This window comes from Bradyrhizobium sp. BLXBL-01 (assembly GCF_051853025.1).
Lineage (GTDB): Bacteria > Pseudomonadota > Alphaproteobacteria > Rhizobiales > Xanthobacteraceae > Bradyrhizobium.
In genome coordinates this window covers 3457121-4358000 of sequence record NZ_CP182471.1, presented here as the reverse complement: position 1 = coordinate 4358000, position 900880 = coordinate 3457121, and the positions used below count along the sequence as shown (strand labels likewise).

Sequence of the window (900880 nt, the reverse complement as noted above, 5' to 3'; positions counted from 1 at the left end):
GACCACGTCCTTGGAGACCTGGACCTGGTCGTAGGTCTCGGGGTTCATGAAGTGGAAGCCGTCGCCGTCTTCGTACAGGAAGGTGTAGTTGCGCTCTTCGATCGTGGCCTTTTCGACCTGGTCGGTGGTCTTGTAGCGCTCGGAGATCTTTACCCCGTCCGAGATTCGGCGCATTTCGATCTGGCTGACCGGGGTACCCTTGCCGGGATGGATGTTCTCGGCGCTCACGACGACGTAGAGCTTGCCGTCTTGCTCGATCACGTTGCCCTTGCGAATAGAACTGGCGATGACTCTCAAAGCTGTATTTCCTGCTTGCTTGGCCCGGCACCAGCCAGGACGTGGTCGAATTGATGTGGGACTTGGGGCCTCAAATCGGACCTCGGCGCCCGTTTCGGGCCGCAACATACTGATTTTGCCGTTGGATGCCAGCACTTTGCTGCCGGTCGGGGCGGTCGGTTGATGGCTGGGGACAAGCCGATGTCGCCGTTTTGGTCGCCCTCGCGGCACCTCGACCGGCGGCCGTTCCTCCAGGCCAGGGCCGCCGTGACCGGAGCCTTGCGGGGGTTTTTCGCCGAACAAGGGTTTGTGGAGGTCGAAACCTCCGTTCTCCAGGTCTCTCCGGGCAACGAGACCCATCTGCACGCCCCCCGGACCGAGATCATGCGGCCGGACGGCAGCCGGGCCAGCCGATACCTGCGGACCTCGCCTGAATTCGCCTGCAAGAAGCTGCTGGCGGCGGGCGAGACGCGGATTTTCGAGTTCGCACGGGTGTTCCGGGACCGCGAGCGCGGCGACCTGCATCTGCCGGAGTTCACCATGCTGGAATGGTACCGGGCAGGCGCCCCCTATGATGCCATCATGGCTGATTGCGTCGTGGTGATCGCCCGTGCGGCGCAGGCGACCGGGATCGGGACCTTCTCCTTCCGCGGCCGGACCGCCGATCCCTTCGCCGAGCCGGAGCTCCTGACGGTCGCGGGCGCCTTCGAGCACTTTGCCGGCATCGACCTGCTGTCGACAATTTCGGGCGGCGAGGGTAACCGTGCGGCGCTGGCCGCGGCGGCAGCCGGAAAGGTCTGTGTCGCCGAGGACGACACCTGGTCGGACATCTTCAGCAAGGTCCTGGTCGAGCATGTCGAGCCGCAGCTGGGGCAGGGGCGTTTGACCATCCTGTTCGAATACCCATCTCCAGAGGCGGCGCTGGCGCGGGTGAAGACGGTCGATCCGAGGGTCGCCGAACGTTTCGAGGTCTATGCCTGCGGCGTCGAGCTCGCCAACGGCTTTGGAGAGCTGACCGATGCCGAGGAGCAGCGCAAACGCTTCACGGAATCGATGACGGAGAAGCAGCGCCGCTACGGCGAAACCTATCCGCTCGACGAGGATTTTCTGACGGCGGTTGCCGCAATGCCGGAGGCAAGTGGTGTCGCGCTCGGCTTCGATCGGCTGGTGATGCTGGCGAGCGGCGCAATACGAATTGATCAGGTGGTATGGACACCCCCTGCGGATGAGAGATGACAAAGACCAACCTTGCACGCACTCTGCGCGAACCTGCCGAGCTGGTGGCCGAGGGGCTGGCGCCCGCAGCGGCGCTGCCGGCGCTCGAACGCGTTGCCGCGCGCTATGCCGTGGCGATCACGCCTGATCTGGCCGGATTGATCGACCCGACGGATCCCGACGATCCCATCGCGCGGCAGTTCGTTCCGACCTCGGCCGAGCTCGAGGCGCGGCCGGGCGAGAATGCCGATCCGATCGGCGATCACCCGTATTCGCCGGTCGCCGGAATTGTGCACCGCTATCCCGACCGCGTGCTGTTCAAGCTCGTTCATGTCTGCGCGGTCTACTGCCGCTTCTGCTTCCGCCGCGAGATGGTCGGCCCCGGCAAGGACAATGCGTTGTCGGAGAGTGCCTATCGCGCCGCGATCGACTACATCCGGGCGGATGGCGAGATTTGGGAAGTGATCCTGACCGGCGGCGATCCCCTGATGCTGTCGCCCCGGCGGATGAGCGAGATCATGGCCGATCTTGCGGCCATCGATCACGTCAAGATCATCCGTCTTCATACCCGCGTTCCCGTGGCCGAACCTGCACGCGTCAGCGCGGAGATGGTTGCGGCGCTGAAGGTCGCGGGCGCGGCCACCTGGGTCGCGGTACACGCCAACCACGCGCGGGAACTGACGGGGCCCGCGCGCGCCGCCTGTGCGCGGCTCGTCGATGCTGGTATACCGCTTGTGAGCCAGTCCGTGCTGTTGCGCGGCGTCAACGATGACATCGCCGCGCTGTCGGATTTGATGCGAGCTTTCGTCGAATGCCGGATCAAGCCCTATTACCTGCATCACGGCGATCTCGCGCCGGGCACGGCGCATCTGCGAACGACGCTGGCGCAAGGCCAGGACTTGATGCGGCAGTTGCGCGGACGGGTGTCGGGCCTGTGTCAACCGGACTATGTCATCGACATTCCCGGCGGCGCCGGCAAGTCGCCGGTAGGGCCGAATTACGTGTTGGCGGTGCAAAATACCGCGGACGAGGCGCGTGAAGCGGAATCGGAAACGCGCTATCGTATCGTCGACTATTGCGGCGACGTTCATCTCTATCCGCCCGAGACATGAGGGGCGATGGCATGGACGCTGATTTGAGAATGGAGAAACGGACATGAAGAAGATCATGCTGGCAACATCGCTCGTGGTCTTGCTTGGCGGCGCGGCTGTTGCGCAGACCGGCGGCTCCAAGGGATCGACATCAAGCGGCGCATCGTCCGGATCGGTGTTGCCGGCGCCGGTCGGTCATCGCCAGCCGCGTGCCGGGGATGTGCCGAGCGAGAAGAATCTGAGCGATGCGAACGATCCGCTCAGCAAGGAAAACCAGGCGCTCGACAAGAAGATCAAAAGCATCTGCCGCGGCTGCTGAGACTTTCACCTCTCCCCGTCGGGGAGAGGTGAGGAACGAGCCATCTAACCCAGTGATCCGTCAGGCTGACCTCTCGTGCAGTCCCGCGCGCTGGGTGTTGCGGCGGATCTCGACGGCGTCGGCGAGCTGCTCGAGCGTCTTCGACGTCGTTGCCCAGTCGATGCAACCGTCAGTGATGCTCTGCCCATAGGTGAGCGGCTTGCCCGGCACGACATCCTGGCGGCCGGCGACGAGATTGCTCTCGATCATCACGCCCATGACGCGGCTCTCGCCGCCCGAGATCTGGCGGGCGATATCGGCCATCACCAGCGGCTGGTTCTCCGGCTTCTTGCTCGAATTGGCATGGCTGGCATCGACCATCACCAGCGGGGCAACGCCGGATTTGGTCAATTCATTGCAGGCGGCTGCAACACTTGCCGCGTCGTAGTTCGGCTCAGCTCCGCCGCGCAGGATGATGTGGCAGTCCTCGTTGCCGGCGGTCGAGGCGATCGCCGAGCGGCCGAGCTTCGTGACGGCCATGAAATGATGGGGATGCGAGGCTGATTTCACCGCGTCGGCCGCGATCCGCACATTGCCGTCGGTGCCGTTCTTGAAGCCGACCGGGCAGGACAGCCCCGATGCCAGCTCGCGATGGATCTGGCTCTCGGTCGTGCGCGCGCCGATCGCAGCCCAGGAGACGAGGTCGGCGATGTATTGCGGCGTGGTCATGTCCAGGAACTCGGTGCCGGCGGGCAGGCCGAGATTGTTCACGGCCGCGAGCACGTTGCGCGCGAGCCGCAAGCCCTTGTTGATGTCGAAGCTGCCGTCGAGGTCGGGATCGTTGATCAGGCCCTTCCAGCCGACCGTCGTGCGCGGCTTCTCGAAATAGACCCGCATCACGATCTCGAGCTGATCGGCGAGATCCTCGCGCAGTTTCGCCAGGCGCTCGGCGTAGTCGAGCGCGGCCTTGGGATCATGCACCGAGCATGGGCCGACGACGACCAGAAGGCGGTCGTCCTGATTGCTCAGGATGGCGTGGATGGCGTTGCGCGCGGCCATCACCACACGCGTTGCGGTGAGCGTACGGGGGACTTCCCGCATCACCTCTTCAGGCGTGCTCAGCTCTTTCAGTTCGCGGATACGAAGATCGTCGGTCGTGCTCAGCACGGCGGGCTCCTGTCTGTTCTAGAACCTGCCGGCCAATAAAAAAGCCGCCAGGTCTGGCGGCTGTTCGGACGTTTGCTGCAATGTTTTAGATTGAGCGCGATCCTCCCGCCGCCAGCGAGCTGTCGTAGCTAAAGTACCAAAAATAGCTGGTGGCGACGGTGATCATGGGAAGGCCATATAGCGTGCCGCTGGCGCCTTGTCACCCCCCAAGACGGCACAAGACGCAACGCGCGTTTCAGGTGTTGTTTTTGCGTGCCGCCAGCGCCATGCCGATCAGGGTGGCACCGCCGAACAGCAGGTTGATACCGACGAGGACGCCGATCGCCCACTCCGCCGAGCTTGGCAGTCCCGTGATCACCATGAACGAGATCGCGATGTCGACGAGGCCCGAGATCAGGAGCCACGACCAGCGGCCGCTGAGCTCGCGGCGGTGCTCCAGCGCGTACATGATGGTGGCGACGCCCTCGGCGAGGAAATAGGCGCCGAGCACGATGGTCAGCGTCAGCACGGCCTGCATCGGCCGGGCCAACAGCAGCATGCCGGTGAGCACGGCCAGCGCAGCCGAGATCAGCGACCACCAGAAACCCGGCGTGCTGCGCGCCCAATAGGTCGCGATCAGTCCGCCGATGCCGCCGATCAGGAACATCCAGCCGAGGAAGATCGCGGTCGCAAGACTGGCGAGCGGCGGCAGGACAAGCGCGGCAATGCCGAGGACGGCAAGCAGGATGCCTTCGAACAGAAAAGCCTTCCAATGCGTCTTGACCGCCTGGTTCATCTCGGATTGGAGGCGACCAAATTCCTCGGGCGATGTCATCGTCGGGCTCCGGAACGAGAGGATTACCCCAATCTAGTAGGCCGATGGCGCGTTCGCCATGCGGTGGATCAAGTACCGCCGGGCGCCGAGGAGAAGCCCTCCGCGCTGGTGCGGATGCGGTTGCGGCCGAGAATGTAGATCGCCGATGTGACAATCAGAAGCGCAAGGCCGAGCAGGATCGAGACGAAACCGATCGGGATCAGCGCCAGCGTCAGGTTACGCTCGGGGTTGATCAGCCAGTGATGGATCGAGGTCAGGACGAAGGCGAGCCCGACAAATCCGATGCCGCCGCCGGCGAGCAGCAGCGCCCACATCCGGCGCAGCTGGCTGAGCCGCTCGCGTGCGACATCGGTCCGCGGCGCATGGTGGCGAGCGACGCGCCGGACCAGGCGGATGGCAAAGGCGATCGAGCCGAAGCCGATCAACAGGCTCGCCGCGCCCAGCCACATGCGCAAGCTGGGATCGAGATCGGGCATGCGCTGGAGCGTCAGCAACGGGAAGTCGAAGGCCGAATGCAGCGCGAGCGGGCCGGCGAAGATCAGCAGGCGGCTGGAGAGACGGGCCCAATCGCGATGATGGCGGTTCGCGCCCAGCGCCGTGCCGGCGCGCGCAATGGTCAGGTAGGCGCCCGCGATGATGCCGAGCGCACCGTGGAAGGGCACGGTCAGGACGCTGCGCAGCGCGGCTAGCGAGCGCCACATGTCGGCGTGCTGGACCAGGTAGGCGAGGTTCTCGTAGGCGGCGAAGCCGAGGCCGACCGCGGCGCCGTAGACCACGGTGTCCATCGGATTGGCAAAGGTCCGCCGCTTGGTGGAAGAGACCAGCACGATGGCGATCACCTTGACGGCCTCCTCGGGCAGCGCGACGCCGAAGATCGAATGCATGGCCAGCGCCGCCCAGGGGTCGTCCGGGGCGGCGACCATCTTGGCGAAGGGGGCGCGCGCGAGACCCAGGAGTGAAATGCTGGCCGCCCCCAGCAGGAATGCGGTCCAGACCTGGGCCGGCGGGCCGGGACGCTCTTCGGCGGCGATGACGAGCCAGAGCATCAGCAGCGCCGGGGCGATGGCGGCAGTTCCAATGACGGTGGGGAGCGCTTCGATCAGGTACATTGGCGCCGAAAATAGGTTCCCTTGATCCGCTTATCTACGTTCACCGATGCGACCATGTGTCATGCGCCGGCTGTCGGGTCGCTTAACACGCGCGACAGCTGCCGTTCATGCGCTCCTCTCCCGTTACGAGGTGGAATACAAGCGCAATCAATTGCATGACAAAAGATGCTCGTCATCCATGGCAACGAGTGCGCGGCGGGCGCGGGATTGAGATTTGCAAGCCAGATCAAGGCAATGCGTTGGTTTCTTCGATTCTCGGCGCACATGGCCCGGCGGCGGCCGGTCCTAGTCTCGCTTCGCTATGCGCCCGTGGCGCGGGGCGTCGATCCGGCGTGCGCGCAACCGCTCCAGCTCCCAGAACGCGCGGACGAGGCACGTGCCGAGGCAGAGGACGATGAGCAGCAACAGAAAGGCCTGATCGACGGCAGGGATGTGTATCATGGCGATGATAAAGCAACGCCCATGCCAGGCGTTCCCGCGACGGTCCGCGCTTTTTCCAGCTCAGTGCGTGGTGATCGCAGGCGGCGCGTCGGGTGCGACGTCGAAGGCGCCGAGATGGAATTCCTCGCCGGTGGAGTCGGGCGATTCGGAACTCTGCGCCAGCAGCGTGAACGCGGCCTGCGGGTATCGCTTCCAGATCTCGAGATCGCCGGCGGTGATGGTGAGCCAGCCGAACGTGTACATGTAGCGTCCGGGCTCGGTTACCCGGCCGACCCTGTCCCAGGTGATCTTACCAACCTTGATCTTTTCAGCCGTGATCTTGTCGACTGCCATTCGGTCCCCCGATCGCAAGTCTGCAAAATGACGTCCGGCCCGAGGCACAGACCTGCAAAAGCTGATCCGGCATTGGGGCCGCTATAGGGCGGCGTGGCGGAGGGTCAGGCCGACTTCAGCAAGGGCGCGCGCACGATCAGGCGGCCGAGGTCGTCCCGGTCCTGCTTTTCGGCGAATTTGACCGCAAAGCCGTGGTCGAACTTGCGGATCACCCGCCCGACGCAGCCGCCGACAGCAAGCGGGGTTCCGATCGCCGGATCGTATTCGGAGGACACCGCGACGCCGGCCGTCGAGACGTCGATGATGAAGCAGGAATGGCTGCTGCCGTCCGCGAGGGTCAGGACGGTGTGCGAGATCTGCGGAACGAAACGCGCGTCACGCCGCAGCTCCCGAACGCTGGCATCCTTCTGCTTCTTCTCCAGCCAGGTCAGCTTTTCCGACATCCAGGCGCGCCGCGCCCGCGTCATCTCGAGCTCCATCAGGAAGCCTGCCTTCAATGTCGCACTGATGGTGCCCTGGAATTCGCCGAAATCCTGGAAGTAAGAGGTCAAGCGCTCGCCGACCTTGCCGACCACAGGCACGTCCACGATCATCCGGAAGGGTGAGACGCGCTTGGTCCGGCAGGCGAAGCTGCGGAGCTTGCCCTCGCAATCGTACCAGCGGGGCAGCGAGTAGCTGCCGCTGACCGCAACATCCACTGCTCGCTGCCTCAGGAATTCTGCGACGGACATGAGCGCCAATCTGCTTTGGATGACTTCCGTACTTTCACGGTAACTGCGAAACTCTAAGCAAATGATACTGAAGCCCAAGAGCAGGGGTAAATTTTCAGTAAATGCGCGGCTCGGCGGCACAGTAGGGCGCGCGGCATAAAGCCCCGTTGTGCTACAGGCAATCGCACAGCGTTGTCCACTCAGGGTGCAGCGAAGACACGGCGCTCCGCGGCGGCCCCTAGAGGAGTCCGAACAGCACCAGAATAGTCAGCGCGGCAGCGGCCACGGCGAACTGGATCGTCCTCCACGTCGGGCCGTCCGGGCGGATCTCCCATCCTAAACGCGGCAATGCGCGCCGCAATGCGAGCGGCGTCAATGCCTCGACGACGGCGAGCAGAAGGGCAATGCCTGCCAGGGAAGGCCATGACTCGGTCGGAGGCATCCATGGTGCGAGCCACACGGGGACGGAGCCTTTCAAAGCGCCGAGCAACGCGAACCATCCGAACCAGAATACAGAGCGCTTGACGAGGTCTGGGCCGATCGTTTCGGGCTCGAGGCGGATACCGATGCTTGCCAGTGCGCGTTCAATGCGCTCGCCGTCGGTCAGGAACAGAAACGCGCCGAAATAGAGAGGAACGTGCGACTGGAAGAGTAGCCCGCCGACACCGAACAGGACGACGTAGGCGATGACATCGCTAACAACGTCCTTGGCGCTGCTGCCAGACGGCACGGGTGCGGCCGGCGCAAAATCGGCCTGGGGCCGCGGCGCCGACCGGGCGCGCGCCATGTGCTCGAGCATTTTGGCGCGTCGCTCCGGCGAATATGGCGCGGTGCGGCGCATCCATGCCAGTGGCGTGGTCGTCGTGGAGGGGAGGCCGGACTGGCCTTCCAAGGTCGGCTTGCCCTGCTCCATGAGTCGAACCAGATCCTTCAATGCGCGGCGCCGCCGCGGCGGTGGTTTCCTTCAGACATTGGTTGCGGGTGAGGGCTGGGGAGTTCATGCCGGGTAACGGATTTTGCCGCTCATCGTCGCCGGCCGAGGACGAATGGATGGCGGCATATCCGGCGATCCACGTCGATGATTCTTCCTGTTGATCTCGCTCTCCAGTTGCGCTTGAGTACGATTAGGTCTGGGGGACCATATTGATGTCTAATTTGGTGGCTGCGGCGTCCTGCGCCGCGGCGTTGAATTTTGCGGTCCGTTTCAGTTCGAGCAGGCTCAATGAAACCTGCGTCTTGCCATGGACATGACAGTCGTCTCCGACTGCCTGTCCCCGCGGAAGGCAGGAATTCTAGATCACGCCGACCGGATCGCCGCGGATCGCGTGGCGTGGCGTGAGAGGAACCGCTTTTTTCACGACGAGGATGAGCGCTATCTCCGGTTTCTGATCCCGCCGGGAAGCCGCGTCCTCGACATTGGTTGCGGCATCGGCGATACACTCGCGAGTCTTGCGCCATCACATGGCGTCGGGGTCGATCTCTGTCGCAAGCAAATCACGATCGCGCGGCAGCGCCACCCCGATCTCACCTTCATCGAAGGCGATGCCGAAGACCCCGCGACGCTCGATGGGCTGCAAGGTCCGTTCGACTATATCCTCGTCCTCGATACGATCGGTTCGGTGGAGGATTGTCAGAGGTTCATCGCCCAGCTGCATCCGTTCTGTACGCGGAATACGCGCCTGGTGATCGGCTACTTCTCGCATCTCTGGTATCCCCTGCTGAAATTCGCCGAATTCGTCGGCCTGCGGATGCCGCAACCGGACCAGAACGTGCTGTCGCCGACCGACCTGCGCAGCCTTGCCAGGCTTGCGGATTTCGATCCGGTGAAGTCGGAGCAACGCGTGCTCTCTCCGGTCGGGATGTTCGGGGTCGGCCGTTTTCTCAATCGTTTCGTCAGCGTGCTCCCGGGGATCCGCCAACTGGCGCTTCGGCATTATCTGGTCGCTCGCTCCGGCCGCAGCGCGAGGGAAGAATTCGCTTCGGCCACCGTCGTCGTCCCGGCGCGCAACGAACGCGGCAATATCGAGCCTGCGGTCCTGCGAATTCCCGACTTCTGCAGCGACATCGAGATCATCTTCATCGAAGGTCACAGCCAGGACGGTACGTTCGAGGAGATGGAGCGGGTCAAGCAGGCGCATCCATCCAAGGACATCAAGGTGATGCGGCAGCCGGGCAAGGGCAAAGCCGACGCCGTCTTCACCGCCTTCGACGCGGCGCGCGGCGACGTGCTGATCATTCTCGACGCCGACCTGACGATGCCGCCGGAGCAGATTCCGAAATTCGTCGAGGCGCTGCAGGCGGGCAAGGGCGAATTCGTCAACGGATCGCGCCTGGTCTATCCCATGGACGATGGCGCGATGCGCTTCCTCAACCTGATCGCCAACAAGATCTTCTCCCATCTGTTCTCCTGGCTGCTCAATCAGCGCTATACCGACACGCTGTGCGGCACCAAGGTTCTGCGCCGCAGCGACTATCAGCGCCTGAAGGCCGGCAAGGCCTATTTCGGTGATTTCGATCCGTTCGGCGACTTCGACCTGATCTTCGGCGCATCGAAGCTCAACCTGAAGACCGTGGATCTCCCGATCCGCTACGCCGCGCGCACGTACGGCGAGACTCAGATCTCCAGGTTTCGCCATGGCTGGATGTTGCTGAAGATGGTGGCTTTCGCCTTCTTCAAGATCAAGGCGATCTAGGCCGCGGAAGCCACGGTTCGAGTATGTCAGACGATTGCTTTCCCGACGCACGGTTGAGCGGAAGGATCAGAACGCTGCTGATCCTCATCGTGCCGTCGCTGTATCTGGCGGCCACGTTGCTCTATTCGGCCTACCAGGCCGTTTGGGGCGTCCAGGTCGATCCGGAATCGGCCTACACGATGAACGGGCTGGCGATGGCGGCGGGATACGGCTCGCTGAAATTCGATCACCCGGGTACGACGACGACGCTGCTCGTCGCGTTGATCGTCAGGGGCTGGGCTCTGGTCGCCGGGGCCGGGGATGTCGTCGCGTTCGGGCTCGAACACTACGATGCCATCACATGGGCAGGCCGAACCGGAGAGGCGCTGGCGCTCACTGGCGCGTTGCTGGCCGGCGGACTCATCGTCGGTCGGACGACCCAGAGCGCGATCGCTGCGATGCTGTTTCAGGCCGGTGCGTTCGTGCACTCCGACTCGTTTCACTTCCAGACCGTGCTTGCGCCGGAAAGCCTGATGGCCGCCTTCGCGCTGTTCGGCATGGCGATCGTGATCAAGGCCGCGCTCGATGCGCGCCCGCCGGGGACGGGGCTCGGCGTCGTTTCCGGGGTCATCTTCGCCGTCGGATTTTCGACCAAATATCTCTACCTGCCGCAGGCGCTGTTCGCCGTGTGCCTGCTCAGAAACAGGCGCGCGTTCGTCGCCGCTGCGATCGCGGGGGCGATCGGCTTCGTTGGCTTCAGCCTGATCTTCAATCCGGGAACGATCACGCGCGGATTCGGATGGCTTGCGCAAATCGCCACTCACAAGGGAAATTACGGCGAGGGCGAGCCAGGGTTCATTGATTTCGGAATATTCTGGTCGAACATGGCCGCGATCGTCAAAGCCGCGCCGCTCGTGCTCGCCGTGTACGTCGTCGCCGCGGCCGTGGCGCTGGCCTCGTGTGTCAAGAGCCGGAGCTGGCGGGATCCGGTCAGCCTGACGCTCGGTGCCGCCGTCCTCATCTATGCCGCGCACCTCGTGGCAACGTCGAAGCATTACGCGGTCCATTACATGCTGCTGCCGTGGGTGCTGACGGGCGGCGTGCTGGTCCTGGTCGTGGTGCAGGTCAGACGGCTCGTCCCGGCGGTCCCGTCGGCCGCGCTGAGCCTGCTTGCTGGCAGCCTGTGCGTGGCGATCAGCGCGGGGACGCTGATCGAAGCCCGCGCCGCAGCGCTGCATTCGTCTCGCCTGAACGCGATCGGAGCCAGGCTCTCGAAGGCCGTGGTCGCGGCAGGCCCCGCCTGCGCCAACGTCTCCAGCATGTTCGTGCGCGCGCCGGAGAACGACATGAACCACGGCTGGGACATGACGGTGCAGCTCTGGGGCGACAAGGCGATGCGGGACAGGTTCTCTGCGGCCTATGCGAGCGTCTTCAGGATCCCGCTGCTGGACCACAACGGCTACACGCGCGTGCTCAAGAACAACTTTCGTCCGGACAGCTACGCGAAGCTCGCGGCGGATTATCCCTGCATCGTCGTCCGCGCACCGGAGGCGCTCGATGCCGAAAGCTCGATCGGGCTGCTGGGCCTCAATCCCGACCATTGCCTGATCGAGGGGATCCACGTCTATACCGTCGGGCTTGCCTGCGCGAAGGTCGGCAGCAGCTTCCTGGAGCAGCGGTGAGGGGGATTGCGGACTGGCTGGCGCTCCCTAGCGGAATCGAACCGCTCTCTCCACCGTGAAAGGGTGGCGTCCTAACCGATAGACGAAGGGAGCAAACGCAGGGCCCTGCCGATTGTCCCGGCACGGCCGCTGGCCGGCCGAACAGGGTCCGGCGGCTTGCAGCGGGCGAACGTATAGTGGCCTTTGCGCTCCCGGGCAAGCCGTTCGGGAACGGTCTTTTGGCTCCGGTGGATAGTCCCGAGCCCGGGATCATTCGGAGGCGATTTCAACGGTTTGTTAGGGTTCCCTGCGTAGCGCTGGACGGGGAGATTTTGCCGATGCCACCGCCGAAGAAGCGCGCAGCCCGCAAGCTGCTGTCGCAGCACGCCTGGATTACGCTGGATGGCGGATTCGCCGCGCGGCACTGCCTGGTCCAGGACATTTCGGATTCGGGTGCCAAGATCACCCTCGACGAGGACGCAAGCCAGCTTCCCGGCGTGATCCGGATGGCCTTCGCACGCGATGCGCGCACCGGGCGGAGCTGCCAGGTGATCTGGCGCCGCGGCAAGTCGGCCGGCGTCAGGTTCCTCTGATCGCGGACCGCCCGATGGCGCGCGCGGCCGGTCCGGGCTACAAGGCGGCGATGCGCACGCCGCTCCTCATCCTGCTCTGTCTGCTGGCCACGTCCGCGACCGCGGCCGAGAGCCTGCGCCTGCCGCCTGCCGAGCCGCCACAGGCGGGCAAGGCGCTGCCGCTGGCCGGCAGCACGGCCGGGAAGGCGAAGGCAGGCTCCTGCGCCGCGTACGGCCCGCGCTTCGTGATGGTCGAGGGCACCGGGACCTGCGTCCAGCTCGGCGGCGCGATCAGCGTCGACACCATCCGGCGCTGACGGCCATGCCTGCGGATCTGGTGCGGCTCGACATCATCGTCCCAGTGCTGATGTATTGCGCGCTGCTGTGGTGGGTCGGCCGCGGCCTCAGCTGGACCGCGCGCCTTGCGACCGCCGCGGTGACGCTGCTGCTGATCATCGCCGTGCTGCTGGTCGAGCGCGGCTGGCGCTAGCGCACGTCAAAAGTTGAGAAAACAACCCCATGCACAGTAGCCGTCAAGCGCGGCCGTGACGCCGCGGGGCGCGCGCCGGAACGAGGATTCCACGCGCGATCGCCGCAGCTTGACCCGCGCGAGGTGCTCACGACATCGGCGGTGCGACGAATTGCGCAAATCCCGGCCGCTTGCCGAGCTCGGCGAGCCAACGCGTGAGGTGGGGCTGTGCCGGCCGGCTGATGCCCTCGACCCCGAGCCAGCGCCGCGCATAGGATCCGACCGCGATATCGGCCAGCGTGAACGTATCGCCCTCGATGAAGCGGCGCGTGGCGAGCAGGCGGTCGGCGATCGCCCAGACCTCGGCAGCGGCATCGGCATCGCGCTGCACCTGGATCATGTCGCGCTCGGCGGGCGCGGTGCGTACGATGCCCCAGAACACCGGGCGGTCGACCGGCTGCACCGTCGCCAGCGTCCAGTCGAGCCAGCGGTCGACCGAGGCGCGCTGCTTCGGCGCCTCGGGGTAGATCGGCGTGCCGCGCCCATGCGCCATGCAGAGATAACGCATGATCGAATTGGATTCCCACAGCACGAAGTCGCCCTCGACCAGCGTCGGAATCCGCGCATTGGGATTCATCGACAGATATTCGGCCTCGCGCGTCTTGCCGTATTGCATGCCGGCATCGATGCGCTCGTAAGCGAGGCCGAGCTCGGTGCAGCACCACAGCACCTTCTGCACGTTGACCGAATTGGCGCGGCCCCAGATCGTCAGCTTGGTGTCAGGCATGAAGCGTCTCCCCGCATTGTCGCTTGCTGCGGGTGATAGCGGAATTCGGCGCGCCGAGCGATGCGCGATTGCATCGTGCCCCTCATGCAAAAAGCTCCGCACGCGGCGGAGCTTTCATTGCAAAGTTCAAGCCTTTCACTCAGCGGCCGAAGAACAGCCACAACAGAATGATCACCGGGATCGGCACGCCAAGCATCCACAGCAACAGCCCTCTCGCCATCGCATCCTCCTCCAATCGCATCGCTTGGAGGGTGAACGCGGGCAGTGGGCGCTTGTTCCTGCGCGAAAGGGCCTACCAATGGCCGGTATTGGGCATCGACGCCCAGGGCTCCTGCGGCGGCTTCGGATCGCCCTTCTGCAGCAGCTCGATCGAGTGCAGGTCCGGCGAGCGGACGAAGGCCATGTTGCCGTCGCGCGGGGGACGGTTGATGGTGACGCCCGCCTTCATCAGCTTCTCGCAGGTGGCGTAGATGTCGTCGACCTCATAGGCGAGATGGCCGAAGAAGCGATCCTCGCCATACTTCTCCTCGTCCCAATTGTAAGTGAGCTCGACCAGCGGCGCCCCGCGGGTCGGCGGCTGCTTCTTCAAGGCTTCGAGATCGTCCGCCGAGCACAGGAACACCAGCGTGAACCGCCCCTTCTCGTTCTCGATCCGCCGCACCTCCTTCAAGCCGAAAGCATCAACATAGAATTTCAGCGCGACATCGAGATTGCGCACGCGCAGCATGGTGTGGAGGTATCGCATGGTTGTTGCTCCCTGGAACGGACGGAGGGTTTTGTCTTGGGCCGGGACGGCGGGGTAGGAAATAGCAGGAAACGGGGAGGAGGGGCAGGGGGAAGGCTCGCGCGAAGCCGAAGCGTCAGCGAAGATTGCCAGCCGGACACACGATGCTGACGGCACCCGATGAGTCCCTTTCCGACGGCAGCTGCAGTGATCTTCCACGAGGTGTCTCGACTTTGGATTGTTCACGTGAAAAGATGCACGTGTTCTCGTTGAGGGAACGCGACCCCCTGCATATTGCGCAGGGACAAAATTGGGGGATCTCCGTGCGCGAATTTGAAGAAGGCGCCGTATTGCACGTGCGCGCAATTGCTGGACTGCACGTCGTTACGCTGGCTTGGGACTTCGCACCGGGCCAGGAAGCCAAGAAGACCGGACTATTGGGCTTTGCCATCGAGCGCACCGAGTTCGACAGGAACGACAATATCCACGAGCGCTACTTCATTAGAGGGATCAAGCGCTTCAAGCACAAGGACGAGGGACTGGCTCCTGGAACTCCGGTGCCGACGTCGGAGCATCCGATTCAGACATTTCAGTGGGGCGACTACACCGCCAAGCCCGAGACAACCTACGAATTCCGCGTCATCCCGGTCTACGGCAAGCCAAAACTCCTCGAGCTCGATGTTGCATCGGCAACCAAAATTCGTGTGAGCACGGAGGCAGAAGAGGGTGGAAACAAGCCGGGAGAAATCACTCACGACATCTATTTCAACCGCGGCGCCGCCGGTTCTCAGGCGTTCGCACGCAAGTTCGGCAAGACCGAGCTCGATGAAAACGATCCCAGCTCGGATGCGATGAAATGGCTTTCCCGTGGCCTGTTCGAGGCACTCGTCAAGTTCATCGAATATCCCTCGACGCTGCAAAACCCCGGTGACTACGCCTTGCGGGCGATGCTTTACGAGTTTCGCTACAAGCCCGTCGGCCTGGCGTTCAAGAAAGCGAAGAATGCCGGCGTCGACGTCGATATCCGCTACGAGGCACAAAGCTATGTGGACGAAAACGAGGAGATGATAGCAGCGGCCAGGATCAAGAGCATCTGCACGCCGCAGAAGTCGCGCGCCGGAATTAGGCACAATAAGTTCATCGTTCTGCTCCACAACGACGTGCCGATCGCCGTCTGGACGGGGTCGACGAACATTTCCTCGGGCGGCATCTTCGGCCATTCCAATGTCGGCCATGTCATATGGGATGGGGAGATTGCACAGAGCTTCCTCGATTATTGGGAGCGCCTGGCTGCACCGGACGTCACGCTTGCTCCCCTGAAGAAAGCAAATCTCGCTGTCGATGCGACGCCTGCGCGCCATACTTTGCCGCCGAAGAATCGCATCTTGCAGCTGTACTCGCCGCGCGACGACAAGACGAAGCCGACGACACTGGAATGGTATGCGGATCTCATCGCCGACGCCAAGCGGATGGCCTGCATCACGTTCGCCTTCAACCTGGACGACTTCCTCTACAAGGCGCTGGCAAAAGACGATGATACTCTCCGCTACTCGCTGTTCGACAAGGATCCGGGAGACGAGTTTGCCGACGAAATCAAAGTCACGGGCAACAGCGTCATGGCGCCCGGAGCCAAGCTTTCAAGGGGCGATCTCGAATTCTTCCTCGGCGAGAAGCTGACCGGTTTCAACCGCAACTTCTATGTTCACGACAAGTTTCTGCTAGTCGATCCGCTGGGAGGCGACCCGGTCGTCGTCACCGGCACTGCAAATTTCAGCCAGCCGTCACAGAACGCCAACGACGAGAATATGCTGGTCATCCGCGGTAACACGAGAGTCGCCGACATCTATTTCGGCGAGTTCATGCGCGTGTTCGACCACTTCTACTCGCGCTATGTCGTCAAGAAGATCAAGGAGGCGGGCAAGGGCGACCCGGACGCCGGTTTCCTGAAGGAGAATTGGAAGGAATGGGTGCCCGGTCATTTCAAAGCGGGGCAAAAGCAGTTGCGGCGCGAGATCTTCATGAAGCAGGATTGATTGGAAGCTGTTGGGATTAACGTCGCCCGAAGAGGCGGCTTCGACTTAGGGTGACGTGCACCAGACTCCCGGAGTGTGGGGCGGGACGCCGGACACTGACTTAGTTCGTAGGATGGGTAGAGCACTTGCGAAACCCATCATGCTTCGTCACGGAACAAGGCTCTCGATGGGTTTCGCTTCGCTCAACCCATCCTACGAGCTGCATCACGTTCGAAGCAGTGCCGTCATCTCTTTCCAATGATAGGTTCGCACCTTCTCCGTTTGATGCCGCGCGGCTTTGGCGATGGCGTGCGCGATGTCGTTGCCGGCGAGCCCGCGATATCGGTCGGCCGGGCCAAGGAGCAGCGGATTGAGCACGCCCCATATCGCGATGATGAGGCGCTCACGCGGGCGGTCCTCGTCGCGCGCGCCGAGGATCATCGACGGGCGGAAAATATGCGTGTGCTCGAAATCGAGCGAGAGAATGTCGCGCTCCACCTCGCCCTTGGTCCTGAGATAGAACACGCCGGAGCCGGCGTTGGCGCCAACGGCCGTGACCAGAAACACAGACCGCGCGCCGTTCGCTTTTGCGATCTCGGCCGCCAACAGCGGATAATCATGATCGATCTTGTAGTACTCGGCCTCGTCAGGGGTGTGCTTGCGCGTCGTCCCCAGCGCAATGAAGATCTCGTCCGCAACCAATTGCGGCTTGAGTGCGGGCAGGGAAGCGAGATCGCCGATCAGCACCGTGAGCTTCGGATGGCTCACCGCCAGCGGCTTACGGGCCACGGCCACAATCCGCGAATAATCAGGACTGTCCAGGAGGTCGCGCAGCAAATGCGAGCCGATGAAGCCGGTTGCGCCGAAGACAAGTGCAGTTTTCATTCAAGCCGCCGTTTTGCGTTGGGTGCCGGATCACTTGTTGAAAGTCAGGGGGAGTGGCGCCCGAAGGCGTGCAGGATGCGCAATATCCGGATCGAGCTATCTGTTACGTATAGGGCGCGACATGGCGTGCCGCCAATGACGAACTCGCCTGTGCCGGCCATTTGGCCAGGGGCTACTCTCAGGAAACTCGACAAGTCGATGCGCAGCGGAAGTGATCCACTCGTCGCTGCCGAGGATTTTTCAGCCACGATGTGCGTGAGGCCGTCGCGGTCCGATAGCTCGTAGGATTGGGTTTCGCTCGACCTATCCTACGCCTAAAAACGACTAGAAAGTACCACGAGACTATAGCAAATTAGATGCAACCGACACGGGTGATGAGGGGCGTCATGCAATATGAGCTAGACGAGAGGCAGGGTTTCGAGGATCGGTTACGGGACGCTGGCCGGATACTTCACTTCCGTCCTGAAGAACTGTTTTCGATAAAGATTCGTCCGCTCTTCGAAGACGAAGGCGGGCGTTGGTGCAACGTGTACCTGTCACCCGAATACGAAGACATCAACAAGACGTTTGGTCTGTCCTCCGTTCCAGCGACAAGACATGGCTACGGTTGCCAAGGCGTTGTGTGGATATGTGAGTTGGGAGATGGCCACAGGTGCCTATACGTAGAGCATGAGACTGGGCCCGAGATAATTCTCCACGATATCACTATGGTGGCGAGTGCGGCTGGCGCAACTCTTTTTGCGGCAAATCAGGCGTTGAGACTTATAAACAATACTTGCAAGTTGATGCGCGAAAAAACGCCTCCACGCGATAAGAAGGGGCGCTTCGTCTCAGCCTCCATTGAGAAGCGATTGGCAAATACACAAAAGATAATAAGGCTAATTGAAAGGACCGCGAAGGCGACGGAGAAGGCCGTCAGGAGTATCGAGGAGCTCTTTAAGTGACATCTTTGGGGCTTGCGGTGACAATACAGTGAACTCTGGATCGCAGCGCAAAATTACACTCAATTCATTGCGCGGCCCGATCCCCAGACGGAGAGATCCGGAGATTTAGGTTGTCGCCCCAAGCTCTCGCTCTCGCGCTGTTGCCTCATCCCCTCGGCACTTGAACCCCGCCAGCGGTGGCGCCGACCAAACGCCATGGCCGCATTGCTTGCAGAACTCCTGTTCGATCTCGTCAGAGCCCTCGTGGGCCGCTGGCTGAAAGAGGCTGGGTTCGCCATCGGTGCGTGGCTCGATACGAAGATTCACAGCCGCTCTGCACGCATTTTCGTCGGCCTCCTGCTCGGGGCCGCCGCCTTTTTCCTCATTCCTGTTATCTCCGGCCTGCTGGGTCTTTGATGCTCTCCGTGAGGACACACCTCGTCATCGCATTGGCCGTCGGGGCGCTCGTCTCGACGGTGCTCCTCGTCCTGGAGCCGCTGACCGACTTCGCGTTTCTTTGGCTGGAGTGGCCGGGCATCACCGCAGCGTATTTCTTCTGGGGAGCGGTTGGAGGGTCGACCTTCGCCGGCATCGCCATGTCCTGGGTCGTGAATGCACTGACCTACGGTCTCGGTGCTTTCGTCATTCTCAGCGCCTTCAAGGTGCTGAGGGAAGCATGATCCTCACGCCGTCTCGTCGTCACCCTTGGCGACGATCTCGACTTCGAAATAGCCCATGTCGCGGAGCTCGGCGGCCTTCTTCTCGGCCGCTTCCCTTGTGTCTCTCTTCAGGATGATCTGGCCCGCTCCGTCGCGGGCGCAAACGAAATAAGGCATTCTCGATTCCCAATTTCGTTTGCATACGCACGGAGCCGGGTTCCCGCAATCGGACGGCTCACTCCTCCAGCCCGGCCTTTTGCCGCATCTTGTCGATCAGCTCCGAGGCCTCGGCCTTGGTCAGCTCCTGCTCGGGCAGGTCCTGGTGAGCCTGCTCGGCCAAGGTCTTGAGGTAGGATTCCTGGGCTCCGGTCATCGGATCGTCGCCGGAAACCCAATCCTTCGGGTCCTTCTGGGTGTTGTCGGCCATCACACATCTCCCATTCCGCTTTCCGTAGAACGTCGGACTCGACTCTTCGTTCCGTTTTTGTTCTCATGGGTCACATCTAGAATTCGCGAGGCGGAACAATGCCGGACCTGGACTTTCTCAGGCGGGAGATCGAACGGATGCGCAGCCAGATCGGCAGGCAGAGGAAGGAGATCCTCCAGTTGCAGCGGGCGGGCATCGGCACCGCCTCGGCCGAGGCGCTGCTGTCGCGGATGGAGGCGAAGGTCGAGAGCCTGTGCGCGGAACGCGACGCGCTGAAGGCGGCGGAGCCGCGCCAGATCAAGGGCCGGGTGCTCGGCGGGAGGACATGGTGAGCAGGCGATGGTTCGACGACGAGAGAGACCTGTCGCCCTTCCTGACCGCGCTCGAAGACGTTCGCCGACGAGCGACGCGGGAAGGGTGGTGCTATGCCCACGTCCAGGCCATCATCGTCGCCATCGATCAATACGCGGAAGCTGCGACAGGCAACCGCGAGTATTTCCTGAACAAGCCGGTTTCGATCGGAGACAAGCGGAAGGCGGCGGACATTCCGTGAGCGTTCCAGCGGCTCTCTGCCGCTGAGGTCCGGCAAAGCCGTCGGATGCGAATGAGCCCGCGCACAAGTCTCCAAGGTGAGAAGGGCCGGGTCCGCGGATTCGCGAACGATGCGTCATGTAAGCTTGCGCCGCTTCGGTTATGTCGCGACCGCGCAAGCAACCCCAAGCATGCGCGCTTGTCGCTGCCGCCGATTAGCGCGGTGAGACGGAGGAGAGAGTCGACCTGGTGCGCCCGGGCGAGGCAGTCTTGCTTCGCGGCGAAGCAGTGCTCTTGCCGGACTTCGCATGAGCTTTTGCTGTGATCCCGTTCTGCTCATCGAACTGCTTCAGCCAGGCCGCGATATATCGCGGGTCCTCGGGACAAAGCCGCTCGAGCAAACGAAGGTTCTGCGCTCTGAATTCCACAAGGGTTTTCGGCATCACGGCTCCTCAAAACCCTGCCCGTAGCAAAAATGGGTCTGGAGGGCTGCCGGGTCAACGGCAAAGAGCGCTTGAAATCCCGGGCGAACTGATGCAGCGCCAAAAGCGAAAACCCCGTCCTTTTGGAGCGGGGTTCTCTGTCGAGGTGAAGCTTAGGGACGCTTCAACTGTAAGACGCGCAAGCGGCAAGAAAGTTCAAATGAGGACGCGGATGCACTCGCGCCGGGCAATTACAAATCCGTAAGTCGGTTGAAAATCGACGCCGAAAAACTATCTCTGCGTCAGGCGGCAGCGTAACAAGCCGCCCTTCAACTGACACCCAGCCGCCGCGCTCAGAACAGGCGAAGCTGGGTCCTTTGACATTCTCGCCCTTGGTCCCGCCTCATTGGCCTCAGAGGCAAACGTCCATGGCTGCCCGCACCTACAATCACGAACGCTGGTCGGAAGACGACGACCGGCTGCTTCGATCCATGTGTGAAAGCGGCAAGAGCCTCACGCTGATGATCGTGAAGCTGAAGCGGCCCATTGCATCGATCAGGTCGCGCGCGATCGAGCTTGGCATCAATCTCCCGGGCACGCGCATCGGCCTGCGACGGAAGCGGCGAACCGCTTGAGCCTGCGCGTCCGGACAAAGCTGCTGAGCGACCTGCCTCCATCGCTGAGAGCCGGTGCGCACTTGCACGCCCTTGCGGCCGGGCTAGGCCGCGATCCGGTGTTCGACCGGGGTCGTCAGGAACTTGAGCGCTTCGGCATGTGCGAGATCCGGAACCGCGATCGCCGTGTGGCTGTACATCGCGTGTGTCCGCGACGTCGCGATCTGGTCCAGGATCTCCTTGCCCTTGATGACGTGGAGGCCCATGCCGTCATCGACGGGGAAGATCGCCAGCACCACGTCGTAGGCCGCGATGACCGCTCTGAGCGCTTCAGCCTTGTCTTCGGCGACGTCGACAAAAATACGAACATCAGCTGCGAGTTCACGCAGCTCGTTAAAATCCAGCACTGTCAGGATACTCCAACGCAACCAACCTGATCGAAGCTTGGTCGCGTTAGGTTACTGAAGCGTCAACAATGGGCGCCGAGCCACAAGTTTCACGCCGAGGTGACTTCGCTTTAGCGCTTGGCTTCGTTGTTGCGAAGCCTGGCCTCCGCGGCCTCGTCGACGAGGTTCAAGGTGGCGCCATCATAGCTCAGCTTGAGCCCGCGGCCGACGATCCAAGTCCAGCCTTCGCGGTCCTTGATGGCCGGTGCGTTGAACTGCTCGGAGATCGATTTGACGGCGGTGTCCTGCGATCCGGGATTGTTCAGCGTCGCATCGACGCGCCAGATCGGATGCCTGGCGTCAGCTTCAACGCCGTGGGCTGTGACCTTGGCGCCGTTGATCTCGCATTCGAGGGTGTACGGACCTCGGCTCTGCCGGCAGAGATAGTGGCGTTGACTGACGAGCTTGCTCGCCTCGTCGAATGTCATCCCCGGCGAGAAGCCGAAGATGTCGGACTTTTTCACGAGCGCAAGCGACGCAGGCTTCAAGAAGCCTGGCTGGATCGCGACGAGGGCTGCGACAGCGAACACGATCAAACCTGCAATGACGATAGCGACCTTCATCAGCACCCCATCGGAAAACTTGCGACCTTATAGCAGGCGCGGTGCTCTGGCAGGTTCAAGAAAATTGCAGGTCTTACAACATCTTGCACAGGAAGTCCGGAACCCCGCAGAGCCCATGCTTGCGTTTTCGGCCTCGATAGGGTCTAAGCCCGATCACTTCATGACTTCTGGCATGAATCAGCAGCGCGCATTCGCGGGTCCGGCCGCGTCCCCAGCAGCAGATTGCTCCGCGCACCCATTCAAAGGAATTCAGACCATGGCAAAGATGACGAAGACCCAATTGATCGATGCAATTGCCGAGGGCACGCAGCTTTCGAAGAACGACGTGAAGTCCGTGATCGAGTACATGGCGACCGTCGGCTACAAGGAGCTCAACGAGTCCGGCGAGTTCGTCATTCCCGGCTTCGTGAAGATGTCGGTCGTGAACAAGCCGGCGACCGAAGCCCGCATGGGCGTCAATCCCTTCACCAAGGAGCCGATGCAGTTCGCGGCGAAGCCCGCCAGCAAGTCGGTCAAAGCCTCGCCGCTGAAGGTGGCCAAGGACGCCGTCTGACGTGCCGGCGATGTCGTTGCGGCGCGCTCATTGGCGCGACGCCGCAGCGATCAACCGCTGAAGACCAGGTGATGCTCGGCCATGGCGATGCCGGACATCACCAGACCATCACGACAAGCCGTAGCGCGCGGTGCTCGCGCCATCGGGAACGGCGAGCCCCGTTCCGTCACCATCCTCACTCGCTTCACAAGAAAAAGCCCCGCGCTTTCGCGCGAGGCTCTTCTGGCTGACGGCGTTGGGATTTCAGCGCCTGGCCGACAGCCATGGCTCCTAACCTAAAGTTGAAATTGCAAAAAGCAACAGCGCCGCCGTGACGGAATATGTTCGTCAGGCGGCGCTGCCGTGTAACTGGGCGCTGAAATCCCCAGCTTCAATGAGTGCTTGCTGCGCCGCAAAGGTTCAACGTCGCCCCGAGGAAATTTCGCCGGTGGGCTGGACTTTTTGTTCTCATTTTGTTCTAGTGTGAGCCGCCCAGGTGGACCGTTGGAGGTTGCTCATGACCGTCGAAAAACAGCGCGAAGTGATCAGGCTCTGGAACGAGCTCAGGAAGCTCGAGGGCCCTGCCGCGGAAGAGCTCCGCATCCAGATCCTCGAATGCTTCTCGAAGGAGAAGACGAAGCGGGCGGCCTGACCTGCATCGACGCCGCGCGGCGACGCGCAAGCGCGATCCCGCTCTGAGGGGAGCGTGCTTGATCTGTCGCCGGTTGCTTGCCGGCGAACTCTTGTCGCGGAGTTTTGTCGGAGATGGGTCTTGTTGCAGAAGGGTCTTGTTGCAGGGTCTTGCCGCCGAAGAGTCCTGCCGCGTCGAACGTGTGAGCGTGCGCGCTTTCATCGATCGTTAGGAATCGCTCTGCGCTGATTCTTGCGACTCCGATTCGTTCTTCGCGAACGAAATGGAGTCGAAGCTGGAACAAAGCGGGTCGTGTTGTTGCAGTTCATCGCCGCGGAGCTGCCGGCTGCGGTCTGGCTAACGATAGCTTACGCGGATGCCGATAACCCTATTCGGTTAGGTTAAAAGCCCAATCGCGTTGCGCTTGCTGCGCCTTGGGCTAGGTGTTCGGCAAAGACAAGCAAGAACGACGTTCCCAAAGAAACGACTTTGCCAAGAAGCAATTTGCCATGATGCCTTTTTCAGAGCCGTCCTTTTTTCAAGGCGACCGGCACACCTACCGGCGCGTCGCCGTCGTCAGCGCGCTGTTCTGTCTTGCCTTCGTCGTGATCAGCTTCTCGCTGCGGCCGCAGGCCGAGGACACGCGCGTTGCGGTCAAGGCCGACCGGCTGGTCCGCACGGCAGGTCAGGCACCGCGCGTCAATTAACGCTCGTCGCCGCAGCGGCGGTCGTCGGCCCGTGCCTGCGGGCATGCGGCACCGCGCGAGGCGAGCGCCACGAAGCCGGCATAGCCGGACAGGTTGAGCAAGACTTCGAGCCAGACGGGCATATCGGCCTTCTTTCCCTCCGCTCAGCGGGAGGAAAGATTCAACGTCCGCGCGTAATCCCAGTTCCGTGCTCCCGTAGAGAAATTCAAAGCGGAGAGGAGGGGTCGAGCCTTCGGCCGAGGGTGGCGACGGATTCGCTCGACGGCTGCTCCTTCAGGAACTCGGAGATCGCTTGCGCCAGCTCGCGGTCGCTCATCGGCGTCGGCGGCGGGCGCAGCGTGCCGACACCGAAGCTGCGGACGATCTCGTCGTAGTGCTCATCGTCGGATCTGGGAACCAATTTGCGGATACGGGCCAGCAAAGCGGATAACGGCAAGCTTTCCTCCTCGATCGTCGTCCCTGCTGGCAACCGTCATGGTCTGGTGCCATCTGCTCCCGTGAAACTGAAAACCCCGCCAGCATCGCGGAGATGCTGACGGGGTCTTCGTGCTGTCGCCTCAACCCGGATGGCGGAGGCTCCCGCACTTGGAACGTCAATCCGCCACAGGCGATTTCGTTCCCGCTGCATCGACATTTTTTGACCGCGATCGGTTCCCTGCGCCCCGCGCAACCATCGCGGGCGCTCGCGGTTATCCCCGCAAGACGCGAAGGAGGAGAGCATGAAGAAGACACTGGCAGTTCTGGCCACCGTCGCAGCCGTTGGCGTGACCGCGGTCGCGGCCCCTGCGCCCGCCGAGGCAGGTCACCGCGGCATCGGGCCGGGCCTGGCGTTCGGCCTTGCCGCCGGCGCCATAACCGCGGGCGCGGTCGCAGCCTCCCATCCCTATGGCTATTACGGCCCCCGCTACGGCTATTATGACGGCCCGAGCTATTATTACGGACCGGGTCCGTATGCCTATTACGGCGGGCCGTACTACCGACGCCACCACCACTGGCGCCATTGGTAAGTCCGGCAATTGAGTGATCGCCGATAGCGAAAAGCCCGGAGCGCTGCTCCGGGCTTTTTTCATTCGCATGTCGTCGCGCCCTGCCGGCGCGACCGATTACGGCCAGAGCGAGGGCCGCTCGACCTTGCGGGCATTCTCCAGCGTCGACACGAAGTATTCCTCGCGCTCGCGCTTGAACTTTTCCTGAGTGGCACGGAAGGCGGCGACACGGGCGGCGATCTCTTCGCGTTCGCGCTCTTTGCGCTGTTCGTCCTCGGTCATGTCAAATCTCCCCTCTACACCTTGAGTATGTGCACATCTGAACTCAAGCACTGCCGCCGCAATCACGTTGAGTCGCGTCAACACATCCATTGGCACTTCCGAATGGGGCGTCAATGGGGAGGAGGCATTGCAGGATTGTGATATGCGAAGGTCGGAAGAAATTGCCGAGCGCGTTGCGTTGGCGCTTGATAAGAGCGTCAACGATCTTGCCGCTTGCGCATGTTGCTGTCAGGCCAAACGGAGTCGGGAGGCGCGATTGATCGCATCGGATCTTCAGAGCGGTATCGAGCGGCTCGGCGACATGATCGCCGATGCCAGGACCATCGTGCCGTTCACCGGTGCCGGCATCTCGACCGAATGCGGCATTCCCGACTTCCGCTCGCCGGGCGGAATTTGGACGCGCAACCGTCCGATCCCGTTCGACGAGTTCGTCGCGAGCCAGGAGGCGCGGGACGAATCCTGGCGCCGGCGCTTTGCGATGGAGGCGGTCTTTGCCGCAGCGAAGCCCGGCCGCGGCCATCGGGCGCTGGCATCGCTCTACCGCGCCGGCAAGGTTCCCGCCGTCATCACCCAGAACATCGACAACCTGCACCAGGCCTCGGGCTTCGCGCCGGAGCACGTGGTTGAACTTCACGGAAATACCACTTATGCGCGCTGCATCGGTTGTGGGCAGGCCTATCCGCTCGACTGGGTGAGGCGCCGTTTCGACAACGATGGCGCGGCGCCCAACTGCACCGCTTGCGACGAGCCGGTGAAAACCGCCACGATTTCCTTCGGCCAGATGATGCCGGAGGACGAGATGCAGCGCGCGACAGCGCTGTCGCAGGCTTGCGATCTCTTCATCGCGGTCGGTTCCTCACTGGTGGTCTGGCCGGCCGCCGGTTTTCCGATGATGGCCAAGCGCGCCGGTGCACGTCTCGTGATCATCAATCGCGAGCCGACCGAGCAGGACGACATCGCCGACCTCGTCATCCACCACGACATCGGCGAGACTCTCGGGCCCTTTGTCGCAAATTGAGGCGTCAATTTGATTCGCGGCTGTGCAAGCTGTTCATAGGTTCCGGCGAATCTCTTTTTTGTCTATGCGTCGCAACCGGGAGTGTTATCTTTTGAGTCGAAAGATTCGCGTCGCGTCGAATTGAGAACATTCTCTTAAGACGCGTGATTCGAGCGCCGCCAATGTGGCGGGTTGCATGGCAGTGTGGGGTCCGGGGTTATGGGGTCGTCGGACGGATTTGAGTCCAAGAAGCTTGGAGTTCCCGGACAGGGCACCTCGCCGGGGCGCTTGACGCCGAGCGAGCATGGCAGCGCCGGCCGCGACACCGCACTCAGTCCCTTCACCGGATTGGGCGAAGCCAGCGCCAACCTCGTCGAGGTCACCGGCGTCATCAAATGGTTCGACGCCTCCAAAGGCTACGGCTTCATCGTTCCCGACAATGGTTGGCCCGACGTCCTGCTGCACGTTACCGTGCTTAGGCGCGACGGCTTCCAGACGGCTTATGAAGGCGCCCGCATCGTCGTCGAGTGCATCCAGCGCGCCAAGGGCTACCAGGCTTTCCGCGTCGTCTCGATGGACGAATCGACCGCGATCCATCCGGCGCAGATGCTGCCGCCGCGCACCCATGTCACGGTCACCCCGACCAGCGGGCTGGAACGGGCCCAGGTCAAATGGTTCAACCGGCTGCGCGGCTTCGGCTTCCTGACCTGCGGCGAGGGCACCCCCGATATCTTCGTGCATATGGAGACGCTGCGCCGCTTCGGCATGACCGAGCTCAGGCCGGGCCAGTATGTGCTGGTCCGCTTCGGGCCCGGCTCCAAGGGCATGATGGCGGCCGAGATCCATCCCGAGACCGGATCGCCGGGATTGCAGTCGCACTAAGAATTCCCGCAATCGTGAGCAGAGGCGCGCTGCGAGTCCGGCGCGCCTCTTCCTTTTCGGGCGGTCGCCGCGTAAGGACTGACTTTAAGTCCCACGCCGCGAGAGCCCCCATGAATTCTGATCGAAAGGCCGTCTGGTCCGCTCTGAAGGGCTGGCTGGCCGCCATCCTCGTCATCGCCTTCTGGGCCGTCGCCGGCGCGCCGGTCGGCGCCGCCAGCTTCCAGCCGCTCGAGATCGTCACCAAGAACGGCGTGCAGGTGTTCTCGGTCGAGATGGCAACGACCGCGGAGGAGAAGGAGACCGGCCTGATGTACCGCAAGGAATTGGCCGACGGCAAAGGCATGCTGTTCGACTTCAATCCCGAGCAGGAAATCTCGATGTGGATGAAGAACACTTATGTTTCGCTCGACATGATCTTCATCCGCGCCGATGGCCGCATTTTGCGCATCGCCGAGAATACCGAGCCGTTGTCGACGAAGATCATCTCCTCCCGGGGGCCCGCCCGGGCCGTGCTGGAGGTGGTGGCGGGAACGGCGCAGAAGTACGGCATCCGTCCCGGTGACCGCGTTGGTCACCCCCTGTTCGGCGGCAAATAGGGCGGGCAGGGCTATTGCCGCCCCGGCCGGCGGCTTTTGGAAGCTTGCTGGCGCACCGGGAAGCGTGTATCGACGGGGCTCGCCGGACATTCGGGGTATAGCGCAGCCTGGTAGCGCGGCAGTTTTGGGTACTGCAGGTCGTTGGTTCGAATCCAGCTGCCCCGACCAGTCCCGGGCGGCGCTGGCCTAGAGGTCAGCATCCAACCGGCAATGGCCACATCCACGCGTCCGGCCTCCGCTTCGCGCGGAAATCAGCAAAGCCTCATCGAACCTTCGCCCGTCGCCATCGACAAATCCGTGTTGGGGATTTCAGCGCCCAATGTCTAAACGGACGCCGCCAAGCGATGAATATTCCGCTTGTGCGGCGTTGCGCTTTCGGGCCGCGCTCGTCAGTTCGACGCGCACCAGCCGGGCGGAAATGGGACGTACGACCAGGCCATCTGGTTGTCGTTGGCGGCTTGCGGTGGCTCTTGCGAGGCCGTGCTCACGATTGACGCGGGCCGCGCCACGCGGAGCGCGAGACGCAGACGTGCCCATTGCAATTTCATCATTGTCGTCCCCCCGCAATCTACTTGCTTCCAAACGTCCGATCGTCTGCAAAGTTCAGTGTAGAAATCACTGTGCGCCGAAACGGCGCGCTCGCCCTCAAATCACGGACATTCTAGAAAAACCGGCGCCGACTTTCAACCGATCGCGCCGCCCCATCCCAAGAAGTAAGGTTGATCGGCAAGGTTAAAGGCGAGCGGCTGTTGCGGTCGTCTGCGTGGCTGTTATCACGTCGGTCCCGGCTCGCGATGGGCTGCTTTCACTCTGTGCGACCACAGATGACGGTTCGTCGCGGCGCGCGCATCTCTTGAGTTCTGCGCCAGCGAGTTCTGCCCATGTCTCTTGATCCCAACATCAGGACCGTCGGTCCGCCATCGAACTGGACCGAGATCTGGCACCTCTGGACGGTGATCGTACCGCGCCGCTCCATCAACGGGCAGTTCGTGCTCGGCAAGGTCTGGCGTCGCCACGACGGCCGCGACTGGATCTACAAGAAGTTCACCGAGTTCGACGGCGAAGAGGCGGCTTAGCCGCCTCTCTCAGGCCGCCTTCGCTTCGGCAGCCGGCTTGGCCGGCGGCGGCTTCAGCGGCTTGTCCTGCTTCTTCGACCACGAGATGTAATAGGCCACGGTCGTCATGATCGCGATGCCGGCGACACTGACGAAGATCTGCGCGAGCAGCGAGCCCGAGCTCATCGACAGCTCGAAATGACCGACGAAGGACAGGAACACGCCGACGCAGAACACGGCGAGCGACTGCTGGCCGCAGACGATCAAGGGGTCGAACACCTTCCACTCCAGCCCCGGCCACTCCTTCGGCACGAAGCGGATCACCAGGATCACGATCACCACGAAATGGAGGAAGCGGTACGGCGCGAGGTTGGTCTTGTCATTGGGGTTGAAGGCCGAGAACAGCCATTCCGGGAACATGCCGCCGAAGGCGGGGAAACGGCCGGCCATGGTCATGACCAGCGCGAACAGGAGATAACCGAGGCAGACCCACAGCGTAACAGGCGAATTGATCAGCGCGATCGAGCGGCGCGCGCCGCCCATGGAGCACCAGGCGCCGAACACGAACAGCACCTGCCAGCAATACGGATTGAAGTACCACTGGCCGGCCGGATAGGCGGTGAGATTCCAGCCGAAATGGCGCGCGGCGAGCCACAGCACGATCGACAGGATCATCGTCAAATCGGGCTTGCGCAGCATGAACCACAGCACCGGCGGGAACAGGCCCATCAGCACGATGTAGAGCGGCAGCACGTCGAGGTTGAGCGGCTTGAAGCGCAGGAACAGGCCCTGGCGCAGCGTCTCGGTGGCGTTGTCGACGAGGCCGGCGACATTGAACTCGTTGATCATCTCGGAATCGCCGAAGCGCAGCGCGAGATAGCTGATCGAAGCAATGTAGATCACGAACAGGATGATGTGGGCGACATAGAGCTGCCAGACCCGCTTGGTCAGCCGCGTCGCGCCGACGATGAAGCCGCGGTCCAGCATCATCCGTGCATAGACGAAGGAGGCGGTGTAGCCGGAGATGAACACGAACAGGTCGGCCGCGTCGGAAAAGCCGTAGTTGCGGGTCGTGATCCAGTTCACGACGTTGTCGGGGATGTGGTCGAGAAAGATCGCCCAGTTCGCGACACCGCGAAACAGGTCGAGCCTGAGGTCACGGCCCTTTTCGGGCAGCGTGGCGTTGATGTTCAGGAAGGCCATGCGACAGAAGCTCTCGAAGAGGACGGATCTGCTGGTATCGACGAGACGGCGTCGGGCGGGATCCCGGCGCGGAAGGCGGGTACGCAATTGTCACGGTGCAGCATAGTGACTATACCGTTGGCGAGGGTGCCGGGGCCGGAATCACGATCAGTTCCCAACCGGTTTCTCTATACTATCCCCGAGATTTCCACCAACTGCCACCGTGACGCATCGAAATCGAACGAAAAGACGAAGAGGCCCCGGACCAGTCATGACCGCACGCATTTTCAAGCCTGCCAAGAACGCGATGCAATCCGGCCGGTCCAAGACCAAGGAATGGCAGCTCGACTACGAGCCGGAGCAGCCGCGGTCGGTTGAGCCGCTGATGGGCTGGACTTCGTCGGCCGACATGAAGCAGCAAATTACGCTGCGCTTCCACAGCAAGGAAGAGGCGATCGCCTATTGCGAGCGCAAGGGCATCGCCTATCAGGTGATCGAGCCCAAGGAGTCGATCCGCCGGCCGGTTGCCTATGCCGACAATTTCTCGTTCCGTCGCGGCGAGCCCTGGACGCATTGAGGGGCCATTCTCATCCGAAGCATCCAAAGTGCCGTCATGCCCGGGCTTGTCCCGCCTGCGCGGCCGAAGCCGCTTCGGCGAGGCGAAGGCCCGGGCATCCACGTTTTTGTAGATGAAGAACGTGGATGGCAGGGACGAGCCCGGCCATGACGAAGGGAGCGGCTGGTCGCCCGAGCCCAAGAACCCTTGCCCAAGAACCCTTGCCCAAGAACCCTTGCCCAAGAACCCTTGCCCAAGAACCCTTGCCCAAGAACCCTTGGCAGCCATTTCCCGCCGTGCTTCGCTGCCTCGCATGACACGACCATGGCGGGGCGGGGTATGGCGGGGCGTGACCAGCTCGACGGCGTCGATCTGAAAATCCTATCCGAGCTGCAGCAGGACGGGCGGGTTCGCAACAACGAGCTGGCACTGCGGGTCGGTGTGTCCGCGCCGAACTGCCTGCGGCGGCTGAAGTCGCTGTTCAGCCGCGGCGTGATCCGGGCAGTGCGCGCCGTGATCGACGAGCGGCTGCTCGGCTACGAGGTGGTGTCGTTCGTCTCGATCCAGCTCGGCAGCCAGGCCCAGCCGGTGCTGGAGGCGTTCGAGAGCTCGATCGCCGCGATCCCGCGCATCCAGCAATGCTGGCGGATTTCCGGCGATACTGACTATCTCCTCAAATGCGTGGCGCCGAGTGTCGAGAGCATGCGCCAACAGCTCCTGCATTTCGCCGCGATGCCAAACGTCAAGAACGTCCGCAGCTTCCCCGTGCTCGGGGTTGCCAAGGACGTGCCGCTGCCTTTGCAGGAGGTCGCGGTGGCGGAGGCGGCTGGGTAGCGCTTCGAATATCCCCCCATCAAATCTGAAGTTCAGAGGCGCGTCTCAGCGATACCGCCCCCGAAACTCGCGCGGGCTGGCACCGGTCCAGGTGCGGAAAGCGCGCGAGAAGCTCTTCTCGTTGCGGAATCCGGCAATCTCCGCGATGCGCTTGATCGGCGTGCGGCCGCGCATCAGCTCCTGTTTGGCGAGCTCGAATTTCGCCTCCTCCTTGAGATCGCGCAGCGAGGTGGACTCCTCGCGCAGGCGGCGATGCATCGTGCGGGTGGAGAGCGCAAGCTCGCTGGCGACGTCCTCGGCCCCGAGGACGCGTCCGCGCGCATTGCGCAGCACGCGGCGGACGCGCTCGACCAGCAGGCGGTCGCGCCGGTAGGGCAGCACGGTGAGCCGGAGCGCGCCCTTGAGCATGTTGTCGAGATCGGCCGCGCTGCGCGTCAGCGGCAGCGACAGATAGTGCTTGTCGAAGATGATGGCCGCGCGGTCCGCATCGAAGCGGACGGTCCGGCAAAAGATGGTCGGATAGACCGAGACGTGGCCGGGCTTGGGATAAGGGAACTCAGCCGCCCGGAGTGCGATCTGGGAGTCGACAGCCCAGCAGGAGAAGCCGAGCACATAGCGGAGCAGGGTGACCAGGCAGAATTCGCGCAAAGCCCCGAGGTCACGCTGCTCCCGGATTGCCACGACCGCAGTCTCCTCGCCGATTTCGAGTTCGAGCAGCACGTCCTCGGTGAGCAGGCGGTGATGCCGGCACCAGCGCTTGAGCGCGACCTCCAGCGTCGGCGCGGTGATCGAGGCGCGGCACAGCATGCCGTAGGAGCCCCACGGCAGCCGGCGCGAGAACCAGCCGAGCGCCTCGTCATCGAGCTCGCGCATGGCGTGGCCGGCGAGGGCCTCGAACTGGGCGGCGGTGACCCGCCCATCCGGAGAATTGACCAGGTCCGGCGCAACCTGACCCCGGCTCAACGCCTCCGCGGGATCGCGGCCGTAACGCTCGTAGGCTGCGACCACGCCGCGGACGAAGGCGGCAGGGGTGACGGCGCGACGCGGGATCGCGGTTGCGGCTTGAAAAGGCATCGGAATTCCCTCCGGAAAATCCTCGCCAAGTTTGGCGGAAAATGCAACCTTTTCGACCGGAGAAGGTCCCGGACCTCGCTAGGTTCGGACCCAAATTACGGAGGAATCGCCTTGAACATCCCGAGCATCGATTTCGATCTGGGCGAAGACATCAGCCTGCTGCGCGACACGCTCCGCGCCTTCGTGGAGGCGGAGATCACGCCGCGCGCGGCCGAGATCGAGAAGGCCAACCTGTTCCCGGCAGACCTGTGGAAGCGCCTTGGCGACCTCGGCCTGCTCGGCATGACCGCGCCGGAGCAATATGGCGGCTCCAACATGGGCTATCTCGCCCATATCGTCGCCATGGAGGAAATCTCGCGCGGCTCGGCGGCCGTGGGGCTGTCCTACGGCGCCCATTCCAACCTCTGCGTCAACCAGATCCGCCGCAACGGCAATGACGCGCAGCGGCAGCGCTATCTGCCGAAGCTGATCTCAGGCGAATATGTCGGTGCGCTCGCGATGTCCGAGCCCGGCGCCGGCTCCGACGTCGTCTCGATGAAGCTGCGCGCCGACAAGCGCGGCGACCGCTACGTGCTCAACGGCTCCAAGATGTGGATCACCAATGGCGGCGATGCCGACGTGCTGGTGGTCTATGCCAAGACCGATCCGGAGGCCGGTCCGCGCGGCATGACCGCCTTCCTCATCGAGAAAGGCTTCAAGGGCTTCACCCACGGCCAGCATCTCGACAAGCTCGGCATGCGCGGCTCCAACACCTATCCGCTGTTCTTCGACGATTGCGAGGTGCCGGAGGAGAACGTGATGGGCAAGGTGGGCGAGGGCGTCAAGGTGCTGATGTCCGGCCTCGACTATGAGCGCGCGGTGCTCTCGGGCGGCCCGCTCGGCATCATGGCGGCCTGCATGGACGCGGTGGTGCCCTACATGCACGAGCGCAAGCAGTTCGGTCAGCCGATTGGCGATTTCCAGCTGATGCAGGGCAAGCTCGCCGACATGTACGCGACCTGGCAGGCCACGCGCGCCTATGTCTACGCGGTGGGGCGCGCCTGCGACCGCGCCGACCATGCGCGCAGCCTGCGCAAGGACGCTGCTGCTGCGATCCTCTATTCCGCGGAGAAGGCGACCTGGATGGCGGGCGAGGCGATCCAGGCGCTCGGCGGGGTCGGCTATACCTCCGAATTCCCGGTCGGCCGCCTGTGGCGCGACGCAAAACTCTACGAGATCGGCGCCGGCACCTCCGAAGTTCGGCGCATGCTGATCGGCCGCGAGCTGATGGCCGAGACGGCTTAAGTCCCTTACTCCATTGGAATCACCATGCCGCTCCATTCCAGCATCGATCCGTCTTCATCAGATTTTGCGCGCAATTCCGAGGCCATGCGCGGCCTCGTCGCCGACTTGCGCGAAAAGCTTGCCCAAGTCGCCGGCGGCGGCGGCGAGGCCTCGCGCCAGCGCCACACCGCGCGCGGCAAGATGCTGGCGCGTGAGCGCGTCGACCTGTTGGTCGATCCCGGCACCTCGTTCCTGGAGCTGTCGCCGCTCGCGGCCTACGGCCTCTATGGCGGCGACGTGCATTCGGCCAGTGTCGTCACCGGGGTCGGCCGCATCTCGGGGCGTGAATGCGTGATCGTCGCCAACGACGCCACCATCAAGGGCGGCACCTACTACCCGATGACGGTGAAGAAGCATCTGCGGGCGCAGGACATCGCGCGGCAGAACAATCTGCCCTGCGTCTACTTGGTGGATTCCGGCGGCGCCTTCCTGCCGCTGCAGGACGAGATCTTTCCGGACGAGCGGCACTTCGGCCGCATCTTCTACAATCAGGCGCAGATGTCGTCGCAGGGCATTCCGCAGATCGCGATCGTGATGGGCTCCTGCACCGCCGGTGGCGCCTATGTGCCGGCGATGTCGGACGAGAGCATCATCGTGCGCAACCAAGGCACCATCTTCCTCGGCGGCCCGCCGCTGGTGAAGGCCGCGACCGGCGAGGTCGTCAGCGCGGAGGAGCTCGGCGGCGCCGATGTTCATTCGCGGCAGTCCGGCGTGACCGATCACTACGCCCAGAACGATGCGCATGCGATCGGCATCGCCCGGCGCATCGTCGGCACGCTGAAGCCGTCCGCGCGGCCCAACCTCAACATGCATAAGCCGCGCGATCCGCTGTTCGCGGCGGAGGAGATTTACGGCGTGGTGCCGGTCGACGGCCGCAAGCCGTTCGACGTGCGCGACATCATCGCGCGCATCGTCGACGGCTCGGAGTTCGACGAGTTCAAGAAGCTCTATGGCACGACCCTGGTGTGCGGATTCGCCCATATCTGGGGCTATCCGGTCGGCATCATTGCCAACAACGGCATTTTGTTCAGCGAGAGCTCGCTGAAGGGCGCGCATTTCATCGAGCTGTGCTGCCAGCGCGGCATTCCGCTGGTGTTCCTGCAGAACATCACCGGCTTCATGGTCGGCAAGAAATACGAGGCCGGCGGCATCGCCCGCGACGGCGCCAAGCTGGTGACGGCGGTCGCGACGGCGTCGGTGCCGAAATTTACGGTCGTGATCGGCGGCTCCTATGGCGCCGGCAATTACGGCATGTGCGGCCGCGCCTACGCGCCGCGCTTCCTTTGGATGTGGCCGAACGCGCGCATCTCGGTGATGGGCGGCGAGCAGGCTTCGATGGTGCTGAGCCAGGTCCGCCGCGACAATATCGAGGCCAAGGGCGACAGCTGGTCCAGGGAAGAGGAAGATAAATTCCGCGAGCCCATTCGCGCGCAATATGAGAGCCAGGGCCACCCATATTACGCAACCGCACGGCTGTGGGACGACGGCGTGATCGACCCCGCCGACACGCGCCTCGTGCTCGGCCTCGGCCTCTCGGCGGCGTCGAATGCGCCGATCGAGCCGACGAAATTCGGCCTGTTCAGGATGTGATGCGATGGACCGCTCAAAGCTCTACCGGCGTTTTCGCACGCTCCTGATCGCCAACCGCGGCGAGATCGCCTGCCGCGTCATCCGCACCGCGCGGGCCATGGGCCTGCGCACGGTCGCGGTCTATTCCGAAGCCGATCGCGATGCGATGCACGTCGCGCTCGCGGACGCGGCCGTGTTGCTCGGGCCCGCCCGGGCCCGCGACAGCTATCTCAATATCGAGCGGCTGATCGAGGCCGCGCGGAAGACCGGCGCCGAGGCCGTGCATCCCGGCTACGGCTTCCTGTCGGAAAATGCCGAGTTTGCGCGAGCCTGCTTCGACGCCGGGCTGGTGTTCGTCGGCCCGACCGCCGGGATGATGACGGCGATGGGCTCGAAATCCGGCTCGAAAGAGCTGATGGAGCAGGCCGGCGTGCCGCTGGTGCCCGGCTATCACGGCGATGCGCAGGACGACGCGACGCTGGCGAAGGCGGCCGAGAAGGTCGGCTTTCCCGTGCTGGTGAAGGCCTCGGCCGGCGGCGGCGGTCGCGGCATGCGCATCGTGCGCTCGGCTGATGAGCTTGCGCCTGCGATCGTCAGCGCCAAGCGCGAGGCCAAGGCCGCCTTCGGCGACGACCGCATGCTGATTGAAAAGTACGTCGACAATCCCAGGCATATCGAAGTGCAGATCATCGGCGACAGCCATGGCAATCTGCTCTCGCTGTTCGAGCGCGAATGCACGTTGCAGCGCCGGCACCAGAAGGTGATCGAGGAGGCGCCATCGCCAACGCTCAATGCCGCGCAGCGCGAGACAGTTTGTGCTGCCGCGCGAAAGGCAGCGGGCGCCGTGAACTATGTCGGTGCCGGCACCATCGAGTTCGTCTCCGACGGCAAGGATGTGTTCTTCATCGAGATGAACACGCGCCTGCAAGTTGAGCATCCCGTAACCGAGCTGATCACCGGGATTGATCTCGTCGAGTGGCAGCTGCGCGTCGCCTTCGGCGAGGCGCTGCCCTTGAAGCAGGACGAGATCAAGCTCAACGGCCATGCCATCGAGGCGCGCGTCTACGCCGAGAACCCGACCAAGAACTTCATGCCGTCGGTCGGCAGAATCTCGACCTGGCGCATGCCGGCGGAAACCGGCGGCCTGCGCATCGACGCCGGCTATCGCGAGGGCGATAGCGTCTCGCCCTACTACGATGCGATGCTCGCAAAGACGATTGCATGGGCGCCCACGCGGGACGTTGCGATCGACCGCCTGAACCGCGGCCTGGAGGAGTCCGATGTCCGCGGCATCGTCACCAACATCCCGTTCCTGTCCGCGCTGATCACGCACCCGAAGGTGCGCGCGAACGCGATCGACACCGGCTTCATCGAGCGCGAGCTGGCGGTACTGACGTCGGCGGCGCCGGCGCCTGGAGAGCTCGAGCTCTGCGCCGCAGTCGGTGCAATCGTCAACGAGGAGCGGCAGACGGCGCAGGCGGAAGCGAATTCGCCCTGGCAGACCTTTGGCTGGCAGCCGGTCGGCCGCCGCCAGCGCAGCTTTGCCTTCCGCGTCGGCCATGGTCCGGAGCAGAAGATCACGCTGAACTACGGCAGCGGGCCGGCGACGCTGGTGATCGGCGAGCGCGAGCTGGCGTTCACGATCGCGGCCAAGGACGGCGGATTCGATCTCACGCTTGACGGCGTCAAATCGTCGGTTGCGGCTGTGATCGACGGCCATGAACTGTACCTGCGCACGCGCAACGGCCGCTTCGACCTGCACTGGGTCGATCCATTCGGCGGCGAGAGCGAGGAGCATGTCGGCGAGGACAAGATCGCAGCGCCGCTGCCGGGAACCGTCGTCGCCGTGCTGGCCGAGGAGGGTGCCAAGCTGGAGAAGGGTGCGCCGATCCTCACGCTCGAAGTGATGAAGATGGAGCAGACGCTGCGCGCGCCCTATGCCGGTGTGCTGAAATCCATCAAGTGCAAGGTCGGGGACATCGTGCAGGAGGGCGTCGAGCTCGCCGTGGTCGAGCCTGCAGGAGAGTGACATGAGCGACCAGGTCCGCATCATCGAAATGGGGCCGCGCGACGGCCTTCAGAACGAGAAGACGCCTGTCAGCGTCGAGGCGCGCATCGCGTTCGTCGAGGCGCTGGTCGCGGCCGGGCTACATACGGTCGAGGTCGGCGCCTTCGTCTCGCCCAAGGCCATCCCGCAGATGGCAAGCTCGGACGCCGTGCTGCGCGGCGTCGCGCATGTGAAGGACGCCGAATTCCACGTGCTGGTACCGAACGAGAAGGGCTATGACGCCGCGCGCGCTGCGGGCGCGAAAGTGGTCTCCGTGTTCGCGGCGGCCTCCGAAGGATTTTCGCGGGCGAACATCAACTGCACGGTTGCGGAGTCCATCGAGCGCTTCAAGCCGGTGCTGGCGCGCGCTAGGGACGATGGCGTCAAGGTGCGCGGCTATATCTCCTGCGTGCTCGGCTGTCCGTTCGATGGCGAGATCAAGCCGAAGGCGGTGGCCGATCTTGCGAGCACGCTGTGGGATCTCGGATGCTATGAGATCTCGCTCGGCGACACCATCGGCGTCGGCACGCCTGATAGGGCGAAGGACATGTTACGCGCGGTCAGCGCCAACATCCCGCCAGCAAAACTCGCGATGCATTTCCACGACACCTATGGTCAGGCGCTCGCCAATCTCTATGCCGGCCTGGAGGAGGGCGTTCGCGTCATCGACGCCGCCGCCGGTGGGCTCGGCGGCTGTCCCTATGCGCCGGGCGCGACCGGCAATGTCGCGACCGAGGATGTCGTCTACATGCTCGAGGGCATGGGTATCAGGACCGGCGTCGATATGGACAAGCTGCTCGTGGCGACGAACGCGATGAGCGTCGTGCTGGGCAAGCCGCCCGTGAGCCGCGTGGCCTCCGCGCTGAACGCGAAGAAGAAGCGGGTGGGTTCGTAAGTCTCCGTCATTGCGAGCGCAGCGAAGCAATCCAGAGTCTTTCCGTTGAGGCGGTCTGGATTGCTTCGTCGCTTCGCTCCTCGCAATGACAAGTGAGAGAGCCTTCGTAGGGTGGGCAAAGGCGCGAAGCGCCGTGCCCACCATCTTTCACAATCGTTGGCGGAAGGTGGGCACGCTTTCGCTTTGCCCACCCTACGAGACCTGCCATCAAGCCGCCTTCAGGCCGACATCGGGCAGCTGCGGCCGGTTCTTCAACGCACGGGCCATCATGGCCTCGACCTCGGCCTTCTCGTGCGGCAGCAGTGCGAGGCGGGGCGGGCGGGTCAGGGCGGTGCCGCGGCCCATGATGTGCTCGCACAGCTTGATGCACTGGACGAGGTCCGGGCGGGCATCGAGATGCAATAGCGGCATGAACCATTCGTAGAGCGGCATCGCTTCGGCCAAGCGTCCGGCCTTGGCCAGGCGGAACAGCGTTTCGCCTTCACGCGGGAAGGCGTTGGACATGCCGGAGACCCAGCCGACGGCACCCATGGCGACGCTCTCGACGATGACGTCGTCGAGACCTGCGAACAGCACGAAGCGGTCACCGACCATGTTCCTGGTGTCGATGAATCGTCGCGTGTCGCCGGAGGAATCCTTGAAGCAGACCACGGTCTCGACGTCGGCGAGCGAGGCCAGGATGTCGGGTGTGACGTCGTTCTTGTAGATCGGCGGATTGTTGTAGAGCATCACCGGCAGGTCGGTCGCAGAGGCGACGGCGCGGAAATGCGCAGCGGTCTCGTGCGGCTTGGAGGAATAGACCAGCGCCGGCATCACCATGACGCCGTCGATGCCGATGCGTGCGGCTTCCTTCGCGGTCTCCACCGCAAAGGCGGTGGTGAACTCGGCGATGCCGCACAGCACGGGCACGCGGCCCTTCGCGACCGCCTTCGCGGTCTCCATGATCGCGACCTTCTCCTTGCGCTCCAGCGAGGTGTTCTCGCCGACCGAGCCGCAGACGATCAGGCCGGAGACGCCGTCGCGGATCAATCCGTCCATCACCTTGGCGGTCGCGTCGATGTCGAGCGAGAGATCGTCGTGGAATTGAGTGGTGACGGCCGGGAAGACGCCTTCCCAGGCAACGCGGCGGCTCATTGTTTTGACTCCAGGTAAATATGCCGGCGGGGGGTTGGAGCCGCCGGCTTTTGTGAAAGGGATGGGGAACCGGATCAGAGCGTCGCGCCGACCTTGCGCAGCTCGGCGAGGACGGGGGCCTTGGGCAGCCAGATCTTGTCGAACTCGGCGATCACGGCCTCGGTGTCCTTGGCATCGACCTGGCGGATCGGGATCGGCGCTTTCTTGAAGTTCTCGATCAGCGTGGGCTCGTTGCCGGCAAGCTCGTCGATCTGCGCGTCCAGCGTCGACTTGATCGTCTTGGTGATCAGCTCGCGGTCGGCGGCGGGCAGCGACTGCCAGACCCGGCCGGAGACCACCGCTGCCATCGGCATGAAGACGGCGTTCATTTGCAGGATCACCTTCGACACCTTGTCGAAGCGCTGGTTCCAGGAGAATTCGAGATCGGCTTCGAGACCGTCGACCTGGCCGTTGGCCATGGCGTCGAACACCTGCGGCGTCGGGATCGGCGTCGGCGCCGCCCCCAGCGAGGAATAGAAATCGCGATAGACCGGCGTCGGGTTGATGCGCAGCTTCATGCCCTTGATGTCGGCGAGGGAGTTCAAGTCCTTGGAGGAGAAAACCGCGCGCATGCCGGTGATGCCCCAGCCGAGCCCGATCGTGCCGGTCTCCTGCGGCAGCACCTCGAACAGCTTCACCGCCGCCGGATGGCGCACGAACTTCGCCACCGCCGGCGTCGAGCGGACGATATAGGGTGCGTTGATCGCGGCGATGTGCGGCACGCGCGAGCCGAGCTCGGCGGCCTGGATGAAGCCCATGTCGAGCGCGCCGGACTGCAATTGCTGCATCATCGCGGTCTCGTTGCCGAGCTGGCCGGAGTGAAACACGGTCAAGGTCAGGCGGCCGTTGGTGGCGGCCTTGAGCTCGTCGCCGAATTTGAGCGCGGCCTTGTTCCAGGAATGGCCGTTCGGCGTGATCAGGCCGAGACGGAATTCCTTGGCCTGGGCGAGCGCCAGCGACGGGGCGAACACCGAGGCGGCGGCACTGGCGGCGAGAAAGTGGCGGCGTGAAAGCGGCATGGTCGGGCTCCTTTCGGATAGGCCTATTTGACGAGGATCAGCGAGAGCGAGGGATAGAGCGAGAGCAGCACCAGGAGGACGCAGGAGATGACGAAGAAGGGCAGCGTCACCATGAACATCCTGCCGGGCTTGGCGCCGGTGACGGCGGCCGCGACGAAGAAGCAGAGCCCGACCGGCGGCGACAAAAGGCCGAGCACGAGGTTGATCACCACGACGACGCCGAACTGCCGGGGGTCGATGTGATAGATCTCGGTTGCGACCGGCAGCAGGATCGGCACCGTCATGATCAGGCCGGGAATGCCGTCGATTACAGTGCCGATCACCAGCAGGATGGCGTTGCAGATCAGCATGAAGCTGACGGGATCCTTGGCGGCGGTCTGGATCCAGGCCGCGGTCTCCTGCGGCACCTTGCCGAAGATCAGGACCCAGGAGAACACGGCGGCGGCCGCGACCAGAAACAGCACGATCGCCGAATAGATGGCGCTGCGCAGCATCATCTGCGGCAGCTGCGAGAACTCGAACTCCCTGGTCCAGAACTTTCCGACCAGCGCGGCGGCCACGGCGCCGACGGCGGCGGATTCCGTGGCGTTGGCGAGGCCGCCGAGAATGGTGCCGACGATGACGATCGGGATCAGCAGCGTCGGCGAGGTCCGCAGGATCGTCATGACGCGCTGGCGCGGCGTCTGATAGTCGGCGCGGGGATAGTTGTAGATGTAGCCCATCAGCGCGATGACGAGGCAGAACATCACGGTGAGGATGACGCCGGGCACGATGCCGGCGATCAGCATGTCGCTGACCGAGACCTGCGCCAGCACGCTGTAGACCACGAACATCACCGAGGGCGGGATGATCGGGCCGAGCATGCCGCCATAGGCGGTGAGACCCGCCGCAAACGTCTTGTCGTAGCCCTTCTTCTCCATCTCCGGCACCATGATCTGGGCCATGATCGCGACCTGCGCGGTTGCCGATCCCAGGATGGAGGAGATGAACATGTTGGCGAGGATGTTGACGTAGGCGAGCCCGCCCTTGAGCGAGCCGACGAAGGCCATCGCCATGTCGACGATGCGCCGCGTGATGCCGCCGCCGTTCATGATCTCGCCGATCAGGATGAACAGCGGGATCGCGATCAGGCCGTAGCTGTCGACGCCGCCGAACAGCTGAAGCGGATAGGACTGGAACAGCACCGGGTTGCCAGACGCCGCGATATAGACGAGCCCGGCGAGGCAGAGGCAGAGGCCGATCGGCACGCCGACCAGCATGAACGCGACGAAGGCGGCGGACGTGATCATCAATTGACCCCGTCGAGCTCGGAGAGCTGGAAGCCTGTCAGCGGCGTGCGCGGGACCAGCCCGAGATCTTCCAGCAGATTGGCGAGGCCGTGGATGGTCATCGACACCGCGAAGATCGGCAACGTGAGATAGAGCACCCAGGTCGGCCAGTTCAGCGTCTGGGTGCGCTCGGTATAGAGGAAGTTGAAGGTCTCGGCCGCGAGCTTGCGCCCGTCGAAGCCGACGATCGCCAATCCGATCGGGTCCATCCAGAGCACGCAGGTGACGGTCAGGGCAACGCCGAACACGACGACCATGCCCGTCGAGATCACTTTTGCGATCTTCTGGCGCCGCGGCGACAGCCGCTCCGTCAGCATGGACACCGCAAAATCGAGCCGCAGCCGCGTCATCGCGGACGCCCCGATGAAGGTCAGCCAGACCACGCAATAAACGGCGGATTCGTCGATCCAGTAGATCGGGAAGTGCGAGTAGCGGGTGACGACGTTCACCAGGATCAGGCCGGTGAGCAGATACATCAGGCCCATCAACGCCAGCCGCTCAAACGCGAGCAGGGCGCTCGACATCCGGACGATCGTACGTCGGAGGCTGAGCGCGCGCGTGGCCGGCATCGTCTGCTCGATCATGAAAGAGGCCCCAACCCCCGAAGATTTGTCGTGCGATTGCCAAATGTATAATTTATACATTTTGGGAGTCAAACGGAGATTGCGGTCAATTCGGCGGCAGGACGCGCTTTTGCTGGGCACCGGCTTTTGCGGGACACGTCAACATGCAAGAGAGGGACCGCTTCGGCCGGACGAGTCGGAAAGCAGGACGGAAAGTCAGATGAAACAGCCTCTGAAGCATCGCACCCTGTCGGCTGCGATCGTCGACCAGCTCCGCCAGGCAATCCTCGACGGCACCTATCCGGCCGGATCGCAACTGCGCCAGGACGCGCTCGGCGAGGCCTATGGCGTCAGCCGCATTCCCGTGCGCGAGGCGTTATTCCAGCTCGAGGCGGAAGGCCTGGTGCGGATCGTTCCGCAGAAGGGCGCCATCGTATCCGAGCTGTCGCTGGACGAGATCAACGACGTTTTCGACCTGCGCCGCATCCTGGAGCCGCGATTGCTGGCGCAGTCGGCGCCGCGTTTCACGACTGAGGATTTCGACGGGCTCGATAACATCCACAGGAGTTTCGAGAAGGCGATCAAGGCGCGCAACGTCAGTGAGTGGGGCCAGCTCAACGCCGACTTCCACATGGCGCTCTACGTTCACGCGCCGCAGCCGCGCACCCGCGCGATCGTACTGTCGCTGCTGCAGACCAGCGATCGCTACACGCGCCTACAGCTCTCCAACACCAAGGCGATGGGCATTGCCGAGAAGGAGCACGCCCAGCTGATCGCGCTCTGCCGTGCGGAGAAAGTGGACGAGGCCTGCCGGTTTCTGGAGCTGCACATCGAAGCCGTGCGCAAGGACCTGCTGCAGGTGGTGGCGAATGCGCCGAAGTCGCGGCGGAAAGAGAATTCGTAGGGTGGGCAAAGGCGCGCAGCGCCGTGCCCACCATCTCTTCGTGATCGCCGACAGGTGGTGGGCACGCTTCGCTTTGCCCACCCTACGATAGCGACCGCAGCGTCACCTGCTGCCGTCCGGCCCCATCACGAGGTCCGGGAGCCAGGTCGAAATCCCCGGCACGAAGCAGAGCAGCAGCACCGCGAGCATCATCAAGAGCACGAAGGGCAGCGTGCCCCAGATCACCTCGCGCAGGGGAATATCAGGCGCGACGTTGCGGATGACGAAGATGTTGAGGCCGACGGGTGGATGGATCAACCCCATCTCCATCACGATGGTCATGACCACGCCGAACCAGATGATGTCGAAGTTGGCGGCGCGGAGCGGCGGCAGGATGATCGGCGCCGTCATCAGGATGATCGAGACCGGCGGCAGGAAGAAGCCGAGCACGACGACCATGACGAGGATCGCGAACAGCAGCTCCCAGCGCGGCAAATGCATCGCGACGATGGCTTCGGCCACCGATTGCGAGATGTGCAGATAGCTCATCACGTAGGAATAGAGCAGCGACATGCCGATGATCATCATCAGCATGGTCGATTCCCGGATCGTCGACTTCATGATCGGGGCGAGGTCGCTCGGCCGCCACACGCTGTAGATTGCCGCGATCAGCGCCAGCGCCAGGAGGCCGCCGAGGCCCGCGGTTTCCGACGGCGTGGCGTAGCCGCCATAGAGCGCGACCATGACACCGGTGAGCAGCAGCACGAAGGGGATCACGCGCGGCAGCACGCTGAAGCGCTCGGCGAGCGTATATTCGTCGCGGGTGAGGATCGCAGCCTCCGGCCCGCCGTTCTTGTAGACCGCTTCGGCCGCCCTGTATTCCTGGCGGAAGCGGATCACGGCATAGGCGCCGAACAGCGTGACCAGCAGCAGGCCCGGTCCGATGCCGGCGAGGAACAACCGCCCGAGCGACTTTTCGGCGGCGACCGCGAACAGGATCATGGTGATCGAGGGCGGAAGCAGGATGCCGAGCGTGCCGCCGGCGGCGATGATCCCAGCTGCAAAGCCGCCGGAATAGCCGCGCTTGCGCATCTCGGGGATGCCGGCCGAGCCGATCGCCGAGCAGGTCGCGGGCGAGGAGCCGGCCATCGCCGCGAACAATGCGCAGGCGAACACGTTGGCGACGCCGAGGCCGCCGGGCACGCGATGCAGCCAGGCGTGCAACGCCGAATAGAGATCCTGGCCCGCGCGCGACTTGCCGATCGCCGCGCCCTTCAGGATGAAGAGCGGGATCGACAGCAGCGTGATCGAGGCCATCTCCTCGTAGACGTTCTGCGTCACCGTATCGAGCGAGGCCGAGGGCATGTAGATGCCCATGAACACGACCGCGACCGCGCCGAGCGCGAACGCAATCGGCATGCCCGAGAACATCACCAGCAGCGTCGCAATGCCGTAGGCAAGGCCAATGCCGAAAACGCTCATGGCCGCTTGGCTCCGGTGAAGGGCAGCGCAAGCTGCACGAGGATCTGGAGGCAGAGCAGGCTCATCCCGAGTGCCATCAGCGAGTAGGGGATCGCGAGCGGCGGCGACCACATCGAGTTGGAGACCTGGCCGTCGACATAGGCCTCATGGGCCAGTGTCCAGGACTTCCAGGTGAAGAAGGCGCAGAACAGGAATGTGGCGGCATCGACCAGCCAGAGGCGAACCTGGTTCGCGAATGGCGACAGCAGGCCGACGAAGGCCTCGATGCCGATATGACCGCGATTCTGCTGCACATAGGCCGCCGTCATGAAGGTGGCGCCGACCAGGAGGAACACGGCGGCCTCGTCCTGCCAGTAATTGGCGGCCTTGAACAGCGCGCGGCTGAGCACGCTGTAGCTCAGGATGGTGCAGGCGGCGACCAGCGCAATCGCGGCGAACACGACGATGATGCTGTTGAGGACGGCGAGACCGCGATCGATCGCCGCCGCAGGGCCGGTCCCTGCGGCAACGCTCGCCTGGTCGTCACGATCCGGAAGCGGACCGTGGCTCATGCCGCGACGTCGATGGCGAGCTTGAGCAGGTTTGCGGCGGTCGCGGTCTTGGCGCTGTAATCCTTCCACGCGGTGTCGCGCGCGATGTCGCGCCATTTGCCGACGGTCGCGGCATCCAGAACCGAGACCTTGGCGCCGGCCTTCTCATAGACCTTGGCGACCTCGACGTCGTCGTCCTGCGCGCCCTTGCGGCCGAAGGCTTCGAGCTCGGTGCCGACCGCGAGCAGGATGTCCTGATGGTTCTTCGGCAGCTTGTCGAAGATCGCTTTCGACATCATCAGCGGCTCGAGCATGAACCAGTAGGAGGCGCCTGCCCCTGATGTCAGCGACTTCGCGACCTCTTCCAGGCGGAACGAGATCAGGCTGGTCGAGGAGGTGATGCCGGCATCGCAGGCGCCGGTCTGCATCGCCGCGTAGATTTCGTTGGAAGGCACCGACAGCACCGAGGCGCCGGCGGTCTGCAGCACCATGTCCATCTCGCGCGAGCCGCCGCGCACCTTCAGGCCCTTGGCGTCTTCCGGCGCGACGATCGGCTTGGAGCGGCTGGCGACGCCGCCGGCCTGCCAGACCCAGGTGAGCAGGATGATGCCCTTGTCGGCGAGGAAGTCGGTCAGCGCCTTGCCGACGGGCTCCTTCTTCCAGCGCAGGCCCTGGTCGTAGGTGGTCACCAGGCCCGGCATCAGGCCGATATTGGTTTCCGGCACCTCGCCGCCGGCATAGGGCATCGGATAGAGGCTGATATCGAGCGCGCCCTTGCGCATGGCGGAGAACTGCGCGTTGGTCTTGATCAGCGAGGAGTTCGGATAGATCTCGGCGGCAATGTCGCCGTTGCTGCGCTTGGCAACTTCAGCGGCGAACATGCGGCAGAGCCGGTCGCGGAAATCGCCCTTGTCGATGGTGCCGCCCGGAAATTGATGTGAGATCTTCAGCGTGGTCGCGGCCTGCGCGGTGCCAGTGCCGAAGCGCAGAATGGCGGGTGCCGCGACGGCGGTCGCGATCAGATGTCGGCGCGTAATCATGGTGTGATCCCTTTGATCGTTTCTTTGGACTGTTCTTGTTGGTGTGATTTGGGTCGGGTCTTGTCAGACCGGCGTTCGGGCCCATCCTAGCCGGTCTTCCACCCGATATTCTCTCATCTGATAGTTCGAGACCGAATGCCCCGGCAAGTGCCGGCCGTGCTGCGCTGCACACTTGCGATCCCGGTTGTGAGCGCGAAGCACGTCGTACAGCGGCCAGCGGATGGCTCGCCAAAATTTATAGGCAGCGGCGTAACAACGCCGACTGGCGATCCGTCGATATTGAATAGCGGCGTCCGTCGCTGACAAACACCATCTCGAAGGAAAGATGAACCATGACCATTCGCACCCGCATCGTGCTCGGCGTCTCGGCTGCCGCTCTCTCGCTAGGCCTCGCGTTTGCGCCGGCCGCTTTTGCTCAGGACAAAATGGGCAAGGACGACGGCATGATGAAAAAGGACACGATGTCCAAGGACGGCATGATGAAGAAGGATACCATGTCCAAGGACGACGGCATGAAGAAGGACCACATGTCGAAGGACGGCATGAAGAAAGACGACGGGATGATGAAGAAGAACTGATCCAGGGCCGTCATCGCGCAACGCCCTTTGGCGGGTCGCGCCCTCTCGAATTCCGGCGGCGGCCTTTGAGGCCGCCTCCGGAATGATTGTTCAGTTCAAGTTCAATTGAACGTGACCGGCGAGTCTTACTTGCGCTTCGCTTTGCGGGCGGCGTAGCGCGCATCGCGCTTGGCCTTCTGCTCGGCCTCGAGCGCAGCCAGCCTCTCGGCGGCTTCCTCGGCCTCCCGCGCGATCCGCGCAGCTTCCGCCGCCTTGGCCTCTTCCTCGAGGCGCTTCTGTTCGGCCTTTTCGGCCTCGCGCGCGGCCTTTGCCTCGGCGCGCTTGGCCGCGAGGGCCTCGCGTTCAGCGCGGCGCGCAATCACCGCCGGATCATCGGGGCCCGGCTGCGACTTGAACTTGTTCAAAAGATTTTTGCGAGCGTCCTGCGCCGCCTTTTGCCGGTCTGCAAAGCCGGGTTCCCTGAATCCACTCATCGACGAGCCTTGTCTTCCTCGCTTTCGATCCTACATCGGTGCCTGTTGGTACGTCGGCTGGGCATAGCAGGCGCCACGCGACGCAGAAGCGTGTACATCGGCGCGCGTCGCGAAGCCACCCATAATCGCAGCCGATCAGGTCAACGAAAAATCGCCCCCCCGACGATCTCTCGTAGCCCGGAAAAACTGCTGAATTGTGATGTCCCTCATAAACGGGGCACACGGGCGACGCCTAGCGTCCGCCCCGTACGAGACGGAGCACGGGCATGACGATCTCAAGACCAAGCCTGAAAGCGCTGGCGATTGCCTTCGCCGTGGCCGGCGCCGCGCTGCTGCTCGCACGTCCGCAGCCCATCGAAAGTGCGGTGCTGGGAGCGGATTGGGAATGCACCCGGACTGCATTCGTGCTCACGAGCTGCGCACCGCGCGTTCAGGAGGCAATTCCGGCGGTCGAAACCTTGCGCAAGGATGCGATCCGGCAGACCCGGGGCTGAATTGGGCCGGGTGATCGGGATGTGACGCGACGCCGCAGAGGTGGTAAAGCCAGCGCGCCAGCGTGACCAGGCGGCCATGTCGAAACCAGAGTCCAGATCCGAACGGGGCGAGGAGCCCAATCTTCGACCGAAACGTCAGCCCAAGCGTCCGTCCGGCGGCGACCGCCGCGGCGCGCTCGCAGGATTGATCATCGCGGTCGTGATCCTCGGCGTCGGCTGGTGGCTGGCCCGGGATCTGACGGCAGCCAGCAAGATGCAGGATTGCCTGATGTCCGGGCGAAGCAATTGCAACGTGATCGAGCCGGCGCGGTAGGCGCGATCCCGCACGACCCGCAGGGCTGAAAAAAGGCCCTGATCTTAATCATTTGTAACGGGACTTAGCCGATCAAGCAGGGCAGTGATTTCGGCCGGCATCAGCCCGGCGCGTGGCGATTCGTCGATCGCGCCCGGAAATCATGGCCATGGAAAGAGCAGGGGGCTAGCACGCATGAGTGCGTCCAAACGCATCAAGATCATCCTTCCCGTGGTCTCCGCCATTTCGTTGCTCGCGCTGTCGGCGCAGGCCCAGGAGGCCAGGCCACCGAAAGACGCCAGCCCACCGCCGGCCGGGCCGGCCGCAGGCGCGCCGCCACAGGCCAATCCGACCATGCGCAAGGGCCCTCCACCCCAGCAGGCGACCCGCCCTGCGCAGCCCGGCGGTCAGCCCCATGCAGGTCACAATGCCGGCGGCCCGCCGCCCGGACGTCATGTTGCGCGCGGTCCTGCTCCGGCACGGGACTGGGGCGGACACAGCTATCGCGGCAATCTCGCCTGGGAGGGCGGACGCTGGCGCCACGAAGTCCGCCATGGCCGGTCCGGCTGGTGGTGGGACGTTGGCGGCGTCTGGTACTATTATCCGCAGCGCATGGCTGGCCCGCCGGCCTACATCTCAGAGGACTATATCGACGACGTGCCGGTAGCCTACGCCCCGCCTCCGGTGGCCTATGCGCCGCCACCTCCGCCGCCGCCACCGGCTGATCCCGGCGCAAGCGCGCTTGGCGGCGCGATCGTCGGCGGCCTGCTGGGCGGGCTGATCTCAGGCAATGCAACAGGGGCTGCCGCTGGCGCGGTCCTCGGCGGTGCAACGGGCGCAATCGCCGGTGCGACCGCTGCAGCCCAGCCCGGCTATTACTGGGCGCAGGGTGCCTGCTACTACCGTTATCCGAACGGCCAATATGTGCAGGCCGACCCCCGCGCCTGCTATTGAGTTTTCTATTGAGTTTTCCTGGCCGGATCGGACCATTGAGGCGGGCTCGGGCCCGCCTCATCTTCTTGCACACCGGCGGTTGCTTCGAATTGGCTCTGGCGCTCGCCGCCGCTCCACGCAAATCTCAAAGAAAAATGACGGGATGATTCGCGGGGATGTGGGACATGCTGGATGCCATCCAGATCAGCCTGGCGCTCTGGGCCATGATCGTTTGCGGCGGAATTAAACTCGCGCAGGTGCTGCCCAGCCTAATCTAAGGCAGGATCAGCGGGTAGACCGACCACGTCGCGCGTCAGGACACGAGCCAGTTGAAGAACGCGATCGAGGCCCAGACCAGGCCGGCGATCCAGGCCACCATGACGACGCCGATGGTACCGAGATAGGCGATGCCGAGCAGGTCCGCGCGATGTCGCTGCGTCGGCACGATGACTTCGGTTGCTGCTTTGCGTGTCATGATCGGACATCACCCATGAAGCCTTGGCAGCTTGTTTAGCGGAGATGTCGCGGACAGGCTGTGACGTGGTTCACAGATCGGTCCACGCGGCTGGCGGGGGACCCCGCAATCATACGGAACGAAATTGCCACGCGCTTGTCCAGATGGCCGGCTAGAGTCTGTCTCATGTACACCGAGTACGATCCGCAACATGAGGCCGAGGCCGCAATGAAGCGCGCCGCGGAGGCCGAGGGTGTCGACCGGCAACGGCTGATCCAACTGGCCCTGGCATGGCACGAACTCGCCCGCGATCTGCGCGATGAGCAAGCCGGCGCCTCGCATGCGGCCGGACACAGACCGCCGGCCCGATAGCACTGACATGAGAAAAACCCCGTGCTCGGGGGACAAGCACGGGGTCCTTCAAAGCCGACCGGGGCTGGCGGGTCGGCACCACTCTGTTCGGTTGTCAAACGCGCTGATCGCGCATTCGTTCCCGATCGATCCGCAGTGATAAAGGCCATCGAATTGCAGCGATCTTCCACCGCAGCAAGCTATCGTTAACGAATGCGCCGCGCCATCGAATTGCGGTTGCGATTCGTGCTTGCGAACGAAGCGGAGTCGGACCGTGAACAAACAAAAGCCCCGCGGGGGCTCAGTGTTTTACGCCGCTTCCGTCTTCGGAACGTCATCGGCATTCACCGACAGCTTGACGACGTCGCCTTCGACGGCACCGACATATTTCGTGTCGATATAGTGGTGATGGTCCTTGTGACCTTCCGGGCTGTCCTTGCGCGTCAGCTTGATGCGGTTGCCCTCGAGCCGATCGACGGTGCCGACATGTGCGCCGTCCTTGCCGATGATTTTCATGTGCTCTCTGATGTCAGCCATGCTGTCCTCCTTGCATGGATTCAACTGCGAAGGTGCCTGTTCGTTGCAGCGGGCGCGTTGGACCCGCTGGGTTTTCCAGACGTTGACGCCTGACTGGATCTGTCAAGAAGCGCAATGGAGACCATTCGAGCCTATCTGGAGCGCAAGCACGCGGAACTCAGGCTGTTGAACGGCAGCCTGAGAAACCCGCTCGACTTGGCGCCGCCGTGTTCCGTCGACGACGTCGTCCGATCCAAATTCCAGATCACTGCGGCGCTCAGGGCGGAGCACGAATTGCACGAGTGGAAGGCGACCGAGACAGCCTGGTCGCACACGGCCGATCCCGCCAGCGGGCCGTTCGAGTTCAGTTACGATTACCAGCGGGCCGATCTCACGGTACGCGGGCCGTCGTTCTACGCGCTCGACGGCGGCTGCACGAGCACGGCGATCTACACCGCCTCGGGAATGGCGGCGATCTCCGCGGTGCTGCTTGCCTCCGCGCGGATCGTTGCGAAGGCCGACATCCTGGTGCTGCCAGGCTCCTACGGCGAGTCGCTGGAGCTGATCCGAAGCTTCATCCCGCATTTGCGGATCGAGGCCTTGACGCTGCCGCTCGGCGATGCGTTGGCACGGGTGGGCTCGCCGCGGATCCTCCTGCTGGATTCCTGCTCCGTCGCCGGCGCCATCGAAGCGGTGCTGCGCCGTGACGGCTCGGGACTCGATCTCCTGATTTTCGATACGACGTGCTTCGCCGGCAGGTCCGGTCGCATCAGGCGGGTCTCGAGGTGGGCCAGGTGGCACGGAATTCCGCTGGTGCTGGTGCGAAGCCACAACAAGCTCGACTCGCTCGGAGCGGAATATGGCAGGCTCGGCTCAGCCGTCTTCGTGCACGGGCATGAGCGTTCGCCGCGGGCAGGGGACATTGAATGGACACGTCTCGCGTCCGAAACGCGCAATGCGGTGCGGCTGCTCGGCGGTGCGGCATTGCCGGCCCACTTCCCGCCCTTCGCAGGCAGCGCGGCGTACTGGGCGCTGACGAAGCGGCGCGTGGCGGCGATCTTGCGTAACGGCCGAAGCTCGGCGCGATACTTTGCCGCCGAGATCCCGGCGCTCTCGGCTCAGCTTCGCTTCACCCACGGTCTCTACGTGACCCTTCGCGGACAGCGCGCGCTCGACGAGGCGGCAGCGCGGCAGGCTGCCGAGGACATGAGCTGCGAATTGCGCCGCGAGGGCTTTCCCATCCGCCACGCCGGCAGCTTCGGGTTCGACTTCGCCGCGACCGAATGGTTTCACGATGCGACGACGGATCAGTACAGTGTCCGGGTGGCGGTTCCGGATCTGCCGACCGAGGTGTGGGGCGATCTCACCGCTGCCATTGCGCGGTGGTGGCGCGGTCATCAGCCGGCAGGCGGTGACGTGTCTGTCGACGGCCCGGCGGAGGGCGCGTCGATCAGTCGACCGCCAGGCAATATTCCAGTTGCGGCTTCTCGCGGTCGCGGCGCGCCCATTCCTGAAGGGTAAATGCAGGCTGACGTTGTCCCGTTGCGGCGCCAAGGATCGAGGCCTGCGCCAGCTTGATGGGCCGCGTGACCACATTGGTGTTCACCACGCCTGCGTCGACTGCCAGATACGATATCGCAACGACCGCGACCGCAGATGCGATCGCCATTCTCGTCAGCTCGGATTGCTGCATTCAAAACCTATCGGACGCATCTCGTCCGGCGGTTACATAGGGCTGATCTGCGCAGTTCAAAGGCCGGCATATGGTTACCCACGCCTTCGTGATGGGCGCCGGCTTTGCAAATGGTGAATGGCGATCCCGGCAGGACTCGAACCTGCAACCCGCGGAGTAGAAATCCGCTACTCTATCCAGTTGAGCTACGGGACCGTCTTGAGCCGGCCGGTTGGGGCCGCCCGGATTGGGCGGCTGGCCGTTCATGTAGCATGCCAATATGAAAAATTGGGTGTTTCGCCAAGCCTGAACCGAACCGTTTTCCTCCGTGCTGCGACAAAGCGGAACGGTGGGGTGTCAGGGTGCCGGGTTGAGCGGCAGCGGATTGGACGATGGATCACATCGCCGGGAACGCTGAACAGCTTCCGGGACACGGCCGCCGGTCGACTGGCTAGGTGTTGCTGCGCCATCAGGACGGCGTGCGCGGCGGTATCTCGGCTGGTCTCCCTGGGCTTGCCTTGTCATGGCGAATGCGACGATTTGCACCTTACGGTTCCATCGCCTTGAGTCGGTCACCTTTCCGCGCATTTCATTTGCCGCCGCGGCGTTCGTCCGCGCTTTCCGGGAGTCCTCCATGATCGGTCTTGTTCGCGCCGTCACAATCTGCGCCGCGCTGGCGCTCGGCCTTGTCGCTGCACAGGCCGCCGACAAGGCGTTCAAGCGCGACGACCTCGCCGATTCCGCAATCAAGCTCGAGGCCCAGATCAAGAGCGAGGCGGGGCCGGTCGCCAAGACCAACGCGACGCTGAAGACGGACGCCGACGCCGCCTTCCGGCGCAATGATAATCGCACCGGACTTTCGGTGCTCGGCCAGATCGCCGCAACCACGCCCGAGGATGCCGGCAACTGGCTGCGGCTCGCCAAGGTCATCTTCCAGATCTCGCCGAAGAGCTCGAGCGAGCAGACCTTCCTGCTGGAGCGCGCCTCGACCGCGGCCTATATCGCCTATCAGCGCGCCGGCAATCCGGGCGAGGAGGCCGACGCGCTCGCCGTGCTCGGCAAGGCGCTGGCTGAACGCAAGCTGTGGCGGCCGGCGCTGGATGCGCTGCGGCTGTCGCTCGACATGCGCGAGGTCGCCGACGTTCGCGGCCAATATGAGAGGATGCGCGACGAGCACGGCTTCCGCCTGCTCGACTACACCGTCGACTCGGATTCGGCGAGCCCGCGCGCCTGCTTCCAATTCTCCGAGGAATTGGCCAAGCGCACCGATTTCGCGCCCTTCCTTGCGCTGGCGGGCCAGGACAAGCCAGCGCTGTCGGCCGAAGCCAAGCAGCTCTGCGTCGACGGGCTCAAGCACGGCGAGCGCTACAACATCAATCTACGCGCCGGCCTGCCGTCCACGGTGAAGGAGGGGCTGCCGAAATCGGCCGAGTTCAACATCTATGTGCGCGACCGCAAGCCCTTCGTGCGCTTCACCAGCCGGGCCTATGTGCTGCCGCGGACCGGCCAGCGCGGCATTCCCGTCGTCAGCGTCAACACGCCCGCGGTCAACATCAACGTTTACAGGATCGGCGACCGCAACCTGATCAACACGGTGGTCGACAGCGATTTCCAGAAGACGCTGTCCAAGTATCAGCTCTCAGATCTCGGCGACGAGCGCGGCGTCAAGGTCTGGTCGGGTGAGCTTGCGACCGCGATGACGCTAAATCAGGACGTCACCACGGCATTCCCGGTCGATCAGGCGCTCGGCGAACTGCAGCCCGGTGTCTACGTCATGACGGCAGCGGCCAAGGGCCCAGGCTCGGACGACGACTACCAACTCGCCACGCAATGGTTCATCGTCTCCGACCTCGGCATCTCCGCTTACTCCGGCAATGACGGCATCCATGTCTTCGTCAATTCGCTGGCGTCGACCGATCCGGTCGGCAAGGCCGAGGTGCGCCTGGTCGCCCGCAACAACGAGATCCTGGCGACGCGCAAGACCGACGAGACCGGTCACGTGCTGTTCGAGGCGGGCCTTGCGCGCGGCGAGGGCGGATTGTCGCCGGCGATGCTCACGGTCACCGGCGAGAAGGCCGACTATGCCTTCCTGAGCCTGAAGACGTCGGCCTTCGACCTGTCCGACCGCGGCGTCTCGGGCCGCGCGGCGCCCGCCGGCGCCGATGCCTTCGTCTATGCCGAGCGTGGCGTGTACCGCTCCAGCGAGACCGTCTTCCTCACCGCGCTGCTCCGCGACGGGCAGGGCAATGCTGTGACCGGCGGTCCGATGATGCTGGTGGTCGAGCGCCCCGACGGCGTCGAATATCGTCGCGCCGTGCTGGCGGATCAGGGCGCCGGCGGCCGCACGCTGTCCGTGCCGCTCAACTCGGCTGTTCCCACCGGAACGTGGCGGGTGCGCGCCTTCACCGATCCGAAGGGGGCTTCGGTCGGCGAAACCACCTTCATGGTCGAGGATTACGTGCCCGATCGGATCGAATTCGACTTGTCCGCCAAGGACAAGCTGATCAAAGCCAACGCTCCAGTGGAGCTTAAGGCCGATGGTCATTTCCTCTATGGCGCACCGGCCTCAGGCCTTCAGCTCGAAGGCGACATGCTGATCGCGCCTGCGGCCGAGCGGCCCGGCTTTGCCGGCTACAAGTTCGGCGTCGACGACGAGGAAACCACCTCGAACGAGCGCACGCCGCTGGAGAGCCTGCCCGAGGCCGACGCCAATGGTGTTGCCACCTTCCCGGTGACGCTGGACAAGCAGCCGGCCTCGACGCGTCCGCAGGAGGCGCAGATATTCGTCCGCATGGTCGAGACCGGCGGCCGCGCCGTCGAGCGCAAGATCGTGCTGCCCGTCGCGCCCGCGACGGCGCAGATCGGCATCAAGCCGCTGTTCGGCGACAAGAACGTCGCCGAGGGCGACAAGGCCGAGTTCGACGTCGTGTTCGTCTCGCCGGAAGGCGAGAAGCTGCGCCGCGACGGCCTGCGCTACGAGCTCCTGAAGATGGAATCGCGCTACCAGTGGTACCGCCAGAACAACTATTGGGAGTACGAGCCGGTCAAGTCGACCTCGCGCGTCGCCGACGGCGACGTCACCATCGCGGCCGACAAGCCGGCGCGGATCTCGCTCACGCCGCAGCCCGGCCGCTACCGGCTCGACGTCAAGTCGAACGACGCTGACGGCCCGGTGACGTCGGTGCAGTTCGACGTCGGCTGGTACTCCGACGGCAGCGCCGACACGCCGGACCTGCTGGAGACCTCGGTCGACAAGCCGCAATATGCCTCCGGCGACACCATGACGGTCTCGGTCAACGTCCGCAGCGCCGGCAAGCTCACCGTCAACGTGCTCGGCGACCGCCTGCTGACGACGCAGACCATCGACGTCAAGGAAGGCACCGCGCAGGTGAAGCTCCCGATCGGCAAGGACTGGGGCACCGGTGCTTATGTGGTGGCGACGCTGCGCCGTCCGCTCGATGCGGCTGCCCAGCGCATGCCGGGCCGGGCGATCGGGCTGAAATGGTTCGGCATCGACAAGCAGACCCGCACCTTGCAGGTGAAGCTGTCGCCGCCCTCGCTGATCCGGCCGAACTCCACGCTGAAGATCCCGGTCAAGCTCGACGGCCTCAATCCGGGCGAGGACGCCAAGGTCGTCATCGCCGCCGTCGATGTCGGCATCCTCAACCTCACCAATTACAAGCCGCCGGCGCCGGACGATTACTATCTCGGCCAGCGCCGCCTCAGCGCCGAGATCCGCGATCTCTACGGGCAGCTGATCGATGGGATGTCCGGCACGCGCGGCCAGATCAAGTCCGGCGGCGATGCCGGTGCGGGTGAGCTCCAGGGCTCGCCGCCCACGCAGAAGCCGCTCGCGCTCTATTCCGGCATCGTCACGGTCGCTGCCGACGGCACCGCGGACGTGAGCTTCGACATTCCGGAGTTCGCCGGCACCGCGCGCGTGATGGCGGTGGCGTGGACCGCGACCAAGCTCGGCCGCGCCAACACCGACGTCGTGATCCGCGATCCCGTCGTGCTGACCACGACGCTGCCGCGCTTCCTGCTCAACGGCGACCACGGCACGGTCAACCTGGAGATCGACAATGTCGAGGGCCAGGCCGGCGACTACGTCATCAATGTGAAGGCGGGCGGTCCGGTGAAGATATCAGGCAATCCCGCAACCACGGTGAAGCTCGCCGCCAAGCAGCGCAATTCGTTCTCGCTCGCGCTCGATGCGACCGCGGCGGGGCAGGCGACGCTCGATGTCGACATCAAGGGGCCGAGCGGCCTTTCGCTCGCGCGGCACTATGCGTTCGACGTCAAGGCGGCGACGCAGGTGCTGGCGCGGCGCTCGATCCGGACGCTGGCGAAGGGCGAAAGCCTGACGCTGACCTCGGACATGTTCTCCGACCTCGTGCCGGGCACCGGCAGTGTCTCGGTCTCGGCCAGCCTGTCGACCGCGCTCGATGCGGCAACGATCCTGAAAGCGCTCGACCGCTATCCCTATGGTTGCTCGGAGCAGATCACGAGCCGGGCCATGCCGCTGCTCTATGTCAACGAGCTCGCGGCGGGTGCGCACCTCGCCATGGATACCGAGGTCGACCAGCGCATCCGCGACGCCATCGAGCGGCTGTTGGCCCGCCAGGGCTCGAACGGCTCGTTCGGCCTGTGGTCGGCGGGCGGCGACGATGCCTGGCTCGATGCCTATGTGACGGACTTCCTTACCCGCGCCCGCGAGAAGGGCTTTGCGGTGCCTGATGTCCTGTTCAAGAACGCGCTCGACCGCATCCGCAACTCCGTCGTCAATGGCAACGAGCCGGAGAAGGACGGTGGGCGCGATCTCGCCTACGGCCTCTACGTGCTCGCCCGTAACGGCGCAGCTCCGATCGGCGATCTCCGCTATCTCGCCGACACCAAGCTGAACAACCTCGCGACCCCGATCGCGAAGTCGCAGCTCGCGGCGGCGCTCGCTCTCGTCGGCGACCGCAACCGTGCCGAGCGGGTCTATGGCGCGGCGCTGGACAGCCTCGCGCCCAAACCCGCGCTGGAATTCGGCCGCACCGATTATGGCTCGCAGCTTCGCGATGCCGCAGCATTGGTGTCGCTCGCCAGCGAAGGCAACGCGCCGAGGGCGACGCTGACGCAGGCCGTGTCCCGGGTCGAGACTGCCCGCGGTCTGACGCCCTACACCTCGACGCAGGAGAATGCGTGGCTGGTGCTGGCGGCGCGAGCGCTCGCCAAGGAGAACCTCTCGATCGAGGTCGACGGCCAACCGGTCAAGACCGCCCTGTATCGCAGCTACAAGGCCGACACGCTGGGCGGCAAGCCGCTGAAGATCACCAACACCGGCGATGCGCCGGTGCAGGCGGTCGTCTCGGTATCGGGCTCGCCGGTGACACCGGAGCCGGCGGCGTCCAACGGCTTCAAGATCGAGCGCAGCTACCACACGCTCGACGGCAAGCCCGCGGACATCAGCAAGGTCAAGCAGAACCAGCGCTTTGCGGTGGTGCTGAAGATCACCGAGGCCAAACCCGAGTACGGCCACATCATGGTGTCCGACTATCTGCCGGCGGGCCTGGAGATCGACAATCCGAAGCTGGTCTCGTCGGGCGACAGCGGGACGCTGGACTGGATCGAGGACGGCGAGGAGCCTGAAGACACCGAGTTCCGCGACGACCGCTTCACCGCGGCCGTCGACCGGGTCTCGGACTCCAAGTCGGTCTTCACCGTCGCCTATGTGGTCCGCGCGGTCTCGCCCGGCAAATACGTATTGCCGCAGGCCTATGTCGAGGACATGTACAATCCCTCGCGCTATGGCCGGACCAGCACGGGGACCGTCGAGGTGCGGGCGGCGAAGTGAGTGCTTGGAATGACTGACGCTCCGAAGGGGCCACAAACACCGTCGTCATGCCCGGGCTTGGCCCGGGCATCCACGGACTTTGGCGCCGCGGCTCAGAACGTGGATGGCCGGGACAAGCCCGGCCATGACGGGTGGAGAGGGCGGTTTGCCTTCCGCTTTCTCTCGACAGCCGCGCTCTCCTTCATCCTCACCATCATCGGCTTCGTCGCCTGGGTCTACTCCCTCGGCCCGCTCCCGCTCGACGAAGCCCGCCAGGTCTCCACCACCATCGTCGATCGCAACGGCAAGCTGCTGCGCGCCTATGCCATGGCGGATGGGCGCTGGCGGTTGCCGGTCGATGCCAGGACCAACGTCGATCCGACTTACCTGAAACTGCTGTTCGCCTATGAGGACCAGCGCTTCTACGCCCATGACGGCATCGATCCGCTGGCGCTGGGGCGCGCCGCCTTGCAGCTGGGAACGCGCGGCCACATCGTTTCGGGCGGCTCGACCATCACGATGCAGCTCGCTCGCCTGATCGAGCCGCGGCGGCAGCGTTCGCTCTATGCAAAGCTGCGGCAGATCGTGCGTGCGATCGAGATCGAGCGCAGCATGAGCAAGGAAGAGATCCTCGATCTCTATCTGGCGCTCGCGCCTTACGGCGGCAACCTCGAAGGCATCCGCGCGGCGTCGATCGCCTATCTCGGCAAGGAGCCGAAGCGGCTGTCGCTGGCGGAGGCCGCGCTGCTGGTCGCGCTGCCGCAGTCGCCGGAGACGCGCCGGCTGGACCGCTATCCGGAGGCGGCGCGCAAGGCGCGCGACCGCGTGCTCGACCGCATGGTCGAGGAGCACGTGGTTAGTGCCGACGACGCGGCGCAGGCCAAGGCTGTGGCGGTGCCGAACCTGCGCAAGCCGATGCCGATCCTGGCGCCGCATGCCTCCGACTCTGCGATGTCGACGGTCAAGGACACGCCGATCATCAAGCTGACGCTCGATGCGAACCTGCAGAAGATGCTGGAGCCGCTGGCGCGCGACCGCGCCATCGCGCTGGGTCCGAACATCTCGGTTGGCATCATCGTGATCGACAATGAGAGCGGCGACGTGCTCGCGCGCGTCGGCTCGGCCGATTATTTCGACGAGAGCCGGGCAGGGCAGGTCGACATGACCCGCGCAGTCCGCTCGCCCGGCTCGACACTGAAGCCTTTCATCTACGGACTCGCCTTCGAGGACGGCTTCGTCCATCCCGACAGCCTGATCGACGACCGGCCGGTCCGCTTCGGCTCCTATGCGCCGGAAAATTTCGACATGACCTTCCAGGGCACGGTGCCGGTGAGGAAGGCGCTGCAATTGTCGTTGAACGTGCCGGCCATCGTGCTGCTCGACCGCGTCGGCTCGAGCCGGCTCGCCTCGCGGCTGCGGCAGGCCGGCGGCAACCTCATCCTGCCCAAGGACGAAGCGCCCGGCCTTGCCATGGGCCTCGGCGGCGTCGGCGTGACGCTCCAGGACCTCGCCCAGCTCTATGCCGGCTTCGCCCGGCTCGGAACCACCAAGCCGCTCCGCGAGATCGTGACGGCCAAGGACGATCGCGAGCCGCTCCGGCTGCTGGATCAGGTCGCAGCCTGGCAGGTCGGCAACGTCCTGCTCGGCACGCCCCCGCCGGAGAACGCCGCCCACAACCGCATCGCCTTCAAGACCGGCACCTCCTATGGCTATCGCGATGCCTGGTCGGTCGGCTTCGACGGCCGCATGACCATCGGCGTCTGGGTCGGCCGTCCGGATGGGGCGCCGGTTCCCGGCCTGATCGGACGCGTCGCGGCTGCGCCCATCCTGTTCGACGCCTTCGCTCGCAGCGGCAAGACGCTGACCCCCTTGCCGAAGCCCCCCAAGGGAACCCTGGTCGCAAGCAACGCGAAGCTGCCGCTGCCCTTGAAGCGGTTCCGGCCGGTCGGGGAACTGGTGCGAAGCGGGGGCGAGCAGGCGCTGCACATCCAGTTTCCCCTGAACGGCTCGCGGATCGACGTCGATCGATCAGGTGGCCGGGAGAGCGCAGCCATGCCGGTCAAGGTCGCCGGCGGCGTGCTGCCCATGACGGTCATGGTTAACGGCACCGCGCTCGGCGAGATCGACGGCCGCCGGCAACGGCTGATCGATCCGCCCGGCCCGGGCTTTGCACGGCTCACCGTGATCGACGCCACGGGCGCCGCGGACACAGTCGTCATTCGAATTCAATGACCCTGCCTTAAGCGGTTGTGGCCATGGCGGTTTCAGCGTAAGCGGAACCAAATGGCCGAGACCTACCCAAGCCCCCGTTTTGGAGCCCCCCGCGAGTCGAAATCGCCCGCAAATCCGGGCAGCGGGCTCGTGCGCATGCTCGACATCGTCACCGCCAGCCACGCGCGCGCGGTCGGCTTCCTGGTGCTGTGCGCGCTGCTGCTGTTCCTGCCGGGCTTCTTCACCATTCCGCCGATCGATCGCGATGAGGCACGGTTTGCCCAGGCCACCAAGCAGATGGTCGAGAGCGGCGACTATGTCGATATCCGCTTTCAGGAGGACGTCCGCTACAAGAAGCCGGTCGGCATCTACTGGTTGCAATCGGCGACCGTCGAAGCCGCCGCGATGCTCAAGCTGCCGAAGGCCGAATTGCGCATCTGGGTCTATCGGCTGCCGTCGCTGATGGGCGCGATCGGCGCCGTGCTCATGACCTATTGGGCCGCGCTCGGCTTCGTCACGCGGCGCGCCGCGGTGCTGGCGGCGCTGATGATGTGCGCCTCCGTGCTGCTCGGTGTCGAAGCGCGCCTGGCGAAGACCGATGCGATGCTGCTGCTTTGCGTCGTCTCCGCGATGGGCGCGATGGCGCGGGCCTATTTGTCCTGGCAGCGCGCCGAGGACGAGACGCATCCGCCGTGGAGCTGGCCCGCGATTTTCTGGACCGCGCTCGCAGTGGGCATCCTGATCAAGGGCCCGCTGATCCTGATGTTTGCAGGCCTGACCATCGTCGCGCTCGCGATCCAGGACCGCGACGCCTCCTGGCTGTGGAAGCTGCGGCCGGTCTGGGGCCTGATGTGGATGCTGGTGCTGGTGCTGCCGTGGTTCGTCGCGATCTTCTGGCGGGCGGGCGAAACCTTCTTCGCCGATTCCGTCGGCGGTGACATGCTGAGCAAGATCGGGGCCCAGGAATCCCACGGCGCGCCGCCCGGACTGTACCTGGCGCTGTTCTGGATCACGTTCTGGCCGGGCGCGCCGCTGGCGGCGATGGCGGCGCCTGCGGTCTGGCGGGCCCGGCGCGAGCCCGGCGCGCAGTTCCTGCTGGCCTGGCTGATCCCGTCCTGGATCGTGTTCGAGGCCGTGCTGACCAAGCTGCCGCATTACGTGCTGCCGCTGTATCCCGCGATCGCGATCCTCACCGCCGGCGCGGTGGAGCGGCGCGTGCTGTCGCGCTCCTGGCTCATGCGCGGCTCGGCCTGGTGGTTCGCGATCCCCGCCGCCGCCTCGATCATTGCGGTGGTCGGGGCGGTGATGCTGACGCGGCAGCCCGCCTTCGTGGCCTGGCCGTTCATTGCGGCCGCGCTGATCTTCGGCCTGTTCGCCTGGTGGCTGTTCGATACCAACCGCGCCGAGCGCTCACTGCTAAACGCGCTGGTCGCAGCCCTGATGCTCGCCGTGACAATTTACGGCATCGTCCTGCCGTCGCTGACGCCGCTATTTCCCAGCATCGAGATCGCGCGCGCGCTTCGCAACGTCACCTGCGTCGGACCAAAGGCGGCTGCGGCCGGTTATCACGAGCCGAGCCTCGTCTTCCTGGCGGGCACCCGGACCTTGCTCACCGACGGCTCCGGCGCGGCGGACTTCCTGCGGCAGGGCAGCTGCCGCTTCGCGCTGATCGAGCAGCGCTCGGAGCGCAGCTTCGTGCAGCGCGCCGAGGCGATCGGGCTGCGCTACAAGGTCGGCGCGCGCATCGACGGTTATAATTTCTCGCAAGGACGAGCCATCTCGATCTCGATCTTCCGCTCGGAAGGTACCGAATAGGATGCAGGCGCCGACCGATATTGCGCCGCATGCCGGTTACCCCGCGCAATTGCTCGCCGTGTCCTGGCGCGCGCTGGCGCAGCTCGTGCGGTCGCCCTCGCATTCGTGCCGCGCCGAGGCCGCCCGGAAGCTGGCGCGGCATTCACTATGGCTTGCCATGGCGGGTGCAGCCCTGGTCATCGTGCTGATGGTCGCGTTCGATCAGACCGAGATCCTGCTGATGCCGCCGCGCGGCACGCCGAGCCTGTGGCCGATCCGGATCCTGACCGATTTCGGCAAGGACGAGTATATCCTCTCGGTGCTTGGGGCTGCGCTGGTGGTGCTGGCGCTCGTCGCGGCCGGGCTGCGCGGGAGCCGCCGCGCGCTGCTGCTGGGCTTCGGCACACGGCTGCAATTCATGTTTCTGTCGGTTGCCGTGTCTGCCTTCGTCGCCGAGATCCTGAAATATCTCATCGGCCGCGGACGCCCCTTCGTCGGGGGCACGGCCAATCCGTTCAACTTCGTTCCGTTCGAGGGGACGGGAGCTTATGCCAGCCTGCCGTCGGGCCATGCCGTGGCTGCGTTCGCCCTGGCGTTTGCCGTGTCCGCATTGTGGCCGCGCCTGCGCGTCTTCATGTTCACTTACGCAATCGTGATCCTGCTGACGCGCCTCGTGCTGCTGGCGCATCACCCGAGCGACGTCGTGGCCGGCGCTCTGGTCGGAACGGTCGGCGCCCTGGCCGTCCGCTACTGGTTCGCGGCTCGAAAACTCGGCTTTGCCATCCGCGCCGACGGCACCATCGTGCCGCTTTCAGGGACGGTTTCCGACCGCCTCAAAAGGGTTGCCCACCGGGCATCCGCCCCATAAAAGCGGCTGCCTGCCGGGATCACCGGTTCCCTTGGGCAGGTCAATTCCAACCACGAGCCTCGATTTGTCGACGTCCCAGCCATCGGTTTCCATCGTCGTTCCCGTGCGCAACGAAGCCGACAACATCGCGCCACTGATCGCGGAGATCGGCGCGGCGCTCGATGGCCGCTGGCCCTATGAGATCATCTACGTCAACGATGGCTCCACCGACGCCACCGGCGAGCGGCTTGCCGCCATCATGAAACAACGGAGCAATCTGCGTCAGCTTCGCCATGCAAGATCGGGCGGCCAGTCCGCGGCCGTGCGCAGCGGCGTGCGCGCGGCGCGCGGAGAGATCGTGGCGACGCTCGACGGCGACGGCCAGAACAATCCGGCCTTCCTGCCCGACCTGATCGCGGCGGTCGAGAAGGGAGCAGGGCGCGTCGGGCTCGCTGCCGGCCAGCGCGTCGGGCGCAAGGACACCGGTTTCAAGAAATTCCAGTCGCGCGTGGCCAATGGGGTTCGCAATGCCATCCTGAAGGACGGCACGCGCGACACCGGCTGCGGGCTGAAGGCGTTTCGCCGCGACGTCTTCCTGATGCTGCCCTATTTCGACGGGCTGCATCGCTTCCTCCCCGCGTTGGTCCGCCGCGAAGGCTACGACATCGCCTATGTCGACGTGATCGACCGGCCGCGCCATTCCGGCGTGTCCAACTATGGCTTCTTCGATCGGCTGTGGATCGGCATCATGGATCTCGCAGGCGTGTGGTGGCTGATCCGCCGCAAGAAGCCGACGCCAGAAGTGACCGAGGTGAACGCATGATCATTCAATACGGTCAGGCGCTGAGCAATTATCTCTATGACGTCTTCGTCGCCAAGTTCGATTTCTGGCTGGCGTTCGGCCTCGTCGCGCAATTGTTCTTCACCGCGCGCTTCCTGGTGCAGTGGATCGCGAGCGAGCGCGCCGGCAACAGCGTGGTGCCGATGGCGTTCTGGTTCTGCTCGATGGGCGGCGGGCTGATGACGCTGGTCTATGGCGTCGTGAAGCGCGAGCCCGTGATCATCCTCGGACAGTCGCTGGCGACGATCATCTATATCCGCAACATCATGCTGATCTGGAAGAACCGCGGCACCGCCTCGAAGACGCTGGACCGCTGATACGACGTGTTTATCGCGGCAGCGCCGACGCCGCGCCTGAGGCGGGCAGGGTGGCCGTCTCCGTCTCGGTTCTGCGGTAGGGCTCGCCGGCGGCATCGAGCACGGGATACGCGACCGAGCAGATATGCGAATGGATGCGCCTGAGGTCGCGCAGCACGTCGAGATGCAGCGAGGTCGTTTCGATGGTCTCGGAGCGGCCCTCGCGCAGGCGGTCGAGATGACGCTCGACGGCGGCAAGCTCGGCGTTCTTCAGCATGGTCTTTTCAACCAGCAGCTTGCGCGCCTCGTTGGCGTCGCCCGACATGAAGACGCCGAAGGCGATGCGCAGCGAATCCATCGTGCGCTTGTGGAAGGCGGCGAGCTCCTCGGCCCCCTCGGCCGAGAACTGGAAGCGGCGCTTGATCTTCTTGGTGGCGAGCTCGCTCAGGCTCTTGTCGATGATGTCGCCGATATGCTCGAGGTTGATGGCGAAGGAGATGATCTCCATCGCGCGCCGCCCTTCGCTCTCGTCGAGGCTGCCGCGCATCAATTTCGTCACGTAGAGCTTGATGGCCTCGTCCAGACCGTCGACGAGATTGTCCATCTTGGAGACCTGGTCGACCAGCGCACGGTCGCCGGTCATCATCGCGGCCATCACCTTGCGCAGCATCACCTCGACGAAGTCGCCCATGCGCAAGGTCTCGCGGGCGGCGTCGGCGAGCGCAAGCGAGGGCGTCTCCAGCGCGGTCTCGTCGAGATAGCGCGGCCGGGCCGGGTCGGCCTCCTGCACCCGATCGGGCAGCAGCCACGTGAGCAGGCGCGACAAGGTGTCGAGCAGGCCGATGAAGAGGACGGCCGTGCCGACGTTGAAGGCGATGTGGAAGGCCGCCGTCATCTTCGCGAGATCCGGCTGCCAGGCATGCATGTGCCCGGCGATGACGCCGAGGAAGGGCAGCACGAGCGCGATCCCGATCACGCGGTTGACGAGATTGCCGACCGGCAGGCGATAGCTCGCGGGATCGTCGCGCCTGGCGCCTTCGAACACCGGATTGATGGCGCTGCCGAGATTGGCACCCAGCACCAGCGCCAGCGCCGCTTCCGGCGTGATGAACTGCGAATAGGCCAGCGACATGATCAGAAGCACGCTGGCGACGCTCGAATGTACCGCCCAGGTGACGAGCGCGGCGATGACGATGCAGAGCACGGGATCGCCGGTGACGGCCGACATCACGAGGCGCATGCCGGGTGCGTTCTCCGCCGGCGCCATCGTGTCGAGCAGGATGTGCAGCGACAGCAGCATCAGGCCGAGGCCGATGCAGACGCGGCCAATGTCCTTGATCCGGGAGCGCGGTCCCGAGCGGAAGGCGACGAGGCCGAGCACGAACAGCACCGGCGCGACGGCTGCGATGTTGAATGACAGCACCTGCACGATCAGCGTCGTGCCGACATTGGCTCCCAGCATGATGGCAAGCGCTGCGGCGAGACCGACGAGGCCCTCGGCCGCGAACGACGAGGTGATCAGCGCCGTCGCCGTGCTGCTCTGGAGCAGCGCCGTGAGCGAGAGCCCGGCCGCGAAGGCGCTGGCGCGGTTGCTCAGCGCCTTGCCGAGCAGGCGCCTGAGGTCGGGGCCGAAGGCGCGCAAGATCCCGCTGTGGACCATGTGCAGGCCCCACAGCAACAGCGCAACGCCGCCCATGAGATCGAGCAGAACCAACGTTCCCATGCTCCGTGTCCGGATTGGAAGTCGATTGATGAGGCTAGCGCCAAATGCTTGAGGATCAAACCATTTGTTGGCGCATCGGCGTTAACGTTTGCCGTGGCTGCACGTTCCCGCGGCGCGCATTGGCGCGTCCGCAGGCGCGATGCCTTGCGCGCAGGCTCACATTGCCGCTTTGAGGGCAGCGAAGCCGCGATCGAGATCGGCCTTGAGATCGTCGGTGCTCTCGAGCCCGATGTGGAGACGCAGCGTCGGGCCGCCGGGCGCCCATTTGGTCGCGGTCCGATAGGCGTCGCAATCAAAGGGAATCGCGAGGCTTTCGAATCCGCCCCAGGAGAAGCCCATGCCGAACAGCTTGAGCGTGTTGAGCATGGTGTCGACCGCCTTCTGCGGCGCCGGCTTCAGCACGATGCTGAACAGGCCCGAGGCGCCGCTGAAGTCGCGCTTCCAGATCGCATGACCGGGATCGGTCTCAAGCCCGGGATGCAGCACGCGCGCGACCTCAGGCCTCGCCGCCAGCCAGCGCGCCATATCGAGCCCGGAGCGATGATGTTGCGCGAGCCGCACCGACAGGGTGCGCAGGCCGCGCAGCGCCAGGAAGACGTCGTCGGGGCCGGCGCAGACGCCGAGCAGGCGGATGCCTTCGGCGATCATCGGCCAGGCCTTGGCGTTGGCCGAGATGGTGCCGAACATGATGTCGGAATGGCCGCCGATATATTTGGTGGCGGCCTGCATGCTGATGTCGACGCCCTGTTCCAGCGAGCGGTGATAGAGCGGCGTCGCCCAGGTGTTGTCGTCGATGACGAGCGCGCCGCGCCCATGCGCGACGTCGGCGATGACGCGGATGTCGGGCATCTCGAACGACTGCGAGCCCGGCGCCTCCACCAGAACGGCCCGGGTGTTGGGCTTGAACAGCTTGTCGATGCCGGCGCCGATCAGCGGATCGAAATAGGTGGTCTCGACGCCGTAGCGGGTCAGCATGCCGTTGCAGAAATTGCGCGTGGGCCGATAGACGTTGTCGACCACCAGGATGTGGTCGCCGGCCTTCAGCACCGAGAGCAGGGTGGTGGAGATCGCCGACAGCCCCGACGGCACGATGCCGACGCCGGCGCATTGCGGACCCTCCAGCGCCATCAGCGTCTCCTGGAACGCCTTGGTGGTCGGGGAACCGTGACGGCCATAGGTGAACTCGCCGCGATGGGCGTGCAGGTCCTCGGCGGTCGGATAGAGCACGGTCGAGCCGTGGAAGACCGGCGGATTGACGAACCCCTTCTGCGCCTTGGTGTCGCGGCCGGAGGTGACCAGCCGGGTTTCGGCGTGCTGCTCTTGGGGGTGCGAAGAATCCATGCGTCTGCTTTCAAAACCGCGTTTTCCACCGGACGCATCGCGCCCCTGGGCCGGCCGGAAGGCCGCGGTCGTTAATAACAGAACACAGAAGAGTCCCGTCAACCCCTTGACCCGGCTCGCCAGTCGTTCTGTGATGCGCAGGTGCTATTCAGTCGCCGCATGTTGAGGGGCCTGCCGCGACCTTCGATCCATTGCCTGACCGGACTTCGCGTCACAGCCAACGAGATGGCGGGCGCCAGCGGCGGGGATGAAGGTATGGCCTCCCGAGATCGGCGAGTGTTCGGCAGGGTTTTCCAGCATGACTCTTGCAAGGCCAGTTAGAAGACCTGGCCTGGCAGAGACGAACCTAACGACAACATTCCTGACCTTGAGACGACCTTGAAAGGCCCAAAGCCCATGAAACGCGTAACCCTGGCTCTCACCCTTGCTCTCGCCGCCGGCCTCACCGCCCAAGCCGCCGATGCGCAAACGCTCAAGACCGTCAAGGACCGGGGCATGGTATCCTGCGGCGTCAGCCAGGGCCTGCCGGGCTTCTCGTCGCCCGACGACAAGGGCAACTGGACCGGCATCGACGTCGACGTCTGCCGCGCCATTGCCGGCGCGATCTTCAACGATCCGACCAAGGTCAAGTTCGTGCCGCTGTCCGCCAAGGACCGCTTCACCGCGCTGCAATCCGGCGAGATCGACGTGCTCTCGCGCAACACCACCTGGACCATCTCGCGCGACACCTCGCTCGGCGCCAATTTCACCGGAGTGACCTATTACGACGGGCAGGGCTTCATGGTGAAGAAGTCGCTGAAGGTGAATTCGGCGCTCGAGCTCAACAGTGCGTCGGTCTGCGTGCAGACCGGCACCACCACCGAGCAGAATCTCGCCGACTACTTCAAGGCCAACAACATGAAGTACGAGGTGATCGCGTTCGCCACCAACGACGAAACCGTCAAGGCCTATGAAGCCGGCCGCTGCGACGTCTTCACCACCGACCAGTCGGGCCTGTACGCCAATCGCCTCAAGCTCGCCAATCCCAACGAGCATATGGTGCTGCCCGAGATCATCTCGAAGGAGCCGCTCGGCCCGATGGTGCGCCACGGCGACGACCAGTGGTTCGACATCGTGAAATGGACGCTGTTTGCGATGCTCACCGCCGAAGAGCTCGGCGTCAGCTCGAAGAACGTCGACGAGAAGGCGAAGCTGGAAAATCCCGAGCTGAAGCGCGTGCTGGGCAGCGACGGCAATTTCGGCGAACAGCTCGGCCTGACCAAGGATTGGGTGGTGCGGATCGTGAAGACCGTCGGCAATTACGGCGAGGTGTTCGATCGCAACGTCGGTGCCGGCTCGCCGCTCGGCATCAATCGCGGCGTCAACAATCTCTGGAACAAGGGCGGTCTTCAGTACGCGCCGCCGATCCGCTGATCAGCCCCGATCGGCCGGCAGCGGCATGAGCACCGAGGCTCGAAAACCGCCGCCCCAGATCGCGCTGAAGATCCGGCGCATTCTGGGCGGCAAGGCAGGCTGGAACGGCGTTGCCGTCCAGTTTGCCTTCGCGGCGATCCTGGGCTGGATCGGCTACGAGATCGTCTCCAATGCGCGGGCCAATCTCGAGAACCAGCACATCGCCGCCGGCTTCGGCTTCCTCAGGAACAATGCCGGCTTCGACGTCAACCAGACCCTGATCTCCTATACCGGCTCGGACACGTTCCTGCGCGTGTTCGTGGTCGGGCTGTTGAACACGCTCGTGGTCTCCGTGGTGGGCATCTTCTTCGCCACGGTGATCGGCTTCATCGTCGCGCTGTGCCGGCTGTCGCCCAATTGGCTGCTGTCGCGCGTCGGCGAGATCTATGTCGAGGTCATCCGCAACCTGCCGCTGCTGTTCCAGATCCTGTTCTGGTATCTGGCGGTGCTCGCGGCCTTGCCCAATCCGCGGCAGAGCATTTCCCTGCTCGGCGTCGCCTTCATCAGCAATCGCGGCCTCGTCATTCCGAGCCCGATCGGCCAGGGCGGTCTCGAGCCGTTCCTGGCGGTGCTCGCGCTCGGCATCGTCGCCTCGCTGGCGCTGCGCTTCTACGCCAGGCGAGCGCTGTTTCAGCGCGGGCAGGTGATCCACATCTGGCCCTACGTGCTGTCCCTGCTGTTCGGGCTTCCGCTGGCCACGATGCTGGTATTCGGTCTGCCCTTCACCTTCGAGCTGCCGCAGCTGAAGGGGTTCAACTTCGCCGGCGGCTCACGCATCATCCCGGAATTCGTGGCGCTGACGGTGGCGCTGTCGACCTATACCGCCGCCTTCATCGCCGAGATCGTGCGCGCCGGCATCCTGTCCGTTCACAAGGGGCAGATGGAGGCGGGATCTTCGCTCGGCCTCAGCCGCGGCGCCACGCTCCGCCTCATCGTGGTGCCGCAGGCCATGCGCGTCATCGTGCCGCCGCTGACCAACCAGTACCTCAATCTCACCAAGAACTCGTCGCTGGCGGTCGCGATCGGCTATCCTGACCTGGTGTCGGTGTTCGCCGGCACGTCGCTGAGCCAGACCGGGCAGGCGATCGAGATCATCGCCATGACGATGGGTGTTTATCTCCTGATCTCGCTCCTCACCAGCGCGATCATGAGCGTCTACGGTTGGCGCGTCAGCCGGAGCCTCGGCGCATGAGCGATGTCATGTCATCCAACTTCGTCCGCCAGGACCTGCTCGCCGAGCGTCCGGCGCCGGTGAAGACGACGGGCTTCATCGGCCTGATGCGCACGCGCCTGTTCAACTCGCCGACCAACATCCTGCTGACGATCCTGGGCGCCTTGCTGCTCTGGTTCACCATCATTCCCTCCGTCAAGTTCCTGATGGTCGATGCGGTCTGGAGCGGCAAGGACCGCGCCGCGTGCCTCGCCGAGAACGCCGGCTTCGCGGTCGGCGCCTGCTGGCCCTACATCCAGGCGAAGCTCCCGCAACTGATCTACGGCTTCTATCCCGAGGCCGAGCGCTGGCGGGTGAACCTGACGCTGTTGCTCGCAGCCGTCCTGCTGTTGCCGCTGCTCGTTCCGCGGCTGCCGGCGAAGAGCCTGAATGCCGGCCTGTTCTTCGTCGCCTTTCCGGTGGTGGCCTTCTTCCTGCTGCACGGCGGCGGCATCAAGGGCTTTGGGCTGAGCTGGACGGCTGGCCTGCTGCAATTGTTCGACGAGAGCATCGTCGGTGCCGGACAGGCGCTGCTCACCTCGAGCAGGACCTCTGCGGTCGGCCCGCTGCTCTGGGCCGTCGGCAGCCTCATCGTCCTGCTCGGCACGGTGATCCATTGGCTGATCTTTCCGCTCACCTGGCTGCGCGATTATATCCAGGGCACGGGCCAGTCGGTCTGGACGGATTTCGCCATCACAGCCGCGATCGTCTGCCTGATCGCCTTCGTTCTCGGCGGCGGTGTTCGCACCGGCGGGCGGGCTCTGGCATCGAGCATCGCCACCTTCATTGCCATCGCCATCGTGATCAAGCTGATGGATCTCGACCACGGCGGATTGCCGGTCGTGACGACGAACCTGTGGGGCGGCCTCCTGGTGACGCTGGTGGTCTCCGTCACCGGCATCGTCACCTCGCTGCCGATCGGCATTGCGCTCGCGCTCGGCCGCCGCTCGACGATTCCCCTGATCCGGATCTTCTCGATCGCCTTCATCGAGTTCTGGCGCGGCGTGCCGCTGATCACCGTGCTGTTCTTCGCAACCTACATGCTGCCCCTGTTCCTGCCCGGAAATTTCACCGTCGATGGCCTGGTGCGTGCGCTGATCGGCATCGCGCTGTTCACCGGTGCCTATCAGGCCGAGAACGTCCGCGGCGGGCTCGCGGCGATCCCGCGCGGTCAAAGCGAGGCGGCCGCCGCCCTCGGGCTGTCCTGGTGGAAGACGACCTCGCTGATCGTGCTGCCGCAGGCGCTGCGGCACGTCATTCCGAACCTCGTCAACAGCTTCATCTCGCTGTTCAAGGACACCTCGCTGGTCTCGATCGTGGCGCTGTTCGATCTGCTCGGCTCGCTGCGCGCCTCGTTCGCGGATCCGAAATGGTCGACGCCGTCGACGGCGTTCACCGGCTTCGCCTTCGCCGGGATCATCTACTTCATGTTCTGCTTTGGAATGTCGCGCTATTCGTTGTTTGTCGAGCGGCGCCTCAACGCCCACCGCCGCAACTGATCGAGGCCACCATGTCCGTCCCCATCGTCAAGATTTCGGGCCTGAACAAATGGTACGGCGATTTCCACGTCCTGCGCGACGTCGACCTTGCGGTGCAGAAGGGCGAGCGCATCGTGATCTGCGGCCCCTCGGGCTCGGGCAAGTCCACGCTGATCCGCTGCATCAATGCGCTGGAGGAATTCCAGGAGGGCGAGATCGTCGTCGACGGCATCGAGCTCGGGCCGAACCTCAAGCATATCGATGCGGTTCGCCGTGAAGTCGGCATGGTGTTCCAAAGCTTCAATCTGTTCCCGCATCTGACCGTGCTCGACAATTGCACGTTGGCGCCGATCTGGGTCCGCAACATCCCCAAGAAGGACGCCGAGGCGACTGCGATGAAGTTCCTGGAGCGGGTCAAGATCCCGCACCAGGCCAACAAGTTTCCGGGCCAGATGTCCGGCGGCCAGCAGCAGCGTGTCGCGATTGCCCGGGCCCTGACCATGAACCCGAAGGTGATGCTGTTCGACGAGCCGACTTCGGCGCTCGACCCCGAGATGGTCAAGGAGGTGCTCGACACCATGGTCGACCTCGCTGAAGAAGGCATGACCATGCTGGTCGTGACCCACGAGATGGGCTTTGCCCGCGAGGTTGCCAATCGCGTCGTGTTCATGGACGCCGGGCAGATCATCGAGGCCAACACCCCGAACGAGTTCTTCGCCGCCCCGCAGCACGCCCGCACGAAGCTGTTCCTGAGCCAGATACTGCGCTGAGCCACGGCGCCGGCGGCCTCGCCGGCCTGACCGCAAGCCTGGCACCATCCGAATCGGCTTGCCTCTCTTCGGACCCATCCTCCGGAGAGAGACCTTGCAGAGCAGTGCCGGCGCGCGCGCATACCAGAATGCGCGACTGGAAAAGAAGCTGAAGAAGCAGACGGACGCCGTCATGGCCTTCGCGATCGAGGCGCTCGGGCAGGGCAGGCTTGCCGAGGCCGAGATGCTCTGCCGCGAGATCTTGAAGGAAGTGCCCGATCATTTCCATGCCACGCACCTGCTCGGCCTGCGCGCGTTCGACGGCGGGCGGCTCGAGGAAGCGGAATTCCTGCTCGAGCGTGCGATTGCGCTCGATCCGCGCTCGCCCGACGCGCACGGCAATCTCGGGGCCGTCTATTTCGCGCTGGAGAAATTCAACGGGGCCCGCGCATGCCAAGAGAAGGCCATCGCGCTGAAGCCGAATTGTCCGATCACCCTGACCAATCTCGGCAATACGTTGCTGCACATCGGCCTTGGTGATGAGGCGATCGGGCTGCACGAGCGGGCGATCAGGCTGAAGCCGGATTATGCCGATGCGTTCTGCAACCGCGGCATGGCGGAATTGATGACCGGCCAGTTCGCGCGCGCCAAGGCGAGCTTCGAACGCGCCCTGTCGTTTCAGCCATCTCACGCCGAGGCGATCGCGGGCGGGGGCATGGTCAGCCTCGAGCTCCGGCACTTCGCGGTGGCGGCTGCCGCCTTCGACGCAGCGCTCGCGATCAAGCCGGGGTCGCCGCGGATTCTGCTGCAGCGTGGACGGCTCAACCTCAGTCTGTCCCGGCTGGAGCAGGCGGCCGCGGATCTCGACGCGGCGCTGGCGCAATCGCCACGGCTTGAGCTAGCGCTGTGCTGGCGGGCGCAGATCGACATTCTCGCGGGAAACACCGCGCGGGCGATGGCGGGCGTCAAGACACTGCTCGAGGTCAATCCGCGATCCGAGATGGGGTTGGCGCTTCTGGCGGCCTGCCACGTGAACCAGGGAGACATCGGGACGGCGCTCGCACACCTCGACGCTGCGCTCGAGATCGCACCGGACTTCCCGGAGGCGATCGGATACAAGATCTTCGTGTTGGACTACCTGCCGGAGGCCGATTTCGTCGCGCAGCAGGCCGCGCGAAGATACTGGTGGGATGCGATCGGTGCCAAGCTTCCGCAAAGGACGCTGGCGCCCCGGTCGCTCGATCCGGACCGGCGGATCGTGATCGGATACGTCGCGTCCGAATTCAGGAACCACTCGGCGGCGTACTCGCTGTTGCCGGTGCTGCGCCATCATGATCACGCCAGGTTCAAGATCGTCTGCTATTCCTGCTGGCCCATGCAGGACGACATGACGGAGAGGTTCAAGCCTCTCGCGGATGTCTTTGTCGACGCCGCACAATTGTCCGATGACGAGCTGGCCGACCGCATCCAGGCCGATGGGATCGACATTCTGATCGACGTGTCCGGGCACACGACCGGCAGCAGGCTTCATGTCTTTGCCCGCAAGCCGGCGCCGATCCAGGTCACGGGCTTCGGGCACGCTACGGGGACAGGCCTTCGAACCATGGACTACGTGCTCGCGGACCCGATCTTCATTCCGCAATCGGTGCGCCACCTCCTGGCCGAGAAGGTCCATGACCTGCCGTGCCTGATCACGATCGATCCGATCCTGCACGTGCCGCCTTCGGAGCCTCCCATGCTCCGCAACGGCTACGTCACTTTTGGCGTGTTCAACCGCATCTTCAAGATTTCGGACGAGGCCATCCGGGTGTGGGCGAAAGTCATGCATGCGGTGAGGGGATCGAAGATCATCGTCAAGAACGGGCTGCTTGACGATCCATTGCTGCGCGATCGGCTGATCGCGCGGTTCACGGCGCAGGGCATCGCCGAAGAGAACGTCATCTGCATGGGCTCGACCTCGCGCCCCGAGCATCTGCGGGCCTTTGCGATGGTCGACATTTCCCTCGATACGTTCCCGCAGAATGGCGGCATCAGCACCTGGGAATCCCTCTATGCGGGCGTTCCGGTGGTCGCCAAGCTCGGCAGCGGCGCCTCCTCGCGCGCCGGCGGCTCCATCGTCGCGGCCGTCGGCCTCGATGACTGGGTGGCCGAGGATGACGAGGGCTATGCCGCGATCGCGTGCAAATATGCGGCGCAGCCGGCCCATCTGGCAAAGTTGCGGGCGGACCTGCCGGCTCGGATCGCTGCCTCGCCCGCCGGCGACGTCGGACTTTACACGCGTGAGGTCGAGGCGGCCTATCGCCGGTTCTGGCGCGATCATTGTGCCGCCGCCTCGGAGCTGGTGTAGCAAGATCTTGCGCCGGGCCCCGTGAAATCCCGGAGGCGATGGAGCTCGGGTGACCGGCCGGCCAGGCTCGCGAATCAGTTAGACTCTGCCCAGGGCATCCTCCGGAGAGACACCTTGCAGAAGAGCGGCGGCGGCGCGCGCGCGTTCCAGAATGCGCGATTGCAGAAGAAATTGATGAAGCAGGCCGACGCCGTGATTGCCGCCGCGGCGAACGCCCATGGCCAGGGCCGATATGCCGAGACCGAGGCGCTGTGCCGCGAGATCCTGAAAGCCCTTCCGGATCATGTCGATGCCCTTCACCTGCTCGGCATGTGCGCCCATGACGGCCGGCGCCTCGAGGAGGCGAGAGAACTGCTGGAGCGCGTGATTGCGCTCGATCCGCGCCTGCACGATGCCCATAACAACCTCGCGACCGTGCATTTCGACCTCGGCAATTACGAGGAGGCGCGGCGGTGCCAGGAGAGGGCGATCGCGCTGAAGCCGAATTTCGCGGTGGCGCTGACCAATCTCGGCAACACGCTGATGCATCTGGGGCAGTACGTACAGGCGCTCGAGCTGCACGAGCGCGCGATCAAGATCAAACCGGATTATGCCGATGCGTTCTGCAATCGCGGCATGGTCGAGATCGTGCTTGGGCAGATCATGCGTGCCAAGGAGAGCTTCGATCGCGCTTTGCTGTTTCAGCCGCGTCACGCCGAGGCCATCGTCGGCAGCGGCATGGTCAGCATGGAGCTGCGGCATCACGAGGAGGCGGCAGCCAAGTTTGCCACGGCGCTCGCGATCAAGCCCGGCGCGCCGAGGATCCTAGCCCAGCGCGGGCGGCTCAGCTACGAGCTGCAGCGCCTGGAGCCCGCGCTTGCGGATTTCGAAGCGGCGCTTGCGATCTCGCCCAAGCTCGAACTGGCGCTGCGCGGCAAGGCACAAGCCTGCCTCGTGATGGGAAAGACCGCGCAGGCGATGGCGGCCGCAGCGGCGTTGATCGAGCAAAATCCGCGCTCCGAGATGGGGCAGGCCCTGATGGGCTTCGCTTATTCGAACCAGGGAGACATGGACGCTGCGATCCACTATCTCGATCGCGCGCTTGCTCTCCGGCCGGAATACGGAGATGCGATCAGGGGCAAGATCTTCTTGCTGGACTACCTCGCGGAGGCCGATTTCTCGGTCCAGCAGGCTGTACGGAAGTCCTGGTGGGACGCGATCGGCTCGAAGATGCCGCAAAGGACGCTGCCAAAGCGGCCGCTCGATCCGGACAAGCGGATCGTGGTCGGCTATGTCGCGGCCGAATTCCGGCAGCACTCGGCGGGCCTCACCTTGCTGCCGGTGCTGCGCAACCACGATCACACCAAGTTCGAGATCGTCTGCTACTATTCCTGGCCGGGCGCGGACGAGTACACCGCCATGTTCAAATCATTGGCGGACGTCTGGGTGGATGCCTGGGGGCTTTCTGACGACGAGCTCGCCGATCGCATTCAGGCCGATAATGTCGACATCCTGATCGACGTGTCCGGCCACACGACCGGCAACAGGCTGCAGGTTTTCGCGCGGAAGCCGGCCCCGATCCAGGCCACCGGCTTCGGACACGCGACGGGCACAGGCATGCAGACCATGGATTATGTGCTCGCCGATCCCATCTTCATTCCGCCCTCGGCCCGGCACCTGTTTCCCGAGAAGATCCACGATCTGCCGTGCCTGATCACGATGGAGCCGGTCACCAATCTGCAGCCTTCCGAGCTGCCGATGCTCCGCAACGGCTACGTCACCTTCGGCGTGTTCAACCGCATCTACAAGATCTCGGATGATGCGATCCGTGTGTGGTCGCGCATCATGCGCGAGGTGCCGGGATCGAAGATCATCCTCAAGCACGGGCTGCTCGACGATACTCTGCTGCGCGATAGCCTGGTCGCACGCTTCATTGCGCAGGGCATTGCGGAGGAGGACATCACCTGCCTCGGCACCACCTCGCGCGACGATCACCTGATGGCCTTCGACAAGATCGATATCTCCCTCGACACGTTCCCGCAGAATGGCGGCATCAGCACCTGGGAGTCCCTCTACAAGGGCGTCCCGGTCGTGGCCAAGCTCGGCATTGGGGCCTCCTCGCGTGCCGGCGCCTCCATCGTGGCGGCCGTCGGCCTCGGCGAATGGGTCGCGGAGGACGACGACGGCTATGTCGAGATCGCCCGCAAGTTTGCCTCGCAGCCCGAATATCTGGCGAAGTTGCGCGCGGGCTTGCCGGCCCAGATCGCAGCCTCGCCCGCCGGCAATGTCGAGATCTACACGCGTGAGCTCGAAGCGGGGTACCGCAAGTTCTGGCGCGACTATTGTGCCGCTGCCGGCGAGCGCGGCGACGCCGCGGTCAGCGAGGCGGACGCACCTGGCGGCTCCTGAGCCGCATCCTGCAGGCGAACCCCGGGATCTCCCGGACGGATTTCTGGTCCGGCAGTTCGGCCGGGCCGGGACGCGAATCAGTTAGACTCGGCCCTGGGCCATCTTCCGGAGAGACACCTTGCAGAGCAGCGCCGGCGCGCGCGCATTCCAGAATGCGCGATTGCAGAAGAAATTGAAGAAGCAGGCCGACGCCATCATTCCCGCCGCGGCGAACGCCTATGGCCAGGGCAGGTATGCGGAGTGCGAGGTGCTCTGCCGCCAGATCGTGCAAGCCGTTCCGGATCATTTCGACGCCACGCACCTGCTCGGGCTGAGTGTGCAGCAGGGCGGACGCCTGGAGGAGGCGCAACAGCTGCTCGAGCGTGCGATCGCGATCGATCCGCGTTCGCACGAGGCGCAGAGCAATCTCGCGACCGTCTACGTCGTCCTTCAGAAATTGGAGGCGGCCCGCGCCTGTCAGGAGAGGGCGATCGCGCTGAAGCCGAATTTTACGCCGGCCCTTGTCGGCCTCGGCAACACCTTGCTCCAGATGAACCTGCCGGGACAGGCTATCGATATCTACGATCGCGCCATCAAGCTGAAGCCCGACTACGCCGACGCGCTTTGCAATCGTGGCGTGGCGGAGCTGGCACTGTACCGTTTTGACCGCGCCAGGGAGAGCTTTGATCGCGCGCTGTTGTTTCAGCCGCGCCACGTCGAAGCGCTCATCGGCAAGGGCATGGTCAGCATCGAGCTCAAGCGCTACGATGAGGCGGAAGCTGCGCTCGCGGCGGCGTTCGCGATCAAGCCCGATTCTGCGAAGATTCTGGCGCAGCGCGGACGCCTCAACTCGGCACTGTCGCGGCTGGAACAGGCTGCCGCGGACTTCGATGCGGCACTTGCACTTTCGCCGCGGTTCGAACTTGCCTTGCGGGGAAAGGCGGAGGTCTCGCTCAGCCTGGGGAATACCGCACAGGCGATCCTGGCCTGCACGACTTTGCTCGAGCAAAATCCACGTTCCACGATCGCATTGGCCTTGCTGAGCTCCTGCCTTGCAAATCAGGGAGAAATCGCCTCCGCGATCGAACATCTCGACGCGGCGCTGGCGATCTCGCCGGATCCAGACTTGATGGCGCGGAAGATCTACTTTCTGGACTTTCTTCCCGACGCAGATTTCACGATCCAGCAGGCGACACGAAGGTCCTGGGGCGAAGCGATCGGCGCCCGCGTGCCGCAAAGGACGCTCGCCTCTCGGCAGCTCGATCCCGACAGGCGGATCGTGATCGGCTATGTTTCTGCCGAATTCTGGTATCACTCGGCGGCGTTCGGCCTGCTGCCGGTGCTGCGCCACCATGATCATGCGAGCTTCGAGGTCGTCTGTTATTCGTGTTCGCCGACGAAAGATGCGATCACGGCCGAATTCAGGTCGGCGGCGGACGTCTGGGTCGATGCCTGGCAGATGTTCGACGACGAATTGGCCGATCGTATCGAGGCCGACAAGGTCGATATCCTGATCGACGTCTCCGGGCATTCGTCGGGCAACAGGCTCCAGGTCTTCGCCCGCAAGCCGGCGCCCATCCAGGTCACGGGCTTCGGACACGCGACCGGTACGGGCCTTCGGACGATGGACTACGTGCTCGCGGACCCCGTCTTCATTCCGCAATCGGCACGGCATCTGCTGACCGAAAAGGTCTATGACCTGCCGTGCCTGATCACGATCGATCCCATCCTGGATGTGCCGCCGTCGGAGCTTCCCATGCTCCGCAACGGCTACGTCACCTTCGGCGTGTTCAACCGCGTCAACAAGATTTCGGACGAGGCCATCCGCGTCTGGTCGAACGTGATGCGGGAGGTGGCCGGATCGAAGATCATCATCAAGCATACGCTGCTCGACGATGCCCTGGTGCGCGACGGTCTCCTCGCGCGGTTTGTCGCTCACGGGATTGCCGAAGAGAGGATCACTTGCCTCGGCTCGTCCGAGCGCGCCGATCATCTGCGAGCCTTCGCCTTGGTCGATATTTCGCTCGATCCATTTCCGCAGAACGGTGGCGTCAGCACCTGGGAATCCCTCTATGCGGGCGTTCCGGTCGTCGCCAAGCTCGGCCACGGCGCATCGTCGCGCGCCGGCGGATCCATCGTGGCGGCCGTCGGTCTCGATGACTGGGTGGCCGAGGATGACGCGGGCTACGCCGCGATTGCATGCCAATTTGCTGCCCAGCCCGCGCTTCTGGCAAAGTTGCGCGCGGAATTGCCGGCCCGGATCGCAGCTTCAGCCGCGGGCAATGTCGAAACCTACACCCGCAGGGTCGAGGAGGGCTACCGCAAGTTCTGGCGCGACTATTGCGCCGCAGCCTTGGAAAGCGGGGAGATCGCTTAGAGCCGAACTGCGCAGTGCTTGTGGACGTGCGCCCTCGGCCCGAGGACGCGCGTAACGATCACACGAACGGCGGCTTGATGTTGCTGCGCTTCTCCAGCCATTCCGGCACCGGCAGGTTCTTGGCGCGCATGAAGTCCGCGTTGAACAGCTTCGACAGATAGCGGCTGCCGGAATCGCACAGCACGGTGACGATCGTCTTGCCGGGCCCGAGCTGCTTCGCAAGTCGCATCGCGCCGACGACATTGATGCCCGTCGAGCCGCCGAGGCACAGACCTTCGTGCTGGAGCAGCTCGTAGATCGCGCTGACGGCGTCAGTGTCGGGAATGAGATAGGCCTCGTCGACCTTGGCGGTCTCGACGATCGCCGTGGCGCGGTTGAGGCCGATGCCCTCGGTGATCGAGCCGCCGGGCGTCGCCTTGGAATCCCCGGTCCTGAAATATTCGTACATGCCGGCGCCGTGCGGATCGGCGCAAGCGATGCGGATGTCCTTGTTCTTCTCCTTCAGATAGCGGCTGACGCCGGCCAGCGTGCCGCCGCTGCCGACCGAGCAGACGAAGCCGTCGACCTTGCCGCCGGTCTGCTCCCAGATCTCGGGCCCCGTGGATTCGTAATGTGCCTTGGCGTTGTCGAGGTTGTTCCACTGGTCGGCGAACAGCACGCCATTGGGCTCGGTCTTGCGCAGCTCGTCGGCGAGCCGCCGGCCGACATGTTGGTAGTTGTTGGGGTTGGCGTAGGGAAGGGCCGGCACCTCGATCAGCTCGGCACCGCATAGCTTCAGGAAGTCCTTCTTCTCCTGGCTCTGCGTCTCCGGAATCACGATCAGGGTGCGGTAGCCACGCGCGCTCGCAACGACGGCAAGGCCGATGCCCGTGTTGCCGGCGGTCGCTTCCACCACGAGCCCGCCGGGCTTCAGCTCGCCGCGCTTCTCGGCCTCCAGGATCATCCATTTGCCGGCGCGGTCCTTCACCGACTGACCGGGATTCATGAACTCGGCCTTGCCCAGGATGGTGCAGCCGGTCAATTCCGAAGCCCGCTTGAGCTTGATGAGGGGGGTGTTGCCGATGGCTTCGACAACGTCGTTGCGAATGGTCATGTCAGGGGAAATCACTACCAAGGGGTTGATCGGCTTTGGCCCGAACCTAGTGCTTGGCAGGCCAAAGGGGAAGGCTTTTGCGCTGCGGCGAACCCGAGCGAAACGCCCACGGAAACAGTGATATGCCCGAGAAGAGACCGGCGCTGATGCGCGGGGCCATGAGGCGGGATATGAGTAGGAGGAAACAGCCGAACCCCGGCCAGGGCAAGAAACGATTGCGCTCCCGATGAGCGCTGTCGCGACCAATTCTTGCCACTGGCGAGACGGGCTGCGACAGGACGCGTGGACTGCGGTGACAGCCCAGGAGAATATCGGCGCGTTGGACGGCTTCGTTTTCGGCAAGATTGACGGTGTTGCGCGCCGCGCAGAGGATGGGACTGAGCTGAAGGCGCGTTGGGCGGTCCAAATGAAGAGCGAAGCTAAGGGTGTGGCCGCGATATCACATGAAATCTTGGTAAGCTTGCTTACGTTTCCCAATGTTTCTCAGTAAAAGAAGTTACTGCGAGACAGGTACTTTTCGTATTTTCTTCAGCGCGCGCCCAGCGCATTGGCCCGGGCATCTCGCAACTGCGGCACTGTCCCGCCGTTCCGCGCCCGGCTAGTATGCATCGCAGGTTCCGTAGAAAGCATCACCGCTGTGAACGCGTTGTCCAAGGCCACCCGACTGTCCCGCCGCGAATCGGTTAATCCGGCGGCGTTGCGGCGGCTTGATCTGCCCGGCGGGGGGTGGACGTGACACACCAAGTTCCAGCGATCGCCTCGCGGCGATCTCTCGGTTCTGCATTCAGGATGCGGCCCGCGGCCCGATGGATGGCGGTGCTGTGTCTCGCCGCCGCCTCGGGGGCCTGCGTGCTGACCCAGGATCTCCCCGATCCCGCGCTCGACGTTCCCGCGCATTACAAATATGCCGGCAAGGGCGATGCGCCGCCGTCGCTGGATTGGTGGCGCGGTTTCCGCTCTGCGGAGCTGACGCAGCTGATGGAGGAAGCGCAGACCGTCAATCTCGACATCGCTGCCGCCGTGGCGCGTATCGTCCAGGCTGACGCCCAGGCGCGGCAGGCCGGCGCGGCGTTGCTGCCGAGTCTGTCTGGCACCGGCCAGGAGACCTATTCGCGCACCTCCGGCTCTTCGGCCTCGGGGCTCACCAATGGCGGCCGTGAGGTCGTCAACTATCAGGCTTCGCTCAGCGCGAGCTACCAGCTCGACTTCTGGGGCCAGAACCGCGATGCACTGCAGACGGCCGAGGAGACGGCGAACGCCAACCGCTTCGATCGCGACACGGTCGCGCTGACCACGCTCGCCGCCGTCGCCAACGCCTATTTCCAGGTGCTGGCCTCGCAGGATCGCATCAGGACCTCTCAGCGCAACATCGCGAGCGCGCAGCGCATCCTCGATGCGGTGAGGGACCGCCGCAAGGCCGGCACCGGCACCGATCTCGACGTCGCCCAGCAGGAGAGCGTGCTGGCGAACCAGAAGGCCCTGGTGCCGCCGCTGCGCCAGACACTCGATCAGAACGTCAACGCGCTCGCCGTGCTGGTGTCGCGCCCGCCGGAGAGCGTGCGCGTGCACGGCGGCTCCCTGGATCGCATCGCGATCCCGCGCGTGACGCCCGGCCTGCCGTCGGAGCTGCTGACGCAGCGGCCGGACATCCGCCGGCAGGAGGCGCAGCTCGCCTCGGCCACCGCCAACATCGGCAATGCCCGTGCGCAGTTCTTTCCGACCATCCAGCTCACCGGCAATGGCGGCTATCAGAGCGCGGCGCTGGTCTCGCTGTTCCAGCCGCATGCGGCCTTCTTCCAGCTCGTCGGCAGCGCGACGCAGCCGATCTTCGACGGCGGCAAGATCCTCGGCAATTTCGAATTGGCCAAGGCGCGGCAGGACGAGCTGCTGCAGACCTACCGCAAGACCATCGTCCAGGCCTTTGCCGACGTCGACAACGCGCTGTTCTCGATCAAGCAGACGACGATCAAGCTGCAATTGCAGCGCGACGTCGTCGCCGCCTCGCGTCGCGCTTTCGATCTCTCCGAGCAGCAATTGCGCGCCGGCACCGCCGACATCGTCACCGTGCTCAACACCCAACTGACCCTGTTCCAGGCGGAAGACGCGCTGTCGCAGGCCCAACTCGCACGGCTTCTGGCCATCGTCAGCCTGTACCAGGCGCTCGGCGGCGGCTGGGAGCCGCGAATGGAGAAACCGGTCAATGCTCTTTAAGCCCGACACCAAGCAGGGCGCGGGAGCGGGGACGGCGACGAGATCGCGCGGCCGCGGCTTCGTCATGACCCTGATCACGCTCGCGATCCTCGGCGGTCTGGGCTATGTCGGCTGGATCGTCATGCACCAGCAGCAGACGAACAACCGCAACCAGCGTCCCGATCTGCCTGTGCCGGTGCTGGCAGCGAGCCCGCGCATCCAGGACGTGCCGGTCTATCTCGACGGCGTCGGCGCGATCCGCGCGCTGAACACCGTGACCGTGCGCTCGCAGGTCGACGGCAAGCTGATCGCGGTCAACTTCACGGAGGGCCAGGACGTCAAGAAGGGCGACGTGCTCGGCGAGATCGATCCGGCCATCTATCAGGCGCAGTACGACCAGGCGGTCGCCAAGAAGGCGCAGGATCAGGCCCAGCTCGCAAACCAGCGCATCGACCTGACACGCTACGAGCAGCTCGCCGCCTCCAACGCCGGCTCCAAGCAGCAGGCCGACACCCAGCGCGCGCTGGTCGCGCAGACCGAGGCGCTGGTCAAGGCCGATCAGGCCGCGATCGACAACGCTGCGGCGACGCTGAGCTACACCAAGATCGTGGCGCCGATCTCGGGTCGTGCCGGCCTGCGCCAGGTCGACCAGGGCAACATCATTCATGCCTCCGACACCACCGGCCTCGTGGTGATCACGCAATTGCAGCCGATCGCGGTGTGGTTCAGCCTGCCGCAGCAACAGATCATGCGGGTCAATGCGGCCGCGGCGAAGGGTACGCTCGCGGTCGACGTGTTCGGCAATGACGGCATTACGGTGATCGATACCGGCAAGCTTACCGGCATCGACAACCAGGTCGACCAGACCACCGGCACGCTCAGGCTCAAGGCCGAATTTCCCAATGCCAATTACCAGCTCTGGCCGGGCCAGTTCGTCAACGTCCGCCTCAAGGTCGAGACCTTGACGCAGGCGCTGGTGGTGCCGACCTCGGCGGTGCAGCGCGGCCCGATCGGCACTTTCAGCTACGTCATCGGCGAGGGCAACATCGTCTCGGCCAAGCCCGTGACGGTGACCCAGCAGAACGAGCATGATGCCGTGATCGCCAGCGGCCTGTCGGCGGGCGACAGGGTCGTCACCACGGGCTTTGCCAATCTGTCCGACGGCTCCAAGGTGATCGTCGGCCGCGACGACCAGACGCCGTCGGCCGATCTCGCCCCGCGCAAGCGCTCGCGCGCACCGGACGCGCAGAGGCAGGACGGTGCCAAAGAAGGCCAGAAGGACGGGCAGGGCAAGGACGGCGAGTTACGCGCCAAGCGCAAGAGCAGCGAAGGCGACCAGAAGGGGCAGACAGGACCGGCACCGGGGCCGGGGGCATCGGAAAGTGGAGCCAAGCAGCCATGATCCGACAACGGCCGCTTGCAGCGGCAGGCACAGCCCATGGGTGTCTCTGAACCCTTCATCCGCCGGCCGATCGCGACCTCGCTGCTCGGCATTGCGCTACTGATCGGCGGGCTGCTGGGCTATTTCGCGCTGCCGGTCTCGGCGTTGCCGCAAGTCGATTTCCCGACCGTGCAGGTGACGACGCAGCTGCCTGGCGCGAGCCCCGACGTGATCGCCTCGCTGATCACCGCGCCGCTGGAGCGGCAGCTCGGGCAGATCCCGTCGCTCTCGGCGATGAACTCGACGAGCTCGTTCGGCGTCAGCCAGATCTCGCTGCAGTTCGATCTCAACCGCGACATCGACGGGGCAACGCAGGACGTGCAGGCCGCGATCAATGCCGCGGCCGGCGTGCTGCCCAAGACGCTGCCTTACCCGCCGACCTACGCGAAGGTGAATCCGGCGGATGCGCCGGTGATGACGCTCGCGCTGCGCTCGGACACGATCTCGCTGCGCGCAATGAGCGACATCGCCGACACCATTCTGGCGCAACGTTTGAGCCAGATCTCCGGCGTCGGGCGCGTTTCCGTGCTGGGCGGGTTGAAACCGGCCGTGCGTATCCAGGCCGATCTTGCGCGCCTTGCAGCCTATGGCATCGCGATGGAAGACCTGCGCACGGCGATCGCCAATGCCAATGTCTCGGGCCCGAAGGGCTCGCTCGACGGCGCACAGCAATCCTACGTCATCGCCGCCAACGACCAGATCGCCGTCGCCGAGGCCTACAAGCCCGTCATCATCGCCTACCGCAACGGCTCTCCGGTGACCATTGCCGACGTCGCCCAGATCGTCGACGGTCTCGAGAACGACCGCACCGGTGGCTGGTACCAGGGCACGCCGGCGGTGATCATCGACATCCAGCGCCAGCCCGGTGCCAACGTCATCGACGTCGTCAGCCAGATCCGCGCCGAAATTCCCAAGGTCCAGCGCGCGATCCCGGCCGGCGTGAACCTCACCATCGTCTCCGACCGCACCGTCACCATCCGCGCCTCGGTGCGCGACGTGCAGTTCACGCTGGTCCTTGCCGTCGTGCTGGTGACGCTGGTCGTGCTGTTGTTCCTGCGTTCGTTGCGCGCGACCGTGATCGCCGGCGTCGCGCTGCCGTTGTCGCTGATCACGAGCTTCGGCATCATGTATTTTGCCGGCTTCAGCCTCGACAATCTGTCGCTGATGGCGCTGACGATCGGCACCGGATTCGTCGTCGACGACGCCATCGTCATGATCGAGAACATCGTGCGCCACATGGAGAATGGCGATGGCGCGATGGAAGCCTCGCTCAAGGGCGCCAGCGAGATCGGCTTCACCGTGATATCGCTGACGGTCTCGCTGATCGCGGTGTTCATCCCGCTCCTGTTCATGTCGGGCCTGGTCGGGCGCATGTTCCGCGAGTTCGCGCTGACCCTGACCATCGCGGTCGTGACCTCGGCAGTGGTCTCGCTGACCCTGACGCCGATGATGTGCTCGCGGCTGCTCAAGCACGCCCACGAGGAGCTGGCCGTGCCGGGACTGGCCGCGATCAGCCGCTTCATCGACCGCACGGTCCATGCCTATCACCGATCGCTGTTGTGGGTGCTGGAGCGCCAGCGCGCCACACTGGTCGTGACCTTCGCCACGCTGATCGCGACCCTGGTGCTCTATGTCGTCGCGCCCAAGGGCTTCCTGCCGCTGCAGGACACCGCCTCGATCACGGCGGTGACGGAGGCGGGGCCCGACGTGTCGTTTGCGGAGATGAAGAGGCGGCAGGCCGAGGCGGCGGACGCCATCAGGGCTGATCCTGATGTGGTCGGCGTGGTCTCGGTGATCGGTGCGGGCTCCGTCAACCCGACCACCAATGTCGGCCGCCTCGTCATGAGCTTGCGGCCGCGCGGCGAGCGCCGTGACGATGTCAGCGTGGTCGTGACCCGGCTGAAGGAGAGGGTCTCCGGCATCCCCGGCATGACCGTCTATTTCCAGCCGGTGCAGGACGTGCAGATCTCGACCCAGTCGAGCCGCTCGCAATACCAGTACACGTTGACCGGCACCGATGCGACGCTGGTCTCGGAATGGGCGCGCAAGCTGGTTGCGGAGATGCGGCGCGATCCCCTGTTCCGCGACGTCTCCTCGGAGGCGCAGGAGGGCGGCCTGCGGGCGCAGCTCGACGTCGACCGCACCCGGGCCGGCCAGCTCGGCGTGAGCCTGCAAGGAATCACCGACACGCTGAACGATGCCTTCGCACAGCGGCAGATCTCGACGATCTACGGCCAGGCCAACCAGTACCGCGTGGTGCTCGAGGCGCTGCCGATGTACCAGCGCGATCCCTCGATCCTCTCAAAGCTCTATCTGCCGGGCGCGGCGAGCGCCACCGCCGGCGCGCCCAATGCCCAGGTGCCGCTGTCCGCCGTGGCGACGCTGAAGCGGACCACGGCGCCGCTGGCGATCTCGCACCAGGCACAATTCCCGTCGGTGTCGCTCAGCTTCAACCTCGCGCCGGGCGCGGCGCTCGGCGATGCCGTCGAAGCCGTGAAGGTGATCGAGACCCGCATCGAAATGCCGGGCAGCATCGTCGGCATCTATGCCGGCGATGCCGCCGAGTTCGCCAAGGCGCTGGCCGGCCAGCCCTGGCTGCTGCTCGCCGCCGTGATCACGATCTACATCGTGTTAGGGGTGCTCTACGAGAGCTACATCCACCCGATCACGATTCTTTCGACGCTACCCTCGGCCGGCGTCGGCGCCATCCTGGCGCTGATGTTGTGCGGGCAGGACCTCTCGGTGATCGGCCTGATCGGCATCATCCTCCTGATGGGCATCGTCAAGAAGAACGCGATCATGATGATCGACTTTGCGCTCGAGGCCGAGCGCGGGCAGGGCATGTCGCCCCATGAAGCGATCGTGCAGGCGTGTCTCTTGCGCTTCCGCCCGATCATGATGACCACGCTGGCGGCGCTGTTCGGGGCGTTGCCGCTGGCGATCGAGAGCGGCACCGGCGCCGAGCTGCGCTTCCCGCTCGGCATCTCCATCATCGGCGGCCTTCTGCTCAGCCAGCTACTGACACTTTACACGACGCCCGTGATCTATCTCGCGCTCGATCGCATCAACCGCCGTCTCGAGCGGGCGTTGCCGCCGACCGAATCCGGCGGCCCGCCGGTCGCCGGCGCGACCGAGGGGATGCAGTGATGGCGTCGATCTCGGAGCCCTTCATCCGCCGTCCGGTCGCGACCACGCTGCTGTCGATCGGGCTGTTCCTGCTGGGTGTCGTCGCCTACGAGTTCCTGCCCGTCGCCTCAGTCCCGAACGTCGACTTCCCCGCCATCTTCGTCTCCGCCAGCCGGCCCGGCGCCGATCCATCCGTGATGGCGGCGACGGTGGCTTCACCCTTGGAGCGGCGTCTCGGCGAGATCGCCGGAATTAATCAGATCACCTCGACCTCGAGCCTCGGCACGACCAGCATCCAACTCCAGTTCGATATCGGCCGCAACATCGACAAGGCCGCGCGCGACGTGCAGGCGGCCATCAACGCCGCGATGGTCGACCTGCCGAGCGACCTGCCGACGTTGCCGCGTTTCCGCAAGGCGAACACGGCCGGCGCACCCATCTTCGTGCTGGCGCTGACCTCCAAGACGATCTCTCCGTCGGCGATCTACGACGTCGCCGACAGCGTGCTGGCGCAACGCATCTCACAGGTACCGGGCGTCGGCAACGTGTCGATCTCCGGCGCCGACCAGCCGGCCGTGCGCGTGCAGCTCAACCCAGTCGCACTGTCCAATGCTGGAATAGCGACCGACGACGTGCGCACCGCGATCATCGGCGCCAACGCGCTCGGCCCCGTCGGCATCTTCGAGGGCGAACGTCAAAGCGAGACGCTGTCGCTGAACAAGCAGATGCGCACGGCGAAGGAGTTCCGCGACATCGTCATCAAGAGCTCGGGCAGCAATTTCGTGCGTCTGTCCGATGTCGCCGACATCGAGGATTCCGTCCGCAACGTCCGCTCGATCGCCTGGTTCAACAGGCAACCGGCGGTTCTGATCCAGATCACCAAGCAGGGCGATGCCAACGTCATCGACACTGTCGACCGGGTCAAGGCGCTGATCCCCGAGCTGAAGCAGTGGATTCCCGCCGGAGTCGAAATCTCCACCCTGGTCGATCGGACCGGCACGATCCGCGCCAGCGTGCTGGATATGCAATGGACGCTACTGGCGACGGCTGTCCTGGTGATGGTCGTCGTATTCCTGTTCCTGCGGCGGATCACACCGACCATCGCGGCCGGCATCTCGGTGCCGCTGGCACTCGCCGGGACCTGCGCCGGCATGTGGGTCGCGGGCTTCTCCATCGACAATCTGTCGCTGATGGCGCTCGCCATCTCCGTCGGCTTCGTCGTCGACGATGCCATCGTCATGATCGAGAACATGTTCCGCAATCTCGAGCACGGCATGCCCCCGTTCCGGGCGGCGCAGGAGGGCGCCAAGCAGATCGGCTTCACCGTGGTTTCGATCAGCCTGTCGCTGATCGCGGCCTTCACGCCGCTGATCTTCATGGACGGCGTCGTCGGCCGGCTCTTACGCGAATTCTCCCTGACGCTGACCTTCGCCATCCTGGTCTCGACGCTGGTGTCGCTGACGGTCACGCCGATGATCTGCGCCCATTACATCCGGCAGACCACCTCCGGCACGGCAACGCTGTTCGACCGCATCATCGAAGGCACGCTGTCGCGCACCATCGGGTTCTACGCTCGCAGCCTTCGCACAGTGCTGGAATTCCCGCTGCTGACGCTGCTGGTGTTCTTCGCCACCATCGCGCTCACGGTGACGCTCTACGTCAAGGTCCCCAAAGGCTACTTCCCGACGGACGATTCCGGCTTGATCATCGGCGCGACGCGCGCCTCGGCCGATATCTCGTTCCAGTCGATGCTCGGCCTGCAGCAGCGGCTCGCCGAGATCGTGATGAAGGATCCGGCCGTGGCCGGCATCGGATCGACCGTCGGCAGCGGAGGCGGGGGCCCGGGGCCGGCGACCTCGAACCGCGGCACCATGTTCATCAGCCTGAAACCGCCGGAGGAGCGCGCGCACGTGTCGACGGAGGTCGTGATCGACCGGCTCAGGCGGGCGCTGTATCCCGTGCCCGGCATCCGCCTCTTCATGTTCGCCGCCCAGGACGTGCGCGCCGGCGGGCGGCAGAGCGATTCCGATTACCAATATACGCTCACCAGCACCGATCTCGGCCTGCTGCAGACATGGGCGCCGATCGTGGCCAAGCGCATGGAGAGCGTGGAGGGCATCACCGACATCTCCAGCGATCGCGACCCCGGCGGACTGCAGCTGACGCTCTCGATCGACCGCCAGAAGGCGTCCGCGCTCGGCGTCAGGGTTCAGGACATCGACAACGCGCTGAACAACGCGTTCGCACAGCGGCAGATCTCCATCATCTACACCCAGCGCAACCAGTACATGACCGTGCTGGAGATCGACCCGAAGTTCCAGGTCGACCCCTCCAATCTCGATCGCATCTACGTCGCCGGCGCCGGAGATGCGCAGGTGCCACTGTCGGCCGTGGTGCGCGCGACGCGCGGACTCGCTGCGCTCGCCGTCTATCATTCGCAGTCGTTCCCATCGACTACGGTGTCCTTCAACCTGATGCCGGACGTGCCGCTTCAGGCGGCGACGCAGAACATCCAGCGCGCGGTCGATGAGTTGCACATGCCGGAAGGCATTCGCGGCAGCTTCGACGGCAATGCCGGCGACTTCGCCAGGACGAGCGGCCGCCAGCCGCTCTTGATCCTCGGCGCGTTGGTTGCGATGTATATCGTGCTCGGGGTGCTCTATGAGAGCCTCGCCCATCCGCTCACGATCATCTCGACGCTGCCCTCGGCCGGCTTAGGTGCGCTGCTCGCCTTGCAGCTCACCAACACGCCGCTGACGGTAATTGCCTTCGTCGGCATCATCCTCTTGATCGGCATCGTCAAGAAGAACGGGATCATGATGGTGGACTTCGCGCTCGAAGCCGAGCGCCAGCGCGGCCTGTCCTCGGCCGAGGCGATCTTCGAGGCCTGCCAGGCGCGTTTCCGCCCGATCCTGATGACGACCATGGCGGCGCTGTTTGCCGGCATTCCGCTGGTGATCGCGACCGGCCCCGGCACGGAGCTGCGCCGCCCGCTCGGAATCACCATCATCGGCGGCCTGTTCGTCTCGCAGATCCTGACGCTGTACACGACGCCCGTGATCTACCTGCTGATCGACCGCATGCGGCGCCGCTCCGTGCCGCGGCCGCTGGCGGCACCGGCGGAATAGGTTGTTGACGCGCCGCTTCAAGCGTATAGCGGCGCCATGTCCAACCCGCCCGACACCGTCGCCGCGCCGGCCGAACCGATCCCTGAATGCCCGCATTGCCAGAAGCCGATGCCGCTCTGCATTTGCGACAGCGTCACGCCGATCGAGAACCGGCTCTCGCTCCTGATCCTCCAGCATCCGCAGGAGCAGGACAGAGCGCTCGGCACGGCGCGGCTGCTGGCCAGGCACTTCGCCGATGCCACCGTGCGGGTCGGCCTGTCCTGGCCAAGCCTGTCCAAGGCGCTGGGACGGCCGGTCGAGATTGCCTCGCACTGGGCCGTGCTCTATCTCGGCTCGGCACGCGCGGCCGATCTCGATGCTGAAGGCGAGATCGTCGCGCTCAACCGCAAGGGCGAGGTCGCGGAGAACCAGCGCGCGCTCCTCGGCAAGCTCGAAGGCGTGGTGCTGCTCGACGGCACCTGGAGCCAGGCCAAGGCGCTGTGGTGGCGCAATCCCTGGATGCTGAAATGCCAGCGCGTGATCCTCAATCCGTCACGCCCCTCGCGCTACGGACGCCTGCGCAAGGAGCCGCGCCGCGACGGTCTCTCGACCATCGAAGCGGCGGCGACGATTCTGGCCGGCCTCGAGCGGCGTTCCGACATCGCCGAGACATTGCTTACCAGTTTCGAACGGATGCTGGCGCGCTACCGCGAGGTCCAGGCAGAGATGCCGGAACTCGCGCCCAAACCCGCGCCGAAGAGCCGTCGGCGCGACTTCCGGCGCGGCAAGCGCGCCTGACTTTGGTCCACATTGGAAAAGGCTAGTGCCGTCAAAGTCGGACGAAGGCGGTTGCCTCGGCCATTGATCCCCTATATTGCTCCGCCCCTACGGGGCCACGTGGCGGAGTGGTTACGCAACGGTCTGCAAAACCGTGTACACCAGTTCAATTCTGGTCGTGGCCTCCATTACAAGCTCCTGATTTTTCAGCAAAAGTGCGAACTCGCCGCGGCTTTCACGGCAGTGCCGGCAAGGCCTGCATTGCCGCGCCCACCGGGTTTGTCCGGGGCTTGGCGGAAACCCGCGATTCAGTCCCATGGCACAGACTTCGCATGTGCGAAGCGATGCATGTTCCCATCAACTGAGCGCTGGAGAGCACGTGGGCGAAATCGTCCGATTTGTCTCGAAATCCGAGCTGGAGCGGGCTCGTCTCATTCGTGAGGCGCGCGCGATCTATGACAGCATCTTCCCACCGGCCGCACCCGAGCGGGCGCCGCAGGACGGCGACGAGCGCGCCAAGAATTGATCGTCGTGACGCTGGGCGTGGGGGCTCGGTGGTGGGCCGCCCGCAAGGCGAGCCGCATCCGCTGACGTGAAGTCGGCCTCAGCAGGCCGCGTACCAGCCGTCGGGAAAGGGCAAGAGGGGCCAGGCGCCCTCGTTGTCATTGGCAGCCTTGGGCGTCGCGTCGAAGCTCCACGAGCGGGGCACGAATTCCTCCACCGGCACGGGCGCGAAATCTTCAAAGACCATGGCGTCCCGGACAGCATCCAGCAGCAAATTGAATTCGGCTTCGCTCATCACACCCTCGCAGAACGCGGATGGCGCAATGTCGCAAAGTCGGTTTGTTTCCGGATTGACCCGATCGTTCGCATTTTAACGATGCGGCGATCGGGATCCGAATGGTTAGCGATTCCTGAAAATCCCCATGGAACCCTAAGCGCCGCCGCCTCGCGGCGGGTGTGAAAGAGATCACATTCTCAGCGGTTTATTTCTCCTACCCCTTTGCACCATGCCGGCCAATGCAGGCCGGAGCGGGCAGGGTAGAGCGGGAGACTGGTCATGAAGGCGAGATTCTTGCGGTTTGCGGGCGTGAAGAGCCGGGCGCGGGGCGCCTCGACGGTCGGGCTGTTCCTGACGCTGTTTGCCTCCGCCGCCCATGCGCAGGGAACAGCGGAGCAGCGGCGGGCCTGTACCCCCGACGTCTACCGGCTGTGCGCCGGCGAGATCCCCAACGTCCGCGCCATCACCACCTGCCTGCGCCGCAACCGCGCCAGCCTCAGCGAGGCCTGCCGATCCGTGTTCGACCAGGCGGGTGGCTGAACGGCCCCGCTTGTGGGTTTGTGCGCAGCAAGGGCATCGCACGGGCTCGCGAATCCGCCACAGTCACCCTGTGGATATGCTGTGGATTTGCTGCGGATACCGGACGTGGATGCTTCGCTCTCTCGTCGCATCCTGGTCGGCAATCGTCATAGCTCTGTCAAAATTAGCTCACCGAATGATTCGTAAACGCGAAGAAGTTGCGGCGCCGGCCGATATCAGTTGGTTTCCAGCATTCGAAGCCCCATTGATGAACCACGGCCTGCCGAACCGTCCCCGCATTTCGCCTCAAATTGCAACCGACGCGTGCAAGAAGTCTTGATCGGCCGTGAGCTAGGGGTGATCAGGCCGCCTTGAACGCGGGCCCGGAGCGCCGCGACTAACCGACAGAGTGCATAGGGATCAGCGGAACGTGATCGAGCTTCCTCTTTCGAAAGCACCAAAATGGTGCTTTAGTGCTTTCCATGAGCCAATCGCCCCGACACGCGCCGTCTGCGCTGCGTTACAGGCTTGCCCCTGACCCGGCCGCCAAGGCCGCCATCGAGGCGACGTTTCAGGCCTATGACCGCATGATGGAGATCCTCGACGAGGTGGCGCGGGCTCACAATGTGGGTTCCAACGTGGTCCTGATCCACGCCCATGCCTACGAGCCGATCCGCAAACAGACCGCGCTGCCCTCGCGGCTGGTGACGCTCGGCCTGCGCGACCGCACGGAGTATCGCGCCGCCCAAGGACGCCGCCTGCCGCTCGACGACAAGCTCGCCAAGATCAAAGGGCCCGCCACCATTTCGATCGCGACCGTGCAGGGGCGCTTCAGCGTGCCCTTCGACTACGCCGGCTATGCCGAGGGCTGGGGGCAGAGCGTGCCGGCGCGCCTCATCCGCACCGACGACGGTTTCGAAGTTCACTACGGCGTCACGCCGAACAGCCTGCCAGAGGAGGAGAACGCCATGGATACCATCGCTGCCGCTCCCGACAACTTCCTGTCCCGTGTCGGGCGCCTGATCGCCGGGATCGCGTACGATGCGATCGAGCAGGCGGAAGGCAAGAACAAGCTCAAGGTGGTCGGACAGGCCATCCGCGAGATCGAGCGCGCCGAGAGCGAAGCGCGAGATGCGCTCGCCGCCGCGCGGGCCGAGGAATACCGCCTCAACGCGCGCCGTAGCGAAATCGAGCGCGCGATGACCGATCTGACCGCCAAGATCGAGGGCGCGATCGCCGATGGCCGCGACGATCTCGCTCGCGCCGGCATCGCGCGGCAGATGGATCTGGAGGCGCAGTTCGAGGTGCTCTCGCGGGCCATCGACGAGAACAACGAGAAGATAGAGCAATGCGTCACCTCGCTGCGCGCGGTGCTGTCGGCGCTCCAGGATGCCGAGCAGCGCCGCGCCGATCTCGAAAAGAGCGAGGCACATGCCAGCCCACAGGCATCAACGTCGTCGCGGAAATCCGGCGGCACCTCCGCTGCCGCGAAGGCGTTGCGCGCGGGCAGGGCGGTGGCGCGGGCCACCGGCGTGCCTCCGGGCATCCCTTATTCGAGCGACATCGACGAGCTCAGCACGTTGCATCGCGACAAGGAAATTGCAGCGCGGCTGGCCCGGTTGAAGTCGGGCTCCTGAGTGCCGTGTCATGAGCGCTCTGCTCGAACACGTCATGTCGCCGGAAGTCAGGCCGTTCGCTATCGCGGCGGCCATGATCGTCATCGTCGGCTCGATCGAGGTGGTCTCCATGCTGGTGGGGGCCTCGCTCAGCGAGATGCTCGGCACCAACATCGATTTCGCCCATCCCAGCGACAACGGCGTGCTCAATGCCATCTCCTGGGTCAATGTCGGTGGCGTGCCGCTCTTGATCTTCCTGTTGTTGCTGCTCGGCGCCTTTTCCATTACCGGCTTCCTGATCCAGGACATCGCCCGGTTTGTTGCAGGTCCCTTGCCGGCGACGGTCGCCTCTGCCGCCGCCGTCGTGGTGTCGGTTCCGCTGGTCCGCTCCGCCAGCCGGGCTATCGCGCGGATCATTCCCAAGGACGAAAGCTACGTCGTCGGCTTGGGCGATCTCGTCGGCCGCATCGGGGAGGTCGTCGTCGGCCCGCTCGACCAGGGGCCGCCGGGCCGCGTCAGCGTCGCCGACGTCCACGGCAACCGTCATTTCGTCTCGGCGGTCGCGGCGCCGTCATCGGGGCCTTTGCCGCAGGGAACCATGGTCCTGCTGGTCGACCGCGATGGCACCCGTTTCGTCGCGGTGAAGGCCGACGATGAACTCAAGCCGTCCAAGCCCACTCTAAGCAGTTAGCAAGTCCTACAGCGGAGAAAGCCATGTTCGACATCGCAGTCCCGGCCGTGATTGGCGTCGCGCTGATCGTCGTCCTGGGGATCGTCTTTACCATTCTCTACAAGCGCGCCACCCGCGACGAGGCCTTCGTGCGCACCGGGCTCGGCGGCAAGAAGGTGGTGCTCGACGGCGGCGCCATGATCCTGCCGATCTTCCACTCCTACGCCAGCGTCAATCTGAAGACGCTGCGGCTCACCGTCGAGCGCAAGGAGCGGGAATCCCTCATCACCAAGGACCGCCTGCGCGTCGACATCGTGGCCGAGTTCTATGTGCGCGTCCGCCCGGACGAGGAAAGCATCGCGCTCGCGAGCCAGACGCTGGGCGCGTTGACCAACGACGCCGAAGCGTTACGCAACCAGGTCGAAGCGAAATTCGTCGACGGTCTGCGCTCGGTCGCGGCGACCATGAGCATCCTGGAGCTTCAGGAGAAGCGCTCGGACTTCGTCAAGCACGTGCAATCGACGGTCGAGTCCGACGTGAAATCGAACGGGCTCGAACTGGAATCGGTGTCGCTGACCAAGCTCGACCAGACCGACGTCAAGTTCTTCAACCCGGAGAATTTCTTCGACGCCGAAGGTCTCACCCAGTTGAAGACGGTCACCGAGACCCGCCGCCGCGATCGCAACGCCATCGTGCGCGACAACGAGGTGGCGATCGCGCAAAAGGACCTCGAGGCGCGGCAGCAGACCCTCGGGATCGAGCGGACCAAGAAGGAAGCCGAGCTCTCCCAGGAGCGAGACATCGCCAACAAGACCGCGAGCACCCGCGCCGAGGTCGCAACCGCGACGCAGACCGCGCGCCTGACCGAGGAGAATGCCCGCATCGACACCGACAGGGCGGTTGCCGAGAAGGAGGCCGGCGCCAAGCAGGTCAAGGAAACCGCGGTCATCGAGTCGGACCTCGCAATCAACAAGCGCAAGACCGACGCCCAGCGCGAGATCCAGATCGCGACGCAGGAAAACGAGATCCAGATCGCAGCGAAGAGCAAGCAGACCTCGGAAGCCGTTGCCGAGGCCAAGGCCGCCGAAGCGCTCGCCGTCTCGGCCGAAGAAAAGGTCGTGACTGCACGCGCGGTCGAGGTCGCCGATCGCGCCCGTCTCACCCAGGTGCTCGCCGCCCGGACCGAGGCCGAGCGCAAGTCGACCGAGTTGATCGTTGCGGCCGAAGCCGAGAAGAAGGCCTCGCTCGACCGTGCCGAGGCCGTTAAGACGCTGGCCACGGCGGAAGCCGAATCCAACAAGATCAAGGCGGTCGGCGTGCGCAACATCGGCGAGGCGGAAGCTGCCGTCATCACCATGAAGAACGAGGCGCAGAACAAGCTCGGCAGCAACGTCATCGATTTCGAGATCGCCAAGAAGCGGATCGAGACCATGCCCTCGGCCCTGGCCGAGATGGTGAAGCCGATCGCGAACCTCAAGGACGTCCGCATCCTGCACACCGGCGGCGCTTTCGGCGGCAACGGCGCCGGCGGAGGCAATGTGGGCTTCGGCGAAGGCCTTGCCGGCGAGCTGCTCAAGGTGCACGCGCTGCGCCCGATGATCGACGAGATCCTGCGCCAGAGCGGCTTTGCGCCGGGCGACGATCCGGTGAAGGCGCTGGTCGGCGCCGTGACGGGAAAGAGCAACGGCGCGGCCGTGCCGGCGCCTGTGCCGGAGAAAACAAGCCCTGCCGAACTATGAATGCCCGTTCATTGCTGCGGAGAATTCCAACCGATAAACAGGCTGGGCGCGTCTCGCGTCGCGCAAACGTTCGGAAGTGCAGACCGATCGTCTCTTGAATCGTTCGATCTCGCTCCGGACTTGTCTTGAGGCAACGTTTTGTTTGCCGCAGCGCCTGCGTCGATCGACGTCGGGCGCTGAGACCTGTTTCGATCGGAGAATTTCACATGAAGCAATTTCTGTCTGGACTGATGGCCGTCAGTCTTTCGATCGCCGCTGCGCCGTCGCTTGCGGCCGATGCCCGCAACGTCACGGTCGTCAACGAGACCGGCTATGCCATCAAGTTCCTCGGCTTCAACGCGCCGGATGACGGGCTGGACGAATGGGAGAACGAACTCGACAAGGTGTTGCAGAACCAGGCCAGCACCTATGTCGAGTTCGACGACGACGACGAGGGCTGCGTCTGGAACATTCGCGTCGATTGGCAGAACTATGACGAGTCGGTGCTGTGGAAGAACGTCAATCTCTGCAAGTTCACCGCGCTCCGCTTGCGTTACGACCCCGGCACCAAGACCACCTCGTTCCTCGCCGAATAGTCTTTGCCCGGCAGGGCCGGAGGAGAGGCCATTCCAGGCCCCTCCCGAGCGCGTTGCGGATGATGACGAATTCGTCCTTTGCAAGCGCAAGCGGCTTTGTTATACGCAGCCGCGCGCGAACGAATGGTTCGCCTTTTCCTCGGTAGCTCAGCGGTAGAGCATCCGACTGTTAATCGGATGGTCGCTGGTTCGAATCCAGCCCGGGGAGCCAAATCTTTCAGATATTTCAATGATTTGTGTTCGCCTCCTAACGCGGCGCGCGATCTGCTTTCCCTGATCTTTGAACATTGCACCCGTGGTCCGGCGCGGAATCGGGGTCAAACAGATGTGTTTGCGTCGGTCGTCGTCTCGCCATTGGGACGACTCAATTCACGTCGAGCGTGGATTTGCCGGACATTTGCGGAGCTGATTCCCATGCCAGAGATCCAGGTCGACCGTTCGGATATCGCCCCCTCGATTCTGCCGGCCGGCATTCCCGAGCTCAGCGACGATCAATGCCTCGCTTGTCTCGCGCGCGCAGTCGAGGCGCCGGATTCGGCGAGGCTGGACAAGGTCGCTGCCCTGATCGGCCGCCTGGCCGTCGCCATCGAATAGGGCTCGTCGCGCCCCCATCAGGAGGGTTGCGGAGCGCGGTGCGCCACCGCCAACGGCCATGTTGCGTTTTGACCGAGCATGCTCCAAAGATGCCGCGATTTTTCTCCGCGGCATCGTCCGCATTGCAGGGTCCGCAAATGTCCGGTTTTTCGACCGCGCGCCAAAAAATGGTCGATGGCCAGGTGCGCACCAATGACGTCACCGACCGTCGTGTTCTCGATGCCATGCTCACGGTGCCGCGCGAAGCCTTTGTGCCGGCCGGCAGGCAGGCGCTGGCTTACCTCGATCTCGATCTCGACGTGAGCGAAGGCACCGCCAAGCGGTTTTTGATCAAGCCGGCGCTGACCGGCAAGCTGCTTCAGGCCGCCGAAATCGGCGAGGGTGACAACGTGCTGGTCGTCGGCTGCGCCACCGGCTATCTCGCCGCACTGGCCGCCAAGCTGGCGCGGCAGGTCACGGCGACCGAGTGCGATTCGGCTTTGGCCGCCAAGGCCGGGGACGCCTTCACCGCCCAGGGGCTGGCCAATGTCGCCTGCAAGGCGGCGGCCTGTACCGACGGGGATCCCGCTGCCGCCCCCTATGACGTGATTGTCCTCAACGGGGCGGCCGAAGTGCTGCCCGAAGCTCTGCTCGGGCAGCTGAAGGAGGGTGGGCGCCTGGTGGGGGTGTCGGCCGAATCGAGGCCGCCGCGCGCCATGATTGTGACCCGTACCCACGGCGAATTCGGCCACCGGGCGCTGTTCGACGCCGCCGCCCCGGTCCTTCCCGGGCTGGAGCGCGCGGCTGCGTTTGTCTTCTGACGGCCCCAAAGCCGCCCCAAATCCCGTTCTGAATCAGAAGTGTGGCCGGGATGCTGCACGTGAAGAGTTTCCACTGAGAACTACCCTCGGGTAGTTCCGTCGCGGTTGGCCGCGTCCTATGTTGCGGCGGGGCAACGACTCCACTGATACGGTAACCCAGCTCGCGGGCACGAGTCGGGCGTTAGAATGAACGGAATTTCACGGATGCATGGGGTGAAGCTCTTCACCGGAGCTGCGGTTTCGGTCCTGCTGCTGGCGCTTGCCGGGCCGACGCCTGCCTTGGCGGATACGATCGATGGCGCGCTGGTGCGCGCCTATCAGAACAATCCGCAGCTCAACGCGCAGCGTGCCCAGGTGCGCTCGACCGACGAAAACGTGCCGCAGGCCTTGTCTGGCTATCGTCCTCGGGTGTCGATGACCGCGAGCGGTGGCTATCAATACCAGGATCTGCAGAGCGGCGTCGGCACTAACTCAATCCACGGAACCACCTTACCTCGCAGCGCTGGAATTACCGCTTCGCAGACACTCTACAATGGCAATCAGACCGCTAACAGAACGCGGGCGGCGGAGAGCCAGGTGTCCGGTGCTCGCGAAGCGCTGCGCAGCCTCGATCAAAGTGTGCTGCTTCAGGCTGCGACGACCTACATGGACTATCTGCGCGATGCGGCCACGCTTGAAGTCCAGCGCAGTAACGTGCGCGTGCTCGAGCAGACGTTGAAGCAAACCCGCGATCGCTTCAACGTCGGCGAAGTGACTCGCACAGACGTTGCGCAATCGGAAGCACAGCTGGCCGCCGGCAGGACGCAGGCCCTTACCGCGGAAGCAAATCTCACCACCACGCGCGCAAACTTCCGCCGCATCATCGGCAACGAGCCGGCAAATCTTGCACCCGGATCACCTGTCGATCGTTTCCTCCCCTCAACGCTTGCCGCAGCGATCGAGCTTGGCCTGATCGAGCATCCCAACGTCACGGCTGCGATGTTCGGCATCGACGTCAATTACCTGCAGGTCAAGGTCGCCGAAGGTGCGTTGCTGCCCACGATGACGATCCAGGCATCGGCCACACAGGCCAACGAACAGTCCTTGATTTCGTTGCGCTCGTTCAACGCATCCGCGATCGCGCAGCTCTCGGTGCCGATCTATCAGGGCGGCAGTGAATACGCGCTGATCCGCCAGTCCAAGGAAAACCTGGCGCAGCAGCGACTCAACCTCGAAACGACCCGCGACCAGACCCGTGCGACGGTTGTGCAATGGTGGGGCTCGCTGCAGGCCACCAAGGCCCAGGTCCAGTCGGCCCAGGCGCAGGTGGCGGCATCCGAGATCGCCCTGAACGGCGTACGTGAGGAGGCCAAGGCCGGCCAGCGCACCACGCTGGACGTGCTCAACGCGCAGCAGGCGCTGGTGAATGCGCGCGTTGCGTTGGTGACCGCGCAGCACGATCGCGTCGTTGCATCCTATAACGTCCTCGCTGCGGTCGGGCGTCTCTCGCCGCAAGTCCTCGGCCTTGCGACCACGGTCTACGACCCCAGCGTTCACTACCATCAGGTCCGCGACAGCTGGGCCGGCGTGCGCACGCCTGACGGGCGCTGATCCCGCAATCATCCGGTCGATCTCGCCAACAGCCGAGGTCGACCGGTGCTTTGCTTGCAATCATCAAACTCCCTGACATAGCCTTGCCAAGATGATGCGGGTCGATTCGCCCCGCGTTGATGTCGTGTGCGTAACGCTTCGGTGCCGGGGGCAGGGGCACGCCGCTGCACGTTGAGCCGTGATCTGGGGACAAGTCGGGCTGCGGCGACGAAAATGACGGGCCTGTCGTTGCGGAACCGGCCAATCCTGCCGTGCTTGGTGTAAAACAACGCATGCGAGGGCGTTGATGATGTGGAGTCGGAGATGACGCAGCCTGCAAAGGTCACAGAACCCTCCATGGAGGAGATTCTGGCCTCGATCCGGCGCATCATTGCCGACGATGAGGCAAAGCCCCCGCCGGCCGAGGCCGCCAAGCCCGAGAAGGCGGCGGCGCCCGCCGCGCCGGCGAAGCCGCAGGCGATGAACGACATTCCGCCATCCAAGGTCGCTCCACCCAAACCCGCTGCCGAGAAGCCCGCTGCACCGCCGCCGGCCGCAAAGCCGGCGCCGCCACCTGCGCCGGCGCCCGCGGCGGACGCATCCAACAGCCAGGACGATATCGACGCGTTGCTGGCTGGCCTCGATGCGGCCACACCTGCGCCCGAGGTCCGCGCGCCCGAACCAGAGCCAGAGCCCGAGCCGGACGTGCTCGAACTGACCGACGACATGGCGATGGACCCGACGCCGCCTCCGCCGCCGCCGAGCTTCCGCAAGGTCGAGCCGCGCGACGATCTCGAATTCGCCGAACCGCCGCGGCCCGCTCCGCCGCCGTCCTACGCGCCGGTGGACTTCGACGCGCCGCCGCTGCCCCCGCAGCAGCCGATCCTCGCGCAATCGACGGTCTCCGCGGTCGAATCCGCCTTCAACTCCCTGGCCCATACGGTGCTCAGCAGCAACGCGCGCACGCTGGAGGACCTGGTCAAGGAGATGCTGCGGCCGATGCTGAAGTCCTGGCTCGACGACAACCTGCCGGGCCTCGTTGAACGCATCGTGAAGGCCGAAATCGAGCGGGTCTCGCGCGGCGGCCGCTGAGGGCGGCCGACAGGCCCTCATAAAGCCCGGCTTGGGTGTCATATCCGCGCCCCGACCGGGCCGGAAAGCGCCGTTGCCGCCTCGTTTTTCCCTGACCTTTTCGTTGACTTGGCCCCCTCCCGCGGCTTTCTAGCAGCCCCATGATCGAGAAAAATTACCAGCCCGCCGATATCGAAACCCGCATGTCCGTGGTGTGGGAGGACAGCCTTGCGTTCAAGGCTGGCCGGCCCGACCGCCGTGATGCCGTGCCCTTCACCATCGTGATCCCGCCGCCGAACGTGACGGGCTCGCTGCACATGGGCCACGCCCTCAACAACACGCTGCAGGACATCCTGTGCCGGTTCGAGCGCATGCGCGGCCGCGACGTGCTCTGGCAGCCCGGCACCGACCATGCCGGCATCGCCACCCAAATGGTGGTCGAGCGGCAGCTGATGGAGCGTCAGCAGCCCGGTCGCCGCGAGATGGGCCGCGAGAAGTTTCTGGAGCGGGTCTGGCAGTGGAAGGCCGAGAGCGGCGACACCATCATCAACCAGCTCAAGCGGCTCGGTGCGTCCTGCGACTGGTCGCGCGAGCGCTTCACGATGGACGAGGGCCTGTCGAAGGCCGTCATCAAGGTGTTCGTCGAACTGCACCGTGAGGGCCTGATCTACAAGGACAAGCGGCTGGTGAATTGGGACACCAAGCTGCTCACTGCGATCTCGGATCTCGAGGTGCAGCAGACCGAGGTCAAGGGCAGCCTCTGGTATCTGCGCTATCCGATCGAGGGCAAGACCTTCAGCCCCGAGGATCCCTCGAGTTTCATCGTCGTCGCCACCACGCGCCCCGAGACCATGCTCGGCGACACCGGCGTGGCCGTGCATCCGGAGGATGAGCGCTATCAGAAGCTGATCGGCAAGAACGTCGTCCTGCCGCTGGTCGGCCGCAAGATCCAGATCGTCGCCGACGAGTACTCCGATCCCGAGAAGGGATCGGGCGCGGTGAAGGTGACGCCGGCGCACGACTTCAACGATTTCGAGGTCGGCAATCGCCACGGCCTGCGTCGCATCAGCGTGCTCGACAGGGAAGGCTGCCTCGATCTCCTCGACAATGAGGACTATCTGCGCGACCTGCCCGAAGGCGCCGCGCAATTCGCCGAGGAGTTCCACAAGGTCGACCGCTTCGCCGCGCGCAAGCGCATCGTCGAGCGGCTGGAATCGTTCGGCTTCGTCGAGCGAATCGAGCCGCACACCCACATGGTGCCGCACGGCGATCGCTCTGGCAGCGTGATCGAGCCCTACCTGACCGACCAGTGGTACGTCGACGCCAAGACGCTGGCGAGACCTGCGATCGCCGCGGTGCGTTCGGGCGAAACGACGTTCGTGCCGAAGAACTGGGAAAAGACCTATTTCGACTGGATGGAGAACATCCAGCCCTGGTGCATCTCGCGCCAGCTCTGGTGGGGCCACCAGATCCCGGCCTGGTACGGGCCGGACGGCAAGGTGTTCGTCGCCGAGACCGAGGAGGAGGCCGTCAGCCACGCGCTCGGCTATTACGTCGAGCAGGAGGTCATCACGGCCGAGCAGGGCCGCGAGATGGCGCTCGACCGCAACAAGCGCGAAGGCTTCATCACCCGCGACGAGGACGTGCTCGACACCTGGTTCTCCTCGGCGCTGTGGCCGTTCTCGACGCTCGGCTGGCCCGACGACACGCCCGAGGTGCAGCGCTACTACCCGACCAATGCGCTGGTGACCGGCTTCGACATCATCTTCTTCTGGGTCGCCCGCATGATGATGATGGGCCTGCACTTCATGAAGGAGGTGCCGTTCTCGACCGTCTACATCCACGCCCTCGTCCGGGACGAGAAGGGCGCCAAGATGTCGAAGTCGAAGGGCAACGTCATCGATCCCCTCCACCTGATCGACGAATACGGCGCGGACGCGCTGCGCTTCACGCTGGCGGCGATGGCAGCGCAGGGCCGCGACATCAAGCTCGCCACCAGCCGCGTCGAAGGCTACCGCAATTTCGCGACCAAGCTCTGGAACGCGTGCCGCTTCGCGGAGATGAACCACTGCGCCGTGCCGGAAGGCTTCGAGCCGGCGAAGGCAAAGGAGACGCTGAACCGCTGGATCGCGCATGAGACCGCCCACACCACGCGCGAGGTGACCGAGGCGATCGAGGCCTATCGCTTCAACGATGCCGCCGGCAGCATCTACCGCTTCGTCTGGAACGTCTATTGCGACTGGTATGTCGAACTCGCCAAGCCCGTGCTGCTCGGTCCGGACAGCCCTGCCAAGGACGAGACCCGCGCCATGGTCGCCTGGGCGCGCGACGAGATCCTGAAGCTGCTGCATCCCTTCATGCCCTTCATCACCGAAGAGCTGTGGGAGGTGACGGCCAAGCGCGACGGCCTGCTCGCGCTGGCACCGTGGCCGCTGAGGCCGGTCGAGCCGACGCCGGAGCAGCTCGCGATGCTCGCGGTGACCACGGGACCGACCGATGCGCTCGTCTCGCCGGCCTGGGTGCTGCCGATCTTCGATCATGCCGACTTTGCCGATCCCAAGGCCGAGGCCGAGATCGGCTGGGTCATCGACCTCGTCACGCAGATCCGCTCGGTGCGCGCCGAGATGAACATCGCGCCGGCAACGCTGACGGCGCTGGTGCTTGCCGGCGCCTCCGCCGAGACGAAGGAGCGCGCGCCGCGCTGGACCGATGTCATCAAGCGCCTGGCGCGGCTGTCGGATATCTCGTTCGCCGACCGCGCGCCTGACGGCGCTGTCCAGCTGCTGGTGCGCGGTGAGGTCGCCGCGCTGCCGCTCAAGGGCGTGATCGACGTGGCCGCCGAGCGCACGCGTCTCGACAAGGAGATCGCCAAGGCCGAGGCCGACATCAAGCGTGCCGAGTCCAAGCTGGCCAACGAAAAGTTCGTCGCCAACGCGGCCGAGGAGGTCGTCGAGGAGGAGCGCGAAAAGCGCGAGGCGGCGCTGGCCCGCAAGGCCAAGCTGCTGGAGGCGCTGGAGCGGCTGAAGCAGGCGTCTTAGGGCTACTTCGGAAACGGCTTGCTCAGAAACTTCGAGCCCCTGACGCCGTAGCGCCAGGGCAGCTCGACCGCCTTGGTGATGCCGATGCGGATGCCGGTTGCGACCTCCATCTCCTCCGTCCGCGCATGCAGCGAGATCGGCGGCCGATCCAGCGGCAGGGCGTTGTGCGCGATGGTGATGCCGAGTGCCTCGGTCAGCTTGCCCGGGCCAGAGCACAGCGCATGCACGTCCTGCATGTGCCGGCGTCGGCGCATCGCAGCCAGGCCATGCGTCGGCTCCAGCGCACGGATCAGCACGGCGCTGGCCGAGCCTTCCTCCTCGCAAACGAAGTTCACGCACCAATGGATGCCGTAGGAGCGGTAGACATAGGCAAAGCCGGGCGGGCCAAACATGACCTGGTTCCGCGGCGTCGCCCCGCGGTAGGAGTGCGCAGCCGGGTCGGTATGATGATAGGCCTCGACCTCGACGATGATGCCGCCGACACCGTCGACCAGCATGGTGGCACCGATCAGGTCGGGTGCGACCTCGTGCACGCTGCGCCCGAAGAAGGCGCGCTTCAGGGGCTTGCCGAGCCGCGGTGGAGAAGTCTTCGAGATTGGAGCCATTCGAGGTGAGAATCGCCTGAGAACAGAGCAGGATATTGCCCATATCTGCCATGTTCCCTGAAGCGGGGCGAGCCGGGTTGCGATGCCGGGCCAGACCGACTAGGTAGGACCTGAACAGACCGGACACCCCATGGTCGTTATTGTCGATACCATCGCGAACCCGCTGCGCCCACGCCACCCCGAAAAGGTGAACCGCCCCGATTCCGCTTCGCCGCCGAAGCCGGACTGGATCCGCGTGCGCGCACCCAACACCCGCGGCTACGCCGACACCCGCAATATCGTGCGCGCGAACGGCCTGCATACGGTGTGCGAGGAGGCGGGCTGCCCGAATATCGGCGAGTGCTGGGACAAAAAGCACGCGACCTTCATGATCATGGGTGACACCTGCACCCGGGCCTGCGCTTTCTGCAACGTCAAGACCGGGCTGCCGAATGCACTGGATGCGGCCGAGCCGCAGAACGTTGCCGAGGCCGTGGCCAAGCTCGGCCTCGCCCACGTCGTCATCACCTCGGTCGACCGTGACGACCTCTCCGATGGCGGCGCCGAGCACTTTGCCCAGACCATCCGCGCCATCCGCGCCGCGTGCCCCTCGACCACGATCGAGATCCTGACGCCCGACTTCCTGCGCAAGGAGGGGGCACTCGAAATCGTCGTTGCGGCGAAGCCTGACGTGTTCAACCACAATCTCGAGACGGTGCCGTCGCGCTATCTCACGGTGCGGCCCGGCGCGCGCTATTTCCACTCGATCCGGCTGCTGCAGCGGGTCAAGGAGCTCGATCCCACCATCTTCACCAAGTCCGGCATCATGGTCGGCCTCGGCGAGGAGCGCCACGAGGTGCAGCAGGTGATGGACGATCTGCGTTCGGCCGACGTCGATTTCCTGACCATCGGGCAATATTTGCAACCGACCCGCAAGCATCACGCGGTGATGCGCTACGTGCCGCCGGACGAGTTCTCGTCCTACGAAAAGATCGCCTACACCAAGGGCTTCTTGATGGTGTCGGCGAGCCCGCTCACCCGCTCGTCGCATCATGCCGGCGAGGATTTCGCGAGACTGAAGGCTGCGCGGGCAGCTCACGCCAGCTGACGTACCATGCATCGAGTTTCGAGCAAGCACCGTGTCAACCACAGCGCGTCCGAGATGTTCGATCTGGTCGCCGATGTCGAGCGCTACCCGGAATTCGTGCCGCTGTGCAGCGCGCTGAAGGTGCGCCAGCGCATGGCGAAGCCCGACGGCACCGAGGTGCTGGTCGCCGACATGACGGTGTCGTTCAAGCTGGTCAAGGAATCCTTCACCAGCCGCGTGACGCTCGACCGCGCCAATCTGAAAATCCTCGTCGAATACCTGCAAGGTCCGTTCAGGAATCTGGAAAATCGTTGGACGTTCGAGCCCAAGGGAGAGGGCGTCTGCGACGTCGGGTTCTTCCTCGCCTACGAATTCAAGAGCCGCATGCTGGCGATGCTGATGGGCTCGATGTTCGACGCCGCCTTCGCGCGGTTCTCGACGGCGTTCGAGAAACGGGCAGACGCGATCTACGGTCGGCCGAAGGTGGCATCGACGTAGGCACACTCTTTCCGCCGTCATTGCGAGGAGCCCTTGCGACGAAGCAATCCAGAATCCCTCCGCGGAAAGAGTCTGGATTGCTTCGCTTCGCTCGCAATGACAGTGAGGCTCAATCCACCGCCTTCACCACATCCGGCGGCTGCGAGGCGTAATACGCCGCCGCCTGCTCGATATCCTGCGGCGTCATCGCGCGCGCGATGTTGCGCATCTGCTGGCTGATGTCGTTGCGGCGCTCGCCTGACGCGAAGGCCTGAAGCTGCGCCTTCATGTACGTCTCCGATTGTCCTTCGAGCCATGGGCTGCCGGTCTTGTTGTCGAGGCTGCCATGGCAGGAGCCGCAGGGCGCGATCCCGCGCATCGGCGCGCCATAGATGACGATGTTGGGCTTCGGCAGTTGCGGCGTCGGATGATAGGCCGGCAGCCGCGGCAGATAGGCATAATAGTGAGAGAGATCGGCGATCTCCTGGTCGGTCAGATTGACCGCAAACGGCGACATCACGGCATTGGTGCGCGCGCCCGAGCGGAAGTCGTGCAGCTGCTTGTAGATGACCGCGGCATACTGGCCCGCAAGGTTGGGGGAGTCCGCGCGACTGATGCCGGTCGGGCCGTGACAGATGGCGCAACGCTGTGCCAGCGTCGCGCCGCGGCCGATCGCCTCCTGGCTCGGCCGTGAGAGCGTATTCGAGGTAAGCACGACGTCGGACAGACGCTTGGTCTGCTCGGGCGCCGTGACGGTTGCCGCGCGCTGTGGCAGGCCGGCGGCACTACAGATCGCATCCCAGACATTGGCGAACTGGACCCAGGGCTGCGCGAACGGCAGCACGATGAAGCCGCCGATCGCGGTCACGATGAGGATCGCGGCGGTGACGCCGACAGCCGTCGTAAAATGCGGGTTACGGAAGCTGAAGAGGTCGCGCGCGCTCATCACTGCGCTCCCACATAGACGGCCGGCACCGAGGTGCCTTCGTTCAGCGCCAGCGTCAGGATCGGGTAGCCGTAATTGGTGAGGGTGAGCGCGATCATCAGCCCGACCCACAGGGCGTAGGTGTTGAGCGCGACCGGCACGGTCGCCGGCTGGTGCACGGCCAGCGCAAACCGATAGGGCCCGGCGTCAGCCTGCGGCGCGCGCATGCCGCGCGCAAGAATGACCAGGAACAGAACCCCCGAGGCCAACAGGATGAATCCGCCGATCGCCGAAAGGGTCACGGACAGCGCCTGCGGCGAGATCGCTGGATCGGCGAAGTCGAAATAGGCCATGCGGCGCGGCATGCCCAGAATGCCGACCCAGTGCCACGGGAAGGTGGTGACCATCATGCCGACGAACCAGAGCCAGAGCTGGGTCCGGATCAGGCGGAGATCGATCAGCGAGCGGCCGGTCAGATGCGGCCACAGATCATAGGCGATCGCGAAATACATGATCACGATGGCGCCGCCGAAGATCAGGTGGAAATGGCCGGTGATCCACTGCGTGTTGTGGATGGACGCATCGAGCTGATAGCTCATGTTGATCAGGCCGCCGGCGCCGCCGAAGCCGAGCATGACGAACGAGAAGGCCAGCGCCAGCATCATCGGATTGTCCCAGGGCAGGGCCCTGATCCAGCCGAACAGGCCGCGCCCGCCGCGCAGCCGCGCAGCGATCTCGACCGAGGCGCAGATCGTGAACACGGTCAGCAGCGTCGGCAGCGCGACCAACGCGGTGAAAGCCGAATGGATGAACTTGAAGCCGGCGCCGACCTGCGGATCGGCAAAGGTATGGTGCATGCCGATCGGCATCGCGACCACCAGGAACAGGATGAAGGAGATGCGCGCCATGGTGTCGGAATAGACCCGCCCGCCGATCGCGCGCGGCACGATGGTGTAATAGGCAATGTAGGTTGGCATCAGCCAGAAATAGACGATGGCGTGCAGCGTCCAGGAGAAGAACACGCGGGCAAGGCCGGCATCGATTGTGCTCTTCAGGCCCGCCGCGACGGGAATGATCTGGAGCAACAGCTCGAGCGCGGCGCCGACTGCGGTCCAGGCCCATAAATAGGAGCCTGCGACATTGGCGAACATGGCGAGCGGCACCGGCGCGCCGGGATGGGCCTTGCGCCAGACGCGCAAATTGATCGACATCAGCGCGACCCAGACCCACGAGCCGACCACGACCAGCACGACGCCGAGATAGTAGAAGACGTTGCCGATCAGCGGCGGATAGAAGGTGTAGAGCACCGAGGCGCGGCCGAGCGCGATCGGGATCACCGCCATGATGCTGCCGGCGACGATTAGCCAGAACCCGGTCCAGGCCCAGCGCACGCCGACCAGGCGCTGCTCCAGCGCGGACTGGGCTATGGCATAGCCAAAACCCATCGCGACCAGCGTCGGGAAAACGTAGCCCATCACCGTGCCATGCGCGGTCAGCGAGCGGTAGTACAGTTCGGGATTGGACAGCCAGGTGCCGATCTGGCTGCGGATGAACATCTGCCAGGCGCCGAGCGCGAGCGCGATGCCGAACACGGCAAAAGCGAACCAGAAATGGGCGAGGATGAGCTTCCTATTGGCCAACACAGCTCAGCCTCCCGCCACCCTTCGCACGACCGGCGAATTCGGCCTTGTCGATCACCTTGACCTTGCCCCACATGCCTTCGTGGCCGAAGCTGCAAAACTCCTGGCAGGGCATCAGATAATCGCCGGTCTTCGTGAAACGCATGAGCTGTTCGGAGATGTAACCCGGGACCAGCATGGCGTTGACGTTGGTGCCCTGGATCAGGATGCCGTGCACGACGTCGGCGCTGGTGGCGCGCAGCGTGATCGCCGTGTCCGCAGGCACCAGGATGCAGGCCGGTGTGAAGGAATATTGCTGGCCGATCGCGCGCACGGTCACATTGCCGTTCGCCTCGAGCACGCTGCCGAGATTGCTCTCGACGAATTCGCCTGAGAGATGCAGCCGGGATGGATCGGTCGTCTCGACGCGCGGCTGCGGCATGGTCGCGCGATGGATACCGGCGAATGCCGCGAGCAGCGCCATCATCACGATGATGATCACGGCAATGGTCGCCCAGCGCCGCTCGACGCGGGCCGCGACCTCGGCGCTGGCGCTGGCGTGAGTGTCCTGGGCGCTCATTGCAGCGGTCCGCGCGGCAGGAAGACGAACAGGTAGAAGGCAAACCACATTGCGACGACGCAGGCCGTGGCGATGCCGGCAAGCACGATCGCCCCGGACGGGCCTTGGGCGACGACCTCGTCGACCGCCTGGTCGGCGGCGGCTGGGCTGGTCGGCGGGTCGGAATTGATCATGACGGATCTCTGGGTCTCAGTTCAGCGGTGCGGAGCGCAGCTCGTTGGCCTCGCGCGCCGAGACCGGCGTGCCGCGATTGCCCCAGGCGGTGCGGATGTAGGAGACGACGGCAGCGATCTCGTTATCGGACAGAAGCCCCGCAAACGGCGGCATGCCGTAGGGCATCGGGTTGCCCTTGGTGCCCGGCGGATAGCCGCCATTGAGCACCATGCGGATCGGATTGACCGCCGACTGCATCTCGATCGACTGGTTGTTGGCGAGCGGCGGCCAGTGCGGCGGCTTGCCTTCGCCCTGAACGCCGTGACAGCTCGCGCAGTGCTTGTCGTAAACGGTCTTGCCTAGGCTGATCAAGAGGCTGCTCTCGCTGGTCGGCAGTGTCGAGCTTGCCGGCGGCGACGGCGAGGGCTCCGCAATGCTCTTGAGGTACACCGCCATGGCGCGCGTGTCCTCGTCACTGAGATATTGCAGGCTGTTGTGCACGACCTCGGCCATCGGGCCGTAAACGACGCCGCGCATGGAGACGCCGGTCTGGAGCAGGTCGGTGATGTCCTTGATGCTCCAGTCGCCGAGCCCCGCTTCGCGATTTGAGGTGAGGGACGGCGCGTACCAGTTTTGCATCGGGATCAGGCCGCCCTTGAAGGCGTCCGATTGCGAGGTGCCGCCGAGCGCGTTGATCGGCGAATGGCACATGCCGCAATGGCCGAGGCCCTCGACGAGATAGGCGCCGCGATTCCATTCCGCCGATTTCTTCGGATCCGGCTTGAACTCGCCCTCGGTGAAGAACAACGTGCGCCAGCCGAGGATGAGCTGGCGATTATCGTAGGGGAAGCGCAGCTCGTGCGGCTTGTTCTTCTGGTTCACAGGCTGAATCGAGCGCAGATAGGCGTAGATCGCGTCGCTGTCGGCGCGCGTGACCTTGGTGTAGGAGGCGAACGGCATCGCTGGATAGATCAGCCCGCCGTCCGGGAAGCGGCCGCTGTGCATGGTCTTGTAGAAATCGTCGGCGCTCCATTTGCCGATCCCCGTGTCGGGATCCGGCGTGATGTTGGAGGTGTACAGCGTGCCGAACGGGGTCGGCATAGGCCGGCCGCCGGCGAACAGGCGTCCCTCGGGTGCAGTGTGGCACGCCGTGCAATCGCCGGCGCGGGCGAGATATTCGCCGCGCGCGACGACATCGCTGCTCTTGTCTTGCGCGTGCGCAATTGTCGTGAGTGCAACGATGGCAAAGAGCGTGATCAACAGTTTCGAGACCATCATCCGCCTCGTCAGTTGGGCTGGCTGCCGCAGCCGAAGGGCAGGGCGTAGGTGCCTCTCGGGAGGGGGGCCGGGTTGGCGGGCGCAGGCCGCGTCGCGAGCCAGGCGGCCACGGCCGTCACGTCGGCCTCGGTGAGATGACCGGCGACGATCTGCATACAGTCCGGCGACTTGGCCGTACGGGTGCCGTAACGCCAGGCGCCGAGCTGGGCGCTGATATAGGCGGCGCGCAAGCCCAACAGGCCGGGGATGCCTGGCTGCATGCCGGTCAGGTCGGCGCCGTGGCAGCTCACGCATGCCGGAATGTTGCGATTGGCATCGCCGCTGGTGGCGAGCTGTTCGCCCTGTGCGAGGACGTCCCTGCTGACCTCGCTCGGCGTCGGCTGCGGCAGTGGCGGATGCTCGTTGGCAAAATACTCGGCCATCGCTTCGAGATATGGATCGGGCAGAAATTCCAGCAGATAGTTCATCGGCGGGTATTTGCGCCGGCCGCTGCGAAAGGCGAGGAGCTGGTTGTAGAGATAGCCTGCGGGCTTGCCGGCAAGCCGCGGGAAATAGACGTCGTTGGTGCCTTCGCCCTTGTTGCCGTGGCAGGGCGTACAGGCCTCGACTCGCGCCGCCATCGTGTCCGGCGGCTGGTCGGCAGTTTGTGCAGCCGCGCCATCAAAGGCGGCCAAAGTGACGATGACGACGGCCGAGGCCGCGGCGCGAGCGAACATCGTCGCCCTCCACAAGGCTGGTCCGGTTGATTCCGGATCACAACGTAGAGCGGCATTATTGCGCCAATATGGTCCCGCGCAAGATCGGGCACGCATGACGACGTTTGGTCGCGGCCTGTGCATCTGCGTCCCGATCGAACTCGACAAAACTTGCGTGCTTTTTGAAAACTGAGCATAACGCTGCAGTCTCGCGACAGTTCCTGCCCGAGTTTTGCTTCGTCGTGCCACCCTCCAACGTCAGAGAGCGCAGGGAAGACCGGGTGCCGGCCGGGCACCCGCGGAATTTCGGTTTTGTCGCATTCTCGCCGTACCTCATCCCTTGTCAGAGGGGCGTATCGCGATCGTCACGAACGCGGGGTGAGCGGGGATCATTTCGCATTGCGGCGCGTTCTCAACCGACGAGTCCGGGTTGGAGCCGCCATGACCATCAATTTCGACACGCTGAAAGCGTCGCTCGTCCTGTACGGCCTGAACGCGATCTACGCGATCCTGCTGCTCGCGGTCGGCTGGTATCTGTCCGGCGCCATGCAGCGTTTCGTCACGCGAGTCCTCAGCGTCACGCACCGCGTCGACCCGCTGGTGACGCTGTTCGTGGGCAGCCTTGCGCGCTATGGCGTCCTCGCGGTCGTCGGCATCGCCGTGCTGCAGCTCTTCGGCATCCAGACGGCGAGCCTGGTCGCCGTGCTGGGCGCGACCTCGCTCGCCATTGGTCTCGCCTTGCAGGGCACGTTGTCCAATCTCGCCGCCGGCGTGATGCTGCTCTTGTTCCGGCCCTTTCACATCGGCGACGACGTCGAGGTCGCCGGCAAGGCCGGCAAGGTGAGGTCGCTGTCGCTGTTCATGACCGAGCTGGTCGCGCCCGACAACACGCAGATCCTGTTGCCGAATGGACAGGTCTGGGGCGCGGCCATCATCAACCATAGCGCCTATCCTGGCACGGGCGAGGTCAAGGTGACGTTTCCGGTCCCCGCCGGCGCGGCCAATACGCTGGCCGATCGCATCCTGAAGGAATTGCGCAACGACTCCCGCATGGACGAGCAGGCTGCGCCTGCCGTCTCCGTCACCAAGGTTCTCGATGTCGCCAATCCCGCAGCACCGATCCTGGAATTGACGGTTAGCGCAAAGGCGAAGCCGTCTGAAGCCGACGCGGTCAAGCAGTGCGTGCTCGATCACGCGAGCGCGTTGCTTGCGGCGGCGGCCTGAGGCGTTTCATCCCCGCGGCGAACGTGGCGGCCGGCGCTTCACCACATGCCGGCGCGGCGAGCGGGTCACGCGCGGGCGCAGCCGGCTTGCCGCAGCACGTTGCGGCTTGGCCGCGACTTGCGGGCCGCGGGCCAGATCCATCAGCATGCGCAGCGCCTCGACGACCGAGCGGGCGCGCACCGCGCTGCGGCCGATGGCGCCGAAGCGGTGCTCGCGGTGGATGATGCGGCCGTCGCGCGCGGCAGCGGCGAAGTGCACCAGACCGACCGGCTTGCCGGGCGTGGCGCCGCCCGGGCCGGCGATACCGGTGATGGCGACGGCGAGATCGACATCGGCGCGCTCCAGCGCACCGATCGCCATCGCGGTCGCGGTCTCCTTGCTCACCGCACCGAAATTCGCAAGCGTGCTCGCCTCGACGCCAAGCATCGCGCGCTTGGCCTCGTTGGAATAGGTGACGAAGCCGCGGTCGATGACATCGGACGAGCCGGGGATGTCGGTCAGCGCGCCCGCAACGAGACCGCCGGTGCAGGATTCGGCGGTCGCGATCGTCAGCTTGCGCATCCGACACAGATCGAGCAGCGAGCGGGAGAGGGCGCGTGCGTCGCTGCCGCCCATGGCCTTACACGCCCCAGGGCAGGCGGATGGTGGCGCTCGCGGTGGCCGCGATGCCTTCCTCACGGCCGGTGAAGCCGAGCCGCTCGCTGGTGGTCGCCTTTACCGCGACGCGCGAGATGTCGACGCCGGAGATCTCGGCGATGCGCGCGCGCATGGCGTCGCGCAAGGGGCCGATCTTCGGCCGCTCGCAGATCAGCGTCACCTCGAGATTGGCGACGCGGCCGCCGCGCGCTGCGACGCGCTCGATGGCATATTTCAGGAACTGGTCGGAGGAGGCGCCCTTCCACTTGACGTCGCTCGGCGGGAAGTGCGAGCCGATGTCGCCGTCGGCGAGCGCGCCGAGGATGGCGTCGACCAGCGCATGCAGGCCGACGTCGCCGTCGGAATGCGCCAGGAAACCCTTGCTGTGCGGCACGCGCACGCCGCAGATCATGACATGGTCGCCTTCGCCGAAGGCGTGCACGTCGTAGCCGGTGCCGATCCTGATGTCGCCAAGCTGGGCGGCCAGGTGCGCTTCCTCGCGCACGAAATCCTCGGGAGTGGTGAGCTTCATGTTGGCAACATCGCCTTCAAAGGTTGCAACCGTCAATCCCGCCCATTCGGCAATCGCGGCATCGTCGGTGAAATCCGAGCGTGCATCCCTTGCCGCGCGACGATGCGCCTCGAGGATGACGTCGAAACGAAAGGATTGCGGCGTCTGTGCGATTCGCAAGGAAGCGCGGTCCGGCGTGGCCTCGACGTTGCCGCTTTCGCCGGTGACCTTGATGGTGTCGGTGACGGGAACAACGGGGATCGCAGCACCGGTGCGGCTCGCCGCCTCGATCGCGCGCGAGATCACGCCTTCCGAAACGAAGGGCCGCGCGGCGTCGTGGATCAGCACGATGTCCGGCTTGTGCTTGGCCAGCGCTTCGAGGCCGGCGAGCACCGAAGCCTGCCGCGTCGCGCCGCCATTGGCCGGCGGCTCGTGCCTCAGCCCGGCGACCGCTGCCGTGAACATGGCATTGTCGTCGGGGTTCACTACCGGCTGCACCGCGAACACATCAGCGTGGCGGCTGAAGGCCTCCATGGCGCGGTGGATCACGGGCACGCCGCCGATCTCGCGATATTGCTTCGGGCCGCCGGCGCCGGCGCGCAGGCCGCGTCCGGCCGCCACGAGGACGACAGCGGTGCGTTGTGATTTCGCCATAGGACTCAAATACTCAGTTGCCAATGAAAGAGCAGGGGGTGATTTGCCGGCATGCCTCTAGCACGGCAGGCCCGCAAAAAAAGGGGGTTTCCCCGGATTGTGGGAAACAGCATTTTGCTGCACTGCACTTGAAAGATCTACAGAACTGTCTAAACTGTAGGCATGACGCTTGACTGCACAAGAATTGTGCGCAAGATAGATCATGGCAGGCGCGATGAGGCCCTGCCCAGTCAACGAGACCCCCGTGACCGGCTCGGCAGTATCAGGCTCTAAGCCGTTGAAAATAGGCGATATTGAAGTCGCCGCCCCGGTCTTCCTGGCACCGATGTCGGGTGTGACTGACTCGCCCGTCCGCCGGCTGGCTGCCGAGCTTGGAGCCGGTCTCGTCGTGTCCGAAATGACTGCGAGCGATGAGCTCGCCAACGGCCACCGGATGTCCCGGTTGCGCTGCGAAGCCACCGGCATCGGCCCGCACGTGGTCCAGCTCGCCGGCTGCGAGACGCACTGGATGGCCGAAGGCGCCCGGATCGCCGAAGCGGAAGGCGCCGATATCATCGACGTCAACATGGGCTGTCCCGCCCGCCACGTCACCGGCGGCCAGTCCGGCTCCGCCTTGATGCGCGACCTCGACCATGCCGTCAGCCTAATCGAGGCGACGATCGCGGCGGTGAAGGTGCCGGTGACGCTGAAAATGCGTCTCGGCTGGGACGACCGCAGCCGCAACGCGCCGGAGCTGGCGCGGCGCGCGGAGGCCGCCGGGGTCAAGCTCGTCACCGTCCATGGCCGCACTCGCTGCCAGTTCTACAAGGGCGAGGCCGATTGGGATGCGATCCGCGCCGTGCGCGAGGCCATCTCCATTCCGCTCGTCGTCAACGGCGACATCACCTCCTACGAGAAGGCGCTCGCGGCATTGGACGCCTCGGGCGCCGACGCCGTGATGATCGGCCGCGGCGCACAGGGCCAGCCCTGGCTGCCCGGCCAGATCGGCCGCCGCCTGAAAGGCGGGGCCGAGGAAGCCGCGCCCTCGCTCGAAACGCAGCTGCATTATGTCCGCACGCTCTATGACGGCGTTTGTGCGCTCTATGGTCTGCGCATCGGGCTGAGGCACGCCCGCAAGCATCTGGGCTGGGCGCTCGACGTCGCCGCGCAGGCGAGCCGTGCGCCGGCCGAGAAGCTGAAATCCTGGCGGCAGAAAATCCTGGTCTCGGAGGATCCGCGCCTCGTTCACGATTCACTGCAAGACGCCTTCGACGACTTCGCCTGGAGCGCTGCTGCATGAGCTCAGCCGCTGAACATCGTCGGCCGCTTCAGTCCGACAGCGACGCCATCCTGGATGCCTTGCCCAACCCCGTGCTCATGATCGGGCCGGACGGCAAGATCGTCGCCGCCAATATCGCCACCGAAGCCTTTTTCGAGATCTCGACGCAATTCCTGAAGCGGCAGTCGTTGAAGGAGCTGGTGCCGTTCGGAAGCCCGTTGCTGGCGCTGATCGACCAGGTGCGCTCCTCGAACTCGCCGGTCAACGAATACAAGGTCGATCTCGGTACGCCCCGCATGGGCGGCGACCGCCAGGTCGACCTGCATGTCGCGCCGCTCACCGAGCGGCCCGGCCATATCGTCGTAATGCTGCAGGAGCGCACCATCGCCGACAAGATGGATCGGCAGCTCACCCACCGCAGCGCAGCGCGCTCGGTGATAGCGCTAGCAGCCATGCTCGCGCATGAAATCAAGAATCCGCTTTCGGGGATTCGCGGCGCGGCACAGCTGCTGGAGCAGCAGGCCTCGTCCGAGGACCGCATGCTGACGCGGCTGATCTGCGACGAGGCCGACCGCATCGTGACGCTGGTCGATCGCATGGAGGTGTTCGGCGACGAGCGCCCCGTGGTGCGCGGCCCCGTCAACATCCATTCGGTGCTCGATCACGTGAAGCGGCTGGCGCAGTCGGGCTTTGCCCGCAACATCCGCTTCATCGAGGACTACGATCCGTCGCTGCCGCCCGTGCTGGCCAACCAGGACCAGCTGATCCAGGTGTTCCTCAATCTCGTGAAGAACGCCGCCGAAGCGCTGATCGACGTGCCCGACGCCGAGATTCAGCTCACCACCGCGTTCCGTCCCGGTGTGCGCCTGTCAGTCCCCGGTCAAAAATCCCGGGTATCCCTTCCGCTCGAATTCTGCGTGAAGGACAACGGACCCGGCGTGCCCGACGATCTCTTGCCCAACCTGTTCGACCCGTTCGTGACCACCAAGCAGACCGGCTCGGGTCTCGGCCTTGCGCTGGTCGCCAAGATCGTCGGCGATCACGGGGGCATCATCGAATGCGAATCTCAGCCGCGCAAGACCACCTTCCGCGTGCTGATGCCGATGTATTCCACATCGGTCAAACACGCCGATCAAAGCAGTCGCGACGGCTCTGCCGGGAAGTCGTCGCCTGCGTCACAGGGGGCAAAATGAGGATTAACAATGCCCGCAGGTAGCATTCTCGTAGCCGATGACGATACCGCCATCCGCACCGTTCTCAATCAGGCACTGTCCCGCGCCGGTTACGAAGTGCGGCTGACCGGCAATGCCGCAACGCTGTGGCGCTGGGTCAGCCAGGGCGAGGGCGATCTCGTCATCACCGACGTGGTGATGCCGGACGAAAACGCCTTCGACCTGTTGCCGCGGATCAAGAAGATGCGGCCGAACCTGCCCGTCATCGTCATGAGCGCGCAGAACACATTCATGACGGCGATCCGCGCCTCCGAGCGCGGCGCGTACGAATATCTGCCGAAGCCGTTCGATCTGAAAGAGCTGATCGCCATCGTCGGCCGCGCGCTGGCCGAGCCGAAGGAGCGGACCTCGACGCCGGACGAGGACGCCGAGATGGAGGCGATCCCGCTGGTCGGCCGTTCGCCGGCGATGCAGGAAATCTACCGCGTGCTGGCGCGCCTGATGCAGACCGACCTCACCGTGATGATCACGGGCGAGTCCGGTACCGGCAAGGAGCTGGTGGCGCGCGCGCTGCACGATTACGGCAAGCGCCGCAACGGCCCGTTCGTCGCGGTCAACATGGCGGCGATTCCGCGCGATCTCATCGAGTCCGAGCTATTCGGCCACGAGCGCGGTGCCTTCACCGGCGCCAACACCCGCGCCTCCGGCCGGTTCGAGCAGGCCGAAGGCGGCACGCTGTTCCTGGACGAGATCGGCGACATGCCGATGGAGGCGCAGACCCGGCTGCTGCGCGTGCTGCAGCAGGGCGAATACACCACCGTCGGCGGCCGCACCCCGATCAAGACCGACGTGCGCATCGTCGCGGCCTCCAACAAGGATTTGCGCGTCCTGATCCAGCAGGGCCTGTTCCGCGAAGACCTGTTCTTCCGCCTCAACGTCGTGCCGCTGCGGCTGCCGCCGTTGCGCGAGCGCATCGAGGACCTGCCGGACCTCGTGCGGCACTTCTTCACGCTGGCCGAGAAGGACGGATTGCCGCCGAAGAAGCTGGATACGCTGGCGCTGGAGCGGCTGAAGCAGCACCGCTGGCCCGGCAACGTGCGCGAGCTCGAGAACCTCGCCCGGCGCCTCGCCGCGCTCTATCCGCAGGACGTGATCACGTCCTCCGTCATCGACGGCGAGCTCGCACCGCCGTCGGTCAGCCCGGGCGCAGCGGTCCAGCAGGGCGTCGACAATCTCGGCGGCGCCGTGGAGGCGTATCTGTCCTCGCACTTCCAAGGCTTCCCGAACGGCGTGCCGCCGCCCGGCCTCTACCACCGCATCCTCAAGGAGATCGAGGTGCCGCTGCTCACGGCGGCGCTCGCCGCCACGCGCGGCAACCAGATCCGCGCCGCGGACCTGCTCGGCCTCAACCGCAACACGCTGCGGAAGAAGATCCGGGATCTCGACATCCAGGTGTATCGGAGCGGGGGCTAATCTTTCGAAGCGGCCGGTGGCTCAGCTCCCCCTACCAAGGCAGAGCTGAGCCTGTCCGGATCGCGCTGGCCGTTGTGGCTGACGCGGTGAGCAGAAGTCCGCGCTGGGCCCAAATGTTCCGGTCGTCCATTTAAATTTGTTTGGCCGCAGCGCGCGGCATCACATCTATCTGACCAGCCGGCCGGATGCCGGCATCACGCTGGCGAGATTCACCGGGGCCGGCTGAAGGGCGAGGCCGTTGACCAGGAGGTCCGCGGCCACGATCAGCAGCAGAACGGCCGAAACCATCGTCGCGAGACAGATCTTATCCATCCTGATCAAGCCGGAATGGCGGGAATCCGTTCCCGTCCCTCCGCATGTGCCTGTGGATTGCGCGGGTCCGCCGCGGCCGACACGCCGCGGAATTGTCGCAATTTGGCAACAATGTGGTACGAATACATCAGTATCCGCGCGTCCGCGGATCCGTTTTCAGCACCGCCATTGCCGGAATGACCAGCGCAGAGACCTCGGCCGCACACTTTGACACGGCCCCAGCGGAAGAGCCCCGGCGTTGGTCGGTGCGACGCTGGCTGGCGCCCTTTGCTGTCGCGCTGGCGCTGCTGTCGGCCTTCCTGACCTTCCTGGTCCTGACCGGTCTGAGCACGATCGAGCCGACACCCGGGGTTGTCCGCACATTCTATCTGATCAATGCGGCCACGATCCTGCTGCTGGTCGGGATCATCATCCGGGAACTCTGGCAGCTGATCCTGGCGCGGCGGCGGGGCAGGGCGGCGGCGCGTCTTCACGTCCAGATCGTCAGCCTGTTCTCGATCGTGGCGGTGCTGCCGGCGGTGCTGGTCGCCGTCGTCGCCAATGTCACCATCGAGCGCGGCCTCGACCGGCTGTTCTCCGGGCCGACCAAGCAGGTCATCCAGAACTCGCTGACGATCGCGCGGGCCTATATGCAGGACCATGCGCAGCTGATCCGCGGCGACATTCTCGGCATGGCCAACGACATCGCCCATGCCCGGCCGCTCTATGACCAGGACCGCCGCACGTTTCGCGAGATGCTGACGGCGAGCGCCGCGTCCCGCAACCTGCCGGGCGCGATGATCATCGACAAGAACACCAACATTCTGGAATCCGCCGACACCGGCATGCGGCTCGCTTATTCGCCGCCCGCGCCCGACTTTCTCAGCAACGTCAACGAGGCCGAGCCCGAGATCGCGGTGCTCCCCGATGCGAGCTTCGTCGCCGCGGTGATCCGCCTGCGTGCCTTCAACGACACCTTCCTCTATGTCGCCCGGCCGCTTGATCCGAACGTCGTCAATCAGCTCAAGCAGACCGAGGTCAGCGTCGCCGAATACGCCCAGATCGAATCGCGCCGGCTCGGTATCCAGGTCGCCTTCGCGCTGATGTTCGCGGTGATCGCGCTGACCATCTTGATGGCTTCGGTGCTGATCGGTCTCAATTTCGCCAACTCGCTGGTCTCGCCGATCCGGCGGCTGATGAATGCGGCCCACACGGTCTCGACCGGCGACCTGCACGTCCAGGTGCCCGTGCACCAGTCGGAAGGCGACCTCGCCCAGCTCGGCGAGACCTTCAACAAGATGACGCAGGAATTGCGCAGCCAGCGCGACGAGCTCGTGAGCGCCAGCGACCTCATCGACAGCCGCCGCCGCTTCATCGAAGCGGTGCTGTCTTCGGCGAGCGCCGGCATCATCGGCGTCGACACGTCCGGCAGCGTCGGCATCCTCAATCGCTCCGCCGAGAAGCTGATCGGGCACTCCGAAGCCGAGACGCTCGGCCACCCGCTCTCCGACGTGCTGCCCGAGCTGGACGAGATGATGAAGACCGCGCGGGAAGGGACCCAGCGCCTGGTGCAGGGCCAGATCACGATCACCCGCGACGGCACCGAGCGCAACCTGTCTGTCCGCGTCAGCGCCGAGAAGAACCAGCCGCACGACAGTTACATCATCACGCTCGACGACATCACCGAGCTGGTCTCGGCGCAACGCACCTCGGCGTGGGGCGACGTCGCGCGCCGCATCGCCCACGAGATCAAGAATCCGCTGACCCCGATCCAGCTCTCGGCCGAGCGCATCCGCCGCAAGTTCGGCAAGACCATCACCGAGGACAAGGACAAGCAGATCTTCGATCAGTGCACCGACACCATTGTGCGCCAGGTCGACGACATCAGGCGCATGGTCGACGAGTTCTCGCGCTTTGCGCGGATGCCCAAGCCCGTGATGGAGGGTGAGGACGTCGCCGACACCGTGCGCCAGGCGGTGTTCCTGATGAAGGTCGCCCATCCCGAGATCGACATCGAGGCTGAGTTCAAGCAGGATCCGCTGCGCGCCCAGTTCGACCGGCGCCTGATCTCGCAGGCGGTCACCAACATCGTCAAGAACGCCACCGAGGCGATCGAGCAGGTCCCGCCCGAGGAGCTCGGCAAGGACGGTGGCAAGGGCCGTATCGACGTCGTGGTGTCGCGCGAGGGCGACGACGTGCTGATCGACGTCATCGACAACGGCATCGGCCTGCCCAAGGTCGCGCGCTCGCGCCTGCTCGAGCCGTACGTCACCACGCGCGCCAAGGGCACCGGGCTCGGGCTCGCCATCGTCGGCCGCGTGCTGGAAGACCATGGCGGGCGGATCGAGCTGAAGGATGCCTCCGACTTCCGTGCAGGCCAGCGCGGCGCCTGGATGCGGATGCGCTTTGCCGTCTCAGGGCAACCCGCGAAAACGGAGCACGTGCCGGCGGCCAACGCCGCGACCGAGACGACCTCCAAAGCCGACATCACGCAAACGGTGACGGAATCCGTCGAGAACCGGGAAACAAAAGAGCCGGCCGCCGGAACCAAAGAGCCGGCTGAAAAGACCAATGATTCAACCAAAATCGAAGCCTCAACAGGCAGCTGACAAGACAGGCGCGATCCATGGCAAGTGAAATTCTGATTGTCGATGATGAGGCCGATATTCGGGATCTCGTTGCGGGCATTCTCGAAGACGAGGGATTCGTCACAAGGACCGCACGCGACAGCGACTCGGCGCTCGCCGAGATCGCCAATCGTCGGCCGCACCTGGTATTCCTCGATATCTGGCTGCAGGGCTCCAAGCTCGACGGCCTGCAGCTCCTGGAGCAGGTCAAGAAGGACAATGCCGATCTGCCCGTCGTGATGATCTCCGGCCACGGCAACATCGAGACCGCGGTCGCCGCGATCAAGCGCGGCGCCTACGATTTCATCGAGAAGCCGTTCAAGGCCGACCGCCTCATCCTGGTCGCGACCAGGGCGCTGGAGAACTCGCGGCTCAAGCGCGAGGTCAAGGAGCTGAAGCAGCTCGCGCCGAGCGCCAGCCAGCTGGTCGGCCGCTCGCCCAGCATGAACCAGCTGCGCCAGACCATCGAGCGGGCGGCCAAGGCCAACAGCCGCATCCTGATCGTCGGCCCCGCCGGCGCCGGCAAGGAGCTGACCGCGCGCACGCTGCATGCCGCCTCGGGCCGCGCCGACGGCCCCTTCGTCGTCATCAACGCCGCCGCGATCACGCCGGAGCGGATGGAGCATGAGCTGTTCGGCGTCGAGCAGTCCAACGGCGAGCAGCCGCGCAAGCCTGGCGCGCTCGAAGAAGCGCATGGCGGCACGCTGTTCATCGACGAGATCGCGGACATGCCGCGCGAGACCCAGAACAAGATCCTGCGCGTGCTGGTGGAGCAGTCGTTCCAGCGCGTCGGCGGCACCGCCAAGGTGCAGGTCGACGTGCGCATCATCTCATCGACCGCCCGCAATCTCGAAGAGGAGATCACGGCCGGCCGCTTCCGCGAGGATCTCTACCACCGGCTCTCGGTGGTGCCGATCCGCGTGCCTGCACTGTCGGAGCGGCGCGAGGACATTCCGGAATTGATCGACTATTTCATGGAGCAGATCTCGGCGGGCAGCGGCCTGCCCAGGCGCCAGATCGGTCAGGACGCGATGGCGGTGCTGCAATCGCATGTCTGGCCCGGCAATGTGCGTCAGCTCCGCAATAATGTTGAAAGAGTCATGATTCTGGCCGCCGGTGGGCCGGAGGTCATCATCACCGCCGACATGCTGCCGCAGGATGTCGGCTCGATGGTGCCGGCGATGCCGACCAGCAACAATGGCGAGCACATCATGGGCCTGCCGCTGCGCGAGGCACGCGAAGTGTTCGAGCGCGACTATTTGATTGCACAGATCAGCCGTTTCTCAGGAAATATTTCCCGAACGGCCGAGTTCGTTGGCATGGAACGTTCGGCCTTGCACCGGAAGTTGAAAGCGCTCGGCGTCGGCTAAGGCCGCGACGCCGCGGCGGCATCTCGACAATAGGCGAAGAAATCATCGATTTCCGTAATTTTTCGGGGCAATAGGGCCGGGCCTGCCGCTTGAAGCGGCTTGCCTAATATCCCGACCTGTCCTCTAATCGAACCGCTGTTCCTTCCGAGGGGGATCTCATGAGGGACGGCAACCGGAGGAGGCCCCGAACTCCACAAAGAGGGCCGCATCCGGCGCAATAAAAAGAAACTCAAAGCGAGAAAAAAACAATGGCGGCAGACCGCGCACAAAACCTACAGGACACCTTCCTTAATCACGTTCGCAAAACCAAGACGCCACTGACGATCTTTCTGGTCAACGGAGTGAAGCTCCAGGGCATCGTGACCTGGTTCGACAATTTCTGTTTGCTGCTTCGGCGCGACGGTCATTCGCAGCTCGTCTACAAGCATGCGATCTCGACCATCATGCCGGGCGCTCCGATTCAGCTGTTCGAAGGCGGCGAGGACCAGCCGGCTTGAGAGTGATCTGATTGGAACCCCGGAATTTCGACGGGGATGCCGACCGTCCACGGTCGGCAGGGGCTACGCAGACGGGGCGGGTGCTTGTCATCGGCCCCTACTTGCGCGTGCGCGCGGGCAGTGCCGACGCGCAATCGGAGACTCACGCCTTGCGAGACACCGAGGCCCGGCTCGATGAAGCCGTCGGCCTCGCGCGCGCGATCGATCTCGTCATTGCCGACGCCATCGTCGCCCCGGTCAGCCAGATCCGGCCCGCGACCTATATCGGCAAGGGCAAGGTCGAGGAGATCGCCGGGCTGATCAAGTCCCTCGATGTCGAGCTCGTGGTGATGGATTGCGCGCTGTCGCCGATCCAGCAGCGCAACCTCGAGAAGGAATGGCACGCCAAGGTGCTCGACCGCACCGGGCTCATTCTCGAAATCTTCGGCCGCCGCGCCAAGACCAGGGAAGGCTCGCTGCAGGTCGAGCTGGCGCATCTCAACTACCAGCGCTCGCGCCTGGTGCGCTCCTGGACCCATCTCGAACGCCAGCGCGGCGGTTTCGGCTTCATGGGCGGTCCCGGCGAGACCCAGATCGAGGCCGACCGTCGCCTGATCCAGGAGCGCATCTCCAAGCTGGAGAGCGAGCTGAAAAAGGTGCAGGCGACGCGGCGGCTGCATCGCGCCGGTCGCCAACGCGTGCCGTATCGCGTCGTCGCGCTGGTCGGTTACACCAATGCCGGCAAGTCGACGCTGTTCAATCGCCTGACCCGCGCCGAGGTGCAGGCGGCCGACATGCTGTTTGCGACGCTCGATCCCACCTTGCGGGCGCTCACCCTGCCGCATGGCGGAAAGGCGATGCTGTCGGACACCGTCGGCTTCATCTCCAACCTGCCGACGCAGCTCGTCGCCGCCTTCCGCGCCACGCTGGAGGAGGTGCTGGAGGCCGACGTCATCCTGCATGTCCGCGACATCTCGCATGAAGACGCCGAGGCGCAGCAGAGCGACGTCGACGCGGTGCTGCGCCAGCTCGGCATCAACCCGGACGATTCCGGCCGCATCATCGAGGTCTGGAACAAGATCGACCGTTTCGATCCCGAGGAACGTGAAGAGCTGCTCAACATTGCCGCGCGCAGGCCGGAGGATCATCCGGCGATGCTGGTCTCAGCCGTGTCGGGCGAGGGCATCGATGCTCTGCTCGCCGCGATCGAGCAACGCCTGGCCGCCAAGCGCACCACGCTCGATCTCTCCATCGACGCCGCCGACGGCGCCGGCATCAGCTGGCTGCACCGCAATGCCGAGGTGCTGTCGAAGGAGCTGCACGACGGCCGCTTCGACATGACCGTGCGGGTGGACGAGACCAAGCGGGACATCGTGGTGAACAGGTTCGACGCCGTGCCGCATCACGCCACATAACGGCGCGATGCCATTGGTGCGCGGCATCGATCGCATCTGGCGACGAGAGATCACACGCGGCATGGATCTATACACCCTCGTGCGCTCTCCGCACGGGGCACGAACGGCAGCCGACCTGGCGGCGTGCTGACGCTGGTCGGTTGCGGGCTTGATCAGCACATCAGAACGGAATTGTCAGGCCCGGATGTTTGGCTTGCGCCCTGGTATAGGCGACGCCGTGGACCTTGATCCCACGCGTGTCCAGCAGCGAGATAATGCCGCCCTGGTTCGACAATTCCATCGGCTTCTCCACGACGACGGCGAGCGTTCCTCCGGCTGCGATCGTCCCCGACAGCGTCATCTTCTTCTTCTGCTTGTCGGCCAGCTTCCAGCCGGTGAGATCGATGTCGCGATCGGCCGTGTTGAGCAGTGTGACGACTTCGCGCTCCGGCGTCTTCACGGCGTTGACGAGTGCCGCAATGATCCGCACGAGCCCATCCGGCATTTCCTCCGTCGGAGGGGCCGTCGGATCCAGCGGCGCTGTCGGCGTGCCGCCGCCGAGATCAATCGGATGACCGGTCTCGTCGTCAGTGTGCCAGGCCTGCGTCTGGAATTTGAGAAGGACTGCCGTCCATAAGTTTTGCTCCGGGAATTCGAATACGAGCCCGCCGTCCTGCCACGGCCCGTTGTCGCCCGAGAACCTTCCGATGGGATTTCCCTGGTTCATATGGATGTCGTGAATGCCGCGTCCCGGCCTGAAGCCGAAATAATTGTCCGCCTTGGTCTCGGGGCCCCATGTCTCGCCGAACGCGTAGACCATCGCGCTTTCGTCCGAGAGTGCGCGCTGGACGAACTGGTCGAGCTTCTCGTTGAGGTCGTTGTCCGGCCCAGGCACGGACAGCGGCAGCGGCACCATCTCCTGGGGCTGCATCAGATTACCGCGGATGAAGTCCAGCGCGATGCTGTTGGGCTGGGGGGCCTGCGGGTGCAGCCCCTCCGGGAGTGCCGCGAGTCGTTCGGTGATCGGATGGACGAAACGAGATCGCACCAGGAATTCGACCTCGCTTCCGTCGGCCGACTGCACGTTGACGGCAATGCGGAAATCTTCACCGCCGGCGACGATATGGACTTGATAGTGCGGCGACCTGCCGGTGCCGAAACGCATCGCAATCGGGCGTCCCTTGAGGACTGAATAATGTTTCAATGGCATCGCGCTTCACCTGCCGTAGGGGGGGTGGCTGCGTCAGAACTATACAACTTTAGACTGTCTGCGGTGACAATTTCATGGCGGCGGCTTGACGCATCTTTCCGTGCGAGTCGCTGGGGGCGGTCAATCGGGGTACATTGCTGACCGATCGGCGGTGGATGGTGTTGCCGGATCTCTCTGCCACCGCACCCGGCTAAGTGGCGGTCTTGGCCGCATTCCACAACGCGTCCATCTCCGCCAGCGAGGCCTGCTCGAGCGTCCGGCCCTGCGCCGCCAGCGCCCGCTCGATATAGGCAAAGCGCCGCTCGAATTTGGCGTTGGTCGCGCGCAGCGCGGCTTCCGGATCGGCGTCGACGTGACGGGCGAGATTGACGAGGGCGAACATCAGGTCGCCGGTCTCTTCCGCCAGGCCCGCGCGGTCGTTGCGGTCCAGCGCGGCTTCGATCTCGTCGGCTTCCTCGCGGATTTTCTGCAGGACCGCGCGCGGGTCGTTCCAGTCGAAGCCGACCGTGGAGGCCTTGCGCTGCAGCTCCATCGCGCGCGTCAACGCCGGCTGGCCGGCCTTCACGCCCGACAGCAACGACTTGTGCGTCGGCGTCGCTTCCGGCGGCCGGCGCGCGGCGCGTTCGGCCTTTTCCTCGGCCTTGATGCGGTCCCAGACCTCCTTGACGTGGTGCGGGGCGAGATTGCCGTCCTTGTCGGCGAAGACGTGGGGATGGCGGCGGATCATTTTTCGCGTGATGGCTTCGACCACGTCGCCGAAAGCAAAGGCGTTCTGCTCTGAGGCCATCTGCGCGTGGAACACCACCTGAAGCAGGAGATCGCCGAGCTCCTCTCTGAGATCGTCGAGATCGCCGCGGGTGATGGCGTCGACCACCTCATAGGCTTCCTCGATCGTGTAGGGCGCAATCGTCGCAAAGTTCTGCTCGAGGTCCCAGGGGCAGCCGGTCACCGGGGTGCGCAGTGCCGCCATGATCTCGATCAGGCGGGAGATATCGCGGGAAGGGGTCATTGCCGGGCAGTCTCCTGGGGTCCAGAGCCTTATGCCAAAAGCGGACCCCCGATCCCAGCGCAAGGCGGCGGAACAGGCCGATTTCCACCGATTGGCGAGCAAGTCGCGCAATGCTAAAGCGCGGGCCATGAGCGACGCATTTTCTTCCGAAACCGCGCTGGTGCTGTTCTCCGGCGGCCAGGATTCCACCACCTGCCTCGCCTGGGCTTTGAGCCGCTTCGCCCGCGTGGAGACGCTGGGGTTCGAGTACGGCCAGCGCCACGCCATCGAGCTTGACTGCCGCGACCGCCTGCTCGACGGCATCAAGGGCCTGCGCGCCGATTGGGCCGCAAAGCTGGGCGAGAGCCACACGCTGTCGATCCCGACGCTGGCGGCCGTCTCCGAGACGGCGCTAACCCGCGACGTCGCGATCGCGATGGGCGCCGACGGCCTGCCCAACACCTTCGTGCCGGGCCGCAACCTCGTGTTCCTGACCTTCGCCGCAGCGCTGGCCTACCGGCGCGGCATCCGCCACATCGTCGGCGGCATGTGCGAGACCGACTATTCCGGCTATCCCGATTGCCGCGACGAGACCATCCGCGCCATGCAGGCCGCGCTCTCGCTCGGCATGGCGAGGCCCTTCGAGCTGCACACGCCACTGATGTGGATCGACAAGGCCGCGACCTGGAAGCTGGCGCACGATCTCGGCGGTGAAGGGCTGGTCGATCTCATCCGTGAGCAATCGCACACCTGCTATCTCGGCGAACGCGGCGCGCTGCATGAATGGGGCTATGGCTGCGGCGAGTGCCCGGCCTGCAGTTTGCGGGCGAAGGGGTGGAACGAGTACGTGGCAGGGCGGTAGGGTCGCTCCGCCGTCATTGCGAGGAGCTCGCGACAAAATTGCGCAGCAATTTTGCGCTGATGCGACGAAGCAATCCGGACTGCCGCCGCGGAGGGGTTCTGGATTGCTTCGCTTCGCTCGCAGTGACGAACTCAGCGATCAGCTACTGAAAATCCTCGTCCCGCAGCTCAATCGGCTTGCCGTGCGGCGTGCGATCGGCGGCGTGGTCCCAGGCATCGCGGTAGCGGTGCAGCGTCTCCAGCGAGGCGACGCCCTTGCGCGCGACGAGGCCTTCCAGCGTGGCGAGCCAGTGCAGATAGTAGGTCTCGCCGGTGTCAGGGTCGCCCGCGGCCTGGGCACGCTTGATCTCGGAGGCCAAGGCTGCGGCCCATTCCGGCCAGGTGAACACGCCGCGCTCGTGCAGGCTCAAGGCCATCGCGAACGCATGCGCCTCCCAAGGCGCGCGGAACACCGGGCCGTCGTCGTCGCGCGGAATGCTCGGGATCGCTGCCGTCGCCGCGGCCGCAAGTGCGCCGCTCATCACGCCGGATCCAGATAGGGCTCGAACGCGTCGATCGAGACCTTCAGCGTGGGATCGCCGTCCTCGCCCCAGAGATCGCGGCCCTCGAACACCACGGTATAGAGCCATTGCGGGTTCTCGCCGCGCTCCATCGCCGCCGTATCCGGAAACACGTGACAGCCGTGATTCAGCTCGACGACACCGACATGGCCGCGGACGTAGCGAGGCAGCCGCGTGTGGGTCGCAGGATGGATGTTCTTCGCCCGCACGCGATCGCCGATCTTGAATTTCGCCGGAGCCGGGGCAGGGCGGTCGAACTTGCCGCGCACCATCACGCGCTCGACATTGGCGCGGTCGAACGTGCCGTGCTTGAGCGCCTTTGCGGGCTGCATCGCATGGCCGGCAGCGACCTCCTCGCGGGTGAGATAGCCCTTCTCGATCAGCATCTCCTCGAGCCCGAGAAACCATTTCTTGTAATAGGAGCTCGACAGATAGACCTGCGGCGGCAAGGTCTCGCGATAGAATCGGGAGGTGTCGATGTTGAAGGCGCCGGCCGCGCCCATCGCGCGCACCATGGCCAGCACGCGCGATTCCCATTCCCAGTGAAACATCGGCTCGTTCGGCTCGGGCTCGACCTTGCCGAACCCGTCCATGCCGCCCATGTCGTGCACGCCGTTCACGACGGTGCTCCCGGCGTCTTGGGAAAACCAGTGCCGATCATGGAGTCGCGCGTCACGAGCTCGGCGAGTTGCTCCTCGCTCCAGCCTTCCGTGCCGGCGGGGCGCATCGGCAGCACCAGGAAGCGCGTCTCGGCGGTGGAATCCCACACCCGGATCTCCGTGTCCTTCGACAGCGCGACCCCGAAATCGGCGAGCACGCCGCGCGGATCCTTCACCGCACGCGAGCGGTAGGGCGCGGCCTTGTACCAGACCGGCGGCAGCCCCAGCATTTCCCAGGGGTAGCAGGAGCACAGCGTGCACACGACCATGTTATGTCGCTGCGGCGTGTTCTCGACCACGACGAGATGATCGCCGACCCGGCTGACATGGCCGAGCGTGCCGATGGCCTTGGAGCCATCCTCCAGCAGCGCCTTCTTGAACGCCGGATCGATCCAGGCCTTGGCGACGACGCGCGCGCCATTGTGCGGGCCGATCTTGGTCTCATAGGCCTGGATGATGGCGTCGAGCGCAGCCGGCTCGACATAGCCTTTTTCGGTCAGGATCGTCTCGAGCGCACGCACGCGCAGCTCGGTCTCGGACAGCTCGGAATGGTCGTGATCGTGGTGATGGTCGTGATCGTGGCTCATGGCGCGAAGATAGGCGCAAGGGTCCGTTTCTGTCGAGCGTTCGTTGCAGCCCAATCCGGCCACGTGTTCGTGACGCTGTTGTGCGCTGACATTGCTGTCGGCAACCAAAAGATGGTCCAGACGGCCATTGATTGCACCGAGGACAATCCGTATACGCGGCGCAAAGACAAAAGGGCTCCGTCAGGCCGGAACGACGCGACGACAATCGAGGGATCTACTTCGCATGCCACCGCAGTGCTGCCGGTGGGTGCTGGCGGTCGGCTCGGGCATCGCCGACCTACCAGTCACGACGCTGGCCATGCTTTACATGTATTCGCTCGGCCTGATGGCGTGATCTCGCTTCTTACGCACCGGACCTGCGCCAATGTATTTCGGCAGCGGCTATATCCGGAAGGGCAGTTCTGGACCTTCGGACTGCTCTATTTCGCGGGCACCCGCTGATCGTGCTGCCCTGGCTGAGGGTCTACCGAGCCAGTGTGGAGGCTGATGCGGCGGAGGAATTTTCTGCTTCAGGGAGTGATCGGGAAATCTTCGTCCAACTCCTGCCAAATATCTGAAATTGCAAGAAAGACTGGAAAAGGCGATGGTGCGTGCTGCGGTGCAGCGCGTTCGTTCCGGATCCTCGCCGCTGTCTTTCTCCCGTCGCGCGATGCGACTTGGTTCCCGAGCGCGCAACCGGGAACGCGAACTATTGTGCATGAAGGCTGCCTCCATGAATGCCCACCAATCGCTCGCGATCGGACAACCGATCGAAACGCTTGAAGCGATTTCACCCGCGCCGGCCGAGCCCGACGCGATGGTCCGTTTCGCCAATATCTCGAAGACCTATCCGGCCTATCGCGGCAAGCCCGGCGTCGACGCGCTGCAAGACATCGACTTCGCGATACCGCGCGGTTCCATCACAGGCGTGATCGGCCGCTCCGGCGCCGGCAAATCGAGCCTGGTCCGGCTCATCAACGGGCTGGAGAAGCCGACCACGGGCCGCGTGATCGTGGACAACAGGGATATCTCGGCGCTCGCCGGCCGCGAGCTGCGGCTGGCGCAGCGCTCGATCGGCATGATCTTCCAGCATTTCAATCTGCTGTCCTCGCGCACTGCCGCCGACAACATCGCGCTGCCGCTGGAGATCGCCGGCTGGGCCAAGGCCGACATCAAGGCCCGCGTCGCCGAGCTGCTCGCACTGGTCGGTATCGCCGACAAGCACGATCGCTATCCTTCCGAACTATCGGGCGGCCAGAAGCAGCGCGTCGGCATCGCCCGCGCGCTGGCGACGCGGCCGAGCGTGCTGTTGTCGGATGAAGCGACCTCGGCGCTCGATCCGCAGACCACGCGGGCGATCCTCGATCTGCTTGCGAGCATCAACCGCGAGCTCGGGGTGACCATCGTGCTGATCACGCATGAGATGTCCGTGGTGCGCCAGCTCGCCAAGGAGGTGGTGGTGTTAGACGCCGGCCGCGTCGTCGAGAGCGGCCACGTCGCCGACATCTTCACGCATCCCAAACATCCGATTACGCAGTCCTTCCTGGCCGAGGTGATCGGCGACAGCCTGCCGGTGTCGCTGGCGAGCCGGATCGTTCCGGAGCAGCCTGCCGGCGGGCAGGCCGTGGTCCGGGTCCAGGTGCGCGGGGCAGGGGCCGGCGACACATTGGTAGCCCGGCTCGCGCGCGAGCTCGGGCTCGACGTCGCGCTGCTGTCGGCGCGCATCGACGAGATCGGCGGCCAGCATGTGGGCTCGCTCACGCTCGGACTTCCCGGCGGCGAGGACGCGGTGACGCGGACGCTCGCCTGGCTCTCTCAATATCAATTCTCGGCGGAGCGTCTCGGCTATGTCGCCTGAACTCATCAACCTGATCATCCAGGCGACCTTCGAAAGCCTGTACATGGTCGGCATCGCGGCGCTGCTCGGCACCGCCTTCGGCCTGCCGCTCGGCGTGTTCCTGGCCACCAGCCGCAAGGGCGAGCTGTTCGCGGCGCCCATCGTCAATCGCGTGCTCGGCATCGTCGTCAATGCGACGCGCTCGACGCCCTTCATCATCCTGGTCGTCGCCATCATCCCGTTCACGCGCCTCGTTGCCGGCACCTCGATCGGCTCGACGGCGGCGATCGTGCCGCTGACCATCGCCTCGACGCCGTTCATCGCGCGCCTCGTCGAGGCTGCGATCCGCGAGGTCGACGGCGGCCTGATCGAGACCGCGTCCTCGTTCGGCGCTTCGCCGCTTCAGATCGTGTTCAAGGTGCTGATCCCGGAGGCGCTGCCGGGACTGCTGCTGGCTCTGACGCTCGCCGTCGTCAGCCTGCTCGGCTACTCCGCGATGGTCGGCGCGGTGGGCGGCGGGGGCCTTGGCGATCTCGGCATCCGCTACGGTTATCAGCGCTTCATGCCGGAGATGATGCTGGCCGTCGTGGTCGTGCTGATCGCCCTGGTGCAGATCGTCCAGAGCGCGGGCGATTACCTGGCACGCCGGGTTAATCGCCGGCTGCGGCATCGCTGAAACATTTCCCGATGTTTCAGACAGGGCGATTCTGCTTCTGCCTGGAAACATTCCAAACTGCGAAGCGCGCCTGAGCGCATTCGTCGCAGGTGCGGCGCACACGTCTGGAGAAATTCTAACGCGGTTCCTATCGCACTCGAAAACCGGCTGAGCTAGGGCGGGGCATCAAAAACGGTACCGGCGAAGCCGGCAGTGCGTGGGGCCTCGAAAGACGTGAGCGACTTTCAATTTTCTTCGCGTGGCGACACGCGTCGTCGACAGATTCAGGTGCTTTTCCTCGGGGCGGTCAGCACATTCTCTCTCGTCATTCCCTTCGCTACCGTGGAGGCGCAGACGCAAATTCCTGCGGTCACCGTCGAAGCGCCGGCGCAGCGCGCCCGTCCTGCGGCCATTGCGTCCTCGCGACGGGCGGCGGCGGCGCGAACCGCACGCGCCAATCGTCGCGGCCCCGCGCAGCAGGCTGCGCCAACGCAGTCGGCGTCATCGAATGGCGCCACAGGCGAACGCGCCAATGGTCCGGTACGCGGTTTTGTCGCCACGCGCAGCGGTACCGCGACCAAGACCGACACACCCCTGATCGAAACGCCGCAGTCGGTGTCCGTCATCACCACCGACCAGGTCAGGAACCAGGGCGCGGTCTCGATCGGCGAGGCCCTGCGCTACACCGCCGGCGTCAGCGGCGACGTCAATGGCGGCTCCGACACCCGCTTCGGCGGCCTCCAGATCCGCGGCTTCGACATGACCATGCCGGGCCTCTACGTCGACGGCTTGCGGATTCCCTCCAGCAATTACGTGCATTTCAACGGCCTCGATCCCTATGGGGCCGAGCGGCTCGAGGTGCTCAAGGGCCCGTCCTCCGCGATGTATGGCGGCAGCGGCACCGGCGGCATCCTCAATTACGTGACCAAGCTGCCGACCGCGCAGCAGTTCGGCGAGGTCTCGATCTCCGGCGGCAGCTTCAACCGCTATCAGGGCCAGTTCGACATGGGCGGCCCCGCCAACAAGGAAGGCACCGTGCTGTGGCGCCTGACCGGCGTCGTGCGCGACGGCGAAACCCAGGTCGACTTCAGCAAGGACAATCGCGTCTTCATCGCGCCCGCCGTCACCTTCAAGCCGAACGAGGACACCACCATCACCTTGCTCGCCAACTACCAGAGGGATCGGGCAGGGTGGGGCCTCCAGTTCCTGCCGGCCTCGGGCACGGTGTGGCCGAACAACGGCCGCACCATCCCGGTCTCGTTCTTCGCGGGCGTGCCGAGCTTCGACGCGTTCAACACCGAGATCGCAACAATCGGCTACCAGCTCTCGCACGATTTCACCGACTATCTCACGTTCCGGCAGAACCTGCGCTACGCCTATCAGCACAACGAGGAAAAGGTGTTCTACGGCGGCGGCTATGCCGATGAAGCCGCAGGGCAGCTCGCGCGCTATGGCAGCTACAGCAACTCCTACATCAATTCCTTCGCCGTCGATAATCAGCTCCAGGGCAAGTTCACCACCGGCATTCTCAGCCACACCACGCTGGTCGGCGTCGACTACCGCAACACGTCGTTCCGCGACACCGCCTATGGCGTGACGACTTCGTCTCCGACGATCGACGTCTTCAATCCGGTGTACAGCTACGACTATGCCGTGGACGGCCTGCCGAGCGACAAGACCGGCGTCAAGCAGTCGCAGGTGGGAGTTTACGCGCAGGATCAGATCAAGCTCGGCCGGCTCTCGTTCCAGTTCGGCGGCCGCCAGGATTTCGTGACGACGCAGGTCGACAACGGCATCTTCAACACCACGGTCGCGAAGGACGCCTCGGCCTTCACCGGCCGCGCCGCCGTGATGTACAATTTCGACAACGGCATCGCGCCCTATTTCAGCTACTCGGAATCGTTCCTCCCGCTGCTCGCGACCGGGCTTGGCGGACAGATGCTCAATCCCGAGTCGGGCGTCCAGTACGAGGTCGGCGTCAAGTACCAGCCGATCGGCTGGAACGCGCTGTTCACCTTCGCCGCCTTCGACCTGACGCGTGACAACGTCGCTGTGTACGTGCCTGCAGCCACCTTTTACGAACAGATCGGCCAGGTGAAGTCGCGCGGCATCGAGCTCGAAGGCACGATGTCGCTCGCCGACGGCTGGAACCTGCGCGCGGCCTATGCCTATGTCGACGCCATGGTCACGCAGGATCCGGTCAACGTCGGCAAGGCGCCGGTCACCGTGCCACTCAACCGCGCTTCGCTGTGGAGCGACTATACGCTGCAGAACGGACCGCTCGCGGGCCTGCAGTTCGGCGGCGGCATCCGCTATGTCGGCGCGACCTGGGGCGATGACGCCAACACCTTCAAGGTGGGCGCCTCGACCGTGCTGGATGCGCTGCTGGCCTACACCCATGACAATTGGCGCCTGTCGCTGAACGTGACCAACCTTGCCGACACGCGCTACGTCGCTGCGTGCTACAGCCTCGCGGGCTGCTTCTATGCCGAGGGACGCAAGGCGATCGGCAAGCTGACTTATCGCTGGTGAAATCAAAGACGGTCCGGCACCCGGGGGCCGGACCCGCTGGATGAGAGTGGAAGACGATGAGAGCGATATTCGGCAGGCTGCATCGCTGGGCTGGACTGCTCACGGCCGGATTCCTGTTCTTCTCCGGCATCACCGGCGCGATCATCTCCTGGGATCACGAGATCGACGACGTCCTGAACAGCCATCTGTTCGATGTCTCGACGAAGGGGCCGGCCATTCCCTCGCTCGAGCTCGCCAAGATGATCGAGCAGCGTGATCCCCGCGCGCGCGTCGTCTACCTCTTCATGACGCCGGAGCAGGGCCACTCGCTGTGGTTCTTCGTCATGCCGCGGATCGATCCCGCGACGGGCAAGCGTTACCCGCTCGACTACAATCAGGTCTTCCTCGATCCCAACACCGGCGCGGAGCTTGGCCGGCGCTATTGGGGGGCGGTGTGGCCCGTCACGCGGGAAAACTTCGTCTCGTTTCTCTACAAGCTGCACTACACGATGCACATTCCGGAATTCTGGGGCAGCGACCGCTGGGGCATGCGCGTGCTCGGCATCATCGCCATCATCTGGACCATCGATTGCTTCGTCGGCTTCTACCTGACGCTGCCCTCGCGCCGGCGCGCCAAGGCGGCGCGGGCGCCCGAGGTCGCGCGCCAGCTCGAGCGCGGCTTCTGGGCGCGCTGGGCGCCGGCCTGGACCATCAAGACGTCGGGCAGCGCCTACCGGATCAATTTCGACATCCATCGCGCTTTCAGCCTGTGGACGTGGGGTGTGCTGTTCATCATCGCCTTCACGGCGTTCTCGCTGAATCTCTATTTCGAGGTGTTCTCGCCGCTGATGAAGATGGTGTCGAACTACACGCCGACGCCCTATGAGCAGCGGCCGTACCGCGATCTCGACGATCCCATCGAGCCCAGGGTCACCTTCGCCGACATCGCCGCGCGCGCCGCGGCCGACGGCAAGGCGCGCGGGTGGACGGTCCCGGTCGGGTCGATCAATTACGGCCCGGCCCATGGCGTCTATGCCGCCGCCTTCTTCCACCCCGGCGACGATCACGGCGCCGGCGGCGTCGGCCCGGCGCAGCTCTATTACGACAGCGAGGACGGCCGTCCCATCGGCGAGCGACTGCCCTGGGTCGGCACCGCCGCCGACATCTTCGTGCAGGCGCAGTTTCCGCTGCATTCGGGCCGCATCGTCGGATTGTTCGGGCGCATCCTGATCTCGGTGATGGGCCTCGTGGTCGCCGCGCTCTCGGTCACCGGCGTCGTGATCTGGTGGCGCAAGCGCCGCGCCCGGGTTCGCGTGCGCGAGACCGCGGCCCTGCGGCTGAACCGGCAGCAACTCACGCCGGCAGAGTAGGGCACCCGCGTTCCGCCAAAGGATGAACCTTCGCACCCGGCGTCGGCACAAAGATGGGAGATCACTCTCCAGTCTTCCGGAATTGCAATGAGATTGCTTGCCTTGCTCTGCCTGCTCGTCCTGGCCGCGCCTGCCCGTGCTGCCGCGCCCGAGCAGCACTATCTCGACCTGCGCGACCGCTACATCGCAAAATTCTCCAGCGCCAAGGAAAGCGACGAGATCTACAAGCAGCATGATGCGGCCCTGAAGGAGCTGGCCGGCGTGCTGCGCGGCCTGGTCGGTCCGGTCGCGATCAAGGGGCTCCCGGCCGAGGGCAAGTCGAACGTCGATACGCTGTTCAAGAGCGACATCGGCTTCGGCCATCTCGACGGGCTGAGCTTCGCTTCCGAAGGCGACAAGATGCAGGCCGTGGTGACCACGACCGGGCTGCTCAGGCACTGGCTGGGCGAGCATCGCGAGGACGGCATGCCGCAGGAGAGCGGCGCAGCGTTGAAATCCGACCGCTTCTATTATTATGCGATCCAGGACGCCGCCTTCGCGATCTATGCGGAGCTGCCGATCACCAGGCCGGCAAAGGCAAGCGCCGCAGCCGCTGTGCTCGGCGTGCGCGGCAATGGCGACCTCAAGGGTCCCCCGGACGAAATCGACGTCGTCGCGATCCAGGGCGACAAGGTCTATTTCCTCGCGGCAAGGGAGGTCGTGAAGACCGCCCCGATTCCGGCCTGCGAGAAGGTCTGGAAGCAGATGATGGCAAAGCCCGTCGACAAGAAGGATCCGCGCGGCGAGATGACCCGCGAAGACAAGGCGATGACCGCCTTCACTTCGTGCTTCGCCAAGGAAGCCCCGAGCCAGAGCTGGTATGCGGCCGCCGTCAAGAAGGCGCAGAGCCAGTTGGAGCGGCTGCCGCTTCCCTAGAACGCCAGCTCAAGATCCTCCACCTTGATACTCCGCCTTTGGCCTGTACCGGCGAGGCGGCCGACGCGCCGTCCGGCAAAGGGCAAGACATGAGATTTTTGAGCAAGTTAGACCGATAAGCGCCGTGTTCGGCGGATGCAATCCGCGAGCTTCCACTTGCGGGTTAGGCGAGATACTATGGCCTTTTGTCATACTTGCTGCATCCGGTCTGGCACCAGCTGGGGACCGTTCTTGCGGTTCGTCAACGATTTGGCTGCGATTGACGATGAGTACGCAAACCCGCGATCCAAAAGGCGAACGTCATCGATTGACGGTGCTGTTCTCTGACCTTGTGGGGTCCACGGCCCTGGGCAGAGATGTCGAGTCCGAGCACCTTTCCGAGCTCCTCAGCCAATTGCGGCAGATCTGGCATCGCGCAGTGGCGAAGCACGGCGGTCACATCATCAGAACACAGGGAGACGGCGCCCTCGCTATTTTCGGCCATCCCCAGTCGGGCGAGGACGACGGTCGTCGTGCTGCGGAAGCAGCGCTCGATATTCACCAATGGGTCGGGCAGCTGCGCCACGATGGCGTGTCGCCGGCGCTGATGCCGCTGCGAATGCATTCGGGTATCCATGCCGGCACCGTGCTCCTGACCCAAGGCGACATCGAGTCCGGCCGGTATGACCTGATCGGCGATGTCGTAAACACGGCGGCGCACCTGTCGCGTCACGCCGGTCCGGATCAGATCCTCGCCAGCCTCGATGCCCTTGGGCCGCACGCCAACTTCTTCGAGCTCGGTGCCCACCTCCCATCGGGAGGGATTTCCGGAATGCCGCAGGCGAGGCTGGTGCTGAGACGAAGCACGGCGACCCGACGCTTCGAGGCAACCGCGCGCCGCGGCTTGACACCCTTCATCGGTCGTAACGAGGTATTCGGCTTCCTGACACGCTTTCTGAGCGAGGCACCTCCGCCCGCGCAACGTTGCACGGTCATCGTGGGCGGCCCCGGCCTCGGCAAGACACGCCTTCTGGAAGAAGTGCTGGAACACGTCGGCACCGAGCGCTTCAGGCTGCTGCGGGGCGGCTGCGAGAGTTATGTCGGTGCCGAGGTTCTGCAACCATTCCTGCAAATGCTGCGCTCCGCTCTCGGAATAGGCCCGGATGCTTCCATCGTTGAGGCCAAGGAGACCGCGCGCACGGCTCTGGAGCCATGGGCCGCCCAGCTCGGCCCGCATGCAGAATCGATCCTCGCTCTGGCGTCGGCCGGCGCCGATGCGCGCGGCGGCCGCATCACCGTCGACGGCGTCGTCGGCGATCTCCTCGCGTTCTTCACCGGCGTGTCAGCGCAAGGCCCGCTGGTGCTGGTGATCGACGATTGGCAATGGTCCGACGATGCAAGCCGCCAATTGCTCCAGGCCTTGCTGGAATTGCCCAACGGACCTCGTGTCATCCTCGCCAGCCGGCCACGCGAGGACGGCACCGAATGGATTTCAGGCGCGCCGCACCTGCTCCTCGAACCGTTTCAGGGGCCCGAAACAGACCTTGCCGTACGCCGCTGGGTGCCGCAGGCCGATCCGTTCCTCGTCGCGCGCATCCACGCCTACGCGGGCGGAGTGCCGTTGTTCATCGAAGAGCTCTGCCATTCCATCGCCGCCAACGATCCTGCTTCATTCGAAGCGCGCAGCAAACAGGGCTGGATTGCAACACTGGTCGCCTCGCGCCTGGCACGCCTGCCGTCCGATGAGGCGAAGGTGGTCCGCGCCGCGGCCGTCATCGGCAACACCGTGCCGCACGGCTTGCTGGTTTCGGCCTGCGGCAGCGAACCCGACCCGGCCATCGTGCGGGCATTGGCCGATGCGGACTTTCTCTATGCCGATCCTGGGGGCGACGTCCTGCGCTTCAAGCACGGCATCACGCGCGACGCGGTCTACGACAGCATTGGCTTGCACGAGCGTCAGGCATTGCACAAGCGGATCGAAGCCACCTTGCTGGCGCGGTCCGAGCAGGCTGATCGCGAGGACGCGATGGAAGCTCTGGCCTATCATTCGCGCGGCGCAGGTCATTGGGAAAGCGCCGCCCGCTATGCCGAACGCGCCGGCGACAAGGCCATGGCTGCATTCGCGCTCGATCGTGCCAGTGCGCAGTACCAGGTCGCCATGCAAGCGCTGGATCGCGTGCCGGATCGCTCCCGCGAGCAATCGCTGCGCTGGTGCTTGCTGGCCAATAAGCTTGGTATGGCCAACATCTTCGACCCGCTGTCGCTGACCGACGATACGTCCGTGTTCGAACGCGCGGTTGCGATCGCGTCCTCCCTCGGCGAGACCGCCGCGATGGCCAGCGCCTATGAATGGCTCGGCTACATGTGCTACGGGTTCGGCCGCTTCCGGGACGCTGTGACACACACGCGGACGGCACTGGAATTGGCGCGCAAGCTCGGTGATCATCGCCTGATCGCCCAGATCGAAGCAACGCTCGGGCAAATTCTGGCCGCAAGCTGTCAGTACGACGAAGCCATCGCCCTGATCGACGCTGCCATTTCGACCAAGCAGCAGCGCACCCGGCGGCATGGCGCGATATCCTTCGGAGCGGCCTACGCGCTGTCGTGCAAGGGCGGCATCCTCGCGGATCGCGGCGATTTCGACGGTGCCCACGCATGTTTCCGCGAAGCCATGGCCCTGGTCGAAGGCTCGACCCATCCGGTCGTCAATTCCGTACGCAACTGGATTGCGGTCGCGCTGAACTGGCAGGGCCGCTGGCGCGAGGCGGAGCAGCTTGCCGTCGAAGGGGCGCGCATCGCCGAGAACACCCGCAGTCTGCTGCTGCTGGCGGATTGCCGGGCCGCCTCGGGATTTGCCCGCTGGTCGGCGGCCGCCGACGCCGATGGCTTGCTGCAGCTGCGCAACGCCGCGGAATGGATGGAGCGGCGCAATTTTCAATTCTACACATCGGTTCAATATAGCTGGCTCGTCGAGGCGGCGACGGCCGAAGGCGATGTCGAGACGGCACGGCGATATGCCGCCCATATCCTGCGCCGCGCGCGCGAAGGCGAGCGGCTGGGCGAAGCGGCGGCGTGCCGCTCGCTGGCGAGGCTCGCAGCCCGGCGCCAGGATCTTAGCCTCAGCGAACGGTGGTTGCAGCGGGCCGAGGCCTCCGCAGGCTGGCGCGGTTCGCTGCGCGATGCGGCCCTGAACCTGGCCCTGCGCGGCGAGCTTCTCGCGGGGCAGGGCCAGGGCGAGGCGGCCCGCCAGACCATTATTGAAGCCGCCGAGAAACTCAAGGCGCTCGGCATGCACTGGCATGCGGAGCAGGCGATCCGGCTCTTCATCGGCACACCCGTCGTCTACGCCAACGATCAACTCGGTCGTGCTCAGCCTTGTGCCGTCTAGTCGCTGCGCCGCCTGTCCTGAACGGCTCTAAATTTAGCGCAGAGCTGGACTCGGCGGCGCGGGAACCCTTCCGCCCATCGTCAGGCTCATTGGAATGGGGCCGGCCCGCAAGGGTAGCGGCGTCTCCACCAATGCGCTGAAGAAACCCAGCATCACTGCCAATGCCGGATCTGCTCCGGGACATGAATGCGTGGGATGCCCCGCGACCCTGCGGTTGCCGCCGAAGGCGTGATAGAGGTCCTGACGACCTTCGGCGAGATTTTGCTGGGTGGCGGAGACCGCGCCCGCGACGATGACGTCTCCCGGCCTGACCTCGACACCTCCGATGGTTTGCGAAACGACGGCTGTCCGCCAGATCAGTTCGGGCACCGCGCGAAGCTGCATCGCGGGGATGAAGTCGTCTCTCAGGCGGTTGAGGGCGTCCATGTAGTTCTTTGCCTCCGTGCCGGCATAGCGAGCGCGCAACGCCCACAGCGTTCCTTCGCGCAGCCATTCGTTCAATATCCTGCGCAGGTTGCCGTCGACGGTCGGAATGAAGCCCATCATGGCGCCGGCGATGGTACGAGCCACGAACGGAATGTCGCCGGTGCCTCGCGGCGAATTGTAAACCGCCTTCGTCACGGGTCCGCTCGTCGGCCCGAACTGCGTCAGGAAACTCTCCATGGCGCGGCGCGCAGCGTCGCCATGTGCCGCGCCGATCGCCTCCACCGTCGTGTTCGGGTGGGGCTGGAAGATGTAGCGCGAAGGGGAGAGGAAATGGCCGGGATAACCGGGCGGCTCGCCTAGCTTCCAATCCCAGCGATAGCCGATGCGGCGGAAATGCCCCCCGTCTTCGCTCAACCCGAACCACGCTTCGCAGAAGGCGGCGAGCAGCGGATCCACCAATTCGTGCACGTCGACGGTCAGTTCCCAGCTCGCTTCGCCGTCGCTAGCGGCATAGTCAATCATCTGCTTGACCATGAAGCCCAGCACCTTCTGTGTGACTGTGCGCGCCAGCTCGAATGCGGCGGGTTGGTCGAGGGCCATGATCGCAGCGTTGCAGGCTGCGGATTCCTGCTCATAGACTTGGTCAGGCTGTCCGGCGTCGCGGCCAAGATAGAGGATGCCGAACGACCGCAGCATGCGGGGAAGGTAGCCGGTGATGGTCAGCTTGGTGTCGGAATCGGCAAAGACCCGGTAGACCATGTCGCGGTCGGCGACCAAGACACCGAAGGGCGTGCGGAGCGCGCCGCCGTGGCGCTCGCGGATCGCAGCCCAGATCGACGCGTTGACGAAATGCGAGGCCGAATCCGGATCTTCGAGCGCCGTCTTCCATGCGGCCATCGCCGCGGCTTCGCCCTGCCGGCCCTCGATCAGGCGTAGACGCGCGATCTCCTTTTCCCCCTGATCGACGCTCCACGTCACCGCCGGTTTGTGGCCCTGGCTCGCCGCCCATTGCTGAAGATCGGCAAGCGCCTTCTTGGATGGCGCGAAGAAATACGCTCCCCATTCCAGACGCACGAAGGGACGGGGTTCGTCGTGGAGGCGGTCCGAGCCGTCCAGCGCCACGCGAATGGTTTGGCCTCCATGCTCGAAACGGAAATGTCGGAGCCGGCCAGGCTCGGCGAGGCCGAGGAAAGGATCGCTTACCCCCGAGGACGACCCCGAGCTGTTGCCGCCGGCCAGCCAGCTCTGCACCACCTCGAACTGCTCGCCGAGGCTGGCATTGTAGGCCATGAAAACCAGGCCGCGTTCTGGTTGCGGAGCGGATTTGGCGGCTTGCGCGTCGACGGGCGGACCGTAGGACATGCCGCGCCTGACGATCCGTGGGGGCCGGGCGCCGGCATCCGCCTGGGTGATCGAGAGGCGCGGATTGGCGCGCCGTATGTGCGCGTGAAACGGGCATAGTTGGGCCTGCGGATCGGCATCGTAGTTGAAGTCGTTGTAGCCTTTGTCGGGGGGCGGAGTAGGGGTCAGGGGTTGGCCGGCCTGGGGATGGCCCGTCGGCCAGCGTCCCATCATCTTGGCCATCAACATCTCGCGCGTCAGGGCAGGTGCATCCGGTCCGGCCGTCTCGGTCGCCTGTCGCGTCGCGCGGCACAGGACGTCCTCGAGCTGCTCGACATCCTGTCGCAGCTTGCGCAGCGCCATGAAGCTGCCGTCGCGGAGCATTGCGTGAGCACGATTGGTCGCGTCGCCGAGCGGCGCTGTCTCGTCGGCGAGGTTGGGGTAGCCGCACAGAATCTCGCCAAGATGCACCCGATTGGAATAGACCTCGCCGGCCTCGCTCGCGTCCAGCACCGGGTTCGAACTGCCATCGGCGAAACCAAAATGGTCCTTCATGTTCTCAGAGGACCCAACACGTTGCCGCTGCATCCACTGAATCGACAGCGGCCTGACGCCTGGATCCACCTCGACCAGGCGGTTCATTTCGGCCATCAACGGTTTTCTCGCGTCCGCCGCCGTCTGCGGGTCCTTGTTCGGGTCCTTGGTCAGCAGGCGAAGCTGAAGGACGGCATGGACGGAGCTCATGCTGATGCGCGGCGCCGGGGCGCCTTCGGGCAGGTCCGGCGCGTTGATCCCGAGCGCCCAGTTGCTGGCCGGAAGGCGCCATCGCTGGGGGTGATTCCAGCGCACGTCGCCGAGCAGGCCGGCGCGTCTTTCCATGCCCTGCACAAACTCTTCCGGTAGTGTGCGAACCTCTTCGTCCGACAGGCCGGCCTGACGCAGCCCCTCGACGGAGAATGCGATGTTGGTGACGATCTGCCCCGGTGTCAGAACGTCGGCCGCGGACGTCACCTGCAGGACGTCGAGAAATGCCGCCAGCGCGGCCGGATTGGCGAACTGCAACAGCAGCAGGCAGCCGTGATCCGAAGCGGGGTAGGCGGAGAGAATCCCGCCTTGCACGTTGCGGCGATCCTGCAACGGCGATTGGGGCGGCAGGGCGAGCGGCAGCTTCTGTCGCACCGGCGCCACGTCGGGCGGGGTCATCAACCAGTGCAGGGCTTCTTCATAGCGCCGGCTGGCGCGTTTGACGCCTTCCGCATAGGCGGGGGTGTTGATCATGGTGACGAATTCCGGCAGCAGCTCGTGGGCGGCCCGATGCAGAATCACTCCGTCGTGCGTCCCCGGCGGATAGAAGTCGGCCAGACGGTAGAGCCCCGCCAGCGCAAGGATGCCGTGGCGAAAGGCAGGCCGGCCGGCCGCTTCGGGGGTGAGCGTTTCGCTGAAGCCGGCATTGGTCGGATCGACGCCCTGGAATACCGAGCGTCGCGCGATCTCTTCCGGCGACGGAATCCTCATCCGCGTGACGATCTGATCGGCGCCGGCGCCCGAGGCGCGCCGATAGACCCGCTCCTCCATCCGCAGGAAGCGCGTGTCATCCACGGTCAGGTCGGGGGTGGCGTAGAGGAAATAGGCTTCGGTCTGCCTGCTCTTGAGCCAGATACCCCAGCTCTCGTAGGTGTTCTCGTGCCCAAGCACGTAGCCCTCGGTATTGCAGAAGATGAGGTCGAGCAGCCGGGCAGCCTTCTGCCAGATGACGCGGACATAGGCTTCCCAGGAGCCGTCGAACGTCGCGGTCAGCAGCACGTAGTCCACGGCATCGACGGAATCGTCCTCGGGTTCGAGCACGGCGATGCCGACCGAGTGGATCCGTCCGACGCGATCCACGGAATCGGACAGCACGCGGGCGAGCTCGTATTCATACGCATTGGCGCGTCCGCTATTCAGCGCACGCAATACATATTTGACGCGGGTCTTGTACGTGGTCGCATCCAGGGAGGGCACGAACCCCTTCTTGATCGGAGCCATCACCCTGAAATCGGACGTGCCGGCCATGCTGCCGGTCTTGATGGTCAAATCACGACGCATGTCTCTGGCTCCCCCGGGTCGCACGCGGGCTGGAGGCGCCTTCGCGCCTGGGCCCGGCAACCGAAACGTGTTTCGTTATGCAACGCTATTTAGGAATAGTGCGGCTCTCGGCCGTTCAAATGTATGAACTGGCCCACACTCTCCGAACTTTCGGGCGCGGCGCGCAGGCGGAAGTTTCGCCGGAGCAATGCAATCCGGTAGCCTGCGAGAGCGGCATAGGTTTGAGCCCGGGAAGGGGCCGCAATCGGGCTCGCGCGCGAGCTGGCGGTGCAGCTCACAGGCCGTGCAGACAGCGGTCGGCATCCATATCCCTGATTCGCATAAGGTATATTATGGAATATCTTTATCTACAATCCGATCAATAGTTTAGCCAAAACTCCTCCAACGGTATCTCCACTTGAGCGCTGGTTGCGGCCTGCGCCTCGACCGTCGCCTGAGCTCGTGTCGGCTACTGTGCATGGGGTTGTTTTTGCAGATTTGAAATCGGGTCTCCTGTGCCGAAAGCCGATATTGCCGTGACCTTGTCCGGCTGCAATAAGCGAGGCTTCCGCGAGATCGCAGATGACCTTAAGGCGACCGTCCGTATAGGTTTGCATCTCAGAACAACAACAAACCTTCCGAGGAAGCAGACCCATGGTCTTTTCGACGCGCTTTTCCCGACGCACGCTTCTCAAGGCCTCCGCCGCGACCGCGGTCCTGGGCGGCATCGGTGCGCCCCATGTGGCCCGTGCCCAGAGCGCCGAGTTCACCTACAAGTACGCCAATAACCTGCCCGACACCCATCCGCTCAACGTCCGCGCCAAGGAGATGGCGGCGGCGATCAAGACCGAGACAGGCGGCAAGTTCGACCTGCAGATCTTCCCGAACAACCAGCTCGGCTCGGACACCGACATGCTGAGCCAGATCCGCTCCGGCGGCGTCGAGTTCTTCACGCTGTCGGGCCTGATCCTGTCGACCCTGGTGCCGGCAGCGTCGATCAACGGCATCGGCTTCGCGTTCCCGGACTACGATACGGTCTGGAAGGCCATGGACGGCGATCTCGGCGCCCATGTCCGCGGCGAGATCAAGAAGGCCGGTCTCGAGGTCATGGACAAGATCTGGGACAACGGCTTCCGCCAGACCACGTCCTCGACCAAGCCGATCACCGGGCCTGACGACCTCAAGGGCTTCAAGATCCGGGTGCCGGTGTCGCCGCTGTGGACCTCGATGTTCAAGGCGTTCGATGCCGCACCGGCCTCGATCAATTTCAGCGAAGTCTATTCGGCGCTGCAGACCAAGATCGTCGAGGGCCAGGAGAACCCGCTGGCCATCATCTCGACCGCTAAGCTCTACGAGGTGCAGAAATACTGCTCGCTGACCAACCACATGTGGGACGGCTTCTGGTTCCTGGCCAACCGCAGAGCCTGGGAAAAGCTGCCGCAGGACGTGCGCACCGTGGTCGCCAAGAACATCAATGCCGCCGCGGTCAAGGAGCGCGAGGATACCGCCAAGCTCAACGCCAACCTGCAGCAGGAGCTCGCCGGCAAGGGCCTGGCGTTCAACCAGCCGGCCGTGGCGCCGTTCCGCGACAAGCTGCGCTCTGCCGGCTTCTATGCCGAATGGAAAGGCAAGTATGGCGATCAGGCCTGGGAGCTCCTGGAGAAGGCCGTCGGCAAGCTGTCGTAACGCGTTGGGTCCGTTATGGCTCACGTCGAGATCGAGGTGACCGAAGTGGTGGGCGAGGTGACGTTGCAGTCCCCTCGCCGACCTTCGCTGCTGACTTCGCTCGAGCGCGTGCTCGGTCTCGTCGTCGAAATCCCGGCGGCGACCCTGGTAGTCGCCGAGATCGTGATCCTGTTTGCCGGTGTGGTCGCGCGCTACGGCCTGCACCGGCCGCTGATCTGGTCGGACGAGCTCGCCTCGATCCTGTTCCTATGGCTTGCCATGCTCGGCGCGGCGGTCGCATTCCGCCGCTCCGAGCATATGCGCATGACCGCGATCGTCGCCAGCGCCAGGCCGGCAATGCGAGCCTATCTCGATCTGGTCGCGACCTCGGCCGCGCTGGCATTCCTGGCGCTGATCGTCTGGCCGTCCTGCGACTATGCCTACGAAGAGAGCTACATCACCACGCCGGCGCTGCAGATCTCCAACATGTGGCGCGCCGCGGCGCTGCCGGCCGGCATCGGGCTGATGGCGGCCTTTGCCTTGCTGCGGCTGCTGCGCGCCGCCGACCACCGAGTGGTGGCAGCCGCCGTGCTGTCGGTTGCGATCGTGATCGGCCTGTTCTGGCTAGCGGAGCCGCTCCTGCGGCCGCTCGGCAATCTCAACCTCGTCATCTTCTTCGTCGGCGTTGCCGGCTTCTGCGTCTTTGCCGGCGTTCCCATTGCGTTCGGCTTTGGTCTCGCCATCTTCGGCTATCTCGCGCTGACGACGCGCACGCCCGTGATGGTGCTGGTCGGGCGCATGGACGAGGGCATGAGCCACCTCATCCTGCTTTCCGTGCCACTGTTCGTGTTCTTAGGCCTGCTGATCGAGATGACCGGCATGGCGCGGGCCATGGTGGCGTTCCTGGCGAGCCTGCTCGGCCATATCAGGGGCGGCCTGCATTACGTGCTGGTCGGCGCGATGTACCTCGTCTCCGGCATTTCCGGCGCCAAGGCCGCCGACATGGCCGCTGTCGCGCCCGTGCTGTTCCCTGAGATGAAACAGCGCGGCGCCAAGCCCGGCGACCTCGTCGCGCTGCTGGCGGCAACAGGCGCCCAGACCGAGACCATTCCGCCGAGCCTGGTGCTGATCACGATCGGCTCGGTGACGGGCGTCTCGATCGCCGCCCTCTTCACCGGCGGCCTGCTGCCCGGCGTCGTGCTCGCGGTCACGCTCTGCATGCTGGTGTGGTGGCGCTACCGCCACGAGGACATGAGCCATGTCCGCCGCGCCACCGCTTCCGAGATCGGCAAGACCTTTGTCATTGCCCTGCCCGCGCTCGCGCTGCCCTTCGTGATCCGCTATGCCGTGGTCGAGGGCATCGCGACCGCCACCGAGGTTTCCACCATCGGCATCGTCTATGGCGCGCTCGTCGGCCTCCTGGTCTATCGCCGCTTCGACTGGCGGCGGCTGTTTCCGATGCTGGTCGAGACCGCCGCGCTGTCGGGCGCGATCCTGCTGATCATCGGCACCGCCACCGGCATGGCCTGGGGCCTGACACAGTCCGGCTTCTCGCGCTCGCTGGCCGCGGCCATGACCGGATTGCCAGGGGGAGCTGCGACCTTCATTGCCGTGTCCATCCTGGCCTTCACCGTCCTCGGCAGCGTGCTGGAGGGCATTCCGGCCATCGTGCTGTTCGGGCCGCTGTTGTTCCCGATCGCCCGCGCCGTCGGCGTGCACGAGGTGCACTATGCCATGGTGATCATTCTGGCCATGGGTATCGGGCTATTCGCCCCGCCGTTCGGTGTCGGCTATTATGCCGCCTGCGCCATCGGACGCGTCGATCCGGCCGAAGGCATCAAGCCGATCTGGGGCTATCTGCTGGCGCTGCTGGTGGGATTGATCATCGTCGCGATCTTCCCCTGGATCTCGATCGGATTTCTTTGACGCGGTTTAAGGAGGGTGTCGATGAGTGAGCGACCGAACCCGTACAATATCGGCCTCGACAAGACGCAAGCCAATTATGTGCCGCTGAGCCCGCTCAGCTTCCTCGCGCGCAGCGCCGCCGTCTATCCCGATCACGTCAGCACGGTCTATGAAGGCCGCAGCTTCACCTGGGCGCAGACCTATGAGCGCTGCCGGCGCTTTGCGTCCTGGCTCGCAGGCAAGGGCGTCGGCGTCGGCGACACGGTCGCGGCGATGCTGCCGAACATTCCCGCGATGAACGAGGCGCACTTCGCCGTGCCCATGACGGGCGCGGCGCTCAACGCGCTCAACATCCGCCTCGATGCGCCTTCGATCGCGTTCCAGCTCGACCATGGCGGCGCGAAAATCATCCTGGTCGATCCCGAGTTTTCAGGCGTCATCAGCGACGCGCTGGCGAAGATGACCGGCCCCAAGCCGTTGGTGATCGACGTCGACGATGCATCGTTCAAGGGCGGCAAGCGGATCGGCGAGATCGAATATGAGACGGCGGTCGCCGAAGGCGATCCCGGCTTCGCGCCGATCACGCCACGCGATGAATGGGACGCGATCGCACTGAGCTACACCTCGGGCACGACGGGCAATCCCAAGGGCGTCGTCACCCACCATCGCGGCGCCTATCTGAACGCCGTCAGCAACATCCTCGCAGGCAATCTCGGCCAGCATCCGGTCTATCTCTGGACCCTGCCGATGTTCCACTGCAACGGCTGGTGCTTTCCGTGGACCATCGCGGCCGCCGCCGGCATCAATGTCTGCCTGCGCAAGGTCGAGCCGACAAAGATATTCGAGCTGATCAAGAGCCAGGGCGTGACCCATATGTGCGGCGCGCCGATCGTCTACAACACGCTGATCAACGCCCCCGATGCGCCCAAAGGCAATGCCGCCCGCCGCGTCGTCGGCCTGATCGCGGGCGCTGCGCCGCCGGTCGCCGTGCTGGAAGGCGCCGAAAGCATCGGCATCAAGCTGACGCATGTCTACGGCCTGACCGAGGTCTACGGCCCCGCCTCCGTCTGCGCCGAGCAGCCGGGCTGGGACGAGCTCCCTCCCGCCGAGCGCGCCCGCATGAAGCGCCGGCAGGGCGTGCCCTACCCGCTCGAGGAAGCCGTCACTGTGATCAATCCGCAGACCATGCTGGAGGTGCCGCGCGACGGCGAGACCATCGGCGAGGTCATGTTCCGCGGCAACATCGTGATGAAGGGTTACCTCAAGAACGAGAAGGCGACCAAGGAAGCGTTCGAAGGCGGCTGGTTTCACACCGGCGATCTCGGCGTGCTCGACGAGCACGGCTACGTCATCATCAAGGACCGCTCCAAGGACATCATCATCTCCGGCGGCGAGAACATCTCCTCCGTCGAGGTCGAGGACGTCCTCTACAAGCACCCGGCCGTGCTGTTCGCCGCCGTGGTCGCAAAGCCCGATCCGAAATGGGGTGAAGTACCTTGCGCCTTCGTCGAGCTGAAGGACGGCGCGAGCGCCACCGAGGCCGAGATCATTGCGTTCTGCCGAACGCACATGAGCGGCTTCAAGACGCCGAAGGCGGTCGTGTTTGGGCCGATCCCGAAGACGTCCACCGGCAAGATCCAGAAATTCCTGCTGCGTAACCAGGTGGACTCCGCGAAGGCGATCTCAGCGTGAGCTTCTCGCGGCCTCACAAAAGGATCTGAAAGTCTCCGCCCGCGCGATGATTGTGCGCAGGACACGTCGGAGACGCATCCCGCCGCAGCCCGGGGCAGGCTTCGACGGCCTCTGGTAAGCATCCTTATCGACAGCCACACCAGGGCTCCCTCTTGCACGTGAGCCTGACGACTGAAACGCGTGTCGCGGAGGAACCTCCCGCATGCGGGACCATTGGTGTTCGACTTTTCCCGAACCACGCTCGGAATGCACGTTGCCAAAGGCTGAGAACGACGGCGAACAAGCTGAGGCTCCCTCCCCAAACCCGAAGCGGCGTGGTCTCGCGCGCTCGCTCGGGCTAGGTGTGGTCACCGGAGCCGCTGACGACGATTGCTCGGCCATAGGAACCTATGCGAGCGCCGGAGCGCAATTTGGAACATCGCTGTTGTGGACTGCCCCCATCACGTTTCCAATGATGTTCGCGGTCGTCTACCTCTCCTCCAAGCTCGGGCAGGTCAGCGGCAAGGGGCTGTTTCACGTCATCAAAGATCACTATTCAAGCTGGGTCCTCTGGCCGACGCTGATAGGCGTGCTGGTTGGGAACACCATCGAAGCGGCCGCGGATCTCGGCGGCATGGCAGCAGCGCTCGGACTGTTCGTTCCGTTGCCTGCTCCGGTCATCGTGTCCGGCGTCGCCCTCGCGATTCTCGCGCTTCAGGTTTGGGGTTCGTACGAGACCATCCGCAACATTTTCAGATGGCTCGCCCTGGTGCTGTTTGCCTATGTCGGTTCGGCCCTTCTCGCCAAGCCGGACCCGTGGGAGGTGCTGCGCGGCACCTTGGTTCCAACCGTGCAATTCTCAGGCGAATTTCTCTCGATCCTCGTTGCGATTATCGGCACGAGCCTGTCGGCGTACCTCTACACCTGGCAATCCAATGTCGAGGTCGAGGAGAAGATTCAGCAGGGACGCACCACGCTGGAGGAGCGGCGCGGAACGACGCAGGGCGATTTGCGCCGATCGCGCAATGATATCCTGATTGGAATGCTGTTCTCCAACATCATCATGTATTTCATCATCCTTTCGACCGGCGCCACCCTTCACAAGGCGGGCCAAACCAATATCGACACGGCGGCACAGGCCGCCGAAGCCTTGCGCCCGATCGCCGGGGACACAGCAGGCATCCTGTTCGCGGTCGGAATTATCGCAGTCGGCTTCCTCGCTGTGCCGATCATGACCACCGGCGCGGCCTACGATCTCTGTCAGGTGATAGGCTGGAAGAGCAGCCTGCACGCGCGTCCCAAGGAGGCCAAGAAATTCTATGCAGTGATCGCCGGCTTTACGCTGGTTGCGGTTGTCCTGAATTTTCTTGGCTTCAATCCCATGCGCGCGCTGGTCTATTCCGGGATCGTACAGGGCTTTTCGACCCCGCCGCTGCTGTTGTTCATCCTGTTGATGACAAACAACCGCAAGATCATGGGTGATAAAGTCAACACCCTGCCGCTTAACATCCTCTCGTGGATCACGGTGGGCGCAATCTTCGCGGCGACGGCGGGCCTCGTCGCTTCCTGGTTCATCTAGTCTTGGCTAAGCGCGATCGGATCGGGATGGATCCTTACCGCGCCTTACCTCATGGCTCGCGCATGGTCGTTTCGTAAATCGCTGCACCCTTGCCCGGATCATGCTTTAACGTTTCACTGACCAGAATTCTTGCTCGCCTCAGTGCGTCTCCAGCCGCAGCCCGTCATAGGCCGGCACCACGCCAGGGGGCAGCGACTGCCGGATGACCTCGTAGTCGACATCGGCGGTCATGTTGGTGATGACCGCGCGCTTCGGCTTGAAGCGCTCGATCCAGGACAGCGCATCGTTGATGCTGAAATGGCTGACATGGCTGGTATAGCGCAGGCCGTCGACGATCCAGAGATCGAGATTCTCCAGCGCGCCCCAGCTCTCGCGCGGGATATCATTGAGATCCGGCGTATAGGCCGCATTCCCGATGCGGTAGCCGAGCGCGGGAATGTTGCCGTGCTGCACCAGAAACGCAGTCATCGTCACGGCGCCGCCCTTCCCCAGAATGGTCTGGCTTTCGCCCGCCTCGATCGAATGCCGGGTCAGGATCGGCGGATAATCGCTGCCCTCGGGCGAGATGAAGCAATACGAGAACCGCGACAGGATGTCCTTGGCGGTCGACTGGTTGAAATAGGTCGGAATGCGCCGGCGCATGTGCATGACGACCGACCGCAGATCATCCATGCCGTGAGTCTGGTCGGCATGCTCGTGGGTCAGGAACACCGCATCGATGTGGTCGACATTGGTCGAGAGCAATTGCTCGCGCAGGTCCGGCGAGGTGTCGATCACGATGCGTGTCGTGCCGTGCTCGGACGTCCGTTCGACCAGCAGCGAGCAGCGGCGACGGCGGTTCTTGGGATTGTTGGGATCACAGGCGCCCCAGCCGAGCGCCGGGCGCGGCACGCCGGCGGAGGAGCCGCAGCCCAGGATCGTCAGCGTCAGCGTCATGCGGCTCCCAGTCTCAAGCTTTCACCTTCGAGAACAGGCGGAAGAAATTTTCGCTGGTCTGGCGCGCAACCTCGTCAAGCGACACGCCGCGCGTCTCGGCGAGTACTTTTGCGACCTCGACCACGTAGGCCGGCTCATTGCGCTTGCCCCGAAACTTGCCGGGCGCAAGATAGGGCGAGTCTGTTTCAACCAGAATACGGTCGGGCGACAGTTCGGCTGCGAGCGCGCGCAATGCCTCCGATTTCTTGAAGGTCAGGATTCCCGTGAAACCGATATAGAGCCCGAGCGACACGGCCTTCAGCGCCAGCTCGCGCCCGCCCGTGTAACAATGCAGCACGGCACGAAACGATCCCTTTGCGGCCTCCTCTTCCAGGATGCGCGCGCAGTCCTCGTCGGCCTCGCGGGTATGGATCACCAGCGGCAGGCCGGTGGCGCGGGCGGCGGCGATATGGGCGCGAAAGCCCCTCGCCTGCGCTTCCGGCGACCCGTTGTCGTAGAAATAATCGAGCCCGGCTTCGCCGAGCGCGACGATCTTGGGATGCTGCGTCAGCGCAATCAGCTCGTCCGGCGCGATGCCGTCCTCCTCGTCCGCATGATGCGGATGAGTACCGACCGAGCAATAGACGTCGTCATAACGCTCGGCGATGGCGAGCAGGTCCTTCAGCCGCCGCACCCGCGTCGAGATCGTGACCATGCGGGCTATGCCGGCCGCTCGCGCCCGCGACACGATCCCGTCGAGATCTTCCGCAAAGTCCGGAAAATCCAGATGGCAATGACTGTCGACCAGCATCGTGCGAACGCCTTCAGGCCGCCGGCTCGATGTAGCGCGGGAATGCCGGCGTCGGCGCCGGCAGCGTCGAATCGGGCGCGATGCGCTTTGCGCCGCCGAGCATGGCAAAATTGCGCTCGGCCTCGGGGATGCCGAGGCTGTCGAGCAGCTTGCCGGAGGCGGTCGGCATCGCGGGCTGAGCCAGGATCGCGATCTGGCGCACGACTTCGGCGGTGACGTAGAGCACCGTCTTCTGCCTGGCCGGATCCGTCTTGGCGAGCGCCCACGGCGCCTCGCCCGCAAAATAGCGGTTGGCCTCCGCGACCACGGCCCAGACGGCGTTGAGCCATTGATGGATCTGCTGCGTCGCCATCGCCTCGCGCGACGCTGCAATCATGCCGTCGGCCATCGAAAGGATCGCCTTGTCGTTGTCGCTGAACTCGCCGGGCTCAGGCAGCACGCCGCCCAGTTGCTTGGCGATCATCGAGAGCGAACGCTGCGCGAGATTGCCGAGATCGTTGGCGAGATCGGCATTGATGCGCGCCACGATGGCCTCGTGATTGTAGTTGCCGTCCTGGCCGAACGGCACCTCGCGCAGGAAGAAGTAGCGCATCTGGTCGACGCCGTACTGCTCGGCCAGGTTGAAGGGATCGACGACGTTGCCGACCGACTTCGACATCTTCTCGCCCCTGTTGAACAGGAAGCCGTGGGCATAGACCCGCTTCGGCAGCGGAATGCCGGCCGAGAGCAGGAAGGCGGGCCAGTACACCGCATGGAAGCGGATGATGTCCTTGCCGATGATGTGCACATCGGCCGGCCAGTAGCGCCAGTTCTTGTCGCTCTCGTCGGGGAAGCCGACGCCGGTGATGTAGTTGGTCAGCGCGTCGACCCAGACATACATCACATGCTCTTCGTCGCCGGGCACCTTCACGCCCCAATCGAACGTGGTGCGCGAGATCGAGAGATCGCGCAGGCCGCCCTTGACGAAGCTCACCACCTCGTTCTTGCGGGAATCCGGCCCGATGAAATCGGGGTGGTCCGCATAGAGCTTGAGCAGCTTGTCCTGGTAGGCCGACAGGCGGAAGAAATAGCTCTTCTCCTCCACCCATTCCACCGGCGTGCCCTGTGGTCCGAGCCGCACGCCGTCGTCGTTCACGCGCGTCTCGTCCTCGGCGTAATAGGCCTCGTCGCGGACCGAGTACCAGCCCGAATAGGTGTCGGCGTAGATGTCGCCGCTCGCTTCCATGCGCCGCCAGATCTCCTGGCTGGAGCGATGGTGCTGCTCCTCGGTGGTGCGGATGAAGCGGTCGAACGACACGTCCAGGCGCTCGTCCATCTCCTTGAAGCGGCCGGCATTACGCGTCGCGAGCGCGGCAGCGGACATGCCTTCGTTCGCCGCCGTCTGGATCATCTTCTGACCGTGCTCGTCGGTGCCGGTCAGGAAGAACACATCCTTGCCGTCGAGGCGCGCAAAGCGCGCCAGCGTGTCGGTCGCAATCGCCTCATAGGCATGGCCGATATGCGGGCTGCCGTTGGGATAGGCGATCGCGGTTGTGATGTAGAAGACGTTGTCGCGCGCGACCGCGGGCGCGGCAACTTGCGGCGAAGTGACGGGCTTTGGCGCACGCGGGGCCTTTGGCTTCGTCGGCTTTGGCTTCACAGGCGTGATGACGGGAGCCGGCGCGGCGGCCACGGCAGGCGCAGTCGCCTCTTTCGCGACCTTCTTCGCCGGAGCCTTGGCCGGCCGCTTGGCAGCCTTCTTTACCGCCTTCTTGGCGACGACCTGCTTCTTCGCGGCCTTCTTGCCCGCCTTCTTTGCTGCGCCCTTCTTCACGCTCTTCTTGACGGCACCCTTCTTGGTCTTTTTGACCTTCTTGGCGGCTTTGCTCGCGCGCGCCTTCACGGCCTTTTTCGCGGCTTTCTTGACGGCCTTCTTCGCAGACTTCTTGCCGCTCTTGCGTTTGACGGATTTCTTAGCTCGCGTTGCCACCACGAATTCCTTTACCGGCTTCTCGAATTTTGGAAACGGCTCGGCGCTTAGCGCGTTGCGTCCGCCAGCCAGCCAAACACCGAGAAAACCAAGGGCTTGCGCTCCAGATTGTAGGTTTCGGTGTCGCGCGCGGCGCGGACGATCTTTTCCCATACCTCAGCTAGCCGCGCAAGGCGCGGCAGGTTCTGGTTGGCATTGGCCTCATCCGCATGCAGGCGCTCCGCAATCCAGCGGTCGATGCCGTCGATGAAGGCCGCAAGCGCCACGCGGTCGCTGGTGCCAAGCGAATCGCCGAGCGTGTGCAATTCGCGCGGGTCGACCTGCGGCAGGCGCGCGAGCAGCGCCGCCGTGCGCTGCTGAAGTTTCAGGGCGTCGCCACCGAGCAACGTCAGCGCCCGTGCGACGCTGCCCTCGGAGGCCTCGGCCGCCTCGCGCAGCGCGGCATCGTTCGGATCGAGCCCGGCCGCTGAAGCCGCAGCGTCGATCACCTCGTTCGTGGCGAGCGGCCGCAGGCGCAGCTTGCGGCAGCGCGACTGAATCGTGGCGAGCACCCGCGCGGGCGCGTGGCTGACCAGCAGGAACAGTGATTGCTGCGGCGGCTCCTCGAGAATTTTCAGAAGCGCGTTGGCCGCGTTTGGATTGAGTTCGTCGACGGTGTCGACGATGCAAACGCGCCAGCCTTCGGCCGCCGCGGTCGAGCCGAAGAACGCGATCGTCTCGCGCGTCTCGTCCACGGTGATCACGGTGCGCATCACGCCGCGCTCGTTGGCGGTGCGCTCGAGCGTCAGCAGGCCACCATGTGAGCCGGCCGCCACCTGCCGCGCCACGGCGTCGTCGGGACCGATCGCAAGGCTCTTGGCGCGCTGCACGGCCGGCGCCAACGGCTGCGCATGGGCGAGCACGAACCCCGCCATCCGATAGGCCAGCGTGGCCTTGCCGATCCCCTGCGATCCGCCGATCAGCCAGGCATGGGGAATGCGCCCGCTGCGATAGGCATCGAGCAGCGCAGCCTCCGCCTCGCGATGGCCGAACAGCTGCGACGTCTCGCGCGGATGCGGTACGGCGGTTTCCCGCTCGGCCTGACGCGGACTCATATCGACACCACTGACGCAGGCGTGGGCAGCAGACGCTCGCGCAGCGCGGTCCAAACGCGCGCGGCAACCGTGTCCGGATCGGAATTGGCGTCGATCAGCACGCAGCGCGCCGGATCCTCCGCCGCGATCCTGCGATAGGCCTCGCGCAAGCCCTCGTGGAAGCTGAGCTTCTCGGCCTCGAACCGGTCAGGCGTACTGCTGCCGCGGCGCGCGGCGGCGCGTTGCAAGCCAATCTCGACCGGCAAGTCGAGGATGATGGTGAGGTCCGGCTTGAGATCGCCGATGGTAACCCGCTGCATGGCGTTGATCAGGCCCTCAGGTACGCGGCCCAGGCTGCCCTGATAGGCCCGCGTCGAGTCGGCGAAGCGGTCGCACAGCACCCAGACGCCCTGGCTCAATGCCGGCTGAATCACGGTGTGGACATGATCATCGCGCGCGGCGGCAAACAGCAGCGTCTCGGCTTCGGGACCGAGCAGCTTGCCCATGCCCGACAGCACCAGATGGCGCATGATCTCGGCGCCCGGCGAGCCGCCCGGCTCACGCGTGACCCGGATGCGAAGCTTGGCCGCCGTGAGGCGATCGGCGAGCTTCTTGATCTGGGTCGACTTGCCCGTGCCCTCGCCGCCTTCAAAGGTGACGAAGCGTCCCCGTCCGGACGGCCGCTGTGCAGCGCTCTCACTCATGATCAGAGCTTCTCGGCACCTGCGCGGAACATGCCGATCACGAGCTCGCTGGCGCCGTCGATCGCGCGGCGCATGGTCGAGCCGGTGCTGATCGCCTCGGCGGCATAGACCGGCGTCTCGACCGCGATGTTGCCGCTGCGCCAGACCCTGACCACGCCGACCCGCTGGCCGGCCTCGACCGGCGCGCGCACCGGGCCGCTGTAGACGATGCGCGCAATCAGCTTGTCGCTGCCGTTCTTGTGCACCATCACCTTCACCGGCGTCTTGGCGACGAGCTTGACCGACCGGCTCTCGCCGCCGAACACCTTGGCGTAGCCGACGGGCTGCTCGGCCGCGATCAGGGTGCGGGTCTCGAAATTGCGAAAACCCCATTCCAGCATCTTCTTGGCTTCCGTGGCGCGGTCCTCGGGATCTTCGAGTCCGTTGACGACGACGATCAGCCGCGTGCCGTTCTGCACGGCAGAGCCGACCATGCCGTAGCCGCCTTCCTTGGTGTAGCCGGTCTTCAGACCGTCAGCGCCTTCCATCGAATTGAGCAGCGGATTGCGGTTGGGCTGGCGGATCTTGTTCCAGGTGAACTCCTTCTCGCCGAACAGTTTGTAGAATTCCGGGAAGTCCAGGATGATGTGCCGGGCGAGCATGCCGAGCTCGCGCACCGTCATCTTGTTGCCGGGATCGGGCAGACCGTTGGAATTGGCGAAGGTCGACTTGGTCATGCCAAGCTCGCGGGCGCGCTTGGTCATGAAGTCGGCGGCAAAGATCCGCTCGTTGCCCGCCATGGCTTCGGCAAGCGCGATGCAGGCGTCGTTGCCGCTTTGGATGATCGCGCCGCGCAGGAGATCGTCGACCGAGACCTTGCTGTTGATGGCGGCGAACATGGTCGAGCCGCCCGAGGGGGCGCCGCCTCTGCGCCAGGCGTTCTCGCTGATCCGGTACTCGTCGGTCAGCTTGATGTCACCCTTCTTGACCGCGTTGAAAACGACCTCCGCCGTCATCAGCTTCATCATGCTCGAAGGCGCGCGCAGCTCGTCGGCGTTCTTCTCGAACAGCACGCTGCCTGAGGAGGCTTCGATCAGGATCGCGGTCGGGGCATCGCCATCGAAGCCGGCATCTTCCGCTTTCTTGGCACCCTGGACGCTCTGGTTGGCCGCATAGAGCGCCCCACCCCAGCCGATGCCAGCCACCAAAACCGTCGCGATCAGCCCGCGCGCCAGCGTTCCGGCGGTGAGCCAGTTGCGACGAAGCAAAGGAAGACGAAGTGCCATGGCGAAGCCCTGAGGAAGGCGTTCTAACAGCTGGAACAGATGCGAACAACACGCGGTTGGACGCTGTCCCTGAGATTGCACGATTCTCGCCGCGCCCCTATCGTGGCGCCTCATGTTTTTCGACCAAACCCCTGAAACAAGGCGGAAAAGCGAATGTCCTCAACCCGCATGATCAAGACCAACGGGGTCGAGCTGTTCGTCCGCGAAGCCGGCCAGGGACCGCTGGTGGTGCTGTGCCATGGCTGGCCGGAACTGTCGTACTCCTGGCGCCACCAGATCCCCGCACTTGCCGCAGCCGGGTTTCACGTCGTCGCCCCTGATATGCGCGGATACGGCCAGAGCGCGGCGCCGCTCGATGTGAACGCCTACTCGATCTTCGATACGGTCGGGGACGTGGTCGGCCTCGTCCAGGCGCTCGGCGAGAGCAAGGCGATGGTGGTCGGCCACGATTGGGGCGCACCGGTCGCCTGGCACGCAGCGCTGTTCCGGCCCGATATCTTCACGGCCGTCGCGGGGCTGAGCGTGCCGCCGCCGTTCCGCGGCCGCGGCAAGCCGCTCGACCTGTTGCGCCAGGGCGGCGTCACCAATTTCTACTGGCAGTATTTCCAGACGCCCGGCGTCGCCGAGGCCGAACTCGAGCGAGACGTCGCACGCACCATGCGCATCGTCCTCGGCGGACGTGGCCTCGCCGATCCCACCGCGGCCATGTTCGTGCAGGAGGGCAAGGGCTTTCTCGGCCATGCGACCGCCGAGGAGCCGCTGCCTGGCTGGCTCAGCGAGGCCGACCTCGCCTATTTCACCGAAAGCTTCCGCAAGTCCGGCTTCCGCGGCGGGCTGAACTGGTACCGGAATATCGACCGCAATTGGGAGCTGACCGCGCCCTGGCAGGACGCGCAGATCCGCCAGCCTTCCCTCTTCATCGCAGGCTCGAAAGACGCGGTGATCACCGGCCTGATCGGGGCCAAGCGCGTCAACGAGCTCGAGCGCGTGCTGCCCAATCTGACGCGCAAGCTGATCCTCGATGGCGCTGGCCATTGGGTGCAGCAGGAGCGGCACGACGAGGTGAACGCGGCCCTCGTCACGTTCTTGAAGGAGAGCACGGCTCAGTAGAGGCCGCGGCCGCTCAGGATGCTGCGGGCCTCGGCGGCGCCGTCCGTCGCGCTCTCGCTCGCGTAGCGGCCGTCCTGGTCATAGGACACCGCGCGGGCGTTCTGGAGCGTCCGGCCCCGGCTGCGGCTCGAGGCCGACATTTCCGAGGTGGCATTGAGCGAGGCCATGTCGGCCGAGCTGCTGCCGAGATTGTACGGTCGTCCCTCCGGCATCGGGACCTCGCCGCGAAGGGCGCCGCGGGTCGAGGACGGCAGCTCCGGCACGAACGGCTTGGCCGAGGCGACGCGGACCATCGAGGGCGATGGCGCCGGAACGCCGGTGCGCAGCGTCGCGAGAAGCTGACGGTCGTCGGAGCCTTCGAGCGGCGCCCGGCCGACATATTCGACCCGGACCTTGGCGACGCCATTGCCTTTGAATTCAAGGAGTTCGGCCGCCCTGTTCGAGACATCGATGAGGCGGTTGCCGTGATAGGGCCCACGGTCATTGACGCGCACGATCAGCGACTTGCCGTTGGAGACGTTGGTGACCCGGGCGTAGGACGGCATCGGCAGGGTCGGATGCGCCGCCGTCAGCGAGGTCATGTCGAACACCTCGCCATTGGCCGTCAGGCGGCCGTGGAAATCATCGCCGTACCAGGACGCCATGCCCTCGGCGCGGTAGTTGACGTCCTCCTCCGGCACGTAGGTCTTGCCCGCCACGACATAGGGCTTGCCGACGCGGTAGGTGCCGCCGCCCTTCGGGACCGGATCGCCCCAGGCCACGACGCGCGGGCTCGAGGATACGCCGTATTTCGGATCGACGCGGCTGGCGAACTTGTTCGAGGAGGCGCAATTGGCGAGCGCAAGGCAGGTCGCGACCGCCGCAACACCGCGCGCGGCCCGCAAAACCGAATCTGACCGACGGATCCCCATGCGCCCCAAATACCACTTCGCCGGAGGCGTACCCAACCCGCTTTGGTGACGGGGAGCGCTGTCCGGTCCTTCAACTTCCGAGGCGGCCCACCACCGCATCGGACGTGGTAAGGATAACGCAACCCGAACGCGGCGGAAATGGGGAGCCCACGGCGATCACGCCGGGATGGTAAACGGGACGTTCGCATTTTTCCGTTGTTCTACGGGACGATGGCGCCCGGGCTGTGCCAGTGCTGGACATTCTGTTGCGCCAAATCCTCACTCCACCCCCATTGTCGCGCCGCTCACCGAAATTCTTTTGACTGTGCAAGGCCGCACGCGTTCTCTCGGACGCAAGGGCGGGATTTGGAATTTAACGATGATCGAGACGGTTTCGGCACTGATGGGTCTGGTAAGCGCGGGGATCTTCCTGGCCCATGCGTTCGAAGGTTACCGCACGAGGGCCTGAAGGCACGCGCGCGGACGGCAAGCATCACCTCTTTCAATGCAGCGCGTTCGGACGGTCTTAGTCGATCCGGTCGCGCATCGAACACGAGAGCGGCAGGTGTCCCATGCGTAACCATGACCTCGTATCCGATGGCTTCCTGGCCTTGACCGCCGGCGGCTTGGTGCTGCTCTGCTCGAGTCTCGTCGCGCTGGCGTTTGCCTGAGGCGCACGTCCTCCCTTCCAATCCGCTCGTTTCCGACGCGGCTCTATTGCGGCGCAGCAAGCAGGCCCGTGCTCCGCTCCCATTCAGTTGATTGAATTATTGCGTGCGGCGCCTCGACCTATTGCAAGAGGCCATCACCAACGAGGGTGACGCAAATGCTTGCCGAGAAATTCTTCCTGGTCCTGGAATCCCTGATCCGCGGCGACCGCACCTATCCGGATGGAAGTCCCCGGGTCATCAGCACCTCCCCGCACGTGCCGGTCAGGCCGACACCGCCGAAATAGCCGACGCGTCCGCCAGCCGGCCACACGCGCCGCTCAGCGCAGACCCAACAGCGAGCGGCGGTAGAAGCTGCCGCGGGCCTCGTTCTGGCAGACGAAGCTGCCATCGAAGCCCTGGCCGTAACGCTTCTGCCCCTTGCGGTAGTAGACGCCCTTCCTGAAGTCGAGCCAGACCACCTTGTCGCGCGGGCAATGACGCTGGGCCTGCGCCTCATAGCGAAACGGCGTCAGCGGCGTCGCCGAGACCTCGGCGCCGCCTGCACCGACCAGCATGGCGCCAGCGCATGCGATTGCGCCGGACCATTTGCCAAAGCCGCTCCGAGACACCCCCACCTCCCGCTCGCCGCCGTCCCCCGACGGCCGGTCGGCACGGTAGCACGAAACGGTCCAGCCTGCGGAAGCGGAAGCGCGCGTCACGTCTTCCGCCAGCCATCTTGTCGGGGTACATGACGGCAAGATCGTCTCGATGCGAGGGTGCTGCCCGAATGTCGGTTGAGCCTGAGACAACAACTGGTCCCCGCCGGCCCTCGCCGCAGCTCGGCCTGTTGCCGATGATCATCTTCGGCTCGCGCTGGCTGCAGCTGCCGCTCTATCTCGGACTGATCGTGGCGCAGTGCGTCTACATCGCGCTGTTCGTCAAGGAGCTCTGGCACCTCTCCTGGCACGCCCTCGACCTCACCGAGCAGCAGATCATGATGAGCGTGCTGGCGCTGATCGACGTCGTGATGATCTCCAATCTGCTCGTGATGGTGATCGTCGGCGGTTACGAGACGTTCGTCTCGCGGCTCGATCTCCAGGGCCATCCCGACGAGCCGGAATGGCTCGGCCACGTCAATGCGAGCGTCCTGAAGATCAAGCTCGCCATGGCCATCATCGGCATCTCCTCCATCGCGCTGCTGCGCACCTTCATCGAGGCCGGCAATCTCGGCTCCAACCGCGCCGGCTTCACCGAGACCGGCGTGATGTGGCAGGTGCTGATCCACATCACGTTCATCGTCTCGGCGCTCGGCATCGCCTATGTTGACAAGCTCAGCGAGTCCGGAATGCGCAAGCGCGCCGAATGAAGCGCTGCTGCAGGTTCAGGGCCGGTCCGCTTCCAGCTGCGCCAATGCCTGATGCAGACATTCCTGAAGCCTCGCGGCGACCTGCTCGCGCGCGATCCCCTTGCCGGCGAGATCGCCCGAAACCTTGCCGACCACATCGTCCATCGTCCGGCTCTCCAGATGGTCCGTCACCAGCGCCGCTGCGTAGCTTGCCGCGGCATCGCCACTGAGCCCGAGCTGGCCTGCGGCCCACAGCCCGAGCAGCTTGTTGGACCGCGCCGTGGCCTTGAACATGAATTCCTCGTCGTGGGCGAATTTGGCTTCAAAGCCCTGCTCGCGCTTGTCGAACGTGGTCATGGTCAGCTCCATTCTGATTCGCTGATGAGGATCGGACTTGCTGGGAGCGAACGTCTCCGTGGTTCAGGTCAGTTTAGGATCATTTGAAGCTTCCTCCCGGAAGCCGAACGGCGTCAAGCCTGCCGAAGCGCCCGCCAGGCCGGTGCACAGGCGGCGCGAGCCCCGCGCCAGCCAGCTCGGCCAAGCTGAGAATGTTTACCATTCGTTAAGCAGACTCAGCGTCGGATGACGACAGAGACATCGAGAGCTGACGCATGAACAGAGAGCTGCGGGAGTTTCGGCGGCTTGAACGGGTCTGCCTGGAGCAGGCCGCCCTCTCCCCCATGGACCTGACGCGAAGCGGACTGCTGAAGGTCGCCGACGATTGTCGGATCGCGGCCGAAGCGATCGAGGCCCAATTGCCTCGCGGGGTCTTTGCGGACGCCGTCCAGGCGTTCAAGCTGGCCTTGAGCGCAAAGGCCAAGCGGCACTAAGTCGGCCGCCGCGGGAGAAGCGATTTGCGAGCTTGGGCGGCGAAGCGCGTTCGCTCAGCCTTTCGCCGCCGCCGCTTCACGCGCCAGCCGCTCGGCCTTCAGCCGTTCCTTGTTGGCGTAGAACGCCTTCTGCGCCGCTTCGTGGTCGCGCATGGCCTTTTCGGCCTCGATCCGGCGCGCCGCATCGCGGGCGTGGCGTTGTTCGGGGGTCAGGGGTTTGCGTCGGAAGGAAAGGTCTTCAGTCATGCCAAGTGAACGTGGCTGCCAGGAAAAAGTTCCGGCCGAGACGGTCGGCCGGTCATGACGTTCCGCGAAAACAACCCCATGCACAGTAGTTAAGCCCCTCTTCTGCAACGCTTTTTTCTAAACGACTCAAGCGTCCACTTGCCGACTGGCAAACAGCGGCATCTGTGAGCCGCAAGCGACGTGATCCGCTCGCAGGAACCATCAGATCGCGATGTCCGCAATCACGGGCAAATGGTCCGAATAGGCGCGCGCTTCCTCGTCGGTCCAGACTTTCCCGAACCGGCTGTCCCGCGTTGCATAGATGCGGTCGAGCCGAAGCAACGGCAGATGCGCCGGAAAGGTGCGCAGCCGCGTCCGGTTCGGGCAGACCTGCGCGAGCACGCGCCGCACCGATTTTACCCAGAACCAGTCGTTGAAATCGCCGAGCACGACGGTTCTTTCTGGCTTCACCAGGCTCACCAGGGCCTGAGCCTGCTCGTAACGCTCGTGGATGCTCAGGCCGAGATGCGTGGCAACCACACGGAATTCGCCGAAAGGCGTCTGCAATCCCGTGGCAATCGCCCTGCGCGGCTCTCGCTCCCGATAGGACACGTCGACGATCTCGGGCACGCCGGAGAACGGAAAGCGGCTCATGAGCATCTGCCCGTAGTCACCGTCCTCCGTGACAATCGACTTGGCATGAACGCCATGATCGCCGACGACCCGTGCCAGCTTCGCAAACGGATCGTCCGACCGCGATCGGGAATCCACCTCCTGAAGCGCGACGACGTCCGGCGACCATTTGCGAATGATCGAGCAAACCCCCTCCAGATCGAACGTCGGATTGAGATTGAAGGTGCCGTGCACATTCCACGTCATGAAACGCACCGGCATCAACGTCTCCCGGCAAGCCAGGTCGCGACGAACTGTGCGCCCGCGCAGATCCCGAGCCATCCCAGGAACGCCAGTGCCAGCAGCGCGATGTTGCTCAAGGACGCATTCCTGGCCAGATCTGCGATCTGCGCTCCCAGAACGGCCATGGCGAGAATTCCGGGCATCATGCCCAGCAGCGTTCCAACCATGAAATCACGAAGCGGCAGCGTGCTCGCGCCAGCCGCGACGTTCACCAGCGAGAATGGTGCGATCGGAATCATCCGGATGACCACGACGGCCAAAATTCCCTTGCCGACAACCCGTTCCTGGATGCGCGCGGCACGGCGTCCCAGCAAGCGCTGAAGACGTTCTCGGCCCAGGAACCGTCCGATCGCAAAAAGCATGAGCGCGCTGAGCAAGACGCCCGCCATGGCGGTGACGAAACCCAGCCATGGCCCAAGTGCGGCAGCAGTCGCAGCGATGAGGACGAGAACCGGAAAGATCACCAGCCCGCCGAGGACGAAGGCCGCGATCGCGAATGGCGGTCCCCAGCCGGACTGCGCATAGGCAGACAGGAACGACGAGAGATGGCCCGCATCGGCGTAATCGCTCAAGGACGTGTACGACCAGGCCAGCGCCAGTCCAAGAAGCGCCAGCGCGATCGAGGCGATCCCGATGATCGTCTTCGTGCTCCACATGCGAGATGCCGCGCGTTCCAGATGAAGCGGCAGCTCAGGGTCCGCCACCGGCTGAACCAGGGTGGCCAGCGTGCTGGTCAGGACCGAGGACTCCACTTTTCGCAGCGTCTTCGCCCCACCCGTTTTCGACACCTGGTCCAGCAGAGCGAACAGCCGATGCTCGTTCTGCGTGACGGCCTGCTCGTCGAGACCACAGAAATGAGCGATGAGACGACGGCGGACGGACGCGATGAAATCCCGATGCTCCTCGGATTCAGCTTCAAAAATCAGGTCGCATTCGCTGTCGGCGCCCATGGAACGATTGTTCAAATTGGCCGAGCCGATCCGCAGGATCCTGTCATCGACGACCATGAGCTTGCTGTGCACCATCACGGCGGCTTCCTTGTTCCCGCTGCGGGAAACCGGATAGACGAAGCGGATGCGATCGGCGATGCCAGCCGCGCTGAAACAGTCGATGAAGGCGCCACGGCCGTTCTGCATGGCCTGGGATTCCAGCCACGAGGAATGCAGTTTCGGCGCGACGACCAGAACCCGAAGCGACGGCACGCGACGCATCTGCTCCGCCAACTCGCTCGCCATCCTGGTCGCGCTGGTGAACTGATTTTCGATGTACACGAAGCTCGTTGCCGACCGGATCGCCGCAATGAAGGAGCGTTCGACCTCCCTGATGGTCGAGCCTGCCGGACAGACCACCTCGGTCCTGGCAATCCCGACCGGCAAATGCTCGGCCTCGACAGGCACGCTCGCCGGCCAGCGACCATTCCTCAGCGCGCGCCGTTCATCGACCTGTTGGCCTGCCGCACGCCAGCGTTGCTCCGCAAGGGCGAACAGCTGCTCAGCGGCCTCGCCGTCGACGAGGCACTGAACATCGTGAAACGGCGGATACGGCTTGCGCTGAGGGTCGCAGCGCATGGCGTTGTCGGCGCGGTGGTCACTCGTGTCCCAGCGCCTGATCGTCAGATCGAGCCCGCCGACGAACGCCAGTGATCCGTCGACACAGACGATCTTCTGGTGTTGCGCCGAACCGAACGGAAGCGTGGCGTCCAGATGAAACCGGACTCGGCCGTCGGTGTCGGCGATGAATTTCGCCGCGGAATTCCACTCCCTCTCGGAGGCGTAAAACGAGACGAAGTCCCAGACGAGAATATTGATGCGCAAGGCGGGCCGGCGCTGCACCAGGGCGCGCAGGAAGGGACCAAGCTCCTCAGGCAGGCCATCATCCGCACGTCCCGCGGCTCCGACCAGGCGCGTCCTGCTATGGATATCCCATCCGATGATGTAGACGAGATCCTGCGCCTCCAGCAGGGCCTCCCGCAGGGCTGCGAAATAGGCAGCGGCATCGTTCAGAACCGCCACGCGCCGCGCCCTGCACCGTCGCCAGACGGTGTCGCCGGGAGTCAGTGTCGATGCGCTCTGAAGCAGGTGGACCTCGCAATTCGCGTTTGCGTCTAAACGCGCTGGAGGCTCAAGGGGTTCCACGCCGTCAACGGCTGCGGTTCGATGCAAATGCCGGACGTCCGGCGCTCACTGGGCCCATCGCACAATTCGTCATCTGGTGCGGACAAACTTCGCACCGGCGCTCCTCAACACTTCCACAATTTTCTCAGGGGCGTCGCCGTGAAAATCGACCGAAACCTCGATCAGGCCTTCCAGCTTCTGCCGCCCCTCCGGCGCGGGCGCAGTCTTGACGTCGGGACCTGCCGGGCGTGTTCCCACCGTATTCGCATCGCCGACGGGCTGGACGAAGACGTCGCCTCGCGGCACGCCGCATTCCTGCACGACATGCTCAACCGCAAGCTCGGCGCCGCGGCGCGTGTCGAATTCTCCAATGATGGTGCTCTCCAAGGCTGCTCTCCGTGTGGTCTCGCGTGCGGACAACAGGCGAGCTGGGGTCAGGTTCCTGAAGCTGAGCGAGCGGCATCTCAAGGGCAGTGGCGTTCCTGACGCGTCGCGCGTCATTGAGACAGGTCAACACGAGCAGGCCGAGGCTCTGGAAAACTGACCTCGGCAAATCAACGGAGGCCGCCATGTCACAGCAGAGCAGCATGCATTTCTATCTCAACTGGGCCAAGGAGCGGATCGACGAAATGGATGCGGCATTGGCCTCGTTCGAGATCAAGGCAGGCCAGGCCAAGGCCGAGTCCAAGGTGAAGACCGATCAGCTCCTGTCCGATCTGACCAAGCGCCGCGACGAGTTTCAGGCGCTGCTCAAGGCCAAGGCGCAGGCGGGTGAAGCGGCGTGGGCGGATGCCAAGGCCGAGTTGGAACGGCAATGGGCTGGTTTCGAAGCCCAGATGAAGACCTACTTCGAAGGCGCCGGCAAACAGCTCGAGCAGCAGCAGGCCACGTTCAGAGATCTTGCGGCTGCGCAGGCCAAGGCCTGGGGCGAAGCCGCAGAGAAATTCCGCGAGGCCGCAGGCAAGGTCACTGCTGCCCGCACCGTCGACATCGACGCCGCGCTCAAGCAGATGAAGTCCGACGCCTCCGAAGCCGAAGCGCGCCTGCAGAAGCTGAAGCAGGCGGGCAGCGAGTCCTGGTCGGTGATGAGCGCCGCCCTCGCCGAATCCCGCAAGGCATTCGATCAAGCGAACAAGGCCGCGTGGGACGCGCTGAAGGGCGGTGATGCGAAGAGGTGAAGGTGGGCTTCAGTTGATGCCCCGGGCTTTCCAGCGCAGGCTAGTGCAACACCCGTCCGGCTTCGGCGCGCCGGACCCTTTCTCGCAGCTCCTCGAGCTCTTCGATCGAGTCCAACAGTCTCACCAGCTCGCGGGCAATATGTGTCAAACCGGACTTGGATTGCTTTAAGATACGAACTCGCTGTGCCATCGGTGCACGCCTCCATGCTTGGGCAAGTCCAATTGGCAAGGAGCGTGCCACCCCATGAAGGGAACTTAGGGCGATTTATGGCGGAAGGGGTGGGATTCGAACCCACGGTACCCTTGCGGGCACGCCGGTTTTCAAGACCGGTGCCTTAAACCACTCGGCCACCCTTCCTGAGCCTGGAATGGCTGTCGCTTAACCCAGTCGCCCGCCCAAGGCAACGCGAAGTTGGCCTGCCCTCGCCTCCGGCCTGTTGTCAGGCAAGCGTCAGCCTGTTCGCTTAGGCTGTACCTTCGGCAAATCCGCGGACACCGGCGACATCTCCCAGGGCGTCGCCGGTTGCGAGGCCCGGCCGGATTGGTCTCCATACCCGGGCCTCGTTTTGCGCTTCGCCAAAAGCAAACGGCGCCCCGTGGGGAGCGCCGCTCGAAGCCGGTTATCGTGCGCGCGCGTCAGTAGCCGCAGGAGGCGCAGTTCATCTGCACCGGGGCGTAATAGGAATAGCCCGGCGAGACCATCTCAACGCGCTGGCGGGTGGCGTATTGCGGCGGGATGCGCTCGTACTGGACGCTCGGCGGCGCCACCATCACGGTCTGCGGCACCATCACGGTGCGATACTGCGCCGGCGTGCGATGCGCGACGACGGAGCCAGGCGAGACCATCACGGTCTCGTCGACGGTGCGGTATTGCGGCGGCACGTATTGCTGCTGGTAGCAGGTCGTGCACGGCGGCGGCGTGTAGCAATTGTAGCAGCCGGCGGAGGCTGCGCCCGTCATGGAAATCGCGGCGACGGCCGTGGAGAAGACAACGGCGAGAGTACGAGACATTGCGGAGGTGCCCCAGTTGCCCGAAATGGATTTGCGAAGGTGGCCGCGAGTATACGCCGCAAAATCCAGGGCTGCTGAAGTTCATCAAGGCATCCTTAATGCGAATGGCACGCTTTCGCCGGACGTTCAGAACTCATTGACCATCGCGCGAAGGACAGACGACGCGGCGCCTTCAGAACGCGCAAAGGCGATCTCGGATCGGCATCGCGGCGCGCGCGCCGACCGCATCGGGCCGAATGACGGGCCGCCCGTCCGCGTGGCTCTGGGATCACACCCGCCGAAAATCCGTCAATCCTCGCGGTTGATGACCGCAACTTGTGCATCTATCTCGCCCAGGTTGCGGCTCACCCTGCTGACCCGCGTGGCCGGATCTGACATGATCCGTCGCAAAGAATCGTCGGCCGGCACCTTAGGATTGCCGAGCTGTCGGCAGGGGTTGGCGGATGCATCTTTGGTCAGTGTCGCGGCGCGACCGGTGCGCCTTGGGCGGCAAGCTCTCATCTGGTAACAAGTCTGCCCTGCTTGCGGTCTTCGCGGCCGCATCCATCGCAATCGTCGCCGCGCATCCCGGCAGCGCCCTCGCCGCCTGCGCCGTGACGGCTGGTCCCAACACGGTCACCTGCAACAGCACGGTCACGACGAACACGGTCAATACGAACGCGGCAAGCGCCTCATCGACCGACCGGACCCAGGCGTTCAGCACGGGTTCGGTGAGCGCCACAATCAATGCCGGCCAGACGGTCAGTGGCTATGGGCTCGCCATCGCCGCGAGCGGGGGCGACGTCAACGTCGTCAACAACGGCGCCCTGACCACCAATCAGCCGGCGAGTGCGCTGGCCGTCAGCACCAGCGCCGGCAGCATCACCTATTCCGGCAACGGCAGCGCCAGCAACCTGGCTGGCAATTCGCCCGGTCTCACCTTCCTCGCCTCCGGCAGCATCACCATCGGGACTAGCGGGACGCCCGTGACACCGAATTTCCAGGGGTCGACCGCCATTGTCGCGTCCGCGTCGAACGCGATCAACCTGGCCCTGAACGGCGGGTCGCTGACGACGCTCTGGCCGGGCGGCGGCGGCGCGCTGCTCAGCGGCGGTGACGTGTCCGTGGCATGGACCGGCAACGGCGCCATCATCAACGCGAGCGGCGCCACCGCCAACAGAGGCTTCGACATCTTCGGGACCGGAGCCCTGACCGTCAGTTCGAATGCCACGATCGGCGGCGCCAGCGCCGCCACGTCGTTCCAGACCGGCATCCTGGCGTCCGCCTTCGGTGCCACGGGCAATGGGGACGTCAACGTCAACCAGACCGGCGGCACAATCTTCGCGACCAACCGGGGCATCATCGCAAGCATCGGCCCGACGGGATCAGGGACTGTCGCGGTCAACACGGCATCCACCAGCGCGATCACGCTCACCGACCCGGCAGCCTACGGCATCCAGGCCGACACGAGCGGCACCGGAGCCGTGACCGTGCAGCAGGGGGGTGCGATCACTGGAGGCGATATCGGCATCAACGCGGTGATCTCCAATGCCGCAAATTCCCGCGATATCACCATCACCAGCAGCGGCACTATCGATGTCGCATCGACGGGCATCAACGCAGCCACGGCCGGAAGCGGCAACATCAACATTACCACGTCCGGCAACATCCAAGGACCCTTCGGCGGCGGTATCATCGCCAATGCCGTCGATGGCCGCATCACCGTCAACGTGAATGCCGGCACCGTCCTCGGCAGCGCCGGGGGCTTCACCACCCCGGGCATCGGCGCGACTGCATCCGGCAGCGGCGGCGCGACCATCAACATCGCCGCGGGCGCGACCGTCGCCGCATCCCAGTTCATCGGCATCACGGTCAACGGCACGAACAACATCATCAACAATTTCGGCACCATCAGCGGGGACGGAGGTGTCCGTGCCTTCGGTGCCACGACCATCGTCAATGCCGGCACGATCGCGGCGTTTTTCGAGGCGGTGCGGTTCGACAACGCCGGAAGCACGCTGGAGATGCAGGGCCCCGGCGCCACGCTCACCGGCCTGGTCGTCGGCAGCGGCGCCGATACGATCCGCTTCTCCGGCACGGGGGCGAACACGTTCAATGCAAGCCAGATCGACACCGGCTGGGGGCTGATCGATAAGACAGGCTCCTCGAACTGGGCGCTCACGGGAACGTCGACGACGACCGCATTCGTGACGATCAATGGCGGTACCTTGTCGGTGAACGGCGACATGACCTCGACCGGCGGCTTCACGGTGAATGCCGGCGGCACGCTCGGCGGCACCGGCATGGTGTCGTCGACCATCATCAACGCCGGCGGCTCGCTCGCGCCAGGCAACTCGATCGGCACGATGACGGTGAGTGGCAATCTCACCTTCACCGGTGGCAGTAATTACGTCGTCGAGGTCTCGCCGGCCACGGCGGACCGCACCAATGTGACCGGTAACGCGACCCTCGCCGGCACGCTGCGCGCCATCGGCACCGGCGGGGCCTATACGGCGGGCACGCATTACACCGTGCTCAACGCCACAGGCACACTCGGCGGGACCTTCGGAGCGCTGACCGTTTCGGGCAATTTCGGCGCCACGCGGCCGCATATCGAGTACGACGCGAATAACGTCTATCTCGTGCTCGACCAGGCGCTCGTCTCGCCGTTTTTGGTCAACGGCACCCGCAACCAGATCGCGACCGCAGGCGCGGTCGATTCCGCCTTTCTCGGCGGCAGCAGCGCATTCTCGGCGCTGATCGGATTGACTTCGCCGCAGCTCAACGCCGCGCTGGATCAATTGTCGGGCGAGGTGCACGCCTCCACGGTCGGGACTCTGGCGAACGACAGCCTGGCAATGCGCGGCGCGATCCTCGGCCGCTTGCGGCAGGCCTCGTATGGCGGTGACATGGACTTCATGGGCGCGTTCTCGCTTGGCGGCCCCCAGACCGCGTTCGCCGCCTACGCCATGGAGACCGCCCTCGCCTACGGCAAATCGCCTGTGGCGACCAAAGCGCCGATGGCGCCGCCGCGGCCGATCTCCGACACCGTGTTCTGGGCTCAGGGCCTGGGCGCCTGGGGCACGTTCAGCGGCGACGGCAATGCAACCGGCGTGCGGCGTGATCTCGCCGGCTTCATCACTGGCTTCGATACGCGCGTCGGCGGCGCCGGCCGTCTCGGCCTGGCCGCAGGCTATACCGGCACCAAGAACTTGCTCGACGGTCGCGGCTCTTCGAACGTCGATACCGCCCACATCGCCGGCTATGGCGGCTGGCGCTTCGGCAACATCAATCTGCGGGCGGGCGGCGCCTATGCATTGCACAAGATCGATACCGATCGGATGGTGAACATCGTCGGCTTGGCCGATCGCCTGACCTCGCGGACTGACGGCAGCACCGGGCAGATCTTCGGCGAGCTCGGCTACGGCGTCGCATTCGGCAAGGTGGCGTTTGAGCCCTTCGCTGGGGCCGCGTGGGTGCGCGTGCATATCGATGCGACCGCCGAGCTCGGCGGTCCGGCGGCACTGAACGTTGCGGCGCAGACCTTCGAAACCGGCTATGCGACGCTCGGCGCGCGCGCCGCCACTTTCGTGCCGCTGGCGCCCGACATGACGCTGATCCCGAGGGCGACCGTCGCCTGGCAGCATGCCTTCAACAACGTGACCCCGGCCGCCGTGATGGCGTTCCAGGTCGCGCCGGCATCGTTCACGATCGCCGGTGCGCCGATCGCGCGCGATTCGCTGCTCACCGAAGCGGGCTTCGATCTTTCGTTCGGCCGACACATCACGGTCGGCCTCTCCTATGTGGGCCAGATCGGCAACACCGTCACCGATCACGCTGCCAAGGGCAAATTCTCCTGGGCGTTCTAGCCTACTTCGCGCGCCGCTGGTGCTGAGCGCGGCCTGGCCTGCAGCGCCGTCGCGACGGCCCTCGACAGTCGAGCTTCAACGCCTCGCTGCTCTTTCCAGGAACTCCAGCAGCGAGGGATCGGTCTCCTCGAGCTCGACGAAGCGGCGGCGCAGCTCATCGGCGATTTCGGCGGTGGCATCCCGCGACCATCCCTCCGCGGTATTGAAGGCCACGATCCGTGTGGGATGGAGATACTGCCCCTCGGCGAGATGCCTGAGCAGGGTCGCGCGATTGGCGTCCTCCTCGGCCGTCTCACACCAGGCCCGGCCCAGCCGGCGGCCGAAGTCATCGAGCACGAGATAGACGTCCCGGTCTGTCGTGATTTGCGGCACGAGTGAGGGAGAATGACTCATGGCTAACTCCGCTACTGGAAATCCGGACTTGTGCGGACGGATCTCGATACGGCGACCGCCTCGGCCGAATTCGGAAAAAGGGATTTCGACGATTTTTCACAATGGCACAATTAAATAACAAATAAAAATAAAATTAATAGAAATTAAATAGCGAAATGTGGACAAATGCACTAAGTTGACGGTGCCTGGCGGGCGAGCCCGCACGTCGGGTGCCCACTGCGCAAACGGCTCCCGCTCCCCACCCAACCAGCCCACGCCCCCCGGGGAGGCGGGAGCCGTTCTTTCCGAATCTCCGCTTCGGCTTCGCGTTTCCTGCAACGGCGCATGCGCGTGCTCGCGCGGAGCCGCGCGTCGTTCCGAAGATCTTCGATCCAGCCTTTTGGTGCCGATCAGGCGCTTACTTGCCGCGCCGCTTCACCTCGCGCACCGCGCCGCGCGCGGCGCTGGTAGTGAGCGCGGCGTAAGCCTGCAGCGCGGTGGAGACGTTGCGCTTGCGGTTGGCCGGCTGCCAAGCGGCATCGCCCTTCGCCTCCTCCGCAGCGCGGCGCTTGGCGAGCTCCTCGTCGGAGACCTCGAGGCTGATGCTGCGGTTCGGGATGTCGATGGCGATGCGGTCGCCGTCGCGCACGAGGCCGATGTTGCCGCCTTCGGCGGCTTCCGGCGACAGATGGCCGATGGACAGGCCGGACGAGCCGCCGGAGAAGCGACCGTCGGTGACGAGCGCGCAAGCCTTGCCGAGGCCCATCGATTTCAGATAGCTGGTCGGATACAGCATCTCCTGCATGCCGGGGCCGCCGCGCGGGCCTTCATAGCGCACCACGACGACCTCGCCGGCGACGACCTTGCCGCCCAGAATGCCTTCGACCGCCGCGTCCTGGCTTTCGAACACGCGCGCGGGGCCGGAGAATTTCAGGATCGAGGCATCGACACCGGCGGTCTTCACGATGCAGCCGTCCTGCGCGAGGTTGCCGTAGAGCACGGCGAGACCGCCGTCCTTGCTGAAGGCGTGTTCGAGGTCGCGCACGACGCCCTTCTCGCGATCGGCATCGAGCTCGTCGTAGCGTCGCTCCTGGCTGAAGGCGACTTGCGTCGGGATGCCGCCGGGCGAGGCGCGATAGAAGGTGCGCACCGTCTCGCTCTTGGTGCGCTTGATGTCCCAACGCTCCAGCGCCTCGTTCATGGTCGGCGCGTGCACGGTCGTAACAGAGGTGTCGATCAGCCCGGCGCGATCGAGCTCGCCGAGAATGCCCATGATGCCGCCGGCGCGGTGCACGTCCTCGACATGCACGTCGGCGACCGACGGGGCGACCTTGCAGAGCACGGGCACGCGGCGCGACAGCCGGTCGATGTCGCGCATGGTGAACTCGACCTGCCCTTCATGGGCGGCGGCAAGCAGATGCAGCACGGTGTTGGTCGAGCCGCCCATGGCGATGTCGAGCGTCATCGCATTCTCGAACGCCCTAGAGTTGGCGATGTTGCGGGGGAGCACGGATGCATCGTCCTGCTCGTAATAGCGGCGGACCAGGTCGACGATGGTGTGGCCGGCCTCGACGAACAGGCGCTTGCGGTCGGCATGGGTTGCGACCACCGAGCCATTGCCGGGCAGCGCGAGGCCGAGCGCCTCGGTCAGGCAGTTCATGGAATTGGCGGTGAACATGCCCGAGCAGGAGCCGCAGGTCGGGCATGCCGAGCGCTCGATCACCTTGACGTCGTCGTCGCTGACCTTGCTATCGGCCGCCGCCACCATGGCGTCGATGAGGTCGACGGCCTTGGTCTTGCCGGCCAGCTTGACCTTGCCGGCCTCCATCGGCCCGCCCGAGACGAACACGGCGGGGATGTTGAGCCTGAGCGCTGCCATCAGCATGCCCGGCGTGATCTTGTCGCAATTGGAAATGCAGACGAGGCCGTCGGCGCAATGCGCGTTGGCCATGTACTCGACGCTGTCGGCGATCAGTTCGCGCGACGGCAGGCTGTAGAGCATGCCGTCATGGCCCATCGCGATGCCGTCATCGACGGCGATGGTGTTGAACTCCTTGGCTACGCCGCCGGCCTGCTCGATCTCGCGGGCGACCAGCTGGCCGAGATCCTTGAGGTGGACGTGGCCGGGCACGAATTGGGTGAAGGAATTGACCACCGCGATGATCGGCTTGCCGAAATCGGCGTCCTTCATGCCGGTCGCGCGCCAGAGGCCGCGGGCACCCGCCATGTTGCGGCCGTGGGTGGTGGTGCGGGAGCGATAGGCTGGCATGGCGGTTTCCGTCCTCGGGTTTGCGGGCCGGGCGGGAAAATGTGGAGCCGCCTCAGGCCTTTCCGGCCGGATAGCGCACGGACCCGGCGGGCGCAACGGGAACTTGGGCTGGACAGGGCTCCTCTGCTCCCGGCGCGGGCTTTTTGTCGCCCGTCTTGCTCTCCGTCATTCCGGGGCGATGCGCAGCATCGAACCCGGAATCCATCGGGCGGCAGCACCCGCGGGACGATGGATTCCGGGTTCGCGCCTTTCGGCGCGCCCCGGAATGACGGTGGGGGCGTCGGCGCCTTACTGCAGCGTCGGATCCAGCCGGTCGCGCAGCCAGTCGCCGATGACGGAGACGGCCAGCGTGGTCACGACGATGGTGGTCGCCGGCGCCAGCATGATCCAGGGCGCGCGGGTCAGATATTCGCGGCCGTAGCCGACCATGTTGCCGAGGCTGGTCATCGGCGGCTGCACGCCGAGGCCGAGGAAGGACAGGCCGGATTCCATCAGGATCACCTCGGGGAAGACCAGGGTCGTCGAGACGATCAGGGTCGAGGCGATGTTGGGCAGGATGTGTCGGAGGTAGATCCGCGACGGCGTCGCGCCTAACTGGCGGACGGCGGCGGCGTAGCCTTGCGCATTGGCCGAGATGGCAAGGCCGCGTGCGATGCGGGCATAGCGTTCCCAGCCGAACAGGCCCATCAGGCCGATCAAGAGCGGCAGCGAATTGCCAAAGAAGGCGAGCACGGCCAGCGCCATGATCAGGAACGGCATGCTGGCCTGGAAGTCGGACAGCATCAGCACGAGCTGCTCGACGGCCCCACGAAAATGCGCGGCGAGGAAGCCCAGCGTGGTGCCTGCTACGGCCGAGATCGCGGTGGCGCCGAAGGCGATCAGCAGCGAGATGCGGATGGAAACGAGCAGCCGCGACAGCACGTCCCGGCCGAGCTCGTCGGTACCGAGCCAGTGCGCGGCGTTGCCGGGCGCAGCGAGTCGGTTGCGCAGGTCGAGCTGGGTGAAGCCGTAAGGCGCGATCTTCTCCGCGAAGGCCGCGATCAGGAGCATCGCGACGATCCAGCTGACCGCCAGCGCAACCGAGACCGGAATGGCCGGCAGGCTGATGCAGCGGCGGACAGACGTATCCTTCAGCGTCGCGTCGGTCATGCTTGGGCTCCCTTGCTGCGCAGGCGCGGATCGAGGAAGCCGTAGAGGAAGTCGACGATCAGGTTGGACGTCACCATGGTCATCGCAACCAGCAGCAGGATGCATTGCACGACCGCGAGATCGCGGTTGGCGACGGCGACGACGAGCAGGCGCCCTACTCCCGGCCAGGCGAACACGCTCTCGACCACGACGGCACCGGCGATCAGCGTGCCCACCATGAAGCCGAGAATGGTCACGGTCGGGATCGCCGCGTTCGGCAACGCATGCGAGGTCACCACCTTGCGCCACGGCACGCCTTTTGCGGAGGCGGTGCGGATATAGGGCTGGCCCAGCACCTCCAGCATGGCGCTCCGGGTGAAGCGCGCCAGCACCGCCGCGCCGCCGAGGCTGAGCGTTGCGATCGGCAGGATGGCGTGGCGCCAGCTGTCCTGTCCGCCCGAAGGCAGCCAGCCGAGCTGCACGGCGAAGACGAGCACCAGCAGCAGCGCCAGTACAAAGCTTGGGACGGTGAAGCCGGCGACCGCCGTCATCATCACGGCGCGGTCGATCCCCGAGCCCCGATGCAGCGCCGCGTAGATCCCGGCGGGAATGCCGAGTGCGACCTTGAAAAAGAACGCCGGCAGCGTCAGCGCCAGCGTCGCCGGGATGCGTTCGAGCACCAGCTCGATCGCGGGCCGGCCATCGCGCATGGAGCGGCCGAGCTCACCTTTGGCGATGGCGCCGAAATAGTCGAAATATTGGGCCCAGATCGGATCATCGAGGCCCCAGGCCTTGCGAAACGCCGCGAGCACCTCAGGCGGCGCCTCCGGCCCCAGGATCATCAGCGCGGGATCGCCCGACAGCCGCAACACGATGAAGGCGAAGGTGACGACGAGCACGATCGTGAGCGCGGCGCGTCCGATCCGAATGGCGAAATAACGTCCCATCACGCGGCGTCCCGTGTCGCAGCGCCGGTGACGAGATGGCAGGCGACCTGCCTGTCGCCGCCGACGGCGGACAGCGCCGGCACCTCGCTCGCACAGCGTGCGATCGCCCGCGGGCAGCGCGGATGGAAGGCGCAGCCGGTGGGGCGCGCGGCCGGGTTCGGCGGATCGCCTGCCAGAACGATGCGGCCCGCGCTGCGGCGGCCCGGCGCGGGCGAGGCCGAGACCAGCGCCTGGGTGTAGGGATGCTCGGGCCGCGCGAACAGATCGTCGGCGCTGCCGATCTCGACGATGCGGCCGAGATACATCACGGCGACGACATTGCTGATCTGCCGGACGACGCGCAGATCGTGGCTGATGAACAGCAGCGTCAGCGACAGCTGCGCCTGGAGATCGCAGAGCAGGTTCACCACCTGCGCCTGGATCGAGACGTCGAGCGCGCTGACCGGCTCGTCGCAAACCAGGAAATCCGGCTTCGTGGCGAGCGCCCGGGCCAGCACGATGCGCTGCCGCTGGCCGCCGGAGAGCGCGCCGGGATAACGCGCGCCATGCGCCGGCGTGAGCTCGACGGCGCGCAGCAGCTCGCGGACGCGCTCCTCGCGCATCGGGGGCGTGCCGAGGCCGTGAATGTCGAGCGGCTCGCGGATCTGCGTTGCGACCGGCAGCCGCCGGTCGAGCGCGCCGAGCGGATCCTGGAAGATCATCTGCACCCGCGCGCGCTGCGCGCGCCACGCCGTCGTCCCAGGCGCGGCCATCGGCTTGCCGTCGAACCGCACCTCGCCGCTGTCGGGCGGCTCGAGGCCGAGCACGATGCGCCCCGTGGTGGATTTTCCTGAACCGGATTCGCCGACGAGACCTAGCGTTTGGCCTCTGGCAATCCTCAGCGACACGCCGTCGACGGCATGCACGGCCGCAGCTCGCCCGAACATTCCGGACCGCATCGCATAGGTGCGCGAGATCGCGGAGACCTCGACGAGCGGCGGGCTCATTCGGCGGCAATCCCGAGCAGCGCGCGGCGCGAGGCCTCGGCGCGGATGCAGGCGACGCTGCGATCATCGGCGATCGGCGCCAGGCTCGGCGCCGCAAGTCCGCATGATTCCGCGACCAGCGCGCAACGCGGCGCGAAGGCGCAGCCGCCGGGCATGTGCGCGGGATCAGGCACCGTGCCGGGGATGGCGGTGAGGCGCCGCCGCGGACCATCGAGCGGGGGCAGCGCGCCGATCAACCCTTGCGCATAGGGATGCACGGGATCGGCGAACAGCTGGTTGCTCGGGGCCTGCTCGACGATGCGGCCGGCATACATCACGGCGACACGGTCGCAATTCTCCGCGACGACGCCGAGGTCGTGGCTGATCAGCACCATCGCCATGCCGAGCTCGCGGCGGACCGTGGAGAGCAGCTCCAGGATCTGGGCCTGAATGGTGGCATCGAGCGCGGTGGTCGGCTCGTCCGCGATCAGGAGATCGGGATTGCCGGCCAACGCCATCGCAATCATGATGCGCTGGACCTGTCCGCCCGAGAATTCATGCGGATAGGCCTCCAGCCGGCGGCTCGCATCGGGAATGCCGACGAGGTCGAGCAGCCGCCGCGCTTCCGCCTTCACGGCGTTGCCGGAGAGATTGCGATGAAGCGCCAGCGCTTCGCAGAGCTGCTTGCGGATGGTCAGCACCGGGTTGAGCGCGCTCGCCGGATCCTGGAAGATCATGGCGATGCGCCCGCCCCTGACCTGGTCGAGCTCGGCGGCCGGAGCGCCGAGAATCTGGCGCCCGTCGAGCCGCACCGAGCCCGAGACTTGCGCACGCCTCGGCAACAGGCCGAGTGCGGCCAGCCACGTCACCGACTTGCCGGAGCCGGACTCGCCGACGAGGCCGATGGCCTCGCCCTTTTGCAAGGTAATATCGACGCCGCGCAGGACCGGCACGCCATTGAAGGCGACGCGCAAGTCCTCGATGCTGACCAGCGGGGGCACCTTCAGACCTCGAAATTGCCGGCGCGGAAATCCATCGCGAAGGCGGGCGCCGCCTTCCACTTGATCGATTTCGGCTTGGCCGTGAAGGTCGCGTTCTGGTGCAGCACCGTGTAGGCGGGATCTTCGCGCTCGGCGATCTCCAGCATGCGGCGGAACGCCTTCTTGCGTGCCGCGCGGTCGGTCGACGTCTCCAGGAATTCGGAGAGCGTATTCAGCTCGGCGTTGGTCCATTCGCCGATCTGCTGCTGCTGGCCGTTCGGGCCGTGCTGGGCGACCAGCGACGACACCGGATCGTTGAACGCGGCCGAGTTCGACCAGTCGCGCACGGCGCGGGTCGGCGCGCGCTCCATGATCTGCGACCAGTTCTCCTTGGTCTCGATCTGCACATTGAGGCCGACCGACTTCCACATCTCGACCAGGATCTGCGCGGTCGCGACCTGGTTGGTGTAGTAATTGTTGAGCAGGCGGTACGGGATCGGGTCGCCCTTGTAATTGGCCTGCTTGAGCAGATCCTGCGCCAGCTTGGGATCATAGGCCGGTACGCTCCAGTCGGCGTTGAACATGTCGCCGTAGAATTCCCATTGCAGGCCCTTCGGCACGCGGGTGCGGCCGGCCCACAGGCTGTCGACAATCGCCTGGCGGTCGATCGCATGGGTGAAGGCGCGCCGCACAAGCGGATTGGCGAGCACGGCATGGTTCTTGTCGAACACGGTGAGGCGGTGATTTTGAATCGTGCCGCCCTGCACCTCGAACGCGGAATTCTTCTCGATGCCGGCGATCTGGTCCGGCGGGATGTCGCAAGCGAATTGGTATTCGCCCGAGAGCAGCCCGTTGATGCGGCTGGCGACTTCGGGCACTTCGAGGAAGCGGATGCGCTTGAGCGGCGGCCGGCCGCCCCAATATTCGTCGTGGGCTTCCAGCGTCAGCGAGACGTCGGGCTTGAGCTCCACGACCTTGTAGGGGCCGGTCGTCACCGGCTTTCGGGCCCAGTCGAGATAGCTTGCCGCCTCTTCCCAGGCACGGCGGTTCATGATGTCCGAGCCGTAGCGCGACAGCCGGCCCTCGATGGTGACGTCGGGCGTCGCGTTGTAGAAGCGCACCGTGTACTTGTCGACGGCATCGACGCGCACCAGGTCCGGCCAGATGCGGCGGGCGACCGCGGGGACGTCCGGCGGCAACTCCTTGCCCGGGCGCGGCGTCGGGATCTTCTCGAACGCCTTGATGGTGGAGCGGTTCTTGGCCTCGGTCTCGCCGAACATGCGCTCGCGGCTGAAGGTGAACACGACGTCTTCCGCCGTCAGCTCGTCGCCGTTGTGGAACTTGACGCCCTGGCGCAGCTTCGCCTCGACCGTCTGGTCGTCGATGCGGCGCCATTCGGTGGCAAGGCCCGGCACGGCTTCGAGATTGCCGCGCCAGTTCTTCGAGATCAGGCCTTCCCAGATCGAGGAGAAGAACACGCGCTCGCCGACATTGGACTGCTCGCGCAGCACGTCGAGCACGTTCGCATTGGTGACCTTCTGCACCGCGATCGTCACTGATGGACGGTTGTCGGCTTGCGCGATGGCAAAGCGCGGCAGCAGCAACGTGCCTGCGGCGGCGCCGCCGGATTTCAGGATGGTGCGACGGGTGAGCTTGCTCATGAGGATGACCCCTGCCCTTGGTGATGTCGGTTATTCGGCGAGACCGAGCGCGGCGAGATGCGCCGCGCCCTTGCGGACGTCGTCGTGATTGCGGAGTTCGAGGATCAGCCGCGGATTTGAAGTCAGCCGGCCAAGTGCGCGGAACACGGCCACCCAGGGAATGTTGCCTTCGCCCGGCGCCCAGTGCCGGTCGGCAAAGCCGTCGGTGTCCTGCAGGTGCACATGCGTCAGCATGTCGCCGGCGGTCTCGACGTAATAATCGACCGGCGGCGCGCCGGTGGAGATGTGGGCATAGTTGGCGTGTCCGGTGTCGAGCGAGACCCGGACCTTGCTGCTTTCCAGCGCCTTGGCGAGCCGCACGCGGTCGCGCGGGTCCTTGTCCTCGATGTTCTCGATGACGATCTCGCAGCCGATCGTCTCGGCACGCGCGATCACCTCGGCCAGCGTCGCCTTGACGCGCTCGACGATATTGGCGCGGTTGTCCGGATAGAGATCGAGATTGTTGTGGTCCCAGGTCGTGAACGGCGAGTGGATCACCATCTGCGTGGCGCCGAGGAACTCGGCGGCCTCCAGCCCCTGGAGCAGACGCTTGGTCACGGCCTGGCGGATCATCGGATCGTGGCTGTCGATCTTGAAGCCCCAGAACGGGCCGTGGATGCCGAGCCGGCCGGTGTGACCGGAAAGCATCTGCTTGATCTCGCCGGCGGTTGCGCGCCAGTCGCTATCGAGCAGATCGGCGCGGAAGAAGTCCTGGACTTCAAGATCGCGCTGCTTTTCGAGAAGCCAGTCGCGATGCGCAGGGATCGATTTGATGGACAATGCGGCGCCCAGCACCGGCTTCGACATGGCATGCTCCTTCGTCGTCAGCGATGACGGAGAGCAGCGCTAGACCAGTTCAATGACAGGCCGGTGAAATCCGTCTTCGGCAGCGCGGACGAGATGTGGACATCTCCTGCCCGCGCGCGTTGGCGAGTGAGGCAGCGGCGATCGGTGCGAGAGATGCTCAACGGGCACATGGCAAGCGCTATCGTGTCCGTAGTGATCCGGAATGGAATCCTAGCCGACCTTCGCGTACATCGCGGGACATCGATCGGCGGCCACTTCCATGGGCATCACCCTCTGATCGCGCTACATGGGGTTGGGGGACCACATGGGGCGGGGGATTGAAGGCTGGGGCAAGGTGACGAGGTCCGGACTCCTAGGCACTCCGGACCTCGAAACTTTTTAGATTGAACGCAGCAACGCGCCGTCCGGTGGGCATCCGGGCGGCGCGTTGTCGTTTCAGCGCCTCTTTTGTTTCGGCGCTTAGCGCGTCTGCGGCTCGATCGTCACCGTGCAGTCGCCCTGCCCTTGCGTCGCGACCACGATATTCCCCGCGGCAGTGCCGAGCGCAATCGGCGCGGACGAGCCGCCGCCGGGCATCTGAACCGTCACGCTCAGGGAATCCGTGCGCGCGGTCGAGCCAACGGTCGAAGGTTCCGCCTGGGCCACATTGCCCGAGGCATCACGCCGCATGATCTGGCAGTTCACATTGCTTCCGCCGGCTGCCGCCATGCTCGACGACGCGCTGCCGCCCATCTGCGCGCGGGCGCGCGACGGATCGCGCGGCACCTGGCTGACGATGCGATGGGTGCGCGGCTCCACGATGACGACGTCGTCCTCCGTGGCAAAGTACTCGTAGTCCCGATATTGCGGCTCGATCGAGATGATCTCGGGCGGAAGCCGATGGAGACGCACGCGCGAGGGAATGGTCTCGCCGACCCGGATCGAGATGTTCAGATTGCGCTCCGGCTGCGCGAGGCGCGCGCGGCTCACGGTTTCGGAGATCCGCACCTGCCTCTCGGTCGTCACCTGGGCCTGCTGATTGACCTGCGTGTTGGTCTGCGTGGTCTGGTTGGCCTGATTGGTTTGTGTGCCCATGGAGCCGGGCGCGGTCTGTGCATTGTTGGTCGGAGCCGTGCGGCTGGTATCCGTCGCGGTGGCCGGCCGGTTGTTCTGTTGCGCCGGCGGCTGCTGCTCGGCGGCATTGCGCGGCGGCTGGCTCTGGTTGCGCTCGTTCTGGTTGGCTGTCGCTCCCGCCCGCTCGTTCTGCTGGCCAGCCGCGCCCGCCGGCCCCGTCTTGGATTTCTCGGACTCTGCGGTTGATTTCTGCGGCGCAGACTTGTCCTGCCTGGTATCGGCGCTGCTCTTGCTGTCGCGTCCCGGCTTGGTGCTCTCCGCCTCCCGGTTGCGATCACGCGAAGGTTCGCGAGATTCTTGTGCCTGATCCTTCCCCTTCGGCTGATTGCGCTCGGCAGAACTGGCCGGCTGGCGCTTGTCGTCGTTCGCCTCCTGCTTGGCAGCGCCGCCCTTCTCTTCGCGGCCCGCGCCCTGCAGTCGTTCTTGAGCGCCCTGCGCGCGCTCCTGAACACGTTCCTGGGCTCCGCCGCGCTGCGGACCGGCGCCCTTCGCCGGTTCCTCGGTCCGTCTTGGTTCGTCCCTGCGCTCGCCGGGCGCCTGGGCGTAGGCAACTCCGGAAGCAAGCATCAGTCCGATAGCAGCAGTCGATAACATCAAGTGCCGGCGCATGATCCCTCTCCTCGAAAATCACAACAACAGACGCGAACGTTCTGTGGGTGCGAAGGTTCCTGAGCAGGAACGAGGACGGATCAGGCCTACATCGCGTCCCTCAGTGTGAGGCGAGCCGTGAATGTCACCGTGGTTTTGCCGACCAGCGCCATGCCTTTGACTTCCGCACCCCCGGGAAAATAGACGCCGGAAAAGCCGCAGGTGACCTCCCGGCCGCCGAATGCGAGCGTCCTGCCGACCGCCTCGGTGTGCTGGTTGACGATCATGTCGCCCCGCCACTTGCCGTTACGGAAGGTGTAGCTGCCGGTGTAGTAGAAGTAGCTGTCGCCGCCCATGATGCGGCCGTCGCAGAGCACGACCACGCCCCTGGCCTGCCCACGCTTGCCGTCCCGCATCTCGATGTCGAAGATGTAGAGGCCGTTGACGACCCGGGCCTCCTCACCCGCTTCCGCCTCATCGCCAGCCGTCATCCGATCATCCCACCCGATCCGCTGCTCCGATCAGTTCGGTACGTTCCGCTCGAGATCCTCGAGCCATGCCGCCGCGCTTGAATCCGAGGGCGCGCGCCAGTCGCCGCGTGGCGACAGCGCGCCGCCGGCCGAGACCTTCGGCCCGTTCGGCATGGCCGAGCGCTTGAACTGGCTGAAGGCGAAGAAACGGCGCAGGAACACGTCCAGCCAGCGGCGGATCTCCGGCAGATCATAGGCCTTGCGCCGGTCGCTCGGGAATGCCGGCGGCCATTCCCCCTTGGCAACGTCCTTCCACGCCTGGAGCGCCATGAAGGCGATCTTGGACGGCCGCATGCCGAAGCGCAGCGTATAGAACAGGTTGAAATCCTGCAGCTCGTAAGGTCCGACGGACGCTTCCGTGCTCTGCGGCTTCGCGCCGGCCTCGACCGGCACGAGCTCGGGCGAGATTTCGGCGGCCAGGATCGATCCGAGCGTCCGATTGACGTCGTCGCTGAACTGTTTGGAGGAGATCACCCAGCGGATCAGATGCTGGATCAGCGTCTTCGGCACGCCGGCGTTGACGTTGTAATGCGCCATCTGGTCGCCGACACCATAGGTGCACCAGCCGAGCGCAAGCTCGGAGAGATCGCCGGTCCCGATCACGATGCCGCCGTGATGGTTGGCGAGCCGGAACAGATAGTCCGTGCGCAGGCCCGCCTGCACGTTCTCGAAGGTGACGTCGTAGACCTTCTCGCCCTTGCCGAAGGGATGGCCGATATCCTTTAGCATCTGCGTCGCCGTGGTGCGGATGTCGAGCTCCTGCCAGCTCGTCTGCAGCGCCTTCATCAGGGCGAGCGCGTTGGTCTTGCTCTCGCTGCCGGTCGCAAAGCCCGGCATGGTGTAGGCCAGGATGTTGTCGCGCGGCAGGCCGAGCAGGTCGACCGCCTTGGCGGCGACGATCAGGGCATGGGTGGAATCGAGCCCGCCCGAGACGCCGATCACGACGCGCTTGGTGCCGGTGGCGCGCATGCGCTGCACCAGCCCGGCGACCTGGATGTTGTAGGCCTCGTAGCAGTCCTGCTCGAGCAGGGTCTCATCGCTCGGCACGAACGGAAAGCGCTCGACCTTGCGCAGGAAGCCGATATCGGCCGCCGGCGGCTTCAGGGCAAATGTCACCTTGCGGAAAAATGCCTCGCGCTGCCGCCTGTTGTCGTCGAACGTTCCCATCAGCGCGCGTTCCTGCCTGAGCAGGTCGAGATCGACGTCGGCCAGCGTGATCTGGCCGCCCTGGCGGAACCGCTCGCCCTCAGCCAGCAGCACGCCGTTCTCGTAGATCGAGGTCTGGCCGTCCCAGGCGAGATCGGTGGTGGATTCCCCGGCCCCGGCTGCGGAATAGACGTAAGCTGCGAGGCAGCGCGCCGAGGTCGATTGGCACAGCAGCGCGCGCGAGCGCGCCCGGCCGATCGTGATCGGACTGCCCGAGAGGTTGATCAGCACGCTCGCGCCCGCAAGCGCGAGCTCCGAGGCCGGCGTCACCGGGATCCACATGTCCTCGCAGATCTCGACGCCGATGGTGAGGCCTGGAACGTCCTCGGCCGCGAACAGGAGATCCACGCCGAACGGCGCGTGCATGCCGCCAAAGGCGATGGTCTCGCCGGCGATGCCGGCGCCGGAGGCGAAATGCCGTCCCTCGTAGAACTCGCGATAGGTCGGCAAGTAAGATTTCGGCACGACGCCGAGGACGTTGCCGCGATGAATGACGACGGCGCAGTTGTAGATGCGATTGCCAAAGCGCAGCGGCGCCCCGACGATCAGGACCGTCATCAGCCCAGCGGAGGCCTCAACGATCCCTGCGAGCCCGCGCTCGACCGCATCGAGCAGCGGATCCTGCTTCACCAGGTCCTCGATGGCATAACCGGACAGGCACAGCTCGGGAAACACGGCAACCGCGACCGACTGCTCATGGCAGGCATTGGCCGCCGCCAGGACGGCTTTCGCGTTGGCCGTGGGATCGGCGACGTGGGAGGTGGTCACGCAGGCCGCCACGCGCGCAAATCCATGGGCGTAAATCGAGTGGAAAGTCATCGAGCGCAGTACCCTTAAGTCTCTTGCCGGCGGCCGCCGCCGTCAGCTCCGGTCATATGTAGCCCATCGATCTGGCCCCGTGCAGGCCATCCGGCATCATGCATAACGGATTTGCGCCTCGGCCGGTCCTATGCCCGCGAGCTCAGGCGCTGCGGGCCAGCACGCCGGGCAGATCGCTGCGCAGCCACCCGGCGATCCGGGGCCAGGCGTGCGCATGGGTGCGCGCGCCCATGAACAGGCCGAGATGGTTGCTGGGCTCGGACGCTGCCGCGATGAAGGCAGGTGCCGTGCCGACGAGGCCGGCCGTGGCGAGCGCTTGCGTCGCCGGCACCACATCGTCGTCGAGCCCGGCGAGCAGGAAGATCGGCGCCCTGACGTCCTTCAGATCGATCGGGCGGCCGAGCGCGACGAAACTGCCCTCGGCGATCCGGTTCTTCCGGAAAATCGCGTTGACGATCTCGAGATAATAAGTGCCCGGCAGGTTGAGCGTCTCGGCGTTCCAATGGTCGAACCGCGCCAGCAGCTCAGTGCCCTGCTCGTCCGAGACATCCCGCTGCAATGCCGCCACGATAGCGTCGTGGTCAGGCGCTTTGGACCAGAAGCGCAGCATCTCCTCGCCGCTGACATTGCCGCCGCCGCGCGCGACGAGCTGGTCATAGACCAGCTCGGGTGCGTTACGGGCGAGCCGGGACAGCGAGGACTCGATCGACAGGTCCACGGGAGCACCGACGAGAACCAGCCGCCGCACCTTGGCTGGAAAGCGCGCGGCATAGAGCAGCGACAGCCATCCGCCCTGGCACAGCCCGACGAGATCGACCGGAGCGCCGATCTCGTCGATGGCGACGTTGAGATCGCCGAGATAGCTGTCGATCGAGAGATAGCGCATGTCCGGTGTCGCCGACCGCCAGTCGGTGAGATAAACCCGGTCGATGCCGCCATTCTGCAGCGACTGCACCACGCTGTGGCCTGGGGCGAAATCGGCGATCAGGGCCCGGTGCAGCGCATAGGGCGCGCAGACCAGCGCCGGCTGGCCGGACCGGGTCTGCGAGCAATCGCGCAAGCGCACCGTTGCGAGCTCCAGCGCAACGCGGCTCGGCGTCGTCCATGGCAGGCTGCTGTCACCCTGTTTCTCGGGTGCCCGCTCCAGCCACCAGAAGCAGGCATCCATGGCGAGCTGCGCCGCCGCAAACGGCCAGAGCCGCGGATCATCGGGAGCCTGCCCTGGCCCGCGTGGCGGTTTGGCGGTCTTGTCCACCATGGCTACCTCGACATCCTCACAAAAAAGCCTCGAGGCTCACGACAGCAATGCCGAGGTCCCGAAAACTCCGATGGGTCGCCGCGACCGAGCCGTCTAGATCGATGCCGCGACAGGCATCCTCGATGACGGCGACTTCCAGCCCCGCCTTGCGCGCATCTTCCGCCGAGAAGCGGACGCAGAAGTCCAGCGCCAGGCCGGCGACAAAGACGGTCTTCAGCTCGCGTTCGCGCAAATAACCCAGCAGCCCGGTCGGTGTCCGATGGTCGTTCTCGAACAACGCCGAATAGGAATCGATGCCGCGGCGAAAGCCCTTGCGCACGACGAGGCTCGCCCGCGTCACGTCGAGATCGCGGTGAAATTCCGCGCCGGCCGTGCCCTGCACGCAATGCGTCGGCCAGAGCACCTGCGGTCCGTAGTCGAGCTCGATGGTCTGGAACGGCTGCTTGCCGGCATGGTTCGGCGCGAACGAGGCGTGGTCGCTCGGATGCCAGTCCTGCGTCAGCACCACATTGGCGAATTTTTGGGCGATCCTGTTGATGGCGGGGACGACCTTCTCGCCACCGGGAACGGCGAGCGCCCCACCGGTGCAGAAGTCGTTCTGTACGTCGATCACCAGCAGCACGTCGCGGTCGGAAATCTTCATCGCCGTCCCATTCGATCTGCCGGGCGCGAGGGCACCGGGCGAGCCAGCTCAGTGTCGGCCTTCCCGCGCTGCTTCGCAACCACTGGCGCGCGCGGCAGCTGCGCGAATTGGTCAGTGCAAGCCGCCACGATGCAACGGTTTGACCTCGTCCGTGTTGACTAGGCGCACCCAAGGGCAGATTCTCGCACCGCCCGCGCCAGGCGGATCGGGTCGAAGGAGCGGAGGACAGGGCTGCCAGGGCCTGAAGGTCGTGGCGGCGATGAGGCCATGAATATCGGCAAGACCGGAAAAATTCTTCTCGCCGATATCGGCGGCACCAATGCGCGCTTCGCGCTGAGCCCGAGCGGTCAGACCGGACCGATCGACTATGTCAAGGTCGCGGACTTCCCGACCGTCCGAGAAGCCATCGCGGACGTGCTGGCGCGCCGGTCGAACGGCGAGCAGCCCCATCGCGCGGTGCTGGCCGTGGCAGGTCCCGTCACCAACAATCGCTGCGTCATGACCAACAGCCCCTGGGTCATCGACGGCAACGAGCTGCAGGGCGCGCTCGGCTTCGACAGCGTCCATGTGCTGAACGATTTCGAGGTGGTGGCCTGGTCCCTGCCCGCCTTGGAGTCTTCCGACCTGGTCCCGCTCGGCGGCGGCGACGGCTTGCCCGGAGAGCCGTTGCTGGTCGTGGGGCCCGGAACCGGATTTGGTGTCTCCTGCCTGGTCGACCGCCATGGTTCGCGATTGGCCGTCGTCACTGAGGCCGGACATGCGACCCTGCCGGCCGAGAACGAGCGCGAGGAGCGCGTGATTGCCTGCTTGCGCCGGCGCCTCGGCCATGTCTCCATCGAGCGCGGCGCCCTCTCGGGTTCCGGGCTGCAGAACCTCTACGAGGCGCTGGCCGAGATTGACGGCGTTCAGGTGCCGCATCGCGATGCCGCCGCGATCACCAAGGCTGCGCTGGAGAACAGCTGTCCGGTCAGCCGCGCGACGCTGGAGATGTTTTGCGCCATCCTCGGCTCGGTCGCCGGCAATCTCGCGGTGACTTTCGGCGCCCGCGGCGGCGTCTATATTGCCGGCGGAATCGTGCCGCGCTTCCGCGAGTTCCTCGCCGCCTCCGCGTTCCGGGCGCGCTTTGAAGCCAAGGGACGGTTTCAGGACTATTTGCGCAATATCCCGACCAGGCTCGTGATCAAGCCCGATGCGAGCTTCCTCGGCCTGACGATGTTTGCCGAGCACAATCCCGGCTGAGGGCGACCTCCGCGCGGCGAGTTCCCCTCATGCACAGCTGATTCAGCCTACCGGCGGTTCCACGCAGGTTCGTGCTTGCCTGCGTGTTCCCGATGAGAAACAATCTCCCCGTGTGTGGCGTAGTTGCGGGGGCGTGACATGCGTAAGCAGGATCCGGGTTTCGACTATCATCGCTATCACCGCCTGTTGCGCGAAGCGGACAGCGAAGACAAGCGGCTGGCGCTCATCGAGCTCCTGATCGAGGAAAAGGCCCGCGATCAGCTGGCTGCCCAGCGCGCTTCGGACCGCGCGGCCATGACGGCTCACACCATTGCCAGGGTGCTGAGGAACGGCCGCACCCCTGCCGGTTGAGCCCCTCTCCGGCCATGCGCCAAAGGCGCGATCGGTCAGCTCGGGATTTTGGCTGACGGCTCGGGAAACATCGAATCGATCATTGCCTTGAGCTGATCCATCGCGATCGGCTTGCGCAGGATCGGCCTGCGCCGGAGCAAGGACGGCAGCAGTTCCGGACCGTAGCCTGTGGCGAACAGAAACGGCTTTCCGCGACGTTCGATCAGGTCGGCGACGGGATCGACATAGACGCCCATCAGATTGATGTCGAGGATGGCCAGATCGTACTGCGCGGTCATGGCAAAGGCGCTGGCGTCGCGCACATTGTCTGCCTCCGCAACGACGTGGTGGCCGAGCTCCTCCACCATGTCGGCGATCATCATCCGGATCAACGCCTCGTCTTCGACCAGGAAAACGGAGAGTCCGTCCGCCATATCAACCCCGCAATCAGCCTTGCGAAGCTAAGCATAACCGAATTGCGCTGTGGATACACGAATTCGTGGCGGCGTTAATTCAGACGCGCCCGAACCGATTCAACTTGATCAATCCAGCCCACGCTCGTGGCTGAGGTGCACCATCTCCTGGATGAACACCTGCTTCTGCTTGTCGTCGAGGCTCGAAAAGAGCGGCTCGGCGGCGTCGGCGACGTTGCGCTGATCGGCGGCGCGATCGATCAGAAACTGGGCCTCGTTGCGCATCTGCTCGATGATGTCGTCGGGCGGATCGCGCTTGGCGCGCGCAATCCGCAGGTTGAGCCGCTCTGCGCCATTATGCCCGAGGTAGTGCATCGCGCTCGAGAATCCGTACCAGTGCTTCTCCTGATCCGGCGTGAGGTTCAGCTGGCTCTTGATCCGCTCGATGTAGGAATCGCTGTTGGCGACGATCTGCTCGGCGGTCAGCTGCGGCGCGCCGGGCTGAGTCAGAACCGTGACTTCCTTGTTGTCCTTGCCCTTGTTGTCCTGCGGCGCGTTCTTCGCCTCCTTGGTCGCCTTGGCGCCCTTGCCCTTGGCGCTCTTGGCGTCCTTGTCCTTGGCCCCGCCCGGCTGCTTGGAATCCTTGGCCGTGTCCTTGCCGGCCTCCTTGGGCGGCGGCGCCTGATTGCTATTGTTGCCGACGCCGAGCACGCCGGTGAAGACGCCGACCACGCCGCCGATGGCGCCGCCGAGCACGCCACCGACCGGACCTGCCGCCTTGTTTCCGGCCGCTGCGCCTTCCTGAACGCCCTTGACGAGACCTTGCGCATTCGCCACCGCGGCTGCCCCGAGCAACAGCGCGAGCACGGATCCCAGCGCAAGGCATCGCCGCAGGTGAAGCCGCGCGGGTAGCGCCGGTTTGATCATTCTCGTCTCCATCATCGATCTGGCCTGTCAGCGGGAGTCAGCCACTAGGCGCAACTCTATCGTTTCCGCCGCTTCGAGGTCCAGACGCGGCCGATTGCTGTCCACGCCCGAAAAGTCTTTCACGCGAAGCGTTTATCCAAACTGCGGCGTAAATGCGCACGACAGCGTTTGAGACCGTTTGGCGCGAAGTGTGCGTCGCAAAAAACACCGTGCGCCGCGCCTGCAGCCGCATCGCTCGCCACGCATTGCGACGTTTCCGGGCACACCATTAGTTTTAGACGCCAAGCCATTCGGCTTTCTCGACAGATGCGATCAATCATGATCTGATCGCGCTACCAATTTGCCGCGACCTGCGTGAATTGCCTCACGCCTGCCGACGGCACCAACAAGAAAATCGAGCAACAAGAACTCAAGAAAGAAGTCTCAGAGGAAACTCCAACAACAACACCCAAGCGAGGAAACGAGATGTCACGCAAGACACTGACGCGACGTCAATTTGTGGCTGCCACTGCAATGTCCTCCGCGGCGCTGATCTCGGCGCCCTATGTCCGGGGCGCTTACGCCGCCGGCAAGCTATCGATCGGCTTCTGGGACCATTGGGTGCCGAATGCCAACGACGCCTCCACCGCCATGGTCAAAGCATGGGGCGAAAAGGAGAAGGTCGACGTCTCGATCGACTACATCACCAGCAACAACAACAAGATCCAGCTCACGGTCGCTGCCGAGGCACAGGCGAAATCCGGCCACGACATCCTGCAGATGCCGACCTGGTGGCCGCACGCCTACTCTGAAAATCTAGAGCCGGTGAACGACGTCATGGAGCCGCTCATCAAGCAGAACGGCGAGGTCAACGGCACCGTCAAATATCTCGGCCAGGCCGGCGGCAAGTGGCTCGCCGTTCCCGCAATCCCGGGAAGCCAGATCAAGGGGCCCTGCTCACGCATCGATCTGATGAAGAAGCATGCCGGCATCGACGTGCAGGAATTGTACCCTGCCGGCGCGCCCGCAAAGGCGGACAATTGGACGTTGGAGACCTTCCTCAAGGCGGCCGAGGCCTGCCACAAGGGCGGCGTGCCATTCGGGATCGGCCTCGGCGAAACCACTGACAGCGTCGACACCGCAGGCGCGATCTTCCAGTCGTTCGGTGCCGAGCTCGTCAACGCCAAGGGCGACGTCACGGTGAAGACCGATGCCGTTCGTCAGGCGCTCGAATATTACAAGAAGCTGATCGCCTTCCTGCCGCCGGACGCTCCGTCCTGGGACGATGCCTCCAACAACAAATGGCTGATCTCGGGCCGCGGCGCGATGATCCTGAATCCGCCGAGCGCCTGGGCGGTCGCCAGGCGCGACGCGCCGCAGATCGCCGAGCAGTGCTGGACCCACGGCATGCCGTCCGGGCCCAAGGGCCGCTTCGCACCCTACCTGCCGTACTTCTGGGGTCTCTGGAGCTTCAGCAAGAACAAGGAAGCGGCCAAGAGCCTCCTCACCTACCTGTCGCAGCCGTCGTCGATCGAAAAGTTCGTCGCGGCGAGCGGCGGCTACGATCTGCCCGCCTACGCCAACATGACGACGCTGAAGACCTGGGCCGAGGAAGCGCCGCCGAAGGGGACGCTGTATCACTATCCGAATCCCAACAATCATCAGACGCTGTCGATCGCGGCGTCTCCGGCGCCGCCCAAGATCGCGCAGCAGATCTACTTCCAGGCGACGTTGACCAAGATGGCGCTGCGCTATGCGCAGGGCGAAAAGATGGAGGCCACGCTCGCCTGGGCCGAAGGCGAGTGCGAGGGCTTCATGCGGAGTTGATGCCGGGCGTGTGCCAGGCGGTTCACGCTCGAGGCGTGAGCCGCCACGCATCGCGTGCCGCCAATCGAGGAAGCCGGCCGACCGGGCCGGCTTCGCCAGTCGACAATTTCCGAGAAAGCTACGCCATGGCCGATGTCGTCGTTGAGCAAGGTCAAGCGGTCCGTGCGGCGCGCGCGCGCAAGCCGGCCAGCCTTCGCAATGTCCTGGGACGAAAATCGACGGTCGCGTTCTTCCTGACGCTGCCGCTGATCCTGCTGATAGCACTTCTGGTGCTCTATCCCGCCGTCTACTCCGTCCATCTTGCGACGCTGAACAAGTCGATGCAGAAGTTCGTCGGTTTCGGCAACTTCCTGTTCCTGTTCAAGCGCGACACCTTCTGGATGGTGGTGAAGCAATCCTGCATCTTTGCCGTCACGGCCGTGTTCTTCAAGGCGCTGATCGGATTCATCGTCGCCCATTTCGTGCACAACATTCCGGCCAAGGGGCAGCGCAAATGGCGCGGCATGCTGCTGGTGCCCTGGGTGATCCCGCCGGCGATGAGCACGCTGGCCTGGCTGTGGCTGTTCGACCCCTCCTACAGCGCCTTCAACTACACGCTCTCGTTCTTCGGCATCGGCCCGATCAACTGGCTCGGCGACAATGTCTGGGCGCGCTTTTCCGTCATCCTCGTCAACATCTGGTACGGCGCGCCGTTCTTCATGATCATGTATCTGGCCGCGCTGAAATCGGTGCCGGACCAGCTCTACGAGGCCGCGGCGATCGACGGCGCCAATTGGTGGCAGAAGATCTGGTACATTACGCTGCCGATGATGCGGAACATCATCGCGATCACGGCGCTGTTCTCGCTGATCGTGACCTTCGCCAATTTCGACATCGTCCGCATCCTGACCTCGGGCGGCCCGCTCGACCAGACGCATATCTTCGCCACCTGGGCTTTCAAGGTCGGCATCGAAGGCAGCGACATTCCGCTCGGCGCCAGCGTCTCGCTGTTCATGGTGCCGATCCTCGCCATCGCAGCGATTTTCATCCTGCGCGATGTCTCCAAACGCGGGAATGAAGCCTGATGAGCACGCTTGCAATCGACAAGGCCGGACCGTCGCGCAAGGTCAAGTATGGCAGCATGAGCCGGGACCGCGCCTGGGCGCTGGGCTGGTCCTATTTCTTCCTGGTGCTGTTCGCGATCTTCTTCCTGACGCCGCCGATCTACATGCTGATCACCTCGCTCAAGAGCAGCGCGGAGATATCGGCGGCGACCAATCCCTGGTGGGTGTTTCACCCCACCTTGTCGAACTATGTCGAGCTCCTGACCTCCAACCAGTTCCTGCGCTTCTTCTGGAATTCGTCGATCGTATCGCTCGCCGTCGTCCTCGTGACCATGCTGATCAGCGTTCCCGCGGCATTCGCGCTGGCACGCATGAAGTTCTGGGGCTCGACGACGCTGGCAACCGGCGTCTTCCTCACCTACCTCATCCCGGACAGCCTGTTGTTCATCCCGCTGTTCAAGATGCTGGCGTTGGTCCAGGACTACACCGGCATCACGCTGCTCAACAGATGGTACGTGCTGCTGTTCATCTATCCGACCCTGACGGTGCCGTTCTGCACCTGGATCATGATCGGCTATTTCGCCTCGATCCCGAAGGAGCTCGATGAAGCCGCGCTGATCGACGGCGCCTCCTGGCTGCAGACGCTGACACGGATCTTCATCCCGGTGGCGCTGCCCGGGCTGATCGCCGCGACCATCTTCGCCTTCACGGTGTCCTGGGCGCAGTTCCTCTATCCCCTGGTGTTCACGACGTCGGTCGACCAGCTCGTGCTGCCGGTGGGCATCACCACCACCCTGATCAAGGGCGACGTCTTCAACTGGGGACAGATCATGACCGGCGCGCTGCTCGGCGCCGCGCCGCCGCTGATCATCTACGCATTCCTGATGGACTACTACATTGCCGGCCTGACCGCCGGCGCGACAAAGGGTTGATGACGAGGAGCTGAAGTTCGATGGCTGACGTTGCTTTGCGGAAGGTTGTCAAGCGTTACGACGATGTCGAAGCCGTGCGCGGCATCGACCTCGACATCGCCGACCATGAGTTCATCGTGCTGGTCGGCCCCTCCGGCTGCGGCAAGTCGACCACGCTGCGCATGATCGCGGGCCTCGAGGACATCAGCGACGGCGACATCATGATCGGCGGCGACGTCGTCAACGACGTGCCGCCGAAGGACCGCGACATCGCCATGGTGTTCCAGAACTACGCGCTGTATCCGCACATGACGGTCGCCGAGAACATGTCGTTCGGGCTGCGCCTCAAGCACTACCCCAAGGCCGAGATCAAGGCCCGGGTGACCGAAGCCGCCCGGCTTCTCGACATCACCGACCTGATCGACCGCAAGCCGAAGCAGCTCTCCGGCGGCCAGCGCCAGCGCGTCGCCATGGGCCGCGCCATCGTGCGCAATCCCAAGGTCTTCCTGTTCGACGAGCCGCTGTCCAACCTCGACGCCAAGCTGCGCGTTCAGATGCGGATCGAGATCAAGAAGGTGCACCAGAAGGTGCGCACCACCACGGTCTACGTCACCCACGACCAGGTCGAGGCGATGACGCTGGCCGATCGCGTCGTCGTCATGAACAAGGGCAAGATCGAGCAGATCGGCACGCCGAACGAGCTCTATCACAAGCCGGCGACGCGCTTCGTGGCGGGCTTCATCGGCTCGCCCGCGATGAACTTCATCCCGTGCCGGCTCGAGGATGTCGGCGGCACGCTTCAGCTCCGCCTCACCGACCGCATCGCCTTCGCGCTGCCGCCGGCCCGCGCCGCGCGCTACAACGCGCTGTCGCGCACCGACAAGCTGCTGCTCGGCATCCGGCCCGAGCATCTTACCGAGTCGCATGCGCATCTTGCGCCGGGGGTCGAGACGTTCGACACCGTGCTCGACGTCACCGAGCCGATGGGGATGGAGACGCTGGTCTATTTCGGGCTCGACGGCACGCCGGTCTGCGGCCGCGTCGATCCCAATGCCGGCGCCAAGGACGGGGCACCCATGCGCCTGGCGATGGACCTCAACAACATGCACCTGCTAAATGAGGAGACCGGCGTCGTGCTGTGACGCCGCCTTAAAAAAGCGCAGGCAGGGGGCGATGGCGACCAACAAGAAGAAGATTTTCGTTACACAAACCTTATCGCAAGGGGCACGTGCCCTCCTCACCCAGCGGGATGATATCGAGCTCATCGAGTTTCCGAACCTGATCTCGGCGAGGGATTTCGAGGCCTTGCTAAAGAGCCATGCGCCGGTTCATGGCGTGGCACTCGGCGCCACCGCCTTCGGCGAGACCGAGCTCGAGGCCGCCCGCGACATGAAGGTGGTGACCCGCATCGGCGTCGGCTACGACGCCGTCGACGTGCCCGCCCTCTCCCGCCGCAAGGTGCCGCTGATGGTCGCCGGCAGCGCCAACTCGCCCTCGGTTGCGGAGGCGGCGCTGTTCATGATGCTGACGCTGGCCAAGCGCGCACAGGAGCTGCATTCCTGCGTCAAGGAAGGCACCTGGGCTGATCGCCTCGGCATGCTGCCGTTCGACCTCTACGGCAAGACCGTGCTGATCATCGGCTTCGGCCGCATCGGCAGCCGCACTGCCAAGCGCTGTCTGGCATTCGAGATGAAGGTGCAGGTCTATGATCCCTACAAGGCAGCCGCCGACATCAAGGCCGCCGGATGCGAGCCGGTCACCGACCTCGACGCCGCACTGCCACACGCCGATTTCGTCACCATCCACTGCCCGAAGACGGCGGAGACCGTCGGCCTGTTCGATGCCGACAGGATCGGCCGCATGAAGCATAGATCCTACCTCATCAATACCGCGCGCGGCGGCATCGTGAAGGAAACGGCGCTCTATGACGCACTGAAATCCGGAAAGCTCGCCGGCGCCGGCATCGACGTGTTCGAGGTGGAGCCGCCGCCGGTCAGCAACGCGCTGTTTGCGCTGCCCAACGTCATCATGGCCCCGCACGTCGCCGGCGTCACGGTCGAGGCGGTGAACCGCATGAGCGAGCAGACCGCGCGCAATATCCTGAGCGTGCTGGACGGCGATCCGATCAGGCAGAACGTCATCAACCAGGATGTGCTGGGCTGACGTCGCGATGGCGGGCGGCTCATCCGCCCGCCTTCGGAACGCCAGAAAGCGTCCCATTTTGGTGCAGATCGAGCCCCAACTCAGCCTTAATCAAACGCGCGTAATGGGCTTGAAACGCGGCGGCGGTGGGACAGACTGGCCGGCGCGGCGAGCTGGAGGATGGACCCTTGTCAGAGATCGACCCGACCGACCACGCGTTGGCGACCATCGCCAGCATTCTGGAGAACCCCGAGCCCGTTCTCGTCATTCGCCAGACCGAGACCGAAATCGTGGTCGCCGGAGAGCGTGAGCACGTCGCCTCTGACGAGCCGCCGATCGTGGACGAGCATCCGGTGATCGACGAGCATCCCGTGGTCGAGGAGCAGCCGCTGGTGCCCGAGCACACCGATGCCGACGGCTACAGCAAGGTCGGTCCGGGACCCATGGTCGCGATCCGTCTGAAGTGGACGGTCCATCGCGGCGATGACGGGCAGTACTACGTCCACGAGACCATCGGCGAGCAGTCCGCGCCCGTGGTCAGCGGTCCCATGACAAGCGAGGCCGCGGTGCGTTTCGTCGACACCCAGGAAGACGAGGCGAACAGGCGCTTCGAAGAGCTGCGCAGCGAGATCGCCGGCCGCAGCTCGCTTGCTGACTACGAGCGCAAGGGCGAAGCGTAGGCCAGCTGGCTTTCACACCAGGTCTCTCTTCACCTCTCGCGTGGGGAGAGGTCGGAGCGCATCGAAGATGCGATCCGGGTGAGGGGTTAAGGTCTTACTGTGCATTGCGGCCCCTCACCCGGATTGCTTACGCAATCCGACCTCTCCCCGCTGGGGAGAGGTGGACATCGAGCCTGTCGCTACTTCCTCCCCAGATAATCCTTCTTCACGAGCTCGACGCCGGCGTGCCGCAAAAGGTCGTAGGCGGTGGTGACGTGGAAGAAGAATTGCGGGACGCTGAACGTCAGCAGCAGCGCCCGCCCGGTGAACGGCAGCTCGGTGCCGTTCTTCAATCTGAAGAAGACATTCCGTTCCGCCGCCGCATCGATCTCCGCGCGCGGCAGGCTCTCGATGAACTCGATCGACGTTGCGATGCGCGCCTGCAGCCCGGCCATGTCGTGCTCCAGCGCGGGCAGCGCGACCGGCTCGCACTGCGCCAGCAGAGCCGGCGCGACCGTGGCATGGCGGCAGGCCTCGCCGACCTGCTGCGCCAGATCGTACATGTTGGGCGCAAGGCGCATGCCGAGCAGAATCGCCGGATCGAACTTGCGGGCCTGGGCATAAGCGACGCCCTTGTCGAGCAGTGCCGACAGGTTGCGCAAATTGGGCACGAACAGGCCGACGGAGACCTCGTACATCGAAATCGTCACCTCAAGGATTCCCTTCGATTTCTGCCTCGCCAGCGACGGGCATCTGGTCTAAATCCACGTCCGAACGGCTGTACAATGACAGCTCGCGCAGGGGTGGAAAAGAGATGATGGTCCGAATATCCGTTCGAGTCTTGGCGGCCTTGGCCGTGATGTTGCTGGCGAGCCTTTCGGCCCAAGCGCAGCAGGCGCCCTCGCGTCTCGACGAGATCGTCAAGCGCGGCAGCTTGCGCGTCGGCATGACCGGCGACTACAAGCCGTTCACCTATCTGGACAAGACCACGCAGCGTTTCTCCGGCTTCGACGTCGACATGGCGGAAGCGCTCGGCAAGGCGCTCGGAGTCAAGGTCGAATTCGTGCCGACGGCCTGGCCGAAGCTGATGAAGGATTTCGAATCCGACCAGTTCGACATCGCCATGGGCGGCGTGTCGGTGACGCTCGATCGCCAGAAGAAAGGCCTCTTCTCCACACCGATCATGCGCGAGGGCAAGACGCCGATCGCGCGCTGCGCCGATGTCGGCAAGTACCAGACGCTGCCCGACATCGACAAGAAGGGCACCCGCATCATCGTCAATCCCGGCGGCACCAACGAACGCTTCGCCCGCGCCAACATCAAGGAGGCCGAGATCACCGTCTTCCCAGACAATACCGTGATCTTCGACGAGATCGCCAAGGGCAATGCCGATCTGATGATGACGGACGCCTCCGAGACACGCTACCAGCAGAAGCAGCACGCCGGCGTGCTCTGCGCGGTGCATCCGGAAAAGCCGTTCGATTTTTCGGAGAAGGCCTATTGGATCCAGCGCGACATGGCGCTCAAGGCCTTCGTCGACCAGTGGCTGCACATTGCGATGGAAGACGGCACCTACAAGAAGATCTACGCGGCCTGGTTCGATTAGGCGCGTCCTCCTGTCGCTTGCCCGGCCAAACTTTGGACCCGCTCCGGGCCTATTGAACCCGGAACCGCCGGAAGACGACTCACAGCAACGACAGTGATCTAGATCACTTTTTGCAAGCGAGCCGGCGCGTAAGCGTCGGTGCGGGACCACCTGTTCAGGAGACGGAAATGAGGAAGCTGTTGGCCACGGCCGCATTCCTTTTGGCGAGCACCGCCGCGCAGGCACAGTACACGTTCGAATATGGCGGGCACACCATCCGCATCGATCCCGATCGCGGCACGGTGCAGATCCCCGGCGTCTACGACAACACCGGCCAGAGCAAGCCCAAGAAGGCCAAGAAGAACGAGACGGCGCCGCAGCAGGCCACGGTCGACCCGCAAGCGCCGGCTGCTCCGGCACCAGCTCCCGCTCCTGCTGCGCCGCCCGCAGCCGTACAGGCGCCCGCTTCTGCCGCCGTCGCACCGCCTCCTGCTCCGCCGGCTCCCCCGCCGGCCACGACCGCCGCCACCACGCCGGCCCAAACCGCCGTTGCGCCGCCGCCTGCTCCGCCTCCGGCCCCTGCTCCGGCCGAGCAGCAGGCCGCCGCGCCCGCCGTGGCCCCGCCGCCCGCCCCGACCGTGGCTGCCGCTCCGCCGGCGCCGCCTCCGCCGCCCGCCGCGGCGCCTGCCCCCGCTCCCGTTCAGGCTGCCGTCGCGCCCCCTGCTCCGGCGGCTGCGCCGACGCGCGACCTCAATTCGCCGGTCGGCATGTGGCTTACCGAGGAGAAGGAAGGCAAGGTCCGCATCGAGCAATGCGGCACCAACCTCTGCGGCTATTCGGTCGACAGCAAGTCGAACCAGAACGGCGAGCAGGTGCTGATCAACATGAAGCCCGGCAAGGACCAGAAATGGTCCGGCCGCATCCTCGATCCCAACTCGGGCTCGACCTACGATTCGACGATTGCCATGAAGGGCACCGACCGTCTGCGCGTTCAGGGCTGCGCCTTCGGCGGCATGTTCTGCGGCGGCCAGACCTGGACGCGGGTGAACTGAGTTCGGCTCCGGCGCGCCGACCAAAAAAGGGGCCCGCGATCCGGGCCCCTTTGCTTTGTCCGCGGCGACGTGCGCTATCTCACAGAGCCTGCTGCTCGCGTGACAGCCCTCACATCGCCGGTTCCTCGTCGATGTCACGATCCCCGCATCATCAATCGCAGGGGCGTGTCATGACGGGATTTCGCAAGGGCCTCTTCGCTACCATTGTCGCCATCGTCTTCCCGCTCACACAGGCAGGCGCTGCGACGAGCAGCTTCGACGGCGCATGGAATGTCCGCATTGTCTCATCGAGCCAGGCTTGCGGCAACGGCGCGACGGTCGCGATCGGGATCAACAACGGTCAGATCGCATCGAGCAGCGCCGCAGTGTCGGCGTCGGGCCGCGTCGCCGAGGCCGGCAACGTCAACGTCACCTTGAGCACCGGCATCAAGCGCGCCGTCGGCTTCGGCCGGCTCAGCGGCGCGTCCGGCTCGGGCACCTGGCGCGGAGCGATGTGCACGGGCACCTGGACGGCGGAGCGCATGTAGGTGCCGTGTCCCGGACGCGGTGCAGCGTGTAACGCTGCGCCGCTGAGCCGGGACCCAGCATCTCAGTCGCTGGAAGACTCTGGGCCCCGGCTCGGCGCCGCATCGCCTTGGGCGATGCGTCTTGTCCGGGACACGAGAGCGTCAGCCGACCGCCGCGCCGTACTCCGCGTCCGTGACCGGCTCCAGCCAGGTCGAATAGACGCCGTCGAGCGCTTCCTGCATGGCGATGTGGCACATGCCGTTGGTCGGCGAGGCGCCGTGCCAGTGCACTTCACCCGGCGGAATCCAGACGGTGTCGCCGGGACGGATTTCCTGGACCGGGCCGCCCTTGGTCTGAACGCGGCCTACGCCCGAGATGACGTAGAGCGTCTGCCCGAGCGGATGGTGGTGCCAGTTGGTGCGTGCGCCCGGCTCGAATGCGACGCGCGAGACGTTCAGCCGCGCAGGCGCCGGGGCCATGTTGATGGGGTCCTGCCACACGGTGCCGGTGAAATGTTCCTTCGGCGCGCGGCGGGTCGGCCGCGTGCCGGCGAGCGTGATGTCCATGAGAGTCCTCGTTTCCTTATCCGTTACTTCTTGCTGGCGGCGTAGCGCGCCTTGGTTTCGGCGTTCATGGGATAGAGGCCGGGCAGCACCGCGCCGTTGTTCACCTCATTCACGATCCAGGCTTCCATCCGCTCCTGCTCGACGCCCTCATTGAGGACATGTTCGAGCATCGCCTGCGGGATCAGCACGCAGCCGTCCTGGTCGGCGACCACGATGTCGTTCGGGAAAACGGCAACGCCGCCGCAGCCGATCGGCTCGCCCCAGCCGACGAAGGTGAGGCCCGCAACCGATGGCGGCGCGGCATAGCCGTCGCACCACAACGGCAAATTGGTGCCGAGCACGCCCTCGACGTCGCGCACCACGCCGTCGGTGACGAGCGCGGTGACGCCGCGCTTGACCATGCGGGCGCACAAGATGTCGCCGAAGATGCCGGCATCGGTGATGCCCATGGCATCGACCACGGCGATGCAGCCCTCCGGCATCGCCTCGATCGCGGTGCGGGTCGAGATCGGCGACGACCAGGATTCCGGCGTCGCCAGATCCTCGCGCGCCGGCACGAAGCGCAGCGTGAAGGCCGGTCCCACCAGCCGCGGCAAACCGGGGCGCAGCGGACGCGCGCCGCGCATCCACACATTGCGCAGGCCCTTCTTCAGCAGGACCGTGGTGATGGTGGCGGTGGTGATGCCGGCGAGGGTCTTGCGGGCTTCGGGGGACAGCGACATGGACGAGAACGAGCTCCGAGGTGCGGGAAAGAACGCGCGCATCTTGCGAGCCGCGAGCTTTGCGTCAAGGGCCAAGAGGCTGGCAATTACGCAAGGCGCGCCGAGCTGTTATGCGACGCGATAACAAGGGTTTATCGCGCGCCCTTGGATTAATTTATTGGACTTGCGGGCACATTTACGCGAAGCAGGGACAAGCGGAACTCAAGGTCGAGCCCGCGTTCCTGAGAAGCCCGATTTCGACAGCGCACTGACAGCTCAATGGCCGCGACGCTTCCCCCGCCCCGCCTTCTGCCCAGTGGCGACAGTGCCGTCACGGTCGAGTTCAGCCGCACCATCGACGATGATGCCAACCAGCGCGTCCTGGCGCTCGACAAGGCCCTGCTAGCTGCGCCCATCGACGGCATCACCGAGACCGTACCGACCTATCGCTCGCTGCTGATCCATTACGATCCCGGCAAGATCGGCTTCGATGCGCTTGGCGAAAAGATCCTCCCCATCGCCACCCGGCCGCTGCCGCCGGTCACCAAAGCGCGCCGCTGGCGCGTGCCCGTCGCCTATGGCGGCGAGCACGGCATCGACCTCGAGGACGTCGCCAAGACGCTGGGCACCACGCCGGATGACATCGTCATCAGGCATTCGGGCGGCGATTACAAGGTTGCCATGATCGGCTTCACGCCGGGCTGGTCCTATCTCAGCGGCCTCGACAAATTCCTGCACATGTCGCGGCGGCAGTCGCCGCGGCTGCTGACGCCGGCCGGCACGATCTCGATCGGCGGCATCCAGGCCGGCATCCAGTGCCTCGCCGCCCCGAGCGGCTGGCACCTGCTCGGCCGCACCCCGGTCCGAACCTATCAGCTCCACCGCGATCCGACCTTCCTCACCGAGCCCGGTGACCGCGTCACGTTCTACGCCATCGACCACAAGACGTTCGAGGACATGGACCGCGCCGCGGAAGCCGGCGAGATCGTCGCCGAGCAGGTGGACGCATGAGCCGGCTCGTCGTTGCCAGCATCGGCCCTGCCAGCTCGGTCCAGGACGGCGGTCGCCACGGCGCGCAGCGCTATGGCTTGACGGTGAGCGGGGCGATGGACCGGTTGTCGCTTGCGGCGGCGAACACGCTGGTCGGCAACGAGCCGTTCGCGGCCGCCATCGAGATCGGCCCGTTCGGCGCCTCCTTCACCGCCCGCGACGGCGCCGTGCGCGTGGCGATATCGGGCGCGCCGCGCAATGCGGACGTCGCCGGCAGCCCGGTCGCGATGGACACCTCGGTGACACTGAAGGACGGCCAGACGCTGACGCTCGGCTTCGCCCGCGGCGGCGCCTTCACCTATCTGGCGATCGAAGGCGCCATCAGAGGCGAGAAGGTGTTCGGCAGTCTCGCGGTGAACGCCCGCGCCGGCCTCGGCAGCCCCTACCCGCGCCCACTCCAGGCCGGTGACGAGTTCACTGTCGATGCCGCGAGCGGTGCACCGGAGCTGCGCATCGAGCTGCCGCAGCCGGCGGCAGGTCCGATCCGCGTGCTGCTGGGTCCTCAGGACGACGAGTTCGACGACGCCAACAAGGCGCTGTTCTTAAGTAGCGAGTGGAAGATCTCGGCGACCTCAGACCGCATGGGCTACCGGCTCGAGGGCCCCGCGATCAAGCATCTGCACGGCCACAACATCGTCTCCGACGGCACGGTGAACGGCAGCATCCAGGTGCCCGGCAACGGCGCGCCGATCGCGCTGATGATGGATCGCGGCACCTCCGGCGGCTATCCGAAGATCGCCACCGTGATCACGGCCGACATCGGCCGCCTCGCCCAGACCTCGGCTGGAACCGCGTTCCGCTTCAAGGCGGTCAGCATGGCCGAAGCGCAGGACGAAGCGCGCAAGTTCGCGCAAGCGATCCGCAGCCTGCCCGATCGCCTGCGCTCTTCCGACACCGTTGCACTCAACATTGAGGCGCTCAGCGATGCTAACGTGGCCGGCTATGCGGTCAGCGCGGTCGATGCCGGGACGTGGCAGGTCACGGCGGAGCCGTAAGCGACAACAAGACCAGAGGCGGAGAGCAACCCATGAAAACAGTCGATCTGAATTGCGACCTCGGCGAAGGTTTTGGCGCCTGGGAGATGGGCAACGACGCCGCCATGATCGAGCTCGCAAGCTCGGTCAACGTCGCCTGCGGCTTCCATGCCGGCGACCCCGACATCATGCGCCGGACGGTGGAGCTTGCGAAGGCGCGCGGCGTCTCGGTCGGCGCGCATCCCGGTTATCGCGACCTGCACGGCTTCGGCCGGCATCCGATCGCAGGGCTCAAGGCCTCCGAGATCGAGAACCTCGTCGCCTACCAGATCGGCGCGTTGCAGGCGATCGCCACCGCGGCCGGCCACAAGGTCACCCACGTGAAGGCGCACGGCGCGCTCTCCAACGTCGCCTGCGAGGACGACATGACGGCGAAGGCGATCGCCGCCGGCATCAAGGCGGTGGATCCCAGCCTGATCTTCGTCGTGCTCGCCAATTCGAAGCTGGTGAAGGCCGGCGAGGAGGCCAACCTGCCGATGGTGCACGAGGTGTTCGCCGATCGCGCCTATGAGGACGACGGCAACCTGGTCTCGCGCAAGAAGCCCGGCGCGGTGCTGCACGACGCCAAGGCGATCGCCGAGCGCGTGGTGCGCATGGTGCAGGACGGCGCGGTGGTGTCGGTAACAGGCAAGGTCATCAAGATGCGCACGGACACGGTCTGCATCCACGGCGATACGCCCGGCGCGGTCGAGATCGCGCGCGGTGTGCGTCAGGCGTTGAAGGCTGCGCGGATCGAGGTGGCGCCGTTCAAGCGCAGGGCGTGAGCGGGCTCGGTGTTGTAGGGTGGATTAGCGAAGCGTAATCCACCTCTTCTGCTGCAGCCATACAAGTGGTGGGTTACGCCTTCGGCTAACCCACCCTACGCAGACACGTTAAAACGGATGCACCGAGAGCGTCCCGAACACGATCGCCGCGATCACCGCAAACGCGCTGTACATCGCAACGTGGTGCATGCTCGCCCCGGTCCGGCGCGAGAGCGAGCGCGCGTAGAAGTGCAGCCTGGCTTCCGCCGATAGTTCGCGCATGGTCGATCTCCAACGCCCCATTTGCGGGAGTATGAAGGATCAACCAGGGCGGGAGGCAAGATGGTGGCGGAAATAGCGATGCGCCTTCTCTGATAGCGCCACATCGCAGATGCAAATTCTCTTCACCGCCGGGTTCGGAGAACCTTATTCGTTCAAATCCGAGCCAATTGGAACCCGCTGGATGACGCTGGGATGACAGCTCTCGTAGGGTGGGCAAAGCAAAGCGTGCCCACCACTTCGGGACGGTGGGCCCGGCGCGCGAAGGGCGCGCCTTTGCCCACCCTACAGAACCGAGCAAATCGAAACGAATTTCCTCGTCCCGGTCTAGCTGAAGCTCAGTACACGTCGGCCTGGAAGCGGCCGCTCTTCTTGAGCTCGGCGACGAAACTGACGGCCTCATCGGTCGAACGTGCCCCGAACTGCGCGACGATGTCGACCAGCGCGCGCTCGACGTCCTTGGCCATGCGCTTGGCATCGCCGCAGATATAGAGATGTGCGCCTTCGGCGAGCCAGGTCCACAATTCGCGGCCGACCTCGCGCATGCGGTCCTGCACGTAGAACTTCTTCTCGCCGTCGCGCGACCAGGCCAGCGACAGCCGCGTCAGAAGCCCGGAGGTCTTCATCGCGTTGAGCTCGTCCTGATAGAAGAAGTCGCAATCGCTGCGCTGATGGCCGAAGAACAGCCAGTTCTTGCCGGGCGCGCCGGTCGCCTTGCGGTCGAACAGGAAGGCGCGGAACGGCGCGATGCCGGTGCCGGGACCGACCATGATGATCGGCGTCTTCGGATCCTGCGGCAGGCCGAAATTGTGCGCCTTCTGCACATAGACCTTGAGCTTCTCGCCCTCGTTGATCCGCTCGCCGAGGAAGGTCGAGGCAACGCCGAGCCGCTTGCGCTTGCCGATGACGTAGCGCACCGAGTCCACCGTGAGTGACAGCTTTCCCGGCGTCGCATTGTGCGAGGACGAGATCGAGTAGAGCCGCGGCTGCAGCGGCTCCAGTGCCTCGACGAAGGCCTCGGGATGCGGCCGCGTGCCGGAAAACTTCTGCAGCGCCGCCATCACGTCGAGGGTCGCGGAATCGCCATCGGGATCCTCGCCCTGCGCCAGCGCCCGCGCCTTCTCGCGGGCCGCGCCGCCGGTGATGAAGGAGATCAGCTCGAACAGCGTGTCGGGCGCCGGCGACAGCGAGACGTCGTCGATCAGCACCTCGCGCAGCGTCTTGCCATTGACTTTGGTCGTGTGGGAGGCACCGAGCAGCGCGATGACCTGGTCGACGAGGCCGACGTCGTTGCGCGGGAACACGCCGAAGGAATCACCGACGACATAGTCGAGCTTGCTCTCGGAGAGATCGAACTCGATGTGATAGGTTTCCTTCTCCGACTTGCCCTTGTTGAGAAGACGGCGCGACAGGAACGTCGCCTGGATCGGATTGTCGCGCGAGCGGCCGGGCTCTGCGATCGTCACGGTCACGGCCGGCGCCGGAGCATCGGGCTTGTCGGCGGTTTTGGCGGCAGGCGCCTTGTCGAGCTCCTCGTACAGCGACTTCAGCATCCGCGCGGTTTCCTTGCCGCCGGGGACGCAGAGATTGAGCCGCGCCTCGTTGCGGCTCGCGATCGCCTCCGAATAATCGTGGCAATTGTAGCCGCACTGGCCGCAATCCTGCTGTGCCATCGCCGCCATCATCTTGCGGCGCAGGGGACGGCCTTCCGCAAGCTTCATCCGCTCGGCGATCGGCATGGACTGGTCGTGCCACGGCGCTTCGCCGTCGTCGCCGTCGCCGGCCGGCATGACCGCGGCGCCCTGCTCTGCTGACAGGGGCGTCGCGACATCAGGCGAGAGCAGTCCGGCAAAGAAGCCGTTGAGCCAGGAGCGCTGCGCGTCGGAGAACGGCGCGCTGGCGGGAATGATGTCGAGTTTCGGCGGCGGCGTGATCTGGTTCATGCGGACACCTGTGCATCGGCAAGCTTGCGCAGCGCTTCGCCGTCGTGGCGGCGCGCGAAGGCGAGGAAGGTTTCATCGGGCGAGGCGCGATGGGCGAGATAGGCCTTGAGCAGCGCCTCGACCGTCTTCGGCGCGTCCTCGGCCTTGAGGTCGTGATAGACCTCCTGCCCGACGTCGGCGTCGGGGCCGAACCCGCCGCCGGTGAAGAGATGATAGCCCTCGACCGTGTCCTCCTCGTTCACGGGCACGCGTGCGCCGATCAGGCCGATGTCGCTGATGTAATGCTGCGCGCAGGAATGATGGCAGCCGGTCAAATGGATGTTGACCGGCTTGTCCATGGCGACGCGCGGCTCGCACCAATCACCGATCTCGGCGGCATTCCGCTTGGTGTTGGACGCCGCGAAACGGCAGCCGGCATTGCCGGTGCACGCAATCAGGCCGGCGCGGATGTGCGAGGCCTCGACCGCGAGCCCGATCTGCTTGATGGCGGCAATGGCGAGCTCGACATTCTCGTCGCGCACGCCTGATATCAAGAGGTTCTGCCAGACCGTGAGCCGGATCTCGCCGTCACCGAGATCCTGCGCGACCTTGGCAAGGCCCCGCATCTGATCGGAGGTGAGCTTGCCGAGCGTCAGCGATACGCCGATCCAGTTGAGGCCGTCCTGCTTCTGCTTGTGCACGCCGATATGGGCCATGCGGTCCGCGGCGGGGCGCGGCGCGAAAGCCTCTTCCGGCACGCGCGTGAACGGCGTCTTCAATCGCTCCTCGACCAGCTTGAGAAAGCCGTCATGGCCCATCGCGTCGAGCACGTATTTCAGTCGCGCCTTGTTGCGGTTGGTGCGGTCGCCATGCTCGATGAACACGCGCACGATGGCGTCGGCAATTGCGGTCGCCTGCTCCGGCCTGACGATGATGCCGGAATATTTCGCAAAATCCTTGTGGCCGGTGATGCCGCCGAGGCCGAGCCGAAACCAGACGCCCGGCTCGACGCCGAAGCCGTCCTTCACCTCATAGGCCGTGAAGGCGATATCGTTGGTCTCTTCCAGCACCGCAATCCTGCCGGCGCCGTCGAAGGCGACGTTGAACTTGCGCGGCAGGCCGTAGAGCGAGCGATCGTTGAGGATGTGGTAGTGCCACTCGCGCGCATAGGACCGCGTGTCGATGATCTCCTGCGGATCGATGCCGGCGGTCGGCGTTCCCGTCACGTTGCGGATGTTGTCGGCGCCGGAGCCGCGCGAGCACAGGCCGAGCTCCTGGATGCCCTCGATCATTCTGATCGCGTGCTTCGGCGGAATCTCGCGCAGCTGGAGATTGGCGCGCGTCGTGACGTGGCTGTAGGGGCCGCAGAGCTCGTCGGCGAGATCGGCAAGGCCCGACAGCTGCCAATGCTTCATGATGCCGTTCGGGATGCGCAGGCGGCACATGTAGGAGTCCTGCGTCGGGGCAACGTAGAAGATGCCGTAATAGCGCCAGCGGAAATTGTCTGCCGGGCTCGGCGGGTTGTTGTCGAGGGCCTGCTGGCGCAGCCGCGGATAGGCATCGAAGGGATGCTCGTCGCGCTTGAACTTCTCCTGGTCGGCGAGCTTCTTGCCCGATGCGATGACCTTGTCCTGCGCCTTGAGGTGCGCGGCATCGGGACCAACAGGCTCGGCATTCGCCTTGCTGCTGCTGCCACCAAGGCCGCGGCCGACGCGGCTGATCTGCAGGCCGGTCGTGAAGCCTTCGAGATAGCGTTTCTGCTCGTCGGTAAAGTCGACTGAGAGCGTATCGATTTTCATGGTCGGTAACGAAGCTCCTGCGGCCACCTTCGGTGGCTTCGACGGATTGCGCGACCCGCGAGGAACATCAGGCTGGCTCAGGAGCCGGCTTCGTCACCCACGGTCCGATCAGCTTCGTTGCTGCGGGACTTGGCTCAGCAGGCACCTATGACAAGCTGGCCGCAGTGCAACATTCAAGTTGCGTGCCAGCTTGGCGGAAATCGAAAATCATGAATTTTCAGATGGTTATAACGAGGGACGGCAAATGCCGGCGCGGGAACTCACCCGAAATTCGAGCACTCAGCTCAAACATTAGCCAACCAACTCACATGCTCAAAACCGAAGCAATTTCGAATCAGGCTTTCCAGCGTCCGACCCCGAAGGCCTCGAGATGTCCGCGGATATCGGCCGGGTCGAAAGTCGGCCCGGCGAAGGCGCCGAACGCTGCGGGAGCCTCGGCCGGCGCCTTGTTGCCGAGCGCCGCGTCGTAGAGATCGGGCCTGAACACCGCCATCGCCGTCTTGACGCCGTCGGGGGTGAGCGCCGTCTGGCCCCAGCGCACCATCTGCGCATAGAGCCAGGCGGCCTGGACCGGATCGGGGCGCCCTGCCCCTTCGCGTCCGACCAGCAGGTAGCGGCTGCTTTCGCGGAAGGTGCCGTCGGGCGAGATCTTCAGGCGCCCGGTGAGAGTGCGCTGGATGACCTCGGCGTCGACGCCGATCCGTTCCGGCTGCGCCAGGATTTGCGCCGCCTCGGTCCGGTTCTCGGGATGCTCGATGAACTCGGCGGCCTTCACGGCGGCCCGCACCAGGGCTGCGACCACATCCGGGTTCTTGTCGGCCCAGGTCTGGCGGACCGCCAGCACCTTCTCCGCTGCCCGGACCAGGATGTCGGAGACGAAGTGCAGGATGTGGCCGATGCCGAGATCGACCGCGACCGAGTTCCAGGGCGCGCCGACGCAGAACGCATCGACATGGCCGTTCTTGAGACTGTCGACCATATAGGGCGGCGGCAGCACCACGAGGCGCACATCCTCGTCGGGATCGACGCCCGCCGCAGCCATCCAGAACCGCAATTGATAATTGTGGGTGGAGAACGGGAAGGTCATGCCGAAGGTCAGCGGCTCCGCACCGGCCTTGCGGCGCTTGGCAACGACCTTCGCCAGCGCTTTCGCCGTCGCCATCGGATCGAAGCGATCGCCGTCGATCTCCTCCATCAGCGCGGCATGAAGCGCAGGCGACACCGTGATGGCGTTGCCGTTGATGCCGAGATTGAAGGGTGCGGCGATCGGCACCTTGACGTGACCGAGTCCGAGCGAGGACGCGATCGCGACCGGCGCCAGCAGATGCGCCGCATCGAACAGGCCGATATTGAGCTTGTCGCGGACGTTCGACCAGGAGACCTCGCGCACCAGCTCGACATCGAGCCCTTCAGTGGCGGCAAAGCCCTTGTCGACGGCGACGATCAGCGCGGCAGCATCGACCAGCGGAATGAACCCGATGCGGAGGGTAGCAGTCATTTCAGCATCTCCGACGCGGTGATGATCGACTGCGCGATCTCGCCGATTTTCTTCTTCTCGCGCATCGCGGTGGAACGCAGCAGCACATAGGCCTCGTCCTCAGTCAGGCCCTTCACCTTCATCAGGATGCCCTTGGCGCGTTCAATGATCTTGCGGTCCTCGAGTTGCGATTTGGTGCGCTCCAGCTCCTCCTGGAGCTTGGCGAAGGCGTTGAAGCGGGACACGCAGAGGTCGAGGATCGGCTTGATGCGCTCCTTCTTCAGCCCGTCGACGATATAGGCCGACACCCCCGCCTCGACCGAGGCCTGGATCGAGGCTGAATCGCTCTGGTCGACGAACATCGCGACCGGCCGCTTCACCGCGCGGCTGACCTGGAACATCGCCTCCAGCACGTCGCGGCTGGGGTTTTCGAGATCGATCACGATGATGTCGGGGTCCGCCGCATAAATACGGGCCAAGAGGCTCTGCATCTCGCTGATATGGACGACCTGGGTGAATCCGGCCTCCCGCAACCCCTCCTCCAGGATCGCAGCCCGGATCGGGCTTTCGTCGACGATCACGATTTTGGGCGACTGTTCGGCGCTCATGGCTCACTCACGGCAGGTGATTCATCCATAGCACGCCGGAACGCCCTGCAAAGGGTTGTAATTATGGGCAATTGGAACTAGCACAGGCCGGTCAATCAGGCAGATCAGATATGGATCAGACGGCTGCGCCCAAGGTCAGCTTCGTGTCACTCGGGTGCGCGTGAGGCAACGAATGTAAACTTTCGAGGCCGCCGACTCCCGACGGCAGCTGCCATCTCCGCTTACGCTCTCACGGAATCTTCGCGCCAGCGATCATCTTTTCGATAAGTGGCACGGCGGCCAGCACCGCCGTCTCGTTGCGGCCGGAGACCGCTAGCCGCACGACGTAGGAATTGCCGTCCTGGTCGAGATCGGCGTAATGCGCGATCACTTCAACCGGCTGGTCCTTCAGGGACGGATTGTCGTAGCGGTTGATGATGACCTTGGGGTTGACCGAGGGAAGCGTGGCGATCTTGGCATTCTTGCCGGATGTCGTCGCCCAATCCTTATCGCTCGTTGCGACCCATTGAACCAATTCGGTCTGCTCCTTGTTGTAGCGGCCTTCGGCATAGATGATCACTTCGGCCTTGCCGAAAGTCTTCCCGTTGGGCACGAACATCGAGGCGCCGTACTTGAGGCTCGCGGCCTCGTCCCTCATCCACCCATCAGGTGCCTTCACGCGTGGCCTGAATTCCGGACACATTCGTTTCTGCCGATCGCAGACATGGATGATCTTGTCGACTTCGGCTCGCGCCGGAAACATCGCACAATAGGAAACGGTAACCAAAGCAAAGCCAAAGATGAAACGGCGCATCGCGGTTAAGCTCCGTGAAATCAAGCAAGAAACAGGACAACAACCAAAACGGGCACGTTCGAGCAATTCACCTCGGATCCCTCCACGCGGCTCGATCTCAATGAGCTTCCAGCCTAGGAACCCTTGGTCAGTCCATACCTTCCCTGGTGACTGGCCGATCACGCCAAATACGCGCGAGGACTGCTTTAGCAGCGCGCCGCATACGTTAGTTATTGAATTTCGCCATCGGTTCAATTACTTGGATCGCAAATCCAGACAATTCAGATAGGCTCCAGGCGATTACATGGACAGAGCGCCGCGCATTTCATTCACGTCACTCGGCTGCCCCAAGGCCTTGGTGGATTCCGAGCGCATCATTACGCGCCTGCGCGCGGAGGGCTACGAACTCGCCCGCAAGCATGACGGGGCGGACATCGTCATCGTCAACACCTGCGGCTTCCTCGACAGCGCCAAGCAGGAATCGCTCTCGGCGATCGGCGAGGCCATGGCCGAGAACGGCAGGGTGATCGTAACGGGTTGCATGGGCGCGGAACCGGAAGCTATCGAGCAGGCCTATCCGGGCGTGCTCTCCATCACCGGCCCGCAGCAGTACGAGAGTGTGCTAGACGCCGTGCACCGCGCACTGCCGCCGGCGCACAATCCCCATCTCGACCTGGTGCCGCCGCAGGGCATCAAGCTGACGCCGCGCCACTACGCCTATCTGAAGATCTCCGAGGGCTGCAACAACCGCTGCACCTTCTGCATCATTCCGAAGCTACGCGGCGACCTGGTCTCGCGCCCCGCCAACGACGTGCTGCGCGAGGCCGAGCGGCTGGTCGGCGCCGGCGTCAAGGAGCTGCTGGTGATCTCGCAGGACACCTCGGCCTACGGCGTCGATCTGAAATACGCCGAGAGCCCATGGAAGGACCGCCAGGTCCGCGCCAAATTTCTCGACCTCGCGCGCGAGCTCGGCGAGTTGGGAGCCTGGGTCCGGCTGCAATATGTTTATCCCTACCCGCATGTCGACGAGGTCATCGCGCTGATGAACGAGGGCAAGGTGCTGCCCTATCTCGACATCCCGTTCCAGCATGCGAGCCCCGAGGTGCTGAAGGCGATGAAGCGTCCGGCCGCGCAGGACAAGACGCTGGCGCGGATCAAGCGCTGGCGCGAGCAATGTCCCGATCTCGCCTTGCGCTCGACCTTCATCGTCGGCTTCCCCGGCGAGACCGATGCCGACTTCACCTATCTGCTGGACTGGCTCGATGAGGCCGAGATCGACCGCGTTGGCTGCTTCAAATACGAGCCGGTCGCCGGCGCCACCTCGAACGCGATCGAGAATCCCGTCCCCGAAGAGGTCAAGCAGGAGCGCTACAACGCGCTGATGGTCCGGCAGCAGAAGATCTCGGCGCGCCGGCTGAAGCGCAAGGTCGGCACGCGCCAGCAGATCATCATCGACGAGGTTGGTCCGACCGTAGCGAAGGGCCGCTCCAAGGCCGATGCGCCCGAGATCGACGGTGCCGTCTATCTCTCCAGCCGCCGCCCGCTCCGTGTCGGCGAGATCGTCACCGCGAAAATCGAGCGGGCGGATCAGTACGACTTGCACGGCAGCGTCGCGGGGTTCTGACGCTTCCGTCATTGCGAGCGCAGCGAAGCAATCCAGAATCCCTCCGCGGAGACAGTCTGGATTGCTTCGCTACGCTCGCAATGACGATAGGGATGCAGTCAGGCCTCACGCGCGGAAAACACCTCCTTGGCTGCGAACAGCCCGTTCACAGCCGCCGGGAAGCCCGCATAGACGGCCATCTGCATGATGATCTCCACGATCTCGTCGCGAGACAGCCCGACGTTCAGGCCCGCCTCGATGTGCACTTTGAGCTGAGGCGCGGCATTTCCGAGCGCCGTCAGCGCGGCGATCGTTGCGATCTCCCGATCGCGCAGCCCGAGGTCCGGGCGGCTGTAAATGTCGCCGAAGGGAAACTCGATCACGTATCGTGCGAAATCCGGAGCGATGTCGGCGAGTGAGGCGACCACCTTCTCGCCGGCTCTGCCGTCAATGCGCGACAGGGCCCGCTGGCCTCGATCGAAGCGGCTTTCGGCCTGTGTTTGGGCGTGCGTCATTTTTCTTCGTCCTCTGTTCATCGCTGGCATAGCCGGCGATCTTGGTATCAAGGACGAGCAGGCATTCCCTGAGTTCGGCAAGCTGCGTGCGAACCCGTTCCCGGTGGATTTCCAGCATCTGCCGTCGGGCTGCCCCGGTGGCTTCGCCTTCATCACGAAGCGCCGCATAGCGCAACATGTCCCGGATCGGCATTCCCGTGGTCTTGAGCCGACCGATGAATGTGATCCATGTGAGGATCGACGCGTCAAAGTCACGCTGGCCGGAACGATCCCGGTCTGCGTATGGCAGCAGCCCGATGCGCTCGTAATAGCGCAACGTGTGAGCCGACAGGCCGGTTCGCTTTGCGAGATCGCCGATCTTCATGTGTGCCCGTTCTCGTACTGACGCACGTACAGATACCCCTTCGAGCGCACTCTAAGTCAAGGGGGATCGCAATCGAGATCGAAAGGTGCCATTCCTGCGAGGTCGGCATGGCACGACAGGAGAAGATTTCGGGGCGCCGGCTGGGCACAATAACACTCGGATCCCGAGCTTCAGGATTCCGTCAGCCATTTCGGCACCCAGCGCTCCGGGCGCGGAGCGCGGGCGAGATCGGCCTGAGCCTCGGACAATTTCGCAGGTTCGCCGGCGACTGTCGGGCGCGCATCGTATTCGAAGCTCGGCATGACGCGACCATCGGCGTAGAGTCCGAACCTCATCGCATACCATAACCCGAGCTCAGGCTGAGCCTTCCACATCTGTTCGCGCAGCTCGCGCAGCAGAGATTCGATCGATGTGGCTTCCTCGAACGGCTGCGCCCCCTGCTTGAGGATTCGCGCCTGGTATTGCTTGCCGACGATCGCGACCTCGAAACGCGTATTATCCCAGGCATTCTTGCCCTTGGGCAGATGGGCAGCCAGCCGCCAGCCGAGTTCGGCCATCATGCGATGGTTAGCCCAATAGTCCTCGCGGTCCCGGCTCCATTTTTCCATGAAGCCGCGGAAGTCGGGCAGCTCCGATGCATCCTCGTCCGGCGCAGCCGCCTCGCCCGTCGGCCGTTCGGCGAGCCATTGCGCCAGCTCGACGGTCTGGCACTCGACCTCGTCGTGCGGCTTGAGATCGCGCCAGGCCTTGTCGAAAGCTTGCGACGTCAGCTTGGCAAGCAGCCCGTCGAGGCTTGGCGCCAGCAATTCGTAATCGCCCTCGGATCCCAGTCCGACGATCGGCGGGTTGTCACGGTCAAGGCCGGCGCCATACCAGCCGCCGACGGCCGAGCCGTCCGGCAGCCGCATGAACAGCGAAAACCTTTCGCGCAAGGGACTGCCGTCGACGATCGGCGCGGAATCCGAGAATTGGCCCTGCAGCGAGAAGCAGCCGACGCTGCCCCAGGGACGCCCCTTGAGCCAGGCCGCAAAGTCGACCAGCAGCGGCGGCGCCTCGATGCCAGGCGGAAACGCGCCGCGGATGCTGTCGAGGTCGATCGGATAGGGCGTATCGGACAAGGCTTTGAGCTATCTGGTTGGTCCCGCCTTCTTGGTCTGGGCGGTGGTGCATTCGGTTCGAACCAAGTCGCGTCCTTCGATCACAAACACGCTAGAGGCGCAATGGTTTCGACGCAGGAAACAATGAAACACGATGAAACGTCAGGGATTTTCCTCAAGCTGTCCGCAATCGTCCTGACGATGGCCCTGCTCGCGCTGCCGGCCCCCGCCAACGCGCGATCGCCATCGCCCGCGCAGGCCCGCCAGTGGTGCTTCGCCGACGATGGCGGAGGCAGCGACGAGCGGCGCTTCGCCGGCTGCTCGGCCCTGCTCAAGGCCAATCCAGACGATGTGCATGCGCTCGCCAATCGCGGCGAAATGTTTCGGCGACGTGGCGAGGCCGAGCGCGCCGTGGCCGACTTCAGCCGCGCCATCGACCTCGATGCCAGGGATCCCGACCTCCTGTACAATCGCGGCACCGCCTTCAGCAACCACGGCGACGATGCGAGAGCACTTGCGGACTTCGATCTGTCGATCAAGTTCGACCCGAACTACGGGCCAGCCTACGGCAACCGCGCCCGCATCTATCGCGACCGCGGCGACCGCCCCCGAGCGCTGGCCGATTTCGCCAGATCGATCGATCTCAGTCCGAACAACGACCGCGACTTCTATGCGCGCGCGAACATGTATTTCGATACGCACGATTATGCGCTGGCGCTCGACGATTACGACCGCTCAATCAGAGCGAATGCGAACCGTGCGGACGTGTTCAATTCGCGCTGCTTCACCCGCGCGATCGTCGGCCGCCTGCAAGAGGCGCTGGCCGATTGCGAACAGTCGCTGAAGATGGCTCCCAACGATGCCGAGACGCTGGACAGCCGCGCCCTCGCCCATCTCAAGCTCGGCAACATCGACGCGGCGATTGCCGACTACGATGCCGCGCTGAGCATCAAGCCGGGACTCGATGGCTCGCTCTACGGCCGCGGACTGGCGAAGCGCAAGAAGGGTGACAGTGACGGCGCCGAGCGCGACATCGCGGCCGCCAAGGCAATCAACGCCGGCATCGCCGATGTGTTCTCGCATTACGGCGTCGAGTAAGCGTCACGCAGGAATGTGACACTATAATGCATTCACGCAGGGGTCACCGCGATTGCGGATGCGGATTGGGGCGACGACGAGGCCGAGGAAGCCGCGCACCCGACCTGAGCGATGCACGCTCGGCGAGCATCTTGCAAAAGCCTGCTTGACAAGTCCTGCCGTTCGGCTGTACGGACGCGCCCCATGATCAACGCTCGGACCAACCAGCGCACCGAAATGCTCCGCCGTCGCTCCCGCGACGACGAGAGGGTGCGCCATGTCCGAGGACGCCGCTGAACCACTGAATTCAGCCAGTTTTCGAGAAAGGCCGCACCCGCAAGGTGCGGCCTTTCTGCTTTTTGCGCCCCTTTTTCCACCCGCCTCCAGAGGAGTACGACATGACCACGCATCCGTATGACGCGCTGATGGACATCACCGCACGGCCCAAGGCCGTGTTCGTCCGCGGCGCCGGCTCCTACCTCTGGGACGACGGCCGCAAGCGCTATCTCGATTTCGTGCAGGGCTGGGCCGTGAACTGCCTCGGCCACTCCCCGCCCGCGATCGCCGATGCGCTCGCCGCTCAAGCCAGGCGGCTGCTGACGCCGAGCCCGGCCTTCTACAACGAGCCGAGCCTCAAGCTTGCGCAGGCGCTGGTCGAGAACAGTGCCTTCGATCAAGTGCTCTTCGCCAATTCCGGCGCGGAAGCCAATGAGGGTGCGATCAAGCTCGCGCGCAAATATGGCAGCCTGCACAAAGGCGGCGCGTTCGAGATCATCAGCTTCGAAGGTGGCTTCCACGGAAGAACGTTGGCGACGATGTCGGCCTCGGGCAAGAAGGCGTTCGAGCCGCTGTTCGAGCCGAAAGTATCAGGCTTCAAGAAGGCGAAGCTGAACGACATCGCCTCGGTGGAAAAGCTGATCAACGCCAACACCGTCGCCGTGATGCTCGAGCCGATCCAGGGGGAATCCGGCGTATGGCCTGCGTCCGATCGGTTCCTGCAGCAGCTGCGCGCGCTGACCGAGGCGCATGGCCTCTTGCTCATCTTCGACGAGATCCAGACCGGCATGGGCCGGACCGGAAAGCTCTTCCACTACGAGCATACAGGCATCGCGCCCGACATCATGACGCTCGGCAAGGGCATCGGCGGCGGCGTGCCGCTCGCCGCCCTGCTCGCGACCGAACGCGCGTCATGCTTCGAGCATGGCGATCAGGGCGGCACGTTCAACGGCAATCCGATCATGTGCGCGGCAGGGCTTGCGGTGCTCGAGGAGGTCAATAAGCCCGACTTCCTGAAGGCGGTCACCGAGACCGGCCTCCTGCTCGAAAGCGAGCTGCAGAAGGTCTCGGCCCGGCATGGGCTCGGCGGCGTCCGGGGACGCGGCCTGTTGCTCGCGCTCGATCTCAAGCTGCCGATCGCACCGGGCATCGTCGCGCAGGCGTTCGAGGCCGGCGTGCTGCTCAACGCCCCGCAAGTCGACAGCTTGCGCTTCATGCCGGCGCTGAACGTCACGAAGAGCGAGATCGCCGAGATGATCGAATGTCTCGACGCGATCTTGACCAAGGCTGGCGCGGCAAGACGGGTGGCGTAGGTGCCGTAAGGTGGGCAAAGCGAAGCGTGCCCACCATTTCTCACCGCAAAGAAAAATGGTGGGCACGGCGCTCCGCGCCTTTGCCCACCCTACGAAACCGTCGATTCCGAAAGAGCTACGGCTTCAAGATCGACGCGCCCGTGGTCTTGCGGCTTTCGAGATCGATATGCGCCTTGGCGGCGTCCTTGAGCGCGTAGGCGTGGTTGATCGGCACGTGCAGCTTGCCGTTGATGACCGCGGCGAACAGCGTGTCGGCGCCTTCGAGCAGTTCCTTGCGCGTGCCGACATAATCGTTGAGCTTCGGCCGCGTCGCGAACAGCGAGCCGTGATTGTTGAGCTCGGCGATCGCGAACGGCGGCACGGGGCCCGAGGCATTGCCGAACGAGACGAACATGCCGCGCGGCTTCAGGCAGGAGAGCGAGCCCGGGAACGTCGCCTTGCCGACGCCGTCATAGACGACGTCGCAGCCCTCGTTGCGGCTGATCTGCTTCACGCGCGCGACGAAATCCTCCTCGTTGTAGAGGATGACGTGATCGCAGCCATTGGCCTCCGCAAGCTCGGCCTTCTCGCGCGAGCCGACCGTGCCGATGACATGCGCGCCGAGCGCCCTCGCCCATTGGCAGGCGAGCAGGCCGATGCCGCCGGCGGCGGCATGGACCAGCACGCGATGATGCGGCTCGACCTTGAAGGTCTTGTGCAGCAGGTACCAGACCGTCAGCCCCTTCAACATCAGCACGGCGCCCTGCTCGTAGGTGATGTGATCGGGCAGCTTGACCAGCTTCTCCCAGGGCAGGTTGCGCTCGCCGGTATAGGCGCCGAGATTGTGGTAGTAGGCAACGCGGTCGCCGGGATGAAAATGCGTAACGCCAGGCCCGACCGCGACAACCTCGCCCGAAGCCTCGTTGCCGGCGATGAAGGGCAATCCCGGCGCCTTGTAGAGGCCGGTGCGGTAATAGACGTCGATGAAGTTGAGGCCCACCGCATGCTGGCGGATGCGCACCTCGCCCGGCCCGGGCGCCGGCACATCGACGCTCTCATAGACCAGGGCTTCGGGGCCTCCGACCTTGTGCACACGGATGGCTTTGGTCATCACCTGACCTCCTCTTCTTGCGGCTGAGCGAAAGCCATCGCGCCCGCCTTGTCAACTCGACGCCCGCAAGACCGGCTAGACCGACGGCTTGCTCGCCTTCTTGCGGTTGCGCTTGGCCAGCACGTTGAAGAACTCCACCGCCGCCGAGAACGCAATTGCGAAATAGATGTAGCCGCGCGGAATGTGGAAGTGGAATCCGTCCGCGACCAGCGCGACGCCGATCAGCACCAGGAAGGCCAGTGCCAGCATCTTGGTGGTCGGATGCTCCGCGACGAATCGCGACACCGGCCCCGACGAAATGTACATGATCAGGCAGGCGATCACGACTGCCGCGACCATGATCTCGATGTCCTGGGCCATGCCGATCGCGGTGATGATCGAGTCCAGCGAGAACACGATGTCGATGATCACGATCTGGACGATCACCCAGAAGAAGGCGTTGCCCGCGGACCTCTCCTCGCCCTCGCCCTCATCGGCTTCGACCTCGCCGTGAATCTCGTGCGTCGCCTTGGCGATCAGGAACAGTCCACCGCCGATCAGGATCAGGTCGCGCCAGGAGAAGTCGAACCCCGCAAACGAAAACACCGGTGCGGTCAGGCCGATCAGCCAGACCAGCACGCTGAGCAGGATGATGCGGAAGACCAGCGCCAGCGCCAGCCCGATCTGGCGGGCGCGATGCGCCTGCTGCTTGGGGATGCGTGCGACGATCACCGAGATGAAGATGACGTTGTCGATCCCGAGCACGATCTCGAGCGCCGTCAAGGTGAGCAGCGCGGCCCAGGCTTCCGGGCTGGTCAACAGGTGCATCACACCAAGGATCTCGCCAGGGATCTTGCCAGGCGGATCAAGGCGTCGCTGAAGCTGATCCAGAGCGCGATGGCGCAGAGCACGAGGGTCACCCCGGCGCCGACGCGAAAATCCATCTGCAGCGTGTAGAAGGCGAGCACCGCCCAGATCGCGATCAGCGACATCGTCAGCCAGCGCAGCCGGACGACGCGGACCGGATGCAGCACATGGAACGGCACGAACGTCAGCACGACCAGCGCGGCGACCAGCAGCGTCGCCCACAGCGGCGGCCAATGCAGCAGGAACAGATAGAACGCGGCCGCATTCCACAGCGCCGGGAAGCCGCGGAAATGATTGTCGTCGGCCTTCATGCGCTGGTCGGCGAAATACAACGCGCTGGTGACGATGATGGCAATGCCCAGCAAGGGAGCCGCGACCGGCAGCAACATGCCGCTGGCGACGATCGCATAGGCCGGCACGAACACATAGGTGACGAAGTCGACCACGAGATCGAGCACGTCACCCGACCAGTTGGGCTGCACGTTCTTGACGTCGAGCCGGCGCGCGATCGGCCCGTCGACCGCATCGATGATCAGCGCGACGCCCAGCCATTGAAACATCGCCGCCCAGTGCTCGCGCACGGCCTCCAGCATCGCCAGGAGCGCGATCGCCGCGCCGAACGCGGTGAAGATGTGCACGGAGAAGGCCGCGGCGCGGATCGCCGGTCTCGGCTTCAGGGAATCCTGCTGAATATCCATGGCTTCTGCTATCAGAATGCGACCGGTTTGCACATCCGCCATTGCGGCGCACGATCGCACAATTCGCCATAAAATCAGGGAAATATAGGTGGGCTTGAATTTGCCGCCCGGCGTGTCAAATGTCGCTCCATGACAGATGCATCGACACTCCATGACGCGGCCGTGGTCGGCGGTGGACCGGCCGGACTTGCCGCGGCGATCGCCCTGGCGCAGGCGGGTGCCCGGACCGCACTGGTGGCGCGCCGCGTTCCCTATGCCGACAATCGCACCACCGCATTGCTCGGTGCCTCCATCGATCTATTGGAAAGCCTCGACGTCTGGTCGCGCTGCCGGGACAAGGCTGCTGCGCTGGAAGTCATGCGCCTCGTCGACGACACCGGCCGGCTGTTCCGCGCGCCGGAGGTGCGCTTCTCCTGTCACGAAATCGGCCTCGACGCGTTCGGCTACAACATCGACAACCGCTCGCTGATGCTGGCGCTGGAAGCGCGCGCGGCCGAGCTGCCCAATCTGGTCCGCTTCGACGACGAGGCCGAAAGCGTGGTCATCGAAGCCGACGACGTCGCATTGCGCACGGCGTCCGGACAGTTTCTCTCGGCTCGCCTCGTGGTCGGCGCCGACGGCCGGCACTCGCTGTGCCGCGAGGCCGCCGGCATCGAGGTGACGCGGCGCGAGCTGAGCCAGACCGCGCTGACCTTCAACGTCGGTCATAGCAGGCCCCACCGCAATGTCTCGACCGAGTTCCACACGCCGCACGGGCCTTGCGTGTTCGTGCCTCTGCCCGGCGACCGTTCGAGCATCGTCTGGGTTTCGGCGCCAGCAGAGGCCGAACGGCTGCGCGGCCTGAGCGACGAGGAGCTGTCGGCGGAGATCGAGAAGCAGTCGCATTCGATCCTGGGACGCACGAATGTCGAGCCCGGGCGCAACCTGTTCCCGCTCGCGATCGAGCGTCCGAAATCCTTCGGTCGCGACCGTATCGCGCTGGTCGGCGAAGCCGCCCATGTGGTGCCGCCGATCGGCGCGCAGGGCCTCAATCTCGGCCTGCGCGATGCCGCGGATATCGCCCGGCTCGCGGGCGATGCCATCGCCGCGGGACGGGATCCCGGCGCGGACGACGTGCTCAAGCGCTATGATCGCGCCCGCCGGCCGGACATCTTGAGCCGCACCTTTGCGATCGACATCGCCAACCGCTCCTTGCTCAACGACTTCCTGCCGCTCCAGCCCGTCCGCGCAGTCGGCATGCACCTCCTCGGCGCCATCGGCCCGCTCCGGCGCTTTGCGATGCGCGAAGGCCTGACGCCGACCTGGCGGCGGTAGGATTGGCGGCGGCCAAGCCCGCTTACGGAAACGCCAGCCGTCCCGTCTGGATCGCCCACATCACGCTGGTCAGCGTGACCACCGACGCGAAGGTGCCAAGCAGCACTGCGACGGAGGCGGATTCGATCCAGGCATCGTTCTGCCGGGCGATGACGAACACGTTGAGCGCCGGCGGCAGCGAGGCCATCAGCACGGCGGTGGCGGCCCAGGGCTGCGCGAACGGGCCGAACGCCAGCATCAGGGCGAACGCCGCGAGCGGATGGATCAGCAACTTGACCGCGATCACGCCCGGCACCTCCCACGGCACCCGATCGAACGGACGGAGCGCCACGGTCACGCCGAGCACGAACAGCGCGGTCGGCGCGGCCGCGTTCTGCAGGAATGTGATGGTGCGGTCGAGCGCGACCGGCAGCTCGATATGCAATGCGGCCACCGCCGCGCCGAAGCACGCTGACATGATCAGCGGATTGAGCACGATCTGCTTGAGCACGACGCCGAAGGCGTGGACGAACGAGGGATGGTCGCGGTCGGACAGCTCGATCAAGAGCGGCACGATCGTGAACAGGAAGATGCTGTCGCAGCAGAAGATCAGCGCGGTCGGCGCGGCCGCCTTCGGCCCGAGCACCGCGAGCGCGAGGCCCGGGCCCATGTAGCCGATATTGCCGTAGCCGCCGGAGAGGCCCGCAAGCGTCGCTTCGCGCAGCGTCAGCCGTCCGAAGAGCTTGCCGACAACCAGCGCCAGCGTGAATGCCGCAACCGTCGACAGCGTCGTCGCCACCAGGAACGGCGGATTGTTCAATTCCGAAAACGGCGTCTTCGACATGATCGCAAACAGCAGCGCCGGCAGCGACACGTAGAGCAGGAAGAAGTTCATCCAGGCGAGCCCCGATTCCGGGATGGACTTGACCTTGCCGCAGGCGAAACCGACGAAGATCAAGCCGAAATAAGGTAGCGCCAGATTGAGGATATCGACCATTGCTGAAGTTTTTTCTGAAGGCTTGGGGGCTATCCGTCCCGGAAACGAAGGTTAATTCCGGCTAAGGGCACTAGCATCGGCCACAATCCTGGTCTATCGACGGGGAATGATTAAAGCGCGGACCGCCAAATTCCAGATCGGACAGGTCGTTCGCCACCGGATCTTCTCGTTCCGGGGGGTGATCTTCGACATCGATCCGGAATTCAACAACACCGAGGAGTGGTGGCTGTCGATTCCCGAGGAGGTGCGGCCCCACAAGGACCAGCCGTTCTACCACCTGCTCGCGGAGAACGCTGAATCCGAATACGTCGCCTATGTCTCTGAGCAGAACCTGTTGCCGGATGATTCCGGCGAGCCGGTCCGGCATTCCCAGGTTGCGGAGATCTTCATCAAGGACAAGGCCGGCGGCTATCGTCCGCGCAATCCGTCGCTGAACTGATCGTCGCCGATCGGCGGCCAGCAAAAAAGGCGCTCGAACCGAGCGCCTTTTTCACGTCCGGGATTTGCTCCCGATTACTTCTGACCAGTCGGAGCCGCGCCGGGCGCGCCACCACCCTGCTGCTCGAGCTTCTTGCGCTGCTCGTCGGCCTTCTTCTGAAGCTCTTCCTGGAGCTTCTTCTGGGTTTCCTCGAACACCTTCGGATCGGTCGGCGGACCGTCATAGGCCTTCTGGAATTCGCCGGTGAGCGGCAGCGGCAAGGTCAGCGGCGCGCCGTTGGCGTTGATCGCCTGGACAACGAGATTCTGACCCTTCTTCATGTTGTTGATGAGCTCGGGCGTGGCCTCATAGTCGGACATGCAGCCGTTCTGGAAGCAGATCACATAGGGCTGCTGCAGCGGCGCGTTGCTGTCGACGATGATGCGGGTGCCGTGGACGAGCTGCATGCCGAGCGGCAGCGTCACGCGCAGGATCTTCTTCGGCTCGCCTTCCGGCTCGATGATCACGGCCGCGATGACCGGCTGGCCCGATTCGATGCGGCCGTCCTTGCCGGTGAAGCAGACCTGCTTGGCATTGGCGTCCTGGCCCTTGAGGCAGAACTTGGTCCAGGGCGCATAGATCAGCTGGATCTGCTGATCGGCGGGCTGGGCTGCGCCCTGCTGCGGGGCGCCTTGCTGCGCGGGAGCCTGCGGGGATGCTGCGGGCGCCGGAGCCTTGGGAGCTGCCTTGGGAGCCGCCTTCGGAGCCGGGGCCGGGGAGGCCTTGGGCGCAACGGGTGCGCCGGGGGCCGGCGCAGGGGTCTGGGCCTCGGCGGCAAACGGAACGGCCAACGCCGTCGCCGTCAACAGGGCGAGAAGCCGCCCGCGCGGCCGGACGGACGCGGCCAAGTAACGGAAATTCATTGCGGAAAACCCTTTCTGAACGGGAAGTGCCCGAACCGCTCCGAAGCGCCGAACCTGGCCGCCTTGGGCGCGGCTCTCTTCCCGTCAATTGAGGCGGATAAGTGACGGGCTCGACGCTCTTGCGCGATTGGGTGCCTTCTTAACGTGGCCGACGAAAAGATCAATGCCGACAAGCGTCTTTGGCCGGTCTGGTGCAAAAGCCCCATCAAATTCCCTGTGATAAGATTCGGGCCCGCCGGTCCTCGAATCACCGTGTGCCGATGTTCATGTTCCAGCGCCTCTTCGAGGGCCCCGGCCTCCGCCTCTGTGCGCTTGCCCTTGCGCTTGGCGGGGTGCTGTCGGCCGGCGCCGCCGCGGCCGAGGAGGCCCATGCGATCGCCATGCACGGCAAGCCGGCGAAGCCTGCCGATTTCAGCCACATGCCCTATGCCAACCCCGATGCCCCCAGGGGCGGCCGCCTGACCTGGGGTATTCTCGGCACCTTCGACAGCCTCAATCCCTTCATCGTCAGGGGATTGGCGGTGCAGCCGGTCCGCAACTACGTGGTCGAGAGCCTGCTGGCGCGCGGGCAGGACGAGCCGTTCACGCTTTACGGCCTGCTCGCCAGGACGGTCGAAACCAATGACGAGCGAAGCTTCGTCACCTTCCGTCTCGATCCCCGCGCCCGCTTCTCCGACGGCAAGCCGGTCACCGCCGAGGACGTGCTGTTCTCCTGGCTGCTGCTGCGCGACCGCGGCCGTCCCAATCACCGGCAGTATTACAGCAAGGTTGCGAAGGCGGAAGCGCCCGATCCTCTCACCGTCCGATTCGACTTAACCGGCGCCAACGACCGCGAGCTGCCGCTGATTCTCGGCCTGATGCCGATCCTGCCCAAGCACGCGATCGACGTCGCGACCTTCGAGGAAACGACGCTGACGGCGCCGCTCGGCTCGGGCCCCTATCGGGTCACGGCGGTGAAGCCGGGCGCCAGCGTGACGCTCACGCGCAATCCCGATTATTGGGGCCGCGACCTCGCCATCAATCGCGGGCTCTACAATTTCGACGAGATCAGGCTCGACTATTTTCGCGAGGCGAACGGCCAGTTCGAGGCATTCAAACGCGGCCTCTACGATTTCCGCGTCGAGCACGAGCCCTTGCGCTGGCACGACGGCTATGACTTTCCGGCCGCCAGAAGCGGCGAGGTGATCCGCGACACCGTCAAGCCCGGCATGCCGCAGCCGTCCGAATTCCTGGTGTTCAACACCCGCCGTCCGATCTTCGCCGACATCCGCGTGCGGCAGGCCCTGACGCTGCTGTTCGATTTCGAGCTGGTCAACCGCAGCTATTTCTTCGGGCTCTATTCGCGCGAGGCCGGCTATTTCGCCGGCTCGGAGTTGTCGGCCTATGGCAGGCCTGCCGATGCGCGCGAGCGCGAGCTGCTCAAACCGTTCGCGGCGCAGATCCCGCCCGACATCCTCGAGGGCAGCTACCGCCTGCCGGTCACCGACGGATCAGGCCGCGACCGCACCACGCTGCGCGCCGCGCTGAAGCTGCTGTCTGAGGCCGGCTACGATCTCGACGGCACCGCGCTGCGCAACCGCGCGACCAAGGCCCCCTTCACCTTCGAGATCATGGTCACGACGCGCGACCAGGAGCGCATCGCGCTCGCCTTCCAGCGCGACCTCAGGCGCGCCGGCATCGAGGCCAGCGTGCGCTCGGTCGATCCCGTGCAATTTGACCAGCGCCGGCTCGCCTTTGAGTTCGACATGATCCAGAACCGCTGGGACCAGTCGCTGTCGCCCGGCAACGAGCAGTATTTCTATTGGGGCAGCGCGGCCGCGGACAATCCGGGCACCCGCAACTACATGGGCGCCAGGGATCCTGCCGTCGATGCCATGATCGCCGCCCTGCTCGAGGCCCGTGAACATACGGATTTCGTTTCGGCGGTGCGCGCGCTCGACCGCGTCCTGATCGCGGGCGTCTACACAATCCCGCTGTTTAACGTATCGGAGCAATGGATCGCGCGCTGGAATCGGATAGAACGGCCCAAGACCACCTCGCTCTCGGGCTATTTGCCGGAGACCTGGTGGTCGAAGGGGCAGCCGCAAGCTCATCAAGCGAAGTGACGCCGTGAACCAGCCAGCCGTATCGCCGACGCTCGACACATTGTTTCAGCGCACGCTGACGCGGCAGCCGCGGGCGACCGCCCTGCTCGATCCGCTCAACAAGGCGCGCATCACCGGGCACCAGCCGCGGCGGATGACCTATGCCGAGGCCGATACCGCCATCGAGGCGCTGTCGGCGCATTTCGTCGAATCGGGCCTGCCCGCCAATTCCGTCATCGCGATCCAGTTGCCCAACACGGTCGAGTTCGTGCTGACCGTGCTCGCCGCCCATCGCGCCGGCCTCGTCGTCGCGGTGCTGCCGCTGCTGTGGCGCCATGCGGAACTGACCGCCGCGCTCAACCGCACCGCCGCGCGGGCCATCGTCACCATGAGCACGGTCGATGGCGTCAGCTATGCCGATCTCGCCATGCACGCCGCGGCCGAGGCGTTCTCGATCCGGCACGTCTACGGCTTCGGAAGCGACCTGCCCGAAGGCATGGCTTCGCTCGACGACGTCCTGGCCCGCCCGCCCGGCACCACGCGCGCCGTGATCCAGGACGGCCGCAAGGCGGCCATGATCTCCTTCGATGTCACGGCTGAGGGCTTCCGGCCGGTGCCGCGCCCGCATTTCAGCCTGATCGCGGGCGGCCTTGCGATGTCGCTCGAAGCCGACATCAAGCAGGGCGCGACGGTGATGGCGGCGTTCACGCCGATGTCGTTCGCAGGGCTCGCCTCCTCGCTCGCGGTGTGGCTGCTCTCGGGCGGCACCCTGGCGCTGCATCATCCGTTCGAGAACGATGTGCTGGAGCAGCAGATCAACGAGCACGAATGCGAGGTGCTGATCGCGCCGGCGCAGCTCGCGCTGCGGCTCGGCGATGCCGACCTCGCGGCGCGGATGCCCACTTTGCGCAACGTCATCGGCCTGTGGCGCGCGCCCGAGCAGGTGGCGGCGAGCGATGCCTGGATCGCGCCGCACGCGCCGCTGACCGACGTCTATCTGTTCGGCGAGGCCGGTTTGTTCGGCGCCCGCCGCGGCGAGGACGGCATGCCGGTGCCGGTGATGCCGGGGCCGCACGGCGCCCCGCGCGAGCAGTCCGGCTCCTCCATCGCCGGCGAGATCCTGCTGACGCCGAAGGGCACGCTCGGCCTGCGCGGCGCGATGGTGCCGATCGCAGCCTACGCCCCGCCGCAGCCGGTCGGCGAGACGCTGACGGCGCAGCCGCCGCGCGACTATGTCGACACCGGCTATGCCGCGCGGCTCGACCGCCCGAGCGGCGCGATCTGCATCACCGCGCCGCCCTCCGGCATCATGGCCGTCGGCGGCTATCGCTTCCTGTCCAACGACCTGCAGGAATGGGCGCGCCGGCTCGGCCAGGGTGCCCTGCTCACGGCGCTGCCCGACCGGCTCTCGGGCCACCGGCTCGCCGGGCGCGCCCAGGACAATGCCCGCGCCCGCGAGGCGCTCAGCGAGCTCGGGCTTAACCCCCTGATGGTCGAGGCTTTTCGGGACCGCTCCGGGGCGGCCTAGGCGCGGTTTCAGCGCTTGCGTTGACGCAGCATTAAGGCGGCCAAACTAGATTGCGCGGCATCTGTTGCGTGATCTTGAGTGACTCGATGTCCCAGGCGGGCCCGATCCTGTTTGTGTCCGATGCCGAACGTCCCGCCTTCGTGGCGGCGCTGGACGAGGCCCGGCTCTTTCCCGTCGTCGACACCGACTGGACCAGCGCATCGCGCGCGGTCGACGAGGTGCAGCCGGCCGCGGTTCTCGCTGCGGTCCATGCCGGACACGAGCCGCATGTAACGCGGCTTGCTAAGAAGATCGCCGATCAATCGCCTTACCTGCCCTTCGTGGCCCTGGATGCGGCGGGCACGCTGCCGCTCAACGCCCTGCCCTTCTCCTCGCGCGGCGGCAATCCTGACCGGCTGATCGCGCGGCTCCGGGCTGCGCTGCGCGTGCGTACATTGCACGCAACGGTTCTGCGCCGGCTGCCCGAAGTGAAGTTCGCGCTGCCGCAAGGCGATCCCGCACGCGACGCCACCGTGCTCCTGATCGGCCGCGGCGCGGCCTATCCCGCGCTCTCCGTCGCGCTCGGCGAACGCATCGGCGTGGTCGGGGCGCTCTCGATCGAGGCCGCCGCAAAACACCTCAACACCCGCGACCTCGACGGCGTCGTGCTCGCCGAAGGTTTTACCGCGCGCGTGACCGATGCCTTCCTCACGGTGCTTACGGAGGACGCTCGATTTCGCAACCTGCCTGTGGTCGTCACCGCCCACCAGCTCACCCAAAGCTACGACCTGCCCAATCTCGAGCTGATCGCGGGCGAGCCGGCGAGGATCGCGGCTAACGCGCTGCCCCTGATCCACCAGCACGCCATGGAAGCGCAGCTGAGCCGCACCTTGCGCTCGATCGATGCCGGCGGCTGGCTCGATCCGCGCAGCGGCCTGCTCACGGTGGAAGCCTTCGCCCGTGATTTCGCCAAGGCAGTGGAGCAGACGCTCGCCCGCGGCGGCGGCCTCTCCGTCGCCCGCTTCGCCTTCGACCCCAACAATTCCCGCGCCCAGCTCGACGCCGCGCGCATTTTGAGCCGCCTGATGCGGCAGATGGATTTTGGCGCGGCGCAGAAGGACGGCTCGGTGATCGTGGTGTTCGCCGAGACCGACTTCCGCACCGCGCATCTGATCGCCCGCCGCTTGTCGGCGGTGATGCGGCACACCTCGAACGGCAAGCACGAGATGCGCAGCGATCCCGTGGTCAGCGTGGACTCGCTGTCGCCGTCGGATACGGCAAGGTCCTTGCTGGCGCGGCTGTCGGCGGACGCGTCACGGGCGGCGTCGTAGTTTTTCGCGAGCTGCCAGCAACAACCACCGTCATTGCGAGCGCAGCGAAGCAATCCAGACTCTCTCCGCGGAGAGACTCTGGATTGCTTCGTCGCAAGGGCTCCTCGCAATGACGTGGTGAGAGCCGGGCCTACGCCGCCTTCTTGCTCTCGGCGAGCTGCGCCAGCTGCCGCATGATCTCGGTCGTGCCGGCGAGGCGCTCTTCCGGCGTTTCCCAGTCCTGCAGGAACACCACCTTCATGTCGGGCCGCACTTTGGCGGCCTGGCCGTGGCTGCGGATGAAGGTGACGAGGCGATCGGGATGGGCGAAGGAATTGTCGCGGAAGACGATGACGGCGCCCTTCGGGCCGGCGTCGATCTTCTCGACATTGGCCCGGCGGCAGAACGCCTTGATCGCGGCGACCTTGAACAGGTAGCGGACTTCGTCCGGCAGCACACCGAAGCGGTCGCGCATCTCGGCGCCGAAATTCTCGATCTCCTCCTCGGTGTCGAGATCGGCGAGGCGCCGGTACAGCGACAACCGCACCGAGAGGTCGCTGACATAGTCCTCCGGGATGAGCACGGGCATGCCGATGGTGATCGACGGCGACCAGCGGTCCGCGGCGGGCTCGGAGACGCCGGCCTTGAGATTGACGATCGCCTCCTCCAGCATCGATTGATAGAGCTCGAAGCCGACCTCCTTGATGTGGCCGGACTGCTCCTCGCCCAAGAGATTGCCGGCGCCGCGAATGTCGAGGTCGTGCGAGGCGAGCTGGAAGCCGGCGCCCAGCGTCTCCAGCGATTGCAGCACGGTGAGCCGGCGCTCGGCCTGCGCCGTGATCTTCTGCTGCGCCGGCAGCGTGAACAGCGCGTAGGCCCGCAGCTTGGAGCGGCCGACGCGGCCACGCAGCTGGTAGAGCTGGGCAAGGCCGAACATGTCGGCGCGATGCACGATCAGCGTGTTGGCGTTGGGGATGTCGAGGCCGGACTCGACGATCGTGGTCGACAAGAGAATGTCGAACTTGCCGTCGTAGAACGCGGTCATGATGTCCTCGATCACCGCAGGGGGCATCTGCCCGTGCGCGACCGCAACCTTCATCTCGGGCACGTTCTTGTCGAGGAAGTCCTTGACCTCGGCGAGATCGTCGATGCGCGGCACCACGTAGAACGCTTGGCCGCCGCGATAACGCTCGCGCAAGAGCGCCTCGCGGATCATCAAGGGATCGTGCGGGGCGACGAAGGTGCGCACCGCCAGGCGATCCACCGGGGGCGAGGCAATGATCGAGAGCTCGCGGACGCCGGTCAGTGCCAATTGCAGCGTGCGCGGGATCGGGGTTGCCGACAGCGTCAGCACATGCACCTCGGCACGGAGCGCCTTCAACCGCTCCTTGTGGCTGACGCCGAAATGCTGCTCTTCGTCGACGATGAGCAGGCCAAGGTCGCGGAACTTGATCGTCTTGCCGAGCAGCGCATGGGTGCCGACGACGATGTCGACCGAGCCGTCGGCGATACCCTTCTTGACCTCGTTGAGCTGCTTGGTCGGGATCAGGCGCGAGGCTTGCGCGACGTTGACAGGGAAGCCTTTGAAGCGCTCGGTGAAGGTCCGGTAATGCTGGCGCGCCAAGAGCGTGGTCGGCACCACGACCGCGACCTGCTTGCCGTCGAGCGCGACGGCAAAGGCGGCGCGTAGCGCTACCTCGGTCTTGCCGAAGCCAACGTCGCCGCAGATCAGGCGATCCATCGGGCGGCCCTTTTCGAGATCCTTCAGCGTGGACTCGATGGCGCCGAGCTGGTCCTCGGTCTCGTCATAGGGGAAGCGTGCGCAGAACTCGTCGTAGACGCCCTGCTGCACCGGCAGCTTCGGCGCCTCGTGCAGCATGCGTTCGGCCGCGATCTTGATCAGCTCGCCCGCGATCTCGCGGATGCGGTTCTTGAGCTTCGCCTTGCGTGTCTGCCACCCCGAGCCACCGAGCTTATCCAGCTCGACCGTGGTTTGATCAGAGCCGTAACGCGACAGCAGCTCGATGTTCTCGACCGGAAGGAACAGCTTGGTCTCGGCCGCATAGTGCAGCTCGAGACAGTCATGCGGCGCGCCGGCAACGTCCAGCGTCTGCAGGCCGATGAACCGGCCGATGCCGTGATCGACGTGGACGACGATGTCGCCAGCGGTGAGGCTCGTCACCTCCGAGATGAAATTGTCGAGCTTGCGGCTGGCCTTGCGCGGCCGCACCAGGCGGTCGCCGAGAATATCCTGCTCGCTGATGACGGCGATCTCGTCGGTCTCGAAGCCGCTTTCGAGGCCGAGCACGGCGAGCATGGTCTCGTTGCGCGGCGTCGCCTGCACCGTCCGCCAGGAGTCGACGCTGGTGGTATGGGCGAGCTTGTGGTCGCGCAGCATCGAATTCATGCGGTCGCGCGAGCCCTCCGTCCACAGCGCGATCACGACCTTCTTGCGCTGCGCCTGCAGCGCCATGACGTGGCTGACGACGGACTCGAACACGTTGACATTGCTGTCGTTGCGCTCCGGCGCAAAGTCGCGGCCCTTGCGCGCGCCGGCATCGACGACTCCGGTACCGTCGGTCGGCACCGAGAACGGCGTCAGCCGCGCCAGCGGGATCTCGCCGAGGCGCTTGCCCCATTCCTCCTCGGTCAGATACAGCCGGTCAGGCGGCAGCGGCTTGTAGATCGCGCCGCCGCCGGGATGCTCCATCGCCTCGCGCCTGGCCTCGTAATAATCGAGGATCTGCTTGAAGCGCTCGCGCACGGCGTCCTCGGCCTGCGGCTCGATCGCGACGGATGCGCCTTGCAGGTAGTCGAACAGCGTATCCATCCGGTCCTGGAACAGCGGCAGCCAGTGCTCCATGCCGGGATGGCGACGGCCCTCGCTGACCGCTTCATACAGCGCATCGTCGCGCTCGGGCGCGCCGAACTCGGCGACATAGCCCATGCGGAATCTGCGGATGGTGTCGGTGACGAGCTGGAACTCCGAGACCGGCACGAGGTCGAGCGAGCGCATGTCGAGCAGCGTGCGCTGGGTCTCAGCATCGAAAGAGCGGATCGATTCCAGGCTGTCGCCGAAAAAGTCGAAGCGCACCGGCTGCTCGAGGCCGGCCGGAAACAGGTCCAGAATGCCGCCGCGCACGGCGTATTCGCCGGGCTCGCGCACGGTGGAGGAACGGTTGTAGCCGTTGTGCTCGAGCCAGGCCACGACGGTGTCCATCGGCACGACGTTGCCCGGCGCGACCGAGAGCGCCTGCGCCGCGACGAGCTCGCGCGCGGGCACGCGCTGCACCACCGCGTTCACCGTGGTCAGCACGATCAGCGGCTTGTCGCTACCGGTGAGCGAGGCCAGCCGCGCCAGCGTGGTCAGGCGCTGCGCGAGAATGCCGCCATGTGGCGAGACACGGTCATAGGGTTGGCAATCCCAGGCCGGGAAGGTCAGCACCGGCAGATCGGGCGCGAAGAACCGCAGGGCCCGCTCGAGCGACTGCATGCGCCCGCCGTCGCGGCAGATGACCGCAAGGCTGACGGCCGGCTTCTTCGGCCGCGCCGCGATGGCACGGGCGAGATCGGAGACGACGAGGCCTTCGGCACCTTCCGCGACATTGGCAAGCGTCAGCGCGCGGCCGGGCGCGAGCAGCTCGGCCGGAGATTTCATCCCCTGCTTCATGCGTTGCCGTCCGCGATCGGAAACCCCTTGATGCGGGCAAACAGCGCGCCGGTGACGTCGGCCGGCAGCACCTTGTCGCCGGTGATGGCGGCGTAGAGATCGGGATCGTTGACCTCGAGCAGGCGCTCGAGCTCGCCGAGCTCGGCGTCGGACAAATTGCCGATCTCGGCATCCGCGAAGCGGCCGAGGATCAGGTCCATCTCGCGCGTGCCGCGATGCCAGCAGCGGAACAGAAGCCGCTTGCGGCGGTCATCCAGCCCGCTGCTCGATCGTGTCGTTCCCGTCATGTCTCAAATCCAGTCAAACGCAGAAAGCCCGGACGTGCCGGGCGGGGGTGATATAGGCCCTGCCCCCTGGAAAGTCAGCAGTTTTCCCCGCGAGGATCCGTGCAAAAATGCCGGGTGTGGCCTGCAGGTCCGATCGCCGGACCCACTCGCAACGGAAGGGCCGCGCCACCGCCACGCAGCAACTGTGACTTGCGGCCTTGCAATTTCGCCGCTATGTGTCTCGCCCGATCCGGCGCCCTTCTGGCGCGATCATCTCTGGGAGAAGGCTCGATGACGATCATGTCTCGCCGCCCCGTCGAGGGCATCGCCTAAACTGCGCGTGCGTTGGCCGCGCCGTTAGGGAAACCACGCGCGTCTCGCGCGTGTCGACGATCCCTATCTCCTGAAAGCTTTCAATGGGCACTTTTCCCAACGTGGACGGCCGCGCGCCGATCCACCTCTTCGCCTCGTCCAAATCGTGGATCGAAGGCAACGCCACACTGCAACTGGAACAGGTCGCAGGTCTGCCCGGAGTCCGCGCGGTCGCGGCCATGCCCGATCTGCATCCCGGCAAGTATGGCCCCGTCGGCTGCGCCATTCTGTCCGAGCGTATCCACCCGCAACTGGTCGGCTCCGACATCGGCTGCGGCATGGGCCTGTTCGAGCTCGACGTCGCAGCGCGCAAACTGCGGCTCGATCATCTTGCCGAGCGCATGCACGCGCTCGACCAGCCCTGGGACGGCGGCGTCGAGACCGCGCTTGCCGACGCTGAGCTCGGCGCCACCGCCTTCGATGCCGCGCTCGGCAGCATCGGCGGCGGCAATCATTTCTGCGAGCTCCAGGCCCTCGATGAGATCCTGGCGCCGGACGCCGCTGCACGCGCCGGCCTCGACCGGAACCTGGCCTATGTCCTGGTTCACTCGGGCTCGCGGGGTCTCGGTTTCTCGATCCTGGAGCGGGCCTTGCAGGGCGGACAGGGGTCGCTGTCCATTGGCAGCGACGCGGCAAATGCCTATCTGGCGGACCACGATCACGCGGTGCGATGGGCGAAGCTCAATCGCCGCATCATTGCAGAGCGGACCGGAGTTGCCGCGCGGGCCAGTCTGCGTCCGGTGAGCGACCTCGCGCACAACATGGTCGAGTGCCGGCATGACGCCGCCGGTGACGTTCTGGCGCTGCATCGCAAGGGAGCGGCGGCCGCCGATCGCGGACTGGTGCCGGTGCCGGGGTCGCGCGGAACGCTGTCGTATCTGGTCGAGCCTTTGGCGGACATGCAGGCCGAGGCGCTTGCATCGCTCGCGCACGGGGCGGGGCGCAAATACGACCGCGCGTCCATGCATGGCCGCGTCCGGGTCAAGAAGTCGGACGTCGCAAAGTTGGAACGCAACCCGTTCGGCGGCATCGTCGTCTGCGGCGATCGCGGCCTGCTCGCGGAGGAAGCGCCGGACGCCTACAAGAGCATCGAGCGCGTCATCGCCGATCTCGTGGAGTTCGGTCTCGTGCGCGTGGTGGCCACGTTCCGGCCGCTGCTGACCTTCAAGAAGGGCCAGTCCACCGCCGCGGCGAGCGGCAAGCGCGACAGGAGCTGGAAGGAGGATCGCCGATGATCCGGCTCCTGTTCACCAGCGGACGCGGTCCGGCGGAATGCCGGATCGCGGTCGCGAACGCCGTTGCAGCGCTCATCACCGAAGCGACCGCGCTCGGCTTCGATACCGACCATCTCGAAGGCCCCAGCCCCGACAAGCACGGTCCGGCATCGGCGGTCGTTGTCGTCCATGGCGATGGCGCGGCTGCCTTTGCGCGGCCGTGGATCGGCGCGATCCAATGGACGGCGCAGAGCCCGCTGAGGCCGCATCACAAGCGCAAGAACTGGTTCATCGGAATTGTCGAGCTTCCTGCGCTGCCGGACGCGCCGAAGGCGATCAGCGCCGGGGACGTTCGCTTTGAAGCTTTCCGTGCCGGCGGCCCGGGCGGCCAGCACCAGAACAAGACCGAAAGCGCCGTGCGGGCCGTCCACCTTCCGAGCGGGCTTGCGGTCGTGGCGCGCGAAGAACGTTCGCAGCATCGGAACAAGGCGCTGGCACTGGACCGGTTGGCGGCCTTGCTCGGGCTGCAAGGCGAGCTGGCCGCGATCGCCGCCCGGACCGAGGCGCACGCGGCACACGACCAGCTCGAGCGCGGCCGGCCGGTCAAGCGGTTCAAAGGCGCGGCGTTTCGCGCCGCGTAGCATGATCGCGCCTGGACCGGCAGCATTCCGCCGGTCCAGGCAGGCCCGTCATGGCCAGGCCGGAATAAAGCCGTGGACGTCCCGCACAAAACTGGCCATCACGACAGCGAACGGTTCTAGATTCCACAAATGCGCCCCAGCCTGCTCAATCCGCTGTTTGCTCCCGTGACCAGCCTGCCCGGCGTCGGTCCGAAGCAGGACAAGCTGTTGCAGTACCTGCTCAGCCGCAGCGAGACGCCGCGGCTGGTCGATCTGCTCTTGCATCTGCCGAGCCAGGTCATCGACCGCCGCGCCCGGCCGAAGATCCGAGACGCGGCCGTTGGAACCATGGTGACGCTGGAGGTCACCGTCGATCGCCACCGCCCGCCACCGCCGCGCAACGCGCGCGCGCCGTATCTGGTCTATGCCAGCGACGATACCGGCGACGTGGTGCTGACCTTCTTCCGCGCCAAGCCGGGCTATGTCGAGAAGCTGCTGCCGATGGGCGCGAAGCGCTACGTCTCCGGCACGCTGCAGATGTATGACGGCATCCCGCAGATCGTGCATCCCGACCGCGTGCTCGACGAGGAGGCGATCTCGAAGCTGTCGGGGATCGACCCGGTCTATCCGCTGACGGAAGGGCTCGCGCTGGGCTCGCTCCGCCGCGCGATCGCGCAGGCGCTGCAAAAGCTTCCCGCTTTGCCGGAATGGATCAGCCCGGAGGTGCTGCGCCGCTGCGACTTCCCGCCGATCGCGGAAGCGCTCAATCGCGTGCACCAGCCGGTCGAGCTGACCGACATCTTGCCCGACCGGCCGTTCTGGTCGCGCCTCGCCTTCGACGAGCTCTTGGCCGGCCAGCTCGCGCTTGCCCTGATCCGCGCGCAGCTGCGCCGCCCCGCCGGCGTGCGCAATGCCGGCGACGGGCATCTGCGCAACAAGATCATCGACGCCCTGCCTTACGCGCTGACACCCTCCCAGCGCAGCGCTGCGGCGGCGATCGCCGAAGACCTGAAGCAGCCGGTGCGCATGCTGCGCCTGCTGCAGGGTGACGTCGGCTCCGGCAAGACCGTGGTGGCGCTGCTCGCTGCCGCCGCGGTCGCCGAGGTCGGCAAGCAGGCCGCGCTGATGGCCCCGACCGAAATCCTGGCGCGCCAGCACATCAAGACCATCGCCCCACTCGCGGAGCGCGCGGGATTGCGCGTTGCCATTCTCACCGGCCGCGAGAAGGGCAAGGAACGGCGCGAGATCATCACTGAGCTCGCCGCGGGCGAGATCGACCTGCTCGTCGGCACCCATGCGCTGATCCAGGACGATGTCGTCTTCAGGGATCTCGCGCTCGCCATCGTCGACGAACAGCACCGTTTCGGCGTGCGCGAGCGCCTTGCGCTGACATCCAAGGGCGAGGCCGTCGACGTGCTGGTGCTGAGCGCAACCCCGATCCCGCGCACGCTGGTGCTGACCTATTTCGGCGACATGGACATTTCCGAGCTGCGTGAAAAGCCGGCCGGCCGCCAGCCGATCGATACCCGCGCCGTGCCGATGAGCCGGATCAGCGAGGTCATGGAAGGCGTCGGCCGCGCGCTCGAAGCCGGCAAGCTGGTCTACTGGATCTGCCCGCTGGTCGAGGAATCCGAGGCCGAGGGCACCGAGCATCTCACCAACGCGACCAAGCGGTTCGAGACCCTGCAAAAGCGTTTCCGCGACCGCGTCGGTCTCGTCCACGGCCAGATGAAGGGCACGGAGAAGGACCGCGTCATGAGCCAGTTCGCCGCGCACGAGATCGGCCTCCTGGTCGCGACCACCGTGGTCGAGGTCGGCGTCGACGTCCCGGCCGCGACCATCATGGTGATCGAGAACGCCGAGCGTTTCGGCCTTGCCCAGCTGCACCAGCTCCGCGGCCGCATCGGACGCGGCTCGGAGGCGTCAACTTGCATCCTGCTCTATGGCGAGCCGCTCGGCGAAATGTCGAAGGCGCGCCTGAAAGTGATCCGCGAGACCACCGACGGCTTCCGCATCGCCGAGGAAGATTTGAAGCTGCGCGGCGAAGGCGACGTGCTGGGCGTGCGCCAGAGCGGCCTGCCCGGCTACCGCATCGCGCGCCCGGAGGTGCACGGCCAGCTGATCGCCCAAGCCAGAGACGAGGCGCTTCGGATCCTCAAAGAGGATCCGAAGCTGAAAGGCGAGCGCGGCGAGGCGCTGCGCTGCCTGCTGTATCTGTACGAACGGGACGAAGCGATCCCGTTGATCGGGGCGGGTTAGGCCACGAAGCCTTGGGCCCGGCCGACGCGCACATGCCCGGCCGAGGCGACGGCGATCCAGCTCCGCGGGCTCATGCGGCCTCCGGCGCGAATACGCGCAAGCGGTGACCATCCGGATCGAGCGCGACGAAGGTCGTGCCGAAGTCCATCCGGGTCGGCGCCTGGGCGATCGCAAGTCCGCCCCTTTTCCAGGCCGTGTGTGTTTCCTCCACGGCGGCCGCGTCGCTGACCGTAAACGCCACCTCGCTGCTGCCGGGCTGTCCCGCGGTGTTCGGTACGACGGTGGCGCGCGACCACAATCCGAGCATCACGCCGTCACGCAACGGCAGCATGGCGAATGTCGGCGACTGCTCGATGATGGGGATATTCAGCAGCTCGTTATAGAACCTGGCGCTTGCCGCCGGGCTTTCGACATGGAGCAACAGGAAGCTGAAGTCTGGCATGTGAGGTCTCCTCGTTCGGCGCTCGGTGACGGGAGCGCGACGAAGAGACCTATAGCTCGGCATGCTGTCAGTTTATGTCAGCAGCGTCGAGGCCATCACTGCTCCGGCACGCCCTCCAGAGCGCGCCATTCCTTCAACAGCGCGGCGCGCCGTCGTGGATAGCGTTTGGCCGTCGACTTCAGCGCCGTGATGCGGTCCGTCCGGAAGTGCCGGTAGCCGTCACGAAGCTCGCACCAGGCGACGACGACGCGCACGCGATCGAAAAAGGCCAGAGCGAACGGCCAGATCGTGCGCCGCGATGGACTTCCCTTGCCGTCGGCATAGGCGATCTGCATCTTGCGCTCGGCACGGATCGCATCGCGGATCGATGCGAGTTCGGTATCACCGGCCGCGAGCGCTTCACCCGGGCCGATCAGCAAGCTCGACGCATCGAGGCCAGCGCGCAAGTCGTCCGGAAGCACCGCTCCGATCTTGGCGAGCGCGTTGCGGGCGGCGTCGCCGAGTGGCTGATCGGCGCGTTCCGCCACCCATCGTGAGCCGAGCACCAGCGCCTCGATCTCCTCCTCGCTGAACATCAGCGGCGGCAGCATGAAGCCGGGCCGCAGCACGTAGCCGACCCCGGCCTCGCCGTCGATGTGCGCGCCTTGCGCCTTCAAGGTCTCGATGTCGCGGTAGAGCGTGCGGAGCGACACGCCGACCTCGTCGGCGAGCGCGGCGCCCGCGACCGGCCGTCGATGCCGGCGCAGCACCTGAATCAGATCGAGCAGTCGTTGCGAGCGGGACATCGGCGAGCCTCGGGCGAGGCATACTACGTCGTGCTGCCAGGACATGGCAGCATGAGAGTACGCGCCCTAAGTGTTCTTCCGCGCGATGCTCGCCGCGAAGGCCTTCATCAACGCGGCGTCCGCCGCCTCCCCCTTCTCATCCTCCGCGAGGTGCTCGAACCACCTCGCAAAGCCCTCGTAGACCTGGCTGGCCGGATGATCGGGCCCGAGGAATCCGGAAATCTCCCGCATCTCGGCAACCCAGCGGTAGGCCTTCGGGATCATGTCGGGCAGCGCGACTTCGAGCCGCGCCAAAATGGCCGGCTGGCTCAGCGCAAGCTCGTCGCGCAGCGCATCAGCCGCACCCGCTTTTGTCGCCGCGATGACCATCGCCGAGCCGATGCCGGCAAGACCCTTGACGATGCCGGCATAGGACATTTTCAACGCGGACGCCGCACCGACCGGGCCTTCGACGATCCGCACGTCGAGACCGAGATCCCCAAGCACGGCGATATCCTTGGCGTGCTCGCCGGACATGTAGAAGGCCGGGCTCTTGCCCCCTCGCTGCGGCGGAAACCCGATGATGCCGGCATCGACGAACGGCGCCTGCGCCGAGCCGATGATCTCCTCGATTCTTTGCACGGTATCGACATTGACGGCATTGCAATCGACCACGATCGGCTTCTTCTCGCGCCTGACGATCAGCGCGGCCAGCCGTTCGGCCAGCGCCACGGCTTCGCCCGGCGGCACGATCGAGAGGATGATGTCGGCATCCGCGATCGCGTCGTCCTCGGCGCCGATCATGCCAGCATCCGCCGCGCGTTTCAGCGTCGCCTCGCTCCGCCCCTTCAAGGACGTCAGCACGCGCGCACCGTTGTCGCTGAGGCGGCGGGCCACGGCGCTGCCCATGGCGCCGGGGGCGAGGATCGCAATGGTTTTGGACATCATGCACTCCAGCTCGAACGCCGAGCGGCACGCCCGGTCGACCTGAGACTAGCAGAGGACGAATGCGCCGACGTGAACGCGACCATCCCGCGGCGGAATGGCCCTACTCCGCCTTCGCAGGCTCGGGCCGGAGCGTGGAGGCATTGGCGATCCGCGCGGCATTCGCCATGCCCGCAAGCGCGGCCGCCTTCTTCGGATCGGGCGCCGAGCCCGGCTGCACCACGCCGGCCGACATGATCAGCGTCGCGGCGTCTTCGGCGGTGAGATCGACCTCGATGATCTTGCTCTTGGGGACATAGAAGAAGAAGCCGGTGGTCGGGTTCGGCGAGCACGGCAGGAATACCGAGACATGCTCCTCCTGCCCCGGCAGGCTGCGCGAGATGTCCTCGTTCGGCGATTGCGAGATCAGCACGATCGACCACATGCCCGGCGAAGGAAACTCGACAAGGCCGACTTTCCGGAAGCTCGAGCCCTTGCCCGAGAACAGCGTCTCGAACACCTGCTTCAGGCCGCGATAGATCGCGCGCACCGCCGGGATCCGGCCGAGAAAGGTCTCGCCGACATCGACCAGCGTGCGGCCGATCAGATTGGCCGCGAGGAAGCCGACCAGCGTCAGCGTGAAGAATGCGACAATCAGTCCCCAGCCGGGAACGACGTAAGGGAGATAGGTTTCCGGGCGATAGGCCAGCGGCACGAACGGCCGCACCACGCCGTCGACCCAGGTGACGAACCACCAGACCAGATAGAGGGTGATCGCAATCGGCCCCGTCACCACGAGGCCGGTCAGGAAATAATTGCGGAAGCGGCCCATCAGGCCGGTATGCGGTTCCGGGAGGGGATCAAGAGGCGCAGGCGCGTCGTCGCGGGGGGTCATTCGGGTTCCAGGTCGGTCGCTACCAACAAGCTAGGGTCTTCTAGCAGGTTTTGGAAGACTGCGGCCGACCGATATCCCGATTGCCTATTCGACAGTCACTGATTTCGCGAGATTGCGCGGCTGATCGACATCGGTCCCCATCACGACAGCCGTGTGATAGGCGAGCAGCTGCACCGGGACGGCATAGACCATCGGCGTGAAGGCTGCCGCCATGTCGGGCATGACGATGGTGACGAGCGATTCGACGGTCGCCTCCGCCGCGCCCTTGGCGTCGGTCATCAGGATGATGTTGCCGCCGCGCGCGGCGACCTCCTGCATGTTGGAGACGGTCTTCTCGAACACGCGGTCGTGGGGTGCGATGACGACGACCGGCATGGTCTCGTCGATCAGCGCGATCGGCCCGTGCTTGAGCTCGCCGGCGGCATAGCCCTCGGCGTGGATGTAGGAGATCTCCTTCAGCTTCAGCGCGCCTTCGAGCGCCAGCGGGAAGCTGGTGCCGCGGCCGAGATAGAGCACGTCGCGCGACTTGGCGATCCGGTACGCCAGCTTCTCGATCTGGAGTTCGGTGGTGAGCGCGTCCGCCATCAATCGCGGGACCTCGACGAGCCCGTGGACGAGCTTGGTCTCGTCCTCATCCGACAATTCGCCGCGCGCCTTGCCCGCCGCGATCGCAAGGTTTGCCAGCACCATGAGCTGGCACGTGAAGGCCTTGGTCGACGCGACGCCGATCTCGGGTCCCGCCAGCGTCTGCAGCACGGTCTCGCTCTCGCGCGCGATCGTCGAGGTCGGCACGTTGACGACGGCGATCGTGTGCACACCCTCGGCCTTGGCATAGCGCAGCGCCGCCAGCGTGTCGGCAGTCTCGCCGGACTGCGAGATGAAGATGGCGAGATCGCCCTTGCGCAAGGGTGCCTCGCGGTAGCGGAATTCGGAGGCGACATCGACCTCGACCGGCACGCGCGCAAAGCGCTCGAACCAGTATTTTGCGACGAAGCCGGCATAGCTCGCGGTGCCGCAGGCGGTGATGTTGATGCGCTGGATGTTCTTGAAATCGAACGGCAGCTTGACCGGCAGCGCGACGCGCTCGGTCGCCATATCGACGTAGCGCGCCAGGGTGTGGCCGACCACCTCCGGCTGCTCGTGAATCTCCTTGGCCATGAAGTGGCGGTAATTGGCCTTGTCGACCAGCGAGGTCGAGGCGGCGTGCCTGATCTTGTCGCGCTGGACGGCATGGCCGTCCTTGTCGAAGATCGTTGCACTCTTGCGGGTCAGCACCGCCCAGTCGCCGTCCTCGAGATAGCTGATCGTGTCGGTGAACGGGCCGAGCGCGATGGCGTCCGAGCCGAGATACATCTCGCCGTCGCCATAGCCGATCGCCAGCGGCGGGCCGTTGCGGGCGCCGATCATGAGGTCGTTGTCGCCGGCGAAGATGAAGCCGAGCGCGAAGGCGCCGCGCAGGCGCGCCAGCGTCAGCTTCACCGCTTCCACGGGTTTGTTGCCGCGCGTGAGCAAATCGTCGACGAGATGCAGCACGATCTCGGTGTCGGTCTCGGTGTGGAACACCGTGCCCTTCTTTTCGAGCTCCTCGCGCAGCTCGCGGAAATTCTCGATGATGCCGTTGTGGACCACGGCGACGCGCTCGGTCGCGTGCGGATGGGCGTTGTTGACGGTCGGCTTGCCGTGGGTGGCCCAGCGGGTGTGACCGATGCCGGTGGTGCCCTTGAGCGGCTCGGCCTCCAGCCGCTTCTCCAGGTTCTTCAGCTTGCCCTCGGCGCGGCGGCGCTCGAGGTGCTTGCCTTCGAGCGTGGCGACGCCCGCGGAATCGTAGCCGCGATATTCGAGACGTTTGAGCGAATCCACCAATTGCTCTGCAACCGGCTCGCGCCCGAGAATGCCGACAATCCCGCACATGCGGACCACTATCCCCCAAATCGTCGAAAAATCGCCTAAACGACGCGCTCGGTTTTTAGCGAAAATCCCAGGGAACCAGATACTCAATAATTATTGCTGATTGAGACAGCACTGGCCCGCGACCTCTGCTTTCGCCTGCGTCGAATTGGCCGGCCTTAAACCGCGCAGATTAACCTCTTGTCAACGAATTTGGCCAACGATTTCCGTCCAGGAGAGTAAAAGTCATGAAGGGCTCGTCCGACCGCAAAGGTTTGTCGTCGACGTATCTGCGCGCCAGCGAGACCACGGGCACGCACCTTGCGCATTGGCCGCCGCCGCTGCGCGGCAAAGAGAACAAGCCCCTTTTCATCAAGCATCCCGAAGGCGAGCCGGCGAAGCGCGCCAAGCCGCGCGGCTGGCGCCTGACCCGCGCGATCTTCTCCGAATTCGCCGACGACGAATAGCCTCTCGCAGCGTCCCGTGCATCGCCTGCTTGATCACCGTCCAACGGTGATGACGACTTTGCCAAACGGGCCCTGGGCGAAAACATCGAGGGCTGAGAGGAAGTCGGCGAACTCGAACTCGGCTTCGATCACCGGCTTCAGGCCGATCCGGTCAACCGCGCGCACCAAGTCCTGGAGCCCGCGCCGATGTCCCACGTAAATGGCCTGGATCGTCGCCTGCGCCAAGATGGCGGGCACTGAGGGAAAGCTGGAGTTGAAGCTGTCAATCACGCCAATCAAGGAGATGCGGCCTCCCGGCGCGATGGCCCTCACCGAATTTGCGAGGTTGTCGCCGCCAGCCATCTCCAGAATATGGTCGGCGCCCCGTCCGCCTGTGAGCTCCAACACTGCCGCGGCCCAGTCCGGACTCGTGGTTCGGTTTATTCCGTGCCGCGCCCCAAGTGCCTTGGCCCGCGCGAGCTTGGCGTCGCTGCTCGAGGTGACGATCACCTCTGCACCGGCGGCTGCGGCGAGTTGGATCGCGAAGATCGACATGCCACCCGTACCCTGAACCACCACGATCTCGCCAGGCCGTATTCGCCCAAGCTCCACAAGGCTGGTCCATGCGGTGAGCCCGCAGCACGGCAGGGTGCTCGCCTCTGCGTACGACAAGCTCTCGGGCGCCTTGACCAGCCAAGCCTCGGGGACGACCACGTACTCAGCCAGCACACCCGGCACCGGTCCCCCGAAGCTCGCCACCACGCCGGCGATGCGCGGGGGCGGACCGTCCATCCAGTCCGTGTTGAAATTGTTGATCACCCGCTCGCCCATGGTGAAGCGCGACACGCCAGCGCCCAAGGCCTCGATTTCTCCGGCAAGATCGGAGCAAGGCGTGAACGGCAGGCCGTGGCTCGCATAGCCGTTGTTGTCGATCGAGAGGCGATCTCGATAATTGAGTGACACAGCGTGCACGCGCACCAACACCTCGCCAGTACCGGGCGACGGCCTGGGGATCTCTGCAAGCTTCAGACAATCGCGTCCAGGCCCTCGAACCTGCCAAGTCTTCATCGCGCTCTCCAACCTGTCGCACGCTCCGAAGGTGATCTATATTGGGGTTCAGACGTCCGCATTGGCGGTCATTTGTCCGTTCAATGGCGATAGATCTTCTCCTGAGGCAGCCATGGTCGATCGTTTGAGCGGAATTTCCGTTTTCGTGCAGGTCGCGGATTCCGGCAGTTTCGCGCGCGCCTCTGAACAACTCGGTCTCACCAGATCAGCGGTCGGCAAGACGATCGCCCGCCTGGAGGAGCGGCTGGGCGTCCGCCTCTTCAACCGTACAACCCGCGCGCAAAGCCTGACCGACGAGGGCCAGAGCTTCTATGAGCGCTGCCAACGCATTCTGGCCGATATCCAAGCGGCCGAAGCGGCGTTGGGTGGCAGTGATCGCTCGCCAACAGGGGTGCTCCGCGTTAGCGCTCCAGTCTTGCTGGGTCGGCTCTGCGTCGCGCCCATCCTGGTCGGGCTGACCCGTCGGCACCCCTCCATGGAGCTTGATCTCCGGTTCGCCGACCATCTTGTCGATCTCGTCGAAGAACGGATCGATTTGGCCGTGCGGATCGGGCCTTTGCCCGACCGTGCCGGACTGATCGCGCGCAGCCTCGACGCATTCGACATGGCGGTGTGCGCAGCGCCGACCTACCTCGCGACGCGGGGCTGCCCATCCGATCTAAGCGAGCTCCCAAGCCACGATTGTCTACCCTATGCCCGTCGTGGCGGGCGCGCCGAGCCCTGGCGGTTCGCGACGAAGGACGGTGCCGTGATCGAATTTGCCGTCGGCGGCCGTATTCGGCTGGACGACCTGGAGGCCGTGGCCGAGGCTGCGGTGGATGGCGCTGGGATCGCTTGCCTTCCGACCTGGTTGGTCGACAGCCGTCTCCAATCAGGTCAACTCGTTAGGGTTCTCAATGACCACCGAGCTCTCGGCAACTCTGTCTACGCCGTGTGGTCCCAGGCGGCACATACGCCTTCAAGAGTCCGCGTGGCGGTGAACGAGCTGAGACAGTGCATGCCGGCCAGGCTAGCTCGGCCGGATGCAGCGCACTGAGCAGATCAAGCGCTCCTTGCAGTTCCGTGATCCAGCCCGCATTCCCTTAGTTAGAACTCCGTCTTGACGAGGATCACTTCTCCGGCTTCTTGCCGCCGGTCTTCAGCTCGCGATAGCGCGCCGCGCCGCCTTCGCGGATGGTCTGCTGGTTGCGCTCCAGCGCCATCGCGTCGTCGGGTACGTCCTTCGTGATCACCGAGCCCGAGCCGATATAGGCGCCCTTGCCGATCGTCACCGGAGCGACCAGCGAGGAGTTGGTGCCGACGAAGGCGCCCTGCCCGATCACCGTCTTGTGCTTCTTGAAGCCGTCGTAGTTGCAGGTGATGGTGCCGGCACCGATGTTGGAATTGGCGCCGACGGTGGCGTCGCCGATATAGGAGAGATGGTTGACCTTGACGCCGGCCTCCAGCGTCGCCGCCTTGGTCTCCACGAAATTGCCGATGCGCGCGCCGTCGCCGAGCGAGGTGCCGGGCCGCAATCGTGCATAGGGACCGATCGAGACCTTCTTGCCGAGCGTGGTCTCGACGATATGCGAGAACGAATGGATCACCGTGCCGTCCGCGATCGACACGCCGGGACCGATCACGACGAACGGCTCGATGGTGACGTCCTTGCCGAACACGGTGTCAGTGGACAGATACACCGTCTCGGGTGCGATCAGCGTGACGCCGGCCTCCATCGCCGCCTTGCGCAAGCGCGCCTGCATCACGCTTTCCGCTTCCGCGAGCTGCGCCTTGGTGTTGATGCCGCGCACTTCGTCCTCGCTGGTCTCGATCACCACGGCCTCCCATCCCTGCCTGCGGACGATTTCGACCGCATCCGTCAGATAATATTCGCCCTTGGAATTCGCATTGCCGATCTGCCCGAGAATGTCGAGCGCACGGCGGCCGTCGATCGCCATCACGCCGGCATTGCACAAATCGATCTTGCGCTCGTCCGCGCTGGCGTCGGCCTGCTCGCGGATCGCAACCAGGCGGTCGCCCTCGACGATGAAGCGGCCGTAGCCGGTCGGATCGGCGGCGCGAAAGCCGAGCGCGGCGATCGCGGCGCCGCGGGCGAGCGGCGCGCGCAGCCGCGCAAAGGTCTCGGCCGAGATCAGCGGCGTGTCGCCGAACGCGATCAGGAGATCGTCGACGCCGCGCCCGATCGCCTCGCGCGCCGCCAGCACCGCATGCGCGGTGCCGAGCCGCTCGGCTTGCACGAAGGTCAGCGCGTCGGGGCGGATACGCTTGGCCTCGTCGGCGACTGCCTGATGATCGGGGCCGATCACGACCGCGAGCGAGGTGCCGGTTCCCTTGGGTGCGGCGGCGAGCACATGGGCGAGCAAACTCTGGTGAGCGACCGGATGCAGCACCTTCGGCAGGCTCGATCGCATGCGCGTGCCTTCGCCGGCGGCGAGCACGATCGTAAGGCTGGAACGGGCGGTCATTGAAATCCTGACAGCTATGGCCGAATCAAAATTGGTGCGGACGGGCGGCGAGGCCCTCGGAAGCTATCGCCTAGCTACCCCCGCAAACGCCCGGAATTCAAGTGCGGCGCGCTTTTCCTGTTAATGTTCCCTGATTGATTCGGGGAAGCCGGACAGGGCTGGGCGCTTAACATTCATGGCAAAGGATTCCGACCCACTGGCGGATGCCTTCTCCACCAAGGAGACCGGCGGGCTGTTCTCCGGACTTTTGGCAGAGGAAAGCGCCTTCGACCGGCGCCTGATGTGGCGGCTGGGCTCGTGGGGCGTGGCGGCCGTCGGCGCCGTCGTCGTTGCCGTGATGGCCAACCAGGCCCAGCTCGGCTGGCGGCGCGACCAGGTTGCGTCCGCCGATCTCGTGCGCCAGGCCGACCGGCTGCAGCTGCTGACCAAGGAAAGCCAGAACGAAGCGCGCCGGCTCGCCGCCGCCATCGAAACGCTGAACAGCGACCGCGACCGGCTGTATTCGCGCGTCACGGTGCTGGAGCAAGGGCTCGATTCCGTCACCGGCGCCATTGCCAAACAGGCCGCCACACCGCCGGGCGCGAAGCCGCAGGACGCAGCACCAGCGCCCAGCATCGCGCCGGTCGCCTCGACGCCGGCGCCGGCGGGCGAGAAGCCGCGCACCGAAGCCGCCAAGGATGCTCAGAAGGATTCTCAGAAGGACACTCCGAAGGAAGCGTTGAAGGAGCCGCCGAGCATGCCGCCGCAGACCGCGGCCGCTGCCTCGCTCGTGCAGCAGAATCCAGTCACGAATTCGGCGCTGCCGACCATTCCGCTGGTGCCCGCCAAGTCGCTCATGGCCCCGCCGGATCAGGCCGCATCGATACTGATTCAACCCGAGCCGGCTGAGAAGGCCGCCGAGAAGAAGACCGAGCCGGCACCCGCCGCGGCCGAAATCGTCGTGGCAACAACGAAAGCGCCGGACGCAGCCGAGACCGAAGCCCCTGCCATCGCGGTTCAGCAGACGCGCTTTGCGATCGATCTCGGCGGCGCCAATTCGATCGACGGCCTGCGCGCGCTCTGGCGCGGCGTGACCAAGTCCAACCCGGAAATCGCAGCGCTGCGGCCGATCATCATGATCAAGGAAGGCACCACCGGCCTCGGCATGCAGCTCCGCCTCGGTGCCGGCCCTCTGGTCAACGCCGCCGCCGCCGCAAAATTCTGCGCGAGCCTCGCCGAGAGCAGCGACCGTCACTGCGAGACCACCGTGTTCGACGGCCAGCGCCTGTCGATGCGCGGCTCGGAGAAGACGCCGGACAAGGGACCAGAGAAATCCCAAGATAGGGTTCAGGACAAGAGCTCCGAGAAGAACCAGGACGCCGCTCCGCAAGCCGAAACCGCGCCGGCGCCGAGTGCAAAGCCCGAGAAGCCGGACAAGCGCCGCCGCAGCTATTCGTCAAAGCGCTCCTCGAAGCGCGAGGAGCCCGCGCCCCCACCCGCGGCGCAGCCGGCGCCGGCCAAGCCGGAGACCGCGTCGGCGACATCGACGCTGTCGTCGTTCTTCAGGCGCTAGAACGCCCTGTCCGCGACGAAAGCCGCTTGCATGCGGCGATCGGACGCTGGCCTTTTGCAACGGGTTTGCGTTCTTTCACGGCGCCCCGCCTTTCCTAGCTTTGCGGAATTCGATGAACGAACTTGATGATGTGCTGAGGCTGCTCGTCGCCGCAGGTACGGGCCTCCTGATCGGCATCGACCGTGACATGAACGACAAGCCGGTGGGAATGCGAACCCTCGCGCTGGTCGCTCTCAGCTCCGCCCTGGTGTCGATCTCCGTGATCGAGTTCCAGAATTTGCGCGACCACCCGGATGCGATCTCCAGGGTCATCCAGGGCGTCGTTGCCGGCGTATTGACCGGTGTCGGCTTCATCGGCGCAGGCGTCATCCTGCACGACAGCAAGGCGAAGACGGTTCACGGCCTCACCACGGCCGCAACCGTGTGGATTGCGGCCGGCCTCGGCATCGCCTGCGCACTCGGCGCGTGGCTGCTGGTCGGCGCCGCGATCGCGGTGACGCTGCTCGTGCTGTTCGCTCTCGGCTGGGTCGAGCGCCGGCTGGGCTTGAAATAGGGCGCCAGGGACATGCCGGAACATACCAAATGATACGGAGGAGGTTCGCGTAAGAAGGCACTATCCGCGGCGAATTCGATTCGGAGCGGAGATGACGGACGCGAACTTTCTGCGGGAGCAACTCGCGTTGATCCGCGAACTGGCCGACCGCGCCGACCCCCACATCCGGAAGCGACTGCTCGCATTGGCTGAAAAATACGAGCGCCGGCTGGCGGAGCAGAGCCGGAACACGCAAGGTCGCAGCTGATTGCGCTTGATCGCTTTGGCGCAGGCGATGACCTATTCCATCCGCGCCTTTTCCTTCAGATCGCGGATGCGCATCTCCGCCTCGTCCTTGGACTGGACGATTTCCGACCAATCCTCCACCCGCGCCTCCTTGCTGAGCCTCTTGAGCTCGCTCAGCTGCTGCTGCGTCGGCTTGTCCATGCCTCACTCCTCGACGGCAATTGCGTTGGGCGACACCATGTTCAGAACCGGCGGGATGCTCGCGTGTTCCTGGACGATGCGCGGGCCCGCCGGATCAACAGAAACATCGCCTGCCCTGTTGCCTGCCCGCGCCTTCCCGACCATATTGCCGCCATGACAAAGAAGCCCTTCCGCCTCACGCCCTACCAGGTGCAGTTCCTGCTCGTGGTCGGATTCGTCACCGTCGGCTGTGCGCTCTACGTGCGCTATCTCGCGATCGAGCTTTCGCAGGTCGCGCTCGCCTGCGACGCCGGGCTGCAGACGCTGGTCTGCAAGTCGCGGGCGGTCTCGACCGTTCTGTTCAAGAATTCGGTGTTCGGCATCGTCGCGCTGGTGGTCGCAACGCTGAACCTGATGCGGCCCTCGATCGTGCTGCTCACGGTCGGCCTCATCGCGGCCGGCCTTGGCATCGTGCTCTACAATGTCGTGCTGTCGGGCCTTGCGATTGGCCTGCTCATTCTTGGCTTTGCTCGGCCCGCGCCCGCCACAGCGTGAGGGCGAACAACAGATAGATCGCGCAGGTCCACAGCGACTGCCAATTGTCGCGGCCTTCGTTGAACAGCACGTACACGGCCGACAGCGCCAGCACCCCCGCGAACACCGCTTCGGCGATCGGACGCTGGCCGATCTGCGGCCGGTTCAACATCAAAAGCGCGAACGGCACCACCGCCATCGTCAGCGCGGCGTAGGGAAAATCCTTGTAGCGCGGGTCGAACACGAAGCCGAGCGCGGTCGCGGCCGCGATCACCGCCGTCACCGCCAGCGTCAGGCCGAGCACGGCGGTGAGCTTCGACCATTTCCGGCCCTCGCGCGGGCCGAGCAGGTCGAGGAAGGTCGGCAGGCTGCGGCCGATCACCATCGCCTGCGCGCAGAAGATCGGTGACAGGATGCCGGCCAGCAGCAGCGCGCCCCAGAGCAGCCAGCCGCCGATCCCGTAGCTCTCGTAATACATCTTGTCGGCGCCGATCCCGAGCAGGCTCCCCGCCGTCGTCGCCGAGATGCCGACGCCGAGCCAGGCCGGGAAGCGCGGCGTCCACGGCCGCCGGCGCAGCGTGATCACCGCGACCGCGAACACCAGCACGGAAAGGCCCATGCCCGCGCCCATGTACCATTTCCAGTACGGGAAATTGCTGATCGGCTCGCCCGGCGGATATTTCAGGCTGCGGCGCACCGAGTCATACAGGCCCCAATAGCCGCCGACGGTGCCTTCCAGCCTGCGCTTCCACGGCTGGTCGTAGGACTCGATCAGGTTGACGCGGAACTTCTGTGCCTTCGCAAGGCTCAGGATTTCCGAGACGACACGCGCCTGGTTGGCGCGCGAGGGCAGCGCGCCGTCGCGCATGCGCCCCGCGCTCGGCCAGCCGGTTTCGCCGATCAGGATCTCCTTGCCGGGAAACGCCACCGCCATGCGCTCGCGGATCGCCTCGACATGGGCGGAGGCGAACTTCGCCTTGATGGGGAAGTCCTCCCAATAAGGCAGGATGTGGATCGTGACGAAATCGACCGCGTCATAGACCTCGCGGTTCTTCAGCCAATATTCCCAGACATCGGCATAGGTGACGGGCACGCTGACCTGGGTCTTGACCAGGCGGATGAGGGAGACGAGGTCTGCCGTCGTCATCTCACCGCGCAGCAGCACCTCGTTGCCGACGATGACGGCGGTGATGATTTCGGGGAATTGCTTGATGAGGCGGATGGCGAGCCCGGCCTGCTCGAAATTCTTGGTGCGGTTGCTGGAGAGCCAGATGCCCTGCAACACTTTCAGCCCGCCGACCTTGGCGGCGATCGCCGGCACCTGGTCGAGCCCGTTCTCCATCGAATAGGTGCGGACGCAGTCGGTGATCTCTTTGAGCTGGCGCAGGTCCTGCTCGATCTGGTCAGCCTCGATATGGGTCCATGCGTCCAGCGGCGACTGCTCGCCGCGGAACGGCGCGTAGGAGACGCATTGAACCTTGTCGGCGGGGTCGATCGGGGCGCGCGCGAGCGTGATCGGCGTGGCAAGCCACCACCACACGGCAGCGATCGCACCCAGTGAGACGAGCAGAAGCGCCAGTGGCGTACGAAGAGAAATCGGTTCCGTCCTCCGCGAAGGGCCGTCGATTACCTTCTCGCACGCCGTCTGCCAAGGGGGCACCCCCGGTGGACCCCTTCGCGCCCCCAAAGGAATTTACCTGCGGCCGTTCGACCGTGATCTAGGATCGTGACTTTGCTGGACAAAATTCGAAATACAGGTCATGGACTCCGAAAGACTTTTCCGCCGCATTGGAGACCCATTTGGACGCCATCAGCTGGCGCGTCCGCGGGGCTCCTGACGCGGACGGCCAGCGGATACATTGGGGAATTCATGCGGCAACGGGTGTTCGAGTCACGAAATGCGGTCCTGCGGCAGTTCGCCGCCACCTTGGCCGTATCCTGCCTGCTCGTTCTGATCGGTGTTGGCGGCGCCTCGGCCCAGAGCGGCACGCCGGCCCCCGACCAGGGCAAGGCGGCCGCCCAGCCCGCCGACGCCGCCAAGGACGCCGCCCAGAATCAGCGCCGCACCGACGAGTTCGCGGAAGCCGCCCAGGTCATCAACGGCCCGGCCGGCAATCCCGAATGCGTCTGGCTCGGCCGGCGCGTGGTGCGGCTGATGTGGCGGGATGACCTCGATACCGCGTTTCGCCATCTCGACCTCTACGACCGCTTCGGCTGTCCCGGCGGCCACATCCAGGCCGCGTTCCGCTGCCTGACCCGCTTCGGCGGCCAGATCGATCCCAAGGTGGCCGAGACCCTGGACAGCCGCGTGCACGCGTGCTGGATCAACCCGGCCGCCCAGCCGCAGCAGGCGGCGGCCGCGGCCTCTCAGCCGGCAGCGCCAGCCGCCAATGCGCAGCCGCAGCCGGCGGCGAGCCCCTCGCCTGCGGCCAGCCCGTCCCCGGCGCCGGCGAAATAGCCCGAGCTCTTAAATAGCTCTGGTCGTTTCAGCTGCCGTTCAGGAACGATCGGCCATAGACACGGTTGGCACTGCCGCGCGTCGTTCGAAAAGGCATGCCCTCATAAGGACATGAGGCCATGACAGTTGTGAAACCGCGCGGCAGAGGTATGCTTCCTTTGCCGCGGACACGGTCGGATCTCGGGGTCAGATCCGCTTCCCTGCCACCTCAGCCCCTATTGGTTTAGCCGCGATGCGCGTTGTCGCCGCCGTTCTGTTGCTCGTGTCTGCGCTCCATGCAGGCGTATGGGGAGTCCTGCGCGACAGGGAACCTGCACCTGATTTCAAAGGCCTGTTGCCCAGCGTCTCCTACGCGCCGTTCGAAGGCTCGGCCCACCCCGACATCGACAACATCCCGACGGTCGAGAAAATCCGCGCCGACCTGAAGACGCTGTCGACCATGACGCGCGCGATCCGCCTCTATTCGTCCACGGGCGGCGTCGAGCTGGTGCCGCCGATCGCGGCGGAGTTCGGCCTCAAGGTCACCGTCGGCGCCTGGATCGACAAGGACAAGGATCGCAACGAGCGCGAGATCAAGGCCGCCATCGAGCTCGCCCGCAAGAACAGCAACGTCGTCGGCGTCGTCGTCGGCAACGAGGTGATCTACCGCGGCGAGCAGAAGGTCGAAGACCTCATCGACATGATCAAGAAGGTGAAGGGCTCGGTCCGCGTGCCCGTCACCACCGGCGAGATCTGGAACATCTGGCGCGACAATCCCGAGCTCGCCTCCAGTGTCGATTTCATCGCCGCGCACGTGCTGCCCTACTGGGAAAACTTCCGCTCGGACCAGGCGGTCGACCAGGCCGTCGACCGCTACAACCTGCTGCGCAACCTGTTCCCCGGCAAGCGCATCGTGATCGCCGAGTTCGGCTGGCCGAGCCAGGGCTACAATCTGCGCAACGCCGATCCCGGCCCGTTCCAGCAGGCGCTGGTGCTGCGCAACTTCGTCAGCCGCGCCGAAGCCATCGGCATGGAATACAACATCGTCGAAGCCATCGATCAGCCCTGGAAATTCTTCGAAGGCGGCGTCGGTCCGTATTGGGGCGTCCTCAATGCCAGCCGCGAGCCGAAATTCGCCTGGACCGGCCCAGTGGAGAATCCCGACTATTGGAAGCTGATGGGCATCGCGCTGTTGGTCGGCGTGCTGCTGTCGCTGCCGATCCTGCGGATCGAGAAAGCGACCGCCAGGCAGGCCTTCCTGCTGTCGGCGACCGCCAATGGCGTCGGCGCCTGGGCCGCGACCGTGTTCGCGTTCTGGAACAGCCACTACTTCATCTTCGGCTCGGCCTTCGCGCTGACGCTCGGCATGATCCTCCTTGTTCCGCTCGTCCTCATCGCGATGGCGCGCATCGACGAGATCGCCGCGGTCGCCTTCGGCCGGCCGCCGCAGCGGCTGATCACGAAGGACAAGCCGGTCGAGAACGTGCCCGAGAATTACTGCCCCAAGGTCTCGATCCATATCCCGGCCTATTTCGAGCCGGTCGAGATGCTGAAGCAGACGCTGGATGCGCTGTCGCGGCTGAACTATCCGAACTACGAATGCGTGGTCATCATCAACAACACGCCGGATCCCGCCTTCTGGCAGCCGATCCAGGACCATTGCCGCGCGCTCGGTGAACGCTTCAAATTCATCAACGCCGAGAAGGTGCAAGGCTTCAAGGCCGGCGCACTGCGCATCGCGATGGACCGCACCGCGGCCGATGCCGAGATCATCGGCATCCTCGATGCCGATTACGTCGTCGAGCCCGACTGGCTGAAGGACCTCGTGCCCGCCTTCGCCGACCCGCGCGTCGGCCTGGTGCAGGCGCCGCAGGAGCATCGCGACGGCGATCTGTCGATCATGCACTACATCATGAACGGCGAATATGCCGGCTTCTTCGACATCGGCATGGTCCAGCGCAACGAGCTCAACGCCGTCATCGTGCACGGCACGATGTGCCTGATCCGCCGCGCCGCGATGGACATGGCCGGCGGCTGGTCGAGCGACACGATCTGCGAGGATAGCGATCTCGGCCTTGCGATCCAGGAGCTCGGCTGGACCACCCACTACACCAACACCCGCTACGGCGCGGGCCTCTTGCCCGACACCTACGAGGCCTTCAAGAAGCAGCGGCACCGCTGGGCCTATGGCGGCCTGCAGATCGTCAAGAAGCACTGGCGCCGCTTCCTGCCCGGTGCGAGCCGGCTGACGCCCGACCAGAAGCGCGAATATGGCCTGGGTTGGCTGAACTGGCTGGGCGCCGAAAGCCTCGGCGTGGTCGTGGCGCTGCTCAACCTCGTCTGGGTGCCGATCGTCGCCTTCGCCGACATCGCCATCCCCGACAAGATCCTGACGCTGCCGATCATCGGCGCCTTCGTCGTCTCGCTGGTGCATTTCCTGTCGATGTACCGCGCCCGCGTCGCCATCAAGCCCGGCCAGATGCTGGGTGCCATGATCGCGGCGATGAGCGTGCAATGGACGGTGTCGCGCGCGGTGGCGCAGGGCCTGATCACCGAGCACATCGCCTTCGCCCGCACCTCCAAGGGCGGCCTTAGCAGGATGTCGATCGAGTTCCAGGCCTTCTGGGAGGCCGTGATCGGCATCCTGCTCATCGTTGGCGCCGGCGTCCTGGTCGCTTCCAACAGCTTCCGCCAGATCACCGAGATCTACATCTTCGCCGGCGTCCTGGTGCTGCAGAGCCTGCCGTTCCTGGCCGCCGTCGCGATCGCCATCCTCGAGCTCAGCCGCATCAACTCGTTCCAGTTCTGGCGCGATAGCGCGATCCGCACCGCCGAGCTGATCGGCCTGCGCCCGGTCGCGCTGCCCCACCCGACCGGCACGCCGCAGCCTGTGCCGAGCGAGGTACGGCGGGAGACGAACTGATCCGGCTCCACGCCGGTCTTCGGACCTCGTGCTTAGAAGTCACATGGTCTTCGGCGTGGATGACCGGCCGCCAATTGAGGTGAGAATTTTGGCCTAAGCGACGGATAGCCCAAGCAAATCCCAGCTCCTGCCGCGATCTTCGGCAGCCACCCGCACTATTGACCTCCGCTGCCACTCCCCCTACACAGCCCGTGCCGAAGGCATGATCCGGAAACAACCGGTTTTCCCCGCAACGCGATTTTCAGCGAAGCGGCAAGACATGCCTCTCGAATGTCCGAACACGATGGCGATCTCTTATCTTAGCCATCAGCGGCCATGGGAGCGCGTAGCTCAGCCGGTAGAGCACGTGACTTTTAATCACGGGGTCCTGGGTTCGAGCCCCAGCGCGCTCACCAAACTTAGCCGCAATTTAAAGCTTGTCGCGTTCGCTGGTCAGGTCGCCGTCGCCGCCGTGTTGTTCGTTGTCATCTGCTGGAGCGCGCGCGTGAAGCGACGCCGTTCGCAATCAAAGGAAGAAGGGCCGTCGTTGTGACGGCACTTCTTCACAGCCACGACGGCAAGTAGCGCGAGGTGGGATTGCGCCGTGTGCTGGTCTACTGGCTTCTGGTTCAGCGCATTCACGGCCGCGTGTACGAAGCCATTTTAGGCGCCCAACGAAGCGAAACTGAAACAATGCAATCCGATGCTGTGATCGTAACGCCCGTTGAAGGGAGAGTGGAATGCGTAGCCTGATTATCGGTGCGGCACTCCTCGCGCTAGCAACCATCGGATGTTCCACGTTTATCTCGGCCGCCCTTTCCGCAGCACGGGATGCAAAGGCCGCAACATTCTCGGAACGGTTCGCGCCGGCAGTGACGGTTCTCCCGAGCGGCTAGCCGCCAGCGTGAACCGGCGAGCCGATTGCGACGGCCTCAATGGGGAGCTTTGCCTTCGCGGTTAAGGAGCTGCAGTCGTCGTTCTAGCTCTTGCTTCTTCGCCGCAAGCCTCTCAGCCAGAACATCATTGACCAGGGTGTGCAGTCGCCACAGCTCTTCGAGACACATGCTCTCAATGGGCTTCCGATCCATGAATCCCCCGACTCACGTATCGCGCAAGGTTAGCGCCAAGAAAGAGACGGTGCCACTTTTTCCCGAAACGATTCACATATGCGATTGAAGCTACAAAGATGAATGCCGCTCCCTGTGAGTGCTGGGCAAACCGGGAGCATGCTTCATTGACTGACGAGGTTCCGTCGCAAAGCCGATTTTTCATTCGAATGGGAGGCAAAGGTTGGATGGTCTACGATCGAGAACGCAAGGGCCCAGCACTGATCGGGACCGACATGGCGGCCAATCTGACCAAGGAGCGAGCTGAGCAATTGCTACGTCTGCTGATGCCCTCGCGCGTCGAGAGGCCACCTGCGACGAATGACAGTGGCCCGCCAGCGTGAGCCGGCGGTCCCAATGGTTGCGGTCTCCTTTCTCGCCAGCCGCAATCGAACGTGTTCACCGGCCGTCGTTCGCGTTGCCGCACCTGAGGCCCTCCTGGATTCATCCCGGTTCTTCGCATTCGAGTTGGGGCTGGTTCTGTACCCCTAGGAAATTTAATTTCTGGTCGGTATCTTTTGAGACACCCCGCTCGAATGTTTGAGCAGACGATATCCCTGGCGTGCCAGACTGAATGGTGCGTCGGGCGGCCCCGGTGTGTCCGCAGCCAGCCCCGCGACGCTCGGGGCCGTTCCTTTGGATTCACATTTGTTGATGCAGGAACGGACGAACCATGTCGTTACCGGGGCTGGCAAATTTTATCTCGGATCTATTGTAACCCGGTAGGGCCGCTGTTCCAGAGCAGCGGCCCTTGTTCTTGAAGCGTGAACCGGGGGCCGCGCCTAGCGCCTCTTCGGTCGATCGGTTTCTGCTGATCGCGATTTAGGTTTGGCACTCTTGCGAATCGTCGGGGGCGGCTTGCCCTCGGGACTTTGCCTCTCTTGCTTTTGCTCGGCCGCGAATACGCGCGAGCGCAGATCTTGCAATTCGGAAAGCCCGGAAGCGAGCTCGTCGAAACGCTGTTTCAGAACAGCGGTGCGATCGTAAGTGCTCATAGTACGCCCCCTCCGTCACCCCGAGCCGACCGAGATAACAGATAACAGGGAAAACCATGCAATCGAAAAATGCACTCGCGAGCAGCCAGTTCCAGTGGAAAGTGTTGCGCGGTTGTCGCAGGTCGCGCGATGCGAATTGCTTGGAGACACGGGCTTTGCGCGTGGGATCGTAGATCGGGCGTAGCGCCCCATGACGGCCCCGACCGTGGGGGCTTTTGGGGTGTGGAGGCCGGGGCCGCTGGAGGTGCTTGACCTTTTTGGGGAAGGCCAAAGCCAGCGAAGACTAGGAAAGTTTGGCAATCACGTCTGTTCGCTTTCGAACATTGGCTGTACGTTCCGTTTGCGCAGAACGGAGCGAATTGCCGATGAAGGATTATCTGGCGCAGATCGAGAAACTCCGCAAAGATGCGGCCGAATGCGCCCTGATCCGCGACTTGGCTACCGATCCAGCCAAGCGCGAAGTGTTCGACCGGCTTGCGCGCCACCTCACGGTCCTTGCTGACCAGGTTGAAATGGCGCTGCTTGAGCGGAAGACCGGGACTAACCCGTCTTCACCTTAGAGGCGCGCGCCGCTGATCCCGTGCCAGACTGGCGCAGTCATGGCCAAGTGATTCATGGCCAAGAGATTTATGGCCAAGAGATTTATGGCCAAGTGATTTGGTGCCTCCAGCCTTCGGAGTTGCAGTTGCAGTCGGCATGCTGAGCTAAGCTCCAAACGTTGCCATTGCACCGCTGATCCAGCTGAGCATAGGAACGTTTCGACCGGCGGTGAGTCCTACAAGCGCAATCCATCCCGTTTCCTCGTGGATCGAACGATGGAAAAAGCACTCGCCTATGCCATCTCGGCGGCCCTCGTGGGCTTCGGTCTCTTGATCTTTTTCGCCGGTCTATCTTCCAGTTCGCCCGCTTTATGGACAATCGTCGCGCTGGTCCCGATCACGATCGGGATCGTGAGCGCCTTTGGTCCTGTGTGACTGGATGTGGAAATCGGTCGTTTAGGTCAGCGCGTCTGTATTTTCCGAATCGGCAACTCGTGTTCGCTCTCTCGTAGTTCCCAACCGCTGGTGACGCGCGTGAGCCATTTCGTCTCGATGCTTCTGCTTGCGACGGCCCTGATCTTGACGTTGTGCTTCGGAGTGGCAGCCTGGCGCCTCTCGGCAGACAAAGAGGCCGACATCACCGCCACGATTTCGCATCAGGAATACGGCTGGAGGCCAAGGCCCAGCAACTGAAACTTCGATTGCGACGACAGTCCACCAATCCAATCGCGCTCACCGTTGTTACCTGGCTGCGCGCGTCCACCTCGGCGCTATAAGCCCGTCAGCGTGAACTTCGGATCAAGTTACCGCGCTACCTCCCAACTGCTTTGCTTGACGTGCCTTCAGCTTTCCGGCGCCGCCACCACGGCCGGCATGCTCAACGGCACCCCTCCGACCGAAACCGGCCCCAGAGACTTCAGCTCCCGCATCTAGGGATTCATCCAAACCTCATCGCGCTTTAGGCTGCTGCAGAGCCACAAATCCGGCCGTCGCCGTGGCAGCACTCATTCCGAGGGTGCTTCAACGACGATAAAATCGGTCTTCCCAAAATATCTGGCGACGCATCCCTTGTTCACCATCACGTCGGCTATCAGCAAGAGGGTCGGTTTCCATCTGTGCTGAGCCACGATCACGACCGAGTCAGGTGTCGTGGAGAGGCGTTTGTGGCGCGCGACCGTCTCACGCCAGTAGGGATAGAGGCTCGATGCCTCGGCATACACCAGACGGCCCGTCCTGCCGAGCAGGAGCGAGGCCGCCACGACGACGGCCAGGGCAAGCGGCAACGCCGTCGAATTGAGCGGTAGAAGCATGCCCCTCTTGGAAAGCAATTGCTCGAGCTCTTGGCGATAGGTCCGGACCAGCAGTGAAACGCTCAGTCCCGAACCGAAGAGCAGCAGAATCAGCGCCTGATTTTGCGCTCGCTCGACAAGGCGAATACCTGTCGAGTAGTAGTGAACAAAATACTCGAAATAGCAGCATCCAAGGCAGAGGATCATCAGGCCGGGCGCCAGCAGCCGCGCGCGGGGATGATCGGGCCGGTCCGGTAGGGGGGCAGCAAGCGTCAATGCGCCGACGGCAACCAGCCAGGCGATCACCCCGGGGTCGCGCAGGAATCGCCCCAGCTGCGCAAGACCAAAGCGGAACGCCTCGAGCAGCGAATGGCCGAACAGGCCGGCATTTGTCATCTGCGACATGCGGGAGCCATTGCCGCTTGCCGTCACGACAATTGTCCAACCTGCCAAGGCGGCGACAGCGATGAGCAGATGGCAACCGATCTGCATTCTCCGCTCCAACATGCGACGCGCGAACGCGGAGCCGATGAGAATGGCGACGATCCACGGGGTCGTAAACTCGTTGCACAATCCCGCAATGAAGGCCCCGACAGCCATCCAGATAATCGCAGACGCCGAAAAATCGGCCTCGTTGTCCAGTGCGCGAACGCATTCCCCGAGGATCAGGATGCAGATGATCGCCGGCGGAACGTAACACGCGACCCCCGGAAGCCAGTAGAGCAGTTCGCTTACACTCGGCGAAGCACCGATGATTGCGGCGGCGAAGGCGATGCCGAGAAATAGCGAGGGCAACCCGCGAAGTCGCGGCCACGCGCGCCAAATGGCGATCATGCAGCCGATGACGAACAGGATCACGCCTGTCATCATTGTCAGGGAGTATGCAAAAAGGAGGCTTACGCCCGTCGCCTGCGCGATGATCGCGGGCACTTCGATGAGAACATAGGGGAGGACGCGTCCGCCCAACTCCCCGTATAATCGCATCAGCGAAACGTACAGCCCTTCTTCAAGATACCGGTATGAGAAACAGAAGTCGTCGTGTTGCGGGTCCGCAAATGCGCCCAACGCTATGAAAAAGAGCACGAAAAGCATGGGGACGACGCCGGCAACGACCCATGGCCAACGAACCCGATCACGTAGCCGCCCCATAATCGCTCCCAAGTTCGACCCAAATTTACCGAAGAATTGCAGTCATCGCTAGATGCAACGTCCTGGGTGAGCAAGCGGCTTTCATGACCGCGGCCTCAGCACGTGGGATGGGTTGAGCCCTTTGCGAAACCCATCGCTCGTGACTGCTGGGCGTTTCTGCGAGATTGAGACCAGATGGGCGAGCGTGCGCACTACAAGATCATCATCGAGCCGCTGTCGGAGGAAGACGGCGGCGGCATTGTTGCGACCGTGCCCGACCTTCCCGGCTGCATGTCCGACGGTGCCAACCGAATTCGAAGCGGTGCAGAACGTGCAGGATGCAATCGCGTGTTGGATTGAAGCTGCCGAGGAAGATCATCGCCCGATCCCCGTCCCTTCACATTTGCGACGCGCGGCGGCCGGTTAGTTCCTATGAAAAACGCATCTGCGGGAAGCTGCGCCCTGCCAGTACGAGCCTCACAAAACCCGCTGACAACCCGCCGGAAACGTGTACGCTCCCCAAAACCGGAGGAACGGCATGTTTGAAATCAACGGTTTCGACACGGCGGGAGTCGTCAGTCTCAAGCGGTCGTCACTCGCCGCCGCGCTCAAGAAGGCCAGGGAGCTGGTCGAGGACGGGTGCTGGGACGTTCAGGTCGTCGATCCCACAGGCCTGGTCTACACCTCGTTCGAGGAGCATGCCGCCTAGCGCGACCAGTCCTCAGCTCTCCGGAGCCGCCACCGCAGCCGGCACGCTCAACGGCGCCCCTCCGATCGACACCGGCCCCAGAGGCTTCGGCTCCCGCACCATCCGTTTGCGCATCGCGGCGGAGAGTCCGTAGCGCGCATTCGCTCGTCGAATGGACGACGTGACGTCCGACATCATCACATTCTGCAGGGAGTCGACCTTGGCGATCAGCGTCGACAGCTGCGACGAGATCTTCTTCACGTCGACCCGCTCGTCCGTGATGCTCTGCCGCAGCGACAGCAGCATCAGTGAATCCTGCTGCAACAAGGCCGCATTCTGCTGCAGGGCCTGGTTGTTCTCCTGCAGCGAAGCCGTGTGCTGCTGCTGCGCCGACTGAATCTCTCTCAAGGCGGCAACGACCGGATCCGGCTTCGGCGCCGGCGCCTCCTTCCGCGGCAGCAGTTCAGCCAGGCTGGCAACATTCAGTGACGGCAGGCCGGAGGGCGACGTATAGATCGCCGCTGCGCCGTTGATGGCCAGGGCACATACCGCCAGCGGCAGGACCGTTTTGCGGCGGGGCCTGATCGGCGGCGTTGGCGCTTCCGGGCCTGCTTGTTCATGCGCGCCTGCTGCGGCTGCAAGGGCGACGGCGTCGAGCTCTTCGGCGAAGCTTGGCGTTTCGAAGGACGTGGTCACGTTCTTGACCTCAATGAGCGAGCGACAGGAAGCCGTCGCCGGAACGTCCTCGCGACGCCTCCCTTACGCAGCACCCATCGACACAACTGTCTAAAATTGTGAGCTTTTCGGATTAATTCCACGTTAGCGGCCCGGCCGGCAGACGGCCCGGCGCCCCGGCCGATTACGGATCTATGCACGGTGCCCGTACGACCACCGCCCATCGCCAATCGAGCAGGAGCAACGCGGCGGCCAGACCGTACAACGGATTTTCCGAAGTTGGCGTAATACCACTGTTTTGCCCGACGGGTCAAACGGAGGCACGTCGTCGAGACACGCGGCGTGACGTAGAGCCGCCCCACTGGTCGCGTTCCGCCGATGCAGAGCCGAGCCTTATGGTAGAAGCACTTAGCTACTGTGCATGGGGTTGTTTTCGCATTTTGAGGCGCTCTCCGCCTCGTCCAGCCCTCCGAACAGCTCCTCCATCCGCCGAACGGCGCTTCGCGCACCGGGCTTGTGATCGGGCGCGATGCGCCGAGCCTGTCTGTTCGCCCTTCGCTCGCAGATTACAAACCTGGCCCTGTCGGGCTCGTAACGCGTTTGGGCGACACGGTCGTTCGTCGCTCGACCCGGGCCTTGGCATCCAGCACCTTGTCTCCAGCCCGTGCGGCTCGCGGCCGACTGACCTGGTCCGAAAGGCTCGAGCCTCTCCCTGACAGACCAACTGCATTGGCGCTTCCTTGAGCCTGTGTTGCCGGCCGGAATCTGTTTTGGGACAACGCCGAACCAGTGGCCTTTTGATCCTCATTGCTCGTGCCGCTCCCGATCGCGCCGATCGGCAGGCCATTTTGAGCGTGACCAGCCCCGGCATTTCTCGCGGCCTGAGCTGCCGCCCGCGACTTCGCGGGCGTTGCTGGCTGAACGTTCGGATTGGCCGGCTCGCTGTTGGTGCCCAGATCTCCGGGCGCGGTGTCCTTCGTCCCCATCCCTGGAGGCGCTGAGGGACCGGCATTGCCCGCACTCGTCCCCATTCCAGAAGGTGCCGAGCCGCCAGCGCTACCTGGTCCCGTTCCCATGCCCGCTCCTGCGGGCCCGGCATTTGCGCCGCCCGCTTGCGCCAGAGCCAACAGACATGAGCTTGCGACAATCGCGACAATGACCGGAGGAATGGCATGTGACATCGGACAATCTCCTTCGCCACGCCCAAATTAACTATAATGGTGGAACAGGGCTTCCGCTACGAATTCGCAGCTGTCCGCGCTGACGAACGCGCGAGCCCCTCACCCCTCGTCCAGCAGCTCGAACAGCTCCTCCACCCGCTCGAACGGCGCGTCCTGCGTTTTGGCGTGATAAACGACGCGGTCGCCATCCCGCTGCAGCGACTTGCCCCGCGACTTCCGCAAGCGTCCTGGCAGGAACGTCGCGGCCGCAGCTTCTGGGCCGACGTCGAGGCGGATGATGCCGCGTCGCTTGCATTCGATCCTGAGCTTCGCCGCGGCGAAGAAGTCGCGAGCCACTTTCGGCAAAGGTCCGAAGCGGCGTGAGGTCTCCTCCTCGAGGTCGTCGAGATCGTCCTCGTCGTTGCATCGTGCGGCGCGGGCATAGAGCTCGAGCCGCACCGGCTCGGACTGCACATAGCTCTCGGGCAGCATGTCCCCGACCGGCAGGTTGAGGTCGGGCACCCACAGTGCAGCCTGCTGCTCGTCGGTCTTCTCCGAAGCCATTTTCAGGAGGTGGCTGTAGAGCACCGGCCCGAATACCTGGACGTGGCCGGATTGCTGTTCAGAGAACAGGTCGCCCGCGCCTCGCAGATCGAGGTCGCGCTCGCTGATGGCAAAGCCCGCGCCCGGCCGGCTGAACTCCTCGAGCACGGCGAGGCGCTTCTCGGATTGTCCGGACTCCGTCTCGGTCAACAGATGCGCGAAAGCGCGGATGCCGCCACGGCCGACGCGTCCGCGCAGCTGGTGCAGCTGGGCAAGGCCGAACTTTTCCGGCCAGCACACCACGATGGTGTTGGCGCGGGGAATGTCGAGGCCGCTCTCGACGATGTTGGTCGCGAGCAGGACGTCGGCATGGCCTTCGACGAAGCTCATCATGCGGTCGTCGATCTCGTCGGCCGCCAGCCTGCCATGCAGGCAGACGATGCGAAGGTCCGGTGCGACGGCCCGCACCCGCGCCAGCATGGGATCGAGATCCTGGATGCGCGGGCAGATCAGGAAGCTTTGGCCGTGGCGGCGTTGCTCGCGCAGCAGCGCCGAGGCGATGGCCGCATCCGACAGCGGCGCGATCCGGGTCGCCACCGGAAGCCGGTGCACCGGAGGCGAGGCGATCACGCTGAGATCGCGGAAGCCGGCAAGACCGGCGGCCAGCGTCCGCGGGATCGGCGTCGCGCTCATCATCAGCACGTGGACGTTCTTGGCGAGCCCTGCGAGCTTGGCCTTCTCCGCTGCGCCAAAATGCTGCTCCTCGTCGACGATGACGAGGCCGAGATCGTCGAACCTGACGTCCTTGCCGGTGAGCGCCTGCGTGCCGATCACGACCTTGATCCGGCCGCTGCGCAGGCCCTCCTTGGTCTCCCGCAGCGCCGCGCCCGAGGTCGCGCGCGACAGGTTGCCGACCTCGATGCCGAACGGCGCAAAGCGCTTCTGGAACGTTGCGACGTGCTGGCGGGCCAGCACCGTCGTCGGCACCGCGACCGCCACCTGCTTGCCCGACAGCACCACGGCGGCCGCGGCGCGCAGCGCGACCTCGGTCTTGCCGAAGCCGACGTCGCCGCAGATCACCCGGTCCATCGGATGGCCGGACGCGAGATCGTCCAGCACGTCCCGGATCGCCTGGGCCTGGTCGATGGTCGTGAAGTAAGGGAAACGCGCGACGAACTTCTCGTAGGCCGATCCCGGCGGCACTAGCTTTTCGCCGCGCCGCCGCCGGCGCTGGCTGATGTGCTTGGCGAGCGCCTTACCCGCGATCTGGATCTCGCGCTCGGCCTCGCTGCGGCGCGCCCACCATGTGCTGCCGTCCGCCTTGTCGAGCGAAAGCCTGCCGAGCTCGGCCGCGTAGGGCCACATCAAGGCGAGATCGGGCGGCGGCACCAGCACCGCATTGTCACCGGCGAACTTCAGGCGGATCATCTCGCGCATGGCGCCGCCGCCGGTGTTGACCGTCTGCAGGCCGTCGAGCACGGCAAGGCCGCGCTGGAGATGAACGACCACCGTGCCCTGCTCCGGCGCATCGGCATGGTCGAAGGCCGCGCTCCAGGCGCGCGCCATCGGCTGCGGATGATGCGCGCGGCTGCCGAGCACGTCGGACGCCGTCACCACGACCAGAGGCTTCTTCCCCGGCACGACGAAGCCGGCATCGAGATCAGCGAGCAGCGCCGCCTCGCCGCCCCGCCCGCGCGCCGCCTCCTCCCAGTCTTCGCAGCGCTCCGCCTTGACGCCGCTCATCCGCTCCATCACGCGCAGATCGTCCTCGTGCGCAGCGATCAGGATCAGCCGCGACCCGGCCCGGCGCGTCTCCTCGACGAAGCCGCGCAACGCCTTCCGGGAGGATGTCAGCTTCGAAAACTCCGGGATGGCCTGGAACGGCGCCGTCCGCGGCAGCACCTTCATCCCCTTGGAGAGCCGTTTCCAATCGCTCCGCCCGAGATATTCGCGCTGCCGCTCGCTGCGGGGCGCGGCCTCCTCGATCGTATCGAGCCATCCGTCGGCGTGCGAGGGGACGCTTGCATCGGCGATCCATTTGGCGCCCGCGCAATAATCGAACAGGCTCGCGCGCTTGCCGCCCTTGCCGGCAAGGCCGAGCCGCTCCGACATGGGATCGACGAGCAGCTCCCTGGTCTCGAAGATGATCCTGTGCTCATGCGGGTCGAACGCCACGATCCGTTTGATCGTGTGCTGGGAATGCTCGATCCGGAACGGCCCCAGCGCGCCCGCCGGAAATATCTCGAAGGTCTGGCCGTGGAACAGCGCCCCGCCCGGATAGTCCGGCTCATCGTCGAGATCGTAACCGAGGGATTCGAGGCGGGACTCGAGGTCGTGCTCGGAGAAGGTGCCGCCCACCTTCAAGCTCAGGCTCAGGCGCGACAGGCTGGCCGGCGGCGGCATGCGCTCCATCACCGCTTCCGCCGTCGATACGAGAAACACCGGCTTCTTGGATTTCGCGAGGCGCCTGAGCACGGAGGCTCTGCGCCCCGCAAGCTCATGCGACGGCTCCAGCTGATCGAACGGCAACGTGTTCAGGCGCGGAAACACCAGCACCTCGCAGGAGGGCTCGAGTGCGTGAATGACGCTGCCGAGCCGCTCCGCCCTGTTCTCGCTCTCGGCGAGAAAGACGATGCCGCTGCGTCCGGACTGCTTCCATTGCGCAAGCAGATGAAGGGCCATCATGCCGAGAGGCGACGAAGACGAGATCGTGGCGCGCTGCGATCCTTTGCTCCTCTTCGGCGGCTTCTTGGTCACGCCTGCCTTCTTGGAAAGCCTCACTTGATCCCGCTTCTGCTCTTGAATCGCCGCAAACTGAACGCGAGCCGCCTTGATCCTCGAATCGGCAGCTCGCCGCCATGCATATGGGATTTGCCCTGCGAGCGCACCCCTCCCCGGCAACGTTCGAGGCGGCGGCCCGATCCCGACGATCTGGCCCTGGTCGCGAGAATGGAGGCACGAAAAAGCCCCAGCGCTTGGAGCCACGCTGGGGCGTTTCGTTCAAAATGAATCGGTTAAGCAATGACGTCTTCATAGCAGCGGTTTCGCCGCGCGCTTGTGAACTGGTTCACACGCCCATGAGAGTTCCAAGACCGGCCGATCAGACCACTCCGACCTTCCGGAACGGGCTACCGCGTCGCCCGGTTTGAGCGCGCGCCCGCCGCGCGCTAGGATGTCCGCTTTGACGGAGGCTCATTTGAGACCATTCATTTTCATCAGCGCCGTCGCGCTGCTCGCGACGGTCCCCGCCCACGCACAGCCGCTGGTCGATCCGAACAAGGTCGCTCCCGAATACCGCGAGGCGGCCGAGAAGCGCCGGGCCGAGCAGCTGCGTCAGCGCGAATGCGCGTTGAAGGCCGATCTCGAGAAGGTGCTGCCGAGGGATCGCACCGCCTTTCTCAACCATTGCCTGGAGACGATGGCGGCCAAGCAATAACGGCTGGCCAACTGTTCCAACCGGCGTCGTCCGCGACGGGCAAATGGCGCGGCAGCGCGATGTCTGCCGGCAGCCTGCCACGACGGCATTCAAGCTTTCTTCAGACATTTCGGATCAGCTGACGATCCATCTTCAAAGTGATTGTCATCCGCGCATGAGTTCAGTCCAGATTCAGTGCACGCGGTGCAAGAACGTGTTTCGCGATCGCGCCGGGCGGTTGCAGGACGGCTATTCCAGGCAATGTCCGAGCTGCGAAGTCGTACTGTTCTTCGCCGAGGACTCTCAACATCCCTTCATCAAGCGGGCGATGCGCAGTGCGCGCCAGGTCCGCAAGGAGATGCGGGAGCTCCAGGCCGCGAAGCTGACGGCCCCCGAGCCGCAGGTGGCGCAGTCGCGGAGATTTGCCGGACGGATGCGATCGGCGACGCGCGAGGACTAGCAGCTCAGCTTCGCCGCCGCTTGCGGGGAAACAGGCGGTCGCGGATGTAGCGCGAGGTCGCCGTCAGACGGATGCCGCGGGGCTTCTGCCAGGCGGCGCGGTCGATCTCCTTCTTGTCGCCGATCGCCAGCCTGCCCTTGGCGGACTTGGCGATGAAGATCGCGTCGCTCATCTTGCGGCCGGAGCGCTTGTTCCTCGTCTTCACTTCCTTCCAGAGGCTGATCCTGCCGAGCTTCAGCTTGGGCAGCTCCTCCTTGATCTCCCGCCGCAGGCAGTCCTTCTCCGACTCGCGCGCTCGCTTGCGGCCGCCCGGAAACATCCACAGGCCGTCCGACCGGCGTCTGACCAACAATACCTTGCCGCGCCTGGCGGCGACCAGCTTGGAAGACTTCGCCATTGCTGCCGTTGTCGAAAACAGAATCGACCCAATGGTAACTTGTCTAGTCGAACAGACAAGTTAGCGGCGCGCCTTGATCACAGGCCGCGAGCTATCCTGCGGGGCGAGATCAACCCTTCCCCGGCTCCGCCCGGTCCTCGGTCCTGATCCAGGCCATCATCATTTCCCATGCCACGGACAGGATGATCGGTCCGATGAACAGTCCGACGATGCCGTGGGCCAGCGTGCCGCCGATGACGCCGACGAAGATCACGATGGTCGGGGTGGTCAGGCCACGGCCCATCACGAGCGGCTTCAGCATGGTGTCGATGAAGCCGACCAGCACGAAGAACACGGTGAGCAGCAGCGCCGTGGTGACGTCCTTGGCGGTCCAGATCCAGATGATGACAGGCAGCAGCACCAGGAAAGCACCGATCTGCACGATCGAGAGCAGCAGCACGATGAAGGCAAGAAGGCCTGCGCTCGGCACCGAGGCGAGCTTGAAGCCGATGCCGGCGAGCAGCGCCTGCACGATCGCGACGCCGATCACGCCCTGCGCCACGGCGCGGATGGTCGCACCGGCCAGCGAGAGGAAATGCTCGCTCTGCTCCGGCACGATCCGAAACAGGAAGCCGCGGCCGGCGGCGACCAGGCGCGGCCCATGCGGAAACAGGAAGCCCGCCACGAACACCGAGACGAGAAACTGGAGCGTGCCGACGCCGGCATCGCCCGCGAGCGAGAGCAGCGGGCCGGCCAGCGGCTGGAGATACGGCGCCACCTCGCGCACCACCGCCCGAACGTTGTTGTAGGCTTGGTCCCAGAGCTCGTAGAGCCAGGGGCCAACCAGCGGCCAGGACTTGAGCTGCTCCGGGGCCGATTGGAGTACGAGGTCGCCGGTGCCGAGCTGGTGCGCCAGCTCACGCACGCCGTCCACCGCGCTGATGCCGAGCCAGGTCGCCGGACCGATGACGATGCCCAGCGTGATCAGGGTCAGGATCGCGGCTGCGGTCTTGGGCCGGCCGCCCAGGATCTTGGCAACCCAGCTGAACGCCGGATAGAACGCGACCGCCAGCACGCCGCTCCAGGCCAAAATCGGCACGAACGGGCGGATGATCAGGAAGGTCCAGATGATCAGCAGGGCCAGCAGGCCGAGCCGGATCACGAGCTGGATGACGTCCTCTCCCGTCAGCAGCTGACGGAGGCTTTTCACGGGCACAGCTTTCCTTGCGGCATGAACGCAACTTCCGCGGTTGCGGGCTCAGCCGTTATTGCCAGCAACGCATCTGGCGTCAAGACGACCGGCTGCCGGATACCGCATCGGCCGCACTCCAACCCGCCTTGGCTAACGCCCATTAACCGGATTTCCCGGCGCCGGTTTACGCCGCTGAAAACGCTCGTGACTACCTTCCATTCGCAGTCACCGAAACGCATTCCGGACCATGGCCAACAGCATCTGGACGATCGAAGAATTCACCTGTGCGAGTTGCGGCATGAACTACACCGCGACCAAAGAGGAGCATAGTGAGGCCCACAGCGGCAGCTTCAAATGCGGCATCTGCAACGGCGTCGTGCACGCCTGGTCCGGCAAGCATCATTTCTTCGGCTGGCAGGCCGTGAAGACGAAGCCGCCCGTGTTCGGGAGGCGCTGGGCCGGCATCGAGTGGTAAGCCGCCCGCGGTGAGCTGGATCGGCCGAATTGCACCGGCGCCGTTTGGACTCCGTTCACCGATCGCGGCTAGATCAGGACGGACCCCTCCGCTTCGGACACCATGGCCGACCTCAACGCCGTCCTGACCAGGCTCAACGACCGTCTGCTCCGCCTCGAGGGCGAGCTGTTCGTGCTGCGCTCGCTCGCGCGCGCGACGTTGACCGCGGGCGACGACCATGCGGCACGCATGCGCAAGCTGGTCGAGGCCGCAAAAGTCGCGCTCGACGACGAGGCCAAGCGCCCTCTCGACAAGCCCACGCGCAAATATGTCGATGCGGCGACCGCACTGGTGGAGGAGCTATTGGTCGAGCCGACGCCGGCGCGGCCGCTGTTCACGGTCATCGATGGTGGCCGGCGCGACTAAGCTCGCCCCTTACCAGGGCGATGGATTATCGGCCGTACAAGCCAGGCGCGTGGGCGTTGTTCGGGAAGCATTGTCCGCGCGAATAGTTGTAATCGAAGCCGGGCGGGCAAAGTTCGCCGCGTCGTCCGTAGTGTTCGGGAGCGCCATAAGCACCGGGCGCATGCGCCCCGTTTGGATAGCAATGGCCGTTCGTGTAATTGTAATCGTAGCCGCGCGGACAGAGCTCGCCGCCGTAACGGGGCCCGGGATCGCGGGTATAGACACCCGGCGCGTGATGCTCGTTGGGATAGCAGCGGCCGTTCGAGTGGTTGAAATCATAGCCGCGCGGACATTGTCCGCCGGGACCGCCTCTGAATTGAACTTGCTCCACCGTGGGCACCGTCGATGCCGCAGGCACGGTTGCGAATGCAAGCAGGCCGGCCAGCGCAAGCTCGATCATGACGATTCCTCCAAATCACTGGGACAAGCCTCTCAGGTTCGCGTCCCACGAAACGACTTGGCCATTGAGACTTGGCCGGCCTGAACCCTGCATGAACCGGGCTCGGGCTGCGACAATGCGTCAGCGCCGAATCCAGTGCACGATGCAGACTTTCTAGCTCGTGGAATTCTCCGCCTTGAGCCGGCTGAGCCCCGCCTCGATGATCGCGATTTCCTCGTTGATCTGGCCGATCGGCAGGCTGAAATCATAGCCGGACCGGCTCTTCAGATCGACTGCGAGCCGCTGCCTGTGCATCATCAGCTCGTCGAGTCCACGGCGGTTCTTCAGACGCACATAGGCGTCGACGATCTGCTCGATCGCGTTCGGCATGAAATCTGTCCCGGCGAAACGGCCCGGCGGCGCGCCCACGCCGGCGGACGATTTCAGTGTCGCGGTACGCAATACAAATCCGCGACGGATTCGTCGATACGCCAAGCTGGTTGAGATCGTGTTACCGTTCGATGATTTCGTGATGCGTAGCATGAAAAGGCCGCCGGCGGTGACGCCAGCGGCCAAAGCCGGGTTCGAAAACGGATGCGGGTTGAAATGTCGCCAGCCCCGGTTGGCGCACTCTATCAGCCAATCCGAGATATCTCTGTTAAGAACGAAACACAGGAACCCGTCACGTGCTCTCGTCGATGACGCAGAAATAGGTGCGCGGCAATTTTCGATAGGCCCGGTAACGATAGTACGGCCGGTAGGCGTAGCCGCGATAGAGCGCAGGCGGCTCCTCGCCGTAATAGGCGCCATGATAGAAATTGATCACTGGACCCTGCGCGCAACGGTAGGCGTCCCAAGCCGGCCCTATTGATGGCGCGGGCGGGACCGCCGGGTAAGGCCCGCCAGCTTCGGCCGAAGTTGCCGCCATCAGTGTCGCGACGACGAAAAAACCGATGCTGCGCATGCGCTCGCTCCCGAGCCGGTGTCATGCCCGGATGGAAGCACCGGACAGCTCGACCGCGCAATCCCAGAGTTCACGCAACCGGCGCCTGGCGCATTGTTGATAACCCTCGCAAACGTTGCGCGGGTGGTGACAGGGCGTGCGGACGTGTTATCGGGGGATGTACGCAGTTGCGAGACGGATCGGACACCCATGCGCATTACCCTTGTCGGCTCCCGCCATTTCGGCGTGACCACCCTGAACATGCTCCGGGAGCACAGCGTCTCGGTCGTCCGGGTCGTGGTGGCCGACGCCGACGACCGCCTCGCCGCGGCAGCCAAGGCGGCGGGCATCGAGGTGGAGGTGCAAGCCAATCCCAAGCTGGTGGTCGCCTCCGAGATCGCCCCGGACACCGATCTGATCATCACCGCACACAGCCATGCCAGGATCGGCAAGGATGCGCTCGCCGCCGCCAGGTTCGGCGGGATCGGCTATCATCCCTCGCTGCTGCCGCGCCACCGCGGCAAGGCCGCGGTGGAATGGACCATCAAGGAAGGCGACCCGATCGCCGGCGGCACGATCTACCATCTCGCCGACCGCATGGATGCCGGTGCGATCGCCGCCCAGGACTGGTGCTTCGTCAAGAAGGGTGAGACCGCACGGGAGCTTTGGGAGCGCGCGCTGGCGCCGCTCGGGCTCAAGCTGCTGGCCGACGTGATCGACTACGCCAAGGTTCACAAAGCGCTGCCCGCCAAAGCCCAGGACGAGCAGTTCGCGACCTCCGCGCCGAGCCTCTCCTAGGCCAAGCTCCCTGAGTCAGGTTTTCCCGAGTCGTCCTGACGTTTACCCTTAACGTGAGGGGCCTTTGATTCCACTTCGGAAATCGAAGCCAAAAGGGCAAATAAACCATTGTTCCCACAGGAACAATTTTCGTTTTGGCATCGCAACAAATTTCCGTCACATTTCGTCCGAATAAGCGTCAGTATCTCAGACACGTTCAAGGACGAATTCATGCGTTTTGGTCGCATTGCGGTGTTCTGTGCCGCCTCAGTTTTCGCCGGCACCCTCGCCGCCCCCGCCTTCGCCCAGAATCCCTATGACGGCAATTGGCAGGTCACCATCGTGACCAAGAGCGGTTCGTGCGAGCCGACCGCAAGCTCCATGTTGACGGTTGCCGACGGCAAGATCACAGCGCCCGGCGCTAACGTTTCCGGCACCATCGGCAGTGGGGGACTTGTGAAAGTTTCGATCAATGGTGCATATGCCAACGGTCAACTCAGCGGCAACGCCGGATCGGGGAAGTGGAATGGAGCATCTGCAGGCATACCGTGCAGCGGGCGGTGGGAAGCATCGCGCCAATAAGTCAATTGAGGCTCGCGCCCGGAACCGGCGGCTGCTGATCGCGGCCGCCGTTTTGTTTGCGGCAGGGATCGCCAATACCCAAAGCGAGGCCCAGTCCGGCCCGTTCGCCCCGCTGGCGGGCAGCTGGAGCGGCGCTGGTACGGTCACGTTGGATGACGGCTCCACCGAGCGGATCCGCTGCCGGGCCAAATACGCCCCGATCGGACCGACCATGGAGATGTCGCTGACCTGCGCCAGCGATGCCTACAAGTTCAATCTCGGCGCCAACGTGAAGGCCGAAGGCGGCGCCATTGCAGGCAGTTGGTCCGAGACCAGCCGCAACATCTCCGGTTCGCTCCAGGGGCGCGGCGCCGGCGGGAACTACGAGCTGGTGGCCTCCACCGCCGGCTTCAACGCCAACATCTCTCTGAAGACGTCCGGCAACAAGCAGAACGTCACGATGCGCGCGGACAGCCAGTTCCGCGGGGCCAGCATCTCGATGTCTAAATAAGACGCCGGGTGATGCGACGATCGATCCGGCGACCCCGCCGGGTCGAAATTTATGTGCCGGGCACGAACGCCGCGACCTCGATCTCGACCTTGGCACGCTCGTCCACGAGGCCTCCGATATAGAGCAGCGTCGAGGGCGGAAAATTGCGCCCGAGCGTTTCCTTCCAAGCCGCGCCGATGCCGGCACCTGCCGCTTCGTACTCGGCGCGGCTGGTCAGGTACCAGGTCAGGCGGACGATGTGCTCGGGGCCGGCGCCGGCCTCGCCCAGCAGCTTGACGATCCGCTTCAGTGCAGTCGCGACCTGAGCCGCCATGTCGGGCGCGTAATTGCCCGCCTCGTCGCCGCCGGTTTGGCCGGCCAGAACCACCCACCGGCCCGGCCCTTCCACCACGACGCCATGGGAAAAGCCGCGCGGTTTTTTCCACTCGGCCGGCTGCAGGATGCGCATGGGCAATCTCTCCCGATGTTCTCGTTGTTCGGCTGATGCCTTAACACGCCGCCCTGCATCGCTGCATCCGCAGATTTGGCCGTTGCAAACGGCGGCAATGTCGCCGATACCGGCCGCCCCTTCGTATTCCACCCGCCGCAAATGAGCACCACACCGTCGAAAATGATGGCTGCACTGTGGATGGCCGGTTGGCTGTCACTGATGCTGGTCATGGCTGTGGCCGGGCGCGAGACCACGCGCGAGCTGAATGTTTTTCAGATCATGGAAGTGAGGTCGCTGGCCGGCTTCGTGTTGCTCTCACCGATCATCTACCGCGCCGGCGGCTTGAAGGTGCTCAAGACGTCGCGCCTGCCGCAGCATGTCGCCCGCAATCTGGTGCACTATGTTGCGCAGCTCGCCTGGTTCTTCGCACTGACGCTGATCCCGATCGGCCAAGTGGTGGCCATCGAGTTCACCATGCCGATCTGGACGGCCCTCCTCGCGGCAAGCTTCCTGTCCGAGCGGATGACACCGTGGAAGATCGCCGCCATCGTGCTCGGCCTCGTCGGCGTCATCGTCATTGTCCGACCGGTGGCCGGGGAGATCAATCCGGGCCAGCTCATCGCGCTCGGCGCGGCCATGGGATTCGGCGTCTCGATGGCGCAGGTCAAATCGCTGACCCGCACCGAAAGCGCGCTCTCGATCCTGTTCTGGATGCTGGTGGTGCAGGCGGTCGCAGGCTTCGTTCCGACGCTTTTCGTCTGGACCTGGCCATCGCTCTATGTCTGGGCCTGGGTCGGCGTGATCGCCGTCTGCGGCACGTTCTCACATTATTGCCTCGCAAGCGCGATGCGCTACGCCGACGCGACGATCGTGGTTCCCATGGACTTCCTACGGGTTCCACTCACCGCAACCGCCGGCTGGCTGCTGTATTCTGAACGGCTCGATGCCTGGACCGTGCTCGGCGCCGCGCTGATCCTGTTTGGCAATCTCCTCAATTTGAAGCCCGCTTCGCCGGTTCCCGCCCGCGCACCGTGAACCTCGCGCCGCCCCGCGCGACAAAACCAAGTGGCCGTGTGATTTGGATCACGCTGGAGCGACACTCCATCGTGCACATTCGGCCACACAGCAGCGGGTTGCCGCAACGGACTGCCGTTTTGGTGGCGCGAAGTCGGGCACTTCGTGTAGGTTCGTTCCCAATTTGTTGCTGCCTGCAATTCGATTCTGGGGATTTCAGAATGCGCTATCTCACCTTCCTCGCTACGCTGATGTGCGTGGCACTGTCGGTCAGTGCCGCCAAGGCCGACCGCCGCGTCGCCTTCGTGGTCGGCAACGGCTCCTACAAGAACGTCGCGCAATTGCCGAACCCGCCGATCGACGCCAAGGCGATGGCTTCGACGCTGCGCAATGTCGGCTTCGAGGTGATCGAAGGCTCCAATCTCAGCCGCGACCAGATGACGGAGAAGCTGCTCGATTTCGGCCGCAAGGCGCAGGGCTCCGACATAGCGCTGTTCTACTATGCCGGTCACGGCATCGCTGTCAGCGGCACCAACTACCTGCTGCCCGTCGACGCCGACATCAAGTCGGAGATGGACGTCAAGTTGGGCGCCGCCATCAACATCGACCTGACGCTCGAGCAGACCATGGGCGATGCCAAGGTCAAGCTCGTCTTCCTCGATGCCTGCCGCGACAATCCGTTCGCCGCCAAGATCAAGTCGAATTCGGCGACCCGCAGCGTCAACGTCCAGAGCGGCCTTGCCGAGATGAAGTCCGGCGAAGGCACGCTGATCGCGTTCGCAACCGGCCCGGGCCAGACCGCGCTCGACGGCCAGGAGGGCAATAACAGCCCGTTCACGCGTGCGCTGATCGACAACATCACCAAGCCCGGCGTCGAGATCCAGCAGGCGATGACGTCGGTGCGCGCTCAGGTCAATGAGGAGACGCGCAAGGGCCAGCTGCCCTGGGGCCACACCAACCTGACCGGCTCCGTCTACCTCAATCAGGCCCCGACCACCCAGGTTGCCGCTGCGGCCCCGACCGCGACCGGCAGCGTGCCGGCGGCGACCGGAGGCTCGGACGGCGTCGAGCTGGAATATTGGCGCTCGGTCAAGGAGTCCAACAAGCCCGAGGAGCTCAACGCCTACCTCACCGCCTACCCGAACGGCCAATTCAAGGCGCTGGCGCTGGCTCGGCTTGCGGCGATCAAGAGCGGCCCCTCGACCGCGACCCGCACGCTCAACGCCGGCGTCGACCCTGCGACCTTCACCGACGAGGCCACCCAAGTCACCGAGGACCAGATCGGCCTCGACAAGAACAAGCGCCGCGACGTGCAGCGTCGGCTCACGGCGCTCGGCTTCGACATCAACCAGACCGGCACATTCAACGACGAGACCCGGTCGGTGCTCAAGCGTTGGCAGACGGCGCGCGGCTATCCCTCATCGGGTTACCTCAACAAGCTTCAGCATAAAGCTCTGCTCTCGGAAGTCGTGGCTGCCCCGGCGACGGCGAGCGACACCAGCCAGAAGGCCGCTCGCCGCGCCGCTACCGCCCCGGCTCAGAGCAGCGCGCCCGCACCGGCTCCCCAGCCACGCAGCAATCCCGGCGATGCGGCCGGCGCGGCCTTCGTCGGCGGCGTCGTCGGCGGCATGATGGGCGGCATGTTCCGCCGCTGAGACGGACGCCGATCTCAGAAGACAAAAGCCCGGCTCGCGCCGGGCTTTTTCGTTGGTATGGACGGTGTTGCAGCATATTCCGTCATTGCGAGCGCAGCGAAGCAATCCAGAATCTTTCCGCGGAACAAGTCTGGATTGCTTCGTCGCAAGAGCTCCTCGCAATGACGAGGATAGGGATGCGCGCCAAGCGGATGTCACAGTCCGCGGAGAGACGCCGCTGGTCCGACATGCCGGGTCGGAGCCTATTTCCCCGCCGCCTTGCGCAGCGCCTCGTTGATGCGGTCCTGCCAGCCGGGACCGCCCTCCTGGAAGAACTCCAACACGTCCTGGTCGATCCGCAGCGTGACCTGCTCCTTGATGCCGGGAACGGCGTTTTGCTTGGGCGGCGGCGCGGCGACCTTCGCCGTCACCTTCTTGAACGCCGCCTCGGCTTCCGTTCTGGCATCGCCAAGCGTGCGCGGCCGCCTCGGTTGATCTGCCATGTCTCAGATCCCCTCAAACAGAGCCGTTGAAAGATACCGCTCGGAGAAGGACGGCACGATGGCGAGGATGGTTTTTCCTGCAGCTTCCGGCCGCTTGCCGATCTCGAGCGCGGCGGCGATCGCGGCGCCCGAGGAGATACCGCCCGGAATGCCCTCATGCCGCGCCAGCGCGCGCGAGGTCTCGATGGCCGTGGTCGAGTTGATCTTCACGATCTCGTCGATCACGGCGCGGTCGAGGATGTCGGGGACGAAGCCGGCGCCGATGCCCTGGATCTTGTGCGGGGTATGCTGTCCTCCCGACAGAATCGGGCTCTCCTCCGGCTCGACCGCGACAACACGCAAGCCGGGCTTGCGCGGCTTGAGCACCTGGCCGACGCCGGTGATCGTGCCGCCGGTGCCGACGCCGGCCACGAAGAAGTCGATGCTGCCGCCGGTGTCGTTCCAGATCTCCTCCGCGGTGGTACGGCGGTGCACCTCGGGATTGGCGAGGTTCTTGAACTGCTGCGGCATCACCGAGTTCGGCGTCGTCCTCAAGAGCTCCTCGGCCGCCGCGATCGCTCCCTTCATGCCTTGCGCCGCCGGCGTCAGCACCAGCTCGGCGCCGAGAAAGGCCAGCATCTTGCGTCGCTCGATCGACATCGATTCCGGCATCACCAGCTTGAGCCGGTAGCCGCGCGAGGCCGCCACGAAGGCGAGCGCAATGCCGGTATTGCCGGAGGTCGGCTCGATCAGCACGGTGTCGGGCTTGACGATGCCCGCCTTCTCCATCGCGATGATCATGGCCGCACCGATGCGGTCCTTCACGCTCGCGGCAGGATTGAAATATTCAAGTTTTGCCAAAATAGTCGCGTTCACGCCGTGCATGCCGGGCAGCCGGCGCAAGCGCACGATCGGCGTGTTGCCGAAGGCATCGACGATCGAGTCGTAGATCCGGCCACGGCCGGGTTGGTGCGCTGCACCCGTGTTGGACGATGCGTCCATGATGAACTCCCTGAGGCGACGATCTGCACGTCTGTCGCGGCCTTGCGCAGTTACGGACAGCTTGCGGCGACACGCAAGCGGCAATGCAGCACATGTTAAATACGCTGCATCGCAAAATCACGTGAGCTCTAATTAGCAGAAAACCAACGCATTTGTGTTGCGACCTCGTCAACTGATTCTGCTTATGTTAGACTTAGGTCTTAAAACAGGGAGGTCAGCACGATGTCAGCAGTTGCTGAAGTGATGTCGACCGTAACGCTAAGGCGTGATCCGCGTTGCAGTGAGTTGCCGACCTGTCCCGTCTGCGCCGACTCCATGGTCGCCGCTGAAGCATCTGCCTACGTCTCGGACCACATGATCAGCTATCTCTGGACTTGCGACAATTGCGGCTACGGCTTCGTGACCAAGCATGCCGTGAAGCGGCGGATCGTGTGCAACTGAGTTTGGACCGTTGATCTAGCGCGGGGCGATATCGCCCCTCGCCCAGTCCGTGCGCGTGCGCTGATAGAACTCCTCGAAATTTCCGCGTGCGATCGCGTCCCTGATGCCCTGCATCAGGAACTGGTAGTATGCGACATTGATCTCGGACAGCAGCATCGCCCCCAGCGTCTCGCCCGCCTTGACGAGATGATGGAGATAGGCGCGCGCGCAGTTGCGCGTCGACGGCCATGAGCTCTCTTCATCGAGCGGGCGCGGATCGTCGGCATGGCGCGCATTGCGCAAATTCACCTGGCCGTAGCGCGTGAACGCGACGCCGTGCCGGCCATTGCGCGTCGGCATCACGCAATCGAACATGTCGATGCCGCGCTTCACCGCTTCGAGGATGTCGTCGGGCGTGCCGACGCCCATCAGATAGCGCGGCCGCTCCTTCGGCAGCAGCGGCGCGGTCTCGTCGATCATCGCCAGCATCACCGCCTGCGGCTCGCCGACGGCAAGCCCGCCGATCGCATAGCCATGGAAGCCAATCCCGACCAGGCCTCTCGCGCTCGCATGACGAAGCTCGGGCACGTCGCCGCCCTGCACGATGCCGAACAGCATGTAGCCGTCCGGGGCGGTCTCGAAGGCGCGCTTGCTTCTCTCGGCCCAGCGCAGCGACAATTGCATCGCGCGCTCGATATCGGCGCGCTCGGCGGGCAGCCGCACGCATTCATCCATCTGCATGGCGATGTCGGAGCCGAGCAAACGCTGCACCTCGATCGAGCGCTCCGGCGACAGCTCGACCTTGGCGCCATCGATATGCGAGCGGAAGGTGACGGCGTGCTCGCTGACCTTGCGCAAATCCGCCAGCGACATCACCTGGAAGCCGCCGGAATCCGTCAGCATCGGTCCGTTCCAACCGGTGAACTTCTGCAGGCCCCCGAGCGCCGCGATCCGCTCGGCGCTCGGACGCAGCATCAGATGATAGGTGTTGCCGAGCACGATGTCGGCGCCGGCATCGCGCACCTCGCGCCAGTGCATGCCCTTCATGGCACCGGCGGTGCCGACCGGCATGAAGGCCGGGGTGCGCACCACGCCATGCGGAGTAGTCAGCCGCCCGGTGCGTGCGGCCCCGTCGGTGGCGAGCAACTCAAAGTGATTGGGAAGGTCATTGTCGGGATTCATGGCGGTGCTTATTGCGTGTCGGAGGAAGCCGATCAACCCGCCAAGCGGCGCTAAAGCACGGTTGGTGCTTCAGACTGGGACACCGTCCAACGCACGGACCGTGTTCCGCATACTTGTCAAACAAAACGATACAGTGTAGTTTTGTCCTTGGGGGCTGGACGAGATGCCGCGGCGTAACTTGCCGGCGGCGGTAGATGCGTGATCGCCAGCCACCGACAATGCCGTACCCTTCGTGTTCGACCGACGCATCCGCCTCCTCGCGCGACCGGATCAGGCAGATTGGCCTCGGCCTGATCGGATTGGTGGTCCTGAGCTGCAGCCTGGCGCTCGGCGCCTGCACCTCCCTGCCCCGCACGCCCTACACGGCCGCTCAGGCCAGGGTCTCGCGCGTGCTGGATATCGACGGGCTCAGGCGCTACGCCGACGAGCCGGTTACCAGGTTCAGCTTCGAGAAGGACTACAGCACCGCGACGAGAACCTATCTCGCCCTCTCCGGCGGCGGCGCTGACGGCGCCTATGGCGTCGGCGTGCTCAACGGCTGGACCGCAGCGAGAACCCGCCCCACCTTCTCGGTCGTCTCGGGCGTCAGCACCGGCGGCCTGATCGCGCCGTTTGCGTTTCTCGGACCGCAATATGACGACACGCTGAAGGAGGTCTACACCAGCGGCATCGCAGAGAGCCTCCTGAACGATCCCAGCATCGTGCGCGTGCTGTTCGGATCCGGCCTGTTCGGCAACACCAGGCTGCGCGAGCTCGTCGCGCGCTACGTGGGGCCCGAGATCATGGCGCAGGTCGCGCGCGAGCACGCCAAAGGCCGCAAGCTGCTCGTGGTGACGACCGACCTCGATACGCAGCGCACCGCGATCTGGGACATGGGCAAGATCGCCGCGGTCGGAACGCCCGAGGCGCTCAAGCTGTTTCGCGACGTGATGGCGGCCTCCGCCAGCATTCCCCTGGTGTTTCCGCCCATCATGATCGATGCCGAAGGCCAGGGCCGCAAGTTTCAGGAGATGCATGTCGACGGCGGCGTGACGGCGCCGGTGCTGACCCTGCCGGAAGCTCTGCTGTTCCAGAGCGGCCGCCTGCCGGGCAATGCGAAGATGGACATCTACATCCTCGTCAACAAGAAGATCGAACGCAATTTCGAGCTGGTGTCCAACGGCACCATCGACGTCGCCTCACGCAGCCTGTCGGCGATCACCCAATCGCAGACCCGCTCGATCATCTTCTCGACCTACGATTTCGCCAAGCGCAACCGCCTCGGCTTCCATCTCTCCTATATCGCGCGCGACTATCCCGCCCCGCCGTCGGAAGGGTTCGATACCGCCTATATGCGGGCGCTGTATCAGTACGGATACGAGAAGGCTGCAACCGGCCAGGCCTGGACCTCGACGCTGCCGTAGGCCGGCACGAAGGAACGAGGCCCTATCGAGACCGTTGACGATACGGCCATTTCGGCCAGATTCGCGATGACGCCCCGGTTGCTGCGCGTTATAGAGCAAAGACGACCGTCAGAAACGCGCAGGAATCATTGGGCATGGGATTGACTGCGACTAAGGCAAGACCGGCAGCGCCACGGCGCGAGGTGCCGAAATCGCGCGGCGGCCGGCCGACCAAGACCGCCGCGATCGAGCGCGATCAGCGGCTGATCGAGGTCGCCACCCGCCTGTTCCTGGACCGCGGCTTCGATGCGACCTCGCTCGATGCGGTCGCGGAAGCGGCGCGGGTCAGCAAGCCCACCGTCTATTCCCGCTATGGCGACAAGCGCGGCCTGTTCGCCGCCGTGCTGAGGCGCGAGATCGAGCGCTGGCTTGCGCCGCTGTCGGCAGCGGCGGAGACGCAGCTCTCCAGCGCCTCGAACATTCCGGTCGAGCAGCGGCTGGTCGAGATCGGGCGCGAGATGCTGACCTTCACCTGCGGCCCCGATGCCGTCGCCTTCAGCCGCATGATGACGGCGCAGGCCATCAACTTTCCCGACGTCGCCAAGCTCGGCAAGGAGGAAGGCTGGCTCAAGGCCGTCGCCACCACGGCGCGCTTCTTCGACCATCTGGTGGCGCAAGGCGCGCTCGATGTCGAGGACACCACCATCGCAGCCGAGGTGTTCCTCGACGTCGTCGTCGGCCACACCCACCGCATGGCGACGTTCGGAACGGCGCTCGAGATGAAGTCCGCCGAGAAGCGCATGCGCGCGGCGATCAAGCTGTTCCTGGCGGGCGCGCTGGGACCTGCCGACCGCGTCCAGGGCGGCCCGAAACTCACGCCGCGGCGCCGCTCCGCCCGCTGACAATTCCGTGAGCTTGCGGACTTTCCCCGAGGCGGATGGCGTGGCGTCATTGACCGAAACAAAACGATACGGTATGGTTTAATTATAAGTCGGTACGGGCCGCTTTTTCACCAGCCCCAAAGAGGTCCGGACCGCTTCGATCGCCATTGCGGGTACAGTACAGCCTGCCGCGGCGCTCGGCGGCCGGCCGATGCCCAAGGCCGGCCGCGAATTCTTTACGATCATCCGGCACACTCGCTGGCCGAGGGTTTCGAGCATGACCACTGCCAAACGATGGACCTCGTACCTGCTTGCGGTCGCAATGCCCGCGCTGCTCTTCGCCGCGCCGGTACAGGCCGTCGTGACCGCGAGCACGCCGACCGCGCTTCACAGCGACACAGATGGTGATGCCGAAGCGGACCGCCAGGCAGTCAGCCGCGAAATAGAGCGATTCCGCGGCTCGTCGATCACGATCAGCCAGGCCATGGCGATTGCCGAAGCCCGCCATGCCGGCGCCACCACCGCCGATGTGAGCTTCGACGGCGGCTCGGGCGTGCCGGTCTACCGGGTAAAGACCCTGCACAACGACCGGATCTGGCGCCACACCATCAATGCCGCGACGGGCGAATTCGTCGGCGGGGAAGCCGCCCTCCCCCTTACCGAGCTCGACCGCGAGGACCGCAGCAACCTCGCAGCGCTAGGTGCGATCAGGCACCGCCTCTCCGATGCCGTGCGCGTCGCCGAGCGCGCCGCTGCGGGCAAGGCGATCAGCGGCGGGCTGGTCCGCGAACGCGGCCGGCTGAACTTCTCGATCGTCGTCGTCAGCGGCGACGATCTCAAGGAGGTCACCCTGGAGCCGCCGGGAGCCAAGGCGAAATAGCGGGTGCTAAATAGCGGGTGCCGAATAGCGGCACGCCGCCCGCGGCATCGATCGGGCCGAAAAGCCATTGACGGGGGCAAGACTCTCCCGCATAAGTCGCCGCCATGTTCACGACCACCAAACGCACGACCAAAACCACCACGGCCGAAGGGGCCCGGGGAGGCGTGCGCGCGTAGGTCGTCGACTTAAACGCATCAGCTCTACGGCAAGCCCCGCCCTCGATGGTCCGGGGCTTTTTTGTTGTCTAAAACGCAATGGAGGACAAAGTGAGTAACGATCCCGTCGTCGCGATTGTCGGCGTCACCGGTGCGGTGGGCGCCGAATTCATCGCCACCATGGACAAGCGTGGTTTCCGCGTCGGCAAGCTCAAGGCACTGGCGAGCGCACGCTCGGCCGGCAAGACGGTGTCGTTCCGCGGGCACAGTGTGGTCATCGAGGAGTTGACCGAGCGTTCTTTCGACGGCGTCGACATCGCGCTGTTCTCCGCCGGCGGCAGCATCTCCAGGAAGTATGCGCCGATCGCGGTCAAGGCCGGTGCCGTCGTGGTCGACAACTCCTCCGCCTTCCGCATGGACCCCAACGTGCCGCTGGTGATCCCCGAGATCAACGCCAGCCGCATCCGTGACCACAAGGGCATCATTGCCAACCCGAACTGCGCCGCGATCACCGCCCTGGTGCCGCTCTGGCCGATCCACCAGAAGAACCGCATCAAGCGCGTGATCATCTCGACGTATCAGGCGGCTAGCGGCGCCGGCGCCGCGGCGATGGAGGAGCTCGTCGAATCCACCCGCGCCAATCTCAACGGGCAGGTCTATACGCCCAAGGTGATGCCGCACCCCTACGCCTTCAACCTGTTCAACCACAACACCGCCATCGACCCCGAGACCGGCTACAACGACGAAGAGACCAAGGTCATCAAGGAGACCCGCAAGATCTTCGAGGACGAGAGCATCGCCGTCGGCGTCACCTGCGTGCGCGTGCCGGTGCTGCGCGCCCATTGCGAAGCCATCACCTTCGAATGCGAGAAGCCGATCACCGAGGACCAGGTCCGTGCCATCATGGCGCAGGCCCCCGGCGTCAAGGTAGTCGACGACCGCGCCAAGAACTACTTCCCGATGCCGATCGACGCTTCGGGCCAGGACGACGTGCTGGTGGGTCGCATCCGCAAGGATCTCAGCGACGCTAGCGGCCATTCGATCTCGATGTTCGTGGCGGCGGATCAGCTGCTCAAGGGCGCCGCGCTCAATGCCGTGCAGATCGCGGAGCTCTTGCCGCAGCGGGTGATGGCGTAACCGAAGGTGCGTAGGGTGGATTAGCCGAAGGCGTAATCCACCTCTTGTGCTTGCGCGGAAGAGCAGTGGTGGGTTACGCCTTGCGGCTAACCCACCCTACCGCTCTGCCCTGAACAGCAAACACGCATCGCCATACGAATAGAACCGGTACCCGCTCCCGATTGCGTGCGCATAGGCCTGCTTCATCGTCTCCAGCCCCGAAAACGCCGACACCAGCATGAACAGCGTCGACTTCGGCAGATGGAAATTCGTCATCAGGACATCGACCGCGCGGAAGCGATAGCCGGGCGTGATGAAGATCGACGTCTCGGCGGCGAATGGCTGGATCGTGCCGTCCTCGCTCGCGGCGCTTTCCAGCAGCCGCAATGACGTGGTGCCGACCGCAACGATGCGGCCGCCGCTCTTCCGCGCAGCGTTGAGGCGCTCCGCCGTCTCGGCCGAGATCGTGCCCCATTCGGCATGCATCTTGTGGGCTTCGGTGTCGTCGACCTTCACCGGCAGGAACGTCCCCGCCCCGACATGCAGCGTCACGCGGTTGATGCCGACGTCGCGGTCGCGCAGCGCTTGCTCAAGCGCCGGCGTGAAATGCAACCCCGCGGTGGGAGCCGCAACAGCGCCTTCATTGGCCGCGAACATGGTCTGGTAATCCGCGAGATCCTGATCGTCGGGCGTGCGCTTGGAGGCGATGTAGGGCGGCAGCGGCGGGCTGCCGAGATCGGTGATGGCCTGGTCCAGCGCCGGACCGTGGAACGAGAACGACAGCGTCACCTCGCCCTCGGTGCCCTTGGCCTCCACCTCTGCGTCGAGATGGCCGAGCAGGCAGACCTTACCCTCGTTGCCGAAGCGGATGCGATCGCCGGGGACGAGCTTCTTCGCCGGCTTAACCAGCGCCTGCCAGCGCGAGCCGTCGAGCCGCTTGATCAGCGTCGCCTCGATCTTCGGCTCGGTCTCGCGGCCAATGCGGCGGCCCTTCAATTGCGCCGCAATCACCTTGGTGTCGTTGACGACGAGCTGGTCGCCGGGCCTCAGCCATTGCGGCAGGTCGGCGATGGTCTGATCGCGCAGCGCGCCGTTCTCGACGACCAGCATCTTCGCGGAATCGCGCGGGCTCGCCGGGCGCAAGGCGATACGCTCGGCGGGCAGGTCGAAATCGAAGAGATCGGTGCGCATGAGCGAGCTTGGTCGGTGTCATGCCCCGCGAAGGCGGGGCATCCAGTAACCGCCAGTGGTAGTTACGACAACGATCGTGAGTACTGGATCGCCCGCCTGCGCGGGCGATGACAGGACCGCGCTTACTCCTTGTCCGCGGCCATCCGCGCCTTGACGATCTTGTCGGGGTTCTGCACCGGCTCGCCGCGCTTGATCTTGTCGACGTTCTCCATGCCCTCGGTGACCTTGCCCCACACCGTGTACTGGTTGTCGAGGAAGCGGGCGTCGTCGAAGCAGATGAAGAACTGGCTGTCGCCGGAATCGGGATTGGCGGCGCGGGCCATCGAGGCGGTGCCGCGCACATGCGGCTCCTTGTTGAACTCGGCCTTCAGCTTCTTGCCCGAGCCGCCGGTGCCGGTGCCGTGCGGGCAGCCGGTCTGCGCCATGAAGCCCTCGATCACGCGGTGGAACACGATGCCGTCGTAAAAACCCTCGCGGACCAGCTCCTTGATGCGCGCGACGTGGCCCGGCGCGAGGTCGGGCCGCATCTCGATGGTGACGGGGCCCTGCGTGGTCTCGAGGATCAGGGTGTTTTCGGTGACGCTCATGCTCGTCTCTCTTGCGTTGGGGGTGAAGTCTTGTCGGGTGACGTTTTGCGGCTGCGGAACTGGATCGCGAATGGTCGCCCCGCGGCGGCACCGGCCATTGCATCGGTAAATGGCACCGGCGTGCAGCGTTGCAACGCCTCCATCACCGCGATCCGGTATTGCAGCCGGTCATTGTCGGAGGCCTCCGCGGATTCATAGGTAATCCTCGGATGGCCCAGAATGTTTCCGGCCCGGTTAAAGCTCACGACGACGGTGATGTCGAGGGGGCGCGCCCTGGCCGGCGACGGCGGTCTCCAGCAGGTGCGCAGGTGCCGGAAGATGTCCTGGATCGTGTCGACCCGGGCGGCCTCCGCGGCGGCACGGGAGGTGCCGAGCAGCAGCATCGCGGCAATCAGCAGGAGCCTGCCACCGCGGCGCGCCATGGCCGCGCCTATTTGACGTCGGAGGCGACCTGCACCTTCACCATCTTGTCGGGATCGGTGACGGAGCCGCCGGGCGAGCCGGGGGGCGCCTTCTTCAGCTTGTCGACGACGTCCATGCCCTGCACGACCTCGCCGATCACGGTGTACTGGCCGTCGAGGCTGCCGCCGTCGGCGAACATGATGAAGAATTGCGAGTTGGCGCTGTCGACGCTGTCGCCGCGCCGGGCCATGCCGACGATGCCGCGGGCAAAATGCACCTTGGAGAATTCCTGCTTCAGGTTCGCATATTTCGAGCCGCCGGTGCCGTTGCCGTTCTGGCCATCGCCCGTCTGCGCCATGAAGCCATCCATGACGCGGTGGAACGGCACGTTGTTGTAGAAGCCTTCGCGCGCGAGCTGCTTGATGCGTTCGGCATGCTGGGGCGCGATGTCGGTCCTGAGCTTGATGACGATGCGGCCCTTGGTGCTGTCGATGACGATGGCATTGGCCTTGTCGAGATTTGCCGGCAATTGCTGTGCCGCCGCCGGCACCGCGAACAGAAGCGCGGCAAGAACTGCGAGAATTCGGATCATGACAACTCCGGATCAGAAAGAGAAGGAAGCGCGCCGTTATCCGGCGAATTTGGCCTTGAGCTGTGCCGCGACCTGCGGCGGGACGAAGGCCGAGACGTCCCCGCCCATGCCGGCGATCTGGCGCACCAAAGTGGCGGTGATCGGGCGGACCATGGGAGAGGCCGGCAGGAAGACCGTATGCACCTCGGGCGCCATGGCCTCGTTCATGCCGGCGAGCTGCATTTCGTAGTCGAGGTCGCTGCCGTCGCGCAGGCCCCGGATCATGATGGTCGCGCCATGCTTGCGCGCCGCGGTGACCGACAGATCGTCAAACGTCGTCGCCTCGAGCACGCAGCCGGCCTGGGCCGCGATCGGGCCGCAGACGTCCTCGAGCATCTTCAACCGCTCCTCGGTCGAGAACAGCGGCTTCTTGCCGGGGTGCACCCCGATTGCGACCACAAGCCTGTCGCACAAGGAAACGCTGTGCCGGACCACGTCCAGATGGCCGTTGGTGATGGGGTCGAAGGAACCTGGGTAGAAGGCAATGCGCGGCATGGCCCCGTCCTACCGCGCCCGGCCCGGGCCGGCAAGCCGGGCAGGTTCCTTGTCCGTTTCCGGTCCAGTCACACGTAGATGTCTCCCCAGACGTCGGCAACGGCCGGTTTGTTTCGTCCTGCGGGTAGCCACGAAACAAAACGGACCGCGAACGAAACCATTTCCGGCGCCCGCGAAGACGTCCGGAAACTGGCCATGGTTACTAATCCGGCCAACGAACGACGGGTCGCATGCTGGGCGCAGGCGGCCGCATCACAGGGGACTGTCAATGATCAAGGCTCTTTCAGCGATCGCTCTGTCTGCGTGTGTTGCCGCGGCCCTCACCCTCCTGCCCGGCTTTGCCCCGACGGTCGAAGCCAGCGTGCCGCAGCCGCTGGCCAAGAGCGACCGGCTCGATATCCGCACCGTCGGCCGTGACTGCTCGCAGCAGGCCTGGCCGAATTTCGAGGCGTCCTGCCTGCGCCGCGCCGGCAGCAAGGCCAATGTCCGGGAGGCGCGCCTCGTGACCGCCGACCGCACGCCGTAGTCGGATCTGTCAGTTTCGCGTCAGGAAGGTCCCTCAAGATAAACCCCAAGATAAATCCCATGGCTATTTGCGACGTCTCGTCGCAGACTGCGTCATGCTCGCGCCCGTCGGAATGGCCCGCCGGGCGCGATTCCATTGGGGGATTTGCCGTTGTCCAGCACACCTGCAGTTGCCTCCGGCCACCACCCTGATGCACTGCCGGTTGCCATGACCATGGGCGCCCTCGGCGTGGTCTACGGCGATATCGGCACCAGTCCCCTCTACGCCCTGAAGGAAGCCGCCAAGGCGGCTGCCCATGGCGGTACACTCACTCACGACGCTGTCCTGGGGGTTGCCTCGCTGATCCTGTGGGCGCTGCTCCTGATCATCTCGCTGAAATATGCACTGCTGATCCTGCGCGCGGACAACCGCGGCGAAGGCGGCATCGTCGCCCTCCTGGCTCTGCTCCACGCGCGTAACGCGCAAGCCGGCACCTGGCGTGCGCATCTCCTCGTCGTCGGTCTCGTCGGCGCGGCCCTGCTCTATGGCGACGGCGCGATCACACCGGCGATCTCCGTGCTCAGCGCCATCGAGGGCCTCAAGGTCGATGCCCCCTCGCTCGCACCGGTGGTCGTGCCCGTCACCGTCGCCATCCTGATCGGGCTGTTCATGATGCAGAAGCAGGGCACCGGCTTCATCGGCCGCATCTTCGGCCCGGTGATGCTGGCCTGGTTCGTCGTGCTCGCCGCGCTCGGCATCCACGGCATCGTCAAGGCGCCGGCGGTGCTGGCCGCGCTCAGCCCGTTTTATGCGTTCAATTTCCTGATCCACCAGGATTTTCACGTCTCCTTCGCCATTCTCGGCGCCGCCTTTCTCGCGGTGACCGGGGGCGAGGCCATGTATGCCGACATGGGCCATTTCGGCCGCTTGCCGATCCGGCTCGCCTGGTTCGCGATCTGCCTGCCCGCGCTGGTGCTGAACTATTTCGGCCAGGCCGCGCTCTTGATCACCGATCCCACCATGATCGAGAATCCGTTCTTCCAGCTTTGCCCGGACGCCCTGCACTATCCGCTGGTCGCCTTCTCGGCGGTCGCGACCGTGATCGCCTCGCAGGCGATCATCTCCGGCGTGTTCTCGCTGACCCAGCAGTCGATCCAGCTCGGCTTCCTGCCGCGCATGCAGATCCGCCACACCACCAGCGACGCGATTGGCCAGATCTACGTGCCGCTGGTGAACTGGCTGCTCGCTGCGGCAACCCTCGGGGCGGTGCTGAGCTTCGGCACCTCGGACGCGCTCGCCGGCGCCTATGGCATCGCCGTGTCGCTGCTGATGGCCATCACGACGCTGCTCGCCGCGCTGGTGGCGATCCAGTGGGGCTATTCGCCCTGGCTGGTGGCCGGCGTGAACGGGGCATTCTTCGTCATCGACCTGATCTTCTTCTCGGCCAATTCGATCAAGCTGTTCGAGGGCGGCTGGTTTCCATTGCTGCTCGCCGGCCTCGTCGCCTTCCTGATGCTGACCTGGCGCGCCGGCGTGAGGCTGGTCGAAGCCGCGCGCGGCCAGCTGCGCCAGCCCGAGGAGGATCTGATCGAGACCGCGGTCAACAGGTGCCATGCGAGGCTGCCCGGGACCGCCGTGTTCCTGGCCTCGGCGCCGCGCGGCGTGCCGCTCGCGCTCACCCAGTTCGTCAAGCACAACCGCGTGCTGCACGAGCGCGTGCTGCTGGTCACCGTGCTGATCGAGGAATCCCCGCACATTCCCGACGACGAACGCGCCGAGGTGATCGAGATCATTCCCGGCATCACCCGCGCGATCCTGCACTACGGCTTCATGCAGAACCCGACGATCTACGAAGGCCTGAAGCTCGTTTGCCAGCAGGGCAAGCTGCCCGGCATCGACCTCTCCGAGATCACCTATTACGTCGGCCGCGAAACCATCATCCCGCGCGAGGACGTCCCGGGCATGTGGGTCTGGCGCGAAGGCGTGTTCGCCTTCCTGCAGCGCAACGCCGAACGCTCGGCCGCGTTCTTCGGCGTGCCGACCAAGCAGGTGGTGGAGTTCGGGACGGAGCTGGAGATTTAGGGAAGCTCGCCAGGCTGCATGAGACAGGTGCGAAATGTTCAACGAGCCGCCTCTGCAGCTGAAGCCTCGGCTGACGATCTCGGTCGATCAGGTGCAGTCAATCGTCCGTCGGATGTCTCCGAACGCGTCGGTGCTGGACGTCACCGAACTGCATGGCGGCGAGATCGGTACTGTCCTTGAGGTCGCGCTGGCGGATTCGCCAGCCTGCATCCTCAAGGCCTACCCTGCATCGCTGCAGTGGAAGATGGCAAAGGAAGTCTACGTTCTTGGGCTTTTCCGTGACCTTGACATAACCGTTCCCAGCGTACTGTTCGCCGACAACACGCGATCGGTGATCGACCTCAACTACGTCCTGATGACCAAGCTTGACGGCACGGTGCTCGGCCGGCGAGAGGCGGTGCTGACAGACGCACAGCTGTTCGAAATCTACGCCGAGATGGGCGCGGCGCTCCGCAGGATCAATGACATTGCCCTCGACAGTTTTGGCTATATCGGCCCCGACGGGGTGTGGACGGCATATCCGAGCAATCATGCCTACATGTCCGCGCAACTCGAAAGGAAGCTGAAAGAGTTCTGCGTGCGGGGCGGTGATCCCGCACTTGCCGAGCGGCTCCGGGATAGCGTTGTGGCTCACCAGCATCTGTTGAAGGCGGCAGTTGTCCCTCGCCTGTGCCATTACGACTTCCACGCCGGAAATATCCTGGTGACGTCGCAGGGCGATCCGCACCTGTCCGGCATCGTCGATTTCGAGAATGCGACGTCCGGTGATCCGCTGATGGATATCGCGAAGGCGATCTATTATTTCACAGCGAAGGACGCGCCGAAGCGAGAAGGATTGCTCGCGGGCTATGGCAAGATCGAGCGCCCTGACTGGCAGGAGACGCCCGATCTCTACCGCATGTACTGCACGCTGGAGCTATGGTGCTGGATGGCACAGATCGGCAAGCACGAGGCGCTTGCCGATCTTACCAAGGAGCTCGCGAGCGCTGCATAGAACAGGGCATCACGCCCCGTTGCCGTTCTCGCCGTTGCCGCTCTCGGCCTCTTCCGTGATGTGCTCGACCGAGACGACGTGCTCGTCCTCGGCAGTGTCGAACACGATCACGCCTTGGGTCGAGCGGCCGGCGATGCGGATGCCTTCGACCGGGCAGCGGATCAGCTGGCCCTTGTCGGTGACCAGCATGATCTGATCCGCCTCCTCCACCGGAAACGAGGCGACGAGATTGCCGTTGCGGTTGTTGACGCTCATGGCGACGATACCTTTGCCGCCGCGGCCGGTGGTGCGGTACTCGTAGGACGAGGTCCGCTTGCCGTAGCCGTTGACGGAGACGGTCAGCACGACCTGCTCCTGCGCCGACATCTCGACATAGCGCTCCTGCGGGAGCTGGAAGCTGCCCGAGGTCTCCTCGGCCTCGGCATCGGCCGGCGCCTCGTCCGCGGCGGCTTCGCCCGCGACCGCGCGGCGCATCTTCAAATAGGCCGAGCGCTCGTCCGAGGTGGTGTCGACGTGGCGCAGGATCGCCAGCGAAATCACCTTGTCGCCTTCGCCGAGCGCGATGCCGCGCACGCCCATCGAGGTGCGCCCGGTGAACACGCGCACGTCGGTGACGGGGAAGCGGATGCACTGGCCGCCGGCCGCGGTCAGCAGCACGTCGTCGCGCTCGGTGCAGATCTGCACGTCGACGATCGCCTCGTTGTCGTCGAGCTTCATCGCGATGATGCCGGAGCGGCGCACGTCGACGAAGTCGGACAGCTTGTTGCGCCGGACGTTGCCGCCCGTGGTCGCGAACATCACGTCGAGCTGGCCCCAGGTCGATTCATCCTCGGGCAGCGGCATGATGGTGGTGATGCGCTCGCCCTGCTCCAGCGGCAGGATGTTGATCATGGCCTTGCCGCGCGCGTTCGGCGCGGCCATCGGCAGCCGCCAGACTTTTTCCTTGTAGACCTGGCCGCGCGAGGAGAAGAACAGCACCGGAGTATGCGTCGAGGCGACAAAGAGCCGGCTGACGAAGTCCTCGTCGCGGGTCTGCATGCCGGAGCGGCCCTTGCCGCCGCGGCGCTGGGCCCGGTAGGCCGACAGCGGCACGCGCTTGACGTAGCCGGCATGCGAGACCGTGACGACCATGTCCTCGCGCTGGATCAGATCCTCGTCCTCGACCTCGCCCTCCTGCTCCATGATCACGGTGCGGCGCGGCGTTGCGAACTCCGCCTTCACCTCGGCAAGCTCGGTCTTGATGATGTCGAGGATGCGCGCGCGCGAGCGCAGGATGTCGAGATAATCGCTGATCTCGCCGGCGAGCTTGGACAGCTCCTCGCCGATCTCGTCGCGGCCGAGCGCCGTGAGGCGCGCCAGGCGCAGCTCGAGGATCGCCCTCGCCTGCTCCAGCGAGAGGCGGATCGTCCCGTCTTCGTTGATGCGGTGACGGGGATCGTCGATCAGCGTGATGATGTCCTCGACGTCGCGCGCGGCCCAGTCGCGCGTCATCAGGGTCTCGCGCGCCGCAGCCGGCGTCGGCGAGTGCCGGATCACCTTGATGATCTCGTCGATGTTGGCGACCGCGATGGCCAGGCCGACCTGCTCGTGCGCGCGCTCGCGCGCCTTGCGCAGCTTGTATTTCGTCCGGCGGGTGACGACCTGCTCGCGGAAGCCGACGAAGATCGTCAGCATGTCCTTCAGGTTCATGGTCTGCGGACGGCCGCTATCGAGCGCGACGGCGTTGACGCCGAAGCTCGTCTGCAGCGGCGTGAACTTGTAGAGCTGGTTCAGCACGACGTCGGGCACGGCATCGCGCTTGAGCTCGACGACGACGCGGTAGCCGTCGCGGTCGGACTCGTCGCGCAGGTCGGAGATGCCCTCGATCTTCTTTTCCTTGTAGAGCTCGGCGATGCGCTCGACCATCGTCGCCTTGTTCACCTGATACGGGATCTCGGTGATGACGATCGCCTCGCGCTCTTTCCGGATCGTCTCGAAGGTGACCTTGCCGCGCATCACGATGGAGCCGCGGCCGAGATGATAGGCGCTGCGGATGCCCTGGCGTCCGAGGATGATGCCGCCGGTCGGGAAATCCGGGCCCGGGATGATGGCGTTGAGCTCGTCGATCGTCAGCGCCGGATTGTCGATCAGCGCGACACAGGCATCGATCACCTCGCCGAGATTGTGCGGCGGGATGTTGGTGGCCATGCCGACCGCGATGCCGCCGGCGCCGTTGACGAGCAGGTTCGGGAACCGCGCCGGCAGAACCACCGGCTCTCTTTCGGAGCCGTCGTAATTGTCCTGGAAGTCGACGGTGTCGTCGTCGATGTCCTCGAGCAGCTTCAGCGCGATCTTGGTCAGGCGCGACTCGGTGTAGCGCATGGCCGCCGGCGGATCGCCGTCGACCGAGCCGAAATTGCCCTGGCCGTCGATCAAGGGCGCGCGCATCGAGAAGTCCTGCGCCATGCGCACCAAGGCGTCGTAGATCGCCTGGTCGCCATGGGGGTGGTACTTACCCATGACCTCGCCGACGGCACCGGCGGACTTCTTGTGCTTCTTGTCCGGGGTGTCGCCGCGATTGTTCATCGCGAACAGGATGCGGCGGTGCACCGGCTTCAACCCGTCGCGCGCATCGGGCAGCGCACGCGCCACGATCACGCTCATGGCGTAATCGAGGTAGGACTTCTTCATCTCCTCGTAGATGGAAACGGGGCGAATGTCCGAGGGGTGCGCCGGCTGGTCGCCGGGCTTGTTGTCGTCGTCAGCCAAGGGGGAATCCGGTGAGGTTTTGTCTGGGAATCATATAGCGCATCCGGGGTCGGATAACCACCCTGGCAGCCGCTCGGAAAGCGCTTTTTCCGCTTATTTTTCCAATAACTTACGGCCTCAGAGCCGCGCCCTGGACGGCCACGGAATCGACCCTCCAGAACCACCCGCAACGCCGGCCTGAACACCAGGGAAGCGGCGCCCCGTCAGCCAGCTTTCCGCTGCGCAACGGACCTCACCCCAAACATGAAGCGGGCCCGGAAAATCCGAGCCCGCCCAGCCAATTAGTAAGGTTTGCTGACCCGATGCGGGAAGCGCGATCGAAATCGCCGCCTCACCGGGCCGAGCGGTCCGCCCGCTCAGAACGGGATGTCGTCGTCCATGTCGCTGTTGCGACCGCCGCCAGCGGCAACCGGACGGCGCGGCGCGCTGCTCACGGGTCCGGAGGAGCCGAAATCGCCGCCCGGCTCGTCGGCGAAGCTGCCGCCTCCGCCGCCGCCACCGCGGCCGTCCAGCATCGTCAGCGTCGAGTTGAAGCCCTGGAGCACGACCTCCGTCGAGTACTTCTCGACGCCGCTCTGGTCGGTCCATTTGCGGGTCTGCAGCGCACCCTCGATGTAAACCTTCGCGCCCTTCTTCAGATACTGTTCGACGACCTTGCAAAGCGGCTCAGAGAAGATCACGACGCGATGCCACTCGGTCTTCTCCTTGCGCTCGCCGGTGTTCTTGTCGCGCCAGGTCTCCGACGTCGCGATGCTCAAATTCGCGATCGGCCGCCCGTCCTGGGTGCGGCGGATTTCAGGATCCTTGCCGAGATTTCCAACCAGAATGACCTTGTTGACGCTTCCCGCCATCGCCGCTCTCCACTCCGAATGCCACTGAATTTCAAAGGGGCCAATCCCGCTGCCCGCGTTTCTCTGCGCCCGTCGAGGCGACCCTATACGCTTGCGGGCACCGCTCAGCCTGCCACCCCCAGGGTTATCCCCACATATAGCATCGCGCTCAGATCTGTTCCAGATTTGTTCTTTATAGCGGTAGAGCAAACATTCGGCCGGCCGCCAACGAAAAGAGCAGCACTCCGATGGAACTTTTTTGGGTTCCCGTGAACGACGAAAACCGCTTAACATTCATCAAGTTGTTCCACCTCAGTTGAGCCGCGAGTGTGGCATTCCGGAGACGGACTCTGCCCTTTCCTTAGGCTACCTTTGCCTCGGAATTGGTTCATATGGGCGTCGCGCCTGATCAGCCGCTTCGGGGACTTTCGTGAAGCGGACGTAACTGGGGAGACTGCAATGAATAAGGTTCTATTTGGCGCAATCAGTGTACTGGCATTGGGGCTGTCGGCTCCGGCAGGCGCGGCAGATCTTGCCGCGCGGCCCTACACCAAGGCTCCCGCTCCGGCGGTCGCTGCGATTTACGACTGGAGCGGCTTCTACATCGGCATCAACGGCGGCGGCGGCACGAGCCACAAGTGCTGGGACTTCCTCGACACCACCGGCGTCGTCACCGGCGTTCCCGGTACCTTCGTCGGTGAAGGATGCCACAACGCGACCGGTGGCACTGTCGGTGGCCAGATCGGCTATCGCTGGCAGTCGGCCAGTTGGGTGTTCGGCGTCGAAGGCCAGGGTAACTGGGCTGACTTCTCGGGCGACAACGTCAGCACCGTCTTCCCTGGAAGCGCTTTGGTCACCGGTGACCGCAACCGCTCGCGCATCGATGCTTTCGGCCTGATCACCGGCCAGGTCGGTTACGCCTGGAACAACGTCTTGTTCTACGTCAAGGGCGGCGGCGCCGTGGTCGGGGACAAGTACGACGTTTATGCCGCGGCCGGCACGCCGGGCGCCGGCACGCTGCTGGCGTCGGCTCGCGAGACCCGCTGGGGCGGCACCGTTGGCGCCGGCCTGGAATTCGGATTTGCTCCGAACTGGACGCTCGGCGTCGAGTACAACCACATCTTCCTCGGCGACCGCACAATCGGTTTCACGACGCCTGCGGGCGCCGTGTTCGGGAGCGATCGCATCAGCCAGGATGTCGATATCGGCCTGGTCCGGTTGAATTATCGCTTCGGCGGCCCGCTGATCGCGAGGTACTGATATCCCTCTGATTTTGTGAGTGAATGCAAGGGCCGGCCCGCTGCGCCGGCCCTTCTTTTTTGCGGCACGATGCCTGGACGTAAATGAGTCAGCAACCATCACCTTTTCGACTGTTGTGGCTTTTCGGAGACACAACTTGCGGCTTTGGTGGTGTAAACACGGCGTCAGTTGGGCCGTTGAGTCCGATGCCCTTCCGCGACGGAAGGCAACAACAGAAACTGGGACTGGGATTAAGTTGAAAATGAAAAAGGTTTTGTTGGCTTCGGCCTGTGTATTCGCTCTTGCGGCCCCCGCTTCGGCTGCTGATCTGGCAGCCCGCCCCTACACCAAGGCTCCGGTGGCTGTGGCCTCGGTCTACAACTGGACCGGCTTCTACCTCGGTATCGTCGGCGGCGGCGCTTGGGAGAACGGTTCCGGCGACCCGCGGATGAAGGGTGGCTTCGTCGGCGGCACCGGCGGCTATAACTGGCAGACCGGCAACGTCGTGTTCGGCGTGGAAGCCGACGGCTCGTGGGCTGATGTCAATGCTTCGGTGACCACCCCTGTTCTCTTTGGCGGCGCTATCGTTCCCGTGACCACGAGCTCGCGCATTGATGCGCTCGGCACTGTGCGCGGCCGTATCGGTTGGGCCGTCAACAACGTGCTGTTCTACGCTACGGGCGGCTACGCCTGGATCGACAACAAGATCACCGTCAGCTCGCCCTTCGCAAGCGTCTCGGACAGCAAGTGGCATTCCGGTTGGACGGTCGGCGCTGGCGTCGAGGCATTCTTCGCGCCGCAGTGGTCGGTCAAGGGCGAGTATCTCTATCGCAGCCTGGGCGGCGAGACCTACTTCTCGGGTATCGGCGCTCCGGTGAACACCGGCACGCTCAACCTTCACACCGTGCAGGTCGGCGTGAACTATCACTTCGGTGGCCCGGTCGTCGCGAAGTACTAAGCTTCGTCTCTGACGCACCCGCGTTACGAAAGGCCGGCCTCGCGCCGGCCTTTTTGTATTTGTTGCGGCCGCCCCGTTCGTTCGCGTTTTCGGACGGATGTGGCGGCCGGGTGACACAACTTTTGGCTTCAATGGTGTAAAGCAATGACGTTACTTGAGTCATGAGGTCCGCTGCTCTTCCGCTCTCCGGAAGACCGGAATGAGAAACGGAAGTGGGGAATGGATATGAAGAAGCTTTTGCTGGCTTCGGCCAGTTTGTTCGCACTCAGCGCGTTGGCACCGGCCTCGGCGGCCGATTTGGCGGCCCGCCCCTACGCCAAGGCTCCGGTGGCGCCGATCGCGGTGTACAACTGGAGCGGCTTCTACCTCGGCATCAACGGCGGCGGTGCATCGAGCCGCAATTGCTGGGATCTCAATGCCGTGCTCGGTGTGGCAATCCCGGTCGTGTCCGAAGGCTGTCACAACGCGACCGGCGGTCTCGTCGGCGGCCAGGTCGGTTATCGTTGGCAGTCGGCTAACTGGGTGTTCGGCCTTGAAGCCCAAGGCGACTGGGCCAACCTGAAGGGATCGAACGCGAGCCCGCTCGCCGCTTTCGCACCCGTGGTCAATCAGACCAGAATCGATGCCCTCGGCCTGTTCACCGGCCAGGTCGGCTACGCCTGGAATAACGTGCTCTGGTACGTGAAGGGCGGCGCCGCGGTCACGCACGCCAAGTATGACGGCCTTCTCGGCGGCGTGGTCTTCGATAGCGCGAGCGAGACGCGCTGGGGCGGCGCAGTCGGCACCGGCATCGAATTCGGTTTCGCACCGAACTGGTCCGTTGCGATCGAATACGACCACTTGTTCATGGGCGGCCGCAACGTCAATTTCACGGTGCTTGGCATCAACGACCGGACCGACCGCATCAAGCAGGATGTCGACATGGGCACCGTTCGCCTCAACTACACCTTCGGCGGCCCGGTCGTCGCGAAGTACTGATCTTCCAAGTCACATCGTCACGAAAGGCCGGCCTCGCGCCGGCCTTTTGCTTTGGGCGGGCTGTTCCGACAGGGGTTCCGCAGCGCTCCTGCTGCCAGATGCCGCCAGCGCGCCAACAATCCGTTGACGATTCGCAACTCCCACTGGAAATCCGCCGCCGTTCTTCCTACGTTCGCTGCCATACCCATCGGCGCCGATCCCGGTTCCGGGCGAAGCGCGCCTTTTGCATTGGCGCGATCGCGCGTCTTTGGATTCCTCGAGGACCTCTGGGATGGACGAAGTGATCAGGGCGAAGCGCCAACAACAGAACGCGGGCTCGAGCCTGCGCGCAATTACGATCCGCGGCGCGCGCGAGCACAACCTCAAGAATATCGACGTCGAGATTCCCCGCGACAAGCTGGTGGTGTTCACCGGCCTATCCGGCTCCGGCAAATCCTCGCTCGCCTTCGACACCATCTATGCCGAGGGCCAGCGCCGCTACGTCGAATCGCTGTCGGCCTATGCCCGCCAGTTCCTGGAGATGATGCAGAAGCCCGACGTCGACCAGATCGACGGCCTGTCGCCGGCGATCTCGATCGAGCAGAAGACGACGTCGAAGAACCCGCGTTCCACCGTCGGCACCGTTACCGAGATCTACGACTACATGCGCCTGCTTTGGGCGCGCGTCGGCGTGCCCTATTCGCCGGCCACGGGCCTGCCGATCGAGAGCCAGACCGTCTCGCAGATGGTCGACCGCGTGCTGGCGCTGCCGGAGGGCACCCGCCTCTATCTGCTCGCCCCCGTCGTGCGCGGCCGCAAGGGCGAGTACAAGAAGGAGCTCGCCGAATGGCTCAAGAAGGGCTTCCAGCGCGTCAAGATCGACGGCACCTTCTATGAGCTGGCGGAAGCCCCGAGCCTCGACAAGAAGTTCCCGCACGACATCGACGTCGTGGTCGACCGCATCGTGGTGCGCGCCGATATCGGCCAGCGCCTCGCCGAGAGCTTCGAGACTGCGCTGAAGCTCGCCGAAGGCCTCGCCGTCGTCGAGTTCGCCGATGCGCCAGCGGCGGCTGCCCCTGCGGAGGAGAAGAAGAAGACCGCAAAGATCCACGACAAGAGCGGCCCCGAGCGCATCCTGTTCTCGGAAAAGTTCGCCTGCCCGGTCTCCGGCTTCACCATCCCCGAGATCGAGCCGCGCCTGTTCTCCTTCAACAACCCCTACGGCGCCTGCCCCGCCTGCGGCGGCCTCGGCGTCGAGCAGCATGTCGACGAGGACCTCGTCATCCCCGAGAAGGATCTGACGCTGCGCAAGGGCGCGATCGCGCCCTGGGCCAAATCGTCATCGCCCTATTACGTGCAGACGCTGACCGCGCTCGGCAAGCACTACAAATTCACACTCGACACCAAGTGGAAGGACCTGCCGAAGAAGACGCAAAACGCGATCCTCTACGGCTCGGGCGAGGACGAGATCAAGTTCTCCTACGAGGACGGGGTGCGCTCCTACGACACCAAGAAGCCGTTCGAGGGCGTCATCACCAACATCAACCGCCGCTACCGCGAGACCGAGAGCGAGTGGGCGCGCGAGGAGCTGGCGAAATACTTCCACGACGTGCCCTGCGAGGGTTGCAAAGGCTTTCGACTCAAGCCCGAGGCGCTCTGCGTCAAGGTCGGCGGCAAGCATATCGGCGAAATCTCGGAGCTGTCCGTGAAGGGCGCCGGCGCATGGTTCGAGACCGTGCCGGAGGCGCTGAACGCGCAGCAGAACGAGATCGCGGGCCGCATCCTGAAGGAGATCCGCGAGCGCCTCACCTTCCTGCTCGACGTCGGCCTCAATTATCTGACGCTATCCCGCTCCTCCGGTACGCTGTCCGGCGGCGAAAGCCAGCGCATCCGCCTGGCCTCGCAGATCGGCTCGGGGCTCACGGGCGTGCTCTACGTGCTGGACGAGCCCTCGATCGGCCTGCATCAGCGCGATAATGCCCGCCTACTCGATACGCTGAAGCGGCTGCGCGACCTCGGCAACACCGTGGTCGTGGTCGAGCATGACGAGGACGCCATTCGGCTCGCCGACTACGTGCTCGACATCGGCCCCGGCGCCGGCATGCATGGCGGCAACATCGTCGCCGAAGGCACGCCCGCCGAGATCATGCGCAACCCGAAATCGCTGACTGGCAAGTACCTCACCGGCGAGCTCGAGGTCGAGGTGCCGGAGCGGCGTCCGCCGAACCACCGCCGCACCATCAAGGTGGTGAACGCGCGCGGCAATAACCTCAAGAACGTCACGGCGGAGATTCCGCTCGGCCTGTTCACCTGCGTCACCGGCGTCTCCGGCGGCGGCAAGTCGACGCTGCTGATCGATACGCTCTACCGCGCCATCGCCCGCAAGCTCAACAACGCCAGCGAGGGCGCCGCCCCGCACGACCGCATCGAGGGCCTCGAGCACATCGACAAGATCATCGACATCGACCAGTCGCCGATCGGCCGCACCCCGCGCTCGAATCCTGCGACCTACACCGGCGCCTTCACGCCGATCCGCGAATGGTTCGCCGGCCTGCCGGAAGCGAAGGCGCGCGGCTACGAGCCCGGCCGCTTCTCCTTCAACGTCAAGGGCGGCCGCTGCGAAGCCTGCCAGGGCGACGGCGTCATCAAGATCGAGATGCACTTCCTGCCCGACGTCTACGTCACCTGCGACGTCTGCAAGGGCAAGCGCTACAACCGCGAGACGCTGGAGGTGCTGTTCAAGGGCAAGAGCATCGCCGACGTGCTCGACATGACCGTCGAGGAAGCCGCCGAGTTCTTCAAGGCGGTGCCGCGCGTCCGGGAGACTTTTCAGACATTGCACCGCGTCGGGCTCGATTACATCCATGTCGGCCAGCAGGCGACGACCCTCTCGGGCGGTGAAGCGCAACGCGTCAAGCTGGCAAAGGAATTGTCAAAACGCGCCACCGGCCGCACGCTTTACATCCTGGACGAGCCCACCACCGGCCTGCACTTCCACGACGTCAAGAAGCTCCTGGAAGTGCTGCACGAGCTGGTCGCCCAGGGCAACACCGTCGTCGTCATCGAGCACAATCTCGAAGTCATCAAGACCGCCGACTGGGTCATCGACTTGGGCCCCGAAGGCGGCGACGGCGGCGGCGAGATCGTCGCCTGGGGCCCGCCGGAAGATATTGCGAAGGCGCCGCGGAGCTATACGGGGAAATTCCTGGCCCCGGTGCTGGAGAAGGCGCGAAAGCCGAAGCGGAGGCGTGCGGCGAGCGAGGCGGCGGAGTAGGTTGCGCGTCCGGAATGTGACGACGCACATGTCTGAGGGAGAATGAACTTTGCCTGCCGGACTTGTGCAAACCTTTCGCGCGTTCGCTCATAACAATGCCTGGGCAAACCATCGGCTGCTCACGGCTTGCGCTGCTCTGTCTCAGGTTGACTTCGAAGCCCACCGAACCGGCTTCTTTCCAAGCCTGCAGCGTACGCTGAACCACATCTACGTCATCGACCTCTTCTACATCGATGCACTTGAAGGTGGCTGGCTCGGACCGGCAGTCTGGAAGAACGAGGTGCCGTACCCTTCCCTCGTCACGCTCAAGCCGGCGCAAGCCGCAGTCGACGAGCGCTTGATTGCTGTCTGCGATGCACTGACGCCCGAGAGTCTCAATACCGTCGTGAGTATCAACCGCGACACGACCGTGCAGGCCGAACGCCGCGACCGCCTGCTCATGCATCTCTTCCAGCATCAAATTCATCATCGCGGACAGGCGCATGCCATGCTGTCCGAAACAAGCGTCGCACCGCCTCAGCTTGACGAGTTCTTTGCAGAGGGAGAAGCATCGCTCCGCGCCAGCGAATTCGCCGAACTTGGTTGGACCGAAAACACTGTGTGGAAATCCTAGTTCAATAACTGGATGATCGAACGGCATCCCTTTCACGTGCCCTATTCCCTCGCCATCTTCGACCTCGACGGCACGCTCGCCGACAGCTTCCCCTGGTTCCTGCGCACCATCAACGATGTCGCCGACCGCTTCGACTTTCGCCGCGTAAAGGATGAGGATGTCGAGGAGCTGCGGCATGCATCGAGCCGCGAGATCCTCGCCCGGCTCGAAGTGCCCTTGTGGAAGCTGCCGGCGATCGCGCGGCATGCGCGGCGGCTGAAGGCGGAGGCCGCTTCCGAGATCTCGCTGTTTTCGGGCGTCGAGACGATGCTGCGGACGCTGGCCGAGAACGGCGTGCAATTGGCGCTGGTGACTTCCGACAGCGAGGCCAATGCCCGCGAGAAGCTTGGGCCTGCCGCGGCGTTGTTCGCGCATTTCGACTGCTCTGCATCGCTGTTCGGCAAGGCTGCGAAATTCCGCCGCGTCATCCGCCGTGCGGGTGTCGAGCCCAGCAAGGTGATTTCGATCGGCGACGAGGTTCGCGACATCGAGGCGGCGCGCGCCGTGGGAATTGCCTGCGGCGCCGTGTGCTGGGGCTATGCGGCACCGGCGGCATTGCGGGCGCTGGGGCCGGATCATGTGTTCGACCGGATGGATGAGATTGCGGATGTGTTGTGCCGGATCCGTAGGGTGGGTTAGCCTTGCGGACTGCGCGAAGCGCAGACCGCTTGGCGTAACCCACCACTTCGGTCACCGCGGACACCAAAGAGGTGGGTTACGCTGACGCTAACCCACCCTACGCGACCACACCTTACTCCGTCCTGCGCAAGAACGCCCCGAACGCGCGCGGGCCGTCGCCGGTCCTGATCTCGCCGATCACCTTCAGCTCGGCCGCATCGATGATGCTTAAGGTGTTGCTCTCCCAGCAGGCGACGATGACGCGCTTGCCGTCGGCGGTTGCCGCGATGCCTTCGGGATAATCGCCGACATTGATGCGCTTGAACGGCTTGAGGCTCGCCAGATCGAACACGCTGACGGTGCCGCCATATTGGTCGCTGACGAAACCGCGCCCTGGCGTCAGCGCCACCGCATACGGGCGCATGCCGGCCGGCACGCGGCCGATCTCTCGAGCCTCTGCGATATCGATCACGGAGACATCGTCGGAGCCGACATTGGCCGTGTAAGCGCGCTTGCCCTCGGCATCGATGGTGACGCCGAACGGGCGGGTGCCGACCTTGATCACCGCCTTGCGCTGGCGCGTCGCCGTGTCCACCACGGAGACGCTGTCGTCGTCGCGGTCGGCCGAGAGCAGCAGCTTTCCGTCGGGCGTCACCGCAAGGCCCGAGGGCGAGGCGCCGACCGCGATGCTGGCGACAACGCTGCGCGAGGCCGTATCGATCACCCGCACCGCGGCGGCGTACCAATCGGCGACATAGACCGTCTTGCCGTCGGGCGCGACCGCAATGCCGAGCGGCCCGCCGCCGACCTCGACGCGGCCGGCGACCTGCCGCGTCGCCGCGTCGACCACTGTGACCGCCTTGGCATCCGGGCTCGTGACATAGGCAAAGCGCCCATCCGCGCTGACGGCGATACCTGCCGGCTTGCCGCCGATCGGGATGGTCGCGACGCTGCGCGCGCCAGCGAGGTCCACGACCATCAGATCGTCGCTGAGCTGGTTGGTGACGAACGCCTCCTCGGCAGCTGCGCCGCCGAACCCGGCATGACAAAGGCTGGCGGCGAGCGCCGCCAGAACCAGCGCCCTCACGATCAGCTGCCGCTCTCGATCTTCTTCTTGAGCGCCTCGAGCCCGGCTTTGTACAGCCCGCTCACGGCCTTGATCGCGGCCTCGTCGCTCAGCTCCGGCGGCGGGTCGTTGTTGGGATAGCCGCGATAGAACGCGGCGGCCCATTCCAGCTTCGCCTTGCCGTCCGGCGCGGGCGAGACCGTCAGGGTCGAGGAATAATTGGTCACCGGCAGCACCTTCACGTCCACCCTGGTGATCCGATAGGAATAGCTCTGCATGTCGGGCTCGTATTTGTAGAGCTCCTCCTCGACCGTGGCGCCGCCCGTCAAGGTGAGTTTCCGCGTCGCGCCGATCTCGTTGCCCTTCTCGCCTTCGGTCTTGGTGACCGGCTGAAGCCAGCTCATGTCCTGGAAATTGCCGATCATCGCCCACACCTTGGCCGGGGCCGCGTTGATCTCGATGGATTCCCGCACCTTCTGCCGCGTCGGCCCGTGGGCCCGGGCCGGCTCGAAAGCGGTGATCAGAGCCATCCCCGCTACCCCCAGCGCCGCCACCCCGGCGAGCGCCGCTCCGCTTCTCATCCTCATGTCGTTTCCTCGTTTCTCAACCTGCGCGACTTGGAACGCGCGCTGAATTCATCGTAGCGCATTTTTGGACCGTGGGGAGACCTGTTCGTGGCGCGGCTGTGGCAGGCGCAATGCACACCATTGATTGGGTGGCCGGACGGGCAAAACACCAGACCGGGGTCAACATGGCCACGCCGAAATAATTCGCTTTACTCGAATTCGGAATTGTCGCATGTTGGCCCCACCTCAACCCGGGCCGAGGGGCGCATCGCGATCGTCACGAACGCGGGATGGGAGGCGGTGGACGCAGGCAGCGTCGCGCGCAGGTGGTTTGCAGGGCGGGTCACTCCGTGAGCAGGCGATGCGCGCACACGACGGGCGCAGTCTGCGTACGGCAAAATCGTGTGGTCCTGGCGCCCGGGGTCTGTGCGCCAAGGTTTGCGGTGACGTTGCGGCCCGACCGGGCTCGCACCGTCAGTCATCCGCAAGGCGACGGGGGCAATAGTGCATCGCTCCCCGGGGAGAGCACGACATAAGCCGTCAACCCACTGCGCAGGGAAGGCCGGATGTTTGGCTTCACCTGTATGCCGCTGTGCAGCTTTTTCAAGCACACGCTTCGCACAGTGGACCGCGGGTGCCAGTCGGCACCCGGCCTTCCCTGCGCCCTCGGCACTTTCGAGGGTGGCGGATGCAGCAAAGCTCGGGCGGAATCTGCCGCGAGGATGCGAGCCTGTGTCCGGTATAAGGACGATTTTGAGTTCGATGCAGGCGCCTCCTCTCCGTCATTGCGAGCGTAGCGAAGCAATCCAGACTCATTACGCGGAAAGACTCTGGATTGCTTCGTCGCAAGAGCTCCTCGCAATGACGATGGAGAGAGCGCAGGCCCTTTCAACTACTCTCCCAGCGTCGCCTCCACGAACCCGCGCGGATCCTCGCAAAACTCCCGCATCACCCGGTAATGATCGGTCTGCTCCACCGTAACAGGCTCAAGGCCGTACTTCCCGAGCCGCAGCAGCTGCGCATTCGGATAGGCCATCAGCAACGGCGCGTGGGTCGCCATGATCACCTGGCAACGACCGGAGAGATCCATGCGATGCAGGAGCTTGAGGAAGTCCATCTGCCGTGCCGGCGACAGCGCGGATTCCGGCTCGTCGAAGATGTAGATGCCCTGCTTCTGGCAGCGCTCCTCGAAGAAGACCAGAAAGCCCTCACCGTGGGAAAAGGAAAGATAGTCCGGCGCTTCCTGGACGCTCGCACCAAACACGCCTTCCATGGCGTGCGCAGCGTCCACCGCCGAGCGGTCCAGATAGCGCGCGATGGAAAAGAACGTCTCGGCACGAAAGAACCAGCCGTCGGTCACCTTCGGCACCCAGGCTGCCCGCAATGCAGAGGACAGTTCATCACCGCTGACCTCGATGCCGCCGCCGTCGATTTCCTGAAAACCCTTGCGGCCGCCGGTGCTGGCGAAGCCGGCCAGCCCCGCAATGCCCTCGAGAATGGTCGATTTGCCGGTCCCGTTCTCGCCGACGATGATCGTGACCGCGGCGTCGAAGCTCTGGTCGAACTCGTCCCTGAACACGGGAAGACAGAACGGATAAGCCTCCCAGTCCTCGACCCGCGTACGGTCGAGCCAGACGCGCCTGAGATAAGGCGCAGCCAACGTGGTCTGACGGCGTCGTGTCCGGCTCATTTCCCCCACCTACCTCAGCTGGAGCCGCTCGGAACATATCAGGAACACAATGCTCGCGAAAGCTGCATTTGAGAAACATGCAGAAATATGCCCGGCACGCGTTCCTCTGCTCGCACTTCGATATCTCAGGTTGTGGAGCAGAATCGCCCTTGAGGATGCGTTGCCGAGACAGTCTGCTGACATGAGGCCAGCACCCACCTCGCGCCCCCGCAATGATTGACGGAGGTCCGGGACCGCCAAGCCGCGAGGAATGCGCGATGATATCAACGTATTTCAGCTACAACTACATTTCGCGCCATCTCAAGCAGTCCCTGACGCGGGTCGAACAGCAACCCGACGTCTCGCGAGAGGCCGCCTATTACAAAGCCAATATCGGCAAGGTGAAGACGGTCGACGATCTCATGAAGGATTATCGCCTGTACCACTTTGCCATGAAGGCATACGGCCTGGAAGACATGGCCTATGCCAAGGCGTTCATGAGAAAGGTCCTGGAGAGCGACCTCTCCGACGCCAACAGCTTCGTCAACAAGCTGGTCGACAAGCGCTACCGGGAGTTTGCCGCGGCATTCTCGTTCAACGGCAGCGCAACGCCTGTTGCGCAATCGGCGGACCAGACCGACGAGATGATCGGCCTGTACACGGCGACCAAGAAGAGCCAGGTCGATGCACTTGCCGACGACACCAAATACTACAGCGCCCAAATCGGCAACATCACCAGTGCAGACCAGCTCCTGAACAACGACCGGCTTCGCAACTACGTCTATTCTGCATTCGGCATCGATCAAAGCAAGTGGCCGCGCGACACCATAAGCCAGGTCCTGCGCAGCGATCCATCCGATCCAAACAGCTACGTCAACACCACCTTCGCGTCTCAGTTGACCGGCCTGAACAGCCAGCTCGCGCAAGCCAAATCGGACGTGAGCGCCGCCAATGCAAGGATCGCCGACTACACGGCTCAACTCTCGCAACCAGGCGCTGACGTGACCCAGTTGAAGGTCCAGATCCTGGTCGAAAAATATCACCTGGAGTCGTACACGAAGAGCATTTCCAGCCTCAATGACCAGATAGGCACGATCGGCGAATTTGTAGATTTGGCCGGCGCATTCGAGTTTGCGCCTGACGGGTCGCTTCCGGCGGGCGTGCCTGCGCAGACTGCTGCAAACGTCGCGCTCACGAAACAGCGGTTCGACGACAGCAAGGCCGCCATCTATTCGGCGGCAAGCCCGCTGAACGAAGCTTTCGCTATCAGGCAGTTCAGAACGGCCATCCTCACCATCGATTCGATCCAGACGTTCGTATCGACACCGGCCGTGTATGATTTTGCTCTCGGCGCAGTCGGCCTCGATTCCAAGGAAGTCTCGCAGGACACCGTCAAATCCGTCCTCGAAAGCGATCTCAACGACCCCAAGAGCTTCGTGTATACCCTCAAGGACGATCGATATGTTCAGCTCGCGCGCGCCTTCAACTTCGATGCAAAGGGCAATCTGACCACGCCCCTGGTGGCCCAGGACCCGAGCGAGGTCCTCCAGATTGCGAAGGACTACGTCACCACGATGATCAGACAGACGAGCCCTCAGGAGCAAGCTGCGGTTCGGGCCCAAGCCGCGAAAGACGCGACATCTTATCGGGAAGCCATCGCAGACATCGAGAGCGTTTCCGATTTGCTCGCAAACAGGAAAATGGTCGATTTCATTCTCGTCGCCAAGGGTCTGGAGCCAGGGAAAGTCAGCACCGAATATCTCAAGAAGATATTCAATTCCGATCTGAGCAATCCAAAGAGCTTCGCGAACACGGAGAGCGATCCGCGCTTTGCTGACATCGCGGCGTCGTTCAATTTCGACAGCAAGGGCAACGTCGCGCGCCTGCCGACGATGGGGCCTCAGAAACGAGATCAATTTCGGGAAACCCAGGCAAACTATCTCCGGCAAAGCCTGGAACAGCAGCAAGGCGACATGAACCCCGGCGTGCGCCTAGCCCTCTATTTCCAGCGGAAGGCGGGGGAAATCACGTCCGCATACGACATCCTTGCCGACAAGGCGCTTTCGGAGGTGTTCAGGACCACGTTCAACCTGCCCGATTCGATGGCTGCGATGCCGATCGATCAGCAAGCCAAGTTCGTGGACCGCTTCATGAAGATCAAGGATCTGTCCGATCCCGCGAAGGTTGAAAAGCTGCTGGGCCGTTTCTCCGCCATGTATGACGTCAAGAACAGCCAGAGCACCGGTCAGGCTCAATCCCCCTTGCTCGACCTCTTCCAGGGATCGAGCTCAGGGATAAGCCAATCGACGTTCCTGGCCATTGCCAAGCTGCGCGCTCATTGAGCGCTCGCCGCGACTAGCCCAGCACCTCCAGCACCAGCTCCATCGTCATCAGAACGGGATTATCGCCACGGATCAGACGGCCCTCCGCAACGCCGCCAGTGTAGTCGATCAGCGCGACATCGAGCGCAGCTTCCAGCGCGCCGGACGTGCTGGGCGCGATTGTCCCTGCTGTGATCGCCAGCTCCGTCGCAAACGGCTCGGTCACGCCGCCATGGGTGAAGCGCGCGCCGATGGTCGAGCCGACGCCGCCATGAATCTTCGCGCGGGCAATGCCGTGCGCGCGGCAGAATTCTTCGAGGCAGCCAGCAAAATCCTGGTTCGGGCGCAGGCGGAGCGCGAAGGCGCGGCTCTTCGTCTGCGCGCCGGTGCGCGCGGCCGCGACCGGTCCGAACAGCTTGAAATTGGTCTCGGGATCGGGCTCGGCAGTGAATATCGCACCGTCGAGACCGAAGGCCTCGACCTCGAACGGCTCGGCAACAACGGTCTCGTCCGGCAGCATGTGGCCCCCGCTCGTCTTGCCGTCGGCCTCGGTCCACAGGCCGTGGCAATGAAAGAACGGCGCACCGTCGCGCGTGCCGAGCGTCATGCTGCCGAGCCTTGGGCGCGTCGCGCCGTCAGGCCTGAACGTGTCGCTGTAGAACGCCGCGTTCTCGTCGGTCTTCGACAGCGCCGGCATGACATAGGCGAACGGCCCCAGCGCGCCGCTGCGAAAGTTCAGCACGCCGCCGGCAAAGCCCTCCGCGGCAAAGCCGCGCCGCGCGGCCTCCAGCAGCGGCAGACCGGCTTCAAGCGTGAAGGAAAAGGCGCGCCCCCTCGCCTCCACCCATTGGATGCGTTCGGAAGGCGGCGGGCCCGGCTGCTTGATGCTCCGCATCCGGTGCGCTCAGCCCGTCTTCTTGTCGAGGTCGAGCAGCCCGCGCGCCTCGAGCTCGTCGCGCACCATGCGCTTCGGCACCTTGCCGTAGCCGGATTTCGGCAGCGCATCCCAGAAGAAGAAGCGCTTCGGCATCTTGTAGCGCGGCACTTTCGGCGACAGGAACGCCGCCATCTCCGCTTCGCTCACCGCCTTCGCGCCTTCGCGGGCGACGCAGACGGCAACGCCGACCTCGCCCCAGGTCGCGTCGGGCACGCCGAGCACGGCGACCTCGCCGATCCCAGGATGGGTCAGGATCTTCTCCTCGATCTCGCGCGGATAGATATTGGAGCCGCCGGAGATGTACATGTCGGAGGCACGTCCCGTGATGTACACAAAGCCCTCCTCGTCCATGTGGCCGAGGTCGCCGGTGCGGAACCAGCCGTTGCGGAACGCCTTCGCATTGGCTTCGGGGTTGTCGTAATAGCCGGCGAACACCGCAGGCCCGATCACGCAGATCTCGCCGCTCTGGTTGGCCTTGAGCTCGCGGCCCTCGTCGTCCTGAATCGAGACCTGCATGCCGGTGCGCTCGAAGCCGCAGCTGCCGATCTTGGCGTGCGGGCCGTCCTCCGGATCGTGCAACGCCGCCGGCAGCACGGTGATGTTGCCGGTGACTTCGCCAAGGCCAAAATACTGCACGATCACCTTGCCGAGCTTCTTCAGCGCCGCCTTCTGGTCCTCGCGATACATCGGCGCGCCCGCATAGATGACGTAGCGCAGCGAGGAATGGTCGTATTTGTCGGCGGCGGGATGCTCGACCATCATCTTCAGGATGGTGGGCACGGTGAAGAGATTGCTGACACGATGCGCCTCGATCAGGCGGAACGCCTCGTTGATGTCGAATTTCTCGGTCGGCAGCAGCACAGTGCGCGCGCCGCGCGCGGTCTGCATCAATTGGTGCACGCCGGCGCCGTGCGACAACGGCGCCACCACCAGCGAGGCATCCTGCTCGGTCGTCCCGGGCGTCAGATCGGCGAGGTGATTGGTGACGACGAAGCCCATCTGGCCGTGGGTCAGCACCGCCGCCTTGGAGCGTCCGGTGGTGCCGGAGGTGAAAAAGAACCAGCAGGGATCGTCGTGCTCGACCGCGACATTCGCGACGTTCGCGCCGGCCTGCGAGGCGATGGCATCGGCGACCGAGCGCTCGCCGAACGCGGCCTTGCCGTCGATGCTCCAGGTGAATTCGATTGCGCCGCCCTTCACGGCCGCGGCGTGCTCGGGGAAATCGACGTGACACAGAAACGCCTTTGCGCCGGAGGCTTGCGCGAGATAACTGACCTCATCCGGCATCAGACGGAAATTGGTGGGCACCCAGACCGCACCGAGCCGGAACGCGGCGAACATCGAAAAGAACATCTCGTCGCCATTCTTGGAATGGACGAGGATGCGGTCCCCCTTGGCAATGCCTCGCGCGGCGAGCGCCGTGGCCAGGGCCGAGACCTGCGCATCGATCTCGCGCCAGGTCCAGGATTTTTCACCCCAGACGAAACCAGGACGCGCACCATGCCGCCGCGCATTCTGGGTCAGCATATAGGCGAGATTCATGACGCGGCGGGACATGCGCAGGGGCTGCATCGGGCTTCCTCTTCGGCGACGGGCGGCACGCGAGCCGTCCGTTCATTGCAGCCCATTTATCGCCAACGCCGGCGGCCCTGCAAGGCCGGCTGCCGCGGACCTGCCCTACGGCTGCTTGAATGCAAATGGCGTCGCCGTGATGGTCCTGGTCTTCCAGCAGGCCTGCGCACCAAAGCCGCCGCAGAAGCTGCCATGCAGATCGAAGCGGATGGTGCGCGCGGCGCCGCGCTTTACCGGTGGGGCCATGACCTTGTAGCGGAGGACGTAGCCGTCGAACACCTCGCGCACGCTGCCGTCCGGCAGCGTCACCAGGATCTTCATGATGCAGCCACCGGTTCCGCAATAGGTCGTCTCGCGATCGCCGCATTTAGTGTCCTGGAAATCGACGATGTAGTCCTCGCGACCATCGCCGGTCAGGTCGATCTTGCGCACGGTGTTCGGCGCGAAGGTCACCGCGCCACCCTCCTGGCTCTCGCATTCCTCATTGGCGTAGCGCAGCGCCTTCTGCACACCTGGCGGATAGTCGGCCGGATTGAACGGCTTTGCGTCGTCGGCGCGCGCAGCCGAGGCGAACAGAGCGAGCATGAGGATGAGATAGCGCATGCGCGTTTGTCGCCAGCGGAGCAATTATCGTTCAGGGAATTTTAAACATGATCGGCGCAACGTTCATCGATTGTCGCGTACAGAGTGCCCCATCATGGTCAAAGCGCCCGCCCTCCTCCTGTTGTCGCTGGCGCTCGCCGGAGTGCCGCTTCTCCGCAAGCGCATCTTGCGTCCGATCCCGCCTTCAAGCCTGCGCGCTATGCCTGGGATGGCGCCGGCAAGGATCCCAATCGGCCGCTCGCCGCCTCACAGCCAACCCGGACTGCCGCCCGCTCCGAGCGCAACAGGGCGCAAGTCGAGGCGCAGGACGGCATCGATGCCGAACAGGACGCCAGGGTGAACCGATCCCTGGTCATCTGCCAGGGCTGCCTTCGCCCGCCGCCACAGGCCGAAGAGTCCAGGCTGGCCAAAGCGACCGATTGAACCGAACGGCTTCGGATCGGAAACCGCCGGCCGGACCGCGCGTTACGATCTCGTGCGCGGGGGCCGGCAGCTGCAAGGCAACGATATGAGCGACGTCATCAACAACAAGGACCATCACCGCTATGAGCTCGAGGTGGAGGGTCACCTTGCGACCGAGCACTACAGGCTCGACGGCGATGTCATCACCTTCGAGCATACCGACGTGCCGAAGGAGCTTGGCGGCAAGGGCATCGGCTCGAAGCTGGTGCAAGGCGCGCTCGACCAGGTCCGAGCGAACGGATTGAAGCTGATCCCGCAATGCCCGTTCGTGAAGGCATGGATCGACAAGCACCCGGACTATGCGGATCTCGTGACACGGTGAGTGCACAGGCCCGCCGCCAGTGGCTGGCGGGCCCGTCGTTGACTTACGGCCCTATTGTCCGTGCTTGAGCAAGTCCTGGTCGTTCATGTCCCAGTCCTGCCACAGCTGGAGAACGCCGAGCAGCACCACCACCGCACCAAGGCTCGTGTGATAGATGCGGAGGAAGCCCTCGCCTGAATAGCCGAGCGCGTATGGCGAGGCGATGAGCCACAGTCCGACCAGGATCGTCGTCACCTCTTGCCAGCGCTGCAAAGCGACGTATTCGAGCTGGCTGATGCCAAACACGACCAGGCCGATCGCAACCGTGTTCAGGATCGCCGTCTGGTGACCGGCGATCGCCTGATCCTGGATCGGAAACCACGGCGAGGCCACGATCACCGCACCCAGCAGCATCCCGCACCAGTCTTCCCACGTTCGATGAGTATTAAAGAAACCAGAGTCCGACATCGTACCCTCCCTGCAAAAGAGGCATACGTCTGCGGCTGGCGATCATGACACTCCGAATGTCTAGCGACCCTGCCGGCCGCATTCGGGCGTATGTCCTTTCCAGGACGTGGGAACCGAAGTGCGGCTTGCAAGAGCGGCATCAGGGATTTTTTTTGCGGGTCGCGGGACCGTGCTCGCGGCGCGCCAAGTCCATACTGCAATGCGGTGACGGCGGCGCGCATTTGCAGATATCTCCTCTGCGCCGATCTCCCTTGGTCTCATCTTGGCAAGGGCCGTGTCAGGCTCCTAGATCAGGAAGCAATCTGCAGCTTGGAAGGATCCCGCATGGCGGCTTCGGTACGCGACAACAAGGACAGGAGGCGCTTCGAGCTCGATGTCGGCAACGACATGGCCTTCGCCAATTACCGGCTGACGCCATCGGCCGTGATCATCACCCACACCGAAACGCCGCGCGCGCTGCGCGGGCGCGGCATCGGCTCCGAGCTGGTCAAGGGCGCGCTCGAGCTGATCCGGCGCGACGGCAAGAAGGTGATCGCCGGCTGCGGCTTCGTCGTCGACTATCTCGACCGGCATCCGGAGGATGCGGATCTGGTCGCCTGAACGCAAAAGGGCCCGCGCGATCGCGGGCCCTTACGGCACGACCGACGCCGGGTCAGTGCTTGATCTCAGGCGGCAGCTTGCCGCCATTGGCGGCAAGCTTGGACATCACCTGCTTGTGCAGCCAGACGTTCATGCTGGCGGAGTCGTTCATGTCCCCGCTATAGCCGAGCTCCTTGGCGAGGTCCTTGCGCGCGGCCAGGCTGGAATCGATGTCGAGTGCCTTCATGAGGTCGACGATCGAGGTACGCCATTCCAGCTTCTCGCCCTTGTGCGCGGCGACGGCCTTGTCGACGATGGCAGCGACGTCGACGGCCGCCATGGGCGCTGATGCCGGCGCCGATGCGCCCGGCGCGGTCCCAGCGGGGGCACTGCCCGGCGCTGCGCCACCGGCCGGCGCGGCGGAAGCCGGCTGGCTGCCGAAGATCGCGCTCATGATTTTCCCGAAAATGCTCATGTCTGCTTCCCCGAAAAGGATCCATTGGAAGGGCCTTGAGTGGCCCCTTATAGACGAAGTCACTGCGTTGCGCCCGCGGAGTTCTGCGAACCACCAGGCAGCATGAGCTTATCTGCGGCGAAATGACGACCGAATGACATCATCGAGGTTGCACTGCGGCATCGAATTTCACCCAGGCGTGAGGGACAGGACTCGGAATTGGGAGTAGCCTTTACATTCAACTCGCGATCCCGTCCGGAATTCGCGTCTGGTTGGAATCGCGAAACTCAGAGAAGAGCGGCCGCTTGCGCCGTTTGCCGGCGCCGAGTGCGGCTGCCCGGCAAGGGAGCTAGCGACCATGGCGACACTCTATCAGGGCAATGTACCCACGATGGCCCAGCCCGCGGATGCGGCTGGACCTGTGATCCGAACCATCCAACTGTCTGATCTGCACGAGGCGCTCCGGCGCGGCTGGGAGGATTTCAAGGCGGTTCCGAGCCACGCCATCATCCTTTGCGTCATCTATCCCGTGCTGGGCCTCGTGCTCGCCCGCGTGGTGATGGGCTATTCCATATTGCCGCTGCTGTTTCCGCTGGCCGCGGGCTTCGCCCTGATCGGCCCGTTCGCAGCCCTCGGCCTCTACGAACTCTCCAGCCGACGTGAACGCTACGAGGAGGCCAGCGCCTGGGATGCCATGGAGGTGCTGCGCTCGCCTTCGTTCGGTGCGATGCTCGGTCTCGGCACGTTGCTGCTCGCCCTGTTCGTCACCTGGGTGGCAACCGCACAAGCGATTTACGTCGCGGCGTTCGGCTACGAGGGCGTCACCGGATTCTCGGATTTCATCAGGCGCGTGCTGACGACGCAGCAAGGCTGGTGGCTGATCGTGGTGGGCTGCGGCACCGGCTTCCTGTTCGCGCTCGCCGCACTCTGTCTCAGTGCCGTGTCGTTCCCCTTGATGCTGGACCGCCATGCCGGTGCGTTCGAGGCGATGAGCACTTCGCTGCGCGTGGTCGCGAGAAACCCGGTGCCGATGGCGGCCTGGGGCCTGATCGTGGCGGTGCTGCTCGCGCTCGGCACGATCCCGGCCTTCCTCGGCCTTGCCGTTGTGGTCCCCCTGCTTGGGCACGCCACGTGGCACCTCTATCGCAAGGTGATCGTGTCGGATCCGGGCGCACGCCCTGTGCCGCCTCCGCCGCATCGGCCGCGCAAGCCGGCCGCCGACTTCCCGGCAAACCTCTTCCCGTGGCGGAATCGGACGGACGCCTGACAATCTCGTGACGTGCGGCCCTGCCCCGTTTCGGACAGGGCCGCACGCCTTGCTTTGGCCGCGGTTACAGCCGAGATTATGCTGCCGGTCAGATCAATTCACGGAAATCCATTTCATCTGATGACTCCGACGATTTCTCGTCTTGCTCTCGCAGCCTTCATCGTCTCCGCGTCCCTTCTCTCAGTCCGGCCAGCGCCCGCCGCGGTTGCCTGCGGCTCGGGCAATTTCGACGCCTGGCTGGCTGATTTCAAAACCGACGCTGCGGCGAAAGGCATCTCGCAGCAGGCCATCACCGCCGGGCTTGCCGGCGTCACGCTCGATCCGAGCGTGGTCAACCGCGACCGCTCGCAAAAGGTCTTCACCCAGACCTTCGAGGAGTTCTCCGGCCGCATGGTGCCGCCGCGCTTGGAGCGCGGCGCCAACAGGATGAAGCAATACGGCTCGGTGCTGTCGCGCATCGAGCAGGCCTATGGCGTGCCCGGCGAGGTCCTGGTCGCGATCTGGGGTCTGGAGACCGATTTCGGCGTCAACACGGGCAAGTTCGCAACGATCCGCTCGCTTGCAACGCTCGCTTACGATTGCCGTCGCTCCGAGCAGTTTCGCGCCGAGCTGCTGGATGCGCTGCGCATCGTCCAGCGCGGCGATCTTGCGCCTGCCGACATGAAAGGCGCCTGGGCCGGCGAGCTCGGCCAGACCCAGTTCATGCCGTCATCCTGGATGAAATATGCCGTCGACTTCGACGGCAACGGCAAGCGCGATCTGCTGCATAACGCGCCCGACGTGCTCGCCTCCACCGCCAATTATCTGGCCGGCTATGGCTGGCAGAAGGGCAAGGATTGGCAGCCGGGCAGTCCGAACTTTGAGGTGCTCAAGCAGTGGAACAAGAGCGAGGTCTACTCCAAGACCGTCGCCTATTTTGCCGCCCAGCTCGCACGCGCTCCCTGAAACAACACGCGACAAAATGCATGGGCCGATCGCGAGCGACCGGCCCTCGCTTGGGTGCGTTTACTTGCCCATGGTGGCGAGCATTGCCTTGTTCAGATGCGCGCCGCACGCACCCATCTTGCCGTTGAGCAGGGAGTCCTGAGCCGCAGCGATCTCCTTCTGCGCGACAAATTTGCTGTCACCGTCGGCCATGTTTTCGATCGCCGTCTCAGTTTTCTCCAGATTGGCCCCGCTGCAGCCGCCCATGGCGTGCTTGGCGGCCTGGGCCGGCGCGACGGCGAGTGCAACAGCGGCGACTGCGATAACCCCGAGTAACTTCGTCATGATGTTACTTTCCTTCTCTTGTTCTTGGGCCAGAACCGGCGACATTGCCGGAATCTGCGACATGACTTTCCTCCGGTTGCGGCAACTTGCCGCAATAAATTCCCCGCGAGATTTGCGTGATGCTGCGCGCCGCGCAGAGCCGCATGCGAAATTTCTGATTTTCATTACAACTTCGTAATGGAGGCCCTAACGCATCGCGTGTGTACACGGCACCAACTGCGCAACAGAGAGCCTCAGGATCAATGGCGATCCAATTTCGGCCTCTCGACACATGAATATAGATTCACTTTTTCTCCGAGCAGATCATGCGATTCGCGCATGCGAGACTTGGGCCCAGACGCTATCCCATCCTGTTGCGGATCACTGGAACGCGACATACTTCGACCCCCGTCGGCACCGCAAATCCAAACATAAGCCCGTGATTTCACGGACGTTTGCTGCGAAAACCGATCGCTGCCGCCCAGCTGTTGGGCGGGAGTGCCAAGAGGTTAATCGCTTCTTACCGGTGCTATGCGCTCTTCGCTTAGCTGCATCGCAACATCGGAACTTTCGCACTGCACCACTCTCACCTATATTCATTTCAACGATGAGGCTCGAAGCAAGAGCTGAATCGAACTACAGGAGACTACCAATGCTGCTCTCGCTCATCCGCATGATCCAGGCCTTCCGGGACTATCAGCGTAATGTTGCCGAGCTGTCCCAGCTCAGCGACCGCGAACTGGCCGACATCGGCCTCGATCGCTCGGACATCCCGCGCGTTGCCGCCGGTCAGTACCAGGGCTGATATCGTTCAGCCCTTCACCGGAACGGACCGATAGCGCCCGCCTCGTGCGGGCGTTGTCGTTTCTGATGGCAGAAAACTCGATCTCGGCGATTCCACTCTCCGCCGAAAAGCGCTACCTGTCCGCCCCATGACAGGACCCCAATCCAACATCGTGCACGTGATCGGTGCCGGCCTCGCCGGTTCCGAAGCCGCCTGGCAGGTTGCGAAGTCCGGCGTGCCCGTGGCGCTGCACGAGATGCGGCCGACCCGCATGACCGAGGCGCACCGCACCGACGGGCTCGCCGAGCTCGTCTGCTCCAACTCGTTTCGCTCGGATGACGCCGCCAACAACGCCGTCGGCTTGCTGCATGCGGAAATGCGGCGGCTCGACTCGCTGATCATGCGCGCCGCCGATGCCAACCAGGTGCCCGCCGGCGGCGCACTCGCAGTCGATCGCGACGGCTTCTCCGCTGCCGTCACCAAGGCGCTCAACGACCATCCCCTGATCGAGATCGCCCGTGGCGAGGTTTCAGGCCTGCCGCCGGCCGAGTGGAGCAATGTCATCGTTGCCACCGGCCCCCTCACCTCCGCGCCACTGGCTGATGCCATCCGCGAGCTCACGGATGAGAGCGCGCTAGCCTTCTTCGACGCGATCGCGCCGATCGTGCACCGCGAATCCATCGACATGTCGGTGGCCTGGTTCCAGTCGCGCTACGACAAGGTCGGCCCCGGCGGCAACGGCGCCGACTACATCAACTGCCCGATGACCAAGGAGCAGTATGACGGCTTCGTCGCCGCGCTCATCGCCGGCGAGAAGACCGAGTTCAAGGAGTGGGAGACCAACACGCCCTATTTCGACGGCTGCCTGCCGATCGAGGTGATGGCGGAGCGCGGCCCCGAGACGCTGCGCCACGGTCCGATGAAGCCGGTCGGCCTCACCAATCCGCACGATCCCACGACCAAGGCCTACGCAATCGTGCAGCTGCGCCAGGACAACAAGCTCGGCACGCTCTACAACATCGTCGGGTTCCAGACGAAGCTGAAATACGGCGAGCAACAACGCATCTTCCGCACCATTCCGGGGCTGGAGAACGCCGAATTCGCCCGCCTCGGCGGCCTGCATCGCAACACCTTCCTGAACTCGCCAAAGCTGCTCGACGGCCAGTTGCGCCTGCGTGCGCAGCCGCGGCTGCGTTTCGCCGGCCAGATGACCGGCTGCGAGGGCTATGTGGAATCCGCCAGCGTCGGCTTGATCGCCGGTCTCTACGCAGCCGCGGACGCACGTGGCGAGGCGCTTGTCAGCCCGCCGGGCACGACCGCGCTCGGGTCACTGCTCGGCCACATCACTGGCGGCCATATCGAGACCATCGAGCCGGGCACGCGCTCGTTCCAGCCGATGAACATCAATTTCGGCCTATTCCCGCCGCTCGCGACCGTGCCGACCAAGAAGCCCGACGGCACACGGCTGCGCGGCAACGAGAAGACGGTGGCCAAGAAGCAGGCGCTGAGCGCACGGGCGCTCGCCGATCTCGATCGCTGGATCGCCGATCACCTGCGCATTGCCGCCGCCGCGTGAGTTTGCGATGAGCCTGCCCAAAGACGACGCCGCAGAGCTGTCGGCGCGCTGGACCGAAGGCGTGCTGCTCAAGCGCGACGTGTTCTCGACCGTCGAGCGCGGCCGCTTCCGCAGCGAGAGCGGCGAGATCGATGCGGTATTGCGCCGGCTGGACGAGGTGCCCTGGTGGTCGTTCCTGCTGGCACACCACCTGTTCGCCCGCGAGAAGCATGCCCTGGTGCGCGCCAAAGGCCTCGACGTCGGTCCCGAACTGCTATGGGCAGGGCGCCGCGCTCTGGTGCGCGGCTTCGTCGACGGCGTCGCGCTGCATCTGGCAAAGCCCCATGGCGATCTCGCCTATTTCCGCTCGGCCAAGGCCGCACTGCGCCGGCTGCGCCGCGCCGGCATCTGCCACAACGATCTCGCCAAGGAGCAGAACTGGCTGGTCGGCCGCGACGGCCGCGCCTATGTGACCGACTTCCAGCTCGCCGCGTGCTTCAAGCGCCGCGGCCGGCTCTATCGCATCCTCGCCTATGAAGATCTCCGGCATCTGCTCAAGCACAAGCGCTCCTACGCGCCGGAGGCGCTGACGCCGCGCGAGCGAAAGATCCTGGCGAGGAAGTCGTTCGCCGCGAGCCTGTGGCTCGCCACCGGCAAGAAGGTCTATCGCGCCATCACCCGCGGCCTGTTCAATTTCACCGACCGCGAGGGCGGCGGCCGCCGGCTCGTCAACGACGCGCCGGTGCTGGCCGAGCTGATCCGCCGCAATCCCGCCGTGCGCGACGCCGCCATCGTCGCCTTTGCCGACCGCCGCTCCGGCGTCGGACTTTACGCCTTCGTCGAGGCCGATCACGCCGCGCTCGAAGGCCAGCTCCGCAGCGAGCTTGCCGCCGCCAAGGGGCCGAAGCCGCCCGAGCACATCCAGGTCGTGCACGCCCTGCCACGCAACAGCAGCGGCAAGCCGCGCACCGAGGTCTTGCAGCTGGTCGCCATGAACCAGCTCGACCTGATCGAGCCGATGATGAAGAACGAGCAGGACCGCGCCTTCCTCAAGGACATCCTGGAGCAGCGCAAGAACCTGCGCGACCGCTTCAATTTCGAAGCGAAGCTCCCAACGAGCTAAGCGGAATCTGCGCCTTGAAGCCTCCACAATGGCGACCGAGAAGCGCTTGGATCACGCAGGGCTCGCAGAGATCATGGGCGGTCGGGGGACGATGATGCATCGTGTGGTTGGCGGGATCATCGCTGGTCTTGTGCTGCTGGCGGGCGCGCCCGCGCTGGCGGACTCTCCGGCCGAGCTGATCTCCAGCTTCCGTCTCAAGCATGGTGAGGCCCGCGTCGTCCGCGACGCCACCCTCGATCGCATCGCCATGGATCAGGCCCGCGCGATGGCAGCGAAGGACGACCTCAGCCACGACGCGCTCGGCCCGTTCAATCGCCGGGTCGCACCGGCCGGTGCGGGCCGCGCCGCCGAGAACATCGCCTACGGCTACGACAATTTCGAGAAGACGCTGGGCCAGTGGATCGACTCGTCCGGGCACCGCAAGAACCTGTTGCTGCACAACGCCTCCCGCGTCGGCATTGCCAGCGCCAAGAATGCGAGTGGCAAGCGCATCTATTGGGCCATGGTCATCGCCGGCGATTACGAGCCGAAGGGCAAAGGCAAGAAAAAGGACAAGGAGCCCGTCGTTGCCGTGAAGCGCGAGGTCGCTCCGGCCAGCAAGCCAAAGCCCAGCAATTGTCACGTCAAGCTGCTCGGCCTCTGCATCTGAGGCGCGCCAGCCCATCTTGCTCGCGCGCGGCAACGCGCCTAATTCATGGGATCGCAAGAAGCGGAGGGCGTGAGTGATCGACCTCGACCGAATACGTGCCGATACCCCAGCCACCAGCCGGCTCGCCTATCTCCACAACGCCGGCGCGGCGCTCATGCCGACCCCCGTTGTCGCCGCAATGAAGCAGCATATCAACCTCGAAAGCGAGATCGGAGGCTATGCCGCCGCTGACCGCGAAGCCCCGCGGTTAGATGCGGTCTACGGCTCGGTCGCACGCCTGCTGAATGCCGCACCCGACGAGATCGCGCTCGTGGAGAATGCGACGGTTGCGTGGCAGATGGCGTTCTATTCGCTTCCGTTTCGGAAGGGCGACCGGATCCTGACCGCCGAAGCGGAATACGCGGCGAATTATGTCGCCTTCCTTCAGGTCGCCAAGCGAACCGGCGCGGTCATCGACGTGGTGCCGAGCGATGCCAGCGGTGAGCTCGACCTCCACGCGCTCGAACGGATGATCGAAAAGCGGGTGAAACTGATCGCCATCACCTGGGTTCCGACCAATGGCGGGCTGGTCAATCCGGCAGAGGCAATCGGCAGGATCGCGCGGGCGCATGGCATTCCCTATCTGCTCGACGCCTGCCAGGCGGTCGGGCAGATGACAGTTGATGTCGAAGCTATCGGCTGCGACATGTTGTCGGCCACGGGCCGCAAATTCCTGCGCGGCCCCCGCGGCACTGGCTTTCTCTACATCCGCCGCGCGCTGCTGCAGCAGCTCGAGCCGCCGATGATCGACCATTTTGCAGCGCCCTGGGTCTCGCGCGATGAATATCGGCTCCGCGACGATGCCCGCCGTTTCGAGACATGGGAGAATAATTACGCGGCCCGGCTTGGGCTGGGCGCGGCTGTCGATTATGCCCTCGAGATCGGCATCGATCGGATCGAGCAGCGCTGCCGCCCGCTCGCCGACCGCCTGCGCGGCGGCCTCGCCGCCCTTCCTGGCATCACCATTCGCGACCTCGGGCGTGCGCCGGGTGCGATCGTCAGCTTCACGATGGACGGGCACGAGGCGGAAGACATTGTCGCCAGCGCCGCTGCAGCCGGCATCACGATCGGTGCTTCGGACCCATCGAGCACGCGCATCGATGCCGAGCTTCGCTCGCTGCCGCATCTCGTGCGGGCGTCACCGCATTACTACAACACGGAAGCCGAGGTCGATCGGCTGCTCGCGCATCTGGCGGACCTGACACGATAGCAAGAGGAGGCGGCGCGACCGGGCCAACCGTGAGGTCGCTCCACCATCGCGCCGGCCTGACATCAAGCTCTTGTCGTCAAGCTCTTGTCGTCAATGCCGAGAGTTGGTCGGTATCGAAGCGGGCGCGTAAGGCGCTGATGGCTTTCGCATCCGGCGGCCCACTCGCCGTCAGCTTGGCCAGCTCCTCGAAATAATGCTCGTGTCCCGGTGGGGAGACGGTCATGACCACGCGCGCGGGCTTCTCGCTCACATTTGTGATGTTGTGAGCTACGCCCGGAGGAATGAAGAGAAAGGTCCCGGGGGTTGCGCGGACGACCTCATCCCCAACGTGCCATTCACACTCGCCTTCGAGCATGTAGAACGTCTCTTCCTGAACACGATGCACGTGCCGGCCGGTGGCGAATCCTGCCGGAACTGTCCAGTCGAACATACTGGTGTGCCTGGTGTCCTCGCCGGTCACCAGGAAGCCCATCGGTTGGCCGCGCAGCACGACCCCTTCGGTCTCGCCGGGCCTGCGGATCACGTGTTTCGCGGTCATGTATCCCTCCATCGCTTGTTGCAGCGCTCCTCACGGCTGGAGCGATAGTGATCCAGGCGAGCCCGAAAGTGGTGAAGCCGTTCGGAAAACGTTGCAAAAAACCTGCGAAATGTGCCCTTCTTCGGCATGGCCGCGATCCTTGAATTTGGTCCCTTTCGGCTCGATGTCGAGGCGGGGATCCTGTTCCACGGTGCCGAGCCGACCGGACTCGGCCGGCGCGCCGTGCTGCTCCTCGCCCTCCTCGTCCGGAAAGCTGGAGCGCCGGTTTCGAAAGATGCCTTGATCGAGGCGGCCTGGCCCGCCCAGGCCGTTGAGGACAGCAATCTGACCGTCCAGATCGCGGCGGTGCGGCGCACGCTGGCAGACATTTCCGGCGAGACGCATTGGATCGAAACGCTGCCGCGCCGCGGCTATCGCTATGTCGGCCCCACCGTGACGCCGTCCGATCCGGATCACGCTCAGGCGACGCCGCAAGCGCCGCCGCTGGCATTGCCCGACAGGCCGTCGATCGCAGTGTTGCCTTTCACGAACTTGAGCGGTGATGCGGACGAGGACTATTTTGCCGATGGGATGGTCGATGACATCATCACCGGGCTCTCACGCATCAACTGGCTGTTCGTGATCGCGCGGAATTCCACGTTCGCCTACAAGGGCCGCGCGGTGGACGTGAAGCAGGTCGGCCGCGAGCTTGGTGTACGCTACGTCCTGGAAGGCAGCGTCCGCAGAACAGGCACACTGGTCCGCATCACCGGCCAGTTGATCGATGCGGCGAGCGGAATGCACGTATGGGCCGAGCGATTTGACCGCCGGTCCGAAGACGTCTTCGCGCTCCAAGATGACATCGCTTTGTCGACCGTCGGTGCCATCGCACCCAGCCTGCGGCGTGCCGAGATCAACAGGGTCAAGCGCAAGCGGCCGGACAGCCTGGATGCCTATGATCTCGTCCTGCGCGCCCAGCCGGACGTCGATTCCGGCATGCCCGCCCAGGTGACCCAGGCGCTCGTGCTGCTCGAACGTGCGATCGCGCTCGAACCTGCGTATGCGCTCGCGCATGGCAATGCGGCGATGTGCCATCATTGCTTGTTTCTCCGGGCCGGCTTGCAGGAAGCCAATCGCGAGGCTTCGATCCACCACGCGCGCTCGGCCATCGCCCAGGGCCAGGATGACGCGCTTGCGCTCACGCTCGCGGGTTTTTCGATCGGCATGGACGGGCATGATCGCTCCGCGGCCTTCACCGCGTTCGAGGCCGCGCTCGCCATCAGCCCATCATCGGCGCTGACCTACATTCTCGGCAGTGTCGTGCTCGGCTGGGGCGGAGATTCCGACCGCGCCATCGAGTGGAGCGAGCAAGGCCTGCGGCTCAGCCCGTTCGATTCCTGGGCTTTCGCGGCATTCGACGCCCAGGCGCTTGGGCACTTCCATCGCGGCCGATATGAGGAGGCGTGCCGCGCCGCTTACCGCTCGGTTCAGGCCAACCCTCGCCACAGCATCACCTACGTACAATTGGCCGCAGCGCTGGCAAAGCTGGGACGATTGCAGGAGGCGAAAGCCGCGGCCGCGCGGGTGCTGGAGCTACACCCGACCTTCCGCTATGGCCGTCAATTTCAGGGCGTCAACTGCGCGCCGGCGCTGGCCTCTTCGCTGGGCGACGCCCTCCGCGCTGCAGGCCTTCCCGAGTAGCGCTCGGCTCGGCCTCGCGTGGCGCTCACGTGCAGCGCGCGCTCAGCCCGGATGCGCTGAGCCTGGCCATGACCTCGTCGAGATGCGCGGCATCGCGGGTCTCGATGACGAGCTGCAGCAGCGTCGCCTTGGCCGGCAGATCGGAAAAGGTCCGCTGGTGCGAGACCTCGATGATGTTGGCACCGGCCTCGGCCAGCAGCCCCGCCACCGCGGCGAGCTGCCCCGGCCTGTCGGGGATATCGAGCGACAATTGCGTCAGCCGCCCCTCGCGCGCCAGCTCGCGGGTGAGCACGGAAGCGATCAGCCGCGTGTCGATATTGCCTCCGCTCAGCACGAGGCCGACCTTCTCGCCGGCAAAGCGAGACGGATCGGACATCAGGGCGGCGAGGCCGGCGGCGCCGGCGCCCTCGACCACGGTCTTCTCGATCGAGATCAGGGTCGCGACCGCACGCTCCAGCTCGGCTTCGTTGACGAGGGCAATGTCGTCGACGAGGCGTCGGACGATTTCGGTGGTGATCCTGCCCGGTGATTTCACCGCAATGCCCTCGGCGAGCGTATCGCCGCGCGCCGGCAGATTGCCGTCATGGATGGCGTTGTACATCGAGGGATACAGCCAGGCCTCGACGCCCAATATCCGCAGCGACGGCTTGATCGACTTCGCGGCAATGGCAATCCCGCTGATCAGACCGCCGCCGCCGATCGGGACGACGAGCGTGTCGAGCTCCGGGACCGCCTTCAGCACTTCCAGTCCGATCGTGCCCTGCCCAGCGATGACGAGCGGATCGTCGTAAGGATGGACGAAGACCATGCCGTGCGCTTCACCGTGGCTTCGCGCAAAAGCGGCCGCCTCTTCCAGCGTCGCGCCCGTGACCACCACTTCGGCGCCGTGATGCCTGGTGTTCTCGATCTTCACCATGGGCGTGCCGATCGGCATCACGATGGTGGCGGGAATGCCGAGCCGCTTGGCGTGGTAGGCAACGCCTTGCGCGTGGTTGCCCGCGGACATCGCGATCACGCCCCGCACGCGCTCTTCCGGCGTCAGCGCGGTGAGCCGGTTGAGCGCGCCGCGCTCCTTGAACGAGGAGGTGAACTGGAGGTTCTCGAATTTCAGCCAGATGTCGCAGCCGCAGATGCTGCTCAGCGTGCGGCTGTAGCTGCAGGGCGTCTCGACGACGGCGCCTTGGATGGTCTTGGCGGCGGCGTGAATGTCTTCCGGTGCGACCGGAAGGCCGCTGAGATCGGACGTGCTTTGGGACATGTCAGCCATAGGACAGCATAGAGCATTTGGCCGGGCCAGGCGATAAGCCGGCGTCTATTTGGTAAATTCACGCGATCGCGAGGCGCGCCACAGCGTCCAGAGCGTGCGCAACCGCGAGGTCGGCTGCAATGTAAACGGATTGCGTCCCGGGCGCGACAGGCGCGCGAGATCGGCCTGCGCCTGCCGCAGCAGCAGAAATGCCGGCCGCACCGGCGGCGCCAGCTGCGCCAGCAGCGATGAAGCCGCGGTCATATGCTGCCGGGCTTCACCCGCGAGTTGCTCCAGCGCCGCATGGAGATTGGGTGTCTCCTTGCCGGCGAACACATCCTCCATGCTGCAATTGTGCTTCTCCAGCACCTGCTGCGGCACGAACAATTGCCGGTGCGCGGCATCGCGCGGCAGATTGGCGATGACCTGCACGATCCCCTGCGCCAGACCGGCATGGCGGGCGAGATGCTCGGCCGCCTCCGATGGAGGTCCCAACACCTGCGCTGCGAGGGCGAACAGCGCCGATGAGGTCGCCGCCAGGTAACCTTCCAGCGCGGCCATGGTCGGCATCGGGTCGTTGTAGAGATCGAACTGGTGTTCCTCCGCAAGGAGCGACAGCGGCTCGACCGGCAGGTCGAAATCGCGGATCGCGCGGAGCAGCTCGGCCGCCACCGGATTGCCCTCGGCGCTGCCGTGGACTTGGCCCGACAGCATGTCGGTCCACCATTGCAGGCGGATCTCGCCGGGCAAGGGCTGGCTCACCTGGTCGCGAACGCGGACGATCTCGACGTTGAAGGCGTAGAGTGCCAGCAACGCGCGGCGCTCGGCGGCTGGCGCGAACAGGGTCGCAGCGTAGCGCGGAAAGTCATGGCTGCGCACGAGATCGGCGCAAAAGACAACTGAGTCGGGCGGCGGCGGGGGGGTGCTCATGGCACGGCGATCAGCGCGGCGGCAACCCGCCGCCGTTCACCGATCATGATGTTGTAGGTGCGCACGGCCGGGCCGGTCTGCATCGTGTCCAGCACCACCCTCACCGCCTTGAGCGCCTGACGCAGCTCGGGCGGCGGCAGCCACAGCCCGGTTCCGGTGCCGACCAGCAGCGTGTCGATGCTGTTGGCCGCCACGAACACCCGATCCAGCGAATAGCGGTCGATCTTCGCGGGGTCGGTCACGTCCCAGGCCCAGATTGCGTCGGGCAGGCAGAGCAGCGAGCCCCGATGCGACATGCCGGCAAAGGCGAAGCCGCCCTTGCCATAGGCATCGATCGGCGCCGAGCGCGGGAAATGCGGAGCGTTGGGATCGCCGGCCATGAGCTTCGTCCGAATGGGCTTACTGCCCTCGCAAACGCCAGCGAGGGCATGAGGTTCGGATCATGCCTTGCTTTTCTTCGCCGGCGTCGCCGTATCGGGCGCATCTTCGCGATGCTCGCCGACGCCGAGATAGATCAGGATCGGCGCCGCAATGAAGATCGATGTGTAGGTGCCGACCAGCACCACGCCGAACATCATCACCGCGGTGAAACTGTGGATGGCATGGCCGCCGAACAGCAGCAGCGCGAGCAGTGCCAGCGTCACGGTGACGTGGGTGATGATCGAGCGCGACAGCGTCGAGTTGATTGACTCGTTGAGCAGCTGCGGCATCGGCATCTTCTTGTAGCGCCGCAGCATTTCACGGATGCGGTCGTAGATGACGACGGTATCGTTGAGCGAATAGCCGAGAATCGTCAGCAGCGCCGCGATGCTGGTCAGGTCGAAATCGACCTGGCTGATCGACATGAAGCCGATCGTCAGCACGATGTCGTGCACGTTGGCGATCATGGCGCCCAGCGCGAACTGCCATTCGAAGCGGAACCAGAGATAGATCAGGATCGCGATGATCGCGAGCATCAGGCCGAGCATGCCGTAGGCCAGGAGCTCGCCGGCGACGCGAGGACCGAGCACCTCGGTACGCTGAATGTCGACGCTGTTGCCGAGCGCGCCGCGAAGCTTCTGCAAGGCTGCCTGCTGGGCGGCGTCGCCGCCCGGCTGCTCCGCAACCCGGATCAGCACGTTCTCGGGACCGCCGAACTGCTGCAGCTGGACCTCGCCAAGGCCCAGGGCGTCGAGCGAGGTGCGCATCGCCGCGATGTCGGCGGTGCCGGACTTCGCCTTCACCTCCAGCAGCGTGCCGCCCTTGAAGTCGATACCGAGGTTCAGGCCGTGGGTGAAGAACAGCGTGATCGCGACGATCGACAGCGCGGCCGAGATCGGGAAACTGATGCGGCGGAATCGCGTGAAGTCGAAATGCGTCTCGTCCGGAACGATGCGCAGCGACGGCAACAGGCCGAGGGCCGCGACCACGGTGAGGATGGCAATGAGGACGCCGAGCCCGATGAGAACGGTGTAAGTCACGATCAGGCTCCTAGATCGGCACGCTCTGCGGCCGCTTCCACCGCACCCACCATGCCACGATCAGTCGGGTCAGGGTGAAGGCGGTGAACACCGTGGTGATGATGCCGATGCCGAGCGTCACGGCGAAGCCGCGCACCGGGCCGGTGCCGATGTAGAACAGCACCGCGGCGGCAATGAAGGTGGTGATGTTGGAATCGAGGATGGTCGCGAGCGCCCGCTTGAACCCGGCATCGATCGCCGAGATCGCGTTGCGGCCGCCGCGCAGCTCCTCGCGGATGCGCTCGTAGATCAGCACGTTGGAGTCGACCGCGATGCCGACGGTGAGCACGATGCCGGCGATGCCGGGCAGCGTCAGCGTGGCATTGAGCAGCGACAGCAGGCCGAAGATCATTGCGACGTTGATGGCCACCGCGATGTTGGCGAACACGCCGAACAGCCGGTAGGTCACGAGCATGAAGATGATAACGAGGATCGAGCCGACATAGGCGGCGAGCTCGCCCTTCTCGATCGAGTCCTGGCCGAGGCCCGGGCCGACGGTGCGCTCCTCGACGACCGTGAGCGGCGCCGGTAGCGCGCCGGCGCGCAGGAGAATCGCGAGATCGTTGGCCGATTGCACGGTGAAATTGCCGGAGATCTGGCCCTGGCCGCCGGTGATGGGCTCGCGAATGACCGGCGCCGAGATCACCTTGTTGTCGAGCACGATCGCAAACGGCAGTCCGACGTTCTCGGTGGTAGCCTGCGAGAACTTGCGGGCGCCCGAGGTGTTGAACTTGAAGCTGACGACCGGTTCGCCCGTGCGCTGGTCGAAGCTCGCCTGGGCGTCGGTCAGGTCGCCGCCGGCGACCAGCACCTGCTTCTTGACCACATAGGGCGTGGGCGGCGGCGATGCGCTCGTCAGCAGCTCGGATTCCGGCGGCAACCTGCCCGCTTGCGCCTGATCCGGCGGCACGGAGGTGTCGACCATGCGGAATTCCATCTTCGCGGTCTTGCCGAGCAGCTCCTTCAGGCGGGTGGGATCCTGAAGACCGGGGACCTGCACCAGGATGCGGTCGTTGCCCTGGCGCTGGATCACGGGCTCGACGGTGCCGAGCTCGTTGACGCGGCGTTCGACGATCTGGATCGACTGTTCGATGGTCTTGCGCATGCGGTCGAGCATCGCGGCCTGCGGGACGCTGAGGCGGATCACACCGCCGCCGGCATCAGCCACCTCGAGGTCGCGTTGACCGCTGGATCCCATGAGGCCGCCCAGCGGCTGGGACAGCTCGCGCAGCTTGGCGAGTGCCGGCTGCACGTCGGTTTCCTTGGTGATGCGAACCTCGACCGCGTCGTTGCGCACCGTGACGCCGCCGGTAAAGCCGATCTTGGCGTCGCGCAGCGTCCGGCGAACGTCGTCGCGGATCTGGTCCAGCCGCTCCTTCTTCACGTAGTTGGAATCGACCTCGAGCAGGAGATAAGAGCCGCCCTGGAGGTCGAGGCCGAGCACGAGCCGGCGCTGCGCCCAGGCGGGCCAGGACTTGACTTGGGCCTCGGGGAAGAAGTTCGGGACCGCGCAGAGGCACACGATCAGCGCCGTCAGGATGATCCCGAGCGCCTTCCACCGCGTGAAATACAACATCGACTGGACCTGTCAGATCAGGAGACTTGAGACTCGCGGTGAAGCGCTCACTTCGCCGCGCTGTCGTCCTTTGCGCTTTCCTTCGAGCTTTCTTTCGCCGGCTCGCCCTTGGCGCGAACGCCCGAGATCATCTGGCGCATCTGCCGCACGCGCACGCCGTCGGAAATCTCGAACTCGATCTGGTCGTCGTCGACCACCTTGGTGACCTTGCCGACGAGGCCGCCCGAGGTCACGACGGTGTCGCCGCGGCGGATGTTCTTCACGAGCTCGGCGTGGTCGCGGACCTTCTTCTGCTGGGGGCGCAGAATCAGGAAGTACATGATCACGAAGATCAGGGCGAACGGCAGCAGCGACATCAACATGCTGTTGGTGTCGCCGGCGCCCGCGGCCTGGGCATACGCAGGGGTAATCAGCATTCGGACGATCCTCGTGAGAACGGGGGAAAGCCGGTCGGGCCCTCAAGGGCGACCGGTTCGGTCAAATTCGCGCGGACTATAGCGGCCATTGCCCCAATTGCAACGCTGGCAGACCGCCCTTTTGGGCCACCTTGCGGCGGCCCCTGAGGCCCGATAAGGCTGCGTTCTCAGGAACTTCGGACATGCCCAAGAAACCAGACAAAAGCCCGGCCGGCAAAGGCCCCCGCACCCCTGCCAACAAGCCCGTCCGCGTCGCGGCAAAACGCCCCACGGCGGCGATCGCCGAGACAGGCCCCAACCTTGCCCAGGAGCGCATCGTCCGCGCCCTGGAGACCATTGCGGCGCACCTTTCCGCCCGGGGCACGCCGGCAGTCGAGCCCGAGTCGTTCAAGCGGGCCGATGCCTATGTCTGGCACCCTGACGGACGCCTCTCGGCGGTGCCGCGGGTCAGTCGCGTCGAGCTGTTCCTGCTCAAGGGCGTCGACCGGATGCGCGACATCCTGATGGAGAACACCGAGCGCTTCGCCAACGGCCTGCCGGCCAACAACGCCCTGCTCTGGGGCGCACGCGGCATGGGCAAGTCGTCGCTGGTGAAGGCGACGCATGCCAGCATCAACGCGGAGCGCAAACCGGCCGACAAGCTCAAGCTGATCGAGATCCACCGTGAGGACATCGAGACCCTGCCGGCCCTGATGGAGCAGCTGCGCGCCTCCGCCTTCCGCTTCATCGTGTTCTGCGACGACCTCTCCTTCGACGGCAACGATGCCTCCTACAAGTCGCTCAAGGCGGTGCTCGAAGGGGGGATCGAAGGCCGGCCCGAGAACGTCATCCTCTATGCCACCTCCAACCGCCGCCATCTGCTGGCACGCGACATGATCGAGAACGAGCGCTCGACCGCGATCAATCCGGGCGAAGCGGTTGAGGAGAAGGTGTCGCTGTCGGATCGTTTCGGCCTCTGGCTCGGCTTTCACCGCTGCAGCCAGGACGAATATCTCGCCATGGTACGCGGCTATTGCAGCCATTTCGGCATCAAGATCGACGACGAGGCGCTGGAGCGCGAAGCGCTGGAATGGTCGACGACGCGCGGCTCCCGCTCGGGCCGCGTCGCCTGGCAGTTCGTGCAGGAGCTGGCGGGACGGCTCGGTGTGAAGCTGACGGCGCAGTAGCGAACAGCGTCGCCTCACCCACAACTGTCATTCCCCGCGCAGGCGGGGAATCCAGTACGCCGCAGCTAATCGGCTCAGCAATAACTGTCTCTGGAATACTGGATCGCCCGGTCAAGCCGGGCGACGACAGTGTGCTTGTGGTGATCGCGTGCCCTGCTCCGGGCCCGCGCCTCACGCCCCGTTCAGGAATTGAAGCGGGTCAACCGGGCTCGACCCCTTGCGGATCTCGAAGTGGAGCTGCGGCGACGCCACTTCCCCGGATTGACCCGACTTGGCAATGACCTGGCCGCGCTTGATGGTATCGCCGCGCTTCACCAACAGCTCACTCGCATGGGCATATGCGGTGACGTAGCCGTTGGAGTGCCGAACCAGAACCAGATTGCCGTAACCCTTCAGCTCGTTGCCGGAATAGGCGACGACGCCGTCTTCGGCTGCCTTGACCGGCGTCCCCTCGGGCACCGCGAGATTGATGCCGTCATTGGATTTGCCATTGGTCTTGGCGCCATAGGTCGTGACCACCTTGCCGCGGACGGGCCAGCGGAAGGTCGGCAGCGCGCCGGTGGCCTCCGCAGCCTTCGCCGGCGTCTCAGCGGGCTTCTCTTCGACATTGCTCGTGGCCTGGGCGAGACGCGCGCTCTGCACGGGCGCGGCGGCAGTGGCCATTTTGGTCGTGGGCGCCGGAGCTGCCGCGACGGGCTGGAGCGTTCCGGCCACCGGTGCGGCCGCGACCGGAGCCGCAGCAACCGGCGCCGCAACGGCGGCGGTCTTGGCGCCGGGCACGGTCAGCTTGGTGCCGAGCTTTAGCTTTGCCGACGGATCGAGGCCGTTGGCACGGGCGAGCTCTGCCGCCGAGACGTGGTTCTTGCGCGCGATGCTGGCCAGCGTGTCGCCGCGGTTGACGAAGTGCGTGCTCGGCGGTGCGGCGACGGCCGCAACCGGCTTGGCTGCCGGGGCTGCCGCGACGGGAGCCATCGTGGGCGCCGGTGCAACTGCCGTCGCCGGAGACGGAATGATCAGCTGCTGGCCGGGCGAGAGCGCCCGCGGACCCTTGTAGCCGTTGGCGGCCAGGATCGCCTGCGGCGTGACGTGATAGCGCTTGGCGAGCACGTCGAGCGTATCGCTGGTGCCGACGATGATCTTGGTCCCGCCGACCGGCTGTGCGGCCGCGACCGACCGCGGCGGCACGGTAGCCGTGGTCTCCAGGTGCGGTTGCGCCGGAGGCGCATATGAGCTGACGCCGCGTCCGCCGCCGGATACGCCGCTGCCGGAGGCAACGGGATAGGATTGCGGGGCGGACACCGCGGGCGGAGGCAAAGCCTGCGACTGGTAGTAACCGGGCTGCGTCTGCGGCCGCGCATATTGCGGCAGCTCACGCTGCGGCGGCGGTGGCTGCTGCACCGAACCGGTCTGCTCGGAGGCGAAGGGATTGGAGAAGTTCGACTGGGACAGCCGCGACGACATGTCGGCGCTGCACCCTGCAAAGCTGAAGGAGATCAGCGCCAGCACCGCGACCTGCGGCACGCGGCGCGAGTAAAGCAACTCGGCGACAGCGGACATGGTTACTCACTCGTACGCAACAGAACTGGTGTTTTAAGTAAACACGCGCCGAGTAAATAACGGCTTAACCCTCACAATAAGATGTTGGCGGCACTGCCGATCCGGGATTCTACAGCTCCCGCGCCACACCGGGCAGGGCCGGCACGAAGCGGACTTCGACGAGTTCCTTGCGCTCGATCCCGGTTTCGTTCCGGGCCAGGCGGGTCAGCGTCTGCACGCCCTGATGCGGGCCGACGGGGGCGATCAGGATGCCCCCGACCTCCAGCCGCTCGACCAGGTTCTCCGGAATCTGCTCCATCGCGGCGGTGACGATGATGCGGTCGAACGGGCCGATGTTGGGAGGCAGATTGAGACCGTCCCCGAGCATCACCTCGACATTGTGACAATCGAGCTTCTCAAGCCGGGCGCGTGCCGCCTCGGCCAGCTTGCGATAGCGCTCGACGGTCAGCACCTGGCCGGCGAGCCGCGACAGCACGGCGGCCTGGTAGCCCGAGCCAGTGCCGATTTCCAGCACCCGGTGCTGCTTCTGGAGCTGGAGCTGCTCGGTCATGTAGGCAACGACGAAGGGCTGGCTGATGGTCTGCCCGCAGGCGATCGGCAGCGCGCTGTCGCGATAGGCGCCGTCGCGATCGGCCTCGTCGACGAAAAGCTCGCGCGGCACCTCTTCCATGGTCCGCAGCACGGCCTGATCACTGATGCCACGACGCCTCAGCGTGAGCTGAAACATCATCTTTTCCGGCGGCTGCTGGTCGGGCGTCATTGCTGCTATTGCTCATCTCGTCTGGCGGATCGCCGTACTGCACCGCAAGAACCCGAGACGAGAATCTTGTTCCGGCTCAGGAACTCATGATAGCCTTTCGGCGCAGCATTTGACCACAACAGGCATTCAAAGCGCTAAGCCATTTGTGGGGTTTGCGTTCGCCGAAACGCGCATTGCGTCGCCTATCGTTATCTGCGAACGTTTACGAGAATGGGCAAGGACTCAACCATGACTGCGACAGGGCTTTCGGGCCGCTCTGTTTTCCTCGTCGAGGACGAGGTCATGATCAGAATGATGGTCGCGGATATGCTGGAGGAGCTCGGCTACAAGGTAGCCGCCGAGGCGGGTGACATCACCGAGGCCATGCGGCTTGCGCAATCCACCGATTTCGACCTCGCCATTCTGGACGTCAACGTCAACGGCAAGGTCATCTCGCCCGTCGCCGATGTCATCATGGCCAAGGGCTGCCCGTTTATCTTCGCCACCGGTTACGGCTCCTCCGGCCTGCCCGAGCAATATCGCGACCGGCCGGCGCTGCAAAAGCCGTTTCAGCTCGACGCGCTCGGCAAGACCATCGAGGCCGCGCTTCGCGGCGGCTAGCCTTTATTTCAGGGTGAGGCCCAGCTGCTCCGAAAACGCTTCGTCGGTACGGTCGAGCCGGAGCGGGGTGACCGAGACGTAGCGCTCGCGCAGCGCCGCGAGATCAGTGCCGTCGGCGGGCGTGTCGAGCATCGCGGTGCGCTCGAAGCCGATCCAGAAATAGGGATTGCCGCGGCCGTCCCTGCGCTCGTCGATCCTGAGGAAGCCGAGATTGCGCTTGCCTTGCCGCGTGACGCGGATGCCCAGCACATCCTCCGGCGCGCAGGACGGGAAGTTGATGTTGATAACGGTGTCCTTGGGAACGCCGGCGGCGATCACCTTGCGCAGGATATCCGGTCCGAATTTGCGCGCCGTGTCCCAAGGCGGCCGTTCGCGCGTCTCGACGCTGAACTCCTGCGACAGCGCGAACGACGGCAATCCCAGGATGGTGCCTTCCAACGCGCCGGCAATGGTGCCGGAATAGACGACATCCTCGGCGACGTTGCGTCCCTTGTTGACCCCGGACAGCACGACATCGGGCAGCTTGGCACCCAGGATATGGCGGGCCCCCATGATGACGCAGTCCGTCGGCGTGCCGCGCACGGCGAAGTGCCGCGGGCCGACCTCGCGCAGACGCAAGGGATCGTTCAGCGACAGCGAATGCGACACGCCGGACTGGTCGAGCTCGGGCGCCACCACCCAGACATCATCGGACAAGGCGCGCGCGATCTCCTCCACGACCTTGAGGCCGGGAGCGTGGATGCCGTCGTCATTGGTGCAGAGAATGCGCATGCGGAAGGTTCGATTCCTGAAAGCGGGTCTGAGCCGTCTTATCCGGCCAGGGCCGATCAGGCAAACCGGACGATTGCGGTCCGGCGGCTGGTTCCCTGGCTGGTCCCGCTAGCGGCGAATGCGCCATTGCGGCAGGAAGCGCGCGAGCCGGCCTTCCGCACGTAGTTGCATCGCCGGCACGACCTGGTTCACGACGGAAGCCTCAATGACGCCGAGCGCCTTCAGCTGCGCCACGAAGGGGTCAGATGTCGGCTCCTGCGGAAAGCGTTCGCGTGCCACGGTCAGCGCCTTGTCGAAATCCGCTGCATTGACCCCGGGCTTGGCCCGCCGGCTCTGCACGAGATCGTCGTCCCAGAGCCGCGCGATCTCGATGTCGAGAACGCCGCGGAGGCGCTGATCGACGGCCTGGATCCCGGCCCCTGTCACCGCCCATTGTCGGCCGACCCAGAAGATGTCGCGGTGCAAGGCCATGAACGGAGGGGTTCGCGTGGACGGGCCGGCAGGATAGCCGGCCGCCCGATCTTCGCAACGCGATTCTCGTCATGCCGCGTTTCGGACGCGAACCGGTGCCCACTTCGCGGGAAAACGCTTTAGTCGCGTGCGATCACCTTCAGCCCGCCCATATAGGGCTGCAGCACGTCCGGGACCGCGATCGAGCCGTCCTCCTGCTGATAGGTTTCCATCACGGCAATCAGCGCGCGGCCGAGCGCGGTGCCGGAGCCGTTCAGCGTGTGCACGAAGCGCGGCTTGCCGTCGGGCCCGCGCGAGCGCGCATCCATGCGGCGGGCCTGGAAGTCGCCGCAGACCGAGCAGCTCGAGATCTCGCGGAACGCCCCGCCCTCGCCCTGCCCGGGCATCCAGACCTCGATGTCGTAGGTTTTTTGCGACGAAAAACCCATATCTCCGGTGCACAGCGTCATGACGCGGTAGTGCAAGCCGAGCCGCCGCAGCACCTCCTCGGCACAGGCGAGCATACGTTCGTGCTCATCCTTGCTGGTCTCCGGCGTCGTGATCGACACCAGCTCGACCTTGGTGAACTGGTGCTGGCGGATCATCCCGCGCGTGTCCCGCCCTGCCGCACCCGCCTCGGCGCGGAAGCACGGCGTCAGCGCCGTGAGACGCATCGGCAGTTGCTTCTCGTCAACGATGGATTCGCGGACCAGGTTGGTGAGCGCTACCTCCGCTGTCGGAATGATGCCGAGACGTTCAGTCTGCAGCCGCTCATATTCGGGCGCGGCGAGCAACTCGCCCTTGATCGCCCAGAACTGGTCGTCCTCGAATTTCGGCAACTGTCCGGTACCGAACATGATCTCGTTGCGCACCAGCAGCGGCGGATTAATCTCGGTATAGCCATGCTCGTCGACATGCAGGTTCAGCATGAACTGACCGAGCGCGCGTTCGAGCCGCGCAAGCCCCTTCTTCAGCACGACGAAGCGCGCGCCGGAGAGCTTTGCCGCCGTCTCGAAATCCATGTCACCGAGCGCGCCGCCGAGATCGTCGTGGGGTTTGGGCGCGAACGCGTAGTTGCGCCTGTTGCCGAAGACATGGCGCTGCACGTTGCCATGCTCGTCGGCGCCATCGGGTACCTCGCCGAGCGGCAGATTGGGGATTGCCGACAGCTCCCTGGCGAGCTCATCGTCAGCGGCTTTCGCGGCCGCTTCGAGCTCCGGCATCGTGGTCTTGAGCTCGGCGACTTCGGCCATCAGCTTCGCCGCACGCGCCTCGTCCTTGGCCTTCTTGGCGTCGCCGATCTCCTTCGAGGCCGCGTTGCGCCGCGCCTGCGCCTGCTCGGAGGCCAGGATCGCCGCACGCCGCTTCTCGTCGATCGCAAGCAGAGAGGCCGACATCGGCTTCAGACCACGCCGGGTGAGGCCGGCGTCGAAGGCTTGCGGATTGTCGCGGATCGCTTTGATGTCGTGCATGGCTGTCTTCCCGTCATGGCCGGGCTTGTCCCGGCCATCCACGTGTCTGCCGCCTTAGATCAAGTCGTGGATGCCTGGGTCAAGCCCGGGCATGACGAATCATGGGCTGAGCAGCGACATGATAGTGCGAAAGTGCCCTACTCCGCCGGCTTGGCCGGCGTCGACACGTCGGTGCCGGTGGCTTGCGACGAGGCCGCCGCCTTCTTCTCCACCATCGCCACCGCGATGATCGAGCCCTCGTAGAGCGCCATCAGGGGGAATGCGAGCGAGCACTGGCTGAGCACGTCGGGCGGCGTCAGCACGGCCGCGATCACGAAGGCCATCACGATGAAATAGCGCCGCTTCTCGCGCAGCATCTTCGAGGTGACGATGCCGATCCGTCCGAGCAGCGTCAGGATCACCGGCAGCTGGAAGGCGATGCCGAAGGCGAAGATCAGCGACATCATCAGCGACAGATATTCGCCGACCTTGGGCAACAGCTGGATCTGCGCGGTCTCGTCGCCGCCGGCCTGCTGCATGCCGAGCGAGAAGCGCACCAGCATCGGCAGCACGACGAAATAGACCAGCGCCGCACCGAGCACAAAGAAGAACGGGGTCGCGACCAGATACGGCAGGAAGGCCTGCTTCTCGTGCTTGTAGAGTCCGGGCGCGACGAATTTGTAGATCTGCGTCGCCACGATCGGGAACGAGATGAAGCCTGCGCCGAACAGGGCGAGCTTGAGTTGGGTGATGAAATATTCCAGCAGCGCCGTGTAGATGAATTTCGAGTTCTCGGGACCCGCGATCCACACGAACGGCCAGACCAGCACGTTGTAGATCTGCTTGGCGAAGAAGAAGCAGAAGATGAAGGCCACGCCAAAGCCGAGCAACGCCTTGATCAGCCGCGAGCGCAGCTCGATCAGGTGGTCCATCAGCGGGGCTTTGCTGGCCTCGATATCGGCGTCGGTCATGACGCTTTGGCGTCCTTGATCGCTTCGGATGGCGCGGTGTCCTGCGCAACCGTCGCCTGTTCGACCTCACGGGTGATCGCGAGCGGCTCGTTCGCGGCCGCATGCGCTTCGGCTTCCATGAAGGTCGAAGGCGTTGGGCTCTCCGGTGTCGTGGGCGTGACGGGCGGATCGACCGCCGTGGCGGCCGACGGCTCGGCCGGCTTGTCCAGCGCATCGACGCGAAGCGCGTCGCTCACGTCCTTCTGGAGCGAGGTCAGTGGATTGAATCCCGTGGCGGCTTCCTTGACCTCGTCGAAGCTCTTCTTGAGGTCGGCCATCTCGGCCTCGCGCATCGCCTCCTGGAATTGGCCCTGGAATTCGGCGGCCATCTTGCGCGCCTTGCCCATCCATTGCCCGACCATGCGCAGCACGCCCGGCAGCTCTTTCGGGCCGATGGCGATCAGGGCCACGACCCCGATGAGGACCAGTTCACTCCACCCGATGTCGAACATGAGGTCTTCCGTTCACGCGAAGCCGGAGCCGGCCCAATCCCTTGCGCGCAGGATCGGGGCCGCTACCCGCGTCTCGCGTGCTGCTTCCGGCTCAGACGGCCTTGCTGCCGACGTCGGACCGTGCCGCGGTCGGCGCCGCATTGTGCTCGATCGACTTGGCCGGCTCGGGCTTCTCGGCAGGCTTGTCGTCGTCCTGCATGCCCTTCTTGAACGCCTTGATGCCCTGCGCCACGTCGCCCATCAGATCCGAAATCTTGCCGCGGCCGAACAGCAGCAGGACCACTGCGATCACCAAGATCCAGTGCCAAATGCTGAGTGAACCCATCCTGCAACCCTCCAAACGCGCATGGCCGGGGACCCGGCCGATCTTCACCGAAACCTAGGCTTGGCAGGTCTCAAAAACAAGGACCAAGGCGGCGCCAATTCGCTGTCGGCGCTACGCAATCTTGCTAGTGTTAACTGTCGCAGGGGCCCGTATTTCGCCGGGGCGTCACTCTTCGGTGCCGCCCTCGCCGCCCCCCTCATTGCCGCCATCCGGCGGGCTCTCGGGCTCGACCGCAGGCGCGAGCGCGAGATCGAGGTCATCGCCCGGTTCCAGCGGATCCTCGTCCTCACGCAGGGCCGGATCATCCGACGGCGTCGGCACGCTGAAGCCGGTCGGCAGGCGCGAATCCAGGAGGCCAGTGCCCTTGAGCTCTTCCAGGCCCGGGAGGTCGCCGAGCTGCTCCAGGGTGAACTGCGACAGGAACTCCTCCGTGGTTCCGAAGGTGAGCGGACGGCCGGGCGTCTTGCGACGGCCGCGCGGCTTGATCCAGCCGGTCTCCAGCAGCACGTCGAGCGTGCCCTTCGACGTGACGACGCCGCGGATCTCCTCGATCTCGGCCCGCGTCACCGGCTGGTGATAGGCGATGATCGCCAGCACCTCGATCGCGGCACGCGACAGGCGCCGGGTCTCGGTGCTCTCGCGCGTCATCAGCCAGGCCAGATCGCCGGCGGTGCGGAACGTCCATTTGTTTGCGACGCGGACGAGGTTGACGCCGCGCGAGGCATAATCGGCCTGCAATTGCTCGAGCGCAGCCTTGACGTCGACGCCTTCGGGCATGCGCTTGGCCAACGTCGCGGTGTCCAGCGGTTCACTCGAGGCGAACAGCAGCGCCTCCAGCAGCCGCAATTCCTCGGGGCGCGCCTGGGATTCGTTCTCCATCGGCTCGGCCTCTTCTACCCGCACTTCAGCCAGGCTTGCCATGGCAGATTCTCCTTCTTGCACTTAAGCGACCGGCGCATCAGGCGCAGGAGCTGCGTCTGGAACCGGTTTTGGGCGCCCCTTCCGGAAATAGATCGGCGCAAACGCTTCCTTCTGGTTCAGCTCGAGCTGACCTTCGCGCACCAATTCGAGCGCGGCGGCAAAGCTCGAGGCGAACACCGTTGCGCGCTGCGTCGGGTCGGCGACATGCCGGATCAGGAAGTCGTCGAGAACACCCCAATCGTCCTGCTCGGTGATGCTGCCGACCAGCCGCTCCAGCGTGGCGCGTGCCTCGGCGAGCGACCACACCGTGCGCTTGGCCAGATGCACGCTCGCCAGCACGCGCGACTGGCGCTGCGCGGCATAGGCGGTGAGCAGGTCGTAGAGCGTGGCCGTGTACTTCGGGTGCTTGATCTCGGCGATGTGCTCGGGCTCGCCGCGCGGGAAGATGTCGCGCTGCAATTGCGGCCTGTTCATCAGCCGGTTGGCGGCTTCGCGAATGGCTTCCAGCCGGCGCAGGCGGTTGGCGAGCGCCGTCGCCATCTGCTCGGCGCTCGGGCCTTCCGCGCTCGGCGGCTCCGGCAGCAGCAGACGCGACTTCAGGAAGGCGAGCCATGCGGCCATCACCAGATAGTCCGCGGCGAGCTCCAGCCGGATCTTTCGCGCGGCTTCGATGAAATGGAGGTACTGGTCGGCGAGCGCCAGGATCGAGATCTTGGCGAGGTCGACCTTCTGCTGTCGCGCCAGCGCGAGCAACAAATCGAGTGGGCCCTCATAGCCCTCGACGTCCACCACCAACGCCGGCTCACCCTCGGCGAGCTCTGCGGGCCGCCCGGTTTCGAACGATAGGATTTCTGCGGTCATGCCGATGCCGTGTTTGCCCGTGCGATCAATGCGTCCAGCTCAGTGCGTGCGGCCACGCGGTCGAACGGCTGCGGCGGCTTGCGTGCGGCGAGCGCGGCTTTCGCCCGCTCCAACGCCCGGCCGGCCAGTTCAGGAGTCTGACTGGCGACGTCGCGCATCTCCTCGATGCTGCCGTTGCAATGCAGGGCCACGTCGCAGCCGGCCGCGAAGATCGCGCGGGTCCGCTCGGCGATATTCCCCGACAGCGCGTTCATCGACACGTCATCACTCATTAACAAACCCTGGAACCCGATTGCGCCGCGAATCACGTCAGCAATCATTGTCGCAGATGTCGTCGCCGGATGGGCGGGGTCGAAGGCGCTAAACACAACATGTGCAGTCATGGCCATCGGCAGATCAGCCAGCGGCTTGAACGCGGCGAAATCGGTCCGCTCCAGCTCGTCCCGGGGCGTGTCGACGGTTGGCAGCTTGAAATGGGTGTCGGCGGTGGCGCGGCCATGCCCGGGAATGTGCTTGAGCACCGGGAGCACGCCGCCCTGCTCCAGGCCCTCGGTGACTGCGCGGGCAATCGCCGCGACTTTGCCCGGCTCCGTGCCGTAGGCGCGGTTGCCGATGACCGCGTCAGCGCCCGGCACCGGCACGTCCGCCAGCGGCAGGCAATCCACGGTGATGCCGAGATCAACGAGATCGGCTGCGATCAGGCGCGCACTGAGGCGCGCCGCAGCGAGCCCGAGGGCCGAATCAGTGTCGTACAAATTCGCGAAAACGGCTCCCGGCGGATAAACCGGCCAGTGCGGCGGCCCTAGCCGCTGCACCCGTCCACCCTCCTGGTCGATCAGAACCGGCGCCTCGGGGGCATTCGCGACCGAACGTAATTCCGCAACCAACGCAGCAACTTGCGCCGGTGTCGCGACATTGCGCTTGAACAAGATGAAGCCCCATGGGCGTTCGGCACGGATAAACTCCCGCTCGGCGGCGGTCAGTTCCGTTCCGGATACGCCGGTAATGAAGGCCCGCGTGCTCATAACGGCCGATTAACCCTGCCCCGTCAGGGGGTCAAGGAAACCGCCGCTAATTCCTCTGGACGAAGCAGTCGGACAGCCCTGCGGCCTTCAGATTGTTGCAAGCCTGCGTCGCTTCCTGGACCGAGCCATAGGGTCCGGCGAAGGCGCGGTAGACGATCCCCTTGCCCTTATCGGTCAGATCGACCCGCTTGATCACCGGCGAGCGGGATCCGAGCACGCTGCCGTACTTGCCCTGAAGCACCCGGTAGGACGCGGCGGCGCTGTCCTCGCTCTGCTGCGAGGAGACTTGCACGATGTAGCCGCCGCCGCTGCTGGTGGGCGCAATCTGCGTCGGGTTGGTGGCCGCCATCCGCTGCGGCGGCTCGGCCGCCGGTGCCGATTGCGGCGCGAGCGACATCGGCTGGTTGGCACTGGCATTGGCCGAGGTCGGCGGATTGCGCGGCGCGGCGGGCGCAACTGGCGCGGCAACAGGCTTCGGCGCGGCGGCCGTCGGCTTGGCGGCAGCCGATTGCGGCACGGCGCTATCGGTCTGGTCACCCTTCACCGCCACGGTCCTGATCGGGCGCGGCGAATTGTTCGGCATGGTGCCGTTGCTTGGAGTCGGGCCCGCGCTCGGCGGCGGCACGGTGGACGGCGACACGCTCGCCACCGACGGCGGGTTCGCATTCTGGTTCAGCGGCGGGAACACCACGCGCGGCCCGCCCGCCTTGGCGTTGACGTCGACGGGCGCCTCCTCGCGCGGCACGATCTTTTCAGTGCCGTCACCGCTGACCATGCGGTCCGGCACCTTGGCCGCGGAGTCCGTCGGCGCCGGCACGATCTTGGTCGGCGTGTTGTCGGCCTTGATGATCGGCGGCTCGCCGCTGCGGGGCGAGCCGATATAGGTCTTGTAGGCAAACGCGGCGCCGGTGCCGACCACGGCAAGCGCCAGGATCGCCGCAACCGTCATCATGCCGCCGCGCTGCTTCTTCGGCTCCTCGACCTCGTCCTCGGGAAAGTCGCTTTGGTAGGCATAAGGGTCGTCGGGATAGGCCGGCTCGCGCTGAAAGTCCTGCTCGCCCGTCTCCAGCCGACCATAGAGCGCGTCGTCGTAGCGCGACGGATCGGGCTGCGCATACGGCTCCTGATACGACTGCTCCTGGTGGGCCTGACCGTGCTGCTGATAGGCCTGCTCCTGATAAGTCTGATCTTGATAGGAGTGGTCCTGGTAGGCCTGAGGCTGATGAACGACAGGCTCGGGCGCGGCAGGCTTGGCCGTGTAGCGATGCAGCGGGTGAACCGGGCTTACCGAAACGGGATAGTCAGGCTCCGGCGCCGGTGCCGGCTGCGGTTGCACGTTGGCGCGCCGCATCCATGAGGGCGGCCCGGGCGGCGGCACCTGCTCGGCGTAATCCTGCTGATCATCGACTTGGCGGTAATCGTCGTCCTGATAGCTCTGAGAGGGCGCTGCCGGCGGACGTGCCGTCGGCCGCGACTGCGCGGCGAACGGATCGGTCTGCCCGATCAGACGGGCGAGCTCGGCCAAGGGATCGCTTTCCGCCTTCCCATGCTGATCGCGACCGCGACCATAGTCATCGGAAGGAAACGGTCTGTCCTGATATCGTTCGGCCATCGTGATGATGCGTCCCTTCGGGAAAGCCGCGCGCCCCTCGACCAAGGCACGGCTTTCGACCCACAAGGCTTTCAACCAAGTCTAAGCGATCCGGCTTCTGCCGGTTACCCCCGAATTCCCCTTAAGTAGTTCGCCCCAAACTACCGCATCTCGTCCGGGGCATGGACGCCGAGGATGGCGAGGCCCGATGCCAGGACCGAGACGACGCCCTGGACCATTGCCAATCGCGCCTTTGTAAGATCTGCATCATTATTGATAATGAAGCGTAAATAGGGCAAATCGCGCCCTTTCGTCCAAAGTGCGTGAAATTCGCTCGCTAAGTCATAGAGATAGAAGGCAATTCGGTGCGGCTCATGGGCCGCGGCGGCAGCCTCGAGCATGCGCGGATAAATTGCGAGGCGCTTAAGAAGATCGAGTTCGACCGGGTCCGACAGCCGCTCCACCGCCGACTCAGCAAGCCATGCGATCCGCGCGCCGGCATCCTCCGGGAGTTCCGGGAACACCTCGGCGCGGGCGTTGCGGAAGATCGAGTGGCCGCGGGCGTGGCCGTATTGGACGTAGAACACCGGGTTGTCGCGCGACTGTTCCATGACCTTGGCGAGGTCGAAATCGAGCACCGCGTCGTTCTTCCGGTACAGCATCATGAAGCGGACGGCGTCCTGGCCGACTTCATCCACCACCTCACGCAAGGTGACGAAGTCCCCGCTCCGCTTGGACATCTTCACCGGCTCGCCGTTGCGCAAGAGCTTCACGAGCTGGACGATCTTGACGTCGAGTGATCCCTTGCCTGAGGTCGTCGCTTTCACGGCGGCCTGCATGCGCTTGATGTAGCCGCCATGATCGGCGCCCCAGACGTCGATCATCTCGGCAAAGCCGCGGTCGAACTTGTTCTTGTGATAGGCAATGTCGGAGGCGAAGTAGGTGTAGGAATTGTCCGATTTGATCAGCGGGCGATCGACGTCGTCGCCGTAGGCGGTCGCCCTGAACAGCAGCTGCTCGCGGTCTTCCCAATCCTCGACCGGCGCGCCCTTCGGCGGCGGCAGGCGTCCCTCATAGATGTCGCCCTTGGCGCGCAGGAAGTCGATGGTCTCGGCAACCCTGTTGTTGCCGGTCTCGATCAGCGAGCGCTCGGAGAAGAACACGTCGTGGCGGATGTTGAGCGCGGCGAGATCGTCCTTGATCTCGTCCATCATCATCGCGATCGCCTTGGCGCGCACGATCGGCAGCCACTCGGCCTCACTTCTGGCGAGCAGCTTGTCGCCGTGCTCTTTCGCCAGCGCCTCGCCGACCGGCTTCAGATAGTCGCCGGGATAGAGCCCTTCCGGAATGGCCCCGATGTCCTCGCCGAGCGCCTCGCGATACCTCAGGAAGGCCGAGCGCGCGAGCACGTCGACCTGGGCGCCGGCATCGTTGATGTAATATTCGCGCGTGACGTCGTGGCCGGCGAACTGGAGCAGGCTCGCCAGCGCGTCGCCGAACACGGCGCCGCGGCAATGGCCGACATGCATCGGTCCGGTCGGATTGGCCGAGACGTATTCGACATTGACCTTGGAGCCGCCGTGGATGCGGCCGTAATCGGCACCTTCGCGCAGCACGGTACGCAGCGCCTCGGCCCAGGCAGCCGGCTTCAGCGTCAGATTGATGAAGCCGGGACCGGCGACATCGACCTTGGCGATCAGCGCGTCGGAACGCAGCCGTTCGGCAATCTGCTCGGCGAGATCGCGCGGCTTTGCCTTTGCCTCTTTCGCAAGCACCATGGCGGCATTGGTCGCCATGTCGCCATGGGAGGCATCGCGCGGCGGCTCGACCACGACGCGGGAGAAATCGATGCCCTCGGGCCAGTTGGCGTCTGCCGCAAGCGCGCGGCAGGCAGCGTGCACGCGTGCGAGCACGTCGGCGAACAGATGCAGCGATGAGGATGTCTGGGGCATTGCCGCCGCCTAACGCAAATCCGGGGTCGAGTCAAAGAGCCGCTGGTGCTCGGTCAGGGCGAAGCGATCGGTCATTCCGGCAATGAAATTGCCGATCCGGCGGGCCCGGTCGCCCTCGTCGTCCGCCTCCGACCCCAGCAGCCATTCCGGCGGCAGCTCGCTGGGGGACTTCAGGTATTTCGCGAACAGATCGAACAGTATCTGCTCGGCCTCCCCCATCACTCGCATCACCCGCTCGTGGCGGTACATGTGCTGGTACAGGAAGGCCTTGATGGCGGCCTCTTCCTCCGCCACGTCGGCTGGAAACGCGACCAGCGCCTGGCTTTGCCGGCGGACGTCCTGGGCCGATTGCGGCTTCACGGCAGCGAGTTTCTTCCCTGTCTCCGCGAACACCGCGCCGATCAGGTGCGAGATCAGCTCGCGCACCAGTTCAGCACCGCGGCGGACGTCTTCAAGATCGGGATAATGTGCCGCAGTCTCGGCGATGATCTCCGCCGTCAGCGGCATCACCTTGAGATCGTCGAGGTGGAACAGGCCGGCGCGCAGGCCGTCATCGATGTCGTGGGCGTCATAGGCGATGTCATCGGCGATCGCGGCGACCTGCGCCTCCAGCGAGGCAAAGCTCCACAATTCGAGATCGTAGGTCTTGATGTACTCGGCAATCCCGACGGGAACGCCATGCTCGCGGTAGCGCCCGACCGGGGCGCCGCTGCGGTCGGTCAGCGGACCGTTGTGCTTGACGATGCCTTCCAGCGATTCCCAGTCAGGTTGAGCCCGTCGAATTCGGGATAGCGGTGCTCGAGCGAAGCCACGACGCGCAGCGTCTGGGCATTGTGGTCGAAGCCCCCGAACTCCTTCAGGCACGCGGCCAGGGCCCGTTCCCCGGCATGCCCGAACGGCGGATGACCGAGGTCGTGCGCCAAGGCCAATGTCTCGGTGAGATCCTCGTCGAGCCCGAGTTGCCGGGCCAATGCGCGGGCGATCTGGGCCACCTCCAGCGAATGAGTCAGCCGGGTGCGGTAGTGGTCGCCCTCGTGGAACACGAACACCTGGGTCTTGTACTTCAGGCGACGGAACGCGGTGGAATGGATCACCCGGTCGCAATCTCGCCGGAACGGGCTGCGGGTCCGGCTCGGGGGCTCGGTGACCAGCCGGCCGCGGCTGCGGTCGGGGTCGCAGGCATAGGGCGCGCGGGGGGCTGCCATTCCGACGGACACGGCGAATTTAGTCCCTATCCATTTGATTCTGCGTATGGTGGCACTTAACTATGTCGGACGCGCGATACCAAATGAATTGGGTATGAGCGCGGGACTATCGGAGACCAGCAATGACGAGTGCCGTGACCATCAGCGACCGCGCCGCACGCCGGATTGGGGAGATCCTCAAGGGCGAAGGGTCGGGCGCGATGCTGCGCATCTCGGTCGAGGGCGGCGGCTGCTCGGGCTTCCAATACAAGTTCGACATCGACCGCGCCCGTACCGACGACGATCTCGTGATCGAGCAGGACAATGCGGTGGTGCTGGTCGACTCCGCCTCGCAGCCGTTCCTGGCGGGATCACAGGTCGATTTCGTCGATGACCTGATCGGCGCCTCGTTCCGCGTCAACAATCCGAATGCCACGGCGTCTTGCGGCTGCGGGACGAGCTTCTCGGTGTAGCGCGCTTACGCACCTGTTATCTGCCTTTCCTCGTCCGTCCACGCCACCTCGGTCGGCATCAAGTCCGGCTGGAGCGGTGCGTCCTCCGACATGACGTGGCCGTCTAGCGCCCGCAGGAGCGCTCCGATCAGCGCCGGCTTGCGCAGCGGCTTGGCCAGGAAGTCCGACATACCGGCTTCGCGGCAGATCTTGATGTCCTCGGGGAAGGCATTGGCGGTCAGCGCGATGATCGGCAAGGCTTCGAAGCGCCCGCCTTGCGCGCGGATCGCGCGGGTGGCGGCGAGCCCGTCCATGTCGGGCATGCGCACGTCCATCAGCACGACATCGTAATTGCCTTCGCAGGCTGCCGCTACGGCTTCGGTCCCGTCCGTGACGACCCGCAGCTCGACGTCGAAAGCCCCCAGCATCTTGCTCACGACCATGCGGTTGACCGCATCGTCTTCCGCGACCAGCACCTTCAGCGGCCGGTCGAGGCCGGCGATCCGGGCCTTGAGCTCGTCGGCTTCGTCGCGCCCGCCAGCCTGATCGGAGGCCTGCGCCTGGCTCCAGGGCAGCACCAGCGTGAAGCGGAAGGTCGAGCCCTCGCCCGGCGTCGAGGTGACGCCGATCGTGCCGCCCATTTGCTCGATGATCCGCCTGCTGATCGCAAGGCCGAGGCCAGTGCCGCCGAAGCGGCGGCTGATCGAGGCATCGGCCTGGGCGAAGTCGCTGAACAGCAGGCCGAGCTTGTCGGGTGCGATGCCGATCCCGCTGTCGGTCACCGTCCATTCGACGGTCGCGAGCAGGTCGCGCCGCGCCTGGCAGGTCGCCGATATCGTCACCTCCCCCTCGTCGGTGAACTTCACCGCGTTGGAGGCGAGGTTGAGCAGCACCTGGCGGATGCGCGCGACGTCGCCACGGAGTGTCGGCGGCAGGTTCGGATCGAGCTCGACCCTGATCGTGAGCCCCTTGCTCTTGGCGCCGGCGCGCACCACGGTCGCGACCGTCTCGGCCAGCGCCTGCGGCGCGAAGTCGATCGCCTCGAACTGAAAGCGGCCGGCTTCCAGCTTGGAGAGGTCGAGAATGTCGTTGAGGATGCGCTGGAGATTGTCGCCGGACTCGCGGATCGTGGTGACGGCCTCGCGCTGCTCCGGATCGAGTTTTGTCTCCAGCAGCATGCTGGCGAGCCCGAGCACGCCGTTCATGGGCGTTCGGATCTCGTGGCTCATCACCGCCAGGAAGTCGGACTTGGCGCGGCTCTCGGCCTCGGCCTTCTCGGCGCGCCAGCGCTCGGTGACGTCGCGGCCGAAGCCGCGATAGCCGAGGAAATGACCGTCACGGTCATGGGCGGGCTTCGCCGTCAGCGACCACAGCCGCGCCTCGCCGCCCGCGACGACCTTGAGGTTCATCTCGTGCAGCGGCTCGGCCTGCTCCATCAGGCCGACGATGTTGTAGGCGGCGCTCTTGTCCTCTGGGCAGAGCATGTCGAGCACGTCGGCGAATTGCGAGCCTTTCAGGAGCGGAAGCGGCAGTTGCGCGACGTCGGCGAAGCGTTGCGGCACGTCGACGAGGCGTCCCTCGGCATCGGTCTGCCAGAGCCAGTCGCTGGCGTTCTCCTGAAAGTCCTTCAGCAGCAGCGAGATGATCTCGGTCTGGCGCTCGAGCTCGAGTTGGGCCTTGAGATTGCCGAGGAAAAGGTTGCCCTGCGAGACGATGTTGCGCGCCATGAAGAACGCGAACAGCAGCAGGAACACCGCGGTCACCAGATAGGGTCCGGTGCCGCACAAAAGCAGCGCGCCGGCGCAGGCGATCGTCATGGTGGCGAGATAGACGAGGCCCGCGCGCGGGAAGGTCGAGAGCGTGAAGGCGCCGCCGGACATCATGCCGACCATCAGGCAGGCCAGGATCAATTGACTGGTCGGCTCGATGCGACTGAACAGAGCGAGCGGCAGCGCGCCCCAGATCGCGGCGAGAAAAAACGCCTGCCGCAGCGTCTGCTGCGCCGCGCGCGGCGATGCCTCCTGCGGCGGGTTCTGACGCGACTTGCGCCATGCGCGCACCGCGAGCGAGGCGGTGGCGGCGAGCGTCAGGCCCCAGATCGCAAGGAAGTCGTTCCAGCCCCTGCCCCAGAACAGGATCAGCACGATGGCGACGTTCAGCATCGTCACGGCCATCGTCACGGGGATCAGCTGGGTCACCGCGTCGATCTGCTTGGCGCGGATGCGGCGGATCTCGCGCTCGCTGAGATCGGCCGTCAGACCGTCCTCGATTTCGAAGCCGCCGAGCCAATACAGGAACGCGCCGAGCAGGCCGTCACGCGGCTGAGTTCGCTTCATCGCCTTGTCCGGCCATCCATCCGAGGAACCTCTTGATGATCAATGGCCTGCGGCCTGCTTAAGCCGGGTTAATTTTGTGGGAGATTTTGCGGCCGTCTTGACGGGCACGTTTGCATTTTGTTCTAACCAAGCCCCCTGCCCGGAGCCCTCCCAATGCCTATCAGAGTAGCCACCTGGAACGTGAACTCGGTCCGGCAGCGGATCGATCTGCTCCTGACCTGGCTGAAAGAGTGCCAGCCGGACATCGTCTGCCTGCAGGAGATCAAATGTGTCGACGAGGCCTTCCCGCGGCTGGAGATCGAGGCGCTCGGCTACAACGTGGTGACGCACGGGCAGAAGACGTTCAACGGCGTCGCCCTGCTATCCAAGCTCCGTTTCGACGAGACCAAGTCGGGCCTCGCCGGCGACGACGAGGATACCCATGCCCGCTTCCTAGAGGGCGTGGTGACGCTCAAGTCCGGCGTGCTGCGCATCGCCTGCCTCTACCTGCCCAATGGCAATCCGGTCGGGACCGACAAATATCCCTACAAGCTCAAATGGATGTCGCGGCTTCTTGATTATTCGAAGGAGCGACTCAAGGAGGAGGTCCCGCTGATCCTGGCCGGCGACTTCAACGTCATCCCGCATGCCCGCGACGTGCATAATCCGGCTGCCTGGACCGAGGACGCGCTGTTCAAGACCGAGACGCGCGAGAGCTTCCAGTCCCTGCTCGGCCTCGGCCTCACCGACGCCTTGCGCGCCGTCAGCGACGAGGGCGGGCTCTACACCTTCTGGGACTACCAGGCCGGGGCCTGGCAGAAGAACCAGGGGCTGCGGATCGATCATCTGCTGCTGTCGCCGCAGGCCAGCGACAGGCTCGCCAATTTCGGCATCGACAGCTACGTGCGCGGTTGGGAGAAGCCCTCGGACCACGTGCCGGTGTGGGCGGATCTGGATCTGGAGGCGGCGTAGGCCTTCGCAGAGTCGGTGGGAGCGAGCGGCAGTCGCAACTGCCGGTAGGGTGGGCTAAGCGAAGCGTGCCCACCATTCGCAATGGCGGAGAGAGATCGTGGGCACGGCGCCGAGGCGCCTTTGCCCACCCTACGAGACTGTGAATCTTTTGTACCGCGCGTCAGACGAATGTGATTCTCTGGGCAGACTGATCTGCTGGAGAGGATGATGGCTGACGACGGACTTTTTGGTGAATTGCCGGAGCAGTCGGCACGAACCGAAGCGGTGCCGCAAGGCGCACCTCGGCTGCGCGAGCCTGTGCGCAATCAGGTCGAATTGCGAGCGGTCGATATCGACAGCCTGATCGGGCAGGATCATCCAGCGCGGGTGATCTGGGCTTATGTCGAAGGGCTGGACCTGAGCGAGCTGGAAGATCGCGTCAAGGCACGGGAAAACAGGCCGGGCCATCCGGCGCCATCGCCACGGTTGTTGCTGGCGCTTTGGCTGTACGCCGCGAGCGATGCCGTTGGCAGCGCGCGGGCGCTGGACCGGCTCTGCGACAGCCACGACGTCTACCGCTGGCTCTGCGGTGGCGTGTCGTTGAACCATCACGGGCTGTCGGACTTCCGGGTCGGCTGTGCCGACTTGCTCGACCGTTTGCTGGTTGAACATCTGGTGGCCCTGAACGAGGCAGGGCTGGTCGATCTGGAGAAGCTGACCCAGGACGGGGTGCGGATACGAGCGAATGCCGGGACCGGATCGTTCCGGCGGGAGGCGACGCTGGATCGGCAGATGGCGCAGGCCGAGGCCATTGTGGAAGAGCTCAAGCGCGAGGTCGATGCGGACCCGGAAGCCAGCAATCGGCGGATCCGGGCCGCCAAAGAGCGGGCGGCGCGCGAACGCAGCGAGCGGGTGCAAGCCGCGCAGGCCGCGCTGGCCGAGATCAAGCGCAAGCGAAAACAGCTCGACGACAAGGGCGGCAATGGCAAGAAGCCGAAGGAGCCTCGGGCCTCCACCACCGACCCGCAGGCCAGGGTGATGAAGATGGCCGATGCCGGCTTCCGTCCGGCCTATAATGTGCAGGTGGCTAGCGCGGCTGGCGAACTGATCGTGGTCGCGATCGATGTCGACAACAGCGGCTCAGATCGTGGCTTGATGCGCCCGATGCTGGAGCGAACGCGCGCTCGGCTGAAGCGCTTGCCACGCCGCTACCTCGCCGATGGCGGGTTCTGCACTGGCGACGACATCGAATGGGCGCATGGCGAGGGCATCGAGGTTTACTGTCCACCGCCCCAATCCAGGAGCGGTGTCGATCCCTTCTTACCCCGGAGCAGCGACGGTCCTGGCATAGCGGCCTGGCGTGCTCGCATGGCCAGCGAAGCCGGCAAGGCACAGTACCAGGCCCGTACCATCTGCGAATGCATCCATGCCCGCTGGCGCAACTGGGACCTCAGGCAACTGACCGTGCGCGGCATCGAGAAGGTCCGTGCCGTCGTGCTCTGGTACGCCCTCACCAACAACATCCTGCAAGGGCATCGTCTCGCAAAAGCATAGATAACCAACAGCCTGACGCCGCCGGCTTCCCCCATCAAGGGGCGATACCACCCCTTGATGCCGAAGCCGAAACAAAACGAATTGGCTCACAGGCTCTACGAGACCGTGCTTACTCCCGACGCCCCTGCACCCACTGCTCCAGCATTTGCAGGGCCATGGCGCGGTCGTCGTCGGAGGCCTTCGCGAAGGCGCGGTTGTAGCTTTCCTTGATCCAGACCTCGTCGGCGCCGGCGCTGTCGCGCGCCAGCGTCAGCCACATCAGGCCGCGCGCGGCCTGCCGCGGCAGGCGGTCGCCGTTGAACAGCATCTGGCCGAGCAGCGCCTGGGCCTGGTGCTGGCCCTTCTGCGCGGCGAGGCCAAGCCAGCGCGCGCCATAGCGGTAGTCCTCGCGCGAGGCGTCCGGGGTCTTCAGGTACAGACGAGCGAGGTCGTACTGCGCGTCCGCATTGCCGAAATAGGATGCGGCATAGGAAAACATCTCCCGGGCGCGGTCCGGATCGGCCTTGACCTTCGAATTCGGGATGCCGGCCAGATAGTACCGGCCGAGCGCAACGAAGGCGTTGGCCACGATCTGCGCCTGCGGCGCCGACGGGCTGTCCTCGGCATGCGCGTTGGCGATCCGGCTGAAATATTCGAAGGCACGCAGATCGTCCTGGGCGACCCCGTCGCCGTTGGCGTACATGCGGCCGAGCTTCCACTGCGCGATCGGGTGGCCGCCCTCGGCAGCATATTGCAAGGCGCTGAGCGAGGTTTCCTGGGTCGCGACCGCAGGCGGAACCTTGGTGCGCACCGCACCCGCAGCGCCGGGCAAGGTCGTCACGACCGGGATGGTGGCGTCCTTCGGGTTGACCGGCGCACCGTCGAAGGCGAACGCCGGCGCGGCCAGCGCAGCCGCCCCCAACACAAACGCAACTGTGGCACGCCTAAATGTCCGCATAGCACTGTTTCTCGTGCGCGCCGCCCGGATGGGTCACTGCCCCTCCGATCGCCGGTCCAACCTGCTGAGCATATTTCCAGAGCGCACCCGACGTGTGGTTAGTCGCGCGGGCGCTCCATTTGGTTCTGCGCTGGGCGAGCTCGGCGTCGCTCAATTTTACGTCAAGGGTCCCATTGACCGCGTCGATCTCGATGATGTCGCCGTCCTCGAGCAGCCCGATCGGGCCGCCGACCGCCGCCTCCGGGCCGACATGGCCGATGCAGAAGCCGCGGGTGGCACCGGAGAAGCGGCCGTCGGTGATGAGCGCGATCTTGCCGCCCATGCCCTGGCCGGTCAGCGCTGCCGTGGTCTGGAGCATTTCCCGCATGCCGGGACCGCCCTTCGGCCCCTCGTAGCGGATCACGATGACTTCGCCTTCGCGATAGGTGCGGTTCTGGACCGCCTCGAACGCGTCCTCCTCACGGTCGAAGCACCTGGCCGGACCAGTAAACCTGAGGTTGGACATTCCCGCGACTTTCACGATCGCACCTTCTGGCGCCAAATTGCCCTTCAGACCGACCACACCGCCTGTCACGGTGATGGGCTTGTCCGCCGGATGCACCACGTCCTGGTGCGGATTCCATTTCACGCTCTTGAGGTTTTCAGCGATCGTGCGGCCCGTGACGGTAAGGCAATCACCGTGCAGGAAGCCGTTGTCGAGCAGCGTCTTCATCAGAAGCGGGATGCCACCTACTTCAAACATGTCTTTGGCGACATAACGGCCGCCCGGCTTCAAATCCGCGACATATGGTGTCTTTTTGAAGATTTCGGCGACGTCGAACAGGTCGAACTTGATGCCGACCTCGTGCGCGATCGCCGGCAGGTGCAGCGCAGCATTGGTCGAGCCGCCGGACGCCGCGACCACGGCGGCGGCATTCTCCAGCGCCTTGCGGGTGACGATGTCGCGCGGCCGGATGTTCTGGGCAATCAGGTCCATCACCTTCTCGCCCGCGGTCATGCAGAAGGCGTCGCGGATCTCGTACGGCGCCGGGGCACCGGCCGAGTACGGCAGCGCCAGCCCGATCGCCTCGGAGACGGTCGCCATGGTGTTGGCAGTGAACTGCGCGCCACAGGCACCGGCCGAGGGGCAAGCGACGCGCTCGATCTCGTCGAGGTCCTCGTCCGACATGGCCCCGACCGAGTGCTTGCCGACAGCCTCGAACATGTCCTGCACGGTGACCTGCTGCCCGCGGAAATTGCCGGGCAGGATCGAGCCGCCATAGATGAAGATCGAGGGCACGTTGAGGCGGACCATCGCCATCATCATGCCCGGCAGCGACTTGTCGCAGCCGGCGAGCCCGACCAGGGCGTCATAGGCGTGGCCGCGCACGGTCAGCTCGACCGAATCGGCAATGCACTCGCGCGACGGCAACGAGGAGCGCATGCCGTCGTGACCCATGGCGATGCCGTCGGTCACGGTGATGGTGCAGAATTCACGAGGTGTACCGCCGGCCGATGCCACGCCCTTCTTCACCGCCTGTGCCTGGCGCATCAGGGCGATGTTGCAGGGAGCGGCTTCATTCCAGCACGAGGCGACGCCGACGAAGGGCTGGTGGATCTGCTCGGTGGTCAGACCCATCGCGTAGAAATAGGACCGATGCGGCGCGCGCGCAGGGCCTTCCGTCACGTGACGGCTCGGCAGCCTCTGCTTGTCGATCTTCGCGCCCATCGCAACCAGTTTCCCTGGCCAACCCTTTCAGACCCGAAAAATCAGAGCCAAGATTTGAATCGACCTTGGGATTTTCTCGTCGCCTTCGAAGACCGCCGTTGCCGTTAGAAATTTAGAGCGATTTTATTCATGGTCGGGTGTGGCCAAAAAGCGGCGGCGATGCGAACCGCCGGTTATGAGGGTTAAATCCGGGATGGGTGTTGCACAGGCAGCACAATCGTTACCGGGAAGACACGGGTATGCTTACCATGATACTCTCGTCCAGACGGCAAGCTACAACCTCTAATTTCGCAATGCGTGGTGCGCGCCTATGCTCCGGCTCGGCGATGACATGCGCGCAAGTGAGTCGTCTCCTCTGCCCCCTCTCGCGTCCGCGCCGGAGCGCTTCTGCCGTACGAGGCGAGCCGCTCAGGCCGACATCGCGCCTCTGCGCCCGAACGGATCGAACAGACGGACGATCTCGCAGGCGGCAACGAGCCCGGCGAGCCAGGCGGCGCTGGTCAGCCCGAGACGGGCAACGACGGCGGCGGTGAACGCGTCCTCGCCACCGAGGAACGGCGTTGCCGCCAGCAGCGCGATCTCATAGGCCGCGTAGGCGGCGATGAGCGTGACCGCAAGCATCAGGGGCGTGCGGCGCCGCGGCAGCATGCGGAGCACCGCGGACGCTGCCGCGTGGACAGGAGCGCTGCGGCGCCGATCACGAGGCCCCAGGCGATGGTGTTGCCGTCAACGGGATAGTGCAAGGCTCCGAAACCGATGCCCTGGTTCACGAGCCAGGCACCGGCGATGACGAGCTGCGCGTTGCGCAATGGCAGCATCCCGGCCGCGACGACTGCAAACGCCGCGAACGGCGTTGCGCAGGCGAGCGCGAAGCTTGCAAGCGCGCATGACAAGGTCAGCAGCGCAAAGCAGAACACCGGCGCAAGGCGTGGTGCCACCGGATCAAGCCGCAGATGGTCCGCGTGAGGCGGCACGATGCTGAGCGCCATGGATGATCTCCTTCCCATCAATTCTAGTTCGTTTGCGGGCTTGTGACAGCCCCATCGGCATCAAAACGTGGCCCGGCTCTGACGGGTAGCTGCGACCGGGCGGCGGAACGTTCGGTGCGTGGAAGTGCTTGCGACGGCCGCAGCTATCGCCGCCAGCCGGCAACCGACGACTCGACGATCGCAATCATCAGGTCCGTCCGCGCAAGCGTTGCGCCTGGGCCCAGGCGACTGCGACGTCGCGTGGCGGAACATCGACGCGCTTGATGGGCGTCAATTCGCCGGAGGCCGAAACGATCGCCGTCTCTTCGCGTCGGCAGCGCGTGCAGACGAAGCGGACCTCGTGCGGGGACGCCGACCAGGTCGACCGCTTCACATTGGCCGCCATCGGCCAGGCATCGCAATGCGAGCACGACACCAGAAAACGACCGGGATCGAGCATACCCATTCCATCGGACTCCGAATCCTGCCGCTTCCTTCAATGATTAATCCATGTGAATCGTTCCGGTGTCCAAGCACCGCCGGCCTTGCCTCGGGCCGCTACCGGTTCCGCGCAACCGCAGAGCGTCGGATGGCGGATTGCGTTGCGAAGCTCACCGGTGGCGTCGCGGGATTGCGATCCCCTGCAAGTGCCCCGCTCAGCGAGCCCCCTTGAGGGTGCAGGAGGTCGTGCAGGTCACTGTCGTGCCGCGGTCGCACGTTTTGCAGGCGCTGACACACTGGTTCATATCGCGGGGATTGTAGCTGTAGTTGCGCAACGGACAGGCCGGCGTCGTCGAGCCGGTGATGTCCTGCTCCTGATCGCAGGCCGCCGTCATGAGCGCGAACATGATCACTGCAGCGAGGCGCATGGGATTGCCCTGTCAAGCATGGCAAATCACACTCACGGGACGCGCTGCATTGCAGCGAACCCCGGCCTTCCCACCACGAGCGTCGCCGATCAGCGATACTCGCTTGCTGCAAGGATGCGCGCCAAACGTTAAGAACGGATTTCAGCCCGGCTCAGGCCGCAGCCGTCGTTGCGATCGCCTGCCGGATATCGACGGCCAGCTGACGGTACTGCTCCCCGAGCTTCAAATAGAACTCGCGCTTGCTGCTTTCGGTGGCGAGCTTGGCGATCAGCTCGCATTCGGCGGTGAGCGTCTCGAACCGTTCCAGCCTGTCCTCAAGATGTGTCATCGGCGTGTCCCCATCAGACGCCTCAGGGACATCCAACCTAAGCCCGGGAAATAGGTCACGGCGAACATCGTTATGGAGTAGCATCTTTTTTTCCGGCGCGGCGTGCCGGACGCAAGGCACCGCTATTTCTGCTCCAGCCGCCACACGCCGTCCCAATTGGGATCCGGCGGATTGGCCGCAAACTGCGCGATGCGGATGAGCATCGTGCGCGAGGGGCCGTCGCCTGGGACCGCCTCGAGCGCCGCATTGAAGGCGGCGCGCGCCTCGTCGAAGCGCCGGCCGCGATAGGCGGCGAGACCATCAGCATAATGCGTGCGCAACGTCACTTGCGCCTCGGTGAATGCGCCCGCTCTCGCCATCACCTCGAAGATCGCCTGCGGCGCGCTTTGACCCGCGACCGCCAGACGATCGATCTCGCGCAATTCCAGCCGCGATCCGATCCCGTCCGCGGTCGCCTGCGAGATCAGGATGCGGGTGCCGTAGACCTTGTTGACGGCCTCCAGCCGCGAGGCGAGGTTCACGGCATCGCCCATCACGGTGAAGCTCATCATCAGCTCGGACCCGATGCTGCCGGTCAGGACCTCGCCAGTGGCGATGCCGATGCGCAGATCGCACGGCGCCGGCATGGCGCGGATGCCGAGCAGATCCGGCAGCTGCTTCTGCAGCGCAGGCACCTGATCGGCCATCTCGACGGCGGCAAGCCCGGCGAGCAGGCCCTGCTCATCCTCCTCGATGAAGGGAGGTCCCCAATAGGACATGATGGCGTCGCCGATATATTTGTCGATGATGCCGCGATTGTTTCTGATCGGAGCGGACATCACGGTGAAGTAGTGGTTCATCACCTTGACGAGGCCGCGCGGGGTCATGCCCTCGCTCATCGAGGTGAAGCCGCTCATGTCGGAGAACATGATGGTCATCACCCGGCGCTCGCCGTCGATGGCGACCTCCGGCCGGTCGATCAGGCCCTGCACCACTTTCGGGTCGATGTAACGGCCGAAGGTCTCGCGAATGCGCTCGTTGTGCCTGAGCTGCTCGATCATGCGGTTGAAGGCGGCAGCAAGCTCGCCGATCTCGTCCTGCGTCGAGACGGTGATGGGCTTGTCGAACCGGCCCGCCTCGACCTCGCGGGCGCCGGCCAGCAGCAGGCGCACCGGGCGCGTGATGCCACTGCTCACCAGCAGCGCAAAGGCAAACCCGACGATCGCCGCGAGCAAGGTCACGACCCCCGAAACAATGATCGTCTGATGCTGGCGGCTGATCACCTGCGACGTCGAGAAATAGACCTGCGTCAGCATGTCGGCGCGGATCGCATCGACCTTCCGATTGAACACATCGCGCAGGGTGTCGAGGTGCTCCAGCGTGTCCCGGGCCGCGGTCATATCCTTGGCCTCGACCTGCTTGAGCAGTTTCGCATTGCCCTCGTCCAGATCGCGCCGCAGCTCGGTGACGGCGCTTTCGATCCGGACGTCGAGCCGTGCCAGCGCGGCATTGTCGGAATACGTCCTGACGTCGTCGATGATGGCATTGATGAGCTTGCGTGCAGCCTCGGCCTCCTCCTCGAACTTGCGGTCCAACGCCTCGAAGTCGCGAAGCCGCGCCGCGTAGGCCTGCTCGTCCGATGGCGCCTCCATCCTGCTCATCACCATCCGCCGCAGTGCTAGGGCCCGCTCCAGCGAGCGGATGTTCGCACGCGCCAGATGGCTATAGGCGGGGATGTAGCGGTTGGTCAGCTCGTCGAGCAAAATGCCGACCTGGCTGGACATCACCATCGACAGGATCGAGGTGACCAGCATCAGGACGATCAATCCGAGAGCGATGCCGACGATCTTGCGCCGGATCGACTGGTTGAAAATCGGCATAGGTACAGGGCAAACGCTGAAAGGATGAAGCGAGGGAACTCATACACCGGATTTGGCCGAGGGAACACGCGCAATCTGGCTGCTGTGACGTCCTGCGCCGTGCGTAATCGTCGCGCGAGCCCCAATCGTTAACAAAGGTTAAAACCGCTGCCGCTTACGCCATTTCGGAAGTTCCCGAGTTCCAATCCGTATTTTGCCGCATTGTTGCGACAGCTTGAGGGTGCGACACGATGCCGGCGCATCGTTCGATGCTTTGATTCGCAAGCCGCATGTGCGGACCTTGGTTTGTAGTGGTTTTCGCAGGGGGGACCATCGAATGAACCAGTGCCTACGCTCGCTCGCGTGTGTCGTTGCCGTGGCCGCAATGGCCCTCCTTCCCACCGAGCTGGCGGCGAAGAGCAATCACAAATCATCCGCACTGAAGAAGACGCACGAGGCCAAAGCCGGCAAGCACCGCCACGCCGCCGCCGGCAAAGCGCGTCATGGCAAGCACGCCGAAGCCAAGCGCAAATCGAAGACGGTCGACGAGCCCGCGGACAAGCCGGCGCCGCCGCCGCTGACCGGCGATCTCGCCGCGCTGAAGAACGCCATCGATCTGACGCGCAAGGGCAAGACCGAGGATGCGAGCGCCGCGCGCGACCGCATTTCCGATCCCGCGGGACAGAAGCTCGCCGACTGGTTCATGCTGCGCCATTCCGAGAGCACCGCGAACTTCAAGCGCTACGCCGCCTTCCTCGCGGCCAATCCCGATTGGCCGAGCAGCGCCCTGCTCCGCCGCCGCGCCGAGGCGCGGCTGTGGCAGGAGAAGGCCGACGCGGCCATCGTGCACAAATTCACGATGGATCGGCCGACCAGCGCCAAGGGCAAGTTTGCGCTCGCGCGCGTGCTGCTCGCCGAAGGCGAGACCGACAGGGCCGCGCGGCTGGTCCGGGATACCTGGCGCGCGGAGGAATTGTCCGAGCGCAGCGAAGAGGATTCTTACGAAGCCTTCCGTGATCTGCTCACGGCGGACGATCATCGTGCCCGCATGGACAAGCGTCTCGGCGCCAAGGATTATGTAGGCGCGCGGCGCGCGGCCAAGCGGCTCGGCGAGGATGCGCTCGCGATCGTCAAGGCATGCGCCGGCGTCACCGGCAAGGCCAACAAGGCGAAGGACTATCTCGAGGACGTCCCGGCCGAAGCACGCCGCGATCTCGGCTACGTGCTGTGCCGCGCCCAATGGCACCTGCAGAAGGACCGCATCGACGATGCCGCCGAGGTGATCCTCGCCGCCGCGCCGGACACCATGGCGGCCCAGGACACCGACGCGTGGTGGCGCGAGCGCCGCCTGCTCGCGCGCAAGCTGCTCGACCAGGGCAAGTCCAGGACCGCCTATGATGTCGTGCGTATGGCCGCGGTGCCGGAGAAGGAAGTCTATCGCATCGACTATCACTTCATGTGCGGCTGGATCGCGCTGCGCTTTCTGAACGATCCCAGGACGGCGATGATGCACTTCGTCGCGATCGACGAAGGCTCCGCCAATCCGATCGCGCTGTCCCGGGCCCATTACTGGCGCGGCCGCGCCGCCGAAGCCATGGGCGCGACGGCCGATGCGCGCATGAGCTATCGGGCTGCGGCGCGCTATCAGACCGCCTATTACGGCCAGCTCGCCCGCGCCAAGCTCGGCCTTGATGAAATCGAGCTGCGTCCGCCCTCGCCCGTGCTGGCTTCGGCCGAGACGCAGCTAGCGGACGAGCGCGTGCGCGCCGCCGACATGCTCTACGGCATCGGCGAGCGCGACATGGTGTTCTACTACGCCGAGGATTTCGCCAAGGAGAGCACCGATGTCACCGCGCTCGAAGCGCTCGCCGAGCTCGCCGGCCGGCGCAACGATGCGCGCGTGATGCTGGAGGTCGGCAAGACCGCGCTGGCGCGCGGGCTCGCGCTCGACCATTACGCCTTCCCGACCATCGGCATTCCCGAGCACAAGCAGGTTGCGCCTGCGATCGAGACCAGCGTGATCTATTCGGTGGCGCGCACCGAGAGCTCGTTCGATCAGCGCGACAAGTCGCCGGCCAACGCGGTCGGGCTGATGCAGGTGACGCCGGAAGCCGGCCGCGACACCGCCAAGCGCTTCGGCCTGACCTATGACTGGGACAGGATGGTGTCCGATCCCGTCTACAACACCCAGATGGGCGCGGCCGAGCTCAGCGCGCTGCTGTCGGAATATCGCGGCAACCAGATCATGACCTTCGCCGGCTACAATGCCGGCCGCGGCCGCGTGCGCGAGTGGGTGCAGGCGCGCGGCGATCCACGCGATCCCAATGTCGATCCGGTCGACTGGGTCGAGCGCATCCCGCTGTCGGAGACACGCAACTACGTCCAGCGCGTGATGGAGAACGTGCTGGTCTACCGCGCAAGATTCGAAGGCAGCGGCATGATCGCCGGCAAGAGCGACCAGCGCGTGGTGACGCACGAGGCTGGCGCAACGGCGCCAGTGGCGACCGCAGCACCCGCTCCCTGATCGACGCCGCCGGGGCTGGACGCGACGCCTGCAAGGATACGGTGCTGCGGCTCCCACGCGAGTGCAGTCGCGCAGCTAGGTGTCACCTCCTTCCATCGTGATCAGATCGCGACTGTCCAAACATGCGCCGGTCAAGGCTCTTGCGACGGTCCAGGCGCTGATCGTGCAGCTCCAGCACCAGACGGCACTCATGACCGTCAGTATCTCGATCATGCTTCCAGCGGCGAGCTCGACGTTCCCTAGGGCCGGTTCTGTCCGCCCTGGCACCGGCCATTGCATGAACAGCGTGGAGAATTCGCCGCGCCGATAACAATTGTCGTCGCAGTAACGGCGCTGCGTCCGCGCATGGCGGACATAGCCGGACCGCAAGGGACGCGAGCATGTGCTGCACGTGGCCGCGTGCAACGGCGGCTCGTGATTGACCACCACGAATTTCATGAAGCGGCTCTCACACCATCTTTCGCCAGCGTCTCGCAGAACAGCGCGTAGCACTGATGATCGCAGTAAGGCAGACGGGTCGCGATCTCGCGCAGATAGCTGCCGCTGATCGGCTCGCAGCACTGCATGCACCAGGTCTGCCGGAACGGGGTCCGACCGTTGACCAGCACGAACGCGAATCTCATGTGGCACCTCCCAAAGCGAAGCAGTAAACGCTGTCGAGCGGAGACAGTGCTGGCGGTGGAGCGCACAGATGGTTTCGGCCGTCCGGATTATCCCTGTTTCGCTCCACCTTTTGCGGTGGGATCAGAATGTATCTCCCGTCCTCCCGGCGCCGCGCATAGATCTGGCCCTCGATGTACTTGATGTCGGTCGGATAACAATCGGCGCTGTTGCAACAACTGACGCTCGGGTTGTCCGGCATGTGCCAGGTGGAATAGAATTTTTCGTGCAGCGCCTGGTCCTGAGGTGGGTGCTGGCGATGAACAGCACCGTGTCCCGTCTCCTGTGCCTGGAGGGCCGCGATGGGGGTGATGAGAACGATCCAGCAGAAGAGCTTGCATGAGCGGTTCAACGACACAGCCTCCCGGATCAGCTCTCCAATGCAGCCTTATGCGACCTGAGCCCGAAACAACCACTGCCGGTCGCGTTCGCTTCGCGTGCGGAAACGATCAACGCACTTCTTTGAGCAGAGCGCCGTGCGCCAGGAGTAGTAGCGGATCAGGCCAAACTTGCCGCCGCAAACTGCACATCCGCTGAGCGAGGAGCAACTTTCGGACTCCGATCGGTGACGCTCAGGAAGTACCGACATATCGCACATTGTTGTCTCCCTCTGTTGCTTGCGCTTTTCTCAGTTGTTCCCTTCGACACTCTCGATGGTCGAGAGGCTAGTCCGCCGGGCACGAAGCGCTCAATTGTACGGAGGTAAAATGGCCGACATGACTAGGAATGGAGGAGCTATACCTAGGTTTGCCCCGTATTCGACCGGGGGGCCCACGCGGCTCGAGTTCAACGAGACGGCGCACGACGCTTCGGCTGCACGGTCACCGTGAAAACTTGGCCGGCACGGTGTCCTTGATGCGCCACAATGGACCCGGCGGCGAGCGGACAGTCCAAAGGCGAATGTCATGACCGCCGATCCGACTTTGGCTGGAATTGCTCCTCTCGCCGCAACGTGCTCTACTCATCTTCACGCAGAGAGTGCCGGGAGCGTCTGCGATGAAGCCTGGCCGGGCAGCGACGTTCGGGAAGTCAGCCGCGCAATTCCTCGTCGGCTGCCTGAGGCAAACTGTTCCCGCCAAGCCGCGCACCGATTCCAATGCCGCCGACTTGCTCGAGGCGGTCAAGCAGTGGCAGCAGGTCTTCGAGCACACGCCGGTCATGTACTTCATGGTCGATCCGGCCGGTACCGTGATCAACGTGAACACGTTCGGCGCCGAGCAGCTGGGCTACACGCCGGCCGAGTTGATCGGCCGATCCGTGCTGGATGTCTTCCTCGCGGAAGATCGCGCCACTGTCCGCGCCTGTGTCGCGTTGTGCCTCAAGACCCTTGATCAGTCACACACCTGGGAAATCCGGAAGGTTCGCAAGGACGGCTCGATGTTATGGGTCCGCGAGAACGCCAAGGCCATGCTGCGGGCCAATGGCGGACCAATCGTGCTTGTCGCCTGCGAGAACATCACCGAGCGCAAGGAGGCAGAGAACGCGCTGCGACAGAGCGAGGCTTACCTCGCCCAGGCGCAGGAATTGAGCCACACCGGTAGTTTCGGCTGGAAGGCCGCAACCCGCGAGATCACCTGGTCCAAGGAGACCTATCGCATCTTCGAAGGCGAAGAGGGGACGAAGCCCGCGATCCCATTCATGCTTCAGCGGATCCATCCGGAGGACCGGCTCGCTGTGAAGCAGACGACGGGCCAGGCGGCGCGCGAAGGGAAAGACTATGATCACGAATACCGGCTGGTGATGCCCGACGGTTCCATCAAATACGTTAGAGCGGTGGCACGAGCGACGCGAGATTCCAACGGTCGCGTGGAGTTCGTCGGATCGGTGACCGACATCACGGCGACCAAAGAGGCGGAGCGTAGGCTTCGTGACAGCGAGCAGCGCTTTCGAGATTATGCCGAAACCGCGTCTGACTGGTTCTGGGAAACCGGCCCAGACCATCGCGTCACCCAGATATCGGAACACTCCGATACCAACACCGTCCCCGCGGGCCTGATCGGGCTCACACGCTGGGACATTGCTCCTGACGCTGCTCTCGAGCCCGAAAAATGGCGGCAACATCGAGCGGCGCTCGACGCCCACGTCCCCTTCCGCGACTTGGTGTATCGCAGCAGAGACCGCGATGGACGGCCAATCTACGTCCGGACCAGCGGCAAGCCGTTCTTCGACGCCGACGGCGCTTTCCTGGGCTACCGTGGCGTTTGCTCCGACGTGACCGCGGCCATCCGGGCCAATCAAGCCGAAGACGCGCTGCGCAAGGCCCAGGCCGAACTCGCCCATGTGACACGTGTCACGACACTGGGTGAGCTGACCGCTTCGATTGCCCACGAAATCAATCAGCCGCTCGCCGCGGTGATCGCAAACGCCGACGCCTGCCTCGCCTGGCTACAGCGCAGTCCGCCGGATATCAAAGCGGCCCGCCGCTCCGTGGAGTGGATCATCGAGGACGGCAGGCGTGCCGGCGACGTGATCCGTCACGTTCGGGCGCTCGCCAAGGGGTCTGACATCGAGATGGTTCCGCTCGATGCCAATGCGGTCGTGCGGGAGGCCGTCGCACTCGTTCAGCGCGAAATGGCCAGCCACGCCGTGTCCGTCCGCATGGAGCTGTCGTCGGCGCTGCCGAGGATCTTTGGCGATCGCATTCAATTGCAGCAGGTCCTGATCAACCTCATCATGAACGGGATCGAGGCCATGGGAGACGTCCACGATCGCCCGCGCGAGCTGGCGATCCGTTCAGAGGCGAGCGGCGATGGCGCGATGCAAATGAGCGTTTCCGACCGCGGAGTCGGCATCAGCGAACAGGCGATGGACCGCCTGTTCACGCCGTTCTTTACCACGAAGTCCTCCGGCATGGGCATGGGTCTGTCGATCTGTCGATCGATCATCGAGGCCCATGGCGGACGACTTTACGCCGTGCCAAATCAGGAGCGCGGCGCGACTTTTCAGATTACCTTGCCCCTCCATCGAGAGGAAGCATCGTGACCGAGCGCGCGGACTCTTCGCCGCCACAGAAGGACGGCGATCAGCCCATTGTCCTCATCGTCGACGACGACGCGTCCATGCGCCGTGCGCTCACCAATCTGTTCGAGTCGGTCGGTCTCAAGGTCGAAGCATTCGGCTCGGCGCCGCAGCTCCTCCAGGCCAAGCCGCCAGACGTCCCAAGCTGCCTGGTGCTCGACATCCGCCTGCCCGGAACGAGCGGCCTCGAGCTGCAGACCGATCTTGCCAAGGCAAATATCCACACGCCTATCATCTTCATTACGGGTCACGGCGATATTCCCATGACGGTTCGGGCCATGAAGAGCGGGGCGATCGATTTCTTGACCAAGCCGGTCCGCGATCAGGACATTCTCGACGCAGTCCAGGCCGCGATCGAGCGAGACCGCAAGCGCCGCGACCTCAACAGGACGGTCTCGACCGTCAGATCACGCTTCGAGTCACTGTCCTCGCGGGAGCGAGACGTATTGTCACTGGTGACGTCCGGCCTGATGAACAAGCAGGTGGCCGCCCAGCTCGGATTGGCCGAAATCACCGTTAAAATCTACCGCGGCCAGATCATGCGGAAAATGGGCGCGAAGTCGCTGGCCGACCTGGTGAGAATGAGCGAGGCGCTCGGGATTGGCCCGAACAAGTCCGATGCACAAACCTAAGTATGAGTTTCCAATCGTGACCGGCAGGTCCACCTTACGCCTTTATGTTGTAGCCGTGGGCGACGGCAAGCGTAATTCCCGGCGAGGAGCGGACGTCTTGTCAGTGGCTTCGGTCATCTCGGTGCTTGACGACGACCCCTACGTTCGGGCCGCGATCAACAATCTCTTGGAATCGCGCGGATACAACGTCCACACATTCGCCTCGGCGGAAGAGTTCTTGAGCTCGACCGATTCGAGCGACACCTCGTGCGTGATCGCCGACGTGCAGATGCCGCTGATGAGCGGAATCGATCTGTTGACGCAGATGCGGGCGCAGGGTTCGGCCACGCCGTTCATATTCATCACAGCTTTCCCGGATGACGGCGTGCGTGTGCGGGCACTCAATGCGGGCGCAATCTGTTTTCTCGGTAAGCCGTTCGCTGCCTCGGATCTGATGCAATGCCTGGACCGTGCGCTGGCACCCGATCACCAAACCACGTCGTGAGCGCCCGCGGCCCACAAACGCGGCAGTGACCGAGATCGCCGCGCTGGCGGCCTACTCAGAAAATTCGCGGAACTTCGCCACACCGCGAGGCCTGCGCCGACCGTCTCAATCTACCTTGATGTTCGCCGCCTTGATGATCGGCCACCATTTCGCGATCTCGGCCTTTTGCCGCGTGGCGAGCGCTTCGGGCGTGAGCTGATCCTTGGGCGTCATCTCCAGGCCCTGGCTTTCGAGCTGCTTCCTCACCGCAGGATCGTTCAGTGCTTCCACGGCCGCGGCATTGAGCTTTGCGACGATCTCCTTCGGCGTGCCCTTCGGCACCCACATGCCCGACCACAGCGTCATGTTGAAGCCTTTGAGGCCCGCCTCCTCCGCGGTCGGGATCTCGGGCGCCGAGGCGAGGCGCTTGTCGTCGGTGACGGCGTAGGCGCGGATGGTGCCGGCGCGGACCTGGCTGATGGAGTTGGAGGTCTGGTCGACGATGATGTCGATCTGGCCGGCGATCAGGTCGTTCAATGCGGGCGCCGTGCCGCGATACGGCACGTATTGCAGCTTGATGCCGGAGACGCTCTCGAAATAGACGCCGGCGATGTGGCTGCCGGAGCCTGCGCCGGCGGTGCCGGCGGTCGGCGGCGACGGCCGCGACTTCAGCCAGTCCAATAGCTCCTTCAGCGAGGTCGCGGGCGCCGCGTTCTTGCTGACCACGATCATCGGATTGCTCGGCAGCAGCACCACCGGCTCGAGGTCGGCGACGAGGTCGTATTTGAGCTTGTAGACGGCGCCGTTGGCGACGTGGGTGCCGAGATGGCCGAACGAGATGGTGTAGCCGTCGGGCGGCGATTGCACGGCACGGCCGACCCCGATCGAGCCGCCTGCTCCGGTCACGTTCTCGACCACCAGGGGCTGGCCGAGCGAAACGCGCATCCGCTCGGCAAGCACGCGCGCCATCGCATCCGACGGCCCGCCGGCCGCGAACGGCACGATGATGGTGATGGGACGGGAGGGATAATCGTCGGCGCGCGCGACGCCTGCGACAGCGAGAACAGCAATCAGCGCAGCCCAGACGGCCTTCGTCATTGTCTTCTCCCCAGCGATGTCGATATTGTTCTTGCTCTTCCCGCGTACGGGAAGAGGGATCATTCGTGGCGTATTGCCGCGCTAGAACTGGGAATAGTCGATCGGCTTGTGACGATCGAGCGTGCGGGTGACCGGCGGCAGCGGGTATTTCAGGCCGGTCGCGCAGTTGAACAGCATGACGCGGTCGGTCTTGCTGACGCGGCCGTCGGCGAGGCTCTCCTTGTAGGCGGCGTAGGTTGCGGCGCCCTCGGGACAGAGCAGCAGCCCCTCCTCGCGCGCGACCTCGTTCAGCGCCGCCGAGATCTTGTCGTCGTCGACCGCAATGGCAAAGCCCTTGCTCTCGCGCACCGCGCGCAGAATGAGAAAATCGCCGATCGCCTGCGGCACGCGGATGCCCGAGGCGATGGTGTGGGCGTCCTCCCAGCGCGTCGCGTGCTCGGTGCCGGCCTCATAGGCCCGCACCATCGGCGCGCAGCCCGAGGCCTGCACCGCAACCATGCGCGGGCGCTTTGATCCGATGAAGCCGATCTTCTCCAGCTCGTCGAAGGCCTTCCACATGCCGATCAGGCCGGTGCCGCCGCCGGTCGGATAGAAGATCACGTCGGGCACGTCCCAGCCAAGCTGCTCGGCGAGCTCCAGGCCCATCGTCTTCTTGCCTTCGATGCGGTACGGCTCCTTCAAGGTCGAGGTGTCGAACCAGCCGACCTTGGCCTTGCCCTCGCCGACGATCTTGCCGCAATCGTCGATATAGCCGTTGACGCGGTAGACGGTCGCGCCCTGGAGCTCGATCTCGCTGACGTTCACTTCAGGCGTATCCGCCGGGCAGAAGATCGTGGTCTTGATGCCGCAGGAGGTCGCATAGGCCGCCAGCGCCGCGCCGGCATTGCCGTTGGTCGGCATCGCCATGTGCTTGATGCCGAGCGCCTTGCCCATCGACACCGCCATCACGAGACCGCGCGCCTTGAACGAGCCGGTCGGCAGCCGTCCCTCGTCCTTGACGATGATCTCGCCGCCGCCAAGCTTCTTGCCGAGCTTGGGCAGCCGGATCAGAGGCGTCGTGACTTCACCGAGCGAGACGATGTCCTTGCATTTGCGAACCGGCAGCAGCTCGCGATAGCGCCACATGTCGCCGGGGCGTTGGGCGAGTGCGTCCTTGGTCAGCGCCTTCTTCACGCCCGCAAGATCGTAGCGCACCAGAAGCGGCTTGCCGGCCTTGGAGAGGTTGTGGACCTGGTCGGCGGCGTAATGGTCGCCTTCCATGGCACATTCGAGATGGGTGACGAAGGTCGGGCGCTCGATGGTGAGGTTGTCATTGTCGTGCATGGGATGATTTCCTTCTTGTTCTGCAAACGGCTCTCTCTGCTCGTCATTGCGAGCGAAGCGAAGCAATCCAGAGTCTTTCCGCAGAGGCGGTCTGGATTGCTTCGCTGCGCTCGCAATGACGGCGGTGGGCGGCGATGCCAGCCATCAAATATTCAACACCCGTCCGTACGCATCCAGCACGGCTTCCTTCATCATCTCCGACAATGTCGGATGCGGGAACACCGTGTGCATCAGCTCTTCTTCCGTGGTCTCCAGGTTCATGGCGACGACGTAGCCCTGGATCAGCTCGGTGACCTCGGCGCCGACCATGTGGGCCCCTAACAGCTGGCCGGTCTTCTTGTCGAAGATCACCTTGACCAGGCCCTGATCCTCCCCGAGCGCGATCGCCTTGCCGTTGCCGACGAAGGGGAAGCGGCCGACGCGGATCTCGCGGCCGTTCTCCTTGGCCTTGGCTTCGGTCAAACCGACGGAGGCCACCTGCGGATGGCAATAGGTGCAGCCCGGGATCATGTTCTTGTCCATGGGATGCGGGTGCAGGCCCTTGATCGCCTCGACGCAGATCACGCCCTCATGTTCGGCCTTGTGCGCGAGCATCGGAGGACCGGAGACGTCGCCGATGGCATAGATGCCGGGAACGTTGGTCTTGCCGTAGCCGTCGACCACGATGATGCCGCGATCGGTTTTGACACCGACTTTTTCCAGGCCGAGATTCTCGATATTGCCGACGACGCCGACCGCCGAGATTACGCGCTCGAACTCGGTCGTGACGGGCTTGCCCTTGCCGTCGTCGATGGTGGCGACGACGCTGTCGGCCTTCTTCTCCAGCTTTGTCACCTTGGTGGAGGACATGATCTTGATGCCCTGCTTCTCCAGCCGCTTGCGGGCGAAGCCTGCGATCTCGGCGTCCTCGACAGGCAGGATCTGCGGCAGCACTTCCACCACGGTCACGTCGGAGCCCATGGTGTGGAAGAACGAGGCGAACTCGATGCCGATCGCGCCGGAGCCGACCACCAGCAGCGACTTCGGCATCCGCTCCGGCACCATTGCTTCAAAGTAGGTCCAGATCAGCTTCTTGTCGGGCTCGAGGCCGGGCAGCACGCGCGGCCGTGCGCCGGTCGCGACGATGATGTGCTTGGCCTGATAAGTCCCCTCGCCCAGCGCGCCCTTCGGGCCCTCGACGTCGGACTTCTTCACGGTGACCTTGCCGGGCGCATCGATCGAGGCGGCGCCCCAGATCACGCTCACCTTGTTCTTCTTCATCAGGAAGCCGACGCCGTCGTTCAGCCGCTTGGAGACGCCGCGCGAGCGCTGCACCACGGCCTTCGGATCGAACGAGACCTTCTCCGCCGACAGGCCGTAGTCTTTGGCGTGCTGCATGTAGTGGTAGATCTCGGCCGAGCGTAAGAGTGCCTTGGTCGGGATGCAGCCCCAGTTCAGGCAGATGCCACCGAGATAGGACTTTTCGACGATCGCGGTCTTGAAGCCGAGCTGCGCGGCGCGGATCGCGGTGACATAGCCGCCGGGGCCGGAGCCGATGATGATGACGTCGAAGGATGTATCGGCCATAGCGGCTCCCGTTCAACTCAAGAAGCGCCGCGGGCGCGGCGCTTGACCAGAAAAGACCTCACCAGCCATTCGAGCACCACCACCAAAACCATGATGGTCAGCGCGGTGAGCACGATCGGCTGGGCGATGTTCCGTGCCAGCTGCTCGCCGGCAAAGAACGCAGAGTGAAGAAAATCGAGCCCGATCGGGTTGAGCGCGACGATGGCTCCGAGTAGCAGCGATATCCATGGCCAGCGGGTCCGGACATGCAAGGTTGCCCCCTCTGCCGCCGCGTCAGACCATCATCATCACAGGGTTTTCGATCAGCTGCTTGAACGCGCCGATCAGCTCGGCGCCGAGGGCGCCGTCGATGGCGCGGTGATCGCAGGACAAGGTCACGCTCATGATGTTCGCGATCTCGATCTTGCCGCCGCGCACCACGGGACGCTCCTCGCTGGTGCCGACCGCGAGAATCGTCGCATGCGGCGGGTTGATCACGGCGGTGAAGTGGCTGATGCCATACATTCCGAGGTTGGAGACGGCGGTGGTGCCGCCCTGATACTCCTCGGGCTTCAATTTGCGGGAACGTGCGCGCGCCGCAAAGTCCTTCATCTCGTTGGAGATGGTCGAGAGCGTCTTGGTCTCGGCCTTGCGGATGATCGGCGTGATCAGGCCGCCGGGCATCGCAACGGCAACGCCGACGTCGGAATGATGGTGCTTGACCATGCCGCTTTCGGTCCAGCTCACGTTGCAGTTCGGGATCTTCTGCAGCGCCACCGCCATCGCCTTGATGACGAAGTCGTTGACCGAGATCTTGTAGAGCGGCTTCTTCTCCTTGTCCTTGGGTGCAGCCGCATTGATCTCCTCGCGCGCGGCGAGCAGCTTGCCGATGTCGCAGTCGATGGTGAGATAGAAATGCGGGACGTTCTGGATCGACGCAGTCAGGCGCTGCGCGATGGTGCGGCGCATGCCGTCATGCGGGACAATGTCGTACGAGCCCGGCTCGAACAGCGACAGGATCTGCTTGTCCGACATGGTCGGCGCGATCGCCGGCGCGCCTGACGGCGCCGCGGCGGGTGCCTTGAGGCCCTTGCCGGATTTGGCCTGCTCGACGTCACGCGCGACCACGCGGCCGTGCGGGCCGGTGCCGGTGACCATGCCGACATCGATGCCGGCTTCCTTGGCGAGGCGCCGCGCCAGCGGCGATGAGAACACGCGACCGCCATGGCCATTTGCCTGGGCGGCCGGAGCTGCGGGCTGCGGCGCGGGTGCTGCGGGCGGCGGCGCGGCCTTGGGCGCAGCAGGCGCTGGCGCGGCAGCCGGTGCGGCCGCTGGGGCTTCGGCGGCCTTCGGCGGCGCGGCCGAAGCGCTGGGCTTGGCGCTCCCTGCGGCTTTCACGTCCTCGCCCTCACCGGCGAGCACGGCGATCACGTCGTTGACCGGAACGTCCTGCGTGCCCTCGGGCACCAGGATCTTGGCGATCGTGCCCTCGTCGATCGCCTCGACCTCCATGGTCGCCTTGTCGGTCTCGATCTCGGCAATGACGTCGCCGGATTTGACCTTGTCGCCTTCCTTCTTCAGCCACTTGGCGAGGTTGCCCTTCTCCATCGTCGGCGAGAGAGCGGGCATCAGGATGTTGATGGGCATGCTGACCTCAAGAAGAACTTTGCAAAACGTCGTCTCCGACAGCGGCGACGAACAGACCAGGTTTAGTTGCCGATGTCGCCCTGCCACAGGCGCTCATTGGCAGGGATGGAACGCCAATTCTTCATCATGGTGATGGAGCGATCGTCGGCAAGGTCGATCCAGGGGATGCCGAACTTGTCGAGGATATCCTTGGAGCCGGGGAACGTGATGGATTCTCCGATCACCACCATCTTGACCTTGAACAGCGCGAGCGCGCCGGCGCACATCGAGCACGGCGACAGCGTCGTGTACATGACGGTATCGTGGAACGAGATCGCGCCGGCCTCGCGCAGGCAGCTCATCTCGCCGTGCAGGATCGGATTGTTCTCCTGCACGCGATTGTTGTGGCCGCGGGCGATGATCTTGTTGTCGCGCGTCAGCACCGCCCCGATCGGCAGGCCGCCCTGCGCGATTGAGGCTTCCGCCTCGCGGATCGCCTCCAGCATGAAATCGTAATGATAGGATTCGATTGCCATGGTCAGTGCCCCTTGCCGCGCGGCGTCGTGGTGCCGGTGTCGGTGGGACGCTCCATCTCGGCCTGGAACATGTCGAGGATCCGGTTCAGCGCGTCCTCCTCGGTGTATTCGCTCTCGCGCGCATAGGCGCGCGCGGCGTGGCGGGCGAGATCGACGAGCAATAGCCCCCACATGTCGGGCTCCTCGAAGGCGCGCTGGAACGCCATCGACAGCCCGCCATCCAGCACGAAGACGCGCAGGATCTCGACCGCGTCGTCGCGGGTCATGACGTCGGGCGGCAGTGGCTGCTCCTTGGGGCCGCTCATTGCGACGAACTCGATGCGTCCTGGAGGACAAGAACCTTCCCGTCAAACTCTACTCCAATCGCTCGCTTCAGCATGGACCGGAGCGCAAGGAAACCAACGGCGAAAAACAAACCAGCCAAAACGACCGGCTGGAAGATCATCGCGTTGACGACGGTCGTGGCAGTGGCCGCAAATTCCGGATAGCCCAGCATGCGCGACAGGATCGCCACCAAAAGCATCACCGGAAACTCAACGACCATGACCACGAGCGGAATAGCCGCCGTAAAAGCCAGAGCTGCCAATATCCAGCGCCAGTAGATATGCCAGGTTAGCTTATACATGGTTGCCTATTCTACCTGTAGCAGACGGCTTTGGCGGCCTCGACCACCTCCGCCGCCGAGGGCAGCGCGAGCTTCTCCAGGTTCGCGGCATAGGGCATCGGTACGTCCTTGCCGGACACGCGCGTCACCGGCGCGTCGAGATAGTCGAAGGCGTTCTCCATGATGCGTGCGGCGATCTCGGCGCCGACGCCGCTCTGGGCCCAGCCCTCTTCCACCGTCACAGCGCGGCCCGTCTTCTTGACCGAGTTGACGATGGTCTCGGTGTCCATCGGCCGCAACGTGCGCAGATCGATCACCTCGGCCTCGATGCCGTCCTTGGCAAGCTCGTCGGCGGCCTTCAGCGCATAGGTCATGCCGTTCGACCACGAGATGATGGTGACGTGGCTGCCGGCGCGGACGATGCGCGCCTTGCCGATCGGGATGATGAAATCATCGAGCTTCGGCACTTCGCCGGTGTGGCCGTACAGCACCTCGTTCTCGAGGAAGATCACCGGATTGGGATCGCGGATCGCAGCCTTGAGCAGGCCCTTGGCATCGGCCGCCGAATACGGGGCGACGACCTTGAGGCCCGGAACGTGCGAGTACCAGGCCGAGTAGTCCTGGCTGTGCTGGGCGGCGACGCGCGCAGCCGCACCGTTCGGTCCGCGGAACACGATTGAGCAGCCCATCTGGCCGCCGGACATGTAGAGCGTCTTGGCCGCGGAGTTGATGATCTGGTCGATCGCCTGCATGGCGAAGTTGAAGGTCATGAACTCGACGATCGGCTTGAGGCCGGTCATCGCCGCACCGACGCCGACGCCGGCAAAGCCATGCTCGGTGATCGGCGTGTCGATCACGCGCTTGGCGCCGAACTCCTGGAGCAGGCCCTGGGTCACCTTGTAGGCGCCCTGATATTCGGCCACCTCTTCGCCCATCACGAACACGTCCGCATCGCGGCGCATCTCTTCGGCCATGGCGTCGCGCAGCGCTTCGCGGATGGTCTGCGTCACCATTTCGGTGCCGGCGGGGACTTCCGGATCGGGCTCGGCGACGGCCTGCGGAGCAGGCGCAGCTTTCGGCGCAGGCGCCTCGGCCTTTGCTGCGGCTGGCGGCGCGGACTCCGCAGCCTTCGCGGCCGCTGCAGGTGCTTTCGCCAGATCAGCCGCGCTCTCACCATCGGCGAGAATGGTCGCGATCGGTGTGTTTACCGCGACATCAGCGGTGCCTTCGGGGATCAGGATCTTGCCGAGCGTGCCCTCGTCGGTCGCCTCGACCTCCATGGTCGCCTTGTCGGTCTCGATCTCGGCGATCACGTCGCCGGACTTGATCGTCTCGCCCTCTTTCTTCAGCCATTTGGCGAGGTTGCCCTTCTCCATCGTGGGCGACAACGCGGGCATCAGCACTTGAATTGGCATATCGACTCCAAAGAAAGCTAGCGCGCGTTCAGCGGTAAACGTCGGTCCAGAGCTCGGCGGCATCCGGCTCGGGATCATGCTGGGCGAAATCGGCGGACGCGTTGACGATGTCCCGCACCTCGGCGTCGATCGCCTTCAGATCGGCCTCGCTGACCTTGGCGGCGAGCAGGCGGTTGCGCACCTGCTCGATCGGGTCCTGGTCGTGGCGAACCTTCTCGACCTCCTCGCGCGTGCGATATTTTGCAGGATCGGACATCGAATGGCCGCGATAGCGGTAGGTCTGCATCTCCAGAATGAAGGGACCCTTGCCGGCGCGGCACCAGGCCGCCGCCTCCTCGCCCGCCGCCTTCACGGCGCGGACGTCCATGCCGTCGACCTGCTTGCCGGGAATGTTGAAGGACGCGCCGCGCTTGGAAAAATCCTGCTGCGCCGAGGCGCGTGAGACCGAGGTGCCCATGGCGTAGCGGTTGTTCTCGATGACAAAGATCACCGGCAGCTTCCAGAGCTCCGCCATGTTGAAGCTCTCATAGACCTGGCCCTGGTTAGCCGCGCCGTCGCCGAAATAGGTGACGCTGACGTTACCGTTGCCGCGATAGTGATTGGCGAAGGCGAGGCCTGTGCCGAGCGAGACCTGCGCGCCGACGATGCCGTGACCGCCGTAAAAGTGCTTCTCCTTGCTGAACATATGCATGGAGCCGCCCTTGCCCTTGGAATAGCCGCCGCGGCGTCCTGTCAGCTCGGCCATCACGCCGTTGGCGTCCATGCCGGTCGCAAGCATGTGACCGTGGTCGCGATAGCCGGTGATGACCTGATCGCCCTCTTTCAGCGCCATCTGCATGCCGACCACCACGGCCTCCTGGCCGATATAAAGGTGGCAGAAGCCGCCGATGGCGCCCATGCCGTAGAGCTGGCCGGCCTTTTCCTCGAACCGCCGGATCAGGAGCATGTCGCGGAGCGCCTTGAGCTCCTGCTCCCTGGTGAATTCCGGGGGCGAACCGCCGTCGGACTTGTCCTGTGGAGCGCTTGCGGCGGCTTTCTTGGGTGCGGCCATGGGAATTCCGGGTCAGAGAAAACTTTCGCCCTCTCTAACCCAAGTCAAACGCCCTTGGAAAGCACCGCGGCGGCATGGCACGACTTTCATTATGCCGCACTGCAGCGTGATCGAAATATTGGAAAATCTTTGGCGCTGATCAGGCAACAAATCTATGCACGCCATGGCGTGCGCAGATTCGTGACCGGATCAAGAACGGTGCGTGCGCCAATCCCGAGATTCGGAGCGGGCGGCGCCGAAGCGGCGCCGCCCGCTCCGACCCGATCAGAAGAAGCCGAGCTTCTTCGGGCTGTAGCTGACCAGGAGGTTCTTGGTCTGTTGGTAGTGATCGAGCATCATCTTGTGGGTCTCGCGCCCGACACCCGACTGCTTGTAGCCGCCGAACGCCGCATGGGCGGGATAGGCGTGGTAGCAGTTGGTCCAGACCCGGCCGGCCTGGATCTCCCGGCCGAAGCGGTAGCAGCGATTGGCGTCGCGGCTCCAGACACCGGCACCCAAGCCGTAGAGCGTGTCGTTGGCGATCGCGAGCGCCTCTTCGTCGGTCTTGAAGGTCGTGACCGAGACGACGGGGCCGAAAATCTCCTCCTGGAAGATTCGCATCTTGTTGTGGCCCTCGAACACGGTCGGCTGGACGTAGAAGCCGCCGGTGAGATCGCCGCCGAGATCGGCGCGTCCGCCGCCGGCCAGCACCTTGGCGCCCTCCTGCTTGCCGATGTCGATATAGGAGAGGATCTTGCTGAGCTGCTCGCTGGAGGCCTGCGCGCCGATCATGGTGGCGGCATCACGCGGATCGCCCTGCTTGATCGCGGCGACGCGCTTGAGCGCCCGCTCCATGAAACGGTCGTAGATGTCGGCGTGGACCAGCGCCCGGCTCGGACAGGTGCAGACCTCGCCCTGGTTCAGCGCGAACATGACGAAGCCCTCGATCGCCTTGTCGAAGAAATCGTCGTCCTCGGCGGTGACGTCCTTGAAGAAGATGTTCGGCGACTTGCCGCCGAGTTCCAGCGTCACCGGGATGAGATTCTGGCTGGCATATTGCATGATCAGCCGGCCCGTCGTGGTCTCGCCGGTGAAGGCGATCTTGGCGATGCGCGGGCTCGACGCCAGCGGCTTGCCGGCCTCGAGGCCAAAGCCGTTGACGATGTTGAGCACGCCCGGCGGCAGCAGGTCGGCGATGATCTCGGCCCAGACCATGATCGAGGCCGGGGTCTGCTCGGCGGGCTTGAGCACCACGCAATTGCCGGCGGCGAGCGCCGGCGCGAGCTTCCAGCAGGCCATCAGAAGCGGGAAGTTCCAGGGAATGATCTGGCCGACCACGCCGAGCGGCTCGTGGAAATGGTAGGCGATGGTGTCGTGGTCGATCTCGCCGATCGAGCCTTCCTGGGCACGCACCACGCCGGCGAAATAGCGGAAATGGTCGATCGCGAGCGGCAGGTCGGCGGCGCGCGTCTCGCGGATCGGCTTGCCGTTGTCCCAGGTCTCGGCAATCGCGAGGCGCTCGAGGTTTTCTTCCATGCGGTCGGCGATCCGGTTCAGGATCGCGGCGCGCTCGGCGACGCTGGTGCGGCCCCAGGCGGCCTTGGCGGCATGCGCCGCATCGAGTGCCGCCTCGACGTCCTGCGCGTCGGACCGCGCGATCTTGCAGACGACCTGGCCGGTCAGGGGCGAGGCATTATCGAAATATTTCCCGGAGATCGGCGCGACGAACTTGCCGCCGATGAAATTGTCGTAGCGTTCGGCAAAGGGAACTTTGGTGACGCTGAGGAATTCCACCTTGTTCATTGATCACTCCCGATGTTGCTGTTTGCGCTTGTCGTCGCCTGTTCGCGACTTGCGCAGACGATGATGCGGGAGGCGTTTTCTGTCAGCCCGGGCGGACGCGATCGCGGAGCGGACCTGTCGCAGTTCTGCGACAGTTGTACTCGCCCGTCAGAAGCAAGGAGCAATTGGCGCACCAGCGGCTTCCACCGTCATTGCGAGCTGCGCTCGCAATGACGATTGAGGAATAGCGCGGCCTAGTGGTTCAGCTCGAACCGCTTGAGCTTCCGGTGCAGCGTGGCGCGGCTGACGCCGAGGGCCTTGGCGGCGGCGGAAACGTTGCCGCCGGCGCGCAGCAGCGCGCGTTGCAGCACCGCACGCTGGCCTCCGGCAAGATGATCGTGCGCGGCATCACCGCCGAGAAGATCGGCCGCGGGCATCGGCCGCAACGCACCGCCGGTCGCGATGCCGAGCGCCAGCCGGGCGGAGCGCGTTGCGCCGATCACCAGATCGTCCGCATCGACCGCAACGAGGCCGCCGCAGCTTCCGTCCGCCGCCTGCGTCAGCACGATGCGGGCATGGGCGAAGACCTTGCGAAACAGGTCGGCTTCGATCCGCTTGGCCGCCTCGCCCGCCGCGAGCGCGATCAGGCTGGCGAAGGCGTCGGTGCGGTCGGCGCGGCAGGAGGAGACGTCGAGCACGCCCGCGAGCGCCGCCTCGTGGTCGTAGATCGGAACGGCGGTGCAGCTCAGAAGCGTGTTGCGGGCAAAGAAGTGCTGGTCGCGATCGATGGTCAGCGGACGCTGCTCGACGAGGCAGGTGCCAATGCCGTTGGTGCCCTCATGCTCCTCGCTCCAGAGCGCGCCCGTCCACAGGCCCCAGGACTGAAACGTCGCATCGTCCGCCGCCGTGCCGCGGCGATCGACCGGCACGCCCTCGCGATCGGCGAGCAGCACACAGCAGCCCGCAGCGCCGACGGCCTGATATAGCCGGTCCATCGCGCCCTGCGCGGCCGCCAGAAGCGGCGCGATGCGCTCTTGCGCCTGCTGCAGCTCGGCTTCGGTCAGCCGCATCGGCGCGGCGCGACCGCTGGGATCAAGGTGATGCAATCGGGAGGAACGACGCCACGAGGCCACGAGCGCGGAGCGAGCCGCCTGGCCTGACGCGATGGCGGCCTCGACACGGGCCGCGTGATGCCGGGGCATTGTCCCATTCATCACAGTTTCCTCCGGATAGCAGTGTAGGACGTGCCGGTGCTGTCCGGTTGATCTGCGTCAACTTCAGCGAGCGCCACCAAAGGCATGAGCCCGCCGCGGCGCCGCCGTCAAGGCAACCGCGCGGTTCCGGGGTTACGACCTTCGCAGGAGGCAAAAGGACAGAGTGGTCGGATTTCAGCAGCGACTTTCGCTGCGGCTTTCAGAAGCTGCGGATGGCTAGTTCGCCGGGATCATCCGAACGAGATCGCGCGGATGGACATAGTCGAGCTGGAAGCGCGCCCGCTCGTCCAGCATGTCCGGGTCGATCTTCTCCGACCGCAGCAGCGACACCCGTTGCTCGCTCCTGGCCCGCTCGCGCTTGAGCTGAGCCAGCTCGCTCGTCAACGCGATGATCTCCTGATCCAGTTCCTGGCGGGCGTTGAGACCGTATTTGCCGGTATAGGCGTTGACGCCGAAATAGCCGACGATCGCCGCCGCCATCGCATAGAGGGCAAGGCCGGTCAGGATCGACTTCAGGCGCGCGCGTGAGACCATCTTCGGAAGATGGGACAGGTTGGTTAAGGGAGTGCTAATTGCCTCTCTCAATACGCCAATCGTCATGCCCCGGGTTGTCCCGGGCATCCACGTTCTTCAGTGAGGTCGGCAAAGACGTGGATGGCCGGGACAAGGCCCGGCCATGACGGAGAGAGCGAGAACTCAGCCCTGATTCTTCGCCACATGCGCGGCGAAGGCCTCGATGTATTGCTGCAGCACCGTCTTGAGGGAGTCCTTGGTCAGGTTGCCCTCCGCATCGAAGGCATCGCCGACGCCATTGAGATAGATTTCCGGCTGCTGAAGGATCGGACCGGAAATGCCAGGCAGGATGGTCTGCAGATGCTTGGCCGCACTGACGCCGCCGAGCGGACCCGGCGAGTTAGAGATGATGCCGACCGGCTTGCCGAGGAACGAGCTCTTGCCATAGGGCCGCGAGGCGACGTCGATGGCGTTCTTCAGGACGCCGGGAATCGAGCGGTTGTATTCGGGCGTGACGAACAGAACGCCATTCGACGTCTTGAGCTTCTCGCGGAAGGCGAGCCAGTCCGCGGGCGGCGCGCCCTCGAGGTCCTGGTTGAAGAACGAGATGCCCGCCGGCGTGATCACCTCGAGCTTGAGCGAGGCAGGCGCGAGCTTGGCGAGCGCATTGGCGATCTTGAGCGAGAAGCCGTCCTTGCGCAGGCTGCCAGCGATCGTGACGATGTTGTAGGCCATTGGGTGTCCTTGAAGGCTTGAGCGGGAATGCCGGGAGGGCACTTAAGCCATCCGGGCCGATAGATGCAAGTGCATGAACTGGTCGGATTTGGAAACGCTGCGTTTCCGGAAATGGGTCGGCTTGCGCTCCATCCGGGCCACAATCAAAAGCAATCAGGCCGCCAAGCGGCGGCCTGATGTGTCTCGATAACCGACCGAACCGATCACTTGTTCGGGTTGATGAGGAATTTTTCGCCGGTGGCGCGCTTGGCATAGACCCCGATATTGGCGAGATCGAGCGCCTCGGCGAGCGACACCACCTTGGTGTAATGGCTGGCGAAGGTGGTCTTGAGCTCGGATGCCACGCGCTGGCGCAGGCGGCCGATCTCGGCCGGGCCGATGTTCTGAAGGAATGGCGTAAGCAGCCAGCCGCCGACGCCCCAGCTCAGGCCGAACGAGCGGTTCAGCTCCGTCGGCCGCGTGTCGAGGCTGCCATAGATGTAGACCTGCTTGTACACGTTGGAGCCGTAGCGGCTGTACTCCTTCGCGGTCTTGTTGGCCGCGATCTCCATCGCGGTCAGGATCTGGCTCGCCAGCTTGCCGCCGCCGATGGCGTCGAAGGCGATGGTGGCGCCGGTCTCGACCAGCGCGTTGGTGAGATCGTCCATGAAGCTCGGTACGCTGGAATCCACGACGTATTTGGCGCCGATCTTGTGCAGGATGTCGGCCTGCTCCTTGTTCCTGACGATGTTGACGAGACCGATGCCGTCCTTGATGCAGATCTTGTTGAGCATCTGGCCGAGATTGGATGCGGCCGCCGTGTGCACGAGCGCCTTGTGGCCCTCCCGCCGCATCGTCTCGGTCATGCCGAGTGCGGTCAGCGGATTGACGAACCAGGAGGCGCCGTCGGCGGCCGTGGTGCCCGGCGGCAGCTCCATGACGTCGCGGACCTTCAGCACGCGGTACTGCGTGTACATCGCGCCGCCGATCATCGACACCGTCTTGCCCATCAGGGCCTTCGCTGCGTCCGACGATCCAGTCCGGATCACCGTGCCGGCGCCCTCATTGCCGACCGGCAGCGACTGATCGAATCTCGCCGCCATCATCCGCATCGCCGCCTCCGGCATCGTCGCGGTGATGACCGGCATCTCCTTGGTGCCGGAGGCCTTGGCGGCCGACATGTCGGCCGCCCCGATCAGCAGCCCGAGGTCTGACGGGTTGATCGGGGTCGCCTCGACGCGAACCACGACCTCATCGTCGGCCGGCTCCGGCGTCGGGACCGTCACGAGAGACAATTCCAGCTCGCCGCTTTTCTTGAGCAGCGAACGCAATTCCAGTCCGGTCTTGCCGTCACTCATGTCGATCCTCCCCTGTCCTTCTCTTCGCGCGGATCGAGACGCCGGCTTATGCCAGCGCCTTCAGTGCCGCCTTGCCGCCATAGAGCGCCTGCTTGCCGAGCTGCTGCTCGATGCGCAGGAGCTGATTGTATTTGGCGGTGCGATCGGACCGCGCAAGGGAGCCGGTCTTGATCTGACCGCAATTGGTGGCGACCGCGAGGTCGGCGATGGTGGAATCCTCGGTCTCGCCGGAGCGGTGCGACATCACCGAAGTGTAGCCGGCCTTGTGCGCCATCTCGACGGCGGCGAGCGTCTCGGTCAGCGTGCCGATCTGATTGACCTTGATCAGGATCGAATTGGCGCGGCCGGTCTTGATGCCTTCGGCGAGGCGCTTGACGTTGGTGACGAAGAGGTCGTCGCCGACCAGCTGGCACTTCTTGCCGATGAGGTCGGTGAGCTCCTTCCAGCCGTCCATGTCGTCCTCCGACATGCCGTCCTCGATCGTCACGATCGGATAGCGCGAGACGAGGTCTGCAAGATATTTCGCCTGCTCGGAGATCGAGCGGGTCTTGCCCTCGCCTTCATAGACGTATTTGCCGTCCTTGAAGAACTCGGTCGAGGCGCAGTCGAGGCCGAGCATGATGTCGGCGCCCGCCTTGAAGCCGGCCTTGCCGATCGCGTTCATGACGAAGTCGAGCGCGGCGTCGGCCGACGGCAGGTTCGGGGCGAAGCCGCCCTCGTCGCCGACATTGGTGTTGTGGCCGGCCTTCTTCAATTCGGACTTCAGCGTGTGGAAGACTTCCGCGCCGTAGCGCAAACCTTCGGCGAACGAGGATGCGCCGACCGGCAGGATCATGAATTCCTGGAAGTCGATCGGGTTGTCGGCGTGCACGCCGCCATTGATGATGTTCATCATCGGCACCGGCAGCAGGCGCGCCGAGGTGCCGCCGACATAGCGGTAGAGCGGCATGTCGAGCGAGTTCGCGGCCGCCTTGGCGCATGCCAGCGAGACGCCGAGAATGGCGTTGGCCCCGAGCCGGCTTTTGTTCGGCGTGCCGTCGAGGTCGATCATGATCTGGTCGATCTGGGCCTGCTGCTCGACGTCGAGGCCGCTGAGGGCCTCGAAGATCTCGCCGTTGACGGCGCCGACCGCCTTGGTCACGCCCTTGCCGAGATAGCGGGCCTTGTCGCCGTCGCGCAGTTCCACGGCCTCATGGGCGCCGGTGGAGGCGCCGGACGGAACCGCGGCGCGGCCGAGCGCGCCGTCCTCCAGCACGACATCGACCTCGACGGTGGGATTGCCCCGGCTATCGAGAATTTCGCGGCCGATGATGTCGATGATGGCGGTCATGATGTCCACTTCCGTTCGTTGGGGCTGATCGGTGCCGCGGGTCTTACACGGGCCGCAAGCAAATGTGAACGCTTGGACGCACTGCTCTGACTGACGCGTGAGGTGCCTCAGACTATGCTCCGCCGCACCTGGTCCGCGTGCCCAACCTCAATCTCAAACAGTCGGGGTAACGCCATGAATCGCCGCCAGTTTCTTGCTTCGAGCGCCGCGCTGCTTGCCGCCCGCCCAGGTTTTGCGCAGGAAGGCCCGTTCCGGACGAGATACTATCCCATCAGCCCGGGCATCGGCCTGCATGATCTCACCCCCGCCCCCGACGGCACCATCTGGTTCACGGCGCAGGGCAAGGGCCTGCTCGGCAGACTCGATCCACGCGATGGCCGTTTCAAGACGGTCAGCCTCGGCCAGGGCGCGGCCCCACACGGCGTGACGATCGGCCCCGACGGCGCGCCCTGGATCACCGAGGGCGGCCAGAACGCGATCGCGCGGGTCGCCCCTTCCGATCTCAGCGTCACGCTGTTCCGCCTGCCGGAAAGGTTCGCCTCAGCCAATCTCAACACCGGCGTGTTCGACAAGGACGGCACCTATTGGTTCACCGGGCAATCCGGCTATTACGGCCGGCTGTCTCCGAAGACCGGCGAGATGAATGTGTTCAAGGCGCCGAAGGGGGTGGGCCCCTACGGCATCACGGCGACGCCCAAGGGTGATGTCTGGTACGCCTCCCTCGCTGGCAGCCATATCGCGAAGATCGACCGCGCGGGCGGCAATGCGACCGTGGTCGAGCCGCCGACCCCGAACCAGGGCTCGCGGCGCGTCTGGTCGGATTCGAAAGGCCGGATCTGGGTCAGCGAGTGGAACAGCGGCCACGTCTCGGTGCATGATCCAGCCGACGGCTCGTGGAAGACCTGGAAGCTGCCGGGCGAACGTCCCCGCGCCTATGCCGTGTATGTCGATGACAAGGACAAGGTCTGGCTGACCGATTTCTCCGCCAACGCCATCGTCCGCTTCGATCCCGCAACCGAGAAGTTCAACGTGTTCGTGAGCGACAAGGCCAACGCCAATGTCCGCCAGCTCGACGGCCGTCCGGGCGAGCTGTGGGGCTGCGAGTCCGGCAACGACCGCATCGTCATGATCCAGACCATCGCCGCCGGTTGACGACGGCCGCGATTGCGTCCATCCCGACATCCGTAAAAGGATGTGACGACGATGGCGAAAAAATCCCTCCAACTCGGCCGCGCGGTCGAGTGGCCGCACACGCCGGAAGAAGCCCAGCTCGATCGCGTACCCAATCCGCAGAAGGGCACGGACTATCTGGTCCGCTTCACCGTGCCGGAATTCACCTCGCTCTGCCCGGTCACGGGCCAGCCGGATTTTGCGCATCTGATGATCGACTACGCGCCGGGGGCGTGGCTGCTGGAATCGAAATCGCTGAAACTCTACATCGCGAGCTTCCGCAATCACGGCGCCTTCCACGAGGACTGCACCGTGATGATCGGCAAGCGCATCGCTTCCGAGATCAAGCCGAAATTCTTGCGCATCGGCGGCTATTGGTATCCGCGTGGCGGCATCCCGATCGACGTGTTCTGGCAGACCGGCCGCGTGCCGAAGGGCCTGTGGGTGCCTGAGCAAGGCGTTGCGCCCTATCGCGGACGGGGCTAGTTGGAGACGACGACGATGACATCAATCTCCGCAACATTCCGTAACTTTGCGCTAGGTGTCCTCGGCGTCCTCTTGCTGACCGGCACATCGGATGCCGCTGAGGTGCGGGTGATGATCTCCGGCGGACTGACGGCCGCCTACAAGGCGCTCGTGCCGGAATTCGAGAAGGCCACGGGCAACAAGGTGCTCACGGAATACGGGCCGTCGATGGGAACGACCGCCAACGCGATTCCCGTCCGGCTCGAGCGCGGCGAGCCGGCCGACGTCCTGATCATGGTGGGCTATGCCCTGAGCGACCTCGCGAGCAAAGGCAAGGTCGTCGCCGGCAGCCAGGTCGATCTCACGAGGTCACCGATCGGAATCGCGGTGAAATCGGGCGCGCCGAAGCCGGACATCAGCTCGGCCGATGCCGTCAAGCGCGCGCTGCTGGCGGCGAAGACGATCGCCTATTCCGACAGCGCCAGCGGCGTCTACGTCTCGACCGAGATGTTCGACAAGCTCGGCATTGCCGACGTCATGAAGGACAAGGCCCGCAAGATTCCGGCAACGCCGGTCGGCGAGATCGTCGCGCATGGCGAGGCCGAGCTCGGCTTTCAGCAGATCAGCGAATTGAAGCCCGTCAAGGGCATCGACATCGTCGGACCGCTGCCGGACGAATTGCAGAAGATTACGATCTTCTCGGCTGGGATTGCGACGGGCGCAAAGGAGCCGGAGGCTGGCCGCGCCTTGATAAACTTCCTCGCCTCCCCCGCCGCACGCGACGCGATCATCGCGAGCGGGATGGAGCCTATCGCGGCAGCTGACGGGGCGAAGTGAGACAACCCGGCCCGTGTCCGGACGCGGTGCAGCGTGAAACGCTGCGCCGCTGGCGCGGACCCGGCGCGACGAATTTCTGGACCCCATAGCAGATCGACGTTGCGCGCGTGGCTTACCTCTGCGAGTCAGTATATCTAGCCCAATCTAGGAACGCTTAGCTATGCTCACCGTCTATGGCGAAGGTCGTGGCTTCCGTGTTGTTTGGCTGCTTGAGGAATTGGGGTTGGCTTATCGGCTGCGCCCGGTCGATCTGCTGGCAGCCGAGGTTGATCGCGATTTCCTCGCGATCAACCCCGCCGGCTTCATTCCCGCACTGCAGGACGGCGAGACGATCATGGTCGAGTCGATCGCGATTCTTGAGTACCTGCTTGCCCGCCACGGCTCAGGTTCGCTTGCCGTCGCCCCGGACGATCCCGCGTTCGCTTCCTATCTGCAATTTCTCCACTTGGGCGAGGCCGGGCTCGCCGGACCGATGAACGCCGTCTTGGTCGGTCGCCAACTGGCACCCGAAGCCGAGCGAAATGCCCGAGTTACCTGCTGGGCGCTCGAGACCTTCGAGAGCCGCCTGGGGTTGGTGATCCGCCGCCTCGCGGAGTGCCCCTATCTCGCTGGCGACCGATTCACTGCTGCCGATATCTCGGTGAGCTACGCCCTCCTGCTCGGCCTGCGAACTGGCAACTATGTCCCCGGTTCTACCGAGCGGGACTATCTCGCTCGCACGACGGCACGCCCTGCCTACGCCCGAGCGATGGAAAGCTGCCAGGCCACCAAGGCTTGGGCGGCGAGATCACCGGGATTGTAGTGCTCGAGCCCGCTCCTGCCCAACAAGCTTACGAGTTGACGGCCTAGTACGCGCTCAGGAGATCGACCTTCGCATTCGCCAGCACCAGGCGCCGCGCCAGGATCGCGGCGAGATTGCGCATGATCTTCAACGACGTTTCCGGGTGCAGCCGGCGGTAATCGGCAAAGCTGTCGAGCGGCAGTTCGAGGCAGGTGACGGGCGTGTCGGCCAAGACGTCGGCGCTGCGGCTTTGCTCCAGGATCGCCATCTCGCCGAATTCCATGCCGGGGCCGAGGGAAGCGAGCCGAACGCCGCTGCGCAGCTTCACGCTGACCATGCCGCTCTGGAGAAAGAACAGCGAATTGGCGGGCTCGCCTGCCGCGATGATGCGCTGGCCGGCCGCGTAATGCCGCGTGGTCGACAGCTTGATGATCGCGGCGATCTCCTCGGCGTCGAGCTCGGCCAGCAGCGCCTGCTCGCCGAGATGCGCGCTCTCCTTGAGATCGGTGAAGCCGCCGAAGCGGTAGATCACCTGGTCTTCGGCCCATTCGATGGCATCGTCGAGCAGTGCGAAGCGGCGCAGCCGGCGCGGCTCGGCGGTGCGCGCGGCGATCGCGCTCCACACCGCGGAGTTGGTCTCGAAGCCGGACAGGATGGCGGTGACGCCGGCATTGCCGAGCGCGGCCAGCGTCTCGCCAAGCAGCGCAGCGCCGGCCGCGGTGATGTCGGGGACGCGGCGGAAATCGATGATCAGCAGCGGTGCGTTCGGCGGCTCGCTGGTGAGCCGTCGGGTGACGTAGTCGATGGTGGCGAAATTCATCGCACCGACCAGCTCGAGCACGCGGATGTCGCTGTGTCGTTCGTCGAGGATCTGCTGCTCGTGTGGCTGGCGGCTGCGGCGCGAGGAGATGCCGTAGACGTCGTAATCCGCCATGATGCTGGTGCGGACGTCGGCGTTGCGATTGAGCATGTGCAGGTCGAACCGCGCCGACAGCGCCTCGCAGACCTTCAGGCCGCGCACGCTGTTGAAATGGTTGTCGAGCAGCGGCGAGAACGTGCCGAGCCCGAGCTGCGAGGGCAGCGCCGCGACGATGCCGCCGCCGACGCCGCTCTTGGCGGGAATGCCGACGCGATAGGTCCACTCACCGGCATAGTCGTACATGCCTGAGCTCGTCATCACCGAGAGCGTGCGCGCGACGATATGCGGCGTGATCACCTGCACGCCCGTCACCGGATTGATGCCCCGATTGGCGAGCGTTGCCGCCATCACCGCGAGGTCGCGCGCGGTGACCAGGATCGCGCATTGGCGGAAATAGACGTCGAGCACGGCATCGACGTCGTCGGGCAGCACCGCGTAATTCCGCAGCAGCCACGCAATTGCCCGATTGCGATTGCCGGTCGCGGTCTCCGACGCGTGTACGACCTCGTCGACGCTGAGCTCGCGGCCGGCGAACGCGCTGAGCTTGGCGCGGACGCGCTCGAAGGCGCCCTTCCCTTCGACCTCATAGATAAGGCCCGAGCAGGCGATCGCGCCGGCATTGACCATGGGGTTGAAGGGACGGTTGTCGTTGGTGAGCCGGATTGAGTTGAAGGCCTCGCCGCTCGGCTCGACACCGATCGTGGCCGAGACGCGCGCCTCGCCGACCATCTCCAGCGCCAGCGCGAAGACGAAGGCTTTGGACACCGACTGGATCGTGAACGGCACCTCGCTGTCGCCGACCTCGTAGACATGGCCGTCGATGGTGACGAGCGCGATGCCGAAATGATCGGGATTGGCGCGCTTCAGCTCGGGAATGTAGTCGGCAAGCTCGCCGGAATTGTCGGTCCGGAATTCGGCGTGGCAATCGGTGAGGAAACGCCGCAGCGGCGGCTTGGTGGGATATCCGGTCGAGCGGGCTGGACCGGCTGCGCTGGCCGAATGACTGGTCTGGACGTCCACGGTCTCACACCTCGATTTGCCCAGAATCGAAGCAATTCGTGTGCCATGTATACCGGGCCGATGGTGTCGTGGTGGGGAGCAATGCCCCTTGGCGTCGCACCCTTCGCGGGCGGGCGTTATTGGGCGGCGTTTCGCGTGGCGGGCGGGGAGGTCCCGCCCACCACGCTTTTTATCCGCGTCAGGTGATCGCGATCGGACAGCCATTGCTGCCGGTAGCGCCTTTGATCGGCGATGGCGTGAAGCAGTAGACGAACTGGTACTTCTTGTCGGCAATCAACTCGTCAAAGATCAGGTTCTCGTGGTTGAGGATGCCGTGCTTGGTCTGCAATTCGGCGTGAACCACGAAGGCGAGCGACTTGTCCGGATTGGGCACCACTTCGACCGCCCAGGTGTCAGCCGCAGTCAGCGCGAGATCCTTCTCGATGATCCACTTCGCGGCATCGAGGCCGATTCCAGGCTCGCCGCTATTGTAGCGATCATTGTTCTTCATCCACAGGGAGCCCCAGCCGGTGTGGAACATGATCGCATCGCCTGGCTTGATGTCGCTCTCCGCGATGCTTTGCTTCGCAAGCGCCGCCTTGATATCGGCCGAGGTGATCTCTTGGCCCGCGTCCATCATGCCGCCCTTCAGCGCGACCATATCGATCAGGTGGGCGCGTGTGAACAGCGGCTTGAGCTTCTCGGCGCCAAGCTTCTTCAGGCCGTAGGCGTCGCCAATCTCTGCGGCGCTGAAGCCGTTGTAGAAGCGCATCTCGCTCTTGTCGCCGTCCTTGCCCAGCTGGATACCGATATGGCCGAGCCCGTCGAATTGTGTACCGGTCTGGCCGATTTCGGTGGCGAGAAACTCGTCGTGATAGACGAGCTTGTTGTCGCCGAACGGGCCGCCAGTCGGCCCGCCGGGAATGCGCAATGAGAATGCGCGGGCGCCGAACAACGGCATGCCTTGCTCGTAGACGCGGCCGATCTTGTAGATCTTGCCATCCTTGATCCACTTCACGGCATCGAGAACCTTCGCCGGGGTGATGTGGTTCGACGCGCCCGCCTCGTCGTCTTTGCCCCATTTTGAGGGCCACCAAGGCTTGTCCACGCCCTTTGGCATCGCCGCGGTTTGAGCCTGCGCCGCGGTAATCGGTGCGAGTGAGAACTTGCCGTGCATCGCACCTGCGAATGCCGCCCCAGCCGCACCGGCAATGCCTGCCGTGCGGAGCAAGGTCCGCCGATCGGTCGCGGCACCGCCCTTCTCTTCATCGCCTTTGGTATCGTCCATCGTTTCCTCCCGGGGTTTGCCCGCTGAGATCGGGCTTAAGATCCTGTTTTCGGAATGCTCGTCCTCCATTAGGCTGTTGTCCAGCGACAAAAATAAGACCAGGGTTGAGGATCGCCGATGAGCCTGTTCGAGAGCGACAAATCCGCCGAGCGGACTCCGGTGTCACTGATCACCGGCTTTCTTGGCAGCGGCAAGACGACACTGCTCAACCGCCTGCTGCGCCATGACGCGATGAAGGACAGCGCCGTCGTCATCAACGAATATGGCGAGGTCAGCCTCGACCACCTCCTCGTGGAACGCGTCGACGGCGAAGTCGCCGTGCTTGCGAGTGGTTGTATTTGCTGCACTATTCGCAGCGATCTGGAAGACACCCTGCGCGCGCTGCTGGTGCGCCGCGATCGTGGCGAGGTACCGCCGTTCCGCAGGATTTTGGTCGAGACAACGGGGTTGGCTGACCCCGCTCCCATTGCTCAGCTGCTGCTGAACAACCCTTTGGTCTCGCATTTTCTGCGGCTAGACACCGTGGTGACGACCGTCGACGCAGTCAATGCAGCGCGGCAGCTCGACCGCCAATACGAGGCGGTGAAGCAGGTCGCGCTCGCCGACCGGCTGCTGATCACCAAACGCGATTTGGTCAAGGACACTGACACATTGGACTTGCGGCTTCGTCGGCTCAATCCTGGCGCCAGGATCGAGAGCGTGGTGCATGGCGAGGTCGATCCGGCCCAACTGTTCGGCGCTGCCCTCATTGACCCCGAAAAGAAGACAGCCGATATCGAGCGCTGGCTCAACGAACAGGCGTTCGCCGACGTCGCCAAGGCGGCGCATGAGCGCGCCCATCATCACGGTGACGGTCATGCCCATCACGAGCATCACAGCCACGATGCATCGATCCTTAGCTTCATGATCGCATTCGACGATCCCCTTGACTGGATGGCCGTATCGCGCTGGCTCGCGCATCTGCGCGCCACCCGGGGAGAGGACCTCTTGCGGGTCAAGGGCATCTTGAATCTTCGCGATGAAGCGACACCGATCGCGGTCCATGGCGTCCACCACGTCTTCCATCCGCCGGTGGCGCTTGCAAAATGGCCCGATGCCGACCGCCGTTCGCGCATCGTGTTCATCACCCGTGGCATTACGCGCCACGAGGTGCTTGACCTCTGGCAGGAGGCCCACGCGGGCGCCTGAGTTCCGCAAAGACCGCTCGCGAAGCTTTTTGAAGGGGCGACGCTTCTCCCGGACGCGCCTCAGACGCGGGCGTCTGACGGGGCCCGCTGCCGCAGCATGCGGGCACAGACGAGGCCCAGCACCACCATGATCGCGGCGCTTGCGAGCAACGTCGGCACCTTGCCGCCATGCTGGAGCCCGAAGCCATAGGCGAGCGGTCCCACCGTCTGCCCCATGAAGAAGAAGAACGAATGCAGCGACATCGCTGTCGCGCGCGCACCGATCGACAGCTCGCTGGCGAACACCTGCAGGCAGCCATGGATCATGTAGAAGCCCCAGCCCATCGCCAGCATGCTGACGAATTGCAGCTTCCAGCCGGGACCGAAGGCGAGCGCGCCGAGCTGCAACGCCACGAGGCTCGCGCCCGCGATCATCATGCCCTTGACGCCGAGCCGCGGCAGCATGCGCGAGACGGTGAGCGTGTAGAGCAACCCGCCGACCGCAAATCCCGCGATCACGATGCCCGCGATCGAGAGGGATTTCTCGCCGAGCTCGAACAGGAACGCGGCGATGAAGGGAAACAAGCCGAACACGCAGCAGCCTTCGACGAACACGGCCGAATAGCTGTAGCGCGTGTTGGGATTGGAGAAGATCGTGCGGTAGCCCTGCCGCAACGTCCTGAAATCCGTCTTCGGCGGCGCCGTCAGCGCGGCCCCGCGAAATCCTGCCGCAACCGCCACGGCCGCGATCAGCCCGAGCGCGCCGAGGATCACCAGCACGCCGCGCCAGCCGATGAAATCGCCGATGATTCCGCTGGCGGACGAGCCGAGCAGATTGCCGGTCATCGAGCCCGCCATCGTGCGCCCGATCGCAACCTGCCGCTTGGCCGGCGCAACGAGATCGGCGGTGAGGCCGAGCGCGACAGGAAACACGCCGCCTGCGGCGATGCCGGCCAGGATGCGGCTTGCGAACAATCCGGAGAAGGAGGTGGCGAGCGCGCCGAGGATGCAGGCAACGCCCAGCAGCGCCAGGCACGCCGTCATCAATCGCGCCTTGCCGAACAGATCGGCCGCCGCTCCGATCGCCGGCTGAACCAGCGCGTAGATCAAGGCAAAGCCGGCCGCGATGCTGGCGGCCGTCGTGATGCTGATCGCGAAATCATCCGCGACATGCGGCAGGACGGGATCGAGCGCGCGCGTCGACAGTGCGGCCGAGAAGCCGGCGAGCGCAATGATGTTGATCGCGGGCGGAAATTTCTGGTCGGACGACGGCCTGGTCACAGGCTGGTGCATCAGCGCATGGTGCTCTTTGACGTCGTCTTGGCCAGCGCATCGAACGCCATCAATCGCGCGACCAGCCCCTCGAACTCGCGCAGCGGCACCATGTTGGGGCCGTCCGATGGCGCGCGATCGGGATCAGGATGGGTCTCGATGAAGACGCCGGCAACGCCGACCGCGACAGCTGCACGCGCCAGCACCGGCACGAATTCGCGCTCACCGCCCGAGGACGTCCCCTTCCCGCCTGGCTGCTGCACCGAATGGGTGGCGTCGAAGATGACGGGCGCGCCGGTGCTGCGCGCAAGGATCGGCAGCGCGCGCATGTCGGACACGAGCGTGTTGTAGCCGAATGAGGCGCCGCGCTCGGTGACGAGCACGTTCGGATTGTTCGCGCTGGTGATCTTGGTCACGACGTTGGCCATGTCCCAGGGCGCCAGGAACTGGCCCTTCTTGACATTGACGACCTTGCCGGTCGCAGCCGCCGCCAGCAGCAGATCGGTCTGCCGGCACAGGAAGGCCGGAATTTGCAGGATGTCCACCGCCTGCGCCACCTCGGCGCATTGCGTGGCGTCGTGCACGTCGGTCAGCACGGGCAAGCCGAGCGAGGATCGGATCTCCGCGAAGATCGGCAGCGACTGCGCAAGACCCAGCCCGCGCGCCGCCGCCGCGCTGGTGCGGTTGGCCTTGTCGAACGAGGTCTTGTAGACGAGGCCGATGTTCAGCCGCGCCGCGATCTCCTTCAGCGCGGAGGCGACCTCCAGCGCATGCTCGCGGCTCTCCAGCTGGCAGGGCCCAGCAATGACCGAGATCGGCAGATCATTGCCGAATTTGACCCTGCCGACGGTGACGACCGGCGCTGCTGACGTCGAAGAGCTCAAGGCAAATCCCTCGTTTCGGCGCGACCATAGCCGCCATGAGGGTCGGATCAACCCCTCTTCCGCCCGGGCGGTCCGAATATCAGGGTTGCGCCAGGGTCCCCCCAGCCGCGCTGGCGTTGGCTATTTCACCGCCGAGAAAGCGGTCGGCGCCAGGATCTGGCTGACGATATTGGCAACGATCTGCCCGTCGGATTCGCTCTCGGCGCGGGCCTTCATCCAGTCCGGATCGGTCATGAACGCGGCCCACTTCTTCTCGCGCTCGGCGAGGGAGTCCCAAGCGAGGAAATAGGTCAGCTCCTGGTTGGATTCACCGATCACGGTCGTGAAGAACCCCGCCTGCTTGATGCCGTGCTTCTCCCAGATCTTCAGCGTGGCAGCCTCGAACCGCTTGAGCAATGCCGGCAGGCGGCCGGGCAGGCAGCGATAGACGCGCATTTCGTAGATCATTCATGGTCCTCCCTGACAGGAGCGGCGGTTATACCCGCTGGCCACAACTCTGTCTTGAGCCTCGCCCGGGCGCCCCTCATGGCGTTTCGTGCATAGCTCGATAGCAGGGGGCCGACGCTCTTGATAATGTACGCTCGGTCCTGGCGTATCAGCCGCCGACGGCCCGAGAGCAATCGGCGAAACGACCGAAGCGATCAAAGGAGGCAGAGGCAATGACCTATTTTGATCTCGGACCGTACAGCCGCAAAATCACCACGACTTCGCCTGATGCGCAGCTCTGGTTTGACCGAGGGCTCAATTGGGTGTTCGGATTCAACCACGGCGAGGCGATCAAATGTTTTCGCAAGGCGCTCGAGTTCGATAACAGCGGCGCCATGGCGCACTGGGGCATCGGCTACGCCGCGGGTCCCAACTACAACCTGCCCTGGGTCCGCTATGACGCACAAGGCCGTCAATTGGCGCTCGCTGCATCATACGATGCGACGCAGGACGCGCTCGCGCAGGCGGACAAGGCGAGCCCGGTCGAGCAAGCCCTGATCCGCGCCCTGTCTGCGCGCTATCCGCAGCGTGAAGCGATCGAGGACATGGCGCCGTGGGACAAGGCCTTCACGCGAGAGATGCGAAAGGTCTTCGCCACGTATCCCGACGATCTCGAGGTCCGAGCCATCTTTGCCGAATCGATCATGAACGAGACGCCGTGGCTGATGTGGGACCTTGAGTCTGGAGAACCCACCAAGGGCGCCGGCACCGAGGAATGCAGGGCCGTGCTCGAACAAGCTTTCGATCGATGGCCGGCTGCGTGGAATCATCCGGGACTGCTTCATCTCTACGTCCATCTCATGGAGATGTCGCCCTTCCCGCAACGGGCGATGCGGGCTAGCGACCGGCTGCGCGCGATCGTCCCCGATAGCGGCCATCTGATCCACATGCCGACGCATCTCGACGTGCTGTGCGGGCAATACAACGACGTCCTGCTCTACAATCAGAAGGCGCTGACGACCGACCGCAGGTTCCTCGCTTATTCGGACGATCCGGGTGTCTACCTGGTCTATGTCATCCACAACTTCCACTTTGCCATCTACGGCGCGATGTTCCTGGGTCAATACGCCCCCGCTATCGCAGCGGCCGAGGAACTCATTGCCACCGTGCCCGAGCCAGTGCTGCGCATTCAATCGCCCCCCATGGCGGACTTCCTGGAAGGCTATTTGACGATGAAGCAGCACGTTCTCGTGCGTTTCGGCAAATGGCACGACATCATTGCCCAACAGCTGCCGGAGGATCGCGAGCTATACTGCTCGGTGACGGCGATGATCCACTACGCCAAGGCGGTGGCTCATTCGGCGCTTGGCCACGTCGCCGACGCCGAAACTGAGAAAGCGTTGTTCGCACAGGCGAAGACGCGCGTGCCGGAGAGCCGGCTCGTGCACAACAACAATGTCGTCGCCCTGCTCGGCGTGGCCGAAGCCATGTTGAATGGCGAACTGGAATATCGCAAAGCCAACTACGACTTTGCGTTCGCTGAGCTGCGTAGATCCGTCGCGCTCAGCGACGCCCTGCCCTATGACGAGCCGTGGGGATGGATGCAGCCACCGCGTCACGCACTCGGCGCGCTGCTCCTGGAACAGGGACGGATCGAGGAAGCCGAGGCGGTGTACCGTTCCGATCTCGGCCTCGATGGAAAGCTGAGCCGAGCCTGCCAGCATCCCGACAATCTGTGGTCGCTTCACGGCTTGCACGAATGTCTCATGCGGCGTGGCGACAAGACCGAAAGGCCGCTGATCAAGCAGCGACTTGACCTCGCCCAGTCGCGGGCGGAGGTGCCGATCAAGGCATCTTGCTTCTGCCGCAGGATGGACATCGCGGCCGCGTAGCCGGACGTGCGAGCAAGACTTCGTCAGGGAAGACCGAGCCGGCTACACCAGCCGGCTCTGCACCATCGCCGCCTGAATGAACGAGGCGAACAGCGGATGCGGCTCGAACGGCCGCGACTTCAGCTCGGGGTGGAACTGGACGCCGATGAACCAGGGATGATCCTCGTATTCGACGATTTCAGGCAGCACGCCGTCGGGCGAGAGCCCTGAGAATTTCAGGCCGTGCTGCTCGAGGCGGTCCTTGTAGGCGGTGTTGACCTCGTAGCGATGGCGGTGACGCTCGGAGATTTCGGTCGCGCCGCCATAGACCTGCGAGACGCGGCTGCCGCGGTTGAGCGCTGCCGGATAGGCGCCAAGCCGCATCGTGCCGCCGAGGTCGCCCGCCTGCGAGCGCTTCTCGAGCTCGTTGCCGCGCAGCCACTCCGTCATCAGGCCGACCAGGGGCTCCTTGGTCGGGCCGAACTCGGTGGAGTTGGCGTCCTCGATGCCGACCAGGTTTCGCGCGGCCTCGATCACCGCCATCTGCATGCCGAAGCAGATGCCGAAATACGGCACGTCGCGCTCGCGCGCGAACTGCGCCGCCTTGATCTTGCCTTCGGCGCCGCGCTGGCCGAAGCCGCCGGGCACCAGGATGCCGTTGACGTGCTCGAGGAACGGCGCCGGATCTTCCTTCTCGAAGATCTCGCTCTCGATCCAGTCGAGATTGACCTTCACCTTGTTGGCGATGCCGCCATGCGAGAGCGCCTCGATCAGCGACTTATATGCATCCTTCATGCCGGTATACTTGCCGACGATGGCGATGGTGACGTTGCCTTCGGGGTTGCGGATGCGCTCGTTGATCTGCTGCCAGCTGCGCAGCTCCGGCGGAATCCGCGAGGCGATGCCGAAGGCGGCGAGCACTTCGTCGTCGAGGCCCGCATTGTGATAGGCCTCGGGGACCGCATAGATGTTGTCGACGTCGCGCGCCTCGATCACGGCGCTTTCGCGCACGTTGCAGAACAGCCCGAGCTTGCGCCGCTCCTCCTTCGGGATCTCGCGGTCGGTGCGGCAGAGCAGGATGTCCGGCTGGATGCCGATGGAGCGCAGCTCCTTCACCGAGTGCTGCGTCGGCTTCGTCTTCAATTCGCCGGCGCTCGGAATATAGGGCAGCAGCGTCAGATGGATGTAGACGGCATGGTCGCGCGGCAGCTCGTTCTTGAGCTGGCGGATCGCCTCGAAGAACGGCAGGCCCTCGATGTCGCCGACGGTGCCGCCGATCTCGACCAGCACGAAGTCGTAATCGTCATTGCCGTCGAGAACGAATTCCTTGATGGCGTTGGTGACGTGCGGAACCACCTGGATGGTCGCGCCGAGATAATCGCCGCGGCGCTCCTTCGAGATGATGTCCTGGTAGATGCGTCCCGTGGTGATGTTGTCGGCCTTGGTCGCCGGCCGGCCGGTGAAGCGCTCGTAGTGACCGAGATCGAGATCGGTCTCCGCGCCGTCATCGGTCACGAACACTTCGCCGTGCTGATACGGCGACATCGTTCCGGGATCGAGGTTGAGGTAGGGGTCGAGCTTGCGGAGGCGGACCTTGTAGCCCCGGGCCTGCAGCAGGGCACCCAGTGCCGCCGAAGCCAAACCCTTGCCGAGCGAAGAAACCACGCCGCCGGTGATGAATATGTACCGCGCCATGGGACTTAACCTCTAATCCCTCGAATTCGATTCGCCAAAGCGATTCGTATTCCGCCCCAAAGATTTTGCGGGCCTGTGGGTGATCCAGAACTGAGAGTGGTGACAGTGCCTTGATGGGGATTGTTGATGCAGGACGGTAGCCATCGCCCTGCATGGCCCCCCTGCTTTATTGCGAGCGTGGCACCTGAGGACCGGTCGGAGCCGGTGCTTGCTGCTGCTCGTCGGCCTTCTTCAGCGAATCCAGGATGCCGCCCGAGGTCGGCGGCGCGATCGGCGATCCGCCGGCCGGCTGGGTCTGCGCGGGCTGGCCGATGATCGATGACGGCTTGCGGTCGTAACCGGCATACCAGGACAGGAACAGGCTGGTGAGAAAGAAGCCGACGGCGAGGATCGCCGTGGTCCGAGTCAGCAGGTTCGCCGTGCCGCGGCTGGACATGAAGCCCGCGCCGCCGCCCATGCCGAGCCCGCCGCCTTCCGACTTCTGGAGCAGGACGGCACCGATCATGACGGCGACGATCATGAGGTGGATGACGATGACAACGGTCTGCATGATATCCTTCCGTCACAAGCGGGCGGCGCCTGACGGCGGCCGATCGCGCTTCGCGGGTTTTCCTGAAGTTGCGCGGTGTTACACGATCGGACGTGGCAATGCCACCCCCGATCGGGCCCGGACCCACGGTTCGGGTTGGCAGCGCTTAGTTAGGACAGCCCTTGGCAATGGCAAGGAAATCGGCCGCTTTCAGGCTGGCGCCGCCGACCAGGGCACCGTTGACGTTTTTCACCGCCATCAGCTCGGCTGCGTTCGAGGGCTTGACCGAGCCGCCATAGAGAATCCGCATCCTGGCCCCCTCGCCCTTGAACCTGGAGATCAGGAACTCCCGGATAAAGCCATGAATCTGCTCGACATCCTGGGCCGTGGGGGTCAGGCCCGTGCCGATCGCCCAGACCGGCTCATAGGCCACGACCAGATTGGCCGCCGTCGAGCCATCCGGCAGCGAGGCGTCGAGCTGCCCGCGCAGGACGTCGAGGGTCTGGCCCGCATCGCGTTGGCCCTGCGTTTCGCCGATGCAGACGATCGCAATGGCCCCGGCGCGCCAGGCCGCCTCGGCCTTCTGCCGGATCAGCGCATCGCCCTCGCCGTGGTCGGCGCGGCGCTCGGAATGCCCGACAATAACGGCCGTTGCGCCTGCATCCACGAGCATTTCGGCAGCGATATCGCCGGTATGGGCGCCGGAGGCCTTGGGATGGCAGTCCTGGGCCCCGACCGCAACCTTCTTGCCGCGCGCCTTCTCGGCAAACGCCACAATCAGGGTCGCCGGCGGGCAGACCAGCAGGTCGGCCTTGCCAGCCACGTCTGCCGCGCCGTTGAGCATGGCGTCGAATTCGACAGCCTGGGCCTTCAGGCCGTTCATTTTCCAGTTGCCGGCGATCAGCGGTCGGATGGCGTCGGTCATGTCAGTTTCCAGCGATACGGGGTTTGTCCATGCGCTAGCAGAGGACCTGCCGCAGTTCCAGATTCTTGTTTTGACGCGTTTTCGTGGCGCGAACCGGGCTCCGCTTCGCTTGAAAACGCTTTGGGACTCTTAACCGCAGCTTCTCGCCGTCGCATGAGGCGAGGTTGCGGGGGGAAAGCCGCCACTTTATGATGATCTATCAATTTGGTGACGCGCTTTTGCGGAATCTGCATTAAGACGCGCTCCGTTCCCCTCCTGACCAAACAAGTTGGACCAAATGCTCCGAGGAATGCGTAAGGCCTCATCGAACTGGCTCGGCAAGACCATTATGGCCGTGGTGATGGGCGTGTTGATCGTCAGTTTCGGCATTTGGGGCATCGCCGACATCTTCAAGGGCTTCGGGCAGTCCACGGTGGCCAAGATCGGCCGCACCGAGATTTCGCTCAACGAGTTCCGTCAGATCTACACCGACCGCCTGCAGCAGATCAGCCGCCAGTTCGGCCGTCCGCTGACGCCCGACCAGGCGCGCGCCTTCGGCCTGGATCGCCAAGTGTTGCAGCAGACCATTGCCGAGGCCGCCCTCGACGAAGAGGCGCGCCGGCTCGGACTTGGCCAGTCCGACGAGCAGATCCGCCAGCTCATCATGAACGATCCCAACTTCAAGGGCGTCGGCGGCAATTTCGACGCGAACCGCTTCCAGGCCTTGATCCGCAACTTCGGCTACACCGAACAGCGCTATGTCGCCGAGCAGCGCAAGGTGTCGCTGCGCCGGCAGATCACCGGCACGGTCGGTGCCGGCCTCGAGCCGCCCAAGGCCATGATCGACGTGCTGACGCGGTTCCAGAACGAGCAGCGCGCCATTGAATTCGCCAAGCTCGATGCTGCGCAGGCCGGCACCATCGAGGCGCCCTCGCCCGAAGCCCTCGCGACCTATTTCGAGGACCACAAGGTCCAGTTCCGCGCGCCCGAATATCGCAAGATCGCCTTCGTCGTGATCTCGCCGGAAGAAATCGGCAAATGGACCGAGGTCTCCGATGAGGATGCCAAGAAGATGTTCGAGCAGCGCAAGGACCGGCTCGGCACGCCGGAGAAGCGCCAGATCCACCACATCGTGTTTCCCAACGAGGCCGAGGCCAAGGCGGCACGCGAGCGCCTCGCCGGCGGCATGTCGTTCGAGGACCTCGGCAAGGAGCGCGGGCTGAGCGCTTCCGACGTCGATCTTGGACTGGTGGCCAAGTCGGCGCTCGATCCTGCGGTCGGGACTGCTGCCTTCGCGCTTCCGGCCGGTGAGATCAGCCAGCCGATTCAGGGCGCCCTCGGCACCTCGATCGTCAAGGTCGACAAGATCGAGCCGGGCGTGGAAGCCGATTACGCCAAGCTCGCCGGCGACATCAAGCGCGAGATCGCGACTGAGCGCGCGCGGCTCAAGGTCGCCGATCTCCGCGACAAGATGGAAGACGAGCGCGGCGGCGGCTCCAGCGTCATCGACGCGGCGCAGAAGCTCGGCCTCACTGCCGTGACCATCGAAGCCGTCGACCGCTCCGGCCGCGCCCCGAACGGCCAGCCGATCGCCAACATCCCGCAAGGCCTCGACGTGGTGTCGCAGGCCTTCAACACCGACGTCGGCGTCGACAACGACGCGATCTCGTTCAAGGGTGGTTATGTCTGGTACGACGTGCTCGCCATCACGCCCTCGCGCGACCGCAATCTCGACGAGGTCCGCGACCAGGTCGAGGCGCGCTGGCGCCAGGACCAGATCGCGACCAAGCTGAAGGCCAAGGCGACCGAGATGGTGCAGAAGCTCGAATCGGGCGGCAAGCTCGCCGACGAGGCGGCCGCGGTTGGCACCAAGGTCGAGACCGCGACCGGCTTCAAGCGCGACGACTCGCCCGCCGGCGTGCCCGGCACCGTCGTGGCGGCGGCCTTCCGCACCGCCAAGGATGGCATCGGACAGACGGCCGTGAGCGGCGGCAGCGAGATGATCGTCTTTCGCGTCACCGAGATCATCGATCCCGCGGTCGACTTTGCCTCGGACGCGGTCAAGAAGCTGAAGGAGAGCCTCGAGCGCGCCCAGACCGAGGAGCAGGTCGCTTCCTACGTCAACAAGCTTGAAACCGACATCGGGACCACCATTAATCAGGCCGCCTTCGCGCAGGTGACCGGCGCGAACCAGTGAGTTGAAAGCACGCGATGGACGACCTGAAATCTATCATTGGAAAAGTGGCGACCGGCGCCAGCCTGTCGCGTGACGAAGCCGCTTCCGCCTTCGATGCCATGATGAGCGGCGAGGCCACGCCCTCGCAGATGGGCGGGCTTCTGATGGCGCTACGGGTGCGCGGCGAGACCGTGGACGAGATCACCGGCGCGGTCGCGGCGATGCGCTCGAAGATGCTGACCGTGCAGGCGCCGCCCGAGGCGGTCGACATCGTCGGCACAGGCGGCGACGGCTCCGGCTCGGTCAACGTCTCGACCTGCGCGTCCTTCATCGTCTCGGGCGCCGGCGTGCCGGTGGCCAAGCACGGCAACCGCGCGCTGTCGTCGCGCTCGGGCGCCGCCGACGTGCTGGCCTCGCTCGGGGTGAAGATCGATCTCAAGCCGGGGCAGGTCGGCCGCTGCGTGCGCGAATGCGGCATCGGCTTCATGTTCGCCCCCGCCCACCATCCCGCCATGAAGAACGTCGGCCCGACCCGCGTCGAGCTTGCCACGCGTACGATCTTCAACCTGCTCGGCCCCCTGTCCAACCCGGCCGGCGTGAAGCGGCAGATGGTCGGCGTGTTCTCACGGCAATGGGTGCAGCCGCTGGCGCAGGTGCTCAAGAACCTCGGCTCCGACTCCGCCTGGGTGGTGCACGGCTCCGACGGTCTCGACGAGATCACCCTCACCGGCCCGACCTTCGTCTCCGCGCTCCACAACGGCGAAATCCGGAATTTCGAGGTGACGCCGGAGGAAGCCGGGCTTCCGCGTTGCGAGGCCGGTGCGCTCAAAGGCGGTGACGCCGACGCCAATGCGATCGCGTTGCAGAGCGTGCTCGACGGCAAGCAGAGCCCCTATCGCGACGTGGCGCTGATCAACGCCGCCGCCGCGCTGGTCGTGGCCGGCCGCGCCAAGGACCTCAAGGAAGGCGTCGCGATCGGCGTCCGCTCGATCGACAGCGGCGCGGCCAACGCGAAGCTGAAGCACCTGGTCGCGGTCTCCAACAGCTGAACTCCCGCATGTCTGACATCCTGACCAAGATCGAGACCTACAAGCGCGAGGAGATCGCGGCGGCGAAGCGCGCGCGTCCGCTCTCCACGGTCGAGGCGCAAGCCAAGGCCGCCTCCGAGCCGCGCGGTTTCCTGCGCGCGATCAAGGCCAAGCACGCCAAGGGCGGCTACGCGCTGATCGCCGAGATCAAGAAGGCCTCGCCCTCCAAGGGACTCATTCGCGCCGATTTCGACCCGCCGGCACTCGCAAAGGCCTACGAGGCGGGCGGCGCAGCCTGCCTGTCGGTGTTGACCGACACGCCCTCGTTCCAGGGCCATCTCGACTTCATGGTGGCCGCGCGCGAAGCAACCTCGCTCCCCGTGCTGCGCAAGGATTTCTTGTTCGATCCCTACCAGGTGGTCGAGGCGCGCGCACACGGCGCCGACTGCATCCTGATCATCATGGCGGCGCTCGATGACGCCGCCGCCAGGGAGCTCGAGGACGCCGCCATCGCCCATGGCATGGACGTCTTGATCGAGATCCACGACCGTACCGAGCTCGACCGGGCGCTGAAGTTGCGGTCGCCGATGATCGGGGTCAACAACCGCAATTTGCGTACCTTCGAGACCACGCTGGCGACCAGCGAGGCGCTGGCGCCGCTGATCCCCGCGGATCGGCTGATGGTCGGCGAGAGCGGCATCTTCACGCAAGAAGACCTCGCCCGGCTGGAGCGCGTCGGCATGTCGACCTTCCTGGTCGGCGAAAGCCTGATGCGGCAGGCCGACGTCACGGCGGCAACACGCGCGCTGCTCGCGCGCGAGGCGACGGCGCGCGCGGCGGGCACGCGCTGAGATGGCGCGCAAGCCAGCAAAGACCAGGTCAGCCAAGACGAAGCAGGCCAAAGCCAAGGCCGGCCCCGCCCTCACCCATATCGGCGCCTCCGGCGAGGCGCGGATGGTCGACGTCTCGGACAAGCCCGCGACGGAGCGGCTTGCGGTCGCCGAGGGACGCGTCGTCATGACCAAGACGACGCTCGATCTGATCGTGTCCGGCAACGCCAAGAAAGGCGACGTGCTCGGCACCGCGCGCATCGCCGGCATCATGGCCGCCAAGCGCACCTCGGAGCTGATCCCGCTCTGTCATCCGCTCGCGCTGTCGAAGGTCATTGTCGACATTGAGCCTGACGCAAAGCTGCCGGGCTGCGTGGTGCGGGCCAGCGTGAAGGTGACGGGACCGACCGGCGTCGAGATGGAGGCGCTCACGGCGGTATCGGTCGCCTGCCTCACCATCTACGACATGATCAAGGCAGTCGAGCGCGGCGTTCGCATCGAGGGCATCCATCTCGTCGAGAAGCTCGGCGGCAAATCCGGCCATTACCGCGTCTGAAGCGGGCTTGCGTTGACGCGCCGCTTTCGCGCCGCGCGCATGGATTGCTTTTGCGCGCGACCGTTCACGTTTCGTTAACCGCGCTTCCTAACTTAACCTCCACACCGTCCCCGTAAACCAACGGGTGTTCTCAGGCTCATGAATTGATCCTGACGTGTGCGCGGCAACGATCCAGCATGAAGATGAAATTCGGCAGTCGTCTCTTTGACCAGGTCTTCGTGCGCAGCGGACCGATCCGCTGGCTGGTGGTGGGCGGCACGCTGCTGATCGCGGCCATCGCCATAGGCTCGGTGCTGATGGCGCAGAACTTCCGCGAGCGGGCGCTGCGCAATTCCAGCCGCGAGCTGGAAAACACCGTGCTGCTGCTCGCTCATCATTTCGATCAGCAATTGCAGGACTTCGCGGTCATCCAGAAGGATTTCGTCGATCACGTCCGCACCACCGGAATTGCGACCGGAGAGGACTATCGCAAGCGCCTCTCCGGCGAGGACGTGCACCGGATGCTGCGGTCGAAGATCGAGGCGCTGCCTTATATGGGCGGCGTCAACATCATCGATGCCGAAGGCAATCTGATCAATTCGTCGACGGCATGGCCGGCCCCAAAGGTGAATGTTGCCGATCGCGCCTACTTCCGCACCTTCAAGTACGATCCCTATGCGCCTGATGTCCTGATCGAGCCGCTGCACAGCCGCATCTCCGGCGCATGGACCATTCTGGTGGCGCGGAGGGTCGTCGGACCACGCGGCGAGTTCCTCGGTATGGTCGGACGCGGCATCGAGCCCGCCAATTTCGAAAAATTCTTCGCCTCCGTCGTGCTCGGCGAAGGCGCGACGATCTCGATGCTGCATCGCGACGGCACGCTGCTCGCCCGTTATCCGCATTCCGGCGAATTGATGGGACGAAACTTCAAGACCGGTCTTTTCGAGCATCAGAGGGTGTTCGGCCTCGATCATTTCGCCGGCCGCGTCAACAGCCCCATCGATGGTGAGGACCGGCTGATCTCCTCCCATGCGCTGCCCCACTTCCCGATCCTGATGATGGCCACCACCACGCGCGCGGCGGCCCTGGCGGATTGGCGCGAGCAGATCGGCATTCTGATCTCGGTCGCGGCCTCTTCCGCGCTCGCGATTGCAGGCGTGCTGATTGCCGTCGTGCGCAAGCTGCTGGAGCAGCACCGCCTTTCGCGCGAACGGCTGACGCTGGAAAAGCAGCGGCTGGACCGCGCCGTCAACAACATGACGCAGGGCCTCCTGCTGTTCGACGCCGGGCAGCGGCTCATCGTCTGCAACCAGCGCTACATCGAGATGTACGGTTTGTCGGCCGAGGTCGTGAAGCCCGGCTCAAGCTTCCGCGACATCATCGCCCATCGCAAGGCAACCGGCTCGTTCACCGGCGACGTCGACGCCTACGTCGCGCGCGTCCTGAAGGACATCCATCTCCGCAACTCCATGGTGGTCGATACCGCCGATGGCCGCTCGATCCACATCCTCAACGAACCGCTCGCGGATGGCGGCTGGGTGGTGACCCATGAGGACGTCACGGAGCGCCGTCGCATCGAGGAGCGCATCACCCACCTCGCCCATTACGACGCGCTGACGGACCTGCCCAACCGCGCCATGTTCCACGAGCATCTGCGGCAAGAGCTGGCCGCGGTCGGCGACGGCGAGCAGATCGCGGTCCATTACATCGACATCGACGAGTTCAAGGGCGTCAACGACGCGCTCGGCCATCTCGTCGGCGACGAGCTGTTGAAATCGATCGCGGCGAACCTCCGCCGCTGTGCGGGTCCGGAGGACTTCGTGGCACGACTCGGCGGCGACGAATTTGCCATCGTGCAGGGCGCGGTGACGTCGTTGGATCAGGTCAACGAGCTCGTCGCGCGCGTCTTCGACACCATCCGCACACCTTTCGACTGCATGGGCCATCATCTCACCAGCGACGCCAGCATCGGTATCGCGCTCGCGCCGGAGCACGGCACGGCGCTCGACCAGATCCTGAAGAATGCGGACATGGCCATGTACGCGGCCAAGTCCGCCGGACGCCACACCTACCGCTTCTTCGAGCCGGACATGGACGCCAAGGTCCGCGAACGCCGCCAGCTCGAGGGCGACCTTCGCCACGCCATCGCGCAAGCAGGTCGCGAAGGCGGGCTCGAGGTCTATTACCAGCCCTGCCTCGGCCTGAAGGACGACCGCATCACCGGCTGCGAGGCGTTGGTGCGCTGGCGCCATCCCGAGCGCGGCTGGGTCTCGCCGGCCGATTTCATCCCGATCGCCGAAGACACCGGCCTGATCAACGAGATCGGCGAATGGGTGCTGGCGACCGCCTGCCGGGATGCGGCAAGCTGGCCCGACGACATCCGCCTCGCCGTCAACGTCTCGCCGGTGCAGTTCAAGAGCGGCACGCTGGCGCTGAAGATCATGGCGGCGCTCGCCGCGTCGAACCTGCCGGCGAGCCGGCTCGAGCTCGAGATCACCGAGGCGGTCCTGATCCGCGACGACGATGCCGCGCTCGCGATCCTGCACCAGCTCCGCGCCATCGGCATACGCATCGCACTCGACGATTTCGGCACCGGCTACTCGTCGCTGAGCTATCTGCACCGCTTCCCGTTCGACAAGATCAAGATCGACCGCTGCTTCGTCGACGACATCGCCCGCCCCGACGGCTCCGCCAGCATCGTTCAGGCTGTCGTCAACCTGGCGACCGCCCGCCGCATGACCACGACGGCCGAGGGCGTCGAGACCGAGGAGCAGCAGCGTCTGCTGCGCACGCTCGGCTGCTCCGAGATGCAGGGCTACCTGTTCAGCGCCGCCAAGCCCGCCGGCAAGATGCTGGAGCTGTTCGCGCTGCACCGTAGCCGGCTCCCCCACGCGACGGCAGCGAGAGCCGCCGCCGCGAGGTCGGCTAGGTCGGACCTCGGTTGTCGGCGCAACGGCACTCCCAGAAGCTTTCCTCCAGGCAGACGACGCAGGTTTGCTCGAGGCGCTCCTTCAGCGCTTGTCGTGCCCTGTGAAGCCGAACGGTCAGGTTGTTCATGGTCACGCCGAGGTCGGCGGCAACGGATTCCCGCGGCTCGCCGCCGAGATCGATCCTTCGAATGACTTCGGCGTGCTCTGGCTTCAACAAGGACAGATGAACGTGGAGGCACTCGCAGACTGCGGCATTCGCCGCGGCGTCCTGCTCGGCCGGCAGCCGATCGTTGAGCTCATGCGGGAACGGCATCTCCCTCGTCCTGCTCCTTGATGCCTGGCGGTGGAAGTCGGCGATGGTCGTCGCCAGAACCCGGCTCAGCCAGCCTCGAACCGAGTCCGCGTCGCGAATGTCGCCGGACCGCTCCAATGCGCGCAACATGAATAGCTGGAGCACCTCTTCCGCTTCGGCCCGACCGCCAAAGCGTCGCTGCAGATAGCCGCGCAGGCGATCGTAGCTGCCGACGAGCGCGGCACGAACGACCGTGTCCTGCACGTCCGGGGAGCCGGCCGCCTGTACCGGCAGAGTCTCGTTACGCGATTTCATGACCCATCGTCCTTGCATGCCATTGGAGAGATCGCTTCGTTGCAGCGAAATTCGTCAGATCGCGCGCAAGCGCGGTCCGCCGAGGCAGCAGCTCCCGAGAGAGTCGTGAACGATCGTCGTCGTGATTGCGCGTCGGCCTCGCTATGGCGCGAGCCAATGATCGCCCCGTCCACGTTCTTCTGCTCAACGCGCAGCGTCACGCGAGTGCCTGGCGCATCGCCATCATCCGCCGGGTACGGCACCCGTCACAGACGTGTCCATCCGCGCTCGGACCTGGAGCGACGCAGTACGATCTTCGGGAGCTAGCTCAGGCGATGGGGGGCCGATAGTGGCGGCGGAACGCGCCTTCCTCGCCGATCACGTCCGGGTGCGCCTCGCAGCGCGAATGCGGCGACACGAACTCCGCGATCCCAGGTGCTTGAGGCGACACTGCGCTGAAGCACAATACCGAGCCACAGCAGGCCGCATGCCGGTCGCCGGGCTCGTCCCGCTCGTTGTCACAATCTCCGTCTTTCGCAACGTCGTGCGAATGCACCGCCGATCCGGCACTGCTTGGATCGTGCGCATGCGCGGGCTGCTCGCAGGGTATCGAAGTGAGTGGAGCGACCGAGATGGCGAGCGACGGTGTCATCGACGCAAGCAGATAGGCCATGGCGACAAGCCATCCCCACCACCTTCGCCTCGGCTTTCTCGAGCCAATCATTCCTGCACCGCTGCTTGCCCTCGAAAATATAACTCTGGTTGTATCGCCGGCCAACAGAAAACGGCGCGCATGCCGAGCCAGCCATGCGGGACGGACCTTGCGCCACACGGAATTTGTCGGCTTCGGCAAGACATCTACCTCAAGCAGCCCATGAAATATTTTTCGCGGATCCCGTAATGTTGGAAGCCCACCGGCGTCGCGTTCAACCATCAATGGTGCTTCATCCAGCCGACGCTCTTAATGTTATTGAATGAGTCCGTCGTGTGGCACAAAAAGCATTGGTCCACCGATGCATGCTCCTGTCCCGCAATCATCCGATCCATCATGAAATGGTCCATATAGTGGCTCGGCGGCGCCTTATGACATTCGGCGCAGTCTTTCGAGGTTGGCGACGGATGCAGGGAGCCCGTGATTTTCCAGGACGCCAGCGCATGGCAATCGGCGCATTCCCGTCCAAACAATCCGCGGTGCGGCTCCCGGTTGCTGTGGCAGTTGGCGCAATCGAGCGCGGCCCTTTCGGGCCAGTCGGACTTTGGCAGTCCGAGAAACTCCGTCAGATCGGCTCTCAGTTGATCGACCGCGCTCCACTCGAACCCCCTCTTACCGGAGGCCGCCATCGTGACTTGCAGCAATGACGCATGGTTCATCCGGATCGGACGCGAGTCGCCCGCGTGCTCGCGATGGCAGCCGGAACACTGACCGCCGATGACGGCATGAAACGCCGTCGATTGCTTGGCGAGATCCGCGGCCGAAGGCGCATGACAGGTAATGCAGGCGGCTGCCTCGACGCCTTTGACCGGCGAATGGCAGCTCTCGCATCTGTCGGCCAGAAATGCGTGCTTGGCGGACAGCGGCCCGGGACTGACGAGCCTTGTCCAACCCGGCACGAGTCCCGGGCTGCCCCGGTACAGGGCAATCGATGCGACCGCCGCGCTCGCGACCGCAAGGGTCGCGACCACGACATAGAGCACGCCCCTGACAGTCACGCGAGCCACCGCAGCCCATAATAGACCTCGGTGGCCACGTGCACCGCGAGCAGCGCGTACATGACGATCGCCGCCAGGACGTGGAGCCCGATCCACTGCATGAAGATCGCCTTGACCGCCTCGCTCGATCCGATCGCCGTTTCGAGATCGGAAATGCCGTCGACGAGCTGCAGCAGCGGCACGTCCTGCAACGCCAGTGCATGCATCCCGCCCCCGTCTCGCGGATCCCGATCGGGGGACATCGCCGCTGCGCAGCGCTCATAGGCCGACCTCAAGGTCGCCAGGTGCGACTGCTGCTGGCGCAGCTCCATCGCGGTCTGCGGCAGGTAATAGCGGCCGACGAATCCGGTGACAACCACAATCAGCATGCTGGTCAGAAGGGCGATCCCGAGCGGACTCTGGAGCTTGTGCCCGGTATGCAGCAGCGCGAGGAATGCAGCGACGATCCCGGCATAGGCGTGAAACGCCAGGAGCGTCGGCATCGACACGCATCGCGTGACGAGGGCCTTGAGCCTCGTGCTGTATTTGGTCATGGGATAGGCGAGAAGCAGGATCATCAGCGCGGCCGCGAACGCGCCGAGGATGAAGCCGGCGAGGCTTCCGGCAAAGCGGCTGTCTGAGTGAAGCACGAAAGCCGGCGCCAGCAGCAGCAGGGCCGCCAGCACGGCGTCGGCGATCAGGCGCTCTCTCCCGGTCAACATCTCAGACCTCGACGACCAGATCCCCGACCGATCTCGCCTGGCAGGCCAGGATGAGACCGTTCGCCTTGTCCTCCGCGGTCAGGGCGTCCTGGACCTCCATCGTCACGTTGCCTTGCAACAGATGCGTCTTGCAGACGCCGCAGACCCCTGCCCTGCAGGAATAGTCGATCGCAACGCCAGCGCTCTCGGCAACCTCCAGCACGCTCTTGTCCGGCGGCAGCGCCGCCATCTTGCCGGATTTGGCGAAGCGAATGGTCGCCGTTGCCGGACCGACTGCTGCGGCCCCTCGGTTGCCCGCTTCTCCTTCCGCCATTTGCGCTTCGCTGGCGGCCTTGCCGGCCGGTGGAACGGCGCCGCGGGCCGGCCCGAAGGCTTCGGTCTTGATCTGCTCGCCAGGCACGCCGAGGCCGATCAGGGTTTTGCGGAGCGCATCCATCATTCCGGGCGGACCGCACAGATGAACGCGCCGCTTCGCAAGATCCGGCACCGCCTGTATCAGGAATTCGGCCGTGATCTGCCCCTCGCGTCCCATCCAGGACGTGCCTGAGGCCCGCATCATCGTGGCCGCGACGTGCAGGTTGTCCATCCTGCGCTGCAGGTATTCCAATTCGTCCCGGAAGATGAACTGCTCGGTCGTCTGTGCGCCGTAGATGAGGTAAATCTGGCCGGGCCAGGCGATGTCCGAGAGATAGCGGATCGCCGCCATCAACGGCGTGATGCCGACCCCGCCACCGATCAGGACGACGCTGTCGGCCTCCGTGCCCGTGAACGTAAAGGCGCCGGACGGGCCCGTGACATCGACGAGGTCCCCCTCCTTCAGCTGGCCGTGCATGTAGTCGGACAGCAGCCCGCCTTCCTGGCGCTTGATCGTGGTCTCGACATAGGCGGTCTGCGCCGCGGACGAGGCGATCGTGTAGGAACGCCTGACCGTCTGTCCGTCAACCTCGATGGCATAGGTCAGGAACTGCCCGGGCAGGAACGCAAACGGAATCGTACCACCCTCCGCCGCCTGCAGTCGGAAGGTCTTCACGTCAGGCGTCTCCCGATAAATCGCGCAGACCCTCAGCTTGCCCTTCCAGGGGCTACTCGCCGCACCGCGCGGCGGTCGGCGGTCTGTATCCCCGGAAGTCGTCGTTCCGCCGATGTCGTTCAGCGGACTGGCGGCTGGCGTGGTTACAGTGGTTATGATTGGCGTGACCGCAGCCGGAGCGACTGCCACGCGCGTCAGCCGGTCGACGAGCGCGTTCGCCCGGCGCATGCGCGCGATGTAAACGGCGAGCATCCCCACCGAAAACAGCGCCAGCAGCGCCATGGTGGTGACGTGAAACCAGGAGATCCCGGTCGCGCCGTCATCGGCATCCACAGTGCTTCGGGCAGACGGCAGGTTCATTTGCGACTTGAACCAGGCCTGCGCGATCTGCTGTGGCGGTTTGCCTTCGTGAAGCGAACGCAGCGCGACCACGCCGCTCTGGACCGCGTTCAGGGACTCGCGAAGCCGGCGCGAGGCCTGATCGGCGGCGGCGATGTCGCCGCCGGCGATGGCGTGCCGCAGGTTCGTTTCGGCATCCGCCAGGCGATCGGTCTCGGCGCCGATCCGCGCGTGCGCCTCGCTCTCCAGGCTGCTCCTCTGCTCGGCAGACAGCGCCGGCATCTCCATCAATGCCGGATAGAACGCCTTGCGCGGCCGGCCCATCATGCCGTCCATTCCGCCCATCATTCCGGCGGACGAAGCGGCGGGCGACCCGCCAGCCGCTTGTCCATCGCTCGGACCGGCCGATCCCTCCGGCTCCGGCCTCGCCTCGCCGCCGGCCCCGGCGGGATGGTGCGCCGCGTGATCGCCCTCAGCCTCCGCGACCTTCCAAGGCTGCGCGAACCTTTCGGCGGCAGCTGTTACGCCGCGGCCGACGTCGGATGCCGGCGCGGCCATCGCGGTGAGCTGGCTCGCCAGGATGCCCAGCGCAAGCAGGCCGAAGCGACGTCGAAGGATCGGACCGGACATGATCTTGCGCGTTCACATCGGCGGTCAGAACGATGCGATCAGAGGCAGCAGGATCGTATCGGCGGTCTGCTTCTGACTTTCGTTCAGCGACGCGTAGAGCCGCGTGAAGGCCGAGCGAGCCGACTTGATCGCCTCCAGACGCTCGGACAGATGCCGCTCGTAGTGCTCCAGACGATCCGCACCGCCGAGCTTGTCGTCCATGACGAGCATCTTGCGCGCTTCCAGGAGGTGCTGCCGGCTCGACCGCAATGCGTCCGCGACGTTATTCCAGTCCGCACTCTGCTTGTCGCTGATCTGCAGCTCCGCCTTCAGGAAAGCGATCCGCCCTTCGAGCCGCTCGGTCACGTCCGCCGGACCGCTCATTCCACCGCTGCCGCCGGATGGGCTCATCTGGCCGCGCATCATCTTCTCCATCATCTGCATCATCATCGGCATCATCTGCATCATGCCGGAGTTCTCCTGACAGCCCGCACCCTGGCAGTCCCGCATCTGGCCTTGCGGCGACATCTTCATCTTGTCGTCGTTCATCCGGCCGCCGCCCATGCTCTGAGATTGCCCTGCCGGCTGGCCCATGTTCATCTTGCTGCCGGAATCCGAGGGATCGGGCCTCTTCATCTTGTCGTCATCCATCATCGCGATCCGAGCAGGATCGGCGGAGTATGCCGGCGACAGCACAACCGCCCCCAGGACGAGCACGGCGAACGTGGCTGCGCTCATGACGACATTTCTCGAGTTCATGTTCATTCTCCAGGTTTGGTTCAGTTGGTCATCTGACCGTCGAGGTGGGCGATCAGACGACGAGGCGCGCGGCAGTCAGGCCTTATGGACGCGAAGCTTCTCCGGCTCTTACGCACGGACGTGCCACGCGGCTTGATGGTCTCTTCCGCGAGATCAGCCCGGACGTCATCATCCGCCCGTCTCCTGGGCCGAGCGGCTCCTGTCGACATCCTTCGACCACGTCCGGTAATAGGCGATGATCGTCATGATCCACAGACCCGCTGCACCGACGATCAGCTGCGTCCATATTCCCTCGGAGCCCGACTCGATCACGAAATGCGCGACGAAGGACAGAAACAGGCCGACGCAGAACACCGACAACGATTGCTGGCCGCATCTGATCAAGGGCTGCAGCAGCGGCGACTTGAGGCCCGGCCAGTCGATCGGGATGAGCCGGACGACGATGAGCATCAGGCTCGCCAGATGGATGAGACGATAGGGACCGAGATTGGTCTTGTCGTTCGGAATGAAGATCGCGGCGAGCCCTTCAGGGACGGAATCGCGCAGTCCCGGGATTCGTTCGGCCAGCGTCACGACCAGCGCAAAGAGCAGGACGGCACAGCTGAAGGCGAACGCCGTGCGGGACGACAGCAGCCAGCGGCTCGCGGCCGCCCCTCCCAAGGCCAGCCAGGCGCCGAAGACGAACAGCAATTGCCAGGCGAACGGATTGAAGTACCAGACTCCAGCCGGATAGGACGGCAAATTCCATCCGCAATGGCGGGCCGCCAGATACAGACCGAGCGAGCCGATCATCACCGCGTTGCGCCAGCGCAGCATGACCCACTGCACGGCGGGAAACGCGGCCATCAGCACGATGTAGAGAGGCAGCACGTCGAGATTGAGCGGCTTGAACTTGAGGATCAGGCCCTGTGCGAGCGTCTCGACCGGAAAATTCATCAGCGGCGCGACGTTGAACTGATCCATCAAATGCAGATCGTCGTACCTGTGCGCGATGTAGTGCACGGCCGTGAGATAGACGAAGAACAACAGAAGGTGAGCGACATAGAGCTGCCACACCCGCCGCAGCAGCCGGGTTGCTCCGATGACGAAGCCACGCTCCATCATCATCGCGCCGAACACGAAGGTCGCGGTGTAGCCGGAGATCAGCACGAACAGATCGGCGCCGTCGCTGAAGCCGTAATTGCGTGTCGTGAACCAGACCAGCGCGGAATCCGGAATGTGCCCGAGAAAGATCAGCCAGTTGGCGAGGCCGCGAAAAAGATCGAGACGCAGATCGCGCCGCGGCACGACCAGCACGGATCTGATCGTGATCGTCTCCCACAGCCGACGACGCAACAGAAGCATAACTTGCAGGGGCTGCGCGGGGTCGTTAACCGTCTCTTCAGTCAACCGCACGTTCTCCATCATTACGATCGCCATTTCGGATCGCAACCTCGTCGTCGCTCGTTCGAGCCGGCACGCTAGGTTGCGTCGTTGTTGCCCGCTTGACGGACATCAAAGCCGGTCGACGCACCAGCAAATTCTTTTTGTGGTTCAATCGCGTAATAAATCGAGATGGATCTCGTCCTCCATCGGCAGTTCACCTGCCGATGACTACATGCCCCCCGAGCGACATGCTTGAGGGCATTGCACGAGGTTACGATTTCGCGCGTCGGCTTAAGATTTTTTTCTGTAAGAAGATCGCCGCTTCGCGTCGCCTGCAGCAACTCGACGAGTCTTCACATCTCAGCACTCGGCATGCGCATCGGCATGTTGATCTTGCTCAACCCGGACGATCGCACTCCGGGTTTGGTTGCGGCTCGATCAAGCCACCGGGACTTGATTGGCACCACTTGATGAATTCGAACAGGAGAAACCAAATGAGTCACCGCAAGCTGATCATCGCGGCCGCGATCATGTCCTTCGTTGCGCTGCCCGCGATGGCGCAGAAGAGCGCGACCGACGAGAAGAACGGCCATCACTATTCGGGCGGACCGAAGACCGAGGTCCCCCATCACATGGGCAAGAAGGAGAGCGACGGCGGAACGACCAGCGGTTCCGGGGGCAGCCACCATTATGGTGGCGGGCCGAAGACGGAAGTCCCGCACCATACCGGCGCGAAGAAGCCGCAATGACCAAGGCTTGCCGTGCCGCGATCCCGAACTGGGACGGCGCTGCAAACGAAATCGCCCGGAAGCGGCCATCCGCTCCCGGGCGATCCATTATCTGTAGAGCTCGTAAGGTCTAGTTCGGCACTGCAGCCTTGGTCGCAGGCTTGGCGGCGACGGCATTTGCGGTGACGCCATGGAGGAAATCGTAGGCCGCGTGCAGGGCCTTGTCGTCCTTCTCTTCCGGCGGAACGTAGGACTGCGACCCGGTCTGCTCGCTGCCGTCGGCGGCCGACAGATGGCCGCGCATCTGGGACTCCGCCATGGTGTCCATCCGCCCCTTCAGCTCGGGCGGGACGTCCTGGAGGATCTCGATGTCGGGCGCGATGCCCTGGGCCTGGATCGAGCGGCCCGACGGCGTGTAGTAGCGTGCCGTGGTCAGCGCCAGCGCGCCGTGGTCGGCGCCGAGCGGAATGATGGTCTGCACCGAGCCCTTGCCGAACGAGCGCGTGCCAATGATCGTCGCGCGCTTGTGATCATGCAGTGCGCCGGCGACGATCTCGGAGGCTGAGGCCGAGCCGCCGTTGACCAGCACCACCAGCGGCTTGCCCTTGGTGAGGTCGCCGCCATGGGCGGTGAAGCGCTGCGTCTCTTCCGGAGAGCGGCCGCGGGTCGAGACGACCTCGCCGCGCTGCAGGAAGGCGCTCGACACCGACACGGCCTGGTCGAGCAGGCCGCCAGGATTGTTGCGCAGGTCCACCACATAGCCGGCGAGCTTCTCCTGCGGGACCTGCTTGGAGACCGAGGCGATCGCCTTCTTCAGGCCGTCGGTGGTCTGCTCGTTGAAAGAGGTGATGCGGATATAGCCGATGTCGCCGTTCTCGACGTGGAAGCGCACGGGGCGCACATGGATGATCTCACGCGTGATCGCGACGTCGAGCGGCGCATCCGCGCCCTTGCGGATGATGGTGAGCTTGGTCTTGGTGTCGACCGGCCCCTTCATCTTGTTGACCGCCTGCTCGAGCGTCATGCCCTGCACGGCCTCGCCGTCGATCTTGCTGATGAGGTCGCCGGACATGATGCCGGCCTTCGAAGCCGGCGTGTCGTCGATCGGCGAGACGACCTTGACGAGGCCATCCTCCATCGTGACCTCGATACCAAGGCCGCCGAACTCGCCGGAGGTGGTCTCCTGCATCTCGGTCCAGGCCTTGGCATTCATGTAGCGCGAATGCGGGTCGAGCGAGGTCACCATGCCGGTGATCGCACCCTCGATCAGCTTGGCATTGTCGGGCTTCTCGACATAGCTGGCCTTGACCCGCTCGAACACCGCGCCGAACAGATTGAGTTGGGCATAGGCATCATCCGCGCTCACTGCCGCCCGCGCCGCCCATACGCCGCCCTGCGGGCTGGCTACCAGAAGGGTCAGACACGCTCCGGTGAGCGCGCCCAGGGGGAACAGCAGGGATTTCCGCATGGATGAGGGTGCCTTTTGCTGGGCGGTTCTCTTGAGGCTGGGACGCGCCATGCAAATGGCGATCCAGCCCATCTCTCACAATACCATTCTGGTTTCTTCAAGGCCGGGACGCCACACAGGCGGGTCGACCGAAGAAATCCCTTCGCCTTGGCCTAAACTTTTGGCAACGTTCCGAAACTGTTTCGACGCAAGACGACAGCGGTCGGGCCGCCCACGCCTCGCAGCTATGCGATTTTAGGATGGTTTTGGAGGGCCGGACGCGATAGGCGATGGCGATAAGACTTCAAATTCTCGGGAGGACAACAATGAATGAAGCGCCCCGCATCCGGCCGGAACGGAACGTCGAGCTCGGTGCCAGCGACGAGCCGTTCCAGAACCTGCACGAGTTCGTCCGGAAGGCGCGCGCCAACCTCAACCAGAATGCCTGGGACTACATCGTCGGCGCCGCCGAGACCGAGACCACGATGCGGCGCAACCGCATGGCGCTCGACGAGATCGCCTTCCGCCCGCGCGTGCTGCGCGACGTGCGCAAGGTCGATGGCAGCGTCGAGCAGTTCGGCCGCAAGGTGCGGCTGCCGGTGGTGCTGGCTCCCGTCGGCGCACTCGAGATCTTCGATCCGGACGGCGCGGCGAGCGTCGCGCGCGCTGCAGGCACGTTCGGCGCGGCGCACATGCTGAGCTCGGTGTCCGAGCCCGGTCTCGAGAAGACCGCCGAGGCTGCCCCTGATGCACTGCGTCTCTATCAGCTCTATGTCCGCGGCGACGATGCCTTCGTCGCCGACGTCGTCAGCCGGGCCGAGAAGAACGCTTATGCCGCCTTCTGCCTGACCGTCGACACCGCCCATTACAGCCGTCGTGAACGTGACATCGCCAAGCGCTACGTTCGCGAGAGCCGCCTGCGCGCCACCGGCGGCGATTTCCAGAAGGGCCTGGAGTGGCGGACCGTGAAGATGATCAAGGACAAGTTCAAAATTCCGCTGATCCTCAAGGGCATCGCCACCGCCGAGGACGCACAGATCGCGCTCGATCACGGCGTCGAATGGATCTACGTCTCCAATCATGGCGGCCGCCAGCTCGACCACGGCCGCGGTGCCATGCACGTCCTGCCGGAGATCGTCGACGCCGTGAAGGGCCGCGCGAAGATCATGGTCGACGGCGGCTTCTGCCGGGGCACCGACATCGTCAAGGCGATCGCGGCGGGCGCCGACCTCGTCGGCATCGGCCGGCTGCAATGCTGGGCGCTGGCCGCAGCTGGCGAAGCCGGTGTCGCGCGGATGCTGGATCTGCTCGAAGACGAGGTGCTGCGCTGCCTCGGCCTCCTGGGCGCCACCTCATTCGCCGAGATCGACAAGTCCTGCCTGCATCCGGCGACCGCCACCAACGCGCCCAGCGTGTTCAGCGCGTTCCCGCTGTTCGACCACGATCCCTATCGTTACTGAGCATACTGAAGTGAAAAGGACGCAATGACATCGCTCTCTCCCGGCAGCGCGGATGCGCTGCTGTTCGACCTCGGGCGCGTGGTGCTCGACATCGACTTCTCGAAGGCGATCGCCTGCTGGGCGGGACATGCCGGCTGCCAGCCCGAGGCCATCATCGCGCGCTATGTGCGCGACGAGGCCTACCGCCTGCACGAGATGGGCAAGATCAGCGACGCGGACTATTTCGCCTCGCTCCGATCCTCGCTCGGGATCGGTATCTCGGATGCGCAGTTCCTGGAAGGCTGGAACGCGATCTTCGCCGGTGAGATGCCCGATATCGCCGAACTGTTGCCGCGCGCGGCGAAGCGGATGCCGCTCTACGCCTTCTCCAACACCAATCGGCCGCACGTCGACTATTTCTCGAAGGAATATGCCGGTCTGCTCGGCCATTTCCGCGAGCTGTATCTGTCCTCCAGCATCGGCCTGCGCAAGCCGGATGCCGAGGCCTTCGACCATGTCGTCGCGGCGATCGGCGCGCCGGCCGAGCGCATCGTCTTCTTCGATGACCTCGCCGAGAACATCGAAGGAGCGCGGGCACGCGGCTTGACCGCCGTGCATGTCACCTCGCCGCGCGACGTCGGGAACGCATTGAAAGCGCTGGGGATCTGAGCCACAGGAAGCCCGGACCGTGCTCAGTTCCAGGGGCTAAATTTGGTGGAGATGAGGAACCCAATCACTTTGTGCATTTTTATACAGAGTTCCGGGAACGGAATCCTGCCCTTCGGACTCATGAGTCCGTTGGGCCTTCTACATTGGACTGATCGACGTGCTGGGCAAGACCTATCTCACCAAGCAGGCTTCTCTCCTGCTCGAATTCGCCAGAACCACCTCGGATTCTGACCTCTCCGCCAAACTGATCAGCAAGGCCGCCGACCTGAAATCCCAGGCCGATCCGCTGCCCGACAAGGATCAGGGCCCCAAGGCGCCCGACGTCGCGGATTTCAGTCCGGGCGATCCGACGGAGCGTTGACCGATGTTGGCCGTGGCGCTCGTCATTCTCGTCCTTGCCATGGCTATCCTCGTTCCGGTCTGCCTCGCCTTCCGCATCATGCCGCGGCGGAGTTGAGCCAGCTCAACCATCCGAGTGCTCGCGTTCCTGCGTGGGATGCTTGATCGCGAGAATGACGATTTCGCCAGCCTCTACTTCCAGCCGGTATTAGACCAGATAAGGGTACCGCCGCGTTACCAGCTTGCGTACGCCCTCGACCTTCTGCGGTCTTCCAAGCCGTGGAAAGCGAACGAGATTTTGAAGCGATTCAAGAATCGCAGCGCGCACGCGCAATGCACCTTGCGGGCTGTGCTCCCTGACATAGTCGGCAATCTCAATCAGATCCTTGGCCGCGCGTCGTAAATCTGAGCCTCATCGCTCGAAGCGGCGAAAGGCTGCTTCGATCTCGGCGTCAGACGCAAATTGCCGGAGGTTCGCTTGTGTGAGCCCCTCGAGGACCGCCGCAAGGTGGCCGGGATCCATTTCCTCAGCCTCCTCTCCGCCGTCGCTCAAAGCCAACATGGCGCGCGCGATCTCGTCCTGGCTATCCGCAGGAAGCTGCCGCACGGCCTTGAGCGCCTTTTCGAGCAGTTTTGTCATGGACAGAAGATAAGCCGACCCGAGACCGAAAGGAAGTGTGGCTTCTTGCTGGCCAGGGAGGCCTTTTTGCTTCAGTCCCTCCGCTCAGCTAGAACTTGCCGACCGAGTCCTGATTTGTTGCGGAGTTCGCCCGTGGCCCTGATGCCGGTTTCTGACGCGCTCGCCGCGGTGCTGACCGGCGCCGAGCCGCTGGCCGAAGAGATGGTTCGCCTCGACGAGGCCCACCATCGTGTGCTCGCGCACGATGTCGCGGCGCGGCGCACGCAGCCGCCGGAGGCGATGTCGGCGATGGACGGCTATGCCGTGCGCGCGTCCGACGCGGCCATCGAGTCCAGGCTGACCGTCGTCGGTGAGGTCGCGGCGGGTCGGCCGTTCGCGGGAAGGGTCGGCCCCGGCGAAGCCGTGCGGATCTTCACCGGCGGCGTCGTTCCCGACGGCGCCGATGCCGTCGTGATCCAGGAGGACACAATTGCCGACGGCAAGCATGTCACGATCAAGGAAGCCGCAATTTGTGGCCGGCACATCCGCCCTGCGGGCGTCGACTTCCGCGAAGGCGACGTGCTGCTGCGCAAGGGAATCCGTCTCACCGAGCGCGATCTCGCCCTCGCCGCCGGAATGAATCATCCTTATCTCGGCGTTATCCGCCGCCCGAGGGTCGCGATTCTCGCCACCGGCGACGAGCTGGTCATGCCGGGCACCGCGCCTGGTCCCGGTCAGATCGTCTATTCCAATGGCTATGCCCTGCACGCCCTTGCCCGCAGCGAGGGCGCCGAGACCATCGACCTCGGAATTGCCGCCGATACGCTGGAGTCCACGTCCGCCGGCATCCGCCGCGCGCGCGAGAGCGGTGCCGACATCCTGGTCACGACCGGCGGTGCGTCGGTCGGCGACCACGATCTGGTCCAGCAGGCGCTCAAGGGCGAAGGCATCGAGATGGCGTTCTGGAAGATCGCGATCCGGCCCGGCAAGCCGATGATGCATGGTCGCCTCGGCGCGATGCGCGTGATCGGCCTGCCCGGCAATCCCGTGTCGTCATACGTGTGCGCCTTCCTGTTCATGGTGCCCTTGATTCGGGCCCTGTCGGGCGGTTCAGTGATTCATCATCAGCGCGAGCGCGCCGTGCTGGGCCGCGACCTCGGCGCCAACGATCAGCGCGAGGATTATCTGCGTGCGCGGCTGGAGGTGCGCGACGACGGCACGCGCGTCGCCCTTCCCGTCAGCCATCAGGACTCCTCCCTGCTTGCGAATCTCTCTGCGGCACAGGTACTTCTCGTGCGCGCACCGTTCGCGCCGAAGGCCGAGGCCGGCACACCTTGCGAGGTGCTGCGGCTGCCCGTCTGAGCTGCTGAGCCACACGCATTCCGCGAGTTCGGCCGCGTTCACCATAAATTAAGCAGTTGCGGAACACATATCGAACATATAGTGTCCGTTCATGATTTGTTTCGAGGATGTAGCGGCTTATTGCCGACTTCATCGTCTCGGAATCGAACGACATCAACCGGGGGACTTTGGTCGAGATGTTGACGCGCAAACAATACGAGCTTCTGCGGTTCATCAGCGAACGTCTGAAGGAAAGCGGCGTGCCGCCGTCCTTCGACGAGATGAAGGATGCGCTCGACCTGCGCTCGAAGTCAGGCATTCATCGCCTGATCACTGCGCTTGAGGAGCGCGGCTTCATTCGCCGCCTGCCCAACCGCGCCCGTGCCATCGAGGTGATCAAGCTGCCCGAGCTCCAGGCCGCAGCCGGCAATCGCCGCGGCTTCACCCCGAGCGTCATCGAGGGCAATCTCGGCAAGGTGCGCGCGAGCTCCAGCCCGCCCGCGGATGAGGGCGAGCGCCCCGTCGCGGTGCCCGTGATGGGCCGCATCGCGGCCGGCACGCCGATCGAGGCGCTGCAGACCCGCAGCCACACCATCAGCGTCCCGCCGGACATGCTCGGCTCCGGCGAGCACTACGCGCTCGAGGTGCGCGGCGATTCGATGGTCGAGGCCGGCATCCTCGACGGCGACATGGCGCTGATCCAGCGCAACGAGACCGCCAATACCGGCGACATTGTGGTGGCGCTGATCGACGACGAGGAGGCCACGCTCAAGCGCTTCCGCCGCCGCGGCGCCTCGATCGCGCTCGAGCCCGCCAATGCCGCCTACGAGGTCCGCATTCTTCCGCCGAACCGCGTGAAGATCCAGGGCAAGCTGATCGGGCTTTACCGGAAGTACTGATACCGGAAGTAAGCGCTACGCGCGCTTCGATCGTCGATCCAAGATTGGAGCGGATACTTGTCCGCTCCGGCTGGATGGTCTTTCTGGTTCTGCGCTGACTGTTCGGCGCCTCTTCCCGCGCGACACTCGCCCATGCGGACACGCGGCCATTTCGCTCCGCCGGTAGAGTTGTGCCGACAGCGCCGATAGTGCGGGCCAAATGCAAGGACGCGAGGTTTGTTCCTATCGAATCCGGGAAAGATAATGTGATCGCGTGCTGCGGATGCGAGCCGCAGATTTGCCCATAACCGAGCAGAGCGTTGGAGGCTTCCACTCTGATAGAGGCCTGCGCCTCGAAAGAGACGCGGGTCGCTATCCCAGTATGAGGAGCACCCGATGTGTGACTATAGCCTGCATGCCGTCGCGACGCGCCCCGCCGAAGTTGGCGAGACGATCGTCACGACAACCTTCCGCGGCACCTCGACGCGCGGCTTCGCCTCCGAAGCCGATCTCTCCGTCGCGGTCTGTCTGCTGCCGGGAACGGAGCTCGCTTTCGCCGATAACGTCCGCTACGACAACCGCTGGATCTGGACGCGCACCGTCAACTCCCGCGTCGGCAAGTTCGGCAAGATCGACCCGCACATTCCCGATCGCCATCATGACGCGATCGAATTTCCGGACGGCAAGTACGTGCTGGTGACGCAGCTCGTCGAAGGCCAGCGCGCGACCGTGCTGCAATTGCCGGTGACGCAGCAAGCCATCGAGCGCGAGCACAAGCCGCAGATCGTCGCCGACACGCGGCCCACGATCACGCGCCTGCCGATCGGCTGACGCGGTCGGCCCCGACCGAAAAGTCGAGGGCCAAATTCAAATGCCATCGCCGGCCGCGGCCGGCGAGATGGTATGGTTTGCGTCCTGCGGGATCCCGTCGGACCGGTTTTTCCCCGCATTGATCTTCAATCGTCGGCCTGCAAGTCGGCCTCCGATGGCGTTGCGTCCCGGTTGCGAGGCACGGCCGTCTTCGGCACGAGGCTGCCGTCGAAATCCCCCTCGCCGGCGCCGGCCGGCAGCCAAGGACGGCTTGCCCCTCTCGCCCTCACCGCCTGCACCGAAAAACCCTCTGCGCTTCGCGTCAGAGCCAGCGCGCCCTGACTGGCAAGACGCGCCCGATCGACCACCATCGCCGCGCAATCGGGCGGCGCGGGCCGCGCCGTCACCACCAACGCGGCGCGGCTGCAATCATCGGCCAGCGCGTCGATGCGCGTCGCCAACGCGATCAGCCGTCCGTCCGCGAGCGGCGCCACGCAACCGGACTCGTCACATGACACGCTGCTCGCCAACGAGGCGTTGCCGGCATCACGCGGATCGGCATCGGCGGCCAGCCACTCCTTCAGCAGGAAGCTGTCCTTGCTGGCGCGGATCACTTGCAAGCGCCCATCCCCGCCCCGGACCGCGACGCTCGCGCCATCCCCGGCAATCAGGACATCAGGCTGGCGCATCGACAGCCCCCAGAGGATCGCCGCCAGCAGCACCAGGGCGCCGGACCAGCGCAAGGGCGTGCGCAACAGGCCCATCACGATGAGCCCGAGGCTCGCCGCGATCAGCGGCGCGATCCCGAACGCCGGAATGCGGCCGACGGCGCCCGGCAGGGCCGCCACCCAGCGCGCGACCAGGACCATCCACTCGATGCCGATTCCCATCAACCACCAGAACACGCCGTCGAGCCCGAAGGGGGCCGCGAGCAGCCCCAACAGCCCGGCCGGCATCACCAGCGCCGACACCACCGGCATGGCGCCGAGATTGGCGAGCACGCCGTATGGCGTCACGCGATGGAAGTGGAAGGCGGCGTATGGCGTGGTCGCGAGCCCCGCGATCAGCGAGGCCAGGAACAGCATCGCGATCTCGCGGCCGCCCCACAGCGCGATCCGCGCCGTCGCGGAATGATCGGGTGAGGCAAGCAGGTTCGGCATGCCGATCTGCACCAGCGCCACCAGCCCGAGCGTTGCCGCAAATGACATCTGGAAGCTCGGATGCACCAGCGCCTCGGGCGCGACCGCGAGCACGATCAGCGCCGCCACCGCCAGCGTGCGGAAGGTGATGGCGCGGCGGTCGACCATGACGGCGATCAGCACCACCGCCGTCATGAAAAACGATCGTTGCGTCGCGACCTCCGCGCCCGACAGCAACAGGTAGAACGCCGCCGCGACCAGCGCAGCGGCCGCCGACCATTTCTTGATGGCAAAGCCGGCCGCCAGCCCCGGGATCAAGGCCAGCAGCGCGCGCACCGCGAAGAAGACCACGCCGGCGACGACCGCCATGTGATAGCCGGAGATCGACAGCACATGGCCGAGCCCCGAGACGAACATGGCATCGTTGACCGGCGCGGTAATCGCATCGCGCCGCCCCGTGAGCAGCGCCGTTGCGATCGCCCGGTTGTCGCCTTCGAGCGTTGCGCGGATGCGCGCGTCGATTGCATCGCGCAGGCCCTGCATGAAGGCGGCGTAGCGCAGCCGCAGGCCGCCGGCATCCGGCGGCCTGGACGCCGTGATCGCGCCCATCACGAAGCCGGAGGCACCGATGCTCTGGAAGAACATGTCGCGCGAGAAATCATAGCTGCCGGGCCGCACCGGCGAGATCGGCGGCAGCAGCCGCGCCTTCAATTGCACGAAGCTGCCGACTTCGGGCGCCGTGCCCTTGCGCACCGAGAGGCGGACGCGCTCGAGCTTGACGTCGCCGCGCTGCGCCTCCATCGCGCTGACGCGCAGCACGAAGCGATCGGTACGCTCGCGAATGTCGCGCGCTTCCACGAAGCCCGACAGCGACACCGAATAAAGCGGCTTGGCGAGCACGGGATGGGCGACGCGCGCCGTCTTCCAGGTCGCCATGGCAAATCCGGCGGCGACCGCCGCGATCATGATGGCAGGAGCAAACAGCCGGCTCCGCCGGAGCAACACCGCGCCGAGCATCAGCGCGATGGCCGTCGCGGCAACCACCCACAGCACCGGCTCATGATCGGCGGCGAAATAAAGCGCGATGCCGCCGCCAAAGGCGACGGGCACCCACGGCAACAGCCGGCCTGGCCCGGCCTCGGCGCGCGCCCACTGGCGCAGCATTTCGACGATGGCCGGCCAGATGCCAAACCCCGCCGGCGCAAAGCCGCCGGCCGGGGCGGCGCGGCCGACCGGCCACGTCCCGGCAACTCCCTGGGAGCGTCCTGGCCGCCCCGGCTCCGCCATTCCCCTGCACCTTGCGATACGCGACGGGTGCGGAGGCTACCGGACCGTGCGGCTGCGCGAATAGCGGTACAGATCGGGAACGGGCGACGGAGCGCCCTACTTTTCCTCTTCCATCGTCACGGCGACGTCCGCCTTGGCGGACAGCCGCACCTTGTTGCCTTCAACATCGGCAACGAGGCCCTTGTCGATGAAATGATGGTGGCCCTTGTGGCTGCCCTCGCCGCTGTCCTTCCTGGTCAGCTTGATGCGGTTGCCCTCTACCCTGTCGACGGTGCCGACATGGACACCGTCGGCGCCGATGACTTCCATATGCTCTGCGATGTTCTGCATGGCGGGATCCTTGGTTGGGATCGCGGCCAACGCGGCAGGCGCGCGTTCGTTTCAATCGTCATTCCGGGGCGCGACGGAGTCGCGAGCTATGATGCGCAATTGCGCATCTGAGATTCCATAACCACCATCGTGAGTATGGATTCCGGGCTCGCGCCGAGTGGCGCGCCCCGGAATGACGACACTGATGGAACGACCGTTAAATCAGCGGCGCCTGCGACGAGGCGTGGTGATTGACGATCTTCCAGTCGCCTTCCTCGCGGATGATGACCCAGCTCATCTTGACGACGAGGTCGTCCCGCTCGCCGGCGAGATCGAACGTGATGATCGCGGCCATGTTGATCAGGTCAGGGCCGGCCTGCGCGGCGTACACGTCGGAGAAGGTCGCGCTCGGCCTGCGCCAGCGCGGCAGGCCGTTGAAATAATCGGCAACGCCGTCCCTGCCCCGATAGAGTTTTGGGTTCGAGCCGAAGAAGAACGCGTTCCTCGCATAGAGCGAGGACAGCGCGGCCGCATCGAGCGTCGCGAAGCCGGCGCACCATTTCGCGATGATGGCGGAAACGATGGCGTCGGCTTCGCTGCTCATGCCCTCGCCTCAGCCCTTCGCGACTTCCTTGGCGAACGTATCGCGCAAGCCGATCGTGCGCGAGAACACCGGCTTGCCCGGCGTCGAGTCCTTGTCGCGGACGAAATAGCCCTGGCGCTCGAACTGCATCGGCTCGGTCGAATTGCTCTCGGCAACGGACGCCTCGACCCGCGCATCGGCGAGGATCTCGAGCGAGTTCGGGTTGAGATCGGCCGCGAAATTCGAGGCGTCCGGACTCGGATTGGCGAACAGCTGGTTGTAGATGCGGATCTCCGCCGGCTTGGACGTCGCCGCCGGCAGCCAGTGCATGGTCGCCTTGACCTTGCGGCCGTCGGGCGCGTTGCCGCCCTTGGTCGCGGGATCATAGGTGCAGCGCAGCTCCACCACCTCGCCCTGGTCGTTCTTGATCACGCCGGTGCACTTGACGAAATAGGCGTAACGCAGCCGCACCTCGTTGCCCGGCGACAGGCGGAAGAACTTCTTCGGCGGGTTCTCCATGAAATCGTCCTGCTCGATATAGAGCTCGCGGCCGAACGTGATCTTCCGCGTGCCGGCGCTAGCGTCGTCCGGATGATTGATCGCCTCGAGCTCCTCGGTCTGTTCTTCCGGATAATTCTCGATCACGACCTTGAGCGGCCTCAAGACTGCCATGCGCCGCTGCGCCGTGCGGTTCAGCTCCTCGCGGATGCAGAACTCCAGCATGCCGACATCGACGACGCTGTTTGCCTTGGCGACGCCGATGCGCTTGACGAATTCGCGCAATGCGGCCGGCGGCACGCCGCGGCGGCGCATGCCCGCCATGGTCGGCATGCGCGGATCGTCCCAGCCGGCGACATGACCCTCGCGGACGAGCTGCGTCAGCACGCGCTTGGACAGCAGCGTGTAGGTCAGGTTGAGGCGCGCAAACTCGTACTGGTGCGGCTTGGACGGCACCGGCAGCTTCTCGATGAACCAGTCGTAGAGCGGCCGGTGGTCCTCGAACTCCAGCGTGCAGATCGAATGCGTGATGCCTTCAATCGCGTCCGACTGGCCGTGGGCATAGTCGTAGCTCGGATAAATGCACCATGCGTTGCCGGTGCGCGGATGGTGCGCATGCAGGATGCGGTACAGCACGGGGTCGCGCAGGTTGATGTTGCCCGCGGCCATGTCGATCTTGGCCCGCAGCACACGCGCGCCGTTGGGGAATTCGCCGGCCTTCATGCGGCGGAACAGGTCGAGATTCTCCTCCACCGAGCGGTCGCGGAACGGCGAGTTCTTGCCGGGCTCGGTCAGCGTGCCGCGCGAGAGGCGGATCTCCTCCTGGGTCTGGTCATCGACATAAGCGAGGCCGTCGCGGATCAGCTGCTCCGCCCATTCATACAGGCGGTCGAAATAGTCCGAGGCGAAAAACAGGTTCTTGCCCCAGTCGAAGCCGAGCCAGCGCACGTCGGCCTGGATGGAATCGATATATTCCTGCTCTTCCTTGACCGGATTGGTGTCGTCGAAGCGCAGGTGGCAGCGGCCCGGAAACTCCTGGGCGATGCCGAAGTTGAGTGCGATCGACTTGGCGTGGCCGATGTGCAAATAGCCGTTCGGCTCCGGCGGGAACCGGGTCACGATCTCCTTGTATTTGCCCTGGTCGAGGTCGGCCTGGATGATGTCACGAATGAAATCGCGCCCAACCTCAGCTGCCACCGGTTCTGTCATTACGAAAATCCTGTAGGGAAATCAGCGGTTCTTCTGCCAAATTCGCGCGGCCGCGCCAAGAGCTTAAGCAAGGCCTGTCAGGTCCGCCGCCGCCCTTTAGTTATGTCCCGTTCCTGCTATACACCACCGCCTCCAATGCATAGGCCCTGCCAAGAATGTCCGATTCCGTCGTCACGCGCTTCGCTCCCTCGCCGACCGGCTTCCTCCATATCGGGGGCGCCCGCACGGCGCTGTTCAACTGGCTCTTTGCCAAGAAGCACGGCGGCAAGATGCTGCTGCGGATCGAGGACACCGACCGCGAACGCTCCACGGAGGCGGCAATCGGCGCCATTCTCGACGGGCTGAAGTGGCTCGAGCTCGGCTGGGACGGCGAGGTCATCTACCAGTTCGCCCGCGCCGCCCGACACCGCGAGGTCGCCGAGCAGCTGCTGGCCGACGGCAAGGCCTACCGCTGCTACGCCACCGCCGAGGAGCTCGCCGCCATGCGCGAGAAGGCGCGGGCGGAAGGCCGCACCCGCCTCTATGACGGCATGTGGCGCGACCGCGACCCCGCGGCGGCTCCGAGCGACGTCAAGCCCACCATCCGCCTGCGCGCGCCGCAGACCGGCGAGACCGTGATCGAGGACCAGGTCCAGGGCCGCGTGGTCTGGCAGAACGAGAACCTCGACGATCTGGTCCTGCTGCGGGGCGACGGCAACCCGACCTATATGCTCGCGGTGGTGGTCGACGACCACGACATGGGCGTCACCCATGTGATCCGCGGCGACGACCACCTGATCAACGCCGCCCGGCAGAAGCAGATCTACGATGCGATGGGCTGGGCGCTGCCGAGCATGTCCCACATCCCCCTGATCCACGGCCCGGACGGCTCGAAACTGTCCAAGCGGCACGGCGCGCTCGGCGTCGATGCCTACCGCGCCATGGGCTACCTGCCGGCTGCGCTGCGCAACTACCTCGTCCGGCTCGGCTGGAGCCACGGCGACCAGGAGATTTTCTCGACCGAGGAGATGATCGAAGCGTTCGATCTCGCCAGCGTCGGCCGCGCCGCCGCCCGCTTCGATTTCGCCAAGCTGGAAAACCTCAACGGCCACTACATCCGCCACGCCGACGATCAATCGCTCGTGAGGATGTTCGAGGACGTGCTCGACCACATCGTGCCGAGCCGTGACGAGATTAAGGCCAAATTAAACGACACCACGCGCGCGCAGCTGCTCAAGGCCATGCCGGCCCTCAAGGAGCGTGCCAAGACGTTGATCGAGCTGATCGACGGCGCCCATTTCATCTTCGCCGACCGGCCGCTGGCGCTCGATCCCAAGGCGGAGGCGCTGCTGACGCCCGAGAACCGCAAGCTGATCGGCCAGCTTCATTCCGCGCTGGAGAAAGTCGAGACGTGGAGCGGCGCCACCACCGAGGCCGCGCTACGCGCCTTTGCGGAGGAAAATAGTCTCAAGCTCGGCGCGGTCGCCCAGCCGCTCAGGGCGGCGCTCACCGGACGGACGACGTCGCCCGGCATATTTGAGGTTTTGGACGTGCTGGGCCGCCAGGAAAGCCTCGCCCGGCTCAAGGATCAGGCTACGACGTAAGTCGACCATGCGTGCGGCGATCTTGCAGCGCACATAGCAATAATATACCCATCTCCCCCACATTCTGGAACATCCGGCCTGCCCCCATGGTCGCCCTGGGGGCCTCCGGCTCCGGCCCGTTTCACCACACATCGGGGACCTCTGATGGACGCAAAACCAAGCCCAAAGACCGCGACGCTGACGGTCGGAAACAACAATTTCGATCTCCCGATCCTCAGCGGCAGCGTCGGGCCTGACGTCATCGATATTGGCAAGCTTTACGGCCAGTCCGGCCTGTTCACCTACGATCCGGGCTTCACCTCGACCGCGAGCTGCCAGTCCAAGATCACCTATATCGACGGCGACGCGGGCGTGCTGGAATACCGCGGCTACCCGATCGAGCAGCTCGCCGAGCACGGCGACTTCCTGGAGACCTGCTACCTCCTGCTCTACGGGAACCTGCCGACCGCTGCGCAGAAGAAGGATTTCGATTACCGCGTGACCCATCACACGATGGTGCACGAGCAGATGGCCCGCTTCTTCCAGGGCTTCCGCCGCGACGCCCATCCGATGGCGATCATGGTTGCGGCCGTCGGCGCCCTCGCCGCGTTCTATCACGACTCCACCGACATCAACGATCCGAAGCAGCGCATGATCGCCTCCATGCGCATGATCGCGAAGATCCCGACGCTGGCCGCGATGGCCTACAAGTACACCGTCGGCCAGCCCTTCGTTTATCCGAAGAACTCGCTCGGTTTCGCCGAAAACTTCCTGAACATGTGCTTCGCGGTGCCCTGCGAAGACTACAAGGTCAGCCCGGTGCTCGCGGATGCGCTGGAGAAGATCTTCATCCTGCACGCCGATCACGAGCAGAACGCCTCGACCTCGACGGTGCGCATCGCCGGCTCCTCGGGCGCCAACCCGTTCGCCTGCATCGCGGCCGGCATCGCCTGCCTCTGGGGCCCTGCCCATGGCGGCGCCAACGAGGCCGCGCTGAACATGCTCTATCAGATCGGCACGGTCGACAAGATCCCCGAGTTCATCGCCAAGGTGAAGGACAAGAACTCCGAAGTCCGCCTGATGGGCTTCGGCCACCGGGTCTACAAGAACTACGATCCGCGCGCCAAGATCATGCAGAAGATGTGTCATGCCGTGCTCAAGGAGACCGGCCATGGCGACGATCCGATGCTGAAGGTGGCGATGGAGCTCGAGAAGATCGCGCTCAGCGACCAGTACTTCATCGACCGCAAGCTCTACCCGAACGTCGACTTCTATTCGGGCATCACGCTGAAGGCGATGGGCTTCCCGGTCTCGATGTTCACCGTGCTGTTCGCGGTCGCCCGCACCGTCGGCTGGATCAGCCAGTGGAGCGAGATGATCGAGGATCCCCAGCAGAAGATCGGCCGCCCGCGCCAGCTCTACACCGGCGTCGCCAAGCGCGATTACGTTCCGATCGACAAGCGGTAACAATCGGCCATCACGGCTTTTCGAAACGGCGCCATCGCAGGATGGCGCCGTTTTTTCGTTTGCGAGACAGCCTTGTAGGGTGGGCAAAGCGCAGCGTGCCCACCATTTCTCGCGACTGATAGGAAGTCGTGGGCACGCTTCGCTTTGCCCACCCTACGAAACCGGTTGCTGCCGCGCACAACAACAAGTCGGATCATCGCGCCAGCCAGCGCTTGACAGCCGAAACGCTTCGCGCGCAAATTCTTACACTAAGTAAGAATGACGACAGGGATGGAAATGCCGGAGCAGCCGAGAAGTCGGCGGCAGACGCGCGCTGCCATTTTGACTCATCTGCTTCAGTCGGGCGGCTCGTTTCGTCCGCCACTGGCCAAGGCCGTGCACCTGTCGGAAGCGAGCCTGTCGCGCATCCTGCTTGACTTGAAGGCCGAAGGCCTGATCGAGGAAGTGCGGCGCCCTGCCCCTTACGTTGGTGGCCCGACCGGCCTCGTGTCGCTCGACGGCGCGGTGGCGCTTGGGGCTCTGGAGCTGACTGGCCAATGGCTCGGCGTCGGCGTTGGCAGTCTGTCCGGCGAACTGCATTACACCGAGCGCGTGCCGCTGCCGAAGAAGCCGACGGTCGACTCCGTTGGCGATGTCTTTCGCGAGGCACTGGCCTTGCTGCACGACTGGACACGGCGGCGCCGCATCAGGCTAGCGCAGATCGGCGCGACCGTTCCGGGCCTCGGCCGTCTCAGCGTATCAGGCAATCCGATCATTCCCTGTGACGTCGAACGTATCAGCAGCATGTTCGGCGAGATGTTCGCGGGCGTGCCTGTTGCCTTCACCAATTCGGTGGTGGCGCACGCCGCCTTTCATCGTTGCCGTAACGAGGACTATCCCTTTAGCGATCCACATCTGTTCGTGTTCGTCGGCCAGGGCGTCGCCGGCGCCTGGGTGGATGATCCTAGCGAAGATGACGCGCTCGACCCGGTCGAGCTCGGCCACATGGTGTTCGGCACCGACGGCCCCCGCTGCCGCTGCGGTCATCATGGCTGCGTCGAAGCCTATACGTCGCTGCCGGCCCTGGCCGAGCTGCTGCATATGACGGAAGCAGAATTGCTACAGCTCGGCCATGATTGGGTGACCGCGATTCCTCTCACGTCCAGGGTGCGCCAGGAATTGCGCCAGCGGCTGTTCCGGCTTGGTCTTGCCATCGGCAACACATTGAACGTCAAACCATGCCGCGGCGTAGTCGTCAGCGGCTGGCCATCGCTGCTCGCCGAGAAGGAGCGAAAGGCCGTGATCGACGGGATCGACGCCTGCCTGCTCGGCGGACGCAAATTGGCGCAGGTCTCCGTCGCGTTCGTGCCGCCGTCGACCGGCAACGATCCGCAGGCTGCGCTCGCCTTCGCCGCGTTTTGCCTGGCGAGATCTGGCGGCATGCCGTCCGCATCGACGGAGGCCGCCTGAATGACTTAAGCCACGTGTGGCTCGCGCACGCCAACAACAGCGCCAAAAATGGCGTAAGCAACTTCACACCGGGAGGAACTGCCATGCCGATCACAACAACAAGGCGTCGTCTGCTCGCGGGATCTGCTGCCGCGCTCGCATTTCCGCACCTTGCCCGCGCGCAAGGCGCAGTCAAGCCGCGCCTCACCGCAATCTCGCAATGGTCCGCCGGCAGCGACGGCGCCGCCATCACCGCGCTCGGCAAGAAGTTCGAGGAGAAAGGCGGCGTCTGGCAGCACTCGCCCGTCCCCGGCTTCACCACGGACATGATGAACAAGTTGCGTGCGCAGATCATTGCCGGCGATCCGCCGGCCTGTTCGCAACTCAAGGGCCCCGAGATCGCGGCCTGGTCGAAGATCGCGCCAACCGTCGACCTCGACGCCGTGGTCGCGGCTGCCGGCTACGAGAAGGTCGTTGCGCCGGACCTTGCAAAGCTGCACAAGCCGACCGGCAAGTGGATTGCACTGCCGCTACAGATCTACAGCACAAACATGCTGTTTCTCTCCAAGCGCGGAATGGATAAGGCCAAGGCCGACAAGATCCCGGTCACCTGGGCTGACTTCAATGACCTTGCCGAGAAAATGAAGTCGGCCGGAATGGCCTACCCCATCGCCAACGGCGGCACCCGCGCCGACGACGGGCAGAAATTCGAGGCGTCCCTGGCCGGCATCAGCCCGACGGCATACCGCGCCGCCTGCATGAATCTCGACAAGAAAGCGCTGGAGGGCCCTGAGATGAAGGCAGCCTTCGCGCAGACGCGCAAGATCTCCAACTGGTGTGATCCCAATGTCGGCGTCCAGCCCTATGCCACCAATTTGAAGCGCTTCGTCGACGGCGACATGGGCATGCTGATCATGGGCGGCTGGGCCCAGGGCGTATTGAAAAACGCCGGCTTCAAGTTTGACGACTACGTCATCACCCCCGGCCCCAGTGACAACGGCAAGCCTGTCTTCCTGTTGAATGCCGATGCCTTCATCTTCTGGCAGCGCAAGGAGGCCGATCTCCAGGCCGGCCAGATGTTGATGGCCCAGCTGGTGATGGATCCGGCGATCCAGACCATGTATTCGCAAATCACGGGATCGATCCCCGTGCGTACCGATGTCGACCTGTCCGGCGAGGGCTGGTCGGATGGTCAACGGACAACCGCGGCCGCATTGAAGAATGCCATGGGCAACAATCAGGCCGTCCTGAGCCTCGCGCACAACATGGCCCAGGAAAACGGCCTGACCGCGGCGATGATCGACGTCATCACTGAATATGTGAAGAACAAGACGATCAAGCCGGAGGAGGCCGTCAGCCGCCTCGCCGACGCCGTCGAGGGCGCACGTTGACCGACGTCGTCTCGACAGCAACACGGCCGGGCCGGGCGGCGACCCCGGAGATGGTGCGCCGGCTGCCCGAATTTCTGATGATCTGGGTGCCGCTGCTGTTATCCGCAGCGCACCTCATCTCCTTTTCGCTATGGACCATTTGGATTTCGTTTACGCCCTCCACCCTTGTTCCCGTTACGGGCTGGGTTGGTTTGCGCAACTACAATTCGGTCCTGGCGTCGCGAAATTGGCAGATTGCCTTCGACAATCTACTGCTGTTCGGCAGTGCTTTCGTGCTGCTCAGCTTGATTACCGGTCTCCTGCTCGCGATCCTGCTTGATCAGCGCATTCGCGGCGAGAACGTGCTGCGATCCATCTTCCTCTATCCCATGGCCGTGTCGTTCGTCGTCACAGGCACGGTGTGGAGCTGGCTGCTCAATCCCGGCATCGGGATCGAGAAGCTCGTCCATGATCTCGGCTGGATGGCCTTCAAGTTCGATTGGCTGGTCAACCGCGACATGGCCATCTGGACCATTGTCATCGCCGCGATCTGGCAATCCTCGGGCTTTGCCATGGCCCTCTTCCTGGCCGGCCTCCGCTCCGTCGATTCCGAGATTCTCAAGGCGGCACAGATCGACGGTGCCGGGCCAATCCGAACCTATTGGCGCGTCATTCTGCCGACGCTTTGGCCGATCACCGTCACGGTCATCGTTGTCCAGTTGCAGTTTGCGATCTCGGCCTTCGACCTCGTCCGCGCCCTCACCAATGGCGGGCCAGGAATCGCGACCCAGCTGCCGGCGCTTGTTGTCTATGATTTGATGTTCCAACGCAGCCAGCTCGGCCGGGGCGCGGCTGCGGCGGTGCTGATGCTGCTCATTCTGCTCGCGGTGCTGCTCCCTTATGCGGCGTGGCGCTATGTCCGGCAACGGCGGGCGGCCCATGCGTGACCGAAGCTTCGCCCCAAGCCGCGCTCTGATCTATCTGATCGTAACCTTGTTCGCGGCCGCCTACCTCGCGCCGCTGGTCGTCGTCATTCTGAACTCGCTCCGGACCAATGAGGAGATCGCGCAGAGCTCGATGATCGGCTGGCCGCAACACTGGGCGTTTGGCAATTATGCCCTGGCCTGGAGCGGCTTTTGCGTTGCCGAGACCTGCGCCGGCATCCGGCCCTATATGATCAACTCCGCGCTCGTCACGATTCCTGCGACGATCATCTCGACCCTGCTCGGCGCTATTGCAGGGTACGCCATATCACTCTGGCGCTTTCGGGGCGATAACTGGATCTACGGCATCGTCACCCTTGGCCTCTTCCTGCCCCAGCAGATGCGCCTCTTGCCCTGGACGATCGTGTTGCGGGACATCGGGCTGATCAACACGCTGACGGGCCTCGTGCTGATCCACACCATCCAGGGGCTGTCCTTCACGGTGCTGTTCTGCCGCAACTACTATATCGCCATTCCGCACGAGCTGATCCGGGCCGCACGCATCGATGGCGCCGGCTTCTTCCGCATCTTCTGGCGCATCATCCTGCCGCTCTCGGCACCCATCCTGATCGTCACGGTGATCTGGCAGTTCACCCATATCTGGAACGAATTCCTCTATGGCGTGACCTTCACGACCGGCCAGCAGCAGCCCGTGACGGCCGCGCTCATCGCACTGTCTACCCCAGTCGCAGATATCCCCAAGCAAGGTGTGCAGAGCGCCGCGGTGATCATCGCAGCCTTGCCGACTTTGCTGATCTATCTGTTCGGCGGCAAGTACTTCGTCCGCGGCCTGACTGCCGGGGCCGTGAAATGATGGAGTTGTCATGGCAGCACTGAGCATTCGCGCCCTCTCCAAGCGTTACGCCAATCTGGAAGTGCTGAAGGACATCGCGCTCGACATCGAGAGCGGCGAGTTCACCGTGCTGGTTGGCCCGTCCGGCTGCGGCAAGTCCACCCTGCTCAACATCGTCGCCGGGCTCGACCGCCCGAGCGCGGGGACGATCGAGATCGGCGGCCGCGTCGTCAACGATGTCGCGCCGAAGGACCGCGACATCGCCATGGTGTTCCAGTCCTACGCGCTCTATCCCTCCATGACCGTGCGCCAGAACATCACCTTCGGGATGGAATGCCGTCACGTTCCCAAGGCCGAGCAGGACGCTGCGGTCGCGAATGTCGCAAAACTGCTCCAGATCGAGCCGCTGCTCGGCCGCAAGCCCTCGCAATTGTCCGGCGGCCAGCGCCAGCGCGTGGCGATGGGGCGCGCACTGGTGCGCAATCCCCTGCTCTTCCTGTTCGACGAGCCGCTCTCAAATCTCGACGCCAAGCTGCGTGTCGAGATGCGGATGGAGATCAAGCGCCTGCACCAGCGCATCGGCGCCACCATCGTCTATGTCACCCACGACCAGATCGAGGCGATGACGATGGCGACGCGGATCGCCGTGATGCATCAGGGCAGCTTGCAGCAATTCGCCGACCCCGACACCGTGTACCGCTATCCGGCCAATCTGTTCGTCGCACGCTTCATGGGCTCGCCGCCGATGAACACCATACCGGCGCGGCTCGAGGCCGAAAATGACGGGCCGGTCGTCGTGATCGGCGCAGGACGGCCCGACGAGCTTCGTCTGCGCCTGAGGGGATATGACGCCGCAGCACCCTTTCTCGGGCGCAAGGTGGTGTTCGGAATCAGGCCGGAATGCATCGCCGAGGGCAGCCGCACGTTTTCCAGCGAAGCGCCTGTCCTCGTCGAGGCGCCGGTGGAGCTGGTCGAGCCGACAGGTGCCGAGACCATGGTGTTGCTGCGGCTCGGGGGCGAGCCCGCGATGGCGCGGGTCTCGCCGGATATCCGCCCCGCGCCCGGCACGTCCGCCGCCTTCGCGCTCGACACCCGCCGCATTTGCCTGTTCGACCCCGAGACGGAGCGCCTGATCGCATGACGAAGACGACCTATTCAAGCCTTGCCGGCCGCGTGGTGTTGATCACCGGGGGCCAGCGGCATCGGCGCCGCCTTCGTTCGCGCCTTTGCGACCCAGGGCGCCCGGATCGCCTTCTTCGACATCGATAGGGACGCGGGCGAAGCCCTGGGGCGGGAGATAGCGGCCTCGTCCGGGACCGCGCCACTGTTCGTGCCCTGCGATCTCCTCGACATCGATTCCCTGCGCAGCGCGATGGCGGAGGCGCACCGTTCGCTTGGCGACGCCGCCGTTCTCGTCAACAACGCCGCCAACGATCAGCGCCAGGTTCTCGCCGAGGTGACGCCGGCCGAGTTCGACTGGATGATCGGCGTCAATCTCAAGCACGTCTTCTTCGCAGCGCAAGCGGTCGTGCCGCAGATGCAGGCGCGCGGCGGCGGCTCGATCATCAACATGTCGTCGATCGCCTGGATGCGCGGCGCGCCGGCGCTGCCGGTCTATGCCGCGGCGAAAGCGGCGATCGTCGGCATCACGAACTCGCTGGCGCGGTCGGTCGGTCCCGACCGCATTCGGGTCAACGCGATCGCGCCGGGCATGGTGATCACCGAACGCCAGCGCCGGCTGTGGTATCCGGACGATCGGGTCATCGCCGAGATCCGCTCGCGCCAGGCCGTTCCGGATGCGGTGACGCCCGAGGACATCGCCAACATGGCGCTATTCCTCGCCTCCGACGAAAGCCAGCGCATCACCAGCCAGTGTTTTCGGGTCGACGGCGGACTTGCCTAGGGCGTGTGCTCATAAAAATCGTTTCGGGTCCGCATTGCTGTCCGAGTGAGACGTCAAACACACACGTCAATGCATGCCGCTGGGCCAATCGGCGCCTTGAGCGCAGCCCACCTGATCGCAAGATGTGATTTTCGACAATGCGATTGGAGAGCTAGGAAACCTTGGGGAGTTCGCGCGTTTAGGGGCCGGAGCAAGCGATGGAGGAGAACCATGCGAACAGCAATTCTCGCATTGATTGTAGTTGCCGGGAGCGCAATTGCCTTCCAAGCAACGGCCCAACAGCAAAAGGCTGCACCCAGTGAGCAAACCAAGGAGGAGATGAACCGCGATGTAGACCAAGGGCTCAAGGCTGGCCAGCCCAACGAGCAGATGCAGCGCGATGCCGACAAAGGGATCAAGACCCGCAACTCCGGAGAGTCCGGATACGTTGCCGATCAAGACAAGCCGGCCGCTTCTGCGCATCCTCCGGGCCGACCGGGAAGTGAACAGACCACGGGTTCGGGTGGCCAGACCAGCACTCCGAAATAGAATACCTGGTGATGGCGAGTGGCGGCCGGAAATGGCCATCTCACCATTCGCATTCGGGTCCTGGACCTAGCGTGTCGATCGGCCGCCGACCAAATCGCCTTCCGGGTCACCAGCGGCGGTCCGCCGCTCGACGCGTCAGGTCCGGTTCTCCCCAGGGAGCGGCCCCTTTCCACTGCTCAAGGCAGTTCGGTTGGGGCCATCAATAGCAAAATTATTCGATCACCTCGTCGGCGCGGGCCAGCAGCGCCGGGGGAAGGGTCATGGCGAATGCTTTTGCCGTCTTCAGATTGATTAGAAGTTCAAATCTGGTCGCCTGATAAATCGGAATGTCACCCGGTTTGGCTCCTTTCAGGACTTTGTGCACGTCATCGGCCAACTGCCTGAACAGCTCCGCGAGATTGAGAGCATAACCCATCAGTACGCCGGCTTCGACGTAATCGCGGTACGGACATATCGTCGGCAGGCGTTTTTTCATGGCGAGCTCGGCGATGAGCTGGCGGTTGGCGTAAAGATCACCCTCTCCGCTCACCAGCACGGCATCCGGCCGTTGCTCCGATATCGCATCGAAGACACGCTCAATCTCCGACGGCTTCCCCTCCTGCGGGAAGACAAAAGCCAGTGAGATTCCCAGACGCGCGGAGGCATTTCGCAAGACTTGGCCGACAGACCCTTCCCATCCGCCGCGCATCCCCAGAAATACGGCCTTCTGCATCGAAGGAATGGCTTCTTTCAAGAACTCCAGCCGCTTGCCCCAGATCTCGATGCCGGCATCAAGCGTGATGCCGGTGAGGTTGCCGCCGGGTCGCTGCAGATTGGTCACCAGCCCCGCCTGCAGCGGGTCCAGCATGAAAGCAACAATCGGTATCGTACTGGTTGCCGCCTTGAACATGGTTACGACGGGATTCGTTCCGGTGACGATGACATGCGGATTGCGAGCCACGATTTCACGGACCACGTCGGCATAACGGTCGTGGCGCCCCTCGGCCCAGTAGCGCTCGATGATCAGATTTTGTCCTTCTACGTAACCCAAACGGCGCAACTCACCGAAAAAGGCACGCCATGCGCTGCCCCCGCCCGTTTCAGTCAGAAGCGTCGGGGGGATTGCCGGATGGAACATCGCCAGCAGCGGCGGTCTCGCCGCTTGCTGCGCGCGCGCCGCCAGCGGCGAGACCGCCGCGCCGCACAGCAGAGTAATGAGCTCGCGTCGCCTCACTGCCATGCCTCCGCACGCTGACCAAAATGATAGCACACCTCGACAAGGCGGGAGACTGCTGCGCTGCGGAATTCCGGCCCCAGCTTAGGCCTGGACTGGTTACAAGCGCCCTTCGGCGAGCGCCGTCCCGCGTCACATCGCTATACAGAAGCCCTGTATACGGGAGTATAGTCGCCAAAGGCATGTTCCTGATCAATCTTGGGCAACTCTGGGACGGGACGCAATCCGGTCCGACAATCGGTCGATTAATTCATCACGCGTGAGCAAGAGATGATCATGCAACATGCGATTCAAGCGCCGCCGGTCGCGCTCGATGTCGAGTGAGCGCAAGCGCCCCGAGGAGGCACTGCGCGAGAGCGAGGAGCGCTTTCGCACGCTGGTGCAATTCTCCTTTGATGTGTACTGGGAAACGGACGCGCAGCATCGCTTCATCCGCCAGGAGTTCGCCGAGACGCTTCCCGAGCCGCCGGTCTCCGAGATCGGCAGGACACGATGGGAGGTCCCGTATCTCGAACCTGACGCAGATGGCTGGCGCAAACACCGGAAGATACTCGACGCTCACCTCCCGTTTCGCGATTTCGAGCTCGCGCGGCCGACGCCCGACGGCGGCAAGCGCTATATTTCCGTCTCTGGGCTGCCCATCTTCGACGAGACAGGGAACTTCGTGGGTTACCGCGGTGTGGGGCGCCACATCACGGAGCGCAAGCGCGCCGAACAGGCGCTGATCGAGAGCGAGGCCCGTTTCCGTACCTTCGTGGACCACGCGACCGATACGTTCATGCTGCACAGTGAAGATGGTCGCGTTCTCGACGTAAATCGGAATGCCTGCGAAAGTCTCGGCTACAGCCGGACCGAACTGGTTGGGGCAAGTGCGGCCTTGTTCGATCTTGAGATGGATGAAACGATTTGGCGTCGCAACCGCGAGCGTCTCAAGACCGGCGGCATCGCTACGCTCGAGAGGCGCTATTTCCGAAGGGACGGCACTGTGTTTCCCGTCGAAGTTCGTATGCGGGAATTCTGCGTAGGCGGACAGTCCCGAATCATTTGCCTGAGCCGCGACATCACCGAACGCAAGCGAACCGCCGAGGCGTTGCGCGAGATGCAGGCTGAACTGACACACGCCAATCGCGCCGCGGCAATGGGCCAGGTCACGGCTTCGGTGACACACGAATTAAGCCAACCAATCACCGCGGTGCTCTGCGACGCAGAAGCCGCACTGAACTGGCTGGGAACACAATCTCCGAATTTCGAAAAGGCACAGCAGGCGCTCATATCCATTGTTGCAGAAGCCAAGCGAGGCGGCGAGATCATCAGTTGGATCCGTTCCTTGATCAAGAAAGCTCCGGCGCCGAAGGAGAGCGTCGATGTCAATGGTGCAATCCTGGACGTGATCACCATAGCCCGTAGCGAGCTGATCAAACATGATGTCTCGATTCAGACCGACCTCGCTTCGGGCTTGCCGCTCGTGAAGGGCTATCGCGTTCAGCTGCAACAGGTGGTTCTCAATTTGATCCTCAACGCGATCGAGGCAATGAACTGCGTCGACGTTGGCGGACGAGAGCTGCGGATCAGCACGGCCGCAAATGCATCAAATCTCGTCGTTGTCGGCATACGGGATACCGGACCTGGACTTGACGTCGCAATCGTTGACCGCGTGTTCGAGCCCTTCTACACCACCAAGCCGGACGGGACCGGCATGGGCTTGTCGATTTGCCGATCGATCATCGAGGCGCACGGAGGTCGACTTTGGACCGGTGCGAATGAACCAAGGGGGGCCGTGTTTCACTTTAGTCTGCCTTCGGAACAGGGGTGATCCACGCCGCTTCAACGTAACTCACGGCTTCGCTGTTGCGTTTCTTGGCGTCTGGTCTTTGGAGGGCAGCTCACGCGAAAGCTGCTGAGAAAGCGCCACCCGCCCTGGCGCATCGTTGCGAGCACGATGTCGGCGGCGAGCACGCTCCGCGATGTGTTGCCGGTCGACATGATCTGACCGAGCCTGGCAAAGGCCTCGACCTGCTCTCGGCGGCGCGGCGCATCCGTCAGCAGCGCACAGAGCGCCGGCGCCAGCTTCTCCGGCGTGCACGCAGGGCTCTCACCCACATCTGCCGAGAGGAGCCGGATTGGCATCGACCGTACCGTGACTTACGCGCCATAGGCCGGTGCCGTTTTTGCCGACATACACGGGATCTGCCTCGACCGTTGTTCACGGGCTGGTTGCGAAAACGAGGATTGATCCAGTTGCGCGAAACAACCGCGGCTTGTGAAACCTGGAAAAACAGGCTTAGCTAAGGGAACAGCGTCCAAGCGGCGGCACGGACCCACGCATCAGAGTGACCACGGATACACCATGGCCTTCCCCCGTGAACCCGATGCCAGCCCAAGACCCGACCCGCTTGTAGGGCCGGACGTCTCGCGAGAGGTTATTCCTGGTCAGCGCAAGCTGGTGGCCGTGCTCGCGGCCGACATCGTGGGTTACAGCCGATTAATGGAAGCGGACGAGGAAGATACCCACAAGCGGGTCCTCTTGCTGCGCGCAACCACTATCGACCCGACGATCGCGAAGTACAGGGGCCAGGTGATCAAGAACACCGGAGACGGTTTTCTTGCGGTTTTTGACAGCGCAAATGACGCCTCCCAATGTGCGCTTGCAATTCAGCACGGCGCCAATGCGATGTCGGCGGAAGAACCGGAACATCGGTTCATCAGTCTCCGGATGGGGATTAACGTTGCCGACGCGATCTTTGAACGCGAAGATATTTATGGCGATGGGGTGAACATCGCCGCTCGGCTTCAGACCTACTCCGAGCCCGGCGGCATCGTCGTCTCAGGTGCCGTCGCGGATCAGATCAGTGAGCAGGCCGGCGTCTCCGTCGTCGACTTCGGCGATCTGCATCTGCGAAATCTGTCGCGCCCCGTCAAAGCGTTCGGGCTGCGCATCGATCGTTCACCTCATCCGGTGGCAGATAGTCCGGTCAGAGCGCAGGGACGTCCATCGATTGTCGTTCTGCCATTCCGCAATCTTGCCAGTCAGGATGATGCCTATTTTGCCGAAGGGATTGTCGACGAAATCATTCACGCGCTCTCCGCGCTGAAGGAGCTGTTCGTGATATCGCGCGGGTCGACGCTGGGTTATGGCAGCGAGATCATCGATGTCCGCGCCATCGGTCGCGAGCTGGGCGTGCGCTATGTGCTCTACGGCAGCGTTCGCCGCTCCGGCGGGCGGCTGCGTATCAATACCGAGCTCAATGACACCGAGTCGGGCAACATCATCTACTCCGATCGTCATGAAGGCGAGCTCAGCGAGCTGTTCGCACTGCAGGAGCAAATCTCGACGCGCGTGGTCACGACCATCGCTCCACATGTTCGCGAGTGGGAGCGTGCACGGGCTCTGCGCAAGCATCCGCAGAATTTGACGGCCTACGATCTGGTTCTCCAGGCGTTGAGCTATCTATACCGTATGGACTACGACTCGTTCTCGCGGGCGCGCGGATTGCTACAGCAGGCCGTCACGCATGACCCCAACTATGCGCCGGCCTATTCATACCTCGCGTACTGGTACATGTTCAGGGTCGGCCAGGGCTGGTCCACCGACGCCGCTGCCGATAGCATGGAGGCGTCGCGCAATGCGTCCAAGGCAATCGAGCGCGATGGCAACGATGCGCTCGCTCTGGCAATCGACGGTCACGTGCATTCGTATCTGTTCAAGGATTTCGAGACAGCAACCCGCCTGTTGGACCGGGCGATCACGGTCGGTCCCAATTCGGCCATGGCGTGGACGATGAGCAGTGCGACCTGCGGCTATCTCGGCGAGGGCCCAACCGCGGTCTTGCGCGCCGAACACGGCCTGCGCTTGTCGCCCCTGGATTCACACGTGTTCTGGCACGAGCACCTGCTTTCCCAGGCGCACTACATCAACGGCAATTTCGATGAAGCGGCCGCCTGCGGTTGGCGAGCGGCGAAGCATAATGAGCGTTTCACCTCGAACTTCCGCATCCTCGCAGCCAGCCTGGTGGCCATCGGAAAGTTTGTGGAGGCGCGCCAGATCGCGGAACGCCATATGCTGATCGATCCGAATTTCCATTTACAGGCCTGGGCGGACCGCACGCCGCTCAACGCGGCCACCCGCGACAATCTTCGACAGCGGCTCAAGGCGGCAGGATTTCCAGACTGAGTTTTAAGCAAGCGATAGGCGGCAAATCATTGGGAGGCTGCGATGGCAGGCAACGCCGGAAATGCGGGAAACGCAGGTAACGCTGGGAATGCGGGAAACGTCGCCAATGCAGGCTCGGGCGGCGGCGGTTGGATCTTTCCGGATCGCGTGGACCTGCCGTTCATTACGGAAACGGGCGTCAGCACCAACCGCACCACGGTCACCGAGTTTCCGGACCGGAGCTGGACCCCGGACTGGTACGCTTGGCGGCTGCTGGCCGAATTCGCCATTCACGGCGGGTGGAGCACGATCACGGTTGCCCAACCAAACTATGCGAACACCGGAGCTGAGATCGACGCGCTCGTGACGATGGCCAAAGACGAGCGGGCGGATGCGCTCGGCGAGATTTTTGCGCAGAACGAGGAGTTTCTGAGCTACTTCATGGCGCTTCTCAACGTCACGCCGAACTCGCATCCAAACACCTGCCGCGTGATCACGACGGCAAGTCTGATCGCGCTCCAGGTCGCGATGCATTGGAAAGCCTACTACAAGCGGCCACGACCCTCGCAAATCTGCCCCGCGCTGTTGCCGCCGATTCAGGTTCCCGGCCACGCCTCCTATCCGAGCGGGCACGCGACTCAGGCGCATTTGGTCGCGCTCTGCCTCGAGCCGGTGTTACCTGTGTCGGTGAAGCCGATGGCGAATGATCTCACCATTCTTGCCCGTCGTATCGCGCGAAACCGCCAGATCGCCGGTCTCCATTACCAGAATGACACGGACGCCGGCGTCCAATTGGCCAGTGATCTCTTCCAAATTATGGACAACAAAACCTCCGTGCCAAGTTATGATGACTTGGTCGCAGCTGCTCAGGGGGAGTGGCCATGAGCGCGCGCGCGAGCGGTGTCGAGCAACACACGCTTCCGTCGCGGGACGATTTGAACGCGGGTCTGCGTCGGCAGATATTGCTGCCACCGCCGCCACCGCCCAAGGACTTCGACGCGCTGAATGCCGATGCGCGGGAGCTCGAATTCTTCCGGCTTCCGCCCAGGCCGCCCCTGGTCGCGGGACGCCGGGCCGAGACGTTGTGGGCCAGGCTTCTTTCCAAGCCTATCGAAGTTCTGCCCATGATCTACCCGGGCTCCGCGACCGACTTTCGTGTCAACCGCGGCCGTTTGGGCTCAGGCCATCCCGGCCGACACGAAACCAGCTTCAATTGGTCGGGCGCATGTATTGCGGCGATGGAGGGCACCCAGTTCACACAGGTGTGGGGGGCCTGGGAGGTCCCTACGCCCAGTGCTCACTCGTTTCCGCCGGGCGATTATCGCTGCTCGACCTGGATCGGGATCGATGGCCATCGGCGATTCGATACTTCGCTGCCGCAGATCGGGACGACGCAAAAGATCGTGGTCGCCAACGACGGCAGCGTCGGGACGCCGACCGCGGAAGCATGGGTTCAATGGTGGTTTCGCGGTGACCGCGATACGGGTCCGTGGACACTTCCCAACTTTCCGGTGGAACCGGGGGACCACGTCAGATGTGTTCTGACCGTCATGGCGCAGGACCACGTCCGTTTTTTCATCAAGAATGAATCGAAAAATGGAAAGTCGCTTTCGGTCGATCTCCTTGCGCCGACGATTCCACTTCCCGGCCCGATCGGAATTCCGATCGAATTTCCGGCGCGGGGCCGTACGGCGGAGTGGGTCACGGAGCGCCCCACCGTCTTGCATGCGACGGACCTCTATCGCTTGCCCAAGTATGGCGTGACGAAGTTCGTGGATTGCTTCGCGCTCGCGGGCACCGGCGGGATCGGCTTTCAGCCTCAAGATCTGGAGAATGCCAGGCTGATCAAGATGATCGAGATCCGCGACAATCCGCATCGGACCGCGCCATTGTCAAAACCGGAAAAACTGGACCAGCAAACCGTACAAACCAGGTTTGTGGGCTGAGGATTTTTTAGCTCGTTCGCCGGCCCTGGCGCATCGTCGCGAGCACGATGTCGGCGGCGAGCACGCTCGGCGATGTGTTGCCGGTCGACATGATCTGATCGAGCTTGGCGAAGGCCTCGACCTGCACGCGGCGGAGCGGCGAATCCGTCAGCAGCGCGGCGAGCGCAGGCGCCAGCTGCTCCGGCGTGCACGCCTCCTGCAAATATTCCGGAATGACATCCTTGCCGATCACAAGATTGGCGAGGATCACCGAGGAGACGCGGATCGCGCGGCGCAGGATGAAGGCCTCGATCGCGCCGACGCGATAGGCAGTCACCATCGGAATGCCTGACAGCGCGAGCTCGAGCGTCACCGTGCCGGACTTCGCCAGCGCGGCGTGGGCGATGCGGAAGGCAGCTCGCCTCTCGTTCTCGCCGATTACGATTTGCGGCTTGACCGGCCAGTTCGCGACGCCCTCGCGGATGGTGGCTTCGAGATGCGGCATGGTCGGCAGCATCAATTCGAACGCGCAGCCCTCACCCCTTAAGCGGCCGAGCGTTGCGCCGAACACGCCGAGATGATGCCTGACCTCGCTGCGGCGGCTGCCGGGCAGCACCAGCAGCACCGGCGGCTTACCCTCGCGACGCTTCTGCTCCTCCGCGCTCGGACGCAGCGAGCTCAATTGCTCGATCAGGGGATGGCCGACATAGCTGCAGGGCGGCCCGCCGAGCTTGCGGTATTCCTCCGGCTCGAACGGCAGCAGGCCGAGCACATGGTCGACATAGCCGAGCATGGTCCGCGCCCGCCCCGGCCGCCATGCCCAGAGCTGCGGCGAGACGTAATCGACGATCGGGATCGCCGGACTGCGCGAGCGCACGCGGCGGGCGACGCGATGCGTAAAGTCGGGGCTGTCGATGATGACGAGCACGTCGGGCGCGGCCTCGGTCACGGCATCGGCCGTCTCGCGGATCAGCCGCAGGATCTTCGGCAATTGCTGCACCACCGCGGCAAACCCGACGATCGACAGCTCCTCGATGGGAAACAGCGATTCCAGGCCCTCGCGCGCCATGGTGCGGCCGCCGACCCCGACGAACTGCACGCCGTCGCCGAGGCGCTGGCGCAGCACCTTCATCAAGGCGCTGCCGAGCCGGTCGCCGGATTCCTCCGTGGCGATCAGGAAGATTTTGCGCTTGGGATCACGCGACATCACGCGGGCAAGCCGATGACGAAGAGATATTTGGCATCGGCAAGCGCGATCATTGCCTGCGGCTCGGCGGCGATGGTGTTGCCCGCGATGACCGCGATGCCGGCAAGGCCGGCGGCCGCGACGCCCTCGATGGTGCGCGGACCGATCGTCGGCAGGTCGAAGCGCAGATCCTGGCCGCTCTTCGGCGCCTTCACCAGCACGCCGCGTCCGGTGGCGGCGCGGATGCGGCCCTCCTCGCGCAGCCGCGCGACGCGTGCGAGCAGCGCGTCGGTGCCCTCGATGTCCTCGACCGCCACCACATGCCCGTCGATCACGACCGCAGCCTGGCCGATGTCGAACGGACCGAGCGCGGTCAGCACCGCCCGACCGCGCGCGATGTCGGTCTTGCTGGCCTCGCTCGGCCAGGCGCGGCCGATGCAGCCCTCGGGCATCAAGAGATCCGGTGCGACGTCCTTGATGCCGACCATGCGGAAGCCGTCCTGCTCGAGGATGCGCCCGACACCCGACAGCAGATGATCGTCGCCGCCGCGGAAGGCGCGGATGACGTTGCCGAGCAGGCGCAGCGTCTTGATGTCGAACCGGATCTCGGACAGCGACGGCCGCACCAATGTGCCGATGAAGATCAGGTCGCGGCAGCCTTCCTCGCGGAACAGCCGCATCGCGCGGCCGAGCTGGCCGACCGAGATCCAGCGATGGCGGAACTTCTCCACGCGCGCGGGATCGCAGGCCCCGCGCAGCGGAAACAGCACCGGCGTGATGCCGTGCGCGGCGAGCGACTCGGCGACCGCGAACGGCATGGCGCCGCCGCCGGCGACGATGCCGACCGGTGACGAAACCTGCAAAGCCGCCGATGTCGTGCCCGCGGCCATCCCAAGATCACTCCAAGATCACTTCGCGATAGCGGGAAGACAGAGCGGGCGCTTGCCCTTGCCGATGAAGTCGAGGATTTCGGCGATCGCGGGGTCCTCGCCCGCGAGCGGCCGCGCCGCCTCCAGCCGCTCGGCGAAGGTGCCGGGGCCATGGAAGAGCTTCTGGTAGAACGCGCGCACGGTGGCGAGCCGCTGCTTGGTGAACTTGCGACGCTTCATGCCGATCAGATTGAGGCCTTCGAGAGCGGCATATTGGCCGTTGACCAGACCGAACGGAATGATGTCGTCGCGCACGCCGCACACACCGCCGACCATGACCTGCGCCCCGATGCGGGTGAACTGATGCACGGCGGACAGCCCGCCGATAAACACGAAGTCGCCGATCTCGCAATGGCCGCCAAGCGTTGCCGAGGTCGCGAAGATCACGTCGTTGCCGACATGGCAGTCGTGGCCGACGTGGCTGCAGTTCATGAAATAGCCGCGGTCGCCAACCGAGGTGACGCCCCCGCCGGCAACGGTCCCCGCGTTCATGGTCACGGATTCGCGGATGGTGCAGCCGGAGCCGATCCTGAGCTGCGTCAGCTCGCCACGATAGCTGAGCGATTGCGGCGGCGTGCCCAGCGAAGCGAACGGATAGATGGTGCAGCCGTCGCCGATCGTGGTCTGCGCCGTGACGTGCACATGCCCGATCAGCTTGCAGTTCGCGCCGATGACGACGTTCGGGCCGATGATGCAATAAGGTCCGATCTCGGTGCCCGCGCCGATCACGGCGCCGTCCGCGATCCGTGCGGTGGGATCAATCTTGCTCATCAAGCCAATCTTACTCGTCAAGAAGGTCTGGTTATATATTGAAGTCGCTCGGTTTTCGGCTGGTTAGCGCGACTATGCCCGATCTGTCCAGTGACGTATCATCTCGCCGTGTTTCAAGTGCCGGATGAGGCAGCCTTGCCGTCCCGTCGCCAGGTTCATGCGGAGCTTCAACGATCGTGGTCAGGACCCTGATCCTTCTACTGGCACAGCTCGCGAGCACACCGATCGTGTCCGAGGCGGTCGAGACCGGCGAACACCGCCTGGTCGATCTCCAGACTTTCGAGTGCCGGGACATCACCCGCAGCACGGTGCTTCAGCGGGTCTGTTACGATCGTGCGCAGCAGGACCTGATCGTCGCGAGCAACGGCGCCTATCACCTCTATTGCGGCGTGACGGCCGACACGGTGGAGCGCCTCCTCGGCGCGCCGTCCATGGGCCAGTTCTTCAACCGGAATATCAGGCGCGAGATGGCCGGCAGCCGCTACGATTGCACCTGAGGCGGACGCCCGGCTCCGCTCAATCGGTCAGCATGGCGCCGACGTCGGCTTCGGCGACGACCTGCCCGTTGACCTTGGCGTCGCCGTGAAACCACCACATGGCCTTGCGGCGGCCGAGCGAGCGCATGTGATACTCGATCGTGTCGCCCGGCAGCACGGGCTTGCGAAACTTGCACTTGTCGATGGTGAGGAAATAGACCGCCCGCGGCTTCTCGGTGCCCTCGACCGACTTGATGCCGATCACGCCCGCGGTCTGCGCCATCGCCTCGATCATCATGACGCCGGGATAGACCGGACGCTCGGGGAAATGCCCCTGGAACGCCGGCTCGTTGAAGGTGACGTTCTTGATGCCGATGCCGCTGTAATCGGCGCGGATGTTGATCACGCGGTCGATGAGCAGCATCGGAAAGCGGTGCGGCAGCGTCTGGAGGATCGCATTGATGTCCACCAGCTCGAACTTAACAGGTGATTCCGCCGTCATTCCCGTCCCTCGTCCTTCGGATCGGCCTTGCTGTCGCGCACCAGGCGCTCCACCGCGATGATCTCCTTGAACCATTGCTTGGTCGGCTTGGCAAAGAGGCCACCCCAACGGCCATTCGGCGGGATGTCGTCCTTGACCCCGCTCATCGCGGTAACCTGGGCGCCATCACCGATCTTGAGGTGATTGTTGATGCCAACCTTTGCTCCCAGCGCCACGTTGTCGCCGATCGTCAGGCTGCCCGCGAGGCCGATCTGAGCCGCCAGCAGGCAATTCCGGCCGATCGTCACATTGTGGCCGATCTGGACCTGATTGTCGATTTTGGTGCCCTCCCCGATCACGGTGTCGCGCAGGGAGCCGCGGTCGATGGTGGTGCCGGCGCCGACCTCCACATTGTTCTGGATCAGCACGCGGCCGGTCTGGGGGACCTTCAGATGCCCCTCGGGGCCGAAGAAGATGAATCCGTAGCCGTCCTGGCCGATCGAGCAGCCGGGATGGATCAGCACGTCGTTGCCGATCAGGGCGCATTGGATGGCCGTGCGGGCGCCGACATTGCAGTCCCGGCCGATCTTGACGCCGGGGCCGATGACCGCGCCGGCGCCGATCACCGTGCCGCTCCCGATCTCGACGTCCGGGCCGATGACCGCCAGGGGCTCGACGATGACGTCGTCCTCGAGCCGGGCCGAGGGATCGATGATGGCGGACGGTGCAATACCCTCGATGCCGAACCAGGATTGCGGCCGCAGCGCATCGGCGTGCCATTCCCGCGCGATCCGGACGAAGGCGCGGAACGGCTGCGCCACCCGCAGCACGGCCACGTGGGCAGGCACCTGGGCCTCGAAGCGTGGGCTTACCAGGCATGCCCCGGCGCGGGTCGCTTTGAGTTCCTCGAGATATTTGAGGTTGTCGAAAAAGGCCAAATGCATCGGGCCCGCTTCATCGAGGGAAGCAAGGCCCGTGATGACGTGGCCGCCCCTCGCCGGGTCGACCAGCTGCGCCTTGGTCAGCGTGGCGATGTCGGCCAACGCTGCGGCAGGCGGCTTTGTGAAGAAGGTCGGCTGCGCCATTCCACCCCGTCGCGGTCCGGCTTCGGCATGAAGCGGTCAGGCCGCATCATGCCTCATGTCTTTGATCGGCACGATCCCTTTCGGAAACCGGCTCCGGCGATCCGGATCGTGCCGTGCTGATCGAACTAGAACGTGGTGCCGCCGCCGAACCGGAACTCCTGCGTGCGGTCGTACTTGCCCTTGCTGAGCGGCACGGCGTAGTCGAAGCGCAGCGGTCCGAACGGCGACTGCCAGATCACGCCGACACCGACCGACGAGCGAACGACCTTGCTGTCGTCATATACGAGACCGGTGCAGGTCCCGGTGCTGTTCGGATTGATGGTCGACGGGATACAGCCCGGCACGTTGACCTCGTTGGTGGCGGTCCAGCTCGTCGGTCCCTTGTAGTCGTAGAGGCCGCCGGCGTCGGCATAGACCGCGCCCTTCAGACCCACTTCCTTGGGCAGGAACCAGAACGGCATCTGCAATTCGAGCGAAGCACCCCAATACTTGGTGCCGCCGAGCGCATCCTGCGTGCCGAAGGGGTTCAAGTCGCGCGGACCGATGCCGTTCGGGGCAAAGCCACGAACGAGGTTCGGGCCCATCTGGAAGTGGTCGAGCATGCGCAGATCGTTGCCGATCTTGTTCAGCATGCCGCCTTGCAGGCGGACGAGGCCGACGATGTCGGAGACGAGCGGCGTGTAGTACTTCGCGTCGACCACCGACTTCAGATAGGAGACGTCGCCGCCGACGCCGGCGAAGTCCTGCCGGAAGTCGACGAGCAGACCATCGGTCGGGTTCTTGTTGTTGTCCAGCGTGTTGTAGGTCAGCGTGTAGCCGAGCGCCGAGGTCAGAGTCTTGCCGTTGGCCAGCTCCTTGCGGACCGGCAGCGAGGCTTCGCCATCGTTGTAGCAGCCGAGGCCGTTGGTGGATGCAGCCAAGGGCGTACCCGTCGCCGCCGAGTAGGCCGGACTGGGGTTGAATGCCGATGACAGCGGGTCGTTGTTACAGTTGGCCAAGTAGCTCGGCAGCGTGATCTCTTGCCGATAGATCGAGTAGCGCACCTGGAGCGAGAGATCTTCACGCAAGGAGAAGCCGAGTCGCGGCGAGAAGCCGAGCGTCCTGGTGCCGTAAGAGATGTAGCTGTTGGACTTCTGCTCACGCTGATAGAGGTCGAGGCCGAGCGCGACGCGGTAGTCGAGCAGATACGGCTCGACGAACGACAGCGAGTAGCCGCGGGCATACTGGCCATAGGTCACCGACGCCTTGGCGAACAGGCCGCGACCGAGCAGGTTGCGCTCCGAGATCGAGACTTCGGCCAGCGCGCCGTCGGTGGTTGAGTAACCGCCCGAGACCGAGAAGTCGCCGGTCGATTTCTCTTCCATGTCGACGATCAGGATGACGCGGTCGCTGGACGAGCCCGGCTCGGTCGTGATCTTCACGGTCTTGAAATAGTCGAGGTTCTTCAGGCGCCGCTCGGCACGGTCGACCAGCGCGCGGTTGTAGGCGTCGCCTTCCGAGATGTCGAACTCGCGGCGGATTACGTAGTCGCGCGTGCGGGTGTTGCCGCGCAGGTTGATGCGCTCGATATAGGTGCGCGGGCCCTCGTCGACGTTGAACACGACGGACACGGTGTGCGCTTCGAAGTTGCGGTCGCCGCCGGGCCGGACCACGGCGAAGGCATAGCCGCGCCGGGAGGCCTCGATCTGCATCTCCTCGACCGACTTCTCGACCAATTCGACGTTGTAGAGCGAGCCGACATTGATGCGCGAATAGCCGCGCATCGAGCTCGGATCGAAGTTCGGAATGCTGGTGCGGAAATCGACCGAGCCGACGCGGTATTGCTGACCTTCCTCGATCTTGAAGGTGACGTTGAAGCCCTTCTTCTCCGGATCGTACTCGGTGAGCGCCGCGACGACCTGCACGTCGGCGAAGCCGTTCTTGAGATAGAATCGGCGGATCAGATCGCGATCGGCTTCGACGCGATCGGGATCATAGACGTCACCGCTGCCGAGAAAGCTCAGCAGATTCGTTTCGCGCGTCTTAATCACGTCGCGAAGGCGGTAGGACGAGAAGGCATTGTTGCCGACGAACTCGATCGACCGGACGCCGGTCTTGACGCCCTCCTCGACCGTGAAGATCAGGTCGACGCGATTGTTCGGCTGCTCGATAATCTCGGGCGTGACGCGCACGTCGTAGCGGCCGGAGCGGCGATAGATTTCGGCGATTCGGAGCGTGTCCGACTGCACCATGGCGCGGGAGAAGGTGCCGCGGGCCTTGGACTGGACTTCAGCGGTGAGCTGCTCGTCCTTGATCTTCTTGTTGCCCTCGAAGGCGATGCGGCCGATCACCGGGTTTTCCACCACGGAGACGATCAGCTGGCCGCCGGAACCGCGGTTGATCCTGACGTCCTGGAACAGGCCGGTCTCGATCAACGCCTTGAGGCCGTCGTCGATGGCGGCCTGATCCAGCCGGCCGCCCGGGCCCGGCTTGAAATAGGAGCGGATCGTCTCCACCTCGACGCGGCGATTCCCTTCGACGGAAATCGACTGAACGGTCTGAGCGAGCGCAGACGAAGACACGAAAACAGCCCCAACCGGGGCAACCACCGGCGCGCCGAACAAGATCAGGGTCGCGATCAAGCCCCCCCGGAGTCGCAGTCCAAACTTCATCGCGCAACGCGCCCTTATCATTCCGTGCCAGACCCACCCCAACGCCGGTCCGGAGATTCCCCAAGTTCAGGCCGCTTGTAGCCAATTTCGCCGACGCCGCAAACGGCCGAAAGCGCCGTAATTTCAATTTCATTCCAAGACGTTGCTCAACAGCAACGCCACAAAAAAGCCCCTATCAGGAAGCCGCCATCCGCAGGATGTCGTTGTAGGTCGCGAACACCATCAACATCAGCACGAGGCCAAGGCCGATTCGGAACCCCATTTCCTGGGTCCGCTCGGACAGGGGCCGACCCCGAACCACCTCGGCCGCATAGAACATCAGGTGGCCGCCATCGAGCAGCGGGATCGGGAACAGGTTCAAAAGGCCGATCGAGACCGACAGCACCGCGCAGAGATTGATCACGAACTGGAACCCGGCGCTGGCCGCCTGCCCCGACATTTTCGCGATTCCCAGGACTCCGCTGACCTCGTTCGGATTGCCCTGGCCGACGAAGAGGGAGCCCAGGAACTTGAAGGTGCTGGTGATGATGAACCAGACCTGCTCGACGCCGATCTTGAGCGCTTCACCGACGCCGACCGGGGTGGTCGAGGCCTCCCCGGCCTGCGACTTGTGCTCGACGCCGAGAACGCCGAGACGGTGGCTGTTGCCGAACGGATCCTTGCGCTCCAGCAGCGCCGGGGTCGCGGTCAGCGAGACGATGGCACCGTCGCGCTTCACCTGGAAGGTAAGCGCCGAACCGGCGTTCATCGCAACGATTCGCTGCATGTCGGCAAAGCTCTCGATCGGCTTGCCGTCAATCTGGACGACGACGTCGCCGACCTTGAAGCCGGCCGCAGCCGCCGCGCCGTCGGCGACGACACCGTCGACCCGGGCGATCGTGCTCGGCTTGCCGTAATAGAGGGCCATTCCGGCGAAGATCAGCGCGCCCAGGATGAAATTGGCGATCGGCCCGGCCGCCACGATCGCCGCGCGGGGGCCGACCTTCTTGTGGTGGAAGCTGCCGGCGCGCTCCTCGGCCGTCATGGCCGCCAGCGTCTGGGCCGACGGGGTCGAGGCCTCGCTCTCGTCGCCGAAGAACTTGACGTAGCCGCCGAGCGGGATCGCCGAAATCTTCCAGCGGGTGCCATGGCGGTCGTTGAAGCCGACCAGCTCGGGGCCAAAGCCGAGCGAAAAGGTTAGCACGCGCACGCCGGCCCAGCGCGCGACCAGGAAATGGCCGAGCTCGTGGAAGAACACGACGATGGTCAGGACGAACAGGAAGGGAACCGCGTAGCCGAGGAGCCCATGGCTCAACGTATTGAAACTATGGACGAAAAAGTCGATCATCGAATTCCCTCACCCAGCGCCGCAAGGCCCTGGTCCCGAACCAACTAGGATGCCTTTAAGGCAATTTGAGGCAATAGGGCGGCGGCCCTATTTCGCGCAACATGGTCAACAGAGATTGCATCGTCCGCCGACATCAGGGGCGCCTGGTTGCCGCCCTTGATCCAATCCTCGAGCGTCGCCTCGACCAGCCGGGCAATCGCGCCGAACGGGATCTTGCCGGCAATGAAGGCGGCGACCGCAACCTCGTTGGCGGCGTTGTAGACGGTTGTCGCGCCCTTCCCGGTACGGAGCGATTCGTAGGCCAGCCGCAATCCGGGGAAGCGCTCGAAGTCCGGCGCCTCGAAGGTCAGCTGGCCGATCTTGGCAAGGTCGAGCTTGGCGGCCGGGCCCTTGATGCGATCGGGCCAGCCGAGGCAATGGGCGATCGGCGTCCTCATGTCGGGCGCGCCGAGCTGGGCCACGACCGAGCAGTCGGAAAACTCGACCATGCCGTGGATGATCGACTGCGGATGAACCAGCACGTCGATCTCGTCCGGCGAGAGCGCAAACAAATAGGACGCCTCGATCACTTCAAGGCCCTTGTTCATCATCGAGGCCGAATCGATCGTGATCTTCTGGCCCATGCTCCAGTTCGGATGCTTCAGGGCCTGCTCGAGCGTCGCCTGCTCGATGTCCGCAGGCTTCCAGGTCCTGAACGGACCGCCGGAGGCCGTGATGATGACGCGGACGAGCTCGTCGCGATTGCCTGAGCTCAGTGCCTGGAACAGCGCGTTGTGCTCGGAATCGGCCGGCAGGATGCAGGCGCCGGCTTTTGCCGCGCGCTGCATGAAGAAGTCGCCGGCGCAGACCAGGCACTCCTTGTTGGCGAGCGCGACATGCGCGCCGCGATCGACCGCGGCAAGCGCCGGCTTCAGCCCGGCAGCGCCGCTCACCGCCGCCATCACCCAGTCCGCCGGGCGCGCGCCGGCCTCGATCACCGCACTTTCGCCGGCGCCGCATTCGGTGCTGGTGCCCGCCAGCGCGTCCTTGAGCTCGGCGAGCTTGGAGGTGTCGGCAATCGCGACATAGCGCGCATTGAATTCCTTGGCGAGCTTGGCCAGCGCTGCGACATTGCCGTTCGCCGTCAGCGCCTCGACACGGTAGCGCTCGGGCGAGGCGCGCAAGAGGTCCATCGTGCTGTCGCCGATCGAGCCGGTGGCACCGAGGACTGTGACGCTGCGAATGTCAGACGCAGCAAGCCTGTTGTTACGCAAGGGAACGGCGCTCATATCCTCACCAAACCATAAGACCGCTTCCGGCGCTATGCACACCATGGCGGAGAAAGCCGATAATCCATGCCGCCAGGATGGCGGCGATAAAACCGTCCAGGCGGTCCAGTAGTCCGCCATGGCCGGGAATTAAGTGACTGGAATCCTTGACACCGAAGCGCCGCTTCACGGCGGATTCGAAGAGATCGCCGAGCTGCGACACCACGGACAGGACGGCGCCGACGAGCAGCAGTGGAACCGCTTTTCCGATCCCGCAGGCGGCAAAGCCGGCGGCGACCGCAAGGCTCGCCGCAAAACCGCCGAGCGCGCCGGCCCAGGTCTTTTTCGGGCTCACGCGCGGCCATAATTTCGGACCGCCAATGCTGCGTCCGGCGAAATAGCCGCCGATGTCGGTCGCCCAGACCACCAGCAGCACGAACATCAGCGCGGAGAAGCCGTTGACGAGATCCTTGCGCAGCAGGATCGAGGCCAGCAGCGCCGCCGCCGCATAGGCAAATCCGCTGGCCGCCCACAAGAACTTGCCCCGCGCGATCAGCGTCACGAGCGCGCCGCCGATCAGGCCGGTGACGACGGAGGTCTTGAGCGCGCCGAAAGCGACGGAGGCTCCCATCATGGCGATCACGACCGTCCCCGCCCCGGTCAGTGCGGCCGATCCTGCGCCCACCACCATCAGCCATTCGGCAAACAGCCCGATCGAGACCAGGGTGACGAAAAGCGCCCACAGCCAGCCGCCGGCATAGGCGATCGCAATGGCCAGCGGCGCCAGCACCAGCGCCGCGAGGACCCGCATCACCAGATTGCTCGGGGCAGGCTTGGCGCCCACCGGTGCAGAATCGGGTTCGTTCACGAGGCGGTCTTCGCAACCAGGCCGCCGAAACGGCGCTCGCGCCTGGCAAATTCGGCAATCGCGCTTTCCAGCGCCGCCTTGTCGAAGTCGGGCCAATGGATCGGCGCGAACACGAGCTCGCTATAGGCGGCCTGCCACATCAGGAAGTTCGACAGGCGCTGCTCGCCGCTCGTGCGGATGATGAGATCGGGATCGGGGATGTCGGGCGCGTCAAGATGCGCGCCAAGCGTCTCGGCGTCGATCGTGGCAGGATCCCGCCTGCCCTCCGCGACCTCGCGGGCGAGCTTCCGCGCCGCCTTCGCGATCTCCTGCCGCGAGCCGTAATTGAAGGCGACGACGAGCGTCAGTCGCGTATTGTCGCGCGTCAGCTCCTCGGCCTCGTTCAGCAAAGCGCAGATGTCGCTCTCGAGCCCCTCGCGCTCGCCGATGATGCGGACCTTGACGCCGTCGCGATGCAGGCTCGCCAGATCGTTGCGGATGAAGCGCCGCAGCAGGCCGAACAGGTCGCCGATCTCGCTCGCCGGACGCGACCAGTTCTCCGAAGAGAACGAGAAGATGGTGAGATAGCGGATGCCGAGCTCGTGCGAGGCGCGCACCACACGGCGCAATGCGTCCACGCCGCGACGATGCCCTTCCGCGCGCGGCAGACCGCGCGCGGCCGCCCAACGCCCGTTGCCGTCCATGATGATGGCGACATGCGCGGGCGCCTCGGACCGGTCGGGTCCTTCCGTTGCGGGCGCGGCGGCGTTGGACATGAAGGCGATGCCTTAAACGGTGAGGATTTCTTTTTCCTTGGCGGCCAGCAACTGGTCGATCTCGGCGATGGTGCCGTCGGTCGCCTTCTGCACCTCGTCGGCGTGACGCTTCTGATCGTCCTCCGACATCTCGTGATTCTTCTCGAGCTTCTTGAGCACGTCGAGACCGTCGCGGCGGACATGGCGCGCGGCGACCTTGGCGGCTTCGGCATATTTGTGCGCGACCTTCACCAGCTCCTTGCGGCGCTCCTCGTTAAGCTCGGGAATGCGCAGGCGCAGCACCTGGCCCTCGGTCGCCGGCGACAGGCCGAGATTGGAATCGACGATCGCCTTCTCGACGGCCTTGACCATCGACTTGTCCCAGACCTGAACCGAGATCAGCCGCGGCTCCGGCACGCTGACGGTGGCGAGCTGATTGAGCGGCATGTGGCTGCCATAGGCCTCGACCTGCACCGGATCGAGCATCGAGGCCGAGGCGCGTCCCGTGCGCAGGCCGCCGAGCTCGTGCTTGAGCGAGGCGACGGCGCCCTGCATGCGGCGCTTCACTTCGTTGAGGTCGAAATTACCCGTGGCCATCACGTTTTCTCCTTCAAAATCCCGGCGACCGCTCCGCGCCGTTCCCTTTCGGGCGCGCCAGTTGAGCCGTCAGCCGGCGACGATGGTTCCGTGGCCGACGCCACGCAGAATCGCGCCGATCGAGCCCGGCTCCGCGATCGAGAATACGATGATAGGCAGCGATGTCTCGCGGGCAAGCGCGAAGGCGGTCGCATCCATCACCTTGTAGCCGCCCTCGATCGCCTGCGAATGCGTCAGGCGGTCGAACCGCGTGGCGGTCGGATCCTTCTTCGGATCGGCCGAGTAGACCCCGTCGACATTGGTGGCCTTCAGGACCGCCTGCGCGCCGATCTCGGCGGCCCGCAGCACCGCCGTCGTGTCGGTGGTGAAGAACGGATTGCCGGTCCCGCCGCCGAGCAGCACGATGCGGCCCTCGGCCAGGTATCTGTGTGCCGCGGTGCGGGTGAACAGCTCGGAAATCTCGGGCATGACGAAGGCCGACAGCGTCCGAGCCGGCGTGCCCTTGCGCTCGATCGCCGCTTCCAGCGCGAGGCAGTTCATCATGGTGGCGAGCATGCCCATGGTGTCGCCGGTGGTGCGCGACACCCCGCGGGATGAGACCTCGACGCCGCGGACCATGTTGCCGCCGCCGATTACGACCGCGACCTCGGTGCCGAGATGGCGGGCCGCGATCAGATCGTCCGCAACCCGGTCGACGGTCGGCTGATCGATGCCAAAGCCTTGCTGTCCCGCGAGATATTCGCCGGACAGCTTGATCACGACGCGACGATAGACCGGATCAGTCATGAGCACTTTCCTTGTCCGGGCGCCGCTTCCGGCGGCACGCCGGAAGGAACGTTCCGGCGCTTACTTCTTGCCGCTGGCCGCGGCGACCTCGGCCGCGAAGTCGCTTTCCTGCTTCTCGATTCCCTCGCCGAGAGCATAGCGCACAAAGCCGGCGATCTTCACAGCGCCGCCGACCTTGCCCTCGGCCTCCTTCACCGCCTGCGCCACCGACTTGCCGGTGTCGTGGATGAAGGCCTGCTCGAGCAGGCAGACTTCCTTGTAGTAGGTCTTGAGGCCGGACTCGACGATCTTCTCGATCACGTTCTCCGGCTTGCCCTGCTGACGGTACTTGTCGGCCAGCACGTCCTTCTCGCGCTTGACCACGGCCGGATCGAGGCCGGAGGGATCGAGCGCCAGGGGGTTGGCAGCGGCGACGTGCATCGCGATCTGACGGCCGAGCGCTGCGAGCTCGTCAGCCTTGCCCGGCGATTCCAGCGCCACGATCACGCCCATCTTGCCGGCGCCCTCGATGACGGCCCCGTGAACATAGTGCGAGACAACGCCCTGGCTCACCTCGAGCTGGGCGGCGCGGCGCAGCGTCATGTTCTCGCCGATGGTGGCGATCGCATCATTGATGGCGGTTTCGATCGTGACGTCGCCGACCTTGGCGGCCTTGATCTTCTCGACGTCGGCGCCGACGTCGAACGCGACCTGCGCGATCATCTTGACCAGGCCCTGGAACTGGCCGTTGCGGGCGACGAAGTCGGTCTCTGAATTGACCTCGACCACGACGCCCTTGGTGCCCTTGGTGAGTGCGCCGATCAGGCCCTCGGCCGCGACGCGGCCCGACTTCTTGGCGGCCTTGGACAGACCCTTCTTGCGCAGCCAGTCCTGCGCAGCTTCCATGTTGCCGTCGTTTTCGGTGAGCGCTGCCTTGCAGTCCATCATGCCTGCGCCGGTCGATTCGCGCAGGTCCTTGACCATCGCAGCTGTGATCGTTGCCATCGTTGAAAATCCTTTGTGCCTGCTGGTTTGCCGCGGCGCGGCATCAAATCGCCCCGCCGCGGTCCATCTCAGGAAGTCGCGTCAACTGAAATGGTGGCCGGATCCTATCCGGCCAACCCATCGCTCTTTTTGACTATTCCGCTTCCGCGGTCAGCGCCTTGGCCTTGGCCACCCAGGCATCCGCGCGGCTCGGCAGACCGACTTCTTCGCCGATCGTGTGCGCGGTGTCGTGGTCGAGCTCGGCGAGCTGCCAGTAGTGGAAGATGCCGAGATCGTTGAACTTCTTCTCGATCGCACCCGACACGCCCGGGAGCTTCTTGAGGTCGTCGGCGGTGCCGCGGGGACCCGCAAGGCCCTGGAAACCGCTCGAGGACGCTGCCGGCAGCTCTTCGGCGAGCGGCTTGGCCGACGCTCCGATGTCGACGCCCGAATCGCCCTGGGCACGCGAGATGCCGTCGATCGCCGCACGCGCGATCAGATCGCAGTACAGCGAGATGGCACGGCCGGCGTCGTCATTGCCCGGCACCACATAGGTGATGCCCTTGGGGTCCGAATTGGTGTCGACGATCGCGGCGACCGGGATGTTGAGCCGCTGGGCCTCCTGGATCGCGATGTCTTCCTTGTTGGTGTCGATCACGAAGATCAGGTCGGGCAGACCGCCCATGTCCTTGATGCCGCCGAGCGAGCGGTCGAGCTTGTCGCGCTCGCGCTGCAGCGTCAGGCGCTCCTTCTTCGTGTAGGAATTGGCTTCGCCGCCCGAGAGCACGTCGTCGAGGTGACGCAGGCGCTTGATCGAGGCCGAGATCGTCTTCCAGTTGGTCAGCGTGCCGCCGAGCCAGCGCGAATTGACGAAATACTGCGCGCAGCGCTTGGCCGCGTCGGCAACGCCGTCCTGGGCCTGGCGCTTGGTGCCGACGAACAGGATGCGGCCGCCCTTGGCCACCGTGTCGCTGACGGCCTGGAGGGCCTGGTGCAGCATCGGCACGGTCTGGGCGAGGTCGACGATGTGGATGTTGTTGCGGGTGCCGAAAATGAACGGAGCCATTTTCGGATTCCAGCGGTGAGATTGGTGACCAAAGTGCACGCCAGCTTCCAGCAGCTGACGCATAGTGAAATCGGGTAGTGCCATCGTTCTAGTTCTCCGGTTGGTTCCTCCGGAAACGTGTGAGCAAAACGGAGCGCTCTCGCCCCGGCTGCCACCGGACGGCCTTGTGAGCCATGTTTCCGTGTGAGATGGCGCGCTATATAGCGCCATTTCGGCCAGAAGCAAGGAAATAACGGGCCTTTGGGGACGCCTCTAGGCTGCGCTCGCTTCCGAGCGTCCCCTGCCCCTTGAGCCTCCTAACACTTTGGCTGGCCCGGCGGGCAGCTCTTCGGTGGCGGGCCGGCCGGCCGCGGAGGCGGATGCGGCGCTGCGGCCATCGGCGGCGGCGCCGGTCGGGCGACCGGAGGTGGTGGCGGCGGCGGCGCTGGCCGTGCGACAGGCGGCGGAGGTGGTGCCGGCCGCGCCATCGCGGGCGGAGGCGGCGCCGGCCGGGCAACAGGTGGCGGCGGTGGCGCCGGCCGCGCCACGGCGACGGGCGGAGGCGCGGCCCGCGGCGGCGGGGGTGGCGCAACCCGCGGCGGAGGCGGCGGCGCCGGCCTTGCCAGAGCCTGAGGATGCGGAGGCGCAGCGGCGGGCCTGCCGGCCTGCGGCGGCGGTGGTGCGGGCCGACGATCCTGAACTCCGGACGGTGTCCGCGCCGCCAAGGGTGGCGGCGGAGGTGTCACGGGTTTGGCCGCAGTCGGGGCGGCGGGCTTGCCGGTGGCCGCGCTCGGCGGCGGCAAAGCGCCCGGCGGAGGCCCGCCCGGCCTGCCGCGCAGGTCTGGCACAGGCGGGGTCGTTGTCCCCGGCCTGGGCAGGGCCGCGGACGGATTCGTCGCGTTTCCGGAAGCCGGTGGGTGATTGGGCGTCGTAGCCGCGTTCGGCTGCGGCGGTGGGACGTTGCCGCTCGGCGCCGTGGCGGTCGCGGCGGGCTTGCCTGGGGATGGGACAGTCCCGGGCGCGGCCCCCGCTCCAGCCGGCGGCGGCCCGCCGGGGGTGCCGGGCACGGGCAGCGTATTGGCCTGCGGCAGCTTGGTCGGCGCCAGCGCTTGCGGGGGTGTAGCGGCGCTGCCGGCGGGCGCGGTCGCGGTCGGACTGGGTGTGCCGCCCGGCGTCCCCGTCCCGGGCGCCGCTCCGGCCGGCGGGCTGCCGGGCGCTCCCGGCGCCGGCACCGTATTGGCCTGCGGCAGCTTGGCGCCTGCGGGCGGCGGCGCCGTCGTGCCAGGCGCAACATTGGCCGGAGCCGGTGCCGCGAGACCCGGCTTCGCCGTCGGCTGGATCGTCGCGCTCGGCGGCATCGGCGCCTTGCCCTGCTGGATCAGAGCGGCGCGCTGGACCACCGCCTGCGGCACGGCCGGACCTGCCGGCGTGGCGCGGCCGGCAACCGCCGGCGCCAGATTGCCCGGTCCGGGCGCCGGCCCCGCGGCCGGCGGCGGTGCCGGCGGGCGGTTGATCACGGTGTTGATGACCGTCGTGTTGTGGATGTTCTGATAGATGATGTTGTTCGGCGGCGGCGCGACATAGACCGGCGGCCTGACGAATACCGGGATCGGCACGAACACCGGCTGCGGCAGCACGAACAGGCCGACCACGGGCAGTGGCGGCGGCAGCACGACGAAATCCGGCGGCGGCGGCGGCAGGTAATAGACCGGCGGCGGCGGTGGCGGCGCGAAGCCGAAATCGGGATCGCTGAAATACAGCACGGGACGGTCGACATAGACCACCTCCTCCGGCGGCGGTGGCGGCACGTCGTAGTCGATCATCGCGAAGCTCGGCGGCGGCTCGGGCGGCGCGGTGAGGATCGCAAGGCGGCGCCGTGCGTCTGCCGCATGCGGCCCGCGCGGATAGCGGCGCAGATACGACCAATAGGCCTCCGGCGTGTCGGTGCGGTAGGTCCGCCGCCAGGTGATGGCTTCGCGGCGCGCGGCAACGATCGCCATCACGCGCTTGGCGAGCGGGTCGTTCGGATAGGCCGCGAGAAACTCCTCATAGGCCGGCAGCGTGTCGCGCTCGAGCGCGGCGGCGTAGGCATCCTGCACGCCGAGATCGCGGATCGGCTTGCTCCGGATCGCGGCGACCTGGTCGGGCGCAGCCGCCGGCGGCGGCGCATCGGGCGCGCGCTCGAAGAACGAGAATGGCGCCGAGATCTTCTGCTCGTTCCAGGGCACCTGCGCGCCCTTGGAGGCCTCGTTGACGCGCAGGCGGACGCGGTCGAACACCTCGGGCAGCGGCAGGCCGCCGGTGCGGATCATCTCGGCGAGCGACTGCGCATAGATGCCGTAGGGCCCCGGCTCCTCCGGCGCCACCGTGCCGGGCGCGGCGTTGAAAGCGATCAGCATGTTCGGCTCCGGCTCGACCAGCGCCAAACCGCTCGCGATCGGCTGTCCGCCCTCGATGAAGGGCTGCGCCCGGGCCGCGTCGAGCACCACGATATTGGCCTTGAGCGGAATCGAGGCGAGCTGGCGCGCATAGTCACTGATGCGCAGGGCCTCGGTCGGTATGTCGGTGTCGCGGCTGATGTTGGAATCGACCGGGATGAAATAGTTCTCGCCGGCCAGCTGCACGCCGTAGCCGGCAAGATAGATCATCGCGACGGTGCCCGGCCCCGACGCCTGGGCCTTCTGGATGAAATCGCGCAGGCTCTTGCGCAGCGTGTCGCCGTCGAGATCGCGCGCGCCGACCACGTCGAAGCCCGCCGCCTGCAGCGTTTGTGCGATCAGGCCGGCGTCGTTCGCGGTGGTCGCCAGCGGCGATTTGGCATAGGCGCCGTTGCCGACCACGAGCGCGATGCGCTTTTCCTGCTGCTGGGCACGCGCCTGTTGCGGCAAGCCCACGGCAAGGACCGCCAGGAGAAGGCAGAGGAAGACTTTGAGCGTCCCGCGCATGGCTGTGCCCGCTTTTGTTGTTGAGGTGGCCACCGCGTATCAGGCGCGCGGCCAGCTGAATGGCACTTGAACGAGATGCCCGGATTGGGGCGGTGGCATGGCGCCGCCACCCAAGTCAACTCCACGTCGAACCTGCACGTCGGGCGCAAGCCTCGCGACCGCACTGCGGCGCGAGGCTCCCCGGCCCGTTCAGCCCTGGGCGATCAGATCGACCGTGCCCGTCGTTAGCCGGTAGATGCCGCCGACGACCTTCACCTTGCCCTGCTCCACGGCGGCATTGAGGATGGGCGCGGCCGTCTTCAGCTTGGCGATGTTGTCGACCACGTTCTGCCGGATCGCCTTGTTGAGCACGTCCCCGCCCTGCTGCATCGCCGCCTTTGCGGCGGGCGCGATCGCATCGACCAGCGAGGGAATGTGCCCCGGCGGCGACGTATTGTCCTTGATCGCCTTCAGCGTCGCATCCACCGCGCCGCAGGCATCATGGCCGAGCACGAGGATCAGCGGCGTGTTCAGCACCGCCACCGCATATTCCATGCTTGCGATGGTCTCGGTGCCGGCAAAGTTTCCGGCGACGCGACAGACGAACAGGTCGCCGCGACCCGTGTCGAAAGCGTATTCCGGCGCGATGCGCGAGTCGGCGCAGCTCAGCACGGCCGCGAACGGGTTCTGCCCGCCGGCCAGCGCCTCGCGCTCGTGCTTGAAATCGTGGCGCCGCGACACGCCGGCGACGTAGCGCCCATTGCCCTCCATCAGCCGCTTCAGCGACGCGTCGGGCGACAGCACATTCTGCGGCTTCGGCGGCTGCTTGGCGTCCTTGGCCAAGGCGCCACTGGCGAAAGCTCCACCCGCGAAAGCCATGCCGAACGCGGCGGCGCCAAACAGCATCGCCGATCGCCGCGACGGCGCGATGTCTTGAGGCAGAGGTTTGTGATGCAGAGAGGCAGAGCACTTGTCGCACATGTGACATCTCCTCGGGGTCAGTGGACGAATGAAGCGTATCGCGAAGATCGGTGCGCCGAAATGAAGAAATAACTAATGTTAATTGATGCAATCGATGATTGCTGCACCGCGTGCTATGCTGCAAGCCGAAACGCGTGGCCCATCGTGCGCCCGACGATTGCACCGACCTGCGTCCGCCTGCAGGCATTCGAGATCAGCCCGCCAAAGAGTGATCCGAAAAAATTGCGACAATTCCTTTTCTCGACGAATGCGGCACGCATTCACGCGCAGATCGTGCTCAAGCAACGATCCAGATCACGGCGATGCTTCGTCAAGATCTCTTCGCGCTCCAGAGCTGCCCCGCGTCCACAAGCCCCGTGCCCGGCGCGATCAGAGGCACGTCATCGTACCGCGCGCCCTACTCGACGGCTTCCAGCTCCGCGAGTTTCGTGCGCGCGGTTGCCTCATCCAGAGCAACGATCTCGCCCGGCCCGAGATTAGCCTCGCCCGCCGTCGCGACGGACACGACCGCAAGTCCGGCCAAACCGCCGAGCACGGCGCCACCCATGGCGGCATCGTGCCTGGCGCTGCTCTTGATCAGGTAGAAATGCGTCCGGCCTGCCTCCATGACGATCTCGCGCTTGGTCTCGCCCGGAAACATCAGTTCAGTGACCAGCACGTCGTGACGTCCGGCAGGCCGGTCGGCATAGGCATATTTCCCAGCCACGATTTTTCCGAGCGGAGCACCGTCGAGTTTCACCTCGCAGGCGCAAATAGCCATGCTCAGGCCGTTCCTCTTGTCCTGCAGGAACACCACACGCGCGTGCCCCGCGCGCGGAGGACCGACCTTCTTAGACACCGACGCAAAGTCCGTTCCGACCTGATTGCTGACGCACCCCGTCAGCATGGCACAAACGGCCAACAACAACGCACCCTGTCGCAGCATCACACGCCCCATTCCATTCCCCGGGGCACATGCTAGTCGGAATCAGCGCTGGGTTGCAACCGATGCAGTACGACTACTTTGTAAAAACCGGAACGCGCGGCGGAGAAGCTAAAGCTGTTGCACGTCCACCACGCCCGCGACCGCCTTGATCGCGCCGGCGATCTGCGGCGAGACCTTGAAGCGCCCGGGCAGCTTCATCTCCACCTCGGTCTCGAGGTCGAGCATCATCACCAGCGAGACCTCCCCGTCGCCGCTTCCGCGCGGTGCGATGCCGGGACTGCCGACCTTCGGCGCGCCGCCGTTGGTAGCCGCCATATCGGGCCCGGCGAGACGCTTGGCGATCGAGTCCAGCGGTTTGGTGTCGCGCAGGAAGATGCGCAGGCCCTTCTGCGTCTTGGCCGCGGCGTCATCGAGCGGCTCGGCATGCAGCACGCGGGCGCGGACGTCCTCGCCCTGGAGCTCGGCGCCTAACTGCAGCAGCACGGCCGCGCCGGGCTCCAGCACGTCGCGATATTGCGCGAGGCCTTCCGAGAACAGCACCGCCTCGAAATGGCCGGTGGGATCGGACAGGCCCATGATGCCCATCTTGTTGCCGGTCTTGGTGCGCCGCTCCATGCGCGAGACAACGGTCGCGGCGACCTTGCCGGCGGTGGCGCCGGTCTTCACCGCGCGTGAGAACTCGGCCCAGCTCTGCACCCGCAGCCGCTTCAGCACGGTCGCGTAATCGTCGAGCGGATGTCCCGACAGGAAGAAGCCGATCGCGTCGTATTCGCGGCGCAGCCGCTCGGCCGGCAGCCACGGCTCGACCTGCGGCAGCATGATGGTCGGCGCATCCGCCGACATGCCGAACATGTCGTTCTGGCCGATGGTCGCAGCTTCATGCGCCCGCTGGCAGGCGGCGAGGATCGCGTCCGCACCGGCAAAGACGCGCGCCCGGTTCGGCTCCAGCGTGTCGAAGGCGCCGGCAGCGGCGAGGCTTTCGATGATGCGCTTGTTGATCGCGCGCGGCGAGACGCGCGCGGCGAAATCGGCGAGCGAGGTGAACAGGCCGCCTCGGGTGCGCTCCGCGATGATCTGCTCGATCGCCTGGATGCCGACGCCCTTGAGCGCGGCGAGCGCGTAGTAGATCGTGTTCTCGCCGACCTCGAAGGTCGCGCCCGAGCGGTTGATGTTCGGCGGCTCGACCTTGATGCCGAGGCGCTGCGCCTCGGAGCGAAATTCGGAGAGCTTGTCGGTGTTGTTCAGATCGAGCGTCATGGACGCTGCGATGAACTCCACCGGATAATGCGCCTTCATGTAGGCGGTGTGGTAGGACACCAGTGCATAGGCCGCCGCGTGGCTCTTGTTGAAGCCGTAGTCGGCGAATTTTGCGAGCAGCTCGAAGATGGTCTCGGCCTGCCCCTTCGGCACGCCATTCTTAACCGCGCCCGCAACGAAGATGTCGCGCTGCTTGTCCATCTCGGCGCGGATCTTCTTGCCCATAGCGCGGCGCAGCAGGTCGGCATCGCCGAGCGAATAGCCCGACATCACCTGCGCGATCTGCATCACCTGCTCCTGGTAGATGATGACGCCGAAGGTCTCCTTCAGGATCGGCTCCAGCACGGGGTGCAGATATTCCGGCTCCTCGTCGCCGTGCTTGCGCGCGCAATAGGTCGGGATGTTCGCCATCGGGCCCGGCCGATACAGCGCGACCAGCGCGATGATGTCCTCGAAACGGTCCGGCCGCATGTCGATCAGCGCCCGCCGCATGCCCTGGCTTTCAACCTGGAACACGCCGACCACGTCGCCGCGCGCCAGCATCTGGTAGCTCTCGGCATCGTCGATCGGCAGCGTGGCGAGATCGACATCGATGCCGCGCGGCTTCAGCAGCTTGCAGGCGACGTCGAGCACGGTGAGCGTCTTCAGGCCGAGGAAGTCGAACTTCACGAGCCCCGCGGGCTCGACCCACTTCATGTTGAACTGGGTCACAGGCATGTCGGATTTGGGATCGCGGTAGAGCGGCACGAGCTCGCTCAGAGGACGATCGCCGATCACGATGCCGGCCGCGTGGGTCGAGGCGTGGCGGGTCAGGCCTTCGAGACGCTGGGCGATGTCGAAGGCGCGCGCCACCACCGGGTCTTCGTCGCGGAACGCCTGCAGCTTGGGCTCGCTCTCGATCGCGGCGGCCAGCGTCACCGGCGCCGCCGGATTCTGCGGCACCAGTTTGGTCAGCTTGTCGACCTGGCCATAGGGCATCTGCAGCACGCGGCCGACGTCGCGCAGCACGCCGCGCGCCTGCAGCGTACCGAAGGTGATGATCTGCGCGACCTGATCGCGGCCGTAGCGCTGCTGCACGTAACTGATCACCTCGCCGCGGCGGTCCTGGCAGAAGTCGATGTCGAAGTCCGGCATCGAGACGCGTTCCGGATTGAGGAAGCGCTCGAACAGCAGGCCGAACCTGATCGGATCGAGGTCGGTGATGGTGAGCGCCCACGCCACCAGCGAGCCCGCGCCGGAGCCGCGGCCCGGCCCGACCGGAATGCCTTGGCTCTTCGCCCATTTGATGAAGTCGGACACGATCAGGAAGTAGCCCGCGTATTTCATGCGGGTGATGACGTCGAGCTCGAAGGCGAGCCGCTTGGCGTAGGTCTCCTCCGTCGTGCCCTGCGACAGGCCGTGGACGCTCAGGCGCTTGGCCAGCCCCTCCTCCGCCTGGCGCTTCAATTCGGCGGCCTCGACTGCGGCGGCATCCGAGCTCTGCGCCGCACCCACGGTGAAGAACGGCAGGATTGGCTTGCGCGTCATCGGCCGGAACGAGCAGCGCTCGGCGATCTCCACCGTCGAGGCCAGCGCCTCCGGAATGTCGGCGAACAGCACCGCCATCTCGGCGCGCGTCTTGAAGCGATGATCCGGCGTCAGCTGCATGCGGTCGGTCTCGGCGATCAGCCGGCCACCGGCAATGCAGAGCAGCGCATCATGCGCTTCGTAATCGTCGGTGGTCGCGAAATACGGCTCGTTGGTTGCAACCAGCGGCAGCCCCTTGGCGTAGGCGATGTCGATCAAGCCGCCTTCGACGCGCCGTTCCTTCTCGGCGTTGTGGCGCTGCAATTCGATGTAGAGGCGGTCGCCGAACAGAGCAGCGAGACGCTCGCACCGCACGCCGGCGAGCTCGGCCATGCCACCGGCGAGCGCCAGCGAGATCGGGCCGTCCGGCCCGCCCGTCAGCGCGATCAGGCCCTCGGTCTCGTCCTCGAGCCAGTCGAGCTTGACGAACGGAGCATGGCTGTCCGGCGATTCCAGGAACGCGCGCGAGTTCAGCCGCATCAGGCTGCGATAGCCGCGCTCCTGCGCGGCCAGCAGCACCACGCGCGACGGCCCCATCGCGTTGCGCGCGTTGGGATCCTGATCGCCGAAATCGATGGCCAGTTCGCAGCCGACGATCGGCTGGATGCCGGAGCCCGCCATCTTGTCGGAGAACTCCAGCGCGCCGAACAGATTGTCGGTGTCGGTCAGCGCCAGCGCCGGCTGGTGGTCCTTCTTGGCAAGCTCGGCGAGCTTGGCGATCTTGATCGAGCCCTTGAGCAGCGAATAGGCCGAGTGAACGTGAAGGTGGACAAATCCGGCGCTCGGCATGGTCGCGTGACGGCCTCTTGCAGATGAGATGGGGCGGTCGCCGGCTCCTCAAGGCATCATGCACTCGCGCTGCCGACTCGGCATCGCAATGGTGGGGTCTCGCGCCGCCAGAGTCCACGCCGGAGCGGCCGCTTCGCCGCGTCGTCCCGCTTTTCCCCAACCGGGCCTGCCCCGGAGCTGCGGGGACAAAGCTGCGGGATGCTCAAAGCTGCGGGATGACCTGGGCCCAGATCGCGATCATCCCGACGAACAGCGTGATGGACGCCAGCGCAGCCGCCTCTTCCACGAAAATCCTGAACATGGTCTCGCTCCCTCGCTAGAACGTATGAAGAACATTGTTCTCATTTCGTTCTCAGGAGTCAAGCCTAACCCGAGATGTCGCAGCGCGATGGTTAACTCGCTGAATTCACGCAATAAAAAAGCCCCGGCCGAGGCCGGGGCTTTCGTCGGCCGCTCGCGTGGAGCGGGTCGGTTTTAGTAGCGACCCAACATCGGGCCGCCGAACTTGTAGTTCAGGCGGACGAGGCCCATGTCGACGTCCTGACGGATGCGCTCCGTACCGGCAAAGCCGGCGAAGGTGACGTCCTTGTCGGCCAGGAAGATGTGGTTGTACTCGACGCCAACCGACCAGTTCGGCGCAAAGCCGTACTCGAGGCCGGCACCGACAGTGCCGCCCCAACGGGTGTCGCTGGTCGACGCCAGCAGCGGACCACCGAGGCCGTAGATCTCGTACTTGTCGCTGACCACAGCCGCACCACCCTTCACGTAGAGCAGCACGTTGTTCCAGGCATAGCCGACCTGGCCAGTGATCAGACCGAACGCGTCGATCTTGGTGCGGTTGCGGGTGGCAAACAGCGCGCTGACGTTGTCGCCCGAGAAGTCAGCCCAGTTGCCCTGGCCTTCCAGGCCGAACACGAACTGTCCAGACTGCCAGCGATAGCCGACTTGGCCACCGACCGTGGCGCCGGTCGCGTCGTGCGAACCTTCACGACCGAGACCAACGAAGTCCCAGGTCGCGTGCGACGAACCACCGCCTCCGTTGATACCGATGTAGAAGCCGCTCCAGTCGTAAACAGCAGCGATCGCCGCCGGCGGCGCCTTGGTGTAGGGCCGTGCCGCGAGATCGGCAGCCAGCGCCGGCGCAGCCGCGCTGAGCGCGACAAGGCTGACAGCGGCGAGCAACAACTTCTTCTTCATTTGATTCCCGTTCCAGTTTCTTCAGAGGCCCCCGGGCCGTGGCGTGGTCATAACAGCGATCGACGGAATTGCTGTAACCGCGACGCCACAGTGCAATCCAAAGGACGCTGCTCATTAACGAATGTTAATCGCAGGTGCGCGAAACCCTTTGAAACAAGGGGTTTTCAGCAGTTCCAACGTCGAGAGACGAGATCAACTGCATGCGGGCGTAACATCGTCGCGCGCACATTCGCGTGATGGGAGAGTCGAAAATCGCGGTGGAGTTACTCATCCCATTGTCGCCATATTTTCGCTCGCATTCATCACATTCGCACTCGCACCAATCGCGAGTTCGCTCGTGCACGTTCGGCAAGGATCATTCCTTCTGTCTCACGGCGATGAATGGCCGAGACTGAGCAATTGCAGGTTCGAGATCCGGCGCGCTGCGCTCGCCGCGCCGCACTCCTGCTCGCCCTCACGGCATGCTCCCGCCAAGCGGAGCTGCGCGCGCGCAAACTTTTAATCCGCGCAATCCGATCTGCACCGCCGCCCGGGCCGCGCTGCGGCGAGCGGCGGATGATCGAGTTCGCCGCGGCGACGTGCGAACCGCGAGGCGCCGGAACGTCTCGCACACATTTGCCGGATGTCTGTCCGAAATGAATGCGCACGGCGCAGGCGGCCGCAAGTTGTGACCGCGCCAGTCATCGTATAGCGTCCGTCCAGCTGTCCTTCGCGCAGTCGATCCTGCCATGCTCGCCCGTATCCTGCTCCTCCTGGCCTCGCTCTTGCTCCCGGGCACTTTGCGTGCCGAAGCAGCGCCGACCGAGAAAGCCGGATTTGCCTCCAGGCTGACGATCTATCTCGCCAAGGGGCCACCCGATGCATGCGGCCCGGGCTGCGATCGCTGGATCGCCATCGAAGGCGAGATCGATCGGGAGGCTGCGCTGCGCATTCGCCGCTTCCTCGCCGCGGTCAAAGACCTGCAGCGTCCGATCTACCTGCATTCGCCCGGCGGCAACGTCGAGCAGTCCTATGCGATCGGGCGGTTGCTACGCAGCCGCAAGGCGATTGCCAGGGTCGGCCGGACGATCGCGACCGCCTGCGCTGCGGGCACGCAGGTGGACGCCGCGTGCCTGAAGCTCAAGAACGCAAACGGCGAGGTCGAGGCCGAGCTCACCACGTACCGTGCCATGTGCAACTCGGCCTGCGGATACGTGTTTCTCGGTGCGACGTCGCGCGAGGTCGCCCCCGATGCCGCAATGGCGGTGCATAATTCGAGGCTGGTGCTCGCCTTTGACGGACGGCCCGATCCGGCGGCCGTCGCGGAATACAGGCGCCGCCGGCTGTTGGCGGCCGATCGTGATCGCGCCGCGTTCATCGCAGCGATGGGAATTAGCCGCGATCTCGATTCGCTCATCCGGACGGTAAAGTTCGAAAGCCTGCACGTGCTGACGCGATCCGAGCTCTACGGTTTCGGCATCGACACGCGATCGCTTGCCGAAACGAACTGGACGCTGGAGAAAGAGGCCCGGCCGTTCGTCCGCAAGATCGCGACCGCAAAGAAGGAGAGCGCCGCCACGTTCCGAACGATGGAGCTGCGCCTGTCTTGCGAAAGCAGCAAGGGCGCGCCGCTGACGTTTGCGGCCGAGGTCGACGAAACGGCCGCCGGCAAGAGCACGATCCTGATCACGGCGGATGCCGCCAAGGACAAGGCGGCCGGAGGATCTCCGCTACGGACCGGCAAGTACGAGGTCTGGCGCGGCAATATCGACGCCGACATGGTCAAGGCAATAATGGCCTCCCGCTCCCTGCAGGTCCGCGAAACCACGCCGATAGCGGACGACAAGACGGACATCACGAGGTTCGAGCTCGACCTGGCGGGCCTGCCGTCACAGTGGGCCCGGCTCAAGGCATCCTGCGCGTTGCCGACGACGGGCCCGACAAGCTCCTGGCCGACGACGCCTGGGCAAGCGGCTCCCTGGCAGGCAGCTCCTTGGCCCGAGAGCCCGTGGACGCCTGCGCCTCAACCGGCCGTCAGCACAAACTCTCCGCGCGCTCTGGCGCCTTGAAAGGCCGTCGGCCATCGCCCCGGGGCGATTCAACTCGTAACATCATTCAACCTTCGTCGAGCAGGTAGCGGACCTTGGCGGCCAAGTCTTCGATCGCAAAGGGCTTGGACAGCAAATGCTTGCCGGCATCGAGCACGCCATTATGGACGATCGCGTTGCGCGTGTAGCCGGTCGTGAACAGCACTTTCAGGTCCGGGTATCGTCTTGACAGTTCGGCCGCGAGTTCGGCACCGGTCATATCTGGCATGACAACATCGGTGAACAGCAGATCTGGAATGAAACCGCTTTCGATTTTCCCGATCGCCTCCCTGGCGTTCGCGGCCTCGACAACGGTGTAGCCAAGCTCGCGCAGGCTTTCGGATGAGATGCTGCGGACCCGCTCGTCGTCCTCGACGACGAGGATGGTCTCGCTCTGCAGGCTTGCACCGGGATGTGGCACCCCTTGAGACGGCGTTGTGATAGTCTCCTCGCCCGCGAAGCGTGGAAGATAGATCTTCACGGTCGTGCCGACGTCCACCTCCGAATAGATTTTGACATGGCCGCCCGACTGCCGCACGAAGCCGTAGACCTGGCTGAGGCCAAGTCCAGTCCCCTTGCCCACGACCTTGGTCGTGAAGAACGGATCGAAGACCTTTCCCAGCACGTCCGCCGCAATGCCCGTGCCATTGTCCGTCACCGCAATGAGAACGTACTGCCCCGGCTGCAGCGCGTATTCACGGGCATATTTTCGATCTATCGAGGCATTGGCCGTTTCGATCGTCAGCCTGCCACCCTTCGGCATGGCATCGCGTGCATTGACTGCCAGATTGATGAGAGCGCTTTCGAGCTGGGCAGGGTCTGCCTTGACGCGCCATAGGTCAGCCGCCAGGACCGTCTCGAGACGGACGAGCTCGCCGAGCGAGCGCTCGAGCAGCTCACTCATCTCACCGACCATCCTGTTGATGTCCATGACCTCAGGCGCAAGAGGCTGCTGTCGCGAGAACGCCAACAATCTTTGCGTCAACGTCGCGGCACGGTTTGCACCATCCATGGCGCTCTCAAGGAAGCGGTCAATGTTGGGCTCTCCCTTGCCGAGCCGCCGTTTGGCGAGATTCAGGCTGCCGAGGATCACGGCCAGCATGTTGTTGAAGTCGTGGGCGATCCCTCCGGTCAATTGCCCGACGGCTTCCATCTTCTGCGATTGCCGCAATTGCTCCTCGGCTTTCATGCGCTCGGCGATCTCGTCGGAGACACGTTGCTCGAGTTCGGCATTGAGCGCTTCGAGCCTGGTCAGCAGCCGGGCGTTGTCGATTGCCGTCGCGGCGTGGCCGGCAATGCCGAGCAATGCGGCCTCATGCTCTTTGTGGAATCGACCGACCTCCGCATGACCGAAGAAAAGCCCACCGAGCACTTCGCCGCTTCGCGAGATCACCGGAACTGCCAGGTAGGACCGGACCGGAAGATGGCCCTCGGGCATGCCTTTCCCCGGCGCATTCTTGCCATAGCGCGGATCTTGCAGGATGTCGTCCGACCTCACCACGCCCGTGCCCTTGAAGGTCGGCTCGAACACGGCGGTGTTGCGTGGCATTGGGAAGTTTTCGAAAGCGGATCGCGGCACGCCGGACAGCGAATACAGCATGTAGCTGCCGCCGTCCGCGGCCACGACGTTATAAAAGAAGGCTCCGAACTGCGCGCCCGTCAGCTCGACGCCGGCATCCGTCACGATCTGGACGATCCTGTCGAGATCGCGTTCGCGGGCAACGGATGCTCCCGTGTCGTTGAGGATCCTCAGATGACGTTCGGTCTTCTTTTGCGCGGAGATATCCAGCACGGTCCCGATAAATCGGGTAGCCTGGCCATCGGAAAAGATCGTATGACCCGTTGCGGCGATCCAGCGCTCGAGGCCATCCTCGATGCCGACGGTCCGGTATTCGATGTTGTAACTTCTCGGAGAATGGGGCTGTAACGCGGCCGAGACGGCCTCATGGGTGCGCTGCTTATCGTCGGGATGGATGCCCTTCAGGAATGAGCCCTCATAGCTGACCTCGGCATCCGGTGAGAGACCGAACACCTCCTTGCAGCGGCTATCCCATCGAAGAATATCGTTGACCGGATCGTAGTCCCAGGTGCCGATTCCGGCAGCCTTGTTGGCGAGGACCAGCCGCTCGGCTGCTTCGCGCGCCGCCTGCTCCGATCGGACGCGCTCGATATGCGCCCATGATCGCTCCGTCACCTCGGTAAGCAAGGCAAGTTCGCGCGCCGTCCAAAGATGCGGCCCGCGATGATGAATGGCCATCAAGGCGGTAAGTCGCCCTTCCTTCACCAAGGGCATGCAGATCGTCGAACCTATCCCAATACGCTGGAAAGTGGCGGCTTCGTTGGGGGCGATCTCCTTCAGATTGTCGTTGATGATGAGGGGCCGGCCGGCGCCCAGCTCTCGCACCGCCTTTTCGCCGAAGTCGGCAAGGCTGTAGTGCCCCAATATGTGCGTCGCACCGGGGGCGGCCCAGTCCCCGCGGATGGTGAAGCCGTCCTGATCAGGATCCATGTCGGCATAGGCGCAGTTGGAGACGCCGAGATACTCACCGACCATTCTCGTCGTCACCGCCATGACGCCGTCCGCATCGCGCGTCTTGGCCGTTTCCTTGTTGAGAGCGTCCAGAAAGAGGAGCCGCGCTTCGTTCTCGCGCACCGCGCTCTCGGCACGGCGACGTTCGACGGCGGTGCGGGTGCGTTCGGCAACCTCGCGGATGAGCTCCAGCTCCGCGGGGCTCCATTCGCGCGGTGTGGCATTGTTGAGGTACAGCAGCGCAACAACCCCGTCGGGCTCGGAGATTGGCATGTTGACCAATGCGCGGGCCGAGATTGCCTCGAGAGCTCGGGCGCGGTCGCCGACGCGAGGGTCCTTTTCGGCATCGGCGCAGATGACCGTCTCCCCCCGTTTCAAGTCCTCGATATAACTGCCGTAGTCGCGAAATCGCAGCACGCCGGCCAGGCTCGAGATCCCAGGCGCATTCCAGTCGCGCGCGATGGTGATGGTCTCGGCTGAGGTATCGACGGTGCCGTAACCTGCCCGGCTGACATTGAGGCTGCGGCCCAGCAGCTCCGCCGCCGCATAGGCGAGATCGTCAGGGTTGCCGATCTCTCGAATAAGATCGCCGAGGGTGGCAAGGACGGCGTTGCGATCGGCCGAGCGTCTCCCGGTCGCTGTCGTCATCGGTCAACCCCGAACACGTCCCTCGCTCCACCTGCACACCGATGAAACAGTAACCGTAGGGGGAGCCTTAGGTTCCCGGCGCGGGGGCGGCTAGGCATCAAGACGCCTGCTGCCAAGGCGAGTGATGATCAAGTCGCTTCAACAACGACCGGCTTACACCGGCGTATAGATCACGAGCTTCAACGCGGGATCGTCGTTGGCCTGGAAGCTGGTGTGCTCGAAGTGCAGCACGCCCTTGGTCGGATGGTTCATGGTCTTGCGCCCCGAGATGGTGCTGCGGATGTCGTGTGCCTCCCACCATTCGACGAATTCCGGACTGCCCTCGCGCAGTCGCGTCAGCAGCTCCGTGAAGGCGGGATCGCCGGCCCAGACGTCGTGATTGGCGCGAAACATCGCCACCATGGCCTTGGCGACGTTCTCCCAACCGGCGCCGTAGGATTTTCGCGCCTGCTTGTTGGTCATCATCAGGAGCAGCGTGTTGCGATCCTGCTCCGGCAATCGCCCGAAGCCGAAGATCTCTTCGGCCGCATCGTTCCAGGCCAGCACGTCCCAGCGCCGGCCGGTGATGTAGGCCGGCTGGTGCAGGCTCTCGATCATCCGCCGAATGGGCGGTGGCACGATTTCGCGCGTGAACGGGCTTCTTGCGCGCTCGCGCGCCAGCGCCTTGAGGTGCGCGTGCTCGGCCTTGCTGAGACGGAGGGCCCGGGCCAGCGCATCCACGGTGGTGACGGACGGGCTCACCGTGCGGCCCTGTTCGAGGCGGATGTACCAGTCGACGCCGATGCCGGCGAGCTGCGCGACCTCCTCGCGGCGCAGCCCCGCGGTGCGACGCCGGCTACCCGCGGGCAGCCCGACCGTTTTCGGCGACAGCTTTTCGCGACGGGACCTCAGGAAGTCGCCGAATTCGACGCGGCGGGGGTCGGCCATGGACGTGCTCCGTGGGGAGGGACAAGGCAATACTAGGATAATACCAGGCCTTCTTGCCGCGCGACAGTCCTCGCATATTCCGTGCACCTCACAATGAGGTGCGAACGAAGGTCGACATCATGAAGGCTGCTGTACTCAAATCTTTCGGATCCCCGCTCGTCATCGAGGACGTCCCCGAACCCGTGCTCGGCACCGGCGAAGTGATCGTGGATGTCGTCGCCACCCGCGTGCTGTCCTATTCCAATGAAGTGTTCAGCGGTGAACGCAAGTACGCGTTGGACTTGCCCGTCATTCCCGGAGCCGGCGGGGTCGGCCGTGTGCGCGCGATCGGCCCGGACGCAACAAAATTGTCCGTGGGCGACTGGGTGCTCTGCGATCCGACAGTGCGCTCGCGCGACGACGCGATCGCTCCGGACATTCACCTGCAGGGTGTGAGCGCGCGCGGCGAAGGCGGCATGCAGCTACAGAAATATTTTCACCACGGCTCCTTCGCCGAGCGGATGAGGGTGCCGACGGAGAACGTGACGCGGCTCGGCGAACTCAGCGAAGCGGAGGCCGCGAGATGGAGCGTGCTCGGCACCATGCTCGTGCCCTATGGCGGCTTCCTTGCCGCAAGGCTGCAGCCCGGCGAGACCGTGCTCGTGAGCGGCGCGACCGGCAATTTCGGCAGCGCCGCCGTGGCCGTGGCGCTCGCAATGGGAGCGGCCTGGGTCGTGGCGCCGGGCCGCAACGAGAAGATGCTCGCCGAACTCGTGCGTCGCTATGGCGCGCGCGTCAGGCCGGTGAAGCTGACCGGCAACGAGAATGACGACCGTGAGCTGATGAAGCGCGCAGTGCCTGCCCCGATCGATTGCGCGTTCGATATCATGCCGCCCTCCGTCGCCACGACGGTGGTGCGCGCCGCGATCATGACGGTGCGGCCCAATGGCCGCGTCGTGCTGATGGGCGGCGTCAACATGCAGGGCGGTCCAGGCCTGGAGCTGCCCTACAACTGGATCATGCGCGAATGCATCACGATCCATGGCGTCTGGATGTATCCGCGCGATTCCGCGGCTCGCCTGATCGCGCTGGTGCGCGCGGGACTGCTCAAGCTGGAGGAGTACGAGACCACGGCCTTCGATCTCGACCACGCCAATGAAGCCGTGGCGCATGCCGCGGCCAATGGCGGGCCGTTCAAAATTACGGTGATCAGGCCCTGAGCCTGAGGCGGCGGGGGGAGCGCCGTCGTCGATTGATTTTGGAAGCCCCACCAAGCACTTGGCTACTGTGCATGGGGTTGTTTTCGAAGGTTCTTAGTCGAGTTCGACCACCTGGCCGTGCGACAGCGACACTCGCCGGTCCATGCGGCCGGCGAGTTCCATGTTGTGGGTCGCGATCAGCATCGACACGTGCGTCGCCTTGACCAGCTGCATCAGGGCCTGGAACACGTGCTCGGCGGTCCCAGGATCGAGATTGCCGGTCGGCTCGTCCGCAAACAGCACGCGCGGCGCATTGGCCACTGCACGGGCGATCGCAACACGCTGCTGCTCGCCGCCGGACAACTCGGCGGGGCGGTGGGTGATGCGGTCGCCGAGCCCGAGATAGCCGAGGATCTCCTTGGCGCGCTTGACGCTCTCGGACTTCTTCAGGCCGCGGATCATCTGCGGCAGCATGACGTTCTCGAGGGCCGAGAACTCCGGCAGCAGCCGGTGCGACTGATAGACGAAGCCGATATCGGTGCGGCGCAGCTGCGTGCGCTCGATGTCGGGCAGCTGCGAGGTCGGCGCGCCCGAGACATAGACCTCGCCGGAATCGGGTGCTTCCAGAAGGCCCGCGATGTGCAGCAGCGTCGACTTGCCCGAGCCCGACGGCGCCACCAGCGCGACCGATTGGCCAGCCCACAGCGCCAGCTTGGCGCCGTCGAGGATCGTCAGCGGCACCTCGCCCTGCAAGTACTGCCGCTTTATCTCGTGGAGATAAATGACCGGTACATCTTCCGCCCCCTGCTGTTGCTCCATCAGCCCCTCACTCGTACCGGAGCGCTTCGACGGGATCGAGGCGCGCGGCGCGCCACGACGGATAGAGCGTCGCCAGGAACGACAGCGTCAGCGCCATGATGACGACGGCCGTGGTCTCGCCGACGTCGATCTCGGCGGGCAGTTTTGACAGGAAGTAGAGCTCCGGCGAGAACAGCTCGGTCGAGGTCAGCCAGGACAGGAATTGCCGGATCGATTCGATGTTGAGGCAGATCACGAGGCCGACGCAGAAGCCGACCAGCGTGCCGACCACGCCGATCGAAGCGCCCGTGATCAGGAAGATCCGCATGATCGATCCCTGCGAGGCGCCCATGGTGCGCAGGATCGCGATGTCGCTGCCCTTGTCCTTCACCAGCATGATCAGGCCGGAGACGATGTTGAGCGCCGCGACCAGCACGATCATGGTCAGGATCAGGAACATCACGTTGCGCTCGACCTGGAGCGCATTGAAGAAGGTCGAGTTGCGCTGCCGCCAATCGACCAGGAAGATCGGCCGGCCCGCCGCCTCCGTCACCGCCTTGCGGAAGGCGTCGATCCTGTCGGGGTTGGTGGTGAACACCTCGATCGAGGTAACGTCGTTGCTGCGGTTGAAATAGGCCTGCGCTTCGGCGAGCGGCATGAACACGAAGCCGAGATCGTATTCGGACATGCCGATCTCGAACACCGCGACGATCTTGTACGGCTTGATCCGCGGCGTCGTGCCCATCGGCGTCACCGCGCCTTTCGGCGCCACCAGCGTGATGCTGTCACCGGCATGCAGCGAAAGCTGGTCGGCGAGGCGGCGGCCGATCGCGACCCCCTGCCCTTCGTCAAACCCTTCGAGCGAGCCCTGCTTGATGTTCTTGGCGATCGAGGTGAGGTTGTTGAGATCGTCGGAGCGGATGCCCCGCACGAGGACGCCGGAGGCGTTCCATGGCGATGACGCCAGCGCCTGACCGTCCACCACGGGCGCGGCAAGACGAATGCCCCCGACCTGGCTGACGCGCTCGGCGACGTCCTTCCAGTCGGTCAGCGGCGATTCCAGGGGCTGGACCAGGATGTGGCCGTTGAGGCCCAGGATCTTGTCGAGCAGCTCTTTGCGGAAGCCGTTCATCACGGCCATGACGATGATCAGCGTCGCGACGCCGAGCATGATGCCGAGAAAGGAGAACCCGGCAATGACCGAGATGAATCCTTCCTTGCGGCGCGCCCGCAAATAGCGCGCCGACAGCATCCACTCGAATGGCGCGAAAGGCGCGGTTTGCACGGTTTCGGTCATGGTCTCATCCATCGCTCGATAATCCCATGATTCGGGGTCAATTGTGGCCGGATTGGCGGCCGCGATATCGCGCGATGAACAATATTCAGCCGACCAGCCTTATCAGCCCACAAGTCTTGCGACCGCGTCGGCAGGCGACATGGTCTCGCGCGCGCCGTCGCTGCGCCGCTTGATCTCGACCTTGCCGTCGGCGAGCCCCTTCGGCCCGATCATGATCTGCCAGGGGATCCCGATCAGGTCGGCAGCGGCGAATTTGGCGCCGGCACGCTGGTCGGTGTCGTCGTAGAGCACGTCGACGCCCTTGGCGGTGAGCTCGGCATAGAGCTTCTCGCAGGCCGCATCGACCGCGGCATCGCCCTGCTTCAGGTTGAGGATCGACACGCGGAACGGCGCCACCGCCTCCGGCCATTTGATGCCGGCATCGTCATGGCAGGCTTCGATGATGGCACCAAGCAGGCGCGAGACGCCGACGCCGTACGAGCCGCCATGGATCGGCACGTCGACACCGTCAGGCCCCGCCACCAGCGCCTTCATCGGCTCGGAATATTTGGTGCCGAAATAGAAGATCTGGCCGACCTCGATGCCGCGGGTGTTCACCCGCTTGTCCCCGGGCACCTCCTGCTCGAAGCGCGCGGCGTCGTGGACGTCCTCGGTCGCTGCGTAGAGCGAGGTCCACTGCTTGATGATCGGCGTCAGGTCGCTCTCATAATCGACGTCCTCGCCCGGCACCGGCAGGTCCAGCACGTCGCGATTGATGAACACGCCGGATTCGCCGGTCTCGGCAAGCACGATGAATTCGTGGCTGAGATCGCCGCCGATCGGACCGGTCTCGGCGCGCATCGGGATTGCCTTCAGTCCCATCCGTGCGAAGGTGCGCAAGTACGCAACGAACATCTTGTTGTAGGCGACGCGCGCCGCGGCCTCGTTGAGATCGAACGAATAGGCGTCCTTCATCAGGAACTCGCGGCCGCGCATCACGCCGAAACGCGGACGCTGCTCGTCGCGGAATTTCCATTGGATATGATAGAGATTCAGCGGCAGGTTCTTGTAGGATTTCACATAGGCGCGGAAGATCTCGGTGATCATTTCCTCGTTGGTCGGCCCGTACAGCAGCTCGCGCTTGTGGCGGTCGGCGATGCGCAGCATCTCCGGACCATAGGCATCGTAGCGGCCGCTCTCGCGCCAGAGGTCGGCGAGCTGGAGCGTCGGCATCAAGACCTCGATCGCGCCGGAGCGGTTCTGCTCCTCGCGCACGATCTGCTCGATTTTCTTCAGCACGCGGAAGCCGAGCGGCAGCCAGGCATAGATGCCGGCCGCCTCCTGCCGGATCATGCCGGCGCGCAGCATGAGCCGATGCGAGACGATCTCCGCCTCTTTCGGATTTTCCTTCAGGATGGGCAGAAAGAACCGCGACAACCGCATGGTAATACTCTGGGAATCAGTGATCGCCTGCAGTGAAACCGGATTGGAAGCGAAAACACAAGGCCGGGAATGAGGAAAAGCCGCTAACGCGACGAAATTCCTGTCATTTTTCCGTTGCCTTCAGGTTTGACTCGAACAGCAGCATGTTCTGCAAAGCCGGCGAGCCTAGGGCGGCGGCACATCGAGTTCATCCGCGAGCGTGATCTTCTCGAAATCGCTCACGAGCGCCTCGATCCGGACGCGCCAGCGGCCGGCGAAGGGCAACTCGACCTTGCGCACATGCCAGTAGCCGTCCGGCCCGAGCGAGGCGCCCCGGTCCATCGGCTCGATCCCGCGCTCGGGCAGGCTGAGCGTCAACGTCACCTCTTTGGCTGCCAGGGGCGTCCCCTCGCCGGTCATGAGCTGGAGCACGAAATCGTCCTTGCCGACCTTTCCAGGAGACACCAGCACCTGGAACATCGCCTTGTCGCTGTGGATGTGGATTGCCAAAGGCGTCTCCGGAACAATCGTTCGCGGCGGCGGGGTGAAGCGCCAGCCGGCGACGACGGCGAAGATGGCGAGGGCGACAGCACATTCGAGAAGGATCGAGCGCTTGAGGATGGACCGGGCCCCGCGATCACGCGCGAGTGGCGGGGTGAAGCGGAAGCGGTTGAGCGCCGCAAGTGCGAGCAGCATGAGGACCAGCGCGAGCTTGATCGAGAGGATGAGCCCGTAGCGGGTCTCGACCAACGCCGACGCCTTTTCGAGCTGAACAATGGCAAGGGCAAGCCCCGTCAATGCCAGCACGCCGACGGCCGGCACGGCGATGGCCGAGAAGCGGTTCACGACGGCAAATGTTGCTGGCGTCGGCTTCGACAGTAAAGCCGCCAGCGGAGCAAGAGCGCCGATCCACAGCGCAACGCACAGGCCATGAAGAAACATCGCCGGGCGCATCATCATCTGAGGCGGCGCCGTTGCGGCGTGCCCGCTCATGGCGAGCGACAAGCCCACACCGACCACCGCCATCATCGCAAGAGCCCGCGAAGGCCATGCGCTGCGCAGCGCCAGCAGAGCGAACAGCATCGCGGCGGTGGCAAAAAGAAGCGCGCGGCCGGCACTGGTCGCGAACGCGACCTTCCAAGGCGCGGCCGTCGCGAGCGCCGCCGGCGGCAGGCCGAGGAGATCGAGACCAAGCGCACCGAGGGATACCACGGCGCTCGGAAGGCCGACCGCGAGCGCAACGCGCGGCACGGTCATGCCAGTCAACGTCCGTGATATCCAGCGCGCGAACCACACACCACCGACACCAACGAACAGTCCGAGGTAGAGGCCAACGCGCGCCAGCCAGATCAGCGCGCCCAACCCGTTGCCCGCACTCGCCGGCGGCTTCGTGTCCGACGGCGTGCCGACTGAAAACATCACTGATCCGACCACCGGATGGCCATCCTGCGAGATCACGCGATAGCTGACGACCGCGGTTCCCTCAGGTAGATCCGCCGGCATCGCCACGGAAATCGTCTCGCCCGACGCACTGACACGCGAATCGTCCCGCGCCCTGCCCGCCCCGTCGATCAGCCGGATCGCGCCCGGCGTCACCGGCTCGTTGAACCGCAGCTCCACCACCTTGGGCGCGGTCGCGAGCGTGCTGCCGCTCGCCGGCTCCACCGAGATCAGCGCCGCATGCGCGAGCGCACAGCTCGCAAAGCCCGCAGCGAAGAGCAGCGTCGCGAGCGCGGCGAGGAGGCGCATCAGGGTTTGGGCAGGAGCTTCACGCCAGGCGCCGGCGACTTGCCCTCATGAGAATGCCCTGCCCCCTCGGTTGGGATTTCGATCCAGCGGCTGACGCCGGTCTCGCATTCCTGAACCACGGGGAAGTACAAGGTCGTGTTGGCCTTGAGCTTGTCGGTGAGCACCGTGTGCATGATGAACTCGTCATAGTTCTTGTCCAGCAGCTTGCCGCCGGACCACGCCACCTCCTTGACGCCGGACGAGAGCTTATTGCCGTGATAGTCGTATTCCCCGGCATATTTGCCCTCGACGACATCGATGGTCCAGCCGGCCTTCGGCATCGGCTTCACCGCAATCACCCCTTCCGGAATCTGCACGCGGATCTTCACCGTCGGCGAGCCCGCGCAGCCATGCGGAACGGTGAAGACCGCCTTGTAGGATGCGCCGATGGTGGCCTGCTTGGTCTCCAGCGAGACATGCGCGCTTGCGGGCACGGCTGCCAACAGGCATGCAGCCGTCGTGGTGGCGTAAATCGAACCTATTCGCATTGGAGCCTCACTTGTTCATAGATGCATTGCGGCACCGGCCGCCTTTGCTGCAGATTCTGCTTCGCGAATAAGGTCCTGCCGCCGCTTCAAGACATCGCCCACCAGCGCAGGACCGGCACGCTCGGGTGATCCGGAATCGAACGGCGGCTTTGGATCGTACTCGATCACGAGCTGAATTCGTCGTGCAACCTCTTCGCCCGCCAACCGAGCGGCGATCGCGAGCGCAAAATCGATGCCGGCCGTCACGCCGCCACCCGTCACTCGGTTGCGATCCTCGACGACGCGATCGGTCCGCACCACCGCACCCATCTGCGCGAGCAGATCGCGAACATACCAGTGCGACGTGGCCTGATAGCCCCTCAGCAGCCCGGCGGCGCCAAGCAAGAGCGAACCGGTACAAACGCTAGTGACGAGGCGCGCCGATCCACCCTGCTGCTTGAGGAATTCGATAGTTTCACGGTCCTGCATCGCAGCGACCGTTCCCTTCAGACCTCCAGGCACGAACAACACATCGAACATCTGTGGGGCGCTCTGGAAGGTCGCCGTCGGCGTAACCGGCAAGCGGACGTCGGTTATGACCGGCTGCTCTGTTTTGGCTATCAGGTGGACGTCAGCCTGCATAATGCTGAACACGGTGAGCGGACCGGCCAAATCAAGCAGGATCATGTCCGAATGGATCAACAGGCCCACGCGCGGTCGTGTCGGCGACGCCGGCTGCGCAAGTGCAGGCGGCGCGACGAAGTTGAGTAAGGATACGGCGGCAAGCGTCGCGTTGAACTCTCTTCGATCCATGCTGTTGCTCCACCAGTTATGAGCAGATCATGCCCATCACTTCTTCATTCCCGAATGATCCGGCATTTTCTTCATGTCCATGTGACCCGAGTGCCCGCCATCGCCCGGGGCCTGCGCGCCGACGCCCTGGACGTCGAGGGCAACAGTGATCTTTCCGGCCTTCTCGAACTGAAGCGTCACCGGCACCTTGTCGCCCTGCTTGAACGGCCCCTTCAGCTCCTGAAGCATCAAATGATTGCCGCCGGGCGCGAGCTTCACGGTCTTGCCTGGATCGATCGCCAGTCCCTTGTCGAGCGCGCGCATCTTCATCACGCCGTTGTCCATCGCCATCTCGTGAATCTCGGCCTTGCCTGCGATGTCGGCGGACACGCTGACCAGCCTGTCGGCCGCGTTGCCCTTGTTTTCGATCGTCAGATAGCCGCCGGCGACCTTGGCGCCGCCCGGCGTTGCCCGGCTCCAGGCCTGCGAGATGACGAGATCGCCGGCCTTGACGTCCTCGGCTGCGAACGCCGCGCTGGTGCCGAGCAGCATGGCGACGGCGAGAATTGAAAGCTTGATCCTGTTCATTTGGTTCCCTCGGTTTTGATCTGATCGAGCACGGTCGGTCGTGGTGGTCGCGGCAGCCTCAGTGCGCTTACCATCGATACCTTATTCCGGTGTAGACCGCCCGGCCGGCTCCTGGCTCGAACAACGCTGACGTCGCGGTGGCGCGATCGATGATACTGGCGCTTGCAATGTAGGTCTTGCTGGTTAGGTTTCGACCCTCGATATAGGCGGAGAACGGCCCGCCATTGTCGAAGCCCGCTTTCAATCCGAGCAGTGCATACGGCTCCGTCGTCAACGTGTTCATACTGTCGACAAAATAGGCTTGCGGCACCCATTCGACGTTCGGACCGGCATAGAACCCGGTCGGATGCTTGTAGAGCAATTCGGCGCGCAAATAGTGACGCGGCGCACCGGGCAGCTGGTTGTTGCCGAACGTCGGGTCGCTATCGAAGCGAAAATCGTTATAAGTATAGGCAAGGTTGAGCCAAACTTTGTCGGGCGCTCCTCCTTTCACGAAGATGTCGCGGAAGATTGCTGCCCCTGCCCCAGCCTCCACGCCCTGATGGAAGGTTCGGTCGGCATTGGTCACGTTGCAATTGCCGAAGGCGCTGTAGAGGCACAGCAGCTCATCGCGGATATTGGCGCGATAGGCGGTCAACTCCCACGAATAGTCGGGCCGTCGCATGCGCGTCCCGATCTCGTAGGTGGTCGCAATCTGCGGACGGATACTGGTGAACGGAATCGTCGGAATGCCAGGACCGCGCGCGCTCTCGCCGAAGCTCGGCACTTCGGCGCTCCGCGAAACGTTGGCGAAGGCCTGCCACGTCGGGTCGATCTGCCACAGCAGACCCGACTTCGGCGACCAAAGATCAAAACGGGTTGCTCCCGACTGGTCGCCGTCGCTAAAAAACCGGTCCCGCCGACTGCGCGTCGCATGCAGAAATTGCGTGCCGGCAATCGCAGCGACGTTCGGCAGAAAGTAGAAGCTGTCCTCTACGTAAATCGAGGTGTTCTCCGAGCGATCGACCGACGACGACAGCAATGCCCCCTTCTGTCCGGCAATGTTAGCGAATTGCTGATTGTCGATGCTGCCATTCAACAGGTTGACGCCCGCGACAAGCCTGTTGCGGTAACCGCCGATAATGCGGTCGTCCGTAACTTTCGCGAAGCCGCCGTAATCCTTGTAGCGATAATCGAGCCACTGGAAGATCGGATGCATGAGGTGCCGGTCGACGCCGAAGGCACCGAACTCGAACCTGGTGTCGTCGAATCGGATCGTCGTTTTGTTTGCCAGCCTGACCGTGTCGATGTTGCGCTGCTGGTCCATGGCAACGTTCGCCGGAGCCGCGGCCTCCGGATTGGTCAAGGCAGACACCTTGGTGACGGTTCCTGGAATGCGTTGCCGCACCTCGTTGGCGTTGAGATAGAATCGCGTCTCGAAATCCGGCGAGAACTGGTAGCCGACATTGCCGCTCACGCGGTTGCCCGAGCCGAAGCTGTGATCGCGGAAGCCGTCCGTGACCTGCGTCGATGCGGTGACGAAACCATCCCATGGCCCGTTGGCGCCCCCTGCATTGGCCTGCAGTCGCCTGAAGCCGAAGGCTCCCACGTCGAGCGAGACGCCATTCGGAAATCGGTCGCGTCCCGATGCCGTCACGAAGTTGACGGCGCCTCCCAGCGAATTGGCTCCGAACTGCAGCGCATTCCCGCCCTTGTACACCTCGACGTATTTGTAGGCGGTCGGGTCGATCTCCTGGAAATCGCCGTAGCCGTCGGCCGTGTTGATCGGGATGCCGTCCATGTAAAGCTGCACGCCACGCAGATGGAAATTGCGCGACAGGCCGGATCCGCGAATCGAAAGCCGGGTATCGTCGCCCCATTTCGGCTGCGCAAACACGCCGGGCACGTAGTCCAGGATATCCTTGATCGTGTTGGCGGGAGTCGAATTCCGGTAGGCCTCCGCTGTGACCAGCGCTACGCCGCCCGGCGTCTGGTTGATCTCGCTCAGCGCCTGCTGGGCGGTGAGAACCGTCAGGGCACCGGGGCCGGGGCCCCCTTCGGAAGCTGCCGTCGGTTGTGCAGGCGCAGTTGCAGGCGCGCGGGCCCGCGTTGATCGCGCGGCAGCTCGCTGTGCGCGGGCTGGTGAGGCCCGTTTCTCCCGCGGCGCGTCGACCGTGACGGGAGGAAGCTCGCCTCGGTTTTCCTCCGCAATCGCATTGGACGGCACAACGAGGGCAGAAGCTGAGGCAAGCAGAATTCCTGGTGCGGAAAGCAGTCGAAAGAAGCCTGAACGAGGCATGCGGTCATTCCTGATGCCGGCAGAGAGCCGGTGCATTGCGATCCCGGCACGGCCGAAGCCGGCTCGGAGCTGAAGGTTTCGCGGATCAGGAAATGCGAGGGGGAGCGCGTGCCCGGGCGCTCGAACCGTCGACGGCGGCGAGGACGGGCGCGTTCGCCACATGCCAGACGATGCGGGCGATGGGGCGGACGGGAGTTGAGAACGCCGCATGGGGCGGCGCGTCAAGCGAGGCGCCAGCGTGCGCGAGGCAGCAAAGCGCACATGCGCCGGCTTTTGCGGCCGGCGTCCCGGTCTGGTCTACCGGGCCGCCCTGCTCAGTTGCACCATGGCAGATGATGGCGGCAGAGAGCGGATCGGCAACGGCCTGGCCCGCCGCGAGACAGGCGGCGATCGGCGCCAGCACCTGCATCACCAGGGCGAGCAGGACCAGAGGCAGGAATTTTTGCAGGCGTGCGCGCATCCGGCGAACCATTCGTTCGTGCGCTAACTAAACACCGCGCCGGCCCCCGAGTCGAGGTCGGTTCCGCCGGCTACTTGGCACACCGCAAATTTCGCTAAAAACTGGGGCCGGAGCCCCCTCCTGCGGCTGGCGTCCGGCAATTGAGGCAGCTGCCCCGCCCCCGCCCATCCACAGATTTCTTATATTTGTCATGTGCTTAGATGGCTAAAAGCCCGATCATTTCGTCAGCTGCTGTTATTTTGAACATTCGTTGCTGAAAATGATGACAAGTGAGAAAAGTTGATCTAGCATCCCTCTTGCTCAGGCGCTGACCGCGAGGTCGAGGCCTGGTGGTCCAAGTCTCGGGAGGAGCCCCTGGCGCGCAAAACGCAGCGTCGCCCCGTCAATCAAGATCAAATCTTAAGATCGGGGATAATAGGGTCGACACAATTTTTGAGCGGGGCCAGGGCCCCGCTCTTTTTTTGCCCGCGCGGCTGACCTGTCGATGAACGCGGCCTCTCATCCCATCGAAGACAGCTTCGAACGCGCCGCCTCCCGCTGCGCCGATCTCACGCCCCTGGTCTACCAACGTCTGTTCGATCAGCATCCGGAAACGCAGGCGATGTTCCGCTCGGACGGCGGTGACCTCGTGAAGGGGTCGATGCTCGCGCTGACGATCGAGGCAATTCTCGATTTCGCCGACGAGCGCCGCGGACATTTCCGGCTGATCGCCTGCGAGCTCGCCTCGCACGATGCCTATGGCACGCCGCGCGAGCTGTTCGTCGCGTTCTTCGCCGTCATCAGGGATGCGCTCCGCGCTCTGCTCGGCGATGAATGGGCGCCGGAGATCGCGCAGGCCTGGGATACATTGCTCGCCGAGATCGATGCATTCGCCGCCGCGCCCACTTGACGCTTTGCGCTGCACCAACACGCGGGCCGCGACGACGCTGCGGCTGATTGCGGATTGAGTGCGAACAACTCTTGTGAGAGACTTTCGGACATCGGTAGCGCTACCAATGACGCGCCGACGACAAGTATATATGGGAGCGAGCGATGTCCGGGACGAAAGATTTCTCGACGACGAGGCGCGATCTTCTTCAGGCGGCTGCGACCGCCGGCGCCGGGGCTGCCCTGTTCGGCAGCATGGGCATAAACCCTGCACTGGCCGCCGAGGTCGGACGCAGCGAAAAGCCGCTGAAGGCGGCCTTCTCCAATGCCGGTCTTCAGGCGACCTGGTGCGCGCAAGGCAAGCAGGCCGCGGAATTCTGGGGCAAGCTGTTCAATGTCGAGGTCACCTGGTTCGACGGCCAGCTCGATGCAGTGAAGCAGCGCGCGGCGATCGACAACATGGCCTCGCAGAAATGGGACTTCGTGGCGATCCAAGCCTTCGGCATCGGCACCCTCACCCAGCCGGTGCAGAAGATGATCGACGCCGGCACGCCCGTGATCGACATGGACACGCTGATCGCGCCACTCGACCAGATCAACGTCCACTCCTTCCTCGCCCCCGACAACGAGTTCATGGGCGCATCGGTGACGCAGGCGCTGTGCAACGCCATGGGCGGCAAGGGCAAGATCATCATGACGCAGGGCGCGCTCGGCCATACCGGCGCGCAAGGACGGGCGAAGGGCTTCAACTCGGTCGTCAAGCAATTCCCGGGGATCGAGGTGCTCGACACCCAACCGGCCGATTGGGACGTGTCGAAGACCGCACGTCTCTGGGAGACCTATCTGACCAAATACCCGCAGATCGACGCGGCGTTCTTCCACAATGACGACATGGCGCTGGCCGCCGCCAATATCATGAAGGCACGCAATCGCACCAACATCCTGATCGGCGGGGTCGACGCCATGCCTCCGGCGATCCAGGCGGTCAGCGAAGGCCGCATGTTCGCCACCGTCCGCAATCCCTCGTGCCGCATCCATGGCGGCGCCATCATCGCGGGCGTCTCGGCCGTGGTCGGCGGCGAGAAGAGCGGACAGGGCATTCCGAAGAACGTCGTGACTGACGGCCCGGTCGTGACCAAGGCGAATGCGGCCGGGATGCAGTGGATGCAGGATCACTTCCTGATCTGAGCCTCAGATCTGAACTTTCATGATCGTGGGACAACAGCCCATCCTGGAACTGCAGGGCATCACGAAGAGCTTCGGCGGCGTCGAAGCGCTTCGTGGTGTCGACTTCGCGCTCTATCCCGGCGAGATCCATGGTCTCGTCGGCGAGAACGGCGCCGGCAAAAGCACGCTGATGAAGATCATCGCCGGCGTGCACACCGAGTTCTCAGGCCGCTTCCTGGTCGACGGCCGGGAGATGCATTTTCGCTCGGCGCGCGATGCGCACGCCGCCGGCATCGCCATGGTGCACCAGGAGCTCAGCGTCGCGCCCGACTTGACGGTGGCGGAGAACGTCTTCCTCGGCAATCAGCCGACCAACGCCCTCGGCCTCGTGCAATGGCGGCGGATGGCGCGCGAGGCGGGCGAGCAGCTCGCCCGCTTCGGCATCGACGTCGACCCGATGGCTCGGCTCGGGGATCTCCCGATCGGGCTGCAGCAGCTGATCGAGATCGCGCGCGTGCTGTTCTCCGGCGCGCGCATCGTCATCCTGGACGAGCCGACCTCCGCCCTCTCCCCACCCGAGGTCGAGCGGCTGTTCACAACGCTGCGGCGGCTGCGCGAGGAAGGCACCGCCATCGTCTTCATCTCGCATTTCATCGAGGACATCCTGCTGGTGTCCGACACGGTGACCGTGTTCCGCAACGGCCGGAAGGTCGCGGAGACGGCGAGCGCGGCGACCAGCAAGGGCGCGCTGATCGAGGCGATGATCGGCCGCGGCGGCGAGGCGCTCGAGCATAGCTACACCGACGACCTGATGCTGCCGCAGCCGAGCGACCGCAAGGTCGTTCTCAAGGCCGACCAGCTGTCGCTGTCCCGCAGCCTTCAAGACGTATCGTTCGAGGCCCGCGCCGGCGAGGTGCTCGGCATCTACGGCTTCATGGGCTGCGGCCAGCAGGAGCTGTCGCGCATCCTGTTCGGCAAGCTGAAGCCGGACAGCGGCACGCTTGTAGTCGAAGGCGTGCCGAAAACTTTCGCCAGCACGGCTGCGGCGCGCCGCGCCGGCGTGGCGCTGGTGCCGGAGAGCCGGCGCGACATGCTGTTTCACCAGGAGCCGGTCTACAAGAACATCTCGATCAGCATCCTCGACCGCATCTCCTCGCTGCTGCTCAAGCCGGCGCAGGAGCGCGACATCGCGAGGCGCCAGGTCGAGCAGCTGCAGATCAGGCCGCCGGTGGTCGGCCTCGACCTCGGCATGCTCTCGGGCGGCAACCAGCAGAAGGTCGCGCTGGCGAAATGGCTGACCTACCCGCCCAAGCTGCTGGTGCTGTGCGAGCCGACCCGCGGCATGGATGTCGGCGCCAAGAACGACGTCATCAACATCGTCCGCGACCTCAGAACAAAGGGGCTCGCGATCATCGTGCTGTCGACCGAGCCGGAAACGGTGCTGTCGCTGGCCGACCGCATCCTCGTGCTCAAGCGCGGCGCATTGGTACGAGAATTCAAGAACGAGCCGGTCAGCAAGGACCGCCTGCTGGAAGCGGCGTGACGGAGAAGCACATGAGCAGCGAGACGGCTTTGGCGACAGGACAACGGGCGCGGGGCCTTGCGCCCTTCCTGCGCTCGCAGATGCGCAACATCGCCCCGTTCCTGACGCTGATCTTCCTCACCGCCTTCTTCGCCTTCGCCAGCCCCTCCTTCGCGACGATCGACAATCTCGGCAACATCCTGACGCAGGTGTCGGTGACGGGCATCATCGCCGTCGGCCTCACCTTCGTGATCCTCTGCGCCGAGATCGACCTGTCGATCGCCAGCATCGCCAACGTCACGGGCATTGCGGTCGCCTACTTCACGCTGCAGGAATCCTACGTCAACATCGCCAACATTCCCCTGCCCGGCGCGGTCGCAATCATCCTGTCGCTCCTGCTCTGCGCCCTGCTCGGCCTCGTCAACGCGCTCGGGCTGACCGTGATCGGCATCCCCTCCTTCATCATGACGCTTGCGATGATGCAGATCGCCGCCGGCATCTCGGCGCTCCTGGTGCGCGGCCAGATCGCCTACAAGGTGCCGAGCCTGATCACGACGCTCGGCTCCGGCTCGATCGGCGGCATCCCCTGGATCGTCATCGTTGCCGCCATCATGCTGCTCGGCGGCCATCTGGTGCTGACCTACACGCGCTTCGGCCGCTACGTCTACATGGTCGGCGGCAATCGCGAGGCGGCCGAATATTCAGGTCTCAACGTCAAGCTGATCCTCGGTGCGGTGATGGTGATCTCGGCGGTGTGCTCAGGCATCGGCGGCATGCTCGGCGTCGCCCATTTCGGCAGCGCGCAGCAGAACGAGTTCGACACCTACCTGCTCGACTCCATCGCCGCCGTCGTGGTCGGCGGCACCAGCCTGTTCGGCGGCCGCGGCGGCATCGGCAACACCATCGTCGGCCTGTTCGTGCTCGGCGTGCTCAACAACGGCCTCGACCACGTCAACATCGACAGCTTCCTGAAGATCCTGATCCGCGGCCTGATCCTGTTGGCGGCGCTGGTCATCAACGTCTATGCGCAGCGCTTGAGGGAGAAAGCGGCGGAGTAGACGGCCGGCAAACAAAAAGTGCGAAAACAACCCCATGCACAGTAGGCGAGGCCAGCGGAATCAATGACTTGCCGGCGGGCGTCGTGAACTTGCGGATTTTACGAAGCCGGATTTGCTCCGTCGGGCAAAACAGGGGTATGATGTCATCATCGGCAGCCCCCTTTGAAGGCCGGCACATCCCCCGTCATTGCGAGCGCAGCGAAGCAATCCAGAGTCTTTCTGCGGAGGGATTCTGGATTGCTTCGCTGCGCTCGCAATGACGAGGTTGCGGCAGAACGGCGATCCAGGATCTACCTCTATCGCGGGGTCAGCGGGTGCGGTCTAATCGCGAGAAGCGGAAATTGCAGTGGCTGGCGCCGCCCGCCAGCGTCTGGGTCCGTTCCAGGCGGATGCCTCGCGTGGCGTAGGCGTCGAAGTCGAGGCCGCAGATGTTCGGGAGGATCTCCTTGTCGCCATGACGCGCCGCGAGCTTGCAGAAGCCGCAGGCCTTGTAGTCGATGCCGAACTCAAAGCTGTCTTGCGGGCCCGGCTCGACGAAATCGTAGACGAAATCTTCCGGAAACTCCGCTTGATGAGCTTTTGTAACGCTTCTTGCCGCCTGTTCGCGCATCAAGGCCTGGTTCTCCGGTGACATGAATTGATGCCCCGCGGCGAGACGCTCGGCTTCGGGAATCGTCAGCAGCTGCGCCTTGTAGGTTTCCCGCTCGATCTCGCCGATCACGGGCACCGGCACGCCGTGGCGCCGCAGCACCCGACTGATGGCCATGAAGCCGGTCAGGCGCATGAAGAAATCGCTCATGCGGCTTGCCGCGCCACCGACATAGGGCATCTGGGTGAGGACGATCGCGAATTCGTCCATCACGTCCTGCCTGACTCCATCGATGTCGGAGAGATGCGCGCGCTCGCGGAGCATCGCTTCGGCAAGGTCTAGTCGCTCGCGCATGGCGGCTTCCATCGCATGGTGGTGCGTCTGGTAGAACGGATGGATCTCAGCCATTGGACACCTGATATGATTGGCTCATTGCAAATCGACGCCGCCGCCTCATTCCGCGGCGATCGCCTCGATCTCCAACAGCCATTTGCTGTCGACGGTCTCGACGACCACGACGGTCAGTGCCGGCTGGTGTTCCCCGAGCATGGCGCGGCGAATGGCGCGGTTGGTGACGACCTGACTGCGGTCGGTCAGGAACGTGGTGACCTTGACCAGGTGCTCGACGCCAAGGCCTGCCGCGGCGAGCACTTCCCTGACATTGCGCCAGGCCTGCTCGCATTGCGCCTCGAAGCCGTCGGGCACGGTGCCGTCGGACCTTTCTGGCACCTGGCCGCTGATGAACAGCAGGCGGCGATGCTGCTTCAGCTCCAGGCCCATGCTGTAGCCGCCGGCGGGCGGGTGAACCGTTGCTGGATTGTGGCTGACGATGTGAGCTGGCGACATGGCGTTTCTCCGGATTTGCGCGTCAAGCGTATCCGGCGGCACCACGCTAGCGCAAAGCATCATTGCTGCGGTTCAGCGCAAGAAAATCTATTGCAGGGACGCGGCCCATCGGTGTCAAAATGCAGTTGCGATGACATACGCCCTGCCCCCACTCAACGCGCTCCGCGCCTTCGAGGCCGCCGCGCGCCATCTCAGCTTCAAGCTGGCCGCGCACGAACTGCACGTCACGCCCGCGGCCGTCGGGCAGCAGGTGAAAGCGCTGGAGGCGCGCCTCGGCGTGCAGCTGTTCGAGCGGCTGCACAAGCAGCTCATCCTCACGGAGGCCGGCCAGGCCTATCTGCCCGGGATTTCCGAAGGCTTTCGTCACATTGCCGAGGCGACCTCGCAGTTGAAGCCCGCAGGCGCCGTGCTGCTGCAATTGGGGGTCCACGGCAGCTGCGACCTGCGCCGCCTCGAACTTGCGGAGTTTCGCAGCGCACATGCGGAGATCGGTGTGCGCGTGCTGCAGCCCGCCGGCCTGCACGAGCTCGTCGAGGGCAAGGTCGACCTCCTCATCGCCCGCGGCGTGAGCCACCATCCGGGCTATCGCTGCGAACGGATGGATGAGGGATCGGGCGCGGGTGATTGGCTGGTTGCGCCAGAAGGCACGGCGGAATGTCCGGAGATCGTGAGTTTTCGCGCGTGGCTACGTGCGCTGCCCGCGGCGAAACCGCTGGCAAATCGCCGCCCGCGTCTGGTCGGCGGCGTCGGGAGTTGACCGGGCTAAAGGTTGCGGGCCGAGGCCCAGGCTTCCGTTCAACTCAACGCACCCTTACCCGTATAGAGAAAAATCGCGGTGGCCGTCTCGCGCGCGTCGTCATAAACCCGCGCCGCAGTTGGAACGCGGATAATGTCCGCTGTGCTCCTGATAGCCGCCCAGAAGCCGGCGTCACCAGACGTCAGAGTTGGGCCAACGGCGATCATGGCGCCCGACCGCATGGCAGGCTAGTTGTTATAGAGTCCTCCCCTTAGGGGCAGCTTGGAGAATTGCACGTTGACACGATCCAGAAGGTCGATCGTCGCTTTAGGTATCTTTCTGGCGTCGGTGGGCGCCGTGGTGCTCGGGCGTATGACCTATGTCGAGGCGTTCGGCAGCGATGAGATGGATTACCGCGGCGAGAAGATCCGGCTGTCAAAGAAGTATGTCGATTATGACGACTACAAGAACGATCCCGCCAACCTTGCAGCATCGGAAATTCCGCGCGTCGAGAAGCTGATGACAGATGCGAAGGTTGGCCCGCTTTTCGCGGACTGGCACGACGTCGCGCGTCAGCTCAGCAATATCAAGGTTCCGGGCTACGGCATGGGAAGCGCTGACGACGTGGTCGCCGTTGGACGAGAGTTTGCCGTCCGCTTTATGGAAATCCCGCAAGTCGCCAAGGAACGCTATTTCGTTTTGGAAAAGCTGGAAGGGGGGAGGTTTCGTCTGGCTGATGATTTTGTGGCGCCGCGCGACCCTGGGTCGGCCTTTGCGCGGATATCCTCCATTCGCCTCGCTGACGACAGACTGATTTATGCCGACCGCAATGGCAGGGTTGTCCGCGAGACGCCCGTGGCACGCTAAGGCGCCGACTTTCATTCCATCTGCCGCTCACCAGGACTAGAGTCCGCTTAGGGTCAATCGCGAGGTTTTGGCCCGGTTTACGTTAGGTCCGATCTACCCCTTACAGCCGACATATCCTCGGCCGTGGGGATGCGGCAGCGATGGGCCAACAGCCGACACCGCGCCGGTGTCGGAATTACGAAAGAGGCCGCCCGATTGAGGTGGCCTCTTTTTATGCTTCGGCGCTTCGTTTTTACTTCTTGCGCGGATCGTCGGCTGGATCGATGAACACGATGCCCCCCGGCCCGGTGAATACAATTTGGACCATGGTTTCTTCGTTTGTCGTCCATACATAATGGGGGTGCTTTGCCGGCAGCGCGAAGACGGAGCCTGGCTTCAATATCTCGCCTTTCGAGGGATCAAACCTTTCCCCCATGGCGTTCCCAAAGTTGCCACTCATCACGGTGACGACCTCGGCATAGGGATGAGTATGCGGCGGAACTTTATAATTCGGCGGGAATTTCACCCGCTGGACTATCGTCTCGGCCTTTGTTGGGTCACCGATCAAGATGGCGGTTTGCACGCCCCTGAAGACCGGATGCTCTATCCACGTCACCCCATCGGGCTTGACCACCTTCATCGCATCTTGAGCCATCGCAGAACTTGCCAACGCGATCAAAGTGGCAGCGACAAAGGACTTGTTCATCCTGACCTCCTCCCAATATTGCGGAGCTGGAAGGCCCAATAGGATACTGCAAAAATACTCAGACTGAACCGCATAAAATTCATTTTTGCATGGGCTTGAATCGTCCATCGCAAACCAAGTCCGAATTGGGTCACAAGCAGCGGTCATGGCGGGCACGGCCCTGCGACCGGTCTGCCGCCGATAGCCAACGCGGCAAAGGCCCGCCACTTTGCTCGGCAACGGGCCAGAAGCTGAAGCCGCGTCCTCGCGCAATTTGGTTAGTTGGATCATGATTAGTTTAGTATGCAGGACCTCAAAAGGTCGCGGCGATCGCAGGCTCCATACTCAGAACCGTAAACCGGGAAGAAATTGCTCGTTTCCATGCTGAGCTCGGTCGGGGCGCGAACGAGCATCAACACGGGCGCGCATTCGCGCTCTTTCCATGTCCCAGACAAACCTCGGTCAGCCCGGCTGACGGGTTTCAATTTAGCGGCAACGAATGTTAGAGCTCAGTTTGGCGCTGCGGTCTGATCCATTGTAGAATATGGTGGGTTGGTGGGCCGTGGTGCGGCATGGTGCACGAGCGGGTCCGAGTCGAGCGTAGATTATCGGCGATCTTGGCCGCCGACGTGGCTGGCTATTCTCGGCTCATGCATAATGACGAAGAGGCGACCCACGCCAAGCTGACAGCACTCTTCGCCGGAGGTGTTGAGCCCGCAATTGCGGAGCACGGCGGCCGCATCGTGAAGAACACCGGCGACGGGTTTTTGGCGGAGTTTCCAAGTGCGGTCGAAGCGGTGCGGGCTGCCATGCAATTCCAGTCCCGCATCAACGAACTTACCAGCGACGATGCAGAGGACAGGCGCATTCTCTTCCGTGTGGGGCTCAATATCGGCGACATCATCGTCGAATCCCATGACATCTTTGGGGACGGCGTCAACATCGCGGCACGGCTCGAGAGCATCGCCGAACCCGGCGGCATCTGCATCTCTCAGACGGTCTTCAATCACGCGCGCGACAAGGTGTCTTTCGACGTCGAGGAAGCGGGCGAGAAAACTCTCAAGAACATCGCCCGGCCCGTCCACGTCTACCGCATCATCATCGACCCAGGCCCGCGGACCGCAACGCTCAAACGCGGGGTTCCGGCGCTCGCGTTGCCTGACAAACCCTCTGTCGCCGTGCTGCCGCTGACCAATATGAGCGGCGACCCCGAACAGGAATTCGTTTCCGACGGTATTGCCGAAGATGTGATCACGGCGCTATCGCGCTATCCCTCGTTGTTCGTCATCGCTCGGAACTCGTCGTTCACTTACAAAGGGCGAGCGGTTGATGTGAGACAGGTCGGGCGCGAGCTTGGCGTCCGCTACGTGCTCGAAGGTAGTGTGCGCAAGGCCGGCAGCCGGATCCGCGTGACCGCGCAGCTCATAGAGGCGGCGACCAGCAATCATGTCTGGGCCGAGCGCTACGACCGCGACCTCGCTGATGTTTTCGCCGTGCAGGATGAGCTTACCGAAGCGGTGACGACTGCGATCGCCCCCGCCATTGCGGACGCCGAACTCCGACGCGCCATGCGCAGGCCGCCGGGGAGCCTTGATGCCTGGGCAGCCTATCAGCGCGGCCTGTGGCATCTGAGCAAAGCGACCGCAGACGACGATGAGATCGCGGAGAACTTCTTCAGACAGGCGATCGATCTCGACCCGACCTTCGGCGGCAGCTACAGCGCGCTCGGTCTCTACCAGCTGCAAGCGGCCGCGCTTTACCAGAAGATGGAACTGCGGGATGCGCAACGCTCGGCGGAGGCCTTGGCCCGCCGGGCGGTCGCGCTGGATGGCGCCGATGCGGAGGCCCGTTCGTGCCTTGGCTGGGCCTTGCAAGCCCGCGGCGAGGCTGAAGATGCGTTGGCGGAGATCGAGCGAGCTCTCTCCATGAGTCCAAATCTCGCGATCGCGCATGGCCATCGAGGCGCGACATTGATCTTTGCCGGCCGGCCCAAGGAGGGGGTCATGGCTCTCAACGCGTGTATCAGGCTCGATCCCCGCGACCCCTATCTGGCAGTCCGCTTGTTGCACATTGCATGCGGTTTATATTTCTGCGGCGAATACGAGGCTTCGATTGAGGCAGCAAAACGTCTGATCCGGTCGTATCCCGATTTTCCGATGATCTACCGCTGGACCGCGGCGGCGCTGGGCCAGCTTGGCCGCGCGGCGGAAGCGAAGGAAGAACTGGAAAAGGCCATCTCGCGTGCACCGGGAGCATTCGACATGTATGTCCGCAACAGAGCTCCGTGGTTTCGGCCAGAAGACCACGCGCATCTCGTCGACGGTTTGCGTAAGGCCGGCTGGAGGCAATGGGAGAACAAGGGACGATGAATGTCGCCTCGGGGTCACGAGCGCTAGTCTGGACCTGAGCCGACGACTTCCGGTTCAGCCCTGTCTCCGGACGTGCCCCATGCCGCGCAAACCGTCGCGAACGGCCACAAACCGAACCCAAGTCGATAACATGCGGCCACCGCTTTCACGACAGTAATCTATTCATAACTGGGGCAGGCGCCCGGCAGGGGACGAACAATTGCGACATGGGGCCAACCGAGACTCGTCACTTAATCGTGTTGGCGCGAGTGCTGTACGTAATCCGACCTTCGGCGTCGGCTGGAAGGCGACTCCGCAACCGCGCCTTGACTATTTCGATGCTGTCCGCTGACAGCAGCAGGCCTAAGCAGCGTCGAGGTTTGGTTCTCACACAGCCTGGGCCCTGCCAACTTGGTGGCGTGAATTTGTGATGTTCGCTATTCCGGCTGTCACGACTACAGGAATTTTAGCTGTCCTTTGACGAGCGAACGCCCCAAAACTCCAATTGCAATGGCGTTCGCTGCCTCTTACCCTTGTCAAGAAAACAACCGGGGAGGATACACCATGGAAATCCAGGCCTTCGGTTATCTCGGCGTCGGCGCGTCGAACCTCGATGATTGGGCCGCATTCGCCGCATCAAACATTGGCATGCAGGCGGTGGACCGCGCCAGCTCGATGCGTGCCTTCCGTATGGACGACCGCAAACAGCGCCTGTTCATCGACCGAACCATTGAGCCGGGCGCTCAGGTCTTCGGCTGGGAAGTCGCCAATGCCGCGACTCTCGACTCACTCGCTGCCCGCCTCGAAACCGCTGGCGTCGCCGTGAAGCGCGAACCCGCAGGGCTGGCGGACCAGCGCTGTGTGACGGAGCTGATCTCCTTTGCCGATCCCGCCGGCAATCGTTTGGAAGCTTTCCACGGCGCCCAGGTAGCTGACACAGTCTTTAAGCCTGGCCGCGACGTCTCCGGCTTTCGTACGGGCCCACTAGGCATGGGCCACACCCTTCTGACATTCCCAGACATCGATGTCGCCCTGGCCTTCTACAAGGACCTGCTGGGGTTTCGCATTAGCGACTTCATGGTTGCCCCGCTGAAGGCTTACTTCATGCATGTCAACGCACGCCACCACAGCGTGGCTCTCGTGGCCGCGCCAGTGCGCAGCATGCATCACCTGCTTGTCGAATATTATCTGCTCGACGACGTCGGTCAGGGGTATGACCTGCTACAGGGCAGCCCGCAGAAAGTTGTCGCCACTCTCGGCCGCCACCCGAATGATCTCATGACGTCGTATTACATGCGCACTCCGTCAGAGATCTACGTGGAGTGCGGCTGGGGCGGCAAGGAGGTCGATGACACAACGCCGCCGGTGGAGATGACCAGCGTGGGTAGCTTCTGGGGCCACAAGGGCCTATTTGAAGATATTGGCGCGCCTCCCTCGGCCGCGCCGGAGATCGGTCCACGTCGCGCCCCTGTTCAGGTGATGGAAGGCAACTACGAACGCATGGCGGGCACCTGTCCGTGGTGGGATGCGATACGCGGGAAGACCCGCTAATTTCGTGCCCGGTGTTGAAAGCATTGCGGACCTCGATGTCTCAGTCGGGTCAAAATGCGAAGAACTCAGGTCAGCAAATCTGGTCCGCTCTGGGTCAACGAGCGGACTACCGACCGCCAAGGCGCAACTTCGCCGATGGGCCACAAGGACATTCGAAAGGATGAGGGTCTCTAGCTGATGCGGCGTTACTCGTGAAGCTATGCCGATCTGACCGTCCCTTCGCCAAACAATTATGGCAGCGCATAGCTGCCGCGCCGAGCGGACCTTCGACAGACGCGACGCAACTTCGAAGATGCGCCCGAAGCTAGTCAACTACTGGACTTTACTTCTGCAATCGCTTCAAGCAATCGCTCCGCTTCCGCGACGCTCTCCAGCTGCGCCGCCGTCCGGAGATAAGTGCGAGCGATGATGGTCAGTGTTTGGCGACGGGCCGCCGTCACCGCGAGTTCAGCCAGTTGGTCTGCCTCGGCAGCCTTGTCGCGGTATCGCTTTGCTTCGGCAATGCATTGATCCGATCGTCCTGCCGAAGCAAGTTCGCCGGTTATTAGGCATACACGACCCCGGCCTTCTGAGGTGGTAATTGCGCTGCTAGCAAGTGAGGTCGAAAGCAAGGCTGTGATCTTCGGAGGTGTTACGGAAGCGAACCTGCCGCAGGAACTTAAAAACTCGCGCCGATCGTCTTCTTCTGGAGAGGACATTGCGGCTCCTATGATTTTTTTTGAAATATTTATTGGTCGATTAGAGAGTTAAGCAGCTCAATCAAGAAATGTAACTATATCCCATGTCGTATCGGAGACCCGCCGCCGCGGGCATTGAAATTTTGACGAGGTCCGGTGCGAGTCATAAGCGGTGGTCGAAATGAGCACGGCGGCGCGTCCGGTTTCCCCCGGAGAGCGGCCAACAGTGGGCATGCTAAATTTCTTCGACGACCTTGGCATCGAATTGCCTACCGCCACAGCAAACCGTTATCACGTCGCCCATGACGGCCGCAGCACCTGGGAAATAGTTTGCATCCCGACCAAGTTCTTTCGGTCACGATCTCCCTGATTTGAGGAGAATTCGCTTGACCCAATATGGCAACTGGCAGTCCTCGCTTGCGGCATCTATTGAGAGACCGAACAGACGAATACGCAAGATCAGCTTCGGGTCACGCCCCGGTCGAGACTAACGCCGTCCGACCGGCAATCTCCTCGCTCCGCCAGCACCGCACCGCGTGCCCATCCGCCCGCGTCTCCAGCGTTGGACCCGGCTCGCTCCGGCACACCGCCTCCGCGTAGCGGCAGCGCGGGCTGAAGGCGCAGCCGTTCGGCGGGTTGAGCGGATTTGGCAGGTCGCCGCCGGTGGTTGCCAGCGGGGCATGGCGCAGGGGATCGGGGATGGCCGCGATCAGGGCCTGCGTGTAGGGGTGTGCCGGCCGCTCGAAAATCTCGCGCCAATGGCCGTTCTCGACGATGCGGCCGAGATACATCACGGCGACGCGGTCGCTCATGTGCTCGACGACGCCGAGGTCATGGCTGATCATGACGTAGGACAGGCCGAGCGTGTCCTTCAGTTCCAGCAGCAGATTGATAATCTGGGCGCGGATCGAGACGTCGAGCGCCGAAACCGGCTCGTCGCAGATGACGATTTTGGGGTTGAGGATCAGGGCGCGGGCAATGCCGATGCGCTGGCGCTGGCCGCCGGAGAATTCATGCGGATAGCGGTCGGCCTGCTCGGGGCGCAGGCCGACATGCTTCAGCATCGTCGCAACGCGGTCCTCGATCTCGCTTTTCGCGGTCACGCCGTGCACGCGCAGAGGATCTTCAAGCGTGCGGCGAACGGTCTGGCGCGGATTGAGCGAGGCGTAGGGATCCTGGAATACGATCTGCACGATGCGGGCGAGCGCCTTGCGGTCGCCGGATTGCCGGTTCGTGACGACCTGCCCGTCCAGCACGATGCGGCCGCGCGTCGGCGCCAGCAGGCCCAGGATCGACAATGCGACCGTCGACTTGCCCGAGCCGGATTCGCCGACGAGGCCGAGGCATTCGCCGCGCTTCAGCCTGAGGTCGACGCCGTCGACGGCGCGGAGCAGCCGACGGCCGCGGCCCAGCAGGCCGCCCCCGAGCGGGAAATGAACGGCGAGATCCTCCACGCTGAGGATCACATCGTCATCCACTCTCCCCCGCGGTTCATGCATGGTGGTGACACCGGACGAAACCGCCCGCCTCCAGCCCATCCGTCTGCGGCGCGGTGGTTCGGCAAATTTCTGTCGCCTGCGCGCAACGCGGATTGAACCGGCAGCCATCCGGGAAACGCGTGATCGCCGGGACGACGCCCGCGATCTCCTTCAGCCTGCTGCGACCCAGCGCAGCGCGGCTGCCAAGCCGCGGCAGCGAGTCGACCAGGCCCTGCGTATAGGGATGGGACGGCGCGCGGAAGATGTCGGCCGAACCGCGCTCCTCGACGATGCGGCCGGCATACATGACGGCGACGCGGCGGCAGACATTGGCGACAAGGCCGAGATCGTGGCTGATCATGAGGATCGCCGTGCCGCGCTCGGCGCACAGATTGCGCATCAGCTCGATGATCTCCGCCTGCACGGTGACGTCGAGGGCCGTGGTCGGCTCGTCAGCGATCAAGAGGTCAGGACCGCAGGCGAGCGCAATCGCGATCATCACGCGCTGGCGCATCCCGCCGGACAGCTGATGCGGATAGTCCTTGACGCGCCGCTCCGGCGCGGGGACGCGGACGCTCGCGAGCGCCTCGACCGCCAGCTGGTTGGCCTCCCGCCAACTCTTGCCCTTGTGCAGCACGAACATCTCGGCGATCTGCCGTCCCACCGGCGAGACCGGATTCAGGGCCGTCATCGGCTCCTGGAAGATCATGGCGATGCGATCGCCGCGCAGCTGCCGTTGCCTCGCCGCGGACAGATGCTGGATTTCCCGTCCCTCGAACCGGATGACGCCGCCACCGATCGACAAGGGCGGCCGCAGCAGGCCGATCAAGGCAAGCGCGGTAATGCTCTTGCCGCAGCCGGACTCGCCGACGAGGCCGAACGTCTCGCCGCGATCGATACGGAATGAAACGCCTTCGGCCGCCGCAACGCGCCTCGATCCGTCATCGAGATCGATGCGGAGATTCTCGACCTCGAGCAGCGGGCTGCCTGTCATGTGCGCCGGCTCCGCGATTGGGGATCGAGGATGTCGCGCAGGCCATCGCCGAGCAGATTGAGACCGAGCACGGTCAGGAAGATCGCAAGGCCGGGGAAAATCGAAAGCCACGGCGCCGTCGTGATCTGCTCGCGGGCTTCCGACAGCATGCTGCCCCAGCTCGGAAACGGCGGGCGGACGCCGAGGCCCAGGAACGACAAGGCAGCTTCCGACAGCACCGCGCTACCCATGCCCAGCGTGCCGATGACGACGATGGGGCCCAGCATGTTCGGCAGGAGCTGCGTGATCATGATGCGCACATCTCCGTAGCCGAGCACGGTGGCCGCCTGCACATAGCCCTGGCTCCGCAGCGACAGCGCCGAAGCCCGTGCGAGCCGGCAGGTGAACGACCAGTTGGTCAGCCCGAGCGCGATCAGGAGGCTGGTCAGGCCGGGACCGAGCACCGCCATGATGGCGAGCGCGAAAATCAGCGAGGGGATCGCGAGCATGAGATTGGTCAGGCCGTTGACGACATCGTCCCACCAGCCTCCGAAATAGCCGGCGCTGAGGCCGAGCGCCACGCCGATGACGCTGTTGATGAGCTGGGAGACGATGCCGACCGTCAGCGAGACGCGCGCGCCGTAGAGGACGCGGGAATAGATGTCGCGGCCCTGCGCGTCGGTGCCGAACCACCAGGTCCAGCTCGGGGGCTCCTCCGCATTCATGAGGTTGGCGTCCATGACCGGATCGGTGTGCGCCAGCCACGGCGCGAGCAGGCCGACGACGATCGCCAGCGCGAACAACGCTCCCCCGATGACGAGATTGGCGCGGAGCTTCATGCGTATCTGATCCTGGGATCGATCACGCCGTAGAGCACGTCGATCAAGAGATTGATCGCCAGAAAGAACAGCACCACGACCAGGATGGAGCCCTGGACGGCGGGAATGTCGCGCTGCAGCACGCTGTCGACCAGCAGCGAGCCGATGCCCGGCCAGGAGAACAGTTTCTCGACCACGACCGCCTGCCCCATCAGCGCGCCGAATTGCAGGCCCATGGTCGTGAGGATGAGAACGAGCGCGTTGCGCATCACGTGCCACTTGACGACCCTGGTCTCGCTCATGCCCTTGGACCGCGCGGTGCGGACGAAGTCGGCGGTCATGATCTCGAGCACCGCCGCGCGCGTCGTCCGCGCCAGCAACGCCATCGGCGAGACGCCGAGGGCCAGTGCCGGCAGGACCAGATATTTCAAGCCCCCATCACCATAGCCGAAGCTTGGCAGCCAGCCGAGCTTCAACGCGAAAAGATACATGAGCATCAGTCCGAGCCAGAACTTGGCGATCGAAAGGCCCGACACCGCGACGATCATTGCCAGCGTGTCGACGAGGCCGCCGGGCCGCAGAGCCGCGACGAAGCCGAGCGGCACGCCGACCACGACCGCAAACGCCATGGATGCGAAGATCAGCTGCAGCGTCGGCCATGCCCGCTTGGCGATCATGGTCGTGACAGGCTCGCGCGTCCGGAACGAGGTTCCGAAATCGCCGGTCGCGAGCTGGGCGATGTAAGTGCCGAAACGCATATAGACGGGCTGATCGAGACCGAGCTGCTTCTTCAGGCGCAGCTCGATCTGCGGATCGCTGTCGTCGCTCATGGTCGAGACGATGCTGCCGGGAACGACGCTGAACAGCACGAACACCAGCAGCACGACGGCGAGCACGGTCGGAATGGTCTGCAGGACGCGGCGGATCAGGAACGAGAGCATCTCAACTTTTCTCCGCTCCCGCCCTCGCCCGTCGCGCTGGAGGGAGCGCGCGTGTCACTTCGCGGGCGAGGTCTCGTCGACCCAGAGGTCCTCGACGTTCTGGTGGGTCAGCTCCGTCGCGTTCAGCTGAATGCCCTTCAGCCACGGCTGCACCGCCATGACCGCCTTGTTGTAGTTGAAGAACCAGACCGGCGCCTCCTCGTAGAGCAGCGCATTGGCCTTCTGCAGCAGCTGGACGCGCTTTGCGGGATCGTCGGCCTGGCCGGCCTCGTCGATGATCTTGTCGAGGTCGGCATTCTTGAAGGTCGTGTAGTTACAGGCCGACTGCGGCGTCGCCGAATGGAAGCATTTCAGCGCGGCTTGCGGATCCGGGCCGCTTGCCTGGGAATAGATGAAAGCCTGGTAATCGCCGGTGCGAACCACCTCCGCCAGCACCGCGGTCTCGACCTGCTTGACCTTGGCCTTGATGCCGACCTTGTCCAGCATCGGGATGACGGCCGAGACGATCGGCAGGCCCCAGCTCTCATTCTGGCTGGTGGTCCATTCGAACTCGAAGCCGGATGCGTAGCCGGCCTCTGTGAGCAGCTGCTTGGCCTTGGCGGGATCGTAGGGGTAAGGCTTCATCGCCTTGTCGTAGCCCGGCGCAGTCAGCGGCAGCCAGCTGGTGGCGCGATAGGCCTTGCCCTTGACCAGCTTGTTGATGATCAGATCGGTGTCGATCGCGTAGTTGATCGCCTGCCTCACGCGCTTGTCGGCGAACGGCTTGAAATTGGGATTCATGCCCATGTAGCGCGTAAAGACCTCGGCGACCTCGACGATGGTGCCCTTGAGGTCGGCGTCGGACTGGTAGGCCACGTATTGCGCAGGTCCCAGCACCGAGGTGTCGATCTCCTTGTTGCGGAAGGCGACGTCGCGCGCCGCGGCCTCGCCCATGACCGACACGACGATCTTGTCGGCATAGGGCTTGCCGGGCTTGTAGAACCTGTCCCAGCGCTCCAGGACGATGCGTGATCCCGGCACGTGCTCGACGAACTTGAAGGGCCCGAGACCGATCGGCTTCTGGATGAAGCTTTCCTTGGCGGCCTCGTCGGCGGGATAGATCGAGGTCAGCGCGGTGAAGAAGTAGAAGCCCGGATCGACCTTCTCGGTCAGCTTCATCTCGATGGTGAAGTCGTCGATCTTCTTCAGGCCGGAGATCTCCTTGGCCTGTCCCTTCTCCACTGCGGCCGCCCCCTCGATGACACGGACGTAACGCGCGCCGGGATAGGCTTTGCTCCCATCCATGATGCGGTTGTAGGACCAGATGACGTCGTCGGCCGTCATCTTGCGGCCGCTGTGGAAATAGGCGTCATCGCGCAGCTTGAAGGTGTGAACGAGGCCTCCGCCCGACACCACGTCCTCCTTGGCGAGCTCCAGCACCGGCTTTCCTTCCGCCGAATTCCAGATGTAGAGCGAACGGTGCAGGGCCTTGGCGTAGATCTCGTCCTGGGCGCGCTGCGTGGTGTGGATGTCGAGGCTGGTGAAGCTGGAGCCGTAGGGCGCCGTCATGCGGATGGTTCCGCCCTTGCGCGGCGTCTGCGCCTCCGCCGTGGCAGTGAGCGCCAGTCCCAAACCGGCAACGATCGCGATGGTCTTGAACATCATGTGTCCCCCCGGCAACGCAGGCGTATTCCGACACCAGATTTGATCACTCGTCGGCTACCGAAGGCAAGCTTCGTTTTGACGGCAAAAGATGCCGGTTCCTGAGGCAGTCCTTCGGCGGGGCATTGACGCGGTGCGTCATCGGGCGACCAGGTTCGATGAACATTTTTCGTGATCAACGCGACCAAGCTCAGGATCATTATCCGAGCCCGAGGGATCGCGGAAAAAATGAATCGCCGAACGCTAGGTGCACTGCTCGCCGGCAGTCTGGTCGTCGCGACGGCCGCGATGGCGATCCCCGTTACGCCTGACCCGGCCCGGGACGGCGCCACCGGCACGGTCCAGGCCGGCTGGTCCCATATCTCGCGGTGGAACGAGGACGTTTCCGATGTCTGGTGGACGATGAGGGACGGTTGCTCTCCGGACTATCTCGGTGAGCGGCTGCTCTGCGACGCCATCAGGAGGCTGGCGCAGTCGGCAATTCGGACCTTTGAGAGCAAAATGTCCGCAGACGTGGGCCTGCCGCTGCCCAGCGGCTGGGCTCTCATGACCGCGAACAACTCGCCCTTCATCCGGTCGGCTCATGTCGAGATGCCGCTCGATCTTAAGACCGTGCTCACCTTCTATCGCGCCGCCCTCGCCGAAAGCGGATGGACGGAGGCCGAGGGCGCGGTGATCGAGGCCGACAGGGCCGTGATTGCCTTCACCACTTCGGATGGGCCGGCCTCGCTCCGACTGATCCAACAGGACGGCAAGACGATTGCGGACCTGTCGCAGCGCAAGCGCCGTGTCGCGGCATCAGGGTTCTTGCCAAAGCCGGAGCACGGACGGCTGATGCTCGGCAACAGAACGGACGACGCGGCCGTCGTCACCGTCAACGACCGGATCGTCAAGCTGGCCGCGCACGCCGGAGAGAGCCTGGCGGACTCGGACAAGGCAGCCGGCGAACTGCTTGACAACCAAAGGCTCGATCTGTCGCCAGGAACGTACAAGATCACCCTGACGGTGAACGGCAAAGAGACACGCAGCAGGGCATTCGAGGTCACGGCCAACGAGACCTGGGGTCTGCTGGTCGAGGAGCATGGCGTGCTGCTGCCGGTGCATCTATATTAGAGTTCGACTAGGTCTTCAGCCTGACAAGTCCGGCATCCAGTCGCGCAATTTTCGCGCGGCGCCGGTGACGTCGGCAATGGTCCGGAATGTCCCCGTCTCCACCATCATCGCCCGCGCCAGCCGCACCGCACGCGCTTCGCTGACAGCGCGCGTCTTCGCATTTTCGATCAGCTCGAAATCGATGTTGTGGGCGAGGCCGAAGATGCGGCGGATGATTTTTGCGGCGGCGAAGCCGACGGTGTCGGTGAACAGGCGCTGCATATAGGCCTGTCGCTCGGTCTCCAGCCGCGCGGCGCCCTTCTCGCCGGGAAACAGCGAGACCGGATAGGCATCACCGGCCGCGCCGGCGCGCCAGAGGTCGAGGAATTTTCGGGCAAACTGGTTCCAGACCTGCTCGACCGTCTCCAGCACCCAGGCCTCGAATGCCGCCCGTTCGCCCGGCCCGCGCTCGTGGCCGGCGGAGGCAAAAAAGGCCATCAGCAGATTGGCCAGCACGGCGCCGACGTCGAAGCCGATGGGACCGTAGAATGCGAATTCCGGGTCGATCACCCGGGTCTGGCTGTCCGTGACCATGATCGAGCCGGTGTGGAGGTCGCCATGGATCAGCGCTTCCGGGCTCGCCATGAACTTCAGCTTCAGCCGGGAGACGGCGACGTGCAGGTCCATATCGTCGCGCAAGCTCGCGGCGAGGCCGTCGAGATAGGGCGCGGTCCAGCGGTTCTGCTCGGCGATACGGTAGGGATCGGTGAAGATCAAATCCTCGGTGATCTTGCAAAGCGCGTGGTTGCCGGCAAAGGCGGCGATGGCCTCCTTCTTCTCGGCCGCCGTGAGCGCGAGGTCGGAGGTGAAGAACAGCGTCCGCGCCATGAAGGTCGTGATGTCGTCCACAAAGCGCGGATAGCGCGTTCCCGCGACCAGCCCCTTGCGCATGATGATGTGGGGCTCGAGCAGCTCCATCGCGGTCAGCGCCAGGCCGTCGTTGTGATGCAGCACGGCCGGGACGAGGCCGGGCGCGAGCTGGGCCTGGCGGGACAGCGCGAGATATTCGTAATGGGCGCGCGACAGCGGCAGCGGCCAGCTCTCCCCGACGAGGCGGACATAAGGCAGCGCCTGCTTCGCGGCGATGCCGCCGCGCGCGCCCTTGACGGTGAAGACGAGGTTGAGGTTGCCGTCACCGACTTCGGTGATCGCCCACGAGGCCGGCTCGCCGCCGAGCAGCTCCTTCAGGTCCGGCAGGCCCGCGAGATAGGCCCGCAAGTCGGCCTCATGCAGAATCCGGTAGTCCCCCTGCCCCTGCGCCATGACGATCCACCCCATCTCTGTGGGCCGGACCGTTACTCCCGCTCCAGGAAGCTCGAGCCGATCTCGGCCTTTCTTTTGATGGGATCGTAATCACAATAGACGCTGTCCGCCACCAGCGTGTAGCTGGCGCTGACGGTGTATTTGTCCAGCTTGACCGAGTTCAGGCCGATCACCGAGGTGCTCTTGCCGCCGTTCCATTTGAACGGCGTCGAGCTCTTGGCCTGCTCGCAGGCCAAGACGGCTTCGTTGAAGACGTAGCCCTCGACGAAGGCCTTCAGCGTGCGGGCCTGAACGGCGATCTTCCACTCGATATAGCCGATGGCACCGAGACCGGCGACGATCAGCACCAGAAGCGCAATGACGATACGCTGAAAAGTCATTCATTTCCCCCGACCTTGTTTGAATATGCAAACTATCTCCGGCGTCATTGCGAGCGGAGCGAAGCAATCCAGAGCCTTTCCGCGGAGGGATACTGGATTGCTTCGCTTCGCTCGCAATGACGAGCTTGGTCAATATCCTTCGTCTCTTACGCTCTAAAACGGCATTCCCATCATTTTGGACAGGCGCTCGATCGAGAGATAGCCGGCGTGATAGGCCGCGATGCCGACGCCGTAGATCACCGCCGAGATGATCGTGGTCCAGATCAGCTTGCGGCCCATCCGCGTCAGGATCGGCGCGCCGGGGTCGGTGCCGGGGGCGCCGACGCCGTCCTCGTGCTGGCTGCGCACGCCGAACGGCAGCGTCAGGAACAGCGCGACCCACCAGATGACGAAGTAGATCGCGATCGCGGTCGAGATCTGGATGGCCATGGGACGGCCTTATGCCTGCTCGATCTCGACCAGGGCGCCGGAAAAATCCTTGGGGTGCAGGAACAGCACCGGCTTGCCGTGGGCACCGATCTTGGGCACGCCGTCGCCGAGCACCCTTGCGCCCTCCTTCACCAGCGTGTCGCGCGAGGCGATGATGTCGACGACCTCGTAGCAGACGTGATGGATGCCGCCGTCCGGGTTACGTTCGACGAATTTTGCGATCGGCGAGGCCTCGCCGAGCGGCTCGATGAACTCGATCTTGGTGTTGGGCAGGGTCGCGAACACGGTGATGACGCCGTGCTCGGGCAGCGGCACGGCCTCCGAGATCTGGGCGCCGAACGCGGTGCCGTAGATCTTCGCGGCCTTGACGGCGTCCTTGGTCGCGATCGCGACATGGTTGAGCCGACCCAGCATGTTTCCTCTCCCTCAGAGCGTGATCCGGAGACCACGCCTAATCTACACCGTCAGGACATGTACCAGACAGGGGGGCTTTTTGCCCCAATGTTCGTTGATCACGGCCCGGACAGCGCGTCGCACCGACTCGGCCAGAGCGTCCGGATCGCGGCGGCGCGCCCTCGGCAGGCCCTCGATGGTCGACATCACGGCATCAAAGACGATGTCGTCGAAGGTCTCGCCGGCCCTGTTCTTCTCGGGGATGCCGACCAAATCGACCTCGGGTTCGTCGACCAGCTCCCCCTGGGCGGTCATGGCGATGGCGACGAAGGCGCAGCCGGAGAACGCCATGCGCCGGCGCTCGATCACGGCGCGCGACTTGGAATCCTCCAGGATCGTGCCGTCCTTGTAGAAACGGCCCGATGGCACCTCGCCGACGATGCCGGGATCGCCGGGTCCGAGCTTGACGAGGTCGCCGTTGCGGCAGACCAGCACGCGCGGCACGCCGGCGGCGCGGGCGAGCTTGGCGTGCTCGTGCAGATGCAGGGCCTCGCCGTGGACGGGGATCAGGAGCTGCGGCTTCACCCAGGAGATCAAATCGCGCAGCTCGTCGCGGCGGGGATGGCCGGAGACGTGGACCAGCGCATCGCGGTCGGTGATGACCTCGACGCCCTGCAGCACCAGATTGTTGATGATCGAGCCGACCGCCTTCTCGTTGCCGGGAATGGTGCGCGAGGAGAAGATGACGCTGTCGCCGCGGTTCAGCGTGATCTCGGGATGGTCGTCATTGGCGATGCGGGCCAGCGCGGCGCGCGGCTCGCCCTGGCTTCCCGTGCACAGCGCCAGCACCTTGTCCTGCGGCAGGTGGCCGTAGACCTCGGGCGAGCGGAAGTTCTGCACGCCGTCGAGATAGCCGGTCTCGCGCGCGACCTGCACCACGCGCTCCATGGCCCGGCCGACCACGACCACCTCGCGGTCGGCGGCTTTCGCCGCGTCGGCCACCGCTTTGACGCGGGCGACGTTGGAGGCGAACGTCGTCACCGCGACGCGGCCCTTGGCGGATTTCACGAGGTCGATGATGGTTCTGGCGACCTCGGCCTCCGAGGGCGAACGGCCGTCGCGCACCGCATTGGTGGAATCGCCGATCAAAGCGAGCACGCCCTGCTCGCCCAATTCGCGCAGCCGCTTCTCGTCGGTCGGGGCTCCCAGCGTCGGGGTCGGGTCGATCTTCCAGTCGCCGGTGTGCAGCACGATGCCGGCTTCGGTGTGGATCGCGAGCGCATGCGCTTCCGGAATCGAATGCGCGACGGGAATGAACTCGACGTTGAACGGCCCGATATCGACACGGCCGCCCGACGGCACCACGGTGACCGGAATCTCGGGCGCATTGCGCTCGGCGGCGCATTTGGCCTCGAACAGAGCGGCGCTGAACCTGGTGGCGTAGATCGGGCATTTCAGCTTCGGCCAGAGGTCGATGATGGCGCCGAAATGGTCCTCATGGGCGTGGGTCAGCACGAGGCCCATCAGGTTCTTGCGCTCCTTCTCCAGGAAGGAGATGTCGGGCATGATCAAGTCGATACCCGGCAGATGCTCCTCATCGCCGAAGGAGACGCCGAGATCGACCGCGAGCCAGGCGCGCTGGTGACGGTTGCCGAGGCCGTAGATCGACAGGTTCATGCCGATCTCGCCGACGCCGCCGAGCGGCGCAAACACCAATTCGTCGGGCCTTGCCATCACGCAGCTCCCACCGAGGCGACGGGGCCGAAGAAAACCTCGCCCGCCGCCACCGGCACAAGGCGGCCCTCCGCGGTGCGGACGATCAGGCAGCCGGTGTCGTCGATGGTGTCAAAAACACCTTCCAGCGTCGTGGTTCCCGTGTGGATCGCAACCTTCTCGCCGAGGCCGGCGGCGCGCTCCAGCCAGAGCCTGCGGATCTCGGCAAATCCGCGGCCATTGTCCCAGATGCCGCGAAACTCGACCCAGGCGTCGGAGAGGGCCGCGAACAGCTCCTCGGCGCTGATCTGGACGCCGAGGCCAGCCAGCGACACCGCGGGCGTCGGGGTGCCCTCGGGCGCGGCGACCACATTGGTGCCGATGCCGACGACGACGGCGAGGCCGCTACCGACGGCCTCGGCCTCGAGGCCAATGCCGACCAGCTTCTTGCCGCCGGCGAGCACGTCATTCGGCCATTTCAGGGTGTAGCGCGGCCGGCCTTCGCCGAGACGGAGCGCGGCCTCGAGGCTCACCTTCTGCAGGGCGGCCTCCTCGGCCAGCCCTGCGGCAAAGCCGAGCGTGGCGGCGACGGCCGGGGCGACGTCCATGACTTCGAGGATGCTGGCGGCGAGATTGCCGCGCGGCGCGATCCAGGCGCGCTGGCGCCGGCCGCGGCCGGCGGTCTGCTCGGAGGTCACGAACCACATCGGGCCGCGTTCGCCGGCGCGGGCGTGCTCGATCGCCTCGGTGTTGGTCGAGCCGGTCCGCTCGAACGCCGCGAGCTTGTAGCCCGCGGCCGATGCGCGAGGACCGAGCGCGAAGGCCATCCTAGAACAGCGACTTTGCCGCGGCCGAGGCGACGCTCACCACGGGCCCCGCGAACAGCGCAAACAGCAGGTTGAACAGGCCGGCGACCGCCAGCACCGTCCGCACCTCGACGCGCACCGGATCGACCCGGCCGGCCGGCTCGTCGAAATACATCGTCTTGACGATGGCGAGATAATAGTAGGCGCCGACGACGCTGGTCAGCACGCCGATCACAGCGAGCGTGAACAGGTTCGCCTTGATCGCGGCGACGAAGACGTACCATTTGGCGAAGAAGCCGGCGAGCGGCGGGATGCCGGCGAGCGAGAACAGCAGCATCGCGAACATGAAAGCGAGCAGCGGATTGGTGCGCGACAGGCCGGCGAAATCGCTGATCTGCTCGACGGCCTGGCCGTTGCGCTTCATGGCGAGGATGATGGAGAACGAGCCGAGCGTCATCGCGACATAGATCACGATGTACATCAAGACGCCCTGCGCGCCCTCAACCGTGCCAGAGGCGAGGCCGACCAGGGCGAAGCCCATGTGGCCGATCGAGGAATAGGCCATCAGGCGCTTGATGTTGCTCTGGCCGATCGCGGCAAAGGAGCCGAGCGCCATCGAGGCGATCGACACGAACACCAGGATCTGCTGCCACTGCGAGACGATGCCGGGGAATGCGGTCAGCGTGACGCGGGTGAAGACGGCAAGCGCGGCGACCTTCGGCGCCGAGGCGAAGAAGGCGGTGACCGGGGTCGGCGCGCCTTCGTAGACGTCAGGCGTCCACATATGGAACGGCACGGCCGAAACCTTGAAGCAAAGGCCGACGAGCAGGAAGACGAGGCCGAACACCAGGCCGACATTCGAGACCGTCGCGGCCGCGGCGATGCCGGTGAAGCTCACGGTGCCGGTAAAGCCATAGACCAGCGATGCCCCGTACAGCAGCATGCCCGAGGACAGCGCGCCGAGCACGAAGTACTTCAGGCCGGCCTCGGTCGACTTGGCGTTGTCGCGGTTCGAAGCCGCAACGACATAGAGCGCCAGCGACATCAGTTCGAGACCGAGATAGAGCGAGATCAAGTCGCCGGCCGAGATCAGCACCATCATGCCGAGCGTCGAGAGCAGCACCAGGATGGCGTATTCGAAGATGCGGCGCGAGGGATCGGACAGGAACTCGGTCGACAGGATCAGCGTCACGGCCGAGCCGATCAGGGCCAGGATCTTCATGAAGCGGGCGAAGTCGTCGACGATGAAGCTGCCGCCGAACGTCACCTGCTTGCCCGCGGGCTGCATGTAGACGAGCGCACCCACCACGATCAGGAGCACCACCGCCAGCGACGTGACGGTCCTGGTCGTCTCCTGCCCGCGATAGGCCCCGAGCATCAGAAGCGCCATGGCGCCGACCGCGAGCACGAGCTCGGGCAGCACCGGCGCCAGTTGATAACCTGCAGTCGAAAAGCTCATGGCGATATCCTGACCTGCCCGATCACTGGAGCAGTGCGGCGGCCTTCACGGCCGTCACGGCGGTATTGTAATTGTTGACGAGTTGCTGGACCGAGGCGGCCGACATATCGAGCACCGGCTTCGGCCAGACGCCGAACAGGATCGTCAGCGCGATCATCGGAAACAGCGTCAGGCACTCCCGGAAGGTGAGGTCCTTCATGCTCGCCAGCGACGGCTTGACCAGCGCCCCGAACACGACCTTGCGATAGAGCCAAAGCGCGTAGCCTGCCGAGAGGATCACGCCGAAGGTGGCGAAGAACGCCGTCGGGATCGAGACCTTGAAGGTGCCGAGCAGCGTCATGAACTCGCCGACGAAGCCGCTCGTGCCGGGCAGACCGACATTGGCCATGGTGAAGATCATGAAGGTCATCGCGTAGAGCGGCATCCGGTTGACGAGGCCGCCGTAGGCCGCGATCTCGCGGGTGTGCAGGCGGTCGTAGACGACGCCGACGCAGAGGAACAGCGCGCCGGAGACGATGCCGTGCGAGATCATCTGGAACACGCCGCCGGCAACGCCCTGCATGGTGCCGGCGAAGATGCCCATGGTGACGAAGCCCATATGCGCGACCGAGGAGTACGCGATCAGCTTCTTCATGTCCTCCTGCATCAACGCCACCAGCGAGGTGTAGATGATGGCGATGGCCGAGAGCGTGAAGATCAGCGGCGCGAAGTCGTGCGAGGCCAGCGGGAACATCGGCAGCGAGAAGCGGAGGAAGCCGTAGCCGCCCATCTTCAGCAGGATCGCGGCGAGAACCACCGAGCCCGCGGTCGGCGCCTCGACGTGGGCGTCGGGAAGCCAGGTGTGCACCGGCCACATCGGCATCTTCACCGCGAACGAGGCGAAGAAGGCCAGCCACGCCCAGGTCTGCAACGACCGCGGCACGGCGGTGTGCATCAGGGTCGGGATGTCGGTGGTGCCGCCGTTCCAGTACAGCGCCATGATGGCGAGCAGCATCAGGACCGAGCCGAGCAGCGTGTAGAGGAAGAACTTGAACGAGGCATAGACCCGGCGCGGACCGCCCCAGACGCCGATGATCAGGAACATCGGGATCAGGCCGCCCTCGAAGAACAGGTAGAACAGCACGAGATCGAGCGCCGAGAAGGTGCCGATCATCAACGTTTCCAGGATCAGGAACGCCATCATGTATTCGCGGACGCGGCTCGTGATCGCCTTCCAGCTCGCGATGATGCAGAACGGCATCACGGCGGTGGTCAGGATCACCAGCGGCAGCGAGATGCCGTCGACGCCCATGTGGTAGGTGATGCCGGTGGCGAGCCAGTTCGCCTTCTCGACGAACTGGAAGTCGGGATTGGCGGGGTCGAAGCGCATGACCAGGATCACCGACACCGCGAAGGTGATCAGCGTGGTCCAGAGCGCGATCCAGCGCGAATTGCGCCGCGCCGCCTCGTCATCACCGCGGCTCAAATAGACGATCAGCGCGCCGACCAGCGGCAGGAACGTCGTGACCGAAAGAATGGGCCAGGTTGTCATTTACTGGCCTCCAAAGCCGAACATGAACCAGGTGATCAGGCCGGCGGCGCCGATCAGCATGGCGAATGCGTAGTGATAGAGATAGCCGGTCTGGATTTTCACGACGTTGCGGGTGACGTCCAGCACGCGGGCGGAGACGCCGTCGGGACCGAAGCCGTCGATGATGAAGCCGTCGCCCTTCTTCCAGAGCTGGTAGCCTATCCACTTCGCCGGACGGACGAAGATGAGGTCATAGAGCTCGTCGAAGTACCATTTGTTGAGCAGGAACTGGTACAGCATCGGCTGCTCTTGAGCGAGCCGAACCGGGATGTAGGGCCGCCGGATGTAGAACAGGTACGAGACGAGGAAGCCCAGCACCATCATCACCGTCGGCAGGAAGGCGATGGTTTGCGGGATGTGGTGCATCTCCTCGATGATGTGCGGGTTCATCTTCACGGACTCGCGGAAGAATTCCTCGACGCCGTGGCCGGCGAACAGCTCCTTGAACGGCAGGCCCGCGACGAACGAGCCGACCGCGAGCACGCCGATCGGGATCAGGATCCAGAGCGGAGCCTCATGCGCGGCCTCGTAATGATGCTCGTCATGCGGCTCGCCGTGGAAGGTCTTGAAGATCAGGCGCCAGGAGTAGAACGAGGTCAGGCCGGCGGCGATCACCGTCATCAGGAAGCCGTACACCCCGAACGGATTGTGCGAGGCGTAGGCGGACTCGATGATCGCGTCCTTGGAGAAATAGCCGGCGGTGAGCGGGAAGCCGGTCAGCGCCAGCGTGCCGACCACCATCACCGCATAGGTGTAGGGGATCTTCTTCCAGAGGCCGCCCATGTTCCGGATGTCCTGCTCGTGGTGCATCGCGTAGATCACCGAGCCGGAGCCCAGGAACAGCAGCGCCTTGAAGAAGGCGTGGGTGAACAGGTGGAACATGCCGACCGAATAGGCCCCCGCCCCCATCGCCACGAACATGTAGCCGAGCTGCGAACAGGTCGAGTAGGCGACGATGCGCTTGATGTCGTTCTGGACGAGACCGATCGTGGCGGCGAAGAACGCCGTGGTCGCGCCGAAGAACATCACGACGGCCTGGGCGGTCGGCGCGAGTTCGAACAGCGGCGACAGGCGCGCCACCATGAAGACGCCGGCGGTGACCATGGTCGCGGCGTGGATCAGCGCCGACACCGGGGTCGGGCCTTCCATCGCGTCCGGCAACCAGGTGTGCAGCAGGAACTGCGCCGACTTGCCCATCGCGCCCATGAACAGCAGCAGGCAGGTCAGGGTCAGGGCGTCGGCGTGCCAGCCGAGGAAGTTGATGGTCTTGCCGGTGAGGCCGGGCGCGGCGTGGAAGATGGTCTCGAAATCGGTCGAGCCGACCAGCATGAAGATCGCGAAAATGCCGAGGGCAAAACCGAAGTCGCCGACGCGGTTGACCACGAAGGCCTTGATGGCGGCGGCGTTCGCCGAGGGCTTCTGGTACCAGAAGCCGATCAGCAGATAGCTGGCCAGACCCACGCCCTCCCAGCCGAAGAACAGCTGCACCAAATTGTCCGCGGTCACCAGCATCAGCATGGCGAAGGTGAACAGCGAGAGATAGCCGAAGAAGCGCGGCCGGTACGGGTCCTCGTCCATGTAGCCGATGGAATAGAGGTGCACGAGCGAGGACACGGTCGTGACCACCACCAGCATCACCGCCGTGAGCGTGTCGACGCGCAGCGTCCACCAGACCTGGAGGTCGCCGGAGAAGATGAAAGGCAGCAGCTGGATCCTGTAGTCGTGATGCATGAAGCCGACGTCGACCAACGTCATCCAGGACAGCGCGGCCGAGACGAACAGCAGCCCGGTGGTGATCAGCTCGGCAGCGCGCGAGCCCGCCGCCGGCGGCTCGGTCGGACCGTGGCCGTGATCGTCGTGCCCGTCGCCGGGCTCGTGATGGGTCTCGTGGATGACGGAGGCGTCCTCGTTGATCGTGGCGGACGCATGAGCGTGCGCGTGACCATGGTCGCCGTGATGCTCGACCTCGTCGCCCGAGGCATTGCGGGCATGCGCGCCCACAAGCGCGATCAGGCCGGCCAGAATGGCGCCCAGCAGAGGCAGGAAAACGATCGCCTGAACCATTTGAGAGCTCAGCCCTTCATCAGATTGACGTCCTCAACCGCGATCGAGCCACGGTTGCGGAAATAGACCACCAGGATGGCGAGACCGATCGCAGCTTCCGCAGCCGCGACCGTCAGCACCAGCAGCGCGAAGACCTGCCCGACGATGTCGCCGAGGAAGGTCGAGAACGCCACGAGGTTGATGTTGACCGAGAGCAGGATCAGCTCGATCGACATCAGGATGACGATGATGTTCTTGCGGTTCAGGAAGATGCCGAGGATGCCGAGCGTGAACAGGATCGCGCCGACCGCCAGATAATGTCCGAGCCCGATCGTCATTTCACCCACTCCGCAGCATCGGCATCCGAGAGCCCCTGCCCTGGGGCCACCTTGCGCATCGCCATCGCCATGTCGGGCGTGCGTGCGTTCTGAACGTTGATGTCCTGCCGCTTGACCTTCGCCTTATGGCGCAGCGTCAGCACGATGGCGCCGATCATCGCGACCAGCAGCACCATGCCGGCGAGCTGGAAGTAGTGGATGTACTTCGTATAGAGCACGAGCCCGAGCGCCTCGGTGTTGGAGACGTTGGCCGGGATCGCCGCCGTGATCGTCTTGGAGACGCCGGGGTTGATGACCCAGAAGCCGACGGTGAGCAGCAGCTCGAACAGGAAGATGCCGCCGATCACGAGGCCGACCGGCAGGTACTCGATGAAGCCCTCGCGCAGCTCGAGGAAGTCGACGTCGAGCATCATGATCACGAACAGGAACAGCACCGCGACCGCGCCGACATAGACGACGATCAGCATCATGCCGAGGAACTCGGCGCCCATCAGCACGAACAGGCCGGAAGCGTTGACGAAGGCCAGGATCAGGTACAGCACGGAGTGCACGGGATTGCGCGAGACAATCACCATCACCGCCGAGGCGACGCAGATGCCGGCGAACAGATAGAAGAACAGCGCGGGAAGGATCATGCCCTCACCTCACCGGTACGGCGCGTCGAGCTCGATCGCCTTCGCGATCTCGCGTTCCCAGCGGTCGCCGTTGGCGAGCAGCTTGGCCTTGTCATAATAAAGTTCCTCGCGGGTCTCGGTCGCGAACTCGAAGTTCGGGCCTTCGACGATGGCATCGACCGGACAGGCCTCCTGGCACAGGCCGCAATAGATGCACTTCACCATGTCGATGTCGTAGCGCACGGTGCGGCGGGTGCCGTCGTTGCGGCGCGGGCCGGCCTCGATGGTGATGGCCTGCGCCGGGCAGACCGCTTCGCACAGCTTGCAGGCGATGCAACGTTCTTCGCCGTTCGGATAGCGGCGCAATGCGTGCTCGCCGCGGAAGCGGGGCGAGATCGGGCCCTTCTCGAACGGATAGTTCAGGGTCGGCTTCGGCTGGAAGAAATAGCGCATGGCGAGAAAGAACGCCGAGACGAATTCCGACAGCAGAAGCGAGCGTGCAGTGGCGTTGACGTTGATACCCATGACGGCCCTCACTTCGGCGCGATGCCGGCGAAATGCAGCACGCCGGCCACCACGATCACCATCGCCAGCGACAGCGGCAGGAACACCTTCCAGCCGAGACGCATCAATTGATCGTAGCGGTAGCGCGGCACGATCGCCTTCGCCATCGCGAACAGGAAGAACATGAAGAACAGTTTCAGCGAGAACCAGATGATCCCCGGCACCCAGTTGAAGGGCGGCAGGTCCACCGGAGGCAGCCAGCCTCCGAGGAACAGGATCGTGGCCAACGCGCACATCGTGACGATCGCGACATACTCGCCGAGCATGAACAAGAGGTATGGCGTCGAGCCGTACTCGACCATGAAGCCGGCGACGAGCTCGGACTCCGCTTCGACGAGGTCGAAGGGCGGACGGTTGGTTTCCGCCAGCGCCGAGACGTAGAACACCACGAACATCGGGAACAGCGGCCAGACGTACCAGTTCAGGATGGTCAGCTGCGGCAGCCCGATCAGGCTGGCAAGGCCGCGGGCATGCTGGGCCTCGACCACGGCCGAGAGGTTCAGCGTGCCGGCGCAGAGCAGCACGGTGATGATGACGAAGCCGATCGAGACTTCGTAGGAGACCATCTGCGCCGCCGAGCGCAGCGCGGCCAGGAACGGGTACTTCGAGTTCGACGACCAGCCGGCCATGATGATGCCGTAGATCGACAGCGACGAGATCGCGAAGATGAAGAGGACGCCGACATTGATGTCGGAGATCACCCAGCCGAGATTGGTCGGGATCACCGCCCAGGCCGCGAGCGCGAGCACGCACGACACCAGCGGCGCCAGCAGGAACACGCCCTTGTTGGCGCCGGCCGGAATGATCGGCTCCTTCAGCACGAACTTGAGCAGGTCGGCGAAGGATTGCAGCAGGCCCCACGGGCCGACCACGTTCGGGCCACGGCGGATCTGCACCGCCGCCCAGATCTTGCGGTCGGCGAGCAGGATGTAGGCGATCGCCACCAAGAGGACGACGAGCACCAGGACGCTCTGGGCGACCATGATGATCAGCGGCCAGAGGAACCCGGTCCAGAATGCGCTTTCGAAGAATTCCATCAGATCACGCTCACTCTGCTGCGGTCAGCATGTGCCCGGAGGCGAGGCGCGAGCATTCCGCCATCACGGCGGACGCACGCGCGATTGGGTTGGTCAAATAGAAGTCCTCGACCAGGGGCTTGAACGGCGCCTTCTCGGGCGAGCCGCCCTTCCCCGCAAGCTTCTTGATCTGCTCGGCGGAGCCGGCCTCGATCTGGTCGAGACGGATCAGATGCGGCACGGCCTTGAACACCGCCTGGCGCAGCGCCGAGAGCGAGTCATAGCCGAGCTTCTTGCCGAGCGCTTCGGACAGCGCGCGGACGATCGCCCAGTCCTCGCGGGCTTCGCCCGGCGGGAACGCGGCGCGACCGGTCATCTGCACCCGGCCTTCGGTGTTGACGTAGATCGCGGACTTCTCGGTGTAGGCGGCCGCCGGCAGGATGACGTCGGCGCGATGGGCGCCGCGGTCGCCATGGGTGCCGATATAGACGACGAAGGTGCCATCCGGCGCCTTGATCTCGTCGGCCCCGAGCAGGAACAGCAAGTCGAGCGTGCCGAAGGTCGTCATCTGCGCCGCATTCAGGCCGCCTGAGGTTGCGGCGAAGCCGATGTCGAGCGCGCCGACGCGCGAGGCGGTCTCGTGCAGCACGCCAAAGCCGTTCCAGTCGTCCTTCACCGCGCCGACGTCGAGCGCGAGCTTGGCGGCGGCGGCGAGGATGGCGGCACCGTCGTGACGGGCGGCCGCACCCGCGCCGACCAGGATGATCGGGTGCTTGGCGTTCTTCAGCACGTCCATGAAGGAGTGCTTGCCGGCCGCGAGCTCACCCAGCGTCTCGGTGCCGGCACCGAGGTGGTCGTAATCATAGGTCAGGTCGGGCTTGGCACCGATCACGCCGACCTTGAAGCCACCGGCGCGCCAGCGCTTGCGGATGCGGGCGTTGAACACGGCCGCCTCTTTCCGCGGGTTCGCGCCGATGATGAGCAGTGCGTCGGCCTGCTCGACGCCGGCAAGCGTCGGATTGAAGATGTAGGAGCCGCGGCCGAGCGCGGGGTCGAAGGCATCGCCGCCCTGCACCGCCAGATTGCTCGAGCCGTACTTGGCGAGCAGGTCCTTCAGCGCGAACATCTCCTCGACGCCGGCGAGATCGCCTGCGATCGCACCGATGCGCTTGCCGTCGGTGCGCGCCGCCTTGGCGGCGATCGCGGCGAAGGCCTCGGTCCAGCTTGCCGCGCGCAGCTTGCCCGCCTCGCGGATATAGGGCCGGTCGAGACGTTGGGTGCGCAGGCCGTCGACGACGTGGCGGGTCTTGTCCGAGATCCACTCCTCGTTCACGGCCTCGTTGATGCGCGGCAGGATCCGCATCACCTCACGGCCGCGGGTGTCGACGCGGATCGCAGAACCAAGACCGTCCATGACGTCGATCGACTGGGTCTTGCCGAGCTCCCACGGGCGCGCCGCGAAGGCATAGGGCTTCGAGGTCAGCGCGCCGACCGGGCAGATGTCGACGAGGTTGCCCTGCAGTTCCGACGTCAGGGCGTGCTCGAGATAGGTCGTGATCTCCATGTCCTCACCGCGGCCGGTGGCGCCCATCTCGGGCGCGCCAGCGACTTCCGCCGAGAAGCGGACGCAGCGCGTGCATTGGATGCAGCGGTTCATCGAGGTCTTGACCAGCGCGCCAAGATATTTGTCCTCGACCGCGCGCTTGTTCTCGGCGAAACGGCTGGTGTCGACACCATAGCCCATCGCCTGGTCCTGCAGGTCGCACTCGCCGCCCTGGTCGCAGATCGGACAATCCAAGGGATGGTTGATCAGAAGGAATTCCATCACGCCTTCGCGCGCCTTCTTCACCATCGGCGAACGCGTGGAAATCTCCGGCGGCTCGCCCTTGGGGCCCGGACGGCAGTCGCGCACGCCCCAGGCGCAGCTCGCGACCGGCTTCGGGCCGCCCTTCACCTCGACGAGGCACATCCGGCAATTGCCGGCGATCGACAGCCGCTCGTGGTAGCAGAAGCGCGGAATCTCGGCGCCGGCCGCCTCGCACGCCTGAAGCAGCGTGTACTCGGCGGGGACATCGATCTCTTTGCCGTCGATGATGAGCTTGGTCATGTCTCTTACTCCGCCGCGACCATGTTCACGGGATCGCGGACGCCGATGTCATCGACATCTGCCTTGTGCGAATACTGGTCGATGCGCGCTTCGATCTCGTGACGGAAGTGCGTGATCAGGCCCTGGATCGGCCAGGCCGCCGCGTCGCCGAGCGCGCAGATGGTGTGGCCTTCGACCTGCTTCGTCACCTCGAGCAGCATGTCGATCTCGCGCTTGTGGGCGCGGCCTTCGGCCATGCGGGTGAGGACGCGCCACATCCAGCCCGTGCCCTCGCGGCACGGCGTGCACTGGCCGCAGCTCTCATGCTTGTAGAAATAGGAGATGCGGGCAATCGCACGGATCAGGTCGGTCGACTTGTCCATCACGATCACGGCGGCGGTGCCGAGGCCCGAGCGCAGCTTGCTTAAGGAGTCGAAATCCATCGGCGTGTCGATGATCTGCTCGGCGGGCACCATGCGCACCGACGAGCCGCCGGGGATCACGGCCTTGAGGTTGTCCCAGCCGCCGCGAATGCCGCCGCAATGCTTGTCGATCAGCTCACGGAACGGGATGCCCATGGCCTCTTCGACGTTGCAGGGCCGCTCGACATGGCCGGAGATGCAGAACAGCTTGGTGCCGACGTTGTTCGGGCGGCCGATGCCGGCGAACCACGCCGCGCCGCGGCGCAGGATGTCGGGTGCAACGGCGATGGACTCGACGTTGTTGACCGTGGTCGGGCAGCCGAACAGACCGACGTTGGCCGGGAACGGCGGCTTCAGGCGCGGCTGGCCCTTCTTGCCTTCGAGGCTTTCGAGCAGCGCGGTCTCCTCGCCGCAGATATAGGCGCCGGCGCCGTGGGCGACGTAGATGTCGAACGGCCAGCCGTTGACGTTGTCCTTGCCGACCAGCTTGGCCTCATAGGCCTGGTCGATCGCGGCCTGCAGATGCTCGCGCTCGCGGATGAACTCGCCGCGGACATAGATGTAGCAGGCATGCGCGTTCATCGCGCAGCTCGCGATCAGGCAGCCTTCGATCAAGAGATGCGGATCGTGCCGCATGATCTCGCGGTCCTTGCAGGTGCCGGGCTCGGACTCATCGGCGTTGACGACGAGATAGCTCGGCCGGCCGTCGGTCGATTCCTTCGGCATGAAGGACCATTTCAGACCGGTCGGGAAGCCGGCGCCGCCGCGGCCGCGCAGGCCCGACGCCTTCATCTCGTTGATGATCCAGTCGCGGCCCTTGTCGATGATGTTCTTGGTGCCATCCCAGGCGCCGCGGCGCCGCGCACCCTCGAGCCCCCAATCGTGGAGGCCGTAGAGGTTCTTGAAGATGCGGTCCTTGTCCTCGAGCATATCAGTGCTTTCCGATCAACGATTGGACTGCTTGTAGGCAAGTCCGGCGGCGCAGATGCCAAACGTCAGCGCCCAGAGCGAAGCCGATTCCAGCGATGCGTTCAGGCCGAAGCGCTGCAGCAGGAAGATGAAGGCGGCCGCCACCACGGCGTGCATCGCGATGAAGCCCCACTTCTTCATGCCAACGCTCCCCTGCGCTATCGACGAAGCGAGATCACGCATCAGGTGATCTCCTTCAGCGTGGTCGGCCCGGTGATCGGCGCCGAGAACTGGCGGCCGTTCTGCGGACCGGGCTTCGGCGGATTGCCCGAAGCGAAGCCGTCGAGCACCTTGCCGAAGGTTTCCTTGGTCAGGTCCTCATAGGTGTCCTTGCCGATCAGCACCATCGGCGCGTTCACGCAGGCGCCCAGGCACTCCACCTCTTCCCAGCTGAAATTGCCGTCCTTGGAGAGATGGAAGGGCTCGTGATGGATGCGGTGCTCGCAGACGTGGATCAGATCCTCGGCGCCGCGCAGCCGGCACGGCGTGGTGCCGCAGACCTGGACGTGAGCCTTCTTGCCGACGGGGGCGAGCTGGAACATGGTGTAGAAGGTCGCGACCTCCAGCACGCGGATATAGGGCATGTCGAGCATGTCGGCGATGACGCGGATCGCAGCTTCCGACACCCAGCCCTCGTTCTGCTCCTGCGCGCGCCAGAGGATGGCGATGACAGCGGAGGCCTGACGTCCGGCCGGATATTTCGCGATCTGCTGCCGGGCGAATGCGAGGTTCTCCTCCGTGAACGCAAAGCTCGCGGGCTGGACTTCCTTCGGTGCTAATCGGCGAACGGACATAGCTCAATCTCTCACTGCATGCGGCGCGCGGATTTCGCATTCAGGTTCTTGGCGTTCAGGGCTTCGATCCTGTCCTGCCAGAATGCGCTTGCGGTGCCGAAAACGTTGTAGCCGACGTGGGTCGAGACCTTGATGCGGTCGAGGATCGACAGCTCGGTCACGGTCTCCATGCGGTTGCTGCGCGGATCGAACACGATCAGCTTCAGCGGGGTCTGTTCGAGGATGAAGCGCGACACGGCGTGGGAGCGGTCGCTGCCGTGCTCCTCGCACATGATGACGCTGTCGGCCTCAAGCAGGCGGACGCCGCCCTTGATCGCCTCGATCTCGACGCCCTCGACGTCGAGCTTGATCAGATACTTGCCGCTCGCAGCGATCTTGCCGTCGTCGATCAGGTTGTCGAGCGCGATCACCGGCACCTCCTCCCCGTCCGCCGACTGATCGCCGGCGATGCTGAAGGCCTCGTGCTTGGTGCCCGATAGACGCGCGGTGCCGCGCGCCGCGCCGATCGCGCACTTCATCGTCTCGAAGCGGCCAGCGTTGACGCGCGCATTGTTGGCGAGCTTCGGGTAGTTCTGGCCCGACGGCTCGATCGCAATCGCCTTGTGCGCGCCGAACGGCTTGCTCGAGACCAGCACCGACCAATAGCCGTAATTGGCGCCGCAATCGAGCAGCGTGTAGTCGACGTCGATGGAATCGGCGAACAAGAGCTCGAGCTCGTCTTCATAGTTGTACGAGCGGTTGAGCAGCTTGCTCCAATAGCCGTCGCCGTAGGGAAATTCGAACACCGCGTCGGAATTGAGCCTGATCGCGATGTTGCGCTCGGGCAGCGTCTTTCGCAGCAAATTCGCGCAGGCGATGTAGCCCATGTGCGAGAAGTGCGAGGAGATCTTCGATCCCGTCACCAGCGCCAAGGCAGCCGTCCGCTCCCACAGGTTGGCCCCTTCAAGAGCCCCCGAGGCGCGGTCAAACTGGATTGGCGCCTGCGCCATCACCGATCGACCTCTCCGAACACGATGTCGAGCGAGCCCAGGATCGCCGAGACGTCGGCGAGCAGATGGCCGCGGCAGATGTGGTCCATGGCCTGCAGATGCGCAAAGCCCGGCGCGCGGATCTTGCACTTGTAGGGCTTGTTGGTGCCGTCGGCGACAAGATAGACGCCGAACTCGCCCTTGGGCGCCTCGACCGCGGCATAGATCTCGCCGGCCGGCACGTGGACGCCTTCGGTGTAGAGCTTGAAGTGGTGGATCAGCGCTTCCATCGAGCGCTTCATCTCGCCGCGGCGCGGCGGCGCGACCTTGTTGTCGGCGACGACGACCGGGCCCTTGCCGTCCGGCGCGTTCAGCTTCTGGATGCACTGCTTCATGATGCGCACGGACTGGCGCATCTCTTCCATGCGGATCAGATAGCGGTCGTAGCAGTCGCCGTTCTTGCCGATCGGGATGTCGAAATCCATCTCGGCGTAGCACTCGTAAGGCTGTGACTTGCGCAGGTCCCAGGCCGCGCCCGAGCCGCGCACCATCACGCCCGAGAAACCCCACTCCCAGGCTTCCTTCAGCGGCACCACGCCGATGTCGACGTTGCGCTGCTTGAAGATGCGGTTGGCGGTGAGCAGGCGATCGAGATCGTCCACCACCTTGAGGAACGGATCGCACCAGGCCTCGATGTCGTCGACCAGCTTCTGCGGCAGATCCTGGTGCACGCCGCCGATCCGGAAGTAAGCCGCATGCATGCGGCTGCCCGAGGCGCGCTCGTAGAACACCATCAGCTTCTCGCGCTCTTCGAAGCCCCACAGCGGCGGGGTCAGCGCGCCGACGTCCATCGCCTGCGTGGTGACGTTGAGCAGATGCGACAGGATGCGGCCGATCTCGCAATAGAGCACGCGGATCAGCTGGCCGCGGCGCGGCACCTCGATGCCGAGCAGCTTTTCGGCGGCCATGCAGAAGGCGTGCTCCTGGTTCATCGGCGCGACGTAGTCGAGCCGGTCGAAATAGGGGATCGCCTGCAGATAGGTTTTCTGCTCGATCAGCTTCTCGGTGCCGCGGTGAAGCAGGCCGATATGGGGATCGACGCGCTCGACCACTTCGCCGTCGAGCTCCAGCACGAGGCGCAACACGCCGTGCGCCGCCGGATGCTGCGGTCCGAAATTGATCGTAAAGTTGCGAAGCTGTTCAGATTGCTCGTTCATGTTCAGACCTTCGGCCCCGCTTTTTCATCGCCCGGAAGCACCGGATAGTCGGCACCTTCCCAAGGAGACAAAAAGTCGAACTTGCGGAATTCCTGGTTGAGCCGGACCGGCTCGTACACCACCCGCTTCTCCTGGTCGTCGTAGCGGACCTCGACGAAGCCGGTGAGCGGGAAATCCTTGCGCAGCGGATGGCCCTCGAAGCCGTAGTCTGTGAGGATGCGGCGCATGTCGGGATGGCCGACGAAGAACACGCCGTAGAGGTCGTAGGCTTCGCGCTCGAACCAGTCGGCGCCGGGGAAGATGTCGATCAACGACGGCACCTGCGTGGTCTCGTCGGCTTGCGCCTTGAGCCGGATGCGGGCGTTCAGCGTTGGCGACAGGAAATGATAGATCACGTCGAAGCGCTTCTCGCGATCCGGGTAGTCCACCGCCGTGATGTCGGTGATGTTGACGAAACGGCAGCTCGGGTCGTCGCGGAGGTATTTGACCACCTCGACGATCCTGGCGGCCTCGACGTCCACGATGAGCTGGTTGAAGGCCACCGAGTGACCGGTCGCGGCGCCCGGAAGCGCGCTAACGATCGTCTGCCCCAGGGCGTCGAGCTTGGCGTCGTCCATGACGTAAAACCTTAGCGTTCGATGGTGCCGGTGCGCCGGATCTTCTTCTGCAGCAGCAGCACGCCGTAGAGCAGCGCTTCCGCCGTGGGCGGGCAGCCCGGCACGTAGATGTCGATCGGCACGATGCGGTCGCAGCCGCGCACGACCGAATAGGAATAGTGATAGTAGCCGCCGCCATTGGCGCACGAGCCCATCGAGATGACGTAGCGCGGCTCGGGCATCTGGTCGTAGACCTTGCGCAGCGCCGGCGCCATCTTGTTGGTCAGCGTTCCCGCAACGATCATCACGTCGGACTGGCGCGGCGAGGCACGCGGCGCGAAGCCGAAGCGCTCGACGTCGTAGCGCGGCATCGAGACCTGCATCATCTCGACCGCGCAGCAGGCAAGACCGAAGGTCATCCACATCAAGGAGCCGGTGCGCGCCCAAGTGATGAGGTCGTCGGTCGCGGCCACGAAGAAGCCCTTGTCGGACAGCTCGGAATTGACCTCGAGGAAGAACGGATCATTGGCCCCGACCGGCTTGCCGGTGGACGGGTCCAGAATGCCCTTCGGGGCCGGCGCGATCACCGGACCTGCGGACTGCGTAGCTGGGTTCAATCCCATTCCAGGGCTCCTTTCTTCCATTCATAGGCGAACCCGACCGTCAGCACGGCGAGGAACACCACCATGGACCAGAAGCCGGTCGCGCCAAGCTTGCCGAACGCCACCGCCCAGGGAAACAGAAACGCCACCTCGAGGTCGAAGATGATGAAGAGGATGGCGACCAGATAGAAGCGAACGTCGAACTTCATGCGGGCGTCGTCGAACGCGTTGAAACCGCACTCGTAGGCCGACAGCTTTTCCGGGTCCGGCTGCTGGAACGCCACGATGAAGGGCGCGATCAGCAGCACGAGGCCGATGAGGCCCGCTACCCCTATGAAGACGACAAGTGGAAGATAGTTCTGCAGAATGCCGCTCATTGGCGAGCCCTTTTTCCCGCAGCCTCGGGACAGCCACGGATTCGTCCGATTTGGAATTATTCTGAGCCTTAGCGCAGTGCACCAATGGGCGCAAGACACGCTCTTTTCAGGCCCTTTGCCGCCCCCAGAACCGTGAAAATCCCGGAATCACCCCGCGGCTGGTATGGAGCAGATCGCCATGGCCAGCAAGGGCTGCCACGGCCTCGCAGGTCAGCCGTTCGGAGATTGCGGCGCTCGGGCCGAGCCAGTTATTTGCTGTGCGATGACCGACCAAAATGCTCAGGTTTTTGGTGCGGCAGCGCACTCAGCCCCGGCAATCGCCGCCGCGGGGGCACCCCCGTCGTTCCGGCGACCTATTTTGCCGGTGGCCAGCGCGGCCAGGACGCCAATGATGATGCCGCCGCATCAGGTGCAGGAAAGACACCTTTCCACAGCCGTGAGTGATCAAAACAGCCATGCCGCACGACGGGACCGCTGGTCTGACGAAATGCGCCGGCGGTCGGCTCTAAGCCGGCCGCGAGCGCGGCGGCAGCGACCTCCTGGTCGCGCGCGCCGCGCTCGGATGAGCTTCGGGCCGGGGGGCATGGCCCGCGGGCTCATCGTGACGGCGGATCAGCGGTCGTCCGGGCGGAGGCGAACGAACATCACGATCAATTGCTCCAAGCCCCGGAGCCTTCCGGCCCTGCCCTCGCCCGTCCTCACCATTTGTAGGAGACGCTGGCGGTGACGCGGCGACGGTCTCCGTAGAAGCAGGACGTGGCCGACGCGCAGCTTGCGACATAGATCTTGTCGGTCAGGTTGATCACGTTCAGCGCCGTGCGCCAGTTCTGCCACTCGTAATGGAGCGCGAGATCGCCGAGCACGACCGCGGGAACCTCGAGCGTGTTGGCCTGGTCGGCCCAGGACGAGCCGATATAACGCACACCGCCGCCGAAGCCGAACCCTGCGAGCGGTCCGTCCTTGAAGGTGTAGTCCGCCCACCCCGACACCAGGAGTTCGGGCGTGTTGGTCGGTGTCTTGCCGACCAGCGCTGGATCCAGGTCCTTGCTGTTGAAGAGATGATAGGCCGTGAAGGCGCCGATGAATTTCAGCTCCTTCGTGGCATTGGCCACCGCTTCCAGCTCGATGCCGCGCGACGTCACCTCTCCGGTCTGGTTCTGCAGCACCGGGACGATGCCCGCGCCGGTGGTTGTCGTCACGTTCTGGCGAACGAGATCGAAGACCGAGACGGTGAAATAGCCGTCAAATCCGACAGGCGCGACCTTCACGCCGATTTCGGCCTGCTTGCCGGTCTCCGGCAGGAACAGCTGGTTCGCCGCATTGAGGCCGATGATCGGGTTGTAGCTCGTCGAGTAGGAGACGTAGGGCGCGATGCCGTTGTCGAAATTGTAGATCAGCCCGGCGCGACCGCTGAACCTGCTGTCGTCGCGGCTGGCGACGGTCGCCCCGGTGTCACGGGCTTCCTGCGTCGTCTCGACCCAATCATTGCGGCCGCTTAGCACCAGCGTGAAATTGCCGAGCTTCATCTGGTCCTGAAGATAGGTGCCGGCCTGCTTCTGCGTGATCAGGAAGTTGCGGAACGGCGAGCTCGGCAACGGAACCTCAGCTCCCCCATAGGCCGGATTGAAGACGTTGATCGAGGGCACACCGAACCCGAAGGCCTGATAATCGTCGATCTGATAGCCCCGCAGATCGACACCGACCAGCATCGTGTGCCTGACTGGACCGGTGTTGAAGCGATACTCGAGCTGATTATCGAGATTGGCCTGATTGGCCGTGTTCTTCGCGTACCAATTGTAGCGATTGAGCGTGGCCGTATTGATGTTGGCCCAATCGTTGCCGACATAGCCGCGGTAGCTGATGTCGACATGCGCGAAGCGAGCGTTCTGACGGAACGTCACATCGTCGGTGAGATGGCGCTCGAACTGATAGCCGAGCATCTCCTGCTCACGCGTGAACTTGTCGACGCTGGGATCGCCGGCGAAGAAGCTGGTCGGGATCTTACCGAACGGCGCGCTGGTCACCGTGCCCTGATAGGGCAGGAAGTTGATGCCGCGGGTATCCTGCTTCGAGGCCGAGGCCAGCACCGTGAAGGTGGTGTCGGCATCCGGCTTCCACGTGAATGACGGCGCAATGAAGTAGTTGTTGTCAGGTGTGAAGTTGACCTGCGTGCCGCCGTTCTGGACCTGGCCGACAACGCGCGCGAACAGCTTGCCGTTCTCAGGACTGGTCGCGACCGGGCCGCCGAAGTCGAAGCTGACATAGGCGTTGCCGAAATTGTTGACGCCGGCCTCGATGTAGCGGATCGGCTCTGCCGGAGGCATCTTGCTGATGACGTTGACGATGCCGCTCGGGCTCGATCCGCCGTAAAGCACGGCTGACGGACCGCGCAACACCTCGACCCGCTCCATGTTGGGAGTCTGCAGCTTCCAACTGGCATAGGACGTGTAGAACAGCTGCATGCCGTCGAGGAACAGACCGATATCCTCGGACTTGAAGCCGCGGATCAGCCACCAATCGTTCCGGGTGTCCGTGCCGAAAGTCCCTGCCCGGACGCCGGCGGTGTAGCGCAGAACCTCGTCGAGCTTGTTCGGCTTCTGGTCGCGGATCTGCTCGGCACCGATGACGGACACCGCCTGAGGTGTCTCCATGATCGGCGTGTTGGTCTTGGTGCCCGATGAGCTGCGACCGGCGACATAGCCGTTCACCGGCCCGCGCGGCGTCTCCACGAAGCCGACTTCGCGCCGTGGCTGCGGCTTGTTTCGCTCGGCGGTCTGCACCGACGATCGCGTCGCGCGGCGCTGTGGGGCCGCGGCAGCACGCTTCCGTGTTTCCGGCGCGGTGACGGTGACCGAGGGCAGATTTTGCGCGCCACTCTGCGCGGAAGATTGTGCAAGCGATGCCTGCGGCATCAAGACCCAAGCGGATGCGGTCGCCAACACGGCCGACCGCAGCATTCCAAGACTGTTCAACGCGCCACCCCAAAGCTGCATGTTCGATGCGTCATGCCGCCTGTCCCGGAACGGCATGCGCTTGGGGTGACGCTTATGTGAGGGCGCGCGATTTCCCTAATTGAAAGCTTCTTAGAACGAGTCTTAGAAGCGATCCACAAATCCGCAGGTGCGAATGAGCTTAGCTTCCTCCGGTCGCATTCGGATTTCCCGAGCTTGCGACACTGGTCGTCGCAATGGCCCCTGCCGGCTCACCGGGCTCCGCGCCAATCCGGATCGACATCCTCGTCTTGGAAAGGCCGGCCGCCTCCACTCCCTCCAAAGGGGAGATGAAACCATTTTGCGGAACCCGCGAAACCATCCGGAAACAGATGGGCCCTAGAAGATGAGCCCATAGACGGCGGCAAAGCCCGCCCGGAGGCTCAGATGAACCACTCAATTCATTCTGCTGATCGTGCGACCCACCTGAAGATCGTGGTGGTGGCGCTGGTAGCCGGCATTGCCGTGGCCGGCTTCGGGATCGCGGCCCGCACCAATGCCGATTACAGCCAGACCGCCCAGTCCACCCATGTGATCAAGGCCGGCAAGCCGGTGGTGGTGACCAGCGCGGGCACGTCCGAGATTCGCTGATATCTGCTCTTTTGGGCTGACCATAGGCCGCCGCCGGGCGGCCTTTTTCGTTTTCCAGAGCAATGCTTAGCGGGGACGCCCGGGGGAAGCGCAACGTCCTTGACTTCACCATGTCCCCCCTTTAAGTCCCCCCTCGTTCCGCGCGCGTTCAGCGAACCACGCGGGAGTAGCTCAGTTGGTTAGAGCGCCGGCCTGTCACGCCGGAGGTCGCGGGTTCGAGCCCCGTCTCTCGCGCCATTTTTGGCAATCCCCTCATAAGCTTAGCCCGAACTTCTCGACGCTTTTCGCGGCTCTGCGCGCAATTTCAGGCGGCTGTTGGGAACTCTCGGCATAGTCAGCCCGCGTCCGAATCGTCTACGCCTAGAAGGGCTTAGAGGGACCCCACATATTCTCGGCTTTTTTCGGGACTCCCTGTCATTGGACGATGAGGAGGCCAGACATGGCTAAGAAGGATCCGGCTAAGAGGGATTCGGCGAAGAAGACAGCCGCGCCCGCCACGATCACGCTCAAGCACCTCGCTGCCGACATTGCCGACCGCCAGGATGTCTCCAAAAAGCACGCCGAGGCGGTCCTGACCGACATGGTCGATCTGATCGCCAAGCACCTCAAGAAGGGCGACCGGGTCCGCATCGTCGGCCTTGGCATCCTCCAGGTCCGCAAGCGCGCCGCCCGCACCGGCCGCAATCCTACCACCGGCGAAGCGATCCACATCAAGGCCAGCAGGAAGGTCGCGTTCCGCCCGGTAAAGGAACTGAAGGAGGCGATCTGAGGCCACTTTTCGTTAAGCCTGGTCGTTAGGCCTGGCCCGAGCCCGTTCCGGCCGCTTCACGGCCCGCTTTTCTGATATACCGCCTGCTTCCCGAACTCGGCGGTTTGACCAGAAATGTCCTCCCTCTCCTTTTCGCATACCGTGACCGAGCGCTTCCTGCGCTACGTCACCATCGACACCCAGTCCGATCCGGCATCGCCTCACTCGCCCTCGACCGAGAAGCAGAAAGATCTCGGCCGCGTGCTCGCTGCCGAGCTGAAGGCCATGGGCGTTGCGGACGCGCATCTCGACGAATACGGCTACGTCTACGGAACGATCCCGGCCAACACCGACAAGAAGGTGCCGGTGATCTGCTTCTGCTCGCACATGGACACCTCGCCCGACGTCACCGGCAAGGGCGTCAAGCCGCAAGTCGTGAAGAACTATCGCGGCGGCGACATCATCCTGCCCGGCGACACCAGCCAGGTGATCCGCTTCAATGAGCACCCCGCGCTGAAGAACCAGATCGGCAACGACATCATCACCACCGACGGCACGACGCTGTTGGGGGCCGACAACAAGGCCGGCGTTGCCGAGATCATGGATGCCGCGCATTTCTTCCTCAACAACCCCGACGTGAAGCACGGTACCATCAAGATCCTGTTCACGCCGGACGAGGAGATCGGCCGCGGCGTCGACAATGTCGACCTGAAGAAGCTGGGGGCCGATTTCGGCTACACCATGGACGGCGAGAGCGCCGGCTGCGTCGAGGACGAGACCTTCTCGGCGGATGGCGCCACCATCACCATCAACGGCGTCAGCGCCCATCCCGGCTACGCCAAGGGCAAGATGGAGCACGCGATCAAGATCGCCGCCGCCATCGTCGAGCGTCTGCCGAAGGAGGGCTGCTCGCCCGAGACCACCTCGGGCAAGCAAGGCTTTCTGCATCCGATCGGCATCGAGGGCGCGCTGGAGCAGGCGACGCTCTCCTTCATCGTCCGCGACTTCACCGAGGAAGGGCTGAAGGAGAAGGAGGCGCTGCTCGAGGACATCGTCAAGGACGTGATGAAGGACTATCCGCGCTCGACCTACGCGTTCGAGGTCAAGGAGCAGTACCGCAACATGAAGCAGGTGATCGATCGTCACCCGCACGTGCTCGAATACGCCATCGAGGCGATCCGCCGCGCCGGCCTGCGGCCGATGCGCACCGCGATCCGCGGCGGCACCGACGGCTCGCGCCTGTCCTTCATGGGCCTGCCCTGCCCCAACATCTTTGCCGGCGAGCACGCGTTTCATTCGCGGCTCGAATGGGTCAGCCGGCAGGATATGGAAAAGGCGGTGGAGACCATCGTGCATCTGGCGATGATCTGGGAAGAGAAGGCCTGAGCCTTCCTGCAGACGTCGACGATGGCCGGGCTTGCGCCCGGCCATTGATGGAGAGCCTACGGCACCGGCATTGCGCGCGGATTGCGATGGAAGCGGTTGGCGCTCGCCATCCAGCTCGGCAACGGTGCGCCGTCACGATGCCGGCCGCCAGCAACGGCTGCAGCCCAGGCCACTGCGGCGCCGATCAGGGTCGCGGCTGCGACCGAGAACGCCACGATGATCGAGTTGCGTCGCGCGCGGTTGATGGCCGTCTTCGAGTCTGCGATCAGCGCATCGACCCGCCGCTCGGATTCGGGGGCCGCCAGTCCCGTCGCCGCGGCGACCAGTTGCACTAGGTAGGCCCGATCGTCGGTGCTGACGCCGCTGTGGCTGGACGAGGTCATCAGGATACGTCCGGCTTCGGCGCGCGGTTCCCTCAGGTCAGCGTTCGGCGCGCGGCGCGGCGCGCGGAACAGCTTGTCGAGCTCATAGCTCAACAAGGGCTCGGCCGCCGAGGTGTTGCTCGCCGAGCTGCGCATCGGCGAACGGTCGATCGCGGCAGCGCCGAGGAGCGCGAGCAGAGCTGCGCCGGCCAGGACCGCCAGCGCCCAGGCGGTCAGGCCATGGAGTCCATCCCGCCGCTCGCCGTCATCCTCGATCGTTGCAAGCGCGGGCTCGGACCGAGTCGTCCGGCCGGCGATGTAGCCGCCGAAGCCGAAGCTGACGATCGCCTGGATGATCAGATAGAGCCCGGAGAGTAGCGCCAGCGCTGCCGAGGCATCGCGCCAGGTCGGCGAGGCCGAACTCACACCGAGGCCGACCGCGACACCAAAACCGATCAGGATGAACGACATTGCGCTCGCAGCAAGCGCGCCCGCGAACACCGAGCTCCACTGGATCGTTCGAGGCGCCTCGACTGCCAGGCCGCCTTCCATGACCTCTTCCCGCATGAGAGTTTCCACGGTCATTGCCGCGCTCTCAGCGCAGGCCGAAGAACGACAGGATCGCCATAATGACGACGATCAAGCCGATCAGATAAATCAATCCGTCCATTGTCCGTCCTCCTCAGATCTTCTCACCGCTAATCGCGAGGTATGAGGAACGTTCCTAATTGGACAGATCGGATGGAACGAACTTGGAAGATGCGGGTTATCTGTCCAAGTCCCAAGGATAGAAATTGTGAGCACATGAGGCCTCAGCCGGCTCGTCCGGCTGGGGCCTTTCCGCGTTGCGGCCGGCGCGTCTCCTCCTGTCGTATGTTAACGACGCCGGGGCCGGGATCATCAATGATGCGATCTGGGCGGAACCTGCAGATCAGGAGAGGCGCGTGGACCGCAGAACGGCGTGCCTGCATCAGGCGAATGCATTCCGGGAGAAAGCCCTCGCCGATCCCGAGCACCACGACCAATGGATCGACGAGGCCATCAAGTGGCTGGAACGGGCGATGGAAGCGAGCTGTCGGGCCGCCATCACCATGGAAGATGACGATGGCAGCGGAGCTCCGGCCCCCACGATCGAAGCCATGGTGCCACTTCGGCGCGCCATCGTTCGCCAGTGAGAGGCGCTGGCACCGCATGCGCTGCTGCGGCAATTGTTCCAGGGACGTAACAATGTTGCGGGTCGACACTGTTCCCGTGCCCATGCTAGGCCGAGCACAGACCGCAACCAGAGTGACGTCGTGCTCGCAAACCGCCAGCCCTCACGATCCTGCCGCTCGCGCGCCCGGCGCGGGCTGCTGTCCGTGCTGATCGCGGCTGTCTATCTGCTCGCGGGCGTGCTGCACGGCGCACTCGATATCGACGTCACCACGCCCCGCGGCGGCTCGGAGATCGCCGCGGTCCTCGATGGCGCCGGCGGCCATAGCGACCACAAGGCCATCGGCGGACATCATTGCCACGGCTGCTTCTCGCTGACCGTGGCACAGCCGATGCCATCGACGGCAGCGACCGCGCTTGCGTCGGCGCCGAGCCCGCAACGGGCCTCCCGGCTCGCCGGAATTGTTCCCGATACCGACTCTCCCCCTCCCAGACCTATTGCCTGAACGGATTGGTCGGGCGCCCCGCGCCCATTAGCTTCATCCTTCACAGGTCGGTTTCATGTTTCGCAGGGGAATGGCCGCGCGCCTGGCGTGCGCGGCGGCGTGTCTGATTGCAGCATCGGCGCTTGCACCATCGCACGCCCAGACTTTGACGATGCGGAGCGCCCTGGCGCGCGCGCTGGCGGCGAGCCCGCGGCTGACGGCGGCGGAGCGCGACGTCGGCATCGCCACGGGCCAGCGCATCCAGGCGGGCGCCCTGCTCAATCCGGAGCTGTCCTATGAACAGGACGATTCATTCGGCTCCGGCAGATATCGCGGAACGCGCTCGGCCGAGACCACGCTGCAGATCAGCCAGGCCTTCGAGCTGTTCGGCAAGCGCGAGGCGCGGATTGCCGCAGGCGCAGCCGGCGTCGAGGTCGCCGCGATCCAGCGCAAAGCCGTCAGGCTGGAGGTGCTGTCGGAGACCGCGATCGCCTTTCTCAGCGTGCTCGGCGCCCAGCGGCGCATCCAGATCCTCGATGAGCAGATTGCCGCGATCGACCGGCTGACACCGCTCTTGCGCCGCCGTGTCGAAGCCGGCGCCTCGTCGCCGGCCGAGACCGGCCGCGCCGAGGTCGCCTCCGCCCTGGTGAAGGCCGACCGCGAGCGGTTCAAGGCGACCTTGGCGAGCGCCCGGCGCGAGCTTGCAGTGCTGATGGGCGATGCGTCCGCAAAATTCGGCGAGGTCTCCGGCCGGCTCGACACCACCGGACGCCCGCCGACGTTCCAGGCGGTTGTCGCCGCCATCGACGCCAATCCGCAGCTGGTGCGCTGGACCGCGGTCTATGCCCAGCGCAATGCCGAGCTCTTGCTGGCGCGGCTCAAGCCGTATCCGGACGTGCGGATCGCGGCCGGATGGCGTCACTATAGCGAGACCAATGACGACGCGTTGCGTCTGTCCGTCTCGGTGCCGATCCCCGTGTTCGACCAGAACCAGGGCAACATCCTTTCGGCCCAGGAAAGCCTCGCCAAGACCAAGGCCGAGCACGAGGCCAACCGCAACGCGCTGATCGTGATCGCCGGCCGCGCCTATGATTCGCTCCAGGGCTCGCTGCGCGAGCTCGCCGTGCTGCGCGAGATCGCGATCCCCAAGGCCGTCGAAGCGTCCGAGGCGATCTCGCAAGGCTACGGCCAGGGCCGCTTCACCCTGCTCGAAGTGCTGGACGCCCAGGCCAGCGTGACCCAGGCGCGGCTGCGCGAGCAGGAGGCGCTGCAGAATTTCCACGCGGGCGTCGCGACCATCGAAGGCCTCGTCGGCAATCCCTTCACGCTGGCGCGGGAGAGCGCACGATGAAAACGTCCTCGACCATCCTGATAGCCATGGTTGCCGCCGCGCTCGGCGCTTACGGCTCTTCCCTGCTCGCGCCCGGCAAGGTCGCGCCCGCCGAGCACGCTGAGCATTCCGAGCCGAAGAAGCCGAACGACCATGTCGAGCAGGACGAGCACGGCGCCGACCGCATCCGCATCTCCGACGTGAAGCTGGCCGCCGCGGGCGTCACCCTGGCGGAAGCCGCAAGCGCCACACTGACCGACACGCTCGCCTTCAACGGCATCCTGCGCGCCAACCAGGAAGCCGTGGTGCAGGTGACGCCGCGCTTTCCGGGCCTCGCCAAATCCATCCAGAAGCGGATCGGCGACAAGGTCGGCAAGGACGATCTGCTCGCCGCGATCGAAAGCAACCAGAGCCTCACCGTCTATGAACTGAAGGCGCCGATTGCCGGCACCATCATCGAGCGGCAGATCTCGCTTGGCGAATACGCCTCCGAGCAGAAGCCGGCCTTCGTCGTCGCCGATCTCTCCACCATCTGGGTCGACCTGTCGATCTATCGTCAGGACCTCAGGCGCGTCCGCATCAATGACGAGGTGCTGATCGATCCCGACGACGGCCGCGGCGAGATCAAGGGCACGATCTCCTACATGGCGCCGATCGGCAGTAGCGAGACCCAGACCGCGCTGGCGCGTGTGGTGCTGCCCAATCCGGACGGGCGCCTGCGGCCCGGCCTGTTCGTCACGGCACGGCTGATCCTCGCGGCGCGCAATGTCGCGGTCGCGGTGCGCCGGAGCGCGATCCAGACGCTGGAGAACAGGACCATCGTGTTCGTGCGCGAGGACGGCGACAAGATCGAAGCCCGCCCGGTCGAGCTTGGCGATTCCGATCCGCGCCACGTCGAGATCAAGGCGGGCCTTTCGCCCGGCGAGCATTACGTGGCCGAGAACAGCTTCGTCGTGAAGGCGGAGATGGGCAAGGGCGAGGCCGAGCATGATTGAGCGTCTCATCGCCATCTCGCTTGCCCAGCGCTGGCTGGTGCTGGTGCTCGCACTCGGCGCCGTCGCCTTCGGGGTTTGGAATTTCCAGCGCCTGCCGATCGACGCGGTGCCTGACATCACCAACGTCCAGGTCCAGATCAACACCCGCGCCCCCGGCTATTCGCCGCTCGAGACCGAGCAGCGCATCACCTTCCCGGTCGAGACCGCGATGGGCGGCCTGCCCAAGCTCGACTACACCCGCTCGCTGTCGCGCTACGGCCTCAGCCAGGTGACGATCGTGTTCAAGGACGGCACCGACATCTACTTCGCCCGGCAGCTCGTCGGCGAGCGCATTCAGCAGGTGAAGGACCAGCTGCCGGCGGGCGTCGAGGTCGCGATGGGTCCGGTCTCGACCGGCCTCGGCGAGATCTTCATGTACACCGTGGAGACCAAGGCGGGCGCAAAGACGCAGGACGGCCGCGACTATTCCCTGACCGATTTGCGCACCGTGCAGGACTGGATCATCCGGCCGCAGCTTCGCAACGTGCCTGGCGTGATCGAGGTCAACACGATCGGCGGCTTCGAGCGGCAATTCCACGTGCTGCCCGACCCCGGCAAGCTGATGGCCTACCGGCTCGGCTTTCGCGACGTGATGACGGCGCTCGCCGCCAACAACGCCAATGTCGGGGCCGGCTATATCGAACGCAACGGCGAGCAATATCTGGTTCGCTCGCCGGGCCAGGTCGGCAATATCGGCGAGATCCAGGACATCGTGATCGGCTCGCGCGGCGGCAATCCCGTCAGGATCAGGGATGTCGCGACCGTTACCGAGGGGCGCGATCTGCGCACTGGAGCCGCGACACGCAACGGCGAGGAGACCGTGCTCGGCACCGCCATGCTGCTGATCGGCGAGAACAGCCGCAGCGTCGCCCGCCGCGTCGGGGCCCGTCTCGAGGAGATCGCAAAATCGCTGCCCGAGGGCGTCGTGACGCGGACCGTCTACGACCGCACCGACCTGGTCGAAGCCACCATCGGCACCGTCAAGAACAACCTGCTTGAAGGCGCGGCGCTGGTGGTGGCCGTGCTGTTCCTGATCCTCGGCAACATCCGCGCCGCGCTGGTCACGGCCTGCGTCATTCCGCTGTCGATGGCGATGACGATCACCGGCATGGTCGAGACCAAGGTCAGCGGCAACCTGATGTCACTGGGTGCGATCGACTTCGGCATCATCGTCGATGGTGCCGTCATCATCGTCGAAAATTGCCTGCGCATGCTGGCGGCGGCCCAGCGCGAGAAAGGCGGCCTGCTCACGACCGCCGAACGGCTGCGCGCGATTCTGCGCGGGTCGAGCGAGGTCATCAAGCCGAGCCTGTTCGGAACGCTGATCATCGCCGTGGTCTACCTGCCCGTGCTGACGCTGACCGGCGTCGAGGGCAAGATGTTCACGCCGATGGCGCTGACGGTGCTGATGGCGCTCGGCGCGGCCGTGCTGTTCTCCATCACCTTCGTGCCGGCAGCCGTTGCCATCTTCGTCACCGGCAAGGTGTCCGAACATGAGAACCTGTTCATGCGGGCGGCAAAGCGCGGCTATCTCCCCCTGCTCCGTTTTGCCATCGACAATCGGGCCGCGGTCGCGATCATGGCCGTGGTCATCGTGGTCGCGAGCGGCATCGCCGCTTCGCGGATGGGTGGCGAGTTCATTCCGAGCCTCGACGAAGGCGACGTCGCGCTGGCTTCGATCCGGATTCCCGGCACCAGCCTCACCCAGTCGCTGGACCTTCAGAAGGCGCTGGAAAAACGCATCAAGCAGGTTCCGGAGGTGAAGGAGTTCTTCACCCGCATCGGCACGGCGGAGATCGCCACCGATCCAATGTCGCCGGCGCAGACCGATGGCTACGTCATGCTGAAGCCGCGTGCCGAATGGCCCGACCCGGGCAAGTCGAAATCGGAGGTGGTCGAGGCCATCGAGCACGCTGCCGACGAGATTCCCGGCAGCGCCTATGAAATCTCCCAGCCGATCCAGTTCCGCGTCAACGAGCTGATCTCCGGCGTGCGCACCGACGTCGGCGTCAAGATCTTCGGCGACGATCTCGACATCTTACAAGGCACCGCCAGGCAGGTGGAGGCCGCGATCCGCGGCATCCGCGGCGCCAGCGACGTCAAGATCGAGCAGGTCGCGGGCCTGCCGATCCTCACCGTCCGCCTCGATCGCCAGGCGCTCGCCCGCTATGGCCTCAGCGTCGCCGAAGTGCAGGGCATCGTCGAGATCGCAGTCGGCGGCAAGTCGGCGGGCAAGCTGTTCGAAGGCGATCGGCGCTTCGACATCGTGGTGCGCCTGCCCGAGCATTTGCGCGGCAATCTCGAGGCGATCCGCGCGATCCCGATTCCGCTGCCGCCCGCCGAGGACGCCGGCTCCGGCACGGCCGTTCGTACCGCGCTGGCCAGCTCTTCCCTCGCCCAGATGCGCTACGTGCCGCTCTCGTCGGTTGCCACCGTCGATGCGACGCCGGGGCCGAACCAGATCAGCCGCGAGAACGGCAAGCGGCGGATCGTCGTCACCGCCAATGTCCGCGCGCGCGACCTCGGCTCCTTCGTGGCCGAGGCCGAGGCGGCAGTGGCGGAGAAGGTCAAGCTGCCGGCGGGTTACTTCATCGGCTGGGGCGGCCAGTTCGAGCAGCTTGTCTCGGCCACCAAGCGGCTGACGATCGTGGTGCCGGTAGCGCTGCTGCTGGTGTTCCTGCTGCTGTTCATGGGCATGGGATCGGCGGCCGATGCGGCGCTGGTGTTTTCGGGCGTGCCGCTGGCGCTGACCGGTGGCGTCGCCGCGCTGCTGCTGCGCGACATTCCCTTGTCGATCAGCGCCGGCGTCGGCTTCATCGCACTGTCGGGCGTCGCCGTTCTCAATGGCCTCGTCATCATCGCCTTCATCGAGCGTCTGCGCAGCGAGGGGCGCTCGGTCGCGGAGGCCGTGCGCGAAGGTGCGCTGACGCGGCTGCGCCCGGTGCTGATGACCGCGCTCGTCGCCTCGCTCGGCTTCGTGCCGATGGCGCTCGCCACCGGCGCCGGCGCCGAGGTGCAGCGGCCGCTCGCGACCGTGGTGATCGGGGGCATCATCTCCTCGACCATCCTGACGCTGCTGGTGCTGCCGGCGCTCTACGTGCTGTTCCGCCGTGACGTGGCAAATGAAAGGCCTACAATGGCGTCTGATTTGGCGGCGTCCGCGGAGCGCTAGAATTGGGCAGCCACGACCACCACGGTCATCACCACCATGATCATGCGGGCCACTCGCATGCGCATGGCCACGATCACGGTCACGGGCACGGCCATGTCCATGCGCCGGCCAATTTCGGCAAGGCGTTCGCGCTCGGCATTACGCTCAACACCGCGCTCGTCGTGGCTGAGGCGATTTACGGCTATGTCGGCAACTCCACCGCCCTGCTCGCCGATGCCGGCCATAACCTGTCCGACGTGCTCGGCCTCGTCATTGCCTGGGGCGCCTCGATCGCAGCCCGCCGCGCGCCCAGCGGCCGCTTCACCTACGGTTTTCGCGCCTCCACCATCCTGGCGGCGCTGGCCAATGCGGTGTTCCTGCTGGTCGCAACCGGCGCCATCGGCTGGGAGGCGATCCTGCGCCTGCGCGAGCCGGAGCCGGTCGCAGGTCTCACCGTGATGGTGGTTGCGGGCATCGGCATCCTCATCAACGGTTTTACCGCCCTGCTGTTCGCGAGCGGCCGCAAGGACGACATCAACATCGAAGGCGCCTATCTGCACATGGTCGCCGACGCCGCGGTCTCGCTCGGCGTCGTCGTCTCGGCGGCGCTGATCATCTGGACCGGCTGGCTCTGGCTCGACCCCATCACCAGCCTCGTCATCTGCGCCACCATCCTCTGGAGCACGACCAGCCTCTTGCGCGGCTCCATCGACATGTCGATGGCGGCCGCGCCCAAGGGAACCGACCTCGCCGCAATCAGGGCGTTCCTGCTGGCGCGGCCGGGCGTCTCAGGGATTCACGATCTCCACGTCTGGCCGATCTCGACCACCGAGACGGCGCTGACCTGCCATCTCGTGATGCCGGCCGGCAGCGACGACGCATTCCTGATGCAGACGACGCAGCTGCTCAAGACATCCTTCCGCATCGGCCACACCACGCTTCAGGTCGAGACGCATCCCGACAATGGCTGCGCGCTCGCGCCGGATGATGTGGTGTAGGAGTCCCCCGCACCATCCGCGTCATTGCGAGCGCAGCGAAGCAATCCAGACTTCCTCCGCAGAGACAGTCTGGATTGCTTCGTCGCCAGCGCAAAATTGCTTCGCAATTTTGTCGCGGGCTCCTCGCAATGAGGGCGGAGGAACGGCGCCTACGCAGCCTTCGCCGTCACGATCCAGATCGCGCCCTGCAACTTCACGCTCTGTCCCTTCAAGAACGGCGCGAGCATTTCGCGGATCGAGGCCTTGGCGGCCTCGTAGGTCTCCGGCGGATGGCCCTGCAGCGCGCGGCTGGCCGGGCCGATCTGCAGCGCGCCGTCCACGGCTGCATCGAGCCCGCCGCCGATCGCGATATCCATCGCAAGATTGTGCGGCTGCATTGCCACATCGACGAAGCCCGCGCCTTTCAGGATGCGCGTCACGCGCTCTTCCGAAGCGAAGGCGAACGGGCCCGGCTCTTCGGGACCAACCGGCGGCATTTTCGGCACGTACTTGTAGACCGCCATCAGCGGCGCCATCATCCACGGGTTTTCCTTCGGCTCGCGCCAGCAGGTGAAGGCGAGCCGGCCGGTCGGCTTCAGCGCGCGCCGCAGATTGGCGAAGGACGCGATCGGGTCGGCGAAGAACATCACGCCGAAGCGCGAGGCCAAGAGATCGAAGCTCGCCTGCTCGAGCGGATAAATGGTCGCATCCGCCAGCACGAAATCGAGCGGCAGCCCCTGCGGCGCGAGCGCGCGCGCCTGCGACAGCATCGGCTCGGAGACGTCGAGGCCGAGCGCAAAGCCATCAGGCGCCACCGCCTTCGCGAAGGCGAACGTCGTCGCGCCGGAGCCGCAGCCGACATCGAGGACGCGCTCGCCCGGTCGGGGCTTGACACGCTCGATCAGCACGTCGGCGATGGGGCCGAGCAGTTTCTCCTGCGCCGCGTGACGATCGGCCCAGCGCTGCCCGCTCGGCCCGTTCCAATAGGCGATCTGGTCGGCGTTTTGCTCGTGCCCAGGCTGTTGCATCACATTTTCCTTCCGACCTCGCCGACTGTCCCCCCCAGCGAAGACGCTTATCCGCATGCAGCTCCCGGACACAAGAGCGATTCAGGCGAGACCATCTGACGGCAGTCGCAGTCGCGCATCAGTCGCAAGCAGAATCGCACAGCATCGACGTGCGCAAGGGGCTCCAGAGTTGACACAATGGGAAGCCACTGTTCTAACTCCAGAAACGCGAGGAAACGTTTTGAAATCCGAACGATCAGTCGGTATCGATTGCCTGCGCGCCATCTCCATCATCTGGGTGCTGCTGTACCACTTCGTCCCGCTTCAGGCTTTCAACCGGGGCACGTTCGGCGTCCTGCTGTTTTTCATCATCAGCGGCTATTGTATCGCATTCAGTGCCGAGACGTCGCAAACCGCCTGGCACTTCTATGCCAAGCGGCTCGGCCGCCTGCTTCCCGCCCTGATCGTCTGCGGCTTCCTGACCACGCTGTTCAAGATTCTCGCGCCCGAATTGGTCGAGCCTGGCCGCGGGCTGAAATGGGTCCACTACGTCTATACGCTGTTCGCGCTTCCGACGCTCAACGTCCTGCAGGTGAACTATAACCTGCCCGACGGTGCCTATTGGTCGTTACAGATCGAGTTTCAATTCTACGTCTTCTGCTTCCTGACGATGGTGCTGGGCCTCAAGCAACGGCTGCTGGCATTGCTGTGCGCCGTGACCATCTTCCGGACGGTGACCACGAGCACGGATTATTACACCTCCAACGATTTCTTTCCGTTCTTCATCGCCGGCATGAGCGTGGCTTCCCTCGTCAGGGGGCGCACCAGGGAGGCGATCGTCGGAATCATCGTCGCGTTCTCCGTCGAGCTCTATCATCTGAAGATGGGCGTCAAGCAGCCCTCGGTCCCGATCGAGATGTACCGGTCGCTGCTGCTGTGGTTTGGCACGGCGGCCGTCTATCTTGCCGCGCGGTATGACCACCTCCTGCCGCGCTGGTCGAGCGCCCTCGCCTTCATCGGCGTCATCAGCTATCCGCTCTATTTGATTCATCAGGACGTCGGCATGATGATCCTGCACTGGGCCCATGTGGGGCGTGACTCGGCGGGCGACATGCTGATCCGCGCATTCGTCCTTCCCGCATTCCTTGGTGCCGTCGCCTGGCTGGTCTACGTCCTGGTCGAAAAACCCACCATCAAGCCGCTGACCGGCTTTTTGGCCAATCCGCTCGCCTGGCTAGGGCAGCGGCAGCCGGCAATGGCGCGACGCGAGTACCCCGCCACCGAGCGCAGTGGCGACGTCGCACGCCAGGACTTGCCGATTGGGTGACCCGACGCGCCAGGTGCAGGCTGGTGGGCGGTCACGGATTCGAACCGCGGACCCTCTCGGTGTAAACGAGATGCTCTAACCAGCTGAGCTAACCGCCCTCGCCGCCTCTTTAGCCCTACGGGCCCCGGACGGGCAAGACCCCAGCCTAACGACTTCGACCGACTTGGACCGACTTGGGCCTCAATCCTGCGGCCGCCCCGGCAGCAGCGGCACGGCGTCGATCCACACCGCCGCCGACTGGCACCAGATCTGTCGCGTGGGCCTCAGCGCATCGCGCTGGCGGATTGAACCCCAGCGGATGCCCCAATCGTCGGCCTGGTCGCCCTCACCGTTGGTGAACAGCGGGGAACCGCAGTCGGCGCAAAAATGCTGGAAGCGCATCCGGCCGTTGTCGCCGCGCTTGCCGTAGATTTTGGGCGTACCGCGGGTCAGGCGGACATCAGCCTTGGTGCAGATGGCTGTCACACGGAACGGCGAGCCTGTCAGCGACTGGCAATCGGTGCAGTGACAGACCGAGATTGCCTCAGGATCGACCTCGGCCGCGAAGGTGATCGCCCCGCAATGGCATTGCCCATCGATGTGCATTGCCTCCTCCCTATCCCCCCAAACAAAAACGGCGCCCGAAGGCGCCGTTTTATCATCATTCCGAGCCGCACACTCAGTGAGCGGTCAGGCCGCCGGCGGCTTCGTCGCCGTCCGGCTTCACCGTCACCTTGGTGTCCTCTTCCCAGACGATCGGCACCGGCTTCTTCACCAGCGCCTTGGCGACGACGTCGTCGAGGCGGGAAACCGGGATGATCTCCATGCCGCCCTTGATCGCATCGGAAATCTCCGTGAGATCCTTGGCGTTGTCCTCGGGGATCAGCACCGTCTTGATGCCGCCGCGGGCCGCAGCCAGCAGCTTCTCCTTCAGGCCGCCGATCGGCAGCACGCGACCGCGCAGCGTGATCTCGCCGGTCATCGCGACGTCATGGCGGACCGGGATGCCGGTCATGACCGAGATGATCGCGGTGGCCATCGCAACGCCTGCGGACGGACCATCCTTCGGCGTCGCGCCCTCCGGCACGTGCACGTGGATGTCGCGCTTGTCGAACAGCGGCGGCTCGACGCCGTAGTTGATCGCGCGCGAGCGGACGTAGGACGCCGCCGCGGAGATCGACTCCTTCATGACGTCGCGCAGATTGCCCGTGACCGTCATCTTGCCCTTGCCGGGCATCATGACGCCTTCGATCGTCAGCAGCTCGCCGCCGACATCGGTCCAGGCAAGGCCGGTGACGATGCCGACCTGCGGCTCGCTCTCGATCTCGCCGAAGCGGTACTTCGGCACGCCGAGCAGCTCCTCAAGAGTCTTCTCGGTGACCTTGACCGACTTCTTCTTGGAGATCATCAGCTCCTTCACCGCCTTGCGGGCGAGTGTGGAGAGCTCACGCTCCAAATTGCGCACGCCCGCTTCGCGGGTGTAGCGGCGGATCAGAAGCAGCAGCGCCTCGTCGTCGATCGAGAACTCCTTGGAGTCCAGGCCGTGCTTGGACACCGCGTTCGGGATCAGGTGCTTGCGCGAGATCTCGACCTTCTCGTTCTCGGTGTAGCCCGCGATCCGGATGATCTCCATGCGGTCCATCAACGGCCCCGGAATATTGAGCGTATTCGCGGTGGTGATGAACATCACGTTGGACAGATCGTAGTCGACCTCGAGATAGTGGTCGTTGAAGGTCCCGTTCTGCTCGGGGTCGAGCACCTCGAGCAAGGCCGAGGACGGATCGCCGCGGAAATCGGCGCCCATCTTGTCGATCTCGTCCAGGAGGAACAGCGGATTGGACGACTTGGCCTTGCGCATCGACTGGATGATCTTGCCGGGCATCGAGCCGATATAGGTGCGGCGGTGACCGCGGATCTCGGCCTCGTCGCGCACGCCGCCGAGCGAGACGCGCACGAATTCGCGCCCCGTCGCCTTCGCGATCGACTTGCCGAGCGAGGTCTTGCCGACGCCGGGAGGCCCGACGAGGCACAGGATCGGCCCGGTCAGCTTGTTGGCGCGCGACTGCACCGCAAGGTACTCGACGATGCGTTCCTTGACCTTCTCGAGCCCATAGTGATCGGAGTCCAGGATGGCTTGCGCCTGCTCCAAGTCCTTCTTCACCTTGGACTTCTTGTTCCACGGGATCGACAGCAGCCAATCCAGATAGTTGCGCACGACGGTCGCTTCCGCGGACATCGGCGACATCTGGCGCAGCTTCTTCAATTCGTGCTGCGCCTTCTCGCGCGCTTCCTTGGAGAGCTTGGTCTTGGAGATCTTCTCTTCGAGGTCGGCGAGCTCGTCGCGACCATCGTCGTCGCCGAGTTCCTTCTGGATCGCCTTCATCTGCTCGTTGAGGTAATACTCGCGCTGGGTCTTCTCCATCTGGCGCTTGACGCGCGAGCGGATGCGCTTCTCGACCTGCAGCACCGAGATCTCGCTCTCCATCAGGCCCAGCACCTTCTCCAGGCGCGTGGTGACGGACAGCGTCTCCAGGATGCCCTGGCGATCGGCGATCTTGACGGCGAGATGCGAGGCAACGGTGTCGGCGAGCTTGGCGAAATCGGTGATCGCCTGCACGACGCCGACGACCTCGGCCGAGATCTTCTTGTTGAGCTTCACATAGCTCTCGAAGTCGGACACGACCGAGCGCGCCAGGGCTTCCGCCTCGACCGATTTCGCATCGGTGTCGGCGAGCGCGACGGCGGTCGCCTCGTAATAGTCGGCGCGATCGGTGTACTTCGCCACGCGCGCACGCTCGAGCCCTTCGACCAGCACCTTCACGGTGCCGTCGGGGAGCTTCAAGAGCTGGAGCACGCTGGCGAGCGTCCCGGTCTCGTAAATGGCATCGGGCGCCGGATCATCGTCGGACGCGTTCTTCTGCGTCGCGAGCATGATCAGCGCGTCGTTCTTCATCACCTCTTCGAGCGCGCGGATCGACTTCTCGCGACCGACGAAGAGCGGAACGATCATGTGCGGGAAGACGACGATGTCGCGCAGCGGCAGCACGGGATAAGCGTGCGCTTCGCCATGGACGATGGTTGGCCGGGGTTTGGGATTGGTCATGGCCTTTTCCTTTTGCTTTGCCCCCTTGCACGCAGCCCGCTGATCATGCGCAACCGCCACAAGGTGCCGAGGTGATCCGCAGAACCGGTCGGTCCTCTACAAGGTGGACCGGCTCGCCGGAACGGAACAGAGGCGAATCTTGAAGAGAATTTTCGCTCGCCGCCGACATTAGGTGGCTATCGACCCGGGGGGTGTCAAGTCATTGAAAGACGCGCGCCATCAGGCGCTTACGCACGCAATAAGCGACGCAACACCGGCTGCGGAAATATCAGTTCCGCAGCCCACTTTGAGAAGACGATTGGAGCGTTCCAGCGCCGTCAGATCAGGCGCTGGCGTTCTCGACGGCGCGATCGGACCGATCAGCGTAGATGTAGAGCGGACGCGCCGTTCCTTCCACGACCTCGCGGGAAATCACGACCTCTTCCACACCTTCCAGACCCGGCAGGTCGAACATGGTCTCGAGCAGGATCGCCTCGAGGATCGAACGCAAGCCCCGCGCGCCGGTCTTGCGCTCGATCGCCTTGCGGGCGACCGCGCCAAGCGCCTCGTCGGCGAAGGTCAGCTCGATGTTCTCCATCTCGAACAGCCGCTGGTACTGTTTCACCAGCGCGTTCTTCGGCTCGGTCAGGATCTTCTTCAGCGAGGTCTCGTCGAGGTCCTCGAGCGTCGCCACGACCGGCAGACGGCCGACGAACTCGGGGATGAGGCCGTACTTCAGGAGGTCCTCAGGCTCGACGTGACGGAAGATCTCGCCGGTCCGGCGATCCTCCGGCGCGAGCACCTGGGCGCCGAAGCCGATCGAGGTCGACCGACCGCGTGCCGAGATGATCTTCTCGAGGCCGGCGAACGCGCCGCCGCAGATGAACAGGATGTTGGTGGTATCCACCTGCAGGAACTCCTGCTGCGGATGCTTGCGGCCGCCTTGCGGCGGGACCGAAGCCACCGTGCCTTCCATGATCTTGAGCAGCGCCTGCTGCACGCCCTCACCCGACACGTCGCGCGTGATCGAGGGGTTGTCGGACTTGCGGCTGATCTTGTCGATTTCGTCGATGTAGACGATGCCGCGCTGGGCGCGCTCGACGTTGTAATCGGCGGCCTGGAGCAGCTTCAGGATGATGTTCTCGACGTCCTCACCGACATAGCCGGCTTCGGTCAGCGTCGTCGCATCGGCCATCGTGAACGGCACGTCCAGGATGCGGGCGAGCGTCTGCGCGAGCAGCGTCTTGCCCGAGCCGGTCGGACCGATCAGCAGGATGTTCGACTTCGCGAGCTCGACGTCGTTGTGCTTTGTCTGATGGTTGAGGCGCTTGTAGTGATTGTGCACCGCGACCGACAGGACCTTCTTCGCATGGCTCTGGCCGATGACGTAATCGTCCAGCACCTTGCAGATTTCCTTCGGCGTCGGAATACCGTCGCGCGACTTGACCAGCGAGGACTTGTTCTCCTCGCGGATGATGTCCATGCAGAGCTCGACGCACTCGTCGCAGATGAAGACCGTGGGACCCGCGATCAGTTTGCGGACTTCGTGCTGGCTCTTGCCGCAGAACGAGCAATATAGCGTGTTCTTGGAGTCGCTCGTGCCGACCTTACTCATTCATGTCTCCGTCCGCGGTTCGATCCCGTTCCGCTCGATCGCTCCATTCCGACACGGTGGTCGGTATGAAGCTTAAGTAGAGCAAATTCCGTACCAAAAAAGACCCTACGCTTTACTACATCCCGTGCGAATCACGGTCACTCGATTCCCCCGCGATCATAGCCGATCAACCGTAGCCAACCATGCTGTCACCCGACTATCAAGAATTCGCTAATCGGGGGTCGCCGGCTACCCGTGACAATACCGTGATTTCCGGTCTTGGCACGAGCGAAGTGATCGAAAACACCCCGGCGTTGCTGGATTGCCACGAAAAACAAGCACGAAAGCGGAACTTTCTGCTTGCCGCAGGGCGCAAAACCGCGTTTTGCGCCGCGCGCACGCGCACCTAACGTGAACGCCGCCCTGACGGGTCCACGGCAAACTGAGGGTTCGTCTTGACGCCCCAGTAGTGCTACGGGGCCTTCGCCGGCGCCGGCTCCTCGGCGCGCTTGTCGATCACCTTGTCGACCAGGCCGAACTCCTTGGCGTCGTTCGCGGTCAGGAACTTGTCGCGTTCCAACGCATCCTCGATCGACTTGTAGGTCTGGCCGGTGTGCTTGACGTAGATCTCGTTGAGCCGCTTCTTCAGGTTCAGGATTTCCTGGGCGTGCAGCATGATGTCGGTGGCCTGGCCCTGGAATCCGCCGGAGGGCTGGTGCACCATGATGCGTGCGTTCGGCAGCGAGAAGCGCATGTCCTTCTCGCCGGCGGCGAGCAGCAGCGAGCCCATCGAAGCCGCCTGGCCGGTGCACAGTGTCGACACCGGCGGGCGGATGAACTGCATGGTGTCGTAGATCGCAAGGCCCGACGTCACCACGCCGCCCGGCGAGTTGATGTACATCGAGATTTCCTTCTTCGGATTTTCCGCCTCGAGGAACAACAGCTGCGCGACGATCAGCGTCGACATGCCGTCCTCGACCGGGCCGGTCACGAAGATGATGCGCTCCTTCAAGAGGCGCGAGAAAATGTCGTAGGCGCGCTCGCCACGGTTGGTCTGCTCGACCACCATGGGCACGAGGTTCATGTAGGTTTCAACCGGATCGCGCATGAGTCACCTAGTGTTTCGGAGACGGACATCGCCGGGCAGGCTTGCCAGTTTGGCTGGATTTGCCGGGAGGCGAATGGACGTCCTGTGATGCAGGAACTTGGGTAAGAAGTAGAGGGCGTAGCGACAGATATAGCCCAATTCGCTTCTGACAAGTGCGGAGCGCATTAAGGCTTAACCCGAGGGGCAGTTGAAGCTGATTCGCGCAAAGAGGCCCAGCCGGCCATCTGGCTAGCTGGGCCTCTTCGCTGATCATCATTAATAGATGGCTGCCTCAAACCCTTCAGGCTGCGGTCTTTTCCGCCTCGTCGTCCTTGTAGAGGTCCTCGCGCGAGACCTTCTTCTCGGTCACGTTGGCGAGCTCGAGGATGAAGTCGACCACCTTGTCCTCATAGATCGGCGCACGAAGCTGGGCCAACGCCTGGGCATTGTTGCGGTAAAAGTCCCAGACCTCCTTCTCGCGGCCAGGCATCGAGCGCGCGCGTTCGATCACGGCACGGCCGACCTCGTCGTCGGTCACGGTGATCTTGTTCTTCTCGCCGATCTCGGAGAGCACGAGGCCGAGCCGCACGCGGCGATCGGCGATCTTGCGATACTCCTCCTTCGCCTTGTCCTCGGTGGTGTCCTCGTCGGCAAAGGTCTTGCCGGCGGAGTCCATCTCGGCCTTGACCGAGTTCCACATCAGGCTGAACTCCTCGTCCACCAGCGAGGGCGGCGCCTCGAAGCGATGCGCCTCGTCGAGGCGGTCGAGCAGCGCGCGCTTGACGCGCTGGCGCGTGGCGGTGGCGAACTCGGCAGTCAGCCGCTCGCGTGCGGCCTCCTTCAGCTTGTCCAGCGATTCCAGGCCGAGCGACTTGGCGAACTCGTCGTCGATCGCGAGGTCCTGCGGCGCCTCGATCAGCGTCGCAGTGGTCTCGAACTCCGCCGGCTGGCCGGCGAGCTTGTCGTTCATGTAGTTCTTCGGGAACGACACTTTCAGCGTGCGCGTCTCACCCGCGCCGATGCCGATCAGCTGCTCCTCGAAGCCCGGGATGAAGGTGTTGGAGCCGATGACGACCTGGATGCCCTCGCCGGTGCCGCCCTCGAAGACTTCGCCGTTGATGGTGCCCTTGAAGTTGATGGTGACGCGGTCGCCCGACTCCGCCTTGGTGCCCTCGCCCTTGGCGGCATAGGTGCGGTTGGAATCGGCGATGCGCTTGATCGCCTCGTCGACGTCGGCGTCGGTGACCTCGGCAACGGGCTTCTCGACCTGGAAGGTCTTGAAGTCGGCGAGCGCGATCGCCGGCACCACCTCGATCGCGACCGTGTAGGTCAGATCCGTCTTGCCGCTCAGCAGCTCCTCGACGTCCTTCTGCTCCGTCGGCATGGTGATCTTCGGCTCGGTCGCCAGACGGAAGCCGCGCTCGGAGAACAGCTGCGTGTTGGTGTCTCGGATGGTCTGGTCGATGGTTTCGGCCATGACCGAGCGGCCATAGACCTTCTTCAGGTGCGAGACCGGCACCTTGCCCGGACGGAAGCCGTTGATGCGGACCTTGTCCTTGAGGTCGACGAGCTTGGCACCGGCCTTGGCGTCAAGATCAGACGCGGGAACGCTGATCTTGAACTCGTGCTTCAAACCTTCCGAGAGGGTTTCTGTGACCTGCATGGCGTCCAATCTTCTTTTCGTTCGGCCCCGGCACGTCGCGCGTCGGGACGCTGTCGTTAATCGATCCGGCGCGAGGCAAACGCCTCCACGCCGGTGGTTCATCGGACCCGTTCCAGGCGGATGATCATCCGCTTGGAAGCAGGCCTCGTAATCCGTGCAAACGCGATAAGCGCTTGGTGCGGGCGGAGGGACTCGAACCCCCACAACTTTCGTCACTGGAACCTAAATCCAGCGCGTCTACCAGTTCCGCCACGCCCGCGTGAATTTGCATCAAGACCGGCCGCGATGCCGCGGGCGGCCGGGCTTATAGCATGCGCCTGACTGTTCGCAGCAAAAAAATGGCCTGATGGAGGCAGGCTTCAAATAGGCACGACGGCTGGACTTATCCAGCACGGCGTGGTCCGGATCGTGCCATGACAATGCGGATTTCTGACCCTACCCGGCGCGAGGTTTTGGCAGGTCTCGGAGCCTCGGCAGCCGGGCTGATCGTAGGGGGTGCGGGCCCGTCCGTGACGGCCCAGCTCGCGCTGCAGGCGCGGCTGGCAACGCTGGCTCTGAGATCGGGTCAGCCGGCTACACCGATCTGGGAGTTGGCCGCCGTAAGCCACCTCGGGGACGTCCGTCTCAAGCGCTTTGACCGCTGCGAGGTGGTCTTCCGCAACGACCTGCCTGTGCCGCTTGCACCCGTCTGGTACGGCCTCCATGGCCCAGCCACTTCCGACCCGCTCCGAGGGCGCGCGCCGGCAGCGCCAGCCACGACAGAAATATCAAATATTTCAATGCCAACCGCGGGAACCCTGCTGGCGGACTTCCGCCTCTTCGAGGGCAGCCTGAAGCAGCCCGCGCGCCCGCTCCCGATTATTGCGGCCGAGACCAGCCACGTTGCCGTCGACCGTGACGAGATCCTGTTGATCGAGGAATGGCGCCTGCGGCCGGATGGCACCGCGGTCCCTGCGGGCCAGGACCCGAAGGACACGACGCCGCTCTACACCGTCAACGGCAAGACTTCATTCGAACTCTCAGCCGCAGCTCGTGAGCGGCTGCGGCTGCGCTTCATCAACGGCTCCCAACGTACTGTTCTGGCAATCAAATTGGAGAGCCACGAGGTCCGTGTGATGGCCCTGGACGGCCAACCGGCCGAGCCGTTCCCCGCCCGCAACGGCGCATTGGTGCTGGCGCCCGGCGCACGGGCCGACGCCTTCGTAGATGCGGCCGCCTCGGCCCCATTCCTGCTCCATGACGGCAAGGAGGCGCGCCAGGTCGGAAATCTGACCATCTCCGGGAAGCTGGAGCGCGCCCCGCTGTCGCCTCCCCAACCGCTCCCGTCGAACGATCTCCCCGAGAAGCTCGATCTGAGAGGCGCCCTGCGGTTCGATGTCGCGCTCGGCGCCGCCGATTCCGGCTGGGCGCGGCCGGCGACATTCTCCACCGAATCTGCCCCCGCCTTCCGCGCCAAGACCGGCCGCACCGTGGTGCTGGCCCTGCAGAACCCCGCCCCGATCGCCACGGTGTTTCACCTGCACGGCCACCCGTTCCGCCTGCTCGACAAGCTCGACGACGGCTGGAAGCCCTATTGGCTCGACACGCTCGCGATCGAGCCCGGCCAGACCCAGCGCATCGCCTTCGCCGCCACCTCGCCGGGACGCTGGCTGATCGAATCCGTCGTGACCGACTGGGCCGCGCCGCGCCTGGTGCGCTGGTATGGGGTGGAGTGAGATTTTGTAGGCCGGGTAGAGCGCAGCGAAACCCATCGCCATCGCGCCCAGGCTTGAGATGATGGGTTTCGCTGCGCTCTACCCATCCTACCCCCGTAGCGAACAGCTCAAAACTCCACGCCGAGCGCATCGTAGATCCGCCGGTGCACGGCCGGCAGCGTCTCGGTCAGATCCTCTGCAATCAGGCCCGGCCCGGCTTCGCTTGCCGCCTCGCCATGCATCCAGACGCCGATGCTGGCGGCCTCGAACGCCGGCACGCCTTGCGCCAAGAGCCCCGCGATGATCCCGGACAGCACGTCGCCGGCGCCGGCCGTGGCGAGCCAGGGCGGCGCATTCGCGGCAATGGTGGCGCGGCCATCGGGCGCGGCGATTGTGGTGTCCGGCCCCTTCAGCAGCACGACGGCGCCGGAGCGCTCGGCGGCGGCGCGGACGCGCTCGAGCTTGGAGCGGCCGGGATGCTTGTTGCTGAGATCGGAGAACAGGCGCGGAAACTCGCCTTCATGCGGGGTCAGCACCACCGCATTGTCCTGCGAGGACTTGATCAACTCGAACAGGCGCTCGGGGGTTGCGGCAAAACTGGTCAGCGCATCCGCATCGAGCACCAGATGCCGCTGCGCGGCAAGCGCGGTATGGACGAAATCGCAAGTGCGTTCGCCGATGCCGGCACCGGGGCCGATGATGCAGGTGTTATAGCGCTTGTCGCCGAGCAGCTCGCCGAACTCGATCGCGCTGTCGACGGGGCGCACCATGACCGCGGTGAGCGCGCTCGCATTGATCGCGAGCGCATCGCGCGGGCTCGCCAGCGTCACGAGGCCCGCGCCGGCGCGTAGCGCGCCGCGCGCGGCGAGCCGTGCCGCGCCGGTCGCGGCCGCATCGCCCGAGACCGCGAGCACGTGCCCTCGCGCATATTTGTGGCCATCGATGCGCGGCACCGGAAACGCTGCGCCCCAGACATCGGGATCGTTTTCGAAAATCTGCGGCGCGATCTCGTCCAGCACCTGCGCATCGATGCCGATGTCGGCAACGCTGACGCGGCCACAATGCACACGTCCCGGCAGCAGCAGGTGCGCCGGTTTCTTGCGGAAGAAGGTGACGGTCTCGGTGGCGTTCACCGCCACGCCCATCACGGCCGCGCTGGTGCCGTTGATGCCGCTCGGCAGGTCGACCGCGAGCACCGGGGCGCCGTTGGCGTTGATCGCCTCGATCAGCTCCCGCGCCTCGCCGTCCACGGTGCGGCTGAGGCCCGCACCGAACAGCGCATCGATGATCAGCGCAGGTCTGCCGATCGCCTGCGGGTTGAACGGCAGCACCGGATGCTTCCAGCCGCGCGCGGCGGAGGCGGCATCGCCCTGGAGCTGGTCGCGCTCGCACATCAGGATCACCGAGACCTCCCGCCCCTGTGCGGCGAGCTCGGCGGCGGCGACGAAACCGTCCCCGCCATTATTGCCGGGGCCGGCCACGATCAGGATCGGCCCCTCCTCTGCCAATCCCTGGGCGGCCTCGGCGACCGCCTGGCCGGCGCTGAGCATCAGCTTGAAACCGGGCGTGCCGGCCGCGATGGCGAGCTGGTCGGCGCGCTGCATTTCGGCGTTGGTCAGAACTTCCATGCCACTTCCTAGTACAATCGCCTCTTGAACAGGCATCTTTGGCGCCGATCCGGCGGCGGGAACGTCGATCTGCACACATATTGAACCGTTTGCCTATTTCGTAGTCTTCGGTATTTTGTGCAGGTCGGCACACCACTCAGAGATGCTCGTTAAAGGGCTGATAACGCTCCGATAATCAGGGCATTTGCAACTTGGCATAGACCCTGCTTTCGAGGAAGCCGCTTCGGTTCGTCGTGCTCACTGGCGTCTTCAAGGGTGTGGCTGGCCGTTGTTGCCGGACCGGTCAGGGATCCCGGCATAGAGAAGACAAGATCGTGCGTTGAGAAATGCGCGCCCTGACGAAGACGTTGCTATTGGATCGAAAGGCCGGGAGTCGCGCAGTGAAGAAAATCGAAGCCATCATCAAGCCATTCAAGCTCGACGAGGTGAAGGAAGCGCTTCAGGAAGTCGGTCTGCAGGGCATCACCGTCACCGAGGCCAAGGGCTTTGGCCGGCAGAAGGGTCACGCCGAGCTTTACCGCGGCGCAGAATACATCGTCGACTTCCTGCCGAAGGTCAAAATCGAGATCGTGATCGGCGACGATCTGGTCGAGCGCGCCATCGACGCGATCCGCCGCGCCGCGCAGACCGGCCGCATCGGCGACGGCAAGATTTTCGTCTCCAACATCGAAGAGGCGATCCGCATCCGAACCGGCGAATCCGGGCTGGACGCTATCTGAGCCGGGTGCTATCCCGCATTTTGCGACACTCTGACAAGAAATAAGGCTGCTTCGGCGGCCTGATTTCGTTTGTGCGGTCGCGCGCGAACTCGCCAAAAGCGAGAACAATCTTGCTCACCTGGAAACCGACCCGCAGAGCCATAAGGGGTATGCATGAAGACCGCCAAAGACGTCCTGAAATCGATCAAGGACAACGACGTGAAGTACGTCGACCTGCGCTTCACCGATCCGCGCGGCAAGTGGCAGCACGTCACGTTCGACGTCAGCATGATCGATGAAGACATCTTCGCCGAAGGGACGATGTTCGACGGCTCCTCGATCGCCGGCTGGAAGGCGATCAACGAGTCCGACATGTGCCTGATGCCCGATCCGGTGACCGCGACGATCGATCCGTTCTTCGCCGAGACCACCATGGTCATCACCTGCGACGTGCTCGAGCCGACCACCGGCGAGCCCTACAATCGCGACCCCCGCGGCATCGCCAAGAAGGCCGAGGCGATGGTGAAGTCGATGGGCGTGGGCGACGCCGTGTTCGTCGGCCCCGAAGCCGAGTTCTTCGTGTTCGACGACGTGCGCTTCTCCTCCTCCCCCTACAACACCGGCTTCCGCCTCGACTCCTCGGAACTGCCGACCAACACCGACACGGAATATGAAGGCGGCAACCTCGGCCACCGCATCCGCACCAAGGCCGGCTACTTCCCCGTCCCGCCGCAGGACTCCGTGCAGGACATGCGCTCCGAGATGTTAGGGGCCATGGCCAAGATGGGCGTCAAGGTCGAGAAGCATCACCACGAGGTCGCTTCCGCCCAGCACGAGCTCGGCATGAAGTTCGACACGCTGACGCTGATGGCCGACCACCTGCAGATCTACAAATACTGCATCCATCAGGTCGCCCACATCTACGGCAAGACCGCCACCTTCATGCCGAAGCCGGTCTACGGCGACAACGGCTCGGGCATGCACGTGCACCAGTCGATCTGGAAGGACGGCAAGCCGGTGTTCGCCGGCAACAAGTATGCCGACCTGTCGGAGACCTGCCTCCACTATATCGGCGGCATCATCAAGCACGCCAAGGCGATCAACGCCTTCACCAACCCGTCGACCAATTCGTACAAGCGTCTGGTCCCGGGCTATGAGGCCCCCGTGCTGCTCGCCTATTCCGCGCGCAACCGCTCGGCCTCCTGCCGCATCCCCTACACCGCTTCGCCCAAGGCCAAGCGCGTCGAGGTGCGCTTCCCCGATCCGCTCGCCAATCCCTATCTCGGCTTCGCCGCGATGCTGATGGCCGGCCTCGACGGCATCAAGAACAAGATCGATCCGGGTCCGGCGATGGACAAGGACCTCTACGATCTGCCGAAGGAAGAGCTGAAGCAGATCCCGACGGTGTGCGGCTCGCTTCGCGAGGCGCTCGAAAACCTCGACAAGGACCGCGCCTTCCTCAAGGCCGGCGGCGTGTTCGACGACGACTTCATCGACGCCTATATCGAGCTGAAGATGACCGAGGTCGAGCGCTTCGAGATGACCCCGCACCCGATCGAGTTCGACATGTACTATTCGGGCTGATCGGCCTGAACCGTCTGCGACAAGCTAAAGGCGCTTCCGGAAGGAGGCGCCTTTTCGTTTGCAACTGTAAGGTCGTCCGCCCGCCTGCGGCTCACTTGCGCATGCGAATATCGGACGGGGACGCACCGTAAGCACGCCGAAAGCTGCGGTTGAAGTACGAGATGTCGTTGAATCCTGACTGGTGTGCGATTTCGCTGATCGAGCGGCCTGCGAGGCTTGGATCCGTCAGCATCTTGTAGGCAGAGGCCAGGCGCTGGTTGAGGACGAACTCCGTAAAGCTCGTGCCTTCGGCTTCGAAGAGCCTGCGGACGTAGGACTTCGAGATGCCCTGCTTGGCTGCGACGGAATCCAGGCTCAAGCCAGGATTACCGAACTGGGCGCGAATGTGGGTCTTGATGCTCCGCATTCGGGCGGCTGCAACGCCGCGCATGTTCGCCAGCTCGACGGCATCCGGAGTCGCGCCCAGGACCAGGGCGCCGAGATCGATCATGTGGTTCACAACCGCCCGCCGCATGGCGGCGTTCGCAAGCGTCTGTCTCTCATTGACGATGCCGAGATAATCCAGAAACAGCGAAAGCGCGGGATTGCCTCTGTCGAGTGGTCTGCCGATCGCGTCGTCGAAATTCCTGACCAAGGGCGCAATCAAGGCGCGGCTGATCCGCCAGGTGACGACACGCCTCGTCGTGGGATTGGTTGCCGTCCCCGGCAATCCATTCGTTGTCAAAACCGCCTCCCCGGGGCCGAGGCACGTCTCGTGACCATTTTGATTGTGGATCGCCGTACCATCGAGGTTGAACACGAGCACGGGATCGTCGTTGTCGATCATCGCTTCGGTGTGCCGACAGAAAATCGGAGAAGCGGTCGCGGCCGCGACGGACATTCCAGGCAACGCACGCAGCTTCATGTCGATCTGAAGCGCCGTATCGGGCAACGGCTCGATTTCCAGCTTGAGAATTTCGCGGCCGTAGATCTGGTGAAATGCTTCGGTCCTCTCGCGATCGGCAAATTCCGAGCTGGACAGCTCCAGTGCAATCAATTCGTCGCCAGTATCCAACACACCTCTCCATAAAAGTGAGATTGCCCGGCGCTCTTTTGTCGCAGGAAACTGGCGGCGTTCAAAGGCCTTTCATTGCAAGGTCCAACTCGGATCACACGCCACTTCAACTGCGGCTCGATACGACGTTGGCGCTGGACCAGCGCGCCGGCTGATGTGGCAATGCGATCACAGGTGATGGCAATCGCCAGATTTGTGGTGATCCGTCCAAGTAGGTGTGGCGCGTGCCCCAAGCCGAAGCAGCGCCGCTCCCAGTATAGCTACCTGACGTCGCTTTCGAATACGCGCGCCGGTTGCAGGGGGCTCAATGGCAATCACGGGAAGATTTCTTTCGACCGCTGCGTTCGGTCTTGCACTGACGCAGGCGGCCTCAGCCGCGGATCTGCCCGTCAAGGCAGTTGCGCTTGCGCCTGCCGCTGTCGACTGGAGCGGCGTCTATGTCGGCGTGCATGCCGGCTATGGTGGCGGCATGAAGGACTGGTGGGTCGGTAACGTGTTTGGACCGAACAATGATTATGCCGCGAGCGGCTTCCTCGCGGGCGGACAGATCGGCATCAACAAGCAGATCGCAAGTCTGGTTTTCGGTCTTGAGCTGGACGGGTCATGGGCCAATATCCGCGGCTCTCAGAACATGCGCGTTGAAGAGCCGTTCTTCATCGATACGACCGCCACGGTCACATCGAGGATCGAGGCATTGGCAACGGCGGCGGGCCGCGTCGGCTTGGCGGCCGACCGCTGGCTGGTGTTCGCAAAGGGTGGCATCGCCGGCGCGTGGGAAAAGCACAGTAGCAATGCAGCGAGCAACGACTTCTTCGCCGGCACCTCGTCATCGAGCTTCAGCGGGAATGAATACCGTTGGGCACCGATGATCGGCCTTGGCGCCGAATATGCATTGGAGGGGAATTGGTCGGTCAAAGCCGAATACGACTACTTGCATTTCGGCACGCGGTCGGTGCGGATGAGCGGTAGCTCCACAGCTCTCCCGACTCCTTTCTCGGTTGATGTACCGATCACGCAGGATTCCATCCACCTGATCAAGGTGGGCGCGAACTACCGAATTGCTGATCCTGCGGTCGATCCCAAATATCCGCCCGTCAGGGCGGTGCCCGGCACGAACTGGACCGGCGGCTTTGTCGGCGTGCAGGGTGGCTATGGCTTTGGTCGCGAGTGGCGGAGCCAAGCTCCCGCACCCCTGCCGGGCAGTGGCAGTTTTGATGTCAGCGGATGGCTTGGAGGCTTTGACGGCGGCGTCAACGTTCAGTCCGGCGTGTTTGTGCTCGGCGTGGAAGGCGAATGGATGTGGACGGGTATCAAGGGCAGCCGATCCTCCACGTTCCCGTTGGGCGGATCGATGGTAACGTCCGGTCTGAACACCTCGACCGACTGGCTTGCGATCGCCAGCGGCCGCGCCGGCTTTGTCGTCGGCGATCGCCTGCTTGTCTATGGCAAGGCTGGTCTTGCGCTCGCCAATGAAAACCACGCAATGAATGGCGTAGAAGTCTTTGGAGCCCTCAGCGAATCTCTCGCAGCCAGCGGCAAGGCCCTACACTCAGGCGCCGTGATCGGAACCGGGCTTGAATATGCATTGGCGGGCAATTGGTCGGTCAAAGGCGAGTACAACTACATCCGCATGTTCAACCAGCAGACGAGTCAGAGCGGCACTTACAGTCAGCCCCTGTGGGCCCCGGCAGCGGCCGCTGTCAACAGCGCGATCACGCAGGATCTGCAGCTGTTCAAGCTAGGCGTGAACTATCACTTCAATCCGCTGCCCGGAGCCATCACCGCACGCTACTGATCCGATGACCGGGCTTCGATGCGCCCGTCAGCTTTCGTTCCGCATCTGACTCCAGTTCGTTCTCGAAGAACAAATCAGAGCCGCAAAAATCGCATCGGAGCAATTCCTACCGATTGGTTTATTCGGATCGAGATTTGGAATGCGCACGTCACTTGTCCGGAAAGTTGACGCCGATCTCGGTCACCATGGGCGCCCATTTCACCAGCGTCGCGTTGTCGGAGGCGATCTTCAGGCCGTCACGCGACCTCGGCGCTCCGGCCTTCTTGCCGAAGCGGATGGTCACGGTGCAGCCGTCCCGCAAAGGCCGGCCTCGACGCGCTCGCGATCAGCACCTCGCGGCCTTCTGTTACGGGTTGTTAGGTCGCGGCATCAAATGGTCGAGCAGGCCGGTGGGGAGCGGAAACACCACCGTCGACGAGCGTTCACCGGCGATGTCGTGCAGAGCCGCGAAGTAACGAAGCTGCATTGCCTGAGGCTCCTGCGCCAGTATCCGGCCGGCTTCGACGAGCTTTTCGGCGGCCTGCTGCTCGCCCATCGCATTGATCACCTTGGCCCGCCGCAGGCGCTCCGCCTCGGCCTGTTTGGCAATCGCGCGAACCATGGTTTCGTTGATATCGACGTCCTTGATCTCTATGCCGGTGACCTTGATGCCCCAGACGTCGGTCTGCTTGTCGAGGATCTCCTGGATATCGGCGTTCAACCTGTCGCGCTCGGCAAGCATCTCGTCGAGCTCGTGCTTGCCGAGCACCGAACGCAACGTGGTCTGGGCGAGCTGGCTGGTCGCCGCCATGTAGTCACCGACCTTGATGATGGCGCGCTCGGGGTCGACGATGCGGAAGTACAGGACGGCGTTGACCTTGACGGAGACGTTGTCGCGCGAAATTACGTCCTGCGGCGGCACCACCTGCACCATCACCCGCAGATCGACCTTGACGAGTTGCTGCACGATCGGGACGAGCAGGATGAGGCCCGGGCCCTTCACACCGGTAAAGCGGCCGAGCGTGAAGACGACGCCGCGCTCGTACTCGCGCAGGATTCGAATAGCCTGGGATAGAAACACGATGACAAGCAGCGCAAGCGCCGCATACGTCAGATATTCCAGCATCATGATGGACCTCCCTCGCCTGTCCGGGCGGGTGTGCGGCGTATCAGCAGCGTCAGGTCGACGACATTGGCGACCTCCACCGTCTCTCCGGGCTTGAAGGTTTCGGCGCCGCGCGCCTGCCAGCGCTCACCATGGGCGAAGACATGGCCTTCGTTCCCGTTCCAGTCGAGAACCTCGGCGGGCAAGCCGCGCATGGCCTGCGCGCCGACCAGCGCAGGAGCTTTGCGGACGCGCCGCAGCGAACCAAGCACGACCAGAGCAAAGCCGCTGAACACGACCGCAGTGACACCGATCACCCACCACGACAATTGGTATCCAGGCGCCTCGCTCCTGAAGAGCATCATTGCTCCGAGCACGAAGGCGATGATCCCGCCGAAGCCGACCACCACGGTCGGGTTGAAGGCTTCGATGGTGAGAAGCACGAGTCCCACCAGCATCAGGGCGAGGCCGGCATAGTTGATCGGCAGCAAATTGAGCGCATAGAGGCCGATCAGCAGGCAGATCGCGCCGACGACTCCCGGGGCGACGGCTCCGGGAGACATGAACTCGAAGATCAGGCCGTAGATGCCGACCATCAGCAGAATGAACGCCACGTTGGGGTCGGTGATGACCGCCAGGAACCGGGATATCCGTCCGGGCTCGACCGCTTCGACGACAGCATCCTTTGTTGCGAGGCGTTGCGTCCTGCCGCCTGCGAGCTCCACCACGCGGCCATCAACCTGCCGCAGCAATTCAGCCTGATCGCGCGCGACGAGATCAATGGCATGTGCCTCCAGCGCGCCGTTGGCAGAGAGTGTTGCAGCCTCGCGGACCGCCTTCTCTGCCCAGTCCACATTGCGGTTGCGCAGCTCGGCGAGGCTTCGGATGAAGGCGACGGCATCGTTCGTGGCCTTCGCCGTCATCGCGTCCTTCGGCTCATGCTTCTTGTCTTTGCCATCCTTGTCGGGTGTGCCGCTCGGCAGGCCCGGAAGCGGCCCGCCAATCTGGACCGGCGTCGCCGCACCGATGTTGGTGCCTGGTGCCATCGCCGCGATGTGGGTCGCATAAAGGATATAGGTCCCCGCACTCGCCGCGTGGGCGCCGGAGGGAGCGACGTAGCCAATGACAGGGACAGGCGAGGCGAGCACATCCGCGATGATCTCGCGCATGCTGGAATTGAGCCCGCCGGGCGTGTTCATCCTCAGAAGCACGACCTCGGCGCGCCGTTCGCTCGCGCTGGCCAAGGCCTCCCGCACGTAGCTGGCTGACGCCGGGCCAATCGCCCCGTCGATCGAGACAACGAGGGCTACGCGCTTGCTCTCCTCCGCTGAGCTGGGAAGGAGGCAGCAGATCAAAGCCACGACGGTGATCGCCGCAACGAGGGCCGCCTTCATGGTCTGCACGGCACGGGCTCCCTTGCAGAGCATATGGTATTCTTCTCATGAAACCTCAATGCTGCGCATGGAGATCAACGTTCCGATTGTGCAACGCAATGGGAATGCCCATGCAGGATTGCCGACGCGCTCGCGGCGCGGCTCTATCCACTTTCTGCCTGGCCTAGCAGCGGCTTCAACCATTCGCGCGTCAGGCCAATGTCGTCTTCCGTGATCGAATGCCCCGTCGGCAGCACGTGATGCGCTACGTCGGCGCCCATGTGCGCCAGCCGTTGTGCCAGGCGAGCCCCGTCGCCGCGCAGCCGCCGCTCGTCATTGTCACCATCGACCAGGAGAGCCGGGACGCGCGAGAGGCGCGTGTCTGGAGCGACCGCGAACGGCGACAGCGGCCTGAAAAGAACGGCACCGGAGAGACAGCGAGGATAGAGCATGAGCAGCGCAGCGGCCATGATGGCGCCGTTCGATAAGCCGATCGCGACCGGCGGCCTCGGGAAGCGATAGTTCTTCCCGATCCGGACCACCTCGCCGGCCAGCACATCGGCTCGGGCAAGTAGATCGCGTTCATCGATCGAGCGATCCTCGAACCGGCGAAAGAAAGCGAAGCCGGCCTCCCAGGGCACGGCGCCTCGAAGCGCGACGGCCATCGAGCCCGGGGCGAGCCGCCCAGCCAGCGGCACCATGTGCAGCTCCGTGCCGCTCGAACCGTGAAGCATCAGCAACGGGGTGTGATCCGGAGCGGCACCCTTGATGAAACAATGGTCATGAGCCGACAATGGCAATTCCTCACCTTCAACCGCGCAACTAAGATGGGATCTACCTCCACTATACCACGTCGCCGTGAAAGCCTTCTGCAGCTCGCAAGGCTTTCCGCAAGCCGATACTGATGTCAGCTTTCGTTCTGCATCTGACTCCAGTTCGTTCTCAAAGAACAAATCAGAGCCGCGATTATCGCGGCGGACCAATTCCTACTGATTGGTTTATCGCGGGCGGAATTTCGAACGAACCATGATTGCATAACGCGGGTCGCGAGCACGCAACGTCAGGCCTCGGGCAAAAGCCGCCGGGAGATCGTCAACGCGTGCTTGCAAGTTGAGCTGAGAACTGGAGAATACCGGCAATGCCGCGTATTCCGTCATTGCGAGCGCAGCGAAGCAATCCAGACTGCCTCCGCTGGAAGATCCTGGATTGCTTCGTCGCAAGGGCTCCTCGCAATGACGAGGACAGAGCGAGACTCGCGCCCGCGTGGCCTACGCCGCCGCCTTCTGCCGTGTCACCAGCGCTTCGCCGAAGGCCTCGAACAGCTTGCGGTTGATCGGATTGTGCTGCGGGTCGTACTCCGCGTGCCATTGCACGCCGAGAGCAAAGCTCGGGGCTTCGGCGATGCGGATCGCCTCGATGGTGCCGTCCTCGGCGATGCCTTCGATCAGCACGCGCTTGCCGGGATCGAGGATGCCCTGCCCGTGCAGCGAATTGACCCGGATCTTCTCGCAGCCGAGAATCGTCGCGAAGGCGCCGCCAGGCGTCAGGTCGACGTCGTGACGGTCGGCGAACACCACGGTCGGATCGGGATGGATATCGCCGTTCTCGAGCCTGGGCATGCGGTGGTTCATGCGGCCGGGGATCTCGCGGATCTCGGGATGCAGCGAGCCGCCGAAGGCGACGTTCATCTCCTGCAGGCCGCGGCAAATGCCGAACAGCGGAATGCCGCGGGCGACGCAGGCGACCGAAAGGGCCAGCGCGACCTCGTCGCGGTGGATGTCGTAAGGCTCGTGCTTCTCGCAGGGATCGACGTTGAAGCGGGTCGGGTGAACGTTGGCCCGGGCGCCGGTCAGGATGATGCCGTCCACGGTATCGAGCAGCGCCGGGATATCGGTAATGTCGGGCGAGCCCGCGAACATCAGCGGCAAGCCGCCGGAGACTTCGGCCACGGCGCGCAGGTTTCGCTCGCCAACCATCTGGACCTGAAATCGATTTTCGACGCGATAGGAATTCCCGATCACGCCGACGACCGGCTTTCTCATCTGTCGTTCCGCGCCTCCCGATAAGAAGATTCCCCAAACATGCCCCTCAGATGAAACAAATTCAACTGAAGGGATCGCGGGACGGCAATGCTATTTTCGCGCAAATGCCTCCCGGGCTTCCATCCCGCCGGTCACGGGCAGACCGGCCGCCTTCAGCGCAATTGCCGCTGTCTCGCCCGGCGCGTCCAGCCAGGGAAGCCTGGCCTCGATACCGCGCGTCACGGGCTCTCCGAGAGCGCCCCCGAAGTCGATCGGCCAGAACCCGCTGGGCACCACCTCGGCGGAGAAGCCGCGGATCGCGTAGCCGTCGCCCAGGATTGCCTCTGCATGGTCGCTGTCGACAAGGCGCGCGGTCTTGGGATCCCTAGGATCGCCGAAGCTCACGAGCACGGGGATGAGCTCCCCTTGCACCGGGACAACGCCGGTCTGCCGGCTCATGTCCTTGAACGACACCCGGCTGCCGCGCGCGATGCCATAGGCGCGGAGCGCCACATAGTTGATGTCGTCGAGGTCGAGCTTGGCGCCCTGCTGATGCGCCAGCAAGACCACGATGTTCTTGCCTTGGCCGAGATCGACGAACACAGCCTCCCCACGCATCGTGGTGCGGCCACTGCGGTTGTAGTTGCGATCGGGCACGACAGCCAGAATGCCCGACCCGGTCTTGATCCCGGCGGGCGTCGTCACCTCGACCGTCAGGCGGAATTTATGGTCCGGCCGGTTGATCCGGATCTGGTCGCCACCGACGAGCAAAGCCAAGAGCCCGAGCAGACCGGCCCACTTGCTGATAGTGCCCAAGCGCCCCTCACTTCTGTTTCCTCACCGCTCTGCACCGTTCGCGCGGGGGCGTCAAACGGGCGCGTTGCCGCTCTTGATCGGAGGCGCGTTTGTCGAAAGAGTGCCCCGATTGCAGCTACCAAAGACAGGATACGATGTGACCTTTCCCGCAGATGAACGACCCCGCGCCCGTGCCGACCTCGCGCGGGATCAGGCCTGGGCGATCGCGGTCGGCGGCATCGGCGTGGTGCTGTTCACCGCGCTGCTCGCCTTCACCTGGTTTTTTGCGACCACCGTGCTGCTGATCTTCACCGGCATGCTGCTCGGCCTCGGCCTCAACGCGCTGGTCAATGCGCTCGGTCGGCGGGTCCACCTGCCTCACACGATGCGGCTTGCAATCGTCTGCGTCGCGCTCGCTCTGCTGCTTGCGGGCGTCGCCTATCTCGGCGGCGCCACCATTGCCGAACAGGCCTCGCTCCTGAGCAAGACCATCAAGTCGCAGATCACCAATGTCAGGTCCTTGCTCGAGAACTACGGCATCGACACCAGCTTCTTCGATCTCGGCAACGCTGCGCCGGACTCCGCGACCAACGCGTCCTCGGAGACGACGCCCGCGCCGGCAACGCCCTCGCGCGCTCCCCTGCCTAGCGCCGGCGCGCTCGCCTCCAGCGGCGGCGCGATCGTGAGCCAGACCCTCAAGCTGCTGCTCGGCACCATTCACGGCGTGGGCAACATCTTCATCGTGCTGTTCCTGGGCCTTGCCTTCGCCGCCCAGCCCAAAGTCTATCATGACGGCCTGCTGTTCCTGGCACCGGCGCGGCACCGTACCCGTGTCGCCATCGTCATCGACCGTATCGCGGAGACGCTGGAGCGCTGGCTGATCGCCCAGATCATCGTCATGATCGCGGTCGGTGCCGTGACCTGGATCGGACTTGCCGTCATCGGCATCCCCGGCGCGTTCATCTTAGGGATTCAGGCGGGCCTGCTCGCCTTCATCCCCACGGTGGGAGCCATCATCGCCGGCGTCATCGTGGTGCTGGCGAGCCTCGCCTCGGGATGGATTCCCGCCTTGTCGGCGTTTCTGCTCTTCATGGGCGTGCACGCCATGGAAAGCTACGTGCTGACGCCGATCCTGCAGCGCCAGGCGCTCGACATCCCGCCGGCCACGCTGTTCGCGTTCCAGATCCTGCTCGGCGTCGTCTTCGGCATCTGGGGCCTCGCGCTGGCGCTCCCGCTGGTCGCCATCGCCAAGGTCATGATCGACCATGTCAAGATGTATGAGGCGCCGCCTCTGGCGGAGGCGGCCTGACACTCATTCCGTGGTCAGCACGGTCTCGGTGTGCTCGACCTCGGGGGGCGCGGCAAAATACTGGCCGACCAGGCCGCGCCATTCCGCGAAATTCTCCGAGCCGCGGAAGTCCACGGTGTGGTTCTCCAGCGTCGCCCATTTCACCATCAGCCGGTAACGCTGCGGCTTCTCGATCGACTTGTGCAGCTCGAAGCCGTGAAAGCCCTTGGAGCGGCCGAAAGCGGCCTTGGCCTTGGCGACGGCCGCCTCGAAATCCTTCTCGCTGCCCGGCTTGACGTCGATTTGCGCGATCTCGGTGATCATCGGCTTTCCACCCTGTTTGTTCGATGGCCGTGTCTAGCGCAGCCGGAGCCAAAGAAAAAGGCGCCGGAACGGCGCCCTGCCCCAGCCGAATTGCGGGTGCGTCAGGCGAACAGCAGAACGGTGCCGGTCACGATCAGCGCACACCCCGCGAACAGCACGAACGGCCAGTAGCTACGGTGCTGCGTGTAGCGCCCTTGCGCGCGGCGCTCGGTGATCAGCGCGCTCTCGTATTCGTCCGCGGTCGAGAACAGACAGGCGAAGCCGCCGCGGGCCGAGGCGGCCTCGGCTTCGAGCCACATCAGGGCGGCTTGCGGATTCTGTCGGCGGATCGATTCCATGGCCACGATGGTAGGGATCGAATGGTAAACAGAGATTTACCGCAAGCCCGCCCTGCATTCTCACGCGGTGGCCGGACGCGCCTGCGATGCGCCGATCCGCGCCGCGCTCTGACGCCGCCAGTTCTCCAGCGACAGCGGCAGCTCCTCGGCCGCCTCGACGCGGTTGCGGCCGCCGCGCTTGGCCTGGTAGAGCGCGGTGTCGGCCGAGGCCAGCAGCACCTCGAGCTCGGTGCCGGCCGGACCGCCGGCGACGCCGATGCTGACGGTGGTGTCGACCGGACCTTCGTCGACCACGACGCCGGAGGTCTCGAACGCCTCGCGCACGCGCTCGGCGACCAGCACGCCCTCCTCCAGCGCGCACGGCAACAGCGCGGCGAACTCCTCGCCGCCGATGCGGCCCGAAAGGTCGGAGATGCGCAAATTGCTGACCACGACGGTGGAGAACAGTTTGAGCATCTCGTCGCCGGCGGGATGGCCGAAACGGTCATTGATCGACTTGAAGTGGTCGATGTCGAAGATCATCACGGTCACGGGCCGCCCGGCCTTTGCCTCGCGCTCGATCACGCGCGCACAGGCCTCCGAGAAGCCGCGGCGGTTGAGCATGCCGGTCAAAGGATCGGTCGATGCCGCAGTCCGGTGCGCGGTGACGGTGCGCTCCGACACCAGCATGAAGATCACGAACACCGTACCGACGGCATAGAGGATGAGTTCGACCGTGAACACCGTAACCCAGATGCTCGAGGAGAAGCCGGCATCATGCGGACGCAGGACGCTGCCGATCACGATCGGCAGCATCAACACGCAGCCGTGCATCACCGGCATCACGAAGGCCGGCCAGCGCCGTTGCACGCTCTTGCGCCGTTCGGTCCAGAGCTCGCTCGCAGTCAGCGCCGCGTACACCGAGACGATGCCGGCACCGACGAGCATGCGCAGCATCGATGCCGTGGGATCGAGCAGCGTCGCAGCCGCGACCCAGGCGAGCGCGCCGAGCACGAGCCCGGGCCAGTTCGGCTTGCGGCCGTGGAAGACGCGCGCCGCGTTCCATACCATGCCGCAGGCGACGAAACCGACGGCGTTCAGCGCGAGGTACAAGTGCGGCCCCAGCCTGTCGCCCGCCGCGGTCCATAACGCGACGGAGGCGGCACCGAGCAGATAGGCGGTGCCCCACCATTTCAGCGCGGGGCTATTCTCCTGCTTGCCGAAAAACACCATCATGGCGCCGAGCAGTGCGGCGACCATGGTGGCGACCAAATAGAGCGTGATGCTATCGAGCGACATCATGTCGGCCCCCTTTAGAAAATAGCAGTTACGCGATCGGCCCAGCCGATTTGCGCGCCCTTCCGAAGGCGACGCTAGGTCGCGCGGGTTCCATTCAGGTTTTCGCGGATCCCTAAGTTTTCGGGAAACACGCCATCAATTTGCATACAAACGAACAACAAAAAGGGCGCTGAAATCAGCGCCCTTTTGCATCTCATTGAAGCCGCTTTCGCGGCGAATGCGACCGAAGCGATTAACGCTTCGAGAACTGGAAGGACCGGCGGGCCTTGGCCTTGCCGTACTTCTTGCGCTCGACCACGCGCGAGTCGCGGGTGAGGAAGCCGCCCTTCTTGAGCACAGAGCGCAGCTCCGGCTCGAAATAGGTGAGCGCCTTGGAGATACCGTGACGGACCGCACCGGCCTGGCCGGACAGACCGCCGCCGGCGACGGTGCAGATCACGTCGTACTGGCCCGAACGCTGGGCCACCGAGAACGGCTGCTCGATCATCATGCGCAGCACGGGACGGGCGAAATAGACCTCGACCTCGCGCGAGTTGACGGTGACCTTGCCGGCACCCGGCTTGATCCAGACACGGGCGACCGCGTCCTTGCGCTTGCCGGTGGCATAGGCGCGGTTGAACTTGTCGACCTTCTTCTCGTGCTTGGGCGCCTCGGGCGCGGCCGCCGTCTTGAGCTGCGAGAGCTGGTCGAGCGACTGAATGGATTCGGCCATGTTATGCGGCCCTCGTGTTCTTGCGGTTCAACTTGGCGATGTCGATCTTCTCGGGCTGCTGCGCCTCGTGCGGATGATCAGCCCCGCCGTAGACGCGGAGGTTGCCCATCTGGACGCGACCGAGCGGACCACGCGGGATCATGCGCTCGACGGCCTTCTCGAGCACGCGCTCGGGATGACGGCCCTCGAGGATCTGGCGCGCGGTGCGCTCCTTGACGTGGCCGACATAGCCGGTGTGCTTGTAGTAGGTCTTCTGCTCGCGCTTGCGACCGGTGAGTACCGCATGCTGCGCATTGATGATGATGACGTTGTCGCCGCAATCGACGTGCGGGGTGTAGGTCGGGAGGTGCTTGCCGCGCAGGCGCATGGCGACAATGGTGGCGAGACGGCCGACGACCAGACCCTTGGCGTCGATCAGCACCCACTTCTTCGTCACCTCAGCCGGCTTTGCCGAAAAGGTTTTCATGTCGGAGTTTCCGTGGACGGGAGATATCGGCGCGAACATCGCGCCGGACTGCGCGGGTTTCTAGAGAAGAGAGGCGCAACGGTCAATGCCCCAGAGTGCAAATTAGCAACGTAAAATCAATGGCTTAAAAATATGGTGCGATATTACCTGCAAAAAGCTCAAACATTTGGAATGGAATAGGTCGAGGTGACGTGGGCGATCGGATCGGGTGAGGTCCCGGACAGGAGGTTCACCTCCCCCACAGCAAGGCGCTTGCCAAGCTTGAGCAGCCGGGCCTCGGCCAGCACGTCCTGCCCGGGCTGGCCCTTGCGCAGGAAGTTGATGTTGAGATTGGTGGTAACGGCGAGCCCGATCGGCCCGATCGCGGACAGCAGCACCACGTACATCGCGAAATCCGCGAGCGCCATCAGGGTCGGGCCCGACACGGTTCCGCCCGGCCGCAGCATCCGTTCGCTGTAGTGCTGGCGCAAGAGGCTGGTCTGGCCGTCCGCGCTCTCGATCGTGATGTCGTCACCGCTGAAGGCCTGGGGAAACTCGTCACGGAGGAACTGCTCCAGCTCCGCCACGCTCATTTTCGCTAACGCCATGCCGTCCCCACCCTCGCTTCGCCTGCCCTGTTACATTAAGTTATCGGTGTCATCCAATTGCAATCATTTAGGGGAAATCGCGTCAATGTCCTCCCAAGCCGCCCGCGCCCCCGCCCCGCAACCGCCGATCCTGCTGCGCGAGATCGTCGGCAGCGTCGCCGTGCTCACGCTGAACCGACCAGCCGCGCGCAACAGCCTTTCGGAGGCAATGATCGGACAGCTGCATGCGAGCCTCAATGCGATCGCGGAACACAAGCACATCCGTGCGGTCGTGATCGCAGCCAACGGCCCGGCTTTTTCCGCCGGCCACGACCTGAAGGAACTGACCGCGCGCCGCACCGATCCGGATCACGGCCGGGCTTATTTTGCGCAGATCATGACGGCATGCAGTGCCATGATGCAGGCGATCGTGCGCCTGCCCAAGCCCGTGGTCGCTGCCGTCCAAGGCATCGCCACCGCGGCGGGCTGCCAGCTGGTGGCAAGCTGCGATCTGGCGATCGCATCGGAGGCGGCGAAGTTCGCTACGCCCGGCATCGACATCGGACTGTTCTGCTCGACGCCGATGGTGGCGCTGTCGCGCAACGTGACGCGCAAGCAGGCCATGGAGATGCTGCTGACGGGCGAGCCTGTCACGGCCGACCGCGCCCGCGAGATCGGTCTCGTCAACCGCGTGGTGCCTGCCGGCACCGAGCTCGGCGCCGCGATCGAGCTCGCGCAACAGGTCGCGCTGAAATCCGCCTACACGATCAAGCTCGGCAAGGAGGCGTTCTACCGCCAGGCCGAGATGAGCCTTGCGGATGCCTATCGCTATGCCGCAGAGGTGATGACCGAGAACATGATGGCGCGCGATGCCGAGGAAGGCATCGGTGCGTTCATCGAGAAGCGCGCGCCGACATGGCGGGATGAGTGAAATTCGTCATTGCGAGCGAAGCGAAGCAATCCAGGAATCCCTCCGCGGAAACAGCCTGAATTGCTTCGTCGCTTCGCTCCTCGCAATGACAAGAAAGAAGAACGACAAATGAACCACGACGCCTATCCCGACAATTACATCCGCGGCATCCTCAACAGCGTGAAGTCGATCGCGATGGTCGGCGCCTCTCCGGTCAATGTGCGGCCGAGCTATTTCGCGTTCAAATATCTGGGGCAGCGCGGCTACCACATGATCCCGGTCAATCCCGGCCATGTCGGCAAGGAGCTGCTCGGCAAGCCGTTCGTCGCGTCACTGTCGGACATCGGCCGTCCCGTCGACATGATCGACATCTTTCGCAACTCCAGCCACATCATGCCGGTCGTCGAGGAGGCGCTCACGCTCGACCCGCTGCCGAAGGTGATCTGGATGCAGCTCGGCGCGCGCGACGATGCCGCTGCGGCGAAAGCGGAATCAGTCGGCATCAAGGTGGTCATGAACCGTTGCCCGAAGATCGAATATGGCCGCCTGTCGTCCGAAATCTCGTGGATGGGCGTGAATTCGCGCACGCTCAGCTCCAAGCGCGCGCCGGCGCCGACGCAGGGCATGCGGCTATCCCTCAATCGGATGAGCGTCGGCGGTGGCAACACCGCCGCATCGGATCGTGCTGCGAAGAACAAGAGCGAGCAAAGCTGACGCACTTGCGAAGGTTTCGTTTCGAAAACGCGACAATGCGTAGCACGATCATTCCCAAAATGATCCTGATGTGACGCCGCGCCTTGACGTTGGGCACGGCGCCGATCAGCATGCCGCGCGATTTCAGACCACAAGAACAGGACGCCCTCAATGAGCGATCGCCTTCCGGGATTTTCAACGCTTGCCGTGCATGCCGGTGCACAGCCCGACCCCACCACCGGCGCGCGCGCAACTCCGATTTATCAAACGACCTCTTTCGTCTTCAACGATGCCGACCACGCCGCCTCGCTGTTCGGCCTGCAGGCGTTCGGCAACATCTATACCCGCATCGGCAATCCCACCAACGCCGTGCTGGAAGAACGCGTCGCCGCGCTCGAAGGCGGCACGGCCGCGCTCGCGGTGGCCTCCGGCCATGCCGCGCAGGTCGTGGTGCTGCAGCAGCTGCTTCAACCCGGCGACGAGTTCATCGCCGCGCGAAAACTCTATGGCGGCTCGATCAACCAGTTCACGCACGCCTTCAAGAGCTTTGGCTGGAACGTGGTTTGGGCCGATCCCGACGACATCGCAAGCTTCGAGCGCGCGGTGACGCCGCGCACCAAGGCGATCTTCATCGAGTCCATCGCCAACCCCGGCGGCAGCATCACCGACATCGAGGCGATCTCGACCGTGGCACGCAAGGCGGGCGTTCCGCTGATCGTCGACAACACGCTGGCCTCGCCCTATTTGATCCGTCCGATCGATCACGGCGCCGACATCGTCGTGCACTCGTTGACGAAATTTTTGGGCGGCCACGGCAACTCGCTCGGCGGCATCATCGTCGATGCCGGCACCTTCGACTGGTCCACGGGGGGCAAATATCCGATGCTGTCGGAGCCGCGCCCCGAATATCACGGCATCCGCCTGCAGGAGACCTTCGGCAATTTCGCCTTCGCGATCGCCTGCCGCGTGCTCGGCCTGCGCGATCTCGGCCCGGCGCTGTCGCCGTTCAACGCCTTCATGATCCTGACCGGCATCGAGACGCTGCCGCTGCGCATGCAGAAGCACTGCGACAATGCCAAGGCCATTGCCGAATACCTCGCGGGACATCCGGCGGTGGCCTCGGTGAGCTACGCCGGCCTGCCGAACGATAAGTACAACCAGCTCGCGCGCAAATACGCGCCGCGGGGCGCGGGCGCGGTGTTCACCTTCAGCCTGAAGGGCGGCTACGACGCCGGCGTCAGCCTGGTGTCGAAGCTGCAGCTGTTCTCGCACCTCGCCAATGTCGGCGATACCCGCTCGCTGGTGATCCATCCGGCCTCGACCACGCACAGCCAGCTCGACGACGCCGCCAAGATCAAGTCCGGCGCCGGCCCCGACGTGGTCCGCCTCTCGATCGGCATCGAGGACAAGGAAGACCTGATCGCGGATCTGGAGCAGGCGCTGGGGGCGTAGCGCCTGGGAACGACGGCGGCCCTTTCGGCCGCCGCCGGTTAACCCTCATTAACCATATCTGCCCCATACATCGTCCTTGGATCGCCCCTTTGATTCGGAGCCGACGATGCTGCGCTGGATGGTGCCTGCCCTGGCAGTGATGCTGACGGCGTCGGCTGCAATTGCCGCCGATCTGCCGGCGACGCCGAAGCGGCGCGCCGCCGTGCCGCAGGACCCGCCTCAGGTCTATGTCGAGACCGATCCGGATGCGCTGATCTCGCCGGCCTATGGCATCGGCAGCTATATCCGCAACCTGCCCGGCACGCCGCTTCTGCCCGGCTCGCACACGCTGCCCGGCTATTACGGCCGCCCGTGGAGCTACGATTATCAAGGCGCGTATTACGGCGGCAAGCAGGTCGATTATTTCTGGCGCCTGCCCTATGCGTGCGGCGTCTACGGCTATTGCTGATCAGCCGGGCTGGCTCACGGGAACTACGCGCGGCTGCGCCCGCGCAGACTGCCGTGATGCCAGCCGCTCGACCTGCATCACCGCCAGCGTCAACACCACGATCGCAACCGCCTGGTGCGTCAGCGCGAGATCGATCGGCACCTGGTTGAGCAGCGTGAGGATGCCGAGCACGGCTTGCACGCTCACCGCCGCGAACAGCCACAGCGCGCCGCTTGCTGCTGCGCCTGCGCGCAAACGCACCGCGTCGATCGCATGCAGCAGCGCGAGCACGAACAGCGCATAGGCGGTCATGCGGTGCTCGAACTGTACCGTCAGCACATTGTCGAACATGTTGCGCCACCACGGCGTCTCGAACCACAGCCGCTCCGCCGACGGGATGAGCGCCCCGTCGATCTCAGGCCAGGTGTTGTAGGCCCGCCCGGCACGCAGGCCCGCGACCAGTGCGCCGAAATAGATCTGCACGAACGTCACCACGAGCAGCAGCGCGCTCGTGAACCGCAGCCGCGCGGACACGGCGATGTGCGGGCGCTCCTTGAGCCGCCGCACCGTCCAGACGATGCCGGCGAAGATCAGGAGCGCGAGCGAAAGATGCGTCGCCAGCCGATATTGCGACACCTCGACCCGCTCCGTGAGGCCCGAGGCCACCATCCACCAGCCGACCGCCCCCTGCAGCCCGCCGAGCGCGAACAGCAGCCACAGCCTGCGCTTCAGCTCACCGGGCAGTCCGCCGCGCCAGAGGAAGAACAGGAACGGCAAGAGATAGGCGACGCCGATGAAGCGGCCGAGCAGCCGGTGGCTCCACTCCCACCAGAAGATCTGCTTGAACTCGGACAGGCTCATGCCTGAATTGAGTTCGCGATATTGCGGGATCTTCTTGTAGGCCTCGAACGCCTCGGCCCACGCCGCCTCCGACAGCGGCGGAACACTGCCCGTGACCGGCTTCCATTCGACGATCGAAAGGCCGGATTCCGTCAGCCGTGTCGCACCGCCGACCAGCACCATCAGCGCGATCAGCGCGGCCACGCAGATCAGCCACCAGCGCACGGCGCGATGCGGCTCGGATGGGGCGGAAATCGTCGTCATTTCAGAGACAAAACCAAGCCTGTGGCTAAGAGACTTGAACCGGATTGCGTGCCCCTTATAGTCCCCCGCTCCCGCAGCGCAAGTTACGCGAAAGCCTTAAAGTCCCCGCCATGACGATCCGCACCCGCAAGTTCCTCGGCGCCATCCTGCTCCTGGTGCTGGCCACCGTCTGGGCCCTGCTCGGCATGGCGGCGGCGCAGATGCCGTGGATCGCCGAATCCGGCTGGCGGCAGGCGATCTACTATGTGGTGGTCGGCATGGGCTGGGTGCTGCCGGCGATGCCGATCGTGAGCTGGATGCAGCGGCCCGATCGCGTCAAGTCTGGCTCGTAGCGCTCCCGGTCGGCCTCACCGGCGCAAAGGCGACGCCCGACACCAGCACGCGCAGCATCCGCAACGAGCGCACGCGCCCGTCCCAGGGGATCCGCGGCAGCGCGCGCAAGTTTGTGCGTCCCTCCGCCTCAACGATGCCCGGGATCGTCGAGGCGGCGCTGGCGAAGCCCGCCTCCTCCGCCATCACGACGTGGCCGCGCCGGAACGAAGCGCGGTCGCCGAACGGAAAGGCGAAATGCCTGATCTCGCGGTGGAACGCCGATTCCGCCACGGCCTTGCCCATCGTCATCTCGCGCAGTGCGGCTGCGTCCTTCATGTTGGCCAGGACCGGATAGTTCACCGTTGCGCTGCCGATCGTCACGAGCGGATCGGCGGCGAGCCTGGCGAGGTCCTCCCAATCCATCGAGGCCTCGCGCGAGAGCGCGGCGAGATCGATCCGGTAGCGCGTGCAGAGATCGGCGATCGCGGCCGACAGATCCGCCGGCGGCAGCGAGCGCAACCAGCTCTCCAGATACGAAAACAGCGCCTGTTTCCCGGCCTTGTCGACGACGGTGAAGCGCTGCTCCTTCTCGCCCATCATCAGGCTGATGCGGCTCTCGCGTGCGATCACCTGCTCCAGCCCGAGCCACCAGGCCTCGCCGACGCCGTCGGGAAAAGCGGTCGGCACATAGACCGTGAATGGCACGGCGTGACGCGCCAGCACAGGATAGGTGAAGGTGATGAGATCCTTGGGCGCGCCATCGAAGGTCAGCGCCACGAAGCGCCGCTTCTCCGGCAGCGTCACCGCGCGCCGGCAGACCTCGTCCATGCCGAGGAAATCGTACTTCCACCGCTTCAGCGCGCGGATGGCGCGATCGAGGAATTGCGGCGTGACCTCGTGCTCGCGCAGCGGCTGAAATCCGCGCCGCCGCGGACGCACGTGCTGGAAGCGCAGGATGGCGCCGGCACCGCGACTGCGCAGCATGGCCTGGCCGGTGAACCAGGCCAGCTCGAGGCGCAGCCGTTCCAGCCATCTGTCGTCGGAAGCCAAAATCCCACCCTTCGCGCGCGCCGGCGGTCCGTTCCCTCGCCCATTGTCATTACCCTTTGTTGACCTTTGTTTGCAAAGGTCGGCCACAGGCCGAAATACGTATTTTCGATTTCTCGACAGGTTTCGCGAATGACCATGGCTGCGGCGATGCAAAGCCGGACGGCAGAAGCGCCAGCGCGGTCGAAAGCGAGCCGTATTGCGCAGGTCGATATCGTCACCGATCTCGCCGAGGCCGAGGCGGTCTGGCGTGCCTTCGAGGAACACGGCCATCTCTTCACGCCCTACCAGCGCTTCGACCTGCTCAGTCCGTGGCAGCGACTGGTCGGCACCCACGAAGGTGCGCGGCCGTTCATCGTGATCGCCCGCGACGCCGAGCGCCGGCCGCTCCTGCTGCTGCCGCTCTCGCTGCGCGAGCGCCACGGCATTCGCACCGCCTGCTTCATGGGCGGCAAGCACACGACCTTCAATATGGGCCTGTGGAACGCCGAGTTCGCGGCAGAGGCCGCCGGCGCCGATCTCGATGCACTGCTTGCGCCGCTGGGTGAGCACGTCGACGTGCTCGCGCTGACGCAGCAGCCCGAGCGCTGGCACGACCAGCAGAACCCGTTTGCAGCCCTGCCGCGGCAGCGCGCGATCAACGCCTGTCCGCGGCTGGTGATGGAGCCGGGCGGTCCGCCGGCATCGCGGATCAGCAATTCCCTCCGCCGCCGCCTCAAGAGCAAGGAAAAGAAGCTTCAGTCCCTCGCCGGCTATCGCTATCACCTGGCCACGTCAGACGCAGACATCACCCGCCTGCTCGACTGGTTCTTCCGCGTCAAGCCGGCGCGGATGGCAGAGCAGAAGCTCCCGAACGTCTTCGCCGAACCCGGCGTCGAGCAATTCGTCCGCAGCGCCTGCCTTGCACCGCGCGGTGAAGGTCATGTCATCGACATCCATGCGCTGGAATGCGACGAGGAGGTGATCGCGATCTTCGCCGGCGTCGCCGACGGGACGCGCTTCTCGATGATGTTCAACACCTACACGATGACCGAGCACGCCCGCTACAGCCCCGGCCTGATCCTGATGCGCTACATCATCGACCGCTATGGCGAGCGCGGCTACCGCTCGCTCGACCTCGGCATCGGTTCGGACGATTACAAGCGGATGTTCTGCAAGGACGACGATGCGATCTTCGACAGCTTCGTCCCCCTGACCTCGCGCGGCAAGCTCGCGGCCATGGCGATGTCCTCGCTCAGCCATGGCAAGCGGCTGGTGAAGCAGAACCAGATGCTGTTCGACATGGCCCGCCGGCTGCGGCAGGCGTTCGGGTAAGATCTCTCCACAAACGTCAATATCGTAGGGTGGGCAAAGCGACTTGTCCGCCGTAGCTCGAAGAGCGAAGGCGGAAGCGTGCCCACGTCTTCCGTTACCGCATTGGACAGGCGGTGGGCACGGCGCAAGGGCGCCTTTGTCCACCCTACGAGTTCTGTCTTCCCTTCTCCCCTTGTGGGAGAAGGTGGCGCGAAGCGCCGGATGAGGGGTTCTCTGGACTCGCCGGATTGTTCGTGAGGATAGAGACCCCTCACCCGGCTTCGCTACGCGAAGCCACCCTCTCCCACAAGGGGAGAGGGTAAGAAGGCCTACGCCGCCACGACGCGCGGCGTCTCGGCGGCATCGGACGGCTGCACCGGCTTGCTCAGCATCGTCACCGCGCTGAAGCCGACGGCTCTCAGCTGCTCGCACATCTGCGTGCGCGCATCCGGGGCCATCGCGGCGTCAGGCACCACGACGGCGCGGGCATGCGCCGTCAACAGCTCGGCCGGAAGGTCGGAGGCGCTGCCGGCGTCGATCAGCACGTGATCGTAGGCCCGCAGCAGCGCGTCGATCGCGAGCGCCACGCGCGGCGATTGCAGCAGGCTGCGGTCGAAGCCGGGACGGCCGGCCATGACCAGATGCAGCCGCGACAGCTTGTCCCGGGTGATGACTTGCGCGAACGAGGCCTCGCCCTGCATCAGCTCGGCAAGGCCCGGCGACTGCGCATCGGCGCAGACTGCGGCAATCGTCGGCGAGGATGCGGCGAGATCGACCACGACGACGCGGGCATCGCGCGCCAGGTTCCGCGCCAGCGTCAGCGTCGACAGCGTGATGGCTTCGCCCGGCGCGGTGCCGAGCACCGTCACCTTCTTGGCCGCGGCGCCCGCGGCACGCAGATCGTCGGCCAGACGTTCGATCTCGGTGAATTCGCCGGTGTCCAAATCGGCCGTCATCTCCGGCTGCAGCGGCGCGGGCTCCGCCAACACCGGATCCAATATTGGTTCGCCGGCCCTGTCGACCGCGGGCTCGATGGCCCGCTGAACGACCAGCCGCTCCTCACGCACCGGCGCCCGCACCGAGCCCAAAGCCGCGCGCGGCGCGGTCTGGCGCAGCAGCTCGCCGGTGACGACGACGCCGGACGAGAGCAGCAGCGTGGCGATCGTCGCGATCAGCACGATCGGCAGCTTCTTCGGATAGGCCGGCGTGTTCGAGACGATGGCGCGCGAGATGATGCGGCCATCGGTCGGCGCGGTGTCGATGGTCTCGCGGGTGTTGGCCTCGCGATACTTGGCAAGATAAGTCTCGAGCAGATCGCGCTGCGCCTTGGCTTCGCGCTCGAGCGCGCGGAGCTGGACGTCCTGGCCGTTGGTGGAGGCCGCCTGCTTCTTGAGCTGCTCGAGGCTCACGGTCAGGCCATCGACCCGGCCGCTGGCGATCCGGGCATCGTTCTCGAGCGAACGCGAGATCTTGGCGGCTTCGTCGCGAATCTGATTGTCGAGGTCGCCGAGCTGCGCCTTCAGCTCCTTGATCCGGGGATGATTGCCGAGCAGCGTCGAGGATTGTTCGGCGAGTTGCGCCCGCAGCGTCACCCTCTGCTCCGACAGCCGGCGCATCAATTCGGAGTTCACGACCTCGGATGCCTCGATCGGCTTGCCGCTCTGGAGCATCTCCTTGATCAGCCGTGCCTTGGATTCCGCATCCGCCTTCATCGAGCGCGCGTTGTTGAGCTGGGTGTTGACCTCGCCCATCTGCTGGTTCGACAGCGTGGTGTTGTTGGTGCCGACGAACAGGCTGGACTTGGAACGGAAGTCCTCGACCCTGGCTTCGGCCTCCGAGACCTTCTTGCGCAAACTCTCGATCTCGCCGGCCAGCCATTGGCTGGCGTTCTTGGCCTGCTCCTGGCGTGCCGCCTGCTGCAGCACGAGATAGCCGTCGGCGATCGAGTTGGCGACGCGCGCGGCAAGCTCGGGATCGGCGGACTGGAATTCGACCACGATCACGCGCGACTTGTCGACGGCGTAGGCCTGAAGGCGTTCATAATAGGAATCGAGCACGCGCTCTTCCGGCGTCATTGCGAAAGGATCGCGGCCGATGCCGATGAGCGCGGCAAGCGACTTCAGCGGCGAGATGCCCTGCAGGACGGGATCGAATTCGGGGCGCTCGGCGAGCTTGTTCTTCTTGATGATCTCGCGCGCGAGATCGCGCGACAGCACCAGCTGCACCTGGCTGGTGACGGCCTCGGCATCGAGCGCCTGCCGCTCCTCGGTGCGGTCGCTGTTCGGACGCAGGAACACGTTCTCGCGGCCGTCGATCAGGATGCGGGTTTCGGACTTGTAGCGCGGCGTGACGAGATTGACGATGGCGAGGGACGCAACGAGCGCCAGCACTGTCGGCACGATGACCCAGCCGCGCTTGCGCGCCAGGGCGGCACCGAGCGCATGCAGGTCGATATCGCCGGATTCGACTTGCCCCGGCTTCGCGCTGACGGACGCAGGCTTCGCTTCGATCTTGGCGTCGATCTTTTCGATGGTGGCTTCGATCTTGGGCGCAGCCTCGCCCTTGGACTTCGCGACGGCCCGCTCGATTACAGCCTTGTCCTTGCCGGCACGCCAGAACGCTAAACGCATCGAACACTCCCGCAGGGCAACGCTGCGACTCTACCTCAACCGGGGCGATTACACTCCATTAAGGTTGCCGCTGGGTTAATCGCGACAGTACGCGCCTGACGCGCGCGCGCCCGTCACCGTTTGTTAACCACGAGGCCCCTTAATCCATCGCGATTATTTCGTGACAATTGTTCGGCAGTCGCCGTCGAGCTGGTTTTGATCATGCCCCCCTCTCCCGACCGGCCGCTTCGCATCCTTCACGCCGTGCGCGCTCCGGTCGGCGGCATCTTCCGTCACATCCTGGACGTCGCCAACGGCCAGGTCGACCGCGGCCATCATGTCGGCATCCTCGCCGACAGCCTCACCGGCGGCGAGCGCGCCGACAAGGCGCTGACCGAGCTCGCGCCGCGCTTGAAGCTCGGCGTGCACCGTATGGCGATCCGCCGCGAACCGTCGCCGGACGACGTCCTGGTATGGCTCCGCATGCGGCGGCTCATCGCCGCACTCAAGCCCGACGTGATGCACGGCCACGGTGCCAAGGCAGGCGCCTTCATCCGCATGCGGCGACGCTCGGACAAGACGATCCGCATCTACACCCCGCACGGCGGCTCGCTGCACTACCCGCTCAACACCTTCAAGGGCGAGTTCTACGCGCGGCTCGAGCGTGCGCTGATGGATTCGACGGACCTGTTCCTGTTCGAGAGTGCCTTTGCGCGCGACACCTATCAGCGCATCGTCGGCACGCCCAAGGGCGTAGTGCATTGCGTCTTCAACGGCGTGACGCCGGAGGAATTCGAGCCGGTCATTACCGGCGAGGATACGACCGACCTCTGCTATGTCGGCGAGTTCAGGCACATCAAAGGCGCCGACCTGCTGGTCGACGCCGTGGCGCGTCTGCACGAGGGCGGCAAGAAGGTCACGCTCACGCTCGGCGGTGACGGCGAGGAGACGGCCGCGCTGAAGGCACAGGTCGAGCGGCTCGGCCTCGGGAGCGCCATCCGCTTCATTGGTCACGTCAAGGCGCGCTACGGCTTCTCCAAGGGGCGGCTGCTCGTCGTCCCCTCGCGCGGCGATTCCATGCCTTACGTGGTGATCGAGGCCGGCGCCGCGGGCATTCCGATGATCGCATCCAAGATCGGCGGCATCCCCGAGATCCTGGGCGCCGACAGTCCGGCGCTGTTCGCGCCCAGCGATCCCGAAGCCATGGCAGAGGCGATCGCCGCAGCACTCGATGATCCGCACACCACCGCGCAACGCGCGGTCTCCTTGCGCGAGCGCATCTCGGCGCATTTCTCGCAGGCCGCGATGGTCGAGGGCGTGCTCGCCGGCTATCGCGACGCATTTGCCAATCATTAACCACCCTTAAGTCCGGCTTTAGAGAATCTTCCGATTTGTCCGATAATCGAAGCGCCAGGGGATGCTTGCCCGGGCGCGCAAGGCCGTGCCGCGGGTTTTGGAATGGACGTGGACGCCCGTGGAACCGCTCAACGCACGCTCGATGTTCGATGCCGCGGCCAGCGCTGCGGCAAAGCCTGCTGACCAGCCCTTCGTGGAGCGCCGTCGCCGGCTCTCGCCTGCGGCGCTCGACGTCGTCAACCAGAAGGTCGCGCGTGCCTATTCGCCGATCGTGATCGCCGGTTTCGTGCGCCTTGCCGATTTCGCGCTGCTGAGCCTCGTCGGTATCGCGGTCTATCTCGGCTATGTCATGCCGCTCGCGGGGGCGTTCAGCTGGGTCTATCCAGCCGAGGTCATCGCCGTCGCCATCGCCGCCGTGGTCTGCTTCCAGGCCGCCGACATCTACCAGGTGCAGCTGTTCCGTGGTCAGCTCCGGCAGATGACGCGGATGATCTCGTCCTGGTCGTTCGTCTTCCTGCTCTTCATCGGCATTTCCTTCTTCGCCAAGTTCGGCAGCGAGGTCTCGCGGCTGTGGTTGGCGGCCTTCTACTTCCTCGGGCTCGCGGCCCTGATGGCCGAGCGTCTGGTGCTGCGCTCGCTGGTCCGCGCCTGGGCGCGAGAGGGCCGGCTCGACCGCCGCACCATCATCGTCGGCTCCGACAGCAACGGCGAGCAGCTGGTCGAGGCGCTGAAGGCGCAGGAAGATTCCGACATCCACGTGCTCGGCGTGTTCGACGACCGCAACGACAGCCGCGCGCTCGACACCTGCGCCGGCGCGCGCAAGCTCGGCAAGGTCGACGACATCGTCGAGTTCGCCCGCCGCACCCGCGTCGATCTCGTGCTGTTCGCGCTGCCGATCTCGGCGGAGACGCGCATCCTGGAGATGCTGAAGAAGCTCTGGGTGCTGCCGGTCGACATCCGCCTCTCCGCGCACACCAACAAGCTGCGCTTCCGGCCCCGCTCTTATTCCTACCTAGGCGAGGTGCCGACGCTCGACGTGTTCGAGGCGCCGATCACCGATTGGGACCTGGTGATGAAATGGCTGTTCGACCGCATCGTCGGCAGCCTCGCGCTGCTCGCCGCCCTGCCGGTGATGGGATTGGTTGCGCTGGCCGTCAAGCTCGACAGCCCCGGCCCGGTGCTGTTCCGCCAGAAGCGCTTCGGCTTCAACAACGAGCGCATCGACGTCTACAAGTTCCGCTCGATGTACCACCATCAGGCCGATCCGACGCCTCCAAGGTCGTGACCAAGAACGATCCGCGCGTCACCCGCGTCGGTCGCTTCATCCGCAAGACCAGCCTGGACGAGCTGCCGCAGCTCTTCAACGTGGTGTTTTCAGGCAATCTCTCGCTGGTCGGCCCGCGCCCGCATGCGGTGCAGGGCAAGCTCCAGAGCCGCCTATTCGACGAAGCCGTGGACGGCTATTTCGCCCGCCACCGCGTCAAGCCGGGCATCACCGGCTGGGCCCAGATCAACGGCTGGCGCGGCGAGATCGACAACGAAGAGAAGATCCAGAAGCGCGTCGAGTTCGACCTCTATTACATCGAGAACTGGTCGGTGCTGTTCGACCTCGTCATTCTCCTGAAGACGCCGATCTCGCTGCTGACCAAGAACGAGAACGCGTATTGAGTTGAGTTTCTCTGTCATGCCCCGGCTTGACCGGGGCATCCAGTACGCCGCAGCGGCAGCTGTTTTGGGCAATGACCGCCGCGGAGTACTGGATCGCCCGGTCGAGCCGGGCGATGACAGGTGTGTTTGTGGCGTATGAGTTGCGTAAGCGTATGAGCGTGTGATGGCGTATGCGGCGACAGCCGGTGAAATGAACGTAGCTGCGCCCGGCGTGCTGGCGCTGCAGCGCGCGATGGTGTGGCTGGTCGGCGCCTGTGGCGCCATCGTCTTCATCGAGCCGAGCCCCTACGAGATCGCGACGCTGCTCGCCACCGTCACCTTTTTCGCCACCGGGCTGCGGCTGAAGCTCGTGCTGATGCCGCTGGTGCTGCTGCTGGTCCTGCTCAATGTCGGTTACACCATCAGCGCGATTCCGCTGTTCGACAAGTCAGAGGTGGTGAGCTGGATCGCGACCTCCTGGTACATGGCGGTGACGGTGGTGTTCTTCGCGATGGTCGTCTCGGAGGACACGACGGCGCGGCTCGACATGCTGCGCCGAGGCCTCGTGGTCGGCGCGATGATCGCCTCGCTTTTGGCAGTCGCCGGCTACTTCCACCTGATCCCCGGGGGAAACGACCTGCTCACGCTCTACGGCCGCGCGCGCGGCACGTTCAAGGACCCGAACGTGCTCGGCGCCTTCCTGATCCTGCCGGCGCTGTTCGCGCTCCAGAGCGTGGTCTCCGACAAATTGGCCAAGGCCTTCCGCAACGTCATCGCCTTCGGCATCATGTCGCTGGCGATCCTGCTCGCCTTCTCGCGCGCCGCCTGGGGCGGCCTGGTGCTGACCTCCGCCTTCATGCTGGCGCTGATGGTGCTGACCAGCCGCACCAACGCGCAGCGCTCGCGCATCGTCATCATGGCGATCGTCGCCGCGGTGCTCGGCCTCGCGCTGATCGCCGTGCTGCTGTCGCTTGATGCCACCGCGGAGATGTTCAAGCAGCGCGCGAGCTTCGACCAGAGTTATGACGAAGGCCGCTTCGGCCGCTTCGGCCGCCACATCCTCGGCGCGGAGATGGCGCTCGACCTGCCGTTCGGCATCGGCCCGTTGCAATTCCACCGCTACTTCCCCGAAGACACTCACAACTCCTACCTCAACGCCTTCATGTCCGGCGGCTGGCTGTCCGGCGTGTGCTATCCCGCGCTGGTCTTCACCACCGTCATCATGGGCTTCCGCCACGTCTTCATCCCTGTGCCGTGGCAGCGCGCATACCTCGCGGTGTTTTCCGCCTTCCTCGGCACCGTCGGCGAAAGCTTCGTGATCGACACCGACCACTGGCGGCACTTCTGGATGATGCTGGGCGCGGTGTGGGGCATGATCGCCGCCGCGCAGGCCTACAAGACTAGGACTGGCGAGGACGCTTCTTCAGCTTGAGCTCGGGCCGCTTCTCCGGCGGCGTGTCGAGCAGCCCCTTCAGCGCCTCGGTTGCCGTCAGCACACCCTTGTGAGCCTCATTGGCAAAGCGCAGCAGCAAGCGCAGCTCCTCGTCGGAATAGGCGCCAAAGACCTTCTCCATCGCCTGCTGCATCGGCACGTAGAATTGGCTGAGCCTTGCGATCGCCTCGGGCACGACCGCGATGAAAACCTTGCGGCGGTCCTTCTCGTCGCGCTCGCGGCGCACGAGGCCCGCCTTCTCGAGCCGGTCGACCACGCCGGTGATCGCGCCGGTGGTCAGGCCGGTGACCTCCGCGAGCCGGCCCGCGGTGACGCGGCCCTCGAGATACAGGATGTCCATGCATTCGAGGTCGGAATTGGCAATTCCGGCAACGTTGGCGACGGTCTGGCCATAGAGCACGCCTTGCGCCGACGACCTGCGCATCGCCTCTTCGAGCTCCAGCAACAGCGCCGCGCGCGCCTTCGTCCTTGACAAGACCGGCCTCTTATCTTAGCTGATATATATCTTAGTCGCTAAGATATTTAGCGACCGTATTTTCTCCTAGCACCACGCAAACGTCGGGAGCAAGCCATGGCCCACCGTCCCCGCAAGGCGCTGATCATCGGCGCCGGCATCGCCGGACCCGTCGCCGCAATCCTGCTGCGCCGCGCCGGCATCGAATCCGCGATCTACGAGGCGTGGCCCTATTCGAAAGGTATCGGCGGCGGCCTGCAGATCGCGCCGAACGGCATGCATGTCCTGGACGAGATCGGGCTTGCGAAGGAGCTGATCAGTCGCGGCTCGGTCGCGGAAGCCTTCGACTTCTATTCGCAGCGCGGCGAGAAGCTCGGCTCGATCAATCGCGACATGGCGCGGCGCTTCGGCCAGCCGGCCGTCAACATCGCCCGCGCCGCGTTGAACGAGATCCTGATCGACAAGGCTTGGTGCGCCTGCGTCTCGCTCAATTTCGAGAAGCGCCTGATCAAGATCGAGGACCGCGGCGACCAGCCGATCGTCGCCTACTTCGCCGACGGCACCACCGCCGAAGGCGACTTCCTGATCGGCGCCGACGGCGTCCACTCGGTCGTGCGCCGCCAGGTCGTACCGGATGGCCCGCAGCCGTTCGACACCGGCCTGATCGGCTTCGGCGGCTTCGTGCCGCACGCCGTGCTCGACGGCAGATCCATCGGCCAGCACGTCGAAACGACATTCGGCCAAAGCGGCTTCTTCGGCTACGGCTATTGCGGCCCCGATCCGATGGACGGCGTGATGTGGTGGAGCACGCAGCCGGCACACGGCATGGACGCGGCGATGTTCCGCGCGCTTGACCCTGCGACGCTGAAGCAGCATCTGCGCGGCTTCCATCGCGGCTGGCATGATCCGATTCCCGCCATCATCGAAGCGGCCGAGAGCATCGTCGTCACCGACACGCTCGATGTCGCGACCCTGCCGACCTGGTCGCGCAAGCGTTCGCTCTTGATCGGCGATGCCGCGCACGCAACCAGCCCCCATGCCGGCCAGGGGGCCTCGCTCGCGCTGGAGGACGCGATGCGGCTCGCTCGTCTGATGCAGGAGGGCCAGGAGCTCGGCGCCACCTTCCAGGCTTTCGAGGCCGAGCGCCGCCCGCGCACCGAGAAGATCGTTGCCATGGCCCGTCGCAACGGCAACAGCAAGCGCGAGTTCAGCGCCACCGGCGCCTGGGTCCGCAATCAGATGCTGAAATGGCTGCTGCCGCTCGGCGCCAAAGGCATGGACTTCATGTACGCGTATGACGCGCGGGCGGCGTAGGACTCCGCTGCTGTAGGGTGGGCAAAGGCGCACTTGCGCCGTGCCCACCATCTCTCCGCAATCGCAATAGAAGCGGTGGGCACGCTCCGCTTTGCCCACCCTACGATACCGAACTAGCTCTCCACCTTGAACGTCAGCCCCGCGTTGTCCTGCAGCCGCTTGATCAGCTTGTGCTGCATCGCCGCGCCCGGCGTCCAGAAGCCGGCGGGAACGTCCCTCGCATCACGCAGCAGGCAGATCGCGCATTCGGAGATCATCTTGGAGGTCGAGCCGTAGCCGGGATCGCGATCACCGGTGACGCCGGCGCGGACCATGCGGCCGTCGGGGGCGATCGCGACATAGAGCAGGTTGAACAGGCCGTTCTCCCGCTCCTCCTTCGACGGTCCCTCGCCCGGCTTCGGCGCGTTCGGCCCGGTCTTCTCGGCATTGGCCGCCATGACGCGCTTGGCGTTGGCCTCGCCCTTCTCGCCGGCGCCGGTCAGGACCATCTCGTCGTAGACAAAGTCCCGGCCGTAGGGAAAGCCCATCAGCATGTTGGAGCGGTGGACGTTGCGCGTGTTGATCAGCGCCATCATGAACGGCGCGGCCCAGGACTGCAGGTCCTCCTCAAAGACGGCCCTGTTGCCCTTCGGCTGCTTCGGGCCGGTGAAGCCGGGCGTCAGCGCGAAATGGTCGTTGAGGATGGCGACGAGGCTGAGGTCCTTGGCGACGGCATCGAAGGTCGCCTTCGCGCTCGCCGCGGTGCCGCCTGACAGCGTGCCGCGCATGTCGCGCACGCGGCCCTTCACGCGCGGTGCCGGCGCGCCGAACACGCGCTTTGCCTCCTCCTGCACGAAGAAGGTACCGAGCTCGAACGGCACAGAATCATAGCCGCAGGAGAACACGATGCGCGCGCCGCTCGCCTTGGCCGCCGCGTCGTACTTGTCGATCATCTGCCGCATCCACACCGGCTCGCCACAGAGATCGAAATAATCCGCCCCCGCAGCGACGCAGGCAGCTAACAGATCCTCGCCGTAGAACTGGTACGGACCGACCGTCGTGATCACCGACTTGGTCTGCGCCACCATCGCCTTCAGCGACGCCGCGTCCGACGCGTCCGCGACGATCAGCGGCGTGTCGGCCGGCGCGCCGATCGTATCGCGCACCGATTTCAGCTTGTCGAGGCTGCGGCCCGCCATCGCCCATTTGAGCGCCTTGTCGTCCTTGTAATGCGCCGCCAGATATTCGGCGACGAGTTGGCCGGTGAAACCGGTCGCGCCGTAGACGACGATGTCGAATTTCGCAGAGCTCATGATCGGCCTTTACTTCTTCGCATAACTCACGCCCATGCCGGCACGGACGTCGCTTTGAATGCCATAGGGCGGGATCGGATAGCGCAGGCCGTTCTTCGCCAGCGCCTTCATGCCTTCAATTGCCTTGGCGAGATGCGAGGGCTTCAGCGCCATCAGCATCTCCTCGTCCGGCACGCCGCCATAGCGCCGTTCGGCATAGCATGGCAAGGACAGGCTGGGCTCCCCGGTCTTGAGCGCCCGCCCCCAGGAATCCGCACAGGCGGTCTCGCCGACCACACCCCATTCGAACTTCTTGTAGCCGGTATATTGCAGCCCGTTGATCAGGATGATCATCTGCCCGGGCGTTGCATAGACGAGGCAGATGTCGGGCGGATCGAGCCGGCCGCTCGCCAGCGGACTGACGACGAGCGCCTGATAGTGTCCGAACGGAACCACGTCCAGCGCCTCCTGGCGCTTGCGCGCGTCTTCCGCGGTGCCGTGCCAGACCCCGACATAGTTTTCGCCGGCGAGCCATTTCTCGTCCTGGGGGCTGAGACCGATCACCGCGCGGCATTGCGCGCCTACGAGATCGTCGGCGGTGATACCGACGGTCCAGCCCAGGCGCGCGGCCATGCTGACGATCTGGTCGGTGGTGTGAATTGCGTTCGGGCGGCGGATCTTCGGAATCGCCTCCATCTCCGCGACGCTCGCGAACAGCTTCATGCCGATCACATTCGTCTTCAGCCGCAAGAGGCTGTTGAGATCGGCGACGAGGCCGGCGAGATCGATCCTGTCCGCACTCTGCTGTTGCATGGCTTCCTCCGCGCCGGCGATCGCGCGCCGTGGCCTCGTTCTAGTCCTTGCCCGGTCCCGGAAGCAACTCGCCGGTCCTGCCCATCAGGCGGTAGGCCACGAGACCAATCCACTCGCGGATGGCGACTTCCGTTCGGCCGAGCCCGTCCGCGCCCATATTGGTGAAGGAGAACAGATCGTCGCGTCCTCCCATCCGCCAGTCCACCGGATAGGCCTCGACGTCAAATCCGGCCTTGCGGAAGATTCCCATCGAGCGCGGCATGTGGAAGGCCGACGTCACCAGGAGCCAGCGCTCGCCGGGCTTTGGCGCGACCAATTGCTTGGTGAAGATCGCATTCTCCCAGGTGTTGCGGGAGTGACGTTCGAGGATCAGGCGGTCCTTCGCAATGCCGAGATTCTCCAGGATCGGCGCGGAATAGTCGGCCTCCCTGGCCTCGGTCGACATCAGGTTCGCGGTGCCTCCGGTGAAGACGATGCGCGCATGGGGATAGCGGCGCGCAAGCTCGGCCGGCGCAAACAGGCGATCGGCCGCGCGCGCGACGACCGGCGTGCGATGCGCCGCCGATAGATCGGTGTCGACCGAGCCGCCGAGCACGATAATGCCGTCGGGCGCGCCGCGCGCGGCGTCCCAGGGCGGGAAGCGCGACTCCAGCGGATAGAGCAGGAGATTGCCGAGCGGCGAGAACGCCGCGAGCGCCAGCAGTACCAGCGTCGTTATCGCAAGCCTGCGGCCAAATGCGGCAAAGCGTGTCCCCATCAACACCACAGCCACAATTCCGAGCTCGACCAGGAGATTGATCGGCAGCAGCGCGGTGCCCAAGGTCTTGGAAAGAACGAAAAACAGGGGAGCCTCGCTGAAAATCACCTGGTCTGAATGACCGGCCTGAATTGACCTGGCCGGTCTGTGCGGGGCTTGACCGGCCCCGCCATCTTCAGAAATCTTCTTGAAAGAGGATCGATCGCCGGGTCAAGCCCGCGCTGATGAAACCGAGCGGACGCGGCACATGACCCATCATCACCTGCATTCCAACCCCCAAACCTGCCATTGGGGCTTCTTCGAAGCCGCACTCAAGCCGGTCCTCACCGTGGCCAGCGGCGACGAGGTGACGGTCGACACCATCAGCGGCGGGCCTGATGTGCTGCCTGATCGGGACAAGTTTCACATTCCGCCCGAAATGCACGAGGTTCATGCCACAAGCGAGCGCATGCTGCCGGGCCACATCCTCACCGGTCCGATCGCGGTCGAAGGGGCCGAGCCCGGCGACGTGCTTGCGGTCGAGATCCTCGACGTGCAGCTCCGGCAGGATTGGGGCTGGAACTTGATCAAGCCGCTGTCCGGCACCCTGCCCGACGATTTTCACGAGACGCGGATCCTGAACATCCCGCTCGACCGGACGCGGATGGTCGGCCGCATGCCGTGGGGCCTCGACCTGCCGCTGAAGCCGTTCTTCGGCGTGATGGGCGTGTCGCCGCCGCCGGCCTGGGGCCGCATCTCATCACTGATCCCGCGCGCCATGGGCGGCAATCTCGACAACAAGGAGCTGGGCGCCGGTGCGACGCTGTACCTGCCGGTATTCGTGCCGGGGGCGATGTTCTCCTGCGGCGACGGCCATGGCGTGCAGGGCGACGGCGAGGTCTGCGTCACCGCGATCGAGACCGCGCTTAAGGGCCGCTTCCGCCTGACGCTGCGCAAGGACCTGAAGCTCGAGTACCCGCGCGCCGAGACACCGACGCACTACATGACCATGGCGATGGACCCCGATCTCGACCAATGCGTGGTGCGCGCGCTGCGCGACATGATCGCGCTGCTCGGCGAGACGCGAAATCTGTCACGCGAGGACGCCTACACGCTGTGCAGCCTGGCCGCCGATCTCCGGGTGACCCAGACCGTCAACGGCGCCAAAGGCATCCATTGCATGATCGAAAAGGCGATCGTGCACGGCTGAGCCGGGCCGCCCTTCCCCGACCGCTTGACGCCCCCGCCGCCCGGTCTGCCGCGCGGCGCGCTAAGTCGTGGGTAATTTCCCGTGCGATTCCAACATGCTGAGCGTCACGCACAGGCCGCATTTGACTTCCACCCCTGAACCTAAATAGAGTCTTAATCGTTACTTTTATGTACCTGAGTATGAGGTTAGCGTTCGGGCCATGGCCACCGAAAAAGCCGAGACTGACCGCATTCCCGTAACCCTGGCGCTCTCGACCATCGCGTATCTGGAGAAGCTGGTGAGACAGGGCACCCACGGCACCAGCGTTCCCGGCGTCGCACGGACATTGATCGAGGAAGGCATCCGTCTCGCCATCAAGGACGGTCTTCTGTCGATCCGCGACAATGGCAGGACGTGAGCGCGCTTGGGGCGTGAGGCGGACGGATCTCGAGAAGCGGATGGCCGACATCTGCAACCTGGGATCGTCTACAAATGCCTGTTCTCTCACCCACCTGGACCGACGAACGAATTGAACTCCTGAAGCAGCACTTCGAGGCCGGCCTCTCCTGCCGCGAGATCGCCGCCGACATCGGCGTCAGCCGCAACGCGGTGATCGGCAAATTGTCGCGGCTGAATCTGACGCGCGGCCGGACGGTCGACGACCGCAAGGTTCAGGACAGAGGCCAGGCGCCGGCGCGGCTGCGCAAGGCCGTGCCGCGGCTCCAATACGAGATGCTCGCCACGATCTATGGCGAGACCGATGCGCCGGTACTCGCAGGCCCGATCGACGAGGCCAACCGCTGCTCGCTGCTGGAGCTGTCCGAGAATCGCTGCCGCTGGCCTATCTCGACGCCGGGCGCAGACGATTTCTGCTTCTGCGGCAACGCGGCGCCGGACGGCCAGCCCTATTGCGCCGGCCACAGCCGCCTCGCCTACCGGCCGCCTGTGCGCGGGCGCGCGATACGCGGCTGACGTTGCGCGCATCTCGACAACAAAAAACCTCCGGCGGGGCATCGCCGGAGGTTTCTGGAGGCTTAGCATGAAGCTAAGAGCCGCAACTTTCGTATCTGGCTGAGAGCTATATAGCTTAGTAGCTCAAGTAAGTAAATAAATTTGAGGCGATCGAATCGCATGGCTCGCCTTCGTGTTCCGCAACGCCATTCGATTTTTCAGAAGACCAAATGCCCATAAAAAACCCCGGCGGTTTCCCGCCGGGGTTCTCCGATCGATTTGCGCGATCGATGATCAGAAGTTGCGCTGAGCGCGCAGCATCATGCTGACCGAGTTCTGGTCCTTCAGCTCGTACACGGCCGCCGGCTTCGCAGCCGAGGCAATGCCCGGGCTCGCGATGGACCCAGAGTACTTCTGGTCCAGACGCGACCAGCTCAAGTCGGCCGTGAACGCCAGGTTCTTGACGGGGGTCCACACGGTGTTGACACCGATCACCGCGAAGTTGAAGTCCGGATTACAGGTCGCCCCGGCCACGGCGATGGCAGCGAAGTTGGTGCAGATCAGGCCTTTGCCCGTCGTGCCGTACCTCAGCTGGGCGTAACCACCGTACACTGCGCTCGCCCAGTTCGGGCTCCAGTTGTGGGTGTAGCCACCACGGACGCCCCAGGTCTTGACGGTATCGATGCCGGTAGCCGTTCCGAACACGCCGTCAGCCAGACCGGCGAACCCGGTGCTCTGATACGCGCCATTGCTGCTGCCGCTGAACATGAAGAAGCTCTGCGGGAACAGGCTCTGGAAGTTGTAGCGCGTCGCACCGTCCGTGTAGACCGCCTGCAGGTTGATGACGTCACCCGCGCCGGTCGGGATGTTCTTGATCGACAAAGCGCCCTGCACGGCCCAGCCCCACTTGTCGGAGGGATGACCGGAGACTTCAGTCGCGCCGTAATAGGCTGCATGCAGCTCATGCGCGGCAACCGACAGCTGAGCCATGCCCCAGGCCTGATCGACACGAACCTGACCGATGATTTCGGGCGAACGCGTGCCGCCCCAGGCGCTGGCGCCGTAGACGCCGGTCACGAACTGAGCAGCCGTGCCCGAGGACACGTTCCAGAGGTTCGACTGACCATTGTTCGCCGAGGTCTCGTCCTGCAGCGCAAACGAAGCAGTGATGCCCTGGCCGAAGTCAGCCGTGTAGGCAACCTGGTTCACGCCGTTGACGTGGTTGGAGCCGCCCGGAATGGTATCGGGGCCGCCAGCCGGATAGCTCTGCCAAGGAGCGTCGAAGATCGAGACCGTGCGGCCGAAGGTGAAGCCCGCGAACTGAATGAACGCATGGTAGAGGCCGAGCGAAGCCGAACTGGCCGAGAACGCCGAGGGATTGCTGCCGGTGACGTTCGTAGAGTCGTAGCTGAAGACCGCGTCGGCGTAGGTGCGAACGACGCCGTATTCGGTCGCCGTGCGCGTGTCGACGTTGAAGTCGAAACGAGCGCGGCTGAAATAGTAGTTGGTCAGACGGTTGTTGGACCCGCCGTTGACAGTGCTCGAGCTGTTCCTGAAGCCATAGTCGCCGCCGCCGCCGAGAAGCATGTCAGCGCGGACGTAACCACCCAGCTTGATGCAGGTGTCGGTGCCCGGGATGTAGTAGAAACCTGCGCCGTACAGCGAGCAGATCTTCACGTATTCGACCGCCTTGGCCTTGACCGGAAGATCAGCCGCCTGAGCTCCACCGACGGCGATCAGGGTCGCCGCAGTGCCGAGCAAAAGGCTCTTCACCATTTTCATTTAAAACCTCCAAGTTGCTCATTTGACGGAGACCGGACCATGCGGCCCCCCAGATCCCCGTCTCTTCATCAAATCCGCTCGGCCGCTTCGCGTTTTCGGACGTACCCGCATTCGCGAGGGACGTGAGCGAACCACCTGCAACGGGACGATCGAGAACCCCCCACCGTCACGGATCAATATGCCCGCACAGTTCCGTTAATCAAAATAGTTTATTAGATCAGCTTTGTGGTTTCACTAACCCTGTGTCTGCGGCGCAACACCGGTGCTGAGCGAAAAAGACTGACTGGGTCATATTTGTAGTTTTCGTGACACGATTACCCTGCTCTGCACTTGCATCAGAGCAGAGTTGCGTGGACTATGCCCACCCCATATGAGCCGTGGGAAAGAGAATCAGCTTGCGGGAGTGACGCTGTGTCCGCGACGAGGAAGGAAGGCGCGCGCCTGCGCACCATCGGCAACCTGGATATCATCAGGCGCTTCACCTGGGAGATATCGTCGATCAACATGTATCTTGAGGAGCTGCGTCAGTTCTGGGCGAGGACGCTCGGCATCAGCGGGCCGCAATGGCTGATCCTGATGGCGATTTCCGACCTCGACAAGGACGACGGCATTCCGGTCAACGTCGTGTCCAAGCTCCTTCACGTCGATCCCTCCTTCGTCACCACCCAGTCCAAGCTGCTGGAAAAGAAGGGCCTGCTGCGCCGCCGCCCCTCGCCGACCGACGCGCGCGTGGTCCGGCTCTCCCTGACCGAGAAGACGCAGAAGCACCTGGCGAGCCTCAACGAGCAGTACAAGACCATCAAGGAATTCGTCTTCCAGGAGTTCGACGAGGCCGAGCTCACCGAATTCACCACCAAGCTCGCGACGTTGAAGACCCGCCTGGAAAAGGCCTGCGTCCGCCTCACCCTGGACTTCTGACGGTCGCGCCGCCGCTAGATTCGCAGGCCGCCGCCGAGCCGCGATTCCAGCCAGTCGAAGATGAATTCGTTGGCAAGACTCGGATTGTCGGCATGGGCCTGCGCCGCGCCGGTCTCCGCCGCGGTGAACACTTTCAGCATCACATCCGAGCTGCCGAGCCGGGAGTCCCGGACGAGCTGACGCGCCCGGTCCGCCTTGAGCCAGCCGTCCTCGCCGAGCGTGATCAGCACCGGACAGTCGGCGCTGGAGGCCATCAGCGGCGCATGCGGCACCGGGACGATGCTGACGTCGCTCATCGCGAATCGGCTGGCGAAGAAGGCCCGCTCGTGCAGGTCCCACAGGCCGCCGTCGCAGACGGCGGCGGCAAGCCGCGGCTCCTGCAGCACCGCACGTGCGACGAAGGACGAGCCCCAGCCATCGGCGATGATCCCGACGCGGGCGAAGTCGACGTCCTGCCGAGTTTCCAGATAGTCCATGACGCCGGGAATCGCGCTCTCGAGATCCTGGCGCCGCAGCAGCGCATCGAGAAAATCGTCGCGCTGGTCGCCGAACAGGTCGAGCGCCAGCATCGAGAAGCCGCGCTCGCGCGCATGCGGCACGAGCTTGAACAGAAATTCTTCCTTGCGGTGGCCGGGCTCACCGATGCAGATCACGGTCGGAGCCGGCTCCTTCCCCGATGACGCAGGAAGGAAATAGCCCTGCAGCGAATGCCCGTCGAGCCAGGGTATCGTCACCACCTCGCCGGCGGGGCTGCGCGCGGCGAGATAGCGGCGCGCGCATTCCTGCATCGCCAGCACCGCGACCCAGCGGCGCTCATCGGAGGGGTCGAGCGGCATCGCCGCGGCACCATAATAGTTCATCGCGCGCAGCCAATTGCGCTGCGCGCTGGCCAGGTGTCCTTCCGCGAACGCGGTCTCCGCGCGCTGCCGATTGGTCTGCGCCAGCTTCTTCCACTCGCGATACCATGAATGGTCGTCGGCGCCTTTCAGCCGCCGCGCGATCATCAGGCATTCCGCGATCGTGGCGCCGCCTTCTTGGGCTGCGGTGAGGAGCCGCGTGAACTCAGCCGAGATGTCCTCTCGTTCCGGGCAAAGGGTCCAGTCTTCGGAGAGGCATGCGGGGATCATCGGGAGCTACGTTCTATGTCGCCTTACACAGAACTGACTAAACCATTTCAGATCGCCGACCAAGCCGCCGCGCGCGCCATTACAGGCATTTGAGATCAACATCGCTTGAACATCGTCATGATGCATGCGTGACCTCCCCCACAGCTCATCGAGTGGGGCGAACGTTGGCAGGAGCTGGCACACAAAATTGTTCGAGCCTCTCTTGCCATGACGATCATCATACCCATATTGGCGCGCCCCCAAGGGCGGCCTCAACCAAGCCGCCAGCCGACCTCCTGCGTCAAACTTTCGTAGAAGGCGCGGTTGTAAGCCTGCTCCGGCGTGGCGCGCACGCGCTCGTCGAGGCGCTTGGCATCCTCGCCGACGAGGATGCGCCACCGCTCCGCCTTGACGCCGTCGAGAATGATCGTCGCCGCCTGCGCGGCCGTGGTCGGCGCGTCCTCCAGGAAGCTGCGGGCGCGCTCGGCGAACGCCGCCTGGATGTTCTCGTCCGACATCTTGTCGGTATCCGGCACGCCGGCCGCAGCCATGCGCTTGCGGGTCAGCGCCACCTCGTCGGCATTGAGCTTCTCCGAACCGTCGCCGCTCTGCACCTTGCGCGAATTGGAGACGATCGACGTGCCGATGTGGCCAGGCATCACTACCGAGCATTTGACGTGCGGGGCATGCAGGCGAAGATCGTTGATCAGCGCTTCGGTAAATCCCTTCACCGCGAACTTGGCTGCGCTGTAGGCGGTGTGCGCCTGGTTCATGCCGATCGAGGCCCAGAAGCCGTTGACGCTCGCGGTGTTGACGATGTGGGCCTCGTCCGCGGCGACCAGCATCGGCAGGAACGTGCGCACCCCGAGATAGACGCCGCCCCAGCAGATGTTGAAGGTGCGCTCCCATTGCTCGCGGGTGTTGGTGAACAGGCTGCCGCCGCCGCCGATGCCGGCATTGTTGAACAACAGATGGATCCTGTCCGTCTTCTGCTGCTCGGCGAGCTCGTCGCGAAAGCGCTTCAGGTGATCCTCGATCGCGACGTCGGCGACGTGCGTCGTGACGCGCAGGCCCTGCGGCAGCTTCTCGACTTCGCAGAGCCGCTTGGTCTCGGCCATGGCCGCTTCCGAGACGTCGCACATCGCGACGTTGCAGCCTTCGGCGACGAGCTGCCGCGCGAGCTCGCGCCCCATTCCCGTGCCGCCGCCGGTGATGACTGCGATCTTTCCAGCAAAATCCTTCATGGGACTTCGGTCCCTCCCCTTGTCGGTGTGTTTCTTGGTCACGGCGCCGCTGACCGCGGCGCGCGCAAAACTGTAGCAGCGCGACATCCACGGGTAAAAGCGTGCGCTGCCATCCTCGCCTTCGGTTATTTCGGCAGGCGGACTACGGGCGACGCTGTGCGGGCCTTGTGAAGTGGCTCATAGGCAACGCGGCCCGGACAATCGATCATTCCCGGGTATTTTCCTGCAGGTTCCCCGTATTTGTCCGGCTTCGGGTTAATAGCATTTTTTTACAATCCGAATCGTCAAATGGGGGTGGACGCTGGGTTGAGTCGACTGGGCCAGCGTGTTGTTTGCGTGTCACAGGCTCTGGCACTCCGCTTGCATCCTCTTCGTGGTCAGAAACAACCGACGAGGTGATAGGAATGTTCGTGACCGTCGTTGCCGTGCTTTGCCGGCTTGGCGCAGCCAGCTCAGGCAGTTGCGTCGAGGAAATCGTGACCGACAGCAACATGACGCCCGAGATTTCGCTGATGCAGTGCGCGATCGGCGCACAAGCGCCTCTTGCGAAGTGGATGGGCGAGCATCCGATCTATCACTCGAACTGGCGCCTCGAGCGCTACAAATGCGTGCCGGGTCACTATGAGATCAAGGGCCACGCCTAAGGCCCCGCAAAACTACTGGTGCCAAAGACCACGGATACCAGGACGACTGAGCCAAGAGGAAACGCCCCGGGGGCCGCTTATCCCTCCGTGCGGACAGTGCCAGCGCCAGACCGATCGCGGCAGGCGCTCTGTGACAATGATCACGCCCTCCTTCTAAGCCACCTCACGCACGATGATCGCACGCGCCCGCCGCCCTTCCGGGGTCGGCATCAGCGCGAAGTTGTGCGGTTGCTCGCGCAGGAGATGCAGCTCGACCGGCACGCCCACCGCCCTCGCCCTCGCGGCAAGATCGACGCTGTCGGGATACAGAAGATCGCGCGTGCCCGAAAAGATCGTCATCGGCGCCAGCGCGCGGAAGGAGCCGTTGAGCGGGCTGACGAAGGGATGGCCGACATCGAGCTCGCCGGCATAAAGACGTGCCGCCTCGACGATGCCCGGAATGTCCTGGATCGGATCGAGCGCCGCGATCGCAACCTGCTCCGGACGGCTGATAGAGGCATCGGCCGCAGGCGAGATCAGCAGCATCCGGCTCGGCTGCCGATGACCGCGATCGCGCAGCCATTGGCAGGCGGCGAGGGCAAGGCCAGCGCCCGCCGAATTGCCGACGACCGTCACCTTCGCCTCGCCCGCGTCTTCCAGCAGCATGCGCAGCAGCTCGGCCGTCGCCGGCACGACGTCCTTGGCGGTCGCCCGCGGCGCCAGCGGATAGATCGGCACGACGCAGCAGACGCGCGCCTTGCGCGTCATCTCGCCGACGAAGCGCCAATGCGCCGGCACGATCTCGTTGATGTAGCCGCCGCCATGCAGGAACATGACGTGGTTGCAGCCCTCGTGGCCTGACGCCGGCGCGGTGTAATAGACCGGCCAGCCGCCCATCTTGGTCAGGGTCACCTCGACGCCGCCGCCAAGTCCCGTCGGCTCGAACGAGGCCGGATCCAATGCGAGCTTCTGCACGTGTGCCTGCACGACCTCGGCTGATGCCAGCTGCTTCTTGAACGGCAGCAGCCGCAGCAGCAGGTTGAAGGCCCGGCTTTGCAGGCTTGGTGCTGGATCGCGCGGCGCCCGCGCGCCGAATACGCAGCCGCCCGGACAGAATTGAAGGGCCGATACAAGTCTCGCAACGCTCATCGCCACATCCCCATCCGGCTGTTTCGACCCGGCGACAAAGAGGCTTGCCGACCCGCCGCCACTTGCCGATATAATGCGAGCATTCGCTCGCTTTTCCTACTCGCATTCAGATCACAAGACCGTGGCCCGCAAACCGCCCACAAAACCCCGGAAAAACGCCTCGCAGGAGCGATCCCGCGCCACCGTCGACGCGCTGGTCGAGGCAACTGCTCGCATTCTGGTCAAGGAAGGCTTCGAGAAGGCCAGCACCAACCGCATCGCCGAGATCGCCGGGGTCAGCGTCGGCTCGCTCTATCAATATTTTCCAAGCAAGGAAGCCCTCGTCGCCGCCGTGATCGACCGCCACAACGATGCGATCATGACGGTCGTGCGCGCCGCCTTCGCGGAGGTCGCCGACCTGCCGATCGAGAAGGCCGTGCGCCGCCTCGTCACGGTCGCGATCGAGGCCCATCACATCGATCCGAACCTGCACCGCGTCCTCGCCGAGCAGATCCCCCGCTCCGGCCACCTCGCGGAGGTCGAAGCCTACAGCCACGAGATCCACGCCCTCGTGCGCACCTATCTCGAACGCCACCGCAAGGAGATGCGCAAGATCGATCCCGCGCTCGCAGCGTTCATGTGCGTGAGCACGATCGAAGCCATCGCGCACAACACGGTGCTGAACGGCGCCGAGATGCTGTCGGAGAAGATGGTGAAGGTGCTGGTGGACGAGACGACCCGGATGGTGGTGGGGTATTTGAGGTAGGTGGGCGCCGAGCCAGGGCACTTGCAATCTAGCTACGCACGACGCTTCTAGCTTCGCACCTGGCCTGATGAAGATCGCTCTCCCTGCCTCCGAAGCTGATCGTATCGCGCGCCCCACCTCCGCCCGGACGCGACCACCTCGTTGATTTAAATATTTAAATATATTTAATTCCGGAAAATAAATGCCTTATTATTTGAGGTTGGAGAGCGGGACCGCGGTCAATCTCAGTCAGGTGCTCCGCGGTGTCGGTATGCCATCACCGTTCTGCGCTTGTTAGGAACGCGACCTCGGGAGCTTGCATTGTCGGCTTGATCTTCAATCGTTCATGAGGTCGACAATGCATCTTCTCATCAGAATGGCGGCGATTGCGACATTCCCTGCTTGGATCGGATTGAACGCGAACGGCGCTGCGGCACAGGATTTCAAGGACCGATGGTCCATCATTCCGAGCGCGCAGGCAGAGCCGGCGCCTGCTGGAGTCGAACAGACGAAGAAGGATCAGATTGAGGCGCCACCTCCAACCGCACAAGAGCCATCGGCTGATCGCTCGGGCATGCGATCGTTCAATCGAGTCTTTTCGGGAAAGGCCTCCTATTATTCGTATTCCAAAGGCAAGACAGCGAGCGGTTCGTCATTCAATCGGAATCACCTCACGGCAGCGCATCGCAGCCTGCCATTCGGCACCAAGGTCCGCGTGACCCATGGAGAAAGCAGCGTCATCGTCACCATCAATGACAGAGGCCCGTTCATTCGTGGCCGCGTCCTCGATCTCTCGCTCGCTGCCGCGCGCAGCTTGGGGATTACGAATCGCGGCGTAGCTCAGATTCGTGCCGAGGTGTTGTAGCGGATGACATTTGAAGGGCGGTGACATTAAATAACCCGACGCGCTCGTGGATATAACCCTTCCAGTACTCGCCGCCTTCATCGGCGTCAGCGCGATAAAGGCGGTCGCGCACAATACCGTGCTGGCGTGATGGCCACGGAGATTGATGCGGACGCTGGTGGACGAGACGACGCGGGTATTTGAGGTAGGTGGCCCTTACAGATAGAACGATGTGGTGACTGGAAAACATTCCGGCGAGGCTTGCGCGACCGATTGCCGGAGGTCCCCATCATTCCGAGGGCACGATCTGCTCCAAAGGTCAAAAATGATAGTTCACGCCGACTCGGGCGACGTGGAAATCCGCCCGGCCGAAATTTGCGGTGTATCTGGACAGGTTCGGACCGATGCCCGTTGCGAGTGCGTTGACTGCCACCGACGATTTGCCGAGGTCAACGTAGAGATATTCGGCCTTGAAGCTCCAACGAGGCGCAAAGCGCCATTCGCCGCCTCCACCGACCGTCCAGCCAGTCTGAATGCGGGAATCGGTCCCCGTGAAGCAAGTCGATCCGATCGTACAGTTGAATGAAGTGCCGGCGACGGAGATATCGAAAGCGCCACCCGGTCCGTTCGCGATGTAGTCGTCAAATGTCGCTACTCGACCAAAAGCAAAGCCGCCGGTGCCATACAAAAGAACGCTGGGCGTGACCAGCGCCCCCAGACGCCCACGAATGCTCCCCCACCAGTCAATCTTTTGCTCAGCCGAGATGGTCTGTGCGAAAGCTGGGGGTAGAAGCGGCGTTGTTTCACGACCGCCGCCGCGCAAGCTGGATGCGCTCAAGTCACCTTCTACGCCGACCAGCCATTTGCCATCGAGTTGCCAATTGTAGCCCGCTTGCAGCCCTCCCGTTACACCACTCATCGAAAAATCGTGAGGGCTGGGAGCAACCTGCCCCGCAAACGGAGGCAAAAGCGGGACTCCAGGATTGAAGATGAAAGCGGAGGCCGCGTCACTCGTGAAATTCACCGACCGGTCTGCCCATGCGCCGCCAACGTTGCCGCCAGCGTAAAATCCCGTCCAGCTTGGGTTGGAGTCAGCCGGGCGCGCCTTCGTCAAAAGTGCAGGGCTTTGGTCAGCAGCTTCCGCCCCCGACGCGACGCTCGCCAAGACTGCTATAGCAGCCAGTCCTCTTCTCACGGGACGCCCCCTCCGCGATTCCAAAGTGCCCGAAATTCATAAATCATGTTGACGCTGGACGCTGTGACGCGAGGGCAACACCTGCGGGACGTTGCAAAATCAACCGCAAACGGCCGGCCCGCGGTAAACCGACGGCCGGAAAGGAATTCGATTCTTGAAGAATTTGGTCGGAGCGAGAGGATTTGAACCTCCGACCCCTAGTCTCCCAGACTAGTGCGCTAACCGGGCTGCGCCACGCTCCGAATGTCGTTCCATTAGCTAGGATCGCCGCTTTGCGCAAGGCGAGGCCGCAGCATTTTGGTGTATCCGCCCAAGCGGGCCGGAACTGCCCCGGAAAGCCGGCCGGCCCGCCCCTAGCCGTCCTTGAGGGCCTGGTCCAGCATGTCCCTGCAGGCGACGAGGTCGCCGAGCACCCGCTCCAGCCGCTCCCGGTCGAGCGCGCTGGGGCCGGCGGGCGCGGCGGCGGCACCGCCCTTGCGGAAGGTGGTGAGAATCTCCTCGTCGTCGATCTCGGTGAAGCGGAAGTCGATGCCTTCCTCCTCATCGCCCTGATAGTCGTCATCGTCGGTGTCGGTGACGCCCTTGATGGGCGCCTCCTCGTCCTCGGGCTCCATCAGGCTCGCGCCGATGGCGTCCTCGATGGCGCCGAACGAGACCGCGGCCGCGCTGTCGGCGAGGCCCTGCACCGATTTGACGCCGTGCTCTTTGAGGATCCGCTGCACCCCGCGGATGGTGTAGCCCTCGCCGTAGAGCAGCCGGCGGATGCCCTTGAGCAGGTCGACGTCGTCGGGGCGGTAATAGCGGCGGCCGCCGCTGCGCTTCATCGGCTTGATCTGGGAGAAGCGGGTCTCCCAGAACCGCAGCACGTGCTGCGGAATGTCGAGTTCCTGCGCTACTTCGCTGATGGTTCGGAACGCATCCGGCGCCTTATCCAAATGCCAGTCCTTTCCGAAAGGCGGTTACGCCTCTTCCTGAGCCTGGGTGGCGTCGCCGTTGGTGCGGTGCTGGGCGTTGATCCGCTGCTTCAGGATCGCCGAGGGCTTGAACACCATGACGCGGCGCGGCGAGATCGGCACCTCGGTGCCGGTCTTCGGGTTGCGGCCGATGCGCTGGCCCTTCTTGCGCACCATAAAGGAGCCGAACGAGGACAATTTCACCGTCTCGCCCTTCTCCAGGCAGTCGGTGATCTCCTTCAGCACGAGTTCCACGAAGGCGGACGATTCCGTGCGCGACAGGCCCACCTTCTGGTAGACGGCTTCGCACAGATCGACACGCGTTACGGTTTTGCTGGTCTCGCTCATCGCCCTGCCCCACCTCACGGCGAACAATTCTCGTCTGAAATTATGAGCTTACGATACGGCGGTCAACACCGCACATCAATGCAGACCTAGCGATAATCGGCGTGGATTCCGGCAAAATTTTATCGGTGTGGCTTACCAGCGCACCAGCGCGGAGCCCCAGGTGAAGCCGCCGCCCATGGCCTCCAGAAGGACCATGTCGCCCTTCTTGATGCGGCCGTCCCTGCGCGCCACGGAGAGCGCCAGCGGGATCGAGGCCGCGGAGGTGTTGCCGTGGCGGTCCACCGTCAGCACCACCTTCTCGGGCGCGATGTGCAGCTTGTGCGCGGAAGCGTCGATGATTCGCTTGTTGGCCTGGTGCGGCACGAACCAGTCGATGCCGTCGGCATTGAGCCCGGTCGCCTTGAAGGCATCGACGATCACGTCGGTGATCATGCCGACCGCATGCTTGAAGACCTCGCGGCCCTCCATGCGCAGATGACCGACGGTCTGGGTCGAGGACGGCCCGCCGTCCACGAACAGCTTGGCCTTGTGGCGGCCATCGGAGCGCAGATGCGTGGTCACGATGCCGCGGTCGGTCGCGGCATTGCCGGGCTGCTCCTGCGCCTCCAGCACCACGGCGCCGGCGCCGTCACCGAACAGCACGCAGGTGCCGCGATCATTCCAATCGAGGATGCGCGAGAAGGTCTCCGCGCCGATCACCAGCGCGCGCTTGTAGGCGCCGGTGCGCAGGAAATTGTCGGCGGTGGCCAGCGCAAACACGAAGCCCGAGCACACCGCCTGGAGATCGAAGGCCGCGCCATGATTGATGCCGAGCCCGTGCTGCACGGCGACGGCCGTCGCAGGGAAGGTGTTGTCGGGCGTCGAGGTCGCCAGCACGATCAGCTCGATCGACTGCGCGTCCACGCCGGCGTCGCGGAGCGCCGCCTGTGCCGCCTTGATGGCGAGGTGCGAGGTGAACTCGCCCTCGGCCGCGATGTGCCGCTCGCGAATGCCGGTGCGCTGCACGATCCACTCGTCGGAGGTGTCGATGCGCGCCGCCAATTGGGCGTTGGTCACCACCTGCTCCGGCAGATAAGAGCCGCAGCCGAGCACGACCGAACGAATCTGAGTCACGAAACATCCTCCGGCGCGGGCTGCACGGATTTGAGTGCACCACCCTCGCGGTTGAGCATCTGATTGATCTTGTTCAGGAGATCGTAGTGAGCCATCTCATAGCCAACATCGATCGCATAGGCAAAGCCTTCGGCGTTGGTTCCGCCGTGGCTCTTGACCACTACCCCGTTCAGTCCCAGCAGCACGCCACCATTGGACTTGTTGGGGTCCATCTTGTTACGCAGGGCCTGAAAGGCGCTGCGGGCGAAGAGATAGCCGAGCTTGGACGTCCAGCTCCGCTGCATCTCGTTACGGAGCAATTCCGCCATCTGCCGTGCGGTTCCCTCGGCCGCCTTCAGCGCGATGTTGCCGCTGAAGCCTTCGGTGACGATCACGTCGGCCAGGCCCTTGCCGATGCCGTCGCCCTCGACGAAGCCGACATAGTCGAGCTCCGGCAGGTTCCGCGCCCGCAGGATCTCGCTGGCCTCGCGGATCTCCTCGTGCCCCTTGATCTCCTCGGCGCCGATATTGAGCAGCCCGACCGTGGGCCGGGTCTTGTTGAACAGCACGCTCGCCTTGGCCGCGCCCATCACCGCCATCGAGACCAGGTGGTGGGCATCGCCGCCGAGGGTGGCGCCGAGGTCGAGCACGACGGACTCCCCGCGCAGGGTCGGCCAGATCGCCGAGATCGCGGGGCGGTCGATGCCCGGCAGGGTGCGCAGGTGGAAGCGGGCCATCGCCATCAGCGCGCCGGTATTGCCGGCGGAGATCGCGACATCCGCCTCGCCTTTCTTGACCGCATCGATCGCGAGCCACATCGAGGAGGTCTTGCGGCCGCGCCGCAGCGCCTGGCTCGGCTTGTCCTCCATGCTGACGGCGACGTCGGTATGGACGATTCTGGAGGCGGCTTTCAGCTTCGGGTGCTTGTCGAGCTCGGGCTCGATCCGGGCGCGGTCGCCGACCAGCAGGAACTCGGTGTCGCGATGCCGGCCAAGCGAGATGGCGGCGCCCGGAATGACCACGGCGGGGCCGACATCGCCCCCCATGGCGTCCAGCGCGATGCGAACCTTGCTTGGCATGAAAGTCCTGGAAACCTGGTCTGGTGCAGTCTGAGCTAGCGGGGCCGCAAAATGGGTTTGCCACCGAGATGGCGACCGGCCAAGCGCCACGCCGCACCCGAACCGGGGCGCGACAATAGCGTTTTGTGCCCCCGAAACAACCTCTTGCCCCCAGCCTTTTGCATCTGAGGCGATCCGGCCGCCGGCCGCGGATTTCGCAGGAAATACATTGAAATCAGACGGATAAACGGCTGTCTCAAACCATCGAGGCAAATGGCTCGCGTGCCCTGGCAAGGCGGCCGCGAGCGGAAAATGCCCCTCACTGTTCCTTCTTCTTGTCCTGCAATGCCTTCAGCACGGCGAAGGGATGGTCCTCGGGGTCGGGAGCGGTGACCTCCGCCTCGAACACGGCCCCCTCCTTGCGCGGATAGGGATCGATCGCCAGGAACAGAACGTCGGTGGCGAGCCGGCCGAGATCGATGATGCCGCCCGTGATCGGCTCGGGCGGGTCGACGACCTCGGGCGGCGCCTCATCGTCCTGCCCCTCCTCGATCAGATCGGCCAGGCGGCGCGCCTCGGCCTCCGGGGCGAACATCAGGTCCACCTCCTCCTCAATCTCGGTCTCGATCGGGTCGAGCGTGACGACGCAGGTCTGGCCGACGCGGCCGCGGACGAGGCCTGTGACCTGGACCCGTCCGCCGCTTTTCGGCACGACATCGAAGCTGGCATGAGCGGACAGGATCTCGCGCAGGCCCGCGACCTCCGCCATCGCCTGCCGCTCGGCCACTGATGCTTCGAGCTCGCGATGCAGCCCGGCGTCCGGGATCTGGGCAACGATAACGGGCGCCCGCCACGGATCGGGTGCGGTATCTGGTCGGCTCATGGCGTGACACCCTCTGGCAACGCCGGGGGAAACGTGAAGGACGCGCGCAGCAGCGCGGCCTCTTCGGCCCGGCCGAGATCGGCCTCGCTGGCCCGCGCATAGGCCGCGAGCCGCTTGGCCTGGTCGAAACCGGTCCCATTCAAGATATTCTTGCAGATCGCCGATGCCAGAGCCTCGCCGCCGGCTTCCATCGCCTGGTCATAGGCCTGGACGCGGCCGTAGAAGGCCTCGCCGAAGGCCCGCATCCGCTTCGGCACGGTCTGGTCGCCCACCCCCATCTCGCGCAGATTGTCGTCCATGTCCTCGCAGAAGCGATCGAACAGCGCCTGGGACAGCTCCGTGGCGCCCTGAACCGCGCGCAGGCGGCGCAGCAGCAGCCACAGATGCAGCAGCAACAGGTCGAAACGCCCGTTAACCGTATCGGGCACGCCCAAGTCCCGGTAAAATATGGGTTCTCGCGCCTGCGTCACGATCATGCCATAGATGGCTTCAATGGTGCCTGGCGGGGTTCGCCGGGGTTTCCTGAAGTGATTGAACGGCCAAAGCATTGTGGTTTCCGCAAGCGGGCGCGCGCGAGTTGCATTCAGACGCCCAGCCCGGTACTTCAGCGCCTCGCGCGACGCAAGGGGACGGAATCAGTTCCGCTATGACGACAACGAACCAGATCAGCCCGCGCGCGGACGTGCGGCGCGGCCTTCATGCCTGCTGGCGCGGCTTGCGCATGCTCGCGGCGACCGCAATGGTCGGCGTGGCCCTTGCGGCCTGCACCGGCGAGCAGTTCCAGAAGGGCTACATCCTGCCGCCCGGCGCGCTCGAGCAGATTCCGATCGGTGCGAGCCAGGACCAGGTGCTGATCGTGATGGGTACGCCCTCGACGGTCGCGACCCTCGACGGTGAAGTGTTCTACTACATCTCGCAGCGCTCGGAGCGCCCGGTCGCCTTCATGAACCAGAAGGTGGTCGATCAGCGCGTCATCGCGGTCTATTTCGACAAGAACCGGCGCGTGCGCAGGCTTGCGAATTACGGTCTCCAGGATGGCAAGATCTTCGACTTCATCAGCCGCACCACGCCGACGTCGGGTCAGGAGATGAGCTACCTCACACCGCTGTTCAAGCTGCTGAGCTTCAACTGAAGCCGCCGAAGGTTTCGATCGAAGCGCTTGTCGCTTCGCATCGAACCAGCCTTCGGAGCCGGCTAATTCCATCGGAAGGTAAATGGCTTCGCGCCTGCGTCGTCGTGCCGCCCTCTGCGCGGCACTTGTCGTCGCGCGCGACTTGCGGTCGCACGTAGCGTTCCCTACGCTTCCTGCAAAGCAAGAAGCAGGAGTGGATTCGTGCCCAAGAAATTTCAAAACACTTTATTGTCGCGCCGTCGCGTGCTCGCCGGTGCTGCCGGCCTTTCGGCCGCAGCTTTTCTGCCGCGATCGAGCCTTGCCGACTGGAAGCCCACAGAGAACGTTCGGCTCATCGTGCCGGCCGCGGCCGGCGGTTCGACCGACGTGATGGGCCGGCTCCTGGCTGCGCATCTGCAAGCCGCCTGGGGCCAGTCGGCCGTGGTGGAAAACCGCTCCGGCGGCGGCGGCACCATCGGCACGGCCGAGGCCGTGCGCGCCAAGCCGGATGGTCACACCATCCTGGTCGGCAATCCGGGCCCGAACGCGATCGCCTACAGCATCTTCAAGAACCTCAGCTACAAGCCGGAGCAGCTTCAGCCGGTCTCGAACATGATCCGGATTCCGAACATCGTCTCGGCGCATCCGAAGACCGGCATCAAGTCGATTCCCGAGCTGATCGCGTTCCTGAAGGCCAATCCGGACAAGCTCAGCTACGCCTCTTCAGGCGTCGGCCAGAGCCCTCACCTCACCGGCGCCTGGTTCCTCCAGCTCACCGGCCTGAAGATGACGCACATCCCGTTCCGTGGGGCCGGACCCGCGTTGCAGGCGGCGCTCGCCGGCGACATTCAGATCCTGTTCGACAACCTCTATCCGAGCCTGCCGCAGGTGCAGAACGGCACGCTCAACGGCCTGTGCGTCACCACGCCCGAGCGCAGCGAGCTCGCGAAAGACCTGCCGACGATGCGCGAAAGCGCACCGGAGCTCGCGAACTTCGACATCTCCTCCTGGTTCTCCGTGTTCCTGCCGAAGGGCGTCTCGCCCGAGGTGCTCAATGCGCTCAATCTCCAGGTCAAGGCGATGCTGGAGCGCGACGACGTCAAGAAGCAGATCGCCGCCATGGGCGCCCGTGCCGACTACGGCACGCCGGAGCAGTTCGCCGCCTTCGTGGACGCCGAGACGAAGAAGTTCGCCGGCATCATCCAGAAGGAAGGCCTGCAGATGGACGTGCAGTAGGTCTCTCCCTCGTCATTGCGAGCGAAGCGAAGCAATCCAGAATCTCTCCGTGGAAAGACCCTGGATTGCTTCGTCGCAAGAGCTCCTCGCAATGACGTGGTGAGTGCGGCGGATCAATAAAACAAAAACCCCGCGGTTTGCACCGCGGGGTTTTGTCTTTCACCACCGCCGCTCAGTGCGCCAGGATCGCCAGCAGCAGCAGGGCCACGATGTTGGTGATCTTGATCATCGGGTTCACCGCAGGTCCCGCCGTGTCCTTGTAGGGATCGCCGACGGTGTCGCCGGTCACCGCGGACTTGTGGGCATCAGAGCCCTTGCCGCCGAAATGACCGTCCTCGATGTACTTCTTGGCGTTGTCCCAGGCGCCGCCGCCCGAGGTCATGGAGATCGCGACGAACAGACCCGTCACGATCACACCGAGCAGCATCGCGCCGACGGCCGAGAACGCCGCCGACTTGCCGGCCGCGCCGCCGCCCGCGATCGCATAAATCAGGAAGTAGACGACGATCGGCGAGAGCACCGGCAGCAGCGAGGGGATGATCATCTCCTTGATCGCCGCGCGGGTCAGCAGGTCGACCGCCTTGCCATAGTCAGGCTTGTCGGTGCCCTGCATGATGCCCGGCTTCTCGCGGAACTGGCGACGAACCTCCTCGACGATCGCGCCGGCCGCACGGCCGACCGCGGTCATGCCCATCGCGCCGAACAGGTACGGCAGGAGGCCACCGAACAGCAGGCCCACCACCACGTAGGGATTGTTCAGCGAGAAGTCCGGATTGACGCCGGCGAAGTAGGGATGCTGCGCGGAGCGGGCCACGAAGAACTTGAGGTCCTCGTTGTAGGCCGCGAATAGCACCAGTGCACCCAGACCGGCCGAGCCGATCGCGTAGCCTTTGGTGACCGCCTTGGTGGTGTTGCCGACCGCATCGAGCGCGTCGGTCGACTTGCGCACCTCCTTCGGCAGCCCCGCCATTTCGGCAATGCCGCCGGCATTGTCGGTGACGGGGCCGAAGGCGTCGAGGGCGACGATCATGCCGGCCAGCGCCAGCATGGTGGCGGTCGCGATCGCGATGCCGAACAGCCCGGCGAGGCTGTAGGTGACCAGGATGCCGGCGATGATCACGATCGCAGGCAACGCGGTCGCTTCCATCGAGATGGCGAGGCCCTGGATCACGTTGGTGCCGTGGCCGGTGACCGAGGACTGGGCGATCGACTTCACCGGACGATAGTCGGTCCCGGTATAGTATTCGGTGATCCAGATGATCAGCGCGGTGACGACGAGACCGACCACGCCGCACTCGAACAGCGCCATGCCGGTGTAGTTGACGCCGTCGAGCTTGCCGAAGCCGATCAGGTAGTAGATCACCAGGGCGATGCCGATCAGCGACAGGATGCCGGTCGCGATCAGGCCCTTGTAGAGCGCGCCCATGATCGACTGGCTCGGCCCGAGCTTGACGAAGAAGGTGCCGATGATCGAGGTGATGATGCAGATGCCGCCGATCGCGAGCGGCAGCGTCATCATGTTGGCGAGGATCGGCGTCTTGGCGAAGAAGATCGCCGCCAGGACCATGGTGGCGACCGCGGTCACCGCATAGGTCTCGAACAGGTCGGCGGCCATGCCGGCGCAGTCGCCCACGTTGTCACCGACGTTGTCTGCGATGGTCGCGGGGTTGCGCGGATCGTCCTCGGGAATGCCGGCCTCGACCTTGCCGACGAGGTCGCCGCCGACGTCCGCACCCTTGGTGAAGATGCCGCCGCCGAGACGGGCGAAGATCGAGATCAGCGAGGCGCCAAAGCCGAGCGCCACCAGGGCGTCGACGACGACACGGCTATCGGGCGCGAGCTTCAGCGAGTGGACCAGGAAGCCGAAATAGAGGGTCACACCCAGCAGCGCGAGACCGGCCACCAGAAGTCCGGTGATGGCGCCCGCCTTGAAGGCGAGCTCCAGGCCGCCGGCGAGCGACGTCGTCGCAGCCTGGGCGGTGCGCACATTGGCGCGCACCGAGACGTTCATGCCGATGAAGCCCGCAGCGCCGGACAGGATCGCGCCGATGGCGAAACCAATCGCGACATAGAGCCCGAGGAAATAGGCAAGCAGCACGAAGATGACGATGCCGACGATACCAATCGTGGTGTACTGGCGCCGGAGATACGCCTGTGCGCCTTCGCGCACGGCACCTGCGATCTCCTGCATGCGCGGCGACCCCGCATCCGCGCCCAACACCGAAGACGTCGCCCAAATCGCGTAGGCGACGGAAAGCGCTCCGCAGAGCACTATCAACCATAATGCTGTCATGTGATTTTTGCCTCAGATTCCTTGATGTACCCCCGGCGCCTTTTGTGTTCCGTCGTGCGGTGCGGCGCCTTGATTTTGAACAAAGCCGCCCCCTTGCCCTTAAGGGGCGGCTCCAGTCGGCCGCGAGCTTGCCAAAATCAAATTGAGGGTGCAACGCCGGATAAGGCCGAAAAGGCCGATCTCGGCAGGTATTTAGGACCAAGTGCTGAGAACTAAGATGCCGGGTTGGAGCAATTGCTAGAAGTGGCTGTAGGACAGCCGCGTCAAAAGCAGGTCCTGGCCCTGACCATCCAGGAAGCGCGGCGGCTTCTGCCCTTCCGTGATCGTACCGATCGCGGTCACGGCAACGCCCAGGGCCCGCCCCGCGGCAATCAGCGCGTCACACTGTGCCGGCGGAGCGGTGCACAGCACCTCGTAGTCATCGCCTCCGGCAAGCAGCGTCTCGACAGACACGACGCTGCGGGCGCGCAGGCCGGCCGCCGCGGCCGAGAGGGGCACGCTCGTCACGTCGACCGAGGCCGAGACCCCGGACGCGGCGCAGAGCTTGGTCAGATCGCCGGCGAGGCCATCGGAGACGTCCATCGCTGCGGTGGCATGGTCGCGCACCGCCCGCGCCAGCACGTTGCGCGGCTGCGGCACCCGATAGCGCGAGACCAAAAAATCCCGTGCCGCGGGATCGGATGCCAGCGCGGCGGCCACAGCGCCGTCTTTGAGCACGTCGAGGCCGAGCGCGGCATCGCCGATCGTCCCCGTCACCAGGATGCGGTCGCCCGGCGTTGCGCCGGTCCGGCCGACCATCCGTCCCCGAGGCACACGGCCAAAGGCAGTGATCGAGATCATCTGCGGGCCCGGCGTCGACACCGTGTCGCCGCCGAGCAGAGGACAAGCGAAGGTCTTGGCGTCCTCGCCCAGCGCGTCCGCAAAGGGGCGCAGCCAGGCGTCATCCTTGCTGCGCAGCGCCAGCGTCAGCACGAAGCCTGCTGGCGTTGCTCCCTTCGCCGCGAGATCGGACAGGTTCACCCGCAGCGCCTTGCGCGCGATGGTGTCAGGCGGATCACCGGCAAGATAATGCACGCCCTCGACGATAGCGTCGGTGGTGACGACGACGTCCTCGCCGGACGAGGACAGGACCGCAGCGTCGTCGACCAGCCCGAACGCGCCGGGATCGGTCGCCAGCGGCTTGAAATAGCGCGCGATGAGGGAGTCTTCGCCGGAGGGATCCTGTGCGTTCGTCATCGGCGCCAACTCCACCCTCCGCTGTCATCGCCCGGCTTGACCGGGCGATCCAGTACGCCGAGAAGCCGATCTCAATAACCGCTGCCGCGGCGTACTGGATCACCCGCTTACGCGGGTGATGACAGCGGAATGTGTGACTACCCCCGCCCGAACTCGTCGCCACGAAACTGCCGGCCGATCTGGTCGAGCACGGCGTTGACCATGCCGGTCTCCTCGCGATCGACGAAGGCGTTGGCGACGTCGACATATTCGGAGACCACCACCCTGCCGGGCACGTCCTTGCGGTGCTGGAGCTCATAGGCCCCGGCCCGCAGCACCGCCCGCAGGATCGCCTCGATCCGCTTGAGCGGCCAGCCCTTCGACAGCGCCTCGTCGATCAGGGGATCGAGCTTCTTCTGGTCGCGTACGACGCCCGAGACGACGTCGCGGAAAAAGGCAGCTTCCGCCGGCAGATAGGTGTCGCCCTCGACCTCGTTGCCGAGCCAATGGCTTTCGAACTCGGCAAAGATATCGTTGATGCCCGCACCGGCGATGTCCATCTGGTAGAGCGCCTGGACGGCCGCGAGCCGCGCCGCACCGCGCCGGTTCGCCTTCTTCTCCGGAACGCCCGCCGGTTTCTTGATCTCAGCCATGGCTTCAGGCCTGCGCCAGGCGGCGTTTGATGCGCAGCATCGCAAGCGCGGCGCGCGCGGCATCGCCGCCCTTGTTGAGCTCGCTGGCGCGCGCCCGCGCCCAGGCCTGCGCCTCGGTGTTGACGGTGAGGATGCCGTTGCCGAGCGGCAGCTTTCGCGCCACCGCGAGGTCCATCAGCGCGCGCGAGGATTCCTGCGAGACGATCTCGAAATGGATGGTGTCGCCGCGGATCACGCAGCCGAGCGCGATCACCGCGTCATACGGCTTGCCGTTCGCCGCGGCGGCATCGACCGCGATGGCCACTGCCGCTGGGATCTCCAGCGCACCGGGAACCGTGATGACGTCATGCGTCAGGCCGGCTGCCTTCAGCTCGGCGACTGCGCCGTCCAGCAGCGCATCCTGGAGATCGTCATAGAACCTTGCCTCGACTACAAGCGCGCGCGCGCCGGAAATGTCGGTCTGGTCCTTCAGGGGTGCGCGCCGCGCGTCTGCCATCGTTCAATCCGTTTCGAATGGGGTCGGCGCTATGTAGTCGCCGGCAGCATGTAAGCCAAGTTCTAAGAGACCGTCATTTCCGTCAGCCGCGCCGCATAACGGGCCATCAGATCGACCTCGATATTGACCTCGGAGCCCGCCTTCCAGCTGCCGATCGTCGTGACATCAAGCGTGTGCGGAATGATGAGCACCGAAAAGGTCACGTCTGCAACCGTATTGATCGTCAGCGAGACGCCGTCGAGCGTGATCGAGCCCTTGGTGGCGATGAATCGTGCCAGCTCCCGCGTCGTCGAGAGCACGAACCGCGCCATATCCGGCAAGTCCTCCCGGCTGACGATGGTTGCAATGCCGTCGGCGTGGCCGGCGACGATATGGCCGCCGAGCTCATCGCCGATCTTCAGCGCGCGCTCGAGGTTGAGCTTCGTCCCGACCTTCCAGTGCTTGGCCGTCGTCAGCGCCAGCGTCTCGGCCGCGGTATCGACCTCGAACCAGGTCCTTTGCTTAGAGTCCCTGCCGTCCGCAACGCCCGAGGCGACCACGGTCAGGCAGACGCCGTTGCAGGCGATCGAGGCGCCGTCCGCAATCGTGCTCTGATCGTAGCGGCAGGCGATGCGGAGCCGGTGCAGCTGGCCCTGCGCCGTTGGCGTGAAGCTGACGATCTCGCCGATATCGGTGACAATGCCGGTGAACATTACGCGCGCTCGTAGATGGTGAGAGTATCCTTGCCGTAGGTCTCGCTAGCATGAACCTTGTAGGCCGGCGACTGCGTGATTTTCGACAGGGGCAATGCATCGAGCGCATCGACGCCGCCGTCGCCGACCGCTTCCGCGCCGCGGAACAGCCATATCTCGTCGACGAGATCGGCCGCGACGAAGGACGCCGCAACGCGGCTGCCGCCCTCGACCATCAGCCGCGTGATGCCCTTCTCTCCCAGCGCCTGCAGCACGATCGCCAGATCGAGCCCGGATGCACTCCCCGGAGGCATGCGCATGATTTGCGCACCGGCCGCGCCAAGGCGTGTCGCGGCGGCCGCTTCCGCAAGCTCGGACGCGATCACCCAAAGCGGCGTCTCGCGCGCGGATCGAACCAGCTGGCTCGATGCGGGTATGCGCAGGCTGCGGTCGAGCACCACACGCACCGGCGAGCGCTCCGCCATGCCCGGCAGGCGGCAGTTGAGCTGCGGATCATCCGCCAGCACCGTGCCGATGCCGACCAGGATGGCGTCGCTTTGCGCGCGGAGCAGATGCACGCGATTGCGTGCCGCCTCGCCCGTGATCGCAAGCGGCTTGCCGCCGGCCGCACCGATCTTGCCGTCGGGCGAGACCGCGAGCTTCAGGATCACATGCGGACGCTTGTCCCGGATGCGGCGGAAATGGCCGGCATGGTCGAACGCGGCCTCCGCCGCGCAAAGACCGACATCCACCGTGATGCCGGCAGCGCGCAAGCGCGCATGGCCCTGCCCCGCCACTTCCGGATTGGGGTCCTCGATCGCCGCCACCACCCGCTTGATGCCGGCGGCGATCACCGCATCGGCGCAAGGCGGCGACTTGCCGAAATGCGAGCACGGCTCCAGCGTGACATAGAGCGTGGCGCCCCGCGCAGCCTCGCCGGCGCGCCGCAACGCTTCGGGCTCGCCATGTGGCCGTCCGCCCGGCTGCGTCCAGCCGCGGCCGACGATGACGCCATCCTTGACGATGACGGCGCCCACGGCCGGATTGGGCCAGGTCCGCCCCTGCCCGCGCCTGCCCAGCGCGAGCGCCAGCTCCATGAAACGGCGATCAGCATCCTTGGCCTCGCGGGCCTTCTGCGCGAACTGGTCTTCCAGGATGCGGAAGATCATTTGCGGATCGCGGCGAGCCGCGCTTCCTCCTCACCGGAGAGCTCGCCGAGCACGTCGGCGAAATCCTTGGCCTCGCGGAAATTGCGGTAGACCGAGGCAAAGCGAACATAGGCGACGTCATCGAGCGTGCGCAGATGCTCCATCACGGTCTCGCCGATCACCTCCGAGGAGATCTCGGCCTCGCCTCCGGTCTCTAGCTCGCGCACGATGGTGGAGACCATCTTCTCGACCCGCTCCGGCTCGACCTGCCGCTTGCGAAGTGAGATCTGGACCGAGCGCATCAGCTTGTCGCGGTCGAACGGCACGCGGCGGCCGTTGCGCTTGATCACCGTGAGCTCACGCAGCTGCACGCGCTCGAAGGTGGTGAAGCGGAAATTGCAGGCGACGCACACGCGCCGCCTGCGGATCACGGACGAGTCCTCGGTCGGACGCGAGTCCTTTACCTGCGTATCGAGACTGTTGCAGTTCGGGCAGCGCATCCGTGTACCTTGAAAGGTTTTCTTGGACCTTACTGATAGATCGGGAACCGGTCGGTGAGCGCCTTGACCCGTTCCTTGATCGCAGCCTCCACCAGCGGCGCCTTGCCGTCGGAGGATTGCGCGATCGCGTTGAGGACCTCGGCGATCATGCCGCCGACCTGCTGGAATTCGGCGACGCCGAACCCGCGGCTGGTCGCAGCCGGCGTGCCGAGCCGAATGCCCGAGGTGACGAAGGGCGATTCCGGATCGAACGGAATGCCGTTCTTGTTGCAGGTGATGGCCGCGCGGACCAGCGCCTTCTCCGAGACGTTGCCCTTCAGGCCCTTCGGCCTGAGATCGACCAGCATCAGATGATTGTCGGTGCCGCCGGAGACGATGTCGAGACCATGACCCTTCAGGGTCTCGGCCAAGGCCTTGGCGTTCTCGACGATGTTCTTGGCGTAGACCTTGAAGTCCGGACGCAGCGCCTCGCCGAAGGCGACCGCCTTCGCCGCGATCACGTGCATCAGGGGACCGCCCTGCAGGCCCGGGAAGATCGCCGAGTTGAGCTTCTTGGTCAGCGTCTCGTCATTCCACAGCATGAGGCCGCCGCGCGGACCGCGCAGCGACTTGTGCGTCGTGGTGGTGGTGACGTGCGCATACGGCACGGGCGAAGCATGCACGCCGCCGGCGACGAGCCCGGCGAAATGCGCCATGTCGACCAGGAGGTAGGCGCCGACGCTGTCGGCGATCTCGCGGAAGCGCTTGAAATCCCAGGCGCGCGAATAGGCGGAGCCGCCGGCGATGATCAGCTTCGGCTTGACCTGCTCGGCCTGCTTGGCCACTGCGTCCATGTCGATGATCTGGTCCTCGCGGCGCACCGTGTAGTGCGCGGCCTTGAACCATTTGCCGCTCATGTTGACGGGCGAGCCATGGGTGAGATGGCCGCCGGCGGCGAGATCGAGACCCATGAAGGTGTCGCCGGGCTGCAGCAGCGCCAGGAACACCGCCTGGTTCATCTGGCTGCCGGAGTTCGGCTGCACGTTGGCGAAATTGGCGCCGAACAGCTTCTTGGCGCGATCGATCGCAAGGTTCTCGGCGACGTCGACCCACTCACAACCGCCGTAGTAGCGCGCCCCCGGATAACCTTCCGCGTATTTGTTGGTCATGACCGAACCCTGCGCTTCCAGCACGGCCCGACTGACGATGTTCTCGGAGGCGATCAACTCGACCTCGTGGCGCTGCCGGCCGAGCTCGCCCTTGATGGCGGCGGCGATTTCCGGATCGGCCTGCTCGAGCGAGGCGGTGAAAAACGAATCGGGCGCGGAGGCGGTTTTTGCGAGGGTCATCTTGCGAATATCTCCACCGCCGCAGCCTTTTGGCGGGCTACGGGCGGGTCTGGTGTGGCGGTCGGAAGCACGCGCGATCTACCACATCGCCCGCAACAGGCCAAGCATTTGCGGGTCGGGCCTGATATTTATGCAAGATATGGTGGGATTGGGGGGTCAGCCCGGGAGCGGTTTTGCAAGACCCCTGCCCATCAATATCCGGGTGGGGCCGCTTTGGGCCTCATCTTTGCCAGCTGCCATCGGGCGCAGCCGGCGCCCCTCCTCACAGCCCCGTATACCCCGCTTTCACCGGGTCGACGCTGCCGTCGAGCTGGCGCAGATAGGTCAGGCCGCAGACGGTCAACCTGTGGGTGTCGGTCTCGCCGGCCTCCATCAGGATATTGAGGTAGTTCGTGACCTTTTCACGCGCCTCGGCGCTGGCCGCCGCGGTGCGGTTGGCGAGCAGGTCATAGGTCTGCATGATGCGGTCGATGGCGGCTTCCATGGCATCCTCTGGTTCGGCGGGATCTTGGGGGTTTTGATCAGGCAACCGCTCTGGCCTCGGTCTGCGCCTGGAACCGGGCGATGGCCTTGTTGGCCAGCCTGATCTTGTTGAATTCGCCCTGTTGAAGCAGCTTGACGATCAGGCCGAGCAGGCGTTCATCGGTGACGAAAGTGTCCGGGATCGCCCCGGAGCGGCGAAGGTAGTTCGCGGCGATAGCATAGGCCTCGCTGACGAGTTCCACGTTCATCACCTGAAGCCCGCGCTCGACCAGCATCGACGTTTCTCCGATCCGAAGGAGATAAGCGCCGAGCCGGGAACTGGTTCCTGGCAGCCAGGGATTTTTTCGCAGGTGCAAAAACATCAACGCACCGGCCCGGGGGCAACTCCGGACCGGCGCGCTTGGGGAAGTCAGGCACGTTCGGGAGGGCTGCCGGTCTTGTTGCGGGCCGGCTTCGCCCTGATCCCATTAAAACTCAGAGGCGATAGAGGATCTGGTCGGTCCAGAACCGCTCGAGACGGTGCAGCGACTTGTTGAGGGTCGCGAACTCGTCGCCGGAGATGCCGCCGACCTGCTCCACCGTCTTGACGTGCTTCTGGTAGAGCGCATCGACGATGCGGCGGACTTCCTGGCCCTGCGGGGTCAGGCGGATGCGCACCGAGCGGCGGTCGACGCGCGAGCGCTGATGATCGAGGAAGCCGAGCTCGACGAGCTTCTTCAGATTGTAGGAGACGTTGGAGCCGAGATAGTAACCGCGCGTGCGCAATTCGCCCGCGGTCAGCTCCTTGTCGCCGATGTTGTAGAGCAAGAGCGCCTGGACCGAGTTGATGTCCGCACGGCCGCGGCGATCGAATTCGTCCTTGATCACGTCGAGGAGCCGGCGATGCAGCCGCTCCACCAGAGTCAAAGCTTCCAGATAGAGCGACTGCACCGAACCCTGCTGGCCGGAGACGCGCTCTGCGGTATCTGCCGCAGTTGCGACGGCTTTCATCATGACACTTCCCCTGTTGTCGTTTTTATCGACACTTATTCGACGAAACTTGTGTCCCGTCTGATAGCTGCAACTTAAGGGGCGCGTTTGAAGATCGGCTTAAATAAGAGAATAAAGAGATCATGAATTTAAGACAGTGAATTGCGCATTAAGCCTGTGCCACAAGCACTTTTCGAAAGCCTCTGTTGACCTTCGCAAGGTCCTGTTCACCCTCCGTCCGCCCCTGTTGTCGCATTCCAGAACAACCCCGCCCTGTTTCGAAACGCATGCGTAAGAGCTGTGGCGGAACCGGCTGGTCAATGAAAACTTACCGCGAATTTTAGGCAACCAGCGGTCAACCAAACGCGCACAACTCCGCTCGTGTCCCGGACGAGCGAAGCGAAGATCCGGGACCCAGAAGCCACAAACGAGATGTCGGAGAGATGGGCCCCGGCTCTGCAACGCATCACGCCGCAAGCGCAGCGCGCTGCGCTGCTTCCGGGGCACGAGAGCATCTATCCAAGCCGTTGCCGCGCTACGGCGGCCGCTCGCGCGCGGCCATCCAGGCGAGCGCGAGATATGCGGCGAGCATGAAGACCTCGACGCCGACCACGACGAGGCTGCCGCCGTAGATCCCCGGGAACATCAGCTCGATCACGGCCATTGACACCACGGTCGTCAGCCACACCACCGCGCCCCATGGCGTTGCCAGCCAGAGGCCGACGGCGGCGACGAGCTCGATCACGGCGAAGTAGACGGTCGCGGCCTGCCAGGCCATCGACTGGTTCTCGAACGCCTCATCCTCGCCGCCGACGAAGCCCGTGACCTGCGCCCAGTGATAGAGGCCTTTGAGGATCGAGAGCAGCGCCATCACCCGCAGGAAAAGCACCAGCCGGCGGGTCCAGACATTGTCGTCGGACTCCGAGCGCTCCGAGGAGATCGCCGCCACCGAGAGCGCGCTCTCTCGGGCAGTGTCTCGGGCAGCGTCCCTGGCATTGACGCCGCCCTGGGCCGTATCGCGGGTGGAGATCTCGGACATGGCCCCTTCTGGCTGCTTCGGCCCGCAAAATCAATCGCCTGCCATCCCTTGCGGCAGGTCAAGCCGCGGTGACGGGAACCGTGCGAGCTGGTATAAGAATAGTTCCAGCCGGAGGAAGAGTAATGGCGATCAAATACGGACGTCCGATCGAATTGCGCGACGTTTCGCGCCGGGACAGCACGGCAGTGCCGCATGCCCTCGATCTGACCGTTCGTCCGCGCCGCAACCGCAAGGCCGAGTGGGCCCGGCGAATGGTGCGCGAGAACGTCCTCACCACCGACGATCTGATCTGGCCGCTGTTCCTGATCGACGGCACCAACAAGCGCGAGCAGGTCGCCTCGATGCCCGGCGTCGACCGTCTCAGCGTCGACCAGGCCGTGCGCGAGGCCGAGCGCGCCATGAAGCTGACCATTCCCTGCATCGCGCTGTTTCCCTACACCGATCCCTCCCTGCGCGACGAGGAAGGCTCCGAAGCCACCAACCCGAACAACCTGGTCTGCCAGGCCGTGCGCGCGATCAAGAAGGAGTTTCCGGAGATCGGAATCCTCTGCGACGTCGCGCTCGATCCCTTCACCAGCCACGGCCATGACGGCCTGATCTCCGACGGCAAGATTTTGAACGACGAGACGGTTGCCGTGCTGGTGCGCCAGGCCCTGGTGCAGGCCGAAGCCGGCTGCGACATCATCGCGCCCTCCGACATGATGGACGGCCGCGTCGCCGCGATCCGCGAGGGGCTGGATCGCGCCGGCCTGCTCGACGTGCAGATCATGGCCTATGCGGCCAAATACGCCTCCGCCTTTTATGGCCCGTTCCGTGACGCCATCGGCTCGGCCAAGACGCTCACCGGCGACAAGCGCACCTATCAGATGGACAGCGCCAACACCGATGAAGCGCTGCGCGAGGTCGAGCTCGACATCGCCGAGGGCGCCGACATGGTGATGGTGAAGCCCGGCATGCCTTATCTCGACGTGGTCCGCCGCGTGAAGGACACGTTCGCGATGCCGACCTTCGCCTATCAGGTCTCCGGCGAATACGCGATGATCGCCGCGGCCGCGAACAACGGCTGGCTCGACGGCGACCGCGCCATGATGGAAAGCCTGCTCGCCTTCAAGCGCGCCGGCGCCGACGGCGTGCTGAGCTATTTTGCGCCGAAGGCCGCGGAGAAGCTGCGGGCCCAGGCTTGATCCCACTTGCGGGCGTCCGGGTCCCGGCTCTGCGCGGCGCTTGTCGGGACGCGAGGGCAGAGTTACCCGCACCTTACCGCTGCAACACTCAACCCGCCGCTTGCGCGTTCGGCTGAGGCCCGCACAACGGACGCAGTGCCTCGCGCTGCTCGCGCGACAGCACGGTGATTGGATAGATCGGCTCGCGCGTCGCCCGCTTGAAGAACGGATGCGGCGATGCCTTCCCCCGCAGCTTCCATGCCAGCACCTTGCCGATGGCGCGCAGGATGAGAGAAAGATTAAGTCCCGTCGCGCCCGCTGGTGGCTCGCCGACCGCGTACTTGCCGAGAATGGCGCCGATCGGCGCTCCCGCGACTTCGTCGACCGCCGGCGTGCCACCCTCGAACGCCTGCGCGATGATGCCGACGAAGGGAATGCTCGGCGAAAGGGTGTTGCCGACCGGTGTGTTGCAGCAGCTTGCATACCATCGATAAAGGCCTTTCGGGGTCAGCCGCACCCCCGCGATCCGGTCCTGCCCCTGCACGAATGTAAGCGTCGATGGCGCGACCTGGACAATGTCGCTGCCGCCTTTCGCATTCAACAGATCGGCGCGACCGAGCTGGTGTGCAAAGGCCTGGCAGTCGTCGCAGTAGCAGACCACGCGATTGACGGTCTGCCGCGACACGCCCGTGACGACGGCGCAGACCCCGCCACAGCGGCAACGCAATTCGATCTGACGATCCATTGAAAATCGTTCCTGTGAGGGATCACCCCGCCCCAGCATGGTGCAAATCACGGACCGCGCAAGCGGCCACGGCCGCCGAATCGCCGGAATATTTTGCGGTGGTACTGGGCCGACAGCCTTGGCGTGCGGCCTGGCTGTTCCCATGTGCTGCGGTGAGATATCCAAAAGCGGAAGGGGAAGCTCGTGTCATATTCTGGTTCGCCAAATGACGGCGGCGCCTGGCGCAATGACGGCGCCATGCAACCGCACGCCTACGACCCCGACCTGCATCCGGACCTGTTCCGGGGCGTCGCGACGCGGCGGGTGTTCGCCTTCCTGATCGACATGGTCGTGATCTCGGTCCCGGTGATCCTCGGCTACATCTTCATCGCCTTGTTCGGCGTGGTCACCCTCGGCATCGGCTGGGCGCTGTTCTGGATCGCCTGGCCGGCCTCCGTGATCTGGGCCATCGTCTATTACGGCGCCAGCATCGGCGGTCCGTCCTCCGCCACGGTCGGCATGCGCCTGATGGACCTGGAGCTGCGTACCTGGTACGGCGCGCCTGGCTATTTCGTGCTCGGCGCCACCCATGCCGTGCTGTTCTGGGTGACGGTCTCGTTCCTGTCGCCATTCGTGGTGCTGGTCGGCCTGTTCAACGGCCGCCGTCGCCTGCTGCACGACTTCGTGCTGGGAACGGTCGTAATCAACAATTCGGTTCGCATACCCGCACCCCAGGCGGCGCGGACGTGGTGAGCTAATCGATTGACCGGGGGCTTCTGGAGCGCGATGCTGATGCCTGTTTTGGAGGCCCACGACGTCCCTTGACCCAGCACTCGCGCGACACCCCACAATTTTACCTCACGGCGCCCTCCCCCTGCCCGTATTTGCCGGGCCGGCATGAGCGCAAGGTGTTCACGCACCTCGTGGGGGACCGCGCCGGTGATCTCAACGACCTGCTGACCCATGGCGGCTTCCGCCGCAGCCAGTCGATCGCCTACCGGCCGGCCTGCGACCAGTGCCGGGCCTGCGTCTCGGTCCGGGTCATCGCCAACGAGTTCCGCCCCTCGCGCAACTTCCGCAAGGTGATGGCCCGCAACGCCGACATCATCGGCGAGCAGCGCAGCGCAGTGCCGACCTCCGAGCAATATTCGGTGTTCCGCGCCTATCTCGACGCCCGCCACCGCCACGGCGGCATGGCCGACATGACCGTGCTCGACTACGCCATGATGGTCGAGGACAGCCATGTCGAGACCCGCATCATCGAGTACCGCAAGCGCGGTCCCGACAGCGGCATCACCGGCCGCGGCGAGGAGCTGATCGCGGTAGCCCTCACGGACGTCCTCAGCGACGGCCTGTCGATGGTCTATTCGTTCTTCGATCCTGGCCAGGTCAGCCGCTCGATGGGCACCTTCATGATCCTCGACCACATCGCGCGCGCGCGACGTCAGGGCCTGCCTTACGTCTATCTCGGCTACTGGATCGAGGGCTCCAAGAAGATGGACTACAAGGCCCGCTTCCTGCCGCAGCAGCGCCTTGCCCCGTCAGGCTGGCTTCGGGTCGATGCTCAGGGCGATACGGCATCCGAGCCGCAGGACTAAGCTCAGCTAACGCGCACTCGCTCTCCGTCATGCCCCGCGAAGGCGGGGCATCCAGCACGCCGCAGCTTCTCGGTTCTATCGCAGGCCTCACGGAGTACTGGATCGCCCGCCTTCGCGGGCGATGACAGCAACGTGGCGGCGCCACTCAGCCGAACAGCGTATCGGCCAGCAGCTTCACGTTCAAAATCACGATAACGCCGGCGACGATCCAGGCGACCGCGGCGACCGATGTCGGTATCGCAAACTGGCCCATCTTGCGGCGGTCGGAGACGAAGCGGACCAGCGGGATCACCGCAAAAGGCAGCTGCATTGACAGCACGACCTGGCTGAACACCAGCAAATCCGCCGTGCCGCGCTCGCCATAGATCGCCGTGACGATGATCACGGGGACAATGGCAATGCCGCGCGTGAGCAGGCGGCGCGCCCAGCTGGGCAGGCGCAGGTTGAGAAAGCCCTCCATCACGATCTGGCCGGCGAGCGTCGCGGTGACCGTCGAATTGAGGCCCGAGGCGAGCAGCGCCACCGCGAACAGCGTCGAGGCGATGCCGAGCCCCAGCAACGGCGACAACAGCTCGAAGGCCTGTCCAATCTCGGCGACGTCGGAATGACCGCTTTTGTGGAAGGTCGCGGCGGCCACGACGAGGATCGCTGCGTTGATGAACAGCGCCAGCATCAGTGCGATGGTCGAGTCCGTCGTCGCCCATTTGATCGCTTCGCGCCGGCCGGTGTCGTTGCGTTCATAGGCGCGCGTCTGCACGATCGAGGAGTGCAGGTAGAGGTTATGCGGCATCACGGTGGCGCCGATGATGCCGATCGCGATGTAGAGCATGTCGGAATTGGTGAAGATCTCGCTCTTCGGCACGAAGCCGCGCAAGACCTCCGCCACCGGCGGAGCCGCCGCCGCGATCTGAACCACGAAGCAGACCGCGATCACCGCCAGCAGCGCGATGACGAAAGCCTCCAGGAAGCGGAAACCACGGTTCATCAGGATCAGAAGCAGGAACGCATCGAGCGCGGCGAGCAATGCGCCGCCGATCAGCGGAATGCCGAACAGCAGCTTCAGCGCGATCGCCGTGCCGATCACCTCGGCGAGATCGCAGGCGATGATCGCCGCCTCGCAGGCGAGCCAGAGCAGGAAGTTCACCGCCGGCGAATAGGTGGCGCGGCAGGCCTGGGCGAGATCGCGGTCGGTGACAATGCCGAGCCGCGCCGCCAGCGACTGGAGCAGGATCGCCATCAAATTCGAGAGCAGGATGACGGAGAGCAGCGTGTAGCCGAACTTCGACCCGCCGGCGAGGTCGGTCGCCCAATTTCCGGGGTCCATGTAGCCGACCGAGACGAGGTATCCCGGCCCGACGAAGGCCAGCAGCCGCCGCCACCAGCGGCCCGCGGCGGGAATGGCGACTGTGGAATTAACCTCAGCGAGGCTCTTGGTGGTGGGCGCATCAGCGCGCCAGCCGGCGAGGTCAGGCGTCATGTGGGGTGATCGGGCATCCATATCGGCAGAATACCCAACTTCGTTCTTATTGCAACTCATTTGCAACTGCATCTAGCGGCAAGTGTTCCCGCCGCGGAGCATGGGGAAATCGCCTCTTGTCGGGAAGCGGGTGGGTTTGGTGGTCGTCGGGGGCCAACATTGGCGCAAATTCGCCTTCGCAGGATATGCGCCATGTCAACGCCGCCTCGCCTCCCTGACACCTTCAACCGCCTTGCCTGGTCCAATCTCGCGGCGCAGTCGGCCGAGCAGATTGCGCTCGCGGCGGCGCCCATCGTGGCCGTGCTGACGCTGGGAGTAGCCGAAGGGCAGACCGGTCTGCTCCAGACCGCGCTCACCCTGCCCTTCGTCCTGTTCGCCATCCCCGCCGGCGTGCTCGCCGACCGCATCTCCCGCCGCAGGCTGATGGCGAGCGCCGAGGCGCTGCGGGCCGTGGCGCTCGCGGCCGTCGTGGTCCTGCTCGCGCTGGGGGCGCTCAATCTGCCGCTGCTGGCCCTGCTCGGCTTCGCCGCGGTGTGCGGCACCGTCGTCTACAGCGTGGCGGCGCCGGCGCTGGTGCCGGCGCTGGTGAGCTCCGACCTGCTGCCGGCAGCGAATGCGCGCATCGAGCTGGCGCGCACCATCGCCTTCGCCAGCGGCCCCGCACTCGGCGGTGCGCTGGTGGGATGGTGGGGCGCGAGCCCGGCGTTCGGCTTCGCCGCGGCGCTGTCGGCCATTGCCGTTGTGCTGCTGTCCGGCATCTACGAGCCCGCGCGCGCGCCGGCGCCGCGGCGGCATCCGCTCCAGGACATCCGCGAAGGCGCGGCCTTCGTGTTCCACCATCCGCTGCTGCGACCGGTGTTCATCACCCAGTTCATCTTCAACACCGGCTGGTTCCTGCAGATCGCGGTGTTCGTGCCCTACGCCGTGCGCCATCTCGGCCTGAGCGCTGCCGGTGTCGGCACGGTGCTGACGATGTACGGCGTCGGCATGGTGATCGGCGCGCTCCTTGCCACGCGCGTGATGCAGCGCATCGCCTTTGGCACCGTGGTGGGGCTCGGGCCCGTCACCGGCTTCGTCGCCTCCCTGGTGATGGCATCGACGGTGCTGTTCCCCTCGCCCTGGCTTGCCGGCTTGAGCTTCTTCCTGCTCGGCGTCGGCCCGATCCTGTGGGTGATCTCGACCACGACGCTGCGCCAGTCCGTGACGCCGCCGCGCCTGCTCGGCCGCGTCTCCGCCATCAACATCATGAGCTACGGCGCCCGCCCGCTCGGCTCGGCGCTGGGCGCGATCGTCGGCGGCCTCTGGAGCGCGGAAGCGTGCCTCTATCTCGCTGCGGCCATGTTCGGCGTGCAGGCGTTGGTGATCCTGCTGTCACCGGCGGTGGGACTGGACCGGCAGCCGGACATGGTGGGAGATGAAGCGGCGGCGCGGTGCTAGCCACAGCCGTCATTGCGAGGAGCGTAGCGACGAAGCAATCCAGGGTCGTCCGTCGGACGAATCTGGATTGCTTCGCTGCGCTCGGAATGACGGCGTATGTTGAGACCGCGGAGACTAACCCGCCAGATAGCGCTCGTAGCTTCCCTTTACCGGCTCGCTCGCATCGACTTCCGGATCAAGCGTATAGAGATCCTGCGCACGGCCGATGCCGCGCAGCGCGTAGCGGCCGGTGGAGACGAGGTAGCGGCGACCGGCGGCGTCGAGGCCCTTGTAGAACTCCGACGAAGCCAGCAGCTCGCGATCGACAGAGCGGCTCATCGAAGCGATGCGGCTGACCTCGTTGACGGTCGGGCCGACCACGGTGAAATCAAGCCGGTCCTCGCTGCCGATATTGCCGTAGAAGACCTCGCCGACATGCAGGCCGATATAGGCCGACGTGGTCGGACGGCCCTCCGCCGCCCGCCGCTCGTTCAGCGCGGCGACGTTCTTGCGGAACAGGTGCTCGGCGCGGAGCGCCGCACGCCGCGCATCCGCCATGTCCTCGCCCCAGAACATCGCGAGCACGCCGTCGCCGATCAGCTTCAGCACGTCGCCGCCGGCTTCGTGGATCGGATCGATCACGGCCTGCGCATAGTCGTTGAGGAATGGAATGATCTCGTCGGGACCGATGCTCTCGCTGATCCCCGTCGAGCCGCGCAAATCCGAATACCACAGCACGGCGTTGATGCGCTCGGTGACGCCGCGCGAGATGCGCCCGCGCAGCACCTGCTCGGAGGCGTCACGGCCGAGATAGACCCGGCCGAGCGTGCGCGCGATGTCGACCTGCTGCGCCGACTTGATCGCAAGCCCCAGCACCGGAACCAGATCGCGCAGCGCTTCCAGCTCCAGTCCGGAGAAACCGCTCTCGCGGCGGGTGGTCCAGCAGGAATAGAGGCAATCCATCAGGCCGAGCGCGCCGTTCTCGCCGAAGCGGTGGACGAAGGCGAGATAGTGCTTGTGGCCCTTCTCGGCGAGCTCGCCGATCTGCGAGAAATCCATCGACGGCGCATCGGCGAGATCGATCACCATCTCGTCGTCGCCATTCTCGAGCATGTGGAAGAACACCGAGCGGCGCCAGCTCTTGGCGGCGTCGCCGTCTGCGGTCGAGCCGTATTCGAAGGCATCGCTCTCGTTGCTGGGACGATCGCTCCAGCGGAAGCCGCGGCCCTCATAGATCGGATGCAGCGTGTCGATGACGACGAGGCCACGCGACAGTTCCAGCCCCTCGGCGCAGCAGCGCTCGCAGAAGCCGCGGAGCAGTTCATTTTCAGGCAGGCCCGTGAGCCCCTGGCCGGTCAGCCAGTTCATCAGCGAAAGGCGCGAGGTCAATTGCATGCGCCATTATGGCGTGCATTCGTGACGGGCGAAAGGCGCAAGCCACGCGTAAGCCGAGCGCGAGGTTCCCCCTCCCGCGCAGGTCGAATATGCCGCAGCCCCGGTTGACGCACTCGCCGCGCGGGCGGCAAATGCTCATGATGATGACGTTGCCGGCCAGAATCGGAAGCATGCGCAGATGAGCCAGCGCCAGCTTCCGATCATCCTGGCGCTCGGCACCACGCAGACCCTGGCCTGGGCCTCCAGCTATTATCTGCCGGCGCTGCTCGCCGACCCCATGGGGCGCGATCTCGGTGTCTCCTCCAACTGGATCTTCGGCGCGTTCTCGGCCGCGCTGGTGATCTCGGCAATGCTCGGCCCGCGCATCGGACGGCAGATCGATCTCGTCGGCGGCCGTCAGGTGCTGTCGGCCTCCAACCTGACCATTGCCGCCGGCCTCGTGCTGCTCGGCCTCTCGCAGTCCGTGACGGTGATGGCGATCGCCTGGCTCGTGCTCGGCATCGGCATGGCGATGGGACTCTACGATGCCGCCTTCGCCGCTCTGGGGCGCATCTACGGCACCGAGGCGCGCCGGCCGATTACCGGCATCACGCTGATGGCGGGGTTCGCCTCCACCGTCGGCTGGCCGCTCACCGCCTGGGGCCTCGCCCATATCGGCTGGCGCGAGACCTGTTTTGCCTGGGCCGCTGCCAACATTCTTATCGGCCTGCCGCTCAACTTCTTCATGCTGCCGGCCATCAAGGGCGCCAAGCAGGCGGCGGCCACGGCCGAGAAGCCGCATGTGCCGCTCGACCGCACCATGATCTTGCTTGCCTTCATCTTCGCGGCGGTCTGGACCGTCACCGGCGCGATGGCCGCGCATTTCCCGCGCATCCTGGAGACGACGGGGGCCACGCCGGCCGAGGCGATCGCGGCCGGCGCATTGATCGGCCCGGCGCAAGTCGGTGCCCGCATGCTGGAAGCCGGCTTTCTCAGCCGCTTCCATCCGCTGTGGTCGACGCGGCTCGCCTGCCTCACCCACCCGGTCGGTGCCGTGATCGTCGCTATCTTCGGCGGCGCTGCGGCGAGCGCGTTCGCGTTGTTCCATGGCTCCGGCAACGGCGTTCTGACCATCGCGCGCGGCACGCTGCCGCTGTCGATCTTCGGCCCGAAGGATTTCGGCTACCGCCTCGGCATCATCGGCGCGCCGGCACGGATGGCGCAGGCGGTGGCGCCGCTCGCCTTCGGCCTGCTCATCGACCTCATGGGCGCCAAGGTGCTGATCGTCTCATCCGCGCTCAGCCTCTCGGCACTGGCCGCGCTGTTCCTGATCCGCGCCGGGCGGCGGCCGGATTGACCAGACCTGAGCTTTCGCGCACAAGCGGTCCATGAGCGACGACAACAGCCCGCCACGCACGTTCAAAGGCCTCTTGCGCTGGGCGACCACGCCGCCACAGGCCTGGGGCGTCTATCTTCTCGCCGTCCTGCTGGTCTGGCTGCTCTCGTTCTACGCCGGCACGCTGAAGCCGAAGAAGACGCCGGAGACGAGCCCGCCGATGGCGACCGCGCCGAAGAGCTAGGCCGGCTTCGCTTCGCTGGTCGCAATCCAGATCCCCGCGAACACCGCAACCAGCCCGATCAAAAGGTTTGCCGTGATCGGCTCGCCGATCAGCAGCGCGGCCAGCACTGTGGCGGCGATCGGATTGACCGTCATGGTGTTGGCGACCCGGGTCGGCGTCGCCCGCGCCAGCGCCATGACCCAGAGGATGAAGGCGAGCGCGCCGCCGCCGGCGCCGAGATAGATGCCGGCGATCCACTGCCCCGTGGTGAAATGATCGAGCGCCGCAAAGCTGCCCGTCACGAAACCCGCTAGCACCAGCACCGCAGCGCCCGAGCCCATGCCGACCGTGAGGAAGCCGAGCGCGCTGGAACGCTGCATCAAAGGGCGCGACAGTACATTGTAGAACGCCATGCAGAACACGGCCGCGGTCATGATCAGCTCGCCGCGCCACGCGCCCGGCGGACTTTGCGCGAGGCCCGCGGCGAGCGCCGCCGCGACGCCGAGCACGGCGATGCCCACGCCCGTCATCTTCCGCACCGTCAATTGCTCCACGCCGAGGATTGCGCCAACCACCATGGTGTGGAGCGGCAGCGTCGCCAGCGCGAGACTTGCGCGCGCCGCCGTCGTGTAGGACACCGCGATATTGTAGAGGATGAAGAACAGGCCGAAGAAGCAGATGCCGAGCAGCACGACTGCCGGCCAGTCGGATCGCTGCGGCCAGCGCACGCGAAGCAGCAGCGCGCATGGTAGCAGGCAGAGGAAGCCGATCCCCCAGCGCAGGATCGCCAGCAGAACCGGATCGGCCCCGCCGACGAGATAGCGGGTGATCGCCGCCGCGGTGCCCCCTAAGCTGCTCGAGACAAGCGCGATCGCAACCCCGAGCCACTCCCCCACGCATCGTCTCCCATTCCGGAGCTTTTGCGGGCAGTTAACACACACCCCTGCTGCCGCCGGTGTGGCAACAGCGAGCTAGGGTGCACTAGTCGTAAAACTCCGGCGCCATCTTCTGGCTGTCGCGCTGGGCCTTGTCGTGGTTGATCCAGAGCTGCGCCTTCTCCTTGGCCAGCGTGTCGGCGATCTTCTGCATCGAGGCCGCGCTCTGGTCCTTGTCGACGTTCATGCTGGGCACGCGGCGGTTGTCCCAATTATCCCTGAAATGCACCGCATCGCCCGACAGCACCACCGCGCCGGTCTTCGGCAATTTCACCAATAGCGACTGGTGTCCGGGGGTGTGGCCGGGCGTCGACAGGATGGTCACGCTGCCGTCGCCAAAGACATCCTTGTCGCCCGTGAGCAGCTCGGCCGGGTGCGAGGGCTTGAAGCGCGGCGTGTTGTTGGCGCCGGGCCAATCATATTCCGCCTTCTGTACGTAGAGCACAGCCTGCGGGAACAGCTCGACATTGCCGGTATGGTCCGGATGCGTGTGCGAGACCGCCATGGCCTTGACGTCGTCGGGCTTGATGCCGAGCTGCTCGAGCTGGGCTGCAAGGGTCTTCGGCCGGCGCCAGGTGACGGCCTTGGGATCGGCCGGTACCAAGCCGTTCGGCATGGCCGCGACGGCATCGGCGATGCCGGTGTCCCACAGGAACCAGCCCTTGGCGTGCTTGATCAGATAGCAGGTGTCGACGAAGTCCATCGCCTTGCCTTCGTTCAGGCCGGGCGTCCAGCGCGAGATGTCACCCGCGGTGCCCTCCCCGCAATTGAGCACGTAGAGTTTCTCGACGCCGGTCTTGTCCGATTGCGCCAGCGCCGCAGGGTTTGATAGCGCCAGTGCAGCCATGGCAAGAGCGAGCCTGGTCATGCGCATCATCGGTCCTCCCATACTGCCATGCTGGCTGCGATCGAGTATCAACCCCGGCTGCGCAGCAGAATTCCGGCCCCTGTCAATGCGGACAGGTCTCGACCTCGACCGTGACGTGGCTGAGGCCCTTCAACCCCGCCAGCCGCCGCTTGTAGATGGCCGGCTGCTTCGGCTTGTCCGACACGACCGAGAGCAGCACGGCGCAGTGGCCGGGTCCGACCTGCCAGAGATGCAGGTCGGTGACGCGATCCTCGCCGACCTCCATGCGGGCGCGGATCACCCGCTCCAGCTTCTCGTCGGCGCGTACGTCGAGCAGCACCGCACCGGATGACTTGATCAGGCCGAATGCCCAGCTTCCAATCACAATGCTGCCGATCAGGCCCACCGCCGGATCGGCCCAGACCCAGCCCGAATACATGGCGACGGCAAGCGCCGCGATCGCCAGCACGGACGTTGCGGCATCCGTCATGACATGGACGTAAGCCGCGCGGAGATTGTTGTCGTGGTGATGATGATGGTGGTGATCATGGTCGTGGCCATGATCGTCGTGGTCATCATGCGCATGGCCATGACCGTGATGGTGATGATCGTGGCTGTCGCGCAGCAGCCAAACACTGGCGAGGTTGACGCACAGCCCGAGAGCGGCCACCGCGATCGCCTCACCATAGACGATCGGCACCGGGTTGATCAGCCGCAGCACGCTCTCGTAGGCGATCTCGACTGCGATCAGGCCCAGGATGATCGCACTGGCGAAGGCGGCAAGATCGCCGAACTTGCCGGTGCCGAAGGTGAAATGCGCATTGCCCAGATGCCGCCGCGCGAAGCGATAGGCGAAGGCGGCAATGCCGAGCGCCGCCGCATGCGTGCCCATGTGCCAGCCGTCGGCGAGCAGCGCCATCGAACCGAACAGCGAGCCGGCGACGATCTCGCCGACCATCATGACCAACGTCAGCACCACCACGAACCAGGTGCGCCGCTCGTTCTCGTCGTGCTTCTCGCCCAGGAAGGCGTGGTCATGGGTCCATTGTTCGATGGAATGGGAATGCATCGAATTCTCCAGAAAATTCAGGTCCGTTGGCCTGCAATATAGACGGCAGGCAGCAATTTTCTAAGGTCCAATCGTCCCGCGGATTGACAGTGCTTCTTAGTTTCGCTGTAATCTGTGCCATGGGGATTTGAGCGATCTCCCCACGAGGCGACAGGCCCAAGCATCGCGTCCCGTTTAGTTCTTGCGAGGACGCATCATGTCTACATTCACGACCATATCATCCGACAAAATGGCACGCCTGATCGGCACGGCGAACGCGCCTGTTCTGATCGATGTGCGCACCGAGCAGGATTTCGCCGCCGACCGGCGGCTGATTCCCGGCTCCCTCAAGCTCAGCCACGACAACGTGACGGACTGGGGCGGCGCCTTCGCCGGCCGCCGCGCCGTGGTCTCCTGCCTCCGCGGCGAGAAGCTCGCGCAAGGCACCGCGGCCTGGTTGCGCCAGCTCGGCGCGCAGGCCGAGACGCTGGAGGGCGGCTTCGAGGGCTGGAAGGCCGCCAAGCTGCCGCTGGTCGACGCCCGCAAGCTGCCGCCGCGCGATGCCAAGGGACGCACCGTCTGGGTGACGCGGGCGCGGCCGAAGGTCGACCGCATCGCCTGCCCGTGGCTGATCCGCCGCTTCGTCGATCCGGGCGCAGTGTTCCTCTATGTCGCGCCGTCCGAGGTGGTCGCCGTCGGCGAGCGCTTTGGCGCAGCGCCCTTCGACATCGAGAACGTGTTCTGGAGCCACCGCGGCGAGCTCTGCACCTTCGACGTGATGATCGAGGAGTTCGGCATCGCGACGGCGCCCCTGCTGCGCCTCGCGACGCTGGTGCGCGGCGCCGACACCGCGCGACCGGACCTGGCGCCAGAGGCGCCCGGCCTGCTCGCAGCCTCGCTCGGGCTGTCGCGCATGTATGACGACGACCTCGAGCAGCTCGAGGCCGGCATGCTGCTCTATGATGCCTTCTACCGCTGGTGCCGCGACGCCACCACCGAGACGCACAACTGGCCGACCAACAAGGTGAAGGCGTAATGGACGTTCGCGCCGATCAAACGGGAGCTGATGCCGGTCACGGCATCAGCTTCAACGAAGCGTTCCGCGTCTGGCTCCGTGTCGCCTGCCTGAGCTTTGGCGGGCCCGCGGGCCAGATCGCGGTGATGCACCGCATCCTGGTCGAGGAGAAGAAATGGATTTCCGAGGGCAGGTTCCTGCACGCGCTGAACTACTGCATGCTGCTGCCGGGACCTGAGGCACAGCAGCTCGCGACCTATGTCGGCTGGCTGATGCATCGCACCGCCGGCGGGCTGATGGCGGGCGGACTGTTCATCCTGCCCGGCATCATCGCCATCATGGGCCTCAGCTACATCTATGCCGCCTTCGGCAATGTCAGCTTCGTCGAGGCGCTGTTCTTCGGTCTCAAGGCCGCCGTGCTCGCCGTCGTGGTCGAGGCCGTGGTCCGCGTCGGCAAGCGCGCGCTGAAGAACCGCATCATGGTCGCGCTCGCGGCCGCGGCCTTCGTCGCGATCTTCTTCTTCGCGGTGCCCTTCCCGATCATCATCATCGCCGCAGGCCTCATCGGCTATGCCGGCGCCCGAAGCGGCCGGCCGGAATTCGCGCCGGCCGGTCACGGTCATGGCGGCAGCGGCGCCGCGATCGACAGCATGCTCGGCGAGGCCGCGCCCGATCACATCCGCCCCAACACCGCGCGCACGATCCGCGTCGGTGCAGTATGGCTGGCGCTTTGGCTGGTGCCGGTTATCGCGCTGCTCGTCGCCTTCGGCCAGGCCAACGTGTTCAGCCAGATCGCGCTGTTCTTCTCGAAAATGGCGCTGGTGACGTTCGGCGGCGCCTACGCGGTGCTGGCCTATGTCGCCCAGCAGGCGGTCGAGCATTATCATTGGCTGAAGCCGCACGAGATGCTCGACGGTCTCGGCATGGCCGAGACCACCCCCGGCCCGCTGATCATGGTGCTGCAATTCGTGGGCTTCATGGCGGCCTATCGCGACCCGGGCGGACTGTCGCCGATGCTGGCGGCAACCTACGGCGGCCTGCTCGCGACCTGGGTCACCTTCACGCCCTGCTTCCTCTGGATCTTCGTCGGCGCGCCCTATATCGAGCGCCTGCGTGGCAACACCGGCCTCGCCGGCGCGCTCAGCGCGATTACAGCTGCCGTGGTCGGCGTGATCCTCAACCTCTCGATCTGGTTCGCGCTGCACACCCTGTTCCGCGAGACCGTGCCGGTACATGCGTTTCCGCTGAACTTCGACATGCCGGTGCTGAGAAGCGTCGATGTGCCGGCGCTAGTGCTGGCGATTGCGGCGGCCACCGCGATCTTCCGCTTCAAGCTCGGCATGCTGACGGTGCTCGCGGGCAGCTGCGCGGCGGGCGTGGCGCTGCGGCTAGCGGGAGTCATCTGATGCCAGGGATGTGACCAATCGTGAGGCCAGAATGGGTTGGAACGCCGCGGCCGAACGCCAGCTAAGCAGGCGGGGCGTTTGGAGACACAGCGATGCGTTTCATTCTGGCTTTAAGTCTTCTGATCACCTTGGGTGGCGTTGCCGACGCGGCACAGGTGCATCACACACACCGGCGGCACGTGACTGTCCATTCCGGTCAGGGCATGATCCCGCCAGGTGCCGCTTCAGGTTTTGCCTACGCGCCGCCTCCATCGGCGCCCCACGGCGCCACTGAGCCGTATTTTGGCGCCTCTCAAGGTTACGCGCCCGGCGAAAAGGAGCGGTTTCTCCACAGCGTGTTCAGTCCATAAAGAGGCCGTACCACCTTGGGCGGGCCCGTTGTGCGACGGACGCCGTGGGAAAGCTGCTGAGTTGAACCCGCAGCTTCCCGTTCTTGAAGTCACACGGCGAGGATGTTGTTACTTTCGGGTTGGATCGTTGGAGCCGCCGGGACGGATGGTCTGAGGGCCGCCCTGGCCGGTACCCGCGCCATTGCCACTGCTGGTACCTGCGCTGGATCCCGTCCCAGTGCCGGCGCCAACACTGCCCGCCCCTGTTCCACCCGCCGCGCCGCTCGTTCCGCTCCCCGAGCCGCCGCTGGTTCCTCCAGCTCCGGCGCTGGCGCCCGCACCTGCGCCGCCCGCTCCACCTGCGCCTCCCGCGCCTCCTCCTGCCTGCGCATGAGCGAACCCGATCGACGCGCCGGCAAGCAACGCACACATGGCCACTGAGAAGATTGTCTTTCGCATTGTTCAAAACTCCGATTGACGATGACATGCCAATCAAAGCGGCGCGCAAACGTTCCTGAGGACCTTCGTCCCAAGCTTTCGACATTCGTAGGAACGATGTTGCGCAACGTTGAATTAATTCCAGTCCCGCGGCCACTCCACGCACCCTTCCGCGAAGCGCGCGTGACTCATCCCAATGCGGCTTGAATTCTGACCGCCGACTACCGCATCATCATCCGCGCGATTGCTTCCCCGATCACCACCGTGGTGAAGTGCGTGTTGGCGCGGCAATCGGACGGCATGATCGAGGCATCGGCGACGCGCAGGCCGCTGATTCCCTTCACGTTGCCGTCGGGGTTGACCACGCCATCCGCGTCGCCCACGCCGCTCATGCGGCAGCTGCCGGCAGCATGCTGGATGTCGCCGGTCTCACGGCGCAGCACGGCGTCGAGCTCGTGATCGGGCAGGCCGGCGGCCTGCAGCAGCGTCAAATCCGTGTCGGCGAGCCTGATCCAGTCGGCAATCCCTGACAGGGCCGGCTGCGAGGTGATGACGGCGAGGCGTTTCACCGCATCCATCATGCGCAGCATGTCGCGGGGATCGGCCAGCATGTTCTCCTCGACGACGGGATCGATTGCAGGATCGGTCGAGGCCAGCTTGAGCGTTCCACGCGAATAGGCGTTGAACAGCCCGGCGCCGATCGCGCCGGGCACGCCGATGCCGCGATGATTGAACGCAATCAGAATCATGTCGCGCTTGCCGCCATTGGCGAGGCCCGAGGAATAGGTCACGCAGCAATTGGTGTGGCGCGTATCTGCATCGGTGGGACGAATCTCCTCCCGCAGCTGGATCGTGGCACGAAACAGCGGATGGTCGAAGAAATGGCGGCCGACCGGCAGCTCGCGTTCGACCTTAATCCCCATCGCCTTCAATTCCTCGGCCGGGCCGATGCCCGAGCGCAGCAGGATCGCCGGACTGTGGATGGCGCCGGCGCACAGCACGATCTGGCGTGCGCTGATCTCGTGGGTGCCCTGCCCCTCGATATGAACGCGGACGCCGGTCGCCCGTCCGTCGCTGATCAGCACGCGATCGACCAGCGCATGCCCGCGGATCTCCAGATTGGCGCGCCCGCGCGCCGGCTCGAGATAGCCCTCGTTGGTGGTGATGCGGCGCAAGTTGCGGCTGTTGATGGGATAGCACGCAACGCCCTCGCCATCCGGACCATTGACGTCGGCGCACCAGGGATAGCCGCTCGCCAGCGCCGCATCGCGCAAGCCCCGGTCGATCGGGCCCCATGTCTCCGGCGGCGCGCGATAGACCGGCAACGGCCCGCCGCGTCCGTGTCCCTCGGCGTCACCGAACTGCAGATCGTCCTCGATCACCGAGAACAGCGGCATCACCTCTTTCGCCGACCAGCCGGTGCAGCCATTGGCCGCCCATTCGTCGAAGGCATCGGCAACACCGCGGATCGCGATCTGGCCGTTCATCATCGACGAACCGCCGAGCCCCTTGCCGCGCCAGTAGAAGCGCGGCTCCTGCCCCGCGACGCGGCGCGTCAGCAGATCGGGCCACTGCCATTTCTCCTGGTACTCGCGCTTGTGGATGATCGGGATCGGATTCGGCGTCCTCACCTCCCAGGGCGCCTCGTCAGCGCGCCAGTCGCGCCCCGCCTCTAGCAGCAGCACGTGCCGTGCCGGATCCTCGGAGAGCCGCGCGGCAACGGCGGCGCCAGCGGAGCCACCGCCGACAACAATGACATCGTACATCGCCTTACTTCTCAACGTTCCAGAACACCGGGATGGCGGACGGTATCAGACCGCGCAAAGTCGCGCGATAGGCGGCCGGCTGGGCGAACTGCCCCCACGGGATTCCGGGCGCCTGGTCGTACATGACGGCCTGGATCTCGCCCGCGATCTTCTTCCGGTCCTCCTCGGCCGGCGCCTTGGCGAAGGCTTCCATCAGCGGCGTGATGCGCGCGTCGCATTGCCAGCCGGTGAAGTCGGCACAGTTGAAGGCGACCATGACATTGGTCAGCGGCGAGCCCAGATCGAAGCCGCCGGCGTGGACGCCATAGACGCTCCAGCCCTCCTTCTTGGCGCGGCGCGCCAGCACGCTCGCCCAGTCCATCACCTGCAGATCGACGTTGAAGCCGGCAGCCTTCAGCCGCTCGGCGAGCACCTGCGCCGAAACGCGCGGGGCTTCGAGGTCGTTGGCCTGCATCACGACGACGGGCTCGCCGGCATATTTGGTCGCCTTCAGCGCAGCCTTCGCTGCTTCGATCGAGGGCTTGGCCGCCGCTTCCGTGCCGGCCTTGCTCTCGTAGGTGGTGCCGCAGGTGAAGTAAGTCGCGCAAGGCGTGGCGTACTTGGCGTCGAGCCCGAGCGCATCCAGCACTTCGCGCTGGTCGACCAGCTTCCACAGCACGCGGCGGATTTCCGGATCATCGAACGGCTTCGAGGCGGCGTTGAGACGATAGGCACCGGCGAACATGTTGCCGCCGGTGAAGTTGACGAGCTTGACGCGCGTGTTCTTCTCAAGCTGCGGCAACAGATCGAACGGCGCGTACTGCATGAAATCGACTTCGCCGGCCTGCAGCGCAGAGGCGGCGGTCGCACCATCGGGAATGACGCGGATCTCCAGCGTGTCGACATTGACGCGCTTGCCGCCGGCCAGGAAGTCCGCGGGCTCGGAGCGCGGCACATAGTCGCCGAACTTCTTCAGGATCATGCGGTCGCCGGTGCGGTGTTCGGCCTTGCTGTAGACGAACGGTCCGGAGCCGATGATCTCGGCGATACGCTGGTCGCCCGGCGTCTTCGCGATGCGCTCGGGCATCATGAACGCGACCGGGCTGACGGGATTACCGAGTGCGTCGATGACGAGGCCGGACGGCTCCTTCAGCGTCAGCACGAAGGTTGTCGCATCGGTCGGCTCGAGGGAGGTCGTGATCGCAAAGATGCGGCGGCCGAGCGCGCTGCGCGTGCCCCAGCGACGCAGCGAGGCCACGCAATCGGCTGATGTGACCGGCTGGCCGTCATGCCATTTCAGGCCGTCGCGCAGCGTGAACGTATAGGTCAACCCGTCGGGCGAGACCTTCCAGTCCTGCACCATTTGCGGCTTGATGTCGCCCTTGGAATCCTTCGCAAACAGCGTGTCGAACACCATGTAGCCGAACGTGCGCGAAATATAGGCCGTGGAGAAATGCGGATCGAGCGTGACGATCTCCGCCTCGAGCACCGCGACGAGATTGCCCGCCGCATGCGCAGGCGCCGCCACCAGCGCGAGGCCGAACAGCGCCGGAATGAAAGCCTTCAGTTTGAGCATTGGGATGTTTTTGCCTTTCGACCAGCCGTTTGCAGTCGCCAGGAAAAAGCAATGTTCGTGCCCGCACGTATGCGCTCGCGGCTAGCTGCCACGCGTTTGCGGGGTACTCAATGTCAGTTGGAGAACAGCGCTATCGCCTCTCGTCATTGCGAGCGCAGCGAAGCAATCCAGAGTCTTTCCGCGGTGGGATTCTGGATTGCTTCGCTGCGCTCGCAATGACGATGTGGGGACAGATGCGCGCCACACCCTCGTGCCCGGGACCAGCGCAGCGTCACTTCGACGGTGCGCTGCTGAGCCGGGGCCCATGTCTCCCAGAAATCCGTGCAGCGTGGGTCCCGGCTCTGCGCAGCAACGCAAGATGCGTTGCAGCGCGTCCGGGACACCAGATCGCCCTACCCGATCACCCGGCCGAACTTGTTCGACTTCGGAAAACCCTTGGGCGGCAGGCGGCCGGCGTCGGCGCGGGTGCCTTGCCACTCCGCGAGCTCCTTCATGGTCGCGGAGAATTCGCGTCCTGCGGAGTCCTTCCAGGTCAGGCCCGCCTTGGAGTCGAATACCGCAACGTCGGACAGACCGCCGTCCTTGTACTTCTGCAGCCGCACGCCGCGGCCGCGCGCCATTTCCGGCACCTGGTCGAGCGGGAAGACCAGCATCTTGCGGTTCTCGCCGATGACGGCGACGGTGTCGCCCGTCACCTCGGTGATCGCGCGCGCCTCGTTCGGCATGTCGACGTTGAGGACCTGCTTGCCCTTCTTGGTGGTGCCGACGCAATCGTCCTCATTGACCACAAAGCCCTGGCCCTCGTGGCTCGCGACCAGGAATTTGCGGCCACCCTTGTTGACGAACAGCGCGACGGGCGCGGCCTCCTGCTCCAGATCGATGAACAGTCGGATCGGCTCGCCATGGCCGCGGCCGCCCGGCAGCTTCGCAACGTCGAGCGAGTAGAACTTGCCGTTGGTGGCGAACAGCAGCAGCTTCGAGGTCGTCTCGGCAAAGAACGCGAAGCCGAGCTTGTCATCCTGCTTGAAGGCGAGGCCCGAGAGATCCTCGACATGGCCCTTCATGGTGCGGATCCAGCCCTTGTCGGAGACGACGACGGTGACCGGCTCGCGCTCGACGAAGGCCTCCTCGATCGCGGCGAGGTCGTGCTCCGGCGCATCCGCAAAGGTGGTGCGGCGCTTGCCGAGCGGCGTCTTCGGCCCGAACATGTCGCGGACCTTGCCGACCTGCTCGCCGACCTTCTTCCACTGCTCGGTCTCGGAGGCCAGCAGGGCCTGGATGCCCTTCAGCTCCTTGCGCAGATCCTTGTCCTCGGTGCGGATGTCCATTTCCTCGAGCTTGCGCAGATTGCGCAGCCGCATGTTGAGAATGGAGTCGGCCTGCAGGTCGGTGAGCTTGAACGCCTTCATCAAGGCCGGCTTCGGCTCGTCCTCGTTGCGGATGATCCGGATCACCTCGTCGATGTTGAGATAGGCGATCAGCAGACCGCCGAGGATTTCGAGCCGGTGCTCGATCTCGCCCTTGCGGTAATTGGTGCGGCGGATCAGGACGTCGCGCAGATGATCGAGCCATTCGCGCAAGCACTCCGCGAGCCCCACGACCTTGGGAATGCGGCCCTTGATCAGCACGTTGAGGTTCAGCGGAATCTTGTTTTCGAGCTCGGTGAGCCGGAACAGCGATTCCATCATCAGCGCCGGATCGACGTTCTTCGACTTCGGCTCGATCACGATGCGGACGTCTTCGGCCGATTCGTCCCTGATGTCGCCGACCAGCGGCAGCTTCTTCTGGTCCAGCAGCTCGGCGACCTTCTCGATCAGGCGCGACTTCTGCACCAGGAACGGAATCTCGGTGACGACGACGACCCAGGTGCCGCGCGCACCCTCCTCCTGCGTCCACCGCGCACGGACGCGAAACGAGCCGCGGCCGGTGGTGTAGGCCTCCGCAATCGCCTGCTTGGAATCGACGATGATGCCGCCGGTCGGAAAATCCGGGCCCTTCACCCACTTCAAGAGCGCCTTCGACTTCGCGTCGGGCTTCTCGATCAGATGCAGCGCGGCATCGCACAGCTCGGCGGCATTGTGCGGCGGGATCGAGGTCGCCATGCCGACGGCGATGCCCTGTGCGCCGTTGGCGAGCAGGTTCGGGAAACCGCCCGGCAGCACGACGGGTTCTTTCGACTGGCCGTCGTAATTGGCGCGGAACTCGACGCCGTCCTCGTCGATGCCCTCGAGCAGAAGCCGCGCGACGTCGGTCATGCGCGCTTCGGTGTAGCGGTAGGCGGCGGGGTTATCGCCGTCGATATTGCCGAAATTGCCTTGGCCGTCGACCAGCGGATAGCGCGAGGAGAAATCCTGCGCGAGACGGACCATGGCGTCGTAGATCGCCTGGTCGCCATGCGGATGGAACGAGCCCATCACGTCGCCGACGATCTTGGCCGACTTCTTGAAGGGCGTGCCGGGGTCGAGCCTGAGCAGGCGCATGCCGTAGAGGATGCGCCGGTGCACCGGCTTCAGGCCGTCGCGCGCGTCCGGCAGCGCACGGTGCATGATGGTGGAGAGGGCATAAGCGAGATAGCGCTCTTCCAGCGCCTCACGCAGCGGCACCTCGTGGATTTCAGCCGGTTCTTCCGGCGGAACGATTCGTTTTCCCATGCCGCCCGGTTAAACCGTGGAAGCGAATCGGGCAAGGATCGAATGGTTCCCTGTGGGCGGCCTACTGGCCCGCCCAGCCGGCGGTGACGGTCTGGGTTTTGGCCGCACCCGGCGCTTGAGCGGGCGCCGGCACATTGACCAGGCAACGGCGGGCGGCCTCGATCTCGGCCTCGGTGGCGCCGTGGGACCGCGCCCATGTCTCTGCCGCGGCAGCGGAATATTTCGCGACGTAGTATCGCACCACCGTGCACGAGGCCCGGCGAAATACCCCGGGCTGCGGCTCGCCGGCCATGGCGTCGGGCGCGAAGGCAAGCAGCGTCGCGGACAAGGCGAATCCCTTGATCAACATTTGGGCTGTCCCCCGATGTGGAACCTCGGGCCCAATTCAGCTCGGGCCGATTTCGTTCCATGGAACCGCATGCCAATGCGCAAAGCTGGGCAGCCGTTGCGTCATGGCGCGGGGATGGCCGCCCTCGCCTGCTGCCGCATCAAGGCGTTGATAAAGCCGGCCCGCGCATCTGAATGGCCCTGGCCGCGCGGCTCCAGCACGTGGCGGAGCAGAAACAGGCCCGTGAGTCGGAAGCCGTCCTGGAGATCCTGCTCGGTAAGATCGCTCGCGGTTTCACCCTGGCGCAGGAACGGCGGCAGGCGCAACAGCCGGTCGCGCCACGGCTCGCCCGCGCCGCGCGATACCGCGCCGCCGGATTTCGGCGAGACATAGATCAGGTCCGTGGTCTCGCCGGTCACCGTACAATTGTCCAGCGCCAGACCGAAACCCAGCTCGGCGAGCATCGCCAGCTCGAAATGGATCAGGTGCACGGCCGCGCTGCCGATGTCGTCGAAGTCGTCGAGCGAATGTTCGAGCAGCGCAAAGATGTCTTCATGCGGATCGCGCTCCGGCAAGAGCCGCGCGATCGAGGCGAGATGGGTGACGCCATAGACGCCATAGGATGACCCCAGCAGCGTCGCCGCGCGCAGCTTCAATCCCTCGATCGTATAAGTGCCCAGATGCTCGTCGAGCCGCGCCCGCCACACCGCACTGACGCTATTCCCCGGCTGCAGCAGCGGCCGCATCCGCGCGCCGGCGCCGCCGCGGACCAGCCCGAGATGCCGGCCATGCGCGCGCGTCAAGAGTTCGACGATGGCGCTAGACTCGCCATGCCGCCGCACCCCCAGCACGATGCCTTCATCGGACCATTCCATGGGGGAGATCTTATCGCATTTCGAGCTGTCGTAGAGCCTGTGAGCCAATTCGTTTTGTTTCGGCTTCGGCATCAAGGGGTGGTATCGCCCCTTGATGGGGGAAGCCGGCGGCGTCAGGCTGTTGGTTATCTATGCTTTTGCGAGACGATGCCCTTGCAGGATGTTGTTGGTGAGGGCGTACCAGAGCACGACGGCACGGACCTTCTCGATGCCGCGCACGGTCAGTTGCCTGAGGTCCCAGTTGCGCCAGCGGGCATGGATGCATTCGCAGATGGTACGGGCCTGGTACTGTGCCTTGCCGGCTTCGCTGGCCATGCGAGCACGCCAGGCCGCTATGCCAGGACCGTCGCTGCTCCGGGGTAAGAAGGGATCGACACCGCTCCTGGATTGGGGCGGTGGACAGTAAACCTCGATGCCCTCGCCATGCGCCCATTCGATGTCGTCGCCAGTGCAGAACCCGCCATCGGCGAGGTAGCGGCGTGGCAAGCGCTTCAGCCGAGCGCGCGTTCGCTCCAGCATCGGGCGCATCAAGCCACGATCTGAGCCGCTGTTGTCGACATCGATCGCGACCACGATCAGTTCGCCAGCCGCGCTAGCCACCTGCACATTATAGGCCGGACGGAAGCCGGCATCGGCCATCTTCATCACCCTGGCCTGCGGGTCGGTGGTGGAGGCCCGAGGCTCCTTCGGCTTCTTGCCATTGCCGCCCTTGTCGTCGAGCTGTTTTCGCTTGCGCTTGATCTCGGCCAGCGCGGCCTGCGCGGCTTGCACCCGCTCGCTGCGTTCGCGCGCCGCCCGCTCTTTGGCGGCCCGGATCCGCCGATTGCTGGCTTCCGGGTCCGCATCGACCTCGCGCTTGAGCTCTTCCACAATGGCCTCGGCCTGCGCCATCTGCCGATCCAGCGTCGCCTCCCGCCGGAACGATCCGGTCCCGGCATTCGCTCGTATCCGCACCCCGTCCTGGGTCAGCTTCTCCAGATCGACCAGCCCTGCCTCGTTCAGGGCCACCAGATGTTCAACCAGCAAACGGTCGAGCAAGTCGGCACAGCCGACCCGGAAGTCCGACAGCCCGTGATGGTTCAACGACACGCCACCGCAGAGCCAGCGGTAGACGTCGTGGCTGTCGCAGAGCCGGTCCAGCGCCCGCGCGCTGCCAACGGCATCGCTCGCGGCGTACAGCCAAAGCGCCAGCAACAACCGTGGCGATGGCGCCGGATGGCCCGGCCTGTTTTCCCGTGCCTTGACGCGATCTTCCAGCTCGCTCAGGTCCAGCCCTTCGACATAAGCCCAGATCACCCGCGCTGGATGATCCTGCCCGATCAGGCTGTCGATATCGACCGCTCGCAATTCGACCTGATTGCGCACAGGCTCGCGCAGCCGAGGTGCGCCTTGCGGCACCGCTTCGGTTCGTGCCGACTGCTCCGGCAATTCACCAAAAAGTCCGTCGTCAGCCATCATCCTCTCCAGCAGATCAGTCTGCCCAGAGAATCACATTCGTCTGACGCGCGGTACAAAAGATTCACAGTCTCGTAGGGTGGGCAAAGCGAAGCGTGCCCACGCAATTTTTGCGACCAGGATGAGATGGTGGGCACGGCGCGCAAGGCGCGCCTTTGCCCACCCTACAGCACCGCACAAAATCTCACGCGTTGAACCAGCCCTGCGCGTCGCCGCTGAAGGAGAAATAGAGGCCGATCGTCGTCAGCGCGCAGGAGACGATCTCGATGGCGCTGTCGAGCTCCAGTCCCTTCGCGCCGATGATCTGGCCGAGCGAGATCACCGACAGCACGAGGGCCGCCGCCAGCACCCAGCGCGGCCAGTTCTTGCGATGATGCGCAGCCAGCCGGACGAAATAGAGCAGCAGGAGGATCATGCCCCCGGCGAGCAACGTCCCGGTCATGATCATCTGCTCGGTCACCTCGGCACTAGGCGTGCGGTCCTGCACGGCCACCGAGACGGCATCCAGCATCAACGATGCATAGAGCAGCGCTTCGAAGCGCTGGACGTTGACGGGTAGGCTCATCGAATGCCGATCTTTTCTTGGTTATTCTTTCGGGAAGTCCAGACCCATCTCGCGGTAGCGATCGGGATCGTCGCCCCAGTTCTCGCGCACCTTGACGAACAGGAACAGGTGCACCGGCACGTCCAGGATCTGCATCAGCTCCTTGCGCGAGTCGGCGCCGATCGACTTGATGGTGGCGCCGCCCTTGCCGAGCACGATCTTGCGCTGGCTTTCGCGCTCGACATAGATCGTCTGCTCGATCCGCACCGACTTGTCCTTGCGCTCCTCCCACTTGTCGGTCTCTACCGTGGACTGGTACGGCAATTCCTGGTGCAGCTTCTGATAGATCTTCTCGCGCGTGATCTCCGCTGCCAGCTGCCGCATCGGCGCGTCCGACATCTGGTCCTCAGGATAGAGGAACGGGCCCGGCGGCACCATGTCCGCGAGCGTCTTGCGGATGTCGTCCACGCCGTCGCCCGAGATCGCCGAGATCATGAACGTCCGCACGAAGCTCATGCGCTCGTTCGCGGCCTGCGCCAGGGCCAACAGCTTCTCGCGCTGGACCAGATCGACCTTGTTGATGACGAGGATCTTGTCGTGATTGACGCTGGCCGCCTTGGCGAGGATCGCCTCCGCCTCCTCGTCGATCCCGGTCTTGGCATCGAGCAGCACGCAGACGAGATCGGCATCGTGGGCCCCGCTCCAGGCGGTCGAGACCATGGCGCGGTCGAGCCGGCGCTTGGGCGAGAAGATGCCGGGCGTGTCGACCAGGATGATTTGCGCGTTGTTCTCGATGACGATGCCGCGGATCAGCGCGCGCGTGGTCTGCACCTTGCGCGAGACGATCGTGACCTTGGCGCCGACCAGCGCGTTGACGAGCGTGGACTTGCCGACATTCGGCGCGCCGATCAGCGCGACGAAACCGCAGCGCGTCGCGCTGGGTGCCTCGCCGCTTGCTTCAACCATCATTGCCGCCGCCGACGCCTTCGCGTTCGATCATCACTGAGGCTGCCACCTTCTCTGCCGCGCGCTTGCTGCCGCCGATGCCCTCGGCCGGCGCGAGGCCCGGCAGATCGACGGCGACGCGGAACTGCGGATCGTGATGCGGGCCGGTACGCTCGACCTCGCGATAAACCGGCGTCGGCAGTCCCTTGCCTTGCGCCCATTCCTGCAGCACGGTCTTGGGATCGCGCAACGGACGGCGCGGCTTGTGCATACGCTCGGTCCAGTTACGCTTGACGAATTCGGCTGCCGCCGCATGGCCGCCGTCGAGATAGACGGCGCCGATCACGGCCTCGCAGATGTCGCCGAGAATGGATTTGCGCAGGCGGGCATCGGCACTGGAGCCGACCGAGCCCAGCTTGATGTCGTCGACGAGACCGAGCGACTTGGCGACGTCCGCGCAGCTCTCCTTGCGCACGAGCTCGGCAAGACGCTTCGACAGCTCGCCTTCGTCGGCGTTCGGGAAGGCGTGATAGAGCATGTCCGAGACGACGAGGCCGAGCACGTGGTCGCCGAGGAATTCCAGCCGCTGATAACTGTCGCCGCGCTTGCGCCCGGACTTCAGGGCCGAGACATGCGTGATCGCCTGCATCAAGAGGTTCGGGTCAGTGAAGCTGTGGCCGATGCGCGCTTCGACCGCCGCATTCGCGTCCGTGCCTTTGGCCTTGCTGCTCCGCGCCCGCTTCTTCTTCGCAGGCGCCTTGTCTGCAGATGCCTTGTCGGCCGGTGTTTTGTTTGCGGGCGACTTGGTCGCGGCTTCCCCTTCGGGGCCCGCCTGCGCCTCGATTGGTTGGGTCGCGATGTCCTTTGCTTCGTCTTTCATCGGACGATTTTGAAGAAGCGATTCCAGCGCACCGCCCACGGCCAGCGCCAGAACATCCAGGCATGCTCGCCTTCAGCGATCGAGAAGAAGATCATCTGGGCGCGGCCGATCAAGTTCTCCTGCGGGACGTAGCCGACCTGGCCGAGAAAGCGGCTATCGGTGGAATTGTCGCGATTGTCACCCATCATGAAGAAGCGGCCGGCCGGCACGGTGTAGACGTTGGTGTTGTCCATGTAGCCGTTGTCGGCGCAGTCCAGCGTCTCATAGGACACGCCGTTCGGCAGCGTCTCCTTCCAGCGCTTCACCCGGGAGATGCCGCCGCCCTCCGAGCCGCAAGGGTCCTCGCCGACATATTCGCTCATGCGCTGCCGCTCGACAGGCACATCGTTGATGTAGAGCAGCCCGTCCCGCATCTGGATGCGGTCGCCGGGAAGCCCGATCACGCGCTTGATGTAGTCGGTGGAATCGTCCTTCGGCAGGCGGAACACGACGATGTCGCCGCGGGCCGGGTCCGAGCCCCAGATCCGTCCCGAGAACAGCGGCGGCGAGAACGGAATCGAAAAATGGCTGTAGCCGTAGGAATATTTCGAGACGAACAGATAGTCGCCGACCAGCAACGTCGCCTTCATCGAGCCGGACGGGATGTTGAAGGGCTGAAACAGGAAGGTGCGGATCACGAGCGCGATCAGGAGAGCATGAATGACGACCCGGATCGTTTCGCCGACGCCGCTCTCAGTTTTCGTTCCTGAAGTCACGCTCATTGCTCTCTCAATTCCGGCCGGCGGTCACAGAGCGCCCTCCTGGCGCGAACAGCCCATCGCTTCGCGGCCCATGGAGATTGTCCTGATTCTGATAGTGGGGGCCAATTCCGGCGTAAAGGCGAATTCGCCCAAGCTGGTTTGGGTCGGCGGACTTTTAGACGGTTGTCGGAGGCCACGCAATCAAGGATCGCATCAAAACTGAATAAGGCATTGATTCCAAATACGAATTATAAAATCGACCGGATCGCGTCAGGGCTTCACCAAGGGCACGGCCGAAATGATGACGAAAGCCTGAGCCAGCGGCCAGTCGTCTGTGATCGAAAGGTCGATCCGCGCCTCGAATCCCTCCGGCGTCAGGGCCTGGAGCCGGGCCAGGGCGCCGCCGGTCAGCTGCATGGTCGGCCGCCCGCTGGGCAGGTTGACCACCCCCATGTCGCGCCACCAGACGCCGCGCCTGATGCCGGTGCCGAGCGCCTTGGAGCAGGCCTCCTTGGCGGCGAAACGCTTGGCGTAGGTCGCCACCACCATCTTCTCGTTCTTGGCCCGCCGCTCCGCCTTGGCCCGCTCGGCAGCGGTGAAAATGCGGTCGAGGAACCGCTCACCATGGCGCTCGATCACCCTGGCCACGCGGGTGATGTCGATCAAGTCGGAGCCGATGCCGATGATCATGCCCGGCTCCGGCCACGGTCCATCGCCGCGCGCATGCTGCGCACGGTCTCGGCCAGCCCCACGAACAGCGCCTCGCCGATCATGTAATAGCCGATGTTCAGCTCCATGATTTCCCGCAAGCCGGCGATCTTCTCCGCCGTCGCATAGTCCAGCCCGTGACCGGCGTGAACCTCAAGCCCCGCGTCCTTGGCCAGCTTCGCTCCCGCCACGATCCGCCGCCATTCGGCCTCGGCCTTGTCGCTGTGGCCGTCGGTGACGGCATCGCACCAGGCGCCGGTGTGGATCTCGATCACGGGCGCGCGTAGCCGCGCCGCCATCTCGATCTGGGCGGGGTCGGCCGCAATGAACAGCGACACGCGGATGCCGGCCTCGTTCAGCCGCGCGATATAGGGCGCGAGCGCGTCGCGCTGGCCGACCACATCCAACCCGCCTTCGGTCGTCACCTCCTGGCGCCGCTCCGGCACGAGGCACACCGCGTGCGGCTTGGTGGCGAGCGAGATCCGCATCATGTCGTCCGTTGCGGCCATCTCGAAATTGAGCGGCTTGGAGATCTCCGCCTTCAGGCGCGCCATGTCCTCGTCGCGGATGTGCCGGCGGTCCTCGCGCAAATGTGCGGTGATGCCGTCGGCGCCGGCCTCGATCGCGAGCAGCGCCGCGCGCACCGGATCGGGATGGCGGCCGCCGCGCGCGTTGCGCACGGTTGCAACGTGATCGATGTTGACGCCGAGGCGGAGCTTCGAAGCGGGCATTTCAGGACTCGCGAAATCAGAGGGAACGGCGCATGCGAGATGCGCCTATCCATTAACACGTTCGACTTTGGCGACCACCGCCTTCGCGCGCAGCTGGGCCAGGATCGCGCTCAGGTGCTTCAAATCGTAGACTTCGAGATCGATCGTCGTCTCCGTGAAATCGGGCGAGCGGCGCTGCATGCTGATGTTGTCGATGTTGCCGTCGTGCTCGGCGATCACGGTCGCGATCTGCGCCAGCGCGCCGGGCTCGTTGACGTTCTCGACCTTGATGCGGGCGGGGAAGCGCTGCGGCGCGGAGTCCTCGATGTCCCAGCGGACGTCGAGCCAGCGCTCCGGCTCCTCCTCGAAATCCTTCAGGGCCGGTGCCTGGATCGGATAGATCGTGATGCCCTCGCCCGGGGTGACGATGCCGACGATGCGATCGCCGGGGACCGCGCCGCCGTTCGGCGCGAACTTCACCGGAAGGTCGGAATTGATGCCGCGGATGGGGATCGCAACCGGGCTGCGCGCCGGTTCGGAGACCCCCTTCTCCTTGAGCTTGGCGGCAAGCCCCTTCTTGACGCCGTAGCGCGCGATGCGCTCCTCCTTGTAATCGGGGTACATCGCACGTGCGACATGGGAGGCCTTGATCTCCCCTCGCCCCACCGCCGCCATGACGTCCTCGATCGAAGTGCGCGCGAGCCGCGGCAGCGCGCCTTTGAGCTTGTCGTCGGCGTATTCGATCTTGGCGCGCTCGAACAGGCGCTCGACGATGCGCCGGCCGAGCCCGACATATTGATCGCGCACCGCGGTACGGGTGGCGCGGCGGATCGCGGCGCGCGCCTTGCCGGTGACGGCCAGCGTCTCCCAGGCCGAGGGCGGCGCCGACTGCGCCTCCGAGGTCAGCACCTCGACCTCGTCGCCGTTCTGAAGCTCCGAGGACAGCGGCGCGAACTTGCCGTTGATCTTGCAGCCGACCGCGCTGTTGCCGACGTCGGTATGCACGGCATAGGCAAAGTCGATCACGTTGGCATGGCGCGGCAGCGCGATCAGCTTGCCCTTGGGGGTGAAGCAGAACACCTGGTCGTGGAACAGCTCGAGCTTGGTGTGCTCGAGGAATTCCTCCGGGTTCGCGCTTTCCGAGAGGATGCCGATGGTGTGGCGCAGCCAGGCGAAGGCGTTGGACTCGCGCTTGAGGAATTCGGTCGGCGAACCCACACCCTCCTTGTAGAAGACGTGCGCGGCGATGCCGCGCTCGGCGATCTGGTCCATCGCCTCGGTGCGGATCTGGAGCTCGACGCGCTGATTGCCGGGGCCGATCACGGTGGTGTGGATCGAGCGATAGTCGTTCTGCTTCGGCGTCGAGATGTAGTCCTTGAAGCGCCCCGGCACGACCGGCCAGGTGGTGTGGACGATCCCGAGCGCGCGATAGCAGGCCTCGATGTCGCTGACGACGAGGCGGAAGCCGAAGATGTCGGACAATTGCTCGAAGCCGACCGACTTGCGCTCCATCTTGGTCCAGATCGAGAACGGCTTCTTGCGCCGGCCATAGACCCGCGCCCCCAGACCCCGATGGCGCAGATTGTTGGAGAGCTGGTCCTCGATCTCGCCGATCAGGTTGCGGTTGCGCTCGGCGAGCGCATCGAGCCGCTGCATCACCACCGAATAGGCTTCGGGATCGAGGGTGCGGAAGGACAGGTCCTCCAGCTCCTCGCGCATCTCCTGCATGCCCATGCGGCCCGCCAGCGGCGCGTAGATGTCGAGCGTCTCCTCGGCGATGCGCCGGCGCGATTCCGTGGGCACGAAATCCAGCGTGCGCATGTTGTGCAGGCGGTCGGCGAGCTTGACCAGAAGCACGCGGACATCGTCGGCAATGGCCAGCAACAATTTGCGCAGGTTCTCGGCCTGCTTGGCTTCGCGCGAGACCAGCTCGAGCCGCTTCAGCTTGGTCAGGCCCTCGACCAGCGCCCCGATTTCGGATCCGAAGATCTGGTCGATCTCGGCCCGCGTCGCCTCGGTGTCCTCGATCGTGTCGTGCAGCAGCGCGGCCACGATGGTGGCGTCGTCGAGCTTGAGGTCGGTGAGAATCGCCGCCACTTCGAGCGGGTGCGAGAAATACGGATCGCCCGAGGCGCGGGTCTGCGAGCCGTGCGCCTTCATGGCGTAGACGTAGGCCCGGTTCAGCAGGTCTTCGTTGGTGTTGGGATTGTAGGACCTGACGCGCTCGACGAGGTCATATTGACGCATCATGCGGGCGCGGGGCCTGGCCGGGCGCGCGACCGGCGCAGTCGGGGCCACGGCAACCGATTCGGTTGCGGCCTGCATCTGCGTGGATCTGCGGCGCCGATATACCATGCCGTCCTGCCTTCAAACGGGCTCGAACCGGCCCGCTGCATACATCCTAACTCCGATCGCGCTCGTGTCCGATCAATTCAGTGACAGGGCAAAGCGCCAACCGCAGCGCTATGGTAACCACGAAAAGGTCAACAAAAGCAAAGGCCCGAACAGCGGTTCGGGCCTTTGATATGATCACAAGAAGAAGATGATCGCGATGGAGGAATTACTCGTCTTCCTCGGGCTGCTCCTCGGGGGGCGCGAGGCCTTCCAGGCCCTTCAGCAGCTCCTCTTCGGTCATGCGCTCCACCGCGACCTCGGTGTCGTCGGCATCGACGCTTGCGCCCGCGGAACCGATCAGCGGCACCGTATCCGGCTCGGGCTCATCCACCTCGACGAACTTCTGGAGCGAGTGGACCAGCTCCTCGCGGAGGTCCTCCGGCGAGATCGTCGTCTCGGCAATTTCACGCAAAGACACAACAGGGTTCTTGTCGTTATCGCGGTCAACCGTTAGTTGTGAACCGGACGAGATCATGCGGGCACGGTGGGCGGCCAGCAGGACCAAGTCAAACCGGTTGTCGACCTTGTCGATACAATCTTCTACGGTGACGCGAGCCATGGACTGTCGCTCCGTTGTGGGTGGGACGAAATATGTGGATGATTGGGGCTAGTTATAGGGGCCGGGACGGTTTCGCAAGGCCATTTTGTGATTTGGCCTCGCCAAACCGCTCTGCTACCCCCACATTGGGGCTGGGACGGGTGGTTTTCCGGGCTGCCGTTGGGGGCGGCGCCGGGTGCATGCAAGTCCGCCATAACTATACCTTGATTGCCCCGACTTCTCCGGATTTGCGGTTTCGACGGATCTCTGCGGCACTCTAGAACTGCGCGGCCCACTGTCGCCGCGCCAACAAAAAACGATCAATCACGAACGCTACGCGAGCAAACTGAATGTCACCTTCTCCTACCAACAAGATCGCGCTCTTCATCGACGGGGCCAATCTCTACGCGACGGCGAAAACCCTCGGCTTCGACATCGACTACAAGCGCCTGCTGAAGGAGTTTCAGAGCCGCGGTACGTTGTTGCGGGCGTTCTATTACACCGCCATCATCGAAGACCAGGAATACTCCTCGATCCGCCCGCTGATCGACTGGCTGGACTACAACGGCTACACCGTCGTCACCAAGGCGACCAAGGAATTCATCGACGCCTCCGGCCGCCGCAAGGTGAAGGGCAACATGGACATCGAGCTCGCCGTGGACGCCATGGAGCTCGCCGAGCACATCGACCAGATGGTGCTGTTCTCGGGTGACGGCGACTTCCGCTCGCTGGTCGAGGCCGTCCAGCGCCGCGGCGTGCGGGTCACGGTGGTCTCCACCATTGCCAGCCAGCCGCCGATGATCGCCGACGAGCTGCGCCGCCAGGCCGACGTCTTCACCGATCTCGTCGAGCTGCAATCCAAGCTCGGCCGCGATCCGTCCGAGCGCCCCGCCCCGCGTGACCGCGGCGAGCGTGGCGAACGTCATCACGCCCCGCAATTCCTCCAGCGCGCGACCACGATGGCGCCGAGGGGCGATGACGACTTCGAGGAGTGAGGCGGCACGGTCAAGCCGCCAGCCTCTCACCGTCGTTCCCGACCGCGACTGCCCGCTCTGTCCGCGCCTGGTCGCCTTTCGCGAGGCGAACCGCGCGCGCGAGCCATCGTGGCACAATGCGCCTGTTTTACCCTTCGGCGACATCAAGGCCCGCCTCCTGATCGTGGGCCTCGCGCCGGGAATGCAGGGCGCCAACCGCACGGGGCGGCCGTTCACCGGCGACTATGCCGGCGACCTGCTCTACGCCACGCTGATCGAATACGGCTTTGCCAGGGGCACCTATCAGGCGCGCCCGGACGACGGCCTGAAACTCGTCGATTGCCGGATCGCCAATGCCGTGCATTGCGTGCCGCCGCAGAACAAGCCGCTGCCGGTCGAGATCAACACCTGCCGCCAGTTCCTCGTGGCCAATCTGGCGACGATGCCGAACCTGCGCGCGATCGTCGCGCTCGGGCGGATTGCGCACGACAGCGTGCTCAAGCCGCTGAACCTGAAGGCCTCACAAGCTCCCTTCGGCCATGGCGCGGTGCATCAGGCCGGCGCGTTCAGGCTCTACGACAGCTATCACTGCTCCCGCTACAACACGAACACCGGCGTGCTGACCCCGGACATGTTCAGATCGGTGTTCGCGAAGGTGAAGGCGGATCTCGACTAGCTATTGGCGGGATTCGCCTTGAGCCAGGCCAGCACGTCGCCGGCGTTCCGATCGGGCGGAAACACGGGATAGAACACGTGTGTGATCCTGGCGTCGTCGATAACAAGCGCGAGGCGCTTGATCAGCGTCAGGCCCGCGACCTCCATGGTCGGCAAGTTCAAGGCGCGCGTCAGCGCCAGCTTCTCGTCCGAGAGCACCGGGAACGGCAGATGCAGGCGCGAAGCCATCTCGATCTGGTAGTCGTTGCTCTGGGTCGAGAGGCCGAACACGTGCGAGGCGCCGGCGGCTTTCAGCTCGGCGTAGAGATCGCGGAATGCGCAGGTCTGGGGCGTGCAGCCGCGCGCTCCCGGGATCATGTCCCAATCGTCGACCAGCGCGATCTTGCCGGGCTCTCCGGTGCGGGGATAGGCGAACACCACGGTTCGGCCGCGCAGCGCCGACAGGGTGACCGACGTATCGTCGGTCGCAAGCAGGCCGATCGGCGGCAATGTCATGCCCTCGAGATGGGCAGCGGCGCCGTCGTCGGAAGGCGCGGGAATCTGGCTCCAGTCGACCTCGAGCAGGTTCCGTTGATTCATCTCGTCATCCCCTCGCCCGCAGCAGCCGGCCCTTCTCCCGGCTCCAGTCGCGCTTCTTCTCGGATTCGCGCTTGTCGTGCAGCTTCTTGCCCTTCGCAACCGCCAGCTGCAGCTTGGCCCGGCCGCGCTCGTTGAAGTAAAGCTTGAGCGGGATCAGCGTCATGCCCTCGCGGTCGACCGCCCCGATCAGCTTGTTGATCTGGCGGCGGTGGAGCAGCAGCTTTCGCGGCCGTTTCGGCTCGTGGTTGAAGCGGTTGCCTTGCAGATATTCGGGAATGGTGGCGTTGATCAGCCAGATCTCGCCGTTCTTGGAATCGGCATAGGATTCCGCGATCGTGCTCTTGCCGTTGCGGATCGACTTGACCTCGGTGCCGGTCAGCGCAATGCCCGCCTCGATCGTGTCCTCGATGGCGTAGTTGAAACGCGCCTTGCGATTTTCCGCCATCACCTTGATCGGACGTTCGTTCTTATCGGCCATGACCTACAAAACCTGACGGGCAAACCTGATCGAGATGCGCTCGGATTCTAACAGTTCGGATGAAGTGGGCGCGTCACTTCTTGAGGAGATCGCGGATCTCGGTCAGCAGCTCGACTTCGGCCGACGGCTTTGGCGGAGCGGCGGGCGCCGCCTCCTCCTTGCGCTTCAAGGTGTTCATGGCGCGGATCACCAGGAACAGCACGAAGGCGACGATGATGAAGTTGATCGTCAGCGTCAGGAAGCTGCCGTAAGCAAGGACGGCGCCTTGCTTTTTCGCATCCGCTAAGTTGGTGGCGGTGACCGCCTTCGACAAGGGGATGAAGTAGTTCGAGAAGTCGAGGCCGCCTGTCGCAGCGCCGATGATCGGCATGATGACGTCACCGACCAGCGAGGTGACGATGGCGCCGAAGGCCGCGCCGATGATGACGCCGACCGCGAGGTCGACGACGTTGCCCTTCATGGCGAACTCACGGAACTCCTTGAGCATACGCGCGCCCTTTTCGTCCACGCTCATGAAAGGCCCCCCGAACGGCTATTGCGTCAGTTGATCAGGCCGGCGTGAACCATCGCGCTTTTCACGGCAACGCGGGTCGGCTCGGACACCGGAACCATCGGCAGCCGCAACGTCTCGTCCAGCTTGCCGAGCAGCGACATCGCGTACTTGATCGGCGCCGGGTTGCTCTCGATGAAGAGGTTGTTGTGCAGCGGCATCAGCTTGTCGTGGATCGCGAGCGCCGTCTTGGTGTCGCCCTTCTGCCAGGCGGCGTGGAACTCCGAGCACAGGCGCGGCGCGACGTTCGAGGTCACCGAGATGCAGCCATGGCCGCCATGGGCCATGTAACCGATGATGGTGGCGTCCTCGCCGGAGAGTTGGTTGAAATCCTCACCCATTGCCGCGCGCTGCTGCGACACACGGACCATGCTGGCGGTGGCATCCTTGACGCCGGCGATGTTCTTCAGCTCCCACAGCCGCTTCATGGTGTCGACCGACATGTCGATCACCGAGCGCGGCGGGATGTTGTAGATGATGATCGGAATCCCGATCGCATCGTTGATCGCCTTGAAGTGCTGGTACATCCCTTCCTGGGTCGGCTTGTTGTAATAGGGCGTGACGATCAGCACGGCGTCCGCGCCCGCCTTTTCGGCGTGCTGCGAGAGCTCGATCGCCTCCTTGGTCGAGTTGGAGCCGGCCCCCGCGATGACGGGCACGCGGCCCTTGGCTTCAGCGATGCACCATTCCACGACCTTCTTGTGCTCGTCATGGCTGAGCGTCGGGCTCTCGCCGGTGGTGCCGACCGGAACGAGGCCACTGGTGCCCTCGGAGATCTGCCAGTTGACCAGGGAGCGAAACGCCGCCTCGTCCAGCGCGCCGTTCTTGAACGGGGTGACCAAGGCGGTGAACGACCCTCGGAATTTCGTCTTGGCTGCCATGGACTTCCTCCGTACGCGGCTTTCTTGAGCAAGCTCCCTTCATATCGGGTCTATCCGGCCGGTAAAAGGCCCGCGGTCTGTGCGCGGCTGGGTTTAGGCCGCGATTTTGCCGCGGTGCTGGTGCAAATCGGCCCGAGGTAAGCGGCTGTTGGTATTTTCTCCGCATATTCAAGCAAATTCAGCTAGGTCTTGAGCCACTTCACTGATTCGGGGCGACGAAACGCCGTGACCTCCTTTGCTTCTGCCGCATGGCGATCCCTGGGTATGGCCGTGTGCCTGATGGCAGGGCTGTCGATGGGCTGCGCCGCCCTCGCCAAGTCCAACGAGACGGCCGCGGAAACCAAGGATCCCGCCAAGCCGGCCGCCAAGGACGCGGCGAAGGGCGCGACCAAGGGATCGACCCAGGGATCGACCAAGGAAACAGCGAAGGACACAGCCAAGGGAACCGGCAAGGACGCCGCGAAAGCCGCGAGCAAGGGTGCGCCTGGCACCCCCGCCAAGGACGCCGCGAAGAAGCCCGACGCCGGCAAGAACGCCAGCAAGGAACCGGCGAAGGACAAGCCCAACGACAAACCCAAGCCTGCGGCCGCAACCCCTGCAGCCGCGCCAAAGGCGGCGCCGACTGTGAGCGGCGCGCCGCCCAAGGCAGCCCCCGCCCCGGCCGTGACGGCCACGATCAAACCGGCTGCGCCAGCCCCCGCGAGGCCGGCCGCAGCTCCCATGCTGGCGCCTGCAACCCGCCAGCATGCAACGCCGCGCAAGCCGGTCATCCCGGCTGCCGTCGCGGCGACATCGTCGACGTCGCAGTCCGACAAGGACACGCTGGAGAGCGTCATCGAGCTCGTGCGCAAGCGCAAGGCCGGCGACGCCACCAATGCCGCGGCCGGTATCTCCGATCCGGTCGCGCGAAAGCTCGCCGAATGGATCATCCTGCGCAGCGACGACAATGGCGCGACCGTGGAACGCTATCGCGCCTTCCTCTCCGCCAATCCGAGCTGGCCGTCGCAGACCTTCCTGCGCCGGCGCCTCGAGGCCGCGATGTGGGACGACAGGCGCGACGAGACGGTCGCGTGGTCGTGGTTCGAGAACGAGTCGCCGATTTCCGCCAAGGGCCGCTTCACGCTCGCCAAGGCGATGCTCGCTCGCGGCGACCGCGCCAATGCCGAGCGGCTGGTGCGCGAGGCCTGGCGCGGCGACCCGATGTCGGAAGATACCGAGAACAACGCGCTGGACCAGTTCGGCGCCCTGCTCACGCCGGGCGACCAGAAAGCGCGGATGGACAACCTGCTCTACGGCAGCGAGAACGAGGCGGCGCTGCGCGCCGCCAAGCGCCTCGGCGCCGGCTATGTCGCGCTCGCCAAGGCCCGCATCGCCACGGTCAAGAAGGCGCCGAACGCGCGGGCACTGCTCGATGCGGTGCCGCGCGAGCTGCACAGCGATCCCGGCTTCGTCTTCAGCAAGATCCAGCTCCTGCGTCGCGAGGAGAAGTTCACTGAAGCCGCCCAGCTGATGCTGTCCGCGCCGAAGGATCCGGGTCGCCTCCACAATCTCGACGAATGGTGGATCGAGCGGCGCCTCTTAGCGCGCAAGATGATCGACACCGAGGAATTCCGCAGCGCCTATCTGATTGCGCGCGACGCCGCCCTGCCCTCGCGCGACATCTACAAGACCGAGCAGGAGTTCACCGCCGGGTGGATCGCGCTGCGCTTCCTCAACGACCCCACGACAGCCGCCCAGCACTTCGCCCGCATCGGCGTCGGCAGCGTCAATCCGACCACGCTGGCGCGTGCCGGCTATTGGCAGGGCCGCGCTGCCGAGGCGATGGGCCGCCAGCAGGAGGCGCGCAACGCCTATGCGCGGGCGGCCGAGCAATCGACCAGCTATTACGGCCAGCTCGCGCGCGCAAAGCTCGGCCTGCCGCAGATCGAGCTCAACAACCAGCCGCGCGGGCGCGGCGCCGAGCGGCTCGAGATCGTGCGCGCGGCGCAACTGCTCTACGAGCTCGATGAGCGCGAGCTCGCGGTGCCCATGCTCGCCGACATGGGCGAGAACGGCGATCCCGAGGCGCTTGCCGGCCTCGGCGAGCTGACGCAGCGCTATAGCGATGCGCGCGGCATGCTGCTGCTCGGCAAGGCCGCACTCAACCGCGGCCTGCCGTTCGATTTCTATGCCTACCCCGTCAACGGCATTCCTCAGTTCACGCCGATCGGCCCCGAGGTCGAGCGCAGCATCGTCTATGCGATCGCGCGGCAGGAAAGCGCATTCAACCCGTCGGTGGTGTCGCCGGCGCAGGCCTACGGGCTGATGCAGGTGACGCCCGACGCCGCCCGCTACGTCTGCAAGCGCCATGGCGCAACCTATGACCTGGGACGGCTGAAGAACGATTCGGTCTACAACGCCACGCTCGGCTCGGCGGAGCTGGGCGGACTGCTCGAGGATTATCGCGGCTCCTACATCATGACCTTCGCCGCTTACAATGCCGGCCGCGGCAGCGTGAAGAAGTGGGTCGAGCGTTACGGCGATCCGCGCGACCCCAAGGTCGACGCCGTCGACTGGGTCGAGCTGATTCCGTTCTCCGAGACGCGCAACTACGTGCAGCGAATCATGGAGAACCTTCAGGTCTACCGCGCCCGCTTCGGCGGCGGCACCCGCTTGCAGATCGAAGCCGATCTGCGCCGCGGCGCCGGAAGCGTGGAATAGCCGCGCTTCCTGCGGCTTGAACCCAACCTACACCTTCCAGGAGTGGAAGGGTCCGAGATGGTAGTCTCGCCCGTTCTCGTGCGGTTATCTCTGCTGCCGGAAGATCCGAAGCCGGCCCCGGGCACACGCGGGCAACGCTTTTCACCACGTCCTGGTCATCGGGGCGGAGCGGCCTGCGGGGCGCCGGAGGGACCGGATTGGCCCGGCTGCGACCAATATGGATTAGCCAGGCACATCGCAGATAGTCCCATAGCCGCGGCCCTGCAGTCTTCCCAAGACAGGAAGCTACAGTAAGTCCTGCTGCTGCCACCCCACTCCCATTTCTGGAGGCAGACCGGGTAACGGGGATCGAGGGGTTCGGCAGCTGCAGGCGCAATAAGTGCGATGACCGTCGCAATCATCGATGCCGCTGTCATGGCCAACATCCGTCCGGTCAAAACCTTCACGCGCTGAAGCTCCAATACGATGCACCCCCACCGCACCTTCTAGATCACTCCAGAACCCACGCAAAGAAAAACCCCGGCAGTTTCCTGCCGGGGTTCGCTGATCAATTCGAAGATCGATCTTAGAAGGTGCGCTGAGCGCGAAGCAGAAGCTGCAGGTTGCCCTGATCCTTCAGCTCGTAGGTGGCTGCCGGCTTCGCAACCGCGGCGTTCGCCGTGGCAGCGCCCGCGATCGTGCCCGAGTACTTCTGGTCGAGCCAGACATAGCTCAGGTCCGCGGTGAAGGCGAGGTTCTTGACCGGGGTCCAGACCACGTTACCGCCGATAACCGCGAGGTTGAAGTCGGGGTTACACGTGGCAGTGGCGGCACCGTAGGCTGCGACGAAGTTCGCGCAGATCAGAGCCTTGCCCGTGTTGCCGTAGCGAAGCGATGCATAGGCACCGTAGATGGCCGACACCCAGTTCGGCGACCAGTTGTGGGTGTAACCACCGCGGAAGCCCCAGGTCTTGACCGTGTCGATCCCGGTACCGGTGCCGAACACGCCATCAGCAATACCAGCAAAGCCGAGGCTCTGATAGGCACCGATGCCACTGCCGCCGTAGATGTAGATGTTCTGCGGGAACAGGCTCTGGAAGTTGTAGCGCGATGCACCATCGGTGTAGACCGCCTGCAAGTTGATCGAGTCACCCGCACCGGTCGGGATGTTCTTGATCGACAAGGCGCCCTGCACGGCCCAGCCCCACTTGTCGTCGGGATGGCCAGTGGGTTCCGTCGTGCCGTAGTAGGCCGTGTGGAGTTCGTGCGCCGCTACCGAGAACTGGGCGAGACCCCAAGCCTGGTCGACACGAACCGCACCGACGATGTCGGGCATACGCGTGCCACCCCAATCGTTGGTGCCGTAGATGCCCTGGATGAAGGCAGCGCCGGCGGCCGAAGCCGAAGTGAAGCCACTGAGACCACCAGCAGTGATGCTGGCGTTATAGAGGTTGGTCTGGCCACCTGCGGCGGTCGTCAGGTCCTGCAACGCCACCGAAGCGGTGATGCCCTGGCCGAAATCAGCCGTATAAGCGATCTGGTTCACACCGGTGACGTTGTTGGAGCCGCCCGGAAGGAAGTCGGGACCGCCAGCCGGATAGCTCTGCCACGGCGTGTCGAAGATCGAGACCGTGCGGCCGAAGGTGAAACCAGCGAACTGAATGAACGCATGGTAGAGGCCGAGCGAAGCCGAACCGGTCGAGAACGCCGACGGGTTGCTGCCGGTGACCGCGGTCGTATCCCAGGAGAAAATCGTATCGGCGTAGGTGCGGACCACGCCATACTCGGTCGCCGTGCGGGTATCGACGTTGAAGTCGAAACGAGCGCGGGTCTGATAGTAGTTGTCCAGACGGTTGTTAGCGCCGCCGGGAGCACCCTGACCGATGCCGTAGTCGCTGTTGGTGTTGGCCAGCACGTCGGCGCGAACATAGCCGCCGAGCTTGATGCAGGTGTCGGTACCCGGAATATAGTAGAATCCGGCACCGTACAGGGAGCAGATCTTCACGTATTCGACCGCCTTGGCCTTCACGGGAAGATCGGCTGCCTGAGCTCCGCCAACGGCGAGCAGACCCGCCGCCGAACCGAGCAAAAGGCTCTTAAACTTCATGTTAAACCTCCAAGTTTGCTCTATAGGGAAGGTTCCGGATCCGCTGGGTGACGACACCCTAAGGTTGGTTCCCTTGTCCCTTGTAACCACCGCTTAGCCGCTTCGCGTTTTCGGACACACCCGCTGAAACGCGAGGGACTTAAGCGAACCACCTAGAACGGGACGACCTCGGGATGCCCCCCTCCGTCGCTCAGTCACAATTACTGAAGGTCCTTGCACACACAACAAAAGAACGCTTCGGACCGGGCCTCAAACGCTTGTTTTCCGATGGGTGTTGCACAAATAACACGCAGTTGTGATCAAAGCGCCCGAGCAAGCACTTGAAAACTCAGAGGAATTTTTTGGGGTTCCGTTTGCCTTGAAAAATCCCCGGTTCGAACAACGCAGCCCCTCGGCGTCCCTACAACGTCGACTCGCTCCGAACCGGGCGCGCGAATCTTTCGAATCTGGTCCGCGCTCGGTGGGTTGGGGACAATCGGCTGGTCAGTCCGCCGCTGACTTATTCGCTGATAAAGAGCGCGGAACCTGCCGCGGGAACTTCTATGTGACCCGGCGCCAATCCGGCGCGGTACCGCCGGACCATGGCTTCGAAAGCTTCTTCGAGGCTTCGGGTAAGCAAAGGCGTATTGAAGAGCGGCGACGTGAGACGACGCTCTTCCAGAGTTTCTCGAATGCCGCGGAGCCGCTCATGATCGCGAGCCAATTCGATCGCGCGCCCCTCATATTCATCACGAGAATGCGTGATCAGCTCGGGAAGATCGAGGGCATGCAGCAAGCTGGCCGCGACCCGTCCCGCGAAGGCGTCTCCGGCCAGCGTCAGCAGCGGCAGTCCGGCCCAGAGCGCGTCGCTTGCGGTGGTATGGGCGTTATAGGGCACCGTGTCCAAAAACAGATCCGCCAGGCGGTGTCTCGCCAGATGGTCCGCAGTGGAGGCGACGCGCGTTGCAAAGACCAGGCGCTGGGGATCGACGCCGCTCGCCTCGGCCTCTCTTCGCAAATTGGATCTTGCGACATCCTGGAGATCGGAAAGCCAGACGACGGAGCCATCCACCTCCTTCAGGATTCGCATCCAGCTCTGAAACGTCGGCGGATTCAGTTTGTAGGCGTTGTTGAAGCCGCAGAAGACGAAGCCCTCGGCCGGCAATCCCTGCTCTCGCCTGTCGAGCCCGACACGCGAGATTTCACGCCCCTTGGCATCGTGGGGCATGAAGCAGTGCGGCAGCCAGACGACCTTCTCCGAAAAGTGCTTGCGATGCTCGGCAGGGATGCTGCTCTCGTCGGCGATCACATAGTCCAGTAACGCCCCGCCGACGGTGCCGGCGAAGCCGAGATAGCCCGCAAGAACGGGGGCGGGCCGCTGCGCGAGAACACCGAGCCGCGCCCCGAGCGTATGCCCCATCAGATCCACGAGGATGTCGATGTTGGCCGCCTTGATGCAGCCGACAATGTCATCATCGCTCCGCCCGTGGAGATCGACGAATTGATCGAAACTTCGCTCCAATCTTGCGCGCAGCTCGCTGTCCTCGGCCGGGCCGATCGAGAAAGCGTGCGTTTCAAACCTGGTGCGATCGTGGGCCTCGAAAAGACCTGCGGCCAGATAGCTCACCGGGTGGCTCCGAAAATCCGCCGACAAGTAACCGACGCGGATCTTGTCAGCCTGCACCGGGACGGCGTCGACGGCCTTGCGCCCGGCAAGGTTAAGCAGTCTTTCGACCCAGAAATCGGCGCTTCGTCGCTGGTCCTCGGCCAATGCCGCAATCGACAGCAGCGCGAACGGCTGGCAGCCCCCCTTGCCCGCACGAATGGATTCGATAAGGCGCGTTGTCTCAGCCTCTATTTCTGTCCAGTCGCAGCAATTCAGCTTCGAATAGAGCCTCGCGCCCTCTACTCCGGGCAGGTCGCGGTCGAGCGTCAGCGCTCGGTCGAACGCCGCGAACGCCTCGTCATGGCGCCGAAGGTCGGCGAAGATATTCCCTCGCCCGAACCAGGCCTCCGCCAGGTCGGACCTGATGGATAGCGCCGTGTCGTAGGCCTCGAGCGCTTCCGCGTGGCGCTTGACGTCTCCGAACACGTTCCCCCGACCGAGCCAAGCTTCGGCCAGGTCCGGCGCAATGGAGAGCGCCTTATCGAAGGCGGCGAGCGCCTCGTCGCGACGCCGCAGATCCAGAAAGACACTGCCGCGGCCGAGCCAGGCTTCGGCCGAATTGGGCTTGATCGAAAGCGCCGCGTCATAAAGCGCCAGAGCATCATCGCGGCGCTTAAGGCCCGCGAAGACGTTGCCGCGACCAATCATGGCTTCAATCGAATCCGGCTTGATCGTGAGTGCCTTGTCGTAGGCTGCAAGCGCTTCGTCATAGCGCTTGAGATCAGCGTACGCATTGCCCCTGCCAAGCCAGGCGGCGGCGGCCTGCGGCGCGATATCGAGCGCGCGATCGTAGGATGCGAAGGCATCCGCGTGACGCCTCAGTCCGTACAGGACATTGCCCCGGCCTATCCAGGCCTCCGCCAGATCTGCCCTGATGGAGAGCGCTTTGTCATAGGCATCAAGAGCCTCATCGCGGCGGCTGGATCGAGCCAGTGCCGTGCCGCGGCCGAGCCAGGCTTCCGCCAGGTCGGGCCTGACCGACAGCGCCCGGTCGTAGGAGGTCAACGCCTCGGCGTGCCGTCCGATCTCGAGCAGCGACTTGCCCTTGTTCGCATGGGCGTCGGCGTAGTTCGGGTCCAGGGCAATCGCTCTGTCGAAGTCGGATATCGCCGCCTCGTATTGCTCGAGCACGTTGCAAACCGCGCCGCGGTTGTTCCAGCTCTCTCTCACGTTGGGATTGAGACGCAGGGCTCTGGTGAATTGCTCGTGCGCCAGCGCTGGCTTGCCGAGCTGCTTGGCGATCAGCCCGTAATTATAGAAGGAGACATCTGATCCTTGATTGAGCTTGACGGCGCGCGCAATGAACGGCTCGGCCTCGGCAAACCGGTTTGTGTTCATGAGAACGATGGTCAGCAGGTTGAGCGCTGGAACATGCGACGGCTCGAACTTGATGACGCGTCTGAAGCCCTCTTCGGCCTTCCTGAGATCGCGCCCATTCAGGGCCGCGAGAGCCTCATTGAAGATTGCTGCGATGTTCCTCATCGACGGAATAGACCCTTTCGCGACGCCCCTCACACCGATGGACCGGCGCCGCGTTCAGCATCGAACCGTGCACATTGCCAATCCTGCGGAAGGACGGTGTGACGTACTCCACGCCGGCCGGGTTGAACATATGCTCGGCAGCATGATTTCAGCGGGAGGACTCGGATAGGCCCCTCTTCCGGGGTTTGCCACAATCGAGAACAGCGGATTCGAGCTTGTGAAGAGGCTTCCTTGTGTCGATTCGCCAGGCTGCGAGACCGGTTGCCATGGACCATTGTGTAGCGGCGCGATGATCGGCCTGCTTTCGGCGGCCCTCCGACCCCGAAGCGAGCGCCTCACACTGGAAAATACCTGCTATTTCAATGGGATAGACCTGGCGGAGACGGAGGGATTCGAACCCTCGATAGGCCTTTACAAGCCTATAACGGTTTAGCAAACCGCCGCCTTCAGCCACTCGGCCACGTCTCCAATACGCCGGGTATGCCCGACACGGAGGCGGGCCGCAAGCGGCAGAATTGGGGCGAGCGGGTTTCTTTGCACATGAAACGCTTTGAGAGCGACAGATATAAGGGACGGATCGGGAATGCGACGTCCGAGGCGCGTCACGCCATCGTCCCGCCTGCACTGTATTTCCACCAGCTGGCGTGCATCCTCGCACGCCAATCTGGCAACAAGCTGATCGTTACCTGCCCTGAAACAGCGAGCCGTTGTTCTCTCCGACAAAGGCGATTAGTGTTTTTTGAACCTCTTCGCCAGAGCACGGACCCGACATCGGGGTCGAGATACCCAATCACATGCCACAACAAGGCCGCAACAAGGGAGCTTCGGCCCCCTCCTCACTCCATCCGTCCACTATTCTGGACCAGGCAATTGCAGCGCACCGCTCGGGCAATCTGCCGGATGCGGAACGGGCCTACACGACCATCCTGAAGGCGAGCAGAACGCATGCCGTCGCGCTCCACATGCTGGGGCTGTTGCACGCCCAGCGCGGCCAATTTGCGGACGCCGAGCCTTTGCTGAAGAAGGCTGCACGCGTCGACCCCGGCAATCCCGACGTTCTTTTCAACTTTGCCAACGTGCTGCGTGCGCTGAACAAGCCGGATGATGCGCTCGCCTGGCTTGCGAAAGTGATCGCCCTGTCCCCGAACTTCGCGGACGCGCATCTCAATCGCGGAGCGATTCTCATTGCACGGCAGCAGCTTCGCGACGCCATAGCCGAGTTTGATCGCGCCATAGTGATCGCACCGTCGAGCGCCGCGTTCGCCAACCGAGGCAGCGCGTTGCAGCAGCTTGGTCGACTCGAGGAAGCGCGTGACAGCTACGGCCGCGCCATCGAGCTTGCACCGGGCGACCCCCAGAACCATTTCGCGTTGTCTGAGGTTCTTGGCCAGCTGGGGCGCGACGACGAAGCGATCGCGGCGCTGGAACGAACGGTCGCACTTGATAAGACGTTCCCGTTTGCGCTGAGCAACCTCGTTGCCTGCAGGCGCAAGCGCGCCGACTGGAGCAGTTTCGAACGTGAACAGGCCGCCATGGACGAGGCTGTCGAGGCGGACGTGCCGATCGACCCCTTCACCCTCTTTCATGTCTCCTCATCGCCTGCACGCCAATTGACCTGTGCAAAGACCTATGTCGCCAAGGTGGCCCCCGACGGACGCGCCGCCAGGCCAGGAACGCCGAGCCCGGCGTCCCGGCTCCGGGTCGCATACATGTCGGCCGATTTTCGCAATCATGCCACCGCGTATTTGATGGCCGGAGTCTTCGAGGCGCACGACCGTGAGCGCTTCGACATCACCGCCATCTCCTACGGGCCCGACGACGATAGCCAGATGCGCAACCGCCTGAAGGCCGCATTCGAACGCTTTGAAGATGTCAGCCATCTCGCCGACGAGGACGTCGTCAAGCTGATCCGCCAGCTCGAGATCGAGGTTCTCGTCGATCTCGGCGGCTTCACCGCCGGTGCGCGTCCGAACATCATTGCGCGCCGGCCGGCTCCTATCCAGGTCAGCTATCTCGGCTTTCCCGGCACGATGGGTGCCCCCTATGTCGACTACCTCATGGCCGACCGGATCGTCATCCCCGAAACGGAGCAGCTTTATTACGCCGAGAAGGTGATCTATCTTCCGAATAGCTACCAGGCGACCGACGCGAAGCGAGCGCTCCCGTCAAATCCACCAAGCCGCACCGAGCTCGGATTGGCGGACGATGCGTTGGTCTACTGCGCGTTCAACAGAAACCCCAAGATCAACCCCCCGCTGTTCGGCGTCTGGATGCGGCTGCTCGACAGGACCCCCGGAAGCGTCCTTTGGCTGCTGGATGGAGACCCGGTCGCCACGGAGAATCTGAAGCGTGAAGCCGTTGCGCGGGGGATTGCCGCCGAGAGAATCGTGTTCGCTCCGCGCGTCCCTGCTGACGAGCATCTGGCGCGCCACCAGGTCGCCGATCTGTTCCTGGACACATTGCCTTACAACGCCCACACCGGGGCCAGCGACGCCCTTTGGGCTGGCTTGCCGGTTCTGACGTGCCTTGGCACCACCTTTGCCGGACGCGTTGCAGCCAGTCTCCTGAACGCCGTCGGCCTTCCCGAGCTGGTGACGCGATCGCTGGACGAATACGAGGCCTTGGCACTGCGGATCGCCCACGATCCCGAGCTTCGGGTCGCGCTCAGGAGCAAGCTGGCGACGCGCCGGACCACTTGGCCGCTTTTCGATACTGTCCGCATGACGCGACATATCGAAGAGGCATTGAGCGAAATCTGGCGCAGGCATTGCGCCGGCGAAGCGCCGGCCTCGTTTGCCGTGCAAACCTTACCATGAGGCCCGCCTCGGCGCGATGGTGCCGGCCGGTCGAGGTCGGTTCCCAAGCGAAGTGAACCGCTCAGTGCGCACAGACCCAGGCCCTCGCCTCGCGCTGCGCGACCGAGATCTCGGCGTCCGACATCTGCCCGGCGACTTCCTGGCGCAGCGCCACGGCGTCCTTGCGGCCCTTCAGCGCCGCGAGATTGAACCATTTGTGCGCGGCGACGAGATCGACGATCCCGGAGCGGCCGCTCGCCCAATAGATCCCGCGCTCGAACAGCACGTCCGACAGCGCGCTCGCATCGACCGGCGTTGCCGTCTCCAGATCGAATGTACCCTGAAACATCACGCATCCCCTTTGTTCTTATGCCGCCTCGTCCCCCGAGCGCGGCTCCCGTCCAATTCTGATGTGCATGACCCTTCCCGGGATCGTGCACTGTTCAACTCTTCCCCATCGCCGTTTGCCGGCTTGTTGGAGGCGATGATGGCGGGCAAATTTGAATGGCAGTTTAAGTATCGCGATGAAGCAGACGTAAACGGGGCGCGCGGCGCGTGCGCGGAGGATTCAAGAAGTCCCTGATTTGCAGGCACTTCTACGATTCGTCAGACTCTGTTTACCCCGGGATTTTGGGAGAACGATAACCATCACGCGCGGTGGCTCGTGGCCGTGTGGCTAGAATGTGAAAGGCGGATCACTGTCGTTGCCGCACACCGTGCCGTCATTCCCCGCGCAGGCGGGGAATCCAGTATCCCGCAGCTTGTCGATTCAATCGCTGCCGTCTCGGAGTACTGGATCGCCCGGTCCCGGCTCCGCCAAGGCTACGCCGAGGCTTACACGGGTGCTCGGCGCGCCGAAGCTTCAGCGAAGGCGGCAAGCCGGGCGATGACACCGCGAACGGAGAAGCGGCGTGCGAACAGCGTGCATCAGGCCGCAGCCCGGGCGTGCCCCAAGGCAGTTCGAGCAAGGGCGCGATGACGTCGCGCGTTTCAGATCAGCAATGTCGGGGGAAAAGGAATGCCGGCAATGCCCCGGCTTCAAGGGAACGAGGGCGTCGGCGAACACGTCAGGACCAGATTCCACTTTGGCCCGAAGGCCTGTCGTGAAATTGCGGAGCCCGTTTGAGGAGAACCGCACCGAACGAAGAAAACTCGTTTCTTCTGCCGGACCGCGAAAGAGAACGGTCCGACCGTTGACCTGATGTCTCGCCGACACCCTCTATCGTCGACCAGAACCTCTAGGAGGCGCTGATGACGTGCCGGCTATCTGGAGCCGGCAACTTCAGAAGCGAAGTTACTTCTTCTTCTTCGCGACCTTGCGGGTCTTCTTCGCAGTCTTCTTCACTGCGCTCTTCGCCTTCTTCGCCTTCTTCGCTTTCTTGGCCATGTTGCCCTCCGATGTGTGAGATGGCTTTAATCGCTGCGTGCACTCGGGGATCGAATGCACTCACCCCGAATACACCAACACGAAGAAAAAAACAGCTTCTCGCTTAAAGAAGTGTTGACGCAGCAAGGCGCGTGCGCTTGGCGGGCGCGACGCAGGCGCTTCGTTCGACGTGCACTTGCGATCATGCAGAGCGCTCGCATCATCGACGTTCGCGAACGATGCGATTGCACGAAAACACTATGCAGCAAGTATTTTTTCGCACGCGTGCATCGCGCGCGATCAACGCCACGATGCGCATCGGCAATCGCGCGATCGCCTCGCGAAGGCGTTTCGCGGACTCTGAGTCGCGATTTTTGGCAACGAAAATATTTTCATGCTTAACGGCGCGGGCGCTCGCCGGAGCGCGTTCAAGCCGCCGTTTCGGGCGAATCGCGCGGCGGCGATTCGGCCGCCGCATCGCCGTCGATCGGGATGGAGTTTGCCGTTCGCGGATGCGCGCGAGCGTCGCAGCGAGAACCGAAAGCGAGGTGACGACGCGTCTCCGTCACCTCGTTCGAACGTGAGGCTCAGACGCCGAGCTTGGACTTGAGCAGGTCGTTGACGCTCTGCGGGTTGGCCTTGCCGCCGGACGCCTTCATCACCTGGCCGACGAACCAGCCGAGCGATTGCGGCTTGTCCTTCACCTGCGCCGCCTTGTCGGGATTGGCCGCGATGATGTCGTCGACCACCTTTTCGATCGCGGAAAGATCCGTGACCTGCTTCATGCCGCGGCTTTCGACCAGCGCGCGGGGATCGCCGCCCTCCTGCCAGACGATCTCGAACAGATCCTTGGCGATCTTGCCCGAGATCGTGCCGTCGCCGATCAGGTCGATGATCGCAGCCAGCTGCGCGGCATTGACGGGCGAGGCCGTAATATCCCGGCCTTCCTTGTTGAGACGGCCGAACAGCTCGTTGATCACCCAGTTCGCCGCCATCTTGCCGTCGCGGGCACGGCTGGCGAGCTTGTCGAGCACCGTCTCGTAGAACACCGCGCTCTCGCGCTCGGCGACCAGCACGCTCGCATCATAGGCCGAGAGGCCGAAATCGGCGACGAAGCGCGCCTTCTTCTGGTCCGGCAGCTCCGGCAGCTCCGCCTTCAGCTCGTCGACGAATTCCTGGCTGAACTCCAGCGGCAACAGGTCGGGGTCGGGGAAGTAGCGATAGTCGTGCGCCTCTTCCTTCGACCGCATCGAGCGCGTCTCGCCCCTGTTGGGATCGAACCGGCGCGTCTCCTGCTCGATCTCGCCCCCGTCCTCGAGGATCTCGATCTGGCGCCGCGCTTCATACTCGATCGCCTGGCCGATGAAGGCGATGGAGTTCATGTTCTTGATCTCGCAGCGGGTGCCGAGCGGCGCGCCGGGCCTGCGCACGGAGACGTTGACGTCGGCGCGCAAGGATCCCTTCTCCATGTCGCCGTCGCAGGTGCCGAGATAGCGCATGATCGAGCGCAGCTTGGTCACATAGGCCTTGGCCTGCTCGGCGTCGCGGATATCCGGCTTCGAGACGATCTCCATCAGCGCCACGCCAGAACGATTGAAATCGATGTAGGAGAGCGACGGCGACCGGTCGTGCAGCATCTTGCCGGGATCCTGCTCCAGATGCAGCCGCTCGATACCGATGGCGGCGGTCTTGCCGCCGTCGAGATCGATGATCACCTCGCCCTCGCCGACGACGGGCGATTTGTACTGGCTGATCTGGTAGCCCTGCGGCAGGTCGGGATAGAAATAGTTCTTGCGGTCGAACACCGAGCGCAGGTTGATCTGCGCGTTGAGGCCGAGCCCGGTCCGGACAGCCTGCCTGACGCATTCCTCGTTGATCACGGGAAGCATGCCCGGCATCGCGACGTCGACCAGCGAGACGTGGCTGTTCGGCTCGCCGCCGAACGCGGTGGACGCGCCCGAGAACAGTTTGGCGTTCGAGGTCACCTGGGCATGGATCTCCATGCCGATGACCATCTCCCACTCACCGGTTGAACCCTTAAGAAGCTTGTGAGGTGTCGCGTCAGCGTTCATGGAGAAGATGTCGTTCTGCGTTGGAGGTTAAGCCCCGATCAGGCCGCGATCGTGCGAGGGAGCTGCTGCGATCGACTAATTAAGCCGATGCTGGAGGCGATGCAACCTCGCCACCGTCTCTAGCCCCGGCGGAATTGGGCGTGAAATCGCACCCGAACCGTGTCATGACAAGGCGCAAGGGATCAAATGCCAGAGGGAAGATGGGCGAGCTCACGCTTCGGATGGTCGATGGGACGCAGATCGTCGTGACGGCCTCCCTCGAGGCCATCACCACCTACGTCATCCTCGAGCAGGAGACGTGGTTCGAGAAGGAGACGGCATTCCTCGCAAGCTGGCTGAAGCCGGGCATGTCCGCGCTCGACATCGGGGCCAATCTCGGCGTCTACAGCCTGCCAATGGCGCGGCGGCTCGCCCCTCATGGGCAGGTGTTCGCCTATGAACCGGCCAGCGAGCCACGACGGCTACTCGCGCTCGGAAAGGCGAAGAACGAGGCCGCCAACCTGCATATCATCGCCGCGGCGCTGTCGGATGGCGAGCGCGAGGGCCGTCTGGTGCTGGGCGCCTCCAGCGAGCTCAACTCGCTGCAAGGCAGCGGTCCCACCGAAAGCATTCAGATCACCTCGCTCGATGCCGAACAGAGATCCAGGCATTGGGGCCCGATCGACTTCGTCAAGATGGACGCGGAAGGCGAGGAGGAGCGAATCCTGGCCGGCGCGAAGGGCTTTCTCTCCGAGCGCTCCCCCCTCGTCATGTTCGAGATAAAAGCCGGTGACAAACAGAACGATCGTCTGCCGGCCGCTTTCGCCAGCATGGGCTTCGACATCTATCGGCTGATCGGCGGAGCGCCGGTTCTGGTGCCGGTGAAGCTCGGCGAGCCGCTCGATCCCTATGAGCTGAACCTCTTCGCAGCCAAGCGCGATCGCGCCAGAGCGCTCGCCCAAGAGGGCTTCTTGATCGAGACCATCCCGTCATGGGAGCCTGACGACACGGTGCGGGACTGGGCACTCACCCAGTTCGAAGCCCAACCCTTCGCGCACATTTTCGCGGCCCTGTCGGGCGGCGCCGCGGCGCAGGACCCGGTTTACCGCGACGCCCTCGCCGCCTATGCGACCTGGCGCTCCGAGGAACTCGCCTTGCCCAGGCGTTATGCGGCGCTGAAATTCGCCTGCGATACACTCGGCTCGCTGTGTCAGAACCAGGCCTCGCTGTCGCGCCTTTCAACGCTTGCCCGCATCGCCTCGGATATCGGCAGCCGCGCCATCGCCGTCAACGCATTGCGGTACGTGGCGGATGTACTCAAGGGCGGCAAAGGCCGAATCCTGGAGCCATTCTGGCCCGCAAGCCCGAGATTCGACCATCTCGAGCCCGGGACCAATCCCGTCGGCTGGTTCGTGGTCGCAGCACTCGAGCGGCTCGAGCAGATGGCATCGTTCTCCTCCTGCTTTGCTCCCTCCCTCGTCGATCTCGACTGGCTTGCCGGCCAGCCGCTGGTTGGTGCCGAGATCGAACGCCGGCGCATTCTTCAGCGGGCGCGCGCGGGCCAACGGGTCGAGGTCCCACCGCGCCTGCGCGTGACGGCACCCGACCACGTTAATGACGCGATTTGGCGTGCCGGCGCAGTTCCCAACACGCGCGTGTGAGCGGGCCGGCCCCGTCAAGCCCCGAGCAGCGTGGCAGCGATCCGCTCCCACTCCGCTTCCAATGAATCCCTTGCCGCGGGCTGGCCGGCCTGGCGATACCAATAGCCGGCATTGCCGAGATCGCCTTCGACACGGTGCAAATAGGCATGCACCCAGGCAGCCTCACGGCTGCTCTCGTCCTGAACGATCGTGTGCGCGCGGTCCCAGTCGCCCTTCGCCGCCCACCAGAGGCCGGCGAGCGGCGCGCTCAAGTCCGGCGCGGGCGCCGCGCCGCCGAGGCTCGCGATGAAATCGGCGACATTCACCACCACCTCGCGGGCGTGAAGCGGCCGGCGGCCTGCTCGATCACCTCGCCGAGCGAGAACAGCGTCTCCTCATCGAACGGACGGCCGATCAGTTGCAGGCCGAGCGGCAGCCCCTGCGCATCCTTGCCGGCTGGCACCGCGATTCCGGGCAGGCCCGCCATGTTCACGGTCACCGTGAAGATGTCGTTGAGATACATCTCGACCGGGTCGGCGCCGCCCTTCTCGCCGATGCCGAAGGCCGCCGACGGCGTCGCAGGCGTCAGGATCGCGTCGACGCCCCTCGCGAAGCAATCCTCGAAGTCCTTCTTGATCAGCGTGCGCACCTTCTGCGCGCGCAAATAATAAGCGTCGTAATAGCCGGCCGAGAGCACGTAGGTGCCGATCATGACACGGCGGCGCACCTCTGCGCCAAACCCGGCCGCGCGGGTGTTCTCGTAGAGCTCGATGATGTTCTTGCCCTGCTCGCGCAGGCCGTAGCGCACGCCGTCATAGCGCGCGAGGTTGGACGAGGCCTCCGCTGGCGCCACGATGTAATAGGCCGGTAGGGCGTATTTGGTGTGCGGCAGCGACACCTCGACGAGCTCGGCGCCGGCGCTCCTGAGCCACTTGGCGCCCTCGCTCCAGAGCTTCTCGATCTCGGCCGGCATTCCGTCGAGACGATACTCCTTGGGAATGCCGATCTTCATGCCCTTCACGGACTTGCCGATCGCTGCCTCGTAATCCGGCACAGGGATATCGACCGACGTCGTGTCCTTGGGATCGTGTCCGGCCATCGAGCGCAGCAGCATCGCGGCGTCGCGTACGTTGCGCGCGATCGGACCTGCCTGGTCGAGCGAGGACGCAAAGGCGACGATGCCCCAGCGCGAGCAGCGGCCATAGGTCGGCTTGATGCCGACGGTCGCGGTGAACGCGGCCGGCTGGCGGATCGAGCCACCGGTGTCGGTCGCAGTCGCGCCCATGCACAGCAGCGCCGCCACCGCCGAGGCCGAGCCGCCGGACGAGCCGCCCGGCACCAGCGTCGTGTTGCTGCCCTCGCGCCGCCAGGGATTGCCGACGGGACCGAAGCACGAGGTCTCGTTGGCCGAGCCCATCGCGAACTCGTCATTGTTGAGCTTGCCGAGCATCACCGCGCCGTCGCGCCAGAGCTGCGAGGTCACTGTGGACTCGTACGTCGGCACGAAATTGCCGAGGATCTTCGAGCAGGCCGTGGTCCGCACGCCCTTGGTCGCGAACAGGTCCTTGATGCCGAGCGGGATGCCCGCGAGCGGGCCGCCTTCGCCCTTGGCGATCTTCGCGTCCACGGCCTTCGCCATGTCGCGCGCGCGATCGGGCGTCTCCATCACGAAGGCGTTGAGCACGCGCGCGGCTTCGATCGCGGAAAGATGCGCGTCGGTCAGCTCGAGCGACGTGAAAGTCTTGTCGGCGAGACCCTTCCGGGCCTCGGCGAGCGTCAGCGATGTCAAATCGGTCATTTATTGATCGGGCTGCAGAAGAACGGAGACAGGGTCTTGTCGTTGGCCGGGTCGTCTTTTTTGGCGGCGGCTTTCGCGGCCGCCTCGATCTCGTCGAGCACGGCATTGACGGCGACGTTGGGATCGGCAGCCTTGCCCTGCCGCTCCATCTTGTCGAGGTAATTCATGTAGGCCTGATAGGCCTTCTCATCGTCGCAAAGCAGGCACATCGGACCTAACCTGTTTATTCAACGACCTTCGGCACCAGGAAGAAGTGACCTTCAGTCGCGGGCGCGTTGGCAACGATATCGTCGGCGATCTCGCCGTCATCGACCACGTCCTGCCGCTTCTTCATCTGCATCGGGGTGACCGAGGTCATCGGCTCCACGCCCTCGACATTGACCTCCGAGAGCTGCTCGACGAAGGCGAGCATGGCGTTGAGCTCGCCCTGCAGATGCGGAACCTCGTCCTCGGAAACCGCAATACGCGCCAGATGCGCGATGCGGCGGACGGTAGCGGCGTCAACAGACATTATATAGGGCCTCTCACGGCAAAACCTATGTGCCGTATAGCAGAGGCCGCTTTTGCGCCGCAACCGGCGCTTCCCCCTATCCGGCGAGGGCCTTCAGGCGCCCGAGCGCCGATTTGGCGAGATCCCGGGTCAATTCGGCGGCGGGGACCTCGCGGCCCAGCGCAACGGCCTGCCCTGCCCAGAGATTGGTGAAATCGACCCTGCCCTGCTTTTCGGCAGCCGCCTTCAGCGGCCCCAGCGCGGTCGCGGCGTGGGGAAACGGCGGCGCATCCGGCGAGATCGGGCCAGCCTCGCGCATCAGCCGGTTCTGCACCCCGCGCGCAGGCCGGCCGGTCATGACATTGGTGATGACGGTGGAATCGTCCCGCGCCTCGGCGAGCGCCTTGCGGCCGCCCGCGCTGAGCTTGGATTCCGGGCAGCGCAGATAGGCGCTGCCGATCTGCACGCCCGAGGCGCCGAGCGCGAAGGCTGCGGCAATGCCGCGTCCGTCCGCGATGCCGCCCGCCGCGATCACCGGCACCTTCACGGCGTCGACGACCTGCGGCACCAGCGCGAAGGTCCCGGGCTGCTCGGCGGCCTTGTCGGTCAGGAACATGCCGCGATGGCCGCCGGCCTCGGCCCCTTGCGCGATCACGGCATCGACGCCGCGTTCTTCCAGCCAGACCGCCTCCTTCACCGTCGTCGCGGACGAGATGACGAGGCAACCCGCCGCCTTCACGCGCCTCAGCAGCGCTTGCTCCGGCAGGCCGAAATGGAAGCTGACGATCTCCGGCTTCAGCTCCTCGACCACCTCGCAGAACGCCGCATCGAACGGCGCGCGGTTCGCAGCCGCGATCGGCGCTGAGGGATCGAGACCGTGCTCGGCGTAGTAGCCCGCGAGCCGCTGCTTCCACCGCGCCTCCGCTTCGCGCGTCAGCTCGACCGGCGTATGGCAGAAGAAGTTCATGTTGACCGGGGCCTTGACGCGCTGGCGGATCAGACCGACCTGCTCGCGCGCCTTCTCCGGCGAGATCATCGCACTTGGCAGCGAGCCGAGCCCACCGCCCTGCGCCACGGCAATCACCAGCTCCGCATCCATCACGCCCGCCATCGGCGCCAGCACGATCGGGAATTCGGTCTTGAACAGGTCGATCAGTCGACGGTCAGGCCACATGGTTGTTCTCTCTCGTTCTTTCTTACCCTCCCCTGGAGGGGGAGGGTCGGGTGGCATGTCGCGAAGCGAAATGCGAAGCGGGGTGGGGTGATCTCTCAACACGGGCACCGCCTCAATGGAGAGACTGTCACCCCACCCCGCTCGCGCTTCGCGCGATCGACCCTCCCCCTCCAGGGGAGGGTAGGAAGTCTACGCCGCTGTCAGCGAGTTTCTCCGCCCGGCGATCAACTGCTCCGCCTCCACTGCAATCCGCTCGACGATCTCCGCCGCCGGTGGAATATCATGGATTAGCCCGACCGCCTCGCCGGCGATCACCGCGGCGATGTCGAAATTGCCCGCCGCCCTTGCTGCCGCATAATCGGCCGCGACTGCGGCAACATTCTGCATCAGCTCGACCTCGCGGCCGATCCAGCGCTTCGCATGATCGTTGACCAGGCACCGCCCGGTAAACGGCGCCGGCCAGACATTGTTGCGGGAGAGATCGAAGATGATGCCGCGCACGGTCGAACCCGAGTTCGCCGCGCAGATGCGTCGTTTGGCCTCCTCCGCGCCGTCGGCCTCCTGGCTGGCATAGAAGCGCGTGCCGAGCAGCACGCCGCTCGCGCCGAGCATCAGCATGGCAGCGAGGCCGCGCCCATCCGCGATGCCGCCGGCCGCCACCACGGGAACGCGCCCCGCGGCGAGATCGACGACAGCAGGCACGAGATCGACGGTGGTGCGCGACGCGCCATGACCGCCCGCCTCCGTTCCCTGCGCAATCAGGATGTCGGCACCGGCATCGAGCGCCTGCTGTGCCATCGCTTCATCCTGCACCTGGCAGATCAGGCGCGCGCCGGCGGACTTGATCCTGGACGCGAACGGCGCGGGGTCGCCGAACGACAACATGATCGCAGCTGGTTTTGCAGCGAGCGCGACATCGAGAAGCTCGGGCCGCTTGGCAAGGCTCCAGGTGATGAAGCCAATCCCGAACGGTGCACTGAGGTCGGCGAGCTTCGCCGTCTCCTGCTCCAGCCACGCCCGCTCGCCATAGCCGCCGCCAAGAATGCCGAACCCGCCGGCGCGGCTCACCGCCGCGACCAGACGGCTGCCGGCGATGACATCCATCGGCGCCAGCAGGATGGGATGCTTGATCCTAAGCAGCGTGGTCAGCGGCGGCGTCATCGGCATGGCTCCTCCCCCGGTCTGGACAGCGAGACTAGGCGCGACTAGCATTCTCGAAAAATGAATTGTTGCGAACGCTGCAATCTCAAAAGCGAAACGGCGCCATGGAACTCAGCGATATCAAGACCTTCGCCGCGGTCGCCCGCACCGGCGGCATCACCCGCGCCGCCGAAGAGCTCAACACCGTGCAGTCGAACGTCACCCAGCGCGTGAAGGCACTGGAGGCGGAGATCGGCACGCCGCTGTTCGAGCGGCACTCACGCGGCATGACGCTGACGGGTGCCGGCAAGCGCCTTCTGCCCTACGCGCAAAAGATGGCGGCGCTCTCGCGCGAAGCCTTGCTCGCCGCGCGCGACGATGGCGAGCCGAAGGGTCCGCTCGCGATCGGCTCGATGGAGACCACGGCCGCGGTGCGGCTGCCGCCGCTGCTCGCCGATTTCCACCGCCGCTTCCCGGCTGTGCGCCTTTCCTTGCGCACCGCGCCGACCGCCGACCTCGTCGCCAGCGTGCTCGACGGCACGCTCGACGGCGCCTTCGTCGCAGGGCCCATCACCCATGACGATCTCGCCGCGACGAGCGCATTCCGCGAAGAGCTGGTACTCGTCAGCGCGCGGCGCTGGGCTTCGCTCACCGAGCTGCGCGCCGGCACGCCGGAGTCGGGCCCGACCGCGCTGGTGTTCCGCACCGGCTGCACCTATCGCCAGCGGCTCGAACAGATCTTCGTCGAGTTCGGCTGGCCGTCGGCGGCGCGCTTCGAGCTCGGCACGCTCGACGGCATGATCGGCTGCGTTGCCGCCGACATGGGTGTGACGCTGCTGCCACGCGCCGTCGTGGAACGCAGCGCGATGAATGGCGCGGTCGCCATCCACACGCTGAGCACGTCACACGCACGTGTCGAGACACTCTTCATCCGGCGCAGCACCGGACATCAGTACAGCGCGCTGCAAGGTTTCATCGCCTGCCTGACCAAGAATGACGACGTCATCGCGGCCTGATCGACCACCGTCGCAGCGCTACGACGGCCCAGATGGCTTCGACGAGACCGAACGGCCAGGCGCCCTGAAGGAAGCCGTAGGCCGAGCCGAGGGCGCAGGACACCGCAAACAGCAGCACGAACCAATGGCTGCGGGCTTCCAAGGCGTAAGTGACCAGCATCGCCGTGACGGCGAACAGGCCGAATAATGTCAGCGCATCCACGTTCCGGGTTCACTCTGCAGCGCGACGCATGATATGCGCTAAATCCATGCCGGCTCTTATCCTCACCTTGGTCGATGCTGCAACCCACTGGCCCGAACGCGGCGCGCTGGTCGGGCTCGACTTGGGCACCAAGACCATCGGCGTTGCCGTGTCCGACCCCGACCGCCGCTTGGCCACTGGCGTCGAAACGATCCAGCGCAAGCAGTTCAAGCAGGACGCCGCCAGGCTGCTTGCCATCGCCGCCGAGCGCAAGGCGGTCGGCTTCGTGCTCGGCCTGCCCATCAACATGGACGGCAGCGAGGGACCGCGCGCGCAATCGACCCGCGCCTTCGCGCGCAATCTGGCCGGACTGACCGCCCTGCCCATCGGTCTCTGGGACGAGCGCCTCTCGACCGCGGCAGTCGAACGCGAGCTGATCGGGATGGACGTGAGCCGCGCCAAGCGCGCCGAGGTCATCGACGAGCACGCCGCGATCTTCATCCTGCAAGGCGCGCTCGATCGCCTGGCAAACCTGCGCAAGGGACCCGGCTGATCCCATGGCGGTCGTCGTCGCGGCGCTGCTGCCGGTCTTCATCCTCATCGTGCTCGGCGTCGTGCTGAAGCGCAGCCTGATGCGGCTGGACACGCAATGGCACGGGCTGGAGCGGCTGACCTATTTCGTGCTGTTTCCGATGCTGCTGATCCAGACGCTGGTGAAGGCGGACCTCACGAAGGTTCCGGTCGCCGGCGTCGGCGGCGCGCTGCTGCTGTCTGCGCTGGCGATGTCGCTGCTCTGCCTCGCATTGCGCCCGGCCCTGTCCCGGCTCGACATCGACGGCCCCGCCTTCACCTCGATCTTTCAGGGCGCGACGCGCTGGCAGACCTTCGTCGGGCTGTCGGTCGCCGCCAACATGTTCGGCGACCTCGGGCTGGCCCTCGCTTCCGTGGCGATGGTCGCGATCATTCCCCTGGTCAACGTGTTCAGCGTCGCCGTGCTCGCGCACTATGCTTCGCCCGAAAAGAAGTCCGCCCGCACGATCGTCATAACGGTGATCCGCAATCCGCTGATCTGGGCTTGCGCTATCGGCCTCTTGATCAACGTCACTCACCTGCCGCTGCCAAAGCTCTGGCATGAGGTTGCCGACGCGCTCAGTCGATCCTCGCTCGCCATCGGCCTGCTCGTCACCGGCGCGGGACTGCATCTGGAAGGCCTGCTGCGCCCGAGCGCTGCCGCGGCGATCGGCGTCGGTTTCAAGCTAGTGCTGATGCCTGCACTCGCGCTCGCGCTTGCCGTCTGGTTCGGACTAACCGGCGACAGCCTGGCGATCGTTGCGATCTGCTCGGCGGTCCCGACCTCGTCGAGCGCCTATGTGCTGGCCCGCCAGATGGGCGGCGACGCGCCGCTGCTCGCACAGATCATCACGCTGCAGACGATTTTGGCGGCGATCACGATGCCGATCGCCATCGCGCTGGTGGCCTAGCATGCGTCATTAAGAGCGCAACTCTCTCCGCCGTCATTGCGAGCGCAGCGAAGCAATCCAGAATCCCTCCGCGGAGACACTCTGGATTGCTTCGTCGCAAGGGCTCCTCGCAATGACGGAGTATGAAGCCTCAGCCCCCCAGCCACATCGTCAGCACCACCGCAGTCAGATTATTCAGCGCGTGCAGCGCGATGGTGAGCCACAGCGAGCCGGAGCGGTAGCGCATGTAGCCGAACCACAGGCCGATGCAGAAAACCTCGGCGAGGAAATAGAAATCGTATTGCAGGTGGACCACCGTCCAGACCAGCGACGACAGCAGGATCGCACCGGGGACGCGCAGAAAGCTCGCCGACCAGCCGCGGTAGAGGAAGCCGCGCGCCAGCACCTCTTCCGACATCGGCGCCGCCACTGCGAATGCGGCGAGCAGCAGCAGCGCCGCGCCCTTGTCGCGGCCCGATTTCAACAGATCGGTCATGAAGCCCGGCGTCGCCTCGCGGCCGAGCGCGCGCGACATCGTTTCCCAGAGCAGTACGATCAGGATGAGGCCGATCGCGCCGAACAGCAGCTGCTTCCATGACGGCCAATGCAGCGCGAGATAGTCGACGAAGGAGGCCTTCTTGATGCGAATGGCGAGCCAGACCGCAAGCAGCGTCGCCGGCAGCCCCATGATCACCGAGAGCGCGAGCGTCTGGGGCTCATGGCCGACAAGCTGAAGCGAGGCGAGGTCCCTGGGAAGACCACGCAGCGCTGCCAGCGCAACGACGGCACCGATCTGCCCGACGAACATCGCGACGAAGATGAAGAGGCCCCACAGCGCCGTGCCCCAGAACTTCCAGACGCGCGGCGTCGCTGGCGTCTCGGTCAGCGGCGGATGATCGGGATTGAGGGAGTCCATCGGAAGGCTTTCGTTTTGGAGACTCACGGCAGCGCCCGCTCCAGCAGCGCGCGCACGTCGGCGCTGTCGAGTTCCACCGCGCCATACATGCTGGCATGGTTCGTCGCGAGGCGCGTCGCGGCGAACAATTCGGCCTGGCGCGGTGATATGCCGTTGAGCGCCGCGGCCGCGGCCAGCAATGCCAGCTTCTCGACCGCAAGCCGCGCGACGCGCTCGCCGTCGGCGCGCCGAAACGTCTTGCCGATGAAGGTAACGGCCTCGCCTGCCCCAGGCAGCCCCCTGGTCTCGGCCGCCAGCGCTTGCAGCACCGCCATCGCCACCTCGCCCTCGCGCGAGAGCGCGCGGAGCACGTCGAGGCACATCACGTTGCCCGAACCTTCCCAGATCGCGTTGACCGGCGACTCGCGATAATGGCGCGCCAAAATGCCGTCCTCGACATAGCCGTTGCCGCCGAGGCACTCCATCGCCTCAAAGAGGAACGGCGGCGCGCTCTTGCAGGTCCAGTATTTGATCGCCGGCGTGAGCAGCCGCATATAGGCCGCCTCCGCCGCATCGTGCGGCGTGCGGTCGAAGGCGCGGCAGAGCCGCATCACCAGCGCCGTGCTCGCTTCCACATGCAGCGCCATGTCCGACAGCACGGCCTGCATCAATGGCTGGTCGGCTAGATGCTTCTGGAACACGCTGCGGTGGCGGGCGTGGTGCAGCGCATGCGCAAGCCCCGAGCGCATCAGGCCGACGGAGGCGATCGCGCAATCCTGTCGCGTCAGCTGCACCATCTGGATGATGGTGCGGATGCCCTTGCCCTCCTCGCCGACCCTTTCGGCGTAGGCGCCGACGAACTCGACCTCGGACGAGGCATTGGAGCGGTTGCCAAGCTTGTCCTTCAGCCGCTGGAACTGGATGGCGTTGACCGAACCATCCGGCGCGAAGCGCGGCATGAAGAAACAGGTCAGCCCGCCCTCGGCCTGCGCCAGCACGAGGAACGCATCGCACATCGGCGCCGACATGAACCATTTGTGGCCGGTGATGCGATAGCCGTCCCCGTCGCGCACCGCGCGCGTCATGTTGGCGCGCACGTCCGTGCCGCCCTGCTTCTCGGTCATGCCCATGCCGAGCGTCATGCCGCGCTTGCCCCACCACGGTGCAAAGCCCGGGTCGTAGCTCTTCGTCGACAGCACGGGCATTACCCCCGCGAGCAAGTCGGGCTGCATCGCCAGGGCACCGACGGAAGCGCGCGTCATCGTGATCGGGCAGAGGTGGCCGGTCTCGACCTGGGCTGCCATGTAGAACTTTGCGGCGCGAATGACCTCGGCGCCAGCGCCCGCCGGCTTACCATCCGCGGTCCAGGTGGAATTGTGCACGCCGGCATGCGCACTGTGCGCCATCAGCTCGTGATAGGCGGGATGAAACTCGACCTGGTCGCGGCGGTTGCCCTTGGCATCGAAGCTGCGCAGCTTCGGCGTATTCTCGTTCGCCACGCGCCCGCGATCGGCCATCGCAGCCGAGCCCCAATGCCGGCCGAACTCGGAGAGCTCACGCTCCGCCGCCGCGCCGCCATTGGCCCTGACCGCCTCGACCAGCGGCCGGTCCACGGCGAAAAGATCAACGTCCTCGAATGGCGGCGACTGGTTGAAGACCTCGTGGGTCGCAAATGCGGGCTGGGTCATTGTGCTTCCATCGAATCTATCTCGGCTCGGGCAGTGCCACCTCTCCCGGCGGGAGAGGTCGCGCCGCAGGCGCGGGTGAGGGGTTACGGTCTACCGAGGGAGCTGATCCCCTCACCCGGCGCTTCGCGCCGACCTCTCCGCTTGGGAGAGGTAACCCGACTCGCGGCTGCATCCGCTTCAATCAAACTCTACCTTCTTCGCGGCTCGATCGGGAAATCATAGGCCGCCCCGCCCGCCCCCGGCAGTGAAAAATGCCACCACTCCTTCGAATAGTTCACAAAGCCTTGCCTTGCCATCGCAGCCACCAGCCGCTTGCGCCAGGTACGCTGCTCCGCATTGATCGGGGTTGCGGCGGTATGCCCCTTCGCGTCGGTACAGTCGTAGCCTGTGCCCATGTCGACGCTGCCCTCCGGCGCCCGCGCCTCGACCGGCGCGGTGCAATCGGCATAGGCCTTTGCTGGATCAAACTTGGCGGAATTGTCCGCCTTGAGATCGACCAGCGTGAGATCGAGCGCCGCACCGGTCGAATGCTGGGAGCGGCTCGCAATGTAGCCGAGACGGAACAGCTCGGTCTTCGGGATCTTCGGGTTGTAGCGCCGCTCCGCAGCGGTCTCGTGGCCGTTCTGCGACCACTTCACCATGTCGAGCGAGGCCCGCGCCGGCCGGTAGCAGTCGAACATCTTGAGCGAGAGATTTTGCGCCGACAGTTCCTGCTGCACCGCCTTCAACCGCACCCCCACCTCGCGCTTCACCACGCATTCGCCGGCATTGTAGCCGGCGAGCGGACGCCCGACGAAATTGTTCGACGTGGCGTAGCGGATGTCCTGGATGATGCTGGGATCGATGTCGCGCAGAAAGACGAAGTCGCCGGGCAAGGTCTGCGCCCGCACGGGGGCGAGAAACGATAGTGTGAGCAGCGCGACAAGCGCTGCGCGCGCCGCGGTTCCGGTCCTCGCGATCATTGCACCGGATCCGAGCTGACCAGAAGCTTCGTGATGGCGGTGTCCGTATATTTGTTGCCGGCCCAGACGTCGTCGATGATGAATTGCATCCAATAGGCTGCGATCGGCGTCCGCAATGTCAGCAATTGCGCCGACAGCTCATCGTTGAGGATGAATATCCGCGACTCGCCGCCCGAGAACAGCACGCGGAGCTGGCGGACCCTGTTGTTCTTGGCGAAGATGTCGGGGCTTTTCTGGTAGCCGTTCTGCACGTGGATCGACTTGACCCGCCGCACGGTTTCGAACTCGATGGTGATCCATTCGCCGATGCCGTTGCCCGAGGCGCCCTCGACCCAGGCCGTCCCTGTCGAGGCGTCGAACAAATTCGCTGCGCCGTATGAATTGCCGAATTGCGGCTTCAGCATCGAGCTGACGCAATAAGTCTCGAAGCCGCTGCGGGCGCAGCTTTCGCCTGCCGCGGAGGGACGCGGCGGACGCATGGTGGCGCGCTCCGCGACCGCAGGCTTTGCCGGCGGCTTCACCAGCATGCCCGCCACTTTCGGCGTCCCGTTCGACGCTCCCCCATTCCAGAGAAAGATGCGCCCGCCGAGCGTCTGGTCGTAATAGGCGGGCGTCTGCTCGTGCGGTGCCGGCTGTCCGCCGGCATCCGTCGCGGTCAGGGCCAGCGCCGCCACGCGCTCGCGCACCTCGACCGCGAGATCGCCGAGATGCAACTCCGGCCGCTTGAGCTGCTCGACGAAGATCCGCGTGAACACCGAGTTGTGCGCCGTATCGTTGCTGCTGAGCTGGTCGAGCGCGGTCTGGCCGATGCCTGCGGAATAGAGCGTGAAGATCCCGCGTGCGGGCCGGGCGTCGGCGAGCCCGCGCGTGTTCCCGATCGAACGCCCTGCGGCGCGCGGAAACGGATTGTCACGGCAGGCATCGATGACGACGAAGGCGACCCGCACCGCCTTGGCCTGAAGCTCCGCAATCACGTCGGGCTCGGCGATCGAGGCGCCGCGCACCCGCGCTTCGGCGCCCTCATTGACGGTGGGAACGTCGCTCGGCACGAGGTAGTTCACCCCCGCGATCGCAACGCCATGTCCGGCATAGAACACGGCGGCGGTATCGCCCGGCTCGAGCCGCGCCGTGAAGTCCGCGAGCCGGTCGATCATGCCCTGGCGACCAAGATTGGTCCCGAGCACGATGTCGAACCCCAGCGACCTCAGCGCGTCGGCCACGGTCGTCGCGTCATTGCCGGCCTTCTTCAATTGCCGGTCGGCCGGCAGGTTCGGATAGAGATCGTTGCCGATCACGAGTGCGACGCGTTTTTCGGCCCAAGCCGGTGTCGCTAGGCCCGCCATGCACGCGGTCGCGAGCGCAGCAACATTGCGCGCCAGTCGATTAAAATACCGCATGCTCGTCATGATCCAGCCCGTGACGCAACGAACGGCACGAGTCTAGCGCAAAGCGGCTGCCCCGAACACAGGCGGGGCGCCCGTCCCGGCGGCAAAGCGCCGTGGATAAGTCCGGCGGCGGGATTTGAAGCTTGCTCCCCCCGCCGTCCGCCCCTATAGCTCTGCTTTTAATGACATCGAAATCGACCTTCGTCCTCGGCCACCGGCATTTGCTGGGCATCGAGGGCCTTTCCGCGGCCGACATCAGCGGCCTCCTCGACCTGTCCGAAGAATACGTCGAGCTCAACCGCCAGGTTGACAAGAAGCGCACCGTCCTGCGCGGACGGACGCAGGTGAACCTCTTCTTCGAGGCCTCCACCCGGACCCAATCCTCGTTCGAGCTCGCCGGCAAGCGGCTGGGTGCCGACGTCATGAACATGTCGGTCGCCTCCTCGTCCATCAAGAAGGGCGAGACGCTGATCGACACCGCGATGACGCTCAATGCGATGCACCCGGACATCCTGGTGATGCGCCATCACGCCTCCGGCGCGGTGGAGCTGCTGGCGCGCAAGGTCGACGGTTCCGTGATCAATGCCGGCGACGGCGCGCATGAGCATCCGACCCAGGCGCTGCTCGACGCACTCACCATCCGGCGCAACAAGGGCCGGATCGAGGGCCTCGTGGTCGCGATCTGCGGCGACGTGCTGCATTCGCGCGTCGCCCGCTCCAACATCATCCTGCTCAACACGATGGGCGCGCGCGTTCGCGTCGTCGGTCCGTCCACGCTCTTGCCGCCCGGCATCGAACGGATGGGCGTCGAGGTCGCGCGCGACATGCGCGAGGGTCTCAACGGCGCCGACATCGTCATGATGCTGCGGCTGCAGCGCGAGCGCATGAACGGCTCCTTCGTGCCCTCGTCGAGCGAATACTTCCACTATTTCGGGCTCGACCAGAAGAAGCTCGCCTACGCCAAGCCGGACGCGCTCGTGATGCATCCCGGCCCCATGAACCGCGGCGTCGAAATCGACACCGCGGTCGCCGACGGTGCGCAATCCCTGATCCGCGAGCAGGTGGAGATGGGCGTGGCCGTGCGCATGGCGGTGCTGGAAGCGCTCGCCCGTAACCTGCCGAACGCGTGATGCCGATGTTGACCGATCGCCGCCCCATCCTGCTCGCCAATGCCCGCGTCGTCGATCCCTCCAGGGATTTCGACGGGGTCGGCGACGTCCTGATCGCCGACGGCACCATCCGCGAGACCCGCCGCGGCATTGGCGCTGCCGGCGTCCCCGAGGGCACCGACATCGTCAACTGCGCCGGGAAGATCGTCGCACCCGGCCTGATCGACATGCGCGCCTTTGTCGGCGAGCCCGGCTTCAGCCACCGCGAGACCTTCGCCTCGGCGAGCCAGGCGGCCGCAACCGGCGGCATCACCACCATCATCTGCCAGCCCGACACCTCGCCGGTGATCGACAATTCGGCGACGGTCGATTTCGTGATGCGCCGCGCCCGCGACACCGCGATCGTCAACATCCAGCCGATGGCCGCCCTCACCAAGGGCATGCACGGCCAGGAGATGACCGAGTTCGGCCTGCTCAAGGCCGCGGGCGCCGTCGCCTTCAGCGATGGCGCCAGAAGCGTGATCAATGCGCAGGTGATGCGCCGCGCGCTGACCTATGCGCGCGATTTCGACGCGCTGATCGTGCATTACACCGAGGACCCCGATCTGGTCGGCGAGGGCGTCATGAACGAGGGCGAGTTCGCCTCGCGGCTCGGCCTGATGGGCATCCCGAATGCCGCCGAAGCCGTGATGCTGGAGCGCGATCTGCGCCTCGTCGCCCTCACGGGCGGCCGCTATCACGCGGCGTCGCTGACCTGCATCGATTCCCTCGACATCCTCCAGCGCGCCCGCGATGCCGGGCTCGCCGTCAGCGCCTCGGTCTCGATCAACCATCTGGCACTGAACGAGAACGACATCGGTCCTTACCGTTCGTTCCTGAAGCTGTCGCCGCCGCTGCGCACCGAGGAGGACCGCCGCGCCCTGGTGGCGGCGATCGCTCCGGCCTGCTCGACGTCATCATGTCCGACCACAATCCGCAGGACGTCGAGGGCAAGCGCCTGCCGTTCGCGGAAGCCGCGCCCGGCGCCATCGGGCTCGAGACCATGCTGCCGGCCGGCCTGCGGCTGGTGCATAATGGCGAGATCGAGCTGAAGACGCTGATCCGCGCGATGTCGACCCGCCCCGCCGAGCTGCTCGGCCTGTCGGGCGGAACCCTGCGTGCCGGCAGCCCGGCCGACGTCATCGTGATCGACCCCGACGTGCCCTGGGTGGTCGATCCCGCCGACCTCAAGTCGCCCTGCAAGAACACCCCGTTCGACGAGGCCCGCTTTACAGGCCGGGTGGTGCGCACCATTGTTGGCGGACGAACGGTGTATGAGCATGTCTGAGCAGTGGATTCGTTCGACGTGGATGGGCCTTTGGAGATGCCGCCATGGCGCTTGAACCGTTTCTGCCGGTGGCTTTCGTCATCGGCTATCTCCTCGGCTCGATTCCGTTCGGGCTGATCCTGACCAGGCTCGCGGGCACCCAGGATATCCGCTCGATCGGCTCCGGCAGCATCGGCGCCACCAACGTGCTGCGCACCGGACGCAAGAGCCTTGCCGCGGGCACCCTGCTGTTCGACGCGCTCAAGGGCACCGTGGCGGTGGTGATCGCCGGCTACATCGCAGGCCCCAATGCCGCGATGGTGGCGGGGCTCGGCGCGTTCCTCGGCCATCTCTTCCCGGTCTGGCTCAAGTTCAAAGGCGGCAAGGGCGTGGCGGTCTATATCGGCATCCTGCTCGGGCTGTTCTGGCCGGGCGCCGTCGTGTTCTGCCTGCTCTGGCTGGCGACCGCCTTCACCACCCGCTATTCCTCGCTGTCGGCGCTGGTGGCGGCATTCATCACGCCGATATTCCTGTGGTGGTTCGGTCACCTCGCATTGTCGGCGCTGGCAGCGGTGCTGACGCTGCTGTTGTTCTACGCGCATCGCGAGAACATCAAGCGGTTGCAAGCAGGCAAGGAAAGCCGGATCGGCGAGAAGGCCTAGCGTTTTCGAGCGAAGTGGATGCCGGTTCGCGTCAAGAGAACGCGTCAAACGAGAATCTGAAGCCGGAAAAAGTACGGATACCGCCGCACCTCTTCCGCATTATATGCGAAATCCTGTTCGCAATTGTCCTGCGAGTCACGGCAGGCTGTAGCGAACGGGTTCCATGCCTGTCATCCTGACACGGGAAACGGCATTAGGCGGTTGCTCAGAATGAGCGAGAAGATTGTCGGCGCGAATGACGGGATCGGTTCGCTCGGTGCTTCCGGCACTGCGGCAAGCCGGCTGCTCTCGGCGACCAATATCTGGTCCGACGCGCCCACCCCTGTCCCTACTTCACGGCCAGCGCCGCAGCCGGAGCCCGCCGTTGAACCCCACGCTCCGCTCGACATCGTCGTCACCCAGGCTGCACCGGTCGCGCCCACGCAGGCGCGCTCCGACCAATGGCCGCCGCGAAGACTCTCGCTGGCGCTGCAGGGCGGCGGCACCTTTGCCGCCTTCACCTGGGGCGTGCTGGAGCGGCTGCTCGAAGAGACGTCCATCGAGATCGACACCATCAGCGGCGCCAGCGCCGGCGCCATCAACGCGCTGCTGCTTGCTTGCGGCCTGGCCGAAGGCGGCCGCGAAGGCGCCCGGTCGCGACTGAGCCGGTTCTGGGTCCGGCTGATGCACGAGGCCTCGTTCCGCTCGCTGATGCTGATCGGCGGCTTCTCGCCGGCGGGAAGCTCGGTCGCATTCGGCCCGACCCTGCGCTCCGGCCAGTTCGATCCGTTCGATCTCGATCCACTGCGGCAGGCGGTCTCCCGCGACATCAACTTTTCCGTCCTGCGCGATGCCCGCTGCCCGAAGCTGCTGATCGCGGCGACGCGGATCCGCGACGGGCAGCAGCAGATTTTCGGCAACGAGGCCATCACCGCCGACATCGCGCTGGCCTCGACCTGCCCGCCGCTGGTCCATTGTGCGGTCGAGATCGACGGCGAAGCCTATTGGGACGGCGGCTTTGGCGGCAATCCGCCGCTGCTGCGGCTGGTGCAGGACACGGCGGCAACGGATCTGCTGCTGGTCCAGGTCACGCCGACGCGCGACAGCTACGTGCCGATCACGCTCGCCGCGATCGACCGCCGGCTCGACCAGATCGCGGCCAACGCCGCGCTCAATGCCGAGATCGCCGCGATCGAATGGGCGCAGGCCCATGCCGCGCCGTCGCTGCGGCTCTCCAGGATCGCGGCGGAAGACTCCGTTGACGGCCTGGCGCAACGCTCATCCACCGATCTCGGCCGCGGCTTCATTCGCCTCCTGCACCGAAGCGGCCGCGAAGCCGCCGAGCGCTGGCTCGGGCAAGGTGCAAGAGCCGGCGCAGCGCCCTCAGCGCCCGCTCAGGCCCCTGCTCGTTCCGAACCCGCGCTAGCCTGATTTCGCCAACGCGTCTTCCAGGAACCAGGCAGATGTCAACGCGACAGGATCATTGCCGAACCGCGCGATCACCTGCACGCCAACAGGCAGGCCGCCAACCTTCAGCACCGGCACATTGACGCAAGGATTGCCCATCAGCGTCCACAGCCGGTTATAACGGGGCGAGCCGGTCGAGGCGAGCTCCTTGGCCGGCGCCGTGCCCGGCGCCGAATAGGTCAGCAACACGTCGAACCCTTCGAACAGCTCGCTGAGCTCGCGACGGCCACGGCGGGCGATGCGGCGCGCATCGTCGTATTCCTTCGGTGTCAGTCCGACCGTCTCATCGAGGCTGGCGCGCAGCAGCGGCGCGATCTCGTCGTGACGCTCGGAAAACTCCCAGGCCAGCGCGCGATGCGCCTCGAAGTTCTGGATGACGGGGTGGATGCGCCAGGCTTCCTTGACCGCCTCGGGCAGATCGATGGTCTGCACGCGGGCGCCGGCCTTCTCGGCCGCCTTGATCGCAGCCTGCAAGCCCTCCTCTGCCGCCGGCTCCACGGCTTCGGCAAACTCCTGCCTGACCACGCCGATGCGCGGTGCCTTGGCTGGACCGATGCCGTCGAATTCAGTGCGGCCGGTGATCGCCAGCAATCCGCGCGCGAGATCTTCCGCGCGGCTGCCGAACAGGCCGACCGTGTCGAGTGCCCACGAATAACACTTCACGCCGATCGTCGGCAGCATCCGGAACGACGGTTTGATCGCGGCAGCGCCGCAATAGGCCGCCGGCCGGATCACCGAGCCGCCGGTCTGGGTGCCCAGCGCCAGCGGGATCATGCCGGCGCCGACGGCCGCCGCCGAACCCGAGGACGAGCCGCCGGGCGTGTGTCCGGGATTGTGCGGATTGAGCGTCGGGGTCGGATCGCTCGAGGCGAACGCAGTCGTGGTGGTCTTGCCGATGATGGTGGCCCCGGCCCGCTTCAGCATCATCACGACCGGTGCATCAGCGCGCGGCTGCCAGCCGCGATAGATCTCCGAGCCCATCTCGGTCGGCATATCGGCGGTGTCGATGATGTCCTTGATCCCGACGGCGATGCCACGCAGCGGGCCCGAGGCTTGCGCCCTCGCGGATTTGTCATGGCGGACGAAGGCGCGGACGTCCTTCTCCCTGGCTTCGATCGCCGCATGCGACTGGGCGATGGCGTCATCGGGCGAAAGCTCCCCCGCTTCGATGCGGCGCTGGAGGTCGGCAAGTGAGAGCATGGCAACATCCTTCTTATTGCGACCGCTTTTAGCATCGCAGCGAGGTCGTGCAAGCGCACGTCACTGTTGCGCAACGCCCTCAGGTTGTTCCATGCTGTCCCTACAAGGAGACGCCGTGGACGCCATCAATCCGAGCATAGAGCTGACCGAGACTGAGCGGATCGACCGCCTGCGGCTGATCCGTTCCGACAATGTCGGGCCGCGCACCTTCCGCTCGCTGGTCGATCATTTCGGCAGCCCGCGCGCCGCGCTGGAACGGCTGCCTGATCTCGCCCGCCGCGGCGGCGCGGCGCGATCGGCGCGCATCTGCAGTACGGATGAAGCGAAGGCCGAGCTCGCCGCGAGCCGCAAGTTCGGCATCGCCTGGCGTGCGCCCGGCGAGGACGGCTATCCGGCGCGGCTGGCGATGATCGACGATGCGCCGCCGCTGCTCGCGGTGCGCGGCGACACCAAAACCCTGATGCGGCCGATGATCGCAATCGTCGGCTCGCGCAATGCTTCCGGCGCCGGCCTGAAATTCGCCGGCCAGCTCGCGCGCGAGCTCGGCGAGGCCGGCTTCGTCGTCATCTCCGGGCTTGCCCGCGGCGTCGACCAGGCCGCGCATCGCACCAGCGTCGAGAGCGGCACGATCGCCGTGCTCGCCGGCGGCCATGACTGCATCTATCCGCCCGAGCATGGCGACCTGCTCGCCGCGATCCTCGACCATTCGGGCGCGGCGATTTCCGAGATGCCGCTCGGCCACGAGCCGCGCGCCCGCGACTTTCCCCGTCGCAACCGGCTGATCTCGGGCGCTTCGCTCGGCGTCGTCGTGGTCGAGGCGGCGCACCGCTCGGGCTCGCTGATCACAGCACGCATGGCGGCCGAACAGGGCCGCGAGGTGTTCGCCGTTCCGGGCTCGCCGCTCGATCCGCGCGCCGCCGGCACCAACGACCTGATCAAGCAGGGCGCAACGCTCGTCACGGAAGCCGCCGACATCGTCAACGCGGTTCAGCCGATCATGGAGCGGCCGCTGATGCATCCCGCAGGCGAGCCGGACAGCGAGCCATTCGAAAGCGATCCGCAAGGCCATGATCGCGACCAGATCACCGGCCTGCTCGGCCCGGCCCCGATCTCGATCGACGACCTCGTCCGGATGTCCGGTGCCTCGCCCGCGATCGTGCGCACCGTGCTGCTGGAGCTCGAGCTCGCCGGCAAGCTCGAACGTCACGGCGGCGGATTGGTGTCGCTGCTTTAGAGCATGATCCGAAAAAGTGTGCAGCGGTTTTTCGAAAAGATCATGCTCAAAAAAAGAGGCCAAAGCGCGATTTAATATCGCGCTTTAGCCCTCGTTGCGCTGGTCGAACTTCGTGCGCGCGGCCTCGATCCGATCCAGATGGTCCTTCGCCCATTTGCCGAGCGCTTCGACGGGGCGCGACAGGCCGTGGCCAAGCTCGGTCAGCTCATAATCCACCCGCGGCGGGATGGTCGGAAAGATCGTGCGCGTGACGAGGCCATCGCGCTCGAGGCCGCGCAGCGTCAGGGTCAACATCCGCTGCGAGATGCCGTTGATCATGCGCTTGAGCTCGTTGAAGCGCTTTGGCCCGTCGCTCAGCATCATGATGACGAACACGCTCCATTTGTCGCCGACGCGCGACAGCACGGAGGCGACCCCACGGCAGTCCGCATGGTTGGGATCCGGCATGGGCCTTGGATCCGGCCTTGGATCCGGCCTTGAATCCGGCTTCGGATTTGGCCGCGGCGGAGCAGGCATTTCGATGTTCGCAGGTTTCAATGATGTGCCCATGGCTCAAAAAAGTGCGTTCTTGCGGAGATTTCGACAGTCACTCATGTAGCGCTGGTTACAAACTTATACCAGGGTGACCCCACATGAAACTCCTTCACATCGACTCCAGCGTGCTCGGCCCCCACTCCGTCAGCCGGCAGGTTTCCGCCGCCATCGTCGACCGGCTCAAGCAGGCGACGCCCTCGCTCGAGGTCGTCTATCGCGACCTGACTGAGACCCCGCTCGCCCACCTCTCCGGCTCGCATCTCGCCGCCGCGCAAGGCGCGCCTGCGCCGGCGGAACTCGGACCGGACCTTGCCGCAAGCGCGGCCGCGCTGGACGAGTTCCTGGCTGCCGACATCGTCGTGATCGGCGCGCCCATGTACAATTTCACCATCCCGAGCCAGCTCAAGGCCTGGATCGACCGCATCCTTGTAGCGGGGAAGACCTTTAAGTATGGCGCGGCCGGGCCGGAGGGGCTCGCCGGCGGCAAGCGCGTGATCGTCGCGATCTCGCGCGGCGGCTATTACGGCGCGGGCTCACCCGCCGCAGCGCTGGAGCACCTCGAAAGCTATCTGCGCGGTGTGTTCGGCTTCATGGGCATCCACAATGCCGAGTTCATCATCGCCGACGGCATCCAGGTCGGACCGGATCACCGCGAGAAAGCACTTGCGGGCGCGCTTCAGGCAGCCACCAGCCTGCACGCGGCCTGACGCCGTGCCGAAATCGGCCGCCGCCGGATTGCGCGGCGGCTGACGGCGGCACGATCCGCAACGCTAAGACCAGACGCCCTGCATGCCCAGGATCACGGCAACGAGCGAAACGAACAGGCCGATCCCGGAGAACAACGCGATGGCCACGAACTCGGCCGTGTCGGAACGCTTGGCCGGAACGGCGGGTCGTTCGGTGAAGACGCGCGGTGATGAAATCGACGCGAAAATGCGGGCCGCTTTTGTCATGATCGACCCTCCTTAGATAGTGAGTCTGTCCCCTGCCCGTAAAAAGTCTTTGCAGCTTGCGCGAAGGTTCAACGCCTCGTCAATGCATCTCAAGACGTAGGAACCGGCAGGCGCAGCCGCACTGCGCCGGCCGATTCAATTTGCGCTTGGTTTGATCAGCCGCGATAGATCGGCGCGCCGCTCGGCGAGGCCACCGCGCCGCCGTCGACGAAGATTTCCTGGCCCTGCACATGCGCGGCATCATCGGAGGCGAGGAACAGCACCGTCTTCGCAACGTGATCGGTTTCACCGATGCGGCCGAGCGGCGTCGACAGCGCAATCCGCTTCTCGAACGCCTTCTCGGCTTCGGGCGTCGCGGTCGCGGGCCCCCAGATCGGCGTGCGGATCGCGCCGGGCGCAACGACATTGACGCGGATGCCGCGCGGCGACAGTTCTGAAGCCATGATCCGCGCCATCGCGCGCACGCCGGCCTTCGCCGCGCCATAGGCCGAGTAGCCGGGAATGCCGAGCACTGAGATCACCGAGCCGTTGAGGATGATCGAGGCGTTGTCGTTGAGATGGGGTAACGCGGATTGAACGGTGAAGAACACGCCGGTCAGATTGGTGCTGATCACCTTGTCGAACACCTCTGGTGTCGCCGATCCCAGCGGCGTGCCGCCGGCGATGCCGGCATTGGCGAACACGATGTCGAACTTGCCGAATTTCTCCGCGCCCTGCTTGATCGCAGCTTCCGTCGCCGCGATGTCCGTCGCGTCGGCTGGCAGCGCGAGCGCGTTCGGCCCAAGCTCCTTCGCGGCCGCCGCCAGCGTCTCCTTGTTGCGCCCGGTGATCACCACCTTGGCGCCCTCGGCCACGAACAGTTTTGCCGTTGCCAGCCCGATGCCGCTATTGCCGCCGGTGATCAGGGCCGTCTTGTCCTTCAGTCTCACGCTCGCCTCCAGTAGTTGCATTATGAAACTACATTGCCATCTAGGGCATTCGGTTTTATAATGCAACCACACAAGCGCGTGATCGGCGCTGGCGCCGTGCGAACACGACAGGACGGACGAAATGGTGAAACGGACGAGCTTTGCCGGCGATGCCTGCCCGATCGCGCGGTCGCTGGATGCGCTCGGCGACTGGTGGTCGCTCTTGATCATCCGCGAGGCGCTGTTCGGCGTCCGCCGCTTCGGCGAGTTTCAGAACAAGCTCGGCATGGCCAAGAACATTCTGGCGACGCGGCTGCGGTCGCTGGTCGATCACGGCATTCTGGAAACCGCCCCCGCCTCCGACGGCAGCGCCTATCAGGAATATGTGCTGACGCCGAAGGGCCGCGGCACCTTCCCGATCCTGGTCGCGCTGCGGCAATGGAGCGAGGAGTTCGATGACCGCCCTGAGGAGATCGCGACCATCCGGGTCGATCGCGAGAAGGGCCGCCCGGTGAAGAAGCTCGAAATGCACGCCGAAGACGGCCGCCTGCTCAACCCGGCGGACACGACGCTGAAGCCGAGGCCGACGCCGCGGCGAAGGTCGGCGTCATAGTCCCAAGTGGTGCCACCCCGTCATTGCGAGCGCAGCGAAGCAATCCAGACTGCCTCCCGCGGCAAGACTCTGGATTGCTTCGCTGCGCTCGCAATGACGGGGTTAGCGCAGCGCGCTCGATACTATCACCGTCACCCTGAGGTGGCCGTTCTTCAGCGGCCCTCGAAGGGCGACGGCCCGGCTGCATCAGCGGGGCCGCTCATCCTTCGAGGCTCGGCTTGCGATGCATTCGCATCTCAAGGCTCCCACCTCAGGACGACGGGACAAAGGCCCCACCCTCACGACAGCTTGCGCCTGGTCCGTAGCCGCAGATGCTCGTCGGCCTCGAGCTGAGTCATGCCTAAGAGATAATGCAGCACATCCAGCTTGTGGCGCTCGGCCAACTTGCGCAGGGCGCCGGTCTGCTCGGCGATGAAGGCCACGGCTTCGTCCGCGCCGCCCTCCCCCGGTTCCTCGTTGCGCGAGCCCCCCGGCGCGCCTGATCCAGCGCGCGCCCGTTTCTTTCCTGGCCTAGTCACCAGACCCCACCCGAATCCATGCCCCGACAGGACATTACGCCCACATCAACCGCAACTCCAAGGTGGTATTTTGCAACTTTCTCGATATGAAACTTTTCCCATCGCGGCGGCTTTCAACACCCCACGATTTGACAGCGACCGCCTCACCACCCATGTTCGGGTCGAAACGGCCGACCCGAATCCTTTCGTTTTCGGCCCAAGATTTTCCCGTAAGTTACTGGAACTACATGAATATCGTTATCGTGGAGTCGCCGGCGAAAGCCAAGACGATCAACAAGTATTTGGGCTCGTCCTACGAGGTTCTGGCCTCGTTCGGCCATGTCCGCGATCTCCCGGCGAAGAACGGTTCCGTCGATCCCGACGCCAATTTCAAGATGATCTGGGAGGTCGACCCCAAGGCGGCCGGCCGGCTCAATGATATCGCCAAGTCGCTGAAGGGCGCCGACCGCCTGATTCTCGCGACCGACCCCGATCGCGAGGGCGAAGCCATCTCCTGGCACGTGCTGGAGGTGATGAAGGAGAAGCGCGCGCTGAAGGATCAGAAGATCGAGCGCGTGGTGTTCAACGCCATCACCAAGCAGGCGGTCTCCGAGGCGATGAAGCACCCGCGCGAGATCGACGGCGCGCTGGTCGACGCCTATATGGCGCGCCGCGCCCTCGATTACCTCGTCGGCTTCACCCTCTCCCCCGTGTTGTGGCGCAAGCTGCCCGGCGCCCGCTCGGCTGGCCGCGTGCAGTCGGTGGCGCTGCGTCTCGTCTGCGACCGCGAGCTCGAGATCGAGAAGTTCGTGCCGCGCGAATATTGGTCGCTGATCGCGACCCTGCTCACCCCGCGGGGCGATGCCTTCGAAGCACGCCTCGTCGGCGCCGACGGCAAGAAGATCCAGCGCCTCGATATCGGCACCGGCGCGGAAGCCGAAGACTTCAAGAAAGCGCTCGAGCTGGCGACCTACGCCGTCACCGCGGTCGACGCCAAGCCGGCCCGGCGCAATCCGCAGGCGCCCTTCACCACCTCGACGCTGCAGCAGGAAGCCAGCCGGAAATACGGCTTTGCGCCGGCGCACACCATGCGCATCGCCCAGCGTCTTTATGAGGGCATCGACATCGGCGGCGAGACCACCGGACTCATTACTTATATGCGTACCGACGGCGTGCAGATCGCCCCCGAAGCGATCACCCAGGCGCGCAAGGTGATCGGCGAGGATTACGGCAACGCCTATGTGCCGGATACCCCGCGTCAGTACCAGGCCAAGGCCAAGAACGCCCAGGAAGCGCACGAAGCGATCCGCCCGACCGACCTCTCCCGCCGCCCCGACAGCATGAGCCGCAAGCTCGATGCCGATCAGGCGAAGCTCTATGAGTTGATCTGGAAGCGCACCATCGCGAGCCAGATGGAATCCGCCGAGCTCGAGCGCACCACCGTCGACATCACGGCGAAGGCAGGTGGCCGCACGCTGGAGCTGCGTGCCACCGGCCAGGTCGTGAAGTTCGACGGCTTCCTCGCGCTCTACCAGGAAGGCCGCGACGACGAAGAGGACGAGGATTCCCGCCGCCTGCCCGCGATGAGCCAGGGCGAGGCCGTGAAGCGGCAGAGCCTGTCGGTCACCCAGCACTTCACCGAGCCGCCGCCGCGCTTCTCCGAGGCTTCGCTGGTCAAGCGCATGGAAGAGCTCGGCATCGGCCGTCCCTCGACCTACGCCTCGATCCTGCAGGTCCTGAAGGACCGCGGCTACGTCAAGCTGGAGAAGAAGCGCCTGCACGGCGAGGACAAGGGCCGCGTCGTGGTCGCGTTCCTGGAAAGCTTCTTTGCCCGCTACGTCGAATACGATTTCACGGCCAGCCTCGAAGAGCAGCTCGACCGCATCTCAAACAACGAGATCTCCTGGCAGCAGGTGCTGAAGGATTTTTGGACCGGCTTCATCGGCGCCGTCGACGACATCAAGGATCTGCGCGTCGCGCAGGTGCTCGACGTACTCGACGACATGCTGGGCCAGCACATCTATCCGCCTCGCGCCGATGGCGGCGATATCAGGCAATGCCCGAATTGCGGCACCGGCCGGCTGAACCTGAAGGCCGGCAAGTTCGGCGCCTTCGTCGGCTGCTCGAACTATCCGGAATGCCGCTACACCCGTCAGCTCGCCGCCGACGGCGAAACGACCGCGGACCGCTCGCTCGGTCAGGATCCCGAAACGGGTCGCGATGTCTGGGTCAAGGCCGGCCGCTTCGGCCCCTATATCCAGCTCGGCGAGCAGAAGGATTACGAGGAAGGCGAGAAGCCCAAGCGCGCGGGCATCCCCAAGGGCACATCGCCCAGCGACGTCGACCTCGAGCTTGCGCTGAAGCTCTTGTCGCTGCCGCGCGAGATCGGCAAGCATCCGGAAACCGGCCAGCCGATCATCGCCGGCCTCGGCCGTTTCGGACCGTTCGTGAAGCACGAGAAGACCTATGCGAGCCTCGAAGCCGGCGACGAGGTGTTCGACATCGGCCTCAACCGCGCGGTGACGCTGATCGCCGAGAAGGTCGCCAAGGGCCCGAGCCGCCGCTTCGGCGCCGATCCCGGCAAGGCGCTCGGCGATCATCCGACGCTCGGCACCGTCACCGTGAAGAGCGGCCGCTACGGCGCCTATGTCACGGCCGGCGGCGTCAACGCGACCATTCCGGCCGAGTTCGAGAAGGACACGATCACGCTGCCGCAGGCGATCGCGCTGATCGACGAGCGCGCGGCCAAAGGTGGCGGCAAGGCCAAGAAGGCTGCAAAGCCCGCCAAGACCAAGAAGGCTGCGGACGGCGAGGACGCCGCACCGAAGCCGAAGAAGCCGGCTGCGAAAAAAGCCGCGGCCAAATCCAAATCCGAATCCACCAGCAAGGCGCGCGCTCCCGTGCCGTCGACCGCCAAGACTTCTGCTACAAAGACGTCGCCGACCAAGGCAGCCGCCACCAAGGCTCCGGCCAAGAAGAGTGCCGGCAAGAATTAGAGGTTAAGTGAAACCAAAGAAAGACCGTGGCTTTCCCGACAGGCAAGCCATCGTCGCCTTCATCAAGGCAAATCCAGGAAAGGTCGGGACTCGCGAAATTGCGCGCGAGTTCGGCCTGAAGAACGCCGATCGCGCCGAGCTCAGGCGCATGCTGCGCGAGCTCGCCGACGACGGCATCATCAAGAAGAAGCGCCACAAGGTCTCCGAGCCGGACGCGCTGCCGCCGACGCTGCTGGCCGACATCACCGGCCGAGACTCCGATGGCGAGCTGATCGCCTCCCCCGCCGAATGGGACGAGGTCGAGAACGGCGAGCCGCCAAAGATCCTCATCGAGATGCCGCGTCGGCCCAAGCCCGGCACCGCCGCCGGCGTCGGCGACCGCGCGCTGCTGCGCGTCGAGCGCAGCGATGATGACGAAGGCCCCGCCTATCGCGGCCGCATCATCAAGGTGATCGACAAGGCCAAGAGCCGCATTCTCGGCGTGTTCCGCAGCCTGCCCGAGGGCGGCGGGCGGCTGGTCCCGGTCGACAAGAAGTTCGCCGACCGCGAGCTGAACATCGCCAGGACCGACACCGGCGGCGCCGAGGATGGCGACCTCGTCAGCGTCGACATCGTCCGCACCCGCGGCTTCGGCCTCGCCTCCGGCCGGGTCAAGGAGAAGCTCGGCTCGGTCAAGTCCGAGAAGGCGATCAGCCTGATCGCGATCTACGCCCACGACATTCCCTTGCAGTTCTCCTCCGCTGCGGAGCGCGAGGCGGAAGCTGCAGAGCCCGCCAACCTGAAGGGCCGCGAAGATTGGCGCGACGTCCCGCTCGTCACCATCGATCCACCCGACGCCAAGGATCATGACGACGCGGTGCATGCCGAGCCGGATCCTGATCCCAACAACAAGGGCGGCTTCATCGTCAACGTCGCCATCGCCGACGTCAGCTTCTACGTGCGCCCTGGCACGGCACTCGACCGCGACGCGCTCGACCGCGGCAATTCGGTCTATTTCCCCGACCGCGTCGTGCCGATGCTGCCCGAGCGCATCTCCAACAATCTCTGCTCGCTGGTGCCGGGCGAGCCGCGCGGCGCGCTGGCGGTGCGCATGGTGCTCGGCCCCGACGGCCGCAAGCGCTCGCACAGTTTTCATCGCATCCTGATGCGCTCGGCGGCCAAGCTCGCTTACGCGCAGGCGCAGGCCGCGATCGACGGTCGGCCTGATGACACCACCGGCCCCCTGCTCGATCCGATCCTGAGGCCGCTCTATGCGGCTTACGCCTGCGCCAAGCGCGCGCGCGACGAGCGCGATCCGCTCAACCTCGATCTGCCCGAGCGCAAGATCCTCTTGAAGAGCGACGGCACGGTCGACCGCGTCGTGGTCCCCGAGCGTCTCGATGCGCACAAGCTGATCGAGGAGTTCATGATCCTCGCCAATGTCGCCGCGGCGGAGACATTGGAGAAGAAATCGCTCCCGCTGATCTACCGCGTGCACGACGAGCCGACATTGGAAAAGGTCCACGCGCTCGCGGAATTCCTGGAGACGCTGGACGTTCCCTTCGCCAAATCGGGCGCGCTCCGCCCCACCACGTTCAACCGCGTGCTGGCTCAGCTCGAAGGCCATGATTACTACCCGCTGGTGAGCGAAGTCGTGCTGCGCGCCCAGGCGCAGGCCGAGTACTCATCCGAGAACTACGGCCATTTCGGCCTGAACCTGCGCCGCTATGCGCATTTCACCTCGCCGATCCGCCGCTATGCCGACCTCGTCGTGCACCGCGCGCTGATCCGTGCGCTCGGGCTCGGCGAAGGCGCCCTGCCCGACAGCGAGACGCCGGAAAGCTTGAGCGAAGTCGCCGCGCATATCTCGCTGACCGAGCGGCGCGCGATGAAGGCGGAGCGCGAGACCGTCGACCGCCTGATCGCCCATCACCTCGCCGACCGCATCGGCGCCAGCTTCCAGGGCCGCGTCTCCGGCGTCACCCGCGCCGGCCTGTTCGTGAAGCTCTCCGAGACGGGCGCCGACGGCTTGATCCCGATCCGATCCCTCGGCACGGAATATTTCAACTATGACGAGGGCCGCCATGCTCTCGTCGGCACACGCAGCGGCACCATGTACCAGCTCGGCGACGTCGTCGACGTCCGCCTGATCGAGGCCGCTCCGATCGCGGGCGCGCTGCGCTTCGAGCTGCTGTCGTCGGAGAGCGACAGCGGCACGCGCCAGCGCAGGCCGTTGCGTCCGCAGCGCAAGTCGTCCAAAGCGCATCCCGGACGCAGCCCGGAGAGAAAACGCAAGCCGGAGAAGCAAAAGTCCGGCAAGGGGAAGAAGGCCAAAGCAAAGAACAAGGGTAAGGGCAAGAAGGGCAAGGCGTGGTGACGATGAGGACGGCCCCAAAGATCTGGACGCGCGAGAACGGGCTCGTCGAGAAGCGCGATGTCATGACGGCAATGAAGCGCGGCTTTCGCGGCCGCTGCCCGCGCTGCGGGCAAGGCAAGCTGTTCCGCGCCTTCCTGAAGACCGCCGATCATTGCGGCAAATGCGGCCTCGACTTCACCCCTCATCGCGCCGACGATCTGCCGGCCTATCTCGTCATCGTCATTGTCGGTCACATCGTCGTGCCGGCCGTTTTGTGGATCGAGACCAATTACACCACGCCGGTCTGGATCAGCTTCGCCGCCTATCTGCCCTTCACCTTCGTCGCCTCGCTCGCGCTCTTGCAGCCGGTGAAGGGAGCTGTGGTCGGCTTGCAATGGGCTCTGCGCATGCACGGGTTTGACGACAACCCTCCGGATGGTATTCCGCCGGTATAGGCAAAATAAGCAAGAAGAGTTCGGGTGAGGACATGACGGATATTGCGCAGGTTGCGGAAAAGGCAAAGGTCCACGAGGAAAAGGAAGCCGACCACCATCCCTATTTCCGTCCCCGGGATGCGGCGACGCTGATCCTGGTCGACCGCAGCGGCGCCATTCCGAAAGTGCTGGTCGGCAAGCGCCACGACAAGGTGGTGTTCATGCCCGGGAAATTCGTCTTCCCCGGCGGGCGCGTCGACAAGGCCGACTATCGCGTGCCCTGCGCTGCGCCCATCACTGCGGAGCTGGAAGCCAATCTCGCCAAGGGCAGCCCGAAGACGCCGGCCTCGCGCGCGAAATCGCTCGCCATTGCCGCGATCCGCGAAGCCTGCGAGGAGACCGGCCTCTGCCTCGGCCGCAAGGCCGAAGGCAAGGTGCCGAAGCTCGACGGCCCCTGGAAGCCGTTCGCGGATGCCGGCCTGCTGCCCGATCCCTCCGGCCTGTTCCTGATCGCCCGCGCGATCACCCCGCCCGGCCGCGTCAAGCGCTTCGACACGCGCTTCTTCACCGCCGATGCCTCCGCGATCACCCACCGCGTCGAGGGCGTGATCCATGCCGATGCCGAGCTGGTCGAGCTGGTCTGGGTCGAGCTCGGCTCGAAGCCGCTCGCCGATCTGCATCCGATGACGCGTAACGTGCTCAACGAGCTCGACACCCGTCTTGCCACCGGCCCGCTCCGCCACGACGCGCCAGTGCCGTTTTTCCATTTCTACGGCGGCAAGATGCAGAAGGATGTCTTGAGTTAGGTTGAGATTGCGGGACACGGCTCTCTCCTCCGTCATTCCGGGGCGCGCGAAGCGCGAACCCGGAATCCATTCATCCACCGTCTCCGCAGTTCGATGGATTCCGGGTTCGCGCCAAGAGGCGCGCCTCGGAATGACGTGCTGAGAGAGCTGCGAAAAACAAAAAATTCTTCCCGTCTCCCCCAATGGCGGAGTTCCCGCTCATGCCTATGTCTTTGCGAGCGTCACCAAGAACGGACACCGGGCGATGGCACAACGGCAACTCAAGCTTGGCGCGTTCATGCGCCCGATCAGCATCCACACCGGCGCCTGGCGCTATCCCGGGGCCTGGCCCGACGCCAATTTCAACTTCTCGCACATCAAGACGCTGATCCGAAAGCTCGAGGCCGGCAAATTCGACGCCTTCTTCATGGCCGATCACCTCGCCGTGCTGAACATGCCGATCAACGCGCTCAAGCGCAGCCACACCGTGACCTCGTTCGAGCCGTTCACGCTGCTGTCGGCGCTCTCGGCGGTGACCGAGCGCATCGGCCTGATCGCGACCGGCTCGACCACGTTCGACGAGCCCTATCACGTCGCGCGCCGCTTCGCCTCGCTCGACCATCTCAGCGGCGGCCGTGCGGGGTGGAATATCGTCACCACCTCGAACCCGGATGCGGCGCTGAATTTCGGCCTCGACGACCATATGGAGCACGCCGAGCGCTACAAGCGTGCCCGCGAATTCTACGATGTCGTCACCGGCCTCTGGGATTCCTTCGCCGACGATGCCTTCGTGCGCGACGTCGAGAGCGGCCTGTTCTTCGATCCCGCCCGGATGCACACGCTCGACCACAAGGGCAAATACTTCAAAGTGCGTGGCCCCCTCAACATCGCCCGCCCCGTGCAGGGCTGGCCGTTGATCGTGCAGGCCGGCGCCTCCGAAGACGGCAAGCAGCTCGCCGCCGAGACTGCGGAAGCCGTGTTCACCGGCGGCGGCAGCCTCGCCGACGGCCAAAAACTCTATGCCGACATCAAGGGCCGCATGGAGAAGATCGGCCGCGACCCCGAGCACCTGAAGATCCTCCCCGGCGCATTCGTCGTCGTGGGCGACAGCGTCGATGAAGCCAAGGAGAAGCGCGCTCTGCTCGACAGCCGCGTGCATTACGACAGCGCCATCGCCTCGCTCTCCGTCATCCTCGGCACCGACGCTTCCGGCTTCGATCCCGATGGCCCCCTGCCCGAGATCCCCGAGACCAATGCCAGCAAGAGCGGCCGGCAGCGCCTGGTCGACCTCGCCGCCCGCGAGAAGCTCACCGTGCGCCAGCTCGCCCAGCGCGTCGGCGGCTATGGCGGCCTGTCCTTCGTCGGCACGGCCAAGACCATCGCCGACCAGATGGAGGAATGGCTGGTCGGGCGCGGCTCCGACGGCTTCAACATCATGTTCCCGTTCCTGCCCGCCGGCCTCGACGATTTCGTCGACAAGGTGGTCCCGGAGCTGCAGCGGCGCGGGATTTTCCGCAAAGACTATGAAGGGCCCACCTTGAGGGAGAATCTGGGCCTGCCCCGGCCGAAAAACCGGTTCTTCGAGGCCTGATGGGCCCGATTTGAGCGGTTTCTGTCCCCTGAAACCTTGACTTCCCGCCGTTTCTGGCTAGGTTGCCGGCCAACGCGGGCCGTTTGGCCGGCTCCAGATTCCCCCTGATATTCTGAGGTTCAGAACATGGCCAAAGCGGTCACCATCAAGGTCAAGCTCGTGTCCTCGGCCGACACCGGCTTCTACTACGTCGCCAAGAAGAATTCGCGCACCATGACCGACAAGCTGGTCAAGAAGAAGTACGACCCGGTCGCACGCAAGCACGTCGAATTCCGCGAAGCCAAGATCAAGTAAGATCGGCGCAGCGCCAAGGATTTTTACGGGGCCCTTTCGGGCCCCGTTGCTGTTTTGGCGCGCGTGTTCGCGTGTCCCTGGGCCAGCTACCAAGCCCTGCGGACGTTCCTAAGCACCGGCGACAAGCCGTCGAACGTTGGCAGGAACGATGCAGTGCGACACGGAATTGTTGCCTGCCCCTCTAACCAGCTTAGGCCATTATGCTTGAGCCACGATCATCAAGCGGCTATTTTTCGAAGGCGAACCTCTGGCGTTGCCGCTCAGTTGACATGATGGAGATCGCATGCGCATCGCCCTACTGATTGTCGTCATGGTCATCGGATTTTCTTCCGCAGCAAACGCTGAGCGCGCCTATCCCTGGTGCGTGGTCGGCGGACACCTCGGCTTTCCCGGCGAATGCATGTATTCGACGCGAGAACAATGCCTGGCGTCGGCGTCCGGGCGATGGAACACCTATTGCGACGTGAACCCGCGCGTGAGGTTCAAGCAGCCGCCTCCGCCCCGGCCGCGCTGATCATGATGCGCGCGCCTGCCTGTCTCCTCTTTGTCTTGATCACCATGTCCGCGCCCAGCCCAGCCGCAGCACAGCGGTTCGGCGGCAACTATCCGGTATGCATGCAGAGATGGGAATGGGGCGGCGTCACCTGGATTTCCTGCCAGTATCGTTCATGGGACGAGTGTAGAGCGAGCGCTGCGGGCCTTTCGGCCATGTGCATGGATAACCCTTATGCGCAACGGCCGCTCCATCCAGAGCGCAGCCCGCGGTCCCGATAAGGCTAGAGCATGACCCGGCCCGGAACGAGCGGCGATCCAGCCATCATTCCGTAGCCTTCCTGCCTGCCCCGCGACGCCAGCCTTCTCGGTTGAATCCCCTACATGAAACCCGGATTTCGCGGGAGGTAGCTGCCCCAATCTCCGAACGGTCTGTTCGACATCAGCAGCATCGGGAACGTCAGACGCATCCCGTGGTCGGTCGCAGCCTTGAGCGCTGGCTCGCTCGCGCCCGGCACAAAGGCCGAAATGGTTGGACAATCGGTCTGTGCCGCGAACGACAACGCAGTGGCAAAAGCGGCGTCAACGAGATCTGGCCTGCGGACTGCAAGCGGACCAATGTGTCCAGCCGAAATATAGACATACCCGACGCACTCATTGCCGGCGTGGATGGTGAATCCGCGCGTCGTGCTGTCGCCCAGGAGAAATCGATGGTGCTTCTCCCTGGAAACGCCGACAGCACTGACATCGATCGCCGCCAGCTCGTCGTATGCGATTGCGTCGGCCATGAGAGATTCAAGACGGAGCCGCGACGCAGCCAATCGTGGCGCCAGGCGGTCGCGAGGGACGCTGACCATGTAGATCGGAAAGCGCGGGAACAGTCCGTGGCGGATGTAGAGGCCTTGAGATACGTTGTTGAACGTGAAGGTGATCAGTGCCCTGATGGGTGCTCCGCGCATGTCTGCATGCGCGAACGCCTTGTTGATGAGTTGATTGCCAATGCCATCGCTCTGACGATCCGGCGCGACGAACAATTGAGCCAGGAATCAAAGCTCGCCACAGACCCAACTCCACGCGAAGCCGACAATTTCTCCGTCATCATCGGCCACCCATAAGCCTTCGGGATCATCCGCCAGCGAGAAGGCCTGAAAATTCGGCGGGCGAGAGGATGCCATCTTCCCGAACCCCCGCCGTTCAGTGAGCTCGTTGATGCTGGCGACGACGAGGTCATCGGCCTGCTTCAAGTCGTCGATGCGAGCGGGCCTGCACACGACCGCCATTGTCAAGTCCCTCCCGGACATCAGCTCGGCCCACCCACTTTGGATCAGGTCGCGGCTTGGTTTCTACTCACATCCTGACGAGAGCGAGGAATCATCAGCCGGCAATCAAGCAAGCGGCCGGATGTTCTGGTTCATCCGGAAGAAGTTCGTAGGGTCGTATTTCGCTTTGATCTGCTGCAGGCGGCGGTAATTCCGCCCATAGGCAGCGGCAACGGGATCGCCTGTCTCGTCATCATCGAGATAATTGACATAGCGTCCGGACGCAAAGAAGGGCCGCATCCTTTCATAGGTTGCGCGTGCCCACGCGATGCTGCGGCTGGTATCGCTGGCCTGCGTCCATTGCGCGAGGATCAGGAAATTGTAGCCCTCCTGCCGATGCACGAACGCCGTATCCCCGGCATCCACGCGGGCCGCGGCACCGTGGATATGCTCGAGCAGCAGCTGCCCCATGGGAGTCGGGCAGCGGGCGAAACATTCGATCATCGTCGCAATCGCCCCATCGCTCAGCTCCACGAGGAAGTTCGACTTCCAATAGTTGAAGGCGCCTTTCGGATAGTTGGCGTCGAGCATCCGGTTGAGGTCGCAATAGGTCATCGGTCCGACTGCATCCAGAATCGGAGTTCCGAACTGTTTCAGCGGCTGCATCGCTCGTTCGGCCTCGGCAACTTCACCGCAGTGGCTGGTGACCAGGGCCGCGACCTCCCTGCCGGACCCGTCGGGGGCATGGGTCAGGGATGCGAACAGCATGTGCTCGTCCGTGAGCGATCGCGTGCTGGTCCGGAAAAATTCCAGCACGTCGCGGAAGCGCTCGATTGGGTGGACGATCGGGCCGCCGGTGATGACCGGCCCTACCTTATGGAGGTCGTATTCGAGGCTGGTGGCAATCCCGAAGTTTCCGCCGCCGCCGCGCACGGCCCAAAACAGATCGGGCTGCTCTTGCTTGCTGGCCCGCAGAACCTTGCCATCGGCCGTGACGAGTTCGACAGCCCGCAGATTGTCCAATGCGAGGCCGTACTTGCCCATCAGCCAGCCCAGCCCTCCGCCGAGCGTCAGACCCGCGATGCCGGTGGTCGAGACCACGCCGCCGGTCACCGCAAGTCCGTGAAGCTGCGTTTCTCGATTGAGCTCGCCCCAGGTGACCCCGCCCTGCGCCCATACGGTCTTGCCGATGGCGTCGACCCGAATCCCCTTCATGGGTGAGAGGTCGATCATGATCCCGCCGTCGATGGTTGCGCGCCCCGCCACATTGTGGCCGCCGCCGCGAACCGCGACCTCGAGGCCGAGCTTGGTCGCAAGTGTCACCGCGTCCACGACATCGGCCGCACTGCGGCACCTGGCAATCAATGCTGGCCGTTTGTCGACCAGCCCGTTGTGGACCTTGCGCGCCTCGTCGTAGCCCTCGTCTGCTGGCTTGAGCAGTTCTCCTCCGAAGGAGGCGCCAAGTTCGGCGGCAGCGCTGGCAATAGATGCGATGGACATGACATGGGCTCCTCAGCTTGACCCGCCATATCCTCGATCCTGGGCTGTCTCAGAGCAAATCCGAAGAATTCAGGTGACGATGAACTGATTTCACCTAGACTGACCGCGCATGCACAAGCTGCCTCCCCTGATCGAGCTCCGCGCTTTCGAAGCTGCCGCCCGTCATCTGAGCTTCAAGAAAGCCGCGGCAGAACTCGGCGTCACGCCAACCGCGATCAGCCACCAGATCGGCTTGCTCGAGCAGTATTGCGGCCGCGCCTTGTTCCGGCGCAGACCACGTCCGCTTTCGTTGACCGAGGCCGGCGCGCGGCTGTTTCCGGCCATTCGCGGCGGGCTCGAGACGTTTGCCGCTACCATTGCGTCCGTCAAGGAGGAAGGTGACCAGCAGCCGCTCCGGGTGACGACGACCAACGCCTTCGCCAGCCGCTGGCTCGTGCCCCGCCTGCCCCTGTGGCGGAAGTTGCATCCCGACGTGCCGCTGGAAGTGATCGGCACTGACACGGTGCTCGATCTGCAGGCCGGAGATAGTGACGTTGCCATTCGCTATGCGACCAGCCGCGTACCGCCGACAGACGGGATCGTCGATGAGCTCTTCAGCGATACGTTCTGGCCGGTCTGCAGTCCGGATTTGCTTTCAACGGGACGCCTGAAGAGACCAGTCGACCTCGCAAAGCATGTTCTGATCCACTCCTATTGGTCGCCGGCCGATCGCGAGCCACCGACGTGGCAGAGATGGCTTGGTGCGGCCCAGCGCCGGTGGCGCGAGGTGCCCCCATACAAGGACCTGCAGCACTTGAGTTTCCGGGAAGAACTGCACGCCATCGAGGCGGTGATCAGCGGACAGGGCGTCGGGATCTTCAGTGATGTGCTCGTGGCGCACGACCTCGCCACCGGCACGCTCGTGAAGGCATTCTCGTTGAGCCTGCCCGGCTATGGCTTCTATGTGGTCAGCAGGCCAAGCCATCCGCGCGCGCGGACCATTCGGGTCTTTTCGCAGTGGTTGCGGTCGAGTACCTGATCCGGGTTCGGAAGGGATGCGGATGGCAGGGCAAGCTCTCGCGATGGCCGACCCTCAGGGCTTGAATGCCGTCGCCCTCATTGGCAAGACCTCGCCCGGCACGGCCGGCCAATGGCGCTAAGGCTGCCGAGGCGTGCTACCGAGTGACGATGCACCGGTCGTGATCTTTAGCCGGTCATCCCTGGTGGTATTGCCGAAGGCGTGGGTGAACGGCACGAAACCTCACGGCTCCTGCCGTGGACAGCCGTATTGCCGTTGAACATTCCGGCGTTTGCCTTCCTCGTCGGCAGCACAGGGAGTCGCCAAACCCGAGAACGCTTCGGAGCTCCAATGGAGCGCGCTGACGATAAGTTCCACGTGTCACACTCAGAGTTCTTCCAGCAGCGCCTTGCTTTCCTTCAAGTCGCGGGTATCGAAGCCCTCGTCGAACCAACCGTAGACCGGCGCGAGAAGACCGCGTGCTTCATCACCCCTGTCCTGATCACGCCAGAGCCGGGCGAGACTGACGGCGGAGCGAAGTTCCCAGAGTTTCGCCTCCTGCTGGTGAGCAATCGCAATGGCGTGGCGAAACTCGGTCTCCGCATCGGCCTCGGCGCCTGGCCGAGCCCTCAGCATCAACTCGCCTCGGCGCCGATGCAGCTCGGCCTCGAACCACCGCACCCCCGATTTCTGGGTGAGTGCCAAGGCGTCGGAGAGTTGGCCGAGCCCGGTTTCAAATCGTGCTGCCTTTGCCTCGGCTGCTGCGAGCTGCGCGAGGTAGAACGGAAGAGTCCATGCTGCGCCGGACGCCTGGAATCCCTCGATGCCGCGCCGCAGCAAGTCCACCCCGGCCTCGGGGTCGCCGGCTTCGGCCAGCGTCCAGCCGCGATATGCCGTCCCCATCGCGAGAAAGAAGGCAAAGCGCTGCTCGGTGGTGAGCGCAACCAGCTCGTCCGCCCGTCGCCCAACCATGCCCGCGTCTTCGAGCACGAAATGCAATCGGCAGGCAACGCTCAGCGCGAATGCGAGGCTGATCGGGTGCGACGAATCGCGGGCCTCTGCCAGGGCGTCACTGCTCTGCACGCGCGCCTGATCGGCGAAGCCAAGAAGGCCACATGTCAGCGAGAGGAACGAAAGCATCGCCACGCGGGCGTTTTCTGCGAACAGGGCCGTCAGAGAGCGCTGCTGCGCCGGATCGTAAAGGGCGAGCCCCCGCTCGAGATGGCTGCGCGCCAAGGCCAATTGTCCACGATGAAGCCAGCTATCGCCGACTGCCCGATGACCGGCGACAAGAATGGCCGCATCGTTCTGTCGTCCGGCCAAATCAAGCAGATTCTCGGCGATGCGATGCGATCGGTCCGTGTCACCACGGACGTGATAATGCACGAACTCGCCCCAGAGTGCCTTGAGCAGGTTCGGCGTGTCGTTGAGTGCCTCGCAGAGGCAACGCGCCCGGGCGTAGGCCCTGCCGGTCTCTTCGGCCGCGTGGCCCTTCGCGGCGATCAGTGCACCGCCAAGCGCGAGCTGAAGGTCGGTTTCGGTGCGCTGGCGCGCGGGAGTATCCGGCAGTTGGGATAGCAGATCGAGCGCCTTTCGCATCTGCGCGATTGCTTCTGTCATTGCCGATCGAGCCTTTGAACGCTCACCAGCCTCCTGCCAATAGGAAACCGCCTTTTCGGCCAGGCCCGCATGTCCGCAGTGGTGGGCGAGGATTTCCGGCTGCTCTTGGATGCCCCTGGCAAGCCTCTCCTCCAGTGCGCCAGCGATCCGCGCGTGCAGCTCGCGGCGTTGGCCGCGCAACATTGTGCCGTATGCCGCATCCTGGACCAGTGCATGTTTGAACAAGAAATTGGCGTCGGGCGGCTCGACACTCCCAAACACGAGGCCGGTGTTGATCAGCCGGTCGAGCGCCGCCCGCAACTCGTTGTCGCACCGCTGTGCGACCGAGGCCAGTAGATCGTAGGAGAACTCGCGGCCGATAGCCGCGCCGATTTGTGCCACCTCCTTGGCGATCGGGCCAATCCGGTCGAGCCGCGCCATCAACGAAGCATGTAGCGTGGCCGGTACGGCAAGTCCGGGCAGCGGCGCGAAGGAGATCGCTCGCGCGATACCCTCGGGGCTCGTTTCGAGCACCGCTTTGGTCAACTCCTCAACGAACAGCGGCACGCCATCCGTTCGTTCGGCAATTTCATTGACGATTTCGGTCGGCAGCGTCTGGCCACCTGCCACGCTCCGGATCAGCGCAGCGCCCGCTTTCTGGTCAAGCCGGTTCAGCACGAGCGAGCTGACATGCGGCTTTCCGGTCCATACCAACTGGAACTCGGGGCGGTAGGTGATCAAGACCAAAACCGGTAGGCTTGCTACGCGATCGACGGTTCGGTCCAGCAGCTCGCGCGAGCTTGGATCGATCCATTGCATGTCCTCGAACACGATCATGATTGGACATTTTTGCGCGAGAGCTTCAAGCTGGCGAACCAGAGCGGCGAAGCTTCTCTCCTTCTTTTGTTGCGGCGTACTCGTAACCGGCAAGTATAGATTATCGTTCGGGATCGACAGCAACTCGGCCAGGATCGCCACGTCCTCGTCGGGCGGCAATGCAGGCGATAGGAGCGCTCGAAGTTTGTCGAGCTTGGTCGTCGGTGTGTCCTCACGATCAAAGCCTGCCGCCCGCTGGAGTTGTGCGGTGAAGGGGTAAAGCGCGCTTTCCTGATGATGAGGCGAGCAGAAGTAGCGCAAGCAGGTGTGCGGCTCCCGCTCGATACGCTCCTGAAGAGCCGCAACGAGGCGCGACTTGCCGATCCCCGCCTCGCCGACGAGCAGCATGACTTGACCGGTGCCCGCCCGCGCATGGCTCCAGCTCCGCTCCAACCGCGCGAGTTCTTCCTCACGCCCAACCAGCGGGGCGAGGACCGAAGGGTGCAATGCCTCGAAGCGGCTTTCCGCTGTTCCCTCATGAAGCACCCGCCAGGCTTGCACCGGTGCGGCGAAACCCTTCAGCGTCACGGCGCCGAGATTCTCGTAGTCAAAGAGCCCGCCGATGAGCCGCCGCGTGTCCTCAGCGATGACGACCCCATCCGGTTCGGCGAGCGCTTGCAGTCGAGCGGCAAGGTTCGGCGTCTCGCCAAGGACTGCCTGCGCCTCCGCCGCTTCGCTGCCGATAAGGTCACCTACGACGACGAGGCCAGTCGCGAGCCCAAGACGAACGCGCAGCTCGAGCTCGGGTGGGGCTCCCGGCGCGTGCCTGGTCGCGGCGATCTCAAGCGCAGCGCGCACTGCGCGTTCGGCATCGTCCTCATGCGCTGAAGGATGACCGAACAGGATGAGCATGCCATCGCCGATGTAACGGCTGACGGTGCCACCGTACTTGCGGACGACCGCCGCTACGCTATCGCGGTACTCAGCAATGATGTCCCGTAGATCTTCCGGGTCGAGCTTTGTCGCCAGTGCCGTCGAGCCGACGAGATCGCAGAACATCACTGTGAGCTGACGACGCTCGGCGGAAGAACTTGGTGCGGCTAACAAGCCTGCGCGCTCCGTGACCGGTGCCACGATGGACGTCGATGCGCCGGCCCCTGTCATCACGTTTGGCGGTACGGTCGGCGTGAGCGCGGCACCGCAGTCGCCACAGAAGTTCTTGCCCGTCGGATTGTCGCCCCCGCACGCAGGGCAGCGAACGAACAGCGGCGCGCCGCAATCGCCGCAGACCTTCGTTCCCTCCGGATTGACTCTGCCGCAATTCGCGCAATCCATGGCCGCACCCGATCGAATTCCGACCGACATGAGTTCGCGTCGGTCTATGGGCGAATCTTCAGAGCGCGCTCTTTCAAGATTCTCTTCGTCAGCCGCCTACCAAGCGCCAAGCATGATCAAACTCACAATGGCCAGGAAGCAGACACAGGCGATAGTCGCAGGGAAAATGAGCCAGCCGGGTGTCATCGTTGCCTCCCGAGCAGTTGTCTCGAAAAGCTTAAGCTGGCCGGCGCGATTAGGATTATGAACTGGCTAACACTCTGCAACTCAAGCCCATTTTCAATCTGAGAAGGCCGACCACAGCCTGACACGACCCAAACGCGAAATTTGGCAGCCCACCGTTGGGATCGATCGCGACTTGGTCGATCGAAAGGGCGATGGCGTTGCTGCTAACGGGCAAGCGTATCTTTGTAGATAATTCCATCTTTCATGATGATCTTGAAATTGTTGGCGGGGTCGGCAAGAAGGCCGATATTGTCCAGGGGATTTCCGTCGACGAGCAGCAAATCCGCGAGTGCGCCCTGTTCCACGACGCCAAGTTTGCCGGGATAGGGATTCCGCTTGCCCGATAGCGCCAGCAGTTCGGCATTCGTCGATGTCGCCATGGTCAGCGCTTCGGCGGGCGTGTACCAGCGAGCGAGTGAGGCCAGGATGGCCCCCTGTTGGCGCGCGAGCGCTGCAGAGAACAGGACGTCGGTGCCCCACGCCGTCTTGATCTTGTACTTCCTCGCCAACTCGTAGGATCTGGCTATGCCGGGCCAGACCTCATCCGCCTTGGCTCGCTGGATGGAGCCTACAGGAAAGCCCAGCCTCAAATCCTCGGGGAGAGGCTGCATACTCAGCCAAACACCCTTCTCTGCCATCAGCTTCGCTGTTGCGTCGTCCATCAGCAAGCCGTGTTCGATACACTTCACCCCAGCCGCAATGGCTCCCCGAATTGCAGCAGCCGTAAAGGCATGCGCAGCGACGTACGTGCCCCAGTTCTCAGCCGCTTCGACGGCCGCGCGTATTTCGGGTTCGGTGAACGTGGTCACGTCGATTGGACTGAAAGGTGACGACACTCCGCCGCCAGCCGTCAACTTGACTTGGGAGGCGCCTTGCATGAGCTGTTCGCGGACACGGACGCGGACCTCGTCGGGACTGTCCGCAACCATTGCCCCGCCGGTCTGCTCCATGCGGGTGAGCATGCCGCCGATCGTCCGCGGCAGGTCGGTAAGCTGGCGGAAGTCCCCATGCCCACTCGTGACAGTAATGACCGCGCCGGACGGATAAATGCGCGGACCCTTGATGATACCTTCGTCGATGGCGCTTTTGAGCCCGAACACCGGCCCGCCCACATCTCGAACGCTAGTAAAACCGCGCATCAGAGTGTGCGTGGCCTCGTCGCCAGCGACAAGATTGACGTAGCCGACGTCGCCGAGCGACTGTGCCGGCGTGACTCGGATCAGCATCGCATGCCAATGGTTGTCGATGAGGCCGGGCATCAATGTGCGTCCGCCGCCTTCGACAATGCGAATCTCCGCCGGGCTATCCACCGCTATCGGCTGTAGCGAGATTGATTCAATCTTGTTGCCGCGCACCAAGACGTTGGAGGAGGCAGACAGCGTGGCGCTCTTGCCATCGAAGATGCGGACGTTCTGAAAGAGCGTGGCCGCGCCACCTGTCTGAAGCGCTTGCTGCGCCAGGCTCGCTCCACCGGGCCCGGCCGAGAGCACCACCGCGATCGACAGCGAACGAAATGTTACGCTCATCGACGGTCGGATCCGCCGCGCGCTGTACAACGCATTCAAGAGAGTTCCTGTCATCACTGCGCACGGCCCTTCTCGTTGCGTGTCAGCTGCGTCCGGTTGAAGCGGCCGGACCTTTGCGATTACGATGCTGTGCATGGCTCTCGCAGCGACGATCTTGCGACCTCGGTCAGAGCGGACCGCCCTGGTTGCGCCTGATGATCTTGAGCGCCAGAAAGATCGCGCCGGCAACAAGGAAGGCAACACCGATCGCGGCGAATCCGCTGGACTCGTTACTCAAGCCGAGCGCCGTGAATAGCAAACCGAAAAGCAGGAGAAGCATACCCGCGAACTTCTTGATCAGGAGGATTGGTCTTTCAACTGCGATCGCCATCAGCGCACTCCCCATTCACTATTTATCGATTCATTCCGTTATGCCGTTCTCGCCGCCGGCCGCCACGCATAGTCAGCCAGGCTATGCCGCGGGAGATCAGATCGACGCCGAGCACAAATCCGAGCAAAGGACCTGTCATCGGAAATCCCGCGAGCATGGCGAGGCCAGGGAGAATTCCGAATGCGCCGGACAGCAGCATCACCCGGCCCGCATCCTTCCAGTGGCGGAGGCCCGGAAAGAGTCGAACCGACGGACATCGGCAGCAACACGCGCGCCACGAAGGTGATGTCGCGCAGCCCCTTGAACGCGCTGTAAAAACGAGGCCATCGCTTCTCGTTCGCGAAAAGCTACTGTAGCGTGTAGCCGCTCACAATGAAACGACAGGTGATCTGACACAACGCAGCTGTCGAAGGGCATGGCCGCAGCTTCGCGGCAGGAGCAGCCAGGTGACTTCAGTGCGCAAATTCGTATCAATGTTGGTCATGTGGCCGAGAAAGCCGATTGGCCTTCTCATTCGGGTCCTGCTCGTCACATGGGCCGTACTGGCCATCTACTACTCGAACTTGCCTTGGTCCTGGCTGCGTACGATTGCGGCCGGAGCGTTTGCGGGCTTTGCGATTTGGGCGCTCTGGCGTTCGCGCCAACCGCGCATGTCCGCTCTCTTCCTCGTCATGTTTTTCGGTGTCGTCGTATGGTGGATCTCAATCCCTCCATCACACGATCGGGATTGGCGACCGGAAGTCGCGGTGATGCCGCGGGCGGCCATCGACGGCGACCGCGTGCGCCTGACCGGCGTCCGTAACTTCGACTACCGAAGTCGAAGCGACTTCACGGTGCGCTACGAGGAGCGCGAGCTGTCGCTGTCGCACTTGATAGCCCTCGATTTCTACGTTTCCTATTTCACCGAGGGGCTAGTCGGGCACACGTTTGTGAGTTTTGTCTTCGACAATGCGCCACCACTGGCCATCTCCATCGAGACGCGTCCTGAGGTCGGCGAAGGCTTTGCGCCCGTCGCCTCCCTGTTCAAGCAATTCGAGCTCATCTACGTGGTCGGTGAAGAGCGTGATGTTGTGGGCGTGCGCACCAACCATCGCCACGAGCCGGTGTACCTGTATCGCCTCAATACATCGGTTGACGACGCGCGCCGGCTGCTGATGATCTATTTGACGCGCATCAACGAGCTAGCCGATCGGCCGGAGTTCTACCATCTGTTGACCAACAGCTGTACGATCAACATCGTGCGCTATGCAAATGCGGCGGGCCGACGGGGGCGCTTCGACATTCGACATCTGTTCAACGGACTGATCGATAGCTATCTCTACCACTCCGGCCGGATAGATGCGACGCTGCCGTTTGATGAATTGAGGCGGGGGTCCTTGATCAACGAAGCCGCACAGGCGGCCGATGGCGCAGCCGATTTCTCACAGCGGATCCGCTTGTCCTTGCCGACAATGGTGCGACCCTGACCCCTATTGGGCTCACAAGGCCCGTGAGGAGCCGCCGCCGATCCGCCGGGTTCTCCTCTCCTGCCCATGTCCATCTCGGGTCCTGCTTGTCTACGGCAGTTGGCCATGATCGGAGGCGGCAAGCCGTCTCTGCCCGGCTTGAACGGTTGTAGTCTGCGCTGGTTTACAATCGGCCCATGACGGCTAAACAGCGCGGCGTCCGCGGTAAGCTCCCAAGCTGACGAAAGCGACCAGTTGCCCCTGCTAGGCCGTCCGCAACACCGGCGCTGGCGGCTGCGATGGGCGGATCAGCGCGAATGCGACCTGCACGATGCCGCCGGCAAGGCCGAGCGCGACGCCGATGCGCCAGGCCATGGTGTAGGAGCCGAGTGCGTCGTAGAGCAGCCCTCCTCCGTAGGCGCCGAGGAAGCTGCCGATCTGGTGGCTCATGAAGGCGAGGCCCTGGATCATCGCCTGCCAGCGCAGGCCGAACATCTCGGCGACCGCGCCTGCGACCAGCGGGCCTACGCCCATCCACAGGAAGCCCATGATCGCGCCGAACAGCAGCGTGGAGAACGATGTTGCCGGCAGCATGAAGTACCAGGCGAGCGCCAGCGAGCGCAGGATGTAGATCCCGCCCAAGAGCGCCAGCTTGTTCCAGCGCTGGCCCGCCCAGCCGAAGAACAGCGAGCCCAGCACGTTGAAGCCGCCGATCATGCCGAGCGTCTGCGCGCTCAGCATCGGATCGAGGCCGCAGATTGCAAGGTACGACGGCAGGTGCGTGGTGAGGAACACGAGCTGCATGCCGCAGACGAGATAGGCGCAGGTCATTACCACGAAGGACGCATTGCCGAACGCGGTCCTTGCAGCCGTCGCGGCCGTGGCATCGTCGATGTCGTCGGCGGCGGGCTTGGGCAGCGGGATCTTGTCGACGCGCCCGGCAAACCAGGCCGCCGGGATCATCAGCACCGACATGATGACGAAGCCGGCAAGCCCGATGCGCCAGCCAAAGCCCTCGTTGAGCATCTGGCCGATCGGCGCCGACAACAGCGCCCCGAGCGAGCCCGCGCCGGAGACGATGCCGAGCACCGTCGAGCGCACCGTTTCGGGCACCGCGCGCGCCGCCACCGACATCGCGATCGCCGCCGCGGTGCAGGCGAGCGAGGTCCCGATCAGCACGCCGGCGCCGATCATGATGCTGAGAAGCCCGTTCGCCGTCGCCATCAGCGCGAGGCCCGCGATGTACATCAGCGCGCCCACGATCATGATCGGGCGAAAGCCGTAGCGCACGGTGAGAGCGCCGGCGGGCGGCTGCAGGAAGCCCCAGGCGAGGTTCTGCACGGCCAGCGCCAGCGTGAAATCCGAGATCGAAATGTGGATGTCGTGCGTCAGCGGCTGCATGAAGATGCCGAGCGACTGCCGTAGCCCCATGCTCAACGTCAGCATGATCGAGGCGCCGATCAGGATCGGCAAGGTCGGGCGCAGGACCTGCAGCAGGGGCATTCTTCTTCTCCCTTTTGGGCGCGGCACGGGTGCCGTCGTCTGCTTTTGCCGATGTTTTTTGGTACACAGACCTGTGTACTTAGGCTATAGATATCCGCTGCTGTCAAGCGAACAGGATGCTTAGCTCCGCATGGCTCCCCCGCCTGCCCCACAGACGATGAAAGAGCGGATCCTTCAGACCGCCGACAAGCTGTTCTATCTGCAAGGCATTCGCGCCATCGGCGTCGACACCATCGCGGCCGAGGTCGGCATCTCCAAGCGCACGCTCTACAACCACTTCCCGTCCAAGGACGCGCTGATCGCGGCCTATCTCGAGCGCCGCTTCGTCCACGCACGCCCCTCCGACAAGCTGCCCGCCGAGCAGATCCTCGCCACCTTCGATTCGCTGGAGCGACGCTTTGCGGCCAAGGACTTTCGCGGCTGCCCGTTCGTCAACGCGGTCGCCGAGCTCGGCCCTCAAGACCGCGCCGTGAAGAAGATCGCGATCGCCTTCAAGGAAAGCCGCCGCCTCTGGTTTCGCGACCGCCTGACCGAGCTCGGCGTTGCCGACGCTGAGGCGCTCGCAACGCAGCTCGTGCTGCTGGTCGACGGCTCGATTGCGCAGGACTTGGTGCGCGACGATCCGGCGATGGCAAGGGCGGCGAAGGAAGCGGCGACGGTGCTGCTACGGAATGCGGGGGTGGATGTGGGCGGTGATGCGGAGAAGAGACGCAAGCGCGCGAAATAGCCGCTGTCGTCGTATCGTCAGGTGTCATCACCCGCGAAGGCGGGTGATCCAGTATTCCAGAGGCGGTTGTGATTGAACCAGAGAGGCCGCGGCGTACTGGATTCCCCGCTCCAGTGCGCGATTGCGCACAAGGCGGGGAATGACAGCGGAGTTTCGAGGACCGCCGCCACCCTACCAATATGCTCCTGTTTTGCCCGACGGGTCAAATGACGCCGCTGCCGGCGCGAGCCATCTCGCCACCCCGCATAACCCATTGATCCGGCTCGCGCCGGCTACTGTGCATGGGGTTGTTTTCGCAACTTTGTGCGGGCGGCCCTCACGCCGCCTGCGACACCACGCGATTGCGCCCGTCGTGCTTGGCGCGGTAGAGCGCGGTGTCGGCGCGCTTGAGGACGTCGGCAACCGCCTCGCCCTTGTGCTCCAGCGTGGTGAGGCCGATCGAGATCGTGACCTCGATGCGCTTCGCCCCCTTGTGAATCGCGAACGGCTCGCCCGCGATCGAGCGGCGCAGGCGCTCGGCGACCATGCCGGCGACGTGAAGATCGGTCTCCGGCATCACGATGACGAATTCCTCGCCGCCGTAGCGGCAGGCGAGATCAATGCCGCGGATCGATTTGCGCACCCGCACCGCGAACTCGCGCAGCACGTCGTCGCCGGCATCGTGGCCGTAATTGTCGTTGATCGACTTGAAGTAGTCGATGTCCAGGATCATCAGCGCCAGCGGCTTGCCGCGGGTCGCGGCCTGCTCGGCGAGCGTCGCCAGATGGCTCTCCATGTAGCGGCGATTGTGCAGGCCGGTGAGCGCGTCGGTGATCGCCATCTCGATCGAGTTCTGCACGTTGTCGCGCAGATGGTCGGTGTAGCGGCGGCGGCGGATCTGGGTGCGGGCGCGCGCCAAGAGCTCGGTCTTGTCGATCGGGCGCAGCAGATAGTCGTTGACGCCGATCTCGAGGCCGCGCAGCAGCCGCGTCGAGTTCTCGGGCTCGGCGATGGCCAGGATCGGCACATGGCGCGTGCGCTCCAGCGAGCGCGCCTGGCTGCACAGGCGCAGGCCGTCGAAATTGTTGAGGTCGAGCGAGACGATCAGCAGGTCGTAATTGCCCTCGGCGGCGTGGAACAGCGCCTCCGTCGGGTTCGGCTCGACGTCGATGGTGTGCTCGGCGGCGAGGATCGTCGCCAGCCGCTCGTAGGAGGACTGGCGGTCGTCGACCAGGAGGATGCGGCCACCCTTGCCGGTGTCGGCGATCGCACTGCGCTCGGGCGCCTGCATGCCGATCTCGAGCGAGGTGATGGCGCGCATGCGCAGCTCATCGGTCATCATCTTCAGCCGCGTCAGCGAGCGCACCCGCGCGATCAGCACGACATCGGAGACGGGTTTGGTCAGGAAGTCATCAGCGCCGGCCTCGAGCCCGCGATTGCGGTCGGCGGGGCTGTCGAGCGCGGTGACCATCACGACAGGAATGTGGTGCGTGGCCGGATCGGTCTTGAGGCGGCGGCAGACCTCGAAGCCGTCCATGTCGGGCATCATCACGTCGAGCAGGATGATGTCGCATTCGGCACGCCTCGAGATCGCGAGCGCCTCGGCGCCATTCGCGGCGGTCATCACGTCGAAATATTCGGCGGACAGGCGGGCTTCGAGCAGCTTGACGTTGGCGGGAACGTCATCGACGACCAGGATACGCGCGGACACTGTGAACTCACTTCCTATCCGATAAAACGCCGGACCGTCTCAATGAATTTGCCGACCGAGATCGGCTTGGACAAATAGGCTTCGCAGCCGCCCTCGCGGATGCGCTCTTCGTCGCCCTTCATCGCGAACGCCGTGACCGCGACGACGGGAATGGCACGCAGTTCCGGATCGTCCTTGATCCAGCGCGTCACCTCGAGGCCGGAGACCTGCGGCAGCTGGATGTCCATCAGCACGAGGTCGGGCCGCATCTTGCGCACGAGGTCGAGCGCCTCGTAGCCGTTGCTGGTGCCGGAGGTCTGGTATCCGTGCGCCTCCAACAGGTCGCGGAAGAGCTTCATGTTGAGCTCGTTGTCTTCCACGATCAGGACGGTCTTAGCCATCCCGCCCTCCTGATTGGTCCGAAGGACCGGTCCATGTGACGCCTCAGACGCCGCTTCCCGGCGTTTCGAAAACTGGATTCAAACTAGCCGCAGATTCGCTTGAGTTTCGTTAAACCCGACGGCCCACTTTCTGCGATGTGGTTTCCAGTTGCTTGTCGGGGCCGGAAGACTTGAGGACGAGACTCGGGCATGATGATTCCAAATTAGAGACCGAAAGTTAACGGAAAGGCAAACCGTCCCCGTGAAAAAGCCTGTTCACAACCCCCGCGAAGTCGCTGAAATCGTTGCGATTCAGGCCCTGTCCTTCGTCGCGGGCGAGCCTGAGCGGCTGGGCCTGTTCCTGGCCGAGACGGGGGTCGGTCCGGAGACCCTGCGCAATGCCGCCGCGGACCCGAATTTCCTGCTCAGCGTGCTCGATTTCGTGATGCGGGACGATGCCACGGTGAAGGCCTTTGCCGAGGCCGCGGAACTGCATCCGACCAACGTTGCCGCAGCGCGGCAGGTCCTCGGCGATGCGCTCGGCGACCCCTCCTGGGAGCGCGACGTGCCGTGACCACCCCTGAGGCGGCCGTGCCCCGCTGCTTCTGCCGGGATTGTCTGGCCGGCCTCGACATGGGCGTACAGAACTTGGGCGCGCGGCGCTGCTCGGCTTGCGGTTCCCCCCGCCTCGTCCGCCACCGCGCGCTCGCCAGCCTGACCATCGCCCATATCGACTGCGACGCCTTCTACGCAACGGTCGAGAAGCGGGACAACCCTGAGATCGCCGACAAGCCCGTCATCATCGGCGGCGGCAAGCGCGGCGTGGTGTCGGCCGCCTGTTACATCGCGCGCACCTATGGTGTTCGCTCGGCGATGCCGATGTTCAAAGCATTGGAAGCCTGCCCGCATGCGACCGTGATCCGCCCCGACATGGCGAAATATGTCCGGGTCGGCCGCGAGGTCCGCCAGGCCATGCAGGCGCTGACGCCGCTGGTCGAGCCGCTCTCGATCGACGAGGCCTTCCTCGATCTCTCCGGCACCGAGCGCGTGCACGGCATGATCCCGGCCAAGGTGCTGGCGCGCTTTGCCCGCGACGTCGAGCGCGACATCGGCATCACCGTCTCGGTCGGCCTGTCCTGCAACAAGTTCCTGGCCAAGATCGCCTCCGACCTCGACAAGCCCAGAGGCTTTGCCGCGCTCGACCAGGAGGAAGCGCGCGCGATGCTGGCGGAAAAGCCGGTCGGCTTCATCTTCGGCGTCGGCCCCGCCACGCAGGAGCGCCTGGTGCAGCGCGGCTTTCGCATCATCGCCGACCTGCAGAAAGCCGACGAGATCGAGATGATGCGGCAGTTTCCGAGCGACGGCCGCCGGCTGTGGCGGCTCGCGCGCGGCATCGACGACCGCCGCGTCGAGCCCGACCGCGGCGCCAAGACGATTTCCAGCGAGACCACGTTCGAGACCGACATCCGCGATTTCGCGACGCTGGAAAGAATCCTGTGGCGGCTCTGCGAAAAGACGTCGACGCGCCTGAAGAGCAGCGAGCTCGCCGGCTCGACCGTGACGCTGAAGCTGAAGACCGCCGATTTCCGCCAGCGCACGCGCTCGCAGTCGATCGCCGCCCCGACGCAACTCGCGGCGAAGATCTTCTCGATCTGCCGGGAGATGCTGGCCAAGGAAATCGACGGCACCGCCTTTCGCCTGATGGGCGCCGGCGTCAGCGCGCTGCGCGAGGGCTCGGCGATCGACGACACCGACATGCTCGACCGCCGCGCCGCCCACGCCGAACGCGCGGTGGACAGCCTGCGCAAGAAGTTCGGCAGCGCCGCGGTGATCCGCGGCATCGCCTATGAGGGCCCGGAGAAGGCGCAGGAGTGATCTATTCCTGCTCAACTCAGTCGCGTTCGAAGATTCGTGCACCCGGATAAGCACGCCTGGCATACTGAACGACCAACTGCCGGTCCTGAGTTTCCAGGAACGGCGTTCGGATCTGACAAGACCCGACGATGAGGTGCCACAAGCCGTTGAGCTTTCGAATGACGACGTTCATTTGAGCCTCTTCACAGTGACCCGAGTGGACTCAAATGTAAGAATCTCCCGCCGTCGCTCAATTGTACCAGTGTAAGGTCAGCGCATGAGAAGGATTGGAGGAGATATACAAAGGTATGTTGACGATGGCTCCAACAGCCGCTGGCGCCGATAGCTTCGCAGGGGCTCAACCGATCTTACCGGTTCGGGGACTGGCACGGTGACAGGCGAACGCGATCTCGACGCGCTGCTGAGTAACATGAAGCCGGAGATCATGGACGGCATCTTCGCGTTTTGCACGCTTGCGCCGAGCGCGAGCATTCCGGCTACCATCAGCCCCATCCTGACGTTCCGCGAACGCGAAGGGACCACGCTGGTGGTGCTGCAGGAGGAGGCCGAACGTGCCGGGCTACGCCATGAATGTCCCTCGCGCCTCATCACCTTGACGGTTCATTCCGCCCTCGATGCGGTGGGCTTTCTGGCAGCCATCACGGCACGTCTGGCCCAAGCCGGCATTAGCGTGAATGCCGTGTCGGCTTTTCACCACGATCATCTCTTTGTGCCTGTCGACCAGGCCGATGAGGCGATGGCTCTCCTGCTTGACAGGTTCAAGCCGCAACAGGGCTGATTGCGCTTGATCTAGAGCATGCTCTAGCCTGTAGAGAGATGGCTGGCCTCGATTCAAGGAGACAGCCTATGACAGTGATCGACAACAAGGCGCTCATTCAGGACATCATGGATGCGCGCGCACGTCGCGACCCCGGCCCGTTCATCGCCGCGATGGCCGATGATTTCGTCTGGCGCATCACCGGCTCGACGGCCTGGTCCGGCGACTATGTCGGCAAGGCCGACGTGCTGGAACGGCTGATGAAGCCTCTCAGCGGACAATTCACTGCTCCCAACAGCCTCACGCTATCCCGCATCATCTGCGAAGGCGATTACGTCGTCGCCGAGTGCCGGGGCAATGCAACGACGCTTGCCGGCGAGCTCTACGCCAACACCTACTGCTTCGTCATTCGCATGACGGACGGGAAACTGCGCGAGTTGACCGAATACATGGACACCACATTGGTCGGGCGGGTGCTAAGGCCGCCCGGCAACCAATGAGGCCGGCGCGGCCTTGAGGCGTCCATGCGGCGACACGGCGGGTCTCGCCCCGCTGGCGATCCACTCCTCATAGAATTCGACCTTGGCTTCGATGAGTGCCAAAGCCTGCGACCAGCGGTGGATATTGTCCTGCACCCGCTGCTGGTGCGCTGCGAGCAGCGCGTGACGCTCGGTCAGCGCTGCTTCGCCTCGTTTCGCAAGCGCCGCATATTCGCGCATCTGCTTGACCGACATGCCGGTGCCGCGCAGGCGTTCCATCAGATCTAGCCAACCGACGTGAAAATCGCTGTAGACGCGCCGGCCGCCGCGGTCCCTGACGACGCCGGGGATCAGGCCCTGAGCCTCATACCAACGGATGGTGTGAATGCTGCGGCCCGTTCGGCCGGCGACCTCTCCGATGCGAAGCCCTCGCGACATGGCCTTTCCTTTCTTCGAAACCGCCTCGCAAGGCTCAATCTACCCTGCGAGGTCTCCTCAGTCCGCGACCGCCACCGCCTCGATCTCGATCAGCCATTCCGGCGCGGCGAGTGCGGTGACACCGACCAGCGTCGAGGCCGGCGGCTCCATGCCTTCGAAGAAAGCCGAGCGGGCCTTGCCGATGATGGGGCGCAGCTCCGGCTTGTAGTTCACGACGAAGGTCGTGATTTTCACGATGTTGGAATAGCTCGCACCGGCCGCCTTCAGCGCGTGCCCAAGATTCTGCATCACCTGCGTGGTCTGCGCGGCGATATCGCCCTCGCCGACGATCCGCCCCTCCTCGTCGGTGGAGACCTGCCCGGAGATGTAGATGGTCCGAGCGCCCGAGGCGGTGACGACGTGAGAATAAGCCGGATTGTGATGCAGGCCGCTGGGGCGGAGATGGTCGAGCTTGGGCATGGGCTGGCTCCCCGAGTTTGTGGTTGGGAAGGAGCGTAGCTGGAGAGTATGACGAGAGCTAGCCCCGTCATTGCGAGGAGCTCTTGCGACGAAGCAATCCAGACTGCTTCCGCGGAGGGATTCTGGATTGCTTCGCTACGCTCGCAATGACGGAGAAGCCCTCAATTGCAGGGCTTGCTGTCCTTGACGTCGAACTTGCCCATCGCGCCGGAGATGACGAAATCATTGTAGTCGAGCACGAGCTGGCGCGAGACGCCGTTCTCGTAGAGCTCGAACGCCATCGCGTAGACTGGGGTCTGCTCGCCTTCCTTCTGCTGGGCCTCGCGGTCGAAATAGCTGACGGTGACCGGCCAGCGCTTCAGCGACTTCATGTGCTCGTCCGACGTCGACGGATCGGTCGAGGTGGCACGGTCGGGGGCGACCGGCTGGCCGATCACAGTCAGCGTGTTGTAGACCTTCTGACCGTCATCGGAGCCGTCATAGACCGAGAGCTCCAGCAGCGACTTGCCGTCCTTGGCGGCGGCGATGATGCGCTGGATCTGCTCGGTCGGGAACACGATCTTGCCGTCGAGCTTGAACGTCTTCGGCGCCGGCAGCTTCAGCTTGACGTTGATGTGGTCGCCGTCGCGCTCGGCTGAGCCGTCGACCCGGCCGGCATCCGTCTGGTTCATGCGCGTCTCGATCTTGAAACGGTAGCTCTTGCCGGAGGCGTCCTCCCACGAATTGGAGCGGAGGTCGCTGAGCGTGACCTTGCCCTCGCCGCTGTCGAGCTCGGAGACCTGGCGGAATTCCGAGGTATAGCCCTCGCAGGCGTTCCCCGTGAAATTGTAGAGGATCCGGCCGCGGGCGCTGTTCACCGAATTGCTGCGCGATTTGACCAGGCTGAGGTCATAGAGCGCCTGATGCGCGAGAAACGGACCGTTGGCGGCTTGAGCCCCGCCGCCAAGGCCGACACTGGCCGCGGCGAGCGCCATCACACCGAGCGAAGTCCGGAAAAGGTGCACCATGTCTGTTCCCTGAGGAAAGCGCAGATTCGACATTTTAATGACCGTTCCATTGCGCCGCAACTGAGGCCGTTTCACTAAAAGTTTGCCCCTCACGTTGAACCTGCTGGCCTGCCTCAACAAAATGCAGCCCCTCCGGTTGCTTGCATGTGGCGGCACGATGGGCGAAACAGGGCGCGCCCGGCCGGCAGTCGCGCCGGAGCGAAGGATTTTTGGACAACGAGGTCGGACATGGCGGGCACGGTCGAGCAGAAACTGGCGGAGCAGGGTATCAAGCTGCACGAGGCCCCCACCCCCGTCGCCAATTACGTGCCCTTCGTGCGCACTGGCAACCTCCTGTTCGTCTCCGGCCAGGTCTGCTTCGACCCCGCCGGCAAGCTGATTGCCAAGGGCAAGCTGGGCGCCGGCGTCTCGATCGAGGACGGCGCCGCAGCCGCGCGCGGCTGCGCGGTCAACCTGCTGGCCCAGGTCAAGGCGGCGCTCGGCGATCTCGACAAGGTCGTACGCGTGGTGCGGCTCGGCGGCTTCATCAACTCGGCCCCGGATTTCCTGGACGGGCCCAAGGTGCTGAATGGCGCCTCCGACCTGATGGTCGCCGCCTTCGGCGACAAGGGCCGCCACGCCCGTACCACCGTCGGCGTCGCCTCGCTGCCCGCGGATGCGGCGGTCGAGGTCGAAGGCGTGTTCGAGGTCGCCTGACGCCAAATGCGCGCTCCGGATTGGCTGACAGCCCGGCCGGTCGCCCATCGCGGCCTGCACGACATTTCGCGCGGCATCGTCGAGAACATGCCGGGCGCGGTGCAGGCTGCAATTGCCGGCAATTTCGCGATCGAGGTCGATATCCAGCTCTCGGCCGACGGCGAGGCCATGGTCCATCACGACCATGCCCTGGGCCGACTCACCGAGGCCACCGGCGATGTGGTCGCAAAGACCGCGGCCGAGCTCAAGGCCGTCAGGTTCAAGGACACCGATGAGCGGATGATGTCGCTCGCAGACCTCTGCGCCATGGTCGCCGGACGTGTGCCCCTGGTGATCGAGGTGAAGAGCCATTTCGGCGGCGACCGCAAGCTGGTGAAGCGGATGGCCGAGGTGCTGGCGTCCTATGATGGCCCCGCCGTCGGCATGTCCTTCGATCCCGACCAGGTTCTGGCGCTACGTGAATTGCTCCCCTCTCGCCCCCGCGGCATCGTCGCGCAGCGGAGCTATGAGGACGAGTACTGGGCCAAGCTCACCCAAGAGCAGCGCGACAGCATGCTGTACCTGCGCCATGGCTTCCAGACCCAGCCGCATTTCGTTGCCTTCAAGGTCGACCACCTCCCGGCCCCCGCCCCCTGGATCGCCCGCAACCTGTTCGGCTGCGCCCTGCTCGGCTGGACCGTCCGCACGGCGGAGCAGCGGACGCGGGTCGGGCGCTATGCGGACCAGATGATCTTCGAGGGGTTCGTGCCGTAGGGCTTGCCCGTGTCCCGGACAAGCAGCAACGCATCAGCGTTGCTGCGCAGAGCCGAGACCCATCTCTCCAGGAATCCGGTGCAACTTGGGCCCCGACTCTGCAGCGCATCGCTGAAGAAGCGCTGCGCTTCGTCCGGGGCACGAGAGCGAGCCTTCCCCACCCCTTGAAGTCGCTGCTGCAATGCACGATCTTGGGCACGATGGCATCATCGGAAATCACGCTCGAGGCCGTACCTTCGATTGGCGACGTGTCACCGGAGGATTGGGACGCCTGCGCCAATCCCGGCGGATTGTGCAATGGGGCTGGCCCGGGAACCTCATCCGTCCTTCCAGGCGATTCCCTCGGCCTCTCAAGACCTGCCTATAACCCGTTCGTCTCCCACGCCTTTCTCTCAGCAGCCGAGAAATCGGGTTCGGCCACGATCCGCACCGGCTGGGCGCCGCGGCACCTGATCGCCAAGCTCGATGGCCGCGTTGCCGGAATCGTGCCCTGCTATCTGAAATCGCACAGCCAGGGCGAATACGTCTTCGACCGCGGCTGGGCGGATGCCTATGAGCGCGCCGGCGGGCGGTATTACCCGAAGCTCCAGGTCTCGGTTCCCTTCACGCCGGCGACCGGACCGCGGCTGCTGGTGCGCGACGGCGTCGATCGCGAGCGCATCACCGAGGCGCTGGCGAGTGGCCTCATAGCGCTGTGCGGCGTCAGCAAGGCCTCCTCCGTCCACGTCACCTTCGCGCGGGAGTCAGAATGGAAGCTGCTCGCCGAGCACGGCTTTCTCCAGCGCACCGACCAGCAGTTCCACTGGCACAATGAGGGCTTTGCGAGCTTCGACGACTTCCTGGCGACGCTGAACTCACGCCACCGCAAATCGATCAAGCGCGAGCGGCGCGATGCGCTGGCGTCCGGGATCACGATCCATTGGCTCACCGGCAAGGACATCGCCGAGGATGCGTGGGACGCCTTCTTCACATTCTACATGGAGACCGGCTCGCGCAAATGGGGGCGGCCGTATCTGACGCGCGAGTTCTTCTCGCTGATCGGCGAGACCATGAGCGAGGACGTGCTGCTGGTGATGGCCCGCCGCAACAATCGCTGGATTGCGGGCGCGATCAACTTCATCGGCTCGGACACGCTGTTCGGCCGCAACTGGGGCGCGGTCGAGCATCACCCCTTCCTGCATTTCGAGGTCTGCTACTACCAGGCGATCGATTTCGCGATCAAGCGCGGCCTCAAGCACGTCGAGGCCGGCGCGCAGGGCGAGCACAAGATCGCGCGCGGCTACCTGCCGCGCACCACCCATTCCGCTCACTTTATCGCCGATCCCGGCCTGCGCCGCGCCATCGACGATTACCTCAAGCGCGAGCGCGCCTATGTTGCGGAAGCGGGACGAGAGCTCGCCGAGCTCGGCCCGTTCCGCAAAGGGGCTGACGAGGCGCCTTGACGCCTCGCAATTGCTGGTGACAGTAAGCGCAAATCGTTCGAGGAGCCGCCGCCATGACCGCCTACGACAGCAACAACATCTTCGCAAAAATCCTGCGCGGCGAGCTGCCCTGCTACAAAGTGTACGAGGACGAGCACGTCTTCGCCTTCCTCGACATCATGCCGCGCGTGCCCGGTCACACGCTCGTGATCCCGAAGGTCCCTGCCCGCAACATCCTCGATATCAAGCCCGACGACTACGCCCATGTCGCCCGCGGCGCGCACAAGATCGCAGCCGCCGCAATGAAGGCGTTTGACGCCGACGGCATCACCGTGCAGCAATTCAACGAGCCTGCCGGCGGACAGGTGGTGTTTCACCTGCACATGCACGTGATGCCGCGGCACGACGGCGTTGCCATGCTGCCACCGGCGAGCCGCAAGGAAGACGACAAGGTGCTGCAAGAGCACGCGGCGAAACTGATGGCGGCGTTGAAGGCGAGCTAGTCTCTCCACTCGTCGTTGCGAGCGAAGCGAAGCAATCCAGACTGCCTCCCGCAGAAACAGTCTGGATTGCTTCGTCGCAAGAGCTCCTCGCAAGGACGGCGGAGAGACCTCACTCCGTCTCGAAATCGCCCTTCTGCGGCGCGGCCAGCGGCGTGAACTCGCAGCGGTCGGGCTTGATGTCGATCAGCGGCGTGTTGTCGATGCAGTCGAGGCCGCGCACCAGGATGGCATTGCCCTCGATGCCGACCAGCTTCACGATCGATGTGCCGATCGGGTTGGGCCGCACCGGCGAGCGCAGCGAGAAGGTGCCGCGGGTCTTCTCGTTGTTCTTCGGGCTCTGCAGGATGATGTCGCGGCGCGACCGGTCGAGCCAGTAGAGCACTTCGAGATTGCTGTAGAAGTCGACTCCTTTGATCGCCGGCACGAAGGGCTCGAAGATCTCGAGGCGGCAGATCGGGCCGTCCTGACGTCCCTGCCGCGGCGTCTCCAGCCGGGATGACCAGGGCGTGCGGATACGACCGATGAAGACGAGACCGGCATCTTGCGTCGGCGGCAGCTCGATGGCGACCTCGCCCTCGCGGAGCTCCTGTTCGCGAACCATTTTCCTGTTCCCTGGCTGTTCGCCGGCGGTTTTAGCCCAACCACCACTTGCCGGCCAGCATGAAGACTTCGCCCGTGACCACGCCCGCGAAGATCGAACGGCGGGTCAGCAGGAAGGCGACGAGCCCGGCGCCGACCGCGCCATAGCGCAGCACATCGGGCACGCTGGCCAGCGCGCCCGGTGGCTGGACCACGATCTGGGCGATGACGCCGGCCAGGATCGCGGTGGCGACCGCCCTCACCCAGACCAGCAGCTCTGAGCCCTCGTCGATGCCGCCGCCGAACCACAGGCCCAGCATGCGCCAGATCTGGTTGGGAACGACCCCGGCAATGAACAGCACCGCCAGCGAGTGCCAGTCGCCGATCGCTTGCGCAAAGCTCATGCGCGCACCTCCCGCCACCAATGCACGCCATAAGCGATCGTCCCCGCGACCACGCCGCTGACGAGGATATCGAGACCGGAGTTCATCTTCGCCGCCAGCGGATAGAGCACGATGCCCAGCACGAGCGCGACGACGTCGGCAACCTCGCGGCTGTTGCGTGCCGTCGAGAACAGGAACGACAGCGGCGTCAGCAGCAGGATCGCCGCGCCAAGGGTCTGCGTCAGGTTGGCGGCGAGGAAATAACCGACCGTGTTGGCGACGAGGCACACCGAGACGAGCCCGCAGCCGAGCCCGTGGACGAAGGCGATCCGCCGTTCGCGCGGCACCTGCGGCAGGAAGCGGTGGCATTCGACCCACAGCGTCACTGCGGTAAGATGCGCGGCGAAAATCAGCTCGCGCCGCTTGGTCTTCGGTGTGCGCATCAGCGGCAGTACCGAGACCACCATCGGAAACAGGCGGATGGCGCTGACGGTCACCGCGATCGCCGACTGGATGATGGTGGCGCCCGAGCCGAGCGTGGTGATCAGGATGATCTGCGCCGGACCTGCCCAGACGAACAGCGTCGAGCACAGCGCCCAGAGCAGGCTGAAATGGGTGTCGTGGGCGAGCGCACCGATGCCGAGATAGGTCACGAACAGCACGATGGTGAGGATCGTCTGCGTGATCGAGCGCAGTCCCCAAGCGAAGGCGCGCCAGGGACTTTGCCATTGTGGTGAATCGAGCGGAGGAAGCGCCACGGGAGCTTTGGCTGGTGAGGAATCGTGGCTGCATAACGGGCGAGACAGCGGCGCGCGTCAAGGAAGGGCGCGGCGGGGCTGGCATGCGCGAGGCCCAGACCCACCGTCGTCATTCCGGGGCGCGCCACTTGGCGCGAACCCGGAATCCATCAGGCCACAGAAATCGCTGCACGATGGATTCCGGGTTCGCGACTTCGTCGCGCCCCGGAATGACAGCTGATCCTACCCCGCCACACCCCTGTTCTTCAGCACGAAGCAGGCGCCGCCCGCCTTGCGGATGCGGTTGCACAGATCATCGGCCTCGGCGCGCGTGTCCGCGCCGACGCGGACCTGGTAGAACGCGCGTGTGCCGCGGCTGCGCATCACCGAGCTTAGCAGGCTCGGATCACGCTCGCCGATCACGGTGCTCAGTTTCGTGACGGCTCGGGAATACATCGCCAGCGCCTTGTTGCGGTCGAAGCCGGCAGCGAGCTGGACGCCCCAGATCTTTGCCGCGGCAAGCTCGACATGCTGCTCGAGCTCGGCGACGAACGGGTTGGGAGCACGCTTGAGCAACGCCATCAGGTCACGGCAGCTCGTCGGCGGCGAGCTCGGCGGCCCCTTGCCGGTGCTCCCCGCCTTGGCCCAGGCATCGACGCTGGTGCCGGTGATCGCATAGACGTAGTTGCGGGTCTGCTCCGGCATCGGCCCGGTGCCGGCGAGCCATTCCTGTACGCGCCGGGGGCCGGCATTGTAGGCGGCCGCGGCAAGGCCGAGATTGCCAAACTGGTTGCGCAGCTCTTTGAGGAATTCGGCCGACTTCGGCAAGGCCTGCACCGGATTGAAGGGATCGAGCAGCCCGCGCTCGCTGGCGGTGCCCGGCATGAACTGCGCGATCCCTCGCGCATGATCGCCGCTGCGCGTCATGGGCCCGACCGCATCGGCCTGGAAGCGGCTCTCCTGCCAGATCACCCGCGCGAAGAATTCCAGCGGCAGGTCATTGTCGCGCGCAGCCGCCTCCACGATCAGGCAGATCGACTCCCGCGTGTCGCTCTCGCGGGCCTCTTTCGCCTTCTCCGCGGGCCGCTCGGGTTCCTGGGCCTTCGCAGGCGCGTCGGCGGGCGGCGCCTCCTCCGCGAGCGCCGCCGACAGCAGGAGGGCCTGGCACAGGACAGCGATGATCCGGGCTATTCGCATGGCATTGAGCTATCGGACAAATCGGACCTTGACTTGGAACCAGAGCCAACTAGCAACAGACGGCAGTATCAACACCGGTCCGGCCCAATGGTGACAATCTTTTTTGATCTCGACGGCACGCTGACAAACCCGAAGCCCGGGATCACCCGCTCGATCCAATATGCGCTGGAACGGCTCGGCGTTCCGGTGCCGAGCGAGGACGAGCTGACCTGGTGCATCGGCCCACCGCTGCTTGCCAGTCTTCGAAAGCTCACCGGAGCCGATGAGCTCGCCGACCGCGCACTGCTGCTCTATCGCGAGCGCTTCAGCGATATCGGCCTGTTCGAGAACGAGGCTTACGGCGGGATTGCGGATACGTTGTCGTCGCTCGCAGCGATACGTCAGCGCATGTTCGTGGCGACCAGCAAGCCCGCCGTCTACGCCACCCGCATCGTCGATCATTTCGGCCTGAACCCGTATTTCGAACGCGTGTTCGGCTCCGAGCTCGACGGCACGCGCGTCGACAAGCGCGACCTGCTCCGCTATGCGCTCGACGAGGCCAAGGTCGATGCCAACAGCGCGATCATGATCGGCGACCGCAGCCACGACGTGGTCGGCGCCCGCACCAACGGCATGACCGCCATCGGCGTGCTCTACGGCTATGGCAGCGAAGCCGAGCTACGCGATGCCGGCGCGCACCACATCTGCGCGGCGCATCCCGAGTTGCTCGGCCATTGCACGACCTAGTCGATCAGGCTCCGACGGTCTCCACCGCTGTCAGCATGCCTGTCTTTGGATGACAGTTCAGATATTCGAAGAACTGCTCATCGGCGGCTGCCACCGTCACCTCGTGATAGAGCCGCAGCTTGGCTGACGGCCCGAGTGTCGAGAGATATTTCATAGCCGCGCCGAAGATCTTGACGTGGGTCGGATGCGACTCCGCCCAGCGTTCGAGCGCGGCGAGGCTCTTCCACCAGCTCTGGCCGTAGGACTTCTCGCTGACGCTGCCGTCGGCCGCAAGCACCTGCATGTACCGGTTGGCGTAGCAGCCGATGGTAAGGCCATCATCGCGCAGAAAGTCCATGCCCTCGCGCAGCACCGGTTCGACGTCGTCGAGATAGAGCTTGCGCTCGGACGCTGCGGTATCGCTCCAGTCCTGCCCGGAGCGGATCAGACAGAGATTGTCATGAGCCACGACGCGCAGCCGCGCGCCGTCGTGGATCAGCTCAGGCGCGCCACCAGGCGCCATCGCATCCGTCTGTGACAGCGGGAGACGATCGCGCATGCCGCCCCAGTAAGCGTGCTCCTGCACCTCGCCGCTCATGCCTTCCGCGGCGACGGCGATACCTTCGGGCCGATCGGGTGATGAGAACAGCGTCTCGTGACGGGCGACACTGGGGCGCAGCACCTCGATGAAGGTACCGACGCCTTCGCGCTTTCGGCCGGTCCACATCTCGCGCGCCCGAGCGAACCAGGCATTAAAGCGTGCGAGATCGTCCCAATAAGCGACCGTGACAACATTTTCGCAGGCGCACTGATCGACATAACGCGCCCGGTCCCAATGCGACGGACCGCCATCCACTGCGAACAGTCCTGCGATTTCCTTCAACGCGTCCATTGCTGCCGCCGGTGCCGCACCGCCATACTGGACACCGAAATAAGCCATCACGACGCGGCTGACCGCAGGCTTGTAGCGTGCGACGAAGGATGGATATGGCGGCTGATAATCGTCGGGCACGCGCTTGTGGCGCGTGCGTGGAGTTTCGAGATGCGCAGGGATTGCGGATTCCATGAAGCCCTCCCCTCGTAGCGATCAGCTGGCCGCCGCCGCAATGTCCATGGGCTCGACAGCATCGACCGGCAGCGCGAACTGCTCCACCCGCTGGTACCGCTTCTTGTTGAGCAGCAGCCGTGTGACGTCAGGCCGCGAATAATGTCCGGCGGGATCGGCGGCATTCTTGGCAACGCCAATGGCGCCGAGATCGATCTCTGCGATCAGCAGGCCCTCCTGATCGGGCGCCTGCTTCTCCCCGATCTGGCTGCCGTCGGGGCCGTAGATCGCGGCGAACCCGCCGCCCACATGTAGCAGCGCATTCTTGTCGGGCCGGTCGCAGAGCTCATCGATCATGGCTTGCGAAACGATGGCGCAAGGCGCGAGCACGAAGCAGGAGCCTTCCACCGCGTAGACGCGCGACGCCGCGTTGTTGACCTCCGCCCCTAACGCCGGCGCGAAGGGATCGTAGAGCGAGAAGCTCGGCCAGGCCGCGACATGGACCTGCTCGTTCTGGGCGTACATCGCGTATTTCGACAGCGGTTGAAGATGCTCCCAGCAGCACAGCGCGCCGAGCCGGCCGATGTCGGGCCGCGCATGAACGGCGAGATCGCTGCCGTCGCCCTCGCCATAGACCGTGCGCTCGGCATGGGTCGGCCGCAGCTTGCGGCGCTTTGCGATGGTCTCGCCATCGGGGCCAATCAACCATTGCGCGAGGTAAAGGCTGCCGCCGTCGCGCTCGGACAGGCCGACCACGGCGGTGAGCTTTGCCTTGCGCACGGCCTCGCGCAGGCGCTCGGCCTGCGGGCTGTCATAGGATAGCGAATTGTCGAAATAGCGCTGCACGAAGCCCCGCCCGATCGCCCAGGCAGGGGAGTCCAGCCAGATATGCCAGGGGTAACCGGGGATGAAAGCTTCCGGAAAGGCGATCAGCTTGGCGCCCTTTTCCGCGGCCTCCCCGATCAGCGCGATCGACTTGTCGATCGAGGCGTCGAGGTCGAGCCAGGCCGGCGCCGCCTGAACGACCGCAACCTTGTATTTCGGATGCTCGATGCCCATTCCTGCCTCCATTGCCGGTTGATCCCAAGCCACGTCCGATGCAGTCTATTTGGCCAAGCCGGGCAGCCGGCCGCTCGACCGCGGCGGAACAAAAACTCGACTGGACGCGCTACCGACCGGTACGGGATTTGCCTCCGGTCAGACTGGCTCCCCAGGGCGATTTTGCAGGATGTGAAAGGGAGGCTGTTCAGATGCCAATCCAGTTCACGACGGACGGCAGTCCCGCCTATCGGCGGCTCGCTCTCTGGCAGGACATCGTCTGCGACGTCTTCGTCGGGCTCGACTGCAAGTCGGACCTCGGCAGCGCCTTTCGCGGATCGGTCACCCAGGCTTCGCTCGGCAAAGCCGTCTGCTCCGAAGTCTGCTCGGACCGCCAGCACGTATTCCGCACGCCGTCGCGCATCGCGCGTTCACACCAGGATTTCGTTCTCGTAGCCCTCGGAAATCGCGGCAACGGTGGCGTCGTGCAGGACGGCCGCGAGACCGTGATCCACCCCGGCGAGTTCGCGCTCTATGACACCACGCGCCCGTATGAGCTGAAGTTCAACAGCAGTTTTACCCAGACCATATTCAAGGTACCGCGCGAGATGCTGCAGCGGCGGCTCGGCGGCACCGAGACGCTGACTGCAATGTCATTTGGCGCCGCCGCACCGCTCGAGCGGCTCGCCTATGATTTCATTGTCCGGCTCTGCCAGAATGCGGATGGTTTGGCTCCGGACACCGCCACAGCGCTGTCGGAGCAGGCAGTTGACCTCCTTGCGATGGCCTTGAGCGAGCGGCTCGGTAAGTCATCGCTGCCGTCCTCGACCCACCGCTCGGCCCTGCTCTACCGATTGAAGGCGCACATCCGCGCGCACCTCGCCGATCCCGATCTCTCGCTCGCTGAAACCGCGGCCGCGCTCGGCATCTCGCCGCGCTATGTCAACGATCTTCTCGCGGACGAGGACACCTCCTTCCAGCGCCATGTCCTCGCCGAGCGCCTCGCCCGATGTCGGCGGGATCTCGCCTCGCCACTGCTCGCCCATCGCCACATCAGCGAGATCGCCTTCGCCTGGGGCTTCAACGACCTCTCGCATTTCGGCCGCGTCTTTCGCGAGCATTTTGGCGCGTCGCCCCGCGACTTCCGGCACAGCCAGTTGCGGCATTGAGCCCCTAGGGCGCGAGCGCATCGCTCGGAGAGGCGACACGGGCCTTCATCGCCGCACTCATCGGAAGCCGGAGGTTCTGTCCCTTCGGCGGAATCGGCGCCTCGAACCATTTGGCATAGAGCTTGTCGAACGCGCCGGAGGCCATGTTCTCCTTGATCACGGTGTCGACCAGGGCCTTAAACTCAGGATCTTCCCGACGGGTCATCAATCCGTAATAGGACGGCGCATAGGTCGCGCCCAGCATCCGGAAGGCCGTCGGATCGGTCGCGTTCGCGACGAGCCCGGCGATCAGAATGTCGTCCTCGAACCAGGCGGCGGCGCGGCCCGTTCCCAGCATCAGCAACGACTCGGCATGGTCCTTGGCCTGAACGATCGTCACGTTCAGCTTCTGCTCGCCGAGGACCTGCTTTGCGACCGCAAAATTCAGCGAGCCCTGTGTGATGACGACCGTCCGCCCATCGAGCCCCTTCGGCTCCGTCACCCCCGAGGCGACGGACACGAGCCAGCGCGGCGACGCCACATAGGTCGCGACGGAGAACGAAACCTGCTTCTGACGTTCCGCGGTGTTGGTCGTGCTGCCGCACTCGACGTCGATCGTGCCGTTCTGGAGCAGCGGAATGCGATTGGACGCATTCACCGGGACGTAGTCGATCCCCAGCTCCGGCCGGCGCAGCACGATCCTGATCTTGTCGGCCACCGCGGAGCAGAGATCGAGCGAAAGTCCGGTCGGCTTCTGATCCGATCCAAGATAGGCGAACGGGATGGAAGCTTCCCGATAGCCGAGGGTGATCTTGCCGACCTCTCTGATCTTGTCGAGGGTTGGGCTGGCCGCTTGCGCTGTTGGAACGTCCAACAGCGCAAGCGAAAGTGCGGCAATGGCAAGCGTCGGCGCGTGTCTGAGGATCATGTCGGCCTCCGGACTGTTGATCAAGCGGCGGGATTTCGCGACAATTCGTCGAGGCTCTCCCTCAAGGAGCGGTCCAGGATCTCGACGGCGCGGTCGATCTCCTCGGTCGACACGGTGAGCGGCGGCGCGATGCGCCACACCGATCCGCGCTCGGGGCGACGGCGGATGTTCATGCTCAGCCCATGTTCAAAGCACTTCTTCGTCGTCAGGCCGCCGAGCTGGTGGGCCGCGCGCCGACTGTTGCGGTCGGTGACCAGCTCGACGCCGAGCAGAAGCCCCATGCCCCTGATGTCGCCGATCTGCTCGTATTTCTGCTGAAGTCCCTCGAACCGGCCGCGCAGGTACGCGCCCATGACATTGGCGCGCTCGACCAGCTTCTCCTCCGCGATCACACGCAGCACCGCGAGCCCGACCTCGGCCAGCAGCGGATCGGAGACGTGGCTGGTGTAATAGGTGAAGTGATCCTCGTGCAGCTTGCTCTCGATCGCTTCGGTGGTCGAGACCGCCGCGAGCGGAAGGCCCCCACCGAGCGTCTTCGACATGGTCATGATGTCGGGGACGACGCCGAAATATTCCGATCCCGTCTTCTTGCCGACGCGCCCGAACGCCGTCTGGGCCTCGTCGAAGATCAGCAGCATACCGCGCTCGTCGGCGGCCTTGCGCAGCGCCTCCATGAAGGCCTTCGGCGGCACAAGCACGCCGCCGGCGCTGATCACGGGCTCGGCGATGATCGCCGCGCCCCGCCCGCTCGACTGCATGTCGAACATTTTCAGCGCCAGCTCGAGATTGGCGAGCGCGGATGCTTCCTCACTCCCCTTGTCGATGTAGGGACGATAGGCATTCGGCTCGGGGATGACGAACACGCCGGGCGGCGGCACGCCATAGCCCTTGCGGTCGCTCGCCATCGAGACCGAGGCGGCGCCCCCGGTGATGCCGTGCCAGGAGCCGCCGAGGACAAGCACCTCATAGCCGCCGGTGTACATCTTGGCCATCCGGAGCGCGACTTCGGTCGCCTCCGAGCCGGTGTTGATGAAGATCGAGCGCTTGAGATCGCCGGGCAACCAATCCGTCGCCAGCACCTGGGCGAGCTCGGCCACCACTTCGGGAATCATCCCGCTGAAGAGATGGAACGCCTTCTTCCCGGCCCGCTCCACCGCCGCGACAATGGCAGGGTGGTTGTGGCCGATCGTCGCGCACATCTGCCCCGAGGTGAAATCGAGATAGTCGCGCCCGTCGCTGTCGGTGACGATGGTCCCCTTCGCGGTCGTGAAAAGGTTCGGGAACACGTCTCCGCCGTACCGCACCAGAAATTCGTCGGCGGCTTGTTTCAGCGCTGAAGTCATGGCGTCTCCTTAAGCAAGCGGCATCTGCCGCGCGCGGGCATGGCGCGGCGATGCGGAGTCCGCTCACCGGGTCTCGGGTCAGGTTGTGGGCACGAAGCTGTTGCGTCTGGGCGTTCGCGGTACGAAACTTGCCAGTGCAACGGAGAAATTCGTAACCGGGCAGACATGATGGGCGCCAGTTCAAAAAACTCAGCAGCCGATGAAGCAAGCTCAGCGGGGCGGCCGCGCATGCCGCCGCTGAAGGCGCTGTCGGCGTTCGAAGCCGCTTCCCGCCACGGCAGCTTCAGCCGCGCTGCCGAGGAGCTCGGGGTCACGCCTTCTGCGATCAGCCATCACATCCAGAACCTCGAGGATTTTCTCGGCGTGCGCGTGTTCTCGCGGCACGCCGGCCGTGCTGTGCTCACCAATGCCGGCCGCCTCTATGCCGGCGAGATCGAGCGCGCGTTCGGCACGATCATGGGTGCGACGCGGCTGGTGGCGCCGCAATCGCAGCGCGATCATTTGTTCATCGCGAGCGGACCGAGCTTTGCCGCCAAATGGCTACAACCGCGGATCGGCAATTTCATCGGCCAGCATCCGGAGATCGGGATCAGGCTGTCGACCATCGCCGATCTGCGCGATCTCGAAACCATCCGCTTCGACCTCGCGATCGCCTATGGGCGCCCACCGGTCGTGAACGACAGGCAGATTGAGCCGCTCCTCGCCGAGCGCCTGCGCCCGCTCTGCAGCCCGCGGCTGATCGAGCAGCTCGACCTGCGCGAGCCCGGCGATCTCGCCCGCGCCACGCTGATCCATTCCTCGAACGCGCTGACCTGGACCGATTATCTGCGCAAGGTCACGGGCGCGAGCATCAAGGCGCGTCACGAATTGTGGTTCGACCGCTCCACCATGGCGATCGATGCAGCCGTCGAGGGTCTTGGCGTCGTGCTGGAGAGCGAAATCCTCGCCGCCGAGGAGCTGGACAAGGGCACGCTCGTCGTACCGTTCCGTCAACCCGAATTCGAAGTGGAGACGGTCTCCTACTATCTGGTGCGCTCGGCTGAGGCGAAAGGACGTAGTCATGTCAGCGCGTTCGAGGCTTGGCTGCGCGCGAAGATCTCGGCTGCAAACTTGCAGACCACGAGCGTGGCCTAGCAAAATGCGGACTACCCAAGCAGAGCCGCCATGTGAGCGCGTGATAGGACAAGGCACCCGCTTGCGCTAAACTCGGCACCAAGGCCGCACCGATCAACGAGCGGCCAGCCGAGGAGCAGATCGATGGAATACCGACGCTTGGGCCGGTCCGGCCTCATGGTGCCTGCTTTGAGCTTGGGAACGGGCACGTTCGGCGGCGTCGGCCGCCTTGCGGCGTGGGGCACGACGGATGCGACTGAAGCGCGGCGTCTTCTGGACATCTGCCTCGACGCCGGCGTGTCGATGTTCGACACCGCGAATGTCTATTCGCTCGGCGAATCCGAGCGGGTGCTCGGGCAAGCCATCAAGGGGCGCCGCGACAAGGTCCTGATCTCGACCAAGGCGGCGTTCCGCTTCGGCGACGGCCCGAACGACATCGGCTCTTCGCGCCAGAATCTGCTTGCGGCGATCGACGGTTCGCTGAGCCGGCTCGGCACCGATTATATCGACCTGTTCCAGCTCCACGGCTTCGACGCCTTCACTCCGCCCGAAGAGGTGCTATCGACTCTCGACGTGCTCGTTCGCGCGGGCAAGATCCGCTATGTCGGCGTCTCGAATTTCTCGGGTTGGCACCTGATGAAGTCGCTCGGCGTCGCCGACACACACGGCTTTCCGCGTTACGTCGCCAACCAGACCTACTATTCACTGATCGGGCGCGACTACGAATGGGAGTTGATGCCGCTCGGCCTCGACCAGGGGCTGGGCGCCGTGGTCTGGTCGCCACTCGGATGGGGGCGCCTCACCGGAAAGATCCGCCGCGGTCAGCCGAAACCGGAAGTCAGCCGCCTGCCCAAGACGGCCGAGTTCGGACCGCCCGTGTCGGACGAGCATGTCTACCGCGTCGTCGATGCGATCGACGAGATCGCGAAGGAGACCGGCAAGAGCGTCTCGCAGATCGCGCTGAACTGGCTGCTGCAGCGTCCGACGGTCTCGACGCTGATCATCGGTGCACGCAACGAGACCCAGCTGCGCGAGAATCTCGGCGCGGTCGGCTGGTCCTTGACCAAGGACCAGGTCGCAAAGCTCGACGCCGCGAGCACGGTGACGCTGCCCTACCCCTATTGGCACCAGCGCGTGACCTTCAGCGACCGCAATCCGCCGGCGGTGTAGGACAGCCGCATCAAGCACGCTTGGTAAGGCGACGGCGCGCTGACAGTGCGGTTCCGGAACTATCGCGGCCCTACCCTGTTGGCGCAATACTCGGCCCGTGGCCGAGTCCGATTCGCCAACGATACGCCGCTCACGATGTCGACAGTCACCATCGAGCATGCCGACGGCCTGCCGCAGCCGCAACGCAACCAGGCGGTGCTGACCATTGCGCTCGGCATCGTCATGGCGGTGGTCGACAGCGCCATCGCCAATGTGGCGCTGCCGACGATCGCAGCCGACCTCGATGCGAGCCCGGCCTTCTCGATCTGGATCGTCAACGGCTACCAGCTCGCGATCACGATCTCGCTGCTGCCGCTGGCTTCGCTCGGCGAGATCGTCGGCTATCGCCGCGTCTACCTGGTCGGGCTGGCGCTGTTCACGGTGGCCTCCGCGTTCTGCGCGCTGGCCCACACGCTGCCGCAGCTGACGATCGCGCGCATCCTCCAGGGCTTTGGCGCGGCCGGCATCATGAGCGTCAACGCGGCGCTGGTACGTTTCACCTATCCGCGCAGCCTGCTCGGCCGTGGCATCGGCCTCAACGCTCTCGTCGTCGCCTTCTCGGCCGCGATCGGCCCGACGCTCGCCGCCGGCATCCTCGCGGTCGGAAGCTGGCCCTGGCTGTTCGCGATCAACGTGCCGCTCGGCGCGGTGACGCTGGTGCTGGGCCTGCGCAGCCTGCCGCACACCAAGCCCGCGAGCCGCTCGTTCGACTGGCAAAGTGCGGGTCTGTCGGCGATCACCTTCGGCGTCGGCATCGCTGCGGTGGACAGTGTCGGTCATGGCGAGGCCGCGATCACCTGCCTCGTGCAGTTCGCCGTCGCGATCGTTGCCGGTGCGCTGCTGATCTATCGCGAGACTCACATGACCTCGCCGCTCTTGCCGATCGACCTGCTGCGCATCCCCGTGTTCGCGCTGTCGATTGCGACCTCGATCGCATCGTTCTGCGGGCAGATGCTGGCCTTCGTCGCGATCCCCTTCTATCTCCAGAGCCGCTTCGGCTATTCGGCCGTCCATATGGGCCTGTTGATCACGCCATGGCCGATCGCGCTGGCGTTTGCAGCCCCCCTCGCAGGCCGCCTGGTCGAGCATTATCCGGCCGGCCTGCTCGGCGGTATTGGGCTCACGCTGTTTGCCTGCGGCCTTGCCGCGCTGGCCTTCCTGCCGGCGACGCCAACGCCGCTCGACGTGATCTGGCGGATGGCGCTCGCCGGCGCCGGCTTCGGTCTGTTCCAGACCCCCAATAACCGCACCATGATCGCAGCCGCGCCGCGCGAGCGCGCCGGCGGCGCCAGCGGCATGCTGGGGACGGCGCGCCTCCTCGGCCAGACCACCGGAGCGGCGCTGGTGGCGCTGTTGCTCGGCCGCTATCCACTCGACGGAACCAGGCTGGCACTGCTCGCGGGCGTCGGTTTTGCGCTCTGCGGTGCGATGCTGAGCATGCTGCGGCTTTCCCCGGCCGGCGCGCGCGGTGCCGAGCAGGTCCGCGTGCAGGACGATCAGCGCCTGCGCGGGGATTAGCACCCGGGTTCGCGCATTGTCGTGCACAACCTTTGCGTGGCTTAACTATTCAGCGCAATAGCCTATTGCCCTCCCGCTCCGGTTGCGCATAGTGGCGGTGGGACAAGGGGCATTTCATGCGTTCATTGGGAATTGTGGCGCTCAGCGTCATGCTGGGCGGCTGCGCGTCGGTCACGCGCGGCACGACGGAGAATATCAGCATTTCATCAACACCTTCAGGCGTGGAAGCCGTCGTCAGCGGAATGGACGTTCCGACCACCTGCACGACGCCTTGCTCGGTGGTCGTCAAGCGGAACGCCGACATCTCGATCACCTTCCAGAAGGAAGGCTATGAGCCGCAAATCGTTCCGCTCAGCCGGGACGTCCAGACGGGCGGCGCCGCGGGTTTCGCCGGCAATCTCCTGCTGGGCGGTGTCATCGGCATGGGCGTCGACGCAGCGACCGGAGCCGCGACCGATCACAAGCCGAACCCGGTCATCGTGACGATGCAGCCGGCGGCCCCTCCCCGCAGCGCACGGCCGCCCGCGCCCCGGAAGCCGCGAGCACCTGCGCCGCCTCCGCCCGACACCGGCACCTAAAGAGCGATGCGATTGGGATCAATCGTCATCGTGCTTCAGGTTATTGTTCGAGCATGATCTTTTCGGAAAACCGCTACACACTTTTCCGGATCATGCTCTAACCCGGTAACTACCAAGCAGCAAAAAGGCCGGCTTCGCAGCCGGCCTTTTCGATTTCATCAGTGCCGATCAGACCTTGACCAGCGGGCCCTTCGAGGTCGGCCCCTTCGAGCCGCCGGGGCCGCCCGGCTTGGACTTGCCCGGCGGACGCTTGCGGGCGCCGGGCAGCTTCTCCTGCTTCGGCGTGACCGGACCCTCGACGAACTCGAAGCCGATCTTCTCCTTGGTCTCGTCGGTCTCGTCCTTGACGAGCACGACGCGAACGTGGCCGCCGCCCTTCAGCTTGCCGAACAGCACTTCGTCGGCCAGCGGCTTCTTGATGTGCTCCTGGATCACGCGAGCCATGGGACGCGCGCCCATCTGCTCGTCGTAGCCATGCTGGACCAGCCAGGCCTTGGCCGGCTCAGACAGCTCGATGGTGACGTCGCGGTCGCCGAGCTGCGCCTCGAGCTGAAGCACGAACTTCTCGACCACGGTGCCGATCACCTCGACGCTGAGATGGCCGAACGAGACGATGGCATCGAGACGGTTGCGGAATTCCGGCGCGAACTGGCGGTTGATCGCCTCGTGATCGTCGCCTTCCCGCTTCGAGCGCGTGAAGCCGAACGCCTGCTTGGCGAGATCCGAAGCGCCTGCGTTCGTGGTCATGATCAGGATCACGTTACGGAAGTTGACCTGCTTGCCGTTGTGGTCGGTGAGCCGGCCGTGATCCATGATCTGGAGCAGCACGTTGTAGAGGTCGGGATGCGCCTTCTCGATTTCGTCGAGCAGCACCACGCAATGCGGATGCTGGTCGACGCCGTCGGTGAGCAGGCCGCCCTGGTCGAAGCCGACATAGCCGGGAGGCGCGCCGATCAGGCGCGACACGGTGTGCCGCTCCATGTATTCGGACATGTCGAAGCGCAACAGCTCGACGCCGAGCGACGCCGCGAGCTGCTTGGCAACTTCGGTCTTGCCGACGCCGGTCGGCCCCGAGAACAGGTAGCAGCCGATCGGCTTCTCCGGCTCGCGCAGGCCCGCACGTGCGAGCTTGATCGAGGCGGCAAGCGATTCAATCGCCTTGTCCTGGCCGAACACCGTGCGCTTCAGGGTCTGCTCGAGATGCTTGAGCACCTCGGCATCGTCCTTCGACACGCTCTTCGGCGGGATCCGCGCCATCGAGGCGATCGTGGTCTCGATCTCCTTGATGCCGATGGTCTTCTTGCGCTTGTTCTCGGCGACCAGCATCTGCGCCGCGCCGGACTCGTCGATCACGTCGATCGCCTTGTCGGGCAGCTTGCGGTCGTGGATGTAGCGCGAGGAGAGCTGCACCGCAGCCTCGATCGCCTCATTGGTGTACTTCAGCCGGTGGTAGTCCTCGAAATACGGCTTGAGGCCCTTGAGGATCGCGATGGCATCCTCGACGGTCGGCTCGTTGATGTCGATCTTCTGGAAGCGCCGCACCAGCGCGCGGTCCTTCTCGAAGTGCTGGCGGTATTCCTTGTAGGTGGTCGAGCCCATGCAGCGGATCGTGCCCGAGGCGAGCGCAGGCTTGAGCAGGTTCGAGGCATCCATCGCCCCGCCCGACGTCGCGCCCGCACCGATCACGGTGTGGATCTCGTCGATGAACAGGATGGCGTTGGGATGCGCCTCGAGCTCCTTGAGCACCTGCTTCAGGCGCTCCTCGAAGTCGCCACGATAGCGCGTGCCGGCCAGCAGCGTGCCCATGTCCAGCGAGAACACGGTCGCGGCCGCCAGCACCTCCGGCACCTCGCTGTCGACGATGCGCTTGGCGAGGCCTTCTGCGATCGCAGTCTTGCCGACGCCGGCTTCACCGACGAACAGCGGATTGTTCTTCTGCCGGCGGCACAGCACCTGGATCGCGCGGTTGATTTCGGAATTGCGTCCGATCACCGGGTCGATCTTGCCGTCGCGCGCCTTCTTGTTGAGGTTGACGCAATAGGTCTCGAGCGCCTCGCCCTTCTTCTTGGCGTCCTCGTTGCCCTTGGTCTCGGTCTCCTCGTCGACGCCGCGCACGGGCCGCGCCTCGGAGACGCCCGGCCGCTTGGCAATGCCGTGGCTGATGTAGTTGACCGCGTCGTAGCGCGTCATGTCCTGCTCCTGCAGGAAATAGGCGGCATGACTCTCGCGTTCGGCGAAGATCGCGATCAGCACGTTGGCACCGGTCACCTCTTCGCGACCGGACGACTGGACGTGGATCACCGCGCGCTGAATCACGCGCTGGAAACCGGCGGTCGGCTTGGCATCGTCGGCGCCATCCGTCACCAGGTTTTCGAATTCGGTCTCAAGGTAGTTGACGAGGCTCGTACGGAGCTTGTCGAGATCGACGCTACAGGCGCGCATGACGGCGGCTGCATCGGAGTCGTCGATCAAGGAGAGCAAGAGATGCTCGAGCGTCGCGTATTGGTGATGACGCTCGTTTGCGATCGCCAGCGCACGATGCAGGGATTGTTCAAGGCTTTGGGAAAAAGTCGGCATTCGCGTCCTCTATGGCCCCCACCATCATGATCGCCATCGCCCGGTCAGGCAACAACAACCTTTGTCACATATAGTTATACAAGATCGCGGCGAAAGACCGGTTCCGCGACTCGGCAGCTAGCCACCTGGGCTATTTTCAATGCAAAACCCGTTCCGATTTGGGCGGGATCGGCGCCAGCGCAGAATTCCGTAGTTTTGCCAGCTGCGACCGCCATCGCGCGCAGCCGTCACGCGACAATCACACCGCGGGTTGCAGGAGCCCCGCCTTCAAACGCGCCGCAGGCCGGGCTTACTTCTTTTCCATCACGCATTGCAGCGGGTGCTGGTGCTTGCGGGCGAAATCCATCACCTGCGTCACCTTGGTCTCGGCGATCTCGTAGGTGAACACGCCGCACTCCCCGATGCCATGATGATGGACGTGCAGCATGATCTTGGTTGCGGCTTCGACGTCCTTGTTGAAGAACTTCTCCAGCACGTGAACGACGAACTCCATCGGCGTGTAGTCGTCGTTCAGGATCAGCACGCGGTACAGGTTCGGCCGCTTGGTCTTCGGCTTGACCTTGGTGATGACCGACGTGCTCGGACCCGAGGGAGTGCCCGGACGGTTGTCGTCATTGCTCATACGAGGCGCGTCGGCGGCGGCTGGCGCGGACAGATCAAGGCTGGAAGTCAATTGCAGCATGGCACAGGCGTTCAAATTCCCCACGGAAGCGAATGGCGGTCACTGCGCGACCCCTCCTTCGGAGCCTGGCGCAGGCGCGCCGCCTTGGATCGCCGCTCCCGACAAATCCGGTTCAGGCCGGATCGCTCGCCAGCAATATGGCCCTGCCCCCGGCCCGCCGCAAGCACGCGGGGGTCCGGCCCATGCGGTCGCAGCAGTCCCGATTCCCAGTCCGGGCGATCCTGATGAGGTTAATCAATCCGGAGCGATTTGACAAAAATTTCCGCCCGGCACGCTTAGAACATGTTGACCAGGAACCCGGCCGTTAGCCCGCACGGGACGGTTTTCGGCAGAAGGCTCCGGTTTTCTACGGTCCAATTTACCTGCCATTCAATGACGTAGCGCGAAATCGGGCAAAACACCGATTTCGGGGATCGTCATGTCTGGTCTGCCCCTCGTCAGCCGCCTTGGTCGACAACTCGCCCGTTTCGCAGCGGCCGAGCAAGGCAATATCGCTGTGATCTTCGCCATTGCGCTCGTTCCGGTGCTGAGCTTTGTCGGCGCGGCGATCGACTATAGCCGCGCGGCCCAGGCGCGCACCGCGATGCAGTCAGCCCTCGATTCCACCGCGCTGATGCTTTCCAGGGATCTGTCGGCCGGCACCATCACGACGTCACAGATATCCACCAAAGCGCAAACCTATTTCAACGCCCTGTTCACGGACACCAAGACCCTGCCGTCGGTTAGCGTCGGCGCCACCTATAACTCGAGCACCAGCATCGGCTCGACGATCCAGCTGACCGGAACCGGCACCTACACGACCAGCTTCATGAAGATCGCCGGCTTCCCGACGCTCGACGTCGGCACCTCATCCACCAGCGCCTGGGGCCTGACGCGCATGCGCGTGGCCTTGGTGCTCGACGTCACGGGATCGATGGCGTCCGACGGCAAGATGCCGGCGATGCAGACGGCCGCGAAGAACCTGGTCGATCAACTCAGCGCGCTCGCGAAGACCAACGGCGACGTCTACATCTCGATCGTGCCGTTTTCCAAGGACGTCAACGTCGGCAGCAGCAACTATGACAAGTCCTGGATCGACTGGAGCGACTGGGAAGCGGTGAATGGCAGCTGCAGCGACAATTCGTACAAACAACAGTCAAGCTGCGTGAGTGCCGGCAAGACCTGGACGCCGAAGAACCACAACAAGTGGACCGGCTGCATCACTGACCGCGACCAGGACTACGATACCAAGAACACGACTCCGGTGAGCAGCAATTCCGCGACGCTTTTCCCGGCCGAGCAATATTCCTACTGCAACTCCAGCAATTCGGCATACATCCAGCCCGTCATGCCGCTCAGCTACGATTGGACCGCGCTCAAGTCTCTGATCGACAATCTGGTTCCGACCGGCAACACCAACCAGGGCATCGGCCTTGCCTGGGGCTGGATGACACTGTCGACGGGCGAGCCCATGAATGCTCCGGCCAAAGACACGAACTACACCTACAAGGACGCGATCGTCCTGCTCTCCGACGGTCTCAACACACAAAACCGCTGGTACAGCGGCGCTTCGCAGATCGACGACCGACAGAAGCTGCTCTGCGACAACGCCAAAGCCCAGCCCAACAACATCACGATCTACACGGTGCAGGTGAACACCGGCAGCGATCCGACCTCGAGCGTGCTGCAATATTGCGCCAGCAGCAGCGACAAGTTCTATCTGGTCACCTCGGCAAGCCAGACCGTATCGGTGTTCAAGGATATCGGCACGTCACTGTCGAAGCTGCGCGTCGCACGCTGACGGGTCCCATCGCCCACAATAAAAAGCCCGGCTGTTCAGCCGGGCTTTTCGATTCCAGGATGTCTCGAGACGTTACTGGGCGGCCGGGGTGAACTTCGACACCATGGTCTCGACCGGCTTGAACGCCTGCTTGGCGAGGTCGCTGTAGAGGCCGGCGATCTTCTGCGATTCCGCAACGAAGGTTTCGTAGGCGGAACGGGCAAAATCGGTCTGCGCTTCCATCGCCTTGTCCAGCGACTTCACGCCGGAAAGCTTCTCGACGAAGGACTTGGTGTCTTCGAACGACTTCTTCGTGTAGTCGCCATAGGCGCTGGCGATCGCCTGGATGCCATGCTGCACCGAGGTCGCGGAGGCAACGCACTGCTCGAACTGCTCTTTCCCGTAGTTCTGGAAGTCTTCAACCTTGAACATTTCGGATCCTTTTCCCTGGCTCGCGTCGGGAAGCCCCGGCTCCCTGACTCCGCCCAAAATTAGTGCAACGCACAAAAAAGTCAAGAATCTTGTGCGTCGCACAAAACCGGGGGCAAATTGCAGAGAATTCCCGGGGTTTCCCGCAAGGGTTCCTTAAGCTTTTGGAAACCGGCCCACCCTACTTTGATTCCCTGGACGTGTTCACTTCCGCGAGCGGCCAAAGCCGTTTGAGAACATCACCTTAGCCAGAACAGCGGCTCGGGTCCAACGTCCCCCGCGGCGAACACCAGCGGAGGGACAGCCTGAGCAGGTAATGATCCCGGGTCCGTTGGGCACAATTTCGCCTCACGAGCCGGTGATCAAGTCAGAAACGGGGACGGGGTTCCATGCTTCGTAAAAACTTGTCTTCCTCGCGCTTGGCGCGGGTTGGCGTTTTCGGGCTTCTTACGGTCACCACCGCAGTCATCTTCACCACCGACGCAGCCGAGGCGCGGCGCCATCGTCGACACTATGCGCACCACCGGGTGCAGCGCGATGTGTCCGAGAGCTCCAGCCCGAAATTCGCGTCCATCATCGTCGACGGCAATTCCGGCGCGGTGCTCCAGGCGACAAGCCCTGACGGAATCCGCCATCCGGCGTCGCTGACCAAGATCATGACGCTCTATCTGCTGTTCGAGCGTCTCGAATCCGGCAGGATGAAGCTCGACACCGAGATGCCGGTGTCCAAGCACGCCGCCGACCAGGATCCGACCAAGCTTAATCTGCGTGCCGGCCAGACCATTCGCGTCGAAGACGCAATCAAGGGCCTCGTCACCCGCTCTGCCAACGACGCAGCCGTGGTAATCGCGGAAGCGATCGCCGGAGATGAAGACGACTTCGCCCAGATGATGACGCGGAAGGCGCGCTCGCTCGGCATGTCCAAGACGGTCTACCGCAACGCCAACGGCCTCCCCAACGACGAGCAGGTCACGACCGCGCGCGACCAGGCCACGCTGGGTCGCGCCATTCAGGAGCGCTTCCCCCGCTACTATCGCTATTTCGCGACCTCGACGTTCAATTGGCGCGGACAGTCGATCCGCAACCACAATCACCTGCTCGGCAGCGTCGAGGGCGTGGACGGCATCAAGACCGGCTACACCCGCGCCTCCGGCTTCAACCTCGTCAGCTCGATGCGGCGCGGCAACCGCCACCTGATCGGCGTGGTGCTCGGCGGCCGCAGCGGCGGCTCGCGCGACGCCATCATGCGCAACCTGCTCGCGGAGAACCTCGAAAAGGGCGCGACCGTCCGCACCGTCGTCGCAGTCACGGAGCGCAACGGCGCTGAAGCCAACACCGATGTCGCCGATGCCTCGGACATGCCGGCACGTCCCGCCCCGCAGGTCCAGGCCCCTGCTCCCGAAGCTGCCCCCTCGCGCCTCGCCGCGCGCCTGTCGACGCTGGCCGCAGCGACTGCGGCGATGCCGCCCGCTCAGCCCAAACCCGAAGTTCGGCCGACGGAGTCCAAGGTGGAGCCGGCGCCGCTCACCAATGGCGTGATCTCGAGCCAGCCGCTCTCCATCATCCCCGGCTCGTCCGAGCCGATGAAGCCGGTTCGGGTCAAGACGGTTCAGGTCAAGGCCGGCGCCGTGAAGGTCGCCTCCGCGGCTCCGGCTCAGGTCGTTGCGCCGCCGGTCACCAGCACCGTCCCGCCCCGTTCCGACGTCGCGGAAACCTCCGGCGCCGTCGTCGCCAGGGCAGATCTCATCAACAAGCCGGAGGCGGTGAGCCAGCCGGAAGCGCCGAAGGCCGAGATGGCCCGCACCGAACTGCCGCGTCAGCCGGCCGGCTTCGGCACCGGTAACGGCATCCTCGGCGTGCTCCCGGCCGCAACCGCTGCCGCGCCCGCTCCCGCCGCTCCGAAGCTCGCGTCCGCCGACCCGGCGCCGCAGCCGATGCAGATGAGCGCGACCACGAAGCCCGCCGTCACCCACAGCGGCTGGATCGTCCAGGTCGGCGCGCTCGAGAGCGAGAACGAAGCTCAGCAGCGCATCGACGCGGCCCGCAACTCGGCCCGCGGCCTGCTCAGCAAGGCTGACCCGTTCACCGAGCCCGTCGTCGCCAAGGACAATCGCAAGCTCTACCGCGCCCGCTTCGCCGGGCTCGAGCGCGACCAGGCCGAAGCCGTCTGCCGCACCTTGAAGCGCGCCGAGATCTCCTGCATCACCGTTCGCAATTGATCTCCTTCTCCGCTCCAAATCAAAAATGCCCGCGCCTTGCGCGGGCATTTTCGTTTTGGTGAGGCGGTAACGCCGAGGCTGTTCAGGACGAGGCTGTTCCACGACAACCTCTCGTCAAGGATTTACGGTTAAAACTTTGCTCAAGGGATCGACCACGCCGACAATGGCGGGCGACGGCAGACAGAGCAAACGGAGCTCACGCGGTACGGGCGTTTGTAGCGTAGTGCCGGAGTTAGCCGTTATGCGTGCGAAGCAGAGTATCCTTGGCCTCGTTTACCCGGGCAGCGAGATACGTCGAGCCCCCTTGGTCGGGATGGAGTTTCTTCATCAGGGACTTGTGGGCCCGGCTGATGTCGTCGCGCCCCGCTCCCGGCTGCAAGCCAAGGATCTGATAGGCTTCCTCCGCCGTCATTTTGCCGCTCGCCGCCGTGCGGCGCTGCCGCCCTGCCGCATCGCCCTGCGCGTTCTGACGCCAAGCGGGAAACCGGCGGTCCAGATAGCTTTCAAGTAAGGCCACGCTCTCGGCGTCAAACGTCGGGACTATTGCGAGCAAGCCGGCGAGATCGAACTCATCGAGACTGCGCCCGGCGTGAGGCCCCGCGACGATCTGGCCGGAAAGCTGGCCGGAATCGTGGTCCAGCCGCATGTCCAGGAATTGCGAGCGCACCCGCGACGCCTGCCCGGACGGGCGCGTCGCACCGCCGCCGAACAGCCCGCCGACATTGCCGAAGCCGGCATTCGCCAATGGCGTCCAGCCGAGCAGCCCGGCGCCGAAAATTCCGAGCGGGATCGCAACCGCCAGCTCGCCCCGCAAGCCGGTGAAGGCCGCAACCGCCAGCGCCAGCACGCCGCCGCCGAATTTGATGGTGCGCGCCAGCACCGCCGGATTGGCGGAGCGGAACGTCTGGAGCAGCAGGTAAAGCGTGATAACGGCGACAGCGCCGGCGATCAGGGTCATGGCCGGAATATAGTCGTCCTCTTGTCAAAAAGCATGGCGTCCACCGCCGCATGCCGCGCCGCCCCGACCGCTACTTCATCTGGCTGATCAGCTTCGCCGCGCCGCTCACGCTTCCAGCCAGTTTCAGCAGCGCCTCGCGTCCGCCGGCGGCATAGGCCGCAGCGGCCCGCAACAGCTCGCGCAGCTGCGCCGCCGCACCCGGATCGAACCGGCACCAGGCACCGCCCGTCAGGCGCGCGATCTCGCGGAAGGCCTGTTCGGCGACCGCGTCATGGCCTTCCTGAAACACGAATACGGGCACCTTGAGCATGCCGAGCTCGCCGGCCTTGGCGGAGAGCTCGTCGATGTCTTCCTCCATGGCATCGCCGACGAAGACCACGGCCCGCACGCCGGATGCGACTGCCTCGCGCCTGGCCTCGCTCAGCACCTTGCCGATCTGGGTATCGCCGCCGCGGCAATCGATCTTGCCCATCAGTGTCGCCAGCCTGGCGCTGTCGGAAATCCAACCCGTGGCACGGCACTCGTTGAAGCCGCGATAGTAGACCAGCCGGATGTCGAGACTGCCGAGCGCCGCGGTCTCGCGAAACATGTCGGCCTGGAGCGCGCACGCCATGTCCCAGGTCGGCTGCCGGCTCATCGTCGCATCCAGTGCGAAGATCAGCCGTCCCCTCGCGCCCGGCGCATGCGGCGAGAGCGCCCGCGCCTTGGCGACGAACGCGGCGATGTCTTCCGAGGTTGAGGTTTTCGCTTGCGGCAATGCGCCGTCTGCTTGCGCCGAGACGGCATCGCGGCCGCGCGGTTTGATGGGTTCGCCCGACATCGCAGCTACACCTTGCGTCAGCAGCTAATGTGGTCAGCACATGCGGCCCGGTCAATGCGCAAAGCCTCCGCGGGCGGGCGCCGGCGGAGGCTTCGACGATTGGTGCAACCGAGCTGACGTCAGCTCGGTCAGCTCTTGTGGCCTAGCTGCTGTCGGTCAGCTGCTGTCAGTCAGCTTTTGGCGGGTGCCATCAGAGCGACAGGGCCCGGCTCGAGGATCTTGGGCGGGGCCGATTGCGTGTCGACCGGCGCGATCTCGCTGTCCGTCGTGCTCAGGAACTTGTCGAGCATGCTCTGGATCGAGCTTTTCGCCACATCAGGACCGGTATCGCGCATGTCGTTGTGCTGGAATTCGGTCTTCACGACCTGAATGCCCGCCTTCTCGCATTCCTCGTCGGTGGGAATCACACCGGCGTCGGCCTTGAACTGCGGATCTTGGGAGCGGAACGACAGGATCTTGAACTTGCCGGCAGTGACGAAGGGCACGCGCAGATTGTCGAGCGTGACGACCTTCTTGACCTCGTCCGGATATTGCTTGGCGAAGTACATGGTGATGTCGCCGCCCATGGAATGGCCGACCATCGTCACCTTGTCGTAGTCGGCGTTGGCCTGAACCTTCTTCATCTCCTGCATGGCGAGATGGATGTTGGCGACGCCACGCAGAATTTGCGGCAGCCGGCCGACATAGAGCTCGCCGGGCTTCGTGACCATCGGAGGATCAGTCGGCAGATCGTGCTGCGGGCTTACGACCATGTAGCCGCGCGCAGCGAAGGCGTTGGCGAGGAAGCCGTACTCGGTGTTCTTGACGGTGTTGCCGTGATTGATCACTGCGACGGGCAGCTTGATCATGCCGGCATTGGCCTGCATTTCCTTGTCGCGCCGCACCGCGATGGAGACGGGCACCGGACGGTTGTCGCGAGAGGCGTCGTAGAATGTGATGGTCTCGTGTTTGATCGCCCACTTGCTCGCCGTGAAATAGGCGATGCCGCAGAGGGCACTGACCGAAACCAGAACGGCAATTCCACGCTTCATTTTCGTCCTCAGCCTCAGGCCTAAGCGGCCTGAATCCCTGTTGAAAATCGTGTTCTTCCGGGGCTCTTCGTCCCCTTGTCGCCTATTCCCTAATATATGTCACAGCAGCGTGACAGGAAGGCTAAATGTTGTGAACCGGCAGCCCTTTCATTGTGCGTCGCACTCGTTTCGTAAGCACCCCATTCTCATACCGCTACGTCAGCGTGCAGGTCCCTATTCGACGCAACCGGTCTCGATCGGGTTCGACTTCGCAGTAAATGCAGGGTGAAAACGCGCGCGGCGCCGCCCGGGTTCCCGCGCCAGCCGACAGACTCGGATCGGTCGGGAGTAACGATATACCGCGACGTCAGGCGCCGAGGATATCGTGGACCTCGAGCGGCTTGTCGACCTGGCTGAACCACTCGGCCCGGTTGGCCGCGCGGCGGCGGCCGCGCTCGTCGAGCGGGAGCTTGAGCTGGCGGAGCAGGCTCGTCACCTCCTCCCGCGCTGTGAGATGGCCGAGATTGGGCCGCATGCCGAGTGTGGCCTCGTCGATCTCGTCCAGGGCGGTCAGCCCGCGCGGGAAGAATTCGCGGTAGACGACGCGCTCGGCGAAGCCGTCGACGTAGCGGAAGCCAAGCCGCAGCGACAGATCCTTCAGGCCCTCGGCGACGAGCTGCTTGTTGCGCGAGCCGAGCATGGACAGGCGGTTGCGCACGAAGATCCAGTCGGTGGTGGCGCCGTCGAGCTGGCGTCGCTTGCGCCTGACATCACGCACCATCTCGGCATAGTGGCTCTCGCCCGTCACCGCGTAAGTCGCGGGATCGACCGTGCCGAGCACGTCGAAATCGAGGAAGCTGTCGTTGATCGGCGTGACCAGGGTATCGGCCATCGAATGCGCGAGCCGCATCAGATAGCTGTCGGTGCCGGGCGTATCGATGACGATGAAGTCGAAGCTGCTCTCGACCGCCGAGACGGCTTCCATGAACTGCTGGAACTCGGAATTCTCATTCTCGGCAATCTGCATGGTCTCGCCGAGCTTGATGCAGCGATGCACCGGAAGCTCGAGATCGAGCTTGGTACGCTGGGCCCAGGCAGACCGGTTGCCGATGTAGCGCGTGAAGCTCTGTTGGCGGCAGTCGAGGTCGATGGTGGCGACGCGCTGACCAGCCTTCAGGAGTGCAACGGCGATGTGCAAGGCGGTGGTCGATTTGCCGGAGCCGCCCTTCTCGTTGCCGAGCACGACCACATGCGCCGAGCCGGATTGGCCTTGGCTAGCCTGCACAAGCATGGTGATCCTCAACGCCCCTGGCGAATATCTTCGAGTTGACCGCGTCAGCGGTCAAGTGAAATGCGTGACAGGTAATGCAAATTGCAATGCGCCGTTCTCACGATGTATCGCGGCGCCGTCTTTCGTCTGTGATCCAGCCCACAATGTCGCGACGTTTTGCGCGGCCTTGCGCGGGATGCTGTGCCGCATCCGGATGCATAGCGTCCACGATCTCCGCTTGTTAAGGTTAGCTGGCCGGGCGCGAGGCCCGCACCTGCGCCGCTTTCCAATCCGTCGAGTCCCGATGTCAGCACGCCCATTGATCGCTCGCACGGTCCCTGCCCTGCGACGCGCCGTCGACGATCTCCGCAAGCGAAAGGCCACGATCGCGCTGGTCCCGACCATGGGGGCGCTCCATGACGGGCATGTGTCGCTGGTTCGCCTCGCCAGGCGGCGCGCCAGCCGCGTCGTGGTGTCGATCTTCGTCAACCCGACCCAGTTCGCCCCGACCGAGGATTTCGGCGCCTATCCGCGCACCTGGAAGGCCGACATCGCCAAGCTCGCGGCCGAGGACGTCGATATCGTCTGGAATCCCGGCGTCGCGGCCATGTATCCGGAAGGCTTTGCCACCCGCATCGTGCCGGAGGGGCCGGCGCTCGCCGGCCTCGAGGACCGCTTCCGTCCGCACTTCTTCGGCGGCGTTGCCACCGTCGTCGGCAAGCTGTTCACGCAGTGCCGGCCGGATGTCGCGATCTTCGGCGAAAAGGATTTCCAGCAATTGCGGGTGGTGACGCAGATGGCGCGCGACCTCGACCTCGGCGTCAAGGTGATCGGCTCCCGCACCGTGCGCGAGCGCGACGGACTCGCGATGTCCTCGCGCAACGTCTACCTCTCGCCCGAGGAGCGCCAGGCCGCCACCGTTCTCTACCGCGCCATGAAAGAGAGCGCCGGGCGCATCCGTGCCGGCGATGCGATTGCGCCGGCGATGGCGGGCGGCGCCGCGATGATCAAGTCGGCCGGCCTTGCGCTCGACTATTTCGAGTTGCGCCACGCCGAGACGTTGGCAAAGGTTACCTCGCGCAAGGACGGCCCGTTGCGGATCCTGGTCGCGGCCAAGCTCGGCACCACCCGGCTGATCGACAATATCGCGGTTTAGAGCAGCCCGAGGTCACGCAGCTCGCGCCGCATCGGTTCCGGCATCGCCGCAATCGAGCCGGCCGCGGACTTGCCGAGATCGGACGGTACCGAATCATCAGTCAGATAACGCCAGCCCTGGAACGGGCGCATCGGCCGCGGCGACACCGAGATCACCTTCGGCTGCATCACGATGCGGCAGCGCCCGATGCCATCCTTGTCGCGGAACGGCTCGATGGCGATGATCTTTTCGCGCGCGGCGATCTCGCCCTTGATCACCCAGTAGAGCGAACCGCCGGCGAGGATCTCGGCGTCGCGCTTGGGGACCATGCGGGTGATGTGGATGTGATGTTGCGGCAGACCCTTCTTTTTGGCGGTCTGCATCCGTTCGGCCACCCACTCCTTCAATTCCTTGACGGAGTCGCAGCCGACGGCGAGCTTGATCAGATGGAGTGGCATGCCCAAGCATTAGCCGGGCAGCCGCGCATTTGGAATGCCGATCTACTCGTTATCCGCAGGCGCGGGAGCAGCCGTCGAGGCCGGCGGCGGCGCGAGCGGAACCGGCGTGGCAGGCGCACGTGCAGCCTTTTGGGCCGGCGGTTTTTTCGCGGCCGGCGGGCTTGATGCCGCAGGCGCGGCGGCCTGTGCGGAGGCTGCGGCCGGCGCACGCGGTGCCGCCGCCGCATTCGCGGCCGGCGCGGCCTGGCGCGTCGCCGCCGTGGGCTCCGGATTCATGATGCTCACCGGCGGCGTCGAGGACGCGCTCGGGAACTCGGCATTGGTCGGCTTGCCCGTCGGCACCGACGGCGGCAGTCCGGCGAGCGCGGCGTTGGCCGCCATCGCCGGCGCTGCAGCGGGCGCGTTCCAGGTCGGCGCATAGCGCGCCACCAGCGTGTCGTAGAGATGGGAGTCCATGTTGGCGGCGACCTGCTGCTGGTCGGTCAGCGAGCGGAACGCGGCACAATCGAACTGCGTGCAGCCATCGCGTGCCACCAGCACATGCGCAACGAGGCCGTAGCGATCGCGCTCGAGTGACCTGCGCAGCGCCTTCATGTCGAGTGTCAGGCTCTTCTCGGCCGTGGCGGCGTCGCCGAGTGCGGTCAGCCGGTCGATCCTGGCCGCCGTGGAGGAGACTGCCGCAGCCGCAGCATCAGGCGCGCCGAACAGCGCCTTCTCGCAGCCGGCGGCGACGACATCGCCAGCGAAATCGTCGAGACAGGACAGCGCAGGCATGCTCGCCGTCACCACAGCTTGCGCGCGCGCCTCGGCCGGAGCGGACGACGCCTCCGGTCCATAGAGACGCATCGTGGCTGCACCGGCGATCACGATGGATAGCAGGGTGATGACGGTCAGCGCCCCGTTGGCGACGGATCTGTCGGCGCGCAGCAGCGTGATCAGGAGGATCAATCCGAAGAATCCGGCAGCCGCCAGCGTCATCCACATCGGGAAGGCCGGCGAACGCCAGATTTGGTCGAGCGAAGTGGCCCATGCCCAGTTCATGCGCGACGTCCCCTCACGCGAGCAAAGAGCGGATGGTCAAGCGAGCACCGCGAGTCGGCGACTGCCCCCGGCTCACCTTGTGAAGGCGAAGCGGGCCTTTTGACGGCGGCAGAATACAATCCCCGGGAGGCGCCTATGCGCTGACGGCGTCGGCGTTCAGGAGAGCGCGAGCTGGCTTTCCTTGGCAACGCGCTCGAAGGCTTCGGTCGAGCTTTTGATCCGGTACTGGCAGTCGTCGCCGTCGGTCGGAAGCAGACGGATAACCTCATACGCGCCGCTCGCAGCCGGACGCGCGACATTGCTGGCCGTGAACAGGACGCGCGTTCCCACGGGGAATTTGTGCTTCAACACCCTCTCCATCACTCAAACAGCGCCGCCTCGCCCAGTGTCCCACTGCGATGGCGGCCGGAAACCCGGGCCGCTGTATAGCACGCGTCGCGCCGTTTTGGCCAGCGCCATGCCGGCATGGCACGCGCTCGGATTTTGCAGTCATTTCAGAATGATAGGAGACAGCCGGCGGGCCGATGGTACCGCCGGAGAGGCTCATTCCCCCCGGCATGTCGCAGGCGGTGTCGCAGCCCCCCGATCCCACGGCCCTCGCCCATTGCAACCCCGAGAGGCGGCCGGACGGCACGCGGCCGGCCGCCGCCGTCAGACCTTCCGGTCAGGCGTCCTCGAACTTGGCGATGACCAGCGTTTCGGCCAGCCCGTCGCGCGTCCATTCCTGGAACGCCGGCAGCGCCATCATCGTCTCCATGTAGGCCTTGGTGTCCGGCGCCACCTCGATCGCATAGGTGCGGAAGCGATGCACAACCGGGGCGTACATGGCGTCCGCGGCACCGAAGCGGCCGAACAGGAACGGCCCCTTCGCGCCATAGCGGGTACGGCACTCGCGCCAGAGCTCCTCGATGCGCGCGATGTTGGCCTTGGCGTCCGCCGACAGCGCCACGGGACCGATCGGCCGATGCAGATTCATGCCGCATTCGTTGCGCAGCGGCACGAATCCGGAATGCATCTCGGCGCACACCGAACGGGCATGCGCGCGCGCCGCGACATCGTCGGGCCACAGCTTCTTTTCCGGGTAACGCTCAGCGATGTATTCGATGATGGCGAGCGAATCCCACACCGTGACGTCGCCGTCGACCAGCACCGGCACCTTGCCGGCGCGGCTGAAGGACAGGATCTGCTCCTTGTCGGCGGGATCGTCGGTGTAGAGCGGGATCAGCGTCTCCACGAACGGGATGTCGTTGGCGCGGAGCGCGAGCCAGGGCCGCATCGACCATGACGAGTAGTTCTTGTTGCCGATCGCGAGCTTTAGCGCAGCCATGTCACTGTCCTTCATTAGTCCTGCGGTTGCAGCCGCTTTTAACGCCATCGCCTGCCGCCAATCAATCGTTGCTGCGTCCCGTCATGCGTGGCAATCGTTGCGATCCTTGCCAGGAGACGGACATGAGCAGGCATTGGGTCGACATTACCGCCGTCGGCTTCTTCATCATCGAATGGCTGGCCTATGCCCTGACGCTGGAGCACTCGGCCTATGCCCGCAACAGCCTGTCGGCGCGCATGAACCGCTATCGCGAGGTTTGGGTGCGCCGGCTGCTCGACCGCGACACGCGGATGGTCGACATGCAGATCATGGCCTCGCTGCAGAACGGCACGGCCTTCTTCGCCTCCACCAGCCTGTTCGCGCTCGGCGGCGCGCTGGCGCTGCTGCACGCCACCAACGACGCCATCACGATCCTGAGCAAGCTGCCGATGGACCTCAGCACCTCGCCGGCGATGTGGGAGCTGAAATGCGTCGGCCTCGTGCTGATCTGCGTCTACGCCTTCTTTAAATTCGCCTGGGCCTATCGCCTGTTCAACTATGTCGCGATCCTGTTCGGCGGCATGCCGCCGGCCTCGCAGCGCGACACGCCCGAGGCCGAAGCCCACGTCATCCGCACCTCGCGCCTATTCGAATCCGCCGGCCGGCACTTCAACCGCGGCCAGCGCGCCTTCTTCTTCGCGCTCGGCTATCTCGGCTGGTTCGTCAGTCCCTGGGTGCTGTTCGTGACCACGGCAGCCGTGGTGGTCGTGACCTGGCGACGGCAGTTCGCGTCCAGCGCCTGGGCCGCGATGGCACCGGAGGTGGTGGTGAATGGTGACGAGGGAATGAAGCGCGGGCATTGATCTCTCTTGTCCCGGACGCAATGCAGCGCGAAGCGCTGCTTCGCAGAGCCGGGACCCAGCGCCACACGGATTGCTCGGAGGCAACTACGAGACTACGCGCTACCCGCCAAAATCCCGCGGGCTGAACGGCAGGTCCAGCACCTTCCATTCCTCGTACAAATTGGCCGGCAGCATCTTGTAGGGCTGGCAGTTCTGCAGCGCGCTCGTCGCGGACTTGACGATGGCCACGCCCTTCGCGGACGGCGGCGCCGCGATCAGGATGGGCTCGCGCGCCAGCGTGCCGTCGGTGGCGAACACCGTGCGCAGCTTGACACGGACGTTGTCGGTCGGTGCGACCCCGGCCGGCAGCTTGGCGCAGGTACGCAAATGACGGCGAAGCTCCGCGATGACCTCGGACGGAAGCTTTGCAGCGATTGAATCGTTGGCATCGCCGCCGTCGTCCCTGGCGCCTTTCGGCTCGACCGGCAATTCGGGCGGCAGGCCCAGCATGACCCCGTACTTGATGGTGACGTCCGGCTGCGGGGCCTGATAGGCCGGCTGCGGCGCGGTCTGCGGTGGCGGCTGCGCGTTGGGTTCACGCTGCTTCGCGGCCTGAGAGGGTTGCGGCTGCTTCTGCTGCGGCTCGGGCGAGGCCTGCTGTGATGGTGCTGCCGCCTGCGGCTTGGCCGCGGGCTTCGATGCCTCGGCCTTGTCGGTGACGTCCGGCTTCGGCAGCTTCAGATCGGGAAGCGACTCCGGCGGCTTCGCCTCTTCCTTCTTCTCCTCGGCCTTGGCTTCCTCATGCTTCACCTGCTCCGGCGTGACGATGTCGACCGTGACAGTCTCGGGCGGCCGGCTCTGAAACGGACGGACCTCGCTGATCACGATGATCAGCGCCACCAGCGTCAGATGGGCGATTGCCGAAGCCGCGATGTCCGTCCGTATGATCTTCCGCAGTTCCATGGACCGATCTGGGGTTGCCGCCGTGGTCCTAGCATACCCCGGGTCCCTCTCAATCCCATTTCGGGGCGAAGCCAAAATCGGTTAGGCGTCCCCTCGGATGGGCGAGCGCGGCGATGCGGCTCATCTCATCTTCCGACAGCTCGAAATCGAAGATCTCGAGGTTTTCCGACAGGCGCTCGATGCGCGAGGTGCGCGGGATCGCAGCGGCATTCTGTTGCACCAGCCAGCGCAGGCAGACCTGCGCCGGCGTCTTGCGGTGGACGCGACCGATATCGGCCAGCGTCTGATCGGACTTGATGCGGCCCTTGGCGATCGGGCTGTAGGCGACGAGGGCAAGGCCATGCCGGTCGCAGGCCAACCTCACCTTCGCCTGGTCGAGATAGGGGTGATATTCGACCTGGTTGCAGACGAGCGGCTCCGCCGACAGCGCGACCGCCTGCTCGATCAACGCCACGGTGAAATTGGAGACGCCGATGTGGCGGGTCAGGCCCATCGTCTTCGCATGCGACAGCGCACCCAGCGTCTCCGCCAGCGGCACGTGGGGATTGGGCCAGTGCAACAGCAACAGATCGACCGAGGGAAGCCGCAGGCGGGCGAGGCTCTCCTTGACCGAGCGCTCGAGATCATAGGGCGCGAAATGGTTGGTCCAGACCTTGGTCGTGAGGAAGATGTCGTCGCGGCGCACGCCGGAGGCGCGCAAGCCGTCGCCGACCTCGCGCTCATTGTCGTAGACCTGCGCGGTGTCGATATGACGATAGCCGAGCCGTAGCGCCTGCTCGACCACGCGCGCGCAGGTGCGCCCTTCCAGCTCCCAGGTCCCGAGCCCGATCGCCGGGATCCTTGCGCCATTGGCCTCAACGAACAGCATGAGGAATCCTCTTCCGTTGCGGCAGCCCCGGTCGACATTATGGACCTCGTCCGTGTTGGTTGCCAACTGACGTCAGTGCTATCGGGACGGATATTCAGGGCAATGCTAACAGGAGGTTCGCACGAGGCTTCACGCCTTGATGTCACGCCTTGGCGAGCGCCTGGAACACCGTATCAGGGGCATGCGCGATCACCGCCAGCAGCGCGCGGGCCGGGCCGCGCGGGGCGCGCTTGCCCTGCTCCCAGTTGCGGATGGTCTCGACGGGAACGCCGAGCTTGGCGGCGAACTCCATCTGGGTCAGGCAGGCGCGCCGGCGCAGATCGCGCACTGCGAGCGGGCCGGTATCAGCCGGCGCCGCATGGGCCTTCGGCTCAACCGAACGCGGCTGGACCGGAAATTCCTGCCCATCCCGCAATTCGACGATCCGTCCGTCCGCCTTCAGCCGCAACCGCATGCCCATTCCCCCAAGCAGAGGCGATGATGCGGCAGGTCACTTAAAGTCGGATTAAAAACGCAGCGCACTCGGGGCACGAGGGTTAGGGGTGCCCCCCGCCGCCTCCCCCGTCATTGCGAGGAGCTCTTGCGACGAGGCAATCCAGGATCTTTCCGCGGAGGGAATCTGGATTGCTTCGCTACGCTCGCAATGACGTGGAGAGAGCGTGCGCCGTCGCTACTTCAACCCGAACCAGAGCGTGGCAATTCCGAGGAAGGAGAAGAAGCCGACGACGTCGGTCACAGTGGTGACGAAGGTGCCCGACGCCACCGCCGGGTCGGCCCGCACGCGATCCAGCGCCATCGGGATCAGGATGCCGCCGAGCGCGCCGGCGACGAGGTTGCAGATGATGGCGAGCCCGATGACGATGCCGAGGCCCGGGATCTTGAACCAGGCCACCGCCGCTATGCCCGTGATCACGGCGAAGGCGAGGCCGTTGACGAGGCCGACCAGGGCCTCGCGCATCACCACGCGCCAGGCGTTGGAGGAGCCGAGCTCGCGCGTCGCCAGCGCCCGCACCGCCACCGTCATGGTCTGGGTGGCGGCATTGCCGCCCTGGCTCGCCACGATCGGCGCCAGCACCGCGAGCGCGACCATCTTCTCCAGCTGCCCCTCGAACAGGCCGAGCACGGAGGACGCCAGAAACGCGGTGGCGAGGTTCACCAGCAGCCAGTTGAAACGGCCGCGGGCGATGGTGAGGAAGGTATCCGACAGCTCTTCGTCGCTGGTGACGCCACCGAGCGCCTTGAGGTCCTCGTCGGCCTCTTCCTCGATGACGTCGACGACGTCGTCGACGGTGATGACACCGACGAGGCGGTCCTGGGTGTCGAGCACGGGTGCGGCGACGAGATTGTACTTGCCGAACATGCGCGCCACCTCCTCCTGGTCCTCCAGGACGGAGACGCGGCGGCGGTCCTCGTCGGTGAGTTCGGTCAGCGCCACCGGCCGGCGCGTGCGCAGGAGCACGTCGAGCGGCACCGCGCCCTGCCAGTGCTGCTCCTTGTCGACGACGTAGATCTCGTAGAAGCGGTCGGGCAGATCCGGCGTCTCGCGCATGTAGTCGATCGCCTGGCCCACGGTGAAATCCTGGGGCACGGCGATGAACTCGGTTTGCATGCGGCGGCCGGCGGAGTTTTCCGGATACAGCAGGCTGCGCTCGAGCGCGACGCGCTCCTTGAGCGGCAGCTTCTCCAGGATCTCCTCCTGCTCCTCGGCGTCGAGGGTTTCCAAGAGCTCGACCGCATCGTCGGATTCGAGCTCGCGGACGCCCTCGGCGACCGTCTCCGGCGGCAGCTCCTCGAGGATCTCCTCGCGCACGGTCTCATCGACCTCGTTCAGCGCCGAGAAGTCGAAATCGCGGCCGGTGAGCTCGACCAGGCGGACGCGATCGTCGGGCTCGAGGGCACCGATCAGATCGCCGAGATCGGCCTCGTGCAGCTCCGCGACGCAGGCACGCAGCGCAGCACTGTCGCCGGCCTCGATCGCACGGGCAATTTCCTCGACGAATTCGTGACGAATTTCGCCGTCTTCATTGCGCATCGGCACGTGGTCGAGTACCGAATCCGCAGCGGATGGGGCAACGTCCATATGTTCATCCATGGCGCGCCTCGCCGTTTGACAGGTTGGAACAGGTGGTATGAGCTGAGGGTTCAGGCAATACCCACAACGCAAAGCCGAGCGCAATGACAAAGATGCTGCGACTGAGGTGGACCTCGACCATGACGGGCGCGCTCGCCGCGACCGTCATCGGCACTGCCGCGACAAAGGCCGCCGAATGCCCGCGCAAGGACGCACTCGGCACCTCGCGCGTCCTCAGGGTCGATCCCAAGACCTACCCGCGCGTTGGCGTGAAGAGCTTTCCGCAGACGCTGCCGCTGGCCGATCGCGAGGTCGTGCTGACCTTCGACGACGGGCCGAACCCGCCGACCACGTCGAAGGTGCTGGCGGCGCTGGAACGGGAATGCGTGCGCGCGACCTTTTTCCTGATCGGCCAGCACGCCTCCGAGCATCCCGACATGGTCAAGCGCATCGCCCGCGAGGGCCACACCGTCGGCCATCACTCCTTCTCGCATCCGTTCATGGGGCATATTCCGTTCGAGAAGGCCATGGCCGACATCGACCGGGGCATTGCCGCGGACGAAATGGCGCTGCACGGAACCTCGACGACGACACCTTCGACGCCGTTCTTCCGCTTCCCCTATTTCGAGTCGACACAAGCACAGCTCGACCTGCTCCAGTCGCGGGGCATCATTGTGTTCGGCGCCGATCTATGGGCCAGCGACTGGGAGGAGATGACGCCGGAGCAGCAATTGAAGCTCGTCACCGATCGCCTCGCCGCGAGCGGCAAGGGCATCATCCTCTTCCACGACAACAAGGCGCGCACGGCCGCAATGATGCCGGCGTTTCTGCGGTATCTGAGGGAGAACGGCTATCGGGTGGTCCACATCGTACCGGCTGGCGCATCACAGAAAAGCGCCGAAACGCGCTGATGCCGGAATGTCACGCCGGGGCAAAATGGGGTGATTTGGGGGCAATTAACACTCTGTTCATGCTACGGCGTGCAAAGATGAGGGCGGCTACGGCTGAACCGTTTTGAGCCATCTCCGACCTATCTAAGCGCCAATTGCATGGGGGCAGACGAGGTTCATGATCGGAAGTAGCGTTGTTTTGCGGACGCGATCGTGGATCGTCCTTTGTCTGGGAATGCTCACCGTCGGTTCGCCGGCTGCGCTTGCGGCCGACTGTCCCGGCCACCCCGACGCCCTCGGCACCTCCCGCACCCTCGTTGTCGATCCGCGCGAGCATCCGCTGATCGGCACCATGCAGTACCGCGAGACGCTGCCGCTGAAGGACCATGAGGTCGTCCTGACCTTCGACGACGGTCCGATCCCGAAATATTCCAACCAGGTGCTCAAGATCCTCGCCGACGAATGCATCAAGGCGACCTTCTTCATCGTCGGCAACCAGGCCAAGGCCAATCCGGACGGCGTGCGCAAGCTGGTGGCGGCGGGCCACACCGTCGGTACGCACAGCATGGACCATCCCCTGACCTTCGACCGGATGCCGATCGAGAAGGCCGAGGCGGAGATCAATGGCGGCATCGAATGGACCGCGGCCGCGATGACCGATCCCTCGCAGCTCGCCCCGTTCTTCCGCATTCCCGGCCTGATGCGCGCCGAGGGCGTCGAGAACCATCTGATCTCGCGGGGCATCCAGGTCTGGAGCGCCGACTTCCCGGCGGATGACTGGCGGCACGTGTCGTCCGACCGCGTCTACCAGCTCGCGATCCAGCGGCTGGAGGCCAAGGGTAAGGGCATCCTGCTGCTGCATGACATTCAGGCCCGCACGGTGGCGGCGCTGCCCAAGATCATCCGCGACCTCAAGGCGCGCGGCTATCGCATCGTGCATGTGGTGCCCGCCACCGCCGAGCGGCCGGCGACGCCGACCACGCAGGTCGAATGGCTGCTGCATCCGCCATCGGAGACGACGCCGATCGCGCGCTGGCCGCGCGTGCCGAATTTCGTGTTCACGCAGACCAAGACGCTGCCGGCGCCCGCGCTCGCCGACCTCAATGCGCAGGCCGAGCACCAGTCGCTGCTGCCGCGCAGGAGCAAGGGCCAGATGGACCTCGCGTCCACCCTGCCCGTGCCCGGCCGCGATCTGTTCGCGATTCCGGAAGGCTCGGTCGAGGTGCTGCTGTCGACGACCTTGTCGCGGCGCGCCGCGACCCGGCTTGCCATGGCGGCCGAGAAGCCCCATCCGGCCAAGGACAAGGCAGCACAGGGCAGAGCTGCGAAGGGCAAGACGGCCAAGCTGCACGGGCGGAGGACCGCCCAAGCGGCGCCGGCGGCAGCGGATCATGCCGCGCAGCCCGTCGACATCGTACCCAAGAACGCCGCATCCAAGGGCGCCGCTTCCAAGGGTGCCGCTTCCAAGAGCGCAGCGCCCCGTCCGACCCGCGTCGCCAGCCTGAAGAAGCGCGCTTAGGCCGCTATTGCCGCATGATCGCGGCGACGCAGAGCAGCACGATCAGCGCCAGGAAGAACAGGTCCATGTAGGACTTGAGCTCGCCGTCACGCCTTAGCCGCGCGACGTCGGCGATCACCTGCTTGCGCGCGCTGGTGCCGCCCGAACCGTCGTTGATCGGAGCCTGAAGGCGCTTGGTCTCGGCCTCCAGCTTCTCGATCTTCTGGAAGAAGTAGAACGCCCGCAGCGTCGAGGCCGCGCGCATGGCGGCATAGACCAGCACCAGGATCGCCAGGATCGCCCGGTTCGGATACTTCTCCATGAAGTTCAGGCTGAAATAGACCACAGCCATGAAGGCGAAATTGGTGAGGAAGCGATAGACGAAGCTGAGAAAGACCATGCTGGCTCGAACCTTGAGGGGGCCGCAACTCTACGATGTTGCGAAGTGCGGGATCGGGACCCAGACCGGAACGGCGAGCCTGGATACGGCCCGTCTACGCCAAGTTTGTTTCAACAAAGATACTGCCGCCCCCGCAACTAGCCGCCTTTTAGCCTGACGCGGCCATAAGGCAAGCCGGAGCCTGGCCCCTGACCTCGCGCGCGCGAAGGGCCCGCAACGGCTCAATAGCGATTTGGCCGAAGGCGCGGTAAACTGCGACCGCCGCCAGATGTGGGGTTCTTCCGATGCCGAAGAAGGGAATCACGGGCCACGACGACTGGGTTCTGACCGAGGCACTCGCGACCGCCCTGGTCGCGCTGGAGCAGCTCGAGCCGAAGCACCAGCCGAACGCGCATATGGACGACATCCGCAAGCTGCTCGCCAACGGCAAGGAGCCGGCAGCGGTGAGCCTGCACCTCGCCCAGGCCAAATGCCGCCTGTTTCCCGAGCTCGACCCGTTGGAGATCTACCGGGAATACGGCATCGGCGATGAGTATGGCTGAGGCGGCGCGTCAGGGCAGCACAAGCCCTGCGCGGCGCAGCGGGTTAGTTTTGCGAGGTCTTCAGCAGCGGGCATTCGCTTTGGCTCAGCGGAAGATACGCTTCCTCGGCAGGGATCGTCTCGACCACGCTGTAGTAGTCCCAATGGGCTTTCACGTCCGCAGGCTTCTTGACCTCGACGAGATAGAAATCATGCACCAGCTTGTTGTCGGCGCGCAGCCGCGCGCCCGGTGCATAGAAATCGTCTACCGGCATTGACCGCATCTTCTCCAGGACGGCATTGGTTTCATCTGTGCCCGCGGCAGCCGCGGCCCTCAGATATTGCAGGACGGCCGAATAGACGGCGGCTTGTGGCGCGGTCGGCATGGCGTTGTGAAGCTTGTAGAACCTCTGGGCGAACGCCCGCGTCGCTGCGTTGAGAGCCCAGTACCAAGCGGTGACCGTGGTAAGGCCCTTGGCGGTTTCAGGACCCATGGCGTGAACATCGGTCAGGAACATGAGTTCGGCGACCGCCTTCTGGGGCCCCGTATTCATGCCGAATTCGTTCCATTGCTTCATCGAGGTCACGAGCTGTTCGCCGGCATTGGCGAACGCGATCACCTTGGCCTTTGAGGCCTGGGCCTGGAGCAAGAACGAGCTGTAATCGGCATTTCCCAGCGGATGAAAGACTGCGCCGAGCGACTTGGCGCCGCTCGCCGCGAGCACGCGCTGTGACACTTCGACCATGTTGCGTCCGAACGCGTAGTCGGACGCGATGAAGAACCAGCTATTATATCCTTGCGACACCAGCCTGCGGACCGAGCCGGCGACCAGATTGTAATTGTCGTGCAACCACATCAGGCCGGTGGGCGAACATTGCCTGCCACCGATTTCGGTGGTTCCGACCGCAGAGTAGATAACGATCCTGTTCTTGTCGCGTGCGATCGACTGGATGGCGAGCGCAACGGCAGAATTTCCGACATCGGCCACCATGTCGATGCCGTCCACGTCGAACCATTTGCGGACGATCTGGGCACCGATGTCCGGCTTGTTCTGATGATCGGCGACGACAATGTTGACCTTGGGCCCAGGCGTGGCCTTCTGAAAATCCTCGACCGCCATCTTCGCGGCGACAACAGAGCCTGGTCCGGCAAGGTCCGACAAGGGTCCCGCCTGGTCGTTGATGATGCCGATGCGGATCACATCGCCGGAAAAATCGCCGGCCTGACTCCGTTCGGCGCATACGACCGCCCCGAGCGTCAGGATGAGGCCAAAGGCCGACCGGCAAAGCCGGATAGGCCATGACTTCGACGCGCCTGCGCGATCCACCATCTTCCCCTCCACTCTGCCCGCGAGGACTGCTGGCGATGACTGCCCTGAAATCGCCGTGCTACCCTTCCTGGTGAACAACTTTCCTGACGAATTCCAGTCGACGCGCCTGCGCCGGCGCAACCCGCTCCTTCATGGCGGCCAGGATCGCCGCCGGTGCCGTATCCGGCGAGCCGGCATTGAATGGGGGTGCGGGATTGTATTCCATGCGGAGCTGGACCATTTCCGCTGCCGCGCGGCCTCTCAACATCGAGACCAGCGTGAGTGCAAAGTCGATGCCGGCGGTTATGCCGCCGCCGGTCATGCGGTTGCGGTCGATGCACACCCTCTCCCGCGACACCTCCGCTCCGAAAAACGGCAAGGCATCGGTCGCCGTCCAATGCGTGGCCGCGCGATAGCCTTTCAGGAGACCGGCTGCGCCGAGTACGAGCGAACCGGTGCAGACCGACGTGACGTATTTCGCGCCGCGCGCCTGCCGACGCAGAAAGGCAAGCACCTCCTCGTCCAGCATCAGCTCGTCGGTGCCATAGCCGCCGGGGACACAGATCACGTCGAGTTGCGGGCAATCAGCGAATGTGATGGTCGGCGTCAACGCGATCACGGAATCGCTCGGTACGGGCTCGATGCATTTCCAGATCAAATGCACGCTGACGTCAGGCAGGCTGGAGAAGACCTGGGCAGGACCGGTGAGATCGAGCTGTGTAACGCGGGGAAACACCAGAAGGCCGATCTGCAACGGACCCGACATATCCAACCTCGACATCGCGCTTGACGACGTCAGCGTGCCATGTTGGCCTTGTGGTCGGAAACGGCGTAATTCCCTCATTTTTGGACGCGTCCATGATCGGCTTCCTGATCTTTCCCGAATTCCAGCTGCTGGATGCGGCCGGGCCGATCTCGGTGTTCGAGATCGCAAGACGTCACACGCCGAATGCACCGCGCGTGATCAACGTTGCGGCGAAGGCCGGGGCGGTGCGCAGTTCGTCTGGCACCGAGATGCTGGCGCGCAGCCTGCGATCGGCGAGCTCCGTTACGACTCTTTTCGTGGCTGGTGGAGAGGGCGTCGAAGCTGCGGCGCGTTGCAACACCACGATCTCCTTCATTCAGAGACTGGCGCGCCGCGGCGTGCGCATGGCCAGCGTTTGCTCCGGCGCCTATCTGCTCGCCGAGGCCGGCGTCCTCGATGGCCGCTGCGCAACCACGCATTGGTCCTGTACCCGCGACTTCATCGGGCGCTATCCGAAGGTCAGGCTCGAACCGGACCAGATCTTCACACGCGATGGCGGCGTATGGACTTCGGCGGGAATCACGGCCGGGATCGATCTGGCGCTCGCCATGATCGCGGAGGACCATGGCGAGGAGATTTCGCAGGCAACCGCCCGCCAGCTCGTGCTCTACCATCGCCGCAGCGGCGGCCAATCGCAATTCTCGAGTCTTCTCGAGCTGAAGACGCCGAACGGGCGCTTCGGCAGCCTGTTGTCGTGGGTGCGCGAGAATCTGGATGCGTCTCTCACGGTCGAGGCGCTTGCCGAGCGCGCAGGGCTGAGCTCAAGGCATTTCGTCCGCTCCTTCATCGCCGAAACCGGATCTACGCCGACAAAGGCAGTCGAACGCTTGCGCGTCGAGGTGGCGCGGGAGCGGGTGCAGTCCTCCGGCGAGACGATCGAGCGCGTCGCGCGAACCACCGGCTTTCGCGACCCCGAGCGGATGCGAAGGGCCTTCATCCGGGCCTTCGGTCAGCCGCCACAGTCGGTGCGACGCTCCGCCCGGATCGCGAGAGCTCCGGAAGACCGGGTTTAAGGCCCGCCGGCGACCGATCCCGCGATCACCATGACCAGCGCGCCAAGGTCGATCTTGCCGTTGACGGTCAGCTCCTCCGAGCCCTTCGCGTCTGCCGCGCCCTGGACCTTCAGCGATTGCGGCCGGTCGGCGGCCTGGCGCTGCAACTCGCCGACGATCGCTTCCTTGAGCTTCTCTTCCAGCATGGGCTCTTCCTTCGCGGGTCCGTCCAGTCAAGACGGCAGCCTGCGCTTCGTTCCCGTCACGCAAACCGCGGCGGCAGGCTGTTGTGGATCGTGCAGGCGGCGGTGGCGGCATGGCCGAACGCGACCGATATCTGGTGCAGGTCGGTGACGACGTCGCCGATGCCGTAGAGCCCGGTGATCGACGTGCGCTGATGATCGTCGACCTCTAGATAACCCTCCCCGGTATGGTCGGCGCCAAGCGCCATCGCGAGCTGCGAGCGCACCTGCGCACCCATGGCGGGATAGACCATCTCGAACTGCGCCGTATGGCCGTCGGCGAAGACGGCTTCGACGCCCTCGCCTCTTCGCCGCAAACGCAGATCGGGCGCGAAGACGACCTCGACGCCCGCCTCGGCCAGCCGTGACGTTGCCGACCGATCGTCATCCGGTCCGGTCGCGAGCAGCGTCACGTCGCGCGAATAGCCGCGCAGGAACAGCGCCTTGCCCGCGGCACGCGCGAGCGGTCCGATGACGCCGATGCGGCGGCCTGTCGCCTCGAAGGCGTCGCAGACCGGGCAGTAGCGCAACAGGCCATCGGCGACGGCGGCGCGCCAATCGTCGAACGGCGGATGCGTGTCGACGATCCCGCAGGCGAGAATGACGGTGGCGGCCGCATGCGTGCGGCCATTCCAGCTCGCTTCGAAGCCATGTTCGTGACGCTGCAACGCGTTGATCTCGGCCTTCACGCGCGTGACGGCAAGATCGCGCAGCTGGGCCGACATCCGCTCGATCAGCTCGGTGCCGGACAGGCCGTGGACGAAGCCCGGGACATTGTGGCTGCGCGGGATCAGCGCCGCCCGGCTCGCGCCGGCGTCCACGACGCAGACGCGGCGGCGAAAGCGCGCCAGGTAGATCGCGGCCATCAGTCCGGCCGGGCCGCCTCCGACGATCAGGCATTCAAGCTGCGCGCCGGTCATTTCGGGTTCGGGTCCGCAAGAGCGGCGCCGGGCTCCTCGAGGTGCCCGCTCCGCGCCAGCCGGACCGCGTTGCCGAGCGCGCGCGCCGCATTCTGCACCCCCTGCTGGAATTCGTGGTCCTCGTCGAGCTCGCGATGCGATGTGGCGTATGGCTCCCCGTAGCCGACATAGCCGTCGAGTTCGGCGTAGCGGCCCGCCGAGATCAGCTGCATGTCGGTCAGCCAATCGGACAAGGTCCGGCGCACGCCCTCGGCGCCGACCGCGTCGCCGTGAACAACGACGCCGAAATGGCGGCCGGCGAGATGCCGCGGATAAGGCCAACCCTTCAGCTCGATGGCCTTGGCTTCCGCGGCATTCTTGCCGTGGGTCGAGGTCGGATCGGGATTGCCGCCGTCGGCGCAGACCATGCGGTCCATCATCGCCTTGAGCCCGGCGGGCACGTGATACCAGTTCACGGGGGTCACGATCAGAATGCCGTGCGCCGCAACCCAGAGCGGATAGATCTCGTTCATCCAGTCCTGGGTCTGGCCCAGCGAATAGTTCGGATAGCAGCTGCACGGCCAGTGGCACAGCGGCATGGCGGTGCCGACGCAGGACTTGCAGGGATGAATGGTCTTGCCGAATTCCGAGGCGAGGCGCGACAGATCGAGGATGTCGACGGCAAATCCCATCTCGATGAAGACGGGCTCGGCCAGCTCGACCAGCCGCCAGGTCTTGGACATCTCGCCGGGACAGGTGTGCTCGCTGCGCGCCGAGCCGTTGATGATCAGGATGCGAGGCGCCACGTCGGCATCGTCATGGCGCCGCTGCGCCTCCAGGATTTTTGCGCGCGCATCCAGCCAGTCGACGGCGAGATCGTAGTCGGGGTCGGCGAAGCCTGCGCCGGCCTTCCGCGTCAATGGTGCCTTGCGCGAATGGCTGTAGGCGTCCCAGGCCGCCGCGATGATGGCATCGAGCTCACGGCCGAGCGGAGCAAAGACGGGATCGACGAACTGACGCCTGTAGCGCCGCTCGAACTCCTCGCGCGACAACTTGACGGGCGGCATCCCCTTGCGAATGTCGGCATCCGTCATGCTGGCTCCTGGCGAAGTCGATGTCCTCCGACCAACCCGGCGCCCAGCGTGCGGTTCCCAACACTTTACCGGCGAGCAAGCTCCTGCGGCGCATCGAATTTGGCGATCCGTTGATCGAGCCGCCACAGCTCGATGCGATGCACCAGGACGAGCGAGGCGGCTTCGCGCTTGGCCTGCTCGTCGTCGTCGCAGACCAGGTTGATGCATCCGAACACGTGCCCGTCCGGATCGATCTGGAACGCGCGGTAATGCTTGATGCTTGCCACTATGATTGTCCTCGCCTTGGAGCGACGGGTGCGCTCAGCCAATCCGTGAGGTTCAAGGTCACTTCGTTCTGCTTGGCGCGGCGCAGCAGCATCTCGCGTTCCCGGCCGGGCGGCAGGCTGAGCGCGCGCTCGCGCGCGCTTTCGGCAAAGGCGGCCAGCCGCTCCTGAAGCGTTTGGGTCTGTTTCCTGCGGTTACGTTTGGCGGTCATTTCACTTTCGCGGAAAATTCGGTTGTGGGGAAATAGGCCCCGGCGGGGGATCGGGCGCCGGGGCCCGAGTTCTCTTGTCACTCAAGTCGCTTGCCGGTTGAGGCGGCTCAGCCCGGCAACGATTGTAGCTTCCGTCGCAACGGCCGGTTCCAGCATTTCAGTAAGTTAACGCTGCGCGATTTTCGCAAAGCACAACGCAGGACCGATCGATCCGGACTGCGCCGGAACCGAAATGCTGATTCGTATGTTCAAGGACGACTTGAAGGAGGATCATCATGGCAAAAGCAGCATGGAAACGACCGGGCTCGCCGATCGGCCGCAAAGGCCCGCACAAGGCAAATCCCGCCTACAAGCGCCGCGCGCGCGAGCCGTGGACAGCGGCGGATGTGAGCAAGCTGAAGCAACTTGCCAAGGGCAACACGCCGACCGGCGTGATGAGCATCAAGCTGCAGCGCCCCGTCGCGGCGATCCGCAGCAAGGCGCAACGCGAAGGGATTTCGTTGCGGCCGGTCAACCGCTCGCCCTACAACCGGCGAAGCAAGGCCGCGAAGCGGCGCTGACGACGGACACCGCCGGGCGCCGTCGACCTAGCTCGGCGGCTGCAGGCCCGGCGACCTCAGCCACTCGCTCATCTGAGACCCCGTTTCCGCCTGGCGCGCCTTGCGCAAGATCTCGTCGCGCGCCGCGCCGGGCGGAAGCAAGCTGGCCTGTTCGCGTAGCCGCTCCGCCTCAGCGGCGAGCCGCGCTTCCAGGGTGTCGATTTGCTTGAACCGATGTCGCGTCCTCATCAGGCGTCCTCCTGGTGCATGAGGTCGAGCGCGTCGTTGCGTTCTGACGTGATGGTGGCTTGCTGGCTGCACAGCCCGGCCAATGATCTAACGTTCCAGAAACGGAACGGTTGCAGTTTCGGCGAAAACACCGCAGTTACGATTCCTCGTTGTCGCGGCGCGCTTTGATCTCGGAGCGAAGCATGGCGCTGTCCATGACGGCCAAACGCAAATCGTTCACCGCCTCGCCGTAGCGCCCCGCAACTCGTCTGTGCTGCTCCCGGAGGGCGCGGCTCTCTTCGATAGCGCGAGTGGCGCGGGCAAACAGGGCGTCAGGCATCCGTTACGATGCCACAACGCTCAAGCGCGCGCGCTTGCATAGGTTACTCAAATCGCGCTAACGGCTCAAAAAGCGCCGGCGATTAACCTGGATTAAGCCGTCACAACCCCGCCGGGACCGTTCTCGACCGCGCGCCCGGTGGCCCTGAAGGGGATTTACGGGCAGATCCCCGATTTGCTTAGCTGAAACGCCGCAGCGGGTGTACGGTGACATTATCACTGGCTGAGGCTCTGCCCGTAGGCGCCGGTGGCTGAGAGACCGATGGTGCTCCCGCCTGCGTGATCCAGGGGAGCGCTTGATGGCCAAGCAGATTCACCGTCTGTTGCAGTCGGACGAGAAGCACGTCGAGGAAGTTCGCAAGACAATCCGCAAGGCACGAGCAGCGCTGGAGCTGCCCCTGCCGGATACGTTTCTCGGCCGGCAAACTCAAGAGCCCTTTCCAAGTGAACACGATGTGCGGGACGGGCATCGGCATAAACCGGCCTGATTGCGAGCATGACGCCTGCGCCGGCCGATGTCAGCGAAGAGACTCGTCCGCGCCGCGCCGGAACGGCGTCACCGGACCGCTTCGGTCGTCCGGTACAGCCGCAGATAGCTCGGCGAATACAGCGCCGCGTTCTTGAGCGCATCGAGGTCCGGGATGGTCAACGTGCGCTCGCGCAGCACGATCAGCCCCGCCGCGCGCAGCTCCTGGAGCGTCCGATTGAGGTGGACGACGGAAAGTCCCGTAGCATCGGCGAGATCCATTTGCGTCACGGGCATGAGGCAGGATTTGCCGTCGACCATCCCCACCGGGCGCAGCCGCTCCATGATTTCGCAGAACAGATGCGCCACGCGCTCCAGCGCGACGCGACGGCCGAGATTGATCGCCCATTCGCGCTGGATCGCGCTGTTGAGCAACGTCTCGCACCAGAAGGCTTCCGACAGCGTGGGGTTGTTGGCGAGGAGGTTCTCGAAGCGAGCGCGCTTGATCTCGGCATAGACCACGGGCGTCAGGGCCACGATCGAATGGTCCATTTCCGAAAGCAGGTAGGCGTGCGCATCGCAGCTCTCGCCCGGGAAGATGAAATTCACGATCTGTCGCCGGCCGTCCTCCAGCGTCTTGTAGCGGCCGAGCCAGCCCGACAACAGGATTCGGACGCCATCGACGGGATCACCCTCGGTGATCAGATCCTCGCCGGATCCGGCACGCTGAAGGCCCTCGAGCATGGCGTATTCCAGTGATGCGCGTGCCTCGCTCGACAACGGCCGCAACGCGCTCAGCCGGCGAACGACCGGCTCCAGGACGGTGCGATCGGCTGTCGACAACGGCATCAGGCGGCCACCACCGGTGTGTGGAAGGCACGCTTGGTCAGGGGGATGGTGATGGTGCATTGCAACCCGGCGGGGTTGAATGTCATCGTGGTCTGCCCCTTCAGCTCGAACGCCAGCGTGCGCTCCAGAAGCTCGGTCCCAAACCCTTTTCGCGGCCTTGCCGTCACGACCGGCCCGCCGCGCTCGCGCCATTCGAACACCAGCTCCGCCAGATCGGTGCTCTCGTCGACGCGCCAGGTCACCTCGATGCGCCCGCTCGGCTGACTCAAGGCGCCGTATTTGAGCGCGTTGGTCGCGAGCTCGTGGATGGCGAGTGCGAAGGTTTCGGCGGCCTTGGGCTGGAAGCGGACCTTGGGGCCCGAGACGCGCATCTGCTCGCCTTCCCTGGCATTATAGGCGAGCAGCTCCTCGACCACGAGATATTCGAGATCGACGCCGCCTTCGGGATCGCGCGTCACCAACGCCTGGGTGCGGGCGAAAGCATTGAGACGGCCGTCGAGATGGGAGGCGTATTCCTCCACGGTCGAGCTCGTTTCCGCCGAGCGGCGGGCAATCGAGCGCACCACGCCGAGCGTGTTGCGAACCCGGTGCTGGAGCTCGGCCAGCAGCAGGCGCTGCCGTTCCTCGGCACGGGTGATTGCGGTCACGTCGATGAAGGTGACGACGACGCCTGCGATGAAGTTGTCGACGCTACGATATGGCAGGATGCGCACGATATAACGCGTGCCGCTGTCCGGCGCGCTCAGCTCGCGCTCGACGCTGGCGAGCGTGCGCAGAACGCGGCGGACGTCGTCGTAGAGCTCCTCGATCGGGATGCGCGCCTTGATATGGCTGATCGGCCGGCCCGTATCGGTCTCGACCAGATGCAGGAGCTGCGTGATGGCGGGCGTGAAGTTCATCACGCGCAGATCGTTGTCGAGGAAGACCGTGGCGATCTGCGTGCTCTCGAGGAAATTCTTCAGGTCGCTGGTGGCGCGCGTCAGCTCCTGAACGCGGTGCGCCAGCTCGCCGTTCACGGTGGTCAGCTCCTCGTTGACCGACTGCAGCTCCTCGCGCGAGGTCTCGAGCTCCTCGTTGGCCGACTGCAGCTCCTCGTTCAGCGATTGATATTCCTCGTTGGAGGATTTCAGCTCCTCGTTGGTGCTCTCGAGCTCCTCGATCGTCGCCTGGAGGCGCTCGCGCGTGGCCCGCAGATCGTTCTCGAGGCGCTCGACGTGCTCGGTACGCACCAGCGCGTTCGGATTGCCCTGGTCGGATTCGATGGTTCGCACCGGGCCGTCCTTGAACAGAACGACGAAACTACGGTGGCCGCCCACGCCGTCCTGGATCGGCTCGACGGTGATGTCGACGAGGACGCGGTGACCGTTCACGCCAAGCTGCACCTGCTCGGCATGAACCGGCTCGTTGGTGTCGGCGGCGCGGCTGAGCGTGGTGCGCAATTCCAGCCTGAGATCGCGGTGCACGAGCTGCAGCAGGTCGAGCGTGGCGGCGCCCGCCGTCGGCTCGATGTAACGGCCGGTGCGCCCGGAGAAATGCAGGACCTGGAAGTTCTCGTCGGTGATGACATAGGCCGGCGCATAGCGCTCCGCGATGCGATGCGCGCGCCGCTCCAGGCCGACGTCGGGGCCGAACGAGCGCATCGTCGGCACCTCGACCGGCACCCTGCCCGCCGCAGTCGTGATCGGAAATTCCGGCGGCAGCCGCGTTCCGGTCTCGAGCTTCTTGAAGATTCGGGCGCGGCGATCGACCGGAGAGAACAGCTTCGGATGCCGGGTCACGTTCTCGGAATTGCCGAGGAACAGATAGCGCTCCGATAGCAGCGCGAAATGGAACAGCGGAATCACGCGATTCTGCAGCTCGGCGTTGAGATAGATCAGCAAATTGCGGCAGGAGACGAGGTCGAGCTTGGAGAACGGCGCATCCTTGATGACGTTGTGCTGTGAGAAGATGCACATTTCGCGCAGCTCCTTCACCACGCAATAGGTATCGCCCTCGCGCACGAACCAGCGCGCCAGGCGCTCGCTGGTCATATCCGCCTCGACATTGGTGCGATAGCGGCCGACGCGGGCGGTCGCGAGCGCCCGTCCATCGATGTCGGTGGCGAAGATCTGGACCTGCGGCACGGAATCCATCCGCGCCATGTGCTCGCGCAGGAGGATGCCGATCGAATAGGCCTCCTCGCCGGTGGCGCAGCCGAGCACCCAGACGCGGACCTGCTGGCCTGCCGCCTTGCCCTCGAAGATCTTCGGAATGATCTGCGTCTCCAGCACCTCGAACTCGCGCTTGTCGCGGAAGAATTCGGTGACGCCGATCAGGAGGTCGTTGAAGAGGTACTGCGCCTCGTCCTTGTCGCTGCGAAGGTAATCCACATAAGCGGCGATGTCGTCGATCCGGACCACCTGCATGCGCCGCTGCACGCGGCGCAGGAAGGTGTTCTGCTTGTAGCCGTGGAAATCGTTGCCGGTCTTGTTTCGCAGGATGTCGGCGATGCGCGACAGCGAGCTGGCGGCCGCGGCCAGGACCTCGTCGAAGCCCTGCTTTTCCTCCAGACGCCTGAGATGACGGGCATAGACCTGGATGTGCTCGGGGATGTCCTCGGGCGGCAGCACATAATCGGCAATCGCTGCCGGCGTGTTGCCGTCGAGATGCCCGGTCTCGTCCGCGTTTGCGATCTTCTCGGCGATCGCGAGGCCGCCGTGATCCTTCAGCGTCGCCGTGCCCAGCGTACCGTCGCCGCCGGTGCCCGCGAGGATGACACCGATCGACTGCTCGGCGCGCTCCTCGGCCAGCGAGACCAGGAAGCTGTCGATCGTGGCGCGTTCACCGGGCGCCTGCTCGGCCTTGCGGATCGCGAAGCGATCGCCCTGGATGGTGGTGATCATGGCCGGTGGACACAGATAGATCGTGCCGCCTTCGATCGGGTGGCCGTCGGCGATATCGGCGATCTTGCTGCCATTGGAATTCTGCACGACGTCGCGCAGCTGCGGCTCGTCGAACGCCTCGTGGTGCTGAAGCGCCAGCACGATTGCTTGATCGTCCCCGACGGTCAGCTTGGCGAAGAAGCGTTCGATGCTGTCCCGCGCGCCCGGCGAGGCGCCGACCCCTATGATCAGCGGGGTCTTGCTCTGGTGCTGTGCGTCGACCGGCTGGTCGCCGTTTTCGGTCATGGCTCTGGTCGCTCACTGGCTGGCGGGAACCCGATGGGCGCCCCGCCCTGCAAATAGCAGAATCCGATATTATCCCAACACATCAAAGGCAGAAATGTCCCGGGCGTCTATTTGCTCCAGCTAGCCCGATTCAGGGGACGAGCGCGAGTGGGCCGCCTGCTGCTGCGCTGCGTCGAGCGGCGCAGTTCGGGAGATCGGCGTCAGGCGCCTTACGCTTCCGAATTGACCTCGCGCTGGAGATAGGCCACGCGCTGCTCGATCAGGATGCGGTGGCGCTCCCATTCGACCAGCGTCTGCTTGAGCAGATCGACCAGCCGCTCCGCCTGACACGTGTCGTGACCGCCTGCCATGAGCTCGAGCAGCCGGTCCTCCTGATCGCGAACCCGCAGCCAGCCGCTCTCGATGTCGTGCTCCGCCTTCACCAGCAGGCGCTGCTCCGCATCGAGCTGCGCGGTGCGTTCGGCAAGGGAGATGGCCATGGCCGCGCCCTCACGCCTCCCGTTTCCCCACGGAAGGATCGAGCGACTTTAGCACGACGCGCCGGATCATGTCGGCATATTCGCGGTATTCGAGCGCCCGAGCCTCGTACATTTCGGCGACCGCAGCCCGGCCGCTGCGCCGGCCATCGGCGGCCATGCGCTGCACCAGCTCCGCCCGCTCCTCGATGATCCGCAATGCCACGCGCAAGGCTTCGTCGACGCGCCCCTCCTGCTCCTTGGCGAGCGCATCGGCGGTGAAACCGTGGCCGACCTGGCAGCGGAAACGCATCGGGCGGGCGTTCTGGACCTCCGAGAGCACCCCGCCGCAGGCTGGACAGGTCAGGGCGACAGGGTCAGCCATAGAAACGAGACTGTCACTTCCGATCCGCTCGCCGGCCGCGATCTCGACCTCGAGCCTGATCTCGGGCGGGATTGGCAGCGCTGCGCCGGCCTGCTCCCTGACCAGCTCGGACAGCACGTCACCCATTGTGGCGCCCGGAACGCAGAGGTCGACCGTGGTCGCCTCCATGGCGCGCCGCGGCATCTCGTCGGAGATCGCATCTGCGGGGTCCTGCACCATGGCCAAGCCGCCGCAGCGCTTGATGGCGTTGAGGCCGGCCGCACCGTCGGACAACAGGCCGCTCAGGAGCACGCCGATGACGCGCGGCCCGTGATAGAGCGCGGCCGAGCGGAACAACGCATCGATCGCCGGCCGCACCATGTTCTCGCGCGGGCCGCGGCCGAGGAAGATGCGGTCCTCCGTGAGGAGAAGGTGATGGTCCGGGGCGCCCAGGTAGATCTGGCCGGGCTCGATCTTCATGCCGTTCTCGGCCTGCCGTACCGGGAGCGGCCCGGCACTGCCGGCGACCGTGGAGAGGATGCCGATGCCCTGCGCCGGAATGTGCAGGACGACGAAGACGGCTGCCGGCAAATCCGCGGGAAAACGGCCCAGAATCTGCTTCAATGGAGCGGTCGCCCCGGCCGAGCCCCCGATGACAATGATGTCGCGGTTGGCCATGGAACCCGCCTCCAATTGCATCGTTTGCTGTTTGCACCAAGGCGGATCGCCGGCCTATGTTCCTATGCGTTTGGAGGCCGAAACAGCATGGCGACGTCGCATCAGCGCGCAGAGCTCAAGGGGCGCCGCATCTTCGTCGTCGAGGACGAGTATTTTCTCGCCGATGACATCGGCAAGACATTCCGCGCGCTGGGTGCGGAGATCGCCGGTCCCGTCGGCCACCTCGAAGACGCGCTCAAGATCCTGCACGACGGCAGCGTCCTGGACGCCGCCGTGCTCGACGTGAACATCCGCAGCGAGATGATCTTCCCGATCGCGCGCGAGCTGAGAGCGCGGAACGTGCCGTTCCTGTTCACGACCGGATACGACAAGATCACGCTCGGTCCGGAGTTCCAGGACGTGCCGCTATTGGAAAAGCCGATCGATCTTGCGGCGATGGCACGGAAGCTGGCCGGGCTCATCGCCGAGCAGCCGATCCAGTGAACAGCGGTTGAACGGGTGCAACCGAGCGACGATCAAAATAAATGCGCGATGGCAAGCCAGGCGGTCACCGCCAGGCACAGGACAACTGCGGCGTAAGGTAGCGCGACGCGCAAGACGGCAAGCTCCCCCACTTCAGCTCATCATCATCCAGACGATTGCCACCATCATTACGAGAAAACCCGTAACCGCAGTCGCGACAAAGGCCTGTTCGATACGATCCATTGCCATCGCAGCCCCCGCTTGTTTCAGCCCGTGCAATTTGACGGTTTGAAGGCCGGGGCGCATTAGGCTATGTGAATCGAAGGTCTCCTTTCTCCGCAAGACGGTTCGCGCCGCTCCGCAGCATTGCGCGCGCGTCGCTTACGATCTTGCGGTACCCGGCTCCGCCATCTTGCGGTGCTGCTTGGCCAGCATCTCGTTCGGCGTGACGTTCGCGACCGTGGTCTGGATCTTGTTCTTCAGCCCGGTGACGATGTCGGCCTCCCCGCGCAGCATCGCATCGAAACCCGCCTTGGCGACATCGTAGGCGCCGTCCTTCTTGTCGGTGCCGACCTTGGTGTCCATCATGTCGGCGCGGCGGAAGAACTCGGTCTCGGTCGCACCCGGCATCAGGCAGGTCACTGTGACGCCGCTGTCGCGCAGCTCCTCACGCAGCGCAAACGAAAATGAATCGAGGAACGCCTTGCTGGCGTTGTAGGCGGCCTGGAAACTGCCGGGCATGAAGCCGGCGATCGAGCCGGTGATCAGGATGCGGCCGGCATTGCGGCGGAGCATCTCGTTGCCGACGCGGTGGATCAGATACAGCGTGCCGGTGATGTTGGTGTCGATGAGGTGCTTCACCCTGGCAAAGTCCTGGTCGAGGAAAGCCTTGCCGAGGCCGATTCCGGCATTGGCCAGCAATGCGCCAATCGGCCGGTCGCCGATCGCCGCGCACAGCTTGTCGACGCCTTCGGTGGTGGCGAGATCAGTCTCGACCGGCTCCACGCTGACGCCGTGCCGGCGCAGATCGACGGCCACCCGCTCGATCTGAGGCTCGTCCGCGGCGATGACGAGGTTGAACCCGGCCTGCGCGCAGCACCTGGCGAGTTCCAGACCGATACCGGTTGAGGCGCCTGTGACGACTGCGAGATGATTGGCGGGCATAGGCAGATCCTTGCGATTGAGTCCTTGGAATCGAGGTGATCACGCTCAATCGCCGCCCCGCTCTCTCGTTCCTATTGCGTCGTCGTTCCTGTTTGCGCAGGGCGAAGAATTTGCGCGCAGGCGATAGCAACCATCGTTCGTGCCTGGACTTAGATGGCACGTGGCTCAACCGGGAGGACGGACGATGAAGGCACTGGTCTGGCACGGCAAGGAGGACATCCGGTGCGACACCGTCACCGACCCGGAGATTCAGGATCCACGCGACGCCATCATCAAGGTGACGAGCTGCGCCATCTGCGGCTCCGACTTGCACCTCTTCCACAATTTCATTCCGGGCATGCTGCCCGGTGACATCATGGGCCACGAGACCATGGGCGAAGTGGTCGAGGTCGGCTCGGGCGTCAACGGCAAGCTCAAGATGGGCGACCGCGTCGTCGTGCCGTTCACGATCATTTGCGGTGAATGCGACCAGTGCAAGCGCGGAAATTTCTCGGTCTGTGAGACCACCAACCGCAAGCGTCATCTGGCCGACAAGGTGTTCGGGCACGCGACGGCAGGCCTGTTCGGCTACACCCATCTGACCGGCGGCTATCCCGGCGGCCAGGCCGAATATCTCCGCGTGCCCTTTGCCGACGCCACCCACATCAAGGTGCCGGCGGGCATTCCCGACGAGCAATTGCTGTTCCTCAGCGACATCTTCCCGACCGGCTGGCAGGCCGCCGCGCAATGCGACATCGAGCCGACCGACACGGTCGCGATCTGGGGCTGTGGCCCGGTCGGACAGATGGCGATCCGCAGCGCCATCCTGCTCGGCGCCAATCAGGTGATCGCGATCGACTGCCTGCCGGAGCGGCTCAGCATGGCCGAGGCCGGCGGCGCCACCACGATCAACTTCGAGACCGAGAGCGTGGTGGAGCGGCTCCAGGAGCTGACCGACGGCAAGGGCCCGGAAAAATGCATCGATTGCGTCGGCATGGAGGCCCACGTGATGCCGTCGCTGCCCGACACCCTGCTCGACCGCGCCAAGCAGATGGTGATGGCCGAAAGCGATAGGCCCCACGTGCTGCGCGAGATGATCTATGTCTGCCGTCCCGGCGGCATCATCTCGGTGCCAGGCGTGTACAGCGGCCTGTCCGACATGCTCCCGATGGGCGCCTTCATGAACAAGGGCCTGACGATGCGGACCGGCCAGACCCACGTCAACCGCTGGACCGACGATCTGCTTCGCCGCATCGAAGAAGGCGAGATCGATCCGTCCTTCGTCATCACCCACACCGTCCCGCTCGCCCAGGGACCGGAGATGTACCAGGTGTTTCGCGACAAGCGCGATTCCTGCGTCAAGGTCGTGCTGAAGCCCTGAGGAGCAAAGCCATGTTTCACTTCTCCAACATCGTGCGTACCAAGGGCGACCCCAAGATCGTCGCGGGCGGGCCGAGCCTGAAGCAGCCGGCGGACCAGCTCGCGCGCGCACTCGGCTGGTTCAGCATCGGCCTCGGCGTCGTCGAGCTCTTCGCACCGAGGCGCGTCACGCACACGCTGGGCATGGAAGGCCGTGAGACGCTGGTCCGCGCCTTCGGCGTGCGCGAGATCCTTGCCGGGATCATGTCGCTCTCGGTCGACAAGAACGCCGGCCTATGGGCCCGTGTCGGCGGCGACGGCCTCGATGCCGCGGCGCTGATGTCCGGGCTGACGTCGGACAATCCCAAGAAGGGCAACATCGCGCTGGCACTGTTGATGGTCGGCGGCATCGCCGTGCTCGACTACCGCGCCGCGCAGGACACCAAGCCGCGCCGCCCGCCGCGCGATGCACGGCGCAAGCTCTATCCGAACCGCAGTGGATTCCCGAAGGGTATCGAGAGTGTCGGAACTGCGGCAAGGCAGATCGCGGGGCATGTTGGGCACAACGAGGTGAAGCAAGGTGATGAGCGTCGAGTCCCGTGACGAAGCTGCGTGGTGGGAATCCGCCGTCATCTACGAGATCGCGCTGATCTCATTTCAGGACTCCAACGGTGACGGCAAGGGCGACCTTGCCGGACTGTTGTCGCGCATCGACTATTTGAAATGGCTCGGCGTCGATGCGGTGTGGCTGACGCCGATCCACAAGAGCCCCTTCCGCGACCTCGGCTACGACATCTCCGACTATTGCTCGATCGATCCCGCCTTCGGCAGCCTCGAGGAGTTCGATCGCCTGCTCGAGGCGCTGCACGGTGCGGGCATCCGGCTCATTCTCGACCTCGTCCCCAATCACACCGCGCACGATCATGCATGGTTCGTCGAGAGCGCAAGCTCGCGCAACAGCGCGAAGGCGGATTGGTACATCTGGGCTGATCCCGCCGAGAACGGCGGGCCGCCCAACAACTGGCTGAGCCGCTTCGGCGGCAGCGGCTGGGAATGGTGCGAGGCGCGGCGGCAATATTACTATCATTCCTTCCTGGTCGAGCAGCCCGACCTCAACTGGCGCAACCCACAAGTGCGCGCCGCGATCGCCGAGACCATGCGGTTCTGGCTCGACCGCGGCGTCGACGGCTTTCGCGTCGACGCCAGCGCGGTCCTGATCAAGGACCGGCTCTTGCGCGACAACCCGCCGAATCCCGAGGCCGAGGGCAAGCCGCCGCCGCAGCGGAACACGACGGTGTTTACCGACGACCGGCCCGAGACGATGGATTGCATCGAGTTCATCCGGGAGGTGATCGATGCCTATCCCGGGCGGATGCTGTGCGGCGAGGTCCAGGGCAAGACCGACCGCATCGGCCACTTCTACGGCAACGGCCGGCCGCGCCTGCATCTGCCGCTCAACTTCGCCCTGCTCGATTCCAAATGGGACGCCCTCTCGCTGCAGGCCACGATCGACGCCTATCTCAACGCCATCCCGGACGATGGCTGGCCGGTCTGGGTCATCGGCGGCCACGACAAGCAGCGGGTCGCGAGCAAGATCGGCGAGGCGCAGATGCGCGTGCTGGCGATGCTGCTGATGACGCTGCGGGGAACGCCGTTCTTCTTCATGGGCGACGAGATCGGCCGCAAGCGCGTGCCGATCCCGCCGGGCCGCGTTCACGATCCCTTCGAGAAGCTCGTGCCCGGCTATGGCCTGTGCCGCGATCCCGAACGCGCACCGATGCGATGGGACGACAGTCCCGACGGCGGCTTCACCACGGGCCGTCCATGGCTGCCGCTCGAGCCGCCCGATGGTGCGGCCAACGTCGCCGGACAGCAGCGCGACAAGCGTTCGATCCTGGCGCTGTTTCGCGCGCTGATGGCGCTGCGGCGCGAGCATATTGGTTTGCAACGGGGCGAATACGAGCCGCTGCGGTCGCAGAACGATGTCCTGGCCTACAAGCGGCTGGATGGCCGTAACGAGATTCTGGTCGCGCTCAATATCGCGGCCGAACCGCGGAAATTCCACTGGCAAGGCCGCGGCCGTCTCTTGATGTCGACGCATCTGGATCGACAGGCCGAGCCGGTGCCGGATGCGTCCATCCTGCTCCGCGGCAACGAAGGCGTGATCATCACGCTCGAACCTCGGTGATATCAGCAGGAACCATCCGCGTTTCGAAGAGTCTCATCAATGCTTTCCGGCGTCTCCCCCCGCCGCCGGAGGCAGTTTGCAAGACCGCAGCCCCGGCGCCCACGCCCCCTTCAGGCGCCGGGGTAGCGGCGTGAGCCCGTCGGCAGGACATATCGGAGGCAGCTCATGGGCAAGACCAAAGGTCTGCAGCAACGGATCGCCGGCAAGACCAAGCAGGCCGTCGGCGAAATCATCGGCGACCAGGATCTGCACGATGACGGCAAGGCACAAGCCGAGCGCGGGCGCGCCGAACAAGACAAGCCGAGCGAGCTCAATCCGCTGAAGAAGCTCAAGCAGCTGACGTGAACGCAGAGCCGCGACCAGCGCTCGCGAGTGGGGCGCGGCGCAGCATCGGCGAGCGGCGGCGTTCGCGCTGGATTGCCGCGGCCGCCCTCGGCCTGATCAGCAGCACGTTCTCGACCATCGTCAGCCAACTCTTCGCCGCCCGCATCGGCCGCGATGCCGCCGTCGACTGGATGACGGTTGCCGCAATTCCTGCGCGCGATTGGGCGATCAGCTCCGAGCCATCCTGGAGCGCAATCCTGACCGGGATCGCCTTTCACCAATGGGCCGATTTTTTCTGGGCGTTGGTTTTCTTTGGCGTGCTCGGACGCTGGACGGCCGACTTGCGGCCGATGACGATCCTGCTGCTGGCGCTGCCCTGGGCCGTGTTCTCTTCAGGCATGGAATGGTTCGTGCTGGTGCCGCTGTTTCCGTTTTGGCAGCCGCTGTTCACGCTGCAACAACCCTACTGGATCGGCCTGCTGGTCCACGGCTCCTCGGCCGTGATGTATCCTCTGTTCGCGCGCCTGCGCTGGAAGCGCGGGACTGCGCCTGACAGCGACGTGCGGTTCACCAACATGTGGATGACCGGCGCGCTGGCCGTGATTGCGGTGCTCGGTGCGGTCGCAATGTTCGGCGGTCACGGTTACGAGCCGCCGTGGATGGGCCGCGACAGGGATCACGACCAGGCCTACATCCGTCACATGACCACGCATCATGCCCAGGGCATCGAGCTGGCACGGACAGCGGCCGAGCGCGCGCAGGATCCACATCTACGGAAGCTCGCGATGCTGATGGTCGCGAGCCAGACCGGAGAGAACCAGATCTTCGAGAATTGGTGGCTGAGCTGGTTCGACACGGAGATGCCCGATTGCAGCACCGAGGAGCGTGCGGCGATGCCGGGCTTTCTGACACCGGCCGAGATGCGCCAGGTCAAGACCGCGCCGCCGGACCAGTTCGACGCGCTGTTCGTCGAGGCGATGAGCAGGCACCACCGCGGTGCGGTCAGGATGGCCGACCGGATGTGGCACAGCCGCGGCGACCCTCGCCTGCGCATCATGGCGCACGCCATCCGCCACGCGCAGCAGGGCGAGATCGCGCTGATGCACGGCACGAGCGGCGTCGCCGCCGTGACCACAGGCATACGCAACATGCTCGGCGACAACGTCAATTGAGTGCGAGGAACCTTGGATCGGCGAGCGGCTTGCTGTCTCCCCGATACCCCAAGCGAACGTATCAAACGTTAATGCTTTCCGCCGTCGTTCTCGGCCACACTTGGAGCCGATGGGGGATCGGAGATCAAATGCAGGCAGGATTTGCATTCTCGAAACTCGCCGACCGCCTGACGAGCCTCGTCGAACTGACCCCGGACCATCTCGATCTGCTCGCGGACATGCCGAGCAGCATCGCGCATTTCGGCGCGCATCAGACCATCCTGCGCCACGGCGATGAGGCAACGCAATGCTGCCTGGTGCTTCAGGGATATCTGTCCTGGCAAAATGACGAAAGCGCGGATGGCCAGATCACCGCGATCTGCGTGCCCGGCGACATCGCCAACCTGCAAAGCCTGTATCGCCCGCGCATCGAGGGCAACCTGACCGCACTCGGCCCCGCAATCGTCGCGCTCGTGCCGCACCGCTTCTTTCGCGAGCTCGCGGTGCGTTCTCCGGCGATGTCGCATGCCCTGCTGTTGATTCTGCTTGCCGATCACGCCATCCAGCGCAACTGGACGGTGAACCTCGGCAGCCGGGACGCATTGACGCGCGTGGCGCATCTGCTTTGCGAGATCACCGTTCGGCTGCAAGCCGTCGGGCTCGCCAGAGACTTCAGATTGTCCTCGCCGTTCACCCAGTCCGATGTCGCCGCGGCCTGCAGCATCTCCCCGGTCCATGCCAACCGCACCATCCAGGAGCTGCGCCGCTGCAATCTGCTGCAATGGCAGGGCAAGACCCTGACCATCACGGACTGGCCGGGCCTGGTCCGGCTTGCCGGTTTCGACCCGGCCTATCTGAACATGCGATCCGGCGCAGACCACGCGCAGCCGCCGCATGCGAGACCGGTGACCGCCGACGTCGCAGTCGCTTGATCTGACTCGATGGCGGCGAGGAAGCTTGTGCAGCCGATGAGATCGGATCGTAGCTCCCTACTCCCGCCACACCTCGGCCAGCTCTTCTGCCGTCACCAGGTCGACCTGGCCGTGAAAGCGGGTGCGATACATCGTCATCAGCGCGTCGTGGCCGACATCGGACGAGCTGCACAGCGCGTCCTCGATGATGACGATCCTGAAGCCGAGATCGACGGCGCTCAGGACTGTCGAGAGCACGCAGACGTCCGTTTCCGCGCCCGATATCACGACGGTGCCGACGTTCTTCTCGACCAGCAGGCTCGCAAGACCGGGATTGCTGAACGCGGAATAGGCCGGCTTGTCGATCACAGCGGCCGGCGGAACGAACCGAGCCAAGGCCGGCACGAGCTCCAGAGCCGATGATGGCAGATGCCTGCGCGTCGCCTGGCGCCAGCGGCGGAAATAGCTCTGCCATTGCCCCGGTCGATCCTCCGGATCCTCAGGGGTGATGAAACGCGTGAAGATCGTTCTCTGCGCATGGCGCGAAACGACCGAGACGACCGTCGGCAGGACGCGCTCCATCCACGGCGTCGCCCAAAGGCCGTCCGGAGCGAAAATGTTCTGCATGTCGATGCACAGGTGAACGGCGCCGCGGACCTCGGCAACATCGGACGTAGCGTCCCTCATCAGCCTCCACCTTCAAGCGCATTCGGCCACCAGTTGCGAATGCAAGGCGAGGGCTTTGGTTCCGAAGCGCCGCCATGCGGCGCGAACCTGGGCGAAAACCCGCCCAGAAAAGCTATAAAAATGAAGGTGGTGCGCTCGGAGGGACTCGAACCCCCACGGTGTTACCCACTGCCACCTCAAGGCAGCGCGTCTACCAGTTCCGCCACGAGCGCTAGGAGATGCCGGCCTGAGGTCGTTCGGGTGGCCGGATCAGCGGCCGCCGATCTAACAAATCCATCAGGGGGATACAAGCCTGCAAAGACCCTGAATTCCACAAGCTTGGCGGGAATTCTCACCTGCCCGGATCGGCCCTATCAAGGCCCTGGCGCCAATGGCGTGCCCTACCGGGTCCCCGGCGAGCGCGGCAGCATCTGCTTGACCTCGACCGCGATTCGGTTGCGATCGACCAGCACGACGCCGGAGGCGACCGGCAGGTTATTGGCGAGCACCTTGACCTCGTCGGCCTCGGTTGCGTCCAGCTCGATGATGGCGCCGCGGGAAAGGCGTAATACCTGATGGATCGGCATGGTGGTGGTCCCGAGGACGACCATGAGATCCACGGTGACTTTGTCGAGAGTGGGCACTGTCAGGACCGCCGCAACTTGGGACTTACGCCAAAGGACTTGGCATTTGCTCCTGATCATCACCACGTTATGGTTAGCCAATGGTTAATTCGCCCCCAAACCCCGGCCAAGAACGGCGTCAGGACCAGCGTCAACACCTCGATTTGACGTCGTTTTCCGCCGCGGGCGGCGAAGTCGTCGAATGGCGGATTTCGGACGCTCCGGTGCCCTATCCGGAGGCGGTGGCGACCATGGAGGCGCGCGTCGCGGCGATTGCCGCGGGCGAGGCGCCGGAATTGGTCTGGCTGCTCGAGCACCCCCCGCTCTACACGTCGGGCACATCGGGCAAGGAGAGCGACCTGCTCGAGGCCCGATTCCCGACCTTCGCGACGGGGCGCGGCGGGCAGCTCACCTATCACGGGCCCGGCCAGCGCGTGGCCTACATCATGCTCGACCTCAAGCGCCGCCGGCCGGACGTGCGCGCCTATGTCGCGAGCCTGGAGGAGCTGATCCTGAAGGCGCTGGCCGCCTTCAACGTCCGCGGCGAACGGCGCGAGGACCGGGTCGGCGTCTGGGTCAGACGCCCCGACAAGGGGCCCGAGCACGAAGACAAGATCGCGGCGATCGGCGTCCGCCTGAAGCGCTGGGTCTCGTTTCACGGCATCGCGATCAATGTCGAGCCGGAGCTGTCGCATTTCGCCGGCATCGTGCCCTGCGGCGTCGTCGACCCCCGCTACGGCGTCACCTCGCTGGTCGATCTCGGCCAGCTCGTGACCATGGCCGATGTCGATATCGCGCTTCGGCAGGCGTTCGAAGAGCTGTTCGGACCGACCCGCGCGCTGCTGCCGGAAGCGGCCGTCTAATACTTTTTTCTGTTTGAGTTGACCGCGCACGCTCTCCGCCCCTGGCGGAATCAGCTACGCTTCGTTCCGGTGTCGCCCACGCCTCCCCCCTCCGCCGGGAAAGCAGACCTCATGCCGGGCGAGTTGATCATCGGCCGACTGTTCGAGCGCCAGGCATAAGGAGGGGTTGCGATCCATGCTCGCAATGGGAGGTTTTGACGATGAAACTGTCTGCACCGATCTACCATCTGAAGCGCACGGCCAAGCGCCTGTCCCGCGAGGCCGGCATTCCGCTCCACGACGCGCTTGACCGCGTCGCTGCGACGGAAGGGTTTTCCGCCTGGAGCATGCTGGCGGCCAAAGCAGCCGCACGGACTCCGGCGAGCAAACTGTTCGCGCAATTCCGTCCAGGCGATCTGGTGCTGGTCGGGGCGCGTCCCGGCCAGGGCAAGACGCTGATGAGCCTCGAACTTGCCGTCGAGGCCATGAAGTCCGGCCATCCCGCCGCGTTCTTCTCGCTCGAATATACCGAGAAGGATGTGCTGGAGCGTCTGCGGGTCATCGGCGTGGAGCCCGCGCAGTTCGACAAGCTGTTCGAGGTCGATTGCTCGGACGTCATCAGCGCCGACTACGTCGTGAAACAAATGGCTTCGGCGCCGCGCGGCACGCTCATCGTGATCGACTATCTGCAACTGCTCGACCAAAGGCGGGAAAATCCCGATCTGACGGTGCAGGTGCGCGCGCTGAAATCGTTTGCGCGCGACATGGGGCTGATCGTCGTCTTCATCTCGCAAATCGACCGGTCCTACGATCCCGCGGTCAAGCCCTGCCCCGATCTCGGCGATGTCCGCTTGCCGAACCCGCTGGACCTGAAGCTGTTCGACAAGACGTGCTTCATCAACGACGCCGAAGTGCAGTTCCGCGCCGCGAGCTGATGGCTTCAGGCCGCGGGTGACATTGTTCATCCGCGGCCCGTAACGTCACGCCGCCTGCACCGCAACCTCGAGCTTGCCGGCGATGTAGCGCCGCTCCTGGGTCAGGCCGCCGAAGCCGTAGGCGTCGCCCTTGACCTCGTCGACATGCAGGTAGGTCTCCGGATGCAGCGGGCCCAGGATCTCGGCCATGCGCTTGAACATGGCGGCGAGATAGGCCGCCTTCTCGTCCTTGGTGTTGGTGCCCTCGGTGACGTGGATGTCGATCCAGTAGCTGGCCAGCTTCTGCTCGGCGAGCGACTTGCCGCCGGCGAACCAGTCGCCGGCATCGACCGACTTCACGATGATGGCGGTGACCTTCGGGTCCTTGTGCAGGATTTTTGCGGTGAGCTCGGACACGGCATTGGCGATGTCGGCCTTCAGCGACGGCGACTGGCGGGACGAGGTGTAGGATACGGTGATCAGCGGCATGGTGGTTCTCCCTAAGATGCCACGCGACCTGCGCGGCGTTGGTGAGAAGCTAGACCTGCTGGCGTCATTTTGGTATCTTATCTCTACTGATATCAATGATAACGATCTGTAATGATAGCCACGCTCGACATCGCCACCGTTCAGGCCTTCCTGCTGGTCGCCGATCTCCAGAGCTTTACCCACGCCGCCGAAGCGCTCGGCACGACGCAGGCGGCTGTCAGCCTGAAGCTGCAGCGGCTGGAGGCGCTGCTGGCAAAGCGGCTCGTCGAGCGCTCGCCGCGTGCGGTCCGGCTCACCGCCGATGGTGCGGCCTTCCTCGATCGCGCCCGCGCGCTGATGGCGGCGCATGATTGCGCGCTGTCGGGCGACGCGTCAGCCGCGCAGTCGCTCACACTCGGCATCTCCGATCACGCGGCAGGGCCCGAACTGGTGCCGCTGCTCGAACGGTTGCATGCGATGTCGTCGAACCTCACCCTCGCCGTCACCATCGGCTTCTCGCGCGAGATGCAGGATGCCTATGATGCGGGCGAGCTCGATGCAGTGATCGTGCGCCAGGAAGGCAGCCGCCGCGGCGGCGAGAAGCTGGCCGAGGACGAGTTTGGCTGGTTCGCGTCACGGCGCCTCACCCTGCCGAAGGGCGAACCATTGCCGCTTGCGACACTCGCCCCGCCCTGCGGCGTCCGCGCCGTCGCCGTGCGCGCGCTCGACAAGGCCCGCATCCCCTGGCGCGAACGCTTTGTCGGCGGCGGCGTCACCGCGGTGGTGGCAGCAGCACTCGCCGGGCTTGCCATTGCGCCGCTGGCGCGGCGGATCGCGCCTGCCGGGTTGACCGACGTCGGGCCTGCGCACAAGCTGCCGAAACTCGGCAGCTCGAAGGTGATGCTGCATTCGAAGATCAGCGATCCGGCAAAACTCGCCGCGCTGCGTGCGGTGGCGGCGACGTTTCGGAGTGTGGCGGCGAACTAGTGCTGAGATCGCGGGCGCTCCTTGCCCGCGTGTCGCCCTGCGATATGCCAATAGGCCAGTCCGGCAAAGCACCCGGCCACGACAAAGAGCCAGATCGATCCGTCGACCCTTCCGAAGAGCACTGTCTGGCTCACGGCTCCGGCCACCCCGCCAGCAAGGACGAAGAAGGGCAATGACCGGATGCAGAACCGTTCGCTGAGCCATATTGCCACAGCTGACGGAATTCCGCTCAGCGCGCAAACGAACACCAGCACTGCCGGAACGCCAATCAGGATCGCCACACCGAAATCGGCGGCGGACCGCACGGCGAAACTGTCGACGCGCGGCAGCGCAAGGAGGAACAGGAGAAATAGCTCGATAACAGCCGTTGCCGTCAAGCATGCGCCAAACCAGCCTCGCGTCATTCGAGCAACGCTCTCGCAAGACATGACATAACCTCACAAGATCGCCTCGAACGCACTGCGCAGCGTCTCGTGGCGGAACACGAAGCCGCGGCTCAGCGCCTTGTTCGGCAGCACGCGCTGGCCGCCGAGCAGCAGCTCGTCGGCAAAGCCGCCGCCGATCCGGCGGAGCAGGCCGCCGGGGATACGGAACACCGCAGGCCGGTGCAGGCGGCGGCCGAGTTCTTCCGTGAATTTTGCATTGGTGACCGGGATCGGCGCGGTGGCATTGACGGGACCCGCCAGATCCGGCGTCGCAATCACATAGGCGATCAGGCGGATCAGATCGTCGCGTTCGATCCAGGACATCCACTGCCGCCCGGTGCCGAGCGGGCCGCCGAGGCCGAACTCGAACGGCGTCAGCATGCGCGTGATGAAGCCGCCTTCGGTGCCGAGCACGAGGCCGATGCGCAAATACACCACGCGCACGCCGAGCTCCTCCGCCGGCCGCGCCGCTGCCTCCCAGGCCGCGCACAGCTCGTGGCTGAAGCAGGCGTGAGATTTGGCCGATTCCGTCAGCACCTGGTCGGCCCACAACCCGTACCAGCCGATCGCCGAGCCGCTGATCAGTACCTCTGGCTTGCGCGCGAGCCGCGCGATCAGTTTGACGATATCGCCGGTCATGTCGATGCGCGAGCCGATGATCTTGGCACGCTTCGAATCGGTCCACAGGCCGTTGCCGATCGGCTCACCGGCGAGGTTGACAATGGCATCGATCTGCGTGTCCGAGGCGATCTGATCGAGGCTCGTGATCAGCGTCACCGGCGGCGGCAGCATCTCGGCTTTCGCGGGATTGCGGATCAGCGCGATGACGTGATGCCCTGCCCCGCTAAGGCTTGCCGCAAGACGGCTGCCGATGAAGCCGGTGGCGCCCGATATCAGCACGGTCTTGCGGCTGGCGATTTTTTCGACGAGTCCAGCTGCGGGCACAGCCTTCATGCGGCCGAGCCGGCGCATCGCGGCAAAATCCCTGACGCCGCACAGCGCAGCGCCGAGTGCGCAGGCGGTCGCGGCGATGCTGAGCAGACCCTCGTAGACGACGATCACGCCGACGGGCTGCATCGCCAAGGCGATCAGCGCCGGCATCAGCAGCACCAGGATGGCGCCGTAATTGATCGCAAGCAGCGTATGATTGATGCGCTCGCTCGGCGGCAGCTTGCGGCTCAGATCCTCCTCGACGAAATCCATCAAGGTGATGACGATCTCGGCGACCAGCACCGCGACGATCAACAGCGCCAGCACGCCGTGAACCTCGAGCCAGCCGAGCACCAGAAACAGCAGCGCATAGAGCATGTTGCGGATGCCGTGCAGCTTCAGCTCGAAGCGCTGCGACGGCCGCCAGGCCAGGCGCTCGGTGAATTCGTGGTGATAGAAGGTGTCGAACACACCCATCACGATCTGGATGGCGATGAGTGTCCACAACAGCGGCGTCATGATACGGCCTCCCTGAACAGGACGGACTGATGGATCAGCGCGCCGTGACGCGGGTGAGTGACGTCGAGGGTGAAGCGGAAAGCGCCCTCGCCGAGATCTCGATGCGTCACGATCAGCTCGCCCGGCGTCAGCCAGCGCGGCAGCGGAAGCCACAGGCGTCCAAGCTGAAGGCCGTAGCCGGCGCTACGAAAGATCAGCACCTGATCCTCGACCGCGATGCGCAGCGCCATCGATACGCCGAAGCCGACATATTCCTCGAGCCCCGTCGGACCGGCAAAACGCTTGGCGGAATGGATCACCTGCGGAAAGCCGCGCTTGCGCGCGCAGATGCGCGTCCAGGTCTGACCGCCGGTCGCGCCGTCCTCGGTGACGGTGACGATCATGGGCACACCGATGTCGCGGCCGGTGGGCAATGGTCCGCCGATCAGGCGCGCGGCCTGCGCGAACCACCAGCCGACATCGCTGAAGGCGAGCTCGTCGACCACGCCGACATAGACGACACTGTCGCCGTCGGCGACGCGTTTCGAGAAGCGCCGCCAGGTCGCGAGCGGCAAGCGGCCCCAATCCTCGTCCGACAGCAGCGCGCGGAAGCGGCGGTCGTCGAGCAGTCTCGTGTGAGCGGAGGTCGATGCGTTGGATCCTGATAGTCTTGCCGACGTCATCGCACCCTCCTCGACACTATTTGACCTTACCCAGCGGCAGCAGGTTGGCGATCTTCTCGCCAAGCCGCATCAAGGCGACCAGCCGCGGCCGCGGCACTTTCAGCATCTGCATGAACCAGTGGTCGGCGAGCTCGGTGAACGCGAGCATCTCCTTCAGGCGCTTGGCCGCGACGGGACTGATGCCGGGATCGTCCGTGGCATCGGACACGCAGACGCGAAGCGCTGCGATCGCCGGGTCGATCTCCCGCTCCTTGCGCCGCGCCGCGATCCTCGCGGCGATCTCCCAGATGTCGGTCTCGGCCTCGTAATGGTCGCGGCGGTCGCCCAGGATCGGCACCCGCCGGATCAGGTTCCAGGCGAGCAGCTCCTTCAGCGAGTTGGAGACGTTGGAGCGTGCCATGCCGAGCGTGTCGGCGATGTCCTCGGCGGTCATCGGCGCCTCGGCGAGATAAAGCAGCCCATGAATCTGGCTCACCGAGCGATTCACTCCCCACTCGTCGCCCATATCGCCCCAATGCAGGATGAAGCGTTCGACGGCGGCGGGAAGTTTCTTCTTTCCGGTTATTTCTGTCATGACAGAAATATCTGACGAACCCGACTTCTTGTCAAGAAGAAGCCTTGCATACGGCCCGCCAGGGCCTGCCTAAAAATGTCCCAGACGGCGGGAACCATCCCGACCTCTTCGGCGTTTGTTCCCGTCGAGGCGGGGTCCCGGAATGGCCGAAAAGTTCAGTCAACAGAGAGACCTGTTCGAGAGCGAGCGCAGTTTTCGGCTGTTGGTTGAGGGTGTCGCCGACTACGCCCTCTATATGCTTGACCCGAACGGGACCATCACCAGCTGGAACATCGGCGGCGAACGCATCAAGGGTTACCCCCCCGAAGAAATCCTCGGCCAGCATTTTTCCCGTTTCTACACCGAGACCGACCGGGCCAATGGCAAGCCGGCGCGGGCGCTCGGAATCGCGCGCGAAAAGGGCCGATACGAGGAGGAAGGCTGGCGCGTCCGCAAGGACGGCACGTTCTTCTGGGCGAGCGTCGTAATCGACCCGATCTACGAGGACGGCAGGCTGATCGGCTTCGCCAAGATCACACGCGACATCACAGAGCGTCGCAATGCCCAGCTCAAGCTCGAGGCGATGCAGAAGCAGCTGGCCGAGTCGCAGAAATTCGATGCGCTCGGACAGCTCACTGGCGGGGTGGCCCACGACTTCAACAATCTTCTGATGATCATCAGCGGCAGCCTTCACATCCTGAAGAAGAACGCCGCCGACGACCCCAAGCTCGAGCGCGCCATTTCGGCGATCGACACCGCGACCAAGCGCGGCGCAGCGCTGACCAACCAGCTTCTCACCTTCGCCCGGCGGCAGAGCGTCAACCCGCAGGCGATCGATTTTGCCGAACGCGTCGCGGCCATCCGCGAGGTGCTCGACGCGGGCGTCGGCAGCTCCGTGCGTATCGCCTTCGACATTCACTCCGACACCTGGCCGATCAAGGCCGACGTCTCCGAGCTCGAGACCGCGCTGCTCAACCTCGTCATCAATGCCCGCGACGCGATGCCGGACGGCGGCACGGTGACGATCGCGGCACGCAACGTCGTCCTGAATGAGGCGCCCCTCGTCGGCGATTTCATCGCGATCGACGTCCGCGATACCGGGCTTGGAATTCCCTCCGACGTCCTCGACAAGATCTTCGAGCCGTTCTTCACGACCAAGGCGATCGGAAAAGGCACGGGCCTCGGCCTTTCGCAGGTCCACGGCTTCGCCCACCAGGCCGGCGGCACGGTGAAGGTGGCAAGCGAGCTCGGCAAGGGCACGACATTCACCATCGTCCTGCCGCGCGGCACGGATGTGCCGTCGCGGGAGACGGCGGGAACGGCGTTCCGCGGCAGCGGCACGGTGCTGCTGGTCGAGGACAATCCCGATGTCGCGCTGGTCAGTATCGGTCTTCTGGAGCAGCTCGGCTATCAGGTGCGCCGTGTCGCCGATGCCGAAGCGGCATTGCGCGAGATCGAGAGCGACGGCGTCGATTTCGTGTTCTCGGACATCGTCATGCCCGGCAAGATGGACGGCCTCAGCCTCGCCCATCACCTCCGCCAGATCCGTCCCGGCCTGCCGATCCTGCTTGCCACCGGTTACAGCGAGGTCGCCGCCGGCGTGCGCGGCGATTTCCCGATCCTGCGCAAACCCTACGAGATCCACGAGCTGAGCGAGGCGATCTCGAAACTGCCAAGGTGAATGTTTCTTCTTCACCTCTCCCCGCTTGCGGGGAGAGGTCGAATTCGATTGCAGATCGAATTCGGGTGAGGGGGTACAGGACTTTCTACGACCGCTCGCATTGAGAGAAGCCCCTCACCCTAACCCTCTCCCCGTAAGAACGGGGCGAGGGAAACACCGCCTGCGGGGAAAGAAACACCTACACCGTCGGCAGTACGGAAAACGCCTCCCCTGCCCTGCGCAAATTCAGCTCATCCACGCTTGCGGTTTCACTGGTGACACTGTCGACGCGCGAGAGCGGCGGGCCGTGGCGGCACAGCGCGACCATGTCGGCAACGTGCGTCGGCGCACCCGCGAACAGCGCTTCCACGCTGCCGTCACGGCGGTTGCGGACCCAGCCTTCGAGGCCACACGCGGCGGCCTGGAACTCCACCCAGGCCCGATAACCGACGCCCTGCACGCGGCCGCGGATCATGACCTGGAGAATCACCCGGCTCATGGCTTCGATCCGAGCCAATCGGCGCTACGCGCCTTGACTGCGGCCTCGCGCGCAACGCGGGCCATCAGCTCCGACGATGCCACGCCCTTGAGGCTCTTTGGCGCCGTGCCCTCGCGCAACGCCTTCTGCGTCTCGTAGACGGCTTGCGTCGCCGCGGCGATCGGAGCATGGCCCTGCAGCGCGATGCGGACGCGCTGACCCCCGAGATAATCGAGCCCGCTCAATTCCTCTGACCCGCCGCCGAGTACGATCGGCAGGCGCGTGGCGGCGGCGATCGCTTCGAGCTCGGCACGCGACTTGACGCCGGTGAAAAACAGCGCATCGACGCCGGCCGCCTCGTAAGCCTTGGCGCGGCGCACCGCATCCTCGATCGAGGTGATCGCGGCTGCGCCCGTGCGGCCCATGATGACCAGCGAGGGATCGCTGCGGCCGGCGAGCGCCGCCTTCATCTTGCCGACGCCCTCTTCGAGGGAGATCAGCTGCGCCTTCGTCTCACCGAATGCCGCCGGCAGCAGCGTGTCCTCGATGGTGAGGCCGGCCGCGCCGGCCGTCTCCAGCTCCTGCACCGTGCGGCGCACGTTGAGCGCATTGCCGTAGCCGTGATCGGCATCGACGAGCACCGGCAGCGCGGAGGCGCGGGACATCCGCCGCATCTGCTCGGCGAGCTCGGTGAGCGTGATCAGCGTGACATCGGGGTCGCCGAGCACGGCGAGAGAGGCCACCGATCCGCCGAACATGCCGAGCGGAAAGCCGAGATCCTCGGCAATTCGGATCGAGATCGCGTCATAGACCGAGCCGGGATGGACGCAAATTGGGCCCGACAGGGTGGAGCGCAGTTTCTCGCGGCGGGAACGAAAGGCCATGGTGCCCTCTCAATTGTTGCGACGCAGCCGCAACATACTCCGTCATTGCGAGCGCAGCGAAGCAATCCAGAATCTTTCCGCGGAGGCAGTCTGGATTGCTTCGCTGCGCTCGCAATGACGGTGTTGATGGGGCCCGACGAGAGCCCCACTCACACGCTTACGCAAACTCCAGGATCAGCGCGTCGACCGCAAGTGTCGCGCCGGCGCTGGCGTGGATCTTCTTCACCGTGCCGTCCTGCTCGGCGCGCAGCACGTTCTGCATCTTCATGGCTTCGACCACGGCGAGCGTCTCGCCGGCCTTGACCTCCTGCCCCTCGTTCACCGCGATCGAGACGACGAGGCCCGGCATCGGGCAGAGCAGCTTCTTGCCGCTGTCGGAGGCCGTCGCCACCGGCATCAGCCGTGCGGAGGTAGCCTCGGCCTCGGTCCAGACATAGACCGGGACCTCGACGCCCTGATGCGCGAGACGGATGCCGTTCGGAATCGGCCGCGCCTGCACGGCGACGAACTGCCCGTCGATGGTGCCCTGCCAGACCGGATCGCCCGGCTTCCACCGCGACTGCAACAGATGCGCAGTGCCGGCCTTGCCGTCGGCATCGATGAAGCGGATCGCGATCGCCTCGCCTTCGCGCGCGACCTCGAGCAGGATCTCCTGGCGGTCGAGCCAGACTGCGCGACGGCGCTCGCGCTGCACGACGCGGCCGCCCATCTGGCCGGAGATCTGCCGCTTGCGCGCCCCCAGCACATGATCGATCGCGGCGCCGACCGCGGCGATGCGCCGCGCGACCTCGCCTTCAGGCACCCGCACCGCAAAGCCCTTGGGGAATTCCTCGGCGATGAAGCCGGTCGAGAGCCGGCCCTCGCGCCAGCGCGGATGATGCATCAAGGCCGACAGGAACGGGATGTTGTGGCGGATGCCATCGACATAGAACGAATCCAGCGCGGTGGCCTGCGCCTCGATCGCAGCCGCGCGCGAGGGCGCATGGGTGACGAGCTTGGCGATCATCGGATCGTAATGGATCGAGATCTCGCCGCCCTCCTGCACGCCGGTATCGTTGCGGATGGTGATGCCGTCCTTGCTGGCCTCCGCCGGCGGGCGATATTTCACGAGCCGTCCGATCGAGGGCAGGAAGTTGCGGAACGGATCTTCCGCATAGAGGCGCGATTCCACCGCCCAGCCCGTCAGCGTGACGTCCTTCTGCGCGATGGTGAGCTTCTCGCCGGCGGCGACGCGGATCATCTGCTCGACGAGGTCGACGCCGGTGACAAGCTCGGTGACGGGATGCTCGACCTGGAGGCGCGTGTTCATCTCCAGGAAGTAGAAGCTCTTGTCCTGGCCTGCGACGAACTCGACCGTGCCGGCGGAATCATAGTTCACGGCCTTGGCGAGCGCGACCGCCTGCTCGCCCATCTTGCGGCGGGTCGCCTCGTCCAGCAGCGGCGACGGCGCTTCCTCGATGACCTTCTGGTTGCGGCGCTGAATCGAGCATTCGCGCTCGCCCAGATAGATCACGTTGCCATGCTTGTCGCCCAGCACCTGGATCTCGATGTGGCGGGGATCGACGATGAACTTCTCGACGAAGACGCGGTCGTCGCCGAACGAGGCCTTCGCCTCCGCCTTGGCGAGGTTGAAGCCCTCGGCGACCTCGGCCTTGGAATGGGCGATGCGCATGCCCTTGCCGCCGCCGCCGGCGGAGGCCTTGATCATGACGGGGTAGCCGATCTCGTCGGCGATGCGGACCGCGTGCTTGTCGTCCTCGATGACGCCGAGATAGCCCGGCACGGTCGAGACTTTTGCTTTTGCGGCGGCCTTCTTGGACTCGATCTTGTCGCCCATTGCCGCGATCGCCGCGGGGTTCGGGCCGATGAAGACGATGCCGGCGGCTTCCAGCGCGCGCGGAAACGCCTCGCGCTCGGACAGGAAGCCATAGCCGGGATGCACGGCCTCGGCGCCCGTCTTGCGACAGGCCTCGACGATCTTCTCGATCACCAGATAGCTCTCGGCCGCGGCCGGCGGGCCGATCAGCACCGCCTCATCGGCCATCTCGACATGAAGGGCATCGCGGTCGGCCTCGGAATAGACCGCAACCGTTTGAATTCCCATCTTGCGGGCAGTCTTGATGACCCGGCAGGCGATTTCGCCGCGATTGGCGATCAGAATGCGTTTGAACATGCTTTTCTTGAGTCTCGACCTTGGGCGGGACCCCTTCCCTGGCCGTTCGAGCCTATGGGAGGGGCCGTGTGGCTCCCGTGGTACATCAAAATGGGCCGGAGGCAACGGTCTAAATCCGGGGACTCTGGCGTACCAGCGCAAGACCGAAATGGGCCACCCGGCGCGCGCTGGGCACGCCGTGCGGCATCCCTAGGGCTTCCCAGGCTTGGCCACGTCCCGGACCAGGTCATGGATGAAGCCCAGCTTGCCGACCACCGCGGACGACAGGATAAAGGGATAGAGGTCGCGCAGGCCCATGGCGCGGTTGACGCTGTTCATGGCGAAGGTGAAGGGCAGCCATGCGTTCACCAGCGCCTCGACATCCCTCGCTTCGTAGGGGTTGAAGCGGATGCGCGCGGTCAACTCCCCGCCGCGGTCGATCTTGGGACGCACCTCCATGCCGAACTCGGCGGCCATTTCCAGGGTGTCGACGATGTGGAGGTAATGCGCCCAGGTCTCGGCAAAATCCTCCCAGGGGTGGGTCGTGGCATAGGCCGAGACGTAGTTCTGCTGCCAGTCCGGCGGCGGCCCTTCGGCGTAGTGACGCTGCAACGCCTGGCCGTAATCGACGGAATCATCGCCGAAGACGGCGCGGCACTGGTCGAGCTTGCCGCCATCGCGCACCAGCACGTCCCAGAAATAGTGCCCGACCTCGTGGCGGAAATGCCCGAGCAGCGTCCGGTACGGCTCGCCCATCTCGAGCCGGCGCCGCTCGCGCTCGATGTCGTCGGCCTCGGTCAGTGCGATCGTGATCAGGCCGTTGTCGTGGCCGGTCATGACCTTCTCGCCGCTGTGCGGATCATCGGCGAGAAAATTAAAGATCAGGCCATGCTCGGGATTGTCCTGGCGGGTCTGAAGCGGCAGCTTCCAGCGGATCAGGGAATAGAATAGACGGTGTTTTGCCACCTCCAGCTCGCGCCAGCCGGCGAGCTGCGCCGGATCCGAGAGGTTTGGCACCGTCCCATTGTGACGGCAGGCGCGGCAATAGCCAGTGGTATCGGCGGCGTCGGTCAGCCAGTTGCAGGCGTCGTACTCGGCATTCCGGCACAGCATCCGGCTTTCGCCCTTGCCGGCGAGGATTCTCCATGCCGCCCCGTCGGCCTCGATCGCCGACATCGTCTCCTTCTCCGGCAGGAAGGCGATCCGATGGCCGCAGCGTTCGCAGGCGCGGTTCTCGAAATAGAGGACGTTGCCGCAGGCCTGGCAGACAAAGAGCTTCAAGATTTAGCCTCGTGGGAAAGGAAAGCTTGTAAGAGAGCTGGCGCCTCGCGACGACGCATCAATCAGCCGATCGTTCCAGTATTCGGAACAAATTGCCAGACCGGACGTTGCCACCGCGTACTTCTCCACGTTCAGGCTCGCGCCACCATTTCCGGGCACCACCTGCCCTCTAAACAATGGCCATCACGCCCCGTCTGTGTGAATATCGGTCCGGCACGCGCGCACCTAGATGACAACGGCCGATGCCTTGAACGATCCCTTGCCCGAAACCATCGCCGCCGAAAGGCTGCGCCAGCACCTCGAAGACGTCGCGCGCGAGCGCGACAACGCTTATCGCGCGCTGCAGGAGCGCGAGGCCGAGCTGGCGCGCATCCAGCGCATCGGCAAGGTCGGCGGCGTCGAGGTCGATTTCCGCGAAGGCTTCAAGAACCGTCGCTCGCCCGAATATCTGATGATCCACGGCCTCCCGCCGGAAGCCGCCGAGGAGTCGCACGAGGATTGGGTCAACCGTATCCATCCCGACGACCGCGACGCTACCGTCAAGCATTTCTTCGAAGCTCTCGCCGGAGCGAGCGAAGACTATAGCGCTGAATACCGCATCATCCGCCCCAGCGACGGCGAGACCCGCTGGATCCGGGTGGTCGCCAAGATCGAGCGCGACAAGGACGGCCGCGCCATCCGGCTCGTCGGTGCCCATATCGATATGACCGACCAGGCGCTGGCGCGCGAGACACTTCGCGAAAGCGAGGAGCGCTTCCGGCTGATCGCCGACAGCGCGCCGGTGCCGATCTGGGTCACCAAGCTCGACCGCAAGCGGTCCTTCGCCAACCAGGCCTATGTCGATTTCGTCGGCCTGCCCTACGATCAGGCCATCGATTTCGACTGGCGCAAGGTGCTGCACCCCGACGACCTGCCGCACGTGCTGCAGCAATCCGTCCAGGGTGAAGCGTCCCTCAAGCCCTTCGTGCTGGAAGCGCGTTACAAGAACGCCAGCGGCGAATGGCGCTGGCTGCGCTCGGAATCGCAGCCGCGCTGGGATGCGACCGGCAAGCATATCGGCTTCATCGGCGTCGCCCACGACGTCACCGTCGCCAAGCAGGCCGAGATCGAGCTCAGGCGGCTGAACGAGACGCTGGAAGAGCGCATCGCCGAGCGCACAGCCGAGCTCGAAGCCAACCAGGCGCGGCTGCGCGCGATCCTGGAGACCAGCAATCAGTATCAGGGCCTGGTCAATCTCGAGGGCGAACTGGTCTACGCCAACAAGACCGCGCTCGCCGGCATCAAGGCGAATTCCGCCGACGTGATCGGAAAGCCGTTCTGGGACACGCCCTGGTTCACCGGCACCGACGGTATGAGTGCCGCCGTGCGCGAGGCCTTCGAGACGGTGCTCAAGGGCGAACCCGTGCGGCTGGAGATGCGCCTGCGCCTTCCCGTCGGCGAGCGCGATTTCGACTTCGGCATGCGCCCCGTACTCGACCGCCACGGCGCCATCACCGGCGCCGTGCCCGAGGCGGTCGACATCACCGAGCGGCGTCGCGGCGAGGAAGCGCTGCGGCAGTCGCAGAAGATGGAGGCGATCGGTCAGCTCACCGGCGGCGTCGCGCACGACTTCAACAATCTCCTCACCATCATCCGCTCGGCGACCGATTTCCTGCGCCGGCGCGAGCTGCCGGAGGAGCGCCGCCGCCGCTACGTCGATGCCATCTCCGAGACGGTCGAGCGCGCCTCCAAGCTGACCGCGCAGCTTCTGGCCTTCGCGCGCCGCCAGCCGCTCAAGCCGCAGATCTTCAACGTCGGCAGTCAGGTCGAGGGCGTGGCGCAGCTGGTCCGCCCGCTGGTCGGCGGCCGCATCGAGATCGCCGTGGAGATTCAGGACGCCGATTGCTTCACGGTGGCCGACATCGCCCAGTTCGAGGCCGCGCTGATCAACCTCGCCATCAACGCCCGTGATGCCATGGACGGCGAAGGCCGCCTCACCATCGCCGTGCGCAAGGTCTCGGGAATCCCGAGCCTGCGCGCACAATCGGCGCGCGGCGGCGACTATGTCGCGATCTCCGTCAGCGACACCGGCAGCGGCATCGCGCCGGAACATCTCGACTCGATCTTCGAGCCGTTCTTCACCACCAAGGAGGTCGGCAAGGGCACCGGCCTCGGCCTCAGCCAGGCCTTCGGCTTCGCGAAGCAGTCCGAGGGTGACATTGCTGTGACGAGCACGCCGGGCAAGGGCGCGACCTTCACCATCTATCTGCCGCGGGCGCAAAGCCCGGCGACGGACAAGGAAGCCGCGGCGCTGAGCCACGAGGCGGCCACGACCGGGCGTGGCTATCGCGTGCTCGTGGTCGAGGACGATGACGAGGTCGGCCGCTTCTCCACCGAGCTCTTGGAGGATCTCGGCTATGTCGTCCGCCGCGCTGCCAATGCGAACGCGGCGCTGGCGATCCTCGGCGAAAACGAATTTGCCGTCGACCTCGTGTTCTCCGACGTCATCATGCCTGGAATGAACGGCGTCGAGCTCGCCGGGATCATCCGTGAGCGCTATCCAGGCCTGCCCGTGGTGCTCACCTCCGGCTACAGCAACGTGCTCGCAGAGAACGCCCACCGCGGTTTCGAGCTGATCCAGAAGCCGTATTCGGTGGAACCGCTCTCGCGCATCCTGCGCAAGGCGATCACGGAGAAGCTATCGGTGGTAAGGTGAGTGTGACATTCGCTAGAAGCAGCCACAATTTCCGTCATTGCGAGCGCAGCGAAGCAATCCAGACTGTTCCTGCGGCAAGACTCTGGGGGAAGACAGCCGTTCCGACATCGGTTATCGATGCCGAATGACTGACCGAACCTCAAGGACTGACCGTGCCGTCTAACGCCATCTGGGCCTGGAGCATCACCGCCGTCGCGACCGCAGGCGTCATCATCCGGCCCCTATCCCTGCCCGAGGCGATCTGGGCCGTGATCGGCGCGAGCGCGCTGGTGCTGCTCGGCTTGCTGCCGTGGCAGGACGCCCTTGTCGGCATCGAGAAAGGTGTCGACGTCTATCTCTTCCTGATCGGCATGATGCTGATCGCCGAACTGGCGCGGCTTGAAGGCCTGTTCGATTATCTCGCCGCGCTTGCGGTGGAATATGCACGTGGCTCGCCGCAGCGGTTGTTCCTGCTGATCTACCTCGTCGGCACGCTGGTGACGGTGCTGCTCTCCAACGATGCCACCGCGATCGTGCTGACGCCGGCCGTCTATGCAGCGACGCGCGCGGCCGGCGCGAAGCCGCTGCCCTATCTGTTCGTCTGCGCCTTCATCGCCAATGCCGCGAGTTTCGTGCTGCCGATCTCCAACCCCGCCAATCTCGTCGTGTTCGGCGCGCACATGCCGCACCTGACGGAATGGCTGCGCCTGTTCGCCCTGCCCTCGGCGGCGTCGATCCTGCTGACCTACATCGTGCTGCGCCTGACCCAGCACCGCGCGCTGAAGGAAGAGACGATCGCGCGCAGCGTACCGCATCCCAAGCTCGGACGCGGCGGCAAGCTCACCGCAATAGGCATCGTCGCGATCGGCATCGTGCTGGTCACGGCGTCGGCGCTGGACAGGCAATTGGGTCTGCCGACCTTCGTCTGCGGCGTGGCGACGGCCGCCATCGTGCTGCTGATCAACCGGCAATCGCCCTTGCCCGTGCTGCGCGGCGTGTCCTGGAGCGTGCTGCCGCTGGTCGGCGGGCTCTTTGTCATGGTCGAAGCGCTGGTGAAGACCGGCGTGATCGCGCAGCTCAGCGCGCTGCTGCATCAGGCGGTTGCGCAGTCCGTGACGAAGGCCGCCTGGAGTGTCGGTATTGCCACCGCGCTCGCCGACAACATCGCCAACAACCTCCCGGTCGGCCTCGTCGCCGGCTCGGTCGCCGCCAGCGATCATCTGCCCGCGCCGGTGGTCAGCGCCATTCTGATCGGTGTCGATCTCGGCCCCAATCTGTCGGTCACCGGCTCGCTCGCCACGATCCTCTGGCTTGTCGCGCTCCGGCGCGAGAAGATCGAGGTCGGCGCCTGGCCATTCCTCAAGCTCGGCCTCTTGGTGACGCCGCCGGCCCTGATCGCGGCGTTAGCCGCCGCGATCAGATAGCACTCATCTTCAGTCGTTCTCGTAGCCGTAGACTTCCGGCAGGATGAAGATTGCCGCGAGCAATCCGATCAGCGGGAAGATCGCGACCATCAGCGTGGCGTTCGCCTGCCCGATCGCGGCAAACACCGTCGGGAACAGGAAGATCGCCAGGAACGACGGCAGCTTCACGAACATGTAGGCGAAGCCGCTGGCGGTGCCGCGATATTGCGGACGGGCGACCATGGTCGGGATGGTCATGCAGTTCGAGGCGTCCCAATAGTGGCCCCACAGCATGCCGGCCGCGGCGAACGGCAGCAGCATCTTGTTGTCGGTGTAGAGCGCGAACGCGGCGACCAGCAGCGATACCAGCACGATGGAGAAGCCCGCGATGGAGATGCCGCGATGGCCGATTTTCGGCGTCAGCAGCGGCCCGACCCATCCCGACAGCGCTGCGAAGGAAAACAGCGCCATTGTCACCAAGTTGATGCCGAGCACGCTCGACACGCCGACCATCACGAACAGCACCGGCAGGTAGAACGCGAAGGTCGAGAACTCGCTGGCCTGCGCGAAGCAGGCGATCCAGCCATACAACGTGGCGCGCCAGCGAATCGGATCTTTCTTGAGGTCGGCGAGGAACGCGCGGGTGCTGGTTTTGGGAACCACGACGTCCCGATCCGGCAGCATGTCGAGATTGTCGTTGAACATCTCGCGCGCGACCTGCTTGGCTTCCCGATAGCGGCCCTTCTGCACCAGCCACACCGCCGTCTCCGGCACGTCGTGACGCATGATGAGGATGATCAGCGCCGGCACCGCGCCGAGGCCGAGGGTCACGCGCCACAGCATCTCGTGGTTCATGTCGACCAGAAGGAAGATTACGATGACGCCGATGGTGAGGACCTCACCGACGGCGAACATGAACTGCCAGCGGTTGCCCATGACCTCGCGCTCGCCCTTCGCCATGGATTCCATGATGTAGGTGTAGCCGGTCGAGATGTCCGAGCCGAGCGGAATGCCGAGCAGAAAGCGGATCACGACGAGCCAGCCGACGCTGGGCACGAAGGCCTGCGCCAGTGCCAGCACGATGAACAGCACCATCGTGACCAGGAACATCACGCGGCGGCCGATCTTGTCCGACAGCCAGCCGCCGAGCAGCGCACCGATCAGCGCCCCACCTTGCGTGCCCGCGGCGGCAAGGCCGAGCATCAGCGGATCGGGATTGTACTGCTCCTTGATGAAGATCAGCACGAAGGCGATCGAATAGAGGTCCCAGGCCTCGACCAGGATGGAGGCCATCATCAGCCAGCCGACCTTGTTGCCCTTGGGACTGTAGTTCGTGATGAGGTAGCGGACCGCGGCTTCGCTCGCGGTCGCTTGTGGCATCGCCATCGTTGACATTCTTCTTCCTTTCTTCAGAAACTCTCCAAAGCGCGATGAGATCAGGATCTCATCGCGCTAGCTTGTTGTGTTGTGCATGAGCGCTTCGGAAAACCGCTGCACACTTTGCGCGAGCGCGGCCCTTCGGGTCCGGACCATGCTCTACGCACCGAGCAGCGGCTCGATGCTGCAATCGAGCAGGCGCGGATCGATCCCGGCCTCCATCCCTGAGAACATCTCGCCCATGTAGTCGATCAACGCATCGCTCGCCTTCACCGCGTCCTCGACGCGGCGGTTGGCGACGGCTGCAAGAATGGCGAGATGGTGATCGATCGTGCCTGACAGGTCCGCCTGCCCCGGCATGAAGCGGTGGTGGATGTAGCCGATGCGGCGATACAGCGTGTGCAGCGGCCGCAGCGTGTGCACCAGGAACGGCTCGCCAGCGGCCTCCAGCACCAGCGCGTCGATGCGGCGGTCGAGGCTGTTGAACTCGTCGAGTGTCAAAGTGGCGCGACGTTCGCGCAGCAAACGCTCGATGTGCAAGGCCTGATTGCGGTGGGAAAGACTGGCGCGATCCGCCGCGAGGCGAATGACAAAACGCTCCATGTCGCGTCGCAGGCCGAGCAGCATGCGTTCGCGCGCCAGATCGATCGGCGCGATGTTGAGGCCATGACGGGGCCGGATGATGATGAGGGTGTCGGCGGAGAGACGATTGACGGCGTGATGCACCGGCGTGCGGCCAAAACCGGTGATTTGCTGCAATTCCAGCATGGTCATGAACTGGCCGGGCTTGAGCTCGCAATGGACCAGGAGCTCTTCGATCCTTTGATAGGCCAACTCGAAAAAGTTGAGACGATTGCTGCGGGAGCGCCGGCCTCCGCCGTCATCCTCGTCTTTCACCACTTCGAGCGCGCGCTTGCGCCGTGCCATGTCGTCCTCCCGTCAGCCCGCGCTCTCGTTGCAGGATGGCGCCCTGGTTGTGGCACCCTTAAAACATGTTGTGATATATTACAAGCAGGCGTAAGACGTCGGCACGGCCTGCAACATGTTGCAGCGCAAAATGAGACGTCGGGTGCGAAGCGCCTTTCGATGGGAGGATAGTTGCCGTGAAGATCACGTCGATCGAGACACTGCGCACCGAGGAATTTTCCAACGTCATCTGGGTCCGCGTCCACACCGACACCGGCATGATCGGCCTCGGCGAGACCTTCTACGGCGCGGGCGCGGTCGAGGCGCAGATCCACGACACCTTTGCCGGCCGCCTGCTCGGCCGCAATCCACTGCACATCGAAGCGATCCATCGCGACATGCTCAACCTGCCGATGGCGCAGTCCTCCACCGGCGTCGAATACCGCGCGGCCTCCGCGATCGACATCGCGCTGTGGGATCTGTTCGGCAAGGTCTGCGGCCAGCCGGTGCACCAGATGCTCGGCGGCCTCTGCCGCGACAAGCAGCGCATCTACAACACCTGCGCCGGCACCCAATATGTGCGCTCGACCAATATCAGCCCGGTGGCCAATTGGAATCTCGGCGCCTCCAAGGGGCCCTATGAAGATCTCGACGGCTTCATGAACCATGCCGATGCGCTGGCCGAAAGCCTGCTCGAAAGCGGCATCTCGGCGATGAAGATCTGGCCGTTCGATCCGGCGGCGCAGGAGAACAAGGGCCTCTACATCACCGCATCGCAGATGAAGCAGGCGATCGAGCCGTTCGAGAAGATCCGCAAAGCCGTCGGCGACAGGATGGAGATCATGGTCGAGCTGCACTCGCTCTGGAATCTGCCGACCGCCAAGCAGATCGCCCGTGCGCTCGAGCCCTACAAGCCGACCTGGTACGAAGACCCGATCCGGATGAACTCGCCGCAGGCGCTGGCCGAATATGCCCGCTCGACCGACGTCTGGGTCTGCGCCAGCGAGACGCTGGGCTCGCGCTTCCCCTACAAGGACATGCTCGACCGCGATGCCATGCATGTGGTGATGGCCGATCTGTGCTGGACCGGCGGTCTCACCGAAGGCCGCAAGATCGCGGCGATGGCCGAGACCTATCACCGGCCCTTCGCACCGCACGATTGCATCGGCCCGATCGGCTTCATCGCCGCCATCCACATGTCCTTCAGCCAGCCCAACACCCTGATCCAGGAATCCGTGCGCGCCTTCTACAAGGGCTGGTACAATGAGCTCGTCACCACGATGCCCACCATCAAGGACGGCTATGTCTTCCCGATGGAAGGTCCCGGCCTGGGCGTCGACCTTCTGCCAGCCGTCTTCGAGCGCACCGATCTCATCGTGCGCCGCTCCAACGCTTGAGGATCTATTGAGATGAGCACCGCCCTCTTCGACCTTTCCGGCCGTACCGCGCTCGTGACCGGCTCCTCCCGCGGCCTCGGCCGCGCCATTGCCGAGGGCATGGCCAAGGCCGGCGCCAAGCTGATCATCAACGGCGTCGATCCCAAGCGTGTCGAGCAGGCCGTCGCCGAGTTTCGCGCCGCCGGCCATCAGGCCGAAGGCGCCGCCTTCAACGTCACCGATGAGGCCGCAATCGTGGCGGCGTTCAACGACTTCGACAAGAAGGGGATCGCCGTCGATATCCTCATCAACAATGCCGGCATCCAGCACCGCAAGCCGCTGGTCGAGTTCACCACCGACGAATGGCGCAAGGTGATCGAGACCAACCTTACCAGCGCCTTCGTGATCGGGCGCGAGGCGGCCAAGCGCATGATCCCGCGCAAGCGCGGCAAGATCATCAATATCGGCTCGCTCGGCAGCGAGCTCGCGCGCCCCACCATCGCGCCCTACACCGCGGCCAAGGGCGGCATCAAGAATCTCACGCGCTCGATGGCGGTGGAATGGGCCCAGCACGGCATCCAGGCCAATGCGATCGGACCGGGCTACATGCTCACGGACATGAACGAGGCGCTGGTCAACAACGCCGACTTCAACAACTGGCTGATGGGCCGCATCCCCTCCAAGCGCTGGGGCAAGCCGGATGAGCTGGTGGGCGCCGCGATCTTCCTCGCCTCGGACGCGTCGACCTACGTCAACGGCCAGATCATCTATGTCGATGGCGGCATGATCGCCGCGATGTGACCGCCAAGACAGCGAAGGAGCAAGCCATGCGCGCCGTCGTCATCCACGCCCCGAAGGACCTGCGGATCGACAATTATGCCGATCCGGCCCCCGGCCCTGGCGAGGTCCGCGTCAAGATCGCCAATGGCGGCATCTGCGGCTCCGATCTGCACTACTACCATCACGGCGGTTTCGGCGTCGTGCGGATCCAGCAGCCGATGGCGCTGGGTCACGAGATCGCCGGCGTCGTTGCGGATGTCGGTGACGGCGTCACCAGCGTCAAGCCGGGCACGCGCGTCGCGGTCAACCCGAGCAAGCCGTGCGGGGCGTGCCTGCATTGCCAGGAGGGCCTACGCAACCAGTGCCTCGACATGCGCTTCCTCGGCAGTGCGATGCGCTTTCCCCATGTGCAGGGCGGCTTTCGCGAGTTCATCACGGTCGACGCGACGCAGGCCGTGCCGATCTCGGACAAGCTGTCGTTGGCGGAAGCTGCGGTCGCCGAACCGCTCGCGGTGTGCCTGCATGCCGGCAAGCAGGCCGGTCCCCTGCTCGGCAAGCGCGTGCTGATTACCGGCTGCGGTCCGATCGGCGCGCTGATGATTTTGGTCTCGCGTTTCGGCGGCGCGTCCGAGATCGTTGTCACGGATGTGGCCGACGCCCCGCTCGCGGTCGCGAAAAAGCTCGGCGCCACGCATGCCATCAACGTCGCGACCAATGCCGCCGCGCTCGATCCCTGGCGCGCCGGCAAGGGCGTGTTCGACACGCTGTTCGAGGCCTCCGGCAACCAGGCCGCGCTCCGCACCGCGCTCGACGTGCTCAGGCCGGGCGCCACCCTGGTGCAGCTCGGCCTCGGCGGCGAGATGACGCTGCCGATCAATTCGATCGTCGCCAAGGAATTGCAGCTCCGCGGCACCTTCCGTTTCGATCCCGAGTTCGAGCTCGCGGTACGCCTGATGGGCGAGGGCCTGATCGACGTCAAGCCGCTGATCACGGCCACCATGCCGTTCGAGAACGCCGTCGCCGCCTTCGAGCTCGCCAGCGACCGCTCGCAGTCGATGAAGGTGCAGCTTACCTTCTAGGTGCGTCGTTGGCCTGCTGGCTGTCGATCAGCCGGTCGCTGATCAGCCGCACCGCACCGCGTTTCCAGGAATAGTCAGCGCCCATGCGCAGGCCACTGTCGCCGCGCGCCAACACCGCGCCGGTTCTGGCGTCGCGAACCTGGAAGCCTAGCGTGTATTCGGTGCGGCTGACGCGGCGCACCACGCCGATCAGCGATTGGTCCGCACCGAGCTTGCGTGCAATGGAAGCCTCGCAGCCGCCGCAATCCCGCAAAGCGCCGGTTTTCCCCGCCTCTCCGCTAACGTCGACGATCCGGTAACGGCCGGATTGCCCGAGCGCCTCGCGCACACCGCCAGTGACCTCCGCGAGATATGTCGCATCTGACGCAGCGGACGCGCCCGCTGAGGCGGCCGTCATGTCCTCGAGCTCGAAATCGAACACGGCAAGCTCGACCGGCGCAGGCGTGCCGAGCGCAGCCATGACCTCGCGAGACACAAAGATCTCGGCGCGCTCCCATGCTTCATCATTGTCGCCGCGGAAGCTGTAGAGCTTGTCCAGCACGAGCGTCTTGGCGCCGACGTTGATCACGGCAACCTTGGCCCATTGCACCAGCGTGCTCGTCTTCTGAATGCCGCCGACCACCTTGAACGCCGCTCCGTCCCGGGCCGAGGACACCAGCCGATAGCGCCCACCCTCGCCGATGTCTCGTCTGAGTGCGGCCATGAACGCCGCCAGCCGCCGCTCGTGGGCGGCGGTCTGGTTGGTCGGCTCGGCCGAGGTGTCGGTGTAGCTGAAATCGTCCATGGCAACCCCGATGGCGGACTGCGCAGCGACGGGCGAGCAGGAGAGGAGGAAGAGGAGACACGCAGAGAGAACCGGCCGGGAGCGGTGCATGAACGGACCTCGTGGATGGAACGCAAATCTGCGCGGGCCACCTCACGCCCCGCAGCCGTCGCCGTCCCGACCAACGCCGGGAAAATTTCACGACGTTGCACTGCGGCAAGTCGGGAACGCTTCCCGCCGCTGGCGTTCTGCCCTTTAATGAGGCGCGACAAGCCCGTTCGCACCAGGTGCAAGCTGATGTGGAATCGCCCGAGGTTCGATCTCAAGGTCCGTCTGACGCTGCGCGTCGCCGCGATATCGGCCGCCTGCTTCGCCGCGATCTCCACCTATTTCCTTGTCACGGCTGACCGCGCCGCGCATGCGCGCATCGACGGGATCGCCGCCATCGTGGCGAAGACGCTGGAGCTGCAGCAAGGCAAGGTGCAGTGGGCGGCAAGCCCTCGCTCGGACTTTCCGAACCTCGACCCGGTGTCGGCCCATGTCATGACGCCCGGCCTGTGTCTTGGATTCCGTGGGCCGAGCGGCGAGATGCTGCAGCGTTTCTGTAGCGGCGCGCCTGCCCCGGCCAGCCCGCCGCCGCAAGCCTTCGCCGCCTTCTATCGCGGCGTGTTCGACCCCGGCCGCGAGGCGGCTCGGCCCGTGATCGTACGCGGAACCAAGCTCGGCGAGACCGTGGTCTCGCTCGACCCGGCGGTGCAGACGGCGGACGCCTGGCACGAGGCCGGCCGCCTGATGATCGCGCTTGCGATCGCGCTGCCGCTGCTGTGCGCGCTGGTCTATGCCGCACTGGCCCGCGCGCTGCGCCCCACCCGCATGATCGGCAGCGGCCTCGAACGCATCGCCGCCGGCGACCTCACCGCCCGGCTGCCGCCATTCGACCTCGCCGAGCTCTCCGCCATCCGCGACGTCTTCAACCATCTCGCCGAAAGCCTCGACACCGCGCTCGCCGAGCGGAGCGAACTGACGCGGAAGCTGATCGCGCTCCAGGACGAGGAGCGCCGCCATCTCGCCCGTGAGCTGCATGACGAATTCGGCCAGTCGCTCGCCGCGATCCGCGCGCTGGCCGCATCCGCCCGCCAGACTGCGGCGCAGGACTGTCCCGGCTTGCTCGGCGAATGCGACAGCATTGCCCGCACCGCGACCGGCATGATGGAGACGCTGCGCGGCGCGCTGTTCCGGCTGCGGCCGCCCGATGTCGACGAGCTTGGCCTCGTCGCCAGCCTCGAAGGCCTGGTGTCGGGATGGAACGGCCGCAGCCGCGGCCAGCCCCGCTTCGAGATCCGGTTCGACGGCGCTTTCGACAGCGTGCCCGCCGCCGTCAGTGCCAACCTGTATCGCATCGTGCAGGAGGCGCTCACCAACGCCACCAAGCATGCCGGCGCAACGAAGGTCAGCCTGCATCTGACCATGGCCGACAGCGAGATCGCGCTCGCGATCGAGGACGATGGCCGGCCGAACGAAGCTGCCGCCAAGTCCGGTATGGGCCTGCTCGGCATGCGCGAGCGCGTCGCTGCACTTCGCGGCCGGCTCAGCTTTGAGACCGGCCCTCACGGCTCGGCGCTGCGCGTAATCATTCCGCTCGCGGCTGCCGCGTCTGAGGCCCTGGAGCATGCGGCATGAGCGCAGTTGAAGCGACGATCCTGCTGGTCGACGACCATTCCGTCGTCCGCGAGGGCTATCGCTCGGTGCTCCAGAAACAGCCGGGCTTGCGCGTCGTCGCCGAGGCGGCCGACGGTGCGGAAGCCTATCGCCTGTACAAATCCGAGACGCCCGACCTCGTCATCATGGACCTCAGCATGCCCGGCATCGGCGGCATCGAGGCGGTCAGGCGGATCAGGCAGTGGGACAAGACTGCGCGGATTCTCGTTTTCACCATGCACGAGAATGCCGGCTTTGCCGTGCAGGCGATCCGCGCCGGTGCACGGGGTTACGTCACCAAGACCAGTCCGCCCGAGACCTTGGTGCGCGCGGTCAAGGACGTGCTCGCCGGCAAGATCGCCATCAGCCCCGACATCGACCACGAACTTGCGCTCAGCCGGATCAGCGGCGAGACCTTGGCCGCCGACGTGCTGACGCCGCGCGAGTTCGAGGTGCTGCGGCTGCTGCTCGCCGAGAACACGACGGAGGAGATCGCCGAGACGCTCCACGTCAGCCCGAAGACGGTGGCGAACCTGCATTCCCTGATCAAGGACAAGCTCGGCGTCGGCTCCGACATCGAGCTGGTCCGGCTGGCGCTGCGCCAGGGCATCTTGACCGAGGTCGATCTCGGCGAGGCCTGAGCTACGCCGCGGCGGATCACTCCCGCGCGACCACCGAGTCCAGCCACGCGCAGTTGAGCGGCGGCACGCGCGGATCGGCGACGCGCACGCCGCGGGCAGCGGCGTCGAGCCGCATCTCGCGCATCCGCTTGCGCTGCTCTTCGGGCATATGCAGCCGTTCGTGACCCCACAGGGAGGGCCCATCAAAGGTCTCGTGCGGCTGCCAGGTCTCGGGATCGATGACGCGTCCGCCCCAGCCGTACTCGATGAAGAAGCCGGACGGCGTATTCACATAGAACGAGGTCATGTGGTCATTGGTGTGCCGGCCCAGCGTGTAGGCGATGCGTCCCTCGTCCATTTGCGCGAGGTCGTAGCCCTGCCCGACATCATCGAGGCAGCCGAGCTCGACCATGAAGTGATGCATCGCCTTTCGCCCCGAGCCGACCATCGCAAAGGAGTGGTGGCGGCCGTTGACGTGGAAGAAATAGAGCCCGTAAGGCTTCAGCCCGAAATCGGAGACGTGAAAGCCGAGCACGTCGCGATAGAACGGCAACAGCGGCTCGACGTCCTCGACGTTGAGTACAACATGCCCCATGCCGAGCGCCCCGGTGCGGAAGCCCGAGATCGGGCGGCCCGGCCTGAACGGCTCGCTCGCAAGCTCCGGCTTGCAAAAAGCCTCCAGCCGGTTGCCGGCGGGATCGGCAAACGCGATCAGCTCGGCGACATGCCTCTCGTCAGCGAGCGCGCGCGAGCCTCGGACCACCTTGATGCCATGGCTTTCCAGCCGTCCAGCCAACTTGTCCAGTTCGGCCGTCGAAGGAACTTCCCATCCCATCACCGCAAGGCCGGCATCGCTGCCGCCGTCGACGATCAGCCGCTGCTTGCGGTCGTCCATGCGGAAGGCCCGCATCTTGCCGCCGCGATCGACCTGCTGCATGCCGAGCAGCCCGGTCGCCATCCGGCTCCACTGGTCGAGCTGGGACGAACTGATTCCGATATAGCCGAGCGCTGCGATTTCCATCGAATTCCTCCCGAAGGCATCGCGGCCGCCGTATTGCGGCGAGCTTGATACCGGCCGCGCGCGATCCTACGGTGGCGTTCCGCAATCGCCTCGCGTTCGCAACGACAATAAGCGCGCCGCGACGTGCCACAAGGGAGGAAGTAGGAAGTGTCCAAGGAGCGGACGCGGAACGGCCAGCCTCGGCAGTCTGAGGGCGTCCGCGCCTTCAAGCGCGGGCTCGACGTGCTGCAGGAGGTCAACCGCTCCGGCGGCATCCGCGCCGGCGACGTTGCCCGCGCGCTCGACTTGCCCCGCCCCACCGTCTATCGCCTGCTCGAAACCCTGGAGGAGCTCGGCTATATAGCCCGCAGCGCCAGCGACGATCGTTTTCGCGTCACCCGGCGCGCGTTGAGCCTCGGCGACGGCTACGATCCCGGCGTGGTCATCTGCCAGGCAGCGGCGCCTTATCTCGCCGATCTCAGCAAGAAGCTGGTCTGGCCGGTCGATCTCTCGACTTACGAGAACGCGGCCATGGTGGTGCAGGAGACCACGCATTCTCGCAGCCCGCTCTCGATCGACCGCGGCATGATCGGCAAGCGCCTGCCGATGCTGCGCACGTCTGCGGGCCGCGCCTATCTCGCCGCCTGCCCCGCGCGCGAACGTGATCTCATCATCAATCATCTCCGCCGCATCGACGAGGTGGACGACCGCCCCTTCCTCGACCAAAGCCGGCTCGACCGCATGATCGCCGAAACCGCCGCGCGAGGTTACGCCATCCGAAGCGAGGGCGAATACAATCCCAAGACGGCATCGATTGCCGTTGCCATCGTGCGGGACGGCGCCGTATTCGGCTGCATCTCGATCATATGGATCCGCTCGGCGCTGGGGATCGACGAAGCGGTGGCGCAGTTCGCGAACCAGCTGCTGGACACGGCGTCGGCCATTCCTGTCGCGGGTTAGAGACCGTCCGCTGGGCGGACACTTGGCACGCCGGCGTTGAAGGGCCGGCCTTGCCTGGGGAAAAGATACCCCATGCAAGATAAATCCACCCCAGAAGAGTTTGACGTCGCCATCGTCGGCCGCGGGCCGGTGGGTGCCACGCTCGCCAACCTGCTCGGCCTGTGCGGCGTGCGGACGCTGGTGCTGGAGCGCGAAGCGCGGACCTATCATCTGCCGCGCGCGGTGCATTTCGACGATGAATGCATGCGCGTGTTCCAGACCATCGCTCTTGCCGACGCGATCCTGCCGCATGTCATTCTCAGTCCCGGCATGCTCTTTCTCGATGCAGCCGGCCGCATGCTGCTGGATTGGTCCCGTCCGCAGACGCTGACGCCGATGGGCTGGCATCTCAGCTACCGCTTCCACCAGCCGGATCTGGAGGACGTGTTGATCGGCGGCCTCGCCCGCTGGCCACACGTCACCTTGCAGAGCCGCTGCGATGTGTTCGCGCTCGATCAGGACGAGCACGGCGTGCGCGTCCGCTACGAAGACCTCTCCAACGGGAAGCTCGGCGAGGTCCGCGCCGGATATGTGATCGGCTGCGACGGCGCCCGCTCCCTGGTGCGCCGCTTCATCGGCTCGGGCATGGACGACCTCGGCTTCCACGAGCGCTGGCTGGTCATCGACGTTCTGCTCAAGCGCGCGCGCGGCGACCTCGGCGACTACAGCCTCCAGCATTGCGATCCCAGTCGGCCCGCAACTTACGTGCGCGGCACCGGCACGCGGCGGCGCTGGGAGATCACGGTTCTCCCGGACGAGGACTCGCAGGAGGTCGCTCAACCGGCGAAGGTCTGGGAGCTGCTATCGCGCTGGATCACGCCCGACGATGCCGAGATCGAGCGCGCTTCGGTCTACACTTTTCATTCCGTCATCGCGGAGCAATGGCGCAACGGGCGATTGCTGCTCGCGGGCGATTCCGCGCACCAGACCCCGCCCTTTCTCGGCCAGGGCATGTGCGCCGGCATTCGTGATGCCGCGAACCTCGCCTGGAAGCTGGCGAGCGTGATCCGCGACGGCGCCGCACCAGATCTGCTCGACACCTATCAGAGCGAACGCCTGCCGCATGTGCGCGAGTTCATCGAGCTCGCCATTCGCCTCGGCGGCGTCATCAACACCAAGGCGATCGAGGCCGGCCTTGCCGCCGGCGAGGCGCGCGAGAACGCGCCGGTCAAGCTGGACGTGAAGAAGCCCCTGCTGGGCCCCGGACTAGGGTTCGGCGACCTGCCGCTCGCCGGACGTCTCGCACCGCAATTCATGCTGAGCGACGGACGCCGCAGCGACGACCGGACCGGCTATCATCATGTGCTGCTCATCGAGACGGCGGCCGCGCTGCCGTCGCGCCTCGCGCTGTCGCAGACCGGGATCGAGGTCCTCACCGGCGACGACGCCGAAGGTGTCGGAGACTGGCTGCGCGAGCGCGGCATCATCGCCGCACTGGTTCGTCCCGACCGGTACATCCGCGGCACCGCCTGCAACGGGGCCGAGCTCGACCGCCTCATCGCCGCCATCGCGCCTTCAATCCAAATTCCTTCAGCCCAAGCGCCCTCCGCGGCCTGACCGAACCTCTCAAGGACCTTTCATGAAGCTGCTCTCATTCAGTGTGGACGGACGCTCCTCCTTCGGCGCCGTCAAGGACAACGGCGTCGTCGATCTCGGCGCGCGGATGGCGGGCTGCACCACGTTGCGGCAGCTGCTCGAAGCCGGTCGCCTCGGCGAGGCGGCAAGACTGGCCGCCTCCGCGGCCCCCGATCATTCGCTCGACAAGGTCAGCTTCGCGCCCGTGATCCCCGATCCCGGCAAGATCATCTGCGTCGGCCTCAATTATCGCGATCACGTGGCCGAGACCGGCCGCACCGTCACCGAAAGGCCGGCGCTGTTTGCGCGCTTCGCCTGCAGCCAGGTTGGCCATCTCCAGCCCATCGTGAAACCAGGGGTGAGCGACGACTTCGACTATGAAGGCGAGCTCGCGCTCGTCATCGGCAAGGCGGGCCGTCACATCCCGCCTGGCCGCGCGCTCGACTACGTCGCCGGCTATTCCTGCTACAACGAAGGCAGCATCCGCGACTGGCAGCGCCACACCAGCCAATTTCTCGCCGGCAAGACCTTTGCCGAAAGCGGCAGTTTCGGTCCGTGGCTGGTGACGACGGACGAGATTCCGGATCCGTCAAAGCTCACCCTACAGACAAGGCTGAACGGCAATGTCGTGCAGAACACCACGACGGATCTCCTGATCACCGCCATCCCCGAGCTGATCGCCTACATCTCCACCATCTGTCCGCTCCTGCCCGGCGACGTCATCGTCACGGGCACGCCGGGCGGTGTCGGCGCCAAGCGCACGCCGCCGCTGTGGATGCGGCCCGGCGACACCGTCGAGGTCGAGATCTCCGGCATCGGCACCTTGCGCAACACGGTGATCGCCGAACCGGCCTGACCGCCAAGACCGATCAATCAACGATAAACTTGAGGAACGCCATGGGCACGACCCGCACCAGCTCCGCCGCCACGCTCCTGATCACACTTGCGCTCGCGGGCTCCGCCGCGCGGGCCGAGATCAAGGGCGACGCCATCCGCATCGGCGTCCTCACCGACATGAACGGCGTGTTCGCGACCGCCATGGGTCCGGGCTCGGTCGAAGCGGCGCGGATGGCCGCCGAGGAGTTCGGCGGCAAGATCAACGGCAAGCCGATCGAGATCCTGCAGGCCGATCACCAGAACAAGCCGGATCTCGCCGCGTCGCTGGCGCGAAAATGGTTCAGCGACGGGGTCCAGGCGATCGCCGATGGCGGTAGCTCCGGCGCGGCGCTGGCGGTGCAGGAGCTGGTGCGCGGCAACGGCAAGATATTCCTCATCTCCGGCGCCGGCGCGAACCAGCTGACCGATGACGCATGCGCCCCAACGAGCGTGCAATGGACCCAGGACGCCTATTCCACGGCGACCGCCGTGGTCTCCGGCATCATGCAGACCAGCAAGGAGCCCTGGTTCTTCATCACCGGCGACTACGCCTTCGGTCATTCGATCGAGGTGACCGCGCGTGAGCGCATCGCCGCACTCGGCGGCAAGGTCGCCGGCAGCGTCAAGGCGCAGCTCGGCACGCCCGATTACAGCTCGTTCCTGCTTCAGGCGCAGTCGTCGGGCGCCAGGATCCTGGCCATCAACGTTGCCGGCGACAACGCGACCGCGATCAAGCAGGCCGAGGAGTTCGGGCTCGCCAGCCAGGGCATGAAGATCGTGCCGATGTCGTTCCAGAACGTCGACATCGAAGCGGTTGGGCTCAAAGCGACGCGCGGTGATCTCATCGTCACCTCCTTCTTCGAGGATGTCTCGCCGGCAGCCCGGAAATTCTCCGATGCGTTCCATGCTCGCCGCAAGGCGATGCCCTCGCAGATCCAGGCCGGCGTCTATTCCGCCGTGCGCCACTATCTGCAAGCCGTGAAGGACACCGATTCCGACGAGGGCGCCGTCGTGATGGCCAAAATGAAGGCGACGCCGGTGTCGGACGCCTACACCACCAACGGCCGCATCCGCGAGGACCAACGCATGGTGCACGATCTCTATCTGGTGCAGGTCAAGACTCCGGAGGAATCCAAAGGCCCGTGGGACTTCGTCAAGCTGGTCGCGACGATCCCGCCCGACCAGGCCTTCCGCCCGCTCGATCGCAGCAAATGCAGCCTGGTCGGCAAGTAAGGCGCTTGGAAAAACGCCTCAAACAAGACTTTGACCGTCAGGCGAGATAGCGCGCCAGATAGCCTTCCATCGCGTAGAGCGCGCAGAGCGCGAGGCTCGACCACACCGCCGCGCTGAAATACAGGAACATCCAGGTCAGCTCGCCCTTCCAATGCGCGATGTCGTGGGTCACCACCCAGCGCGTCGCAACGTCGTGCAGACCTTCGAGCAGGCCCAAGAACCTGCCGCCCTCGGCGTGCCCTGCCCGCCAGCGGCTGAGATACATCGGCACGTCGACGGTGACGAGGAAGGCGAGGAAGCAGGCGATGCCGATGATGCCAGCGATCAACGCCCAGCGCACCACGCCCTGGAATTCCGGCATCAGGCGGCACAGCGCGATGCCGGCGAGGAAGAAGGTCACCGCCCATAGCGAATTCTCGATCGCGTTGTAGAGATAATTGGTGGTGACCACCGCGTACCAGGAGAAGCACTCGGCGATGATGATCACCGGGACAATCACCCACGCGATGTTCACCGCCGTCTCGGCGCCGGTCATGGTGCCCAGCTGATGCAGGATGATCGCCCATTGCGCGGCGAAGCAGACCTCGGCCACGGTCGCAACCGAACGTCCGACGAAGACGCTGGAGAGCCAGGTGTCGAACAGGCAGATGCGCTGCACGTCGGCGCGCGGCAGCACCGAACGGAACGCGCAGCCGAACACATAGCCGGCGCACAGCAGGAACATCAGCCCGATATCCGAGCCGCCACTGATGCTGCCTGCGACCGTCGGGTAGAACTCACGGTACAGCATGAACCAGACGAGGATGTTGGCACTGCTCACAAGCGTGAGGGATCCCCACCACCACGCGAGGGGATTTGACCGCGCCTGCCACTGCAACATGAACCGCTCCGCAAAATTTATCGATCTGACATGTCGTCGTAATAATCCTGTCACAGAACGGCATGCAACCACGACAAAAATCTGTGTGTGCCCTGTCGTTCCAGCGGTGCCCTCAACCGGAAAACAGGCGGACAGGGAGCGTCCACATATCGGACAATTTTGCCGCAGATAGCGAATTTATTGGACATTCGAAATCTGTCCGTCTGATATTCCGAGGATGGCTCCGACCGGCTCCTCCAAACCGCAGCATCCGCTCTCCTCCGCCGCAGCCGTGCTGGCGGAGAGCGCCGACGACGCCGCTTTCGCCACCACGCTGGCCAAGGGGCTGGTCGTGCTCGAGGCGTTCAAGGCCGGGAGCACGCTGCTGGGCAACATGGAGCTGTCGACGCTGACGGGCATTCCGCGCCCGACCGTGGCGAGGCTGACCCATACGCTGGCCCAGCTTGGCTATCTCCGCTACGACGCCGAGCGGTCGAAGTACCGCGTCGGTGCACGGGCGCTGCGCATGGCGCATCCTCTGCTCGCCGGGATGCAATTCCGCCAACTGGCGCGGCCGATGATGCAGGAGCTGGCGCACAGCGTCCGCGGGACGGTCTCCATCGGCCTGCTCGATGCGACCTCGATGATCTATGTCGAAACCGCTCGCTCCGGCGATGTCGGCCCGCACGTGCCCGATATCGGCATGCCCATTCCCGTCGTGATGACCGCCATGGGCCGCGCTGCGGCGGCGGCCCTGCCGTCGGCCGATGCAGACCGGCTGGAACGGAATCTCGCGGCCGAAGATGCCGGCCTGTGGTCGGCCGTCCGCGACAAATACCGCGCCGGGATCGCGCAATGCAAAAGCCGCGGCTTCTGCACCTGCTGGGGCGAGTACATGGCCTCGATCCACGCCGTCGCCGCGCCGCTGTTTCATGTAAGCGAATCGAAGCAGTCGTTCTCGATCAATTGCGGCATCCCTGCCTTCCGGCTCCAGCCCGGGCAGCTCGAGGGCGAAATCGGTCCGCGCATCGCGGCGCTCGCCGACAGCGTCCGGGCCGTGGTCGGAGCGTCGATGCCCACGGCCGAGACGCGCAAGCAAAACAAGAAGAGCGCCAGGACATGAACAAAAGAGCTGGCGCCCCATCTCCGGGAGGCCATCATGACCATCACACGCCGAGCACTGCTGGGCGCCGTCGCCGTCGGCGTCTCGGCCTCGTCATTTTCCGCCTACGCTGAGGACGTCTGGCCGTCGCGGATGGTGCGGCTGATCTCGCCTTACGGTCCGGGCGGCTCCAACGACATCTCGCTGCGCTTGCTGGCCGAGGAGTTCAGCCGCAGTCTGCGCCAGCAATTCATCGTCGAGAACAAGCCCGGCGCCGGCACACGCATCGCCAACGACATGGTCGCCCATGCGCCTGGCGACGGCTATACGATCCTCTACGTCGCGGCGCCCTACGCCACCGCCGAGGCGCTATTCGGCAAGCTGACCTATGAGCGAGGGGATCTGCAGCCGATCGCGATCGCCGTGATCGCACCGCTGTTCCTCATCATCAGTGCCGATGCGCCGTTCAAGACGCTTCCCGACTTGATCGCCTACGGCAAGTCGAAGCCGGACGGACTGACCTTCGCCTCTCCCGGCGCCGGCTCGCAGCCGCATCTTGCCGGAGAGCTCCTGTTTCGCGATGCCGGCGTCAAGGGTCTCAACATCCCGTTCCGCGGCGATGCCGCCTCCTACACCGAGCTGCTCGCCGGACGCGTCGATGCCACGCTGACCGCGCTGCCGACCGCCCTGCCCTACATCCAGAGCGGCAAGTTCACCGTTCTCGGCGTCGCTTCGGCCGAGCGCAGCGCGCTCTACCCGCAGGCGCCGACGCTGCGCGAGCAGGGCTTTCCCAACGTCGTCGCCGCCGGCTGGTACGGCTTCATGGTGCCGTCCACGACGCCGCGCGCCGTCGTCGACAAGCTCCAGGCCGAGGTTCTGCGCGCGCTCGCCGAGCCTGCGATCAAGGACAAGTTGACGGCCCAGGGCCTCGAGGTGCGTGCCGGCACCGCGGCCGAGTTCGGCCAGTTCATCGACGCCGAGACGCAGAAGTGGGCCAGATTGATCCGCGAGGCCGGTCTCAAGGGCGAGTAGGAGCTGACGCTGCTTCTCGCACTGGACTGAGGTGGCGAGAGCCCGTTTGGCCGGCGCCTAGCGCCCTTCGGCGTAACGGCCACCGCCGCGGATGAGACCGTCGCGTTCCTCGGCGTGGCGCTGGTATTCGGAGATCGCGCGGTTGGCCATGCGGATTCGATTCGTGTGTCCCTTCTCGACCATCACGGTGATACGCTGCGCCAGGAACACGCAGGCCTCGAATTCGTCGCGAATGGCGCCCGTCCGCACCAGAAAGTCCCAGGCGATCTCGTAGGCCTGCTCCGCCGCGGGATTGCGATAGTCGCTGAAGATGATGTGCGTCATCACTGCCAAACCCTGATGGCAGCGATCGTTCCTATGGCTCGCGCATGCGAGGGAACCGGCAGCGCCGCGCGTGAATGCGGCCCCGGCGAATTGCCGCCGGAGCCGGATCGCATGTGCAAGCCGCTGAAGGCTGAATCCAGAGCGCGTTCAACTGGTCATCCGTCGTTCGGGATGATGCGATACATCGATGCCCGAACAATCGCCTCGTATCACCGCTTCATCCCCGCCACATAAGCCGCCAGCTTGTCGAGCGTCTGGTAGCCGTATTCGACGGCGCCGAAGCCGATCATGCCGTCACGCTGCTCGGCGCTCGAGGCCAGTTGCCGCATCATCAGCACGGTCTTGCCGTTGCTCTGCTCGGCAAACGTGACGGTGAAGCGGAACATGCCGGGATCGTCATCCTGGTCGAGGCCGTGATCCATCTCCATCAGCGACGGCCGCTCGATGCGGCGGAAGCGCATCCGGTTCGGATAGACCGTGCCGTCGGGCCCGATCATGTTGAAGCGCCAGACGCCGCCGACACGCACGTCGATCTCGAAGGTCTCGACCTTGAATCCCTTCGGGCCGAACCATTGCGGCAGATGCTTCGGGTCGGACCATGCCTCGAACACCAGATCGCGCGGCGCGTCGATCACGCGCGACATCACGATCTCGCGGTCGAGCGACCATTGCGACAGAGCGGGGTTGGCAGAACTCGTCATTGTCAGGAACCTTTCCGTTTGGTTGTTTTGGACGGCCGCTTGGCGGCCGCCCTTTCCTTCTCTTTCTTGAGTTTCATCACATAGGCCTCGAACCGGTCGAGCCGCGCCTCCCAGACCGCGCGCTGCTGCTGGAACCAATCCTCGGCGCCGACAAGCGCGTCCGCGCTGAGACGGCAGGTGCGCACGCGCCCCGATTTCTCGGACTGAACGAGCCCGCTCGTTTCCAGCACATGGATGTGCTTCATGAAGCTCGGCAGCGCCATGTCGAAGGGACCGGCGAGCTCGCCGACCGACGCCTCGCCCGCGCACAGCCGCATCACGATGGCCCGCCGCGTCGGGTCGGCGAGCGCTGCGAAGATCTGGTCGAGATGGGGCAATTGGTTAGCCATGAAGCTAACTATACACCCGGGATCGCGGACGTCAACAATTGTTAGCCTGATGGCTCAGTTTCGTTGATCGATGGGAACCCACAACGCGCAATTGTGAATTGGGACCTCGCCCCCTCCTCGCTAAACCATATCCGGGGGCGCATCAGCATGATCGATCAGAGCACGTGCCGCCTTTTGTCATCTCATCCCCGATCACCCGGCGAAGCATTGCCCGCGCCGCATTCATTCCGGTTGGGATGGCGCTTTGCCCGCGCCGCGCCTCCGCGGATTCGGACATGATCGCGCAGATGCGCGACATCGTCGCCGGCGCGCTGGCGCCGACCGCGATGCCGGACCATGCGGGCGGCCTCGCCGCCGCGCTCTATGCCGGCCGCCATGTCGAGTTCTTCAGCTACGGATTCGCCGACGATGCCGCCAGGCGGCCGGTGACGCCCGATACGCTGTTCAACCTCGCCTCATTGCGAAAGCCATTCGAGGCCACGCTCGTGGCGCTCGGCGTGCTGCGCGGCGAGCTGCGGCTCGACGATCATCTGCCGAAATATCTGCCCGAGCTGACCGGCAGCTACATCCGCAACGTAACTGTTGGCGAGTTGGCGACGCACAGGTCGGGGCTGCTGCTCCCGACCGATCATCCGCCATGGCCGAACGAAGAGTTTACGCGCGAGCAGTTCATCGCGATGCTGAACGCCTTCGAGCCGGCGCCCGGCGTCGCACCCGGCCGGCAACGCGTCTACACCCATGCCGGCTACGTGCTGCTTCAGCTCGTGCTCGAGCGCCGCTACGGCATGCCGATCCAAGCGCTGATCGAGCACCGCATTCTCCGCCCCCTCGTCATGCACTCAACTTTCGTCCCCGAGCGCGGCCCGGACAATCGCGCCATCTTGGACGAGGCGGCGATACAGCGCGTGGTCCAGGGCTATTCCGACCAGGGCACGGCAATCGGCCCGATCGGCAACCAGCAGAGCTATTTCGACTTTCCCGGCACCGGGCAGATGTTCTCCTCGGCGCGCGACCTCGCGACGTTCGTCGCCGCCTGCGTCGACGGCCGCGCGATCGATCCGCATTTGCGCGAAGCCCTGCGGCTGACGCAGCGCGAGGCCTTCCATGTCGATGAAAAATTCGGCCAAGGCATGGCCTGGGAGACCGTGCGCCTCCCAGGTGTCACCATCGTCGACAAGCCCGGCGGGCTCAACAACGCCTCCGGCTATATCGGCCTGGTGCCGGCGCGGCGGATCGGCATCGTCCTGCTGGCCAATCGCGGCGAATATCCGCACGAGATCGCCCGCTACAAGATCCTGCCGGAACTGGCGCGGCTGATAGCCTCACATTGAGACGGCCGCCTCAGACCGAGCGCATCAGCCCGCCATCGACGCGGATGTTCTGGCCGGTGATGTAGGCGGCGCCGTCGGAGGCCAGGAACGAGATCGTCGCCGCGATCTCCTCGACCTTGCCGTAGCGCTTCATCGGCACGCTGTCGCGTCGCGCGTCCTGCTGCGGCAGGCTGTCGATCCAGCCCGGCAGCACGTTGTTCATGCGGACATTGTCGGCCGCGTAAGTGTCGGTGAAGATCTTGGTGAAGGCGGCGAGCCCTGCGCGGAACACCGCCGAGGTCGGGAACATCGCGCTGGGCTCGAACGCCCAGGCGGTCGAGATGTTGATGATGGCGCCGCCCTTCTGCGCCTGCATCAGCGGCGTGACCAGCCGGGTCGGACGGATCACGTTCAGGAGATAAGTGTCGAGGCCGGTGTGCCACTGCTCGTCGGTGATCTCGGTGATGGGGGCACGCGGCCCATGCCCGGCGCTGTTGACGAGCACGTCGATCCGCCCCCACTTCGCCATCGCGGCCTCGACGAGGCGCTTCAGGTCGTCGTTCGACTGGTTCGAGCCGGTGACGCCGATCCCGCCGAGCTCGGCCGCCAGCGCCTCGCCCTTGCCCGAGGACGACAGGATCGCAACGCGAAACCCGTCCGCCGCCAGCCGCCGCGCAGCCCCCGCCCCCATGCCGCTGCCGCCGGCGGTAACGAGCGCAACCTTCTCCGCTGCCATGACCGATGATCCCTTCAGTTGAGGCGAGCCGCAGGCTCGGCCTATCATGAGGCCTTCTACAGCCAGACCTGTCGGCAGGTCCATGGCCCAAGGCATCCAACACGAGCGGCTTGAAATGAGTGATCTGCAGATCCGCAATTTGCGGCCCGACGAAATCGCCCTCGCCGTCGACTGGGCCGCGGCGGAGGGCTGGAATCCGGGGCTGGCGGATGCCGCCTGCTTTGCGATCCCCGATCGCCAAAGCTTCTTCGTCGGCGAGATCGACGATGAGCCGGTCGCGACCGTCTCCTGCGTCAATTACGACGACCGCTTCGCCTTCCTGGGCTTCTATATCGTGCGCGAGCGCTTTCGCGGCGCCGGCCATGGCCTGCGCATCTGGAACGCAGCGATCGCGCATGCGGGCGCGCGCGTGATCGGCCTCGACGGCGTGGTGGCGCAGCAGGAGAATTACAAGAAGTCGGGATTCCAGCTCGCCTACGCCAACATCCGCTATGGCGGCACTGTTGCGGGATCCGCGAAGCCGCCGGCCGATGTCGTTGCGCTCGACAAGGTCCCGTTTGCGCTGGTGGACGCCGATGACGCGACCGTCTTCCCCGCCGCGCGCAGCGCCTTCCTGCGCGCCTGGATCAACACACGAGGTCACGTCGGCCGCGCGTTGCTGCGCGACGGCAGGCTCGCCGCATGGGGCGTGATCCGTCCCTGCCGGACGGGCTACAAGATCGGCCCGCTCGTCGCCGACGACCGCACAGCCGCGGATCAAGTCGTGCAGGCCCTGCTCGGAAGCGCGGGCGCGGGCGAGGTCTTCCTCGACGTCCCCGCCATCAATTCCGCCGCAATCGCGCTCGCCGAGGAGCTCGGCCTGAAGCCGGCGTTCGAGACGGCGCGGATGTACACCGGGCCGATCCCGCCGCTGCGGCTCGACCGCGTCTTCGGCGTGACCAGCTTCGAGCTGGGTTAACTCAATAGCAGCGCATGATGTTGACGGTGTGCTCGCTGCCGCCGCGGCCGGGCACCGTCACCTGCTCCGTCGGGCAGCTCGGCACATAGGGCCGATCGGACGGCACGACGTTCGGCGGATAACGATGCGTCCAATCCCAGGGCACATCATAGGTGTAGGTGTAGCGAACATCGGCGGAGAGCGACTGGTTCATATCGGCGAAGGGCTGGCTGTAGCCGGCGCCGTCGTAGAAGTATCCGCCGCCGCCCGGCCAGTAGACCCAGGGCGCGCTGCGGCGGTGGAACCGGGCGCCCGGCCCCACGTGCGGACGGGCCGCGTGCGGCGGGGCGGCTGCTGCTGCAACGCCTGGCGCCGCGGCGCCAGCGGGTCTGGAAAAACTGTCAGCGGAGCTCAGCAGCAGCATAGCGGCGCTGAGCGAGGCGACCAACGCCCCATGTGATCTGGCAATCATGATACGCACCACACTGGTTTGGCTTTGCGAAAGCAGCTCCCCGCGGGGAGGCTAGGCCGGGCCGTCGCCCACCCGCAAACGTATAATTAATTATTGGTTAAGGCACGCGATTAGCCGGGAACCGGGTGCGGCAGAACGCCCGGAATTCCCGTCTGATTTCAGCGACTTCGTCCCGTCAGCGGCCCTGCTGCTTGCGCAGCCAGTCGAGCATGTCCTGCGGGCTTGCGCTGCCCTGTGTCACGATCGCGGTATTGCCGCCGCTGCGGCGATAGACCGTCGTGCGCCCGGGCTCCTTCTCGATCTTGACCTCGGCCTCTGCCGGATCACCGCTCTGCGTGATGACCGAGGTGCCGTTCTCGTCCTGGACCACTGTGGTATGACCGTCGCTGGCCCCGGCCGGCGCCATTGCAACCACGCTCATGAACCCCAGTCCGGATACGATCAGAAGCAGCTTCATGTCACACCTCCATCATCGGCCGAACTGGAAGATCGCCAGCCAGTTGAAACGCCCGAACTGCCTCACCGCTCCCGTGTTCATGTCTCCGATCTGGAGCAGGAGCGCGTTGGTCGAATTGCCGATCTGGGTGATCTCGGCGGTGTTGGTCACCCCGGATTGACCGATCGCCGCATTGGTGGTGCCGCCGACCTGGATCACATTGGCATAGTTGCGCGTGCCGTTCTGGATGATGGTCGCGTCCACCGTGCCGGTCCCGCCGACCTGGATCACCCGCGCGATGTTGATGCGGCTGTTCTCCTCGATCGTGACAGGCTGAACATTGTCGCCGAACTGCACGACCGTTTCGATGCTGACGTTCCGGTTGGTCACGCTGCGCTGGACGGTCCCGGCGCACGCCTGCGTCGCCGCACCGATGGCGGCGAGCATTGCCGCCAGGGCCAAAGCCCGCCTCAGCACCTGACTGCCGCCTCGCATCGCGCTTCCCCGTTGGTTGTCGACACTGACGAGATCGCTCGCGCGTCAGGGGCCGGTCTGGACGATGGTCGAGGCGTTGACGGTGCCGAACTGCGCCACCGTGCCCGCATTCATCGTGCCGAGCTGGGATATCAGGCTGGTCGCCGACTGGCCGGCCTGGCCGACATAGGCGAAGTTGTTGACCCCGGCCTGCCCGATCGATGCGGAACTCGTTCCGCCGAACTGCAGGACGCCCGTGGCGTTGTTGCTGCCGTTCTGCGTCACGGTCGCGCTGGTCGTGCCTCCGATCATGAACACGCCCGCCATGTTGAGCTGGCTGTTCTGGTTCAGCACGACGGGCGGTCCGCCGACCGAGACGATGGTCTTGATGTCGGCCGTTTGTGCTGTCGCCGAAAGGGCGCTGGCCAGGAACAGAGCGAGCGTTGCGGCACACGCGCCGCCCAGATGACGTTTCATGACATGCCTCACCACTTCGAATCTGCTCACGGCGCCTGCTGGAGAACAGTCGATCCGTTCAGGATCCCGAGCTGTCCGACTCCGGCGGTGTTGTTCGCGCCGATCTGGCCTATCAGGCTCGAATTGGCGCCGCCGACCTGGCCGGTCAGTGCGGTATTGGTTGCGGTCGCAGTGGTGCCGCCCTGCCCGATCACCGCGGTGTTGACCGTGAGCAGCGAGCCCGTCTGCAAGGTGGTCGCGGTATTGGTGGCGCCGAACTGCAGCGTCGTGGCGCTGTTGCTGGTGCCGCCGCTCTGCGAAATGAACGAAGTGTTGGTCGTGCCGAATTGCAGCACGCTGGCCGAGTTGCCGGCCCGGGCATCGGCTGCCGTCAGTGCAGCGAATGCCGCAACCGTTGCAATGAAATAGGTGATCCGCATGTCATGTCCTCCGCGAGAATGAGCGAGCGTCGCAATTGATCGCCCTGCCCGGGTGCGGTCCCGGAATGGCCCGGACGCACCGATCTGGGTGCGTCCGGCCCAAACGAACCGTGGCTTCAGTGCGCCGTCTGCGAGACGGTGCTGCCGTTGATGCCGAATGCACTGATCTGGCCGACGGCGGCGGCGTTGTTCTGAAGCGCGGCGGGCCCGAACGAGTTCTGGGTGATCGAGCTGCCGTTGTTGCCGAACGCCACCTGGCCGGTGGCCGCCGAGTTCTGCACGCCGACCTGGTTCACCGTGCTGCCGTTGTTGAGCGAGGCCGCGCTGGTGCCCTGCATCGTCGTCGCACTGTTGATGATGCCGAGCTGGCTGGTCGAGGACGTGTCGTTGGTGAGGCCCTGCTGCGAAACGCTCGAAGTATTCACGACGCCGACCTGCACCGTGGTGGAGGTGTTGGCGGCCTGAGCCGCGGAGGACAGAGCGAGCACGGCAACGGATGCAAAAAACAATTTACGCATGGAGTATCCCTTTCTGGCCAAGTTGTCTGACTAGTTTCGGATGCCTTCCCGGAAAAGAGGCCGACATCGTAGGGATGACTCTGAACCGATCCTGGCCTGCGTGACAGACTGCAGTTCATGCTAGTCGCTCCGGACTAGACGCTGCGTGTCGTCTCCGCTTCGCGCCCCATGCTGTCGACCAGCCGCACCACTTCGATCGGCGTACGCAGCTCCAGCTTTCGCATCATCCTGGTGCGATGGACCTTCGCCGTCACTTCGCTCACGCCAAGTCTTGCTGCGATCTGCTTGGCGACGAGCCCTTCGGCCATCAGCAGCATGATCTCGCGCTCTCTCGCCGTCAGCATCTCGACGCGCTGGCGGGCTTCACGCACGCTGTCTTCGCGTTGCAGCCGCCTGCGGTCGCGCTCGATGCCGTGCCTGATGGCATCGAGGATCTCCTGCTCGCGAAAGGGCTTGGGCAGAAACTCCACCGCGCCGCGCTTCATCGCCTCGACCGAGACGCGGACGTCGGAGTAGCCGCTGATGAAGACGATCGGAATTGACACGCCCATCTCGGCCAGCCGGCGCTGCAGCTCGAGCCCGGTCGGCGACGTGCCGGGAAACCGCACGTCGAGCACGAGGCATGACGGCCCGGGCGAAACGGTCTCGGCGAGAAACTCTTCGGTCGAGGCGAACAGCTTGACCTGATGCCCGGTCTCCTCGCAGAGACTTCCGATCGCGGCTCGAATCTGGGCTTCGTCGTCAACGACGTAAACTGTGGCTTGATCTGAACTCATGGGGCTCCCCGGCTTGGGGCTCGATGAAAAGGCAACGAGCTATCCATTCTTCTTGCAAGCGAGATCAAGGTGCTTGGATGATTCGCGCAGATCGAGCGAAGCGCGTCGGTCCGCCGGTTCGAAGTCATAGGGCCAACACGCGCCGGAGACGAGTGAAGGCATTCACATATCGGGCTTCGTGATGGGAGGGCTTCGATCTTGTCGCCGGCGGCATCGCGGCGGGACGATTTGGAGAATGCGGCAATGCTGCGTCGTCGGATCGCCGGCTGCGTCATGGCATCGCCACCCACGTGCCGACTAGCACGCCTGCTGCTGGCCGCTCTGGCCGGACCAGACGGGACGTTCAGTCAGCTTATCGAGTTCGATACCGCGCGCCTCGTATCGATACGCTCGGTATGCATCCCGATCAAATCACGAAAAGTAGCACCCCACCTGCTTTACTACTGGATGACGAGGCGCACCCGACCGTCAGCCCGGCGAGGACGACATACTGACATTCGATACGACTTTCCATACTTTACAACCATAGCGAGCGTGCCACTTTTTCCCGATTCCCCGAAGTCATTTCAATCGGCGAGTTTTGATATGCGATTTGTGCCAGCATTTGCCTTGCTCGGAGCTGCGTGCGGCCTCGCTGCGATCTACGCCGGGCCGGGCATGATTGCCGGCGCCGCCGGGAGCGCGGCAGACACGGCGGCTCGCGCCTATGACCAGACCAGGCGGCTGCTGATCCCCTCCACCCGCGAGGTTCCGACCTTCGGGTCGGACGCACCCATGTTCCGCTATGCCTCGATCCAGCGCGGCAGCGTCGAGCAGACCGTCACCGTCACCGGCGCCCTGCAGCCGGTCAAGACGATCGAGGTGGGCTCCCAACTGTCGGGGCAGCTCGCCCGTGTTTATGTCGACTTCAACGACCCCGTCGCCAAGGATCAGCCGCTCGCTCTGATCGATCCGCGCAGCTTTGCAGCCAAGGTCGACGAGGCCAGGGCGTCGCTGGCCGTCGCCAATGCCCTGGTCGACATCGCCAGGGCCAAGCTCGATCGCGCCAGGATCGATCTGCAGAACGCGAGGGGCAGCCGCGACGTGCTCGCGGCCAAGCTCGAGAGCGCGCAGGCGGTGAAGTCCTCGGCTCAGAAGACGCTGCAGCGGAAGCTGGCGCTGCAATCGCAGAACGTGGTGGCGACCACGGCGGTCGACGACGCGCAGACCGAGTTCACCGCGCGCCTCGCCCAGGAACGTGAAGCCGAGATCCTGATGTCCCTCAACTCCTTTTCGGTGGAGGGCGCGCAGGCCGACGTCCGCCGCATCGAGGCGGAGCTGCAGCAGGCTCGCATGGCGGTGCCGGAGAAAGCCGCCGTTCTCGCCGCGGCCCAGGCCGATCTCGACCGCACCGTGATCCGTTCGCCGATCGACGGCGTCGTGGTCGGCCGGTTCGTCAACGAGGGGCAGACGCTCGCGGTCGGACTGGAAGCACGCACCACCTTCATGGTGGCGCACCGCCTGGAGGACATGGAGATTCACGCGCAGGTCGATGAAGCCGACATCGGCCGCATCGCGCCCGGGCAGCACGCGCATTTCACCGTCGACGCCTACCCGGACCGCCGCTTCGAGGCGGTGGTGCGCCAGGTGCGCAAGGCGCCGCAGACCCAGCAGCACGTCGTCACCTACACCGTGGTGCTTGCGACCGCCAATCTCGACGGCGCGCTGCTGCCGGGAATGACCGCCCTGGTGAAGATCGTCATCGAACGCCAGGACGACGTGCTGAAAGTGCCGCTCGCAGCGCTGCGGTTCCAGCCGGCCGGCACACGGCCGGACACCGCGGCACGTAGCGGCGTGTGGGTGCGCACCGCCGGCGGCGCGCTGCAGCGGGTGGCGGTGACGGTCGGCGCCGCCGGCACCGAGCAGGTCGCGCTCCGGAGCGGAGATCTCGTCGAGGGCAGCGAGGTCGCCGTCGGCCAGGCCATCCGTCCGGCCGGCATGGAAATTCTCGGCATCAGGTTCGGATCATGACCGCCTCGCCCCTCATCAGCCTCCAGTCGGTCAGCAGGACCTATCGCACCGAGGGCGTCGCGGTGGCGGCGGTGCGCAATGTCAGCTTCGATATCGCGCAAGGCGAGATCGTCGCGGTGATGGGGCCGTCCGGCTCCGGCAAGTCGACGCTGATGAACATGATCGGATTGCTCGACCTGCCGAGCGAGGGCGCGGTCTATCTCCAAGGCGCCAACGTCGCCGATCTCACGGAAGATCGCCGGTCGTCCCTGCGCGCCCGCAGCATCGGCTTCGTGTTCCAATCCTACAATCTGCTCGCGCGCCACGATGCCATCGAGAACGTCGCACTGCCGCTGGTCTATTGCGGCATCGCGCGCAAGGAACGGCTGGCGCGCGCGGAAGCGAGTCTTCAGGCCGTCGGCATGCTGCACCGGGCCCATCACTTCCCGCGGCAGCTCTCCGGCGGCGAGCAGCAGCGCGTCGCGATCGCGCGCGCACTGATCGCCTCCCCGCTGATCGTGCTCGCCGACGAGCCGACCGGCGCGCTCGACAGCCGCACCGGTGCCGAGATTCTCTCCCTGTTCGCCGCGCTCAACCGGACCGGCCAGACCATCGTCATGATCACCCACGATCCCGGCATCGCGACCCAGTGCCGGCGCACGATCCACCTGCATGACGGTGAGCTCGTCAGCGACGAAACGGTGGCGGAGCTGCTGCCGAGACGGAGCGCTGCGTCATGACGATACTCCAGGGCTTTCAGATCGCGTTGCACGCCCTTCGCCTCAATCCGCTGCGCAGCTTCCTCACCATGCTCGGCATCGTGATCGGGGTCGCCTCGATCGTGACGGTGTTCGCGATCGGCGCCGGCGCGCAGCTACGTCTGCAGGAGCAGATCCGTTCGATCGGCGCCAACGTGCTGATGATCACCCCCGGCGCGGTCTATCAGGGCGGCGTGCGTCTCAAGGACGGCAGCAAGCTGACGATGACCGAGAGCGACGTGCAGGCCATTCTCGAGCAGATCCCGGAAATCCAGGCCGCGGCCGGCTCCATCGCCGGGACGGCGCAGGTCATCCACGAGGGCAAGAACTGGAACACGACGATCAACGGCACGACCACCGGCCACTTCATGGTGCGCGACTGGCAGCTCGCGGCCGGGCGCTATTTCTCCGCCACCGAGGAAGCCGGCGCCGGCAAGGTCGTGATCCTCGGAAGCACGGTCGCGCGCGAGCTGTTCGCACCCGGCGACGATCCCATCGGCGCGCAGATCAGGATCATGAAGGTCCCGCTCGAGGTGGTCGGCGTGCTCGACCGCAAGGGACCCGCTCAGGACGACGTCGCCTTCGTGCCGCTCACCACGGCCAAGCTGCGCTTCCTCGGCAGCGCCAGCAACATCAACCGCGACTCGGTCGCCTACATCATCGCCAAGGTGGCCGCAGACGGTCAGATGGCGGGCGCGCGAGCGGAGATCGAGAACCTGCTGCGGCAGCGCCACCGCATCCCCGCCGGCCAGGACGACGACTTCAAGGTCCAGGATCCCGCCGCCGCCATGGAGGCGCAGCAGGGCGCGATCCGCACCGTCGCGTTGCTGCTCGTCGCCATCGCCTCGGTCTCGCTGCTCGTCGGCGGCATCAGCATCATGAACGTCATGATCGTGTCGGTCACCGAGCGCACCCGGGAGATCGGCATCCGCCGGGCGCTCGGCGGGCGGATGCGCGACATCCGTCTGCAGTTTCTCTGCGAAGCGCTCGTCCTCTGCCTGCTCGGCGGTGCCATCGGCGTCGCCGGCGGCATCACGCTCTCGATGACGGTCGCCCGCATGGCCGGGTGGGTTACCTCGATCGACGGCCAGGCGATCGGCCTGTCTCTCGTCTTCTCGATCGCGACCGGCCTCGTCTTTGGTTTTTATCCAGCTCACAAGGCGTCCAAGCTGAGTCCGATCGAGGCGCTCAAGACGGAGTGAGAGATGCCGGGATGTTCGCAAAGGCCAGGGAGGCAGCCATGAGCTCGGATCCGAAAGATTTGATCGCGCCGACACCGCGCGAACGAGAGCTGATGACGCTGATCGCGCGGGGGATGCAGAACAAGAACATCGCCTACGAGCTCAACATCTCGGAGAACACGGTGCGGGCGCACATCGGCAACATCATGCGCAAGTACCGGCTTCAGAACAGAACGCAGATCGCGATCGCCTTTGCCCTGCACACCGCGCCGTCGTCGCTCCGCCGCGATCTCGCCAAGACAGAGCTCTTTCCGGCCGCGACGAAGCCGGCGCAGGCCCTTGCACCCAATCCACGGGCGCAGACCGCGCCGGATTGAATGGTTGCGGCCACAATCCCTTGCGCTGCCCGACGGGCAAAACACCCGATTCATGGGTCAATGCATTCGGTCGAAAATATTCCGCTTTACCGAAATTCGGAAACCGCGTATGTGTCGCGCAACCCGGCCCAAGGAAGAGGGGCGGATCGCGATCGTCACGAACGCGGGCCGGGGGGCGGTGGACGCGAGCCACATCGGCGCGAAAAGCTTCGCAGGGCGGAGAGCCGTGAGCGAAGACCTCGTGCCAACGACGGGTGCGGTTCGCGTACGGCAAAATCGTGTGGTCCTGACGCCCGGGGTCTGTGCGTCAAGTCTTGTGGTGATGTGGTTGCCCGACCGGGCGATGCGCATCAGCCATCCGCAAGGCGACGGGGGCAATAGTGCATCGCTCCCCGGGGAGAGCGCGACATAAGCCGTAAAACCACTGCGCAGGGAAGGCCGGATGTTTGGCTTCACCTGTATGCCGCTGTGCAAATTCTTGTTGCCACCTTTCGCACAGTGGACCGTGGGTGCCCGGCCGGCACCCGGTCTTCCCTGCGCCCTCTTTCAATTGAGGGTGAGACGACGAGCAAAGCTCGGGCGAAATGCGCCGCGAGGATGCGAAGCTGTGTCTGCGACGACACACTCGCTGTCATCGCCCGGTTTAACCGGGCGGTCCAGTACTCCGAGACAGTTATGGCTCAATCGATAGGCCGCGTCGTACTGGATTCCCCGCCTTCGCGGGGAATGACAGTAGCATTTGGAAAGCGATTTTCCTGCCACACCCCGTCATTGCGAGCGCAGCGAAGCAATCCAGAGTCTCTCCGCGGATGCATTCCTGGATTGCTTCGCTGCGCTCGCAATGACGATGTTGAGGCAGGTGTGCGCCAAAACTCCCGCTCGCGTGCCCCGGACCAGCGCAGCGCCTCCCCGGCGATGCGAAGCATCGTCCGGTGCGGCGGTGCGCTGCAGAGCCGGGGCCCATGCAGCAGCGAGCGACGTCGCCTGCTGGGTCCCGGCTCTGCGCCGCATCGCTTGCGCGCTGCGTCGCGTCCGGGACACGAGCGTACCACTCCCCCTCCCCAGCCCTCCTGCATGGCGGCCACGGCCCTTGTAACAAAACCGTCATGCAGCGAAACTAAACGAAGCTGCGAGCCGCCAGCGCGGCCATGCCGCCTCACTGCAGGAGAGACCTTGATGCGCCGTTCACTGGTGTTGCTGTCCGCCGGACTGGCCGTGCTGTCCACCGGACTTGCCTCCGCCCAGAACAACACGCCCCGCAACCTGATCCTGTTCATTCCGGACGGTCTGCGCGCGCTGAAGGTCACCCCGGAGACGACGCCCGCGATGGCCGAGGTTCGCGACAAGGGCGTCAACTTCAAGAACCCGCATTCGCTCTTTCCCACCTTCACCATGGCCAACGGCTCGGCGATGTCGACCGGCCATTATCTCGGCGACACCGGCGTGTTCTCCAACACGATCTGGACCAACTACACCTCAGTACCCGCCGGCGACACCGTGGTTCCCTTCATCGAGAACGACGCCGTGCTCGGCGATATCGACGAGCATTTCAAGGGCGACTACCTCAACGAAGAGACCGTTCTGAAGATGGCCCGCGACAAGGGGCTGAGCACCGCGGCGATCGGCAAGGTCGGCCCGACCTACCAGTTCGACCACACCGACAAGCCTGAGAAGCCCGGCCTGCACTCGATCGTGTTCGACGATTCCACCGGCGGCAAGAACGGCGTGGCACTGTCGGACGAGGTGAAGGACGCTTTGACCAAGGCCGGCCTGCCCCTCGCCACGCCGCCGCGCGGCGACAATTCCAAGGCGGGCGACGCCAAGACGCCGGGCACCACTGTCGCCAACGTCGCGCAGCAGGCCTATTTTGCCGACGTCGCCACCAAGGTGGTGTTGCCGATGTTCAAGGCGCGAAACAAGCCCTTCGTGCTGGTGTTCTGGTCGCGCGACCCCGACGGCAGCCAGCACAACACCGGCGACAGCCTCAACCAGATCATGCCGGGCATCAACGGCCCGACCTCGATGGCCGGCATCAAGAACGCCGACGCCAACCTCGCCCAGCTCCGCAAGGCGCTCGACGAGCTCGGGCTCGCGGCCTCGACCAACATCATCGTCTCGGCCGACCACGGCTTCTCGACCATCTCCAAGGAGAGCAAGACCAGCCCGTCGGCCAAGGTCAGCTATGACGATACGCCCAAGGACTTCCTGCCGATGGGCTTCCTGGCGCTCGACCTTGCGAAAGTGCTCGACCTGCCCTTGTTCGATCCCAACGACAAGAACGTGAAGATCGAAGGCAACAAGCATCCCAAGGCCGGCAACGGCGTGCTCGGCAAGGATCCCACCAAGCCGGACCTCGTCGTCGCCACCAATGGCGGCTCGGACCTGATCTACCTGCCGAACAAGGACAAGAAGCTCGCCGCGAAGACCATCAAGGCGCTGCTCGAGCAAGACTACGTCTCCGGCCTGTTCGTCGAGGATTCGCTCGGCCGCTTCCCCGGGACGCTGCCGCTGTCGAGCATCAATCTGCGCGGCAAGTCGGCGACCCCGACGCCGTCGATCGTCGTCAACTTCCGCTCCTATGCCAGCGATTGCGGCGAGGCGCCGACCAATTGCTCGGTGCAGGTCGCCGACACCGTGCTGCGCCAGGGCCAGGGCATGCATGGCAGCTTCAGCCGCGGCGATACCATGAACTTCATGGCCGCCATCGGTCCGGACTTCAAAGCCGGCTATGTCGACGAGATTCCGGTCAGCAATGCCGATGTCGGCATGACGGCCGCGCAACTCATGGGTCTGCGCAGCTCGCACAATGGCGGCCTGATCGGCCGCGTGATGTCCGAGGCCATGCCCAATGGCATCGTGCCGAAGGCCTATGCCGGCACGGTGAAGTCGAAGCCCGCCGAGGGCGGCCTCGTCACCGTGCTGAACTTCCAGCGCGTCGGCAGCCAGCGCTATTTCGATGCCGCTGGTTTCCCGGGCCGCACGCTGGGGCTCGAGGTGGACAAGCTTGGATTGGAGGACCGCAAACAAAAAACGGCGGGGAAATAACCCCGCCGTTCCCTCGCGTCCTCACGTGAGGCGCAAAATCTTACATCCCCAAAATCTTACATCCCAATGTCGAACACGTTCGGCAATTGGCCCGCCAGAGGCAGTGCAGTGGCGCCCAGGAAGGTCGCCACCATCGCCATCAGGCGACGGTTGTTCTGGCGCTTGCCGCGCATCTGGCCGGCAATCCACTCCAGCATCTCGCTATTGACCTTGGAGGCATAGGACGGCGCCCAGCTCTCGATCTCGGTGTCAGCCGACAGCGCGACGCTGCGCGGCGGCACCTTCAGGCCCGAGGCGCTGGCGGCATAATGGGCGACCGCCTTGGCAAGCAGGTCGTCGAAGCGGCCGCCGTCGGTGCGTTCGGTCGCGGCCTCGTTGATCTCGAACAGAACTTCGGCCTCGGCGCGGCTGACCGGCTGGTCGTTGACGGCGGTCGCGGTGAGGATGCGCATGCACCAGGCGGTGTCATCGGCATCGAGCGAGCGGGAGAAATGCACCCTTCCCTTGGTGGTCGGGCCTTCGCCCGTGATCACGCCGTCACGCACGATGGAGAGGGCATGGGCTGCGGTATCGCGGCAGGACGGCACGAGGGACGACGACTCGGTAGGCTTAGGCGCAGCGGCAGACATAGTTCACTTCCAGACTTCTTCTGATCGACCAGCATTTTCATGCCGGCGTAAAGGGGTGGTTAACGATTCGATACGGGGATCGCGACTTTTCTAGATGGTTGCCAATTGGTCGCTATCAGGACCAATCTGGTTCTAGACGCGCCGGGCAAGCGTGATGAAAGTCATAAAAGGCATTATCGGGGCAATCGAGCCCGGGCGGCTCCGGTGGAGATGTTTCGTCGCAGGCGCCGCTGTAACAGAAAGTTGCTGGGAAATCGGCCCTTCGAAGAAAGAATTCACATTTTACTTGAGGCGGTTCACTTGGCGTTCACTTGGGCCGGCCAAGCGCTTATAATGGCTCCGATGGCCGAAGGTGTATTCTTCAGTAAATTCAACGAGATGAGGTAGAACCATGACACTTCCGATCGGCGCCACCGCCCCCGACTTCGAAGCCGAGACCACCGAAGGGAAGATCAAGTTCCACGACTGGATCGGCAACAGCTGGGCCCTCTTGTTCTCGCACCCGAAGGACTTCACGCCGGTTTGTACGACCGAACTCGGCGCTCTCGCCAAGCTGAAGCCGGAGTTCGACAAGCGCGGCGTGAAGCTGATGGGCCTCTCGGTCGATCCGGTCGATCGCCATGCCAAATGGTCGGATGACATCAAGGAGACCCAAGGCGCCGCGCCCAACTACCCGATGATCGGCGACATCGATTTCAACGTCTCCAAGCTCTACGAAATGTTGCCGGCCTCGACCTCGGGCGATCCCCTCACCCGCACGCCGGCCGACAACCAGACCGTCCGCAACGTCTTCATCATCGGGCCGGACAAGAAGATCAAGCTGGTGCTGGTCTATCCGATGACGACGGGTCGGAACTTCCAGGAGATCCTGCGCGTCATCGACTCACTCCAGCTCACCGCCAAGCATCGCGTCGCCACCCCGGCCGACTGGTCGCAGGGCGAGGACGTCATCATCGCGGGCTCGGTCTCCAACGACGAGGCCAAGACGATCTATCCGCAGGGCTGGAAAGAGCCGAAGCCCTACATCCGCATCGTCCCGCAGCCTAAATGACTTTTGGCGGTCGCGGATAGCGACCGCAAAAAGTCATCCCGGGGCGATGCGTCAGCATCGAACCCGGGATCTCGAGATTCCTGGGGTCCAACGGACCGCCTCGACTGCGTGGAATCAGGCCGCGTGCACGCGGTCGAGGAAGCTCTCGACCTCGGCCTTCAGATGCAGGCTCTCGCCCGACAGCGCCTGGGCGGACGCAAACATCCGGCTCGACGTCTCGCCCGTCTCGCTGGCGCCCTTGGCGGCGTGACGGACATTGACCGCGACATCGGCCGTGCCTGACACCGCCGCGCGCACGCTGGCCACGATGTTGTGAGTCGCGCTTTTCTGTTGCTCGACCGCGGCCGAGATCGAGCCTGCGATGCTGCTGATGCGCTCGATGGTCTGGCTGATCGCCTTGATGGCGGCGACCGATTCCTCGGTCGCAAGCTGCATGCTCTCGATCTGGCTCGATATCTCGTCGGTCGCCTTCGCGGTCTGGCCGGCGAGCGTCTTGACCTCCTGAGCCACCACCGCGAAGCCGCGGCCGGCATCGCCCGCGCGTGCAGCCTCGATGGTCGCATTCAGCGCCAGCAGATTGGTCTGCTCGGCAATCGAGGTGATCAGCTTGACGACGTCGCCGATGCGCGAGCCGGCTTCCGAGAGCTGCGCAATGCGCTGGTCGGTCGCTTCGGCCTGCCGCACCGCCTCGGCGGAGATCTCGTTCGATTCCTGCACCCGGCGGGTGATCTCGGAGATGGATTGGGACAATTCGTCGGAAGCCGAAGCCGCCGAACGCACATGCTCGGAGGCGCTTTCGGAAGCTCCCGCCGACTGCGCCGACAGATCGGCCGTGGAGCGCGCGGCGTCGGTGAGTTGTCGCGCTGCGCGCTCGAACTCGCCCGACGATGCCAGCACCTTGTCGAGAATGCCGCCGACACTGCCGCGGAACCCCTCGACGAAGTTGCGCAGCTCGGCCTTGCGCTGCTCGGCTGCGGCAGCGCTTGCCGCCGCCTGCTCGCTGCGCATGCGCGCCCGCTCCTGCGAGTTGCTCCTGAACACCGCGACCGTGCGGGCGATCTCGCCGATCTCGTCGGCCCGGTCCTCGCATTCGATCGCGACGTCGCCCTGGCCGTTGGCAAGCGCGGTCAGCGAATGCGTCACCGAGGTCAGCGGCCGGGTGATGCGACGGACAACCAGCAGGGTCAGGACCAGCACCAGAAGCGCGGCAAGCCCGGCGGCGGCTGCCATGCTCTCCATCGCCTGGGACAGCATGCCCTCGAACTGCGTCATGGGGATGCCGACATAGAGGATGCCGGCGACCTTGCCGGTGCCATCCGCAATCGGGAAATAAGCCGTCATGAACGTCTTGCCGAACAGCGTGGCCGGCCCCTTATAGGCCTCGCCCCGGCGCAGCGGGGCCTGCCCGGGATGATCCGCGGCAAGCTGGGTCCCGACGGCGCGGTCGCCATTTTCCTTTTTCACGTTGGTCGAGCGGCGGACGAACTGTCCGCTCGCCGCGTCGAACACGAACAGGGTCGCGTTGCCGCCGACATAGGACACCGACCGATCGACGATGGCGTGATCCTTGAGGTCGGGCATTTTCGGGATCTCGGCGCGGACCACCGCGCCGTCCCGGATCGTGATCTTGGCTTCGGGAACGGTCTCCGCAAAGGCCAGCGCCAGCGTGCGCAGATTGATCTCGATGTCGCGCAAGGCGCGGTCATTGAAGGCGGATGTCAGCGACCAATAGCCGGCGCCGACCACCAGCGCCGTGTTCATTGCGATCAGCAGCACCGCGCACAGGACGGCCTTGGTGCCGAGCTTGAACCGCGGCAGGAACTTCGCCGTTAGAAGATTGGACATGGATGGAATGACCCCCGTAATTCCTGCATATTGGTGCAATTGACTTACAGCCGCATTAACGGCGGTTCCCACCGCCGTGCGCGATACGGTTTCCAATTGGTAAACGAGGCCCTCCCTGACCCCGCCAAGTCAGCCATCCATCATCGTCTGGTTTCGCGACGATCTCCGCCTGTCCGACCACCCCGCCGTCGACGCCGCCGCCAACTCCGGAGCGCCGGTGCTTTGTCTCTATGTACTGGACGAGGCGGCGGGGCGAGCGCCAGGCGGCGCGGCACGCTGGTGGCTGGCGCAGTCGCTGCGAACGCTCGGTGCCGAGATCGCCGCGCGCGGCGGCTCGCTCGTCCTGCGCAGGGGATCGGCGGCCAAGGTGATCCCGGAGCTGGCGCAAGAGAGCGGCGCCCGCGCCGTCTATTGGAACGAAATCGCGCAGGCGCCTCATCAGGCCGTCGAGCGACAGCTCGAAGCGGCCCTGGCTAAGCTCGGCACGCACGCGCAAAGCTTTCCTGGCGACCTGCTGGTCCCGCCCGCGGCGATCCGCACCAAGGACGGCCGGGGCCTGCGCGTGTTCACCCCGTTCTGGCGCCGCGTGCTGGCGCTCGGTGACCCGCCCAAGCCCCTGCCCGCGCCGAAGCAGCTGCGCCCTGCGCCGCGCGTTGCAAGCGATCGACTGGAGGGCTGGAAGCTCGAGCCGACCGCGCCGGATTGGGCGGGTGGCCTTCGCGAGGCATGGACCTCCGGCGCCGCGTCCGCCCATCTGCGCCTGCGCGACTTCCTCAAGCACACTGTTGGAATGTATCCCGGCGACCGCGACCGCCCGGACCGAGAGGGCACCTCACGGCTGTCGCCGCATCTGCGCTTCGGCGAGCTCAGCCCGCGTCAGGTCTGGCACGCCGCCCGGTTTGCCGCGGCGGAAGATCCGGCGCTCGGGCAAGGCGTCGAAAAATTCCTGAGCGAGCTCGGCTGGCGCGAATTCTGCCGCCACCTCCTCCACGATCACCCCAACCTCGCCGCCGAAAACCTGCAGACGAACTTCGATCGCTTTCCTTGGCAGGCCGACAAACAAGCGCTCGCCGCCTGGCAGCGCGGGCGCACCGGATATCCCATCGTCGATGCCGGCCTGCGCGAGCTCTGGCACACCGGGGTGATGCACAACCGGGTGCGGATGGTGGTGGCCTCCTTCCTGGTCAAGCACCTCCTGATCGACTGGCGTCAAGGCGAAGCCTGGTTCTGGGACACGCTGGTCGACGCGGACGCCGGCAGCAATCCTGCCAACTGGCAATGGGTCGCCGGCTGCGGCGCAGACGCTGCGCCCTATTTCCGCGTGTTCAATCCGCAGCTCCAGGGCGAGAAGTTCGATCCTGACGGCGCCTACGTTCGACGTTGGGTTCCGGAACTGAAGGCCCTGCCGGCCAAGCTGATCCACCGGCCCTGGCAGGCGACGCCGATCGAGCTAGCGAGCGCGGGCATCACGATCGGCAAGACCTATCCGCAGCCGATCGTCGATCATGCCAGGGGACGCGAACGCGCGCTCGCCGCCTACGCAAAGATCCGCAAAGGTTGAGCGTCGCTTTGACACAATTTCGAAACCCGCTATCGTCATCGCTCCATACAAACCGTGGGGGACGATATGGACGACGAGAAGCCGATCACCGAACAGGCGATGGAGACGATCACCAGTGCCGTGGAAACGACCAAGGACGCGGCAGTCACTGCAGTCAAGCAGGTGAAGAAAGCCGCCAAGAAGGTCGCGAAGAAAGTAGCGCCGAAGAAGGCAGTCAAGAAGAAGGCCAAGAAGGCTGCGAAGAAGACGACGAAGAAAGCCGCCAAGAAGTCGTCCAAGAAGGCCGCGAAAAAGTCTGCGAAGAAGTCGGCGAAGAAAGCCGGCAAGTCGAAGAAGAAGGCCAAGAAGGCCAAGCGCTGATCGCACCGGCAGACGTCTCCGGGTGCGGGCGCGCCCGGAGACAGCGCACGCCTGCCCTCGCCGCTTGGCTGCGCGCCGGCCAGACGATGATCAGGCTGAGCCCGCCGTCAGGACCGCCGATTGACAACGAAGACCGCCGTGGCGCAGAGCGCCATGCCCGCAATGGCAATCGCGTCCAGCTTTTCTCCGAACAGCAGATAGGCCATCAGGGCCGTGACGGCCGGCACCAAATAAAACAAACTGGCGACCGAGGTCGCCGCGGCGTGGCGGATCAGCCAGTACAACAGCCCGATTGATCCGATCGAGAGCGCGACCGCGAGCCAGGCGAGCGCAAGCACGAACTCCTGCGTCCAGTGCACCACGCGATCCTCGAACAGGAAGGCGCCGATCGCGAAGAAAATGGTGACCGCCACGTACTGCACGAGATTTCCGGCGCGCCAGTCGATGTGATTGCAGTAGCGGCGCTGATAAAGCGTGCCGAGCGTGATGCTGACCAGCGAGACCACGGAGGCGAGCCAGCCGAGCCCGGCTTCGCCGGTCATCGGGCGGTTGTGCAGGATCAGCACCACCCCGCCGAGACCGAGCACGAGCCCGGCCCATTGCAGCGGCGTGACCCGTTCGCCGAGCCAGCGATTGGCAATGGTCGAGGTCAGGATCGGCTGCAAGCCCGGAATCAGCGCCGAAAGGCCGGCCGGAATCGAATGCGCGATCGCAATCGCGGTGCCGCCGAGATAGAAGCCGTGGACGAGGATGCCGGCGACCGCGCTGTGCGCGATGCCTGCGCGGTCCGGCCATTTCGGCCGCGCGATGCCTGCGATGATCGCCATCAACCCGACCACAATCGCCATGCGGATGGCGAGATAGGTCAAGGGATCGGCATTGTTGACGACGTATTTGGTGCCGATGAATCCGGTGCTCCAGAGCAGCACGAACAGGATCGGCGCGGCGCGGGCGGCCAGGGTTTCTTGATTATGGTTCATTGCGGCCCTCATTGCCCGACCGTCGGCCATGCGGCAATGCGAATTTCGTCGTGACGATGTTGCGCTGCGACGGACGATCGCGGTCCGGCTCAGCCGCTCACCATTCTTCCGGACAGGGATTGACGATCTTCCAGAGCTCGACGCCGTTCTTGATCTTTTTCATGTCGGTGGTGAGCCCGCCATTGCGGCGAATCCAATCCTTCACCGTGTCGGGGTAGTAGGACATGAGATCGGAGGTGCCCTCGGCGCTGGTGACCTTGATGCCGAAGGTGAACGCCTTGTCGTAATAGGCCTGGTGGAAGCCGAGGCTCGCGCGCGGCGTCACGCAGATCTTGTTCATCGGCACGATTCCGAGCACGAGCGTGCAGGCCGAATTGCAGATGCCGTCGATGATGACCCGCTCGCCCTTCTCGCGCACCCGCTTGTACTTGGTCTTGTACTCCTCGACATAGCCGCCGTGGTCGCGGGTGATGTGCAGCTCGGCGCGTGCCGGCGCGGCAGCGGCGAGGCAGAGCAACAGCAGACTCGGAAGCGTGATGCGCATGGCGAGATGACGGCGAAGGCCTTCAGGAATGCACCTGACACGAGGGACCGGCAAGTGATCCCCAGGTCCGGCGGCAGAATTCTTAACCGAATAGTCTTTGGTCATACTTGTGTGGGGAATTCGTTAAGCATCCCGAAAAGGCCAAAAATGGGCAGCTTTTGGCCGCATGTCCGGCAATTCTGTCACACCCACACGGAAATCTGCGGCATTGGCATTGATTTCGGCCCCCCGAAGCGATGCCCGACCGCTCGAAATTGCTATAACGGCTGACCTATTCGAGCGGGTTCCGGAGAATCGAGATGAGCAAGTTGACGCGTGTAGCCGCGGTTGCGGCCCTGACGGCTGCGGTCCTGGCCCCTGCTCTCGCCGAGGCGCACGGCCGCCACCGGTACCACCGCTCCTACGCCAACCCGCTGCCCTACCCGATCAGCTACCTGCACAATTACGGCCCCGGTATCACCCCTGGCACCTTCGCCTACTATGACGGCCCGGCGACCAACCACTGTTATCGCAGCGCGGCTGCTTATATCGGTCAGGACGGCCGGCGGCACCCCTGCTATTGAGGCGCCGCGGCCGCTGCGGATCGCTTATTTGGCTGCGCCCGACCGCAGCAATTGCTTCTCGATCTCGTAGACCGGCAGCTTGACGAGGTCCTTGCCGACCTCCCCCTGCAGCGCATTGCGCACGCCTTCCGAATAGTCGGCGCGGATCATGCCGAGCGCGCGCGGCGAGGCCACCATGGTCAGGGCCGTGGTCTCGCCGGAGCTGACGGCGGCATCGAGCCGGCCGGCCAGGCTCCGCAGAAAGGCGCGCTCGGCCTCGTCGTGCCAATCGGTCTGCTCGATCGAGCTGCGTGCGCCGCCGGCTGCGCCATGCGATCGGCCCGGCGCGGCTGACCCTTGAGCGGCGGTCGCGGGATTGGGCTGCTCATGCACCTCCCTGGTGTGCAGGTTCGGAAACATCTCGTCGCCGAGGTTTTCCAGAATGAGCGCCTTGCGCCCGTCGCACACGACCAGCCAGTCACCCTTGTCAATTCTCATCTTGTCCATTGCAACTTCTCCTTGACACTTGCAGACGCCGCATCCGGCATCAGAGTAGCTCTTCGAATTCCTCGAAGGACTTGCCGAACTGCGTCATCGCCTCCTCCAGATAGTCGGCGAGCACTGGCGTGCCGATCAGATAGGACGCGGTGCGCTGGTTGTGCGCCTGCGCAGCCTGAGCGCGCAATTGACGCCAATCGGAGAGATCAGCGTCGCCGCGGCCGAGCCAGGCCAGCGCCACGAGATCGATCTGCTCGTCAACATTGAGAGCGCGGATGAAGCCCGCGAGCTCCGCACGGTCGGTGGTTTCGCCGCGCCCGCCGCGGCCGTAGCTCATGTCATCGTCGCCGAAGTCCAGGACGACGCCACCCCCGCCCGCTTCGCTGTCGGACCGGCGCGATTTCGAGATGACGAAGAAGACCTTCTCCGGCGAGATCGACAGATCTGGAATGACTTGCATTCAGCTCACCTTGGCCGGCAACAGGCACCACGCCGCTGCCATGACGATGACAGTAAGAGCCAAGGCAAACTTGCGAATTGCGCAGGATCAAGGTCTAGTCACGGCATGGCCCGGCGACCTACGCTCCGCTGCCGAGCTGTGACTTGGGTCAGCTCGCTGAAGGTTTGTTCATCTGTATTACATTTCGGTTCGGCCACAATTTGATCAGAACAACCTCGATATCCTGCATCGCGTAAGCGGAGGAAGACATCATGAATCTCAAGACTGGCCTTTTGGCCGCGTGCTTGTTCGGCGCCCTCGCTGCATCGTCGACGGCATCCGCCATGCCCATCGCGCCTGCACCTGCGACACCGCAGGTCTCCGGCGTCGAGCAGGTCCGCATGGTCTGCGACGCCTGGGGACAGTGCTGGTGGCGGCCGAACTACTATGGCTACTACGGGCCGCGGCCTTACTACGGCCCGCGGTATTATCGGCCGCGCTATTACGGTCCGCGCTACTATGGGCACTACGGCTATCGCCGCTGGTGACGTTTGAAGGGGCCCTCGGGCCCCTTCGCTTTTGCGAGATCATCTTGCAGAGCGATCGCTGGCCTCGCCGCCGGCGAACCGATGGACCGAGAAGGTTGACGGTGACATTGACCGGACGGTCTTCATGACATGATGTCCGCAATACTACGGCCTGAAATTCCGTTTACTGAAACGCGATGTTTCGGCATTGATGGCGATGCATCGGCGTTCATTTGATTGTCTCATTTCAGCGGCCGGCCAGAATCATGTTGTTGGACAACCTCGTTCCCTCCTCCGCGCTACAACTGATCAGCTTTTCCGATGTCGACGCGTTTCGGCCGGTCGAGACGATGGAGGATGCGAGGAGCATTCCGCTCGACATCCCAAACTTCGCGGCGGCCCGGGCCATCGTTTCCCTGCCGGCGTGCCGCATCATCATGATGAGATCGTTCGCGCGAATCCTCGACACTGCCTATCGCATGCCGGGCGGGATGGTGATCCTGTCGATGACCGACGATCTTCAGGCCAACTTCAAGGGTGTGGATCTGGACGCGCGCTTCTTCGCTGCCCTCCGCGGCAACGATGAGTGCCATTTCGTCGAGCCCCGGACCAATCATCACGCCATGATCATCTTCTCCCCCAAACTGAGAGACCGTGGCTGGTTCGACCGCGCCGACCATTTGCGGGCCCATGTCGCGAATCGGCCCGCCCTGCTCCACACGCGACAGCTCCTGCTCGATATCCTGCGAACCGCGTCAGTGCAGCCGCGCCTGTTCGAGACGACGGAGGTTGCGGCCCATCTCCAGGAAGGCCTGCTGCTCGCGCTCGACGATCTGTTTCGAATCGATCCGATGTCGGATCGGAGCACCTCGGTCCAGGGCGAGCGGGCGATCAAGCTCGTGCAGCGCATCGACGACTACGTCGCGACCTTCCCGACCGCTCCGATCTATACGGCCGATCTCGCCCGCGAATTCGACGTCTCGATCCGCACGCTCGGCGGCGCCGTCAGCAAGGTGCGCGGCATGAGCCTGCACCAGTACATTCGCCTGAAGAGGCTGTGGGCGACCCGCGCCCGCCTGCTCAAGGGCGGCGGCGTCACCGTGACCAGCTGCGCACGTGCCCAGGGCTTCCATCATCTCGGCGAATTTGCCGCGGCCTACCGCGCGATCTTCCACGAGGCGCCCTCCGACACGCTGGCACGCGGACGGCAAAGCGGTGTCCCGGCAAGCTGAGGACGCCGCGCCCTCGCGGCGCTGACCCGTTCGCGTCGTTCCAGAACATATGCGGAACAGAGACGACTGGCGCGCTCGGAAGGATTCGAACCTCCGACCCTCGGAATCGAAATCCGATGCTCTATCCAGCTGAGCTACGAGCGCCCTGGCCCGGGTAGCGGGCCACCGAGATTCGCCGGCCGGCGCTGGCGAGGAGCCAGCTCACCCGACGGCGTTCGGATCGGTTCGAATTAGCAGAGAGGCCGGCCAATAAAAAGCCCTTCCCACCTCGATCGAGGCTGGCCGAAAGCGCCGTTACCAGGTCGTGCTGAAGAGGCCGAAATGCGGCTGCTGCGCGACCAGCATCATAGGACGGCCCGGCTGCGGCGCGGGATGCGTCCTGACGATCTTGCGCTTGGGCTGAGCCTGCACCGGAGAAGCTTGAGCCTGGGAAGTCTGGGGCTGAGCGGTCTCGGAGGTCTTGGCCGTGGCGGTCCCGGCCCTCGGCGCCGGCGTGAACTGGGCGAAGGTCTCGCGCACCCGCATCTTGGCCGACATCTCGGCCAGAGCCGGCGACAGGCTTTCCTGTACCGCTGGCTGGGGAGCTGCCACTGCGGCGGTCTGAACCGCGGGTGCGCCAATCGTCGGCTGGCTGGTGTCGAGGACGACACGCTCAGGCATATGACGATCGGACCGGATTCGGATCAGCGGCTGGTCGTTGCCTGCGGTTGCGACCGCATGCGCCACGGGCGGCGCCGGGAAAACGAAATCCGCCGCGAACAGCAGTGCGAGCAAAGCTCCACCGACGAAAATGAAATACCTAAAGATGGGCATTGGCCGCGCTCCGCCCCCCGCATCCCCGCGTGGGCTCTCCTCGCCTCAACAGGCGATCTACCAATTGGTTCCTGGCCCAGCCGTTCGGTTCAAATGGTGATGCATGGTTTTTGGCCAAGGACCGCAGAGGGTAACTTTTCAGCTACCGGAACAGGCCGCCTTCATGCGCGGCGTGCCGCAACCAGCGAGCATTTTGCCTGATCGGCATTCACGTTGACGACGCCGATTGGGATACGCACAAAGGTCTTGCGGCTCTTCATGCTGACCGGATCCGCCAGCACGCGGCTGCGGTCGGTCAGATGGCTGCCGTCGCGCCGTGTGAAGGAGCAGACGATCTCGACATCCTTTACGGCATAGTCGTTGTCGTTTCGCAGCGTGAACGTCACCAGGGCTTTGGAGCCGAGGCCGCCGCGACGCCAGGTCTGCGATGAAATCCTGAGACGACCAAGTTCTGCCGTCGCCGGCACCTGTGCTTCGGAGGCCCCCGAGGCTATTGCCGACGCATCGCCGGAGGGAGGCGTTTCAACAGCCGCCAGCTCCGCCCCGACCGGCTCAGCACTGTTGCCCTTGGAAAGAGGCAACAGCATCCAGATGCCGCAGCCGACGATGATAGCCGCCAGCAGCCACAGAAGGGTTCGGCCAAATGAGACGCTTGCGATCGTCACTGCCCGTGCCAGTCGTTCGCCGCTGCCGGCGAAGCGCCCCAATCCGGTTCGGTCGATCTTGGCGTTCATGGATGCCCACCGATCGGAGCCGCAGCACCATCGAAGATGGACTCGGCCACAACTTACCTTAATCCGGCCAACGAACTAAGGTTCCCGCGGATCATGCGAGTCGGCAAGGCGGTGGCGACCACCGGCCGAGGCCGCTAACATGCGCCGCAACATCGAAAACACCCTCTGGAGACCATGAAATGCCATTCGCCGTCACTTGGGATCACGTCCATCTGCGCAGCCCCGATCCGGAGGCGACGGCGATCTGGCTGCGGGACATCCTTGGTGGCGAGATTGTGCACGCGCCCGGACGGATCGACGTGAATCTCGGCGGCGCCAGGATCTTCATCGCGCCGCTCGAGGGCGATGGCGCGGTCAACCCGCCGCCTCCGCACCCGCATCAGGGCCTCGATCATTTCGGCTTGACGGTGAAGGACATCGACGCCGTCGCGGCCGAGATCAAGGCCAAGGGTGTCACCTTCACGCGCGAGCCGACGACCATCCGGCCCGGCGTACGCATCTGCTTCATCCGCGGGCCCGAAGGCATCTCGATCGAGCTGCTCGAACGCGACAAGAAATACACCTGAGGCGCCGCCGGCCCTAACAGGCATCCGAGCCGGCGACGAGGTCACGCCCGAGGGGCTAGGTCATGCTACCGGGCATAAAGCAGCGGATGGTGACGCCCATGTAGCCGTAGATTGGCCAGACCATGGTGCGTCCCACCCGGTTCGGCTCCGAGATCACGGCCTCCTCGGGCACGTCGACCCAGACGAGCTCCTGCTGCTGGCCATCGAGCGCAGAGCCATAGCGTGGGACGCGGACGCGATAATGCCCGTCCTTGCTGTCCCAGTCGGAGTCCGAGAGCGCCGAACCGTCTGCATCGGAGCAGCAAGGCCCCTTGCCGCTGCGCAGACTATCGAACCAGGACTTCAATTCGGGATTGGTGTTGGCGAACTGCCCGCGGTCGCGCGCGTGCCCCGAGGAGGCTGCGAGCGCGATCAAGGCCAAGGCGCACGCCAGCCTCGTCGGGTTTCGCCGGCGTATTGCATTGCCAATCCGCCGTTGTTCGCTTTTGCAATTCGTGGGACGCGCACTGTACAGACGCGGCTCATCGCCGCCGGAATCGATCCAGTTGGTCACGTTCGTCTTGCTCCAGCACCCCGCGGCCAGTGCAACAATGGTTATGCATTTCGCGGGCCAACTCTGATTCGCAACGTTAGGCCTCGCCTCACCATCAGAGCGTCATGATCGTGTCACGGACAAGCTGGGACAACTACGGCTCGCAGGCCGCTGCCGGCCGGCAAACTGCCGCGTTGCGCGGGGAGATAGGCTTTGGCATAAAAGCCGGACCGGTTACGCCATTGGGCGATGGCGGCCGGCCTGCGGGACGTTATGAAGAACGGCCTCTATTCAATTCACGTGACCCTGCTCGATGGTCGAGTCGGCAAGGGCAGCGGCGTGATTCTTTTCCGCGACGGCAAGATTCTCGGCGGCGATGCCTACCTCTATTACACCGGCAGCTACACGGTGAAGGACAGCAGCACCTTCAAAGGCGAGGTGCTGGTGCAGCGGCATACCTCACCTCGCGGCGATGATAATCCGCTGTTCGGCGGCCCTGCCCCGGTCGGCATCGGCGTCAGCGGCACCTACACCGACACGCGCGCGGAAATGACGGGCACAGCGCTGGTCGGCAAGGCCAGCCTGATTTTCGGCGCCACCCTGCATAAGCTCGCGGACGTCGACTAGCTATTCCGCGGCCTGTTCGAGCGGTGCAACACGCGGCAGGATCATCTGGATGCGCGTGCCGCCACCCGGCTCGGAATCGAGATCGAGCCGACCGCCGAGCCGGTTGGTGACGATGCTGTAGACGATGTGCAGCCCGAGGCCGGTGCCGCCCTGGTCGCGCCGCGTCGTGAAAAACGGATCGAAGGCGCGGCGGCGGACGTCGAGCGACATGCCGCAGCCATTGTCGGAGAAGATGATCTCGACGTTGTCCTTGCCGGACTCGCGCACCTGGATCTCGATCGTCCCGGGCCTTCCGTCCGGGAAGGCGTGCGCCACCGAATTCAGGAACAGATTGGTCAGCACCTGGCCGTACGGGCCGGGATAGCTGTTCATGGTCAGATCCGGCTGACATTCGACGTTGAGCGTCAGATTGTGCTTACGCAGCCCCGGCCGCAGGCTCATCACCACCTGCTCGGTGAGGTCGCCGAGATCGAAAGTCCGCTGATCCGAATAGTTGCGGTCGGCGGCAACCTGCTTGAACGACTGGATCAGCTCGGCGGCGCGGTTGAGATTGGAGACGAGCTGCGAGGACGCATCGCGGCTGGTGTTGAGGAAGTCATTGAGCGTGGAACGGCGCAATTCGCCGCGCTCGACTTCGGCGCTGAACATCGCGGTCTTGCGCTCCAGCGCGGAGGCGACGGTGAGGCTGATGCCGACGGGATTGTTGACCTCGTGGGCGACGCCGGCGACCAGGCGCCCGAGCGCGGCCAGCTTCTCGGCCTCGATCAGCGAGGCCTGCGTTTCGCGCAAATTGCGCAGCGCGGTCTCGGCGGCTTCCTTGGCCTTGCGCATCTCCTGCTCGCCGCGCTTGCGCTCGCCGATATCGAGCGCAACGGTCACGATCCGCTCGATCTCGCCCTCGGGGTCGAGCAGCGGCAATTTGTTGACCAGCCATTGCCGCATGTTGCCGGAAGCGTCCTGGTACTCCTCCTCATAGAAACCGAGTCCCTTGCGGAGCTTGAGCACCCGCTTGTCGCTCTCGTCGGACTTTGCCGCGCCGTAGCGCGACATCAGGTCGGCCGTGGTGCGGCCGAGCGCCTCGCCGGGCTCGATGCCGAAGATGCCGGCCATGTAGCGGTTCATCAGCACGTAGCGCAGATTGCGGTCCTTGACGTTGATGACAGCGGGCACGGTATCGATGACCTGCTGGAGCAGGCGCCGGCCTTCGGCGATGGCCTCCTCCGCCCGCTTCTGGTCGGTGATGTCGCGCAGCGTGCCCTCGTAGCGAACGATGTTGCCCGCTTCGTCGCGCACGCCGGTGGCGCTGTCGGAGAGCCAGAGGATGTCGCCGCTGCGCTGGCGCACCTGATACTCGAACTCGCGCACCATGCCGTCGCGCGCCATCAACCGCTGATATTCCGCGCGCGCCTCGGGGTGGACGTAGATGGTGTGAGCGATGTCGCTGATGCTGTCGATCAGCTGCTGGGGGCTGTCATAGCCCATCATGCGCGCCAGCGCCGGATTGGCGTTGAGGAGGTCACCGGCCGGCGTCGTCACATAGATGCCGTCGATGGAGCCCTCGAACAGTTTCCGGTAGCTCTCCTCGGCGAGGCGCTGCTCGGTGAGCGCGCGCACCGCCGCCTCGCGCGCGGTGTCGGCCTCCTCCAGCGCGCGTCGAAACACTTCGGCCGCCCGCGCAATGTCGCCGATCTCGTTGTCGAGGTCGGCGGATGGAATCGACGTGTCTTTCCGGCCGGCGGCGAGCGCGCGAATGGATCGCGCGATCTGAGCGAGCGGACGCACCGTCCTGCGCACCACGAACCACGCAGCGCCGATGCCGATGAGCACGCCGACCGTGCCGAGCACGATGCTCTGCCATCGCGCCTCGGTCAGCGTCCGGGCGAAGTCGCGCGACAGCACGTGGCCGCGCCGGGAGCTGACCTCACGCAGCAATTCGGTGACGCGGCCGATCAGCCGGCCTTCCGTTCCCAGTACCTCGCGATCGATGTCGGCGATCTGCCGCTCGCGGACGGCGACGGCCATGATGGCCTCGGCATAGTCATTCACCGCGGACTTCAGCTTGGCATCGCCAATATCGAGCCCCCGCATTCCCTGTGCGGCCTGCTCGGCCGCGGACGGGTTGCGCGCCAGCAGTCCGAGCGCGATCCGGCTCTGCGCCTCGGACAGGCGGGACGCCAGCTCGCGGTCCGGGGTGCTTGCGACGGCTTCGTCGAATTGTTCGCGCAGCGGCGGCAGTCCGGCGAGCAGCTGGGCGCGGCGGTCGATCAGGGTGGAGATCCGCTCGAGGCCGGTGCGATAGGTCGCAAGCCGCTCGGTGACGCCGTCGATCATGTCCTGCTGCTCGGGCGCGAGCTCGATGCGGGTCTTCTTCAGGATGTCGCTGAGCGTCGAGGCCGCCTCGCCGACCTGCTGGAACTGGATGCCGGCCCCCGGATCTGTGACGAAGTCGCGCGCCGCAAGGCGCAATTCGTTCATGCGGCGATCGATGTCCTCGGCGAGGTCGCCGACGCTCTGCAGCCGCTGCAGCTCGGCAAAGGTCGTGTCGATGTGCCGGATCGCGATCACGCTCGCGGTCGAGGTGACGATGATCACCGCCAGCACCAACAGGAAGCTGCCGAAGGTGAGCTGGCCGATGGAGAGCGAGAAGGTTCGCCTTTTCTCAGGGGGCGGCGTCAATTCGGCGGACATTGGTGGCTTGAGAACTGGACTGCTGGAAGTCCAATATACGACGTATTGCTGCCCGGGGGGAACATGCCTTGGGACGCGGAATATCGTTAATATCGGGACTTGGCGCCCGCCTTCAGCTTTACGACAGTTTGACGCTAGCTGCCCTGTGGGCCGGGATCGTCATGGCGGCGACGCCGAGGACGACGCAGGCCAAGCCGATCCAGGCGGTCCGGCTCAAGGCCTCGCCGAGGAACGCGACGCTGATGGCGACCCCGATCGGCACCCGCAGATAGGCCTGCGCGGTGGTGCCGACCGAGCCCAGGGTCTGGATCAGGCGGAAATAGATCACGAACGCTGCCGCGGTCGAAAACACCGCGAGCGCCGACAGTGCCAGCACCGAGCTCAGCGAAGGCGACAGCGTCCAGGGCTGCTCGATGATCAGGGAGGCAGGGATCAGGACCGCTGCCCCCGCCAGCAGCGAGCCGGCCGCGGGCGCCATGGGATCGAGGCCTTTGAAGCCGCGGCCGAAGATCGCGGCACAGGCATAGCAGATGGTGGCGGCGACGATGGCGGCCTCGGCGATCAGGCCGCTGCCGATCTCATGAAAGGCATCGACGCCGACGATCAGCAGGATGCCGGCCATGCCTGCGACCACGCCGAACAGCTTTCGTGGTGTGGTTGCCTCGTGACGGGTGATCAAGGCCGTGAGCAGGAAGGTGAAGATCGGCCCGGCCGAGTTGAGGATGGTGGCGAGGGCGGCGTCGACATGGCGCTCGCCCCAGGCGATCAGCGTCCAGGGGATGACGCTGTTGAGCACGGCCTGGAACGCGAAGCGCTGCCAGCTCGCGACATCGGTGGGCATTCTGATGCCCCGCATCCACATGATCACGAGCAGCAGCAGGCCGGCAATGGCCGTGCGCGCCGCGATCAGCGTGATCGGCGGGATGGTGGCGACGCCGAGCTTGATGAAGGTGTAGGAGCCGCCCCAGAGCGTTGCGAGCGCGACCAGCAGGGCCAGCTCGAGCGCGATGTTGGTGTCCTGCCGGGTGTCCATGGTGCGCATTCCGTCCTTCTCGTGGACGGAATCTAGCGCCAACGCGGCCCTCGATACTTCGTTCAATATCGAAGTGTACTAGCCGACCGCCCCAACCTCGAACACCTCGCCGTCATAGCCGGCGTCGCGAGGGATGCGGAGCTGGCGGCCGGTTTCGGTCTTGGTCATGATCGGCATCACCGTGACGATGGAGAGGCCGCGGGCGTGCTCCAGCGCCGCACTCACGCTCGGCTGCTTGGCGAGCCGGATCAGGTTGCGCGTGGTCGGGAACGGCAGCTTGAAGCGGCCGCTCTCCCCGCCCTCCACCGCCTCGCGCGGCGAGATCCAGATCGAATCGGTGGACTCGCGGCCGTCATGCGCGCCGAGCTGGTCGGGCGGTGCTGCGGCAAGAAAGAACCAAGTGTCGAACCGTTTCGGCATACCCTCGGGCGTGATCCAGTGCGCGTAGGGCACGAGCGTGTCGAGCGCGAGCTGGAGGCCGTTGTCGGCGAGGATGCTGAGGAAGCTGATCTTGTGCTCGTTGAGCGCGACGCGATGCGCGTCGGCGATCTCCCCTGCACGCTTGGCATCAACGGGCGCGCCCGTGTCCCTGGAGCGCGCCAGCAGGATGCCGCTTTCCTCAAACGTCTCGCGGATCGCGGCGATCCGAAAGCCGCGGTCCGCTTCGCTGAGGCCCTCGCCGCCCGAATAGAGGTCGGCGCGGGCGACGATCTCGTTGTCGCCGGCATCGACGCTGCCGCCGGGAAACACCAGCGCGCCCGAGTTGAACTCGATCTGATGATGGCGAACCATCATGAAGACTTCGATTTCCCGTGCTGCGCCGTCGCGCAGCAGCAGGATCGTCGAGGCCGGGCGTGATGCTGATGTCTCGGCCATGCAACTAACCCGCGGCGCTGGATTGCGGGCCGAGATTGGCGCGCTTGTCGAAGCGGGCGACCCGCGACAAGAGATAATCGACCTCGGCCTTGGCCGTCGCCGTCATCGTCGCGCCGGGCTTGCGCTGCGCGCTGGAGGCGATGATGCCGCGCTTCTGGAGCACGTATTTGCGCACCGTCAGGCCGACGCCGGGCTGCTGCTCGTAGCGGATCAGCGGCAGATGCGCGTCGAAGATGTCATGCGCAGCGTCGCGCTTGCCGGCCTTGGAGAGGTTCACGACGTCGATCAGGAGCTCCGGGAAGGCGTAACCGGTCATGGCGCCGTCGGCGCCGCGCTCCATCTCGAAGTCCAGGAACGTGCCGCCATTGCCGCAGAGGATCGACAGCGGACGGAGCGAGCCGTCCTTCTGGAAGCCGCGCAACGTCGAGATCTTCTCCAGGCCCGGCCAGTCCTCGTGCTTGAGCATCACGCAGTTCGGATTGTCCATGACGATCTTGCGGATCACGGCGGGGGTGAACACGACCTGCAAGGTCAGCGGATAGTCCTGCAGCACCCAGGGCACATCAGGGCCGATCGCTTCCGCCGCCTGCTTGAAATAGCCGACGATCTGGTCGTCGGTGCGCAGCGACGGCGGCGGCGCGATCATGACGCCGGCCGCGCCCGCGTCCATCGAGGCCTTCGCCAGCGAGCGCATGGTGGCAAAGCCCGGCGCGGAGACGCCGACAATCACCTGCATCTTCCTGGCGCGCTTGACGTAGCGCACCGCCACCTGCTCGGCCTCGGCGGCATCGAGCTTGGGCGCCTCGCCGAGGATGCCCAGCACCGTGACGCCGTCGCAGCCGACCTCCTCGTAGAAATCGGTCAGGCGGTCGATCGAGCGCTCGTCGATCCGGCCGTCGTCGTGGAACGGCGTCGGCGCGATTGCGAAGGTGCCCTTGGCGTCGGCGGTGAGTTTCATCGTCTTTCCTTGTCTCTCTCTTTGTCGTCATTCCGGGATGGCCCGCAGGGCCAGGCCCGGAATCCATAACCACGGCTGGTGGTTATGGATTCTCAGATACGCAATTGCGTATCATAGCTCGCGACTTCGTCGCGCCCCGGAATGACAGTGTGGCTAAAACCGCCGCGCCCCCATCTTGATCTGCTCCTCGGAGAAGAAGATCTCCTTGGCGTGATCGACGATGTCCTGGGCCTTCCAGCCCGAGTGCGGCGGCTTCCAGCCTTCCATCTCCATCATCCGCATTTCGCGCACGCCGCGGGGCCCGGACACGCCCAGCACCTTGCCAGTCTGGTCGCCCGACAAGTCGCTGACCATGTATAGCACGGCCGGCGCGATGCCGTCCGGCCCGAGCGCGGCGCCGGGGTTCTCCTTATAGCGGGGCAGGTCTGCGGTCATGCGGGTCAGGGCGCCCGGGGCCAGCGTCCAGATCCGAATGTTGTACTTGCGACCCTCGATCGCGAGCACGTTGGACAGGCCCCAGATGCCGCCCTTCGCCGCACCGTAATTGGTCTGGCCGAAATTGCCGATCAGCCCTGATGTCGAGGAGGTGTTGACGATGACGCCGCCGCCGTTTTCCCGCATCCAGCGAAACACCGGCAGGGTGCAACAAAAGGTGCCCTTCAGATGAACCTTGATGACCTTGTCCCAGTCGGCTTCCGACGCTTTTGCGAAGGTCTGATCACGCAAAATGCCGGCATTGTTGACGAGGATGTCGGCCCGGCCGAAGTGCTTGATGGCGTCGTCGAACACCGACTGGCCGCCTTCCATGGTGGAAATGTCGGCACCGTTAGCGACCGCCTTGCCGCCCTCGGCCTTGATCGCGTCCACCACCTGCTGCGCCATGGACTTGTCGGCGCCGGAGCCGTCGCGGGGACCGCCGAGATCGTTCACGACGACCGAGGCCCCTTCCCGCGCGAACAGCTTTGCATAGGCCTCACCGAGCCCGCCGCCCGCGCCGGTGATCAGCGCAACCTTGCCGTCGAGTAGTCCTCCCATGGTGGCGTCTCCCTGTTTCTATTCTTTCGTGTCCCGGACGCGATGCAGCGTGCAACGCTGCGTCGCAGAGCCGGGACCCAGTTTTTGTCGGGCACTCTGGGCCCCGGCTCTGCAGCGCACCGCACCGGACGATGCTTCGCATCGCCGGGAGCGTTGCGCTGCGTCCGGGGCACGAGACCGACCTAACCCAGCACCGTCTTGCCGTTCTTGATCACCGTCACCCCGCGCGACTTCACCTTGGCTTCGAACGAGATCACGTTGTCGTCCTTCCAGAGGTCCATGGTCACGGTCTCGCCGGGATAGACCGGCGAGGAGAACCGCGCGACGTGCTGGCGGAAGGCGCTTGCGTCGTAGTCGGCATAGGTCTGCAGCACGCCGCGGCAGGTGATGCCGTAGGTGCACATGCCGTGCAGGATCGGACGCGGGAAACCGGCCTTCCTGGCGAACTCCGGATCGGAGTGCAACGGGTTGCGATCGCCGCAGAGGCGATAGACCAGTGCCTGGTCGGGGCGCGTGGTGATGTCGACGGTCTTGTCGGGCGCGCGTGATGGGATCTTGTGCGGATCCGGCTGCGTCAGGTTCGGTCCGCCGAAGCCGCCATCGCCGCGGGCAAAGCGCGAGGCGACGAGCGTTGCCAGCTTGTCGCCCTTCTCGTTCTTCAGCACGGTCTGGTGAACGATGACGACGCCTTTGTCCTTGCCCTTGTCGTAGACTTCGAGCACGGAGGAGTCGGCTGTGATGTTCGCAGCGACCGGCAGCGGCTGATGGAAGGTGATGTCGCGTTCGCCGTCGACCACCATGACGCGGTTGAGATTCATCTCGCCGGGCCCCGAGCCCCAAGCCGCGACGGAGGCGAAGGTCGGCACCACCTTCAGCGGGCGCGGCGTGTATGTGCCCTCGTTGACGAAGGCGAGCTCGTTCTCGTCCATCGGATCGGCGCCGAGCCCGATGCCGTAGGCGTAGAGCATCACCTCGCGGTCGGTGTAGGCGTATTTCTGGCCGAGGTTTTTCAGGCCTTTGAGCTCTTCGTATCTGGCGGACATGTTGTTTGTCTTTCTCCCAGGTATCTCCGCGAGCAGCGGCGCTCGTTAATGTGCCCTCTCCCCTTGTGGGAGAGGGCAACGAGAGCCGTGCCGCAAACTCATTTGGGTGAGGGGTTGCTTCCACATCGATAGCTCTCTCCGTTGAGACAGACCCCTCATCCGGCGCTTCGCGCCACCTTCTCCCACAAGGGGAGAAGGGAAGAATCTTAGACAGCCGTGAAGAACGGCAGCGGAGCGCCGTCGGTCGGCTTGAACACCACCTTCACCTTCTGGCCGATTTTGAGCGTCGTAAGATCGCAATCGACGAAATTGGTCTGCACCGACGGGCCCTCCTTCAGCGTGACGTAGCCGATGGCGTATGGGCCGGTCGGCGATTTCCGCATCAGGCTGTAGGTGTAGATCGTGCCCTCGCCCGACGCCTCTTCCCACACCGTCTTGTCGGAGTAGCAGAACGGGCAGATCGAGCGCGGGAAGTAATGCGCCTCGCCGCAGGCGGTGCAGCGCTTGATCATGAACTTGCCCTCTTTCGCCGCGTCCCAGAACGCGGCGGTCTCGGGGTTCGTGACAGGGGCCGGATACTTTTTCACTTCGCTCATCACACGCGCTCCAGAATGGCCGTCGAGGCGGCGTGGCGGACGCCGAGCAGGCCGCCGGTGCCGTGGGCGATGGCGAGATCGCAGTTCTTGACCTGCACCTTCGGATGCGCCTCGCCGCGCAGCTGCCTGACAGCCTCGAGGATCTTGGTCATGCCGCCGCGGTTGACCGGATGGTTGCTGCAGAGGCCGCCGCCATCGGTGTTGAACGGCAGCTTGCCGACGCCCGAGATCAGATTGCCGTCGGCGACGAACTTGCCGCCCTCGCCCTTCTTGCAGAAGCCGAGGTCTTCCAGCTGCATCAGCACCGTGATGGTGAAGCTGTCATAGATCGAGGCGTATTTGATGTCCTTCGGCGTGATGCCGGCTTCCTCGAACGCGCGCGGGCCGGACCAGACGCCGGCAGAATATGTGAGATCGAGATCCTTGCCGCCACGAGGACCCTTCATCGCCTCGCCATGGCCGATCAGGCGCACGAGCGGCTTCTTCAGGCTTTTGGCAATCTCGGGCGTCGTCACGATCAGCGCGCCGCCGCCGTCGGAGACGACGCAGCAATCCATGCGATGCAGCGGATCGGAGATCATCGGCGAGTTCAGGACGTCCTCGACGGTGACGACGTCCTTGAGCATCGCATGCGGATTGTATTGCGCATGGTGGGAGGCCGCGACCTTGATCCAGGCGAGCTGCTCAGAGGTGGTGCCATAGTCGTGCATGTGGCGCATGGCACACATGCCATAGGCATTGTGCGTGGTCGCCCCGTAAGCGGATTCGAAATCGGCCTCGGCGCCGGCTGCGCGGGGCGGCATCGCCCCGGTGCGCGGCTTGCCGGCGAGCGTAACGAGCGCGATCGAGCATTTGCCCGCGGCGATCGCCTCGGCGGCATGGCCGAGATGGATGATGTAGGAACAGCCGCCGGTCTCGGTGGAATCGACGTGGCGAAGCTTCTTGGTGTTCAGGCCGAGATAATCGACCATCGGCCAGGCGCCGCCGGGCGCATCGCCCGCGCAGAAATAGCCGTCGACATCGTCCTTGCTGATCCCGGCATCCTCGATCGCACCCTTGGCGACCTCGGCATGAAGCTGGGCGGTGGATTTGTCCGGCGCATGCCGGGTCGGGTGTTCGTAGATCCCGGCAATGTAGGCCTTGCCCTTGATGGTCAAAACTTCTGTCTCCGCTCGCGTCTCGTCTTGGCTCTTTTTTCTGAACCGCACCGGCCTGATTGGCAAGCGCGGAAATATTCCGCGCCGCGAGAGAGCGGCGGGTTGGCGCGAGAGGAGCGCATGGGAAATCCGGGCCCCGGATAGGAAGCGAACCGCCTGCCGCGTCGTCATTGCGAGGAGCCCTTGCGACGAAGCAATCCAGAGTCCCTCCATTAAGGGATTCTGGATTGCTTCCGCCTTCGCCAAGGCTTCGGCGGACAAGTCGCTGCGCTCGCAATGACGGAGTTCGCGGATACCGACGTCGCTCTTTCCACTCACAACTGAATCGCAGACACACGCCCGCATCCTCGCGGCGTATCTCGCCCGAGTTATGCTCCCGTCTTGCCTCCCTCCGGAAACAGAGGGCGCAGGGAAGACCGGGTGCCGGCTGGCACCCACGGTCCGCTGTGCGCGAATTGCGCGAAGAACAGATGCACAGCGGCATACAGGTGAAGCCAAACATCCGGCCTTCCCTGCGCAGTGGCTTTACGGCTTATGTCGCGCTCTCCCCGGGGAGCGATGCACTATTGCCCCCGTCGCCTTGCGAGTGACCCACAAGACTTGACGCACAGACCCCGGGCGTCAGGACCACACGATTTTGCCGTACGCGAGACCGCACCCGTCGTGCGCGCGAGAGACTCGCGCGACGCAGCCCGCGTCCACCGCCGCTCACCCCGCGTTTCGTGACGATCGCGATACGCCCCTCTGAGAGGGATGAGGTGGCGGATGGATACGACAATTCCGAATTTCGGTAAAGTGGAATCTTTGCGCGAATATGGATTGACCCACGGCATGGGTGTTTTGCCCGACGGTAGCGCAAAGGATGGTGTCGTAGGGTGGGCAAAGCGACTTGTCCGCCGTAGCTCGAAGAGCGAAGGCGGAAGCGTGCCCACCTGCTCAGGTGCTATTCTGGTGAGATTGTGGGCACGGCGCTTTGCGCCTTGGGCCGCGCTACGATCCGATTAATGTAGCCGAGGGGCCAGGAGCTTTGAAATCCTTGCTTCCGCTGCTCCTGCACCGAACAGGCCGTCGCTGTCCAACAGCTGCAGGTCATCATAGTTCGAGAGAAGCTCGGACACGCTGCGAAGCGGATCGTCGTTCGCGTACCGCACCAGCCAAGCCTTTCTCGAAATTGGATCGCGCCTGACAAAGTCGGGGAATGGCCAATCTGCCTGATTCCAACTGGGAATCTTGCCAATGATCAACCACCGGCCTTCGATCAGCCCGAGGTCTCCGAAGCGAATTCGGGCCACGGCAAGATTGGGATGAAGCTCATCGAGCATCGCCGCTGCTGGCGTTTCGAGACGCGGACCGAAAAAGTATCCCAGCAGAACCCGTCCCCGGCGGGGCGACCGGGCAACGACTCCACGGGCAAATCCGCCGTTTCGAAGCGGCAATGCGAACACGGAGCCTTCCTCGTAGGGCAGTTTCATCTGCTGTCGACCGTACCGATGACGGGATGAGTGGCGCAGTGTCGTAGGGTGGGTTAGCCGAAGGCGTAACCCACCGCTTTGTTCTCAGCGGAGGCAGAAGCGGTGGGTTACGCCTCGCGAACCGCGCTTCGCGCATTCGCAAGGCTAACCCACCCTACAGGACCTACGAGACCGCCCTACTCCGCCGCGATCTGCCTTGGCGCAGGCGGCGGGTTGGCGAGGTCCGCGGCGAGCTGGGCGTAGCGGGCCTTGGCGTCGTGTACGGCCTTCTCCTTCACCGGGCCGTAGCCGCGGATGCGGTCGGGCAGCGAGAGCAGCTCGACCGCGGTGTCGATCGTGACGGGCGACAGCAGGCCGAGCACGGTGGCGACGTCCTTTTCATAGCCGGCGATGAGATCGCGCTCGAGCTTGCGGTCGGCGCTGCGGCCGAAGATGTCGAACGGCGTGCCGCGCAGGAACTTGAACTTGGCCAGCACGCGGAAGACGTTCAGCATCCACGGGCCGAAGGCGCGCTTCTTGGGACGGCCCAAGGCATCGACACCGCTTGCCAGGATGGGCGGCGCGAGGTTGAAATTGAACTTGAAGTCGCCCTCGAACTGGTCGCGGAGCTGCTGCTCGAAGGCGCCGTCGGTGTAGAGGCGCGCGACCTCGTATTCGTCCTTGTAGGCCAGCAGCTTGGCGTAGTTCACCGCGACTGCGCGCGGCAGCGCATCGCCATAGCCGCCCTTCGCGGCGGCATCGCGGACCTGGTCGACCAGCTTGCGATAGCGCTTGGCGAGACGAGCGTTCTGGTAGGCGGTCAGACGCTTGGCGCGATGCTCGATGACTTCGTCCAGCGTCATGGCATCCAGCGTCTTCGGCGCGATCACCCCGTCCGCGCCCTTCAGCATGTCGGTAAGACGCTTGGGATCTGCGACTGCGAGACGGCCGAGGCGGAAGGCTTCCTTGTTCATCTTGATCGAGACGCCATTGACCTCGATGGCCTGCTCGATTGCTTCCGCGGAGAGCGGCAACAGACCCTTCTGATAGGCATAGCCCATCATCATCATGTTGGTGGCGATGGCGTCGCCGAGCAGCTGCTCGGCAGGCTTAGTGAAGTCGAAGAAAACTGAATCCTTGTGCAGCGCGGTTTCCAACAGCCCGGTCAGCTTGCGGGTCTGGAAATTGAAATCGCGGTTGAGGACGAAGTCGGCGGTGGGAATGACGTGGCTGTTGATGATGCCGCGGGTGCGGGTGGAGTCACAAAGGGTGATCGTGTCCTTGGCGACCGCGACGACCTCATCGGCGGCGAGCACGAGATCGGCCGTGCCGGTGACGATGCGCGAGCAGGTCACCTCGGCAGGATGATCGGACAGACGGACATGGCTGAGCACCGCCCCGCCCTTTTGCGCGAGGCCCGACATGTCGAGGATCATCGAGGCCTTGCCCTCGATATGGGCGGCCATGCCGAGCAGCGCGCCGATGGTGAGCACACCGGTGCCGCCGACGCCGCCGACGGCAATGTTATAGGGCTTGTCGAGCGTCGGGCGTGAGGCCGGCTCGGGCAGCGCGCCGATCTCGGCGAACTCGGCAGGCGCGCGGTGGCGCGGCGCGCCGCCGTCGATGGTGACGAAGGACGGACAGAATCCCTTCAGGCAGGAATAGTCCTTGTTGCAGGACGACTGGTTGATGGCGCGCTTGCGGCCGAACTCGGTCTCCAGCGGCTCGACCGAGATGCAGTTCGACTGCACCGAGCAATCGCCGCAGCCTTCGCAGACGGCCGGATTGATCATGACACGGCGCGCCGGATCCTCTATCAGGCCGCGCTTGCGGCGACGGCGCTTCTCGGCGGCGCAGGTCTGCACGAACACGATCGCGGAGGTGCCCTTGAACTCGCGGCACATCTTCATGACGGTGTCGAGCTCGTCGCGGTGATACTTCTTCACCCCGGGCGCGATGGTGTCTGCCGGGTAAGCGTCGGGGTTTTCCGAGACCAGATAAATTTCGCTGATGCTCTCGGCATGAAGCTGGGCCATGATCTTCTGCGGCGAGAGATCGCCGTCATGACGCTGGCCGCCGGTCATGGCCACCGCGTCGTTGTAGAGGATCTTGTAGGTGATGTTGGCCTTGGAGGCGATCGCCTGGCGGATGGCGAGAATGCCGGAGTGGAAGTAGGTGCCGTCGCCGAGATTGGCGAAGATGTGGTTCTCGTTGGTGAAGGGCGCGATGCCGACCCAGGGCACGCCCTCGCCGCCCATATGCGTGAACGTCTCGGTCGAGCGGTCCATCCACAGCGCCATGAAGTGACAGCCGATGCCGGCGAGCGCGCGGCTGCCTTCGGGGACTTTCGTCGAGGTATTGTGGGGACAGCCGGAGCAGAAATACGGAGTTCGGGAGACAGGCGCGACCGCCTGCATCTGGGTCGCCTGGCGGCCGTTGAACCAGTCGGCCTTGACGCGGAGCATCTCCGCGATCTCGGGGTTGAGATCAAGTCGAAGCAGCCGCTCGGTGAGCGAGGTCGCGAGCGAGGCGACGCTGAGCTCGGCGGCGAAGGTCAGGAAACGCTTGTCGTGCTCGTCCATCTTGCCGACGATGCGGGGCCGGACGTCGTCGCGCCAGTTGAACAGCTCCTGCTTGACCTGGTTCTCGACGATCTCGCGCCGCTCCTCGACGATGAAGATCTCCTCGAGCCCGACCGCGAAGTTGCGCACGCCCTCCGGCTCCAGCGGCCAGGGCATGCCGATCTTGTAGAGGCGAAGGCCGATTCGAGCGGCGACCTCCTCGGTGATCCCCAGCTCGCGCAGCGCCTGGCGCACGTCCTCGTAGCTCTTGCCCGAGGCCATGATGCCGAAACGCGCGTTCGGCGAATCCATGGTGACGCGGTTGACCTTGTTGGCGCGGGCAAAGGCGATGGCGGCAAAGCCCTTGTAGTCCTGCAGGCGGCGATCCTGCTCGAAGCGGTCGTCGGGCCAGCGCAGGTTGAGGCCGCCGGGTGGCAGCTCGAAATCGGTGGGGATGATGAACGGCTTCATCTCGTCGGTGAGATCGATCTCGGCGGTGGTCTCCACCGTCTCCGTGATCACCTTCATGCCGACCCAGCAGCCGGAATAGCGCGACATCGCGATGCCGAGCAGGCCCATCTCGATCATCTCGTGGATGCTCGAGGGATAGAGATACGGCATCAGCGCCGAGATGAAGGCGTGGTCGGACTGATGCGGGACGGTGGAGGATTTGGCGCCGTGGTCGTCGCCGGCAAGGCAGAGCACGCCGCCGTTCTTGGCCGAGCCCGCGGCATTGCCGTGGCGGAACACGTCGCCGCAGCGGTCGACGCCGGGGCCCTTGCCGTACCAGATGCCGACCACGCCGTCGTATTTGGCGCCCGGCGAGAGGTTGAGCTGCTGCGAGCCCCATACCGCGGTCGCGGCGAGGTCCTCGTTCACGCCCGGCTGGAACTTGATGTTGTATTGCTCGAGATGCTTGCGGGCGGCGAACAGCTGCTGGTCGTAACCCCCGAGCGGCGAGCCGCGATAGCCCGAGATGAAGCCCGCGGTGTTGAGGCCGTTGGCGCGGTCGCGCCGGATCTGGGCCATCGGCAAGCGGACCAGGGCCTGGATGCCCGTGGTGAAGACGTGTCCGGTCTGCTGGGTGTACTTTTGATCGAGACTGATCGGACCCTGGTTGATGCCCATGCTTGTCCTCGCTTGCGCCCTGTTCAGGTCTTGCTGACTTAAGTCGTTGCCCGCCCGTTGTTTTTAGCTAGGGCGCGCCGACCATCTGCGCCACTCTATGTCGGATATTTCATGATCCGCACCACAAATCTGGACCAAAGGAGGCCTCGGGTAAAAATCGCAATTTCGTGGTCTGAAACACGTTGGCGATTTTCAGTTTGTGTCACCATACCCCCGTCGTTGCGAAATGAATCGACGCTGCGTTCATGCTGGTGGGGTCGATTGGTCGCAGGAGAGACCGAGCATGCGGACGATTCTGGCCGGTATCGCGTTGTGCAGTGCAGTCGCCAGCGCGGCGATTGCCGAGCCGGCGCCGGAGCTGATCGCCTATGGCAAGGCGCTGGTCGAAGCCGGCGACTGCGCGGGCTGTCACACCGCCGATCCGGCCAAACCGTTTGCCGGCGGCAAACGCATCGACACGCCCTTCGGCGCGATCTACGCGCCGAACCTGACGCCCGACCGCGACACCGGGATCGGCGCCTGGGCGGATGCCGATTTCACCCGCGCCCTGCGCTATGGCATCGCGCCCGACGGCTCGAACTATTACCCGGCGTTCCCCTACCCCTACTTCACGAAGATGACGAAGGACGACACGCTGGCGATCCGGGCCTATCTCGGCAGCCTTGCGCCCATCGCCAGCCGCAACAAGCCGCCGGAACTGCGCTGGCCATTCGGCTATCGCGGCCTGATGCGGATCTGGAACGCCCTGTATTTCAAGCCCGGCCTGTTCGAGCCGGACCAGAGCCAGAGCGCGGCGTGGAACAGAGGCGGCTATCTCGTCACCGGGCTCGGCCATTGCGGCGCCTGCCATACGCCGAAGAATTATTTCGGCGCCGACAAGCAGGCGCAGGCGCTCTCGGGCAATGAGGTCGGCGGCTGGTACGCGCCGCGGCTCGACGGTGCCACCCGCACGGGGCTGAAATCCTGGAGCGAGGCAGACATCGCCGAATATCTGCAGAGCGGCCGCAACGCCAGGAGCCATGCCGGCGGACCGATGGCCGAGGTGATCGTTGGCTCGACGGCGAAGATGAGCGATGCCGATGTGCGTTCGATCGCAATCTATCTGAAGAGCCTGCCGCCGGCGCGGCGCGAGAGTATCGTGACGCCGCCGGAGGCAGCCGAGATGACGGCCGGACAGGCCGTCTATGCGAAGCTCTGCGTCGCCTGCCACGAGACCGACGGCACCGGCAGCCCGCGCATCTATCCGCCGCTGCCGGGCAACGCGCTGCTGCAATCGGTCAATCCGTCCTCGACCTTGCGCATCATCCTCGACGGTGCTCACACCGTGACGACACCGCGCGCGCCGAACATTGGCGAGATGCCTGCTTACGCCAAGCAGCTGTCCGACGCCGAGATCGCCGCGGTGACGAACTACATCCGCAATTCCTGGGGCAATGCGGGCCCGCTGGTGACGCCGGCACAGGTGGCGAAGGCAAGGAAGGAGAAGTAGTCAGCTCTCTCCCCGTCATTGCGAGCGCAGCGAAGCAATCCAGCATCTTTCCGCGGAGGGACTCTGGATTGCTTCGCTGCGCTCGCAATGACAGCGTGGATGGAGCTATCGCTCCTCATCCCCCGTGAACACAAACTTCGGCATCTCCCATTTGTAGCGCACCGCAAGCAGGCGGAAGCTGATGCCGAGGACGAAGGTCAGGATGGTCCAGAGCTCCGCATTGAGCTTGAGACCAAACGCGGTGGCATAGAACAATCCCGTCACCACAGAGACGCTGGCGTAGAGCTCGGAGCGAAACAGCAGCGGCACGTCGTTGCAGAGCACGTCGCGCAGCACGCCGCCGGCGCAGCCCGTCACCATGCCGGAGACGATGACGATGGGCAGTGTCGCATCCATCTGCCAGGCCACGTCGCAGCCGGCCATGGTGAAGACGACGAGACCGATGGCATCGAGCACGATGAAGGCGACCTTCAGCCGGTGCACGAGACGCGCAAACAGGATGGTGAGGAAGGCGGCGCCGCCGGCGAGCGCGAGATAGATGGGGCTCTGCACCCAGGCCAGCGGATAATGTCCGAGGAAGAGATCGCGCAACGTGCCGCCGCCGAGCGCGGTGATGCAGCCGAGGAAGCAGACCCCCAGCCAATCCATGCTGCGGCGTCCGGCGGCAAGCGCAGCCGTCATGCCCTGCGCGGCCACCGCCACAAGGGACAGGAAATGCAGCACGCTATCCGTCGGCGGCAGGCTCCACATCGCCGTGTTCCTCCTCCCCGATATGGAACTCAAGGCCCGGGGTCAGACAGAACAGGTTCCCGATTCCCCGGATGGGGGCAATATGCGACGAAAGCATCAGGTGGCGCGGAACAGAATCTCGCAGCTGTGGGTTGTCCGGGGGTCATAACCCGAGGAGATCCAATCGATGGCTGACGACCGTTTTCCCAACGATCCGTACCGCCCGAACCTCGCCGACGATGAGTATACTCGCGCGGCGCGCCGGGATGCCGACCTGCAGGCCGATCCCGAGCTCGGGGAAGGTCCCGCCTCCAGCGGCAAGATCGCACTGTTCGCGGTGGCCGTCGCCCTGGTGCTGGGCGCGGTGTTCTACGGCTTGAACAACACGACCACCGGCAACCAGGCGAGCAATGAGCCGGCATCGCGAACCGCTCAGCAGACCGCGCCGGCCAGTCCGGCCGCACCTCCCGGCATGCGTGACGTGACGCCACGCAGCAACACCGAGCCGGGCACGACCACCGGTGCCGCGCCGAGCAGGCCGGCCCCGACGACGCCAGCTCCGTCCGACGGCGCGAAGTAACATTTCGCAATAAAGCGCGAGAGCGGCGGGATCCAACATCCCGCCGCTTTTCGTTTGGCTAAAGCGCGATGAGATTTGGACGAATCGTCATCGCGCTTTAGATCTTTGTTTGAGCATGATCGTTTCGGAAAACCGCTTCACGCTTTTCCGGATCATGTCTAGCCGAACATCTTGTTGAGCTCGCCACCGGGATAGCCGCCGCCGAGCTCGGTGAAGGTGCCCTTCTCCGCCATCTCCTTCGCCGCGCGCATGAAGCCGCCCCAGGCGGCGCGAGCCAGCGAGCCGCCGACGCTGATGCGGCGCACGCCGAGATCTTCGGCTTCCTGCAGCGACAGGCCGGACGCGCCGATCAGAAGATTGAACGGTTTTGGTGCGACAGCCTTCACCACCGCGGCGATGTCCTCGCGGCTCTTCAGACCCGGCGCATAGAGGCAGTCGGCGCCGGCATCGGCATAGGCGGTGAGCCGGTCGATGACGAGCTTGAGATCCGTCACGCCCCAGAGATACGCCTCGCATCGGCCGACCAGCAGCGTGCCGCTGTCGCCGATCGCCTTGCGCGAGGCCTTGATGCGCTCGACGGCCAGCGCACGGTCGTAGAGCGGCTTGTCCTTGTCGCCGGTGGAATCCTCGATCGACAGGCCGGCGACGCCGGTGCGCACACCGCGCTCGACATTGTCGGCGACCCTCTCGGGCTCGACCGCAAAGCCGCCCTCGAAATCGGCGTTCACGGGGATGTCGACGGCCGAGCTCAATGCTGCCAGATGCTGACAGACGTCCTCGACGGTGACGTGGTTGTCGGCCTTGCCGATGGTCCAGGCAAAGCCCGCGCTCGACGACGCAATCGCCTTGAAACCGAGATGCTGCAAGGCTTTCGCACTGCCGACATCGACCGGATTGGGCAAAATGAAGCAGCCGCTCTCGTGCATCTTCCTGAACGTCGCGCGCTTGTCAGCGGTCGTCACGTGCATGTTTCTCTCCCTTGTTGGCCGCGCAGAGATAGGCGTGCGTTCTCAACTCCGCCAGTGCGCGTCGTACACGGCGCGGCTGTCCTTCGGGGCCTGCTCGCGATCGTTCATGCCGTAATCGCGGATTACGCTGGCGATGCGCAGGTGATAATCGGCGAAGATCTGCGCCCTGCCCTTGGCCTGGGTGCGGCGGTGCTCCATGGTGTTCCGCCAGGCGGCGACTGCTGCCTCGTCGCGCCAGAACGACACCGACAGGATCTTGCCCTTCTCAGTCAGGCTCTCGAAACGCTCGACCGAGATGAAGCCGTCGATGGTCTGCAGCAGCGGCTTCAGATCGGCCGCGAGGTCGAAATAGTCCTGGCGGTGTTCCGGCTTGGGCCAGACCTCGAAGATCACGGCGATCATGGGCGTCTCCTGCTGTTGGTGGACTTACAATACCACCTTGCGCAGGAAGGTGCGTTCTTCGGCGAGGATGAATCTGTGTTCCTCGGCGAAGTGGAAGTTGGCCATGCCCTCGGAGTCCTGCCGCACCCGCGCACGATAGGCTTCATAGGCGGCCAGGCTCTCGAAGCTGATCAGCCCGAACGCGATGTTGTTGGTGCCCTCGTGCGGCATGAAATAGCCGATCAGGTCGCCGCCGCATTTCGGGATGATGGTGAGCCAGCGCTTCGCATATTCCTCGAACTGGGCGCGCTTGAACGGATCGAGCTGGTAGCGGATGAAGACGGTGACGGACATGATGGGCTCCTGTTTCCATGGCGTCATTGCGAGCGCAGGTCTCGTAGGGTGGGCAAAGCGAAGCGTGCCCACGTCCTTTGTCCGCCACGACGATTGGTGGGCACGTCGCTGCGCTCCTTTGCCCACCCTACGAGACTGTGAATCTTTTGTACCGCGCGTCAGACGAATGTGATTCTCTGGGCAGACTGATCTGCTGGAGAGGATGATGGCTGACGACGGACTTTTTGGTGAATTGCCGGAGCAGTCGGCACGAACCGAAGCGGTGCCGCAAGGCGCACCTCGGCTGCGCGAGCCTGTGCGCAATCAGGTCGAATTGCGAGCGGTCGATATCGACAGCCTGATCGGGCAGGATCATCCAGCGCGGGTGATCTGGGCTTATGTCGAAGGGCTGGACCTGAGCGAGCTGGAAGATCGCGTCAAGGCACGGGAAAACAGGCCGGGCCATCCGGCGCCATCGCCACGGTTGTTGCTGGCGCTTTGGCTGTACGCCGCGAGCGATGCCGTTGGCAGCGCGCGGGCGCTGGACCGGCTCTGCGACAGCCACGACGTCTACCGCTGGCTCTGCGGTGGCGTGTCGTTGAACCATCACGGGCTGTCGGACTTCCGGGTCGGCTGTGCCGACTTGCTCGACCGTTTGCTGGTTGAACATCTGGTGGCCCTGAACGAGGCAGGGCTGGTCGATCTGGAGAAGCTGACCCAGGACGGGGTGCGGATACGAGCGAATGCCGGGACCGGATCGTTCCGGCGGGAGGCGACGCTGGATCGGCAGATGGCGCAGGCCGAGGCCATTGTGGAAGAGCTCAAGCGCGAGGTCGATGCGGACCCGGAAGCCAGCAATCGGCGGATCCGGGCCGCCAAAGAGCGGGCGGCGCGCGAACGCAGCGAGCGGGTGCAAGCCGCGCAGGCCGCGCTGGCCGAGATCAAGCGCAAGCGAAAACAGCTCGACGACAAGGGCGGCAATGGCAAGAAGCCGAAGGAGCCTCGGGCCTCCACCACCGACCCGCAGGCCAGGGTGATGAAGATGGCCGATGCCGGCTTCCGTCCGGCCTATAATGTGCAGGTGGCTAGCGCGGCTGGCGAACTGATCGTGGTCGCGATCGATGTCGACAACAGCGGCTCAGATCGTGGCTTGATGCGCCCGATGCTGGAGCGAACGCGCGCTCGGCTGAAGCGCTTGCCACGCCGCTACCTCGCCGATGGCGGGTTCTGCACTGGCGACGACATCGAATGGGCGCATGGCGAGGGCATCGAGGTTTACTGTCCACCGCCCCAATCCAGGAGCGGTGTCGATCCCTTCTTACCCCGGAGCAGCGACGGTCCTGGCATAGCGGCCTGGCGTGCTCGCATGGCCAGCGAAGCCGGCAAGGCACAGTACCAGGCCCGTACCATCTGCGAATGCATCCATGCCCGCTGGCGCAACTGGGACCTCAGGCAACTGACCGTGCGCGGCATCGAGAAGGTCCGTGCCGTCGTGCTCTGGTACGCCCTCACCAACAACATCCTGCAAGGGCATCGTCTCGCAAAAGCATAGATAACCAACAGCCTGACGCCGCCGGCTTCCCCCATCAAGGGGCGATACCACCCCTTGATGTCGAAGCCGAAACAAAACGAATTGGCTCACAGGCTCTACGGGCGCGCTCCTCGCAATGACGACTTGGTGAGAGGTTACGTCCTTGCCCGACGACAATGCTTCGGTTACCATCGAAGCATGAAATCAGGACCCGACATCGCCATGGTCGCCTCGCTGGTCGGCGACCCCGCCCGCGCCAATATGCTCACGGCGCTGATGAACGGCCGCGCGCTCACGGCGAGCGAGCTGGCGCAGGAGGCCGGCATCACGCCGCAGACCGCGAGCTCGCATCTGTCGAAGCTCGAGGCCGGCGGCCTCATCGAGCCGGAGAAGCAGGGCCGTCATCGCTATTACCGCCTCACCGACGACGACGTCGCCGGCGTGCTCGAGGGGCTGGCTGGGCTTGCGGCGCGCACCGGCCATATGCGCGTGCGCACCGGGCCGAAGGACCCTGCGCTGCGGCGCGCGCGGATCTGCTACGACCATCTCGCCGGCGATCTCGGCGTGCAGATGCTGGACTCCTTGCGCGAGCGGCATCTGGTCAGGCAGAGGAAGCAGGAGATTGAGCTGACCGCCGAGGGCGAGCGCTTTCTCGCAAGGCACCTGCAGATCTCGCCCGACATGCTCAGCCACCCGCGCCGCCCGGTCTGCAAGGCCTGCCTCGACTGGAGCGAACGGCGTCATCACCTCGCCGGCACGTTGGGGGCCGCCATGATGCAGCGCTTTGCCGAGCTGAAATGGGCGGCGCGCGATCCCACGCCCGGCAGCCGCGTCGTGAATTTCACCCGCACCGGCGAGAAGCAGTTCGCTGCGTTGTTCGGCAAGTGATCCGGGCATCGGTCACCTTCGCGGCCGCTAGCGACAGCAGCGTGTCGTCCGAGACCCAATGCTGCCAACGTTCATGCCGCATTCAGGTCGTGATTGGCAGGTTTGGATCGCGACGTCTCGGCACGTCCCAGATTTAACGTGTCGAATCGTGTCTCTTGATTCATTGTGCGCCCGCAAGCGCTATTCCCCGAAGCCTGCCTCCCAAGGACAAGAAGGAAGATCAAATGAAATACCTGTTCGCCGCCGTCATGCTCGCCAGTGCGGTCGTCGGTTTCAGCGAGGCGGCCAGCGCCGCCGGCGGTTGCGGCCCGGGCTGGTATCGCGGCCCCTATGGCGGCTGCCGTCCGATGCGCGGCGCTGTCGTGGTTCGCCCCGCCCCGGTGGTGGTCGCCCCGGCGCCGGTCGTCGTCGTGCCTCGTGCGCGCGTGTGTCCTTACGGCTTCCGCTGGTACGCCGGCCGCTGCCGCCCGTTCTGATCTCCTTCCATTCCGTTGCAAAATGGCCGCGGGGCGAATGCCTGCGCGGCCATTTTTTGTTGCTGACGATTCACCCGCAGCGGAACCGGAGCACTTCCCAAATCGAAACGGGGACCGCCAGCGGCGATCCCCGTCGCGTCCGAGAATGGCCGCGAGCTTACCAGTAATGGCGGCGGTGCCAGCGCCGGTAATGCCGGCGCCAATGGCGGCGGCGCCAGCCCCAGTGGCGGCCGCGCCCACGCCAATGAACTTGCTCAGGCGTCAGCTTGGCGGCTTCCTCGCTGGTGGTGACCGCAGGATGAGCGTCGGGATTGCCTTGCGGCGGCCGGGCGGGATCAGCGAGCGGCTGCGGTGACAGCGGCGCGGCCTGCGCGGCAGTCGCGGCGAAGGCGGCGGCGCCCGCCGTCAATCCCAAGGCAAGTTTCAAAAAGTTCCGGCGCTCCATGGCAATTCCTCTAGGCTACCTGGCAAGTGATGCAGAGGAAGTGTCGCGGCCACGACATGAACCAAGGCTGAATCGCGTGTTCAGAATTCGTTGCGAGCGGACATTCGGTGCGCCCTATTGAGAAAACTCCTGCGCCAGCAGCAGCGTCTCACGCGAGCGCTTCACGTCGGGCCAGTCGCGGTTGAAATCGGCGACGAGCTTTTGCAGCGCGTCACCTCTCAGCATCGCGTTCAACTTGGCCTCGTCGTCGAACTGATACATCGCCTGATGCAGCGAGGGATCGTCGAGGCTCCAGAACCGCCATGCTTTGCTCACGCCGAAGGCCTTCGCCGCGTCGGGCAAATGTTCCGTCTCGTACCATCGGTCGAAAGCAGCGCGCTTGCTGGCGTCGAGAACGACGGCGTGAACGACGAAGAAGGCTGCTGGCATCGGGTTTCCTCCTGTTGTTTGAACCGAGCCTTACCGCTTTCCGCCGCCGGCGACTAAAAGAGTCGGCCCTGGTGTCGGAATGGACGCCCTTCGTTCGTCCTCTGCGTCGAACCAGGACACGGAGACAGCAAATGGCCGAGCTCACCCTGACCACCTTCAATTGGGTTCCCGAACCGCCGCGTGGCCTCGTGCGCGACTTGCGCGTGCGCTGGGCCCTCGAAGAGGCCGCCCTGCCCTATCGCGTCGCCAACACCCCGTTCGACGATCGCGGGCCTGCGCACCTCGCGGACCAGCCGTTCGGCCAGGTGCCGTGGCTGACCGACGGCGACATCTCGATCTTCGAGACCGGCGCGATCCTGCTGCATCTCGGCGAGCGCAGCGACAAGCTGATGCCGACAGATCCGCGCGGCCGCACTGAAGCGACGAAATGGGTGTTCGCGGCGCTCAATTCGGTGGAGATGGCCAGCCTGCCCTGGACGATGTCAAAGTTCATGGGACATCCGACCGACACGGCGGCGTGGAAATTCGTGGACGACTTCCTCAAGCTCCGGCTCAGGCGTCTCGAGCCGGTGCTCGGCCCCCGCCAATGGCTGGCCGGATCCTTCTCCGTCGCCGACATCCTGATGGCGGACGTACTGCGCGTGGTCGACAAGTTCGACGGGCTTGCGGACAGTCCTGCCTGCCGCGCCTATGCCGCGCGCGCCACGGCCCGCCCGGCGTTCGCCAAGGCGCACGCCGACCAGATGGCGCATTTTGCTGCGGGGGACAAGGCGCGCCGAACGTGACGCGCCTCACATAATCAATCCAATGCCCGGCGTACAGTCGCCACCATTGGAAGAAAGCAATTTGACAGGTGCCACATGGTCCGCATCGAATATCTCAAGCGACAGATCGCCCGCGCCGAGCGGCTGGCCAAGGCCATCCTCGACCGGCAGACCGCCGAGCGGCTCCAGGCCTACGCCGCCGAATGCCGCGCCGAATTGTCGGAGCTGACGCTCAAGACCGCCGCGTGAGGCGGACCGGGGAGATACGTAGGGCGGATTAGCGCTAGCGTAATCCGCCACTTCTCCATCCCGGTGACGCATACCTTGGTGGATTACGCTGTCGCTAATCCACCCTACCGCGTCACACCAGCTTCAGCGGAGCATCGGCGACGACCCTCAGATCAATGCTGCCGATCAACGCTGAACGCCGCGCCTCCGCAGCACTGATGGCCTCGTCCGTCTGTCGCAACGTCGAGACGTTCGAGCCGAGCGAGACGATCCCGCCCAGCACAAGTGCGATCGATCCGAGCGCGGCAGTCTGACCGAAGCTGAACAGACCGAGGATCGTCACGAGCAGCAGCGCCGCCCCGCCCCCGATCGCGATCTTGGACGCGAGGATGTACTTGCGGCACCGCTCGGCGATCTCGGCGAGCCGCTCGATCCGATCTTCGATCTCGGAGATTTCGTCGGTCGGGTCGTCTTCGGTCATTGGATTGAGGATACCGATTGTAGGGCGGATTAGGCGCAGCCGTAATCCGCGGGTTCGGATGAGTGGCGGGTTACGCTTCGCTAACCCGCCCTACGCCTCCCCTCACAACGGCAAATTGTCGTGCTTCTTCGCCGGCATTTCCGTTTTCTTGTCCTTCAGCATCGAAAGCGCCCGCGCGATCCGCTTGCGGGTCGAGTGCGGCATGATGACGTCGTCGATGTAGCCGCGCTCGGCAGCGATGAACGGCGACAGGAAGCGGTCTTCGTATTCCTTGGTGCGGGCTGCGATCTTGTCGGGGTCGCCGATGTCGCTGCGGAAGATGATCTCGACCGCGCCCTTGGCGCCCATCACCGCGATCTGCGCGGTCGGCCAGGCGTAGTTCATGTCGGCGCCGATCTCCTTGGAGGCCATGACGTCGAAGGCGCCGCCATAGGCCTTGCGGGTGATGATGGTGACGAGCGGCACGGTGCATTGCGAGTAGGCGAACAGAAGCTTGGCGCCGTGCTTGATCAGGCCGCCATATTCCTGCGCGGTGCCGGGCAGGAAGCCCGGCACGTCGACGAAGGTGACGATCGGGATGTTGAAGGCGTCGCAGAAGCGGACGAAGCGCGCCGCCTTGCGCGAGGCGTCGCTGTCGAGCACGCCGGCCAGCACCATCGGCTGGTTGGCGACGAAGCCGACGGTGCGCCCCGCAATGCGGCCAAAGCCGGTGACGATGTTCTTGGCGAAGGCTTCCGCGATCTCGAAGAAGTCGCCCTCGTCCACGACCTTCAGGATCAGCTCCTTCATGTCATAGGGCTTGTTCGGATTGTCGGGGATCAGCGTGTCGAGCGACATGTCGACCCGCTCGATGTCATCGAAGCTCGGCCATTCCGGCACGCCGTCGGTGTTGTTGGAGGGCAGAAAGTCGATCAGGCGACGCATCTGCAACAGCGTCTCGACGTCGTTCTCGAAGGCGCCGTCGGCGATCGAGGATCGCGTCGCATGCACCGAGGCGCCGCCGAGCTCCTCGGCGGTGACGACCTCGTTGGTCACGGTCTTCACCACGTCGGGGCCCGTGACGAACATGTAGCTGGTGTTCTTCACCATGAAGATGAAGTCGGTCATCGCAGGTGAATAGACGTCGCCGCCGGCGCAGGGGCCCATGATGACGGAGATCTGCGGGATCACGCCCGAGGCGAGCACGTTGCGGCGGAACACGTAGGAATAGCCGGCGAGCGCGGCGACGCCTTCCTGGATGCGGGCGCCGCCGGCGTCATAGAGGCCGATGATGGGCGCCCTCGCCTTCATCGCCATGTCCTGCAACTTGGTGATCTTGAGCGCGTGGGTCTCGGACAGCGAGCCGCCGAACACCGTAAAGTCTTTGGCGAAGACAAAAGTCTTGCGGCCGTTGACGGTGCCCCATCCCGTGACGACGCCGTCGCCCGGCACCTTGGTCTTCTCCATGCCGAACTCGGTGGAGCGGTGCTCGACGAACATGTCGAACTCCTCGAACGACCCCTTGTCGAGCAACAGCTCGATGCGCTCGCGCGCCGTCAGCTTGCCGCGGGCGTGCTGCGCCTCGATGCGCTTCTCCCCGCCGCCGAGCTTTGCGCCGGCACGACGATCTTCAAGGGCGTCCAGGATGTGTTTCATTTGCTCCCGCCAGTTCTTAAGTGATGGGCGGGTTCTAACACGGCATTTTGCGACCCGGAAAGCCGCTTTCGCCGTCGCAGGGCTGGCTTGCCGTAGCGGGAAAGCGCAAGGAATTACAAAGTTTTGCCCAGGAGGCGAGCGTGACGGAAGGAAGGGGCGAGACGGGCGCTGCGACGGGCGGCGTCAACATCCTGCTGCGGCTGGAGGGCCTGACCCTGTTTGCAGCGATGGTGACGCTCTATGCGGCCTGGGACGGGTCGTGGCTGGTGTTTGCCCTGCTGTTCTTCGTGCCCGATCTGAGCTTCCTGGCCTACCTGTCCGACGCCAGGTTCGGCGCGATGGTCTACAACGCTGCCCACAGCTACATGGCCCCGGTGGCGTTGCTGACGCTGGGCTTCGGCCTCGCCTCGCCCCTCACCCTTTCCATCGCCTTGATCTGGCTTGCCCATATCGGCCTCGACCGGGCGCTCGGCTACGGCCTGAAATATTCCGCCGGGTTCGGCTTCACCCATTTGGGACGGATCGGGCGGCAGAGGGACTCCTGACCTCAAATTTGGCAGCCCGGCAGGTTGACCGGGCCGACCGATTCAGGCTTGCTCCGGAACGATCAGGCGCCGAATGTTGCGTGAGCCCAGTCGGTACGGCGGCGGTTCTTTACGCCTTAGCTCGAGCATCACCAACTGGCATCACCGAGATGTCCGCGACGGTCGTCCCCCTGCCGCCGAACCCAGCGTCCGAAACCATCGACTTCCTGCGCCGCATGGCCGGCATGGTGTCGGGGCGGAACGGCGAGATGCTGCTGCGTGCAGCCAGCATGATCGAGTCGCTGAGCCAGCGGGCGATGTCGGCCGAGCGGCTCTATCATCAGGTTCAGGAAGAGAGCACGCGCAACGCCGAGCTGCGCGAGTCCGCCGAACTCGCTTCCGACGCCATGGTCGGCCAGATCGCGGCGCTGCGGGCGCAGCTCGCGGAAGTCACCGCGGCTGCCGCCGCGGACCGCGCGGCATTCGATGCCGAACGCAACAAGCTTGTCGGCCTGATGCAGCATGCGGAAAGCCATATCGTCAAAATCACCGGCGAGTTCGACAGCCTGCGCGCCTCCGTCGACAGTTTCAACGAGACAGCGGTCTCGGTGCCGATCGAGGCGCTGCGGCTGGCGCGGACGCAGTTCGATTATCTCTCGAGCGGCTTTGCCCGGCGCGGCGATCCAATCTCGCAGGCCATGAGCGAGATCGGCGGCTTCGCCATTGACCAGGCGCTGACGGCGAAGCCTGACCCTGCCTGAACGCCGCCCGGCGATCCAAGGCGATCGCATATGAGACGTGGACTGCGCTACCGATGAAAGTGCTGCCGCGGCCTAAAGCGCGATGAGTTTTGGATAAATCGTCATCGCGCTTTGTTGTTTACGCATGGTCTTTCCGGAAAACCGCTTCGGCCTCGGCAAAAGAGCCCGCTTCGACGACGCGAACGAACTGGAGCAGATTGAGGAGTTGCTGATGGCTGCGTGGTGTTGCCATGACGTCATCATAGCATTGACTTCGAAACCACTACAAGGCCGGGCGTCCGAAGCGATATCAGCTCGTAGCAAGAACTCACGACCGGAGAGAACAATGTTCGTCGATATCGACAATGCATCACTCGCGATGGCAGGCTCGAGCTTGCCCGGAGATCAACCCATCTTCATGCTCAATCTTCTGCGCTATCGGGATGAGGCCTTGTACCGGGACAAGTCCGAGCTTCCGGCCTGCAGCGGGCGCGAAGCCTATTACACGCGCTATGTCCCCGCATTTCGCAAGGTCGCAATTCCGCTAGGGGTCACGCCGACTTGGCTTGGCTCTGTCGGAGCCCCGCTGGTAGCGGCGCAAGGCGAAGCCTGGCACGACGCCGCAATGGTCCGCTACCCCGACTTCGCGACCTTTCGAGCCATCGTCTTGAGCTCCGACTACCGACGTGAGGCCGAGCCCCACCGCTTGGCCGCGCTCGCCGATTGGCGTCTGATTGCGACGACCGAGGTTCAAGTGCCGGCTTGACGACGGTCGCGCTAGATCGCGCCGATCTCGGAAAGGCAGGCTTGCGTCAGCGTCATGCGAGCCTCGATGTGGCGCGGCTCCTTGCAATCCATGTTGAGCGCGAACACGGTATGCGCCTCGCCCTTCTCGGCCCAGCCGACCATCCAGCCGAGCGAAGGCTCGCCGCGCTCGGCGCCCAGGAGGCCGGACTTGGCGCGGATGACGCTGTTGCCGACCTTGGTCGCCGGCAGGATGTCGCAGACGAGGTCCTGGCTGCGCTTTGAGATCGGCAGCGCACGGCGGCGCAGCCGGTCGACGAAATCGACTTGCTCGACCGGATCGATGCGCAAGGCCCCGGTGAGCCAGAACTGGTCGATGCCGCCGCCGATGTCGCGATTGCCGTAGTCGAACGCGTCGACGTATTGCTGCATGCGCACCTCGCCGATGCGGCGCGCGATCTCCTGATAGACCGGCACCGCGCTCACGAGAATCGCGCTGCGCAGCGTGTGATCCTTGTTCCAGGCCTCGATCGGGCGCTTGACGCCGTCCCAGGGAAACACGTCCTTGTCGGGATCAGTGACGACACCGCTCTCGAGCGCAATCAGCGAGTTGGGAATCTTGAAGGTCGAGGCCGGCAGCTTGCCCTCGCCCGAGCGTTCCTTGTCGCTGGCGACGATCAGATAATCCTCGACCTTGTAGCCGACGAACGTGCCTGACGTGCCGAGCTCGGTGAAGCGCTTTGCAAGAGTGTCGCTGATTTCATTGCGCGGTGGCGCGACATGGGCGCGCGCGCGTCGGGCCAGGATCGCGGTTGCGGCGAGGAGGCCGAGGGTGGAACGGCGGGTGAGCAAGGCAGTGTCCGTCGAATGATGAAAGTGGCCGCGACCATGCAGCCGAGACGTGGTGAAACGATGACAGATGGTTTCTATCGCCCCCGGCCCGACAGCCGCAGCACGAACACCAGCACCTCGGCGACGGCCTTGTAGAGATCCGGCGGGATCTCGTCGCCGAGCTCGACCTTCGACAGCGCGCCGGCCAGAACCTCGTTCTCCTCGATCGGAATATCGTGGGCCTTGGCGATCTCGACGATCTTTTCGCCGATCGTGCCCTTGCCCTTGGCGACGACGACCGGCGCGCCGGATCCCTTCTCGTAATGCAGCGCGATCGCGAGCTTGGACGGATCGCTCATGTGGCGCGATCCAGGAAGTGGCCGGCGCGGGCCGGCGCCGGTGGCGGCGGCGTGCCGTCGCGGACCACGATATCGCCGGGCTTGAGCTCGGCCTTCGTCAAGGCCTGGCTGAGCTCACCGATGCCGGCGCGGAGCTGCCGCGCCGTCGCCGGCCGCTCCGCCCACATCCGTACGAAGGTCTTGTCGCCGTTCAGCGTGATCAGCGCATGCACGGGTCCGGCCGGCTCGACATTGAGCGAGAAGCGCGCGCGCCAGGCGCGCGTGGCGGGATCGGCGGCCTGGTTGCCGCCATCGCGCGAGATCTCGAACTGCGCCATCGCGGTGCCTTGCGGAGTCGCGAACGGAATCTCGAAATTCCACTGCGGCACGGCCGGATCGGTGCGGTGGCCGCTGGCGTCGGTGCGATCGGGGAGCGAAGCAATTTGCAACAACGTCTGCCGGGCGATCGCGGCATCGGTGTCATCGAGCAGACGATGCACGGTCGCAGCCAGCGGCGTGTCCGGCGCAAGCGACGGCGCGGCGATGGACTGCGGCGCCGGCAGCGCACCGCGGACTGGCGGAGGTGTCGGCTGTGCGGCAGCCTCGAAGATATGGGCATCCGGCACGGCCTTGTTGGAGCCCGGCACATTGCCGGTCAGGCGCGGCAGGTTTTGCGTGAGCTCTTGCAGCAGGCTCGCGGCAAGGCCGGCGGAGATGGTTCGCGGCACCGCGGCTTGCGGATTGTTGCCCGCCGCCTCGGCCAGCACGGCGGCAGCAAGCGCACCGCGCGAGGCTTGCACCGGTTGGGCGACGTCCGCATCCGGTGACGGCGACGCCGCTTGTGCCGTCCCGCCCGCCAGCCCAGCCGCGGAGGCTGCGGTCTGCGTCGCGGCCGCAGCACTCGCCGGCAGCGACACACCTTGCGGAGTTGCCTGCGGCACTCCCGTCTCGATCGCGCCGGAGGTCGACGCCAGCGTCTGGCGCAACACCAGCAGTGCGGCCTTCAAGTCCGGGATCACGCCGGCGGACGGCGTTGTGCCTGCGGCCAATGACGCCTCGAAAAACAGCCCGGACTTCTGGAAGGCAGATTCGATATCGCCGCCGTCGAGGGCCTCTTTGAGCGGCGTCTGTTGCGCAAGCACGTCGAGCACCGCCTGCTTCAGCCCTGCGGGCAGGTTGCTGCCTGTCACGACGGAGGCCAGGTTGGCGAACAGCGGCGCCTGGCTCCCCTGTTTGGTCGCGGCCTCGGCAGAGGCCGTCGCGACGGCGGCCTGCTCGGACGGCGTCAGGGTGTTCCGTGCCGTTGCCACTGACGGCGCCAGCGGCGGGCCGTCCACCAGCGCGGCCGCCCGCGGCGTCAGCGTAACCTGATCGCCCGCCGCCTCGCCTGCCCCGCCCATGACGGCGAGGCGAATGGTGCCGTTGTTCTGCGAGACCGCGAGCTGGAGGTTCTGCCCCGGCGTCAGCGCCACCTCCGACATCACGTCCATCGACAGGTTGGCGATCGCGATCCGCACCAGATTGTCGGCGAGCACGCTGACCACCCTGGCATCGACCACACTGCCGGCTTGAAGCACGAGATCCGGTGTCGCCGCATCAGCCGGGCGGCTGGCAGCGTTGACGGGAGCAATGGAAGTGACCGGCGTCGGCATCTCGGCAGCCTTAGGGAGCGCCGGCTACCGTAACCGCTGCCTCGTAAACCTCTCGTTAAGGACCTTGGACAGCCGGCGACTTCACCGCCGCCAGAACCGTCACGGCGGCCTGGAAATCCTTCAGGCGGGCGGCGCGGCGGGCGGCCGCCTCCTCGTCCACGCCCCATTGCTCCGCGTTCCAGTCCTCGTCGACATGGGCGGCGGCCCAGACCTGGTCGGCATCGCGCACGCCCTGGTCCAGCGCCAGCGCCAGCAGCGCCGAGCCGGTCAGGGTGGTCACCATGTGGAGCGCAGCGACCGACCAGGGGTCGCCGGGCAGCGCGGCCCGTGCGGCCTTCAAAGCCTCGTCCGGCTGCTTCACGTGCATCACGCCCTCCGACAGGATGAAATGCGCCCCCAGCGTCTCCGCCGCCCAGAACAGCACGGGGTCCCAATGCGCAGCCTCGCGGGCGACCAGTCCCTCGGGATGGCCGGCACGATAGAACAGCAAGTCAGACTCGAAATATTTGGCGAGGTCGTCGCTGACGAGCTCGACCCGATCGACGACGCCCTCGACCACGCTGTTGGCGATCCGCGTCAACGGCATGGTCACGGGATCGATCGTCTCACCCTGGGCCGCCCATTCCGCGGCGACGCGATCTGCGAGCGCGCGCGTCGGGATCACCACCTGGCGACCCGACGGCGTGCGGATCGGCTTGCCGTCGAGAGTGATGGCGAAGCCGCCCTCGGCATCGGCGACGCCGGCCTCCTTGTAGAAGCGCTTGCGCAGCGGCGTGCGCGTGGAGGCGCGCGCCGAGTCCCGGGGATCCGGCGGGGGCTGGCTTGCTGCTTCTTCGAACAATTCGCGCATGTCGGTTTTCGGTTCCGGTCGCTGGATGCTAGGCTTCTAAGATAAGACCGGCGGCCGATAAAGCGAGCGGCGGGCATGAGGGAAGTTGCGGGCATTGGGGCCCTGTTGGCAGGATTTTGGCTGGCCGCGGCGGAGGCCGGCTTCCGCACCCCGGAATCGCTGGTCCGCAACGTCTATGCCCATTACGGCGAAGGGGCGCCGGAGCTGTCAAAAGGCTTGCCGCGGGACGCCGTGACCGCCCGCCAATTCTTCGATCCGCCACTGCGCAAGGCCTGGAGCGCGCCGAGAGTCGAGCCCTATGATTTCCTGGTGCAGAGCCAGAGCTGGAAGATCGGCCCTGTTACGATCGCGGTCGTCCGCAGGCAATACGACAAGACATATGTCGCCGCGAATTTCGACAATCGCGGTCGCCGGGTGGCGCTGAACTTTGTCGTGGTCAACGGGCCCGAGGGCTGGCTGATCACAGATGTCGAGAGTCCGCATGACTCCTTGCGGATGTTTCTGGAGCAGTTCCGGAATTGAGGGTGGCAACCACTGCGGCCTCCACCGCGTCATTGCGAGCGCAGCGAAGCAATCCAGAGTGCATCCGCGGAGGGATTCTGGATTGCTTCGTCGCAAGAGCTCCTCGCAATGACGGGCTGGTAGCGCGACGCGCCCCTACTCCTCCGGCGCGTTCTCGATCGGATCAAATCTGGTTGCGTCGAGCCCGAGCAGGTTCCACGACTGCTGCATGTGCGGGGGCAATGGCGCGGTGGCGTCGATCACGCCGCCGCGCGGATGCGGGATGACGATGCGGCGTGCGAGCAGATGCAGCCGGTTCTGCAGGCCGCCCGGCAGCTGCCAGTTCTCGATGTTGAAATATTTGGGATCGCCGACGATGGGATGGCCGATATGGGCCATGTGGGCGCGCAGCTGGTGGGTGCGGCCCGTCACCGGCTTCAGCGACACCCAGGTCAGCTTGTTGCCGGCGGTCTCGACCACGGCGTAGTACGTCACCGCGTGACTGGCGCCCTCATCGCCATGCTGGGCGATGCGCATGATGGTGTCGTCCTCGCCCTCCTCCTTTGCGAGGAAGGTCGAGATGCGGCCCTGCTTCGGCTTCGGCAGGCCCGGCACCAGGGCCCAATAGACCTTTCGCGCCGAGCGCGAGCGGAACGCGCCGGTCAGATGCGAGGCGGCAAAGCGCGTCTTGGCGATCAGGAGACAGCCCGACGTCTCGCGATCGATACGGTGGACGAGACGCGGCTTCTGGCCCTTGGCATCGCGCATCACCTCCAGCATCTGGTCGATGTGGCGCGTCATGCCCGAGCCGCCCTGCACGGCAAGGCCGGCCGGCTTGTTCAGGACGAGGACGTCGTCGTCTTCCCAGATCGTCATCTCCTTCAGCGCCTTGAGCGTCTTCTGCGCAGCCTCCGAGAGCGGGCCTGCCGCCTTCGGCGCATCGAGCTTCAGCGGCGGAATGCGGACGCTCTGCCCCTCCTCCAGCCGGTCCTTGCTGTCGACGCGCTTGCCGTCGACGCGCAGCTCGCCTTTGCGGACGACGCGCTGGATGTGGGAGAACGACAGGCCGGGAAAGCGCGCTTCCAGGAAGCGGTCAACGCGCATGTTGTTCTCGTCGGCCGTGACCGTGACGGTCTGCACCTTGGTCGGCAGCAGCGCCTCGACGGACTTCTCAGGCGCAGGCCTCTCCTGGACCGCTTTGGGTGGCCGCCGCTCGGCGCGCTCGCCCACAAAGCGCGGCTTTGCACCCGGCTTGCCGCCGGGCTTGCCACCCGGACGCGGCCCGGCCTTCTTCGCGCTACGCGCCTGATGCGGGCGCGAGTCGTCACGCTCGTCACGCGAACGCGGCTTAGGGTTCATTCTCTTGATGCGGCGGCTCATGATTGCCTGCGTACCCTAAAAGCCGCCTGCCGTCACGACGAAATGGCCGCTTCTAGGGCGAGCCGCCCCGCTCCTTGCGCAGCTTGGCCCAATAATCCAGCCGCTTCCGAATCTCGCGCTCGAAGCCGCGCTCGGGCGGGTCGTAGAAGGTCTGGCGACCCAGGGCCTCCGGGAAATAGTCCTGGCCGGAGAAGGCGTCCGGCGCGTCGTGGTCGTATTCGTAGCCGGAGCCGTACCCTTCCGACTTCATCAGCTTGGTCGGGGAATTGAGGATGTGCTTTGGCGGCAGCAGCGAGCCGGCCTGCTTGGCGACCTGCATCGCGGTGCCGAAGGCGGTGTAGACCGCGTTCGATTTCGGCGCGGTGGCGAGATAGACCACGGCCTGCGCGATGGCGAGCTCGCCCTCGGGATGGCCGAGGAAATCGAAGGCGTCTTTCGCCGCATTGGCGATGACGAGCGCCTGCGGATCGGCAAGGCCGATATCCTCCACCGCCATGCGCACGACGCGGCGAGCCAGGAACAGCGGGTCCTCGCCGGCGTCCAGCATGCGCGCGAGGTAATACAGCGCCGCATCGGGATCCGAGCCGCGCACCGATTTATGCAGCGCCGAGATCAGGTTGTAATGGCCGTCGGCCGATTTGTCGTAGATCGGCGCGCGGCGCTGCAGGATCTCCTGCAGCTGCACGGCATTGAAGATCTCGTCCGCACGCGCCGAACGCCAGACCTCTTCGGCGAGCGTCAACGACGCACGGCCATCGCCGTCGGCCATGCGGACCAGCACCGCGCGCGCCTCCGCATCGAGCGGCAGCTTCCTGCCCTCGACGGCTTCAGCATGCGCGAACAGCTTTTCGATCGCGGCCGCATCGAGCGAGCGGAACACCAGCACGCGCGCCCGCGAGAGCAACGCCGCGTTGAGCTCGAAGGACGGGTTCTCGGTGGTGGCGCCGACCATGACGACCGTGCCGTCTTCCATCACGGGTAGAAAGGAGTCCTGCTGCGCGCGGTTGAAGCGATGCACCTCATCGACGAACAGCAGCGTGCCCTTGCCCATCTCGCGGCGGGCGCGCGCGGCGTCGAACGCCTTCTTGAGGTCGGCGACGCCGGAGAACACCGCCGAGATCTGCTCGAAATGCAGATCGGTCGCGTCAGCCAAGAGCCGCGCCACCGTGGTCTTGCCGGTGCCGGGCGGGCCCCAGAACACCAGCGAGCCCAGCGTGCGCGTCTCCAGCATGCGCGTCAGCGCACCGTCCGGACCGAGGATGTGATCCTGGCCGACGACTTCGGAAAGCGTGCGCGGGCGCAGCCGGTCCGGCAGCGGATGCGGAGCATCGTGATCGAGCCCCGCCGCGGCAAAGAGAGTCGGCGTCTCCTGTGGTCGCTTCGGACTCATCCGCCCAGCGTGACGTTGATCTGCTGGCCGCCGCGCACCAGCGTAATGCGCCAGATCCGCGGCCGCTCGCCCGCGGCCTTCTCGAGGTCGCCGGTCTTGCTGATCTTCTGGTTGTTCACGGCGAGGATGATGTCGCCTTTCTGGAAGCCGACACTCGCAGCCGCGGTATCGCCGCCGATATCGGTGATCACGACACCTTCGGTGTCGGCATCCAGACGCAGCTCATCGGCCACGGCCGGCGTGATGGTCGAAACCTTGGCGCCCTGGAACGGCGAGCGCGCGGTGACGACGAGTTCGTTGCGCCCGGTGTCGGGCGCCGTCTCCAGCGCCACCGTCAGCTTCACCGACTTGCCACCGCGCTGCACGTCGAGCTGCGCGGTGCCGCCGAGCGGACGTGTTGCGAAGCGATAGTCGAAGGCGTTGGGATCATCCACGGTCTGGCCGTCGATCCCGGTGATGAGGTCGGAGGATTTCAGGCCGGCTTTCGCCGCCGGACCGTTCGACACCACGCTCGCGACCAGCGCACCGGTCGGCGAGCGCAGGCCGAGGCTCTCGGCGATCTCCGGCGTGACCGCCTGCAATTTCGCACCGAGCCAGGGACGCTTCACCGCCTTGCCGCCGCTCTTGGCGGAGGCGACGACGACGCGCACCATGTTGGCGGGAATCGCGAAGCCGATTCCTTGCGAGCCGCCGGAGCGCGAATAGATCGCGGTGTTGATGCCGGCGAGCTTGCCGGCCATGTCGACCAGCGCGCCGCCGGAATTGCCGGGATTGATCGCCGCATCGGTCTGAATGAAGAACTGATAGTCGGTGATGCCGACTTGCGTGCGCGCCAGCGCAGAGATGATGCCGTGGGTCACGGTCTGGCCGACGCCGAAGGGATTGCCGATGGCGAGCACGACGTCGCCGACCAGGAGTTCATCGGAATTGGTGAAGTCGAGCGTTGGGAACTTCTCCCTGCTGTCCTTCAGGCGCAGCACGGCGAGATCGGTCCGGGAATCCTTGAGCAGGATCTCGGCCTCGAACTCGCGCTTGTCCGACAGCGACACCTTCACCTGGTCGGCGCCCTCGATGACGTGGACGTTGGTGACGACGAGGCCGGAGGCATCGACGATGACGCCGGAGCCGAGCGAGCGTTGCATCTGCTCGGGCTGCTGGCCCGGCACGCCGAAGAAGCGGCGGAAGATCGGATCATCCAGCAGCGGATTGCGGTTCTGCACGACCTTTGCGGCATAGACGTTGACGACCGCCGGCTGCACCCGCTGCACGATCGGCGCGTAGGACATCCGCAGCTCGGCCGGCGACGACGGGACCCGACGGTCCTGCGCCGCAGCCGGATTGAAGGTGGCCGAAAGGGCTACGCACAGCGCCGTGACGGCGGCAGTCCAGGTCGCTCGAAACATTCCTACCTCTTGGAAAAGACGCCGGAATATAGGCGCGTTCGCCCCCCAATAGAAGGGCGCCGGAGGGCAATATTCGCCCCCTTCTTCGGCGTGTCCGGCATGCAAGGGTGCCGTGCGAATCTGCAATTTACCCGGGCGGCGGATTGGCATGATGTGCATCATCTTGCATGGTGGTGTGAGGCGGATTCGGTTGCGGCGAATTTGCATCAGTGGGAACCCACGCAACCGTTCGCAGCGTCGCGGGGCAGTCATCGATCACACCTAGGCTCTCCGTTCGCGACTTGGGGAAACAGTCAAATGATGGAGCGTAACGTGAGCAGAACAAGAATTGCGGCCACCGCGATTGGTCTCGCCGGCGCGCTGGCGGCATCGCAGGCCCAAGCCCAATCGGCAAGCAGCAGCGAGCAGGAGATCGCGCTGTTGAAGCAGCAGCTGAAAATGCTCGAGCAGAAGCTCGACAAGCTCCAGAGCCAGACCGCGGCGAACACGGCGGCCGCGGCAAAGGCAAAAGCCGAAACCAAGGCAGAGGCAAAGGCCGAGGCGCGCGGGGAGGCAAAGGCCGCGGTGGCCAACGCCAACGCGGCAATCCCGGTCAAGGGGCCGGCGCCGACATCCGGCGTCGTCGTGACGATGCCAAACAACCGGCCGACGATCTGCACCGCCGACCAGGCCAACTGCGTCGCCATCACCAGCCGCGTGCATTGGGACGTCGGCGGCTATGACTACCGCCCCAACACCGCAGCCACCGTGCCGCAGAAGCTCGACAGCGGCCAGAATGTCCGCCGCGCGCGCATCGGCGTCACCGGCAAGTTCTTCAACGACTGGAATTTTGCGCTGGTCTACGATTTCGGCGGCTCGTCCGACGGATTCGGCGGCACAGCTCCGGGATCGCTGCCGGGCGGCGGCGTCTCCGGCGTCGAGAACGCGTATCTCAGCTACACCGGCCTGAAGCCGTTCGGCGGCAAGATGGCAATCGAGGCCGGCATCATGGACTTGCCCTACACCATGGACGAGGCGACGAGTTCGAACGACATCATGTTCATGGAGCGCGCCTCGCCCGGCGTGATCGCGACCAACATCGCCGCCGGTGACTTCCGTTCCGCAGCCGGTGCGCGCTGGTTCAACGACCAGCTCTGGATCGGCGGCTATGTCACGGGGCCCTCGACCGGCGCGATCCATTCCGCCTCGAGCGCGGCGCCGGGGGGCACCAGCGAGCAATATGGCGCCGTGGCACGCGTGGCCGGCAATCCCATCAGCGGCAAGGATTATTCGGTGCATATCGGCGCCGATGCGCAATGGCTGATCCAGCCGCCGCGCAATCTCATCGCCAACACGCAGACGGTCACGCTGAGCGATCGTCCGGAATTGCGTCTCGACCCGACCACGCTAATCTCGACCGGCGCCATCGCCAATGCCTCGGGCGCGCAGGTCTACAGCGTCGAGGCGGCAGCGACCTACGGCCCGTTCATCGTCCAGGGCGAGTATTTCTGGTACAATGTCGATCGCACCGCCAACACCGGTGTGCCGCTGGTCGGCGCACCGAGCCTGAAATTCCAGGGCGGCTATGCGCAGGCCGGCTATGTGCTGACCGGCGAAGGCCGCTCCTACAATGCGGCGAACGCGGCCTATAGCGGCGTCAAGCCGGCGCATCCGTTCTCGCTCGACGGCGGCGGCTGGGGCGCGTGGGAGATCGCCGGACGCTTCTCGACGATCGACCTCAACGATCAGCTCGCCACGGCGAGCGGCGTCGCAGGCGGTCGGCAGACGGTCTATACGCTCGCGCTCAACTGGTACGTCAACGGCAACGTGCGCTTCATGCTCGACTATCTGCACGGCACGGTGTCGCGGCAGGCCTCGCCGATATCGACCGCAGACGTCGGCTCGAAGTTCGACGCGGTCGCGATGCGCACGCAGTTCGCGTTCTGACTTTACACCTCTCCCGCAGGGAGAAGTCGCGAAGGCGCGGTGTGAGGGGTTACGCTCTATCGAGGATGCCGCGCCCCCTCACCCGAATTGCTCTGGACGATGCTGCGCATCGCCAGGCGTAATTCGACCTCTCCCCGTCGGGGAGAGGTAACGGCACCATCCCTCATCTTCATCACGCTGCGCGCTTCTTCTTCACGACCACGGGTGGCGGCGCGCAGGACAGCCGCTCCTGATGGCTCTCGCCCCAGGCCTTCAGGATATCGATCACGGGCCTCAGGCTCTCACCCAGCTCGGACAAGCAATACTCCACGCGCGGCGGCACCTCGGCGTAGACCTTGCGGATGACGAGCTTGTCTTCCTCCAGCGCGCGCAGCTGCTTCGTCAGCATGCGCTGGGTGATGCCGGGCATCCGGCGGCGCAATTCGCCAAAGCGCTGGGTGCCGCTCTGCAGGTGGTAGAGGATCACGCCCTTCCACTTGCCGTCGATCAGGTCCAGCGTCGCCTCGACCGAGCAGCCGGGACGACGGGCGAAATCGCGGCGTTTCATGCGGGTTTTCCCAATAGTATCCAAACAGGGACTATATCCCCGAATTTACAGTACTTGCCAAATCGGAGCCAGAGCGACAGTTAGGGCGGCAGGCGAATAAAACCATCTGATGGAGACACGCCATGAAGGCCGTCGGCTACAAAAAATCGCTCCCGATCGAGGACGCGGATTCACTGTTCGATTTCGAGACCGCAAAGCCCGACCCCAAAGGGCGCGACATCCGCGTCGCGGTAAAAGCGATCTCGGCCAACCCGGTCGACTACAAGGTGCGCAAGCGCGCCGCGCCCCCCGAGGGCGAGACCAAGATCCTGGGCTATGACGCGGCCGGCGTGGTCGATGCGGTCGGGCCCGAGGTCACGCTGTTCAAGCCGGGCGACGAAGTGTTCTACGCCGGCTCGATCCTGCGCCAGGGCACCAATGCCGAATTCCACCTGGTCGACGAGCGCATCGTCGGCAACAAGCCGACGAGCCTGTCGTTCGCGCAGGCCGCCGCCCTTCCCCTCACCTCCATCACCGCCTGGGAATTGCTGTTCGACCGGCTCGGCGCGGTGCCCGGCAAGAGCGTCGATCCGCGCACGCTGTTGATCACGGGCGGCGCCGGCGGCGTCGGCTCGATCCTGATCCAGCTCGCGCGCCGCCTCACCGGGCTGACGGTGCTCGCCACCGCCACGCGGCCGGAATCGCAAAAATGGTGCCTCGATCTCGGCGCGCATGCGGTGATCGATCATGGCAAGCCGATGAAGGAGCAGATCGAGAAGTTGAAGCTGCCGCCGGTCGCCCTGGTGGCCAGCCTCACCTACACCGACCAGCACTACAAGGCGATCGCGGAATTCATGGCCCCGCAGGGCAAGTTCGGCCTGATCGACGATCCCCCTGAGTTCACGGTTGCCGCATTCAAGGGCAAGGCGATCTCGGTGCACTGGGAATCCATGTTCACGCGCTCCTCGTTCCAGACGCCTGACATGATCGCGCAGCATCATCTGCTCAACGACGTGGCCGACCTCATCGACAAGGGCGTGTTGCGCACCACGCTGGACCAGACCTTCGGCACGATCAACGCCGCCAACCTCAAGCGCGCGCACGCGCTGCTGGAGAGCGGCAAGTCGCGCGGCAAGATCGTGCTGGAGGGGTGGTAGGCTTGGCACTCCGCGTCAATTGAGGCATCATGCGTCTGCGGTCCCGGAAAGAGGGCCGACCCCCGCCCGCCGGGACCAGCAACAAGCAGAGTGATGATGACCGAACCATGCGACCTGTCGGCGGTCGCGGCACGCGCGCTGATTGGCCAACGCAAGCTCTCCCCCGTCGAGCTGACGGATAGCTGCATCCGCCGCATCGAAGCGGTCGATCCGGCGGTCAACGCCGTCGTTGCGCGCTCGTTCGAAACCGCGCGCAAGACGGCGCGCGAGCGCGAGGCCGCCGTGATGCGCGGTGAGACCCTCGGCGCCGTGCATGGGCTGCCGCTCGGTGTCAAAGACCTGATCGATGCGGAAGGATTGCCGACCAGCTTCGGCTGCGTGCTGTTCGCGGACAATGTCGCCAGGCAGGACGAGGCCATCGTCGCGATGCTCAAGCGCGAGGGCGCGATCGTCATCGGCAAGACCAACGTGCCGGAATGGGGCGCCGGCGGCAACACGCGCAACGCCGTGTATGGCGCGACCGGCAATCCCTTCGATCCCAATCGATCGGCCGCCGGTTCGTCGGGAGGATCGGCCGTCGCGCTCGCCACTGGGATGGTGCCGCTCGCGACCGGATCCGATACCGGTGGCTCCGTGCGGAATCCGGCATCCTTTTGCGGCGTGGTCGGCTTCCGGCCCTCGCCCGGACTGATCGCCAGCAACAGCCGCAACATGGCCTGGCTGCAGATCTCGCAGCTCGGGCCGATGGCGAGAACCGTGCCCGACGCTTGCCTCATGCTGTCCTGCATGCTGGATCGTGACGCCCGCGATCCGTTATCGGCGATCCTTCATGCGGGCGGTTCGCCCTCGGCGGCGCTCTATCGCAATCCGCCGCGCGTCGATCTCTCCGCGCTCCGCATTGCTGCAACCAGCGATTTCGGCTTTGCGCGGACCGAGGGGGTGGTCGCCCGCGCCTTCAGACAGAAGCTCAATTCGTTCGAAACTGTATTTCGCGGAGTCGAATGGGCTCATCCTGATTGCACCGGCGCGGACGAGGTATTCAGCATCCTGCGCGCCGTCGCATTCCTCGGCCGCCATCGCGAGCTCGTGGAGAAGTTTCCGGACAAGATCGGGCCCAACGTTCGCGACAACGTCGCGGAGGGGCTCGGCTATTCCGCCGCCGACGTGGCGCGTGCGCTCTCGATGCAGACCGACCTTTACCGGCGCTGGCAGACCTTCTTCGCGGATCACGATTTCATTCTCGCGCCTGCGGTCACCATCAGCCCACGGCCGTGGTCGGAGCTCTATCCAGCCGAGATCGACGGCCGGCCGACCAAGAGCTATTTCCACTGGCTTGCGCTCGCCTATGCCGTCACCAATGTCGGCCATCCCACAGTCGCAATCCCGGCCGGACGCGACGACGCCGGCCTGCCGTTCGGCATCCAGGTGATCGGCCCGCGCGGCGGCGATCTCGCCACGCTCGCGGTCGCGCGCGAAATCGAAGCGGTGCTCGCCGCCAATCCGGATACCGCCCGCCCCGTTCCCGACGTTGCGTGGCTTGCCAGGCAGCCGCCGATTGCGGACAAGCCGGGATTTCTCGCCTTCGATTGAAACGTCAACCGCGGAAAACGACACGATGAAAACAACGTTCCTGACGCTAGCGCTCGCCGCGATCGGCTCGATCAGCGTCAACTCGCTCGCAACCGCGCAATCGTATCCCGAGAAATCACTGCAATTGATCGTCCCGTTCCCGCCGGGCGGAGCCTCCGACGTGGTGGCCCGCATCATCGGCGGCGAGCTCGAAGCCCGGCTCGGCAAGCCCGTCATCATCATGAACCGTCCCGGCGGGGGCACCACGATCGCGGCCAAGGAGGTGGCGCGCGCGGCGCCCGACGGATACACCCTGTTCTTCAGCTCGAACTCGAGCTTCACCTTGCCGGCCGCCGTGAAGGAGAGCGTTCCTTACGATGCGGCCAAGGATTTCGAGCCGCTCGGCCGGGTCGGCAAGATCACCCTGGCGCTGGTCACCTACAAGGACAATCCGGTCAAGGATCTGCCTGCGCTGGTCGCGGAGGCAAAGGCCAATCCGGACAAGCTGTCGCTGGCCTCCTTCGGCGTCGCGACGGTGTCGCATTTCGCCGGCGAGTTGTTCAAGTCGAACGCCGGAATCAAGATGGTCCACCTGCCCTACAAGGGCAGCGCGCCGGCGATGAACGATCTCATCGGCAAGCACATCCAGTACCATGTCGACACCGTGATCGCCGTGAAGCCGCAGATCGAGGCCGGCACCGTCAAGGTGATGGCCGTATTCTCCGGCCAGCGCACACCATTCCTGCCCGACACACCGACATTGGCAGAGCTCGGCTATCCCGCCATCGACTTCTCGTCATGGGGCGCGGTGGTCGCGCCCAAGGGGCTGCCGCCGCCGGTTCGCGACAAGCTCACGGCGACGCTGGAGGAGATCATCAACAGCCCTTCCGTTGTGGAGCGCTTCGTCAAGGTCGGCTTCGAGCCCGGCTTCGCACGCTTTGACGACTGGGCCGGAGCGGTGACCAAAGAGACGGCCGAGATGAAGGACATCGCGCAGAAGGCCGGCATCAAGGACGAGTAGCCGGACGCCTACGGTGTCGAAACGCCTTCGACAAGCAGCAGTCTGCGCTGAAGCGCGCTCGCGCGCAGCTTCAGGGCCTCGGCATACTCGGAAGAGGCGTACCACTCCTTCAGCCGTGCCATCGTCGGGAACTCGACGATGACGATGGCCTTCGGTGATGGACCGCCCTCAAGCAGCTCGGCCTGGCCGCCGCGGACGAGATAACGCCCGCCGTACTGCGCGATCGTCTCGGCAGCCAAGGCGCGATAGGCCTCGAATGCAGCGGGATCGCGCACCTCGACCTCGGAGATCACATAGGCCGTCATGCGCATCGCCTCAGGCGATCGTGTTGACGATGCCGCCCTCGGCGCGCAGCGCAGCGCCGTTGGTCGCCGACGCCTCCTTCGAGGCGACATAGACCACCATGTTGGCGATCTCGTCGACGCTGGCGAAGCGCTGCAGCAGCGAGCTCGGGCGATGCTGCCTGACGAAGTTGGCCGCGGCTTCGTCCACGGACTGGCCGCTCTGCCTGGCGAGATCCTTGACGAACGTCTCGACGCCCTCCGACATGGTCGGGCCCGGCAGCACGGAATTGACGGTGACGCCGGTGCCAGCGGTGAGCTGCGCCAGGCCGCGCGCAACGGAAAGCTGGGCCGTCTTGGTCATGCCATAGTGGATCATCTCGACGGGAATGTTGAGCCCGGACTCCGAGGAGATGAAGACGATGCGGCCCCAATTGCGCGCGAGCATGCCCTTCATGTAGGCCCGCGACAGCCGCACGCCGCTCATCACGTTGACCTCGAAGAAACGGCTCCAGTCCTCGTCCGGGATGTCGAAGAAATCCTTGGGCTCGAAGATGCCGGCATTGTTGATGAGGATGTCGACCTCGGGCAGCGCCGCAACGAGTGCTTTGCAGCCTGCCGCGGTCGAGACGTCGGCCGCGATCCCGCGGACCTTGGCGCCCGTCCCTTCCAGCTTGCGCACCGCCGCATCGACCTTGTCCTGGCTGCGGCCGTTGATGACGACGCTGGCGCCCGAGGCGGCGAGGCCCTTGGCGATGGCGTGGCCAATGCCGGCGGTCGAGCCGGTGACGAGGGCGGTCTTTCCGGAAAGGTCGATGTTCATGCAATATCTCCATGGATGTGGATGGAGATATCGGAAGCGGCTCCCTCAGCTGCAATCAGGACTCACTGACGCGTGAGGATTGTGAATGGTGGGCACGGCGCGCGAAGAGCGCGCGCCTTTGCCCACCCTACCGTTCCTACGCAACGAAAAAGCGGCGCCGAAGGCGCCGCTTTTGAAACGTCATGCCGGTCAGGCTTACGCCGCCTCGGCTTCCTTTTCCTGCACCGGGCCGGAATCCTGGCCCTTGGCATCGACGTCGCGATCGACGAACTCGATCACGGCCATCGCGGCGTTGTCGCCGTAGCGGAAGCCGGCCTTGATGATGCGGGTATAGCCGCCCTGGCGGTCCTTGTAGCGGGTCGCCAGCGTGTCGAAGAGCTTCTTGACCATGTCGACGTCGCGCAGCTCGGAGATGGCCTGACGGCGCAGCGACAGGCCGCCCTTCTTGCCGAGCGTGACGAGCTTCTCGACGATCGGGCGGAGCTCCTTGGCCTTGGGCAGCGTGGTGACGATCTGCTCGTGCTTGATCAGCGCGGCCGCCATGTTGGCGAACATCGCCTTGCGGTGCTCGGCCGTGCGGTTGAGCTTCCGATGAACCTTGCCGTGACGCATGTGTCTATTCCTTACGTATGAACTGCCGCGACGGTTCGTCGGACCAGTTGCTCAGGTGGGCTTCCTGCGTTCGCCCATAAAAATCGCGGCCAGATGTCTCCGGCCGCGACGGTGAAGTCGATCAGTAATGATCCTCGAAGCGCTTGGCGAGCTCGTCGATGTTCTCCGGCGGCCAGCCCGGCACTTCCATGCCGAGGTGCAGACCCATCTGGGCCAGCACTTCCTTGATCTCGTTCAGCGACTTGCGGCCGAAGTTCGGGGTGCGGAGCATTTCCGCCTCGCTCTTCTGCACGAGGTCGCCGATGTAGACGATGTTGTCGTTCTTCAGGCAGTTGGCCGAACGCACCGACAGCTCGAGCTCGTCCACCTTCTTGAGGAAGGCCGGGTTGAAGGCGAGGTCCGGGATGATCTCCTGGGCGACTTCCTTGCGCGGCTCTTCGAAGTTGACGAACACGTTGAGCTGATCCTGCAGGATGCGGGCAGCGTAAGCCACCGAGTCATCCGGCGTGATCGCGCCGTTGGTCTCGATCGTCATGGTCAGCTTGTCGTAGTCGAGGATCTGGCCCTCGCGGGTGTTCTCGACCTTGTAGGAGACCTTGCGGACCGGCGAGTACAGGCTGTCGACCGGGATCAGGCCGATCGGCGCGTCCTCGGGACGATTGCGCTCGGCGGGCACGTAGCCCTTGCCGGTCGAGACCGTGAACTCCATGCGGATCTCGGCGCCCTCGTCGAGCGTGCAGATCTGCAGATCGGGATTGAGCACGACCACATCGCCGACGGTCTGGATGTCGCCGGCGGTGACGACGCCCGGACCCTGCTTCTTCACGACCATGCGCTTGGGGCCTTCGCCCTGCATCTTGATCGAGATGTCCTTGATGTTCAGCACGATGTCGGTGACGTCCTCACGGACGCCCGCGATCGAGGAGAACTCGTGCAGCACGCCGTCGATGTGCACCGACTGCACGGCCGCGCCCTGAAGCGAGGAGAGCAGGATGCGGCGCAGCGCATTGCCGAGGGTCTGGCCGAAACCACGCTCGAGCGGCTCGGCGACGATGGTCGCAAAACGCGAGGGATCGCTGCCAGGCGTGACCTGGAGCTTGTTCGGCCTAATCAGTTCTTGCCAATTTTTCTGGATCGTCACTGTTTCACCCATACAGGCCAGTCGATTTGACGGTGCAAATACTGGCGTTGGAGAAAGGCCGCAGATCATTCCCGCGGCTTCTTGCAAAGTCACTGCGGGCGCCGATGCGCCCGCAGCTCGTCAAAAATCAAACGCGACGACGCTTGCGCGGACGGCAACCGTTGTGCGGGATCGTGGTCACGTCGCGGATCGAGGTGACGGTGAAGCCGGCGGCCTGGAGCGCGCGGAGCGCCGATTCGCGGCCCGAACCGGGACCGGCGACCTCGACTTCCAGCGTGCGCATGCCGTGCTCCTGCGCCTTCTTGGACACGTCCTCGGCGGCAACCTGCGCGGCGTACGGGGTCGACTTGCGCGAGCCCTTGAAGCCCATCGTGCCGGCCGAAGACCAGGCGATCGTGTTGCCCTGCGCGTCGGTGATGGTGATGGTCGTGTTGTTGAACGACGAGTTCACATGCGCGACGCCGGAGGCGATGTTCTTGCGCTCACGACGACGAACGCGGGTGGCTTCCTTGCCCATTGAGTCCCTTTCCTGAAGATCTCAAACGCCGCCGTAATGCCAGCGGCTACACCTGTGGAACGAAAAGCGCGTGGCGAACGGGCCTCCCCGCATCGCCACACGCCGTGACTGGATTCGAAAACTTACTTCTTCTTGCCGGCGATGGCCTTGGCCGGGCCCTTGCGCGTGCGCGCATTGGTGTGGGTCCGCTGACCGCGCACCGGCAGACCGCGACGATGACGCAGGCCGCGATAGCAGCCGAGGTCCATCAGACGCTTGATGTTGATGCCGACCTCACGACGCAGGTCGCCCTCGACGAGATAGTCGCGGTCGATGACTTCGCGGATCTGGAGCACTTCGGCGTCGCTGAGCTGGTTGACGCGACGATCCACGGGGATCTTGACCTTCTCCAGGATCTCACCGGCGATCTTCTGACCGATGCCATGGATGTACTGGAGCGCGATCAGCACGCGCTTGTTGGTGGGAATGTTCACGCCGGCAATACGGGCCACGGCCTTCTCTCCTGTTGCCGACCCCTCGTCAGGAATCGGGCTTTAAGTGCTTGCGTTCTCGGGCAGGTGTTCACAAACGCGAACACGACGCCCACCCCCGGTCTTCCTGGGGCCCGGCATCGTCTGAAACTATCCGACTTGGATGCGGGGCTTATTAGGGGATTCCAGGGGCTTTCGTCAACCGCTGCTAGCGTTTGGCTCGCTTTTTCGTGACCTTTTTTGCAGCCTTTTTGGCACCCTTTTTGACGGCCTTCTTGGCGGTCTTTTTGGCTGCCTTTTTGACCGTCTTCTTGGCGGTTTTCTTGGCCTTTTTGGCGGTTTTGGCCGATTTGGCGGCCTTCTTGGCAGCCTTCGCCGGCTTTTGGGGCGATTTCTTCCCCGCCTTGGCCTTCTTGGCCGGCGCCGCCTTGGCGGCGCTCCGGGCATGTGTCTTGGGCTCGACCGCCCCCAGCGCCAGGAGCTGGCGGTGGATGGCGCGGGTGACCTCGTCGATGGCCATCATGCCGTCGATGGTCGAGAGCTTCCGACGCTCGGAATAGTAGTGAATCAGCGGTTCCGTCTGGCTGCGGTAGCTGGCCAGCCGCTTGGTCAGGACCTCCGGGGTGTCGTCGAGCCGGACCTCCTCGCCGCGCTCCCGCATCTGGGCGACGCGGGTCTCGACGCGGCTCAGAAGCGCGCTCTCGTTGACCCGGAGCTCGATCACGGCGTCGAGCTTGAGATGCTTGCGCTTGAGCAGCTCGTCCAGCGCCTCGGCCTGCGGCACGGTGCGCGGAAAACCGTCGAGGATGAAACCGTTCTTGGCGTCCGGCTGGTCGATGCGGTCGGAAATGATTCCCACCACGACGTCATCGGGCACGAGGCCGCCGCTGGCCATGATCTCCTTGGCCTTCAACCCGACCGGGGTGCCGGCCGCAACCGCGGCACGCAGCATCTCGCCGGTCGAGAGCTGGACGATGCCATAGCGCTGCACCAAGAGCTGGGCCTGAGTCCCCTTGCCCGACCCCGGCGGTCCCAGAAGTATAATTCTCATCGGCGTACGCCCCCCGGATTGGTGAGCGATACGTCGCGCACCTGTGCTTTGATATCAAGAGCGGTGCAAACCACAACCAGCGCCCCACCGCCATTGACGACCATACTATAAGGCAGCCCGATCCCGTAAAGCTCGAACACCTCCGGAATCAACTGCAACGCCGTCAGGTAGACGGCTCCGACGACTGTCGTCAATGACACCACGCGATCGAGATAGTCGGCCGTGGCTTCACCCCGAGCGACACCGGGAATGGTGCCGCCACGATCCGCCAGGGATTTGGCCGTGTGTTCGGGATCGACGACATAGGCGGTATAGACGAAGGCGAGCACGAACACGGCGATCGACACGAGAATGACGTGCACCGGCTGCCCGAGCTGGAGATGCCGGTAGGCCGCGGCGACGAGGGGATGATCGCTGCCCAGAAGGAAGCCTGCAAAGGCAAGCGGCAGATAGAATATCCACGGCGCTACGGTGACGGGAATCAGGAACCCGGCGCTGTTGAGCTTGATCGGCAGCATCGCATCGCGCACAGGCAGTTGCCGCGTGCCGACGCTGTGTGCGGCGAACTGGACCCGGATATTTCGCCGCGCGCCTTCGACAAGCACGATCACGACGACGGTCGCGATCCAGAACACGACATGGCCGAGCACAAGATTGCCCGAGATCGCCCCACTCCGCATGAGATCCGCGATACCGGTAATGTTTTGCGGAATGGCGACGATGAAGCCCGCGCTCAAGATCAACGCCAGGCCATTGCCAATGCCGTAGCGGGTCATCTGTTCGCTGAGCCACACCAGCACGAAGACGCCGCCGACCATCGAGGCCGTAGCCGTCGTCACGAACCAGCCGTCGGGATTTTTGACGAGGCCCGGGATCGACGTCAGTGCCGAGGCGATGCCGTAGGCCTGAAAGGCCGCAAGCCCGAGTGTGAGCCCGAGCGTGGCGCGCGCGATCTTCCGCCGTCCGCCCTCGCCCGACCGTTCGAGCGAATTCAGGCCGCGCCACACCACGGAGAGCAGCCGGATGAAGATTGCCGCAGTCAGATAGGGAATGAGGCCGAGCGCAAAGATCGAAAGCCGGGAGACGAGATCCAGCGTCGGCGAGACGTCGGAGAGATCCAGTCCCGGAATCGGGACCTGCGTGCCGAGCCTGAAAAGGAGCAGTGCGCCGATCGTGAAAGCGATTCGGCGCGCGAGCTCCCTGCTCATCTACGGCGGCCTCGCAGCTTGGACTTGCGGATCAGGCCTTCGTACTGGTGCGCCAGCAGATAGCCTTGCACCTGGGCCACCGTGTCCATGGTGACGCTGACGACGATCAAGAGCGAGGTGCCGCCGAAATAGAACGGCACCGAGGCGTAGGAGATCAGGATTTCCGGGATCAAGCAGACGATGGCGAGATAGATCGCGCCCAGCACGGTGATGCGCGACAGCACATAGTCGATGTATTCCGCGGTGCGCTCGCCCGGGCGAATGCCCGGAATGAAGCCGCCGTGCTTCTTCAGATTGTCCGCGGTCTCGGTCGGGTTGAACACGATCGCGGTGTAGAAGAAGGCGAAGAACACGATCAGCGCCAGATACATGATCAGGAACAGCGGGCGGCCATGGCCGAGCTGGGTGGTGATCCACTGGAACCACTCCGGCCCGCTTCCCGTGTTGAAGTTCGCAACCGTGGTCGGCAGCAGCAGCAGCGAGGATGCGAAGATCGGCGGGATCACGCCGGAGGTGTTGAGCTTGAGCGGCAGATGCGAGGACTGGCCCTCGAACATCTTGTTGCCGACCTGGCGCTTCGGATACTGGATCAAGAGCCGGCGCTGGGCGCGCTCCATGAACACGATGAAGGCGATCACGGCGACGGCCATGACGATGACGACCAGGATCAGGCCGGTCGACATCGCGCCCTGACGGCCGAGCTCGAGCATGCCGGCGAGCGCCGCGGGCAGCTCGGCGACGATGCCGGCGAGAATGATCAGCGAGATACCGTTGCCGATGCCGCGCGAGGTGATCTGCTCGCCGAGCCACATCAGGAACATGGTGCCGCCGGTCAGCGTGATCGCCGTGGACAGGCGGAAGAACAAGCCGGGGTCGGCGACGACGTTGCCGGCGCCTTCGAGGCCCACCGCGATGCCGTAGGACTGGAACGCGGCCAGGATGACGGTCAGATAGCGCGTGTACTGGTTCAGCGTCTTGCGGCCGGCCTCACCTTCCTTCTTCAGGGCCTCGAGCTGCGGCGAGACGGTGGTGAGGAGCTGGATGATGATCGAGGCCGAGATGTACGGCATGATGTTCAGCGCGAAGATCGCCATGCGGTGGATGCCGCCGCCGGCGAACATGTTGAACATACCGAGAATGCCGCCCGCCTGGGAGCGGAACACCTGCTCCCAGACGTTGGGATCGATGCCGGGCAGCGGGATGTAGGTCCCGAGCCGATAAACGAGCAGCGCACCCAGGGTGAACCAGATGCGCTTCTTCAGTTCGTCGGCCTTGGCAAACGCGCCGAAATTGAGATTGGCTGCCAGTTGTTCCGCTGCAGAGACCATCTTGGACTTTCTCCCGCCGCCTGTTGCGCCGTCATGCCCGCGGCCGGGCTAGTTTAGCGGACGCCGGACATTATCTGGGGCTCGGCTTCGATAAGTCCACGTCCCGCATGCGTAAAGGCCCGCGCGCCGCGGGCCAATGACGCAGTTGTTACGCCGCCTCGCCTTCTTCCTTGGGCTGGGCGAGGATCTTCACCGAGCCGCCGGCCTTCTCGACCGCCGCGATCGCGGTCTTGCTGGCGCCGTGCACTTCGATGTTGAGCTTGGACTTGAGTTCGCCACGGCCGAGCAGCCGCAGGCCGGCCTTGGCGCGGCGCAGCACGCCGCCCTTCACCAGGGCCTCGACGTTGACGACGCTGCCGGCGTCGATCTTCTTGGCATCGACCGCTTCCTGGAGCCGGTCGAGATTGATCTCGGCGAACTCGACGCGGAAGATGTTGTTGAAGCCGCGCTTGGGCAGACGGCGATGCATCGGCATCTGGCCGCCTTCGAAACCCTTGATGCGCACGCCCGAACGCGCGGTCTGGCCCTTGCCGCCGCGGCCGGACTGCTTGCCCTTGCCGGAACCGATGCCGCGGCCGACGCGCATACGCTTCTTGCGCGAGCCGGCGTTGTCGGCGATATCGCTGAGCTTCATCGCCCTTCTCCTTGTGTCTTGCGCACGATCTTCACCGAAAACCGCTTCCGGCTTTCCGGGACCGTTCGCCTTTGCTTACTTCTCGTCGATGATGCGGACGAGATGGTGAACTTTCTCGATCATGCCGCGGACCGCCGGGGTATCCGGCAGTTCGCTGGTACGGCCGATCTTGTTGAGCTTGAGCCCGATCAGGGTCGAACGCTGCGAGTGATGGCGGCGGATCGCGCTGCCGGTCTGCTCGACCTTGATCGTCTTTGCGGCCTTGGCCATGGGAGTCTACTCCGAAAAGCTTCCGTTAGTCGGCGGCCGCCTCGGCATCGCCGCCGATACGACGGGACTGGAGGGTGGACACCTTGATGTTGCGGCGGGCTGCGACCGAACGCGGCGAATCCTGGTGCTTCAGCGCGTCGAAGGTCGCGCGCACCATGTTGTACGGGTTCGACGAGCCGATCGACTTCGCCACCACGTCCTGGACGCCGAGCGTCTCGAACACGGCGCGCATCGGGCCGCCGGCGATGATGCCGGTACCGGCCGGAGCTGCACGCAGGTAGACACGGCCCGCGCCATGACGGCCGGCGATGTCGTGATGGAGCGTGCGGCCCTCGCGCAGCGACACCCGCGTCAGGTTGCGCTTGGCGGACTCGGTCGCCTTGCGGATCGCCTCAGGCACTTCGCGCGCCTTGCCGTGACCGAAGCCGGCGCGGCCCTTCTGGTCGCCGATCACGACCAGCGCCGCGAAACCGAAGCGCTTGCCGCCCTTGACGACCTTGGCCACGCGGTTGATGTGGACGAGCTTGTCGACGAACTCGCTGTCGCGCTCCTCGCGCTCCCTGCGTTCACGTCCGCCGCCGCGTTGATCGCGTCCACCACGTTGTTCGCGTTCAGCTGCCATGGTTTTTCCAATCCTTCAGAGGCTTGCGCCTCAATCCTCAAATTCTGTTAGAAGCTCAGCCCGCTCTCACGCGCCGCGTCGGCCAGAGCCTTGACGCGCCCGTGATAGAGATAGCTGCCGCGATCGAACACGACTTCCTTGACGCCCTTCTCGGCGGCGCGCTCGGCCAGCAACTTGCCGACCGCCTTCGCCGCATCGATGTCGGCGCCGGTCTTGCCGCCGTCGCGCATCGACTTCTCGAGCGACGAGGCAGAGGCCAGCGTCTCGCCCTTCAGGTCGTCGATGACCTGGGCGTAGATGTGCTTGGACGAGCGGAACACCGACAGGCGCGGACGGCCGCCGGCGGAACGGCGCAGCTTCAGCCGCACACTCCGCTTGCGCCGGGCATTCGTAACCTTGGCTTTGGACATGACCGGCTCCGTTACTTCTTCTTGCCTTCCTTGCGGAAGATGAATTCGCCAACATACTTCACGCCTTTGCCCTTGTAGGGCTCCGGCGGGCGATAGGAGCGGATCTCGGCGGCGACCTGGCCGACACGCTGGACGTCGCTGCCCGTCACCGTGATCTCGGTCGGCTTCGGCACGGTGATCGTGATCCCCTCGGGGATCGGATAGATCACGTCATGGCTGTAACCGAGCGCGAGCTGCAGATTCTTGCCCTGCATCGCGGCGCGATAGCCGACGCCGGTGATCTCGAGCTTCTTCTCGAAGCCCTTGGTGACGCCTTCGACCAGATTCGCGACCTGGGCGCGAGCGGTGCCGTACAGCGCCCGCGCGCGGTTGGTCTCAGCGCGCGGCTTGACCTTGACCTGGCCGTTCTCGAGCTTCACCTCGACGTCGTCATGAACGACGAACTGAAGCTGGCCCTTCGGCCCCTTCATCTTGACGGTCTGCCCATCGACGGTCGCGGTCACACCCGACGGAACCGCCACAGGCCTTTTGCCAACTCGTGACATGGATGAAAAATCCTTCTCAGAACACCGTGAAGAGGACTTCACCGCCCACATTCGCGTCGCGCGCGCTGTGGTCGGCCATGATCCCCTTCGGCGTCGACAACACCGAAATGCCGAGACCGTTATTCACCCGCGGCAGGTTCTTCACCGAGGCGTAGACACGGCGCCCGGGCTTGGAGACACGTTCGATCTCGCGGATGACGGGCTCGCCGTCGAAATACTTCAGCTCGATCTCGATCTCGCTGCGGCCCGAGGAGTGCTCGAGCGTGGCGTAGCCGCGGATGTAGCCCTCGGACTTGAGGACCTCGAGCACGTTCTCGCGCATCTTCGAACCAGGCGTGGAGACCTTGGTCTTGGAGCGCATCTGCGCGTTGCGGATACGGGTGATCAGATCGCTGATTGGATCGTGCGTAGACATCTAAACGACCCTCCTTACCAGCTGGACTTCACGAGGCCCGGGACCATGCCCTTGGAGCCAAGTTCGCGCAGCGCGATACGGGACAGCTTGTTCTTGCGATAGTTCGAGCGCGGACGGCCCGACAGCTCGCAGCGCAGGCGGATGCGGGTCGCCGACGAGTTGCGCGGCATTTCCGCCAGCTTCAGGGTCGCGGCGAACCGCTCCTCCATCGGCAGCGTCTTGTCGGCGATGATCGCCTTCAACCGCTCGCGCTTGGCGGCGGCGTTCTTCACCATCCGCTTGCGCCGGTTGTTCTTCTCGACTGAACTCTTCTTTGCCATGCTTGGCTCCTGGGTATCCGCGTTTGAGAGGCTCTAAGTCAGCGTCTCACTGCCGGAACGGGAAATTGAAAGCGGTCAACAAGGCCCTCGCCTCTTCGTCGGTCTTGGCCGTGGTGCAGACGGTGATGTCCATACCGCGGGCTTCCGTGACCTTGTCGAAGTCGATCTCGGGGAAAATGATGTGCTCCTTGATGCCGAGCGAGTAGTTGCCGCGGCCGTCGAAGCTCTTCGGGTTCAGGCCGCGGAAGTCGCGCACGCGCGGCAGCGCCACGTTCACCAGGCGATCGATGAACTCGTACATGCGGGCCTTGCGCAGCGTGACCTTGCAGCCGATCGGCTGGTTCTCACGCAGCTTGAAGGTCGCGATCGCGATGCGCGAATAGGTCACGATCGCCTTCTGGCCGGCGATCTGGGTCAATTCGGCAGCGGCGGTCTCGGCCTTCTTGCGGTCGTTGACGGAATCGCCAACGCCCATGTTCAGCACGACCTTGTCCAGGCGCGGAACCTGCATGACGTTCTCGTAACCGAACTTCTCGGTCAGAGCCGTGCGGATCTTCGCGTCATATTCCGCGCGCAGGCGCGGCGTGTAAGCGGCCTCAGCCATCGATCTCAGCTCCCGAGCTCTTGGCGATGCGGACCTTCTTGCCGTCCGCCAGAATCTTGAATCCGACGCGGGTCGGCTTTCCGTCCTTGCCGACATACGCGATGTTGGACAGTTGGATCGGCGCCTCTTTCGAGATGATGCCGCCCTCCTGGGCCTGCGTCTGCTTCTGATGACGCTTGACCATGTTGATGCCGCGCACCAGCGCGGTGCCGGCGTCGGGGCGAACCTCGAACACTTCGCCGGTGCGACCCTTGTCGCGGCCGGTCAGCACGACGACCTTGTCGCCCTTGCGGATCTTCGCAGCCATCACAGCACCTCCGGCGCGAGCGAGATGATCTTCATGTGGTTCTTGGCGCGCAGCTCGCGCGGCACGGGCCCGAAGATACGGGTGCCGACCGGCTCGGACTGGTTGTTGATCAGCACGGCGGCGTTGCGGTCGAAGCGGATGACCGAGCCGTCGGCGCGGCGGATGTCCTTGCGGACGCGCACCACGACGGCCTTCATCACGTCGCCCTTCTTCACCTTGCCACGCGGAATGGCTTCCTTGATCGACACGACGATGATGTCGCCGATCGTGGCGTAGCGGCGCTTGGAGCCCCCGAGCACCTTGATACACATGACACGGCGTGCGCCAGAATTGTCGGCCACGTCGAGGTTGGTCTGCATCTGAATCATTGATGCACCTCGTCCTCTTTCTCTTTGCGCCAGCCCAGCCGGCGCTCAACATTTCCCTGAAGTCAGTCGGCTAAAGCCAACAGATCAGGCGCTTTTCTTGTGTTCGCCCCGGATCACGACCCAGCGCTTCAACTTCGAAATCGGCTTGGTTTCCTCGATCCACACCATGTCGCCCGGCTTGAACTGATTGCTCTCGTCGTGCGCGTGGTAGTTCTTGGAACGGCGGATCGTCTTCTTGTAGATCGGGTGCGTGAAGCGGCGGTCGACGCGCACCACGATGGTCTTGGCTTGCTTGTCGCTGACGACCACGCCCTGCAAAGTACGTTTCGGCATCTTCGTAAGCCTCTTACTTCTTCTTCGCGCGCGTCTGCGCGGCGATGGTCTTGATCCGGGCGATGTCACGGCGGGCCTCGCGCAGGCGCGAGGTGTTCTCGAGCTGCCCGGTGGCGCGCTGGAAGCGCAGGTTGAAGCGCTCCTTCTTCAGGTTCAGGATGGCCTCATCCTGCTGGTCGGGGCTCATCGCGCGGATGTCTTCGATCTTCATCTGGGCCATGGCCATTACTCCGCAATGCGCTCGACGAAGCGCGTCTTGATCGGCAGCTTGGCGGCCGCCAGGGTCAGCGCCTCACGCGCCGTCTGGGTGTTGACGCCGTCGATCTCGAACAGCACCCGGCCCGGCTTGACGCGCGCGACCCACAATTCCGGCGAACCCTTGCCGGAGCCCATGCGGACTTCGGCCGGCTTCTTCGACACCGGAACGTCGGGGAACACGCGGATCCAGACGCGGCCGGCGCGCTTCATGTGGCGGGTCAGCGCGCGGCGGGCGGCTTCGATCTGGCGCGCGGTGACGCGCTCAGGCTCGGTCGCCTTCAGGCCGAACTGGCCGAACGCCAACGTCGCGCCCGAAGACGCAACGCCGTGGATGCGGCCCTTATGCGCCTTCCGGAACTTCGTTTTCTTAGGTTGCATCATGGCTTTAAGCCCTCAAATTCCTGTCTGGCTTTAGGCAGCGGCCGTCTCGCGGCGCTGACGGCCACCGCGATCGCCACTGCCGCCGGTCTCGCCTTCGGCCATTCTCTTGTCCTGGGCCATCGGATCGTGCTCGAGGATCTCGCCCTTGAAGATCCAGACCTTGACGCCGCAGGTGCCGAAGGTCGTGAACGCCGTCGCAACGCCGTAGTCGATGTCGGCACGCAACGTGTGCAGCGGCACGCGGCCTTCGCGGTACCACTCCATGCGCGCGATTTCCGCACCGCCCAGACGACCCGAGCAGTTGATGCGGATGCCTTCCGCGCCGAGACGCATCGCCGACTGCACGGCGCGCTTCATGGCACGGCGGAAAGCCACGCGGCGCTCGAGCTGCTGCGCGATCGACTCGGCCACCAGCGTCGCATCGAGCTCCGGCTTGCGGATTTCGACGATGTTGATGACGACGTCGGACGAGGTGATGTCCGCGACCTTCTTGCGCAACTTGTCGATGTCGGCGCCCTTCTTGCCGATCACCACGCCCGGACGGGCCGAGTGGATGGTGACGCGGCACTTCTTGTGCGGACGCTCGATCACGATGCGGGCGACGGCCGCCTGCTTGAGCTCCTTGTGCAGGATCTCACGGATCTTGACGTCCTCGTGCAGCAGCTTGCCGTATTCCTGCTTGCCGGCGAACCAGCGCGAATCCCAGGTCCGGTTGATGCCGAGGCGCAGACCGATCGGATTGATCTTTTGACCCATCGTGTTCTCCTGCGCCCTTAAGCGGCGGCTTCAGCTTCGACCTGACGAACGATGATCGTCAGCTGCGAAAACGGTTTGTAGACACGGCCCGAGCGGCCACGGCCGCGGGCGGCGAAGCGCTTCATCACGAGGCCGTTGCCGACGAAGGCCTGCGCCACGACGAGATCGTCGACGTCGAGGTCGTGGTTGTTCTCGGCGTTGGCGATCGCCGATTCCAGGCACTTCTTCACGTCGACCGCGATCCGCTTGCGCGAAAACTGCAGGTCGGCGAGCGCGGCAGACGCCTTCCGGCCGCGAATGAGCTGGGCGACCAGGTTGAGCTTCTGCGGGCTCACCCGCAGCATCCGGGCGACCGCCTTGGCCTCGTTCTCGGCGAGGCTCCGTTCGCGCTTAGGTTTGCTCATCGTTTAATCCTCAAGCCTTCTTGGCTTTCTTGTCGCCGGAGTGGCCATGGAAGGTCCGGGTCGGCGAGAACTCGCCGAACTTGTGACCGACCATTTCCTCGTTCACGGCCACCGGCACGTGCTTCTGACCGTTGTAGACGCCGAAGGTCAGACCGACGAATTGCGGCAGGATCGTCGAGCGACGGCTCCAGATCTTGATGACGTCGTGACGGCCGGACGCGCGCGCGGCATCTGCCTTCTTGAGCAGAGAACCCTCGACGAACGGGCCTTTCCAGACTGAACGAACCATGTCCGGCGTTCCTTACTTCTTCCGCTTGTGGCGGCTTAGGAGAATGAATTTGTTGGTCGACTTGTTGGAGCGGGTCTTCTTGCCCTTGGTCGGCTTGCCCCACGGAGTGACCGGGTGACGACCGCCCGAGGTACGACCTTCACCACCGCCGTGCGGATGGTCGATCGGGTTCATCGAAACACCGCGGTTATGCGGCTTGCGGCCCAGCCAACGGTTGCGGCCGGCCTTGCCGATCGAGGTGTTCATGTGATCCGGGTTCGACACCGCGCCGATCGTGCCGCGGCAACGGCCGTGCACCAGGCGCTGCTCGCCCGAATTCAGGCGGATGATGACGTAGTCCTGGTCGCGGCCGACGAGCTGGGCATAGGTCCCCGCCGAACGGGCCAGCTGGCCACCCTTCCCGATCTTGACCTCGATGTTGTGGATGATCGTGCCGACCGGCATGTTGCCGAGCGGCATGACGTTGCCCGGCTTCACGTCGACATAGTTCCCGGCCACGATGGTGTCGCCCACGGCCAGACGCTGCGGCGCCAGGATATAGGCCTGCTCGCCGTCCTGGTACTTGATCAGCGCGATGAACGCAGTGCGGTTCGGATCGTATTCCAGCCGCTCGACCGTCGCGGGCGCATCGACCTTGTCGCGCTTGAAGTCGACGAGGCGCAGCGTCTGCTTGTGACCGCCGCCGCGGAAGCGCACGGTGATGCGACCGGTGTTGTTGCGACCGCCCGAGGACTTCTTGCCTTCGGTGAGCGCCTTGACCGGCTTGCCCTTGTACAGGGCCGAACGATCGACCATGACCAGCTGGCGCTGGCCCGGCGTCGTGGGATTGAATGTCTTCAGTGCCATCGTCGTACGACCTTACAGACCGGTGGTGACGTCGATCCGGTGACCCTCTTCGAGGGTCACGATCGCGCGTTTGCTGTTCGACTGCGAGCCGATGGTGCCGCGGAAGGCCTTGACCTTGCCCTTGCGGACCAGCGTGTTGACGCTCTTGACCTTGACGTCGAACAGCTTCTCGATCGCTTCCTTGATCTGCGGCTTGGTCGCCTTGGCGGCCACCTTGAACAGCACCTTGTTGTGCTCCGAAGCGATCGTCGCCTTTTCGGTCACGACCGGCGACAGGATCACGTCGTAGTGGCGAGGCTCGATGTTCTTGCTCATTTGAAGCGCGCCTCCAGCGCATCGATGGCGGCCTTGGTCAGAACGAGCTTCTGACGGCGCAGGATGTCATAGACGTTGATGCCCTGGATCGGCAGCACGTCCATGTTCGGGATGTTGCGGGCCGCAGCGGCGAAGCCGTTGTTGAGCTCGGCACCGTCGATGATCAGCGCGTTGGTGAGGCCGAGGCCCGAGAAGTGGCCGAGCAGCGCCTTGGTCTTGGCGGCTTCCAGCGCGGCCTTCTCGATCACGACGAGATCGCCGTCCTTGGCCTTGGCCGAGAGCGCATGCTTCAGTGCGAGCGCACGGACCTTCTTCGGCAGGTCGGTGGCGTGCGAACGCACCACCGGACCGAAGGCACGACCGCCGCCGCGGAACTGCGGCACGCGGGCCGAGCCGTGACGAGCACCGCCGGTGCCCTTCTGCTTGTACATCTTCTTGCCGGTGCGCCAGATCTCGGCGCGGCCCTTGGCCTTGTGCGTGCCGGCCTGGCGCTTGTTGAGCTGCCACTGCACGCAGCGCGCGATGATGTCCTCGCGCGGCTCGAGACCGAAAATGGCGTCGGACAGCTGGACGGAGCCGGCTTCCTTACCTTCGAGGGTGGTGACCTTCAATTCCATCTCACGCCTCCTGCGCAGCCGGAGCGGCTTCCGCGTCGCCAGCAACCTTGAACTTGCCGGGCTTCGGAGCTTCCTTCGGCAGCGGCTTCTTGACGGCGTCGCGCACGCGGATCCAGCCGCCCTTGGAGCCGGGAACGGCGCCCTCGACGAGGATCAGGCCACGCTCGACATCGGTCTGGACGACGCGAAGGTTGAGCGTGGTGATGCGGTCGACACCCATGTGGCCGGGCATCTTCTTGTTCTTCCAGGTCTTGCCGGGGTCCTGACGGCCACCGGTCGAACCGATCGAGCGGTGCGAGATCGACACACCGTGCGTGGCGCGCAGACCGCCGAAGTTCCAGCGCTTCATGCCGCCGGCGAAGCCCTTACCGACCGAGGTGCCGGTGACGTCGACGAACTGACCGACGACGAAGTGGTCAGCCTGGATCTCAGCGCCGACCGGGATCATGGCGTCCGCGGTGACGCGGAATTCCTCGACCCGGCGCTTCGGCTCGACCTTGGCGACCGCGAACTGGCCGCGCTCGGCCTTCGGCATGTAAACGGTCTTGCGGCTGCCCGAACCGAGCTGGAGCGCGACGTAACCGTTCTTCTCTTCGGTGCGGTGGCCTACGACCTGGCAATTGCCGAGCTTCAGCACGGTCACGGGGATATGTTCGCCGGCCTCCGTGAAGACCCGCGTCATCCCGACCTTTTGTGCGATCACTCCGGAGCGCATCGGCTTGCTTCCTGTTCTCTTTGTCCGCTTTTGGCGAACGGGATCCAAAATCTTAGAGCTTGATCTCGACGTCGACACCGGCGGCCAGGTCGAGCTTCATCAAAGCATCGACGGTCTGCGGGGTCGGATCGACGATGTCGAGCAGGCGCTTGTGAGTGCGCATCTCGAACTGTTCGCGGCTCTTCTTGTCGACGTGGGGCGAACGGTTGACGGTGAACTTCTCGATGCGGGTGGGCAGCGGGATGGGTCCGCGGACCTGCGCGCCGGTGCGCTTCGCCGTGTTCACGATCTCGCGGGTCGACGTATCGAGGATACGATGGTCGAACGCCTTGAGACGGATACGAATGTTTTGGCCGTTCATTGCCGTGGTCTCTCTTCAGTGGGTGGCGAATAGCGAATAGCGAATGTCACCATTCGCTACTCGCCGTCCCTTTTCTCGTAATTACTCGATGATCGAGGCGACGACGCCGGCGCCGACGGTGCGGCCGCCTTCGCGGATCGCGAAGCGGAGCTTCTCTTCCATCGCGATCGGCACGATCAGGTGCACTTCCATCGCGATGTTGTCGCCCGGCATCACCATCTCGGTGCCTTCCGGCAGGTGCACGACACCGGTCACGTCGGTGGTGCGGAAGTAGAACTGCGGACGGTAGTTGGTGAAGAACGGGGTGTGGCGACCGCCCTCTTCCTTGGTGAGGATGTAGGCCTCAGCCTTGAACTTGGTGTGCGGCTTGACCGAACCCGGCTTGGCCAGAACCTGGCCGCGCTCGACGTCCTCGCGCTTGGTGCCGCGGAGCAGCGCGCCGATGTTGTCGCCGGCCTGGCCCTGATCGAGCAGCTTGCGGAACATTTCGACGCCGGTGACGGTGGTCTTCTGGGTGGCGCGGAGACCGACGATCTCGATTTCCTCGCCGACCTTGACGACGCCGCGCTCGACACGGCCGGTCACGACGGTGCCGCGGCCCGAGATCGAGAACACGTCTTCAACCGGCATCAGGAACGGCTGGTCGATCGGACGCTCCGGCTGCGGGATGTACTCGTCGACGTTCTTCATCAGCTCGAGGATGGCGTCGTGGCCGAGCTTCTTGTCGGAGTCTTCGAGAGCGGCCAGCGCCGAACCCTTGATGATCGGGATCTTGTCGCCGGGGAATTCGTACTTCGAGAGCAGCTCGCGGACTTCGAGCTCGACGAGCTCGAGCAGCTCCGGATCGTCGACCATGTCGCACTTGTTGAGGAACACCACGAGCGCGGGCACGCCGACCTGGCGGGCGAGCAGGATGTGCTCGCGGGTCTGCGGCATCGGGCCGTCAGCGGCCGACACGACCAGGATCGCGCCGTCCATCTGGGCAGCGCCGGTGATCATGTTCTTCACGTAGTCGGCGTGGCCGGGGCAGTCGACGTGGGCGTAGTGCCGGTTCGGCGTCTCGTACTCGACGTGCGCGGTCGAGATGGTGATGCCGCGGGCCTTCTCTTCCGGCGCCTTGTCGATCTGGTCGTACGCGGTGAACGTCGCACCGCCGGCTTCGGCGAGAACCTTGGTGATCGCCGCGGTCAGCGACGTCTTGCCATGGTCGACGTGACCGATGGTGCCGATGTTGCAGTGCGGCTTGGTACGTTCAAACTTTGCTTTGGCCATTTGACTCTCCGTTCAATCGTCAGCTTTCAACCGACGACAATCAGGCAAACTTCTTCTGGACTTCTGCCGACACGTTGGCCGGCGCTTCTGCGTAGTGATCGAACTGCATGGTGAAGGTCGCGCGACCCTGGCTCATCGAGCGCAGATTGTTCACGTAACCGAACATGTTCATGAGCGGCACCATCGCGTTGATGACGTTGGCGTTGCCGCGCATGTCCTGACCCTGGATCTGACCGCGCCGGGAATTCAGGTCGCCGATGACCGAGCCGGTGTAGTCTTCCGGGGTCACCACCTCGACCTTCATGATCGGCTCGAGCAGGACGGACTTGCCCATCTGCAGCGCTTCGCGGAAGCAGGCACGCGAGGCGATTTCGAAGGCGAGCGCCGACGAGTCGACGTCGTGATACTTGCCGTCGACCAGCTGCACCTTGACGTCGACCACGGGGAATCCCGCGACCACGCCGGACGACAGCACGCTCTCCAG

General features: G+C 64.8%; 866 protein-coding genes, 14 tRNA genes and 8 pseudogenes (2 of these 888 cut by a window edge). 369 read left to right on the top strand and 519 right to left on the bottom strand.

Annotation, left to right across the window (positions count from 1 at the left end; translation table 11 throughout):
* Window positions 1–297 carry the 5' portion of an elongation factor P gene (gene efp, locus ACNJYA_RS20275; protein ID WP_260383560.1) on the bottom strand. Its footprint begins 270 nt before the window's first position, so the window shows 297 of its 567 coding nt (coding positions 1–297); its start codon is at window positions 295–297; the stop codon falls past the left edge of the window.
* 162 nt (window positions 298–459) lie between these two features.
* Here efp and epmA point away from each other — a divergent pair, with 162 nt between their 5' ends.
* The 3 genes from epmA to ACNJYA_RS20260 are packed head-to-tail and all read left to right on the top strand — an operon-like array spanning window position 460 to window position 2901.
* Complete coding sequence (gene epmA, locus ACNJYA_RS20270; RefSeq protein ID WP_439363135.1) at window positions 460–1512, top strand: EF-P lysine aminoacylase EpmA; 1053 nt, start codon at window positions 460–462, stop codon at window positions 1510–1512.
* Window positions 1509–2603 (top strand): lysine-2,3-aminomutase-like protein, encoded by a 1095-nt coding sequence (locus ACNJYA_RS20265; RefSeq protein WP_439363134.1) that lies wholly within the window; start codon window positions 1509–1511, stop codon window positions 2601–2603. Before epmA ends, ACNJYA_RS20265 begins: the two co-directional genes overlap by 4 nt.
* A 43-nt stretch (window positions 2604–2646) precedes the next feature.
* Complete coding sequence (locus ACNJYA_RS20260; RefSeq protein ID WP_172789172.1) at window positions 2647–2901, top strand: hypothetical protein; 255 nt, start codon at window positions 2647–2649, stop codon at window positions 2899–2901.
* 60 nt (window positions 2902–2961) lie between these two features.
* Here the strand turns inward: ACNJYA_RS20260 and ACNJYA_RS20255 are convergent, their stop codons facing one another.
* From ACNJYA_RS20255 to ACNJYA_RS20230, 6 genes are all read right to left on the bottom strand, one after another.
* Window positions 2962–4047 (bottom strand): 3-deoxy-7-phosphoheptulonate synthase, encoded by a 1086-nt coding sequence (locus ACNJYA_RS20255; RefSeq protein WP_311739340.1) that lies wholly within the window; start codon window positions 4045–4047, stop codon window positions 2962–2964.
* A 235-nt stretch (window positions 4048–4282) separates the two neighbouring features.
* A complete protein-coding gene (locus ACNJYA_RS20250) occupies window positions 4283–4861 on the bottom strand; it encodes an HdeD family acid-resistance protein (RefSeq protein ID WP_439363133.1) in 579 nt (192 codons plus the stop codon).
* A gap of 68 nt (window positions 4862–4929) precedes the next feature.
* Window positions 4930–5970: a PrsW family glutamic-type intramembrane protease gene (locus tag ACNJYA_RS20245; protein WP_439363132.1), complete on the bottom strand. Its 1041-nt coding sequence runs from the start codon at window positions 5968–5970 to the stop codon at window positions 4930–4932.
* Window positions 5971–6471: 501 nt separating this feature from the next.
* A complete protein-coding gene (locus ACNJYA_RS20240; RefSeq protein WP_260383564.1) occupies window positions 6472–6744 on the bottom strand; it encodes a hypothetical protein in 273 nt (90 codons plus the stop codon).
* Between the two features lie 104 nt (window positions 6745–6848).
* On the bottom strand, window positions 6849–7475 hold the full coding sequence (locus ACNJYA_RS20235; protein WP_172789177.1) for a PilZ domain-containing protein: 627 nt from the start codon (window positions 7473–7475) through the stop codon (window positions 6849–6851).
* Window positions 7476–7692: 217 nt separating this feature from the next.
* Window positions 7693–8367: a hypothetical protein gene (locus tag ACNJYA_RS20230; RefSeq protein WP_212258659.1), complete on the bottom strand. Its 675-nt coding sequence runs from the start codon at window positions 8365–8367 to the stop codon at window positions 7693–7695.
* A gap of 328 nt (window positions 8368–8695) precedes the next feature.
* On the opposite strand from ACNJYA_RS20230, the gene ACNJYA_RS20225 reads away from it, so the two are divergent.
* Together ACNJYA_RS20225 and ACNJYA_RS20220 are read left to right on the top strand one after the other, a co-directional pair.
* Complete coding sequence (locus ACNJYA_RS20225; RefSeq protein ID WP_439400609.1) at window positions 8696–10147, top strand: glycosyltransferase; 1452 nt, start codon at window positions 8696–8698, stop codon at window positions 10145–10147.
* A gap of 53 nt (window positions 10148–10200) precedes the next feature.
* Window positions 10201–11808, top strand: a complete 1608-nt coding sequence (locus tag ACNJYA_RS20220) for a hypothetical protein (protein ID WP_439400608.1) — start codon at window positions 10201–10203, stop codon at window positions 11806–11808.
* 18 nt (window positions 11809–11826) lie between these two features.
* Here ACNJYA_RS20220 and ACNJYA_RS20215 read toward each other — a convergent pair.
* Window positions 11827–11901: transfer RNA gene (locus ACNJYA_RS20215), tRNA-Glu, on the bottom strand.
* A 224-nt stretch (window positions 11902–12125) separates the two neighbouring features.
* Between ACNJYA_RS20215 and ACNJYA_RS20210 the strand changes: the two genes are divergently transcribed.
* From ACNJYA_RS20210 to ACNJYA_RS20200, 3 genes are read left to right on the top strand one after another with little or no spacing between them, the layout of a single operon-like run.
* Window positions 12126–12380, top strand: coding sequence for a PilZ domain-containing protein (locus ACNJYA_RS20210; protein ID WP_172789179.1), 255 nt, complete (start codon window positions 12126–12128; stop codon window positions 12378–12380).
* A 50-nt stretch (window positions 12381–12430) separates the two neighbouring features.
* Entirely contained in the window at window positions 12431–12676 is a 246-nt protein-coding gene (locus ACNJYA_RS20205) for a hypothetical protein (protein ID WP_212258770.1), read from the top strand.
* A 5-nt stretch (window positions 12677–12681) separates the two neighbouring features.
* Complete coding sequence (locus ACNJYA_RS20200) at window positions 12682–12849, top strand: hypothetical protein (RefSeq protein ID WP_172789180.1); 168 nt, start codon at window positions 12682–12684, stop codon at window positions 12847–12849.
* Window positions 12850–12976: 127 nt separating this feature from the next.
* Here ACNJYA_RS20200 and ACNJYA_RS20195 read toward each other — a convergent pair whose 3' ends face one another.
* Window positions 12977–13615, bottom strand: a complete 639-nt coding sequence (locus ACNJYA_RS20195; protein WP_172789181.1) for a glutathione S-transferase family protein — start codon at window positions 13613–13615, stop codon at window positions 12977–12979.
* Between the two features lie 292 nt (window positions 13616–13907).
* Window positions 13908–14360 carry a VOC family protein gene (locus ACNJYA_RS20190; protein ID WP_172789182.1) on the bottom strand — a complete coding sequence of 151 codons (453 nt, stop codon included), beginning with the start codon at window positions 14358–14360 and terminating at the stop codon, window positions 13908–13910.
* Between the two features lie 143 nt (window positions 14361–14503).
* Here ACNJYA_RS20190 and ACNJYA_RS20185 point away from each other — a divergent pair, with 143 nt between their 5' ends.
* Entirely contained in the window at window positions 14504–16372 is a 1869-nt protein-coding gene (locus ACNJYA_RS20185; RefSeq protein WP_439400607.1) for a phospholipase D-like domain-containing protein, read from the top strand.
* A gap of 204 nt (window positions 16373–16576) precedes the next feature.
* Here ACNJYA_RS20185 and ACNJYA_RS20180 read toward each other — a convergent pair whose 3' ends face one another.
* On the bottom strand, window positions 16577–17236 hold the full coding sequence (locus ACNJYA_RS20180; protein ID WP_439400606.1) for an oxidoreductase: 660 nt from the start codon (window positions 17234–17236) through the stop codon (window positions 16577–16579).
* 386 nt (window positions 17237–17622) lie between these two features.
* Between ACNJYA_RS20180 and ACNJYA_RS20175 the strand changes: the two genes are divergently transcribed.
* From ACNJYA_RS20175 to ACNJYA_RS20165, 3 genes are all read left to right on the top strand, one after another.
* A complete protein-coding gene (locus tag ACNJYA_RS20175; protein WP_439400605.1) occupies window positions 17623–18180 on the top strand; it encodes a hypothetical protein in 558 nt (185 codons plus the stop codon).
* A 195-nt stretch (window positions 18181–18375) separates the two neighbouring features.
* Window positions 18376–18576, top strand: a complete 201-nt coding sequence (locus tag ACNJYA_RS20170) for a hypothetical protein (RefSeq protein ID WP_439400604.1) — start codon at window positions 18376–18378, stop codon at window positions 18574–18576.
* Window positions 18576–18839 carry a hypothetical protein gene (locus ACNJYA_RS20165; protein ID WP_212257006.1) on the top strand — a complete coding sequence of 88 codons (264 nt, stop codon included), beginning with the start codon at window positions 18576–18578 and terminating at the stop codon, window positions 18837–18839. Before ACNJYA_RS20170 ends, ACNJYA_RS20165 begins: the two co-directional genes overlap by 1 nt.
* Window positions 18840–18842: 3 nt before the next feature.
* Here ACNJYA_RS20165 and ACNJYA_RS20160 read toward each other — a convergent pair whose 3' ends face one another.
* Window positions 18843–18995, bottom strand: coding sequence for a hypothetical protein (locus ACNJYA_RS20160; RefSeq protein ID WP_172789552.1), 153 nt, complete (start codon window positions 18993–18995; stop codon window positions 18843–18845).
* Between the two features lie 58 nt (window positions 18996–19053).
* On the bottom strand, window positions 19054–19245 hold the full coding sequence (locus tag ACNJYA_RS20155; protein WP_260383570.1) for a DUF3072 domain-containing protein: 192 nt from the start codon (window positions 19243–19245) through the stop codon (window positions 19054–19056).
* A 98-nt stretch (window positions 19246–19343) separates the two neighbouring features.
* Here ACNJYA_RS20155 and ACNJYA_RS20150 point away from each other — a divergent pair, with 98 nt between their 5' ends.
* From ACNJYA_RS20150 to ACNJYA_RS20140, 3 genes are all read left to right on the top strand, one after another.
* Window positions 19344–19577, top strand: coding sequence for a hypothetical protein (locus ACNJYA_RS20150; protein ID WP_172789554.1), 234 nt, complete (start codon window positions 19344–19346; stop codon window positions 19575–19577).
* Window positions 19574–19798: a hypothetical protein gene (locus ACNJYA_RS20145; RefSeq protein ID WP_439400603.1), complete on the top strand. Its 225-nt coding sequence runs from the start codon at window positions 19574–19576 to the stop codon at window positions 19796–19798. Before ACNJYA_RS20150 ends, ACNJYA_RS20145 begins: the two co-directional genes overlap by 4 nt.
* 828 nt (window positions 19799–20626) lie before the next feature.
* Window positions 20627–20833, top strand: coding sequence for a hypothetical protein (locus tag ACNJYA_RS20140; protein ID WP_197958740.1), 207 nt, complete (start codon window positions 20627–20629; stop codon window positions 20831–20833).
* Between the two features lie 83 nt (window positions 20834–20916).
* Here the strand turns inward: ACNJYA_RS20140 and ACNJYA_RS20135 are convergent, their stop codons facing one another.
* A complete protein-coding gene (locus ACNJYA_RS20135) occupies window positions 20917–21219 on the bottom strand; it encodes a hypothetical protein (protein ID WP_172789557.1) in 303 nt (100 codons plus the stop codon).
* A gap of 110 nt (window positions 21220–21329) precedes the next feature.
* The gene (locus ACNJYA_RS20130; RefSeq protein WP_439363125.1) at window positions 21330–21821 is read right to left on the bottom strand and encodes a hypothetical protein; all 492 of its coding nucleotides are present in this window, start codon (window positions 21819–21821) and stop codon (window positions 21330–21332) included.
* A 256-nt stretch (window positions 21822–22077) separates the two neighbouring features.
* Between ACNJYA_RS20130 and ACNJYA_RS20125 the strand changes: the two genes are divergently transcribed.
* The 3 genes from ACNJYA_RS20125 (at window position 22078) to ACNJYA_RS20115 (ending at window position 23691) form a co-directional block, all read left to right on the top strand.
* Entirely contained in the window at window positions 22078–22374 is a 297-nt protein-coding gene (locus tag ACNJYA_RS20125) for an HU family DNA-binding protein (RefSeq protein ID WP_018323108.1), read from the top strand.
* A gap of 496 nt (window positions 22375–22870) precedes the next feature.
* Complete coding sequence (locus tag ACNJYA_RS20120; RefSeq protein WP_257187419.1) at window positions 22871–23005, top strand: hypothetical protein; 135 nt, start codon at window positions 22871–22873, stop codon at window positions 23003–23005.
* 488 nt (window positions 23006–23493) lie between these two features.
* Window positions 23494–23691 (top strand): hypothetical protein, encoded by a 198-nt coding sequence (locus ACNJYA_RS20115; RefSeq protein WP_439400602.1) that lies wholly within the window; start codon window positions 23494–23496, stop codon window positions 23689–23691.
* Here the strand turns inward: ACNJYA_RS20115 and ACNJYA_RS20110 are convergent.
* Both ACNJYA_RS20110 and ACNJYA_RS20105 read right to left on the bottom strand, forming a co-directional pair.
* A complete protein-coding gene (locus ACNJYA_RS20110; RefSeq protein ID WP_257187420.1) occupies window positions 23688–23813 on the bottom strand; it encodes a hypothetical protein in 126 nt (41 codons plus the stop codon). The genes ACNJYA_RS20115 and ACNJYA_RS20110 overlap by 4 nt on opposite strands.
* A gap of 83 nt (window positions 23814–23896) precedes the next feature.
* Window positions 23897–24127: a hypothetical protein gene (locus ACNJYA_RS20105; RefSeq protein ID WP_212257011.1), complete on the bottom strand. Its 231-nt coding sequence runs from the start codon at window positions 24125–24127 to the stop codon at window positions 23897–23899.
* A gap of 283 nt (window positions 24128–24410) precedes the next feature.
* Here ACNJYA_RS20105 and ACNJYA_RS20100 point away from each other — a divergent pair, with 283 nt between their 5' ends.
* Window positions 24411–24698 carry a hypothetical protein gene (locus ACNJYA_RS20100; RefSeq protein WP_172789561.1) on the top strand — a complete coding sequence of 96 codons (288 nt, stop codon included), beginning with the start codon at window positions 24411–24413 and terminating at the stop codon, window positions 24696–24698.
* 96 nt (window positions 24699–24794) lie between these two features.
* On the opposite strand, the gene ACNJYA_RS20095 is transcribed toward ACNJYA_RS20100, so the two are convergent.
* On the bottom strand, window positions 24795–24959 hold the full coding sequence (locus tag ACNJYA_RS20095) for a hypothetical protein (protein ID WP_008558907.1): 165 nt from the start codon (window positions 24957–24959) through the stop codon (window positions 24795–24797).
* Between the two features lie 256 nt (window positions 24960–25215).
* Between ACNJYA_RS20095 and ACNJYA_RS20090 the strand changes: the two genes are divergently transcribed.
* The 5 genes from ACNJYA_RS20090 (at window position 25216) to ACNJYA_RS20070 (ending at window position 28510) form a co-directional block, all read left to right on the top strand.
* Window positions 25216–25977 (top strand): SIR2 family NAD-dependent protein deacylase, encoded by a 762-nt coding sequence (locus tag ACNJYA_RS20090; protein ID WP_439363122.1) that lies wholly within the window; start codon window positions 25216–25218, stop codon window positions 25975–25977.
* A 198-nt stretch (window positions 25978–26175) separates the two neighbouring features.
* Window positions 26176–26838, top strand: coding sequence for a cold-shock protein (locus tag ACNJYA_RS20085; RefSeq protein WP_172789563.1), 663 nt, complete (start codon window positions 26176–26178; stop codon window positions 26836–26838).
* Between the two features lie 110 nt (window positions 26839–26948).
* A complete protein-coding gene (locus ACNJYA_RS20080; protein ID WP_212257013.1) occupies window positions 26949–27434 on the top strand; it encodes a DUF192 domain-containing protein in 486 nt (161 codons plus the stop codon).
* A gap of 91 nt (window positions 27435–27525) precedes the next feature.
* Window positions 27526–27602 (top strand) — tRNA-Pro (locus ACNJYA_RS20075).
* Window positions 27603–28315: 713 nt separating this feature from the next.
* Window positions 28316–28510 carry a hypothetical protein gene (locus ACNJYA_RS20070; protein WP_439400601.1) on the top strand — a complete coding sequence of 65 codons (195 nt, stop codon included), beginning with the start codon at window positions 28316–28318 and terminating at the stop codon, window positions 28508–28510.
* Window positions 28511–28519: 9 nt separating this feature from the next.
* Here the strand turns inward: ACNJYA_RS20070 and ACNJYA_RS20065 are convergent, their stop codons facing one another.
* Entirely contained in the window at window positions 28520–29692 is a 1173-nt protein-coding gene (locus ACNJYA_RS20065; RefSeq protein WP_260383578.1) for an OpgC domain-containing protein, read from the bottom strand.
* A 250-nt stretch (window positions 29693–29942) separates the two neighbouring features.
* Here ACNJYA_RS20065 and ACNJYA_RS20060 point away from each other — a divergent pair, with 250 nt between their 5' ends.
* The gene (locus ACNJYA_RS20060) at window positions 29943–30248 is read left to right on the top strand and encodes an ETC complex I subunit (protein ID WP_172789567.1); all 306 of its coding nucleotides are present in this window, start codon (window positions 29943–29945) and stop codon (window positions 30246–30248) included.
* Window positions 30249–30566: 318 nt separating this feature from the next.
* Complete coding sequence (locus ACNJYA_RS20055; RefSeq protein WP_172789574.1) at window positions 30567–31061, top strand: Lrp/AsnC family transcriptional regulator; 495 nt, start codon at window positions 30567–30569, stop codon at window positions 31059–31061.
* A 45-nt stretch (window positions 31062–31106) separates the two neighbouring features.
* On the opposite strand, the gene ACNJYA_RS20050 is transcribed toward ACNJYA_RS20055, so the two are convergent.
* Entirely contained in the window at window positions 31107–32135 is a 1029-nt protein-coding gene (locus ACNJYA_RS20050) for an AraC family transcriptional regulator (RefSeq protein WP_439363121.1), read from the bottom strand.
* Window positions 32136–32246: 111 nt separating this feature from the next.
* On the opposite strand from ACNJYA_RS20050, the gene ACNJYA_RS20045 reads away from it, so the two are divergent.
* From ACNJYA_RS20045 to ACNJYA_RS20030, 4 genes are read left to right on the top strand one after another with little or no spacing between them, the layout of a single operon-like run.
* Window positions 32247–33419: an isovaleryl-CoA dehydrogenase gene (locus tag ACNJYA_RS20045; protein WP_212257015.1), complete on the top strand. Its 1173-nt coding sequence runs from the start codon at window positions 32247–32249 to the stop codon at window positions 33417–33419.
* Window positions 33420–33443: 24 nt separating this feature from the next.
* Window positions 33444–35048, top strand: coding sequence for a carboxyl transferase domain-containing protein (locus tag ACNJYA_RS20040; RefSeq protein ID WP_212257016.1), 1605 nt, complete (start codon window positions 33444–33446; stop codon window positions 35046–35048).
* 4 nt (window positions 35049–35052) lie between these two features.
* Window positions 35053–37056 (top strand): acetyl/propionyl/methylcrotonyl-CoA carboxylase subunit alpha, encoded by a 2004-nt coding sequence (locus ACNJYA_RS20035; protein ID WP_439400600.1) that lies wholly within the window; start codon window positions 35053–35055, stop codon window positions 37054–37056.
* Between the two features lies 1 nt (window position 37057).
* Complete coding sequence (locus ACNJYA_RS20030; RefSeq protein WP_439400599.1) at window positions 37058–37969, top strand: hydroxymethylglutaryl-CoA lyase; 912 nt, start codon at window positions 37058–37060, stop codon at window positions 37967–37969.
* A 207-nt stretch (window positions 37970–38176) separates the two neighbouring features.
* Here the strand turns inward: ACNJYA_RS20030 and ACNJYA_RS20025 are convergent, their stop codons facing one another.
* From ACNJYA_RS20025 to ACNJYA_RS20010, 4 genes are all read right to left on the bottom strand, one after another.
* Window positions 38177–39103 carry a dihydrodipicolinate synthase family protein gene (locus ACNJYA_RS20025; protein ID WP_439400598.1) on the bottom strand — a complete coding sequence of 309 codons (927 nt, stop codon included), beginning with the start codon at window positions 39101–39103 and terminating at the stop codon, window positions 38177–38179.
* 74 nt (window positions 39104–39177) lie between these two features.
* Complete coding sequence (locus tag ACNJYA_RS20020; RefSeq protein ID WP_172789732.1) at window positions 39178–40161, bottom strand: TRAP transporter substrate-binding protein; 984 nt, start codon at window positions 40159–40161, stop codon at window positions 39178–39180.
* A 23-nt stretch (window positions 40162–40184) separates the two neighbouring features.
* Entirely contained in the window at window positions 40185–41450 is a 1266-nt protein-coding gene (locus tag ACNJYA_RS20015; RefSeq protein WP_439400597.1) for a TRAP transporter large permease, read from the bottom strand.
* Window positions 41450–42073, bottom strand: a complete 624-nt coding sequence (locus tag ACNJYA_RS20010) for a TRAP transporter small permease (RefSeq protein ID WP_439363118.1) — start codon at window positions 42071–42073, stop codon at window positions 41450–41452. Before ACNJYA_RS20010 ends, ACNJYA_RS20015 begins: the two co-directional genes overlap by 1 nt.
* 199 nt (window positions 42074–42272) lie before the next feature.
* On the opposite strand from ACNJYA_RS20010, the gene ACNJYA_RS20005 reads away from it, so the two are divergent.
* On the top strand, window positions 42273–42956 hold the full coding sequence (locus tag ACNJYA_RS20005; RefSeq protein WP_439363117.1) for a GntR family transcriptional regulator: 684 nt from the start codon (window positions 42273–42275) through the stop codon (window positions 42954–42956).
* A gap of 102 nt (window positions 42957–43058) precedes the next feature.
* On the opposite strand, the gene ACNJYA_RS20000 is transcribed toward ACNJYA_RS20005, so the two are convergent.
* From ACNJYA_RS20000 to ACNJYA_RS19990, 3 genes are read right to left on the bottom strand one after another with little or no spacing between them, the layout of a single operon-like run.
* Window positions 43059–44417, bottom strand: coding sequence for a TRAP transporter large permease (locus ACNJYA_RS20000; protein WP_172789122.1), 1359 nt, complete (start codon window positions 44415–44417; stop codon window positions 43059–43061).
* On the bottom strand, window positions 44414–44968 hold the full coding sequence (locus ACNJYA_RS19995) for a TRAP transporter small permease (protein ID WP_172789121.1): 555 nt from the start codon (window positions 44966–44968) through the stop codon (window positions 44414–44416). Before ACNJYA_RS19995 ends, ACNJYA_RS20000 begins: the two co-directional genes overlap by 4 nt.
* Complete coding sequence (locus ACNJYA_RS19990; RefSeq protein ID WP_172789120.1) at window positions 44965–45987, bottom strand: TRAP transporter substrate-binding protein; 1023 nt, start codon at window positions 45985–45987, stop codon at window positions 44965–44967. The genes ACNJYA_RS19995 and ACNJYA_RS19990 overlap by 4 nt, the downstream gene beginning before the upstream one ends.
* 332 nt (window positions 45988–46319) lie before the next feature.
* Between ACNJYA_RS19990 and ACNJYA_RS19985 the strand changes: the two genes are divergently transcribed.
* Window positions 46320–46565, top strand: a complete 246-nt coding sequence (locus ACNJYA_RS19985) for a pentapeptide MXKDX repeat protein (protein WP_036027965.1) — start codon at window positions 46320–46322, stop codon at window positions 46563–46565.
* Between the two features lie 125 nt (window positions 46566–46690).
* Here the strand turns inward: ACNJYA_RS19985 and ACNJYA_RS19980 are convergent, their stop codons facing one another.
* Window positions 46691–47038 (bottom strand): DUF6481 family protein, encoded by a 348-nt coding sequence (locus ACNJYA_RS19980; RefSeq protein ID WP_172789119.1) that lies wholly within the window; start codon window positions 47036–47038, stop codon window positions 46691–46693.
* Between the two features lie 266 nt (window positions 47039–47304).
* On the opposite strand from ACNJYA_RS19980, the gene ACNJYA_RS19975 reads away from it, so the two are divergent.
* From ACNJYA_RS19975 to ACNJYA_RS19965, 3 genes are all read left to right on the top strand, one after another.
* Window positions 47305–47532: a hypothetical protein gene (locus ACNJYA_RS19975; protein ID WP_212257024.1), complete on the top strand. Its 228-nt coding sequence runs from the start codon at window positions 47305–47307 to the stop codon at window positions 47530–47532.
* Window positions 47533–47608: 76 nt separating this feature from the next.
* Entirely contained in the window at window positions 47609–47845 is a 237-nt protein-coding gene (locus tag ACNJYA_RS19970) for a hypothetical protein (RefSeq protein ID WP_212257025.1), read from the top strand.
* A gap of 174 nt (window positions 47846–48019) precedes the next feature.
* On the top strand, window positions 48020–48778 hold the full coding sequence (locus ACNJYA_RS19965; protein WP_172789116.1) for a hypothetical protein: 759 nt from the start codon (window positions 48020–48022) through the stop codon (window positions 48776–48778).
* Window positions 48779–49070: 292 nt separating this feature from the next.
* On the opposite strand, the gene ACNJYA_RS19960 is transcribed toward ACNJYA_RS19965, so the two are convergent.
* Window positions 49071–49232: a hypothetical protein gene (locus tag ACNJYA_RS19960; RefSeq protein ID WP_172789115.1), complete on the bottom strand. Its 162-nt coding sequence runs from the start codon at window positions 49230–49232 to the stop codon at window positions 49071–49073.
* Between the two features lie 165 nt (window positions 49233–49397).
* On the opposite strand from ACNJYA_RS19960, the gene ACNJYA_RS19955 reads away from it, so the two are divergent.
* Window positions 49398–49583 carry a hypothetical protein gene (locus tag ACNJYA_RS19955; protein ID WP_212257026.1) on the top strand — a complete coding sequence of 62 codons (186 nt, stop codon included), beginning with the start codon at window positions 49398–49400 and terminating at the stop codon, window positions 49581–49583.
* A gap of 288 nt (window positions 49584–49871) precedes the next feature.
* Here the strand turns inward: ACNJYA_RS19955 and ACNJYA_RS19950 are convergent, their stop codons facing one another.
* Window positions 49872–50099 (bottom strand): DUF2171 domain-containing protein, encoded by a 228-nt coding sequence (locus ACNJYA_RS19950; protein ID WP_439400596.1) that lies wholly within the window; start codon window positions 50097–50099, stop codon window positions 49872–49874.
* A 114-nt stretch (window positions 50100–50213) separates the two neighbouring features.
* Between ACNJYA_RS19950 and ACNJYA_RS19945 the strand changes: the two genes are divergently transcribed.
* Window positions 50214–51599 (top strand): hypothetical protein, encoded by a 1386-nt coding sequence (locus tag ACNJYA_RS19945; RefSeq protein ID WP_246571199.1) that lies wholly within the window; start codon window positions 50214–50216, stop codon window positions 51597–51599.
* A gap of 290 nt (window positions 51600–51889) precedes the next feature.
* On the opposite strand, the gene ACNJYA_RS19940 is transcribed toward ACNJYA_RS19945, so the two are convergent.
* Window positions 51890–51966, bottom strand: a tRNA-Arg gene (locus tag ACNJYA_RS19940).
* 418 nt (window positions 51967–52384) lie between these two features.
* Between ACNJYA_RS19940 and ACNJYA_RS19935 the strand changes: the two genes are divergently transcribed.
* From ACNJYA_RS19935 to ACNJYA_RS19910, 6 genes are all read left to right on the top strand, one after another.
* Window positions 52385–57589: an alpha-2-macroglobulin family protein gene (locus ACNJYA_RS19935; RefSeq protein WP_439363060.1), complete on the top strand. Its 5205-nt coding sequence runs from the start codon at window positions 52385–52387 to the stop codon at window positions 57587–57589.
* A gap of 99 nt (window positions 57590–57688) precedes the next feature.
* On the top strand, window positions 57689–59800 hold the full coding sequence (gene pbpC / locus ACNJYA_RS19930) for a penicillin-binding protein 1C (protein WP_439363059.1): 2112 nt from the start codon (window positions 57689–57691) through the stop codon (window positions 59798–59800).
* Window positions 59801–59851: 51 nt separating this feature from the next.
* Complete coding sequence (locus tag ACNJYA_RS19925) at window positions 59852–61594, top strand: ArnT family glycosyltransferase (protein WP_172789110.1); 1743 nt, start codon at window positions 59852–59854, stop codon at window positions 61592–61594.
* Window position 61595: 1 nt separating this feature from the next.
* A complete protein-coding gene (locus tag ACNJYA_RS19920; protein WP_212257029.1) occupies window positions 61596–62441 on the top strand; it encodes a phosphatase PAP2 family protein in 846 nt (281 codons plus the stop codon).
* A gap of 64 nt (window positions 62442–62505) precedes the next feature.
* A complete protein-coding gene (locus ACNJYA_RS19915) occupies window positions 62506–63243 on the top strand; it encodes a glycosyltransferase family 2 protein (protein WP_212257030.1) in 738 nt (245 codons plus the stop codon).
* Entirely contained in the window at window positions 63240–63578 is a 339-nt protein-coding gene (locus ACNJYA_RS19910; protein WP_025036223.1) for a lipid-A-disaccharide synthase N-terminal domain-containing protein, read from the top strand. Before ACNJYA_RS19915 ends, ACNJYA_RS19910 begins: the two co-directional genes overlap by 4 nt.
* A gap of 10 nt (window positions 63579–63588) precedes the next feature.
* Here the strand turns inward: ACNJYA_RS19910 and ACNJYA_RS19905 are convergent, their stop codons facing one another.
* Both ACNJYA_RS19905 and metC read right to left on the bottom strand, forming a co-directional pair.
* On the bottom strand, window positions 63589–65280 hold the full coding sequence (locus tag ACNJYA_RS19905; RefSeq protein ID WP_439363058.1) for a Na/Pi cotransporter family protein: 1692 nt from the start codon (window positions 65278–65280) through the stop codon (window positions 63589–63591).
* Between the two features lie 156 nt (window positions 65281–65436).
* Window positions 65437–66621, bottom strand: a complete 1185-nt coding sequence (gene metC / locus ACNJYA_RS19900; protein ID WP_439363057.1) for a cystathionine beta-lyase — start codon at window positions 66619–66621, stop codon at window positions 65437–65439.
* A 396-nt stretch (window positions 66622–67017) separates the two neighbouring features.
* On the opposite strand from metC, the gene ACNJYA_RS19895 reads away from it, so the two are divergent.
* The 7 genes from ACNJYA_RS19895 to ACNJYA_RS19865 all read left to right on the top strand — a co-directional run bounded on the left by ACNJYA_RS19895 (window position 67018) and on the right by ACNJYA_RS19865 (window position 78601).
* On the top strand, window positions 67018–68034 hold the full coding sequence (locus ACNJYA_RS19895; RefSeq protein WP_172789105.1) for an amino acid ABC transporter substrate-binding protein: 1017 nt from the start codon (window positions 67018–67020) through the stop codon (window positions 68032–68034).
* 25 nt (window positions 68035–68059) lie between these two features.
* A complete protein-coding gene (locus tag ACNJYA_RS19890; protein WP_439363056.1) occupies window positions 68060–69265 on the top strand; it encodes an amino acid ABC transporter permease in 1206 nt (401 codons plus the stop codon).
* Window positions 69262–70782, top strand: coding sequence for an amino acid ABC transporter permease (locus ACNJYA_RS19885; RefSeq protein WP_212257034.1), 1521 nt, complete (start codon window positions 69262–69264; stop codon window positions 70780–70782). The genes ACNJYA_RS19890 and ACNJYA_RS19885 overlap by 4 nt, the downstream gene beginning before the upstream one ends.
* An 11-nt stretch (window positions 70783–70793) precedes the next feature.
* Window positions 70794–71531, top strand: coding sequence for an amino acid ABC transporter ATP-binding protein (locus ACNJYA_RS19880; protein ID WP_439363055.1), 738 nt, complete (start codon window positions 70794–70796; stop codon window positions 71529–71531).
* A gap of 94 nt (window positions 71532–71625) precedes the next feature.
* On the top strand, window positions 71626–73857 hold the full coding sequence (locus ACNJYA_RS19875; protein ID WP_439400595.1) for an O-linked N-acetylglucosamine transferase family protein: 2232 nt from the start codon (window positions 71626–71628) through the stop codon (window positions 73855–73857).
* A gap of 114 nt (window positions 73858–73971) precedes the next feature.
* Window positions 73972–76245 carry an O-linked N-acetylglucosamine transferase family protein gene (locus tag ACNJYA_RS19870; protein WP_439400594.1) on the top strand — a complete coding sequence of 758 codons (2274 nt, stop codon included), beginning with the start codon at window positions 73972–73974 and terminating at the stop codon, window positions 76243–76245.
* Between the two features lie 118 nt (window positions 76246–76363).
* Entirely contained in the window at window positions 76364–78601 is a 2238-nt protein-coding gene (locus tag ACNJYA_RS19865; protein WP_439363052.1) for an O-linked N-acetylglucosamine transferase family protein, read from the top strand.
* 58 nt (window positions 78602–78659) lie between these two features.
* On the opposite strand, the gene ACNJYA_RS19860 is transcribed toward ACNJYA_RS19865, so the two are convergent.
* The gene (locus tag ACNJYA_RS19860; RefSeq protein ID WP_439363051.1) at window positions 78660–79694 is read right to left on the bottom strand and encodes a cysteine synthase A; all 1035 of its coding nucleotides are present in this window, start codon (window positions 79692–79694) and stop codon (window positions 78660–78662) included.
* A gap of 789 nt (window positions 79695–80483) precedes the next feature.
* On the opposite strand from ACNJYA_RS19860, the gene ACNJYA_RS19855 reads away from it, so the two are divergent.
* The 7 genes from ACNJYA_RS19855 (at window position 80484) to ACNJYA_RS19825 (ending at window position 90861) form a co-directional block, all read left to right on the top strand.
* Window positions 80484–81905 carry an efflux transporter outer membrane subunit gene (locus ACNJYA_RS19855; protein ID WP_439363050.1) on the top strand — a complete coding sequence of 474 codons (1422 nt, stop codon included), beginning with the start codon at window positions 80484–80486 and terminating at the stop codon, window positions 81903–81905.
* Window positions 81895–83286, top strand: a complete 1392-nt coding sequence (locus ACNJYA_RS19850) for an efflux RND transporter periplasmic adaptor subunit (RefSeq protein ID WP_439363049.1) — start codon at window positions 81895–81897, stop codon at window positions 83284–83286. Before ACNJYA_RS19855 ends, ACNJYA_RS19850 begins: the two co-directional genes overlap by 11 nt.
* 36 nt (window positions 83287–83322) lie before the next feature.
* Complete coding sequence (locus ACNJYA_RS19845; protein WP_439363048.1) at window positions 83323–86472, top strand: efflux RND transporter permease subunit; 3150 nt, start codon at window positions 83323–83325, stop codon at window positions 86470–86472.
* Entirely contained in the window at window positions 86472–89579 is a 3108-nt protein-coding gene (locus tag ACNJYA_RS19840) for an efflux RND transporter permease subunit (protein WP_439363047.1), read from the top strand. The genes ACNJYA_RS19845 and ACNJYA_RS19840 overlap by 1 nt, the downstream gene beginning before the upstream one ends.
* A gap of 36 nt (window positions 89580–89615) precedes the next feature.
* The gene (locus ACNJYA_RS19835) at window positions 89616–90356 is read left to right on the top strand and encodes a tRNA-uridine aminocarboxypropyltransferase (protein ID WP_439363046.1); all 741 of its coding nucleotides are present in this window, start codon (window positions 89616–89618) and stop codon (window positions 90354–90356) included.
* A 93-nt stretch (window positions 90357–90449) separates the two neighbouring features.
* Window positions 90450–90523: transfer RNA gene (locus ACNJYA_RS19830), tRNA-Cys, on the top strand.
* Between the two features lie 191 nt (window positions 90524–90714).
* Window positions 90715–90861 (top strand): hypothetical protein, encoded by a 147-nt coding sequence (locus ACNJYA_RS19825; protein WP_439400593.1) that lies wholly within the window; start codon window positions 90715–90717, stop codon window positions 90859–90861.
* Between the two features lie 78 nt (window positions 90862–90939).
* Here the strand turns inward: ACNJYA_RS19825 and ACNJYA_RS19820 are convergent, their stop codons facing one another.
* Window positions 90940–91134, bottom strand: coding sequence for a hypothetical protein (locus ACNJYA_RS19820; RefSeq protein ID WP_172789091.1), 195 nt, complete (start codon window positions 91132–91134; stop codon window positions 90940–90942).
* Between the two features lie 261 nt (window positions 91135–91395).
* On the opposite strand from ACNJYA_RS19820, the gene ACNJYA_RS19815 reads away from it, so the two are divergent.
* The 11 genes from ACNJYA_RS19815 to ACNJYA_RS19765 all read left to right on the top strand — a co-directional run bounded on the left by ACNJYA_RS19815 (window position 91396) and on the right by ACNJYA_RS19765 (window position 103307).
* Window positions 91396–91656, top strand: a complete 261-nt coding sequence (locus tag ACNJYA_RS19815) for a hypothetical protein (protein ID WP_212257044.1) — start codon at window positions 91396–91398, stop codon at window positions 91654–91656.
* A 452-nt stretch (window positions 91657–92108) separates the two neighbouring features.
* The gene (locus tag ACNJYA_RS19810) at window positions 92109–93272 is read left to right on the top strand and encodes a PspA/IM30 family protein (protein WP_439363045.1); all 1164 of its coding nucleotides are present in this window, start codon (window positions 92109–92111) and stop codon (window positions 93270–93272) included.
* A 10-nt stretch (window positions 93273–93282) separates the two neighbouring features.
* Window positions 93283–93942 (top strand): OB-fold-containig protein, encoded by a 660-nt coding sequence (locus ACNJYA_RS19805; RefSeq protein WP_439363044.1) that lies wholly within the window; start codon window positions 93283–93285, stop codon window positions 93940–93942.
* Between the two features lie 23 nt (window positions 93943–93965).
* Window positions 93966–95660 (top strand): flotillin family protein, encoded by a 1695-nt coding sequence (locus ACNJYA_RS19800; protein WP_172789087.1) that lies wholly within the window; start codon window positions 93966–93968, stop codon window positions 95658–95660.
* Between the two features lie 206 nt (window positions 95661–95866).
* A complete protein-coding gene (locus tag ACNJYA_RS19795) occupies window positions 95867–96235 on the top strand; it encodes a hypothetical protein (protein WP_439363043.1) in 369 nt (122 codons plus the stop codon).
* A 136-nt stretch (window positions 96236–96371) separates the two neighbouring features.
* Window positions 96372–96446 (top strand) — tRNA-Asn (locus ACNJYA_RS19790).
* Window positions 96447–96649: 203 nt separating this feature from the next.
* Complete coding sequence (locus tag ACNJYA_RS19785; RefSeq protein WP_439363042.1) at window positions 96650–96829, top strand: hypothetical protein; 180 nt, start codon at window positions 96650–96652, stop codon at window positions 96827–96829.
* A 137-nt stretch (window positions 96830–96966) separates the two neighbouring features.
* The gene (locus tag ACNJYA_RS19780; RefSeq protein WP_439363041.1) at window positions 96967–97629 is read left to right on the top strand and encodes a protein-L-isoaspartate O-methyltransferase family protein; all 663 of its coding nucleotides are present in this window, start codon (window positions 96967–96969) and stop codon (window positions 97627–97629) included.
* Between the two features lie 204 nt (window positions 97630–97833).
* Window positions 97834–99219 (top strand): TolC family outer membrane protein, encoded by a 1386-nt coding sequence (locus ACNJYA_RS19775; RefSeq protein ID WP_260379132.1) that lies wholly within the window; start codon window positions 97834–97836, stop codon window positions 99217–99219.
* Between the two features lie 303 nt (window positions 99220–99522).
* The gene (locus tag ACNJYA_RS19770) at window positions 99523–100290 is read left to right on the top strand and encodes a PopZ family protein (protein ID WP_172789083.1); all 768 of its coding nucleotides are present in this window, start codon (window positions 99523–99525) and stop codon (window positions 100288–100290) included.
* Between the two features lie 140 nt (window positions 100291–100430).
* On the top strand, window positions 100431–103307 hold the full coding sequence (locus ACNJYA_RS19765; RefSeq protein WP_439400592.1) for a valine--tRNA ligase: 2877 nt from the start codon (window positions 100431–100433) through the stop codon (window positions 103305–103307).
* Window positions 103308–103309: 2 nt separating this feature from the next.
* On the opposite strand, the gene ACNJYA_RS19760 is transcribed toward ACNJYA_RS19765, so the two are convergent.
* Entirely contained in the window at window positions 103310–103912 is a 603-nt protein-coding gene (locus ACNJYA_RS19760) for a DNA-3-methyladenine glycosylase (protein ID WP_439363039.1), read from the bottom strand.
* A 130-nt stretch (window positions 103913–104042) separates the two neighbouring features.
* Between ACNJYA_RS19760 and lipA the strand changes: the two genes are divergently transcribed.
* Entirely contained in the window at window positions 104043–104999 is a 957-nt protein-coding gene (gene lipA / locus ACNJYA_RS19755) for a lipoyl synthase (protein WP_439363038.1), read from the top strand.
* A 6-nt stretch (window positions 105000–105005) separates the two neighbouring features.
* Entirely contained in the window at window positions 105006–105476 is a 471-nt protein-coding gene (locus ACNJYA_RS19750; protein ID WP_172789079.1) for a type II toxin-antitoxin system RatA family toxin, read from the top strand.
* A gap of 109 nt (window positions 105477–105585) precedes the next feature.
* Here ACNJYA_RS19750 and ACNJYA_RS19745 read toward each other — a convergent pair whose 3' ends face one another.
* Genes ACNJYA_RS19745 through ACNJYA_RS19720 form a run of 6 tightly spaced genes read right to left on the bottom strand, consistent with a single transcriptional unit; the run spans window position 105586 to window position 110726 of the window.
* Window positions 105586–106401 (bottom strand): c-type cytochrome, encoded by an 816-nt coding sequence (locus ACNJYA_RS19745; RefSeq protein ID WP_439363037.1) that lies wholly within the window; start codon window positions 106399–106401, stop codon window positions 105586–105588.
* Window positions 106401–108023, bottom strand: a complete 1623-nt coding sequence (locus tag ACNJYA_RS19740; protein ID WP_439400591.1) for a b(o/a)3-type cytochrome-c oxidase subunit 1 — start codon at window positions 108021–108023, stop codon at window positions 106401–106403. Before ACNJYA_RS19740 ends, ACNJYA_RS19745 begins: the two co-directional genes overlap by 1 nt.
* Entirely contained in the window at window positions 108010–108579 is a 570-nt protein-coding gene (locus ACNJYA_RS19735) for a cytochrome C oxidase subunit II (protein WP_439400590.1), read from the bottom strand. Before ACNJYA_RS19735 ends, ACNJYA_RS19740 begins: the two co-directional genes overlap by 14 nt.
* Window positions 108576–108752: a hypothetical protein gene (locus ACNJYA_RS19730; RefSeq protein ID WP_172789075.1), complete on the bottom strand. Its 177-nt coding sequence runs from the start codon at window positions 108750–108752 to the stop codon at window positions 108576–108578. The genes ACNJYA_RS19735 and ACNJYA_RS19730 overlap by 4 nt, the downstream gene beginning before the upstream one ends.
* Before the next feature lie 16 nt (window positions 108753–108768).
* Entirely contained in the window at window positions 108769–110010 is a 1242-nt protein-coding gene (locus ACNJYA_RS19725) for a cytochrome c (protein WP_439400589.1), read from the bottom strand.
* Between the two features lie 8 nt (window positions 110011–110018).
* Window positions 110019–110726, bottom strand: coding sequence for a c-type cytochrome (locus ACNJYA_RS19720; protein ID WP_439400588.1), 708 nt, complete (start codon window positions 110724–110726; stop codon window positions 110019–110021).
* Window positions 110727–111146: 420 nt separating this feature from the next.
* Here ACNJYA_RS19720 and ACNJYA_RS19715 point away from each other — a divergent pair, with 420 nt between their 5' ends.
* Complete coding sequence (locus ACNJYA_RS19715; protein WP_172788968.1) at window positions 111147–111929, top strand: mechanosensitive ion channel family protein; 783 nt, start codon at window positions 111147–111149, stop codon at window positions 111927–111929.
* Between the two features lie 6 nt (window positions 111930–111935).
* Here the strand turns inward: ACNJYA_RS19715 and ACNJYA_RS19710 are convergent, their stop codons facing one another.
* Window positions 111936–112544, bottom strand: coding sequence for a CinA family protein (locus ACNJYA_RS19710; RefSeq protein ID WP_157284384.1), 609 nt, complete (start codon window positions 112542–112544; stop codon window positions 111936–111938).
* Between the two features lie 4 nt (window positions 112545–112548).
* Window positions 112549–113730 (bottom strand): bifunctional 2-C-methyl-D-erythritol 4-phosphate cytidylyltransferase/2-C-methyl-D-erythritol 2,4-cyclodiphosphate synthase, encoded by a 1182-nt coding sequence (locus ACNJYA_RS19705; RefSeq protein ID WP_439400587.1) that lies wholly within the window; start codon window positions 113728–113730, stop codon window positions 112549–112551.
* A 277-nt stretch (window positions 113731–114007) separates the two neighbouring features.
* On the opposite strand from ACNJYA_RS19705, the gene dusB reads away from it, so the two are divergent.
* Genes dusB through ntrC form a run of 3 tightly spaced genes read left to right on the top strand, consistent with a single transcriptional unit; the run spans window position 114008 to window position 117633 of the window.
* Complete coding sequence (dusB, locus tag ACNJYA_RS19700; protein ID WP_439403456.1) at window positions 114008–115009, top strand: tRNA dihydrouridine synthase DusB; 1002 nt, start codon at window positions 114008–114010, stop codon at window positions 115007–115009.
* Window positions 115006–116181 (top strand): two-component system sensor histidine kinase NtrB, encoded by a 1176-nt coding sequence (locus ACNJYA_RS19695; protein ID WP_172788966.1) that lies wholly within the window; start codon window positions 115006–115008, stop codon window positions 116179–116181. Before dusB ends, ACNJYA_RS19695 begins: the two co-directional genes overlap by 4 nt.
* A gap of 9 nt (window positions 116182–116190) precedes the next feature.
* Window positions 116191–117633: a nitrogen regulation protein NR(I) gene (gene ntrC, locus ACNJYA_RS19690; RefSeq protein ID WP_128261688.1), complete on the top strand. Its 1443-nt coding sequence runs from the start codon at window positions 116191–116193 to the stop codon at window positions 117631–117633.
* Between the two features lie 165 nt (window positions 117634–117798).
* Here the strand turns inward: ntrC and ACNJYA_RS19685 are convergent, their stop codons facing one another.
* Window positions 117799–117945: a hypothetical protein gene (locus tag ACNJYA_RS19685; RefSeq protein ID WP_439400586.1), complete on the bottom strand. Its 147-nt coding sequence runs from the start codon at window positions 117943–117945 to the stop codon at window positions 117799–117801.
* A 176-nt stretch (window positions 117946–118121) separates the two neighbouring features.
* Here ACNJYA_RS19685 and ACNJYA_RS19680 point away from each other — a divergent pair, with 176 nt between their 5' ends.
* The 4 genes from ACNJYA_RS19680 (at window position 118122) to hflX (ending at window position 123812) form a co-directional block, all read left to right on the top strand.
* Complete coding sequence (locus ACNJYA_RS19680; RefSeq protein WP_439400585.1) at window positions 118122–120533, top strand: ATP-binding protein; 2412 nt, start codon at window positions 118122–118124, stop codon at window positions 120531–120533.
* A 17-nt stretch (window positions 120534–120550) separates the two neighbouring features.
* Entirely contained in the window at window positions 120551–121921 is a 1371-nt protein-coding gene (ntrX, locus tag ACNJYA_RS19675) for a nitrogen assimilation response regulator NtrX (protein WP_172788962.1), read from the top strand.
* A gap of 248 nt (window positions 121922–122169) precedes the next feature.
* On the top strand, window positions 122170–122418 hold the full coding sequence (gene hfq, locus ACNJYA_RS19670; protein ID WP_007591126.1) for an RNA chaperone Hfq: 249 nt from the start codon (window positions 122170–122172) through the stop codon (window positions 122416–122418).
* 11 nt (window positions 122419–122429) lie between these two features.
* Window positions 122430–123812, top strand: coding sequence for a GTPase HflX (hflX, locus tag ACNJYA_RS19665; RefSeq protein ID WP_439400584.1), 1383 nt, complete (start codon window positions 122430–122432; stop codon window positions 123810–123812).
* A 160-nt stretch (window positions 123813–123972) separates the two neighbouring features.
* Here hflX and ACNJYA_RS19660 read toward each other — a convergent pair whose 3' ends face one another.
* Entirely contained in the window at window positions 123973–125001 is a 1029-nt protein-coding gene (locus tag ACNJYA_RS19660) for a DUF2278 family protein (RefSeq protein ID WP_172788960.1), read from the bottom strand.
* 190 nt (window positions 125002–125191) lie between these two features.
* A complete protein-coding gene (gene mazG / locus ACNJYA_RS19655; protein ID WP_439400583.1) occupies window positions 125192–126010 on the bottom strand; it encodes a nucleoside triphosphate pyrophosphohydrolase in 819 nt (272 codons plus the stop codon).
* 127 nt (window positions 126011–126137) lie between these two features.
* On the opposite strand from mazG, the gene queC reads away from it, so the two are divergent.
* Window positions 126138–126851: a 7-cyano-7-deazaguanine synthase QueC gene (gene queC / locus ACNJYA_RS19650; protein ID WP_439400582.1), complete on the top strand. Its 714-nt coding sequence runs from the start codon at window positions 126138–126140 to the stop codon at window positions 126849–126851.
* 142 nt (window positions 126852–126993) lie between these two features.
* Here queC and ACNJYA_RS19645 read toward each other — a convergent pair whose 3' ends face one another.
* From ACNJYA_RS19645 to nthA, 3 genes are read right to left on the bottom strand one after another with little or no spacing between them, the layout of a single operon-like run.
* Entirely contained in the window at window positions 126994–127371 is a 378-nt protein-coding gene (locus ACNJYA_RS19645) for a nitrile hydratase accessory protein (RefSeq protein WP_260379147.1), read from the bottom strand.
* Window positions 127371–128030, bottom strand: coding sequence for a nitrile hydratase subunit beta (gene nthB / locus ACNJYA_RS19640; protein ID WP_439400581.1), 660 nt, complete (start codon window positions 128028–128030; stop codon window positions 127371–127373). The genes ACNJYA_RS19645 and nthB overlap by 1 nt, the downstream gene beginning before the upstream one ends.
* A complete protein-coding gene (gene nthA / locus ACNJYA_RS19635) occupies window positions 128027–128656 on the bottom strand; it encodes a nitrile hydratase subunit alpha (protein ID WP_439400580.1) in 630 nt (209 codons plus the stop codon). The genes nthB and nthA overlap by 4 nt, the downstream gene beginning before the upstream one ends.
* 216 nt (window positions 128657–128872) lie before the next feature.
* Between nthA and ACNJYA_RS19630 the strand changes: the two are divergent.
* From ACNJYA_RS19630 to ACNJYA_RS19600, 7 genes and pseudogenes are all read left to right on the top strand, one after another.
* Window positions 128873–129120, top strand: a pseudogene (locus ACNJYA_RS19630) (anion permease); the annotation flags it as partial.
* Between the two features lie 233 nt (window positions 129121–129353).
* Window positions 129354–130493 carry a methionine ABC transporter ATP-binding protein gene (locus ACNJYA_RS19625; protein WP_439400579.1) on the top strand — a complete coding sequence of 380 codons (1140 nt, stop codon included), beginning with the start codon at window positions 129354–129356 and terminating at the stop codon, window positions 130491–130493.
* Entirely contained in the window at window positions 130483–131148 is a 666-nt protein-coding gene (locus ACNJYA_RS19620; protein ID WP_212257066.1) for a methionine ABC transporter permease, read from the top strand. The genes ACNJYA_RS19625 and ACNJYA_RS19620 overlap by 11 nt, the downstream gene beginning before the upstream one ends.
* A gap of 192 nt (window positions 131149–131340) precedes the next feature.
* Window positions 131341–133659 (top strand): TonB-dependent siderophore receptor, encoded by a 2319-nt coding sequence (locus ACNJYA_RS19615; protein WP_439400578.1) that lies wholly within the window; start codon window positions 131341–131343, stop codon window positions 133657–133659.
* A gap of 56 nt (window positions 133660–133715) precedes the next feature.
* Window positions 133716–135008, top strand: a complete 1293-nt coding sequence (fsrB, locus tag ACNJYA_RS19610; RefSeq protein WP_439400577.1) for a siderophore utilization protein FsrB — start codon at window positions 133716–133718, stop codon at window positions 135006–135008.
* A gap of 87 nt (window positions 135009–135095) precedes the next feature.
* A complete protein-coding gene (locus ACNJYA_RS19605) occupies window positions 135096–135923 on the top strand; it encodes a hypothetical protein (RefSeq protein ID WP_260379154.1) in 828 nt (275 codons plus the stop codon).
* Between the two features lie 265 nt (window positions 135924–136188).
* A complete protein-coding gene (locus ACNJYA_RS19600) occupies window positions 136189–139290 on the top strand; it encodes an ATP-binding protein (protein ID WP_439400576.1) in 3102 nt (1033 codons plus the stop codon).
* 33 nt (window positions 139291–139323) lie between these two features.
* Here the strand turns inward: ACNJYA_RS19600 and ACNJYA_RS19595 are convergent, their stop codons facing one another.
* On the bottom strand, window positions 139324–143142 hold the full coding sequence (locus tag ACNJYA_RS19595) for a hypothetical protein (protein ID WP_439400575.1): 3819 nt from the start codon (window positions 143140–143142) through the stop codon (window positions 139324–139326).
* Between the two features lie 633 nt (window positions 143143–143775).
* Between ACNJYA_RS19595 and ACNJYA_RS19590 the strand changes: the two genes are divergently transcribed.
* The 4 genes from ACNJYA_RS19590 to ACNJYA_RS19575 all read left to right on the top strand — a co-directional run bounded on the left by ACNJYA_RS19590 (window position 143776) and on the right by ACNJYA_RS19575 (window position 149941).
* On the top strand, window positions 143776–144807 hold the full coding sequence (locus ACNJYA_RS19590) for a TRAP transporter substrate-binding protein (RefSeq protein ID WP_260379157.1): 1032 nt from the start codon (window positions 143776–143778) through the stop codon (window positions 144805–144807).
* 15 nt (window positions 144808–144822) lie between these two features.
* Window positions 144823–146712 (top strand): TRAP transporter large permease, encoded by a 1890-nt coding sequence (locus tag ACNJYA_RS19585; protein WP_212257073.1) that lies wholly within the window; start codon window positions 144823–144825, stop codon window positions 146710–146712.
* Window positions 146713–146733: 21 nt separating this feature from the next.
* Window positions 146734–148383 carry an acyl-CoA synthetase gene (locus tag ACNJYA_RS19580; protein WP_439400574.1) on the top strand — a complete coding sequence of 550 codons (1650 nt, stop codon included), beginning with the start codon at window positions 146734–146736 and terminating at the stop codon, window positions 148381–148383.
* A 202-nt stretch (window positions 148384–148585) separates the two neighbouring features.
* On the top strand, window positions 148586–149941 hold the full coding sequence (locus tag ACNJYA_RS19575; protein ID WP_439400573.1) for an Nramp family divalent metal transporter: 1356 nt from the start codon (window positions 148586–148588) through the stop codon (window positions 149939–149941).
* 138 nt (window positions 149942–150079) lie between these two features.
* Here ACNJYA_RS19575 and ACNJYA_RS19570 read toward each other — a convergent pair whose 3' ends face one another.
* From ACNJYA_RS19570 to ACNJYA_RS19545, 6 genes are read right to left on the bottom strand one after another with little or no spacing between them, the layout of a single operon-like run.
* Complete coding sequence (locus ACNJYA_RS19570; protein WP_172788942.1) at window positions 150080–150877, bottom strand: MBL fold metallo-hydrolase; 798 nt, start codon at window positions 150875–150877, stop codon at window positions 150080–150082.
* A 13-nt stretch (window positions 150878–150890) separates the two neighbouring features.
* Window positions 150891–151667, bottom strand: a complete 777-nt coding sequence (locus tag ACNJYA_RS19565) for a TatD family hydrolase (protein WP_439400572.1) — start codon at window positions 151665–151667, stop codon at window positions 150891–150893.
* A gap of 13 nt (window positions 151668–151680) precedes the next feature.
* Window positions 151681–153636, bottom strand: a complete 1956-nt coding sequence (gene metG, locus ACNJYA_RS19560) for a methionine--tRNA ligase (protein ID WP_212257077.1) — start codon at window positions 153634–153636, stop codon at window positions 151681–151683.
* Window positions 153637–153683: 47 nt separating this feature from the next.
* Complete coding sequence (locus ACNJYA_RS19555) at window positions 153684–154730, bottom strand: DNA polymerase III subunit delta' (RefSeq protein ID WP_439363018.1); 1047 nt, start codon at window positions 154728–154730, stop codon at window positions 153684–153686.
* Window positions 154727–155413, bottom strand: a complete 687-nt coding sequence (gene tmk, locus ACNJYA_RS19550; protein ID WP_172788938.1) for a dTMP kinase — start codon at window positions 155411–155413, stop codon at window positions 154727–154729. Before tmk ends, ACNJYA_RS19555 begins: the two co-directional genes overlap by 4 nt.
* 2 nt (window positions 155414–155415) lie before the next feature.
* Window positions 155416–156678, bottom strand: coding sequence for a D-alanyl-D-alanine carboxypeptidase family protein (locus tag ACNJYA_RS19545; RefSeq protein ID WP_439363017.1), 1263 nt, complete (start codon window positions 156676–156678; stop codon window positions 155416–155418).
* 153 nt (window positions 156679–156831) lie between these two features.
* Between ACNJYA_RS19545 and ACNJYA_RS19540 the strand changes: the two genes are divergently transcribed.
* The gene (locus ACNJYA_RS19540; protein ID WP_172788936.1) at window positions 156832–157788 is read left to right on the top strand and encodes an alpha/beta fold hydrolase; all 957 of its coding nucleotides are present in this window, start codon (window positions 156832–156834) and stop codon (window positions 157786–157788) included.
* Here ACNJYA_RS19540 and ACNJYA_RS19535 read toward each other — a convergent pair.
* Window positions 157782–158699 carry a septal ring lytic transglycosylase RlpA family protein gene (locus ACNJYA_RS19535; RefSeq protein WP_439363016.1) on the bottom strand — a complete coding sequence of 306 codons (918 nt, stop codon included), beginning with the start codon at window positions 158697–158699 and terminating at the stop codon, window positions 157782–157784. The genes ACNJYA_RS19540 and ACNJYA_RS19535 overlap by 7 nt on opposite strands.
* 805 nt (window positions 158700–159504) lie before the next feature.
* On the opposite strand from ACNJYA_RS19535, the gene ACNJYA_RS19530 reads away from it, so the two are divergent.
* Window positions 159505–159633: a hypothetical protein gene (locus ACNJYA_RS19530; RefSeq protein WP_256375401.1), complete on the top strand. Its 129-nt coding sequence runs from the start codon at window positions 159505–159507 to the stop codon at window positions 159631–159633.
* A 33-nt stretch (window positions 159634–159666) separates the two neighbouring features.
* On the opposite strand, the gene ACNJYA_RS19525 is transcribed toward ACNJYA_RS19530, so the two are convergent.
* Window positions 159667–159903, bottom strand: coding sequence for a hypothetical protein (locus tag ACNJYA_RS19525; RefSeq protein WP_210268518.1), 237 nt, complete (start codon window positions 159901–159903; stop codon window positions 159667–159669).
* A gap of 212 nt (window positions 159904–160115) precedes the next feature.
* Here ACNJYA_RS19525 and ACNJYA_RS19520 point away from each other — a divergent pair, with 212 nt between their 5' ends.
* The gene (locus ACNJYA_RS19520) at window positions 160116–160694 is read left to right on the top strand and encodes a TIGR00645 family protein (protein WP_439363015.1); all 579 of its coding nucleotides are present in this window, start codon (window positions 160116–160118) and stop codon (window positions 160692–160694) included.
* A gap of 15 nt (window positions 160695–160709) precedes the next feature.
* Here the strand turns inward: ACNJYA_RS19520 and ACNJYA_RS19515 are convergent, their stop codons facing one another.
* Window positions 160710–161030: a DUF1476 domain-containing protein gene (locus ACNJYA_RS19515; RefSeq protein ID WP_212257082.1), complete on the bottom strand. Its 321-nt coding sequence runs from the start codon at window positions 161028–161030 to the stop codon at window positions 160710–160712.
* Window positions 161031–161284: 254 nt separating this feature from the next.
* On the opposite strand from ACNJYA_RS19515, the gene ACNJYA_RS19510 reads away from it, so the two are divergent.
* A complete protein-coding gene (locus ACNJYA_RS19510) occupies window positions 161285–161503 on the top strand; it encodes a hypothetical protein (RefSeq protein ID WP_212257083.1) in 219 nt (72 codons plus the stop codon).
* A 54-nt stretch (window positions 161504–161557) separates the two neighbouring features.
* On the opposite strand, the gene ACNJYA_RS19505 is transcribed toward ACNJYA_RS19510, so the two are convergent.
* The 4 genes from ACNJYA_RS19505 to ACNJYA_RS19490 all read right to left on the bottom strand — a co-directional run bounded on the left by ACNJYA_RS19505 (window position 161558) and on the right by ACNJYA_RS19490 (window position 165144).
* On the bottom strand, window positions 161558–161749 hold the full coding sequence (locus ACNJYA_RS19505) for a hypothetical protein (RefSeq protein WP_035999201.1): 192 nt from the start codon (window positions 161747–161749) through the stop codon (window positions 161558–161560).
* A gap of 201 nt (window positions 161750–161950) precedes the next feature.
* Window positions 161951–162622, bottom strand: a complete 672-nt coding sequence (locus ACNJYA_RS19500; RefSeq protein ID WP_439400571.1) for an endonuclease/exonuclease/phosphatase family protein — start codon at window positions 162620–162622, stop codon at window positions 161951–161953.
* Window positions 162622–164778 carry a VTT domain-containing protein gene (locus ACNJYA_RS19495; RefSeq protein WP_439400570.1) on the bottom strand — a complete coding sequence of 719 codons (2157 nt, stop codon included), beginning with the start codon at window positions 164776–164778 and terminating at the stop codon, window positions 162622–162624. The genes ACNJYA_RS19500 and ACNJYA_RS19495 overlap by 1 nt, the downstream gene beginning before the upstream one ends.
* A gap of 69 nt (window positions 164779–164847) precedes the next feature.
* The gene (locus ACNJYA_RS19490) at window positions 164848–165144 is read right to left on the bottom strand and encodes a hypothetical protein (protein WP_439400569.1); all 297 of its coding nucleotides are present in this window, start codon (window positions 165142–165144) and stop codon (window positions 164848–164850) included.
* 182 nt (window positions 165145–165326) lie between these two features.
* Between ACNJYA_RS19490 and ACNJYA_RS19485 the strand changes: the two genes are divergently transcribed.
* Window positions 165327–165935 (top strand): hypothetical protein, encoded by a 609-nt coding sequence (locus tag ACNJYA_RS19485; RefSeq protein ID WP_439400568.1) that lies wholly within the window; start codon window positions 165327–165329, stop codon window positions 165933–165935.
* A gap of 268 nt (window positions 165936–166203) precedes the next feature.
* Here ACNJYA_RS19485 and ACNJYA_RS19480 read toward each other — a convergent pair.
* Together ACNJYA_RS19480 and ACNJYA_RS19475 are read right to left on the bottom strand one after the other, a co-directional pair.
* A tRNA-Ser gene (locus ACNJYA_RS19480) sits at window positions 166204–166293 on the bottom strand.
* Window positions 166294–166571: 278 nt separating this feature from the next.
* Window positions 166572–166895 (bottom strand): hypothetical protein, encoded by a 324-nt coding sequence (locus ACNJYA_RS19475; RefSeq protein WP_036028057.1) that lies wholly within the window; start codon window positions 166893–166895, stop codon window positions 166572–166574.
* A gap of 494 nt (window positions 166896–167389) precedes the next feature.
* Between ACNJYA_RS19475 and ACNJYA_RS19470 the strand changes: the two genes are divergently transcribed.
* Complete coding sequence (locus tag ACNJYA_RS19470; RefSeq protein ID WP_439400567.1) at window positions 167390–170794, top strand: autotransporter outer membrane beta-barrel domain-containing protein; 3405 nt, start codon at window positions 167390–167392, stop codon at window positions 170792–170794.
* Window positions 170795–170869: 75 nt separating this feature from the next.
* Here the strand turns inward: ACNJYA_RS19470 and ACNJYA_RS19465 are convergent, their stop codons facing one another.
* The 13 genes from ACNJYA_RS19465 to pncA all read right to left on the bottom strand — a co-directional run bounded on the left by ACNJYA_RS19465 (window position 170870) and on the right by pncA (window position 186119).
* Entirely contained in the window at window positions 170870–171187 is a 318-nt protein-coding gene (locus tag ACNJYA_RS19465; RefSeq protein WP_172788926.1) for a hypothetical protein, read from the bottom strand.
* 397 nt (window positions 171188–171584) lie between these two features.
* On the bottom strand, window positions 171585–173435 hold the full coding sequence (ilvD, locus tag ACNJYA_RS19460; protein ID WP_439400566.1) for a dihydroxy-acid dehydratase: 1851 nt from the start codon (window positions 173433–173435) through the stop codon (window positions 171585–171587).
* Window positions 173436–173723: 288 nt separating this feature from the next.
* Complete coding sequence (locus ACNJYA_RS19455; protein ID WP_212257090.1) at window positions 173724–174584, bottom strand: ABC transporter permease; 861 nt, start codon at window positions 174582–174584, stop codon at window positions 173724–173726.
* Window positions 174581–175510 carry an ABC transporter permease gene (locus ACNJYA_RS19450; RefSeq protein ID WP_212257091.1) on the bottom strand — a complete coding sequence of 310 codons (930 nt, stop codon included), beginning with the start codon at window positions 175508–175510 and terminating at the stop codon, window positions 174581–174583. Before ACNJYA_RS19450 ends, ACNJYA_RS19455 begins: the two co-directional genes overlap by 4 nt.
* Entirely contained in the window at window positions 175510–176496 is a 987-nt protein-coding gene (locus ACNJYA_RS19445) for an ABC transporter ATP-binding protein (RefSeq protein ID WP_212257092.1), read from the bottom strand. Before ACNJYA_RS19445 ends, ACNJYA_RS19450 begins: the two co-directional genes overlap by 1 nt.
* Window positions 176493–177476 (bottom strand): ABC transporter ATP-binding protein, encoded by a 984-nt coding sequence (locus ACNJYA_RS19440; RefSeq protein WP_439400565.1) that lies wholly within the window; start codon window positions 177474–177476, stop codon window positions 176493–176495. The genes ACNJYA_RS19445 and ACNJYA_RS19440 overlap by 4 nt, the downstream gene beginning before the upstream one ends.
* 2 nt (window positions 177477–177478) lie before the next feature.
* Window positions 177479–179116, bottom strand: coding sequence for an ABC transporter substrate-binding protein (locus ACNJYA_RS19435; protein WP_439400564.1), 1638 nt, complete (start codon window positions 179114–179116; stop codon window positions 177479–177481).
* Window positions 179117–179146: 30 nt separating this feature from the next.
* Window positions 179147–179962: a sugar phosphate isomerase/epimerase family protein gene (locus tag ACNJYA_RS19430; RefSeq protein ID WP_439400563.1), complete on the bottom strand. Its 816-nt coding sequence runs from the start codon at window positions 179960–179962 to the stop codon at window positions 179147–179149.
* Between the two features lie 459 nt (window positions 179963–180421).
* Window positions 180422–181684: a DUF1236 domain-containing protein gene (locus ACNJYA_RS19425; protein WP_439400562.1), complete on the bottom strand. Its 1263-nt coding sequence runs from the start codon at window positions 181682–181684 to the stop codon at window positions 180422–180424.
* An 86-nt stretch (window positions 181685–181770) separates the two neighbouring features.
* On the bottom strand, window positions 181771–182154 hold the full coding sequence (locus ACNJYA_RS19420) for a GrlR family regulatory protein (protein ID WP_439400561.1): 384 nt from the start codon (window positions 182152–182154) through the stop codon (window positions 181771–181773).
* A gap of 30 nt (window positions 182155–182184) precedes the next feature.
* A complete protein-coding gene (locus ACNJYA_RS19415; RefSeq protein ID WP_439400560.1) occupies window positions 182185–184218 on the bottom strand; it encodes an NAD(+) synthase in 2034 nt (677 codons plus the stop codon).
* Between the two features lie 142 nt (window positions 184219–184360).
* Window positions 184361–185476 carry an alpha/beta fold hydrolase gene (locus tag ACNJYA_RS19410; protein ID WP_439400559.1) on the bottom strand — a complete coding sequence of 372 codons (1116 nt, stop codon included), beginning with the start codon at window positions 185474–185476 and terminating at the stop codon, window positions 184361–184363.
* A gap of 16 nt (window positions 185477–185492) precedes the next feature.
* Window positions 185493–186119, bottom strand: a complete 627-nt coding sequence (gene pncA, locus ACNJYA_RS19405; RefSeq protein WP_172789625.1) for a bifunctional nicotinamidase/pyrazinamidase — start codon at window positions 186117–186119, stop codon at window positions 185493–185495.
* Between the two features lie 267 nt (window positions 186120–186386).
* Here pncA and glk point away from each other — a divergent pair, with 267 nt between their 5' ends.
* Both glk and ACNJYA_RS19395 read left to right on the top strand, forming a co-directional pair.
* Window positions 186387–187358, top strand: a complete 972-nt coding sequence (gene glk / locus ACNJYA_RS19400) for a glucokinase (protein WP_172789624.1) — start codon at window positions 186387–186389, stop codon at window positions 187356–187358.
* A 138-nt stretch (window positions 187359–187496) separates the two neighbouring features.
* Window positions 187497–187709, top strand: a complete 213-nt coding sequence (locus tag ACNJYA_RS19395) for a hypothetical protein (RefSeq protein WP_172789623.1) — start codon at window positions 187497–187499, stop codon at window positions 187707–187709.
* Between the two features lie 35 nt (window positions 187710–187744).
* On the opposite strand, the gene ACNJYA_RS19390 is transcribed toward ACNJYA_RS19395, so the two are convergent.
* Together ACNJYA_RS19390 and ACNJYA_RS19385 are read right to left on the bottom strand one after the other, a co-directional pair.
* Entirely contained in the window at window positions 187745–188122 is a 378-nt protein-coding gene (locus tag ACNJYA_RS19390; protein ID WP_172789622.1) for a response regulator, read from the bottom strand.
* Window positions 188123–188230: 108 nt separating this feature from the next.
* Window positions 188231–189028, bottom strand: a complete 798-nt coding sequence (locus ACNJYA_RS19385; RefSeq protein WP_172789621.1) for a Spy/CpxP family protein refolding chaperone — start codon at window positions 189026–189028, stop codon at window positions 188231–188233.
* Between the two features lie 465 nt (window positions 189029–189493).
* Here ACNJYA_RS19385 and ACNJYA_RS19380 point away from each other — a divergent pair, with 465 nt between their 5' ends.
* The 6 genes from ACNJYA_RS19380 (at window position 189494) to ACNJYA_RS19355 (ending at window position 195610) form a co-directional block, all read left to right on the top strand.
* Window positions 189494–190834, top strand: a complete 1341-nt coding sequence (locus tag ACNJYA_RS19380) for an ABC transporter substrate-binding protein (protein WP_172789620.1) — start codon at window positions 189494–189496, stop codon at window positions 190832–190834.
* A gap of 125 nt (window positions 190835–190959) precedes the next feature.
* Complete coding sequence (locus tag ACNJYA_RS19375; RefSeq protein WP_172789619.1) at window positions 190960–191898, top strand: carbohydrate ABC transporter permease; 939 nt, start codon at window positions 190960–190962, stop codon at window positions 191896–191898.
* Window positions 191898–192809, top strand: coding sequence for a carbohydrate ABC transporter permease (locus ACNJYA_RS19370; RefSeq protein WP_439400558.1), 912 nt, complete (start codon window positions 191898–191900; stop codon window positions 192807–192809). The genes ACNJYA_RS19375 and ACNJYA_RS19370 overlap by 1 nt, the downstream gene beginning before the upstream one ends.
* A 20-nt stretch (window positions 192810–192829) precedes the next feature.
* A complete protein-coding gene (locus ACNJYA_RS19365; RefSeq protein WP_439400557.1) occupies window positions 192830–193930 on the top strand; it encodes an ABC transporter ATP-binding protein in 1101 nt (366 codons plus the stop codon).
* A 31-nt stretch (window positions 193931–193961) separates the two neighbouring features.
* Window positions 193962–194951, top strand: coding sequence for a hydroxyacid dehydrogenase (locus ACNJYA_RS19360; protein WP_439400556.1), 990 nt, complete (start codon window positions 193962–193964; stop codon window positions 194949–194951).
* Window positions 194952–195118: 167 nt separating this feature from the next.
* On the top strand, window positions 195119–195610 hold the full coding sequence (locus tag ACNJYA_RS19355; protein WP_172789616.1) for a hypothetical protein: 492 nt from the start codon (window positions 195119–195121) through the stop codon (window positions 195608–195610).
* Between the two features lie 179 nt (window positions 195611–195789).
* Here the strand turns inward: ACNJYA_RS19355 and ACNJYA_RS19350 are convergent, their stop codons facing one another.
* Window positions 195790–196287, bottom strand: a complete 498-nt coding sequence (locus ACNJYA_RS19350; RefSeq protein ID WP_439403454.1) for a DUF1993 domain-containing protein — start codon at window positions 196285–196287, stop codon at window positions 195790–195792.
* 116 nt (window positions 196288–196403) lie between these two features.
* Between ACNJYA_RS19350 and ACNJYA_RS19345 the strand changes: the two genes are divergently transcribed.
* The 3 genes from ACNJYA_RS19345 (at window position 196404) to ACNJYA_RS19335 (ending at window position 198753) form a co-directional block, all read left to right on the top strand.
* Complete coding sequence (locus ACNJYA_RS19345; protein ID WP_172789615.1) at window positions 196404–197195, top strand: transporter substrate-binding domain-containing protein; 792 nt, start codon at window positions 196404–196406, stop codon at window positions 197193–197195.
* A gap of 167 nt (window positions 197196–197362) precedes the next feature.
* Entirely contained in the window at window positions 197363–198226 is an 864-nt protein-coding gene (locus ACNJYA_RS19340) for a DUF2147 domain-containing protein (RefSeq protein WP_439400555.1), read from the top strand.
* A gap of 170 nt (window positions 198227–198396) precedes the next feature.
* Window positions 198397–198753, top strand: a complete 357-nt coding sequence (locus tag ACNJYA_RS19335) for a hypothetical protein (protein ID WP_260379192.1) — start codon at window positions 198397–198399, stop codon at window positions 198751–198753.
* A 141-nt stretch (window positions 198754–198894) separates the two neighbouring features.
* Here ACNJYA_RS19335 and ACNJYA_RS19330 read toward each other — a convergent pair whose 3' ends face one another.
* Complete coding sequence (locus ACNJYA_RS19330) at window positions 198895–199299, bottom strand: (R)-mandelonitrile lyase (protein ID WP_036012436.1); 405 nt, start codon at window positions 199297–199299, stop codon at window positions 198895–198897.
* Window positions 199300–199322: 23 nt separating this feature from the next.
* Window positions 199323–200021, bottom strand: a complete 699-nt coding sequence (locus ACNJYA_RS19325) for a ribonuclease activity regulator RraA (RefSeq protein ID WP_439400554.1) — start codon at window positions 200019–200021, stop codon at window positions 199323–199325.
* A gap of 258 nt (window positions 200022–200279) precedes the next feature.
* Here ACNJYA_RS19325 and ACNJYA_RS19320 point away from each other — a divergent pair, with 258 nt between their 5' ends.
* From ACNJYA_RS19320 to ACNJYA_RS19310, 3 genes are read left to right on the top strand one after another with little or no spacing between them, the layout of a single operon-like run.
* Window positions 200280–201011, top strand: coding sequence for a 5-oxoprolinase subunit B family protein (locus ACNJYA_RS19320; protein ID WP_212257109.1), 732 nt, complete (start codon window positions 200280–200282; stop codon window positions 201009–201011).
* Window positions 201008–202045, top strand: coding sequence for a biotin-dependent carboxyltransferase family protein (locus tag ACNJYA_RS19315; RefSeq protein WP_212257110.1), 1038 nt, complete (start codon window positions 201008–201010; stop codon window positions 202043–202045). The genes ACNJYA_RS19320 and ACNJYA_RS19315 overlap by 4 nt, the downstream gene beginning before the upstream one ends.
* A 32-nt stretch (window positions 202046–202077) precedes the next feature.
* Window positions 202078–202848, top strand: a complete 771-nt coding sequence (locus tag ACNJYA_RS19310) for a LamB/YcsF family protein (protein WP_439400553.1) — start codon at window positions 202078–202080, stop codon at window positions 202846–202848.
* A 108-nt stretch (window positions 202849–202956) separates the two neighbouring features.
* Here the strand turns inward: ACNJYA_RS19310 and ACNJYA_RS19305 are convergent, their stop codons facing one another.
* From ACNJYA_RS19305 to ACNJYA_RS19280, 6 genes are all read right to left on the bottom strand, one after another.
* Entirely contained in the window at window positions 202957–203109 is a 153-nt protein-coding gene (locus ACNJYA_RS19305) for a hypothetical protein (RefSeq protein WP_036028094.1), read from the bottom strand.
* 335 nt (window positions 203110–203444) lie between these two features.
* A complete protein-coding gene (locus ACNJYA_RS19300; RefSeq protein WP_439400552.1) occupies window positions 203445–205049 on the bottom strand; it encodes a sulfite reductase subunit alpha in 1605 nt (534 codons plus the stop codon).
* Window positions 205046–206827, bottom strand: coding sequence for a NirA family protein (locus ACNJYA_RS19295; RefSeq protein WP_439400551.1), 1782 nt, complete (start codon window positions 206825–206827; stop codon window positions 205046–205048). The genes ACNJYA_RS19300 and ACNJYA_RS19295 overlap by 4 nt, the downstream gene beginning before the upstream one ends.
* A gap of 334 nt (window positions 206828–207161) precedes the next feature.
* Window positions 207162–208325, bottom strand: coding sequence for a CmpA/NrtA family ABC transporter substrate-binding protein (locus ACNJYA_RS19290; protein WP_212257113.1), 1164 nt, complete (start codon window positions 208323–208325; stop codon window positions 207162–207164).
* On the bottom strand, window positions 208322–208912 hold the full coding sequence (locus tag ACNJYA_RS19285) for an ANTAR domain-containing response regulator (protein ID WP_036012463.1): 591 nt from the start codon (window positions 208910–208912) through the stop codon (window positions 208322–208324). The genes ACNJYA_RS19290 and ACNJYA_RS19285 overlap by 4 nt, the downstream gene beginning before the upstream one ends.
* A gap of 229 nt (window positions 208913–209141) precedes the next feature.
* Window positions 209142–209705, bottom strand: a complete 564-nt coding sequence (locus tag ACNJYA_RS19280; RefSeq protein WP_439403453.1) for a hypothetical protein — start codon at window positions 209703–209705, stop codon at window positions 209142–209144.
* Between the two features lie 283 nt (window positions 209706–209988).
* Here ACNJYA_RS19280 and rimO point away from each other — a divergent pair, with 283 nt between their 5' ends.
* Window positions 209989–211308, top strand: coding sequence for a 30S ribosomal protein S12 methylthiotransferase RimO (gene rimO, locus ACNJYA_RS19275; RefSeq protein WP_439400550.1), 1320 nt, complete (start codon window positions 209989–209991; stop codon window positions 211306–211308).
* 98 nt (window positions 211309–211406) lie between these two features.
* Here the strand turns inward: rimO and ACNJYA_RS19270 are convergent, their stop codons facing one another.
* The 3 genes from ACNJYA_RS19270 to ACNJYA_RS19260 all read right to left on the bottom strand — a co-directional run bounded on the left by ACNJYA_RS19270 (window position 211407) and on the right by ACNJYA_RS19260 (window position 213284).
* The gene (locus ACNJYA_RS19270) at window positions 211407–211802 is read right to left on the bottom strand and encodes a carboxymuconolactone decarboxylase family protein (RefSeq protein WP_212257115.1); all 396 of its coding nucleotides are present in this window, start codon (window positions 211800–211802) and stop codon (window positions 211407–211409) included.
* Entirely contained in the window at window positions 211735–212166 is a 432-nt protein-coding gene (locus tag ACNJYA_RS19265; RefSeq protein ID WP_212257116.1) for a MerR family transcriptional regulator, read from the bottom strand. Before ACNJYA_RS19265 ends, ACNJYA_RS19270 begins: the two co-directional genes overlap by 68 nt.
* Before the next feature lie 170 nt (window positions 212167–212336).
* Complete coding sequence (locus tag ACNJYA_RS19260) at window positions 212337–213284, bottom strand: hypothetical protein (protein ID WP_260379205.1); 948 nt, start codon at window positions 213282–213284, stop codon at window positions 212337–212339.
* A 123-nt stretch (window positions 213285–213407) separates the two neighbouring features.
* On the opposite strand from ACNJYA_RS19260, the gene ACNJYA_RS19255 reads away from it, so the two are divergent.
* Together ACNJYA_RS19255 and ACNJYA_RS19250 are read left to right on the top strand one after the other, a co-directional pair.
* Window positions 213408–214361 carry a tetratricopeptide repeat protein gene (locus ACNJYA_RS19255; RefSeq protein ID WP_439400549.1) on the top strand — a complete coding sequence of 318 codons (954 nt, stop codon included), beginning with the start codon at window positions 213408–213410 and terminating at the stop codon, window positions 214359–214361.
* Between the two features lie 377 nt (window positions 214362–214738).
* A complete protein-coding gene (locus ACNJYA_RS19250) occupies window positions 214739–215929 on the top strand; it encodes an acetylornithine transaminase (RefSeq protein WP_439400548.1) in 1191 nt (396 codons plus the stop codon).
* A 115-nt stretch (window positions 215930–216044) separates the two neighbouring features.
* Here ACNJYA_RS19250 and ACNJYA_RS19245 read toward each other — a convergent pair whose 3' ends face one another.
* From ACNJYA_RS19245 to pcsA, 3 genes are all read right to left on the bottom strand, one after another.
* A complete protein-coding gene (locus ACNJYA_RS19245; protein ID WP_439367401.1) occupies window positions 216045–217019 on the bottom strand; it encodes a quinone oxidoreductase family protein in 975 nt (324 codons plus the stop codon).
* A 75-nt stretch (window positions 217020–217094) separates the two neighbouring features.
* The gene (locus ACNJYA_RS19240) at window positions 217095–217829 is read right to left on the bottom strand and encodes a TerC family protein (RefSeq protein WP_439400547.1); all 735 of its coding nucleotides are present in this window, start codon (window positions 217827–217829) and stop codon (window positions 217095–217097) included.
* Window positions 217826–218605 carry a phosphatidylcholine synthase gene (gene pcsA, locus ACNJYA_RS19235; protein ID WP_172783766.1) on the bottom strand — a complete coding sequence of 260 codons (780 nt, stop codon included), beginning with the start codon at window positions 218603–218605 and terminating at the stop codon, window positions 217826–217828. The genes ACNJYA_RS19240 and pcsA overlap by 4 nt, the downstream gene beginning before the upstream one ends.
* Before the next feature lie 87 nt (window positions 218606–218692).
* Here pcsA and ACNJYA_RS19230 point away from each other — a divergent pair, with 87 nt between their 5' ends.
* Window positions 218693–219877: a UbiH/UbiF family hydroxylase gene (locus ACNJYA_RS19230; protein WP_439367400.1), complete on the top strand. Its 1185-nt coding sequence runs from the start codon at window positions 218693–218695 to the stop codon at window positions 219875–219877.
* Between the two features lie 22 nt (window positions 219878–219899).
* On the opposite strand, the gene ACNJYA_RS19225 is transcribed toward ACNJYA_RS19230, so the two are convergent.
* Window positions 219900–220853, bottom strand: coding sequence for an AEC family transporter (locus ACNJYA_RS19225; RefSeq protein WP_172783764.1), 954 nt, complete (start codon window positions 220851–220853; stop codon window positions 219900–219902).
* Window positions 220854–220959: 106 nt separating this feature from the next.
* Between ACNJYA_RS19225 and hspQ the strand changes: the two genes are divergently transcribed.
* Window positions 220960–221292, top strand: a complete 333-nt coding sequence (gene hspQ / locus ACNJYA_RS19220) for a heat shock protein HspQ (protein ID WP_008564941.1) — start codon at window positions 220960–220962, stop codon at window positions 221290–221292.
* A gap of 74 nt (window positions 221293–221366) precedes the next feature.
* Here the strand turns inward: hspQ and ACNJYA_RS19215 are convergent, their stop codons facing one another.
* A complete protein-coding gene (locus tag ACNJYA_RS19215; protein WP_439367399.1) occupies window positions 221367–222194 on the bottom strand; it encodes an invasion associated locus B family protein in 828 nt (275 codons plus the stop codon).
* 260 nt (window positions 222195–222454) lie between these two features.
* On the opposite strand from ACNJYA_RS19215, the gene ACNJYA_RS19210 reads away from it, so the two are divergent.
* From ACNJYA_RS19210 to ACNJYA_RS19200, 3 genes are all read left to right on the top strand, one after another.
* Entirely contained in the window at window positions 222455–224299 is a 1845-nt protein-coding gene (locus ACNJYA_RS19210; RefSeq protein WP_439367493.1) for an extracellular solute-binding protein, read from the top strand.
* A 4-nt stretch (window positions 224300–224303) separates the two neighbouring features.
* Entirely contained in the window at window positions 224304–225806 is a 1503-nt protein-coding gene (locus ACNJYA_RS19205; protein WP_271506866.1) for a class I adenylate-forming enzyme family protein, read from the top strand.
* A gap of 86 nt (window positions 225807–225892) precedes the next feature.
* Window positions 225893–227116, top strand: coding sequence for a GGDEF domain-containing protein (locus ACNJYA_RS19200; RefSeq protein ID WP_439367398.1), 1224 nt, complete (start codon window positions 225893–225895; stop codon window positions 227114–227116).
* A 130-nt stretch (window positions 227117–227246) separates the two neighbouring features.
* On the opposite strand, the gene mfd is transcribed toward ACNJYA_RS19200, so the two are convergent.
* Both mfd and ACNJYA_RS19190 read right to left on the bottom strand, forming a co-directional pair.
* A complete protein-coding gene (mfd, locus tag ACNJYA_RS19195) occupies window positions 227247–230765 on the bottom strand; it encodes a transcription-repair coupling factor (protein ID WP_439367397.1) in 3519 nt (1172 codons plus the stop codon).
* The gene (locus tag ACNJYA_RS19190; protein WP_212257125.1) at window positions 230762–231052 is read right to left on the bottom strand and encodes a succinate dehydrogenase assembly factor 2; all 291 of its coding nucleotides are present in this window, start codon (window positions 231050–231052) and stop codon (window positions 230762–230764) included. Before ACNJYA_RS19190 ends, mfd begins: the two co-directional genes overlap by 4 nt.
* A 395-nt stretch (window positions 231053–231447) precedes the next feature.
* Here ACNJYA_RS19190 and ACNJYA_RS19185 point away from each other — a divergent pair, with 395 nt between their 5' ends.
* From ACNJYA_RS19185 to recG, 3 genes are all read left to right on the top strand, one after another.
* Entirely contained in the window at window positions 231448–232638 is a 1191-nt protein-coding gene (locus ACNJYA_RS19185; protein WP_439367396.1) for an RNA ligase RtcB family protein, read from the top strand.
* Window positions 232635–233258 (top strand): peptide chain release factor H, encoded by a 624-nt coding sequence (gene prfH / locus ACNJYA_RS19180; RefSeq protein WP_439367395.1) that lies wholly within the window; start codon window positions 232635–232637, stop codon window positions 233256–233258. The genes ACNJYA_RS19185 and prfH overlap by 4 nt, the downstream gene beginning before the upstream one ends.
* A 129-nt stretch (window positions 233259–233387) precedes the next feature.
* Window positions 233388–235496: an ATP-dependent DNA helicase RecG gene (recG, locus tag ACNJYA_RS19175; protein ID WP_212257128.1), complete on the top strand. Its 2109-nt coding sequence runs from the start codon at window positions 233388–233390 to the stop codon at window positions 235494–235496.
* 70 nt (window positions 235497–235566) lie between these two features.
* On the opposite strand, the gene ACNJYA_RS19170 is transcribed toward recG, so the two are convergent.
* From ACNJYA_RS19170 to glmS, 5 genes are all read right to left on the bottom strand, one after another.
* On the bottom strand, window positions 235567–235938 hold the full coding sequence (locus ACNJYA_RS19170; RefSeq protein WP_439367394.1) for a VOC family protein: 372 nt from the start codon (window positions 235936–235938) through the stop codon (window positions 235567–235569).
* Window positions 235939–236033: 95 nt separating this feature from the next.
* Window positions 236034–236723 carry a helix-turn-helix transcriptional regulator gene (locus ACNJYA_RS19165; RefSeq protein ID WP_439367393.1) on the bottom strand — a complete coding sequence of 230 codons (690 nt, stop codon included), beginning with the start codon at window positions 236721–236723 and terminating at the stop codon, window positions 236034–236036.
* A 66-nt stretch (window positions 236724–236789) separates the two neighbouring features.
* Entirely contained in the window at window positions 236790–237647 is an 858-nt protein-coding gene (locus ACNJYA_RS19160; RefSeq protein ID WP_439403379.1) for a DUF1932 domain-containing protein, read from the bottom strand.
* Window positions 237648–237750: 103 nt separating this feature from the next.
* Window positions 237751–238521 carry a DUF502 domain-containing protein gene (locus ACNJYA_RS19155; protein ID WP_172783754.1) on the bottom strand — a complete coding sequence of 257 codons (771 nt, stop codon included), beginning with the start codon at window positions 238519–238521 and terminating at the stop codon, window positions 237751–237753.
* A gap of 84 nt (window positions 238522–238605) precedes the next feature.
* Window positions 238606–240432: a glutamine--fructose-6-phosphate transaminase (isomerizing) gene (gene glmS, locus ACNJYA_RS19150; protein ID WP_439367392.1), complete on the bottom strand. Its 1827-nt coding sequence runs from the start codon at window positions 240430–240432 to the stop codon at window positions 238606–238608.
* Window positions 240433–240656: 224 nt separating this feature from the next.
* Between glmS and ACNJYA_RS19145 the strand changes: the two genes are divergently transcribed.
* Entirely contained in the window at window positions 240657–240875 is a 219-nt protein-coding gene (locus ACNJYA_RS19145) for a hypothetical protein (protein ID WP_212257132.1), read from the top strand.
* Between the two features lie 33 nt (window positions 240876–240908).
* Here ACNJYA_RS19145 and ACNJYA_RS19140 read toward each other — a convergent pair whose 3' ends face one another.
* On the bottom strand, window positions 240909–241922 hold the full coding sequence (locus tag ACNJYA_RS19140; protein ID WP_439367391.1) for a zinc-dependent alcohol dehydrogenase family protein: 1014 nt from the start codon (window positions 241920–241922) through the stop codon (window positions 240909–240911).
* Between the two features lie 112 nt (window positions 241923–242034).
* On the opposite strand from ACNJYA_RS19140, the gene ACNJYA_RS19135 reads away from it, so the two are divergent.
* Window positions 242035–242958, top strand: coding sequence for a LysR substrate-binding domain-containing protein (locus ACNJYA_RS19135; RefSeq protein WP_439367390.1), 924 nt, complete (start codon window positions 242035–242037; stop codon window positions 242956–242958).
* A gap of 73 nt (window positions 242959–243031) precedes the next feature.
* Here ACNJYA_RS19135 and glmU read toward each other — a convergent pair whose 3' ends face one another.
* Window positions 243032–244387: a bifunctional UDP-N-acetylglucosamine diphosphorylase/glucosamine-1-phosphate N-acetyltransferase GlmU gene (gene glmU, locus ACNJYA_RS19130; protein ID WP_439367389.1), complete on the bottom strand. Its 1356-nt coding sequence runs from the start codon at window positions 244385–244387 to the stop codon at window positions 243032–243034.
* Between the two features lie 175 nt (window positions 244388–244562).
* Here glmU and ACNJYA_RS19125 point away from each other — a divergent pair, with 175 nt between their 5' ends.
* From ACNJYA_RS19125 to ACNJYA_RS19115, 3 genes are all read left to right on the top strand, one after another.
* The gene (locus tag ACNJYA_RS19125) at window positions 244563–245939 is read left to right on the top strand and encodes a hypothetical protein (RefSeq protein WP_439403378.1); all 1377 of its coding nucleotides are present in this window, start codon (window positions 244563–244565) and stop codon (window positions 245937–245939) included.
* 112 nt (window positions 245940–246051) lie between these two features.
* Window positions 246052–246492 carry an MgtC/SapB family protein gene (locus ACNJYA_RS19120; protein WP_439367387.1) on the top strand — a complete coding sequence of 147 codons (441 nt, stop codon included), beginning with the start codon at window positions 246052–246054 and terminating at the stop codon, window positions 246490–246492.
* A 91-nt stretch (window positions 246493–246583) separates the two neighbouring features.
* A complete protein-coding gene (locus ACNJYA_RS19115; RefSeq protein WP_172783746.1) occupies window positions 246584–246739 on the top strand; it encodes a hypothetical protein in 156 nt (51 codons plus the stop codon).
* A gap of 32 nt (window positions 246740–246771) precedes the next feature.
* On the opposite strand, the gene ACNJYA_RS19110 is transcribed toward ACNJYA_RS19115, so the two are convergent.
* Window positions 246772–246918 carry a hypothetical protein gene (locus ACNJYA_RS19110; RefSeq protein ID WP_172783745.1) on the bottom strand — a complete coding sequence of 49 codons (147 nt, stop codon included), beginning with the start codon at window positions 246916–246918 and terminating at the stop codon, window positions 246772–246774.
* 153 nt (window positions 246919–247071) lie between these two features.
* On the opposite strand from ACNJYA_RS19110, the gene ACNJYA_RS19105 reads away from it, so the two are divergent.
* Complete coding sequence (locus ACNJYA_RS19105; protein ID WP_439367492.1) at window positions 247072–247452, top strand: hypothetical protein; 381 nt, start codon at window positions 247072–247074, stop codon at window positions 247450–247452.
* Here the strand turns inward: ACNJYA_RS19105 and ACNJYA_RS19100 are convergent.
* The gene (locus tag ACNJYA_RS19100) at window positions 247412–248971 is read right to left on the bottom strand and encodes a glycoside hydrolase family 17 protein (protein ID WP_257187430.1); all 1560 of its coding nucleotides are present in this window, start codon (window positions 248969–248971) and stop codon (window positions 247412–247414) included. The genes ACNJYA_RS19105 and ACNJYA_RS19100 overlap by 41 nt on opposite strands.
* A gap of 330 nt (window positions 248972–249301) precedes the next feature.
* On the opposite strand from ACNJYA_RS19100, the gene ACNJYA_RS19095 reads away from it, so the two are divergent.
* The 3 genes from ACNJYA_RS19095 (at window position 249302) to ACNJYA_RS19085 (ending at window position 253186) form a co-directional block, all read left to right on the top strand.
* Complete coding sequence (locus ACNJYA_RS19095; protein ID WP_172783743.1) at window positions 249302–249889, top strand: beta-1-3, beta-1-6-glucan biosynthesis protein; 588 nt, start codon at window positions 249302–249304, stop codon at window positions 249887–249889.
* A gap of 232 nt (window positions 249890–250121) precedes the next feature.
* Window positions 250122–252791 (top strand): glycosyltransferase, encoded by a 2670-nt coding sequence (locus ACNJYA_RS19090; protein WP_172783742.1) that lies wholly within the window; start codon window positions 250122–250124, stop codon window positions 252789–252791.
* Window positions 252792–253110: 319 nt separating this feature from the next.
* Window positions 253111–253186: transfer RNA gene (locus tag ACNJYA_RS19085), tRNA-Lys, on the top strand.
* 1472 nt (window positions 253187–254658) lie between these two features.
* Here ACNJYA_RS19085 and ACNJYA_RS19080 read toward each other — a convergent pair.
* Window positions 254659–254871, bottom strand: a complete 213-nt coding sequence (locus ACNJYA_RS19080; protein ID WP_172783739.1) for a hypothetical protein — start codon at window positions 254869–254871, stop codon at window positions 254659–254661.
* Window positions 254872–255236: 365 nt separating this feature from the next.
* Between ACNJYA_RS19080 and ACNJYA_RS19075 the strand changes: the two genes are divergently transcribed.
* Both ACNJYA_RS19075 and ACNJYA_RS19070 read left to right on the top strand, forming a co-directional pair.
* On the top strand, window positions 255237–255431 hold the full coding sequence (locus ACNJYA_RS19075; RefSeq protein ID WP_260379229.1) for a hypothetical protein: 195 nt from the start codon (window positions 255237–255239) through the stop codon (window positions 255429–255431).
* 255 nt (window positions 255432–255686) lie between these two features.
* The gene (locus tag ACNJYA_RS19070) at window positions 255687–255845 is read left to right on the top strand and encodes a hypothetical protein (protein ID WP_164936882.1); all 159 of its coding nucleotides are present in this window, start codon (window positions 255687–255689) and stop codon (window positions 255843–255845) included.
* A gap of 569 nt (window positions 255846–256414) precedes the next feature.
* On the opposite strand, the gene ACNJYA_RS19065 is transcribed toward ACNJYA_RS19070, so the two are convergent.
* Window positions 256415–257791, bottom strand: a complete 1377-nt coding sequence (locus ACNJYA_RS19065) for a DUF6056 family protein (protein ID WP_439367385.1) — start codon at window positions 257789–257791, stop codon at window positions 256415–256417.
* A gap of 231 nt (window positions 257792–258022) precedes the next feature.
* Here ACNJYA_RS19065 and ACNJYA_RS19060 point away from each other — a divergent pair, with 231 nt between their 5' ends.
* The gene (locus tag ACNJYA_RS19060) at window positions 258023–258187 is read left to right on the top strand and encodes a type II toxin-antitoxin system HicB family antitoxin (RefSeq protein ID WP_306557882.1); all 165 of its coding nucleotides are present in this window, start codon (window positions 258023–258025) and stop codon (window positions 258185–258187) included.
* A gap of 178 nt (window positions 258188–258365) precedes the next feature.
* Window positions 258366–258536: a hypothetical protein gene (locus ACNJYA_RS19055; RefSeq protein WP_212257138.1), complete on the top strand. Its 171-nt coding sequence runs from the start codon at window positions 258366–258368 to the stop codon at window positions 258534–258536.
* Window positions 258537–258548: 12 nt separating this feature from the next.
* On the opposite strand, the gene ACNJYA_RS19050 is transcribed toward ACNJYA_RS19055, so the two are convergent.
* On the bottom strand, window positions 258549–259211 hold the full coding sequence (locus ACNJYA_RS19050) for a hypothetical protein (protein WP_439367384.1): 663 nt from the start codon (window positions 259209–259211) through the stop codon (window positions 258549–258551).
* 1259 nt (window positions 259212–260470) lie between these two features.
* Complete coding sequence (locus ACNJYA_RS19045; RefSeq protein ID WP_439367491.1) at window positions 260471–263578, bottom strand: DEAD/DEAH box helicase; 3108 nt, start codon at window positions 263576–263578, stop codon at window positions 260471–260473.
* Window positions 263579–264089: 511 nt separating this feature from the next.
* On the opposite strand from ACNJYA_RS19045, the gene ACNJYA_RS19040 reads away from it, so the two are divergent.
* Both ACNJYA_RS19040 and ACNJYA_RS19035 read left to right on the top strand, forming a co-directional pair.
* Complete coding sequence (locus ACNJYA_RS19040) at window positions 264090–264329, top strand: hypothetical protein (RefSeq protein ID WP_439367383.1); 240 nt, start codon at window positions 264090–264092, stop codon at window positions 264327–264329.
* Window positions 264330–264522: 193 nt separating this feature from the next.
* Window positions 264523–264768, top strand: coding sequence for a hypothetical protein (locus ACNJYA_RS19035; protein ID WP_439367382.1), 246 nt, complete (start codon window positions 264523–264525; stop codon window positions 264766–264768).
* A 4-nt stretch (window positions 264769–264772) separates the two neighbouring features.
* Here ACNJYA_RS19035 and ACNJYA_RS19030 read toward each other — a convergent pair whose 3' ends face one another.
* Together ACNJYA_RS19030 and ACNJYA_RS19025 are read right to left on the bottom strand one after the other, a co-directional pair.
* On the bottom strand, window positions 264773–265165 hold the full coding sequence (locus ACNJYA_RS19030; RefSeq protein WP_172783732.1) for an NUDIX hydrolase: 393 nt from the start codon (window positions 265163–265165) through the stop codon (window positions 264773–264775).
* Between the two features lie 109 nt (window positions 265166–265274).
* A complete protein-coding gene (locus ACNJYA_RS19025) occupies window positions 265275–266354 on the bottom strand; it encodes an AI-2E family transporter (protein ID WP_373569495.1) in 1080 nt (359 codons plus the stop codon).
* Window positions 266355–266583: 229 nt separating this feature from the next.
* On the opposite strand from ACNJYA_RS19025, the gene ACNJYA_RS19020 reads away from it, so the two are divergent.
* Both ACNJYA_RS19020 and ACNJYA_RS19015 read left to right on the top strand, forming a co-directional pair.
* Complete coding sequence (locus ACNJYA_RS19020) at window positions 266584–266811, top strand: hypothetical protein (protein WP_172783730.1); 228 nt, start codon at window positions 266584–266586, stop codon at window positions 266809–266811.
* A 102-nt stretch (window positions 266812–266913) separates the two neighbouring features.
* Window positions 266914–267216, top strand: coding sequence for a hypothetical protein (locus tag ACNJYA_RS19015; RefSeq protein WP_027575377.1), 303 nt, complete (start codon window positions 266914–266916; stop codon window positions 267214–267216).
* 25 nt (window positions 267217–267241) lie between these two features.
* On the opposite strand, the gene ACNJYA_RS19010 is transcribed toward ACNJYA_RS19015, so the two are convergent.
* From ACNJYA_RS19010 to ACNJYA_RS19000, 3 genes are all read right to left on the bottom strand, one after another.
* Window positions 267242–267655 (bottom strand): hypothetical protein, encoded by a 414-nt coding sequence (locus ACNJYA_RS19010; RefSeq protein WP_172783729.1) that lies wholly within the window; start codon window positions 267653–267655, stop codon window positions 267242–267244.
* A 153-nt stretch (window positions 267656–267808) separates the two neighbouring features.
* A complete protein-coding gene (locus ACNJYA_RS19005) occupies window positions 267809–268024 on the bottom strand; it encodes a hypothetical protein (RefSeq protein WP_172783826.1) in 216 nt (71 codons plus the stop codon).
* Window positions 268025–268316: 292 nt separating this feature from the next.
* Window positions 268317–268598 carry a hypothetical protein gene (locus ACNJYA_RS19000; protein WP_439367381.1) on the bottom strand — a complete coding sequence of 94 codons (282 nt, stop codon included), beginning with the start codon at window positions 268596–268598 and terminating at the stop codon, window positions 268317–268319.
* Window positions 268599–268787: 189 nt separating this feature from the next.
* On the opposite strand from ACNJYA_RS19000, the gene ACNJYA_RS18995 reads away from it, so the two are divergent.
* From ACNJYA_RS18995 to ACNJYA_RS18985, 3 genes are all read left to right on the top strand, one after another.
* Window positions 268788–269375 carry a formyltransferase family protein gene (locus ACNJYA_RS18995; RefSeq protein ID WP_172783727.1) on the top strand — a complete coding sequence of 196 codons (588 nt, stop codon included), beginning with the start codon at window positions 268788–268790 and terminating at the stop codon, window positions 269373–269375.
* Window positions 269376–269585: 210 nt separating this feature from the next.
* Window positions 269586–269936, top strand: coding sequence for a hypothetical protein (locus tag ACNJYA_RS18990; RefSeq protein ID WP_172783726.1), 351 nt, complete (start codon window positions 269586–269588; stop codon window positions 269934–269936).
* Window positions 269881–270426 (top strand): hypothetical protein, encoded by a 546-nt coding sequence (locus ACNJYA_RS18985; protein ID WP_439367380.1) that lies wholly within the window; start codon window positions 269881–269883, stop codon window positions 270424–270426. The genes ACNJYA_RS18990 and ACNJYA_RS18985 overlap by 56 nt, the downstream gene beginning before the upstream one ends.
* Before the next feature lie 49 nt (window positions 270427–270475).
* Here the strand turns inward: ACNJYA_RS18985 and ACNJYA_RS18980 are convergent, their stop codons facing one another.
* A complete protein-coding gene (locus tag ACNJYA_RS18980; RefSeq protein WP_439367379.1) occupies window positions 270476–270874 on the bottom strand; it encodes a RidA family protein in 399 nt (132 codons plus the stop codon).
* Between the two features lie 141 nt (window positions 270875–271015).
* Between ACNJYA_RS18980 and ACNJYA_RS18975 the strand changes: the two genes are divergently transcribed.
* Window positions 271016–271891, top strand: coding sequence for a DMT family transporter (locus tag ACNJYA_RS18975; RefSeq protein WP_439367490.1), 876 nt, complete (start codon window positions 271016–271018; stop codon window positions 271889–271891).
* A gap of 200 nt (window positions 271892–272091) precedes the next feature.
* Window positions 272092–273525 carry a caspase family protein gene (locus ACNJYA_RS18970; protein WP_439403377.1) on the top strand — a complete coding sequence of 478 codons (1434 nt, stop codon included), beginning with the start codon at window positions 272092–272094 and terminating at the stop codon, window positions 273523–273525.
* Window positions 273526–273767: 242 nt separating this feature from the next.
* Here ACNJYA_RS18970 and ACNJYA_RS18965 read toward each other — a convergent pair whose 3' ends face one another.
* Both ACNJYA_RS18965 and cysK read right to left on the bottom strand, forming a co-directional pair.
* Window positions 273768–274007, bottom strand: coding sequence for a BrnA antitoxin family protein (locus ACNJYA_RS18965; protein ID WP_172783722.1), 240 nt, complete (start codon window positions 274005–274007; stop codon window positions 273768–273770).
* 3 nt (window positions 274008–274010) lie between these two features.
* The gene (cysK, locus tag ACNJYA_RS18960; protein WP_172783721.1) at window positions 274011–274988 is read right to left on the bottom strand and encodes a cysteine synthase A; all 978 of its coding nucleotides are present in this window, start codon (window positions 274986–274988) and stop codon (window positions 274011–274013) included.
* Window positions 274989–275210: 222 nt separating this feature from the next.
* Between cysK and ACNJYA_RS18955 the strand changes: the two genes are divergently transcribed.
* Entirely contained in the window at window positions 275211–275429 is a 219-nt protein-coding gene (locus ACNJYA_RS18955; RefSeq protein WP_172783720.1) for a hypothetical protein, read from the top strand.
* A 15-nt stretch (window positions 275430–275444) separates the two neighbouring features.
* Here the strand turns inward: ACNJYA_RS18955 and tgt are convergent, their stop codons facing one another.
* On the bottom strand, window positions 275445–276590 hold the full coding sequence (gene tgt, locus ACNJYA_RS18950; RefSeq protein WP_439367377.1) for a tRNA guanosine(34) transglycosylase Tgt: 1146 nt from the start codon (window positions 276588–276590) through the stop codon (window positions 275445–275447).
* Window positions 276591–276784: 194 nt separating this feature from the next.
* Here tgt and ACNJYA_RS18945 point away from each other — a divergent pair, with 194 nt between their 5' ends.
* The 4 genes from ACNJYA_RS18945 (at window position 276785) to ACNJYA_RS18930 (ending at window position 281025) form a co-directional block, all read left to right on the top strand.
* Window positions 276785–277993 carry a patatin-like phospholipase family protein gene (locus ACNJYA_RS18945; RefSeq protein WP_439367376.1) on the top strand — a complete coding sequence of 403 codons (1209 nt, stop codon included), beginning with the start codon at window positions 276785–276787 and terminating at the stop codon, window positions 277991–277993.
* 134 nt (window positions 277994–278127) lie between these two features.
* Window positions 278128–278874, top strand: a complete 747-nt coding sequence (locus ACNJYA_RS18940) for a TetR/AcrR family transcriptional regulator (RefSeq protein WP_172783717.1) — start codon at window positions 278128–278130, stop codon at window positions 278872–278874.
* Between the two features lie 256 nt (window positions 278875–279130).
* Window positions 279131–279733 carry a PepSY domain-containing protein gene (locus tag ACNJYA_RS18935; protein ID WP_172783824.1) on the top strand — a complete coding sequence of 201 codons (603 nt, stop codon included), beginning with the start codon at window positions 279131–279133 and terminating at the stop codon, window positions 279731–279733.
* Window positions 279734–279987: 254 nt separating this feature from the next.
* Window positions 279988–281025, top strand: a complete 1038-nt coding sequence (locus ACNJYA_RS18930) for an aspartate-semialdehyde dehydrogenase (RefSeq protein WP_439367375.1) — start codon at window positions 279988–279990, stop codon at window positions 281023–281025.
* Window positions 281026–281121: 96 nt separating this feature from the next.
* Here ACNJYA_RS18930 and queA read toward each other — a convergent pair whose 3' ends face one another.
* The 5 genes from queA to coaD form a co-directional block, all read right to left on the bottom strand.
* Window positions 281122–282195, bottom strand: a complete 1074-nt coding sequence (gene queA, locus ACNJYA_RS18925; RefSeq protein WP_439403376.1) for a tRNA preQ1(34) S-adenosylmethionine ribosyltransferase-isomerase QueA — start codon at window positions 282193–282195, stop codon at window positions 281122–281124.
* A 122-nt stretch (window positions 282196–282317) separates the two neighbouring features.
* Window positions 282318–282782, bottom strand: a complete 465-nt coding sequence (locus ACNJYA_RS18920) for a peptidylprolyl isomerase (RefSeq protein WP_018642141.1) — start codon at window positions 282780–282782, stop codon at window positions 282318–282320.
* Window positions 282779–283204 carry a hypothetical protein gene (locus ACNJYA_RS18915; RefSeq protein WP_439367372.1) on the bottom strand — a complete coding sequence of 142 codons (426 nt, stop codon included), beginning with the start codon at window positions 283202–283204 and terminating at the stop codon, window positions 282779–282781. The genes ACNJYA_RS18920 and ACNJYA_RS18915 overlap by 4 nt, the downstream gene beginning before the upstream one ends.
* Before the next feature lie 8 nt (window positions 283205–283212).
* Window positions 283213–283776: a peptidylprolyl isomerase gene (locus ACNJYA_RS18910; RefSeq protein ID WP_439367370.1), complete on the bottom strand. Its 564-nt coding sequence runs from the start codon at window positions 283774–283776 to the stop codon at window positions 283213–283215.
* Between the two features lie 36 nt (window positions 283777–283812).
* Window positions 283813–284310 carry a pantetheine-phosphate adenylyltransferase gene (coaD, locus tag ACNJYA_RS18905; RefSeq protein WP_172783711.1) on the bottom strand — a complete coding sequence of 166 codons (498 nt, stop codon included), beginning with the start codon at window positions 284308–284310 and terminating at the stop codon, window positions 283813–283815.
* 268 nt (window positions 284311–284578) lie between these two features.
* Between coaD and ACNJYA_RS18900 the strand changes: the two genes are divergently transcribed.
* The 3 genes from ACNJYA_RS18900 to ACNJYA_RS18890 all read left to right on the top strand — a co-directional run bounded on the left by ACNJYA_RS18900 (window position 284579) and on the right by ACNJYA_RS18890 (window position 287891).
* Window positions 284579–284836 (top strand): hypothetical protein, encoded by a 258-nt coding sequence (locus ACNJYA_RS18900; RefSeq protein WP_172783710.1) that lies wholly within the window; start codon window positions 284579–284581, stop codon window positions 284834–284836.
* Between the two features lie 207 nt (window positions 284837–285043).
* Window positions 285044–286897, top strand: coding sequence for a potassium transporter Kup (locus ACNJYA_RS18895; protein ID WP_439367489.1), 1854 nt, complete (start codon window positions 285044–285046; stop codon window positions 286895–286897).
* 34 nt (window positions 286898–286931) lie between these two features.
* Entirely contained in the window at window positions 286932–287891 is a 960-nt protein-coding gene (locus ACNJYA_RS18890) for a phosphotransferase family protein (protein ID WP_439403375.1), read from the top strand.
* 9 nt (window positions 287892–287900) lie between these two features.
* On the opposite strand, the gene gyrA is transcribed toward ACNJYA_RS18890, so the two are convergent.
* Both gyrA and ACNJYA_RS18880 read right to left on the bottom strand, forming a co-directional pair.
* Window positions 287901–290639, bottom strand: coding sequence for a DNA gyrase subunit A (gyrA, locus tag ACNJYA_RS18885; RefSeq protein ID WP_439367366.1), 2739 nt, complete (start codon window positions 290637–290639; stop codon window positions 287901–287903).
* Between the two features lie 356 nt (window positions 290640–290995).
* Entirely contained in the window at window positions 290996–291490 is a 495-nt protein-coding gene (locus ACNJYA_RS18880) for a single-stranded DNA-binding protein (RefSeq protein WP_172783707.1), read from the bottom strand.
* A gap of 438 nt (window positions 291491–291928) precedes the next feature.
* On the opposite strand from ACNJYA_RS18880, the gene ACNJYA_RS18875 reads away from it, so the two are divergent.
* The 6 genes from ACNJYA_RS18875 to ACNJYA_RS18850 all read left to right on the top strand — a co-directional run bounded on the left by ACNJYA_RS18875 (window position 291929) and on the right by ACNJYA_RS18850 (window position 299188).
* Window positions 291929–292729: an outer membrane protein gene (locus ACNJYA_RS18875; protein WP_172783706.1), complete on the top strand. Its 801-nt coding sequence runs from the start codon at window positions 291929–291931 to the stop codon at window positions 292727–292729.
* 241 nt (window positions 292730–292970) lie between these two features.
* Window positions 292971–293666: an outer membrane protein gene (locus ACNJYA_RS18870; protein WP_172783705.1), complete on the top strand. Its 696-nt coding sequence runs from the start codon at window positions 292971–292973 to the stop codon at window positions 293664–293666.
* 225 nt (window positions 293667–293891) lie between these two features.
* The gene (locus ACNJYA_RS18865) at window positions 293892–294644 is read left to right on the top strand and encodes an outer membrane protein (protein ID WP_172783704.1); all 753 of its coding nucleotides are present in this window, start codon (window positions 293892–293894) and stop codon (window positions 294642–294644) included.
* 271 nt (window positions 294645–294915) lie between these two features.
* Complete coding sequence (uvrA, locus tag ACNJYA_RS18860; RefSeq protein WP_439403374.1) at window positions 294916–297897, top strand: excinuclease ABC subunit UvrA; 2982 nt, start codon at window positions 294916–294918, stop codon at window positions 297895–297897.
* Between the two features lie 49 nt (window positions 297898–297946).
* Window positions 297947–298510, top strand: a complete 564-nt coding sequence (locus tag ACNJYA_RS18855) for a DinB family protein (protein ID WP_439403373.1) — start codon at window positions 297947–297949, stop codon at window positions 298508–298510.
* Between the two features lie 36 nt (window positions 298511–298546).
* A complete protein-coding gene (locus tag ACNJYA_RS18850; RefSeq protein ID WP_172783822.1) occupies window positions 298547–299188 on the top strand; it encodes an HAD-IA family hydrolase in 642 nt (213 codons plus the stop codon).
* A gap of 112 nt (window positions 299189–299300) precedes the next feature.
* Here the strand turns inward: ACNJYA_RS18850 and ACNJYA_RS18845 are convergent, their stop codons facing one another.
* The 3 genes from ACNJYA_RS18845 to ACNJYA_RS18835 all read right to left on the bottom strand — a co-directional run bounded on the left by ACNJYA_RS18845 (window position 299301) and on the right by ACNJYA_RS18835 (window position 302489).
* A complete protein-coding gene (locus ACNJYA_RS18845) occupies window positions 299301–300254 on the bottom strand; it encodes a cytochrome D1 domain-containing protein (RefSeq protein WP_439403372.1) in 954 nt (317 codons plus the stop codon).
* 2 nt (window positions 300255–300256) lie between these two features.
* Window positions 300257–300820, bottom strand: a complete 564-nt coding sequence (locus tag ACNJYA_RS18840; protein ID WP_212257156.1) for an SRPBCC family protein — start codon at window positions 300818–300820, stop codon at window positions 300257–300259.
* Window positions 300821–301691: 871 nt separating this feature from the next.
* Window positions 301692–302489, bottom strand: coding sequence for an AAA family ATPase (locus ACNJYA_RS18835; protein WP_439403371.1), 798 nt, complete (start codon window positions 302487–302489; stop codon window positions 301692–301694).
* Between the two features lie 257 nt (window positions 302490–302746).
* Between ACNJYA_RS18835 and ACNJYA_RS18830 the strand changes: the two genes are divergently transcribed.
* On the top strand, window positions 302747–304810 hold the full coding sequence (locus ACNJYA_RS18830) for a DUF1217 domain-containing protein (RefSeq protein WP_439403370.1): 2064 nt from the start codon (window positions 302747–302749) through the stop codon (window positions 304808–304810).
* A 13-nt stretch (window positions 304811–304823) separates the two neighbouring features.
* Here the strand turns inward: ACNJYA_RS18830 and ACNJYA_RS18825 are convergent, their stop codons facing one another.
* From ACNJYA_RS18825 to ACNJYA_RS18815, 3 genes are all read right to left on the bottom strand, one after another.
* Window positions 304824–305684 (bottom strand): PCC domain-containing protein, encoded by an 861-nt coding sequence (locus tag ACNJYA_RS18825; protein ID WP_439403369.1) that lies wholly within the window; start codon window positions 305682–305684, stop codon window positions 304824–304826.
* 9 nt (window positions 305685–305693) lie between these two features.
* The gene (locus tag ACNJYA_RS18820; RefSeq protein WP_439403368.1) at window positions 305694–307298 is read right to left on the bottom strand and encodes an acyl-CoA synthetase; all 1605 of its coding nucleotides are present in this window, start codon (window positions 307296–307298) and stop codon (window positions 305694–305696) included.
* Window positions 307299–307403: 105 nt separating this feature from the next.
* Entirely contained in the window at window positions 307404–307901 is a 498-nt protein-coding gene (locus ACNJYA_RS18815; protein ID WP_439367352.1) for a hypothetical protein, read from the bottom strand.
* A 508-nt stretch (window positions 307902–308409) separates the two neighbouring features.
* On the opposite strand from ACNJYA_RS18815, the gene ACNJYA_RS18810 reads away from it, so the two are divergent.
* The gene (locus tag ACNJYA_RS18810; RefSeq protein WP_212257162.1) at window positions 308410–308685 is read left to right on the top strand and encodes a GNAT family N-acetyltransferase; all 276 of its coding nucleotides are present in this window, start codon (window positions 308410–308412) and stop codon (window positions 308683–308685) included.
* A gap of 51 nt (window positions 308686–308736) precedes the next feature.
* Here the strand turns inward: ACNJYA_RS18810 and ACNJYA_RS18805 are convergent, their stop codons facing one another.
* The gene (locus ACNJYA_RS18805; protein ID WP_172783692.1) at window positions 308737–309132 is read right to left on the bottom strand and encodes an SPW repeat domain-containing protein; all 396 of its coding nucleotides are present in this window, start codon (window positions 309130–309132) and stop codon (window positions 308737–308739) included.
* A gap of 324 nt (window positions 309133–309456) precedes the next feature.
* On the opposite strand from ACNJYA_RS18805, the gene ACNJYA_RS18800 reads away from it, so the two are divergent.
* Window positions 309457–309732: a GNAT family N-acetyltransferase gene (locus ACNJYA_RS18800; RefSeq protein ID WP_172783691.1), complete on the top strand. Its 276-nt coding sequence runs from the start codon at window positions 309457–309459 to the stop codon at window positions 309730–309732.
* A 52-nt stretch (window positions 309733–309784) separates the two neighbouring features.
* Here ACNJYA_RS18800 and ACNJYA_RS18795 read toward each other — a convergent pair whose 3' ends face one another.
* Window positions 309785–310186 carry a DUF3597 domain-containing protein gene (locus tag ACNJYA_RS18795; protein WP_211401963.1) on the bottom strand — a complete coding sequence of 134 codons (402 nt, stop codon included), beginning with the start codon at window positions 310184–310186 and terminating at the stop codon, window positions 309785–309787.
* A gap of 337 nt (window positions 310187–310523) precedes the next feature.
* Between ACNJYA_RS18795 and ACNJYA_RS18790 the strand changes: the two genes are divergently transcribed.
* Window positions 310524–311432: a DUF2189 domain-containing protein gene (locus ACNJYA_RS18790; RefSeq protein ID WP_212257163.1), complete on the top strand. Its 909-nt coding sequence runs from the start codon at window positions 310524–310526 to the stop codon at window positions 311430–311432.
* Window positions 311433–311552: 120 nt separating this feature from the next.
* Window positions 311553–312377, top strand: coding sequence for a lytic murein transglycosylase (locus ACNJYA_RS18785; RefSeq protein ID WP_212257164.1), 825 nt, complete (start codon window positions 311553–311555; stop codon window positions 312375–312377).
* A 60-nt stretch (window positions 312378–312437) separates the two neighbouring features.
* On the opposite strand, the gene ACNJYA_RS18780 is transcribed toward ACNJYA_RS18785, so the two are convergent.
* Window positions 312438–312764: a hypothetical protein gene (locus ACNJYA_RS18780; RefSeq protein WP_172783687.1), complete on the bottom strand. Its 327-nt coding sequence runs from the start codon at window positions 312762–312764 to the stop codon at window positions 312438–312440.
* A gap of 568 nt (window positions 312765–313332) precedes the next feature.
* On the opposite strand from ACNJYA_RS18780, the gene ACNJYA_RS18775 reads away from it, so the two are divergent.
* The 5 genes from ACNJYA_RS18775 to ACNJYA_RS18755 all read left to right on the top strand — a co-directional run bounded on the left by ACNJYA_RS18775 (window position 313333) and on the right by ACNJYA_RS18755 (window position 318040).
* Window positions 313333–313485: a DUF1127 domain-containing protein gene (locus ACNJYA_RS18775; protein ID WP_007590701.1), complete on the top strand. Its 153-nt coding sequence runs from the start codon at window positions 313333–313335 to the stop codon at window positions 313483–313485.
* Between the two features lie 127 nt (window positions 313486–313612).
* The gene (trmFO, locus tag ACNJYA_RS18770) at window positions 313613–315040 is read left to right on the top strand and encodes a methylenetetrahydrofolate--tRNA-(uracil(54)-C(5))-methyltransferase (FADH(2)-oxidizing) TrmFO (protein WP_212257165.1); all 1428 of its coding nucleotides are present in this window, start codon (window positions 313613–313615) and stop codon (window positions 315038–315040) included.
* 7 nt (window positions 315041–315047) lie between these two features.
* Window positions 315048–316142, top strand: a complete 1095-nt coding sequence (locus tag ACNJYA_RS18765) for an AMP-binding enzyme (RefSeq protein WP_439403367.1) — start codon at window positions 315048–315050, stop codon at window positions 316140–316142.
* A gap of 94 nt (window positions 316143–316236) precedes the next feature.
* Window positions 316237–316791 carry a CAP domain-containing protein gene (locus tag ACNJYA_RS18760; RefSeq protein WP_172783684.1) on the top strand — a complete coding sequence of 185 codons (555 nt, stop codon included), beginning with the start codon at window positions 316237–316239 and terminating at the stop codon, window positions 316789–316791.
* Between the two features lie 73 nt (window positions 316792–316864).
* A complete protein-coding gene (locus ACNJYA_RS18755; RefSeq protein ID WP_212257166.1) occupies window positions 316865–318040 on the top strand; it encodes an aminotransferase class V-fold PLP-dependent enzyme in 1176 nt (391 codons plus the stop codon).
* A 76-nt stretch (window positions 318041–318116) separates the two neighbouring features.
* On the opposite strand, the gene ACNJYA_RS18750 is transcribed toward ACNJYA_RS18755, so the two are convergent.
* Entirely contained in the window at window positions 318117–318578 is a 462-nt protein-coding gene (locus ACNJYA_RS18750; protein ID WP_212257167.1) for a cupin domain-containing protein, read from the bottom strand.
* 126 nt (window positions 318579–318704) lie between these two features.
* Here ACNJYA_RS18750 and ACNJYA_RS18745 point away from each other — a divergent pair, with 126 nt between their 5' ends.
* The gene (locus tag ACNJYA_RS18745; RefSeq protein WP_212257168.1) at window positions 318705–320258 is read left to right on the top strand and encodes a winged helix-turn-helix domain-containing tetratricopeptide repeat protein; all 1554 of its coding nucleotides are present in this window, start codon (window positions 318705–318707) and stop codon (window positions 320256–320258) included.
* Between the two features lie 25 nt (window positions 320259–320283).
* On the opposite strand, the gene ACNJYA_RS18740 is transcribed toward ACNJYA_RS18745, so the two are convergent.
* The 6 genes from ACNJYA_RS18740 to yajC are packed head-to-tail and all read right to left on the bottom strand — an operon-like array spanning window position 320284 to window position 325925.
* A complete protein-coding gene (locus tag ACNJYA_RS18740; protein ID WP_439403366.1) occupies window positions 320284–321525 on the bottom strand; it encodes a threonine ammonia-lyase in 1242 nt (413 codons plus the stop codon).
* Window positions 321526–321570: 45 nt separating this feature from the next.
* Window positions 321571–322434 carry a phytoene/squalene synthase family protein gene (locus ACNJYA_RS18735; protein WP_271506649.1) on the bottom strand — a complete coding sequence of 288 codons (864 nt, stop codon included), beginning with the start codon at window positions 322432–322434 and terminating at the stop codon, window positions 321571–321573.
* On the bottom strand, window positions 322431–322814 hold the full coding sequence (locus tag ACNJYA_RS18730; RefSeq protein WP_172783678.1) for an Mth938-like domain-containing protein: 384 nt from the start codon (window positions 322812–322814) through the stop codon (window positions 322431–322433). The genes ACNJYA_RS18735 and ACNJYA_RS18730 overlap by 4 nt, the downstream gene beginning before the upstream one ends.
* A gap of 60 nt (window positions 322815–322874) precedes the next feature.
* On the bottom strand, window positions 322875–323894 hold the full coding sequence (gene secF, locus ACNJYA_RS18725) for a protein translocase subunit SecF (RefSeq protein ID WP_172783677.1): 1020 nt from the start codon (window positions 323892–323894) through the stop codon (window positions 322875–322877).
* Between the two features lie 10 nt (window positions 323895–323904).
* Window positions 323905–325509 carry a protein translocase subunit SecD gene (gene secD, locus ACNJYA_RS18720; protein WP_439403365.1) on the bottom strand — a complete coding sequence of 535 codons (1605 nt, stop codon included), beginning with the start codon at window positions 325507–325509 and terminating at the stop codon, window positions 323905–323907.
* A gap of 47 nt (window positions 325510–325556) precedes the next feature.
* Entirely contained in the window at window positions 325557–325925 is a 369-nt protein-coding gene (gene yajC / locus ACNJYA_RS18715; protein WP_212257173.1) for a preprotein translocase subunit YajC, read from the bottom strand.
* A gap of 182 nt (window positions 325926–326107) precedes the next feature.
* Here yajC and ACNJYA_RS18710 point away from each other — a divergent pair, with 182 nt between their 5' ends.
* Entirely contained in the window at window positions 326108–327091 is a 984-nt protein-coding gene (locus ACNJYA_RS18710; RefSeq protein WP_439403364.1) for an ATP-binding protein, read from the top strand.
* A 171-nt stretch (window positions 327092–327262) separates the two neighbouring features.
* Here ACNJYA_RS18710 and ACNJYA_RS18705 read toward each other — a convergent pair whose 3' ends face one another.
* Together ACNJYA_RS18705 and ACNJYA_RS18700 are read right to left on the bottom strand one after the other, a co-directional pair.
* A complete protein-coding gene (locus ACNJYA_RS18705; RefSeq protein WP_439403363.1) occupies window positions 327263–328648 on the bottom strand; it encodes a peptidoglycan DD-metalloendopeptidase family protein in 1386 nt (461 codons plus the stop codon).
* Between the two features lie 109 nt (window positions 328649–328757).
* Window positions 328758–329408 (bottom strand): protein-L-isoaspartate(D-aspartate) O-methyltransferase, encoded by a 651-nt coding sequence (locus ACNJYA_RS18700; RefSeq protein WP_439403362.1) that lies wholly within the window; start codon window positions 329406–329408, stop codon window positions 328758–328760.
* 228 nt (window positions 329409–329636) lie between these two features.
* Between ACNJYA_RS18700 and ACNJYA_RS18695 the strand changes: the two genes are divergently transcribed.
* On the top strand, window positions 329637–330008 hold the full coding sequence (locus ACNJYA_RS18695; RefSeq protein ID WP_197959430.1) for a response regulator: 372 nt from the start codon (window positions 329637–329639) through the stop codon (window positions 330006–330008).
* A 3-nt stretch (window positions 330009–330011) separates the two neighbouring features.
* On the opposite strand, the gene surE is transcribed toward ACNJYA_RS18695, so the two are convergent.
* The 12 genes and pseudogenes from surE to ACNJYA_RS18635 form a co-directional block, all read right to left on the bottom strand.
* Window positions 330012–330779 carry a 5'/3'-nucleotidase SurE gene (gene surE, locus ACNJYA_RS18690; protein ID WP_172783670.1) on the bottom strand — a complete coding sequence of 256 codons (768 nt, stop codon included), beginning with the start codon at window positions 330777–330779 and terminating at the stop codon, window positions 330012–330014.
* Between the two features lie 108 nt (window positions 330780–330887).
* Window positions 330888–331250 (bottom strand): hypothetical protein, encoded by a 363-nt coding sequence (locus ACNJYA_RS18685; protein WP_172783669.1) that lies wholly within the window; start codon window positions 331248–331250, stop codon window positions 330888–330890.
* Window positions 331251–331369: 119 nt separating this feature from the next.
* Window positions 331370–332701: a serine--tRNA ligase gene (gene serS, locus ACNJYA_RS18680; protein ID WP_439403361.1), complete on the bottom strand. Its 1332-nt coding sequence runs from the start codon at window positions 332699–332701 to the stop codon at window positions 331370–331372.
* A gap of 137 nt (window positions 332702–332838) precedes the next feature.
* Window positions 332839–333651, bottom strand: a complete 813-nt coding sequence (gene tatC / locus ACNJYA_RS18675; RefSeq protein WP_439403360.1) for a twin-arginine translocase subunit TatC — start codon at window positions 333649–333651, stop codon at window positions 332839–332841.
* Window positions 333648–334142 carry a Sec-independent protein translocase protein TatB gene (tatB, locus tag ACNJYA_RS18670; RefSeq protein WP_172783666.1) on the bottom strand — a complete coding sequence of 165 codons (495 nt, stop codon included), beginning with the start codon at window positions 334140–334142 and terminating at the stop codon, window positions 333648–333650. Before tatB ends, tatC begins: the two co-directional genes overlap by 4 nt.
* Window positions 334143–334233: 91 nt before the next feature.
* Window positions 334234–334467 (bottom strand): twin-arginine translocase TatA/TatE family subunit, encoded by a 234-nt coding sequence (locus tag ACNJYA_RS18665; protein ID WP_018642198.1) that lies wholly within the window; start codon window positions 334465–334467, stop codon window positions 334234–334236.
* A gap of 165 nt (window positions 334468–334632) precedes the next feature.
* Window positions 334633–335388: an SMC-Scp complex subunit ScpB gene (gene scpB, locus ACNJYA_RS18660; RefSeq protein ID WP_172783665.1), complete on the bottom strand. Its 756-nt coding sequence runs from the start codon at window positions 335386–335388 to the stop codon at window positions 334633–334635.
* 21 nt (window positions 335389–335409) lie between these two features.
* Complete coding sequence (locus ACNJYA_RS18655; protein ID WP_172783664.1) at window positions 335410–336249, bottom strand: segregation and condensation protein A; 840 nt, start codon at window positions 336247–336249, stop codon at window positions 335410–335412.
* The gene (gene nagZ / locus ACNJYA_RS18650; RefSeq protein ID WP_212257179.1) at window positions 336246–337274 is read right to left on the bottom strand and encodes a beta-N-acetylhexosaminidase; all 1029 of its coding nucleotides are present in this window, start codon (window positions 337272–337274) and stop codon (window positions 336246–336248) included. Before nagZ ends, ACNJYA_RS18655 begins: the two co-directional genes overlap by 4 nt.
* A 46-nt stretch (window positions 337275–337320) precedes the next feature.
* Entirely contained in the window at window positions 337321–338886 is a 1566-nt protein-coding gene (locus ACNJYA_RS18645; protein WP_212257180.1) for an SPOR domain-containing protein, read from the bottom strand.
* A 140-nt stretch (window positions 338887–339026) separates the two neighbouring features.
* Window positions 339027–340817, bottom strand: coding sequence for an arginine--tRNA ligase (gene argS, locus ACNJYA_RS18640; RefSeq protein WP_439367326.1), 1791 nt, complete (start codon window positions 340815–340817; stop codon window positions 339027–339029).
* Window positions 340818–340826: 9 nt separating this feature from the next.
* A pseudogene (locus tag ACNJYA_RS18635) lies at window positions 340827–342034 on the bottom strand (deoxyguanosinetriphosphate triphosphohydrolase).
* A 110-nt stretch (window positions 342035–342144) separates the two neighbouring features.
* On the opposite strand from ACNJYA_RS18635, the gene erpA reads away from it, so the two are divergent.
* Window positions 342145–342474, top strand: a complete 330-nt coding sequence (gene erpA / locus ACNJYA_RS18630) for an iron-sulfur cluster insertion protein ErpA (protein WP_172783659.1) — start codon at window positions 342145–342147, stop codon at window positions 342472–342474.
* 5 nt (window positions 342475–342479) lie between these two features.
* Here the strand turns inward: erpA and ACNJYA_RS18625 are convergent, their stop codons facing one another.
* Window positions 342480–344789 carry an ATP-binding protein gene (locus ACNJYA_RS18625; protein WP_212257183.1) on the bottom strand — a complete coding sequence of 770 codons (2310 nt, stop codon included), beginning with the start codon at window positions 344787–344789 and terminating at the stop codon, window positions 342480–342482.
* 153 nt (window positions 344790–344942) lie between these two features.
* On the opposite strand from ACNJYA_RS18625, the gene xth reads away from it, so the two are divergent.
* Entirely contained in the window at window positions 344943–345740 is a 798-nt protein-coding gene (gene xth, locus ACNJYA_RS18620; RefSeq protein WP_439367319.1) for an exodeoxyribonuclease III, read from the top strand.
* A 204-nt stretch (window positions 345741–345944) separates the two neighbouring features.
* Window positions 345945–347273, top strand: coding sequence for an IS1182 family transposase (locus ACNJYA_RS18615; protein WP_212257604.1), 1329 nt, complete (start codon window positions 345945–345947; stop codon window positions 347271–347273).
* Between the two features lie 109 nt (window positions 347274–347382).
* Here ACNJYA_RS18615 and ACNJYA_RS18610 read toward each other — a convergent pair whose 3' ends face one another.
* The 7 genes and pseudogenes from ACNJYA_RS18610 to ACNJYA_RS18580 all read right to left on the bottom strand — a co-directional run bounded on the left by ACNJYA_RS18610 (window position 347383) and on the right by ACNJYA_RS18580 (window position 353942).
* On the bottom strand, window positions 347383–348210 hold the full coding sequence (locus ACNJYA_RS18610) for a tetratricopeptide repeat protein (protein WP_172783656.1): 828 nt from the start codon (window positions 348208–348210) through the stop codon (window positions 347383–347385).
* Window positions 348197–349918 carry a dihydroxy-acid dehydratase gene (gene ilvD / locus ACNJYA_RS18605; protein WP_172783655.1) on the bottom strand — a complete coding sequence of 574 codons (1722 nt, stop codon included), beginning with the start codon at window positions 349916–349918 and terminating at the stop codon, window positions 348197–348199. The genes ACNJYA_RS18610 and ilvD (ACNJYA_RS18605) overlap by 14 nt, the downstream gene beginning before the upstream one ends.
* Before the next feature lie 408 nt (window positions 349919–350326).
* Window positions 350327–350907, bottom strand: a pseudogene (locus ACNJYA_RS18600) (hypothetical protein).
* Between the two features lie 187 nt (window positions 350908–351094).
* Complete coding sequence (locus tag ACNJYA_RS18595; protein ID WP_439367315.1) at window positions 351095–351352, bottom strand: hypothetical protein; 258 nt, start codon at window positions 351350–351352, stop codon at window positions 351095–351097.
* Between the two features lie 190 nt (window positions 351353–351542).
* Complete coding sequence (locus ACNJYA_RS18590; protein WP_172783652.1) at window positions 351543–351755, bottom strand: hypothetical protein; 213 nt, start codon at window positions 351753–351755, stop codon at window positions 351543–351545.
* Between the two features lie 151 nt (window positions 351756–351906).
* Entirely contained in the window at window positions 351907–352083 is a 177-nt protein-coding gene (locus ACNJYA_RS18585; RefSeq protein WP_172783651.1) for a hypothetical protein, read from the bottom strand.
* A gap of 122 nt (window positions 352084–352205) precedes the next feature.
* Window positions 352206–353942, bottom strand: a complete 1737-nt coding sequence (locus ACNJYA_RS18580) for an adenylate/guanylate cyclase domain-containing protein (protein WP_439367311.1) — start codon at window positions 353940–353942, stop codon at window positions 352206–352208.
* Between the two features lie 316 nt (window positions 353943–354258).
* Between ACNJYA_RS18580 and ACNJYA_RS18575 the strand changes: the two genes are divergently transcribed.
* Window positions 354259–356445, top strand: a complete 2187-nt coding sequence (locus ACNJYA_RS18575) for a lytic transglycosylase domain-containing protein (RefSeq protein ID WP_439403359.1) — start codon at window positions 354259–354261, stop codon at window positions 356443–356445.
* Between the two features lie 75 nt (window positions 356446–356520).
* Here the strand turns inward: ACNJYA_RS18575 and ACNJYA_RS18570 are convergent, their stop codons facing one another.
* The 3 genes from ACNJYA_RS18570 to ACNJYA_RS18560 are packed head-to-tail and all read right to left on the bottom strand — an operon-like array spanning window position 356521 to window position 357463.
* Window positions 356521–356883 carry a hypothetical protein gene (locus ACNJYA_RS18570; protein WP_439403358.1) on the bottom strand — a complete coding sequence of 121 codons (363 nt, stop codon included), beginning with the start codon at window positions 356881–356883 and terminating at the stop codon, window positions 356521–356523.
* Window positions 356880–357068 carry a hypothetical protein gene (locus tag ACNJYA_RS18565; RefSeq protein WP_172782859.1) on the bottom strand — a complete coding sequence of 63 codons (189 nt, stop codon included), beginning with the start codon at window positions 357066–357068 and terminating at the stop codon, window positions 356880–356882. Before ACNJYA_RS18565 ends, ACNJYA_RS18570 begins: the two co-directional genes overlap by 4 nt.
* The gene (locus ACNJYA_RS18560) at window positions 357065–357463 is read right to left on the bottom strand and encodes a hypothetical protein (protein WP_271506594.1); all 399 of its coding nucleotides are present in this window, start codon (window positions 357461–357463) and stop codon (window positions 357065–357067) included. The genes ACNJYA_RS18565 and ACNJYA_RS18560 overlap by 4 nt, the downstream gene beginning before the upstream one ends.
* 638 nt (window positions 357464–358101) lie before the next feature.
* Between ACNJYA_RS18560 and ACNJYA_RS18555 the strand changes: the two genes are divergently transcribed.
* The 3 genes from ACNJYA_RS18555 to ACNJYA_RS18545 all read left to right on the top strand — a co-directional run bounded on the left by ACNJYA_RS18555 (window position 358102) and on the right by ACNJYA_RS18545 (window position 361239).
* On the top strand, window positions 358102–360087 hold the full coding sequence (locus ACNJYA_RS18555) for a PAS domain-containing sensor histidine kinase (RefSeq protein ID WP_439403357.1): 1986 nt from the start codon (window positions 358102–358104) through the stop codon (window positions 360085–360087).
* On the top strand, window positions 360084–360755 hold the full coding sequence (locus ACNJYA_RS18550) for a response regulator transcription factor (RefSeq protein ID WP_172783645.1): 672 nt from the start codon (window positions 360084–360086) through the stop codon (window positions 360753–360755). The genes ACNJYA_RS18555 and ACNJYA_RS18550 overlap by 4 nt, the downstream gene beginning before the upstream one ends.
* A gap of 97 nt (window positions 360756–360852) precedes the next feature.
* Window positions 360853–361239 carry a response regulator transcription factor gene (locus ACNJYA_RS18545; RefSeq protein WP_212257297.1) on the top strand — a complete coding sequence of 129 codons (387 nt, stop codon included), beginning with the start codon at window positions 360853–360855 and terminating at the stop codon, window positions 361237–361239.
* Window positions 361240–361344: 105 nt separating this feature from the next.
* Here ACNJYA_RS18545 and ACNJYA_RS18540 read toward each other — a convergent pair whose 3' ends face one another.
* The 16 genes from ACNJYA_RS18540 to eno form a co-directional block, all read right to left on the bottom strand.
* The gene (locus ACNJYA_RS18540) at window positions 361345–362316 is read right to left on the bottom strand and encodes a tripartite tricarboxylate transporter substrate binding protein BugD (RefSeq protein WP_172783644.1); all 972 of its coding nucleotides are present in this window, start codon (window positions 362314–362316) and stop codon (window positions 361345–361347) included.
* 81 nt (window positions 362317–362397) lie between these two features.
* The gene (locus tag ACNJYA_RS18535) at window positions 362398–363639 is read right to left on the bottom strand and encodes a threonine synthase (RefSeq protein WP_172783643.1); all 1242 of its coding nucleotides are present in this window, start codon (window positions 363637–363639) and stop codon (window positions 362398–362400) included.
* Between the two features lie 144 nt (window positions 363640–363783).
* A complete protein-coding gene (gene lpdA / locus ACNJYA_RS18530; protein ID WP_439403356.1) occupies window positions 363784–365205 on the bottom strand; it encodes a dihydrolipoyl dehydrogenase in 1422 nt (473 codons plus the stop codon).
* Window positions 365206–365222: 17 nt separating this feature from the next.
* Window positions 365223–365456 carry a hypothetical protein gene (locus ACNJYA_RS18525; protein ID WP_439403355.1) on the bottom strand — a complete coding sequence of 78 codons (234 nt, stop codon included), beginning with the start codon at window positions 365454–365456 and terminating at the stop codon, window positions 365223–365225.
* A 22-nt stretch (window positions 365457–365478) separates the two neighbouring features.
* Complete coding sequence (locus ACNJYA_RS18520; RefSeq protein WP_439403354.1) at window positions 365479–366831, bottom strand: pyruvate dehydrogenase complex dihydrolipoamide acetyltransferase; 1353 nt, start codon at window positions 366829–366831, stop codon at window positions 365479–365481.
* Window positions 366832–366893: 62 nt separating this feature from the next.
* Complete coding sequence (locus ACNJYA_RS18515; RefSeq protein ID WP_172783639.1) at window positions 366894–367346, bottom strand: nucleoside deaminase; 453 nt, start codon at window positions 367344–367346, stop codon at window positions 366894–366896.
* Window positions 367347–367348: 2 nt separating this feature from the next.
* Entirely contained in the window at window positions 367349–367651 is a 303-nt protein-coding gene (locus tag ACNJYA_RS18510; protein WP_439403353.1) for a DUF5076 domain-containing protein, read from the bottom strand.
* The gene (locus tag ACNJYA_RS18505; protein WP_172783637.1) at window positions 367648–367971 is read right to left on the bottom strand and encodes a hypothetical protein; all 324 of its coding nucleotides are present in this window, start codon (window positions 367969–367971) and stop codon (window positions 367648–367650) included. The genes ACNJYA_RS18510 and ACNJYA_RS18505 overlap by 4 nt, the downstream gene beginning before the upstream one ends.
* Window positions 367972–367982: 11 nt before the next feature.
* Window positions 367983–369365, bottom strand: a complete 1383-nt coding sequence (locus ACNJYA_RS18500) for a pyruvate dehydrogenase complex E1 component subunit beta (protein ID WP_212257197.1) — start codon at window positions 369363–369365, stop codon at window positions 367983–367985.
* Between the two features lie 28 nt (window positions 369366–369393).
* Window positions 369394–370416 (bottom strand): pyruvate dehydrogenase (acetyl-transferring) E1 component subunit alpha, encoded by a 1023-nt coding sequence (gene pdhA / locus ACNJYA_RS18495; RefSeq protein WP_172783635.1) that lies wholly within the window; start codon window positions 370414–370416, stop codon window positions 369394–369396.
* A 264-nt stretch (window positions 370417–370680) separates the two neighbouring features.
* Window positions 370681–372198, bottom strand: coding sequence for an aldehyde dehydrogenase (gene adh, locus ACNJYA_RS18490; RefSeq protein WP_172783634.1), 1518 nt, complete (start codon window positions 372196–372198; stop codon window positions 370681–370683).
* 233 nt (window positions 372199–372431) lie between these two features.
* Window positions 372432–373391 (bottom strand): GAF domain-containing protein, encoded by a 960-nt coding sequence (locus ACNJYA_RS18485; protein ID WP_439403352.1) that lies wholly within the window; start codon window positions 373389–373391, stop codon window positions 372432–372434.
* A 216-nt stretch (window positions 373392–373607) separates the two neighbouring features.
* Window positions 373608–373925, bottom strand: coding sequence for an FtsB family cell division protein (locus ACNJYA_RS18480; protein WP_025036496.1), 318 nt, complete (start codon window positions 373923–373925; stop codon window positions 373608–373610).
* A 162-nt stretch (window positions 373926–374087) separates the two neighbouring features.
* Window positions 374088–374639, bottom strand: a complete 552-nt coding sequence (locus ACNJYA_RS18475; protein ID WP_212257199.1) for an NADPH-dependent FMN reductase — start codon at window positions 374637–374639, stop codon at window positions 374088–374090.
* A gap of 203 nt (window positions 374640–374842) precedes the next feature.
* Window positions 374843–375976, bottom strand: coding sequence for a zinc-binding dehydrogenase (locus tag ACNJYA_RS18470; RefSeq protein WP_212257200.1), 1134 nt, complete (start codon window positions 375974–375976; stop codon window positions 374843–374845).
* A gap of 46 nt (window positions 375977–376022) precedes the next feature.
* Window positions 376023–377306: a phosphopyruvate hydratase gene (eno, locus tag ACNJYA_RS18465; protein ID WP_172783630.1), complete on the bottom strand. Its 1284-nt coding sequence runs from the start codon at window positions 377304–377306 to the stop codon at window positions 376023–376025.
* 174 nt (window positions 377307–377480) lie between these two features.
* Between eno and ACNJYA_RS18460 the strand changes: the two genes are divergently transcribed.
* From ACNJYA_RS18460 to ACNJYA_RS18445, 4 genes are all read left to right on the top strand, one after another.
* Window positions 377481–378458 carry a Vgb family protein gene (locus tag ACNJYA_RS18460; protein WP_439403351.1) on the top strand — a complete coding sequence of 326 codons (978 nt, stop codon included), beginning with the start codon at window positions 377481–377483 and terminating at the stop codon, window positions 378456–378458.
* A gap of 51 nt (window positions 378459–378509) precedes the next feature.
* Window positions 378510–378962, top strand: a complete 453-nt coding sequence (queF, locus tag ACNJYA_RS18455; protein ID WP_061881832.1) for a preQ(1) synthase — start codon at window positions 378510–378512, stop codon at window positions 378960–378962.
* 15 nt (window positions 378963–378977) lie between these two features.
* Window positions 378978–379778: a substrate-binding domain-containing protein gene (locus tag ACNJYA_RS18450; protein ID WP_212257202.1), complete on the top strand. Its 801-nt coding sequence runs from the start codon at window positions 378978–378980 to the stop codon at window positions 379776–379778.
* A 160-nt stretch (window positions 379779–379938) separates the two neighbouring features.
* Window positions 379939–380580 (top strand): glutathione S-transferase family protein, encoded by a 642-nt coding sequence (locus ACNJYA_RS18445; protein WP_172783627.1) that lies wholly within the window; start codon window positions 379939–379941, stop codon window positions 380578–380580.
* Between the two features lie 43 nt (window positions 380581–380623).
* On the opposite strand, the gene glsA is transcribed toward ACNJYA_RS18445, so the two are convergent.
* Window positions 380624–382498, bottom strand: coding sequence for a glutaminase A (glsA, locus tag ACNJYA_RS18440; RefSeq protein ID WP_439367279.1), 1875 nt, complete (start codon window positions 382496–382498; stop codon window positions 380624–380626).
* Window positions 382499–382676: 178 nt separating this feature from the next.
* The gene (locus ACNJYA_RS18435) at window positions 382677–383765 is read right to left on the bottom strand and encodes a cyclase family protein (protein WP_439367277.1); all 1089 of its coding nucleotides are present in this window, start codon (window positions 383763–383765) and stop codon (window positions 382677–382679) included.
* Between the two features lie 117 nt (window positions 383766–383882).
* On the opposite strand from ACNJYA_RS18435, the gene ACNJYA_RS18430 reads away from it, so the two are divergent.
* On the top strand, window positions 383883–384953 hold the full coding sequence (locus ACNJYA_RS18430) for a CobW family GTP-binding protein (RefSeq protein ID WP_212257204.1): 1071 nt from the start codon (window positions 383883–383885) through the stop codon (window positions 384951–384953).
* Between the two features lie 59 nt (window positions 384954–385012).
* Here ACNJYA_RS18430 and ACNJYA_RS18425 read toward each other — a convergent pair whose 3' ends face one another.
* The 3 genes from ACNJYA_RS18425 to ACNJYA_RS18415 form a co-directional block, all read right to left on the bottom strand.
* On the bottom strand, window positions 385013–386224 hold the full coding sequence (locus ACNJYA_RS18425; RefSeq protein ID WP_212257205.1) for an MFS transporter: 1212 nt from the start codon (window positions 386222–386224) through the stop codon (window positions 385013–385015).
* Window positions 386224–387087, bottom strand: coding sequence for a 3-deoxy-8-phosphooctulonate synthase (kdsA, locus tag ACNJYA_RS18420; protein ID WP_212257206.1), 864 nt, complete (start codon window positions 387085–387087; stop codon window positions 386224–386226). Before kdsA ends, ACNJYA_RS18425 begins: the two co-directional genes overlap by 1 nt.
* Window positions 387088–387207: 120 nt before the next feature.
* The gene (locus tag ACNJYA_RS18415; RefSeq protein WP_212257207.1) at window positions 387208–387534 is read right to left on the bottom strand and encodes an NIPSNAP family protein; all 327 of its coding nucleotides are present in this window, start codon (window positions 387532–387534) and stop codon (window positions 387208–387210) included.
* Between the two features lie 212 nt (window positions 387535–387746).
* Here ACNJYA_RS18415 and ACNJYA_RS18410 point away from each other — a divergent pair, with 212 nt between their 5' ends.
* Entirely contained in the window at window positions 387747–389405 is a 1659-nt protein-coding gene (locus ACNJYA_RS18410; RefSeq protein ID WP_212257208.1) for a hypothetical protein, read from the top strand.
* Between the two features lie 42 nt (window positions 389406–389447).
* Here the strand turns inward: ACNJYA_RS18410 and ACNJYA_RS18405 are convergent, their stop codons facing one another.
* From ACNJYA_RS18405 to tpiA, 3 genes are all read right to left on the bottom strand, one after another.
* Window positions 389448–391079 carry a CTP synthase gene (locus ACNJYA_RS18405; RefSeq protein WP_212257209.1) on the bottom strand — a complete coding sequence of 544 codons (1632 nt, stop codon included), beginning with the start codon at window positions 391077–391079 and terminating at the stop codon, window positions 389448–389450.
* A gap of 166 nt (window positions 391080–391245) precedes the next feature.
* Window positions 391246–391629: a preprotein translocase subunit SecG gene (gene secG, locus ACNJYA_RS18400; RefSeq protein WP_172783619.1), complete on the bottom strand. Its 384-nt coding sequence runs from the start codon at window positions 391627–391629 to the stop codon at window positions 391246–391248.
* Window positions 391630–391774: 145 nt separating this feature from the next.
* A complete protein-coding gene (tpiA, locus tag ACNJYA_RS18395; protein ID WP_212257210.1) occupies window positions 391775–392533 on the bottom strand; it encodes a triose-phosphate isomerase in 759 nt (252 codons plus the stop codon).
* A 277-nt stretch (window positions 392534–392810) separates the two neighbouring features.
* Here tpiA and ACNJYA_RS18390 point away from each other — a divergent pair, with 277 nt between their 5' ends.
* From ACNJYA_RS18390 to ACNJYA_RS18370, 5 genes are all read left to right on the top strand, one after another.
* Window positions 392811–394709 carry a SurA N-terminal domain-containing protein gene (locus ACNJYA_RS18390; RefSeq protein ID WP_212257211.1) on the top strand — a complete coding sequence of 633 codons (1899 nt, stop codon included), beginning with the start codon at window positions 392811–392813 and terminating at the stop codon, window positions 394707–394709.
* Between the two features lie 14 nt (window positions 394710–394723).
* A complete protein-coding gene (trpD, locus tag ACNJYA_RS18385) occupies window positions 394724–395737 on the top strand; it encodes an anthranilate phosphoribosyltransferase (RefSeq protein WP_172783616.1) in 1014 nt (337 codons plus the stop codon).
* Between the two features lie 8 nt (window positions 395738–395745).
* On the top strand, window positions 395746–396567 hold the full coding sequence (gene trpC, locus ACNJYA_RS18380; protein WP_212257212.1) for an indole-3-glycerol phosphate synthase TrpC: 822 nt from the start codon (window positions 395746–395748) through the stop codon (window positions 396565–396567).
* Window position 396568: 1 nt separating this feature from the next.
* Window positions 396569–397102: a cyclic pyranopterin monophosphate synthase MoaC gene (gene moaC, locus ACNJYA_RS18375; RefSeq protein WP_271506510.1), complete on the top strand. Its 534-nt coding sequence runs from the start codon at window positions 396569–396571 to the stop codon at window positions 397100–397102.
* A gap of 176 nt (window positions 397103–397278) precedes the next feature.
* Window positions 397279–400203 carry a bifunctional diguanylate cyclase/phosphodiesterase gene (locus ACNJYA_RS18370; RefSeq protein WP_439403350.1) on the top strand — a complete coding sequence of 975 codons (2925 nt, stop codon included), beginning with the start codon at window positions 397279–397281 and terminating at the stop codon, window positions 400201–400203.
* Here ACNJYA_RS18370 and ACNJYA_RS18365 read toward each other — a convergent pair.
* The 7 genes and pseudogenes from ACNJYA_RS18365 to ACNJYA_RS18335 all read right to left on the bottom strand — a co-directional run.
* Window positions 400142–400618: pseudogene (locus ACNJYA_RS18365) on the bottom strand (RNA polymerase sigma factor); the annotation flags it as partial. The gene ACNJYA_RS18370 and the pseudogene ACNJYA_RS18365 overlap by 62 nt on opposite strands.
* Window positions 400619–400925: 307 nt before the next feature.
* Complete coding sequence (locus tag ACNJYA_RS18360) at window positions 400926–401270, bottom strand: hypothetical protein (RefSeq protein ID WP_172783611.1); 345 nt, start codon at window positions 401268–401270, stop codon at window positions 400926–400928.
* A gap of 260 nt (window positions 401271–401530) precedes the next feature.
* The gene (locus ACNJYA_RS18355) at window positions 401531–402307 is read right to left on the bottom strand and encodes a class III cytochrome C family protein (RefSeq protein WP_439367268.1); all 777 of its coding nucleotides are present in this window, start codon (window positions 402305–402307) and stop codon (window positions 401531–401533) included.
* On the bottom strand, window positions 402304–403008 hold the full coding sequence (locus tag ACNJYA_RS18350) for an iron reductase (RefSeq protein ID WP_172783609.1): 705 nt from the start codon (window positions 403006–403008) through the stop codon (window positions 402304–402306). Before ACNJYA_RS18350 ends, ACNJYA_RS18355 begins: the two co-directional genes overlap by 4 nt.
* A 1-nt stretch (window position 403009) precedes the next feature.
* On the bottom strand, window positions 403010–405007 hold the full coding sequence (locus tag ACNJYA_RS18345) for an FAD-binding oxidoreductase (RefSeq protein ID WP_439367266.1): 1998 nt from the start codon (window positions 405005–405007) through the stop codon (window positions 403010–403012).
* A 24-nt stretch (window positions 405008–405031) separates the two neighbouring features.
* The gene (locus tag ACNJYA_RS18340; protein ID WP_439367264.1) at window positions 405032–405745 is read right to left on the bottom strand and encodes a Spy/CpxP family protein refolding chaperone; all 714 of its coding nucleotides are present in this window, start codon (window positions 405743–405745) and stop codon (window positions 405032–405034) included.
* A gap of 168 nt (window positions 405746–405913) precedes the next feature.
* Entirely contained in the window at window positions 405914–407164 is a 1251-nt protein-coding gene (locus ACNJYA_RS18335) for an OpgC domain-containing protein (protein ID WP_439367262.1), read from the bottom strand.
* A 440-nt stretch (window positions 407165–407604) separates the two neighbouring features.
* Between ACNJYA_RS18335 and ACNJYA_RS18330 the strand changes: the two genes are divergently transcribed.
* Window positions 407605–407859: a hypothetical protein gene (locus ACNJYA_RS18330; RefSeq protein ID WP_172783606.1), complete on the top strand. Its 255-nt coding sequence runs from the start codon at window positions 407605–407607 to the stop codon at window positions 407857–407859.
* Between the two features lie 109 nt (window positions 407860–407968).
* Here the strand turns inward: ACNJYA_RS18330 and ACNJYA_RS18325 are convergent, their stop codons facing one another.
* Window positions 407969–409306, bottom strand: a complete 1338-nt coding sequence (locus tag ACNJYA_RS18325; RefSeq protein WP_212257215.1) for a S41 family peptidase — start codon at window positions 409304–409306, stop codon at window positions 407969–407971.
* Between the two features lie 305 nt (window positions 409307–409611).
* Between ACNJYA_RS18325 and ACNJYA_RS18320 the strand changes: the two genes are divergently transcribed.
* The 3 genes from ACNJYA_RS18320 to ACNJYA_RS18310 all read left to right on the top strand — a co-directional run bounded on the left by ACNJYA_RS18320 (window position 409612) and on the right by ACNJYA_RS18310 (window position 411754).
* Window positions 409612–410745, top strand: coding sequence for an alpha-hydroxy acid oxidase (locus tag ACNJYA_RS18320; RefSeq protein ID WP_439367260.1), 1134 nt, complete (start codon window positions 409612–409614; stop codon window positions 410743–410745).
* Between the two features lie 24 nt (window positions 410746–410769).
* Complete coding sequence (locus tag ACNJYA_RS18315) at window positions 410770–411393, top strand: HAD family hydrolase (protein ID WP_212257216.1); 624 nt, start codon at window positions 410770–410772, stop codon at window positions 411391–411393.
* Between the two features lie 157 nt (window positions 411394–411550).
* Window positions 411551–411754 (top strand): hypothetical protein, encoded by a 204-nt coding sequence (locus tag ACNJYA_RS18310; protein ID WP_128265692.1) that lies wholly within the window; start codon window positions 411551–411553, stop codon window positions 411752–411754.
* A gap of 186 nt (window positions 411755–411940) precedes the next feature.
* Here ACNJYA_RS18310 and ACNJYA_RS18305 read toward each other — a convergent pair whose 3' ends face one another.
* The gene (locus ACNJYA_RS18305; RefSeq protein WP_439367487.1) at window positions 411941–412105 is read right to left on the bottom strand and encodes a type II toxin-antitoxin system RelE/ParE family toxin; all 165 of its coding nucleotides are present in this window, start codon (window positions 412103–412105) and stop codon (window positions 411941–411943) included.
* A 39-nt stretch (window positions 412106–412144) separates the two neighbouring features.
* The gene (locus ACNJYA_RS18300) at window positions 412145–412372 is read right to left on the bottom strand and encodes a hypothetical protein (RefSeq protein ID WP_172783601.1); all 228 of its coding nucleotides are present in this window, start codon (window positions 412370–412372) and stop codon (window positions 412145–412147) included.
* 132 nt (window positions 412373–412504) lie between these two features.
* Between ACNJYA_RS18300 and ACNJYA_RS18295 the strand changes: the two genes are divergently transcribed.
* The 3 genes from ACNJYA_RS18295 (at window position 412505) to ACNJYA_RS18285 (ending at window position 415401) form a co-directional block, all read left to right on the top strand.
* Window positions 412505–413713, top strand: coding sequence for a molybdopterin molybdotransferase MoeA (locus ACNJYA_RS18295; protein ID WP_439367257.1), 1209 nt, complete (start codon window positions 412505–412507; stop codon window positions 413711–413713).
* 176 nt (window positions 413714–413889) lie between these two features.
* Window positions 413890–414591 (top strand): transcriptional repressor LexA, encoded by a 702-nt coding sequence (lexA, locus tag ACNJYA_RS18290; protein ID WP_036009965.1) that lies wholly within the window; start codon window positions 413890–413892, stop codon window positions 414589–414591.
* Window positions 414592–414966: 375 nt separating this feature from the next.
* Window positions 414967–415401 (top strand): hypothetical protein, encoded by a 435-nt coding sequence (locus ACNJYA_RS18285; RefSeq protein WP_172783599.1) that lies wholly within the window; start codon window positions 414967–414969, stop codon window positions 415399–415401.
* A gap of 125 nt (window positions 415402–415526) precedes the next feature.
* Here the strand turns inward: ACNJYA_RS18285 and ACNJYA_RS18280 are convergent, their stop codons facing one another.
* The 4 genes from ACNJYA_RS18280 to ACNJYA_RS18265 form a co-directional block, all read right to left on the bottom strand.
* Entirely contained in the window at window positions 415527–417806 is a 2280-nt protein-coding gene (locus ACNJYA_RS18280; RefSeq protein WP_439403349.1) for a ComEC/Rec2 family competence protein, read from the bottom strand.
* Window positions 417807–417902: 96 nt separating this feature from the next.
* Window positions 417903–418136, bottom strand: a complete 234-nt coding sequence (locus ACNJYA_RS18275; protein ID WP_172783597.1) for a DUF2171 domain-containing protein — start codon at window positions 418134–418136, stop codon at window positions 417903–417905.
* Window positions 418137–418332: 196 nt separating this feature from the next.
* Window positions 418333–418719, bottom strand: coding sequence for a YybH family protein (locus ACNJYA_RS18270; RefSeq protein WP_260379303.1), 387 nt, complete (start codon window positions 418717–418719; stop codon window positions 418333–418335).
* Window positions 418720–418728: 9 nt separating this feature from the next.
* Window positions 418729–420405 (bottom strand): glutamine--tRNA ligase/YqeY domain fusion protein, encoded by a 1677-nt coding sequence (locus tag ACNJYA_RS18265; protein ID WP_439403348.1) that lies wholly within the window; start codon window positions 420403–420405, stop codon window positions 418729–418731.
* A gap of 155 nt (window positions 420406–420560) precedes the next feature.
* Here ACNJYA_RS18265 and gltX point away from each other — a divergent pair, with 155 nt between their 5' ends.
* The 9 genes and pseudogenes from gltX to ACNJYA_RS18220 all read left to right on the top strand — a co-directional run bounded on the left by gltX (window position 420561) and on the right by ACNJYA_RS18220 (window position 430439).
* A complete protein-coding gene (gene gltX, locus ACNJYA_RS18260; protein ID WP_439403347.1) occupies window positions 420561–421988 on the top strand; it encodes a glutamate--tRNA ligase in 1428 nt (475 codons plus the stop codon).
* A 144-nt stretch (window positions 421989–422132) separates the two neighbouring features.
* Complete coding sequence (gene gltA / locus ACNJYA_RS18255) at window positions 422133–423434, top strand: citrate synthase (protein WP_172783593.1); 1302 nt, start codon at window positions 422133–422135, stop codon at window positions 423432–423434.
* A 270-nt stretch (window positions 423435–423704) separates the two neighbouring features.
* A complete protein-coding gene (locus ACNJYA_RS18250) occupies window positions 423705–424883 on the top strand; it encodes an ROK family transcriptional regulator (RefSeq protein WP_439403346.1) in 1179 nt (392 codons plus the stop codon).
* Window positions 424884–424966: 83 nt separating this feature from the next.
* Complete coding sequence (locus ACNJYA_RS18245; RefSeq protein ID WP_172783592.1) at window positions 424967–426253, top strand: ABC transporter substrate-binding protein; 1287 nt, start codon at window positions 424967–424969, stop codon at window positions 426251–426253.
* A 50-nt stretch (window positions 426254–426303) separates the two neighbouring features.
* On the top strand, window positions 426304–427179 hold the full coding sequence (locus tag ACNJYA_RS18240) for a carbohydrate ABC transporter permease (protein ID WP_439403452.1): 876 nt from the start codon (window positions 426304–426306) through the stop codon (window positions 427177–427179).
* Window positions 427172–428029 (top strand): carbohydrate ABC transporter permease, encoded by an 858-nt coding sequence (locus ACNJYA_RS18235; protein WP_172783591.1) that lies wholly within the window; start codon window positions 427172–427174, stop codon window positions 428027–428029. The genes ACNJYA_RS18240 and ACNJYA_RS18235 overlap by 8 nt, the downstream gene beginning before the upstream one ends.
* A gap of 10 nt (window positions 428030–428039) precedes the next feature.
* Window positions 428040–429149 (top strand): ABC transporter ATP-binding protein, encoded by a 1110-nt coding sequence (locus ACNJYA_RS18230; protein WP_439403345.1) that lies wholly within the window; start codon window positions 428040–428042, stop codon window positions 429147–429149.
* A pseudogene (locus ACNJYA_RS18225) lies at window positions 429146–429911 on the top strand (SDR family NAD(P)-dependent oxidoreductase). Before ACNJYA_RS18230 ends, ACNJYA_RS18225 begins: the two are co-directional and overlap by 4 nt.
* A 210-nt stretch (window positions 429912–430121) precedes the next feature.
* The gene (locus ACNJYA_RS18220) at window positions 430122–430439 is read left to right on the top strand and encodes a hypothetical protein (protein ID WP_172782858.1); all 318 of its coding nucleotides are present in this window, start codon (window positions 430122–430124) and stop codon (window positions 430437–430439) included.
* Between the two features lie 211 nt (window positions 430440–430650).
* On the opposite strand, the gene ACNJYA_RS18215 is transcribed toward ACNJYA_RS18220, so the two are convergent.
* Window positions 430651–431652, bottom strand: coding sequence for an ABC transporter substrate-binding protein (locus tag ACNJYA_RS18215; protein ID WP_439367243.1), 1002 nt, complete (start codon window positions 431650–431652; stop codon window positions 430651–430653).
* A gap of 283 nt (window positions 431653–431935) precedes the next feature.
* Between ACNJYA_RS18215 and ACNJYA_RS18210 the strand changes: the two genes are divergently transcribed.
* Window positions 431936–433465, top strand: coding sequence for a PAS domain S-box protein (locus ACNJYA_RS18210; RefSeq protein WP_439367241.1), 1530 nt, complete (start codon window positions 431936–431938; stop codon window positions 433463–433465).
* Window positions 433466–433476: 11 nt separating this feature from the next.
* On the opposite strand, the pseudogene ACNJYA_RS18205 reads toward ACNJYA_RS18210, so the two are convergent.
* Window positions 433477–433734 (bottom strand): annotated as a pseudogene (locus ACNJYA_RS18205) (hypothetical protein); the annotation flags it as partial.
* Between the two features lie 265 nt (window positions 433735–433999).
* On the opposite strand from ACNJYA_RS18205, the gene ACNJYA_RS18200 reads away from it, so the two are divergent.
* Genes ACNJYA_RS18200 through ACNJYA_RS18190 form a run of 3 tightly spaced genes read left to right on the top strand, consistent with a single transcriptional unit; the run spans window position 434000 to window position 437748 of the window.
* Window positions 434000–435823, top strand: coding sequence for an adenylate/guanylate cyclase domain-containing protein (locus ACNJYA_RS18200; protein ID WP_439367239.1), 1824 nt, complete (start codon window positions 434000–434002; stop codon window positions 435821–435823).
* Between the two features lie 42 nt (window positions 435824–435865).
* Window positions 435866–436687 (top strand): phosphatase PAP2 family protein, encoded by an 822-nt coding sequence (locus ACNJYA_RS18195; protein ID WP_439367237.1) that lies wholly within the window; start codon window positions 435866–435868, stop codon window positions 436685–436687.
* Window positions 436684–437748, top strand: coding sequence for a G1 family glutamic endopeptidase (locus ACNJYA_RS18190; protein WP_439367235.1), 1065 nt, complete (start codon window positions 436684–436686; stop codon window positions 437746–437748). Before ACNJYA_RS18195 ends, ACNJYA_RS18190 begins: the two co-directional genes overlap by 4 nt.
* A 7-nt stretch (window positions 437749–437755) precedes the next feature.
* Here the strand turns inward: ACNJYA_RS18190 and lpxB are convergent, their stop codons facing one another.
* The 3 genes from lpxB to lpxA are packed head-to-tail and all read right to left on the bottom strand — an operon-like array spanning window position 437756 to window position 440613.
* On the bottom strand, window positions 437756–438934 hold the full coding sequence (gene lpxB / locus ACNJYA_RS18185; protein ID WP_439403344.1) for a lipid-A-disaccharide synthase: 1179 nt from the start codon (window positions 438932–438934) through the stop codon (window positions 437756–437758).
* Window positions 438934–439803, bottom strand: a complete 870-nt coding sequence (locus ACNJYA_RS18180) for an LpxI family protein (protein ID WP_271506460.1) — start codon at window positions 439801–439803, stop codon at window positions 438934–438936. The genes lpxB and ACNJYA_RS18180 overlap by 1 nt, the downstream gene beginning before the upstream one ends.
* Before the next feature lie 18 nt (window positions 439804–439821).
* Window positions 439822–440613 carry an acyl-ACP--UDP-N-acetylglucosamine O-acyltransferase gene (gene lpxA, locus ACNJYA_RS18175; RefSeq protein WP_439403343.1) on the bottom strand — a complete coding sequence of 264 codons (792 nt, stop codon included), beginning with the start codon at window positions 440611–440613 and terminating at the stop codon, window positions 439822–439824.
* Window positions 440614–440789: 176 nt separating this feature from the next.
* Here lpxA and ACNJYA_RS18170 point away from each other — a divergent pair, with 176 nt between their 5' ends.
* The gene (locus tag ACNJYA_RS18170) at window positions 440790–441110 is read left to right on the top strand and encodes a KTSC domain-containing protein (protein ID WP_439403342.1); all 321 of its coding nucleotides are present in this window, start codon (window positions 440790–440792) and stop codon (window positions 441108–441110) included.
* Window positions 441111–441129: 19 nt separating this feature from the next.
* Here the strand turns inward: ACNJYA_RS18170 and fabZ are convergent, their stop codons facing one another.
* The 16 genes from fabZ to ACNJYA_RS18090 form a co-directional block, all read right to left on the bottom strand.
* The gene (gene fabZ, locus ACNJYA_RS18165) at window positions 441130–441591 is read right to left on the bottom strand and encodes a 3-hydroxyacyl-ACP dehydratase FabZ (RefSeq protein ID WP_024341283.1); all 462 of its coding nucleotides are present in this window, start codon (window positions 441589–441591) and stop codon (window positions 441130–441132) included.
* Window positions 441588–442655, bottom strand: a complete 1068-nt coding sequence (lpxD, locus tag ACNJYA_RS18160) for a UDP-3-O-(3-hydroxymyristoyl)glucosamine N-acyltransferase (protein ID WP_172783580.1) — start codon at window positions 442653–442655, stop codon at window positions 441588–441590. Before lpxD ends, fabZ begins: the two co-directional genes overlap by 4 nt.
* A gap of 125 nt (window positions 442656–442780) precedes the next feature.
* Window positions 442781–445306: an outer membrane protein assembly factor BamA gene (bamA, locus tag ACNJYA_RS18155; protein WP_172783579.1), complete on the bottom strand. Its 2526-nt coding sequence runs from the start codon at window positions 445304–445306 to the stop codon at window positions 442781–442783.
* 175 nt (window positions 445307–445481) lie between these two features.
* Window positions 445482–446633, bottom strand: coding sequence for an RIP metalloprotease RseP (gene rseP, locus ACNJYA_RS18150; protein WP_172783578.1), 1152 nt, complete (start codon window positions 446631–446633; stop codon window positions 445482–445484).
* A 44-nt stretch (window positions 446634–446677) separates the two neighbouring features.
* A complete protein-coding gene (dxr, locus tag ACNJYA_RS18145; protein WP_439403341.1) occupies window positions 446678–447901 on the bottom strand; it encodes a 1-deoxy-D-xylulose-5-phosphate reductoisomerase in 1224 nt (407 codons plus the stop codon).
* A 4-nt stretch (window positions 447902–447905) separates the two neighbouring features.
* Window positions 447906–448748, bottom strand: a complete 843-nt coding sequence (locus ACNJYA_RS18140) for a phosphatidate cytidylyltransferase (protein ID WP_260379317.1) — start codon at window positions 448746–448748, stop codon at window positions 447906–447908.
* Complete coding sequence (locus ACNJYA_RS18135; RefSeq protein WP_172783575.1) at window positions 448745–449503, bottom strand: isoprenyl transferase; 759 nt, start codon at window positions 449501–449503, stop codon at window positions 448745–448747. Before ACNJYA_RS18135 ends, ACNJYA_RS18140 begins: the two co-directional genes overlap by 4 nt.
* A gap of 12 nt (window positions 449504–449515) precedes the next feature.
* Window positions 449516–450079 carry a ribosome recycling factor gene (frr, locus tag ACNJYA_RS18130; protein ID WP_025036556.1) on the bottom strand — a complete coding sequence of 188 codons (564 nt, stop codon included), beginning with the start codon at window positions 450077–450079 and terminating at the stop codon, window positions 449516–449518.
* Between the two features lie 69 nt (window positions 450080–450148).
* A complete protein-coding gene (gene pyrH / locus ACNJYA_RS18125) occupies window positions 450149–450865 on the bottom strand; it encodes a UMP kinase (protein WP_172783574.1) in 717 nt (238 codons plus the stop codon).
* Window positions 450866–450925: 60 nt separating this feature from the next.
* Complete coding sequence (gene tsf, locus ACNJYA_RS18120; RefSeq protein WP_124158103.1) at window positions 450926–451849, bottom strand: translation elongation factor Ts; 924 nt, start codon at window positions 451847–451849, stop codon at window positions 450926–450928.
* 133 nt (window positions 451850–451982) lie between these two features.
* Window positions 451983–452978: a 30S ribosomal protein S2 gene (locus ACNJYA_RS18115; RefSeq protein ID WP_172783573.1), complete on the bottom strand. Its 996-nt coding sequence runs from the start codon at window positions 452976–452978 to the stop codon at window positions 451983–451985.
* A gap of 212 nt (window positions 452979–453190) precedes the next feature.
* Window positions 453191–455818, bottom strand: a complete 2628-nt coding sequence (locus ACNJYA_RS18110) for a caspase family protein (protein WP_212257234.1) — start codon at window positions 455816–455818, stop codon at window positions 453191–453193.
* Window positions 455819–456007: 189 nt separating this feature from the next.
* Window positions 456008–456778 (bottom strand): carbonic anhydrase, encoded by a 771-nt coding sequence (locus ACNJYA_RS18105; RefSeq protein ID WP_212257235.1) that lies wholly within the window; start codon window positions 456776–456778, stop codon window positions 456008–456010.
* 397 nt (window positions 456779–457175) lie between these two features.
* Window positions 457176–457715, bottom strand: a complete 540-nt coding sequence (locus ACNJYA_RS18100) for a DUF2846 domain-containing protein (protein WP_439367222.1) — start codon at window positions 457713–457715, stop codon at window positions 457176–457178.
* A gap of 96 nt (window positions 457716–457811) precedes the next feature.
* On the bottom strand, window positions 457812–461315 hold the full coding sequence (gene dnaE, locus ACNJYA_RS18095; protein ID WP_212257237.1) for a DNA polymerase III subunit alpha: 3504 nt from the start codon (window positions 461313–461315) through the stop codon (window positions 457812–457814).
* Window positions 461316–461789: 474 nt separating this feature from the next.
* The gene (locus ACNJYA_RS18090; protein WP_172783568.1) at window positions 461790–462512 is read right to left on the bottom strand and encodes an outer membrane protein; all 723 of its coding nucleotides are present in this window, start codon (window positions 462510–462512) and stop codon (window positions 461790–461792) included.
* Between the two features lie 728 nt (window positions 462513–463240).
* Here ACNJYA_RS18090 and ACNJYA_RS18085 point away from each other — a divergent pair.
* The gene (locus ACNJYA_RS18085; protein WP_246571232.1) at window positions 463241–464560 is read left to right on the top strand and encodes a hypothetical protein; all 1320 of its coding nucleotides are present in this window, start codon (window positions 463241–463243) and stop codon (window positions 464558–464560) included.
* Between the two features lie 46 nt (window positions 464561–464606).
* Here ACNJYA_RS18085 and ACNJYA_RS18080 read toward each other — a convergent pair whose 3' ends face one another.
* Together ACNJYA_RS18080 and ACNJYA_RS18075 are read right to left on the bottom strand one after the other, a co-directional pair.
* Entirely contained in the window at window positions 464607–467756 is a 3150-nt protein-coding gene (locus tag ACNJYA_RS18080) for a GAF domain-containing protein (protein ID WP_439367219.1), read from the bottom strand.
* A gap of 153 nt (window positions 467757–467909) precedes the next feature.
* Window positions 467910–468683 carry a helix-turn-helix transcriptional regulator gene (locus tag ACNJYA_RS18075; RefSeq protein ID WP_439367217.1) on the bottom strand — a complete coding sequence of 258 codons (774 nt, stop codon included), beginning with the start codon at window positions 468681–468683 and terminating at the stop codon, window positions 467910–467912.
* A gap of 119 nt (window positions 468684–468802) precedes the next feature.
* Between ACNJYA_RS18075 and ACNJYA_RS18070 the strand changes: the two genes are divergently transcribed.
* The gene (locus tag ACNJYA_RS18070; RefSeq protein ID WP_212257240.1) at window positions 468803–469882 is read left to right on the top strand and encodes a quinone oxidoreductase family protein; all 1080 of its coding nucleotides are present in this window, start codon (window positions 468803–468805) and stop codon (window positions 469880–469882) included.
* 93 nt (window positions 469883–469975) lie between these two features.
* Here ACNJYA_RS18070 and ACNJYA_RS18065 read toward each other — a convergent pair whose 3' ends face one another.
* The 9 genes from ACNJYA_RS18065 to ACNJYA_RS18025 all read right to left on the bottom strand — a co-directional run bounded on the left by ACNJYA_RS18065 (window position 469976) and on the right by ACNJYA_RS18025 (window position 479742).
* Window positions 469976–470680 carry an ABC transporter ATP-binding protein gene (locus ACNJYA_RS18065; protein ID WP_212257241.1) on the bottom strand — a complete coding sequence of 235 codons (705 nt, stop codon included), beginning with the start codon at window positions 470678–470680 and terminating at the stop codon, window positions 469976–469978.
* Between the two features lie 7 nt (window positions 470681–470687).
* Window positions 470688–471968 carry a lipoprotein-releasing ABC transporter permease subunit gene (locus ACNJYA_RS18060; protein WP_172783564.1) on the bottom strand — a complete coding sequence of 427 codons (1281 nt, stop codon included), beginning with the start codon at window positions 471966–471968 and terminating at the stop codon, window positions 470688–470690.
* Window positions 471969–472058: 90 nt separating this feature from the next.
* A complete protein-coding gene (gene proS / locus ACNJYA_RS18055; RefSeq protein ID WP_172783563.1) occupies window positions 472059–473378 on the bottom strand; it encodes a proline--tRNA ligase in 1320 nt (439 codons plus the stop codon).
* A 165-nt stretch (window positions 473379–473543) separates the two neighbouring features.
* Complete coding sequence (locus ACNJYA_RS18050) at window positions 473544–475106, bottom strand: copper resistance CopC/CopD family protein (protein WP_212257242.1); 1563 nt, start codon at window positions 475104–475106, stop codon at window positions 473544–473546.
* Window positions 475106–475633, bottom strand: coding sequence for a YcnI family copper-binding membrane protein (locus tag ACNJYA_RS18045; protein ID WP_212257243.1), 528 nt, complete (start codon window positions 475631–475633; stop codon window positions 475106–475108). The genes ACNJYA_RS18050 and ACNJYA_RS18045 overlap by 1 nt, the downstream gene beginning before the upstream one ends.
* A 15-nt stretch (window positions 475634–475648) precedes the next feature.
* Window positions 475649–476425: a DJ-1/PfpI family protein gene (locus ACNJYA_RS18040; protein ID WP_212257244.1), complete on the bottom strand. Its 777-nt coding sequence runs from the start codon at window positions 476423–476425 to the stop codon at window positions 475649–475651.
* 36 nt (window positions 476426–476461) lie between these two features.
* Window positions 476462–476992: a copper chaperone PCu(A)C gene (locus ACNJYA_RS18035; RefSeq protein ID WP_212257245.1), complete on the bottom strand. Its 531-nt coding sequence runs from the start codon at window positions 476990–476992 to the stop codon at window positions 476462–476464.
* A gap of 67 nt (window positions 476993–477059) precedes the next feature.
* Window positions 477060–479270 (bottom strand): TonB-dependent receptor family protein, encoded by a 2211-nt coding sequence (locus ACNJYA_RS18030; protein ID WP_212257246.1) that lies wholly within the window; start codon window positions 479268–479270, stop codon window positions 477060–477062.
* An 85-nt stretch (window positions 479271–479355) separates the two neighbouring features.
* Window positions 479356–479742: a DUF2946 domain-containing protein gene (locus ACNJYA_RS18025; RefSeq protein ID WP_439403340.1), complete on the bottom strand. Its 387-nt coding sequence runs from the start codon at window positions 479740–479742 to the stop codon at window positions 479356–479358.
* 472 nt (window positions 479743–480214) lie between these two features.
* Between ACNJYA_RS18025 and ACNJYA_RS18020 the strand changes: the two genes are divergently transcribed.
* From ACNJYA_RS18020 to ACNJYA_RS18005, 4 genes are all read left to right on the top strand, one after another.
* A complete protein-coding gene (locus ACNJYA_RS18020) occupies window positions 480215–480619 on the top strand; it encodes a globin (protein ID WP_212257248.1) in 405 nt (134 codons plus the stop codon).
* A 143-nt stretch (window positions 480620–480762) separates the two neighbouring features.
* Window positions 480763–481785, top strand: a complete 1023-nt coding sequence (locus tag ACNJYA_RS18015; RefSeq protein WP_172783556.1) for a sugar ABC transporter substrate-binding protein — start codon at window positions 480763–480765, stop codon at window positions 481783–481785.
* 19 nt (window positions 481786–481804) lie between these two features.
* Entirely contained in the window at window positions 481805–483307 is a 1503-nt protein-coding gene (locus ACNJYA_RS18010; protein ID WP_172783555.1) for a sugar ABC transporter ATP-binding protein, read from the top strand.
* Between the two features lie 11 nt (window positions 483308–483318).
* Window positions 483319–484344 (top strand): ABC transporter permease, encoded by a 1026-nt coding sequence (locus tag ACNJYA_RS18005; protein WP_260379331.1) that lies wholly within the window; start codon window positions 483319–483321, stop codon window positions 484342–484344.
* A gap of 307 nt (window positions 484345–484651) precedes the next feature.
* On the opposite strand, the gene ACNJYA_RS18000 is transcribed toward ACNJYA_RS18005, so the two are convergent.
* Window positions 484652–485341 (bottom strand): L-2-amino-thiazoline-4-carboxylic acid hydrolase, encoded by a 690-nt coding sequence (locus ACNJYA_RS18000; RefSeq protein ID WP_439403339.1) that lies wholly within the window; start codon window positions 485339–485341, stop codon window positions 484652–484654.
* A gap of 45 nt (window positions 485342–485386) precedes the next feature.
* Window positions 485387–485779 (bottom strand): RidA family protein, encoded by a 393-nt coding sequence (locus tag ACNJYA_RS17995; protein WP_439403338.1) that lies wholly within the window; start codon window positions 485777–485779, stop codon window positions 485387–485389.
* Window positions 485780–485909: 130 nt separating this feature from the next.
* Between ACNJYA_RS17995 and ACNJYA_RS17990 the strand changes: the two genes are divergently transcribed.
* Both ACNJYA_RS17990 and ACNJYA_RS17985 read left to right on the top strand, forming a co-directional pair.
* A complete protein-coding gene (locus tag ACNJYA_RS17990; RefSeq protein ID WP_439403337.1) occupies window positions 485910–486536 on the top strand; it encodes a LysR family transcriptional regulator in 627 nt (208 codons plus the stop codon).
* 276 nt (window positions 486537–486812) lie between these two features.
* The gene (locus ACNJYA_RS17985) at window positions 486813–487382 is read left to right on the top strand and encodes a hypothetical protein (RefSeq protein ID WP_439403336.1); all 570 of its coding nucleotides are present in this window, start codon (window positions 486813–486815) and stop codon (window positions 487380–487382) included.
* A 232-nt stretch (window positions 487383–487614) separates the two neighbouring features.
* Here ACNJYA_RS17985 and ACNJYA_RS17980 read toward each other — a convergent pair whose 3' ends face one another.
* A complete protein-coding gene (locus ACNJYA_RS17980; protein ID WP_439403335.1) occupies window positions 487615–488067 on the bottom strand; it encodes a cupin domain-containing protein in 453 nt (150 codons plus the stop codon).
* A 629-nt stretch (window positions 488068–488696) separates the two neighbouring features.
* Between ACNJYA_RS17980 and ACNJYA_RS17975 the strand changes: the two genes are divergently transcribed.
* Both ACNJYA_RS17975 and ACNJYA_RS17970 read left to right on the top strand, forming a co-directional pair.
* Entirely contained in the window at window positions 488697–490415 is a 1719-nt protein-coding gene (locus tag ACNJYA_RS17975; RefSeq protein ID WP_439403334.1) for an adenylate/guanylate cyclase domain-containing protein, read from the top strand.
* 543 nt (window positions 490416–490958) lie between these two features.
* Window positions 490959–491945 (top strand): VOC family protein, encoded by a 987-nt coding sequence (locus tag ACNJYA_RS17970; protein ID WP_439367198.1) that lies wholly within the window; start codon window positions 490959–490961, stop codon window positions 491943–491945.
* A 308-nt stretch (window positions 491946–492253) separates the two neighbouring features.
* Here ACNJYA_RS17970 and ACNJYA_RS17965 read toward each other — a convergent pair whose 3' ends face one another.
* The 6 genes from ACNJYA_RS17965 to ACNJYA_RS17940 form a co-directional block, all read right to left on the bottom strand.
* A complete protein-coding gene (locus ACNJYA_RS17965) occupies window positions 492254–492643 on the bottom strand; it encodes a hypothetical protein (RefSeq protein WP_439403537.1) in 390 nt (129 codons plus the stop codon).
* Between the two features lie 449 nt (window positions 492644–493092).
* On the bottom strand, window positions 493093–494121 hold the full coding sequence (locus tag ACNJYA_RS17960) for an ABC transporter ATP-binding protein (protein ID WP_439403333.1): 1029 nt from the start codon (window positions 494119–494121) through the stop codon (window positions 493093–493095).
* Window positions 494114–495094: an ABC transporter ATP-binding protein gene (locus ACNJYA_RS17955; RefSeq protein WP_439367194.1), complete on the bottom strand. Its 981-nt coding sequence runs from the start codon at window positions 495092–495094 to the stop codon at window positions 494114–494116. Before ACNJYA_RS17955 ends, ACNJYA_RS17960 begins: the two co-directional genes overlap by 8 nt.
* On the bottom strand, window positions 495091–495912 hold the full coding sequence (locus ACNJYA_RS17950; protein ID WP_271498646.1) for an ABC transporter permease: 822 nt from the start codon (window positions 495910–495912) through the stop codon (window positions 495091–495093). The genes ACNJYA_RS17955 and ACNJYA_RS17950 overlap by 4 nt, the downstream gene beginning before the upstream one ends.
* Window positions 495909–496832 (bottom strand): ABC transporter permease, encoded by a 924-nt coding sequence (locus ACNJYA_RS17945; RefSeq protein ID WP_260379339.1) that lies wholly within the window; start codon window positions 496830–496832, stop codon window positions 495909–495911. The genes ACNJYA_RS17950 and ACNJYA_RS17945 overlap by 4 nt, the downstream gene beginning before the upstream one ends.
* Before the next feature lie 54 nt (window positions 496833–496886).
* Window positions 496887–498476 carry an ABC transporter substrate-binding protein gene (locus ACNJYA_RS17940; RefSeq protein ID WP_439403332.1) on the bottom strand — a complete coding sequence of 530 codons (1590 nt, stop codon included), beginning with the start codon at window positions 498474–498476 and terminating at the stop codon, window positions 496887–496889.
* Between the two features lie 168 nt (window positions 498477–498644).
* Between ACNJYA_RS17940 and ACNJYA_RS17935 the strand changes: the two genes are divergently transcribed.
* On the top strand, window positions 498645–499586 hold the full coding sequence (locus ACNJYA_RS17935) for a hypothetical protein (protein WP_439403331.1): 942 nt from the start codon (window positions 498645–498647) through the stop codon (window positions 499584–499586).
* A 15-nt stretch (window positions 499587–499601) separates the two neighbouring features.
* Here the strand turns inward: ACNJYA_RS17935 and mtnK are convergent, their stop codons facing one another.
* From mtnK to ACNJYA_RS17820, 23 genes are all read right to left on the bottom strand, one after another.
* The gene (gene mtnK, locus ACNJYA_RS17930; RefSeq protein ID WP_439403330.1) at window positions 499602–500888 is read right to left on the bottom strand and encodes an S-methyl-5-thioribose kinase; all 1287 of its coding nucleotides are present in this window, start codon (window positions 500886–500888) and stop codon (window positions 499602–499604) included.
* A 32-nt stretch (window positions 500889–500920) separates the two neighbouring features.
* Window positions 500921–501268, bottom strand: coding sequence for a hypothetical protein (locus tag ACNJYA_RS17925; RefSeq protein WP_439403329.1), 348 nt, complete (start codon window positions 501266–501268; stop codon window positions 500921–500923).
* A gap of 153 nt (window positions 501269–501421) precedes the next feature.
* Complete coding sequence (locus tag ACNJYA_RS17920; RefSeq protein ID WP_439367188.1) at window positions 501422–501697, bottom strand: DUF1467 family protein; 276 nt, start codon at window positions 501695–501697, stop codon at window positions 501422–501424.
* A gap of 9 nt (window positions 501698–501706) precedes the next feature.
* Window positions 501707–502111, bottom strand: coding sequence for a methylmalonyl-CoA epimerase (mce, locus tag ACNJYA_RS17915; protein ID WP_097662509.1), 405 nt, complete (start codon window positions 502109–502111; stop codon window positions 501707–501709).
* 42 nt (window positions 502112–502153) lie between these two features.
* Window positions 502154–503824 carry a ribonuclease J gene (locus ACNJYA_RS17910; RefSeq protein WP_439403328.1) on the bottom strand — a complete coding sequence of 557 codons (1671 nt, stop codon included), beginning with the start codon at window positions 503822–503824 and terminating at the stop codon, window positions 502154–502156.
* Complete coding sequence (locus tag ACNJYA_RS17905; RefSeq protein ID WP_439403327.1) at window positions 503824–504630, bottom strand: biotin--[acetyl-CoA-carboxylase] ligase; 807 nt, start codon at window positions 504628–504630, stop codon at window positions 503824–503826. The genes ACNJYA_RS17910 and ACNJYA_RS17905 overlap by 1 nt, the downstream gene beginning before the upstream one ends.
* 1 nt (window position 504631) lies before the next feature.
* Window positions 504632–506068, bottom strand: a complete 1437-nt coding sequence (nuoN, locus tag ACNJYA_RS17900; protein ID WP_439403326.1) for an NADH-quinone oxidoreductase subunit NuoN — start codon at window positions 506066–506068, stop codon at window positions 504632–504634.
* Window positions 506069–506090: 22 nt separating this feature from the next.
* Window positions 506091–507599 (bottom strand): NADH-quinone oxidoreductase subunit M, encoded by a 1509-nt coding sequence (locus ACNJYA_RS17895; protein ID WP_212257262.1) that lies wholly within the window; start codon window positions 507597–507599, stop codon window positions 506091–506093.
* A complete protein-coding gene (gene nuoL / locus ACNJYA_RS17890) occupies window positions 507600–509702 on the bottom strand; it encodes an NADH-quinone oxidoreductase subunit L (RefSeq protein WP_439403325.1) in 2103 nt (700 codons plus the stop codon). It abuts the gene before it with no gap.
* An 8-nt stretch (window positions 509703–509710) separates the two neighbouring features.
* Entirely contained in the window at window positions 509711–510019 is a 309-nt protein-coding gene (gene nuoK, locus ACNJYA_RS17885) for an NADH-quinone oxidoreductase subunit NuoK (protein WP_008547737.1), read from the bottom strand.
* Window positions 510016–510654 carry an NADH-quinone oxidoreductase subunit J gene (locus ACNJYA_RS17880; protein ID WP_212257264.1) on the bottom strand — a complete coding sequence of 213 codons (639 nt, stop codon included), beginning with the start codon at window positions 510652–510654 and terminating at the stop codon, window positions 510016–510018. The genes nuoK and ACNJYA_RS17880 overlap by 4 nt, the downstream gene beginning before the upstream one ends.
* A gap of 9 nt (window positions 510655–510663) precedes the next feature.
* Window positions 510664–511158 carry an NADH-quinone oxidoreductase subunit NuoI gene (gene nuoI, locus ACNJYA_RS17875; RefSeq protein ID WP_157283556.1) on the bottom strand — a complete coding sequence of 165 codons (495 nt, stop codon included), beginning with the start codon at window positions 511156–511158 and terminating at the stop codon, window positions 510664–510666.
* An 8-nt stretch (window positions 511159–511166) separates the two neighbouring features.
* The gene (gene nuoH, locus ACNJYA_RS17870; protein ID WP_172783531.1) at window positions 511167–512234 is read right to left on the bottom strand and encodes an NADH-quinone oxidoreductase subunit NuoH; all 1068 of its coding nucleotides are present in this window, start codon (window positions 512232–512234) and stop codon (window positions 511167–511169) included.
* Window positions 512235–512244: 10 nt separating this feature from the next.
* Complete coding sequence (gene nuoG / locus ACNJYA_RS17865; protein WP_439403324.1) at window positions 512245–514320, bottom strand: NADH-quinone oxidoreductase subunit NuoG; 2076 nt, start codon at window positions 514318–514320, stop codon at window positions 512245–512247.
* Between the two features lie 5 nt (window positions 514321–514325).
* Window positions 514326–515651 (bottom strand): NADH-quinone oxidoreductase subunit NuoF, encoded by a 1326-nt coding sequence (nuoF, locus tag ACNJYA_RS17860; RefSeq protein WP_439367180.1) that lies wholly within the window; start codon window positions 515649–515651, stop codon window positions 514326–514328.
* 15 nt (window positions 515652–515666) lie between these two features.
* The gene (locus tag ACNJYA_RS17855; protein WP_172783529.1) at window positions 515667–515873 is read right to left on the bottom strand and encodes a hypothetical protein; all 207 of its coding nucleotides are present in this window, start codon (window positions 515871–515873) and stop codon (window positions 515667–515669) included.
* Complete coding sequence (gene nuoE, locus ACNJYA_RS17850; protein ID WP_172783528.1) at window positions 515873–516484, bottom strand: NADH-quinone oxidoreductase subunit NuoE; 612 nt, start codon at window positions 516482–516484, stop codon at window positions 515873–515875. Before nuoE ends, ACNJYA_RS17855 begins: the two co-directional genes overlap by 1 nt.
* Before the next feature lie 11 nt (window positions 516485–516495).
* A complete protein-coding gene (locus ACNJYA_RS17845) occupies window positions 516496–517473 on the bottom strand; it encodes an FkbM family methyltransferase (protein WP_439367178.1) in 978 nt (325 codons plus the stop codon).
* Window positions 517473–518669: an NADH-quinone oxidoreductase subunit D gene (locus ACNJYA_RS17840; RefSeq protein ID WP_172783526.1), complete on the bottom strand. Its 1197-nt coding sequence runs from the start codon at window positions 518667–518669 to the stop codon at window positions 517473–517475. The genes ACNJYA_RS17845 and ACNJYA_RS17840 overlap by 1 nt, the downstream gene beginning before the upstream one ends.
* A gap of 2 nt (window positions 518670–518671) precedes the next feature.
* The gene (locus ACNJYA_RS17835; protein ID WP_439403323.1) at window positions 518672–519286 is read right to left on the bottom strand and encodes an NADH-quinone oxidoreductase subunit C; all 615 of its coding nucleotides are present in this window, start codon (window positions 519284–519286) and stop codon (window positions 518672–518674) included.
* An 11-nt stretch (window positions 519287–519297) separates the two neighbouring features.
* The gene (locus ACNJYA_RS17830) at window positions 519298–519888 is read right to left on the bottom strand and encodes a NuoB/complex I 20 kDa subunit family protein (RefSeq protein ID WP_036025347.1); all 591 of its coding nucleotides are present in this window, start codon (window positions 519886–519888) and stop codon (window positions 519298–519300) included.
* Entirely contained in the window at window positions 519879–520244 is a 366-nt protein-coding gene (locus tag ACNJYA_RS17825; RefSeq protein WP_008136158.1) for an NADH-quinone oxidoreductase subunit A, read from the bottom strand. Before ACNJYA_RS17825 ends, ACNJYA_RS17830 begins: the two co-directional genes overlap by 10 nt.
* A 698-nt stretch (window positions 520245–520942) precedes the next feature.
* Window positions 520943–523201, bottom strand: coding sequence for a TonB-dependent siderophore receptor (locus ACNJYA_RS17820; protein ID WP_439403322.1), 2259 nt, complete (start codon window positions 523199–523201; stop codon window positions 520943–520945).
* A 420-nt stretch (window positions 523202–523621) separates the two neighbouring features.
* Between ACNJYA_RS17820 and ACNJYA_RS17815 the strand changes: the two genes are divergently transcribed.
* The 4 genes from ACNJYA_RS17815 (at window position 523622) to pepT (ending at window position 525959) form a co-directional block, all read left to right on the top strand.
* Window positions 523622–523825, top strand: a complete 204-nt coding sequence (locus ACNJYA_RS17815; RefSeq protein WP_015685754.1) for a hypothetical protein — start codon at window positions 523622–523624, stop codon at window positions 523823–523825.
* A gap of 160 nt (window positions 523826–523985) precedes the next feature.
* Window positions 523986–524062, top strand: a tRNA-Asp gene (locus ACNJYA_RS17810).
* A gap of 202 nt (window positions 524063–524264) precedes the next feature.
* Window positions 524265–524594: an HU family DNA-binding protein gene (locus ACNJYA_RS17805; RefSeq protein ID WP_172783522.1), complete on the top strand. Its 330-nt coding sequence runs from the start codon at window positions 524265–524267 to the stop codon at window positions 524592–524594.
* 114 nt (window positions 524595–524708) lie between these two features.
* Window positions 524709–525959, top strand: coding sequence for a peptidase T (pepT, locus tag ACNJYA_RS17800; protein WP_172783521.1), 1251 nt, complete (start codon window positions 524709–524711; stop codon window positions 525957–525959).
* A 56-nt stretch (window positions 525960–526015) separates the two neighbouring features.
* On the opposite strand, the gene ACNJYA_RS17795 is transcribed toward pepT, so the two are convergent.
* A complete protein-coding gene (locus ACNJYA_RS17795; protein ID WP_439403321.1) occupies window positions 526016–526906 on the bottom strand; it encodes a hypothetical protein in 891 nt (296 codons plus the stop codon).
* A gap of 359 nt (window positions 526907–527265) precedes the next feature.
* On the opposite strand from ACNJYA_RS17795, the gene ACNJYA_RS17790 reads away from it, so the two are divergent.
* From ACNJYA_RS17790 to ACNJYA_RS17765, 6 genes are all read left to right on the top strand, one after another.
* Window positions 527266–527496, top strand: coding sequence for a hypothetical protein (locus tag ACNJYA_RS17790; protein WP_439403320.1), 231 nt, complete (start codon window positions 527266–527268; stop codon window positions 527494–527496).
* Between the two features lie 120 nt (window positions 527497–527616).
* Window positions 527617–527979 (top strand): hypothetical protein, encoded by a 363-nt coding sequence (locus tag ACNJYA_RS17785; protein WP_439403319.1) that lies wholly within the window; start codon window positions 527617–527619, stop codon window positions 527977–527979.
* A 55-nt stretch (window positions 527980–528034) separates the two neighbouring features.
* Complete coding sequence (ihpA, locus tag ACNJYA_RS17780; protein ID WP_439403318.1) at window positions 528035–529309, top strand: divalent metal ion exporter subunit IhpA; 1275 nt, start codon at window positions 528035–528037, stop codon at window positions 529307–529309.
* Window positions 529306–530283, top strand: coding sequence for a divalent metal ion exporter adaptor subunit IhpB (gene ihpB, locus ACNJYA_RS17775; protein ID WP_439403317.1), 978 nt, complete (start codon window positions 529306–529308; stop codon window positions 530281–530283). The genes ihpA and ihpB overlap by 4 nt, the downstream gene beginning before the upstream one ends.
* Window positions 530276–533494 carry an efflux RND transporter permease subunit gene (locus ACNJYA_RS17770; protein WP_439403316.1) on the top strand — a complete coding sequence of 1073 codons (3219 nt, stop codon included), beginning with the start codon at window positions 530276–530278 and terminating at the stop codon, window positions 533492–533494. Before ihpB ends, ACNJYA_RS17770 begins: the two co-directional genes overlap by 8 nt.
* 2 nt (window positions 533495–533496) lie before the next feature.
* Window positions 533497–534471, top strand: a complete 975-nt coding sequence (locus ACNJYA_RS17765; RefSeq protein WP_439367156.1) for a cation diffusion facilitator family transporter — start codon at window positions 533497–533499, stop codon at window positions 534469–534471.
* A gap of 149 nt (window positions 534472–534620) precedes the next feature.
* Here the strand turns inward: ACNJYA_RS17765 and ACNJYA_RS17760 are convergent, their stop codons facing one another.
* A complete protein-coding gene (locus ACNJYA_RS17760; protein ID WP_260379357.1) occupies window positions 534621–535478 on the bottom strand; it encodes a class I SAM-dependent methyltransferase in 858 nt (285 codons plus the stop codon).
* Between the two features lie 220 nt (window positions 535479–535698).
* On the opposite strand from ACNJYA_RS17760, the gene ACNJYA_RS17755 reads away from it, so the two are divergent.
* Window positions 535699–536784 (top strand): acyltransferase family protein, encoded by a 1086-nt coding sequence (locus ACNJYA_RS17755; protein WP_439367154.1) that lies wholly within the window; start codon window positions 535699–535701, stop codon window positions 536782–536784.
* A gap of 21 nt (window positions 536785–536805) precedes the next feature.
* On the opposite strand, the gene ACNJYA_RS17750 is transcribed toward ACNJYA_RS17755, so the two are convergent.
* From ACNJYA_RS17750 to clpX, 4 genes are all read right to left on the bottom strand, one after another.
* Window positions 536806–536882, bottom strand: a tRNA-Val gene (locus ACNJYA_RS17750).
* A gap of 82 nt (window positions 536883–536964) precedes the next feature.
* Entirely contained in the window at window positions 536965–537369 is a 405-nt protein-coding gene (locus tag ACNJYA_RS17745; RefSeq protein ID WP_439403315.1) for a GFA family protein, read from the bottom strand.
* Window positions 537370–537442: 73 nt separating this feature from the next.
* On the bottom strand, window positions 537443–539866 hold the full coding sequence (gene lon, locus ACNJYA_RS17740) for an endopeptidase La (protein ID WP_172783507.1): 2424 nt from the start codon (window positions 539864–539866) through the stop codon (window positions 537443–537445).
* A 322-nt stretch (window positions 539867–540188) separates the two neighbouring features.
* Window positions 540189–541460: an ATP-dependent Clp protease ATP-binding subunit ClpX gene (gene clpX / locus ACNJYA_RS17735; protein ID WP_008547851.1), complete on the bottom strand. Its 1272-nt coding sequence runs from the start codon at window positions 541458–541460 to the stop codon at window positions 540189–540191.
* A gap of 182 nt (window positions 541461–541642) precedes the next feature.
* Between clpX and ACNJYA_RS17730 the strand changes: the two genes are divergently transcribed.
* The gene (locus ACNJYA_RS17730; RefSeq protein ID WP_172783506.1) at window positions 541643–541849 is read left to right on the top strand and encodes a hypothetical protein; all 207 of its coding nucleotides are present in this window, start codon (window positions 541643–541645) and stop codon (window positions 541847–541849) included.
* A 62-nt stretch (window positions 541850–541911) separates the two neighbouring features.
* Here the strand turns inward: ACNJYA_RS17730 and ACNJYA_RS17725 are convergent, their stop codons facing one another.
* From ACNJYA_RS17725 to ACNJYA_RS17715, 3 genes are all read right to left on the bottom strand, one after another.
* The gene (locus tag ACNJYA_RS17725) at window positions 541912–542547 is read right to left on the bottom strand and encodes an ATP-dependent Clp protease proteolytic subunit (protein WP_027559514.1); all 636 of its coding nucleotides are present in this window, start codon (window positions 542545–542547) and stop codon (window positions 541912–541914) included.
* Between the two features lie 280 nt (window positions 542548–542827).
* On the bottom strand, window positions 542828–544189 hold the full coding sequence (tig, locus tag ACNJYA_RS17720; protein ID WP_212255170.1) for a trigger factor: 1362 nt from the start codon (window positions 544187–544189) through the stop codon (window positions 542828–542830).
* Window positions 544190–544363: 174 nt separating this feature from the next.
* A tRNA-Leu gene (locus ACNJYA_RS17715) sits at window positions 544364–544448 on the bottom strand.
* A gap of 154 nt (window positions 544449–544602) precedes the next feature.
* Between ACNJYA_RS17715 and ACNJYA_RS17710 the strand changes: the two genes are divergently transcribed.
* Window positions 544603–545904: a multicopper oxidase family protein gene (locus ACNJYA_RS17710; RefSeq protein WP_439403314.1), complete on the top strand. Its 1302-nt coding sequence runs from the start codon at window positions 544603–544605 to the stop codon at window positions 545902–545904.
* A 107-nt stretch (window positions 545905–546011) separates the two neighbouring features.
* Here the strand turns inward: ACNJYA_RS17710 and ACNJYA_RS17705 are convergent, their stop codons facing one another.
* Window positions 546012–547511 carry an NAD(P)H-hydrate dehydratase gene (locus tag ACNJYA_RS17705; protein ID WP_439403313.1) on the bottom strand — a complete coding sequence of 500 codons (1500 nt, stop codon included), beginning with the start codon at window positions 547509–547511 and terminating at the stop codon, window positions 546012–546014.
* 380 nt (window positions 547512–547891) lie between these two features.
* Here ACNJYA_RS17705 and ACNJYA_RS17700 point away from each other — a divergent pair, with 380 nt between their 5' ends.
* Entirely contained in the window at window positions 547892–548230 is a 339-nt protein-coding gene (locus ACNJYA_RS17700; RefSeq protein WP_007603495.1) for a P-II family nitrogen regulator, read from the top strand.
* A 153-nt stretch (window positions 548231–548383) separates the two neighbouring features.
* Window positions 548384–549793 carry a type I glutamate--ammonia ligase gene (gene glnA, locus ACNJYA_RS17695; RefSeq protein WP_172783502.1) on the top strand — a complete coding sequence of 470 codons (1410 nt, stop codon included), beginning with the start codon at window positions 548384–548386 and terminating at the stop codon, window positions 549791–549793.
* 91 nt (window positions 549794–549884) lie between these two features.
* Here glnA and ACNJYA_RS17690 read toward each other — a convergent pair whose 3' ends face one another.
* Entirely contained in the window at window positions 549885–550847 is a 963-nt protein-coding gene (locus ACNJYA_RS17690; RefSeq protein WP_439367146.1) for an AraC family transcriptional regulator, read from the bottom strand.
* A 307-nt stretch (window positions 550848–551154) separates the two neighbouring features.
* Here ACNJYA_RS17690 and ACNJYA_RS17685 point away from each other — a divergent pair, with 307 nt between their 5' ends.
* The gene (locus tag ACNJYA_RS17685; protein ID WP_439367144.1) at window positions 551155–552642 is read left to right on the top strand and encodes an outer membrane protein; all 1488 of its coding nucleotides are present in this window, start codon (window positions 551155–551157) and stop codon (window positions 552640–552642) included.
* A gap of 148 nt (window positions 552643–552790) precedes the next feature.
* On the opposite strand, the gene ACNJYA_RS17680 is transcribed toward ACNJYA_RS17685, so the two are convergent.
* From ACNJYA_RS17680 to ACNJYA_RS17655, 6 genes are all read right to left on the bottom strand, one after another.
* Entirely contained in the window at window positions 552791–552925 is a 135-nt protein-coding gene (locus ACNJYA_RS17680) for a hypothetical protein (RefSeq protein ID WP_439367142.1), read from the bottom strand.
* 63 nt (window positions 552926–552988) lie between these two features.
* Entirely contained in the window at window positions 552989–553750 is a 762-nt protein-coding gene (locus tag ACNJYA_RS17675) for a slipin family protein (protein WP_172783499.1), read from the bottom strand.
* The gene (locus ACNJYA_RS17670; RefSeq protein WP_212255163.1) at window positions 553747–555129 is read right to left on the bottom strand and encodes an NfeD family protein; all 1383 of its coding nucleotides are present in this window, start codon (window positions 555127–555129) and stop codon (window positions 553747–553749) included. Before ACNJYA_RS17670 ends, ACNJYA_RS17675 begins: the two co-directional genes overlap by 4 nt.
* 134 nt (window positions 555130–555263) lie before the next feature.
* Entirely contained in the window at window positions 555264–555800 is a 537-nt protein-coding gene (locus ACNJYA_RS17665; RefSeq protein ID WP_439367140.1) for an alpha/beta hydrolase, read from the bottom strand.
* Window positions 555801–556367: 567 nt separating this feature from the next.
* Window positions 556368–557141 (bottom strand): gamma-glutamyl-gamma-aminobutyrate hydrolase family protein, encoded by a 774-nt coding sequence (locus tag ACNJYA_RS17660; RefSeq protein WP_172783496.1) that lies wholly within the window; start codon window positions 557139–557141, stop codon window positions 556368–556370.
* 90 nt (window positions 557142–557231) lie between these two features.
* Window positions 557232–557936 (bottom strand): hypothetical protein, encoded by a 705-nt coding sequence (locus tag ACNJYA_RS17655; RefSeq protein ID WP_439403312.1) that lies wholly within the window; start codon window positions 557934–557936, stop codon window positions 557232–557234.
* 136 nt (window positions 557937–558072) lie between these two features.
* On the opposite strand from ACNJYA_RS17655, the gene ACNJYA_RS17650 reads away from it, so the two are divergent.
* A complete protein-coding gene (locus ACNJYA_RS17650) occupies window positions 558073–559224 on the top strand; it encodes an AI-2E family transporter (protein ID WP_439403311.1) in 1152 nt (383 codons plus the stop codon).
* A gap of 3 nt (window positions 559225–559227) precedes the next feature.
* Here ACNJYA_RS17650 and ACNJYA_RS17645 read toward each other — a convergent pair whose 3' ends face one another.
* The 6 genes from ACNJYA_RS17645 to ACNJYA_RS17620 form a co-directional block, all read right to left on the bottom strand.
* Complete coding sequence (locus tag ACNJYA_RS17645; RefSeq protein WP_439403310.1) at window positions 559228–559527, bottom strand: antibiotic biosynthesis monooxygenase family protein; 300 nt, start codon at window positions 559525–559527, stop codon at window positions 559228–559230.
* 101 nt (window positions 559528–559628) lie between these two features.
* A complete protein-coding gene (locus ACNJYA_RS17640) occupies window positions 559629–559865 on the bottom strand; it encodes a hypothetical protein (RefSeq protein ID WP_439403309.1) in 237 nt (78 codons plus the stop codon).
* A 60-nt stretch (window positions 559866–559925) separates the two neighbouring features.
* Window positions 559926–561146 carry a diguanylate cyclase gene (locus tag ACNJYA_RS17635; protein WP_439403308.1) on the bottom strand — a complete coding sequence of 407 codons (1221 nt, stop codon included), beginning with the start codon at window positions 561144–561146 and terminating at the stop codon, window positions 559926–559928.
* Window positions 561147–561375: 229 nt separating this feature from the next.
* A complete protein-coding gene (gene rpsI / locus ACNJYA_RS17630; protein WP_018642439.1) occupies window positions 561376–561855 on the bottom strand; it encodes a 30S ribosomal protein S9 in 480 nt (159 codons plus the stop codon).
* A 1-nt stretch (window position 561856) separates the two neighbouring features.
* The gene (rplM, locus tag ACNJYA_RS17625) at window positions 561857–562321 is read right to left on the bottom strand and encodes a 50S ribosomal protein L13 (protein ID WP_018642440.1); all 465 of its coding nucleotides are present in this window, start codon (window positions 562319–562321) and stop codon (window positions 561857–561859) included.
* A gap of 158 nt (window positions 562322–562479) precedes the next feature.
* Entirely contained in the window at window positions 562480–562908 is a 429-nt protein-coding gene (locus ACNJYA_RS17620) for a PaaI family thioesterase (protein WP_439403307.1), read from the bottom strand.
* An 85-nt stretch (window positions 562909–562993) separates the two neighbouring features.
* Between ACNJYA_RS17620 and ACNJYA_RS17615 the strand changes: the two genes are divergently transcribed.
* From ACNJYA_RS17615 to ACNJYA_RS17600, 4 genes are all read left to right on the top strand, one after another.
* Window positions 562994–563818 (top strand): enoyl-CoA hydratase, encoded by an 825-nt coding sequence (locus ACNJYA_RS17615; RefSeq protein WP_439403306.1) that lies wholly within the window; start codon window positions 562994–562996, stop codon window positions 563816–563818.
* 108 nt (window positions 563819–563926) lie between these two features.
* The gene (locus ACNJYA_RS17610; protein ID WP_439403305.1) at window positions 563927–564511 is read left to right on the top strand and encodes a CoA-binding protein; all 585 of its coding nucleotides are present in this window, start codon (window positions 563927–563929) and stop codon (window positions 564509–564511) included.
* Between the two features lie 150 nt (window positions 564512–564661).
* Window positions 564662–565942 carry an O-acetylhomoserine aminocarboxypropyltransferase gene (locus ACNJYA_RS17605; protein WP_260379370.1) on the top strand — a complete coding sequence of 427 codons (1281 nt, stop codon included), beginning with the start codon at window positions 564662–564664 and terminating at the stop codon, window positions 565940–565942.
* A gap of 106 nt (window positions 565943–566048) precedes the next feature.
* Entirely contained in the window at window positions 566049–566390 is a 342-nt protein-coding gene (locus ACNJYA_RS17600; protein ID WP_439403304.1) for a hypothetical protein, read from the top strand.
* Here the strand turns inward: ACNJYA_RS17600 and ACNJYA_RS17595 are convergent, their stop codons facing one another.
* A complete protein-coding gene (locus ACNJYA_RS17595; protein ID WP_439403303.1) occupies window positions 566391–567473 on the bottom strand; it encodes a COX15/CtaA family protein in 1083 nt (360 codons plus the stop codon).
* Window positions 567474–567583: 110 nt separating this feature from the next.
* On the opposite strand from ACNJYA_RS17595, the gene ACNJYA_RS17590 reads away from it, so the two are divergent.
* On the top strand, window positions 567584–567805 hold the full coding sequence (locus tag ACNJYA_RS17590) for a DUF2842 domain-containing protein (protein WP_018320088.1): 222 nt from the start codon (window positions 567584–567586) through the stop codon (window positions 567803–567805).
* Here ACNJYA_RS17590 and ACNJYA_RS17585 read toward each other — a convergent pair.
* Window positions 567789–568835: a polysaccharide deacetylase family protein gene (locus ACNJYA_RS17585; RefSeq protein ID WP_439403302.1), complete on the bottom strand. Its 1047-nt coding sequence runs from the start codon at window positions 568833–568835 to the stop codon at window positions 567789–567791. The two genes, ACNJYA_RS17590 and ACNJYA_RS17585, sit on opposite strands and share 17 nt — an antisense overlap.
* A 129-nt stretch (window positions 568836–568964) precedes the next feature.
* Here ACNJYA_RS17585 and ACNJYA_RS17580 point away from each other — a divergent pair, with 129 nt between their 5' ends.
* Window positions 568965–570146 (top strand): GNAT family N-acetyltransferase, encoded by a 1182-nt coding sequence (locus ACNJYA_RS17580; protein WP_439403301.1) that lies wholly within the window; start codon window positions 568965–568967, stop codon window positions 570144–570146.
* Between the two features lie 308 nt (window positions 570147–570454).
* Here ACNJYA_RS17580 and ACNJYA_RS17575 read toward each other — a convergent pair whose 3' ends face one another.
* Window positions 570455–572755 (bottom strand): GumC family protein, encoded by a 2301-nt coding sequence (locus ACNJYA_RS17575; RefSeq protein ID WP_439367128.1) that lies wholly within the window; start codon window positions 572753–572755, stop codon window positions 570455–570457.
* Between the two features lie 201 nt (window positions 572756–572956).
* Between ACNJYA_RS17575 and ACNJYA_RS17570 the strand changes: the two genes are divergently transcribed.
* From ACNJYA_RS17570 to ACNJYA_RS17560, 3 genes and pseudogenes are all read left to right on the top strand, one after another.
* Window positions 572957–574090, top strand: coding sequence for a glycosyltransferase family 4 protein (locus tag ACNJYA_RS17570; RefSeq protein WP_439367126.1), 1134 nt, complete (start codon window positions 572957–572959; stop codon window positions 574088–574090).
* A 118-nt stretch (window positions 574091–574208) separates the two neighbouring features.
* A pseudogene (locus tag ACNJYA_RS17565) lies at window positions 574209–575758 on the top strand (undecaprenyl-phosphate glucose phosphotransferase).
* A gap of 163 nt (window positions 575759–575921) precedes the next feature.
* Window positions 575922–577169: an O-antigen ligase family protein gene (locus ACNJYA_RS17560; protein WP_439367122.1), complete on the top strand. Its 1248-nt coding sequence runs from the start codon at window positions 575922–575924 to the stop codon at window positions 577167–577169.
* Here ACNJYA_RS17560 and ACNJYA_RS17555 read toward each other — a convergent pair.
* The gene (locus ACNJYA_RS17555) at window positions 577138–577614 is read right to left on the bottom strand and encodes a MarR family winged helix-turn-helix transcriptional regulator (RefSeq protein WP_439367485.1); all 477 of its coding nucleotides are present in this window, start codon (window positions 577612–577614) and stop codon (window positions 577138–577140) included. The genes ACNJYA_RS17560 and ACNJYA_RS17555 overlap by 32 nt on opposite strands.
* A 147-nt stretch (window positions 577615–577761) precedes the next feature.
* On the opposite strand from ACNJYA_RS17555, the gene ACNJYA_RS17550 reads away from it, so the two are divergent.
* The gene (locus tag ACNJYA_RS17550; RefSeq protein WP_439367120.1) at window positions 577762–578958 is read left to right on the top strand and encodes an FAD-dependent monooxygenase; all 1197 of its coding nucleotides are present in this window, start codon (window positions 577762–577764) and stop codon (window positions 578956–578958) included.
* Between the two features lie 113 nt (window positions 578959–579071).
* On the opposite strand, the gene ACNJYA_RS17545 is transcribed toward ACNJYA_RS17550, so the two are convergent.
* From ACNJYA_RS17545 to ACNJYA_RS17535, 3 genes are read right to left on the bottom strand one after another with little or no spacing between them, the layout of a single operon-like run.
* Window positions 579072–580250: a saccharopine dehydrogenase family protein gene (locus ACNJYA_RS17545; protein ID WP_439367118.1), complete on the bottom strand. Its 1179-nt coding sequence runs from the start codon at window positions 580248–580250 to the stop codon at window positions 579072–579074.
* A gap of 9 nt (window positions 580251–580259) precedes the next feature.
* Window positions 580260–581042: a DUF169 domain-containing protein gene (locus ACNJYA_RS17540; protein WP_172783477.1), complete on the bottom strand. Its 783-nt coding sequence runs from the start codon at window positions 581040–581042 to the stop codon at window positions 580260–580262.
* A 40-nt stretch (window positions 581043–581082) separates the two neighbouring features.
* The gene (locus tag ACNJYA_RS17535) at window positions 581083–581850 is read right to left on the bottom strand and encodes a YdcF family protein (protein WP_439403451.1); all 768 of its coding nucleotides are present in this window, start codon (window positions 581848–581850) and stop codon (window positions 581083–581085) included.
* Window positions 581851–582046: 196 nt separating this feature from the next.
* Between ACNJYA_RS17535 and ACNJYA_RS17530 the strand changes: the two genes are divergently transcribed.
* From ACNJYA_RS17530 to ACNJYA_RS17520, 3 genes are all read left to right on the top strand, one after another.
* A complete protein-coding gene (locus tag ACNJYA_RS17530) occupies window positions 582047–582988 on the top strand; it encodes an acetamidase/formamidase family protein (RefSeq protein ID WP_439367116.1) in 942 nt (313 codons plus the stop codon).
* Between the two features lie 199 nt (window positions 582989–583187).
* Window positions 583188–583385, top strand: coding sequence for a hypothetical protein (locus tag ACNJYA_RS17525; protein ID WP_024341172.1), 198 nt, complete (start codon window positions 583188–583190; stop codon window positions 583383–583385).
* Window positions 583386–583459: 74 nt separating this feature from the next.
* On the top strand, window positions 583460–583939 hold the full coding sequence (locus ACNJYA_RS17520; protein WP_271498798.1) for a GcrA family cell cycle regulator: 480 nt from the start codon (window positions 583460–583462) through the stop codon (window positions 583937–583939).
* 273 nt (window positions 583940–584212) lie between these two features.
* On the opposite strand, the gene ACNJYA_RS17515 is transcribed toward ACNJYA_RS17520, so the two are convergent.
* Window positions 584213–585700, bottom strand: a complete 1488-nt coding sequence (locus ACNJYA_RS17515; RefSeq protein ID WP_439367114.1) for a porin — start codon at window positions 585698–585700, stop codon at window positions 584213–584215.
* A 411-nt stretch (window positions 585701–586111) separates the two neighbouring features.
* Between ACNJYA_RS17515 and ACNJYA_RS17510 the strand changes: the two genes are divergently transcribed.
* Window positions 586112–586618 carry a MarR family winged helix-turn-helix transcriptional regulator gene (locus tag ACNJYA_RS17510; protein WP_035712871.1) on the top strand — a complete coding sequence of 169 codons (507 nt, stop codon included), beginning with the start codon at window positions 586112–586114 and terminating at the stop codon, window positions 586616–586618.
* Between the two features lie 14 nt (window positions 586619–586632).
* On the opposite strand, the gene ACNJYA_RS17505 is transcribed toward ACNJYA_RS17510, so the two are convergent.
* Together ACNJYA_RS17505 and ACNJYA_RS17500 are read right to left on the bottom strand one after the other, a co-directional pair.
* On the bottom strand, window positions 586633–587745 hold the full coding sequence (locus ACNJYA_RS17505) for an alpha/beta hydrolase family protein (RefSeq protein WP_439367111.1): 1113 nt from the start codon (window positions 587743–587745) through the stop codon (window positions 586633–586635).
* Between the two features lie 251 nt (window positions 587746–587996).
* Entirely contained in the window at window positions 587997–588968 is a 972-nt protein-coding gene (locus tag ACNJYA_RS17500) for an SDR family oxidoreductase (protein WP_439367109.1), read from the bottom strand.
* A 404-nt stretch (window positions 588969–589372) separates the two neighbouring features.
* On the opposite strand from ACNJYA_RS17500, the gene ACNJYA_RS17495 reads away from it, so the two are divergent.
* Complete coding sequence (locus ACNJYA_RS17495; protein ID WP_439367107.1) at window positions 589373–589612, top strand: hypothetical protein; 240 nt, start codon at window positions 589373–589375, stop codon at window positions 589610–589612.
* Between the two features lie 153 nt (window positions 589613–589765).
* On the opposite strand, the gene ACNJYA_RS17490 is transcribed toward ACNJYA_RS17495, so the two are convergent.
* Window positions 589766–590740 (bottom strand): alpha/beta fold hydrolase, encoded by a 975-nt coding sequence (locus ACNJYA_RS17490; protein WP_439367105.1) that lies wholly within the window; start codon window positions 590738–590740, stop codon window positions 589766–589768.
* Window positions 590741–590861: 121 nt separating this feature from the next.
* Here ACNJYA_RS17490 and ACNJYA_RS17485 point away from each other — a divergent pair, with 121 nt between their 5' ends.
* Together ACNJYA_RS17485 and ACNJYA_RS17480 are read left to right on the top strand one after the other, a co-directional pair.
* Entirely contained in the window at window positions 590862–591485 is a 624-nt protein-coding gene (locus tag ACNJYA_RS17485; RefSeq protein WP_349628387.1) for a TetR/AcrR family transcriptional regulator, read from the top strand.
* Between the two features lie 337 nt (window positions 591486–591822).
* On the top strand, window positions 591823–592329 hold the full coding sequence (locus tag ACNJYA_RS17480) for a septal ring lytic transglycosylase RlpA family protein (RefSeq protein WP_439367103.1): 507 nt from the start codon (window positions 591823–591825) through the stop codon (window positions 592327–592329).
* Window positions 592330–592627: 298 nt separating this feature from the next.
* Here the strand turns inward: ACNJYA_RS17480 and ACNJYA_RS17475 are convergent, their stop codons facing one another.
* From ACNJYA_RS17475 to ACNJYA_RS17440, 8 genes are all read right to left on the bottom strand, one after another.
* On the bottom strand, window positions 592628–593503 hold the full coding sequence (locus ACNJYA_RS17475) for an outer membrane protein (RefSeq protein WP_257187438.1): 876 nt from the start codon (window positions 593501–593503) through the stop codon (window positions 592628–592630).
* A gap of 164 nt (window positions 593504–593667) precedes the next feature.
* Window positions 593668–593745 (bottom strand) — tRNA-Pro (locus ACNJYA_RS17470).
* 111 nt (window positions 593746–593856) lie between these two features.
* Complete coding sequence (locus ACNJYA_RS17465) at window positions 593857–594438, bottom strand: MerR family transcriptional regulator (protein WP_172783467.1); 582 nt, start codon at window positions 594436–594438, stop codon at window positions 593857–593859.
* A gap of 24 nt (window positions 594439–594462) precedes the next feature.
* Window positions 594463–594804 (bottom strand): integration host factor subunit alpha, encoded by a 342-nt coding sequence (locus ACNJYA_RS17460; protein WP_036010431.1) that lies wholly within the window; start codon window positions 594802–594804, stop codon window positions 594463–594465.
* Between the two features lie 132 nt (window positions 594805–594936).
* Window positions 594937–595917, bottom strand: coding sequence for a beta-ketoacyl-ACP synthase III (locus tag ACNJYA_RS17455; RefSeq protein WP_172783466.1), 981 nt, complete (start codon window positions 595915–595917; stop codon window positions 594937–594939).
* A complete protein-coding gene (gene plsX, locus ACNJYA_RS17450) occupies window positions 595914–596975 on the bottom strand; it encodes a phosphate acyltransferase PlsX (RefSeq protein WP_439367100.1) in 1062 nt (353 codons plus the stop codon). Before plsX ends, ACNJYA_RS17455 begins: the two co-directional genes overlap by 4 nt.
* A 298-nt stretch (window positions 596976–597273) precedes the next feature.
* Complete coding sequence (locus tag ACNJYA_RS17445; RefSeq protein WP_439367098.1) at window positions 597274–597837, bottom strand: YceD family protein; 564 nt, start codon at window positions 597835–597837, stop codon at window positions 597274–597276.
* Complete coding sequence (locus ACNJYA_RS17440; RefSeq protein ID WP_439367096.1) at window positions 597834–598385, bottom strand: ubiquinol-cytochrome C chaperone family protein; 552 nt, start codon at window positions 598383–598385, stop codon at window positions 597834–597836. The genes ACNJYA_RS17445 and ACNJYA_RS17440 overlap by 4 nt, the downstream gene beginning before the upstream one ends.
* A gap of 98 nt (window positions 598386–598483) precedes the next feature.
* Between ACNJYA_RS17440 and ACNJYA_RS17435 the strand changes: the two genes are divergently transcribed.
* Window positions 598484–598969, top strand: a complete 486-nt coding sequence (locus ACNJYA_RS17435; protein WP_172783462.1) for an outer membrane protein assembly factor BamE — start codon at window positions 598484–598486, stop codon at window positions 598967–598969.
* 201 nt (window positions 598970–599170) lie between these two features.
* Complete coding sequence (locus tag ACNJYA_RS17430) at window positions 599171–600184, top strand: Bug family tripartite tricarboxylate transporter substrate binding protein (protein WP_172783461.1); 1014 nt, start codon at window positions 599171–599173, stop codon at window positions 600182–600184.
* 172 nt (window positions 600185–600356) lie between these two features.
* Here the strand turns inward: ACNJYA_RS17430 and ACNJYA_RS17425 are convergent, their stop codons facing one another.
* The 12 genes from ACNJYA_RS17425 to ACNJYA_RS17370 all read right to left on the bottom strand — a co-directional run bounded on the left by ACNJYA_RS17425 (window position 600357) and on the right by ACNJYA_RS17370 (window position 610979).
* On the bottom strand, window positions 600357–602477 hold the full coding sequence (locus tag ACNJYA_RS17425; RefSeq protein WP_172783460.1) for a sodium-translocating pyrophosphatase: 2121 nt from the start codon (window positions 602475–602477) through the stop codon (window positions 600357–600359).
* 237 nt (window positions 602478–602714) lie between these two features.
* Window positions 602715–603713 (bottom strand): thiamine-phosphate kinase, encoded by a 999-nt coding sequence (thiL, locus tag ACNJYA_RS17420; RefSeq protein ID WP_439367093.1) that lies wholly within the window; start codon window positions 603711–603713, stop codon window positions 602715–602717.
* A 137-nt stretch (window positions 603714–603850) separates the two neighbouring features.
* Window positions 603851–604345, bottom strand: a complete 495-nt coding sequence (gene nusB / locus ACNJYA_RS17415) for a transcription antitermination factor NusB (protein ID WP_172783458.1) — start codon at window positions 604343–604345, stop codon at window positions 603851–603853.
* Window positions 604346–604349: 4 nt separating this feature from the next.
* Window positions 604350–604841 (bottom strand): 6,7-dimethyl-8-ribityllumazine synthase, encoded by a 492-nt coding sequence (gene ribH / locus ACNJYA_RS17410; RefSeq protein WP_172783457.1) that lies wholly within the window; start codon window positions 604839–604841, stop codon window positions 604350–604352.
* A gap of 62 nt (window positions 604842–604903) precedes the next feature.
* Entirely contained in the window at window positions 604904–605533 is a 630-nt protein-coding gene (locus tag ACNJYA_RS17405) for a riboflavin synthase (protein ID WP_172783456.1), read from the bottom strand.
* On the bottom strand, window positions 605533–606681 hold the full coding sequence (gene ribD / locus ACNJYA_RS17400; protein ID WP_439367090.1) for a bifunctional diaminohydroxyphosphoribosylaminopyrimidine deaminase/5-amino-6-(5-phosphoribosylamino)uracil reductase RibD: 1149 nt from the start codon (window positions 606679–606681) through the stop codon (window positions 605533–605535). Before ribD ends, ACNJYA_RS17405 begins: the two co-directional genes overlap by 1 nt.
* A complete protein-coding gene (nrdR, locus tag ACNJYA_RS17395; RefSeq protein WP_011087793.1) occupies window positions 606678–607160 on the bottom strand; it encodes a transcriptional regulator NrdR in 483 nt (160 codons plus the stop codon). Before nrdR ends, ribD begins: the two co-directional genes overlap by 4 nt.
* A gap of 29 nt (window positions 607161–607189) precedes the next feature.
* The gene (gene glyA, locus ACNJYA_RS17390) at window positions 607190–608488 is read right to left on the bottom strand and encodes a serine hydroxymethyltransferase (protein WP_212255127.1); all 1299 of its coding nucleotides are present in this window, start codon (window positions 608486–608488) and stop codon (window positions 607190–607192) included.
* Window positions 608489–608750: 262 nt separating this feature from the next.
* Window positions 608751–608972 carry a hypothetical protein gene (locus ACNJYA_RS17385; RefSeq protein ID WP_025036694.1) on the bottom strand — a complete coding sequence of 74 codons (222 nt, stop codon included), beginning with the start codon at window positions 608970–608972 and terminating at the stop codon, window positions 608751–608753.
* A gap of 37 nt (window positions 608973–609009) precedes the next feature.
* Window positions 609010–609246, bottom strand: a complete 237-nt coding sequence (locus ACNJYA_RS17380) for a hypothetical protein (protein WP_439367087.1) — start codon at window positions 609244–609246, stop codon at window positions 609010–609012.
* Window positions 609247–609445: 199 nt separating this feature from the next.
* Entirely contained in the window at window positions 609446–609964 is a 519-nt protein-coding gene (gene ldtR, locus ACNJYA_RS17375) for a transcriptional regulator LdtR (protein ID WP_025036696.1), read from the bottom strand.
* A gap of 511 nt (window positions 609965–610475) precedes the next feature.
* Complete coding sequence (locus ACNJYA_RS17370) at window positions 610476–610979, bottom strand: DUF6163 family protein (RefSeq protein ID WP_439367085.1); 504 nt, start codon at window positions 610977–610979, stop codon at window positions 610476–610478.
* A 122-nt stretch (window positions 610980–611101) separates the two neighbouring features.
* On the opposite strand from ACNJYA_RS17370, the gene hemB reads away from it, so the two are divergent.
* Window positions 611102–612163 carry a porphobilinogen synthase gene (hemB, locus tag ACNJYA_RS17365; RefSeq protein ID WP_172783450.1) on the top strand — a complete coding sequence of 354 codons (1062 nt, stop codon included), beginning with the start codon at window positions 611102–611104 and terminating at the stop codon, window positions 612161–612163.
* 88 nt (window positions 612164–612251) lie between these two features.
* Here the strand turns inward: hemB and ACNJYA_RS17360 are convergent, their stop codons facing one another.
* Entirely contained in the window at window positions 612252–612887 is a 636-nt protein-coding gene (locus ACNJYA_RS17360) for a DUF6151 family protein (RefSeq protein WP_172783449.1), read from the bottom strand.
* Between the two features lie 183 nt (window positions 612888–613070).
* Here ACNJYA_RS17360 and ACNJYA_RS17355 point away from each other — a divergent pair, with 183 nt between their 5' ends.
* A complete protein-coding gene (locus tag ACNJYA_RS17355) occupies window positions 613071–613619 on the top strand; it encodes an RDD family protein (RefSeq protein ID WP_172783448.1) in 549 nt (182 codons plus the stop codon).
* 68 nt (window positions 613620–613687) lie between these two features.
* Window positions 613688–614464: an arginyltransferase gene (locus ACNJYA_RS17350; protein ID WP_172783447.1), complete on the top strand. Its 777-nt coding sequence runs from the start codon at window positions 613688–613690 to the stop codon at window positions 614462–614464.
* A gap of 145 nt (window positions 614465–614609) precedes the next feature.
* Here the strand turns inward: ACNJYA_RS17350 and ACNJYA_RS17345 are convergent, their stop codons facing one another.
* On the bottom strand, window positions 614610–615962 hold the full coding sequence (locus ACNJYA_RS17345; protein WP_439367082.1) for an Nramp family divalent metal transporter: 1353 nt from the start codon (window positions 615960–615962) through the stop codon (window positions 614610–614612).
* A 171-nt stretch (window positions 615963–616133) separates the two neighbouring features.
* Here ACNJYA_RS17345 and ACNJYA_RS17340 point away from each other — a divergent pair, with 171 nt between their 5' ends.
* On the top strand, window positions 616134–617378 hold the full coding sequence (locus ACNJYA_RS17340; RefSeq protein WP_439403300.1) for an MFS transporter: 1245 nt from the start codon (window positions 616134–616136) through the stop codon (window positions 617376–617378).
* 114 nt (window positions 617379–617492) lie between these two features.
* Here ACNJYA_RS17340 and ACNJYA_RS17335 read toward each other — a convergent pair whose 3' ends face one another.
* Entirely contained in the window at window positions 617493–618752 is a 1260-nt protein-coding gene (locus ACNJYA_RS17335) for an adenylate/guanylate cyclase domain-containing protein (protein WP_439367078.1), read from the bottom strand.
* A gap of 178 nt (window positions 618753–618930) precedes the next feature.
* On the opposite strand from ACNJYA_RS17335, the gene ACNJYA_RS17330 reads away from it, so the two are divergent.
* Both ACNJYA_RS17330 and ACNJYA_RS17325 read left to right on the top strand, forming a co-directional pair.
* Window positions 618931–620088: an MFS transporter gene (locus ACNJYA_RS17330; RefSeq protein WP_439367076.1), complete on the top strand. Its 1158-nt coding sequence runs from the start codon at window positions 618931–618933 to the stop codon at window positions 620086–620088.
* Between the two features lie 31 nt (window positions 620089–620119).
* Window positions 620120–620311, top strand: coding sequence for a hypothetical protein (locus tag ACNJYA_RS17325; RefSeq protein WP_260379397.1), 192 nt, complete (start codon window positions 620120–620122; stop codon window positions 620309–620311).
* Here the strand turns inward: ACNJYA_RS17325 and ACNJYA_RS17320 are convergent.
* From ACNJYA_RS17320 to dmeF, 3 genes are all read right to left on the bottom strand, one after another.
* Window positions 620308–621186, bottom strand: coding sequence for a DMT family transporter (locus tag ACNJYA_RS17320; protein WP_439367074.1), 879 nt, complete (start codon window positions 621184–621186; stop codon window positions 620308–620310). The two genes, ACNJYA_RS17325 and ACNJYA_RS17320, sit on opposite strands and share 4 nt — an antisense overlap.
* 85 nt (window positions 621187–621271) lie before the next feature.
* On the bottom strand, window positions 621272–622102 hold the full coding sequence (locus ACNJYA_RS17315; protein ID WP_172783440.1) for an N-acyl homoserine lactonase family protein: 831 nt from the start codon (window positions 622100–622102) through the stop codon (window positions 621272–621274).
* Between the two features lie 73 nt (window positions 622103–622175).
* Entirely contained in the window at window positions 622176–623141 is a 966-nt protein-coding gene (gene dmeF / locus ACNJYA_RS17310) for a CDF family Co(II)/Ni(II) efflux transporter DmeF (RefSeq protein WP_439367070.1), read from the bottom strand.
* 196 nt (window positions 623142–623337) lie between these two features.
* Here dmeF and ACNJYA_RS17305 point away from each other — a divergent pair, with 196 nt between their 5' ends.
* From ACNJYA_RS17305 to ACNJYA_RS17295, 3 genes are all read left to right on the top strand, one after another.
* Window positions 623338–624156 carry a chromate resistance protein ChrB domain-containing protein gene (locus tag ACNJYA_RS17305; protein WP_212255118.1) on the top strand — a complete coding sequence of 273 codons (819 nt, stop codon included), beginning with the start codon at window positions 623338–623340 and terminating at the stop codon, window positions 624154–624156.
* Window positions 624156–625541, top strand: a complete 1386-nt coding sequence (gene chrA / locus ACNJYA_RS17300) for a chromate efflux transporter (protein ID WP_439367068.1) — start codon at window positions 624156–624158, stop codon at window positions 625539–625541. Before ACNJYA_RS17305 ends, chrA begins: the two co-directional genes overlap by 1 nt.
* 92 nt (window positions 625542–625633) lie before the next feature.
* The gene (locus ACNJYA_RS17295) at window positions 625634–625891 is read left to right on the top strand and encodes a hypothetical protein (protein WP_172783436.1); all 258 of its coding nucleotides are present in this window, start codon (window positions 625634–625636) and stop codon (window positions 625889–625891) included.
* 638 nt (window positions 625892–626529) lie between these two features.
* Here the strand turns inward: ACNJYA_RS17295 and ACNJYA_RS17290 are convergent.
* The 14 genes from ACNJYA_RS17290 to rpoZ all read right to left on the bottom strand — a co-directional run bounded on the left by ACNJYA_RS17290 (window position 626530) and on the right by rpoZ (window position 642418).
* Window positions 626530–628074 carry a GMC family oxidoreductase gene (locus ACNJYA_RS17290; protein ID WP_439367066.1) on the bottom strand — a complete coding sequence of 515 codons (1545 nt, stop codon included), beginning with the start codon at window positions 628072–628074 and terminating at the stop codon, window positions 626530–626532.
* Window positions 628075–628078: 4 nt separating this feature from the next.
* The gene (locus ACNJYA_RS17285; protein WP_439367064.1) at window positions 628079–629629 is read right to left on the bottom strand and encodes an ABC transporter substrate-binding protein; all 1551 of its coding nucleotides are present in this window, start codon (window positions 629627–629629) and stop codon (window positions 628079–628081) included.
* A gap of 392 nt (window positions 629630–630021) precedes the next feature.
* On the bottom strand, window positions 630022–632280 hold the full coding sequence (parC, locus tag ACNJYA_RS17280; RefSeq protein ID WP_439367062.1) for a DNA topoisomerase IV subunit A: 2259 nt from the start codon (window positions 632278–632280) through the stop codon (window positions 630022–630024).
* A 61-nt stretch (window positions 632281–632341) separates the two neighbouring features.
* Window positions 632342–632629 (bottom strand): hypothetical protein, encoded by a 288-nt coding sequence (locus ACNJYA_RS17275; protein WP_172783432.1) that lies wholly within the window; start codon window positions 632627–632629, stop codon window positions 632342–632344.
* Window positions 632630–632730: 101 nt separating this feature from the next.
* On the bottom strand, window positions 632731–633483 hold the full coding sequence (gene recO, locus ACNJYA_RS17270) for a DNA repair protein RecO (protein ID WP_439367060.1): 753 nt from the start codon (window positions 633481–633483) through the stop codon (window positions 632731–632733).
* A 129-nt stretch (window positions 633484–633612) separates the two neighbouring features.
* Complete coding sequence (locus ACNJYA_RS17265) at window positions 633613–634941, bottom strand: IS1182 family transposase (RefSeq protein WP_212257604.1); 1329 nt, start codon at window positions 634939–634941, stop codon at window positions 633613–633615.
* Window positions 634942–635122: 181 nt separating this feature from the next.
* Entirely contained in the window at window positions 635123–635503 is a 381-nt protein-coding gene (locus ACNJYA_RS17260) for a hypothetical protein (protein WP_439367058.1), read from the bottom strand.
* Window positions 635504–635524: 21 nt separating this feature from the next.
* Complete coding sequence (gene era / locus ACNJYA_RS17255) at window positions 635525–636451, bottom strand: GTPase Era (protein ID WP_172783429.1); 927 nt, start codon at window positions 636449–636451, stop codon at window positions 635525–635527.
* A complete protein-coding gene (rnc, locus tag ACNJYA_RS17250; RefSeq protein WP_172783428.1) occupies window positions 636441–637307 on the bottom strand; it encodes a ribonuclease III in 867 nt (288 codons plus the stop codon). Before rnc ends, era begins: the two co-directional genes overlap by 11 nt.
* Complete coding sequence (lepB, locus tag ACNJYA_RS17245) at window positions 637304–638068, bottom strand: signal peptidase I (RefSeq protein WP_172783427.1); 765 nt, start codon at window positions 638066–638068, stop codon at window positions 637304–637306. The genes rnc and lepB overlap by 4 nt, the downstream gene beginning before the upstream one ends.
* A gap of 249 nt (window positions 638069–638317) precedes the next feature.
* Window positions 638318–638737 carry a holo-ACP synthase gene (gene acpS, locus ACNJYA_RS17240; RefSeq protein ID WP_439367055.1) on the bottom strand — a complete coding sequence of 140 codons (420 nt, stop codon included), beginning with the start codon at window positions 638735–638737 and terminating at the stop codon, window positions 638318–638320.
* Window positions 638734–639486, bottom strand: a complete 753-nt coding sequence (locus tag ACNJYA_RS17235; RefSeq protein ID WP_439367053.1) for a pyridoxine 5'-phosphate synthase — start codon at window positions 639484–639486, stop codon at window positions 638734–638736. The genes acpS and ACNJYA_RS17235 overlap by 4 nt, the downstream gene beginning before the upstream one ends.
* Window positions 639487–639531: 45 nt before the next feature.
* The gene (locus ACNJYA_RS17230) at window positions 639532–641820 is read right to left on the bottom strand and encodes a RelA/SpoT family protein (RefSeq protein ID WP_172783424.1); all 2289 of its coding nucleotides are present in this window, start codon (window positions 641818–641820) and stop codon (window positions 639532–639534) included.
* A 205-nt stretch (window positions 641821–642025) separates the two neighbouring features.
* Entirely contained in the window at window positions 642026–642418 is a 393-nt protein-coding gene (gene rpoZ, locus ACNJYA_RS17225; RefSeq protein ID WP_007603391.1) for a DNA-directed RNA polymerase subunit omega, read from the bottom strand.
* 329 nt (window positions 642419–642747) lie between these two features.
* Between rpoZ and ACNJYA_RS17220 the strand changes: the two genes are divergently transcribed.
* Complete coding sequence (locus ACNJYA_RS17220; RefSeq protein ID WP_025036724.1) at window positions 642748–643392, top strand: LabA-like NYN domain-containing protein; 645 nt, start codon at window positions 642748–642750, stop codon at window positions 643390–643392.
* Window positions 643373–644047 carry a uracil-DNA glycosylase gene (locus tag ACNJYA_RS17215; RefSeq protein WP_212255107.1) on the top strand — a complete coding sequence of 225 codons (675 nt, stop codon included), beginning with the start codon at window positions 643373–643375 and terminating at the stop codon, window positions 644045–644047. The genes ACNJYA_RS17220 and ACNJYA_RS17215 overlap by 20 nt, the downstream gene beginning before the upstream one ends.
* Here ACNJYA_RS17215 and ACNJYA_RS17210 read toward each other — a convergent pair.
* The 4 genes from ACNJYA_RS17210 to dapA all read right to left on the bottom strand — a co-directional run bounded on the left by ACNJYA_RS17210 (window position 644044) and on the right by dapA (window position 646534).
* A complete protein-coding gene (locus ACNJYA_RS17210) occupies window positions 644044–644625 on the bottom strand; it encodes a peroxiredoxin (RefSeq protein ID WP_172783422.1) in 582 nt (193 codons plus the stop codon). The two genes, ACNJYA_RS17215 and ACNJYA_RS17210, sit on opposite strands and share 4 nt — an antisense overlap.
* 4 nt (window positions 644626–644629) lie before the next feature.
* Window positions 644630–645103: an SsrA-binding protein SmpB gene (gene smpB, locus ACNJYA_RS17205; protein ID WP_025036727.1), complete on the bottom strand. Its 474-nt coding sequence runs from the start codon at window positions 645101–645103 to the stop codon at window positions 644630–644632.
* Between the two features lie 73 nt (window positions 645104–645176).
* Window positions 645177–645590, bottom strand: coding sequence for a large conductance mechanosensitive channel protein MscL (mscL, locus tag ACNJYA_RS17200; RefSeq protein ID WP_212255509.1), 414 nt, complete (start codon window positions 645588–645590; stop codon window positions 645177–645179).
* Between the two features lie 53 nt (window positions 645591–645643).
* Window positions 645644–646534: a 4-hydroxy-tetrahydrodipicolinate synthase gene (gene dapA, locus ACNJYA_RS17195; protein ID WP_212255106.1), complete on the bottom strand. Its 891-nt coding sequence runs from the start codon at window positions 646532–646534 to the stop codon at window positions 645644–645646.
* A 279-nt stretch (window positions 646535–646813) separates the two neighbouring features.
* Between dapA and ACNJYA_RS17190 the strand changes: the two genes are divergently transcribed.
* The gene (locus tag ACNJYA_RS17190) at window positions 646814–649234 is read left to right on the top strand and encodes a transglycosylase SLT domain-containing protein (RefSeq protein WP_439403450.1); all 2421 of its coding nucleotides are present in this window, start codon (window positions 646814–646816) and stop codon (window positions 649232–649234) included.
* A 155-nt stretch (window positions 649235–649389) separates the two neighbouring features.
* On the opposite strand, the gene ACNJYA_RS17185 is transcribed toward ACNJYA_RS17190, so the two are convergent.
* The 4 genes from ACNJYA_RS17185 to ACNJYA_RS17170 form a co-directional block, all read right to left on the bottom strand.
* Window positions 649390–649635: a DUF3551 domain-containing protein gene (locus tag ACNJYA_RS17185; protein ID WP_439403449.1), complete on the bottom strand. Its 246-nt coding sequence runs from the start codon at window positions 649633–649635 to the stop codon at window positions 649390–649392.
* A 164-nt stretch (window positions 649636–649799) separates the two neighbouring features.
* Window positions 649800–651320 carry a porin gene (locus ACNJYA_RS17180; RefSeq protein ID WP_212255104.1) on the bottom strand — a complete coding sequence of 507 codons (1521 nt, stop codon included), beginning with the start codon at window positions 651318–651320 and terminating at the stop codon, window positions 649800–649802.
* A gap of 499 nt (window positions 651321–651819) precedes the next feature.
* Window positions 651820–654447 (bottom strand): O-linked N-acetylglucosamine transferase family protein, encoded by a 2628-nt coding sequence (locus tag ACNJYA_RS17175; RefSeq protein WP_439367047.1) that lies wholly within the window; start codon window positions 654445–654447, stop codon window positions 651820–651822.
* Window positions 654448–654821: 374 nt separating this feature from the next.
* Window positions 654822–654915: transfer RNA gene (locus tag ACNJYA_RS17170), tRNA-Ser, on the bottom strand.
* A gap of 326 nt (window positions 654916–655241) precedes the next feature.
* Between ACNJYA_RS17170 and ACNJYA_RS17165 the strand changes: the two genes are divergently transcribed.
* Window positions 655242–657263, top strand: a complete 2022-nt coding sequence (locus ACNJYA_RS17165) for an O-linked N-acetylglucosamine transferase family protein (RefSeq protein WP_439367045.1) — start codon at window positions 655242–655244, stop codon at window positions 657261–657263.
* A 61-nt stretch (window positions 657264–657324) separates the two neighbouring features.
* On the opposite strand, the gene ACNJYA_RS17160 is transcribed toward ACNJYA_RS17165, so the two are convergent.
* Entirely contained in the window at window positions 657325–657591 is a 267-nt protein-coding gene (locus ACNJYA_RS17160; protein ID WP_122402900.1) for a hypothetical protein, read from the bottom strand.
* A 1604-nt stretch (window positions 657592–659195) separates the two neighbouring features.
* Window positions 659196–660680 carry an Asp-tRNA(Asn)/Glu-tRNA(Gln) amidotransferase subunit GatB gene (gene gatB, locus ACNJYA_RS17155; RefSeq protein ID WP_439367043.1) on the bottom strand — a complete coding sequence of 495 codons (1485 nt, stop codon included), beginning with the start codon at window positions 660678–660680 and terminating at the stop codon, window positions 659196–659198.
* 200 nt (window positions 660681–660880) lie between these two features.
* On the opposite strand from gatB, the gene ACNJYA_RS17150 reads away from it, so the two are divergent.
* Window positions 660881–662320, top strand: a complete 1440-nt coding sequence (locus tag ACNJYA_RS17150) for an FkbM family methyltransferase (protein WP_439367041.1) — start codon at window positions 660881–660883, stop codon at window positions 662318–662320.
* Between the two features lie 14 nt (window positions 662321–662334).
* Here the strand turns inward: ACNJYA_RS17150 and ACNJYA_RS17145 are convergent, their stop codons facing one another.
* The 6 genes from ACNJYA_RS17145 to ACNJYA_RS17120 all read right to left on the bottom strand — a co-directional run bounded on the left by ACNJYA_RS17145 (window position 662335) and on the right by ACNJYA_RS17120 (window position 666928).
* Window positions 662335–662631, bottom strand: a complete 297-nt coding sequence (locus ACNJYA_RS17145; RefSeq protein WP_439367039.1) for a hypothetical protein — start codon at window positions 662629–662631, stop codon at window positions 662335–662337.
* A complete protein-coding gene (gatA, locus tag ACNJYA_RS17140; RefSeq protein ID WP_439367037.1) occupies window positions 662622–664097 on the bottom strand; it encodes an Asp-tRNA(Asn)/Glu-tRNA(Gln) amidotransferase subunit GatA in 1476 nt (491 codons plus the stop codon). Before gatA ends, ACNJYA_RS17145 begins: the two co-directional genes overlap by 10 nt.
* Window positions 664094–664306, bottom strand: a complete 213-nt coding sequence (locus ACNJYA_RS17135) for a hypothetical protein (RefSeq protein ID WP_027547180.1) — start codon at window positions 664304–664306, stop codon at window positions 664094–664096. The genes gatA and ACNJYA_RS17135 overlap by 4 nt, the downstream gene beginning before the upstream one ends.
* A gap of 14 nt (window positions 664307–664320) precedes the next feature.
* Window positions 664321–664608, bottom strand: a complete 288-nt coding sequence (gene gatC / locus ACNJYA_RS17130; RefSeq protein WP_128265297.1) for an Asp-tRNA(Asn)/Glu-tRNA(Gln) amidotransferase subunit GatC — start codon at window positions 664606–664608, stop codon at window positions 664321–664323.
* 76 nt (window positions 664609–664684) lie between these two features.
* Window positions 664685–665761: an NAD(P)H-dependent flavin oxidoreductase gene (locus ACNJYA_RS17125; RefSeq protein WP_439367034.1), complete on the bottom strand. Its 1077-nt coding sequence runs from the start codon at window positions 665759–665761 to the stop codon at window positions 664685–664687.
* 189 nt (window positions 665762–665950) lie between these two features.
* Window positions 665951–666928, bottom strand: a complete 978-nt coding sequence (locus ACNJYA_RS17120; RefSeq protein ID WP_439367032.1) for an NAD(P)H-dependent flavin oxidoreductase — start codon at window positions 666926–666928, stop codon at window positions 665951–665953.
* 98 nt (window positions 666929–667026) lie between these two features.
* Here ACNJYA_RS17120 and ACNJYA_RS17115 point away from each other — a divergent pair, with 98 nt between their 5' ends.
* The gene (locus ACNJYA_RS17115) at window positions 667027–667917 is read left to right on the top strand and encodes a LysR family transcriptional regulator (RefSeq protein ID WP_212255096.1); all 891 of its coding nucleotides are present in this window, start codon (window positions 667027–667029) and stop codon (window positions 667915–667917) included.
* On the opposite strand, the gene ACNJYA_RS17110 is transcribed toward ACNJYA_RS17115, so the two are convergent.
* A complete protein-coding gene (locus tag ACNJYA_RS17110) occupies window positions 667904–668119 on the bottom strand; it encodes a hypothetical protein (protein ID WP_172783408.1) in 216 nt (71 codons plus the stop codon). The genes ACNJYA_RS17115 and ACNJYA_RS17110 overlap by 14 nt on opposite strands.
* A 46-nt stretch (window positions 668120–668165) precedes the next feature.
* Here ACNJYA_RS17110 and ruvX point away from each other — a divergent pair, with 46 nt between their 5' ends.
* Both ruvX and ACNJYA_RS17100 read left to right on the top strand, forming a co-directional pair.
* Window positions 668166–668651: a Holliday junction resolvase RuvX gene (ruvX, locus tag ACNJYA_RS17105; RefSeq protein WP_212255095.1), complete on the top strand. Its 486-nt coding sequence runs from the start codon at window positions 668166–668168 to the stop codon at window positions 668649–668651.
* Window positions 668652–668655: 4 nt separating this feature from the next.
* Window positions 668656–669579 carry an AEC family transporter gene (locus ACNJYA_RS17100; RefSeq protein WP_439367029.1) on the top strand — a complete coding sequence of 308 codons (924 nt, stop codon included), beginning with the start codon at window positions 668656–668658 and terminating at the stop codon, window positions 669577–669579.
* A 130-nt stretch (window positions 669580–669709) separates the two neighbouring features.
* Here ACNJYA_RS17100 and ACNJYA_RS17095 read toward each other — a convergent pair whose 3' ends face one another.
* From ACNJYA_RS17095 to ACNJYA_RS17080, 4 genes are all read right to left on the bottom strand, one after another.
* Complete coding sequence (locus tag ACNJYA_RS17095) at window positions 669710–670474, bottom strand: lysostaphin resistance A-like protein (RefSeq protein ID WP_439367027.1); 765 nt, start codon at window positions 670472–670474, stop codon at window positions 669710–669712.
* A 23-nt stretch (window positions 670475–670497) separates the two neighbouring features.
* Complete coding sequence (locus tag ACNJYA_RS17090) at window positions 670498–672141, bottom strand: acyl-CoA dehydrogenase family protein (protein ID WP_439367025.1); 1644 nt, start codon at window positions 672139–672141, stop codon at window positions 670498–670500.
* 188 nt (window positions 672142–672329) lie between these two features.
* Window positions 672330–673103 (bottom strand): M15 family metallopeptidase, encoded by a 774-nt coding sequence (locus tag ACNJYA_RS17085; protein ID WP_439367023.1) that lies wholly within the window; start codon window positions 673101–673103, stop codon window positions 672330–672332.
* On the bottom strand, window positions 673100–674446 hold the full coding sequence (locus ACNJYA_RS17080; RefSeq protein WP_439367021.1) for an NADase-type glycan-binding domain-containing protein: 1347 nt from the start codon (window positions 674444–674446) through the stop codon (window positions 673100–673102). The genes ACNJYA_RS17085 and ACNJYA_RS17080 overlap by 4 nt, the downstream gene beginning before the upstream one ends.
* 224 nt (window positions 674447–674670) lie before the next feature.
* On the opposite strand from ACNJYA_RS17080, the gene ACNJYA_RS17075 reads away from it, so the two are divergent.
* From ACNJYA_RS17075 to ACNJYA_RS17060, 4 genes and pseudogenes are all read left to right on the top strand, one after another.
* On the top strand, window positions 674671–675618 hold the full coding sequence (locus tag ACNJYA_RS17075; protein WP_197952821.1) for an aspartate carbamoyltransferase catalytic subunit: 948 nt from the start codon (window positions 674671–674673) through the stop codon (window positions 675616–675618).
* A gap of 5 nt (window positions 675619–675623) precedes the next feature.
* Window positions 675624–676924 (top strand): annotated as a pseudogene (locus ACNJYA_RS17070) (dihydroorotase).
* 44 nt (window positions 676925–676968) lie between these two features.
* Window positions 676969–677565 carry a glycerol-3-phosphate 1-O-acyltransferase PlsY gene (plsY, locus tag ACNJYA_RS17065; RefSeq protein ID WP_439367018.1) on the top strand — a complete coding sequence of 199 codons (597 nt, stop codon included), beginning with the start codon at window positions 676969–676971 and terminating at the stop codon, window positions 677563–677565.
* A gap of 210 nt (window positions 677566–677775) precedes the next feature.
* Complete coding sequence (locus ACNJYA_RS17060) at window positions 677776–678975, top strand: patatin-like phospholipase family protein (RefSeq protein WP_439367016.1); 1200 nt, start codon at window positions 677776–677778, stop codon at window positions 678973–678975.
* On the opposite strand, the gene ACNJYA_RS17055 is transcribed toward ACNJYA_RS17060, so the two are convergent.
* On the bottom strand, window positions 678967–680211 hold the full coding sequence (locus ACNJYA_RS17055; protein WP_172783398.1) for an amidase: 1245 nt from the start codon (window positions 680209–680211) through the stop codon (window positions 678967–678969). The two genes, ACNJYA_RS17060 and ACNJYA_RS17055, sit on opposite strands and share 9 nt — an antisense overlap.
* Before the next feature lie 91 nt (window positions 680212–680302).
* On the opposite strand from ACNJYA_RS17055, the gene dprA reads away from it, so the two are divergent.
* Window positions 680303–681445, top strand: a complete 1143-nt coding sequence (gene dprA / locus ACNJYA_RS17050) for a DNA-processing protein DprA (protein ID WP_439403299.1) — start codon at window positions 680303–680305, stop codon at window positions 681443–681445.
* A gap of 84 nt (window positions 681446–681529) precedes the next feature.
* Here dprA and ACNJYA_RS17045 read toward each other — a convergent pair whose 3' ends face one another.
* A complete protein-coding gene (locus tag ACNJYA_RS17045) occupies window positions 681530–681994 on the bottom strand; it encodes a winged helix-turn-helix transcriptional regulator (protein WP_439403298.1) in 465 nt (154 codons plus the stop codon).
* 83 nt (window positions 681995–682077) lie between these two features.
* Here ACNJYA_RS17045 and ACNJYA_RS17040 point away from each other — a divergent pair, with 83 nt between their 5' ends.
* Window positions 682078–682686 (top strand): FMN-dependent NADH-azoreductase, encoded by a 609-nt coding sequence (locus tag ACNJYA_RS17040; RefSeq protein WP_212255084.1) that lies wholly within the window; start codon window positions 682078–682080, stop codon window positions 682684–682686.
* A 63-nt stretch (window positions 682687–682749) separates the two neighbouring features.
* On the opposite strand, the gene ACNJYA_RS17035 is transcribed toward ACNJYA_RS17040, so the two are convergent.
* Together ACNJYA_RS17035 and ACNJYA_RS17030 are read right to left on the bottom strand one after the other, a co-directional pair.
* Window positions 682750–682932 carry a hypothetical protein gene (locus ACNJYA_RS17035; protein WP_172783394.1) on the bottom strand — a complete coding sequence of 61 codons (183 nt, stop codon included), beginning with the start codon at window positions 682930–682932 and terminating at the stop codon, window positions 682750–682752.
* A 155-nt stretch (window positions 682933–683087) separates the two neighbouring features.
* The gene (locus ACNJYA_RS17030; RefSeq protein WP_439403297.1) at window positions 683088–683861 is read right to left on the bottom strand and encodes an SDR family oxidoreductase; all 774 of its coding nucleotides are present in this window, start codon (window positions 683859–683861) and stop codon (window positions 683088–683090) included.
* 121 nt (window positions 683862–683982) lie between these two features.
* Between ACNJYA_RS17030 and ACNJYA_RS17025 the strand changes: the two genes are divergently transcribed.
* Window positions 683983–684453 (top strand): winged helix-turn-helix transcriptional regulator, encoded by a 471-nt coding sequence (locus tag ACNJYA_RS17025; protein ID WP_439403296.1) that lies wholly within the window; start codon window positions 683983–683985, stop codon window positions 684451–684453.
* A 278-nt stretch (window positions 684454–684731) separates the two neighbouring features.
* On the opposite strand, the gene ACNJYA_RS17020 is transcribed toward ACNJYA_RS17025, so the two are convergent.
* Entirely contained in the window at window positions 684732–684875 is a 144-nt protein-coding gene (locus ACNJYA_RS17020; protein ID WP_257187439.1) for a hypothetical protein, read from the bottom strand.
* 323 nt (window positions 684876–685198) lie between these two features.
* Here ACNJYA_RS17020 and topA point away from each other — a divergent pair, with 323 nt between their 5' ends.
* From topA to ACNJYA_RS16980, 8 genes are all read left to right on the top strand, one after another.
* Window positions 685199–687946, top strand: a complete 2748-nt coding sequence (gene topA / locus ACNJYA_RS17015; protein WP_439403295.1) for a type I DNA topoisomerase — start codon at window positions 685199–685201, stop codon at window positions 687944–687946.
* A gap of 7 nt (window positions 687947–687953) precedes the next feature.
* Window positions 687954–690302: a ribonuclease R gene (rnr, locus tag ACNJYA_RS17010; RefSeq protein WP_439403294.1), complete on the top strand. Its 2349-nt coding sequence runs from the start codon at window positions 687954–687956 to the stop codon at window positions 690300–690302.
* Window positions 690296–690736: a DUF983 domain-containing protein gene (locus ACNJYA_RS17005; RefSeq protein WP_439403293.1), complete on the top strand. Its 441-nt coding sequence runs from the start codon at window positions 690296–690298 to the stop codon at window positions 690734–690736. The genes rnr and ACNJYA_RS17005 overlap by 7 nt, the downstream gene beginning before the upstream one ends.
* Before the next feature lie 32 nt (window positions 690737–690768).
* A complete protein-coding gene (locus tag ACNJYA_RS17000; protein WP_172783387.1) occupies window positions 690769–691521 on the top strand; it encodes an NUDIX hydrolase in 753 nt (250 codons plus the stop codon).
* A 244-nt stretch (window positions 691522–691765) separates the two neighbouring features.
* Complete coding sequence (locus tag ACNJYA_RS16995) at window positions 691766–693091, top strand: LLM class flavin-dependent oxidoreductase (RefSeq protein ID WP_439403292.1); 1326 nt, start codon at window positions 691766–691768, stop codon at window positions 693089–693091.
* A gap of 126 nt (window positions 693092–693217) precedes the next feature.
* Entirely contained in the window at window positions 693218–693385 is a 168-nt protein-coding gene (rpmG, locus tag ACNJYA_RS16990; RefSeq protein ID WP_007603295.1) for a 50S ribosomal protein L33, read from the top strand.
* Between the two features lie 283 nt (window positions 693386–693668).
* Window positions 693669–693899, top strand: coding sequence for a DUF3551 domain-containing protein (locus ACNJYA_RS16985; protein ID WP_439366996.1), 231 nt, complete (start codon window positions 693669–693671; stop codon window positions 693897–693899).
* Window positions 693806–694159 carry a DUF3551 domain-containing protein gene (locus ACNJYA_RS16980; RefSeq protein WP_439366994.1) on the top strand — a complete coding sequence of 118 codons (354 nt, stop codon included), beginning with the start codon at window positions 693806–693808 and terminating at the stop codon, window positions 694157–694159. The genes ACNJYA_RS16985 and ACNJYA_RS16980 overlap by 94 nt, the downstream gene beginning before the upstream one ends.
* Before the next feature lie 98 nt (window positions 694160–694257).
* Here ACNJYA_RS16980 and ACNJYA_RS16975 read toward each other — a convergent pair whose 3' ends face one another.
* The 3 genes from ACNJYA_RS16975 to ACNJYA_RS16965 form a co-directional block, all read right to left on the bottom strand.
* Window positions 694258–694911 carry a GNAT family N-acetyltransferase gene (locus tag ACNJYA_RS16975; RefSeq protein WP_439403291.1) on the bottom strand — a complete coding sequence of 218 codons (654 nt, stop codon included), beginning with the start codon at window positions 694909–694911 and terminating at the stop codon, window positions 694258–694260.
* 12 nt (window positions 694912–694923) lie between these two features.
* Window positions 694924–695157: a hypothetical protein gene (locus ACNJYA_RS16970; RefSeq protein ID WP_439403290.1), complete on the bottom strand. Its 234-nt coding sequence runs from the start codon at window positions 695155–695157 to the stop codon at window positions 694924–694926.
* A 105-nt stretch (window positions 695158–695262) separates the two neighbouring features.
* Window positions 695263–696636, bottom strand: coding sequence for an FAD-binding oxidoreductase (locus ACNJYA_RS16965; protein WP_439366990.1), 1374 nt, complete (start codon window positions 696634–696636; stop codon window positions 695263–695265).
* A gap of 109 nt (window positions 696637–696745) precedes the next feature.
* On the opposite strand from ACNJYA_RS16965, the gene ACNJYA_RS16960 reads away from it, so the two are divergent.
* Complete coding sequence (locus ACNJYA_RS16960) at window positions 696746–697654, top strand: LysR substrate-binding domain-containing protein (protein ID WP_439366988.1); 909 nt, start codon at window positions 696746–696748, stop codon at window positions 697652–697654.
* Between the two features lie 366 nt (window positions 697655–698020).
* Here the strand turns inward: ACNJYA_RS16960 and ACNJYA_RS16955 are convergent, their stop codons facing one another.
* The 3 genes from ACNJYA_RS16955 to ACNJYA_RS16945 form a co-directional block, all read right to left on the bottom strand.
* The gene (locus tag ACNJYA_RS16955) at window positions 698021–701413 is read right to left on the bottom strand and encodes an AAA family ATPase (RefSeq protein WP_439366986.1); all 3393 of its coding nucleotides are present in this window, start codon (window positions 701411–701413) and stop codon (window positions 698021–698023) included.
* A 359-nt stretch (window positions 701414–701772) separates the two neighbouring features.
* Window positions 701773–703134 (bottom strand): amidohydrolase family protein, encoded by a 1362-nt coding sequence (locus tag ACNJYA_RS16950; RefSeq protein WP_439366984.1) that lies wholly within the window; start codon window positions 703132–703134, stop codon window positions 701773–701775.
* A gap of 166 nt (window positions 703135–703300) precedes the next feature.
* The gene (locus ACNJYA_RS16945) at window positions 703301–703504 is read right to left on the bottom strand and encodes a hypothetical protein (protein ID WP_439366982.1); all 204 of its coding nucleotides are present in this window, start codon (window positions 703502–703504) and stop codon (window positions 703301–703303) included.
* Between the two features lie 455 nt (window positions 703505–703959).
* Between ACNJYA_RS16945 and ACNJYA_RS16940 the strand changes: the two genes are divergently transcribed.
* Window positions 703960–704970: a lipoprotein N-acyltransferase Lnb domain-containing protein gene (locus ACNJYA_RS16940; protein WP_439366980.1), complete on the top strand. Its 1011-nt coding sequence runs from the start codon at window positions 703960–703962 to the stop codon at window positions 704968–704970.
* Between the two features lie 243 nt (window positions 704971–705213).
* On the opposite strand, the gene ACNJYA_RS16935 is transcribed toward ACNJYA_RS16940, so the two are convergent.
* Complete coding sequence (locus ACNJYA_RS16935) at window positions 705214–706452, bottom strand: MFS transporter (RefSeq protein ID WP_439366978.1); 1239 nt, start codon at window positions 706450–706452, stop codon at window positions 705214–705216.
* 130 nt (window positions 706453–706582) lie between these two features.
* Between ACNJYA_RS16935 and ACNJYA_RS16930 the strand changes: the two genes are divergently transcribed.
* Window positions 706583–707179 (top strand): TetR/AcrR family transcriptional regulator, encoded by a 597-nt coding sequence (locus ACNJYA_RS16930; RefSeq protein ID WP_439366976.1) that lies wholly within the window; start codon window positions 706583–706585, stop codon window positions 707177–707179.
* A gap of 316 nt (window positions 707180–707495) precedes the next feature.
* Here the strand turns inward: ACNJYA_RS16930 and ACNJYA_RS16925 are convergent, their stop codons facing one another.
* Both ACNJYA_RS16925 and ACNJYA_RS16920 read right to left on the bottom strand, forming a co-directional pair.
* Entirely contained in the window at window positions 707496–708869 is a 1374-nt protein-coding gene (locus ACNJYA_RS16925) for a PleD family two-component system response regulator (protein ID WP_212255071.1), read from the bottom strand.
* A gap of 14 nt (window positions 708870–708883) precedes the next feature.
* Window positions 708884–709249: a response regulator gene (locus ACNJYA_RS16920; protein WP_008566616.1), complete on the bottom strand. Its 366-nt coding sequence runs from the start codon at window positions 709247–709249 to the stop codon at window positions 708884–708886.
* 241 nt (window positions 709250–709490) lie between these two features.
* Between ACNJYA_RS16920 and ACNJYA_RS16915 the strand changes: the two genes are divergently transcribed.
* Window positions 709491–709802, top strand: coding sequence for a DUF3572 domain-containing protein (locus tag ACNJYA_RS16915; RefSeq protein ID WP_172783374.1), 312 nt, complete (start codon window positions 709491–709493; stop codon window positions 709800–709802).
* Window positions 709799–711103, top strand: coding sequence for a DNA polymerase IV (locus ACNJYA_RS16910; RefSeq protein WP_439403289.1), 1305 nt, complete (start codon window positions 709799–709801; stop codon window positions 711101–711103). Before ACNJYA_RS16915 ends, ACNJYA_RS16910 begins: the two co-directional genes overlap by 4 nt.
* Before the next feature lie 16 nt (window positions 711104–711119).
* On the opposite strand, the gene ACNJYA_RS16905 is transcribed toward ACNJYA_RS16910, so the two are convergent.
* Complete coding sequence (locus ACNJYA_RS16905; RefSeq protein WP_008548553.1) at window positions 711120–711275, bottom strand: hypothetical protein; 156 nt, start codon at window positions 711273–711275, stop codon at window positions 711120–711122.
* Window positions 711276–711473: 198 nt separating this feature from the next.
* On the opposite strand from ACNJYA_RS16905, the gene ACNJYA_RS16900 reads away from it, so the two are divergent.
* Both ACNJYA_RS16900 and ACNJYA_RS16895 read left to right on the top strand, forming a co-directional pair.
* Entirely contained in the window at window positions 711474–711881 is a 408-nt protein-coding gene (locus ACNJYA_RS16900) for an ACT domain-containing protein (protein ID WP_212255069.1), read from the top strand.
* A gap of 68 nt (window positions 711882–711949) precedes the next feature.
* The gene (locus tag ACNJYA_RS16895) at window positions 711950–712360 is read left to right on the top strand and encodes a nuclear transport factor 2 family protein (protein ID WP_212255068.1); all 411 of its coding nucleotides are present in this window, start codon (window positions 711950–711952) and stop codon (window positions 712358–712360) included.
* Here the strand turns inward: ACNJYA_RS16895 and ACNJYA_RS16890 are convergent.
* From ACNJYA_RS16890 to ACNJYA_RS16880, 3 genes are all read right to left on the bottom strand, one after another.
* Window positions 712337–712777, bottom strand: a complete 441-nt coding sequence (locus ACNJYA_RS16890) for a MerR family transcriptional regulator (protein ID WP_212255067.1) — start codon at window positions 712775–712777, stop codon at window positions 712337–712339. The genes ACNJYA_RS16895 and ACNJYA_RS16890 overlap by 24 nt on opposite strands.
* 57 nt (window positions 712778–712834) lie before the next feature.
* Entirely contained in the window at window positions 712835–713236 is a 402-nt protein-coding gene (locus ACNJYA_RS16885; RefSeq protein WP_172783369.1) for a RidA family protein, read from the bottom strand.
* 161 nt (window positions 713237–713397) lie between these two features.
* Entirely contained in the window at window positions 713398–714243 is an 846-nt protein-coding gene (locus ACNJYA_RS16880) for a cell envelope integrity EipB family protein (protein WP_212255066.1), read from the bottom strand.
* Window positions 714244–714471: 228 nt separating this feature from the next.
* Between ACNJYA_RS16880 and ACNJYA_RS16875 the strand changes: the two genes are divergently transcribed.
* The 4 genes from ACNJYA_RS16875 (at window position 714472) to ACNJYA_RS16860 (ending at window position 717616) form a co-directional block, all read left to right on the top strand.
* The gene (locus tag ACNJYA_RS16875; protein WP_014494672.1) at window positions 714472–714939 is read left to right on the top strand and encodes a RidA family protein; all 468 of its coding nucleotides are present in this window, start codon (window positions 714472–714474) and stop codon (window positions 714937–714939) included.
* A gap of 6 nt (window positions 714940–714945) precedes the next feature.
* Window positions 714946–715692, top strand: coding sequence for a glycerophosphodiester phosphodiesterase (locus tag ACNJYA_RS16870; RefSeq protein WP_212255065.1), 747 nt, complete (start codon window positions 714946–714948; stop codon window positions 715690–715692).
* 200 nt (window positions 715693–715892) lie between these two features.
* The gene (locus tag ACNJYA_RS16865) at window positions 715893–717134 is read left to right on the top strand and encodes a GNAT family N-acetyltransferase (protein WP_439403288.1); all 1242 of its coding nucleotides are present in this window, start codon (window positions 715893–715895) and stop codon (window positions 717132–717134) included.
* Window positions 717135–717187: 53 nt separating this feature from the next.
* Window positions 717188–717616 (top strand): HIT family protein, encoded by a 429-nt coding sequence (locus tag ACNJYA_RS16860; RefSeq protein ID WP_439403287.1) that lies wholly within the window; start codon window positions 717188–717190, stop codon window positions 717614–717616.
* 109 nt (window positions 717617–717725) lie between these two features.
* On the opposite strand, the gene tsaA is transcribed toward ACNJYA_RS16860, so the two are convergent.
* From tsaA to ACNJYA_RS16840, 4 genes are all read right to left on the bottom strand, one after another.
* Window positions 717726–718217, bottom strand: coding sequence for a tRNA (N6-threonylcarbamoyladenosine(37)-N6)-methyltransferase TrmO (gene tsaA / locus ACNJYA_RS16855; protein ID WP_172783364.1), 492 nt, complete (start codon window positions 718215–718217; stop codon window positions 717726–717728).
* 31 nt (window positions 718218–718248) lie between these two features.
* Window positions 718249–718599: an AzlD domain-containing protein gene (locus ACNJYA_RS16850; protein ID WP_439403286.1), complete on the bottom strand. Its 351-nt coding sequence runs from the start codon at window positions 718597–718599 to the stop codon at window positions 718249–718251.
* Window positions 718596–719336, bottom strand: a complete 741-nt coding sequence (locus ACNJYA_RS16845) for an AzlC family ABC transporter permease (RefSeq protein ID WP_172783362.1) — start codon at window positions 719334–719336, stop codon at window positions 718596–718598. Before ACNJYA_RS16845 ends, ACNJYA_RS16850 begins: the two co-directional genes overlap by 4 nt.
* Window positions 719337–719558: 222 nt before the next feature.
* A complete protein-coding gene (locus ACNJYA_RS16840) occupies window positions 719559–720512 on the bottom strand; it encodes a transglycosylase SLT domain-containing protein (RefSeq protein ID WP_439403285.1) in 954 nt (317 codons plus the stop codon).
* An 87-nt stretch (window positions 720513–720599) separates the two neighbouring features.
* On the opposite strand from ACNJYA_RS16840, the gene ACNJYA_RS16835 reads away from it, so the two are divergent.
* Window positions 720600–721238: an HAD family hydrolase gene (locus ACNJYA_RS16835; RefSeq protein ID WP_439403284.1), complete on the top strand. Its 639-nt coding sequence runs from the start codon at window positions 720600–720602 to the stop codon at window positions 721236–721238.
* A 4-nt stretch (window positions 721239–721242) separates the two neighbouring features.
* On the opposite strand, the gene ACNJYA_RS16830 is transcribed toward ACNJYA_RS16835, so the two are convergent.
* On the bottom strand, window positions 721243–722283 hold the full coding sequence (locus ACNJYA_RS16830; protein ID WP_212255060.1) for a phenylacetaldoxime dehydratase family protein: 1041 nt from the start codon (window positions 722281–722283) through the stop codon (window positions 721243–721245).
* 21 nt (window positions 722284–722304) lie between these two features.
* Window positions 722305–723321: a carbon-nitrogen hydrolase family protein gene (locus tag ACNJYA_RS16825; protein WP_439403283.1), complete on the bottom strand. Its 1017-nt coding sequence runs from the start codon at window positions 723319–723321 to the stop codon at window positions 722305–722307.
* Window positions 723322–723512: 191 nt separating this feature from the next.
* Here ACNJYA_RS16825 and ACNJYA_RS16820 point away from each other — a divergent pair, with 191 nt between their 5' ends.
* Window positions 723513–724469 carry a helix-turn-helix domain-containing protein gene (locus tag ACNJYA_RS16820; RefSeq protein ID WP_439403282.1) on the top strand — a complete coding sequence of 319 codons (957 nt, stop codon included), beginning with the start codon at window positions 723513–723515 and terminating at the stop codon, window positions 724467–724469.
* A gap of 4 nt (window positions 724470–724473) precedes the next feature.
* Here the strand turns inward: ACNJYA_RS16820 and ACNJYA_RS16815 are convergent, their stop codons facing one another.
* The gene (locus ACNJYA_RS16815) at window positions 724474–725376 is read right to left on the bottom strand and encodes an amino acid ABC transporter substrate-binding protein (RefSeq protein ID WP_439366960.1); all 903 of its coding nucleotides are present in this window, start codon (window positions 725374–725376) and stop codon (window positions 724474–724476) included.
* 20 nt (window positions 725377–725396) lie between these two features.
* Complete coding sequence (locus ACNJYA_RS16810; RefSeq protein ID WP_172783355.1) at window positions 725397–726719, bottom strand: aspartate aminotransferase family protein; 1323 nt, start codon at window positions 726717–726719, stop codon at window positions 725397–725399.
* A 228-nt stretch (window positions 726720–726947) separates the two neighbouring features.
* Here ACNJYA_RS16810 and ACNJYA_RS16805 point away from each other — a divergent pair, with 228 nt between their 5' ends.
* The 4 genes from ACNJYA_RS16805 (at window position 726948) to ACNJYA_RS16790 (ending at window position 731137) form a co-directional block, all read left to right on the top strand.
* A complete protein-coding gene (locus tag ACNJYA_RS16805) occupies window positions 726948–727853 on the top strand; it encodes a LysR substrate-binding domain-containing protein (RefSeq protein WP_172783354.1) in 906 nt (301 codons plus the stop codon).
* A 123-nt stretch (window positions 727854–727976) separates the two neighbouring features.
* Window positions 727977–729002 carry an aldo/keto reductase gene (locus ACNJYA_RS16800; protein WP_439403281.1) on the top strand — a complete coding sequence of 342 codons (1026 nt, stop codon included), beginning with the start codon at window positions 727977–727979 and terminating at the stop codon, window positions 729000–729002.
* Window positions 729003–729137: 135 nt separating this feature from the next.
* A complete protein-coding gene (locus tag ACNJYA_RS16795; RefSeq protein WP_212255055.1) occupies window positions 729138–730559 on the top strand; it encodes an MFS transporter in 1422 nt (473 codons plus the stop codon).
* A 116-nt stretch (window positions 730560–730675) separates the two neighbouring features.
* Window positions 730676–731137, top strand: coding sequence for a PEGA domain-containing protein (locus ACNJYA_RS16790; protein WP_025036797.1), 462 nt, complete (start codon window positions 730676–730678; stop codon window positions 731135–731137).
* Window positions 731138–731305: 168 nt separating this feature from the next.
* Here the strand turns inward: ACNJYA_RS16790 and clpA are convergent, their stop codons facing one another.
* Together clpA and clpS are read right to left on the bottom strand one after the other, a co-directional pair.
* Window positions 731306–733714: an ATP-dependent Clp protease ATP-binding subunit ClpA gene (clpA, locus tag ACNJYA_RS16785; protein WP_172783350.1), complete on the bottom strand. Its 2409-nt coding sequence runs from the start codon at window positions 733712–733714 to the stop codon at window positions 731306–731308.
* Between the two features lie 289 nt (window positions 733715–734003).
* A complete protein-coding gene (gene clpS / locus ACNJYA_RS16780) occupies window positions 734004–734336 on the bottom strand; it encodes an ATP-dependent Clp protease adapter ClpS (protein ID WP_172783349.1) in 333 nt (110 codons plus the stop codon).
* A gap of 478 nt (window positions 734337–734814) precedes the next feature.
* On the opposite strand from clpS, the gene ACNJYA_RS16775 reads away from it, so the two are divergent.
* Entirely contained in the window at window positions 734815–736176 is a 1362-nt protein-coding gene (locus tag ACNJYA_RS16775) for a TadE/TadG family type IV pilus assembly protein (RefSeq protein ID WP_212255053.1), read from the top strand.
* Window positions 736177–736248: 72 nt separating this feature from the next.
* Here ACNJYA_RS16775 and ACNJYA_RS16770 read toward each other — a convergent pair whose 3' ends face one another.
* Window positions 736249–736587, bottom strand: coding sequence for a phasin family protein (locus tag ACNJYA_RS16770; RefSeq protein ID WP_212255052.1), 339 nt, complete (start codon window positions 736585–736587; stop codon window positions 736249–736251).
* A 386-nt stretch (window positions 736588–736973) separates the two neighbouring features.
* On the opposite strand from ACNJYA_RS16770, the gene ACNJYA_RS16765 reads away from it, so the two are divergent.
* Window positions 736974–738803, top strand: a complete 1830-nt coding sequence (locus ACNJYA_RS16765) for a serine hydrolase (RefSeq protein ID WP_439366951.1) — start codon at window positions 736974–736976, stop codon at window positions 738801–738803.
* A 232-nt stretch (window positions 738804–739035) separates the two neighbouring features.
* Here ACNJYA_RS16765 and ACNJYA_RS16760 read toward each other — a convergent pair whose 3' ends face one another.
* The 4 genes from ACNJYA_RS16760 to ACNJYA_RS16745 all read right to left on the bottom strand — a co-directional run bounded on the left by ACNJYA_RS16760 (window position 739036) and on the right by ACNJYA_RS16745 (window position 742882).
* Window positions 739036–739761: a DnaJ domain-containing protein gene (locus ACNJYA_RS16760; RefSeq protein WP_172783345.1), complete on the bottom strand. Its 726-nt coding sequence runs from the start codon at window positions 739759–739761 to the stop codon at window positions 739036–739038.
* A gap of 70 nt (window positions 739762–739831) precedes the next feature.
* Entirely contained in the window at window positions 739832–740581 is a 750-nt protein-coding gene (locus ACNJYA_RS16755) for a VWA domain-containing protein (RefSeq protein WP_260379454.1), read from the bottom strand.
* A gap of 170 nt (window positions 740582–740751) precedes the next feature.
* Window positions 740752–741612 carry an alpha/beta fold hydrolase gene (locus ACNJYA_RS16750; protein ID WP_172783343.1) on the bottom strand — a complete coding sequence of 287 codons (861 nt, stop codon included), beginning with the start codon at window positions 741610–741612 and terminating at the stop codon, window positions 740752–740754.
* Window positions 741613–741958: 346 nt separating this feature from the next.
* Complete coding sequence (locus ACNJYA_RS16745; RefSeq protein WP_439403280.1) at window positions 741959–742882, bottom strand: division plane positioning ATPase MipZ; 924 nt, start codon at window positions 742880–742882, stop codon at window positions 741959–741961.
* A gap of 283 nt (window positions 742883–743165) precedes the next feature.
* On the opposite strand from ACNJYA_RS16745, the gene panC reads away from it, so the two are divergent.
* Window positions 743166–744017, top strand: coding sequence for a pantoate--beta-alanine ligase (gene panC / locus ACNJYA_RS16740; RefSeq protein WP_439403279.1), 852 nt, complete (start codon window positions 743166–743168; stop codon window positions 744015–744017).
* Here the strand turns inward: panC and ACNJYA_RS16735 are convergent.
* From ACNJYA_RS16735 to ACNJYA_RS16720, 4 genes are all read right to left on the bottom strand, one after another.
* On the bottom strand, window positions 744014–744454 hold the full coding sequence (locus ACNJYA_RS16735) for a DUF1489 family protein (protein ID WP_439403278.1): 441 nt from the start codon (window positions 744452–744454) through the stop codon (window positions 744014–744016). The genes panC and ACNJYA_RS16735 overlap by 4 nt on opposite strands.
* Window positions 744455–744496: 42 nt before the next feature.
* The gene (locus ACNJYA_RS16730; protein WP_439403277.1) at window positions 744497–745495 is read right to left on the bottom strand and encodes a hypothetical protein; all 999 of its coding nucleotides are present in this window, start codon (window positions 745493–745495) and stop codon (window positions 744497–744499) included.
* A gap of 156 nt (window positions 745496–745651) precedes the next feature.
* A complete protein-coding gene (locus ACNJYA_RS16725) occupies window positions 745652–745855 on the bottom strand; it encodes a hypothetical protein (protein ID WP_152033469.1) in 204 nt (67 codons plus the stop codon).
* 304 nt (window positions 745856–746159) lie between these two features.
* The gene (locus tag ACNJYA_RS16720; RefSeq protein ID WP_172783338.1) at window positions 746160–746822 is read right to left on the bottom strand and encodes a glutathione S-transferase family protein; all 663 of its coding nucleotides are present in this window, start codon (window positions 746820–746822) and stop codon (window positions 746160–746162) included.
* A 122-nt stretch (window positions 746823–746944) separates the two neighbouring features.
* Here ACNJYA_RS16720 and ACNJYA_RS16715 point away from each other — a divergent pair, with 122 nt between their 5' ends.
* Window positions 746945–747664 (top strand): DUF599 domain-containing protein, encoded by a 720-nt coding sequence (locus ACNJYA_RS16715; protein ID WP_172783337.1) that lies wholly within the window; start codon window positions 746945–746947, stop codon window positions 747662–747664.
* Window positions 747665–747763: 99 nt separating this feature from the next.
* On the opposite strand, the gene ACNJYA_RS16710 is transcribed toward ACNJYA_RS16715, so the two are convergent.
* From ACNJYA_RS16710 to mgtE, 4 genes are all read right to left on the bottom strand, one after another.
* Window positions 747764–748606: a hypothetical protein gene (locus ACNJYA_RS16710; protein ID WP_212255045.1), complete on the bottom strand. Its 843-nt coding sequence runs from the start codon at window positions 748604–748606 to the stop codon at window positions 747764–747766.
* 49 nt (window positions 748607–748655) lie between these two features.
* Complete coding sequence (locus tag ACNJYA_RS16705; protein ID WP_439403276.1) at window positions 748656–749474, bottom strand: aldo/keto reductase; 819 nt, start codon at window positions 749472–749474, stop codon at window positions 748656–748658.
* Between the two features lie 142 nt (window positions 749475–749616).
* Window positions 749617–749934 (bottom strand): helix-turn-helix domain-containing protein, encoded by a 318-nt coding sequence (locus ACNJYA_RS16700; RefSeq protein ID WP_172783334.1) that lies wholly within the window; start codon window positions 749932–749934, stop codon window positions 749617–749619.
* A gap of 210 nt (window positions 749935–750144) precedes the next feature.
* Complete coding sequence (gene mgtE, locus ACNJYA_RS16695) at window positions 750145–751566, bottom strand: magnesium transporter (protein ID WP_172783333.1); 1422 nt, start codon at window positions 751564–751566, stop codon at window positions 750145–750147.
* An 83-nt stretch (window positions 751567–751649) separates the two neighbouring features.
* Here mgtE and ACNJYA_RS16690 point away from each other — a divergent pair, with 83 nt between their 5' ends.
* A complete protein-coding gene (locus ACNJYA_RS16690) occupies window positions 751650–752456 on the top strand; it encodes a polysaccharide deacetylase family protein (protein ID WP_260379459.1) in 807 nt (268 codons plus the stop codon).
* 157 nt (window positions 752457–752613) lie between these two features.
* A complete protein-coding gene (locus tag ACNJYA_RS16685) occupies window positions 752614–753954 on the top strand; it encodes a polysaccharide deacetylase family protein (protein WP_439403275.1) in 1341 nt (446 codons plus the stop codon).
* 4 nt (window positions 753955–753958) lie between these two features.
* Here ACNJYA_RS16685 and ACNJYA_RS16680 read toward each other — a convergent pair whose 3' ends face one another.
* Window positions 753959–754333: a hypothetical protein gene (locus tag ACNJYA_RS16680; RefSeq protein ID WP_172783330.1), complete on the bottom strand. Its 375-nt coding sequence runs from the start codon at window positions 754331–754333 to the stop codon at window positions 753959–753961.
* 284 nt (window positions 754334–754617) lie between these two features.
* On the opposite strand from ACNJYA_RS16680, the gene ACNJYA_RS16675 reads away from it, so the two are divergent.
* Entirely contained in the window at window positions 754618–754875 is a 258-nt protein-coding gene (locus ACNJYA_RS16675) for a hypothetical protein (RefSeq protein WP_172783329.1), read from the top strand.
* A 43-nt stretch (window positions 754876–754918) separates the two neighbouring features.
* On the opposite strand, the gene ACNJYA_RS16670 is transcribed toward ACNJYA_RS16675, so the two are convergent.
* Complete coding sequence (locus ACNJYA_RS16670) at window positions 754919–756184, bottom strand: ABC transporter substrate-binding protein (RefSeq protein ID WP_439403274.1); 1266 nt, start codon at window positions 756182–756184, stop codon at window positions 754919–754921.
* 58 nt (window positions 756185–756242) lie between these two features.
* Entirely contained in the window at window positions 756243–756929 is a 687-nt protein-coding gene (locus ACNJYA_RS16665; RefSeq protein ID WP_172783327.1) for a DJ-1/PfpI family protein, read from the bottom strand.
* A gap of 92 nt (window positions 756930–757021) precedes the next feature.
* Between ACNJYA_RS16665 and ACNJYA_RS16660 the strand changes: the two genes are divergently transcribed.
* Entirely contained in the window at window positions 757022–757981 is a 960-nt protein-coding gene (locus ACNJYA_RS16660; RefSeq protein ID WP_172783326.1) for a GlxA family transcriptional regulator, read from the top strand.
* On the opposite strand, the gene ACNJYA_RS16655 is transcribed toward ACNJYA_RS16660, so the two are convergent.
* The 5 genes from ACNJYA_RS16655 to ACNJYA_RS16635 all read right to left on the bottom strand — a co-directional run bounded on the left by ACNJYA_RS16655 (window position 757978) and on the right by ACNJYA_RS16635 (window position 760670).
* On the bottom strand, window positions 757978–758166 hold the full coding sequence (locus ACNJYA_RS16655) for a hypothetical protein (protein WP_172783325.1): 189 nt from the start codon (window positions 758164–758166) through the stop codon (window positions 757978–757980). The two genes, ACNJYA_RS16660 and ACNJYA_RS16655, sit on opposite strands and share 4 nt — an antisense overlap.
* A 56-nt stretch (window positions 758167–758222) precedes the next feature.
* Window positions 758223–759122 carry an NAD(P)/FAD-dependent oxidoreductase gene (locus ACNJYA_RS16650; protein ID WP_439403273.1) on the bottom strand — a complete coding sequence of 300 codons (900 nt, stop codon included), beginning with the start codon at window positions 759120–759122 and terminating at the stop codon, window positions 758223–758225.
* Window positions 759119–760195: a flavodoxin family protein gene (locus ACNJYA_RS16645; protein ID WP_439403272.1), complete on the bottom strand. Its 1077-nt coding sequence runs from the start codon at window positions 760193–760195 to the stop codon at window positions 759119–759121. Before ACNJYA_RS16645 ends, ACNJYA_RS16650 begins: the two co-directional genes overlap by 4 nt.
* A 65-nt stretch (window positions 760196–760260) precedes the next feature.
* Entirely contained in the window at window positions 760261–760461 is a 201-nt protein-coding gene (locus ACNJYA_RS16640) for a hypothetical protein (RefSeq protein ID WP_212255037.1), read from the bottom strand.
* Window positions 760461–760670 (bottom strand): hypothetical protein, encoded by a 210-nt coding sequence (locus ACNJYA_RS16635; protein WP_172783321.1) that lies wholly within the window; start codon window positions 760668–760670, stop codon window positions 760461–760463. The genes ACNJYA_RS16640 and ACNJYA_RS16635 overlap by 1 nt, the downstream gene beginning before the upstream one ends.
* Window positions 760671–760945: 275 nt before the next feature.
* Between ACNJYA_RS16635 and ACNJYA_RS16630 the strand changes: the two genes are divergently transcribed.
* Complete coding sequence (locus ACNJYA_RS16630; protein WP_439403271.1) at window positions 760946–761230, top strand: hypothetical protein; 285 nt, start codon at window positions 760946–760948, stop codon at window positions 761228–761230.
* Between the two features lie 27 nt (window positions 761231–761257).
* On the opposite strand, the gene ACNJYA_RS16625 is transcribed toward ACNJYA_RS16630, so the two are convergent.
* The gene (locus ACNJYA_RS16625; protein ID WP_212255035.1) at window positions 761258–761458 is read right to left on the bottom strand and encodes a hypothetical protein; all 201 of its coding nucleotides are present in this window, start codon (window positions 761456–761458) and stop codon (window positions 761258–761260) included.
* A 136-nt stretch (window positions 761459–761594) separates the two neighbouring features.
* On the bottom strand, window positions 761595–761777 hold the full coding sequence (locus ACNJYA_RS16620; protein WP_212255034.1) for a hypothetical protein: 183 nt from the start codon (window positions 761775–761777) through the stop codon (window positions 761595–761597).
* Between the two features lie 298 nt (window positions 761778–762075).
* Between ACNJYA_RS16620 and ACNJYA_RS16615 the strand changes: the two genes are divergently transcribed.
* Complete coding sequence (locus tag ACNJYA_RS16615) at window positions 762076–762264, top strand: hypothetical protein (RefSeq protein ID WP_439366926.1); 189 nt, start codon at window positions 762076–762078, stop codon at window positions 762262–762264.
* A gap of 68 nt (window positions 762265–762332) precedes the next feature.
* Here the strand turns inward: ACNJYA_RS16615 and ACNJYA_RS16610 are convergent, their stop codons facing one another.
* From ACNJYA_RS16610 to ACNJYA_RS16595, 4 genes are all read right to left on the bottom strand, one after another.
* Complete coding sequence (locus ACNJYA_RS16610) at window positions 762333–763091, bottom strand: Crp/Fnr family transcriptional regulator (RefSeq protein ID WP_439366925.1); 759 nt, start codon at window positions 763089–763091, stop codon at window positions 762333–762335.
* Window positions 763091–766258 carry a CheR family methyltransferase gene (locus tag ACNJYA_RS16605; protein ID WP_439403270.1) on the bottom strand — a complete coding sequence of 1056 codons (3168 nt, stop codon included), beginning with the start codon at window positions 766256–766258 and terminating at the stop codon, window positions 763091–763093. Before ACNJYA_RS16605 ends, ACNJYA_RS16610 begins: the two co-directional genes overlap by 1 nt.
* Before the next feature lie 209 nt (window positions 766259–766467).
* Window positions 766468–766737: a hypothetical protein gene (locus tag ACNJYA_RS16600; RefSeq protein ID WP_439366923.1), complete on the bottom strand. Its 270-nt coding sequence runs from the start codon at window positions 766735–766737 to the stop codon at window positions 766468–766470.
* Window positions 766738–766747: 10 nt separating this feature from the next.
* Window positions 766748–767755 carry a chemotaxis protein CheB gene (locus ACNJYA_RS16595; protein WP_439366922.1) on the bottom strand — a complete coding sequence of 336 codons (1008 nt, stop codon included), beginning with the start codon at window positions 767753–767755 and terminating at the stop codon, window positions 766748–766750.
* 87 nt (window positions 767756–767842) lie between these two features.
* Between ACNJYA_RS16595 and ACNJYA_RS16590 the strand changes: the two genes are divergently transcribed.
* Window positions 767843–768238: a response regulator gene (locus tag ACNJYA_RS16590; protein WP_439366921.1), complete on the top strand. Its 396-nt coding sequence runs from the start codon at window positions 767843–767845 to the stop codon at window positions 768236–768238.
* A 360-nt stretch (window positions 768239–768598) separates the two neighbouring features.
* Here ACNJYA_RS16590 and ACNJYA_RS16585 read toward each other — a convergent pair whose 3' ends face one another.
* Complete coding sequence (locus tag ACNJYA_RS16585; RefSeq protein ID WP_172783311.1) at window positions 768599–769381, bottom strand: SDR family NAD(P)-dependent oxidoreductase; 783 nt, start codon at window positions 769379–769381, stop codon at window positions 768599–768601.
* Window positions 769382–769565: 184 nt separating this feature from the next.
* Here ACNJYA_RS16585 and ACNJYA_RS16580 point away from each other — a divergent pair, with 184 nt between their 5' ends.
* The 6 genes from ACNJYA_RS16580 (at window position 769566) to ACNJYA_RS16555 (ending at window position 775314) form a co-directional block, all read left to right on the top strand.
* On the top strand, window positions 769566–770741 hold the full coding sequence (locus ACNJYA_RS16580; protein ID WP_439366917.1) for a zinc-dependent alcohol dehydrogenase: 1176 nt from the start codon (window positions 769566–769568) through the stop codon (window positions 770739–770741).
* Window positions 770742–770752: 11 nt separating this feature from the next.
* The gene (locus tag ACNJYA_RS16575; protein WP_439403269.1) at window positions 770753–771322 is read left to right on the top strand and encodes a hypothetical protein; all 570 of its coding nucleotides are present in this window, start codon (window positions 770753–770755) and stop codon (window positions 771320–771322) included.
* A complete protein-coding gene (locus tag ACNJYA_RS16570) occupies window positions 771303–772907 on the top strand; it encodes an alpha-amylase family glycosyl hydrolase (protein WP_439366915.1) in 1605 nt (534 codons plus the stop codon). The genes ACNJYA_RS16575 and ACNJYA_RS16570 overlap by 20 nt, the downstream gene beginning before the upstream one ends.
* Window positions 772908–773072: 165 nt before the next feature.
* On the top strand, window positions 773073–773252 hold the full coding sequence (locus tag ACNJYA_RS16565) for a CsbD family protein (protein WP_172783307.1): 180 nt from the start codon (window positions 773073–773075) through the stop codon (window positions 773250–773252).
* The gene (locus ACNJYA_RS16560; protein ID WP_439403268.1) at window positions 773249–774403 is read left to right on the top strand and encodes a DUF305 domain-containing protein; all 1155 of its coding nucleotides are present in this window, start codon (window positions 773249–773251) and stop codon (window positions 774401–774403) included. Before ACNJYA_RS16565 ends, ACNJYA_RS16560 begins: the two co-directional genes overlap by 4 nt.
* 128 nt (window positions 774404–774531) lie before the next feature.
* Window positions 774532–775314 (top strand): Crp/Fnr family transcriptional regulator, encoded by a 783-nt coding sequence (locus ACNJYA_RS16555; protein ID WP_172783305.1) that lies wholly within the window; start codon window positions 774532–774534, stop codon window positions 775312–775314.
* A 57-nt stretch (window positions 775315–775371) separates the two neighbouring features.
* Here ACNJYA_RS16555 and ACNJYA_RS16550 read toward each other — a convergent pair whose 3' ends face one another.
* From ACNJYA_RS16550 to ACNJYA_RS16540, 3 genes are all read right to left on the bottom strand, one after another.
* Window positions 775372–775980: a cysteine hydrolase family protein gene (locus tag ACNJYA_RS16550; RefSeq protein WP_439403267.1), complete on the bottom strand. Its 609-nt coding sequence runs from the start codon at window positions 775978–775980 to the stop codon at window positions 775372–775374.
* Between the two features lie 127 nt (window positions 775981–776107).
* A tRNA-Leu gene (locus tag ACNJYA_RS16545) sits at window positions 776108–776192 on the bottom strand.
* Between the two features lie 168 nt (window positions 776193–776360).
* Window positions 776361–776603 carry a FliM/FliN family flagellar motor switch protein gene (locus tag ACNJYA_RS16540; RefSeq protein WP_018647371.1) on the bottom strand — a complete coding sequence of 81 codons (243 nt, stop codon included), beginning with the start codon at window positions 776601–776603 and terminating at the stop codon, window positions 776361–776363.
* 80 nt (window positions 776604–776683) lie between these two features.
* On the opposite strand from ACNJYA_RS16540, the gene lipB reads away from it, so the two are divergent.
* Together lipB and ACNJYA_RS16530 are read left to right on the top strand one after the other, a co-directional pair.
* Window positions 776684–777445, top strand: a complete 762-nt coding sequence (lipB, locus tag ACNJYA_RS16535) for a lipoyl(octanoyl) transferase LipB (RefSeq protein WP_439403266.1) — start codon at window positions 776684–776686, stop codon at window positions 777443–777445.
* A gap of 200 nt (window positions 777446–777645) precedes the next feature.
* Window positions 777646–778359: a DNA helicase gene (locus ACNJYA_RS16530; protein WP_439403265.1), complete on the top strand. Its 714-nt coding sequence runs from the start codon at window positions 777646–777648 to the stop codon at window positions 778357–778359.
* A gap of 45 nt (window positions 778360–778404) precedes the next feature.
* On the opposite strand, the gene ACNJYA_RS16525 is transcribed toward ACNJYA_RS16530, so the two are convergent.
* A complete protein-coding gene (locus tag ACNJYA_RS16525; protein WP_439403264.1) occupies window positions 778405–778827 on the bottom strand; it encodes a tautomerase family protein in 423 nt (140 codons plus the stop codon).
* Window positions 778828–778938: 111 nt separating this feature from the next.
* Here ACNJYA_RS16525 and ACNJYA_RS16520 point away from each other — a divergent pair, with 111 nt between their 5' ends.
* Window positions 778939–779793, top strand: coding sequence for a LysR family transcriptional regulator (locus ACNJYA_RS16520; protein ID WP_439403263.1), 855 nt, complete (start codon window positions 778939–778941; stop codon window positions 779791–779793).
* Here ACNJYA_RS16520 and ACNJYA_RS16515 read toward each other — a convergent pair.
* The 4 genes from ACNJYA_RS16515 to ACNJYA_RS16500 are packed head-to-tail and all read right to left on the bottom strand — an operon-like array spanning window position 779790 to window position 782903.
* A complete protein-coding gene (locus ACNJYA_RS16515; RefSeq protein WP_439403262.1) occupies window positions 779790–780170 on the bottom strand; it encodes a hypothetical protein in 381 nt (126 codons plus the stop codon). The two genes, ACNJYA_RS16520 and ACNJYA_RS16515, sit on opposite strands and share 4 nt — an antisense overlap.
* 60 nt (window positions 780171–780230) lie before the next feature.
* Window positions 780231–781667, bottom strand: coding sequence for a TIGR01777 family oxidoreductase (locus ACNJYA_RS16510; protein WP_439403261.1), 1437 nt, complete (start codon window positions 781665–781667; stop codon window positions 780231–780233).
* Complete coding sequence (locus ACNJYA_RS16505) at window positions 781664–782329, bottom strand: DUF4166 domain-containing protein (protein ID WP_439403260.1); 666 nt, start codon at window positions 782327–782329, stop codon at window positions 781664–781666. The genes ACNJYA_RS16510 and ACNJYA_RS16505 overlap by 4 nt, the downstream gene beginning before the upstream one ends.
* A 16-nt stretch (window positions 782330–782345) precedes the next feature.
* Entirely contained in the window at window positions 782346–782903 is a 558-nt protein-coding gene (locus ACNJYA_RS16500) for a GbsR/MarR family transcriptional regulator (RefSeq protein WP_439403259.1), read from the bottom strand.
* A 142-nt stretch (window positions 782904–783045) separates the two neighbouring features.
* On the opposite strand from ACNJYA_RS16500, the gene ACNJYA_RS16495 reads away from it, so the two are divergent.
* Window positions 783046–784563 (top strand): PAS domain-containing sensor histidine kinase, encoded by a 1518-nt coding sequence (locus tag ACNJYA_RS16495; RefSeq protein WP_172783296.1) that lies wholly within the window; start codon window positions 783046–783048, stop codon window positions 784561–784563.
* A 178-nt stretch (window positions 784564–784741) separates the two neighbouring features.
* Here ACNJYA_RS16495 and ACNJYA_RS16490 read toward each other — a convergent pair whose 3' ends face one another.
* From ACNJYA_RS16490 to ACNJYA_RS16475, 4 genes are all read right to left on the bottom strand, one after another.
* Window positions 784742–785041, bottom strand: a complete 300-nt coding sequence (locus ACNJYA_RS16490) for an acylphosphatase (protein ID WP_172783295.1) — start codon at window positions 785039–785041, stop codon at window positions 784742–784744.
* Window positions 785038–785904 (bottom strand): isocitrate lyase/PEP mutase family protein, encoded by an 867-nt coding sequence (locus tag ACNJYA_RS16485; RefSeq protein WP_439403258.1) that lies wholly within the window; start codon window positions 785902–785904, stop codon window positions 785038–785040. The genes ACNJYA_RS16490 and ACNJYA_RS16485 overlap by 4 nt, the downstream gene beginning before the upstream one ends.
* Window positions 785905–786061: 157 nt before the next feature.
* Window positions 786062–788077: an acetyl-CoA carboxylase biotin carboxylase subunit gene (locus ACNJYA_RS16480; RefSeq protein WP_439403257.1), complete on the bottom strand. Its 2016-nt coding sequence runs from the start codon at window positions 788075–788077 to the stop codon at window positions 786062–786064.
* Window positions 788078–788266: 189 nt separating this feature from the next.
* Window positions 788267–789337: a zinc-binding metallopeptidase family protein gene (locus ACNJYA_RS16475; protein ID WP_439403256.1), complete on the bottom strand. Its 1071-nt coding sequence runs from the start codon at window positions 789335–789337 to the stop codon at window positions 788267–788269.
* Window positions 789338–789566: 229 nt separating this feature from the next.
* Here ACNJYA_RS16475 and ACNJYA_RS16470 point away from each other — a divergent pair, with 229 nt between their 5' ends.
* Window positions 789567–792032, top strand: coding sequence for a PAS domain S-box protein (locus ACNJYA_RS16470; RefSeq protein WP_439403255.1), 2466 nt, complete (start codon window positions 789567–789569; stop codon window positions 792030–792032).
* A 152-nt stretch (window positions 792033–792184) separates the two neighbouring features.
* Window positions 792185–793435, top strand: a complete 1251-nt coding sequence (locus tag ACNJYA_RS16465; RefSeq protein WP_172783290.1) for an arsenic transporter — start codon at window positions 792185–792187, stop codon at window positions 793433–793435.
* A gap of 9 nt (window positions 793436–793444) precedes the next feature.
* On the opposite strand, the gene ACNJYA_RS16460 is transcribed toward ACNJYA_RS16465, so the two are convergent.
* Both ACNJYA_RS16460 and ACNJYA_RS16455 read right to left on the bottom strand, forming a co-directional pair.
* The gene (locus tag ACNJYA_RS16460) at window positions 793445–794809 is read right to left on the bottom strand and encodes an MFS transporter (protein WP_172783289.1); all 1365 of its coding nucleotides are present in this window, start codon (window positions 794807–794809) and stop codon (window positions 793445–793447) included.
* Window positions 794810–794950: 141 nt separating this feature from the next.
* Window positions 794951–795718: a GntR family transcriptional regulator gene (locus tag ACNJYA_RS16455; protein ID WP_172783288.1), complete on the bottom strand. Its 768-nt coding sequence runs from the start codon at window positions 795716–795718 to the stop codon at window positions 794951–794953.
* 176 nt (window positions 795719–795894) lie between these two features.
* On the opposite strand from ACNJYA_RS16455, the gene ACNJYA_RS16450 reads away from it, so the two are divergent.
* From ACNJYA_RS16450 to ACNJYA_RS16440, 3 genes are read left to right on the top strand one after another with little or no spacing between them, the layout of a single operon-like run.
* Window positions 795895–797094, top strand: a complete 1200-nt coding sequence (locus ACNJYA_RS16450) for a mandelate racemase/muconate lactonizing enzyme family protein (protein WP_439403254.1) — start codon at window positions 795895–795897, stop codon at window positions 797092–797094.
* A 12-nt stretch (window positions 797095–797106) separates the two neighbouring features.
* On the top strand, window positions 797107–797874 hold the full coding sequence (locus tag ACNJYA_RS16445; protein ID WP_439366901.1) for an SDR family oxidoreductase: 768 nt from the start codon (window positions 797107–797109) through the stop codon (window positions 797872–797874).
* Between the two features lie 26 nt (window positions 797875–797900).
* A complete protein-coding gene (locus ACNJYA_RS16440; protein ID WP_439403253.1) occupies window positions 797901–798932 on the top strand; it encodes an L-idonate 5-dehydrogenase in 1032 nt (343 codons plus the stop codon).
* On the opposite strand, the gene ACNJYA_RS16435 is transcribed toward ACNJYA_RS16440, so the two are convergent.
* Window positions 798922–799806, bottom strand: coding sequence for a DUF2380 domain-containing protein (locus ACNJYA_RS16435; RefSeq protein ID WP_439403252.1), 885 nt, complete (start codon window positions 799804–799806; stop codon window positions 798922–798924). The two genes, ACNJYA_RS16440 and ACNJYA_RS16435, sit on opposite strands and share 11 nt — an antisense overlap.
* Window positions 799807–799992: 186 nt before the next feature.
* On the opposite strand from ACNJYA_RS16435, the gene ACNJYA_RS16430 reads away from it, so the two are divergent.
* Window positions 799993–801375, top strand: a complete 1383-nt coding sequence (locus ACNJYA_RS16430) for a histidine kinase (RefSeq protein ID WP_439403251.1) — start codon at window positions 799993–799995, stop codon at window positions 801373–801375.
* Window positions 801372–802034 (top strand): response regulator, encoded by a 663-nt coding sequence (locus tag ACNJYA_RS16425; RefSeq protein ID WP_172783282.1) that lies wholly within the window; start codon window positions 801372–801374, stop codon window positions 802032–802034. The genes ACNJYA_RS16430 and ACNJYA_RS16425 overlap by 4 nt, the downstream gene beginning before the upstream one ends.
* Before the next feature lie 16 nt (window positions 802035–802050).
* Here ACNJYA_RS16425 and ACNJYA_RS16420 read toward each other — a convergent pair whose 3' ends face one another.
* Window positions 802051–803034, bottom strand: coding sequence for a VOC family protein (locus ACNJYA_RS16420; RefSeq protein WP_439403250.1), 984 nt, complete (start codon window positions 803032–803034; stop codon window positions 802051–802053).
* A 147-nt stretch (window positions 803035–803181) separates the two neighbouring features.
* Here ACNJYA_RS16420 and ACNJYA_RS16415 point away from each other — a divergent pair, with 147 nt between their 5' ends.
* The 4 genes from ACNJYA_RS16415 to ACNJYA_RS16400 all read left to right on the top strand — a co-directional run bounded on the left by ACNJYA_RS16415 (window position 803182) and on the right by ACNJYA_RS16400 (window position 807696).
* Window positions 803182–803973 carry a DNA-binding transcriptional regulator gene (locus ACNJYA_RS16415; protein WP_439403249.1) on the top strand — a complete coding sequence of 264 codons (792 nt, stop codon included), beginning with the start codon at window positions 803182–803184 and terminating at the stop codon, window positions 803971–803973.
* A gap of 72 nt (window positions 803974–804045) precedes the next feature.
* Window positions 804046–805569 carry a bifunctional 3-(3-hydroxy-phenyl)propionate/3-hydroxycinnamic acid hydroxylase MhpA gene (gene mhpA, locus ACNJYA_RS16410; RefSeq protein ID WP_439403248.1) on the top strand — a complete coding sequence of 508 codons (1524 nt, stop codon included), beginning with the start codon at window positions 804046–804048 and terminating at the stop codon, window positions 805567–805569.
* 22 nt (window positions 805570–805591) lie between these two features.
* Window positions 805592–806443 (top strand): fumarylacetoacetate hydrolase family protein, encoded by an 852-nt coding sequence (locus ACNJYA_RS16405; RefSeq protein WP_439403247.1) that lies wholly within the window; start codon window positions 805592–805594, stop codon window positions 806441–806443.
* 41 nt (window positions 806444–806484) lie between these two features.
* Window positions 806485–807696, top strand: coding sequence for an ABC transporter substrate-binding protein (locus ACNJYA_RS16400; RefSeq protein ID WP_172783277.1), 1212 nt, complete (start codon window positions 806485–806487; stop codon window positions 807694–807696).
* Window positions 807697–807733: 37 nt separating this feature from the next.
* On the opposite strand, the gene ACNJYA_RS16395 is transcribed toward ACNJYA_RS16400, so the two are convergent.
* Window positions 807734–808576: a hypothetical protein gene (locus ACNJYA_RS16395; protein WP_260379679.1), complete on the bottom strand. Its 843-nt coding sequence runs from the start codon at window positions 808574–808576 to the stop codon at window positions 807734–807736.
* 217 nt (window positions 808577–808793) lie between these two features.
* On the opposite strand from ACNJYA_RS16395, the gene ACNJYA_RS16390 reads away from it, so the two are divergent.
* Together ACNJYA_RS16390 and ACNJYA_RS16385 are read left to right on the top strand one after the other, a co-directional pair.
* Window positions 808794–809678, top strand: coding sequence for an IclR family transcriptional regulator (locus ACNJYA_RS16390; RefSeq protein ID WP_439403246.1), 885 nt, complete (start codon window positions 808794–808796; stop codon window positions 809676–809678).
* Window positions 809679–809714: 36 nt separating this feature from the next.
* Entirely contained in the window at window positions 809715–810689 is a 975-nt protein-coding gene (locus tag ACNJYA_RS16385) for a Bug family tripartite tricarboxylate transporter substrate binding protein (protein WP_439403245.1), read from the top strand.
* A gap of 57 nt (window positions 810690–810746) precedes the next feature.
* Here the strand turns inward: ACNJYA_RS16385 and ACNJYA_RS16380 are convergent, their stop codons facing one another.
* The 3 genes from ACNJYA_RS16380 to ACNJYA_RS16370 form a co-directional block, all read right to left on the bottom strand.
* Window positions 810747–811013 (bottom strand): hypothetical protein, encoded by a 267-nt coding sequence (locus tag ACNJYA_RS16380; RefSeq protein ID WP_212254995.1) that lies wholly within the window; start codon window positions 811011–811013, stop codon window positions 810747–810749.
* Window positions 811014–811222: 209 nt separating this feature from the next.
* Entirely contained in the window at window positions 811223–811714 is a 492-nt protein-coding gene (locus tag ACNJYA_RS16375; RefSeq protein ID WP_172783272.1) for an SRPBCC family protein, read from the bottom strand.
* 2 nt (window positions 811715–811716) lie between these two features.
* Entirely contained in the window at window positions 811717–812103 is a 387-nt protein-coding gene (locus tag ACNJYA_RS16370) for an ArsR/SmtB family transcription factor (protein WP_439403244.1), read from the bottom strand.
* A gap of 275 nt (window positions 812104–812378) precedes the next feature.
* Here ACNJYA_RS16370 and ACNJYA_RS16365 point away from each other — a divergent pair, with 275 nt between their 5' ends.
* Window positions 812379–813434, top strand: coding sequence for a serine hydrolase (locus ACNJYA_RS16365; RefSeq protein ID WP_172783270.1), 1056 nt, complete (start codon window positions 812379–812381; stop codon window positions 813432–813434).
* Window positions 813435–813444: 10 nt separating this feature from the next.
* On the opposite strand, the gene ACNJYA_RS16360 is transcribed toward ACNJYA_RS16365, so the two are convergent.
* On the bottom strand, window positions 813445–814149 hold the full coding sequence (locus ACNJYA_RS16360; protein ID WP_172783269.1) for an SDR family oxidoreductase: 705 nt from the start codon (window positions 814147–814149) through the stop codon (window positions 813445–813447).
* A gap of 115 nt (window positions 814150–814264) precedes the next feature.
* On the opposite strand from ACNJYA_RS16360, the gene ACNJYA_RS16355 reads away from it, so the two are divergent.
* Window positions 814265–815107, top strand: coding sequence for a GNAT family N-acetyltransferase (locus ACNJYA_RS16355; protein WP_439403243.1), 843 nt, complete (start codon window positions 814265–814267; stop codon window positions 815105–815107).
* A gap of 1 nt (window position 815108) precedes the next feature.
* On the opposite strand, the gene ACNJYA_RS16350 is transcribed toward ACNJYA_RS16355, so the two are convergent.
* The 7 genes from ACNJYA_RS16350 to ACNJYA_RS16320 form a co-directional block, all read right to left on the bottom strand.
* Complete coding sequence (locus ACNJYA_RS16350) at window positions 815109–815558, bottom strand: hypothetical protein (protein WP_212254991.1); 450 nt, start codon at window positions 815556–815558, stop codon at window positions 815109–815111.
* Window positions 815559–815733: 175 nt separating this feature from the next.
* Window positions 815734–816015, bottom strand: a complete 282-nt coding sequence (locus tag ACNJYA_RS16345; RefSeq protein ID WP_439403242.1) for a hypothetical protein — start codon at window positions 816013–816015, stop codon at window positions 815734–815736.
* A gap of 12 nt (window positions 816016–816027) precedes the next feature.
* Window positions 816028–816489 carry a curlin gene (locus ACNJYA_RS16340; RefSeq protein WP_439403241.1) on the bottom strand — a complete coding sequence of 154 codons (462 nt, stop codon included), beginning with the start codon at window positions 816487–816489 and terminating at the stop codon, window positions 816028–816030.
* Window positions 816490–816534: 45 nt separating this feature from the next.
* Entirely contained in the window at window positions 816535–816945 is a 411-nt protein-coding gene (locus ACNJYA_RS16335; RefSeq protein WP_439403240.1) for a curlin, read from the bottom strand.
* Window positions 816946–816971: 26 nt separating this feature from the next.
* Window positions 816972–817364, bottom strand: coding sequence for a curlin (locus ACNJYA_RS16330; protein ID WP_260379686.1), 393 nt, complete (start codon window positions 817362–817364; stop codon window positions 816972–816974).
* 116 nt (window positions 817365–817480) lie between these two features.
* Window positions 817481–817882: a curlin subunit CsgB gene (locus ACNJYA_RS16325; protein ID WP_439366885.1), complete on the bottom strand. Its 402-nt coding sequence runs from the start codon at window positions 817880–817882 to the stop codon at window positions 817481–817483.
* 134 nt (window positions 817883–818016) lie between these two features.
* Entirely contained in the window at window positions 818017–818658 is a 642-nt protein-coding gene (locus ACNJYA_RS16320) for a response regulator transcription factor (RefSeq protein WP_212254988.1), read from the bottom strand.
* 585 nt (window positions 818659–819243) lie between these two features.
* Here ACNJYA_RS16320 and ACNJYA_RS16315 point away from each other — a divergent pair.
* The 5 genes from ACNJYA_RS16315 to ACNJYA_RS16295 all read left to right on the top strand — a co-directional run bounded on the left by ACNJYA_RS16315 (window position 819244) and on the right by ACNJYA_RS16295 (window position 826008).
* Window positions 819244–820668: an efflux RND transporter periplasmic adaptor subunit gene (locus ACNJYA_RS16315; RefSeq protein ID WP_439403239.1), complete on the top strand. Its 1425-nt coding sequence runs from the start codon at window positions 819244–819246 to the stop codon at window positions 820666–820668.
* Window positions 820665–821387, top strand: coding sequence for an ABC transporter ATP-binding protein (locus ACNJYA_RS16310; RefSeq protein ID WP_212254986.1), 723 nt, complete (start codon window positions 820665–820667; stop codon window positions 821385–821387). The genes ACNJYA_RS16315 and ACNJYA_RS16310 overlap by 4 nt, the downstream gene beginning before the upstream one ends.
* Window positions 821384–822607 carry an ABC transporter permease gene (locus ACNJYA_RS16305; RefSeq protein WP_212254985.1) on the top strand — a complete coding sequence of 408 codons (1224 nt, stop codon included), beginning with the start codon at window positions 821384–821386 and terminating at the stop codon, window positions 822605–822607. Before ACNJYA_RS16310 ends, ACNJYA_RS16305 begins: the two co-directional genes overlap by 4 nt.
* Window positions 822608–822645: 38 nt before the next feature.
* The gene (locus ACNJYA_RS16300; RefSeq protein WP_172783257.1) at window positions 822646–822963 is read left to right on the top strand and encodes a response regulator transcription factor; all 318 of its coding nucleotides are present in this window, start codon (window positions 822646–822648) and stop codon (window positions 822961–822963) included.
* A 1176-nt stretch (window positions 822964–824139) separates the two neighbouring features.
* Complete coding sequence (locus tag ACNJYA_RS16295; protein WP_439403238.1) at window positions 824140–826008, top strand: alkaline phosphatase family protein; 1869 nt, start codon at window positions 824140–824142, stop codon at window positions 826006–826008.
* Between the two features lie 56 nt (window positions 826009–826064).
* Here the strand turns inward: ACNJYA_RS16295 and ACNJYA_RS16290 are convergent, their stop codons facing one another.
* The gene (locus ACNJYA_RS16290) at window positions 826065–826637 is read right to left on the bottom strand and encodes a hypothetical protein (RefSeq protein WP_172783255.1); all 573 of its coding nucleotides are present in this window, start codon (window positions 826635–826637) and stop codon (window positions 826065–826067) included.
* Window positions 826638–827028: 391 nt separating this feature from the next.
* Between ACNJYA_RS16290 and ACNJYA_RS16285 the strand changes: the two genes are divergently transcribed.
* A complete protein-coding gene (locus ACNJYA_RS16285) occupies window positions 827029–827688 on the top strand; it encodes a peroxiredoxin (RefSeq protein WP_172783254.1) in 660 nt (219 codons plus the stop codon).
* 114 nt (window positions 827689–827802) lie between these two features.
* Here the strand turns inward: ACNJYA_RS16285 and ACNJYA_RS16280 are convergent, their stop codons facing one another.
* Window positions 827803–829533, bottom strand: a complete 1731-nt coding sequence (locus ACNJYA_RS16280) for a methyl-accepting chemotaxis protein (protein ID WP_212254984.1) — start codon at window positions 829531–829533, stop codon at window positions 827803–827805.
* A 169-nt stretch (window positions 829534–829702) separates the two neighbouring features.
* Between ACNJYA_RS16280 and ACNJYA_RS16275 the strand changes: the two genes are divergently transcribed.
* Entirely contained in the window at window positions 829703–831094 is a 1392-nt protein-coding gene (locus tag ACNJYA_RS16275) for a cryptochrome/photolyase family protein (protein ID WP_439367482.1), read from the top strand.
* A 66-nt stretch (window positions 831095–831160) separates the two neighbouring features.
* On the top strand, window positions 831161–831454 hold the full coding sequence (locus ACNJYA_RS16270; protein WP_439366879.1) for a histone: 294 nt from the start codon (window positions 831161–831163) through the stop codon (window positions 831452–831454).
* A gap of 107 nt (window positions 831455–831561) precedes the next feature.
* Here ACNJYA_RS16270 and ACNJYA_RS16265 read toward each other — a convergent pair whose 3' ends face one another.
* Both ACNJYA_RS16265 and ACNJYA_RS16260 read right to left on the bottom strand, forming a co-directional pair.
* Entirely contained in the window at window positions 831562–832434 is an 873-nt protein-coding gene (locus tag ACNJYA_RS16265; protein ID WP_172783250.1) for a DMT family transporter, read from the bottom strand.
* Between the two features lie 97 nt (window positions 832435–832531).
* Window positions 832532–832978: a hypothetical protein gene (locus ACNJYA_RS16260; RefSeq protein ID WP_439366878.1), complete on the bottom strand. Its 447-nt coding sequence runs from the start codon at window positions 832976–832978 to the stop codon at window positions 832532–832534.
* A gap of 299 nt (window positions 832979–833277) precedes the next feature.
* On the opposite strand from ACNJYA_RS16260, the gene ACNJYA_RS16255 reads away from it, so the two are divergent.
* The gene (locus tag ACNJYA_RS16255) at window positions 833278–833541 is read left to right on the top strand and encodes a hypothetical protein (protein WP_172783249.1); all 264 of its coding nucleotides are present in this window, start codon (window positions 833278–833280) and stop codon (window positions 833539–833541) included.
* Window positions 833542–833565: 24 nt separating this feature from the next.
* On the opposite strand, the gene ACNJYA_RS16250 is transcribed toward ACNJYA_RS16255, so the two are convergent.
* Window positions 833566–834027, bottom strand: a complete 462-nt coding sequence (locus ACNJYA_RS16250; protein ID WP_439366877.1) for a host attachment protein — start codon at window positions 834025–834027, stop codon at window positions 833566–833568.
* Between the two features lie 40 nt (window positions 834028–834067).
* Entirely contained in the window at window positions 834068–834478 is a 411-nt protein-coding gene (locus tag ACNJYA_RS16245) for a DUF3775 domain-containing protein (protein ID WP_439403237.1), read from the bottom strand.
* A 251-nt stretch (window positions 834479–834729) separates the two neighbouring features.
* Here ACNJYA_RS16245 and ACNJYA_RS16240 point away from each other — a divergent pair, with 251 nt between their 5' ends.
* Both ACNJYA_RS16240 and ACNJYA_RS16235 read left to right on the top strand, forming a co-directional pair.
* The gene (locus tag ACNJYA_RS16240) at window positions 834730–835005 is read left to right on the top strand and encodes a hypothetical protein (protein WP_172783245.1); all 276 of its coding nucleotides are present in this window, start codon (window positions 834730–834732) and stop codon (window positions 835003–835005) included.
* A 245-nt stretch (window positions 835006–835250) separates the two neighbouring features.
* A complete protein-coding gene (locus tag ACNJYA_RS16235; RefSeq protein ID WP_260379695.1) occupies window positions 835251–836216 on the top strand; it encodes an AraC family transcriptional regulator in 966 nt (321 codons plus the stop codon).
* A 67-nt stretch (window positions 836217–836283) separates the two neighbouring features.
* Here ACNJYA_RS16235 and ACNJYA_RS16230 read toward each other — a convergent pair.
* The 3 genes from ACNJYA_RS16230 to ACNJYA_RS16220 form a co-directional block, all read right to left on the bottom strand.
* Window positions 836284–836360 (bottom strand) — tRNA-Arg (locus ACNJYA_RS16230).
* Between the two features lie 150 nt (window positions 836361–836510).
* On the bottom strand, window positions 836511–837029 hold the full coding sequence (locus tag ACNJYA_RS16225) for a hypothetical protein (protein ID WP_172783243.1): 519 nt from the start codon (window positions 837027–837029) through the stop codon (window positions 836511–836513).
* Between the two features lie 161 nt (window positions 837030–837190).
* Window positions 837191–837763, bottom strand: coding sequence for a hypothetical protein (locus ACNJYA_RS16220; RefSeq protein ID WP_172783242.1), 573 nt, complete (start codon window positions 837761–837763; stop codon window positions 837191–837193).
* Window positions 837764–837942: 179 nt separating this feature from the next.
* Between ACNJYA_RS16220 and ACNJYA_RS16215 the strand changes: the two genes are divergently transcribed.
* Entirely contained in the window at window positions 837943–838329 is a 387-nt protein-coding gene (locus ACNJYA_RS16215; protein ID WP_439403236.1) for a VOC family protein, read from the top strand.
* Window positions 838330–838384: 55 nt separating this feature from the next.
* On the opposite strand, the gene ACNJYA_RS16210 is transcribed toward ACNJYA_RS16215, so the two are convergent.
* The gene (locus ACNJYA_RS16210) at window positions 838385–838882 is read right to left on the bottom strand and encodes a hypothetical protein (RefSeq protein WP_439403235.1); all 498 of its coding nucleotides are present in this window, start codon (window positions 838880–838882) and stop codon (window positions 838385–838387) included.
* A gap of 252 nt (window positions 838883–839134) precedes the next feature.
* On the opposite strand from ACNJYA_RS16210, the gene ACNJYA_RS16205 reads away from it, so the two are divergent.
* Entirely contained in the window at window positions 839135–839488 is a 354-nt protein-coding gene (locus ACNJYA_RS16205; protein WP_172783807.1) for a GrlR family regulatory protein, read from the top strand.
* Here the strand turns inward: ACNJYA_RS16205 and ACNJYA_RS16200 are convergent, their stop codons facing one another.
* From ACNJYA_RS16200 to ACNJYA_RS16155, 10 genes are all read right to left on the bottom strand, one after another.
* Entirely contained in the window at window positions 839489–842176 is a 2688-nt protein-coding gene (locus tag ACNJYA_RS16200; protein ID WP_172783239.1) for a PAS domain S-box protein, read from the bottom strand.
* Window positions 842177–842294: 118 nt separating this feature from the next.
* A complete protein-coding gene (locus ACNJYA_RS16195; RefSeq protein WP_439403448.1) occupies window positions 842295–843209 on the bottom strand; it encodes a DMT family transporter in 915 nt (304 codons plus the stop codon).
* 78 nt (window positions 843210–843287) lie between these two features.
* Window positions 843288–844085, bottom strand: a complete 798-nt coding sequence (locus tag ACNJYA_RS16190) for an NUDIX hydrolase (RefSeq protein ID WP_439403234.1) — start codon at window positions 844083–844085, stop codon at window positions 843288–843290.
* Window positions 844086–844089: 4 nt separating this feature from the next.
* A complete protein-coding gene (locus tag ACNJYA_RS16185; protein WP_212254975.1) occupies window positions 844090–845043 on the bottom strand; it encodes a dihydrodipicolinate synthase family protein in 954 nt (317 codons plus the stop codon).
* Between the two features lie 153 nt (window positions 845044–845196).
* Window positions 845197–846078 carry an SDR family oxidoreductase gene (locus ACNJYA_RS16180; protein ID WP_172783236.1) on the bottom strand — a complete coding sequence of 294 codons (882 nt, stop codon included), beginning with the start codon at window positions 846076–846078 and terminating at the stop codon, window positions 845197–845199.
* Between the two features lie 182 nt (window positions 846079–846260).
* Window positions 846261–847121, bottom strand: coding sequence for a MaoC/PaaZ C-terminal domain-containing protein (locus ACNJYA_RS16175; RefSeq protein ID WP_439403233.1), 861 nt, complete (start codon window positions 847119–847121; stop codon window positions 846261–846263).
* 206 nt (window positions 847122–847327) lie between these two features.
* On the bottom strand, window positions 847328–847717 hold the full coding sequence (locus ACNJYA_RS16170) for a Zn-ribbon domain-containing OB-fold protein (protein ID WP_212254973.1): 390 nt from the start codon (window positions 847715–847717) through the stop codon (window positions 847328–847330).
* Window positions 847717–848874, bottom strand: a complete 1158-nt coding sequence (locus ACNJYA_RS16165; protein WP_260379705.1) for a thiolase domain-containing protein — start codon at window positions 848872–848874, stop codon at window positions 847717–847719. The genes ACNJYA_RS16170 and ACNJYA_RS16165 overlap by 1 nt, the downstream gene beginning before the upstream one ends.
* A 1001-nt stretch (window positions 848875–849875) precedes the next feature.
* Complete coding sequence (locus ACNJYA_RS16160) at window positions 849876–850346, bottom strand: immunity 26/phosphotriesterase HocA family protein (protein WP_260379706.1); 471 nt, start codon at window positions 850344–850346, stop codon at window positions 849876–849878.
* A gap of 176 nt (window positions 850347–850522) precedes the next feature.
* Window positions 850523–854014, bottom strand: coding sequence for an indolepyruvate ferredoxin oxidoreductase family protein (locus ACNJYA_RS16155; protein ID WP_439403232.1), 3492 nt, complete (start codon window positions 854012–854014; stop codon window positions 850523–850525).
* A gap of 283 nt (window positions 854015–854297) precedes the next feature.
* On the opposite strand from ACNJYA_RS16155, the gene ACNJYA_RS16150 reads away from it, so the two are divergent.
* Window positions 854298–855503 carry a cytochrome c gene (locus ACNJYA_RS16150; protein ID WP_439403231.1) on the top strand — a complete coding sequence of 402 codons (1206 nt, stop codon included), beginning with the start codon at window positions 854298–854300 and terminating at the stop codon, window positions 855501–855503.
* A gap of 105 nt (window positions 855504–855608) precedes the next feature.
* On the opposite strand, the gene ACNJYA_RS16145 is transcribed toward ACNJYA_RS16150, so the two are convergent.
* Window positions 855609–856253 carry a trimeric intracellular cation channel family protein gene (locus ACNJYA_RS16145; RefSeq protein WP_172783230.1) on the bottom strand — a complete coding sequence of 215 codons (645 nt, stop codon included), beginning with the start codon at window positions 856251–856253 and terminating at the stop codon, window positions 855609–855611.
* 166 nt (window positions 856254–856419) lie between these two features.
* Here ACNJYA_RS16145 and ACNJYA_RS16140 point away from each other — a divergent pair, with 166 nt between their 5' ends.
* Window positions 856420–856812, top strand: a complete 393-nt coding sequence (locus tag ACNJYA_RS16140; protein ID WP_172783229.1) for a hypothetical protein — start codon at window positions 856420–856422, stop codon at window positions 856810–856812.
* Between the two features lie 158 nt (window positions 856813–856970).
* Here ACNJYA_RS16140 and ACNJYA_RS16135 read toward each other — a convergent pair whose 3' ends face one another.
* From ACNJYA_RS16135 to ACNJYA_RS16125, 3 genes are read right to left on the bottom strand one after another with little or no spacing between them, the layout of a single operon-like run.
* Window positions 856971–857780: an isocitrate lyase/PEP mutase family protein gene (locus tag ACNJYA_RS16135; RefSeq protein WP_439403230.1), complete on the bottom strand. Its 810-nt coding sequence runs from the start codon at window positions 857778–857780 to the stop codon at window positions 856971–856973.
* A gap of 42 nt (window positions 857781–857822) precedes the next feature.
* Window positions 857823–858182, bottom strand: coding sequence for an antibiotic biosynthesis monooxygenase family protein (locus tag ACNJYA_RS16130; protein WP_439403229.1), 360 nt, complete (start codon window positions 858180–858182; stop codon window positions 857823–857825).
* A gap of 24 nt (window positions 858183–858206) precedes the next feature.
* Window positions 858207–858515: an NIPSNAP family protein gene (locus ACNJYA_RS16125; protein ID WP_439403228.1), complete on the bottom strand. Its 309-nt coding sequence runs from the start codon at window positions 858513–858515 to the stop codon at window positions 858207–858209.
* 202 nt (window positions 858516–858717) lie between these two features.
* On the opposite strand from ACNJYA_RS16125, the gene ACNJYA_RS16120 reads away from it, so the two are divergent.
* From ACNJYA_RS16120 to ACNJYA_RS16110, 3 genes are all read left to right on the top strand, one after another.
* Window positions 858718–860046: an IS1182 family transposase gene (locus ACNJYA_RS16120; RefSeq protein ID WP_212257604.1), complete on the top strand. Its 1329-nt coding sequence runs from the start codon at window positions 858718–858720 to the stop codon at window positions 860044–860046.
* A 177-nt stretch (window positions 860047–860223) separates the two neighbouring features.
* Window positions 860224–860913, top strand: a complete 690-nt coding sequence (locus tag ACNJYA_RS16115) for a winged helix-turn-helix domain-containing protein (RefSeq protein WP_172783225.1) — start codon at window positions 860224–860226, stop codon at window positions 860911–860913.
* 224 nt (window positions 860914–861137) lie between these two features.
* Window positions 861138–861389: a GCG_CRPN prefix-to-repeats domain-containing protein gene (locus ACNJYA_RS16110; protein WP_172783804.1), complete on the top strand. Its 252-nt coding sequence runs from the start codon at window positions 861138–861140 to the stop codon at window positions 861387–861389.
* Between the two features lie 157 nt (window positions 861390–861546).
* Here the strand turns inward: ACNJYA_RS16110 and ACNJYA_RS16105 are convergent, their stop codons facing one another.
* Window positions 861547–861834 carry a twin-arginine translocation (Tat) gene (locus ACNJYA_RS16105; protein WP_260379713.1) on the bottom strand — a complete coding sequence of 96 codons (288 nt, stop codon included), beginning with the start codon at window positions 861832–861834 and terminating at the stop codon, window positions 861547–861549.
* 114 nt (window positions 861835–861948) lie between these two features.
* Window positions 861949–862263: a hypothetical protein gene (locus tag ACNJYA_RS16100; protein WP_439403227.1), complete on the bottom strand. Its 315-nt coding sequence runs from the start codon at window positions 862261–862263 to the stop codon at window positions 861949–861951.
* A gap of 131 nt (window positions 862264–862394) precedes the next feature.
* Between ACNJYA_RS16100 and ACNJYA_RS16095 the strand changes: the two genes are divergently transcribed.
* Both ACNJYA_RS16095 and ACNJYA_RS16090 read left to right on the top strand, forming a co-directional pair.
* The gene (locus ACNJYA_RS16095) at window positions 862395–863048 is read left to right on the top strand and encodes a glutathione S-transferase family protein (protein ID WP_439403226.1); all 654 of its coding nucleotides are present in this window, start codon (window positions 862395–862397) and stop codon (window positions 863046–863048) included.
* A 75-nt stretch (window positions 863049–863123) separates the two neighbouring features.
* Window positions 863124–863276 carry a hypothetical protein gene (locus tag ACNJYA_RS16090; protein ID WP_192859612.1) on the top strand — a complete coding sequence of 51 codons (153 nt, stop codon included), beginning with the start codon at window positions 863124–863126 and terminating at the stop codon, window positions 863274–863276.
* A 112-nt stretch (window positions 863277–863388) separates the two neighbouring features.
* On the opposite strand, the gene ACNJYA_RS16085 is transcribed toward ACNJYA_RS16090, so the two are convergent.
* Together ACNJYA_RS16085 and ACNJYA_RS16080 are read right to left on the bottom strand one after the other, a co-directional pair.
* The gene (locus tag ACNJYA_RS16085) at window positions 863389–863736 is read right to left on the bottom strand and encodes a hypothetical protein (protein WP_439403225.1); all 348 of its coding nucleotides are present in this window, start codon (window positions 863734–863736) and stop codon (window positions 863389–863391) included.
* Window positions 863737–863838: 102 nt separating this feature from the next.
* On the bottom strand, window positions 863839–865371 hold the full coding sequence (locus tag ACNJYA_RS16080) for an acyl-CoA carboxylase subunit beta (protein WP_172783220.1): 1533 nt from the start codon (window positions 865369–865371) through the stop codon (window positions 863839–863841).
* Between the two features lie 140 nt (window positions 865372–865511).
* Between ACNJYA_RS16080 and ACNJYA_RS16075 the strand changes: the two genes are divergently transcribed.
* The 3 genes from ACNJYA_RS16075 (at window position 865512) to ACNJYA_RS16065 (ending at window position 867401) form a co-directional block, all read left to right on the top strand.
* Window positions 865512–865916 (top strand): DUF4260 domain-containing protein, encoded by a 405-nt coding sequence (locus ACNJYA_RS16075; RefSeq protein ID WP_439403224.1) that lies wholly within the window; start codon window positions 865512–865514, stop codon window positions 865914–865916.
* 149 nt (window positions 865917–866065) lie between these two features.
* Window positions 866066–866656 (top strand): hypothetical protein, encoded by a 591-nt coding sequence (locus tag ACNJYA_RS16070; protein ID WP_439403223.1) that lies wholly within the window; start codon window positions 866066–866068, stop codon window positions 866654–866656.
* Window positions 866657–866780: 124 nt separating this feature from the next.
* Window positions 866781–867401 carry a hypothetical protein gene (locus ACNJYA_RS16065; protein ID WP_439403222.1) on the top strand — a complete coding sequence of 207 codons (621 nt, stop codon included), beginning with the start codon at window positions 866781–866783 and terminating at the stop codon, window positions 867399–867401.
* A gap of 11 nt (window positions 867402–867412) precedes the next feature.
* On the opposite strand, the gene blaOXA is transcribed toward ACNJYA_RS16065, so the two are convergent.
* The 4 genes from blaOXA to ACNJYA_RS16045 all read right to left on the bottom strand — a co-directional run bounded on the left by blaOXA (window position 867413) and on the right by ACNJYA_RS16045 (window position 871050).
* Window positions 867413–868231: a class D beta-lactamase gene (blaOXA, locus tag ACNJYA_RS16060; protein ID WP_439403221.1), complete on the bottom strand. Its 819-nt coding sequence runs from the start codon at window positions 868229–868231 to the stop codon at window positions 867413–867415.
* Window positions 868232–868305: 74 nt separating this feature from the next.
* Entirely contained in the window at window positions 868306–868569 is a 264-nt protein-coding gene (locus ACNJYA_RS16055) for an EscU/YscU/HrcU family type III secretion system export apparatus switch protein (RefSeq protein WP_025036968.1), read from the bottom strand.
* Window positions 868566–870200 (bottom strand): flagellar hook-length control protein FliK, encoded by a 1635-nt coding sequence (locus ACNJYA_RS16050; protein WP_439403220.1) that lies wholly within the window; start codon window positions 870198–870200, stop codon window positions 868566–868568. Before ACNJYA_RS16050 ends, ACNJYA_RS16055 begins: the two co-directional genes overlap by 4 nt.
* Before the next feature lie 55 nt (window positions 870201–870255).
* Entirely contained in the window at window positions 870256–871050 is a 795-nt protein-coding gene (locus ACNJYA_RS16045) for an ATP12 family chaperone protein (protein ID WP_439403219.1), read from the bottom strand.
* Between the two features lie 75 nt (window positions 871051–871125).
* Here ACNJYA_RS16045 and ACNJYA_RS16040 point away from each other — a divergent pair, with 75 nt between their 5' ends.
* A complete protein-coding gene (locus ACNJYA_RS16040) occupies window positions 871126–871572 on the top strand; it encodes a hypothetical protein (RefSeq protein ID WP_212254957.1) in 447 nt (148 codons plus the stop codon).
* Window positions 871573–871707: 135 nt separating this feature from the next.
* Here ACNJYA_RS16040 and ACNJYA_RS16035 read toward each other — a convergent pair whose 3' ends face one another.
* From ACNJYA_RS16035 to ACNJYA_RS16025, 3 genes are read right to left on the bottom strand one after another with little or no spacing between them, the layout of a single operon-like run.
* Window positions 871708–872931, bottom strand: a complete 1224-nt coding sequence (locus tag ACNJYA_RS16035; protein WP_439403218.1) for an RluA family pseudouridine synthase — start codon at window positions 872929–872931, stop codon at window positions 871708–871710.
* 52 nt (window positions 872932–872983) lie between these two features.
* Complete coding sequence (locus ACNJYA_RS16030) at window positions 872984–874321, bottom strand: replication-associated recombination protein A (RefSeq protein WP_260379722.1); 1338 nt, start codon at window positions 874319–874321, stop codon at window positions 872984–872986.
* Window positions 874318–875724, bottom strand: coding sequence for a DegQ family serine endoprotease (locus tag ACNJYA_RS16025; RefSeq protein ID WP_172783211.1), 1407 nt, complete (start codon window positions 875722–875724; stop codon window positions 874318–874320). The genes ACNJYA_RS16030 and ACNJYA_RS16025 overlap by 4 nt, the downstream gene beginning before the upstream one ends.
* Before the next feature lie 312 nt (window positions 875725–876036).
* On the opposite strand from ACNJYA_RS16025, the gene ACNJYA_RS16020 reads away from it, so the two are divergent.
* A complete protein-coding gene (locus ACNJYA_RS16020; protein WP_439366853.1) occupies window positions 876037–877650 on the top strand; it encodes an OprO/OprP family phosphate-selective porin in 1614 nt (537 codons plus the stop codon).
* Between the two features lie 172 nt (window positions 877651–877822).
* Here the strand turns inward: ACNJYA_RS16020 and ACNJYA_RS16015 are convergent, their stop codons facing one another.
* The gene (locus tag ACNJYA_RS16015; protein WP_439366852.1) at window positions 877823–878197 is read right to left on the bottom strand and encodes a winged helix-turn-helix transcriptional regulator; all 375 of its coding nucleotides are present in this window, start codon (window positions 878195–878197) and stop codon (window positions 877823–877825) included.
* Window positions 878198–878319: 122 nt separating this feature from the next.
* Between ACNJYA_RS16015 and ACNJYA_RS16010 the strand changes: the two genes are divergently transcribed.
* The 3 genes from ACNJYA_RS16010 to ACNJYA_RS16000 all read left to right on the top strand — a co-directional run bounded on the left by ACNJYA_RS16010 (window position 878320) and on the right by ACNJYA_RS16000 (window position 881923).
* Window positions 878320–879333 (top strand): zinc-binding alcohol dehydrogenase family protein, encoded by a 1014-nt coding sequence (locus tag ACNJYA_RS16010; RefSeq protein ID WP_212254954.1) that lies wholly within the window; start codon window positions 878320–878322, stop codon window positions 879331–879333.
* A gap of 96 nt (window positions 879334–879429) precedes the next feature.
* Complete coding sequence (locus ACNJYA_RS16005; RefSeq protein WP_439366851.1) at window positions 879430–880923, top strand: amidase; 1494 nt, start codon at window positions 879430–879432, stop codon at window positions 880921–880923.
* A gap of 25 nt (window positions 880924–880948) precedes the next feature.
* Complete coding sequence (locus ACNJYA_RS16000) at window positions 880949–881923, top strand: Bug family tripartite tricarboxylate transporter substrate binding protein (protein WP_172783207.1); 975 nt, start codon at window positions 880949–880951, stop codon at window positions 881921–881923.
* An 8-nt stretch (window positions 881924–881931) separates the two neighbouring features.
* On the opposite strand, the gene ACNJYA_RS15995 is transcribed toward ACNJYA_RS16000, so the two are convergent.
* The 32 genes from ACNJYA_RS15995 to fusA all read right to left on the bottom strand — a co-directional run.
* The gene (locus ACNJYA_RS15995; protein ID WP_212254952.1) at window positions 881932–882228 is read right to left on the bottom strand and encodes a DUF1330 domain-containing protein; all 297 of its coding nucleotides are present in this window, start codon (window positions 882226–882228) and stop codon (window positions 881932–881934) included.
* Between the two features lie 10 nt (window positions 882229–882238).
* Window positions 882239–883027, bottom strand: a complete 789-nt coding sequence (locus ACNJYA_RS15990; RefSeq protein WP_439366850.1) for an SDR family NAD(P)-dependent oxidoreductase — start codon at window positions 883025–883027, stop codon at window positions 882239–882241.
* A 195-nt stretch (window positions 883028–883222) separates the two neighbouring features.
* On the bottom strand, window positions 883223–883639 hold the full coding sequence (gene rplQ, locus ACNJYA_RS15985; RefSeq protein ID WP_025036979.1) for a 50S ribosomal protein L17: 417 nt from the start codon (window positions 883637–883639) through the stop codon (window positions 883223–883225).
* Window positions 883640–883760: 121 nt separating this feature from the next.
* Window positions 883761–884792: a DNA-directed RNA polymerase subunit alpha gene (locus ACNJYA_RS15980; RefSeq protein WP_029674561.1), complete on the bottom strand. Its 1032-nt coding sequence runs from the start codon at window positions 884790–884792 to the stop codon at window positions 883761–883763.
* A 115-nt stretch (window positions 884793–884907) separates the two neighbouring features.
* Entirely contained in the window at window positions 884908–885297 is a 390-nt protein-coding gene (gene rpsK / locus ACNJYA_RS15975) for a 30S ribosomal protein S11 (RefSeq protein ID WP_007603045.1), read from the bottom strand.
* 122 nt (window positions 885298–885419) lie between these two features.
* Entirely contained in the window at window positions 885420–885788 is a 369-nt protein-coding gene (gene rpsM / locus ACNJYA_RS15970; RefSeq protein WP_008549231.1) for a 30S ribosomal protein S13, read from the bottom strand.
* Window positions 885789–885975: 187 nt separating this feature from the next.
* Window positions 885976–886818 (bottom strand): adenylate kinase, encoded by an 843-nt coding sequence (locus tag ACNJYA_RS15965; RefSeq protein ID WP_172783205.1) that lies wholly within the window; start codon window positions 886816–886818, stop codon window positions 885976–885978.
* On the bottom strand, window positions 886815–888026 hold the full coding sequence (locus ACNJYA_RS15960) for a preprotein translocase subunit SecY (protein WP_172783204.1): 1212 nt from the start codon (window positions 888024–888026) through the stop codon (window positions 886815–886817). The genes ACNJYA_RS15965 and ACNJYA_RS15960 overlap by 4 nt, the downstream gene beginning before the upstream one ends.
* Window positions 888023–889354 carry a preprotein translocase subunit SecY gene (secY, locus tag ACNJYA_RS15955; protein ID WP_172783203.1) on the bottom strand — a complete coding sequence of 444 codons (1332 nt, stop codon included), beginning with the start codon at window positions 889352–889354 and terminating at the stop codon, window positions 888023–888025. The genes ACNJYA_RS15960 and secY overlap by 4 nt, the downstream gene beginning before the upstream one ends.
* Window positions 889355–889502: 148 nt before the next feature.
* Window positions 889503–889988 carry a 50S ribosomal protein L15 gene (gene rplO / locus ACNJYA_RS15950; RefSeq protein WP_025036983.1) on the bottom strand — a complete coding sequence of 162 codons (486 nt, stop codon included), beginning with the start codon at window positions 889986–889988 and terminating at the stop codon, window positions 889503–889505.
* Window positions 889989–890063: 75 nt separating this feature from the next.
* Window positions 890064–890258 carry a 50S ribosomal protein L30 gene (rpmD, locus tag ACNJYA_RS15945; RefSeq protein WP_025036984.1) on the bottom strand — a complete coding sequence of 65 codons (195 nt, stop codon included), beginning with the start codon at window positions 890256–890258 and terminating at the stop codon, window positions 890064–890066.
* A 25-nt stretch (window positions 890259–890283) separates the two neighbouring features.
* On the bottom strand, window positions 890284–890880 hold the full coding sequence (gene rpsE / locus ACNJYA_RS15940; protein WP_014494507.1) for a 30S ribosomal protein S5: 597 nt from the start codon (window positions 890878–890880) through the stop codon (window positions 890284–890286).
* 47 nt (window positions 890881–890927) lie between these two features.
* Entirely contained in the window at window positions 890928–891290 is a 363-nt protein-coding gene (gene rplR, locus ACNJYA_RS15935; protein ID WP_024342458.1) for a 50S ribosomal protein L18, read from the bottom strand.
* An 11-nt stretch (window positions 891291–891301) separates the two neighbouring features.
* The gene (gene rplF, locus ACNJYA_RS15930; protein WP_172783202.1) at window positions 891302–891835 is read right to left on the bottom strand and encodes a 50S ribosomal protein L6; all 534 of its coding nucleotides are present in this window, start codon (window positions 891833–891835) and stop codon (window positions 891302–891304) included.
* 16 nt (window positions 891836–891851) lie between these two features.
* A complete protein-coding gene (gene rpsH, locus ACNJYA_RS15925) occupies window positions 891852–892250 on the bottom strand; it encodes a 30S ribosomal protein S8 (RefSeq protein WP_018322269.1) in 399 nt (132 codons plus the stop codon).
* A gap of 14 nt (window positions 892251–892264) precedes the next feature.
* Window positions 892265–892570 (bottom strand): 30S ribosomal protein S14, encoded by a 306-nt coding sequence (gene rpsN / locus ACNJYA_RS15920; RefSeq protein WP_028137018.1) that lies wholly within the window; start codon window positions 892568–892570, stop codon window positions 892265–892267.
* 46 nt (window positions 892571–892616) lie between these two features.
* A complete protein-coding gene (rplE, locus tag ACNJYA_RS15915) occupies window positions 892617–893174 on the bottom strand; it encodes a 50S ribosomal protein L5 (RefSeq protein ID WP_025036988.1) in 558 nt (185 codons plus the stop codon).
* On the bottom strand, window positions 893167–893481 hold the full coding sequence (gene rplX / locus ACNJYA_RS15910; protein ID WP_011088142.1) for a 50S ribosomal protein L24: 315 nt from the start codon (window positions 893479–893481) through the stop codon (window positions 893167–893169). Before rplX ends, rplE begins: the two co-directional genes overlap by 8 nt.
* On the bottom strand, window positions 893481–893849 hold the full coding sequence (gene rplN / locus ACNJYA_RS15905) for a 50S ribosomal protein L14 (protein ID WP_007603030.1): 369 nt from the start codon (window positions 893847–893849) through the stop codon (window positions 893481–893483). The genes rplX and rplN overlap by 1 nt, the downstream gene beginning before the upstream one ends.
* Before the next feature lie 84 nt (window positions 893850–893933).
* The gene (gene rpsQ, locus ACNJYA_RS15900) at window positions 893934–894182 is read right to left on the bottom strand and encodes a 30S ribosomal protein S17 (protein WP_024342452.1); all 249 of its coding nucleotides are present in this window, start codon (window positions 894180–894182) and stop codon (window positions 893934–893936) included.
* A gap of 13 nt (window positions 894183–894195) precedes the next feature.
* Window positions 894196–894402, bottom strand: coding sequence for a 50S ribosomal protein L29 (rpmC, locus tag ACNJYA_RS15895; protein ID WP_025036989.1), 207 nt, complete (start codon window positions 894400–894402; stop codon window positions 894196–894198).
* 5 nt (window positions 894403–894407) lie between these two features.
* On the bottom strand, window positions 894408–894821 hold the full coding sequence (gene rplP, locus ACNJYA_RS15890; RefSeq protein ID WP_008136349.1) for a 50S ribosomal protein L16: 414 nt from the start codon (window positions 894819–894821) through the stop codon (window positions 894408–894410).
* 30 nt (window positions 894822–894851) lie between these two features.
* Entirely contained in the window at window positions 894852–895577 is a 726-nt protein-coding gene (gene rpsC, locus ACNJYA_RS15885; protein ID WP_061876881.1) for a 30S ribosomal protein S3, read from the bottom strand.
* Window positions 895578–895594: 17 nt separating this feature from the next.
* Window positions 895595–895981 carry a 50S ribosomal protein L22 gene (rplV, locus tag ACNJYA_RS15880; RefSeq protein WP_024342451.1) on the bottom strand — a complete coding sequence of 129 codons (387 nt, stop codon included), beginning with the start codon at window positions 895979–895981 and terminating at the stop codon, window positions 895595–895597.
* Window positions 895982–895991: 10 nt separating this feature from the next.
* Window positions 895992–896270, bottom strand: coding sequence for a 30S ribosomal protein S19 (gene rpsS / locus ACNJYA_RS15875; protein WP_008136357.1), 279 nt, complete (start codon window positions 896268–896270; stop codon window positions 895992–895994).
* 12 nt (window positions 896271–896282) lie between these two features.
* Window positions 896283–897116 carry a 50S ribosomal protein L2 gene (rplB, locus tag ACNJYA_RS15870; protein ID WP_172783201.1) on the bottom strand — a complete coding sequence of 278 codons (834 nt, stop codon included), beginning with the start codon at window positions 897114–897116 and terminating at the stop codon, window positions 896283–896285.
* A 12-nt stretch (window positions 897117–897128) separates the two neighbouring features.
* Window positions 897129–897431, bottom strand: a complete 303-nt coding sequence (locus ACNJYA_RS15865; protein WP_025036992.1) for a 50S ribosomal protein L23 — start codon at window positions 897429–897431, stop codon at window positions 897129–897131.
* Window positions 897428–898048 carry a 50S ribosomal protein L4 gene (gene rplD / locus ACNJYA_RS15860; protein WP_018647243.1) on the bottom strand — a complete coding sequence of 207 codons (621 nt, stop codon included), beginning with the start codon at window positions 898046–898048 and terminating at the stop codon, window positions 897428–897430. Before rplD ends, ACNJYA_RS15865 begins: the two co-directional genes overlap by 4 nt.
* 1 nt (window position 898049) lies before the next feature.
* Complete coding sequence (rplC, locus tag ACNJYA_RS15855) at window positions 898050–898763, bottom strand: 50S ribosomal protein L3 (protein WP_025036993.1); 714 nt, start codon at window positions 898761–898763, stop codon at window positions 898050–898052.
* A 52-nt stretch (window positions 898764–898815) separates the two neighbouring features.
* Window positions 898816–899124, bottom strand: coding sequence for a 30S ribosomal protein S10 (rpsJ, locus tag ACNJYA_RS15850; protein WP_002712302.1), 309 nt, complete (start codon window positions 899122–899124; stop codon window positions 898816–898818).
* Between the two features lie 81 nt (window positions 899125–899205).
* Window positions 899206–900396, bottom strand: a complete 1191-nt coding sequence (gene tuf / locus ACNJYA_RS15845) for an elongation factor Tu (protein WP_025036994.1) — start codon at window positions 900394–900396, stop codon at window positions 899206–899208.
* 40 nt (window positions 900397–900436) lie between these two features.
* A protein-coding gene (gene fusA, locus ACNJYA_RS15840; protein WP_212254949.1) for an elongation factor G crosses the window boundary here: on the bottom strand, window positions 900437–900880 show its 3' portion. The gene runs 1629 nt beyond the window's last position; only the last 444 of its 2073 coding nucleotides appear in the window; the start codon falls outside the window, past its right edge; the stop codon is at window positions 900437–900439.

Coding starts and splice junctions, on each gene's coding strand:
- epmA (WP_439363135.1), top strand. CDS start 460: ATGGCTGGGGACAAGCCGATGTCGCCGTTTTGGTCGCCCTCGCGGCAC.
- ACNJYA_RS20265 (WP_439363134.1), top strand. CDS start 1,509: ATGACAAAGACCAACCTTGCACGCACTCTGCGCGAACCTGCCGAGCTG.
- ACNJYA_RS20260 (WP_172789172.1), top strand. CDS start 2,647: ATGAAGAAGATCATGCTGGCAACATCGCTCGTGGTCTTGCTTGGCGGC.
- ACNJYA_RS20250 (WP_439363133.1), bottom strand. CDS start 4,861: ATGACATCGCCCGAGGAATTTGGTCGCCTCCAATCCGAGATGAACCAG.
- ACNJYA_RS20245 (WP_439363132.1), bottom strand. CDS start 5,970: ATGTACCTGATCGAAGCGCTCCCCACCGTCATTGGAACTGCCGCCATC.
- ACNJYA_RS20240 (WP_260383564.1), bottom strand. CDS start 6,744: ATGGCAGTCGACAAGATCACGGCTGAAAAGATCAAGGTTGGTAAGATC.
- ACNJYA_RS20235 (WP_172789177.1), bottom strand. CDS start 7,475: ATGTCCGTCGCAGAATTCCTGAGGCAGCGAGCAGTGGATGTTGCGGTC.
- ACNJYA_RS20230 (WP_212258659.1), bottom strand. CDS start 8,367: ATGGAGCAGGGCAAGCCGACCTTGGAAGGCCAGTCCGGCCTCCCCTCC.
- ACNJYA_RS20225 (WP_439400609.1), top strand. CDS start 8,696: ATGGACATGACAGTCGTCTCCGACTGCCTGTCCCCGCGGAAGGCAGGA.
- ACNJYA_RS20210 (WP_172789179.1), top strand. CDS start 12,126: ATGCCACCGCCGAAGAAGCGCGCAGCCCGCAAGCTGCTGTCGCAGCAC.
- ACNJYA_RS20205 (WP_212258770.1), top strand. CDS start 12,431: ATGCGCACGCCGCTCCTCATCCTGCTCTGTCTGCTGGCCACGTCCGCG.
- ACNJYA_RS20200 (WP_172789180.1), top strand. CDS start 12,682: ATGCCTGCGGATCTGGTGCGGCTCGACATCATCGTCCCAGTGCTGATG.
- ACNJYA_RS20195 (WP_172789181.1), bottom strand. CDS start 13,615: ATGCCTGACACCAAGCTGACGATCTGGGGCCGCGCCAATTCGGTCAAC.
- ACNJYA_RS20190 (WP_172789182.1), bottom strand. CDS start 14,360: ATGCGATACCTCCACACCATGCTGCGCGTGCGCAATCTCGATGTCGCG.
- ACNJYA_RS20185 (WP_439400607.1), top strand. CDS start 14,504: ATGCTGACGGCACCCGATGAGTCCCTTTCCGACGGCAGCTGCAGTGAT.
- ACNJYA_RS20180 (WP_439400606.1), bottom strand. CDS start 17,236: ATGAAAACTGCACTTGTCTTCGGCGCAACCGGCTTCATCGGCTCGCAT.
- ACNJYA_RS20175 (WP_439400605.1), top strand. CDS start 17,623: ATGCAATATGAGCTAGACGAGAGGCAGGGTTTCGAGGATCGGTTACGG.
- ACNJYA_RS20170 (WP_439400604.1), top strand. CDS start 18,376: ATGGCCGCATTGCTTGCAGAACTCCTGTTCGATCTCGTCAGAGCCCTC.
- ACNJYA_RS20165 (WP_212257006.1), top strand. CDS start 18,576: ATGCTCTCCGTGAGGACACACCTCGTCATCGCATTGGCCGTCGGGGCG.
- ACNJYA_RS20160 (WP_172789552.1), bottom strand. CDS start 18,995: ATGCCTTATTTCGTTTGCGCCCGCGACGGAGCGGGCCAGATCATCCTG.
- ACNJYA_RS20155 (WP_260383570.1), bottom strand. CDS start 19,245: ATGGCCGACAACACCCAGAAGGACCCGAAGGATTGGGTTTCCGGCGAC.
- ACNJYA_RS20150 (WP_172789554.1), top strand. CDS start 19,344: ATGCCGGACCTGGACTTTCTCAGGCGGGAGATCGAACGGATGCGCAGC.
- ACNJYA_RS20140 (WP_197958740.1), top strand. CDS start 20,627: ATGGCTGCCCGCACCTACAATCACGAACGCTGGTCGGAAGACGACGAC.
- ACNJYA_RS20130 (WP_439363125.1), bottom strand. CDS start 21,821: ATGAAGGTCGCTATCGTCATTGCAGGTTTGATCGTGTTCGCTGTCGCA.
- ACNJYA_RS20125 (WP_018323108.1), top strand. CDS start 22,078: ATGGCAAAGATGACGAAGACCCAATTGATCGATGCAATTGCCGAGGGC.
- ACNJYA_RS20120 (WP_257187419.1), top strand. CDS start 22,871: ATGACCGTCGAAAAACAGCGCGAAGTGATCAGGCTCTGGAACGAGCTC.
- ACNJYA_RS20115 (WP_439400602.1), top strand. CDS start 23,494: ATGATGCCTTTTTCAGAGCCGTCCTTTTTTCAAGGCGACCGGCACACC.
- ACNJYA_RS20110 (WP_257187420.1), bottom strand. CDS start 23,813: ATGCCCGTCTGGCTCGAAGTCTTGCTCAACCTGTCCGGCTATGCCGGC.
- ACNJYA_RS20100 (WP_172789561.1), top strand. CDS start 24,411: ATGAAGAAGACACTGGCAGTTCTGGCCACCGTCGCAGCCGTTGGCGTG.
- ACNJYA_RS20095 (WP_008558907.1), bottom strand. CDS start 24,959: ATGACCGAGGACGAACAGCGCAAAGAGCGCGAACGCGAAGAGATCGCC.
- ACNJYA_RS20085 (WP_172789563.1), top strand. CDS start 26,176: ATGGGGTCGTCGGACGGATTTGAGTCCAAGAAGCTTGGAGTTCCCGGA.
- ACNJYA_RS20080 (WP_212257013.1), top strand. CDS start 26,949: ATGAATTCTGATCGAAAGGCCGTCTGGTCCGCTCTGAAGGGCTGGCTG.
- ACNJYA_RS20070 (WP_439400601.1), top strand. CDS start 28,316: ATGTCTCTTGATCCCAACATCAGGACCGTCGGTCCGCCATCGAACTGG.
- ACNJYA_RS20065 (WP_260383578.1), bottom strand. CDS start 29,692: ATGGCCTTCCTGAACATCAACGCCACGCTGCCCGAAAAGGGCCGTGAC.
- ACNJYA_RS20060 (WP_172789567.1), top strand. CDS start 29,943: ATGACCGCACGCATTTTCAAGCCTGCCAAGAACGCGATGCAATCCGGC.
- ACNJYA_RS20055 (WP_172789574.1), top strand. CDS start 30,567: ATGGCGGGGCGTGACCAGCTCGACGGCGTCGATCTGAAAATCCTATCC.
- ACNJYA_RS20050 (WP_439363121.1), bottom strand. CDS start 32,135: ATGCCTTTTCAAGCCGCAACCGCGATCCCGCGTCGCGCCGTCACCCCT.
- ACNJYA_RS20040 (WP_212257016.1), top strand. CDS start 33,444: ATGCCGCTCCATTCCAGCATCGATCCGTCTTCATCAGATTTTGCGCGC.
- ACNJYA_RS20035 (WP_439400600.1), top strand. CDS start 35,053: ATGGACCGCTCAAAGCTCTACCGGCGTTTTCGCACGCTCCTGATCGCC.
- ACNJYA_RS20030 (WP_439400599.1), top strand. CDS start 37,058: ATGAGCGACCAGGTCCGCATCATCGAAATGGGGCCGCGCGACGGCCTT.
- ACNJYA_RS20025 (WP_439400598.1), bottom strand. CDS start 39,103: ATGAGCCGCCGCGTTGCCTGGGAAGGCGTCTTCCCGGCCGTCACCACT.
- ACNJYA_RS20020 (WP_172789732.1), bottom strand. CDS start 40,161: ATGCCGCTTTCACGCCGCCACTTTCTCGCCGCCAGTGCCGCCGCCTCG.
- ACNJYA_RS20015 (WP_439400597.1), bottom strand. CDS start 41,450: ATGATCACGTCCGCCGCCTTCGTCGCGTTCATGCTGGTCGGCGTGCCG.
- ACNJYA_RS20010 (WP_439363118.1), bottom strand. CDS start 42,073: ATGATCGAGCAGACGATGCCGGCCACGCGCGCGCTCAGCCTCCGACGT.
- ACNJYA_RS20005 (WP_439363117.1), top strand. CDS start 42,273: ATGAAACAGCCTCTGAAGCATCGCACCCTGTCGGCTGCGATCGTCGAC.
- ACNJYA_RS20000 (WP_172789122.1), bottom strand. CDS start 44,417: ATGAGCGTTTTCGGCATTGGCCTTGCCTACGGCATTGCGACGCTGCTG.
- ACNJYA_RS19995 (WP_172789121.1), bottom strand. CDS start 44,968: ATGAGCCACGGTCCGCTTCCGGATCGTGACGACCAGGCGAGCGTTGCC.
- ACNJYA_RS19990 (WP_172789120.1), bottom strand. CDS start 45,987: ATGATTACGCGCCGACATCTGATCGCGACCGCCGTCGCGGCACCCGCC.
- ACNJYA_RS19985 (WP_036027965.1), top strand. CDS start 46,320: ATGACCATTCGCACCCGCATCGTGCTCGGCGTCTCGGCTGCCGCTCTC.
- ACNJYA_RS19980 (WP_172789119.1), bottom strand. CDS start 47,038: ATGAGTGGATTCAGGGAACCCGGCTTTGCAGACCGGCAAAAGGCGGCG.
- ACNJYA_RS19975 (WP_212257024.1), top strand. CDS start 47,305: ATGACGATCTCAAGACCAAGCCTGAAAGCGCTGGCGATTGCCTTCGCC.
- ACNJYA_RS19970 (WP_212257025.1), top strand. CDS start 47,609: ATGTCGAAACCAGAGTCCAGATCCGAACGGGGCGAGGAGCCCAATCTT.
- ACNJYA_RS19965 (WP_172789116.1), top strand. CDS start 48,020: ATGAGTGCGTCCAAACGCATCAAGATCATCCTTCCCGTGGTCTCCGCC.
- ACNJYA_RS19960 (WP_172789115.1), bottom strand. CDS start 49,232: ATGACACGCAAAGCAGCAACCGAAGTCATCGTGCCGACGCAGCGACAT.
- ACNJYA_RS19955 (WP_212257026.1), top strand. CDS start 49,398: ATGTACACCGAGTACGATCCGCAACATGAGGCCGAGGCCGCAATGAAG.
- ACNJYA_RS19950 (WP_439400596.1), bottom strand. CDS start 50,099: ATGGCTGACATCAGAGAGCACATGAAAATCATCGGCAAGGACGGCGCA.
- ACNJYA_RS19945 (WP_246571199.1), top strand. CDS start 50,214: ATGGAGACCATTCGAGCCTATCTGGAGCGCAAGCACGCGGAACTCAGG.
- ACNJYA_RS19935 (WP_439363060.1), top strand. CDS start 52,385: ATGATCGGTCTTGTTCGCGCCGTCACAATCTGCGCCGCGCTGGCGCTC.
- ACNJYA_RS19925 (WP_172789110.1), top strand. CDS start 59,852: ATGGCCGAGACCTACCCAAGCCCCCGTTTTGGAGCCCCCCGCGAGTCG.
- ACNJYA_RS19920 (WP_212257029.1), top strand. CDS start 61,596: ATGCAGGCGCCGACCGATATTGCGCCGCATGCCGGTTACCCCGCGCAA.
- ACNJYA_RS19910 (WP_025036223.1), top strand. CDS start 63,240: ATGATCATTCAATACGGTCAGGCGCTGAGCAATTATCTCTATGACGTC.
- ACNJYA_RS19905 (WP_439363058.1), bottom strand. CDS start 65,280: ATGGGAACGTTGGTTCTGCTCGATCTCATGGGCGGCGTTGCGCTGTTG.
- metC (WP_439363057.1), bottom strand. CDS start 66,621: ATGGATTCTTCGCACCCCCAAGAGCAGCACGCCGAAACCCGGCTGGTC.
- ACNJYA_RS19895 (WP_172789105.1), top strand. CDS start 67,018: ATGAAACGCGTAACCCTGGCTCTCACCCTTGCTCTCGCCGCCGGCCTC.
- ACNJYA_RS19890 (WP_439363056.1), top strand. CDS start 68,060: ATGAGCACCGAGGCTCGAAAACCGCCGCCCCAGATCGCGCTGAAGATC.
- ACNJYA_RS19885 (WP_212257034.1), top strand. CDS start 69,262: ATGAGCGATGTCATGTCATCCAACTTCGTCCGCCAGGACCTGCTCGCC.
- ACNJYA_RS19880 (WP_439363055.1), top strand. CDS start 70,794: ATGTCCGTCCCCATCGTCAAGATTTCGGGCCTGAACAAATGGTACGGC.
- ACNJYA_RS19860 (WP_439363051.1), bottom strand. CDS start 79,694: ATGACCATTCGCAACGACGTTGTCGAAGCCATCGGCAACACCCCCCTC.
- ACNJYA_RS19855 (WP_439363050.1), top strand. CDS start 80,484: ATGCGGCCCGCGGCCCGATGGATGGCGGTGCTGTGTCTCGCCGCCGCC.
- ACNJYA_RS19850 (WP_439363049.1), top strand. CDS start 81,895: ATGCTCTTTAAGCCCGACACCAAGCAGGGCGCGGGAGCGGGGACGGCG.
- ACNJYA_RS19845 (WP_439363048.1), top strand. CDS start 83,323: ATGGGTGTCTCTGAACCCTTCATCCGCCGGCCGATCGCGACCTCGCTG.
- ACNJYA_RS19840 (WP_439363047.1), top strand. CDS start 86,472: ATGGCGTCGATCTCGGAGCCCTTCATCCGCCGTCCGGTCGCGACCACG.
- ACNJYA_RS19835 (WP_439363046.1), top strand. CDS start 89,616: ATGTCCAACCCGCCCGACACCGTCGCCGCGCCGGCCGAACCGATCCCT.
- ACNJYA_RS19820 (WP_172789091.1), bottom strand. CDS start 91,134: ATGAGCGAAGCCGAATTCAATTTGCTGCTGGATGCTGTCCGGGACGCC.
- ACNJYA_RS19815 (WP_212257044.1), top strand. CDS start 91,396: ATGAAGGCGAGATTCTTGCGGTTTGCGGGCGTGAAGAGCCGGGCGCGG.
- ACNJYA_RS19805 (WP_439363044.1), top strand. CDS start 93,283: ATGAGCGCTCTGCTCGAACACGTCATGTCGCCGGAAGTCAGGCCGTTC.
- ACNJYA_RS19800 (WP_172789087.1), top strand. CDS start 93,966: ATGTTCGACATCGCAGTCCCGGCCGTGATTGGCGTCGCGCTGATCGTC.
- ACNJYA_RS19795 (WP_439363043.1), top strand. CDS start 95,867: ATGAAGCAATTTCTGTCTGGACTGATGGCCGTCAGTCTTTCGATCGCC.
- ACNJYA_RS19785 (WP_439363042.1), top strand. CDS start 96,650: ATGCCAGAGATCCAGGTCGACCGTTCGGATATCGCCCCCTCGATTCTG.
- ACNJYA_RS19780 (WP_439363041.1), top strand. CDS start 96,967: ATGTCCGGTTTTTCGACCGCGCGCCAAAAAATGGTCGATGGCCAGGTG.
- ACNJYA_RS19775 (WP_260379132.1), top strand. CDS start 97,834: ATGCATGGGGTGAAGCTCTTCACCGGAGCTGCGGTTTCGGTCCTGCTG.
- ACNJYA_RS19770 (WP_172789083.1), top strand. CDS start 99,523: ATGACGCAGCCTGCAAAGGTCACAGAACCCTCCATGGAGGAGATTCTG.
- ACNJYA_RS19765 (WP_439400592.1), top strand. CDS start 100,431: ATGATCGAGAAAAATTACCAGCCCGCCGATATCGAAACCCGCATGTCC.
- ACNJYA_RS19760 (WP_439363039.1), bottom strand. CDS start 103,912: ATGGCTCCAATCTCGAAGACTTCTCCACCGCGGCTCGGCAAGCCCCTG.
- lipA (WP_439363038.1), top strand. CDS start 104,043: ATGGTCGTTATTGTCGATACCATCGCGAACCCGCTGCGCCCACGCCAC.
- ACNJYA_RS19750 (WP_172789079.1), top strand. CDS start 105,006: ATGCATCGAGTTTCGAGCAAGCACCGTGTCAACCACAGCGCGTCCGAG.
- ACNJYA_RS19745 (WP_439363037.1), bottom strand. CDS start 106,401: ATGAGCGCGCGCGACCTCTTCAGCTTCCGTAACCCGCATTTTACGACG.
- ACNJYA_RS19735 (WP_439400590.1), bottom strand. CDS start 108,579: ATGAGCGCCCAGGACACTCACGCCAGCGCCAGCGCCGAGGTCGCGGCC.
- ACNJYA_RS19730 (WP_172789075.1), bottom strand. CDS start 108,752: ATGATCAATTCCGACCCGCCGACCAGCCCAGCCGCCGCCGACCAGGCG.
- ACNJYA_RS19725 (WP_439400589.1), bottom strand. CDS start 110,010: ATGATGGTCTCGAAACTGTTGATCACGCTCTTTGCCATCGTTGCACTC.
- ACNJYA_RS19720 (WP_439400588.1), bottom strand. CDS start 110,726: ATGTTCGCTCGCGCCGCGGCCTCGGCCGTCGTCATCGTCACTTTGGCC.
- ACNJYA_RS19715 (WP_172788968.1), top strand. CDS start 111,147: ATGACCATCAATTTCGACACGCTGAAAGCGTCGCTCGTCCTGTACGGC.
- ACNJYA_RS19710 (WP_157284384.1), bottom strand. CDS start 112,544: ATGGGCGGCAGCGACGCACGCGCCCTCTCCCGCTCGCTGCTCGATCTG.
- ACNJYA_RS19705 (WP_439400587.1), bottom strand. CDS start 113,730: ATGGCGAAATCACAACGCACCGCTGTCGTCCTCGTGGCGGCCGGACGC.
- ACNJYA_RS19695 (WP_172788966.1), top strand. CDS start 115,006: ATGAGCTCAGCCGCTGAACATCGTCGGCCGCTTCAGTCCGACAGCGAC.
- ntrC (WP_128261688.1), top strand. CDS start 116,191: ATGCCCGCAGGTAGCATTCTCGTAGCCGATGACGATACCGCCATCCGC.
- ACNJYA_RS19685 (WP_439400586.1), bottom strand. CDS start 117,945: ATGGATAAGATCTGTCTCGCGACGATGGTTTCGGCCGTTCTGCTGCTG.
- ACNJYA_RS19680 (WP_439400585.1), top strand. CDS start 118,122: ATGACCAGCGCAGAGACCTCGGCCGCACACTTTGACACGGCCCCAGCG.
- ntrX (WP_172788962.1), top strand. CDS start 120,551: ATGGCAAGTGAAATTCTGATTGTCGATGATGAGGCCGATATTCGGGAT.
- hfq (WP_007591126.1), top strand. CDS start 122,170: ATGGCGGCAGACCGCGCACAAAACCTACAGGACACCTTCCTTAATCAC.
- ACNJYA_RS19660 (WP_172788960.1), bottom strand. CDS start 125,001: ATGCCATTGAAACATTATTCAGTCCTCAAGGGACGCCCGATTGCGATG.
- mazG (WP_439400583.1), bottom strand. CDS start 126,010: ATGACCCCTTCCCGCGATATCTCCCGCCTGATCGAGATCATGGCGGCA.
- queC (WP_439400582.1), top strand. CDS start 126,138: ATGAGCGACGCATTTTCTTCCGAAACCGCGCTGGTGCTGTTCTCCGGC.
- ACNJYA_RS19645 (WP_260379147.1), bottom strand. CDS start 127,371: ATGAGCGGCGCACTTGCGGCCGCGGCGACGGCAGCGATCCCGAGCATT.
- nthA (WP_439400580.1), bottom strand. CDS start 128,656: ATGAGCCACGATCACGACCATCACCACGATCACGACCATTCCGAGCTG.
- ACNJYA_RS19625 (WP_439400579.1), top strand. CDS start 129,354: ATGAAGGCTGCCTCCATGAATGCCCACCAATCGCTCGCGATCGGACAA.
- ACNJYA_RS19620 (WP_212257066.1), top strand. CDS start 130,483: ATGTCGCCTGAACTCATCAACCTGATCATCCAGGCGACCTTCGAAAGC.
- fsrB (WP_439400577.1), top strand. CDS start 133,716: ATGAGAGCGATATTCGGCAGGCTGCATCGCTGGGCTGGACTGCTCACG.
- ACNJYA_RS19605 (WP_260379154.1), top strand. CDS start 135,096: ATGAGATTGCTTGCCTTGCTCTGCCTGCTCGTCCTGGCCGCGCCTGCC.
- ACNJYA_RS19600 (WP_439400576.1), top strand. CDS start 136,189: ATGAGTACGCAAACCCGCGATCCAAAAGGCGAACGTCATCGATTGACG.
- ACNJYA_RS19595 (WP_439400575.1), bottom strand. CDS start 143,142: ATGCGTCGTGATTTGACCATCAAGACCGGCAGCATGGCCGGCACGTCC.
- ACNJYA_RS19590 (WP_260379157.1), top strand. CDS start 143,776: ATGGTCTTTTCGACGCGCTTTTCCCGACGCACGCTTCTCAAGGCCTCC.
- ACNJYA_RS19585 (WP_212257073.1), top strand. CDS start 144,823: ATGGCTCACGTCGAGATCGAGGTGACCGAAGTGGTGGGCGAGGTGACG.
- ACNJYA_RS19580 (WP_439400574.1), top strand. CDS start 146,734: ATGAGTGAGCGACCGAACCCGTACAATATCGGCCTCGACAAGACGCAA.
- ACNJYA_RS19575 (WP_439400573.1), top strand. CDS start 148,586: ATGCGGGACCATTGGTGTTCGACTTTTCCCGAACCACGCTCGGAATGC.
- ACNJYA_RS19570 (WP_172788942.1), bottom strand. CDS start 150,877: ATGACGCTGACGCTGACGATCCTGGGCTGCGGCTCCTCCGCCGGCGTG.
- ACNJYA_RS19565 (WP_439400572.1), bottom strand. CDS start 151,667: ATGCTGGTCGACAGTCATTGCCATCTGGATTTTCCGGACTTTGCGGAA.
- ACNJYA_RS19555 (WP_439363018.1), bottom strand. CDS start 154,730: ATGAGTCCGCGTCAGGCCGAGCGGGAAACCGCCGTACCGCATCCGCGC.
- tmk (WP_172788938.1), bottom strand. CDS start 155,413: ATGAGTGAGAGCGCTGCACAGCGGCCGTCCGGACGGGGACGCTTCGTC.
- ACNJYA_RS19545 (WP_439363017.1), bottom strand. CDS start 156,678: ATGGCACTTCGTCTTCCTTTGCTTCGTCGCAACTGGCTCACCGCCGGA.
- ACNJYA_RS19540 (WP_172788936.1), top strand. CDS start 156,832: ATGTCCTCAACCCGCATGATCAAGACCAACGGGGTCGAGCTGTTCGTC.
- ACNJYA_RS19535 (WP_439363016.1), bottom strand. CDS start 158,699: ATGGGGATCCGTCGGTCAGATTCGGTTTTGCGGGCCGCGCGCGGTGTT.
- ACNJYA_RS19530 (WP_256375401.1), top strand. CDS start 159,505: ATGCTTGCCGAGAAATTCTTCCTGGTCCTGGAATCCCTGATCCGCGGC.
- ACNJYA_RS19525 (WP_210268518.1), bottom strand. CDS start 159,903: ATGCTGGTCGGTGCAGGCGGCGCCGAGGTCTCGGCGACGCCGCTGACG.
- ACNJYA_RS19520 (WP_439363015.1), top strand. CDS start 160,116: ATGTCGGTTGAGCCTGAGACAACAACTGGTCCCCGCCGGCCCTCGCCG.
- ACNJYA_RS19515 (WP_212257082.1), bottom strand. CDS start 161,030: ATGACCACGTTCGACAAGCGCGAGCAGGGCTTTGAAGCCAAATTCGCC.
- ACNJYA_RS19510 (WP_212257083.1), top strand. CDS start 161,285: ATGAACAGAGAGCTGCGGGAGTTTCGGCGGCTTGAACGGGTCTGCCTG.
- ACNJYA_RS19505 (WP_035999201.1), bottom strand. CDS start 161,749: ATGACTGAAGACCTTTCCTTCCGACGCAAACCCCTGACCCCCGAACAA.
- ACNJYA_RS19500 (WP_439400571.1), bottom strand. CDS start 162,622: ATGCCGGTGCGTTTCATGACGTGGAATGTGCACGGCACCTTCAATCTC.
- ACNJYA_RS19485 (WP_439400568.1), top strand. CDS start 165,327: ATGTCACAGCAGAGCAGCATGCATTTCTATCTCAACTGGGCCAAGGAG.
- ACNJYA_RS19475 (WP_036028057.1), bottom strand. CDS start 166,895: ATGACGGGCGCAGCCTCCGCCGGCTGCTACAATTGCTACACGCCGCCG.
- ACNJYA_RS19470 (WP_439400567.1), top strand. CDS start 167,390: ATGCATCTTTGGTCAGTGTCGCGGCGCGACCGGTGCGCCTTGGGCGGC.
- ACNJYA_RS19465 (WP_172788926.1), bottom strand. CDS start 171,187: ATGAGTCATTCTCCCTCACTCGTGCCGCAAATCACGACAGACCGGGAC.
- ilvD (WP_439400566.1), bottom strand. CDS start 173,435: ATGCCAGCCTATCGCTCCCGCACCACCACCCACGGCCGCAACATGGCG.
- ACNJYA_RS19455 (WP_212257090.1), bottom strand. CDS start 174,584: ATGACCGACGCGACGCTGAAGGATACGTCTGTCCGCCGCTGCATCAGC.
- ACNJYA_RS19450 (WP_212257091.1), bottom strand. CDS start 175,510: ATGGGACGTTATTTCGCCATTCGGATCGGACGCGCCGCGCTCACGATC.
- ACNJYA_RS19445 (WP_212257092.1), bottom strand. CDS start 176,496: ATGAGCCCGCCGCTCGTCGAGGTCTCCGCGATCTCGCGCACCTATGCG.
- ACNJYA_RS19435 (WP_439400564.1), bottom strand. CDS start 179,116: ATGAGCAAGCTCACCCGTCGCACCATCCTGAAATCCGGCGGCGCCGCC.
- ACNJYA_RS19430 (WP_439400563.1), bottom strand. CDS start 179,962: ATGTCGAAGCCGGTGCTGGGCGCCGCATTGTCCATCAAATCGATCCCT.
- ACNJYA_RS19425 (WP_439400562.1), bottom strand. CDS start 181,684: ATGCGCCGGCACTTGATGTTATCGACTGCTGCTATCGGACTGATGCTT.
- ACNJYA_RS19420 (WP_439400561.1), bottom strand. CDS start 182,154: ATGACGGCTGGCGATGAGGCGGAAGCGGGTGAGGAGGCCCGGGTCGTC.
- ACNJYA_RS19415 (WP_439400560.1), bottom strand. CDS start 184,218: ATGACTTTCCACTCGATTTACGCCCATGGATTTGCGCGCGTGGCGGCC.
- ACNJYA_RS19410 (WP_439400559.1), bottom strand. CDS start 185,476: ATGGTGGACAAGACCGCCAAACCGCCACGCGGGCCAGGGCAGGCTCCC.
- pncA (WP_172789625.1), bottom strand. CDS start 186,119: ATGAAGATTTCCGACCGCGACGTGCTGCTGGTGATCGACGTACAGAAC.
- glk (WP_172789624.1), top strand. CDS start 186,387: ATGAATATCGGCAAGACCGGAAAAATTCTTCTCGCCGATATCGGCGGC.
- ACNJYA_RS19395 (WP_172789623.1), top strand. CDS start 187,497: ATGCGTAAGCAGGATCCGGGTTTCGACTATCATCGCTATCACCGCCTG.
- ACNJYA_RS19390 (WP_172789622.1), bottom strand. CDS start 188,122: ATGGCGGACGGACTCTCCGTTTTCCTGGTCGAAGACGAGGCGTTGATC.
- ACNJYA_RS19385 (WP_172789621.1), bottom strand. CDS start 189,028: ATGATCAAACCGGCGCTACCCGCGCGGCTTCACCTGCGGCGATGCCTT.
- ACNJYA_RS19380 (WP_172789620.1), top strand. CDS start 189,494: ATGTCACGCAAGACACTGACGCGACGTCAATTTGTGGCTGCCACTGCA.
- ACNJYA_RS19375 (WP_172789619.1), top strand. CDS start 190,960: ATGGCCGATGTCGTCGTTGAGCAAGGTCAAGCGGTCCGTGCGGCGCGC.
- ACNJYA_RS19370 (WP_439400558.1), top strand. CDS start 191,898: ATGAGCACGCTTGCAATCGACAAGGCCGGACCGTCGCGCAAGGTCAAG.
- ACNJYA_RS19365 (WP_439400557.1), top strand. CDS start 192,830: ATGGCTGACGTTGCTTTGCGGAAGGTTGTCAAGCGTTACGACGATGTC.
- ACNJYA_RS19360 (WP_439400556.1), top strand. CDS start 193,962: ATGGCGACCAACAAGAAGAAGATTTTCGTTACACAAACCTTATCGCAA.
- ACNJYA_RS19350 (WP_439403454.1), bottom strand. CDS start 196,287: ATGTACGAGGTCTCCGTCGGCCTGTTCGTGCCCAATTTGCGCAACCTG.
- ACNJYA_RS19345 (WP_172789615.1), top strand. CDS start 196,404: ATGATGGTCCGAATATCCGTTCGAGTCTTGGCGGCCTTGGCCGTGATG.
- ACNJYA_RS19340 (WP_439400555.1), top strand. CDS start 197,363: ATGAGGAAGCTGTTGGCCACGGCCGCATTCCTTTTGGCGAGCACCGCC.
- ACNJYA_RS19335 (WP_260379192.1), top strand. CDS start 198,397: ATGACGGGATTTCGCAAGGGCCTCTTCGCTACCATTGTCGCCATCGTC.
- ACNJYA_RS19330 (WP_036012436.1), bottom strand. CDS start 199,299: ATGGACATCACGCTCGCCGGCACGCGGCCGACCCGCCGCGCGCCGAAG.
- ACNJYA_RS19325 (WP_439400554.1), bottom strand. CDS start 200,021: ATGTCGCTGTCCCCCGAAGCCCGCAAGACCCTCGCCGGCATCACCACC.
- ACNJYA_RS19320 (WP_212257109.1), top strand. CDS start 200,280: ATGGCCGCGACGCTTCCCCCGCCCCGCCTTCTGCCCAGTGGCGACAGT.
- ACNJYA_RS19315 (WP_212257110.1), top strand. CDS start 201,008: ATGAGCCGGCTCGTCGTTGCCAGCATCGGCCCTGCCAGCTCGGTCCAG.
- ACNJYA_RS19310 (WP_439400553.1), top strand. CDS start 202,078: ATGAAAACAGTCGATCTGAATTGCGACCTCGGCGAAGGTTTTGGCGCC.
- ACNJYA_RS19305 (WP_036028094.1), bottom strand. CDS start 203,109: ATGCGCGAACTATCGGCGGAAGCCAGGCTGCACTTCTACGCGCGCTCG.
- ACNJYA_RS19300 (WP_439400552.1), bottom strand. CDS start 205,049: ATGAACCAGATCACGCCGCCGCCGAAACTCGACATCATTCCCGCCAGC.
- ACNJYA_RS19295 (WP_439400551.1), bottom strand. CDS start 206,827: ATGAAAATCGATACGCTCTCAGTCGACTTTACCGACGAGCAGAAACGC.
- ACNJYA_RS19290 (WP_212257113.1), bottom strand. CDS start 208,325: ATGACTGCTACCCTCCGCATCGGGTTCATTCCGCTGGTCGATGCTGCC.
- ACNJYA_RS19285 (WP_036012463.1), bottom strand. CDS start 208,912: ATGAGCGCCGAACAGTCGCCCAAAATCGTGATCGTCGACGAAAGCCCG.
- ACNJYA_RS19280 (WP_439403453.1), bottom strand. CDS start 209,705: ATGCGCCGTTTCATCTTTGGCTTTGCTTTGGTTACCGTTTCCTATTGT.
- rimO (WP_439400550.1), top strand. CDS start 209,989: ATGGACAGAGCGCCGCGCATTTCATTCACGTCACTCGGCTGCCCCAAG.
- ACNJYA_RS19270 (WP_212257115.1), bottom strand. CDS start 211,802: ATGACGCACGCCCAAACACAGGCCGAAAGCCGCTTCGATCGAGGCCAG.
- ACNJYA_RS19265 (WP_212257116.1), bottom strand. CDS start 212,166: ATGAAGATCGGCGATCTCGCAAAGCGAACCGGCCTGTCGGCTCACACG.
- ACNJYA_RS19255 (WP_439400549.1), top strand. CDS start 213,408: ATGAAACACGATGAAACGTCAGGGATTTTCCTCAAGCTGTCCGCAATC.
- ACNJYA_RS19250 (WP_439400548.1), top strand. CDS start 214,739: ATGACCACGCATCCGTATGACGCGCTGATGGACATCACCGCACGGCCC.
- ACNJYA_RS19245 (WP_439367401.1), bottom strand. CDS start 217,019: ATGACCAAAGCCATCCGTGTGCACAAGGTCGGAGGCCCCGAAGCCCTG.
- pcsA (WP_172783766.1), bottom strand. CDS start 218,605: ATGGCGGATGTGCAAACCGGTCGCATTCTGATAGCAGAAGCCATGGAT.
- ACNJYA_RS19230 (WP_439367400.1), top strand. CDS start 218,693: ATGACAGATGCATCGACACTCCATGACGCGGCCGTGGTCGGCGGTGGA.
- ACNJYA_RS19225 (WP_172783764.1), bottom strand. CDS start 220,853: ATGGTCGATATCCTCAATCTGGCGCTACCTTATTTCGGCTTGATCTTC.
- hspQ (WP_008564941.1), top strand. CDS start 220,960: ATGATTAAAGCGCGGACCGCCAAATTCCAGATCGGACAGGTCGTTCGC.
- ACNJYA_RS19215 (WP_439367399.1), bottom strand. CDS start 222,194: ATGAATTTCCGTTACTTGGCCGCGTCCGTCCGGCCGCGCGGGCGGCTT.
- ACNJYA_RS19210 (WP_439367493.1), top strand. CDS start 222,455: ATGTTCATGTTCCAGCGCCTCTTCGAGGGCCCCGGCCTCCGCCTCTGT.
- ACNJYA_RS19200 (WP_439367398.1), top strand. CDS start 225,893: ATGTCCCAGGCGGGCCCGATCCTGTTTGTGTCCGATGCCGAACGTCCC.
- mfd (WP_439367397.1), bottom strand. CDS start 230,765: ATGAAGCAGGGGATGAAATCTCCGGCCGAGCTGCTCGCGCCCGGCCGC.
- ACNJYA_RS19190 (WP_212257125.1), bottom strand. CDS start 231,052: ATGACGGGAACGACACGATCGAGCAGCGGGCTGGATGACCGCCGCAAG.
- ACNJYA_RS19185 (WP_439367396.1), top strand. CDS start 231,448: ATGGGCACTTTTCCCAACGTGGACGGCCGCGCGCCGATCCACCTCTTC.
- prfH (WP_439367395.1), top strand. CDS start 232,635: ATGATCCGGCTCCTGTTCACCAGCGGACGCGGTCCGGCGGAATGCCGG.
- recG (WP_212257128.1), top strand. CDS start 233,388: ATGCGCCCCAGCCTGCTCAATCCGCTGTTTGCTCCCGTGACCAGCCTG.
- ACNJYA_RS19170 (WP_439367394.1), bottom strand. CDS start 235,938: ATGCCAGACTTCAGCTTCCTGTTGCTCCATGTCGAAAGCCCGGCGGCA.
- ACNJYA_RS19165 (WP_439367393.1), bottom strand. CDS start 236,723: ATGTCCCGCTCGCAACGACTGCTCGATCTGATTCAGGTGCTGCGCCGG.
- ACNJYA_RS19160 (WP_439403379.1), bottom strand. CDS start 237,647: ATGTCCAAAACCATTGCGATCCTCGCCCCCGGCGCCATGGGCAGCGCC.
- ACNJYA_RS19155 (WP_172783754.1), bottom strand. CDS start 238,521: ATGACCCCCCGCGACGACGCGCCTGCGCCTCTTGATCCCCTCCCGGAA.
- glmS (WP_439367392.1), bottom strand. CDS start 240,432: ATGTGCGGGATTGTCGGCATTCTCGGGCGCGAGCCGGTTGCAGAGCAA.
- ACNJYA_RS19145 (WP_212257132.1), top strand. CDS start 240,657: ATGAAGGGCTCGTCCGACCGCAAAGGTTTGTCGTCGACGTATCTGCGC.
- ACNJYA_RS19140 (WP_439367391.1), bottom strand. CDS start 241,922: ATGAAGACTTGGCAGGTTCGAGGGCCTGGACGCGATTGTCTGAAGCTT.
- ACNJYA_RS19135 (WP_439367390.1), top strand. CDS start 242,035: ATGGTCGATCGTTTGAGCGGAATTTCCGTTTTCGTGCAGGTCGCGGAT.
- glmU (WP_439367389.1), bottom strand. CDS start 244,387: ATGACCGCCCGTTCCAGCCTTACGATCGTGCTCGCCGCCGGCGAAGGC.
- ACNJYA_RS19125 (WP_439403378.1), top strand. CDS start 244,563: ATGGCAAAGGATTCCGACCCACTGGCGGATGCCTTCTCCACCAAGGAG.
- ACNJYA_RS19120 (WP_439367387.1), top strand. CDS start 246,052: ATGAACGAACTTGATGATGTGCTGAGGCTGCTCGTCGCCGCAGGTACG.
- ACNJYA_RS19115 (WP_172783746.1), top strand. CDS start 246,584: ATGACGGACGCGAACTTTCTGCGGGAGCAACTCGCGTTGATCCGCGAA.
- ACNJYA_RS19110 (WP_172783745.1), bottom strand. CDS start 246,918: ATGGACAAGCCGACGCAGCAGCAGCTGAGCGAGCTCAAGAGGCTCAGC.
- ACNJYA_RS19105 (WP_439367492.1), top strand. CDS start 247,072: ATGACAAAGAAGCCCTTCCGCCTCACGCCCTACCAGGTGCAGTTCCTG.
- ACNJYA_RS19095 (WP_172783743.1), top strand. CDS start 249,302: ATGCGGCAACGGGTGTTCGAGTCACGAAATGCGGTCCTGCGGCAGTTC.
- ACNJYA_RS19090 (WP_172783742.1), top strand. CDS start 250,122: ATGCGCGTTGTCGCCGCCGTTCTGTTGCTCGTGTCTGCGCTCCATGCA.
- ACNJYA_RS19080 (WP_172783739.1), bottom strand. CDS start 254,871: ATGAGCACTTACGATCGCACCGCTGTTCTGAAACAGCGTTTCGACGAG.
- ACNJYA_RS19075 (WP_260379229.1), top strand. CDS start 255,237: ATGAAGGATTATCTGGCGCAGATCGAGAAACTCCGCAAAGATGCGGCC.
- ACNJYA_RS19070 (WP_164936882.1), top strand. CDS start 255,687: ATGGAAAAAGCACTCGCCTATGCCATCTCGGCGGCCCTCGTGGGCTTC.
- ACNJYA_RS19065 (WP_439367385.1), bottom strand. CDS start 257,791: ATGCTTTTCGTGCTCTTTTTCATAGCGTTGGGCGCATTTGCGGACCCG.
- ACNJYA_RS19060 (WP_306557882.1), top strand. CDS start 258,023: ATGGGCGAGCGTGCGCACTACAAGATCATCATCGAGCCGCTGTCGGAG.
- ACNJYA_RS19055 (WP_212257138.1), top strand. CDS start 258,366: ATGTTTGAAATCAACGGTTTCGACACGGCGGGAGTCGTCAGTCTCAAG.
- ACNJYA_RS19045 (WP_439367491.1), bottom strand. CDS start 263,578: ATGATGGCCCTTCATCTGCTTGCGCAATGGAAGCAGTCCGGACGCAGC.
- ACNJYA_RS19030 (WP_172783732.1), bottom strand. CDS start 265,165: ATGGCGAAGTCTTCCAAGCTGGTCGCCGCCAGGCGCGGCAAGGTATTG.
- ACNJYA_RS19020 (WP_172783730.1), top strand. CDS start 266,584: ATGGCCAACAGCATCTGGACGATCGAAGAATTCACCTGTGCGAGTTGC.
- ACNJYA_RS19015 (WP_027575377.1), top strand. CDS start 266,914: ATGGCCGACCTCAACGCCGTCCTGACCAGGCTCAACGACCGTCTGCTC.
- ACNJYA_RS19010 (WP_172783729.1), bottom strand. CDS start 267,655: ATGATCGAGCTTGCGCTGGCCGGCCTGCTTGCATTCGCAACCGTGCCT.
- ACNJYA_RS19005 (WP_172783826.1), bottom strand. CDS start 268,024: ATGCCGAACGCGATCGAGCAGATCGTCGACGCCTATGTGCGTCTGAAG.
- ACNJYA_RS19000 (WP_439367381.1), bottom strand. CDS start 268,598: ATGCGCAGCATCGGTTTTTTCGTCGTCGCGACACTGATGGCGGCAACT.
- ACNJYA_RS18995 (WP_172783727.1), top strand. CDS start 268,788: ATGCGCATTACCCTTGTCGGCTCCCGCCATTTCGGCGTGACCACCCTG.
- ACNJYA_RS18990 (WP_172783726.1), top strand. CDS start 269,586: ATGCGTTTTGGTCGCATTGCGGTGTTCTGTGCCGCCTCAGTTTTCGCC.
- ACNJYA_RS18985 (WP_439367380.1), top strand. CDS start 269,881: ATGGAGCATCTGCAGGCATACCGTGCAGCGGGCGGTGGGAAGCATCGC.
- ACNJYA_RS18980 (WP_439367379.1), bottom strand. CDS start 270,874: ATGCGCATCCTGCAGCCGGCCGAGTGGAAAAAACCGCGCGGCTTTTCC.
- ACNJYA_RS18975 (WP_439367490.1), top strand. CDS start 271,016: ATGAGCACCACACCGTCGAAAATGATGGCTGCACTGTGGATGGCCGGT.
- ACNJYA_RS18970 (WP_439403377.1), top strand. CDS start 272,092: ATGCGCTATCTCACCTTCCTCGCTACGCTGATGTGCGTGGCACTGTCG.
- ACNJYA_RS18965 (WP_172783722.1), bottom strand. CDS start 274,007: ATGGCAGATCAACCGAGGCGGCCGCGCACGCTTGGCGATGCCAGAACG.
- cysK (WP_172783721.1), bottom strand. CDS start 274,988: ATGGACGCATCGTCCAACACGGGTGCAGCGCACCAACCCGGCCGTGGC.
- ACNJYA_RS18955 (WP_172783720.1), top strand. CDS start 275,211: ATGTCAGCAGTTGCTGAAGTGATGTCGACCGTAACGCTAAGGCGTGAT.
- tgt (WP_439367377.1), bottom strand. CDS start 276,590: ATGAATCCCGACAATGACCTTCCCAATCACTTTGAGTTGCTCGCCACC.
- ACNJYA_RS18945 (WP_439367376.1), top strand. CDS start 276,785: ATGCGTGATCGCCAGCCACCGACAATGCCGTACCCTTCGTGTTCGACC.
- ACNJYA_RS18940 (WP_172783717.1), top strand. CDS start 278,128: ATGGGATTGACTGCGACTAAGGCAAGACCGGCAGCGCCACGGCGCGAG.
- ACNJYA_RS18935 (WP_172783824.1), top strand. CDS start 279,131: ATGACCACTGCCAAACGATGGACCTCGTACCTGCTTGCGGTCGCAATG.
- ACNJYA_RS18930 (WP_439367375.1), top strand. CDS start 279,988: ATGGAGGACAAAGTGAGTAACGATCCCGTCGTCGCGATTGTCGGCGTC.
- queA (WP_439403376.1), bottom strand. CDS start 282,195: ATGCGCACCGATCTCTTCGATTTCGACCTGCCCGCCGAGCGTATCGCC.
- ACNJYA_RS18920 (WP_018642141.1), bottom strand. CDS start 282,782: ATGAGCGTCACCGAAAACACCCTGATCCTCGAGACCACGCAGGGCCCC.
- ACNJYA_RS18915 (WP_439367372.1), bottom strand. CDS start 283,204: ATGGCGCGCCGCGGTGGCAGGCTCCTGCTGATTGCCGCGATGCTGCTG.
- ACNJYA_RS18910 (WP_439367370.1), bottom strand. CDS start 283,776: ATGATCCGAATTCTCGCAGTTCTTGCCGCGCTTCTGTTCGCGGTGCCG.
- coaD (WP_172783711.1), bottom strand. CDS start 284,310: ATGCCGCGCATTGCCTTCTACCCAGGTTCCTTCGACCCCATCACCAAC.
- ACNJYA_RS18900 (WP_172783710.1), top strand. CDS start 284,579: ATGATCAAGGCTCTTTCAGCGATCGCTCTGTCTGCGTGTGTTGCCGCG.
- ACNJYA_RS18895 (WP_439367489.1), top strand. CDS start 285,044: ATGACCATGGGCGCCCTCGGCGTGGTCTACGGCGATATCGGCACCAGT.
- ACNJYA_RS18890 (WP_439403375.1), top strand. CDS start 286,932: ATGTTCAACGAGCCGCCTCTGCAGCTGAAGCCTCGGCTGACGATCTCG.
- ACNJYA_RS18880 (WP_172783707.1), bottom strand. CDS start 291,490: ATGGCGGGAAGCGTCAACAAGGTCATTCTGGTTGGAAATCTCGGCAAG.
- ACNJYA_RS18875 (WP_172783706.1), top strand. CDS start 291,929: ATGAATAAGGTTCTATTTGGCGCAATCAGTGTACTGGCATTGGGGCTG.
- ACNJYA_RS18870 (WP_172783705.1), top strand. CDS start 292,971: ATGAAAAAGGTTTTGTTGGCTTCGGCCTGTGTATTCGCTCTTGCGGCC.
- ACNJYA_RS18865 (WP_172783704.1), top strand. CDS start 293,892: ATGAAGAAGCTTTTGCTGGCTTCGGCCAGTTTGTTCGCACTCAGCGCG.
- uvrA (WP_439403374.1), top strand. CDS start 294,916: ATGGACGAAGTGATCAGGGCGAAGCGCCAACAACAGAACGCGGGCTCG.
- ACNJYA_RS18840 (WP_212257156.1), bottom strand. CDS start 300,820: ATGAGGATGAGAAGCGGAGCGGCGCTCGCCGGGGTGGCGGCGCTGGGG.
- ACNJYA_RS18835 (WP_439403371.1), bottom strand. CDS start 302,489: ATGAGCCGGACACGACGCCGTCAGACCACGTTGGCTGCGCCTTATCTC.
- ACNJYA_RS18830 (WP_439403370.1), top strand. CDS start 302,747: ATGATATCAACGTATTTCAGCTACAACTACATTTCGCGCCATCTCAAG.
- ACNJYA_RS18825 (WP_439403369.1), bottom strand. CDS start 305,684: ATGCGGAGCATCAAGCAGCCGGGCCCGCCGCCTTCCGAACGCATCCAA.
- ACNJYA_RS18820 (WP_439403368.1), bottom strand. CDS start 307,298: ATGCAGCCCCTGCGCATGTCCCGCCGCGTCATGAATCTCGCCTATATG.
- ACNJYA_RS18815 (WP_439367352.1), bottom strand. CDS start 307,901: ATGCGCTATCTCATCCTCATGCTCGCTCTGTTCGCCTCGGCTGCGCGC.
- ACNJYA_RS18810 (WP_212257162.1), top strand. CDS start 308,410: ATGAGCGACGTCATCAACAACAAGGACCATCACCGCTATGAGCTCGAG.
- ACNJYA_RS18805 (WP_172783692.1), bottom strand. CDS start 309,132: ATGTCGGACTCTGGTTTCTTTAATACTCATCGAACGTGGGAAGACTGG.
- ACNJYA_RS18800 (WP_172783691.1), top strand. CDS start 309,457: ATGGCGGCTTCGGTACGCGACAACAAGGACAGGAGGCGCTTCGAGCTC.
- ACNJYA_RS18795 (WP_211401963.1), bottom strand. CDS start 310,186: ATGAGCATTTTCGGGAAAATCATGAGCGCGATCTTCGGCAGCCAGCCG.
- ACNJYA_RS18790 (WP_212257163.1), top strand. CDS start 310,524: ATGGCGACACTCTATCAGGGCAATGTACCCACGATGGCCCAGCCCGCG.
- ACNJYA_RS18785 (WP_212257164.1), top strand. CDS start 311,553: ATGACTCCGACGATTTCTCGTCTTGCTCTCGCAGCCTTCATCGTCTCC.
- ACNJYA_RS18780 (WP_172783687.1), bottom strand. CDS start 312,764: ATGTCGCAGATTCCGGCAATGTCGCCGGTTCTGGCCCAAGAACAAGAG.
- ACNJYA_RS18775 (WP_007590701.1), top strand. CDS start 313,333: ATGCTGCTCTCGCTCATCCGCATGATCCAGGCCTTCCGGGACTATCAG.
- trmFO (WP_212257165.1), top strand. CDS start 313,613: ATGACAGGACCCCAATCCAACATCGTGCACGTGATCGGTGCCGGCCTC.
- ACNJYA_RS18765 (WP_439403367.1), top strand. CDS start 315,048: ATGAGCCTGCCCAAAGACGACGCCGCAGAGCTGTCGGCGCGCTGGACC.
- ACNJYA_RS18760 (WP_172783684.1), top strand. CDS start 316,237: ATGCATCGTGTGGTTGGCGGGATCATCGCTGGTCTTGTGCTGCTGGCG.
- ACNJYA_RS18750 (WP_212257167.1), bottom strand. CDS start 318,578: ATGACCGCGAAACACGTGATCCGCAGGCCCGGCGAGACCGAAGGGGTC.
- ACNJYA_RS18745 (WP_212257168.1), top strand. CDS start 318,705: ATGGCCGCGATCCTTGAATTTGGTCCCTTTCGGCTCGATGTCGAGGCG.
- ACNJYA_RS18740 (WP_439403366.1), bottom strand. CDS start 321,525: ATGGCTGACATGTCCCAAAGCACGTCCGATCTCAGCGGCCTTCCGGTC.
- ACNJYA_RS18735 (WP_271506649.1), bottom strand. CDS start 322,434: ATGAGCACCCCCCCGCCGCCGCCCGACTCAGTTGTCTTTTGCGCCGAT.
- ACNJYA_RS18730 (WP_172783678.1), bottom strand. CDS start 322,814: ATGGCCGGCGATCCCAACGCTCCGCATTTCCCGCGCTCGGCGCCGATC.
- secD (WP_439403365.1), bottom strand. CDS start 325,509: ATGTTGTATTTCACGCGGTGGAAGGCGCTCGGGATCATCCTGACGGCG.
- yajC (WP_212257173.1), bottom strand. CDS start 325,925: ATGCTGATTACCCCTGCGTATGCCCAGGCCGCGGGCGCCGGCGACACC.
- ACNJYA_RS18710 (WP_439403364.1), top strand. CDS start 326,108: ATGCCCAAGAAACCAGACAAAAGCCCGGCCGGCAAAGGCCCCCGCACC.
- ACNJYA_RS18705 (WP_439403363.1), bottom strand. CDS start 328,648: ATGTCCGCTGTCGCCGAGTTGCTTTACTCGCGCCGCGTGCCGCAGGTC.
- ACNJYA_RS18700 (WP_439403362.1), bottom strand. CDS start 329,408: ATGACGCCCGACCAGCAGCCGCCGGAAAAGATGATGTTTCAGCTCACG.
- ACNJYA_RS18695 (WP_197959430.1), top strand. CDS start 329,637: ATGACTGCGACAGGGCTTTCGGGCCGCTCTGTTTTCCTCGTCGAGGAC.
- surE (WP_172783670.1), bottom strand. CDS start 330,779: ATGCGCATTCTCTGCACCAATGACGACGGCATCCACGCTCCCGGCCTC.
- ACNJYA_RS18685 (WP_172783669.1), bottom strand. CDS start 331,250: ATGGCCTTGCACCGCGACATCTTCTGGGTCGGCCGACAATGGGCGGTG.
- serS (WP_439403361.1), bottom strand. CDS start 332,701: ATGCACGACATCAAAGCGATCCGCGACAATCCGCAAGCCTTCGACGCC.
- tatC (WP_439403360.1), bottom strand. CDS start 333,651: ATGACCGACGCCGATATCGAGGCCAGCAAAGCCCCGCTGATGGACCAC.
- tatB (WP_172783666.1), bottom strand. CDS start 334,142: ATGTTCGACATCGGGTGGAGTGAACTGGTCCTCATCGGGGTCGTGGCC.
- ACNJYA_RS18665 (WP_018642198.1), bottom strand. CDS start 334,467: ATGGGTTCACTCAGCATTTGGCACTGGATCTTGGTGATCGCAGTGGTC.
- scpB (WP_172783665.1), bottom strand. CDS start 335,388: ATGGCAAGCCTGGCTGAAGTGCGGGTAGAAGAGGCCGAGCCGATGGAG.
- ACNJYA_RS18655 (WP_172783664.1), bottom strand. CDS start 336,249: ATGACCGCAGAAATCCTATCGTTCGAAACCGGGCGGCCCGCAGAGCTC.
- nagZ (WP_212257179.1), bottom strand. CDS start 337,274: ATGAGCACGCGGGCCTTCATTACCGGCGTATCCGGAACGGAACTGACC.
- ACNJYA_RS18645 (WP_212257180.1), bottom strand. CDS start 338,886: ATGGCCGAACGATATCAGGACAGACCGTTTCCTTCCGATGACTATGGT.
- argS (WP_439367326.1), bottom strand. CDS start 340,817: ATGCCCCAGACATCCTCATCGCTGCATCTGTTCGCCGACGTGCTCGCA.
- erpA (WP_172783659.1), top strand. CDS start 342,145: ATGACGAGTGCCGTGACCATCAGCGACCGCGCCGCACGCCGGATTGGG.
- ACNJYA_RS18625 (WP_212257183.1), bottom strand. CDS start 344,789: ATGAAGCGAACTCAGCCGCGTGACGGCCTGCTCGGCGCGTTCCTGTAT.
- xth (WP_439367319.1), top strand. CDS start 344,943: ATGCCTATCAGAGTAGCCACCTGGAACGTGAACTCGGTCCGGCAGCGG.
- ACNJYA_RS18615 (WP_212257604.1), top strand. CDS start 345,945: ATGATGGCTGACGACGGACTTTTTGGTGAATTGCCGGAGCAGTCGGCA.
- ACNJYA_RS18610 (WP_172783656.1), bottom strand. CDS start 348,210: ATGCGGACATTTAGGCGTGCCACAGTTGCGTTTGTGTTGGGGGCGGCT.
- ilvD (WP_172783655.1), bottom strand. CDS start 349,918: ATGGGCGCGAAGATCGACAAGCAGAGGCTGCCGAGCCGTCACGTGACG.
- ACNJYA_RS18595 (WP_439367315.1), bottom strand. CDS start 351,352: ATGGGTATGCTCGATCCCGGTCGTTTTCTGGTGTCGTGCTCGCATTGC.
- ACNJYA_RS18590 (WP_172783652.1), bottom strand. CDS start 351,755: ATGCGCCTCGCTGCAGTGATCATGTTCGCGCTCATGACGGCGGCCTGC.
- ACNJYA_RS18585 (WP_172783651.1), bottom strand. CDS start 352,083: ATGACACATCTTGAGGACAGGCTGGAACGGTTCGAGACGCTCACCGCC.
- ACNJYA_RS18580 (WP_439367311.1), bottom strand. CDS start 353,942: ATGCCGATTTTCAACCAGTCGATCCGGCGCAAGATCGTCGGCATCGCT.
- ACNJYA_RS18575 (WP_439403359.1), top strand. CDS start 354,259: ATGAACCAGTGCCTACGCTCGCTCGCGTGTGTCGTTGCCGTGGCCGCA.
- ACNJYA_RS18570 (WP_439403358.1), bottom strand. CDS start 356,883: ATGAAATTCGTGGTGGTCAATCACGAGCCGCCGTTGCACGCGGCCACG.
- ACNJYA_RS18565 (WP_172782859.1), bottom strand. CDS start 357,068: ATGAGATTCGCGTTCGTGCTGGTCAACGGTCGGACCCCGTTCCGGCAG.
- ACNJYA_RS18555 (WP_439403357.1), top strand. CDS start 358,102: ATGAAGCCTGGCCGGGCAGCGACGTTCGGGAAGTCAGCCGCGCAATTC.
- ACNJYA_RS18540 (WP_172783644.1), bottom strand. CDS start 362,316: ATGACGAAGGCCGTCTGGGCTGCGCTGATTGCTGTTCTCGCTGTCGCA.
- ACNJYA_RS18535 (WP_172783643.1), bottom strand. CDS start 363,639: ATGCACGACAATGACAACCTCACCATCGAGCGCCCGACCTTCGTCACC.
- lpdA (WP_439403356.1), bottom strand. CDS start 365,205: ATGGCCGATACATCCTTCGACGTCATCATCATCGGCTCCGGCCCCGGC.
- ACNJYA_RS18520 (WP_439403354.1), bottom strand. CDS start 366,831: ATGCCCATCAACATCCTGATGCCCGCTCTCTCGCCGACGATGGAGAAG.
- ACNJYA_RS18515 (WP_172783639.1), bottom strand. CDS start 367,346: ATGGCAATCGAATCCTATCATTACGATTTCATGCTGGAGGCGATCCGC.
- ACNJYA_RS18510 (WP_439403353.1), bottom strand. CDS start 367,651: ATGAGCGGCCCCAAGGAGCAGCCACTGCCGCCCGACGTCATGACCCGC.
- ACNJYA_RS18505 (WP_172783637.1), bottom strand. CDS start 367,971: ATGTATAAGCTAACCTGGCATATCTACTGGCGCTGGATATTGGCAGCT.
- ACNJYA_RS18500 (WP_212257197.1), bottom strand. CDS start 369,365: ATGCCAATTCAAGTGCTGATGCCCGCGTTGTCGCCCACGATGGAGAAG.
- pdhA (WP_172783635.1), bottom strand. CDS start 370,416: ATGGCCGCACCCAAGAAAGCCGCCGCAAGCGCTCCACAGGACAAGTCC.
- adh (WP_172783634.1), bottom strand. CDS start 372,198: ATGAACAAGGTGGAATTCCTCAGCGTCACCAAAGTTCCCTTTGCCGAA.
- ACNJYA_RS18485 (WP_439403352.1), bottom strand. CDS start 373,391: ATGAATGGGACAATGCCCCGGCATCACGCGGCCCGTGTCGAGGCCGCC.
- ACNJYA_RS18480 (WP_025036496.1), bottom strand. CDS start 373,925: ATGGTCTCACGCGCGCGCCTGAAGTCGATCCTGACCGGCCTTGCCCTC.
- ACNJYA_RS18475 (WP_212257199.1), bottom strand. CDS start 374,639: ATGGCCTACAACATCGTCACGATCGCTGGCAGCCTGCGCAAGGACGGC.
- ACNJYA_RS18470 (WP_212257200.1), bottom strand. CDS start 375,976: ATGAGTGACGGCAAGACCGGACTGGAATTGCGTTCGCTGCTCAAGAAA.
- eno (WP_172783630.1), bottom strand. CDS start 377,306: ATGACCGCCATCATCGACATCATCGGCCGCGAAATTCTCGATAGCCGG.
- ACNJYA_RS18460 (WP_439403351.1), top strand. CDS start 377,481: ATGAATCGCCGCCAGTTTCTTGCTTCGAGCGCCGCGCTGCTTGCCGCC.
- queF (WP_061881832.1), top strand. CDS start 378,510: ATGGCGAAAAAATCCCTCCAACTCGGCCGCGCGGTCGAGTGGCCGCAC.
- ACNJYA_RS18450 (WP_212257202.1), top strand. CDS start 378,978: ATGACATCAATCTCCGCAACATTCCGTAACTTTGCGCTAGGTGTCCTC.
- ACNJYA_RS18445 (WP_172783627.1), top strand. CDS start 379,939: ATGCTCACCGTCTATGGCGAAGGTCGTGGCTTCCGTGTTGTTTGGCTG.
- ACNJYA_RS18435 (WP_439367277.1), bottom strand. CDS start 383,765: ATGGACGATACCAAAGGCGATGAAGAGAAGGGCGGTGCCGCGACCGAT.
- ACNJYA_RS18430 (WP_212257204.1), top strand. CDS start 383,883: ATGAGCCTGTTCGAGAGCGACAAATCCGCCGAGCGGACTCCGGTGTCA.
- ACNJYA_RS18425 (WP_212257205.1), bottom strand. CDS start 386,224: ATGCACCAGCCTGTGACCAGGCCGTCGTCCGACCAGAAATTTCCGCCC.
- ACNJYA_RS18415 (WP_212257207.1), bottom strand. CDS start 387,534: ATGATCTACGAAATGCGCGTCTATCGCTGCCTGCCCGGCCGCCTGCCG.
- ACNJYA_RS18410 (WP_212257208.1), top strand. CDS start 387,747: ATGACCTATTTTGATCTCGGACCGTACAGCCGCAAAATCACCACGACT.
- ACNJYA_RS18405 (WP_212257209.1), bottom strand. CDS start 391,079: ATGGCGCGGTACATATTCATCACCGGCGGCGTGGTTTCTTCGCTCGGC.
- secG (WP_172783619.1), bottom strand. CDS start 391,629: ATGCAGACCGTTGTCATCGTCATCCACCTCATGATCGTCGCCGTCATG.
- tpiA (WP_212257210.1), bottom strand. CDS start 392,533: ATGACCGACGCCATCCGACCGCTGATCGCCGGCAACTGGAAAATGAAC.
- ACNJYA_RS18390 (WP_212257211.1), top strand. CDS start 392,811: ATGCTCCGAGGAATGCGTAAGGCCTCATCGAACTGGCTCGGCAAGACC.
- trpD (WP_172783616.1), top strand. CDS start 394,724: ATGGACGACCTGAAATCTATCATTGGAAAAGTGGCGACCGGCGCCAGC.
- trpC (WP_212257212.1), top strand. CDS start 395,746: ATGTCTGACATCCTGACCAAGATCGAGACCTACAAGCGCGAGGAGATC.
- moaC (WP_271506510.1), top strand. CDS start 396,569: ATGGCGCGCAAGCCAGCAAAGACCAGGTCAGCCAAGACGAAGCAGGCC.
- ACNJYA_RS18370 (WP_439403350.1), top strand. CDS start 397,279: ATGAAGATGAAATTCGGCAGTCGTCTCTTTGACCAGGTCTTCGTGCGC.
- ACNJYA_RS18360 (WP_172783611.1), bottom strand. CDS start 401,270: ATGGCCTATCTGCTTGCGTCGATGACACCGTCGCTCGCCATCTCGGTC.
- ACNJYA_RS18350 (WP_172783609.1), bottom strand. CDS start 403,008: ATGTTGACCGGGAGAGAGCGCCTGATCGCCGACGCCGTGCTGGCGGCC.
- ACNJYA_RS18345 (WP_439367266.1), bottom strand. CDS start 405,007: ATGTCCGGTCCGATCCTTCGACGTCGCTTCGGCCTGCTTGCGCTGGGC.
- ACNJYA_RS18340 (WP_439367264.1), bottom strand. CDS start 405,745: ATGAACTCGAGAAATGTCGTCATGAGCGCAGCCACGTTCGCCGTGCTC.
- ACNJYA_RS18335 (WP_439367262.1), bottom strand. CDS start 407,164: ATGGCGATCGTAATGATGGAGAACGTGCGGTTGACTGAAGAGACGGTT.
- ACNJYA_RS18330 (WP_172783606.1), top strand. CDS start 407,605: ATGAGTCACCGCAAGCTGATCATCGCGGCCGCGATCATGTCCTTCGTT.
- ACNJYA_RS18325 (WP_212257215.1), bottom strand. CDS start 409,306: ATGCGGAAATCCCTGCTGTTCCCCCTGGGCGCGCTCACCGGAGCGTGT.
- ACNJYA_RS18320 (WP_439367260.1), top strand. CDS start 409,612: ATGAATGAAGCGCCCCGCATCCGGCCGGAACGGAACGTCGAGCTCGGT.
- ACNJYA_RS18315 (WP_212257216.1), top strand. CDS start 410,770: ATGACATCGCTCTCTCCCGGCAGCGCGGATGCGCTGCTGTTCGACCTC.
- ACNJYA_RS18300 (WP_172783601.1), bottom strand. CDS start 412,372: ATGACAAAACTGCTCGAAAAGGCGCTCAAGGCCGTGCGGCAGCTTCCT.
- lexA (WP_036009965.1), top strand. CDS start 413,890: ATGTTGACGCGCAAACAATACGAGCTTCTGCGGTTCATCAGCGAACGT.
- ACNJYA_RS18285 (WP_172783599.1), top strand. CDS start 414,967: ATGTGTGACTATAGCCTGCATGCCGTCGCGACGCGCCCCGCCGAAGTT.
- ACNJYA_RS18280 (WP_439403349.1), bottom strand. CDS start 417,806: ATGGCGGAGCCGGGGCGGCCAGGACGCTCCCAGGGAGTTGCCGGGACG.
- ACNJYA_RS18275 (WP_172783597.1), bottom strand. CDS start 418,136: ATGCAGAACATCGCAGAGCATATGGAAGTCATCGGCGCCGACGGTGTC.
- ACNJYA_RS18270 (WP_260379303.1), bottom strand. CDS start 418,719: ATGAGCAGCGAAGCCGACGCCATCGTTTCCGCCATCATCGCGAAATGG.
- ACNJYA_RS18265 (WP_439403348.1), bottom strand. CDS start 420,405: ATGACAGAACCGGTGGCAGCTGAGGTTGGGCGCGATTTCATTCGTGAC.
- gltX (WP_439403347.1), top strand. CDS start 420,561: ATGTCCGATTCCGTCGTCACGCGCTTCGCTCCCTCGCCGACCGGCTTC.
- gltA (WP_172783593.1), top strand. CDS start 422,133: ATGGACGCAAAACCAAGCCCAAAGACCGCGACGCTGACGGTCGGAAAC.
- ACNJYA_RS18250 (WP_439403346.1), top strand. CDS start 423,705: ATGGAAATGCCGGAGCAGCCGAGAAGTCGGCGGCAGACGCGCGCTGCC.
- ACNJYA_RS18245 (WP_172783592.1), top strand. CDS start 424,967: ATGCCGATCACAACAACAAGGCGTCGTCTGCTCGCGGGATCTGCTGCC.
- ACNJYA_RS18240 (WP_439403452.1), top strand. CDS start 426,304: ATGGTGCGCCGGCTGCCCGAATTTCTGATGATCTGGGTGCCGCTGCTG.
- ACNJYA_RS18235 (WP_172783591.1), top strand. CDS start 427,172: ATGCGTGACCGAAGCTTCGCCCCAAGCCGCGCTCTGATCTATCTGATC.
- ACNJYA_RS18230 (WP_439403345.1), top strand. CDS start 428,040: ATGGCAGCACTGAGCATTCGCGCCCTCTCCAAGCGTTACGCCAATCTG.
- ACNJYA_RS18220 (WP_172782858.1), top strand. CDS start 430,122: ATGCGAACAGCAATTCTCGCATTGATTGTAGTTGCCGGGAGCGCAATT.
- ACNJYA_RS18210 (WP_439367241.1), top strand. CDS start 431,936: ATGCGATTCAAGCGCCGCCGGTCGCGCTCGATGTCGAGTGAGCGCAAG.
- ACNJYA_RS18200 (WP_439367239.1), top strand. CDS start 434,000: ATGGCCTTCCCCCGTGAACCCGATGCCAGCCCAAGACCCGACCCGCTT.
- ACNJYA_RS18195 (WP_439367237.1), top strand. CDS start 435,866: ATGGCAGGCAACGCCGGAAATGCGGGAAACGCAGGTAACGCTGGGAAT.
- ACNJYA_RS18190 (WP_439367235.1), top strand. CDS start 436,684: ATGAGCGCGCGCGCGAGCGGTGTCGAGCAACACACGCTTCCGTCGCGG.
- lpxB (WP_439403344.1), bottom strand. CDS start 438,934: ATGTCGCGTGATCCCAAGCGCAAAATCTTCCTGATCGCCACGGAGGAA.
- ACNJYA_RS18180 (WP_271506460.1), bottom strand. CDS start 439,803: ATGGCCGCGGGCACGACATCGGCGGCTTTGCAGGTTTCGTCACCGGTC.
- lpxA (WP_439403343.1), bottom strand. CDS start 440,613: ATGAGCAAGATTGATCCCACCGCACGGATCGCGGACGGCGCCGTGATC.
- fabZ (WP_024341283.1), bottom strand. CDS start 441,591: ATGACGGCGGAATCACCTGTTAAGTTCGAGCTGGTGGACATCAATGCG.
- lpxD (WP_172783580.1), bottom strand. CDS start 442,655: ATGGCGCAGCCGACCTTCTTCACAAAGCCGCCTGCCGCAGCGTTGGCC.
- bamA (WP_172783579.1), bottom strand. CDS start 445,306: ATGAAGTTTGGACTGCGACTCCGGGGGGGCTTGATCGCGACCCTGATC.
- rseP (WP_172783578.1), bottom strand. CDS start 446,633: ATGATCGACTTTTTCGTCCATAGTTTCAATACGTTGAGCCATGGGCTC.
- dxr (WP_439403341.1), bottom strand. CDS start 447,901: ATGAGCGCCGTTCCCTTGCGTAACAACAGGCTTGCTGCGTCTGACATT.
- ACNJYA_RS18135 (WP_172783575.1), bottom strand. CDS start 449,503: ATGTCCAACGCCGCCGCGCCCGCAACGGAAGGACCCGACCGGTCCGAG.
- frr (WP_025036556.1), bottom strand. CDS start 450,079: ATGGCCACGGGTAATTTCGACCTCAACGAAGTGAAGCGCCGCATGCAG.
- pyrH (WP_172783574.1), bottom strand. CDS start 450,865: ATGACTGATCCGGTCTATCGTCGCGTCGTGATCAAGCTGTCCGGCGAA.
- tsf (WP_124158103.1), bottom strand. CDS start 451,849: ATGGCAACGATCACAGCTGCGATGGTCAAGGACCTGCGCGAATCGACC.
- ACNJYA_RS18115 (WP_172783573.1), bottom strand. CDS start 452,978: ATGGCACTACCCGATTTCACTATGCGTCAGCTGCTGGAAGCTGGCGTG.
- ACNJYA_RS18110 (WP_212257234.1), bottom strand. CDS start 455,818: ATGCGCGGGACGCTCAAAGTCTTCCTCTGCCTTCTCCTGGCGGTCCTT.
- ACNJYA_RS18105 (WP_212257235.1), bottom strand. CDS start 456,778: ATGTGCGACAAGTGCTCTGCCTCTCTGCATCACAAACCTCTGCCTCAA.
- ACNJYA_RS18100 (WP_439367222.1), bottom strand. CDS start 457,715: ATGGGGCGTGTGATGCTGCGACAGGGTGCGTTGTTGTTGGCCGTTTGT.
- dnaE (WP_212257237.1), bottom strand. CDS start 461,315: ATGCCGAGCGCCGGATTTGTCCACCTTCACGTTCACTCGGCCTATTCG.
- ACNJYA_RS18090 (WP_172783568.1), bottom strand. CDS start 462,512: ATGAAGAAGAAGTTGTTGCTCGCCGCTGTCAGCCTTGTCGCGCTCAGC.
- ACNJYA_RS18085 (WP_246571232.1), top strand. CDS start 463,241: ATGCTCGCCCGTATCCTGCTCCTCCTGGCCTCGCTCTTGCTCCCGGGC.
- ACNJYA_RS18080 (WP_439367219.1), bottom strand. CDS start 467,756: ATGACGACAGCGACCGGGAGACGCTCGGCCGATCGCAACGCCGTCCTT.
- ACNJYA_RS18075 (WP_439367217.1), bottom strand. CDS start 468,683: ATGGCCGACCCCCGCCGCGTCGAATTCGGCGACTTCCTGAGGTCCCGT.
- ACNJYA_RS18070 (WP_212257240.1), top strand. CDS start 468,803: ATGAAGGCTGCTGTACTCAAATCTTTCGGATCCCCGCTCGTCATCGAG.
- ACNJYA_RS18065 (WP_212257241.1), bottom strand. CDS start 470,680: ATGGAGCAACAGCAGGGGGCGGAAGATGTACCGGTCATTTATCTCCAC.
- ACNJYA_RS18060 (WP_172783564.1), bottom strand. CDS start 471,968: ATGGATGAGACCATGACCGAAACCGTGCAAACCGCGCCTTTCGCGCCA.
- proS (WP_172783563.1), bottom strand. CDS start 473,378: ATGCGGTTGTCGCGGTTCTTTCTGCCCATCCTGAAGGAAAATCCGAAA.
- ACNJYA_RS18050 (WP_212257242.1), bottom strand. CDS start 475,106: ATGCGCCTCCTCGCCGCGCTCGCGACGCTGCTCTTCGCTGCGGGCTTT.
- ACNJYA_RS18045 (WP_212257243.1), bottom strand. CDS start 475,633: ATGCGAATAGGTTCGATTTACGCCACCACGACGGCTGCATGCCTGTTG.
- ACNJYA_RS18040 (WP_212257244.1), bottom strand. CDS start 476,425: ATGGATCGAAGAGAGTTCAACGCGACGCTTGCCGCCGTATCCTTACTC.
- ACNJYA_RS18035 (WP_212257245.1), bottom strand. CDS start 476,992: ATGAACAGGATCAAGCTTTCAATTCTCGCCGTCGCCATGCTGCTCGGC.
- ACNJYA_RS18030 (WP_212257246.1), bottom strand. CDS start 479,270: ATGCCTCGTTCAGGCTTCTTTCGACTGCTTTCCGCACCAGGAATTCTG.
- ACNJYA_RS18025 (WP_439403340.1), bottom strand. CDS start 479,742: ATGGTTCGCCGGATGCGCGCACGCCTGCAAAAATTCCTGCCTCTGGTC.
- ACNJYA_RS18020 (WP_212257248.1), top strand. CDS start 480,215: ATGAACGCGGCCTCTCATCCCATCGAAGACAGCTTCGAACGCGCCGCC.
- ACNJYA_RS18015 (WP_172783556.1), top strand. CDS start 480,763: ATGTCCGGGACGAAAGATTTCTCGACGACGAGGCGCGATCTTCTTCAG.
- ACNJYA_RS18010 (WP_172783555.1), top strand. CDS start 481,805: ATGATCGTGGGACAACAGCCCATCCTGGAACTGCAGGGCATCACGAAG.
- ACNJYA_RS18005 (WP_260379331.1), top strand. CDS start 483,319: ATGAGCAGCGAGACGGCTTTGGCGACAGGACAACGGGCGCGGGGCCTT.
- ACNJYA_RS18000 (WP_439403339.1), bottom strand. CDS start 485,341: ATGGCTGAGATCCATCCGTTCTACCAGACGCACCACCATGCGATGGAA.
- ACNJYA_RS17995 (WP_439403338.1), bottom strand. CDS start 485,779: ATGTCGCCAGCTCACATCGTCAGCCACAATCCAGCAACGGTTCACCCG.
- ACNJYA_RS17990 (WP_439403337.1), top strand. CDS start 485,910: ATGACATACGCCCTGCCCCCACTCAACGCGCTCCGCGCCTTCGAGGCC.
- ACNJYA_RS17980 (WP_439403335.1), bottom strand. CDS start 488,067: ATGAACAAGTCCTTTGTCGCTGCCACTTTGATCGCGTTGGCAAGTTCT.
- ACNJYA_RS17975 (WP_439403334.1), top strand. CDS start 488,697: ATGCATAATGACGAAGAGGCGACCCACGCCAAGCTGACAGCACTCTTC.
- ACNJYA_RS17970 (WP_439367198.1), top strand. CDS start 490,959: ATGGAAATCCAGGCCTTCGGTTATCTCGGCGTCGGCGCGTCGAACCTC.
- ACNJYA_RS17965 (WP_439403537.1), bottom strand. CDS start 492,643: ATGTCCTCTCCAGAAGAAGACGATCGGCGCGAGTTTTTAAGTTCCTGC.
- ACNJYA_RS17960 (WP_439403333.1), bottom strand. CDS start 494,121: ATGCATGAACCGCGGGGGAGAGTGGATGACGATGTGATCCTCAGCGTG.
- ACNJYA_RS17955 (WP_439367194.1), bottom strand. CDS start 495,094: ATGACAGGCAGCCCGCTGCTCGAGGTCGAGAATCTCCGCATCGATCTC.
- ACNJYA_RS17950 (WP_271498646.1), bottom strand. CDS start 495,912: ATGAAGCTCCGCGCCAATCTCGTCATCGGGGGAGCGTTGTTCGCGCTG.
- ACNJYA_RS17945 (WP_260379339.1), bottom strand. CDS start 496,832: ATGCTCTCGTTCCTGATCCGCCGCGTCCTGCAGACCATTCCGACCGTG.
- ACNJYA_RS17940 (WP_439403332.1), bottom strand. CDS start 498,476: ATGATGTTCAAGACCATCGCGATCGTTGCCGGTTTGGGACTGGCGCTC.
- mtnK (WP_439403330.1), bottom strand. CDS start 500,888: ATGGCGCAGGGGCAGGGGGACTACCGGATTCTGCATGAGGCCGACTTG.
- ACNJYA_RS17925 (WP_439403329.1), bottom strand. CDS start 501,268: ATGACTTTTCAGCGTATCGTCATTGCGCTTCTGGTGCTGATCGTCGCC.
- ACNJYA_RS17920 (WP_439367188.1), bottom strand. CDS start 501,697: ATGGCCATCCAGATCTCGACCGCGATCGCGATCTACTTCGTCATCTGG.
- mce (WP_097662509.1), bottom strand. CDS start 502,111: ATGCTGGGTCGGCTCAACCATGTCGCGATCGCGACCAAGGACGCCGTC.
- ACNJYA_RS17910 (WP_439403328.1), bottom strand. CDS start 503,824: ATGGCAAGGCCCGACGAATTGGTGTTTGCGCCGCTCGGCGGCGTCGGC.
- ACNJYA_RS17905 (WP_439403327.1), bottom strand. CDS start 504,630: ATGGCCTTCGCGCTCGGTCCTCGCGCATCGGCCGCGGGCTACAAGCTC.
- nuoN (WP_439403326.1), bottom strand. CDS start 506,068: ATGAGCTTTTCGACTGCAGGTTATCAACTGGCGCCGGTGCTGCCCGAG.
- ACNJYA_RS17895 (WP_212257262.1), bottom strand. CDS start 507,599: ATGACAACCTGGCCCATTCTTTCGGTCACGACGTTCCTGCCGCTGGTC.
- nuoL (WP_439403325.1), bottom strand. CDS start 509,702: ATGGTTCAGGCGATCGTTTTCCTGCCTCTGCTGGGCGCCATTCTGGCC.
- nuoK (WP_008547737.1), bottom strand. CDS start 510,019: ATGACGATCGGGCTCGGACATTATCTGGCGGTCGGCGCGATCCTGTTC.
- ACNJYA_RS17880 (WP_212257264.1), bottom strand. CDS start 510,654: ATGATCCTTCCCGCGCTGTTCTTCTATCTGTTCGCCGGCATCTGCGTC.
- nuoI (WP_157283556.1), bottom strand. CDS start 511,158: ATGGGTATCAACGTCAACGCCACTGCACGCTCGCTTCTGCTGTCGGAA.
- nuoH (WP_172783531.1), bottom strand. CDS start 512,234: ATGGAATTCTTCGAAAGCGCATTCTGGACCGGGTTCCTCTGGCCGCTG.
- nuoG (WP_439403324.1), bottom strand. CDS start 514,320: ATGACCAAGCTCATCATCGACGGCAAAGAGATCGATGTCCCCGCCGAG.
- nuoF (WP_439367180.1), bottom strand. CDS start 515,651: ATGCTCGAGGACAAGGACCGCATCTTCAAGAACCTCTACGGCCTCCAC.
- ACNJYA_RS17855 (WP_172783529.1), bottom strand. CDS start 515,873: ATGCGTGATCTCGCTTCGTCGATAGCGCAGGGGAGCGTTGGCATGAAG.
- nuoE (WP_172783528.1), bottom strand. CDS start 516,484: ATGTCCGTTCGCCGATTAGCACCGAAGGAAGTCCAGCCCGCGAGCTTT.
- ACNJYA_RS17845 (WP_439367178.1), bottom strand. CDS start 517,473: ATGGCGCAGGCGCCAATCCAGTTTGACCGCGCCTCGGGGGCTCTTGAA.
- ACNJYA_RS17840 (WP_172783526.1), bottom strand. CDS start 518,669: ATGAACGAGCAATCTGAACAGCTTCGCAACTTTACGATCAATTTCGGA.
- ACNJYA_RS17835 (WP_439403323.1), bottom strand. CDS start 519,286: ATGGACGACGCCAAGCTCGACGCCCTGGGGCAGACGATCGTTAGCGCG.
- ACNJYA_RS17830 (WP_036025347.1), bottom strand. CDS start 519,888: ATGGGATTGAACCCAGCTACGCAGTCCGCAGGTCCGGTGATCGCGCCG.
- ACNJYA_RS17825 (WP_008136158.1), bottom strand. CDS start 520,244: ATGAGCGGCATTCTGCAGAACTATCTTCCACTTGTCGTCTTCATAGGG.
- ACNJYA_RS17820 (WP_439403322.1), bottom strand. CDS start 523,201: ATGCTGCGGTCGGCCGTGTTGGCGACCGCATCCGCTTGGGTCTTGATG.
- ACNJYA_RS17815 (WP_015685754.1), top strand. CDS start 523,622: ATGAACCACTCAATTCATTCTGCTGATCGTGCGACCCACCTGAAGATC.
- ACNJYA_RS17805 (WP_172783522.1), top strand. CDS start 524,265: ATGGCTAAGAAGGATCCGGCTAAGAGGGATTCGGCGAAGAAGACAGCC.
- pepT (WP_172783521.1), top strand. CDS start 524,709: ATGTCCTCCCTCTCCTTTTCGCATACCGTGACCGAGCGCTTCCTGCGC.
- ACNJYA_RS17795 (WP_439403321.1), bottom strand. CDS start 526,906: ATGACCGTGGAAACTCTCATGCGGGAAGAGGTCATGGAAGGCGGCCTG.
- ihpA (WP_439403318.1), top strand. CDS start 528,035: ATGTTTCGCAGGGGAATGGCCGCGCGCCTGGCGTGCGCGGCGGCGTGT.
- ihpB (WP_439403317.1), top strand. CDS start 529,306: ATGAAAACGTCCTCGACCATCCTGATAGCCATGGTTGCCGCCGCGCTC.
- ACNJYA_RS17770 (WP_439403316.1), top strand. CDS start 530,276: ATGATTGAGCGTCTCATCGCCATCTCGCTTGCCCAGCGCTGGCTGGTG.
- ACNJYA_RS17760 (WP_260379357.1), bottom strand. CDS start 535,478: ATGCAACAGCCTGGGCACGAGCAAAACGCCGACCAGATCGCCTATTGG.
- ACNJYA_RS17745 (WP_439403315.1), bottom strand. CDS start 537,369: ATGCACATCGATGGGCAATGCCATTGCGGGGCGATCACCTTCGCGGCC.
- lon (WP_172783507.1), bottom strand. CDS start 539,866: ATGACCAATCCCAAACCCCGGCCAACCATCGTCCATGGCGAAGCGCAC.
- clpX (WP_008547851.1), bottom strand. CDS start 541,460: ATGAGTAAGGTCGGCACGAGCGACTCCAAGAACACGCTATATTGCTCG.
- ACNJYA_RS17730 (WP_172783506.1), top strand. CDS start 541,643: ATGCTGTCACCCGACTATCAAGAATTCGCTAATCGGGGGTCGCCGGCT.
- ACNJYA_RS17725 (WP_027559514.1), bottom strand. CDS start 542,547: ATGCGCGATCCGGTTGAAACCTACATGAACCTCGTGCCCATGGTGGTC.
- tig (WP_212255170.1), bottom strand. CDS start 544,189: ATGCAGGTCACAGAAACCCTCTCGGAAGGTTTGAAGCACGAGTTCAAG.
- ACNJYA_RS17710 (WP_439403314.1), top strand. CDS start 544,603: ATGACAATGCGGATTTCTGACCCTACCCGGCGCGAGGTTTTGGCAGGT.
- ACNJYA_RS17705 (WP_439403313.1), bottom strand. CDS start 547,511: ATGGAAGTTCTGACCAACGCCGAAATGCAGCGCGCCGACCAGCTCGCC.
- glnA (WP_172783502.1), top strand. CDS start 548,384: ATGAAGACCGCCAAAGACGTCCTGAAATCGATCAAGGACAACGACGTG.
- ACNJYA_RS17685 (WP_439367144.1), top strand. CDS start 551,155: ATGGCAATCACGGGAAGATTTCTTTCGACCGCTGCGTTCGGTCTTGCA.
- ACNJYA_RS17675 (WP_172783499.1), bottom strand. CDS start 553,750: ATGATGCTGGAATATCTGACGTATGCGGCGCTTGCGCTGCTTGTCATC.
- ACNJYA_RS17665 (WP_439367140.1), bottom strand. CDS start 555,800: ATGGTGCCGCTGGCTGGGCGGCTCGCCCCGGGCTCGATGGCCGTCGCG.
- ACNJYA_RS17660 (WP_172783496.1), bottom strand. CDS start 557,141: ATGAGAAAGCCGGTCGTCGGCGTGATCGGGAATTCCTATCGCGTCGAA.
- ACNJYA_RS17645 (WP_439403310.1), bottom strand. CDS start 559,527: ATGATCACCGAGATCGCGCAAATCGACGTCAAGCCGGGCAGCGAGAAG.
- ACNJYA_RS17640 (WP_439403309.1), bottom strand. CDS start 559,865: ATGGAATCGATCCGCCGACAGAATCCGCAAGCCGCCCTGATGTGGCTC.
- ACNJYA_RS17635 (WP_439403308.1), bottom strand. CDS start 561,146: ATGATGTCGCTCGATAGCATCACGCTCTATTTGGTCGCCACCATGGTC.
- rpsI (WP_018642439.1), bottom strand. CDS start 561,855: ATGGCCGAATCCATTCAGTCGCTCGACCAGCTCTCGCAGCTCAAGACG.
- rplM (WP_018642440.1), bottom strand. CDS start 562,321: ATGAAAACCTTTTCGGCAAAGCCGGCTGAGGTGACGAAGAAGTGGGTG.
- ACNJYA_RS17620 (WP_439403307.1), bottom strand. CDS start 562,908: ATGGCGTTAGCGAAAATGAGCGTGGCGGAGCTGGAGCAGTTCCTCCGT.
- ACNJYA_RS17615 (WP_439403306.1), top strand. CDS start 562,994: ATGTCCTCCCAAGCCGCCCGCGCCCCCGCCCCGCAACCGCCGATCCTG.
- ACNJYA_RS17610 (WP_439403305.1), top strand. CDS start 563,927: ATGAACCACGACGCCTATCCCGACAATTACATCCGCGGCATCCTCAAC.
- ACNJYA_RS17605 (WP_260379370.1), top strand. CDS start 564,662: ATGAGCGATCGCCTTCCGGGATTTTCAACGCTTGCCGTGCATGCCGGT.
- ACNJYA_RS17600 (WP_439403304.1), top strand. CDS start 566,049: ATGCTGCGCTGGATGGTGCCTGCCCTGGCAGTGATGCTGACGGCGTCG.
- ACNJYA_RS17595 (WP_439403303.1), bottom strand. CDS start 567,473: ATGACGACGATTTCCGCCCCATCCGAGCCGCATCGCGCCGTGCGCTGG.
- ACNJYA_RS17590 (WP_018320088.1), top strand. CDS start 567,584: ATGACGATCCGCACCCGCAAGTTCCTCGGCGCCATCCTGCTCCTGGTG.
- ACNJYA_RS17580 (WP_439403301.1), top strand. CDS start 568,965: ATGACCATGGCTGCGGCGATGCAAAGCCGGACGGCAGAAGCGCCAGCG.
- ACNJYA_RS17575 (WP_439367128.1), bottom strand. CDS start 572,755: ATGCGTTTAGCGTTCTGGCGTGCCGGCAAGGACAAGGCTGTAATCGAG.
- ACNJYA_RS17570 (WP_439367126.1), top strand. CDS start 572,957: ATGCCCCCCTCTCCCGACCGGCCGCTTCGCATCCTTCACGCCGTGCGC.
- ACNJYA_RS17560 (WP_439367122.1), top strand. CDS start 575,922: ATGGCGTATGCGGCGACAGCCGGTGAAATGAACGTAGCTGCGCCCGGC.
- ACNJYA_RS17555 (WP_439367485.1), bottom strand. CDS start 577,614: ATGCGCAGGTCGTCGGCGCAAGGCGTGCTCTATGGCCAGACCGTCGCC.
- ACNJYA_RS17550 (WP_439367120.1), top strand. CDS start 577,762: ATGGCCCACCGTCCCCGCAAGGCGCTGATCATCGGCGCCGGCATCGCC.
- ACNJYA_RS17545 (WP_439367118.1), bottom strand. CDS start 580,250: ATGAGCTCTGCGAAATTCGACATCGTCGTCTACGGCGCGACCGGTTTC.
- ACNJYA_RS17540 (WP_172783477.1), bottom strand. CDS start 581,042: ATGCAACAGCAGAGTGCGGACAGGATCGATCTCGCCGGCCTCGTCGCC.
- ACNJYA_RS17530 (WP_439367116.1), top strand. CDS start 582,047: ATGACCCATCATCACCTGCATTCCAACCCCCAAACCTGCCATTGGGGC.
- ACNJYA_RS17525 (WP_024341172.1), top strand. CDS start 583,188: ATGGCCACCGAAAAAGCCGAGACTGACCGCATTCCCGTAACCCTGGCG.
- ACNJYA_RS17520 (WP_271498798.1), top strand. CDS start 583,460: ATGCCTGTTCTCTCACCCACCTGGACCGACGAACGAATTGAACTCCTG.
- ACNJYA_RS17515 (WP_439367114.1), bottom strand. CDS start 585,700: ATGAAAATGGTGAAGAGCCTTTTGCTCGGCACTGCGGCGACCCTGATC.
- ACNJYA_RS17505 (WP_439367111.1), bottom strand. CDS start 587,745: ATGATCCCCGCATGCCTCTCCGAAGACTGGACCCTTTGCCCGGAACGA.
- ACNJYA_RS17500 (WP_439367109.1), bottom strand. CDS start 588,968: ATGAAGGATTTTGCTGGAAAGATCGCAGTCATCACCGGCGGCGGCACG.
- ACNJYA_RS17495 (WP_439367107.1), top strand. CDS start 589,373: ATGTTCGTGACCGTCGTTGCCGTGCTTTGCCGGCTTGGCGCAGCCAGC.
- ACNJYA_RS17490 (WP_439367105.1), bottom strand. CDS start 590,740: ATGAGCGTTGCGAGACTTGTATCGGCCCTTCAATTCTGTCCGGGCGGC.
- ACNJYA_RS17480 (WP_439367103.1), top strand. CDS start 591,823: ATGCATCTTCTCATCAGAATGGCGGCGATTGCGACATTCCCTGCTTGG.
- ACNJYA_RS17460 (WP_036010431.1), bottom strand. CDS start 594,804: ATGAGCGAGACCAGCAAAACCGTAACGCGTGTCGATCTGTGCGAAGCC.
- plsX (WP_439367100.1), bottom strand. CDS start 596,975: ATGCCAAGCAAGGTTCGCATCGCGCTGGACGCCATGGGGGGCGATGTC.
- ACNJYA_RS17445 (WP_439367098.1), bottom strand. CDS start 597,837: ATGAGCCGACCAGATACCGCACCCGATCCGTGGCGGGCGCCCGTTATC.
- ACNJYA_RS17440 (WP_439367096.1), bottom strand. CDS start 598,385: ATGCTTTGGCCGTTCAATCACTTCAGGAAACCCCGGCGAACCCCGCCA.
- ACNJYA_RS17435 (WP_172783462.1), top strand. CDS start 598,484: ATGACGACAACGAACCAGATCAGCCCGCGCGCGGACGTGCGGCGCGGC.
- ACNJYA_RS17425 (WP_172783460.1), bottom strand. CDS start 602,477: ATGACAGCATTATGGTTGATAGTGCTCTGCGGAGCGCTTTCCGTCGCC.
- thiL (WP_439367093.1), bottom strand. CDS start 603,713: ATGACGAACGCACAGGATCCCTCCGGCGAAGACTCCCTCATCGCGCGC.
- nusB (WP_172783458.1), bottom strand. CDS start 604,345: ATGGCTGAGATCAAGAAACCGGCGGGCGTTCCGGAGAAGAAGGCGAAC.
- ribH (WP_172783457.1), bottom strand. CDS start 604,841: ATGGCAGACGCGCGGCGCGCACCCCTGAAGGACCAGACCGACATTTCC.
- ACNJYA_RS17405 (WP_172783456.1), bottom strand. CDS start 605,533: ATGTTCACCGGCATTGTCACCGATATCGGCGAGATCGTCAGCTTCACG.
- ribD (WP_439367090.1), bottom strand. CDS start 606,681: ATGATCTTCCGCATCCTGGAAGACCAGTTCGCGCAGAAGGCCCGCGAG.
- nrdR (WP_011087793.1), bottom strand. CDS start 607,160: ATGCGCTGCCCGAACTGCAACAGTCTCGATACGCAGGTAAAGGACTCG.
- glyA (WP_212255127.1), bottom strand. CDS start 608,488: ATGACCCTCGCAAAAACCGCCTCCGCGCCCGATTCGTTTTTCACCGCC.
- ACNJYA_RS17385 (WP_025036694.1), bottom strand. CDS start 608,972: ATGGAAGCCGCCATCGACCGCATCATGCAGACCTATGACCTGCTCGCC.
- ACNJYA_RS17380 (WP_439367087.1), bottom strand. CDS start 609,246: ATGCTGGTCGAGCGCGGGCTTCAGGTGATGAACGTGGAACTCGTCAGC.
- ldtR (WP_025036696.1), bottom strand. CDS start 609,964: ATGATGAAAGCCGTCGCAACTGCGGCAGATACCGCAGAGCGCGTCTCC.
- ACNJYA_RS17370 (WP_439367085.1), bottom strand. CDS start 610,979: ATGTCCGAGATCTCCACCCGCGATACGGCCCAGGGCGGCGTCAATGCC.
- hemB (WP_172783450.1), top strand. CDS start 611,102: ATGGCGATCAAATACGGACGTCCGATCGAATTGCGCGACGTTTCGCGC.
- ACNJYA_RS17360 (WP_172783449.1), bottom strand. CDS start 612,887: ATGGATCGTCAGATCGAATTGCGTTGCCGCTGTGGCGGGGTCTGCGCC.
- ACNJYA_RS17345 (WP_439367082.1), bottom strand. CDS start 615,962: ATGGATGCCCGATCACCCCACATGACGCCTGACCTCGCCGGCTGGCGC.
- ACNJYA_RS17340 (WP_439403300.1), top strand. CDS start 616,134: ATGTCAACGCCGCCTCGCCTCCCTGACACCTTCAACCGCCTTGCCTGG.
- ACNJYA_RS17335 (WP_439367078.1), bottom strand. CDS start 618,752: ATGCAATTGACCTCGCGCCTTTCGCTGATGAACTGGCTGACCGGCCAG.
- ACNJYA_RS17330 (WP_439367076.1), top strand. CDS start 618,931: ATGAGCCAGCGCCAGCTTCCGATCATCCTGGCGCTCGGCACCACGCAG.
- ACNJYA_RS17325 (WP_260379397.1), top strand. CDS start 620,120: ATGAGCGACGACAACAGCCCGCCACGCACGTTCAAAGGCCTCTTGCGC.
- ACNJYA_RS17315 (WP_172783440.1), bottom strand. CDS start 622,102: ATGATGCGCATGACCAGGCTCGCTCTTGCCATGGCTGCACTGGCGCTA.
- dmeF (WP_439367070.1), bottom strand. CDS start 623,141: ATGCATTCCCATTCCATCGAACAATGGACCCATGACCACGCCTTCCTG.
- ACNJYA_RS17305 (WP_212255118.1), top strand. CDS start 623,338: ATGTCTACATTCACGACCATATCATCCGACAAAATGGCACGCCTGATC.
- chrA (WP_439367068.1), top strand. CDS start 624,156: ATGGACGTTCGCGCCGATCAAACGGGAGCTGATGCCGGTCACGGCATC.
- ACNJYA_RS17295 (WP_172783436.1), top strand. CDS start 625,634: ATGCGTTTCATTCTGGCTTTAAGTCTTCTGATCACCTTGGGTGGCGTT.
- ACNJYA_RS17290 (WP_439367066.1), bottom strand. CDS start 628,074: ATGTACGATGTCATTGTTGTCGGCGGTGGCTCCGCTGGCGCCGCCGTT.
- ACNJYA_RS17285 (WP_439367064.1), bottom strand. CDS start 629,629: ATGCTCAAACTGAAGGCTTTCATTCCGGCGCTGTTCGGCCTCGCGCTG.
- parC (WP_439367062.1), bottom strand. CDS start 632,280: ATGGGAAAACGAATCGTTCCGCCGGAAGAACCGGCTGAAATCCACGAG.
- ACNJYA_RS17275 (WP_172783432.1), bottom strand. CDS start 632,629: ATGTTGATCAAGGGATTCGCCTTGTCCGCGACGCTGCTTGCCTTCGCG.
- recO (WP_439367060.1), bottom strand. CDS start 633,483: ATGGAATGGTCCGATGAAGGCATCGTGCTGGGGGTGCGGCGGCATGGC.
- ACNJYA_RS17265 (WP_212257604.1), bottom strand. CDS start 634,941: ATGATGGCTGACGACGGACTTTTTGGTGAATTGCCGGAGCAGTCGGCA.
- ACNJYA_RS17260 (WP_439367058.1), bottom strand. CDS start 635,503: ATGAGCCTACCCGTCAACGTCCAGCGCTTCGAAGCGCTGCTCTATGCA.
- era (WP_172783429.1), bottom strand. CDS start 636,451: ATGATGGTTGAAGCAAGCGGCGAGGCACCCAGCGCGACGCGCTGCGGT.
- rnc (WP_172783428.1), bottom strand. CDS start 637,307: ATGAAAGACGAAGCAAAGGACATCGCGACCCAACCAATCGAGGCGCAG.
- lepB (WP_172783427.1), bottom strand. CDS start 638,068: ATGAGCGTGACTTCAGGAACGAAAACTGAGAGCGGCGTCGGCGAAACG.
- acpS (WP_439367055.1), bottom strand. CDS start 638,737: ATGATCATCGGCATCGGCTCCGACTTGATCGACATCACCCGCGTGGCC.
- ACNJYA_RS17235 (WP_439367053.1), bottom strand. CDS start 639,486: ATGCCCGCTTCGAAGCTCCGCCTCGGCGTCAACATCGATCACGTTGCA.
- ACNJYA_RS17230 (WP_172783424.1), bottom strand. CDS start 641,820: ATGGTATATCGGCGCCGCAGATCCACGCAGATGCAGGCCGCAACCGAA.
- rpoZ (WP_007603391.1), bottom strand. CDS start 642,418: ATGGCTCGCGTCACCGTAGAAGATTGTATCGACAAGGTCGACAACCGG.
- ACNJYA_RS17220 (WP_025036724.1), top strand. CDS start 642,748: ATGTCACCTTCTCCTACCAACAAGATCGCGCTCTTCATCGACGGGGCC.
- ACNJYA_RS17215 (WP_212255107.1), top strand. CDS start 643,373: ATGACGACTTCGAGGAGTGAGGCGGCACGGTCAAGCCGCCAGCCTCTC.
- ACNJYA_RS17210 (WP_172783422.1), bottom strand. CDS start 644,625: ATGAATCAACGGAACCTGCTCGAGGTCGACTGGAGCCAGATTCCCGCG.
- smpB (WP_025036727.1), bottom strand. CDS start 645,103: ATGGCCGATAAGAACGAACGTCCGATCAAGGTGATGGCGGAAAATCGC.
- mscL (WP_212255509.1), bottom strand. CDS start 645,590: ATGCTCAAGGAGTTCCGTGAGTTCGCCATGAAGGGCAACGTCGTCGAC.
- dapA (WP_212255106.1), bottom strand. CDS start 646,534: ATGGCAGCCAAGACGAAATTCCGAGGGTCGTTCACCGCCTTGGTCACC.
- ACNJYA_RS17190 (WP_439403450.1), top strand. CDS start 646,814: ATGGCAGGGCTGTCGATGGGCTGCGCCGCCCTCGCCAAGTCCAACGAG.
- ACNJYA_RS17185 (WP_439403449.1), bottom strand. CDS start 649,635: ATGATTGCGACGGTCATCGCACTTATTGCGCCTGCAGCTGCCGAACCC.
- ACNJYA_RS17180 (WP_212255104.1), bottom strand. CDS start 651,320: ATGAAGTTTAAGAGCCTTTTGCTCGGTTCGGCGGCGGGTCTGCTCGCC.
- ACNJYA_RS17175 (WP_439367047.1), bottom strand. CDS start 654,447: ATGAGGAACATCGCAGCAATCTTCAATGAGGCTCTCGCGGCCCTGAAT.
- ACNJYA_RS17165 (WP_439367045.1), top strand. CDS start 655,242: ATGCCACAACAAGGCCGCAACAAGGGAGCTTCGGCCCCCTCCTCACTC.
- ACNJYA_RS17160 (WP_122402900.1), bottom strand. CDS start 657,591: ATGTTTCAGGGTACATTCGATCTGGAGACGGCAACGCCGGTCGATGCG.
- gatB (WP_439367043.1), bottom strand. CDS start 660,680: ATGAACGCTGACGCGACACCTCACAAGCTTCTTAAGGGTTCAACCGGT.
- ACNJYA_RS17150 (WP_439367041.1), top strand. CDS start 660,881: ATGGGCGAGCTCACGCTTCGGATGGTCGATGGGACGCAGATCGTCGTG.
- gatA (WP_439367037.1), bottom strand. CDS start 664,097: ATGACCGATTTGACATCGCTGACGCTCGCCGAGGCCCGGAAGGGTCTC.
- ACNJYA_RS17135 (WP_027547180.1), bottom strand. CDS start 664,306: ATGTGCCTGCTTTGCGACGATGAGAAGGCCTATCAGGCCTACATGAAT.
- gatC (WP_128265297.1), bottom strand. CDS start 664,608: ATGTCTGTTGACGCCGCTACCGTCCGCCGCATCGCGCATCTGGCGCGT.
- ACNJYA_RS17125 (WP_439367034.1), bottom strand. CDS start 665,761: ATGTGGCCTGACCGTCGACTGATCGACCTGTTCAAGACCGAATTCCCG.
- ACNJYA_RS17120 (WP_439367032.1), bottom strand. CDS start 666,928: ATGCCGATGACGCCGCCGCTGACCACGCTGCTTAGGATCAAGCATCCC.
- ACNJYA_RS17115 (WP_212255096.1), top strand. CDS start 667,027: ATGGAACTCAGCGATATCAAGACCTTCGCCGCGGTCGCCCGCACCGGC.
- ruvX (WP_212255095.1), top strand. CDS start 668,166: ATGCCGGCTCTTATCCTCACCTTGGTCGATGCTGCAACCCACTGGCCC.
- ACNJYA_RS17100 (WP_439367029.1), top strand. CDS start 668,656: ATGGCGGTCGTCGTCGCGGCGCTGCTGCCGGTCTTCATCCTCATCGTG.
- ACNJYA_RS17095 (WP_439367027.1), bottom strand. CDS start 670,474: ATGGACTCCCTCAATCCCGATCATCCGCCGCTGACCGAGACGCCAGCG.
- ACNJYA_RS17090 (WP_439367025.1), bottom strand. CDS start 672,141: ATGACCCAGCCCGCATTTGCGACCCACGAGGTCTTCAACCAGTCGCCG.
- ACNJYA_RS17085 (WP_439367023.1), bottom strand. CDS start 673,103: ATGATCGCGAGGACCGGAACCGCGGCGCGCGCAGCGCTTGTCGCGCTG.
- ACNJYA_RS17080 (WP_439367021.1), bottom strand. CDS start 674,446: ATGGCGGGCCTAGCGACACCGGCTTGGGCCGAAAAACGCGTCGCACTC.
- ACNJYA_RS17075 (WP_197952821.1), top strand. CDS start 674,671: ATGACATCGAAATCGACCTTCGTCCTCGGCCACCGGCATTTGCTGGGC.
- plsY (WP_439367018.1), top strand. CDS start 676,969: ATGGCGCTTGAACCGTTTCTGCCGGTGGCTTTCGTCATCGGCTATCTC.
- ACNJYA_RS17060 (WP_439367016.1), top strand. CDS start 677,776: ATGAGCGAGAAGATTGTCGGCGCGAATGACGGGATCGGTTCGCTCGGT.
- ACNJYA_RS17055 (WP_172783398.1), bottom strand. CDS start 680,211: ATGCTCTCACTTGCCGACCTCCAGCGCCGCATCGAAGCGGGGGAGCTT.
- dprA (WP_439403299.1), top strand. CDS start 680,303: ATGCTGTCCCTACAAGGAGACGCCGTGGACGCCATCAATCCGAGCATA.
- ACNJYA_RS17045 (WP_439403298.1), bottom strand. CDS start 681,994: ATGGGCACATCATTGAAACCTGCGAACATCGAAATGCCTGCTCCGCCG.
- ACNJYA_RS17040 (WP_212255084.1), top strand. CDS start 682,078: ATGAAACTCCTTCACATCGACTCCAGCGTGCTCGGCCCCCACTCCGTC.
- ACNJYA_RS17035 (WP_172783394.1), bottom strand. CDS start 682,932: ATGACAAAAGCGGCCCGCATTTTCGCGTCGATTTCATCACCGCGCGTC.
- ACNJYA_RS17025 (WP_439403296.1), top strand. CDS start 683,983: ATGGTGAAACGGACGAGCTTTGCCGGCGATGCCTGCCCGATCGCGCGG.
- topA (WP_439403295.1), top strand. CDS start 685,199: ATGAATATCGTTATCGTGGAGTCGCCGGCGAAAGCCAAGACGATCAAC.
- ACNJYA_RS17000 (WP_172783387.1), top strand. CDS start 690,769: ATGACGGATATTGCGCAGGTTGCGGAAAAGGCAAAGGTCCACGAGGAA.
- ACNJYA_RS16995 (WP_439403292.1), top strand. CDS start 691,766: ATGGCACAACGGCAACTCAAGCTTGGCGCGTTCATGCGCCCGATCAGC.
- rpmG (WP_007603295.1), top strand. CDS start 693,218: ATGGCCAAAGCGGTCACCATCAAGGTCAAGCTCGTGTCCTCGGCCGAC.
- ACNJYA_RS16985 (WP_439366996.1), top strand. CDS start 693,669: ATGCGCATCGCCCTACTGATTGTCGTCATGGTCATCGGATTTTCTTCC.
- ACNJYA_RS16980 (WP_439366994.1), top strand. CDS start 693,806: ATGCCTGGCGTCGGCGTCCGGGCGATGGAACACCTATTGCGACGTGAA.
- ACNJYA_RS16970 (WP_439403290.1), bottom strand. CDS start 695,157: ATGGCGGTCGTGTGCAGGCCCGCTCGCATCGACGACTTGAAGCAGGCC.
- ACNJYA_RS16965 (WP_439366990.1), bottom strand. CDS start 696,636: ATGTCCATCGCATCTATTGCCAGCGCTGCCGCCGAACTTGGCGCCTCC.
- ACNJYA_RS16960 (WP_439366988.1), top strand. CDS start 696,746: ATGCACAAGCTGCCTCCCCTGATCGAGCTCCGCGCTTTCGAAGCTGCC.
- ACNJYA_RS16955 (WP_439366986.1), bottom strand. CDS start 701,413: ATGTCGGTCGGAATTCGATCGGGTGCGGCCATGGATTGCGCGAATTGC.
- ACNJYA_RS16950 (WP_439366984.1), bottom strand. CDS start 703,134: ATGAGCGTAACATTTCGTTCGCTGTCGATCGCGGTGGTGCTCTCGGCC.
- ACNJYA_RS16945 (WP_439366982.1), bottom strand. CDS start 703,504: ATGGCGATCGCAGTTGAAAGACCAATCCTCCTGATCAAGAAGTTCGCG.
- ACNJYA_RS16935 (WP_439366978.1), bottom strand. CDS start 706,452: ATGCCCCTGCTGCAGGTCCTGCGCCCGACCTTGCCGATCCTGATCGGC.
- ACNJYA_RS16930 (WP_439366976.1), top strand. CDS start 706,583: ATGGCTCCCCCGCCTGCCCCACAGACGATGAAAGAGCGGATCCTTCAG.
- ACNJYA_RS16920 (WP_008566616.1), bottom strand. CDS start 709,249: ATGGCTAAGACCGTCCTGATCGTGGAAGACAACGAGCTCAACATGAAG.
- ACNJYA_RS16905 (WP_008548553.1), bottom strand. CDS start 711,275: ATGAACGTCGTCATTCGAAAGCTCAACGGCTTGTGGCACCTCATCGTC.
- ACNJYA_RS16895 (WP_212255068.1), top strand. CDS start 711,950: ATGACAGTGATCGACAACAAGGCGCTCATTCAGGACATCATGGATGCG.
- ACNJYA_RS16890 (WP_212255067.1), bottom strand. CDS start 712,777: ATGTCGCGAGGGCTTCGCATCGGAGAGGTCGCCGGCCGAACGGGCCGC.
- ACNJYA_RS16885 (WP_172783369.1), bottom strand. CDS start 713,236: ATGCCCAAGCTCGACCATCTCCGCCCCAGCGGCCTGCATCACAATCCG.
- ACNJYA_RS16880 (WP_212255066.1), bottom strand. CDS start 714,243: ATGGTGCACCTTTTCCGGACTTCGCTCGGTGTGATGGCGCTCGCCGCG.
- ACNJYA_RS16875 (WP_014494672.1), top strand. CDS start 714,472: ATGGCGGGCACGGTCGAGCAGAAACTGGCGGAGCAGGGTATCAAGCTG.
- ACNJYA_RS16870 (WP_212255065.1), top strand. CDS start 714,946: ATGCGCGCTCCGGATTGGCTGACAGCCCGGCCGGTCGCCCATCGCGGC.
- ACNJYA_RS16865 (WP_439403288.1), top strand. CDS start 715,893: ATGGCATCATCGGAAATCACGCTCGAGGCCGTACCTTCGATTGGCGAC.
- ACNJYA_RS16860 (WP_439403287.1), top strand. CDS start 717,188: ATGACCGCCTACGACAGCAACAACATCTTCGCAAAAATCCTGCGCGGC.
- tsaA (WP_172783364.1), bottom strand. CDS start 718,217: ATGGTTCGCGAACAGGAGCTCCGCGAGGGCGAGGTCGCCATCGAGCTG.
- ACNJYA_RS16850 (WP_439403286.1), bottom strand. CDS start 718,599: ATGAGCTTTGCGCAAGCGATCGGCGACTGGCACTCGCTGGCGGTGCTG.
- ACNJYA_RS16840 (WP_439403285.1), bottom strand. CDS start 720,512: ATGCGAATAGCCCGGATCATCGCTGTCCTGTGCCAGGCCCTCCTGCTG.
- ACNJYA_RS16835 (WP_439403284.1), top strand. CDS start 720,600: ATGGTGACAATCTTTTTTGATCTCGACGGCACGCTGACAAACCCGAAG.
- ACNJYA_RS16830 (WP_212255060.1), bottom strand. CDS start 722,283: ATGGAATCCGCAATCCCTGCGCATCTCGAAACTCCACGCACGCGCCAC.
- ACNJYA_RS16825 (WP_439403283.1), bottom strand. CDS start 723,321: ATGGGCATCGAGCATCCGAAATACAAGGTTGCGGTCGTTCAGGCGGCG.
- ACNJYA_RS16820 (WP_439403282.1), top strand. CDS start 723,513: ATGCCAATCCAGTTCACGACGGACGGCAGTCCCGCCTATCGGCGGCTC.
- ACNJYA_RS16815 (WP_439366960.1), bottom strand. CDS start 725,376: ATGATCCTCAGACACGCGCCGACGCTTGCCATTGCCGCACTTTCGCTT.
- ACNJYA_RS16810 (WP_172783355.1), bottom strand. CDS start 726,719: ATGACTTCAGCGCTGAAACAAGCCGCCGACGAATTTCTGGTGCGGTAC.
- ACNJYA_RS16805 (WP_172783354.1), top strand. CDS start 726,948: ATGCCGCCGCTGAAGGCGCTGTCGGCGTTCGAAGCCGCTTCCCGCCAC.
- ACNJYA_RS16800 (WP_439403281.1), top strand. CDS start 727,977: ATGGAATACCGACGCTTGGGCCGGTCCGGCCTCATGGTGCCTGCTTTG.
- ACNJYA_RS16795 (WP_212255055.1), top strand. CDS start 729,138: ATGTCGACAGTCACCATCGAGCATGCCGACGGCCTGCCGCAGCCGCAA.
- ACNJYA_RS16790 (WP_025036797.1), top strand. CDS start 730,676: ATGCGTTCATTGGGAATTGTGGCGCTCAGCGTCATGCTGGGCGGCTGC.
- clpA (WP_172783350.1), bottom strand. CDS start 733,714: ATGCCGACTTTTTCCCAAAGCCTTGAACAATCCCTGCATCGTGCGCTG.
- clpS (WP_172783349.1), bottom strand. CDS start 734,336: ATGAGCAATGACGACAACCGTCCGGGCACTCCCTCGGGTCCGAGCACG.
- ACNJYA_RS16775 (WP_212255053.1), top strand. CDS start 734,815: ATGTCTGGTCTGCCCCTCGTCAGCCGCCTTGGTCGACAACTCGCCCGT.
- ACNJYA_RS16770 (WP_212255052.1), bottom strand. CDS start 736,587: ATGTTCAAGGTTGAAGACTTCCAGAACTACGGGAAAGAGCAGTTCGAG.
- ACNJYA_RS16765 (WP_439366951.1), top strand. CDS start 736,974: ATGCTTCGTAAAAACTTGTCTTCCTCGCGCTTGGCGCGGGTTGGCGTT.
- ACNJYA_RS16760 (WP_172783345.1), bottom strand. CDS start 739,761: ATGACCCTGATCGCCGGCGCTGTCGCCGTTATCACGCTTTACCTGCTG.
- ACNJYA_RS16755 (WP_260379454.1), bottom strand. CDS start 740,581: ATGTCGGGCGAACCCATCAAACCGCGCGGCCGCGATGCCGTCTCGGCG.
- ACNJYA_RS16750 (WP_172783343.1), bottom strand. CDS start 741,612: ATGAAGCGTGGAATTGCCGTTCTGGTTTCGGTCAGTGCCCTCTGCGGC.
- ACNJYA_RS16745 (WP_439403280.1), bottom strand. CDS start 742,882: ATGCTTGTGCAGGCTAGCCAAGGCCAATCCGGCTCGGCGCATGTGGTC.
- panC (WP_439403279.1), top strand. CDS start 743,166: ATGTCAGCACGCCCATTGATCGCTCGCACGGTCCCTGCCCTGCGACGC.
- ACNJYA_RS16735 (WP_439403278.1), bottom strand. CDS start 744,454: ATGCCACTCCATCTGATCAAGCTCGCCGTCGGCTGCGACTCCGTCAAG.
- ACNJYA_RS16730 (WP_439403277.1), bottom strand. CDS start 745,495: ATGAACTGGGCATGGGCCACTTCGCTCGACCAAATCTGGCGTTCGCCG.
- ACNJYA_RS16725 (WP_152033469.1), bottom strand. CDS start 745,855: ATGGAGAGGGTGTTGAAGCACAAATTCCCCGTGGGAACGCGCGTCCTG.
- ACNJYA_RS16720 (WP_172783338.1), bottom strand. CDS start 746,822: ATGGCTGCGCTAAAGCTCGCGATCGGCAACAAGAACTACTCGTCATGG.
- ACNJYA_RS16715 (WP_172783337.1), top strand. CDS start 746,945: ATGAGCAGGCATTGGGTCGACATTACCGCCGTCGGCTTCTTCATCATC.
- ACNJYA_RS16710 (WP_212255045.1), bottom strand. CDS start 748,606: ATGGAACTGCGGAAGATCATACGGACGGACATCGCGGCTTCGGCAATC.
- ACNJYA_RS16705 (WP_439403276.1), bottom strand. CDS start 749,474: ATGCTGTTCGTTGAGGCCAATGGCGCAAGGATCCCGGCGATCGGGCTC.
- ACNJYA_RS16700 (WP_172783334.1), bottom strand. CDS start 749,934: ATGGGCATGCGGTTGCGGCTGAAGGCGGACGGACGGATCGTCGAATTG.
- mgtE (WP_172783333.1), bottom strand. CDS start 751,566: ATGGATGAACATATGGACGTTGCCCCATCCGCTGCGGATTCGGTACTC.
- ACNJYA_RS16690 (WP_260379459.1), top strand. CDS start 751,650: ATGACAAAGATGCTGCGACTGAGGTGGACCTCGACCATGACGGGCGCG.
- ACNJYA_RS16685 (WP_439403275.1), top strand. CDS start 752,614: ATGATCGGAAGTAGCGTTGTTTTGCGGACGCGATCGTGGATCGTCCTT.
- ACNJYA_RS16680 (WP_172783330.1), bottom strand. CDS start 754,333: ATGGTCTTTCTCAGCTTCGTCTATCGCTTCCTCACCAATTTCGCCTTC.
- ACNJYA_RS16675 (WP_172783329.1), top strand. CDS start 754,618: ATGCCGAAGAAGGGAATCACGGGCCACGACGACTGGGTTCTGACCGAG.
- ACNJYA_RS16670 (WP_439403274.1), bottom strand. CDS start 756,184: ATGGTGGATCGCGCAGGCGCGTCGAAGTCATGGCCTATCCGGCTTTGC.
- ACNJYA_RS16665 (WP_172783327.1), bottom strand. CDS start 756,929: ATGTCGGGTCCGTTGCAGATCGGCCTTCTGGTGTTTCCCCGCGTTACA.
- ACNJYA_RS16660 (WP_172783326.1), top strand. CDS start 757,022: ATGATCGGCTTCCTGATCTTTCCCGAATTCCAGCTGCTGGATGCGGCC.
- ACNJYA_RS16655 (WP_172783325.1), bottom strand. CDS start 758,166: ATGCTGGAAGAGAAGCTCAAGGAAGCGATCGTCGGCGAGTTGCAGCGC.
- ACNJYA_RS16650 (WP_439403273.1), bottom strand. CDS start 759,122: ATGACCGGCGCGCAGCTTGAATGCCTGATCGTCGGAGGCGGCCCGGCC.
- ACNJYA_RS16645 (WP_439403272.1), bottom strand. CDS start 760,195: ATGACGGATGCCGACATTCGCAAGGGGATGCCGCCCGTCAAGTTGTCG.
- ACNJYA_RS16635 (WP_172783321.1), bottom strand. CDS start 760,670: ATGACCGCCAAACGTAACCGCAGGAAACAGACCCAAACGCTTCAGGAG.
- ACNJYA_RS16630 (WP_439403271.1), top strand. CDS start 760,946: ATGGCAAAAGCAGCATGGAAACGACCGGGCTCGCCGATCGGCCGCAAA.
- ACNJYA_RS16625 (WP_212255035.1), bottom strand. CDS start 761,458: ATGAGGACGCGACATCGGTTCAAGCAAATCGACACCCTGGAAGCGCGG.
- ACNJYA_RS16620 (WP_212255034.1), bottom strand. CDS start 761,777: ATGCCTGACGCCCTGTTTGCCCGCGCCACTCGCGCTATCGAAGAGAGC.
- ACNJYA_RS16615 (WP_439366926.1), top strand. CDS start 762,076: ATGGCCAAGCAGATTCACCGTCTGTTGCAGTCGGACGAGAAGCACGTC.
- ACNJYA_RS16610 (WP_439366925.1), bottom strand. CDS start 763,091: ATGCCGTTGTCGACAGCCGATCGCACCGTCCTGGAGCCGGTCGTTCGC.
- ACNJYA_RS16605 (WP_439403270.1), bottom strand. CDS start 766,258: ATGACCGAAAACGGCGACCAGCCGGTCGACGCACAGCACCAGAGCAAG.
- ACNJYA_RS16600 (WP_439366923.1), bottom strand. CDS start 766,737: ATGGCCATCTCCCTTGCCGAACGCACCGCGCAGCTCGATGCGGAGCAG.
- ACNJYA_RS16595 (WP_439366922.1), bottom strand. CDS start 767,755: ATGGCCAACCGCGACATCATTGTCATCGGGGGCTCGGCCGGGGCGACC.
- ACNJYA_RS16590 (WP_439366921.1), top strand. CDS start 767,843: ATGGCGACGTCGCATCAGCGCGCAGAGCTCAAGGGGCGCCGCATCTTC.
- ACNJYA_RS16585 (WP_172783311.1), bottom strand. CDS start 769,381: ATGCCCGCCAATCATCTCGCAGTCGTCACAGGCGCCTCAACCGGTATC.
- ACNJYA_RS16580 (WP_439366917.1), top strand. CDS start 769,566: ATGAAGGCACTGGTCTGGCACGGCAAGGAGGACATCCGGTGCGACACC.
- ACNJYA_RS16575 (WP_439403269.1), top strand. CDS start 770,753: ATGTTTCACTTCTCCAACATCGTGCGTACCAAGGGCGACCCCAAGATC.
- ACNJYA_RS16570 (WP_439366915.1), top strand. CDS start 771,303: ATGAGCGTCGAGTCCCGTGACGAAGCTGCGTGGTGGGAATCCGCCGTC.
- ACNJYA_RS16565 (WP_172783307.1), top strand. CDS start 773,073: ATGGGCAAGACCAAAGGTCTGCAGCAACGGATCGCCGGCAAGACCAAG.
- ACNJYA_RS16555 (WP_172783305.1), top strand. CDS start 774,532: ATGCAGGCAGGATTTGCATTCTCGAAACTCGCCGACCGCCTGACGAGC.
- ACNJYA_RS16550 (WP_439403267.1), bottom strand. CDS start 775,980: ATGAGGGACGCTACGTCCGATGTTGCCGAGGTCCGCGGCGCCGTTCAC.
- lipB (WP_439403266.1), top strand. CDS start 776,684: ATGGTTAATTCGCCCCCAAACCCCGGCCAAGAACGGCGTCAGGACCAG.
- ACNJYA_RS16530 (WP_439403265.1), top strand. CDS start 777,646: ATGAAACTGTCTGCACCGATCTACCATCTGAAGCGCACGGCCAAGCGC.
- ACNJYA_RS16525 (WP_439403264.1), bottom strand. CDS start 778,827: ATGCCGCTGATCACCGTATCCTACACCTCGTCCCGCCAGTCGCCGTCG.
- ACNJYA_RS16520 (WP_439403263.1), top strand. CDS start 778,939: ATGATAGCCACGCTCGACATCGCCACCGTTCAGGCCTTCCTGCTGGTC.
- ACNJYA_RS16510 (WP_439403261.1), bottom strand. CDS start 781,667: ATGACGCCGCTGTTGTGGACACTCATCGCCATCCAGATCGTGATGGGT.
- ACNJYA_RS16505 (WP_439403260.1), bottom strand. CDS start 782,329: ATGACGTCGGCAAGACTATCAGGATCCAACGCATCGACCTCCGCTCAC.
- ACNJYA_RS16500 (WP_439403259.1), bottom strand. CDS start 782,903: ATGACAGAAATAACCGGAAAGAAGAAACTTCCCGCCGCCGTCGAACGC.
- ACNJYA_RS16495 (WP_172783296.1), top strand. CDS start 783,046: ATGGCCGAAAAGTTCAGTCAACAGAGAGACCTGTTCGAGAGCGAGCGC.
- ACNJYA_RS16490 (WP_172783295.1), bottom strand. CDS start 785,041: ATGAGCCGGGTGATTCTCCAGGTCATGATCCGCGGCCGCGTGCAGGGC.
- ACNJYA_RS16485 (WP_439403258.1), bottom strand. CDS start 785,904: ATGGCCTTTCGTTCCCGCCGCGAGAAACTGCGCTCCACCCTGTCGGGC.
- ACNJYA_RS16480 (WP_439403257.1), bottom strand. CDS start 788,077: ATGTTCAAACGCATTCTGATCGCCAATCGCGGCGAAATCGCCTGCCGG.
- ACNJYA_RS16470 (WP_439403255.1), top strand. CDS start 789,567: ATGACAACGGCCGATGCCTTGAACGATCCCTTGCCCGAAACCATCGCC.
- ACNJYA_RS16460 (WP_172783289.1), bottom strand. CDS start 794,809: ATGTCAACGATGGCGATGCCACAAGCGACCGCGAGCGAAGCCGCGGTC.
- ACNJYA_RS16455 (WP_172783288.1), bottom strand. CDS start 795,718: ATGGCACGGCGCAAGCGCGCGCTCGAAGTGGTGAAAGACGAGGATGAC.
- ACNJYA_RS16445 (WP_439366901.1), top strand. CDS start 797,107: ATGAGCACCGCCCTCTTCGACCTTTCCGGCCGTACCGCGCTCGTGACC.
- ACNJYA_RS16440 (WP_439403253.1), top strand. CDS start 797,901: ATGCGCGCCGTCGTCATCCACGCCCCGAAGGACCTGCGGATCGACAAT.
- ACNJYA_RS16435 (WP_439403252.1), bottom strand. CDS start 799,806: ATGCACCGCTCCCGGCCGGTTCTCTCTGCGTGTCTCCTCTTCCTCCTC.
- ACNJYA_RS16430 (WP_439403251.1), top strand. CDS start 799,993: ATGTGGAATCGCCCGAGGTTCGATCTCAAGGTCCGTCTGACGCTGCGC.
- ACNJYA_RS16425 (WP_172783282.1), top strand. CDS start 801,372: ATGAGCGCAGTTGAAGCGACGATCCTGCTGGTCGACGACCATTCCGTC.
- ACNJYA_RS16420 (WP_439403250.1), bottom strand. CDS start 803,034: ATGGAAATCGCAGCGCTCGGCTATATCGGAATCAGTTCGTCCCAGCTC.
- mhpA (WP_439403248.1), top strand. CDS start 804,046: ATGCAAGATAAATCCACCCCAGAAGAGTTTGACGTCGCCATCGTCGGC.
- ACNJYA_RS16405 (WP_439403247.1), top strand. CDS start 805,592: ATGAAGCTGCTCTCATTCAGTGTGGACGGACGCTCCTCCTTCGGCGCC.
- ACNJYA_RS16400 (WP_172783277.1), top strand. CDS start 806,485: ATGGGCACGACCCGCACCAGCTCCGCCGCCACGCTCCTGATCACACTT.
- ACNJYA_RS16395 (WP_260379679.1), bottom strand. CDS start 808,576: ATGTTGCAGTGGCAGGCGCGGTCAAATCCCCTCGCGTGGTGGTGGGGA.
- ACNJYA_RS16390 (WP_439403246.1), top strand. CDS start 808,794: ATGGCTCCGACCGGCTCCTCCAAACCGCAGCATCCGCTCTCCTCCGCC.
- ACNJYA_RS16385 (WP_439403245.1), top strand. CDS start 809,715: ATGACCATCACACGCCGAGCACTGCTGGGCGCCGTCGCCGTCGGCGTC.
- ACNJYA_RS16380 (WP_212254995.1), bottom strand. CDS start 811,013: ATGACGCACATCATCTTCAGCGACTATCGCAATCCCGCGGCGGAGCAG.
- ACNJYA_RS16375 (WP_172783272.1), bottom strand. CDS start 811,714: ATGACGAGTTCTGCCAACCCCGCTCTGTCGCAATGGTCGCTCGACCGC.
- ACNJYA_RS16370 (WP_439403244.1), bottom strand. CDS start 812,103: ATGGCTAACCAATTGCCCCATCTCGACCAGATCTTCGCAGCGCTCGCC.
- ACNJYA_RS16365 (WP_172783270.1), top strand. CDS start 812,379: ATGATCGCGCAGATGCGCGACATCGTCGCCGGCGCGCTGGCGCCGACC.
- ACNJYA_RS16360 (WP_172783269.1), bottom strand. CDS start 814,149: ATGGCAGCGGAGAAGGTTGCGCTCGTTACCGCCGGCGGCAGCGGCATG.
- ACNJYA_RS16355 (WP_439403243.1), top strand. CDS start 814,265: ATGAGTGATCTGCAGATCCGCAATTTGCGGCCCGACGAAATCGCCCTC.
- ACNJYA_RS16350 (WP_212254991.1), bottom strand. CDS start 815,558: ATGATTGCCAGATCACATGGGGCGTTGGTCGCCTCGCTCAGCGCCGCT.
- ACNJYA_RS16345 (WP_439403242.1), bottom strand. CDS start 816,015: ATGAAGCTGCTTCTGATCGTATCCGGACTGGGGTTCATGAGCGTGGTT.
- ACNJYA_RS16340 (WP_439403241.1), bottom strand. CDS start 816,489: ATGCGAGGCGGCAGTCAGGTGCTGAGGCGGGCTTTGGCCCTGGCGGCA.
- ACNJYA_RS16335 (WP_439403240.1), bottom strand. CDS start 816,945: ATGAAACGTCATCTGGGCGGCGCGTGTGCCGCAACGCTCGCTCTGTTC.
- ACNJYA_RS16330 (WP_260379686.1), bottom strand. CDS start 817,364: ATGCGGATCACCTATTTCATTGCAACGGTTGCGGCATTCGCTGCACTG.
- ACNJYA_RS16325 (WP_439366885.1), bottom strand. CDS start 817,882: ATGCGTAAATTGTTTTTTGCATCCGTTGCCGTGCTCGCTCTGTCCTCC.
- ACNJYA_RS16320 (WP_212254988.1), bottom strand. CDS start 818,658: ATGAGTTCAGATCAAGCCACAGTTTACGTCGTTGACGACGAAGCCCAG.
- ACNJYA_RS16315 (WP_439403239.1), top strand. CDS start 819,244: ATGCGATTTGTGCCAGCATTTGCCTTGCTCGGAGCTGCGTGCGGCCTC.
- ACNJYA_RS16310 (WP_212254986.1), top strand. CDS start 820,665: ATGACCGCCTCGCCCCTCATCAGCCTCCAGTCGGTCAGCAGGACCTAT.
- ACNJYA_RS16305 (WP_212254985.1), top strand. CDS start 821,384: ATGACGATACTCCAGGGCTTTCAGATCGCGTTGCACGCCCTTCGCCTC.
- ACNJYA_RS16300 (WP_172783257.1), top strand. CDS start 822,646: ATGAGCTCGGATCCGAAAGATTTGATCGCGCCGACACCGCGCGAACGA.
- ACNJYA_RS16295 (WP_439403238.1), top strand. CDS start 824,140: ATGCGCCGTTCACTGGTGTTGCTGTCCGCCGGACTGGCCGTGCTGTCC.
- ACNJYA_RS16290 (WP_172783255.1), bottom strand. CDS start 826,637: ATGTCTGCCGCTGCGCCTAAGCCTACCGAGTCGTCGTCCCTCGTGCCG.
- ACNJYA_RS16285 (WP_172783254.1), top strand. CDS start 827,029: ATGACACTTCCGATCGGCGCCACCGCCCCCGACTTCGAAGCCGAGACC.
- ACNJYA_RS16280 (WP_212254984.1), bottom strand. CDS start 829,533: ATGTCCAATCTTCTAACGGCGAAGTTCCTGCCGCGGTTCAAGCTCGGC.
- ACNJYA_RS16270 (WP_439366879.1), top strand. CDS start 831,161: ATGGACGACGAGAAGCCGATCACCGAACAGGCGATGGAGACGATCACC.
- ACNJYA_RS16265 (WP_172783250.1), bottom strand. CDS start 832,434: ATGAACCATAATCAAGAAACCCTGGCCGCCCGCGCCGCGCCGATCCTG.
- ACNJYA_RS16260 (WP_439366878.1), bottom strand. CDS start 832,978: ATGCGCATCACGCTTCCGAGTCTGCTGTTGCTCTGCCTCGCCGCTGCC.
- ACNJYA_RS16255 (WP_172783249.1), top strand. CDS start 833,278: ATGAGCAAGTTGACGCGTGTAGCCGCGGTTGCGGCCCTGACGGCTGCG.
- ACNJYA_RS16250 (WP_439366877.1), bottom strand. CDS start 834,027: ATGGACAAGATGAGAATTGACAAGGGTGACTGGCTGGTCGTGTGCGAC.
- ACNJYA_RS16245 (WP_439403237.1), bottom strand. CDS start 834,478: ATGCAAGTCATTCCAGATCTGTCGATCTCGCCGGAGAAGGTCTTCTTC.
- ACNJYA_RS16240 (WP_172783245.1), top strand. CDS start 834,730: ATGAATCTCAAGACTGGCCTTTTGGCCGCGTGCTTGTTCGGCGCCCTC.
- ACNJYA_RS16235 (WP_260379695.1), top strand. CDS start 835,251: ATGTTGTTGGACAACCTCGTTCCCTCCTCCGCGCTACAACTGATCAGC.
- ACNJYA_RS16225 (WP_172783243.1), bottom strand. CDS start 837,029: ATGCCCATCTTTAGGTATTTCATTTTCGTCGGTGGAGCTTTGCTCGCA.
- ACNJYA_RS16220 (WP_172783242.1), bottom strand. CDS start 837,763: ATGAACGCCAAGATCGACCGAACCGGATTGGGGCGCTTCGCCGGCAGC.
- ACNJYA_RS16215 (WP_439403236.1), top strand. CDS start 837,943: ATGCCATTCGCCGTCACTTGGGATCACGTCCATCTGCGCAGCCCCGAT.
- ACNJYA_RS16205 (WP_172783807.1), top strand. CDS start 839,135: ATGAAGAACGGCCTCTATTCAATTCACGTGACCCTGCTCGATGGTCGA.
- ACNJYA_RS16200 (WP_172783239.1), bottom strand. CDS start 842,176: ATGTCCGCCGAATTGACGCCGCCCCCTGAGAAAAGGCGAACCTTCTCG.
- ACNJYA_RS16195 (WP_439403448.1), bottom strand. CDS start 843,209: ATGGACACCCGGCAGGACACCAACATCGCGCTCGAGCTGGCCCTGCTG.
- ACNJYA_RS16190 (WP_439403234.1), bottom strand. CDS start 844,085: ATGGCCGAGACATCAGCATCACGCCCGGCCTCGACGATCCTGCTGCTG.
- ACNJYA_RS16185 (WP_212254975.1), bottom strand. CDS start 845,043: ATGAAACTCACCGCCGACGCCAAGGGCACCTTCGCAATCGCGCCGACG.
- ACNJYA_RS16180 (WP_172783236.1), bottom strand. CDS start 846,078: ATGGGAGGACTACTCGACGGCAAGGTTGCGCTGATCACCGGCGCGGGC.
- ACNJYA_RS16175 (WP_439403233.1), bottom strand. CDS start 847,121: ATGTCCGCCAGATACGAAGAGCTCAAAGGCCTGAAAAACCTCGGCCAG.
- ACNJYA_RS16170 (WP_212254973.1), bottom strand. CDS start 847,717: ATGAGCGAAGTGAAAAAGTATCCGGCCCCTGTCACGAACCCCGAGACC.
- ACNJYA_RS16160 (WP_260379706.1), bottom strand. CDS start 850,346: ATGAAACTGCCCTACGAGGAAGGCTCCGTGTTCGCATTGCCGCTTCGA.
- ACNJYA_RS16155 (WP_439403232.1), bottom strand. CDS start 854,014: ATGGGCATCAACCAGGGTCCGATCAGTCTCGATCAAAAGTACACCCAG.
- ACNJYA_RS16150 (WP_439403231.1), top strand. CDS start 854,298: ATGCGGACGATTCTGGCCGGTATCGCGTTGTGCAGTGCAGTCGCCAGC.
- ACNJYA_RS16145 (WP_172783230.1), bottom strand. CDS start 856,253: ATGTGGAGCCTGCCGCCGACGGATAGCGTGCTGCATTTCCTGTCCCTT.
- ACNJYA_RS16140 (WP_172783229.1), top strand. CDS start 856,420: ATGGCTGACGACCGTTTTCCCAACGATCCGTACCGCCCGAACCTCGCC.
- ACNJYA_RS16135 (WP_439403230.1), bottom strand. CDS start 857,780: ATGCACGTGACGACCGCTGACAAGCGCGCGACGTTCAGGAAGATGCAC.
- ACNJYA_RS16130 (WP_439403229.1), bottom strand. CDS start 858,182: ATGATCGCCGTGATCTTCGAGGTCTGGCCCAAGCCGGAACACCGCCAG.
- ACNJYA_RS16125 (WP_439403228.1), bottom strand. CDS start 858,515: ATGTCCGTCACCGTCTTCATCCGCTACCAGCTCGATCCGTTCAAGCGC.
- ACNJYA_RS16120 (WP_212257604.1), top strand. CDS start 858,718: ATGATGGCTGACGACGGACTTTTTGGTGAATTGCCGGAGCAGTCGGCA.
- ACNJYA_RS16115 (WP_172783225.1), top strand. CDS start 860,224: ATGAAATCAGGACCCGACATCGCCATGGTCGCCTCGCTGGTCGGCGAC.
- ACNJYA_RS16110 (WP_172783804.1), top strand. CDS start 861,138: ATGAAATACCTGTTCGCCGCCGTCATGCTCGCCAGTGCGGTCGTCGGT.
- ACNJYA_RS16105 (WP_260379713.1), bottom strand. CDS start 861,834: ATGGAGCGCCGGAACTTTTTGAAACTTGCCTTGGGATTGACGGCGGGC.
- ACNJYA_RS16100 (WP_439403227.1), bottom strand. CDS start 862,263: ATGCCAGCAGCCTTCTTCGTCGTTCACGCCGTCGTTCTCGACGCCAGC.
- ACNJYA_RS16095 (WP_439403226.1), top strand. CDS start 862,395: ATGGCCGAGCTCACCCTGACCACCTTCAATTGGGTTCCCGAACCGCCG.
- ACNJYA_RS16090 (WP_192859612.1), top strand. CDS start 863,124: ATGGTCCGCATCGAATATCTCAAGCGACAGATCGCCCGCGCCGAGCGG.
- ACNJYA_RS16085 (WP_439403225.1), bottom strand. CDS start 863,736: ATGACCGAAGACGACCCGACCGACGAAATCTCCGAGATCGAAGATCGG.
- ACNJYA_RS16080 (WP_172783220.1), bottom strand. CDS start 865,371: ATGAAACACATCCTGGACGCCCTTGAAGATCGTCGTGCCGGCGCAAAG.
- ACNJYA_RS16070 (WP_439403223.1), top strand. CDS start 866,066: ATGTCCGCGACGGTCGTCCCCCTGCCGCCGAACCCAGCGTCCGAAACC.
- ACNJYA_RS16065 (WP_439403222.1), top strand. CDS start 866,781: ATGGTCTTTCCGGAAAACCGCTTCGGCCTCGGCAAAAGAGCCCGCTTC.
- ACNJYA_RS16055 (WP_025036968.1), bottom strand. CDS start 868,569: ATGAGCGATCCGTCCAAGCTCGCGATCGCGCTGCATTACGAGAAGGGA.
- ACNJYA_RS16050 (WP_439403220.1), bottom strand. CDS start 870,200: ATGCCGACGCCGGTCACTTCCATTGCTCCCGTCAACGCTGCCAGCCGC.
- ACNJYA_RS16045 (WP_439403219.1), bottom strand. CDS start 871,050: ATGCGCGAATTGTTCGAAGAAGCAGCAAGCCAGCCCCCGCCGGATCCC.
- ACNJYA_RS16040 (WP_212254957.1), top strand. CDS start 871,126: ATGAGGGAAGTTGCGGGCATTGGGGCCCTGTTGGCAGGATTTTGGCTG.
- ACNJYA_RS16035 (WP_439403218.1), bottom strand. CDS start 872,931: ATGAGCCGCCGCATCAAGAGAATGAACCCTAAGCCGCGTTCGCGTGAC.
- ACNJYA_RS16030 (WP_260379722.1), bottom strand. CDS start 874,321: ATGAGTCCGAAGCGACCACAGGAGACGCCGACTCTCTTTGCCGCGGCG.
- ACNJYA_RS16025 (WP_172783211.1), bottom strand. CDS start 875,724: ATGTTTCGAGCGACCTGGACTGCCGCCGTCACGGCGCTGTGCGTAGCC.
- ACNJYA_RS16015 (WP_439366852.1), bottom strand. CDS start 878,197: ATGAAACGCCGCGATTTCGCCCGTCGTCCCGGCTGCTCGGTCGAGGCG.
- ACNJYA_RS16010 (WP_212254954.1), top strand. CDS start 878,320: ATGAAGGCCGTCGGCTACAAAAAATCGCTCCCGATCGAGGACGCGGAT.
- ACNJYA_RS16005 (WP_439366851.1), top strand. CDS start 879,430: ATGACCGAACCATGCGACCTGTCGGCGGTCGCGGCACGCGCGCTGATT.
- ACNJYA_RS16000 (WP_172783207.1), top strand. CDS start 880,949: ATGAAAACAACGTTCCTGACGCTAGCGCTCGCCGCGATCGGCTCGATC.
- ACNJYA_RS15995 (WP_212254952.1), bottom strand. CDS start 882,228: ATGACGGCCTATGTGATCTCCGAGGTCGAGGTGCGCGATCCCGCTGCA.
- ACNJYA_RS15990 (WP_439366850.1), bottom strand. CDS start 883,027: ATGAACATCGACCTTTCCGGAAAGACCGCCCTCGTCACCGGCTCGACC.
- rplQ (WP_025036979.1), bottom strand. CDS start 883,639: ATGCGTCACGGCAAGGTTCATCGGAAGCTCAACCGCACGGCCGAGCAC.
- ACNJYA_RS15980 (WP_029674561.1), bottom strand. CDS start 884,792: ATGGGTGAAACAGTGACGATCCAGAAAAATTGGCAAGAACTGATTAGG.
- rpsK (WP_007603045.1), bottom strand. CDS start 885,297: ATGGGCAAGGAAGCCACCCGCGTTCGTCGTCGTGAGCGCAAGAACATC.
- ACNJYA_RS15965 (WP_172783205.1), bottom strand. CDS start 886,818: ATGAGAATTATACTTCTGGGACCGCCGGGGTCGGGCAAGGGGACTCAG.
- ACNJYA_RS15960 (WP_172783204.1), bottom strand. CDS start 888,026: ATGAGCAGGGAGCTCGCGCGCCGAATCGCTTTCACGATCGGCGCACTG.
- secY (WP_172783203.1), bottom strand. CDS start 889,354: ATGGTCTCTGCAGCGGAACAACTGGCAGCCAATCTCAATTTCGGCGCG.
- rplO (WP_025036983.1), bottom strand. CDS start 889,988: ATGAAGCTCAGCGATATCGCCGACAACGCCGGCTCGCGCAAGAAGCGT.
- rpmD (WP_025036984.1), bottom strand. CDS start 890,258: ATGGCCAAGGCCGCAAAGACGATCAAGGTCGAGCAGACCGGCAGCGCG.
- rpsE (WP_014494507.1), bottom strand. CDS start 890,880: ATGGCAGCTGAACGCGAACAACGTGGTGGACGCGATCAACGCGGCGGC.
- rplR (WP_024342458.1), bottom strand. CDS start 891,290: ATGTCCAAAGCCAAGGTTACGAATGCCCGGCGCAAGCGGAGTGTGCGG.
- rplF (WP_172783202.1), bottom strand. CDS start 891,835: ATGTCACGAGTTGGCAAAAGGCCTGTGGCGGTTCCGTCGGGTGTGACC.
- rpsH (WP_018322269.1), bottom strand. CDS start 892,250: ATGTCTACGCACGATCCAATCAGCGATCTGATCACCCGTATCCGCAAC.
- rpsN (WP_028137018.1), bottom strand. CDS start 892,570: ATGGCAAAGAAGAGTTCAGTCGAGAAGAACAACCGGCGCAAGCGGATG.
- rplE (WP_025036988.1), bottom strand. CDS start 893,174: ATGGCTGAGGCCGCTTACACGCCGCGCCTGCGCGCGGAATATGACGCG.
- rplX (WP_011088142.1), bottom strand. CDS start 893,481: ATGGCTGCGAAGATCCGCAAGGGCGACAAGGTCGTCGTGCTGACCGGC.
- rplN (WP_007603030.1), bottom strand. CDS start 893,849: ATGATTCAGATGCAGACCAACCTCGACGTGGCCGACAATTCTGGCGCA.
- rpsQ (WP_024342452.1), bottom strand. CDS start 894,182: ATGCCGAAACGTACTTTGCAGGGCGTGGTCGTCAGCGACAAGCAAGCC.
- rpmC (WP_025036989.1), bottom strand. CDS start 894,402: ATGGCCCAGATGAAGATCGAAGACATCCGCGCGATGAGCCCCGACCAG.
- rplP (WP_008136349.1), bottom strand. CDS start 894,821: ATGATGCAACCTAAGAAAACGAAGTTCCGGAAGGCGCATAAGGGCCGC.
- rpsC (WP_061876881.1), bottom strand. CDS start 895,577: ATGGGTCAAAAGATCAATCCGATCGGTCTGCGCCTCGGCATCAACCGG.
- rplV (WP_024342451.1), bottom strand. CDS start 895,981: ATGAGCAAACCTAAGCGCGAACGGAGCCTCGCCGAGAACGAGGCCAAG.
- rpsS (WP_008136357.1), bottom strand. CDS start 896,270: ATGGTTCGTTCAGTCTGGAAAGGCCCGTTCGTCGAGGGTTCTCTGCTC.
- rplB (WP_172783201.1), bottom strand. CDS start 897,116: ATGGCACTGAAGACATTCAATCCCACGACGCCGGGCCAGCGCCAGCTG.
- ACNJYA_RS15865 (WP_025036992.1), bottom strand. CDS start 897,431: ATGAGCAAGAACATCGAGCCTCGCCACTACGACGTGATCCTGTCGCCG.
- rplD (WP_018647243.1), bottom strand. CDS start 898,048: ATGGAATTGAAGGTCACCACCCTCGAAGGTAAGGAAGCCGGCTCCGTC.
- rplC (WP_025036993.1), bottom strand. CDS start 898,763: ATGCGCTCCGGAGTGATCGCACAAAAGGTCGGGATGACGCGGGTCTTC.
- rpsJ (WP_002712302.1), bottom strand. CDS start 899,124: ATGAACGGCCAAAACATTCGTATCCGTCTCAAGGCGTTCGACCATCGT.
- tuf (WP_025036994.1), bottom strand. CDS start 900,396: ATGGCCAAAGCAAAGTTTGAACGTACCAAGCCGCACTGCAACATCGGC.